Origin of the sequence: Streptomyces sp. NBC_00259 (genome assembly GCF_036181745.1) — a bacterium.
GTDB lineage: Bacteria > Actinomycetota > Actinomycetes > Streptomycetales > Streptomycetaceae > Streptomyces > Streptomyces pratisoli.
In genome coordinates, this window is sequence record NZ_CP108080.1 from 7392330 (window position 1) to 8164743 (window position 772414).

Genomic DNA, 772414 nt, shown 5'->3' on the forward strand with positions numbered 1-772414 from the left:
CCGGTCCCGCCGAGTGAGACGGTCACCATGTTGCGGAAGCGCACGTTCGGGTTGTTGGGTGCCTCGATGGCGTGCTCGGCCGCGACGCCCGGGTCGACGTTGAAGAAGCAGTAGCTGCCGAGCCCGTACGCCTGATGACTGCTGACGGAGTCGGCCACCTTGTAGGCGGTGTAGCCCTGCGTCGAACCATTCATCCAGGCAGCCTGGTCGGGCGGGTCGTAGGGCATCTCGTTCTGGTAGAAGTACGTGCGCCCGCCGTTGCCGTTCCAGATCGTCTGGTGCTTCTGGAAGTGCTCGACGAACAGCCCGTACATGGACACGTCGTCACCGTTGACGATCAGGCCGGTGTCGGCCGTGTTGGTGTTCCAGCCGATGCCGGAGCCGTGGTCGCCGCGCCAGATCCACATGTGGTCGCCGATGACATGGTCGCTGTTGACCACCAGGCTGGTGGTGGCCTTGCCGACGGCGGCTCCGCCCACCCGGAAGTACACGTCGTGCAGGGACGTCGGGTTGGCGGCATGCGAGGCGGAGGCTCCGGCCGGGCCGATCTCCATCAGGGTGCGGGAGTTGGTTGTGCCCGCGTCGAAGAGGACTCCGGCGATCTTCACCCCGTCGACGTCGGCGACCGTCATGGCCGTCACCCCGTTGTCCGGAACGAACGTGGCGAGACCCAGGCCCAGCACCACCGTGTCGGGCCGCGTCACCCGCAGCGTCTGGTCCAGATGGTAGACACCCGGTGTGACCAGCAGGTTCTTTCCCTCGGCGAGCGCGGCGTTGATCTGCGCCGCGGTGGCGCCCGCCTTGACCACGAAGAACCGGTCCATGCCGAGCGAGGTCCCCGCGCTGTTCCCGTTCGCCCATGTGGTGGCCGTCGAGTCGGTCCGCAGGGACGGCACGAAGACCCGGTAGGCGCCGGAGTCGTCGACGTACAGGAACGGCTTCTCACGGACCGTGGGCGTCCGGTCGACCGTCGTGTACGGCGGATTCGGGAAGGTGTTGCCCGGAACGCCCTGGCTGCCGACGAAGACCATGTTCCAGTTGGACCCCGTCCAGCTGCCGAGCTGTGAGTTGCGGGTCAGCCACTGCTGCTGGGTGCCGGACCGCACCTGCCCGTCGATCTTCGAGTCGGCCATGAAGCCGCCGCTCGACCAACCGCCGTCGCTCAGTTCGAGATTGCCGCGCACATGCATCCGCCGGTAGCCGGAGGCCTGCGACACCGCCCAGCGGTCCGTGCCGCCCGGGGGGTTGACCGACAGGTTCTCGGCTCCGCGCCAGAAGTTGTGCGTCGCGTTCTGCGGCGGGAACCAGTCGGCCTCGACATGGACCCCTCCGTTGATCGTCACCGAGTCCGGCGACTGGCCCAGGCCCAGGACCTGGGTGTAGAAGCCGACGTTGACGTCGTTGTTGTACGCACCGGGCTTGAACATCACCGCGTAGCGCTGCGAGCCGAACTGATTGGTCTCCTGCTGCTGGAAGATCGAGTTCAGCCGGCTCTGGATCGACGACGACGGCATCGAGGGGTCGAAGACCACCACATTGGGGCCGAGGTCCACATCGCCCGGCTGGGTGTTCACCGGCGTCACCTGGAACCGCTGGGCTGCGGTGCCGTTGCAGGTGTACTGGACCAACTGGACGCTGTCGGCCGTGGACGCGGACGGCACGTCGAGACACTTGCCGCTGTGCCGGTTGACGAAGCGGTACGCGCCGCCGCCCTCGTCCACGGGCTGCCACTGCTGGTTGTCGCCGCCGCCGTACGCCCACAGGTGGACGGCGGCGTTGTCGGCGGTGGACACGTCGCTGACGTCGATGACCTGGTCGGGGTTGTTGCGGTTGCCGATGCGGACATGACCGTCGGCGGTGGGGGTGAAGCTCCACTGCTGTGCCGTGGTGGTGTTGCAGGTGTACTGCTGCACCGCGGTGCCGTTGGCGGTCGCCGCCGCACGGGCGTCGACGCATTTGCCGCTGCCGGCGTTGACCACGGTGGTCCAGCCGGTGGGTGGTGCGGCTGCGGCCGACGGCGCCGCGGGTGCGGCGCCGGCGGGGGAGGGAGGCAGCACGACGAGGGCAGAGCACACGACGGCGGCCGAGGCGAGAGCCGCGGTCAGGGATCGTGTCGCACGGTGCGCGGACCGGGCTTGACGTCGTGGAACCGGATCGCGTCTGGAAGGGAGCACGGATACTCCTGTGGGGGGTTGAAGGGGGTGAGGGGCGTGCACGCGGGCGGGGAGGCGCCGACGAGGAGCCGGAGTCATCCGTTGTAGGACGCGAAGACCCGGGTGAACTCCCACGGCTGCTGCGGAACGCCCGAGCAGGTGTCGGCGCCGCCTCCGGTGCAGGGCCGGTCACGGTTGACGGACCAGAAGGTCAGCCGGGCCAGATGCCGCTGCTGGGCGTAGCCGAGGATGGTGCGGAAGTCGGCGGGGGTGATGGTCTCGCCGACGTCGGTGACGCCGTTCATCGAGGATATGCCCGTGTGCCGGTAGGCCTGGTCGTCGCTGTACCCGTAGGCGTTCTTGACCGCTGTCTTCAGGCCTTCGGCGGCGCGGACGGTGAGGGTGCCCATGTTCTGCCCGTTGCCGCCGAAGTTGAACGGCATGATCGTCCAGCTGTCGACGGACAGCCCGGAGGCGGCCGCCTTGCCGATGAGGCTGGTGTCGGGGCCGTTCTGGCCGGTGCCGAAGGTGATGTACACCTTGATCCCGGGGTTGTTCGCCTTGATGATCTTCAGCGCGTCGACCGTGCGCTGCTGGACGGCCGGGCTGTCGTAGGCCGCGGCCTCGATGTCGATGTCGATGGCCTTGAGTCCGTAGGCGTTGACGACCTTCTGGTAAGCGGTCGCCAGCTCGCCCGCGCTGGAGCAGCTGCTCTCCAGCTTGTTGCCGCTCCACCCGCCGAACGACGGAATCACGTCGCCGCCGGCAGCCCGCACGGAGTTGATCGTCTGCTGGTCGACGCCGCCGGTCAGGGGGCGGCCACCGTCCCATTGCGGGTTGCAGTAGCCGTTGCTGAGGACGAAGGCGAGGGTGAACCACTTCACCCCGGTCGCGCTCATGACCGTCGTCGGGTTCGGTGGGCTGCCCCAGCCGTTGTAGAGGTACGGCGCGACGGCCATGTTCCCGGGAGGTACCGGGTCCGTGCCTCCACCCGGCGCGCTCCACTTCTGGTTGGCGGCTCCGGTACAGGTCCAGATCTGGAGTCTGGTGCCATTGGCGGAGCTGTTGCCGGTGGCGTCCAGGCACTTGTCGGCCTGCGGGTTGACGATGTCGCGGGCCGCGGTCACCGTCCACTGCTGGGCTGCGGTGCCGTTGCAGTCCCAGAGCTGGACGACCGAGCCGTTCGTGGTTCCGCCCGAGGCGACGTCAAGGCACTTGCCGAGCGCCTTGACGGTGCCGTCGGCGGCGACGTCCCACGTCTGGGCCGTGGTCCCGTTGCAGTCGTAGAGCTGGACGGGTGTTCCGTTGGCGTTGTTGGCACCGGCGACGTCGACGCACTTGCCTCCGATCCCGGTGATGCGTCCGGTGGCCGCGGTGGCCGGGGATCCGGTGGCGACGGTCAGTCCGCTCGCTGCGACGGCGAGTGCCGCCGCGTACAGGGGCAGGCGCCGGTCGAGGGATATCTTCATGAGGGTGTGATCTCCCTTGCGTGGCTCGGTCAGCGGGGGTTGGCGGCGTGGGTGAGGGTCTCCCAGGCGACGAAGAGGTTGTTCGTGCCGGCCGGGCGGTTCCGCTCGGTGAGGGCCTGGGTGTTGGTCATCGCGATGCCCATCCGGCCGTTCAGCGCGTTGAAACCGACCTCGGTGACCGGTCCGAGGTGGTCGCGGAGGGTCCCGCCGCACAGCCAGCTCGGAGGCGTCTCGCCGAGCTCGTACTTGGCATGGAGACCCAGTGCGTGGCGCAGTCTCTCCGCGATCTCCGGGTAGAGGTCCTGGCCCTGGATACGGCTGGTCTCGGCGATGTGCGAGATGGCGGAGAGGCCGTAACCCGTGTGTGTGAGGTCGCGGCAGGTCTCCTGGGAGAGGCCGTTGACGAAGGTGGTCTGGCCCTGCCAGTACCGGACGATCTCGTCGCGGGTGTCGAGGCCGCTGCCGGGTGCCGTCCTCGGCAGGCTGCCGTCGCCGGTGAGGTAGAGGTAGGCCGGGACGCGACCGCGGAACTTGCCGACGGCGTTGTCGTAGGCGGCGCGGTCCTCCAGGAAGACCGCGATGCCGATCGCGGCCTCGGTCATGCTCAGTTCCCAGTTGCCGTTCGAGTGGGAGCCGCCCGCCACCTCGGGGAGGTAGACGGTGCGCAGCATGGTCCTGAAGCGGTCGATCCGGTCCTGCGGCCAGCCCGTGTAGGTGTAGCGGATGATCTCGGCGGCCCGTGGCCAGGAGGACCCGGCCCAGCCCGTCTGGAGGGGCGCGTTGGAGTTCGTGTGATCCCTGATCACGGCGGACCAGGCGTCCATGATCTCGATCGCCTTCTGGGCGTACCGGCTGTCACGTGTGACGTACCAGGCCAAGGACAGCGTGTACGCGGCGATGGCGTCCTCGCGTTCGTCCGTGCAGCCGTTGTTGGGGTTCGAGTACGACCCGCACTCCACGACCGCCCGTGGCTTGGGCACGCGGGACAGCGAGGCGTACTTGCTCGCCATCATCTGGTCGAAGGCGCCCTTCCAGGGCTGCGCCCCGGCGTTCACCTTCTCGCGGGTGAAGTCGAGCTGACCGCGGGAGACCAGGACACCGGGGTGGACGAACGTGGCGGGGGCCGCCTCGGCGCGTTCGTTCGTGGGGCCGGCGATCAGCGCGGCCAGGAGGGTGGAGACCAGCAGAGGTACGGCGACTAATGAACTCTTCCTGATGCGCACCGCACCAGGCCTGTTCCGCTTTCTGGGCATGAGATGGACCTTCGTTCAGGTAGATGAACAGAGGGCGAGTGTCGATCGGTGAAACTAAAGGTCTGGACCAGAGGCGTCAAGATGGTGCGCGGCTACCTTTTGAAGACCTGTGCCGAGCCGGCGCGACAGGCAGGGTGTTCATCGATGTGAACATCGGGGCATCCGGGTTCTCTTCACAACCTGAACGCTCCACCGGCCTCAGCCGGGCCTGCGGGAGCAGGCGAGGGAGTCGAGGGCCACGGAGTCGGCCATGGCCTGCATGCCCTTGTCGTTGGGGTGCAGATGGTCGCCGCCGTCGAAGGACGGGAGCATGCGCTCGGCGTCGTAGGGGCTGCGAAGGACGCGGTCGAAGTCGGTGACGGCGTCGAACGCCCCGCTGGTCCTGATGAATTCGTTGACCTGCCGGCGTACCTCCTCGGCCGCCGCGTCCCATTCGTACCAGCCCTTGAACGGGGCGATGGTCGCTCCGACGACGCACTTGCCGGCCGCGTGCGTGCGGTCGATGATCTCGCGGTAGCCGGCGATCATGTCCTGGGCCGTGACACCGGTGTGCGCCTTGATGTCGTTGACGCCCTCGAAGAGGAAGACGGTGCGGACCCCGGGATGGGACAGCACGTCGCGCTGGAGTCTGTTGAGGGCGCTCTGCCCGGCGCCGTCGGCCAGGACCTTGTTGCCGGAGATGCCCTCGTTCGCGACGCCCTTGACCGGAGTGCCGTCGCTCGCCCGAAGGCGCCGGGCGAGGTAGTCGGGCCAGCGGCGGTCGAGGTCGGTCGTGGACTGCCAGCCGTCGGTGATGGAGTCGCCGAGGGTGACGACGGCACCGGTCGCCGGCGCCGCGCGTACGGAGACGGCGTCGAGGTAGTACCAGGAGCCGGTCCGTTCGCTCCAGTTGTCGGCGCTCTCCTGCGCCGTGTGGTCGCCGGTGGCGGCGTACGACGTCTGCATCGCCATCCCGTGTCCGGTGGCGGGCCCGCCTGCGGCCGACACGTACAGGCTGATGACGAGGGCGGTCGCGGCCGGGAGCCGCCCGGGGAGCGGGTCGCTCAGGACGGTGTCCCCGGCGGCGACCGTGACCGACCGGTCGCCGCCGAAGGTCAACGGCCGGTTGCTTCCGGGCACCAGGGCGGCGCCCTCCTTCCGGACACCGGCGAAGACGCGGCCGAAGGTGACCGGGCGGTCCCCGAAGGCGTTCGAGAGACGGATACGCGCCCCGGTGCCGGCCGCGCTGGTGCGGACGACCAACCGGTAGCTGCGGTCGGGCACGGCCTCGCCCATGCGGTCGGCACTGGCGCCCCAGGTGACGACCTCCTGCATAGTGGCAGGGGCGGCGACGCCGGGGGCGCTGAACAGCCAGGCCGCGGCGACCACAAGGGCCGTCAGAGCGGATGCCATCCGGTGCACGCCGGTCACCGCCCCAGGTCGTGCAGCGTGATGGACCGTCCCGGTGCCAGAGTGACCTCCCGGGAGGAATCCCCGTACGAGACCGTGGTCGTACGGCCGCCGACACTGCGGACCGTGACCCTGGTCGGCCGGCCGTCCTGCCACCGGAGGTCCACGACGAAGCCGCCGCGTACGCCGACACCGGTGACCCGTCCGGATGCGGCCCAGGCGGCGGGCAGCGCGGGCAGCAGTTCGAGGTGGCCAGGACGGGAGTGCACCAGCATCTCGATCATCGCGGCCGGCGTGCCGAAGTTGGCGTCGATCTGGAAGATGCCGCGTCCACGCTCCACCTCGTAGATGTCGAAGAGGTTGGGAGCGGTGCCGTTGCTGCCGCCGGTGGAGGGGCGGAGATTGTTCACGACGAGCTGATAGGCCTTGTCGGCGTTCTTCAGACGGGCCCAGCACAGGCTGCGCCAGGCGTTGGCCCAGCCGAAGCTCTCCATGCCGCGGGCGGCCAGCAGGGCGGTGGCGCCCTCGACGAGCTCCTCGGGGGTGGAGCCGTCGGGGCGGATGCGGTCGCCGGGGAAGAGCTGGACGAGCGGGGAGAGGTGCCGGTGGGTGGTCTCGCCGAGGTTGTCCGGGGACATCCACTCCTCCAGCCAGCCGGTCTTCGGGCTGACCCGCGGCAGGTACAGCCGCTGCCGCAGGGACTCCACGGTCTGCGCGTACGCGCTGTCGCGGCCCAGCACGGAGCAGGCGGTGCGGTAGTTGTCGAACAGGGTCCAGACGAGTTCCTGGGCGTAGGTGATGCCCTTGGCGTCGAGCGGGCCGTGCTCGGGAGACCAGTCGCTGTCGGCGATGAGGACCTCTTTCGCGGCCCCTGTCTCCGGGTCCTCGACGGTGGTCGTCAGCAGCCGCGCCTCCCAGAACTCGCACGCGCCCCTGAGCATCGGATGGATACGGGCGAGGTGGGAGCGGCTCTGGGTGAACTCGTAGTGCTCGAACAGCGAGTTGCACAGCCACGCGTTGCCGGCGGGGTGCCACCACCAGCCCATGCCCCCGTGGATGTTGGTGGAGATCGCGACGGTCCAGCCCGCGATCCTGCCGGTCGAGTTGCGGTAGCGGTTGCGGGGGTCGTTGAAGTGCTCGCGGGTGAGCTCGGTCCAGGACGGCAGCTGGGCGAGGCAGTAGTCGGTCAGGGCGTCGAAGCAGTCGGACAGGGCGGCCCGGTCGGCCATCCAGTAGTTCATCTGGAGGTTGACGTCCGTGTGGTAGTCGCCCATCCAGTCGGGGTCGTTGCCGTCCAGCCACAGCCCCTGCAGGTTCAGAGGGAGGCTTCCGCGGGATCCGGCGATCATGAGATAGCGGCCGTACTGCAGGTAGGCGGCCTCGAGTTCGGGGTCGGGGTCGGTGTCCGTGGCGCGAGCCCGGACCCGCTCCCAGGTGTCCATGGCGCGCTGCTGGGCGGTCGAGGCACCGAGCGAGAGATCCATGCGCTCGAACAGCGCGCGGTGGTCGGCGACATGGGTGTGGAGCAGGGTGCTCGCCGGGTGCCCGGCGGCCCGGAGCACCTTGGTACGGGCCAGCTTCTGCGGGTCGAGCCCGGGATCGCGGTAGTTCCTTGCCGCGTCCGGGGCGTAGTTGGTGCCACCGCTGATCACGACGGTCAGGCTCGTGCAGTTCCTGAAGGTGATCCGCGGGCCGTTCACGGCGACGGTGCCGCCGCCGGCGTGGGCGGTGACCGCCGCCCCGTACCGCAGCCCGTTGGGGAAGGCGGCGCCGAAGGACGCGTACCGCCCGGCCGGTGAGCCCGTCGTGGTCTCGCCGTGGGTGCCGTCGAGGCTGATGGTGCCGGTGTAGCGACCGCCGCCGCTCTGGGTGAAGTGCACGACCAGGACGTCGTCGGGCAGGCTGGCGAAGATCTGACGCCGGTAGGTGACACCGGAACGGACGTACGAGGCGCTGACCAGGCCCTGACGGAGGTCGAGGGCACGACGGTAGTCGGAGACGGCCGAGATGTCGTGGTCGGGGATGTCGACGGTCAGCTTCGCCAGGAGCGTGAAGGAGCCGAAGTTCTCGCGGGCGTACGGGAACTGGCCGTCGTCGTCGAGGGCGTCGTTGAGGCCGCCGGTCCAGGTGGTGGCGTCGGTGATGAAGAGGCGCTCCCTGCCGGGGTCGTTGCCGACGAGCGCGCCGAGCCGGCCGTTGCCGATCGGCAGGCCCTGCTCGATCATCGACCCGTCGTCCGCGGGAGCCCGCCACCACAGTGCGGTGGTGTCGTCGTCCGCCGGCACGGCGGAGGCGGTGTGCCGCTGCGGTTCGGCGGAGGCGGTGAAGGCGGGCAGTCCGCCGAGGGCCGCGAGCGTGCCGGTCGCGGCGGCGAGGGAGAGCAGGCCACGACGGCTGGGGAGGTGTTCCGGCTGGTCGGTGCGCTGGGTGTCCACGGTGCACTCCGTTCCGGGGGTACGGGCCGTTCGAGGGGTACGGGCAGGCGGGGATCGCGTCCGGCGGGGCGCGCCGGGCGGTGAGGCCGGGGCAGGAGGCGCCGGTGGCCCGGTCCTGGGGACCGGGCCACCGGCAGGCGTTCAGGACGCGTCGGGTACGCGGATCCGGTCGATGTCCGGGGCGTAGCCGTCACCGCTGTCGAAGGTGATGGTGTTGGCACCGGCCTTGAGGGTGAGGGGGACGCTCACGGTCTCGACCGTTCCCCAGTCCCCGGTGGAGGGGAGCTTGTGGCTGGTGAATCCGCCGTCGCCCACGGAGATCCGTACGGTACGGGCGTCGCCGCTGACGTAGGCGATGTCGACCACGTACCGTCCTGCCTTGGCGGCGTGGACGCCGTTCATCGCGAGCTCGCCGCCGAGATAGAGGTTGCCGACCTTCTTCCCGCCGGAGCACGAACCGCAGTCGGCGACCGAGGCGTTGCCGCCGAGGGTGTTGCCCGCCGCCTCCGCCTCGTACGCGGTCTTGGGCTGGGCCGGGCCCTGCGGGGTGACGGTGAACAGCCGGGAGCCGTGGGCGGGCAGCGCCTGGGTGATCCTGTTGTGGTACGTGCCGAGGTTCTCGCGGTTCCACAGGTCGCGGACCTTCGCCTTGCCCGTGAATCCGAACGCGGGCCAGTCGGCGGTCACGGCGGCGGGAGCGTCACCCAGGTTGAACAGCGCCACGGTGTAGCTGCCGTCGGGGTTCCTCGCGCCCCACACCTGCTGGTCGCCGGCGGGCGTGACCGGCCGGGCCGGGGGCGTGCCGCCCTGGTTGAGCGCGATGACCTCCCGGTTGGTGAGCAGGGAGAGGCCGTACGCGTCGAGGCGGGTGAGGTCGTCGCCCGTGTAGAGCGGCGACTTGGAGATGGCCCACAGCGTCGCGTAACTCTGCCGCTCGGCCTTGGTGAGTCCGTCCATCTCGCCGTTGCCGACGTTGAGGGAGTCCAGGTCGTTCCAGCCGCCGGGGCCGGCGTGGCGGGTCCAGGCGGGGACGTCGTCGAAGCGGTCGTCGACCGAGTTCTCCCAGCTGACCAGGGTGTTGCAGTAGCACTCGACGTCGGTGTCGATGCGCCAGCCGTTGGAGTACTTCTTCCAGTCGGCGACATGACCGATGTCGAGTGACCAGGACAGTTCGAGATGGATGGGACGCCCGGTGGCGGCGATCGCCTTCTGCCAGGCGGCGACGTCGGCAACGTTGTCGTAGTTCTCGCCGGACTTGAAGGAGCCGGGTCCTACACCGTCGAGCTTGAGGAAGTCGTAGCCCCAGTCGGCGAACATCCGCGCCTGGGAGTCGATGTACTTCTGGGCGCAGGGACGCGAGAAGTCGATCTTGTAGGCGCTGTCCCACCCGTTGGTGGTGCGCAGATCGCCGTGGACGAGGTCGGCGGTCGTACAGCCCTCGGCGTTCCAGACCGGGACCTTGCCCTCGCCGTACGCCTCCTTCTCCAGGCCGACGGGGAGGTAGATGCCCGCCTTGAGGCCCTTGGCGTGGATGTGGTCGGCGACGGCCTTCATCCCGCGGGGGAAGCGGACGGGGTCCGCGGCCTGTCGCCCGTAGGCGTCGAAGCGGGGCTTCCAGGCCATGTCGCGCCACCAGCCGGCGTCGATGTTGACGTACTCGTAGCCGTAGGCCTTGAGCTTGGCGGCCATGGCGTCGGCCTGCTTGAGCACGTTCTTCTCGGTGAGATAGCTGTAGTCGCCGTCGGGGTTGAGCCCGGGGTACTTGGAGGACTGCATGCTCCAGCTCGTCCAGCCCATGTACGGCTTGGCCGCGACGTCGGTGCTCGTCGTCGTGGGGGAAGCGGGGGCGTTCGCTCCGGCGGGCGCGGGGGCGAGGCTGGTGAGGCCCGCGGCGAGGGCGAGCACGAGCAGTGCCCCCGTGGTGCGGCGGGCAGGGCGTACGGACACGGCGGAGCCGGGGGATGACCGCATGGGCCGGACCTCCTGGGTCGGGTGACGGGGGTGCGGGGCGGGTGAGCGGGCGGGGCGTACGACGGGATGTGAGCCGGGGACGGGAGCCGGGGTCGGGAGCCGGGGACGGGAGCCGGGGACGGCAGCCGGTGGTGCGAGCGGGGCTGTGAGGGGCGGGTCAGCCCTTGCCGGAGCCGATGGTCAGTCCGCTGATGAACTGGCGCTGCAGGGCGAAGTAGACGAGCAGGGTGGGGATCGCGGTCAGCAGCGCACCTGCGGCGATGAGATTGGGGTTGGTGAAGTACTGGCCCTGGAGGTTGGCCAGCGCGGACGTGATGGGCCGTTTGTCGCCGGACTCGATGAGCGCGAGCGGCCAGAAGAAGTCGTTGTAGATCCAGATCGACTCCAGGGTCGCCAGCGCGGCGAAGGCCGGCCGGCACAGCGGCAGGACGATCTGGAGGAACTGCCGCCATACGGGGGCCCCGTCCACCTGCGCCGCTTCGAGGATCTCCTTGGGGATGGTCTTCATGTAGTTGCTGAGCACGAAGGTGCAGAAGCCGCACTGGTAGGCGACGTGGATGGCGATGATGCCCCAGGCGGAGTTGTAGAGCAGCAGCGAGTCGCTCATCCACGCGGGCAGCGGCACCAGCAGGTACAGGCGGTACAGCGGGGTGATGAGGACCTGGGCCGGCAGCAGGTTCCCGGCGGTGAAGAGCATGAGCAGGGCCAGGTTCCAGCGGAAGTCGAAGCGTGACACGTGGAAGGCGACGGCCGCGGAGAACAGCAGGGTGCCCAGCACCGCGGGGACGGTGATGAGGACGGAGTTCCAGAAGAAGTGCGCCATCCCGGACTGGGCCCAGGCGTCGGTGTAGTTGTCCAGCGAGATCCCGCGGGGCCAGGAGAGGTAGCCGTTGCGGGTCGTGTCGGAGTAGGGCCGCAGCGAGGTGTAGACGGCCCACAGCAGCGGCACGAGCCACAGCAGGGCGATGCCGCCGAGCAGCAGATGGCGTCCGGTCTCCCGCCGGGGCGCCGCGGAGCCGCCCGGTGTGCGCGCAGCGCGCAGGGCGTCCTCGGTGCGGTGGCGGGGCGGGAGGGTCGTGGTCATCGGTCCTCCTTGCGGAAGTTCTGCACCAGGAAGGTCCCGATGGCGGCCAGGGAGACGGCGAGGAGGACGACGGCGAGGGCGGATCCGTACCCGATGTGGCTGGACTCGCCGACGATGTTGTCGGTGATGAGCAGCGACAGCAGTTCCATGCCGGGCTTGCTGCCGACGCCGCCGCCGAGGATGTAGACGACGTCGAAGGCCCGCAGCGACTCCATGGCGGTGACGACGACGATGATGACGTTGACCGGCCGCAGGGCGGGGAAGACCACACGGAGGAAGGTCTGCCGCTCGCCGGCGCCGTCGAGGGCCGCGGCCTCCTTCAGCGCCGGGTCGAAGCTCTTCAGCCCGGCCAGGTACAGGATCATGATGTAGCCGGTGTGCCGCCATCCCGAGGCGACGAGAACGGCCCACAGGTTCAGATCGGGATCCCCGAGCCAGTCGATGTGGTGGCCGGGGGCGGCCATCCCGATGATGCCGTTCAGCAGGCCGTTGTCCGGGTTGTAGATGATCTCCCAGATCAGTCCGACGACGGCCGGGGCGAGCACCATGGGCAGGAAGATCGCCGTCTGGTAGATCCTGGTGAAGCGCAACTGCCGGTCGAGCTGGTACGCGAGGAAGATGCCGAACGGCGTGGGCAGCAGGACGGAGAACAGCAGCCAGATCACGTTGTGCTGCACGGCGGGCCAGAACGGCGGGTAGTTCCCGAAGATCTCCCGGTAGTTGTCCAGGCCGGTCCAGCGGATGTCGGACAGGGCGATGCCGTCCCAGCTGGTGAACGACAGGCCGATGGAGGCCAGGGCGGGCAGCCAGACGAAGACCAGCAGGGCGATCGTCGGAATGCCGACGATCATCGCGAGGAACAGCCGGTCGCCCGCGCCGATCCTGCGGGGCCCGGGGCGGCGCCCGGCACCCGGTGAAGGCCGCGGTGCCGGCGGCCGCGTGGGGGAGTGGGACGGCACGGGGGGTGCGGAAGTCACGGTCGGTCCGGTCCCGGTCAGGCGGTGAAGAAGCGCGAGCGCTGGGACTCGATCTTCTTCAGCAGGGCGGAGCCGTCGTCGGGGTGGCCGAGCCACTCGGTCAGGCCGGGCAGGACGACGGTGGAGACGAAGCCGGGGTCGCTGTCGCGGTCGCCGAACTGGGTGATGTGCTTGGCGGAGGCGATGAGTTCGGCGGACTTCTTCTGCAGGTCGTTGTACGAGCCGGTGCCCGCGTTCCGGTGGACGGCGACGTTGCTGGGGTCGACGCCCATGTACTGGTTCTCCGCCTGCGCGCTGCCCAGGAACTCCAGGAAGCGCTTGGCGCCCTCCTCGTTCTTCGGCCGGCGGCTGAGCATGAAGCCGTCGGTGGGGGCCTCGACGGTGTCCTGGCCGTGGGCGGGGTCGATCTCGGGGAAGGGGAAGAAGTCGATGTCGGCGCGCAGCGTTTCGTCGGTGATCTGCTGGCCGAGGAAGAGCCCGATGACGGCCATGCCGGCCTTCTTGTCGAGCAGCGACTGGGCGGCGTCCTGCCAGGAGCGGCCGCCGCCGCCCTTCTGGTAGTACGGCGCGAGCTGTCGCCAGTGGTCGAGCGTGGCGGTGGCGCGCCGGTCGGTCCAGGAGACCTCGCCGCGCATCAGGGACATGTGGAACTCGTATCCGTTGGTGCGCAGGTTGAGGTAGTCGAAGGTGCCGAGGATGCTCCAGCTGTCGCCGCCGCCGTAGCCGGAGGCGATAGGCGAGAGGCCGTCCTTCTGCATCTGCCGGGCGAGGGCGGTGAACTCGCTCCATGTGCGGGGTATCGCGTAACCCCGCTCCTTGAACAGGCTCTTGCGGTAGAAGACGGCCCATGGGTAGTTGTAGAGCGGCACGAAGTAGTACGTGCCGTCCTCGCCGCGCGACAGCTGCTTGGTGGCCTCGCTGAAGCCGGAGCCGATCTTCTCCCACACGTCGTCGAGGGGGCTGCACAGCTTCTTCTTGGCGAAGTACTGCATGCGGTAGCCCGCGAACCAGGTGAACACGTCGTCCGGCGTGCCCTGGAGGTAGTTGGAGATGCTCTTCTGGAAGGTGTCGTGGTCGACGGTGTTCGTCTTCACCGTCAGACCGCTCTTCTCGCCGAACGCCTTCGTCACCGCGGCGTAGGCGGACTTCGGTGTGGCGTCCGCGCCGTTGGACCCGAAGGTCACGGTCTTCGGGTCGGCCGCCGCGCCCGATCCGCAGGCGGTCAGCAGGGGCGCGGCCAGGGCGCCGGCACCGACGCCCAACAGCCCGCCCACCACACCGCGGCGTCCGGGCCCGGCGGTGGCCGGCGCCGGTGAAGGATTGCGGCTCTGCAGCGTCATCGCTACTCCTTGTGCGTGTCTGATCTGATGAAGGACTGGATGGCGGTGGCCGCGGCCCCGCGCGCCCACTCCTCGAAGGGCAGCGGACGTGTCCTGACGTCGCATCGCCCGGCGGTGCCGAAGGCGGATGCGGCGAACGCGTCGCGGATCTGCTCGGCGAACAGGTCGTAGGCGGCGAGTCCCTCGCCGGAGATGATCACGCGCTCGGGTCCGAGGAGATTGACCACGGAACCGATCGCACGTCCGATGGCCTCGCCCGCCCGGGCGTACACCTCCCTGGCTCCGGGGTCGCCGCGGTGGGCGAGCTCCAGTGCCTCGGCCGCGTCCGCCACCGGTGTCCCGGTGGCGGTCCGTACGTCGCGGACGATCGCCGAGTCCGCGGCGATCGCCTCCACACAGCCGCGGTTGCCGCAGTGGCACTGCGGGCCCGCCGGGTCGAGGGACAGATGCCCGATCTCGCCGGCCACTCCGTGCGCACCGGAGACGACCCGCCCGCCCACGACGAGGCCGCAGCCGATGCCGGCACCGACGGTCACCAGGGCGAAGTCGGACAGACCCACTCCCGCGCCGAACCACTGCTCGGCCACGGTCAGCGCGCGTACGTCGTTGTCGACGGTGACCGGCAGTCCGGTGGTCATGGCGACCAGTTCGGCCAGCGGGATCTCCCGCCACTCCAGGAACGGCGAGTACCGCACCATCCCCGCGGCCCGGTCCACATCGCCCGACACCGCGACGCCCACCCCTCGCACCTGCACACCGAACCCCTCGGCCTCGGTGAGCAGTTCGTGTACGAGACCGGTCATCTCGGCCAGCACGGCCTTGGGCTCGCGGTCGCCGAGCGGTACGTGCCGGGCGACGCGGATCCGGCAGCACAGGTCGCTGAGGACGGCGATGATCTCGTCGCCGGTCACCTTGAGCCCGATGAACAGGGCCCGGCCCCCGTCCACCCGGAGCGGGTTCGCCGGCCGTCCCAGCGCGGTCCGTGACTCCTCGTCGACGTCCTCCACCAGGTATCCGGCCTCGATCAGCGGCCGGACCGCCTTGGTCACCGCCGCCGGTGACAGGCACGCCCGTCGTGCGATCTCCGCCCGGGTCAGCGGACCGTGGGACAGCACGATGGTGAAGATCTGAGGGGCCGCCGGCGTATGGGCCGGGAACAGCTCCGGGCGAGGGGTCGGGCGCATGGCCGGGAACCTACGGTCGATTCTTTTCTGCTGTCAATGAAAGAAGCAGGATTCATGGGAACTTCGAGTTCGCGGCGCTCCGCACCATCAAACGGCAGATGTGCATGGGGCATTGACAGGTGATCCAAGGAGGACTTGGGTGGCGTCTGCACGCGGTACCGCTCTCCCACGTGAGGATCCATGACGGTCGTCTCCCACGCCCCGGACACCGGGCTCTGGCTGCTGAACACCCCGCACACCTCGTACGCGCTGCGGATCGACGAGTCCGGGGCTCCCTGTCATGTGGCCTGGGGCCCGCGGCTGGATCCGGACCAGGCTGCGGAACTGGCCGCTCCGCCCCCGCCGCCGCACAGCAGCTTCGAAGGCCGGCCGGGGGTGGGCGAGGAACTGCCCGTCGACGGAGGCGCTCGCTTCGGCCCGCCGTCACTTCAGGTCCGCTTCGCCGACGGCACCCGCGGATTCGAATGGCAGCCGGAGGGCCATCGGCTCACCGAGCCGGCCCCCGGCGTGCACGAACTCGAACTGTCCTTCCGCGACCGGGTCCATCCGCTGCGGGTGGCGCTCCGCTACCGGGTCCACGAGGACAGCGACGTCATCGAGCGCCGACTGGTCCTGCGCAACGACGCGGACGCCGCGGTGGAGGTGCTGCGCGCCGATTCGGCGGCCTGGTCACTGCCACCGCTGCCGGGATACCGGCTCAGTCACGTCACCGGCCAGTGGTCGGCGGAGACCCAGCTGCGCCGGGAACCACTGCCGCACGGCGAGACCGTTCTGACCAGCCGACGGGGCATCACCAGTCATCACGCCAACCCGTGGGTGATGGTCGACGACGGTTCGGCCACCGAGACGCACGGGCGGGTGTGGAGCGCGGCACTGGCCTGGAGCGGCAGCTGGCGGATCACCGTGCAGCGCACGCCCGACGGCCGGGCCGGGTTCACCGGGGGAGCGGGCCACGACGGTGTCGCCCTGCCGCTGGGCCCCGGCGAGGAGTTCACCACGCCCGTCTTCGCGGGGCTGTACGCCGAGGGCGGCTTCGGCGAGGCCAGCCGCGCCTGGCACGCGTACACCCTGGCCCATGTGCTGCCGCACCCCGAAGAGCCGGCGCCGGTGCTCTACAACTCGTGGGAGGCCACCGGATTCGACGTCGACGAGGAGGGCCAGCTGGCGCTCGCCGCGCGGGCGGCCTCCCTCGGCGTCGAGCTGTACGTACTGGACGACGGCTGGTTCGGCGCGCGCCGCAGCGACCGGGCGGGCCTCGGCGACTGGACCGCGTCCGCCGACCGCTTCCCCCGGGGGCTCGGGCCGCTGGTCAAGGAGGTCCACCGGCTCGGCATGCGGTTCGGCCTGTGGGTGGAGCCGGAGATGGTCAACCCGGACAGCGACCTGTACCGCGAGCACCCGGACTGGGTCCTGCACACACCCGGTCGTGCCCGCACCGAACTGCGCAACCAGCTGGTGCTCAACCTCGCGCGCCCGGACGTCGCCGACTTCACCTACGACTGGCTGACCCGGCTGGTGGGCGACGAGGGCATCGACTTCCTGAAGTGGGACATGAACCGCGCCTTCAGCGAGGCCGGCTGGGCGGACCAGGAGAACGGCTCCGACCTGCTGTGGACGCGCTACGTGCACCAGCTCTACGGGATCATCGACCGGCTCCGCGCCGACCACCCCGGCCTGCGCGTCGAAGCGTGCAGCGGAGGCGGCGGCCGGGTCGATCTCGGCATCCTCTCGCGCACGGACCAGGCATGGGCGTCGGACAACACGGACGCGCTGGACAGGATCTCCATCCAGCACGGCTTCGGCCAGATCTACCCGGCCCGGACCATGGCGGCCTGGGTCACCGACGTACCGAACCAGCTGACGAGCCGCAGCGTCCCCCTGCGGTTCCGGTTCCATGTCGCGATGGCCGGGCTGCTGGCCATCGGCGGCGACCTGAACGCCTGGTCGCCGGACGACATGGCCGAGGCCGCCGGCCTGGTCGCCGAGTACAAGGCGGTACGGCACCTCGTGCAGCACGGCGCTCTCCACCGGATCGGCGAGCCCGGCAGCGAGGGGCCGACGGTGGTGCAGTACACCGCGCCGGACTCGAGCGAGACGCTGCTGCTGGCGTGGCGTGCCCATGAACGCCACGGCAGCCCTCGTGTCCCGGTCCGTCCGGGCGGACTGGACCCGGCCGCGCGCTACCGCGACACCCGCACCGGGGCGGTGCACCACGGGGCGGTTCTCGCGGGATACGGACTGATGCTGGAGCTGCCGGCGGGGGACTGGTCGAGCACCTCGGTCCATCTGGTGCGCGACCGGGCGTAGCGATCGCCTCGCGGCCGGGTGGACCCGGCACGGTGAGGCCGAGGGCACGCGGCCGAGTGCGGTTGCGCCCGGCCGGGGCGGTTGCGCCCGGAGCTCGCGACATGCATCACAATCGCCCGGCGCCGGGACGGTCGCGCAGGCCGTCGTTCTGCCTCGACAACAGTGGTTTCGCCACACAACGCCACCGACCGCTCGCGGTCCGTACGGCACGTGTTTGTGTCTATGGTCGATCTCCGGCCGTCCGATATTCCGATATCGGCGGCCTTTGTCCTTGCAGTCGACCGAGAGGCAGGCGAGCGGAACCTTGCCGAGTGCCACCTTCCACGCACCGATCCGGAACAAGGTCCCCCGGCAGAGCCGGGGCACCGCCACGACCGCCACCGTCACCGACCCCGCGCTCGTCAAGCGCGCGGTGAAGGCGGCCGCGCTCGGCAACGCGATGGAGTGGTTCGACTTCGGCGTCTACAGCTACCTCGCCGTGACGCTGGGCAAGGTCTTCTTCCCCTCCGGCAATCCCACCGCCCAGCTGCTGTCCACCTTCGGCGCCTTCGCCGCGGCCTTCCTCGTCCGCCCGCTCGGCGGCATGGTCTTCGGCCCGCTCGGCGACCGCATCGGCCGCCAGAAGGTGCTCGCCGTCACCATGATCATGATGGCCGCGGGCACCCTCGCCATCGGCCTGATCCCGTCGTACGCGGCGATCGGCGTGGGCGCGCCGATCCTGCTGCTCGCGGCCCGGCTGGTGCAGGGCTTCTCGACGGGCGGCGAGTACGCGGGCGCGACGACGTTCATCGCCGAGTACGCGCCCGACCGCAAGCGAGGCTTCCTCGGCAGCTGGCTGGAGTTCGGCACGCTCGCCGGCTACATCGCCGGTGCGGGTCTGGTCACCCTGATGACCGCTCTGCTGTCGTCCGAGGACCTGCTGTCCTGGGGCTGGCGCATCCCGTTCCTGATCGCGGGCCCGATGGGCGTCATCGGTCTCTACATGCGGACGAAGCTGGAGGAGACCCCGGCGTTCGCCGCCGAGCTGGAGAAGGCCGCGCGTGAGGAGCGCGAGCGGCCGAAGGTCCCGCTGCGGGACATGGTCACGGGGCAGTGGAAGAGCCTGCTGCTGTGCATGGGACTCGTCCTGATCTTCAACGTCACGGACTACATGCTGCTGTCCTACATGCCGAGCTATCTGACGAGCGAGCTGCACTACGACGAGACCCACGGCCTGCTGGTCGTGCTCGGTGTCATGGTGCTGATGATGATCGTTCAGCCGTTCGCGGGCGCGCTGTCGGACCGTGTCGGCCGTCGCCCGGTGATCGCCGCCGGCTGCGCGGGCTTCTTCTTCCTCTCCGTCCCCGCACTTCTGCTGATCCGCCAGGGCAGCCTCTTCGCCATCGCGCTCGGCATGGGCGCGCTGGGGCTGCTCCTGGTCTGCTTCACCGCGGCGATGCCCTCGGCCCTCCCGGCCCTCTTCCCCACCCGCGTCCGCTACGGCTCCCTGTCCATCGGCTTCAACGTCTCGGTCTCGCTCTTCGGCGGTACGACGCCGCTGGTGGTCACGGCCCTCATCGGCGCGACGGGCAACGTGATGATGCCTGCCTACTACATGATGGCCGCGGCGATCATCGGTGGTGTGGCGGTGTGGTTCATGGCGGAGTCCGCAGGTCGGCCGCTGCCCGGGTCCGCTCCCGCCGTGGAGACGCACGCGGAGGCGCGGGCCGTCCGGGCGGCGTAGCCGGGCCGGGCGCGTGGCGCCCGCGACCGCGATGTGATCGGCTCAGGAGTAGCAGGAGTAGCAGGAGCAGGGAGGGAGCAGAACCGGTTCCCGCGGTTCCTTGAGGCCGAGAAGGGCGCGGGGCGAAGGAGGACGCGATGTCGGAGCAGTCAAGAGGCGATGACGTATACCAACCGGAGCATTCCGATGTGAAGAACCCGCCGGTCGACGATCTCGACCTGGAGAACGTGCTCGACGAGCAGGACCTGGACGGCATTCTCGACGAGGGCTATTCGCCGCCGGAGCGACCGCTGGGCGTGGAGAGCTACGGCACCACGGGAGCGGAGCAGATGCGGGGCGCCTCCCTGGCGGACCGGCTGTCCCAGGAGACGCCGGAGGTGGAGCCGCCCGAAGGGGACGGTATCGGCGATCTGCCGGCCGACGGTGAACCCGTGGACGAACAGGCCGGGGATGCCCGCACCGGCAGGCTCCGCCCCGAGGTGGACGGCACGGGCGGGACCGTCGACATCCTCGCGCACGACGTCGGCATCGACGGCGGGGCGGCGTCCGCGGAGGAGGCGGCCATGCACACCATCGCGGACGAGGAGGAGGGCGAGGTGGAGGACCTCCAGTGACCGATCTCCGGTGAGCAGGGCCGTCGACCCCTGGTGAGCAGGGCCGTCGCCGCGATCGCCGCGTCACGCGCGGCGGCGCGATGCTCCCCGGGAGACCGTTTTTAAGTTAATTAGCAATTATTATTGACAGCGTTCGAGGGCGCGGCCACAGTTTCCGCCGTGGCGCCGCTGCCCCGGCGTGATCCCGGGTGGGGCTGCCACGTGGACCCCAACTTCTCGGGAGAATTCAGTGGCTTCGCATCGTGCAGGGATGGCGCGGGTGCGGCGTACCACGGTGGTGCTCGGCGCCGTGGTGCTGGTCGGGTCGGCAGTACCCGCGGCAGGCGCCGCGGACGACCAGGGCGCGCCGCAGTACTACGACAGCGGCCTCGCCCCCACGCCGTACATGGGATGGAACACCTACTACGGGCTCGGCGCCCCCACGGAGGACCAGGTCAGAAAGGTCGCCGACCACCTCGTCAGCAGCGGGCTGCGCGACAGCGGCTACAACATCGTCTGGCTGGACGGCGGTTGGCAGGCGGACGAGCCGCGCGACCCGGTGACGGGCCGGCTCGTGGCCCACCCCGCCCGCTTCCCCTCCGGGATCCCGGCGCTGGTGACGTACCTTCACCAGCGCGGTCTCAAGGCCGGTATCTACACCGACGCGGGCGAGTACGACGGCGGCAAGTGGTGCGGCCTCGGCAGCCGCGGCCACTACGACGAGGACGCCCGCCAGTTCGCCGGGTGGAAGGTCGACGCCATCAAGGTGGACTTCCTCTGCGGCATCGGGGCGGGGCTCGACCCGGGCCCCGCCTTCAAGGAGTTCGGCGACGCCGTCGCCAAGTCCGGCAGGAAGATGCTGCTCAACCTGTGCAACCCGCTCACCGACGACTGGGGCATGCCGCACACCCCCGAGCAGGACGCGCACAACGCCTTCGTCTACGGGCCCACCACCGCCGACTCCTGGCGCACGGGAACCGACATCGCCTGGGGAACCCCGACGGCGGGCGAGTGGCCCAACGTCCTGCGCAACATGGACGCCAATGCCTGGCACCCCGAGGCCCAGGGGCCGGGGCGCTACAACGACCCGGACTACCTCATCCCGATGCGGGGGCTCGCCGAGGGCGGCTACGAACTGACGGAGGAGGAGTCCACCACGCAGTTCGTGATGTGGGCCGAGATGGCCTCGCCACTGATCATCGGCAGTGACCCGCGCACCCTGCCGAAGTCGATGATCGACACCCTGCGCAACCCCGAGATCATCGCCGTGAACCAGGACCCGCTCGCCATCCAGGGCGTGCGCGTCGCGACCGACACCGCCGGCGACGTCTACAGCAAGGTGCTGAAGGGTGCCGGCAAGCGGGCCGTCGTCCTGCTCAACCGCTCCGACCAGGCACAGGAGCGCACCGTGCGGTTCTCCGACGCCGGGCTGACCGGCCCCGTCGCGGTCCGCGACCTGCGGGCCCGTGCGTCGCGCGGCACGCACACCGGCTCGTACACGGTGCGCGTCCCCGCGCACGGAACCGCCTTCCTCAAGCTGACGGGCACGGACGACGCCCCCGGTACACAGCTGCCCGGCCACGCCTCGGCGAGCCCCGCGCTGGTGCGCGACGGGGACACGCTGACGGTCTTCGCCCGGGGTACGGACGGGAGCCTGCGCGCGCAGAGCGCACGCGGCGGCGACTGGTCCAAGGCCAGGACCACCGAACTGGGCGGCCCGACACACGGCCGCATCCTCGGCCAGCCCGCCGCGTACGCCTCTGCGGGCGGCCGGATCGACGTCTTCGTCCGTGGCACCGACGACACCGCCTACCGGCGGGTCTACGCGGACGGGCGCTGGGGACGCTGGGAGAGCCTCGGGGGGACGCTGACGGACGCGCCGACCGCCGCCTTCGCCGGCCCCGACGCGTGGACGCTGTTCGCGCGCGGCGCGGACGGGCGCGTGTGGTCACGCGGCCCCGCCTCCGGCTGGACCTCCCTGGACGCTCCGCAGGACCGGCCCTTCTACGGACGCCCGTCGGGCGTGACCGACGACGCCGGACGGCTGCACCTGGCGGTGCGCACCGCCGACGACGCCGTGTGGTCGCGGACCCGCGACACCTCCGGCACCTGGTCCGACTGGACGGCGCTCGGCGGCACGACCAGCGGCAGCCCGACCCTGGTGGCCTCGGGCGGCACGGTGCGCCTGTACGCGCGGGCCGGTGACTACACGCTCTGGCAGCGCAGCTGGACCGCTGCGGACGGCTGGGCGGGCTGGACCAAGAACACCGCGTTCGTCAGCGGCGCCTTCGACGGCGCGCTCGGTGCCGTCGCCGGGCCGGACGGCGGCGTGCTCGCCGCCTTCCGCGGGGTGGACGGTCGCGTCCACCAGAGCGCGCTCTGAGCTGCGCCGGCGCTGCTCGAGCCACTCCGCTCCACCAGCTGCGATCGCTCCACCCCGGTGTGCTCCGGGCCTTGTCGGGCCCGGAGCACACCCTCCGAAAGATAAATTAGTAATTATTCTTGACGGCGCGTGGATCTCGGGACAGGCTGTGCCTGCCGCACCCAGAGCCGGGCCGTCAGGGGGCCTCAGCTCCGTTTCGTGGGCACTTAGGGAGTGCACAGATGACCGCCTTCAACGCCACCCGCCGCAGGTTCCTCGCAGGAGCAGGTGCAGTCGGCGCGGGCGCGCTGCTCAGCAGCTGCGTCACCCAGAGCCCGTCCGCCACCGGAGGAAAGTCCAGCGGCCCGGTGACCCTGCAGTCCAACCTCTCCTCCCCGCAGGCCAAGACCGCGATGCAGGCGGTCGTCGCCGCCTTCGACAAGCGCGGGGGCACCGGGGCACAGCTCAACACCGTCGCGGCGGAGACCTTCCGCACCCAGCTGCCGACCTACCTCACCTCGGCCAACCCGCCGGACGTCTACACCTGGTACCCCGGCTCCGTCGCCGAGTCGTACGCGAAGAAGGATCTGCTGCTCGGCCTCGACGACATCTGGGCCGGACCCGAGTTCTCCGGCTACTCCGACGCGCTGAAGAGGCTGTGCACCTCGGCCTCCAGCGGCACGAAGGTCTTCGTACCCACCACCTACTACTGGTGGGGGATGTTCTACCGGAAGTCCAACTTCGCCAAGTGGGGCGTCAAGGAGCCCAGGACCTGGGACGAGTTCCTCGACCTGTGCGACAAGCTCAAGAGCAAGGGCGTCGCGCCGATCGGCCTCGGCGCCGGCGGCGACACCCCGTGGGTCGCCTCCACCTGGTTCGACTACCTCAACATCCGCGTCAACGGCGCCACGTACCACCGCGAACTCCTCGCAGGAAAGCACCGCTTCGACGACCCCGAGGTCCGCAGGGTCTTCGACCGCTGGGACGAGGCACGCCCGTTCTTCGACCCGAACGGCACGGCGATCCCCTTCCAGGACGCCACCACCGCCCTCCTCCAGGGCCGCACGGGCATGATGCTGATCGGCACCTTCTTCGCCGACGCGGCACCCAAGGACGCTCTGGGCGACCTGGACTTCTTCCAGTTCCCGATCATCGACCCGAAGATCCCGGTCGCCGAGGAGGCGCCCGCCGACGGCTACTTCGCCAGCGCCCGCACCAGGCGCGCCGACGGCGTCAAGGAGCTGCTGCGCTACCTGGCCACCGCCGAGTCGCAGGAGCTCTACATCAAGAACTCCTCGGGCACCGTGCTGCCCACCCACCCCGACGCCAAGGACGCGGGAACCCCGCTGGTCCTCAAGGGCCGCAAGCTCATCGAGAGCGCCACCGACCTCACCCAGTTCTTCAACCGCGACTCCAGCGACGCCCTCCAGCCGACCGCCGACACGGCGCTGGTGCACTACCTGGCCAAGCCGAAGCAGATCGGCTCCATCCTCACCACCTGGCAGCGCGGCGCAGAGAAGATCTGGAGCCAGTGACCATGGCGCTGATCGGCTCCGCACGACGGTCCAGGGCCACCCGCGTGCCCCCGGTGGTCCTGGCCTTCGTGCTCGTCCCGCTGCTCGCCGAGGCGTTCTGGGTCTTCTGGCCGGCCCTGCAGGGCTTCTACCTGTCGCTGACCTCCTGGGACGGCCTGACGGCACCCGGGTTCGTCGGCCTCGGCAACTTCAGCGAGATGGCGCACGACCCCGTCTTCCGCACCGCCCTGGTCAACACCGTGCTGTGGCTGCTGCTCTTCGGCGGGCTCTCCGCCGCCCTCGGCCTCGGTGCCGCGCTGCTGCTCCAGCAGGAGCGGCGCGGCATCGGGTTCTACCGGGCGGCGCTCTTCCTGCCGGTGGTCTTCTCGCTGGTCGCCACCGCGCTGGTGTGGCAGGCGATGTACCAGCCGGACGGTCTGATCAACAACGTGCTGTCGGCCGTCGGTCTCGGCGGCTGGCGGCACGCCTGGCTCGCCGACCAGGACACCGCCTTCTACGCGGTGATCGTGCCCGCGCTGTGGCGACAGGTCGGCTACGTCATGGTGCTCTACCTCGCCGGCCTCAAGGGAATCGATCCCGTGCTGTACGAGGCGGCCAAGGTCGACGGCGCGGGCCGCCTGCAGCAGTTCCGCCACATCACCCTGCCGCAGCTGCGCAGCGTCAACGCGGTCGTCCTGTCGGTCATCGTCATCGACTCCCTGCGCTCGTTCGACGTCGTCTGGGCGCTCACCCGCGGCGGCCCGTACCACTCCTCCGAACTGCTGAGCACCTACATGTACTCCACCGCGTTCCAGTCCCTGCGCCTCGGATACGGCTCCGCGCTCGCCGTCGTCATCTTCGTGCTCGCCTTCGGCGTCATCGCCAGCTACCTCGTGCGCGCCTTCCGGGAGGCCGACCGATGACCGTCACCCACGCCTCCGCACCCGTCGGCAAGGACTCCGGTGGCGATTCCGGCACCGGCTCCGCCGCTCCGCGGCCGCACCCCCGCCGGCCTGCCCTCGGCAGCCGCGCCCTGCGCACCGCCGGCTTCCACCTCACGGCAGGCATGGTGTCCGCGCTGTGGCTGCTGCCGATCGCCCTCGTCCTGGTCACCAGCACCCGCACCTTCGACGACATCGCCGCCCACGGGGTCGGCAGCCTGCCGCACTCCTTCACCCTGGACGGCTTCCGCCAGGCATGGGTGGACGGCGGCCAGCAGCAGGCCCTCGTCAACAGCATGCTCGTCACCGTTCCCACCGTGCTGCTCTCGCTCGGCCTCGCCTCCATGGCGGCCTTCGCGCTCAGCCGCTACGACCTGCCCCTGCGGCGAGCCCTGCTGCTGCTCATGCTCGGCGGCAACCTGCTGCCCCCGCAGATCCTGCTGATCCCGGTCGCCAAGCTCAGCGAAGTGATGGGCATCCACGACCAGTTGTACGCCCTGATCGGGGTGCAGGTCGGCTTCGGCGTCGGCTTCTACGTCTTCGTCCTGCACGGCTTCATGCGGGCGATCCCCGACGAGATCCAGCAGGCCGCCGTCATCGACGGCGCGAGCCCCTGGCAGATCTACCGGCGGATCATCATGCCACTGGCCCGCCCGGCACTCGCCGCACTCAGCGCGCTGTCGTTCACCTGGATCTTCAACGACCTGCTGTGGGCCATCACGGTGCTCCGCACCGACACCCGGATGCCGATCACCGCGTCCCTCATCGGACTGCAGGGCCAGTACGTGTCCATGTGGAACGTGATCGCCGCAGGATCGGTGATCGCCGCCGCCCCCACCGTCGCCGTCTTCCTCCGCTTCCAGCGCCACTTCGTCGCCGGACTGAACCTCGGAGCCGTCAAGTGACCCCGCACGACCGGTGGCTGCTGCGCACCGACACCACCACCTACGCCGTCACCCTCGGCCCGGACGGCCGCTGGGCCGAGCTCGCCGCCTGGGGCCCGCACGGCGCCGAAGCCGGCCCTTCGCCGATGGACCGGTCGCGGCGCACCCACTTCCTCACCCCCGCCGACGCCGCCCCTGCCGAGTACATCCCGTACGGGCTGCGCCCCTTCACCGGCGCCGACCTGATCGCCCAGCACCCGGGCGGCGAACGCGGCAGCTGGTGGAGGTTCACCGGCGCCGCGCCGGACGGCGACCGCGCGCTGCGCCTGGACTTCACCGACGACGTCCTCGGCCTGCGGACGACCCTGTGCTACGAGACCGTTCCCGGCACCGACGTCGTCCTGCGCTGGACCGAGCTGACCTGCACCGGGGAGAGCGAACTGCGCCTGGAACGCTTCGACTCCGCCGCCGTCAACGTGCCCGTCCAGGCGGGCGCCCGGCTGACGTACCTGGCGGGACAGTGGTCGCAGGAGTTCCAGCTGCGGCACATGGAACTGGCGCGCGGACGCTTCGAGATGGAGAGCACCCAGGGCTCCGCCGGTCACGCGTACGCCCCATGGCTCGCGATCCAGGACTCCGCCGCCCCCACCGAAGGCGCCACCCCCACCTACGGCATCGCCCTGGAATGGTCCGGCAACTGGCGCATCACCGCCGACGCCGAGCCCGGCGGCTCCGTACGGATCCGCGCCGGGCGGGTGCCGCATGAGGGCGCCGTCCGCCTCGCCCCCGGCACCACCCTCACCACGCCTCGGCTGGCCTGCGCCTTCAGCCCCGACGGCCTCGACGGACTGGCCCGTGTGTGGCACCGCTACGAGCGCCGGCTCACCGGCGCGCGCATGGACCGGCCCCGCAAGGTCCTCTACAACTCCTGGGAGGCCACCGGCTTCGACGTCGACGCCGCCGGACAGCTGGAGCTGGCCAAGACGGCCGCGGAGCTGGGCGCCGAACTGTTCGTCGTCGACGACGGCTGGTTCACCGGACGCCACGACGACACGGGCGGCCTCGGCGACTGGGAGCCGGACCCCGCCGGCTTCCCCGGCGGACTCGACCACTTCATCGACCAGGTCAGGGCGCTCGGCATGGACTTCGGCCTGTGGGTCGAACCCGAAGCGGTCAGCCCCCGCTCGCGGCTCCACGCCGAACACCCCGAATGGGCCTACCGGATCGACGGCCGACCCGTCACGCTCGTGCGCAACCAGCTCCTCCTCGACCTCGGCCGCCCGGACGTCCAGGACTTCGTCATCGGCACCCTCGACCGGCTGCTTTCCTCCCACGCCATCAGCTACCTCAAGTGGGACATGAACCGGCCGCCCACCGAACGCGGCCGCCCCGGGCACCCGGCAGGCACCGACCCGGAACGCCAGGACCTCGACGCCGCCCACGTCGCCGGCTACCTGCGCGTCCTGGACCACCTGCGCAGCGCCCACCCCCACGTCACCGTCGAAGGCTGCGCCGGCGGCGGCGCACGCATCGAACACGCCACCCTCGCCCGTACCGACGTGGTGTGGCCCAGCGACAACACCGCACCCATGGACCGGCTGCGCATCCAGTACGGCTACCTCCACGCCCACGCCCCGCACACCATGAGCTCCTGGGTCACCGACGCCCCCGGCATCTTCGACCCGCGGCCCCGCTCCCTCGCCTTCCGCTTCGTCGGCTCCCTCGCCGGCGTGCTGGGAATCGGCGCCGACATCCGCGACTGGACGCCGGATCAGCGCGCCGAGGCCGCCGGATGGATCGCCCGCTACAAGGACGTCCGCGACGTCGTCCACCACGGCGAGGTCCATCTGCTCGGCAGCCCCGACGACCCGACCTGCGGCATCCAGTACGAGGAACCGGGCGGCCACCGGCTGGTGGTGACCGCCTGGAACACCGGACCGCTCGACGGCGCGCCGCTGGTTCCCGGCGCGGCCGCCCGGCTGCGGCTGCGCGGCCTCGACCCGGGCGCGGCGTACACCGACCAGGACTCCGGGACCCGCTACAGCGGCGCGTATCTGCTCCACTCGGGGCTGCCGTTCGCCTGGACCGCCGCACACGACGCGGAGTTGGTCGTCCTGGCCCGGGAGTGACGACAACGGAAGAATCCGAGCACCCACCACCTCCCGACAGGAGACGAACCACCCCATGAACCCAGCGGCCCGCTTCACCCACCGCGTCGCCGTCGTCACCGGCGCCGCATCCGGCATCGGTGCGGCCACCGCGGCACGCCTCGCCGCCGAGGGCGCGGCCGTCGTGCTCGCCGACATCGCCGTCGACCGCGGCGAGGAGACCGCCGCGCGGCTGCGCAAGGACGGCGCGCGCGCCCTCTTCGTCGCCGCCGACACCGCACGCGAGGACGACTGGCGGCGGGTGATGACCGCCGCCCACGCCTTCGGGCCCGTGGGCGTCCTGGTCAGCAACGCGTTCACGGTGGAGGTCGCGCCCGCCCACGACACGAGCCTCGCCTCCTGGGAACGGCAGCTGTCGGTCAACCTCACCGGCGCCTTCCTCGGCTTCAAGGCGGCACTGCCCGACCTGCGCGACAACCGGGGCGCCGTGGTGCTCGTCTCCTCCGTCCACGCCCACCGTGGCATCCCCGGGCACCCCGCGTACGCGGCGAGCAAGGGAGCCCTGCTGTCGCTGTGCGGTCAGCTCGCCGCCGAGTACGGACCGGACGTACGCGTCAACGCCGTGCTGCCCGGCCCGATCCTCACCGGCGCGTGGGACCGGGTGCCGCAGCACGACCGTGAACGGAGCATCGCCGAAACCGCGGCCCGCCGCTTCGGCACCCCCGAGGAGGCCGCCGCAGCCGTCGCCTTCCTCGCCGCCGACGAAGCCTCGTACATCACCGGATCGAGCCTGCTCGTGGACGGCGGCTGGAGCGTCGTCAAGGCTTCCGCCTGACGGACCGACAGCGCCGGCCCGCCGACCGACCAGCAAGAAAGGCAAACACATGACGCCATACGCGCGCCGCGGAGTGCACGGCCAGACCGTGGAGACCCTCGCCCGCCGGGTACTCAGCGGCGAGATCCCCGAGGGAGCGACGCTCGACATGGCAGCCCTGCAGAGCGAACTGGACGTCAGCCTGACGGCCCTGCGTGAATCGCTGAAGGTGCTCGCGGCCAAGGGCATGGTCGACGCCCGGCAGAAGCGCGGCACCTTCGTGCGGCCCCGGTCCGACTGGAACCTCCTCGACGCCGACGTCCTGCGCTGGCAGTTCTCCGAGAGCAGCGGCACCGGCGCCGACCCGGCACTGCTGCGCAACCTCGGCGAGGTCCGCGGCATCATCGAACCCGCCGCCGTGCGGCTGGCCGCGGCCCGCCGCACCGACGCCGACCTCGAGGCACTGGAGGCGGCACTGGCCGCCATGGGCCAGGAAGGCGGCGCGAGCCACGCCGTCGAGTCCGACCTCGCCTTCCACCGCGCACTACTCGCAGCCACCCACAACGAACTGCTGGAACGCATGGAGATGGTCATCGAGTCGGGCCTGGCCCAGCGCGACCGGCTCGTGCACAGCGCCCCGCACAGCGGGGACCCCGTACCCAGCCACCGGGCCGTCCTCGACGCCGTACGCGACCGGGATCCGGACGCCGCCGAGCAGGCCATGTGCGCCCTGCTCGACCAGGCGATGCGCGACCTCGACAAGGTCAGCGGCCCGCACGGGAGAGGGGCCGGGGACAACGGGAACGGGGCCGAGGCCGCCGACGGCACTGCCGGGGAGACGGGTGGCACCGCCGGAGCCGACGACGAGAAGGACGGCCGGGCAAAGTGAAGATCGAGCGCGTCGAGACCTTCCTCGTCCCGCCCCGCTGGCTGTTCTGCCGGATCGAGACCGACGACGGTGTCGTCGGCTGGGGCGAACCCGTGGTCGAGGGCCGGGCCGAAGTCGTACGGGCAGCCGTCGACGTCCTGTCGGAGTACCTGGTGGGCCAGGACCCGCTGCGCATCCAGGACCACTGGCAGGTGCTGACCAAGGGCGGCTTCTACCGTGGCGGGCCCGTGCTCTCCAGCGCCGTGGCAGGCATCGACCAGGCCCTGTGGGACATCGCGGGCCGCACCCTCGGCGTACCGGTGCACACCCTGCTCGGCGGGCCCGTCCGTGACACGGTCCGCGTGTACGCGTGGGTCGGCGGCGACGAACCCGCCCAGATCAAGGACGAGGTCACCGCCCAGGCCGAGGCGGGCTTCACCGCCGTCAAGATGAACGCCGCCGGGCGCACCGCACCACTCACCAGCCCCGCCGAGACCGCCGCGGTCGTCGAACGGGTCGCGGCGGCACGCGAGGCCCTCGGCCCGCACCGTGACGTCGCGATCGACTTCCACGGCCGGTTCAGCGCCGCCAACGCGCGCCGCGTGCTCCACGAGATCGCCCCGCTGCACCCGCTGTTCGTCGAGGAGCCCGTCCTGCCCGACCAGGCCCATCTGCTCCCGGGGCTGGTGTCCGCCTCGTCCGTCCCGCTCGCCACCGGTGAACGGCTCTACGGGCGCGCCGACTTCCTCCCGGCACTGACCGCGGGCATCGCCGTCGCCCAGCCGGACCTGTCGCACGCCGGCGGGATCTCGGAGGTCACCCGGATCGCCTCGCTCGCCGAGACCTTCGGGGCCCAGCTCGCGCCGCACTGCCCGCTCGGGCCGATCGCGCTGGCCGCGAGCCTCCAGGTCGCCTTCGCCACGCCCAACTTCCTGATCCAGGAGCAGAGCCGCGGCATCCACTACAACAAGGAGGCCGACCTGCTGTCCTACCTCGTCGACACCGAACCCTTCCGCTTCGTCGCCGGCCAGGCGCACCGCACCCCACTGCCCGGACTCGGCATCGCCGTCGACGAGGACGCGGTGCGCGCGGCCGACCGCTCCGGCCACGCCTGGCGCAACCCTGTCTGGCGGCACGCCGACGGCTCCTTCGCCGAATGGTGAGCCCCGCCGTGAACACCACGGCGAGCCCTGGGGAGCGCGGCATCCGGCTGCCGGTGTCCGTCGTCACCGACCCGCAACGCGGCGGCCGCTGGACCTCGCTGACCGCCGGCGGCCGCGAATGGCTCTGGCACCGCGACGAGCCGCGCCGCGCCCGCGTCAGGCCCGGCGACGCCTTCGCCGACGCCGGGGGACTGGAGGAGTGCGTACCCACGGTGCGCGGGCTCCCCGACCACGGGGACGCCTGGTCACGGCGGTGGCGTCGGGACGGGGACCTGGACGTCGTGGACTGTCCCGACTTCCGCCTGACCCGCCGTATCCGCGACGACGCCGGGGCGGCCGTCGCCGACTACACGCTCACCGCCGAGCCGGGTTACCGCTTCGTGTGGGCCGCCCACGCCCTGCTGGACCTGTCCCCGGCCGCCCGGATCGGCATCGAGGGCCCCGCCGTGACCCGGCTCCACCCGGACGAGGGCGCGCGGTGGGTCACCGGCGCCTGGCCCCGCGTCGACGGCATCGCGCTGGACCGGCTCGGCCCGGACGACGGGACCGCCGTGGGAGCCGTCGTCCTCACCCCGCGGGTCGCCGTGCACGACGGCTTCGACACCCTGCACATGTCCGTGGAGGCCGACGGCCCGCCGGTGTCCGTCGCCCTGTGGCGCAACCTCGGCGGCTTCCCGCAGGACGCGCCGTACCGCTCCGTCGGTGTCGAGCCGATGCTCGGCCGCGTCTTCGACCGCACGGCGGCCGACGACGGCGACACGGCCGTCGTACCCGCGTCCGGCGAAGCCGCCTGGCGGCTCACCGTCACCGTGACCCGTCGCCACTGACCACGCAACGCCGACCACCGCACCGCTGACCACCGATCACCGCTGACGAACGCGCCGCCGACCGCCGACCACCGCGCCGCTGACGACCGACCGCCGACCACCGCGCCGCTGACGACCGACCGCCGACCACCGATCACCGATCACCGCGCCGCCGATCACCGCGCCGCCGACCACCGCACCACCCGCTGAACACACCACCACCAGAAGGGATGTCGGATGGACCTGCTCGCCGCGCTGCGCGACCACCGGCTGCTCGCCATCGTCCGCGGCAGCGACCCGGACGCGGCGCTGAACACCGTCCTCACCCTCGCCGAGGAGGGCGTCGCCCTCATCGAGGTCTCCCTCACCGGACGCGACGCGCTCGACGTCATCGCCCGGGCCCGCGCCGCCCTCGGCCCGGACGCGCTCCTCGGCGCAGGCACCGTCCTGACCGCCGACGACGCACGGGAAGCCCACAAGGCCGGAGCCGCCTTCCTCGTCACCCCGGCGGTCAGCGACGGCATAGCCACCGGCCGGGAACTCGGACTCCCGGTGCTCGCGGGCGTGATGACCCCCACCGACATCCTTCAGGCACTCCGGCTCGGCGCCGACGCCCTCAAGCTCTTCCCGGCCGGCAGCGCCGGCGGCCCCGGGTACCTGCGCGACCTGCGAGGCCCCTTCCCCGACCTGCCCTTCGTGCCCGTCGGGGGAGTGGACGCCGGGGCGGCCGCGGAGTACCTGCGAGCCGGCGCCACGGCCGTCGGTGTCGGCTCCCCGCTGACCGGCGACGCCGCCTCGGGAGGCAGCCTCGCCGCCCTGCGCGCGCGGGCCCGTGAGTTCCTGGACGTCGTCCGTCCGGAGACCCGCCCGTGACCGCGCCCACGGTCCTCGCGACCGACCGCCTCGAACTCGGCGAGGGCATCCGCTGGACGGACGGCCGGGCCGTACTGACCGACATCCTCACCGGCCGGCTCCTGTCCGCCCCCGGCGACCCCGCCGCACCGCACGGGCTGATTACCCAACTGCCCTGCCCGCTGGGCGCGGTGGCCCCGGTCGAGGGCCGGCCCGGCCACTGGATCGCGGCGGCGGGCACCGGTGTCTGCCGCATCGACGACGCCGGGCGACCCGACTGGATCGCCCGCCCCGAGGACGGCGCCCCGGTGCCGATGCGGATGAACGACGGCGTCGCCGACCCGCACGGCCGGTTCTGGGCGGGCAGCATGGCGTACGAGGCGACCGAGGACGCGGGATCCCTCTACCGCGTCGACCGCGACGGCAGTGTCACCCGCGTGCTGCGGGACATCACGGTGCCCAACGGCCCGGCCTTCAGCCACGACGGCACGCTCATGTATCTCGCCGACAGCGCCCGGGGCATCGTCCGGCGCTACCCCGTCGACCCGGCCACCGGCGACCTGGGCGAGCCCGAACGCTTCGTCACCTTCGGTACGGGCAGCCCCGACGGCATGACGACCGACTCCGAGGGCGGCCTCTGGACCGCTGTCTGGGGCACCGGACAGGCTCACCGCTACCACCCCGAGGGCACTCTCGACCGAACCGTGGAGCTGCCCGCCGCGCAGCCCGCCGGGTTGTGCCTCGGCGGCCCCGACGGGCGCACCCTCCTCGTCACCAGCGCCCGCATCGGCCTGCCCCGGCCGCGCCCGCTGGACGGCGCCGTCTTCGCGTTCCGCGTGGACGTACCCGGAGCACCGGCCGCGCCGTACCGCCCGGCGGACGCCACGGACCCGGACCGCGCGGATTCCGCCGCCGCGGACTCTGTGGCCGCTGGGGGCTCCGCGGCCGGGGCCTGCGCGTCGACCGGGGACCTCCTGCCGTGACCGGGGACACCGGGGCCATCGGGCATGCCGCCGACACCGCGCGCTCGATCCACGCCGCCGACAGCGCGTACTCCATCCACACCGACGACAGCGCGCACTCAATCCACACCGTCGGCAGCGCCGACAGTGGCGACAGCGTTGAGGAACCCGCCATGAGCACCCTCTTGCCACTGCGCCCCGGCCCCGTGGTCTGCGTCGGCGAGACCATGGCCGCCCTCGCCCCCGAACCCCTCGGACCGCTGGAGGACGCCGACCTGCTCCGCGCGGACATCGCGGGCGCCGAGTCCAACGTCGCCCTCTACCTCGCCGACCACGGCATTCCCGCCCGATGGGTCTCCGCGGTCGGCGACGACCCCTTCGGCCGACGCGTCCGCGACCGGGTCGCCGCGGGCGGAGTCGATGTCAGCGGCGTCCGTACCGACCCGGAACGGCCCACCGGACTGCTTCTCAAGGACCCGGGCGAGCACGGCACCCGCGTCCACTACCACCGCCGCGGCTCCGCCGCCTCCGCCCTCACCCCCGACCTGCTCGACGACCCGGCGCTGGCGGGCGCCGCACTCCTCCACCTCAGCGGCATCACGCCGGCCCTGTCGCCCAGTTGCCACGCCCTCGTCGAGCGGGCGCTACGGCCCGACCGCCCCTGTCCCGTCAGCTTCGATGTCAACCACCGCCCCGGCCTGTGGACCGGTCGCTGCGCCGCCGACGTCCTGCGGTCGCTCGCCGACCGGGCCGACATCGTCCTCGTCGGCCTCGACGAGGCCCAGGCCCTGTGGGGAGAGGCGGTGACCGACGCCCTCACGGTCCGCGAACTCCTCCCCGGCCCCCGCATCCTCGTCGTCAAGGACGGCGCCAGGGAGGCCACTGCTTTCGTCGGCACGGACACCCACACCGTGCCCGCCCTCACCGCCCGCGTCGCCGAACCGGTCGGTGCCGGCGACGCCTTCGCCGCCGGCTTCCTCAGCGGCCTGCTGCGGGGCCTGTCTGCGGAGCAGGCCCTGCGTCTCGGTCATCTGACGGCCGCCTCCGCCCTCCGGGTCGCCGCGGACCACGGCCCCCTTCCGGCTCCCGCGGTGATCACGACGCTGCTCGCCGCCGACGACGAGACCTGGCGCGCCGCCAGGATCGACTGACCTCCCGGGCTGGCCGTACCCATGGGGCAGCACCCCGGCCCACGGGCAACTCCGGTCACCGCAGGGGCTGTTCCGCGGTGCGGATCCACGACATGACGCAGGCGCCAGGCGGCCCAGAACGAGCAGCTAGGACTGGAAGCCGTCGTCGGCGCGACGACGGCGGCTGGTCACCCTGACCGCTTACCCGGCGGGCGCGGAGGTGGCGCCGTGGGCCCGCCTCCGTGTGACCGGAGAAGGAACGCCCTCCGCCGCCTGCGTCGTGGCTCCTCCACCCGCCCGCGAGGAGATGCCGAGGCGATCACGACGACCGTCCCGACCAGCACCGCGGGAAGCACCGGCGCCCACAGCGGCGCGAACCGCAGCAGCAGGGCCCCGACCGTGGCTCCGACCAACAGGGCGCCCAAGCGCGCCGCGCCGTCGGCGGCTCCGGCGAGCCGGGGCGGCCGGCCCGTCGTCAGGCCGCGGACAACGGTGGTCAACGTACCGGTCAGGTACGTGGTCGACGCACCACGCACACCGGAGCCGATGGTGATCGCACTCTGCATCCCCATCGCCGCCGCGGCGGCGGCGAGAAGCAACGCGGCGGTGTACGGGCCCGGGTCGCCGCCGGTGGCCGGCCATCCGCCTGCCACGCAGGCCAGGAGCGCCAGTTCCGCCGCCACGAGCAGACTGGTGCGCCGATACCAGCCGGCGCTCCGCCGCGCCTGCCCGGCGCTGCCCGCCGCCACGCCCACGGCGTAGCCTCCGACCGCGACCGCCGCGCTCACCAGGAGCGGACCGTCGGGGGTCGCGATGCCTCGGCCCAACTGCACCAGGTTGCCCGTGACGACGCTGGCGAATGCGCCTCCGAGCCTGATGACGCACACCGCGTCGAGGCATCCGGCCGCTGCGGTCAACACCAGAAGGAGCCGTACGACGAGCCGCTGCGGCAGGCCCACGTCCGGCTGACCCGACCTCGCCCGGCCGCTCCACGGGTGCATCCGGCTCCTTGTCCCTTCACGCCGCCACCAGAGCACTGTAAGACCGTGGGGCGTTCCCATCGCCGAGGCGGGGATGCCTATCCTCGCCCGGTACGGCAAACGAAGGACAGGTGCACATGGCGGACGGCGGCAGGACCGGTTCGAGAGACGCGGACAGCACCTCGACAATCCGCTCCTCGCCCGCACCATGGAGCAGCTGAGCTGGCAGCTTCAGCTGCTGTTCGGTCTGCGGGAGGAGCCCGCGCAGATGCGGGCCCAGCACACGGAGATGTTCCGGCACATCGCGGCGGGCGATGGGGAGGCCGCGGCGGCGAGCACGCTGCTGCATGTGCGTGACAGCAGGTCGGTGGCTCTGCGTTCCCTCTTCGGGAACAAGGACTGAGCCTCTTTGTATACCAACTGGACGAGGGGTCTCCCCTCGGCGATCAACTGAGGGGAATCCGCGCAGTTCCTGCCGTCACATCCGCCACCCTCTTGCTCGCCGTCTGATGCTTGGTATTCAAAGTGGAGGGTCGTCGTCCCCCGGCCGCCAGGAGCCCCCATGTGCGTCGCAGCCACACCGCCGCCCTCCAACAAGCTCACCCGCCGCGGGATGCTCGCCGGTGCGGCCGCGCTCGCCGGCACGGCGGCGGCCGTCACCCCCGCGTCGGCGGACCCGCGAGGCGGGTCCGCAGGCGGCCGGGGGGAGGACTGCGCGCCGCGCGGCGGAAACCTGGTCGTCGAGGGCGGTACGGTCCTCGATCCCGCGACCGGCGAGGTCATCGAGGATGCCGTCGTAGTCATCAAGGACGGAGTGGTCGGCGCGGTGGGCGCGGTGGGCGCGCGCGGCAGCGTCGCCACGCCCCAGGGTGTGACGGTCCTCGACGCTCACGGCCGATGGCTGCTGCCCGGCCTCGTCGACGCCCACATCCACCTCAGCACCGCCGCCGAGGCCCGTGACGCGGTCCGCCAAGGCGCGACCAGCGCCCGCAGCGGGTCGACGAACTTGGCGGGTGGCGATGCTGCGCCACTGCTTCAAGCGGTTGATGCACCGCTGGACCGTGTGTGCCGTGAGCCGGGGACGCTTCGCTGTCTGATGCGAGCCGTCCTGGACCGCCGGTTCCGACCTCCCGGTTGATCCTCAGGATGCTGCCTCGCTGAACACCACGTGGGGCCGCGGGGTCAGGCGTATGGCGAGGGGCGCGTCTGCAGGCGCCAGATCACATCGATGCCCGACTCGCCCGGGGCTGTAGGCCCTTCCGGCACTCGCACGCGCTCGATCTCGAGGAAACCCAAGCGCCGGGCGACGGCTCCGCTCGCGTGGTTGGCCGCGTCGTGATGGATCTCGATGCGATCGATGCCGGGCATCCGGCGTCCCGCGTTCACCGCGGCAGCGACGGCCGTGGTGGCCAATCCCTTCCCCGTCCAGGCGTGGTGGAGCCAGTAGCCGATCTCCAGCCCGCCGGGACCGACCCGGCGCATCAGACTGCAGCTGCCGATCGCCACACCACCCGAGGTGATCGCGTAGTGGTACGCCTGCCCCGAGGCCCACTCCTCCTCGCTCCGGGTCAGAAACTCCTTGCCCTGCTGCCGGTCATGGGTGGCCGCGAAGGGCATCCAGGGGAGCAAGTGATCACGTGACTCGGTGATCAACCGATGCAGGATCTCGATATCTTGCACACGCCAACGGCGCAGCTCCACGTGGGCGGAGCGGAGTATCTCCCCGGGCTGTTCCATGACCAGGATCCTGACGGAGCCACGTCCGCCCGACAACGCAATTACCGGCGCTCAAGGCGCCACGCCTTCCCCCTCGGCCGCGGCGCGGCCTCCGACGCCGCCCCAGGCGGCACCTGTTGACCGACCCCGCGCTGGACTGCCGGCCGAACGCGAGGACGCTACACCTTCTCCTTGTACAGCTTGATCTCGGAGGGCAGGCGATCGAGCAGTGGCTGCAGATGGGCTCCCACCGTGTCGAACCACTGGTCGAGGCTTTCATCGGTGTCGTAGAAGAACCACGAATGGAAGCTTCCGAGATCGTCAGGAGCTGGATCGGATTCGTAGCGGAGCTCGCAGTGGACCTGAATGTAGTGGTCGTGCTCGCCGTGGTCATCGACGATGGTGAACTGCCGAGTGAGGTCCACGGTGAACATCGGTGGCCCGCCGAAAGAGTATGTGCCGTACTGGAAAAGCAGCCCGTCGGAGTCGGGTGTGGGTGCTGTGTCAAAACGTTCCTGCCCGAAACGGACGAAGGCCGGCCAGACGGCGCGAGCGGTCAGCTCAGTCGACGCCGGTCGTCCGATCGCCACCTCGGCACGCAGGAGATCGAGGGCTGCCTCCAGTCGGTGCCTGTCGTCGGGCATGCAGCACTCCTTGCTTCGTGAATCAGCAGCCTAACTACTCCTAGCGAAATGGCCGGGCGACGATCTCTCGGCACTTGCCGATGAGTGATCGTCAAGATCTGTGGATGACGTGGCGCGTGTTCAGCCCACGGGTTTTCGGGGCGTTCGAGGCGAGGCGCCGTGCGAATGAGCCCCGGCAGGTGGCGCCGGGGCTCACTCGGAGTGGTGTGTCAGCGGTCCATCAGTGCGAAAACGCCCCACCCGAGGTATTCGCGCTGATACCTGGCGTGCTGGACGGGTGCCGCAGTGAGTTCCGCACGCATCTCGTCGGCAAGCTCGTCGTCGGGGTTGGCATCCAGCCAGCGGCGGATGTTGAGCCACTGCGCCGCGACGTACCGGTCCCAGCTGTCCTGATCGGCAAGGACCATCTCGACGACATCACAGCCCAGGGCGCCGAACTGGTCGAGCAGTTCCGGCAGCGGGAGCAAATCGTCCTTGCGGGCCAAGTGGCAGCCCTCGACGGTGGCCTGGTCCTGAGGCTCGCGGCGCCAGTACGGTTCGCCGATCAGCATCATGCCGCCGGGAGCGAGACTGCGCCGCAGGAGTTCGACGGTGCCCGCCACGCCGGAGCCGATCCAGGTGGCGCCGATGCAGGCAGCGATTCCGACCGGATCGTCGGCGACGTGGCCCGACGCATCAGCGTGCACGAAGCCGACCCGGTCGGCTACGCCCAGCTCCACGGCTCGCGAGCGGGCGGCGTCGACGAACACGGTGCTGATGTCCACCCCGGTGCCGCTCACACCGTGGTCGCGGGCCCAGGTACACAGCATCTCACCCTTGCCGCAGGCGAGGTCGAGCACGCGGGTGCCCGGCGACGGGCTGATGGCCTGGCCCAGGATGGCCAGCTTCTCGCTGGTGAACGGGTTGCAGAGGCGATGGCTGCTCTCGCGGATGGTGAAGCTACGTGGCAGATCCACTATGGGGATTCCTTCGGTCCAGGGAGGTGAGAACGGCTGGGGAGGGCGGCCGACGGAAGTTGGCCGCGACTACCTGAACCGTCATCAAATGCACCTCCTCGGACGCGTGAAGGCTGGGACCGCTCGAAGGTACGGCCGCTGAGACCATCGTGTCCATCGCATTTCACGTCCTCCGAGAGGTGCGTCATGCGATGCGGGTCGTCGCCGGACGTTCGACGAGCTGACCTCGTTCGCAGCGGGCTCCGGCACATACGAGGGCGACAAGATGAGGCGCGTTCACGGCCCGCCAGCGGGCCTGGGCGGACTCGACGAGCTTTGAGCGCGTGATCACGGTCCTCGGCGTTGCAGATCTCCTGCAGAGCCTTCTTCGCGCCGGGCTGGGGGGACTTCGGCAGGGCGTTCGCGGGCCCACTGCTGGATGTGTCAGCCGGAGCAGCACTCCTCGGACTCACGCCGGCGTGATCCCGTGTCATGATCGCGCGAACGCAACACGCTCAGGTGCCCAGCCGATGGAAGGACGACAACATGGCGGCCGAGGCGGCTCCGGGCACGGCCGAGCCGGCCCGCGCCCGTATTCCCGACACCGTGGCCGGGGGAACGACCATCCTGCTCAACGGCACGTCCAGCTCCGGCAAGTCCAGCATCGCGCAGGCACTCCTCGGCCTTCTCGACGGCACGTGGTTCCACATGCCCGTGGACGCCTTTCACGCCATGCGCTGCAACCGCCCCATAGCCGACGAGGACCTCCAGGCCGAGATCGACCGCACATCCAAGGGCTTCCACCGCGCGGTCGCCGGGATGGCGGCGGGTGGCAACAACCTCATCGTGGACTACCCACTCAGCCGCCGCTGGCGGCTGCTGGACCTCCTCGATCTGCTCGTGCTCGAAGACACGGCCCTGATCGCGGTCCGCTGCCCACTGCCCGAGCTGGAGCGCCGTGAGCGCGAGCGTGGCGACCGACAGCTGGGACTCGCTGCCATGCAGTACGACGAGGTGCACTCCCACGCACTGCACGACTTCGATGTGGACACCAGCCTCCTCACCCCGGAGCAATGTGCCCTCCGCATCCGTGACTTCCTGTCGGACCGGCCGCGTCCCACCGCCTTCGAACGGCTTCGGCAGACACTGCGGTCCTCCGACTGATCTCTTCTCCGTCTGCTGATGTGCCTTGTACAGCGGGCTCGCCCCAGATCGAGGAGGCCCTGGCGCGGGCCAGGAGGCCGACGCCGCCCCCGTCCAGCGCCGCACGGACAGCGTCTCCGTGGCCGTCGGTATCCAGGGCGGCGTCCAGGGCGGCGACGAGCAAGTGCGCCGAGTTCGGATCACCCCGTAGTGGCCGCTGCAGGAAGATGGCGCCGCGTCTGCTTACATGACACCCTGACGACCGTGATCATCAGGGTGAGTGAGGCACGCATCCGTCCTGAACGTTTCGAGGCGTTCCGCGACATGATCGTCTCTGCGGTACGCGAGTTTCCCAGCCGTTACCCAGGGCTGGTGGACCACGAGGTACTGCTCGCGCCGCCTGATTCGCTGCTGTACGTCAGTCGTTGGCGCAGCGAACAGGATCTGGTCGGCTACGCCGGCGAGCACTGGCGTGACCAACCCGTGGTTCTGCCGGGCGAGGACGAGTACCTCGTCGCACCACTTCAGGTCCGGCACTTCACGCTTGCAGCGCTCAGCTAGCGAGTGATCCGCGTTCGGATCACGAGTTCGGCACTGAGACGCGGTCAGGCAGGTGTGGTCCAGCGCTGGTTCGTCCCGCCGTGGCAGTCCCAGACGATCAGCCTCGTACCGTCCGCGGTGCCGCCGTCCGCCGCGTCCAGGCACCGGCCCGTCTGCGGATTGACCAGCGCGCCACTGCTTCGCTGCCACTGCTGCGCGGCCGAGCCGTCGCAGCTCCTGAGCTGGACGTCGCTGCCGCTCACCGCCATGCACTTGAAGAGCGCACGCACCGTGCCGTCGCCCGCGAGCACCCAGTTCTGGTGGTTGACGTCGCCGCACGTCCACAGTTCCAGCGGGGTGCCGTCCGTGCTGCTGCCTCCGGTGATGTCGACGCACTTGCCACCGGTGCTGGTGATCGAGCCCGACGAGGAGTTGCCGATTCCGTCCTCCTGGACGCTGCCGCCCGAGACCTGGGTCACCTTCGCGTCCGAGCTGCAGGTGCTGCTCGTCGACGTCCCGCTGACGGCCGCCGTGACCGTGCCGCCGCCGGTGCTCGTGCCGGTGGGCAGGTCGTAGCGGGCCCTGGAGTACGGCTCGTCCCGGCAGGTCGCCGCGTCGTTGTTCCAGTCGAAGTACTCGACCCAGTCGACCATTCCACCGGCGTTGATCCGCGCGCCGGCGCCGACCTGGAGGCTCCCCAGGACGAAGGACGTGCCGGCCGTGGTGTCGGTGATGGTGGCCTGGTACCAGCCGTCCGGAGTGCCGGGGGAGACTCGGAAGGTGTAGCGGTGTCCCGCGGTGAACGCCTGGTTGTAGCGGCAGGTGTAGCCGGAGCCGGTCTCGTCGAACGTCTGGCAGTAGGTGCCGGTGGAGCCCGGCCTCGCCGCGGTCGCGTCCCACAGCGAGAACAGGAACATGCCGCTGCCGGTACGCCAGCGCTGCTGTCCGATGTATCCGCCCACTCCGCTGCTGAAGCCGAACTGGTGTGCCCAGAAGACGTTGCCGCGGCCGGGGTCGGCCTCGACCGTCGTGGCGAAGGTGACGTCGGTCAGGGTGCTGGTCCCTGCCGGGAAAGCGTAGTTGGTGTAGCTGCCGGGGGTCGCCCCGCTCGCCGAGGCGGGGGCGGCGAGTCCCAGGCAGGCGGCGACGGCGAGAACGGCGCTCACACAGAGCGTTCTGGCACGGAGCATGTGCGCTTCCTCCTTGATGGCAATGTGCATGACATGGCCTAAGCGGAAGCGTGGGGTCCTGCGGCACCGGTACGGGATGGACTTTCCATCCGGGCAGATGGATTCTTCGCCGTACCCGGCAGGCTGCCGTGGGCGAGGAGTAGCGGTCGGCGACGGATGCCTCGTCCTGAGTGATGCGCCGAGACCGTCGCCCCTCGCTGTCGCGGCAGCTGCCGGGCGGTGCGGGCAGGACGCCCCTGAAGTGCCGCATTGCCGTGACCACGGAGCCGTCGCGGCTCAGGTCCGGCGTTGGGTCACGCCGACAGTTCAGGGTCGGCGGACCGGTGGGACGCCGCCAAGATCGTGGGCTGGGTCACTACCGTGACGGACTCGGTGAGGAGCCGGTGCACAGGGCAGCGGCCGGCGGCCGCCAACAGCTTTTCTGTCTGCTCTTCTTCGAGGTCGCCGACCAGTCGGATGCTCCTGACGATCTGCTGTCGCGGACCGTTGGGAGGATCGACCCGCACATCCACGTCGACACTCTGCAGCTGGAACCCGTGCCGGTTCGCATACCCGCGGACCGCCGTGGAGGTGCATGACCCGAGCGCCGCCAGAACCAGCTCCGTGGGAGTGGGAGCCGCGTCCGTGCCGAAGGGCTCCGACGCGTCCGCAGTCAGCCGGTGGGGGCCCACCTCGATGGTGCGGACCAGGTGCTGACCTTCACGTACTGACACGGTGCGTGCGCTCATTGGCCGACCTCTCTCAAGCGGCCGCTCACGGCCGGCTGATCATCCTGTTACAGGTAAGACAGAGAGGGTCGCTTCTTTGTGACACCCACCTGGACACCCGCCTGGACACCCGCCCTGTTTCCCGGCGCTCCTGGCGGAACCGTGGATTCACATTCCGGGCAGGTGTCACAGCGTGTTGTGCCGCACGGTCTTGATGGCAAAAGCGCCCTGGCCTCGGCAGAAGGGATCAGTTGTTCAGGGACGCCATATAGTGGGAAAGCTTGGTCGGATTCAATACCCACATGAGCCGGTCGATACCCTTGTCCGACGTTTCGATGGACAACAGGGCCACGGGGTTCTCGCCATGCAGGACGAGGACAGCCGGCTGGCTGTTGGCCTCCACCCATCGAATGCTGGTATCGGGCCAGAAGCGCGGTGCGAAGGCGGCAAGGTACTTGGAAACATGGTCACGTCCGACGACCGGGATCTTCGATGCCCCGCGCACTCCTCCACCGTCGGCATAGCTGACGACATCGTTGGCGAGAAGCTCTTCCAGCTGTGACAGATTTCCCGTCTGCGCCGCCGAGACGAATGCCTCCATCAGCCGCCGGTGATCAGCTTGGCTGACGGGCTGCCTGTGCTCGTCGGCCAGGTGTTTCCGGGCCCGGCTCACCAGTTGGCGGCAGTTGGCCTCGCTCGTCTCCAGCATGGTCGCGACCTGCTTGTACGGGTAGTCGAACGCTTCCCTCAGGATGTACGCGGCTCTTTCCGTCGGGTTGAGTCTTTCGAGGAGAAAGAGCACCGCGAGCTCGAGTGCTTCCTTCTTCTCGGCGCCGACGTACGGATCCGTGCTCGTATCGATCGGTTCCGGGAGCCAGGGCCCGATGTACGCTTCTCGCCGCACCCTGGCCGACTGGGCGAAGTTGATCGCCAGACGTGTGGTGATCGTGGTCAGGAAGGCTGCCGGTTCACGAATGTCGGTGCGGTCGGCATTCTGCCATCGCAGCCAGGCTTCCTGGACGATGTCCTCGGCCTCCACCGCGCTACCGAGCATTCGGTAGGCGATGCCGAAAAGCTGTGGGCGCGCTGCGGTGAACTCCCTCGCGGCCTGGTCGAGCGAGGATGTGCCGTTCCCAGCGTGCATGGTTTCCCTTTCGGCCTCTGGGTTCATCATGCTACAAACCGGGAAACGGCACAGTTTCTACGATCACGGATTCCCCGACGCGGGTGATTGCCTTCGATTCCCAGGGGCAGGCGGACACACTGTTGTCGATTACGGAAGGCTTTGCCGGGTGGGCGATGGGGACTCGTCTGCGGGCGCGACCGTTGCGGAAGCCACCTACTCATGACTGACTCCCCGTACGGCCTGCAGCCGTAGGTTCGCTCTCGACGCAACTTACGTTCCATGATGGCTCGTTCAGGTTTGCCTGACCGTCAGTCCCTGAGTCCCTGAGTCCCTCAGTCCTGAGTCCGTCCGGCCTGTCCCTCTGTCCGTCTCCGCGCCGATGGTCGGGGGGCGCGGAGACGGACATCCCACCCCTCATGGGTGGGTATCTCTGGTTATCCGAACTGGCCGGGCTGGTAGTCACCGGCGGGCTGCTGGTTGATGACGTTGATGCGGTTGTAGGCGTTGATGACGGCGATGAGGGAGATCAGGGCGGCGAGCTGGTCCTCGTCGTAGTGCTTGGTGGCGTTCGCCCAAGCCTCGTCCGTGACGCCACCGGCCGCGTCCGCGATGCGGGTGCCCTGCTCCGCCAGCTCCAGCGCGGCACGCTCGGCGTCGGTGAAGACCTTGGCCTCACGCCAGGCCGCGACCAGGTTGAGGCGCAGCGCGGTCTCGCCGGCGGCGGCCGCGTCCTTGGTGTGCATGTCGGTGCAGAAGCCGCAGCCGTTGATCTGGCTGGCGCGGATCTTCACCAGCTCCTGCGTCGCAACGGGCAGCGTCGAGTCCGAGACCACTTTGCTCGCCGAGTTGATGTGCTTCAGGATCTTGCCTGCAACGGGGTTACCGAAGTAGTTGATACGGGCGTCCATGATGAACCTCCTAGGCCGTACTGCGGTTACGCACTATTGACGGGACAGCCCGGCAAGCTGTGACAGGAGGTAGATGTGACCTGGATCACATCTGCTGGTCCTGTCTTCTCGGAACGGTGCGGGCGGTGACCCCGTGACCCCGTGACCCCGGACCCCGTGACCCCGGACCACCGTCGGCCGTGATCGCACCGTCGCCGACCGATGTGATCCATCACCTGAGGCCACAGCCGCGTCCCGACGTCCTGGGAGCGCAACGGCAGGTGGCCTACGCGGAGACGGCGTAGTCTTTCCAGATATCCGGCCGTGCCGTCGACAGCCAGGGCGCGGACGACGATGACGGGTGCCTGATCCACGCGACGAGGCAGCTCCGGGCCACACAGGCTGATCCCGGTAGCTGTGGTGCGGCTGGCTGATCGGCTCTGCGTATCGGCGCCGAGACCGGAGGTGACGTGATGCCGAACAACGAACCGGCGGCAAACTCCCCGGGAGGACAGGGGCAGCGATCCGAGGCCTGGAAGACCGCGGTCACCGTCATTCAGGAGGCCAAGCCACCCTCCTTCCCGGAGGGAGCACATGCCATGACTCTCCTCGTCGAGTTTCCTCCCGGCGACGCTGGCACCCCTCCGCACCGCCACTTCGGGCCGGCCTTCGGCTACGTCCTGGAAGGCGAGATGCTGTTCGAGCTGGAGGGTGAACCCGAGCGCGTGATCCGCGCCGGGGAGGCGTTCTGGGAGCCCGGCGGCGACGTGATCCACTACCAGGACGGCAACAACCGTACGGACGTGCCCAGTCGGTTCATCGTCACGATGATGTGCGAGCCGGACAAACCCATGCTCGTCCTCGTCGACGAGGACGAGTTGGAGCAACGCAAGGACAGGCGGGCCCCACGCCCCTCCTGAACCGCAGGCACTGCCAACGCCGGCGCGCACGAGATCCCCCGTGCCGGGGTGGGGTGTTGCCAGGCCGTTCACGTACCGCGAGCGTCAGGACGAGCTAGGCACCGCGAGCGTCTGGACGGGCTGCGTACCGCGAGCGTCAGGACGAGCTGCGTACCGCGAGCTGGGTGGGAAGGGTGATGTGCTGTCGCGGTTCGCCGGGATGGGCGATCTCGTCGAGGAGCAGGCGGGCGATCGTGCCTCCGATCTCCTCGACCGGCTGGCGCACACTGGTCAGGGCGGGGTGCGCGTAGCGAGCGATGTAGGAGTCGTCGAATCCGACGACGGCCACGTCGTCGGGAATCCGCCGCCCCTGCCGACGCAGCTCCAGCATGGCACCGGCGGCCATGACGTCCGACGCGGCGAACACGGAGTCGAGGTTCGGATTACGTTCGAGAAGTGAACGCATGGCGAGCCTCCCGCCTTCCTCCGTGAAGTCGGCCGTGGCAACAAGACGCTCGTCGGCAGCCAGTCCTGCCTCGCCCCGAGCGTCCTTCCACCCCTGAAGCCGGCTGCGGCCGACATCCATGTCGAGGGGCCCCGTGATGGTGGCGGTCGTGGTTCGACCGCGGGAGACGAGGTGCCGGACGGCTTCCCTCGCGCCTCCCACGTTGTCGGCGCGCGCGTGGCTCAGGGACTCCTCGGGGCCGCGGCGCCCGGCCAGCACAGTGGGCAGGCCGAGGTTCTCCAGAATGCCGGGCAGTGGGTCGTGCTCGTGCACGGAGACCAGCAGCACACCGTCGACCCTGCGCTCCGCCACACTGTCCGTGAGCTGGTCACGCTCTTCCCTGTCACGGACGAGCACGAGCTGGAGCTGTGTCCTGGTGGTCGTCAGGACGGTGCTCACACCGCGGATGACGGCGGAGAAGTAGGGTTCCGAGCCCAGTCTGCTCTCGGACTCCGGGATCACCAGCGCTATCGAGTTGGTACGCCGTGTCACCAGGCCGCGGGCGACGGAGTTCGGTACGTAGTTGAGCTCGGCGATGGCCGCGAGGACCGCTTCCCTGGCCTCGTCGCTGACCAGCGTGGAGCCGTTGATGACCCGTGAAACCGTGGTACGGCCCACCCCGGCACGCGCGGCCACGGTTTTGATGGTCGGCCGATGCTGTGCCCCCATGCGCCTCTCCTCGTTCACCCCGGCCCTGCGAGCCGCTCGCCAGCGCATTGTGCCAGATGTCCACACGAACGGGACCGGCGCCGGCATGACTCCCACAACATCTGTTGGCAACAAAGTGGTTTCACGTTCTTGACACAAGGCTTGTTCAAGAGTCAATCTTCCATCGTCGGGTGGGAACGTTCCCACCGCGTTTGGGCACGTTCCCATTCTCTGCTTCGGGTCAACCGGCAGGACGGTTGACCCGTACTCCGGTGCGTCTGCGCCGCCTGGGAGGACACACACATGAAGAGCACCCGGAAGCTGTTGCGTACGAGAGGCACCGCCGTCATATCGGCAGTGGCAGCTCTTGGTCTTCTCTCCGCATGCGGCGGCGGTGACGCCGGTGGGACCGGTGGAGGCGTCAAGGACGGCAAGACCACCATCACCATGGGCCTGTTCGGCGTCATGGGGTTCAAGGAGACGGGGCTTCTTGATGAGTACATGAAGAAGAACCCGAACGTGCGGATCGAGGCCGACGTCGCGGGTGACGAGCAGACCTACTACACCGCTCTGCAGACGCACTTGGCTGCCGGCAGCGGCCTGAAGGACATCCAGGGCATCGAGATCGGACGCGCCAAGGAACTCGTCGACACCCAGGCCGACAAGTTCGTCGACCTGTCCGAGGTGCCGGGCACCGACCACTTCCTGCCGTGGAAGCTGAGCCAGGTCACGGGCAAGGACGGCAAGGTCATCGGGCTCGGCACGGACATCGGCCCCATGGCCGTCTGCTACCGCAAGGACCTCTTCGCGCAGGCGGGACTGCCGACCGACCGCGAGCAGGTCGCCAAGCTGTGGGACGGCGACTGGGCCAAGTACGTTGCGGCGGGCAAGCAGTTCAAGGCCGGCTTCAAGGGCGACAAGGTCGCCTTCACCGACAGCGCCAGCGGCCTGTTCAACGCGATGATCTACGGCAGCTCCCAGCAGTTCTACGACAAGGACGGGAAGCTGATCTACAAGGACAGCCCCGTCGTCACCGGTGCCTGGGACCTGGCCTCCGGGGCCGCGACCTCGGGCCTGACCGCGAAGCTGCGGCAGTTCCAGCCCGGCTGGGACCCCGGCCTCGCGAACGGCACGTTCGCCACCACCGTGTGCCCGGCGTGGATGCTCGGCCACATCAGCGAGAAGGCGGGCCCGCAGAACAAGGGCAAGTGGGACGTCGCCAAGGCACCGAAGGGCGCCAACTGGGGCGGTTCCTTCCTCGGCGTCATGGAGAAGAGCCCCGTCAAGGAAGAGGCGAAGAAGCTCGTCGCCTGGCTCACCGCTCCCGAGCAGCAGGCCCGCCTCTTCGAGAAGATCGGCAACTTCCCCTCCTCGCAGAAGGCGTTGGCCGCACCCGCGGTGGCGAACGCCGAGTCCGAGTACTTCAGCGGCGCTTCCATCGGCCAGATCTTCGGCGCCGCCGCGCAGGAGATCCCCGACGAGCAGGTGCTGGGCCGCAAGGACGGAACGATCAAGGACATCTTCTCCCAGGGCCTGAGCCTGATCGAGTCCCAGGGCCAGAGCCCCGACAAGGCCTGGAAGACCACCGACGAGCGCATCCAGAAGGCCGTCGGCTGACGTCCCCCGACGCCCCGGCGGCCAGATGCGCACGACCACGTGCGTGACGGTCGCCGGGGTGTGCCCAGCCCGCCCACGTTCCACGTAAGGACCCCTGGTGGCCACTCAGACCTCGACCGCGGCGGCCGGCGAACAGCCCACCGCAGAGCCCGCCGGCCCTGACCGACCCACCCACGGGGACCGGCAGAGACGACGGACCGGCCGACGGAGCACACTGCTCCACCGCCTGGACCTGAACGGTGCGCCCTACGCCTTCATCGTCCCGTTCTTCGTCATCTTCGCCGCCTTCAGCTTCTACCCGCTCCTCCATACGGCCTGGATCTCGCTCCACCGCGTCGAGCTCGCCTCCATGGACCTGATGGAATGGGTCGCGTTCGACAACTATGTCGGCCTGGTACAGGACGAGCGTTTCTGGAACGCCCTGTCCAACACCATCACCATCGGTGTGCTCTCCACCGTCCCGCAGCTGTTCATGGCGCTCGGGCTGGCTCACCTTCTGAACTACCGGCTGCGCGGATCGACGTTCTTCCGGGTGGCGGCCCTGACGCCGTACGCGACATCGGTGGGTGCCGCGGCGCTCGTCTTCACCATGCTCTTCGAGCGCGACTTCGGCATGATCAACTGGATTCTGAGCCTGGTGGGCGTCGACAACGTCGACTGGGAGGGCAACAAGTGGGCTGCGCAGATCGCGATCTCCACGATCGTCATCTGGCGCTGGACCGGCTACAACGCCCTGCTGTACCTCGCCGCCATGCAGGCGATCCCGCGCGACCGTTACGAGGCCGCGGCGATCGACGGAGCCTCGCGCTGGCAGCAGTTCCTGAAGGTCACCATTCCCGGTATCCGGCCCACCATCGTCTTCACGATCGTGCTGTCCACGATCGGCTCCACCCAGCTCTTCGGCGAACCCCTGATCTTCGGCCAGGGACCGAACGGCATCACTGGAGGAGCGGACAACCAGTACCAGACCCTCGGACTGCTGCTCTACGAGGAGGGCTGGAAGAACTACCAGATGGGCCGCGCGGCCACGGTGGCCTGGGCGATGTTCCTGCTGCTCATCCTCGTCTTCGCCCTCCAGCGCCTGCTCAAGCGGCGCTCTTCGCGCCCGTCCTGACCAGGAGATGCACACGATGACCACCGACACGCTCCCGGCCCGCAAGGACGCGCCGCGGACCTCGCCCGGCAGGCGCCGTGGCCTCCGACTGCCGAAAGGGCTCCGCGCCGGCCGGCAGCACCACGCGGGCCCCGCCACGTACGTCCTGCTCACCGTCGCGGCGGTGCTCTCGCTCTTCCCGCTCTACTGGACGATGGTGGCGGCGTCGACCGACAACACCCGTGTCACGCAGACACCGCCGCCCTTCCTGCCCGGTCCGCACCTGTGGGAGAACCTCGGAAAGGCCTGGCAGGACGCCGCACTGGGCAAGGCCATGCTGAACAGCCTGATCGTGGCGGGCACCATCGCCGTGTCCACCGTCCTGTTCGCCACCCTCGCCGGCTTCGCCTTCGCCAAGCTGCGCTTCAAGGGCCGCAACGTCCTGCTCATGCTGGTCATCGGGACGATGATGGTGCCGCCGCAACTCGCGGTCGTGCCCCTCTTCATGATGATGACCGACCTGGGCTGGGGCCAGAAGCTGCCCGCCGTCATCTTCCCCACCCTGGTCAGCGCGGTCGGCGTCTTCTTCATGCGCCAGTACCTGGCCGACGCGCTACCCGACGAACTCGTCGAAGCCGGCCGCGTGGACGGCGCGCATTCGCTCCGTATCTTCTGGAGCATCGTCCTGCCGGTCGCCAGGCCCGCGATGGCGGTCCTGTTCATGATCACGTTCGTCCACGCCTGGAACGACTTCTTCTGGCCGTTCATCGTGCTGGACATGACCAACCCGACGGTCCCCGTCGCCCTCACCCAACTCAGCGCAGGGTACGTCCGCGACCAGTCGCTGATCATGGCCGGTGCCCTGCTCGGCACCCTCCCCCTGCTCGCGATGTTCGTCGTCTTCGGACGCCAGATCGTCGGCGGCATCATGCAGGGAGCGGTCAAGGGCTAGGGGGTGTCCGACCAATCCCGCCTGGTGCGCGACGCCCCTCCAGCACCCCGTGCACCCGCTCCCCTCTCCGCGTCACCCATTGACTGACTGCACTTCCGGAAGGACCCTCGTGGATATCGCTGATGGGCACGTCGTGCCCCAGACCGAGGCCCCCGCGGGACTCACGTTCCCCTCGTCGTTCACCTGGGGCACCGCCACCGCCGCCTACCAGATCGAGGGCGCCGCCACCCTGGACGGGCGAACGCCCTCCATCTGGGACACCTACTCCCGCACTCCGGGCAAGGTGCGCAACGGCGACACCGGCGACATCGCCACCGACCACTACCACCGGTGGCGCGAGGACGTCGCCATCATGGCCGACCTCGGTGTGGGGGCCTACCGCTTCTCCCTCGGCTGGCCCCGCATCCAGCCGACCGGCCGCGGTCCCAGCGTGCAGAAGGGACTCGACTTCTACCGCAGGCTCGCGGACGAACTCCTGGAGAAGAACATCCAGCCCGTCGCGACCCTCTACCACTGGGACCTGCCGCAGGAGTTGGAGGACGCGGGCGGCTGGCCCGAGCGCGCCACCGCGGAGCGCTTCGCCGAGTACGCGGGCCTGGCGGCCGAAGCGCTGGGCGACCGGGTGCGGACCTGGATCACGCTGAACGAGCCCTGGTGCAGCGCCTTCCTCGGTTACGCCTCCGGGGTCCACGCGCCCGGACGCACCGACCCCGTGGCCGCGCTGCGTGCGGCACACCACCTCAACCTCGGCCATGGCAAGGCCGTCCAGGCTCTTCGCGCGAACCTTCCGGCCGACGCGCAGGTCTCCGTCACCCTCAACATCCACCATGTGAGGCCCCGTTCCGGCGACGAGCGGGACGTCGACGCCGCGCGCCGGATCGACGCCCTCGCCAATCGCGTCTTCACGGGCCCGATGCTCGACGGCGCGTACCCGGAGGACCTGCTGCGGGACACCGCGTCCCTCACGGACTGGTCCTTCGTCCAGGACGGTGACATCAAGGAGATCCGGCAGCCGCTCGACTTCCTGGGCGTCAACTACTACACACCGACCCTTGTTTCGGGCGGTGCACGCGAGTCCAGCCACGGGTCCGACGGCCACGGGAACAGCGCGCACAGCCCCTGGCCGGCAGCCGACGACGTGTCGTTCCACCTGCCTCCGGGCTCCACCACCGCGATGGGCTGGGCCGTCGACCCCACCGGTCTGTACGACCTGCTGCTGCGGCTCAAGGGCGACTTCCCGAAGCTGCCTCTCCTGATCACCGAGAACGGCGCCGCCTTCGACGACTACGTCAACCCGCAGGGCGAGGTGAACGACCCCGACCGGATCGCCTATCTGCAGGGCCACCTCGCGGCCGTGCACCGTGCGATCGAAGCAGGGGTCGACGTCCGCGGCTACTTCCTGTGGTCCCTGCTCGACAACTTCGAATGGGGCTACGGGTACAGCAAGCGCTTCGGTGCGGTCTACGTCGACTACCCGACCGGCAAGCGCACCCCCAAGGCCAGCGCCCGCTGGTACGCGGACGTCGCGCGCACGGGCGTGGTGACCGTTCCTGACGCGACTCCTGACGCGACGAAGGGCTGAGCGGGCTGAGCACGGTCCTCCGGGCCGGCGAGTGTGGTGTCATGCCGCTCGCCGGCCCACCGGCCGTTCCTCCGCACACGCACGCACACGCACGCATACGCACACGCACGCCCACGCCGCGGCCCACTGGCGGTGCTTCGGTGTGCTCACTCGCCGGGGTATCGGACTCCGACGAGCGCGCGGACCCGGTCGAGTGTGCTCATCACGGCCAGGCTGCCGCGCAGTGGAACGAGCGCGGACTCGGTCCGCTTCTCGCGCAGGCACCGCATGACTTCCAGGGCCTGGTGGCCGTAGCCGTTGCCCACTTGGGGCTCCGCCTCGACGACCCGCGGCTCATGCCCGTCGCGGTGAAGCACCAGCCTGCGCGGGTTGTAGAAGTCTGCCGGGAACTCGATCCGGCCCTCGGTGCCGTGCACCACGGCACCGGTGGCACTGCCGAACGCCAGGGAGCAGGAGAGAACGGCCACAGCCCCGCTGTCGTACCCCAGCACCATGGCCGTGCTCTCGTCCACGCCCTGGTCGTTCAGATGCGCCCAGGCCGAGATGTGGTCCGGAGGGCCCAGGAAGAGATGGGCGAACGCGACGGGATAGGTGCCGAGGTCCAGCAGCGCTCCGCCGCCGGCGGCCGGTTCGCGCAGTCTGCTTCCCGCGACGACCGGCACGCGCGCGGAGAAGTCGGCGTGCACGGAGGTGACGTGGCCGATCAGGCCGTCGCCGATCATCTCCTGGGCGCGGCGGACCAGCGGATTGACGAAGGTCCACATGCCCTCCATCAGGAAGAGCGAGCGTCGCTCCGCGGCGGCGATCATCGACGCGGTCTGGGACCGGTTGAGCGCGAAGGGCTTCTCGCACAGGACGGCCTTGCCGCCTTCGAGGCAGAGTGTGGTCGCGGCGAGATGGTGGGCGTGCGGCGTGGCGACGTAGACGACGTCGACGTCCGGATCGTCCGCGAGGTCCTGCCAGTTGCCGTACGCGCGGGGGATCGCGAACCGGTCGGCGAAGGCCTGCGCGGCCTGCTGCGAGCGGGAGCCGACGGCTACGACGTCCGCTCCGGGTACCGTGCGGAGATCCTCGGTGAAGGCTGTGGCCATCGGGCCCGTCGCGAGGATTCCCCATCTGATGGAGCGGTCGAGCACGTGCGGTCCTCCTGAGGCGACACCGTGGGAATGGGAACGTTCCCATCGTTGTGCAAGCAAGATTCACGCGCCGAGTCGTCCATGTCAAGGACACTGCCTGTCGTTCGGTGTGACTCCTTGTGATGCCACTCCCGAAGGAAGTCCTGCCGGTCGGCGGCGGATCCCACCCCGGCGTCTATTTCTCTCGCGAGCGAGATATGATGAATTTTGGTATTGATCCGGTGCTCTGCGACGATGAGCATCCCGGCGGGCCACCACGCATCCTTCGTGTGCGGGCGTCCCCGGGCCAAAGGTCACACCGTGTGTCCTGCCCGGGTTGCTTTCGTGCCCGTGTGGCCCCGTCCTCGCTGTCAATGCCGCGCACCCGTTGTGACGCGCCTTTGCCCATGCGGTGCACACAAACGATTCCCGCCCCGCCTGGAGGCCCCACGATGGACACTGCTGACGAGGCCGCACGCGGCCTGACCGACATCGAAGGATTCCTGTACTGGGAAGCCCACCGCCGTAGCGCCCACCACCGTGCGGCCGAGTTCGCCGCACGGGTGACCGGGCTGAGCGAGGGGCAGAAAGCCGAGATCGAGTGGTGGTACGTGGAGGAGCAGATCCGGGTTTCCCGGAGGATGTCGCAGCACATGGCCGCTCACTTCGCAGCGGTGGAGAAGTACCATGCCAAGCGCTATGCACAGCTGCGCCGGGGTGTGTACGGCGCGACGACGCTCATCGCCCTGGCGATGCTCAGCCTGTGCATCGCGGTGATCCTTGGCACCGCCGGCTGACTGGCCGGCCCAGGGCCTGGCAGACGGGGAAGACCGGCAGACCGGGAAGACCGGGGCCGGGCAGTACCCGTGGCGCGGAGGCGGTACGCCGCACCGCTTCACGGCGGTCAGCAGATGGCCGTGGAAGGCGAGCGCATGGCGGAATCGACTGCCGCGACCGCCCTGAGCCGGTTCACGGCGCCGATTCCAGGCTGAGGAGCAGCTTCCGCAGGGCGGCGGCAACGGCGGCCCGTTCCTCGGGCTCCAGCACGGACAGGAGTTCTCGCTCCAGGGCCAGTTGGGACTCGATGAGACCGTCGAAGTCCTTCCGTCCCTGCTCCGTCAGGCTGACCAGTGAACACCGCCGATCGTCCGGCGACGTCGTGCGGCTTATCCAGCCCGCACGTTCCAGCCGGTTGAGGCGCCCACTGAGTCCGGCGGAGGAGACGAGCAAGGACCGCCTCAGCTGTCCGGGCGTCAGCGCATAGGGAGGCTCTGCCCGGCGCAGTGTCTGCAGCACGTCGAAGTCCCCCACGTTGGCGACGGCCCTGCCATCCCTGCGTCGCAGCTGGTCCGCGAACCGCTCCTCGGTCAGGCGTGCCGCACGAAGCAGCCGCCCGATCACGGCACTCGACGAGACATCCAGTTCGGGCAGCCACCGACTCCATTGCGCCAGCATGGCGTCCACGCTGTCGCCGCTGCCGCTGCCGCTGCCGCTGCTGGGGTCTGGATCGGGATCGAAGTCTGTATGCATGCTGTGTTCAGTGTAAGGCGGGGCGCCGTCGAACAACCTGTTCTCCGCTGCGGGATCACCGGCCACGGGTTCGCGTCGCGCATCGTGCCTCCGGGCCGCATCGGCTCGTCACGCCACCCTCGCCCACCTGCCGTTTCCCCGTGACACCGCAGTCAGCGCAAAGATGTACCACTGTTTGACAACATGCTCGCCGGCGGCTGTGGTGACAGGCGATCGGGAGAAACATTGTGTTAGGCTTTCACAGCGTCTTGGACACCGTACGCACTGCCGTGAGGGGGTGTCCGAAGCGCGATGCACCTGCCCACCTAGAGCCGGGCAGGTGGAGTGTTCCGGGCGCCACAGGATCCCCCGCCGGTGGCGCCCGGAGCCAGGCCCGGCCCGTGCACGGTTGCCGGTGCCGGCCCGTCGGCTAGGAACGGCCGGCGCGATAGAGGCCCCGGCCGGTCCGGCGGATACGGGAAGCGCCGACCAGACGATCGAGCGTGCTCCGGACCGCGTTGATGCTCCCGCTGTCGGCGTCCCGGCCGAGGGCCGCGGCGACATCGCGGGCACGCACATCCGCGTCGCCGACCGTGGCGAAGTACTCCACGATCTGCTCGGTCAGCCGGCCGTACGTGCTGTGGCGCTCGGCGTCGACGGCTGCTGCTGCGGTGGCGGGCCCCGTTGCGCTCTTCCGGCTCTCGGACCGCTGAACCTGCGGTCCGGTCTTCGTCTGCGTTCCGGTCTTCGACGCGACCTTCGCGGACCCGGAGGAGGACATGTCGGTCTGCGGTACCACGCGCGCCGATGCCTGGCCCGGCCCGGCGGCCGTAGAACCCGCAGAGCCCGTGGAACCCGCAGAGTCCCCTGCGGCCGCGCCGGCTGTGTCGAGCGCCAGGGCCTTGAGGGCACCGAGGGCCCGCTGGAGGGAGTCGAGATGCGCAACGACTGCGGCCAGTTCCCTTTCCAGGGCCTGCTTCTGGACCTCGAGGCGGTTCAGGTCCGCCTGGAGACTTTCAGCGGTGATCTCGATGTTATGAGCCGCGCGGGTTACAGAGACCATGTGTTCCTCTCATCCTCAACGTTTCTTGTTGCATCCCTGCCGACTCACCTGCTGTGTTCCTCGGCCCGGGCGCCGGGATGGGTACCCCTGCCATCATATGCAGGAGCGCACCCCGAACTACAGATGACGTGGGCAGACCACACGTGTGCCGAAGAGCCCGGGTGCACCGAACAGTGGAGACGCGAGAGCGCGATGCCGGCGCCAGGTGTCACCGCGCGTTGGCGTCCGACTTCACACCGTTTACGCATCACTAACGCACCTTGGCGCGCCCGAGCTGTCACAGAACAGGGCTGGTCCCGGTCAAAGATCCGGACGCGTGTGGAGCAGCGGGCGATGGAGGCAACATCACGAAGCCGCATGATCGCGCCACTCGACGGCGCGAGGAATGGAGACAGCAGGATCATGCATCGTGAGACGCCTTGCGCTGAGGGTTCCCTGGACCGGGCCGTTTCTGTCTTCGTGGAGCTCCGTCCACGTCTCTTCGGTATCGCATACCGTGTGCTCGGAAGCGCGGTCGAGGCCGAGGACGTGGTTCAGGAAGTGTGGCTGCGGTGGCAGAGGACCGATCGTTCGGCAGTGCTGAGCCCTGTGGCGTTTCTTTCGAGAACCACCACTCGGCTGGCCATCAATGTGGCCCAGTCCGCCCGTGTGCGCCGTGAGACGTACATAGGCCCGTGGCTGCCCGAGCCCATCGACACGAGCAGCGACCCGGAAGTGGGCGCTCAGCGGGCGGAGGCTCTGGAGCTGGCCCTGCTCCTCGTGCTGGAGAGGCTGAATCCCAACGAGCGGGCCGCCTACGTCCTGCGAGAGGCCTTCGACTACGACTACGCCGAGATCGCCGACATCCTTCAACTCAGTCTGGTCAACGTGCGGAAGATCGTGAGTCGGGCCCGCAAGCATCTCACCACCGACCAGCGGGAGACCGTGGACACGGGGGAGCACCGACGGCTTCTCCAAGCCTTCCTCTCGGCGGCGCGAACGGGAGATGTCGCCTCGCTGGAGGCTCTCCTCGTGCCGGATGCCGTCAGTCTGTCCGACGGCAACGGCCATGTGGGCGCTGCTCGCGTCCAGGTTCTGGGCCGCGCACGGGTGGCGAACCTGGCGACCGCCAATCCGAGATTCTGGAGCGGGGCGGACATCCGGAGTGTGCAGGCCAATGGACGGTCCGCAGCGATGATCCACCGGGACGGTCGGCCCACGACCTTCGTGACGATAGCGGCCGCGAAGGACGGCATTCACACGCTGATGTGGGTGTTCAGTCCGAGCAAGATCGCCGCGTTCCTCGACTCACGCTCTCGTTCCACGTCGGCACTCCGCCTGGAGAGGAAGGCGGCGTAGCTTCGCCGTGGATGAGCGCCCTCGCGCGCTCGGCCCTGCGCGACGAGTCACTCGCGCAGGGCTATGGGCAGCGGGTACGAACCCTCCGCGGGATCGCGCCGCCCAGGACCGTGTCCGGGACGGATCAGGGGTACGTCCTCGGGCCGGCTTGGTTCCAGGAACGGAGCTTGTCCGGGTTGAGCACGGCCCACACCTGCACGACATGACGGCCGGCGATGTCGAGGCTGATGACCGCGGCCACCTGGTGGTTGTAGCGCACCACGAGACCGGTCAGCCCGTTGACCGACTGGGCGTGCAGTGTGGTGCGCGGTCGCCGTGCCAGCAGAGTCAGTAGGCTTCGCGCGACCCGCTTGCTGCCGTGCACCGGCTTCACCAGCGCCCGGATCTTGCCGCCGCCGTCGAAGAACGCCGTGGCATCGGGGGCCATCAAGGACGTGAGGAAGACCGCGTCCTCTCTCACGCACGCCTCCCTGACCGCATGAACCACCGCGTCATGCTGCTGCGATGTCGTCGGCCGCGTGCGTCCGGCCCGAAGACTGCTGAGCGCGCGGTCGGCCGGCTCGGTGTGCTCCGACACCGGCTGCCCCACCACGCGGGGGAGCACATCCGGCGTCACTCCGAAGACGTCATTGAGAACGAACGCCGCGCGCTCGGCAGGAGACAGGGAATCCACCGCATACAGCAGCACCTCACTGATCTCCTCCGCGAGCGTCTCGTCGGCTTCCCGGTCGCCTGCGGGGCCCTCCCCGCCGCCGGACAGGGCCAGCCGGGCCAGACAGATGCCGCCGGCGACGTTCGCGAGCCACGCACGTGGCGCCGTGATCTGCGCCCGCACCTGATCGGACAGCGCGTACCATCGCCGATAGGCCTCATCAGTGACGCTCTCGGCCTCACTGCTGCTGCCCAGCATCCAAGTGACGACATCCAGGAGATGCTGCCGCTCATCGAGGAGCTCCGCGATCGGTACTCCGTCATCGGGCTGGTCCATACGGCATTCTCCCTCTCGCACGGCACCACACAACGCAGCCACCGCTTCCATCGACCTCATCGCATTTCACGAAGGTTGAAGCTGGCCCGGCGCCCCGTCGGCAGGATGCTTCTTGCCACGTCTCCGTGCTGGAGAAGGCGGTGCAGCGGGCGACGATGCGGTCCTTGTGTACAACGACTCTCTTGTTCCGTGCGTTCGACAATTGAGACCGGACAGACGTGCAACTTGTGACATCGGCCGACCAAGGCGTACAGCAGCCACCCGAGCGAGCCACGGCCACGCCGGGCCAGAACCCTGTACCAGAACCGCTGCGTGGACATCGAGGCCTGTCGAAGCTCCACACGTGGGCCCCATGGGCACCGAACGGAGATCGGATGACACCCGACCCGACCTGACCTGACACGGCCACGTGTCACACGTACCTCGGCCACTCGGTCTCATATGTGAAAGATGTGTTTCGTGCGCCCCCAGGCCGCTGCGATCATATGCCCGTCTGGGGGCTGCCTTACGTTCGTTCGACGAGGGGCATTCCGTGGACTGGCGTGAAATGGCGACCTGCCGAGGTGCAGACCCAGAGCTGTTCTTCCCGATAGGCCATAGCAACAGCAGCGCGATCCTGATGCAGGTGGACGAGGCGAAAGCCGTGTGCCGTCGCTGCCCGGTCATGGAGCAGTGTCTGGACTGGGCCGTCAAGGCCGGTCCAGTGGAGGGAGTATGGGGCGGCACCACGGAGAAGGAACGCCGTGCCATCAGCCAAAGCCGGCTGCGCCAACTCCGGAGCAGGATGCGCACCGCGTCGTGACCTGACCTGAGGGGTATTCCGTTGTGGGGGCCATGAGCAGGGCCGTAGGGTTCCGGCATGTCCCTACGTATTCGTATGCGTCAAGCCCTCCCGGAAGCGATGCGCGCCCGCGACAAAGCCGCGGTGAGCGCGCTGCGCGCGACGCTCGCCGCACTGGACAACGCGGAGGCGGTACCCGTGGACGAAGCGGGGACGCGGGGCCTGGCCCTCGAACAGGCACCGATCGGTGCCGGTGCCACCGACGTGGCACGACGTGAGCTGAGCGAGTGCAGTGTGGCGGACATCGTGCGAGCCGAAGCGGCCGAACGGCTGCACGTCGCATCGGAGTTGACCGCACCGGCTCACGCTGACCGAGTCGCGCGGCTCCGCGCGGAGGCCTCTGTGCTGCTTCGCTTCCTCGACGGCAACGGCACCCCGTAGAACACGGCAGATCGGCCGGGCATTCGCCCATCACGCTCGCCCTGGCGTTCCTCACCCTCGGATGTGCCCTGAGCTGGAGGCGCCTTGCAGCGTCACGACCGCAGCCGGTCCCTGCGCCAGAATCTCCTTGAAGCACTGGAGCCGGTCAGTGCACGCGATCCCCGCATTCCGCCGGAAACAGCATGGCACCTGGCGGCAGTTCGCCGGGATGCCGGGCGATCACCCGCAGGCATGCTTCTGGAGAGCCTGCTGCCGTCGGCGACGACGCGGCCCACGGCGGGAGCGGATGGGCGGTATACCCCGGACGAGGGGTTCGATCCCCTGGCTGTCGTGGGTGTTGGCGGTGGAGACGCAGATGGAGAGGGGCAGACCGGTCCGCTCTGTAATCAAGTGGATCTTCGAGCCCTTCTTGCCGCGATCGACAGGATTCGGGCCTGTCAGCTCCCCCCCCATTGAGCCTCGCATGTTCACGGAGTCGATCGCACACCGCGACCAGTCCAGCTCTCCTCGGGCGCCGAGCTCGTCCAGCACCAGGCGGTGGAGCTTCGCCCACACCTGTGCAGCGGTCCACTCGGAGAACCGCCAATGGACGGTTTGCCACGACGCACCGAAGACCAGCGGCAACTCCCGCCAGGTGCACCCTGAAGTGGCGACAAAGATGATCGCGGCGAGCACCGCGCGATCATCAGCCCGCCGACGGCCAGCCTTGCGGCCTCGTAGGGATCGGCGGCCTCACGACCCGGAACAACACCCATAGGCCCTCCGGCACCAACTCCTCAACGAAAGCCGTCGAGTACAGCCCCCTCCGCCGGTGCCGGACTCAACGGTCTGTCATCGGACGTCCGGGTCGCCCCAAAACGCGCCAGGTAGTGCCACACTTTCTTGACCGCCTGGGGGTCATAGCGGTCGGCACGTGCAGCATCTCCGACGGTGCGGGGGTCGAGTACGCTGTCGACCGCGATCTGCATGCCCAAGTCGACGTATTCCTGGCCGCGGTAGCCGGGGTGACGGCGGAGTTCCTCGACGCTGAGACGGAACCCGGCATGCCACTCCACGGAGCAGCCAAGGCGCAGGGCCGCGGTCTCGACGGCGGTGCTTCGGTAGCAGGGGTCCAGGACCAGCGCCTCCACATGGCAGTCCGGCCGGACCGGCCCGTGCACCTGCGCCTCGATGTGGTCGTCGAGGTCGTCCTGGCGATCGGCGAGGGCCAGCTCGATGAGCCCCATGCGGGCCGCGACACCGAAGTCCGTAGGGTCAGCGGAGCTGTCCGGATAGCAGAATGTGGTGCGCGGCAGCGTGTCGGCCGTCAGCCGGAAGTGGGCGGAGCCGAACCGCGGTGCCCCGCCTGTCGGCTTCTGACGGTAGTTCAACGCTCCGTAGACGGGGCGCTCATGCGGAGGTGCTTCGTCGTACGCTCCGTTGAAGATCCGGCTCTCCCAGTGCCATCGGTCGCCGCCGGGATACGCGGTCAGTCCACCGTTGCTGGTCCCGGTGACGAACTGCGAGCGGTAGACGCCGTCAGCGGCCATTGCGTCCAGTATCGGCTTGCTGTGCAGCAGACGGTCCGGGTGGAAGTTGAGGGTCACCCGCAGTGATGGGTCCATCGGAAAGCCCGACGCCAGTTCCGCGACATGACCAAGGGCTCGGTCCTGCGATGTCTGCGAGGCTGCGGAGCTCATCCACACAGTGTTCCCCAGCCGATTAACCGGTGCACGCGGATTGTCCACCGCCGGCCGTCCAGGTCGCACCGAGCATGATCACCAATCAAGGCGATCTATCTCTCGATACTCGCCGAAGAAGGGGCAGCTATGGGCGACACCGCGCCGAGGGGGCACACCACGGTCCCCGAAGAAGACCTCCCAGCCGTTCTAGAGACCGCCTTCGGGCGGAATCCTGACGGCACCACCATGGACCACCCGCAAACGCCCCAGCCTGTAGACGGTCAAGGAGACACGCCCTAGTCACCTATGAACCACACGTAACTGCCTGGCGTCGACGCACATGCTTCAAGGAGCTCGGCAAGGTCCAGCAGAGCGGCCTTCTGCTGGTCGTCAGTACACCCTTGCGTCAGGGCGACGACTTCCTGGGAGGCGACTTGAGCTTCCTGTTCGTTGAACAGCGTGTCACCGTACGGATCCACCCAGCCGAGCTTGCCCGAGCCATGCCGGTCGAGGGTGCTCAGCACCCTCGCCAACGCTTCACCGTGCTCGTAAGAGCCCCGCAGCAAGGTGTCCCGGGACGATCCCTTCCGCGTTGGTCGCCCAGAGTGCAGTTCCAGCTCAATCCCCATGACCCCTCCTTCGGCCTCGGACACCGAAGCTTCGCAGAGATCATCTGTCAGACACGGCGGCCTAGGAGGCCGGGTTCCTTCGCGGTGCAATCGTGGCGTTGGGCAGTGTCGGTGCCGGGAGGGGATCTCCGTCGTATCCCTCGACCCGGCCGAAACGGTCGGATCCGTTCTGCCACTCGTCCCGCGCCTGAACGATGTCCTGGTGCGTGCGGCCGATGAAGTTCCACCACATGACGATCTCTTCCTGGAACGGCGGCCCACCCAGCAGTACCACCCGCGCCGGCTGCGGGGAGGCGTTGGTCAGGGAGAGCGTCCTGAGCCCCGATGCGACGTAGCCGAGTTCGGCCGCTGCAAGGGGTGTTCCGTTGATGCGCACGTCGCCGGTGTCCACGATGACACCGTGCTCGAACTCCTCGTCGACGGTGAGATGCACCGTGGTGTCCGGCTCGATCGAGAGTTCGGCGCCGAGCAGGGGAGTGAAGGTGGGAACGGGGGACGTGTCACCCGCGAGGGAGCCGAGGAACACTCGTGCTGTGCCACCGTCCAGGGGGACAACGCCGGGGACGTGGTGCTGGAAGTTCGAGGCCGCGTGGCGATGCGCCTCGGGGAGGGCGATCCACAGCTGCATGCCGTGCAACCGCGTGGTCCGTTGCGTCGACACCTCGGAGTGGCTGATGCCGAATCCGCCCGTCATGAGGTTCAGTTCACCGGGCCTGATGAGGGCATGGACGCCGAGGCTGTCGCGATGCTCGATCTCACCACTGAAGAGCCAGCTCACCGTCTGCAGTCCGATGTGCGGGTGGGGGGCCACCCGCATCCCTCCGGTCTGATCCACATCGTCCGGGCCGTAGTGATCGGCGAAGCACCAGGCGCCGATGAGCGTTCGTGCGCGCTGAGGCAATGTGCGTCGTACGGTCATCGCGCGAGGGCCGCCGAGTGGTACCTCGCGCGAGGTGAGGATCTCGACACCACGCTCAGAGAGGTGCGTACCTGCCTGCACAAGCTCGTCGGGGTGTGTCTCCATGTTGCTCAAAGGACGCGTACTCTTCTCGTGACGTTGTGGTGGGGAAGGATTGCTGACGGTAGGCGTTCGGCAGGGACGGAAGCGGCAGAGCGGTGCTCAGGATCCACGGCGCTGTGAACCCACCGCGGAGCCCGAGCTATTCCGTGCGCTGTCCGCATGCGCGTTCTTCACCGTGGATCCGGAGCAGCGCGCCGGACACGGCCCGTATCTGCTCGTCGAGTTCTGCGAGTGCCTGGCGAAGCTCGATGACTCGGGTCTCGAGCTCGTTGGCTTCGGCGGTCAGCGACACCACGGTGGTCGTGAAAGCGAGTCGGTTCTCAGAAGCTAGGGTCATCACGCGTCCTCCTTCGGCAGAAGCCGGAAGAAATCTGGCGGACATATCAGAGCCCATGGCGGTACGTCTGACATGGCCGCGGCCGTCCCATCGTCAGGCAGCGTCCGCACGGTCGAATTGGACTGCCGAAATGCCGAGGATCAGCTTCACCTTGTCGCTGATCAGGACACCCCCCGTTTCGAGCCCCGTGTTCCAGGAGAGGCCCCAGTCGGAACGCTGCAGGGTGGCCGTGCCCTCGAAGCCGACACGCTTCTTCCCGTAGGCGTCCCGGCCGGCGCCACCGAACTCGAGATCGATGACGATCGGCAGTTCGATGTCCTTGATCCTCAGGTCCCCGGACATGCGGAGCTGGTCGTCATCGGTGCGGACGATCCTGGTGGAGCGGAAGGTCATCAGCGGGAACAGACCGGCATCGAGAAAGTCGGGGCCGACGACATGCTCGTCCCGGGCGCGCACACCCGTGTCGAGACTGCCGGTCTGGACACTCACATACGCCTCGGACCGATCGGGCCGGGATCCGTCGAGCTTGAGGACCCCTTCGAAGTCGGTGAACGCTCCGCGCACATTCGTGATCATGGCGTGCCGGACGGAGAAGCCGATCGTGCTGTGGGCGGGATCGATGCTGTAGATCCCGGTCAGCGTCTCGTAGGGGTAGATGCTGGACAGAGTGGCTTCCCTGTGGTTCTTGAGCATGGCGAGCCGGTTCCTTCGTGCGGTGGATATGAGGTGGCCGGATGCCGGCACAGCTGTGGGGAACCAGAGTCGACCGCAGGGGTGCTGCTCGCTCTGAAGCCGTGCCCGCCACGGGCACCGAAGCCCCGGCGCAGGGGACTTGCCGTGCGCAAGGGGCAGCGTGAGCCATCGACCGAGGCGCGGTGGTGGCCCCTGCCGGTGGGCAGGGGGGTCACCACCGGGGGCTACTGCTGCCGTGCGAGCCAGTCGGTGAAGCGGGTATCGGCAAGGCGCGCGTCCGGGCCGGGAAGGAGACTGGTCTCCTCGAGCTTGGAACCGAAGTACAGGGCCTGCGGGTCCGCCACGACGGTACGAGGGTCGTCGTCGGCGGCGAGGCCGGTGCGGATGAATTCGTCGAACGGGAACTCATCGGGACCGGCAACCTCGACCACGCCGTTGGAGGGCGTGCCGACAGCCGCGCGGCCCACGGCCGCGGCCACGTCGTCGGAGAAGATGGGCTGGATCTTCGCGGTGGGGACCCGCACGGTGTCGCCTTCGGTCCCCGCGTCCGCGATGCCCTTCATGAACTCGAAGAACTGCGTGGCGTGGACGATGGAGTAGGGGATCCCCGATGCCTTGATGAGCTCCTCCTGCGCCAGCTTGGCGCGGAAGTAGCCGCTCTCCTGGAGCCGTTCGGTGCCGACGACGGAGAGCGCGACATGGTGGGTCACACCGGCGTCCACCTCCGCCTTGAGGAGGTTGGTGGTCGAGGTACGGAAGAACTCCATCACCGCATCGTCCGCGAACGAGGGGGAGTTCGACACGTCGACCACGACCGAGGCACCCTGCAGAACCTCCGCCAGGCCCTCACCCGTCAGTGTGTTGACGCCGGTGTTGGGTGAGGCAGGCACCGCCTCGTGACCGTGTTCTTCGAGCTTGCCGACCAGTTTCGAACCGATGAGGCCGGTTCCACCTATGACTACAACCTTCATGCTCGGGATCCTCTCGGGAGGTTCTCCATTGATGCAGCGGGCGCCATGGATGAGCTGCCCGTCCGCAATCGGTCAATGTTGTCTGCCATAGGTCTGACAGGACGGTCACCGCGTTTGTGACAGCGTGCCCGCCCGGATCCGGAGATTTCCTCGACGGGGCGGGCGAGCCCAGGACGGTGCCATCGTGGTGCACCGTGCATGTCCACGCGAGAGCACATGGATGTACGCCTGCAGGCGGCCACGGTGGCACACGCCTGCAGGCGCACGGTATGGGAAGGCGAGCCCGGCAGGCTACTCGACGAGCTTTCCTTCGGCCGAGACCTCTTCCATCAGCGAGGAGATCTCGTCCGGGACGGGGGCGATGCTTTCGCGGGTGATCCCCGTGCTCGGGGACCACACGAGGTTGACCTGGAGTTCGGGGTCCATGTCCGGGTAGTCGCTGCGGTTGTGGCAGCCGCGGGTCTCACGACGTTCGAGTGCCGCTTCGAGCGTGGCCCGGGCGGCCAGGGCGGCGGACTTGAGGTCGAAGGCGTGCGCGAGGTCCTGGTAGCCGGCGATGTCGGGATGGATGCCGACGTCCTTCATCCGCTCCTCGATCGCGGTGAGCTCCGTCAGCCCGGCGCGCAGCCCTTCCTCGTCGCGTACGACACCCGCGTGCTCGGTCATGGTGTTGCGGATGGCGCGCTGAAGCGCGCGGACGTTCTCCGGCCCGTCGGCCGCGAGCAGGTCGTCGACCTCCGCACGGGCCTCGGCGACCGCCGAGGCCGACCGCGGCTGCGCGGTCAGCGACTCCGAGTAGGCGGCGGCCGCCTGGCCGGTGATGCGGCCGTACACCAGCAGCTCGATGAGGCTGTTGCCGCCGAGCCGGTTGGCGCCGTGCAGCCCGCTCGACGCCTCGCCGATGGCGTAGAGGCCGCGTACGTCGGTGCTGTGGTCCTCGGGCCGGACCCAGACCCCGCCCATCGAGTAGTGCGCCGTGGGCGCGACCTCGATCGGCTCGCGGGTGATGTCCAGCATCTGCAGGTCCAGGAGCGTCTGATAGACCCGGGGGAGCCGGTTCATGATCGTCTGCCGGGGGAGGTGGGAGACGTCGAGCCACACCCCGCCCTTGGGGGTGCCGCGCCCTTCCTTGATCTCCGTGTAGGACGCGAGGGCGACGCGGTCGCGGGTGGAGAGTTCCATGCGCTCGGGGTCGTAGTTCGCCATGAAACGCTCGCCGAGCCCGTTGCGCAGGATGCCGCCCTCACCTCGTGCCGCCTCGCTGACGAGGGTGCCTGCCGCGTTCTCAGGCTCGATGATTCCCGACGGATGGAACTGGACCAGCTCCGGGTCGCGCAGCCGGGCCCCGGCCTCGACGGCCAGCCGGAACGAGTCACCGGTGTTCTCGTCGCGTCGCGAGGAGGTGCGCCGCCAGATGCGGGTGTGGCCGCCGGCCGCGAGGATGACGGCGTCGGCGTGGATGAGGTAGCGCTTCCCGTTCGTGAGGTCGAAGCCGTAGGCGCCGAACACGGCACCGTCGTGGACCAGGAGACGGGTGATGTAGACGCTGTCCAGCATGGGAATGTCGAGCTGGCTCGCGCGCCTGATGAGCGTGCGCTGGATCTCCAGGCCGGTGTAGTCGCCGGCGAAGGCGGTGCGCCGGAACTTGTGCGCGCCGAAGAACCGCTGCGAGATACGGCCGTCCTCCTCCCTGGCGAAGGCCATACCGAAGCGCTCCAGATCGTCGATGCCCCGGGCGGCGCCCTGGGTGACGATCTCGGCGGTGCGGGGATCGGAGAGCAGGTAGCTCTCCTTGAGGGTGTCCGCGGCGTGCTGCTGCCAGCTGTCCTCGGGGTCCATCGTGGCCAGGGCGGCGTTGATCCCCCCGGCGGCGAGGGCCGTGTGGGCGTCCTCCTTGGGGCGCTTGCCGACGGCGAGGACGTCGATCCCGGCCTCGGCCAGCTCGATCGCCGCCCGTAGGCCCGCTCCACCGGTTCCGATCACCAGCACCATGGTGGAGAGACGCTGTTCGGTGATAGCCACGATTACTCCCGATCGATCGACTTGGTCGTCAATGAGTACGACCGTGCGATCGAGCCGATTGTGACAGCGAGGTCACCGGCTTCCCGCCGCAGGACGGTCGTGACGAGGCAAGGGCGCGGTAGCGCGCTGCCGGGCGCCGCGGGTTCGCTTCGCCGGTGCTGCGAGGCGTTCTGCGCGGCGCCTGCTGCGTAGGGTGCGCCGATACGAGGGTGAGACGCCACGATGACCTGCGATGTCGTCGCCCCCCACCCTCGTGGGCGGGTTCTCAGGGGAGAAGGCTGTCCAGGGGGACATCGGGATCGGAGAGGCGGGCGTCGTCGAAGTCGGCGCCGGACAGGATCAAGGAACGGATCGTATCGATGACGTCCCACACGTTGACGCTCATCCCCGCAAGGATGCGGCTGCCCTTCATCCAGAACGCGATGAACTCCCGCGCCGCGACATTGCCGCGGAAGATCACACGGTCGTAGCCGCCCGGTTCGGTGTACCCCACGTACTCCATCCCGAGGTCGTACTGATCGGTGTAGAAGTACGGAAGCCTGTCGTAGGCGGCGTCCTCGTCGAGCATGCTCAGCGCGGCTGTCTTCGGCTGGTTCAAGGCGTTGGCCCAGTGCTCGACGCGGATGTGACGTTCGAGCAGTGGGTGGTAGGCGTTGGCGACGTCACCGGCGGCGTAGATGTCGGCCACAGAGGTCCGCAGGTGCTCGTCGGTGACGATGCCGTTCCGTACGTCCAGGCCCGCTTCCTCCGCGAGCCGCACGTTCGGTGTGATGCCGATACCCACGACCACGGCGTCCGCGGCGAGGTGGGTGCCGTCGGCGAGGGTCACACCGTCCACGCGGCCGTCTGTTCCGGTGATGCTCTCGACCTGCGTGTTGGGGCGCAGAACCACCCCGTGATCCTTGTGCAGGCCGGCGAACGGCTCCGCGGCCTCGCGCCCGAGCACCTTCAGCAGCGGCAGCTCCGAGTGCCCGAGCACCGTCACCTCCGCTCCGGCCGTCCGGGCCGCCGCGGCGGTCTCGAGGCCGATCCAGCCGTCGCCGATGACGACGATCTTCGCCCCCTTGGTGAAGACCTCCTTGAGCCGTTCGCTCTGTTCCACGCGCCGCAGATACAGAACGTTCTCGAGATCCGCTCCGGGAACGGACAGCGGGCGCGGAGACGAACCGGTCGCCAGGAGCAGCTTGGCGTACGGCACACGACGACCGTCGTCCAGCTCCACCTCCTTGGCCTGCGGATCGACAGCCTTCACGCTCGTGCCCAGGAGCAGATCCACCTCGTGCTCCGAGTACCAGTCCTCAGGGTGCACGAAGATCGAGTCGCGCTCCTCCTTGCCCAACAGGTAGCCCTTGGAGAGCGGCGGTCGGATGTACGGCCGCTCCTGCTCGTTGCCGATGATGAGGAGCGGGCCGCGGTGGCCGTGTTCGCGCAGTGCCTCCACCGCCTTGCCGGCGGCCAGACCGCCTCCGACGACCACGAAAGTGTGCACAGGGGACATGATGTTCCTCACCTCGGATGTCGCATTTTGCGCCATGTTATGAGTGTCACCACTCAGACCGAGGGCCTGCGCACCCTGTGACAACGTGCCGTTCAGCCATTGAGACGCTCGGGAACGCCCAGGGGCCTGTCCGGCGGATCTTGCCGGACAGGCCCCTGGTGCCGAGGAGAGCTCAGCGCTTGAGCGTGAAGGTGAAGTCGCCGGACAGCTTGCCGTTCAGCCGGACTGCCGAAACGAGATTCCCCTCCGTGATCAGTCTTTCGACCTCGGCCCGCGACAGACCGCACCCTTCAGCGATCAGTCGCACCGGCCGGACAGGGATCCGCGCCGCGAAGCGGACCGAGATGTCGATCACCTCGCGGTCCAGGTGATCCGATCCGCCGGTGTGGAGGCGCCAGGCGCCATCCCAGTCGAGGGCGATGCGATTGCGGCGCCGCACGACCGGATCCTGGAGCAGCTCAGCTGCCAGGCCAGGGTCGTTGGCATGCAGCCGGTCCAGCAGCTCGGGTCGTACGGAGCGCACGTTCATCCGCTCCAGGACCGTGAGCTTGGTGGTTTGCCCGCAAGCGGTGCAGAGCGCGAGGAGCCAGGCGTCGATGACCTTGTGGTTGGCGTTGACGCGAAACTTGCCGTTCGCCCGGAAGCGCTCGGACGCGCACGTGTGGCAACGGCGGAGGACGAGCGGCAGGCAGGTGGGTATGACCACCCAGTTTTCGAGCAGCACAGAAGTACACCGGTTTCAGTGAGAAGTCCGCAGCAAAAAGCAGCGCGGCGCACATGCGCGACGCGCGACGAATCAGCTCTCGGGAGGTCTCACACGGTGTACAACGGCACGTCCTTGCCTAGGCGAATCGGTTCGGCAGCACGGTAATGGGGCACCGTGGCGCCGCTCCACCGGTTTTCTGGCGCCTCACCGCCAGGGCGACTCGGGAGCCAACGTGATGGTTGTCGGCGTTCCCTGCACGGCCATCCTCGTGTAGGGGGACAGTGAGTCGGCCTTCTCCAGAAGGGGAGCGGCGATCTCCCGAGGGACGCCCGGCCACTTGACCACCAGGTCGACGTGCAGCGAGTAGCCGCCGTCTCCGGGGTCCCGCCCGAAGGCCACGGTTGCGTCTACGGAGATCGAGGTGGCATCGAGTGCCGCTTGTCGCGCCACGAGGCTCAGGGCTCCGTGGAAGCATGCGGCGAATCCGGCGGCGAACAACTGCTCGGGGTTGGTCCCCTCGCCGTCCCCGCCGAGTTCGGCGGGCATGCGCAGGTTGAGGTTCAGAGCCCCGTCTGCCGACTGGGCGATGCCGGAGGCGCGCCCGTGCCCGGCCGTGCCGCCGTTGACGGTCACCGTCGTCGTGTAGATGGGGGAGAAGGACGGCCCGTCGAAGTCCTTGTCGGTGGACAGGTCGGGCAACCGGATCGGCTCGTTCATAGCGCGACTCCGGCGTTCTCGCGGCCTGCTCGCGCTGCGATCTTCCCTCGCACCGCAAGGCGATTCACCTGGCCGCCGGCAGGGCTCACTGTGCCGCTCATGACGATCGTCACGTCATCTGTCCTTCAGGTCTTGGCGGATCTTGGGTCAGGGCAACCAGTTGACCGTCAACGCACCGTCCTTGTGACAGCCGGCCTCGAGCAGCAAGTGCTGTGACCCGTGGCGACGTGGAGCCGACCGGCCGGGTCATCGTTGCCTCGGATCTCGACAGCGACCCCGTCGCCATCGGTGAGTGTCTGTTCACCATCCGTTTCTCGCTGGGCAGCACAGGACCGGGACTTTCGGGCCGAAGATCGGGACCTTCGCCGGGCGGAACCGTCCGTCGGCCGCAGTGCCATGGAAAGGGGGCGAACGTACGGCGATCCGCCCGACGAACTGCCGAGGAACCTATGAGCAACAACTTCAGGAAGCCGCAGCGAGGCACCGATCCGCAGAAGCCGAGGCAGACGCCCAGGCAGAAGCCGCAGCAGAAGGCGGCTGCCTTTCGCGGGGCCCAGGCTGCGCGGGCCCGTCGGCGCCGGGTGCTGTTCGGGCTCGGCGCTGTCGCCGCCGCGATGGCGATCGGTGTCGGCGTGGGCACCCAGCTGACGGGGCGCACCGCAGAGGCCGACGAGACGCTGGCCTCGGGTTCGGAGCGGCCGCCGGCCGTTCCCGCCAACACCTCCGGCAAGGACGGTGTCGTGGTTCCCTACGGCGACAAGAACGCCAAAGGCACCCTGACCGTCTACGCGGACATGCGGTGTCCGTACTGCGCGGCTGTCGAGAAGCAGCTCGGCGCCGCCGTCGACGAGCTGGTGGCGGACGGCACGATCAAGGTCGAGTACAGGATGGCCGCCTTCCTGGACGGGGCGCTCGGCGGCAAGGGCTCGCACACCGCGCTGGCTGCTCTCGGCGCGGCGGCGAACGAGAGCCCGCGGAAGTTCTACGAGTATCAGCACGTCCTCTACGCGAACCAGCCTCCGGAGGACGAGGACTCCTTCGCCTCCACCGCCAAACTCGTCGATCCGGCCAAGAAGGTCCCGGGGCTGAACTCCGCGGCGTTCAACAAGGCGGTCAAGGAGAAGACCTATCTCCCCTGGGCGCAGAGGACCGGTGGCCGGTTCCACGAGTACGGCGTCAGCGGTACGCCGACCTTCGTGGTCGACGGCAAGCAGATGACCGTGCTGGACGACGAGGGGCGCCCGGTGAGTACCAAGGCCTTCGTCGAGGAGGTCAGGACCGCCATCAAGGGTTACCACCCGGCCCGCGATTGAGGTCGCGGTGGGATCGGGCAGTTCGGGTTGAGATGCCCATGTGCCTGTTCAGGGCAGGCGGACTGAGATACTCCGGCCATGGATGCTGGAGTGATGGAGAGCGGTGCGCGATCGGATATGGCAGTGGCTGCACGGATCACGCCGACGCACGCCGCGGGCTGGGTGCTGCGGTCTGCGGTGGCAGCGGACATCGAGATGATCGCGGAGTTGCGGGCCACGGTCATGCGTGCGGATTTGGAACGCCTTGGGCGCTACGACGAGCACCGGGTACGGCAGCGGCTGCGGGACTCCTTCTCCCCGCAGCACACGTCGATCATCATGTTCGACCGTGAACTCGCAGGATGCGTCACGGTCCGGCCCGCCGAAGGCAGGCAGTGGCTGGAGCACTTCTACCTTGCTCCGCATCGGCAGAGCCGAGGGCTCGGATCCGCTGTGTTGCGCACGGTGCTGGAGCGAACGGACGCGCAGGGCATGACCGTGGGCTTGAACGTCTTGCAGGGCAGTGCTGCCCGTCGACTCTACGAGCGCCACGGATTCGTCGTGGAAGCCCAGGACCCGATCGACATCTTCATGGTGCGCCCGCCGGGGGCGATGGCGAGCACTCCGGCAAAAGCCTGACCTGCGACGGCGCGACGGCCCCGACTCGGTCCGCGACGCCGTCTTCTGCGCCCGTGCGGCCTTGTCCCATCCTGCCTTCTGCGGCATCTCCCGTGCACATCTCGGCGAGTTGATCGAGGAATTGGCAGACCCGTGGCCGGCGCGGTGCGAGTCGGCACTGCGTGAGCGGCGAGGTGCTGCGCGGCGGCGGGCGGCCGGTGCCGGCCCGAAGCACGACCTGGTCTTCGCCGACCGGGTGCTGGCCACCCTGGTCCGTCTGCGCACCGGGCTCCCGCACGCCGCGCTCGCCGAGCTGTACGGCACGGCCCGCGCCACGGTCTCCCGCGCCATCGGCGAGATCCGCCCGCTGCTGGCGGCACGCGGCTTCGCCGTCCTCGATCGCCCCGGGGTGCGGCTGCGTACCCTGGCGGACGTGTTCGCCTACGCCGAGGCCGAAGGGATCCGGCTGCGGATCGACGGAGCCGAGATCCATCGCGCGATCGCTTCGCTGATCTCGGACCACTCCGCCCGTCGGCCAACTCGCGGCAAGCCGAGCACCGCGCTGGTTCTCGCCCGACCGACGGCCTACTGATCAACCACCAGCCGAACCGCCAGGCCAGTACGCCCCGACCTCAATCGCGGACCGGGTCGTGAGCAGGAATCCTGGCGAAGTGGTTAGACGAACGGCCCTGACCAGCACTCTCGCGAGTGGCGTGGAAGTCAGGGTCCCGGTCATCGGTGGCTCAGCACGTTGATCACCCGGCCGTTGGGGTCACGGACGAAGAACCGTCGTACCCCCCACTCCTCGTCCTGCAAGGGGTGCACGATCTCCGCGCCGCTCTCGCGCATCACCGCATAGGCCGCATCGACATCGTCCACCTCCACGCTCATGTCGGGCACGACCGTCGCGGACTTGTCCTCGCTCATGAAGGTGACCTGCGCCGTGGGATGGGAGGGAGAGGCGAGCGTCATGACCCAGCCGAGGTTCATGACCTCCTCGAACCCCAGGAGGCCGTAGAAGTCACGGCTCTCCTCCATGGCCTGCGATCGGATGTCGGGCATGACGCGGCGGATGGCCATGGGTGACTCCTCCTGACATGTGACAGCAGACGTGGTCCTGACTGTCCCCGGATTGTCCCCAGAGCTGCTGCGACGTGCCCGTCGCGACGCGTCTCGGCAGGCGCGGTCACCTCTTCCGATCGAGCGGTTGAGCCCTATGCCGGCTCGTGCAGCCGGTCGAGACGATCGCGGTGGGCCTCGGTCAGCTGCAGACGTTCCGCGGCGAGGTTCTCCTCCAGGTGGTCGATCCGGGCCGTTCCCGGGATCGGGAGGACGACCGGTGAACGGTCGAGGAGCCAGGCGAGCGCGACCTGCGTGGGAGTGGCGTCGAGTTCGGCCGCCACGGCGGCGACCTCGGCCATCGCCCCCGATTTCCCCCAGGCGACCGGGCGCCAGGGCAGGAACGCGACTCCTGCCGCTTCACAGGCCGCGAGCACCGGATCGTGCTCGCGGTCGAGCAGGTTGTAGCGGTTCTGGACGCTCGCGACGTCGACGATCTCCCGTGCCTGGTCGAGTTCGTCGACGGTGATCTCCGACAGTCCGATGAGGCCGATCCTGCCCTCGGCCCGCAGATCCCGGAGTGTGCCGATCTGGTCGGCGAGTGGCGTCTCGGGATCGATACGGTGCAGCTGAAGCAGCTCGATGCGTTCGACGCGCAGCCGGCGCAGTGCCTGCTCGACCTGATCGCGCAGAACGGCCGGCCGGCCGTCGGGCTTCCACTCTCCTGCGGGGCCTGATCGGGCCATTCCGACCTTGGTGGTGATGAGGACCCCGTCCGGGTACGGGTGCAGGGCCTCAGCCAGGAGTTCCTCGTTGGCGCCCCCGCCGTACAGATACGCGGTGTCGATCAGAGTGATGCCCAGCTCGACGGCCCGTCGGGCGACCGCGAGCGAGGTCTCGCGGGCCCGGTGCGGCTCCGTCGGAAGGTGCATGGCCCCGAACCCGAGTCTCCGTACGTACAGATGCCCGCCGATACGAAACCCGGTCGATGTCATGTGCCGTCTCCCCCCGGTCAAGAGGCCACACTAGCAGGGGAGTTGGAGGAGCAGCCCGGTCCCGGCAAGGGGCGGTCGCGTGCATCCCGGCGGGCCGGGTGCCAGACGGCGTCGAGACCCTCGGCCGCGAAGATTCGCTTGGCCTCGGCGACTTGGGCGGCCGTCGGGGCAGGGGTGTCGCGGAGGGTGAATTCCATGTTGAGGGCCTGCCACTTCGACCGGCCCAGCTCGAGCACGTCGCGACTGAGCACGTTGACGTTCATGTGGAAGCCGTCGACGGTCATGTAGCCGTCGAGGACGCCCGCCAGGTTGCCGATTCGTTCCTCGGGACTGCGGCCCAGACCGTCCGGAGTGACTGTGCTGGTCAGGGAGATACCGTCCTCCGCGCCCTCGTACGGGATCTTGCTGACCGACGGGGCCGAGGCGACGTAGCCGTGTCGGTCACGGCCGTTCATCGGGTTGGCGCCGGGCGAGAACGGAGCGCCGGCGCGGCGGCCGTCGGGCGTGTTCCCGGTCTTCTTGCCGTAGACCACGTTCGAGGTGATCGTCAGCACGGACTGGGTGTGCTCCGCGTCCCGATAGGTCGGCTGCTCCCGCAGCCTCTTCATGAACTCCTCGACCAGCCACACCGCGATCTCGTCGGCCCGGTCGTCGCAGTTGCCGTACGCCGGGAAGTCACCCTCGACGGTGTAGTCGGTGGCGAGGCCCGTGGCGTCACGGTGGACGGTGACCTTGGCGTACCTGATCGCGGACAGGGAGTCGGCGGCCACCGAGAGGCCTGCGATGCCACAGGCCATGGTGCGGCGCACGTCACGGTCGTGAAGAGCCATCTCGATGCGCTCGTAGGCGTACTTGTCGTGCATGTAGTGGATGACGTTCAGAGCGTGCACGTACACCTCCGCAAGCCAGCGCATCTGTGCGACGAGCTTCGGCAGCACCTCCTCGTAGTCGAGGACCTCGGAGGTGAGGGCGCCGGTGCTCGGGCCGACCTGGGCGCCGGACCTCTCGTCCCGGCCGCCGTTGATCGCGTAGAGGAGGGCCTTGGCGAGATTCACCCGGGCGCCGAAGAACTGCATCTGCTTGCCCACGGGCATGGCGGAGACGCAGCAGGCGATAGCGGTGTCGTCGCCGAACCGGGGACGCATGAGGTCGTCCGACTCGTACTGCACCGCCGACGTGTCGATGGAGACCCTGGCGCAGAACTCCTTGAAGTCCTGTGGCAGCCGCGGCGACCAGAAGACCGTCATGTTCGGCTCCGGGGCAGGGCCGAGGTTGTAGAGAGTCTGCAGGTAGCGAAAGGACGTCCTGGTGACGAGCGGACGGCCGTCGTCGCCCATTCCGGCGATCGACTCGGTGACCCAGGTCGGGTCTCCGGAGAACAGTGCGTCGTTCCCGTCGTCCGGCGGACTTCCGCCACAGGGCCGATGGGCCACCTGGTCCCTACCGACCGGGCAGGAGGTAGGCCCGGCGCTCAGAGCTTGACGAGGCCTTCGCAGAGGACGAGAACACCGATGGCGGCGATCACCACGGCCATCACACCGGCGGCCTGCTTCTCCAGCCACCCCCTGGCGCTGGTCAGTGGGGCGAGGACCCGCTCGCCCATCAGCGCCTGCAGCACCACCGGCAGGGCCACGGTGCTGGCGGCGCAGACGGTGAACACCACGAAGGGCACCACGGCGCTCGTGGTGGAGGACGCGGCCGATCCGATCGCGAGGCCGGCGGCCGCGGAGAGCAGAAGGATCTTCGGGTTTGCCACCGACAGCAGCACTCCGAGGCGGAACGCCTTGGACGGGCTCGCATCGGCGAGAAGGCGCATCCAGCCCGGCGCCGGCCTGCCGTGTCTGGTGAGCCATTGCCGGATCCCGAGGAGGATCAGGAACGTGCCCACCCCCACTCTCGCCCAGGCGACCCAGGTGTGTCCCTCCGAGGGGCGCTGGACGACGGAGGCCAGCGCGGCGCACGCGCCCGCGGGTACGACGATTCCGATCACCCAGCCGGCCAGGAAGGCACTGCTGGTCGCTCGTGGCCGGGGCGTGAACTGCATGAAGAGCGCGGGGATGAGGGTGAACGGCGACACGGCGATCACCAACGCGAAGAACACGACCTCACCGAATGCCACCGGCACCGCCTTCTGCCGCATTCGCCGAATGTGCGTGCACGAACAGTCGCCTTGTCTTGAGAAGGTCCGCCAGCGCCGTGATCGAGGGCTCCGGGTGGGGGCCCTGGCGATTCCCCGAGGATGCCACACGGCTCGGTGCATCCGGCGGCACCCGAGGAACAGGCCGTGTTGCTCACCGCCCGCTCCCACGGCCTCTGACGCGCCCGTTCCTCGTACATCGCTCATGAGTTTGACGCGGCGTCATACCGGCAGCTCGATCATCTGGGGGAAGGCGGAGCATGCACACCGGACCGACAGCGAACAGCCACGGCCGACTCGCCGCGGAGACGCTGCCCGCAGGGCTGACCCACGAGCCCAGCCGGGAGTTCCTGGTCGAGCGCGGGCTGCCGGGGACCGCCGCCGACCTCGACTTCACGGCCCTGCGCGGCGGCCGGCTGGAGCCGTTCACGTCCCGCGCCGGCCGGCCGATCGGCGACGGACGGCTGTGGGTCCTCGGTACGACCGACTACTGCGGCAGCCGGGTCGTGCTCGACGGCGTGACCGGCGCGGTGCTGCTGGCCGAGGCAGGCACGCACGGCCCGGCGGAGGCGGAACCGGTGCACGACCCTCTCGCCTCCTCGCTGCCCGCGCTGGCAGAGCTGATCGGTACCTGTGAGTGGGTGTCGGAGACCGCACGGCGCACCGACGCGTACGACGGACGCCGCGGCCCCGATGTGATGGCCGATGTGATCGAGGCCGCCGCGGTGCGGCTGCGCGGCGCCGATCCGGAGCTGTTCGGCGCCGAGGCCGCTCCCGCGCACTGGCGCACCTGTCCGCTGGTCCGGTCCCTGGCCTGGGGCGCCCGGCCCGGCGGACGCGCTGGCGTACACCTTCGGAGCGGACCTGGTCCGCGACCTCGCGCGGCTGGACGGCGACGGCAGGGTGCGCCACTACCGCCCGGAGGAGTTGCCGGAGCAGCTCACCCACGAGCCGACCCGGCGACTGCTCACCGAGGTCGGACTGCCCCTCGCCGGTGAGCTGTTCAGCGTCGGCGACGAGCCGCTGCGTACCATGGCCGAGGCACACCCCGACACCTTCGCGGACACGGACACGGACGCGGAGACAGGCACGGAGACGGGCACGGACACGGAGACGGGCCGGGGCCACCAGCGTGACTTCCTCGCCGTCGGCTGGTGGCCGCACGACCTCAGGGTCGCCCTCGACGGTGTCACCGGCCGCCTCGAGTTGCCGGAGTGGTACGGGGAGGGCGAGCCCGCGGCCTATCTGAACCGGGACCTGTCCGCGCTGCTGTACGCCTGGTGGATCTACGAGCGACTGCGCAGGGAGTGGTACCGCTGGGACAACGGTGCCGCCGCGGACACCTGGCGGGTGTTCGACCCGTTCGCGCTGCTGAGCAGCCGGGTCGACGCGATGGTGGAGGCGGTGGACCCGGAGGCGTTCCGGACCCCGGCCCACTCGTGGCGGATGCTCGCCGAGGATCCGTACACGGGCGGGCTCCTGTCCCACTGAACCGGCTGCGATCAGACCTGGAAGACAGAGCCGACGAACTCGGTCAGCAGTCGCTCCTTGAGCCGCCCGGGCAGGGCGTCGAGCAGCACCAGGACGGGCGCCATCCGACGCGGCAGGCCCCCGTCCCCCGTGAGGCCGGCGAAGGCCACTACGGCCTCCACCTCCTCCGGCCCCAGGGTGTCGGGGTCCAGTCCGGCCGCGAGGTGTGCGAGCCCCGGGTCGACGGCTACCGGCTCCAGCGCACGCGCCGCCTTCAGCGCGGCGGCCAGGTCGGCGAGGAGCGCGTCGACCCGGCCGTGGGTGGCGGGGGTCAGGGTGAGGTGGAGGTTCGGCGGAAGACCCTCGAAGGAGAGCTGCGGCTGGAGGTACCAGCCCCGCTCCCGCATCTCGTCGGCCAGGTGCAACAGCAGGCTCAGATCGGGTGCGCCGTCCGCGTCGAGGAGGGTGAACGAGACGAGACTCGCGCGCGGTTCACCCAGCACCCGTACGCCGTCGATGCCGCTCAGCCCCGCCAGCAGCCGGTCCGCCGCCTCCGCCACCGACCGGGCGAGCGCGGTGTAGCCGTCCTCGCCGATGCGCTGCTGCACCGCCCACGCCTGGGCCAGCAGCCCCGCCGGTTTCGTACCCTGCACCGTCGGGTTGACCACCGGATAGCCCGGCCAGCCCGCGTGGGCGAAGTACTGGTGGCGGCGCAGCCCGGCGTCCCGGTAGAGCACGACCGAGGCGCCCTTGTCGGCGTACCCGTACTTGTGCAGGTCCACCGAGAGCGAGGTCACCCCCGGCACCGACAGGTCGAAGGCGGGCACCTCGCGCCCCGCACGTCGCAGATACGGCAGGAACCAGCCGCCGATGCACGCGTCCACATGGCACAGCACTCCCCGCGAGGCGGCCGCGCCGGCGATCTCCGCCACCGGATCGACCACCCCGTGCGCGTACGACGGGGCGGACGCGACCACGAGAACCGTCCGCTCGGTGAGGGCCGCCGCCATCGCCGCCGCGTCGGCCCGGAACGTACCGGCGTCGACCGGGACCACCACCGTCTCCAGCCCCAGATACGCGGCCGCCTTGTGGAACGCGGCGTGTGCGGTCGACGGCAGGACGAGCTGGGGCGCCGTCACGCCGCGCACGGTGCGGGCGTGATCCCGTGCGGTCTTCACGGCCAGCAGGATCGACTCGGTCCCGCCGCTGGTGAACGTCCCCTGTGCACCGGGCGCCCCGAGCAGCGCCACCGCGGCGGCGACCAGGTCGTTCTCCAGGCGCGCGACACTGGGGAAGACGGTCATGTCCAGGCCGTTGACGGAGGCGTACTCGGTGTACGCGGCGGCGGCGAGCGCGTCGAGGCCGTCGAGGCCCGCGTCGTAGACGTAGGCGAAGGTGCGCCCGCCGCGAGTGGGCGCGTCCTGCGCGCGCAGGGTGCGCAGTTCGGCGAGGACGTCCTGGGCGGTTCGGCCCTGAGGGAGTGCGGGTTCGGTCGTCACGGTCCTTCTCGTCCTTGGCAGGGAATCACGTGGCAGTGACTCGACGGGGCAGGGGCGGGGGCGGGGGCGGGGGCGGGGGAGGCGTCAGTCCGTGGTGGCGGCTTCCGGGGGCTCCTCCCGGTAGCGGTGCAGCAGCCACAGGCTCGCCACGGCGAGCAGGGCGGGGAGCAGGCTCATACCGACCGTGATGCCGGCCAGCGCCGTGTCCGGCTGCCCGACGGGGCGCGAGGCGTCCGACGAGCGGAACCCGGTCGCGGCGAGCACCAGCGCGAACACCCCGGCGCCGAGCGCGAACGCGAGGGTCTCGGCCGCCGTCCACAGTCCCGTGAACGTCGCGGCCCGCCGGCGCCCGGTGCGTACGGCGTCGGCGGCGAGCGTGTCGGCGAGCATCGTCAGTGGCAGCAACTGGAGCCCGGCGTAGGCGATTCCGACGGCGGCGACCGCCCCGTAGCAGAGGGCCGGGCCGGTCCACGGGGTGAGGAACAACGCGGCCGCCCCGGCGGTGAAGAGCAACGAGGCGCACCACTGGGCGTATTTCGTGCCGCGCGCCCGGGCCAGCCGGTTCCACACCGGCATCACCAGCACCAGCGGGCCGATCATGCAGACGAAGAGCGCAGTGACCGCGGAGGCCGATCCGACGGTGTACGTCGCGAAGTACTGAACACCGGCCAGCATGACGCCGATCGCCAGGGCCTGGAGCGTCCACATGCCCACCAGGTACCGGAACGGCTCGTTGTCGCGGGCCGCCGCCAACTGCGCGCGCAGCGAAGGTTCGGCCTCGCTCCTCGCGACCTGTGGTGCCCGCCGGGTGAAGTGCCAGGCCCCGAGCATCCCGGCCGCGAGCAGCAGGGCCACGAGCACTCCCATCAGGCGGTAGCCCGCCGTGCCGCCGGCGTCCCTGCCTGCGTCGGCGTGCGCGATCGCCGGTGCGAGCGCACCGGAGAGCAGGATCGCCACCCCGAGGAACGCGACCCGCCAGCCCAGCACCCGGCCGCGCTCGGCCGCGTCCTCGGTCATCTCCGCGGGCATCGTCACGTACGGCACCTGGAAGACGGCATAGGCGGTGGCGGCCAGCAGGAACAGCACGCCCACGTACACGGCGGCGGCCGTGCCGCGCAGTGGTGGCGCGGCGAAGACCAGGGCGAAGAGCGGGGGCAGCGTGACGGCACCCGCCAGGAGGAACGGCCGCCGCGACCCTCCCTGCACCCGGCTGCGGTCGGCCGCCGCGCCGACCAGCGGATTGATCAGCACGTCCCAGGCCTTGGGCAGGAACACGGCCGCACCGGCCACGACCGCCGGAACGGCGAGCACGTTGGTCAGGTAGTAGAGCAGGATCAGCCCCGGCACCGTCCCGAACGTGCCGGTGCCCAACGACCCCAGCCCGTACCCGATCCGCACGGATCGCGGCAGCGGCGCGGCCGGGCCGCGGCGGCCGGACACGGCGGCGGGTTCGCCCGCGCCGCCGAGTGCCGCTGCGGAAGGGAGTGCGTCGGGAGCGTCGGACATGGATCCCCCACGGCAGGTATCAGGAAGGCGCGCGCTGACGGCCGTAGGAGATCACGAAGTCCCGCCGCTGCGACAGATGTGCGGCGAATACGGAGCGCTCACGCAAGAGGCGTGTGACCGGCCGGCACCGCCTCGTCGGGTGCGACCGCTTCGGGCGGCTTTCCGTCGCCGAACGGCCGTCCGCCCAGCGCCGCCCGGTCGTGCGGCGTCAGCCAGTTCGACAGGTCCGGTCCCACCGGCACGATCCCGGTCGGATTGATGTCGCGATGCACCATGTAGTAGTGCCGCTTGATGTGGTCGAAGTCGACCGTGTCACCGAACCCGGGCGTCTGGAACAGGTCCCGCGCGTACGCCCACAGCACCGGCATCTCGGACAGCTTCTGCCGGTTGCATTTGAAGTGGCCGTGGTAGACGGCGTCGAAGCGCACCAGCGTGGTGAACAGCCGCACGTCCGCCTCGGTGATCGTGTCGCCGACGAGGTAGCGGGATCCTTCGAGCCGCCGCGACAGCAGATCGAGCCGGTTGAACAGACGCTCGTACGCCGCGGCGTACGACTCCTGCGATCCGGAGAACCCGGCCCGGTACACGCCGTTGTTCACGTCCCCGTAGACCGTCTCGTTCACCGCGTCGATCTCCGGCCGCAGCGCGGGAGGGTAGAGCGCCGGCGCCCCTTCGCGGTGGTACGCCGTCCACTCCAGAGACATGTCGATGGTGATCTGCGCGTAGTCGTTGGTCACCACTTCGCCGGTCGGTACGTCGACGATCGCAGGCACCGTGATGCCGCGGTCGTAGCCGGGATCGCGGGCGAAGTACGCCTCCTGCAGCCGCTCGACGCCGAGCACCGGGTCGCGGCCGCCCGGGTCCAGGTCGAACGTCCAGCTGCGCTGGTCGTGCGTGGGCCCGGCGATGGCCATGGGCAGGGCCTGCTCCAGCCCGAGAAGCCGCCGTACGATCACCGCCCGGCTCGCCCACGGACAGGCGCGGCTGACCACCAGACGGTAGCGGCCGGGCTCCACGGGAAAGCCGTCGCGCCCGTCGGCAGTGATCCGGGTGGTGAGGTACCGGCTGTCCCTTGCGTACTCCCCGCCGCGTTTCACGTAGCTCACAGCATCGCCCTACCCAGGATCGATCGGCCTACCCGGGAACCACGGCAACGAACGCCGACAGCACGGCCGGGCCGCGGTGTCAGTCGGCGGCGGACCACACATCGATGCCGCCGCCGCGCCACTCCACGAAGGCCGGGTCGGCGAGATCGATCGTGTCGGGATCGAGCCCCGCCCGGCGCATGAACCCGACGATGTCTCGGGGGCTGTGCGCCTGGCCCATGACCAGGCCGTCGACGCGCACCCGCCGGGAGCCCTGGTCATCCGGTGGGTAGACGATCACGAGCCGAGGGTTCACGCTTCAAGCGTCCCTCCGGACCCTTTGTCACGCATCCGGATGACGACCGTGAGCAGCCGGGCGGCCGAGGCTGTGCCTCGGCATGTACAGCGCCGATCTCAGGGCTGCGGGGCCGGCTCCGCACTGATGCTGCTCCGGTCCTGCGCCCGCCGCACGGCGGGCGCAGGACCGGAGAGCGGATGCGGACGGCTCCTGGGGTGGGGGCCCTGCGGTGTCAGTCGTCCTTGCGGCCGACCAGGGTGGGCGGGATCGGCGCGGCGGCCCGGGCCGCGTCATGACGACCGGAGCCGGAGTGTGCGGCGCGGCCGGCGACGGTGAGCGTCAGGGTCTGCTCGGCGGCGGTCCTGCCGTCACCGACCGGGCCGCCGGTGGTGTCCGACCAGGCGCGGGTGGGCGTGGTCTCGGCGAGCCGGTCAGGGGACCCCGACATTCCGAGCACCAGCCCGCTGTAGCGGTTGACCAGGCGGAACGTTCCCGTGGACCGGCCGTCGGCGGTCGAGTTGGCGATGACGAACCACTGCTGGCCCACAGTGGGCCCGCCCGTGGGCGCCGCGGTCACCGTCGGCCTCGCGGCCCAGGCGCGGCCGGCGTTCTTGGTGGAGTCGACGCCGAGCAGCTCCCGGCTGTGGGCGTTGGCGATGCGGTACGAGCCGTCGCCGTTGGAGGTGAAGACCCAACGGCTGAGAGCGGAACCGTCGCCCGCGGGCCGAGAGGTGGTGGCTCGGCCGCTGCCGGTTTGCGCGAGGACGCGCCCGGTGCCGCTGCTGATGGTGTAGGCCGTTCCGGAGACGACGGGGGCGGCGGGGTGGCTGGTCCCGACGGCGGTGTTGTAGTACTCGCCGGACGTCTTGTCGGAGCACTCCCACGAGCAGTAGCTGCGGAAGCTCTTGCCGACGATGGTGGAGCCGGTCTTGTTCACCGAGTCGAGCATCCAGCGGTACCAGGACCCCGACCGGTAGTCACCGGAGTCGCCGATGAGCTTCCACTTCTGGGTGGCGAGGTTGTCGGTGGCGTAGAAACGCTGCGGTTGAGTGGCGTCCTGCACGATCGCCTCGGGCTGGCCTATGTACAGCCCGAGATGGGCGTTGTAGGCGATGTTCATGGTCAGCAGGTCGGACTTGGCGGGCAGTGTGCCCGCGGCCTGCTGCTCGGCGACGGTGCCGGGGTTGGACGGGTGGTAGTCGTTCGCGACAGGGGTGTAGCCGGTCTGGTTGTCGGCGTCGACCGGCTCCATGTTGCTCTCGAGACCGCCGACTCCGGGTTGGGACCAGGCGCCGTCGTACCACTTCTTCCAGGAGCCGGGAGCCATCTTGGCGGACATCGGGGCGCGGGCGACGTGACCGCGGCTGCCGTCCGTCCAGCCGCCCGGGACGCCGCCCTTCGGGATCGCCCGGGAGTTGTAGTAGACGTAGAAATAGCCGGAGGCGGTGTCCACGAACAGCCGCGCATCACCGTTGCCGTAGTAGTACAGATCGTGCGGGAACGCCGCGTTGTCGTCCCGCTTCGTGCTGTAGGGCGAGGTGAGGACGTGGTCCTTGATGTTCCAGGTCCTGCCCTGGTCCTTGGAGACGGCGTAGTCGATCGCGTCGTAGTGCAGGCCGTCCCCGAAGGGGTCCGGGGTGAACTCGTTGTGGATCAGCCCGTACCAGTCGCCGGAGTCCGGATCGACCCACACGCCCATCAGGTCGCAGTAGTTCTTCTGCGAGTGGTACGAGGTGTCCGGGGCGTACGTGGACTCGCGACCGGTGGGGCTGTTGTTGCATCGCCAGGTGGTGTCGTCGTTCCGGTCCTGGGGGTTGGCGGGGTTGACCGCCTCGCTGAGACGGGCGTCCCGGGTGGCGCTGTCGAAGTCCTTGCCGCGGTAGAACGTCCACTTGCGGGGGGCGTCCGGCTCGTAGAGGGCGTGGGCGGACTGGTAGTAGAACGTGCCGTTCTTGTCGATGTAGGTGGCGGCAGGGGTGTCGTCCGGATTGGTCCACGGGCCCTTGGCCCCGATGGTGACGCTGTACGTGGGGGAGTGCGGCGACGCGGATGCGGATGCGGATGCGGACGCGGGCCGGGACGCGGATGTGGACGTTGATGCGGACGCCGGTACCGCCGCCATGGTGCCGGCCAGCACTGCGGCCGTCGCGGCGAGCGCACCGGCGGTCCTCGTTCTGCGACGAACTGCCACGGAAACTCCTCTTGTGAGTGGGCCGCCCGATGAGCGGCCTGCGGATCGATGCCCTCGGTGGCACCGCCGGGGTCCGGGCGACCCCGGGTTGCCGGGCGGCCCTCCGTCACGAGAGCCGCCCGGGCGTTCGGCGGTGCTCGGACGTCCGGATGGCCACTCGCACCGGCTGCCCAAGTCGACCGCCACCGGCCTGCGTTCAGTGAGCGGTACGGCGTGTCCTTGCAGACGCCGTACTCGACAGCCCGGCAGGCCTGCGGTTCACCACTCGAAGACCGCCCAGCCCCGGTGCGGCAGGGACGTCTCCAGCTCCAGCAGGCCACCGGTGGCTTCGGTGGCGGCCCGAGCCGGCTCGGCCAGCGGGGCGAGCAGGGTGGCCCGCACGTCGTCGGGAGCCGTGGGCAGGTGGATGCGCGGGTGGGCCGCATCGGCGCTGCCGTTGACCACCGCGAGCCGGTGGGCGTCGCCGGATCGCGACGCGTGCGGGATCAGGTGGGGTGCGCCGCTCACCAGAGGCAGCCGGGGGTTCTCGCCCTCCAGGAAGCGGACCGCCGCGTGGACCAGCCGTCGGCCCTCGTCACTGCGGGCCAGTTCGGCGGGCGCCGTCGCGGCGAGTACCACCACACGTCCGCCGAGTGCGTTGACGAAGTGGCAGCGGCCGGCGCCCCAGGCGAGGCCGTCCGGCGTGTGGATTCCCGTGACGACGTGGGCGCCCGTCAGCGGTTCGAGCCGGGCGAGCGCCGGCTGGACATCGACGCTCAGGAGCGTGCCTTCGTCCGCCGACGTGTCCGCCGAGGTGTCCGCTGAGGCGTCCGCCGCCACCCGCTCGACGGCGTACGGTCCTGGCTCCACCCACTCGTCGCGGGAGACCAGTTGCCCGGCGCGCACGCCCAGCAGTTCGGCGAATCCGCGCTGGGTGAGGACGGTCGCGGCCACGCCGTCCAGCAACAGCCCGCCACGCAGCAGGTCACGGAGCTCGTCGTCGCTGAAGGTGTGGGCAAGCCGACCGAACAGGGCCTGGACCGGGGTGGGTTGGGCGGTGACCGGGACTCCGTAGCCGAGGAGGAAGTCCGCGGTCCGTCCGGGGTGGGCCGTCAGCTCCTCCAGTTCGCCCGTCACGGTCGGCAGCCGGGCGGCGGTGTCCTGCCGCCACGGCAGTCCGACGCCGAGGGGGACGGCGTGCTCCGGGCGGCGTTCGGCCAGCCAGTCGAGCGCCGGCCGGGCGCGGCGCAGCAACCGGTCGATGCGAGGGAAGTTCTCGGCTCGCTCGGCCTGGGTGGGATGCACGTTCAGGAGCAGTGCGTCGGCCCCCGACAGCTGGGCGGTGACCATCTCCGACCACGTCTGGGTGTCCGACTTCGACCATGAGGTGTGCGGCCAGTTCTCGATCTCGGGTTCGCAGGCCACGTGCCGCGGGCGCAGCGGGCGCTGCGCCTCCAGGGACCAGATCGCGGATGTCAGGCTGTGCGCCGGGGCGTCGGAGTAGGGCGCGAAGTGCGGCCGATGGGTCACGCGGGACCGCACCGAGAGTGCGGTGAACAGGGCGTCCCAGTCCCGTCCTTCCACGGAGTGCAGCGCAGGATGCGAGCTCATCAGCCCCAGCTGCGAGCTGCCGCCGGACCGCTCACGGACCACGTGCGCCAGGCCCTCGGCGACTTCGAGCTGAGCCGTGCGCCACACCTGCTGAAGCAGCGTCCGCCAGGGATGCGGCGGGCCGGGCGCGGTGACGGCCGCGACCACCTGGTCCCGGGTGACCGGCTCGCCCACGAGGTCGGCCAGACGCTCCAGCATCAGCGGCTCGAAGCCGCCGCCCCAGTCCAGTGGATCGTGGTTGTGGAAGCGGAAGTCGTCCTCCACCCACAGCACCCGGAAGCCCAGTCCGGCGAAGAGGCCGTAGTGCGCGTACAGCCAACTGCGCCACCGCGGGCAGGCGAAGGACGCCTGCGCGGCCGCGGACCTCCCGCTCGGCGAGACCATGGGTGTGAAGCCGAGCGCGCCGACCCGGCCCCGGTCGGCGTGCCCGACGGTGACCCAGGGATTGAGGCTGACCTCCAGGCCGGCGTCGGTCAGCACCCTGCGGGCCCGGGTCACCGCCGCGAGCCACAGGGCCTCTTCCTCGCCGGCGAGGTGACCGGTGTGCTCCTGCTCGGCCCCGAGCAGGAGCACGACTTCGTCGACCCCGTTCTCCCGGCACATCGTGGCCAGGGCGGTCGCCCGCTCGGCCACGTCGTCACCGGGGCGCAGCTGGAAACGCAGGTGATAGCGCGCGCGGCGGGCGTCCGGGCTCACTTGAGGCCTCCTGCGGCCGGTCCGGAGTGCCGGTCCCACAGCGGCACCGGCTTCACAGCTCTGGCGGCGAAGCTGTGCGCGCCGTCTCGGCCCGCCCTCGCGGGACACGGAGCGGCGTTCGGTCCTGCGGAGCCGGACCCGCCGTCGCCGCACGAGCACTCCGCCGCGGCCATGATCACAGGGGCGGGGGCAGGCGCCGTCACTCCCATCGGGGGCAACTTCACGGGCATCTCCTCAGCCGTCATTAGTTCGGCTAGAATCTAAACTTATTAGTGGCGCGTCAACAGGTGGGGAGCGAGTACTTCCGGAACCTGCCGAGGACCGGCCGGAGCACGGGCCGGAGCATCCGCCGAGTACCGGCCGAGCACCGGCCGAGTGCTCAGGGAGCCGGCGAGGTCCCCCCTCCCCGTGCAAGTAGCAACCGCGTAGCTTGAGGGGAACCGCGCCGACGGAACAGGAGCAGGCCTGGTGAAGGCAGATCTACGCGCAGCGGGCGTACGTGACTTGGGCAGACAGGGGCCGCCCCGCGCGAGTGACCGCGCCTCGCTGCGCCGGTCCAACCTCGGCCTGGTGCTTCGCCTGCTGCGCGATGCGGGGCCGCGGCCCCGCACCCAGATCGCGGACGAGACCGGCCTGCCCAAGGCCACCATCACCAACCTGGTCGCGGAGCTGGTGGAACACGGCCTGGTGCGCGAGGGAGAGGCCGAGCGTCACGGCTCCGTCGGCAGGCCGGGCCGTACCGTGGAGATCGACGGGCGCACGATCTGCGGCATCGGTGTGGAGATCAACGTCGACTACCTGAGCCTGATCGCCTTCGACCTGCGCAGCGACGTCATCGCCGAGCGGCACACCCCGCTCGACGCCCGCGGCAGCGAGCCCGACGCCGTGCTGGACCGCATGGCGGAGGCGATCGGCGAGACGTGCGACGCCCTGCGGGCGCGGGGGGTCCACCCCGTGGCGGTGACCATCGCGGCCCCCGGCGTGATCGGCATGGACACCGGTGTGGTCTCCTACGCGTCCAACATCGGCTGGCGGGACGTCGCCGTCGTCGATGGCCTGCGCACACGGCTCGGGCCCAAGGCGCCGCCGCTCCGGCTGGAGAACGACGCCAAGCTGGGCGCCATCGCCGAGTACCTGGTCGCCGCCACGTCCGACATCCACGACCTGATCTACGTGACCGGCGAGACGGGCGTCGGCGGCGGCATCATCTCCGACGGCCGACTGCTGCGCGGATCGGCCGGATTCGCCGGCGAGATCGGCCACATGCCCCTGGACCCGGGCGGGCAGCCGTGCGCCTGCGGCCGTCAGGGCTGCTGGGAGACCATGGTCGGCCTGGCGGCTCTGCTGCGGCTCGCCGCCGCGCCCGACGACCCGGTGCACGACACCACCGTCGACCTGGAACACCGGCTGGCCGAGCTGCGTCGTCGCGCCGACGCCGGCGACCCCGCCACCCGTGCGGCACTGGACCGGATCGCCGACGGCCTCGCGCTGGGGCTCGCGCTCCTGGCGGATGTCCTCAATCCCCGGGCCATTGTCCTCGGCGGCTACTTCGCCCACTTCGGTGACCACCTCGTCGACCGCGTGCGCGGCGAGTTGTCAGCCCGCGTCATGGCTCACGAGGCCGGCCGCTGCGAAGTCATGCTGTCCACCCTGGGGTTCAGCGCCGCGGCACGCGGGGGCGCCTACATGGCGCTCGACAGCGTCTACCAGGATCCGAGCGGAGTCTCCGCGGTCTCCGGGGTCTGAGCCCGAGGGGCGGGCGCCCGGTCGGATACTGCCCGGCCCGACGTCCCTTCCCGCCTTCCCGGATCGTGTCCGGCTCCACGGGGCCGCAGCGGGCCGCAGCGGGCGCAGCGTGCCGCGGCGGGCCGAGTGCGGTGGAGTACGTGGCGGTCGGCCCTGTGACACGAGGTCAAGGGGCCCGCGGCGGTGATACTCGATCAGGAACGCGGGAGAGACATGCCGGACCGGGCGCTCCCCATCAGCCGAAGGTGGTCGAGACGTGCGTGAACTGGCGATCATCGAGGCGCCGTCCGTGCTCGGGCTGCGGCCCTCCGGTGTCCAGGACCTTCCCGCGGCTCTGCTCGACGCGGGTCTCTCGGCTCACCCCGGTACCGTGCACGCCGGCCGGATCGAAGCGCCGGCGTACGACCCGAGGCGGGATGCGGACACCGGGGTCCTCAACCCCGGCGGCATCGCGCAGTACTCCGTCCGACTGGCCGACGCGGTCGGAGCCGTTCTCGACGCCGGCCGCTTTCCCGTGGTCCTCGGCGGTGACTGCAGCATCCTGCTCGGCAACCTCCTCGCCCTGCGCCGCCGCGGGCGCTACGGACTGCTCTTCCTCGACGGCCACACCGACTTCTACCAGCCGTCGGCAGAGCCGACCGGCGAGGCGGCGTCGATGGAACTCGCCCTGGCCACGGGGCGTGGCCCCCGGCTGCTCACCGACCTCGAAGGCCGTGGGCCCCTGCTACGGGACGAGGACGTCGTCGCCTTCGGATTCCGTGACTCCGCCGAGTCCTCGCGGGACGGGATGCAGCCACTGCCGCCACAGCTGCACGCGATCGACCTCGACGGCGTACGCGCAACCGGCGCCGCCACGGCAGCGCGCCGGGCGATCGACCGGCTCACCGCCGGCGAGAACGCCGGGTACTGGGTCCACCTCGACGTCGACATCCTCGACGACGCGATCATGCCCGCCGTCGACTACCGCCTCCCCGGCGGGCTGACCTGGCAGGAACTGGAGAGCGTGCTACTGACAGCACTGGGCGACGAACGAGCCGCCGGTCTCGACGTCACGATCTTCAACCCCCGTCTCGACCCCGACGGGAGCATCGCCGTACGCCTCACCGAGTGCCTGAACCGAGCGCTGTCGGCACGGACCTGACCCCGCCCCGGAGGCCGAGGCCGTAGGAAGGTGTGAGGATGGTGTCGGGTGGCACCCGTGGACCTCGGAGGTTCCATGACCAGGCAGAACGAGAGTCCCGACACGTCAGGTACACCGCGTGGGCCGGGTACGCCGGGCACGCGGTGTCTCGTGACGGGAGCGACGGGTTACATCGGTGGACGACTGGTGCCCGAGCTGCTGGACGCGGGGCACGAGGTGCGGTGCATGGCCCGGTCACCCGACCACCTTCGTGACCACCCCTGGGCAGGGCGCGTCGAGACCGTGCGCGGGGACGTCACCGATGCGGCTTCGGTCCGCGCCGCCCTGAGCGGCATCGACATCGCCTACTACCTCGTCCACGCGCTCGGCTCCGGAGGGGACTTCGAGGAGACGGACCGCGAGGCGGCCCGGGTCTTCGCCGAGGAGGCCGGCGCCGCCGGCGTGCGGCGCGTGGTCTACCTGGGCGGGCTGACCCCCGCCGGAGTGCCGAAGCGCGAACTCTCCCCCCACCTGCGCTCCCGCGCCGAGGTCGGCGAGATCTTCCTCCGTGCGGATGTGCCGGCGACGGTGCTGCGGGCCGCCGTGATCATCGGCTCCGGCTCCGCCTCCTTCGAGATGCTGCGGTACCTCACCGAGCGCCTGCCGGTCATGGTCACCCCGAGCTGGCTGAGCACCCGCATCCAGCCGATCGCCGTCCGGGACGTGCTGCGCTACCTGGTGGGCAGCGCCCGCATGCCCGACGACGTGAACCGTGCCTTCGACATCGGCGGTCCGGACGTCATGACCTACGAGCAGATGATGCACCGCTATGCGGCGGTGGCCGGCCTGCCGCGGCGCCTCATCCTGCGCGTACCGATGCTCACCCCACGCCTGTCGAGCCTCTGGATCGGTCTGGTCACACCCGTTCCCTCATCCCTCGCCCGGCCGCTGGCCGAGTCGTTGCGGCACGAGGTCGTCTGCAGCGAACACGACATCGCCGCGTACGTACCCGACCCGCCAGGTGCGCCGCTCGGCTTCGACCTGGCGCTCGACCTGGCCCTGCGGCGCATCCGCGACGCCCAGGTCACCACACGCTGGTCGTCCGCTTCGGTGCCGGGCGCTCCGAGCGACCCCCTCCCCACCGATCCCGCCTGGGCCGGCGGGAGCCTGTACACCGACCGGCGCGCGCTCTACGTGGCGGCGTCGCCGCAGGCGCTGTGGCGCGTCATCGAGGGGATCGGCGGCGACAACGGCTGGTACTCCTTTCCGCTGGCCTGGGCGGTGCGCGGCTGGCTGGACCGCCTGGTCGGGGGTGTCGGGCTGCGCCGCGGCCGCCGGGACACGGCACATCTGCGGGTGGGGGACTCGCTGGACTTCTGGCGGGTGGAGGCGATCGAGCCGGGACGGCTGCTGCGTCTGCGCGCCGAGATGCGCCTGCCCGGTCTCGCCTGGCTGGAGATGCGCGCCGACGTGGACGGGGAGAGCGAAGAAGACGGTGGTGGGAACGGGAACCCCGGGAACGGCAACGCGGACGGGGGCAGCCGGGCCCGCTATCGCCAGCGGGCGCTGTTCCACCCGCACGGTCTGCTCGGGCACCTCTACTGGTGGAGCGTGTCGCCGTTCCACGCCGTCGTGTTCGGCGGCATGGCCCGCAACATCGCCCGGGCTGCCGCGTCTCCGGCCCGAGCCGCGCGACGATAGCCGCACAGAACCACGCCGGCCTTGCGCATCCGGCTGAGCCGCGACTGCGGAAGCGCGGGTGCGGCAAGGCTCGTTCCCCGGGAGCCCCATGAGTACCGCGGTCGTCCTGTTCACCTCCGACCTGCGTCTGCACGACCATCCGCCGCTGCGTGCCGCACTCAAGGCGTGCGACCGGGTCGTGCCGCTGTTCGTACGGGACGACGGCATCAAGGCCGCGGGGGTCCGCTCGCCGAACCGGGACGCGTTCCTTGCCGACTGCCTGGCCGATCTCGACACCGGGCTGCGGGCTCGTGGCGGACGCCTCGTCATCCGATCCGGTGGCGTCGTCGACCAGGTGTGCGCGGTGGCGCGCGAGGCGGACGCCGACGAACTGCACATGGCCGCCGGGGTCACGGCCTACGCCCACGCCCGCGAGGCGAGGCTGCGTTCGGCCCTGGAGCGGGAGGGCCGCCGGGTGTACGTGCACGACGCCGTGATCACCGCGCTCGCGCCCGGGGCCGTCGTTCCCTCGGGCTCCGATCACTTCGCCGTCTTCACCCCGTACTTCCGGCGCTGGTCGCAGGAGGAGCTGCGCGGCACGCTCGCCGCACCGCGGGCCGTCCCGGTACCCGAGGACGTCCGCTCGGAGGCGGTGCCCTCGCGCAAGGACGTCAAAGGCGTCTCCGAGGGCCTCGCCGCCGGTGGCGAGCGCGAGGGACGCCGGCGACTGAGCGCGTGGCTGCGGCACGGCATCGTCCGGTACGACGAGACGCACGACGATCTGGCCGGTGACGCGACGTCAAGGCTCTCGCCGCATCTGCACTTCGGCACGGTCTCGGCGGCCGAAACCGTGCACGGTGCCCGCCGGGCGGGCGGCCCGGGGGCCGAGGCCTTCGTACGGCAGGTGTGCTGGCGCGACTTCCACCACCAGGTGCTCGCCGCCCGGCCGGCGGCCGCCACCGACGACTACCGTGACCGGCACGACCGCTGGCGCTCCGAGGACGAGGCCGGGGACGAGATCGAGGCATGGAAGGGCGGGCACACCGGCTATCCGGTGATCGACGCCGCCATGCGCCAGTTGCGCCACGAGGGCTGGATGCACAACCGGGGCAGATTGCTGACCGCGAGCTTCCTGACCAAGACGCTGTACGTCGACTGGCGTGTCGGGGCCGCGCACTTCCTGGAGTTCCTGGTCGACGGCGACGTCGCGAACAATCAGCTCAACTGGCAGTGGGTGGCCGGTACGGGCACCGACACCCGGCCCAACCGGGTGCTCAACCCCGTGCGCCAGGGCCGGCGCCACGACCCGGACGGCGCCTACGTCCGGCGCTGGGTGCCCGAACTCGCCGGGCTCGAAGGCGCGGCCGTGCACGAGCCCTGGAAGCTGCAGGACCGGGAGCGTGCGCGGTTCGACTACCCGGAGCCTCTCGTGGACCTCGCCCACGGACTGGCACGGTTCAAGGAAGCCCGCGGCGCCGGCTGAACGCCTCGCACGTCCTCCTCCCGGCCCGCGGCGCTCGGACGTTGCGCGCCCCGCCATGACTGCGGGACCGCCAGGCATCCCCGACCGCCATGACTGCCGGACTGCCGGACTGCCGGACCGCCGTACGCGCCGGACCCGCGGGTCAGGGCAGCGGCGGCAGATGGAGGCGGTACACGGCGAAGGCGCGGCCGATCACGGGCTGGGCCACGTTGCGTACGCGGACGCCGCCCGCCGTCATACCGTGCTCCACGCCCCGATGAGCGTGCCCGTGCACGGCGAGGTCCGCGCCCGACCCGTCGATCGCCTCGGCGAGCAGATAGCTGCCGAGGAAGGGATGGATCTCGGGTGGCTCCCCGGCGAGCGTGTCGGGCACGGGCGAGAAGTGAGTGAGTGCGATCCGCACCTGGCTGCCCTGCGCCGCGAGGTCGTCGAGCGCCCGGCCGAGGCCGGCCGCGCAGCGACGGGAGTAGCGGACGAACTCCTTCATCACCGGTTCACCGAACTCGCCCGCACTACGGCCGCTGTAGCCTCCGCCGAAGCCCTTGGTGCCGGCGATGCCGACGCTCGTGCCGCGCACGTCGAGCATGGTGCCGTCGCCCTCCAGGACGGCGACCCCGGCCGCGGCCAGGACGGACGTCACCTCGGTCTCCTGATCGCTGTGGTAGTCGTGGTTGCCGAGGACGCCGACGACCGGGACCGGCAGCCCCGTCAGTTCCCCGGCGACGACCTCGGCCTCCGCGATCGTGCCGTGACGGGTCAGATCTCCCGCGAGGAGCAGCATGTCGGCGCAGTCGCCGAGAGTGTCGAAGGCCGGTCGCAGCAGGCCCCGGCAGTCCTCGCCCAGATGGATGTCGCCGACAGCCGCAACGCGGATCATGGCAACTCCTCGCCGCTGTCCGGAGGTTCGGCGGAGACGATCACGAGGTCGGGGCGTACCGGGGTCTCACCGAGTTCCTCCGCGGCGATGCGCAGGATCTCGTCCCGGCGCACGGCCGTTGCGACCGTTCCCGACAGCAGGACCGCACCGCCTCGCTCCTCGACGCGTATGCCCAGCTCGGCGACGTCGTCCCCGGCGAGGCGCTCGCGCAGTCGCACGATGCGGTACTCGGTTCCTTCGGCCCCTGTGGTGTTCATGTCCCGCCTTTCTGCGGGTCGTACGGGTCGATGACGCCCAGCCGTTCCAGCAGGCACAGGAACGCCTCCGCGAACGGCTCGTCCCGGTGCTCGGCCCGCAACGTGCCCCAGTCGATGCGCTCGCGCAGCGTGCGGGCGATCGTCAGGACGGGGCCGAAGTCGCAGTGCTGCTCGGTCAGGGCGGCGAGCCGGCTGCTCAGCAGGTCGTACGGGGCCAGGACCGGCATCCGCACCGAGTCGACCGGGAGCACGGTCGCCCGCGCCAGCAGTTCGTCGGTCACCCGACGGTGCGACAGCTCGAAGATCAGGTCGATCTGCTCGCCGCCCGCACGAGCCTTGACCAGCCAGTCCTCCGGCGCGGCCACGATCTCGATGCCGCCGTCGCCCAGCGTTCCGACCACCTCGTCGACGTCCTCGCGCCTGATGCAGAAGTCCGTGTCGTGCTGCAGCACCGCCGGAACACCGTGCGCATGCGCAGCGACGCTGCCCGCGAGCGCGAAGGGGCAGCCCGCCTCCTTGAGCAGCGCCGCCACCTGTTTGGTGGTCTCCAGGATGGCCTGCGTATGGTCCTTGGGCAGGTCGTCCGTGGCGCCGTGCGCCTGACCATGGGTGGCACCGTGCGCGGCACTACCGCCGGCAGCACCCGCGAGATGCAGCCGTCCGGCCCCGTCGCGGGCCTCTGACGTATGAGCCATCACGATCACCCCACTCGATCGGCCCCGGAGGTCCGCCCGCCGCCGACGCGGATGCGGCTACCGGGCAGGAACTCCTGGACCTTCGCCTCAGCCCCTGACGGATCGCGGAGCCCCGGTCGCTGTCGCCCCGTGCCAGGGCGGCGGCGGTCGAGGCGAACTGGTCCCAGGTCGCGTGGGGCGGGCCTGGACGAACCGCGGGTTGTCGCCTGCGCGTCCCCAGGCTCGCGAAGCTTCTCGAGTGCGGTCGGAAACGTTCATGGGAACGGACTCCGTTTCGGTCACGTGCACGGTGCTTCCGCACGGGCACCGTGCACGGCGCCTACCCGTTCAGGGGCAGAACACCGCGATCCCGGGTACACGAGGAACATGAGTGGCAAAGCGTCCGCAGTGACCGATGAGCGGGGGCCTTCGCTGCCGCGGGCACGGGGAACCCTGTCGGAAGCTGTCATCGAGCGTCTCGCGGCGGGAGCGGCGCTTGTGCCGGACGGGACGGACGGAGCCGACCCCTACGGGGATGATCTGCAGCTCGCGCTTTACGTCTGCTACGAGCTGCACTACCGAGGGTTCGCCGGGGTCGACCCCGCCCTGGAGTGGGATCCGGACCTGCTCCGCCTGCGGCGGGCGCTGGAAGACGTCTTCCTCGCCGCGCTGCGCGAGCGGGCCGCCCGTCACACGACCGTGGACGAGGCGCTGGCCGGGCTCCTCGTGGAGCCGGTGCACGGCAGCGGCGTCTCGCACTTCCTGCGGGACGAGGGTGAGCCGTGGCAGCTGCGGGAGTACGCGGCACTGCGGTCGCTGTACCACCTCAAGGAGGCCGACCCGCACGCCTGGGTGCTGCCTCGGCTGTGGGGGAGAGCCAAGGCCGGGATGGCGGCCGTGGAGTTCGACGAGTACGGCGGGGGCCGGGCGGAGCGCATCCACGCACGCCTCTTCGCCGACCTGATGAGGGACCTGGGCCTGGACACGACGTACGGCCGCTATCTCGACGCGGCTCCGGCCCAGGTGCTGGCCACGGTGAACCTCATGTCGCTCTTCGGGCTGCACCGGGCCCTGCGCGGCTGCTTGGTCGGCCACTTCGCCACGGTCGAGATCACGTCCTCACCAGGGTCGGCGCGCCTTGCCGCCGCCATGCGGCGTCTGGGCGCCGGGCCCGCCGCGCAGCACTTCTACGACGAGCACGTCGAGGCGGACGCGGTCCACGAGCAGGTCGTGCGGCGTGAGGTCGTCGCGGGTCTGCTGGGGGAGGAGCCGTGGCTCGAGGCCGACGTCGCCCTCGGGGTCGACGCCACCGTCCATCTTGAGGACCGTCTCGCGAAGCACGTACTGGGCGCTTGGCGCGCCGGTCGTAGCGCGCTCAGGGACGGGCATCAGCCCGGACCGGGGGGACGCCGGACGGGAGCAAGGCGGTCAGGAGGAACTCGGACGGGAGGAAGAGAGAGCGGTGGTCATTCGTGATGAACGAACCTCGTGACGCGGCGTACGAACCTCGTCGCGAACCGTGTGCGTCCCGTGACGCCCCTCGCCGCATCAGGATGCGTACCGACGGGCCCCTGCTCGTCGAGGGCCCGGTCGAAATCGTGATGGAGGACGGCACGACCCTCACCTCGGACCGCTTCTGCGTCGCGCTGTGCACCTGTCGGCGGAGCAGGCGCTTCCCGTGGTGCGACACCAGCCACCGACGGCGCGCACGGGAGTGAGCGACGCCACCGGGCGCAGGTCGGCGGACGTGACAGGCCGAGACGCGGCAGGCCGGCAGATGTGGTGTGTAAGCCCGGCGGGGAGGGATTCCCTCCCGGTCACACGGCGAGAGGCGCCGTGTCCATGCCCGCCCGCGCGTGCATCCCTTCCAGGCACTCGCGGAGCGCGTCCTCGGCCGTGTGCCGAGGCTCCCAGTCCAGTGTGGCGCGCGCCCGCGAGCAGTCCATCAGGGGCAGCCGCAGCACGGCGTCGAGCAGGTCGGGAGAGGCGGGTGCCAGCCGCAGTCGCCAGGCGGCCGACAGCGCGACGCGCAGCGGTGGGAGCGGTGTCCTGAGCGGCCGGGCGTCCAGGAGGCGGGCGAGTGCGGCGGCGTCCAGCGGTGGGTCCGCGGCGAGGTTGAACGCGCCGTGGACCGGACGCATGACGGCCTCCACGTACGCGGCCGCGGCGTCATCGGTGTGCAGGGCCTGGAACCTCAGTCCGGGCAGGTCGGGAACGGCGGGTACGAGCGAGTGCCGCACCAGTTGCGGATGCAGCAAGGGACCCGCGAAGAGCCGCCGCTGCTGGGAGGCCGACTCGCGCTTGAACAGGAATCCCGGGCGCATCCGGACGACCCGGATGCCGGGATGGCTGAGTGCGAAGGCGTCCAGATACCGCTCCAGGTAGGCCTTCTCCCGGCAGTACGCCGCCCGGGGCCAGCCATGGGTCGGCCAGGACTCGTCGACCAAACGGTCCTTGGGGCCGGGGGAGTACGCGCCGACGGAGGAGGCGTGGACCACCACGGGCACTCCCGCCTCGGCGGCCGCCTCGAAGACCCGGATGCTGCCGAGCACGTTCGTGCGCCAGGTCGTCACCGGGTCATGGGTGGGCTGGAACCGCCAGGCCAGGTGAACGATCGCGTCCGCACCCCGGAAGTGGGGGACGAGCGCGGTTCCGCCGGGGGCGATGTCCGCGGCCACCCACGCGGTCCCTTCGGGCCGCCAGGCGGGGAGTCTGCGGGCCAGGCCGGTGACCGCCACCCCGTCCTTGCGCTCGGCGAAGGCACGCATCACGCTCGTTCCGACGTTGCCGGTCGCCCCCACCACGACCACCCTCGGTCCGCCGGCACCGTCTGTCGGGCTCCGCGTCATACCGTTCATTCCTCTTCTTCCTCGTACTCGTCCTCGTCTTCGTCCACGTCCCCGTCCTCGCCCTCGTAGGGCTCCTGCTCCTCGTCGTATTCGTCCTCCCCCTCTTCCTCGCCCTCTTCCTCCCCTTCTTCCTCGTCCGCTTCCTCTTCCTCCACGGCCTCTTCGTGGGTACGGACGACTTCTCCGTCGCGGATCTCGCCGCGCCATCCCTCGGGTTCCTCGTCGGCGAAGGTGACGTACCGCTGGAAGAGCTTGAAGTCGAGCCGCAGTCGCCGGCCTTGGGCGCGCCAGAGATTCCCCGTCTTCTCGAAGAAGCCCGACGGGTAGTACTCGACGACGAGGACGATGCGGGTGAGATCGGACGTCACCTCGTGGAAACTGACACAGCCCCGCGTGGTGCCCTTGGCTCCTTCGGAGGTCCACACGATGCGCTCGTCCGGCACCTGCTCCTGAACGGTGGCCTTCCAACTGCGCGACGAGGGACCGACCTTGGCCTTCCAGTCGCTGTGGACCTCGTCCTCCTTGGACACGCTGCGCACGCCCTTGGCGAAGTCGCTGAACGCCTCGTACTGCGTCCAGTGGTCGTACGCCGTGCGGACCGGGACGCCGACGTCCAGGACTTCCACCATGTTCATCGACTTGCCGCCGCCGGACTTGCCGGACTTGCCGCCACCCCCTCCGATCAAGTCCTTCGCCTTGCCCACCACGTTGTCCTTCATGCCTTTCAACTTGCCGCCGACAAGGGACTTCATGATCCCGCCCCCCGGGAGACCGGGAAGCGGGCTGCCGTTCTCGGCGGTGTCGAGCAGCTGGTCGGTGACGTCCGACAACTTGTCACCGGCCTTGTCCGCAAGGCTCTCGATCTGGGCACCGAGGTAGTCCATGAGCTCGTCGCGCAGCATGTCCATGCCTGAGCCGCCCCCGTCGCCCGAGGCGCGATCTGTCTTGGCCATGGCTCTACCTCCGCCGTCCGGCGGTCTTTCCGGCAGACGACTTCCGGGCGGTCGTCTTCTTCGCGGCCGTCTTGCGCGCCGTGGTCCTCTTCGCTGCGGCCTTCTTTGCCGGTGCCTTCTTGGCGGGCGCCTTCTTCGCCGTGGTCTTCTTCGCCGCCGTCTTCTTGGCAGGGGCCTTCTTCGCTGCCGCCTTCTTCGCCGTGGTCTTCCTGGCGGCGGTCCTCTCCGTCGCGGACTTCTTGGCGGGTGCGCGCCTTTCCGCAGCCTTCTTGGCGGGGGCCTTCTTCGCCGGTGCTTTCTTCGCTGCCGCCTTCTTCGCCGGTTCTCCTCGCGGCTTCTCGGCAGCCCTCTTCCGCGGAGCCGGCCTCCCGCCGCCTCTCGCCGCCCGGCGGCGCGGTGGAGGCTTCTCCTCCGGCTCTTCCTCTTCTTCTTCCTCTTCCTCCTCCTCAGGTTCCTCTTCTTCCTCTTCCTCGGGCTCCTCCTGCTCGTACTCCTCCTCGGGTTCCTCTTCTTCCTCCTCCTCGGGCTCCTCTTCTTCCTCCTCCTCGGGTTCCTCCTCGTACTCGTCCTCGTACTCGTCTTCCTCTTCCTCGCCCTTCTCCCCGAGACGCAGGGTGTGCTCATGCAGCGAGTCGGCCAGACCGGCCAGCCGGCGGTCCGCCGTGGCCGCGATGGCCTTGCGGCCCGCGTCGAGAAGTTCGCCACGTATCTGTTCGTTCAGATCGGCGAATTGCGGCACGTCCTTCAGGCGGCGCAGGCCTTCCGTTGCCAGCTGCTGCGGATCGAGTCCGAAGCGGCGCCCCGCGAGATACGTCGCCATGGCGAAGGCAAGACGCCCCCTCTTCGTGCGCCCGAGCACGTAACCACCCGCGACCGCGGCCGCGAGGGCGATCTTGGTCGTGTCATTCATGAACTGATCCCTTCGCAAAGGGCGTTGGGAATGAGGGACTCCGCGGCACAGGGAGAGTACCCAGGCGGATGACAGATATGTCCCTATATGATGAGATTGTATGTTCGTGCGTGGAATATGGCGCCCGCTCCGCACATCGGAGACGACCATGGCCCCTGCAGAACCCGCCCGACGGCGGCGCAAGAGCAAGGCCGCATCGGTCATGCGCTCCGCAGCGGAACAACTGGAGCAATTGCTCGGCCGGCCACCCGAGTCGGTCTCGGCCATCAAGCCGACCGAGGACGGATGGGAGGCCCATGTCGAGGTCCTGGAGCTGGAGAGGATTCCCGAGACGACGAGTGTGATGGGCAGCTACCGGGTGGTCCTGGACGAGGACGGCGACCTGGTGTCCTACGAGCGGATACGCAGATACACCCGAGGACAGATCGACCGCAGGGCCTGAGCAGGGCCGGGTCGATGAAGGGAGGCGCCATGACCGTGGTGCCGCAAGGCGGCGGAAGCGTTTCCAGGGCTGGTGGCGGCAGCAGCAGCCTCTACGACGTCCTGGAGCTCATCCTCGATCGCGGACTCGTCATCGACGTCTTCGTGCGGGTGTCGCTCGTCGGGATCGAGATCCTGAAGATCGACGCCCGGATCGTCGTGGCCAGCGTCGACACGTACCTGCGCTTCGCCGAGGCGTGCAACCGCCTGGACCTCGAGAGCGGCGGCAAGGCTCCTGCGAAGCTCACCGACATCGTGGGCGACAGCGTCGAGAGCGGAGCCCGCGGCAAGTCCAAAGGCGCGCTCACCGGAGCCGTGGAGGCCGTGACGGACTCGCTCAAGGGCGGTCAGCAGGACGATGACGCCGACGAGGAGCAGGAGGACGAGGAAGCGGAGGACGACGCTCGCGAGCCGCGCCGCCGGAAGGAGCGCGAGCCTGCGGAGCGGCGACGCCGCACGCCCACCCGGCGCACCCCACGCCGCGCGAAGGAACGCGAGGAGGAGTGACCATGGCCGTATACGTCTACTCCATCGCCGCCAAGGAGCATCCGCTCAGGGTCGACGAAGTCGCCGGGGTGGGGGATCCGCCCTCGAAGCTGCGCACCGTGACCGCGAGCTCACTCACGGCGGTGGTCAGTGACGCTCCCGACGACCTGCGACCCAAACGCCGCGATCTCACCGCGCACCAGGAGGTCCAGAACCGGCTCATGGCCGACGGCACGGTGCTGCCCCTGAGATTCGGGCTCACGGCCCCTGACGACGAAGCCGTCCGAAGCGCACTGGAAGAGCGGGCGGGGGAGTACGCGGACCGCCTCCGGGCGCTGGAGGACTGCGCCGAGTACCACCTCAAGGTCAAACAGGACGAGGAGTCGCTGCTCCGGCAGATACTGGAGGAGTCGAGCACGGCCCGTGAGCTCAACGACTCGATCCGCAACGGTTCGGCGGGCCCGGATGTGTCCGTGGCGCTCGGCGAGCTGGTGGCGGGCGAGGTGGAGGCGCGCCATGCGTCGCTGGCCGCCGGAGTCGTCGAGGCGCTGCGTCCGTTCGCCCGGGACCACGAGGTCTCCCGGCCGACCGGTGAGGACTTCCTCAGCGTCTCCTTCCTGGTGGCTCAGGACCACGACGAGGGCTTCCTCACCACCGAACTGAGTCTCGCCAACCAGATGGGGGAGGACTTCGAGTTCCGGCTCAACGGGCCGCTTCCCCCGTACAGCTTCGTCTGAGCTCCGGACCGAAGTCGCCCGGAGCGGAAGGTGATCCCATGGGTCTGTTCACAGAGATCGTGCTTCTGCCGCTGGCGCCGGTACGCGGTGTCGGCTGGGTGATGGAGCGTGTCCTGGAGGCTGCCGAGGACGAGTACTACGACCCCGTCCCCATCCAGCGTGAGCTCGCCGAACTCGAGGCACGGCTGCTGGCCGGCGAGATCGACGAGGAGACGTTCGACCGCAGGGAGGACGAACTGCTCGACAAGCTGGCGGAGATCAGGGAGTTCCGTGAGGAAGGCCGGGGCCGCTACCGTGACTGACCCGATCGCCAACAGGCTCGGCTCGTACCCCAGCAGGGCGGCGCCGCCGTACGGGCAGGGCTCCTCCGCCAACCTGGCCGACATCCTGGAACGGGTGCTGGACAAGGGCATCGTCATCGCCGGCGACATCCAGATCAATCTGCTCGACATCGAGCTGCTGACCATCAAACTCCGGTTGCTCGTCGCCTCCGTCGACAAGGCCAAGGAGATGGGCATCGACTGGTGGGAGCACGATCCCGCGCTGTCCTCGCGCAGCCGCGGAGAGAGCTCGCTCGCGGCGGAGAACCGGCGGCTACGGGCCGAGATCGACGCGCTGCGCCAGGGCGGGGAACTGCCCAGCGGCTCCCGGCGGCGTGGCACAGCCGCCGAGGACGAGGAAGCGCCGGGCGTCATACGAGGTGCACTCGCGGACGAGCCGGAGCCGGTGACGGAGGAGGAACCGAGGCCCGCCCGCCGTACGAGGAGGGCGCGCGATGACTGAGCGTGTCACGTACGTGTACGCCGTGGCCCGGGACACGGACGGACTGAGCGGCACCGTCGAGGGACTCACCGGCGTGGGCGGCGCTCCCGTACGTCTGCTGCCTCTCGGAGACGGCGGCGTGCTGGTGCTGGTGGTGAGCCCGGTGCCCGACGAGGACTTCCAGGAGGACGCACTCAAGCGGCATCTCGAAGACCTGAAATGGCTGGAGTCGGTCGCCCGCGCCCACCACGGGGTCGTCGAGGCACTGTCCGCCGACACCGCCGTCCTTCCTCTGCGCCTGGCGACGGTGTACCTCGACGACGAGCGGGCACACGGCGCACTCGCGGCCCAGGGCGACTTCTTCGAGGAACGGCTGGCGCACCTCGCCGCGCATGTGGAGTGGGGGGTCAAGATCTACGTGGAACCGTCGCCCCCGCCCGCGCCCGCGCCGGCGGAACCGGAGGCGGCCGAGGGGCTCAGCCCTGGACGCGCGTACCTGCGCACGCGCAGGGCACAGCGGACGGTTCGCGACACCGCCTACGAGGCTGCGCAGACCGCGGCCGACCGGGTCGAAGCGGCAGGGCGACGGTACGCCACCGACCGCGCCCGCCACCGGCCGCAGCAGGGCGAACTGGCCACCGGGCCGGGCGAGAACGTCGTCAACGACGCATATCTCGTGCCCCGCGAACACGCCGAGGAGTTCCGCGCCGACGCCGGTCGTGCTGCCGACGGTCTCGAAGGGGTGCGCGTCGAACTCACCGGTCCCTGGGCGCCGTACTCCTTCGCCACACCGCCCGAGGTCTCCGCCGGGCACGAGCGGGGCGCGGGCCCGTGACGGCGCAGGAGCCCGGCTGGCAGGGCCATGGCCCAGGGTTTCCCGGGGCCCCGGAGGTGCCGGTGCGGACGGGGGCGACGGCGACCACGGGGCCTGCTGATTCTGATCCACTGCCACAGCGGCAGGTGGCACTGATCGACCTGCTGGACAGGTTGCTCAGCGGCGGTGTCGTCCTGACCGGCGACGTGGTGCTCTCCATCGCCGACATCGATCTCGTGCGCGTCTCCCTGCGCGCCCTGATCGTGTCCGTCCGATCCGCGCAGGGAGACCACGACGACGACCGAGGCCACGATGGCCACTGAGAACGAGGACGGCAGGACCCGTCGCCTCGACGAGGTCGCGGAGGCCGCCGCCCGCGCCTTCCGGCTGCTGCCCGCAGCCCCCCAGGACCTGCCGGGGCCCGGCGGCCAGGGTGCGGCCCCCGCCCGCAGGATCAGCGCCGACCCCGACACCGTGGAGAGGGACCTGGTCAGGCTGGTGCTCACCCTGGTCGAGTTGCTGCGGCAACTGATGGAGCGGCAGGCGCTGCACCGCGTGGACCAGGGTGACCTCACGGAAGCGGAGGAGGAGCGGCTGGGGGCGACCCTGATGGTCCTGCACGACCGCATGGTCGGCCTGTGCGCCCAGTACGGGCTGACGATGGAGGACCTCAACCTCGACCTCGGCCCCTTGGGCACACTGCTTCCACCGGCCGACTGACCGGCGTGAGCCCGGCCGCCTCGGGCCGCCTCGGGCCGCCTCAGGCCCGGGCCCGGGCCCGGTGTCGGCTAGATCCGGCCCTCTCCGAGGACCGCCCCGGCCGCCGTGCGGTGCAGCGCTTCAACCGTCTCCATCTGGTCCTTCGCCCGGTCCGCGAGCTCCTGGAGCCGTGTGGTGTCGATCGGGCCCGGGACCGGAGCGGCGGCCATCAGCGCGGTCCAGAGCAGGTACTTGCCCTGGATGCCCATGCGCAGCGTCTCCAGCTCCACGATGGTGCTCAGCCCCGAGCGGCGCCGGACGCGGCCGTTGAGCTTCAGGCGGGCGATCTTCTCCGCGACCCAGCCGCCGCAAGCCTTGTACTGCTGCGGGGCGATCCCGAGAGACTCCATGAGGGCCAGGAGGCTGCGGCGGTCGTCTGCGATGTCCTCGGCCAGGCGCCGCAGCTCCGGGGCGCGGCCCGACGAGTCGTGTGCCCGTGCGATGCGCCGCGACAGCTCGGCCCCTGTGGTGGCGCCGGCCAGGTGGTCGTTGAGATAGATGCGAAGTGCCTTGTCGTGCACGGTGACCTCTCTGATTCAGCCGGAGGCCACGTCATCACGCCTCTGGACCGATGTGTTCCGGATTCCCTCCGCCATTCCTTCCGCCGCCGCGAACCGGCCTCACCTTCCCCGCGGCCCGTCCCTCGTTCGGACCCGGGAGTGGCGGTGCCGACGAGCGCCGCGCCCGGCGCCCGGATGCGGAGGTCCGTACCCAGCGGTGGTTCCAGTGGCCGACCCCCGTCCCCGCCCCGCGATCGATCTTCGCAACAAAGGGAAGGCGTCCAGGAGAGCCAAGGCGATCAGGTCCTTGGCGGCCATGACCCGAGGAGAACGACATGCCTGCCGGATCCAGTCCCAAGCGGGAACGCCAGTACGAGCACATCAAGGACAGCGCCCAGAAGCGCGGCGAGTCCGCCTCGCGCGCCAAGGAGATCGCCGCTCGCACGGTGAACAAGGAGCGGGCCCGCTCCGGCGAGTCCAGGACCGCGAGCAGGACCTCCACACAGGACCCCAAGTCGGCCTCCCAGCGAGGCGGCGAGCGCTCCCACAAGGGTGCGCAGGGGCCCACGAAGGACCAGCTCTACGAGGAGGCGAAGAAGAAGAACATCGAGGGGCGCTCCTCGATGAACAAGGACGAACTGCGCCGTGCCCTGGGCCGCTGAAGCCCGTCGCGAGGATCGGTCCTGCCGCGGGAACCTGTCACAGGTTTGCGGAACCTTTCGGGAGGTATGCGCATGAAGTAACGCAATCTTCTCCGATCGAGGAGCTGATCAGGGTGGCTGAGGGCAAGAAGATTCGTGGCAAGGCCCAGGAAGCGACGGGCAAGGCCAAGGAGAAGGTCGGGCGCGCGACGGGCAAGGACGACTTGCGCCTCAAAGGAGCCGGTGACCAGGCGGCCGGGAAGGCCAAGCAGGCTGCCGGAAAGGTCGAGGACGTCGTGAAGGGTACGGCGGAGGAGACCAAGGGAAAGATTCGTCGCCACAAGTGACGGCTCGTCATCGTGTGTAACGGAACACGGCCGGGGCGGGAGTCCCTCTCCCGCCCCGGCCGCTGCGCGTGCCCGTTGGACCACTGCGTGCCGGTCCTGTCCCGGACTCCTCCACTGCCGGCTCGCAGATGGCAGATGGCAGGCGGCAGGCGGCAGGTGTGGTGCACGGCTTGCGGGGCAGGCGGATGCCCGAAGGGCCGGGACGCTCACCCAGGCAAGGCCGGAAAGCCGGAACGGGACCTGCAGCGGCCTCGGTGGCCGAGCCTCGTGCCCGTGGCGGTCTCGGCACGCCCGCAGAGGAAGGCGGAGGACATGGACATACTCATCGCCGGCCACGCAACCCTCGTCACCGGAGCCGCGATCGCCGCGAGCAATCCGGTGCTCGGCGGGGTGGGACCGTTCATCGCGGGCCTTGTGATCGTGGCGGTACTCATCGGAGTCATCCCCTGGGCCGTACGCCGCCGCCGGTCGCAGCCGCGGCCGCCCCGGCCGGAGGAGCAGCCGACGGCGCCACCGCACCCCACGCACATCGAGCAACGGCGAGAGGTGGACGACGAGGCCTTTCCGGACGACGGTTCGCGGCTGACCCCGCACCAGTTGAAGCCCCACAGCACCCGTCCCGCGTCCGGTCGACAGCGTGCTCACGAAGACGAGGGCGGCGCCTCCGGGAGCGGTGGACCCCACGGATGAGCGGAGCCCGGCGTGCTGTGAACGCAGGCGCGCCGGGGGCAGGCGTGGGGGGCGAGGCGTACGGGCACGGGACGGGACGGCCTCAGTCGACGATCTGCCTGTGTGTCAGCTCTGGCAGTGCGGACACCAGACGGTACGGCGGCTGGAGAGACGGCGCGAGAGCAGTGGGCCGTGGCACCGCGGACATCGCGGTTCGTCGTCGTCCCTGCGGCCGGTGAGCCAGGTGCGCCGCGAGGGTACACACTCGGCCTCGACCGACGACTTCAGCACGCGGCGCATCGCGGCGTACACCTTGCCGGCCTCCGCCGTGCCGAGCGTCCGTGCCGGTCTGGTGGGGGCCGACCGCGCTCGCCAGAGGATCTCGTCGCAGAGCAGATTCCCGAGACCTGCCAGGGCGGACTGGTCCATCAGCACGCTTTTCACGCTGCCGCGACGGTTCGCGAGCACGTCCAGGAAGGTCTCCCGGTCGACGGTGAGGGCGTCCGGGCCGAGATGGCAAAGGATGTGTGCGACGGCATCGTCGCTGTCGGCGACGTGGACGCCCTGCAGCTTGCGCTGGTCGCGGTAGCGCAGCTCTCGTTCGTCGTCGAGGGTGAACACAAGACGGTCATGCGCGTGGACGGGCTCGTCCGCGGAGGCGCAGAGCAACGCGCCCGTCATCCCGAAGTGCCAGACCAGTGCCGGTCCTTCGTCGGTCGGCCCGATCAGCCACTTGCCATGGCGCCACGGCTCCCCGAAGCGCCGCCCCCGGACGTCCCTCCGCAGCCGTCGGGTCGTGACCCCGCGCAGCACCCCGGCGTCCCGCACGTCGATGTCCGTGACCCGCCGGCCGTGGGCGCAGCTGCTGAGGACCTTGCGGAAGCCTTCGACATCGGGCAGTTCAGGCATGCCGTCCTCCCTCGGCACCGTGGCGGTTTCCCGTCTGTGTCCACGCCAAACCGCCTGTCCACGCGAAACCGCTCGAGTTGCCTCTGGCCGCTCGGTTTGCGCCTTTCGATGTGCATTTGTACTCCTATGCAGTTTTTGCGTGATCTCCCGGGTCTCGGGTAGGTGCCGTGAGGCGGCCGGTGCAGGCAGCCAGCAGTGAGACCGGCCCACCCGGACGGATCCGGAGGAGCACATGAGCGGCGCCCCGACCACACACGACCCGTCGTGCCGGACTGTCGCCACTGCGCGAGCGCCGCACGGGAACGGTGTGTTCTCCCTGGCCGCGCTGGTGAGGCCATGGGGTGTCTATCGCCCACAGGGCGACTCCCAACTGTTGCGCGAGGCCCTCGAAAGGGCAGCCATGCCCGCGGGCGCCCGCGTTCTCGACGTGTGCACCGGCACGGGCCTGATCGCCGTGACCGCGGCGCGCCTCGGCGCCTCGGACGTATGGGCGGTGGACACCTCGCACCGCGCCGTGATCGCCGCCCGCTGCAACGCGTGGTTGCACCGGCTCCGCGTCCACGTCCTGCGCGGTGACTTCCGCGACCGTCCGGCGGGGCACCGCTTCGACATGGTCACTGCCAACCCTCCTTATGTGCCGTGCCCGGACGGCACTGCCCGGTCCCCCGGCCCCGAGCGCACCGTCGACGCGGGCCCTGACGGGCGGCTCTACCTCGACGACCTGTGCGCGGTGGCTCCCGAACTGCTGGCCGAGAACGGATCGTTGCTGGTGGTCCAGTCCGCACTGTCCCGGCCCGACCTCACCCTCCAGCAGCTGGGCCGGGCCGGCCTGAAGGTCTCGGTGGTCGCCCGGCGCACCCAGCCCTTCGGCCCCGTACTGAGCTCGCGTGCCCCATGGCTGGAGGAACGAGGGCTGATCGCTCCCGGCCAGCGCACGGAGGAACTGATCGTCGTCCGCGCCGACCGCGTACCGCGACCCTGGAGGTAGGTCCGGCGTCCGTCGAGAGCCGCGGCGGCGCATGGCGGGCGTGGGCGTGGCGGCGACTCGGGCGTGTGGCGTGGCCGGATCAGTCCGGTGCCGATGTGACGGCCCGATCGAGCACCGGAGGGTCGAGCGCCAGGACCCGCGTCACGGCCGATTCCAGCTCGTCGACTCTGTTGCGGCAGGCGCCGATCAGCGCATAGCGCCACACGGGGTCGTCGGCGGTCGCCTCCTCGTACAGCACGGCTCCTTCGGCGCGGCCCGCGTGCCAGGCCAGTCCTTCCGACCGCAGCAGCCGCGTCGCCTCGTCGAAGGTCCGGGTGGAGGCCGACCGCCCCGCCCCCAGCAGCCAGGTGCGGCCGCGGAGGCCTTCAGGGAGCAGGCGCCGCACCATGCTCCCCGGAGTGGTCGTGGCGGTCCTGCGGACGTTGCTCTCGGTGGCGTACAGCGTGCCGTCCGCCGCGACGACCGCGTCGATCGCGTACGACCCCGCATAGCCTCGTGCCCACAGGTACTTCCCGACGGCAGTGCCCCAGCGCTCAAGCTGCGCCACGCTCGCCTCCGCCACCCCGTGGAGGGGTGACAGATAGCCGGCGTAGGCGCCGTGGGACGTGCGCATCTCCCCGCTGAACACCACGCGCGGTCCCGTGGACGGGAGGGTCTCCATCTGAACGCTGACGGACCTGGCCACATCGAGCCACCGCTCCACCACCCACGTGCCGCCGGGGCCGTCTCCCGGGTGCGGCAGGGTGTCCCCGCGGACAAGGAACATCAGGCCCTGCCCCGCGGCGGAACGGTCGGGTTTGGCCACCACCCGCTCGTACCGGTCGAGCATCGAGTCCGCCGTGGGCCCGAGCACGCGGCCGTCACAGACGCGTCCCGGTGGCATCCGTATGCCCAGCTCTTCGGCGAGGGCGCGGAACCCGGTCTTCGTGTTGAGCCTGTACACCACCTCCAGCGCTTCCGCAGCCGCACCGGAGGGCCCGTACGGAGCGATCGGTACGCCGAGTTGCTCGGCCAGGCCGACCGTGGCGGTGTCCAGGGCAAGGGGCAGCAGCTGCACTCCCGGGCGCCGGGCGGCGAGTGCGCGGAGCAGCTCCGTCTGCCCGGCACGGCGTACCGCGTCGGCCATGGTGGCTCCGGGCACCGGGGGCACGGTGACCGCCGTGACGGAGTCGTACGGCATGCCCAGCGTGCCGCAGACGTAGCGAAGGAAGGCGTCGCTGAGCGGGGTGGGTGTCACCAGCACGTCGCCGGGACTCGTCAGCCAGATCTCGCGCGGAGCCTGCCGCGCCCATCGGACCAGTACCTCGTGGGCAGACAGGTCCACGGCGACATCGGAGAAGAAGTTCGCGTAGACGATCAGCGGTGTCGGGCGCCGTCCCACGCCGCATGCCTACCCGGACGACCGCGGACCGTATCCCTTCGTCGTTCATGGCTCCCCGCCCCTGGCCGGCCCGCCCGCAGCCGCGCGGCTCCGACGGGCGGTGCCCCGGGGGCCGCCCTCACCATGAAGACGTGGACCGTAGATCTCCGCGTCCGGTCGGTGCCTCGGGCGGGCGCCCGGGGCTGGACCCGGCCGAGCTGCTCGCGCGGCAGCTGCACGACGCGCTCGCGGCCGCAGGGCACACCGTCGCGGTCGCCGAGTCGCTGACCGCGGGCCGGCTCGGCGCGGTGCTGGCCGACGCGCCCGGCGCGTCACGAACGTTCCGCGGCGGTGTGATCGCCTATGCCACCGAGGTCAAGGCATCCGTGCTCGGTGTCGACCGAGGACTTCTCGCCGGCCGGGGCGCCGTGGACCGGGACGTGGCCAGGCAGATGGCCGAGGGGGTGCGCCGACTCATGGGCGCCACGTACGGGCTGGCCACGACCGGCGTGGCCGGCCCGGGTACGCAGGACGGCCGGGAGGTCGGCACCCTGTTCGTCGCCGTGTGCGGACCGCGCGGCACCGTCGTGGACGCGCCGCACACCGACGGCGACCACGACCCGGGCACCATCCACCGGACGGCGGTGACCGCGGCGCTGGAACTGCTCCGGGACCAGCTGCGACCACCGGATCGCGACGACTGACGGGACGCGACGACTGAGGGGCCGCCGACCCGGGTACGCGGCACCGGCGCACCGGCGCACCGGCGCACCGGCGCACCGGCGCACCGGCGCACCGGCGCACCGGCCGCCTCGCCCTTCGCCGGTAGCAGGGCCCCGGATCGATGCTCGCGGCGCCTGTACTCCGGCACTCCCTTTCCTGCTCGCCATCGCGGTCGCCCCCAGCGCCCTCGGGCGATCGGTCACGGCAGCGGAACCCCTGGGCACTGCGGCGACTGCCCGCCCGCGCCGACACCAAATCGGCGGCCCGGTCGCGGGTCCGGTTTGCGACGCCTCGGGGCAGGTGCACGGTGAGCAAGGACCGGGATCGGCGTCGCGCCCGAGGTTGTCCGCCACCGTGTCGGGTACGCGGTAGCCCTCTGCCGTGCGACGACGGCTCGGAGGAAGCGATGGGCGTACGCAGGCTCGTGGCCGCCGGCCCGTGTCCCGGCAGCTCACCGGCGACGACAGGCTGGGCAGAGGCGCCGCGGCCCGGTCACCGCGGACGGAGCGGCCGCGGCCGCGTACGCGGCGGCTGTTGTCCGGTCGGGCCTGGTCGCCGCCTCGCCGAGCGCACGTCACCGCGTCGACGCGAAAGGAGGCGTCGGGAGATGGTCACGCACACCACGTCCGTGAAGCGGTCCGGACAGGGATACGACGCCACTCCGTTTCTCCCGGGTAGGCGCGCCGGCCTGCCGGGGCTGCGCCGGGCGGCGGCGGGATGCCGGGGCTGCCCGCTGTACGAGGACGCGACACAGACCGTGTTCGGCGAGGGCGACACCTCCGCGCGCATCCTGCTGCTCGGCGAGCAGCCGGGCGACCAGGAGGACCGGCAGGGCAGGCCGTTCGTCGGCCCGGCGGGGAAGGTGCTGGAGCGGGCGCTGGCGGACGCGGGCATCCACCCGGACGGAACGTATGTCACCAACGCGGTCAAGCACTTCAAGTTCACCGTCCCCGAAGGGCGCAAGCGCCGCATCCACAAGTCGCCGAGTCTGCGGGAGATGACGGCGTGCCGGCCCTGGCTGGTGGCCGAGCTCCAACGCGTCCGCCCCGAGCTGGTCGTGGCCCTCGGTTCGACGGCCGGCAAGGCCCTGCTCGGGCCGTCGTTCCGGGTGACGGAACAACGCGGCGCCCTGCTGCCCTGGCCAGGACTCGACGACGGCGGAGGCGACGGCAGCGGTGGGGGCCGGGTGGACGACGGCGTCCGCGGCCTTGTCGCGACGATCCACCCCTCCGCCGTTCTGCGCGCCGACGACCGTGACGCGGCGTACAAGGGTTGGTCTCCGACCTGCGCGTCGCCGCCCATGCCCTCGACGACGGGGGCGGCGGTTCGTCGTCATGAGGTCCGGCATTCCTCGTACCCGGACAAGCCCCCGGAAGCCCGCGTCGCATGGTCAGCCGGACGCCTCTAAGCGGATAGCCAATCCGGATGTGTGTTACGGTCGCGCCAAGCGGATGAGCTATCCGAATGTGCGTACCGAGGGTGGATGAGCCATGAAGAAGACGGCTGTGGTCACGGCTGGAACGGCCGGCATCGGCCTGGAGACGGCACTCGGGCTGTCTGCCGCCGGGTTCTCGGTCACCGTGGTCGGACGCAATGCCGACCGGGGCGCCCGGGCGGTCGAGCGGATCAACGCGACGAGCCCCGCGCATCCTGCCCGCTTCCTCGCCGCGGATCTCGCCTCGCTCGACGAAGTGCGCGCGCTCGCCGACCGGATCGCCTCCGGCCACGCCGCGTCGGGCGACCCACTGACCGTGCTGGTCAACAACGTCGGGGCGATGTTCGCGGATCGACGGGACCTGGGCGGCGTCGAGGCGTCGTTCGTCGTCAACCACCTCTCGCCGTACCTGCTGACCGAACTGCTGCTGCCCACACTGACGGCAGGTGCACCCAGCAGGATCGTGAACGTGACCTCAGGTGCGGTCGGGGTCGCGAAGCGGGCGTTCGACGCCGTCGAGCCGTCCGGCGGCTACTACGGCTTCCACTGGTACGGCCGCGCCAAGCTCGCCAACCTCGCCTACACGATCGACCTGGCCGCACGGCTGGACGGCACGGGGGTATCGGTCTTCGCCGCCGACCCCGGAGGCGCCGCGACCGACATGACCAACGGCACCATGACCGACCCGAAGATCGTCTCGCCCGCCCTGCGGCTGATGTGGCCGCTGGTGCGCCGCAGGTTCGTACGCTCGACCTCCGGTCCGGCGTCCGTGGCGGCCAGGCCCTCGATCGTCGCCGCCACCGACGAGGCTCTTGCCGGGCGGACCGGCATCGTCATCGGCGCCCAGGCGCGTCCGGTGGCGCCGTTCCGCGGCGCGACCGACCCCCGCGTCGCCGAGGCCGTGCGCCGACTCAGCGAACGGCACGCGCCCCTCGCGGCCACCACCTGACCTGACCCGACGTGCGACGCGGCACGGGCGGCGGGGCCAAGCGGATGGACCATCCCATTAGCATGTCCGCATGACGACGACGCCACTGCGCAAGGACGCGGCCCGCAACTGGGACCGGATCGTCGCCGTCGCCCGCGCCCTGGTCGACGAGGGCACGCCGTTGCAGCTCAACGACGTCGCCCGCCGTGCCGGACTGGGCGTCGGCACCGTCTACCGGCACTTCTCCACGCCCGAGGCGCTGCTGGAGACCATCGCCACACCCTGCCTGGAAGCCCTGGCGGCCCACGGCGAGCAGGCGCTGGCCGACACCGACCCCTGGCGCGCGCTGGAGGGCTTTCTCACCCGCACCGTCGAAGCGCAGGTCACCGACGCCTCCCTGGCCCCGGTCACCGCCGCACCCGCGAATGCTCTGGCGCGCACCACGGAACTCAAGCGGTCGCTGTGGTCGGCCGGCACCACACTCCTCGACCGGGCCCGCGAGGCCGGGGCGGTCCGCCCCGACCTGGCTTCCGGCGACCTGGTCCCGCTCATGTGCGGCATCGCGTACGCCGTGGACGTCCATGGCGCCGCTCCCGACGCCCGGATCGACACCGCTCGTCGCTACCTGGCGACACTGCTCGGGGGCCTGCGCGCCACACCACCGGGCCCCACCGCGGATGGTGCGTGAGCGGCGCCCCAGGTCAGGGACGTCGGGCGCCGACCTCGTACTCCGTCTCCGCGGACGCCGATACGCAGGACCGTGCGTTCCCGCCCGCTGCCTGCGGGGACGGACGACCGGCCCTCGCGAGGCGTCAGGACCGCAGGAAGTCCGCCAGGCCTTGCAGGAGCCTGTCCACGTCCGCGGCGTCGTTGTACGGCGCGAGGCCGACGCGGAGGCCGCCGGTGTCGCCCAGGCCGAGCCGGCGGGAGGCTTCGAGGGCGTAGAAGGAGCCGGCGGGAGCGTGGACGCCGCGGGCCGCCAGGTAGCGGTAGGCGTCCGTCGTGTCGCGGTCCTCGAAGGTCAGGAGCGTGGTCGGGGTGCGGTCGGCGGCGCGTGAGTGCACGGTGATCCCCGCGAGTTCCGACAGACCCTTGCCGATCTGCGCCTTGAGCCCCTCCTCGTGGTCTTCGAGGGCGGCGAATCCGGCGGTCAGCCGCTCCCGGCGCGTCCCCGTCGCGTCGGCGTCGAGTCCGGCGAGGAAGTCGACCGCGGCGCGCGTGCCCGCCAGGAACTCGTAGGGCAGAGTGCCGAGTTCGAAGCGTTCCGGGACCGCGTCGCTCGACGGCAGCAGCTTGTCCGGGCGGAGGGTCTCCAGGAGCGCGGGCCGGGCGGCGAGGACGCCGTGGTGAGGGCCGAGGAACTTGTACGGGGAGCAGGTGTAGAAGTCCGCGCCGAGCTGTTCGACGTCGACCAGCGAGTGGGCGGTGCGGTGGACGCCGTCGACGTACAGCAGGGCCCCGGCCTCGTGGACGAGGCGGGAGATCTCGGCGATCGGGGGCCGGGTGCCGATCAGGTTCGAGGCCGCGGTGACGGCGACCAGCCGGGTCCGCTCCGAGAGCACGGCGCGGATGTCCTCGACGGTGATCTCGCCGGTCGACGGGTCGAAGTCGGCCCACCGGACGGTGGCTCCGACCTGCTCGGCGGCCTGGACCCAGGGGCGGATGTTGGAGTCGTGGTCGAGTCGCGTGACGACGACCTCGTCCCCCGACGACCAGGTCTTGGCGAGGGCGCGGGAGAAGTCGTAGGCGAGCTGCGTGGCGCTGCGACCGAAGACGATTCCGGCGGGCTCCGCGGCCAGCAGGTCCGCCATGGCCCGGCGGCACTCGGTGACGATGGCCGCCGCGTTGCGTTCCCCCGCGATCTCCTGGCCCCGGTTCGACAGGGGACTGGCGAGGGCATCGGCGATGGCCTGGATGACGGGCCGGGGAGTCTGCGTGCCTCCGGGCCCGTCGAAGTGGGCGATACCTGCGGCCAGGGCCGGGAACTGTGCACGGACGCCGATGACGTCGTAGCTCACGAGGTCCTCCTGTCGAGGGGGAGGCGGTGGTGTCTGCGGGGCGGATCGTTCGGTGGGGGCATGCTGCTCAGAGCATGTTGCTCGCGGCCGGGACGGGCAAGTGCGCTTCGTGAGTCCTCGCCGCCGGCAGGCGGAATCGAGCCCCGCGAAACCGCTCACGCACACGAGCGGACGTCCGCCCGACGCGCCCCACGAGCGACCTTCACCCCCGTTGCCGCCACCCACTCGGACATCGACGCCGTGCCGCACTTCTGGCGTGAATGTGAGCCGCGCACGGCGGCAGGAGCCGACGCGGGTCGTCAGCAGGGCCCGGGGGATTGGGAGGAGAGAGCCGGGCGAACAGGGCCGCCCCGGGGACGCCTCGCCCGGTGACCGCTGCCGGCCCCGGCATGGTGGAGCCCCGCCGCGACGGGGGAGCGCGGCGGGGCCTGAGGATCAGGTGCCCGGTGGAGGGCGGATCATGCGTCCCCGGTTCTCGGTCGCCGGTCAGCTCCCGGCCGACGCCTCCAGCACGAAGACGGGAATCACCCGGTCCGTCTTCTCCTGGTACTCGGCGTACGGCGGATACGCGGCGACCGCGCGCTCCCACCACTCGGCCTTCTCGTCCCCGGTGACCTCACGGGCCGTCATGTCCTGGCGCACGGGGCCGTCCTGGAGTTCCACGTGGGGGTCGGCCTTGATGTTGAAGTACCAGACCGGGTGGCTCGGGAGGCCGCCCTTCGAGGCCACTACCGCGTACCGTCCCTCGTGCTCCACACGCATCAGCGGGCTCTTGCGGATCTTGCCGCTCTTCGCGCCGCGCGTCGTGAGAACGATGACGGGCAGTCCCGTGTCCATGAGCGTCGTGCCCTTGGTGCCGCCCGAGCTCTCGTACAGCTCGACCTGTTCGCGCACCCACTGCTCCGGACTCGGCTCGTACTCGCCCTCAAGAGGCATCGCGTTCCATCCCATCGTCGGCTACGGATGATGCTGCGCAGTTCAGCACACGAACCGCGCGGATTCATCCTCACCACACCGCCGAGCACATGTCCTGCCCGGCCTCTGGAGGCAGTTGGTTCGGCGGACGGTCACCGGCTCTTGGGGTTCCCGGTCCAGCGCTGCCACCAGTGGCGGCGCCTCGGATGGACGGCGCGGCCCAGGCGCCTGCCGAGGACGAGATAACCGAGCAGCGCGCCGGTCACGTTCAGGATGACGTCGTCGATGTCGAAGGCCCGGCCGGTGACCAGGGATCCCTGTACGAGCTCGACCAGCGTCATCGTCACGCCCGTCACCACCAGCACGCGCAGGAACCCACGTGCTTGCGGGAGCAGGACCGGCAGCAGCACGCCGAAGGGGACGCCGAGCAGAACGTTGCCGCCGAGCTGCTTGACGGTGTCGCGGAACGCGGGCTGTGCCAGATAGTCACGGATGGACGCGCCCGGGCGGAGGTTGCTGTGCGTCAGTGGCTCGGAGGCCGCGGAGGGCTCCAGGGTCAGCCGGGCGAGCGCGACGCTGAAGACCGCCGTCGCCACGAACGCCAGAAGGACGGCCGCCGCCCGCAGGACAGGTGTCATGGGTGCCGCGGTGTTGTCGGATTCGTTCCGTGCCATCGGTGCCCCTAACCAAGCCGTCCGGTGTGCCCGACGGTTACCCGGTCCGCGGATGCGCATACCTGCGACCTCGTCGCCCGCGCGTCGCCGAGATCCGCGCCCGGCGCGCGCCTCTCATGGACCTCGGACCTCTGGACCTCGTTTCCGCGCCGGACGGCGACGGAGCGGCCGACAGCCGGCCGGATCCCACCGAACGTGCCTCACCGGTCACGCTGCGGCAGGGCTGATCGCAGCCGGGGAACGTGCGGCTGAAGCAGGTGGACGGCGATCCCGTCGTCGGCGGCATCACGCCGGGCGTGGCGGAACTCGTGACCGCCGGCGGGCGCCCCGGGATCGCGCGGCGTCAGCGCGGCGCGACCTCGCCCGCGAGGACCGTACGCATGACGCGCTCGACCGTCTCCTCGTTCTCACCGACCGGGGCCACGTAGTCGATGACGCCGCGCGCGGCACCCTCCCCGAGCGTGCGGGTGATCACCCACGCGGCGAGATACTGCGACGCCAGGCAGCCGCCCGCCGTAGCGATGTTCCCCTCGGTGTGGAAGGGCGCGTCCAGCACCCTGACATCGCACGCTTCGACGAACGGCCGGCTCGCCATGTCCGTGGAGACAGGCATGTCACCCAGCAACCCCAGCCGCGCGAGCACCAGCGCGCCCGAGCACTGCGAACCGATCAGCTGTCGCGAAGGGTCGAGCCGCACCCTGGAGATCAGTTGGTCGTCGGCGACCACCTCGCGGGTCTTCAGCCCGCTACCGATCAGCACGACGTCGGCCTCGGTCACGAACTCCATCGGGCGCTGTCCGTTCACCTCGACGCCGCTCCTGGACGTGACCACCGGCGTCGGCGTCGTGATGAACGCTTCCAGACCGTCCTTTCGGCATCGGTTGATCAGCCCGGAGGCGATGAAGCTGTCGAGCTCGTTGAACCCGTCAAAGGTGACCACTGCTACCTGCATCACAACTCCCCATGCGAAGGCGAACCACGAGTGAGTCAGTCTCCTGGCGGGCCAGGCTCAAGACCCGAGCCAATTGGCAGCCAGTGGCATGCCGGCCGCCGCTGATCCTGCCCACGGCCCGAGGGACGAGCGGACAGGGGAGTCCCGGCCGGCATGGCTGCTCGCCATGGGCCGTACCTGTGTGAGGACCGTCACGCGGTTCGCGTCGAACTTCGCTCCGTTTCCCGCGTCCTGCCGGTGTCCTTGACGCTTGCCGGACCAGGAGACCCCCATGACCATCTCTTCGACCGATCCTCTGACCCTCGGTGCGCACACCGTCGACATCGACGGAGTCGTGCAGCGCTATCACGTCCACGGCACGGGACCCGTGTGCGTCGCGCATTCCGGCGGACCGGGCATCTCCTGGGAGTACCTGCGCATGCCGGCGCTGGAGCGGCAGCTGACGGTCGTCTATCCGGAGCCGATCGGCACCGGCGCTTCCGGCCGCCTCGCCTCCCATCCCCACGGCTACACCAGGGCCCGCTACAGCCGGTTCCTCGGGGCGCTGGTCTGGCTTTGTTCACGAGTTTGGGCTCTGGGCCACTTTCTGTGGTTGCGTACGCAGGGTGACTGTTGATCTTCGTGTGATGCCGGTTGAGTTCGCCCGAAAATCGCCCGGCTGGAATGCGGTGTGGTCGACAGTCCTTCGCCGTGAACGAAGTGCTGCCGCAGCTGGATGAGCTGTTGTTTTCCTCAGTCGAAGGCGTGTCCGTGGAGTCGGTCGAGGTGACCGACACGGTCGTCCGGGTCGAGGCCCGGACGACCGCCGAGCGGGCCGCCTGCCCGGGGTGCGGATATTGGTCGGTTCGAATACACGGCTCCTACCTGCGGTTTCCTCGCGACCTGCCGACGGCGGGCAAGTTCGTCGTGGTGTCGTTACGGGTGCGGCGATTCGTCTGTGGGGAGGATTCCTGCCCGCGCAAGACCTTCGCCGAGCAAGTACCAGGGCTCACCCGCAGGTTCGGGCGAAGGACCGAGCGGCTGCGATCGGCGCTGGTGTCGGTCGGACTCGCGCTCGCAGGCCGAGCCGGCGCCCGAATGACGGACGCCTTCAAGGTCCCGGTCAGCAGGAACACCCTACTGAGGCTGATCGCCTCGCTTCCGGACCCCGTCGCTGCCGCACCCCGTGTGGTCGGCGTGGACGAATACGCGCAGCGCAAGGGCCGTATCTACGGAACTGTGCTCGTCGACGTCGAAACACGTCGTCCCATCGACCTCCTGCCTGACCGGGAGGCGGACACGCTCGCGGCCTGGCTCGCCGAGCGGCCCGGCATCGAGATCGTCTGCCGCGACCGAGCCCCCTTCTTCGCCGACGGTGCCACCCGCGGTGCCCCGCAGGCCATCCAGGTCGCCGATCGGTGGCATCTCTGGCACAACCTGGGTGAAGCCGCCGAGAAGTGCGTCTACCGGCACCGCGGCTGCTTACGTCCTGTTCCGGCTCCGGATGAACCGCAGGAGGAGGAGCCGGCCACGTTGTCGCCCTGGCCGACAGGGCACCGGTTCGCCGAACGCACCCGCGTAAAGCACGCCACCATCCACGCCCTCCTGGCGGCCGGGCACAGCAAGCGATCCGTCGCCCGGCAACTCGGCATGACCCTAAACACCATCCTGCGCTTCTCCCGCGCCACGACCCCGGAGGAGATGTTCACTGGCCAGTGGCAGAGCCGTGCGACCAAGCTCGACGCCTACAAGCCCTACCTCGATCAGCGCTGGCAGGAAGGCTGCACCAACGCCTGGAAACTGTGGGAGGAGATCAAGGAACAAGGCTATCCCCGCGGTTACGGCAGCGTCCGCGATTACGTCAGCAGAAGTCTTCGCGGCAAGCCCCAACCGGTCGGCCCCCGGCCGCCATCGGCTCGCGCCGTCACTCGCTGGATCCTCACCCACCCCGACGCCCTACCCGAAGGCGACCGGCTCCAGCTCAAAGCCGTCCTCACCAACTGCCCCGAACTGACAGCACTCGCCCAACACGTGTGCTCCTTCGGCCACATGCTCACCAACCTGCAGGGCGACCAGCTGCCGAAATGGATCGAAGCGGCCACCGCCACCACCGATCTGCCCAGCCTTCGTCACTTCGCCCAGCACCTCGAACGTGACCTCGACGCCGTCATCGCCGGCCTCTCACTCCCGTGGAACTCAGGCGTCGTCGAAGGCCATGTCAACCGGATCAAGATGCTCAAGCGCCAGATGTTCGGCCGCGCCGGATTCAGCCTCCTACGCAAGCGAGTCCTCCTCGCTCCGTGATCGCGTTGTCGGTGCTTGATGCGAGGATCCCGGCGAAACGACGAAAGGAAATCAGCATGGGCACCTGGGACACCGGCCCCTTCGACAACGACACAGCTGCAGATTTCGCCAACATGCTGGACGATGCCGAGCCGGAAAAGCGTGAGGCCTTGGTCCGAGGCGTCCTCATCCGCACCATCGACGCAACTGGCTTCCTCGCGGAAGCGGAAGAGGCGGTAGCTGCCGCCGCACTGATCGCAGCGCAATGCCCTGGAGGTGAACCTGTCGACACCCCCTATGGCCCTGAAACACCCATGCCCATGTTTGCCACTGACCTTCGGGCCCTCGCTGACGAAGCCCTCGCCCGCATCGCAAGCGACGAGGCTGGGCCAGCCTCAAACTGGGTTCACCCCGAGGAGTGGAAGCAATGGCGCACGATGCTCAACCGCCTGCGCGCAGTGCTTGACCCGGCGCCGCCTGCCATCGCTCTCTTCGATGTCGAGCCATAACGCAGCGTCACTCGTCACAAGAAGTGGACCAGAGCCCAAACTCGTGAACAACGCCACTGGTCGAACACCTCGGTGTCCCCGAGGTGCACCTTCTGGGGCATTCGCACGGCGGCTTCGTCGTGCAGTACCACGCCCTGCACCGCCCGGACCGTGTCGCCGGGGTGATCCTCTACGACAGCGCGCCCGTGACCGGTCCCGAGCACGCCGCCGAGGCCATGCGCATGGTGCAGTCGTTCGCCGCGCGGTATGCCGGCCACCCCGGACTCCCTGAAGTCCTGGCCGCCTTCCAGGCCATCCCCACCATCTCCGACGACGCACGGATGACGGCCGTCGCCCGAGGGCTGTTCCCGGCGTACTTCGCGGACTACTGGGGCCGGGAGGAGGAGTTCGCCGCCATGCGTGCCGCCGTGAGGGCCGCACACATCTCCGGGCTGGACGAGAACCTTGTCCCGCATGCCGTCGACGACCGTGCGGACCTCGACTCGGTCACCCTCCCGACCCTCGTCGTCGTCGGCCGCCACGACGTCGTCTGCGGGGTGCGCTGGGCCGAGGAACTGCACCGGCTGATCCCCGGATCGGAACTGCTGATCCTCGAGAAGAGCGGGCACTTCGGCCATATCGAGGAGCCGGACGCCTTCTCGCGGGCGGTGACGCGATTCGTGTCGTCCACGGCACGCGGCACGTCGTGATCGTCCGGCCGAGGCCGGGGCGCCTCCCCGTCCGTAGTGGTCATGTGGGTTTGCACGACGTCACTCGCGCCGTGCCACCAGACGGTACGCGTTGCACAGTCCGAGTCTTTGTGCGAAGGGAGCAATCATCCGGTCCGCGAGCGTCGCCAGCACCAGAGCCGGGACACCGGCCAGCAGGGCCGAGGTGCGCAGCGCACGGCGCGAGCGGCCCGGCCGGGCGGGCAGCCAGGGCAGATCGTCACGCGGAGCCGCCTCGTCGAGCGCCAGCCAGACCGCGGCCACCAGGTCCACCGGCTCGTGCGCCGAGCGGTGTTGCTCCGCCACGACCGTGAAGCCCAGCTCGGACAGGGCCCGACGGAGGTTCGCCACCGGCATGAGGTGGAGGTGCTGCGGCTGCAGCCACGGGAGCCACCAGCGCCCGAGCAGCCTCGCGTAGCGACTGTCCGGGTCCGGTACCTCCACCACCAGACGGCCGCCGGCGCGCAGCGCCGTGCGGGCCGCCTCCAGCTCGCGCAGCGGCTCGGTGCTGTGCTCCAGGTAGTGGAACATGCTCACGACGTCGTAACTCCCGGCGAACCCCGGTGCCAGTTCGGTGAAAGCGCCCCGGAGACCGCGTTCCACCCGCCCCTCCAGCTCGGCCAGTTCGGCGCCCGCGGAGCGGTCGAGACCGTCGAACACCACGTCCGGCAGGACCTCTCTCGCCACCTCACAGAAATGCCCGTGACCGGTGCCGACGTCGACCCACCGCTTGGCCTCGCCCAGATACGGCAGCACGGACTCCGCCCGGCGGCGGTAGGACTTCGTGCGCCCGCCGAACATCCCGTCGAGCTGCTGCTCGCCCAGGCCGTCGTAGAAGTCGCGGTAGTAGAAGTCCAGTCCCCGGGCGTTGAGACGGGGGTTCTGGAACAGATGCAGGCAGGCGTGGCACCGGTCGATCCGGAAGGCTCCTGGCTTGTGCTGGATCAGGTCGGGCAACCGCAGGTGGCCGCCGATCCGCGCCGAACCGCAGCACGGGCAGTCGTGCCGCATCGGTTCGAAGAACACCGAAGGGCCGTCGGCCAGTTCGGCCAGGTAGGCGGGGCGCAGCGCGGCCACGGCCTCGTGCCGTGGCCGGGACCGCGGGGAGTGCTCGGGGCCTGGATTCACCGCGTTCATACGTCGTTCTCCTCACGGGCCGGCGGTTCGGGGCGGTGCGCATGGGCGGCCTGACGCTCGGAACGGTCCACACGGGCCGGGCGTACGGACCGGTCAGCACGGGATACGGACCGGTCCGCACGGTCCGTACGGCTCACGCGGTCCGCTCGCTCCGCGCGGGCCAGCCGTTCGAGATGGTCCGCGGCGGCCGCGGCCCCGCCCGCCTCACGGAACACACCTCCGATGGCCCGGGCGGCGGCCCGGTGGTGCGGCGTGCACAGCACGGCGTCCACCGCCGCCCCGATCCGGGACGCGTCGGCCCGGCCGAATCGGATCCGGACTCCGGCGCCCGCCTCGGCGACCTGCGCCGCGATGACCGGTTGGTCGTCCCGGATCGGCGCGACGACCAGCGGAACACCGTGCCACAGCGCCTCGCACACCGTGTTGTGACCGGCGTGGCAGACGACCGCGTCCACCTGCTTCAGCAGCGCGAGCTGCGGTACTTCGGGCACCGCGAGCAGATCCTTGTCCACGTGGCCGGTGCCGCCGCGGATGTCGCCGCCGTCGCCCCCGTGGTTGCCGTCGCTCCGGTGGTCGCCGGTGCCGTCCGCGGCGAGCACACCCTCCGGGTCCACCACCACACCCTGCAACCGGTCCGCGCGTGCCCGCAGCGCCCGGGCGGACTCGGTGAGGAACCGCGCACCCGCATCCGTGTTGGCCGTGCCGAGCGTGACCAGGACGGTCGCCCGTCCCGGGTCCAGCCAGTCCCACGGGAAGCCCGCGGGCGAGGGGCGGTCGGACAGCGACGGGCCCACCCAGCGGATCCGGTCGCCGCCGCGGGCGGGCGTCCCGGCCAGCTCCTTCGTGGTGAAGGCGAGCACCAGATGCGGGGAGAACCGCGGATCGCAGGTGCTCACCGGATCGCCCACCCGCAGCCGCAGCTCGCGTACCAGGGCCTCGTTCCACGCCGCGACCTTCGGCATCGTGGCCAGTACGTCGGCGAACTCCGCCGACGTCGTCGCCGACGTCGCCCACCTCACCCCGTGCCGTTCCGCGACCAGCGCACCCGCCAGCGCCTGCTGGTCGGCGACGACGACATCCGGACGGAACGCGCCCACCGCGTCCCGAACACCCTCGGCCATCGCGTCGGCCAGCGGCACCAGGAACCGCTCCCACAGGAAGCGCAGCGCTTCCGGCCCCCGGATGTCCGGTGGCCGGGACGGCCAGTCCCCTTCGGACCAGGTCGCGGGGGAGGGGTGGACCCGCGCGCCCGGCCCGGCGAGACGGTGCACGATGCCGGGCACCCCTGCCCAGGCCACCTGGTGCCCCCGGGCGGTCAGGGCGGCGGCGACTCCCACGAGGGGATTGATGTGCCCGACGAGCGGCGGCACGACGAACAGGAAGCGACTCAAGGGACCTTCACCTCCACGGGGCGGCCGGCAGCGGGTCGTCGTGCGCTGCGGAGGCGCGGTTGATCCAGTCCAGTACGAGATCGCGTACCCGGCCCGGTGCCTGGACCAGTACCGAGTGCTCGTGCCCGGGCAGCAGCACCGTCCGGCACCGGGGGAGCCGGTCCCGCAACCACGGGGCCTGCTCGGCCAGGTCGGAGTCGCCCCCGTACACGGCGAGTACGGGGCAGTGCAGCGAACGGATCGCGTCCTCGGTGACCACGTCGCAGGCGGTGACCTCGCGGGCGATCGCGGTGTCCCGCACCAGCCGGCCCGCGGCCTTGGCGAGCCGGGCCGTGTGGCGGCCCCGGTGCGTGGCGATCCAGTCGAGCGCCTCCGTCTCGTTCGTGGTCATCTCCTGCCGGACCCGGCCCAGCAGTCCGGTGATCTTGCGCGCCCACGACGCCGTGGCCGGTTCGGACTCGACGACGGAGATGCTCGCCACCCTGCCGGGGCGGAGCATGGCGTAGCCGAACGAGACCGTGCCGCCGAAGGAGTTGCCGACCAGATGGACGGGGCCGGGGATCTCCAGCCGGTCCAGGAGGGCGCCGAGATCGTCCACGAACCTGTCGAGGCTGTATCCCGTCGCCGGCCGCTCGCTGCGGCCGTGGCCCCTCTGGTCGTACATCACGACGTCGAGACCGGCCGCGGCCAGGGCGGGGGCGATGGTGAAGTAGTAGCTGGCCAGACTGTCGGTGAGCAGACCGTGCAGCAGGACGACGGTGGCGGCGGCCGGGGGCGCGTCGTCCGTGGCCGGTTGCCCGCCGAGTCGATGCCGTGGCCCCGGCCGCCCGTCGCCGCCCTGCTGAGGGGTGTCGCGCGGTCCGAGGCGCTGGACGTGCAGCCGGATGTCGCCGACGTCGAGGATCGCCATCCGTCAGGCCGCTTCCGCGCTCTTCAGGCACTGTGCGACATGTTCGACGAGACGGCCGACGGTCAGTTCGATGACGTCGTCGAGTTCCATGGAGGCCATGAACTCGGCGAAGTTGACCGCGTGTCCGTAGCGGTCCTCCAGATGGCCGGCCAGGGTGACCAGGTCGATGCTCTCGAACTCCAGGTCCCTGGCGAACCGGGTCCGCATCCCGACCTCGGTGCCGTCGAGTCCGTCGTCCTCCAGCACCAGCCCGATCATGGCGGTGATGTCGGCGAGGATCTCGTCCCGCCCCGCCTCCGACGGACCCGCCGGCTGTGTCGTGGTCACTTCCCGTCCTCCTCCTCGTCGTTGTCCTGCCCCGGGCCCCCGGTCCATGCCACGACGTAGGAGCGCGCCGGCAGCCCCGGGGGAGTGGCCACCTGCTCGCAGCGGATCCGGTACGTGCGTGCCGACGGGCGGCCGGCGACGGTGGTGCGCGCCTCGACCGTCAGCCGGTCCCGCGCGGCCTCCACCACCGCGAAGTCCTTCGGACGGCCGCCGAACCCGGTCCCCTCGGCCTTGGCCGCCGCCTCCTTCGCCGCCCAGAAGCGCGTGAACCACACGGCGAGGGAGTCGCCGTCGGCGGCGCTGCAGGCGGTGAGCAACGCGCGCTCCTCGACGCCGAGGGCCGTGGTGACCGTGGCCTCGGCGGGCTCGGCGATCTCCTCGATGTCGATGCCCGGTCCGGCCTGCGGTCCGGCCGCACCCCCGTCCGTACCGCCGGCCGCCTCGCGGGGCCGGACGATCGCGACGGCCGACTCGGCCCGGTGGGCGATCGACACGGCCAGCGGCGGAAGGTCCAGACCGTGCAGTCCGGTCACCAGGGGACGGCCCAGTTCGTCGTTGTCCACCCTCAGCTCGGCCGGGAAGACGGGCCCCGCGCCCTGCCGCCACAGCCAGTGCCGCACCGCGTCCTTGGCGGCGATCCGGCCGAGCAGCCACTGCCGGCGGCCGCGCGGCGGATGGCGTTCGTAGGCGGTGCGCTCGTCGCCGCCCAGCATGTTGCGCATGACGAGTTCCCGTGACGCCAGATCCGGCCAGCGCTCGTGGAGCAGCGACCAGCCTCCCGTACGGGCGACGGACAGTGTGTTGCGCTCCGGGAACCGCTCGACCGGCCTCGTCTGCGGATCGTTGTCGAACCGCCGGTCCTGCCAGCCCGTCAACCGTGCCCACACGGTGCCCCCGCACGTCAGCAGCACATCGGCTTCGAGCAGCGCGCCGGTGAGCGACGTGACGCGGACCAGGCATTCCAGCCGGGTGCCGGGCCGGGGCGGCGGGCCGTAGAACCGCAGGTGCCGCATCCGGACGGGGAACACGACGGTCCGCTCGGTGGCGGTCGCCATGATCCAGTAGCCGAGCACCTGGCCCACGTTGTCCAGCAGGGCCCCGGGGGCGGACGGGGTGGTGAGGACGGCTCGTACGTGTCTCGCGCCGATGCCCGTCAGCGCGGTGACGCCCTGGTACGCGGGTCCGTGGAACATCCAGCGCTCGTCGTACAGCTGGGCGGCGGTGTGTGCGGGGACGTGCTCGTCGGGGAACGCCTCCGAGCCCAGGCCCGCCGGTGGTGAGGCGTGCCGTGCGGCGAGTTCGACCACCGCGCGGGCGTACGGGCCGAAGGACACGGAGACCCGGTCCGGTCCCGCGGGAGTGACGGCGACCGCGACGTCCACCGGCTCGGAGGCGGCCAGCCACCGGTCGAAACGGGCATCGTGCACGGCGACCGCGCACATGCCGGGGGCGCTGCGTTCGGCCGCCTCCATCAGGTGGTGGACGATCGTCGTGGCCGGGACGACGGGCCAGCGGTCCGCCACCGATGGCCAGCCCGGCCGCTGCCGGAAGAAGCAGTGGTCGAGCAGGTACGGCATGGTGTCGGTGGCGACGCGGAGCGAGCCGGCCGGTCGCCCGGCTGACGGCCTGACCGCCCGCCCGGGCGGCGCGTCCGGTGAAGCGCCGTTCCCCGGTGAAGTCCCGTTCGCCGGGGGTGGATTCCCGGTCGCCGGTGAAGTCCCGGGAACTGGTGGAGTCCCGGGAGCCGGTGCGGGAGCGGCTACCGGAGCGTCGGCGCCGGCAGCGGTGCCGGAGGAAACCGGGGCGGTGGCGGACGGCGGCAACGACGCGGGGCGGTCACGCTGCGGCGGAACCGTGCGGGTCGTTCCGGGGGCGCCACCGCCATGGGCTGTGCGTCCGGAGGCGCTGCCCGGCGTGCCCGTGAGGGCCGCCGCCGCGATGAGTTCGGCCGCGGTCGTCGCGGTCTCCTGCATCAGCGCGGTGAGTTCGGCCAGTACGGGGAAACGGTCCGCCCCGGGCGGAGCCGCAGGGGCCACTGCGGGCACGGGCGCCGAGGGACTGGTGACACCCGGGTGCAGTGAAGCCCGCAACCCGGCCAGTACGTCCGGGGCCAGAGAGATCAGCGCGCCGCTGAGGTCGAGTCGTACCGGCGGGCCCTTCGGCGAATCCCGCTCCTCACTCTTGCCCTGGTCACTCTGGTCCGGGCCGGCGGCGCGAGGCCGCAGTTCCGCCGGCGCGCCCGGCGCACCCGGTCGCGCCGCCCCGCCCGTCACACCGGGACGGTCGATCATGTCCGGCTCGACCGGTGCCCCTTCGGTCCACAGGGCCACCGCCACCCGGCGCAGCTGCGCCAGGCCGGATCGATGGGGTGAGTTGGCGGCGATCACCAGATGCTGCCGGCCGCTCAGGGTGTCGCCGATCAGGGACCCGAGCTGCCCCGTCCCGACCTGGACGAACGCCCGGAACCCGGCCTCGTACAGCGCCTCGGTCAACTGGCGGAAACGGACCGGTTCCAGCAGGTGCCGGACGAACAGCTCCCGGATCCCGGCCTCGTCGCGGGGGAACGGCGCCGCCGTCGTTCCCGACCACACCGGCACCGTCGGCCGGTGCAGCTCGAACCGCTCGGCCGCCGCCCGGAAGGGCCCCAGGCAGGGTGCCAGCATGGGGGTGTGGAAGCCGGAGCGGAACGGCAGCACACGGCAGAGCACTCCTCGTGCCCGTAAGGAGAGTGCGAAGGACTCGACCGCGTTCGGCGGCCCGCACACCATCGACTGCCCGGGCGCGTTGTCGTGCGACAGGGTCACCGGCAGACCGGCCTCGCGAAGCGCGGCACCCACCCGCTCCGCCGAAGCGCCGACGGCGGCGAAGGCGAGGTCCGGCACCGTCACCGCGTCCGGGTCCAGGGAGGCCATGAAGTCGTCGACGGCCTGCTCCGCGTACAGGCCGGCCGCCGCCATCGCCGTCCACTCCCCGATGCTGTGACCGGCCACCGCCTCCGGCACGACACCGAGACGGCGCAGCGCCGCGTCCAGCAGTCGGCCCACCGCGACGACACCGAGGCCGTGCCGGCCGATGTCACCGACCTCGGCTCCGATGTCACCGACGTCGGCTTCGGCGTGGCTGTCCTCGGCTCCGGCGCTGCCGCCCTCGGCTCTGCCGGCTCCGAGCGCCGAGCCCGGCGGGACCAGTCCGAAGTGCTCGGCGACATCGGCCACGCGTGGCTCGAAGTCGCTCTCCAGCCCGGGGAAGACGAAGGCGATCCGGCCGGGCCGCTCGCCGCCGAGCAGGGGCTCGGGGGCGAACCACACGTCGTTGCGCCCGTGCCAGGCGCGTCCTCTGGCGGCGATCCGGCGGGCGAGCCGGAGCCGGTCAGCAGTAGGGCCGACGATGCCGAGCCGGGTGCGTCCCGCGGTCCGCGCGGCGTCCGCGTCGAGCCCGGCGTCCAGCACGGCCGGATCGTCGGCTCCGAGCAGGGCGGCCATGTCCTGCGCGCTGTCGGTGGCGAGCAGCAGCACCCGCTCGCGTTCGGCCACCGACAGCACGGCGGTCCGGCGTGCCGGACCGTACGGCGGTGCCGGCGGCCCGGCCGTGAACGGCACGCCGTCCGGGGCCTGTTCGAGAACCACATGGGCGTTGATCCCGCCGAAGCCGAAGGCGTTCACCGCCGCGCGGCGCGGCGGTCCGCCGGCCACCGCCTCCCAGGTCTCCGTCTGCGCCACGGTGCGGAACCGGGTCTCGGCGAGAGCGGGATGCGGATCGTCGCAGTGCAGCGTCGGCAGCAGGGTCGCGTGATGCAGGGCGAGCGCGGCCTTCACCAGTCCCGCCACCCCCGCGGCCGGCATGGCGTGACCGATCATCGACTTCACCGAGCCGATCACCGCAGGCGCTCCGTCCCGGCCGTCGGGCGGCCCGAACACCTCGGCGAGGGTACGCAGTTCTGCGGCGTCCCCCGCGGGCGTCGCGGTGCCGTGCGCCTCCAGCAGGCCGACGGATCCCGGGGCGGCGGGATCCAGTCCGGCCGCCCGCCACGCCTGCCGTACGGCACGTATCTGGCCGCCGGGGTCGGGGCTGACCAGGCCGGCGGTGCGGCCGTCACTGCTCACCGCCGTCCCCCGGATCACCGCGTAGATCCGGTCGCCGTCCCGCTCGGCGTCGGCCAGTCGCTTCAGCACGACCACGCCGGTGCCCTCACCGATGAGGATGCCGTCGGCGCCGCGGTGGAACGGCCGGCTGCGCTGGCTCGGCGACAGGGCACGGAGCTGGGAGAAGACGCTCCACAGAGTGATGTCGTGGCAGTGGTGCACACCACCGGCGAGCATCAGGTCGCAGCGGCCCGACGCCAGCTCGCCCACCGCCTGGTCCACGGCGACGAGCGAGGAGGCGCAGGCGGCGTCCACGGTGTACGCGGGGCCGCGCAGATCGAGCCGGTTGGCCAGGCGGGAGGCGGCGAGGTTGGGGACGAGCCCGATCGCGTTCTCCGGCCGGTCGGGCCCGAGCCGTTCGGTGAACGCCCTGCGCACCCGGGCGAGTTGGCCGGCGTCCAGGCCCGGCAGAAGCTCCCCGAGCGTGCGGACGAGTTGGCTCGCGGTACGCACCCGCTGGTCCAGCCGGACCAGGCCGGGCGTCAGATATCCGCCCCGGCCCAGAACCACGCCGATGCGCTCCCGGTCCGGCAGACCGCCCTCGCCGCCGGCGTCGGCGATCGCGGACGCCGCCACCCGCAGGGCGATCAACTGGTCGGGCTCGGTTCCCTGCACGGAACTGGGCATGATGCCGAACCGCGTCACATCGACGTCCGTCAGCGTGTCGACGAAGCCGCCCCGGCGGCAGTACACGTGGTCCGCGGAGTGCGGGCCCGTCGCGGCACCCGGCCGGAAGAACTCCGCGTCCCAGCGGCCCTCCGGCACGTCCTCGATCGCGTCGACACCGGCTTCGAGATTGCGCCGGTACGCCGCCAGGTCCGGAGCGCCGGGCAGCAGCACCGCCATGCCGGTGATGGCGACCGGCACGGTCCGGTATCCGCCCTCCCGCGCACCGCTCACGCCGTGTGCCGCGCGGCCGCCCGTCCCGCCGAGGGCCATGTCACCACTCCGAGGCGGTGTGGACGACGGCACCGGCCGACTCCCCGCCCCACGCCAGTTCCTTCAGCAGCGCCGGCGGCCCCTCCTCCGGATCGATCAGGACGACGCCGCGCCGCGCGTACTCGCGGGCGAGTTCCGGACCGACCATCCCGGTGTGGACGGGGTCGGGCGCCCAGGGACCCCAGTGGACGGTCAGCGTCCGCCGCCCGGTGCGTGCCGCGAAGTGCTCGCCGAGGGTTTCCAACGCGTCGTTCGCCGCCGCGTAGTCCGCCTGGCCCCGGTTGCCGAACACCGCGGAGACACTGCCGAACAGCACGACGAACGAGGGCCCGTCGGGGAGTTCGTCGAGGGCGGATAGCAGCGACGCCGCGCCGTGGACCTTCGTGCCGTAGACCCGCTCGAACGATTCGGCGGACTTCTCCTCGATGAGGCGGTCCTCCACCACTCCGGCCGCGTGGATCACCCCGTCCAGGCGCCCGTGGTCGGCGTGGATCTCCTTCACCGCCTGGAGTACGGCCGCGCCGTCGCGGCAGTCGACGCTGCGGTAGCGGGCCCGGCTGCCGGCCGCCTCCAGGGCGGCGAGCGTGGCGGCGATCTCCCGCTGGGCGAGGATCACTTCGGCGGCCCGGTCGATCTCGGTGGGGGAGCCGTGTCCGCCGAGACCGCCGAGGACGCGGCGCAGGGCCGCACGGTCACGGGCCGACGCGGTCCGGGGATCCTCCGGCCCCGACGGGAGCGGAGTCCTCCCCAGCAGTTCGATCCTGCACCGGGAGGCCATGGCGAGGGCGATCGCGAACGTGGCCGTGATGCCACGGGCTCCGCCGGTCAGCAGGACCACCGATTCGGCGTCGAGTCCGAGGGCCGCCGCTTCGGCCGCCCCGTGACCGGCGGGCCCTGCCCCGGTGGTGGCCGCCAGTCCGAGGGGCACCTCGTCCGGCTCGAGAGCGGACCGGCCGGCGGCGCCGCGCAGGACGACCGGTGTGCCGCCCGGCGCGGCCAGTTCCTCCAGCAGTACGGCGGCGACACCGGCCCCCGTACGCAGCTCCGGTGCTCCGGCCGGGTCGATGTCGACCACGGACGCCGGCGTGTCCGGGTACTCGCGGGCGACGGTACGGAAGAGGCCGCGCAGTCCGGCGGTGCGCTCCACGGCCCGGCCGTTCTCGGCGCACCGTACGGCGATCAGCCTGCCGGGGCGGCACCGGAGCGCCGCGCGGACGGTGGGGAAGGCGGCGGGCAGCACCGGCGGGCCGGATGCCGACAGGGGGTCGAGGAGGAGGACGCCGTCCAGCGGTCCGTCCTCCGCCGCCATCTGGTGCCCGGGATCGAGGAGGACGGTGCCGGCACCGTGCCGCTCCAGGGTCTCCGCGAGAGCCGTGGCCACTCCCGTGTACGAACCGTCGCCGTCCCCGAGGATCGCGAACCGCCGCCCGGTGAGCGGGGATCCGGCAGGCTGGGGAGCCGGGGTGTCGGGCAGCGCCACGGGCCGCAGCACGAACCTCTTCGGCGCGGCGACGGCCGTGCCCGGCCCGGCGGTCCTGTTCGCTTCGTCCGGCTCGCCCGGAGCGTCGGCCGGTCGTCGGTCCACGCCGTTCTGAGCCCGGAGCTGCCCGGTGGCCTCCGCGTGATCCGGGCGATGGGCGGCCTCGGGAGGGAGGGCGGTGGTCACCGATGCGAGAGGCCCTGCGGCACGGGGACCTGCCACGTCCGCTGCCTCGGGCGCCGCCCCGCTCGCTGTGTCGTCCGCTGTGTCGGGCGCCGCGAGGGCGGCGAGCCGGGCGGCGAGCGCCTCGGCGGTTCTCGCCCTGACCAGTTCCTCCATCGTGGTGTCGTCCGGTGCGGCCGCACCGGACGACACCGCACCGGCTGCGACCAGGCGCCCCGCCAGCTCACCCACGATCTCGGTCCGTTTGATCGAGTCGATGCTCAGATCCGCTTCCAGATCGAGACCCGGCTCGACCATGTCCGCGGGATAGCCGGTGCGTTCGCTGACGAGCTCGACGACCATGCGCAGGATGTCCTGCTCGGAGAGCGCCGTGGTGGAGCCCCGGCCCGCCTCGCCGGCGTCCGGCGCCGCGCCGGAGACCGCGGCGGGAGCAGGCGCGGGTAAGGGCTGGGCCCAGGGCTGCTCGCCCGCGGGCACCTGAGCCGCGGTGCCGGTCCAGGAGCCCGTGCCGTCGGTCCAGGAGCCCGTGCCGTCGGTCCCGGGCGCTTCGGTGCCGTGACGCAGCCCGTTCGCCACCGGACCGGGCGCCCCGTGGGCGACGCGACCGTCGCCGCCCGGATGCCCCCCGAAGTAGGTCAGCAGCACATCGCGCTGCGCCGCCACCATCTCCCGGCTGGTCCGCAGGAATTCGGCGATCAGCTCGTCCTGGCGGGCCGCGGCCGCGCCTGCCGCGCCGTCGGGGTGGTTCGTCGTCACAGTCGTCTCCACGACACGTCGGGCCGGTGCCAGCGCACCGGGCAGCAGATCACCGGAAGCTGTGCGGACCAGATGCCCGTCGACCGTCCAGCCGGGCGGCCTGTCTGCGGCGGCGCCCTTCGGGACCACCGCGCCCGGTTCCCCGAACAGCCCGCCGGTGCGCACCGGCACGCCGGCCACCGCAAGGCGGGCGAGGGCGTCAAGCAGCCCGGACAGGCCCTGGCCCGGGCGGGGCTCGCAGGCGACGGTCCGATGCGGTCGGTCGCCGAGGATGTCCTTGACCAGCCCGGTCAGCACCCGTCCGGGCCCGGCCTCGACGAAGATCCTGGCCCCGGCCTCGTACATCGCCTCGATCTGCTCGGCGAATCGGACCGGAGCGCCGATCTGCGCGGCCAGTTCCGCGCGGATCGCGTCGGGAGCACCGTCGTACGGAAGCGCCGTCCGGTTCGACCACACCGGGAACTCCGGTGTCCTTACGGCGCGTTGAGCCAGCGCTTCGGCGAAGCGTTCGCCCGCGCCGGCGACCAGCGGGCTGTGGAAGGCGCACGCCACCGGGAGGCGTCTGGCGCCGAGTCCGGCGTCCCTCAGAAGTCCCACGGCCCGCTCGACGGCGGCCGTGCGCCCGGAGATCACCGTCTGCCGTGGCGTGTTGCGATTGGCCACGACCAGCCCGTCGCCGAGCCGCGCCGCTTCTGCCGCGTCGTCCACCGGGCCTGCCTGCAGAATCCTTTCGACGTCCGCGGCGGACGCCGACACCGCCGCCATGGCGCCGGGATCGTCACCGGTGGACGCGAGGATCGCGGAGGCACGCTCGGCACTCAGTTCCAGCAGGGCATCCGGTTCGACGGCGCCGGCGGCACACAGGGCGACCAGCTCTCCGTAGCTGTGTCCCGCCGCCATGTCCGGCACGACCCCGGCCCGGGTGAGCAGCGCGTGGGCCGCGAGACCGGTCATACCCAGGGCCGGCTGGGCCGCCCTGGTGTCGGTGAGGGCGGCCCGCAGCCGTTCACGCGTGCCGTCGGTGAAGGCGGCCGGCGGATGCAGCGCGGCGGCGGTGCCGCCTCCGAGCGCGAGGAGATGGTGCAGGTCGGGGAAGGCGGTGAAGACGTCCGCGAACATTCCCGGCCGCTGGCTCCCCTGCCCGGGGAAGAGGAAGGCCACCTTGCCCGGCGGTGCCTGGTCGGCCTGCGCGCCACCGGCCTGCGCGCCACCGGCTTCCGCGCCACCGGCTTCCTGGCCGTCGGGACCGCCGCCGGGATCGCCGTCGGGTTCGGCCAGGTGGATGCCGGCGGCGGGGTCGTGCTCACCGGCGAGGACCCGCCGCAGCTGGGCGCGGAGGCGGTCCGGTTCCGTGGAGACGACGGCCACCCGCACCGGTCCGCGACCGCTGTCGCAGAGCCGGGACGCGGCCGCCGCGAGCTCCCGCAGCCTGGACCGGCCCGGCCGGGCACGGGAACCGTCACCTTCCCTCCCCTCCTCCCCGTAGCCCTGGTGCTCGCCGTGCTTCCCGTGCTCCTTGTGCTTCTCGTCCGGGGCCAGGGCGAGCAGTTCCGCGACGGCGCGGTGCGCGGCCGCAACGTCCGCCCCGCGGAAGAGGAACAGCTCCGCCGGCCAGACATCACGGCCGCGCGGAGGCGGCATCGCGTCATCGTGGGCGCTCAGCACCACATGGAAGTTGGTGCCGCCGAAGCCGAACGCGCTCACGCCCGCGAGCCGTTCCTCGGGCCTGGCGGTCCACGGAAGGGCCTCACGGTGGAAGACGAACGGGCTACGGCCCTCCTGCCACGCGGTGCTCGGCTGCTCGAGGTGCAGCGTCGGCGGTCTGACCCCGGTGTGCAGGGCCATCACGGTCTTGATCAGACCGGCCAGTCCGGCGGCGCACTTGGTGTGCCCGATCTGCGACTTGACCGACCCCAGGACGCAGCCGCCAGGGCTCGCTCCCGCGGCCTCGAACACCTCGGTGAGGACGCTCAGTTCGGTCCGGTCGCCCACGACGGTGCCGGTCCCGTGCGCCTCGACCAGACCGACGTCCGCGGGCGACGTCCCCGCGTTGTGGTGCGCCCGCAGCAGTGCCCGGCGCTGCCCCTCCGGGCGGGGCGCCGTAAGCCCGAGCGAACGGCCGTCGCTGGAGCTGCCGATGCCCTTGATGACACCGTAGATCCGGTCACCGTCCCGCTCGGCGTCGGCCAGCCGCTTGAGCACCACACAGGCCACGCCCTCGCCGAGCGTGATGCCGTCGGCCGCGCTGTCGAACGCCCGGCAGCGGCCGGTGGGGGAGAGCGCGTGGACCGACGAGAACAGCAGGTAGTCGTTGATGCCGTTGTGCAGATCGGCGCCGCCGCACAACATCACGTCGCTGGTGCCCGCGGCCAGTTCCTTGCAGGCGACGTCCACGGCCGCGAGCGAGGAGGCACAGGCGGCGTCGACGGTGAAGTTGGGGCCGCCGAGGTCCAGGCGGTTCGCGATCCGCCCGGAGATCACATTGGCGAGCATGCCGGGGAACGAGTCCTCGGTCAGCGCCGGCAGCTGCTGTTCGAGACCCTCCGGCAGCGATCCGTAGTACGAGGGCAGGACCGCGCGCAAGGTGGTCGCGTTGGACAGGTCGCTGCCCGGCTCGGCACCGAACACCACGCCCGTGCGTGAGCGGTCGAAGTCCTGGCCGCCCTCGCCGAGTCCGGCGTCCTCCAGCGCCTTTCGGGCGGCGTCCAGGGCGAGCAGCTGCACCGGTTCGATGCTGCCGAGCGAAGCGGGGGGAATCCCGTAGCGCAGGGGGTCGAACGGGATTCGCGGCAGGAACCCGCCCCATCGGGAGACGACCCCGCCGCCCGACTCCACGCAGTGGACCTCCGGGTCCCAGCGGTCGCGCGGCACCTCACCGACCGAGTCGACCCCGTCGATGACGTTCCCCCAGAACGAGGCGAGGTCGGGTGCGCCCGGGAACATGCACGCCATCCCCACCACCGCCACGTCCAGCGGCAGGGGCGGCGCCGGCGCGGCCGTCGGCTTCCCCGGCTGCCCGTCGGCACCGGTGCGCGGACGCAGGGCGGCCGCCCGTGCACCGAGGAACCGTACGGCGCCCTCGCCCACCGCGGTGTGCAGCGCCGCGACGGTGGTGGTGGCCGAGCGCAGCACGGCGACCTCGCCGGCCATGAACATGCCTTCCGCCAGCTGGCGTTCCTCGTCCACGGCGGCCAGGGAACCGCTCCCGTCGCGTTCGACGCCCTTGGCGGCGATCCGCAGCCGGCCGACGTTGAGCCGTTCCAGCCGTTCCCAGATCTCCCGGTCGTCCAGGCCCTCGCCACGCAGCCCGGCCCCCAGAGCGCCGAAGGAGTCGCTGAAGGGACTCGGTACGCAGCGTGTGGCATGGCCCGGCGCCGTCTCCAGCAGAGTCGTACGCTCCGCGGCCAGCACCCGGCGCTGGAACAGCGGACGGACCGCGCCCTCGGCCACCGCCTCCCGGGTGAAGAGGTAGGCCGTTCCCATGAGTACGCCGACGGCGCAGCCGCGCGCGGTCAGCGGGGCGGCGAGCGTGGCGGCCATCGCCGCGGAGCGCTCGTCGTGGATCCCGCCCGCGAGGAACACCTCGATGCGTTCGGCGGTGGTGCGGGCCACGGCCTCGTCCGACGACGCGCGGACACCGTCGAGGAAGTCCTCCAGCACGGCGAGCTGGGCCTCCCACAGGGGAAAGCTGTTGCGGGGACCGACATGCCCGCCGCATTCGGCACCCTCGAACACGAACCGTCGTACGCCCGCGTCGAGGAACTGCCGCAGCAGTCCGGGCGAGGGCACATGCAGGAAGGCCCTGATCCCGGCCTCCTCCAGCGCCTGCGCCTGAGAGGGCCGGCCGCCGGCGACGACGGCGTGTGTGGGGCGGCATTCCAGCACGGCCTCCAGCTGCGCTGCGCGGGTCTCCTCCGGAGCGAAGCCGAGGATCCCGACCCCCCACGGTCTGCCGTCCAGTGCTCGCCGGGCCTCCCGCAGCATGGCCCGCGACTGCTCACCGCCTGCGAGCGCCAGGGCGACGAAGGGAAGGGCCCCGTCGTCGGCGACGCCGGCGGCGAACGCCGCGCGGTCGCTGACCCGGGTCATCGGTCCCTGGGCGACGGGCAGCCGGGTGCCGAGGGCCCGGCTCATCGGTGAGCCGGGCCCCAGCGCCCGTGCCGCGGTGTCCTCGTCCACCGCGGCACGAACGGCGTCCACGACGGCGTGGACGGCACGGCCGGTGTCACCCCACCGCTCGGCGAACCGGGCGGCGAGGAACCCGTCCTGGCCGACGGGAAGTCCCGCCTCGTGGAGACCTTCGCCCGCCGTTCCGTTCCGGCTTGCGGTCCCGTTCGGGCTTGCGGTCCCGTTCGGGCTTGCCGTCCCGTTCGGGCTTGGGGTCCCGTTCCGGCTTGACGTGGCGTTCGGGTTGGACGTGGCGTTCCGACGTGCCGTACCCGTCGGACCATTGGTGAGACCGCGCCGACGCAGGGTCCGGTTGCCGTCCGCCACGACGGTCTCGGAGCCGTCGAGGGTGCGCAGCAACGCCGCGACCGGCTCGGGCACCCGGGACTCGGCGAGCAGGGCGAGCTGGGTGTCCAGCACCACCCCGGCCGCGCCGCCGACCACGGCGGCGGCGGCCGTGCCGGGCGCGATGCCTCCGCAGGCCCAGACCGGTACGTCCGACAACTTCCCGTCGTCGAGCAGCTGTTGGAGGAGGACGAAGGTGCTCAGCTCGCCGACGGGTCCACCGCACTCGCTGCCGCGGGCGATCAGCCCGTCGGCCCCGGCGCCGACCGCCCTGCGGGCGGAGTCCCGTCCGGTGACCTCGACGAGGACGCGATGCCCGGGCGGGACGTCACCCGCCTCCCACGCCGAATCGGGGGCGAGCACCACGGTGTGCGGCCCGGCCGAGCCGCTGACGGGGGCGAGTTCCTCGGGACGTAATCGGCAGCGCGGCCCGATTCGTACGCCGTAGCGCCCGGGCGCCCAACGACCCAGTGCCGCGAGGGCTTCCCTCGCGCTCCGGTCACCGGCCCCCAGATCGAGCACGCCGAGCCCGCCGGCCCGGCAGACCGCGGCGGCGAGGCGTGCGTCCGGCTCACCGAAGGGGGTGGTTCCGATGACCAGGTCCACGATGTGCTCTGCCGACGTCATAATTCTCCGAATAAGCGTTGGCGTTGCCCGGAGGTTAAATTTCGGTCAATCAGAAGCGCAGGATGTGCGGCGTTCCGTAATGCGCGCAGGAGAATTTCGAGCCATGCTCGGAACGGCTCGAAGATAGCGTCAAGTTACTCAAGGGTCAACCATCGATCTGTGAACAATGGCCTAGTCGTGCCGGGCGGAGGCGACGGCAAAAGAATGCGGGTACGCCGAAATGGGGCGACGAGCAGCACGGCTCGCAACCCGTGGGCGCCACGGAAATTGCACAAGGAAAGAAGCAGGGAAGGCGTGGGGGAAGAGGTGGGGGATTCCGGCGACGCGGCCCGCCATCGTTGCCTGTGGGGCATGGGCTGTCAATATCGCCCACAAGATCATCTGATGGTTCATCAGTCAACTTTGCCCGGTTGCGGTCCAACGGTGCGCGGTGGTGATATACCGGTGCACGCGCTTTCTGCGTGTCCTGCCTTGTCGAATGCCGGAGATGGGGCTGCGGAGGAATTGAGTCCGCTTGTTGCCCGCCGCCCGGGGGCGGCACTCTCGTCGCGATGGGCGCGGCCCGGCCTCGGTGAATTCGGCCGACCGGAGTGGTGGCCGTGTACGGGAGTGGGGTCGTCGGCACTTCCGCAGAGAGCCGGTGCGCGTGGGCCGGGACCGGCGGTACTCAGGTCCTGGCCCACGCGCTCGGCGCGTCCGCGCTCATCCCTTGACGGCGCCGGCGGTGAGCCCCTGGACGATGTGCCTGCTGGCGATGGCGAAGAGCACCATGGTGGGCAGGATCGTCAGCACAGCCGCGGCGGACATCGAACCCCAGTCGATGTTGAAGCTGGAGATGAAGCCGTTCAGCGCCGTGGGGACGGTCTTGTTGGCGTCGCTGTTCATCAGCGTGACGGAGAGGAACAGCTCGTTCCAGCAGTTCACGAAGTTGAAGATGAAGGCGGCGATGATCCCCGGCTTCATCACCGGCAGCAGCACCCGGAACAGCGCACCGAACCGTGAACAGCCGTCGATCATGGCGGCCTCTTCGAGGGTGTCGGGGATGTTCTCGAAGAAGCCCCGGAGCATCACCGTGCAGAACGGGATGCAGACCGCGACGTAGACGAGGATCAGCCCGAAGCGGTTGTCGACCAGTTGGAGATCGGTCATCAGCAGGTACAGCGGTCCCAGCGCGATGAAGGCGGGGATCATCTGGGTGACCAGGGCCGCCATGAGCAGGGCGGTCTTGCTGCGGAACTCGAACCGGGCCAGCACATAGGCCGACAGCATCGAGATGACGGTGGCGACCGTGCCGGCGACCGTCGCCACGATCAGGCTGTTGGTGAGATAGAGCCCGAACTGGGACTTGTCGAACAGCCCGGCGTAGTTCTCCAGGGAGAAGTCCTTGGGCCAGTACGCGAGAGGGAAGGAGAAGATGGCGCCGGCGGGCTTGAACGAGGTGATGGCGATCCAGTACAGCGGGAAGACGGTGAAGATCAGCCAGAGCGTGAGGAAGCCGATCCTGACGGCCTTTCCGGCCGAGGACTCCTTGGTGTTCACGACTTCGCTCCCTTCTCGCGGGTGGCTGTCAGGTAGAAGACGGAGAACAGCAGGAGCCCGGCCACCACCAGCAGGCCGAGGGCCGACGCCTTTCCGTAGTCGCCCTGCTGGGTGATGTTGATCATCCAGGTCGTCACGATGTGCGTCTCGTTGTTCGGGCCGCCGCCCGTCGTCCCGAAGATGATGTCCGGGAAGTTGAAGATCCAGATGATGCGCAGCAGCACCGTCAGGGCCAGCGTGGCCCGGATGTACGGGATCGTGATCTGGAACAGTGTGCGCGCCTTGCCCGCGCCGTCCAGCGCCGCCGCCTCGTAGATCTCGTCGGGGATCGACTGCAGGGCGGCGAGGATCATGATGGCGAAGAAGGTCACTCCGTACCAGATGTTGGCGACGATGATGGCGACCATGGCCGTCTTCGGATCGGCCAGCCATGCCACCGGCTCGTCGATCAGACGCGCCTTCATCAGCAGGTCGTTGACGACTCCGAACTCGCTGTTGAACATCCAGCGGAACAGGATGCCGATCAGGAAGCCGGATATCGCCCACGGGAAGAAGATCAGCGCCTGGTAGAGCCCGCGGAAGCGGAAACGGCGCCGCAGCCACAGGGCCAGCGCGAACCCGATGACGAGCTGGGGCACGATCGAGGCGACCACCCACAGGGCGGTGTTGCCGAGCACGGTGCCCCAGAGCGGGTCGCCGAAGATCTCCCGGAAGTTGCCGAGCCCGACGAACGACTTGTCGGTGAGGTCCGTCAGGTTCCAGTGGCGGAACGCCATTTGGCTGCCCGCCACCACCGGGTAGTACGTGAACACGGCCACGAAGATCGCGGCCGGCGCCATGAAGGCCGCGATCAGCAGGCCCCGGCGGGTCGTGAACTCGCGCTTGCGCCGCCCGCCGCCTGCCGTCCCGACGGGACGGGCGCCCTCCTTGCGGGAGGGACGGCGCGTCCGTTCGTCTGCTGGGGAAGCCGTGCCCGCCCTCATGTCAGCTCTCGTTCTTCCACTTGGCGGTCCAGTACGCGTCCCAGTCGGTGAGCAACTGCTCCTGCGTCATCTTGCCGAGCAGCACCTTCTGGACGTCCGCGTCGGCCTTCTGCGTCCACTCGGTGAACCAGGGCACACCACGGGGCTGGGTGACGGTGAGATACGTGTCCGGGTTCTGGTTCATCGTCACGTAGCTGGCCCACGGCCCGGTCTTGTAGAAGCTGTCCTCGCCGGCCTGCTTCAGGATCGGGACGAGACTGTTCTTCTTGGCGAACGTGGTCGACGCCTCGCCCTCCGACAGGAACTCGACGAGCTTGACGGCCTGGGCCTTGTGCTTACTGCCCTTGGCCACGCCCCACCCGGCGGTCGCCAGCGGCTGGACGGCCTTTCCGCCCGGACCCGCCGGCAGAGGCGCGGTGGTCCACTGATCCTCCTTGATCGCCTTGGACTCCCGCACGGTCGCGATCACTTCCGGGTCCTGGAGCAGGAAGGCGGTGGAGCCGTTGGAGAACCCCTCGACCATCTCCGGGTAGCCCCAGGCGATGGAGGACGGCGGCGAGCCCTTCTTGAACAGGTCGAAGTACGTCTTCAGGGCTTCGCGTGCCTCGGGCGCGGAGAAGATCGTGCGGCCGTCGGACAGCTTGTAGCCGTTGGCCGGGTCGATCCTGTCGGCGACGTACGCCTCGATGACCGCGGTGACGTTGCTGTTGGCGTTGGGCCCGCCCCGGAAGGCGTATCCGTAGCGGCGCTTGCCCGTGTCCTGGATGGCACTCGCCTGCTCGAGCAGGTCCTCCCAGGTGCCCGGCGGCTTGTCGTACCCGGCCTGGCCGGTGAGGTCGGTCCGGTAGAACAGACTCAGCCCGTAGAAGCCGTAGGGCATGAAGTACGTCCGGCCCTCGGGGTCCTTCGCGGCCTTGGTGGCGTTGTCGGTCAGCCCCTGCCAGCCCTGCCAGCCCTTGAGGTCGGTGCTCATGTCGTGGAGCCAGCCGTTGTTGGACCAGGGGCCCACGGTGATGTCCCGGACCTCGAGCGTGTCGACACCGCTGCCGGACTGCAGCATCTGCTGGATCTTCTGGTCCGCCTGACCGGTCGGCGGCGAGACCAGGTTGACCTTGATCTTCGGGTTCTGCTTCTCGAAGTCCGCGATGAGCTGCTTCAGCACCTCCGTGCGGGCGGGGTTGGTCAGGCTCTCGACCATCTGCAGCGTGACGGTCCCGTCACTGGAGCCGCCCATGGCGGAGCAACCGGTCAGGGTCATGGTGAGGGCGAGGCCGAGCGCGGCGACTGCGTTCCTGCGTTTCATCGCTGTCCTCCGTGGGACTGGTTGCGGGACCATGCGCCGAGCACGGGGACGCAGCGCTCGGCGAAGTACTCGAAATCGGCTGCCGTGTTGTACACATGCGTCGACAGGCGCAGAAAGCCGACGCCGCCGAAGCTGGTGAACGCGGTCGCGACCCCCAGCTCCCGGGCCACCCGGTCACGCAGCGCGTCGGCCTGCGCATGGGTGGCGGCCAGCGGGCCGGGGACACGCACCAGCCGCAGGGCGTTGACCGGCATGCCCACGTCCACGCGGCAGTCCTCGCCGGTCAGTTCGGAGAAGGCCGTCGCGACGATCCGCTCCGCGTAGTCGGCCAGCTCGCGCATGTAGGTGCGGGCGGTCGTCCATCCCCAGGTGTCCTCGACGAAACCGAGGGCGGTGGGCGTGGCGAGATAGCTCGTGACGTCCACCGTCCCCTGGGTGTCGAAGCGGCCGGGGAAGGGCTCGGGAGCGCCCCACGAGTCGATCAGCGGGTAGAGGCTCTCACGCAGCTCCGTCCGCGCCACCAGCGCTGCCGTGCCCCGCGGGGCACAGCCGAACTTGTGGAGGTTGCCGACCCAGACGTCGCAGTCGACTCCGGAGACGGGGTCCTCGGTCAGTCCGGGCACATGCGCGCCGTCCACGAGGATCGGGATGCCGCGCCTGCGGGCCTCTGCGGAGATCCGCTCCACCGGCATCCACCGCGCGGTCGCCGAGGTGATGTGGTCGAGGACGATGAGGCCGGTCGCTCCGCTCAGCTCCGCCACCACGCACGCGTAGGCGGTGTCCGCGTCGGCGTCGAGGGGCACATGGACCGTGCGGACCGTGCCGCCCCAGCGGCGGGCCAGACGCTCGGCGCCCATGGTCACCGCGCCGTAACCGTGGTCGGTGACCAGGACCTCGCCGCCCGGCCGCGCCGGCACGTTCGCGTACGCCACGCTCGCGCCGGCGCTGGCGTTGGGGACGAGAGCGAGATCGTCGGCCGCGACCCGGAGGAAGCCGGCGATCGCGCCACGTGCGGCCGCGACCTTTCCCGGCAGCGCGGGGAACCACTCCACGGGTGAGGCGTCCATCTGCCGGCGCAGCCGGTTCTGCTCCTCCTGGGCCGACAGCGGGACCGCCCCGAACGACCCGTGGTTCAGGTGCTTGACCGCGGGATCGAGCGACCAGGCAGCGGCGGCGGGACGGCCGTCGGCGAGCACGAGGGGACGTGGGGCGGTGGTGAGGTCCGTCGTGCTCACGAGACTCCAAGCGGGGCTAGACATCAGACAGACACCGGAAGAGGTGTGATGACTGGGCGAGATACTGCACGCCACGGGCCATGGATGCAAGGGTTCAGGCCATAGTTATCTGATGACTCTGCTTCTCGTCGTGGTCGTGTATGACGACTGGCCTAGACTGCCCTTGCCCGGCGCTGCCGCTCGGGCCAACACGGGAGGAAGCGATGTCCGCAGTCGACAAGGCGTTCCACGGCTTGCGCCGCATGATCTCCAGCGGTCGGCTCGGTGCCGGTCAGCGGTTTCCGCCGGAGGGCGATCTGTGCGAGGAGCTCGGGGTCTCGCGGAGTTCGCTGCGTGAGGCGGTGCGCATGCTCGCCGCGCTGGGCGCGGTCGAGGCGCGGCACGGCTCCGGCACCTTCGTCTCACAGCTGAGGCCGGAGGATCTCCTCGGCAGGCTGTCCCTGACGGTCGAACTGCTGCCGCTCGACGGCCTGCTGGAGCTCTTCGAGATCCGGCGGGTCCTGGAGTCGCATGTGATGGCGCAGGCCGCCGCCCGGATCACGCCCCAGGAACTCAAGACCCTCCACGGCTTGCTCGACACGATCGAGGCCAGCGTGGACCCCGCGGAGTTCGCCGACTACGACCACCGCTTCCACGCGGAGATCGCCCGCATCGGCGGCAGTCCCTCCATGCAGGCGCTGCTGACGGTCTTCCGCTCGCGCTCCCGCCACTACCGCGTCTTCGCGCTGCCCGAGGGACCGGATTTCAAGCGGGCGGGCGACGAGGACCACCGGGCGATCATCACCGCCCTGGCGAACCGCGACCCGGCAGCGGCGGCGAGCGCGGCCGCCGCGCACATCGCCCGCAGCGAACGGTGGCTCAGCGCCACCCGCCCGCCCGTGACCGAGGACGCGGTGACCGAGGACGCCGTGACCGAGGACGCCGTGGACGAGCCGGCGAACGAGCTTGGCTGACGGCGGCCCGCCGTCGGCGGTCCGGCGGTGCGGTCAGGCGACCAGCGTGACGTCGTCGTCGTCCGAGTGCCCCACGGACGTGGTGGCGCCGGTCGAGGGCGGGGGCAACGGAGTCGCGGTTCCCGCGGACGGGAGGAGCGCGTCGGCCGCCTCGAGCGCGTCCTCGATGGTGGTCGTCGCTGTCATCACACACAAGGTGTAGGTCACGTCGTCGAGGGCGCGACGGCTCTTCTCGTTCTTGGGTGCGGCAATGCGCAGGTCCGCGTAACGCGCCAGGAGACTCCGCAGCGCCTTGGGGTCCGGCATCAACACAGCGTCCACTCCTTCTTCTGATGTGTTCACCATGTGCCCCGCATTCACCGAGCCATGCGGCATACATCAAATGCCCCTCAGGGGGTGGAGTGCGACTGCCGCGCCGGTGGCCGCCGCCCGCACTCGATCGGGGCCCACCGTCCCGCCGTACATCCGCGCGAACAACGACAACGCGTTTGACACGGAGTTAGAGTGCCGGAGCCTCCCCCCTTCATCCCCGACCGACGGCCCACAGGGAAACAGTGCGTTCCGTGAACTCCACCCAGTCCTCCGGTTCCGCAGGCGAACGCCGTCTGCAGCAGCTGCTCGGCACCACCGACCAGGCCGGCACCTTCTACGACCGCCAGGTGCAGCCCCGCCTCACCCCGCAGATGGCCGACTTCATCGGACGGCAGACGATGGCGTTCCTGTCCACGGCGGACGCCGCCGGAGCCTGCGACGTCACCTTCCGCGCCGGCCCCCCGGGCTTCGTCACCGTGCTGGACGACCGCACCCTCACCTACCCCGAGTACCGCGGCAACGGCGTGCTCGCCAGCGCCGGCAACATCACCGAGAATCCGCATATCGGCCTGCTCTTCGTCGACTTCACCCAGGACCACATCGGCCTGCACGTCAACGGCACGGCGCGGTTGCACCGGGACGAGGACCAGCGGCGTGTCCATCCCGACCTGCCCGTGGACACCGCTCCGGGGAGACGGCCCGAACTGTGGGTGCACATCACGGTGGAGGAGGCGTACGTCCACTGTTCCAAGCACATCCCGCACCTGGAGCCCGCGCCGCGTCCGCGCCCGCGGGCCGAACGCCCCAAGGACGCCGACTACTTCGCCCTCCGCTCCTCGCTCCTGCCCGCGCAGTGCGAGGGAGTGGGGACGTCGACGCCCACAGGACCGCTGCCGGGCCGGACCTGACCCGACCTCACGGCCGGGTCGCCGGGTATCGGTTCACCGGTCACGTCACCGATCACTGGTCACTGGTCACTGGTCACTGGTCACTGGTCACTGGTCACAGGTCGCCGGGGGCCCGCGTCCGGGCGAGCTCGGCGTTGAACTGCGCACCGGTGAGCAGCGCGAGGTTCGACACCCAGAGCCAGACCAGGAACACGATGAAGCCGGCGAGTGGTCCGTACAGCCGGTCGTAGGTGCCGACGTGCGCGGTGTACGCCGCGAAGGCGAAGGAGGCGGTGAGCCACAGAACCACGGCCAGGCCGCCTCCCAGCGCCCGCTGCCGGGCTCCTTGCCCCAGGGCCGGGCCGGAGCGGAACAGCACCAGCACCATCGTGGCCGCGAGGCAGAGCAGCAGCGGCCACTTCAGTACGTTCCAGGTCGCGGCCGCCACACCGTCGAGGCCCAGGGCCCCTCCGAGGGCGGCGGCGAACTCCCCGCTGAGCGTGAGCACCAGGGCGCTCAGGACCAGGGCGACCAGCAGCGCGCAGGCCGTGGCGACGACGCGGGGCATCGTCCGCCAGGCTGAGCGCCGGTCCTTCACCTCGTTCATCGCGTGCAGGGCACGGCGGAACACGGCCAGATAGCTGGATGCGGACCACAGCGAGCCCAGGGAGCCGATCACGGCGACCAGCCACGCCTCCGAGTGCCGCCCGGCCATTCCGCGCATCGCCCCTTCCAGCAGAGGGCGCGCCTGCGGTGGCAGGAGCGCGGCCGCTCGCTCGATCAGGGCGCCGGTCTGCGAGGCGTCGGCGATCCCGCTGAGGGACACGGTGACCAGCAGCATGGGGATGAGAGCGAGGACCGCGTAGTACGTCAGCGCCGCAGCCCAGTCCGTGACGTCCTCGTTCCAGACGGACACGGGCGTACGGCGCAGGGATATGAGCAGTTCGCGCCGCGAGGGCATCGCCCCGGGGAGGGTGCCGGCTCGCCGCGGCGGTCCGGTGCACGTGCGGTCACCTTGCATGTCGTCTCCTGAGAGGGTCGGGCACCTCCCGCTCGGCCCGACCGTACGAACGACCGGCCGGGCGCTTCGTCGTCCGGTGCGACGGACGCCGCGGGGCGCGCACCGCCGCATGCGGGTCCGACGTGGCCGTCGGGAGAGGGCCGGTGAAAAGATATGGTTGTTGTGGCGGAGAGGGCCTCTGCCACTGGACCTGCGGCGGTACGCCGACGCCGTGAGATGAGGGCGACCGATTCGGAGTAGCGGCAGGTATGGATGTGAACCACTCTCCTTCCCGGCGTCGACGGCATGAGACCTCTCCCGTGGGCCCGGAACTCGTCGAGCTCCTCGAGGTGCTGTGGGAGCGGGGCAGAGAGGTGTCCTACCCGCCCGTGTCGGCGTCACAGCTCCGGGTGCTCTACAGCCTCGACCGCGAGGAGGGCATCAACCTCCGGACGCTGGGCGAGCTGCTGGGCTCGGCGCCCCCGTCGGTGAGCCGACTCTGCGACCGGCTGGAGGCGCTCGGCTTCGTCCGCAGGCTCCCGAGCCAGGTCAGCAGACGTGAGCTGGAGTTGCATCTGACCGGTCACGGCAGGACCTATCTGCGGGAGCTGCGAGAGCGCCGGGACGCGTCCTTGCTGGAAGTGATCGCCGCGATGAAACCGTCGGCGCGATCCGCCCTGCTCGCCGGTCTGGCGGGCTTCAGGAACGCACTCGACGAGACGGGACACGCTCCGGGCGTGCGTCCCGCCGGCGACGCACGTACCGCCTGAGCCCGCGTGCCGCGGGGGAGCACCGCGGAAGCCGGGTCTTCACGGTACGAACACCGCACTGCCCCCCGACGGGCACACCGATCGGCGGTCCGGGCGGGTAGGCAAGGGAGAGTTATGGTTGCCATACAGTACGTGCCTCGAGCCCGCCCGGTGACGCCCGCCGACCGGCGTGACCCGGTGACGGCGTTCAGGGGGCAGGGGCGCGGCACCCGGTCCTCGGCATCGGCGAGTACGTCCGGCACCGGCGAGCACGTCTGATTTGGAGTGTCACGGCATGAGCGCGAGTCCGGCTCCACCTTCGCGGCGGTCCGCCGATGCGGCACGAGCGGCGTGCGATGTCATCGAGATGCTCGAGATCCTGTGGGAAAGGGGCCGGGACACCGCGTCCGCGGTGTCGGCCTCGCAACTGCGCGTGCTCTACAGCCTGGAACGCGCGGACGGCATCAACCTGCGCACCCTCGGCGACGTGCTGGGCTCCGCGCCCTCGTCGGCCAGCAGGCTGTGCGACCGGCTCGAAGCGCTGGGGTTCGTGGAGCGCACGCCCAGTCCCGTGAGCCGGCGGGAGCTGACGCTCCGCCTGACCGCCCATGGGAGGGCCTACCTCTCGGAGCTGCGCAGCCGGCGCGAGGAGATCCTTCTCGCCGCCATCGAAGCCATGGGTCCGGCGTCGCGCGCCGCTCTGCTGGAGGGCCTGAACGGTTTCCGGAACGCCGTCGCGGCCGAGGGCTCCACTCGGAGCCGGAGCGCGCAGGACGGTTCGGCCCGCCAGGCCTGAGCCGCGCCAGGCGACCGGGCGCGCTCCGGGCCCGGCGGCCCGACCGTCACCCGGTGGCCGCGTCACCGTCGACCCCGCCTCGCTCGTCGCGCCCGTACCAGTCGAGGCAGACCACCAGCGCGTCGTCGTCGAGCGGTGTGTCCCCGCGGTGGCCGGCGAGCTCGCGGAGCACCGCGCCCGGCACCTGGGTCGGCGGGAGCAGGCTCGTGGCGAGGAGGGTGCGGGCCAGCGTCCGGCTGCCGTACCGCTCGCCCGCGGGGGACGACGAGTCGTAGACGCCGTCGCTGCCGAAGAGCAGGCGGTCGCCCGGGCGGACGACGAAGCGCTCCGGTTCGTACACCGTGTCCTCGAACATGCCCAGGGGGAGCTGTGCCTCGAAGTCGATGGGCTCGACGACGCGGTCGCGCAGTCGCCACAGGCGGGGCGAACCGGCGTCCACGACCTCCACCTCGCCCGAGTCGAGGTCGAAGCGCAGCAGCAGCACGGACACGTACGCACGCCCCTGGTAGTGGGCGTACACGGCCTGGTCGGCCAGCGTGGCCTGGCCGGCGAGGTCGAGGCCGGCGCGGCGGGCGTTGCGCAGCGCGTTGACGGCGAGACTGGTCAGAAGCGCCGCCTCGATGCCGTTGCCCATGCCGTTGGTGACGGTCAGGGTGAGGTGGTCGGCCGAGACGGACCAGTCGTAGTTGTCGCCGAAGATGGCGTAGGCGGGCTCCAGATGGGCGCCGAGGGCGAACTCGCTGCGCGCGCAGGCCCGGCCGGGCAGCAGCAGCCACTGCATCTCGGCCGCCAGCGTCAGCCGTGCGGCGCGCCGGGCGAGCACGTACAGGTCGGTGTCGCGCTCCGCGACGAGGATCTCGTGGCCGAGTGCCTCGCACACGCGCTGGAGGTCCGGCAGCAGCGCCTCGGCGTCGATGTCCTCGCTCATGCGCACGGTGAGCACGCCCAGCCGGTCTCCGCGGACGGTGACGGGCAGGTGCACCTCCACGCGTGCGGGCCCTTTGGTCACATGCGGTTCCTGCGAGCCGAACGCACGCCCCTGGGCACTGCCGTCGATCGGGACGGGTTCCGTCGTGCCCGGCCCGGTCTCCACGGCCTGCAGGGAGCGCATTCCGTAGTCGGCCAGGCGGAGTTGCACGTCGTCCGCGCGGTACCACTCGGCGAGAGCGTCGGTCACCACGTCCACCAAGGTGTGCGGCGCGGCGCTGCGCAAGGCCTGCTCGAGGGCATCGAACTTGTCCACGTACATCCTGATTCTCTTCGCGCCGGGATCACGGCCCGGCGTGTCGTCGCTGTGCAGGCGCCCGCGGACACCGCCCCCGGGGAAGGCGCTGAGCACGACCATGTCATTCTACGAACCACGTGCAACATTTGTCACGCGGCAATGGTGTCCGCACGGCAACAACTCGGCCGTCGGACGTGTGCGGCCGTTCACCCGGGGCAGGCGTCGTCCGATCAGCGCAGGTGCGCGCGTCCTCGCCGCTCGTCGGCACCCGAGGGCGTGCACCGGGCCGAACGCCCCACCCGAAAGCGGAGGCTCATGTCCCTCATGGAAGAGAACCTGAACGTCGAGGTCGAGATCCACGACCCTGTCACAGCGGTCGTGACGATCGGCGGCGAACTGGACGCCGACACGGCGACCCTTCTTCATCACCACCTTGCGAACCAGTTCCTCCACGGGCGCAGGAATCTCGTACTGGACCTGTCCGCCCTGGAGTTCATGGACTCCTCCGGGCTGAACGTCCTGATCAAGGCCACCCGGGAGACCCGGTCGACCGGCGGCGACCTGCACCTCGCGGCGCCGACGCCTGCCGTCGCCAAGCTCTTCGACCTCACGGGGCTGAGCCTGACGACCTCCGTCCACCGCGATGTCGGCGCGGCGCTCGCCGCCGTCGAGCCGGCCGGCTGAGACGCGGCGCCGAAACCGCGCCGGGCACGCCCCCTCGGGGGCGTGCCCGGCGGACCCGGCGCGGGGGAGAGGGGTCAGTGACCGGAGCCGTAATAGCCGCCGAGCTGGTCCCGGTAGGCGGGATCACCGAGGTGCTTCTCCTTGTCGAATTCCGGAGCCGCCTTGATCTCGTCCTTCGTTCGGGAAACGAGAATTCGCTCTTCCTGGTGATCGACCATGGTGATGGTGCCGGCCGGCAGCATCACCTCCTTGCCGAAGATCCATACGCCGGTGTCGACGACGATGTACTGGGATCCGACTTCGTTCGAGTGCTTGTCCACCTTGCCGATGCGACCATCCGTCGCCTCGACGCTGTAGCCGGTGAGATCGTCGTCCCGGTTGTGGCCGCTGGTCGGTACGTAGGCCCACAGATGTTCGCTCACCACAGTCCTCCAGACGGTGAAATCCAATTGGTCCGGCGGAAGTTGGCCAATGGGGTCGATCCCGTTGACTCCGCCACGGTCCGCATGCCCGCGCCCTCCCGGCTCACACCCGACGAATTCCGGATTCCCCGTTCGGAGCAGCATTGCCGTCGGCAGCGCGACCGGTCCCGGAAAGTCGGGGGTTTGCATCCCCCGTCCGCGGTTATGCGCTACAACACGCCTGAAGGCACCGGAACTCGAGTCGCGGAAACGAATGTGCGGCATGGCGGACGCGTTCCGCCGCTGAGACTCCCCCCACGGGAAACAGGGCCCGGCACCCCGCTCATGGGGCGCCGGGCCCCCTGCGTGCCCGGCCGTTCCGGCCGACGTGTTCGCCGGCCGCGACGTCGTACGGCGTCGACGGCCGGGTCCCCGGCGCCCTCACCTTCCTCGTCATCGCCTCGGCCCCCGACTACGCCCTGCGGCCGACGGGTACGCCGGAGCCGACAGGCGCCGGCCACTCCGCCACCCCGGCGCAGGAGTCGTGCGGGGCCGAGGGGCGCGTCTGCAGCAGTGCGTCGGACAGGTCGAGCAGGGAGCGACCGTCACGCACCCCCACGACCTGGAGCCAGGACAAGGCCTCGGAGACGGCGCAGTCCTCGCGCGCCGCGACATAGCCGGCCGCCTGATGGATGCGATCCCAGCGCGCCGCCCGGGTGTCCGTCGTCCAGACCGGACACTCGCAGTCCTCGCAGGCGTGCACGGCCCGCCAGCGGAGCAGCGCGTCGAGGGCGAGATCGGCGGCGTGCTGCCCGTGGGCGATGTGGCGCTCCGTCACTTCGGTGCGCTCGGTGTAGTAGAGGCAGATGACGCCTACCGGTGTCCGCTGGACGCGCAGCGGAAGCGCCAGGACCTGACGCACGTCGGCGAGTCCCTCGTCGAGGCGTGAGCCCGAGCCGTGCGCCGAGTGGTGCAGGTCGGGTACGAAGACCGGGCGCATGCGCAGTGCGGCGCTGACCGACGGCCCGCCGGCCAGGGTGAACTGCGTGGCCTCACCCCGCAGTGCGGGCTCGTCCGTGGCGTGGAGCAGTCGCCAGTGCTCCATGCGGGGCAGGAACGAGAGAGCCGCCCGTTGCGCTCCGAGCGACCGGGTGAACGCGGCGCACAGCCGCTGGGGCAGAGCCCGACGTCCCACGGCCGCGGCGACCGACACGTCATGCATGACCGATGGTGATTCCTCCAGCATGTTCAGCTTCCCTTCCGCCGTGGCCACATGGGCGGCCTCACCCGGGCGGGTCCGGGACGGATGTACCGGGCACCCGGGAATGCAGATTCGTCTACCACCGACCGGCGAGCTCATGTACGCCCGCTTCACCCGGCACCCGCTCCGCACCCGCGCGGACCGGGGTCCGGACGGCCGCTGCCACCCGGCCCCGGACTCCGTCCGGCCGTTCGCCGTTGGGCCGTGCGGGTCATGTCCGTCCGGCGGGGGCGATTACCGCCCGGGGTTAGGGGTAGCCGCCTGGTCACGTTCAGTGGCTGGCCCGGACGGCGCAGGCCGACAGGACAGCCACGGCAAGGAGCGCCATGAACAGCCAACTGGAAACGTTGCTCGACTCGGTACGGGAACGGGGCCGCTACGCCCGGCGGCGGGAAGCCGCGGGGGCCGTGGACAGCGTCCTGGACGTCCTGGGAGCACACCTTGTGGGCGATGACCGCAGGGACCTCGCGCGTCTGCTGCCGCCTGAGTGCGGCCCTCTGCTCACCGTCGGCGAGCCGGCCAGCGAACCCCTGACGCCGCGTGGCTTCGTCGAAGCCGTCGCGGCCCGTGACCACGGCGACTTCGACGAGGCCCGGCGCGCCGTCACGGCCGTGCTCGGCATCGTGGCCGAGGTGGCCGACGACGCCCTGCTGCGCCGCATCCTCACCCAGCTGCCGCCGGGGCACGCGGGGCTGTTCGGCCGTACGGAGCCGGTATGACAGAGACGGTGGAGGCTGACGTGACCTCAGCTGGCAGGCGAAGAAGAGATTTCGAGGAGAAGCGCGCGGGGGAGCGAATGCGCCCCACGATCCGGGGTAGGCGGACCGCGCACGGGAATGGATCCGGACGACAGGGGTGGATGGCATGGCAGCCGTGACCGCAGTGACAACCGCGGCACAGGAAGCGACAACGGAAGCCGACGCGGTCGGGATCGCACCGATCGCGGATCCGTCGAAGGTATCCCCCCAGGACGCGCGCGAGCTCTCCCGTCAGTTCTTCGCCCGCCTGGCGGAGCTGGAGGAGGGCACGGACGAGTACCAGTACGTGCGCAACACCCTCATCGAGATGAACCTCTCGCTCGTCAAGTACGCGGCCGGCCGCTTCCGGAGCCGGGGCGCGGACGAGATGGAGGACATCGTCCAGGTCGGCACGATCGGGCTCATCAAGGCCATCGACCGCTTCGACTTGTGCCGCGAGGTGGAGTTCACCACCTTCGCCGTTCCCTGCATCGTCGGTGAGATCAAGCGCTTCTTCCGCGACACCAGCTGGGCCGTGCACGTCCCGCGCCGCCTCCAGGAGGCCCGCGTGGAGCTGGCCAGGGCGACGGACGAGCTGCGGAGCCGGCTCGGGCGCACCCCGACGGTGCGGGAACTGTCCGAGTTGATGTCGCTCTCCGAGGCTGACGTCATCGAGGCCCGCAAGGCATCCAACGCCTACAACTCCGCCTCGCTGGACGCCGCCCTCACCGGTGACAGCACCCAGGACGGCGAGGCGGCGCTCGCCGACTTCATCGGCGAGGAGGAACCGGCACTCGAACTCATCCAGGACTTCCACTCCCTCGCACCGCTGATCGGGGAGCTGGAGGACCGGGACCGCCAGATCCTGCATCTGCGGTTCGTGGAGGAACTGACGCAGGCGCAGATCGGTGAGCATCTGGGCATCTCGCAGATGCATGTCTCGCGGCTGCTGACCCGCATCATCGGCCGGCTGCGCGAAGGACTGCTCGACACCGGCACCGGCTGAACGGTCCGACGTACGCACCACAGTGGTCCCCCTGCCCTCGCGGGCGGGGGGACCACCGCTTTGTGTCGTGCTGTGCAGAGAGTCAAGCACACATACGGGAATCACCGCATCGCAGCGGTATCCGCTTTTCGCAGACGCGCGGAAGTAATGCCCAGTGGAATTGCCGAGCAACTCCGCGTATGGCGTGCATTCCCGGGTATGCGGATTCCGGGAGGATGATAGACATGGTTCCTTTGCTGCTCGTTCTGTTGCTCGCACTGCTTCTTTTCGGTGCGGGCTTCGCACTCAAGGCACTCTGGTGGATCGCGGTCATCGTACTGGTCGTATGGCTGCTCGGATTTGTGATCCGGCCGGCAGCGACCGGTGGCCGCCGTAGCCGCTGGTACCGCTGGTAAAGAAGTCGGCACGGGAAACACGAGAAAAGAGCCGACGCTCGTCCCGGCGAATGTGCCGGAGATTCCCGGGAAAAGGGTGGGGCCCCGACAATCCGTCGGGGCCCCACCCTTTCCGCTGCCCGCGGAGCGCCGGGGCGGGCTCCGGGACGTGGGGTCTCGGCCGGATCCCTTCGGGCAACGGGACGGTGACTACCGCAGACGTGTCCGGGCGGGCATACTCCCGGCCATGGACGCGCGCAGCGAAGACCAGTCCCCTCTCAACGGCGAAGGTCCGGTGGGCATCCAGTACGCGGCCGGGGACGCGTGGGTGATCACCGCACGGGGCGATCTGGACCTGAGCATCCTCCCGCCGCTGGCCGACGCGCTGACCGCGGCGTCGGCCAGCCACCCGACCGTGGTCCTGGACGTGTCAGGCGTCACCTTCGGGGACTCCGCGTTCCTCAATCTGCTGCTGCGGGTCCACCGGATCACCCAACTGCGCATCGCGATGCCGCAGCCGCAGCTGCGGCGGCTCTTCGAGATCACCGGCGCGGACCAGGTCCTCGACGTCCGGCTCAGCCTGGACATCGAGACCGGGTCCTGACAGGGAGCCGAACACGAACGGCCCCCTGCGCGGTGTCCGCGCAGGGGGCCGTTGCCGGCTGTCAGGCGCAGGAGACGCGTACGGTGATGCGCTTCCCGACCGGCTCCCGCTCGACCGCGAAGGCGTCGCACAGGGCCAGCACGATCTCCAGCCCGTGCTGGCCCACCCGGCCCGGGTCGGCGGCCCTGGCCACGGGCAGGGTCGTGCTGCTGTCCCAGACGGTGATCTCCACGCCGGAGGGGGTCCGTTCCAGATCCAGGGCGCACGGACCGTGGGCGTACTTGAAGGCGTTGGTCACCAGCTCCGAGACGATCAGCTGGACGGAACCCACCACCTGCGACGCGGGGTCGTAGTCGTTCTTCTCCACGAGGAAGTCCGTGGCGAAGCGACGGGCATCCCCGATGCCCTCCGGACCGCCGTCGTACACGGCGCCCGCCCACGCGGCTCCCGCTCGTAGCGTGCCCGCGCCCTGGTCGTTCTCGATCGTCTTCGACATCATCCGCTGGTCGTCCCGTTCAGCCCGCCGTCCTTCGGTTCGGCGCATCACCTACCCCGGATTCCGCCCGGTACTACATTCGGCCGCGCGGTGCCGTGCCCGGACGACGGCCTGCGGCTCGCTACGGCGTCCCGGCCGCCGCGTCACGCGCGGGGCAGGCGCACCACGGTGACGAAGAAGTCGTCGATCTTCCGGATCGCGGCGATGAACTGCTCCAGGTCCACCGGCTTGGTCACGTACGCGCTGGCGTGCAGCTGGTAACTGCGCAGGATGTCCTCCTCGGCGGCGGAGGTGGTGAGCACGACGACGGGGATGTGGGTGAGATCCGCGTCGGCCTTGATGCGCTCGAGGACCTGCCGTCCGTCGTACTTGGGCAGATTGAGGTCGAGGAGGATGAGATCCGGGCGGGGCGCACCCGTGTGTTCGCCCTGCCGGTAGAGGAAGTCGAGCGCCTCCTCCCCGTCGCGCACCACATGGAGGGTGTTGCCGATCTTGTTGTCCTCGAACGCCTCCCGGGTCATCAGCTCGTCGCCCGGATCGTCCTCGACGAGGAGGACCTCGATGGGCTTGGTGGCGGCGTTCATACGGGGTCTCCTGTGCTCGGACGCGCGTGGTCGGTCGTGTCCCGCCGGGGGCCGGGAACGGCCTCCGGCACGGGATCGGTCTCGGGCTCGTGCTCGGGGCCCGTCGGGGAGGCGGGCAGGACGAAGTGGATGCGGGTGCCGTCGGTGTGGGCGGTGTCGATCCAGATACGACCACCGTGATGTTCGACGATCTTCTTGCACAGCGCCAGGCCTATGCCCGTGCCGGAGTAGACGTCGCGCCCGTGCAGCCGCTGGAAGATGACGAAGACCTTCTCGGAGAACTCCTCCGGGATCCCGATGCCGTTGTCGGTGACGCAGTAGTGCCAGGCGGGCTCCTCGCCGCTCGTGTCCGGCTCGGCGGTGATCCGGACGACCGGCGGGCGGTCGGGGGCCCGGAACTTCACGGCGTTGCCGAGCAGGTTCTGCCACAGCATGGTCAGCAGCACGGCGTCGCCGGTGATCGTGTGCAGGCGTTCCGGGCGCTCGATCGTGGCGCCGGCGTCCTCGACCGCCTCGCCGAGGTTGTCCAGCGCCTCGTCCAGGGTGGCGCCGAAGTCCACCGGGTCCCTGTCGTCGTTGACGCGTCCCACACGGGAGTAGGTGAGCAGGTCGTTGATCAGGACCTGCATGCGCTTGGCGCCGTCGACGGCGAAGTCGATGTACTGCTTGGCCCGGTCGTCCAGCTGGTCGCCGTACCGCTTGTCGAGCAGCTGGCAGAAGGACGCGACCTTGCGCAGCGGTTCCTGCAGATCGTGCGAGGCGACGTAGGCGAACTGCTCCAGCTCGGCGTTGGAGCGGCGCAGTTCCACGGTCTGTTCGTCCAGATCGGCGGTGCGCTGCGCGAGCAGTTCCTCGCGCTGCCGCGAGGCCGTCAGCGCGTCCAGGACGCGCACCCGCATCGCCTCGACGGCTGTGGCGAGCTGCTGTGCCTCCGCCGGTCCCGCGGGCTCGATGCGATGGTCGAAGTCACCGTCCGCCACCCGCTGGGCGGCCCCGCGCAGGGCGTTCAGCGGGCGTCCGACGGCGGCGTGCAGCAGGAATCCCAGCGCCGCGGCGATCGCCACGAAGGCGGCCAGCATGCCGGTGAAGAGCCAGTTGTGGGCGGAGCGGGTGCGGTGCATCTCGCCCCTGGCCGCGGTGCGTTCCGCGAGCAGGTCCCGGTTCAGCTGTCCGAACTGTACGCGCAGTCGGTCGAAGGCGAGCTTGCTCTGCTGGAGTTCCGCGGCCACGGGCAGGGTGCCCTGCCGGGTCCGTTCCACGAGGGGTTCGGCGTGTGCCGTGCGCCAGGTCCCGGCCGTGTTCTCCACACGGGTGAGGTCGGACAGCAGTTGAGGATCGCCGGCCAGCGCCGGCCGCAGGGCCCGGGCCGCGGACGCGGCCTCCTTCTGACCCAGGGTGTAGGGCTCCAGCCAGCGCGGGTCCCGGCTGAGGGCGAAGCCCCGCACACCGGTCTCCTGGTCGAGGAGTGCCTTCTGCAGGCGGTACGCGTCCACCCGCGCCGGCTGGATCCGGTCGACGAGGTCGTTGGACTCGGCGGCCGTGCGTCCCAGCAACTGTGCTCCGACCACGGCGAAGCCGCCCACCACGAGCAGGATGGCGGCCAGCACGAGCCCGAACCAGGTGGGCACGGTCAGCCGGGCGCGAGGGCCCGGGCGGCGTCCGGTGTTCCGGCCCCTCGGGTCTTCCTGGCTGTTCACGTCTGTGTGTTCCATTCGAGGTGGAGGAGGGCGACGTCGTCGCTGTGGCCACCGTGCTCGGCGGACAGGGCACGCGTCTCGGCGATCAGGGCGGTGACGAACTCCTCGGCACGGTGTCCGGCGTGTCTGCCGGCGAGGGCGAGCAGGCCGTCCTCGCCCAGTCGCCGCCCGTCGGCGCTGATCCGCCCTTCGAAGAGCCCGTCGGTGAACAGGGCCAGCGCCCCGGCGGCCGGGAGGTCCAGATGGTCTTCGCGCCAGAGGCCCATCCCGTCCGGCAGGAGGCCGAGCGCCGGCCCGGCGGCCGTCTCCACGAGCCGTACACCGGCGGGCCCGCGCAGCAGCAGCGGGGGATGACCGGCGCGGACGACCTTGGCCTTCGTCAGGCCCGGGGGGAGTTCCACGGTCGTGACGGTGGCGAAGATCTCCGAGCCCGTGCGCTCGGCCACCAGGACCTTCTGCATGAGCTCGCACACGCCCGTGCCGCTCACCCCGGCCAGGGTGAAGGACCGCCAGGCCACGCGCAGGCAGACACCCAGCGCGGCTTCGTCGGGACCGTGCCCGGAGACGTCTCCGATGACGGCGTGGACGGTTCCGTCCGCGGTTTCCACGACGTCGTAGAAGTCGCCGCTGAGCAGTCCCAGGGATCTGCTCGGTTCATAGCGGGACACCACGTCCACCGCGTCGCCGTGCAGCAGGGGCGAGGGCAGCAGACCGCGCTCGAGCCGTGCGTTCTCCCGGGCGCGCATCCGGCTCGCTTCCAGGGCGACCGCGGCGTGCTCGATCTGGCGGCGCTGAACGGCGTATCTGATCGAGCGCTCCAGCACGGTCGGCTCGAAGACGCCCTTGATCAGATAGTCCTGGGCGCCGGCCGCGACGGCGGACAGACCGACGCCCTCCTCGGCGAGACCGGTCAGGACGACGACCGCGGCGCCGGGCGCGACGGCCAGTACCTGGCCGACGACATCCAGACCCTGGGCGTCCGGCAGATGGAGGTCGAGCAGGACGCACTGCGCGGGCGCGCCGTGGGCGCCGCTGAGCGCCACCCGGGCCTCGGCCATCGAGCGGGCGCGGGTCGGACGTGCGGTCAGGCCGCTGTCCCGCAGTGTCTCCTCCACCAGGAGGGCGTCGCCGTCGTCGTCCTCGACCAGCAGGATCGTCACATGGTCGGCATCGGTCCGGAGATCGGACGGCGACACCCGGGCCAGAAGCACGAGTGGATCGGACGTCCTCGGGCCCGGTACCTCCGGACCGTGCCCACCGACAGGGCTCCTCACAGCCGACCTCCCCTGCCCCCGGCCGTGCGCGTGCCACGGGCGCAAGCAGAATACTTGCCGCCCGCCAATAATTGCAGTCGCGCTGCTCCTGGCCGCGGGCACCCTCTCGATCAGGCCAAACAATGCGGGGATCAGGTCGGTTGGGCATACGGCGGGGGCGGTGGCCGTAACGGCCACCGCCCCTGTGCTCTCGTCGGGATGTGCCACGGTCTCGCCGGGTACGCGGCCGGGGCGGTCATCGCCGGAAGGCGTCCCGGATCTTGTGGACGGCTTCCCGCAGGTCGCCCCTCGCCCGCATGGAACGGCCGTCGGCCGTCATCCGCTCGTTGCCCACGAGCCGCCCGACGGCCTCCTTCACCGCGCCCTTCGCCTGCTCCGCGCGGGCTGACCTCTTCGCGTCGCTCACTGTGCCGGCCTCCTCGACCTCGTCGTACGAGCCGCTGGTGCGGAGACAACCGGGTACCCGGGACCACTGGGGGCAAACCGGCCGCGGGAACGGTGACGGGCCACGCGCCGCCCACCCGCCTTCCCACCCGCAGGGAGCTTCCCACCCGCCGGGCGATCCCCCGTTTACTCAGCGCACACGCGGTAACACGCCGTAACAGAAGTGATGCGAAGAGAGAACCGGCAAGGAGGAAGTCATGGCCCTCAGCGTGCTTGCCATCCTCGGGGTGGCCGCAGCCATGGTTCTTGCGCTCGTCCTGGCCCGCCCGGCGAGGCGCAGGAACACCGGCGGCATCCGGCGCCGCCTCGCCCGCCCGAGGCTGAAGCCCCTGAGCAACATCGAGCGGGAGCAGCTCATCTCCCAATGGACCGTGATCAAGGCCCAGTTCGTCGATGCTCCTGCCGTGGCGACGACCAGGGCGGACGAGCTGCTCGGCCGACTGGCCACCGCGCGAGGGCTCCCGTCCGCCTCGTACGAGCACCGGCTCCGCGCCCTGAGCGCGCTCTTTCCCGCCGAGGCGAGCGGAGCGCGGCGACTGCACGCGGCCTCCGAGCAGGCCGCGACGGGCGACGCGGACGTGGAAAGCATGCGGCGGGCGATGATCGTGGGCCGCAGGGCCTTCGAAGCGCTGGTCATGGCGGGGCCGCACAACCACGGCCCCGACGCCGCCACACACCGGACGATCGCCCTGGCCCGACGCGTTCCCCCGCAGCGTTCCGCGCCCCTCCTGCCCTGAACACACGGGGCCGACGGCGCGTACACACCTACGCCTGCACAGCGGTGACCCGGGCCGGGCATGCCCCGCCTCGAGGCGACGGCGTAAGACCCCGGGCAGGGCGCCCGCATCCCGGTCGCAGCGGACGACGGGTGAGGAGGGCGCGCTGCTGGGTAGTCGGAGTTCACGGAGAACGAGAAGGCGCGGGGGTGACCATGCTGTCAGGTGATGTGGCCGGGGAGCGGCACCCGCCTCAACGGCCGATATTGCCCTTGAGCGCGGCAGCCGCCCGCGACCATGTGAAACGGCTGCTGGAGGAGCACTTCCGGCGGGTCTTCCGGAGCTCTGCCCCGGGGTCGGCCCTGACCGACGCCCTGCTCGTCACCTCCGAGCTGGTGGCGAACGCGATCCGGCACGGAGGCGGCGTCCGCGGCTTCACCGCACTGGTGACGGACCGCGGACTGATCGTCGAGGTGAGGGACCGCAGCACCGACACCCCCACGGTGCGCCGGCGGTCCGGCACTCAGGTGTTCCCCGTCGGCGGTTACGGCTGGCCGCTCGTCCAGCGCCTCGCCACGGAGATCGACATCGCTCCGATGAGGGACGGGAAAAGTATCCGCGTCCTGCTCCCACTCGCCCCGTCCGGCGTTTCGTGAACACGGCGTGAGGAACACGCACGCCGGATCCGCCTCCTTCTCCTTCAAGGGAGCCGCACCGCCGCCGCGTTGAGACTGCCGCGGCCGAACTCGCCGAAGTATCCCGTGTGATGGATCCCGTTCACGGCTCGTAGGGGTCCTCGCGGGCCATCGCTCGACCATCGCCGGCCGGTGGGGGCGGACGAGTGGTGCGATCGGGTGACCTCCGGCTCGTCCCCGGCGCCGGTTCGCGGCCCGACGACACGGCCGTGGCCCGCCCAGGAACGGGCAGAGGGCACCAGCCCCCCACGAGGCAGGTGACCTGGTCCGCGGCCCTGCTCCACGGCATGAATCGCGGGGTGAGGGCTTTTGCGAGACCCTGGGACGCAGGAGCGCGCCCGGCAGCGGCGACGAGGGACGGGCCGCCGGAGGAGGGCGCCCGAAAGCCGCGACGCATGTCCGGCGTGACACCCGCGCAGCGAGGAAGGCGGGCTGTGATGAGCGACTCAGACACGGGCGCCGCCGGGAGCCCGGGCGAGACGGCCCAGCTCTCGGCGATCAGGTTGAGCGTCAACGATCAGGTGCGGCGGCTCGAGGTGGATCCACGGACCTCGTTGCTCGACGCGCTGCGCGAGCATCTGCGCCTGAGCGGGACCAAGAAGGGGTGCGACCACGGGCAGTGCGGCGCCTGCACGGTGCTGATCAACGGCCGGCGCGTCAACTCCTGCTTGACGCTCGCCGTCATGCACGAGGACGACGAGATCGTCACCATCGAAGGCCTGGGCGACCTCGACGACCTGCACCCCTTGCAACGCGCCTTCGTCGAGAACGACGGCTTCCAATGCGGCTACTGCACGCCCGGCCAGATCTGTTCCGCCGTCGGCATGCTCGCCGAGGTGGAGGCGGGCTGGCCCAGCCACGCCACCGCTGACGTGACCGCGCCGCAGATCGCGTTGACCGACGAGGAGATCCGCGAGCGGATGAGCGGCAACATCTGCCGGTGCGCCGCGTATCCGAACATCGTCGCGGCCATCCGCAGCACCGCGGAGGGAGACCCGGGATGAGGTCCTTCACGTACGAGCGCGCGACGGACGCGGAGGCAGCCGTCGCCGCCGTGTCCCGAACGGGCGCGAAGTTCATCAGCGGCGGCACCAATCTGCTCGACCTGATGAAGCTCGACATCGAGAAGCCCAGCCATCTGGTCGACATCAGCCGGCTTCCGCTGCGGGACATCGAGGAGCTCCCGGACGGCGGACTGCGCATCGGCGCCCAGGCGGCGAACTCCGACGTGGCCGCCGACGCGCGCGTGCGCACCCGCTACCCCGTGCTGTCGGAGGCCCTGGTGGCCGGCGCCTCGGGCCAGTTGCGCAACAAGGCTTCCACCGGTGGAAACCTGCTGCAGCGCACTCGCTGCCCCTACTTCTACGACACCGCGGCGGGCTGCAACAAACGGGATCCCGGATCCGGATGCTCGGCGATCGGCGGATTCAACCGGATGCACGCGATCCTCGGTGCCAGCGAGTCCTGCATCGCCACCCACCCCTCGGACATGGCCGTCGCGATGACCGCGCTGGCGGCGGAGATCGAGCTGCTCGACGCCGATCAGGCCGCACGCCGCGTCGCCATCACGGACTTCTACCGGCTGCCGGGCGACACACCGCACATCGAGACCGTGCTGCGGCCCGGCGAGATGATCACGGGCGTCGTCCTGCCCCCGCCCCCGCCGGGCCGGCAGAAGTACCGCAAGGTGCGCGACCGGGCGTCGTACGAGTTCGCGCTGGTCTCCGTGGCGGCCGTCGTCTCGGCCGACCAGGGAACGATCGGTGAGGCGCGGGTCGCGTTCGGCGGTGTCGCGCACAAGCCGTGGCGGTCCGTCGAGGCGGAGGCCGCGCTGACCGGCCGTCCGGCCACGATGGCGACCTATCGCGCCGCCGCCGAGGCGGCGATGAGCGACGCGGTCGGGCAGGGGCTCAACGACTTCAAGATCGAGCTGGCCAAGCGCACGCTGTGCCGCACGCTGGCGCAAGTGGCCCGGGCGAGCTGAGGAGGCGGCATGATCGGGCAGGCTCTGAACCGCGTCGACGGCCCGTCGAAGGTCGTCGGCCGGGCCACCTACGCCTACGAGCACTGGGAGGCCGGCCAACCGCTCTACGGGTTCATCGTGGGCGCGACGATCGGCAAGGGCAGCATCGCCCGGATCGACACCGAGAGCGCCGAACAGGCACCCGGCGTGCGCATGGTGATGACCCATCTCAACGCACCGGAGCAGGGCGCTCGCGACGAGTCGATTCCGTTCGAGTACTGGCGCGCCCAGCCGGAACTGACCGGCCCCGACATCGACCATTACGGCCAGCCGGTGGCACTCGTCGTCGCCGCGACCTTCGAGCAGGCCCGGGCGGCGGCCGGTCTCGTCGACGTCGAGTACACCGGCGGTCGGGGACGTTTCGACTTCGCCGAGCAGGAAGACGAGGTGTACATCCCGAAGGTGGTCAACGCCGGTCTCCCCACCGACACCGCGGTCGGCGATTTCGATGCCGGGTTCGACAGCGCGGAGGTCAGGGTCGACCAGTACTACACGACGCCGTACGAGTTCTCCCAGCCGATGGAACCGAACGCGTGTCTGGCGGAACCGCGTGACGAGGACCTGTTCGTCTACGTCAGCTGCCAGATCGTCAATGCGGCCCAGGCCTCGGTCGCCGCCACCCTGGGCATCGACCCGGAGCGGGTTCACATCGTCGCCCCCTTCGTCGGCGGGGGATTCGGCTCCAAGCTGGGCATCCATTCCGAGACGATCCTGGCGGCGCTCGCGGCCACCGTGCTGCGCCGGCCCGTCAAGGTCGCGATGACCCGGCAGCAGATCTTCCAGCTCGTCGGTATGCGTCCCACATCCAGCCAGCGGGTCCGGCTGGGCGCGGGTCAGGACGGACGGCTGGCGGCGATCGCCCACGACGTCACCATGCACACCAACCCCGACGTGGAGTACGCCGAGCAGACCGCCGCCACGACCCGCAGCCTCTACGCCGCGCCCCACCGGCTCACCAGCCACCGGCTGGCGCCGCTCGACCTGCCGCGAGGGACGGACGTCCGCGCACCGGGCGAGGCACCGGGCATGCTGGCGGTCGAGTCCGCGATGGACGAGCTGGCCCATGCGCTCGTCATGGACCCGGTCGAGCTGCGGATCCGCAACGAGCCCACCGTCGATCCCGAGCGTGCCGTTCCGTACAGCGACCGGCATCTGGTCGACTGCCTGCGCGAAGGCGCGCGCCGGTTCGGCTGGGAGAACCGCCCCGCCACCCCGGCGAGCGCCCGCGACGGGCGGTGGCTGGTCGGCTACGGCATGTCCGCCGCCATCCGCGGACACTTCCAGGGGCCGACCACGGCGCGGGTGCGCCTGGAGGCGGACGGCACCGCCGTCGTCCAGACGGACATGACCGACATCGGCACCGGTACGTACACCGTCCTGACCCAGGTCGCCGCCGACGGCCTCAGCCTCCCGCCCGAACGGGTGCGGATCGACCTCGGACGCTCCGACCTTCCCACCAGCTGGGGGTCCGGAGGCTCGTGGGGCGCCACCAACTCGTGCACCGCGACGCATCGGGCGTGCGCGGCCCTGCGCGCCAAGCTGCTGGACTCGGCCTGCGCCGACGCACGTTCCCCGCTGCACGGTCTTGACCCGGCGGACGCCGTGTTCTCCGACGGCGACGTCAGCATCGCAGGCGCGACCGAAGCGCTGAGCGAGATCGTCGCGCGCGGCCACCCGGAAGGCGTGGAGGCGGAGGGCCAGGTCCGCTACATGGGCGACGACCCGAACTACACCGACTACTCGATCAACACCTACGGGGCCCATTTCGCCGAGGTGGGGGTCGACGCGGACACCGCCGAAGTCCGTCTGAGGCGGATGCTCGGCGTGTTCTCGGTGGGCCGCGTGTTCAACTCGAAGACGACCCGCTCGCAGCTGATCGGCGGCATGATCTGGGGGGTCGGCGCGGCCCTCGAGGAAGAGGCGGTCGTCGACTCGCGATCCGGCGCCTTCGTCAACCGTGACTTCGCGGGCTATCTCGTGCCGGTGCACGCCGACATCCCCGACGTCGATGCCGTCGTCCTCGACAGCTACGACGACAAGGCCAACCCCCTGGGCGCGAAGGGCGTCGGTGAGCTGGGCATCTGCGGGTCCGGTGCGTCGGTCGCGAACGCGGTGTTCAACGCCACCGGCGTGCGCGTGCGCGACTTCCCCATCACCATCGAGAAGCTGCTGCCAGGACTGCCACCGATGGATGCCTGAGACCGGGACGTGCCTGGGGCCGGGGCGGTCGGCCCCGACACGTCAGGCGTGCGGTGCCTGCTCAGGCACCGGTGGGTTCGGGCGCGAGCGCGTCGAGCAGGGCGGCGCGATGCAGACCGGCTATCGGGCCGAGCAGATCCGGATGACGCAGCAGGGGCGCGGCGTCGTGATCACGCCGGCTGGGCACGGTCAGCCGCCGCGCGTCCCCCGCGGCCCCGGTGCCGTGCTCCGTCGCGGACAGGGCGGACGCGGCCCGGGCAGCCAGACGGGGGTCGGCGAGCAGGTTCGCGGCCCAGCTGACGACGGTTTCGTCCACCCAGGTGCGCCAGGAGCGGTCCGCCTCCTCCGCCCGGTGCTGGTCCGCTCCGGTGAGTGCGTCCAGCCGGTCCGAGCCTCCCGGGCCGAGCATGTTCAGCAGTTCGACGTCGAGCGTCGTGGGACAGCGCAGCACGGCGGCGACGGTGGCCGCCTGTCGTGCCTGGGCCTCGGCCAGGGCGTAGTTCATGGCGCCGGCTGCCGCCGGGAAGGCGGTCAGCAGCCAGCGCGTGGCGGCGGCTATGACGTGTGAGAGATCACTGGGCATGTGAACCGTCCTTCACGCGCGCCCGGTGACTGTCTGGGTGCGACGCGGCCGCGCTGTCGCGCATGGCTCGTCAGCGTAGGCCGCCGCCCCTGGTCCCTGACAAGGAGCTGTGTCACAGGGGCCGGGTCGGGAGCGGCCATGGCCGACCGGTGTCCGCGGGCCGAGGGGTCAGGACCCGCCGCGGCCGGTGACGAAGTCACGTACGCGGTCCACCAGCCCCGCTCCCGGTGCGAGCAGCTTGTTGGCGGGCGGCGTGTCGGGCGCGGAGGGATGCGGCCGGGTGGGGGCCATGGCCTTGGCCCGGCGGATCTTGTCGCCGAGATCCTCCAGCGCCTCGGCCGTGCACGCCTGGCGCAACAGTGGAAACAGCTGACCCTCTTCGTCGCGGATGTGGGCGTTCACGTGGTCCATCATCTGCTGAAGGGTGGGGTGGAACTCCGCGTCGTCCACCCGCATCTGCTCCAGGTGCTTCATCAGCTTCTCGGCCACGGCGTGTTCCGCGATCTCCTTGTCCGCGATCTCCGCGCCACCCTCCACATGCTCACGGACGGCCGGGTACAGGTACTGCTCCTCGGCCACCGAATGCCGCACGAGTTCGATCGTGACCTCGTCCACCAGCCCGCGCAGCTCGCTGCTCCCGGTGGTCAGCGCCTCGATCCGGGAGAACAGCTGCTCCACCTCACGGTGGTCCGCCATCAGCTCCTCGATCACATTCCCGCCGTGCCCCATGCCCTTGTCCTCCCACATCGCCCAGTAGCCGGAGGTGACCGGCGACGCCTCATGCGTTCCCCGTCGCCCACCTGCTGTCCGTGGCACACGGGGCAGGCCACCCAGCTGGCGGCAGCCGGGTCGTTCCTCGGCCGCGGCGATCAGGGCCGCTGTTCGCAGGTGAGGCTCACGCACTCGGTGACGACGTCCCGCAGGCTGCCGGTCCGTTCCAGGATCGCGCGCTGGACGGCCGCTCCGTTGCCGTCCCTCAGCAGGCGGGCCAGTGCTTCCTGGGCGGGTTTCGTGTCCCCGTGGTCGTCCAGGGCGTCGCGCACATGGTCGAACAGCGCGCGCACCACCGTCTCCGCGGGCGCGGGGCGCATCGTCAGAGGGTGGAGCAGCCTGCCTTCGAGGCCGTAGCGGGCTGCCTGCCAGGTGGCGAGTCTCAGCAGGGGCTGACCGGGCTCCGCCAAGGGCTCTCCCGCCTGCCATTGGCGGGCGGCCGTCTCGACCAGGCCGCGGACGAGGACGGCGAGGAGCACCGTCGATCCCGCGTCCAGGCACACGTCCGCGACTCTGACCTCGACCGTGGGGTACCGGTGGGAGAGCCGGGCATCGAAGTAGATCATCCCTTCGTCCCTGAGGACTCCGGTGCCGACCATGTCCCGGACCTGCCGGTGGTACCGGTCGGCCGATCCGAAGATCTCCGTGGGGCCGGCGGACGGCCATCGGCCCCAGACCTCACTGCGGTAACTGCTGTAGTCGCTGTCCCGGCCCTGCCAGAAGGGGGAGTTGGCGCTGAGGGCGATCAGGACGGACAGCCAGGAGCGGATCCGGTCCAGGACGGCGACGCCCTCTTCGTCCGAGTCCACGGAGACGTGAACATGGCATCCGCAGGTGAGCTGCTCCTGCAGCGCGAGCCCGAAGCGCTCGGCCATCCAGTGGTACCGCGCGCCCACGGCCACGGAAGCACTGACCGGGAGCGGGGACGTGGCGAGGGCCGCGACGGCCACCCCGATGTCCTTGGCATGGTGTGCCGCTTCGGCTCGGCACCGCCGGATCTCGGCCGCGAGTTCCTCCGTCCGGGTGCAGGGCCGGGTCGCGAACTCGAGCTGCTGGCGCTGCAGCTCCGACTCGAACACCTGCTCCTCGTCCGGCGCCTCCCTGGAGGCCACGGCCAGCACAGCCGCCGACACGGCCCGGGGCTCACCCGTTGCCGCGTCCACCAGGAGGAGCTCCTCCTCCACTCCCACGCTGCGCACGGCTCGCGCCCCCTTCGCCGGTGCGCCCGGTCAGGAGGCCCCGGAGCCGAGTGCGTCCAGGGCCTCTCCCAATGAGGCGACGGTACGGACCGAGGTGTGCGGACCGGCCGTTTCCAGCAGCTCCCGTACGGGCGGCGAGGGCGCGGCCACGTACAGCGGCGCTTCCTCCTGGAGCCTCATCAGGAGTCCGAGCATGGCCGGGTCGGCGGACGTCACCGATCTCGTGTCCATCACGATGGTCCGGCCGTCGTCGAGCACGTCGTCGAGTCGCCGCGAAACACCGGCCAGCGCCTCCGGCCCGAGGTCGCCGCCCAGTGCGACGACCCAGGTGCTGCCGCGCCGGCTACAGCTGAGAACGCCGAGTGGGGAGGGGGCCGGGGACGAGGGTCGGCCGTCACGTTCATGCATCCTCAACGTCTAGCAGGCTCATCGGTCCGCTTCCAGGGGACCTGGGCCCCGCGGTCCGTCCCGCGGTGTGGTGAGGGGTACGACGACCCGCGGAAACCCTGTCGGAGAAGCAGTTGCTCCGCCACGGGGCCGAATCAGCCGTTGGGGTCACCCCGGTGGGAATCCGTCGTCGATCGTCCGGTCGCACGGGCGTTGTCCTACCCCCGTGCGAGACTCGGAGAGTGATTATCGAACGTGTGTATGTTGCCTCGTCCGATGAAGGGGAATGGCCCTGGACCGTGCCCTGCGTGCGCGGGCTCGTGGCGGACGGCCTGCGTCTGAGCGAGCCGGTGACCTTTCTGGTGGGGGAGAACGGCTCGGGCAAGTCGACCCTGGTCGAGGCCCTCGCCGAAGGCTTCGGCCTGGACTCCTGGGGCGGCTCGCACGACTGGCGCTATGCCAGTCACCGCCCCAAATCGGTGCTCGGCGAGCGGATCCGCTTCGACGCGGCGCCGCGCGGGCGGCGCATGCTCGGCAACTGGTCCGCCCGCAAGGGCTTCTTCCTGCGCGCGGAGACGGCGCTGGACGCGCTGGACCGGGAGGGGTTCGCCCCGGATTCCGTCAGCCACGGCGAGGGCTTCCTCGCGGCGTTCCGGGGGAAGTTCCTCCAGCCCGGCCTGTATGTGATGGACGAGCCGGAAGCGGCGCTGTCGTTCGCGTCCTGTCTGGAACTGCTCGGCCATATCGACCAGTTGGTGAAGAGCGGTGGCCAGGTCATCTGCGCCACGCACTCTCCGCTGCTGACGGCGCTGCCCGGTGCGGACATCATCGAGGTCGGCGACCACGGTATGCGCAGGGTGGCCTGGGGCGAGCTCGCCCTGGTCGACCACTGGCGCCGCTACCTCGCCGAACCGCAGTCCTACCTGCGGCACGTCCTGGGGTGACAGCCGGCAGCTGTGGCCCGCCTGACCCGTCCTCACCTGCCTGCCCGGACAGACTCAGGTGTACGGAGCGCGAGGAAGGCCACGTCGTCGTCGTTGTCGTCCGGGCGGGCCTGCACCAGCAGGGAGTCGCTGAAGGAGTCCAGCGGACGACGGGCCAGGGAGGCGGCGTGCCTGCGGAGCTGGTCCATGCCCTCGTCGAGGGGGTGGCGACGTGATTCGACGAGACCGTCGGTGTACAGCACGAGGGTGGACCGGGGCGGCAGCGTGAGGACCGCGTCGGTACGGGGAGTCGTGCAGCCCGTGCCGAGCAGCAGTCCGTGCCCCTCCGTCAGGAAACGCGTCCGGCCGTCGTGGGTGACCAGCAGCGGCGGCGGGTGGCCCGCGTTGGTCCAGTGCAGCTTCCAGAGCCCGTCGTCGCACAGGGTGAGCCGGGCCAGGACCATCGTGGCCATGGGCACTTGGATGATGCGCATGACGGCCTGGTCGAGGAGCGTGACCGCGGCGCAGGGCGAGTCGGGCTGCGTCCAGGCGAAAGCACGCAGCATGTTGCGGATCTGAGCCATGCCGCCTGCGGCGTCGAGGTCATGACCGACAACGTCACCGATCGCCAGCGCGGTCGTCCCGTCGATCAGGGAGAAGGCGTCGTACCAGTCGCCACCCACCTGGGAGGCGTGCGGAGCGGGCACGTACCGAGCTGTCATCTCCAGCCCCGGCACGGTGGGCATCTGGGGCAGCAGGTGCCGTTGCATGGTCTCGGCGACCTTGCGCTGCCGCTGGTACAGGCGTGCGTTGTCCAACGCCAGGCCCGCGCGCCGGGTGAGGTCCTCCAGGAGCGGCAGATCAGCGGCGGTGAAGGGCTCGGGACGGTGCGAGCGCCCCAGCGTCAGTGCGCCGAGCACTTCCCGCAGGCCGCGGATCGGGGCGATGGCGGCCGAATGCATGCCGGTCTCCGTGAAGAGCCGCTGCTGCTCGACAGCGATGCCGGAATCCGGTGGCCCGTGATAGGTGGACGCGCTGGCAACGGTCGAGGCGGCGCCACGCAAGGCCCGTGACAAGGGCATCGGCGATTCCTGAGGCACCGGGGGCATGGGACCTTGCAGGTCCACGCGCTCGACGAGGACGCCGTCCTGCTGCTGAACGACGAGGGCGCGCCGTACCTCGTCGACCTCGGTGATCAGGTCGACGATCGCCCAGTCCGCGAGCCGGGGCACGGTCAGTGCGGCCAGGCGGAGGAGGGCCTCGTCCACGTCCAGGGTCGAGGTGAGCCGTGTGGTGGTCTCGGCGAGCAGGGCGAGACGGTCGAGTTCGGTCAGCCGGGTGGTCCCGGCCTCGTCCTCGCGGGATTCGGCCGACTTCTGCGGCTGGTAGAGCAGCACCAGGGCGCCCAGGGATCCGGTGCTGAGGCAGTAGGGCGTGATGAGCCAGGACAGGCCGAGCAACGTGCCGTCCGCGCGGGCGAACCAGTCCAGGTCACGGTGTCCCGTGCTGTACGTGAGGAGAGCCTCCCGCAGTCCGCAGCGGCTGCGGGGCAAGGGGTGCCCGTGACTGTCACGGTGCAGCAGATCATGGGCGTCCTGCCCCACGAGCTCTTCGGCGGACCATTGGAAGAGGCTCCGGGACCGCCCGTTGACCGCGACGATGACCCCCTCGTCGTCCACCACGAGGGCGGCCGCCATGACCGCCTCCAACTCCCCGCCCAGCAGTTCCCCCGGCGCGGTCCGGCTCACGCGCAGTGGGTCCGCTCCATGACCGGGTGCGGTGACGTCCATGTCCCTCCTCGTGATGATCCCGACCTGATGGCTGTACCCCAAGAACAACATGCGGGCACGAATCTGCCCTGTCTATGACCGGTACAGCGTCCCATCGGGATCCGGAGGGCCCGGCCCCGCGGGCGCCGCGATGCGCAGCGCGGCGCCCGATCGGGATCCGGAAGGACCGGCCCAGCGGGCGCCGGCGCCACGGCCGCCGGCGCCCGCGGGTCCGCTCCGCGCCTAGTGTGAACGCCTGCGGCGTATGACCATCAGCAGCGCGAGCGTGGCGGCGGCCGAGCCGGCGAGCAGCGGCAGTCGATTCCTTCGGGCAACTTCAGCCGCTTGCCGGGCCGAGGCCTGCACCGTCCCGGGCGTGGTGTCGCGGAGCTTCTCGCCCGCCGTCGCCGCGGTGGCGGCGATCTGCTCCCTGGCGACGCCCGCCTTTTCTCCGAGCTGGTCCTTCATTCCGGTCGCCGCCTGCATGGCGCGGGTCTTCACGTCCGTCTTCGTCATCAGAGCCTCCACGGTCCTTCCGAGTTCCTCGCGGGTGTGCCGGGCCTGTGCGCGCAGCTCTTCCGGGGTCGGCTTGTCCGGATCCGCGTCCGGCGTCCCCGGAACTGTCGCCGCGCGACGGCCCTTTGAGGGGGTGGTGCTCATCGGTGTGCCCTTTCCTCGATCTCGTGTCCATCCGTCCTGGCGCCGCGTACGGCTTGCCCGGAGAACGGGCGGTGCCGCCTCCCGGACGTTCTTCCTGCCCCTGTGTGCGGCACTCGCGGTCAGTCCCCGCGGGGCAGCAGGGGACCCAGCGGCCCGAGGTCGATGTTCAGGTCCTCGGGCCTGAGGCCGAACGTGTCCCGGAGCTGTCCCATCCGGTCTTCGAGCAGCATCAGCGTGATGCCGATGCGTTCCTCCTGCTCGGGGGTGAGCTCCCCGGTCTCCACCCGGCGCAGCGCCTGACGTTCCATGAGCTGCCGCAAGAGCTCGACGACGGTGAGCACCAACTGGGCGAGATCCCGCTCGACGGTGTCGGGGTCGAGGTCCATGCGTCGTGCGGTCACGTCGTCACCTGCCCCGACGCCGGGGACGGCTCGGCGCTGTCGGCGAAGCCGAAGCACTCCGAGGAGGACGCGGGGGACTCGGAGTACTCGGAGGCCCCGAAGGATGCGAACGGGGAGGCCACCGCCGGTCCCACCGAGCAGATCAGCGCGTTGAGGTCGACGCGTACGAGGTCGACGTCCGCGATACGCAGGGTCACATCCCCCTTGATCACCACACCACCGGCCAGCAGCCGGTCGAGGAGGTCCACCAGGGCGAGCCGGCGCTCCGCGAGAGCGGGGGAGAGCGGCTGCGTCCTCGGCTCCGGTCCTGTGCCGTGGCGCCTTGTCCCCGGCCTGTTTCCTGTCGGGGCCGTCATGGCGCCTCGCTCCGCCCGGCCGCCGGGGCAGCCGTCGTGACCGCGAAGGAGTACGGCGCCCATGGTCCGGTCAGCTCCACCCGCACCCCGGGACCGGGGGGCGTCAGCCGCTGCACGTCCGCGACGAACGCCTCGCAGTGCTCGCGCGGTACGAGATAGGCGGCGTTGAGCACGTTGCCGCGGGTCACGCCCGGGAGCCGCGGGTCCTGGGGCCGGTGCAGACAGTCGGCCTCCGCGCGCCGGCACAGCTCCGCGTGGATCCGGCGCGACACGGCGTCGGCCCGGGCGAAGGAGCTGTCCGCGGTGTCGCGCTGCCGCAGCCGCTGCCGGAGGTAGTCCCGCCCCGTCGTCGGCCGATCGCCGTGCGACGCCTTCGCGGGCGTGTCCGGCGTCTCGGCCGTGCCCTCGGCGTAGACCTTGACCCCCCACTCGACCCGCCCGTCGAGCCGCTCCAGGGCCCGGCCGAACTGCTCGCGGCCCGAGTCGAGGAGCCGCTTGACACCACTGTCGTCCTGGCACACGGTCACCAGGCGGAGCGGCAGCGGTGTGGTGAGCGTGGTGAGGGACCCGACCACGGCGTCGTGTCCGCGCGCGGTGGCGGCGAGCCAGTCGAGGTCCTCCAGGCGGTCGCGCAGCGGTGCCTCCGCGAAGTCCGCCGCGGGTACGTCGCTCACCACGGCGACCAGGCCGTCATGGGCGAGCAGCCGGGGAGGCGCACCGGCCACGCCCCGCACCGCTTCGGGCAGGACCCCGTCGAAAGGACGGGTCACGGCGTACACGTAGCGCAGTTCAGTCATGCGGAATCCGCCTCCAGGGCAGCGATGCGCTGCCGCAACCGCTCGTTCTCCTCGGCGAGTTCACGCCGGCGCGCTCCGGACGAGAGGGAGGGGTCGTCCTCCCACCAGTCGATGCCCATCTCCTTCGCGCGTTCGACGGAGGCAACGACGAGACGGAGCTTGATGGTGAGGAGTTCGATGTCGAGAAGATTGATCCGGATGTCCCCGGCGATGACGATGCCCTTGTCGAGGACGCGTTCCAGGATGTCGGCGAGGTTGGCTCCCGAGTCCGGGGGACCGTAGGGACCGGGGAGCCGGCTCGGCGTCGTCATCGACGGCTCCGGGCCCCGGCCGTGGCGGGGACGGGCTCTTCGTCGTCGTAGGCGCCCTCGTGCTCCGCCTCGTACGAGCCCTCGCCGTCGGCCTCGTCGAAGGCCTCGTCCTCCCGCTCCTCCTCCGGCTCGTCCTCGACGGCGCCGTCGTCCTCGGCGTACGCGCCTTCGGGCTCCCCGGACTCGTCCTCGTAGCCCTCCTCGGCCACCTCTTCGTCCTCGTAGTCGTCGTAGGCGTACGGCTCCTCGTCGCCGGTGTCCTCGATCTCGTCCGTTGCCGGCTCGTCCTCGGTGCCGCCGGTCTCGTCCGCCGGGTCGTCGTCGGCGAGACCCTCCTCGTGGGTGGTCACGACCTCGCCGTCGCGGATCTCGCCGCGCCAGCCGTCCTCGGCCTCACCGCGCATCGAGATGTGGCGCGCGAAGTTCTTCAGGTCGAGGCGGGCCCGCCGTCCCTGGGCACGCCAGATGTTGCCGGTCTTCTCGAACAGCCCCTTGGGGTAGTACTCGATGACGAGCAGCACGCGCGTGAGACTCTCGCCGAGCTCGTGGAAGGTGACGACGCCCTTGGTGGTGCCCTTGGCGCCCTCCGAGCTCCAGGCGATGCGCGTGTCGGGGATCTGTTCGGTGGTGTGCGCCTTCCAGCTGCGGCTGGACCAGAAGACCTTGAGGTTCCAGTCGGAGGTCGTGTCGTCCGCGGCTCCGGCGCTCCTGACGCCCTTGGCGAAGGTGGAGAAGTCCTGGTAGCGGGTCCACTGGTCGTATGCCTCGCGCACCGGCACACCGACGTCGACGGACTCCATGATGACGGTGGGCTTCCGCCCGCCTCCGCCCTTCTTGCCTCGCTTGCCGGAACCTGCGATGCCCTTCACGGCCTCCTTGACGTTGTCCTTGAGCCGCGAGGCGCCCATCTCCACCGCCGCACGCACGGGGCCCTTGCCCTCGGCGAGCTTGCGGCCGCCGTCGAGGGCCAGCCGGGCGAAACCAGGGCTGCGGCCCTCGGCGATGTCGGTGAGCTTGACGGTGCTCTCGCCGAGCTTGCGGCCGAGGCCGGCCAGGACGCGTTCGGTCTGCGCGAGTGCATAGCCCTGCAGTTCGGCCTTGAGCCGGTCGACCGCCTCCTGGTCGAGGGTGCCGAGCACGCCGTTCGCCTTCTTCGTGTCAGGCATCGGAGCGGCCTCCCCTCGTGCTGCTCGCGCGGGCTGTCGTCTTGCGTGCCGCCGTCTTGCGCGCCGCGGTCCTCTTCCCGTTGGCGCTGCTTCCCGAGGACGTACGCTGCGGCGCTGCCTTCTTCGCGGCGGCCCGTCCGGTGGACTTTCCGGGGGCCTTCTTCCCGGCGGAGCTCTTGGCCGCCGGCTTCTTCGAGTTCCGGTCCCCGGACGCCTGCTCCGGCACGGAGCTCCGTGTCTTCTCCTGCACGTCGTCGACCGCGCCGGTCACTCCCGCCACGCGGTCCTGGACGCCCAGGGTGCGTTCGTGCAGCCGGTCGGCCAGCCCGCCGATCTGCCGGTTGACGATGGCGCCGGTCGCGGCCTTGCCGACCCCGCGCAGGTCGTCGCGCAGCTGGTCGCCGATCTCCTTGAACTGCGGGTTGTTCTGCAGTTGCCGGGTGACCGAGTCGAGCAGGGCGCGGGGGTTCAGCTGCAGGCGTTTGCCCGCGACCATCGTGCCGACGGCGAAGGCCAGTTTCGCCTTCTTCGTCCGTCCCAGCAGATAGCCCGCTCCCACCGCGAGTCCGATGGTCAGCCTGTTGTTCATGGTGTCGGTGCACCTCTTTCAAGTCGGTCGAGGAGCTCGTCCTCGCGGCGGTCGAACTCCGCCTCGTCGATCTCGCCGGACTCCAGCCGCCGCTCCAGGAGGGCGAGTTCACGCGCGATGGTCGACGGGTCGTAGTACTGCCTCTCGGCCTCGGCGGCGACCTGCTGGAGCACCCAGAAGGTCCCGCGCACCGGAGCCGCCGGCAGCAGGAGCAGCTCACCCAGCAGACCCATGGGACGTCACTCCACGAAGCTGTAGGGGGGAAGGGGGCCGTTGATCTGCAACGACAGCTGCGGGTTGGCCTTGGCCAGCGCGTTCACGGACGCGATGAACGACTCCGCGTCCTCCTGTGACACCAGGCACGAGATGCTGGCGAGCCAGCCGCCGGACTCGGGTCCGACACTGACCGCCTCCGCGACCCGCACGAGTTCCTGGTGCAGCCGGTCGGCGTCGATCAGCTCCTGCTGCTGCACCACGGCCACGATGCGCTCGCCCAGTTGGAGCTTCTGCTCGTGCGTGCCGCCGCCTGCCGCCCGGTTGGCCTCGCTCATCGCGCGGAGCTCGGGCTGGTCGGAGAGGACGCGGTGGAGCAGGGCCTCCTCGTCATGGGTGGCCTTCACGTTGTACTCGACCTTCCCGCCGAGTGCCGCGAGGCGCTCCTGGAAGTGCTCCGCGCGTTCGGCGAGCACGGCCTTCACCGCGGCGTCGTCGGGCGAGATTCCCCCGAAGCGCATCGGCAGCACCGCACCCGTCGCGGACGCCTCCGAGAGCACACGCTGGTGGGCGAGGAGGTCGCGCCGCTTGGGCCGCAGGGCATCGGGTGCGTCGCTGACGATGGCGAGGAGTTCGCCTTCGGCCAACGTCCGTACAGGCAGCGGGGGTTCCCCCACGCCGACCAGTTCCGCCGTGGGCCCGGGGTGGGTGCGGTGGACGATGCCGTAGACGTAGGTGCTCATTCCTGCTCCTCCTTCCTGCGTGACGTGCTGGTGCGCCGCGTGCGGGGCTTGGGCTCCGACCTGCCCTCGTCACGGGCCTTCTCGAACGCGTCGGAGATGGTCTCGGCGGCGCCGGAGAGCGCGCCCTTGGACTTGCCGCGCGCGCCGGACTCGGTGATCTCCCCGACGATCTCGGGCAGTCCGGGGCTGGCGTTCGGGCCCGACTCCAGATCGAGCCGATTGCACGCCTCGGCGAACCGCAGATAGGTGTCGACGCTCGCGACGACGACCCGTATGTCGATCTTCAGGATCTCGATGCCGACGAGTGAGACGCGTACGAACGCGTCGATCACGAGTCCCCGGTCGAGAACGAGTTCAAGGACGTCGTACAGTCCGCTGGTGCCGCCGCCACTGCGGCTCTGTTGTGCCGGAACCACGGTCATGGTCCGGAACCTCCCACTTCTGTTGGTCACTTCTGGTCGTCATGGGTCGTTGCGGGACGTGCGGACGGCCACCCGGTTCCTCAGGAGGGATCCGCCCTTCCGCGCTCGTATCGCCTCACGCGGTGGTACGAGGCGAGTTCACCGTCGGTGGTGAGGGTGACCTCGTAGGTCGCGAGAAGGCTGGTGGTGTCGGGAATCCGGGCGAGTTCCACGGTCTCGACCTTCAATTCCCAGCCTTCGTCCGTCCGCGCGAACGACGAGACCGATTCCACGTGCATTCCCGTGAGTTCGGTGAGCTGGGACCTGGCCGCCCGCATCACTTCCGATGCGGTCGGCTCCCGGTCCGCCCCGGCCTCACCGTTGGTTCTGGATGAGTTCGTCATTGCCGCCTCGTCTTTCATCGGGTTACCGGGCTCGGCGGGAGAAAACCTGACCCCCCGTCAATGCGGTGGATCAGTGGCCGATATCCGGAGCGCGCGGGGGCAACGGAGGGGCCTCCGACGGAATGGCCGCTGTCGGCGAACTCTGCTTTCTGGCAGCCGACTTCAGCACATACGCCACACCGGCCAGCACAGCCCCCACGAGCAGCGCCGCGACCCACGCGGGCATCACCGCGTCGAGCAGCAACACCAGGCAGGCGGCCACCGCGGCACCCGCATAAAGGCCTGCGGCACCCGAGGCCGTGTAGAAAGCCGCCGTTCGCCGTTGTTTTCTCGTCTGCGCGCGCAGCTCGTCCGCAATCGCGTCCCGGACGACCTGAGCGACCTGGTCCGACAGGTTGGTGTCCATGGGCGCTCGCGTACCCCGGGTTCTCTCGGACACGCGTACGACACCGGAAGTGACGGCCGTCGGCCGATGTCACCACTCCGTGCCGGTGGGAAAGCGTGCCTGTTCAACGGACCTGTGACGGCCCGGAATACGAGAGGGAGAAGAATGCCGCCGTCGAGAAAGCGCGTCGCGTGATCGTCAGCCTTGGATTTCGGCCATCGCCGGGCGGCGGAAGTGATCGTCGACCGATGCGGCGATCGGCTTTGTGCGTGCCCCGGCAGCCGCCACCCGAGCAGAAGGGTGGCGGCTGCCGGCCAGGCGCCGCACGAAGCGCTCGTGCTCGGCGGCGGTCGCGGCTCCCGGTCGGCGCGGGATCCGCCACTGGTGCGCAGGCAAGGATCCCGCCGCCGGCCGCGTGCTCACCCGAATGCCCGGCTGAGGTCGCTGTGGCGCACAGCCGACCGGATCCTGGGGCCTATTCGACGAGGTCAGGTCCTCACGGCCGCCCCCGGAGATGCCACTCACCGTGCGGCGCCCGGAACACCGCGAAGCCCGGCTCGGTGCGTACGAACTCCACGCCCTTCGGCACCTCGGCGTCTCCGCGCGTGGCGGCGGGCACATGGATCTCCGCCGTCGAACCCACCGGCACCCGCACCGTGAGCCGCACGACCTCGTCGATGCGCGACCAGGACACCGCCGCCGGCCCGCGGACCGTGTGCAGCTCCGTGCGCGCCCAGTCGACGCCGACGCGGGCGTCGGGCCGCACGGTGAAGGTCCGGTAGCCCTCGTCGCCGGGTCGCAACCCCGCGACGTTCTCGTACAGCCACTGCACGATCGTGCCCATGAAGTAGTGGTCGCGGGAGCGCGAGTCGAGCTCCCACATCTCCCACATGGTGTCCCCGCCGTTGTCGAACCAGTAGCCCCAGCCCGGATACGTCCGCTGGGTGGCGACGGCGTGCGCGACGTCGGAGTGGCCGTTCGCGCTGAGGGCGCGCAGCAGGACGCTGGTGCCGAGGGCGCCGGTGTTGAGGTGGTTGCCGCGCTTCTCGATGTCGGCCAGGAGCGAGGCGGTGACGCTCGCCCGTGCACCGGCCGGCACCAGTCCGAAGGCCAGCGGGACGCAGTTGCTGCTCTGCCGGTATTCGGGGTCCTTGGCCGTGCGGTAGTGGCCCTCGGGGCCGAGGAACGCGGCGTTGAAGGCCTCCATCAGCCCCTCGGCGGCGGTCACGAAACGCTGGTGGACCTCGTCCTGGCCGACGAGCGCCGCCATCTCGGCGGTGTCGGTGAGCCCCCGGTGCAGGTAGGCGGTCGCGGTCAGCCGGGTGTCCTCAGGGGGGATGCCGCCGGGATGGCCGGGCGGCAGCCAGTCGCCGAGTGCCGTCACCGCGAGGCCGTCCTCGAGACGGGCGAGCTCCCAGTCCAGGTAGCGGACCACGGCGGGCAGATGCTCGTGGATGAGCCGCTCGTCGCCGTACACCCGGTACATCTCGCGCAGCACGAACGGATAGACCGTGGTCCACTCGGGCGCCGGCGCGAGCTCCCGGTAGCCCCAGCCGCCGCTCGGCACGATCACCGGCAGCCGGCCCTCCTCGTTCTGGCTGTCCCGCAGGTCGCCGAGCCACTTGGTGAAGAACCGCTGCATCCCGAGCGCGTACGTCATGACGGGCGCGCCCAGCTGGGCATCGCCGGTCCAGCCGTTCTTCTCGTACATCGGGGTGTCGGTGGGAATGCCGTGCAGATTGTTCTGGACCGTCCGCCGCATCGCGCGCTCGATCTGCTCGAAGAAGGGCTCGGAGCAGCGGAAGCCGCCCGTGTCGCGCACGGCCGAGTGCACCACCCTGCCGACCACCTCGTCCGGCTCGGGCTTCCGCGGCAGGCCGCTGATCTGGACGTATCTGAAGCCCTTGTACGAGAACGCCGGCTCCCAGACCTCCTCGGACCGGTCCCCGGCGCAGATGTATTCGTCGGTCTGGCAGCGGCCGGTCGCGTTGCCGTTCTCGGCCTGCACACTGCCGTCGGCCTTGAGCCGCTCGCCGTGCACGAGCCTGATGACGGTGCCCGCACCGGCCCCCACCTTCAGACGCGTCCAGCCGGCCAGTGTGCGCCCCATGTCGACGATCCAGTCGTCGCCGTGCGCCTTCACCGTGACCGGCCGTACGGTGTCGATGACCTCGATCGCTTCGTGCGCCTGTGCGCGCAGGGTGCCTTTCGGCGGGTCCTGCCGCGCGGGCCGCTGCCAGCCGCTGTCGTCGAAGCCGAGCTCGGTCCAGCCGACGGGGTTCTTGCGGGCGTCGTAGGTCTCGCCCGCGTAAAGGGAGTTGGAGAGGGCCGGGCCCTCGGTCATACGCCACGTGCCGTCGGTGGCGACGCTGGTGCGCGAGCCGTCCCGGTGGTCGATCTCGAGCTGGGCGAGGAGCCGGGGCTCGCCGTGCCACGGCGGCTTGTTCCAGTTCCAGGCGCTGGACGTCTTCATGCCGAAGAAGCCACGGCCCAGGGTGACGCCGATGGCGTTGGCGCCGCTGCTGATCAGGTCCGTCACATCGTGGACGGCATAGAGGACCGTCTCGTCGTAGTCGGTGAAGCCCGGATCGAGCACCTGCCTGCCGACCCGCCGGCCGTTGATCTCGGCCTCGTAGTAGGCAAGTCCACTGAGGTACAGACGGGCGCGGCGCACCGGCTTGCCGACGGTGAACCCGCGGCGCAGCAGCGGCGCCGGCAGCTCGGGCACCCGCACCGCGACGCCGCTGCCCCAAGCGCCCTCACCGTACGGCGCGAGCACCTCGGCCACCGCCCAGCCGCTGTCGTCGAAGTCGGGCCGTTGCCAGCCGGCCTGTTCCTCGTCGGCGCAGCGCCATCCCGGCCCGGTGATCAGTTCGCGCGTGTCGCCGCCGGTCTCCACCATGAGGCGTACGAGCAGGCCGCCGGGGTTCACCGCGCCGTCGCCGCGGTTGGTGGCGCGGGCGGCGATCACCACGCGGCCCCCGGCACCCCTGACCTGCTCGGTCACATCGGCCAGGTGGGCGGAGCGCCAGGCGTCGGTCTGCTCGGGCTGGTGCAGCACCTCCTTGCCGTCGAGGAAGAGCGTGAAGTCGTCGTCGGCGGTGGCCACCAGCCGGGCCGCCGTCACCTCGGCGCCGTGGGGCAGTTCGAGCGTGCCGCGCAACCACAGCGTGCCGGCCGGGGCGTCCTGCGGGGTGGATCCGGGCGACCAGATCCATGACGCACCGTCAAAGCCCGGCGGCGCGGGCGGGGCGACCGCGCCGATCCAGTACCCCTGCCAGTCGTCGTCCGCCAACGCGGTCTCCCACCAGCGGGAGGTGCTCCAGGCGGACGGCCGGCCCTCCGCGTCCCAGGCCCGCACCTGCCAGTGGTAGCGCGTACGGGGCCTGAGCGCGGGCCCGGCGTAGGGGATGCCGACGGTGCGCGCGGAGGTGACCTTGCCCGAGTCCCACACCGTACGAGAACCCGGCTCGCCCTCGTCGAGCGACACCCTGATCTGGTACGCGCTCTGCCGGGCGCCCTTGCCCGGAGCCGACAGCTCCCAGCTCAGCCTCGGCCTTTCGACGTCGGTGCCGAGCAGGGACTCCGCGTACTCGACAGTGGTGCGTTCGACGCGCAACAGGCCCTCTTCCCTGCTGCCTTCCTCGGGCGGGGCTCCGGTTCCGGCCGCGGCAACCGCGTCCTGGCTCAGGCCGATGACACCGGCTCCGGCGCCGGCCGCGGACGCTCTGAGAAAGTTCCGGCGGTTCCAGGCACGGCCTTGGGTTGTCTCACGCTCGTTGGTCATCGCTCGTCCCTCGCATGGTGAACGGTCGGCCCTGGCAGGCATGAAACGTTTCAATCCCGGTTTACATTGATACTAGAGTGGTTGAGGGGGACACCTCAAGAGGCGTGCATGTTGGACGAGTTGAAGATCCCGCGGGGCCCGGGAGCGAACGACGAATCCTCTCCGGCGACGTCCCCAGGCGCTGTGGACTGCCCGCGACGGCGTCGGCAGGATCCTCGCCTGCCGACAGACAGACACTCGGCGGCGAGGGACGCTTAGCCTTGTCGTTGGTGGGTGCATCTGCTTGACTCCGCCCGCTGAGGACCGATTCGCCGGGAGGACGCCATGGAGATCTCGCGCAGACGCCTGTTGTCCGCTCTGTCCGCGGCGGGTCTTCTGAGCGTGGTTCCCTCGCGGCCGGCGACGGCGGACGAGGTCGCCGCCGGCAGCGCACGGCTGCTGGCCAACACCGTGGCCGTCTTCGCCGGGACCGCCGGGACCAACGCCCGGCCCGAGACGGCGGCCAAGCTGGCGGCCGTCGTCAGAGCGGCGCGGACGAATCTGCAGTTGATGGACGCCGCGGGTGAGGACGAGCTGTTCGCGGGGCTGGTGCTCGGTACCAACGAGGCCAACCTCAACACCGCCTTCCGGCGCCTGTACGAGATCGCGCTGGCCACGCGCACGCCTGGTGGCGCGGCCCCGGACCTGTACGGGAACACCGCCGTGCAGCGCCGGGTGATCGACGGTCTCGTCCATCTGCACGAGCGCTACTACGGCGACCAGTCGAAGGGCTACTACGGCAACTGGTTCCACTGGGAGATCGGGATCTCCCAGCACGTCAGCAGGCTGCTCGCGCTCCTTGCCGACGAGGTGCAGGTCTACCGCCCGGACCTCGTGCGCACCTACGTCGCATCGATGGACGCCTATCTCCGCAACGGCATCGAGGGGGACGTGAACCTCGACTCCCGCTTCCACACGGGCGCCAACCTTGCCGACATCACCATCAACCGACTGCTGCAGGGCGCGCTCCTCGGCGACGACGCGCGCATCCGCAAGGCCCTCACCGATCAGCTGACGGTCTTCGCCACCGTCGACCCGTACCACCTCAACCATGGTGTCACCGACGGCTGTTACGCCGACGGCTCCTTCATCCAGCACGCCTCCGTCGCCTACACAGGGTCGTACGGAAAGGGCCTGCTCACCCGCGTCGTCCAGACCCTGAAGATCCTCGACGGCACCGGCTTCGCGCACGGCGAGGAACTGGTCCCCACCGTCCAGGGCTGGGTCAGGAACGGCTTCGCGCCGCTGATCTTCGAAGGCTGGATGATGGAGATCGTCAAGGGGAGAGCCGTGTCACGGACGGACAGCGGCTACACCGACGTCGCGGTGGTCGTCGAGGCCGTCGTCGACCTCTCCTCCCTCGCGAGCGGCGTCGATGCCGCCGCCCTGAAGAGCTACGTCAAACACATCCGGTCCACCTCGCACACCGCCCTCGACCCGGCCGGCTTCGTCTCCCCGGCCGCCATCGTGCGCTACGCGGACATCGTCGCCGACACCACCGTCGTGCCCGCGGACCTCAACACCCCGTCGCGCAGCGTGGCCTTCAACGCCATGGACAGGACCGTGCACCGCAGGCCGGGATTCGCCTTCGCCCTCGCGCGCAGTTCCGGCCGGATCAGCAAGTACGAGTACATGAACGGCGAGAACCTCATGCCGTGGTTCCAGGGCGACGGGGCGCACTACCTCTACCTCTCCGGCCAGGACCAGGCCCAGGCATACGGAGTCGACTACTTCACCACGGTTTCGCCCTACGGCCTGGCCGGCGTCACCGCGCCGGTGGAGCAACGGCGCACGATCCCCGAGCTGTACGGGAAGCCGTACTACGACAACCCCGGCCACCCGCTGAACTTCACCTCGTCGTCCGAATCGCAGAACACCTACGTCTACTTCCCGCGCGGCACCAACGGGCACTCCGGCGGCGCCGTCCTCGGGGCGTACGGCGCGGCCGCGATGGTGCAGTCCGACGACGTCGCCTTCCGTGACAAGGGCGCGGGTCTGCTCCCGGACGACTTCGCGGTCTACCGCAATGCGACGGCGACGAAGTCGTGGTTCCTCCTCGACGAGGAGATCGTGGTCCTCGTCGCCGGGGTCGGCGACCTTGACGGGCGGGCCGTGACCACCACGCTTGACGCCCGCATCGCCGCGCCCGGCGACCAGGTCCACGTCATCGGGACGGCTCGCGACGGCCGGCCCTGGACCGGCGCCGGCACCGGTGATCTGCAGTGGCTGCGCTACGCCAACGCGACCCGGGGGACGGCCGTCGGCTATGTCTTCCTCGACACCCCTCAGGTGAGGGTCGCCCTGGACACGGTCACCCGCAGCCGCCGCGTCGTCCGCACCTCGAACCCCGACACCGCCGTGACCCGCAGCGTCTTCCGCGTGACGGTCGATCAGCCGACCGGAGCCGAACCCCTCGGTCTCGCCTACGCGTTGGTGCCGAACGCGGGCGAGGCCCGGCTGCGCTCCTGTCCGTCGGGGCCCCTGAAGGTGCTGGCGAACACCCCGCACCTGCAAGCCGTCACCCACACCGGCCTCGCCCTGACGGCCGCCAACACCTTCACGCCCGGCCGCCACGAGGCCGGCGGGATGCGCATCGACGGTCCCGCCTCGGTGATCCTCCAACACCGGCGACGCGACCTGACCACCGTCGCCGTGTCCGACCCGACCATGGAACGGGACACCGTCACCGTCCTGCTCCGCGGTCGGCCCCTGCGGGAGTCGACGTCGGACGGCGGCGTTCGCGTCAGCCCCGTCCACGGCGGCACTCGCCTGGAGTTCAACACCCGGCACGTGTACGGCCGGAGCTTGACGGTCACCCTGCGCCCTTAGACCGGGCTTCATCAGACCGGGCTCCCTCAGACCGGGCGCAAGCGGTACCCGGACGGTGACGGCTCGGCGGTCGGGCTCAGGTTGGCTTGCGCCATACCGAGATGTGCTTCGCGGAGTCCTGGGTGAACGGTGCCCCGTCCCAGTCCGCGACGCGACGTTCCAGCTCGAGCCCGGCGATCCGCGCCATCAGGTCGAGCTCCGCCGGCCAGGCGTACCGATGCCGGGAGTGGTCACGGCGGTAGCGGCCGTCGTCGGCGTCGCGGGTGAAGTGGTGCGAGACGAGAATCTGCTCGACCAGGTCGAAGGTGTCGAAGCCGAGATGCTGCTCGGAGACGTCGAACGGCACCGCGACCTGGCCGGGCGGCAGGAAGCGCAGCGGCGGCACGCCCAGTTCGATGACGAATCGGCCGCCGGGTCGCAGATGACGTGCGGCGTTGCGGAAGCACTCGACCTGCTCGTCCTGCGTGAGCAGGTTCGTGATGGTGTTGTAGACGAGGTAGACCAGGGTGAACTCGCCGGGGACGACGGTGGTGGCCATGTCCCCGATGACGACCGGGAGCATGTCCTCGTCGATCTTGCGCCGCAGGACCGCTGCCATGTGCTCGGACAGTTCGATGCCCACTACTGGCACGCCGCTTTCCCTGAGCGGGACGCCCACCCGTCCGGTTCCGATGGCGAACTCCAGTGCCCGGCCGTCTCCGGCGAGCTCGGCCAGGAGGGCGAGAGTCGGTCCCAGAACGGCGGCCGAGGACATCTCGGTCTCTTCGGCGTCGTAGCGGTCGGCGGTCGCACGCGTCCACAACTCACTGCTCGTCACGGGCGGCCACTCTGCCGGGTGCCGAGGGCGCTGTCGACGCATTTATCCTCCACCGGCTCCGATCACAGGTTCGGGGGCGGGGCGGTACAGAGCTTCAGGGCGGGACTTCACCGAGCGGCCATCTTGATTCGCCTGCCCTCTGGGTGCGCGTCACCGCGAGCGGTTAACGTGCCCGACCGTCACCCGCCTCTCATCCGCCGTCAGGAGCCGTCATGCGCCCCGCCCCGCTCACCGTCGTCCTCGCGTTGGTGGCGTCGCTCACCGCGCCACTCACCGCCGCGCCGTCCGCCTCGGCCCAGAACCATGCCCACAAGTCGGTTGGCCTGCGCGTCGCCTCGTACAACATCCACTACGGCGCCGACAGCGACAACGTTTTCGACCCCGCGCGCACGGCAGACGCCATCCGGGCCATGGACGCCGACATCGTGGGCCTGCAGGAGGTCGATGTCCGCTGGAGCGCCCGCTCCGAGTTCCGCGACGTGGCAACGGAGCTGGCGGACAACCTGAACATGTACGTCTCCTTCGCTCCCATCTACACGACGGCCGAGGGCGGCGGGTTCGGCGTCGCGATCCTGTCCCGCTTTCCGGTGCGCAGCGCCGAGAACCACGACCTGACGCGGCTGTCCACGCAGGAGCCCAACCCCGTGCCGAAGCCGATGCCGGGCTTCCTCGAAGTGGTGGTCAAGGTGAAGGGAACGCCGGTGCACGTCTACACGACGCATCTCGACTACCGCAGTGACCCCTCGGTGCGTGTGGCGCAGGTACGCGAGACCGTGGACATCATGGCGGACGACTGCTCGCCGAAGGGCAAGTGCCCGGCCCAGATCCTGACGGGCGACTTCAACGCGGGCCCCGACGCCGAAGAGCTGTCGCCGCTGTGGTCGGGCCTCACGGACGCATGGACGTCGTCGAACTCCGGCTTCACATACCCGGCGGTGACACCCGAGAAGCGCATCGACTTCGTGACACTGTCCGACGCCTTCACCGTCCGCAACACCACCGTCCCGGACACCCTGGCCTCCGACCACCGCCCGGTACTGGCGGACGTGACGCTGCGCCGCCGCCACTAGATGATCTAGTCCGGCCCAACCTGCCAGGTCGGAGCGTTTGACGGTCTCGCGGGAGCGGTCGCATTCCACCGGGGTGGAGTGCACGACCCGTACGTCGTCGCTCCACACCGAGGTGGTGGTGGCCAGGATCCGGTTGACGCTTCGCATCAGACCGGCGGCCTTGCGCAGCCGCTTGTCGTAGCCGGGCTGCTGGGGCAGGTAGGGGAAGAGATGGCGCAGGTGGGCACGGGCATGGCGGAGCCATTCGGCCTCGGAGGTGTAGCCCGAGTATGGCCTGCATCGGGGCGAGGGTGACCAGTTCGGCATCGCTCAGGCGGGGCGTAATGCCGACCGGCGGGCGCCACGGCGCCAGGTCGGGATGCTCCTTCAGCATGTCGTCGGTCGCGCATAGAGTGCTGTCGCGAGGGTGTCCACGTCGTTCGTCACAAAACGGTCTTGGACACCCTCGTTCTCGTCTCCGCGGGCACCCCTTGAACCACACCACCAGGAGGAACCAGTGTCATACCCGCAACTGCTCACCCCCGAGGAGAAGCTCGCCGACGCGAAGAAGCTGTTGAGCCTCCCGCGTATCGTCGTGATCTGCGGCTCCACCCGCTTCATGACCGAGATGAACGAGGCCGATCTGCGGGAGACCAAAGCCGGAAAGATCGTCGTCAAACCGGGCTGTGACATGAAGTCGCCGCACGAACTCTGGTCCGATCCTGTCGAGGCCGAGGCGCTGAAGGTTCGACTCGACGATCTGCACCGGGCGAAGATCCGGCTCGCTGATGAGGTGCTCGTAGTCGGCGACTACATCGGAGACAGCACCCGAGCCGAGATCGCCTACGCCCGGTCGCTGGGCAAGCCCGTGCGGTTCACGCACCCCGAAGTCGACCCTGACGCCTGACCGCCCGCTGCCACCTCGACAACCAGGGCCGGCAGCCCGCCGCCTGACCGTCTCGCGGTGGCTTCGGCCGCCGCCCACCCCACACCCTCCGCAGGCATCCCTCGGAATTGATCATCCAGGCTGGGGGAAGCCAGACGGTGGAGCTTCACGGCTACTGGTACTCGTCGTCGGGGCAGTCGGTTCGCTCAAGGTGTCCCCTTGCTTCGTGACGCACCGTTCGTGGCAGGGTCACTTCCGTCCAGTCCCCGTCCAGGAGCATTGAAGGCCGGGGTCAGCGGGCGCGGTCCTGCACACACTGACCACACCGCCCACAATTCTGCGGCCTGGTGGACGGTCAATCCGGGACCGAGCAGTCCAGGATCCGTCCGTCCACCGTCCCCACGACCAGCCGCTGTTGATCCGCCCGGTACGCGGCGGACACCGGCGTGACCGGGTGGCCGTGCGCGCGCAGGGTGTGCCGGGCTCGCACCTCGCCCGTCGCCGTGACCAGGGTCTCCACCTCACCGGTGAGATACACGACGTACAGCCTCCGCTCGTCGCCGTCGAGATCGGCGAGCGGCTTGTCGGTGCCGTACACCCAGCGTGCCTCTCCGTCCGGCAGCCGGCGGCTCACGACATACGTGCCCTCGCGGGATTCCGCGTAGGTGGCGCCCCGTTCGTACGACCGGCCCGCGTGGACGAGGGTGTCCGTCAGCTCGACGGCGGGGCCGTACCAGGGCTGGAGTGCGGACGCCGGGTCCCAGCGCAAGGGGAAGAGGGCGCGCACAGTGGCGGGGCCGTGGGCGCCTGGAGGATCGATCGCGTGGATCCACGGCGCGTCGTCGTCCGGGCCGGGGCCGTCCACATACAGCAGCCGGGCGCTGTGTCTGACGCGCAGCGCCGGGGAGTTGGTGCGGCTGGGGCCGAGGGCGAGGCGTGCCGCCTCCTGGTGCGTGGGGGCGAGCAGCAGCGCGGCGTCTGCGTCGCGCCCTTGCGGGCGCAGGGCGAGCCAGCCTTCGTCCGCGGCGCACAGTGCGGGGACCGACGGCACGTCCACGGAGCCCATCGCACCGCCGTCCGCCGTCGATATCCGCCGAACAGTGGTCGCGCGGTCGACCAGGCGCCCCGTCACCTCGTCGCGCCGGTAGCCCCGGTACGTCACCCATGACGACTCGTCGTCAGGGGCCGCCTCGACCCGGACGCTTCCCTCCCCGTCCGCAGGAAGAGCCCACCTCAGCGCGCCCGACGGATCCCAGCATTCGAGGTCCGTGTGCCGGCCGGTGGCGAGCACTCGGCCGTCGGCCAGCACCGCCAGGTCCCGCACCTCCCCCCGCCGCCGCCACCGGCCCTCCGTCAGCCGCGCAAGGGTGTTCTCCACATGCGGGTCGTAAAGGAGCCCGCTCTCGACCATCGGATGGCGTGTGTCGTCGGGGTCGACCAGACCGGCCGGAGCAGACAGCCAGTCGTCCACCGCCACGGCCAGCTCGAAGCCCTTGCTGAAGCCGCCGTCCTTGTCCTCGGGCGAGAGCAGCATCGCGAGCCTGCCGTCCTCCAGCCAGCGCAGGTGGCGCACTTGGCGGCTCTTGCTCAGCAGGTTCGTCACGCGCCCGGTCTCCAGGTGCAGCAGGAGTAGCCGTCCCTGAAAGTCCCACGAGCCGTCGTAGCGGCCGGTGCCGACTGCGACGAGCGGCAGCTCGGGGTGAGGCTCGATGGCACATACGGAGTAGCGGGAGGCGACGACGTGGCGCGGACGGAGGGTGCCGGCCTCGTACACGCCGATCCGGTGGCCGAGCCAGTGGCCCGTACCGCGCCACATGACGTGCCCGAGGTCACCGGCCGCGATGACACAGCCGTGACGCTCGTCGGTCACCGCCCACTCGGGCCGGCCGATCTCGGCGAACGGCTGGTCCCCGAGTATCCGGCAGACGGTCAGCTCATCCGGCACGACAATCTCCCCCCAGGTGGCGCACAGTCTGCCAGGCCCGGCGCTTTCCTGCGGTCTTCCGAGGGAATCGGATCAGCGAGGTCCAGAACACGCCTCAGGCGTCCCGGTACTGATCCCGGACCTCGGGGAGTTGCTGGAAACCGGCTGACGTGTAGGTGGCGACGGCGCCGACATTGGAGCTCGGGGTGCAGACGAACGCGCACGAGGAGCCCAGCTGCTGGAGCGCGGCCGCCGCGGCGACGGTGATCGCGTTGCCGTAGCCGCGACGGCGATGTTCGCGGTGCACGCCCATCGGTTCGAGCAACCCGGGCCGGTCCGGCCCGGCCGACCACACCGTCACCGCCGCCACCGCGTTGCCCTGTTCGTCGTACGCGACCAGACACCGGGCGTCGGCGTACGGCAGCCCTGCCGCCATCGCGTGCCAGCCCTCGTCAGTGAACCTCGACCCGTCGAACGCCGCCCGATGTACGGCGACGAACACGCGCGCCTGCTCCGGCCCGACCACCTCGATCCGCACGCCGGGGTCCTCGACCGGCTCCGTGAGGTCGCGGCGCAACGGCGTCCACGGCTCGTCGGCGTTCCAGCCTGCCGCGGACAGCAGATCTTGGACCCATGCGCCCATCGGCGCTTCGACAGCCACCTTCCCCGCCGGCAGCACGCCGCGCCCCGGCTCGGTCACGTCCTCGACCAACTGCTCCGCCAGTTCCTCGTCCCGCTGAGCGTCCGGCGCGATCGTCAGCCGCAACAGCCCGGGACCGTCCAGCAGCCCGACGGCGAGAATCCGTCCGTCCCGGCTCCACGTCCTGACCGCCGCGGCCGTCGCTTCCGCACCTGATCGCCAGAACCAGCCCAGGTCCCCCGGATGCAGTTGCCTCGGCTCCCCGTCGTTCTGCCACTCCCGCAGCACGCTCACAGCCTCGCTCAGCCCGTCGACTCCCGGCTTCCCCAACGCGATCGCCATACCCCTGATCACACACCACCGCAGCGACAGTTAGCACCCGGATTCGGACCGGCCCGCCCGCGACGACGAGAATCCACCGCCGCCTCTCCGAAGCCTCTCCGAAGCCGCGATCGGCCGCGTACCCTCGGCTCCGTGCCCCGCCGTTCGAGGAAGCCCCGCCGACTGGTCGTGGACGGGCGTACGTACCTGTGGACGCTCCGCCACGACCACTGCGTACGGGAAAGCGGGTGGTCCGCGGACTGCCGCGAGACCCTCACGCTGTTCCCGCAGCCGTCCGGCGTCGGCGGCCCGCTGCGCATCGTCTTCGCCGAGGGCCCGGACCGGTACGTCCCGGGCGGGTTCCCCATGGGCTCCGGGGATGTGGGGTTCGTCCGGGGCGGCTCCCTGAACCTGCACGAACCGGGTGCCGTCCGGGCCTTGCTCGACGCGGCTTGCGCCCGTGGATGGCAGCCGGGGGAGCGGCGGGCGGTGGAGGTCGACGGCTGGACCCTGCTGGAGGCGGCGGCCACCGCACGAGCCGGGGACGCCAGGGACGCCGCGGACGCCGGGGACGCCGACCCCGCGGGCCGCGTGGGCCCGTAGGGGTGGCTTCAGCAGGTTGCGCTCAGTCCGTCGGTCGGGTCTTCAGCGCCCTCCGCGGTCGAGGGCGGCGACGTCGCGTACCGCCTCGGCGATGGCCGGGAAGTCCTTCTTGAGGATCGAGCCGTGGTTGCCGGCGACCTTCGCGCTGATCCGGATGTTCGGGTTGCGGGCGGTCACCGCATCGAGGCCGGCGCGTATCCGTTCCTGCTCGTCACCGCGGCTTCCGAAGGACGTCCCCGAAGCGACCACGTACCGCACCGGGACGGTGATGTTGTCCAGCACGGGGCCCAACTCGCGCTCGCGGGAGAGCCGGCCGAGCTCGATGTTGCTGTTCGCCTGCTGTTCGGCGGTCATCCGCGGAGCCAGGCCCGTCGGGCGCAGCAGCGGCAGGAACCAGCTCATGCGCCGGAAGAGTTTCCGGATCCGCTGTTCCATGGCCTCATCCAGCCAGTCGTACGGGAACGCGCCGTCGACCAGGACCGCGCCCAGCGCACGCTTTGGGTTCCGGTCGGCCCAGTGCGCCGCGACGACCGCCCCGTAGGACCAGCCCACCAGCAGCGCACGGTCCACACCCCTGGCCGCGAGGACGGCATCGACGTCCCGGACGGCTGCTTCGAAGGAATAGTCCGCCGAACGCTTCGATGCGCCGCGGGCCCGCTCGTCGTAGGTGATGTGCCGCCACCCGGTGCCCAGTTCGGCGACGACCCGCCGCCAGTACCCCTGAGTGGCGAACTGGCCGTTGAGGTAGACCACGGGGACACCGGGGCCGCCGGTGTCGGTGACGGCCAGGGCAGTGTCGTCGACCGGCACCATGCCGGTCCACGTCGAACTGGTCGAGGACGTGCTGTTGTTGGTCATGAGTTCCCCTTGGTCGCGGTGTCGTCGCGTTGTCGTCGTGTTGCCGTCTTGCCGTCGCGTTGGTCGGTTCTGTCGCTCAGAGGCTGCGGGCGGTGATGTCGCCGCGGGTGGTGGTGGCACGGATGTCGAGTTCGGTGGTGCCGTCGTTCTTGAGGGCGTTGCTGACGCGGCCGTAGTCGGTGCCGGCGTCCAGGGCGGCCGAGACGCCTGCTGCGGCGGCGACCGAGATGTCGCCGGACTGAGTACGGAGCACGACCGTGCCGCGCACGGCCTCGTTGATCCGGATGTCGCCCCGTGCGGTGCTGATCTCCGCGGGGCCGCCCAGTCGGCCGACCTCGACGTCGCCGTCGATCGCGGTGAGGCGGACGTCGGCGGCTTCGTCGATCTTGATCTGGCGGTACGCGCCGTCGAAGACGACGTTGCCGAGGCGTCCGACGCCACGGAGCTCGGCGCCGGCGGCCTTGGCCTCGATGTGGGAGCCGGCGGGCAGTTGGACGGTGACCGTGAGGGATCCGGAGGGGCCGAGGAGCTGGTTGCCGGGCGCCGGGGTCGTGATCCGCAGGACGCCGTCGGCGTAGGTGACGGTTGTCTGCTCCGCGGTCTTGGTGTCGCGGTTCTTGGAGGGGTCGGCGGGCAGGACCTCGACGGTGGTGTCGCCGCGGTCTGCGGCGATGAACTGGACTCGTCCGGCAGGGATGTTCAGGACGGCGGAGATCGGGGCGGTGGTGTCGAACTTCTGCATCGTGCTCTCCCGTGCTCGTTCGTTGTTTCTGACACCGGAAACGCTACGTTGCTTTCCAATGCCTGACAACGTATCTGTTGCATAGAATCGACAACTGTGCAGGTGGAATACGATGAATTGTTGCAACGAGCCTGTTGAGTAATGCAACGGCACTCTCTGGTCATTGCAATGGATGAGAAGTGAACGCTATGGTGGGGATCAAGAACCGCCACGAAGGATCACCAAGGAGATCGCGATGCCGGGAGGCAGGCTCACCCAGCAGGAACGCCAGCAGATCGCGCTGGGGCTGGCCGACAGCCTCCCCTACGCCGAGATCGCCCGACGCCTCGAGCGTCCGACCTCGACGATCACACGTGAGGTGATGCGCAACGGCGGCCCCACCGCCTACCGCGCCGACCTGGCCCACCGCGCCACCGAACGCCGCGCCCACCGGCGCAGGACCGCCTCCCCCCAAGGGCCGGAGTCGGTCCCCCAGCCGCACGGACGTGACGCCGAGGCCGTGGCCGAGTACGAGGAGACGTTCACCACCGTCCTCATGGCCTCGGGCCTGACCAAGATGGCGGCCCGGGTGCTGACCTGCCTGTTCACCACCGACGCGGGCAGCCTCACCGCGTCCGAGCTCGCCCGGCGACTGCAGGTCAGCCCGGCGTCCATCTCCAAAGCGATCGCCTTCCTGGAGGGCCAGAGCCTCGTCCGCCGAGAGCGCGACGAACGCCGTCGCGACCGCTACGTGGTCGACGACGAGCTCTTCTACCAGGCGACGATCGCCAGCGCCCGTGCCAACGACCAGCTCGTCGCCACCGCACGCCAGGGCGTCGCCGTCCTCGGCCCCCACACGCCCGCCGCCGCCCGCCTGGAGAACATCGCCCGCTTCCTCGACTTCATCAGCGAAAGCATCACCCGCGCCGCCGAACAGGCCCGCGAAGTCCTGCACACCAAACCCGGAACCACCTCGAACGACACCGCCCGACCGGGCCCGGACCACGGATAGGCGGACCAGGCCCACCGACCGCGAAGGTCACCATCTGCAGCGGGAGTTCAGATCTGGGCCCCGACGCCTGCGGGTCGACATCCTCAGCCCGACACCCGCGGGCCGGATCCCGCGCGCCCGGTCGACGGGTGCGCGGGATCCGGTGTGGTCACAGTCCGCCGAGTACCGCGAAAGGATCGGCCGCGCCGCCGTTGTCGACGGCGGCGATCCGGCGCCGGAGCGTGAAGGCCGCTCCCGGTTCCAGGGTCACCTTCCGCTGGCTCATCGCCCAGATCCCGCAGGCGTACGCGGTGAACTGCGCGTCCTCGTACAGGAGTCCGTACGTCTGGCCGTCCGAGCCCGTCATGCCGATCCACGGCGCGGCGGGCGCGAAGTCGGCGGGGGAGCCCGCGGTGATGGTGCCGTGTCCCGCGACACCGCTGCGCTGCCCCGCGCCGTCGTGGTCGAGGACGTCGCCGGTCCAGAAGGTGACCGCCGTGGCGGCGTTGTTGGTGAAGACGCTGTCGGCCCGCACCCACGGCTCGCCCTTGCGGATGCTGTACGTGGTGGTGACGGCCAGCTCCGGCAGCTCGGTGCTGCGGCCCACCGCGCGCACCGACGCCTCGGCGCCGGTGGAGGAGACCACCTCGACGCTGTCCGACTTCACCGTGCGCTGCTGCCAGGCGTTGGCGCCGCGGGGCTGTGCCACTGAGGCGTAGGGCAGGTTGATCCAGTCGATCTGGTCGAGCCGGCCGACGGCCGCCAGGTCGAGCGGCTTGCCCAGGGTCACGCCCGACAGCTGCGGGTCCTCGGAGCCGGCCGAAACGGCCAGCGCCACCAGGTCGTTGGAGAGCACCAGGTCCGAGGAACCGGCCTGGGACTGCGGCCCCGGCACCGTACGGCCCGTCCCGGCGCGGGCGCCGGAACGCGTCAGGCCCAGGTCGACCGTGAGCCCGGCACCTTCGCGCAGGGTGACCTCCCGTTCGGCCGGCTCGTAGCCGACGCCGTTGGCGGCCAGGGTGTACGTGCCGGGCGGCGCGAACGCCAGGAACTCACCGGCCGCGTCCGTGGTGCTCGCCCCGATCCGCCGCCCTTCCGTGTCCGTCACGGTGACTTGGACGTTGCCCAGCGGCGCGCCGGTCGCCCCGTCGGTGATCCGGCCGGTGAGGCCGTCGCCCGCGCCGACGCGGCGCGCGCCCGGACGGCCGTCGCGCACCTCGTAGGTGGCGAGGGTGAAGGCGGGCGAGGCGGCGTCACCGGTGCTCAGCACGATCCGCAGTTCGGTGCGCCAGCGCTCGGGCGTGATGTCGCACAGGGTGTAGCCGCGGTATGTGCCGTTGTAGAACTTCACATGCGGGTTGGCGGGCAGGCCCGTGCGCACGTCGGCGTCCCAGCCGCCCGCACCCGAGGAGACGGAGGTGCCGACGAACTCGGTGGCGACGGTCCGTGAACCCGGGTCGCCGAAGTCCTTCTTCAGGTCGTTGACCCACGCCGAGTGCCAGTCACCGCTGAGCACCACCGGGTTGGCGGGCCGCTTGCGCTCGAAGAAGTCCAGGATGCGGGTGCGGGCCGCCGGATAGCCGTCCCACTGGTCGAGGTTGACGATCCTGCCCGGCCCCAAGTCGTAGTCGAAGGCCGCCATGATGGTCTGCTGGGCTATGACGTTCCACCGGGCCCGGGAACGGTCGAGGCCGTCGAGCAGCCAGCGCTCCTGCTCGATCCCGGTCATGGTGCGCGCCGGATCGTACGCCTCGGTGCACGGCTCCTTGCGGCCGTCGCCGCACGGCTGGTCGCTGCGGTACTGACGGGTGTCCAGTACGGAGAACCCGGCCAGTCTGCCGAAGTCGAACCGGCGGTAGAGCAGGGCGTCCGGGCCGTCGGGGCGCTGCGCGGGCCGCAGCGGAAGGTGCTCGTAGTACGCCTGGTAGCCGTTGGCGCGCCGCTCCAGGAACGGGCGGCCGTCACCGGCGGCGCCCGCGATGTCCGCCGCGTAGTTGTTCTGCACCTCGTGGTCGTCCCAGGTGGTGAAGAACGGGAACCTGGCGTGCGCGGCGCGCAGGTCGGGCGAGGTCTTGTAGAGCTGGTGCAGGCGCCGGAACTCGGCGAGGCCGCCGCCCGCGGTCTCGTAGATGTAGTCGCCGAGGTGCAGGACGAAGTCGATGTCCTGCTCGGCCAGATCGCGGTAGGCGGGGTACGCGCCGCCGGCCCACGACTGGCAGGAGACGAACGCGAAGCGGAGCCGCTCGGGCCGGTCGCCGGGCGCGGGGAGCGTACGGGTACGGCCGGTGCGGCTGTGGACCGCACCGCCCTCGGCCGCCGTCGAGAAGCGGTACCAGTACCAGCGGTCGGGTGCCAGGTCCTCGGCGACGATGTGCACGCTGTGCGCCGACTCGGGTCGGGCGGTCACCGTACCGCGGCGGACGACGTGCCGGAAGCGCTCGTCGCGGGCCAGTTCCCAGCGGACCTCGACGGGTTCGGCCGGCATGCCGCCGGTCTCGCCGTTCAGCGGATCGGGCGCGAGCCGCGTCCACAGCACCACGCTGTGGTGGTCGGGGTCACCGGAGGCCACACCGAGGGTGAACGGCGCGGTGTCCAGGTCGAGCGCCTCGGCCGATTCGGGCCATGCGAATTGCCCCGCGGCCAGGGCACCGAGCGCGGTGCCGCCGACGGCGGTGAGGAAACGGCGTCGGCCGAGCCGGGGGACGCGGGGTTCGGGGAGTAGGTCAGTCACGCGGGGACTCTCGCGGCGACGACCGGCCTGGCGGCCACCGCCGGGTGAACTCCGCCTTTACGGCCGTCGACCGCTTGCCCGGCCGGCCGGACCCGCGCGGGCGCCGCCACCACGGTGCGCGAGCAGGCGGCGATCAGCTTCTCCGTTGGACTGCGCCGCAGGCCGAGTCCTATGGCGCCGACGCGAAGATGCGAGGCGGTGCGATCACCCGGTGTCAGTGCCAGCCGAAACGGCGGTCCACTACCGTCGCGAACTCCTCCAGGGTCAGTACCGCGTCCCCGTTCTGGTCGGCAGCGTCGAACAGCGCCGAAGAGGCATCGGCGTCCCCCACGCCCCAGAACGGCACATCCCCCGACGCCGCCAGCTGCGGGCCCTTCGTCCGCAGGGCAGTGATCACTTCCTCGCGGGTCAAGGTCCCGTTCTTGTCCAGATCGAGCGCCTCGAACAGCTTGCGGGCCTTGTCACTCGTCACGTCGTGCTCGTCCCTTTCACCCATGGGCGGGCCGGCCCACCCGCTCAGGGGATGAAACGCTCCCTTTCCCGTCCGAGTTCCCGGTGTGCTGCCGTGTCCGACTCCGGCTCCGAGCATGACCGGAGGGATGACCGGCCGGACAGGCCCTAGAGGAGGCTGAGTGCCTGCATGGCATCGCGTTCGATGCGCGACAGCTCGTGGAGGAGGGAGCCGGCCTGTATGAGGTGCTTCGCGTCGCCGGTTTCGCCTGCTGTCGCGACGAGTGCGGCCACCTGTGTCCAGAGGGTGGCGGCTTCGGCATACAGGGTGTGGCCGGTGCGCAGGTGGCTGCTGTCGATGAACTGGGCGCACTCGGCGAGGAAGTCCCGGTAGAGATTGCGGAACAGGGCGCCGCCGGTGCCGGCCCTCTCCATGAGGACGGCGGTCCGTGGCAGGTCCTCCCGCGGGTTGTCGCTGCGCTGCAGCCACTTCGGCACCTGCTTGGAGGCTTTCTCGATGCCCCGGTGGCCCAGGTTCGCGATGGGCGGGTTCAGGAAGGCGGCGGCGCAGGTCTTGATCGCGGGGATGATCCGGTCCTGCGGTGGCGTCGGGCTGCTGGGCGCCGTGATGGTGAAGGAGCGGTGCTTGGCGGTCATGGGGCCGCGCGCGGCCCTGGCTCTGGCCAGGCCGGCGAGGCCGGTGGAGACGGCTCCGCCCTGCGGGTCGGTGTCCACCAGGTAGGCGTCCTGTTCGTCGTAGCCGTACATGGCGACGACGTGCCCGCCGAAGTGCACCTTGGTGGTGAAGTAGTCCAGGTGGTAGCTGTCGAGTTGCAGGCCGACCGGCCGACCGGCGTCGATGGGTGCCGCGACGTTCTGCCATGCCTTGCGCGGGGAGGTGGTCTCCCCGATCAGCAGCTCGAGCCCGAGGGCGGCGGCCAGGTTCCTGGTGAGCTCGAACGGCTTGACCCGACCTCCCAGGAAGGGAAACCCCACGGCTTTGCTGTCCCAGTAGATGAAGGACAGCCCGGAGCCGAGCCCGAACAGCATGGGCTCGGACAAGTCGAGTCCCTCATGCCGCAGAAGCACACCGAGCGCCGTCGTCTCGCAGTGCTGCATACCGCGGACGTCGATGTCTTTCACCATGGTCATGCCGCTCATTCTCCTCCCTCACCTGACGACACCCCTGAGGATCCCGGATGGTGAGGCGGCCACGATTCAGCTTCGCCCAGGCGGGCAGGCAGGGCAGCCTTGTGGTTTCCTCGGCTCAGGGCGGCACGCCACACGCACACGTCTCTGGAGTCGTGCCACACGGCGAGGTGACCAGATCGGCTGCAGCGCCCCTGTTCAGATGCACCAGACCCCTGGAGCGAGCACTCCAGGGGTCTGGTCGCGTCCAACGCTGGGTCAGGCGGGGGTGATGTTCTCCGCCTGGGGGCCCTTCTGGCCCTGGGTGATGTCGAAGGTGACGGCCTGGCCTTCCTGGAGCTCACGGAAGCCGGACGAGTTGATGTTGGAGTAGTGGGCGAAGACGTCGGGGCCGCCGCCGTCCTGCGCGATGAAGCCGAAGCCCTTTTCCGAGTTGAACCACTTGACAGTTCCGCTGGCCATGCCAGTGCCTCTCAGTCGACAGCGGGTCCGCACCGCGCGGACCCGGAGGTGATCGCCCTGGTTCTCAGGCACTGCACAGCAAAACGCCCACGCCGGAGCGCGGGCAGGTACTGCGAACCACGACATCTGCCAGCGACGCTACACGGCGAGACGGGCTATCACCAGAGAGCAATCGATCCGGTTCTTCGCCACGTTCCCGGATGACGCTCGGGAACGGGCCAACCGCCTCGTCGAGCAGTCCATGGAGGAGTGGGATCGGGTGGGTCGGGGCTCCTGAGGCGGGCTGAGCCGCGGAATGGTCCCGCGACCGGTCCGGAGGAGCTGGTCAGAGGTCGGGTGGGAGTGGAGCCGGTACGCCGGGCTGCGGGGCGACACTCGGCAGACTGCGGAGGTGGCTTTCGTGGTGGTCAGGGCGGGGCTCGTGTAGCGTCTCCTCCAGCTGTCGTGGTTCCGAAGTTCCTTCCGCCCGTGAGCACATGCACGGGCGGTTTTGCTGTTCAGCGTCGCTGAGGACCCGGCGATCACCTCCGGTCCCCGCATGGTGCGGGGGCCGACCTTGAGTCCTTTGGAGGACGTGCATGGCCAGCGGAACCGTTAAGTGGTTCAACTCGGAGAAGGGCTTCGGCTTCATCGAGCAGGACGGTGGAGGCCCGGACGTCTTCGCCCACTACTCCAACATCGCCAGCTCGGGCTTCCGTGAGCTGCAGGAGGGCCAGAAGGTGACGTTCGACGTCACCCAGGGCCAGAAGGGCCCCCAGGCGGAGAACATCACCCCCGCCTGACCCAAGGGTCCCTGGTGCCCGCCCCCAGCTGTCTGATGGGGGCGGGCACAGTCCTCTCCGGGCACGAGGCGGACCTTGCCAGGCGGGATGTCGCGCTTCTCCAGAGGCACAGCCGCTGCGTCCGCGAGAACGGCAGCCCGCTGCCGGGAGCGCACCGTGTTCGAAAACCGGAATGCGTCGGCTCGTACGGTTCTGGGATCATGCACGGATGTCCCATCGTCTCGAACCCCTGGTCATCCGGCACACCCACCGTCTGCCCGCCCCTTCCGGACCGGCCGGGCAGGGCGGCGTCGCGGCGCGGCAGTTCGATGCCGCCCTGATGTCCGTGGGCTTCAAGCTTTCGGCGGATCTGCTGGAGGCCCTGTCGGGGCTGAGCGAGGAGACGGTCGTCGAGATCGCCGTGCGCACGCTGGGCACCGTCCGCGAGATGGTCGGCGACCATGTCCGGCACAACGTCTACTTCATCGACTTTCCGGCCAAGGTGCCGGACACGTTCGACTTCTGGATGCGGTGCATTGCCGAGGCCCTCGCCGACGACGCAACGTACGAGCGCACCCTCGCCCAGCTCGGCACCGGTGTCGTCGACCTGCTGACCCTGCCGTCGTACGGCAACTACCGGCACACGTACGCCGAGATGCTCGCTGCCCACGACGAACTGATCGCCGCTGCGGGCGACCGTATGACGGTCCTGCACCTGGGCGGCACCCCGGACGACGAGGTCACCGCCCTGTATCTGGCCCTGGCCCGCAGTACCACTCCGCTGGGCGAGGAGGGCCTGCGCGACCTCGGCTCACTCGCCGGGTCCTGCGCGGAGGGCCCCCAGCCCGAGGCGATCCCGGTCCGGGAGAACCGTGCCGTCGTCAACCTCGCCCGCATCGACGCCGGCGTGGACCTACTGCTGGACAGCGTCACCGATGTGCTCCGTCTCGCCTGCGCACTGTCGGACGGCGACGTGACCCTCGTGGAACCGACCCGGTTCCGGTCGCTGTCCCGACCGGTGCGCCGCGTCCTGCTCGCCGGCCTCGACTCGGTCGTCGCGGCAACCCCGGCGAAGCTCGCCGACGTGACCGCGCACCGTGAGGCGTTCAAGCGCCTCGGCGAGCGCCTCCACCCGCACGAATACCGAGCGCGCTGGCCGCACGCCGCCGACGTGTTCGCCGTCGCCCGGGGCGAGAAGGAGGCCCGGTCCTTCGGCAGCCGCGTCGAGGAACTCCTCGCCGCCGGCGACGTCACCGGGGCGGCGCGGCTGCTGGTGGCCGCGCCGGGCACACTGTTCCGCTCCCTGGACCGCCTGCTGCGCGCGTGTACCGTCCAGGACGAGCGCGACGCCGTCACGACCGCCGCCGAGCAGGTCGCCCCCCAGGTGTCCGCCCGGGTCCTCTTGTCCGTCCGCGAGCACCTCCACAACCGCACCGAGGACACCGGCGAGCGTCGCGTCTTCGTCAACCGCCTGGGCCGCGCCTGGGTTGCCGCCGACACCCGCCGACCGGTACCGGCGCCCGAGCGCACGCGCATGATCGCCACCCTGGACGCCGAGACGCGCAGCCGCCTCCCGGAGCCGGGGCATCTGCTCATCGACCCCGACATCCTCGATGTCGCGCTACCGCTCAGCGGCAGGGCGACGGCGGCCGGTCTCGGCGTGCTGCCCCGTGGCTCCCTCTCCCCGGTCGACGGCGAACTGCTGCGGTTCTTCGTCCACTGGAAGCAGACGAGCCGCAGCACCGACTACGACCTGTCGGCCTTGATGCTGGACGCCTCGTACACGACGGTCTCCTGGCTGTCGTACACCGCCCTCACCGAGGTCGGGGGCGAACACTCCGGCGACATCACCGACGCACCCGACGGCGCCTCGGAGTTCATCAACCTGCGCCTGGGTGCCGTGCGCGGCACCTACATCGTCCCGCAGGTCAACATCTACTCCGGGGAGGGATTCGAGGAGGTCGAGGAGTCGTTCTTCGGCTTCATGCTGCGCGACGTCGAGCAGCAGGGCCGCCCCTTCGAGCCGCGCACCGTGCGCATGAAGTCGGAGCTGCGCGGTCCGGGCAGGGTCGCACTGCCGGTGGCGTTCCTGCGCGGAAGCGACGGCCGCTGGCGCGCCAAGTGGCTGCACCTGTACCTCAAGGGCAACCCGAACTCCAACCAGGTGGAGGGAAACCGGGTGTCGGTCGCGACGCTGCTGCGCGGCATCGTCGAGCGCGACCATCTCGCCGTCCGCCACCTCATCGACCTGATGGCCGACCGCGCCACCGCCACCACGCTGTGGGACGGTACGACGATCCCGGACGGCCCCGTCACGTACATCGGCCTGGAACGTCCGGACGGACTCCACCCGCAGTCCAGGGTCTTCACCCCGGAAAACCTGCGCGACGTGATTCCCGGCTGACTGCTAGCGTTGGCCCCGGCGAGGCCATGAACGGACTTCCTTCTCATCCTTTCTGAAACTAGTGCGTTCGCTTTCCTCGCCTTCGACATCATGCCGGGGTGCCCAAGGGCACCCCGGCATCGTTGTGCCAGCGGGTGATGGGCCGGCTCGCTGCCCGGGCGCACGGAAACGGGCAAGCACGCACGCGGTCGTAGAGGAGGCGCGGTCGCTGCCGCGCAGGAGACGCGAGTGGGTGGGGCGGTCAGTGGGGCCGCGTCCCGTACTTGGTCCACTCTTCAGCGCATAGTCATCTCACCCCTCTTGGTATTCCGCCGAATTACCTGAAGGCTGTGGCGGACATGTCAACGGATCGTGTACCCCACACCACGGTTTCCAGGAGGACTTGGTGCAGCAGAGCTCCAGAATCCGCAGGGCTTCGCTCATCCTCGCCGGCGCGTTCGCGCTGGTGCTCGCCGTTCCGAACACCGCTCTCGCCGCGCCGTTGGCCGCCCTGCCGGCCAACGCGGACACGCTGGACCAGACGTTCCAGCCGGCCTACGACTACGACACCGACGGCTGTTACGCGACGCCGGCCATCGGTCCCGACGGCACCATCAACCCTGGCCTGAAGCCCACCGGAGCCCTCAACGGCAACTGCCGGGACGCGTCGGACCTGGTCAACACGAACGGGTACTCCCGCGCCAAGTGCAACAACGGCTGGTGCGCCGTCATCTACGGGCTCTACTTCGAGAAGGACCAGGCCATCCCCGGTATCAGTCTCGGCGGGCACCGCCACGACTGGGAGCACGTCGTGGTCTGGGTGCAGAACAACCAGGCGCAGTACGTCGCCACCTCTGCGCACGGAGATTTCAACATCTACCCGCGCGACCAGATCCGCTGGGACGGCACCCACCCGAAGGTCGTGTACCACAAGGACGGTGTGAGCACGCACTGCTTCCGCCCCGCCAACTCCAACGACGAACCGCCGGAGAACCACCAGCGCACCTGGCAGTTCCCCACGCTCGTCGGCTGGAACGGCTACCCGGCGGGCTTGCGCGACAAGCTCAGCCAAGCCGACTTCGGCAGTGCCCACTTCGGGCTCAAGGACGGCAGCTTCGAGGGCCACCTCGCCGAAGCCAAGCCGGCCGGCATCCCGTTCGACCCCTATGCGTGACGGGTAGCCCCCTCAGCCGTTCTCCGGCGCCCCGACGGTAGTGGTGCTCCGCGCCGTCGGGGACGCCGTGAACCGGCCGGGCGAAGCAACGGACGCAGCCTTCTGCGAACTTGTTCTCCTTGCTCTTGTCGGGGTGTTCAGGGACGTGAGGCGTCTCAGATTCGCCGGTGGATCAGACGGCAGCGTGGGCGAGGCGATCGCAGAGCTCGAATGATCTGCCGCTCGAGAAGCCAGGTGGCGGCGGCCGCCGCCCGAGCGGGGGCCGCCCAGGCCGAGACGGTCAGCTCGGCGACGACGAGCGCACTGTCGCTCATGGCCGTGGCCGTATCGGCCGCATCGTTGGGATTCCGGGGTCGGTCGTCCTGGGGGCCTGCGGCCGAAGGTTCATCCGGGCCGGGGCTCGCGGTGTCGCAAGGCTGTTCACGAGGCGTTGTGGACGATCTCCGCCAGTTCGTCGGCGGACTCGGGGGTCAGACGGTAGAACCCCTGGAGGCTGATCGAGCGTTCGAGGCGGCCGTCTTCCACGTACTTCAGCAGGCGGGTCTGGCCTCGGCGGTTGCGCCAAGTGAGCCGTGCCAGAAGGTCGCCGGGTATCGGTATGTCGAAGCGCACGGGTGTCGCGTCCACGTGCACTGCCGTGGCACCGCAGCCGTCGGCGCCGAGCATCGACCAGTCGGCGTGTCCGGGAAAGGCCGGATCCTGCCACGTGGCAGGGGCGGTGCCGCAGCAGCCTCGCCGTCCCAGGTCGATCACCCGCATCCGGCTCACCACGAACACGACGCGCTGGTTGACGTGGAGCGCGTACACGTCGTCACCTGCACGGGCGCCCGACCATGCGGGCAGCGAGGAGTGGACGCCGCTGAAGGCGACCGGTGGCCGCTCACCGGCGCGGCCCGTCCTGCGCAGCGCGCGGCAGGTGTCGTGGGTCCACAGAACGGTGAAGGCATCAGTCATGTCGTGATCCTAAGAACGAGGACTGACAACCGGCCGCGCACGCCTCTGCAGGCCCGAGGGCCTGCTGACCTCACGCGCTCATGCCAGACGAGCGGCGGGGGCCGGCCCTCCGCGGATGCCTCGGGTCGAGGTTGAGCATCGAGGTCGACCGGCGGTAGCCGTGCACCGTGAGGCCCAGGCACCGGACGACGCACCGACAGCGGCATCGTCCACACGCCTGAGGACCGCAGGAAAGGCGGTACCCGGCAACAGAGCCGGAGAATCGAGACATGGCAGGAAAGAAACCCGCACCGACAGACCTGGCCGGCATCCTGCAGCGTGCAGGCGACGTCGCCGGAACCGCGCTGGGATCCCTCCTCACCCGGTCCGCGCTCGGCTTCGCCATCTGGGACACCGACCTGCGCTGCATCTGGGTGAACGACGCGCTGGAGAAGTACGACGGAGTCCCCCGGGAGCAGCGGCTCGGCCGTCGGCCGGGCACGGCGCTGCCCGGCGACGCCGGAGTGCTGGAGTCCGCGATGCGGGAGGTGCTGGCGACCGGCATCTCGGACTTCGGCCGCGAGTACCGCGCCCCGATCATGGAACGGGCCGGAGGGAACCGTGCGTTCTCCGTCTGCGCCATCCGCCTGGACGACGCGGAAGGCCGGACGCTGGGGGTGTGTGCCAAGTGGTCCTTGAGGTCACCGGCAGACGGTGGGCCGAGGACCGCCTGGCCCTCGTCAGCGAGGCCGGCGCCCGCATCGGCACCACGCTCGACGTCATGCACACGGCGCAGGAACTGGCCGACTTCACCGTGCCGCTGCTCGCCGACTACGTGACCGTCGACCTGACCGAGGCCGTCCGACTCGGCGAGGAGCCCCTGGAGCGGCTGGGTCCGATGGGCGGACGCCTCCCGAAGTTCCGGCGCGCGGGCATGGCCTCGATCCACCCCGGCACCCCGGAGTCCCTGTGGCCGCGCGGCGAGGTGGTCTACGTTCCCCCTGCCTCGCCCTTCATCCGAGTGCTGTCCTCCGGGAAGTCCGTCCTGCAGCCGGTGCTGGAAACCGCCCCAGGCACATGGCTGGACGACGACCCGGCACGGGCCGCGAAGATCCGCGAGCTGGGCATGCATTCCTTGATGGTCGTTCCGGTCCACGCCCGCGGTGCCCTCCTGGGGGTGGCGGTGTTCGTACGGACGGACACCCCGGCACCGTTCGACGAGGCCGACCTGCTGTTCGCCGAGGAACTGGTGGCCAGGGCCGCGCTGAGCCTGGACAACGCCCGCCGGTACACGCGTGAGCGCGCAACCGCCCTGGCCCTCCAGCACAGCCTGCTCCCGCGCAGTGTGAGCGGCGGAGCCGCCGCGGACGTGGTGGCCCGTTATCTCCCCGCGGACGCCGAGGGCGGTGAGGGCGGCGTGGGCCGATACGTCCATGGACAGCCCTACCGATGACGTGGCTCAGGCGATCGCTGGTGAACTGCAGCTCATGGATCCGCATGTCCGCGCCTCGCGCGAACTGGCCGGACAGCTCCTCGACCCGCAGTTCGTGGAGGTCGGTGGGTCGGGGCGACGGTGGACGTACGAGACCATGCTCTCCGAACTACCCGACCATCCGGGGAGTTCACCGGATGGCCTCCGCTACGAGCCCTCAGAGATCTCGGGCGTGATCCTGGCCCCGGGACTGGTTCACCTCACCTTCGAGACCGTCCTCGGCGAGCGCAGGACCAGGCACAGTTCGATCTGGCGCAAGGGAGACGGAGCCGCGGGATGGCGGATGTACTACCACCAGGCGACACGCGTGCCTCCTGGCGTGGAGTAGGCCCCTTACAAGTGGGCCGGAGTCCGCGGTCAGTGACGCAGCTACTGACGCAGGCACTCAGTCGAGACAGAACTCGTTGCCCTCGATGTCCTGCATCACGATGCACGACTCATTGTCCTCATCGGCGGGCAGCAGTCGCACGCGTACCGCGCCGAGCGCGACCAGGCGCGTGCACTCGGCCTCCAGTGTGGCCAAGCGCTCTTCACCCACGAGCCCGGTGCCGACCCGTACGTCAAGATGAAGCCGATTCTTGGCGACCTTGCCCTCGGGAACCCGCTGAAAGAACAGTCGCGGGCCCACACCTGAGGGATCAGTGCACGCGAACCATGAACCCTGATCCTCAGGTGGCAGCGAGCGACCGTAAGCGTCCCAGGTGGCAAACCCCTGCGGTGGCGGCGGCACGACCGCGCGATCGACGGGCTGCGCGCCCTCGCGCTGCTCGCCGTGCCGACCGGGCACGAGCTACGCGCTCAGGTTCTGCGCAGTCGAAGGTGACTTGGAACTGCTTGATCGACGACATCGGCGCACCATAGCAGGGGGGCGACGGTCGGGGACGTGGGCGCCAGGTCGGCCGACAGGGCGATGCTCAGCAGCCCGACTGCGTGGATGAGTTGATGGCCTGTCACCCTCCGCGCCATCGGTTCGGGCCAAGATCGATGGCGCCGGGGGAGCATTTCCTGCGGGGAGCCCTCGTGGCCCGGCCGGTTCAATATGCTGGCGTTCAAGTCGTGGAGGGGGCCCGGTGGATCAGGACGAGCGCGACGTGCTCTCGATGGTGTGCGAGGAACTGCCCGCACTGCGGGCCGAGATCTCGGCGCACTCCGAGGAGAAGGGCCGGCTGCTGGCGCGTATCGAGTCGGAGGCCGCCGCACGGCGGCCGATCCTGCCGCTGCTCGCCGAGCTGTTGGGCACGACTCGTGACGAGACCCGACAGGCACTCGGCGCCGGGCTGCCGGGGGCCGGGGCAGGGCGTGCCGACGAGGAGTGGTTCGTCTGCCCTGATGGCGCCTGCGAGCGCGTCGCCACGACCGTGCCCGCCGGGCCCGTGCCGGTCTGCGCGGTGACCCGACGGACGATGAGGCGGCAGTAGCCCCATGGGCAAGTTCTTCGAGGAGCTCGCCAAGAAGCTCGCTGAGCGGTGGGTCGCCCTGCTCGTGCTGCCCGGTGCCCTCTTCGTGCTGCTCGCCGTGGTCGGCGTCCGGCTCGGGCATGCCGACCCGTTCGATGTCGGCGAGGTGGAACGGACGATCTCCGATGTCGCGGGCACCGGCTCCGGCCGGTTCGGGGCGCAGGTGCTGCTGCTTGTGGCCGTGCTGTTGGCCGCGACCGGCACCGGGCTCGCCGTGCAGGCTCTGGCCGGTGTGACCCGCCTCGTGTGGCTGGGCCGGTGGCCACGCCCGCTGTCACGGTGGGTGGTGCGCCGGCGCAGGGCGCGGTGGCACGCGCTCCTCGACCGCAGGCGTGCGCTGGTACGGGACCACCCGGCGGGTACGCGGACCGCCGAGCGCCAGGAGGAGATCGACGACATGGCGGCGCGGATGACCCGTATCGCGCCCGCGGAACCGGGTCGGCCGACCTGGATGGGCGACCGTATGTACGCCGTCGAGCAGGTGGCGCTGCACCGGAACGGGCTCGACCTCGCCTTCGGGTGGTCCCGGCTGTGGCTGGTGTTGCCGGAAACGGTGCGTGCGGAGGTCGTCGCCGCCGAAGCCGCGTTCGCCGGCGCGGTCGCGTCCGGCACATGGGCGTGGCCCTACCTCGTGCTCGGCCTGATGTGGTGGCCCGCCCTGCTGATCGGTGTCGGTATCGGTGTGGCGGGCTGGGCGCGCGCCCGCGCCGCGGTCGGGGACCTGGCCGCGTTGTCCGAGGCCGCGATCGACCTGCACGGCCGGACGCTGGCCGGCGCGCTCGGCGTCGGCAGTGACGCCGCCACCGGTCCTCTGACCCTCGCCGAGGGCCAGGACATCACCGCCATCGTCAGAAAAGGGCGTTGATGTCCTTCGAGTACTGGATCGACCGCGTCCGCCACGGCATCGACGCGGCCCAGGCACGTCCCGACATCCTCCTCGGGCCGACGCTCACCGAAGACGCGGCGAACCTCTGGCACGCCGCGCAACCGGCTGACCCGGACCACCCCGCACCGTGGGAGACACACCGACTCGCGACCGCGGCCTGGTGGCTGGGCCTGCTGCACAGCCTGCGTCACGCGGCGATGCCCGAGGAACCGGGCCGGGCCGAGCTGGCGAGAGCGATCCTCCTCGTCGCCCCGTGGGCCGGCAGGCAGGGGTTCGTGCCCGAACCGCTGCGCCACGTGCTCGGTCCGGCGGCGAGCCCTGAGCTACAGGCACAGCAGGCCGGACAGCTGCTCATGCAGGCGCTGCGGACGGGTGAGCGCGACGTGCTCGACGCCAGCATCGCCCTGCACGAGGCCGTCCTCGTCGCCGGGGCACCGATCGGCGGGACGACCGTCACCAACGCCGGAGCCGGATACTGGGCGCGATACGGGCAGACCGGGAACACCGCCGACCTGGACAGGGCGATCGACCTCGGGAACCGCGCGGCAGCATACTCCGACGATCCCAACTACCCGACGATCCTGTCCAACCTCGGCACCATCCACCTGGCGCGATACGAGCGGGCGGGTGACGCCGCCGATCTGGACCGGGCGATCGAGATCCTCTCGCGAGCGCGGTCCACCGTCTCGCCCACCGACCCGAACCGCTTGATGGCCCTGAGCAACCTCGCCGTCGCCCTTCACACGCGGCACGAACGGAGCGACAACCCCGACGACCTCGACCGGGCCATCGAGGTCGGGTACGTGCTTGCCGCGTCCGACCGGCCGCACCCGCAGTCCCTGGCCAACCTCGGCATGGCCCTGTCCGCCCGGTACGAACGCGCCGGGGCCCCAGCCGATCTGGACCGGGCGATCGAGATCGGCCATCAGGCATGGTCCGCCAGCCCGGACCCCGTGCACCTGCCCACGGTCCTGTCGAACCTCGGGACGTTCCACCACGTGCGGTTCGAGCGCGGAGGAGACGTCACCGACCTCGCTCGTGCCGTCGAGATCCACGAACTGGCGCTGGCCGCCACTCCGGACGACCATCCCGATCGCGGGGTCCGTCTCAACAACGCCGCCACCGTCTACCAGGAGCGGTTCAACCGCGCCGCGGACCCGGCGGACCTCGACCGTGCGATCAGCGCAGGGGAGGACGCGGTCGCGGCGACACCGGCCGATCACCCCAAGTCGAGCACCCTCCTCTCCAACGTGGGCTCGGCTCTCCACGGCCGTTTCCGACGTACGGGAAGCGTGCCCGACCTGTACCGCGCCATCGAGTACGGCGAACGAGCGGTGGCGCGCGCCCCGGAGGGCCGAAGCGAACGGGGCAGGCAGCTGTCGAACCTGGCACTGGCCTACCAGTCACGGTTCGAGCGCACCGGCGACCCGGCGGACCTGCACCGGGCGGTCGAGCGCGGCGAACAGGCGGTGGTGGCGATGCCCGACGACCACCCGGACCGTGCGCTGTACCTCGGCAACCTCGCAATGATGTACAGCGCTCGGTTCAAACACGCCGGGAGCGTCGACGACCTGGACCGTGCCATCGAGCACCGCGAAGCGGCGGTCGAGAAGACGCCTTCCGACCACCAGCTCCTGGCGGTACACCTGTCCAACCTGTCAGGCGACCACCACGCACGGTTTCGACGCACCGGCGACGTCGCGGACCTGGACCGTGCCATCGAGTCCGCAACCCGCGCGGTCTCCCGCACCCCGGCCGACCACCCCGATGTGGCGCGGCGGCTGAACAACGTCGGAACCGCTCTCGCCGCGCGGTACGCGCACGCCGGCGACACGGCCGACCTGAACCGGGCGATCGAGCAGAAGGAGCGGGCACTGGCCGCCACCCCTGTCGGCCACCCGGAACGACCCACGTTCGCGACCAATCTCGGTCCCACCTACCAAGCCCGGTTCGCGCGTACCGGGGACCTCGCGGACCTGGACCGCGCTGTCGAAGTCTGCGCGCTGTCGGTCTCCTCCACCCCCGAGGACCATGCCGAACTGGCCGCTCGTCTCGGCATGCTGGCGAGCGTCCATCTGACGCGACACCAGCACACCGGAAACACGGTGGATCTGGACCGGGCCATCGCGCACAACGAGCGCACCCTGTCCCTCGTTCCGGACGGCCACCCCGACCGCCCCCGCTTCCTGGCCAACCTCGGTGTCGCCCTCCAATCGCGGTTCAAGGCCGACGGTGACCCGGCGGACCTGGACCGTGCGGTCGACCTCAAGAGGGAGGCAGTGGCAGCCACGCCGTCCGACGATCCCGTCCACTCCCAGCGCCTGTACAACCTCGCCCTCAGCCTGGAGATGCAGGCCGGGGACGGCGCGGTCGATCCCGTCGACGTCGAGCAGCTGTCCGTGCTCGCGGCTGCGCCATGCCCGTCCCCGCCCGGCTATCAGGTGCGCGCCCGCTGGGTGACCGGCAGGATCGCGCACGCGGCGGGCCAGCACGAGACGGCGCGGCGCCTGCTGGACGCAGCGGTGGCCCTGCTGCCCTCGGTACCCGCCCGGGAGACGTCGTACGCGGACCAGGAGCACCGCCTCGACGGGTACCTCGGGCTCGTGGGCGAGGCGGTCGCCGTCCACTGCGCCCTCGACGACCCCGTCGGCGCGATTCAGGCGGGGGAGCAGGGGCGGGGCATCCTGCTGGCGTCGCAACTGGACGCGCGCACGGACCTGTCCGGCCTCCAGGGCGAACACCCGAAGCTCGCACGGCGCTTCCAGCAGGTCCGCGATGCTCTCGGCGCGCCCGGTGGCGGTCACCATACGCCCGATGGTGAGAGACTCGGCGCGCCCCACGGTGAGGAACGACGCCGCCCATGGCGCGAGTACGACGCGCTGCTCGCGGAGATTCGCCGGCTGCAGGGCTGGGAGCGGTTCCTGCTGCCACCGACGTGGGACGACCTGCGGGAAGCCACAGCGGGCGGAACCGTGGTGCTCGTCAACGCCGGCAGCCGGCGCAGCGACGCGATCATCGCCACCGCCGACGCGGCTCCGAAGCTGGTGCCACTGCCCGACCTGACTCTGTCCGCCGTCGACACGCGCACCACAGAACTCTCGCGGGCCATGACCGCCACCGGTTCGCTGGTCGGTGAACTACGGCGCCGGCGGAACCTGTCCGACCTGCTCGGCTGGCTCTGGGACACCACTGTGGGCCCCGTACTGGACGCCTTGGACGGGTTCCCGCCCCGCGAGGGCGCGTTGCCGAGGGTCTGGTGGATGCCGACCGGGTTGCTCGGTCTGCTCCCGCTGCACGCGGCGGGCAGGCCGGGCGAGCCCGGAGCCCTGGACCGCGTCGTCTCCTCGTACGCCCCGACCTTCCGTGCGCTGCTCCGGGCCCGGCGGCAGACCGCAGGGGCGCCCCGGCGCCAGCTCGCCGTCGCGCTCGAACGCACGCCCGGCCAGCCGGACCTGCCGGCGACCGCGGCCGAAGCGGCCGCTCTGCACGCGCACCTTCCCGATTCGATGCTCCTGACGAACGAGCAAGCCACGGTCGACCGCGTTCTCGGCGCGCTTCCCGGCGCCGGCTGGGCCCACTTCGCCTGCCACGCCGATACGGACCTCCACGCGCCGTCGCGGGGCGGTCTCCACCTCCACGACGGCCGCCTGCCGATCGCGGAGATCAGTCGCCTGCGCCTGCACAGCGCCGAGCTGGCCTACCTCTCGGCCTGTTCCACCGGGCACGTCGGCCGTCGCCACGCGAACGAGTCCACCCACCTCGCGTCGGCGTTCCAACTCGCCGGATTCCGGCATGTGATCGCGAGCCTGTGGCCGCTCAACGACGCCGTCGCCGCGACGGCCGCCGACCGCTTCTACCGCCTGCTGCCGATGGCGGAGAACGCCGACCAGGCCGCCGATGCCCTGCACCGGGTGACCCGCGAACTCCGCGCCGAGCACCCCGAACGCCCGCACCTGTGGGCGTCTCTGATCCACAGCGGTCCGTAGCCCCATGCGGATCCAGTAGCTGTTCGGCTCTTGCCTGCTTATAGTTCGGCCGCATGGCTGACGACTGCTTCGGGCATCCACGGCTCGCCGCGATCTATGACCCGCTCGACCCCGACCGCAGCGATCTCGACTCCTACCTCTTGATGGCGGAAGAGTTCGGGGCGCGCCGAGTGCTGGACATCGGCTGCGGCACAGGGGTGTTCGCGCTCCTCCTGGCTGATCGCGGGATCGAGGTCGTCGGCGTCGATCCCGCCCTGGCGTCCATCGATGTCGCCCGGGCCAAACCGGGCAGTGAGCGAGTGCGGTGGATCTGCGGTGACGCGACAGACCTTCCGCAGCTGCAGGTCGACCTGGCGACGATGACGGCGAACGTTGCCCAGGCCATTGCTGATCCACAGACGTGGCAGCAGACGCTGCGGGGAGCCTACGAAGCACTACGGCCTGGCGGGCATCTGGCGTTCGAGACCCGTGACCCGGCCAGACGCGCCTGGGAAGAGTGGACCCGCGAGAACTCCCATCGCGTGACGGAGATCCCCGGCGTCGGCTCCGTCGAGAGCTGGGTCCAGCTGATCGAGGTGACTCGGGCCCTGGTGACGTTCCGCTGGACCTATGTGTTCGCTGCGGACGGGCAGGTGCTGACCTCGGATTCGACGCTGCGCTTCCGAGAGCGGGATGAGATCGAGACGGACCTGGTCGCGCACGGATACGTGGTGGAAGACGTTCGTGATGCGCCCGACCGCCCAGGAAGAGAGTTCGTCTTCCTGGCACGACGTCCCTGATCCCCGGTGATGCCGCTTGCACCGGATAGGTGTCCCGGCCACGGCGTGGCCGGGAACTGAGCGAGCGGGCACCTGGCCGGCAGGACACCGACCGCCGCACCGCCGGCCCCCACGGAGGCGGCGGGCAGCGGCAGTTCGGGCGGCGTGCTGGTGAAGCCGAGCAGGTCGACGAAGAGGGTCAGGCAGACGGCGGCGTGGACGGAGCGGACAGGGCGCTGTCGTCCTCGGCGTCTTCGTCGTCGACCTCGGTACCCGCGCCGGCATCGATGCCGGCATCCGCGGACGAAGCGGCGGCGCCGCGGCCGTCGGCCATGAGACCGCCCGCGGCCCTCAGAGCACGGGCCAGCAGATGGGCGCGCCCGGCCACGATCGGCCCCAGCACGGCGAGGACGAGGACGTACCCGGCGATGAACGGCGCGAGACGGCCGTCGAGCCCCGCGCCGGCGGCCATGGCGGCCAGGATCAGCGCGAACTCCCCGCGCGCCAGCAGTGTCGTGGCGATGTCGGCGGCGGGCTCGATGCCGTACCGGTACAAGCGCGCGACCAGCAGTCCCGCGGCCACGTTCATCACGATGGTCAGAGCCGTCGCGGCGGCGACCGGTCCGGCGACGGACGCGATGTCGGCGGGGTCGATGGCGAGCCCGAACGCGAAGAAGAAGATCGCCCCGAAGGCGTCACGCAACGGATGGACCAGCCGGCGGATCCGCGGCCCCGAGGGGGTCCCGGCCAGGATCAGCCCGGCCATGAAGGCGCCGATGGCATCGGCTACCCCGAGGAGTTCGGAGACACCGGCGACGAGGACGGCGATGCCGAGGAAGCTGATGACGAGCAGTTCGTTGTCGCGGACCTTGATGAGGCGGCTGATCAGCCGGGTGCCGTAGCGCGCGGTGGAGGCCAGCACCAGCAGGAACCCGAATGCTTTCGCAGCCTGGAGAACGGTCTCCGTGACTCCTTCGGCGCCGCTGATGACGGGTTGGAGTCCGGCGAGGTAGAGCGCCAGGAAGATGTCCTCCACCACGATGACGCCGAGGATCAGACGCGTCTCCGGATGGGTGATGCGGCCGAGGTCGATCAGGATCTTGGTGACGATGGCGGAGGACGAGATGCCGAGGACTCCGGCCAGCACCAGCGCCTCCCGGGCACCCCAGCCCAGCGCGAAGCCGAAGCCCAGGCCCGCACCGACGTTCAGCACGAGATAGATGCCACCCGCGGTCAGCAGGCGTCTGCCGCCGCTTCTCAGATCGTCGAGGTGGAACTCCAGGCCCAGATAGAACAGCAGGAGCACGAGGCCGAGCGCGGACAGCATCTCGAAGTCATGGGCGTCGTCGACCAGTACCAGCCCTGGCGTGTGGGGGCCGAGCAGGATGCCGGCGAGCATGAACAGCGGGATCGTGGGCAACCCGATCCGGCTACCGATCCGGGCGAGGAAGGCGGCGGCCAGGAAGGCGCCGCCCATGGCGAGCAGGGTGTCGGCGTGTCCCACGGGTCACCGCCTTCGGCAGTGCGGAGAGGCGGACTGGTCGAGCTGTGCGGGGCGGATACGTTTCTCCCTCGGTGACGGGTGACGGGTGACGGGTGACGGGTGACGGGTGACGGGTGACGGGTGACGGGTGACGGTGACGGACAGCCGGCTGCCGCGCAGGGCGCCGGCCGATGTCATGGCCGGTACGGGCGGTGCCGGTACCGGTGCCGACTGCGTGGGTGCGCCCCACGCGGGCGCGGCGACGACCACAGGTGCGCCGCTGCACCCGCGAGGACCAGCCCCGCCGCGAGCAGGAGCCCCTGCGGCAGCGCCAGGCCGGCCACCAGCATCGCCAGCGCCACGGCAAGCAGCGCCCAGACGTACCTGCGCCGGTACTCCTTCGGACGGCACGGCCGCCCCGTACCCAGCCCGCGGGCGAAGCGCGGGTCGGTCCGCTCGGTCTGCTCCTGCAGAGCCTGAAGGCGTTCGTCTCGGGCCCGGGCCATGGCTCCTCCTCGCGTGGTCCGGGGTGGGGCGATGCGTCTACGGTCACATGCCGCGCAGGGGCTCCGTATCGGGGCCGGCACCCATTTCCGCGGGCGACGGCCCCACAGGCCCTCGCGCCCGATGGCCCGCGCTCACCCCTTGGACGGCGCAGGCGGTGAGCCCCTGACCGCTCCTGCGGGGTGACACCTCGAACTCCTGGGGTCCGCCGCCCTGGGCCGGCCGCCGACCCCTAGCGAGAGCCGGCAGGCCGGGACGGGAAGCCGTCGAGGTCGCCGTCCTCGGCGGCGACGGCGTGCCCGAGCAGGTGAAGCGGACCCGCTTCGATGCCGACCGCTTCCACGCCCCGCCAATGCGCCAGCGCTAGGCGGGCGTCCACCAGGCCCTGGACCAGGGGGAGTTCCGGGTGCGCAGCGTGGAGCAGGGACTCCAGTCGGCACGAGGCGATCGTGCCGGGAAGCCACGACCGCGCCGCGTACCCCGCCGCCGCGGCCGGCGGCAGCCCCGGAGCCGTACGGCGCTCCACGGACCCGACGGACAGCAGGCCGCCGCCGACGATCAGGACGTCGCGCCGCTCCCGCATCCTGGCCAGGGCCCTCGTGGTGTCGAAGCAGTGCGGGAACGAGTCGTCGACGACGATCGCACCGGAACGGAGTCTCGACACGTCGAGCACCGCGCCGTCCCCGCTCACGGCAGTGACCAGGAGGCCGGCCTCGTACACGGCGGCCGGCAGCGTCGGACCCGACTCGTGGACCTCCACGTTCCGCGCCAGACCGCGAGCGACCAGGTCCACCGCCAGGTTCCGCAGCCGTGGCGCGCTGCCCGCGACGTCGCACAGGAGCAGCCGGGCGGGCGGCTCGGACGCGAGCGCCAGGAGCAGTTCGAGGGACGAGCTGCCGATGGAGCCCAGGCCGGCCACGGCGACGACGAGGTCGCCGAGTTCACGGTCCGTCCGGGCGAGCGCGGCGTGGACGGTCTTGACCACGGACACCGCTGTCGCCGCGTGCCCGGTCGTCAGCGCCGTCGGGGTGTCGGTCTCGCGCAGGACCGCGAAGCCGTACGCGGTGAGGGACGGGATCATGCCCGCGAGCGAGACGCAGCGCGCACCCAGCGACGACGCGTACTCGACGGCTCGGGCCGTGCGGTCGGCGAGGTCGGACGTCGACGCGAGCTCGTCGGCGAACAGCGGAAGGCAGACGAATCCGGACCGGCCCAGAGGCGTGCCGATCTCCTCCACGAGTCGCGGGCGCCCGTCGGGGAAGAGCAGGTGGCGTAGCTGTTCACGCGACGCCGCCTCGGCCGCCGGTCCACCGGGCGAGCCGAGCGAGGCGAGCGCGGCGAGCTGACCGGGTGGAGGGAGGTAGCCGACGAGCGCCGAGTCCAGGACGCCGACGGCGGGTGACGGGTCATGCGTAACCGGCTCCGACTCCTGCCCGACCGTTGTGACGCGTGTGCGTGGTGCGGGGTTCGCGGCTTCCGCTCCGACTGCTCCGTCCCCGCCGCCCGCTCCGTCCGCGCCGTCGGCCATGGCGCTCCTCAAGGTGCCGGTGAACGAGGCGAAGGCCGACTCGTCGGGGAAGGCGGCGGCGGACGCGCGCAGCGTCACCCTCAGTTCTCCTTCGCCGACCGGCCGCACCGCCAGGAACGTGTCCGTGCCCACGGGAGGCGGCGCGAGGACGGCGTCGCCGTCGTCCCACCTCACGCTCAGCGTGTCGCCGTCCAGCGGACCGAGGGCCGAGAAGTCCAGGAACGTGAAGAAGAACTGGGCGGCCGGCGGCAGCCCGCCGTCCCTCGGGAGCGCGTGGACTCCTTGCGTACGGGCCGCCTCGACCTCGTCCACCACCGCACGCAGGTCCTCGGCGAACGTGCGCTCCGCCTTCCCCTCACCGGGCGGCGGGCCCGGCCGCACCGCTACGGCAGCGGCGTACGGGCCGAACACCAGGTGGGCGTCGGGCTGTGCGTCGTCGCGGCCGGAGACGGCGAGGCCGAGGATCAGATCCTCCTGCCCTGTCTCGGCGGCCAGCGTGCGGTAGTACGCGGTGAGGACCGGCGCGAAGAGCGTCGTACCCGCTGAGGCGGCGATCCGGCGCAGCGCCGCGACCCGGTCCGCGTCCAGGGTGAACCCGGTGGAGTGGTACGGATGTGCCGTACGGTCCGTGTCGGGCGTCGCGCTTCCGGCGTGACGCCCGAGGGCCGGGCGACGATAGGGCGCGCCGAGGCGGGCCCTGGCGGTGCTGCCGGACGCCATGCGTTCCTGAAGGGTCACGTGGTCCCGGAAGGTGCCGCGCAGCGGCGGGAGTTCGGCGGGCTCGCCCCGTACGACACGGTCGTAGACGGCGAGCAGCTCCCGACCGAGCAGCGCCACGCTGTAGCCGTCGCCGATCAGGTGGTGGGCGTGGACGACGAGCGCGTGCTCGTCGGGCCCGAGGGTGAGCAGCCGCAGACGCAGCAGTGGCCACGCCCAGGACTCGAAGCGGCGCGCCCGTTCCTCGGCGATCCGTGACGCGAGGAGGCCGGGCTCGGCGAGGGTCTCGAAGTCGACCGGGAGCCGCAGGGCGGGCGGAAGTTCCTGCTGGACCGGCGGGCGTGTGCCGGCGGGGAACACGGTCCGCAGCATCGGGTGGCGTACGACGCAGGCGTCGACGGCCCGCTGGAACGCCTCGGGTCGCAGGGGTCCGTCGACCCGCAGACAGGCGAGCCATGCCGTGGGGGAGCCGGGCGCCATGGCCTCGGCGAGGAGGAATCCGCGCTGGGAAGGGGCGAGGGGGAACGGCGAAGGGCTGTGCGTCTGCACGTCGTCCCGGGCAAGCCGGTCCTCGGTGCCGACCGATCCGTCGTCGAGTCGGTCGTCGAGTCCTTCGGCGGGTCGGTCGTCGAGTCCTTCGGCGGGTCGGTCGGCGGCGGCGCTGTCGATGGCGGCGGCGAGGGCGGCCAGTGTGCGGTGGTCGTACACGACCGTGGGCCGGGGCAGGACCTGGATCTCCTCCCGCAGCCGCGCGAACACCTGAAGGACGAGCAGCGAGTCGCCACCCAACGCGAAGAAGTCGTCCTCGCGCCGGATCTCCTCCCTGTCGAGGAGCTCGGACCAGACACGGGCCAGCAGGACTTCGGTCGGCGTCACCGGGAGCGTCCCCGGCGCCGTGGCGCCCGCGGGCCTCTCAGGGCCGGTGGCGGGCACTGACGCGGACGCGGACGCGGACGCGGGCAGGGACGCAGGCGCGGACGAGGGCAGGGACGCAGGCGCGGGCGCCGTGAGCCGGGCGCGGTCGATCTTCCCGGTCCCGGTCAGGGGGAGGTCGTCGACGAGGTGAATCCGGGCCGGAAGCATGTACTCCGGCAGCGTCCGCGCCAGATGGGCGCGCAGCGCCGTGGAATCCTGCGTCGCGACGCCCGGCCGGCACTGGACGAAGGCACTCAGCCGCTCGTCACGGTGCACCACGGCCGCACGGGCGACCGCCGGATGCGTCAGCAGTACCGACTCGATCTCGCCCGGTTCCACCCGGTGCCCGTGGACCTTCACCTGGTCGTCGAGCCGCCCGAGGAACTCCAGCACACCGTCCCCGTCGCGCCGGACCCGGTCGCCGCTGCGATACCAGCGGCGCCCTTCGCGCTCGGTGAACGCGGCGGACGTCAGCTCCGGTTCGTGCAGATAGCCGGGTGTGAGCCCCACGCCGGCGATGAGCAGCTCGCCGGGCTCACCCGGTGCGCAGCGCCGCCCGTCGGCCGCCACCACGTCGACCTCCGTGCCGGTGAGGGGCGTGCCGATGGGCAGCGTCCGTACGTCGTCGGCGGGGCGCCCGTCGATGATGTGGAACGTGGCGTTGATGGTGGCCTCGGTGGGCCCGTACAGATTGGCGATCCGGTGCCCGGGCCCGAACAGGTCGTACCAGCGGCGCACATGGGCGGGCGGGAGCGCCTCGCCGCCGACGTGGATCCAGCGCAGGGCCGACAGGTCAGGCGCCGGCCTGCCGTCCCGTACCCGGGTCTCGGCGGCCTCGAGAAGCCGGGACCACAGGCTCGGGACCGAACTCCACACCGATATCCGGGCCTGCTCGACCCGGTCGAGCAGTGCCTCGGGATCCCGGAGCAGCTGCCGGGGCAGGGTGACCACCGTGGCCCCGACCAGCAGAGGCGCGAGGAGCTGGCGTACCGACGCGTCGAAGCACGGCGATGCCGTCTGGGCGAGCCGGTCACCTTCGCCGTACTCGAACACGGCCAGCGCCCAGTCGAGGTAGTTGGTCATCGAACGACGGGTGATCGGTACCGCCTTGGGGCGCCCGGTGGAGCCGGAGGTGAAGATCACGTACGCGAGGGATTCGGGGCTGGAAGCCGCCGGAGGCTCCGCACTGTCGGACCATGCTGCGAAAGGTACGGACGGTGCGGACCGTGCGGACGGCGGGCGGTCGACCGGCTCGTCGACCGGGTCCTCGACCGGGACGAGCGTGATGCCCGTGGCCGCGGCGAGTTCCGTCGCCGCCGTGCCGGTGGCCGCATGACAGACGAGAGCGCGGGTACGGGACCGCTCCAGCTGGTCGGTCAGGCGCGCCGGGGGATGGGCCACGTCCAGCGGCACCCAGCCCGCACCGGCCCGCAGGATGCCGACCACACCCGCCACGGTGTCGCCGCCGGGTTCGGTCAGAAGCCCCACCAGGTCACCCGGGGTGACGCCGCGGGCGCGCAGCCGGGAGGCGAGCGCACCGGACGCCCGGTCCAGTTCGGCGTAGGTCAGGACGCCCCCGTCGCCCGTGTCGACGGCCACCGCGTCCGGCGTGGCCCGGAACTGCGCGCAGAGGCGGGCGACGATGTCCGGGCGGACGCCCGACGGCTCATCCGCGAGGGCGAGGGCGGGTGCGGGGGCGGCACTCGGGGAGGCCGGAACAGGTGGCGCGATCGCCTGCGCGACCTCGGTGAGTTCGGCGACGTGTTCGCGGGCCAGCCGCGCGATCGTGGTCCGGTCGAACAGCCGGGCCGGGAAGTTCCACGAGAAGGACAGCGCCCCGTCGGACTCCCAGCACAGCAGGCTGAGCCGGGTGGCGGCGGAGGCCGTTCCGGCTGAGGTCGGGCGGACCTCGACGGGGCAGTCGGGGTCGAGGGAGACCGGGAAGCGCGCGAAGCTGAACGACGCGGGTCCTGCCGTACGCGGTCCCGCCCCGTCCGCCGGCAGGAGCCGGGCGAGATCCAGACTGGTGAGCCGGCCGTGCCGCTCGGCCTCGGGCCACGCGTCGCGCAGCCGTACCGCGAGCGCGTGCACCGAGTCGTCCGCGCCGATGCGGACGGGGACCGGAAGGGTGTCGGCCAGCGGCCCGACGAGCCGGTCGATGCCGGGCAGCCTGGTCTCGCGGCGGGCCCGCGCGACGTTGACGGACATGTCCTCCCGGTCGCCGCCCCACCGGGACAGACAGCGCGCGTAGGCCGCGAGCAGCAGGTGGAACAGGGACACGTCGTGTGCGGCGGCCACCTCGCGCAGCGCGGCCGACAGGCCGGGGCCTGGGGCCACCTGGTGGGCGAGGAGTGGGGGTTCGGGGAGTCCGAGCGGATCGCCGTCGTACGGCAGCGCGAGCGGTTCGCCCCTGCGGGCGAGCACCTCACGCCAGTACGCCCGGTCCTCGGCGAGGGCGGCCTCCGACCGTTCCGTCTGTTCGTGCGCGGCGTAGGCGGCGAAGTGCGTGGTGAGCGGGGGGAGTTCCGGTGAGCGCCCCTGCGACAGGGCCGTGTAGAGCGCCCAGAGTTCCTCGCCGAGGACGTTCAGGCTGAAGCCGTCCGCGGCGGCGTGGTGCACCACGAGCACAAGTCGGGCCGAGCGGGCGGCCCGGGTGCGGGCGAGTACCGCGCGGATCGGAGCCTCGGCCGTGAGGTCGAACGGCCGGTTGCACAGGGCCTCTTCGAGCCGCGCCAGCTCCTCTTCGACAGGGTGGGAGCCGGGCAGGTCACGGACCTCGTACCAGTCGGGTGTTCGCCTGTCGTGGCCGGACGCCAGGATGGCCTGCGCGGGCGCCGCCTGCCCAGGGAGGATCCGGACGCGGAGCATCGGGTGACGGTCGGCGAGCAGGCCGAGCGCCACGCCGAGCAGATCGGGGTCGAGTGGGCCGCGGACGTCCTGGGTCACGTAGCCGTAGGCGGCGACATCGGGGTACAGCCCGCCCTGGGTGTGGAAGGCGAGCTGGACCGGCGTCAGGGAGAAGGGGACGCCGTCGTCGGCCGCTTCGCTCGCCGATGGCGCCACGGAATCCACGGAATCCTGGGCGGGGGAGGCGTCCTCGGAGTCGAGTTGGCGGGCGAGTTCGCCCAGGGTGCGGTGCTCGAAGAACAACGTGATGGGCAGGGAGCGGTCGAGCTCCTTCTCCAGCCGCTTGACGAGATCGACGGCCATGAGCGAGTCCAGTCCCAGGCCGAGGAGTGGTACGTCGTCACCGAGGTCGTCCGGGGACACGTGGAGTGCTTCGGACAACAGCTGTCGCAGGACGTCCGACAGGCCGGTCGCGTTCGCGGGGCGTACCCCGCCCGTCTCTTCGGTCCGCGCGCGCCGGGTGCCGTCCGCCCCGGCGGCCAAGGGCGGGCGGGGCGTCGTGGGCGCGGGCTGGGCGTTTCGGTACGGGGATACGACGGCGTCGGCAGGGGTGCGTTGCGGGCGGGTACCCGGGTGGCCCAGGTCGGCGACCATCAGCTGGGCACTGTCGGTGCCGCAGGCGGCGCGCAGGGCTTCCAGAGCCTCGCCGGTTGCCAGCGGCGCGGGCCCTCGTGCGGCACCGGCATCCAGGGCGGACGTGCCCGTCGCAAGGGGTCCCGTACCGGCGCGGAGTCCCGTACCGCCAATGAGTCCTGTATCAGCGCGGAGTCCCGTACCGGCAAGGAGCCCCGTACCGGCAAGGAGCCCCGTACCGGCAAGGAGCCCCGTACCGGCAAGGAGCCCCGTATCGGCGAACGCCGCGAAGTTGACCGCCTGCCACGGCCGGCCGACGCTGCGCTCGGCGGCGGCGAAGGAGTCGAGGTAGGCGTTGGCGGCGGCGTAGTCGCCGATCGCGCCCGCCAGGCCCGGCAGCACCGAGGCGACCGAGGAGAACGCCACGCACAGGGCGGGGCGCAGGTCGTGCTCGCGGAGTCCGCGCGCGAGCAGTGCCGTGCCGCGCGTCTTCGCGGCCAGGACCTCGGCCACCTCCTCGGGCGTCTTGGCCCGCAGCGTGCCGGGGCGGACCACCCCTGCCGCGTGGACCAGCACGTCGAGACGCGGCAGAGCGGCCAGCAGCGCCTCGACGTCGGCCTCGCGGGAGACATCGGCGGCGTGGTACTCCACGGTGGCGCCGAGCGCCCGGAGTTCGGCGAGCAGCCCGGCGGGCGGCACGCTCGAACGACCGGTCAGCACCAGGGTCGGCCGGCCCCGTCCCGCGAGATCACGGGCCAGCGCGCCACCGATCCCTCCGGCGCCCCCGGTGATCAGGTACACGCCGTCGGCCGGCAGTGCTGCCTGCCGTGACGCGGGTTCCGTGGTGACCGGCTCGGCGGTCCGGACAAGGCGTCGCCCGGCCCGCCAGGCGACGGCGGGCGAGGGCCGGCCCTCACCGCCGCCCGGTGGCGCCGGACGGGCGGCGAGTTCGAGGTCGAGTGCGTCCAGCCGCCCCTCGACCTGGTCCAGGGAGGACAGGTCGACGCTGTGGGCCGCGACACCGGGCAACTCCTCGGGCAGCGCCAGGGTCAGCCCGGTCAGGATCCCCTGCGCGGGGCGCGGGTGTTCCGGCCCGGCACCGGTGACATGGACGTCCTCGGTGACGACGAGCACGCGCGGGGTGTGGTGCGCGAGGTGCGGCAGCAGGTCCTGGAGTTCGGTCACCATGGCGCGGTGCGCCGCGTCGAGCGCGGTGGCGGAGTCCGGCTCCACGGCCGGACCTGCGAGGAGCACGGCTGCCGTAGGGGCGGGCGCACCGTCGGGCAGCGGGTCCCCGGCCCGGCGAACCGTGACACCCCGCCCCGTGAGCCGGTCCGCGAACGCGCGGGCGAGCGGCGAGTCCGGGCCGGCCAGGAGGACGGTGCGCGGCCCGGGGCCGACGGTCAGCGGGGCGTCGTCCCACACGAACCGGTGCAGCAGCGGCCGCGGCTCGGGAGCGGTGGCCGGCCAGTAGCGACGCCGCTGGAAGGGATACGTCGGTACGGAGATCCGGGCCCGGCCGGCGTCCATGGCCGTACGGTCCAGCGGCACGCCCCGCTGCCAGAGCCGGCCCACGCTCTCCAGCAGCCCCCGGGCACCGTCCCGGTTCCCGGCCGCGAGCACGAGCGCCCCGGCTCCGCGCGGGTGCGCCGCCGCGACGGCCTTCACGGGACCGCCCAGTGAGCCGGAGCCGAGCTCGACGAACGTGTCGTAGCCATCGCCGAGCAGTCGGTCCACGGCCGCGCCGAAGCGGACCGGCTGCCGGGCGTGGTTCCGCAGATACACCGGGTCCGGGACCGGTTGCCACGCGGCGGTGACCGTACTGATCAGCGGTGTCACCGACGGCCGGAGCGCGAGGGCTCCGGCGGCCTCGGCGAGCGGGCCGAGTGCCGGATCCATCAGGGGCGAGTGGAAGGCCCGCGACACCCGGAGCCGGCGTGCCGCGACGCCACGGGCGGACAGCTCGGCGATCGCGCGCTCGACAGCGGCCTCCGTGCCGGCCAGGACGACCTGGTCGGGACCGTTGACCGCGGCCACACTCAGCGCGCCCCGCGCGTCGGCCACCAGGGCGGTGGCCGTCTCCTCGTCGCAGCGCACTGCCGCCATGGCGCCGGGGGCGCACAACTGCGCCATCAGCCGCCCGCGTTCGGCGGCGAACCGTACGGCGTCGGCGAGCGAGAGCGTTCCGGCGACGCACGCGGCGGCGATCTCGCCGACGCTGTGCCCGGCGACCGCGTCCGGCGTGATCCCCCACGCCCGCACCTGGCGGGCGAGCGCGACCCCGTAGGCGACGAGGAGCGGCTGGGCGATGTCGGTTCCGTCGAGGGCGTCGGGTGCCACGTCGGGGTCGAGGCACCAGGCGGCGAGACTGCGACCGCCGATCGGACCGGCGTGGTCGGACGCCTCGTCGAGCGCTTCCCGGAAGGCGGGCGCGTCCGCGTACAGGGCGCGGGCCTGACCGTGAGGGCGTATGCCCTGCCCGGGAAGGAGGAGGACGAGACGCGCGCGGGAACGCACGGCGGCGCCGACCGGCATCTCCCCGTCGCGTACGGCGTCGAGGCGGGCTGCGAGATCGCCGTCGGCGACGACGGCGAGACGGTCGGGTCCCTCATCACGGGCCGAGGCGACCGCGGCGCAGACATCGCCCTCGGTGAGACCGGGGTGCTCACGCACGTGCTCCGCGAGACCGGCAGCGGCGGCGCGCAGTCCGTCCGCTCCGTGCGCCGACAGGGTGAGCAGCCGCGGACCACTGGACGGCACCTGGTCCTTCTCGGGCCGGGCGGGTGCCTCCTCCAGTACGGCATGGGCGTTGGTGCCGCCGAAGCCGAACGCGTTGACTCCCGCGATCAGCGGGCCGGGCGCCTCCCAGTCCCGTACCTCCTCCACGAGGGCGAACCCGGAACCGGCCAGGGCCGGCGCGGGCGAGGGCTCCGCCCGGAGCGGGGACGGCGCCAGGCGCCGATGGCCGAGTGCGAGGACCACCTTCACCAGGCTCGGCATACCGGCGGCGTTGAGCAGATGCCCGACGTTGGTCTTGACCGAGCCGAGCAGCCGGAGCCGCCCGTCGGCACGCGGCGGAAAGGCGTGCGCGAGCGAGCGCACCTCGACGGGGTCGCCGATCGGCGTCCCCGTGCCGTGCGCCTCCACGTACGACACGTTCTCGGGGTCGATGCCCGCGTCGCGGTACGCCTGCGTGATGACCTCACGCTGCGTCAGGGGATTGGGTGCCATCAGGCTCAGCGAGCGGCCGTCGTTGTTCACGGCGGTGCCGCGGAGGACCGCGAGGACCGGATCACCGGCCCGTTCCGCTTCGTCGAGACGGGTCAGGACGAGTGCCGCCCCGCCCTCCCCGGGGACGAAACCGTCGGCCGCCGCGCCGAACGCGTGACAGCGGCCGGTCGGGGACAGTGCCTGCGCCTTCTCGAGGAGCGCGTACCCGGTCGGCGTCAGATTGAGGTGTACGCCGCCGACGACCGCGACGTCGCACTCACCGGCCTGGAGGCTGCGGCGCGCCAGGTGCAGCGCGACCAGCGCCGAGGAGCACGCGGTGTCGACCGCGAGCGCGGGACCGGTCAGGTCCAGGCAGTGCGCGACGCGGGCGGCGAGCATGTTGGGGAGGTTCCCGGTCAGCGCGGCGGCAGGCAACTCCGCCTCGCCGTAGGCCTGTTCGAGCACCTTGCGGTAGCCGCTGTCACCGGCCGCGACGAACACACCCACCCGGCGCTCGCACCGACGGGGGCCCGCGTAACCGGCACGCTCCAGAGCCTCGTGCGCGAGCTCCAGGAGGATCCGCGCCTGGGGATCGGTCGACAGGGCCTCCTCCTCGCCGATGCCGAAGAACCCCGCGTCGAAACCGGCCGGCTCGTCGAGGAACGCGCCCCACCGGGCATTGCTGTCTGACGGGTCTGCCCACCGTCCGTCCGGTACGCCGGTGACGGCGTCGTAGCCTTCGACGAGCCTGTCCCAGAAAGCCTCCGGAGTGTCGGCACCGGGGAAGCGGCAGGCGAGGCCGGAGACGGCGATCACGGGCTCGGCGCCACGGACGGGTTCCGGCCGCGGAGCGCGGGAGCGGGCTTCGTCCCTCCGCGGGCCGTGCGACGGGGAGCCGTCCGCCCCTGGGCTGTGCGACGGCCGCCCGTCCGAACGCAGGCCGTCGGAGCCGCCGGAGCCGCCGGAGGTACCGGAGGTACCGGAGCTGTTGGAGTCGAGGATCAGCCCGGCGAGCGCAGAGACCGTGGCATGGTCGCGTATGTCGGACGGACGCAGCGGTGCGCCGAACTCGTCCTCCAGGGCGGCCAGTACCTCCATGGCCTTGACCGACGAGCCCCCGAGTGCGCGGAAGTCGTCGTTCAGCGCGATCTCCCGCACCGGCAGCCCGAGTGCCCGGGCCCAGACACGGAGCACGACCGCCTCGACGTCCCGTCGGGACCGGGGCGCGGGCGCCGGTGACGTGTCGTCCCGCCGCGCGTCGCTGTCGCCGACCGCACCGAGGGTCAGCGCCCTGCTGTCGCGGTCGAGGCCGGCGGCTTCCGCGCCGTCCGGGTCCTCTGCTGCCGGAGACCCGACCCGCTGTCCCGGCAGGGAGGCAGCCGGTGCCCCCGACAGGGATCCGCCCCCCGACACCCCCGCAGCCCCCCGCCCCGCGATCTCCGGAAACTCCCCGCCCTCGAAGCGCTCGCGCAGCACCCCGCGCCGGACCTTGCCGCTGGTCGTACGCGGGAACGCCCGTACGGGCATGGCCAACACCCGTACGTCGTCGTGGCCCAGAGCCTCGCGGACCCGCCCCCCGACCTCGCGCAGGAGCTCGGGGGGCACTGCGGCAAGGGGTGGTGCGGGCGCGAGGAAGACGACCACTCGCTCGCCGCCGCCCGCCGGATCGGTGGAGCCCACGACCGCGACCGGGCACCGGGCGAGACCCGGCGTGCCCGCGGCCACCTCTTCGAGATCCGCCGCGTGGAACGTACGCCCGTCGACGAAGACGACGTCCTTGGACCGACCGGTCACACAGAGCCGTCCCTCGCGCAGGAAGCCCACGTCGCCGGTGCGCAGCCATCCCTCGACGAACGCGCCCGCCGTCGCCTCCGGAGCACGGTGATAACCACGGGCCACCTGCGGACCCCGGACCTCGATGTGGCCGACCCGGCGGTCCTCGACCACCTCGCCCGCGTCGTCGGTGATCCGCACGGCGCACCCGGGCACGGGACTGCCCACGTCCATCAGCTCGACCGCGTCCGGGCCGGCGGCGGTGTCCACGGCCCGCCCGCGGCTGAGCGCGGCCCGGTCCAGGGCGAGCGGTCGGGCGACCTCGCCGGGCGGCGGGAAGGTCACGGCCAGCGTGGCCTCGGCGAGGCCGTACACGGGCTGCGGGGCGCTCGCCGCGAGCCCCGTGGGCCGCATCCGCCCGACGAAGGCCCGCCATACGGCCGGGGAGATCGGCTCCGCGCCGACCAGGATCATCCGTACACGCGTCAGGTCGAGACGGGCGAGCGTGTCGTGCGGTACGCGTCGTTCGACGAGGGCCAGGGCGAAGTTGGCGGCCGAGAGCAGGGTCGCCCGGTGGCGGGCCGCCGCCTCCAGCCACCGCGCGGGCCTCTTGGCGAACGTCAGGGGTTCGAGCCGGACTTGCTTGATCCGTGCCGACAGCGGGACGAGGTGGGTGCCGATCAGCCCCATGTCGTGGAAGTACGGCATCCAGGTGGCCACCACGTCCTCGGAGGTGATGCCGGCAGCGGCGCGGATCTGCGCCAGATTGGCCAGCACGGCCGCATGCGTCAGTTCGACCCCCTTGGGCGCCCCCGTACTGCCCGAGGAGAACTGGAGGAACGCCACGTCGTCGGGCGCCCGCTCCGGTAGCCGTCGTGGAGCGGGGTGTTCCCGCAGCCCGTCGAGTGTCAGGGAGCGTACGGGGTGGGGGAGGGCGTCGAGCAGCGGAGCGGTGGCCTCGCCGAAGGCCACCGGCGGTCGGCCGAGGAACTCCCATACGGGCAGCACCCGCCGTACGTCCGGGGCGAGCGGCACCGGGACGAGTCCGGCGGCGACGGCGCCCCAGAAAAGCGGCAGGAACTCCTCACTCCGGTCGGCCGGCAGCAGCACATGGCTCCCCGGCGCGAGACCCGCGGCGAGGAACCCTCCCGCGACGCACAGCGAATCGGAGAGCAGCGCGCGATGGGTGACGACCCGTTCGCCGCCGTCCCCGTGTACAAGGACGATCCCCTGTCCAGGCGCGGCCTCGGCCGCTCCGGACAGCACATCCAGCAACGCTGTTTCGCCGTTTCCCCGCATCGATGCCCCGTGGTCTGCCTGCGGCAGGCCCTCCCACAGTCCGCGAGAGCGACCGCCCGCGGTTCGGTCTGGTCTGCCGTAATGATGACTGATCTTCATTCCGCACCGCGGCGGGGGCGGCGGTCACGGCGAAACGCTTCGGCCGAGGGCGGCGAGTTCCGGCGCTGAGAGGTGTTCGATCCGGATGGCGAGGGCCCCGAGAACGTCGTTCTCGGGGCCGTGGACGGTGTGGGTGTCGGCGACCTGCCGGGCCGTGCCGGGCCATGCTTGTGCGGACCGTCACCCGGCGGATGCCATGGGTCACGCGCCTCTAGTCGGAGACCTCCACCTCGTAGAAGCAGAGGTGATCCTTGATCTGTGCGACAGCGTCCTTCGGCTCCGGGTACGCCCACACGAGGTCGGGGGCGTCCGGCAGTGACCAGTAGGACGCCGTCCCCTTGAAGGGGCAGTACGTATGGGTGTCCGAAGGGGCGAGGAGGTCCAGGCGCACGTCCTCGGGCGGGATGTAGTACCGCACCGGGGAACCGGTCTCGCGCAGCACCAGCGGGCGGTCCGTCTCGGCCAGCACCTGGTCCCCGTGCACCACGCGCACGCGCCGCTCGCCCTGTTCGATCGTGATCGTGTGTCCATCGGCCATACCCGGACAGCACTCGCCGGGCTCGTCTTGTTCCCGCTTTTCACGCGCGGGCGGACCGCATCCCCCGCGGCCGCGAATCCGGCGATCTGCGGGTGAGGGGCATGAGGAGGTCCTGGAGGCAGGTCAGGAAGCGGGCCTCGTGCTCGCGGAGATAGAAGTGGCCGCCGGGGAACATCCTGACGCTGAGAGGTTCCAGGGTGTGGTCCTGCCAGGCGGTCAGGGCCCGCGCCGTCAGGCGGTCCCCGGTGCCGGCGAGGACGGTGGTCGGGACCGGCAGGGGTGGGGCCGGGCGGTGGCGGTAGCCGGCCACCAGGCGGAGGTCGGTGCGCAGGGGGCGGGCCACCAGGGCGCGGAGCAGGCGGGAGTCGATGATCTCCGGGGGGATTCCGCCGTGGCGGTCGGCCACCGCGCGGAGGAGTTCGGTGTCGGAGAGCTGGTCGGGGTCCGTGGGGGTGTGCGGTAGGTGAGGCGCCGGGTAGGCGGACACGACGAGTTCGTCCGGGAGGCGGCGGCCGGTGTCGCGCAACGCCCGGGTCGTTTCGTAGGCGAGCAGCGCGCCGAAGCTGTGGCCGAAGAACGCGTAGGGGCGCTGCGGTTCGCCGAATGCGGTCTCGGCGAGCAAAGCGGCGACCAGGCTGTCGATGTCGTCGCCGTCCGGCTCGTGGTGGCGGGGGCCGCGGCCGGGCAGTTGGACCACGTGGAGCTCGACGGGCGGCAGCAGATCGGCCCAGCGCATGTACTCGACCGGGTTTCCGCCGGCGTGCGGGAAGCAGTACAGCTGCGGGGCGCCGGGGCGGGGCGGGCCGGAGAGCAGCCAGGCGCGGTGCCGGCTCGTCGTGGCCAAGGCGCTCAGCTCCTTCCGGGCGCGGCCAGGAAGCGCTGCGAGAGGTGGGTGAGAAGTTCTTCGGCGCGGTCCTGGAGGTAGAAGTGGCCGCCGGGGAGCGGAAGCAGCTCGGCGGTGCTCGACGAGTGGCGGGCCCATTCGTCGGCCGGGCCGGCGGCGTCCTCGTCGTCGGTGCCGTAGGCCACGATCAGCGGTATGTCGAGGGGTTCCGCGGGAGCCGGGCGGTAGGTCTCGATGAGGGTGTAGTCGGCGCGGAGGGCAGGCAGGACGAGCTGCCGCAGTTCCGGATCGGCGAGCACGGCGCTGTCGGCCGCGCCCATGTCCAGTACGTCGGCGATGATCGCGTCGTCGCCCCGGACGTGGATCGCGTCGCCCGCGAGGAGGCGGTGCGGGGGCGGGGAACCGCTCACGACGAGGCCGGCCGGCCGTACTCCATGGACGTCGGTCAGTAGGCGGACGGTCTCGTAGGCGATGGCAGCGCCCATGCTGTGGCCGAAGAGCCACAGAGGGCGGTCCGCGAGGGGCGCGAGAGCGGCGGCGACCTCCCGTGCCATGTCCGCCATGGTGGTGACGACGGGGTCGGCGAAGCGTTCGTGGCGGCCGGGGTAGCAGACGGCGAGGGCTTCGATGCGGGAGTCCAGGTGCCGATGCCAGTCACGGAAGGTGGACGGGGAGCCGCCGGCGTGGGGCAGGCACACCAGTCGGGCGAGCGGGTCGCGGCCGCGCGGTCCGGCGGCCGCGAGCGGGTGCAGCCAACGCTGGTCGGTCACTGAGGTGTTCCTCTCTCGGTGCTGCTGAAGGCGCAGGTCAGGGGTATCGGTGACGCGTGTCGCAGGCTCACCCAGCGGTAGTCGCCCCAGCGGCCGACCCGCCCGCCAAGAGGCACGTCGAGGCTGAACGCGGGGCCCGCCAGGCCGGTTCCGGCGGCTTTGCCGCACGCTTCCTTCACGGTCCACATCCAGGTGAACTCGCGCGCCCGGTCGGCCGGTGGCAGTGCGGCGAGCTGGTCCCGGCGGGCGGGCACGGACCAGGCGAGCACCTGGGCGGAGACGTCCTGCGGCGGAGTCTGGACGTCGACGCCGACGGCGCGGTCGAAGGCCACGCCGACGGCGCAGGCGTCGGCGACGTGGCTGACGCTGATGCACAGCCGTGGGTGGCCGAGGAGGACCGGCCGGCCGGAGGGCGTGTAGCCGATGTCGGCGCCGGCCGCGGCGGGGAAGCGGTCCCGGAGCAGGGCCCGCAGCAGTCCGCGGGTGCGCAGCCGGTCCGTCCGCCTCCGCGGGGGCAGTTGCCGGGCGGCGCCGCGGTCGGCGACGGTCGTCAACCCGGTGAGCGGGGTGTCCTCGAGGGGGTGGGCCAGGGTCACCCACACACCGGGTCCCACCTCCAGGCGAGGTGGGACCCCGGCGGGCGGCGGTGTCACCGGGTGATGCCTGCCTCGGCCAGCACCCTGGCCCGGTCGACCTTGCCGGTGACACCCAAGGGGAGGTCGGCGTGCAGGCGGATCTCGGACGGGACCATGTAGTCGGGCAGGGTCCGCAGGAGGGAGCCGCGCAGCGCGGAGCGGAAGACGACCGGGTCGTCGCGGTCGGCAGGGTCCAGCGGGACGACGTCCGCGACGAGCCGGTCGCCGCCGTCGGCACGCTGTTCGACACCGACGATGGCGTTGCGGACGCCTTCGACGGCCTGGAGGGCCGCCTCGACCTCCTCCAGTTCGATGCGGAATCCGCGGAGCTTGACCTGCCGGTCGGCGCGGCCGAGGAACACGAGCTCCGTGCCCTGAACGGTGACCAGGTCACCGGTGCGGTAGTAGGTGCCGTCCCGGCCGGGGAGGGAGACGAACCGCTCGCCGGTCAGGTCGGGCCGGCCGAGGTAGCCCTCGGCGACGCAGGGGCCGCCCAGGTAGAGCTCCCCCGATTCGCCATTGCCGGCTTCCTGGCCGGCGGCGTCCAGGACGACGGAGACGTGGCCGGGAAGGCAGTGCCCGATCGGGACCCGATCGCCCTGCCAGCCCTGGCCGATCCAGTAAAGGGTGGCGGTGACGACGGTCTCGGTGGGGCCGTACGTGTTGCAGACGGGGATCGACCCGAGGGGGCCGTTGGCCCAGTGGCGGACCACCGCGGGGTTGGCCGCCTCCCCGCCGAAGATGATCCCGCGCAGCGAACCGAGGCAGTCGATGTCGTCCTGCGACAGCTCCTCGCCGAAGAAGGCCTCGAAGTAGGCCGTGGTGCAGGAGATGTACGTGACCCGGTGGGCGCGGACGCGTTCGAAGAGCTGGCGGCCGGTCCACAGCGCCGCGCCGCGCAGGAGCACCGTCGAGCCGCCTGCCAGAGGAGCCCACATCTCCTCGACGGCCGCGTCGAAGCTGGGTGACGCGAAGGACAGCAGGATGTCCTCGGCGGTCATGCCGTAGCCCTCCAGGGCGCCGAGGAGGTGGACGGCGAGCCCGTGGTGGCCGACGGCGACGCCCTTGGGCCGGCCGGTGGAGCCGGAGGTGTAGATGACGTAGGCGCGGTCGTCGGCCGTGGCGCGGTGCGGGCGGATCCGCTCGACCCGGTCGTCGTCCGTGTCGGTGACGGCGGGAACCGTGACCCGTTCGGTGCGCAGACCGGTGGCGGTGGTGCCTTCCGCGGTGGCGAGGACGACGCGCGCGCCGGTGTCGTCGAGGACGTACCGCAGACGCTCCTCGGGCAGCCGCGGGTCGATCGGCACCCAGGAGGCACCGACGAGCCAGGCGCCCAGGGCGGCGGCCGTGAACGCGGGGTTGCCGGGTCCCACCAGGGCGACGGTGTCCCCGCGGGAGCAGCCGTGCGCCAGGAGCCGTTCGGCGACCTCGTGAGCCGTGTCCCACAACAGGCCGTAGGAGACCTGGTCCTGGCCGCAGAGTACGGCCGTCTTGTCGGGGTGGCGGTGGACGTGGGACTCGATCAGGTCGATGATCGTGCCGCCGGCGGGAGCCGTGGCGAGGGCCGTGGCGGCGGCCTCGGCTGTGGACGGGCGGGGGGCGGTCATGTCGTCGCTCCGCGGTCGTGGGTGAGGTGGGCGGCCAGGGCCCGGATGGTGGGGTTGCGGAAGAACTCGACCACCGGGACGCGCGTTCCGGTGCGCTCCGCGACGGTGTTCAGGAGGCGCAGGACGTCGAAGGAGTTGCCGCCGAGCAGGAAGAACGACTCGTCGGCACTCGTGGGCTCGTTGCCCAGCAGCTGGGTCCAGACGTCCCGGACCAGGGCCTGTGCCGGGTCCGGTGTCCAGCCCTCGGCCGGCTTCTTGACGGTGGCCTCGGCGAACTCGCCGAGGGCGAAGCGGTGCAGCAGCGTCTTGCGGTCGATCTTGCCGTTGTCGGTCAGCGGCATGACGTCCAGAGCCAGAATGTGCCGCGGGACCATGTACGGGGGCAGTGCGGCCCGGAGGGCGTCGCGCAGCGCCCGCGCGTCGACGTCGTCGCCGGGCCCCGGCAGGACGAACAGGCACAAGGCCGCCTGTTCACCGGTGCCGTGCACCGCGCCGGCGGCGGCCCGGACGGACGGCAGCTTCTCGGCAGCGACCTCCAGCTCGCCGAGTTCGATGCGGTGGCCGCGCAGTTTGACCTGGGAATCCCGGCGGCCGAGGAACACCAGGGCGCCGTCCTCCGCGAGGATGGCCAGGTCGCCGGTGCGGTAGACGCGGCCGGTGCCGTCCGGGGCGGGCAGGAAGGCCGCCGTGGTGCGCTCGGGGTCGTGCAGGTAGCCCTCTGCCGGGCAGACGCCGCCGAAGTACAGCTCGCCCACGGCCCCCGGAGGCACCGGACGGCCGTCCGGGTCGAGGAGGTGGGTGTCGACGCCGGGAAGGGTGTGCCCGATCGGCACATGGGAGGGCCGGTCGGGGTCGGGACCGCCGGTCAGCACGTGGGCGGTGACGGCGTGCGTCTCGGTGGGCCCGTAGAGGTTGACCAGGGTGAGGCGCTCGTGATGGTTGAGGAGCCGTTGGGAGCGGCTGTCCAGGTGGAGCTGCTCGCCGGAGACACAGATGTGCCGCACGCTCGCGAGCGAGTGCCCGCCGTCGTGGACGGCGTCGGCGAACGCGCCGAGGACGGCGACCGGCAGATAGACGTGGGTCAGCTGCTCCTGCTCGGTCAGCGCGGCGACCCGGGCGAGGTCGCGCCGGTCGACGGGGCCGAGCCCGTGGACCGTGCCGCCGGCCGCCAGGGTCGGGAAGATCTCCTGGTAGGAGACGTCGAACCCGAGCGGAGCGAACTGGAGGAAGCGGGTCAGGGGACCCATCTGCAGGGCGTCGATCTGCCAGTGCAGCAGATTGACCAGGGCCGGCTGGCCCATCAGCACGCCCTTGGGGCGGCCGGTGGAGCCGGAGGTGAACATGACGTAGACGGGGTCGGTCCCGTCCGCGGCCTCCGGTGCCTCGGCGCCGGCGCCCGTCGTCCGAAGCTCGGCGACGGTCGTCCGCTCCGGCCCGTCGGACACCACCTCCCGGGAGCCGATGACCAGCGAGCACCGCGAGTGGCTGATCATGTAGGCCAGCCGGTCCGCCGGCAGGGTGGTGTCGACGGGGAGGTACGCGGCTCCGCACCAGAGGACCGCCAGCATCGCCACGACGGTGTCCGCGAGGCTCTCGGGGACGACGGCGACGACGTCCCCGCGCCGCACCCCGCGCCGGTGCAGGCCGGCGGCCGCGCGTGCGGTGCGCTCCAGCAGCTGCGCGTACGTGAGGCCGCCGCCGTGCGGATCGGTGACCGCGAGCCGCTCGGGGTGCCGGTGGGCGGCCTCCCGGACCAGCCCGACCAGGCCGCCCGGGCCTTCGGTACGACCCTCGGCCGCACGGCGGAACCCGGGCACCGCGCGGGTGGCCAGGCCGGCGGTCAACCGCGGCAGCGGGGTGCGCGGGTCCGTGCCCGCCCGGAACAGCACCTGCCGGTACTCGGCGAGGAACCGCTCGGCGTAAGCGGCGGGGAAGACGTCCTTGTCGTACTCGACCTCGATCAGCAGGCCGTCCTCGACCGGGGTGGCGCCGAGCCAGAAGTCGAAGCGGGCGGCCTGCTGCGAGACGAACTGCACCGTGCCGTGCAGCCCGCCGGCGAACTCCCACCGGGTGCGGAGCTCGTCCTGCATGGCGAACATGCACTGGAACAGCGGGTTGCGGTTGGTGCTGCGCTCGGGCTCGGCCTGCGCCACCAGGGCGTCGAAGGGCACCGCCTGGAAGCGCTTCGCCTCACGCACCACCTTGGTGACGGCCGCCACGTGCTCGTCGAACGGCACGTCGCGGGCCGGCAGGACGAGCGGCAAGGTGTTCACGAAGTAGCCGGCGAGGTCGTGCGAGGCGATGGTGCGACGGGTGGAGAACGGGCTGCCGACGACGACCTGTTCCTGGCCGGCGTACTCGCCCAGCAGAGCCGCGTAGCAGGCGAGCAGCACGGCGAAGGGGGTGGTGGCCAGCTCGCGTGCGGTGCGCTCGACGAGCGCCCGCTCCTCGGCGCCGAGCAGCAGGTTCAGGTCCGCTCCGGCGAAGTCCGTGTTCAGCGGCCGGGTGGGCAGCGGGTAGAGGGTGGTCGGCGGTACGCGGTCCAGCCCGGCGGCGAGCCGCTTGGCCTCGCCGGCCTCGATGGCGGCGTCGGTCGCCCTCACCTGGGCGGCGAGTTCGGCGGCGAGCAGGCGTTCGCGCTCGACGGGGTCCGAGCCGGCCGCACCGGCCGCACCGGCCGCACCGGGCGCGTCGGTGGCGAGGCGGTAGCCCTCGGACAGTTCCTCGAGCAGGGCGGCCATGGAGACGCCGTCGCTGACGGAGTGGTGGACGTTGCACAGCAGGGCGCTGCGGCCCGGTGCGGTGAGCAGCTTGAAGCGGCACAGCGGTGCCGTCCGCAGGTCGACCGCGAGGCGGGCGAAGGCGGTGCTCTCCTCGTCCAGCAGGTATTGCCATGCGGCGCCGGTGGCCGCGCTGGTGCTCACCTCCAGCGGGACGGTACCGGTCTCGGTGATCCGGGCGCGGGCCTCGCCGCCGTCGAGGGCGAACTCGGTGCGCAGGGTCGGCTGGAGGTCCAGCAGCCGGCGCAGGGCGGCGCGCAGCGCATCCGCGTCCGCCTCGCCGTCGAACGTGATGCGGAAGCTGATGTTGTAGAGGTCCTTGCGCTCCATGGCCTCCTGGATGAACAGCAGGCCGCGTTGGGAGGCGGTGACGGGGATCTTGCTCATGTGCCGCTCCGTTCAGTTCCAGTCAGTTCCAGGACGCGACGAAGGCCACGAGGTCCGCGACCGTGACGACGTCGGCGAGCTGGTACGGGTCGATCTCCTGGGTGGGGTCGACGGCGAGGTCGCCGAGGATGCGGAGCAGCAGGAGGGAGTCGATGCCGAGCGCGGCGAGCTCGGTGTCGGGAGTCAGCGGCTGCTCGCCGAGGCGCCGGGTGATCGCGTCGTGCACTCGGTCGCCGGCGGCCGAGGGGACCGCGTGGCCGGCGGGGTGGAGGAGGTGCTGCGTCGTGGAGGAGCCGGTCATGGTCAAGGGCCTTCCTTGGTGCGGGTGATGGAGGGAGCGGTGGTGCGGCTCCCGGACGGCGGCGTGGGGACCGCCCTGGGCTGTCGGCCGGTCAGGACGGCCGGGTCGTCGGTCGGCAGGCAGGCGCGCAGGTCAGCTCGCGGTGAGCACGGGTTCGTCGTCGAGGTGCTCGGCGGCCACCTCCACGGCGGTGGCCACCAGAGCGTCCAGTGCGCTGTTGGGAGTCCTGGTCCGTCGTCGGACCACCTGGGTCCACGTCTCGAACGGCGGCGCCCAGTCGACGGCGGCCAGGGTCCCTTCGGCGAGCTCCCGTTTCACGGAGACGAGGGGGATGAACGCCATGCCGATGCCCAGGGCGACGCTGCGCTTGGCCGCGTCGATCGAGTCGAGGTCGAACACGCGGGGGCGGTCCGCGCCGTCGCGCAGCCCGAGGGTTTCCTCGAACTGGAGTTGGTAGCCGGCCCGGGTGTCGGCGCGGATGATCGGCGTGGCGCGCAGCACGTCCATGGTGACCGGGCCGCGTGCCGCGTGCCACCCCGGGCTGCTCACCAGCACCATGGGCTCGGGGCACAGGACCTGGGTCTCCAGTCCCTCGTGCTCCTCGGGGGAGCCGACGACGAAGGCGCAGTCCAGGCGGCCCTCTCGGACGGCCGCCACGGCGTCCGGGCCGGCGCCCGCGTGCAGGGCGACCTGGACGTCGGGGTAGCGGCGGTAGAGATACTCGACCATCGGCAGCAGCCGGTAGCTGGTCAGGCTCTCCACCGTGCCGACGTCGACCCGGCCGTGCGGCCGGCCGTCGGCGACGATGGCCTGCCGGGCCCGGCCGGTGAGCGAGATGATCTCGCGAGCGTAGGGGAGGAGCTGACTGCCGGCGGCGGTGGGTCTCACTCCGCTCGGCAGGCGCTCGAGGAGCGTGGTCCCGAGCCCCTGCTCCAGCGACTTGACACGGCTGGTGACCGTGGGCTGCGACAGGTTCAGCCGGGCGGCCGCTCTGGTGAAGCTTCCTATATCGACCACGGCCACGAAGGCGTGGAGTTGAGGAGTGTCCACAGTCCGAATCTCCTCTGCAGAACTGGACTGCTGTGCGGAGCTCCATGCTGTGGCGGTGGCCTATCGGTCCCCTACTGGTCCGGTATCGGCCGGGAGATCACCGGGAGGACCGCGGTGGTGCGGGATCGATAGCCGTTGAGTGGCGGAGGTCCATACCTTCCTGAACAGCCGGCAACCCGGCCCGTTCCGCATCACACACGGGGAGACTCACCATGCGTACCGCCCGCCTCACGACCCTCATCGCCCCTCTCCTGCTCACGGCCACGGCCGCGGTCGCCGCCGTGGAGGGATCCGTCGTCGGTGGTGCCGCCACCATCGGCACCGAGGTACGGGCGTCCGCGACCGACGACACCCCGTGGCCGCGCCTTTCCCTCCGCCCCGCCGCGGTGGCCTCGGACGGGGACACCCCGTGGCCGCGCCTCTCCTCCCGCGCCGTCGCGGTGGCCTCGGACGGAGACACGCCGTGGCCCGCCGGCGGGGGTCAGTGACGTAGCGGGGTCCGGCCCTGCGGCTCGAATCCGATGTCGGCCGACAGGCCCGAGTGGTCCGCCTCCAGCTGCGCCAGCTCGAGGCGGACCTCGGCCGCGCCCACCCGGTCCATCGTCCGTGCGCGGATCGCGACCACCTCGCGCAGCAGCCGCTGCGCTTCGGCGGAGCGCCCGAGCCGGGCGTTGACCGATCCCAGCCGGTGCAGGATCCGCGACTCGCCGGCGATGTCACCGCGTGAGCGCACCTGGTCGAGGACGCCGCGCAGCAACTGTTCGGCCTCCGGATAGCGTTCGCGGCGCTGCATGAGGTCGCTCATCACGAACCTCACCTGCCCCTCCATGCGCGTGTTGCGGGTGCGGCGGCAGATGTCCATCGCCTGGTCGAGCAGTTCCTCGGCGTCGTCGAGGCGGCCCTGGTCGAGGGCGAGCCGGGCCAGGTGGGCGAGGGTGTTGGTCTGTCCCACGTGGTCGCCGACCGCCTGGAAGTCCGCCACCGCCTGCCGGTGCAGCACAAGGGCGGACGGTTCGTCGCCCTGGCGCTGGGACAGCATGGCCAGGTTGCGGCGGACCAGCGCGAGGCCCAGGGTGTCGCCCAGTGCCTCGAACGCCTCCTGGGCCGGCTCCAGGGCGCCGCGCGCGGGGGTCAGCTGGGAACGGGTGAGGTACAGCGAGCTCATCGAGAGCATGACGGCCGCCCGGCCCCGGAGCAGCCCCGCCTCGGAGGCCGCCGCGAGGGCCCTTTCGTGTGTGCGCTGCCAGTCGTCGAAGTAGCAGCGGGACTCGAACATCGTCACCAGGGTGACGGCCAGGTCCCAGCACGCCTCCGCCCGTCCGGTCTCCGCCGCCAGGTCCACGACGTGGCAGAGGTTGGCCCGTTCGGTCTCCAGCCAGGCCAGCGGATCCCGCAGCAGCTGGTCCACCTGTGCCTCGGGCAGGTGCCAGCGTGGTGCGTCGCCGTGCAGGATGGTGAAGTCCCCTCCGTACAGTCGCCGGTGGGCTTCGTCCGCGAGGGCCAGCCAGCCGCCGACGAGCCGGGTCAGGGCGTCCTCGGCCCCGTCGTCGGCCGCGTGCCGCTCCCGTTCCTCGCGGGCGAAGAGGCGGACCAGGGAGTGCAGTCGGTAGTGAGGTTCGCTGGGGAGGGCGGTGCTGTCGACCTCCAGCATCTGCGCGTCCACCAGCGATTCCAGCAGGTCTCCTGCGTGAAACAGGTCCGTGTCCAGCAGCGCCGCCGCCACCCAGGTGGGGAGCGAGCCGCAGTCCTCGAGGCTGAGCAGCCGTAACAGCCGGCGGCCGGTGCCGGTCAGCCCGTCGTAGGTGAGGGCGATGCTGGAGCGGATGGCCAGCTCACCGTGGGACAGTTCGTCCAGCCGGTGTCTCTCGTCGGAGAGCCGGTCGCGCATCCACATCAGCGACCAGTTGGGGCGTGCGGCCAGCCGGGCGGCGACGATGCGCAGGGCCAGCGGAAGCCGCCCGACCATCCGGACCAGGTCCGCGGCCACCTCCGGCTCCGCGGCCACGCGGGCCGGGCCGATGACCGCGGCCAGCATGTCGATCGCCTCCTGCCGGCTGCACACGTCCACGTACAGGAACCGGGCACCGGGCAGTCCGGTGATCCCGGACTGCCCGGTGACGATGACGGAGGACGTGCCGTGGCCGGGCAGCAGGAGGCGGACCTGCTGCGTCGCGGAGGCGTTGTCGAGCACGATCAGCATGCGCTTTCCCGCGAGCAGGCTGCGGTACATCTCGGCCCGCTCGTCGATCGGTCCGGGTATCTGCGCGCCCGGGATGCCCAGGGCGCGCAGGAACCGGCCCAGCGCGTCGAGCGCGGTCGCCGACGAGGGCTCGGTGCCGGCCAGGTCGCAGTAGAGCTGCCCGTCGGGGAAGTCCCGGACCAGCCGGTGCCCCAGGTGAACGGCGATCGTGCTCTTGCCCACGCCGGAGGGCCCGGACAGCACCGCCACGGGCGTGGGCCGCCCGTCCCCGCCGGCCAGCAGCAGCTCCTGGGCCGCCTCGACGATCTGGGTACGGCCGGTGAAGTCCGCGTTGTCGAGAGGAAGTTGGAAGGGCGTGCCGCGACCGGGCCGGGTCGGCGGCAGGGCGGCCTCGGAGGCCGCGGCCGGGGCGCGGACGGGTGCCTCGGCCACGGAGGTGACGTCCTGCTCGGTGCCGGGCAGGCGCAGGTCCGGGTCGCCCGCCAGGATCGCCGACTCCAGCTCCCGCAGCTGGTCTCCCGGCTCGATGCCCAACTGCTCGACGAGGATCGTTCGCCCCTCCCGGAAGACCTCCAGGGCCTCGGCCTGCCGACCCGACCGGTACAGGGCCAGCATCAGTCGGCCGCGCAGCGTCTCCCGCAGCGGGTAGGCGGCCACCAGGGCCGAGAGTTCGGGGACGATCTGTACATGACGGCCGAGGCGCAGCTCCATGTCGGCGTACGTCTCCAGGTTGATCAGCCGGTACTCGTCGAGCTGGGCGGCCATGGACTGGAGCTTGTCGCTGCGGCTCCCGCTGAGCGCGGGGCCGCGCCACAGGTCGGCCGCGCGCCGGGTGAGCGCGGCCGCCTCCTGCAGGCGACCGGCCTGTGCGGCGTCGTGGGCCTCCTTCCGGTACCGGGAGAAGAGCGCCGCGTCGAGCCGGTCGCCCGAGACCTCCAGGACGTATCCGGGTTCCCTGGTGACCAGCCGCGCGCCTTCCCCGATCACGGCGAGACTGGTCCGCAGGGCGGATATGCAGGTCTGTACCTGCGTACGGGCGGTTACCGGGGGCTCTTCGCCCCAGATCGCGTCGATGAGACTTTCCGTACTGACCACCCGGTTGGCCTCGAGGAGAAGGGCTCCGAGCACCACTTGTTGCCGCCCGCGGGGAATGCGACACTCCTCGCCCGACGCTCCCGTTACCTCCAGCGGTCCGAGGACGCGGTAAATGGGTTTGTCGGCCGTCGTCGGCATATCGGTGTGGCTCCGTCTTCTCCCGAGCACCAGGACCAAACGCCAAATTAGCATGTGTGCACTGGTCAGTTGGGTGCCTGCGCCTCCACGGGTCAGGTCTCTTTCCTCGCACCTCCCCGGGCCTCCTCATCAGCGGATACCGGTGCGACGTACGTGCGGCAGGAGGAAATCAGGCCACATTTCGAAAGGTTGAAGATGGCCGCGAAATCCACCGCCGTACAGGGGTCTTCGGGACGCCGGCGAATGCCCGTAACCACCATCTTTTCAGCCGAACCCCAGAGGTCCTCGATCACATAGGTGAAGCGCCGGCACTCTTCCGCTGCCGTCACCGCCGCGCGTCCGAAAGCCGCCGTCCCGTCGGACTCTCGGAGGGTGACGTCCTCGTCGAGGAGCGAGGCGAACGCGTCGTAGTCGCGGGCGTTCAGATAGGCGTAGCTGAGGTACACGTGCTCGACGGACACCCTTTTCGGCCATGGCTCCGACGGGTTCATCCTGCCCCTCCCCGACGGCTCAGCGGGTCCCGGCGAGCTGCGCCGCCAGGACCCGGCGGTCCGCCTTGCCGTTCGGAGAGACCGGCATCGCGTCGAGGACATGGACCTCGTCGGGGACCATGTAGGGCTGGAGCGTCCGCGAGCAGAACGCGATCAGGCGGCCGTCGTCCGGCGAGTCGGCCCTGTCCTGCGCCACGACGCAGGCCGCGAGCCGGGGTTCGTCCGCCGCGCGCTCGACCAGGACCACCACGGCCTCGGCGACCTGGGGGTGCTCCCGGAGCCGTCGTTCGATCTCGCCGAGTTCGACGCGGTTGCCGCGGATCTGCACCTGGGAGTCCACGCGTCCGCAGAAGTACAGCTCGCCGTGCGGTCCCCGGTACGCCAAGTCGCCGGTACGCAGGACCAGTTGGCCCGAGCGAGGCTCGGCCGGGTCGGGCACCCGTGCGGCGGCCGACGCGGTGGGGTCGTCCCAGTAGGCGGTGAACAGGGCAGGGGTCCGCAGGTGGATCTCGCCCAGTGTGCCGGGCTCGTCGACCAGCCGGCCGGACTCGTCGACCAGCAGCATTTCGGCGCCCCGGTGGGCGTAGCCGATGGACAGCTTCTCCAGGTCCGCGGGCAGCGGCCGCGGCACGTCGGTGAAGGAGGCGGCCATCGACTCGGTCGCGCCGTAGCAGTTGATCAGCCGGGCCTGCGGCAGCAGCCTTTGGAGCTCGCGCAGTTCAGGCAGCGGGAAGTCCTCCCCGCAGAACAGCACGCCGCGGATCCCGGTGAGGCCGGCCAGCCGTTCGGGCAGGTGCCGCAGGGTCTGCCGCCAGATCGACGGCACGCCGTTGACCTGGGTGGCGCCGGTGTCGGCGAGGACCCGAAGGAAGCGGCTGGGCCAGCGCAGCAGGTTGCGCGGCACGGGTACCACGGCGGCGCCGCTGCCCAGGGCGAGGCCGATGTCGAGGAGCGAGAAGTCGAACTGGAGGGGCGAGGTGGTCGCGACCCGGTCCTGGGGGCCCACGATGCCCTGCGACAGCATGCCCCGGTAGAACGAGACGACCGCCCGGTGGCTCATCACCACGCCTTTGGGGCGTCCGGTGCTGCCGGAGGTGAAGATCATGTACGCGGTGTCGGTCGGGCAGAGTTCGGTCCGGCGGCGGGTCCGCGCCCGCGGCCGCCGCGCCACGCGCAGACGGCCGGAACCGAACCGGGCCGTCCCCGCCTGCTGCGGAAGGTGCTCCCGCGTTCCGTTCTCGGTCTGGAGGTGCAGGGCGGCCCCGGTGGCCTCCATGACGGTCTGCAGCCGCTCGTCGGGGGTCTCCGGGCTGACCGGTACGAACGGCAGGCCCGCCATCGAGCAGGCGAGGAACAGAGCGATGGCGTGGGCCGAGGTGTGGGATTCGAGGATGACGCGGTCCCCGATGTCGAGGCCGAGGGCGTCGAGGTCGGCGGCGTACGTCCGGGCGAGGTCGCGGAGTTCGCCGTACGTCGTGGTCCGCACGGTGTCATTGGCGACGAACTCGGTGACGGCCGGGCTGTCGGGGGCCGTGTCCGCCGCGGACAGCAGGAAGGAGTGCAGCAGTGCGGGTCGGCCGGCGAGGGGACCTGCGGCGGTCCGGGTGGACGGTGACATGGTCACGGGGTGGGTCTCCTGGGTCTGTGGTGGATGCTCCTATGGACGACAAGCCGCTGGAGCGAGGCCGGTTCCGGGTGAGGCGGCCGGCCGGCGTGCCGGTCGGCGCGCGGTGGATCCCGCGGCCGGCGAACCGGCTGAGGTGGGGCGGTCGGCGCGGCGCATGGTCGCTGTCACAGGGACGGGAACTCCGCGGGCGGGAGCCGGTGTGCCTGGCCGTCCAGCAGGACCATCGGCGTGTCCGGGGTGCAGTCGGCGTACTCGGCGGTTCCGATCAGCAGGGTGTGGTCGAACGCCTCGACGGTGTCGCGGAGCCGGCAGACGACGGTGGCCGCGCAGCCGTCGAGCACCGGGACGCCGTCCGACCAGGAGTGGGCGACCCCGTCGAAGCGCCGGGCCGGGTCGCCGGTGGCGAAGCGCTGGGCGAGGGCCCGCTGCTCCCAGGACAGGGTGTTGACCGCGAAGGCGCCGCGGTCGCGGATCTCGCGGAGCGTCCGGCTCGCGCTGCGCAGCGACACGAGGACGCTCGCCGGGGAGAGCGACAGCGACAGGACGGCGTTGGCCGTGCACCCGGCGGGCCCGGTGTCCGTGGCCGTGGTGATCACCGTCACGAAGGTCGGGAAGCGTCCCATGACGCGCCGGAAGGTTCCCTGGTCCAGCAGGGATGCGGTGGGAAGGGTGGTCTCGATGGTCATGGTGTGTGCCTCTCAGGCCGCTTCCGGTCGGGACAGGGAGGCGACCAGGGCGACCCGGTCGACCTTTCCGTTGGCGTTCAGCGGCAGCGCGGGGGTGAACTCCACGGTGGCCGGCACCATGTAGGCGGGCAGCTTCGCGCGCAGGGCGCCGAGCAGTGCGGCCGGGTCCGCCGGGCCGCCGGTGCACAGGGCGTGCAGCACCGGCTCGCCCTTGCGGCCGGGTACGGCCAGGACGACGGCGTCGGTGACGCCGGGCTGCCGCATCAACAGGTGCTCGATCTCGCCGAGTTCGACCCGGTAGCCGTGGATCTTCAGCTGGTGGTCGAGCCGGCCCAGGTGCACCAGCGTCCCGTCGACCTGCCTGACCCGGTCGCCGGTGCGGTACCAGTGGTCCGCGGTGACCGGCCCGCAGCCGTCGTACACGGTGGCCCGCCGACCGTCGAACGAGCAGAAGCGGCCGGTGTTGTCCTGCGGTGCGAGGTAGCCGGGGAACCGCTGGCTGCCGCGTGCACACAACTCGCCCTCGTCGGCCGGGTGTCCGTCCTCGTCGAGGACCAGATACTCCTGGCCGGGGTACGCGGTGCCGATCGGCACGGTGGCGTTGCCGGTGTCCGGCCAGTCGGCCGGGTCCGCCGGCAGCCGGTACTCGGTCCAGGTGACGGTCATCTCGGTGGGGCCGTAGATGTTCTCCAGCGTGCTGTTCGGGGCGGCGGCCGCCCAGGCCTCGGCGTGTGCCGTCTTGAGGGCTTCGCCGCAGAACAGGCTCCATCGGAGACCGGGCATGGCGCCGGGTTTCAGGGCACGCAGCCGCATCGCGATGGCCGCGACCGAGGGGACGGAGTTCCAGTGGGTGATCTGCCGCTCGTTGACGTAGCGCACCGGAGAGAGCACGTCGTTGCGGGTGGGCACGACGAGGGTGGCGCCCGAGCCCCAGGCGGCGAACATGTCGTACACCGACGGGTCGAAGGTGAGGTCGAAGGTCTGCGACACCCGGGCGCCGGGGCCGAGTCCGTAGCGGGGAATGACGTGGCTCAGGTAGGCGGCGACGTTGTCGTGGGTGACCGGGACGCCCTTGGGACGGCCGGTGGAGCCGGAGGTGAACAGGATGTACGCGAGGTCGCTGCCGGAGACGGCGCGCCCGGGCAGCTCCGGAGCGGTCGCGGCGGACCGGTCGAGAAGGTCCCGGTCGGTGAGCCGGATCACCGGGACGGGCAGCTCGTCCAGACCGGGCAGGCCGGCCTCGGCGACCACCAGATCGAGGCCGGCCTCCCGCGCCACGTCGCTGCTGCGGCCGATGGGGAAGGCCGGGTTGAGCGGCACCACCGTCGCGCCGAGCCGGCTGATCCCCAGATAGCCGGCGTATGCGAGGACGGAGCGCGAGGCGAGCAGTCCCACCCGGGCCGGCGGGCCGCCGTGCCCGGTGAGGACCGCCTCGGCGACGGATGCGGCAAGCGCGTCGAGGGCGGCGTAGGTGAGGTGGTGGCCGTCGACCTCCAGGGCGGTCACACCGTCCCCGTGGCGGTGCGCGGACCGCGCGAACCATTCGCCGAGCCGCGGTCGCGGCGCGTCGTCATGGGCGGACATCAGCGCTGTTCCTCCTTCTGTACGCGTGTCGTGGTCCGGATGAGGTCGTCGAAGGCCTTCGCGACGACTCCGGGGCGCGGGCGGCCCCGCTCGGCCGAGGTGACGGCGAAGCGGAGGGAGCGGGGAAGCTCCCCCCAGCTCGCCGCGGCGGCCTCCGCGGCCGCACGGGACACCGCGCCGGTGCGCGCCAGGAACTCCAGGCGGTGGCGCTGGTGCCGGGAGGCGGCCCACAGGTCGTCGGCGTGGGCTGCGAGCAGGGCCGGGTCCGCGCCGAGCCGCGCGGCGAGGAAGGCGAGCGACTCCGCCTGTGCGTGGAGCCACCGGCCCACCGGCGGGGCGGTGGGCGCCGAGGAGTGCCGTTCCAGCCAGCGGTACTGTTCCGGGCCGGGCAGTTCCACGGCGGTGCCGAGGGCGTGGACGTCCCGCAGCGTGTACTGCGGGGCGAGGGTGCCCAGCGGGGCGAGGAGCGCGCGCAGGGCGGTGTCGTCGACGACGCCGGTGTGCGGGCGCTGCTCGCCTTCGGGGAGGAGGGCCGCGAACCGGTCGGTGACCTGCCAGGCGTCGGCTTGACCGGGCGCGGGTTCCAGCAGGACCCAGTGCGCCGCGGTGGACACCTCGTACGCCGGGGACCAGGGCACGGTACGTGTATTGGCGACGGCGAGGACACGGCCGTTGCGGCGGGCCTCCGCGCGCAGGGCGGCCAGTGCCTCGGGCCAGTGGGCGGTGCCTCCGTAGGCAAGCAGGCCGGAGGCGTCCTCGCCGTCGATGCGGGAGTGGTGGGAGAACGCGAGGCGGCCGCTGGGGTGGTCGGTGCGGACCGAGAGCCGGATGGCCCGGGCGAGCCGGTCGCCCACGTCGGGGAGTTCAGGTTCCAGGTAGGCCACCAGAGCGGCGGTGTAGCAGCTCAGTTCCGGCGTCCGCGCCGGGTCGGCGGGCCCTGCGGCCGCGCCGCGGGCTTCGGGGACGGCGGCCGGGGCGGTGTCCGTGCGGTTCGTGCCGTCGCGCGCGGCGCCGTGTGTCACGTCGTTCATCAGGGCGTTCGTCATGCCGCCTCCCATGCGCAGCTCAGGGGTGTCTCGAAGGTGTCGCGCAGGCTGCGCCACATGAAGCCTTTCCAGGTGCCGGTGGTCTGGCCGGGGCCCACGTCGACGGTCCACGGGCCGCCGGCGAGGCCGCTTCCCTCGGCCTTCACACAGGCCTCCTGAGCGGTCCATATCCAGGCGAACTCCCGCGAACGCTCGCCAGGCGGAAGGGCGTTGACCGCCTCGTGCCCGGCGCGGACGCAGCGGCGGACGACGCCGGGGGCGAGGTGTTCGGTCGGCTGCTGCACGTCGATGCCGACGGCGCGGCCCACGCCGACGCAGGCGGCGAAGTGGCCCTCGTCGTGGGCGATGCTGATGGCGAGGTCGGGCCGGTCGGGCAGGGCGGGCTTACCGTTCGCTCCGGGGACGACCCGCAGGCTCTCGGCCCCGGGCGTGACCTCGGCCAGCAGCCGGCGCAGCAGGGCGCGACCGGCGAGGAACTCCTCGGCCCGCCAGGCGGCCATGCCGGCGGCGGCCGCGAGGTCGTGCGGGTGACCGCCCGGTGGTGCGGTGACGCGTCCCGACACCGCCCACACCTGAGGGACGATCTCGAAGACGTTCATGACGGCAGCTCCGCGAGGAGCGAGTCGGCGGAGCCGGCCACGGCGGTCAGGACGATCTCCGTGGTGCCGCCGCCGATGCCCCACAGCGCCGCCTGGGCCCGGGTCCACTGGGCGCCGCCGGCGGCGAAGCCTTCGGCGCCCTGGAGTTGGGCGCATTCGGCCAGGACGGAGGCGACCGTACGGGCCGCGCTCGCCTTGAGCAGGGCCGCCGCGGCGGTGTCGTGGCGGCCCGCGACGCGCTCGCCCAGGCGGTCCACGAGGGCGGCCAGCTCGTGGGTGCGGAGCAGGACGGCGGCGAACCGCTGCCGGATGCTCTCCAGTTGCCACAGCGTGCCGTCGCCGTACGCACGTCCCTGGAGATACTCCTTGGTCCGGCGCAGCGTGCGTGTGCACAGGGCCACACCCCACAGCGTGCCGGTGAGCCGTTCGACGGCGATGTGCGTCGCGAAGGACGTCATGCCTCGTCCGACCCGTCCGACGAGGTGCTCGCGGGGCAGGCGCACCTCGTCGAGGCGGATGTGTCCGGTGCCGGAGCCGTCGAACAGCGGGGTGTCGGCCGGTTCGACGGTCACGCCGGGTGCGCCGGCGGGCACCAGGACCCAGGTGAAGCTGGTGAAGTGGCGGCCGTCCCGGTGGCGGGCGAGGACGAGCAGGTGGTCGGCGTAGAGGGCGCCCGTGATCCAGCGTTTGGTGCCGGTCACGGTGACGCCGTCGTCGTCGACGGCCACCGTGGTGCCGAGGCCGGCGAGGTCCGCTCCGGATCCCTCGTCGGACGCGGCCAGGGCGACGACGGCGTGGCCGGCGAGGGCGTCCCGCAGGGCGCGACCGGCCGGATCGCCGCCGAGGGTGAGCAGCGGTAGTGCGGTGGATATCTGGACGCACACCGAGAGGGTGGCGCCGATGCCGAAGCGGGCGTCGACGTCGGTCATGAGCCGGCCGAGGGTGTCGGGGAGGACACCGGAGGCCGGGTCGCCGCCGCGGTAGACGGCGGCCAGCCGGCCGGCGTCGCCGAGGGCGGCCCAGATCCGGCGGCCGTCCGCCTCCGGTGGCAGCGCGTCGAGCCCGGTGGCGGTGGCGCCCGCGGCCTTGCCGGGCCCGGCCCCGGGCGGCGCCGATCCGGCCGCACCTGCCGGTGCGAGCCGGAGCACGGCCTGGTCAGACAAGACGCACCTCCGGGTCGAGCAGTGCGAGGCGGCCGTCGGCTTGGTGCAGACGGTCGTTGCTGTAGTTCAGGGGCGCCGAGCGCAGGTCGCGCAGCGCCGCTTCGAGTCCGGTGGCGGAGTCCTTGAGGTAGCCGTCGCGCAGCCCCACGGCGGCGACCAGGTCGTCGACCGCCGCGTGGCACTGCTCCGATGCGGTGATCTTCAGGGCGTTGAGCAGCAGCTGGATGCGGGGCTGGGACAGGTCCGCGGCGGCGCGCACCGCCTGCTCGGTGTGGCGGAGCAGGGCGTTGACGGTGTCGATCTTCTGGCGGGCCGCCGAGAGCCGGCCGAGCAGCAGTTCGGAGCCGAGGTCGAAGCGGCGCCGGCCGGCGGGGCTGCGCAGCATGCGGACGACTCGGGAGAGGGCGCCGGCGGCGGTGCCCAGCCAGGCGGCCGACCACGCGAGGTGGGCCAGGGGCCCGAACACCTCGCTCGCGATGACGGAGAACGAGCCGTGTTCGCCCACCACTTGGTGGGCGGGGACCGTTCCGCTCAGCCGGAGCGCGACACTGTGGCTGGCCCGCATGCCCATCGGGTTCCAGTCCCCGCTCGGTTCGACGGTCAGCTGACCGCGGTCGGCGTACACGAGGGAGACCTCGCTCGGCGAGGCCGCGCCGGGGGCTCGTACGGTGATCAGGAAGCCGTCGGCGTGGGCGCCGCCGGTGACGATCGGTGCGAACCGGTCGATGACCAGGCCGCGGTCGTCGCCGCGTGCCTCGGATTCGGCGGTCAGCAGGTGGCCGCCCTTGCCGGCCTCGGTGGTGACGGAGGCGAGATAGAGCTCGCCGGCGCCGATCCTGGACAGCAGGTCGTCGCGCAGCCGTGGTGCCGCGTGCCGGGTGACGGCGGCGACCTGCTGGCAGTGCATGCCGAGGATCATGGCCACGGACATGTCGGCGCGGCCGAGTTCGGTGCAGACGTCGAGCAGGTCGGTCAGGGTGCCGCCGAGTCCGCCGTGGTCGGCGGGGACGGTCAGGCCGAGCAGACCGGACTCGCGCAGCGCGGCGAGCGCCTCGACGGGGAAGTCGGCGTCGCGGTCGTGGCGGCGGGCGTGCTCGGCGGCTGTTCGTGCGACGTGGCGGGCGCGTTCCAGGGGAGTGCGTCGGGGGGCCGCGCCGCCGCCCGGGTCTTCGGGAGCGATGGCGGGTGCGGTGCTCATGCGGCGTCCACCAGACCCTGGTCGCCGCCGGCCGCCGCGATGGCTTTCCAGAGCGTGCCGGCGGTGGCGAAGGTGGCGTCGTTGAGGTCCTCGTCGGGCAGGGAGACGTCGAAGGTGTCCTCGATGGCGAAGAGCAGCTCGATGGACTGCATCGAGTCCAGGCCGAGCTTGCGCAGGTCGGAGGCTTCGGTGAGTTCCTGGTCGCCGAGGTACTTGAGGAACGGGGCGAGCAGGTCGGTGAAGCGTGCGTCCACGGTGCTACTCCTGTGGTGGGTCGGTGGTCTGACGTCGGCAAGGGGCGGATGCCAGAAGGGTCGGGGCGACGACGTCAGCGGGCCTGGGCGCTCTGCACGAGCCGGCACAGGTCGTCGATGCGGTGGAGGTTCTCCGGCAGGAGGTCCTCGGCGGCGAACTCGATGCCGAGCCGCTCCTCCAGGGCCTCGACGATCTCGACGACCTGGAAGGAGTTGAAGCCGGGGACGGCCGTAAGGGAGGGCGCGGCGAGGACCGCCGCGGTGTCGATGCCGAGGATGTCGGCAACGGTCTCGGTCACCGTCTCGCGCAGCGGGTTCCGCGGCGCGTCGAACAGGGCGCGGTCGGCATGCAGCGCGTCGGTGAGGTCGGCCGTCAGCCGGGCCGGCTCGGGGCGGCCCCGTTGCACCCGGCGCATGGCGAGGAACGCCTGCTCGGCGAGCCGGTCCAGCCGCTTCAGATGGTCGTCGGTGCCGGGGGCGGGGGTCCGGCCGGTGGCGGCCAGGAACTCGGCGTGCAGTCGCCGGGAGCGGGCCAGCAGCCAGGTCTCGGTGGTCAGTTGGTCGAGGGCGGCGAACCGGTCCGGGTGGTCCGCGTAGGCGGCGGCGTAGGCGTCGACGTCGCCGTACTCGCCGGCCGGGCCGACATCCGGTGCCCCGGCCGCGGCTCGTTCGAGAACCATCACCAGGGAGGACTGCGGCAGTTCGGCCCAGTCCAGGACCCACTCGCCCGGGGAGGCGAGGCCCCAGGGGGTGTGGCTGTGGTAGGCGTCGGAGACGAGGGCGCGGTCGCCCTCGGCCGCCACCAGGTAGCTGTGCTGCATGTGCCGCTGCCGGTGGTAGGGCAGCCACGGCATGTCGTAGGTGTCGGCCATGACGTACAGGGGGCCGTGCGCCGCGGCCAGTGCGGCCAGTTCCGTGGGCGGTACGTCGTGGCGGCGCAGCCGCTCGACCAGGCCGATGTCGGCGATGGCGGCCAGCTGGTGCTCGGCCTCCGGCTCGACGGTGGGCAGCTCGTGGGGTCCGGGCCGCGGCGCGAAGCGGACGGTGGCGCCGAGGGCCAGGTGGGTGTCCGGTCCGTGGAAGCGGTCGGCGAGCACGGCGAGGTTGGACTGGACGCAGTCGAGCAGCTCGGCGCGGACGGTCCCCGCCGTCGTGCCTCGCGATGGGGCCGTCTCGGCGGTCAGGGTCATCGCGGGCCTCCGAGCGGGCCGCCGGCGGACAACAGGCTGCCGCGGGGCGGAGAGGAGGCGTCCTGTCCGACGGGGGTGAGTCCGGAGACGGCGCTCATCAGGGCCTGCTCGCTGGGTGCCTCGTCGCCCAGTTCGTCGTTGAGCAGCTGCTCGTACGCGGCGAGGTCGAGGTAGCCGTGACCGCTGACGCAGACGAGGACGCCGTTCTGGGCGCGCATGCCGTCCGCGCCGGAGGTGGCGAGCTTGGCGGCCGCGGCGAGCGCGTGGCCCGACTCGGGGGCGGGCAGCACGCATTCGTTGCGGGTGAGCAGCCGGCCCGCGTCGAGGGCCTCCTGCTGGGTGACGGCGGTGGCGGCGATGTCGCCGGTGTGCCGCATCGCCGAGATGATCTTGGCGGCGCCGTGGAAGCGGAGGCCGGCCGAGTGGGCGTCCGGGATCGGGTAGTCGCTGCCGATGGTGTACATCGCCTCCAGGGGGCCGGTACCGGTGGCGTCCGTCTTGTCGTACGCGTACACGCCGCGGGTGAGTTTGGGCGCGGTGGCGGACTCGGCGGCGACCAGGGTGGGGCCCTGGGTGCCCGTGGCCCGGGCCCCGGCGTGGAAGGGCAGGGCGATGCCGCCGAAGTTGGAGCCGGCGCCGACCGCGCCGACGACCATGTCCACCGTCGCGTCCAGGTCGGCGAGCTGGTCCTGCGCCTCTATGCCGATGACCGACTGGTGCAGGATGCTGTAGGTCTCGCCGCTGCCGATGCAGAAGGCGACGCCGTCGTGGGTGGAGGCGTACTCGACGGCCTCGCCGATCGCCAGCGCGAGGCTGTTGCCGATGCCTTCGCCGCGCCGGTCGGCGACGCCGGTCAGCCCGCTGGGGCTCGAGTGGATCTCGGCGCCGAGCATGCGCATCAGCACCCCGCGGTACGGTTTGCGGCGCAGACTGGAATCGACCATGAAGACCCGGCAGCGCAGGCCGAACAGCGCGCAGGCGGCGGCCATCGCGGTGCCCCACTGACCTGCGCCGGTGCCGGTGACCAGTTCCTTCACGCCGGCCTGCTGGTAGTAGTAGGCCTGGGCGAGGGCGGTGTTCAGCTTGTGGCTGCCGGAGATGTTGCCGCCCTCGTACTTCATGTAGACGGGCACCCGGGAGCCGATGGCCCGCTCGAAGCCGGTCGCCCGCCACAGCGGGGTGGGCCGGAACTGGCGGTAGGCGGCGAGGATCTCCTTCGGGATGTCCCAGTACTCGCGTTCCAGGACGCTCTGCCGGACCAGCTCCATGGGCAGGTTGACACCGACTCCGGTGCCTGCTGCGGCCGTCGCGGGGGTCACGTCCGGGGGCATCGGGGTGGTGAGGTGGGGGAGGGCGCTGCGCCAGCGGGTGGGGAGTGCGATGGTCATCGGGCGTTCTCCGTGCCGGATATGACGACGTCGATGAGGTCGCCGACGGTCCGGAAGCTGCGGCCGACGAACAGGTCGTCGGGCAGGGTGGTGCCCAGCTCGTCCTCGATGCGGACCAGCATGCCGACGAAACCGAGCGAGTTGACGCGCAGCAGATCGCCGACGAGCGGCTCGCTGTCGGAGATGCTGCCGGGATCGATGGACAGCCTGGACTCGGCGATGACGACGCGCTTGACGATGTCGCCGACCGCGGTCCGGTCGATGTGCGGAACGGTGGTCATGGGTGCCTCTCGCTAGAACGTACGCATGGATGGACGGATGGATGGATGGCTGGAGGGAGGAGGACGGCCGCGGCCGGCGGCGCGGGAACCGGTGCGGGCCGGGCCGGCGCGGGCGGTGACGCGACGCGGGGGCGGTTGTCACACCGGGCGGGCTGTGGTCATGGCGCGTGGCGGCCGGACGCGCGGGGGGTCAGCCGCGCAGCTCGCCGTTGGCCTCGATCACCCAGGTGGTGGTCACCAGGGCGCCGAGGGTCACCGGGCCGCGGACGTGCAGGCGTCCCGTGGCGATGGAGATCTCCGAGCCGAGGCCGAGCTTGGGGCCGTCGTGCAGGCGCAGCGATCCGTTGACGACGATCATGGCGGCGTCCACCAGCCGGGCGAACTGCGCGGCCGTCGCGGGGTCCTGAGCGAGAACGCCTTCCGTGTGACGGGAGCCGTAGGCCCGGATGTGCTCCGCGGCGGCGGCCAGCCCCGGGATCGGCCGGAGACCGATCACCGGGTCGAGGAACTCCCGTCCCAGATCGTGCGGTTCGAGAGGTTCGGTGCGCCAGGGCATGCCGTCGCGGGCTGCAGGACCGGCGATGGAGGAGTCCAGGCGGATCGTCAGCGGGGCGTTCTGGCGCTCGCACTCGGCGAGCACGGCGGCCAGGTAGTCGGGCGCGATCTCCTGATCGACCAGGACCATCTCGACCGAGGTGCAGCCGGCCGGCTCGGGCACCTTGCTGTTCAGGGTGACGCGCGCGGCCAGCGCCAGGTCGGCCGACCTGTGCACGTACAGGTGGTTGACGCCGCCTCCGCTGGCGATGAGGGGGATGGAGCTCGCCGTACGGCAGTACTCGATCAGGGAGGGGCTGCCGCGCGGGATGAGGACGTCCACCTGGTCGGGGCGTGCCAGGACGGCCTTCATCAGCGACCGGTCGGGGTCTTCCAGGACGGTGACGAGGCCGGCCGGGAGGCCCGCGGAGGTCAGAGCCTCCTCCACCGCCGCGGCCAGGGCCGCGTCGGTCCTGGCGCTCTCCTTGCCGCCGCGCAGCAGTACCGCGTTGCCGACGGCGATCGGCAGCAGTGCGCCGTCCACGGTCACGGTGGGCCGTGCCTCGTAGATCATGAGGGCCACGCCGAGCGGCTTGGGGACGCTGCGCAGGACACCCCAGTCGCCGGCGGGGATGCCCGGGGCGTCGGCGAGGACCGTACCCAGTTCCCGCTCGACGGCACAGGTCAGTTCCACCATGCGCTCGAGATGCACGTCGGTGAGGCGGAGGCGGTCGACGAGCGTCGGGGGCAGGCCGCGCATCTCGGCGCGGGCGATGTCGGCCCGGTTGGCGTCCTGGATGTCGGGCCAGTGCTCCTTGAGCCGGGCGGCCAGTTCGCGGCAGTAGCGGGCGTAGGCGGCGTCGCCGAGCGGCGGGGCGGCGTCGAAGGCGGTGCGGGCCCGGCGCAGGACGGCGTCAGCGGTGTCCTGCGGGTTCACGGCTGCCGTCTGGGTTGCGGTCACCACATGAACTGCCCTCCGTCGATGATGACCTTCTGGCCGTTGAGGTAGGTGGCGGCGGGGCCGACCATGAACTCCAGGGCGTCGGCGATGTCCTCGGTGGTGCCGATGCGGCGGACGGGGATCTCGTCCAGGGTCTGCGCCATCCGCTCGGGGTCGTCGAGGCGCCAGCGGGTGCGCAGTTCCTCGGTGTCGATCATGCCGGGGATCAGGCAGTTGACCCGGATCGCGGGGGCCAGCTCCAGGGCGAGGCACTTGGTGAGCTGGAGCAGACCGGCCTTGCTGGCGCAGTAGTTGGCGCCGTCGACACGCGGCCGGATGCCGGTGGTCGCCCCGACGTTGACGACGGAGCCGCCGCCGGCGGCGATCATCGCGGGGGCGAGGGCTCGGATCAGCCAGAAGGGACCGGACAGGTTGGTGTCCAGGACCTTGCGCCAGTCCTCGTCGGTGAGTTCGAGGAACGGGCGGTCGCGGTTGAGACCTGCGTTGTTCACGAGGACCGCGGGGGCGCCGTACGTGCGCAGCACCGTGGCCGCGGCGTCGGCCACCTGCCGCGGGTCGGAGAGGTCGGCCTGGATCGCCGTCAGGGATCCGGCGTTGTCCCGCTCCGCCTTCTCGGCCGCCTCTCGGTCGGACCCGTGGAAGGCGACGACGTGATGTCCCATGCGGATCAGGCGGCGGCTCAGTGCCAGCCCTATTCCCCGGGTCCCACCGGTGACAACGGCAATTCTGTCCGTCATTACGGACTCCTCGTCATGGCGTGGGTTGGAATTCATTCGGGATGTCGAATGGAATGCCGCCATGCTAAGGATTGGCCGCCGGGCGGGGTCAAGAATTCACGGCGGGCGGCCCATAGAGATGTCGGATGAGGTTATCGCCAGACCCTCGTAAGGGAGGTGTCGACTGCGGGTATTCAGTTCACCCATGACCCCATGCGCAATTCCACGGCGACGCTTCTCCGCTGCCCGGGCACGGGGCGTAGAGTGCGCGCGCACCGCGCAGGGGCGCCTTCGGTGACAGCGTCCGTGCGCTCAGCCGGCCAGGTCGCGCCGCCGCGTCGCGTACCGCCGGGACTTGGTGCGGTTGCCGCATACGCGCATCGAGCACCAGCGGCGGCTGTGGTTCTTCGAGGAGTCCCAGAACACCCAGCCGCAGGTGTGCTCGGCGCACCGCTTGAGTCGGTGGACGTGGCCGGTCAGCACGACCTCGGCCCAGGCGACTGCGAGCCGGGCCAGCGCGGTCCGGGCGGGCGGACCGCCGGGGGCGGGCACCAGCGGCGCGCCCGGGGTGCCGAAGGTGACGAGGACCGGCACATCGGCGAGCACTGTGTCGGCGAGGGCGAGCCGCCGCGGCTCCACCGGGTCGTCGGTGTCGAGGGCCTCACGGATGCCGGCGCGCAGTGTGAGGAAGGCCTGGTGCTCCTCCTGCGTGAGCCCCAGTGAGGTGTGCGCCAGGTTCCTGTCCGTCAGCCAGGCCGCCAGCTCGGCGCGAGTGGCGACGTCGTCGTCGCCGCTCTCCAGGTCGACGGTGTTGGTGAAGGCCTCGATCAGTTCAGCGGCGGGGGACGGGTCGAGCATGGACGCGCCGCCTTTCCGATGGGAGTTCGTGATGAGGCCATCGAACGAGGTGATGGGCGATGGCCGGATTGGTACGGCACGCCCACCATACCGCTGCCATACTGACCATCAAAGGCTCTTAGGAGGTTAGCTATGGAGAGTTCGACGGACCAGCGGTCGCCGGCGACGAAGGCCCGGCCCCTGACCCGGACACCGCAGGAGGCACCACCGCGCGATGTCAGCAACCGCAACACCACGGTCCTGGTGACCTTCACGGCGATCACGAACCTGGCCGACGGTGTCACCAAGGTCGTGCTGCCGCTCATGGCCACGCAGCTCACCGACTCCCCGGCCCAGGTGGCCGGCGTGGGCCTCACCCTCACGCTGCCCTGGCTGCTCGTCGCCCTGCACGTGGGCGTGCTGGTGGACCGCTTCGACCGGCGTCTGCTGCTGTGGATCGCGGACATCGCCCGCATGCTCGTCGTCGCGGCCCTGCTGTTCCTCTCGCTGCAGGACGCCGTGACCATCCCCGCGCTGTACACGGGCGGCCTCGTGCTGGGCGTCGCCGAGGTGGTCGCGCTGACCTCCGCCGCCACTCTCGTCCCGTCCGCCGTGGCACCGGCCGGCCAGGAACGGGCGAACGCCTGGGTGGCCGGCGCCGAGACCGCCTGCAACGAGTTCTGCGGGCCGTTCGTCGGCGGACTCCTGGTGGCCGCCGGCGCGAGCGTGGCACTGGGCTGGACCGGAGCGGGCTACCTGATCGGCACCCTGATCCTGGTCCTGCTCGTGGGCCGGTTCAAGCCGAAGGCGGACGACACCCGCCCGGCCGGCACCGTCAACCAGCGCATCGGCGAGGGTGTCCGCTTCCTGTGGCAGCAGCGCCTGCTGCGGCTGATGGCCCTCGCCGTGACCGTGCTCTCCGCCTGCTGGGGCGCCTGGCTCGCGCTGATGCCGCTGGTCGCCACCTCGCTGATGGACCTCGACGCCCGCGAGTACGGCATGCTGCTGAGCGCCCTCGGCGCCGGTGGCCTCGTCGGCGCGCTCACCGTCACCACCGTCAACCGTGTACTGGGGCGCCGCTGGTCGATGTTCGCCGACCTCCTCGGCACCGCGGCCATGGTCGCCACCCCCGTCATCTCCACCAACCTCTGGGTCGTGGCCGCCGGTGCGTTCCTCGGCGGCATGGGCGGCATCCTGTGGACGGTCAACTCCCGCACCATCAGCCAGCGACTCGTCCCCGACGCCATGTTCGGCCGCTACAACGCCGCGGCGCGGCTCTTCAGTTGGGGTGCGATGCCGCTCGGCGCCGGCCTGGTCGGCGTCCTGGCGGAATGGTTCGGTATCCGCACCGCGTTCGCCGTGTTCACCGTCGCCACCCTCCTGATCATCGTCCCGTTCCTGCGGACCGTGACCCCGCAGGCGCTCGCGGAGGCCGACGCGGCGCCCGCACGCCGCTGAGCCCGCGCCACACCGCGCCCGCACGGCGGGATTTGTTTATCCAGGTATGCGAAAGACCTATCGGCCGGCCGTCGAACCACCTGGTTCCGGTCGGCCCGGTCGTCCTACGATCAAGAAAATTGCTCGGGTCAGCTTTGAACCGGAGGAACTCGCATGCCCTCACTTTCTCCCGCCGCTATGGAAACGGAAAGGTTCCGGGCCTACGGCGCCCGCCATGTGGACGAGCTGCGCGACAGGTTCGGAATACCGGACCACATCGCCCGGTCCATAAAATCGCTCGCCGCGGTACTCCCGTTCCGCGTGAACGAATACGTCCTCGCGAATCTCGTCGACTGGGACAACATCCCGGACGACCCGATCTTCCAGATGGTCTTCCCGCAGAGCGGGATGCTCCGTCAGGAGGACGAGCGTCGGCTCGCGGCCCTGGTGGACGATCCCGACGCCAAGAAGGAGCTCCGCCTCACCGTCCAGCAGATCCGGGGGAGCCTCAACCCTCACCCCTCCGGGCAGAAGCAGCTCAACGTTCCGACCGTGGACGGCAACGAGATGCCCGGCATCCAGCACAAGTACCGCGAGACCGTGCTGTACTTCCCGGGCCAGGGCCAGACCTGCCACTCGTACTGCACCTACTGCTTCCGCTGGGCCCAGTTCGTGGGAGACGCCGACCTGCGCTTCGCCGTGCCGGAGCCCAGCCGCCTGGTGGAGTACCTGAGCCACCATCCCGAGATCGACGACGTGCTCGTGACCGGCGGAGACCCGATGATCATGTCGACCGACCGGCTGCGCAGCCACCTCGAACCGATCCTGAACGTACCCACGGTCCGGACCATCCGCATCGGCACCAAGTCGGTCGCCTACTGGCCGCAGCGGTTCGTGACCGACAACGACGCCGACGACGTACTGCGCCTGTTCGAGGAGATCGTCGCCTCCGGCCGCAACCTCGCGGTGATGATGCACTTCACCCACCCGCGCGAGCTGGAATCCGACCTGGCTCGCCGGGCCATCGCCCGCATCCGCTCCACCGGCGCCCTCGCCTACTGCCAGGCCCCCTTGGTGGCCCGCGTCAACGACGACGCGGAGACCTGGAGTGCCCTGTGGCGCGCCGAACTCGCTGCCGGGGCCGTGCCGTACTACATGTTCGTCGAGCGGGACACCGGCCCGTACGAGTACTTCAAGGTGCCGCTCGCCCGCGCCCACGAGATCTTCCGGTCCGCCTACCTGACCCTGCCGGGCCTGGCCCGCACCGTCCGGGGGCCGGTCATGTCGGCCACCCCCGGCAAGGTGATCGTCGACGGCGTCACCGAGAGCGCGGAGGGACGCTTCTTCCAACTGCGCATGCTCCAGGCCCGCGACCCGCAGCTGGTCGGACGCCCGTTCCGGGCGCACTACTCGGAGACCGCCGCATGGCTGGACGAGCTCCGGCCGGCCGACGACGCGCCCGCCGACATCGCCGCCGCGATCCGCGGCCCGCTGCCGCAGGTCACCGACGACATCGACTCGTCCGCCTGGCTCCGTCAGGAGCTCGCCCATGCCTGAGGCCACGCTCTGGCGGACGTCCCCCAACCTCGCGCTGAACCAACTGGTCGCAGAGCGCCGCGCGGCCGGTGACGACGTGGTGCACCTGGCCTTCGGCGAGTCACGGCTCCCCGCCTTCGGGCCGCTGACCGAACGGCTGGCCCGCGGCGCCGACCGCAACGCCTACGGGCCGGTGGCCGGCGGCGAGCCGGTACGCCGGGCAGCGGCCGGATACTTCAGCCGCCGCAACATGCCCACCGGACCGGACCAGATCGTCGTCGGCCCGGGCAGCAAGCCCCTGCTGATGGCTCTTCAGCACGTGCTTCCCGGCGACGTCCTGATCCCACGGCCGGCCTGGAACTCCTATGTCCCGCAGGCGCGACTGGCCGGCAAGACGGCATTCGAGGTGCCCATCCCGTCCGAGTGCGGAGGCATCCCGGACCCGGCCGCCCTGCGCGACGTGGTACGGCAGGCGCGCGCCGCCGGCGGCGACCCGCGCATCGTCGTGCTGACCCTGCCGGACAACCCGACCGGCACGCTCGCGCCGCCCGCCCTGGTCCGCGAGATCTGTGCGGCTGCCGAGGAACTCGACCTCGTCATCATCTCCGACGAGATCTACCGCGACATCGTCCACGATCCGGCCACCCCGTTCCTCAGCCCCGCCGAGGTCGCGCCCGAGCGCACCATCGTCACCAACGGCCTGTCGAAGACGCTGGCGCTGGGCGGCTGGCGCATCGGAGTGTGCCGGTTCCCGGACAACGCCTGGGGCCTGTCGGTCCGTGACGGGGTGACCTCGGTGGCCAGCGAGGTCTGGTCCACCCTGGCGGGCCCCATGCAGGAGGTCGCGGCCTACGCCTTCGCCGAACCGGAGGAGATCCGGCAGCGGTTGTCGGCCAGCGCCCGACTGCACGGAGCAGTGGCCCGAGCGGTGTACGAGATCATGGTGGACGCCGGCGCCACCTGCCGTCCCCCCACCGGCGGCTTCTACGTGTACCCGGACTTCGAGCCGCTGCGCACGCACCTCGCCTGGCGCGGCGTCACCGACTCGGCCGGCCTGCAGCGCCACCTGCTCGACACCTACGGCGTCCTGGTGCTGGGCGGCCACCACCTCGGCGACGACGCGGGCGCGCTCCGCTTCAAGGCGGCGACCAGCATGCTCTACGGCGAGACCGCCGAGGAGCAGGAGCGGTCCCTGGCGGCGGCCGACCCGCTGGCCCTGCCCCACGTCGAGCGCGTGCTGTCCCGACTCAAGGAAACCTTCACCAAGCTGAGCCAGTAGGCCGCACCCCGGCCGGTTCCCTCACACCGGGCCCGCCGGGGACGGCCCAGGCCGACGAGGAAGCAGCGAGCACCAGGGATGCCAACGACCGCACAGACCCTGCGAACGGACACACTCCCCGCCCGGGGAGCCGGGGCCGGACTGGCCCTGCACCCCTTCCTGGGAATCCGCCGGACCCGGCACTCCTTCGCGCGCGACCGCACGCCCGCCTTCTACGTGCTGGAGCAGCGCCGCGGTGCGGAACTGCTCCAGCGGGGCGTGATCGGCGCACTCGACCTGGGCACGGCGGAGCGGGCCGTCCACCCGCACGAGCACGTACTCCCGCAAAAGGTGGCCGTTCAGCGAAGCATCCTCCGCGCGGTCGGCGGCAGCCCTGAGCCGGTGCTGCTCGCCTGCCGGGGCGCCACCGGCGTGGACTCGGTGCTCGACCCCGTCACGGCGGGCCCGCCGGACACGGAGCTGTCCCAGCCGGACGGCATCCGTCACCTCCTGTGGCGGTGCACCGACCCGGACCAGCAGGCGGTGGTGGCCGCCGGCCTCGCCGAGCAGCCCGCCCTGCTGGCCGACGGCCACCACCGCTTCGCGGCGGCGCTGGAACACCGCCGGACCTTCGGCGGCCGGCCCGGGCCCTGGGACCGGTTGCCGGCACTCGTCGTGGACACCGCGGGCCACCCGCTCGGCCTGCGGGCCATCCACCGCCACCTGCCAGGCCTCCCCGCCGAGGAGGCCGCGGCCCGCGCCTCCACCGTGGCCACCGTCGAAGAGGTCACCCGGCCCGGGCCGTCCCCCGTACCGCGCCCGGGAGAGTTCATCCTGACCGGTGTCGGCGTGCGCCACTGGTCGGTCCGCGACGTCTCCGCCGACCACGTACGGTCCGCACTTCGCGGCCGTCCCCCGTCCTGGGCCTCCCTGGACACGGCCGTACTGCACCACCTGTTCATCGACCGGGTATGGCGGGGCGCCCTGAGCAGCCCTCAGATCTCCTACCTCCACGGAACGCCTCGGGGACCGCAACCCGTTCCGGCCGGAGGCACCCTCGTCCTGCTCGCCCCACCGACGGAGGCGGACGTCCACGACCTGGCGGGCAACGGCATCCTGATGCCCCAGAAGTCGACGGCCTTCGGACCCAAACCCCTTCCCTGGCTGGTCACTTACCACCACACCCACCAGACCCGCACGCGCGCTGGAAGGCACTGAGCCACTCCACCGCCTGTTCAAGCACTCCACACGTGTGGCTCGGGGCGCGTTCGGGCCGGGGGATCGGCTCAGAGGGCCACTACGGTCGGTTCGGTCGCCTTGACGCTGGTCCACACCGGAGTGCCGTCGGCGAGGCCGAGTTCGGCGGCGGCCTGCGGGGTGATCTCGGCGACGAGGTCCGGTGCCTGCTCCGAGGCGATCAGGACGCGGAGCCGGCTTCCACTGGTGGTGATCTCCCGTACCGTGCCGGGCCATACGTTGCGGGGGCTGCCGGTGGGCTTGTCCCGGTGGACGGCGACCGCTTCCGGCGCGATGATCGCGAGCGCGTCCGTGCCCGTCGGGAGCTGGTCCGCCACGACGAGCGTGCCGCCGCCGGTGAGCCGGATGCCTTCCGCGGTGGCGGTGCCCGGCCAGGCGTTGCGGCCGAGCATGCGGGCCACCCAGGGGGAACGCGGGTGACGGGTGACCTCGGTGGGCGGGGCGTCCTGGAGGGCGCGTCCTTCGTCGAGGACGAGGACCCGGTCGGCGAGTGCGACGGCTTCGACGGGGTCGTGCGTGACGATCAGGCACACGCCGCCGAAGCCGTCGAGATGGCTGCGCAGGGTGTGCCGGACATGGGCGCGGGTGGTCTGGTCGAGGGCGGCGAGAGGCTCGTCGAGCAGGAGGAGCCTGGGGTGGGCGGCCAGCGCGCGGGCCAGCGCGATCCGCTGGGCCTGACCGCCGGAGACCTGCGCCGGTTTACGGTGGGCGAGATGGCCGACGCCGAGCCGGTCGAGCCACTCCTGGGCGCTGCGACGGGCCTCGGCGCGCGGGACGCCGTGGGCGCGCAGGCCGTAGGCCGTGTTGGCGAGGGCGCTCAGGTGGGGGAAGAGGGCGCCGTCCTGCGGGACCCAGGCAACACCTCTGCGGTGCGGGGGGAGTGCGGTGACGTCGGTGTCTCCGAGCCGGAGTTCGGCGTGGGCGCGCGGGGTGAGGCCGAGGAGGGCGCGCAGGAGCGTGGTCTTGCCGGCGCCGTTGGGGCCGACGACGGCGATCGTGGTGCCCGGTTCGGCGTCCAGCGTGAGTCGGTTGAAGCCGGTGATCTCGGCATGCAGGGACCAGAGTTCCCGGGGAGCCTCGCGCCGTTGGTCGACGGGCCGGGGAACGGAGGCCGGGGCCACACCCGGTTCGGCGTCGTCCACCGCGGGCACGGGTGCGGGCGTGCGGTCGGAGGGTGTGCCGGTCCAGCGGCCGCGCAGAGCGATGAGGACGAGCATGGCGATGGCGAGCAGCAGGAGGGAGACCGAGGTCGCCGCTTCGGGCGCGTCCTGGAGGAGCAGATAGACCTGCAGGGGCAAGGTCTGGGTGGTGCCGGGCAGGTTGCCGGCGAACGTGATGGTCGCGCCGAACTCGCCCAGCGCCCGCGCCCAGGTGAGCGCGGCGCCGGCGATGAGGCCGGGGGCGACCATGGGCATCGTGACGGTGAAGAACACCCGCACCGGCGAGGCACCGAGTGAGGCCGCGGTCTCCTCGTAGCGGGGCCGCAGCCCGCCCAGCGCCCCTTCGAGGCTGATGACGAGGAACGGCATGGCGACGAACGTCGCGGCGAAGACCGCCCCCGAGGTGTGGAAGGGCAGCGTGATGCCGAACGTGTTCTCCAGCCAGGGGCCGAGGAGCCCGCGCCGGCCGAAGGCGAGCAGCAGCGCGACACCGCCGACGGTCGGCGGCAGCACCATCGGCAGCAGGACCAGGGACCGTACGAACGCCTTGCCGGGGAACGGGACCCGGGCCAGCAGCCACGCCAGCGGTACGCCCAGGACCAGCGAGAGCCCGAGCGCCCAGAACGAGACGATCAGGGAGAGCCGCAGCGCCTCGGTGGTTCCGGGGCTCGTGAGATGGTCCCCGAGTTCACCCCACTGTGTCCGTGCGAGGATCCCGACCAGCGGCAGCAACAGGAACGCGACGGCCAGCAGCGCGGGGATCGCGAGAGTGACCGGGGTGCGGGGGCCCGGTGCGCGACTGCGGATGCGTTTCATCGGAGATCCCTGGGACTCGCGGTGACGGAGATGCGGGAAGGAGGGCTGCCCTTCCCCCGAACGGGCAGCCACTTCACGTCGGTCGCCGGGACTACGGCTGCTGGAAGCCCGCGTCCCGGAGGATCTTCTGTGCCTCGGGCGAGGACAGCCAGGCGACGAACGCGGCGGCCGCTTCCGCGTTCTTGGACTGCTTCAGCGCGGCGGCCGGGTATGCGGCTATGGCGTTCTGCGCGTCCGGGATGTCGACGGCGTCGACCTTGTCCGGGGCCGATGCGGCGTCGGTCTTGTAGACGAGCCCGGCGTCGGCCTCGCCGAGTTCGACCTTGCTCAGCACGGCCCGGACGTTCGGCTCCTGCGAGACCGGCTTCACCGTGATCTTCTGGGCGTCGAGGATCTTCTTGCTGTACTTGCCGGCCGGCACCTCGGGAGCGGCGAGGACGACCTTCAGCTTCGTGTCCGCGAGGTCCTTGAGATCGTCGACCTTGTGGGGGTTGCCCTCAGTGGTGGCGATGACGAGCCGGTTCCTGGCGATGATCGCCGGCGTGGCGGTGTCCGCCTTCACGCTGTCCATGCTCTTGGTGTCGGCGGTGACCAGCGCGTCGGCCGGGGCGCCCTGCTTGACCTGGGCGACCAGTTCCTGGGACCCGGCGAAGGAGAACCTGATCCTCGTGCCCGGGTTCTTCTTCTCGTACGCGGCGCCCGCGGACTTGAACACATCGGTCAGTGAAGCGGCTGCCAGCACCGTCAAGTTGGCCGAGGGGGAACCGCCGACGGACGCGGTGACCGTCGCGTCGCCACCGTCCTTCCTGGAGCCGCCGCAGGCGGCGAGGGGGACCAGGAGGGCCGCGGTCAGTACGGCAGCGGCGGCGCGGCGTCCGGTGAACGTGAGAGACATGAAGACGGGACTCCTTGGGAACACGGCCGGCCTGGTGCCGTCCGTTGCGGGTGGTGGTGAGCCGCGCCGGTGACGGGCGACGCCGCTTGGTCGTGCAAGGGGTCAGGTGCGGTCGATGTGCACGCTGGTCGACTTCACGCGGGCGGTGGCCTGCATGCCGACTTCGAGTCCCAGTTCCTCGACGGCCTCCCGGGTCAGCAGGGACACCAGCCGGTGCGGGCCCGCCTGGATCTCGACCTGGGCCGCGACGTCGCCGAGTTTGACGGCGGTGACGATGCCGGGGAAGGCGTTGCGGGCGGAGGTGTAGGAGACGTCGTCCTCTCCACCGCCGCTCTGGGCGACCTCGATGGAGAAGGCGGCCAGATCGCGGCCGTCGATGAGACGGCGACCATTGTCGTCGCGATGGGTCGCGACCCGGCCGGCATCCGCCCAGCGGCGCGCTGTATCGGGACTGACGCCCAGCAAACGTGCCGCCTGTCCGATGGTGTAGGACTGCATACGCCACACGCTAGAGCTATTGATCTGGCATCTGCAAGTGCTGATGCGATTATCCATGGCAGATGCAAGTCGAGTCAGAGGAAGGTCCCAGAAGCTGTGACCGGTCGCTCGCAGGCGTCGCCATGCGCGCCCGTGCAGGTGTCGGGCGGGCGGTAGAGGCACTTCCGGCCTGGATGGCGCGGCCCAGGTGGGGCCACGGCGTCGGGGCAGCACTGGCCCGGGGAGTGGCGGGGCGTCCGCCATGAGGAGGGCGGCCGGGGGAGCGCTGGGGGCCGTATCCGTGACGGCGCCTCTCAGGTGGCGAACGCGTCCACGCCGGTCAGTTCCGCGGACAGTGCCCACAGGCGGGCCGCCTGCTGCGGATCCGTGGCCCACTCCTTGACGCCGACCCGGGAGCCGTCCGCCGGGGCGGGCTCGGCGATGTCGCAGTCCTCCAGGTAGACGCCGCCCATGCCGTTCAGTTGAGGGGAGGTCGCAGCCCACACCTGCGTGGCCGCACCCTGCTGCGGTGTCTTGAACGCCTCCGGGTGGAGTGGGTTGCCGTCCTCGTCGATCCAGCCCCGCTCGACCATCTCCTGCTTCTGCAGATGCCGCTGAAGGGGAGTCAGGATGCCACCAGGGTGCACCGAGAAGGCCCGCACACCCCGCTCCCGGCCGAGACGGTCGAGTTGCACGGCGAACAGCGCGTTCGCCGTCTTGGCCTGTCCGTACGCCTCCCACTTGTCGTAGCCGTGGCGCCAGTGGACGTCGTCCCAGCGGACGGGGGAGGAGTGGTGGCCGGTGGAGGAGACCGAGACGACGCGGGCACCGCCCGGTTCGATCGCAGGCCACAGGCGGTTGACGAGGGCGAAGTGGCCGAGGTGGTTGGTGGCGAACTGGGCCTCCCAGCCCGGCCCGACCCGGGTCTCGGGGCAGGCCATGATCGCCGCGCTGTCGATGACGATGTCCAGGGTGCGGCCCGAGGCGAGGAACCGCTCGGCGAAGGCGCGCACGCTGTCCAGGTCGCCGAGGTCCAGTTCGTCCACCTCGACACCGTCGATCCCGGCCAGGTTCTCCTGTGCCGCGCCGACCCGGCGGGCCGGGATGACGACACGGGCGCCGGCCTTCGTCAGTGCGCGTGTGGTCTCGACGCCGATGCCCGAGTAGCCACCCGTCACCAGGGCGAGCCGACCGGTGAGGTCGATGCCCGCGAGGACATCGTCGGTGCTGCTCCGGGCGCCGAAGCCCGAACCGATCTTGCGCTGCGGCGTGGTGCTGTCGCTCATGACGGCACGCTACGAATTCGAGTGCCCTCGAAGTCAAGCGGGCCCGCGGCTGCGGTCCGAACAGGCCGCGAACGAGGAAGCGGCCGCGACCGGACGGGCGAATCGTGCCCCGACGCACGATGCCGCTGCACGAGTGCACGAGTCACCCCGAGTGCGCGCCACCTGCGCGGTCTCGGCCCACGCGTTCAGGCGAGGGCGGCGGCCAGCAGGGCGAACGCGGCGACGATGACGGCGACGCGGACGTAGTGGAAGCGGTCCCAGCGGTTCATCTGCTGCTTCCAGTCGGCCGGCAGGCCCTCGGCGGTCCACGTCTTGACCCGGTTGTTGATCGGGACGAGCAGCAGGATCGACATGACCACGCTGAGGGTCAGCAGCGCGGCGGCGGTGACGACGAGACCGGCGCCGTGGTGGTCCCATCCGGCGATGGCCCAGACTGCGGCGAGGACGAGCGAGCCGATGTACCAGAACGGCATCACGGCGCCGAGCAGCCGGGCCCCGTGGGTGCGGCCGCGCAGGCCGTTGTCGCCGGGGAGCCCGTCAAGGATCGGGTTGACGAAGAAGGCGACGGAGAACTCCACGCCCACCATCACGCCGACGACCACGGTGGTGAAGACCTCGAGTGCATTGAGCATGATGACCACTCCTCGGATCTAGCGTTGCTAGGTGATGAGGCAACGCTAGTGCTGCTGCCGCTCGATTGTCTAGCGGTGCTAGGATCGAATCATGTCGGTACAGGAACGCAAGGAGCGCGAACGGGCGGGACGCGAACGCCTCATCTTGGCGACGGCCCGCGAACTCGCCGAGCAGCAGGGCTGGGACGCGGTCACCACCCGCCGGCTCGCCGAGCGCATCGAGTACAGCCAGCCCGTCCTCTACAGCCACTTTCGCGGCAAGCGCGAGATCATCGGCGCCGTCGCCCTCGAGGGTGCCGCCGAGATGGCCGCGGCGCTGCGGGCCGCGGCCTCCGCCGCGGACGGCCCGCGCGCCCGGGTCACCACCGTCGCCCGCGCCTACCTCGACTTCGCCGAACGCAACCCGGCGGTCTACGACGCCATGTTCCAGCTCGACGGCGGCCTGGCGTTCGCGAAGGAGGACACCCCGGAGCCGCTGAAGGACGCCTTCGCCGCCCTGCTGGAGAGCCTCGGCGAGGTCGCCGGGGACGGCGTCCACCCGGCGCTGTTCACCGAGGTGTTCTGGGCGGCCCTGCACGGGCTGGCGACCCTGACCCGGGCGGGACGGCTGCCGCCGGGGGACGCCGGGCGAAGGGTGGAGCTGCTGGTGGACCGGCTCGTCATGATCTGACGCACCGTCCGGGGCGGGCGGTCACCCGGGGTCTTCCGGCCCGGCCGACCGGCTTCAGGGACCGCCCCCCCCCGGACGGTCCCTGAAGCCTGACCCACCGGACACCCCCTAGTCCGCGACGTGCACCGGGGCGCCGCCCACGTACGTCCGTACGTACCGGATGCCGTGCAGCTCCCCGGGTGCGACGGCGAACGGGTCCCGGTCCAGCACCGCCATGTCCGCGAGCCGCCCGGGGGCGAGGACGCCGGCCTCGTCCTGGTGGTTCACCCAGGCCGAACCCGCCGTGTACGCGGCGAGCGCGTCGGTGAGGGTGAGGCGCTGGTGCGGCAGGAACGGGGGACGTGGTTCGGGCTCGCCCAGTTCCTCCGGCCAGACCTGGCGGTTCACGGCGACGTGGATGCCGTGCATCGGGTCGGGACTGGAGACGAACCAGTCACTGCCGGCCGCGAGCGTCGCGCCCGCCGCGTGGAGTGCGCCGAACGGATACTGGAGGGCGCCGCGCTCCGCGCCCAGGAAGGGCAGCGTGAGGTCGTCCATGGCGGGTTCGTGGGCGGCCCACAGCGGCTGGATGTTGGCGGTGGCGCGCAGGGTGCGAAAGCGCGGGATGTCGTCGGGGTGGACGACCTGGAGGTGGGCCAGGTGATGCCGGTTGCCGGTGTGGCCGTTGGCCGCGACGGCGGCTTCCAGGGAGTCCAGGGCCTCGCGGACGGCGCGGTCGCCGAGGGCGTGGAAGTGGATCTGGAAGCCTTCGGCGTCCAGGCGGACCGCGGCCTCCCGGAGCAGCGCCGGATCGACCATGGACAGCCCGAGACTGTCGCCGGGGCAGCCGCAGGAGTCCAGGTAGGGCTCCAGCATGGCGGCGGAGAAGTTCTCCACCACGCCGTCCTGCATGATCTTCACGCTGCCCGCGGTGAACCGCCGCCCGCCCTGCGCGGCCGCCTTCGCCCGGCGCGCGAGCAGCGACTCGATCTGCTCCAGGCCGGCTTCGCGGTCCCACCAGAGGGCGCCGCGGACACGTGCGGTGAGCGAGCCGTCCGCGTCGGCGGCCAGATAGGTGTCGAGCGGATCGGAGTTGCCGCCGTACGCGCCGACCAGCGCGTCCTGCCAGCCGGTGATGCCGAGGGAGTGGAGGTGCGCCTGGGCGGCGAGGAGTCCGGCGCGGGCCCGTGCGGCGGAGACCGGCGGGGTACGGTCGCCGACCAGCCCCATGGCGCCCTCGTGCAGCACACCGGTCGGCTCGCCGTCCGGGCCGCGTTCGATACGGCCGTCCGCCGGGTCCGGGGTGTCGCGGTCGACGCCGGCCAGGGCGAGCGCTCGGGCGTTGGCCCAGGCGGAGTGCCCGTCCCGCACCGGGAAGTACGCGGGCCGGTCGGGCACCAGCGCGTCCAGCAGCCCACGGGGCGGCAGCCCGCCCGGGAACGCGTCGAACGACCAGCCGCTGCCGACGATCCACTCCTCCTCCGGATGCGCGGCCGCGTACGCCCGGATGATCCTGCGGTACGCGTCCACGTCCCGCGCACCGGACAGGTCGCAGCCGAGCATCCCGATGCCCGCGAACACGGGGTGCACATGCGCGTCGGTGAACCCGGGGAGTACGAACCGCCCGTCCAGATCGACGACTTCGGTACGGGGCCCGGCCAGCTCGCGGATCTCGCGGTCGCTGCCGACCGCGGTGATCCGGTCGCCGGCGACCGCGAGCGCCGAGGCGCGGGCGCGGACGGGTCCGGCGGTCCAGACGGTGCCGTTGAGGAGGACGAGATCGGGGGCGGTGCTCACGCGGAGACTCCAGTGGACGAGGAAGCGGACATGGGTGCGGCTGCGGATACGGATGCGGGTGCGGGGGCGAGCGGGGACGCGGGCTGGGTGAAGTAGGCGGCCTTGCGCCGGTAGCGGGTCCAGAAGGCGGCGGGGACGCCGAGGAGGACGGCGCCGAGCGGGAGGGCGGTGAGGAAGCGCCCGTTCTCCGGGTCGAAGGCCATGTGGTCGACGGAGGTCCACTGCAGGTAGGCGACCAGACCGCCGAGGAGGAGCAGCGCCGTTCCGCCGAGCGCGGGCAGGACGCCCACGGCGAGGATGTCGCGCAGGCGTCCGCCACGCAGCTCGTGCCGGAAGGTGATCACGCACGCCCAGCCTCCGATGCCGTACATCAACGACACCAGGATGCCGACCGAGTTGACGACCGCGAGCACGACCTCGGAGAGTTCGCCGACGGCGAGCCCGGCCACGGAGAGCGCGACCGCGAGCCCGGCGGTGCGCAGGGTGGAGGTGACCGGGGTCCGGCGGGACGGGTGCAGCCGGGCCCAGCTGGGACCGAGCACACCGTCGCGGCCCATCGCCAGGGTGAGCCGGGAACCGGCGATCACCGAGGACTGCATGCAGGCGACGGTGGCGGCGAGCATCGCGGCGATCGCGGCGATCGCGCCGCCGGTTCCGTAGAAGGTGCGGGAGAGTTCGGTGATCCCGGCGAGCGGGTCGGTGAGCTGCCCGGGCGTGAGCGCGTGCAGGAAGCCGGCCGCGCCGATCAGGAACAGCACCAGTGTGACCACGATCGCGATCAGCCCGGCCCGGCCCGAGGACCGCGCCTCGGCGTTCTCCTCGACCACGCTGAAGGCGCTCTCCCAGCCCCAGAACATGTACGCGGCGAGCACCGTGGCGCTGAGCAGGGTGAGCGTGTCGGGGAAGGCGAACGGCGAGAACCAGGACACCTGCACGGGAGCGGCGTCCCCGCGTACGAAGGCGGTCACGACGACCGTCAGGACGACCACCGCGGACAGGCCGAGCAGCACCGACTGCACGGCGGTCGCGTCCTTCACGCCGCGCACCGCGCCGATCACGATCAGGCCGGTCCACAGCAGACCGGTGAGCGTGACCGCGAGTGTCGACTGCGTGCTGAACAGCCCTGTCTCGTGGGCAAGTTGGAGGGTGAACTGACCGGTCAGCTGGCCCGCGTAGGAGAGGAACATGATGTTGGTGGCGACCGAGGTCCAGCCGGTGAGATAGCCGGCCCACGGACCGAGTGCGCGGCGGACCCAGACGTACGCGGTGCCGCAGTTGGGGTCGCGGGCGGCGAGGCGGGCGTAGCCGCCGGACACGGCGAGGATCGGGAGCGCCGCCAGCAGGAACGCGGCGGGGAGCGAGGTCCCGGCGACGGCGGCGAGGAAGCCGAGTCCGATGCCGATGGAGACGGTGGGGCTGATGTTGGCGAGCGCGATGATCACGCCGTGGCGGGTGCGGAGGGTCTTGCGGAACTCGTCGTGGCGGGGGTTCTGGCCGTCGTCCATGCGCGGTCCTCCTCGTTCCGGGGTGAGGGAAGGAAAGCGCCCGCCGACCGAATAAGTCAACAGTGTGGGAAAAATATTCTCCCGGGTGGGATCACGGGCTTGCCGGGAGGTGTCGTGGCCTGGTCTCATCGGGTGCATGGGATCGGAAGGCACGGTGGTACGGGGCAGGGGGCGGCCGCCCAAGGTGGTCCTGGACGCGCCGATCATCGTGGACGCGGCACTGGCGCTCTGCGACGAACACGGCGCGGAGGCGCTGACCGTGAGGAAGCTGGCGGCCCGGCTCGGCGTGGACCCGTCGGCGCTGTACCGGCATGTCGCGGACAAGGACGAGCTGCACCTCCTCCTCGCGGACCGGCTCTTCGAGGAGATCCTGGAAACCTTCGCGCCGGCACCCGGCGACTGGCGGACGACCCTGCGCGACCTGGCGGTCGCCTCTCGCGAGACCGCCCTGCGGCATCCGGCGGCCGCGGTCGTCGCCACGTACCGGACAACGCGGCGACCCGCGGAGATGCGGATCGTCGAGCACATCCTGACCGCCTTCGCCGAAGCGGGCTGCGACCCTGAGCAGTCCGCCCTCCTGCACCGCGTCTACGGAGACTTCACCCTCGCCTGGTCCGGCATGGACGCCGCCTTCGCCACCCTCGACCCGGCGGCACAGGCGGGTGACGAGGCGGCCTGGACCCGCGAGTACGTGGCAGTCGACCCGTCCCGCTACCCGTCGATCGCGCGCAGCTCGGCCCATATGGCGACGATGACGGGGGAGCGCGTCTTCCGGGCGGCGCTGGAGGTGCTGCTGGACGGGCTGGGGGTGCGGATCGGGCGCGGCGGGCCGGCTGGTTGACCAAGCCCCGGAGGGTGCGGGTGCGTCGATGAGGCCCGCGCTGTCGGTTCGAGACGGCCGCCCCCTGAGTGATGGTCATACTCGTACGACTTGATCGGCCTGGCTTCCTTCGCGCGGGGTACAAGGGTGCGACCGGCACGGTGGAGGAGGCGTCATGGACAGAGGCAGTGCATCCGGTGAGGCTGGTCGGAGCGACAGTCGGGAGGAGACGGAGGACGAGCGGGCGGACCGTCGCTGGCAAGAACTCGTGCAGGAGATACGGGTCACGCAGACCGGCGTGCAGATCCTGTTCGGCTTTCTGCTCACGGTCGTGTTCACGCCCGCCTTCCAGAAGCTGGGCCAAACCGACAAGACCATCTACATCGTGACGGTCGTCCTGGGCGCTCTGGCCACGGGAGCCCTCATCGGCCCGGTGGCGTTTCATCGCATCGTTTCAGGGCGGCGTATCAAGCCGCTGGTGGTCGCATGGGCGTCGCGACTCACGTTCCTGGGGTTGGTGCTGCTGCTCGCCACTCTGATCTCGGCGCTGTTCCTGATCCTGCGCACGGCAACGCACGACGGCTTCGTGCCCTACCTCGTTGCCGGGGTTTTCGCCTGGTACCTCGCCTGCTGGTTCGTCCTTCCCCTCTGGGCCCGCTTTCGCTACACCTCGGCTGACTCCTCGGACACCCCCTAGCGTGCGCGGGCGCCGGTGTGGGTGGTGAAGCGGTATTCGACGGTGAACGGGAGCTCGTCGAGGTCGAGTGCTCGTCGCAGCCGGGGCAGCCCGTGGGTGTTGAGGCGGTGGTTGATGGTGGTCAGATCACCGCCTTGTTCGGTGCTGATCACTATGGCAAGGGTGGGATTCCGGCTGGTTCCGGCGAGGGTGGCGCGGGCGTGGTGGACGCCCGGGTAGGTGGCGACGTCGCTGAGGAAGGGGGCGGTGGCAGTGTTGGCGGTCAGTTCGGTGTTGCCCTCTTCGGGGTTGTGCTCGAGATGCCATGTGCGGGTCTTGGGGCGGCGGGCAAGTTGTGCGGCGAGCCAGCGCAGGACGAGCAGTCCCAGAATGACGGCCGTGGCGGCGGTCACCCACAGCATCCAGGTGGGCGGGTCGGCGGTGGCGGGAATGAGTGGGGCGCCTGAATCGAGGAAGCCGAGTCGGCTGAAGTGAGCCGCCACGGCGAAGAAGCCCGAGCCGAGCAGAAGGAGGCCGAAGACGGCCAGCAGGGCGCGGTTGAGGCGGGCCGGGCGGTTGAGGCTGGTCATGGTGCGTTCCTGGTGGCATGGAGCTTGATCTTCGTTGCCGGACGGGTGAGTGGGGTGACCTCGTCGAGGCGCTGGTCGAGGGCGCCGCGGACAGCACGGGTGAGTCCCGCGGTGTTGGTCCGGTCCGTGCGAATACGGGCGGTGATCGTGCGGCGTCCCAGTTTCAGCTTTGCTCTGCTGACCCCGTCGACACTCGCGGCGGTGTTCTGCAGGGCGCGGCGCAGGCTTCGCCTGGTGACGCCGGCGTCCACGTCCCCGGTGAGCGGCAGGACGGTCGGTTTCCCCGGCAGGAATGCCGCAAGCAGCAGGACGAAACCGAGGAGGACAGCTGCGGCACCCGCGGCGAGGACGGCGGTGTCGTTCCAATGGAGGCCGTTCAGGGCGTCGGTGACCGAGCGGTAGCTGACGAGCGGGCGCCGACCGATGATCGACTGAATGGCCACGATGGCGGTCAGGACGCACGCGGCGAGCAGGACCAGCGCGGTGAGCGTGGCGGGAATGGTGCGGCGAGGTCGGCGTTTCACAGGACCCTCCTGGTGGAGGAGTCGGGGGGACGCAGCGCTGTGACGGTGATGTCCACGCGGGTCACGGTCAGACCGGTGAGGTCCGCAACCCGGCGCACCACGTGTGCGCGGGCGTCCTCGGTGGCGTGGGCGACGGATTCCGGATAGACGACGGACAGGCGAACGTCGAGCGCCACGTCCGAGTCGTCACTGACCTTCGCGGTGACCCGGGCAGGGTCTTCCGGGCGTTGCCCAGGGACCGATATGCCGAGCACCCGGCCGACGGTCCCGCCGATGTGCTCGACTTCGGTCAACACCCGGGCGGCGATGCGTTCGACAGTGCGGTCGGAGATGGTTGTGCGGCCGCGTTGCGCCGTGCCGGTCCCGGCCTCGACTGATGTGGCCGCGCGGGTCTCGGCCTCAACCGACGTGGTGGTCGCGGTGTCCATGGAAGTCGTCCCTGTCACGGCCGGTGAACTGGGCGAGGTCGAGTTTGCCGTCGAGGTAACGCCCCACCAGCAGCCCGACCGTTCCGAGAACGAGGACGATGAGGAAAGCGTCGAAACCACCGAACGCGGCGGCGAGGCCGAGTACGAGACCTGTCAGCAGCCCCATCTGAGTGGACGTCATGTCGGATTCTCCTTGGTGTGGGTCCGTGTCTGGCGGCTACTGCACGCGGTCTCCAGTCCCCTGGTCGTCGCCGTCACCGTCTTCACTGGGGATATGGACATCATTGACATTGATGTTGACCTCGACGACTTCCAGGCCGGTCATCTGCTCAACGGCGTCGATGACGTTGTTGCGGACGTCCTGGGCCAGATCGGGGATGGACACGCCGTACTCGACCAGCATCTGCAGGTCTACGGCCGCCTGCTTCTGACCGACCTCGACGGAGACACCCTGGCCGGCGCTGGCGGAGGCTCCGGGGATACGTCCCTTGACCGCACCGAACGCACGCGCCGCTCCGCCGCCCAGCTCGTACACGCCGGGTACCTCGCGGGCGGCGATCCCGGAGATCTTCTGGACGACGACGTCGGCGATGGCAGTGTTGCCCTGCCCGGATGCTTGTGCAGTGGAGGCCTCTGGTGCGCCGGCGGTGGTCTTGGCCGAGTCACCCGCGGCGAAAGTGGAGTGCTCGGCGCTGTTCGCGGTGGAGGGGTTCGTCATGGTGCTCTCCTCGGTTCCCTGGTCTGGACGAGGCAGCTCCGCGCTCGTCACACCTGAAGGACCCGTGCCGAGGGAGAACGTCATGGCCCTCTCAGGCAGCGGCGTCGCCGGCGTGATCGAGAGGAGTGAAGGCGGCGGCGTCGATGTCGGTGACGACCAGGCGCAGCCTGGCGTCCTTCCACCGGGTGTCCCTGACGGCCATGTGCACGGCGGCCTCGGCTTCGCGAAGGACCGGAGGCAGGGGGAGCGCCAGGGCGACGACTCGGATCTCGATGAACCCGTGGTTGATGCCCACGGCCAAGGAGTCGAGGTTCCACGGCACGCGCGAGCCGATGTGGGTGGTTGAGGGCGTTGCCGGGCGCAAGCCGGGGACCTTGCCCAGGGCGGCCAGGAGCGAGCGGGTCATCTCTGTTCGCGGTGTCACCACACACCGGTCCCGTCCATGCCGATGTCCATGTCCATCTCCATGTCCATGATCGACACCACGACGGCCTGTGGGGTGAGACCTGTGGCGTCGGCGACAGCACGCGTGACCTCGCGCTGGACGGCTTGTGCCACCGCCGCAGCCTGGTGCCCACCGGCGCTGACCAGGTCGACGGACACGCGCAGTATCGATGGCACGACCGAGCGGCGGTCGGCCGTGACTCTCACGCCCTCGGTCGAGGCCGGGGCAAGGCCTTTGATCTTCTGGCGTGTTGATCGGGCCACCTGGGAGGCGAGCCCGGTCAAGCCGGGTTCGAGGCGCACGACACCCGGGACGCCGACAGCGGCTCGAGCGGCGACGGCGGCGATCACGGGCTCGGCGATGACCCACTGGAAGCGGGGAACCCCTGCCTTGTCGTCCGGCACGGTCGTTGTCATGGCGAGCACCGTGTCCTTGTGCTGCGGTCTCTCTCAACGGTCTGCTGCCCGATCGCGGCGGTGTCATGCGTCGTAGACGTCCTCCACGGTCAGGTCCAGACGCGCCAGGGGCATCCCGACCCGCGCTGCGGCGGCTGCCCGTACCCGCTCGCGCACCTCGTCGACAGCGTTGACGGAGAACCTGCCGTAGGCCACCGCGAGGCTCATCGACACCTCCATCGCGCGGCCCGCCTCAATGACGGCGATCCGGCAGCGACGAGCGCGTACACCGTCGACGGAATCGGCGGCGCGCCGCAGCACCGCAGCGACCACTTGCTCGCTGATGCGCACGCCGCCCGGCTCCGTGCTGGGCAGCGGGAGCATGTGGTGACGGCGGACCTCTGCGCGTACCGCGGACATGATCCGGCCGGTCAGGCCCAGCGAAGGCCCGGTCTCCTGCGATGCCAGCTCGCCCGTCACCGCCCGAAGCGCCATCAGGCTCTCCCGAGTCGCAGTGCAGTACTCGCACGTGAGCTGATGCGCGTCAGCGACGTTGTCGTTGGTCGGATCGAGCCGTTCCCACACCGTCTCGACATCGCGGCCGCACGGCAGCACGTAGCTCCGGGCGTCGCTCATCTCCATGGGGACATCGCCTCCGCCAACTGCGCTCGAGCGCGCGCTATGCGTCCGCGCACTGCCGTCTGAGTCGTGCCCGTGGCCCTGGCGATGTCTTCGTAGGAGAGCCCGTGAACCTCCCGCAACAGCCAGCAGGCACGCTGTTCGGGCGTCAGCCGTGTGAGCGCCGCTGCGAGCGCGATCAACTGCTCACTGACCTGTGCCGCCCGCTCGGGCGACCCCGCTGCATCGATGGATTCGCGACGGTCCAGGTCGGCTTCCGTGACAGGTCTGCGTGCCCGGATGATGTTCAGACACCGATTGGTCGTCGTCCGGTAGAGCCAGCCCACGAAAGCTCTGCCGTCCCGCAACTGCCCGAGTCGTCGCCAGGCGGTCAGGAACACTTCCTGCACCACATCCTCGGCGTCGCCCCGGCTCGCGAGCATATGCAGTGCCAAGCGGTACATCGGACCCTGGTAGCGGCGCACCAGCACCTCGAAGGCCCGTATGTCGCCGTCGCGGGCACGGACCACCAAGGTGGCGTCGTCCAGTGCCACCTCCGGGGTGGGGGAGGCGGGATGTGAACCGACACCGGCAGGCGATGTCACCTGCACAACCTTCCTGCGCCAGGCATGCTCTCGGGCCCTTCTCCCGGACCTGCTGGAACACCGGTCTCCCGGACCTGCTGGAACGCCGGCCGAACCGCGCCGGGCAGTAGTAGGACACAACTGCCGCGTCATCGTCACGGCACACATCAAGTGTCTGCCGTCCACGGGTCTGGTGGAGCAGTTGGTCTGACGGCCGGCGACCGGCGACGACCCCGGACTGCCGCAGTTGCCCCGCGTCCCCAGCAGGACGCGCAACTTCTCAAGATGCGACCGCATGGATTCGGGCGAAACTGGTGAGTAGAGGACCGGCATTGAGCGATGGCTCTCGTGCCGAGGCGACCGACCCCGTCGTGGCCGCAATCACCGAGCCGTAGATGGCCGGCCCCGCCCGACGTGAGCAGGACCAGGTTCCTTTCGGTGCGCTCCAAGAATCGGCTGCTGTGGGCCGCCGTAGGGCAGAGACCACTGGTAGCAGCAGTTTGTGCGGCACGGGCGGGTCCCTGAGGGAACGATGAAGGTGACGTGCGCATGGACGATCAGACCAAGATGGCTCTCGCCGCGGCGATCGCCGGCGGTTACGTGCTGGGCCGTACGAAGAAGGGCAGGCTCGCCCTGAGCTTGGGGACGTATCTGGCGGGCAGACGGTTCGGGCTTGAGCCGCGCCAGCTCGCTGTCGAGGGAATGCGCAGGCTGGGGGAGATTCCCCAGGTCGCCGAACTGCAGGACCAGCTGAAGGGCGAGGTCCTCGAGGCCGGCCGCAAGGCAGTGACAGCTGCTGCCACGCGCAGCATGGGGACGCTTGCGGACACGCTGCGTGACCGCACGGCCAGCCTCGGGATGAAGGAAGAAGAGGAAGAGCCGGAGGAGGAGTACGAGGACGAGGAGGAACCGGAGGAGGAGTACGAGGAAGAGCCGGAAGAGGAGGAGGAAGAGGAGGAGGAAGAGGAGGAGGAACCAGAACGCGAGCGCCCGCAGCGCCGGAGAAGCTCCCGGAAGCCGACTCGGTCCGGCAGGGATACCGGGTCCAGGCGTGAGAGGCCACCCTCCGACCGGAGTTCTTCCAGGGCAGCGGCGAAGGAGCCGGCCCGGAGGAAGAAGACCTCCGCGTCGAAGCCGGCAGCGAAGAAGGCAGCCCCGGCAAAGAAGTCCGCCACCACGAAGCGGGCCCCCGCGAAGAAGGCGGCGGCTTCAGGGCGGGCGGCGAAGAAGACGTCCACGCGCGCCGATCGCCGGAGGTAGTCCGCCATGGCCGGGAAGCAGACGAAGCAGCCGGACGTGGAGGCGGGGTTGGGCGGACTGGGCGAAGCGTTGTCTGGTTTCGTCGGTTCACAGGTCGAACGGCTTGCGGAGAAGGCCGGCGACAAGCTCACGGATGTCACTGATCAGCTCACCGACGTCGCCGACAACGGCGGGTCGCTGCTCAAAGTCGGCTCGCGCATCCTTGGGGGCGAGTCCCCCGTGAAGGCGTTCTTGTCCGAGAAGGCCAAGGGCATCAAGGACAGCGTGGTGGACAAGGCCAAGGAAGCGTTCGGCGGCGGCAAGGGCAAGTCCGGTAGCAGCGGCAAGAGCATGAACATCATCGAGGTTCTCGACGTCGGCGTGCCCCTTCGCACGGCCTACGACTACTGGACGCAGTACGAGGAGTTCAGCAGCTTCACCAAGGGTGTTCACGGCGTCTCGAAGAGCGACGAGATGACCAGTGACTGGAAGGTCAAGGTCGGCCCCTCCTCCCGCAGCTTCAAAGCGACTGTCCAGGAACAGATCCCGGACGACCGGATCGTCTGGACCTCGGAAGGCGCCAAAGGGTCGACCAAAGGTGCGGTCAGTTTCCACGAACTCGCACCGACACTGACGCGCATCGTCCTGGTCGTGGAGTACTTTCCGTCCGGATTCTTCGAGAAGACCGGCAACCTGTGGCGGGCTCAGGGCCGCCGGATGCGGCTGGACTTCAAGCACTTCCAGCGGTACGTCACTCTCACCGAGGAAGAGCCGGAGGGCTGGCGCGGCGAGATCCGGGACGGCGAAGTCGTCATGTCACACGAAGAAGCCCTGGAAGAGGAGGAAGAGGAAGAGGCAGCCCAGGACGAGGACGCGGAGAACGACGACGAGTACGAAGCCGCGGACGACGAGGACGGCAACACCGAAGACGAAGAAGAGGACGTCGACGAAGACGAATGGGAGGACGAGGCCGATGAGGACCGGGAGGAGTGACCCCCGGTGCGCGACGCCCCTGCCATCGGGCAGGGCGTTGCTCGAGATGGTCTGTTTCAGGATGCCTCTTGATCGGCGGGTTTCTCGATCTCGGTGGTCACCCGTGCCCTTCGGAAGAGCACCGGGAGCCACAGGAGGCATGCCAGCAGAGGGACCGCGGCGTAGGTGGCCATGCCCGCACTGGAGCCCAGTCCGTCCATGAGCGCGCCGAGGGCGAGATAGCCGATGCCGATGAGCGCCGACTCCACGAATGCGATCATCGACAGCAGGCTCGCCCGGTGGCGTGACGGCACGGCCTCGTTGAACACGTTGTCCACGATCACGGCGGTGATCTCGGGAATTCCGACCAGGACCAGGAACGCGGCGATGGTGACCCAGACAAGGCCGAGGCCGCTCAGGCCGAGAGCCGCGGCGAGCGTCAGGAGAGACACCGGGACCATGACCCGATACCCGATGCGCCGGTCCGCGCGGTCCGACAACAGCGGAATGAGCCCGCCGGCGAAGAATCCCGCCGAAATGACCACGCTGACCCATGCGGTGCCCGCTCCCTGATCGGAGAGGGTCTTCTGCGCAAAGATGATGTACGGCGTCAATGTCGCATGCATCAATCCGGACACCACGACAAGCGTGACGAGAGCCGGCGTGGCCACCCGGAGCATCGCCCGCCATGCGGTGGCGTCGCCGCGCTCCCCGGCTCCGTCCTGCTCGTCCACCGCGTCCGCGCCGCGGATCTCCGGCACCCGTGACATCAGCACCACCACAGCGAGGGCGAGGCACGCCGCCGAACCGACGTAGACGACTCCCCAGGAGATCTGCTGCAGTTGGCCGCCGAGGACGATGGCGGCTCCCGAGGTGACCGTCCCGAGCATGGTGAACCGGGACTTGATCTTGACGTAGCCGGCCGTTGCACCACGACGCACGAGCAGGTCGTACAGCAGGGCGGTGTCCGAGCCGGACACACATGCCATGCCCACGCCCTGCCCGATGAACAGGGCCAGGAACACCCAGTAATGGGAGAACGTCCCCTGGCCGAGCAGACATCCAGCTATCAGCATCTGGCCGATCACGATGCTGGCACGCCTGCCGATTCGGTCGGCGATGACTCCCGTCGGCAACTCCGCAAGTCCGCTGACCAGGTAGAGCAGTGTCTGGAGTAGGGCCACTTGCGCGGCGGAGAAGCCTCGCTGCTGAAGGAAGAGGACGAATACGCCGCGCTGGAACAGCGTGTTGGCGAGCACGGCGTATACGTAGAACGGGCGCGTGACACTTCGTGCTTCATTGTCGACTACAGCCGCCCCGCCAAGGGCCTCCGTGGTGCCGGTCATGCTGCGGGCTCCCTGGTGACTCCGGTGATCATCAGTGTTGAGCCTCCGCCGCAGACCGGAACCTCCAGTCCATACTTTGCGCAGGATATGCTGCGCCTCATTCAGCCAGACAACGGTGCGCGGGCCGACCTTCTGGATGTCAGCCAGTGCGGACTCGGGCCGGGTGGGATCAAAGGGATGCCACAACCGCCAGCCCTCACGGAGCAGTTGAACTGCTTCCCAGCACGCTCGGGTTTCTCCGCACGACGAACTGCCCACCAGCATCGCCATCCCGCTGTGCCCAGTCTCGCCCCGAAGTACCAGCCCACGCAGATCCTCGTCGTGGGACCGCGGGATGGACGGAGTAAGGGCGGGCAGCGACGAGAGACCCTTCGACCTTGCGGCGCCCACAATCGGGTCGTCGTCGTAGTGCAGGGTGCGGCTGCCCTGGAACCACTGCCCCGGCGTCGCGTCAACGCTGTGGTGGACTTCCAGGTCGAATGGGTCCAACTGGTCGATGGCACGCCCCACGGCCGTGGCCATGTGGTGCTTGCCAAGTGCGGCTTCGGCCTGGGCCTGCTGCACGTCGGCCCGCACGGTATTGGCCCTGTGCCGCGCCGCCGCCGAGTGCTGATCACGCCACCACAGGGGGTCGAGCACATGCGCTTCGGATGCCGTCGGCTCAAAACCTTCGGCAGCAGCCGCAACACGCAACTGCTCCACCATCTTGACCAGAGCATCGACCTTCTAGGGGAAGCGGCTGCCATCCAGCCAAGCCCCGATCGTCGTCGCCACAGGCCTCCCAGCGCCCCGTGACAAGGCCCGCAGACTGACACGCCGCGCGAGGTGCTCGCCATGGATGGCTCCGAGCCGCTGCATAGCAGCGAAGAAGGCTTCCTCGCTCCCTGCGCTGTCCCACCCCCTGTCCTGCCCAGACCCTGAACCGCCCCGGTTCGAATGGAGACTCGATTCCATGTAAGGATCAGAGTCATGGCACGTCCCTCCTCCTATCCGCCTGAGCTGCGCAAGCGCGCGGTGCGCATGGTCGCCGAGGTCCGCGGTGACTACCCGACCGAGTCCGCCGCGATCAACGCGGTCATGGTGAAGCTGGGCATCGGCTCGCGCGAGACGCTGCGCAAGTGGGTCCGGCAGGACCAGATCGACTCCGGACAGCATCCGGGGACGACGACGGAGGAGTCCGAGCAGATCAATTCAGTACACCAGCCGGGCCTTCACCGACGCCTGCCGCCAGGCCGGCGTCCGCCAGTCCATGAGCGCGATCGGCAGCTCGGCGGACAACGCGCTCGCCGAGTCCTTCAACGCGACGTTCAAACGCGAGACGCTTCAGGGCCGCAAGACCTGGTCCAGTGAACGCGAGGCCCGCCTCGACGCGTTCGGCCGGCTCAACCGCTACAACACCCGACGCCGTCACTCCCGCCTCGGACAACGCAGCCCCATCGCCTACGAGACAGCACTCGACACAACATCAACTACCCTGGCCCAAGCCGCATAGCCCGTGCCCAAGATTCCGGGTCAAGGCCCGTGGTGGGCGGAACACGACGTGTACCAGCCGAAGTACGGCTCCAAGCGATACCACCACCCACTCGTCGGGGAGCTGACCCTCGGCTTCGAAGCCTTCACGCCCATGGGAGACCTCGACCAGACACTCGGCCTGTACACCGTCGAACCCGGATCACCGTCCGAGAACGCCCTGCGCCTGCTTGCCAGTTGGACCGCCGACAGCACGTACACCCAGCCCGGAGAAGGCTTGGGGGGTGCGCCCGGCCGCGGGGCGGCGGGGCGGGCCTGAGGGCGGTTGCAGTGGAGTACGCGGGCGCGGTCGTGCCACCGCACGCGGCGGCTCGCCTACGGCGCTGCGGGACGGGGCGGGTGCCACATGGCGTGTGGCACAACTGCACGTGTACGGGGTGCGATGGGGGGCACGCGCACACTCGTGCCCCGCCCGCGGGCGATGCGCGCCGCAGCGCCTCGCCCACGGGAACGACGGGGCGCGGACGCCACGGAATCGGTGAAGGAAACGGTGAAGGGGGACGCATGAGCACGATGAAGTTGAAGAGGCAGGGGAAGGTACCGCTCGTCTACAAGCCGGTCGGTTTCGCCCTGAGCTGGGGCGGCGGCGCGCTCGCCGGAATGGCGTTCCAGAAGGCGTGGAAGGTACTGCGGAACGAGGACAACGCGCCCGACGCGTTGGACCGTGACCGGGGTTGGGCCGAGATCCTGCTGGCGGCCGCCGCGCAGGGCGCCATATTCGCCGTCGTCCGCAGCGTGGTGGACCGCTCCGGGGCCGAGGTTGTGCACCGTGCGACGGGTGTGTGGCCCAGCGGCGAAAGGACCGGCAGGGACTGACCCAGGTCGGCCCGCACGACCCGTCGAGCCGTCCCCGGCCCGTACGACCCGCAGGACTCCTTCGCGTACTCCTCCGCAGGGGAGGACGGCTCAGGAGTGGGCGAGCGCCCAGTCAAGGGCGTAGTCGGCGATCTCCTGCCAGCCGTCTTGGACGGGCATCAGGTGGGAGCGGCCGGGAAACGCCTTGACCTCGGTGGTGGTGCCTTCCGCCTTGTAGCGCTTGGCGTTGGACTTCTGGACCTTGGGCGGCATGAGGTGGTCGTGCTCACCGGAGAGGAACAGCAACGGCGCCCGCTCGGCGTTGTGGAAGTCCACGTACGTGTCAGTGCGGCCGGGGCGGAAGTTGGCCTGAGCGCTGCCCCATACGATGCTGCCCGGTGCGGGGATGTGGTAGCGCTCATACGTGGTGCGGGCCTGGTCCTCGGGAAACGTGTTTGCGAAGGCGTAGCGCCATTGGCCGAAGTCCAGCCCGACGGCGCGGTGCCGGTTGGCCGGGTTCTTCAGGACGGGGTAGAGGGACCGGATCTGGGACAGCGGTACGGCCAGCACGCCCTCGGCGGGCGCGGAGTTGATCGCCACTCCGGCGGCGCCGAGGCCGCGGTCCAGGAGGATCTGGGTGAAGGCGCCGCCGGCAGAGTGTCCCATCACTATGGGCGGCCGGCTCAGTCCCGTGATCAGCTTCTCAAGGCTGGAGATGATCGCCGGAACGGTCACGGACTCGATCGGGGCCGGGTCGGCGTTGAGGGCCTCGACCTCCACCTCGAATCCAGGATACGACGGCGCGATGACGCGAAAGCCCCTGCTCTCGTAGTGGTCGATCCAGCCCTCCCAGGCGCGCGGCGTCACCCAGAAGCCGTGGACGAGGACGATGGTGTCGGGTTGCATCAGTGTGCTCCTTAGGAGGGGGCCGATGGCCGGTCATGGGTGTCGAAGGACGAGGCGAGGCAAGGCGCGACCTCATCGCCGGATGCGACGGGTGCGAGGGCGGGGATGACGTTGTCCGCGGCTGGGATGACCTATCTGGAGGCGGGTCTGCCTCGGCCATAGCCGACGCGAAAGGGGCCCAGCCTGATCTCCATGCCACGTTCGCCATGAGTCCCACCACCTCTCTGTCCCGGCGTTTCGATCTCCACTGTTAGACCGAGAGGATCGGAGATTGTGACACCGGGGCCCAAGAGATTGCCTCTGGGGCAAACTGGGCTGACCCCGGTCGGAGACCCCGCCCGTAGGCGGGGACCAGCTGTGGCACGTGGACGAGGCGGTCGGCTTGCGGCATGCGCGACCCGTCGGCACAGCTGGTGGAGAAGCAGCCGATGCATCTCCTGGCCCGGCACAGCAACGGGGCGGTGAACACGGAGACCAAGTAGTGGTACGCCAAAAGTCGGTGACATGGTCTTCTTCAACTCGGGCGGCAGAGGCGGATGGGACCACGCCGGTGTCGTCACCAAGATGGCCAACGGAAAGGCCGACGTGAGCGCACACAGCAACAACCGTCTGAACCAGCGCCTTGACGTCGACGTCAACAGCCAGAGAGGCACGTGGTCGCACATCGTCCAGTCAAGCGGGGGTGGTACTGATGCCCGGACTTCCGTACGTAGATGGGTCATGGCGGCGGTCCTGGCCCTGTGCATCGGAGCGGCCGGCGCCACCTGGTGGCTGGTCCGCGAGCCCGCCCCCTACGCGATACGCCCGCTTTGAACGTCACCGTCCGGCCCGTGGAGTCCCGTTACCCCGAGGCGGAGGAGGTCGCTCGTGAGGTCGAACTACTCGTCAAGGTGTACGTCCAGCGCCTTCAAGCCGGTGACGCCTCGGACCTCGCCCGTATCGGCGCTCCGTGGTACACCGACAAGGAGCGGGCGGCACAGCGCCTGATCGCCAGGTACGGCGTACACGCCGAAGAGCCGGTCGAAGCAGTCGTATCGGACCCCGTTGCACCGGGTCTGGCCACCGTCGAACTTCGCTTCGGCGACGGGCGGCGACAGGTGGTGGATCTCACCCAGTACGACGATGTGTGGTGGCTGGCACTGGGGAACGGTGATCCTGCAAAGCCGTAGGCACCTGCTTCCCACGTGAGCGCAACTGCTGCCCACAAGTGCTCTTGTGGGCAGCGGTTGCTGCATGCCCTCGATGCGCGGACTGAGCCGGCGTCACAGTTCCCGGCGCATGCAGGCCCGCGACCACCGGTCCAGGCCGTGTGCCGCTTCGCGCCGACGGATCTCCCGCAGACCAGGGGTGTGCTTGTTGTCGTCCAGGAGCCGGAAACCCAAGCGCGCGTAGTAGGGGGCGTTCCACGGGACCTCGGTGAACGTGGTGAGGGTCAGCGCGGGCGCTCTCTCGCTCCTGGCCTGGGCGGCCAGATGGTCCAGCAGCAACCGTCCGATGCCGCGGCGCGCGCTGTCCGGGTGCACCGAGACCTGCTCGACGTGGAGGTTGCCGTCGACGCGGTCGGCGATCAGGTAGGCGACCGGGGTGTCGGCGTCGTTGGCCGCGACCCATGCCAGCCCGGCGTGGTGGTAGCGGGCGAGCTCGCCGAGCGTGAGTGGCTCGTCGTCGGCAATCTCCGGCATGCCGATGTCTCGGAAGCACTGCCCGGCGGCCCTCTCGATGTCCTGGAGGGCGGGCAGTTCGTCTATGCGCACGGATCGGATATGCATGGATGCATTCTCCAAGGCTGGCCCGAAGTCGCCACCGAGTTAAGTGTCCCCTGACGGCGGTCCACTGACGTTGGCGTGCTCCACGCGGACCTGCATCGACGGGCCCAAGCGGTGCTCACGCCAGATGCCACGTACACCTCCTCCCTCTCACATCGCAGCAAGGCGAACGTTGCCTGATGCGGCATCAGGTGCCGGCGGCAGTTCGGGCTTGGATGCCGTCGCAGCCCGATCGACGACGGCTGGACGCCCGCCGGGGCGCGCCCGGCCGCCGCCGGGTCCGGTCAGCTCGTCACGGCCGCGTCCTCCTTGTCCCGGTCCTGGGTGATCGTCGCGATGCGCAGCGCTGCCACCAGGTCCCCGTGCGCGCCGCGCCGTCGTCGAGCCGTACCCCGACCGCGTCGGTATCCCGATCCACGAATGGGACATCGCTGACGTCGTGGCCGCCGCGCTCGTCGAGGACCGGCACGTCGGCACCGCCTACACCCTGTCCGGTCCGCAGGAGGTCACCCACCGCGAGCAGGTGGCCGCGATCGCCGAGGCCATCGGCGAAGAGGTCCGCATCGAGACGGCGACCGCGGCCGAGGCCCGTGCCTTCTACCACGAGCAGGGCGGCTGGGCCGCGGCGAACGCCGACTTCCTCTTCGGCTACGAGGACTACTCCGGCGTCGAATCGGTCCCCAGCGAGCCCGGCGACGCGGAGCAGGCGGAACCGGAGACGGCCCCGGGGACGCTCACCGCCGACGCGGTCACCGGCCGACCCGCGCGCTCGTACACCATATGGGCGCACGACCACGCCGACGACTTCCGCTGACCGCCGGCGCCTCCGACCTGCGCGGGGGCACCTCCAGCGCGATACGAGCCGGATCCACCGGCCCGCCCCTACGGTGACCTCCCCAACGGAAGCCACTGGCGGAGGAATTGGGGATGCGGGTCCTGTTCACGACGTCCGAGTGTGCACGCTGGCTGGATTACAGTTTCGGGGGCGACGCCGACGAGGAATCACAATGGAACCTTGCGCTTGAGGAGCTGGAACACGGAATGTGGTGAAAGCCGCCTTCCGGCCACGCATAACCAGCGGGTAATCAGGGGGGACGGTCCCCTCGGAGGTATCGGCAGGCTATGAACTTCGTCGTGTCCCCGGACGAGGTACGCACCGCGTTCGGGCTGACGCGTGTCGTCTGCTTTCCCCGCTACAGCAATCCGCACAACCGGATGAACGACCGCGCCGCACTCCTGCTGAGCAGCATCGGCCTCCCGGACACCGAATGGTTCAGTGAGCTTGTTCCGCTTTGACGGACACCATTGGTGTGGTGGTCAGGCTGCGAGTGCGGTCTCGTACTCGGCGGGGCTGAGGTAGCCGAGGCTGCTGTGCAGTCGGTGCAAGTTGTACCAGCCCTCGATGAAATCGAAGATCGCGGTGCGGGCGGCGGCCCGGCTGGGCCAGGTGGAAGTGCCGAGCACCCACTTCACCCGGCACAGGAAACAGCGGCCCTGGCACTCAGGACGGTGGTCCGGAGTCGGCGTGCGGGCAGAGGGGTGAATCGCCGTGCCTCGTCGGATGGACCTTCGTTGTCCGGATGACGCGTGCACACTCCGGCCCCACCGGAAGCGCGCCGAGGGCCCCTGCCGCGCCCGGTCAGGGGCCCCTCACTGCAAGAGAACACGAGTCGTCGGCCCGTCTGATGCGGACGGCTCAGCCACGACGATGGGTGCGCTGCCCTTGCAGCGTGGCTGCCCTGCGGGCGGCAGCCGAGCCACTGGCTGGTCTGGGCTATGCGGCGCCAGGCCCACGTGCCCGTCGTAGCTTGAGATGTGGGCTTGCCGGGCGAAGCGTGAGCTTTTCCGTTTGCCAACCAAACGCTTCGGGGACCGGGTTGGCTATGGGTGAATACAGCGACAGCATCACCGTGCACGTGCCGCCGGACCGGCTCTTTGCCTATCTGTCTGATGTGGAGCACCTGCCCTCCTACATGCCGCGACTGACTTCCGTGCACCCTCATGAAGGCGACCAGGTCACCGTCACCGCGCATATCGAACCCGCCGACGCCCCCGAGCAGGACGTGACCAGCGAGGCCTACCTGCATGTGGTCGAGGAGGGCAAGAGCCTGGAATGGGGCGCGCCCGGCCCGCACGACTACCGGGGTAGGTTGCACGTCGACGAAGGTGAAGACGCCGGCTCCTGCCGACTGACCGTGGAGTTGCACACCGGGCACACGCGCGAGCAGGTCGAGAACGGCCTCAAGGAGGCGCTGAGCGGTATCAAGCAGGCGGTGGAAAAAGCTGAACGGTGAACCAGGTACCAGCATGGAGGGTTTGGTCGACCCTGTGCGCGAGTGTCGGTTTGCGGCTGCGGCGCCGGGTGTGAGCGGGGCCGCGGGCATTTCACGCAGGCGGGCTCCCTCGGAAGCCGGCGGCCCGAGGACCTCCTGTACGAACCAGCGCGCGTGTTCGGAGCCAGCCGTGACGAGGGCCGCCAGGCGGATGCCCGGGTAATCGCAGAGCCAGGAGTCCGGACGTTGCAAGGCCAGCGGTCGGGCCCTGTGCGGGCGGGTCCACGGTGACGCCCAGCAGCCGGGCCGAAATGGCCGGCTTCTGCCACCCACACTGAGCCGTCAACCCGCGACCGAGGCACCGACTCTTGGTTCCGGAACACAGAACGTGCGCCTGTTCTGGGCTGCCGGCGCCCATGTGAACAGCGCCGATCCGCAACCTGCCGTTTTGACGTCGGAATCGTCGATGCACCCGCGCTGCGCACCGCGCATCGCAATAGGTGTTCGTGGGGCTCGCTGGAGGGTCCTGTGACGTCATCGATCGCGACTCGCAACACGTTGCCGCTTTGTCGGTGGATTCAAGGTCCAGGAACGGCAAGGTGCGTAACCGCCATGGAAGGTGTCGACGTCTCGCCGGTCCGGCCACGTGCTCTTCGTGTACCGACGCACCCGCCGCGTCGTCGACTGCCGGTCGACCCACCCGCAGCGATAAGGCCGGTCAGCGGGGACATTCGATGATCTGTTCGGACCAGATCGTCTTGCGGTTCTGGCTATGGCGGCAGCCCCATCGTCCGCCGAGTTGGGCGACAAGGAACAGGCCGCGCCCTCCCTCGTCGGTGGTGTGGGCGCGCCGCAGGCGGGGCTGGGTGCTGCTGGAGTCGGTGACCTCGCACGCCAGGACGTTGTGGCGAATCAGGCGGAGGTCCATCGGTGGACGACCGTAGCGGATGGCATTGGTGACCAGTTCGCTGACGATCAGTTCGGTGGTGAAGAGGAGGTCTTCCAGCCCCCACGCGGTGAGTTGGCGGGTTGTCCATTCTCGGGCTTTGGAGACGGCGGCAGGGTCGGCCGGGATTTCCCAGTGAGCGGTGTTCTCCGCCGGGACGGCGCGTGTGCGGGCCAGGAGCAGCGTCGCGTCGTCGCGCGGCGCTTGGTCTGTCAGGTCGGCGAGGAGTGCCCGGCCTGTGTCGTCCAGAGCGCGATCCGGACGGCAGGACGCGGCGAGGGCATCCGTCAGGCGCCGCAGGCCTCGGTCGATGTCGCGGTCGTGCTGGTCGACCAGGCCGTCGGTGTAGAAGGCGAGCACGCTGCCCGGCTCGAGGTCGATCATGGTGGTCTCGTACGGCATGCCGCAGAGGGCGAGTGGTGGCCCGGGGGAGATCCCGACGACTTCGGCGGTCCCGTCGGGCCGGACCAGGACGGGTGGCGGGTGTCCGGCACTGGCTATGGCGCATCGTTGGGCGACCGGGTCGTAGACCGCGTACAGGCATGTGGCGCCGACGCTGTCCTGGTCGCCGAGTGGTGCCTCGGCCGCGAGGCGCTGGACCAGGTCCGCGATCCGGGTGAGCAATTCGTCCGGTTCGAGTTCCAGGTCCGCGAGCGTCTGGATGGCGGCCCGCAGGCGGCCCACGGTGGTGCTTGCGGGCATACCGTGGCCGACGACGTCTCCGGCGACAAGAGCCAGCCGGAGAGAGGGCAGAGCAATGGCGTCGTACCAGTCGCCGCTGATCTCGGCTCCGCCGCCTGCGGGCAGGTAGGCGCTGGCGGTCTCGGCTGCCGGAGTGTCGGTCGTGGCCGGGGGAAGGAGGAGCTGCTGCAGCGCTACGGCCGCCCTGTGCTCGCGCGTGTAACGGCGGGCGTTGTCGATGGCGAGCGCACCCCGTGAGGCGATCTGCGTCATGAGATCGGCCTCGTCCTCGGTGAAGGGGTCGGACCGGCCACAGCGCCAGGCCGATATGGCGCCGAGCGTGAGCCCGCGGGCATGCAACGGTGCCACCATCACCGAATGGGCGCCCTTCGGGACGAGATACTCGACCACCCGCGGGTCGCCGACCATGGCGATGAAGTCGTCAAGGCCGAAGACGAGTGTCTCGCCGTGTCGGAAGCTGCGCAGGAGGGGGTGGTCGGGAAGGGGCGGGACGGGGTCGCCGCGCGTGATGCCGGCCGGCCACACCGCGGTGGCCGGCGCAAGGGCCGCGTTGCCCATGTCTCCACCGCTCAGCCGCTTCGAGGGTTCTTCCCCGTCGAAAACGGAGTGCGCAAGGTCGACTGCGGCGAGATCCCCGAACGCGGGTACGAGAACGTCCGCAAGGTCCTGCGCGGTGCGCACGACATCCAGGGATCCTCCGACCTGCTCGGCCACCTCGCGGGCGAGATCCAGATGACGGCGGGCACGATCGTCGGCGCTGTCGATGTACAGGGCTGCGACCCCCGTGGCGCGTCCTCGCATGTCCTCCAGACGAAAGGCGGACAGCGACAGCGTCTGTCGCCGCACCGGATCGTGCCGCCAGCTCACTTGCTGGTTTCTGCGGACCACCGGGACACCCGTCTCTAGCACCTGGCGCAGCACTGCCTCGAGGCTCTCGGCGTCCTCGGTGCACAGCACGTCGCACAGTTGAGTGCCGGGCTGTACCGGGCGGCCGTCGAGCGGGTCCGGCGTGGCGTTCGTCTGCACAGTGGTGAGATCCGTGTCGTGCAGAGCGATCGTGATCCGGTTCTGTGCGGACAGTGCCCGCAGGAGCGCTGCGCCCTGCTCGCGGTCGGCGACGTGGTGTGTAGGCGCTACCAGGACGAGGACCTCCGCCGAGCCCTCTACCCTCGTGGTTCGGAAGGTGACATCGATGGTGTCGCCGCACTGGTGCCGCAGCCGTACCTGGCCGGATTCCGGCATCTCTGTGGCGCCGCGCAGTTCGTCCGGGAGGTTGGCCACCAGTTCCTGCACGGGGCGGCCGCAGACTTCCTCGGCGCGGAACCCCGTCAGGTCCTCTGCCGTCCCGGTCCACCCCACTACCGTGCCCCGATCGTCGAGCACGGCGGCTGCCAGGCCGTCACAGGCGTATCGCCTGCCGTCGGGACCGGTACCGGGGCCGGTGTTTTCAGCATTGCCTGCATTCATGTCTCTGGCTTCCTTTACGAGAACCTGCGGCTACGAGAGATCGGCATCCTGCGGCGGCCGTCGGGCCGCCCGGCTCGGCAGCACGTCACGCGGCGCCGGCTGTGGGGGGCAGGTCTTGTTCGGCCCAGACGACCTTGCCGTCCGGCCCGCAGCGGGAGCCCCACCTGCGCGACAGCTGAGCGACGAGATGGAGGCCGCGGCCGTGCTCGTCGAGGGTGCGGAGATGGCGGCGGCGTGGCTGACTGACGTTGGTGTCGGAGACTTCACAGGTCAGAACCCGGTGCTGGATGAGCCGTAGGCGGATCGGGCCGTCGCAGTGGCGGATGGCATTGGTGACCAGTTCACTGACGATCAGCTCCACGGGCGTCACGAGCGACTCCAGCCCCCATTCGCCGAGCTGCCGGGCGGCCAGCTGCCGGGCGGTCGAGACGGTGGCGAGGTCATTCGGCAGGTCCCAGGAGGCGATCTGGGTGGGTTGGAGTGCGCGGGTCCGCGCAAGGAGCAAGGTGACGTCATCGGCCGGTGCCTGAGTCGGCAAGCTCTCCATCACGCGCGAACACAGGTCCTCCAGGGATGCACCCGGCTGTGCCAGGGTGGCGCCCAGGCGGTCCTGGCCGACGTCGATGTCCTCGTCGCGGGACTCGATCAGGCCGTCGGAGTAGAGCGCGAGCACACTTCCCTCGGGCAGTTCCAGCTCCACGGAATCGAAGGGAACCAGGCCGAGACCGAGGCCGAGTGGGGCTCCGGTGGGCAGGTCGAGGATGGTGACCTGGCCCTGCGCGTCGACGATCATGGGCGGCGGATGCCCGGCCCGCGCCATGGTGCACCGTCGGGTGACCGGGTCGTACACGGCGTACAGACAGGTGGCGCCCACCTCCGCGGGGACCTGGTCGGACATGTCGGCGTCTTGGTCGTTCAACCGCCGGACCGTGTCATCGAGCTGCGCCAGCAGTTCGTCGGGAGGCAGCTCGAGGTCCGCGAGCGTGCGCACGGCGGTGCGCAGCCTGCCCATGGTCGCCGCGGCGTTGATGCCGTGCCCGATCACATCGCCGACGACGAGGGCCACCCGGGCGCCGGACAGCTCGATCACGTCGAACCAGTCCCCCCCCACGCCGTGGTCCATGTCGGCCGGCACGTAGCGCGTGGCGACCTCGACGGCGGCACCGCCTTGCACACGGTGGGGGAGCAGGTTGCGTTGGAGCGTGAGGGCGGCGGCGCGTTCACGCGCGTACCGGAGCGCGTTGTCGAGGGAGAGCGCGGCCCGGGTGACGAGCCCCTCGGCGAGGAGCAGGTCGTCCTCCTGGAACGGCATCTGTCCCACGGAGCGGCCGAACACCGCCAGCCCCAGCACGCAGCGCCGCGCACGGATGGGTACGATCATCAAGGAGTGGATGCCGCTGTCCCGTACCTGCTGCGTCCGCTCCGGGTCGGAAGCGACCCAGGGGCCGGAATGGCTGTCCAGCACCGGTTCCAGGTAAGACGTGCCCGTGCGCAGCGCGGTGGCGAACAGCGAGGTCGGGAAGGGGCGGATCACCTCTTCGCGCGCCCACGGGAACTCCAGGAGACCCAGCTCGATGGAGGCCGCGCCGGCACGGCGCAGCAGCGGCGGGCGGCCAGTCGTCGTGTCGATCTGTGCCGAGGGCTCCACGCCGAACGGAACCGACTCCAACAGGTCGACGATGGCGTGGTCGGCCAGCAGAGGCACGGCGAGCTCGGCCAGTTCCTGCCCGGTCTGCATGAGGTCGAGGCTGCTGCCGATGCGCGTGCTGGCCTCGCTGAGTATGGCAAGGCGCTCGCGCGCCCGCCGGTTTCCGGTGACATCCACGGTCATGGAGCACACTCCGAGTGGCGTGCCGTCCGCGCCCTGGAGGCAGAAGAACGTGGCCGAGAACGCATGCTCACGGCGCCTGTCCGCCGGCGGCCACGCCCGGTACTCGTGCACCATGGTGGTGCCGCTCTTCAGTACCTGTCGCATCACCACCTCGAGCGCTTCGGCCTCGACGGCGGGCAGTGAGTCCTGCAGGCGGCGTCCGAACCGTCGGTCACGAGGAGTGCCGTCGTGACGCTCCATGGCGTCGTTCACCCATGTACAGCGCAGCTGCGAGTCATGAACGGCGATGCCGATGGGTGCGTGGGCAAGGAGCGACTCCCGCACCGGTCCGTCGGTCGCCCCCAAGGACGAGGAACCTATGTCGGTCACGGACACCAGCCACCGGGTGCCGGCGTCCTGGCCCCACAGCAACGAGACCCGGAGGGCCATGGTGAGTGTGTGGCCGTCGCGGTGGCGGACCGCCACGGTGCCGGACCATCCACCCTGGGCACGGAACTCCTCGGCGTACGCCGAAGCGCGCAGGGCGTCGTGGGAGGACGGCAGCATCTGTGTGACGGACCGGCCCACCATCTCCCGGGGCGAGTACCCGACGAGCTCCTGAGCGGCGTGCGTCCACCCGACCACCGTCCCCTCGGCATCGATCATCGCTATCGCCGCGTCGGGCATCTCCCGGAGGCTCACCGGCTCGGCGAGTCGCGTCTGGTCGGTGTTCGTCATCTGGATCATCCCATCGGGGTGCCGGGTGCCGAGAGCACCGGACCTGGCGCGGCAGGTGCCACTTCTTTCATTTCTGATGAAATCGTCAGATACGACAGCATAATCGTCAACCCCACCGAAGGGTGACGAAACCCTCAAGTGTGGCGAAATTGGACATGCGACTCCAGCGCTTGCGATCTCGCCTGCAGCAGACGCGCTTGGAGTCAGGTGGGTCCCTTCGGTGGGGCCGCGTGCCGACGGGTGGACGGACGAGGGTGGCGGTGTGATGATGGATTCATCAGAAGTGCTCGATGTGTTTGGGGTGCATGTCCATGCCGCCCATGGATGAAAGTCGATTCGAACGCCGTCGTTCAGAGACCCGGCAGGCACTCGTTCGCGCCGCGCGGCGCATTCTCGCCGAGTCCGGCGACACCAGCGTCAGCGTCCAGACCATCGCGCAGCTCGCGGACGTGGGCGCCGGCTCCTTCTACAACCACTTCACGTCCAAGCCGGACCTCTTCGCCGCGGCCCTGGCCGACGCGCTGGACGAGTACACCGAAGCCATCGACGAACGCCTGCGATTCCTCGACGATCCCGCCGAGCGCGTCGCCGCGGGCGTGCGGCTCAGCGCACGCGTCGCCGAGTCGAACCCGGAGATCATGCGGATCCTGTGCAACTGCGCGCTCGTGCGCATCTACGCCAGCCGCGGACGACTGGTTACAAGCGCGAGACGCGACGTGGAGCAGGGCATCGCCTCGGGCCGCTTCACCGTGGCCGACCCGGTCGTCGCCCTTTATGCACTGAACGGCAGCATGCTGGCGCTCCTGGAGCTGTCGTTCACCCAGCCCGGGCTCGATCGGAACAAGGCCGCGGGCAGCATGGCGGAGATGATCCTGCACATGCTCGGACTCTCCCGCGAAGAGGCCCGCCATACCGCCCGGCGGCCCCTTGGCGATGCGGCGTGAGGGGGCGCCGGGTCAGGGGGCGCGGTTGAGCCCGTACCGGGCGCCGAGAACGGCGACTGCCTTCTTGAGCTCCTCGCCGAGGTCGTCGAGACGGTCCGCTTCTGCGGGGTCGACGGCTGCGCTGATCGCCGCTATCTGGCTGGCGTCGGATGCCAGGGGGTGGCGACGGCGAAGGCGTCCGCGAACCCGGCTCCACGGTTGAAGGCCGGCCGGCGGGAGCGGATCTCGGGGAGTTCGACGAGGAACTGCCGGACCTCTCCGGCCTGCTCCGCACCGGCCAGCTTCAGGAGCCGGTGCATCTCCTCGTCGGGGACGCTGGCGAGCAGTGTCTTGCCGGCAGCGGTCGTGAAGAGGGAGCGACGGGCCTGGGTGCGGGCGACGAGCGTCAGGCCGGGTGACTCCTGATCGAGTGCCAGTGCCGCCAGCTTGTTCGCGTGCGGCGGGGATGAGCCACCCCGAGCTGGAACACCTCCGACGCGAGGAACACGCACTGCGCATAGCCATGGCAGCGCGTGAGATCCACAACGGTCTGCATCCCCAGCACTCTCTCCGTTGTGGCACCCCCTCGTTTCACCGTGGGGTCGGACCTGGGCGCCCGCACGCCACGGTTCCGGAGACGGAGATCCCGCGCAGCTCGTCCCCTTGGGGCGACGGCTCAGCCCAGGGCGTCGTCGAGTCCGAAGGCCGCGCTGACGAGGGAGGCGGGTGAACATTCCTGAATTGCTGCCCAGTTGCTGCGGTTGTGGTTGATCTCCTCCGTGTAGAGCCCGAAATGGTCTGCGCTGGTGGACATCTCCTCGACGGTCAGGCGAACTTCGCCAGCCGGTCGACGCGGTCCCGGTAAGGACGTCGGGCTGTTCGTGCCGCTGCGGGCTGTGCGAGCCATTCTTCGCCGCCTCGACAGTTCCATACATCGTATGGTAATCCTGAGAGGGTACTTCCGTACAACGTACGGAAAGGTTTGCTCGGGCCGCGCAGGCGCCGCACATCGCCTGCATGCCGATGGTGCAGGTCGCACCAATCAGGAAGGAAAGATCATGAAGAAGCTCACAAGGCGTGTTGCCATCACCGCCGCCTCCGTGGCGGTCGCGGGTGTTGCCGTTTTCGGTGCCGGGGGCACCGCTTCGGCGGCGACTTCTGCATCCGCGCACGTCGAGCGCCCGGTCGTCATCGCCGACGACTACCGCTGGGACCACGGTGTCGGCTACCTGCTCTTCGAGCTGGGCTACTCCTGGGACGAGATCCGTGGCTGGCACGACTACGGCTGGGATGAGATCAGCGGTCGCTGAACCGCGGCCCAGGCAGGAGCGAAAGTCGATGGAGTCTTTGAAGACCGTGATGCAGGCGGTGGCCGTGCGTGTGGTCATCTCGCGCGCCTACTCGCTGTCCATGTGCATGAGCCTGCGTTACGAACCCACTGATCCCTACGTCGTCCGTGCCGCCTTTTTCGCCGACGCTGACAAGCCGGTCGAATGGGTCCTGGGGCGTGATCTTCTGGCCGATGGCCTGAGGGGTTCCGCAGGCTGTGGCGACATCCGGATCTGGCCGGCCGTTGGCCGTGGTGACGAAGCGATGTACATCGTTCTCGGGTCTCCCGAGGGCACCGCCTTGGTCGAGGTTCCGGTGCAGGACGTCATGACCTTCTTGGAGAACACGGAGGCTCTGGTGCCTCGGGGTACCGAGTCCGGACGCATCGACTGGAATCTCGAAGTGGCGAACTTGTTCGCAAAAGGCTGAGAGAACTCCCAACTGGCGTGCGGAATGAATCCGTTGCGCACGCCCTGTTTGCTGTGGCCGGGCGAAGGATCCGGACACGGCGCCCTCACTGCGTCACGCCCGACCGCTGACAATCATGCTCAGAAGATAGGAACGATCGTTCATGTCCCAGTACCAGCTTCGTGTCTACACACTGCGCAGCTCTGAGGCGCTCGTCGCCTACGAGAGCATCTGGTCCAAGCACATTCCCGGTATGGCCAAGCACAGGATCACCACACACGGCGTCTGGACGGGGCCCGCAGCGCCCGGGAGTGAGGTCCCCCAGCTGTACGCTCTTGTTTCCTACCGGGACGCCGACGACGTTCAGGAGCGGCTGGATGCGTACCTGTCCAGCCCCGAATTCCGTGCGGACATGGAGGGCTTCGACATCGGTCAGATCGTCGACCTCACCGAGTCCGTGCTGGCGCCCACCGCCGACTCACCCTTGCGTTGACAGGTGCCGAGCCGCTCGAAGTCTGCGGCGACCTCTGGCGGCCGACACCCAGTGATACGGAGGCTCAGCCGGCCGGGGAGCGAACGCGTACCTGCGACGCCGTGCGCCAGGCTCGGCTGCTGCTTCGTCCGCGGCTCGGCCGGCCGATTCATGCGCAGGTTTGTCGTCCGGAGTGCGAGCGAGTCGCACAGCAGCCGCCAAGCCCTGGCCGCCGCCAGATGCCGCGGTTCCCGGGAGCGTCTGAGACCGGGGAGCGTGCACACCATCGAGGCGGGAGAACCCGCGGCAAGGGTGAGCGCGAGGTGGTACAGGCAGGCTGCCTGTAGAGCACCTATCCGGAGCCGCCGATCGCCATCGCGGATCGGTCGCCCGGCCGGCCGCAGCACACCGCGCATCTGCAGCGGCCGCACGGCGAGGGTCCTTCCGGTGGGATGGGTGCCTCCTCATGCGTGCAGCCTGCACCCGCCCGAACACGGGGCGACCACAGGCTGCAACGCTTCAGGACGGCACGTAATCAATGGTCGGCGCCTCGGCCGTCACCATTGGTGGCGAGCCGGCCCTCCAGACCCGTGATGATCGTGTCCAGCGTCAGGCGGAACATGCAGTTCTCATCATGGATCGGCCCGTCTTCGCCGACAGTGGGGGATGCGAGGCTCAGCCACCGGTGGAGCGCGCCGTTGAGTTCGGCGGTGAGGACACCGGTGATGACGGCGCCCACGAGAGCGGTGATCTGTGGGAGCTCGGACTGCGGCACCCCTGCGGCATCGAGGATCGCGGTGAGCGCAGCCCAGAACGGGTCTTCGGGCTGGATGAAGTCCGCCTGATGGCTGAACGAGTAAGCCATGAGCTTGGGGTGGCGGTGCGCCAGGGTCCGGAAATCCGTGGCGAGAAGGCGGATGCGCTCCTGCCACGGAGCGTCCTCCAGTGTCACGGTGCGGAACTGCGTGCCGACCATTCTCGCCACGCCTCGCAGTACGGCGTCCTTGTTCGGCACATGGTGGTACAGCGACATCGGGTTCGCGTCGAGAGCGGTTGCGAGTTTGCGCATGGTTAGTGCCTCGACCCCGTCCGCGTCGATGAGCCGCAGGGCGGCGACGTAGATCCCGGCCTCGGTCAGAGGTACGTCTCGCTTCCTGGTTCCCCGCGGGGGACGCTTCGCCTTTTCCATACCGCGTACGCTATCAGTTTCGTACAGTGTATGGAAATGACCTCGACCGCATGTCGGAGAGATGGTCGCCCGCATGGAGAGGGGTTGCAGTCGACTTTCCATACGCTGTATGGTACTACTTCCATACGGCGTATGTTTCTGTGGTGCACCGCGGCATCGATCGGCGCCCTTGCCCATCCCCTCCCTGCCTAAAGGAGCAAGCCATGACCACCCAGTCCAAGCACGACCTGCGACCCATCCGGTCTCCGCGCGGGGTCCCGTTCCTCGGCCACACGCCGCAGATCCCCAGCACCAACCCCGTGGAGTACTTCGGCGAGCTGTCCAAGCAGTTCCCCGAGGGGCTCTACGGCATGGAGATCGCCGGCATCGAGCAGGTCTTCGTCTGGGACCCGGACCTGGTGGCCGAGGTCTGCGACGAGACGCGGTTCTACAAGCAGATCGAGAAGACGCCGCTGACCCATGTCCGGGACTTCACGGGTGCGGGCCTGTTCACGGCCCACCAGCACGAGGAGGAATGGGGCACGGCGCACCGGATCCTCCTGCCGGCGTTCAGCCAGCGGGCCATGAAGGCCTACTACGGGCAGATGCTGGAGATCGCGCAGAACCTGGTGGGCAAGTGGGAGCGCAAGGAGGGGCAGCCGGTCAACATCACCGACGACTACACCCGGCTCACCCTGGACACCATCGCCCTGTCGGGGTTCGGCTACCGGTTCGACTCCTTCGCCAAGGAGGATCTGCACCCCTTCCTCAACGCGCTGCTGGAGGCGCTGGTGGAGTCACTGCGGCGCTCGCAGGAGCTGCCGATGATGACCAAGCTCCGCAAGGCCGACGACAAGAAGTACCGCGAGAACATCCAGCTGATGCGGAACCTGGTCGAGAGTGTGATCAAGGAGCGCCGCGAGGGGAAGGGCACGGGTGAGGACGAGGACCTGCTGGGTCTGATGCTGGAGGCCACCGACCCGGAGACCGGAAAGGGGCTGGACGACGACAACGTCCGTGACCAGGTGGTGACGTTCCTGATCGCCGGTCACGAGACCACCAGTGGTCTGCTGTCGTTCGCCACGTACTCGCTGATGCGCAACCCGCACATCCTGGCCCAGGCCTACGCCGAGGTGGACCGGCTGCTGCCGGGCGACACGGTCCCGGACTACGACACGATCATGCAGATGGACGTGATCCCGCGGATCCTGGAGGAGACCCTCCGCCTGTGGGCTCCCATCCCGATGATTGGCAAGTCCCCGCTGGAGGACACCGTCATCGGCGGCCGCTACGAGCTGAAAAGGGGAGCAAGGGTCAACATCCTCGAAGGTCCGCTGCACACCCACCCCAAGGCGTGGGACCGGCCGGAGGAGTTCGACATCAACCGGTGGCTGCCGGAGAACCGGGTCAACCACCACCCGCACGCCTACAAGCCGTTCGGCAACGGCGTTCGTGCCTGCATCGGTAGGCAGTTCGCGCTCACCGAGGCTCGCCTGGCCCTCGCGCTGGTGCTGCAGAAGTTCAAGTTCTCCGACACGACCGACTACAAGATGGACGTCAAAGAGGCGCTGACGCGCAAGCCCGGAGGCTTCGAACTGAACGTGCGGTCCCGCCAGGAGCACGAGCGCACCGTCTTCGGCGCCGCGGACCTGCAGACCAACGACACGCAGCAGCAGACCGCGGTCAGCGGTGTCGGGGTGAACCTGACCGTCGCCTACGGCTCCAGCCTGGGCAGCAGCGAGGACCTCGCGCGCACCATCGCCGACCGCGGTGAGCGCTCCGGGTTCGGCACCACCTTGGTCGGCCTGGACGAGCTGGGCGACAGCCTGCCCACCGAGGGCCTGCTCGTGGTCGTGGCCTCCAGCTACAACGGCAAGGCCCCTGACAACGCTCAGCGTTTCGACGACCTGCTCGCCGCCGGACTCCCGGAAGGTTCGCTGTCCAACGTGCGGTTCGCGCTGCTGGGCGCCGGCAACACCCAGTGGGTGGCCACCTACCAGGCCTTTCCCAAGCGGATCGAGGAAGGCCTGCTGGCCGCCGGCGCCACCCCCGTCATCGAGCGCGGCATCGCGGATGCCGCCGGTGACTTCGACGGCATGGCCACCCGCTGGATGGACACCCTGTGGACCACCCTGGCTGAGGAATACGCCGCCGACACCTCTGAGGCGAGCGGACCGCGCTTCGAGGTGCAGATGCTCACCGAGGCCGACGTGCGCCCGGCGATCGTCTCCGAGCAGGCCTACCCGCTGACCGTGATCGCCAACGAGGAACTCGTGGCCGACGCCACCGGCCTGTGGGACTTCAGCATTGAGCCGCCGCGCCCGGCCGCGAAGTCCATCACCATCGAGCTCCCCGAGGGTGTCACCTACGACACCGGCAACCACCTGGCCGTCTTCGCCAAGAACGAGCCGGCCCTGGTCGACCGTGCCCTGGCGGGGCTCGACGTGGAGCGGGACCAGGTGCTGCGGCTGGACCAGCCCGCCGGCGGCCGGACGCACCTGCCGGTGGGCACGCCCGTCACCGCAGGGCTGCTGTTCACCGAGTTCCTGGAGCTGCAGGACGTGGCCACCCGCTCCCAGATACAGACGCTGGCCGAGCACACCCAGTGCCCGTGGACCCGGCCGCAACTGCAGGCGTACACGGCCGACACCGAGGAGGCCGAGAAGCGCTACCAGGAAGAGATCCTGAACAAGCGTGTCTCGGTGCTGGGTCTGCTGGAGCGTTTCCCGGCGGTCGAGCTGCCGCTGGCGGTGTTCCTGGACATGATGGGCCCGATCCGTCCCCGCTTCTACTCCATCTCCTCAGCCCCGCTGGCCAACCCGCGCCACGTGCGCCTGACCGTGGGTCTACTGGAAGGCCCGGCTCTGTCCGGCGACGGACAGTACCGCGGCACCTGCTCGTCCTACATCGCAGGCCTGGAGCCGGGAGATGTCTTCTACGGCTACGTGCGCGTGCCCTCCCCGACCTTCGCGCCGCCGGCCGACCCCGCCACGCCGCTGATCCTCATCGGTCCGGGCACCGGCATCGCGCCGCTGCGCGGGTTCCTGGAGGAGCGGGCCTGGCAGCACGCGAACGGCACCGAGGTGGGCCTGTCCGAGGTCTTCGTCGGCTGCCGTCACCCGGAGCACGACTACTTCTACCGCCAGGAGATGCAGGACTGGGAGCAGGCCGGGATCGCCCAGGTGCACACCGCCTACTCCGCGGTGACCGGCCACCCGGCCCGGTTCGTCCAGGACGCCATTGCAGGCGCCGCCGACACCGTGTGGCAGGCCATCCAGGACGGCGCGTACATCTACGTCTGCGGTGACGGCCGCCGCATGGCACCCGCCGTGCGCGAGGCGCTCGCCGCCATCTACCGCAAGCACACCGACAGCGACGACGAGACCGCCCAGCAGTGGCTCGCCCAGCTCGAAGCGGACGAGCGCTACCAGCAGGACGTCTTCGCCTGACCCCCAGACGCCGGGAAGGTGCGGCGGTCCTGACACCCCGCACCCTCCCGGCCACCACTCACCCGCGAGGCACCACACGGCGCCCATCGGCGCGAACCGCCGGGAGTGCCGCTCAGAGAAAGCAGAGCTCCATGGACACCATGCTCGCCGGACGCTTCCACCTGGACAGCAAGAAGTTCGCCGTGGAGGAGGTCCCCGTCCCCGTGCCCGGCCCGGGCGAAGTCCTCATCGAGGTGAAGGCCGCAGGCGTCTGTCTCTCCGACGTCCATCTCATCGACGGCTCCCTCGTCCCGCTGTTCGCCACCTCCGACACGGTCACCGTCGGCCACGAGGTCTCCGGTGTGATTCACACCCTTGGCCCCGACCTCAAGCGCGGCCTGACCGTCGGTACCCGCGTCACCCTGGAGGCCGGCAAGACCTGCGGCCAGTGCGCCAACTGCGTGCGCCGCCGCCCCTGCACCCAGATGCTTACCGCAGGCATCGACTATGACGGCGGCTGGGCCCAGTACACCCTCGCCCGCGAGGACACACTCATCCCCATCCCCGACAACCTCCCCTTCGACCAGGCCGCGATCATCCCCGACGCGGTCTCCACCCCCTATGCCGCCGTCGTCGCCACCGCGGGGGTACGTCCCGCCCAGTCCGTCGGCATCTGGGGCGTGGGCGGAGTAGGCGCCCACAACGTACGCCTCGCCCGCCTGGTCGGCGCCGCGCCGATCATCGCCGTCGACCCGCTGCCCAGCGCCCGGGAGCGTGCCCTGGCCTTCGGCGCGGACTTCGCCCTGGACCCGGCCGCCGACGACTTCGCCGACCAGGTCCGTGCGGCCACCAGCGGACGGGGCCTGGACTTCGCCTTCGACTGCGCCGGCGTGCCGGCGGTCCGTGAGCAGGCTGCCGCCGTGCTCGGCCTGAACGGAGTCCTCATCCTGGTCGGCATCAGCCCCAGGCCGATCACCATCAGCGAGGGCCTGACCTTCAACTACCTGGGTAAGCAGGTGCGCGGCCACTACGGCGGCACCCCCGAGTCCGTCACCGAGTTGGTCCGGCTGGCCGAGGTCGGCCGTCTCGACCTGGCCCCCTCTATCACCGACCACATCCCGCTTGCCGAGGCCGCCGACGCAGTCAACCGGCTGGAGAACAAGATCGGCGACCCGATCCGCCTCATCCTCGTCCCCTGATTACTGAACAGAAAGTTCATCAAGACCACCTCGGGCAGGGGTGAGTGGGCGCCGGTGTTTGAGGGAGCACCGGCGCCCACGGTCTTGTGCGGACGGTCAGTTCACAAGCCGACAGGGGCTTTGGCCGCGCGGATGAGGGTGCGGCGGGCGGCCTACCCGAAGCGGTGGGCGGGCATGAAGGAGTGCCGCATGCGCAGGGCCTCCCTCTGGTGGCGGGTGACGAACGGGCGCAGCCGTTGCTCCCCCCCCACGCCGAGGGCGGCGGGCAGGGTGGTCGTGTTCGGCGAGCAGCCGGGCCAGCAGTTCGGCGCCCGCGATGCCCACGCCGGAACCCTGCCCGGAGGGCAGGGTCATGCACCAGGCGGAGTCGCCGAGCAGGACGACCCCGGCCCTGGCTCCAGCGGTTGATGTGGATCTGGCTGACCTGGTCGAAGAGGACGGATTCGCTGCGGTGCATCGCGTCCAGCAAGGCGGGTACGACACTGCCGCCGGGCCCTGCGAACGCCTGGCGCAGCGCCTCGGCGGGCCGCATGTGCGTCGGCGCCTTCGCCCGGGAGTTCTTCCTGCAGCACGTCCGGCGCCCCCTCGCCCTGGCAGTCCGCGCGAGCGACAGCGACGTCCTGGGCGCCCTGTCCCCCCGCCGGCGGGCTCGCTCGCCCAGGAGCTCGGCCTGTACACGTTGCTGGGCGGCCTGGTAGACACTTGCCATCGACGCCCTTGTTCTCAGGTCGCGTTCTGCGCGGGGGCAGGCGGTCAGCTCAAGCCGGTCGGCGAGCTTGCCGGTCGCCTTGCCGAAGCCCCTCGGTGTCCAGATAACCGGGGACCAGTCCTCACTGAGAAGTCGTCGGCAACTCTTTCGCTTCCTGTGGCCCACTGAGCAGTGCACCGTCGACTCGATCTTCCGAACTGACGGGCATGGAGACAGCGAGGCAGGCCGCGCGGCAGCGCAGGCGCTGACACGGGCTGATGTTCTTGGGCACCACGGCGGCGCTGGCCGCCGCGGGCGTTCTCGCCACCTGGCCATGGGGTTGCTCCCCGACCGCGAGGCCGGTGCGGGGCCGACCGCGGCCGCACCCGTCGCCAGCGCTCAAGTGAGAGCCACGGCCGCGACGAGCACTCCGGCCCCGACAGGCAGCCCGACCACGACAGGGAGCCCGCCCCCGACGGTTGGTGCGACGGCGGCGGCGCAGCCGTCGGCCACGCAGGCCCGGCGGACGACGTCCAACGCGGCTTCGTCGGCAGGGCGGATCTAGCCCAGCCGATCACCTGGAGCCTGCTGAGCCCCAGCACGTCCGACACGATCTCCATCCGGTACAAGACCGGGTCCAGCCCCTATTGGTGCGGCATCCAGGCGATCGGCCAGCGGAATCCCGTCGCGCGGCTGGAGGTCCGCACCACCAGCGGCTGGTGGCAGTTGCCCCGTACCGACTACAACTACTTCCTCTCCGCCGACGGCAGCGGGTGCGGCGGTGCGATCAGGATCACCGACATCTACGGAGAACGACTGACAGTCAACGGGATCGAACTGCGACCGGGCGTCGTGCAGCCGACCCGGGTCCAGTTCGCCCAGCACTGAACCCGCCATCTGCACGGACGGCAGGGGCAGCGCCCACGCACGCCCACCCGCCGTCAAGCAGCAAACCGGTCGGGCGTCGGCCTGGCGGCCGCACGCGCAGGCCTTCGCCCTGCTGGTCGCGGAGGCGGGCCGGGTGCGGGACGTCGGCCCACCACGGCTTCAGCAGCGCAGGTGATCAGGCGCGGTTGAGCCCGTATCGGGGGCCGAGAACGGCGACTGCCTTCCTGAGCTCCTCGCCGAGGTCGTCGAGACGATCCGCTTCTGCGGGGTCGACGGCTGCACTGATCGCCGCTATCGGACTGCCGTCGGATGCCAGCAGGGGCGTGGCCACGGCAAAGGCGTCCTTGAACGTGACTCCGCGGTTGAAGGCGAGTCGGCGGGAGCGGATCTCGGGGAGCTCGGCGAGGAACTGCCGGGCCTCTCCTGCCTGTTCCGCACCGGCCAGCTCCAGGAGCCGGTACATCTCCTCGTCGGGGACGCTGGCGAGCAGGGCCTTGCCGGCAGCGGTCGTGAAGAGGGGGCGACGGGCGTGGGTGCGCGCGACGAAAGTCAGGTTGGGCGACTCCTGACCGGCATGGTCGGCGTAGACGAGGGCGTCGCCGACGCGCACCCCGACGAGGACGGTGCAGCGGAGGACCTTGCTCAACTCGGCCAGGAACTGGTGATCGAGAGACAACGCGGCCAGCTTGTTCGCGCGAGCGGCGAGGATGAAGGGCCCTGGTCCGAGGTGGAACCGGCGGTCGTCCTCGATGAGGTAGCCGCGGGCGAGAAGTCCGTTGGTCAGCTCCTGAACGGAGCTCTTCGCCGCGTCCAGGGTGGCTGCCAGCTCAGCCAGCGTCAGTCCCCGCGGGCTCAGGGCCACGGCTTCGAGGATCCCGATCACTCGGTCGACCGTGCGATGCGGGCGGACGGGCATGCGGCTGATGCTAGCACCGCCCTGTCCGCCGAAAGTCCGTGCACGAGTCTTGTCAGGGAGGCGTGGGTCGCCGTAGCGTCCCAGTCATCCGGAAATCCGGCTCAGCATACGTAAATACGTACGCTCTCTCATGAACCCCTAGGCACTACCTCGCATGTCGCATGTCGCGGAAGGTCAGCACTCGCAACGAAAGGCCCGAAAACATGACCGCATCTGTCTCTCCCGGCGTGGCCACCACCCGCAGCGGCGCCCCGCTGCCGCTCGTCTCTCTGCCGCAGGGTGAGCTTCTGACCGTCAACATCGACCAGATCCCGCTGTTCAAGGATCTTGTCGCCCCCGGCATTCACATCCAGACGCTGCGCCTGGACCCCGAGCGCGGAGAGTGGGTTTTCCTGTCCACCTTGGCACCCGGTGTCGAGCTGCCGGTCCACTACCACACCGGTTCGGCTCAGGTGTGGACGATCCAGGGTCGCTGGCTGTACCACGAGTACCCCGACCAGCCGCAGACGGCGGGCTCCTACCTGTACGAGCCCGGCGGCTCGGTGCACACCTTCTACACCCCCGAGGACAACACCGAGGACACCGTTGCCCTGGCCTGGATCGAGGGTGCGCAGGTCAGCTTCAACGAGGACGGCACCTTCCACTCGGTCATGGACGCGGTGACCCTCCAGCACCTGACCGAGACCGCGGCGGCGGCGCAGGGCACCGGACCGGTCGGCTACATCCACGGCGGCGCCGCCGGCGTGATCAAGTCCTGATCGGCAGGGGAGCAGCCGTGCGACCGGCGTTCGACGGCACCCGGGTCCTCGGACTGAGCCAGATCTACAACGGCTCCTCCTGCGGGCTCCCGCTCGAGTGACCCAACCGTCCCGCCGGGACCGCCCCCGAGTTGGCCCATCCCGATAGGAGCCACCCATGGCGTCACTCGTGTTCACCGTCCTTCTGCCGCTCACTCTCGGGCTGGTGATGTTCGGCCTGGGGCTGACGTTGACCATCGCCGACTTCGCCCGGGTACTGAAGTACCCCAAGGCCGCGGCCGTGGCCTTGACGTGCCAGATCGTGCTGCTCCCCGCGGTCTGTTTCGGTCTGGTTCTCGCGTTTCAGCTGCAGGGCGCGCTGGCGGTGGGCGTGATGCTCCTGGTGGCCGCCCCGGGTGGCATCACCGCAAATCTGTTCAGCCATCTCGCCGGTGGCGATGTCGCGCTGAACATCACGCTGACCGCGATCAACTCCCTGCTGGCCGCGTTCACGCTGCCGGTCGTCGTCGCGCTGGCGACGTTCAGATTCCTGGGAGACGAGGCCTCGATCGGTCTGCAGTTCGGGAAGTTCGTCCAGGTGCTTGCCATCGTGCTGGTCCCGGTCGCCATCGGGGTCTGGACACGCCATCGGTTCAGCGCCTGGGCAGACCGGATGCGTCAACCCGTCAAGATCGCCTCGATGTCGGTGCTGGCGCTGGTGACCCTTGGCGCCCTCGCGCAATCCTTCGACGTCCTCACAGCGAACGTGGGCAGGCTCGGCGGAATCGCCCTGCTGCTCTGCACGCTGAGCTTGACGATCGGCTACGTCGTGGCCCGTCTCTTCCGGGTCAGCCGCCGCCAGTCGATCGCCTCGGCGATGGAGATCGGCCTCCACAACTCCACGCTGGCCATCATTGTCGGCGTCTCGGTGATCGGCGACGAAGTGATGGCCGTCCCCGCTGCTGTCTACGGAGTATTGATGTTCGTGCCGGCGGGCCTCGCCGCCTACCTGTTCTCCCGGCACGCCGATCCGCTCGATGCGCCGGCTCCGGTACAGGGGTAGTCCGGCTCTCGCCGAAACCTGACAGCGCTGTCCATGCCCGATGCCCTCACATCGACCCCATGCCCTCACATTGAAAGGACCGATCAAATGACCGCACCCGTCTCTCCCGGCGTGGCCACCACCCGCAGCGGCGCCCCGCTGCCGCTGGTCGCTCTGCCGCAGGGTGAGCTTCTGACCGTCAACATCGACCAGATTCCGCTGCTCAAGGACGCCATCGCCCCTGGCGTTCACATCCAGCCGCTGCGCCTGGACCCCGAGCGCGGCGAGTGGGTCGTCCTGGGCACCCTGGCGCCGGGTAGCGAGCTGCCCCTGCACTACCACACCGGCCCGGTTCAGGTGTGGACGATCCAGGGTCGCTGGACGTACCGCGAGTACCCCGACCAGGTGCAGACGGCGGGCTCCTACCTGTACGAGCCCGGCGGCTCGGTGCACACGTTCTACTGCCCGGAGGACAACACCGAGGACACCATCGCCCTGGCCTGGATCGAGGGCGCGGCAGTCAACTTCAACGAGGACGGCACCTTCCACTCGGCCCTGGACGCGGTTTCCGCTCAGTACCGGACCGAGACCGTGTCGGCGGCGCAGGGCACCGGACCGATCCCCTACATCCACGGCGGCGCCGCCGGCGTGATCAAGTCCTGATCGGCAGGGGAGCAGCCATGCGACCGGCGTTCGACGGCATCCGGGTCCTGGAACTGGGCCAGATCTACAACGGCCCCTATTGCGGGCTCCTGCTCGCACAACTGGGCGCCGACGTCATCAAGGTCGAGCCACCCGGCGGTGAGCCACTGCGCTTCCGCTCGCACGAGCCGATCGAGTCCCACGAGTTCGTGATGCTCAACTCCCACAAGCGGAGTGTGGTGCTCGACCTGAAGACCGACGCCGGTCGCCAGGCGCTGCTCGACCTGGTCGAGACCGCCGACGTGCTCATCGAGAACTACGCGCCGGGCACGATGGAGCGCCTCCGGCTCAGCCCGGCGCGGCTCCTCGAACACAACCCGCGTCTGGTCGTGGCCTCCGGCAAGGGCTACGGGTCCACGGGCCCGTACGCACACATGTCGGCCATGGACATCACCGTGCAGGCGATGTCCGGCAGCGCCGCGTCCACCGGGGAGCCCGACGGGCCGCCGACCAAGGCCGGCGCCGCGTTCGTGGACTTCTCGGGCGGCATCCACCTGTTCGGGGCGATCAGCGCGGCCCTGTTCCAGCGCGAGCGCACGGGACGGGGGCAGATCGTCGAGGTCTCGATGCACGACACCATCTACCCGATGCTGGCATCCAGCCTGGGCGGCCTGCACAACAACCCCGGCCGAGAACTCCCCGAGCGCACCGGGAACCGGCATTCGGGCATGGCGGTCGCGCCGTACAACATCTACGAGGCGAGCGACGGATGGCTGGCGATCATCTGCATCGCCGAGCGGCACTGGCGCGGCGTGGCAACCGCACTGGGCCGGCCCGAGCTGATCGACGACCCCAGGTTCCGCACGCAGAAGGACCGGGTCGCCCACATCGATGCGGTCGACGAGCAGGTCTCTTCCTGCACCAGGACCCGGACGCGTGCCGAGCTGGTGCGGGACCTGCAGGCCGCCGGTGTGCCCTGCGCGCCGGTCAAGTCGATCCGTGAGGTCGACTCCGACGAGCACCTGATCCAGCGCGGCATGATCCAGTACGTCGAGCACCCGGCCAGGGGCCGGGTGCCGGTTGCGGGATGCCCTCTGAGGCTCAGCGACTCGCCGGTGGGCCCGCTGCGGACCGCCCCGCCGCTGGGCCAGTCGACACGGGAGGTTCTCGCGGAGCTCGCCGGCCACGCGGATGCGGCCTGCGAAGCCGGCACCCAGATCAATGGTGAGGATCCCAAGCATGTTCACACCTGAACCCGGTACTCCGCTGGCGGAGTACTACGACCAGACCCAGTCGCGGACCGGAGCCGTCCTCTCGCGCCGGAGCCTGGGCACGCTGGACGCGGTGAGCATCGGCCGGTACGCACTGACCATCGGCGCCGCGGACCCGGTCCACTACGACGCCGCGGCCGCACGTTCGGCCGGGTACGCGGATGTCGTGGCGCCACCGAACATGCTCGCCGCGATCGTGGAGTGGGGCATCGGCACCCCCGAGGCCCAGCTCCAGCCCGACGGAACCCCCCTCAGCGGTGACACACCCCTCGGTGACGGCGACCTCGGGCTGCGCGTGATGGGGGCCGGCGAGGAGATGGAGCTGGTCAGTCCCGTGACCGCCGGCACGGAGGTCATGCTCGAAACCACCCTCGAGGCGGTCACTCCCAAGCAGACCCGCGTCGGCGACTGCGTGTTCGTCACCACCCTCCACACGTTCACGTCCGCCCAGGGTGCCGTCCTCAACCGCAACCGGCGCACCGTCGTGCTGCGCAACCCCTTGCAGGAGTCGTAGTGTCCATCAACTACCAGGTCGGGGACACACTCCCACGGCTCAAGCACACGGCCACGACCTTTCAGCTGTTCCGCTACAGCGCGGTCACCTGGAACCCCCACCGCATCCACTTCGACGAGCCCTACGCACGCGAGGAGGGCCACGGCGGTCTCGTGGTGCACTCCCACCTGCGAGCGGCGCTTGCCCTGCGCTGCGTCACCGAGGCTCTCGGCCCCAAGTGGCGCGTGACGAAGGTCGCCTACCGCCTGCGCAAGCCCGTCTGTGCGCCCGCCAACCTCGCCTACACCGCCCGGGTGACCCACATCGAGGGCGACAGCATGACCCTCGAACTGGCCGAAGAACACCCCTCCGGCGAGGTGGGGTTCGAAGGGACGGTACGGGTCAGCAGCGCCGAGGGAGAGAACAGCGGCGGTCTTCGCACCTCTACACCGGAAGAGTTGGCATGACGTCAGCATCAGAACGGGGCCGGCGCCCCCTCCGCGTCGGGAACTGCTCCGGCTTCTACGGCGACCGCGCCTCGGCCATGGCCGACATGGCCCGAGCGGGCGGCATCGACGTCCTCACCGGTGACTACCTCGCCGAGGTCACGATGCTGATCCTCGGGAAGGCGCGCGCCAAGGACAGCACGAAAGGCTTTGCGACCACCTTCCTGCAGCACCTCGACGCGGCGCTCGAGCACCTCGTCGCCAACCGGATCAGGCTCGTCGTCAACGCCGGAGGACTCAACCCCGCCGGGCTGGCCGCCGCGACGCGCGAACTGGTCACACGCCACGGTCACGACCTGCGGGTCTCCCACATCGAAGGCGACGATGTCTTCGGCAGCCTCGACGGTCTGCGGCAAGCGGGCCATTGCCTACCGCACCTGACGAGTGGTCAGCCGCTGTCGGACTGGCCGCACCAGCCGCTGACGGCCAACGCCTACCTGGGCGGCTTCGGCATCGCGCGCGCGCTCCACGAGGGCGCCGACATCGTCGTCACGGGCCGCGTCACCGACGCATCCCTGGTCGTCGGTCCCGCCGCCTGGTGGTGGGGTTGGACGCCTGACGACCACGACGCCCTTGCCGGCGCGGTCGCCGCCGGACACGTCATCGAGTGCGGGCCTCAGGCGACCGGCGGCAACTTCTCCGGGTTCCGTTCCGTCCCCGACCTCGTGGAGCCGGGGTTCCCGATCGCCGAGATCGCCGCCGACGGCTCCTCGGTGATCACCAAGAACCCGGGCACCGGCGGCGTGGTCACCCAGGACACGGTCACCGCCCAACTGCTCTACGAGATCGGTGAACCCGCGTATCTCAACCCCGACGTGACCGCCCACCTGGACACCGCGACGCTGACAGACCTCGGCGAGGACCGCGTCCGGATCAGCGGCGTGCGAGGTACGGCGCCGTCCAGGACGACCAAGGTCGCGATCACAGGGGTGGGAGGCTGGACGAACAGCGCGATCCTCGCGCTCACCGGCGCGGACCTCGACGCGAAGGCCGCCCTCGTAGAGCGATTCGTCCACCGCTACGCCGAGGCCGCCGACGGGCTCGACGCGGTCGCCGTCGAGCGCATCGGGCGGGCCCAGCCCGATCCCGACACCCAGAACGCGGGAACCGAGCTGCTCAGGATCACGGTGCAGGGGACGCAGCAGGCCGCCGGGCGCGCCTTCTCGTCGCGCGTGGTCGAGCTGGCCCTGGCCGGCTACCCCGGGCTGTACTCCCTCGGCCCTCCGCAACCGGGGTCCGCATTCGGTGTCTACTGGCCCGCACTGCTCGACCAGCGGATGCTCCAGCACACGGTCCACCACTACGACGGCACGACCGAGATCATCGCCCCCGGCAACCCGGACGGAGCCGGTGGCGAGGCAATGCCGCAGACCGAGCCGGCGCTCGCGCCATCGGTGCCTGCGCCGCGGGCAGACGAACTCGTCGTCGCCCCACTCGGTGAGATGGTGCACGCCCGCTCCGGCGACAAGGGCGGCGACGCGAATCTGGGCGTCTGGGTACGCGACCGTGCGGCATGGGACTGGCTCAGGTCCACCCTCACCGTCGACGAACTGCGACGCCTGCTTCCCGAAACACGCGCACTGGAGATCTCGCGCCACGAACTCCCCCACCTGGGCGCGGTCAACTTCCTCGTCCGAGGACTGCTCGGGACCGGAGCCACCTCGACACTGCGGCTGGACTCGCAGGCCAAAGCACTCGGCGAATGGCTGCGCTCCCGGAGCATCAAGGTGCCGCGATCTCTGGTGGGATCCTGACGACCCGCCATGACCCACGACGACGGCCTCACAGTTGGACGGGCACGGCACGCCTGGTCCTCGACCAGGCGTGCCCTGCCGACGCTTGCTCGGCCTCGGCGTGCGGGCACCCGCGCGGCGGGGTCTCGCCGCTGACCCGGTCGAGGGCGAAGACCGTCGCCTCCCCCTGGGAGAGTTCGAGTGGCGATCGGTGTGGGCTCGGCGTCCGGCGGCGGTGTGGACGTACTCGGCGAGCTTGAGCGCGCCGCGGATCAGGTCGCGAACGGCGGCGAGCACGGCGGGCGTATTGCGGGCCCTGCCCGCCCGTCAGCGCGTAACCCGTTGCAGAGTCAGCCGCCGACAGCCGGGTGATCCGTGTGCAGATGGTCGAGGATGGCGCTGGAGATCTCCGCGAGTTGGTCGATCTGCTCTGCTGTGAGACGGTCGATGACCAGGCGCCGCACCTCCTGGGCATGGCTGGGGGCTGCTTCTCCCAAGGCTGTGCGTCCTTCTGGCGTGAGCGCCGCATACATGGCGCGTGACGCGCCGCTCTGGCGCTCCACCAGGCCGCGCTTGCACATGCGGGTGAGCTGGTGGTGGAGGCGGCTCTTCTCCCAGCCCAGCTCATCGCTGAGCTCATAGGCACGCAAGCGCCCGCCCGGTGCTTCCGACAGGGCGACGAGTACCGAGTAATCAGCGTTCGACAGGCCGCTGCCCGCCTGGAGCTGCTGTTCGATACGTGACCGCAGAACCTCCTGCATCTGAACGAACGCCCGCCAGGCGCGCAGTTCGCGCTCGCTCAATCCCTGCCGCTCCATGGCCCCATCATACCTTTGAGTTGACATGTCTACTCGACCGAGTACTGTGAGGTGACACGTCAACTCGATGGTGTTTCTGAAGGGACGTAGGTCATGGAAGCCCTGCAAGGCGCAGCGGAGCGTAGCGTCGTCCGCGTCGAGAGAAAGATGCATTTCGGAGGGGACACGCAGGTCGACGACAGGAACGTGGTCATCACTCCCATGCGGCCGGAACTCACGGATCCGTTCCTGCTGCTGAGCGAGGACTGGTTCTCCTCACCGGGCTTCGAATGGCATTCCCACCGCGGTCTCGAGACGGTCACACTGGTCCTCGACGGCGTCCTGGAGCACGGTGACAACATCGGTCATGTTGGCGCGCTGACCACTGGAGACGTGCAGTGGATGACCGCAGGGCGCGGAATCATCCATCGCGAGCTCGCCTTCCGCAACGAACGGGCGCACATCCTGCAGCTGTGGGTGAACCTGCCGGGCGAGATGAAGATGGTCGACACCCGTTACCAGGACCTGCTGGCCGACCGTCGACCCGTCATCGAGACGGACGGCGCCCGCATCGACCTCATTTCGGGCGAGGCCGGCGGCGTCCGAGGCCCCGCACTGAACAACTGGCCCATCTCCGGAGCGGTGATCACCCTTGAGCCCGGCCGACGCCTGGATCATCTGCTGCCCGGCCGGGATCGTGCCTTCGTCTACGTCCTGTCTGGCAGGGTGACGGTCGCCGGGCGTCCCGTGCGCGCAGGGGAGATCGCCTGGTCCGACCCCCTTCCCCAGTCTTCGCTCTCGACCATCGCGCTTGAGACCACCGACGGCGACGAGCACAGCGTGGTCATGGTCTACAGCGGTGAGCCGATCGGTCAGCCGGTTACGATGGGGGGCCCGTTCGTCATGAACAGCGCGAGCGAAATCGAGCAGGCCTTCCGCGACTTCCACAGCGGCGGGTTCGGCGACATCCCGAACCAGGCCCGCCTGCAGTTCCGCTGACACCGGGGCACCCGGCACCCCCGTCTTCCCAGTCCGTGTGCCCGCAGGCCCGGCGCGGCACGCATACTCCGGAGCCTTCACCTCCGGCTCCAGCCCAGGAATGGAGAACCTCGGAACCCGCGCATCGCCGGCTCTGATGCACCTTGCCGTGGCCGCCGTGCTCATTCCGGGACTGGTCGGCACCCGTGTGAGCCGAAGCACGACAGCGGGCAGACGTGACCCGGCGGCGCCCTCCTGTTGAGGGCGATCCAGCAGGATCGGCGGCTCCGGCGTCAGCGGGCGGGTGCCGACACGGTGCGCTTTGGCCGAGCTCAGCACCATCCTCACGGCCTACAGGTCCGTATCGGCGTTGCCCTCGTCGTTCCAAGAGTCTCGCCGCTTGGTCTCGCTCTTGGCGGAAGCGCTCTTCTCCTGCCCCTCCAACAGCTCCAGGAGCGCAGCGTCTGCCTTTCTGCAGTCTTCCCTGGTCAGTTCGAGAGGGGCGTTGTTGCAGATGGTGTACCGGTCGGGATGAATGATGTTGGTGGTCCTCAACGTGAACGTCAGAAGCGAGCGCCACCCCTTGCGGTGGCCAACCCTCACTTGGATTCGGACCTTGTAGTCACGGGCCTCCGGAACCAACCCGGAAAACGGTGCCTCGAACTCGATGAAGAGTCGTTGCGCTTCTCTGCCGGCCACGATGAATCCGGCCGGCAACTCCGGTTCCTCGTCCGGCCCGGGTTGGAGACGGGATGGTGAAGACATCCACAGGAGTGGCAGATGAGAGGCGGGCTCATCAGGGAAGGTCAGCCTGAGATCCTGCACGACTATCGGCTTGGCACCGGTGTTGTGAAGGATGAGCGGAAGCCGCAGGCGAACCATGGAGCCGTGGACGATCGCCGCAAAGGAATGAGGCTCCCACGACTCCAGGCGCCCCTGTCTGGCGTTGAGCCACCAGAACGAGGCGATGGTGAAGAGCAATGCGCAGATCGACAGCAAGCCCGCACCCGAAATCGATGAGGACGCATTCTGATCAGCAACGGCCATCATGAAAAGCACAAATTCACCTCAGGGTGGGCACGCTATCAGGGGTCGGTGAGGCGAGGGCCTCGAGCGACCCGGCGTCTTGATGAGTGGCAGCTGGGCCGACTTCATCCTTCGGCGAGGAAGTGCGCCAGCGAAGCGTCGAAGTCGATGTGCCCGAGCTCGGCTCCCCGGGGCACCACGGCCTCCGTTCCCTCCAGGAACGTCTTGATTTCGTGCGTCCGGGCTTTGAGCAAGGCCGTACCAGCTGGCGGGTCGAGAAGGATGTACGAGTCGCAGCGGTCAGGCCCGTCGGCGGGCCATATGCGTATGTCCCCCTCGCCGGCGGGGCCTTCCAGCCCGTCGATCAGAAGATCTCGTCCAATGATCCATTCCACCGTCTCGTCGCTGTCGACAGCGGTGAATGCGGCACGGACGACATAGGGATCACTGGGCTCGTACCGCAGCCTCATGCTCACAGGCAAGGACAGCTCATGCGCAACGTCAAGTTGCACATGCAGCCCCTGAATCACGGTTCTCAACGACTTCATTGGTCTTTACTCCTGCTGCCTCGAGTCATACCGGGAGGGCCATCGGAAGGGTCTGTCAAGGAGGCCTGAACAGAGAAGTGGGTACTACGGGGACCGGTGTCGGACGGCAGGAGAACGCTCGCAGGACTACATCTCCTGCCGTCGCGAGGGTGCCCGGCCGTCAGCAGCAGGCGAAGCCACCACTGACGGCCGGGAGCATCACAGGGATGCAACCAACGTCGGTTGCCGGATCACGGCGACCTTCGTATCAGCGACCGGAGTTCTACCGGTCGTGGTGGCGGCTCACCTTGTCGCGGTCCCGGCGGTCGTCGTTGTGACCGTCCCGGCGGTCGTGGTCGCGGTCCCGGTCGTCGTCGTTGTGACCGTCCCGGCGGTCGTGGTCGCGGTCCCGGTCGTCGTCACAGTCCCAGCGGTCGTCGTCGCGACGGTCCCAGCGGTCGTCGTCACAGTCCCAGCGGTCGTCGTCGTAACGGACCCAACGGCCGTCGCCCCAACGGCCGTCGTCACGGCCCCAGCGGTCGTCGCCGCCCCAGCGGTGGTCGTTGGCCTCGACACCGGCGGCGGGGCGCTGGACGTGCGCTGACGTCGACGTCGCAGCCGACGCAGTACCCCCGGCACCAAGAACGGCTCCGCCGGCCACCGCCAGGGAGGCGATGGCGACAGACACGCGCTTCGCGAGGTAACTCACAAGTTTCTCCTTCGGTTCAAAGCCATCCGTCAGTGCGACGGACGCCGAGATCACTAGTGCAATTCACTGGGATTGTTCGATGCAGCGGCGCGGGTCGCTCTCCTTCGTGAGCGTCAGCCGGCTCTGCACAGCGCCACCGGGCGCGATAGAGGTTGCCGATGCGGCAACACCCTCAGTTTCCATACAATGTATGAAACCTCCCTTTCAGTCATACCATACGCCGTATGGAAAGTCGATGGCGGCGCCACCAGCAGCGGGAGAGGCTCACCTCTCGCTCGTGGTGGGCGGCGTCGCGGCGCAGGAACCCGGGCGTCGCACGGGAAGCCGGCACCCCGCGTGGCGAACTGGATCGCCGACTGGGACCTGCGCAGTGTCCGAGAACGGCCGTCACGGAACACCGAGGCACCACACGCAATCAACGAAGTCGAGATCTTCTTGATTGCGAACGTTGCTCGTGAGCAGTACAGGCTGCGGCCGCCATCCTCGAAGGCTGGTGCATGGCGCCCGGCATGAGGGGCAGGGGACGGCGACGTGCCCGGCACGTCAACGAGGCGCTCCCGCCCCGCCTGGCGTCAGGGGGCAGGAGAAGAAACTCCGGACATCGAGGAGTCAGTGGGGCAGTGGGACAGCCACCAGCTCCTCCTGGCCGTCCGTTTCACGCGGACCACGCCCGGCAGTGGATGTCCGAGTGTGGGGGCCTGGATACGGGTCGCTTCCAACGGCGACACGACAGGCCACCACTCCCACGGAATCACCGAGCCCATGCCCCATCGGAGAAAACGCGCTCATCACACCGGAAAGACAACAGCTCCTCAGGCATTCCAGTGCGCCTCAAGGGCTGCGGCGACCTCGGCCGGCTTCTGGATCAACGTCCAGTGGCTGCAGTCGAGTTTGACGACCCGGGACGCTCGCACAGCGTGGCCGAGTTCATCGGCGAACGCGATCGGACAGGCCGGGTCGAGCGTCCCCCAGAGGACCAGGGACGGCGCGGACACGTTCGCCAGTTCCGGTTCCCACTCCGCGCCCACCGTCACGGCGGAGCGGTACAGCTTGAGGATGCTGTCCCTCATCGACCCGTCCACGCGACGGACCATTTCCTCGGCCACGTCAGCCGGGACATCGAGTTTGCTCAGGTCCTCGGCGAAGGACGCTGGGTCAAGCTCGTTCATGAACCGGTCCCCCTCGACCGGGTCCTGCCAGATCTTGGCCAGCGGATGCCAGTCGTACTGAGCACTGACCGGAGCGCTGCTGCCGGCCCACGTACGAACCAGGTCCGGCCGTATCGAAGCGACGCGCGCGGTGAGAATGCAGCCCCAGTCATGGCCGACCAGGTCCACCGGCTCGCCGACTTGCTCCAGCCGATCGATGAGCCAATCGACGTACTCCTCTTTGGTGGAGCCGAAGCCATGCGGCCGCGTTGCGCCGAAGCCGGGCAGGTCCCAGGCCGCGACGTCACTTCGGCTCAGGTGCTGGCAGACGCCGTCCCACACACGGTGGGTGTCGGGGACGCCGTGGATCAGAACTGCAGGCATGGGACGAGCTCCTCCGTAGGACAAAAGCCTCATACATGAGATTTTTATCATTATTAGTCCATTTGGTCCAGAAGTGCGAATAGGGGTCCTGGAGCCGACATGTCCCGTCCCCATGCCGTGAACGCACGGCGAACGCATGGCCCAGGGGAGGGGCCACCGCTCCGGAGGCATCATCAGACCGCTGAACAAGGGACGACCACCGACAACCCGGCTGTCCGTCACAGCCTGCGGCCGGTGGCTGTGGTGGGGACGAGAAGGGCAGACGCACCCTTCGGTGGTGTGCCATGAATCGGTGGTGCCCGGCGAGCCCCCGTAGGGCCGCCTGTGCACCGAGATCACCAGCGACTGGGCACCTGCCGGCGGCGGCGCCGGCCCTTCCGCTGCCGGCCCGGTCACCGCCTGATCGTGGGAATGCGATGCCTGCCGGACGTGGCGGTGCGCGTCAGACTGAGCAACAGCCCCGCGACCACGTCGGGCGATCACTCGGCTGTCGTTGTACTCGCGAGTAGCGTGGGTTACGGACCAACCCACCGGGAAGGGGTGTGTGACCATGGTCGAGCACCGCACCGTCACGGTTGGAGGGCGTCGGCTGCACATCGCGGAGGAGTGAAGGACCCCTGGTTCTCCTGCTCCACGGCTTTCCCGAATGCTGGTACAACTGGCGCCACCAGTTCACGCCCCTGGCCGGGGCCGGATACCACGTCGTCGCCGTTGACCAGCGCGGTTACGCCCGCAGCGACCGGCCAGCCGCGGTTGAGGAATACACCATCCTGCACCTCGTCGGCGACGCCATCGGCCTGATCCGCGAACTGGGCGCAGAGCAGGCCGTGGTCATCGGCCACGACCTGGGCGGCATGGTCGCCTGGTCCACCGCGCTGATGCGGCCCGATGTCGTCCGGGGGGTCGTGGGCCTCAGCGTCCCGCCGCCGCAGCGCGGTCCGGTTCCTCCGCTGCAGGCGATGCGCGAGCTGTTCGGCGGCCAGTTCTACTGGAACTACTTCCAGTCCCCCGGCGTCGCGGACGCCGAGCTCGCGAAGGACCCGCACGCCACCTTCCGTCGCGTGATGTACGGCCTCTGCGGCGACAACCGCACAGCGACCCGCCGGTCGAGCCGCTCGTCCCACCGGGCAAGGGATTCCTGGACCTCTTCGAGGACCCCGAGGAACTACCCGCCTGGCTCACCGAGGCCGACATCGACACACTCGCGACGGAGTTCACCGAAGCCGGGTTCACCAGCGCACTCAACTGGTACCGCAACTTCGACCGCAATTGGCAGCTGACCGCCCCATGGGAGGGCGCACAGTACCGGATGCCCGGCCGCTACCTCACCGGCGATCGTGACCTGGTCTATGGGTTCCCGGGGATGGACCAACTGATTCCCGCCCTGCCCACGGTCCACCCGGCCGTCGGACCGGCGCACATCCTGCCCGGCTGCGGCCACTGGATCGCCGAGGAACGCCCCGGCGAGGTGAATGCGGCGCTCCTGGAATTCCTCAGCGCCCTGAACACCTGACGATCAGTCGGCTGCGGTCGAAGTCGGCACGTCTTTTGGTCGCTGTCCGCGGGAGCGGCGGGCGCCCACAGTGGTGCGGGCGCCGTCACAGTCTTGATCGCGGCCTGCGCTACAGCTGGCATCTCGACGACGTCACATGTTGCTCCTCGTCGCGTCGTCCGCGGATCGTCGAAGCCCTCATCGGCGCCCTGCGCCAGGCGACGGTCGAGAACCAACTCCTGCGCCAGCAGATGACAGAACGTACGGCCGTACTCCGCTCGCTGCCCAACAACATTGGCCCGGGACCATCAGTGGCACCCGACCGTGAGGTCCTTGAGGGTTGGTGACCGGGCGTGCAAGGCGTGATCAGCGGGCTCGGTCGGCCGGGCCTTATTGTCTCCACAGACGCTCCTGATCACGGTGGCCGCTTCCCTGCGGGCAGGCACTCCGGAAGCCCCCGGACCTGCACGAACCGGTCAGTGATCAAGAACGACAGCTGCCCTGAGAGATGTCTTCCGTAACAGCGGATTTGCGGTCGTCGGAAGACGGGGCGAGGATTTTTTTAGGAGCGGAACGGCCGAGGCGAACCTTGATGCCGACGCAATCGAATGTGTATGGCCTTCGGACTGACGCTCACCGGCAGTAAGCGTCACCGCGAAGGTGCCGCCGTGGCGAAGAAGATCGAACATACGGGTGCTCAGCCGATGGCGTCGGCGGGGGCGACGGGTGGGCTGTCCAGCTGGGCGGCAGATCGGAAGGAGTCTGCCCATGCGGATCGCCGTGGACCTGAATCGGTGCCAGGGATACGCACAATGTGTGTATTTGGCGCACGAGGTCTTCAGATTGACTGGTCAGGAGGCGCTCACCTACGAGCCGAACCCCGAGGACGAGAGGCGCCTGCAGGTTGAGCGAGCCGCTGCGGCGTGTCCGGTGCAGGCGATCGTGCTCGACCGCTTGGACGGCGCGGAGGGGAGCGCGACGTCATGACGGTGCCGGCAACGGTCGCAGAGCTGGTGCGCGAGTTCAGGGCCAACGGCCGGATCGTCATCGTCGGTGCGTCCCTGGCGGGACTGCGGGCCGCCGAAGCCCTGCGTGAAGAGGGCTTCACCGGGTCTTTGACCATCATCGGGGACGAGCCGTACGAGCCCTACGACCGTCCTCCGCTGTCCAAGCAGGTGCTCAAAGGCTGGGTGCCGGCCGACCACACCATGCTGCCCCGCCTGCGAGAAGTGAATGCGGAGTGGCGGCTCGGGGTGGCCGCCACCGGGTTGGACCGGGCCGCGAAGCAGGTCCGCCTGGCCGACGGCGAGCAGATCCCGTACGACCGGTTGCTGATCGCCACCGGCACCCGGGCGCGACAGTGGCCGAACCCGGACGAGGCCGCCCTGGACGGGGTCTACACACTGCGCTCGCGTGATGATGCCGCACGGCTGCAGAAGGCGCTGGCCGCGCCGCCGTCACGGGTCATGGTCATCGGGGCCGGGTTCATCGGCTCGGAAGTGGCCTCCGTCTGCCGGGAACTCGATCTCCCGGTGACCGTCGTCGAGCGGGGCTCGGCGCCGCTGGTCGGCGCGCTCGGCGGGGTGATCGGTGAGATCGCCGCGGAGATGCAGCGCGACCACGGCGTGGACCTGCGCTGCGGGCTGGGCGTGTCGTCACTGGAGGGCGACTCCGGCGGGCACGTGCGGCGTGCTCATCTTTCGGACGGAACCACCGTCGACGCCGACGTGGTGGTGGCCTCGCTGGGGTCGATCCGCAATGTGGAATGGCTGGAGGGCGCCGGGCTGGCGTCCGGTTTCTGGGGCGTCGGCTGCGACGCCGGCGGTCGCGCCTTCGACGTCAACGGCGTGATCACCGACAGCATCTACGTGGCAGGGGACGTGGCGCGCGCGCCCCACGTGCTGTACGAGTACCAGTTCCTCGCGATGGAGCACTGGGACAATGCCGTGCTCGGCGCCGAGGTCGCGGCCCACAACATGGTGAACCTCGAGCCCCACTATCGCCCGCATCTGTTGCTGCCCGGCTTCTGGTCCGGTCAGTTCGGCGTCAACATCAAGTCCGTCGGCGTGCCTCCTTTCGGTGACGAGATCGTCTTCACGCAGGGGTCCGTCAAGGAGCGCCACTTCGCCGCTGCCTACGGTCGCCGGGGCCGCATCGTCGCCGCCGTCACCTTCGATCACGGCAAGTGGCTGGAGTACTACGGGAAGCTGATCGAGCAATCGGGTCCGTTCCCGCCTCCGCCGCCGGGCTGGGACCAGCCCCCCGGCATGAAGCCGATCCCGGCCGAGTTCCCGCAACCCGGCGTCCCCACGGCGGTCCCCGACGTCGTCCTGACCGGCCACGACCCGAGCGAGCGGAGGGCCGAGTTCCGGTCTCGCCCCCGTTGACGCGCGCGCCGGGTCGGGCGTGCAAGCCGACAGCATCGACAGGAATGGAGGGGAGCCTCGTGGTCGAGGAAACCCCCTGGCAGCAGGCCCTCCGCTACGCCAACCGCGCCAATCCGTACCCGTTCTACGAGGAACTCCGCAGGACACCGGTGGCGCGGCAGCCGGACGGCACCTACGTCGTCAGTACCTACCAAGAGATCGTCGCGCTGCTGCACGACCCCCGGGTCAGTTCGGATCCCAGGAAGCTCCCTGTCCCGGTCGCGGCCCCCGCCGAGGGCTCGGCGGAGGCCGAGCCGATCACGGAGGCGGTCATCTCCTTGGAGCCGAACATCATCACCCAGGATCCACCCGAGCACGATCGAGATCGCCGGATGATGACGCCGCATTTCGTCGGCCCGCCCCATTCCCCTCACATGATCTCCGACCTGGAACCCGAGATCCGCCGCATCGTGGACGGCCTTCTGGACAACATGCAGGGCAAGACCCGGATCGATGCCGTCGACGAGTTCGCCTACCCCCTGCCGGTGAGCGTGATCTGCAAGGTCCTGGGCGTGCCGCTGGAAGACGAGTCACGCTTCCACGGCTGGATCGAGACGGCCCTGGACTCTTTGGATTTCGGCCCCGAGGCTGCCTCCGAGGAGATGCAGAGCCGACTGGCCGGGGGTCGCGAGGCCGTGGAGGAGTTCGGGCGGTTCGCAGCCGAGTTGCTCGACCGGTACGCCCAGCAGCCCGGCCCGGGCATGCTCTCGGCGATGGTGCACGAGGACGGCGCGGAGGGAGGGATGTCCAAGGGCGTGCTCGTGAGCAATGCCTTGCTCCTGATTTTCGCCGGGCATGAAACCACGGTCAATCTCATCGCCCACAGCGTGCTCACCCTGCTGCGGCACCCCGACGCGCTGGAGAAGCTGCGCCGCCGGCCCGAGCTGATCGTGCCCGGGGTCGAGGAGTTGCTGCGCTTCGAGTCGTCGGTCCAGTTCTGGCACACCCGCTCCGCCGTGGAAGACATCGATATCGCAGGCACCACCATCCCGAAGGGCGCGCCGATCTTCCTCGCATACGGCTCGGCGAACCGCGACCCGAAGCGGTTCGCCAACCCTGACGAGCTTGACCTCGAACGCCCCGACAACCAGCACCTCGGGTTCAGCCAGGGCATCCACTTCTGCTTCGGCGCTCCGCTCGCGCGGCTCGAGGTCCAGGTCGCCGTCGGCGAGTTCATCCGCCGGGTGGAAAACCCCCGGCTCGTGGAGGACCCACCGCCGTACCGCCACAACCAGATCTTCCGCGGCCCGCGCCACGTCCTGGTCGACATCGACGGGATCCGCGACTGAATCGGCGTGCGTAAAGGATCGCTATGCGGGCTTTTCAACTGGTCGGATGGCAGCAACCGCCCGAGCTGCGCGAGGTGCCGGTGCCCGAGCCCGGGCCGGGGCAGGTCCTGGTGAAGGTCGGGGGCGCCGGTGCGTGCCACTCAGATCTGCACATCATGGAGGCACCCGGACCACCACCAGGGTTCGCCACGGGACTGCCCTTCACGCTCGGCCATGAGAATGCGGGATGGGTGGAGAGGCTGGGATCGGGTGTCACCGGGTTCGCGCCCGGAGACCCTGTGATGGTCTACGGTCCCTGGGGCTGTGGGGTGTGCGCCAACTGCCGGGAGGGCCGGGAGAACTACTGCCAGAAGGGCAGTGGTCAGGGCGGGGGCCTGGGAGGTGGTCACGACGGCGGAATGGCTGAGTACCTGCTGGTCCCGGCGGCGCGATTCCTGATTCCGCTGGGCACCCTCGACCCCCGCCAGGCGGCCCCGCTCAGCGACGCGGGGCTGACCAGCTATCACGCCGTCAAGCGATCGCTGCACCTGCTGGGGCCGGGCTCGACCGCGGTGGTGATCGGAGTGGGCGGTCTGGGCCAGATGGCGATCCAGATGGTCCGCGCGCTCAGCGCGGCGACCACCGTCGTCGCCGTGGACACCGATGCCGGCAAGCTGGAAACCGCCAAGCGCATGGGCGCGGACGAGGTGCTGCTCTCGGGCGAGGAAGCGGTCACGCGCATCAAGGACATGACGGGGCAGCAGGGCGCTCAGCTCGTGCTGGACATGGTCGGCATCGACCCGACTCTGCGGATGGCTGCTCAGGTGGCCAGGGTGCTCGGCCACCTGACCATCGTCGGTCTCGGCGGCGGAGCCCTGCCAGTCAACTTCTCGAGCCCGCCGCACGAGTGCGCGGTCGCCTCGCCCTACTGGGGCTCCCTTCCCGAACTGATGGAAGTGATCACCCTCGCCCAGCAGCAAAAGATCAAGATGCTGGTTGAACGCTTCCCCTTGGAACGCGCCAACGAGGCATACCAGCTCCTGCACGACGGCAAGATCCAAGGACGCGCCGTCATCGCCCTCCGCCCGTGAGTACCGTCATTTCGACAACGGTCCGCATCTTCACCACTTCCTCCGTTGTCTCACCCCCTCTTCCCGCATAAGGGCGGAAGGGGACGCACGGCGACTGAGGGTGTGTCAAGTTAATGGCTGATCTTGGTTGTTGAGTTATCGCTGGTCGGTGGGGGTCAGGCGGCCGTCGAAGGCGATCTGGAAGGCGTTGAGCGGGGCCTTCCAGCGCATCGTCCAGCGGCGTCGGCCCTTGCCGGTCGGGTCCAGGCTCATCAGCGCCATGTAGACGCACTTCAACGCGGCGGCCTCCGACGGAAAGTGGCCGCGAGCCCGGACGGCCTTGCGGATGCGGGCGTTCACGCTCTCGATCGCGTTCGTGCTGCAGATGACCTTGCGGATCTCGACGTCGAAGGACAAGAAGGGCACCATCTCGGCCCAGGCGTCGGACCACAGCTTGATCACGGCCGGATACTTGGAGCCCCATTTCTCGGAGAACTCCAGGAACCGCTCGGTCGCGGCGGCCTCCCTCGGGGCGGTGTAGACGGGCTTCAGGTCCTTGGCGACCTTGTCCCAGTCCTGTCGGGCGCAGTAGCGGATGCTGTTGCGAATCAAGTGAACGATGCAGGTCTGCACGACCGTGCGGGGCCAGACGGACTCGACCGCGTCCGGCAGCCCCTTCAGTCCGTCGCAGACGAGCATCAGGACGTCCTCAACTCCGCGGTTCTTCAGCTCGGTGAAGACCTGGAGCCAGTGCTTGGCGCCCTCGCCGCCGTCGCCGGCCCAGATCCCGAGGATGTCGCGGGTGCCCTCGACGGTCACCGCCATCGCCACGTAGATGGGACGGCGACAGCCTCCCCTTCGACCAGGCCGCGATCATCCCCGACGCGGTCTCCACCCCCTACGCCGCCGTCGTCACCACCGCGGGCGTCCGCCCCGCCCAGTCCGTCGGCATCTGGGGCGTGGGCGGAGTCGGCGCCCACAACGTACGCCTCGCCCGCCTGGTCGGCGCCGCGCCGATCATCGCCATCGACCCACTGCCCAGCGCCCGCAACCGCGCCCTGGAATTCGGCGCGGACTTCGCCCTCGACCCGGCCGCCGACGACTTCGCCGACCAGGTCCGCGCGGCCACCGCCGGACGAGGCCTCGACTTCGCCTTCGACTGCGCCGGCGTGCCCGCCGTCCGCGAGCAGGCCGCCGCCGCACTCGGCCTGGGCGGCTCCCTCATCCTGGTCGGCATCACGCCCAAGCCCCTCACCATCACCGAGGGCCTGACCTTCAACTACATGATGAAGCAGGTCCGCGGCCACTACGGCGCCACCCCCGAGGGCGTCACCGAGCTGGTCCAGCTGGCCTCCAACGGGCGCCTCGACCTTGCCCCCTCCATCACCGACCACATCCCCCTCGCCGACGCCGCCGACGCGGTCAACCGGCTGGAGAACAAGATCGGCGACCCGATCCGCCTCATCCTCGTCCCCTGACAACTCTGCAGAAGGACGACCACAACCACCTCGGGCAGGGGTGAGTGGGCGCCGGTGCTTGAGGGAACACCGGCGCCCACGGCTTTTTGCTCAAGGCCCCCTGGACCACGGACTGCTTCGACTTCCAGCAGCTCTGCGCGGGACGGCACGCAGCCCGACCGACGTCCGGTGACACCACCAGGTCCGTGTGGTTCAAGGTGGGCGGCACACCTCCTGCCACCGGCGTCGCGGTGTCGGTCGCCGTCGTGCCGGATCACCGGCGGGGCGTGCGGGCCGGAGGTCAGATGTCCCACCAGTCGAAGGAATGGGTGGGCACGTGCCTGCCGCAGGCACGATCGAGGCGGACCAGTTGGCCGCGGTGGAAGATCAAGGGTTTGCGGGGGCCGCCGGCCGCGGCCAGACGCTGCACTCGGCCCACCACCGCTACGTGGTCGCCTGCGGGGAAACTGTCCTCCACGTCACACTCGATCCAGGCCGCCGCCCCGCCGAGGCGCGGAGCCGCCTGGTCCGTCAGTTCCCAGTCGCCGGTGGCGAACCGGTTGGCCGAGCGGCCTGCGAAGGCCGCGCACACCTGCTGCTGGTCTTCGGCCAGCACGTTCACGCAGAAGTGCCCTGAGCGGATGATCGCCTCTGCGCTGGCTGACTGCCGGCCGCAGTAGAAGACCACGAGAGGCGGGTCGAGGGAGACGGAGGTGAAGCTGCCTACCGTGACGCCCACCGGGCCCTGCGGCGTCGTGGCGGTCACCACGCACACCGAGGTCGGTACATGGCCGAGTACGCGGCGGAACACCGCGGGCTCGGCCGTGGTGGCGGTCGGGTCTGTTGCGGCAAGGGCGGTTGCGGACACAGCAATCTCCAGGGGAGCGGGAGCCGGACCATGCGCCGCCTGCCGTCGCTCGCGGCGTCGGCGGCGCGGGTTTCGCTCCAGTGAATCCACAGTTGCCTCCGCATGGCATTGGGCCGGGCGGCCAAGTCGGGCGCACGACTTAGGGCCACGGAATCAAGTTGTCGCCGAACTGGTCCGGCAGCCCAACCGGCAAGACGAACTCTGCGGTCCCGGACACACGACAGCGATGCGGACCGGGCGTGGAATGCCGGGAGCGGCACCTCGCCACGTGAGGTGCGCCAGATGAGCCGCGAAACTCCGGAGGACCCCATGACCACGACCACATCCGCCCCGCAGGTGACCGCCGCGTCCGCCGCGGCGCTGAAGGAGAGTGCGGCGGCACTGGTGCCCTTGCTGCGCGAGAACGCCGCCCGCACCGAAGCGGACCGCAAGGTGGCCGAGGAGAACATCGCGGCCCTGTCCGAGGCGGAGCTGTTCCGGTTGACCGTGCCGCGGCGCCTTGGCGGCCACGAGGCCGGCATCAGGACATTCCTGGAGATCACCTCCGAGCTCGCGCGCGGATGTGGTTCCACGGCCTGGGTGACAACGCTGATCAACGTCTGCAACTGGATGGTCGGTCTCTACCCCGAGCGGGCCCAGCAGGAGGTGTGGGGCGAGAACCCCGACGCGCGGGTGTGCGGAGTGCTCGCCCCCAGTGCCACCAGCCGGGCCGTCGAGGGCGGACTGGTCGTCACCGGACGCTGGGGCTTCGCCTCGGGCAGCCTGCACTCCCAGTGGGCGTGCCTCGGCATGCCCGTCGTGGACGCCTCCGGACAGCAGATCGACCAGGGCTCCGCTCTCATCCCGATGGAGGAGCTGACGATCGAGGACACCTGGTACGTGGCCGGCATGCGGGGCACGGGCAGCAACACCCTCGTCGCCGACGAGGTCTTCGTACCCGCGCACCGCATCCTGTCGGTGACCCAGGGCGTGCAGGGCACCTATGCGACCGAACGCAAGGACGAGGCGCTGTACCGCTCGGCGCTGGTTCCGGTGCTCGCGCTGGTGCTGGCGGGCCCGCAGGTGGGCCTGGCGCAGGCCGGCCTGGATGTGGTCACCGCCTCCCTCGCCAAGGGCAGGGGCATCTCCTACACCTTCTACGAGCGCGCCAGTGAGGCCCCGTCCACGCAGATCCAGCTGGCCGAGGCGGCCCAGCTGATCGACACCGCCCGCCTGCACCTGATGCGGGCCGCGGACGACATCGACAGCTGTGCTGCCCACGGCGAGTACATGCCTTTCGAGACTCGGGCCCGGGTGCGGATGGACACCGGCTACGTGGCCCGCCGCTCCCGTGAGGCCCTCGATCTGCTGCTGAGCATCCAGGGCGCCGGCAGCTTCGCCGAGGCCAATCCGCTGCAGCGGATCTGGCGGGACCAGGAGACGGGCAGCCGGCATGCGGTGATCAACCCGGCCATCGCCGGCGAGTTGTACGGGCGGGCGCTGCTGGGCATCGAGGAGCAGGTCACTCCCCTGATCTGAGCGAATCAGCCGTGATCGTCAGGAGCGTCGGGAAGCACCGTCATGCGAGCCGTCTTCCTCCGGTCGGAGCACGGCGGGGCCCAGCGTCTGCGCGGCCTCCAGGGCGGTCATCAGCTCGGGCAGTCGGTCCGTCAGGTCGTGCCCGAGCAGTTCCTGAGCACGCTTGACCCGGTAGGTGACGGTGTTGCGCGCCACGTGCAGCTGCGTCGCGGCGACCGTCAGGCTCCGCTCGTTGCGCAGGTACAGGCGCAGCGTCCGGCGCAATTGGCCCGCGTGCCGGCTGTCCGCCGCCAGCGCCCCCAGCTCGTCACTCACGAAGCGGCGCAGGGCGGGCAGGTCGGCCGAGACCAGGGCCGCCAGCTCGACATCCGGGTAGTCGACGACCGAGCCCGTGCTGCCGGGATTGAGCTGCATGACTCGGACCGTGTGCTGGGCGTCCTCATGCGACTGGCGGAACCCCGGCAGCCCGTGCCGTACCGAGCCGCAGGCGAAGCGGATGCCTTCCTGGTACGGCAACTCACCCGGCGTGCCGGTCGGGGGCGCGGCGTGCGGTTCTCCCCACGCCGACACAGTGGTCCGGCCGGTGGGGATGACCAGGGTCGACGTGCAGCCGCGCCGGTGCAACAGTTCGGCCGCCGCCCGCTGCAGATCGCCGGCGGCGTCCGCGGTCGGGCTGTCACACCAGGCGATGACGGCGAGATGGCGGCCCTCCAGCCGGTAAGCGAGGAGCTCACTCGCGGCTTCCTGCCGTACCGGTTGACCGCCGAGGATCAAGCGGACGGTCTCCTCGCGGGCTGCGGCGCCGCTGGTGAGCCAGCGGTCGTGCTCGGCCAGGTACTCGGCGGTCATCCGCGAGGAGAACTCGTCGACAAAGCCGAAGAGCAGCTCGGAGACGCGGCGGAACTGCTCCGCGCGTTCGGGCAGCGGAACGATTTCCTGGCACGCGGCCATCAGGGCGTTCGTCAGCGCAGCGTGGGCGACGCGGATGCCGCGCAGCACCTTGTCCAGGCCGAGGCGCCTGCGAGCGAACTCGCGGTCGCCCAGCAGGGATTCCTCCGGGACAACCCGGTCGGCCGCAGGGTCGGCCAGCAGGAGCAGCGCGTACAGCGTCGCGGCTTCGGTCCCCATCCGGAGCGTTTCGTAGGGCGCCGGTCCGCCTCCCAGTCCGGGAACCTCGTGGATGATGACACGGGCCAGCTCGTCACCGACAGCGATGGCCCAGGCCACGGGCTGGGGGCCGAGGCGGTCGGTCGCCTCGGTGATGCTCTGCGCCGAACTGGCGGGAGTACGCGGCGCGTCCCCACGGCCGGGAGCGAGCCGGTAGATCCAGTCGGCGGGACCGGATGTGTGGTGAGCCGTCATGACGCCGCCCTTGCCGTCGTGAGAGCAGCATGCGCTGCTGTGCCTTGCGGAGCTCCTGTGGTGAACGACTCGTCTTGGAGGACAAGCCGTTCTACCGGAGCTCCGCTTCCTGCGTCCGCCCAACCGCGAGATCCACAGCCGACCTTGCGATCAGGCACAACGCCGTAACTTCACGGCCTTGTCCCAAAGGCCGCTGCGGTGCCGAGTGCACAGCCGGCCCCGGCTGCGACACCGTCACCGGCCTCGACTCGCCCATCGCGGGCGTCGACGCGGCCCTGGCGGCCATGAAGTAGCCGCCCAGCGCAAACACGCGGCCCCCGGCATCCCTTCTGGACGCCGGGCCCCTGAGGTGTCAGTCGAGGCCGGGCAGGGTGCGCCGGGTGACCTCATGGGCGTCCTCCGGCGGGACGCCGAGCATGCGCAGGACCATCTCGGCCAGGTCCGAGGCGGCCTCGTCCCCGTCGAGGTCGGGGCGGGCCAGCCGCAGCGCCACGAGGGACATCAGGGTGCCGCCCAAGGCGGACAGGGCGGTGGTCGCGTTGCGGCAGGTGAAGCGGCCCGAGGCGATGCCGTTCTCCAGGTCGCGCAGGGCTCGATGGGCGAGGCCCCGGTCGGTGTGGATCTGGGCCAGACCGCGGTCACGCAGGATCCGCATGAGTTCAGGGTGGGAGTCGGCCATCCGGGCGGTGAGCCGGAAGCCCACGGCGACGAGCTCGGCCGGGTCGTCGATTCCTTGTACGCGCTCGTCGATGACCTGCCCGAACTCGTCCAAGGCGTCTGTCACCGCGGCGTCGAACAGCTCCGTCTTGGACTCGAAGTGGTTGTAGAAGGAGCCGAAACCGACGTCCGCGCGCTCGGCGATGGCCTGGATGCTGGCGCTGGTGTCCCCGGTCTCCGCGAGGATCTGCCGGGCCGCACGGACGAGCGCCTGACGGGTCTCGGCGCGGCGCCGCTCGAAGCGGTTCTTGGGCGGGGCTGACGTCGGCATACGGCGAGTGTAACAACCGTCGCGATCAGTCTGCCATTACTGATGAGATCATCAAATATTTGGGTCCACCCTATTGACGATGGGTAACGGCAAAGTTGATGATTTCCTCATTACAGCAGTGTTGCTTGGAGGACACCATGTCCCACACTCCCGTTAACAGGGCCGCTCCCCAGACGCCCCACCAAGACCTCCACAGTGAGCAGGGCGCCTCGCGCGGAGAGCACCCCGGACGGTCCCGGAATCCCGTGGTCAAGGTGGCCGACCTGGCCTGGCTGGAGTTCGAGAAGCCCGACCTGGACCGGGCCGAGGTCTTCGCCCGTGACTTCGGCTTCGCGATCGCCGCCCGCACCGAGCGCGAGCTGTGGCTGCGCGGCACGTTCGCCGGCTCGCCGTGCATGGTGATCCGCAAGGGGCGTACATCCCGCTTCATCGGCCCGGCGTTCCGCGCGGCCGAACGGGCCGACCTGGACCGGCTGGCCCGCGCCACCGGCAGTACCGTCGGGGACATCGGCGTACCGGGCGGTGGGCAGTCGGTCGCCCTGCTCGATCCCTCGGGCCTGCCGGTCCGGGTCGTGCACTGCGCCGAGCAGCTGCCCGCGCTGCCCGAGCAGGAGCCGCTGATCCTCAACTTCGGTACCGATCACCGTCGTACGAACGCCACCCAGCGTCCGCCCCGTGAGCCGTCCCGTATCCAGCGGCTGGGCCATGTGGTGCTGGAGACACGGGTGTTCGCCCGCACCCTGGACTGGTACCTGGACACCCTCGGGATGATCGTGTCCGACTTCCTGTTCCTGGACGGGCAGCGCGAGCGCGGGCCGACGATGGCGTTCATCCGGTGCGACCAGGGGAGCGTGGCCGTCGATCATCACACGCTGGCCCTGCACCTGGGGCCCGGTACCGGCTACGTCCACTCGGCCTATCAGGTCACCGACCTCGACGCGATCGGCGCCGGTGGGGAGTACCTGGCCGAGCGCGGCTACAAGCGCAGCTGGGGCATCGGCCGGCACATCCAGGGCAGCCAGCTGTTCGACTACTGGCGCGACCCCGACCACTTCATGCTGGAGCACTTCGCCGACGGCGACCTCTTCTCCTGCGACCTGGAGCCCGGCTGGGCACCGATGTCGGCGAGCGGCCTGTCCCAGTGGGGCCCGCCCGTCACCCGCGACTTCCTGGGCACCAGCCCGTCCCCCGCCAAGCTGCGCGAGGTCATGGCGGCCCTGCGCGGCGACAACGAACTCGACCCCGCACGCCTGCTGGGCCTGATGAAAGCGATGAGCTCATGAGCACCAACGTTCTGCGCACCTCCGACGGCTGGTGGGTCGTCCGCGACGAGCGCGCCGTCCGCGTCGAGACCAAGGCGGCCACCACCGCCGAGCTGCTCGCCGACCGGGACGCGGTCCGCGAGGCCGCTGCCTCCGCCGAGAGCGGCACGCCCGTCGACGACCTGGTGGCGCTGCCTCCGGTCACCACCCCGTGCCGGGTGGTCGCCCAGATGGTCAACTACCGTAGCCACGCCAAGGATTCGGGCTTCACCGGCGACATCCCGCCCACCTTCTTCCGCAAGGCGTCCGGCTCGGTCAGCGGCCCCCGTGACGCGATCATCCGCCCCGCGCACGTGAAGTTCCTCGACTACGAGGTGGAACTCGGCCTCGTCATGGGCGCGACCCTGCCCGTGGGCACCGTCGTCGAGGAGCAGGACCTGCCCCGTTACGTCGCCGGCCTTGTCCTGACCAACGACGTCAGCGCCCGCGACGTCCAGCTGACCAAGACCCAGTTCTACGAGAGCAAGTCCTATCCGACCTTCACGCCGACGGGGCCGTACCTGGCCCTGCTGGAGCCCGAGGACTTCGCCCTGCTGCTCAACCTGCGGCTGCGGCTGTCGGTCAACGGCGTGTCGCGCCAGGACCGCACGCTCGCCGACATGATCGTACGGCCCGCGCAGGCGCTCACCCTGCTCGCCCGCTTCCAGACCCTCGACCCGGGCGACCTGCTGCTGACCGGCACGCCCGGCGGCACGGCCCTGAAGGCCCCGCCCAAGCCGATCGCGAAGATCAGTGCGTTGCTGTCGCCCGCGGTGAGGTGGAAGGCGTTCTTCAAGAGCCAGGCCAAGAACCCCCTTTACCTGCGCGACGGTGACCTCATCACCGCCACGATCGCCAGTCCCGACGGGCAGATCGACCTCGGCGAGCAGCGGACCCCCGTTACGGACGCACCATGAAGGCCGTATCCCGGATACCGGTGGTGATCATCGGTGCCGGACCCGTCGGGGTCACGGCCGCCCTCCTGCTCGCCCGGCACGGAGTGCGCAGCGTCGTCCTGGAACGCCACCGGGACGTCTACCCCCAGCCGCGCGCCGTCGTCGTGGACGACGAGATCCGCCGGATCCTGCAGAGCGTCGGTGTCCACGAGGAGTTCGCCGCCCTCGCACGCCCGGCGCGCGGGCTACGGCTGCTCGATGCCAAGCGCCGCATGATCACCGAATTCCCGCGGTCCCTGCACGGGCACCACGGCTTCCCGCAGACCAGCATGTTCGACCAGCCCGAGCTGGAACGCCTGCTGCGCGACGCCCTGGCGCGCCGCCCCGAGTGCGAGCTGTGGGGCGGGGTGGAGGTCGTGTCCGTCACCCAGGACACCGACGGATCGAACGATCCCACGGGTCCGGTCCGGGTCACCTTCCGCCGCGACGGCAGCGACGAGGTGGAGCACGTGTGGGCCGATGCCGTCCTCGGCTGCGACGGTGCGGGCAGTCTCACCCGAGACGCCATCGGCGCCGTGTGGGAGGACCTGCACTTCGAGGAGAGCTGGCGGGTCATCGACGTGCGCACCAGCCGCCCGGTACGCACCTGGGAAGGCGCCGAGCAGATCTGCTGCGCCAACCGGCCGGGCACGTTCATGCGCGTCGGCGAGGACCGCTACCGCTGGGAGTTCCGGCTGGCCGAGGACGAGCACCTGGACGGCCCGGACGGGTGGGGGCGCCTGCGCGAGCTGGTCGCCCCCTGGGTGGACCTGCCGCCCGATGTCTCGGCGGCCGACGACTTCGAGGTGATCCGTCAGGCGCAGTACACCTTCCGGGCCCGTCTCGCCGACCGGTGGCGCCGGGGGCGTGTCTTCCTGCTGGGCGACGCCGCCCACCTCACCCCACCCTTCGTCGGGCAGGGTCTGTGCGCGGGCCTGCGCGATGCCTACAACCTCACCTGGAAGCTCGCCCGCGTGCTCCAACAGGGCGTACACGAGGGGCTGCTGGACACCTACGAACGCGAGCGCAAGCCGCACGCCCGCCATGTGATCCGCGTGGCGGTCGCCGTCGGCTGGGCCATGACCGGCGGGCAGGACCGAGGTGCGGCGTTCCGCCGGGCCGTGGTGGGCACGGTCTGTCGCATCCCTGGCGTGACCGCGGCGGTGAGCCGTGACCTCAGCCCCGCCCTGACCGCCGGTCCACTCGTACGGCGCCGCCCCAGGCTGACCGGCCGCGTGCTGGCCGGCACCTTCTGCCCGCAGCCCTGGGTACGGCACGACGGCAGGCGAGTGCGCCTCGATGACGTCCTCGGGGACTCCTTCGCCGTCCTGACCGCTGTGCCGCCCACGGCGCAGATGACGGCCGTGGCCACGGCACTGGGCGCCCCGACGATCCACGTCGACGACCTGGGCGACGACGACACCCTGGCCGGCTGGCTGGCACGCGGGCGGGCCGATGCCGTCCTGCTGCGCCCCGACCGGGTCGTGATGGACACCGTCCGGACCGGCACCGGCGACTTCACAGACACCGCCGCCTGGGCTCCCCTGCTGCACACGGTCCGCCATACCGCCGATGTCCGGCGCGTCTCCTGACGAGGAACACCACTCCATGACCAGCCCGCACCTCACGCCGTACCCGGAACCCTTCTTCACCCCCGACCCGAAGACGGCCGCCCGCAGCCGCATCGCGGACTTCGCCCGATGGGCGGCCCGGCACCAGGGCGCCGAAGGGATCCAGGACCCCACCGACTACCAAGCCCTGTACCGCTGGTCCGTCACCGACCTGGAAGGGTTCTGGGCCGCGGTGTGGGAGTACTTCGACATCGACGCGACGACCGAGTACGAGCGGGTGCTGGCCGAGGAGACCATGCCCGGCGCCCGCTGGTTCCCCGGCGCCACCCTCAACTACGCTCACCACGCGCTGCGCAACCTGCAGCCGGACGCTCCCGCCATCACCGCGCTGGACGAGACCGGAGCCGGCTACGAGATCACGGGCCGGGAACTGCGTGCCCGGGTCGCCTCCGTCGCAGCCACCCTGCGTGACCTGGGCGTCGGACAGGGCGACCGGGTGGTGGGCTATCTGCCCAACACCCCCCACGCCGTCATCGCCTTCCTCGCCACCGCCAGCCTGGGCGCGGTGTGGTCGGTGTGCGGCCAGGACTACGCACCCAAGGCCGCCGCCGACCGCTTCGCCCAGCTCGAACCCACGGTGCTGATCACCGCGGACGGCTACCTCTTCAACGGCACCACACACGACCGCCGGACCGCCTCGCTCGAACTGGCCGCCGCCCTGCCGACGCTGACGGCCACGGTGCTCGTGGAGCACGTGGGCCTTGCCTGGCCCGAGGGCGGGCACCCGGGGCTGACGGTTCCCTGGGAGGACGCCGTCACCCGCACCGAGTACCTCACCATCGTCCCGGTGCCGTTCGACCACCCTTTGTGGGTCGTCTTCTCCTCCGGCACCACCGGAGTGCCCAAGGGCATCGTCCACGGGCACGGCGGGATCCTGCTCGAACACCTCAAGATGCTCGGCCTGCAGACTGATCTGGGCACCGGGGACCGCCTGCTGTGGTACACCACCACCCACTGGATGATGTGGAACCTGGTCGTCTCCACCCTGCTGACCGGCGCGACCACCTGCACCTACGACGGCAGCCCGGCGCCGCTCGCGCGACCGGACATCCTGTGGGAGCTGGCGGCCCGCCACAAGGTCACCGTCTTCGGCACCAGCCCCCAGTACCTGCTGGCCATGAGCAAGCTGGGCATCGAACCCTCCGTGCACGACCTCTCGGCCGTCCGCGTCATCGGCTGCACCGGCTCCGCTCTGCCCGCCTCCGCCTACCCCTGGGTCCGTGACCATGTGGGCCCCGGTGTCCAGCTGGCCTCCACCAGCGGTGGCACGGACGTCGTCTCCGGCTTCGCCGGCAGTGCCGCCACGACCCCGGTCTGGGCGGGGGAGCTGTCCGCCCCCGGCCTGGGCGTGGCGCTGGCCGCCTACGACGACCAGGGAGCGCCGGTTCTCGATCAGGTCGGCGAACTGGTCGTCACCCGGCCCATGCCGTCCATGCCGCTGTACTTCTGGAACGACCCCGACGGCAGCCGCTACCGCGACGCCTACTTCGGCGCCTACCCCGGTATATGGCGGCATGGCGACTGGATCACGCTCACCTCGCACGGCTCGGTGATCGTCCACGGCCGCTCCGACGCCACCCTCAACCGCAACGGCGTGCGCCTGGGCAGTGCCGACATCCACGATGTCGTCGAGCGCCTCCCCGAGATCACCGAGGCCCTCGTCATCGGCGCGGAGGAACCCGGCGGCGGCTACTGGATGCCGCTGTTCGTGGTCCTCGCCGACGGGGTCGGCCTGGACGATTCCCTGCGCGACCGGATCCGCGACACGATCCGCGCCGGCGCCTCACCCCGCCACGTGCCCGACGAGATCCTCGCCGTACCGGCTCTCCCGCACACGAAGACCGGCAAGAAGCTCGAGGTTCCCGTCAAGCGCCTGCTCCAGGGTGCTCCCGCCGAGCAGGTCCTGAACCCTTCGGCGGTCGACAACCCCGACCTGATCGCCTTCTTCGCCCGCCTGGGCGCGGAGCGGAACAAGCGGTCAGCAGACCACACATGACGTCGGCGGGGCCACAAGCCCACGTGGCAGCACCGGGTCCTTGTGCCCCGCCCGGCTCCGCAAACCCGGTCCCCACCACGTGGTGCCGGGGCGGTCAACCCGCCCCGGCACCGCACCCCCGCACAACCGAAGTAAGAGAGAGAAACCATGAGCACGACCGACCGCGAACCGCAGGCCCTCGATGTCCTTGACGACGGAGGGCGAAAGGTGCTGTTCACCGAGGCCCGCACCGCGAACACCTTTGCCGCAAGGGCTGTTGCGGACGACGAACTCGCCATGATCTGGGAACTCGCCCGCTGGTCGCCGAGCGCCGCCAACGGTCAGCCTCTGCGTGTGCTCTTCGTGCGCACCCGCGAGGGCAAGGAGCGACTGGTCCGGCACCTCGACGAGGGCAACAGGGCCAAGACGCTCAGTGCACCGGCCGTGGCGATCCTGGCGTACGACGTCGACTTCCACGAGCAGATGCCGACCGTCTTCCCGGCCCGCGGCGAGATGCTGCGAGCGGCGTTCGCCGACCTGACGGAGAAGCGCGAGAGCCTCGCGGCCTACAACTCGGCATTGCAGACCGGGGTCTTCCTGCTCGCGGTGCGCGCAGCGGGGCTGGCGGCCGGCCCCATGGCGGGCTTCGACCGGGCCGGCGTGGACGAGGAGTTCTTCGCCGGTACCAGCTGGCGCTCGCATCTGGTGGTCAACATCGGCCACCCCGGTGCCGACCCGTGGTTCCCGCGGCTGCCCCGCGTGCCTGTCGAGGACGCCGTTGCCTGGGCCTGACGGCACCGCCGCCGCCTGGTTGCGTGGGATCGAGATCCGAAGTCCTAGTACCCGAGCGCGGTCGGCGTAGAGGTGAAAGTGCTATGCCGTGGGCGCCGGTGCTCTCCTGAGTACCGGCGCCCACTTCCCCTGTCGCCTACTGCGCGCCGGCGCGGGCGGCGTACGGCAGGAGTGCCATCTCGCGGGCGTTCTTGATCGCTGCGGCGATCTGCCGCTGCTGCTGGGCGGTGACGTGGGTGACGCGGCGGCTGCGGATCTTGCCGCGGTCGGAGATGAACTTCCGCAGCAGGTGGGTGTCCTTGTAGTCGATGTATGTGATCCCGGCCGCGTCCAGGGGGTTGGGGCGGGACGTGATCGGTTTGCGGGGGTCGTGGCGGCGGGCCATGGGTGCTCCTGTTTCGGTGCGGACTTCGGACGGGTGTCTGGTGCCGGGGGTTATGAGACGGGGGCGAGGAGGGTGTCGAACGCGGCCGGCAGGTGCTTCCACGCTTCGGGGCCGGCGGCGTACTCGTCGTCGGTGAGCAGGCAGGACTCGAGGAGCTGTGTCAGGCCGTCGCGGTCGAGGCCGGGGGAGGTGAAGACGAGGTGCTGGCAGCAGTCGCCGTGCTCGGGGTGCCAGTCCAGGGCGGCAGCGGCCCGGCGGATCGGGGGCACCATGTCCCATGCGGCGTCGGGCAGGGAGGCCAGCCACGGGCCGGCGTTCTCCACGCACAGCGCGCCGCCTGCGGCGTCCCAGGCGAGGAGTGTGTCGGGGCGGTCGGCGAGCCAGAACCGGCCGCGGCTGCGGGCGGCGCTGCAGCAGAGGTCTTCCAGTGCCTGGTAGAGGCGTTCGGGGTGGAAGGGGCGGCGTCGGTGCCAGACGAGGGTGGCGACTCCCGCTTCGTCCGCGTCCTGGGGCAGCAGGGCGCAGGCCGGGTGCTGGGCGGCGGCTGCCGCTTCCACGTCGAAGCCGGCGAAGGCCAGTTCGGCGAGTTCACCGGACCCGGCGGGCACCCGGCGGGCAGTGGGGTGGAGTTGGGCAAGGAGGGCGTGGTCCTCGTCGCCGGCGTCCTCGCTGTCGACGAGAACAAGCACGGGCGCGTACTCCAGCTGTCGGGCCCAGGTGTCGCCGACCGTGCGCTGGTCGGTGGCCGCGGCGGCGAGACCGGCTTCGGCCAGGTCGTCGCCGTTGGCGAGGTAGGGCAGGACGAGCGAGACGTCAACGGCGGTCATGACGTTGGTGAGTTCGAGGGCGTCGCCGCCGTGCGCGACGACGACCTCGGCCATCGCCTTGGGCTCGACGGAGTCCCACAGTTCGACGATCGCGAGTCGGGCCAGACCGTCGGCGGCCAGGCGCTCCAACTCGGGGACCAGGTCTTCGCGCAGCGCGCAGCAGGCGCAGTCGTTGACGAGCGGGGCATCGCCGTACGACAACTCGCCCGAGGAGTCGCGCACCAGGCGCCGCAGGGTGCCTTCGGCCGCCGTGGCCAGATCATGGTGAAGGGCGACGCTGCCGGGAACGGTGCGCAGGAGACGGTCGACTACTTCCTTGCGGGCATCGGAATGGAGCCCGCCGACGATCACGACGGGCAGTCGGGGCCTGTTCTGCATCAGTTCGCCCCGCCGCGGCCGTAACGGCGCTCGAATCGCTCGACGCGGCCGGCAGTGTCCAGGACGCGGGCGGTGCCGGTGTAGAAGGGGTGGCTCACGTTCGAGATCTCGACGTCGACCACGGGGTAGGTGTTGCCGTCCTCCCACTCGATGTTCTTGTCGCTGGTCATGGTGGAGCGGGTGAGGAAGGCGGAGCCGGCGGCCTTGTCGCGGAAGACGACAGGGCCGTACGGGGGGTGGATTCCGGGTTTCATGACGGTGTCCTTCTGGGCCGGGTCAGGGACAGGGTGGTGGGGTCAGCGTTCTTCGCGGAAGTCGACGTGCTTGCGTGCGATCGGGTCGAACTTGCGCAGGACCATGCGGTCGGGATCGTTTCGCCGGTTCTTGCGGGTGACGTAGGTGTAGCCGGTCCCCGCGGTGGAGCGGAGCTTGATGATCGGGCGTACTTCGTTGCGGGCCATGGGCGCTAGTATATGACAATGGTTTCCATTACCAAGAAGAAGCCGTCTGAAGAGAGGCAGGTAACACCTTGTCCGCCCACTGCCAACTGACCGGCGCCCAGCCGGGCTTCGGCAACAACATCTCCCATTCGCACCGGCGTACGTCCCGGCGCTTCGACCCCAACATCCAGCGCAGGCGGTACTGGCTGCCGAGCGAGGGCAGGCATGTACGCCTGACGCTCAGCGCCAAGGCGATCAAGACGATCGACAGCATCGGTATCGAGGCGGCCGTGGCCCGCATCCGCGCCCGGAGGGTGAAGGTCTGATGGCCAAGCAGAGCAAGATCGCGAAGAACGAGAAACGCAAGGCGATCGTCGAGCGGTACGCGGCCCGGCGGGCCGAACTGAAGGAGACCATCCGCCGCCCGGACACCCCGGAGGCGGAGCGGGCCGCTGCCCTGGCGGAGCTCCGGCGGCAGCCACGCGATGCCAGCGCGACCCGGGTACGCAACCGGGACAGTGTCGACGGCCGGCCCCGGGGGCACCTGCGGCGATTCGGGCTGTCCCGCGTCCGTATGCGCGAGCAGGCCCACGCCGGCTTCCTCCCCGGAGTCACCAAGTCCTCCTGGTGATCCTCGCAATCGATGCGCTGTCGGCCGTGACTCGGCGGAGTCACGGCCGGCAGCGTGCCGGAAACCGCCCTGTGGACGCCCCAATGCGGCCGTCACGCTGGGCTCTTCCGTGCGGCGTGCGTCAATGCACCCGACGGTCTTCCAGAGGAGCCGCCCTCAGCTCCTCTGTCGTGCGGGGCAGATGGTGGTTGACCAGTCGGGCCGAGTTCCGACGACCGCGATGCTGCTCGTGTTGTGGAGCAGGGCCGCGAGGACGGGATTCATGGATCCGCCCGCGCTGGCGAGCAGACCGGCGAGGTTGACGCCGATCGCCAGGCCGTAGTTTGCCGCACGACGCGCAGTGTGTGCCGGTTGAGTTCGAGGAAGGCGGCGACCTGGCGCAGGTCGTTGCCGGCGAGGCGAGGGCGAGGCCGAGGGCGGAGTCGGGGGCGAGGACGAGGGCGGGGGCGTCATAGGTGCCGTCGCCGACCATGGCGACGGTGTGCCCTTCGCCCTGCAGGTCGCGGATCAGTTGGAGTTGGGCGTGGACTTCCGTGATGCCGAGGGTGTCGGCGACTACCTGTGCGGCCTCGGGTGCGTCGCCGGTGAGCAGCACCAGGCGGGAGACGCCGAGATCTCACAGCTGCTGGATGACGGTCCCGGCCTCGGAGCGTACGGCGCGGAGACCCCGAGCAAGCCGATGAGGTCTTCGTCGTGGGCGAGACAGATGAAGGTCTCGCCGCCCCGTCGGAGCCGTTCGGTCCATCCCTGGGCCTCGTCGGTCAGAGCGACGCCTTTGTGGCCGAGCAGTGCGGGGTTGCCGACCAGTAGCCGGGTGCCGTCCAGTTCGGCGCGCATGCCCATGCCGAGGACGACCTCGCAGGCATGGTGGATCGGCACGGATCTTCAGCAACCCGTCGGGTTCGTTCACGTCGGCTCGCGGTTGTCTGGGAGAGGCGTCACGATAGCCGTGGGATCCGCTGCTCCCAGAGGTTGGTCGATCCCGCGATCGTCGGCACACGGTCGAACCGGCATGGCAGCCTCTACTACCCCCGTACCGGGTTGGGCAGTGCCGTGGCTGCGACCACTGCCCAACCCGGAGGCTTTACATCCGCGGTACGAGCTCGGCGTGCTCGTGGCCGCGACCGTGCCCGTACCCCTGCTCGGACACGTGCTCGTGCTCGCATGCGTCGTCGATGCCGTAGGTGTCCCACGCGGGAAACGGATCGACGGCCGGGAGGCTCTCGCTTTCCTCCATGAGGCAGTCGGTGAGGGCGGCCTGGAGTGCCTCGGTGCGCAGGCCGGTGCCGATGAAGACCAGTTCCTGGCTCTGGGCGTCGCTGTCCGCGTCCCGGATGCCCGAGGGTTCGAAACGGGCTACGGAGCCGGCCTGCGACCACAGTCCCGTCACGTGGGGACGGCTCGCCAGCCGGAAGAAGCCCTTGGAGCGCAGCATCTGTCCGAAGGTTCCGCTGTCGAGTTCCTCGGTGACGAACGTCCACAGGCGGCCCGGGTGGAACGGCACCTCGGAGCGGAAGACCATGCTGGAGATGCCGTACTCCTCGGTCTCCGGGACGTGGTCGCCGTTGAGTTCCATGACCCAGCCCGGGGCCTGCTGCGCACGCTCCAGATCGAAGAGGCCGGTGCCGAGCACATCGCCGAGGCCCACCCGCCCGCGGGTGGCAGCCACGATCCTGGCCGCCGGGTTGAGACGAGTGAGAGCCGCCCGGAGCCGGTCGGCGGCCTCCGCATCGACAAGGTCGAGCTTGTTGAGCACGATGACATCGGCGAACTCGATCTGGTCCATCAGCAGGTCGCTGACGGTGCGTTCGTCGTCCTCGTACTGCTCGAGTCCCCGCTCGACGAGCCCGTCCCCGCTTTCCAGTTCCGGCAGGAAGTTGGCGGCGTCGACGACCGTGACCATGGCGTCGAGGCGGGCCAGGTCGCCGAGGGTGGCACCGTCTTCGCGTGGGAAGGTGAAGGTCGCTGCGACGGGCATCGGTTCGGAGATGCCGCTGGACTCGATGAGGAGGTAGTCGAAGCGGTCCTCGCGGGCGAGGCGGTCGACCTCCTTGAGCAGGTCGTCGCGCAGGGTGCAGCAGATGCACCCGTTGGTCATCTCGACCAGGTGTTCCTCGGTCCGCGACAGGGCGGCCTCGCCGCCGCGCACCAGTGCGGCGTCGATGTTGATCTCGCTCATGTCATTGACGATGACCGCGACGCGCAGACCTTCGCGGTTGCTCAGAACGTGGTTGAGCAGAGTGGTCTTGCCCGCTCCGAGGAAGCCGGACAGGACGGTGACGGGCAGTCGTTCGGCCATGCCCGTCAGCCTTCAGGGCGCAGCAGACCGCGCTCGTACGCCTTGGCCAGTCGCTGCGGCACCAGATAGGCGACGCCGTCGACCGTGATCGGCACGAGCTGCGGCGTGATCGCCTTCCACTGAGCGCGGCGGTGACGGGTGTTGCTGCGGGACATCTTCCGCTTGGGTACAGCCATGGTTCGGGTCCTCTCTGGGCGGCGACGCAGACGCTACATGAAAATGGGTTCCATTTCCAATGAAGGCGTTGTGTCGCTGAGGCATCGGGACCTCGAAGTGCACCGTGCGGAAACCGGGACCGTGCTCACCGGTCGTCCGGGCATCGATGACCTCCTTGGCCATGGCTCCGCCAGAAAGCTTCGGCTCCCTCCGCATGGCATTGGTGTGCAGATAGAGGCTGTCGTAGCCCGGGGTGGTGGCGAAGTCGCATGCCCTGCGCACCAGGGCCCGAGCCAGACCGTGCCGCCGGTGCTCGCTTTGACGCAGATACGGACGATCTGCGCGGTCGAGCCCGGCGGGTAGCGCTGGGCGAGCCGGCGCGGGTGCAGTGGACGAGCGGACCGGCCGATCGCACGCCGGTCGTGGCCACCACCTCGCCGCCCTGCACGGCCACCAGCAGCAGATGCCGGGGGTTGTCCAGATCTGGCGTCGAACGGCACCGGCAAAATCGCGGAGGTTACGACGAAGGCAGGCAGGAGGGTGCCGTTGAGCCCCTCCTGCCTGCCGCCCCGGACACGGTCAGGAGTCGCTGATCCTTAAATCAGCTCGCCGCCTCCCTACCGCCAACGGGTATCACCGGCGACGTGCACGGTCTGAGGCCACCCGTGCCAACGGCGCCTGTCTCACCGGTTGTCGCGGCCCCGGTCGGACCGGTTCGAGTCGCGGTCGTTCCGCTCCCAGTCGCGGTCGGACCGGTTCGAGTCGCGGTCGTTCCGCTCCCAGTCGCGGTCGGACCGGTTCGAGTCGCGGTCGTTCCGCTCCCAGTCGCGGTCGGACCTGTCGTGCTTCCAGCCGCAGTCCTCGTCATCCCAGTAGTTGAAGTGACCGCGACGGTCGTACTGGTCCGAGTTCGCGTAACAGTCGCTGTGGTGTCGGGTGTTATACCCGTCCCAGCGGTAGTCCACCTCGGAGTCGTGCCGGTAGGCAACACGGTCCCCGCGGTGGTCGTCGGTCTTGACGCCGACGGTCGGGCGCTGCACGTGCGCAGACTCAGGAACCGCGGCCGAGGCGGTGCCCCCGGCGCCGAGTACGGCTCCACTCGCGACCGCGGCGGAGGCGGCAGCGAGAGAAATGCGCTTCGTGAGCTTCCTCATGGATATCTCCTTCGTGTTGGCGTTGTCCGCAAACCCAGCGATTGATCATGCAATTGGTGCGGTGCGCCATCTATGTCTAAGCCGTTATCGGCGAGGTTCACCCTTGTCAGGGCACAGCCGGCGGCCACCAGTCGAAACAGAGGCCGCCTTCTGGCGGCACTCCTTCTGCGTTCCATACGCTGTATGGAAGTACAGTGATATCAGAGTATGTCCGGAAATGTCCAACTCGGGGTTCGCGGAGTCGAGGTGCAGCTGGCTGAATCTGGTCGCGACCTGGGTGTGCGAGCCTGTCGAGTAGTCGAGGCGTGGTTTGCGGCGGACCGGCGGTCGTGCGGTGTCGGTCCGCCCTGCTGATGGCATCCCCGGTCGACGCGCCGATCTGGCTGGGGATGCCAGGGCTGCCTGCTTCTGTGACCGCATGCGACTGAAGGGGCCGGTGTGACGCAGGTCACTTTGAGACAAGTTGACTCATAGGCTCTCTGTGAGTCAATCTGTCTCACACAAGGGTTCGCGAAAGGCTAGATATCGCGACTATCCACAGATATCGCTAATGCCGTCGCATTCGCGCATGAGGTCTCTAATGGAGGAAACCATGACCGCTACGACCACGACGAAGGCGGGCAAGGGCAACACCGACGGAGTCGTCTCCGAGATGGCCACCTACTTCCACGTCAAGCCGGGGCACGAGCAGGAGGTGGCGGCGGCCTGCCAGCGGATGGTCGAAGCCCTGAAGCAGGCCCCCATGGCCGCCACCATCAAGACCGGTCTGCGGGACACCCGCCACGTGCTCTTCAACAACGGCACGGAACTGCTGTGGGCCACCACCTTCGAGACCGAGTGGGCCCCCTACATCGACGACGCGTTCCTGACCGTCGGCTTCGAGCACTTCGTGGACTGGATGCAGCACACCACCGAGTGGGAAACCAAGATCGCCCCGTGGATCGAGGAGTCCGGCGGCCTCGAGTCGCTCACGGGCGACAAGACGCGCGAGGGCTTCGAGGAGCACATCCTCGCCAACATGGCCGGCATGAGGCAGATCCTGCAGGACGGGCAGCAGAAGGCCGCCGCCTACTGGAACCCGGTCAGCTTCCTGACGATGTCGGAGATCACCAAGGCCGACCGGATCAACGCCGCCTTCCAGGAGGTCCTGGACGACCCCGCCGCCGAGGAGGCCCTCCAGCACCCGGCCCTCCAGCCGCTGCTCGCCCAGGCCGCCAGCTGACCCACCACACACCCCGGAGGGGGCACCATCCCGCCCCCTCCGGCCCCCACCCCCTCCACAACCCACGTGAGCACGTCGACACCCTGCCCACCCTCCAGGAGTGGGGCCTCGACCACGGGTGAGTCGCGGGCGACAACGCGCCCAGGTCCCGACCTGGCCGCCGGAGAGGGCGCGTAGTGCCAGCCCAACGAGCAGCGCGCCGTACGTCAGGCCTCGGTGCTCGCCGACAACGTGGTCGCGGCTCTGTGCGGCAGGCCGCTGAAGGAGTTGCGGCACAAGGACCTGGGCGCGGCAGCCGTCTGCCGACGCTGATCCGCGAGATGCCCGTGTTCGTGGGCTGGATCTGGCCTCCCTGCTGAATCGGGAAACCGCCGGCTTCATCGAACTGGACCAGCCGCGCGCCCCGTTCACCGAGGCGGCTACGCCGTCCCACAGTCGTACCTGATCTCTCCGCCCGTTCTTTCCTTTTCTCTTTCCGTCATACCCCCGTCCGCTGTCTGGAGGGCTGTCCCCATGTCCCAGAACGTCATCGCCGCCGCTCGCGGCGCTGAGACCGCACCTGAGAATTCGCCCGTCGAACCGTCACACCAGCGCCGCTGGTGGATCCTGGTGGTCATTTCCCTCGCCCAACTGATGGGCGTCCTCGACGGCACGATCGTGAACATCGCCCTGCCGTCCGCCCAGCGCGACCTGGGCTTCTCGGACGCCGACCGGCAGTGGGTGGTCACCGCCTACGCGCTGGCCTTCGGCAGCCTGTTGCTACTCGGCGGCCGGGTCGCAGACCTGGTCGGGCGGAAGGTGACCTTCCTGGTGGGTCTGACCGGGTTCGCGGCCGCTTCCATACTGGGAGGCGCGGCGAACGGATTTGGCATGCTCGTCACCGCGCGCGCGATCCAGGGCCTGTTCGCTGCCCTGCTGGCCCCGTCCGCGCTGTCGCTCCTGATGACCACCTTCACCGATCCTCGCGAGCGGGCGAAGGCTTTCACCGTCGCAGGCTCGGTCGCAGGCGCGGGTGGAGCCATCGGCCTGATCCTCGGCGGGGTGCTGACCCAGTACCTGGACTGGCGCTGGACCATGTACGTCAACGTGGCGTTCGCGGTGGTGGCATTCGTCGGTGGCGCAGCCCTGCTGCACCGCACCCCGCGGGACGCATCCTCGAAGCTCGACGTCCCCGGCACCATGTTGGTCTCCGCCGGCCTGTTCTGCCTGGTCTACGGTTTCTCGAACGCCGAGACGCAAGGCTGGGGTTCGGTGGCGACCTGGGGCATGCTGGCGGCCGGTGCCGTACTGGTGGCCCTCTTCGTCTGGCGGCAGAGCAGGGCGGCATATCCGCTGCTGCCCTTGCGGGTCCTGCTGGACCGTAACCGCGGCGCCTCCTTCGCCGCCCTCTTCGTCACTGGCGCGGGCATGTTCGGCGTGTTCCTGTTCCTGACCTACTACCTGCAGCAGGGCCTCGGTTACAGCGCCCTGAAGACCGGCTTCGCCTTCCTGCCCATGATCGTGGCATCGTCGTCTGCCTCCGCCGTGGCCAACAACGTCCTGGTGCCCCGCATAGGACCCAAGCCGGTGGTACCACTGGGCATGGCCATTGCGGCCGCCGGCCTGGTATGGATGACCACGCTGGACCTGAACAGCGGATACATGACGCAGGTACTGCCGCAGCTGGTGCTGGTCGGCGTAGGGCTGGGCACGGTCATCGCGCCCGCGATAAGCCTGGCCACCTCCGGCGTGGCCGCGGCCGACGCCGGATCCGCGTCCGCCGCCGTCAACACCGTCCAACAGGTCGGCGGATCCATCGGCGTCGCCCTGCTCAGCACGATGGCCTCCGAAGCAGTGACCGACTACCTCTCAGACCGCAACCCCAAGGACCCCGGCGTCCTGGCCCAGGCCGGCCTGGAGGGCTACTCCACCGCTTACTGGTGGTCGGCGGCCATCTTCGTCATCGGCCTGGGCGTGACCGCCCTGCTCTACCGCCGCGGTGTGCCCCAGCAGGACGAGAACGTTGCACCCGTCGTTCACATGTGACCGATGGCCGGGTCTGTCTGAAAGGGCGCGGGCCGTGTTGCAGTCACCTGCTGCGACCATCTGCCGTGCACGCGGAAGCAACGACGGAGGTGGCAGGGCGCCTTTGACGGGGCAGCCCCGGGAGAGTCGTGCAGATTCGCTGCGCCTTACCTCTCTTTCCCTATGAGACGTGATGTCTCATAGTAAACTGCAAGCCGTATCGTCTCACAGAAGGGAAACGGAGAGGTGGAAGACAGAACCGATCCGCGTCTGTTGCGCAGTCGTGAGGCCATGGTCTCGGCGGCCACCGCGTTGCTCACGGAAGGCGGGCTGGAGGCCGTGACGCATCAAGCGGTTGCCGCCCGGGCCGGCGTTGGCAGGGCCACCGTCTATCGGCACTGGCCCGGCCTTCTCGACCTGCGGCTGGCCGCGCTGGAAGCCGGCATGCCGCCTCTGCCTCCAATGCCTGAGGAGCTTCGGGTCGCTTCGGGCAACGATCCGCGAGCCGAGCTCGTTCACCGTCTGGGCGTGCTTGCCGAGCGATGGGACGACGAGCGAGCAGGCGCCGTCCTCGCTGCGGTCCTCGGCGGCTCACGGCATGACGAAGGCATGCGTCGCCTCCGCGATTCGCTGCTGAACCAGATCGCCGATGCCCTGCGTCCCGCTGTTGCCGAGGCCGTGAAGCGCGGCCAGCTCCGGCCCGACGTCACCCCCGAAACCTTTGCCATGGCCACCGCGGGGCCCCTGTTCTTCGAGCGCTTTCTCGCCGGGAACCGCCTGGGGCGTGACACCGTGGACGCCGTTGTGGATGCCGCCATGCGGGGCTGGTCCTAGCGTCGTTGAATCCCCGGCGTGGCTGAATGTCCGCCGTTCGGCCGGGGCTCATCGAGGTGGCAGTCCTTCGCATCCGTGCAGGGCTGCGAGGGTCCTGTCACCTCGGGTTCCCCCACGCTTCAGTAGCGGCCGGCCGGCCTGTCGGCACCAACCGATCGGCTCGCAGTCCGTCGCGGGCGGGTGTCACCGATCCGATCATGCGCACCTTCGAACTGAACCGGTGTGACGCAGGTCACTTTGAGACAAGTTGACTCATAGGCTCTCTGTGAGTCAATCTGTCTCACACAAGGGTTCGCGAATAGCTAGATATCGCGACTATCTACAGATATCGCTAATGCCGTCGCATTCGCGCATGAGGTCTCTAATGGAGGAAACCATGACCGCTACGACCACGACGAAGGCGGGCAAGGGCAACACCGACGGAGTCGTCTCCGAGATGGCCACCTACTTCCACGTCAAGCCGGGGCACGAGCAGGAGGTGGCGGCGGCCTGCCAGCGGATGGTCGAAGCCCTGAAGCAGGCCCCCATGGCCGCCACCATCAAGACCGGTCTGCGGGACACCCGCCACGTGCTCTTCAACAACGGCACGGAACTGCTGTGGGCCACCACCTTCGAGACCGAGTGGGCCCCCTACATCGACGACGCGTTCCTGACCGTCGGCTTCGAGCACTTCGTGGACTGGATGCAGCACACCACCGAGTGGGAAACCAAGATCGCCCCGTGGATCGAGGAGTCCGGCGGCCTCGAGTCGCTCACGGGCGACAAGACGCGCGAGGGCTTCGAGGAGCACATCCTCGCCAACATGGCCGGCATGAGGCAGATCCTGCAGGACGGGCAGCAGAAGGCCGCCGCCTACTGGAACCCGGTCAGCTTCCTGACGATGTCGGAGATCACCAAGGCCGACCGGATCAACGCCGCCTTCCAGGAGGTCCTGGACGACCCCGCCGCCGAGGAGGCCCTCCAGCACCCGGCCCTCCAGCCGCTGCTCGCCCAGGCCGCCAGCTGACCCACCACACACCCCGGAGGGGGCACCATCCCGCCCCCTCCGGCCCCCACCCCCTCCACAACCCACGTGACGACTCCGTCCACGCAAGACAGTTCTGGAAGGCATCATGAGCATCGATCAGGGCAGCGCCCTAGAGCTCGGCGACATCCAGGCCGCTGCTCTCCAGCCACGGCCGACGCCCTACGCGGGCTTCTACCTCGCCCTGCGCATCGACGACCGGCGGCAGGGGCGCGAGCTTCTGCGGCGGCTCACCCCTGTCCTCGACTCGGTGGCCTCGTTCGACCTCGAGCGTCAGGTCTCGCTCGCCGTGGCACTCAGCTTCCAGGGCCTGAAGGCCTTGGGGGTGCCCGAGGAGTCGCTGGCCACCTTCCCGGAGGAATTCCGGGAGGGCATGGCCGCGCGGGCGGAGTACATCGGGGACGTTGGAGAAAGCGCGCCGGAGAACTGGGAGGGCCCGCTCGGTTCAAACGACGTGCACCTCATCCTGGCCGGACTCGCCCCGGATGCAGCCCGCCTGGAGACGGTCCTCCTCCTGGCCCGCGACGCCCTGCGCGATCTGCCCGGCGTCGTTGCCATCTGGCAGCAGGAGGTGCACGTCGGACCGGACGAGAAGGAGCCGTTCGGTTTCCGGGACGGCATCGGTCAGCCGGCGATCGAGGGCACGGGGATCCCCGGCACCAATCCGTACGAAGAGCCTCTCAGGGCAGGCGAGTTCGTTCTCGGATACAAGGACGAGACCCACGGCATCGCACCCGTTCCGCAGCCCGCGGTGCTTGGGCGCAACGGAACGTACGTGGCCTTCCGCAAGCTGCACACGCGAGTCGCCGACTTCCGTCAGTATCTCCGCGACCGTGCCAAGGACCCCGCCGACGAGGAGCTGCTGGCGGCCAAGTTCGTCGGTCGCTGGCCCAGTGGTGCCCCGTTGACGCTGACGCCGGACAAGGACGACCCGGAACTCGGTGCCGATCCCGAGCGCAACAACGCGTTCATGTACGGCGACGACCCGGAGGGCCTCAAGTGCCCGGTGGGCGCACACGCCCGGCGGATGAACCCGCGGGACGCGGTCGTCACCGGTGAGGTGCGTCTGCACCGCATGATCCGGCGCGGTACGACCTATGGCCCGCCGCTGGCCAAGGGAGTGCTGGAGGACGACGGCACCGACCGCGGCATCATGTTCGCCTTTGTCGGAGCGCATCTGGACCGGCAGTTCGAGTTCGTCCAGCGGCAGTGGGTGAACGACGGCAAGTTCATCGGGGCACCCGCGGAGAAGGACCCGCTGATCGGCGTGAACGACGACGGCGGCTTCACGGTCCCGCGCCAGCCGATCCGCCGCCGCTTCAAGGGACTGCCGCCGTTCGTCGTCAACCGGGGTGGCGAGTACTGCTTCATGCCCGGACTGTCGGCGCTGCGCTGGATCGCCGACCTGGACACCTGACATCTCTCACGATCAACACGACAAGGAGCGTTTCTCATGGCTGACCACTTCTCCGGGCCGCGTGCCATCGCCGACCCTGCGTCCGACATCTGCGACGTGTACGCCTTCCCGAGTCCGGAGCGGCCGGGGAAGCTGGTGCTCGTCCTCAACGTGCTCCCGGCCTCGGCCCCCACGGCCCTGTTCTCCGACGCGATCACTCACCGTTTCCGCGTCCGGCCGATCACATCCGTGAGCGAGGGTGCCGCTGCGGCATTCAATGTCGGCGCGGACGAGTACGTCTTCGACTTCACCTTCGACGCCCCCCAGAAGGTCGACGGCACGGACACCCTCGTGCAGGTGGGCACGTGCCAGGCGCCCGACGGCCGGAAGGTCGCCTTCCAGGTCGGCAACGAGGTGCCCACCGAGGCCGAGGGACTGAAGATCTTCGCCGGATCGCGGCTCGACCCGTTCTTCATCGACTTCGTGGGCGTGATGGTCACCGAGGCGACGGGGAAGCTGGGCTTCAGGTCTGATGCCAGCAACGTTCTGGAGGGCCTGAACGTGCTGAGCATCGTGCTTGAAGTCGACGCCGCGGTGCTCGGTCCGGCCGCCGGCTCGCTGGTGGCGGTCGTCGGCGAAACGGTGACTTCCGGCGGGCGCCCGTACCGGCTGGAGCGCATGGGCCGGCCGGAGATCAAGAACGTCGTCATGTCGCCCAAGAAGTTCGACACCGTCAACAGCGATCTGGAGATCCGCGACCTCTTCAACGAGGAGGACGCCTTCAGCATGCGGCCGGACTATGCGGGCACCTACCGCGCACGGCTCAATGCCAACCTGGCCTTCTACGACGGCCTGGACGGCAAGACCGCTTGGCCGCTGGACGAGCAGGGTGCTCACCCGTTGACCGAGCTGCTGATGGCGGACTTCCTCGTCGTCGACCTGTCCAAGCCCTATTCCGAGGACGGCTGTTTCGAGATCGAGACGGCCCTGCTCGCTGGCCGCCCGCACACGACCTGCGGTGGCCGGTCGTTCAACGACGACATCGTGGACACCCTCTTCACGCTGCTGGTGGGCGGCATCGACGGCGAGCGCATCAGGGACGGCGTCGACCACCCGACGCAGCTGGCCACCCGCAGCTTCCCCTACCTGAACGCTCCCAACCCGACCCCGCCGGACCTGGGGGCCCGCCTGGCCGCGCTGGCCCCTCCCGGGGAGGCAGCGGCATGACCGGGGCGTCTCTCCAGGAGTGCGAGCCGGTGACGACGAGTGGCACCATCGCCGTAGCGAATCTGCACGGGCAGATCGACGGCCTGGCCGTACGGCTCAGCCGTGCGGGTACCGGGGAGAGGCCGGCGGCTCCATCGGCGGTGGCGCAAGGGGCGAGTCTGATCGACCTTCTCAACCTCCGAGGCCACATTCTGGGCCGCGTTGCCGACTACGAGCGGGCCGCGGAACTCGCTGAGCGGCTCGTGCACGTTGCACCCGAGGACGGCACGGCCCTGCTCGCCCGCGCCAGGACGCGGGCGACCCTGCACCGCTTCGCCGAGGCCGTTGCCGACCTCGGCGAAGCGGGCCGGAGCGGCGCCGACGAAGCCGCACTGGACGCCGAACGCGCCGTCGTCTTGCAGGCCCTCGGCTACTACGCGGATGCCATGGCCCTGATCCGCAAAGGCGCTGACCGGCAGAGCGACTTCACGACGCTCGGCGCGCTCGCCGTACTTCAGGCCGAGCGCGGGGAGGTCACCGAGGCAGAGGATCTGTTCGGCGACGCGAGGCGCCACTATCGGGGGACCTCGCCGTTCCCACTCGCCCAGCTGGACTTCCGACGCGGTGTGATGTGGCACCGCGAGGGCGACCTCGATGCGGCCCGCGCATGCTACGAGGCCGCCCGGCGCCGTGTGCCCGACTACGCGCCGGCACTGGGCCACCTTGCCGAGGTCGAGCTGCTGCGCGGAAGCCCTCCGGCCGCGGTCGCCCTCCTGCGTCCCCTCACCCGGACCAGCGACGACCCCGAGTACGCCAGTCACCTCGCGGCCGCGCTGCACGCAGGCGGCCGCGTCCACGAGGCGCAACAGTGGCGCGAGCGCGCTGTGACGGGTTACGACGATCTGGTGGTGCGCCACCCGGAGGCGTACGCCGACCACGCGGCCGAGTTCTGGCTCACCGTGGGGGCCGATGCCGACAGAGGGCTCGAGCTGGCTCTGCAGAACCTCACATTCCGTCAGACGGCCCGTGCACATGCTCTGTTCCAGCGAGCTGTCCTCGCGCAGAACTGGGTTGCAGAGGCTGCTCCATAGCCGCCGAACGGCGATGTCGGCGATAGGGGGCACCGACGGGGTCGGCCGGACGGACCGGCATGCCGTTCGGCCGACCCCGCACCAGCCGGCCGGGGGCGATCGTGGCCCGGCTTCTCACCGGCTGCGCCCTCGTCTCTCGACCCTTCGCAGCGTCCCTCACACCTCTGTGGTCCCACGGACTGCCACAGCCCTCCGAATCCGCAACCACCACTCGAGAAAGCGCACAACGATGGACACCATGCTGGCAGGACGCGTCCACCTGGACACGAAGAAGTTCGTCATGGAGGAGATTCCCGTACCCGTACCCGGACCGGGTGAAGTACTGATCGAGGTGAAGGCGGCGGGCGTGTGCCTCTCCGACCTCCACCTCATCGACGGAAGCATCTCTCCGCTGCACCTGAACTCCAATGTGCTCACCCTCGGGCACGAGATCTCCGGTGTCATCCATTCCCTGGGACCCGGCCTCAAGCGGGACCTGACCGTCGGCACACGCGTCGCCCTTCAGGCGGGGCAGCCCTGCCGCGAGTGTGCCACCTGCGTCAGGGGCGGCACGTGCACGTCGTTCCGCGGCCGAGGCGTCGACTACGACGGTGGCTGGTCCCAGTACACGATCGCCCGTGAGGACACCGTCGTCCCCATCCCCGACACACTTCCCTTCGACCAGGCGGCGATCATCCCGGACGCCGTCTCCACCTCGTACGCGGCCCTGGTCGAGACCGTGCAGGTGCGTTCCGCCCAGGCCGTGGGCATCTGGGGAGTCGGCGGGGTGGGCGCCCACGCTGTCCGGCTGGCCCGCATGATGGGTGCGACGCCGATCATCGCCGTCGACCCGCTGCCCAATGCGCGTGCGCGAGCCCTCGCGTTCGGCGCCGATATCGCGCTCGACCCGACCGATCCTGGTTTCGCCGAAGCCGTGCTGCGGGCCACCGACGGCCTGGGCCTGGACTACGCCTTCGACTTCGCGGGCGTTCCCCGGGTCCGGGAGCAGGCGTCGCCCCTCCTCGGTGACCACGGTTCGCTCGTCCTGGTGGGTATCACCATGGAGCCGCTGAAGATCTCGGAGAAGATGACCTTCAACCTGAAGAACAAGAAGGTGTACGGACACTACGGATCCTCGTTCGACCACGTCTACGAGCTGATCCGGCTGGCCGGCAGCGGCCGTCTCGACCTGGCCCCATCCATCACCGACCACATCTCCCTGCCTGACGCCCCCGAGGCGCTCCACCGCCTGGAGAACAAGATCGGCGATCCGATCCGCCTCATTCTCGTTCCCTGACGACTCGACCGAGCGCGTGGGCCGCCCCGGCAACGGCGTCGGCCCATCGCGCGACGAACACTCGCAACCGCCACCGCGGAGAAGCAGACCGACATGCCCGACTCACGCAACGCCACCGCACCCAGCGACAGCAGCCATCCGACCGGCTTGTCGGCAGCCGCGGTGCGCACCCGCGTGACGGTCCCGCTCCGCTTCGGCGATGGCTATGCGGTGACCGCCGACCTCGCCACCTTCCACCACCTCGCCGACGGCCAGGAACACGTGGCCGTCATTCTCGGCGAACCTCCCGCCGACCGGCCCCCGCTGGTGCGCCTGCACTCCGAGTGCCTGACCAGCGACGTCCTCGGCTCGGCCCGCTGCGACTGCGGTCCTCAGCTGCGCGAGGCGGTCGAGCGCATCGCCGCCCGCGGTGGCATTCTGCTCTACCTCCGCCAGGAGGGCCGCGGCATCGGCCTCTACAACAAGCTCGACGCCTACGCCCTCCAGGACCAGGGCCTCGACACGTACGAGGCCAACACGGCCCTCGGCCTCCCCGAGGACGCCCGCGACTAAACCGCCGCGGCGCAGATGCTCGCCGCTCTCGGCATCTCTGAGCTGGACCTGCTGTCCAACAACCCGGACAAGGCGGCCCAGCTGCGCACCCTGGGCCTTACCGTGACCCAGCACGTTCCCACGGGCGTCTTCACCACGGCCCACAACGTCCACTACCTCCGTACCAAGGTGGTCCGCACTCAGCACACACTGCCGCTGACGGAGCTGACGGCGGGCTGACGGCCGACTCCCATCACATCATGGCCCAGCCCTGTCGTCACCGCGATGCCACGTGTGACCAGGCAGCTGGGCCGCGTCGCCGAGCTGGTGGGGGCCGCGACGAGGCGAGCCACTGCAACCACGACCACCCAAGTTCATCGGGCGCCGGACCTGCCTCCGCGTGGAAGACCCTTCCGTACGCAGGGCAGCTCCAGCCACACCGATGGGCTTACCTGATGGGATTTGCAGATGCCCACTTATCGCATCAGAGCCGCGACCACAGACGACATCGACGGGGCTCGGGCCGTGATGCTCGACACCGTCTACCGGGACTTCGGTACCGGGTATGTGCCCCGCTGGCACGGCGACATCATCGATCCGGAGTGCTTCTACCTGGCCCCGCCCCGGCACACGCTGCTGGTGGCGATAGATGAGCGGGACGGGGCGGTGGCTGCAACGGCCGCGCTGGACGCGCGTGGTCCTGCCCATCCACCGAACCCCCGCTGGCTGGCGGAGCGTTACCCGTCGGGCGAGACCGCGCAGCTGCGGCGGGTGTACGTACGGACCGAGCACCGACGGCGCGGGCTGGCCCGGCGGCTGGTGGCCGAACTGCTGGAATTCGCGCAGGCCGACGGCGGCTACCGGTCGGTCTACCTGCACGCGTATCCGGACTCGCCCGGCGCGATGGACCTGTGGCGGTCGCTGGGGAAGGTGGTGTGCGACGAGCGTGACGGGGTGCTCGGCGGGGGTACCGGGATCGTCCACTTCGAGATCCCGACGGCTTGACTGCCAGCTAAATGGAAACGGTAATCACTTACTCTGGTAGATGATCCCTTGATCGACACACCCGAAAGACAAGAACGCGAACGAGAACTTCCTGTCGTCGGCTGGTGGCCGGCCTGCTGCTCACCCCGCTGCTCTCCGGCTGCTTCGCCTCCGGCGGCGCCTCGCTGTCCTCGGATTCGTCAGGCCCGGCCGAGGGCGGACGCCTGCGTGTGGCGCTGGCCTTCACGCCGACACAGAACTTCTCCCCGTACGGCGGCGACGCCCTCCACCTGTCCCGGCTGGGTGTTGCCGAGGGGCTGACCCAACTGGACGCCGACGGCACTGCGGTCCCCGCGCTCGCCGAGTCATGGAACAGCGAGAAGGACGGCAAGAGTTGGCTGTTCACGCTGCGGCGAGCCAAGTTCCAGGACGACACCGAGGTCACCGCGAAGGCCGTCGCCTCCGCTCTCACCCACGCCGCCGCGGCCGAGCCGGCGCCCGCCGCTCTGTCAGGCGTGAAGGTGACCGCCCAGGCGGTGGGCGAGGACCAGGTCCGGGTCGGCACCGGCGAGGCCGACCCGGTGCTGCCGCTGCGTCTGTCGAACCCGAGCCTGGCGGTGTTCTCCCCGAAGGCGTACGGGAAGAAGGGCGCCGTGAACCCAGTGGGCACCGCCACAGGCCCCTTCGAACTCACCAAGATCACCGGCGATACGGCAGCCACCCTGGACCGCTTCCACGACTACTGGGGCGGCCGCGCCCAAGCCTCCGGCGTCGACGCGAGGTTCATCGCTGACGGCACCGCTCGTGCCAATGCCCTGCGCACCGGCCAGACGGACATCGCCGAGGCGATCCCCGTCGCGCAAATCGCCTCCATGGACAAGGACACCGTCCACGAGACGAACACGCCCCGTAACGTCAGCCTGCACCTCAACACCAAGTCCGGCGTGTTCACCGACGGCGGCCTCCGGGCCGCCGCACACAAGGCGATCGACACGTCCGTCATCGCCAAGGACGTGTACGAGGGGTACGCCGAACCCGGCCAGGGCATCTACGGCCGCGCCCTGACCTGGGCGGCCGGCAAGCACGTCGAGGCGACCGGTCGGGCGACGGCCACCGATCCCGACGGCGAGAGCATCACCATCGCCACCTACAGCAGCCGTCCCGAGCTGGCCGAGGTGGCGCAGGTGCTGCAACAGCAGCTTCAGAAGGCCGGGTTCGGGGTGAAACTGGAGGTGCGCGACTACGCACGCCTGGAAGGCGACCTGCTGGCCGGGAAGTTCGACGCCGCCGTCGCAGCCCGCAACATGATGCTCGACACCGGCGATCCCGTCTCCATCCTTACCAGCGACTTCACCTGTGACGGCACGTACAACCTGTCGCTGCTGTGCGACAAGAACGTCGACAAGGCCGCCGCCGAGGCCCAGGCCCTCTCCGGCAGCGCCAAGCGGCAGGACGCCGCCATGAAGGCAGAGGCGGCGATCCTCCGTACCGACGCGGTGATCCCCCTCGCCCACCTGAAGGTCGTCACCGGCATAGGTACGTCGGTGAAGGGCGCGCTGCTCGACCCGTACGAGCGGAAGATCATCGGAACAGGAACCCGGCGCTGAGCCGCATGTCCGGCCGTCCCGGCGTCCGCTCCGCCCTGCTCGCTCTCGCGCGGGGCGGTGGCCTCACGATCTTGTGGCGAGCCGCGCTCACCGCCGCCCTGGTGTGCGGGATCGGCCTACTGCCATGGCTGTCGCGCACCGACCCCGCGCTGACCGTGCTCAAGGCACGGTCAGCGGAGCGCGATCCAACTCCTGGGGCACTGCGGGCCGTACGACGCGAACTCGGCCTGGAAGACGGTCCGCTGCGGCTGCTCGGTGGCTGGCTCGGCGGGCTTCTGCACGGGGATGCGGGCCGGTCCTGGGTCTCCGGCAGCGAGGTGCTGCCGTCCACCGCGCAGGCCCTCGGAGTCTCTCTGCTGCTGATGGCCGGGGCCCTCACCGTGGCGGTATGCACGGCCGTGGCCGTCTGCGCCCGCACTCTGTGGCTGGGCTCGCGGCGTCGGCTCGGCGGACAGGTGCCGGGCGGCGCGGCATCAGGGGTTCTGGCCGCGCTTCCCGAGTTCCTGGTCGCCTCCATGCTGGCCTCGGTCATCGGCGTACAACTGGGCTGGCTGCCCGCCCTCGGCTGGTACGGGCCGCAGTGGATGATCCTGCCTTCCCTCGCCCTTGGCCTGCCCTCCGGCGCGGTTCTTGGGCGAATGCTGGACGACCTCTTGCCTGCCGCGTTCGCCGAGCCGTGGGCGATGGCCGCCGCCGCCCGCGGCCTGCAGCCCAACTCCGTGGCCCGCAAGGTGCTGCGGGGCTGCGTGCCCGGGCTGCTGCCCAGCCTGGGCTTGTTCACGGTCGGCTTGACCGGCGGAGCCGTCGCTGTGGAGCAGATCTTCGACATCCCCGGCCTCGGCCGACTCATCCTGCGCGCCGCCCTCGCACAGGACCTGCCCGTGCTCCAAACCGGCACACTTGCCCTCGTCCTGCTCGCGGCAGCCGCGGGCGCCCTGGCGCGGGTCGCTGCCCACGTGCTGATCGGGCCGGCCCTGCGCGACGGCGCCCTGCACGCCCTGAAGCCGCCCGTCCCCCGCGCGCGCGGCATCCTGCCCTTGCTGTACGGGGCGCTGCTTCTGGCCGTCATCGGCTACGGCCTGCCACGCGACCCGCTCGCGCTGAACACCGGCGCCCGCCTCCAGGCCCCTTCCTGGTCGCACCCGTTCGGCACCGACGCCCTCGGCCGTGACCTCCTGGCCCGCGTCGCCCACGGCGCACTGAGCACCCTCGGCATTGCCCTCGCGGTGAGCGCCGCCGCCCTGGTCATGGGGGTGCTGTTGGGCCTGGTACCACGGTTCTCCGGCCCGGTGGTGGACACAGTCAACGCCGTACCGCCTGTCCTGGCGGGCCTCCTCGTCACCGGTGCCGCCGGCAGCGGACCGTGGACCCCTACGATCGCGGTGGCCGTCGTCGCCTGGTCCCCGTTGGCCACTCACACATCTGCCATCCTCCGGCAAGAACGCGCCACTACCCACCTGACCGCCACCCGCGCTCTGGGGGCCGGAGAGTGGTACCTGCTGACCCACGAACTGCTGCCGGCCGTCGTGTCACCGGTTGTCCGTCACGCCCTGGTCCGACTGCCCGGCAACGCCCTGTCCCTGGCCGCCCTCGGCTTCCTGGGCCTGGCTGCCCAGCCGCCCTCCCCCGAGTGGGGTCTGCTCCTCGCCGAGAACCAGCCGACCGCCGAGCGTGCCCCCTGGGCAGTCCTCGCCCCGGCCGCCGTCCTCGCCCTGCTCGGCGCGCTCGCCGTGACGGCGGGCGGCATGCGTCTGCCCCGGCTGCGGAAGCGGTCCGGGGCTCGCCCCGGTGCACCCGCCGAGCAAGTCCCGCCTACGCCGGAGTCGGCGGGCGCGGACACACGCCTGTACCCCGCCCCTGCCTCACCGATCTCCCGGGCAGAAACCCGATGACGGGCCTCCTTTCCCGTGTCCTGACCCGCCGACCCGTCGACACGACGAAATCGCGGACACCGAAGTCCCCACGCGAGCGGACCTGGAAGTACCTGTCACCGCTGCTGCGGCTGCTGATCCTGACGCAGCTCGCCTTCAACATCGGCTTCTACGCCGTCCTGCCGTTCCTCGCCGAGCACCTCGGCACCGCGATCGGTATGGCGGGCTGGCTGGTCGGGTTCGTCCTCGGCCTGCGCACCTTCAGCCAGCAGGGCCTCTTCGTCGTCGGCGGCTGGCTCGCGGACCGCTACGGGGTACGCCCGGTCGTCCTGGCCGGCTGCGCGCTGCGGATCGCCGGGTTCGCCTGGCTGGGATATGCGGAGCAGACGTGGGCGGTGATCGGCGCGGTGCTGGCCATCGGCTTCGCCGCAGCGCTGTTCTCCCCGGCGGTGGAGTCCGAAGTGGCCCGGCAAGCAGTGGTCTGGGAGCAAGAAGGCCACGGCGCCAGGACCCGCGTCCTGGCCCTGTTCTCCGCAGCGGGCCAGGCCGGCGCGTTCGTCGGCCCGCTGCTCGGCGGCCTGCTGCTCGCCGTGGACTTCCGCACCGCCTGCCTCGCCGGGGCAGCGGTCTTCGTCCTCGTGCTGGCCGGGCACGCGTGGCTGTTGCCGCAGCACATCCCCGGCCGGATCCGCACCAGGCAGCGGGGCGGGGTCCGCGGGCTGCTGCGCAACCGCCGCTGCCTCGCCCTGTGCTGCGCATACGGCAGCTACCTGCTCGCCTACAACCAGCTCTACCTGATCCTGCCGGACGAGGTGCAGCGCGCGGCGGGCTCCCAGGCGCCCCTGCCTTGGCTGTTCGCGCTGTCGTCCCTGCTGGTCGTCTTCGCCCAACTCCCGGTCACTCGCTGGGCGGGCGACCGGCTCGATCTTCGCCGTTCCATGGCTACGGGGCTGCTGCTCGTCGCGGCCGGTTCGGCGGTCGTCGCTGCCGCGCGCCCTGCCGACTGGACGGGCATCACCGGGCTCCTGCCCGCCGCCGGTTACGTCGTGCTGCTCACTCTGGGGCAGATGCTGGTCGTCCCGGCCGCCCGCGCCTGGGTGCCCGACCTCGCCGATGACGGCCGCATCGGCCTGTACACCGGCGCGCTGTCCTCGGTCTCCGGCCTGATCGTCCTCATCGGCAGCTCAGCCATCGGGTCGCTGCTCGACCTGGGCCTCCCGGCCGCCGTACCCTGGCTGGTCCTCGCCGCCGTACCCGCCCTGACGGTGGCCCTGCTGCCCCACCGCCCGGAAAGGGCCGAGCGGGCGGAAGAAGCGGACCCGGCATGATGACGGCGTCACGGTCGGTTACCTGCCGGCGGTGTCCCCGCCGCCTTAAGGACACTCAGGCGGCCCAGGGTGGCCCAGCTGCGACGCATCGAGAGGCTGGGTCACTCAAGGGTCCCTCGTCATCGAGTCCTATTAGCGTGCCCACCCTGAGGCTGGCACACTGAATTTGTGCTTCCGCTGATGGCCGCTGCTGATCAGAATGCGTTCTCATCGCTTTCTGCTGCCAGCGTTGTGTCGGTCAGCGCATTGGTCTTCACCGTTGCCTCATTCTGGTGGCTCAACGCCAGACAGGGGCGCCTGGAGACGTGGGAGCCTCATTCCTTTGCGGCGATTTGCCACGGATCCATGGTTCGCCTGCGGCTCCCGCTCGTCCTTCACAACACCGGTGCCAAGCCGATAGTTGTGCAGGATCTCATGCTGAGCTTCCCCGATGAGCCCGCCTCTCATCTGCCACTCCTGTGGACGTCTTCACCATCCCGTCTCCAGCCCGGGCCGGACGAGGAGCGGAAGCTGCCGGCCGGATTCGTTGTGGCTGGCAGAGAAGCGCAACAACGCTTCATCGAGTTCGAGGCGCCGTTTTCCGGGTTTGTTCCGGAGGCCCGTGACTACAAGGTTCAAATCCAAGTGAGGGTTGGCCACCGTAAGGGCTGGCGCTCGCTTCTGACGTTCACCTTGAGGACCACCAACATCATCTATCCGGACCGGTACACCGTCTACAACAACGCGCCTCTCGAACTGACGAAGGAAGACCAGAAGAAGGCAGACGCTGCGCTCCTGGAGCTCTTGGAGGGGCGGGAGAAGGGCCCTTCCGCCAAGGACGAGACCGAGGGGCGAGGCTCTTCGAACGACGAGGGCGACACCGGCACGAATCGCTAGAGCGGGAAGGCGGTCCCGGGCTTCGCCGTGGCGAATGTGTCAGCGCCCGCCCGCTGCGGTCGGAGCCGGTCAGGCTGCGGCCGGTGGGTAGACCGTGGCCCGGCGCCGGCTGCCTGCTGCCGACGACGTCACTCGACATCTATGAGACGACTTGACTCACAAAGTATCTCCGATACATACTGTCTCACAGGCGAGGCTCCCGCCGATTACAGGACCTATGAGCAGTTGAGGAGTGGCAATGGACAGGACCGAGAACATCGTCGTCTTCCGCTTCACCGAGCAGGCCTCCGCCTACCAGGCGCTCAGTGAGCTGCAGCGGCTTGGCAGCTCGACCGTGGAGGTCCGGGGCGCGATGCTCGTCGAGCGCCAGGAGGACGGGACGGTGCGGATTCCGGAGGGCGTGGACACCAGGGCGGGAGAGGGCACCCTGGTCGGCGGGCTGGTCGGTTCGGTGGTGGGCCTGCTGGGCGGACCGCTTGGCGTGGTGCTGGGCTGGGGCACCGGCGCCCTGGTGGGCGGCGGCGCCGACTGGCGGCGGGCGACGGAGAGTTCCGGCTTGGTGGCCCTGGTGGCCGACGAGGTCAGCGCTGGCAGCACGGTGCTGGTTGCCGAGGTCGCCGAGCGCGACACGGCAGCGATCGACGTGTTCGCCATGCGATTCGGTGCGGTGCTTGAGCGCAGGCCGGCGGAGCGGGTGCGAGCCGAGGTCAAAGCGGTCCGCGAGGCGGAGTCGGCGGCGGAACGCCATGCCGCCAAGGCACGCCGGGAGCAGAAGAAGGTCCAGTTGGAAGCGACGATGGAGGCGCGCGGGAAGGCGCTCAAGCAGCGGTTCCAACGCCCCGCCGCCTGACTCGCTCACACGTCATCACAGGCAGGGCCCAGGCCGCGGGCCCAGATCCTGTTGCTGTTCGGATGATTCCCGCCTTGCGACACCAGTCGGTGCCCGACCGGTGTCCCCGTACCGATGTGGCCCGGGTTGCCTCCCACGTCCAGGAGGCAGTGGGCCGGACCGTGGCGTATGCCGGCCCCAGGAACGCGAGGGCGATGGCCCTGCTCGGCACCTCGTCCAGGCCAGTCACTACGCACCGGGGGTGGGACGACCCTGGTGCGGCGATGTCCGGCTCAGTCCTGGAAGGCTGGAGCTGACAGCTTCCACGCCACATGAATCGCGGCCGCGACTGTCCTGGTGCCGGGCCGAGGCCTGACTTCGTGGGAACTCGGCCGACCACACGCCCCGCAACCCCGAGCAGCGCGAGAACGGCTGCCCGGCTGATCACCCTTTTCATCCTTTCTCATGGAGGTGTTGTGCCGTGCGCACAGCCAATTTCAACGGCCGTCTGGTGCTCGTCCTCGACAACGGTGTGGTGGACGTCGAGAAGGCCAGCGACGGGCTGTTCTCCTCGGACCCGCAAGCAGTCTTCGACCGCTGGGCCGAGTTCCGCCACTGGGCCCGGTCCGCGGCCGCGACCGGCCACCAGCGGACGCCTTTGGAGGAGCGGCAGTTGGGCGCGCCGGTTCCGCGTCCGCGGCAGGTCTTCGCCGTTGCCTTGAACTACGCCGACCACGTAACGGAGTCGGCGACCGCCGTACCGGAGCGTCCCGCTGTCTTCACCAAGTACCCCACGTCCCTGACCGGGCCCTACGACACGATCGCGCTGCCGAGTGCCCTGGTGGACTGGGAGGTCGAGCTTGTAGCGGTGATCGGTCGCGAGGCGTACCAGGTCGCCGTCCCGGACGCGTGGCATCACGTGGCCGGTCTCACGCTCGGCCAGGACCTCTCGGAGCGCGGCGTCCAGTTGCAGGGGCCGGCGCCCCAGTTCTCGCTGGGCAAGTCGTTCCCCGGCTTCAGCCCGACCGGGCCGGTGCTGGTCACCCCGGACGAGTTCGACGCCCCCGACGACCTCGCACTCGGCTGCTCGGTGGACGGCGAGACCATGCAGGACTCGCGCACCTCCCAGATGATTTTCTCGGTTTCCCAGCAGATCGCCTGGATCTCCGCGATCTGCCCGCTGCTGCCCGGCGACCTGGTCTTCACCGGCACACCGGCCGGCGTGGGCGGAGCCCGGAATCCGCGCCGCTTTCTCGCCCCTGGTGAGGAACTGCGCAGCTGGATCGAAGGCATCGGCGAACTGCGCAATCCGCTGATTGCCGGCCCCAGCTATCCCGAAGGCCCGCAGGCCGCCTGACGCGCGGCCCATCGACCTGCTGCGTACATCACCGCCCACTGAAGCTTTTCGAGGAGACTGCCATGGCCCTGCACCGCGTGGCACACATCACGATCGGCGTTCCCAATGTGGCCGCCACCTCCGCCTACTACGCCGATTTCGGGCTGACCGACCTCGGCGACGGCCGTTTTGCCACTGCTGACGGTGGCGAACAGCTCAAGATCATTCACGCGGCACGACGCCGCCTGGAGGAGCTCACCCTGAGCGCCGACGACCCCGACGACCTGAGTCGGATCGCCTCCGCACTGAACCGGCTGGAGAAGCCGTTCGTCCGGGACTCCCACCGCCTGCGCGCGGTCGACCCGGGCACCGAAGTGACGGTGACCGTGGAGGTGCAGCCGCGCATCGTGCAGTCCCCGGCCGCCCCGGTGCCCTACAACGGCCCCGGGCGGGTCGAGCGGGCAGGCATGCGTGCCCCCGGTGTACTGCGTGAGGGGCCGGTGCGCGTCCGTCGCCTGGGACACGTCGTCCTGGGCTCCACCGACCAGAAGGCTTCCCAGCGCTTCTTCACCGAAGGGCTCGGCTTCAAGGTCAGCGACCTGGTACCGGGCGCGGCGTTCCTGCGCTGCTCCACCGACCACCACAACGTCCTCGTCCAGAAGGCCCCCATCTCCTTCCTCCACCACACCTCCTGGCAGGTGGACGACGTGGATGAGGTCGGACGCGGCGCCACCCGGATGCTGGAAGGCCACCCCGAGCGCCATGTGTGGGGTCTGGGCCGTCATCACCTGGGGGCGAACTTCTTCTGGTACCTCAAGGATCCGGCCGGCAACTTCTCCGAGTACTACTCCGACATGGACTGCATCGTGGACGACCAGCTGTGGACCCCCGAGACATGGGAGGGTGCCAGCGCCCTGTACAGCTGGGGCCCGCCCGTGCCGCCGTCCTTCATCCGCCCCGACGACCTCGCCGCAATGATGACCGGCGCGCACGGCGGCAGCTGAATGAAAGGAACGGAACAGGTCATGCTCACCTGTGCCCAAGGTCGCGCCGCGGATGCATACGACGTGCCGTCGTCGGCGCCGGTCCGGTCGGGCGGACCACGGCCATCCAGCTGGCCACGCGAGGCCGGCGGGTCGACGACGCCGACCCACCGGCCGCTGCCCTCCCCGGTCGCGAACGTGCGCCGAGCGATGGCAGGCAGAGGTGTTGACCGCGCGAGGGAAGCTGCGCGAAGTGGTGTGGATCAATGTGACCGTGTCATCGGTGAACAGTTGATCGCTTCGGCCAGCCAGACCGAGGTGGTGCTTGATGTAGATCGAGGGCGGCCAGAACCGTGAGTTCCGTCGTACGGCGGAGGGCGGGCCGGCCCGACCAGGAGAGCGAATCCTGGTCCACCGACGGCGGCCAACTGACGAAGCCAGCGGATGGAGCACGAAACCGCACTGGGTTACTTGTTGCCGCCTATCTGCGCAACCTCTGATTCATGACACTCGCTCTCGTTCAGCTCGGCCCAGACCGTCTTGCCGTGGCGGGCGTGGCGCGTTCCCCAGTGCTCGGCGAGCTGGGCGACGAGGAGCAGGCCGCGCCCGCCCTCGTCGAAGACACGGGCACGGCGCATGTGCGGGGTGGTGCTGCTGCAAGGAGCAGATCGTCGTCGTAGAGGTCGGGGTTGCGGTCGCGAGAGAACTGCGCGACGCCCAGCGTGGTGCCACGGGCGCACAGGGGCGCGACCAGCGTCGAGTGGACCGGCTGGGCGTCGACAGCGCGGTTGAGTTCCGGGTTCACCGCCGAATGGTCGGGAGGCCCGCCGAGGTGGTGCCGTGAGGGTTGCCCGGTGGTCAGGGCGCGGTCCGGCGGCGATCCGCCAGGGTAGGTGTGAAGCTGCTGCGGCGCGATCGTCGATTCCGGGTAACCGTCGGTCACTGATCGCTGGGTGAGCCGGCGCAGCAGGAGCGGGTCCTCCGCCGTAGTGGTGTGTCCGTGGAGTGCGGACTCCAGCAGATCGACGGTGACGAGGTCGGCGAAGTGCTCGGTGGCGACGTCCGCCAACTCCTGAGTGGTGCGGGCGATGTCCAGCGTGGTGCCGATGCGCATTCCCGCCTCGTTCACCACCGTCAGCCGCCACCGCAGCCGACGGTCCCGCTCCTCCTGGAACGCCACGACGCCCTGCTCCGACGTGCGGTCCATGTACCCGGTCATTGTCGCGATCAGCTGGCGCGCCCCTGCGCTGATCAGCTCGGGATCGCTCGTCAGCCGGGGCAACTTTTCGAGCAATCTGTCGAGAGCGATGCCTTGTGCGAGCCTGTGAGCGCGCAGCACCGCGCTGACGGGTATCCCACGCCGGGCCAACCGCCGCGCCCGTTCCACGTCGGCGACGGGCGGATCGATCCGGCTCGGCTCGATTGCGTGCTCGAGGCCGGCCAATATGCCGACGATGTGCTCGGTGATGTTCTCCGATGTCATGCGGGCGATGTCCGAGGTTTCCCACAGTTCGGGGACTTCACGTCGCAGGCACTGTGCCACCTCTGCGCTCAGCCTGTCCGCGCTCGTGCTGAGCTCGTGCGCGGCACGGTACACAATGCTGTCCGCGGTAACGTCCACAAGGACGACGTTACGCCGTACAGGCGAGTGCGCATCGCCGGGAGGCGCCCTCTTCGAGATCCGTCAGCGTGCGCTCGCCAATGAGCGCAGCAATCGGACGGCCATGATCGACAACACTGTCGGCCTCGCAGAGAGCCTTCCCCTCCCGGCCCATCGCGCAGGCAGCCGAAGCGGCATGGACCCGCCCGGCTGCTGAGGGGACGTGCCGGTGCCCGCCCGACGCGAGGGACGCCAGCCCGTGGAGTGCCGGTCTTAAGGGTCTCGACTCGGTGGCGTTCTTGGAGTACCGCAGACTGTCCTAGCTGTACTGCCCAGGCAGTCGTGGAGCGTGCCTTGATGGTGCCCGCCGGGGCACGAGTCGAGGCGGGCTGTGGCTACAGGAAACGGCGGATGGGCTGGACGGCGACTTCCCGGGCCCGCTGCAGGACAGAGCGTCTCTTCCATCGGCCCTCCCGGATCAGTTCGCTGGCCGCCCTGTCCGTCTCGAAGTCCTCATCCAGTGTTGCGGTGAAATCCTGGTCCAGCACCGCGAGCATCACCTCCTCGTCATGGTCGAGGGAGCGGCGGTTGAAGTTGGTCGAGCCGATGAGAGCGGCGACGTGGTCGACCGTGATGACCTTGGTGTGCATCATCGTGGGCTGGTACTGGTAGATCTTCACTCCGCACGCGGTGAGCTTCTCGTAGTGGTGCTGGCCGGCCAGCAAGGAGACCCGCTTGTCGGTATGCGGCCCCGGTAGCAGGATCTCCACCTCGACGCCGCGCCGCACGGTGGCACACAGCAGCTCGACGAAGTACGTGTCCGGCGAGAAGTAGGCGGTGGTCAGCCGGAAGCGTTCCTCGGCGGATTCCAGCATCACGCGGATCAAGGTCTGCATGTCCTGCCAGCCGAAGCCGGCCGAGCCGCGGACCACCTGCACGACGACATCGCCCTGCGGGCGGTGCTCGATGAACCGGTCCCGCTCGTCGAAGAGTTCGTCGTGGCACTCGGCCCAGTTCTGCGCGAACGCGGCAGCGATCCCGTCCACCGCCGGCCCGCGGACCTCGACGTGCGTGTCGCGCCACTCGCTCTCGTCGCGCGCATCGCCGCACCACTCCTTGGCGATCCCCACCCCGCCGGTGAACGCGGTCTCCTCGTCGATGACCAGGACCTTGCGGTGGCACCGGTGGTTCTGTTTGAGGGGAGAGAGATACAGCGGCTTGCGGAACCACGCCACCTCGACCCCGGCACGCTCCATCGCATCCAGCTGCTCGGTCTCGATCAGCCGGCTGCCGAACCCGTCCAAGAGCAGCCGCACCCGCACACCGGCACGGGCTCGCTCCGCGAGTGTCTGGGCGAACTGGCGGGCTATGTCACCCTTCCAGTACACGAACGTCATCATGTCCACGGTGCACTCGGCGCGGCGGATCCCGGCCAGCATCGCGCCGAAGATCTCATCCCCGTTGCGCAAGGGAACGAGACTGTTGCCCTCCGTCGCCGCGATCCCTATCAGCCGCTCCAGACGCCGCCGTATCCGCACCACGCGGGCCTGCACGACGCGGGCCTCAAGGTACGACGCGTCCGGTGCTTCGGGGTCCTGCTGGGTCAGCTCGGAAGGTTCTTGCGTACCGGTCATCGCATCCCCCTGGCCGGAACACAACAGGAACCGTCGGACCGCGGCACCCGGTCCGGCACGGGCTGGAGCGGCGAGCAGACTGTACCTCCGACCCCCGGCAGACGGGGCCCAGGGAAGGCCACGGTGATGGTGGGCATGGTCGCCGTATGTCTCGTCCTGGCCAGCCCTGCCGCCTTCGGGCTCCTGGTCCAACACCCGCGATCGCAGACGGGGCTCGACGGAAGGTAGTTCTCCGCAGAGCCCCGATCTGTACATGGCGCGTCGCCGTGTGGTCACCGCTTCGTCTAGAAGTAGTGCTTGCGCCTACCGACGGTGCGTCCAGTCGCTCCGAGGATCCAAAGGATCGCGCCGACCAAGATGAGTACGCCGCCCACTGTCGTCAGCAGCGATATGCCCATCAGCATCCCTATGATGAGCAGAATCAGCCCAAGAACAATCATGACCACTCCGATTTGTCGAGTCACTTCGACGTGTGGACCTGCTTCTTGGCAGCCCACAGCGTCCCGTTTCCATCGGTTTCCTGATCCGGATCGGGTGCAGTTTCCGCCAACCACGCTCGGCGGCTGCCAGGCGGCCTGTGTCGTGCTCCCTCCGTGTGCCCCGCTCTCGACCGCTCATGCGCATCGGATCACCGCTTCCAGCCAGGTCGCCTCCCGCCAAGGCAGCTCGCCCGGGGCTGCGGTCGGGCTAGGGTCCCGACATGAGCACAGTGGACCCCCTCCTGAAGAGGCTGACCGACCGCGTGGAGCGAGAACAACTTGCTCTGCCGATCACCCTCGTCATCCACGGCACCACCATCACCGGAGAGGTGGTGCCACACGCCGTCTGGGCCAAGCACATCGCCGATCAGCTCTCCCGCTCGGAGAGCCGGGCGAGCATTTTCGCCACCGACTTCGTGTGGGAGCACGACCAGCCCGAGCGCGACGGCAACTACCTTCATCTGAGCGGCGGCAAGGTCGTCAGCGCCGGCACCGCGTACCCGGAACACGGTGGGCTGTTCCGTATTGGCATCGACGCGGTGAGCGGGTGGTTCCTGGGGGAGATTCAGGTACACCCGTAAGGTCGGCACGCGCTCCGGACCTGCGCGCAATCGGCTTCGGTGGCCCCGAGTCGCCGCGCCGCATGAACACGTGCCAAGGGCGGTACCTGCTCGTCCGGGCGGGGATCGGAGACATCCCCTTGGGGCCTGCACACGGCGAGGAAACGTCAGGCCGCGGTGCCCGGTCCGGCAACGGGCTGAGCGGCGCGGCGACCGTATCCCTGGGGCGGGCGGCACGAGCCAGGCGCATGGTCCTGGATCCGCAGGGCAAACGGAGGGGCACACCTCAACTCAGGGAGCCTTCATGATGGTTGTTGGGATCATTGCTGTCTGTATCGTCCTCGCCGTTCTCGCCTTCTTCGTACCTCGTCTGTCCCGGCACCCCGAACGTGGCACCCAGCGCACCCTGGGAGCCGGATCACGCGCTGGGGCCAAGGCCCCCGGCATCCTGGGACGGATCTTCAGCAAGCCCTTCCGCAGCAGCTCCAAGGCCGTGGGCCGTAGCGGTTCCGCGGGTCGTCGTGCCCGAGGTCGCATGCCGTTGTGAGATCAGGCTGCCGCCTCGTCTCATCTTCCTGCCGCAGGTCAGGCGTGCGCGCGCCGTCCCGGGGCAGGAGCGGTCCAGGAAGAGCGCACCACCAGGGGAGGGATGGGGACATGGCAGCGACGTCTGCGCCGATCACCGATACCGAGCGGGCCGATGCAGCAGAGCTGCGTACGCCGGGTGCATCGGCCGCAGCCACCGTCGGCCTGCCCTGGGTCGAGGACGCGGGCAAGATCGCGCCCAAGGATGCCCGGGCTCTGTCCAAGCTGTTCCTCGACGAGCTTCAGGTGCTGGAAGAGGGCACGCCCGAGTCCCAGTACGCCCGCAACACCCTCATCGAGATGAATCTCTCCCTGGTCCAGTTCGCGGCCCGTCGCTTCCGCAACCGCGGCAGCGGCGACATGGAGGACATCATCCAGGTCGGCACCATCGGCCTGATCAAGGCCATCGACCGCTTCGACCTCTCCCGCGAAGTGGAGTTCACGACCTTCGCCGTGCCGTACATCGTCGGTGAGATCAAACGCTTCTTCCGTGACGCCAGCTGGGCCGTCCACGTGCCCCGCCGCCTCCAGGAACTGCGTGTCGACCTGGCCCAGGCCAAGGAGCAGCTCGCCACTCGCCTGGACCGCGACCCGACCGTCAAGGAACTCGCCGATCACCTGCGGCTGAGCGAGGACGAGGTCATCGAAGGCATGGTCGCCGCCAACGGCTACACCGCCGGCTCGCTGGACATGCCCGGCGACAGCGACGACTCGTACAGCACCACTCGCTCCTACACCGACGTCATCGGAGAAGCAGACCCGGCCATCGAGCTGCTGGAAGACCTGCACACGCTGGCCCCGCTCATCGACCAGCTCGACGACCGGGACCGACGCATCATTGAAATGCGCTTCGGCCAGGAGATGACCCAGTCCCAGATCGGCGCCGAACTCGACATCTCCCAGATGCACGTCTCACGCCTGCTGTGCCGCGCGCTCACCCAGCTACGCACCGGCATGTCCGCCTGAGCCCCATACCGCCGCTCCTCGCGCGCACGCCGCGTCGAGGGGCCGGCGGCGAGAACGGCTGCCTCGCGGAGCACGACAAGCGTGCCGCTCCCTGCGACCTGAACCGACGAGGGCGCGGCAGGTTCACCCCGTTCGTACCCGTGGCACTGGGGCAAGGGGCGAGTGCTGATGCTCTTGGTGGCGGCGACGAAGCGCAGGACGACGTTGATCCTCTCGAGCCCCGCCCGGCCCGCCCACGTTCACGGCGAGCGCCTGCGCGATCAAGCCGAGTGGGAGGCGTGACGGCGTCTGACACCGCCGTCCCGATCCGCTACGGGGCCTGCAGGCGGGCGTCAACTTCTCCGCGGGAACGCCGGGTTTCCGGTGACGAGGCGAGCGTGGTCGGGTAGTCGGTCGTCGATGTCCTGCGCTGTCACGGGGCCCGACGAGCAGCGAGTGGCGGGACGTTGGCCCGGGAATGGTCCGGATCTTCGGGACCTCAAGGCTCAGCGGAGGTCGAAGCGTTCGAGGTCCATCACCTTGTTCCGCGCGACCACGAGGTCAAGGGCGAGATTCGAGCGCAGGCCGACCGGGATCACCGACGGTGACGGTGTGCCAGGTGCCGTCCGGCGGGATGTCGGCGCGCGCGGCGGCGTCGAGGCGATGGTCGAAGAAGCCCGCCGACTCGCGGGGCCGCACGGCGTGTCCGGGCAGCGGCAGCGCGGCCACCGCTTCGGCGCGGCGGCGCTGCTCGGTGGCCACCAGGTCGTCGGACTCCGCCCGGTTCCGGGAGGGCGTCCGGCTCCTGGATCCGAGTGAGGCGAACGGAAGACAGACGACGGGCAGAGCCCGTGCCAGGCCCGATGAGCGGATCGGGCGCAGGGTGAAGGGGAGTCGGACGGGGAGGTCTCCGTCTGCAGGCACGATGCCGCCCTCGGTCAGCAGGACCGTGCGTGACCGGCGAGGTGCTGATTGCCGCGGGCTGCGCTCAACGGAGCATCCCGCCGCCGACTCCGGCAGAGGCCTTGGGGATGGCCAGCTCGGCCCAGATCGTCTTCCCGGTGGAGGTGTACCGCGTGCCCCAGCGCTGGGACATCTGGGCGACGAGGAACAGGCCGCGGCCTCCCTCGTCGTCCCGGCGCGCTCGCCGCAGGTGTGGTGCGGTCTGCGCGCTGTCGGAGACCTCGCACAGCAGGCAGCGATCCCTGATCAGTCTCAGCACGACCGGTCCGGTGGCGTACCGGATGCCGTTGGTGACCAGTTCGCTCACCACGAGTGAGGCAGTGAACGACAGCTCGGACAGGCCCCAGGTCTCCAGTTGGCGCTCGGTGAGCATTCGCGCCTGAGCCACCATGGCCGGGTCGGACGGCAGCTCCAGGTCCTCCACATGGTCGGCGTCGAGCCGCCGGGTGCGGACGAGCAGCAGCGTGGCGTCGTCCACCTGTGGTCCGGGCGGCAGGGCCGACAGCGCTCGGTCGCACAGTTCCTCCAGCGGGCATCGCTGCCAGGTGAGCACCTCGGCCAGCCGGTCGATCCCGCTGTCGATGTCCTGGCCCCGATCCTCCACGACGCCGTCGGTGAAGAACGCCAGCACGCTGCCGTTGGAAAGGTCCAGATCAACGTCCTCGTACGGCAGGCCGCCCAGCCCCAGGGGCGGTCCCGGCGCCAGAGCGGACATGGCCACCGAGCCGCTCGCATCGGCCACTATCGGCGGGGGATGGCCTGCGCTGGCCCAGACGCACCGGCCGCTGACCGGGTCGTAGATTGCATACAGGCAGGTCACCACCATCGCCTCGCTGCCCAGCCCGTCCTCCGCGTCGGGCTCCGATTCCTGCGTCACCAGGTCGTCCAGCCGTGTGAGCAACTCGGCCGGGTCCAGGTCCAGCAGAGCAAGGGTCCGTACGGTGGAGCGCAGTCGGCCCATGGTCGCGGCGGCGTGCATACCGTGGCCCACCACGTCACCTACGGTCAGTCCCACTCTGGCCCCGGACAGCGGAATCACGTCGAACCAGTCGCCGCCCACGCCCACGCGGCTGTCGGCAGGCAGGTAGCGGTACGCAACGTCGACCGCGCTCTGCTGAGGCAGATGCCGCGGCAGCAGGCTTCGCTGCAGTACCAGGGCCGCCGCGTGCTGGCTGGTGTACCGGCGGGCATTGTCGATGCCGACGGCGGCCCGCTCGGCCAGCTCCACGGCGAGTGTCTGCTCCTCCGGCCCGAAGGCGTCGGGGTTGCTGTTGCGCCGGAAGGTGGCAAGGCCCAGGACGGCCTCGCGGGTCAGCAGCGGGACGAACAGGCAGGAGTGCGAGGCGGCCGACCCCGCCTCGCCCGGTGCCTCGCTCGGGCAGGCGTCGACGACGCAGCGGCCGGTGGCAAGGCTCAGAGCCTGCGGTGACGAGGGTGGGTAGGAGACGGGGCTGGTCCGGAACTCTTCCGGGGTCCGGCCGTGCATCCGCAGCAGACCGTGTCCCGGCGCCGAGCGCGTCGGCGGCTGCCGTCCCTCGATGACGGCCGGGGGCAGATCAACCTGCACCTCGTCGGCCAGCTGCGGTACCGCCACGTCGGCGAGTTCCGCCGCAGTGCGACGCACGTCCAGCGAGGCACCGACGCGCTTTCCCGCCCGCACCAGGAGCGACAGTCGTTCCTGGGCGCGGTAGCGGTCGGTGATGTCCAGGGACTCCTCGAACAGCCCCAGCGGTTCGCCTCGGGCGTCCAGCATCCGGTGGTAGGAGCAGGACCAGACGTGCTCGCGCACCGGGTCGGCGGGGGCGCGCCCGCGATAGTGCATACCGACGATCGGTTCCCCCGTCGTCAGCACGTGATCCATCACCTGGTCCTCGTCCGGGGGATGGTGGCGTGAGATGAACTCGCCTTCCGGAAAGAGGTCCGCGGCAGGCCGACCGGTGTACTGGGCGATCCCTCCGAGCTCCAGATCGGTGGAGACGTTCCCCCAGACGACGCGCCTGTCGGTGTTGAAGATCGTCAGGCCCACGTGAGACTCGGTCGCCAGGCCCTGCAGCATCGCCAGTTGCGCCTCCCAGCTGCGGAGCGCCTCCAGTTCGGCGGCAACCACGACGACCGCAGCGCCGCTTTGGTGCGACAGCGGGCTGAACGTCACTACCGCGCGCACTGTGTGTCCGTCCTGGTGGCAGAGGTCCAGGACGATGCTGCGGGTCCTGTGCGCCTTGCAGAGGGCAGACAGTCGCTGCTCAGAGGTCGTCGCCAGCAGCCGCTCGGCCGGCAGGCCGAGTACCTCCTCAGGAGAATGTCCGAGGAGGCGCTGGGCCGAGGAACCCCACCCGACAATGCGGCCTTTGTCGTCCAGCACCGCGGTGGCGGCTTTGTTGGGGTCCAAAGGACTGTGGAAATCGACGTTGGCCGCATTCGGAAAACGATCCATAACACCGCTTCCCTTCGTGCTCCCCCAGGATCCCGTGCCGCACGACGGAGGACAACCGCACGCGCGATCTCCCCCCTGTTCACATAGGGTGACCGTCGAACACGTCCCGGATCCGACGCACGCTGCGGCCGGGGAGCACGTCCCGCCGTGACCCGGACCGCCTGGCTCGGTGCCGTGCGGCGAGGTACGGTGCGCGGGCCAGGCGGAGGGCCGCGTACGACGTGGGGTGGTGCACGGTGACCGGACGTCACCCGGGGTGAGGAAATGTGGACCGGCCTGGTCGCCGAAAGGCCAGTGCACGCCGTCCTCCGCTGGCTGACCCCCGGCGTCACTCGGACCTCAGGCGGAGGCTGCCGACGGCTCGTTCGAGTTCGGCGACGCGGTCGGCGAGGGTGGGGGCCTCTGCGGCGTTGGTATCGCGGAGCAGGAGTTCGATCTGTGCCAACTGTCCGCCGATCTCCGCCAGCCGTTCCTCGGTCGGTGCAGTCGCGGTACGGGGTGAGGTCTCTGGCGGGCGCGGTCCTTTCCCGCGCGCTCCTTTCTCGCGGCGTTCGGCAGTGGCCTCGGCCTCGGCCGACGCGGCACGGCCCCTGGGGGCGGGGGCAGGGGCGGTCCTGGCCTCGGCGAAGAGACGCCGCAACTGCTCGGCCTGGGCGGCCAGTTGGCGGTTCTTTCGATGCAGGTCGAGAAAGATGCTGACTTTGGTACGGAGCAGCCACGGGTCGAATGGCTTCGTGAGGAAGTCCGCGGCGCCGATCGAATATCCGCGGTAGGCGTAGTCCGTCTCGACCTCGGCCCCGGTCAGGAGGATGATCGGCACGTCTTTGGTCTGGTCCAGACGCTTGATGTTCGCGGCGGTCTCGAAGCCGTCCATGCCGGGCATGAGGACATCGAGCAGTACGACGGCGAAGTCCTGCCGCAGCATGGCCTTCAGTGCTTCCTCTCCGGAATGGGCGCGCACCAACTCCTGGCCGAGCGGGCCGAGCAGGGCCTCGAGCGCGATCAGGTTCTCTTCGATGTCGTCGACGATCAGGATGCTGCATTTCTCGGTCGGGTATGTGGTCATGGTGTCCGCCTCGACGGGTCCTCAGCGTTCTCCTCGGCGACGTCCGGCGCCTGCTCGGGCCCCGGATCCGCGGAGCGGCCCCGCGGGTCGAGCAGATCGCAGGCCACGGACAGCAGGTGGTCCACATCCACGGGCTTCGGAACGTACTCGGAGGCGCCCGCTTCGAGCGCCTTCTCCCGGTCGCCCGGCATGGCCTTGGCGGTCAGGGCGATGATCGGCAGTTCGGCGAAGCGGGGGGAGTGCCGCACAGCGCCGATCGTCTCGTAGCCGTCCATCTCGGGCATCATGATGTCCATCAGAATCAGCGAGATGGAGGGATGGCGGTCCAGCATCTCGAGACCTTCGCGTCCGTTCTCGGCGTACTTGACGGTGATGCCCACGCGGCCGAGCACATGCATCAGCGCGAAGACGTTACGGATGTCGTCGTCGACGATGAGGATGGTGCGCCCGTCCAGCACCTTGCGCGGACGGCCGGTGATCCACTCCTTGAGCCGAGTTGTTTCCGCCCAGCTCGTCGTGTCCCGGCCGGTGGCCGCTGCCGCCATGCCGACGGGGGGCTCCGGGACGCTCGTCGGCCGTGGCGCCGGGGGAGCGTCGATCGGACCGGCCGGCAGCACGGGGACGGGCGGCGCCGTGGTCTCCGCTGCCGGGCCGTCGGGCATCGGCGGGGGTTCGGCCACCGGCGCAGTCGCCGCGGTGTGGCGCGCGGGCACGTACAGCGTGAACCGGGAGCCCACGCCGGGTTCGCTGTCGGCGACGATCCGGCCTCCCAGCATGCCGGCGATCTCCCTGCTGATGGAGAGCCCCAGCCCGGTGCCACCGTACTTGCGGCTCGTGGTGCCGTCGGTCTGCTGGAACGCTTCGAAGATGACGGTCAGTTTCTCCCGCGGGATGCCGATGCCGGTGTCCTTGACGCAGAACGCGAGGATCGGTTCGCTCGTCGGCAGTCCCTCCCGCTCGATCTCCTGGCCCGTTGCCCGCTCGACGCGCAGCTCCACACTGCCCGACGACGTGAACTTCACCGCGTTCGACAGAAGGTTCCGCAGAATCTGCTGGAGCCGCTGCTCGTCGGAGTACAACTCGCCCGGCACTCCGTCGCCGACCGTGACGTCGAAGGACAGTCCACGCTCGCTCGCGAGCGGCCGGAACATGGCATGCACGTAGTTCAGCAGCTTCGTCAGCGGCAGCTTCCTCGGATGGACGTCCATCCGGCCCGCCTCGATCTTCGACAGGTCCAGGATGTCGTTGATCAGCTGGAGCAGGTCCGATCCCGACCGGTGAATGGTGGCCGCGAAGTCCACCTCCTGTTCGGTGAGATGCCCGTCCGGGTTGTCGGCCAGCAGGCGGGCCAGGATCAGCAGCGAGTTCAGCGGGGTGCGCAGCTCGTGCGACATGTTGGCCAGGAACTCCGACTTGTACTGCGAGGAGGTGGCCAGCAGGGCGGCCTTGTCCTCCAGTTCCGCGTTGGAGCGTCTGAGTTCCGCGGTGAGCCGCTGGGACTCCGACAGCAGTGCTTCGGTGCGTGCGTTGGAGAGGATCGTGTTGATCGAGACGCCGATGGTGTTCACGAACTGGTCGATGAAGGCCAGGTGGACCTCGCTGAACTTGCTGAACGAGGCGAGTTCGATGACACCGAGCACTTCGTCCTCGAACAGGATCGGCAGGATGACGATGCTGGTCGGCGGTGCCGAGCCGAGCCCGGACTCGATGCTGATGTATCCCGGCGGGACGGCGTCGACGAGGATGCGCTTCTTCTCCAGGGCGGCCTGGGCGATCAGTCCCCGCACCGGCTTTCTGGTATCGGGGTGTGTGCTGTCGCCCGGGCCTTCGGCGCTGCCGTAACCGGCGATGAACTGCAGGCCCCGGCCGGGCTCGGCACCGGCCTCCGCCAGGAAGAAGGCCCCGAACTGCGCGTTGACCAGCGGGGTGAGCTCCCGCAGGATCAGGTCCGCGACCTCGACCAGGTCGCGGTGGCCCTGCATGAGACCGGCGATACGGGTGAGGTTCGACTCCAGCCAGTCCTTGGCCCGGGTGGTTTCGCGGAGGTTGGAGACCATGAGATTGACGTTGTTCTTCAGCTCGTTGACCTCGCCGCTGGCCTCGACCGCGATGGAGCCGGTGAGGTCGCCCTGGGCCACGGAGCTGGCCACCTCGGCGATCGCGCGTACCTGCGTGGTCAGGTTGAGGGCGAGTTCGTTGACGCTGGTCGTCAGCCGCTTCCAGGTGCCGTAGACACCCTCGACTCGCGCCTGGCCGCCCAGTTGGCCCTCGCTGCCGACCTCCCGGGCCACGCGCGTGACCTCGGCGGAGAACGAGGACAGCGTGTCGACCATGGTGTTGATGGTCGTCTTGAGTTCGAGGATCTCGCCACGCGCGTCGACGTCGATCTTCTTGGACAGGTCTCCCTGGGCGACGGCTGTGGCGACCTGGGCGATGTTGCGGACCTGGGAGGTGAGGTTGTCGGCCATGAAGTTGACGTTGTCGGTGAGGTCCTTCCAGACGCCGGAGACACCGCCGACCTGGGCGCGTCCGCCGAGTTGGCCCTCGGTGCCGACTTCGCGGGCCACCCGGGTCACCTCGTCGGCGAACGCCCGCAGCTGGTCGACCATCGTGTTGACCGTGTCCTTCAGCTCCAGGATCTCGCCGCGGGCGTCCACGGTGATCTTCTTCGAGAGGTCCCCGTCGGCGACGGCGGTGGTGACCTGGGCGATGTTGCGGACCTGGGAGGTGAGGTTGGACGCCATGAAGTTGACGTTGTCCGTGAGATCCTTCCAAAGGCCGGAGACGTCCCGGACGTGCGCCTGACCGCCGAGTTGGCCCTCGGTGCCGACTTCGCGGGCGACGCGGGTGACCTCGTCGGCGAACGCGGAGAGCTGGTCGACCATCGTGTTGATCGTCGACTTCAGTTCCAGGATCTCGCCCTTCGCCTCCACGGTGATCGTCTTGCCGAGATCTCCCTGGGCGACGGCTGTGGCGACCTGGGCGATGTTGCGGACCTGGGAGGTGAGGTTGTCGGCCATGAAGTTGACGTTGTCGGTGAGGTCCTTCCAGACGCCGGAGACGCCGCGGACCTGGGCGCGTCCGCCGAGTTGTCCTTCGGTGCCGACTTCGCGGGCGACGCGGGTGACCTCGTCGGCGAACGCGGAGAGCTGGTCGACCATCGTGTTGATCGTCGACTTCAGTTCCAGGATCTCGCCCTTCGCGTCCACGGTGATCTTCTGACTCAGGTCGCCGGTGGCGACGGCGGTGGTGACCTGAGCGATGTTGCGGACCTGGGAGGTGAGGTTGGACGCCATGAAGTTGACGTTGTCGGTGAGGTCTCGCCAGACTCCGGAGACGTCCCCCACGTGTGCCTGGCCGCCGAGTTGTCCTTCGGTGCCGACTTCGCGGGCCACCCGGGTCACCTCGTCGGCGAACGCGCGCAGCTGGTCGACCATCGTGTTGACCGTGAACTTCAGCTCCAGCACCTCACCGGTGGCGTCCACCGTCACGTGCTGGGTGAGGTCGCCCCGCGCCACCGCTGTCGTGACAACGGCGATGTCCCGGACCTGCGACGTCAGCCGGGACGCCATCGTGTTGACCGCCTCGATCACGAGGCGCCAGTCACCGGACAGTCCACGCACATGGGCGCGGCCGCCCAGCCGGCCTTCGGTGCCGACCTCGCGGGCCACCCGGGTGACCTCACCGGTGAACAGCGAGAGCTGGTCAACCGTGCGGTTCACGCAACGCGCCAGCCGCCGCAGATCGCCCCGGAGCTGGCGGCTGCCGTCGTGCATGTCGATGCGCTGCGTCAGCTCCCCGTCAGCCACCGCGTCCAGCACGCGCGTGGCGTTGGACACCGGAGCCACCAGGGCTTCGAGCAGTGTGTTGGCCGAGTCCACGCCCGTCACCCACGAGCCCTGCCCCGGGCTTGCCGAGAGCCGCTCGTCCAGCCGGCCGTACCGTACGACCTCGCGGCGGACCCGCTGCAGTTCGCTGACCAGATGATCGTTGCGCAAGGCGATCTGGTTGAGTATGTCGGCGATCTCCGTCAGCACAGTGTCTTCAGTGCTGTCGACGCGGACGGTGAAGTCACCGTCGCGCAGTGATCGCAGACCGTTGAGCAGGGGGCGCAAGTCGCTGCTGCGCACCCATGCGTCGCCGGGGGGCGCGGTGGACTGGGCGATTCCCGGGACCTCGGGTGGGCCCGCGAGATCCGCTGGCTCGGGCGGGTCCGCAGCCCTGGATCTGCGGTCGGCCGAAACCGGGTCGAGCGCCATGACAGTCCACCCCTATCCTCGACCTGGGTAGATACGTCACACTATAGGTGGTTGGCGAAGTGTCCGATCAAAGATCCTTTGGGGCATAAATGGCTACTATGCCTCCAAGGTCGGCTCATCCGTCCGGATCGGTTCTGATGTCGCGACCGGACAGGTGCGTGTCGCGTACAACGCTCCAGGCGAACCAGCGGGCCGCCTCAGAGGCGCGTGCTTTTGTCCGCGCAGCCCTCGCCGAGCAGGCCGCGGCGGTCGTCGACGCGCCCCAGGCGATCACCGAGGAGTTCGAAGAGGCCAGGGGGGACGCCGAACTGCTCGTCAGCGAACTGGCCACCAATGCCGTCATGCACGCCGGGACGGACATCGACGTCATCTGCTCGCTGGAACAGGGCCAAAGTCATGCGCGTCCGCAGGAGGAGCCCGGCCCCTCGGCACCAGCGGACGACGAGGACGTATCCGTCGCAGTGATCATCGAGGTGGCCGACCGCCACCCCACCCGGGCGCTGCGCCCCCACGAGGACCTGCCCGGCCGACGGGGCCTCGGCCTGCGGATCGTAGGCGCGCTGGCTTCGTCATGGGGGGTGACCTACGACCAGGACCAGAAGTCGGTGTGGTTCCGCTTGGAGATCGCGGGGCAGGCGCACCGCGCGGCTCCCGGGCCCCCGGCGTCGCCGCGGCGCGCCGTGCGGAACTTCGGGACAGACTCATCGGTACCGGCCGTCGGTGGTAGCGGGCTCATTGCCGAGTGGCCCCACCAGGCGGGTCCCACCTTCCTCGCCGAGGGCAGCGAGCTTCTCGCGGGCCAGCTCGACGAAGATCTCGTGGCCGCACTCGCAGGACAGCTACTGGTGCCCCGGCTGGCCGACTGGTGCGGCGTATGGCTGACCGTGGCATGCGGCCGCATGCGGCTGTCCCAGGTCTGGCACGCCGAAGAGTGGCGTATCGACGAGCTGCGCCACGAGCTGGCGAGAGAAATGCCGCCTGCCATCCTCAGTACGGCGAGCATCCCGTGGCCGTGGCCGGAGACTGCCGGGGACGCGGGGACGCGCGGCTCGGCACTGGCGTTCCCCCTGGTCTCCGCAGGCGCCTGCCAGGGGATGCTCCTCCTGGGCAGGACCGGGCAGCTCCGCATGACCGACAACCTGGCGAACGTGGTGCAGGACGTGGCGCGGCGGATCGCGCAGTCGTTGGTCACCGCCCGCCGGTACACCCGGCAGAAGTCGATCAGCCGGGCGCTTCAGCGCAATCAGCTGCCCGCGTTCCTGGCCAGCATTCCGGGCGTCGAGACGGCGATCGTCTACGAGCCGTACGGTGAGGGCCAGACGGTCGGCGGAGACTTCTACGATCTGTTCCCGATGGGGGAGCGCCGCTGGGGCTTTCTGCTCGGAGACGTGCAGGGCAAGGACCCGGAGGCGATGTCGGTCACCGGTCTGGCCCGGTACCTGGTGAGACTGCTGGCACGCGAAGGCCACGGCGTCGAGTCGGTGCTCCGGCGGCTGAACGCAGCCATGGCGGAGGAGAGCGCGGAAGCCGTCGTGAACGGGGGCGAACGGGCCCGCCCGCGGTTCTTGAGCATGCTGTACGGGGAACTGCAGCTCGGCCCGGGCACCGAGGGCCCCCACTGCACGATCGCAAGCGCCGGGCACCCGCTGCCCCTGCGCCTCCTGACCGACGGCTCGGTGGTGGCCGCGGCAGAACCCCAGATGCTGCTCGGCATCGACGACAGCGCGGTCTTCGAGGCCAGCTCCTTCAGCCTTGCTCCGGGTGAGACGCTGCTGTGTGTGACCGACGGTGTCACGGAGCGACGAAACGGTCACCGGCAGCTCGATGACGGCGACGGCCTGTCGGCGGTGCTCCGCGAATGCGCCGGGCTGGGCGCGAAAGCCGTGGCCGAGCGCATCCGCCGGACGGCGCACGACTTCGGTCCCGATCCGGTCGAGGACGACCTCTCGGTCCTGGTGCTGCAGGCGCTGCCCGTGACGGGCGCGAAAGCGGACACCGGGGAGCACCGACCTGGATAGAACACCGGAACCGCATCTCCCCGGCTACCTTCGCCGGCGGGAAGCCAAGGTCGCGGTTCCGGAACGGATCGACCAGTCCCGGCCTGGACGCATGGAGGATGAATGAGGTTCAGTGCTCGCAGAGGGAGAATTCTCGTTCGTAGAGCTGCTCGTTGTGTTCTGCGACGAAGAACTTGCGTTCCTGCATGAGTTGTTCGCGGTAGTTCTTCGCCTGTTCGAGCGTCATGGTCGAGGTGTCGGACCATGGTTGTTGCGGTGACACATCGGATGTCGAGACGATCTTTTCCGACGGGTCGACCAGGAAGAACGCGAGAATTTTGCGATACCCCGGGCGGGTGGTGTCCGTGAGGCGGAATGAGTCGACCCGGTGTTGCAGGATGTTCGGGAACGCCAGGCAGCGGCCCGCTGGGGTCGAGGCCGATCCCAGTATCTGGTTCAGTGCGTCTTCGTCCTTCAGTCCGTAGACCTCACGGAGACCGTTGTCGTCGTTCTGTTCGTAGTTCGGGTCATCGAGTGCCGCCCGGAAACTCAGCCGGCTCTCGGTGATGTTCTCACTGTCCCAGTAGTAGATGCCGGTCGAGACGATCCGCTCGTTCACCATCCCCTCGACGTGCCAGGAACCGCCGTGGTACTCGGGCTTGTCCGGGGTGAGATGGATGGTGGCGAGCTTGACGATGACCTGGAGACGGCGGCCGCGCAGGTCGACTCGGGCGGATGCATCGGGCAACTCGGGCGGGGTGAAGGCCGGGGCGTCCGGGATGACCGGGCGGCGGTTCTCCCACCAGTCGTCCTGGGCCTGTTCCCATGCACGAAGGGCTTCTGCGTAGGCCTCGTCATCACTGTAGGAGGATTTGATCGGATACTCCGGCTCCGAGTCGTACCACCCGAAGGGATCGGCCTCGATCCGCAGGGGCGGGGGGTGGCGCAGATCGGTGAGCACGTTCTCCAGTAGCGGGCGCAGGCATGCCAACAAGTCCGCGAGGACGGAGACAAGTTCGCGGTGAATTTCAGGGTGGACGTTGTTGATGTATGAACGGAAGGCGACATCGCCGTCGCCACTGACGTCGACGTCCGTGGGCAGCCATTGGAACTTCTCCGAGAACTCGTACCTGGAGTAGCGGTCCGTCGGGTTCTCCCAAGCCCGCTCGGGCGCGCCACTCACCTCTCTCACCAGGCAGAACAGTGAGGGATGAACCAGATCCAATACCTGGCCGTCGGATCCGGGATGCCAGTCCTGCTCTGCTTGGGGGACCTGCTCCAGAACCTGAACCGCCTCGCGCAGCCGGGATCGGAGCTTCTCGTCGACCAGTGTGTCCGACTGCCACACCCCGTCGACGGCGGACACCTCGATGCCGGATCGTTCGTCCCGCAGCGCGGCGTAATGCACGAGTTCGGCAAGCACATAACGAACCTGCGCTTCGGTGAGGCCTTGGGCGACCGCCTCTCGTGTCCACCTGGCCACGACGTCGGCATCGTTCATCTTGTTGAACCAGCCCGGCTTCGCCCGAATGTGTGAGCTGCACTGCATCATCTGAAGTTCCCGCAGCGTTCGGGGTGTCGCGAACGATATGGAACGGGAAGCATGAAAGGGCAGCGGGAATGCAGACAGGCCAGTCAATTCTCTTGGTCCTCCCAGTCGGTGTGTGGTGGCGGGAAGGATACTTCAGCGGACTGACACTGCAGCCGTGGTCCCGGTCGTCGATGGTCCGGGAGCGAGAGGCGCGGACGGCGGGTGCGACGTACGTGGTGCCGGTCGTGGCGGGCGGTGTCAGGGACCGCCCGCCACGACCGGGGAGAGTGAGCGGCTACACGTCGCCGCTGGTGGTGCCCATCTTCAGATCGTTGATCCAGTTGACCTGGTCGGTGCCGGCGACGTTCGAGTCGTACACGCCCCAGCGGGGCTTGTTGCCGAGGTCGTCCCAGGTGCGCACGTTCTTCGCGTCGACGATCAGGGTGCCGTCCAGGTACACCTGGAACGAACCGCTCGTCGAGGACTGCGCGTTGATGCCCAGCTTGATCTTGTGCCAGGCCCCCGGTGTCCAGGCGCCGCTGCCGACGCCGATCCACTGCTCACCGGGCGCCACGTACCAGACGCGCAGCTGGTTCTCCAGGACCATCATGATCACCGGGTAGTTCTGCTGGTGCTGCTCCCCGGTGCCGTTGGACTTCCACTGGAAGACGGTCGCGGTGTTCCCGGTGCTGGTCATCGACTCCCAGCCCCACCAGTAGGCCCGCCCGCCGGTGAAGGCGTACTCGGACCCGCCGACGCGGACGCTGTGCGCTTCGCAGCGCGTACCGCCCGCCTTGTTGACGAAGCCGAAGATGTCTCCGCGGCCGTCGCTCCAGTCAGTGGTGTAGACGTAGTTCGGGGAGTCGCACAGGACCCCGGCGAACACCCCGGTGCCGCCGGACGCGTCACCGTTCCAGATCAGCGAGGCGTGCGCGGGCGTGGCCACGACCAGGGTCATGGCCGCAGCCGCGGCAGCCGTGGGCAGCAGCCTCCTCAGGCGTTTCGGCGGCCGCTTCACAGGACGATCAGCGCCAGACGCGTGTCGCTGACACCGGTCTTCAGGTGGAGCAGCACCGTACTCGTGACCTGCGTCGCGGCGACGTCGAGATACAGCGTCGTCTGCGCCGTCGCCCCCGGCGCGAGGGAGGGGATGTTCCAGTACTGCCATCCGGTGCCGTACGTGCCGACTCCCGGCGCCTGTCCGCCGATGGACTGCATCTGGGTGGCAGGCGTCGTCGACGTGGAGGTGTTGGTGATGGTGACCGGGATCGCGACCTGGGAGCCGCGGGTGACGGTGCAGTTGCCGCTCGGCGGTGTGGCGCTCGCGCGCAGCGGCCCGCTGCTGCCGGTGCCGGTGACGACGCCCATCTCGTAGGAGTTCTGCGACACCCAGGCGCAGGCGTTGGCGTTCTTGGCACTGGTCTCCCAGAGCACGACGCCGTCCGCCTTGGCCTTCACGTTCTGGAACATGTGGGCCCAGGAGTTGCCGGGCTGGTAGGTCTCCGACGGGAACGAGACCGGGTTGACGTACGGGTAGATGGGGTGGCTCGGCGCCATGGCCCGGTCCCTGGCGACGGAGGCGTCGAACCTGCCGGTCCAGGCGGTCAGCGACTGCCCGTCATCGAAGTAGGCCCGCGGGGCGAAGCAGTTGAGCAGGTTGTCGTCGTGGAGCTGCTTGATGAGCTCCTGGTTGCGGGTCTGCCAGTCGTAGCCGTAGTGGCAGATCGGCGCCTGTGGGGCCGCGTTGCGGGTCCAGGTGAGCAGCTGGCGCCACAGGTTGTACGCGTTCGTCGCCGCCTGCCCGGTGGGCACCTGCGTGAGCTCGATGTCCTCGAAGTCGAGTACGACCGGGGCGGTCGCCGCGCCGCCGAACTGACCCGTGCCCATGTACTCCTTGACCTTGGCCTCGTATGTGGCCTGGGACGGCAGCGCGCCGCTGTTGGAGGTGCAGCCGGCCGCGTCGCACCGGTAGGCGAAGACGTCGTAGACGACGGTGGCCTTGGTCGCGCCGTACTGCGGCATGCCCGGCGGGTGGGCGCCGCGCTCATTGGTGAAGACGGTGAAGCCTGCTGCGGCGCTCGGTGCTTCCGGGCTCTGCGCTGCCGCGGGTGGGGCCGTGGTCGGCAGGGCGGCCAGGGCGAAAGCGGCCATCGTGGCCGCCAGGGACTTCGCGCTGCGCGCGCGAAGTGCGGTCAGGACCTTGCGACGGTGCAATGTGTCCTCCTGAGGGGGGAATGGACCGCACTGCCGCGGTCCGCGCTCACCGGCAGGGCCTCCCTGAGTCGGGAGGCGGGGAGCGCCCTGCCGGAGGCCCTTGGCTTGTTGAGCTTGGCGTTGCGGCACTTGGAGAGCAGGCTCCCGACAGGTCGGCGACACTGACCTTCAGGTCGTCGACACTGACCTTGACGATCTCGGCCTGGGAGGCGTGGCGCCGCTTGCGACGACACCGCCACCAGATACCTCGTACGCGGAAGCGGCCCGGGTGAGCCTCGACGCCCGCGGCGGCGGCCTCGTGCTACTGCCAGATGCGGATGTAGTCGACGTACATGTTGGAGCGCCAGTCCATGGGTGCGTTGGCGATCGCGCCGTCCACCCAGGCGCCTGCCTCGTGCGAGATGACGGGGAACTGGGGGACCTGGCTGATGAGGTTCGGGTCGGTGATGGTGCGGATCACGCCGCCGTCGTAGCGGTACTTGATGGAGGTGGGCGTCCATTCCATCGCGTAGGTGTGGTAACCGGTGTGCAGGTTCGGGGCGTTGATCGTGGCCGTGGGGACCTTGTGGTCGGCGCCGTATCCGTCGTAGTGGATCGTGTTCGCGTATCGGTCGCCTTGGTAGTAGCTCTCGACCACGTCGTACTCGCCGCCGTCGCGTGCGGTTCCGTCGACGGTGGAGATGCCGTTGGTCGGCTGGCGCCACAAGGCACCGAAGTGGTCCTCGGTCGGGGGCATCTGGGCCCGCCACTCGACCGTTCCGTAGGTGTGGTCGAACTTGCCGCGGCTCTCGATCTCCCCGGTGGCGTACTGGTCCGTGGCGAGCTGAGAGAGATTGATCCAGAGGTTGCCGCCGTTGATCTGCTGCGGGTTGGGGTTGACCCTGACGTTGGCGGGCTTCCACCAGTCGCGGAAGTACGAGCCGTCCGAGCGTTCCTCGTCCTTGGCCGTCCACTTGGACGTGTCGAGTGCGGCGCCGTAGAACTCGTCGCTGAAGACGAGTGTGGCGTGCGGGCTGCCGCCGACGGGCCGGACGCCGTTCGGGGTGTTGGGGTCGACCATGGCCGCAGCCTTCTGGGGCTCGGCATGGACGGGGCCGGATGCCAGTGCGGTCACGGTTGCGAGTACGACCGACGCGCACAGCAGGCGTGCGCGGCGTCTGCTCCCGGCGGCGGACTCGGCGGGGGCGAGACCGTGTTCGTGTGACGTGACCATGCTTCCGGCTCCTTCTACGGGGAGGGCAGTGGCCGTCCCTCGCAAGGCATGCCGCTCCTTGCGAGGGATGAGGGAAGTATTGGGCCGTCGCCTGGCGGGGAACAAGATGCGTGCCCAGATTCATCGGAGGAATCCAGACGGACAGGATCGCTTGACCTGTCAATATCGGGCATATGGCTGTGGTGCGTCAGAGATATCGGATGACTGGAGGGGGACGGGCTCGCACACAAACACAAGAGCGACTGCACTTTGTGCATGGACCTGACGAGATTCGTGCTGGAACTCTCCCCTCACCAAGAGGTATTGCTCAAGGTCACATGATCCGAGGAGAACGCTGGCGCATGCTGTTCCGTCACGCGGACGTTCCCGCGTTGCTCGCCCGCTCGGCCCGAAGTCGCCGACCTACGTCGTCCCCCGAGCCCTTGGCGTAGCCGTCCAGTCGATCCCAGGAGGCACCTCCTTGGCCAGTCCCATCAGCGTCCAGCTCTACACACTGCGCACCGAGATGGCCGAGCACCGTGAGGCGACTCTGACGCGGCTCGCACAGCTCGGCTACACCGCAGTGGAACCGTTCGACCCGCTCGACGACCCCGAAGGCTTCCGGCGTACTGCCGACAGGCTCGGCCGCACTGTCACCAGCAGCCATGCGTACGCCCTGCTCGACCCCGCGGTGGAACCGGCTGCCGTCTACGACGCCGTCGCCGCACTCGCCACCGACCTCGCGATCATCCCCGCAGGCTTCGAACACGCGGAGTTCACCCATCTCGACGGCCTGCGCCGCACGGCCGACCGCCTCAACTCCCTGGCCGTACAGGCCGCCCGACACGGCATACGCCTGGGCTACCACAACCACTGGTGGGAGGTCGACCCGCGCCTCGACGGACGGCATGCCCTCGAAGTCCTGGCCGAACTCCTGGACCCCGACGTCTTCCTGGAAGTCGACACATACTGGGCCGCCGTCGCCGGTGCCGATGTGCCGGCGCTGCTCCGCTCACTCGGCCGGCGCGTCCTCGCCCTGCACGTCAAGGACGGGCCCGGCGTCCACGGACAGGCCAACACCGCGGTCGGCCGAGGCGTCATGCCCGTCGCCGACATCCTCGCCGCCGCTTCCGACGCCTGGCGCATCGTCGAACTCGACTCCTGCGACGGCGACGTGTACGAGGCGCTCGCCCACAGCCACGCCTGCCTCACCGCCCTGGAGCACGCATGAGCAACCGCGGTCCCCTCAACATCGCACTGATAGGTGCCGGCAACATCAGCGGCCAGTACCTGGACACGCTCGGCACCTTTCCCGACGTACGCCTGACCGCGATCGGTGACCTGGACGTGTCGCGTGCCCGCACCGCGGCCCGCAAGTATCACGTCCCCGAGGCCGGCGACCCCGAATCCGTCCTCGCCCTGCCCGACGTCGAACTCGTCGTGAATCTGACCGTCCCGGCCGCCCACACGGAGGTGGCCCTGGCGTCGCTGCGCGCCGGCAAGCACGTCTACGGCGAGAAACCCCTCGCGCTCTCTCCCCGGGACGGCGCCCGCATCCTCGCCGAAGCCCGCGCACGCGGACTGCGCGTCGGCTGCGCACCCGACACGTTCCTCGGCGCCGGACTGCAGTCCGCCCAACGTGCCCTGTAGGCAGGCGCGATAGGCGAACCGGTCAGCGCGAGCGCTGTCCTCCAGGGCCCCGGCCCCGACGCCTGGCATCCCAGCCCGGCCTTCTTCTACGCACCGGGAGCAGGCCCGCTGTTCGACATGGGCCCCTACTACCTCACCGCGCTGGTCGCCCTCCTCGGCCCGGTCACCCGGGTGGCGGCCACCGCCCGCACAGCCCGTACCCGACGGGTCGCCGCGTCCGGGGCCACGTTCCCCGTCGAGGTACCGACCCACCTGCACACCCTGCTCGACTTCGCGAACGGCCCCAGCGCCACCGCCACCTTCAGCTTCGACTCGCCCGAGCCCCGCTCGCTCCTGGAAATCACCGGCAGCGAAGGCACCCTCTCCCTCCCCGACCCCAACACCTTCGCCGGCCCCCTGCGCATCCGGCGGTTCCAAGACGACGACTGGCGCCCCCTCCCGGTCCACGGCACCACCGCCGGACGCGGACTCGGAGTCCTCGACATGGCCCGCGCCCTGCGCACCGGCCAGGACCACCGTGCCTCGGGTGAACTGGCCCTGCACGTCCTCGAGACCATGACGATGATCACCGAAGCGGCAGAGATCCACGCGACCGCGCACGTCACGCCCTGGCACAGCACACTCCGAGAACCACATGGCTCCATCGGCGCCGTCGGTGATACCGACCGGGGCGCCGTCTGGTGTGGGTAGCGGGTGGATGGTGACGTGACCGTCGAGTCCGATGGTGCCGATCGCGTTGGCCTGGTTCATCGTGAACCACAGACGGCCGTCCGGGCCGTTGGCGATGGCTGAGGGGAAGGCTTCCGAGAGCGGGAGAGGGAACTCGGTGACGTCACCGTCGAGTGTGATGCGGCCGATGGGGCCGGCGCTTGCTTCCGTGAACCACAGTGCGCCGTCGGGGCCGGCGGTGATGCCGAACGGCCCGGCATCCGGCGTCGGCAGCGGGAACGAGGCGATGTTGCCGGTCGTGGTGATGCGACCGATCCGGTGGCTGCGGAATTCTGTGAACCACAGAGCGTCATCGGGCCCTGTTGTGATGGTCGACGGTCCGCTGGAAGCGGGTTCGAGCTGGTAGGAGGTGACGTCGCCGTCGGGGGTGATCCTGCCGATCCGTCCGTGGTGGACCATGGTGAACCACAGTGCGCTGTCGGGGCCGCAGGTGATCCCGTAGGGGCCGGCGTCCCTGTCGGAGACGGGGAATTCTGCGATCGGCGGGGTCGGACTGAGCGGCATAGGGCGGGATCCTCCATCGGTGGGTGGTGGAGTACAGCAACTGCGGACGCTATCCGGAGCGCTCTGTGGCCGCTTCTGGATAACGCTGTTGTGCGATGCAGTCTCGCCTCAGATGACGGGGCCTCGGTGTGTGCTTGGCCTGGGTGGCATCGGCGGGTAGCAGGCTGGTTCTTTCAGGATCGGTCAGTCTCTGTTCCGCCGGCCTTCGTCCTTCCACCTGATGGAAGGTCCATGATCGGCAACGAGATTGAGAGCCACCCATATCTGGTGACATCCGCGATGCCGGGATGAGGGTCGGAGTATCTGCGGAGGTGATTCCGGTGGGGGCCGATAGTTTGGCGGTGCCGGGTCCTGCCGGCCCGCGTCCCTGACGGGCGCGGTTCGGAAGGACCCGGGACCGTCATGCGATCAATGCCGGACTTGCGCGTCCGCCGCAAGGCTTGCGAGGAACTCGCTCACGGCGGTGGCGAAGCCGTCGGGATCGGTCTCGTGGACCGTGTGACCGGTGGGCAGGTGGACCAGGAGGGTGTGGGGGCGACGGTCCGTCATCACCGCCGCGTGATCGGCGGAGAGAGTGTCGCTGTGGATGCCGTGGACGAGTAGGGCGGGGCAGCTTGTTGCCAGCCAGTCGTCCCAGTGGTCGCCCTTGACCAGTTTGTGAGAAGCCATCATGTCCTCGGGGTGAAAGGCCAGACCCCAGCCATTGCTGTACTCACGGATCGCATCGCCAAGATAGCGGGCCGACTCACCCAGTTCCTCGATCAGGGCAGCTCGACTCGGTGCCCGGTCGGGCCAGGCGAGGCAGAACGACAGGTCGTCATCCACGATGGCGCCGACGTCCTCGATGACCAAGGCAAGAACGCGCTCCGGATGACGGGCGGCCAGCTGGTAGGCGTTGACGCCGCCCAACGAATGGCCGAGCACGACTGCTTCGCCGAGACCGAGATGATCAAGGACCGCGACAGCGTCCGCGATGTAGCCCTCCCGCGAGTAGTCCGCCGGGCGGTCCGACTCTCCGTGTCCACGTTGATCGGGGGCGATGACCCGCCAGTCGGGGGCCAGCTCGCGAGCGAGGCGGGCGAAGGTCTGCCCCTCGGAGAAGTGGCCGTGCAGGGCCAGCAGGGGCTGCCCGGGTCCGCCGAAGTCGAGGAAGGACAGACGGCGCCCATTGAGGTCCAGTTGGACGCGTGCTGATTCTGCGGAGGTGGAGGGGACAGAACGTCCGGTCGAGATCATGCCGGGACTCTAATGGCCGCATCTGACAAGGCCCGGGCTGCCAGTCATCGCGGTGTCTTGGCCTGGCGGTCGGCCTTGTACCCCCTTCCGCCTCCCCACACTCCACGCGCTCGCGTGCGAGCTCCTCACATCTGCCCGCTGACCTCCTGGCCGGCCTGTCGAAGCACAACGGACAGCGCGGCCGTGACGGAAGCCGAGCACATCACTGCGTCGACAGCGCGCGCGGCTTCCAGGACCGTCGCAAAGCGGGTGCCCTCCCGTAGCGGAAGGGCACCCACAAGGTCAGCGGTTTGGGGTCGAGGTCGTGGTGCTAGTGGCGACCGTGGTGCCGGTGGTCCCCGCGGTGGTGACCCCAGCGACCGTGGTGCCGGTGGTCGTCGCGGTGGTGACCCCAGCGACCGTGGTGCCGGTGGCTGTCGCGGTGATGGCCCCAGCGACCGTCGCCCCGGCGGTCGTCGCGGTCGCCGCGGTGATGGCCCCGACGGTCGTCACGGTCGCCCCGGCGGTCGTCACGGCCGTCGCGGTCGCGACCGTGGTCGCCACCACGGTCGTGACCACGGTCGTACGTGGCATGAGGTACCGCCGAAGGCGCGGTGGCTGCGCTGGCGCCTGTGGCGCCGCCCAGCAAGACGACGGCCGCGACGCCCAGTGCGGCGGCAAAGCGGGAAACCCGCATTCCATGCTCCTTTCACGGCAGGTGCCTGATGCGCCTGCCTGCGTTGGACGCGGTGATAATCCCATCCGAAATGCTCAAGTAAGTCCGAATCGCCAAGAAAGGCGCCTTATGTAAGGAAAAGCTCTGTGCTCGGGAACCGGTCCCCAGCGTGTCGGCGTCACGCGCGCACGCGTACGGGTGGGCTCCCCCCTTCCATCAGGGTGAACTTGCACCCCGCGGCCCACCGAGCTCGCCTTCCCCATCACGCACCGCCATGTGGCGTAGGGGAAGTGCTGCTCAAGGTGCCTCGTGCGGTGACAAGGCGGCGCCGCCGTCATCACTTGTGCCGCCACCCACGGGTCGGCGCCACTCGTCTCGGTCGCGGATGATCACGTGCCGTGAGGCGTGGAGATCTGACGAACGGCCAGTGGGCTGGGCTGGAGCCGTTGTTGCCGAATGGCATCAAGCTGGCAACTGGGCGTACGGCCCCTGGAGCCACTGGCTCCCGCCCCAGCCGCCACGGGCACGGCGAAGAGCCCCAGCAAGGCGCAGACCGGTCCGTCGACGCAGAGTCCGCGAACGGTTCACCACACGCCTGCCGGATACCGCAGTCGCCGACCACACCAGCCGCGTGGAACAGCGCGACACTCGTCGAGTGGGATGCCGTACGTTGACGTGGTGATTCCCAGTGACAAGCAGTGGCTGGTCGCCGATCGGTACCAGCTCACCAACCTGATAGGACGCGGCGGCATGGGTGCCGTCTGGCGCGCCACCGCTCACTGTTGCAGCGCACCGTCGCGGTAAAGGAGTTGCCCCTGGGGGGCGACGGAGACGGGTCCTGGCGGGCGCTGCGTGAAGCTCGTGCCATCGCCCGTGTTTCCCATCCCAGCGTGATCGACATCTACGATCTGGTCGAGTTCGAGGACCGGCTGTGGATCGTCATGGAACTCGTGGACGGCCCGTCGCTCTCCCATCACCTTGATTCGGTCGGGCCGTTGCCGCCGTCCAGGGTCGCCGAGATCGGTCTGCAGCTTCTCGACGCCCTCGAAGCGGTGCACGCAGTCGGCGCCCTGCACCGGGACGTCAAGCCGGCCAACGTGCTGTTGCGCGGCAACGGCAGCGTCGTCCTCACCGACTTCGGCATCGCGGCCCTGACCGACGGCGATTCGATGACCCACACCGGTGAGGTCATGGGCTCCCTCGACTTCATCGCCCCCGAACGGCTGCACGGAAAACCGGCGGGCCCGCCCAGCGACCTGTTCTCACTGGGAGTCACGCTGTGCGTGCTGGTCTCCGGCCGTTCCCCGTTCGCACAGCCGGCACCCGCCGCCGTACTGCACGCCGTCGCCTACGAGGAGCCCGATATCCCGGACTGGGCGGGCCCGCTGGGCACGCTCATCGAGGGGCTGCTCCACAATGACCCGGCCAGACGCCTCTCCGCGGCCGATACGGCGGATGCCCTGCGGTCGATGGGCACCCACGAGCCGGGAACCCTCAAGCACACGCTGCGGGCTCCCACGCTTCCCCCACCGCCCCGACGTAGGGGACTGCGCTGGGCGGCGATGTCGCTCGCCGCGCTGCTGGTCGCGGGCGGTGCCATCACGGCGTTCATGATGAGCCGTCCGCCGGTGCAGCACGCAGACGACGCAACCGCGACGCAATCGGCGCACCCGGCGCAGCCCGACGCGGTGCTGCAGGCGCCCCGTGACCGCAACCGGTACTGGGTCTTCTCAGGCAGTCGGTACGTGGTGATCGAAGTCGCGGACGACGGACGCACCGGCAAGCCGGTGGCCGATCCGCGTCCGTTGAGCAACTGGCCGAGCCTTGAAGGGTTCGCTCGGATCGACGCCGTTATGCAGGCACCTGACGACCCGAATCGCTACTGGGTCCTTTCCGGCAACCAGTACGTGAAGATAGAAATCACGGACGACACACACGCCGACAAGCGCATCCTCGGTCCCCGCCCTCTCGGTGACTGGAAAGATAGCTTCCCGCGAGCGTAGAAGCGACGCGATAGTCGCGGATCACGGTGAAAGCGGCAACGTGAAGGCCGGTGCCGGTAGGTGGCGGAGCCACGCCATGAGTTGACCGAACGCCACAGAAGCGGGGTGGACTTCCGGGACCGCACCCGCTCCCTCACGTCGGTGGTTGCGACCGGAGGCGGCCGGCAGCTGGTCAGCCTGTCAACCGGTGATTGATGTACGAGTTCGTGGGTGCCGCGCGACCATGCTGGTGCTCGCCGCATCCACGCTCGTCACCACCACCCAACAACTGCGAGCGCGCAAACGGCTGCTGTCGTACTCGCGACGAAGTAGCCCCCTCGAACCGAAGGGACGCCGGATCCCGAGGAAGTCCCGGTCGGCCGGCGATGAGCGGCCGACCGGGACATCAGGCTCAGCGCAGGTCGAACCGGTCGAGGTTCATCACCTTGTCCCACGCCGCCACGAAGTCACGCGCGAACTTCTCGCCCCCGTCCGCGGCCGCGTAGACCTCCGAGATGCCCCGGAGCTGGGAGTGCGAACCGAAGACGAGGTCGGCGGCGGTGGCGGTCCACTTGACGTCGCCCGTGGCACTGTCCCGACCCTCGAACACGTTCTCGTCCGAAGTCGACGCCTTCCATTCCGTGCCCATGTCGAGCAGGTTGACGAAGAAGTCGGTGGTCAGCTTTTCCGGCCGGTGAGTGAACACGCCGTGGGGGGAGTGTCCGAAGCCGGTGTTCAGGGCCCGCATGCCGCCGACAAGAGCCGTCATCTCGGGAGCGGTCAGGTTCAACATGTTGGCGCGGTCGAGGAGGAGGGTCTCCGGCGACAGCTTCTCTCCCGGCCGGACGTAGTTGCGGAACGCGTCCGCCTTGGGTTCGAGCAGTGCGAACGACTCGACGTCCGTCTCCTCCTGCGAGGCGTCGGTGCGCCCCGGTGCGAACGGGACGGTGATGTCGTGCCCGGCGTCCTTCGCGGCTCGCTCGACGGCCGCGCACCCGCCCAGAACGATCAGGTCGGCGAGGGAAACCTTCGTTCCGCCGGCCTGTGAGCGGTTGAAGTCCTGCTGGATCTGCTCGAGGGTCCGCAGCACCGCAGCCACCTCGGACGGCTCGTTGACCTCCCAGTCCCGCTGGGGCGCGAGCCGGATCCGTGCCCCGTTGGCCCCGCCGCGTTTGTCGGTGCCGCGGAAGCTCGCTGCCGACGCCCAAGCGGTCGTGACCAGCTGGGACACGGACAGTCCCGAGGCGATGATCATGTCCTTGAGAGCGGCGACGTCCTCGTCGGTGACGAGGTCGTGATCGACCTCGGGGACGGGGTCCTGCCACAGCTGCGGTTCGGGAACCCACGGGCCGAGGTAGCGCGAGAGCGGTCCCATGTCGCGGTGCAGCAGCTTGTACCACGCCTTGGCGAATGCCACCGCGAGCTTGTCCGGGTTCTCGTGGAAGCTCTTCGCGATCGGCGCGTAGATCGGGTCCACCTTCAGCGACAGGTCCGTCGTCAGCATCATGGGAGCGTGCGTCTTCGACGGATCGTGGGCGTCAGGCACACTGCCCTTGGCCGAGGGATCCGTGGGAGTCCACTGCTTCGCACCGGCGGGGCTCGTCGTCAGCTCCCAGTCGTACCTGAACAGATGGTCCAGGAATCCGTTGTCCCACGTCGTGGGCTTGGAGGTCCATGCGCCCTCGAGCCCACTGGTGAGCGCGTCCGCGCCCTTGCCGGTGCCGTAGGTGTTCCGCCAACCGATGCCCTGCTGCTCGATGGGGCTGGCCTCGGGTTCCGGGCCGATGTACTCGGGAGCGACCGCACCGTGACACTTGCCGAACGTGTGGCCGCCGACGATGAGCGCAACCGTCTCCTCGTCATTCATCGCCATACGCCCGAACGTCTCGCGAATGTCCCTGGCGGCAGCCACCGGATCCGGGTTGCCGTTGGGCCCCTCCGGATTGACGTAGATCAGTCCCATCTGCACGGCGCCGAAAGGACCGGTGAGTTCCCTGTCGCCGCTGTAGCGCTCATCTCCGAGCCATGTGTCCTCCGGGCCCCAGAAGATTTCCTCGGGTTCCCAGATGTCCTCCCGTCCGAAGCCGAAGCCGAACGTCTTGAACCCCATCGATTCCATGGCGCAGTTGCCGGCGAAGATGATGAGGTCGGCCCAGGAGATCTTACGGCCGTACTTCTGTTTGACCGGCCAGAGCAAACGGCGGGCCTTGTCGAGGCTCGCGTTGTCGGGCCAGCTGTTGAGGGGGGCGAGGCGCTGAGCGCCGGAGCCGCCACCGCCCCGGCCATCGGCGATCCGGTACGTCCCAGCGGCATGCCAGCTCATCCGGATGAAGAGCGGCCCGTAGTGGCCGTAGTCGGCGGGCCACCAGTCCTGCGACGTCGTCATCACATCGAAGACGTCCTGCTTGAGCGCGTCGAGGTCGAGGGTCGCGAACTCTTCTGCGTAGTCGAAATCCTCGTCCAGTGGATTGGCCCGAGGTGAGTGCTGGTGGAGCACCTGAAGATCCAGCTGGTTCGGCCACCAGTCCCGGTTCGTCCTGGGACGAGTGTCGGTGGGGGCCGGAGAGGGGATCGCTGGGTTCTCGCTTTCGCTGCCGGACACGTCCGTCCTTCCTCGTGTGTGACGCCGATGAATGTGCGGATTCGGCGTCCGTATGGTCGCGCACCGTGGAGCGCACGGCTACGAGAACACGCAGAGCGCCCCTGGCAACAAGAACTCGAAAGCCCGAATTCGTTCGAGGCCGGGCCCAGGCTCTACGGCGGTGGAATTCCCGGCCCTCGGCACATGTCAGAGGCGGAATTTCTTCTTATCATCCTGCTCGCTCCGACGGGCGAGACGACGGGAAGGAAAAGGTTGTAGGACGGCCTGGCGCCTGATGGAGCGGTGCCCTCGTGCCCTCGGGCAACGTGTGTGAAGCTGGCTCTGCCGGCACCACCGCCCTTATGGTCGGAGGCCATGTCCGGAAGGCCACCTCATCCGCTCTCCGACAGGAGCCGGGCATCGACCGGTGACCTTCCGTCGTCCCACCGAGCCTGAACAGGTGAACCGATATGAGTGACCTGCTGCAGCGACTGCGAGGACGTGGCTGGCGGATGACGTCCCAGCGGCGTGTCGTCGCGGAGGTCCTCGACGGCGACCACGTGCATCTCACGGCCGACGAGGTGCACGTCCGCGCGGCACAGCGGCTGCCGGAGATCTCCCGGGCGACCGTCTACAACACCCTGGGCGAACTGGTCTCCCTCGGTGAGGTCATGGAGGTCTCCACCGACGGCCGCGCCAAGCGCTACGACCCCAACGCCCACCGCCCGCACCAGCATTTGGTGTGCTCCGCCTGCGGCACCATCCGCGACGTCCACCCGACCGGCGACCCGCTGACCGGCCTGCCGGAGGAGGAGCGGTTCGGCTTCACGGTGTCCGAGGTCCAGGTCGTCTACCGCGGACTGTGCCCGGCCTGCGCCGCCGGTCTGCCGCAGGTGTGACCTCGCCCCGTGGGGCGTGGCCGGGCATCGACGCGACCCGGATGATGCCCGCGTGGTGAAGCGCGGCCGGTTCCGGGCCGCATGGCCGGCCAGAGCGGCGCTCCGGCCGTGTGGCGACGCGAAGCCGCGGCCGGTCCTGTGCAGCGCCCCCGTCCGGGCTCAGAGTCCGGCTACCTTCGCGCTCGCCGTCAGCTCGTAGACCAGGGTGACCGTGCGGTGGCCGCCGGGAGGGAGGGCGACGTCCCAGGCGGCGATGCCTTCGGCGTCGATCGCGTCGGGCGCTGGGGAGCAGGCTTCCTTGCGCAGGCGTACCTGCACCGCCGAGACCTCGGAGACCGGGATCCGCTCCCGAAGGACGACCACCCGTTCGCCGTGCTCCCCGGGAGCGGAGAACCGGGACAGGTGCAGCCGGACCGTCCGGGTGACCACGGTCCGCTGGGTGATTCCGGAACCGTCGCGGGTCTCCTCGGCCTCCCTGACCACCCGGTGGTCGTCCGCGCTACCGAACGCCAGCTCGGCGGGGGCGCCGGGTGCGGTGAAGTCCAGGGTCCCGCGGCCGGTGAAACCGCTGCCGCGGACCAGGTCCACGGGCCCGGCGAGCAGTGCGTGGCCGGACCTGTTGTCGAACCGCACCACCTGGGTGACCAAGGGGGACAGCTCGGGTGAGCAGGCGTATTCACTGCTCGCGGCCGTGGTGAAGGCGGACACGGGCACCCGGTGCGCGCGGCCGTCGCCGGCCACGGAGACCGGCGTCGGGGACTTCAGCACCCGCACCTCGCCGCCGTCGTCCACGCCGGGCAGGCCGAGCACCGGGGAGGGGCCGAGATCTCCGATGTCCTCCTCGCGCAGCTCGACGTCGACCGTGCGGCGCTCCGCAGCGGAGCGGTCCTTGAGCGTCAGCCGGTCCTCGCCCAACCGCGGGGGATCGGTGGCCAGTGCCGACCGTGCCGTCGACAGTGTCAGACGTACGTCCGACCAGTCCTCGCCGGTGCGCTGCCAGACCATCGCGTCCGTCTCCAGCGTCAGGGAGTCCCCGTCCCATACGGCCCGGTAGGCGGGCCGCCACAGTGCGCACGCGGTGAGGTGGCTCAGCCGCAGCCGGGCGGGCCCGGCCGCGGAGGCATCCACCGTCAGCTCGACGTGGCCGACCAGCTCGGCGGGCTCCTCCTCGGCAAGGGCCAGCGCCCGCTGGGTCTCCGCGAGCTCGCCCGCGACAGCGGCCAGCCGGGTGTCCACGGTGCGGAGTTCCTCGCCGTAGGTGTCACGCTCGGTGTCGACCCGGTCCAGTTCACGGGCCCAGCGCTCCGGCTCGGCCTCGCCGGACCCGGCGCCCTCACCGATCTCCCGCAGCAGATCGGCGGCGAGCCGGCCGAGCAGGTCGAGGCGGGCCCGGAGACGGTCGCGCCGCTGTCCGAGAGCAAGCCGCTCCTCTTCGAGGACATGCTCGCGATGGCGCAGCGCCGAGTCCTCCTCACCGGGCGGGAGCGGACCTCGCGGCGTCCAACTGCGGACGATCCGCATGTCCAGCACGGTCGCCGGACGACCGGACTGATCGGACTGATCGGCCGTCAGCTCGGCGTGCAGCGTGCGGTCGACGGCCAGTGCACTGACCGGACCGAGGCGCAGCCGCTGGACCCCGGCCTTCAGTTCGAGCACGGTGGCGCGCTCGACATGGGCCCGGTCCTCCAGGCAGGTGACGGCGGTGACGGGAAGGGGGATCGGCCCCGGGTCGGTGGACATGGCGTACGTCAGCTCCTCCGGTTGCCGCCGGTCAGGGCCTTGGCGGCCGGGATGCGGATCTCGTAGCCGCCGTCGAGCGCGGCGGTGGCGCCGACGGGCAGGTCCACCCGCCAGAGGCGGGTGCCCGGGGCGTGATGCTCGGGCCCTTCACCGTCCACGGGCGCCTTCCAGTCGGCCCGTTCCTCGATCCGGACGTCCGGTTCCGAGGTGACCGGGACACGCTCGCGGACCTCCACGACGACAGGCATTCCGAGCCGGTTCGCCAGCTCCACGTGGACGCGGTGGTCGAGCACGGTGGTCTGGTTGCGCAGCCCCGAGGCCGACTCGAGCAGCTCCGTACGGCGGGTGACGCGGATGGCCTCGGCCGGCCCGAGGCCCACCCGGCGGACCCCACCGGGGGCGAGGGTGGGCAGCGCGGCGGTCAGCACGAAGTCGTCGTCTACGGTGACCTCCACCGGGCCGGCCAGCAGAGCCCGGTCGGTGGAGTTGGAGAGCACCAGCGTCGCGTACACGGTCTCCTCCACCGACGGCACGCAGAGGTACTCGGTGCGCAAGCCGACCGGGATGTCGGCGACGGTGACGGTGTGCCAGGCGCCGTCCGACGGGATGTCGGCGCGCGCGGCCGCGTCGAAACGGTGGTCGAAGGAGCCCGCCGACTCGCGGGGCCGCACGGCGTGCCCGGGCAGCGGCAGTGCGGCCACCGCCTCTGCGCGGCGGCGGTACTCGGCGGCCACCAGGTCGTCGGTGGAGGCGGGGAACAGCCGGCCTCGACGACCGCGCTGCTCGTCCGGGCCGCTCAGGACGAGAGCGGCGTAGTCGAGTTCGGCGCCGCTCGGCCGCGGCGGACCGGTCGCCGGCTCCGGCGGCGGAGGCGGCGCGGGACTGCCGGGAGCGGCAGGTGCCATGGGGGCGGCGGCCGCGAAGGACGCACTGCGTGGACGCGCCCCGCCGCCCGGACGCGACCCGGCCGGCGGCGCGAGGCCGGGCACCCCGCCGCCGACGACCTCCCGGGTGGGGACGGCGGCCGCAGAGCCGGGGGCCGGGAGCCCCGGAGGCGGTGCGCCATAGCCCTGAGGAGCCGGAGGTGGTGGTGGCGGTGGTGGCGGTGGCGGTGGCGGGACGGCAACGGGTGCGGAGCCGATCCCGACAGCCACGGGCGCGGAGCCGGCACGCGCAGCGGCGGCAGGGCGCGGGCCCGCCACGTCGTACCCGGCGAACAGGTCGGTGAGCCCCGCCGGGGGTTCACGCCAGCCGGAAGGCGCCGCGGTGGGCTGACGGCGGCCGATCCGGATCGAGCGCAGCCTCGGCAGGTCGGTGCGGCGACGCAGGTCGGCGGTGGACAGGCCGATGCGTACGCCCGTCCAGTCCTCGCCGGTGCGCTGGGCGACGGAGGCACGTAGCACCAGACGGCCGCTGTCGTCGCCCTGACGGTGGGTGAGGCGGTAGGCAGGCACCCAGACGGCGCCCGGTACCCCGTACTCCAGCTCCACCTCCAGCTCCGCGTCTCCGTCTCCGACGCCGCTGAGGGTCAAGGCCGCGGAGAACGTCGTCGCCACGTGTGCTGACGGGGCGTCGGTGGAGGCACGGTCCAGCTTGTCCGCGGCGACCTCCAGCTCGTGCTCCACCCGGCGCAGCTCCTCCTCCAGCTCGACGAGCCGGGCATGAAGGGCCGTCAGCCGATCGTCGACGAAGTCGGCGAGCTTCAGCCACGCGTCGGTCGGGGTGCGGCGGTGCGGTTCCTCGCGCTTACGGGGCGGCGGGACCGGGCGCAGCGCCATGACCTCTTCGATCAGGCCCAGTTGCCGGTCCCGGCGCCCCTTCGCCGCCGTGTGGGCGTCGCGCAGCCGTTCGACCTCGCGCCGCAATCCGCCGGGGTCGCCGGGGATGTCGGAGGTGGCCGGCTCGGCCTCGACCTCCACCCGAGCTTCGACGACCCGTACACCGGAGGCGCCGAGGACGCGGGCCCGCAGAGAACCCGTATCGAGCGAGCGGGGCAGTCCCGTCACCCGCACCCGGCCGTCCGGCGGCACGCTTCCCCGGGCCAGCCGGCGGCAGAGAGCGCCCTGCGCGTACACCACCACCGAGTCGAGAGTCGACTCCCACCTCTGCGCTGTCTCAGCCGTCATCCGCCCGCCCCCGCCGCGTCCCATGCCGAGCGAAGCCTACGCGAGCGGTCCGCGCGTCCGCTGGGCAGTGACGGCGCCGAAAGCTGGGCGGGTGCCCGGAGGCTACGAAGACGGCCGCAAGGCGGTTGCCGGTGGGCGACGAGTGAGCGTGCCTGGCCAGGCGGTGAGGGCGGCAGGTTGGCGTCCAGGCCACGATGTCCGGTCGCCCCGCCTGCAATTGGCGAGGGGAAGAGCCTGTCCCACGAGGGTGTTGAGGCCCCCGGCGACCTGTCCAGGGTCGCCGGGGCCCGGAGGGAAGGGGGCCGCGTCAGTCGACGTCGGCGCGCGAGGTCCCCAGCTTGGGGTCGTCGACCCAGCTCTGCGAGCCGACGCCCGCGATGGTCGAGCCGTAGCTGCCCCAACGGGGCTTGTTGCCGGAGTCGTCCCAGGTGCGGATGCCCGAGCGGGAGGCGAACAGCGAGCCGTCAAGGTAGATCTCGACCGAGCCGCCGGTGGCCGAGTTGGTGGCGATCTTCATCTGGATGGAGTGCCAGGAGCCCACCGACCAGCTGCGGCTGCCGATCGCGTTCCACGTCTCGCCGGGCGAGACGTACCAGGCCTTCAGCTGGTCGTCCTCGACCTTCATGATCACCGGGTAGTTCTGCTGGTTCTGGTCGTTGGTGCCGTTGGACTTCCACTGGAAGACGGTCTGGGCGTTGCCCGTCTTCGTCGCGAGCGACCAGCCGAACCACAGGGTCTTGTTGTTCTGCAACTGTCCTTCGGCTCCGGCCAGGCTGTGGCCCTCGCAGCGGTCGATGCCCGCTACCTTGTTGAACTCGAAGAAGTTGCCATGGCTGTCGTTCCAGGTGTGCACGCGGGCGACGCCGCCGTCGCAGAGGACCGAGGCGAAGACACCGAGTCCCTTGTCCGCGTTGCCGTCCCACAGGACGGAGGCGCTCGCCGGGCTCGCCGTGACGAGGGTCATGGCGGCGGCGACAGCGGCCGGGGGGAGCAGAAGCCTGGATCGGAGATTGCGTCGTTGCATCGTCTTCTCCTTGTGGGGAGGGGGAAGGTGGGTTGGCCGGTCGGGCTGAACCCCGTGCCCAGGGTCAGGCCGCGTCACCGGGCAGTCAGGACCGCGAACTCCTGACTGTCGGACGCGATGCCGGCGGCGAAGGCGGGTGGCGGAAGCCGGCCGTGAGGCCGAGCGCGGTGGCGGTGCCACCGGGCGCGTGACGGACGCCACGGCGACGTCCAGCAACTCGGCCTGAGGCAGGAGCCATGGGGGGAGCCAACCTTTGCTGCGCACGGCGGGGTTGCCGACTCAGCGCAGCTTGGGTGCCCGAATTCCCGCCGTCAAGGCGTGACTTCGAAACGGTCAATTATCGGTCGATCGTTGGGCGTCAGGTCCCTGTCGGGGCGCCGCACGACTCCCGGACCACGAGCTCGGGGAGCCACTCGATGGTGGAGCGCTGCACCTCGGGGTCCTCCAGGCGGCGCAGCAGGAGTTTCACCGCTGTCTCGCCGACCGCGTGGTTCGCGGGGGAGACCGCGGTCAGGGGCGTGTCCGTCAGCCCGGCGAGCTCGTCGTTGTAGCAGACGAGCGCGAAGTCCTCGGGTACCCGTACCGCTTGGGCCAGCAGTCGCTGGAGCAGGTTGGTCGCGTCGATGTCGGTGTGCACGATCGCGGCCCGCACCTCCTCGGACCGGATGAGCTCCAGCAGGGAGTCGGCGCGGCGCTCGAATTCGTCGAAATGCCCGGGCCGGGCCGCGTCCGCCGGGGAGATGTCGTCGTCGGGGAGGCCGAGCGCGCCGAGCGCGGCGTGGTAGCCGCGGCGGATGTGGGGCCAGGTGTGCGTGTTCCGGGACAGCAGCGCGATGCGCCGGTGGCCGAGGCCGGCCAGGTGGTGCACCGCGAGTGCGGTGCCTCCGGCGTGGTCCGACGCCACCCGGTCGAGGTCCGCCCCCGGCAGACCCAGCGGTATCCGACGCTCCAGCAGGACGGTGGGGACCCTGACCTCCGCGATCCGTGCGGCGTCCCTCTCGCTGGGGCCCTCGATGCCCCAGCAGGGAGTCAGCAGCAGGCCGTCGGCACCGGCTCCGACCATGTTCGTGATCTGCGTCGCGTCCCGGTCCGATTGGTACTCGGTGATGCCGACCAGGAGACGTGCGCCCGCCGCGGTGGCGGCGTCCCGGGCGCCGCGGATGACCGACCGGTAGAAGTAGTTGGCCGTCGGCACCACCATGCCCAGCACCGGGCCGCCGCGGGGCGGGGTCGGCACCTGGCGGGCCAGGCGCGCGTCGCGTGCGTTGAGCGGGGCGGTCGGCCAGGTCACCGAGCCGTGAAGCCTGCGGACACGGCCCACTTCGGCGAGCGCTGTCACATCCCGGCGCGCGGTCTCCACCGAGATGCCGAGTGCGGAGGCGAGTTCGGTCACCCGCAGGCTCTCTCGCTCCCGCACCAGCCGCAGGATCCGCCTGTGCCGGTCCTCCACGCTCTCCCGCGTGTCCCGCCCCCTCCCTTGCGACCACGGCCGGATCCGGGTCGAAGGGAGCGTAGCCCGAGGCCGGGCCGTCCGATCGAATAATGACCGAATGCCCGAACGGCATTGATCGACGGCGAGATGCCGTGAGCAGGCGCGGGCAAGCGCACCAGCCTGGTCGCCGTGGCAGCCGGGCTCCTGACCGTCACGGGCCTCACCGCCCCGACCGCATGCCACGGGCCCCACACCGCTGGTGGCGACACTCGAGTCCGCGGACACGCTGCGAGCGCTCGAAGCGAGGCTGGGCGCCGACGACACGGCGGGCCTCTACCGCGACGCGGCGACGGACCGGATGGTCGTCACGGTCACCGATGAGGCCGCCGCCGAAACGGTACGGGAAACCGGAGCGGTGGCCAGGCTCGTTGAACGCAGCGGCGCCGAACTCACCGCGGCCAAGACCACTCTGGACAGGACCGTGCACATTGCGGGCACCACGTGGGGCATCGACCCGGTCGCCGACCAGGTCCTCATCACCGCCGACAGCACCGTCAAGGGTGCCAGGCTCGACGCGCTGAAGGTGGCCGCGGCCGAGCTCGGCGAAGCGGCGCGCATCGAGTACGAGACCGGCCGGCGCGGAGGACGCGCCGCGGCCCGGCGCTGCCCAGCCCAGCTGAAATGCGGTCCAGTTGCCGTGCGGTCCAGTGCCGCAGCCTTCGGGAACCCGCTGCGTACCCCTGCCCACCACTCTCAGTCCCCGCGCGGCACCCGGAAGTCCACCGAGGTGAGGAGGGCGTAGTCGAAGTGGTTCGGGTCTCCCTCCCCGTCCGTCGGGTAGTCGAGCCGCTCTCGTTCGACAGGATCACCTCGAGGTCGGGAAGGGTGTCCCCGCCGTCGTCGTTCTGCTCGACCGTGTGGCCCCGTTCCTCAAGACGCTCCAGCAGTGTCTCGCCGGGAGTCCGGAAGACGTCGAGCCGGTCGAGGACGACCGTTACATCCGCTCGGGGAGATCCAAGACCGGACGAGGCCCTGTCGACCGGGGCAGGTGGAGTTGTCCAGGGTGAGCGCAGCTCTCAGGGGGCGACGGGTAGTTGGCGCTTGTGGTCGGTGAGGCGGTAGCGGCTGGTGATCGTTCTGAAGACCTGCTCGTCCACCGGCTTGCCTTCCAGGAAGTCGTCGATGTCGTCGTAAGTGACACCGAGTGCGTCCTCGTCGGCCTTGCCCGGGTCGAGGGTCTCCAGGTCGGCCGTCGGGGTCTTCCACACCAGCTCGACGGGCGCGCCCAGCGTGTCCGCGACGGCGCGCACCCGGCGCTTGGTCAGGCCGGTCAGCGGGACCAGGTCGGCGGCGCCGTCGCCGAACTTGGTGAAGAAGCCAGAGACCGCCTCGGCGGCGTGGTCGGTGCCGACGACCAGGCCGTCATGCGCACCGGCCACCGCGTACTGGGCGATCATCCGCTGCCGGGCCTTGATGTTGCCGTGTACGAAGTCCTGGTGGTGGGCGTCGCGGAAGCTCACGCCGGCGGCCAGCGAGGCCTGGAGCGCGGCGTCGCTCGCGGGCTTGATGTCCACGGTCAGCACGTGGTCGGCCTGGATGAAGGAGAGCGCGAGCTGAGCGTCGTGCTCGTCGGCCTGGGTCCCGTAGGGCAGCCGCATCGCGTAGAACCGCGCCTCGTGCCCGGCGGCCCGGGTCCGCTCGACGGCGAGCTGGCACAGCCGGCCGGTGGTGGTGGAGTCGACGCCGCCACTGATGCCGAGGACAAGCGAGCGCAGACCGGTCGAGGTCAGCCGCTCGGCGAGGAAGGCGACCCGGCGTTCGATCTCCCGCTTGGCCTCGAAGGCCTCGGTGACCTGTAGTTCCTGGGCGATCTCCTGCTGCAGGGCGATGGACGCCGGCTCGCTCACGTCTGCTCCTTGTTCCAGTTCGCGATGTGCTGTCGCGGCACCCTAGCTTCAAACGCCGCCGCAGGCGCCTTTGGCCGGCTCTTCTCCCGCAGTCCAGCCCTTCGTCGACCGCCTGAGCGAGCTGGTCCAGGCGCAGGCCGACACCACCGGCTTCGTCGTCCTGCATCGCCATCGCCGGGCGGAGATTCTGGAGCGCCACTTCCTGCCGGGGCTCCCCGCCCCCCGGCCGCCGACGGGGCTACGGATCTCCGACCGAGCCCTGGCGGCTGTGCAAAGCCATGGCTGCCGGTGTTGGGGTCCTCGTGGTCTGTCCGACCTCCGAAGGCCACTCCCGCGGGCAAACCGCATGGACAGCTCGCCGCAAATCCCCGTAGGTTCCGCGAGCGTCCCCCGGCAGGGTGGATGTCGCAGACCTGTGGGGGTTGTCTTCCATGTCCACGTTTCCCGGGTTCACACCCAGACCCGAGTTCCGGGTGCCGGTGCCGACCGGGCTTGCCACGGCGACCTGTGTGCTGCTCGGCCTGGCCATGGTGGCCGACGTGTTCGCGATCGTCACGGGGGCGCAGTACTACAGCCTTTGGAGCCGCGTCGGCGAAGAGGGGCTCCATACGGTCGGCCTCGAAGAGGCGGAGGGAGCGCCTCTACAGCCTCGCGGGAGTGATCCAGACCGTCACTTTCCTGATGTGCGCGATCGTGTTCATCCTCTGGTTCCGGCAGATGCGGGAGAATGCCGAGCTCTTCGCGCCCGACGCTCACCGCAAGGCTCGGCACTGGGTGGTGTGGGGCTGGATCCTGCCGGTTGTCTCTCTGTGGTTCCCGCGCCGCATCGCCCTGGACATCGGGACGGCGAGCGAGTTGCTGCCCGGCCTGCCCGACGCGCCGCGCACGCCGGTCAACCTCGTCAATGCGTGGTGGACGGTGTGGATCTGCGACACCACGCTGAGCAATCTGGCCGCCCAGTTCGCCCGCCGTGTCGAAGAGGCAGGTCCGGTCAAGGCGGTCGTGGGACTGACGATGGCCGCCGACCTCCTCGACATCGCCGCCGGTGTGCTCGCCATCCTCGTCGTGCGCAGGCTCACCCGGATGCAACTGCGCAGGGCGACGTGGACCGGCCACGACAGCCCGGCCGAAGCTTCCGAACAGCACGTGTGACGTGCTCTCGTACTCGCCACCCAGCGATCCGGCCCGCCGTGCACCGCAGGCCGTGCGGTTCTTGTGGAGCACCGGGTGGTGCCGTGGCAAGGCGCTCCGTCTCTTGCCACGGCACCACTGGCGGGAACGTTCCGGTGCGTGCCCGTGCTGCGACCGCCGTCGCTCCCGGGCGGTGGCGCGGCCACAGCGGTCCGGCTTCGTCGACGGCGCGGGCGGCTCACGCGGCCCCGTACGGCTCCCGTGGGGAAGGCGCAGGTGGCGTCGTCCGGTTCGATCGGTGAGCGGTCAGCCCCAGACGCTGGTGTAGTTGTACTGACGGTCGTAGACGGGCGTCCACAGGCTCGGGTAGGGCTCGTTGATGTTCCCGCAGGCGCCCAACTGGATCGCGCTGCGACGGCCGGTGTCCATGAGGCACTTGCCGCTGGCGGCCTCGACGATCTCCCAGTGGTTGTTGCCGCGGTCGACCCAGCGGAAGTGCTGGCCCGGTCCCTGGCAGTGGCCGAGGACGATCGGGGTGCCGTCCGCGACCGCGGCGTTCTGGGCGCCGATGCAGTACCTCCCGTACACACCGATCATGAAGAGACCGGGCGTGCCGGAGGGCTGGAAGTAGAAGCGCTGGTGCAGCCGGCCCTTGCAGTCGAAGCGCTGGATCACCGCGCCCGGGTTCTGGGACTCGCCCCGCACGTCCATGCACTGCCATGAATACGAGGCGCGCATCTCGTATATGGCGGCGTTGTCGATCCACGCCGTGTAGCGGACCGGCGGGTCGGCCGCGGCGGCCGCCGTGGCCGACCCGGGGAGCAGCAGGACCAGCATCGATGCCAGAACCGCGATCATTCCCCCGCATCGCACTCTTCGAGCCATTTTGCCTCCTTCTTTGCCTGGTTTCCGAGCGGCGCCAGAACGCGACGCGATGATCTGATGGGTCGTCGTGTCCGGTGCCGGAACGCCTCGAAACCTACGGGCCCGGGCCTTTCGGCTGTACCGCCGTTTCAGGGGGGTTGCGTGGGCGGGGAAGAGGTGCCGTGAGCGGGGGGCCGGGGTTCCACCGGGCCAGGACGTTCATGGTTCTGGCGACGGGCCTGTACCGGGCCAGCCACCTGGTGGTCGGCGTGCTCGCGGTGGTGCAGCACCAGCGCGGCAGTGTCCTGTCCTGGGCGGGGCTCGCGGTCGCCCTGTCCGTGAGCCTGCTGGTCTTCGGGACCGCCCGGTCCCGGGGCTGGTTCGGTACCTGGCCGCCGCTGGTGGACGTCGTGCTCGTGGGGTGCCTGCTGCCGTTCGCGGTGTACGCGGGCGGTGCGAACCGGCCGGCGGACCTCGCGTGGGCGATGCTGCTCGGCGGGTCGGCGAGCGCGGTGGCGGCGGTCGCGTTCGTACGGCCGATTGCGGTGGCCGGCGCGGTTGCGGCGCTGGTGGCGACCCACACGGCCGGTTACTGGCCGACCGGTGCCGACGTCGCCGTGATCGCCGCGCACCTCAACGCGATCGTGTCGTCGGCCGTGCTTGCCCGCGTCTTCTGGTGGTACCTGCGACGGCAGGGCACGCTGCTCGACGCGGCCACCGAGCAGGCCCTCGCCGCCGAGGCCGGACGGGCGCGGTACGCGGAGCGGATCGCGCACCACCGGGCCCTGCACGACACCGTGCTGGCCACGCTGACCGCGATCGCGAGCGGGCGGGCCGACGCCGACGCGCTGCCGGTGCGGGAGCGCTGCGCCAGGGAGGCGGCGTATCTGCGGCGTCTCGTGCAGCAGCAGGCGGAGGAGGACTGCGACCCGGGGACGGCGGCGGCGATCGAGCGCGCGGTGAGGTCGGCGGAGAGCCTGGGGCTGCGGGTGAATGCCCAGTACCACGGCCCGGCGGACGTACCGGCCCATGCCGCGGACGCTCTCGGCCAGGCGGCGGCCGAGGCGCTGAACAACGTGCTGCGCCACGCGGGTACGGGCCGCGCTTGTGTGACGGTCACCGGCGACGGCCGCCGGGTCGTGGTCACCGTTGTCGACCGTGGCGTCGGCTTCGACCCACGCGTCGTCCCCGAGGGGCTCGGCCTGCGCTTCTCCATGGGGGCCCGGATGCGCGAGAGCGGAGGAGCGGCCGACGTGGACAGCGCGCCGGGCGAGGGCACCCGTGTGGAACTGCGGTGGCCGGCATGATCACCGTGGCCGTGGTGGACGACGACCGGATGCTGCTCGACGGACTGCGTCTCTGGCTGGACGGCGTGCCGGGCGTACACCTGGCCGCGACGGCGGGCACGGTGGACGGGCTCCTCACCGGAACGGCGGTCACGGTGGAAGCACACCTCACCGAAACGGCTGCTGCCCAAGGGGCGGGAGCCGTGCTGCCGTTCGACGTCGTCCTGCTGGACCTGGTGCTCGGTGACGGCTCACAGCCACCGGACAACATCCGGCGGCTGCGGGCGGCCGGCCCGCGGGTACTCGTCATCAGCACCGTGGTGGACCGGAGGCGGATCGTCGCCGCGATCGCGGCCGGCGCGGACGGCTATCTCACCAAGGACCATGATCTGCCGACGCTGGTCAGGGCAGTTGAGGAGGTGGCCGCGGGCGGTACGGCCCACTCGGCGGAGCTGGCCTTCGCCTGGGCGCACGACGACGGCCCTACGCGCCCGAGCCTGTCGCCGAAGGAGCGCCAGGTGCTGCTGGAGTACGCGTCCGGCCTCACCCTGAAGGCCACGGCGCGCCGTGTCGGCGTCAGTCCGCACACGGCCAAGTACTACCTGGACCGGGTGAAGGACAAGTACCAGCAGGCGGGCCGCCCGACCTACACCAAGACCGACCTGGCGGCACGGGTACGTGAGGACGGCTGGGCGGCGGACTGACCACGGGCGGTGCCCCCAGAACACCGCAGCGAAAGGGCCTCGTTGCCGCTCGGCCTCCACGGGGTGCACGTGACGGCGGACCGCCGGTGACCCGGCGACCGAACCTCGAGGGTGCGGTCGTTGCGCGATCGGCGATCGCTGCCTGCCGCACGGCGTTCGGGTTCGCGTTGAGGACGAGTACTGTCCTCGCCGCGTCGGCGGGGGACCGAAACGCAAAGCGTCGCGCGGCAGCCCCGGGAACACGCCCCGACCTCGGCTTGGGTAGGGCGCAAGCAAGGGACGTCGCGCGCTTCGCGAGGCCGACCGCCACTTGACTGGCGCGCCACCATTTGCGAGGCGGTCAGACGGGCCGAACGGTGAGTTCGAAGACGGCGGCCGGGCGGCCCACGCTGCGCAGCCTCAGCCGGTACACGGTCTCCGGTCGGTCGAAGTGGTCGGTGGTCTCGATCCGCTCGACATCGGGCTTCCAGGCCGTCTCGTCGTAGGCCAGGGTCGCGGCGGCGCGCGTACCCGACCAGGTGGCGGCGCCGTCGGCGAGCCGGGGTCGGAGCCGGCTGATGAAGATCTCCTCCACCTGTGTCGCGCCGTCGAACGTGTCATGGACGACCAACCGGGCGTCCGGATGCCAGGCGAAGGAGCGGACGACGGGCCGGCCCGCGTACGCCGCCGCCAGGTCCAGGCGCAGCACGGAGCCGCTCTCGTCGGCGCGCGCGGCCAGGACGACGGCCTCGGCGTGGCGGCCCGCCTCCTGCGCGACTCCGTCGACGACGGGGACGGAGTGGGCCCGGGCGGAGGGATGCAGGTGTGCGGTGTAGCGGTCGGGGCCGAAGTAGCCGTGGGAGTAGCTGCTGGCGCCGAGGTCGGCGAGCAGCTCCTCGCCGTCCGCGCTGAGCGTGAATTGGCCGAGGTCGTTGTGGTTGTGCGACTCGTCGTTGTGGCCGCCCTTGGCCGCGAAGGTGATTTGTATGTCTTCGACGGTGCGCCGGTCGACGAGCCAGGCCGCGTCCGGCAGCCAGGCCACGGCGTCGGTGGTGGGCGAGTCGAGTACGGCGGGGTCGGTCCAGGTCAGGGTGCGTGAGAGATGGGCCCAGCGGTGGCAGTGGTCGGCGTCGAACGAGGGGACGCACGCCGCTCCCGGCACGGGTGAGCCCAGCCGTTCGCGCAGCCGGGAGACGAGCCCGGCCGGCAGCGGCATGGAATCGACGGCGTCGGCGAACGTCACGAACCGCCCGCCGCCGGTCTCGACAGCGGCGGGAAACGCCGCCGCCGCGGTCGCCTGCGGAAGGTCGCGAAGCAGGTCCACGCCGGTCCGCTCACGGAGCGCTTCGGCGAAGTAGGTGAAGTAACCGAAGCCGTATACCCAGTAGTTGACCCCTTCGACACAGGAGCCGTCGGTGCCGAGTCCGCTCAGGTAGACGTCCATGACACGCAGGCAGCGCTCGATGGCGGCGTTGAGCTCGTCCGGGTCGTCGACGAGTGCGAGTGCGGCCATCCCGGCCGCTCCGGCGCAGACAGCCGACCAGTTGTTGGCGGTGGTCTCCCAGGACCACGGCTGATCGCTGCCGAAAAGCGGGGTCAGGACCCGCCGTCGCACTTCCGCGCGGGCCCGGTCCGTGACGGCGGAGGGCAGCCGGCCGCCGAGGAGTGTCACGATCTCTGCCACCGTGTGGGCTGTCTCGGCGGCGAACAGGTCGACACACTGCTCCATCGGCCGATCCGTCGACGTGACCAGATAGCTGTGCGCGGGCACCGCCCAGGTGTACTCCTCGCAGACCGACCAGACCATGTCGGCGAGGGCGGCGAGACCCGCCGGCTCGCCGTCGAGCCAGGCGCCCGCGGCCAGCGCGTTCAGCCTGCCCCGCCGGCCGAAGTACACGCGCTCGTACGGAACCCGGTCGCCGTCCGCCTCGAAGCTGTGGAACCGCGACCACGAGGGGGTGGCGGTGTCCGCGCCCCGACACGCCTCCGCCCGGATCTCGGCCCACAGCGCGTCGAGATGAGGGCCGGTGAGCGGCTTGGGGACGGCACGGTTCACGGGAGTGGCGAAGGCGGCACGCAGCGCGGAGCGCGAGTATCGGATCACGTCAGAACCTCTCGGGCGGGGTTGGGCGGGGTGGGCTACAGAGGTCGATCCGGTGCGCCCGGTGCTCCGGTCCGCGTACTCGCTCACCGTACTGTCGGGGACGATGTGGTCGAGGCCGACTGCGACGCCGTCCGTGAGAGAGGCGTCGCCGGTGAGGCGCCGGTATCGGGCGTGACGGGCCGGGGCGGGGGCGGACGGCATTCGCCCCGCCCCCCGCCCGTGGACGGCTGCCTCAGGCCGCCCGGGCGCTGGTCTGCGCCGATGCCGCCTGGATGGGCAGGGCACCATCCGCGAACGCGAGTTCCACCACGAGCAGCGCTCTCGGGCCCCAACCAGGAATCCACATAAGGCTGTTCTCCTGTGTCCGGAACAAAGCGGTCGATGGCAGGTGGCCGAACACTTCCACGCGACCTTTGGCCCGTCCATGGACTGAACGACGAGCGCTTGTGTTTCCGTCGCAAGTACGCAGGTCACAGATGCGCTCGTGAAGCGCGGGCCCGGAAACCGCCATCGCCCCGACGCGAAGCTCAGCGGCGTGTCACGAGGCATCCAGCCGGACGCTGGAGTCTCCTTCTCGGTCAGCGTGCCGAACCCGCTTGTGCCGAGCGAGTACTGGCGACGGCAGTCATGTAGTCGAGCGTGATGCTTTGCCAGGATGGTGGAAGGTCAGAAGCCGTTGCCATACCGATCGTGGAGTCTGTCGATCGAACGGGAGTCTCGATCGGGTGATCCCGGGCACTGCCCGGCATGAGAGCAGGGCCTGGCGGCATACGGGAAAATCCAGGGGAGCGGACGGCCGCGCGCTGCTACGGTCGGGCGCTATGAGCTGGCTCCCCGATGACTTCGTCCATCCCGTCCTGGTACCGCTGCCGGGCAGTGGTCATCACCTGCGGCCGATCCGGGAGGCGGACACCCCGCTCGACTATCCGGCTGTGATGGGTTCGCGCGAGCGGCTGTGGACCATCTTCGGCCCGGCCTGGGGCTGGCCCGCGGCCACCATGACCTACGAGGCCGACCAGGCCGACCTGTTGCGGCACGAGAAGGAGATCGCCGCACACCAGTCCTTCAACTACGCGCTGTTCGACGCGGCGGAGAAGTCTCTGCTCGGCTGCGTCTACATCGACCCACCGGAGAGGGCCGGCGCGGACGGCGAGATCTCCTGGTGGGTGGTGGACGAGCTGGTGGGCAGCACGGTCGAGCGGGCCCTCGACGAATTGGTGCCGCAGTGGATCGCCGCCGACTGGCCGTTCGAGCAGCCGCGCTTCCTCGGCCGCGAGATCTCCTGGTCGGACTGGCTCGCCCTGCCGGAGCACCCCGACGCGTAAGTAGCTTTTGTCGTAATGCTCTGGGGACTTGGTGCTCGAACGGCCGTCTCGATTGGGTGGTCGTCGGGTGCTCGGCGCATGCGAGGAGGGCCTCCTGAACAGCTCGCTGCTGTCGCATCACCGAGCATCAGGAGGCCCTCGTGTCGCAGTCTTGCGTGCCGATGCCCGTGCAGTCCACCGCGGGTACTCGGGAGTGCGACTGTCTGGCTCACCGGTTCGGAAACGCTGCCGACAATCGCCTGCGAGATCGTCGGTATCCGAGCGACATGACGGACGCGGAGTGGGTGGTGGTGCGGCCGCTGCTGCCGGTGCCAGGTTGGATGCAGGGCCAGGGCGGGCAGCCGGAAGCGTACCGCCACCGGGAGATGCCGGACGCGATCGGCCATCTCGTGGACAACGGCATCAAGTGGCGGGCGATGCCTGCCGACTTCCCGCCGTGGGACCGGGTCTATGCGTTCTTCCGCCGCTGGCGCGATCGCGGCCTGGTCGCCTCGGCGAGGTGCCGCCCCTCATCCAGGACGCCGACCCGCGCGCCCTGACCGCTGAGGCCGACGAGGCTGGCGTGGCCGGATGGCAGGCATGGGCCGAGCCCGCACTCGGGGCACCGTGCCTGTGGGCTTCCTTCGGCGCCAGCGTGCCCGACGACCCCGTCGCGTGCTTCGCCAGGGCACTCAGCTCCACTGCACCGGTCTCCCCGCAGCCCGTACGCGGCCTCCCGGCGACGGGATGTGTCGCGCCCTGGTCCTGTACGTGTTGACTGACGTTCCTCCCGCTGAAACGATGCAATCGATTACCCGCATCCTGTAGGTTCGGTCGGGGGAAAGCGGTGACAACGGGAGGATTCGGTGGCCACGGAGGCACGCAGAAGTCCGAAGCGGGCACGGCGGCAGGCCACGATGCAGGATGTCGCCGACAAGGCGGGCGTGTCGACGGCCACGGTGTCGCGCGTTCTGGCCGGCAAACGCATGGCGGAGTCAACCCGGGCCAAGGTGATGCTCGCGGCGAAGGAGCTCAACTACGTCATCAACGCCCACGCCCGGGCCCTGAAGGGCGGCCGGAGCAACACCGTCGGCATCGTCCTCGTCACGCTCAGCGCCGGGCCGTTCAACGAGATCGCCCGTGGCATCGAGCAGCAGACGGTGACCGAGGGCATGCGCTGCATGGTCGCCTCCAGCCAGGCGGACCAGGAGCGCGAGCTGTCACTCGCGGCGTCGATGGCCGAGCAGAACGCTGACATCGTCATCCTCATCGGGGGCGTCCAGGACACTCCGCGCTACCGGACCAGGGTGGCCGCGCTCGCCCGCGAGCTCGACGCGGCCGGATCCCGGCTGGTGCTGGTCGGCCGGCCGTCCCCCGGCGCCGACCTGCCGGTCACCGTCGTGGACTACGACAACGAGGGCGGAGCGTTCGCGGTCACCAGCCATCTGCTGTCGGCCGGCCATGAACGGATCCTCTTCCTCGGCGGCCCCGAGAACTCCACCACCGCCGCGCGTGTCGCCGGCTACCGCAGGGCGCTGGAGGCCTACGGCCGGAAGGCCGAGCCCGAGCTGGTCGTCAACCGCGGCAACCACAACGACATGGGCCCGGCCGGGATACGGGAGATCCTGCGGGCCATGCCCTCCGACGTCACGGCCGTGTTCGCGTGGGACGACGAGATCGCCGCATGCGCCATCTCGCAGCTGCGGGCGGACGGCGTCTCCGTACCGGAGCGGATCTCGGTGGTGGGCTTCAACAACGCGCTTCCCCACGCCGAGCACCTCTTCCCCGCGCTCACCACCGTGCAGGTCCCCTTCCTGCAGTTGGGCCGCACCGCGGTGAACCTGGCCCTGCAACGGGACGATCCCGACTTCCGCCACGCCCAGCAAGTGGTACTCGGCACCCATGTCGTGGTCCGCGACTCGGTGCAGCCACGGGTGCACCGCGCCTGACCGGCCCCACACGTGGAGGCGGGCCCGCCCTCGTGCAGAGGGCGGGCCCACTTCCGTGACCGCCGACGGTCAGCCGACGGCCGGCCGAAGGCCCCGCAGATCGTCGAGGTCGTACGTCGTGGTGCCGAGGGTGAGGGCGCTGCCCTCGACGGTCGCGGTGGGCGGGGCGCCCTTGCCGACCGCCAGAACGATCCGGAAGTCCGCCTCCGTGCCGGTCCGGGTGACCTTGAACGCCCCCTTGTCCACGGACAGCTCGGCGCCCTCGGGGGTCAGCACCCAACCCTTCAGCCAGCCGTCGCCCTTCCTGAACAGGAAGGTCCTCGCGCCCGACTCGGTCTCCCCGAAGGTGATCGTCGTTCCCGACTCGGGGGACAACTGCCAGTCGTAGCGGTGTGGGACGGAGTCGGCGTAGGCGTCGTGGACGGCAATGACGGAGTCGGCGCCGCCGACCGGGCGGAGGTCCACCGCGATGTCCCGCCGCGCCGTGTCCAGTCGGTAGTTGCCGGAGCCTTCCAGGGAGACGAAGCCGCCGCCCTGACCCGCGTACGCACGGGATTCCAGAGTCCTGCCCTTGCCGGCGATGCCCTCGGGGCCGCCGTCGACGAGCGGCTTCGAGAACAGCTCGCGCTTCGCGGTGTTCTTGGCCGGCTGCTGCGCCCACGTCACGTCCTGGCCGAGCAGCGAGAGGGCGAAGGTGTCGGAGCCGCCCCAGCCGATGTGGTGTTCGTTGCGGTTCTGGACACCGACCAGCACATCGTCCTTGTCCTGGTAGCGGTTGCGGAACAGGTACGAGCCGACATGGTCGTCGAGCAGTGCGCGGCGCACGGCGGCCGGTGCCTCGTCCGGGTCCTGCGAGGTCACCCCGTACGGGTACTCGAGCAGTCCGTAGGTGCCGCCCCCGCCGCCGACGGTCCTTTCGTACTGCCACAGCCAGGCCGCCCGCTGCTCGGCCGGCACCTGCGTGAAGACCAGGCCCGGGACGGGCACAGCGCCGGTCGCCGATCCGACGCCCCACTGCAGGCGCGCCTTGTCGGCCTGCGCCGAGAAGGCGTGCATGAGCAGATTGGCGAACTGCGGCCGCTCCCACCTCTTCTTCAGTGCCCCGATGCCCGCGTCGATCGAGCCGGTGATCCCGGGTGCTCCTACGCCGAGCCCGTAGCCGAAGTAGTCCATGCCCTCCTGGTCCCAGCCGGTGGTCGAGTACGCGGTGTCCAGGTGCCGGCCGACCTCGTCGACCAGGTGAGCGATTCGGCCCTCCTCGAGGTCGAACGGGCCGTCGCCGCGCACCGCGAGCCGCAGTGTCAGCTCGGCGCCGCGCACCACCGCCGTCCAGTTGCTCTGCTTGACCGGCAGGGCGAAGTTGGGGTGGTACGCGACCTCCAGGTAGGCGGCGACGCGCTGGAGGACCTTCTGCACCTCGGCGCGCTGCTCCTCGGTCCAGGCCGGGTACGCCCAGTCGTAGGCGGTGGCCAGGGGAGCGGCGGCGTTGGCGGTCTCCAGTGCGGCGGCCCCGGCGTACGCGGTGCCGTTGAGGAACGGCATCGTCCGGCCGGACTCGATGATCGCGTCGTAGGCCGTCCGGGCGTACGCGGGGTCCTGGGTGACCTGGTACAGCAGGGCCGCGTCATGGGCCCAGGACGCCTGTGCCTCACCCGGGCGGTAGTTGTAGGCGGGCAGACCGGCGGCGACCCGGTTCACGAGACCGTCGTACGTGGCCTTGGGGATGCCGGGCTGCTGGATCGCCGAGCGGATCGCGGTGAGCTTGCCGTCGGTCACGCCCATTCGCGGGTGCTCCAGGCCCGCCAGGGACGCGGTGGCGAGGACCTCACCACGCTGCCGGGTGACCGCGAAACCGGTCGCGCCCCTGAGGTCCTTCTCCCGCAGGGTGACGCCTCCGGTCAATTCGTGGGCGCCGGCGGTGGCGACCTTGCGGGCCTTGTGGAGCTTGCCCTCGGCGACCTCGCGGCCGCCCGCGTACACATGCACCGGGCCCTTGGTGCCGGCCTTCAGCCGCCACGCGAGCCGGGCGTCGTCACCGGTGCCGGTCGCCGTCAGCACGTCCGTGCGCTGCTCGTCCAGGAAGCGGGAGGGCATGGTGACGGGCTCGGCGTCGGTGGTCGCCAGTCTCGTGCCGTCGGCGGCGAGCGCGACGACCTTGTACGTGTAGCGCTTGCCGGGCCGTGCCGAGCCGTCCTCGGCGGTCCACGCGCCCGGGACCTTCCGGATCAGGGTCCTCCTGCTCGGCGTGAAGCCACGGTCGTCGGACCGGTGCACCTCGTACGCAGCCGGGGTCCCGGCGAGCGCGGCGAAGTGCCAGGTGAGCTGCACGGTGCCGGTGGGCTGGACGTTGGCGCCCACGGTGTTGCCCTCGACGCGCTCGACCCTGACGTTGTCGACGAGCAGCCGGCCGGTCGTGTACTCCAGGGCGAGGAGCAGATTGACGGCCGGAGCGCCGGGCCGCGCGAGCACGACCGCGCTCGCCTTGCGCCAGCCCGTGTCACCGGCGAGCCGGCCGATGACGGCGTCATGGCCGAAGTTGCGGGCCCATAGATCGCCGCCGTAGCCGTCGAGTCCGACGGCACGCTCGTCGAAGGTGATCCGGTACGCGCGGAACGTGCCGGTGTCGGGTACCGGGACGTCCTGCCCGATCGCGGCCTTGTCGTTCGGGTCGCCGAGGTCGAGGGCGAGGGCCCGGCTGCCGTCGGGGCCCGCGCCGTCGACGATCGTGGCACGGCCGGTGGCCCGGTTCTCGCTCTGGGGCCAGCCGGGGATCGAGCCGTCGGCCGCGGTCTGCTCGAAGTCGCCGTTGACGACCAGGTTCGCGGCGTCCTCGGCGTACGCGGGCGCGGGTACGGACACGGCGAGCGCGCCGGCGACGGCCGCGCCGACGACCGCGGCTCTGCTCAGGCGGGACGGTATGGGCTTGGACATGGTCTCTCCGTCTGGTCTGCGGTCTGCGGTCTGCGGTCTGCGGTTTGCGCTCAGCGGTCAGCGGTCAGCGGTTTGCGGTTTGCGCTCTGCGGTCAGCGGGCGGAGGGCCGGTGGCTCGCGAGGTCGTCGAGGTTGTATGTGGTGAGGCCGAGGGTGAGCATGGTGCCGTCGGCCACTGCCGCGGGCGGGGTGCCCCTGCCGGTGGCGAGGACGATGCGGAAGTCCGCGTCCGTGCCGGTGCGGGTGACCCGGAACGCGCCCTTGTCGACGGAGAGTTCCGCGCCGTCCGGGTCGAGGACCCAGCCCTTGAGGTAGGAGTCGCCCTTGCGGAAGAGGAAGGTCTTCGCGCCCGACTCGGTCTCACCGAAAGTGATCCCGACACCGGCCTCGGGCGAGAGCTGCCAGTCGTAGCGGTGCGGGACGGAGTCGGCGAAGGCGTCGTGGACGGCGATGACGGAGTCGGCCCCGCCGACCGGGCGCAGATCCACGGCGATGTCCCGCCGGGCCTTGGCCACCTCGTAGTTGAGGTGCCCGTCGAGGGAGACGAAGCCGCCGCCCTGGCCCTCGTACGCCCGGGACTGCAGGGTGCTGCCCTGACCGAGCGAGTCGTCGTTCGCGACGCTGCGCCGCTCGGGGCGGCCGTCGATGAGCGGCTTGGAGAGCAACTCCCGCTTGGTGAGATCCTTGGCGGTCGACCGGGCCCAGGTCGCGTCGTCGGCGATCAGGGTGAGGCCGAACGTCTCGTAGCCGTTCCAGCCGAGGTGCGTGTCGTTGCGGTTGGTGAGCCCGACGAGGACGTCGTCCTTGTCCTGGTAGCGGCTGCGGAACTGGTAGGCGCCACCGTGGTCGTCGAGGAACGCCCGGCGGACCGAGGCAGGACCGCGGTCGGGGTCGCGGGGGGTCACGCCGACCGGCCAGTACAGGACCGTGGCAAGCGCCTGTGAACTGGCGGTCATCGGGGTGGTGCCGCCCACGCCCATGGTGCGCTCGAAGTGCCAGAGCCAGTAGGGAAGCTGCTCCTTCGGCGTGCTCTCGAAGAACAGCGGGGAGACGGCGACGCCGCCCTGAGGATTACCGACGCCCCACTGTAGACGGTCGGTCTTCTCCCGCAGCGAGAGGCTGCGCATCAGCAGACCGGCGAACTGCGGCCGGTTCCACGACCGTTCCAGCGCGCCGATGCCGGCGTCGAGGGAGGACTTGATGCCCGGTGCGGCGATGGTGAGCCCGTAGCTGAGGTAGTCCAGGCCCTCCTGGTCCCAGCCGGTGTCGGCGTACGCCCCGTCCAGGTGGCGGCGCAGCTGGTCGGTCAGATCGGCGATCCGCCGCTCCTGCAGGTCGAACGGGCCGTCGCCGCGTATCGCGAGGCGCATGGCGAGCTCGGCGCCACGGATGACCGCGACCCAGTTGGACGCCTTGTCGTTCGCCCGGTCGATGTTGGGGTGGTGGCCCACCTCGAAGAACGCCTCCATGCGCTGGAACGCCTCGTGCGCCCGGGCGCGCTGCTCGTCCGTCCAGGCGTCGTACGACCAGTCGTAGATCTGGGCGAGCCGGACGATGCAGTTGGCCGACTCCAGCAGATTGGTCGTGGTGAGGTAGGGCAGGTCCTGCTCGGAGGCGACGAAGCCCTCGAACGCCCGCTGCGCGTACGACTCCTCACGGGTGAGCTGGTGCGCGAGGGCGGCTTCGCTGCCCCACACGCAGTTCTGCGAGTAGACGCTGCCGCCGTAGGCGGAGGGCCCGGCCTGGACGCGTTCGAGGAGCTGCTGCCACGCCTTCTGCGGCGTGCTCCCGGGCACGGCGACGGCCTTGCGGGCGTCGGCGAGCCGGTCCCGGGTCGCCTCGGCGCGCGGGTGCTGGAGGCTGCCGCGCGTGGCGGTCGCCGCGACCTTGCCGTCCCGGACGACGGTGAAGCCGTCCGCGCCCCTGCGCTGTCCGTTGGTGAGTGTGACGCCGCCGTCGGCGATGTCGTACGTACCGACCTTGTGCCTGCCCGCGTACACGCTCACCGGGCCGGTGGCGCCGGCCGTGAACCGCCAGGCGAGCCGGGTCTCCTTGCCGACGGCGGTGGCGGAGAGCACGTCCGTGCGCTGCTGGTCCTCGAAGACCGCGGCGCCGGTGGCGGTGGCCGGGGCGGTCGTGCCCAGCGGTGTGCCGTCGGCGGCCAGTGCGACGACCTTGTACGTGTATGCGCTGCCCGGCGCGGTCGTGGCGTCCTCGGCGGCGGTGAAGTTCTTCAACGTACGGATCCGGGTGTCCGCGGACGGTGTGAAGTCCGGGTCGGCGGAACGGTGGATCTCGTACGCCGCCGGGGCGGCGGCGAGGCCGGCGAAGTTCCAGGCCAGCTCGATCTCGCCGGTCGGCTGCGGGGACGCCGTGGTGACCCCGGCGGCGTCCACGGCCTCGACGGTGAGGTTGTCGATCAGATAGCGGCCGCTTGCGCTGTCGAGCATGGGCTCGACGGACAGCTCCGTGGTCCCGGCCGGGGCCGCGACGTACTCGGTCACACGCCGCCAGTCGTGGGTGCCGGAGGTACGGCCGACCAGGCTGAGCGGCACGCCCCCGCCCACGTACTGAACGCGCACGGCGGCGGCGTACCCGGCTACCTTCTCGGCCCTGACGTCGAGGGAGACCCGGAAGAACTGCACCTTGCCGGGGTTCGGGTTGGTGACGCGGCGGCCGACGGCGGTGCGGTCGTCGGCCGAGTCGCCCCTGAGTTCGAGGGCCCTGCTGCCGTCGGGTCCTGCTCCGTCGACGACGGCGATCGTGCCGTTGCCGGCGGGCTTCCAGGGCCCCCAGCCCTCGGGCAGACCGGCCGCCGTCACCTGCTCGAAGCCGCCGTTGGGCAGCAGTGATTCGGCGAAGGCGGGCGGGGTGAGGGTCGCCGCGAGTGTCGCCGCCACGGCCGTGGCGAGCACGGCGGAGCGGGGAAGGCGGCGGGACGTGGACGCGGCTCTGCTCACGTTGACTCCAGGTCGGTAACTGCGTCGGTACTTCCTGGTGGTGCCACTCGGGCGGAAAGGCGAAGGAGCGAGAAGCGGGGAGCGGGGTGCGGGGTGCGGGGTGCGATGAGAGGGGTGCGAGAGGGCCGGGGGCGAGGTCAGCCCGAGCCCTGGCCCCGGTAGAGGTCGAGTTCGCCGTCGAGTTCGAGGGCGAGGACGGTGGCGTACGGGTCGGTGGTGGCCGGGGCCTCCACGCGCACGACGCCGGGAACGTTGTGGCCGGCGAAGCCGCCGACCACGCGGTGGGCGAGCTCCTGGCCGGTGCCGAGCACCGATGCGCGGCGGACCTTGTTGTGGAGGCCGCGCAGTTCGACGAACTCGCGGGGAGTGTCGAAGCAGACCAGGAAGACGGTGCGGCGGTCCTTCGACAGGGTGGAGGGGCCGTAGTGGTGGCCGTACGGCAGCCCGGCGGTCGTCGGGTACACGGCGTCGGCGTGGCGGCGGATCCAGCGGCCCAGGCCCTCCAGACGCCGTACGTGCTCGGGCAGGATCGTGCCGTCCTGCCTCGGGCCGGTGTTCAGCAGCAGGTTGCCGCCGTGCCCGATGGTCTCGGCGAAGACCCGCACCAGTTCGCGCACCGACTTGTGGCGGGTGTCGTCGGGCTGGTGGCCCCAGGCGTCGCCGATCGTGTAGCACAGCTCCCACGGGCCCTCGGGCGGTGTGATCGGCACCCCGAGTTCGGGGGTCGCGTAGTCGCCGTGGCCCAGCATCCGGCCGTTGAGGACCGTGTCCGGGCCGAGCGCGAGGATCTCCTCGCGCAGCTCGCCCATGCGCCACTGCTGCTCGTCGCGCTCCCAGGCGCCGTCGAACCAGAGCAGATCGGGCCGGTAGTTCTCCACCAGTTCCCGGATCTGTCCGCGGTGGACGGTCTTCAGGAAGCGCTCCCACGCCTCGGGGTTCTCGTCGCCCTCCGCGGGCATGGCGTAGCGGTTGTCCACCCAGGGCCTGTGCAGCCGTGAGGGGCGCACGGTCGGATAGTCGGGGTGGTTCCAGTCGTTGTGCGAGAAGTACAGGCCCACGCGCAGGCCCTGCGTGCGCAGCGCCTCGGCGAACGGGCCGACGAGGTCGCGCGCGGCCGGGGTGGACTTCACCACCGACAGGTCCGTGGCCCGGGTGTCCCACAGTGCGACGCCGTCGTGGTGCTTCGTGGTCAGGACCGCGTACTTCGCTCCGGCCGCCGCGAACAGCCGGGCCCAGGCGTCCGGGTCGTACCGCTCCGCCGTGAACCCGCCCAGCTGGTCCATGTACGCGTCGCGGGAGATCTCGCCGCCGAAGAAGGACCAGGACTCGGCGACTCCCTTCACGGCGTAGATCCCCCAGTGGACGAAGATCCCGAGCTTGGCCTCGGGGAACCACGGCTGCATCGGCATGGTGATCGGTACTTTCCGGGTGCGGGTGCGGGTGCGGGTGCGGGTGCGGGTGCGGGTGCGGGTGCGGCGTGGGGCGTTGAGGGAGTGCCGGGCTCAGGCGATCCGGCTCAGGTCCTCGGCGCTCACCGCACCGAGCAGCGGACGGCCCTGGACGAACCGTTCGATCTCGTCCACGGCGAAGGCGCCGAGGCACTCCACCTCGGTGCCCATCGCCCCGGCCACATGCGGAGTGATGAGGACGTTGGGCAGCCCGATCAGCGGATGGCCGGCGGGCAGCGGCTCGGGCTCGGTGACGTCGAGCACGGCGTCGATCCGGCCCGAGACGCAGTGGGGCACCAGCGCGTCGGTGTCGACGAGCGCTCCCCGGGCGGTGTTGATCAGGATGGCCCCGTCGCGCAGCAGGCCCAGCCGGCGCTCGTCGAGCAGTCCCGTGGTCTCCGGCAGGAGCGGGGCATGCAGGGTCACGATGTCGCTCGCCCCCAACAGCTTGTCGAGGTCGCGGAGTTCGGCGCCGAGAGCCTGGGCCCCGGCCGGGTCGAGATAGGGGTCGGCGACGAGCACCCGTACCGGCTGCGCGCGGAGCCGTTCGAGGACCAGCCGCCCGATTCGTGAGGCGCCGACGACACCGACCGTGCGGCCGTGCAGGCCGAAGTCCGGGTTGAGGGCCTGCCAGAGGGTGCCCGGCTTGCCGTACGCACTGGCCTGGCGGAAGACGCGCTTGGCCGCGAGCTGAAGCATGCTCAGCGTGTAGTCGGCCACGGGAACGGCATTGGCGCCCGCCGCGGAGGAGACGGTGAGCCCGCGTTCCCACACCGCCGGGGTGAGATGGTGCTTCACCGACCCGGCGGCGTGGACGACGGCCCGCAACCGGGGCGCCGCGGACAGGACGTGTTCGTCGATGGCCGGGCAGCCCCAGCCCGACAGCAGGATCTCGGCCTCGGCGAGCAGCGGCCCGGTGTGCGGGGCGGTGAGTTCGTCCGCGTCGACCTTCATCACGTCGGCGAGGGTGCGCAGCCGTGCCATCACGTCGTCGGGCAGCGCCAACTGCCGTACGTCCGGGGCCATGGCGACCAGGACCCTGGGACGGGGTGACGCGTATGACGGCGGCGCGGAACGTGTGTCGGTCACTGGGGCAGCCCTTCTCCGGCAGGCGGGAGGCCGGTGGGGGACGGGGGCAGCTCCCCGGAACGGGGCTGCCGCAGGATGCGGAGTGCGGGGACGCGTAGCGTGCATGCATGCTGCAATCGTTTGCTTGCCTGGCGAGGCTAGGCGCGGGACTTCCGTCCGGTCAAGGTATCTGCGGCTCAGTCATCGGCTCACTTGGGCGAATGTGAGCCGCTGAACCAGGAGTTACGTGCATGTTTCTGGAGGTTTGCCAGTGGTGCTGACCCTCATGCGGTGAAATGGATCCAACCAATCTCTTGACCCGCCTGTGTAATCGATTTACTTTCCTTCCGCACCTGCTACTGGAAGGGGGCGGAGCCTTGGCTGTCACAGTCGACGAGCCACGGGCCGCTGACGAGTCGGCGGTCCCGATGCCACGGCAAGGGCCGACCGGGAAACGGTCCCGGCGCAAGGAGAAGCTCGGTGGGAGGATCCGCCGGGACCGCGCGCTGCTGCTGATGATGGCCCCGGGAGTGCTGTACTTCCTGGTCTTCCACTACGGCGCACTGTTCGGCAACGTCGTCGCGTTCAAGGAGTACGTGCCGTTCATCGGCGTCGTCGACAGCCCGTTCGTCGGCTTCGGCAACTTCACGGCGCTCTTCGCCGAGCCGGCCTTCTGGAGCGCGGCCTGGAACACGCTCTCGCTCTCGTTGGTCCAGATCGTGTTCTTCTTCCCCATGCCACTGGCGCTGGCCCTGCTCCTGCACAGCGTGAGCCAGGGGCGGGTGCGCAAGTTCGTGCAGAGCGTGGTCTATCTGCCGCACTTCATCTCATGGGTGATCGTCATCGCCCTGTTCCAGCAGATACTCGGCGGTGACGGCCTGCTCAACGGCCTCTGGGGCGGCGGCAGCGGCGACAACCTCGTCGACGTCTTCGGCAACCCGACCGCCTTCCAGCCTCTGATGGTCCTGGAACTGGTCTGGAAGGACTGCGGCTGGGGCACGATCATCTTCCTCGCCGCGCTGCACAACGTGGACGAAGGGCTGTACGAGGCGGCCGCGATCGACGGGGCCGGCCCCTGGCGCCGCTTCTGGCACGTGACGCTGCCGTCCATACGGCCGGTGATCATCCTGCTGCTGATCCTGCGTCTGGGCGAGATCCTCACCGTCGGCTTCGAGCAGATCCTGCTCCAGCGCGACTCCTTCGGACCCGCCACGGCCGAGGTGATCGACACCTTCGTCTACTACAACGCCGTCACCGACGGGCACTGGGGCATGTCGGCCGCGGCGGCGCTCTTCAAGGGCGTCATCGGGGCGTGCCTGGTCTTCGCCGCGAACAAGGTCGCCCACCGCCTGGGCGAGCAGGGGGTGTACCGCTGATGAGCCTCGCACTCGAGGAGCAGAAGCCCGCGGCCGAGAACCGGGGCGGACGACCGGCGTGGAAGGAGAAGCCGCACCCGCTCATGCAGGGGGCCAAGGCGGTCGCGCTCGCACTGACCGTCCTGATGGTGGCCGTGCCCTTCTGGGTCGTGATCGCCACCAGCTTCGCCCCCGGCGACCAGATCACGCAGAGTGGGGGCTGGGCGCTCTGGCCGGAGCGGTGGACGTTCGACTCCTACGACAAGGTCCTCTCCAACGAGGTCACCACCCACGCCCTGCTCGTCTCGATCGGCATCACCGTGGTGGGCACTCTCTTCAGCCTCGCCTGTACGGTCTTCCTCGCCTACGCCCTGGCCCGCCCAGGTGTCGTGGGGGGAAAGCCGATGATGCTGATCATCCTCTTCACGTTCCTCTTCCCGCCCGGCATCATCCCCAGTTACCTGGTCGTCTACAGCCTCGGACTCGTCGACACGTACTGGTCGCTCTTCCTGCCGGTGCTGGTCAACGTCTTCAACCTGGTCGTGGTCCGCGGCTTCTTCCAGGGCATCCCCGAGGAGCTGTACGAGGCGGCCCGCCTCGACGGGGCGGGAGAGGTGCGCACCCTCTTCACCATCGTGCTCCCGCTCTCCAAGGCGGTCATCGCCGTGGTCGGCCTGTTCTACGCGGTCGGCTACTGGAACGACTTCTTCCGCGGCCTGATGTACCTCAACGACACGTCGATGTACCCGCTGCAGACCGTGCTCCGCGGTTATGTCACCCAAGGTGACGGCCTCAACAGTGAGTTCTCCAGTGAAGGCGGCGTGGCCCAGGCCCCGCAGTCGATGAAGATGGCCCTCGTCCTCATCGCCACAGTGCCCATCCTGTGCGTCTACCCCTTCATCCAGCGCTACTTCACCAAGGGCGTGCTCACCGGCGCCATCAAGAGCTGATCACCAAGAGTGACCGGCGTCATCGCTCACGCCCCGTTGCAGGGGTCTTCACCAGAAGGAATCCGCTGACATGAGCTCTGGCCTCTCCCGTAGATCCGTCCTCCAGGCCGCCGGTATAGGCACCGCCCTCGCCGCCACCGGCTTCTCGCTGACTGCCTGCTCCTCCGGGAAGACCGGCGGCGATGTCGGCAGTGCGGGCAAGTCGCTGGCGCCGTTCCCGACGTACGTACCGTGGACGATGGGCCCCACCCCGGACCTGCCCGCCACCGACAAGGGTGTGCAGGCCGGCTACAAGAAGTACCCCGGCAACCTCGTCGAGGCCGTTCCGGAGAAGCCGGGCGACGGATCGAAGATCACCATCTGGTTCAGTTCCTGGAACACGACTCCGCTGCCGCGCGGCAAGAACCAGTTCCTCAAGGCCATCGAAGAAGCCCTGGGCGTCGAGCTCGACATCACCGTGATCCCGGCCATGGAGTACGACAAGAAGCTGACCAGCCTCATGGCCAGTGGTGAGATGCCGGACCTCCTGCAGATCGTCCCGGCGGCGAACGAGTCGCAGTTCGTGCTGGCCAGGTGCCAGGAACTGACCGACTTCATCTCGGGCGACAACATCAAGAAGTACCCGAACCTGGCCAACATCCCCACCTACGCCTGGACGACCGCCGGCCGCTTCGCCGGCAAGCTCTTCGGCGTCCCGATCGAGCGTCCGATCGTCGGCCACCAGCACATCGTCAACCAGGAGAAGTTCAAGGCGGCCGGTCTGCTGGTCCCCGAGGTCGGCGGGATCGGCGTCGACGAGTTCACCAAGGGCCTGCAGCAGCTCACCGGCAAGGGCAAGTTCGCCATCGGCGCCGAGACCGGCGGCGCGTTCGGCTTCAACGCGTGGATGCCTCACTTCGGCACGCCCAACCTGTGGTCGGTCAAGGACGGCGCGTTCGTCAACTACCTGGAGACCGACGAGTTCCAGGCAGGTCTGGAGCAGATGGTCAAGTGGCAGCAGGCGGGAATCTTCCGCTCCGACGCGCTGACCATCGACGGCCAGCAGGCCAAGACGGAGTTCCTGGGCCAGAAGGTGTACTCCCGGGTGAACAGCACCATCGACTACGTCAACGTGGCCAAGCAGCTCAAGGGCCAGTTCACGGTCGACATCGCCCTGCCCTTCAAGCCCTCGAACGGCGCGTCCCCCACGCACTGGCTCGGCGGCGGCACCTACGGCAACGGGTACACCGTGGTGAAGAAGGCCCCGAAGGCTCGCATCGAGCTGCTCCTGCGCGTGATGAACGCGCTCGCCGCCCCGTTCGGCAGCAAGGAGTGGGAGCTGTTCAACTACGGTGTGGAGAACGTCCACTTCAAGCGCAACGCCGGCGGCGACCCGGTACCGACCGAGCTCGCGCTCTCCGGCGGTGACGGGCCCGACAGCCTGCCGATCAAGTACATCGCCGCGGCGCCGGTGCCGCTCTACGTCGCCGGCCAGCCCGAGGCGGTCCAGCGCCAGTACGACTTCCAGCAGAAGGTCATCCCCATCGGCGTGCGCAGCGCCGAGCTGGGACTCCGCGCCAACGCCTGGACCGAGAGCGCGCGGGGCCTGGAGAAGCAGCGCGAGGACGCGATGAAGGACATCATCACCGGCCGCAAGAAGCTCTCCGACTGGCCCAAGGTCATCGAGGAGTTCAAGCGCAAGGGCGGCGCCAAGGCCGCCGAGGCGCTGGCGAAGGAGCACGAGGCCGCACAGAAGGCCTGACCTCCGCTCGTACCACCGGCAGGGCCCTCCGTTTCTCCCCGCTCGGGAGGCCCTGCCGGTCAGCCGACCTCATGCCTGTCATGTACCGAACAACTGGTGCGCGACATCACCGACCCGAATCTGATCAGCCAGGTGCCGATGTTCCCGGTGATCTCGAGCGAGGCCGCCGAGTGGGCCGTGGGCTCCATCTACGACGCCCCCTGGACCGCCGCTCCCACATGTACGTCGACTACGTCCGCGTCTGGCAGTAGTAGATCCCCTCAGCACCCCCCCACACGAGGAGGACACATGGCACGCCACACTCTCCGCCGGCGTCTGCTGGCACCGGCCGCCGTCGCGGCCGCGATGACGCTCGTCATGGCGACACCCGCGAACGCTGCGGTGGTCTGGAACGGCGACGCCGACAACGGGATGACCTTCCGCGAGTTCCTGTGCGACGAGGGCAACTACGTCTACACCCCGGACTGGGGTGACGGACGCGGCAAGCGCTGGGGTTTCGTCGGCAAGGCGGGCACGACGCGCTGCGAGTCGTACGGTGTCATGGTCGGCGGCTCCGAGTACAACTTCACCAGTGGGAAGGCGTACTGGTTCGGCTGGGAGCAGATGACCCTCACCGACGGGTGGGGAGTCTCCTTCCAGTGGAAGTCGAACGGCACCGGTGAGCAGCACGACCAGAACTACCCGGTGATCATGATGATCCTCGACGGTTACCTCCGCGTGTGGTACGTCTCACCGGGCGAGCAGTGGAATCAGGTGGGCGCCGTGCCGTGGACGGCGGAGACCTGGCACAAGATCGAGCTGGGCATCAACGCCCAGTCCAGCACTGCAGGGTCGTTCCAGGTGTACCTGGACGGCAACCTGTTCGTCGACGTCGCCAACGCACGCACCTGGGATCTCGTGGGCAACAAACCGCGATGGGGCGTGTACGACACCAACGTCCTGGAAACGGACGAGGTCAACTGGATCAACGACCTCAAGATGGGCACCACCAGGGCAGACGTCGACTAGCCCGTGTTCCGGGCTGTCGAGGACACCCCTCGGCGGGAGCCCGAACCCACCGGAAGCCCACCCCGTACGGCAAAGGACCGGCAGTCGATGACCGACACACAGCAATGGTGGCGCGGTGCCGCCATCTACCAGATCTACCCGCGCAGTTTCGCCGACGGCAACGGTGACGGTGTCGGCGACGTCGCGGGCATCCGCGCGCGGCTGGCGCACCTGCGGGACCTGGGCGTCGACGCCTTGTGGATCTCCCCGTGGTACGTCTCGCCGATGGCCGACGCAGGCTACGACGTCGCCGACTTCCGCGACATCGACCCGCTCTTCGGCACCCTCGCCGAGGCCGAGGCGCTGATCCGCGAAGCCCACGCGATGGATCTGCGCGTCATCGTCGACATGGTCCCCAACCACTGCTCCGACCAGCACTCCTGGTTCCGTGCGGCGCTGGCGGCGGGCCCCGGTTCGCCCGAGCGTGCGCGCTTCCACTTCCGGCCCGGCCGCGGTGAGAGCGGCGAACTGCCGCCGAACGACTGGCCGTCCCACTTCGGCGGCCCGGCCTGGTACCGCGTCATCGAGGCAGACGGTACGGCGGGGGAGTGGTACCTCCACCTGTTCGCGCCCGGGCAGCCCGACTTCAACTGGGACAACCCCGAGGTGCGGGAGGTGTTCGAGGACGTCCTGCGCTTCTGGCTCGATCGCGGCGTCGACGGCTTCCGCATCGACGTCGCCGACAACCTCGTCAAGGACCCCGCCCTGCCCGACCTGGTGTCCGTGCCCGAGAACGGACGGTCGCCGGTCCACGACCAGGACGGTGTGCACGACATCTACCGTTCCTGGCGGCGGATCGCCTCGAAGTCGAGCGCGACCGGCTCGGTCGCCCCGCCGCCGAACTGCAGGTGAGGGCGAAGGCGTCGTAGACGACCGTCGATCTGACCGCGCCGAACTGGTCGAGGCCGGGGCGGTTCGCTCCGCGCTCGTTCAGGTACATCGTGAAGCCGGCGGCCGCTTCCGCGGTGTCCTCCTGGGCCGCGGCAGGGGCGGAGAGCGCGGGGAACACGGTGAGCACGAGGGCCGCCGCGGCGGCGGCGATCGAGCGCAGGGTTCTGCCGTACGGGAAGCGCGTGGTCATGACAACTCCTCAGGTGTCGTGGGCACCATGCGTCGTCCACGGATGGGTGGGGGGGGAGGGGGGCCGAAGGCGGCGAACGGCTCCGGGCGAAGGGTGAACGCTCCCGTCACTCAAGGCCTCTGACATGGATTCATCGGAGGGGTTCGCCCGTAAGTGCCGCAGACTGAGAGGTGAAGGAAGTCGATTGAGTGACTGGTGGTGGATTGCTCGGAGGAATGACTGTCCGTCACTTGCGTCCGACGGCACGGGGCGGTGCGAAGAGGTGATGGGCCCGGTGCTCGCGGGCCGCGCCCGCCGAACCCGCGTACAGGTCCGAATCGGCCCACCGGGCCACAGTGCCCTGGTGCCCCACGCACCGCGCACAGGCCGGGTCGAATCCGGCAGGAGGTCCTGGTGGGCGTCAGCGAGATGGCGGGCGACCCGGATCTCGGAGCCGCACGGGATCGCCCTGGGCCCGGACGGGGCTCTGTGGACAGCCCTGGAGATCGGCGCACTCGCCCGTATCGGCGTCCGTGTCCGCACGCAACGAAGCACCGAACAACGAAGCACCGAACAACGAAGCAACGAAAAGGAACGCTCATGAAGTACGCACTCGTGATCTTCGAGACAGACGAGTCGCGCCACCGGATCCGGACCGACCGGGCCGCTCACCGAGCGGCGTACGAGACCTGGATCGGCAAGATCGCGGCGGCAGGCAAACTGATCAGTGGCGATGCCCTGGACACCGAGTCGGCCTCCGCGGCGACCGTGCGCAAGACCACCGAAGGAGCGCCCGCCACTGTGACCGACGGGCCCGCACACGCCGGCGAGGAGACCCTGGGCGGCTGGTTCGTCATCGACGTGGCCGACCGTGAGGAAGCCGTGGAACTCGCCAAGGGGCTTGGCACCTTGGAGACCATCGAGATCCGGCCGGTGCTCGAAGGCGCTTGAGGACGGCCCGTTGCGGCATCGCCCCTCCCCCCCGACGTAGAGTGTCGATCACGATGCTCGGTTGCTGGCGGGGCGGGGCGGGGCGGGGGAGCGGACGGTGCAGGGGCGCGCAGAGGAACGACGCCACGTTGAGCGGATGCTCGCCAACTCTCGGCGCGGAGCGAGCAGTTCACTGCTGCTGCACGGCGAGGCCGGCATCGGCAAGACCACTCTCCTCGAGCATGCGGCCGCCCACGCGGACGGCATGCGCGTGCTGCGGGTCGAGGGCATCGAGTCGGAGATGGAGCTCGCTTTCGGAGGGCTCCATCAGCTCCTCCTGCCGGTGCTCGATCTACTCGACCGGCTGCCGGGACCGCAGGCCGGGGTTCTGCGCGCCTCGCCTCATCCCAACGGGACCTGCGGCCGCAGCATCGCGAGCACCAGCACGGCGATCCGTCCTGGATGCAGCGCCGCCGCGGGAAGCGGATCGCTTCAAGCGCGTCCGCATCACGTCACAACTCCATGACCGCCGCAGGCCCAGCACCCCACGTGCCGCACCATGTTCCTACTCGTGTCATACCAGGGGGGAATCATGCGCATCCGCACTACCACCGTGCCCATCGTCGCCATACTCGCCGTCACCGTCGTCGGCTGCAGCAGCGACAAGGGCAGCGAGAGCAAGGCCGACACCATCAAGAGCACCGTAGCCCAGGCGTCGAGTGCCGTAGACGACAGCGGCGCCGCCAAGAACGCCGGCATACCGCCCGAGCCCACCGGCGCCGAGCGCGACGCCGTCCTCGCAGCCATCCACGACGTCAACGGCAACCTCACCCATGACGAAGAGAAGGCCATCAACGCGGCCCGCAACCAGTGCTCGTCCCTCGACGGCGGCGCGACGAACCCCGACCACAGTGCTGCGCAGCGGTTCTCCTACGACGGCGTCACACTGACCGATGACGACGGAAGTCACCTCAACATCGGGCTGCGCAAGACGCTCTGCCCCGAGTCCTGATCAGCCACCAACTCCGGCCCGGTCGCGCCCGCATGTGGCCGGGCGTCACTATGAGAGGGGGTGAGCGTGGCCACCGAGCACGGCTAACTCACCCGCTATGAGTACCGGCAGATGCGCGTCGGCATCCTCGCCGCATCCAACGTGCGCATCGTCTGAAGCCCATATCTGATGCTTCGGCACTTCGTTGTCTCTTGCAGGACTGCTCATCCGGCGCACACGAACTCCTAGTTCAGAGAAGTGGTAGGTGGTCGGCAGCCGTTCCATTCTTCTGGGCGCGCAGGCTCGTCGGCGGCTCCGGCAGCGGGGGCGCGTTCAACGGCCGTCCGACTACCGAGGCGCGCCCACGTCGAGACCACACTGACAAGCCCGCTCTCGAACCGGCCAGTGATGTGCGGTCAAGCGCACCCGCGAGAGGAGCGGCGACGCCTGCTACTCAAATGACGGCAGTCGCTATCCAAAAGCCACCTACGAGAACGGCAATGGCACCTGCGAAGCGGATGGAGTTGACCGTTGCCCTGCCGACGGGCATGAAGTCGGCGTAGAACGCGTACACCTTCGTCGCCGTACCCTTGGAGTCGGCAAGGAAGATAAGTCCTGTAGTTGCCACGACCGTACCGATCGTCATGGGAATCATGAATCATCCTCCTTGCGCTGCGCGTCAGGTCAGCGGGGCGATGAACCGTTCGATGACTTCTCGCGACAGTCAGACCTCGTCGGACGCGGAGAGGTCTTCATCATCACATAAGGGCACCAACTGGGCTAGTGAACCAAGAGGTCCACGCGCCTTCAGGGCGGTGAGAGTGTCGGTGAGCAGGAGCACGCGACGCACTTCATCGCCGATTCGGCTCCACCCGATTGGGGTGCCGGCCGGACGATACGAGTGAATGCGCCGACTCATCACGTGCCGTCACGACATCGCCCCAGCGCGCGGGGCCGAGCCGTTCTGGGTCAAGCCCACTCAAAGCCGATGATCCACATGTGAGTTGGCGTAGGTTTAGCCCTCGCCGTAGGGCTCTATCGGTCGAGGGTGGTGAAGGCCTCGTCGACGAGGTTCGGCAGATGGGCTTCGCCGTCGCCTTCCACCCAGATGGCAAGGGTGGCTGTGAGCGCTGCGAGGGCGGCGGCGGCAATCACCCGGAGGGGAAGGTCTGGTTCCTGTCCGGAGCGGGCTGCGAGCGCTTTGGTGAGCATCTGTTCTGTGGCGTGCTGGTTTTCCCAGAGCCTGGCACGAAGGGCCGGCGTTCTCAGGATGAGGCGCGTGCGGACGAGGAGTGCGTCCCGGTCGGTGGCGTAGACGGCGGCAAGTCCTTCGCCCAGGGCGTGGTGGAGCGCGGCGAGCGGTGTCTCCTCGGGCGGTCGCTGTTCGATGAGCGCGACGATCAAGGGGTCGTAGTCGTCGGATTCGACGACCGATTCCTTGGTGGGGAAGTGGCGGAAGAACGTCATGCTCGAGACACCGGCGGCACGGGCGATCTCGTCGACCGTGGTGTTGTCGTACCCCTGGCTCAGGAACAGCCGGAGTGCCTGTTCCTGAATGGTGCGGCGGGTCTGTGCCTTCTTGCGTTCGCGTAGGCCCGTTGGTGGGGTCGCCGGGCGGTTCATGTCTCGTCGCTCTCCGGGGTGTGATGCGTCGTGGTGCCGAGTTTGTGCCTGAGCCAGGTGTCGAGCGAGGTTGTCGAGCCGCCCTTCCAGGCCAGATGCCCGTCGGGCCTTACCAGCATGACGCAACGGCGCTTGGAGGCGGACGGCACCAGGGGAATGACGGCCATCGCCGGTCCGAGGTGTCGCTCGGCCACCGCGAGGTAGGCCTCCCCGTCGCCGGGTGCGGGGACCAGGAGCACCCAGCGGGCTCCGAGTTCCGCATGGAGCCGGGTGGAGGAGCGGTCGGTGCGCCTGCACGGCAGATCCGGCACCCGGTCACCGGCCCGCGGAGTGCCGAGCGGCCCCCGCCCGCCAAATCGGGCACCAAGGGGACCGGTGCGGTAGTGGATCTTCAGTTGCGACGACTGTTCCCAGATGAGCCTTTGCACCAGCGGCCGGTTCATCAGCGGTACGAAGACGTGGTCGCGCGCGACCCGGGCGAAGGCAGTGTCACCGACGACCATGCGGGTGAGGGAACTCGTGGATGCCAGCACCTCGCGGGCGATGGGCCTGCGCTCGGCCTCGTAGGTGTCCAGCAGCGCGTCGGACGCGGACCCGTGGGTGACCAGCGCCAGCTTCCACGCGAGGTTCTCCGCGTCTCCGAGCCCGGTGTTCATTCCCTGGCCGCCGAAGGGGCTGTGGATGTGTGCGGCGTCGCCGGCGAGAAGGATCCGGCCACGCCGGTACGTGGACGCCAGACGGCGGTGGATACGGAAGGTAGAGGTCCACAGCACCTTCGCCACGAGCGAGGGAGCGAGGCCGGCATGGTCCCGGAGCTGCCGGGTCAGCTCGTTGGCGATGCCGTCGGCTCCGGGGTCCAGGTCCTCCGCTCGCGCCGGGGCCATGAGACGCCAGACACGGTGACCGGGCAAAGGGAAGGCGCCGAGCATACTGTCCGCCCGGAGCCACACGGACACGGTGTCCGGCGGTAGGGGCAGATCGGCCTGCACGTCGGCCAGCAGGAAGTTCTCGATGACGGAAACGCCGGGAAAGTCGATGCCTGCCGCCTTGCGCACACGGCTGTGGGCGCCGTCGCACCCGATCAGCCACGTCGACCGGATCTGCTCCCCCGGGAACGACAGGGTCACACCGGACACGTCCTGTGCAACGGCGAGCAGTTCCTTTCCCCACTCGACCTCGACCCCCAGCTCACTCAGCCGCTGCCTCAAGGCTGCTTCCACGTCCACCTGGGACATCAGCAGACCGGGCCGCGTCACCAGTTTCATCGGCCGGCCGACCTGCAGGTCGGCCATGGGTTTGCCGTTGACGTGGGTGACCACCCGGGCGATGCCTACTGAGCGCTCGGGCAGGTCGGCCAGAGCGCCGAGCCGGTCGAGCACCTCTGCGCCGCGTGGCTGCAGCCCGAGCGCGCGTGAGGTGGTCGCGGGTTCCTGACGCTTCTCCACCACGCGGACCCGGACCCCGGCAGCGGCGAGCCCGCAAGCCAGGGCGAGCCCTGTCGGTCCCGCCCCGACAACCACCACAGAAGACATGCCGACCCCAAGCGTTAGCGACTAACTTTAGTTAGAGACTAACGCGAGTGACGTTGGCGTGGGACCCGCTGTGTCAGGATCCGTGTGTCAGGTCTCGGGTGGTCGGCGGTCCACGATGAACGCGACCAGAACTCCCGCGAGAACCGCCCACGCCAGCGCGCCGTATCCGGAGCTCTGCCAGCCGAGGAGACCGAGCACGGCTGCTGTCACCGCGCCTGCGGTCAACGCCCGGGTGTTGGAGAGAAAGGCCAACCGGACCCGAGCGCTTCCGGGCCTTCTCAGCTCGGCGACAGCGATCCTGATCACGAGTGCGGCGACCACGATGGCGACGGTCAGCAGTGAGGCCCGGCCGTTCACCATGGCTCCCGGAGAACTCGGCGCCGACGGCCGCGAGGCCTGGCCGACTTATCGCGAGCAGCCGGATCCCACGCCCGCATCCCCGTCTCCTTACCTTTCGGTCCGGGCACTGCCGGGTGCGGAACCGGCCCGCTGGTAGATGTCGGGGATCCCGTCGGCGTCGTCGTCGCGCGTCTCCTCCTCGTAGAGGCGGCGGTAGACCGCGTTGCGGCGTTTGATCAGCAGTGCGGCGAGGCCCGACGCCATCAGGGATCCGACGAGCACCGCGGCCTTGATGCGTTCGGCGTCGGCGGGGTCGGTGAACGCGAGTTCGCCGACGAGGAGGGCGACGGTGAAGCCGATACCGGCCAGGACGGCGAGGGAGAAGACGTCCGCCCATTCCAGGTCCGGGTTGAGACGGGCTCGCGTGAATCGTGCCGCGAGGTACGTGCCCGCGAAGATGCCGACCGTCTTGCCGACGACGAGGCCGAGGACGACGCCGAGCGGCTCCGGGCGGGTGAACACCTCGCCCAGGGCCGCCGCCGAGACGCTCACGCCGGCGGCGAACAGGGCGAACAGCGGCACAGCCACTCCCGCCGAGACGGGGTGCAGCAGATGCGAGGTCCGCTCGGCGGGTGTGGAGTCCTCGCCCTTGTCGCGGGTGGTACGCAGGATCAGGCCCATGGCCACGCCGGCGACGGTCGCGTGGACTCCGCCGTTGTACATCAGCGCCCAGATGGCGATGCCGAGCGGTACGTACCACCACCAGCCGCGCACACGGAACCGCTGGAGGGCGTAGAAGACGCCCAGTCCGGCGAAGGCGCCGCCCAGCGCCCAGAAGTTCAGGTCGCTGGTGAAGAAGATCGCGATGATCAGGATCGCGCCGAGGTCGTCGACGACGGCGAGGGTGAGGAGGAAGGCTCGCAGGGCGGCCGGGAGATGAGTGCTCAGGACGGCCAGGACCGCGAGTGCGAAGGCGATGTCGGTGGCCATCGGCACGGCCCAGCCCTGGGCGGTGCCACCGCCGGAGAACGTGGTGACGAGGTAGACGCCGGCGGGTACCACCATTCCGCAGATCGCGGCGATGACGGGCAGTGCGGCCGTGGCGGGCGTACGCAGTTCGCCGACGACCAGTTCTCGCTTGAGTTCGATTCCGGCGACCAGGAAGAAGACGGCGAGCAGCCCGTCAGCGGTCCAGTGTCCGACCGAGAGATCGAGGCCGAGTGCGGGAATCCCGAAGTGGAAGTCGCGTATCTGCTCGTAGACGTCGCTCCATGGGGTGTTCGCCCAGATGAGCGCCACGACGGCCGCGGCGAGCAGCACCAGACCGCCGATGGTCTCGGTGCGCAGTGCGTCGGCCACGGCGTTGCGCTCGGGCAGAGGCAGCAGACCGAGGAACGTGGTGCGCTGACGCGGGGCGTCTGACATGAGGAGGGGCCTCCGGGCCGTCGATGGAGCGGGCACACTGCGCCCTTGACGCCGACCAGACTTCCCGGCACACCCCGCGTCTCCTTGACGCGTTCTTAACACCCTATCCAGAACGAAGCGCGGTCACCAGACGGCGCTTGATCTGCGGGAATGTGGTGAGGGGGCCCGCATACGCAAGGCGCGGGCGTATGCGGGCCCCCTCGGGAGCCGGGCCGCGGGGGCGGTCAGACGGTGGTCTTCACCGGCTCCTGGTCCTCGTCGACGTCGTCCGTCTCGCCGGCCTTACGGGCGCGGACGAACTCCAGGAAGGAGTTCAGTTCGCGCTTGACGACCGGGGCGAGGAGGTAGAGGCCGATGATGTTGATGACGGCCAGCATGAAGAGAACGGCGTCGGCCATGTCGATCAGCGTCTGCAGCGTGAGCAGGGAGCCGGCGACGGCGAACAGCGTGTAGAGCACCTTGAAGGTGATCTCGCTGGCCTTGCTGCGGCCGAAGAGGTGCGTCCAGGCCTTGAGGCAGTAGTAGCCCCAGGTCAGCACCGTCGAGATGGCGAACAGCATCACCGCGAGGGTGAGGATGTACGGGAACCAGGGAAGCACCGTGCCGAAGGCGTCGGAGGTGATGGTGACGCCACCGATGGACTCACCCGCGCGCGCCTCGGCCCAGCTCGCCGGGTTGGCGATCACGATGGTCAGGGCCGTCATGGTGCAGATGACCACGGTGTCGATGAAGGGCTCCAGCAGGGCGACCAGGCCCTCGCTGGCGGGGTGCTTGGTCTTCACCGCGGAGTGGGCGATCGGGGCGGAGCCGAGGCCGGCCTCGTTGGAGAAGGCGGCACGCTTGAAGCCGATGATCAGTGCGCCGAGGACACCGCCGGCGACGCCCTCCGGGGCGAAAGCACCCTCGATGATCGAGGCGACGGCGTCGGGGACGGCGCTGACGTTCACCAGGATGACGACCAGGCAGGCGGCGATGTAGATGCCCGCCATGGCCGGGACCAGCTTGCTGGTGACGTTGGCGATGGAGCGGATTCCGCCGAGCAGCACGATGCCCACGATCGCGGCGATCAGGATGCCGAAGAACAGGGCGCCGGCGGAGGAGCCGAGAGCGCCGTTCTCGCCGCCGGCGACGGAGACGAGCTGCGCGTAGCTCTGGTTGACCTGGAAGAGGTTGCCGCCGAAGAGGCCGAAGAACAGGACCATGAAGGAGGCGAGGACCGCGAGGACCTTGCCGAGGGTCTTGCCGTTCTTGCCGAAGCGGTCGGCGAGGCCCTTGGGGAGGTAGTGCATGGGGCCGCCGGAGACGGTGCCGTCGGCGTGCACCTCGCGGTACTTCACACCGAGGGTGACCTCGACGAACTTGGTGGCCATACCCAGCAGGCCGCAGAGGATCATCCAGAAGGTCGCGCCGGGACCACCGATGGACACGGCGACAGCCACACCCGCGATGTTGCCGAGGCCGACCGTGCCGGAGACGGCGGCGGTCAGTGCCTGGAAGTGGTTGACCTCACCGGCCGACCCCTTCTCGTCGTACTTGCCGCGCACCACGTCGACCGCGAGGCGGAACTTGCGTATCTGTACCAGGCCGAACCAGCTGCTGAACACCAGGCCGGCGATCACGAGCCAGGCGACGATGAGGGGCAGGTCCGCTCCGCCAACGCGAACGGAGAAGAAGACGACCTCTCCGAGCCAGGTGGCGATGGGCTCGAAGAATCCGCTGACAGCCTTGTCGACGGAATTGGTGATGGAGTCGAGTGACACAGTGGCTACCTCGATGGCGCAGGAAACCGGCGCCTGGGAGGAGCGCCGGGTGATGTGCGGTCTTTGAGCGAACGCCGTTGTCCGATCGGCGACCCCGGGTGGCACCGTCCGCGGACTCGGACCGTGATCACCCTGGTCGTGCTGCCGGCGCGTGCCGGCACCTCCGCACCACGGCGACGGGTGGGGCCGGTTTGCGGAGTTGCGCAGTTTTAGCACGTCCTTTACGCACCCTTGGGTGACGCGAATCACATAACGATGAGTAACCGGGGAAACGGCCAGCGAGCGTGACTGGACCGTTATGCGGAGACGAACTCCTGTTTACCGAACGTCGCGAGTCGTTGGCGAAGCGTGCCCGAATGAAGGCCGTCTTTGCTCAGGGCGGGCACTCTGAGCTGCAGAAACTCCGGACCATGACCCTCGGGGGCGCCGCGACCACCGGCGATGCAGGTATGGCGCGCGTTCGATTCCGGTCTCCGGCAGAGTTTGCTGCGCCTAGATTGCCGTATCCGGGCAGTGACGATCGAGGGGTGCGCCTGTCACCCTTCCGCCTCCCATGCTTCATTAGCGGCTTCTGTCTAATTTCATCCGCTTGAGTCGCGAAAACTCCGCCAGGGTGTGGCCCGGCGAAGCGGCTGGGCACTGGCCGCCCCGGAGCCATGGAGGCGCCTTCTCCCTCAGAGGTCCTGGTTCGGCCAGTCGAGCAATCGGGCTCCGATGACCGCCGTCTGGAGGGTGTAGCGGTGGATGGGGTCACCCGGGTCGACCCCCGTGAGCTTGTGGATGCGGTCGAGCCGGTACGTCAGCGCACGCACGCTCAACGACAGTCGGCGTGCCGCCTCCGCCGCCACACAGCCCGTGTCGAAGTAGGCGATGAGGGTGTCGAGCAGCGGCCGGGCTCCACCGCGGGCGCCCTTGAGCGGGCCGAGGACGCTGCGCACGAGCTCGGCCATGGCCTGCCGGTCGCGGGTCAGTACCGGATAGACCAGAAGGTCCGAGGCATGCAGTACCGGGTCTTCCAGCCCCATGCGGTCTGCCAGGTCCAAGGCGTTCAGCGCCTCCTCGTAGGAGTGGACGACTCCGCCGGCGCCCGGGTGGGGACGGCCGACAGCGACCCGGCCACCGTCCGTCGCCGCGTACGCCTGCTTCGCGAAGAAGCCGAGTACGTCGGACTGGTCGCCCGGCGCGATGCAGATCAGCCGTCCGTCCTTCGTGGTGAGAAGGATGCGCCGGTCACCGAATCGGGCGACGAGCGCGGACTCGACCCGGCGGGTGAGCGGATGGCCGTCGTCATAGGGGGCGTTGCCCTGTGCCACGGCGACCGCGTGGGCGTGGGAGAGCAGGAGCCCGAAGCGTACGGCGCGCTCGGCGAGCCGGCCCAGGTCGCTGCGGCCATAGAGCAGGTCGTCGACGAACTCACGGCGGGCCGCCTCCTCCTGACGCACTGCGAGACGCTGTGCCCGCTCGTGGCCTTCGACGAAGGCGTCCACAGCCTGTTCGACGCAGGCGAGAAGGTGGTCGGCACCTGCGGGCGCCAGCCCTCGCCGTACCGTCTGGGCGGCGGCAAGGTGGGCTCGGACCAGGGCGCGCAGGCCGATGCCCGCCTCGGCGGCCCGCTCTCCCTGGATCCGGAGGGAGTCCAGTTCGTCACGGGTGAGCTTCCGCCCGGTGGCGCAGGCACTCGTGAGTGTCTCGGCATACCCCTTCAGATACTTCTCCGGCGTCTCCTGCTCTGCCATGACCTCTCCCGTTCCTTGTCGCGCCGACAGCGACTCTCTGGCGCGCGGAGATCAACGGGGCGTGCCCACCCAGCGTGCGCCGCACGGCATCAAGAGTACGTAAAGATTGCCGGAAGACGGCAATGCGAACGGACGAGCTGCGCTGTCAGGATCCGATCGGGAGCAGGGAGACCGGGCGAGAACGAATGGCCGGCTGCCGAAAGCAGGAAGGGATCTCTTTCGCTTCCTCGGTGTTGGCGAGTGACTGCCCGGTCCGTTCACGAGGGGGGATGACTGATGGCCGAGTTCCTGCGAGGCGCCGCCGGTTTCCCCACGGTGCTGTTCACCTCGGCACTTCTGGTCGTCATCGGCTTCTGGCTGCTGGTTCTGACCGGCGCGGCCGCCCCTGAAAGCTTCGACGCGGACGTCGACACCGACGCACTGAGCCTGGGCGGCGTGCCCGTCTCGGTGGCGGCCTCGCTCCTGATCGCCTTCGGCTGGTTCATCAGCCTCGCAGGCTCGGTTCTGCTCAACCGTGCGGAACTGCCCAGCGTTCCTCTGCATCTGTTGCGCGTTGGCGTGCTCGTCGCCTCGCCGGCTCTGTCGTGGTGGGTCACCCGAGCGCTCGTGCGGCCGCTGGCGAAGCTCTTCCCCGACGAACCCGGGCCGTCCCGGCAGGACTTCGTCGGCCTGACCTGCACCGTCCGCACGGGGCGGGTGGACACGGGCTTCGGCCAGGCGGAGGTCGTCGCGCGGGACGGCTCCACGGCACTCGTCCAGGTGCGTCAGACCGGCCATGACGTGCTGGGCCACGGCAGCACAGGCCTGCTGTACGCCTACGACGACGCCGGCGAGTTCTTCTGGGTCGCTCCGTACGACAAGGCGCTGGACCCTCGCGGCTGACGCCGCGCCTTGTTCCTCAGCACACGTCTCTCACCCGGGGGATTTCCCATGGATGCCATAACCGTGGGCATCGGCGTGCTCGTCGCCGTTGTCCTGCTCATCGCCATCGCCATGCTGTTCGTGATCAGCCGGCTCTTCCGGAAGGTGGAGCAGGGCAAGGCCCTGATCGTGTCCAAGATGCGGAAGGTCGACGTCACCTTCACCGGGCAGGTCGTCCTGCCCGTGCTCCACAAAGCCGAGGTCATGGACATCTCGGTGAAGACCATCGACATCACCCGGACCGGCTGTGACGGGCTGATCTGCAAGGACAACATTCGCGCCGACATCCGGATCTCGTTCTTCGTACGTGTCAACAAGACCGTCGAGGACGTCATCAAGGTCGCCCAGGCCATCGGCACCGCACGGGCCAGCGACAAGGAGACCCTGCAGGACCTGTTCAACGCCAAGTTCTCCGAGGCGCTCAAGACGGTCGGCAAGCAGCTCGACTTCACCGACCTCTACACCAAGCGCGACGAGTTCCGCGACCGCATCATCCAGGTCATCGGCACCGACCCGAACGGTTACAGCCTCGAGGACGCCGCGATCGACTACCTGGAGCAGACGCCGCTGGCGCAGCTGGACGCCTCCAACATCCTCGACGCCCAGGGCATTCGGAAGATCACCGAACTGACCGCTGTGGAGCACGTGCGCACCAACGAGTACCAGCGGCACGAGGAGAAGGAGATCACGCGGCAGAACGTCGATGCCCGGGAGGCCATCCTGGAACTCGAGCGCCGCCAGGCCGACGCCGAGATCAAGCAGAGGCGTGAGATCGAGACCGTACGGGCCCGTGAGGAGGCCGAGACCGCCCGGGTCGCGGAGGAGGAGCGACTGCGCGCGCAGAGCGCCTTCCTCAAGACCGAGGAACAGCTCGGCACCCAGCGTGAGAACCAGGCGCGCGAGGGCGCCGTCGCCCAGAAGAACCGCGAGCGCGTCATCGCCGTCGAGAACGAGCGCATCGAGAAGGACCGGCTGCTGGAAGTCATCGCCCGGGACCGGGAGACCGAACTGACGCGGATCTCGGCCGAGAAGGAGGTCGAGGCGGAACGCCGCGAGATCGCCGAGGTCGTCCGGGAGCGAGTCGCGGTGGACCGCACCGTCGCCGAGCAGGAGGAGTCCATCAAGCGGCTGCGCGCGGTCGAGGAGGCCGAGCGCAACCGGCAGGCCGTGGTCATCGCCGCCGAGGCCGAGGCACAGGAGAAGCTGGTCAAGGACATCATGGCGGCCGAGGCCTCCGAGCAGGCCGCGGTCCACCGTGCCGCGGAGGAGCTCACCCTCGCCGAGGCCCGCAACAAGACCGCCGACATGGACGCCCGCGCCAAGATCCGCCTTGCCGAGGGCGTCCAGGCGGAGTCCGCGGCCGAGGGCCTGGCCGCCGTCCAGGTACGGGAGAAGGAGGCCGACGCCATCGAGAAGGCCGGCCGGGCCGAGGCGGAGGCCACCATGGCCCGGCTCAGGGCGGAGGCCGCGGGCGCCCGGGAGAAGGCTCTCGCCGAGGCCACCGCCATCGGCGAGAAGCTCAAGGCGGAGGCCGCGGGACTGACCGAGAAGGCCGCCGCGATGGCGGCACTGGACGAGGCGTCCCGTACCCATGAGGAGTACCGGCTGCGCCTGGAGGCGGAGAAGGACATCCGCCTCGCCGGACTGGACGTACAGCGGCAGGTCGCCGAGGCCCAGGCCACCGTGCTCGCCACCGGCCTGGAGAACGCCGACATCAACATCGTCGGAGGCGAGTCCGTCTTCTTCGACCGGCTGGTGTCGTCGATCGCCCTCGGCAAGAGCGTGGACGGCTTCGTGCAGCACTCCGAGACCGCTCGGGCCCTGGCCGGCCCGTGGCTGGACGGCTCGGCGTCCTTCACCGACGACCTGACCACGGTGCTGGGCTCGGTCTCGACCGCGGACGTACAGAACCTCACCGTGTCCGCGCTGCTGATGAAGCTCATGAACACCGGGGGAGCACCCACCGCGCAGCTGAGTCTGAGGTTGAAACCCGGTGTCCACTCCCGGGGATCAACCTCAGGCGCTCGATTTCCCCGACGGTGAACACGGTCGCGGTCCAACGAGATCCATCCTTCAGAGTCACGAAGACATCGACGTTGCAGACCTCGTCCAAGTCCTCGCCGTCGCTGGGCAGGAACGACGCCTCGAAGCCCTCCATGCGGACCCGATACCAGGGCTTGTCCCGCCCTCACTCGATCGGTTCAGACGATGCGTTGTGACTCATCGCGCGAGTGTTTTGGTCGGGGCATCGATCTCAACCGAGATCCCCTGCCGTGCTGCCGCTGCCCGCAGTCAGAGCCGGGGACGTTCGTCCGTACGCAACTGGGGAGAAAAGTCCGTACGCCGACACGTGGCCGCCGAACTCAACGGACGCCCACGCAAAACGCTCAGCTGGGAAACCCCAGCCGAGCGTCTCGCTAAGCTCCTGGCCACAGCCAGTTGATCACATGTGTTGCAACGACCCCTGGAATTCGCCATCCCGGTGGGGCTTCTGCACGCGGGGCTACAGCTGCCTGCCATGTCCAGCGCGGGCACCGCTGTACTTGGAGTCTCCGCCACCAGCCGGATCGGGTCCGGTCGGATCTGCGGAGGAGGACTCGGCATCCGGACGCCTTCGCTCGTGGAGGCGGCAGCCCCGCCTCCCGGCGTTCGTAGGCGCGGTTACCAGGGAACGGGTCCGTCGGCTTCGAAGAAGCCTCCGGACGGGCCGTCGGAGCCCACGGTGGCCATGCGCACGATGATCTCGGCGCCTTCCTCCACCGTCTGTGTGCCCTGGTTGTCGTTGAGGCCGGTGGCCGTGAAGCCGGGGCAGACGGCGTTGAACTTGATGTCCGCGAACGCGTTGGCGTACTGGACGGTGATCATGTTCACGGCGCTCTTCGAGGAGGGATAGGCGAGGAGAGTGAACTGCGAGGCGAGATTGTCGGGGTCGCTGGTACGCGTGAGGGAACCACCGCTGCTGCTGACGTTCACCACTACCGGATGGCTGCTCGCGCGGAGCAGGGGCAGGAAGGCATGGGTGACGCGGACGAGGCCGAAGACATTGGTGGCGTAGACACGCTCCAGGTCGGCGGCGGTGACGTCACCGACGGTGGGCCAGTCGCCGGAGGATGTGCGTCCTTCGACGATGGCGGCGTTGTTGACCAGGACATCGAGCACGCCCGCCTCGTCGCGCACGTGTTGTGCGGCGGCCTGGACGGACTGGTCGCTGGTGACGTCGATCTCCACCGTGCGCGCGCCGATCCGCTCCGACGCTTCCCGTCCTCGCTGGGCATCGCGCGCTCCCAGGTAGACGGTGTGGCCGGCCTCGACGAGGCGGCGGGCGGTCTCGAAGCCCAGCCCTCGGTTGGCTCCGGTGATCAGTGTGATGGTCATGTGCATTCCTTGCGGTGGTGTCGGCGATGGTCGACCCGGTTCACTCTGGATCGAGATCCTCGGGTAGGTGTGGGTCCGCACCGCCCACGGGCGTGCCGTTCGCTGGTTCGGCCGCCTGGCTGGCCTGTCCGCCTGGCGGCGGAGGAGGGGCGGGGGGTGCAGCCTCCTGGTGCCCCACCATCGTTACTGCCGTCGCCGCGGTCCGGAAGAGACACCTTCTTCCTGGGAAAGTTATGACCACCCAGGTCACGGGCGTGGTCTGGCACAGTGGTCAGGTGAACAGCACGAGGAAGGACGCGCGCCAGGAACTCGCTTCCTTCCTCCGCGCCCGCCGGGGTGAGGTCTCACCGAGTCAGGTCGGCCTGCTCGTGGGAACCCGTAAGGTGCCAGGACTGCGCCGCGAGGAGGTCGCCCAGCGGGCTGGGATCAGCGTCGACTACTACACCCGCCTAGAGCAGGGTCGCCTGCCCGCCCCCTCCGGTGGTGTCCTGGACTCGCTGGCCAACGCCCTGCTGCTCGATCCCGACCAGCGCGACTACCTCCGACGGCTCGCCGACCGTGCTCCGGCCAGGCGGAGGCAGCCGCGCCGGCAGACCGTTCCGGAGACGGTCCAGGCCCTGCTGTCGGACCTGGAGAACACGCCCGCTTACGTCCTGGGGCGTTTCATGGACGTCCTGGCCTGGAACGACCTCGCGGTCGAGCTGTTCACCGACTTCGCCCAAGTGCCGGAGGTGCAGCGCAACTTCCTGCACCTGACCTTTCTCGACCCCGAGGCGCGCGAACGCCTCCCCGACTGGGACCAGTCGGCGGGGGAGTGCGTCGCCTACCTGCGGATGGATGCCGGACGCTACCCCAACGACCCTCGGCTGGCAGCCCTCGTCGCCGAACTCAGCGAAAGAAGCTCGGAGTTCCACCACTGGTGGACCACTCACCGCGTTGCGAGCGGCGCATTCGGAGTCAAACACGTCCGGCATCCCGATGTCGGTGACATCCGCCTGTCCTGGCAGCTCCTGACCATTGCCCAGGACCCCGAACAGTCCCTGGTCGTGCTCATCCCCGCAGATCAGGAAAGCAGGAGGCGCCTCGCTGCCCTCCGCGGAGCGGCGAGTGAACACACCACGTCCGACACCCCCTGAACCCTGCCATCGCCGCGAGAATACGAACCCGACGTCAGTCGTTCCGCTTCCAGGCGGTGAGCTGGAAGAGCCGGGCAGTGTGCATGTAAGGCGGGCGTGCGGTGACAGCGAGTTCGAGGCGTTCGAGGTCCGCGTAGAAGCTCGATCCGTGCTTGCGCGCGTCGTCGGTGATGTAGTCGCAGAAGCTGCGGATGCCGTAGTGGGCTATGTTCCGGGCAGGTTGACTCCTCCGCACCGGGACCGGGGATGTCGGGAGTCGATGTCACGGCCAACGGCGATCGCCTGCGAGTAGCACGGCGAGGGGGCGAGCGAGCGGGAGCCGGTGGGGGCGGGCCAGTGACGCGGCCCCGGTGGGACGCGATGGTCGCGAGTTAGGGATGGCGCCGGGTTCCTTGTCGATGTGGTCCACGTGCCGTGTCACGGGCCGGTGGTGCCAGGCGATTCCCTGCCCGCCCTGGGGCGCGTCATCCGTCGGCGGGGTCCTCGGCCTCCCAGCGCAGCAGGTCGCCCGGCTGGCACTCGAGCACCTCGCAGAGTGCAGCGAGCGTGGCGAAGCGTACCGCCTTGGCGCGGCCGTTCTTGAGTACCGCCAGGTTGGCGGGCGTGATCCCGACGCGGTCCGCGAGTTCGCCCACGGACATCTTGCGCCTGGCCAGCATCACGTCGATGTCGACGGTGATCGGCATCAGATCACCTCGTCCAACTCGGCCCGCATCTGCGCCGCTTCGACATCGCGCGCGACGGCCTGGGCAAGCAGCATCCGCAGCACGAGCACGATCAGCGCGACCCCCAGGATGGCCACGCCGACCCCGCCCATGATGACGGTGACGCCCGGGTCGTCACGCTGGCCCGGTGCATTGATGGCCGTGACCGTGAACCACAAGAGGGCAGCCGCCACGATCGCGCCGATCACGACATCCACGTACCGGAAGGCGGCATGGGAGAACACGGTGCCGTGTCGCACCATTGTCACCAACCGCCACACGCAGACCAGGGCGACCTGGGCCGACGCCATGCCGAGGACCACGATCACGCGCAGTCGGGTCAGTGGGAGCGACCCATCCTCCGGGTCACTCCCACTGACCAACGCCCACACCATCCCTGCCTGTACGAACACGGTGCCGGCCAGCACCACCGCGAGCACGGCGCGCAGCGCACCCACTGTCAGCTTTCCCATGACCCTTCCTTCCATCGAATTGCGATGGAAACCTATCGACTTTCGATAGATTGAGCAAGGGCTGGGACGGAGGGCGACCGGCGGTTTCGCACCGTGGCGGGACGTCGCGCCCCCTCGCATGGCATGGCGGTTGTGCGAACCTTCTTGATCTTGTCGAAGCCGGCCTCGCCGCTCTTCCGCCGCTACGTCAAGTTCCTCGACGGCCTGCGAGAGCAGGCGAACAGCCTCATCGAGCAGTCCATGAACGAGTGGCAGCGCGTCAGTCAAGGTGAAGCACTCGAGGGCTGAACCGGGGGGTGTGGTCCGTGGCTGGTCCGGAAGCGCTGGTCGGAAGGGGTGCAGCAGTAGGAGGAATTGGGAGTTGGCGCGCAAGCCGGACTCGGTCGAGAGCGGGCTGAGCGAAAGGCGCCTGACAGGTGAAAACCCACGTCAGGCGCCTTTCTTCGTGCGTCTAGAAGAAGCCCAGCTTCTGTGGCGCGTACGACACCAGCAGGTTCTTCGTCTGCTGGCGGGACAGGGATTGCATGGCTGTTGACCAGCGGACATAGCTGCCTTGACCCCTCAGGTCGGTGGGGTGGTCCGGATCTGGGCCGTGGAGGGGAGTGATTCGCACGGCGGCGCGGTGGGGCGTCGCCAGGCCTCAGGTAGCTTTCCCCCGTCTTGGTTCGGCGTGCCGAACCAAGACTCTCGGTATGGCTTTCCGCGGGGCTGCAACGAGGGGATTCTCGGTGAGTACAGAACCACGGGCGACCAGCTGGTCGCGGGCTGTTGCATGATGGCTCAACCTACACTTCACGACAGGAGGACTCCGGTTCGTCCGCAGGATTAGGCCTGCGATGTCGGTGGCGTCCGACAGGGCGTCCGCAACGCGGTGTTGATGTGCGGACGACCGCTCATCCGTGCCCCGAGTGGACCCGGTTGAGTGCAGGTCCCCGGTCCTTGACGCTTCCTCTCAGGGCGCTTTAGTGTCACTGCACCCAACATGCGGCCTCAGTGGCGTCCCTCCGATTCACATCATCGCGAGACGTGGCGGTTCACAGGCGGCGAGACCCGCTGCCTGTCGGGGATCCCATTGGGGGGCCCGCCACTTGTGAAGAGCATCAGCAGATGGTCGTCGGTCTCAAGCGCGGTCGTCGTCGGAGTCCTCACGGCCGCCGTCGTCGTGCCGACGTCCGCGGTCAGTCACGAGGACACACAGGGCGGCCGTAGTACGTCCGGGGCGGCCGACTCCGCCAACTCGTCGAAGATGAACGGACACTGGGTGGGCAGCTCTATGTAGATGCCGCAACTGACAGAGCCCCCAGAACATGCCGCCTGCGCCCTTCACCCAGGACCATCTGGTCCTGGCCGACAGCGGCTGTTGGCATCTTCCCAAGGAGGGACATGACCCGCACCGCGCGCTTCACCCTTGACCCCGCATTCACCGTCGGCGACGTCAGCCCCCGCCTCTTCGGCTCTTTCGTCGAACACCTCGGCCGCTGCGTCTACACCGGCATCTTCGAGCCGGGGCATCCGGCCGCGGACGAGTCCGGGCTGCGGACGGACGTCCTGGAGCTGATCCGCGAACTCGGCGTCACAGCCGTCCGCTATCCCGGCGGCAACTTCGTCTCCGGGTACAAGTGGGAGGACGGCGTCGGCCCGGCCGAGCAGCGACCGCGCCGACTCGATCTCGCCTGGCGCTCCACCGAGACGAATCGTTTCGGGCTCAGCGAGTACATCGGCTTCGTGAAGAAGATCGGCCCCCAGGCCGAGCCCATGTTGGCCGTCAACCTGGGCACACGCGGCGTCGCCGAGGCGCTGGAGCTCCAGGAGTACGCCAACCACCCGGCCGGTACCGAACTCGCCGACCGCCGCGTCGCCCATGGGGACAAGGATCCGTTCGGCATCCGGCTGTGGTGCCTGGGGAACGAGATGGACGGGCCGTGGCAGACCGGACACAAGACCGCCCACGAGTACGGACGGCTGGCCGCCGAGACCGCCCGTGCGATGCGGCAGATCGACCCGTCGGTCGAACTCGTCGCCTGTGGCAGCTCCAACCAGTCGATGCCCACCTTCGCCGCCTGGGAGGCGACGGTCCTTCAGGAGGCCTACGAAGCCGTCGACTACATCTCCCTGCATGCCTATTACGAGGAGACCGAAGGCGACCGTGACTCCTTCCTGGCCTCGGCCGTGGACATGGAGTCCTTCATCGAGAACGTCGTCGCCACCTGTGACCACGTGGGCGCGCGACTCAAGTCGCCGAAGAGGATCAACCTCTCCTTCGACGAGTGGAACGTCTGGTACATGAGCCGTTTCCAGGAGGAGTCAGAGGCAAACCCCCTGGAGTGGCCCGAGGCCCCGCGTCTGTTGGAGGACAACTACTCCGTCACCGATGCCGTCGTGTTCGGCTCGCTGCTCATCGCGCTGCTGCGGCACGCCGACCGGGTGACCGTCGCCTGCCTCGCCCAGCTGGTCAACGTCATCGCCCCGATCATGACCGAGCCGGGCGGCGCGGCCTGGCGGCAGACCACGTTCTTCCCGTTCGCACAGGCGTCCCGGTACGGTCGCGGCCAGGTCCTCGACGTACGTGTCGAATCGCCCACGTACGACACGGCGAAGTACGGCACGATCGCCCTGCTGCACGCCACGGCGGTCCGCGACCCGCAGTCGGGCGCGGTCACCGTCTTCGCCGTCAACCGCAGCCAGACAAAGGCCCTGCCGCTCGAAGTCTCCCTGCACGGCCTGGACGTGACGGAGCTCGTCGAACACAGCGCACTGTCCGATGCCGATCCGGAGGCTCGCAACACCCTGGACGAACCGGACCGCGTCACGCCGCACCCGGCCGAGGGAACCTCGCTGCGGGCCGGCGTCCTCGAAGCCGTCCTGGAGCCGATGTCCTGGAACGTGATCCGGCTGGCCTGAGCCGCCGACGCCGAGCGCCCTGCATCGACGGTGAGTGCTGGGACTGGCACGACGTACCGCTGCTCGGGCTGCTCGGCGACCGTATCCCGTACCCCCTCCATCTCGACAATCCGCTGCGTGCCTGCACGGTGGCGGAACTGTGGTTCGGCGCGGGACGAGGTCGTGGCGATGTCGTCGTCGTCAACCTCGGTACGGGAGTGGGCGCCGGACTCGCGTTGTACCGGGGTGTCACCGACAGGGCGGGCGAATGGGGCCACACCACGCTCGCTCTGGACGGGCGGCCGTGCCACTGCGGCAACCACGAACAAGGACAGCTGGGCGCCGGGGTGCGGGCGTTCGCGCTGCACGACGACCTGCGTTGGCCCGGAACGGCCGTCGCAGCGTGTCAGGACGCGCTACGACGACGAGCGGCGTGGCTGCGGTCGGCTTCCGACCTGCCACCCGCGGACGCGACCGTCTGGGACGTGGCCCCCACCGCCCTGGCGGACATCATGGGCGACAGGCTGCCGCTCCGCGTCGCCTGCGCCTACCGGAGGTTCCGGTACGGACCCGGAGCGTTCAAGGCCGACTTCGCGGTCGAAGGCGGAGTCCCCCGGACCGCCGAAGCAGCGCGGCGGGCCGGCACGGTGCACGTCGGCGGCACGTACGCCGAGATCGCCGCCACCGAGCGGGACATCCATGCCGGACTGATGCCGGCCCGGCCGTTCGTCCTGGTCGGCCAGCAGTATCTGGCCGATCCGCAGCGCTCGGTCGCAGACGTGCATCCGGTGTGGACCTACGCCCACGTACCGGCCGGCTACTCCGGTGACGCCACGGAGGCGATCACCGCCCAGATCGAGCGGTTCGCCCCGGGATTCCGGGACCGCATCGTCGGCACCGCCGTGCGCACCACACCCGGATTCGCCGCATACAACCCCAACTACGTCGGCGGCAACATCATGACCGGAGCCAAGGACATCCCCCAGTTGCTGTTCGGCCCCCGGCCCACCCTCCATCCGTACGACACCGGCCTGCCCGGCCACTACCTGTGCTCCGCGGCGACCCCGCCCGGTCCCGGCCCGCACGGAATGTGCGGCGCTCACGCCGCCGCACGAGCCCCGCGCCACCTGGGAGATCCCGCAGGGCGATGACGAGCCGCAGCGGGCTCTCCAGGGAAGGCCGGTCGTATCGGCCCGACGTGAGGTGCAGTGATCCACATGATCAGCAAGGGGCAAGCAGGTGGGCACCCGGCACCGACGCACCGCGAGTGCGTCCGGTGCCGGGCCCCTTCCGGAACCTCAGCCGGAGAAGCCGATGTGCGCGAGCCGCAAGGGGCCGCGCAGCCCGATCCGCAGGTCCCGCACGCCGGTGGCCGCGAACTCGGCGCGGACGGTGGTGTACTCGTACGGGCCGCCGGTCGCCTTGACGTCGAGCGAGGCGAGGACCGGTCCCCCGGGCAGGGAGAGCTCGACCGTGCCCGCGCCGGCCGCCTCGAGGGACACGCCCGTGACGCCGTCGCCGAAGTCGCAGCGGCGGAAGACCAGTTCGCCAGCCTCGCCGTCCGCCGGTGTCACCGCGTCGCCCGACGTCCTGCTGCGGTCGACGATGGTGGTGGTGAGGTGGTCGTCGTAGTCGGCGGCCTCCAGCCCGCGCTCGACGACGGGGCGCGGGCCCGCCGCGGGGCCGTCGATCCGGAGGGTCTCGCGCAGCCGGATGTCCGCGCTGGACGCCCCCGCCAGCAGTTCGTACGGGCCCGGCTCGACCCACCAGCGGCCGTGGGCGACATCCCAGAACCCGAGTCCCGCGACGGGGAGTTCGAAGCTCAGTTCCGCCGAGGCGCCGGGTGTCAGGTGGACGCGGCGGTACGCGGCCAGTTGGCGGCGCGGGCGGGGGATCGCGGGATCGACGGCCCGGGTGTAGAGCTGGGCGACCTCGTCGGCGGGGACGTCACCCGTGTTGGTGACGGTGAAGGAGATGCGGAGCAGTTCTCCGTCGCGCCGAACCGCAAGGTTCTCGTACGCGAAGGACGTATACGACAGGCCGTGGCCGAAGGGGAAGAGCGGGGTGCCCTCGAAGTACAGATACGTCTGGCGGCCGCCGATCACGTCGTAGTCCAGGAGGTCCGGCAGGTCGTCGTCCGAGGCGTACCAGGTCTGCGGCAGCCGACCGGCCGGGGAGACGTCGCCGGCCAGCACGCGGGCGAGTGCCGTGCCCGCCGCCTGGCCGCCGTGCGCGGTCCACAGCAGGGCCGGGAGGTCCTCGTGACCGACGGCGTACGGGTAGGCGGAGACGAGGGTGAGCGCTGTGCGCGGGTTCGCGGCGCGGGCGGCGCGCAGAAGGCGCTCCTGATGGGCGGGGAGGCGCAGGGTCGTGCGGTCCTCGGTCTCGCGGCCGTTGATGTGCGGGTCGTTGCCCGCGACCACGATCACCACGTCCGCCGCGCCCGCCGCGCGGCTCACCGCTTCCTCTCCGCGCTCGGTGACAATCACGTCGAAGACTTCCGCGTCCGCGGGGTCTTCCGCGGCGACCTTCACGCCGTCGGCGGCGACAGAGACGTACCGGCCCGTGCCGATGTGCTTGAGGAGGTGGCCCCTCTCGTGAGTGTCGTGCGATTCGAGGCGGAACGTCTCCTGGACGATCCAGCCGCCGGGCTGGTCGGCGGAGGCGCGCACGAAACCGTCCTCGGCGACCGAGAGATAGCCGCCGCCGGCGCGCAGCGTGAGCACGCCGTCGCCCCAGTCGATCAGCGCGAGTTCGCTCCCGGTGGCGTCGGCGGTCAGCGGCGGCAGGTCCGTGCGACCCGCGAGCAGCGCCGGGTCCAGGGAGCCCTCCGCACCGCGCACCTCGTCGGCCGTCCCTGCGGCCTCGGGGACCGCCAGGTACGTACCGGACGAGGTCCTCAGGCGTACGCGGTCCACGCCTTCCGCGAAGGTCACGCGGTCGGCACCGAACCGCTCGCACAGCCCCTGCAGAGGGGTCGAGCGGTGCAGCAGCGTGCCGCTGTACCAGTCGAGTTTGCACTCGTCGGCGAGCAGGCCGACCACGGCGACCCGGGTGCCGGTGGGCAGGGGCAGCAGGCCGTCGTTCTTGAGCAGGACGACTGCCTGCTCGGCGGCCTCCTGGGCGAGGGCGCGGTGGGCCGGGGTGTCGAAGTCCTTGGTGCCGGCGTACGGGTCGAGCCCCGGGTCGAACTCGCCGAGCGAGAAACGGACCGACAGCTGGCGGCGTACCGCCGTGTCGATGTCGGCCGCGGACAGCAGTCCGCGCTCCAGCGCGCCACGCACCCGCGCCACGATCGTCGAACTGTCCGTGCCGTGGTCGGTGAAGCTGTCCACTCCGGCCGCCAGCGCCGCCGCGGTCGCCTCTTCATGCGTGTCGAAGTAGTGCTCGGAGTCGACCAGGTTGGACGGCGCGCCCGCGTCCGAACAGACCAGCAGCTCGCGTTCCGTCCAGGCGCGCAGATGCTCACGCAGGTACGGCGATACGTGGTTGGGGCGGCCGTTGACCAGGTTGTACGCGGGCATCACCCCGGCGACCGCGCCTGCCTCGACCGTCTCGCGGAAGGCGCGCAGGTCGTACTCGTGCAGCACGCGCGGGCGGACCGAGGAGGACGAAGTGTCGCGGTCCGTCTCGTTGTTGTGGGCGAGCCAGTGCTTGAGGACGGGGGCGGTGCGCCAGTACGTGGGGTGATCGCCGCGCAGGCCGCGGGTGTAGGCGGTCGCGATGGCCGAAGTCAGCTTCGGGTCCTCGGAGTAGCCCTCCTCGCCCCGGCCCCACAGGGGATGGCGCAGCAGGTTCACCGTGGGGGACCAGACGTTGAGGCCGACCCGGTCATCACGGGCGCGCATGGCGCGCGCCTCGGTGGACACCGCCTCGCCGACCCTGCGTACGAGGTCGTCGTTCCAGGTCGCGCCCAACCCCACCGCCTGCGGGAACACGGTCGCCGGACCCATCCAGGCCACGCCGTGCAACGCCTCCTGCCCGGTGCGGAACGCGGCGACGTCCAGCCGCTCCACGGCGGGGGCGAACTGGTGCAGCATCGCGATCCGCTCGTCGAGTGTGAGCCGAGCCAGCAGATCGTCCACGCGCTCGTCGAACGGCAGATGCGGATCGCGGAAGGTCGGCGGAAGTGCGGTCACGTGGGAATCCCCTTGCGGTCGAGCGCGGTGAGCGGCGTTGACGGTGGTGGGGGAGCCGGCGGTCGGGCGGCCGGGCCAGGGCGGCTGTGTTGAAGCGCTTCGATGCTCTGGTCGTGGAGTGGTGAGTGTCAAGACATGCCACGGCAACAACTCGGCAGATAAAGGGACGTGTGGGCGACGGGCACGGATCCCCGGAGGGATGAGGAATATGGAAACCGACTCTTGTGTGCCTCCCTTGGTTCACTTAACCTCGCAGCAACATCGAAGCGCTTCGACTAAGGGACCTGCCGCCGGCAGCGCTGTTGTCCCGGCGCAGTCCCCCGAGGACCGAAGAACCGCTTCGGCTCAGCCAGTTCCACTCAAGACACCGCAGCCGACGGCCCCACCGCCGGGTGTTCTGGTGCGCCACGAAGGGTTGACGCAATGACGCCGAACGCCGCTTCCGCCTCCTCCGCCCCGAGCCGGAGAACCTTCCTCGCCTCCACGGCGGTCGCTGCGACGGCCGTGGCCGGCGGTATGCCGCTGCTGACCGCCTGCGTCGGTTCGGACAGCGGGTCGCGCGAGGGGACCACGTCGGGCAAGGCCGCGGACAAGCTGCTCCCGACGTACGTCGCCAGCACGGTCGCCAAGCCGGACCTTCCGTCGAAGAACGGTTCGGCGGCCGGATACACCGGCAAGGTCGACCTCTCGGCCCTCTCCACCTCGGTCCCGGACAAGCTCGGCACCGGCGCCGCCCTCAAGGTCATGTCCCCGTTCTGGGGTTCCCCGCCGAAGCCCGGATGCGCCTACTACACGGCACTCGACGCCGTGGCGGGCACCAAGATCACCTGGCAGAACCAGAACGGCAACACCTACGGCGAGAAGCTAGGCGCCGTCCTCGCCTCCAGCTCCATACCCGACATGGTGGTCGTGCCGAACTGGGAACTGGTCGGCAAGGTCTCGAACGCGGTCACCGCGAAGTTCATGGACCTCGGCCCCTACCTGGCCGGCGACAAGGTGAAGAAGTACCCGAACCTGGCCGCGATCCCCTCCGACGCCTGGCGCATGGGCATCTTCGGCGGCGCGCTGCGCGGCATACCGATGCCCTCCGCCACCGCGAACTTCATCGTGCCCTACTACCGCAAGGACATCTTCGACAAGAAAGGCTACTCCGTACCCAAGTCAGCGGACGAGTTCCTCAGCTGGGCCAAGGAGGCCACCAGCGCCAAGGCCAAGGTGTACGCCTGCGGCGACATGTCCTGGGTCTCCGCCAGCATCTTCGGCGTCCGCCCTTCCGGGACGCTCGGCTGGAACATCGGGGCCGACGGCAAGCTGACGTACCGCATCGAGCAGCCCGAGTACCTCGAGGCCCTGGAGTGGACCCGCAAGCTGTTCGACGCGGGCGTGGTCCATCCCGACGACAAGGCGCGCTCGGGCGACGCGGGCCAGCGGTTCACCGCCGGGCAAATCCTGGTCTTCAACAACGACATCTCCCACTGGTACGGCAAGACCGCCGAACAGGCCCAGTCCAACCCGGACTTCGAGATCGACGGTATGGACATCTTCGGCGCCGACGGCGGCGACCCGACCCCGTACGCCTCCCAGCCCGCCACCATCTGGTCGATGATCCGCAAGGGCGCCTCGAAGACGACCGTGGAGAACGCGCTGGCCGCCGCCAACTTCTCGGCCGCGCCCTACGGCACCAAGGAGCGGATGCTCGTCGACTACGGCGTCGAGGGCACCCACTACACGGTCAAGGACGGCGTCCCGGTCAAGACCGACCAGGGCAACATCGAGGTGATCAACGCCTGGGTGATGCTGGCCGCGCCGGCTGCCTACTACGCCCACCCCGACTTCCCCGACATCGCCCGCAAGCAGGTCGAGTGGCAGCAGCGGACGGGTGCTTTCATGAAGAAGACGTCGACGTACGGCATGAACATCGTCGAGCCGACTCGCTACGCCAACCTCTCCAGTCAGTTCGAGCAGCTGGAGATCGACTACGTGCGCGGCAACAAGAAGCTGTCCGACGTACAGGCGGCCATCTCCACCTGGAAGTCCTCCGGCGGCGACAAGTTGCGTGACTGGTACAAGCAGCTTCTCGACAAGAACGGCAGCGGCAACTGATGTCTCTCACGGCCGGGAGCAGGCCCGATGGGACTCGTTCCCCCGCGGCCGTCGAGGAACCGTTGGCCGCGGTCGCCACAGCCGCGGTGAAGGAGCGGGTGCCGCGCAGGGCGGGCAAGGCGGACAAGGCGGGCAAGGTTTCCTACCGGATCCGGCTGCGCCGCGACCGCACGCTCATCCTGATGACATTGCCCGTCCTCGTCCTGCTCCTGCTCTTCAACTACGTCCCGCTGCTCGGCAACGTCGTCGCCTTCCAGGACTACGACCCGTACGTCTCCAGCAACGGTGTCACGGCGATCTTCCACAGCCCCTGGGTCGGGGTGGAGCAGTTCTCGCGGATGGTCGACGACCCGCTGTTCTGGAGCGCGGCGAAGAACACCATCGTGCTGTTCCTGCTCCAACTGGTGCTGTTCTTCCCGATCCCCATCGCCCTCGCGCTGCTCATCAACAGCGTGATCCGGCCCCGGGTCCGGGCCGTGGCGCAGGCGATCATGTATCTGCCGCACTTCTTCTCGTGGGTCCTCGTGGTCACCGTGTTCCAGCAGGTCTTCGGCGGCGCGGGCATCATCGCGCAGACCCTCGAGGACCATGGGTGGAGCGGCTTCGACCTGATGACCGACGCGAGCCTCTTCAAGTACCTGGTCACCGCGCAGGCCGTATGGAAGGACGCCGGCTGGGGGATCATCGTCTTCCTCGCCGCGCTGGCCGCGGTGAGCACCGATCTGTACGAGGCCGCCGCCATGGACGGTGCGGGGCGCCGGCGGCGCATGTGGCACGTGACGCTGCCCGCGCTACGTCCGGTGATCGCGCTGCTGCTGGTCCTGCGGGTGGGCGACGCGCTGAGCGTCGGATTCGAGCAGTTCCTGCTCCAGCGGGACGCGGTCGGCGTGGGGGCCAGCGAGGTCCTCGACACGTACGTGTGGAACATGGGTATCCAGAACGGCGACTTCAGCTACGCGGCCGCGGTCGGCCTCGTCAAGGGAGTCATCGGAGTGTGCCTCGTCGTGGGCGCGAACAAGTTCGCGCACCTGCTCGGCGAGCAGGGGGTGTATCAGAAGTGAGCCTCAACACGCAGCTCATCCGCAGCCTCAAGGCTCCCGCCCGCCCCGTGTGGGAGGAGCAGCCCAGCAAGACCGGACTCACCGCGAAAGGCGGCCTCCTCGCGCTCTGCTGCCTGGGGGTGCTCGGTCCGCTGTGGATCGTGATCGTCACCAGCCTCTCTCCTAAACCCGTGATCGACCGGGTCGGCGGCCTCGTCGTGATCCCCCAGGGCATCACCTTCGTCAACTACACGGAGCTGCTCAGCGGCGGCCAGGTCAGCCGGGCGATCACGGTCTCGGTCGGCGTCACGCTCTTCGGCACACTGTTCTCGATGACGGTGTCGGTGCTCGCGGCCTACGGCCTGTCCCGGCCGGGCAGTATGGGCCACCGGTTCCTGCTGATGACCATGATGGCGACCATGTTCTTCGGGGCCGGCCTCATCCCGACGTACCTTCTGGTGCAGTCGCTGGGCCTCACCGACACCTATCTGTCCCTGATCCTGCCCAGCGCGGTCAGCGTCTTCAACATCCTCGTCCTGCGGGCCTTCTTCATGGGGATCTCCCCCGAACTCACCGAGTCCGCCCGCATCGACGGGGCCGGCGACCTGCGCATCCTGCTGACTATCATCATGCCGCTGTCGCGGGCGGTGCTGGCCGTCATCTCCCTGTTCTACGCGGTCGGGTACTGGAGCGCCTGGTTCAACGCCTCGATCTACCTCACCGACCAGCAGATGATGCCGCTGCAGAACGTGCTCATCCAACTGGTCCAGAAGAACACCGAGGCGCCGACCGGCCTCCAGCAGGCGGTCCGCACCGGTCAACTCTCCGCTCTGGGGCTGCAGATGGCTGTCGTGGTCCTTGCCCTGATCCCCGTCGCGTTCGCATCCCCCTTCGTCCAGCGGCACTTCAAGAAGGGCATGCTCACGGGGGCCGTCAAGGGCTGAAGCCCGTGGAGCCGCGGTCGGCTCCCGGCCGCGGGTTGTCCGTGGCCGGTCGCGCCCACGCGGCGGAGTCGCATATCGATACAGCCCCGTACCTCTGGTTTCCCACGTCCCCTCTCGCGCAAAGTCGAGGTAAGCCATGAGCACGTCCCGCCTGAGCAGACGAGCCGTCCTTGCCGGGACCGCCACCGCCGCGCTCGCTGCCGTCCCGTCCCTCCCGGGGCGCGCGGCAGCCGCGGAGCACACGGCCACGTCCGCGCCCGCCTACCGCTGGCGCAACGCCGTCATCGGCGGCACCGGATTCATCACCGGCGTCCTCTTCCACCCCTCCGTGCGCGGCCTCGCCTATGCGCGCACGGACATCGGGGGTGCCTACCGGTGGGACGACGGCGCAGCGCGCTGGACCCCGCTCACCGATCACCTCGGCTGGGACGACTGGAACCTCCTCGGGGCGGAGGCGATGGCCGTCGACCCCGCGTACCCCGACCGCCTCTACCTCGCCCTCGGCACCTACTCCCAGCCCTGGGCCGGCAACGGAGCCGTCCTCCGTTCCGAGGACCGCGGCGCCACCTGGACCCGCACCGACCTCACCGTGAAGCTCGGCGCCAACGAGGACGGCCGGGGGACCGGCGAGCGGCTGCTCGTCGATCCGCGGGACAGTGACACGCTGTGGCTCGGCACCCGGCACAACGGACTGCTCAAGTCCACCGACCGGGGCGCCTCCTGGGTGCCCGCCACCGGATTCCCCGCGAACCCCAGCCCCTCCGGACAGGGCGTCACCCTCCTCGTCGCCGCCGGGCGGGCCGTCTACGCCGGCTGGGGTGACGCCGACGGCACCACAGGCTCCGTCAACCTCTACCGCACCACCGACGGCAAGACCTGGCGCCCCGTCCCCGGTCAACCCACCGGCACCTCCGCCAAGGTCCCGATCCGCGCCGCCTACGACCGTGGCACCGGGGCGCTGTATGTGACGTACGCCAATGCACCCGGGCCCAACGGCCAGTCCGACGGCAGCGTGCACAAGTTGGCCACCAGCAACGGCAAGTGGACCGATGTCACGCCGGTGAAGCCGGGCGGGACCACTCCCGACGGCTCCACCGACAGCTTCGGCTACGGCGGCGTCGCCGTCGACGCCCGCTGCCCCGGCACCGTCGCCGTGTCCACGAACAACCGGTGGGCCGCCGTCGACACGCTCTACCGGTCCACAGACGGCGGGCGCACCTGGACCTCCCTCAAGGACTCCGCTGTCCTTGACGTGTCCGAGACTCCATTCCTCAAGTGGGGTGCGGACCAGCCCAAGTTCGGCTGGTGGATCCAGGCGCTCGCCGTAGACCCGTACGACTCGAAGCACATCGTCTACGGGACCGGCGCCACCCTCTACGGCACGCGGGACCTGAAGAACTGGGCCCCGCAGATCCGCGGCCTGGAGGAGGCGTCCGTGGTCCAGCTGGTCTCGCCCCCGGTCGGGGAGGCGCACCTGCTCAGCGGTTTGCGGGACATCGGCGTGATGTACCACGAGCGGCTCACGGCGTCTCCGTCGCGCGGGATGGCAGCGAACCCCGTGTTCGGGTCGGCGACGGGACTCGCGCAGGCCGCGGGTAGGCCGGCGTACGTCGTGCGCACCGGCTGGGGCGATCACGGCAACGGTGCCTACTCGAACGACGGCGGGCAGACCTGGGCGCCCTTCAAGGCCCAGCCCGACATCGCCAAGAGCGCACCGGGGCCGGTCGCCACCAACGCCGACGGCAGCGTGCTGCTGTGGTCCTTCGTGCACTGGGACGGCACGAAGTACGCCGCGCATCGCTCCGCCGACAACGGCGCGACCTGGTCCGAGGTCTCCTCCTTCCCGAAGGGCGCCACTCCGGTCGCCGACCCGGGCGACCCGGCGCTCTTCTACGCGTACGACTCCGACACGGGAACGCTGTACGCCAGCACTGACAGTGGCGTTTCCTTCACGGCCCGTACGACCGGTCTGCCCTCCGGCGACAGCCAGTTCAAGCTGGTCGCGACGCCGGGGCGGTCCGGCGACCTATGGCTGAGCACCAAGTGGAACGGGCTCCACCGGTCCACCGACGGCGGCACCACCTTCACCAAGGTCGACAGTTGCTGGGCCTCGTACACCCTCGGCTTCGGCAAGGCCGCGAACGGCGCCCACTACCCGGCGATCTACCAGGTCGGCGCCACCGAGAACATCACCGCCGTGTACCGCTCCGACGACGAGGCCAGGACCTGGGTGCGGATCAACGACGACGCCCACCAGTGGGGCTGGACCGGCGAGGTCATCATCGGCGACCCGCGCGTGTACGGGCGGGTGTACCTGGCCACCAACGGGCGCGGGATCCAGTACGGGGAGCTCATCTGATGGCCGCGACCGACACGCCCTCCCTCGCCGACGCCGCCCGCGGCCGTCTCCTCTTCGGCGGCGACTACAACCCCGAGCAGTGGCCCGAGGAGACCTGGCACGAGGACGTCCGCCTCATGAAGGACGCCGGCGTCAACTCCGTCACCCTCGGCGTGTTCGCCTGGGCGAAGCTCGAACCCCGCCCTGGGGCACGGGAATTCGGCTGGCTCGACCGGCTCATGGACCTGATGCACGCCCACGGCATCGGCGTCGTCCTCGCCACCCCCACCGCCTCGCCACCCCCGTGGATGGGCCGTCTCCACCCCGACACCCTCCCGCGGGACGAGGACGGCCGCACCGAGTGGTGGGGCTCCCGTCAGCACTTCTCGCACTCCAGCGCAACCTACCGGCGCTACGCCGCCGCCATCGCCGAGGACCTCGCCGCCCGCTACGCAGGCCACCCCGCCCTCACCATGTGGCACATCAACAACGAGTACTGCACCTACGACTGGGGCGACGAGTCCGCGGGCGCCTTCCGCCGCTGGCTCCAGGACAAGTACGGCGCGCTCGACGCCCTCAACGAGGCCTGGGGAACCGCCTTCTGGAGCCAGGGCTACGGCGACTGGCACGAAATCCTGCCGCCGCGCCGCGCGCACTACATGAAGAACCCCACTCAGGTCCTGGACTTCAAGCGGTTCACCTCCGACATGCTCCTGGAGTGCTACCTCGCCGAACGCGACATCGTCGCCCGGTACACCCCGCACATCCCGGTGACGACCAACTTCATGCCGTTCTGGCAGGGCCAGGACGCCTGGACCTGGGCCGAGCAGGAGGACGTGGTCTCGGTCGACAGCTACCCGGACCCGCACGACCCCTTCGGCGGTCAGTACGGGGCGCTGGTCCACGACATGACCCGCTCGCAAGCCCGCGGCGGCCCCTGGATGCTCATGGAGCAGGCGGCCGGGTCGGTCAACTGGCGCGGGGTCAACCGTCCCCGGCCCGCCGGCCTCAACCGGCTCTGGTCCCTGCAGGCAGTGGCGCGCGGCGCCGACGCCGTCTGCTACTTCCAGTGGCGGCAGTCCCGGCAGGGCTCGGAGAAGTTCCACTCCGGCATGGTCAGTCATGCGGGGGAGCACGGCCGTACCTTTCAGGAGGTCAAGCGGATCGGCGCCGAACTCGCCCTGTTGGGCGAGAAGGTGCCGGGCACGAAGGTGGACGCCCTCGAAGTCGCCGTACTCCTCGACTGGAACGCCTGGTGGGCGAGCCAGCAGGACGGGCGGCTGTCCTGCGAAGTCGACTACCCGCAGATCGTCCGCGCCTGGCACCGCGCCCTGTGGGAGGCGCACACCACCGCCGACTTCGCGCACCCCGAGCACGACCTGTCGGCGTACAAGATGGTCGTCGTGCCGCAGCTGTACGTGATGACGGACGCGGCGATCGACAACCTGACCTCCTACGTCGAGAACGGCGGAACCCTCGTCGCCGGCTTCCAGACCGGCATCGCCGACGAGGACGACCGCGTACGCCCCGGCGGCATGGACGCCCGGCTGCGTGAGCTGTTCGGGATCCGTGTCCTGCACGAGTGGTGGCCGCTGGACGCGGGCGAGACGGTCGACATCGAGGGCTTCCACGGCACCCTGTGGTCCGAGGAGATCGAGGCCGCGGACGGCATCACGGAGACGACCCCCTACAAGGGCGGTGAACTCGACGGTCTCCCCGCCGTCCTGCGCAACGGCCGCGCCTGGTACGTCTCCACCCTCCCCGAGCCGCACGCCCTGCGCACGCTGCTCGCCGGCATCGCTGCCGACGCGGGCGCAGGACCGACCCTCACCGGACTCCCGGCGCGCGTGGAGGCCGTACGCCGGGGAGGGCTGCTGTTCCTGCTCAACCATGGGCGCGACGCCGTCACCGTCCCGGTACCCGGCCGCCACCGCGACTTGCTGACGGGCGCGGACGTCACCGACGGCGTGCAGCTGGGCCGTTACGGAGTCGCCGTACTGGAGGCCGCACCATGACCGGGCCGGTCCACGGGACCTGGGAGCCCGCACCCGCCGCCCGCTGGGAGGACGCCTTCCTGACCGGCAACGGCCACCACGGCGCCCTTGTGTTCGGCGATCCGGACGACGACCGTGTCATCGTCACTCACCACAGCCTCGTCCGCCCCAACGGCACCGAACACGCCCGGCCACCGCAGCTCGCCGCAGAACTCCCCGCCCTCCAGGACCGCTTGCTCGGCGGCGACCCGACCGCCGCCGACGGCTTCACCGACGGCCGCCCGCTCCAGTGGGTGCAGCCGTTCCACCCCGCCTTCCAGGTGCGGCTGCGACGGCCGTCCGGCGACGGACACGGCTACCGGCGCGACGTCGACTTCGCCACCGGCGTCGTGCGGGCGGCCCGCGGCGAATTCAGCAGCCGCGTCTTCGTCTCCCGCGCCGACGACGTGATCGTGCAGCACGTCACCGCCCCGGCCCGCACCCTCGACGTCTCCCTGGACCACCGGCTCCCCGGCGCCCCCGCCGCGCTGGGCGTCGGCCATGGAACCGTCCTCGTGCCCGAGGGCGCACTGCTCAGCCTGCGCGCCCGCTACCCGGACAGCGACCGCGCCTACACCGGCCTCACCCTGGTCGCCGTCACGGGCGGCAGAACGACGCTCGAGCCCCCCGGCGTGCACATCGAGGGCGCCCAAGCCGTCCTGCTGCTGACCCGGGTGCTCCGGCACACCGGTGAGCTGGACGTCGTCACGGAGGGCCGCGCCCTGCGCGATCTGCTCGCCGGGTACGACGACCTCCTCGACCGCCACCTGTCCCTGCACCGCACCGCTTACCAGCGCGTCACCCTCGACCTCGCCGCCGACCGGGCCGATCGCGCCCTCCCCGGCTCCGAGCTGCTCCGACGCCCCCAGAGCCCGGCCCTCCTCGAACGCCTTTTCGCTGCCGGCCGCTACCACCTCCTGTCCGCCTCCGGTCTGCTCCCGCCCCGCCTGACCGGCCTGTGGACCGGCGACTGGAACACCGCGTGGTCCGGCGCGTTCACCACGAACGCCAACCTCAACCTCCAGACGGCGTCCGCCGCTGCCGCCGCGCTCCCCGAGGTCACCGAGGCCCACGCCGCCCTGATCCACCGGCAGCTTCCGCACTGGCGGGACAACGCCCGCGCGATCTTCGGGGCCCGCGGCGTTGTCGCGCCCACCCACACCGACGGCGAGTCCGGGTGCACGTACCACTTCTCCCGCGAATACCCCCTGCATCTGTGGACCGCCGGCGCCGACTGGCTGCTCAAACCCCTCGTCGACCACGACGAGACGCGCGGTGAGCGCGACCCGCGCACCGCCGCCGTGCTCGCCGAAGTCGCCCTGTTCTACGAGGACTTCCTCACCCGGAGCGACGCCGACGGCCACCTGGTCGTCGTCCCCTCCTACTCGCCGGAGAACCGGCCCGCGAACGCGAGCTGGGGCGCGATCAACTCGGCCATGGACCTCTCGGCGGCCCGGCACGCCCTGTGCACGGCCGCCGACCACCACCCGGAGCACGCCGACCGCTGGCGCGCCCTGGCCGACCGCCTCCCACCGCACCGCGTCAACGCCGACGGCGCCCTCGCCGAATGGGCCTGGCCGGGCCTGCAGGACAGCTATGACCACCGCCACCTCAGCCACCTCTACGGCGTCTGGCCGCTCGACGAGATCAACCCGTACGACACCCCCGACCTGGCCGAAGCGGCCCGCCGGGCCCTCGCGCTGCGCGGCGCCGAGAACGACTCCGCGCACGGCCACCTCCACCACGCCCTGATCGCGGCCCGGCTCCGGGACGGCGAGCGGGTGGCGTGGGCGCTCACGCATGTCCTGAACGGCGACTTCTTCCACGCCTCCTTGATGAGCGCGCACTACCCGAAGCGCGACGTCTACAACGCCGACGCCGCCCACGCTCTGCCGGCCGTACTGGTCGAGATGCTCGTCCAGTCGACGCCCGACCGCCTCGTCCTCCTCCCCGCGCTGTCGGCCGCCCTCCCCACAGGCGAACTCCGCGGGGTGCGCACCCGGTTCGGGGCCGAGCTCGACCTCAGCTGGACGCCCGACAGTGCCACCGCCGTGCTGAGACCGAGCCGCACCCTCCGCGTCGACCTCCGGACCTTCTCCGGCACCCGGCCGCTCGACCTCGTCGCCGGAGAAGACCGCGTCCTCCCTCTGGAGGCGCGGTAATCCGCGCAATTCCCCCCACTCATGGAAGGGACACCATGGCAATACGCACGCTCGGCAAGGTCACCAAGGCCCTGCTGGCCCCGGCCCTCGCGCTCGGCGCCACCATCGGCCTGGCCTCCGCACCCGCCCACGCCGCCGTCTGGTACTCCTCGGACCAGTGGGGCAACACCAACCTGGGCGGCTACACGCTCTACAACAACATCTGGGGCTCCGGCGCCGGCGCCCAGACCATCTGGGCCAACTCCGGTACCAACTGGGGCGTCTGGGCCAACCACCCCAACACCGGCGGCATCAAGTCCTACCCCAACTCCAAGAAGGTGATCAACAAGTCGATCACCTCGCTGCGCTCGCTCACCAGCAACTACAACGTCACCGTCCCGTGGTCCGGCGCGTACAACACGTCGTACGACATCTGGGACACCGACCACGACTACGAGATCATGCTCTGGGTGAACTACACCGGGGCGGTCGGCCCGCTCGGCACCTGGCAGGCCAACGTCACCCTCGGCGGCCACACCTGGAACGTCTACAAGGGCAACAACGGCGCCAACGAGGTCTTCTCGTTCCTGCGCACGTCCAACTCCAGCTCCGGCAGCGTCGACATCCTCCCCGTCCTGAGGTGGATCAAGGACACCAAGCACTGGATGGGCGACGAGACCATCGGTGACGTGCAGTTCGGCTACGAGATCACCTCCTCGTCCGGCGGTATGGACTTCCGCACCGACAACCTGACGGTCAGCAGCAGCTGACCGGCCGTCCGGGCCGGTTCCGCACCTCGGGGGCCGGCCCGGACCCGCAGAACCAACAGCAGCTCGCACCCCCTGGGCCGACGACGACCGCTGGCGCGACGAGGACCACCGCGACTACTGGAACCTACGAGAACACCGGATCAGCAGCCCGCGGGCGTGCGCGGCAATCCGGCACCCGCATCCCCAGCGCCACCCACTCGTCCATCCACCCCGGCAGGCGCCACCGCATCCCGCACGAGCCCGATCTGGTGCTCCGACCGGAATGGGCACCTCGGCGTTGCGCTGCACCAGGTCCAGGACGGTGCCCTTCTGGTCCAGCCGCCCGTGCTGGTGCTGGCCGAGGCCGTAGAGCTTCTCGCCCTCGTACGCACAGAAGCGCTGCTCCAGGCGGTGGTGGCCGTTGCCGGTCGGCGTGTACAGACACGGGCCCGGCCACCAGACGTGGGCCCGTTCCTCGGTGAGCAGTTCAGTGCCGTCGTCGGTGCGGACGAACCGGATCAGGCCCTCCGAACTGACCAGGACGGTGATCGCGCCTACGGTCAACTGCCCCTGGACTTCCTCGATCTTGACCGTCGAGGCGGGGGCGGTCTGCGGGTCGTCGAGGAGCGCGCCGGGCAGTCCCTAGAGGACCGGGCCGCCGAGCCGGGCCCGTACACGGACCGCGTCCGGGCCCCAGGGCTCGATGCGTACGATCTCCTGGCGGCCGGTCCACTCCAGCGCGCTGTCGCGTTCGTGGAATGTGCCAAGGGTGGGCGACGACTGGGCCAGGCTGGGGGACTCCTCTCCGGGCTGGTTCGCGCCCGACTGGTTCACGGCAGGCAGATTCACGCGGGTGCTCCTGAAGGAGTGGTGTATCGACTGGCGTGGTGACAGGTCCGGTCCGGCGGGAGCCGTGCCCGGGGAGGGACAAGGGCGCCCGGGTGCCCGGGGTGGGGCAGGGGGCGCCGGGCCGGCGTACGGCCCTGCGCAGGGCGGAGCACCGCGGCTCAGCTCTCGCCCGCCCGGGCCGGGCCGGAACTGGCCCGCACGGTCAGTTCCGGCGGGAGCAGCACAACCTCGTCCGTGCCACAGCCCTTGAGCTTGGCGACCAGGAGTTCCACGGCGCGCCGGCCCATCTCCTGGGCTGGGATGGCGACCGAGGTGAGGCGTAGCGAGGCCTGTGTGGCGAGCTCGTCCGGGCAGATCGCGACCACCGACACGTCCTCGGGGACCGCTCGGCCCTGCTGACGCAGCAGCGCGAGCAGCGGCTCGACCGCGGACTCGTTCTGCACGACGAACCCCGTGGTTACCGGGCGCTCGTCGAAGATCCGGGCCAGGGTCACGGACATCGCGTCGTAGCCGCCCTCGCAGGGCCGGTGCAGCACACGCACCCCGAGCTCGCGGGAGCGGGAGCGCACGCCGTCCAGGGTGCGCTCCGCGAAGCCCGTGTGCCGCTCGTACACCGCGGGGGCTTCGCCGACGACAGCGATGTCACGGTGGCCGAACGTGGCCAGGTGTTCGACGCACAGAGCACCGGTCGCGGTGAAGTCGAGGTCGACGCAGGTGAGACCGGACGTGTCGGCGGGCAGCCCGATGAGCACGGACGGCTGGTCGGTGCTGCGCAGCAACGGCAGCCGCTCGTCGTGGAGTTCGACGTCCATCATGATCATTGCCTCGGCGAGCCCGCTGCCGGTGACGCGTCGGACTGCCTCGGGTCCTTCCTCGCCGGTGAGCAGCAGCACGTCGTATCCGTGCGCGCGGGCCGTGGTCGCCACCGCGATGGCGATCTGCATCATCACGGGCATATACATGTCGGTGCGCAGCGGAATCATCAGTGCGATGATGTTCGACCGGCTGCTGGCCAGGGCCCGGGCCCCTGCGTTGGGATGGTAGCCGAGCTCCGCGATGCTCCGCTCGACGCGCTGTCGGGTGTCCGCGGAGATGGACCGCTTGCCGCTGAGGACATAGCTCACCGTGCTGGCCGAGACTCCGGCGTGCTGGGCAACCTCGGCGAGGGTGACCATCCAGCTCTCTCCAAGCGTGATGTGAAGCGCTTCGACTCTGCTTCGACGTGTGTTCTTCGAAGGGACTTCGCGAAGGCCCTGCTGCGGATAATAAGGGTTGAGGGTGATCCGACAGTAGCCTCACGGCGCGGGGGTGTCCATAGCTCGTTGAAGCGCTTCAACAAGAGTCGTCGACGGGGTAACACCAGGGCCTCGGGTCGCCGGTTCGCCGCAACGCGGGCACTGACAGGAGGGGGCCGGTGGGACACCGGGCGACACGCGCGTCAACCTTCCGGCGCGCGCGGCCCGGCTCGAAGCGGGCTGCAGGTGATCCGCCACGGACTGGCCGACCTGTCCCTGCGCCCGCCGGCCCGAGCGCTGGGCACCAGCGACCGCACGCGTCTGGTCGCGGAGGCCCTTGCCCTCGATAAGCGGCCGCCCGTCCGTGGGGCTCGAAACCTCATCGAAAGGGCCCGGCGGCCGCCCTGGCGTACGAGCCGCTGCGAACAGCGCGCGGCAGACTGATGTGCCGTACGTGATGGGCGCAGGCGCCATCAATGGTGAGCCGATTCTCCCTGGACTCTCCCCAGGCTCCGCCGGCAGCCCCAACGGCCGCTGCTCAGGAGCTCGTTGGGGTCAGAGCGAGGAGAACACCAGGATCTCTTCTCCCGAGGGATTCCCCAGAGATTCCCCAGGGATTCCCCAGAGCCCGTCACGGCTCTGATTTCGAAAGACGGGAGAGTGGACAGCGCAAGCCGCTTGAGTAGAGGGCGGCTGAAGCTAACTTGACTCTGTCGGGGATCTTGGAGCCGCCGAGGTCAGCTGCCCAGGGTTCGCCAGGACTTCGGCCGGGATATTTCGCGCTGGTCGAGGTAGTTCTGGAAGGCAGTCGGTCGGCGGGGCGTGGGGGCTTCCTCGGTTGGTGGCAGTCCGCTGAGGCGCTCGATGTTGACGGCGATGGCCGTCAGGACGTGCTGGATGTGGGCCTTTCCCTGTCCTCGGTAGCGGCAGCGTCGCCTGCCGTATCCGTGGGCGAACTCGTTAGTTAGCCAGACCGGCGATCGTGACGACCATTGAGGGTGTTCCCAGCGGCTGTGCTTGGCGGTGGAGCCGTTCGGACACTATGGCCCTTCATGTCGGCGCCCAGTAGCCCCGCAACTGACGGCGCGTCGCCATCAGCTGTGGCGGAGTGGGTGCAAGTCGCGCGCTGCCGCTTGGGCGGCTAACAAATCCGAAATGCCCGAGGAAACATCAATGGCTCGTCCACCTGCGCTCAAGCTCGCCGAGGTTCTAGCGGAAATCCGGATGAGCCCATCGGCCTTCTACCGCCTACGCGCTCGCGGTCAGGCACCCCGAATGATCAAGCTGCCCAATGGTGAATTGCGCTGTCGCCGCGCCGACCTGGATGCGTGGTGGGAGGCGTGTGAAAGGGATACGCCTGTATGGCGATGAGTTACAAGGTCCGGTTCTGGGAGATCCGCGAGCGGCCGGATCGGCGCAAGGGATTTGAGGTCCGTTGGACGGTTAGTGGACGTGAGAAGTCCGAGTCCTTTCTCACCAAAGGGCTCACGGAGAGTCGGCGCGCCAAGCTGATGACCGCTGCCCGTGACGGCGAACCTTTCGACACCCAGTCAGGTCTGCCGGCCTCCGAAATCCGGGCCTTGAAGCAGCGGACCACTTGGTACGTTCGGCCCGGGAGTACATCGAGCAACGGTGGGACCGAACCCCAGGAAATACGCGCCGCACCCTTGCAGACGCCTTGGCGACTATCACTCCGGCCTTCGTTGAGCCAGGGGCCGCGTACCGGGCGCCTCGCGTACTGAGACGCGCGCTGTACTCGTGGGCCTTCAACAAGAATGCCTGGAACGCGGATGCCCGGGAGGAGTGGCAGGCCGCATTGGACTGGCTGCAGCGCCACTCGCGCCTGAAGCGGCGAGCAGCCAAGGCGACGCGACCGGTTCCTATCCCACCAGTGCTCGTCCGCATGTTGCGCGAGCACATACGAACCTTTGGAGTGGCACCCGACGGACGTCTCTTCCGCAACGCAGCGGGGAACTACATCGATGCCTCGGCGTGCGGCATTACCTGAGGGCGAGCGCGTGAGGCCGCTCTCGCCCTCGACGAGCACGCCCTTGAGCTGGCGAAGCGCCCCTACGACCTGCGCCACGCCGGCATCTCGTTCTGGTTGGCCTCCGAAGTCGACCCCGCCGAGTGCGCGCGCCGAGCCGGACAAAGCATCCAGGTCCCCTTCCGCTACTACGCCAAGTTCCTGGCCGAAGCGCGGAATCATGCGAACCGGCTGATCGAGGAGTCCATGCAGCGTTGGGAGGCGCCGATGGGCGACACGGAGGGCGACTTAGCGGGACCTTGGCCCGGAAATGCCCCGGAACTGCTGGTCAGAGCTGGGATACCAGTGGGTGATATCGGGAGTAAGGGCGCATCTCGACTTACCGCTTAGCCGTGCGCTGCGAAGGGCGCCTGACGGGCATCTTGCCTGGTCAGGCGCCCTTCTTCTGCGCCTAGAAGAAGCCCAGCTTCTTCGGCGAGTACGACACCAGCAGATTCTTCGTCTGCTGGTAGTGGTCCAGCATCATCTTGTGCGTCTCACGGCCGATACCGGACTGCTTGTAGCCGCCGAAGGCGGCGTGCGCCGGGTAGGCGTGGTAGCAGTTCGTCCAGACCCGGCCCGCCTGGATCGCGCGGCCGGCGCGGTACGCCTGGTTGATGTCGCGGGTCCATACGCCGGCGCCGAGCCCGTAGAGGGTGTCGTTCGCCGTCTTGATGGCGTCGTCGAAGTCGGCGAAGGACGTGACCGCCACGACCGGGCCGAAGATCTCCTCCTGGAAGATGCGCATGCGGTTGTCGCCCTCGAAGATCGTGGGCTGGACGTAGTAGCCACCCGCCAGTTCGCCGTCGTACTCGATCCGCTGACCGCCCGTCAGGATCTTGGCGCCCTCCTGCTGGCCGATGTCCAGATACGAAAGGATCTTCTGGAGCTGGTCGTTGGAGGCCTGGGCGCCGATCATCGTGTCGGTGTCCAGCGGGTGGCCCGGCACGATGGCCTCGGTACGGGCGATGCCCGCGTCCAGGAACTCGCTGTAGTGGCCGCGCTGGATCAGGGCCCGCGACGGGCAGGTGCACACCTCGCCCTGGTTCAGGGCGAACATGGTGAAGCCCTCGAGCGCCTTGTCGCGCAGTTCGTCGTCGGCCGACCAGATGTCGTCGAAGAAGATGTTCGGCGACTTGCCGCCCAGCTCCAGTGTGACGGGCTTGATGTTCTCCGAGGCGTACTGCATGATCAGCCGCCCCGTCGTGGTCTCACCGGTGAACGCGACCTTGGCCACCCGGGGACTGGACGCGAGTGGCTTGCCCGCCTCCACGCCGAAGCCGTCGACGATGTTCACGACGCCCGGCGGCAGCAGATCGGCGACGAGGCTCATCCAGAAGTGGATGGACGCCGGCGTCTGTTCGGCGGGCTTCAGGACCACCGCGTTGCCTGCGGCCAGCGCCGGGGCGAGCTTCCAGACCGCCATCAGGATCGGGAAGTTCCACGGGATGATCTGCGCCACGACGCCGAGCGGCTCATGGAAGTGGTACGCGACCGTGTTGTCGTCGAGTTCGCTGAGCGAGCCCTCCTGGGCGCGCAGCACTCCCGCGAAGTAGCGGAAGTGGTCGATGGCCAGCGGGATGTCGGCAGCGAGTGTCTCCCGTACCGGCTTGCCGTTCTCCCAGCTCTCCGCGACCGCGAGTTCCTCCAGATGCGACTCCATCCGGTCGGCGATCCGCAGCAGGATGTTCGCGCGGGCGTCGGGAGCGGTACGGCCCCAGGCGGGCGCGGCCGCGTGCGCCGCGTCCAGGGCGCGTTCGACGTCCTCGGCGGTGCCGCGGGCGATGTCGGTGAACGGCTGCCCGTTGACCGGGCTCGGGTTCTCGAAGTACTGGCCGCGGGCCGGCGGGACGTACTCGCCGCCGATCCAGTGGTCGTAACGGGACGCGTACGTGACGAGTGCGCCCTCCGTGCCAGGCGCGGCGTAACGAGTCATCTCGGAGGCCTCCCGGAGTTGCCGCCGTCCGCCGTTGGACGGCGTTCCGGCGCCGAACCTAGGGAGTCGTACGTTGCAACCGCGTTGCGGCGCCCGGGAGGCCTACGCGAACGCCGGGGACTCCGGTCAGCTGCCCTCGGGGCCGTCGCCCGCCACGGGTACGGGTGGTGCCTTCGGCTTGTCCGCGGACGGTGCGGGGGATGCCGCTTCCTTCGGGGTGCACGTGACCTTGTCGCGCGGTGTGTAGTGGGTCTTGAAGTTCTCCCGGCCGACCTCTCGGCCGCCTTGGACGAAGATCCGGTCCACGGCGACGTCGAACCCTTCGAGCGGGGTCTGGACCTCGCACTCGGGGCCGGTGCCGGTGCGCGTGCCCGGCGCCTTGATGTGGGTCCGCGGCCCCTTCGTCGCGCGTATCTCGTCGTACTTCTTCGTACCGAGGAAGCTGATGGTCACCGAGGTGTCGGTGGACTCGGCGCGGACGTACAGCGCGTGGCCGGAGTCGTTCAGCCAGCGCAGATCGAGGGTGCCCCAGGCCACCGTGGCTTCGCGGCCCTCGGGATAGCGCTCGATGTAGAACGAGTGTGCGCCGTACTCCACCGGCTTGACGCCGGCGAAGAACAGGGCGTTGAACATGGTGGTGGCGACGGCGGAGACGCCCCCGCCGGGCGACTTCACATACTGACCGTCGTTGATCATGATGCCGTCGACGAAGCCGTTCTCCTTGGTGCGCTCACCGACGGTCCGGTTGAAGCTCCACTCATGGCCGGGGAGCACGACCGAGCCGTTGATGCGTTCGACGGCGCGGGAGATGTTGGTGATGCGGTAGGGGGCCGCCGGGAACTGGACGGTGAAGGAGGAGACCTTCTCCTTGATGCCGAGCTGCTGTACCGAGGCGCTCGAGAACTCGGGCTGGACGGCCTTGGCGGGAATCTCACCGGTACGGGCCGTGCCCGTGCGGGTCAGCAGGGGCAGCACCGCCTGGCCGAGCGCCTGCTCGGTCACCTCGTGGCCGACACGGCTGTCGCGGGTCACCACCACCCGGTCGCCGTCGAGCCCGAGCTCGGCGATCCGGGGTCCCTGCGCGGCCTGGCGCACCGGGCCCGAGACCTCGGGGTCGGCGAGCAGACTCTTGGAGTCGAGGGCCGGCGTGAGGCGGTTGTCGGCCCCCGGCTTCATGGTCAGATGCCGGCCCAGCGTGGACGGGTCGACGGTGATGGACTTCCCGGCGAGGGTGAGCGTGATAGGCCCGGACATCGCGGGCTGCGCGAACTCCGTCATGGCCCGCTCGGTCTCCCGGGGCCCTATCCGCGGCGGTGTCCGCTTCACGGGCATGACGATCGGCCGGGCGCTCGCCGCGCGCACATAACCGTCCCGGAGGGTGTCCAGGGCCCGGTCCGTGATCAGGGAGGTGCCGGTGACCGGGGCGACGGCCATCGCCCGGCCCTCCTCGAACGCTATCGCTCCGTCGCGGACGTCACGCTTCGCGGTCGTACGGATTCGGTCGATCGCGGCCCGGCTCTTGCGCTCGTCCACGCGTATCACCGGCTCGACGTCCTCGTGCTGCGAGGTGAAGAGCCTGCCGATCACCGTGCCGGGGTCGAGCGAGGTGCTCGCGGCACGCTCGGCGGTCGCGGCCGTGTCCAGGGACAGGCCGAGGGTGCCGGGAGCCGCCTTCTCGACCCGGTCGCCGATCTTCAACGTGAGCGGTGCCGCGAAGGACGGACCGAGCTGCAGGTCCAGGACCTGCTGGGCCTCCGACCTGCTCATCCCGCCGATGTCGACCCCCCGCACCTGCGTGCCCCCGGCGATGTCCCCCGTCGTCAGCCCGGCGGTGTAGAGACCGCCGAAGGCCAGGACGACCGCCCCGCCGGCGGCGGGCAGAACGTACCGCCGGTTGCGTGCTGCGCGGGATACGCGTGCCATGAGACTCCCTAGGCGTCGACAGGCCGCGACGACGCCCGCAGGGGCCGCCGGAGCAGCCCGGTGAACGTACTTCGCCCAACACAATCCACTAAATCGGGCGAAAAGTGACCCAAATGTGACTGTTTTCACGAAGGGGGAATCAGGTCGGCAGAGGGTGCTTTTGGGGTGAAGGGAGTCGCTCCGGGTGGTGCGGGTGGTGTGCATGGTGCGGGCGGGGCTGGGTGGTGCGGGCCGTGCGGGTGGCGGCCTCAGGCCACGGGCGCTGCCGGTCCGTCGAAGCGGGAGGCGTCGCCTCCCTGGACGGCGTCGAGGACACCGGCGCTCGCCTCGTGCGGCACGCCGAGCGCGACGGCGCTGACCCCCGAGAGGCGGTCGTACTGCTCGGCGGTGAGGTGGACGTCCAGGGCGCCGAGGTAGTCGTCGAGCTGGGCCGGGTTCCGGGGGCCGATGATCGGTACGAAGGACGTCGTCGCGCGCGCGGCTCGTTCGTTGATCCAGGCGACCGAGACCTGGGCGGGGGAGGCGCCGGTCTCCTCGGCGACGGCGAGGACGGTGTCGACGACCGCGGTCTTCTGCTCGCTGGACTCGGTGTGCACGAGCTTCTTCAGGTCGCTGAGCCGGCCCTCTGTGCCCCGGCGGTACTTGCCGGTCAGCAGCCCGCCGCCGAGCGGGGACCACAGGGCGGCCCCCAGCCCGAGACTCTCGGCCATGGGAAGCAGCTCGCGGTCGGGGGTCCGCTCGACCAGGCTGTACTCGATCTGGATGCCGGCGACGGGGGCCCAGTTCTTCAGGTCGGCGAGGGTCGCGGCGCGGGAGACGCGCCAGGCGGGGAAGTTGGACAGGGCCGCGTGCTGGATCTTGCCCTGGCTCACCAGGTCGTCGATGCCGCGCAGGATCTCCTCCATCGGCGTCAGGTCGTCGGGGAAGTGGACCCAGAGCAGGTCGATGTAGTCCGTGGCCAGGCGCTTCAGGCTCGCCTCCACCGAGAGCCGCATGGTCTTGCGGCTGTTCCCGGTCCTGGTGATGCCGGGATTCGCCGTGGCGCCGTTGGAGTACTTGGTCGCCAGCACGAAGGCGTCGCGATCGGCGGCGAGGAACTGCCCCAGCAGTTTCTCGGATTCGCCGAACTGGTAGTTGTCGGCGGTGTCGATGAAGTTCCCGCCGGCCTCGGCGAATCCGTCGAAGATCTTGCGGGCCTCGTCGGGTTCGGCCCCGGCGCCCCAGCCGGTGCCGAAGTTGCCGGTGCCGAGTGCGTACTGCGAGACGCGAAGTCCCGTGCGGCGTCCGAAGGTCGTATAGCGCATGAAGCTCTCCTGGGTCCTGGGTTCGTCCGAAGGTGGTGGGCGGCCGGGTGTGCCTCCGGGCGGCGGTCTGCCGCCGGGTCTTCCCGTGGTGCGGGGGAGCGGCGCAGGTCCCGGCCGGATGTGCTTCCTCGGCCGGGGTGCGGTCGTGCGTGCGGCGCGGCCGTGTCGCGAGAAGGGCGAAGGAAAACGATCGGTGTACTTATGTGTCCACGCTAGCACCGGCCCTGCGCTATGTAAAACGATCGGTATCCTTGAGGTATGAGCGAGCCTTCTCCCACCGGTCGGCGGCGCGGCAGAGGCGCCAGGGATCGGATCCTGGCGGCGGCGACCGAGCTGTTCACGGCCCAGGGCATCAACGCGACCGGCATGGAGCAGCTGACGTCCGTCGCCGGCGTGTCCAAGCGCACCCTGTACACGCACTTCGACGGCAAGGACGCACTCGTCCACGCCTATCTGCGGCAGCTGGAGGACGGGCTGCTGCCCGCCGCCGAAGCCGGGGACGACCCGCGCGCACAGCTCCTCGCCGTCTTCGACGGCGAGCCGCCGGTTTCCGACGGCCCGCTACGCGGCTGCCCCTTCCTCAACGCCGCCGTCGAGGTACCCGACCCCGAGCACCCCGTCCACCGGCTCGCGGCCGCCTACAAGACCGAATTCGCCCGCCGCCTCGCGGTGATCGCGCGCCGGGCCGGAGCCCGCGATCCCGAGACCCTCGGCGAGCAACTGGCCCTGCTCTACGACGGCGCCGTGGCCCGCGCCACCGCGCTCAACAGCCTCAGCCCCGGAGCGCCCGCGCGTGACGCGGCCGCGCTGCTGATCGACGCGGCCGTCGCCGCCCCGGTGCACGAGAAGCCATGCCGGCACGAGACATCGAACCAACACGAGACATTGCACCAAGTCGACACATCGCACCAACACGAGGCGCCGCACTGAACGGCGGCAGGCCGGAGGGCCCATCGGATCGCGGACCGGGGCGTGCTCCGGCCCGGACCCGGCGGGCGGGCCTGAGTACCGCGCCGTATGGCACTGTCGCCCGCCGCGAGGCGGGACCGTAGGCCGTCCCCCGGGCGCTCCGGCTACAGCGCCGTACGACGCCGGGGTGGCATCGCGGCCGCGTACTCCGCGTCCAGCGCCCGTGCCCGCGCTTCCGCCGCCGGTCGTCGGCCCTCAGGGAGTGCGGAGGCGAGGGCCTGCCACACCGGAAGGTCGTCCTCGCCCCACGGGCTGTACGCCCATTCCGCGAGCAGCCCCGGGTCCGCGCGGGAGATCAGTGCCGTACGCAGTTGGTCCGCCAGCCGCTCCCGCAGCCGCAGCACACCGGGTGCCTGGGACGCCGGCAGCAGTGGGCCCGCGTACCCGCCGAGCGCCGCCGCGACCGCGCCCGAGGCGACCCGGCGGGCCACCGCGTCGAAGTCGGCGTCGACCGGCACCGCCAGCCGGTACGGACGGGACCGCAGCAGCGCGGACCCCAACAGCCCCCGCAGCCGGGACAGTTCCGCCCGCAGCGTGACCGGGGTGATGTGCTCGTCCTCGTACAGCTCGAGCAACAGCTCTTCCCCGCTCAGCCCCTCCGGATGACGGGCCAGCACCACGACGATCTCGCTGTGCCGGCGGCTGAGGCGCACCGTGCGGCCCTCCGCCATCAGCAGCGCCTCGTCCCGGCCCAGCGCCGTCAACCGCACCGTGTCGCCCGGCGGCCGCGGCGCCAACAGCGCCAGCTGCGACTCGGCGGCCCGCGCCACCGCTCCCACGAACGCCAGACTGTGCGGATGGGCCAGCCGGTCACCACCAGTGATGTCCACCGCGCCCAGCAGCCGACCGCTGTGCGGATCGTGGACCGGAGCCGCCGCGCAGGTCCACTCCTGCACCGGCCGCCGGAAATGCTCGGCCGCGAACACCTGCACAGGCCGGTCCACGGCGATCGCCGTGCCCGGCGCGTTCGTTCCGGCCACCGACTCGGCCCAGCGCGCACCCTCCACGAAGTTCATCCGCCCCGCCCGCCGCCGCGTCTGCGGATGGCCCTCCACCCAGAGCAGCCGCGCCTGCGCGTCGCACACGGCGACGAGATGCTCGCCGTCCACGGCGTAGACACCCATGAGTTCACGGATCACCGGCATCACCCGCGACAACGGATGTCCGTCGCGGTAGACCGCGAGCTCGTCGTCACCGAGCTCCACACTCGCCCGGCCCTCGGGCGCGACACTGGCCCGTGCGCAGCGCCGCCAGGACTCGGCCACCACCGGCCGGACGGCCGACTCCACCCGGCCCGCCGTCGCGAACTGCTCGTACGCCCTGCGCAGCACACCACCGCGCCGCAGCGCGTCGCCCCCGGCTTCCAGCGCCACCCATGGGTCCGTCAACTCGGCCTCCCGGTCGCCGGTTTGCGTACGGGCCCATCGTCGTGCGGGCCGCGGTCCGCGACAAGGGTCACGCAACGACCACCGAACGTCACTTCCCGGCAGGGCGGACACCCGGGGCGTCGTCACGCCTCCGGCAGCAGGCCCGCCAGAGCCGAGGCCGGGTCCGGGGCGGGTGGGCCCGCGGGCGTCCAGGGGCCCCGCGAGGACCTGGTGAAGGGCCACCAGCGACCGTCCGCGCCGACGCGGAGCTGCGCCTGCGCGCCGGGCACCGTCCACCGCCCGGCCCCCGCGGCCCGCAGTCGCGGGCGTCCGCCCTCGTCACGGTCCTGCGCGAGCTGCGCCTCGGCCCGTGCGAGGACCTCGTCGGGGACGGGATCGTCCGCCAGGACGGCCAGGCCCGCGGCCCCGCCGAACCGCCAGGCACGCACCGCGAGTTCGAGGCCGGAGCGCTCCCGGCCCGAACCCGCCGCGAGCCGCGCCGCCACCTCCGCCGGAAGTGCGCTCCGGGCCGTCGCGGCCAGCCGTACCGTGTCCTGGCCCGCCGTCAGCACCGGGTCCCCGGGCAGTTCTCCGAGCGGCTGTCCGCCGACCGCGCCCAGCGCCTCCGCCAGCATCCGGTGCGCCCGCACCGCCGCGTCCGCGGCGAGGAACTCCAGGGCGTCGCCGTCGATCCCCTGCGGCGGCGCCGTCTCCGTGTCCAGCGACGGAGGCAGTCCGGGCTCCGCGGGCAGCCGCGGTACCGCCGGCAGCGGCGGCAGGATGCCCGCCGCGGCGAACGCCTCGTCCGCCCGAACTCCCTCGGGCACCCCCTTGGGCGCTGCCGCGGACGGCTCCGCCCGCGCCGCACTGCGCACCTGCAGGGCGTCGAGCAGCCGCCGCTCCCCGCGCCCCCGCAACAGCAGCAGCACGAACGGGTCCTGGTCCAGCAGCCGGGCGACCTGGTAGCAGAGGGCGGCCGTGTGGGGGCACAGATCCCAGGCCTCGCACGTGCACTCGGGCTCCAGATCGCCGATGCCCGGCAGCAGTTCGACCCCTGCGTCCGCCGCGTCCTCCACCAGATGCGGCGGCATCTCCCGGTCCAGGAGCGCCGCGATGTGCCCGGCCCGGTCCACCGCCATGTCCAGGAAACGGTGCCACTCGTCGCCGGTCAGCTCCTGCAGCAGCACGTCACTGCGGTACGCGGTGCCGTCCCGGTCCCTGACCACGGCCGTGATCCGCCCCGGCCGGACGGACACGGCACCCACCGCACCGTCCCGGGCCTGCCTGCGCCCCTTCTTCAGCTGCTCCGACTCCAGCGCCGTGTCCTCCAGCGCCTTGAGCCATGCCCGCCCCCACCACGTCTGCGCGAAGCCTCGCCCCCGCGCCGGAGGGAGCGCCGCGAACGTCCGCTCGTCCTCGTACCCGCCGTACCCGCCGCTCGATCCGTTGATCACTCCGTCGTTCGTCATCGCGCGCCCCCTCGCAGCTCCACCAGATCAGCGAGCTCGGCATCGGTCAGCTCGGTCAGCGCCGCCTCGCCGGAGCCGAGCACCGAGTCCGCGAGTTCCTGCTTGCGCTCCAGCATCGCCGCGACGCGGTCCTCGATCGTCCCCTCGGCGATGAGCCGGTGGACCTGGACCGGCTGCGTCTGGCCGATGCGGTACGCCCGGTCCGTGGCCTGCGCCTCGACGGCCGGGTTCCACCAGCGGTCGTAGTGCACGACGTGACCCGCCCGGGTGAGGTTGAGCCCGGTGCCCGCGGCCTTCAACGACAGGAGGAACACGGGCACGTCACCTTCCTGGAAGCGATGCACCATCGCCTCCCGCTCGGCCACCGGCGTGCCGCCGTGCAGGAACTGCGTCCGCACGCCACGCGCCGCGAGATGCCGCTCCAGCAGCCGCGCCATCTGTACGTACTGCGTGAAGACGAGGACGCTCGCGCCCTCCGCCAGGATCGTGTCGAGCAGCTCGTCGAGCAGCTCCAGCTTCCCGGACCGGTCCGCGATCCGGGGCCGCTCCTCCTTCAGGTACTGCGCCGGGTGGTTGCAGATCTGCTTCAGCGCGGTCAGCAGCTTCACCACCAGCCCGCGCCGCTCCATACCGCCGGACGCCGAGATCGCCGCGAGGGTCTCCCGGACGACCGCCTCGTACAGGCCCGCCTGCTCCGCGGTGAGCGACACGGCCCGGTCGGTCTCGGTCTTGGGCGGCAGTTCGGGCGCGATGCCCGGGTCGGACTTGCGGCGGCGCAGCAGGAAGGGCCGCACCAGCGAGGCCAGCCGCTCCGCGGCCGCCGTGTCGCCGCCCTCGACGGCCTGCGCGTGGCGTGTCCGGAAGGTCCCCAGGCGGCCGAGGAGCCCCGGCGTGGTCCAGTCGAGGATCGCCCACAACTCGGACAGGTTGTTCTCGACGGGCGTGCCGGTGAGAGCGACCCGCGCCTTCGCGCCGATGGTGCGCAGCTGCTTCGCCGTCGTCGCGTACGGGTTCTTGACGTGCTGTGCCTCGTCGGCGACGACCAGGCCCCAGTCGACCCCGGCGAGTTTCGCCGCGTCGAGCCGCATCGTTCCGTATGTCGTGAGGACGAACTCGCCGTCCGCGAGGGACTGAAGGCTCCGCGCCGTCCCGTGGAAGCGGCGCACCGGCGTGCCGGGGGCGAACTTCTCGATCTCCCGCTGCCAGTTGCCCATCAGGGAGGTCGGGCACACGACGAGGGTCGGTCCCGCGGCGGAGCTGTCGGTCTGCCGGTGCAGATGCAGGGCGATGAGCGTGATGGTCTTGCCCAGCCCCATGTCGTCGGCGAGGCAGCCGCCGAGGCCCAGGGACGTCATCCTGTGCAGCCAGTTGAGCCCGCGCAGCTGGTAGTCGCGCAGGGTCGCGGCGAGCGCGGTGGGCTGGGCGATCTCCTGCCGGCCTCCCTCGGGTTCGGACAACTGCTCGCGCAGCCGCTCCAGCCAGCCCGATGCCTGGACCTCGATGCGACGTCCGCCGACCTCGGTCGAGCCGGTGAGTACGGCGCCGAGCGCGTCGACGGGCGAGACCTTGTGGTCCTGGCGTTCCCGGGCCAGGCGAGCCTCGGCGGGGTCGATGAGCACCCACTGGTCGAGCAGCCGCACGAGGGGCCTGCCGGCTTCGGCCAGCCGGTCCAGGTCGGCGCGGGTCAGCCGCTGATCACCCAGCGCGAACGACCAGTTGAACGTGAGCAGTGCGTCGGCGGACAGGAACGACGGCATCCCGGAGCCCATCGGGTCCGTGCCGGAGCCTTCCGTCCTCTCCGGCGGTCCGATGTCCTCCGGGGGGCCGATCACCGCCCGGGCGGTGAGTGTGCGGGCCAGTTCCCTGGGCCAGTGGATGTGCACACCGGTCGCGGCGAGTGCCTGCGAGGCGTCGCCGAGCAGTTCGGTGACGTCCTCGTCGGCGAGTTCGATGGCGTCGGGCACGGCCGCGGACAGCAGCGGGGTGAGGGGCGCCCAGGCGCGTGCGGCCCGGCGCAGCGCGAGCAGCGCGTCCATCCGGGCGCGCGGCCCGAAGGCGGCGTCATGGCCGCCGGCCCACACGGCCGCGGCGTCGGCGACCAGAGCGGGATCGCTGACGCTGTGGAGCTGCAGCACGGCTCGGAAGGACGGACCTGCTGGACCCGCCGGTCCTTCGGGAGCCGCCGGGTCGGCGATGCCCGTGAGGCCGGTGAGGCCGGGCACCTCGACGCGCAACGACAGACGTACGCCGGCGTCATGGCCCGCCGCCACATCCTGCGCCCAGGCCCGCGCCTGGGGCAGCCGCCGGGGCTCGTCCGCCGCGAACGCGTCGGAGCCGGCCGCGAGCGGCGACGCGGGCGTCCGCGGCAGCCCGTCGGCGACCGCGTCGAGAAAGTCCCGCAGCAGCCGCTCGGGCTCGGGCAACAGCACCGGCGCGGCGCCCGCGTCCAGCGGCACGGCGTGCGCGGTCGGCGGCATGGAGGCGGCGAGGGTACGGACCAGATCCAGGTCCTCGGCGGTCAGCGGCCCGGCCCGCCAGGCGTCGTGGTCGCTCGCGGTGAGACCGGGCAGCAGCAGCCCGCGCGCGGCCAGTTGGAGGGCGAGCACGGTCGCGGCGCCCCAGAACGCGGCGGCGACGGAGGCCTCGGGCGACACCCGCGCGCGGATGAGGACCGGCAGCGCGTCCCGTACGGGCATCACCCGGGCCGGTACCGCGTACGTACGGCCGCCGGGGCCGGCCACGGTGAGTTCCGTGGGCGTGCCGGGACCCTCGAAGCGCTCGCCATCGGGGTGCCAGAAGGCGATTCTGCCCGCGCGGGGCGGGTCGGACGGCAGGAAGACGGCGGAGCAGTGGGTGAGTCGTGAGGTCTCGGAGAGCGTTGCCGCGGGAAGCCGGTGCACAGCGATGACGCATTCCTCAAATTTGACTACTGGAGGGCGGAGCGGCCGAGGATACCTCACTCGGACCCTCGGCACTGGTGCCGTGGGCCGAGGTGTCGTCAGCACCACCTCGCCGCCCCTGCAGTCCCCCCGCCGTTTCCGGGGGCTGGCGTCATGGTCGCGAAGGGCCGCGGATTCATACGTTTCTTCAGGTCAGAGCAGTGCAGCAGTCGAGCGCGCCGCCGGCGCGACGGCCAACAGACCGGAGACCGCCATGTCCCAGGCCACCGCCACCGCCTTTGCCGCCGATCCCGCCCCGCCGCCCTGCGGCGGCCGCGCAGCGGCACCCGGGGCATCCGCGGAACCCACCGGGGCCGTGGGAGCCGCCGGGGGTGCGGACTCAGCCGGATCCACCGGATCCACCGGATCCACCGGATCCACCGGGTCGGCATCGTCGGTCGGGTCCGCGGGCAGCGACTTCGCGCCACTCCTGCGGACCGTCAGGGAGCAGGGCCTGCTGGAACGCCGCACCGGCTGGTACGCGCGCGTCATCACGCTCAACCTGCTCGCACTCGCCGCCGTCCTCGCGGGCATCGTGCTCATCGGCCCGTCCTGGTGGGTGCTGCCGCTGGCCGCACCGCTCGCCGTGCTGTCCGCACGTACCGCCTTCGTCGCGCACGACGCGGGCCATGCACAGATCACGTCCGACCGGCGGATCAGCGGAATGCTGCAGCTCGTCCACGGGAACCTGCTGCTCGGGATGAGCCAGGACTGGTGGAACGACAAGCACAACCGACACCACGCCAACCCCAACCACGCCGAGAAGGATCCCGACGTCGCCCCCGACGTCCTGGTGTTCAGCAAGGACCACGCCGAGGGCCGCACCGGCCTCCGCGGCTGGATCACCCGCCATCAAGCGTGGCTCTTCTTCCCGCTGACCACGCTGGAGGCCATCGCCCTCAAGATCGCGGGCTTTCGGCACGTCTTCTCCGTGCAGACGGACGTACGGTCCGCGGGCAGGAGCCGACGGCCCGCCGGCCGGCGCGCCGTCGAGGGCGGACTGCTCATCGCCCATGCCGTCGGCTACCTCGCCCTGCTGCTGGCCGTTCTCACCCCGCTCCAGGCCCTCACCTTCGCGCTCCTCCACCAGATGCTGCTCGGCCTCCACCTAGGCATGGCCTTCGCGCCGAACCACAAAGGCATGGAGATGCCCGGCGAGGACAACAGTGAGCGCTGGGGTCATCTGCAGCGGCAGGTCCTGACCTCGCGGAACATCCGCGGCGGGCTGCTCACGGACTGGTTCCTCGGCGGTCTGAACTACCAGATCGAGCACCATCTCTTCCCGAGCATGCCCCGCCCGCATCTGCGACTGGCCCAGCCCATGGTGCGGGCCCACTGCGCTCGCCTCGGCATGCCCTACACGGAGACCGGGCTGGTCGAGTCCTACCGCCAGGCTCTCGGCCATATGCACGAGGTCGGCGGTGAGCTGCGTACGGGAGCCAGCGGGAGCTGAGGGGAACCGGCGGACGGGCGGGCGCGTTCACACAACAGGGAGTGGCGGCATGGTGCCGCGGAGGAGGGTTCGGATATGTCGACAGGTGCGAAGATCGCCATCGGGGGCGTGGCCGTGGGCCTGCTCCTGATCCCGCTGATCGGATTCTGGATGTCGCTGCTGGTGATCGTCGGAGTGCCCGCAGTGGCGTACTTCGCGCTCGATCCCTCACAGCGCCGCCGGCTCCGCCGGATCAACCGCAAGGAGATCGGTCGCTGAGCGGGAGTCTCCCTCGCCCCTGCCGGACGGGTCCGCCGGAGGTATCCTCCGAAACGATCACCGGCATGGGAGAGGGGAGCTCCGAAGAATGGGCACAGCAGGGCGGATCACCACCGTCAGCAGCAATGGCGAGTACACGTTCACGAAGCCGAACAGGGACAGCATCACGCTGCTCGCCGGGCTCGGAGTGGAGGGCGACATCCACTCCGGGGTAACCGTCAAGCACCGCTCCCGCATCGCGCAGGACCCCACGCAGCCCAACCTGCGTCAGGTCCACCTCATCCATGAAGAGCTCTTCGACGAGGTGCGGGACGCCGGCTTCGAGGTCCGCCCCGGCGACCTCGGGGAGAACATCACGACCAGCGGGATCGATCTGCTCGCCCTTCCCACCGGCACGGTGCTGCGTCTCGGGGACGAGGCGGTCGTCGAGGTCACCGGCCTGCGCAACCCCTGCCTCCAGATCGACAACTTCCAGCAGGGGCTGCTCAAGCAGGTCGTCGGCCGTGACGGCGACGGCAATGTCGTGCGCCGGGCCGGGATCATGTCCGTCGTCAGGACCGGTGGCGTGGTGCGGCCCGGCGACACGATCACGGTCGACCTGCCGGACGGTCCGCACCGTCCCCTCGAGAGGGTCTGACGTCGTCCGACCGACAGGGGCGACGACACCTGAGCAAGCGCCGAGCAGAGCGTCGGGCCCTCACCGCACGTCGGACACTCGGCTCACCGCACGTCGGACCCTCGACTCAGCGCGCAGGAGTTGACCACGTCACCGCCCGCGGGCCTCGGAACCGTCCGGTCCGCGGGCGGTGCCGTGCCGTCCTCCACCCAGTCGGTCAGCGCCGCGAACGCCGAGCGGTAGCAGGGCAGGATCGGCCGCAGCCGGTCCGGATACGTGTCGTACAGGCCGTCGGTGTGCGTGCCCGCCTCGATCGTGTAGTAGCGGTGCAGCGCCGAGCGGCCGCGGCCGTCGATCATCCGCGCGTACACATCCGAGTCCTGACGGATCGGCAGCAGAGTGTCCAGATCGCCGTGCAGCGTGATCAGCGGCTTGCCGATCCTGCCCGTGAGCGCCACCTTGGCCAGCGCCCGCCGCACCGTCGTGGGACGAGACGCGAGGTCGTACTCCGCGTCCGAAGGGCAGACCGCGAAGATCTGCTCCGGTGAGGATCCCGCCGAGGCCCCTGGGCAGTTCCGGTCGTACGCCGGATCGAACTCGGCCCGGAAGATCTTCTGGGTGAGGCCCCAGTAGGCCTTCTCGTGGTACGGCCACAGGAACTGCGAACCGGGCGCGAATCCGGCCGTCAGCAGATCGTCGTCATCGGCCCGGCCCAGTGTGCGGGCCACGGTCACCGGCAGGCTCGTCAGAGGGCTCGGTCCGCGCGCGGTCCACAGGACGCCTTCCCAGTCCACGCCGCCGTCGTACAGCTCCGGGTGGTTCTCCAGCTGCCAGCGGGTGAGATAGCCGCCGTTGGAGATGCCCGTCATGTACGTGCGGGCCGGTGCGTGTCCGTAGCGCTGCCCGGCCACGCGCTTCGCCGCCCGCGTCAGCTCGGTGACGCGCCGGTTCCACTCGGCGACGGCGTCACCGGGTCCGCGGCCGTCCGTGAAGAAGTCGGGCCCGGTATTGCCCTTGTCGGTGGCGGCGTACGCGTACCCCTGCGCCAGCACATGGTCGGAGATGAGCGCGTCGGTGGAGTACTGCCGCCGGGTGCCGGGGGCGCCCGTGACGACGAGTCCGCCGTTCCACCGGTCGGGGAGCCGGATGACGAACTGGGCGTCATGCCGCCAGTCGTGGGTGGCGTTGAGACGCGAGTCGTCGGGGAAGTAGCCGTCGATCTGGATGCCCGGCACCCCGGAGGGGTTCCGGGTGCCCGCAGCCGCCAGACCGGCCTGGTCCGCCGTGTCGGTGTACGAGGTCCCGGCAAGCGCCGCCGTGGTGAGATCTCCGAGACAGGCCGCCTGCTGACGCGCCGCACCGGGAACGTCGAGACGGTCCTGGCGGGCGCAGTGGGCGGTTGCCGCCTCCGCGTCCGCCGGGCGGGCGTCGGCGAGCGACGCCGTCGTGGACGTCGTGGCGAGCGCGAGGAGCAGCGCGGCGAGGGCCGGTGCTCTCCGGGTCGGGCGGAACAGACGCATGGCGGCGGCCTCCGAGTCAACGGCGAAGAGGTGGGTGCGCCGCCCCAGGGTGCTGTGGCCCCCTCCTTACGGCCATAGGGTCGGCCCACACCTAGCGATGGCCGCTCATGTGGGGGCTCATTCAGGGCCATCAGAAGCCGCCCAGGAACTACTCAGAACTGCTCAGGAACTACAGGAGCGGCTCAGCCGTGCTCGCCGACTCGGTGCCGCGCGCCGCGCTCGGCCGGTCGGTGTGACCAGGCCCGGGCAGGTCCTCAGGAAGGACGCACGGCCATCTTGTCCAGTGCCTCCAGCAGACCCGGCAGTTCGGGTCCGCGTCCCACCGGCAGCACCTCGCCGGGCTCCTCGTCCAGCAGCACGAACGCGATGTCGTCGGTCCTGGCCACCAGTGACCAGCCCGGCCCGTCCGCGCGCAGCATCCGGGCACCGTCCGGGGCGAAACTGGAGCGGACCCGTCCGAGCGGCGGGGCGTCGTCCACGTAGCTGTGGAGCTCCTTGAGTACCCGTCGCACCCCTTCGTGCGGTGTCGCGCGCTCCTCCTCCGGCGCGTCGGGCTGGACGAACGTCATCTGATCCGCCACCTGTTCGCGCCACACCGCCCATTGCAGCGCGACCTCGTCCGCACCCAGACGGCGCTGGGCGGGACCCCAGGCGTTCGTGTCGGGCGGGGTGAGCGGTGGTCCGCCCCCGTCCTCCTCGTCCGGGTCGTGGGGCGCGGGCACACCGGGCGCGACGGTCGCCACGGCCAGCGGCCAGCCGGGCAGACCTGCGACGACCGAGCGGTCGCTGGGCGACAGGTCGTACTCCATCCCGCAGTCCCACGACGCGATCGCGACGGCCACCAGGGACACGTCGTCGATCACGACCGTCCACCGGGCGCCGTCGCCGTCCTGGCCGAGGACCAGCCCGTACCCGTCGGCGTACGGCTCGAGCCCCAGCGACGCGCACGCCGCCGGGTAGTCGTCGCCGAGCACGCTGGGGAACTGCGAGGGTGTCAGCAGCAGCGCGGTCAGCACAAAGAGCTCGTCGTCGTCCGCCGCCTGGTCCGTCCCGGCCACGGCATCCTCCCCATGCGATCGTTCGTCGGCGCACCTTAACCAGTGGGTAACCCCGACGTCGAGAGTTCGCGGCAGGAATCCGGCGCGAGCTGATCCGCGACCGGCGGTAACCCGCCGGGTCGTGCCGTCAGGCGGCGGGCAGTCCGAGGAGACTGCGGGCCACGGACTGCGGGGACTCGTCCCGCTCGCGGGCGAGGGCGATGACCGCCCGGCAGGCCAGTTCGTTCACCCCGAAGGACAGCGCCTCGGGGGAGACCCAGCTCGAAGCCTCGTCGATGCCCCGCTGGTTGTCCTCCGCGCAGGCGGACACATAGGTCGCCGCGGCCTCGAAGAGGTTGTGCTGCCGCGGCCGCTCGGCCGCGGGCCGTGCCGCGCTCGTCGCCCCGCCCTCGTGGGGCGTGCGGACCTTGCGGAGTCTGCGCTTCACCCTGTCGAACACCCATGGCCCCTTCCCTCGTACACCGTCACTCTTCCGGTGTACCCCGCCGGGGTGGCAAGTCCTCCTGCAAACGGCTCCTGAGCCATGTCAGTTCTGCCTTGCTGGTGGCCCGGGCGATGGTGAGGATCCCCCGGCGGTACGGGTCGTCGAGCTCCTCGGCCCGCAGCGGCCTGTCGCCTTCGTAGAAGAAGCTGGCCGGCTGCTCGAGGAACTCCAGGCGCCGCCGGAGCACGGCAGCCCGCGCCGGTGCGTCCGGGAGGTGTCGGAGGAACGCCAGCACCGTGAACCAGCGATTCTCGTCGGTGATGTCCTGCTGTGCGGGTTCGGCCAGCCGCTGCAGCAGATCCTGGCGTCCCGCGTCGGTGAGGCTGAGGACATGACGGGGTGCGGCGGCCCGTCCCGGCTGGCTCTCGCGGACCAGCAGCCCGGCCTTCTCCAGGCGCTTGATGGCGGGGTACAGCGTGCTCTCGGCCACGGGGCGCACATGCCCGGTGAGCGCGGTGATGCGCTTGCGCAGCTCGTAGCCGTGCAGCGGGGCGTCGTACAGGAATCCGAGGATGGCGAGCTCCAGCATGCCCGCATTCTGCCGCATGTTCGGTCGGGGTACATCGTTGACGTAGTACTACGACACCGATGTATATTCGCTTCTCGTCCGGCGGGAGACGCCGGGCAGGACAGGGCGATCAGGGGAGCGGCAGACATGCGAGCAGCGGCGTTCGACGGGAAGGGAAGCCTCATCCGGTGGACGGAGTCGGCGGGGGAGGAGCCGGCCCGGGTGTACGTGCACGGTCTGGGCGCGGCCGCCACCGTCTACCACGCGCACATCGCCGGCCACCCTCTCCTGGCCGGCCGCCGGTCGCTCTTCGTCGATCTCCCGGGCCACGGCATCAGCGACCGGCCCGCGGACTTCGGCTACACGCTGGAGGACCACGCGGACGCACTGGCCGCCGCGCTCGACGAGGCCGGCGTCCGCGGCGCCGAGATCGTCGCGCACAGCATGGGCGGCGCGGTGGCCATCGTCCTCGCCCACCGACGGCCCGGACTCGTGTCCCGGCTCGTGCTCACGGAGGCCAACCTCGACCCGGGCCCGAGGCGGACCGCGGGCGGCAGCGGCATCGCCGCCTACTCCGAGGAGGAGTTCGTGCACGGCGGCGGATTCGCCCGCGTACTGGAGCGGGTGGGACCCGCCTGGGCCGCGACGATGAGGCTCGCCGATCCGACGGCGCTGTACCGGACCGCGGCCTGGCTCCTGCACGGCACGCGGCCGACCATGCGGCGGATGCTCCTGGACTGCGCCGTCCCGCGCGTCTATCTGCAGGGCGGTCTCAGCGGTGAACTGGCCGGCGAGAGCGAACTGGTTAACGCCGGGGTCCGGGTCGTCACCGTCCCCGGCGCGGGGCACAACGTCATGTTCGACGCGCCCGAGGCGTTCGTGCGCGCGGTCGCGGGGATCGACGACGACGCCCGGGAGCAGGAGGTCACCGAGGCGGCCGCCGCCCGATGACGCTCAGCCTTGACCGTTCTGACGCACCGCCACGGCCAGGAAGCGCGCCTCCTCGTCGGCGTACGAGACCAGTCTCCAGCCGGAACCACCCAGCAGCGGACGGAGGTTGGGCTCGGCACGCAGATCGTCCCCGGTGAGCTGCCGGCCCTGGCGAGCGGCCAGCGCGGCCCGCCCGACGGGGTGGAAGAGCGCGAGCTGTCCACCAGGGCGCACCACGCGCGCCAGCTCGCGCAGATTGTCGGCGGGCCGGGGCAGATGCGCGATGAGACCGGCGGCGAACACCGCGTCGAGCGACGCGGAACGCAGCGGCAGCCGCGCCACGTCGGTCAGCAGCAGCGCACCGATGCCGTCCCGCCCGGCGCGTACCGCCGCCTCCAGCATCGCCGGGGTCAGATCGGCCCCTATGACCGTGCCTTCCCTGCCCACCGCCTGCCGCAGAGCGGGCAGCGCGCGACCGGTCCCGCAGCCCGCGTCCAGGACCGCGTCGCCCGGCCGGAGGGCCAACGCCGCGACGCCGGAGGCATAGGCGGGACCGTCGCCGGAGAACCGCGCGTCCCAGCCGGCCGCCCGGGCGCCGAAGAACTCCTGGACATGTGTGTGGTCGAGGGTCATGGGCCCATGATTCCGCAGCGTCGGCCGTTTCCTCGACACCCCCTCAGAACAGACGTACGGCGCACTCGTTCGAGCCCGGCACGATCGTTCTGAAACATCGGCTGTCATATTCCATCAGGTTTCGAAATGCGCCCCAGTCATGCGCCCCCACCGGGACTACCGTCCCTGAGCCATGGGACACCTGGACCACGCCACCTTCGGCTGGCTGACCCCCGTGCTGTCGTACGCGATGGCCTGCATCGGCGCCGCCCTCGGGCTGCGCTGCACCGTGCGCGCGCTCGAATCGACGGGCCGTTCCCGCCGCAACTGGCTCATCACCGCGGCCTCCGCCATCGGTACCGGCATCTGGACGATGCACTTCGTCGCCATGCTCGGCTTCGGCGTCACCGGCACCGACATCCGCTACAACGTGCCGCTGACCATCCTCAGCCTGGTCGTCGCCATGGCCGTCGTCGGCGCCGGAGTCTTCGCCGTCGGCTACAGCCGGGACCGCGTCCGGGCCCTGCTGCTCGGCGGCCTCACCACCGGCCTCGGCGTCGCCAGCATGCACTACCTCGGCATGGCCGCCCTGCGGTTGCACGGCGAAGTGACCTACGACCCACTGCTCGTCGCACTCTCCGTGGCCATCGCCGTCGTCGCCGCCACCGCCGCCCTGTGGGCCGCCCTCAACATCAAGTCCGCCGTCGCCGTCGCCCTCGCCTCCCTCGTCATGGGCGCAGCGGTCAGCAGCATGCACTACACCGGCATGTTCGCCGTCCGGGTCAACGTCGAGCCGTCGGGCGGGTCACTGCCCGGAGCCACGGCGATGCAGTTCATCTTCCCCCTCGCCGTCGGCCTCGGCTCGTACCTCTTCCTCACCTCCGCATTCGTGGCCCTCACCCCGACGGCGCGCGAACGGGCCGACTACGCCTCCGCGGAGCGCATCACCGAACCGGCCACCGAACCGGCCACCGCACCATCGCCGACACCGACCACCCCGTAAGGCCGCCCCGTCGCGTCCACCGCCCCGCACCCGGAACGAGGAGGCCATGCGCACACCTCGCAGCACCCCCGGCGCCGAGTCGCCGCCAACGCACGCGCATCCGCCCGCCGCCTCCAAGGCGCCGGCGGTGCGCGGGCGCCGCGCCCACGCAGGACCGCCCGCGGAAGAACGGCCAGGACCCGGAACGGACCACGCCCCGGCCACGGCCCGCGTCCAGGAGGAGCCCGGCGAAGGGTGGCGACTGCGTCCCAGGACCGTACGCGCCAAGATCATCTCGCTCCTGATGGTGCCCGTCGTCTCCCTGCTCGCGCTGTGGGGCTTCGCCACCGTCACCACCGCACAGGACGTCGCCCGGCTGCGTCAGCTCCAGGACCTCGGGGAGCGCGTCGGCGACCCCGTCGCCGGAGCCGTCACCGCCCTGCAGGCCGAACGCCGCGCCGCACTGCGCCAGATCGCCGCCCCCGACGCCCAGCGTGCCGCCGAACTCGAACAGCAGGCCGAACTCACCGACGAAGCCCTCGCGCGACTGTCCCTCGGCACGTCCCACACCGTCGCCGACGCGGGCGACCTCCCCACCGGCGTCGCCGACCGCCTCGACCGGTTCCTCACCGATGCCGGCGGACTGCGCGCCCAGCGCACCGCCGTCCTGAACCGCAAGGCCGACTGGGACCGTACGTACGAGAAGTACACCGCCACCATCACCTCGGCCTTCGGCGTCAACGGCGCACTCACCGGAACCCAGGACTCCGGACCCGGCTCCGACGCCCGCGTCCTGCTCGAGTTCGGCCGTGCCGCCGAAATGCTCGCCCGCGAGGACGCACTGCTCACCACCGCCAGGACCGCCGGGACCTTCGGCGCCGAACGGCTGCGGCAGTTCACCGGCGCCGTCGAGACCCGCCGCGCCCTCACCGAATCCGCCGTCGCCGACCTGCGCCCGGCCGAGCGCGCCGGATGGCGCGAACTCACCGCACAGAGCGCCTACCAGGCCCTGCTGTCCGCCGAGGACAAGACCCTCGCCGCAGCGGCCGGCCGCCGGGCCGCCGAAGCCGTACCGGCCACCACCTGGGACACCGCCCACAGCACCGTCCGCACCGCGATGCGGGACATCGAGACGAACGCCCGGCGCGGCGCAGCGGACCGTGCCGACCCCTTCGGGCAGGGACTGTTCACCGCCGCCGGCGCCGCCGTGCTCCTCGGTCTCGCCGCCGTCGCCGCCTCCCTCGTCATCTCCGTACGCATCGGACGCGCCCTCGTCGTCGAACTCGTCAGCCTCCGCAACACCGCCCTGGAGATCGCCCGGCACAAACTGCCCCACGCCATGCGCCGGCTCCGCTCCGGAGAAGAGATCGACGTACAGGCCGAGGCCCCGCCCGGACCACCGCCACCGGACGAGATCGCCCAGGTCGGCGAGGCACTGTCCACCGTCCACCGCGCCGCGCTCAGTGCCGCCGTCGAACGCGCCGAACTCAGCCGCGGCATCTCCGGAGTCTTCGTCAATCTCGCCCGCCGCAGCCAGGTCCTCGTCCACCGCCAGCTCAACCTGCTCGACAGCATGGAACGCCGCGCCGAGGACCCCAACGAACTCGGCGACCTCTTCCGCCTCGACCATCTGACCACCCGGATGCGCCGCCACGCGGAGAGCCTGATCATCCTGTCCGGCGCCGCTCCCGGCCGCGCCTGGCGGATGCCCGTCCCGCTCACCAACGTCGTCCGCGCCGCCGTGTCCGAGGTCGAGGACTACGCGCGCGTCGAGGTACGACAGCTCCCCGAAACCTCCGTCGTCGGCGCCGCCGTGGCCGACCTCACCCATCTGCTCGCCGAACTCGTCGAGAACGCCGCCCAGTTCTCACCGCCCCACACCAAGGTCCGGGTCAGCGGCGAACCCGTCGGCAACGGCTACGCGCTGGAGATCGAGGACCGCGGCCTCGGCATGGGCAAGGAGGCCCTCGCCGACGCCAATCGCCGTATCGAACAGTCCGAGGCGCTCGACCTTTTCGACAGCGACCGGCTCGGGCTCTTCGTCGTCAGCCGGCTCTCCGCCCGCCACGCCATCAAGGTCCGGCTGCGGACCTCACCGTACGGAGGCACGACCGCGGTCGTACTGATCCCGACACCCCTGCTCCAGAGCGCCCTCCCGGCCGGGTCCGCACCGTCGGCCGCCGCGCGGTCCGCCGCCGACGCGATCCCGTCCCCGGCACACTTCACCCCGCACCTCGCCGCCGACGCCACCATCCGCTCCGCCGGGCACGGAGAGGAGTGCCTGCCGGGCCAGACGGGCCGGCATCTCGTCGAGGCCCAGCCCGACGGCGCCGCACCGCCTCCCGGCGTCATCGCCCTGCGCCTGCGCGATCGCCCGCAGTCCGCCCCGAGGGGCGAATCCCGCCGGTCCGAGCAGCCCTCCGTCCCCTCCCCACCTGCCCAGCCCTCCTCCCCGGGCGACGGAAACGGCCTTCCACGGCGTGTCCGGCAGGCCAACCTCGTCCCCCAACTGCGCGAAGCTCCCAAGCCCGAACCGGCGGCGGACCCGGCCGGACCCGCCGCGTACGACACACCGGAACGCACCCCGGAACAGGTCAGGGACCGGATGACCGCCTACCGCGCCGGCTGGACCCGCGGCGGCGGCGCCGCACCCGGCAGCCGAACCCACAGCGCCCACAGCAGTGAAGGAGACAACGCATGATCGACCACGAGAGGATCTCCTCGCACCACCGCTCCGGAGAACTCGACTGGCTGCTCGACGACCTGGTGCTACGGGTGGGCGAGGTCCGTCACGCGGTCGTGCTCTCCAACGACGGCCTGGCCGTCGGCGCCTCCGGCGGGCTCACCCGGGAGGACGCCGAGCACCTCGCCGCCGTCTCCTCCGGGTTCCACAGCCTCGCCAAGGGCGCGGGACGCCACTTCCGCACCGGCGGGGTGCGCCAGACGATGGTCGAGATGGACGAGGGATTCCTCTTCGTCGCCGCCGCCGGCGAAGGATCCTGCCTCGCCGTGCTCAGTGCCGCGAGCGCCGACGTGGGCCTCATCGCCTACGAGATGGCCCGCCTCGTCAAGCGCGTCGGCGAGCATCTCCACACCCCACCGCGGCTGTCCACCACCCCACCCGCCGCCGGCTGACCGGAGGAAGGTTCGAGCGACATGAAGGATGCCGGCGACGGCGGCCAGGAGTACGAGGACAGCCGTTGGTACGACGCAGAGGCGGGCCCTCTCGTCCGCCCGTACGCCATGACCGGAGGCCGTACGAAACCGGGGCCGAGCGACGTCCGCTTCGACCTCATCGCGCTCGTCGACGCCGCCGACGACGCGGTGGACCGGGCCGCGGAATCCCTCCTCGGCCCCGAGCACCGGGCACTGCTCGAACTCTGCCGCACCGAGACCCAGTCCGTCGCGGAGCTCGCCGCGGACGCCGATCTTCCCGTGGGCGTCGTCCGCGTCCTCCTCGGAGATCTCCTGGAGGCCGGCCATGTCACGGTCAGCCGGCCCGTGCCGCCCGCACAACTGCCGGACGAAAGGATTCTGCGGGAGGTGATCGACGGCCTCAGGGCACTGTGAACCCCGGGAACGGTGTCCGCCGGGGCCGAGCGGTGGCTGTGCGTGGCGCTCTTTCTCCTGCCCGCGCGCTCCCGTACCGTTGCCGCCTGCCCCGTACCGTCACCGGCGCCGAGGAGCACCGTGCCCGTCCCGATCATCCTCGACTGCGATCCCGGGCACGACGACGCGATCGCCATCCTGCTCGCGGCCGGTGATCCGGCGGTCGATCTGCTCGCGATCACCACGGTCGCCGGGAACCAGGTGGTCGAGAAGACCACCCTGAACGCCCGGCGGATCTGCACCGCCGCCGGGATCACCGATGTCCCCATCGCGGCGGGCTGCGCGCGGCCGCTCGTCCAGCCGTTGTACGTGGCGGACGACGTCCACGGCGAGTCGGGCATGGACGGGCCCAGCTTCGGCGAACCGACCGTTGACGCCGTGGCCGAGCACGCCGTGGACCTCATGTACCGGACCCTGACCGGACATCCGGAGCCGGTGACGCTCGTGCCGACCGCCCCGCTGACCAATGTCGCCCTGCTCCTCACCCGCCATCCCGACGCGGCGGCGCACATCCGCGAGATCGTGCTCATGGGTGGCTCGACGGAGCGCGGTAACCGCACACCGGCCGCCGAGTTCAACATGTTCGTCGATCCCGAGGCGGCCGACATCGTCTTCCGCAGCGGACTTCCCGTGACCATGTGCGGGCTCAACGTGTCCCACCAGGCGCTCGTCACACCCGAGGTCCTGGCCCGCCTCGACGGTCTCGGTACCGACCTCGCCCGGATCTGCGCCGAGTTGATGACCTTCTTCGCCGCCACCTACCGGCGACTGTGGGGTTTCGCGGCCCCGCCGCTGCACGACCCGGTCGCGGTGGCGCGCGTCATCGATCCGGAGATCGTCCGCTGCGTGGACGCGAGCGTCGCGGTCGAACTGCGCGGGGAGTACACGCGCGGGGCGACCGTCGTGGATCTGCACCAGTACCTGGACCGGCCCGTCAACGCGAAGGTGGCGGTCGGCCTCGACCAGGAGAGGTTCTGGGACCGGGTGATCGACGCCGTCGACAGGCTCGGAGTGAAGAGCTGAGGCCCGGCCGTCACGGCTTCGGCGCGCGGGGCCGAGACCCGGCCGTCACGGCTGCACGGAAGGGCGCGGGACACGCCGCCGTGACGGCCGGGCCGAGGGCCGCCGGGTTGGTGAGTACCCGTCACGGCGGCCCGGCTGCACGGCATCCCGCATGACCTCGTCCCTCAGCCGGCTGCAACAGCGGTTGATCAGCCGCGAGATGTGCATCTGCGAGACCCCGACCTCCTCGGCGATACCCCTCTGGGTCATGTCCCGGAAGAACCGCATGTAGAGAATCCTGCGTTCACGGTCCGGCAGTCGGCTCAGCCGCGGCCGGACCGCCTCACGGTCGATGACGACGTCGAGCGCCGGGTCGGGCCCGCCCAGCGCGTCGGCGAGTGAGTATCCGTCGTCGCCGCCCTGCACCTCGGCGTCGAGGGAGAGGGCGTGGTAGCTGTCGAGCGCCTCCAGGCCCGCCCGGGCCTCGTCCTCCGTGATGCCCGCGTGCCGGGCGACCTCGGCGGCGGTCGGCTCGCGGCCGCCGACGGTCTGGGTCAGCTCCTGACGGGCGGTACGCACACGGGCCCTGAGGTCCTGCACCCGGCGCGGCACATGCACGGTCCAGGTGTGGTCACGGAAGTGCCGCTTGATCTCACCGTTGATCGTCGGTACGGCGAAGGCCTCGAAGGCTCCGCCGCGGTCAGGGTCGTACCGTTCCACGGCCTTGACCAGGCCCAGCGCGGCGACCTGGCGCAGGTCCTCAAGCGCCTCGCCCCGGTTGCGGAACCGGCCCGCGAGCCGGTCCGCCATGGGCAGCCAGGCACGCACGAGTTCCTGTCGCAGCGCGGTCCGCTCGGGGCCCTCCTCCAGCCGGGCCAGCCGCAGAAAGTCCTCGGCCGTGTCCGGGGCATCGTCATGCGGATGCTTCCCGCGGTGATACGTTCGCATGCTCACTCTCAGCTCCCTGTGCGGTGCTGACGGTGGTCGAGGCCCCGGAGCCGAACGCCCCTGCTGCGGGTGTGCACGCCTACGCTCCGAAGCTCGTGGTGCGTCTGCCCGGCCCCTACCACGGCAAACGCCGCGGCCGGGGTGGTGGGTGCCACGGGAGTGGACGTCCGGGGTGGGGAACACTGGGTCGCGAGACGCGTCGTCACCGGGGAAGAGGATCCGTGAAGTGAGCGGCATACGCGACGAGGCAGCACCGGTGCAGGAGGGGGCGGCCCTGCGAGCCGACTGCGGCAGCTGTTTCGGACTGTGCTGCGTCGCGCTCCCCTTCTCCGCCTCGGCGGACTTCGCCGTCGGTAAGCCTGCCGAACAGCCCTGCGGGAATCTCCGTACCGACTTTCGCTGCGGCATACACGACCGGCTCGCGGAGCGCGGATTCGCCGGCTGCACCGTCTACGACTGCTTCGGCGCCGGCCAGAAGGTCTCCCAGGTCACCTTCGGCGGACGCAGTTGGCGGGAGGCGCCCGGCACCGCCCGGCAGATGTTCGACGTGTTCCCGGTGATGCGGCAACTGCACGAGCTGCTCCGGTATCTGACGGAGGCGCTGTCACTGTCCGCGGCCCGACCGTTGAACACCGAGCTGCGCAGGCTGCTCGACGAGACCGAGGCGCTGACGCGAGGGGACGCCGCCGCCCTGCTGGACGTCGACGTGCCCGCCCTCCGAGGCCGCACGGGCGAGCTGCTGGTCCGTACCAGCGAACTCGTACGTGCCGAGGCGAAGCCGGGCCGCAGGAAGAACCGCCGGGGGGCCGACCTCGCCGGCGCCCGACTCGGCGGCGCCGATCTGCGCGGTGCGGATCTGCGCGGCGCCTGCCTCATCGCCGCGGATCTCACCCGCGCCGACCTGCGTCTGGCGGACCTCCTCGGCGCGGACCTGAGGGACGCCGACCTCGGCGGGGCCGATCTCACCGGCGGCATATTCATCACACAGCCGCAGCTCCACCAGGCCAAGGGTGACGCGACGACCAGGCTGCCGCGCACGCTGGTGCGGCCGGCGCACTGGTCACGGGTATAGGCGCACTGGTCACGGGCATAAGGGCGCGGCACCCGGGTAGCCGCACTGTCGGTGAGGCCGTGCTCCGGCAGTGGCCGGGCCGGCGCCGCGAACCCGGTGAGAGGAGAGATGAGTCCTGTGAACATCGCCTTCCTCATGGCGCCCGAAGGCGTCGAACAGATCGAGCTGACCGAACCCTGGCAGGCCGTCGCCGATGCCGGTGACACTCCGCGTCTGGTGTCCACGAAGCCCGGCCGGATCCAGGCGTTCGACCATCTCGACAAGGCGGACACCTTCGCCGTCGACCAGGTCGTCTCCGACGCCTCCGCCGAGATCTACGGGGGCCTGGTGCTTCCCGGAGGCGTCGCCAATCCGGACGCGCTGCGCATGGACTCCGGGGCTGTCGCCTTCGTCCGGGAGTTCTTCGATGCGGGCAAGCCGGTGGCGGCCATCTGCCATGCCCCCTGGACACTCATCGAGGCCGACGTACTGCGCGGCAGGACGCTGACGTCTTGGCCCAGCGTGCGCACCGACATCCGCAATGCCGGCGGCACCTGGGTCGACGAGCAGGTGATGGTGTGCCACGACGGTCCGAACACGCTGATCACCAGCCGTAAGCCGGACGATCTCAAGGCATTCTGCGCGGCTTTCACGGCCGAATTCGCCAAGGCGTCGGCACGGGCGGCGGCCGGGACCTGAACGCCTTCCGGGCGGGAAGCACGCTCACCGTCCGGCGGCTTCGAGGAGGACCTGCGCCAGCCGGCGCGGCTGGGAGAACATCGGCCAGTGGCCGGTGTCCATCTCGACCAGCCGCCAGCGCTCGTCGCGCAGCAGCGCGACCACGTCCGGGCTCGGCTCGTCGCCGTCGAGCAGGCACTTGATGTACGTGGCCGGAAGCTCGCCGAGCGGCCGCGCCAGCACGGCAGGTTCCGTCAGCGTGGCGCCCGGATGCGGCGTCGAGCCGCCGACGATCCGCGCGATCTGCTCGTCGGTGAGGCCCTGGCCTTCGAACTCGGCAGCCGTCAAGGGCGCCCAGAAGCCGCCGTTCTTGTCGATCGACGCCTCCACCATGGCCCGGCCGTCCGGCCAGGCGGACACGAACGACTCACCGTCGGCCGGAACGATGGAGTCGACGAAGACCACCCGGGCCAGCCGCTCCCCGATCCGCTCCGCGGCCTGGCCGACGGGGATGCCCGCGTAACTGTGGCCCACGAGGACGACGTCACGCAGATCGCGACGTTCGACCTCCTCGACGATGTCCTGGACGTGGGTCTGCTGCCCGGCCGGCGCACCCTGCTTCTCCGCGAGGCCGGAAAGCGTCAGGGGATGGTCGGCGTGGCCGGCCGCACGCAGCTCCGGCACCACCTCGTCCCACGCCCATGATCCGAGCCACGTGCCTGCCACCAACACGAAATTCGCCATACCCGCAACGTAGCGAACGGGTCTGACAACCGGTCCGGGATCGCCACGGCATGCGTGCTCCTGCCACGCCGAGTCTCAGCGCCCAGGGTGCGGCGGCGCCTCCGTGATGTCGAGGAAGACCTGGTCGGCCTCGGGCCAGCGGTCCTCGACGGCCTGCTTGATGCGCTCCGAGACCAGTTCGATCTCCTCGCTGTCCAGCCCCGGCACGAGATCGATCCTGGCCGCGACGAGGGTGGAATCCATCCCCAGACGCATCGTCAGCAGCGACGCCACATTGTCGATCTCCGCCTGGTCGTCCAGCATCGCGCGGATGGCCCCGCGCACCTCGGGATCGACGGCGACACCGATGAGCAGATCGCGCGACTCGCGCCCCAGCCGGTAGGCGACGTACACGAGCAGCAGACCGATCGCCAGTGAGGCGGCGGCCTCCCAGACCGCCTTGCCGGTGACCAGGTGGAGCGCCATGCCCGCCATCGCCAGCAGCACCCCCACCACGGCCGTGCTGTCCTCCGCGATCACCGTACGATGCGCGGGATCGTGGGCCTTGCCGCCCTGCTTGCGGAACTGGTGCAAGGCCCGGATCAGTGACGTACCCTCGGCGAGCAGGGCGACCCCCAGGACGGCGAGCCCGGCCACGTAGTGTGACGTCGAGACCGGCCGATCGCCCTGGCTCATTGCCTCGAAGGCCTGGAAGAACGAGAAACAGCCGCCCATGACGAAGATGCCGACGGCGGCCAGCAGCGACCAGAACCAGCGCTCCTTGCCGTAGCCGAAGGGATGACGGCGGTCGGCGGGCCGGCGGCTGCGGCGCAGAGCGGCGAGCAGGAAGATCTCGTTGAGGCTGTCGGCGACGGAGTGGGCCGCCTCCGAGAGCAGTGCGGGGGACGACGCCACCAGACCGCCCACGGTCTTGGCGACGGCGATGACGAGATTCGCGCCGAGCGCGACAAGGACGGTCAGCCGCGTCCTCCGGTCGGACCGCGTCCGTTGCTTGCTGTGCTCACGGTTCACGACCACTCACCGTATGCGCTGGACGACGGCCACAGGCTCAAGGTCACGCCCGCTGCGCCGAAGGCACGGACGGTCACCGTCGAGGGCCGGGTGAGGCGATCGCACGGTAGTCGGCGACGAGATCGGCTTTGGTGAGACCTTCGGCGGGGAAGAGGACCTTCTCCGGCCGGTGGACGTCCACGGTGCGGCGGCCGGCCCGCACGGTTGTGGTGCTCATGGCTCGCGCGTACCCCTACCGGCGTCCAGTAGACGTGTCCCCTGTGGATACGGCCGCCTGCGTGGGGCGCTGCGGACGCACGCGCCGGATCCGTACGCCCAGGAGTACGTCAGGGTACGACGCGGACGTCACGGCACGACGGTCTGCTCCACGAGCAGTTTCACCGCCGCCGCGATCGACTCGGCGTCGATGCCGGAAGCGTGCAACTGCTCTTCCGGCGCCGCCGACGCGGGCATGTTGCGCACGGCCAGCCGGGCGAGCCTCGGTACCGGACGGCCGTCCGAGAACGCCTCCGCGACGGCGTCGCCGATCCCGCCCTCCGGATGGTGGTCCTCCACCGTGATCAGACATCCCGTCGCCCCGGCCGCCTCGTTGAGCGTGTCCACGTCCACCGGCTTGACCGAATACAGGTCCATGACCCGGACCGGGATTCCGTCCGAGGCGAGAACGTCCGCGGCGCGCAGCGCCTCATGGACCGTCGTGCCGGCCGCGACGATCGTGGCCCGGTCGTCGTCGCTGCGGAGCAGCACCTTGCTGCCGCCGACCGGGAAGTCCTCGTCGGGACCGTAGATGACGGGTGTTTCGGCGCGGGTCGTCCGTAGATAGCGCACGCCCTTCAGGTCCGCCATGGCCGACACCAGGCGTGCCGTCTGATTGGCGTCGCAGGGATAGAGGACCGTCGACCCGTGGACGGCGCGGAACATGGCCAGGTCCTCCAGACCCATCTGGGACGGGCCGTCCTCGCCGATCGCCACACCCGCGTGCGATCCCACGACATTGATCCCGGCCCGGCTCACCGACGCCATCCGGACGAAGTCATGAGCCCGGGTCAGGAACGCGGCGAAACTCGACGCAAAGGGCACCCAACCGCGGGCCTGCAGACCGACCGCCGCCGCGACCAGCTGCTGCTCGGCGATGTAGCACTCGAAGAACCGGTCCGGATGCTCCTTCTTGAAGTAGGCCGCCCGCGTCGAGTCGCTGACCTCACCGTCGAGTGCGACCACGTCGCCGCGTGCCGACCCCAGCGCCGCCAGGGCGCGTCCGTACGCCGTACGCGTGGCCTCCGCGGAGCCGGGTTCGAAGCGGGGAAGCTCGGCCCGGTCCTGGTCCCGGCCCGACGGGGCGCGGGCGGGCGGCGGAGCCTGGACGTCGACCTGTATGAAGCGAGGGCCGCCGAGTTCCTGGATGGCCGCCTCTGCGTCCGGCAGGGGCTTGCCGTGCTTGCCCTCCTGGTCCTCCACGGCGGCGACGCCGCGACCTTTGCGCGTGGCCGCGATGACGGCGGTCGGCCGCCCCTCGACCTGGACGGCCTCCGTGAAGGCCTTGTCGACGGCTTCGACGTCATGGCCGTCGACCTCGACCGTGTGCCAGCCGAACGCCCGCAGCCGGCGCGCGTACGCGTCTAGGTCGTGCTGGTGGCGGGTCGGTCCCCGCTGTCCGAGCCGGTTGACGTCGACGATCAGCGTCAGATTGCCCAACTTCTCGTACGAGGCGTGCTCGACGGCCTCCCAGACGGAGCCCTCCGCCATCTCACTGTCCCCGGACAGCACCCACACCCGGTACGGGACCTGGTCGAGGTACTTGCCGGCGAGGGCCATCCCGACGCCGACCGGCAGCCCCTGGCCCAGCGAACCGGTGGCGACGTCCACCCAGGGCAGCCGCGGTGTGGGATGCCCCTCGAGACGGCTGCCCAGCCTGCGGAACGTCAGCAACTCCTCGTCGTCGACCGCGCCCACCGCCTTGTAGAGGGCGTACAGCAGCGGCGACGCGTGCCCCTTGGAGAAGATGAGCCGGTCGTTCGCCGGGTTGTCCGGGTCCTGGAAGTCGTAGCGCAGATGCCGGGCGAGGAGTACGGCCGCCAGGTCGGCTGCCGACATCGACGAGGTCGGATGCCCCGAGCCCGCCGCATCGGCCACGCGTACCGAGTCCACCCTCAACTGCTGGCCCAGTTCGGCCAGTTCTTCGTCGCGCATGTCAATCCCTTCGCATGTGGCTGCGCTCGCGCTCGCCCTTCACCGCTCGTTCGGCGCGCCCGGGAACGTGGCGAGCTCGGGCGAGGCCGTGTCCAGCGGGACCGACCAGGAGCGGACGAGACCGAGCTGCACCGCCTGGCGCGGCAGCGCCGCGTCCAGCAGCCAGTCGGCCGCCACACGCACCCTGTTGCCCGGCATCGCGGCGAGGTGGTATCCGCGGGTCACCGCGCCCGCGAGCGGTCCGGAGAGCGGCACGCCCAGCGGGTTCGCCGCCGCCTGCACACCGCCCAGGTCCACGGCGAAACCCAGGTCGTGGTGCCGGTAGGGGTGAGCGGTGCCGTGCCCCAGGGACGCGGCCACGTTGCGGGCGGCGACTTCGCCCTGCCGGGTGGCGTGCTGTGCGGTCATGGGCGTCAGCTCGAAGCCGTCGCCGCCATGGCCGTCGTGGTGGCCGTCCGGGCGCGCGCCCTCGGCACTCGCGGACAGCGGCCGGGTCAGGTCGGGCACGGCGGCGGCGTCCCCGCAGGCGAACACCTCCGGGTGGCCCCGCACGTCGAGCCGTGTCGTGACACGGAGCCTGCCGTGTTCGACGGGCAGACCGACGCCGGCGACGAGCGGATCGGGCCGTACGCCGACGCACCAGACGAGTGTCCTGGTCGGGACGAACTCACCGTTGTTCAGCCATACCCCGTCCGGAGTGGCCTCCCTGACGGACGTACCGGTGTACACCTCCACCCCTCGGCCGCGCAGCACCCGGTCGGCGGTCTCGGACAGCCGCCGGTCCAGCTCGGGCAGCACCCTCGGCGCGATGTCGAGGAGCAGCCAGCGAGGACGCGTGTCGCGCATGCGCCAGCCGGAGCCGTTCCCCGGCCCGCTCCGGACCATCTGGGCGTGGAGCGCGTCCGTGAACAGCTTGCCCTGGGCGGCGATCTCCGTTCCCGTGTATCCCGCACCCACGACCACGAAGGTGCACCGGGCCGCGCATTCGCCGGCGTCGGCCGAGGCCGCCGCCAGCTCGGTCTGCCGGGTGAGGTGATCGCGCAGGTACAGCGCCTCGGGCAGTCCGCGGAAGCCGTGCGCGTACTCACTCACACCGGGCACGGGCAGCAGCTTGTTCACGCTGCCCACCGCGAGCACGAGGCGGTCGTACCGCAGCTCGCCGAGCCCGCCCTCCGGTCCCGTGTAGTGCACCCGGCGTTCCTCGAGATCGACCTGAGTGGCCTCACCGAGCACGAGCCGGACCCGGGGGAGCGTGTGCGCCAGTGACACGGTCACCCGGCGCGGCTCCAGGATTCCCGCAGCCACCTGGGGCAGCAGGGGCAGATACAGGAAGTAGTCCGTGGGATTGAGCAGAACGATCTCGACCCGTTCCCGCGCGAGAAGGCGGGAGAGGGTTCGGGCGGTCCGGTGGCCGGCGAATCCGGCTCCCACGATGACGATGCGGGGTATGTCCTCGGCCTGCACGACGTATCGCCTCCCATGGGACACATGCGGACGGGGGCACCTGGGGACAGGACCTCCCGGGTGCCCGGCCGACGTCGTCGTAAACGCCTCCGTGAACCCAGCGTCCCCCCGCCGAACAGTCGTGGCCACACGAAATGCGAATTCATCCGGACACCTTTTGGATCCCGAACAGTCACATCGCGCAAAAAGCGATCTCGCCCCCCGGTCCTCAGCGCCGATTGCCATACTGCTCACGCCACGCAGAACAGATGTACTGGTGCCGGCCCCGCGCTGGGCCGGCCGTCCCCGAGGCGGCTCCGACGGCTTCGACCCGGGGTTTCACCTGTCGGCGCTCACCCAATGAGAGAAGTGATCGATGGCCCCCGAGCTCTCTGGCGGCATCGGCGGAGACGCTGCCGCTCTCGCGCTGAAGATACTGGTGGCCGGCGGCTTCGGCGTCGGCAAGACGACCCTCGTCGGAGCGGTCAGCGAAATCCGGCCGCTGCGCACTGAGGAGCAGCTCAGCGAGGCCGGGCAGACCGTCGACGACACCGGAGGAGTCGACCAGAAGACCACCACCACCGTCGCCATGGACTTCGGCAGGATCACCATCCGCTCAGGGCTGTCCCTGTATCTCTTCGGCACGCCGGGACAGGACCGCTTCTGGTTCCTGTGGGACGAACTCTCCCAGGGAGCGCTCGGGGCGGTCGTCCTCGCGGACACCCGGCGCCTGGAGGACAGCTTCCCCGCCGTCGACTACTTCGAGCACCGCAGCATCCCCTTCGTCGTCGCCGTCAACTGCTTCCCCACCGCGCGCACGTACGGTGCGCACGAGGTCTCCCGCGCCCTGGACCTCGACCAGGGCACCCCGGTCGTACTGTGCGACGCGCGAGACCGCGACTCGGGCAAAGAGGTGCTGATCCGGCTCGTCGAGTACGCCGGGCGGATGCACACCGCCCGGCTGCTCAACTCGGTCGGGTGACGCGCCGGGTCTACAGGGGGTGCGCAGGAGGGTCGGACAACGGCTCGCGGACGGGCTCCCGTCCTGTTCCGTCACGGTCCCCTACCGCCCGCTCCTCCCGGCTCCCGGCCCCTGTCAGCCGGTCACGTCGGCCTCGGCCAGGACCTTGTCGATACGCACCCGCACCAGCAGCTCGCCCGGCACACCGTTGCGCTCACCGAACGCCTCCGCGCGCTCCTCACCCACGTACCGCGCGGCGATGAGGGTCGCCCAGCGGCGCAACTCCCCGGGATCCTCGCTGAGTTCCGCGCGCCCCTGGAGCACGACGAACGAGAACGGCGGCCGGTCGTCGTCCACGCACAGGGCCACGCGCCCGTCCCGCGCGAGGTTGCGCCCCTTCACGCCCTGCTTCGCGGTGTTGAAGACGACCTCGTCCCCGTCGAGCAGGAACCAGATGGGTGTGACGTGCGGACTTCCGCCCGCCCGTACCGTCGACAGTTTCCCGGTGCGAGTCCCCTCGGAGACGAACGCCCGCCATTCATCCTGAGACATGTGCTTTGCCATGTGCGCCATCCTTGGGTGTCACCCTGGCGCGGGGAAGTCAACTCTCCGCAGCAATGCGCCTCCAATGACTCCTTGCCCGGACGGGGACAGTGCGGAAGGCTTACCCGCAACACGGGGCAACGGGGAACATACGAACGGGGAGGAACGGACATGGCATCGGAAAAGGGGCTCGACTGGCTCCTGGACGACCTGACCAAGCGGGTCTCGTACATACGACACGCGCTCGTGCTGTCCAACGACGGCCTGGTCACCGGGGCGAGTACAGGCCTTGTACGGGAGGACGCGGAGCATCTCGCGGCCGTCTCCTCCGGACTGCACAGCCTCGCCAGGGGCTCGGGCCGTCACTTCCAGGCCGGCAAGGCCCGGCAGACGATGGTCGAATTCGACGACGCGATGCTCTTCGTGACCGCCGCCGGCGAAGGCAGCTGTCTGTGCGTACTCAGCGCGGCGGAAGCCGATGTCGGCCAGGTCGCCTACGAGATGACGCTGATGGTGAACCGTGTGGGCGAGCATCTCGCCGTTGCCGCGCGACAGCCGGGGCGCGTCACGGTCTCCGACTTCTGAGGGCCCGCTCCGAGTTATCCACAGGCCGGGCGGGATTCCTTCCGGAGGTCTACGGTCGTCACAGAGAGTGTTCGCCACATACGGGGGAGACCGACATGACGGACGATATGACCACCGGCGTGCCCGAAACCGGGAACGTGATCGAGGAGGCCACCGACACCGGGACGGCCTCGGGGGACGTGCCCGGGGCCGGCACGTGGGCTGGGATCGTGCCCGTGCCCGGGCTCGTGACCGGGCCCGGAGTCGGGGCTGGAGCCGGGGCCACTCTGCCCTTCGGGCGGGCAGCGGTGGCCCTGGAGCTCAAGCGGGGCGAGTTCGACCTCGCGGTGCAGCTCGGCCACATCCGGACGACGCAAGGGAAGAGCCCGGGGCGGCCCTGGGTGTCACAGCAGGAGATCGAGCGGCTGCGCGGAGCCGACGGGTTCCCGGACGCGCTTCGTGAGCGTGTCCGCACCGTAGGCACGGCCGAGGCCGCCCTGCTCATCGCCTCCACACCCGCCCGCTTCACGAGGCTGGCCCGTACGGGCCACCTCACACCCATCAGGTTCTATCTGAACCGCTACCGCGCTGTCGTGTGGCTCTATCTGGCCTCCGAGATCCAGGACTTCGCCACCAGGAACCCGGATCTGCTCGACGGGAGGCTTCCCGCAGGGCTGCGCGCCAGACTCGACGACGGCGAGGACTGGCGTGCGCGCAACTGGCGTGGCCGGCGCCTCGGCATCCTGCTCCGCCAGGCCGAGGGCCCCTGGGGGAGAACGGCGGCGATCGCGTCGCTCCTCGACCCGGTCCAGTTGGCGGAGGTCGTGGACGACCCGTACGAGCGGGCGCATCTGGAGCGGCTGCGTCCCGAACCGCCCCATGGGCGCACGGAGTCCCTGGCGGTCCGCGAGATCACGGACCGGCTCCTGCTGGCGGACGACCCGGACGAGATCCTGTGGCACCGGATGAGCCTTGCCCTCTCCCTGGACGAGGCCCGCGCTTCGGGCCAGGCTCCTCGCCCGGACGGCGACCGGGTACGGCTGCCGCGTCCTGGCTCACCGGGCGACGCACCAGCCGCCGGCGCCGGAGCCCGACCCGCCGGGTGGACCGAACCTCGGTCCCGCCCCAGCGGCGAGTGGAGTCTTCCCGCGCCACCTCGCAGGGACGGCGCGGCCCGGCACCGGGCACCGTCCGGGCAGGTGACGAGAGGACTGCTGGCGCGGTGGCGACTGCGCAGGGCCTCGCCGTCGCGCACCGGCTGACGCACCCTCACAGCTGCCACCCGCCCTGCCCTGAGCGAAGCGGAGAGGTTCCGTTCCGGGAAGTGCGGCTAACGGCCCGGCGCGTCAGCTGCGCCGGTGCCGGACGCCGAGGCCGCCGCAACGGGCCCAACCAGGGCAGTGCTCCGGCGAAGAAGAGGGCGGAGAGTGCCGCCAGCGTGATCGCGACGAGCAGCATGGGCCCGCTGACCGAGAGCAGTGCCTGCATGGTCCACCAGCGCCGGGCGCGCGGATCGACGCCGAAGCGGGGTGGTCGCAGAGACAGGGCAGTGGGCGCGGGTGTGGGCATGGGAGTCGGCGCGTGCATAGGCGTGGGCATAGGGGTCCCCGTATTCCAAGTCAACTGTATTGGATGGCGATGCGTTGCAACGGTACGAGTGACTTGCAATAGGGAGTGAGGGTGCCGTGCCCAAGAAGGTCGACCATGACGAGAGACGGCGTGAGATCTCCGAGGCGCTCTGGCGCATCGCGAGCACGCGTGGGCTCGACGGAGTCAGCCTGCGCGACGTGGCCGCCGAGGCCGACATCTCCCTCGGCCGGCTGCAGCACTACTTCCGCTCCAAGGACGAGATGCTCGTGTTCGCCCTCAGGCAGATCAACCAGCTCGCCGAGCGGCGCATCCGGGAGGGCGTCGAGAAGGCCGCGGCCGGTCTCGGCCAGGAGCCCCCGCCCCGCTTCGTGCTGCGTGCCTGCGTCGCCGGGATGCTGCCGCTGGACGAACACAGCCGCATCGGCCAGCTCGTCGCCGCCGCCTACTTCGCACGGGCCGTCCACGACGAACGGCTCCGGGCCGAGGCCCAGGAAGGCATCCCGGCGCTTCGTGTGTTCTTCGCCGGACTGCTGCGCAGGGCCGCCGAGCGCGGCGAGCTGCCCGCGGACCGGGACCCGGACGACGAGGCGATGATCCTCATCAGCCTCGTCGACGGACTGACGGCGTACACGCTGCTCCACGTCCACACTCCCGAGGAGGCCCTGCGCCTGCTCGACCGCCACCTGGACCGGCTGTTCGGCGCACCCGTCGGCCGATGAACCGCGCACTGCGGGCGGTCCCTGCGAAGACGGGAGAGGTCGTGCGCGAAGGCAGGACAAGACGTGCGCACGGGGACGGCGGCGGGCACCATGGCGGCATGCTGCTGGCCCGCCTGGCGGACGTGTCACGGCAGATCGCCGCCGAGCCGTCCCGTACCCGCAAGATCGCGGCCCTCGCGTCCCTCTTCGGGGACGCCCGGCCGCAGGAGGTCGCGCGCGTCATCTCCTATCTCGCCGGACGGCTGCCACAGGGACGCCTCGGCGTCGGCTGGAGCGTCCTCAAGGACCCGCCCCCGCCGGCCGGAGGGCCCGCCCTGACCGTGGACGATGCCGACGCGGCGTTCACGGCGCTCGCCCGGGTCGCCGGAGCGGGCGCCCAGGCCGAGCGCAGGCGCCTGGTCGTCGAGCTGATGGGCGCGGCGACCGCCTCCGAGCAGGAGTTCCTGTTCCGGCTGCTGACGGGTGAGGTCCGTCAGGGCGCCCTCGACGCCATCGCGCTGGAAGGCGTCGCCAAAGCGGCGGGCGCACCGGCAGGCGAGGTCAGACGGGCGGTGATGCTGGACGGTTCGCTGCCCAGGGTGGCCAAGGCGCTGCTCGCCGAGGGCCCGGCGGCGCTCGCCGCCTTCAGGCTGCGCGTGGGACGCCCGGTGCAGCCCATGCTGGCCCACACCGCGACATCGGTGGCGGACGCGGTCCAGGCGCTCGGCGCCTGCTGCGTGGAGGAGAAACTCGACGGCATCCGCATTCAGGTCCACCGCTCCGGCGACGACATCCGGATCCACACGCGCTCCCTCGACGACATCACGGGACGCCTGCCCGATGTCGTCGAATCCGTACGGGAGCTGCCGGGCGACGGATTCATCCTCGACGGTGAGGTGATCGCCCTCGACCCGGCGGGCAGACCGCTGCCCTTCCAGGACATCGCCTCCCGCGTCGGCTCCCGGACGGACGTGGCCGCGGCGACCGCCGCGGTGCCGCTCTCACCGGTCTTCTTCGACATCCTCGCCGCCGACGGCGGTGACGTCCTCGATCTGCCGGGCCGGGAGCGGCACGCGGCATTGGCCGCGCTGGTCCCCGAACCGATGCGGGTACGGGGGGTCGTCGTCGAGGACCCCGCATCCGCGCCGCAGCTCGCCGACGCCGAGGACTTCCTCGCCGCGACCCTGCACCGCGGACACGAAGGAGTCATGGTCAAGGCCCTGGACGCGCCCTACGTCGCGGGCCGTCGCGGCCGGTCCTGGCTCAAGGTCAAGCCCGTCCACACCCTCGACCTCGTCGTCCTGGCCGCCGAATGGGGGCACGGACGCCGCACCGGGCTGCTCTCCAACCTCCATCTGGGAGCACGCGCGGCGGACGGCACCTTCGTCATGCTCGGCAAGACGTTCAAGGGGCTCACGGACGTGATGCTGCGCTGGCAGACCGGCCGTCTGACGGAACTCGCGGTCGAGGACGACGGCTTCGTCGTACGGGTACGCCCGGAACTCGTCGTCGAGATCGCTTACGACGGACTCCAGCGCTCCACGCGCTACCCGGCGGGCGTCGCCCTGCGCTTCGCACGTGTCGTTCGTCACCGCTCCGACAAGAGCGCCTCGGAGGCGGACACGATCGAACATGTCCTGGCCTCATCGCGGGCCGCCGCGCCCCAGGAGGAGTGAGAAGGGGGCGAGGAGAAGGCCCCGGCCGGTCGGGGGAGGCCGGCCGGGGCCGCTCGGGGTGGGCGCACCGTCACGAACGGGTGAGGTGTCCGGCCCACGTCTAGATGAACGATAAACCATCTGGAACTGTTCCCCGAACGCGCCCCCTCGACCGGAGGGCTCCTGCCGTACGCGTGCCGCCAGGCACCCATACGGGCCGATCAGAAGTCCGCGCGCACCGTCTCGTCGATCCTGGCGACCGACTCCTGGCCGTACAGTCGGCGGTACGTGGCACGGATCTCCTCGACGCTCCGGTCGCGGCTGCCGCCCTGGGCGGCCGGGTACAGCAGGATCAGCTCGTACGACCGCTCGCGCTCGATCGTCCCCGTGCTGTCGCGCCACTGGCCCTGTCCGTCCTGGACGGTCAGTCCGTCGGGGAACGCGGGCGTCACGTACCGGTCGATGAACGCGGTGAACTGCCGCTCGGTGACCGCGGGGCCGCCGTCGGGCCGCGCGGTCCCGAAGAGCAGGCGTGTCTCCACGTACGCCCGTCCCGTCGCCCCCGTCGCCCCCGTCGCCCCCGTCGCTGTCGTCGCCGCGGGCGGCTGCCCGGCCAGCGCGGCGTATGCGACAGGCGCTCCGCCGGCGAGCACGGCGACGGTGGTGGCCGCGACGGCGAGACGGGTGCGCGAGAGCGTGATCGGCACGGAACGCTCCTTCTGGAGAGGGGACTTGTGTGATCACTCTGGCAAGGCGGGCCGCGGCCGGGTCCGTGCGCGGCCGGTCGGAGCGCCGAGTCCGTCGAACGGGTGGCGGGGCGTCGGACGCGCTCCGTCAGGCGCCCACGTCCGCCGACTCCAGGAGCAGCCGCGCCGCGTCACGGGCGTCGCTCGCGGGCTGCGACGAGCCGGTGACGGCGGCCGTCGTCACGGCGCCCTCGGCGAGCAGTGTCAGAGCCGCGGCGACCCGTCCCGGCGCTCCCGCATCGCTCACGAGCCCTGCGATGTACTGCTGGAACGCCTCCTTGTGGCGCCGCGCGGCCTCGGCCACCTCGGGAGCCGTCGCCCCCAGCTCCCCGAAGGAATTGATGAAGGCGCAGCCGCGGAAGTCCGGCGCCTCGAACCAGCGCCGCAGCCAGTCGAACACCATGAGGAGCCGTTCCCCCGGCGGTACGTCCGCGCCGTCGACGTACGAGGCGAGGCTGTGTCGCCACTGCTCGTCGCGCCGCACCAGATACGCCTCGACCAGCGCGCCCTTCGAAGGAAAGACCTGATACAGACGCCGCAGCGTGACCCCGGACGCGGAGCGCACGGCGTCCATGCCCACTGCCTGGATGCCCTGGCCGTAGAACAGCTCCTCGGCCGCGTCGAGGATCTGTGTCCGGGTCGCCTCGCTGTCCATGCTGTGATCACTCCGTTGTGTGAGAACCATCGTTCTCGTAGAGTACGCGACAGGGTGAGAACGAGCGTTCTCGCCGTGTCGAGGCAAGGAGACCGCACCGCCATGACCACTCCGCAGCGCCCGCCCCTGCCCCCGTTCACCGAGGAGTCCGCCCGGCAGAAGGTCCAGCTCGCCGAGGACGCCTGGAACACGCGCGATCCCGAGAAGGTCGCCCTCGGCTACACGGAGGACTCCGAGTGGCGCAACCGTGATGTGTTTCTCACCGGTCGGAAGGAGATCGTGGGCTTCCTCGCCGACAAGTGGCGCAAGGAACTCGGCTACCGCCTGCGAAAGGAGCTGTGGGCCTACCACGGCAACCGCATCGCGGTCCGCTTCGAGTACGAGTACCACGACGCCGGCGGTCAGTGGTTTCGCGCCTACGGCAACGAGAACTGGGAGTTCGACGAGAACGGCCTGATGCGCAAGCGCTACGCGAGCATCAACGACCTTGCCATCAGCGCCGGTGACCGCCGGATCGCCCGGGACTGACCGAGCCGGAGTGGCGGGCTCCACAGGGGCCGGACTTGCGTTCGAGGGTGGTGATCGTGATGGGATGAGGCGATGCGACCCCCCACACGCATCACCGCGCATCCCGGCAATCCGTACGAAGAACTCGCTCAACTGGCAGACCCTGAACCAGATTTCGGTGAACCGGAACTCGGCGACCCCGACTTCCGTGAACCCGGCTTCGGTGGCTCCTGCACCGGTGAACGTGGCGGACCTCCGGGCCTCGCTCTTCCCTCGGACGACGATCCGGAGGACTGGGCACCGCCCAATCACCGTGGCAGGAGCCGGTTCGCGGCCGTTCCCGTCGCGCTGAAACTGACCGTCGGCGCCATGGTGTGCGCCACACTCCTCACCGTCTGCGACCGCCTCGCCGTCAACTACGCGGAGGAGAAGGCCGAGGAGAAGATCCAGGACTCACTCGGCCTCGCCGCGCGTCCTGACGTCGACATCGCCGGCTTTCCCTTCCTCACCCAGGTACTCGACCACAGGATCGACCGGGCGGACATCACCCTCCCGGACGTGGCCGCCGACAAGGTGTCCCTGGCCGAAGTGCACGCCACCGCCGAGGACATCCGTATCGTCGGGGACCTGCCGACCGCGCTCCAGGGCGCCGTCGTCGACCGGATGGACGGCGACGTCCTGCTTTCGTTCGACGACCTCAACCGCGAACTGGGCGCCTCGCACGTCAAGTTCAGCAACGCGGGTCCCCGCGGCGTCCACATCGCCGGTTCGCTGCCGGTAGCCGGCAGAGGCATCGCCGTACGGGCGGAGGCGCGCATCGAACAGGACGGGCAGCGAGCCGTGTCGACCACGGTCGAGAACATGCGCCTCGACGTCCCCGGCCTGTTCACCTACCGGCCCGGCAAGGACCCCGCGCACTCGGGCCTGCGCCTGCACCGTGAAGCCGCCACCCGGATCAGCCGCGAGGCGGCCCGGGCCAAGGCGCTCCTCGACCTGCCGGCCGTGGTGAAGCGCCTCGGCATACCCCTGTCCCAGATCGACCGCGCGCTGCGCAGCGAGAAGGAACTCAACCGGCTCACCGGCACGCCGCGCTTCCTCCAGCAGCTGATGAAGGTCAATCTGCTGGACGTCGTCGTCGATCACCCCTGGCTGCTGGAGAAGGCGGGCATCGACCCGCGCCTGATCGGCGGCCTGCTCAAGCTTCGGCCTCCGCAGCTGTCCGACCGGCTGTCCCTCTCGTTCGAACTGCCGAAGACGCCGGCCGGGGACATACGCCTCAAGGGCATCGTCGTCGAACGCGAGGGCATCCGTGCCGATCTGACGGGGACGGGGCTGGCCTTCGGGAACGGCCACGGCGCCGACGGCCGGCGCGACGGCGGCTGACGGGAGCCGGGAGGTCGCCCGGGCCCCTTCGGCGGGCGGTGCGCCGGTGCGGCGGTGCGGCGGTGCGGCGTGGGCGGTCGGGGGAGCAACCCCGCACGCCGCACCGGGAGCCTCCTCTGACGTGTGTTCCGTGTGTGATCCAACGTGCGATGTGAGTACTGTGTGCGGCGGAGGTGTTCCCCGTGCCCAACGAGCAGGACAGGCTCTTCGCCGCGGTCGACGCGCTGTTGGAGGAGGCGGCGCAGGACGCGTTGCCCGACCCCTCGGAGCGTAAGAGACTGCGGGAAGCCGCGGGCCTGAGCCAGGACCAGGTCGCCCGGGCACTGTCGGTGCGCCGTGAGACCGTGACGGGCTGGGAGTCGGGACGGACCGAGCCGCGCGCGCCCAAGCGGGGCGCGTACAGCCGGCTCCTCGACGGGCTCGCCGCCCGTCATCCCGCACCCGACCCGGCACCGGAGCCCCCCGCGCACACCCCCACCCTCGCGCACTCGCCCGAGTTGGCCCCGGCCCGGACACCTGTGCCCGCCCCTGCCCCTGCCCCTGCCTCCGCGCCTGCTGCCTCGCCCTCTCCCGCTCCCGTCACAGCCCCCGCGCCGCGCCGCGCCCCCGCCCCCGCACCGGCTTCGCCCGCCATCGACCCGCGGTTCGCGAACGGCCCGCTCGCCGTCCTGGACGGCGATGGATCCGCGTACTGCGTGGGCGGTCTTGTGCTCGAATGCCCGGCCTCCGACATTCCCTCGCTGGTCGACTGGGCGCTGTCCGAGGCACAGCTCGGCGCCCCCCGGCTGCACCGCAACGGAAAGGACGCCGACCCGCTCGTCGTCCTCACCGCTTCCGCCGCGGAACGACTGGGCCTGCCCGCCGTACTGGAGGACCGGCGCGCTCTGCGACTGCCCGAGAACCACAAGGTCGTCAAGCACCTCGCCCGGACCCGGTGGCAGCTCACCAAGCGGGGGTTCGGCCCATGGGCGAGGATCTACCGCCCCGCACAGGCCGGACGACGCCAGTGCGTCCAACTGGCCGTCCTGCCCTGGGGCGCCCTCGACAGCCGGGCATGGGGCAGCGCCGATCGGTTCCCGCCCGCCGAGCTCGCCCGGGTCCTCACCGACTACGCGAACCGGGTCCTCACCCCGCGCGGCTCCACCGCCGTTTCGGGCCTGGAACTGATGACCGCCCTCAGGCCGCCGACCCGCGCCGTGAAGGACCACGCCACCGGAGCCTGGGTGTCCGGCCCGAACCCCGGATCGCTCACGGAAGCCGTCGACCCGGCCCCGCCGGAGGCGCCCGACGAACACCCCGTCGTCGCCGCGCTCCACCCGCGAGGCCACCACCGGGCACCCGACGAGGTCCTCGACGAGGAGGCCTACGACTGGATCCGCGACCCGGAACTGCTGACGGACGAGGAGTGCGCCAGGTCGTACGCCGTCGGCGTCGACGTCAACATGGCGTTCGCCGCCGCAGCGAACCGGCTGACCGTCGGCCTCGGGGCACCCGCCCACGTACGCAACCCGGCGTTCGACAAGGGGCTCCCCGGCTCCTGGCTGGTCGACCTGTCGCACATCCGCCACGACCCCCGGCTGCCCAGCCCGTTCACCCCGCACGGCGCCGCCCCCGAGGGCCCCGCGTGGTACGCGACCCCGACCGTCGCCTACGCCGTCGAACTCGGTTACGACGTGACCCCGGTCGAGGCGTACGTCCGTACCGACACCGGGCCCTATCTGGACGCCTGGTACACCCGTCTCCGCGACGCCTATGTGGCGACGATGGAGCGGCTCGGCGTCGTGCCCGGGATGCCGGAGCCGGAGTTCCTCGCCGCGATGGAGGCCCACAAGGAGACGGATCCCGCACAGGCCGCGGTTCTTTCGGCCGTGAAGGCCACCGTGAAGGGCGGCATCGGCAAGCTCCGTGAGCGCCCGCAGGGCGCCGGATACCGGCCGGGGGAGCGGTGGGCCGCCCTCGAACGGCCCACCTGGCGCCCCGACATCCGGGCCGCCGTCATCTCCGCAGCCCGCGTCAACATGCACCGCAAGATGCTCAAGCTCGCGGGCACGGGGCTGTTCCCCGTGGCGGTCCTGTCCGACTGCGCCGTGTACCTGTCCGACGGACCGAGCCCGCTCGACATCCTCCCGCGCACGCCCGAGGGCAAGCCCCTGCCCGGCGGCTTCCGCCTCGGCGTGTCACCGGGCATGGTCAAGCACGAAGGCACCCAGTCGCTGATGTGGGCGGTCCAGTTGCTCGACGCCGGACACAACCCCGCCCGGCACATCAAGGGCACCGACGCGTCCCACGACGGCGGAGAGTAGGAAAGCGCGATGGGCATCATCGGGGACAGCCTCGACAAGGCCGCGGCGAACACCCTCACCCGCCCGCTGCCGAAGTCCGCACAGGCGCAGATGCGCTTCCTGGTCAAGCAGGAGAAGGGCTCGACCAGGGCCGTGGCCGAGCGACTGGGCACCACCCAACGCACGGTGGAGCGCTATCTCAAGGGCCAGTTCAAACGCCCCCGGAAGGATCTCGCCGACCGTCTCGTCGCCGAAGTCCGCAAGGACTGGCAGCCCCGCGTGCGCGACCGCGCCAGGAAACAGGCCGCCACCGCGACCGGCATCGTCATCGAGACCCGGGCCAGGTTCGGCTTCACCGCCGCGCCAGGCACCACCGACGACGCCCGGATCAGGCTCGTCACCCAGCATCTCCCGCCGGACTACGCGGCCCGGCTGTTCGACGCCCAGGCCGCCGGCGCGACCGAACAGCAGCTGCGGGACATCGCCGCCGAGGGTCTCCAGGAGCAGTACTTCAAGGACCGAGGCCGACGCGCCCCGGGCCTCCAGGTCGAGTTCACGGACATCGACTACGTCGAGCTCGACTACTGAGGACGCCCTCCGGCCCGCGGCCTCCGTCGTCCTGTGTGAGCCGAGGCGCGATAGCTGACACAAAGGCACGCTTGTTGTCACCGAGACGGCTGCTTCGAGCGAGGCTTCGGCCGCCCCGCTCCGCATCGTCGGCGTGCGCTGCGGCGAGGCCCGGACCTGCGTAGCCAGTGACGTCGGATGAAGCGCGTGACGGTATGGCGCTGGGCGGGGTGGTGCGCATTGCCCAGCGGGTGCGAGGCCGACCGCGGAAGGGGTCGCCGGCCGAGCGGAACGCGAGCCGTACAGAGGAGCAGAGGACACCGACGAGTCTGTGGGCCCATGAGATCATCGTGTCCGCAGCCCTGGCGCTGTCGTCCTGCCGGCCAAGGGCTGAGCGGCTCGACCGGAGCACTGGCGACACCGAACTGCGGCACCTGGGGGAATGGGCATGGGGTACAGCGGGACAACGGAAGTGCGCCGGGAGCGTACGCGTGCCGAGCGGCTGACCGAAGGGCTGACCGTCGCCCTGGCATCGGTCCTCTCGTTCGGCCTGATGGCCGGCCCGGCAGTGGTCTGGGGCACGACCTCCTGGCACCTGGTCACCGACACCGGCAGCAGTGCGTTCAGCCGGCTCTCGGCGCCGGTGATCTTCCTCGCCCTCGTGGCGCTGCCGCTCGTCCTCGCCCGCGTGGTATTCCGCTTGGGCCGGCGCAAGGGCAGGGAGCGACTGACGGCGGCGGTCCCGGCGGTGCTGACGCTGCTCGGCGCGTCCGCCGTAACGTTCGCGGCTCTGTGCCTGATCTTCGTGTATGCGGACTGACCTCCGGGCCGACGGCTGTAATCCTCTGTACGCGCCTTGGTCTCAGGGGCGCTCGGAGGGGGAGCACTCATGCGATACAGACGTCGTAGTGCCTTTGCGGCGGCGGTACTACTGGTCACGGCCTTGACGGGCTGCTCGGGAAGCAGGAGCGCTGCGGCGCCGACCTCCTCGGACGTCGCCGCCTCCACGGCGTCGCCGTCTGCCTCGCCTCCGGACCTGACCGAAGTCGACAATCGGACCCGCGCCGCCCTCATGGAGTCGGTGGCCATGGAGGACGACGCCCCGGGCGCCCAGGGCCTGATGCTGGCCGAGGTCTGGCCGACCGGCGCGGCCTACGCCTGGGAGACCGACGACCGGCGCCTGTGCTGGGCCTCGCTCGCCGAATCGGGATCCTCCACGCGGGCCTGTGCTTCCGAGCCATTGACCCCTCCCGTCAAGAGCCCGAAAGGGGTAGTCCCCCTCGCAACCCTCTTCACCGACGGGTGGGTACGTCTCTTCGCTGCCGATCACCAAGAGGTGACCTCTGCGACCTGCGACGGCACGCCCCTGAAAGTCCGCCGGGTCGGCACCGTCGCGGGCGGGGCCCGGACGCTTTACGCCGTGAGGTTCACCGACTACACGACGGGCAACATCACGCTGCGGCTGAACTACAAGGGCACGACGTCCGAGGCCCCCTTCTCGCTCGGCGACATCGGCGACCGCACCTGCGCCGAGACCCTGTAGTGGCGCCTTAGTGTTGGTGGAGGGCTGGTTCGGCCGTGGGTGAACCTGGCTTCTGCCGCGGGAGGGTCGCCGGTACCGTCCCGGCATGGCTGATCACCGCTTGATCGACGTTGGAGGCGTCCGGCTGGCCTATGAGGTCTCGGGGCCGCCGGACGCCCCGCCGCTCGTCATGTTGCACGCGCTGGGCGAGGATGCCACGGACTGGGACACCGTGGCCCCTTCCTTCGCGCGCAGCCGGCGCGTCTATGCCCTCGATCTTCGCGGTCACGGCCGGAGCGATTGGCCAGGTGAGTACTCGCTGCAGCACATGCGCGACGACGTGCTCGGCTTTCTGGACGCACTGGCACTCGACCGCGTGGATCTGGTCGGGCACTCGATGGGAGGGATCGTTGCCTATCTGCTCGCCGAGGACCACCCGCAGCGTGTGGCCCGGCTCGTCCTGGAGGATGTCCCCGTCCCACGCCCTCGGGAACAGACCACTCCGACCAGGCCGGAAGGGAAGCTGACGTTCGACTGGGACATGGTGCCGGCCATCAGGCGGCAGATCGACACCCCGGATGCGGGATGGCTGGAGCGCCTCAGCAGGATCACCGCCAAGACCCTTGTCGTGGCCGGCGGGCCACGCAGCCACGTGTCCCAGGAGGGCATCGTCGAGTTGGCCCGTCGTGTTCCTCACGGGCGAGTCGTCACCATTCCGGCCGGGCACTTGATCCACAACGCTGAACCGACGCAGTTCACGAAGGCCGTTCAGACGTTCCTGAAGTCGGATGAACAGCCCTGCCCTGCATCGGAAGCATGAGAGCTCGGCAACTGCCGGCTCCGGACGGCGCGGAACTCACGACCGTTTCCCATGTGCGGTGGGCGGGGCGAGAACTCGAACTCGGCTTGATGGGCGTCCTGCTCGCGGGCGGTTTGCGGCGGCGCATAGGATCGTCGGCATGGCACTGCGACCTGCTCAGGTGAACATCAAGGCTCTTGATCACTCGGCGGTCGGCCGGTTCTGGGCGGAGGCGCTCGGCTGGAGTGTGTTCAGCGGGGCGTCCGGGGTGACCACCTACGTCGGACCCGCCGGCGACTTCGTCTGGCCGGACCCGGTCGCCGTCGGCATCGACGTCGTTGCCGTCCCGGAACCCAAGACAACGACGAAGAACCGGGTGCACCTCGATCTCGCCACCACGTCCGCGGCCCATCAGACGGAGTTGGTCGCGCGCCTCCAGGCTCTCGGCGCGACGCCCGCCGACGTGGGCCAGCGCGACGTCCCGTGGACGGTACTCACCGACCCGGAGGGCAATGAGTTCTGCGTGCTGGAGCCCCGGGAGGTCTACCGGGACACCGGGCCGATCGCCGCGGTGGTGGTCGACTGTGCGGATCCGCGGGCCATGGCCGGGTTCTGGGGTGAGGCGACGGATTGGACCCTGCATGAGGAGACCGACGATCATGCGACGCTGCGCTCCGCCAAGGGTGTCGGCCCGTATCTCGAGTTCCTCCGTGCACCCGGCGTGAAGACCGTGCCGGACCGCGTCCATCTTGACCTGCTGCCGTACCCCGATGACGACAAGGCAGCGGAGGTGGCCCGGCTGCGAACCCTCGGCGCCACCGACCTCGACATCGGCCAGGGCGACGTCCCGTGGACGTGCCTGGCCGACCCGGACGGCCACGAGTTCTGCGTCCTCGCCCCGTCCTGACGCGGAGCCTTGACGACACCCCGACACCCCGACACGTGAGCCGTGCGGTCCTCATGCGCATGAACTCGGGTGTGCTCCTCAGCTTTCGGCGCAGGCGTCGAGCCGGGTGTGTTCGATGCCTTCGTCCAGGAAGACGGTCAGGCGTTGGGCTTCGGCGTGGATCGATTCCTGCTCGGAGGTGGTGAGAGGGCGCAACGGGGAGATGTGGAGCCGCTGGTCGCGCACGCTCCAGGTGGCGGTGACACGTCCGTCGACGAGGACGGCGCGGTGGCCCGCGACGGAGAGGCCGAGGTGGGCGTCATCGACGATGCGGCTGCGGTCGTGGTAGCCGAGGAGCGCGTTGTCGAAGGCCGGCAGGAACCGGACGGGCGCGGGGGTATCGGGGTGCGGGCGCGGGGCGTCGGGCAGGTCGAGGAGTTCGCGGCCGCGTTCGTCGCGGAAGGTGACGAGCTCCTGGCGGACGGCCTTGATGGCGGCGGGAAGGCCGGCGAGACCGCACCAGGCGCGTAGGTCCGTGCTGGACGCGGGTCCATAAGCGGCGAGGTAGCGCCGGACCAGCTGCTGCCCGACCGGATCGCCGTCGTCGTCGGGCAGCGGATCGATGTCCCGCCCCAACCAGGTGGCCAGGGGCAGATTCTGCACGCCTGCCCGGGTGTGCCACAGGCCGCGGGGCGGGAGCTGAGCCATGGGGACAAGGGCCGCGACGAGAAGTTCGCCGAGCACGCGGCGCGGTGGGCCGGGCCAGCGGACTTCGAGCGACTGGACGAGCTCGGCCATGGTGCGGGGCTGGTGGTCGGCCATGACCGCTCGTCCCGCCTCGGCCACCTCGTCCAGGTCGATGCCGGCGAGTTCACGCCGATAGGTGCCCAGCACTCGCTGACGCAGCATGGCGTCGTGGCGGGCGCGCCAGGCCAACGCGTCGTCGGCGGTGACGAGGTGGACGGTGCGGCGCATCAGGTGCGTGCGCACCACCGTCCGGCCGGTCAGCGCGTCATCCAGTTCACCGGGCTTGAAATCGGCCAGCCGGGACCACAGGCCGATGAAAGGCTCCTGTGGTTCCTGTGCCTGCAGGCCGCACAGGTGCGCCACGGCGTCTCGCACCGGTGCGTCCGTGCGGTCCAGCAGGTGCTGGCGGGCGAGGGTCGCGCGGTTGAGAGCGCGTGTGTCAAGGACAGTCATGGGACTCTCGGAGTGTGGCCTGCTGCTGGGCGGGCGCCGGTGCAGGTCAGGGTGGGTGAGTGGAGGGTGTGCAGGAGACGCCGGCGTTCGGTGCATGCGCGCCGGACCGCCGCGTGACTCCCGAAGAGCCACCGTCCCAGGAGTAGAGGACAGGCTGTGTCCTCATGCGTCCGCGTGGCGCAGGGATTCGCAACCGCCGGTCATGGCAGCGTGAAGCACGTGCACATCGATCTGAGCGGCCGGACCGCGATCATCACAGGCTCCTCCCAGGGCATCGGACTCGCCATCGCCGTCGGACTCGCACAGGCCGGCGCCAGAACGGTCCTCACCGGCCGCGACGAGGAACGACTGGCGCAGGCACGGCAGCGGCTCGTGGACGAGGCGCCCGCGGCGGAAGCGATCGCCGTCCGCTGCGACCTCGGCACCGAGGAGGGTGCCGGAGAGCTGCGGACGGAGGTTCCCGAGGCGGACATCCTCGTCAACAACCTCGGCATCTTCGCCCCGGCGGACCCGCTGGAGATCACCGACGAGCAGTGGCGCGCGTACTTCGACACCAATGTGCTGACCGCCGTACGCCTCATCCGCGCCTATCTGCCCGGCATGCGGCAGCGTGGCTGGGGGCGCATCCAGAACATCGCCAGCGACTCGGCGCTCGTGATCCCCGCCGAGATGATCCACTACGGAATGTCGAAGACGGCCCTGCTGGCCGTCTCCCGCGGCTACGCCAAGGCAGCCGCGGGCACCGGCGTGACGGTGAACTCGGTGATCGCCGGCCCCACCCACACCCCGGGCGTCGAGGACTTCGTGTACGACCTCGTCGGGCGCGATCGCTCCTGGGACGAGGCCCAGCGCGAGTTCATGCGCCTGCACCGCCCCCAGTCCCTGCTGGGCCGGCTGATCGAACCGGCGGAGATCGCCCATCTGGTCGTCTACCTCAGCTCGGAGCAGGCGTCCGCCACGACCGGGGGAGCGGTCCGGGTCGACGGGGGATACGTCGACTCGATCGTTCCCTGACCTCCGCGCGACGCGTTCCGCCCGACGGCGGAGCGCCGGTGTCGCGCCGTGGTCACTTCGGCGCCGGGCGCGCCCGTACGTGCATCCGCTCGCCCTGCGCCCCGAACAGGGACAGGAACTCGACGGGGACTTTCCCCGCGTTGGCGAAGCCGTGCGGTGTGCGGGTGTCGAACTCCGCGGCCTCGCCCGCGCCGAGGACGAGGTCGTGTTCGCCGAGCGCCAGCCGCAGCCGGCCGGACAGGACGTACAGCCACTCGTAGCCCTCGTGCACCTTCTGCTCGGGCCGCCCGTCATCGCCGGCCTTCCGGGCGGGCATGATCAGCTTGTACGCGTGCAGGCCCCCGAGGTAGCGGGTCAACGGCACGAACGTCTGACCGTGCCGGGTGAAGGGGCGCGGGTTGATGCGCGCGTCGTCGCTGGTGGGCGCGCCGACCAGCTCGTCGAGCGGGACACCGTACGCCTTGGACAGCGGCAGCAGCAGTTCCAGGGTCGGCTTGCGCTGCCCGGACTCCAGACGCGACAGGGTGCTCAGCGAGATCCCGGTCGTCTCGCCGATCTGGGCCAGGGTGCTGCCGCGTGACTGCCGCAGGGCACGCAACCGCGGTCCCACAGCGGTCAGTACATCCGAGAGTTCGTCGTCAGGCATGCACCCATTGCCACTCCGGCAAACCCGTTTGTCAAGCCGGGCCCGACTCCGCCGGGCGCGGCCCCCGGTGGTGCTCCAGGCGCTTGGATGGTCTCCATGACCGATGCAGCCGAGCAGTTCGACCCCCGCGATCCCTCCGTACGGCAGATGATGCGGACCAACGAGGCCAACTGGGACGCACGGACACCCGTGCACCTCGCCAGCAGGTTCTACGGCGTGGACGGCGCGCGCGGGGACACCGACCCGGACCGCTGGTTCGCCGCCTTCGAATGGGACGACCTCGGTGATCTGACGCAGCGTGACGTGCTGCATCTGCAGTGCCATCTGGGCACGGAGACGCTCGCGTTCGCGCGTCGCGGAGCGCGCACCACCGGCCTCGACATCTCCGGAGCGTCCGTCACCGCGGCCCGGAACCTCGCGGCGGAGGCCGGCCTCGACGTCGACTACGTCCGGGCCAACGTCTACGACGCGGCGGAGGCGCTCGGCGAGGAACGGCGGTTCGACCTCATCTACACCGGCAAGGGCGCCCTGTGTTACCTGCCGGACCTGGACCGCTGGGCGGCCACCGTCGCCGGGCTGCTGCGGCCCGGCGGCCGGCTGTACCTCGTCGAGTTCCACCCGCTCCTCAACTCCCTCGGCCCCAAACCCGCTCCGGGCGAGGGCCCGGAACTCCTGCTGCGGCACGACTACCTCGGCGGCCGCGGCGCGGTCCGGCGCGACTCCACGTACACGTACACCGACGGCCCCGCCGTGCGGGGCGCGACCGAGAGCTTCGAATGGATGCACGGGCTCGACGAGGTGATCAACGCCCTGACCGGGGCCGGACTCGGCATCACCAGGCTGCGTGAGAGCGACGAACTGCCCTGGCCGCGCTGGCCGCACATGGTGCGCACCCCCGGTGGCTGGTGGCGGCTGCCCGACGGCGCTCCCCGGATCCCGCTGCTGTACGCGCTGCTCGCGCGGCTGTGAGCGCAGGCGAAGGGGTCAGTGCCGCCGCCGCAGGATCACCGCGACGAGAGCGGCCACGATCCCCGCCACCAGCGTGGCCGCCGCCAGGCGCTTGGCGACCGGAAGACCCGCGGTTCGTACGAGGTCGATCGGCTCGGCGGTCCCGGTGGCCCCGGCCGTTGCCTTCGCCGTCCCTCCGGCCGCCGCAGCGGCCGCGGGCTCTCCCGTGGCCGCCGGCTCTCCGGTGGCCGCCTCGTTCCCGGTGGTCTTCGCCACGGACGTCCCCGCGAGCTTGTCGGAGAGGCAGTCGGCGAAACGGCCGATGAGTTTGTCGCCCACCTCGGCCATCACCCCGCGGCCGAACTGGGCCGGCCGTCCCGTCACGGTCAGGTCGGTGAGCACCGACACGGCGGTGCCCTCCCCGGCGCCGGTGAGCGTGGCCGTGACGGTGGCGCGTGCCGTGCCCTGGCCGCGCACCTCCTTGCCGCCCGCGGTCAGCACCATCCGGCGCGCCGTCTCGTCCTTCTCGTCGAAGACCGCGGTGCCCCGGTACGTCAGCGTGATCGGGCCCACCTTGACCTTCACGGTGCCGATGATCGTCTCGCCGTCGTACTCCTCGACGGTCGCGCCGGGCATACAGGGCGCGACCCGTTCGATGTCGAGGAGTGCCCGCCAGGCCTCCTCGACCGGGACGGGGACGGTGAACTCGTGCCGCAGTTCCATGCTCCGCTCCTTCTCACGAGCCGAGGACCGGGCCGAAGACCGGACCGAAGTCCGAGGCGAGGTCCGAGCCGAAGTCCTGGCTGAACTCCGGACCGAAGTCCGGGCCCACGACGGTGCCCTGCCTCATATCGTCGCCGCCCCGGCGGGATGGATCGCCCCGGCCGTCGCCGTCAGCGGAGCGCCGCTCCCGCCCCAGCGCAGCGCGACGATCTCCGCCGCCACCGACACGGCGACCTCCTCCGGGGTACGGGCGCCGAGGTCCAGCCCGACGGGCGAGCGCAGCCGGGCCAGCCGCTGCTCGTCGAGCCCGGCCTCCCGCAGCCGCTTCACCCGGTCGTCGTGCGTGCGACGGCTGCCCATGGCGCCGATGTAGGCGGCCGGGCGGCGAAGCGCCAGTTCCAGCAGCGGCACATCGAACTTCGGATCGTGCGTCAGCACGCAGATCACCGTGCGCGCATCCGTCTCGGTCCGGTCCAGATACCGGTGCGGCCAGTCGACCACGACCTCCACGCCCCCCGGGAACCGCTTGGGCGTGGCGAAGACCGGACGGGCGTCGCACACCGTCACCCGGTAGCCGAGGAAGTCACCGATCCGGGCGACGGCGGCCGCGTAGTCGATGGCCCCGAAGACCAGCATCCTCGGCGGCGGGGCGAACGAGTGCAGGAAGACGGAGACCTCGTCCTCGCGGCGCTGCCCCTGCGGCCCGTAGTGCCGAAGCCCGGTCGCACCCTGCGCGAGGCCGCCGCGTGCGTCGGCGGTGACCGCCGCGTCCAGGCCCGGCGAGCCCAGCGAACCGGACACCCTGTCCGTCCATACGGCCAGCGCGGCACCGCGCGGCGCCGGGCCGTCGACCACGGTCGCCGCCGTCACCGGACGGTGCCCGGCCACCGAGTCGGCCACCGCGCCGAACACGGTGTCGGCGCTGGGCGACACCGGCCGCACCAGCAGGGTGATCTCCCCGCCGCAGGTCAGCCCGACGGCGAAGGCGTCCTCGTCGCTGTAGCCGAAGGTCTGCAACCGTGCCTCGCCGTCGGCGAGGACCTCTTTGGCCAGCTCGAAGACCGCGCCCTCCACACAGCCCCCGGAGACACTTCCCACGACCTCGTCGTCCGGGCCGACAGCCATCGCCGCGCCGGGGCCGCGCGGCGCGCTGCGGCTCACCGAGACGACCGTGGCCAGCCCGAACGGCTCCCCCTCCGCGTACCACCGGCCCAGCGCCGGCAGAATCTCACGCATCCTCCGCTCCTCTCACCACCGCGGCGAGGCGCTCCAGCGCCGCCAGACTGTGCCCCTCGACGAACGCGTCGACGCTCGGCAGGGCCGCCGCCATCCCGGCCGCGAGCGGCGCGTAACCCGGGCGCGCCTTGCGCGGGTTGGCCCACACCACCCGGTGCGCGAGCCGGTGCAGCCGGCGCATCTGGGCCGCCAGCAGCGCCGGATCGCCGCGTTCCCAGCCGTCGGACAGCACCACGACGACGGCGCCGCGGGCCATGCCCCGCTGTCCCCACCGGTCGAGGAAGGCGCGCAGCATCTCGCCGAGCCGTGTGCCGCCCCGCCAGTCCGGGACGGCGGCCGCGACGGCCGCCAGCGCAGCATCCGGATCCCGCCGGCCCAGCGCACCGGTCACCCGGGTCAGCCGGGTCCCGACCGTGAACACCTCCGTCGAGGCACGGGCACCCGGGGGACCCCGGTGTGCCGCGGCATGGGCGAAACGCAGCAGCGCGTCCGCGTACGGGGCCATCGAACCGCTCACATCCACCAGCAGCACCACCCGCCGGGGTTGTTCGGTGCGCGCCCGGCGCCGCAGCCTGGCCGGTTCGCCTCCCCGGCGCAGCCACTCCCGTACCGTCCGCCGGGGATCCACAGCGCCGCGCCGGGCAGGCCGAAGCCGGGCGGAACGCCGCGGCTCGCCGCGCAGCGCGAACGCGGCCAGCAGCCGTCGTACCTGTTCGCGTTCGGCGCCGGTCAGCTCGGCGACATCACGGTGGCGCAGCACCTCGGTGGAGCTGGCGAGCGCGGCCGCGGTTCCCTTGGGCCCCTCGTCCCGGCCGGGTCCGGCCCGAGCGCGGTCCGACTCCCGTACGACGAGCCGCGGCGCCGGGGGAGCGGGCACCGGACGCAGGCGCTGCCCGGGGCGCGCCGGGAGCCGCCGGTCGAAGTAGGCGGCGAACACCCGGTCGTAGACGTCGAGATCCTCCTGGCCGGCACACAGCGTGAGCCGCCCCGCCCAGTACACGTCCGCGCGCAGTCCCGGCCCGAGGACGTCGAGCGCCCGCAGGAACGTCTGCACCCGGTCGGGACCCGCGTCGAGCCCGGCCGCCCGCAGCGCACGCCCGAACCCCACCAGCACCGCGGGCCCGCCGGCGATCGTCGCCATCGCCCTCACACCCCCGTTCCCGCCGCACGTGTCGCGAGGACCGAGGACAGATCCAGTGCACGGGCCCGTTCCGCGTCCTCCCGGTACTTCAGCACCGACCCCAGCGTCGCCACGGCCAGCTCGGCGTCCACCTCCGTGGCCCCGAGCGCGTCGAGCGCCTCCGCCCAGTCGATCGTCTCCGCCACCCCGGGCGGCTTCATCAACTCCTCCGCCCGCAGGGCCTGTACGAGCGCGGTGACCTGCTCGGCGAGTCGCGCGGACACCCCCGGCAGCCGGCTGCGGACGATCGCCAGTTCCCGGGCGAACGACGGATGGTCGAACCAGTGGTAGAGACAGCGCCGTTTCAGCGCGTCGTGCACCTCACGGGTCCGGTTCGACGTCAGCACCACCACCGGCGGCGACTCGGCCCGCAGCGTGCCCAGCTCGGGCACGGTGACCGAGTAGTCCGACAACAGCTCCAGCAGAAACGCCTCGAACTCGTCGTCGGCGCGGTCCACCTCGTCGACCAGGAGCACCGACGGCCCTGGCCGCAGGGCCTGCAGCAGCGGCCGCTCGATCAGGAACCGCCGGTCGTACAACTCGGCCTCCAGCCGCTCCGCATCGGTGACCCCGGCGGCCTCCGCGGCCCGCAGATGCAGCAACTGGCGCGGAAAGTCCCAGTCGTACAGCGCCTGCGAGGCATCGATCCCCTCGTAGCACTGCAACCGGATCAGCGGCGCGCCCAGCAGCTGCGCCAGCGCCCCCGCGAGCGAGGTCTTCCCGACCCCCGCGTCCCCCTCGCAGAACACCGGCCGGTGCAGCGTCAACGCCAGGAAGCAGGCGATGGCCAGCCCTTCGTCGACGAGGTAGCCGACACCCTCCAACCCTCGCCGGACCTCCTCCGGGCTGCCCGGCGCACCACCGGCGGCTCCGTCCCACCGCGGCACGCCGCCCGAGGGCCGGCCAAGGGCTCGGCCCGGCCGCGCCCCGTCGTCGCCCGCTTCCCTCGCCGGCCCGGTGGTTCCGCTCATCGGCGCGGCACCCGTCACGTCGTCACGCCGATCCGGCGGCGGCCAGGACCGCTCGCCGGGTGAGCACCCGGGCGAGGTGCTCGCGGTACTCGGCCGAGGCCGACAGGTCCGACGTCGGACGGGTGCCCTCGGCCGCCGCCACCGCGGCCCGTGCCACCTCCTCGGGACCCTCGGCGCCCGCGAGGGCCGCCTCCGCCGCAGTGGCCCGCAGCGGCGTCGAGCCCATGTTCGTCAGGCCGATGCGTGCCTCGGAGATGCGGCTGCCGTCCGCACGGACGAGGACCGCGACACCCACCGCCGCCCAGCCCTGGGCGACCCGCTGGAACTTCTCGTAGTGGAAGCCCCAGTCGCCGGACTTCGGGATCCGCACCTCCACCACCAGTTCGTCCGGGCTCAGCGCGGTCTGCAGATAGTCGGTGAAGAACTCCCGCGCCGGGATCGTCCGCCGCCCTCTCGGGCCCGCGGCGACCAGTTCGCCGTCGAGCGCGAGGACGACCGCCGGCAGATCGGCGGCCGGGTCGGCGTGGGCGAGCGAGCCGCCCAGCGTTCCCCGGTGCCGCACGGCGGGATCGCCGACCGTCTCCGTCGCCCGCACGAGCAGCCCGGCGTGCCGGCGCACCAGCGGGTCGGCGATCACGTCGTGATGCGTGGTCATGGCGCCGATGACGAGGGTGTCCCCGTCCTCCCGGACGCCCCGCAGCTCCGCGATCCGCCCCAGGTCCACCAGCAGTTCGGGGAAGGCCAGCCGCAGCCGCAGCATCGTCAGCAGACTCTGGCCGCCGGCCAGCACCTTGGCGTCCTCGCCGGCTTCCGCCAGTGCTCGTACTGCCTCGTCGACCGACTCGGGCCGTGTGTAGTCGAAGGCCGCGGGGATCATGCCATCCCCTCCTCGCTCGGGGCGGGTGCCTGCCCGGTCGTGGGTACGTCGCCCTCCGGCCGCGCAAGGCCCGGGGCGGACCTTCCACCCGCCGCACGCGCCTGCCGGACGGCCCGCCAGACCCGCTCCGGAGTGCACGGCATGGGCACGTCGGTGACGCCCAGCGGCCGCAGGGCGTCGACGATCGCGTTCACCACGGCCGGCGTCGAGGCGATCGTCCCGGCCTCACCGACGCCTTTGACGCCGAGCGGATTGGTCGTGGCGGGCGTCTCGGTGCGCTCCGTGGTGAACTCGGGCAGGTCCATCGCCGACGGCACGAGGTAGTCCGCCATCGTCCCGGACACCAGATTGCCGTCGGCGTCGTACACGGCCTCCTCGTACAGTGCCTGCGCGATGCCCTGGGCCAGACCGCCGTGGACCTGTCCCTCGACGATCGTCGGGTTGATCACCCGCCCCACGTCGTCGACGCAGACGTAGGAGCGGATGCGTGTCTCCCCGGTCTCCGTGTCGATCTCGACGGCGCACAGATGGGTTCCGTGCGGGTACGAGAAGTTGTCCGGGTCGACGACGTGTTCGGCGTTGATCGTGGGCTCCATGCCGTCGGGCAGGTCGTGCGAGGAGAACGTCTCGAAGGCGATCTCCTGGATCGTGCGCCGCGCGTCCGGCGAGCCCTTCACGGAGAACACGCCGTCCGTGAACTCCAGATCGCTCTCGCTCGCCTCCAGCAGATGCGCGGCGACCCTTCTGGCCTTCTCGACCACCTTCTGGGCCGCCGTGTGCACCGCCACACCGCCGACGACCAGGGAACGCGACCCGTAGGTGTCCATCCCCTGCGGCGCCGTGCGCGTGTCGCCGTGCACCACCTCGACGTCCTCGAACGGCACACCGAGGACGTCCGCCGCGATCTGGCTCCAGCACGTCACATGGCCCTGCCCGTGCGGGCTGGTTCCGGTGACGACCTCGACCTTGCCGGTCGGCAGCATGCGGATGCTCGCGGTCTCCCAGCCGCCGGCCGCGTACCGCAGGTCCCTCAGCACCCGGCTCGGCGCGATGCCGCACATCTCCGTGTACGTCGACACGCCGATGCCGAGCCGTACCGGGTCGTCGCGGCGCAGTCGCTCCTGCTGCTCGGCCCGCATACCGTCGTAGCCGAAGAGCGAGAGCGCCTTGTCGGTCGCCGCCTCGTAGTTGCCGCTGTCGTAGGTGAGTCCGGCGATCGACGTGTACGGGAACTCGTCGTGGCCGATCCAGTTGCGGCGGCGCAGTTCCAGCGGGTCCATGCCCAGCTCCGCCGCGAGCTCGTCCATGATCCGCTCGATCGCGAACGTCGCCTCGGGCCGGCCGGCGCCGCGATAGGCGTCGGTGGGGGTGCGGGTGGTGAAGACGCCGGTGCAGGTGAACGCGTAGGCGTCCATCTTGTAGATCGCCGGGTACATGAACGCGCCGAGCAGCGGAGTCCCCGGCGTGATCAGCATCAGGTACGCGCCCATGTCCGCGAGGAGGTCGACCTTCAGGCCGAGGAGCTTGCCGTCCCGGGTCGCGGCGATCTCGACGTCCTGGATCTGGCCGCGGCCGTGATGGGTGGCCAGATAGCCCTCGGAGCGGGACTCGGTCCACTTCACCGGTCGTCCCAGCTTGCGGGCGACGGCCAGTGCCACGGCCTCCTCCGGGTACACCTGCAGCTTGGAGCCGAAGCCTCCGCCGACGTCCGGAGCGATCACCCGCAGCTTCTGCTCGGGGATGCCGGTGACCATCGACATGAGGATGCGGACGATGTGGGGGATCTGCGTCGCGGAATAGAGGGTGTACTCACCGGATGCGGCGATCGGCGTCACGACCACGGCGCGCGGCTCCATCGCGTTGGGGATCAGCCGCTGCTGGAGGAAGCGCCGGCGCACCACCACGTCGGCCCGCTCGCGCACGGAGTCGTAGTCCTCGCCGGTGCTCAGCGGCCAGACGTAGCACTTGTTGGTGCCCTTGTCCGCGTGGACCAGCGGGGCCCCTTCGGCAAGAGCGTCCTCCAGATCGAGGACCGGGTCCAGCGGGGTGTAGTCGACCTCCACCGCCTCCAGCGCGTCGGCCGCCGCGTACCGGTCGCGGGCGACCACCACGGCCACCGCGTCCCCGGCGTAGCGGACCTCGTCGACGGCGACCGGCGGATGATCCGGCATCACGATGTCCTCGGTCACCGGCCACACGCACGGCATGGACGCCAGGCCGTCCGCGAGGTCACGACCGCTGTAGGCGGCGACCACCCCGGGCCGCTGCCGTGCCGGTTCCACGTCCACCCGGTCGATGCGCGCGTGTGCCATGGGGCTGCGCAGCACGGCCATGTGCAGCATCCCGGGCACGCTGATGTTGTCGGTCCAGGTCGTCTGCCCGGTGACGAGGTGGGCGTCCTCCTTGCGCGCCCGGGCCCGGCCCACCTCCCGCTCGCGTGTACCGTCCGTCGGCTGCGCGGTCATGCCGTGGCCTCCTGTTGCGGCTGTTCCGCGCGGGCGGCTGCGAGCACGGCCTCGACGATGTTCTGGTAGCCCGTGCACCGGCAGAGATTGCCCTCCAGCGCGTGGCGCACCTCGTGGGGAGTGGGGTGCGGGTTCTCCTTGAGCAGATCCCTCGCGGCCATGATCATCCCCGGGGTGCAGTAGCCGCACTGGAGCGCGTGCTTCTCGTGGAAGGCCTTCTGGAGCGGATCGAGTTCCCCGTTGCCCGGGCCGAGCCCCTGGACGGTGGTCACCTCGCAGCCGTCGGCCTGGACGGCGAGCACCGAGCAGCTCTTCACGCTCTGCCCGTCGAGCTCGACGGTGCAGGCCCCGCAGTTGCTGGTGTCGCAGCCGATGGGGGTTCCGGTCAGGCCCAGGCGGTCCCGCAGGTAGTGGACCAGCAGCAGCCGCGGCTCCACGTCGTCTTCGTAGGCGACGCCGTCCACGGTCACCGAGATGCGGTTCATGAGCCCTCCCAGGTGCCCGTGCAGCGCCCGGGCAGGGGATACCGACCAGTTTTGTCTGATATGTCCAACTCTAGGTCTGGGCAACATGCCCCGCGACCCCGTCGCTTGCGGTCCCCGCCGCGTCCCGGCCCGGTTCGCGGCCTGAGCGCTCGGCCTCGGCGCTCGTCCTCAGCGCTCTTCCTCGGCCTCCGTCGTCGGCCAGGGCCTCAGCCCGCGGCCGCACGCACCCCCGTGAGCACGCCGACCCGGTCGATACGGTGCTCGGGATTGCTCCGGTCGTCGCGCCAGAAGTTGCCGGCCGCGTTGTCCTCCGGCGTGGCGCAGGTGGAGATCGTGATCATCGCCTGTGTCGGACGCTTCCCCGGGGAGCCGGGCACCGCCGCCCGCTGCTCGGTGAGGGACCGGGCGGAGCGGAAGGACGTCTTCCTGCTCTCGGTGATCCGGTACTCGTAGACCTTGCCGCCGTACGTCACCAGGACCGCATCGCCGACCCGGACGGACGGCAGCTCGCGCAGCGGTCCGCCGGCGGACAGGCGATGGCCGGTCACGAGGTAGTTCCCGATCTCCCCGGGGCCGACACCGCCCTGCTCGCCGTAGGGGCTGGCGGCCACGCCGCGGTTCTGGATCCGGGTACCGGGCCAGTCGTCGGTGGTTCCCTCGTACGGGACGACACGCAGGTCATCGACGCCGATCGACGGGATGTCGACGGAGGCGGGTCCCGTACGGCCGGCGGTCTCGCGGGGCGCCGGGCTCGGGGTGGTCTCGGTGAGCGCCGCGCCCGGGGTGGTCGCCACGGGTGCGGGCGCCGGCTCGACGGCCGCCGTCACCGCCGGTGCGGCGGCGGCCGGCGCCGCGGGCTTGTCGGAGGAGCCGGGCGCGGGGGAGCAGCCGGCCAGCAGGACGGCCAGGGCGACGGCCGGTGCTCCGGTGAGGACGGCGGGGAATGCGGGGAAGGCGGCGCGGGAACGGTGCATGGGCGCTCGGATCCGTAGCGGGGACGCATCGAGCCACGGCCCGCCGGGCCATGGCCATCTCCACGAAGGTAACCGATCGCGTGTTCCCATGCCGTCCGCCCGCAGCGGGTCATTCGACGGGCCAGGTGTGGGCGGGTGCGTTGAGGTGCATGAAGGCGATGTACTGCTGTGTCATCCGCCGCAGCGCCTCATGGTGCGTGACATGCGCGGTGCCGTCGATGTGATGGAACATCTCCGCCTGCCACACGGCGCCGTTACGGCCCGTGACACACCGCTGCTCGATGATCCCCAGCAGTGGCTCCCGCCACGCCGCGTCCATGCCGGACTGCTCCAGCCCTCGGTGGGCCAGCGGGAGCAGGCGGCGCAGTACGAGCTCGGCGACCGGCACCTCGCCCATGCCGGGCCAGTACAGCCGCGCGTCGATCCCGTGCCGCGCCGCGGTGTGCAGATTCTCCTCCGCGGCCGAGAACGACATCCGCGACCAGACCGGGCGCTCCTCCTCGACCAGGGCGCGGGTCAGCCCGTAGTAGAAGGCACCGTTCGCCAGGACGTCGGCGACCGTGGGGCCGGCGGGCAGTACCCGGTTCTCGACCCGCAGGTGCGGCTTGTCGTGGGCGACGGCGTACACGGGCCGGTTCCAGCGGTAGATCGTGCCGTTGTGCAGCGTGAGTTCGCCCAGCTGCGGTATGTCGCCGCCCTCCAGGGTCTCCATCGGGTCCTCCTCCTCGCACAGCGGCAGCAGCGCGGGGAAGTACCGCACGTTCTCCTCGAAGAGGTCGAAGACGCTGTTGATCCAGCGCTCGCCGAACCACACCCGCGGCCGCACCCCCTGCACCTTGATCTCCTGGGGGCGGGTGTCGGTGGCCTGCTCGAAGAGCGGGATGCGGGTCTCGCGCCACAGTTCCTTGCCGAACAGGAAGGGCGAGTTCGCGGCGAGGGCGACCTGTACGCCGGCGATGGCCTGTGCCGCGTTCCAGTAGCCCGCGAACTCCTCCGGCGAGACCTGCAGATGGAACTGGGTGCTGGTGCAGGCCGCCTCGGGGGTGATGGTGTCCGCGTAGGTCCGCAGCCGGTCCACACCGTCCACCGAGATCCGCAGATCCTCGCCCCGGGCGGCGAACACCTGCTCGTTCAGCAGCCGGTAGCGCGGATTCTCCGACAGCGCACTCTCGCCCACGTCCTTCTGCCGCAGCGTCGGCAGTATCCCGATCATCGCCAGATGCGCCCCCACCTCCGCGGCCCGGTCCTCGGCGTGGTTGAGCGCGTCCCGTATCTCCTGCTCCCAGTCGTCGGGCCCTCCGGCCGTCAGCCTCCGCGGCGGGATGTTGATCTCCAGATTGAACCGGCCCAGCTCGCTCGACCAGGCCGGATCCGCGATCGCCTCGAGCACGTCGCTGCTGCGCATCGCCGGCTCCCCCGTGCTGTCCACGAGGTTCAGCTCGATCTCCAGGCCGACTTGGGGCCGTTCCGACTCGAAGCGTGCCTCGCGCAGCATCAGCGCGAAGGTGTCGAGGCACTGCTGCATCTTGTTCCGGTACCGACGGCGGTCGTCACGGGTGAACACGAGCGCCGGGACGTCTCGTCCCATCGGCCCTCCTGGGGTTTCTCGGGCCCGCACCTCTACACAGGGTCCCACTCCGTGGCGTGACCGACCAGCGAGGTGCCGACGAGGGTGCCGCGCGGGCAGGTGTCGGCGTTGCTGTTACACGGCGTCGCAGCCGTTCGTGGTCTGCGGGTGGGGTGGCGTGGGGGGTGGCGTGGACGGCGGGCAACCGCTTGTTGTTGATGCTTGTACGGGTCGCTGTAGCGCGCAGGTGATTCGTCCCGGGGGTGCTCGCGCGGTCCGTGGTCCATGCAGCGGAGAGTTACGGAAATATCCGCATTTCGTAACACGGGGTGGTGTGTGCGCTTATGGGCGGATTCGCCAGGTCAAGGTGTGTGCCTCGGCACCGGCCGAGAGCATGTTCCGCTCGGCGGCCCGACGGAGGGCCGCCGAGCACCGAAGTGAGAGGGCATCTTCATGTCTGCTTCTCGTAACGCCCGTCGTCTCGTTGCGGCGATCCTGGCGTCCGGCGCGATGGTCGGCGCGATGGCTCTGCCTGCCTCCGCGGACAACGGGCACGACCGCCACGGCCGTGATGACCGCAACAGCCGTCAGCACGACGACCGCGACCGCCGCGACGGGCGCGGTGACCGCGACGGCCGTGGTGACCGCGACGGGCGCGGCGACCGTGGTGACCGCGACCGCCGGGACGGCCGCGACGGCCGCGACGGCCGTCACCACGACGACCTGCGTTCGTCCGTCGGCATCAGCCAGGTCCAGCACAACAGCCCCGGCCGGGACTTCCGCTCGAACCGCAGCCTGAACGCGGAGTGGGTCGAGGTGACGAACAACGGCCGCCGGGCGGTCAACCTGGACGGCTGGACCCTGACCGACCGCGACGGCAACCGGTACCGCTTCGACGATGTGCGGCTCGCCGGCCGCTCCAGCGTCCGGGTCCACACCGGCCAGGGCCGCGACACCCGCCGTGACGTCTACCAGGACCGCCGCCGCCAGATCTGGGACAGCCGCGACACGGCCACCCTGCGCGACGCCCGGGGCCGCGTCGTCGACACGGAGTCCTGGGGCCGCGGACGCCGCTAGTCCATGTCCGACAAAGGGACCCAGCGGTGACCGCGCCGGCGTGAGGGCGTGGTCACCGCCCTATTCCCTCCCGTACCCCGCTCGGTCCTTCCACCCGTCCGGTTCCCGACAGGTGGACGGACCGAGCGGCTTCTGCGTTCGTGGGCGCCAGGGCGCGGTACGGCTCGAAAGCGCCCTCTCCCGCCCCCTCGGTCAAGAGCTCCGGCCGAGGTCGGCGACGACCTCCCGGACGACGTACCGGGCGATGTCCGCCATCACCGGGTTCGATTCCCGGTAGTACCGGAGTTCCATCAGCGCGATCGACAGCGCCCAGCCGCGACCTCTCACCCAGGTCGCGTCATCGACGTCCAGGGCGGCGCGGAAGACGTCGCGCGCGCCTGCGGGCAGCACGTACCACGCCACGATCAGGTCGACGGCGGGCTCTCCCAGGCCCAGGCAGCCGAAGTCGATGACGGCGCCGAGCCGTCCGTGGACCAGCAGGAGATTCCCCGGCTGGAGGTCCGCGTGGACCCACACGCCAGGGCCTTCCCACGCGGGGGCCCGCAGTGCCGCCTCCCATGCGGCGCTCGCCGCGCCGGTGTCGACGATCCCGTCCAGATCCCCGATCGCGCGGCGGGTCGCGGCGTCGCGCTCGGCCAGGGGTTCACCGCGGTACGAGGCAGGCGCGTCCACGGGATCGATACGGTGCAGCGCGGCGACGAACTCCGCCAGATCACCGGCGAGCGCCCCGGGTTCGGCGAGCCGGCCGACCACCGGGTTGTCACCCTCCAGCCAGCGGTACACGGACCAGGGCCAGGGGTATCCCTCGGCGGGCACGCCCTTGCCCAGCGGTACGGGGACGGCCACCGGGAGCGGCGGGGCGAGCCGCGGCAGCCACCGGTGCTCCTTCTCCACGTCGCCGGCGGCTCCTTCGATGCGGGGGAGCCGTACGACCATGTCCTCGCCGAGCCGGAACATGGCGTTGGACGTGCCGGCGGAGTCGATCGCGGTGACGGGAAGATCCGCCCAGCGCGGAAACTGTGCGCCGAGGAGCCGTCGTACGAGGGACACCTCGATCCGTGCTTCGTCGGCGTGCATCGTCCGAGCGCCCATGGGGTCCTTCCGAACTGGGGTACGAGCCCTCGATGCAAGCCGCCACGGGCGCGGGCCGTCAACTCATTTCCCGCCGCGTGAGCCGGCGGCGCGTGCCTGCCCGGCCGTCCCGCCGCCGCCGCTGTCGATGCCGCCGTTCGGCCGGGGCTTGGCGAACGGCACCACGTCCTGTCGGCAGGTGGCGCCCACCGGAGGAAGGACGCCGTCGACGAAGTACCGGCTCTCGTACGCGTCGACGCAGAGGCTCGGGTTGACGAGCGACGAGTGTCCGTAGCCGTCGACCGTCAGCAGGCGGGCGTCGGAGAGGCGGCGGGTCATCGCGAGGGCCCCTCGGTAGGGCGTCGCCGGGTCGTACCGGGTGTTGACCACGAGAACAGGGTGGGCCGTCGGGCGGTTCCACGGTCCGGTGTAGGAGTCGGCGGCGGTCACCGGCCAGGTGGCGCACGGCTCACTCGCCCAGGCCACGGCACGTCCGAGGTCACCCGCCCGGGCACGGCTGAACTCCTCCAGGGCGGGGTAGCGCAGCGGGTCGCGCGGGTTGGGGCTCTCGGCGCATCGCACCGCCTCGATCTGTTCGTACCCGGGGTACGTCAGGGGGCCGTCAGGAGACGGCGATTCCTCCGGGGCCCGCCACTGCCACAGGTCCTGCAGCGTGGCGGCCATGGCGGACCACTGCGGATCGACGGCGTAGAGGTTGCTGAGCAGCGTGGTGATGGTCCTGGCGTACGTCCAGGTGCCCTGTGCACGCTGCTCGAGGCGCCGCATGAGCTGCTCGAACTTGGTGCGCGTCGCCTCCGGGCCGCCGGCGGAGAAGTCACAGCGGTCGGCCGTGGCGCGACCGCACAAGGTGAGGAACTGCTTCAGGGTCGCGGCCGAGCCCAGGTCGACCTCGTCGCGCAGGAACGTGGACAGGCGCGGCTCGCTCTTCGCGCCGGAGTTCACCCAGCCGACGGGGTCGATGTTGCCGTCCAGGACCATCGCGCGGACCTTGGCGGGAAAGAGGTTGGCGTACACGGCGCCCAGGAACGACCCGTAGGACACCCCGAGGTAGTTGAGCTGCGGGTCGCCCACCGCCTGGCGGAGCCGGTCCAGATCACGGGCCGTGTCGGTGGTCGAGACGTGCCGCAGCAGCTGCGGATCACGCTGTTCGCAGCGCCGGCCCAGGTCGGCGTACGCCGCGATCCAGGTCCGTTGTTCCTGCTCGCCCACGGGGAAACCGGAGGGTATGCGCTGCTGCCAGTCGACGGCATCCTCCGGAGTGCCGAAACAGCGGACGGCCGTGCTCGCGCCCACGCCGCGAGGGTCCCAGCTGACGACGTCGAAGCGCTGCCGAACCTGCTCGGGGAACAGGTCGTACCACACGGGCAGTGCCTCGGTGCCCGCTCCGCCGGGGCCGCCGGGGTTGAAGAAGACGGTGCCGATGCGCGTTCCGGGGCCGGTCGCCTTGCGCTTGACGACCGCCAGCTCGATCGTGCGCCCGGCGGGCTCGCGGTGGTCCAGCGGCACCTTCGCGGTCGCGCATTCGAAGCCGGCCGACTCCGGGCAAGGGCTCCACTCCAGCGGGGCGACGGGACCCGACGGGGCTGTCCCGTCCGCCGGTCCGGGGCGTGGAGCGGGCCCCGGACCGGTGAACACGGTCGTGAGGATCACGGCTGCCGCGGTGGCCGCGGCGTAGCGCCCGCGACCCGGTGTGGAACCAGGTATGTGCATGCTCGTCCTTTGCCGCCGCGACACCGGGCGTCGTCTGCCGTCAAGGGCGTCCGTCCCGATATCACTTCGGCTCGCACGGGCATGCAACCGGCCTGCCGCCGAATGGCCGTCACCCGTCAGGCACAGTGCGGCACCTGAGGCTCCGCCACGACGGCGCGGCTTCGGAGGGCGGGCTCCCCGTCAGCACCCCGCACGCCACACCCGTTCAGCCGCCGCGCTTACGGTTCCAGCCACCACGGGCTCGTGCAGGCCACGCCGAGGTCGTTGCAGGGGTGGCCCTCCGGTCCCGGCTGGCCGTTCGGCTGTGAGGGGTCGGAGACACGCAGCACGACCCACGCACCGTCCTCGACGTCGAGCGGGACGGTGAACGTGGCCGTCGCGCCGGACGTGGTCCCGATGACGTCGACCACTTCCGGCGCGTCGGTGCCGGGGTGCAGCACCTGGATGTCGAGCGGCTTGCCGGCCCAGTCGGCACCGCGGTCGAGGTCCACGGCGAAGCTCACGTCGCCGGAGGCCAGCGGCAGGACTCCGCCCATCTGCACCCCGTTCGCGGTGGCGTGGCGTCGAGACGCAGGCCCGATTGACATCCTCTCCCTCCTGAAGGGGGAGATTCCCGCCTACCGCGCCGCTGAAGGCTGCGGTGTCGAGTGGGTTCCTGCTTCGCCGCGCGGTGCCGGGACGAGTCCCGGTCTTATCAGCGCTCCACAGGCTGACACGGCCAGTCCGGCCGCCTTGGCTACGTTGACCGCCGCGTTGATGTCCCGGTCCAGAACCGCCCCGCATGCACCGCATGTCCAGACACGAACGTTAGGGCCTGTCCGGCGGATCTTGCCAGGCTCTCCCCGAGCAGAGCCGGTGCTGTGGAACTTGACGGTGCTTCCGATCAATTGGGTCGACACCCGTTCCGAGCTGCGGGAAACTCCTCGCGATGACTCAACGAACCGACACCCCTCCTACGTGGGACGAGCGTACGCAGCTGGTCACCTTCCTGGACTACGCCCGTGACACCGCGCGAGCCAAGTGTGCGGGCGTGTCCGCCGAAGACGCCCGCAAGGCCCCGCTCCCGAGTTCACCGCTGATGACGTTGTGCGGGCTGATCGGGCATCTGCGGTGGGTCGAGTACTACTGGTTCCAAGTGATGTTTCTGGGCGAGGAGCTCGCGGGGCCGCTCACCGAGGCGACCGAGGATGATCCCGACCCTGAGATGCGGACAGCAGTCGACATCCCGTTGCCCCAGCTTCTTGCCGAGTACGAGGAGCAGAGCGCCCGCTACCGTCGCCTGGTGTCCGACCACGACCTGAATTCAACGGCCAAGCGTCCCACCAGCGACGGCCGCCACGTCGACCTCCGGTGGGTGATCCTCCACCTCATTGAGGAGACGGCCCGCCACAACGGCCACCTCGATGTCGTGCGTGAGCTCGTCGACGGGCGGACCGGCGCCTAAGACCTGTCGTGCGGGTTGCGAGCGGAGCCACAGCCGGATCGCTGCCACGGTGACTGTGCCGTGGAAGACGTAGGCCCGCTTGTCGAACCGCGTGGCCACGGCACGGAAGTTCTTCAGCGCATTGATCGTCCGCTCGGCTTCGTTCCTCCGCTTGTAGATGGTCTTGTCGAAAACGGCAGGCCGTCCGCCCTCGCTGCCACGACGTTTCCGGTTGGCTCGCTGGTTCTTCGGCTCGGGGATGGTGTGCTTGATCTGGCGCCTGCGCAGGTAACGGCGGTTTCGCCGGGAGGAGTACGCCTTGTCACCGCCGAGATGCGCCGGCCGGGTGCGAGGGCGGCCTCCGCCAAGCCGGCCGACGCGGACGCGTTCCATAACGGGGATGAGCTGCGGGGCGTCGCCCCACTGGCCCGGAGTGATCAACAGGGACAGCGGGCGACGGCCGCCTTCACCAGCGAGATGGATCTTGCAGGTCAGTCCGCCCCGGGAGCGTCCGAGTCCCTCGTCGGGGCGGTGCTGCCGGGGCGTGCGTCCTTTCCCCGGCACCCGCGGGGGTCTTCTTCGCGCTCCGGCAGCGTGCTGGTGGGCCCGGCAAGTAGTGGAGTCCACGCTCACCATGGACCAGTCGATGCGGCCTTCCGCGTCGGCGTCGGCCAGGACGGACGCGAAGAGCTTGTCCCATGTGCCGTCCGCCGACCAGCGTCTGTGCCGCTCGTACACGGTCTTCCACTTCCCGAAGCGCACAGGCAGATCCCGCCACGGCACCCCGGTGCGATTCCGGTACAAGATCCCGTTGATGACCATACGGTGGCCAGCCCAACGGCCGCCGCGCTGCTCGGACTTCGGCAAATGCGGCTTCAGCCGGGCCCACTCCTCGTTCGTGAGATCTCCCCGCTGCATGAACACGCCAACGAACGGATCTCCCGGAAGTCACATGATCCGCCGGACAGGCCCTAAGGGGCTTGGGGCCATCCTTGACGCCGCACTGCGAGCACACCTGAGACGTGGGCTCGAAGCGGCCGATCCGTACGAAGATGCGCCCGTACCGAGCAGCCTTGTACTCCAGCATGTGCACGAACGCGGACCATCCGGCGTCGTGGACCGACTTGGCCAGGCGCGTGCGGGCGAGTCCCTTCACCGCCAGGTCCTCCACGGCGACCGCTTGGTTCTCGCGGATCAGCTGGGTGGAGAGCTGGTGGTGGAACTCGCGGCGCGCGTCGGCCACCCGCGCATGCGCGCGGGCGACCTTCAGCCGGGCCTTGTCCCGGTTGCGGGAGCCCTTCACCTTGTGGGAGAGGGCGCGCTGCGCCTTTTCCAGACGCTTCTCGGCCCGGCGCAGGAAGCGCGGGCTGTCGACCTTCGTGCCGTCGGAGTGGACCGCGAAGTGGCCGAGGCCCAGGTCGATGCCCAGCTCGGGCGTCGTCTCCGGCATCACCTCGGACGGGCCGGTCTCGACGACGAAGGAGGCGAAGTACCGGCCCGCGCTGTCCTTGACGACCGTCACCGTGGACGGCGTCGAGGGCAGCGTGCGGGACCACTTCACCTTGAGGTCGCCGATCTTCGGCAGGCGCAGCTTCTGCCCCAAAGTGATGGACCAGTGGGCGTTCGCGGTGAACCGGACGGCCTGCCGAGTGTCCTTGCGGGACTTGTACCGGGGTGCCCCCATCCTCGGGCGCTTGCCCTTAAGCCCGTCGAAGAAGTTCTTGTACGCCGTGTCCAGGTCGCGGAGGGACTGCTGGAGGACGACGGCCGACACCTCGCCGAGCCATGCTCGCTCGGGTGTCTGCTTGGCCTCGGTGATCAACGTCTTCGACAGGTGTCCGGTCTTCGGGAACGGCATGCTTCACTGCGGGCGGTCTCCCGAGCGCGAAGCGCGTCGTTGTAGACCACTCGCGCACACCCGAACGCCCTCGCCAGCGCTGACCGCTGACCGGCACTCGGGTACAGGCGGAAGCTGTACCGAAGCTGCACGCCGATCATGATACGCAGTTGGTCTATGGGTATCGATGAGAACGTTTGCACCGGGTCTTCGCTGTACCTTCCGCATGCACGTCCACTTGGTTTTCGTGACGAAGTACCGGCACTCCGTCTTCTCCGGACAGCACGTGACGCGGTGCGAGGAGATCATGCGGGCCGTGTGCGAGGACTTCGAGGCCGAGCTGGTGGAGTTCAACGGCGAGGCCAACCACGTCCACCTGCTCGTGAACTTCCCGCCGAAGGTCGCCGTGTCCAGGCTGGTCAACTCCCTCAAGGGCGTGCCTCGCGCAGACTCCGCCAGGAGTTCCCCGACCTCGTCCGCCACTACTGGCGGGCATAGCGCTTGTGGTCCGGCTCATACTTCGCCGGGTCCGTCGGCGGCGCGCCGCTAAGCATCGTGAAGGAGTACATCGAGCAGCAGAACCAGCCGCTCTGACCGGGGCTCAGGGCAACAGCGCGGATCCGTACAGGCAGCTGAGGTCAGAGCGGGCCAAAGATTCGCTTCACCACCGGGCTGAAGCCCGGTGCACCGCGAACAGACCCAGTAGCGGGTCGCGAAGAAGCGGCGGGGCCGCAGGGCTTCGAGGACACCGGCCCGGGTGTTCTCGGTGACCCACAGCCCGGCCCGGTCCACCCCTTCCGGGTGGCCCCACTCCGTGCCGTGGTGGTCGCTCACACCGGTGATGCCGGTCCGCCGGCCGGCGTTGAGGCAGGCGTTGAGGGGGGACGACCGCCGGTCCGCCCAGCCGTCGAACAGATAGTCGTCACCGCGGTTGAACATCTCGACGCTGACCATCTTCTCGCGTGCCGCGAGGACGTGCGCGAAGTTGTCGAAGCGCCCCGCCTCGCGGCACGGGTGGTTGAAGCCGGCGACGCCGTTGCGGCTGCCGAGTCACGAGTACAGCGAGCCCAATCGATCCGGGTGGGACCGCTCGACCGCGTATCGCGGTGTACGCGCCGGGGTCGTCCGCCGCGTCCGCGAGCTGGCGGGTGCGGTCCCATTCGCTCTGGGTCAGCCCGTTGATCGCGAAGAGGGTGGTGTGGTCGGTGAGCGCCGCCACGTCGAGTCCGGCTTCGCGCATGGAGGCGAACGCCAGCGCGGGATCGCCGTCGCAGTCCGGCATCAGCGTGTGGTTGTGCAGATCGGCATGGACCAGTTGGGTACCCGGGCTCCTCCGGTCTCGTCCTGCTCCCGTATCTGGAGGGCGAGCGCACCCCGCAGCTGCCGCACACCGCCGGCACCCTGACCGGGCTGCGGCGCGAGTCGATGAAGCCGAGCATGTGGAGCGGGCGGCGACGGCCGCCGACGTGCCCTCGCCCGAGGCCCCGGTCGTCCGGGCGGGGTCGCCGCGGGCGGGCGCCGGCCGGGCCCCGCGGGCTCCGGCCGGCGCGCACCTGGAGGTGCTCAGTCGTCGTCCGCCGTCGCCGACTCGGCTTCGGCGGCGGCCGATTCCGCGGCGTCCACGAGCTTCTGCATCTCGCCGATCTCCGACGGGCCGGTGGTCACCGGCGCCTCGGCCGCGCCGCCGTCCGTTCCGTCGCCGCCCGGACCGCAGCCCGTCAGGCCCGCGAAGCAGACGGCGGCAACGGCGATGCCGACGGCGGTGCGGCGGGCGGCCGTCACTTCCCGGCCCCGTCCTTGTTCGCCTTGCACCAGGCCTTCACCGGGGCCAGGTCCTTCTGGCGCTTCTCCAGCGTCGGAACGAGCGAACGCCGGAAGGTGAGCTTGTCGTTGAGGTAGGTCTCTATCTCGCTGTGACCGGCCTTCCGGGCGTTCTGGACGCGCTTCTCCAGCCGGCTGATGGAGCCGCGCTGCGCCGCGTCGCCCTGGAGGCGGTCCAGGGCACGCTCCAGCCGCTTCTCGATCTTCGGCACCCGCTTGCACAGGGCCTTCGCGCCGTCACCCGTCGGCGTGCTGCCCGGCGACGGTGTCCCGCTGTCGGCCGAGGCCGCTCCCACCGTGGCGAGCAGCGTCGCGACAGTGGTGAGAGCCAGGGCAGTGGTCGTGGCGGTCCTCATGTCGGTGTACCTCCTGGAGCACCGCGCGGGGCCGTGCGCCCGCGCCTGGCCCGGACGTTAGGCACCGTCCTTGTGGAAACCTTGTGGGCGCCGGGCCGTTCCGATCAGCCAGTCACGCTGGGCCGGGAGCGCGGGCACGGTCTCCCCCCGCACCGGGAGGCGGACCTCGAGCCGGGTGCCGCCGCCCGACGGCCCGTCCTGGACCCGCACCCGCCCCCGGTGCAGGGCCGCCTGCTGTGCGACGAGGGTCAGGCCGAGCCCCGAGCCGGGGCTGTCCGGTCCGCGCCGGAAGCGATCGAACACCGCCTCGCGCCGCGACGGCGGCACGCCGGGCCCCTGGTCGTCCACCGTCAGCACCGCGACCGGCTCCGCGCCGGTGCCGCCCGTGCGCAGACCCACCTCGATACGGGCCACGCCGTCACCGCTGCGCCCGTGGACCAGGGCGTTGGCGAGGAGGTTGTCGACGATCGTGCGCAGCCCGGGCTCCCATCCGTACACGCCGGTGCGCGGCAGCACCGGTACACGGATCTCCGCCGAGGGGTGCCTGCGCCGGGCATCGGCGACCGAGGCGTCGATCACGTCCGCGAGGTCCACGGGGCCGAAGGCGTCGGCCTCCACCAGGTCGCCGCGGCCGAGTTCCCGCAGCATCACCAGCAGCCCCAGCATCCGTGAGTGCTCGGTGTGCAGATCGCCGAGCACCTCCGTCCGCTCGGCCGGGCCGAGCCCCGGATGCTCGGTGAGGACGTCCAGGTTCGTCTGCATGCTCATCAGCGGCGTGCGCAGTTCATGGGCGGCGGCGGCCGCGAAGGACCGCGCGGTGTCCAGAGCTCCGGCGGTCCTGGCGGCCTGTTCGTCGTAGCGCGCGAGCACGGTGTGCAGGGTCCGGGCGAGGTCGTCGACCTCGGTGACGCCGGTCGGGGTGTGCTCCAGCCGGGCCGCGTCGGCCCTCGGGTCCAGCCCGCTGGTGCGCCGCTGCAGGCGCCGCAGCGGGCGCGCGGCCCGGGAGGCGACCGCCAGGCCCAGCAGACCTGCCACCGGAGCGGCCAGGAGGGCCACGGTCACCACACGTCTGCGGACGAGCACCAGTTGGCCCCGGCTCGCCGTGTCGGGCGAGAAGAGCCACAGCGTGCCGTCGACACCGGCTCGCGCACCCCGTACGCGTACCGACAGCACGCGCCAGCTGTCGCCCCCGCCCTCGACGGTCACCGGCCGTGGCGCGCTGCGGGGGAGCGCGACGGCCGCGCCTGGCTGAGGACCGCCCGAGACGGTTCCCCCGGGTCCGGCCAGCCGGATGCCGACATCCAGCGCCGAGGCGTACAACTGCCGCTCACGCGCCTGCTCCACGGCGGCCGGCCGGTCGGCCGCCGTGACCCGCAGCAGCCGGCGGGCATCTCCCGTGACCTGTGCCGCCCGCTCCCGCAGATGGGCGTCCTGTTGCGCGTGCAGATCACGCGCGACCAGGTGGAGCAGCAGCCAGCCGGCCGCCAGGACCAGCACCGGCACCGTGATGCCGACGGCGAGTGCGATACGGGTGGAGAGTTTCATCCGCTCTGCCCCCAGTCTTCCCAGCGCAGGACGAAGCCGACTCCCCGCACCGTGTGGACGCACCGGGCGCGGCCGCCGTTCTCCAGCTTGCGCCGCAGATAGCTGACGAAGGTGTCGACGGCGTCCGTGCGCACCTCGAAGTCGTACCCCCAGACCCGGTCGAGCAGTTGGTCCCTCGTGAGCACGATCCCCGTGTTGCGGGCGAGGACCTCCAGGAGCTCGAACTCCCGCCGGGTCAGCGACAGCGGCTCGCCTGAGATCCGCGCCTCGCGGGCCGCCGGATCCAGCACCAGCGGGCCGGTACGCACGACGTCCGTCTCCCTGGGCGGTCGCCTGCGCAGCAGCGCGTCCAGGCGCAGCACCAGCTCCTGCAAGGCGAACGGCTTGACCAGGTAGTCGTCCCCGCCCGCCTGCAGGCCGGCTATCCGGTCGGCCGTCTCGTCGAGCGCGGAGAGCATCAGTACGGGCACGTCGTCGCCGTCCTCGCGCAGGGTCCGGCACACCTCGATGCCGTCGATGTCCGGCATCGAGATGTCCAGCACGACGACATCGGCAGGCTGCTCCCGTACCCGGTCCAGGGCGGGCCGCCCTCCGTCGGCCAGGGACACGGAGAAGCCCGCCAGCCGCAGCCCCCGTTCCAGCGCCCGCCGGATCGCCGGATCGTCGTCCACGACCAGCACCCTGCCCTTGCCGGCTCCCGCGTCCATCCGCCCGCTCCCGTCCTCGGTTCCAGCCGCCCGAGTGTAGGCAGGCCGTGGAAGAGCGCCGCCCCAGCCTGGATGATCGAACGATCAGTTTGGTTTTCTTTCTTGAGCGATTGAGTGATTGCGTGCTAGAAACCGCTTGCTCCTTCTGGTGACCCGCTGTCCTCCGCCTCCTCCTCCCCGGAGCTCCCATGACGTCTGTCTGGTCCCGTCGCGGTTTCCTCGCCACCACCGGCGGTTCAGCCCTCACGCTCGGCCTGGCCGGCCCGGCGGCAGCAGAGCACGGGGCCGAGCCCTCGCTCCCTCACAGCGCACCGGAGGCGGCCGCGGCCGCGGACGACGCCTTCGCGGCGCTGCGCACCAAGTGGCGCGCACTGATACTCGGGGAGAGCTTCAGCCCCACCGCCGAGCCGTTCAGAACCAAACTCGCCACCCTCGGCACACAGGCCGCCTCCTTCCGGAGCGCCATGGCACCGGCGAGCGGGTCGCTCTGGCCCGACCTCGACTACCGCGACCCGGCCCCGGACACCGACCAGGAGTCGTACGGCTATTCGCAGCGGATGAACGACAGCTTCAACCGGCTGAGCACCATGGCGCAGGCCTACTGCCAGCCGGGCACGGGACTGACCGGGGACGCCGCCCTCAAGGACGCCGTCATCGCCGGACTGGACCACCTCTGTACCGACGTCTACAGCGCCTCCAAGCCGCGCTTCGGCAACTGGTGGAACTTCCAGATCGGCTCACCGCAGACGCTGATGGACATCGCCGTACTGCTCCATGAGCACCTGTCACCGCAGCAGATCGCCACCTACTGCGCCGCCGTGGACGCGTACGTGCCCGACTCGGCCGTGTCGAATTACACCGGCACCAGCACCGGCGCCAACCGGGTCGACCTGTGCCGGGTGCTCGTCCTGCGCGGCGTCGTCGGCGACAGCGCCGCGAAGATCGTCGTCGGCCGGGACGCGCTGTCACCCGTCTTCCCGTACGTCACCACAGGGGACGGCTTCTACGCCGACGGCTCGTTCATCCAGCACACGAACATCCCGTACATCGGGGGCTACGGCGCCGTCCTCAACGACGGTCTGGGCCGGCTGCTCGCGCTACTGCGCGGCTCCGCATGGCAGGTCGACGACCCGGCGAGCCGGCTCTTCCTCGACACCATCGAGAAGGCGATCGCCCCGTTCATCTACAACGGGCTGATGATGGACAACGTCTCCAGCCGCGGCATCAGCCGCGGTCTGACGGTGTCCGACACCTTCCAGCTCGCCCAGGACGACCACACCCGCGCCCATGGCGTGATGGCCTCCATCGTCCTCCTCGGCCAGGGCGCCGGCCCGGCGGAGGAAGCCCGCTGGAGGGCCATGGTCAAGGGCTGGCTCCAGCGCGACCACTACGGCCCCGCCCTGAAGAACCCCAAACTCAGCCTCGTCAACACCGCCCGGCTGCAGGCCCTGTTCGACGACGACACCGTCAAGGCGTCTCCCGAGCCGAGCGTGCACCGGGTCTTCCACAACATGGACCGCGCCACCCACCGCAGACGCGACTGGGCCGCGTCGCTCAGCATGGCCTCCCGGCGCATCGCCCACTACGAGTTCGGCAACGGCGAGCACGCCCGCGGCTACCACACAGGGTCCGGCTGGCTCTCCTGGTGGGGCGACGACCACGGACTCGAGCAGTACTCGGACGCCTACTGGCCGACCGTCGACCCGTACCGGCTGCCCGGCATCACCGTCTCCAGGAAGCCGCTGCCCGACGGCGTCGGCGGCAACTGGGGCAACCCGAAGCCCGCCACCGGCTGGGTGGGCGGAACCACCGACGGCGAGTACGGGACCGCGGGCCAGCATCTGCAGGGCGTCACCAGCACCATGGAGGCCAAGAAGTCGTGGTTCTTCCTCGACGACTGCGTGGTCTGCCTGGGCGCCGGGATCACCTCGGCCGACGGCGCAGGCGTCGAGACGACCGTGGACAACCGCAATCTGGGTGCCGCCGGGACCGCGGCCCTGAGCATCAACGGCATCCGTCAGCCCGCCACCCAGGGCTGGACGGCCACCCGCAAGCACACGTCCTGGGCGCACATCGACGGCCACGCCGGCTATGTCTTCCCCGGCGGCACCGCACTCACCGCCCTGCGCGAGGAGCGCACCGGCGCCTGGAAGGACATCAACACCGGAAGCTCTCCCCAGCCCTTCACTCGCCGCTATCTGACGCTCTGGCAGGACCACGGCACCGACCCCCAGGACGCCTCGTACGCGTACATCCTGATGCCCGGTGCCGGCCAGTTGCGCACCGCGGCACGGGCCCTGGACCACGACTGGCTGCAGATCCTCGCCAACGACGCCGGCCACCAAGGCGTCCGGGTCCCCTCGCGCGGCTTCACGGGCATCAACTTCTGGAGTCCCGGCACGGTCGGCACCGTCACGGTGAGCGCACCCGTGAGCGTCCAGATCCGCGAACGCCGCGACGGCACGGCGACCATCGCGGTCGCCGACCCCTCCCGCACCGTCCAGAGCCTCACCCTCACCTGGAAGCGCAGGGTCGCATCCGTGCTCTCCACCGCGCCCTCGGTCACCGCGACCGGGACGGGCTCCGCGCTCACCCTGACCTTCGGCGACCTCAGCGGCAGTTACGGCGCCACCCAGAAGGTCACCGTCAAGCTCGGCTGACCGGAAGGGACGATCGCATGACCCGCATCACCCGTATGACCCGTACGACTCGCACGGCGCACACGCCACACGCAGATGAACGCAGGCGTCCGGGTACGAACCGGCGCACCGGCCTGCGGCGGCGCCTCGGCGCCGGCGCAGGTGTGTTCGCCGGAGCACTCGCCTGCCTCCTCTACTCGACGGGACCCGCGGCCGCGGCCGTCACCCCAGGAGGTATGGTCTCCAACTCGTACTCCATCACCGGCGCGCCCGCCGAGGGCCTGGAGAAGCTCGCCTTCCCGCTCAAGGTCATCAGCCAGCCCGACGCGTCCGGCTACTACTGGGCGCAGCAGTACTACTTCAAGTCCGGCCAGGTCGGCTACGTCGGCCTCCAGCCGCGCCCGGGCAACAGCGGTCTGGCCGTCTTCAGCGTCTTCGGCTCCGGCACCTCCACCAGCCACCCCAACTGCCGCACGGGCGCCGACGGCGGCTCCGGCACCAGCTGCAGCGTCACCTACCCGTACGTCGAGGGCCGCTGGTACCAGCTGGAGATCATCAGGACCGGCACCAACAACTGGACCGGTTACGTCGTCGACACCGCCACCGGCGTGTGGACCACGATCGGCAGCTGGAACGTGGCCGCCTCGGCCGGCTATCTCAAGCCCACCGGCGTCGGCTTCGTCGAGTACTACAAGTCCCTGGCCGACTGCGCGTCCATCCCCTACGCCCAGGCGGTCTGGGGCAAGCCCTTCGTCGATCCGGAGCCCGGTACGGGCACCAACACCAGCGCGTACACCTACGGCCCGTGCAAGGCGAACGCGAGCTACACGATCTCCGGTGGGCAGGTGACGATGACGACGGGCGGCTGACATCCGCGGCGGTGGACGACGGGACGCCGGCACCCGGCCCGGGCTATCGGGCCGTGCCGGCGTTCCACCGCTGGTCGGAGTCGCCGTCGGCCGGGTCGAAACCGAGGGAGCTCCCCTGCGAACTCCCCAGCGGCTCCAGGGCGAAGTCAGGGGCGATCCGTGGACGGACGGCTCCCGAAGCGTCGACGGTGAAGAGCAGGTTGAGGCCGTTCTTGCCGTCCACGGAGGCGCACGACCAGATCCCCGCGCCACGGTCGGTGTCGCCGCGCGAGTCGAGGCAGTAGTCGGGATCCGCGCCGCTGCGCAGGAGGCCGCCGGGCTCCAGGCTCCACTGCTGGGTGCGGGCGCCGTTGCAGCGTGTGGTGATGACGTCGGTCCGATTGGCCATGATGCCGTCCTCGATGTCGAGGCACAGTCCCGTGTCGGCGTTGACGACGGGGTGGTGGCCGGCGCCGGGGACGATCGGCACGGGACGCGGCGGGACGCTCTTCGACGGCGTGGGCGCCGGACGTTCGGGCGACGGGGCCGACGTGGTCGGACCCGGGGAGCGGGTGGGCCGCTGCGACGGCTGCCGGGTGGGGGCGGCCGACGGGGCCGCGGACGGGGATGCGATGGGCGGGACCACGGCGGCCGTGGGCAGCGCCACCGCGGCACCGGACGGTTCGGCGTCGCCCGAGGCGGCCACGAGCACCGTGCCGGTGACGACGGTGACCGCCGCCGCCACGGCGGCGACGAGGACGGCGGACCGGGACGGGCGGCGCGCGCCGCCCGCCGTCGTCGCGTCGCCCTGCCACGTCCCGGACCCGCCGAGGAACCCGGCCACGCCCGCTCCGAGCCGGTTCCTCGGCCCTGGCCCGGTCCCGGAGGTCGTGGCGGGGCCGGGGATCCCGGCCCCTGCCGTCCCGACCGGGCCGGGCACGGGAAGCCGCGTGGTGTACTCCGCCCCGCCCCACCCGACCAGATGCTCGGCGAAGACCGGCCGGGGGTCGTCCACCATCCTGGTCAGCTCGGCGACCAGCCGGGTGCAGCGGGGGCACTCCGCGAGATGCAGCGTCAGGTCCCCGCTGTGCCTGCGGTCGCCCGGGCGTGCCGCCGCCTCGATGATGCGGCGGTAGCCGAGGCACCTTCGGTCCCCGCGCTCCAGGTACGCCTGGAGAAAGGCCCGCCGCAGCGACTCCGGCGCCTTCGCGCGCAGATCGGCCACGAGATCCGGCCGGACGCCGACACAGGTGGCCACCGTGGCGTCCGGCTCCTGGTCCACCACCGCGTACCAGACGACGCCTCGGGTCAGCGCCGGCAACCGGTAGAAACCGGCGAGCATGGCGGACGACGTGTCGGACGACGCCTCGGACGGACGGCGGCGGGGCGCGGCCGACCCGGGACCCGGCTCCCCGGCCGTGGCCGTGGCCGTCCCGGTCGCGGCGCCGGTCGCCGTGGTGGTGCTCTGTGCCGTAGTGGTGGTCTGTGCGGTAGCGGTGGACTGTGCGGTCTCGTCGATCCACGAGGCGAAGTCGGATGCGAGCCGGTCCCGACGGCTGCTCACGGCCCAGGCGGCACCCACGCGCTGAACGAGCATCAGCAGATGGTGCCGCCACTGCCCACGGGGTTCGATGCCCCGGCAGGCTTCCTCGGAGGCGAGGCGGAGGGCCTGGAGAGCCAGCTGGGTCCCGGCGGTCTGGTTGCGGCCGCACAGCCGTGCGTAGGCCAGAACCGCGGGCAGATGGCGGCGTTTGAGCTCCTGCACGGCCGGATGGGCCTGCGGGGCACCGGAACGGATGCGTTCGGTGAGCTCGGCGTCGGACAGACCGCTGTAGTCCGGCTGCCCGTCCGCATGCGCCGGACCGGCCCGGTGGTGGAGCTCTGGCACCCTTGCGTCTCCTCGTCCACTACGGTACGACCGGCCCGCCCGCCCCCGGGCGCGCCGCGCTCCGCGGGGTTACCTGCCGGAAACAAGAGCCCATGGTGGAGCAGCCGGCCGCGCGGGGAAAGGTGTTTCCGCGGGTAAGTCGTCATGAGAAGTCGCGTGACGACCGTGCCCGGCTCACGCGACCCGGCGGATCCGTGCCAGGACGAGCACCGTGTCGTCGTCCGGAGGGTCGGGCAGCAGACGGGCGAGGATGCGGTCCGCCTCCTCCTCCAGCGGGCCCGACGCACGGCTCAGTTCGGCGCGGAGCCGGTCGGCCCCCTCGTCGATGTCCCGGCCGCGGGCCTCGATGAGGCCGTCGGTGTACAGGGCGAGGGTGGCGCCTTCGGGGAGTTCGATCTCGGTCGTACCGAAGGGATGACCGCCGACCCCCAGCGGTACGCCGAGGCACCCGCCGATCGTCTCGACCGTTCCGTCGGAGTGGAGCACGAACGGCGGGGGATGGCCGGCGTTGGCGATACGGGCGCGCCCGGTCCTCGCGTCGTAGACGATGTAGACGCAGGTCGCCAGCTCGATGCCCGCCTCCTGCGCGCACACGTCGAGTTCGGTGAGCAGGGCGTCCGGCTCCTCGTTGTGCCTGGCGAGTGTCTCGGTGGTGATACGCAGCCGGCCCATGTCCGCGGCGGCCCGAACACCGTGTCCCATGACGTCGCCGACGATGAGCGCGACGCGGTCGTCGGACAGGTCGATCACGTCGTACCAGTCGCCGCCCACCTCGGTGACACGGCTGCCGGGCACATAGCGGTGGGCGACCTGTACGTACGGAGAGGCGTCCAGGGACGTGGGAAGCAGCGCACGCTGGAGCGTGAGCGCGATGTCCTGGACCCGGCTGTACAGGCGTGCGTTGTCGAGGCAGAGGGCCGCACGGGAGGACAGTTCACCGGCCAGGCTCAGATCCTGCTCGGTGAACGCCGGGCGGGCCGCGGAACGCCCGAACATGGTGAGCCCCTGGACCGTGCCCCGGGCGATGAGCGGGGCGATGAGGATGCAGGTCAGGCCGCTGTCGAGAAGGAGCCGTGCGCGGGCCTGGTGCAGGGCCGTCGACGTCGCGAAGTCCTCGTTGACGGGGAAGGAGATCGGGCGGCCCGTCTCCACCACGCGGTGGATCCTGGACCCGGGTGGATAGGTCACGGTCTCCAGACCGCTCACCAGCTCGGGGGCGGGAGGAGGCAGCTCGGTGCCGGAGGCGATCCGGTGCGTGATCAGCGGCAGTTGCGGATCGTACGGCAGTGATTCGTCCATCCAGTCGACGAGTTCCACGACGGAGGCGTCGCAGAAATCCGGAACTACCGCCTCCACCAGCTCCTGCGCGGTGACGTTCACATCCAGGGACGTGCCGATCCGGGCCGTGGCCCGGTCGAGCAGATCCAGTCGCTGACGGGCGGCCGTCGCCTCCAGAATGGCCTGCTCCCGCTCGGTCACGTCGACCATGAGCCCGCCCAGTCCGGGCCGGCTGCCGACCGCCTGGCTCAGTGGGAACATGCTCACCGACCGCACCTGGTCACGGTCGGGGCGCCCCGGTGTGCGCAGGCCCACGAGGGTGCCGATGACGGGCCCGCCCTCCCCGGCCACCGAGCGCATCAGGCGCAGGAACTCCCCGCCGTCGGACGTCACCATGACCTCTTCCACGGAGCGCCCGAGGTGGTCCTCGACGGGCAGACCGTCCATCTCGGCGAGCGCCTGATTGAGGTGGACGTACCGAAGGTTCTCGTCGAGCATCACCAGGCCGATGGGGCATGTCTCGAAGAGCGCGTCGAGGAAGGCCAGATTGGTCTTCACCCGGTCGAGCTCGTCGCTCCGGCTCGCCAGCCCCATCACGAACGAGCGTCCCATGGAGCCGGTCATGGGGAAGACGCGGAACCCGCACCTGAAGACCGTGCCGTCACGTTGCACCGCCGGGAACCGGCCGCGCCAGTACCCGAGGGTCCGGGCACGCTCGGCGAGCAGCACGGACGGCCGAGGGCCGTCCTGGGGCGTGTCCGGGAAGAGGACCGAGGCGGGTCCGGCCAGGACGGCCGCCGAGTCGTGTCCGAAGAGGTCCTGTGCGCCGGGTCCCCAGTAACAGATCCGGTCGTCCTCGTCGATGCCGAAGACCGCCACGGAGACATGTTCCAGCAGGGATCCGGGCTCCGACCGGAGCACGCCGGGGCCCGTCGCGTCCCCCGGCCGGTCATCTGGCACCGGACGATCCTTTCCACCGGAGGCACACCAGAGGCGCGCCTTCTGGCGTGCCTGAGGCACGCCGGCGGCTCGGCCGCGGTGACCCGTGAGGCGATGGGCAAGGCCAAGCCTTCTCGCCACCCATTGTGCGGATGTAGCGCCGCGACTGCCCACGTCAGGCGTTCCCGGGACGCCGGCGTGGCCACCGCGCCCCGGCGACGGGCGTCCGCCGGCTCCTCGGCGTCATGATCCCTTCACCCGGAGTGACCGTCCGGGTGCAGTTCCGCGAGTTCGGCGGCACGGCGCAGCACGTCGACGAGCATGGCGGAGGTGAGCCGCCCGGTGTACGTGTTGTGCCGGCTCGGGTGGTAGCTGCCGAGGAGATGCAGCGGGTGCGGATGCCTGCCCTCGGCCGGCAGGACGACGTGCGCGCCGTGTCCGAAGGCGGGCCGCGGCCGTGGCGTCCGCCTCCCCGTGTCGCGCAGTGCCGGCAGCAGGGCCTGCCAGCCGAAGCCGCCGAGCGCGACGACGGCGCGCAGCCGGGGGCCGAGAAGGTCCAGCTCGGCAGACAGCCAGGGCCGGCAGCGGTCCCTCTCCCCGGGAGTGGGCCTGTTGTCCGGCGGGGCACAGTGCACGGGTGCGGTGAGCCGTACGCCGTGCAGGACGAGTCCGTCCCCGGCGTGCCGGGACGTCGGCTGCGAGGCGAGGCCGACCTCGTGCAGTGCGGCGAAGAGGAAGTCACCGGTCGCGTCCCCCGTGAACATCCGCCCCGTCCTGTTGGCCCCGTGCGCGGCCGGTGCGAGCCCGACCACGGCGAGGGCCGCGTCCGCGGGCCCGAATCCGGCGACCGGTCGTCCCCAGTACTTCCAGTCCTGGTAGGCGGCGCGTTTGACCCGGGCGACCTCCTCGCGCCACGCCACCAGCCGGGGGCAGGCGCGGCACCGCGTCACGAGCCCGTCCAGCTCGTCCAGCGTGGTGCAGCCGGGTGCGTGCCGGGCCGCGAACGTCGCCTCGTCGGCGGTCGGGGCAGCGTCGCCCTGCTCTCCCGCTCGCTCCATGCCTTTCACGCTACCCAGGGGCCCGTACGAGGCCCCGCACGGTGCCGTCCACCCGGCGGACGAGGCTCCCCGGCGGCCCCCGTACCAGGCCCCCGTACCAGGCCTGCGTACCCGGCCCCCGGCGACGGGAAAATGCCGTGCCCCGGCCGAGCCCGGCTCTCTACACTCGGCTCACGCGCAGCCAGGACATCCCGGCGCGCGCTTTCGACACGTTCGACCGACGAACGATGAGGGGAGCCCGACCATGCGTCACCGCACCGCTGCCGTCGCTCCCCGGTCACGGTACGACGTGATCCTGGTGTCCTCGTCCGTCCAGTGACGGCTGCGCGGCCGCCACTGGGATCCGTGACGAACACCTGACCCCCTCTCCGCCCGGTGAGCCGTCTCGCCGGGACCCCGCCGGGACCATCCCGTCGCGTTCACGCCGTATCCCGGCGATGACGACGGATCAGGGGGACCCCTCCGGCCTGAACCCAGGCCGCTTCGTCCGGGAATCGCGCTGCCCTTTTCTCGATCACCGCCGATCACCCGAAAGGCAACGGGCCGTGCGCACCAACCTGCAACGCCATGCCACCAGTCCACTGACCGACGTCCGGAACCTGGGCATCCTCGCCCACGTCGACGCCGGCAAGACCACGGTCACCGAACGGATCCTGTATCTCACCGGTGCCACCCACAAGCGGGGCGAGGTCCATGAGGGGACGACCGTCACCGACTTCGACCCGCAGGAGCGCGATCGTGGGATCACCATCTTCGCCGCCGCGGTGAGCTGCGACTGGGACGGGCACCGGATCAACCTCATCGACACGCCGGGACACGTCGACTTCGCCGACGAGGTGGAGCGCTCCCTGCGCGTGCTCGACGGCGCCGTCGCCGTGTTCGACGCCGTCGCGGGAGTCGAACCGCAGAGCGAGTCGGTGTGGCGGCAGGCCGACCGGCACGGCGTCCCGCGGATCGCCTTCGTCAACAAGATGGACCGCGCGGGCGCCGACCTCGACACGGCCGTCGCGTCGATCCGGGATCGGCTGGGCACGGTGCCGCTGGTCGTCCAGCTGCCGATCGGACGCGAGGACGGATTCACCGGCGTCGTGGATCTGCTCCGGATGCGCTCCCTGGTCTGGAGCCCCGGCCGTGACACGTTCGAGGAAGGCCCGGTGCCCGACGCCCTTCAGGAGGAGGCACACCGGCGCCGCCGGCTGCTCGAGGAGGCGGTGGCGGAACTGCACCCGGTCGCGCTGGAGGAGTTCTGCGCCCGCTCCGCGGTCTCCACCCCCACGCTGGCCGCCGCGCTGCGCGAGGTCACCAACAGCGGTGAGGGCGTGGTGGTGTTGTGCGGGTCGGCCTACCGCAACCGCGGCATCGAACCGCTGCTGCAGGCCGTCGTGGCCTACCTTCCCTCGCCGCTGGACGTACCGCCGGTACGAGGCAGTCTGGACGGCGTGGAGCAGGAGCGTGCCGCCGACCCGGCGGCGCCGCTCGCGGCCCTGGTCTTCAAGGTGAACGCGACGGCCACGGGACGGATGACCTACCTGCGTGTGTACGCAGGAACGATACGGAAGGGGGACACCGTGCTGGACGTGGGCGCCCGTCGCACCGAGCGGATCGGGCGGATCGTGAGGGTCCAGGCCGACCGGCACGCGGAGGTGGGGCGGGCGGTCGCCGGGGACATCGTCGCGGTGATCGGTCCGAAGGGTGCCCGTGCCGGGGCCACCCTGTGCGCGCCCACGGCGCCGCTGGTCCTGGAACCGCCCACCGTGGCCGACCCGGTGGTCTCCGTGGCGGTCGAGGCCCGCACGGGCCTCGACGCCGACCGGCTGGCGCCGGCGCTGGCACGGCTGGCCGAGGAGGATCCCTCGCTGGTGGTCAGGACCGATCCCGAGACCGGCCAGACGGTCCTGTCGGGCATGGGTGAGCTGCATCTGGAGGTCGCGGTGGAGAAGATCCGGCGCGCCCACGGGATGGACGTCGGCGTCGGCCCGCCGCGGGTGACCTATCGCGAGACGGTCGTCCGCGGCGTGTCCGGGCTGCTGTACCGGCACGTCAAACAGGACGGAGGCGCCGGCCAGTTCGCCCACGTCGTCCTGGACGTCGAGCCGCTGGAAACGACCGCCGACGGCGGCGGCGCGTCCGGCTTCGCGTTCCGGTCGGCCGTCGTCGGGGGACGAGTGCCGCAGGAGTACGTCCGCGCGGTGGAGGCCGGATGCCGGGACGCCCTGAGCGAGGGTCCCCTCGGCGGCCATCCGGTGACCGGGCTGCGGGTCACGCTCGCCGACGGAGCCACCCATCCCAAGGACTCCTCGGAGATGGCGTTCCGTACGGCGGGCAGGTTCGCCCTGCGGGAGGCGCTGCGCGCCGCCGTGATGGCGCTCCTCGAACCGGTGGTCGAGGTCACGGTCACCGTGCCCGACGACGCGGTGGGCGGGGTGCTCGGCGACCTCGCGGCGCGGCGCGGCAGGATCTCCGGCTCGACCGCGCGGGCCGGCACCGCGGTGATCACCGCGACCGTGCCGCTGGCCGAGCTGTTCGGGTACGCGTCCCGGCTGCGCAGCCGTACCCAGGGCCGGGGAACCTTCACCACCCGCGCCACGGGCTACGCCGCCGTTCCGGCGTCGGTGTCCGAGCAGATCCTGGCGCGGTAGTCCCCGGCGCCGCTCCCGGCGGCCCCGTCCGTACGCGGGCGGGGCCGTCCCGGGAAGGCCCCCGATCGGCCGAGTGGTCGCCGCTCGCGCTGCGACCACGCACGCTCCACCGCAACCTGGAGCAAGGACGACGAGCCAGGACGACCAGAGCCGCTGAGCTTCAGGGAGCACGCATGGGGAACGGTGCCGTGAATCCGGACGGGCCGGTGCTGGCCGGTGTCGACAAAGGCGACGGCCAGGAGTACGTGGTGCGCTGCGCGGCCGGGCAGGCCGCCCTGCACGGCCTGCCCCTGCACCTGCTGTACGTCTCCGAGCACCCGGACCGGGACGCGCCGGGCACGGACGTGGTGGAGCCCCTGGAGAGGCTGGTCCGGACCGAGTTCCCCGGGGTCACGGTGACGGCGGAAGCGGTCGCCGGCCGGCCCGCGGCCGTGCTCGTGGAGCGGTCCGCGCAGGCCTTCTGGACGGTCGTCGGCCACCGTGGCAGCGGCGGATTCCCGCGCCTGCCGCTCGGCTCGGTCAGCTGGCAGGTGGCCACACATGCCGCCTGCCCCGTCATCGTCGTACGACCCGGTGACGCTCCCGCGGCCCCGGAGAAACGCGTCGTGGCAGGAGTGGACGTCACCGACGCCTCCGGTGTCTCGGCGCGCGCCCTGGACGTCGCCTTCGCCGAGGCCCAGCTGCGCGGCGCGCGCCTCGAACTCGTCCACGGAAGCTTCCACCTGGGCGAGACGCCCACCGGCCCCGGCATGGCCGCGCCCGACTTCGAGATCCTCGACGACGCGGTCCACGCCGCGCTGAAGGAGGAGGCGGACAAACGCCGCGACCGCTTCCCGGACGTGACGGTCGAACTCCACGCCGAACGGCTGCGGGCGGCGACCCTCCTGGCGGAGTCGTCGAAGGGCGCGGTCCTCCTGGTCGTCGGTTCCCACGGCCGCTCCGGTCTGCGCAGACTGCTCCTCGGGTCCGTGAGTTCGGAGCTGCTCCACACCGCCGCCTGCCCCGTCGCGATCGTCCACGCCCCGCACCCGGACTGAGCGCCGGGGAGAGCCCCGGGTTCGTCAGGCGAGAAGGTCGACTCCCGCCCGGAACACGCGCGGCAGCCGGGACGCGAGCGGAACGATGCGCGCGGCGAGGTAGGGATTCTCCCGGGCCCGCAGCAGCGAACCCGTGAGCAGCCGGTAGCTGCGGGAGAGCCGCCGCCACGCATGCTCGTACGCCTCGGGCCGGCCCGCGCGTACGCAGCGGACCAGCTCGCCGGCGGCGGTCAGGGCGAGCGTGAGGCCCTCGCCGGTCAGCGCGTCGACGTAACCCGCCGCGTCACCGACGAGGAGCACCCGGCCGGCGACGCGTGAGCGTACGCCCTGACGCAGCGGTCCGGCACCGCGCACCGCACTCGCGGCCCCGGCCGTCAGCCGTGCCCTCAGGGCCGGGAAACAGTCCAGCTGGGCGTCGAACGGAGCCCGCTGCGCGGTCAGTACGGCGACTCCGACGAGCCCGGGTGCGAGAGGGGTGACGTACGCCTCGGAGCGCGCCGACCAGTGCACCTCGACCAGATCGCTCCACGGGGCGACGGCGTAGTGACGGCGCAGACCGTAGCGTGCCGCCCGGCGCGGACCCGGCGGCGCGCACAGCCCGAGCGCGCGCCGGATGGGGGAGTGCAGTCCGTCGGCGGCCACCAGGTAGCGCGCCGTCAGACCGCCGGCCGTCACCTGCCGCTCGTCCTGAAGCACCCGGTCGAGGCGCTGAGGAACGATCCGCACGCCCAGCTCCGCCGCGCGCGCGGCCAGCGCCGGCTGCAGCACCGTGCGGCGTACGCCGATGCCGTGCCCTGAGCGGAAGCGCGCCTCGGCGGTGTCCCCCGTGACCCCGTCCACGTAGCGGATGCCGTGGAACGGTCCGCCGGTGACCCGGACGCCGAGGGTCCCGAGCGCCCGTACGGCCCCCGGCATCAGACCTTCACCGCAGGCCTTGTCGATCGGTGTCGGGCGCGGCTCGGCCACGACGACGTCCAGTCCGGCCAGCGCGCCGTGGATGGCCGTGGCCAGACCGGCCGGGCCGCCGCCGGCGACCAGCAGATCGATCATCGGACGGCGTCCGCCGGCTGTGCGGCGTGCCGTGTCACATCGGCCAGGGCCGCCTCCTCGCAGCGGATGCGTACGGTCAGCAACGCCAGGTTCAGCGCGGTGAACCCGAGCGCGGTGACCCACGCCGTGTGCACCAGGGGCAGCGCGAACCCCTCCAGCACGACCGCCAGATAGTTGGGGTGCCGGAGCCACCGGTAGGGGCCGGACGTGACCAGCGAGAGCTCCGGGACCACCACGACCCGGGTGTTCCAGCGCGGGCCCAGGGTGCCGATGCACCACCAGCGCAGCGCCTGCGCGAGGACGGTCACGGCGAGCATGGTCCAGCCGAGCACGGGAACGAAGGGGCGGCCCGCGGCCCAGGGCTCGACGACGCAGCCGGCCAGGAGGGCGGTGTGCAGCGCCACCATGGCCGGATAGTGGCCGCGTCCGTACTCCGTGCCGCCGCGCGCCCTGCTCCATGCGGTGTTGCGGGCGGCGACGAGGAGTTCGGCGAGCCGTTCCAGGACGACCAGGAGCACGAGCAGCAGGAACGCGGTGCAGACGTGTGTGTTCATCATCAGCGGGCTCACCAGCGCAGTAGGACGAGTTCGGAGGAGAATCCGGGGCCGAAGGCGAGCATCAGCCCCGGGGAGCCGGGCTCCGGCGGCCCGGCGTCGAGGGTGTCCCGCAGTACGTGCAGCACGGACGCCGACGACAGGTTCCCCACGCGGGCCAGCGAACGCCGGCTCAGCGCGAAGGCGTCGTCGGGCAGTTCGAGGACGTCACCGAGGACGTCGAGGACCTTGGGTCCGCCCGGATGGCAGACCCAGGCCGCCACGTCGGGTGGCTTGAGGTCGTGCGCGGCGAGGAACGAGGCGATCTCCTCACCAACATGGAGTCTGATCACGTCGGGCAGGTCACTGCCGAGCACCAGGCGGAAGCCCCACTCGCCGATGTCCCATCCCAGCAGGCGCTCCGTGCCCGGATACAGACGGCTGCGGCCTGCGACGACGATGGGGCCGGAACCCGCACGCCGGTCCTCACGATGAAGCGGGTGTTCGCGGCCTGCCGCCAGCAGCGCTCCGGCGCCGTCGCCGAAGAGCGCCCCGGCGACGAGGTTCGCCATCGACGTGTCCGAAGGCTGCAGCGTGAGCGAGCACAGCTCGGTGGACAGCAGCAGCGCCACGTCCCGCGGCCGGCCGACGAGATAGTCGTGGACGCGGGCCACGCCCGCGGCGCCCCCGGCGCAGCCGAGACCGAAGAGCGGCAGGCGCTTGACGTCGGGGCGCAGACCGACCGCGGCGGCCACTCGGGCGTCCAGCGACGGCGTGGCCAGACCCGTCACGGACGTCGAGAGCACCAGATCGACCTCTTCGGGTGGCAGCCCGGCCTCGGCCAGGGCGAGTTCGACGGCGCGCACTCCGAGCTCGGACGCCACCTCCAGATAGGCGTCGTTGGCCCGTCCGAAGCCGCCCAGCCGGCCGTAGTGGTCCAGCGGCAGCGCGAGATGCCGTGCGTCGACCTTGGCGGAGGAGTGGACGCGCCGCAGCAGACCCGGATCGGTCCCAGGAGGCAGCCAACGAGCCAGCTCGTCCGTGATCTCGGCCTGTGAATAGCGATGAGGCGGAAGCACGGTACTCACGGCCAGAACACGAGTCATTGCCTCAAAATAGAAGCAATCTGACACAACGTATCGAAACGACTCCATCGGGCGCGTCGTGACCTAGCGTGGTGACGTGAAGCTCCCCACCACCACCATCGGCGACGACGCCGCCCCGCTCCTGCCGCCGGTCTCCTCGTACGCGACGGTCACCGGCCTGCTGAAAGCGTGTCATCCGCTGCCCGCCGCGGCCGTCAGCGTCCTCATGGCCGCAATGGTCACGGCCGTCGGCGGACGCGGTCTCATGGCCGGTGCCGCGGTGGTGGGCGCGGTCGCCACCGGACAGCTGTCGGTCGGCTGGTGCAACGACAGGGCCGACATGCGACGGGACAGCGCGGCCGGCCGCAGGGACAAACCCCTGGTGACCGGGGAGACGGGGCCCACCGCGGTCTCCGTCGCCGCGATCGTGGCCCTGGTCCTCTGCGTCACGCTGTCGATGGCCTGCGGCCTGCTCGCCGGCAGCGTCCATCTCGCGGGCGTGGCGGCGGCCTGGTGGTACAACCTCCGCCTCAAGCGCACGGTCGTCTCCTGGCTGCCGTACGCACTGGCCTTCGGTCTGCTCCCCGCGTTCGTCACCCTCGCCCTGCCCGGCCGTCCCTGGCCGCCGCTCTGGCTGATGGCCGCCGCCGCCCTGCTCGGCACCGGCGCGCATTTCGTCAACGTACTGCCGGACATCGACCAGGATCTCGCGGCGGGGGTGAACGGCCTGCCCCAGCGGCTCGGCCGGCGGCGATCGGTGTGCGTCGCGGCCGTCCTCGTTCTGGCCTCGTCCCTGGTCCTGCTCGTCGCGCCCGACGGACCGGTGACCCGGCCCGGCTGGGCCGTGCTGTCCATGACCGTGCTGCTCTGCGTCCTGGCTCTCGCGCGCCCCGTCCGCGACGCCGACGCGCGGCTGCCGTTCCTGGCCGTCATCGGCATCGCCGCTGCCGATGTCGTCCATCTGCTGATGCTCAGTACCACCATCGCCTGACGGCCCGGCCTGTGAGGGGCGATGGAAACCGGACACCGGTGGGGCTCGGGCGAACAGGAGTGATTGACGCATAAGGGGGTGGCTCGAGGGGCGTTCGGGTGCGCGCGGCAGGTCCGTTCCACCGGACCGTCACCGTCTACTTCGCGCCATGATCGACACTGCGCGGGTGACGGGCCGGCCGGGCCGGGGCCGTCCAGATTGCGGAAGCCACTGCAACCGGTCGGGTCCCGAGGGGCGATGGGGGAGGATCGCAAGGTTTCAGCCGTGTTGCGCAGGCATCGGTGCACGGGCGGCCGGTTGAACCCTGAACTGCCTCAACGGCAAGCGCTCTCCCTCCTATTCCCGCGCATCGCTTCCCCGTGGAGGCGCCACGGCCCGGCACCGAGGGCCGCCCGATTCCCGGATAGCAAATGAATCGTTGATTCCGCTCGTCGGCGGGTGACGTGACGGAACCGGCCGAAGCGTTGAGCGGAAGCTCGTCAACGCCTGGCCCCGCAAGGATCCTTCTCCGCGATCTTCCCGATGGACGCGCGTAGAGCGGCCGAAAGGCGATCTTGTCGAGTTCTCAACCGGAAGCCAGGATCTGTAGCCAAGGCATTGTCAGGGGCATGGCGGAGGGTGTTCGTCCTCCGTCGCCGCCTCCGGGCCGATGCCGGGACCCGTCCACCCAACGGGTCCTCAGAAACCCCCACTGGAGGATGTAGTGAACATCAAGCGCTTCACCCCCCACGCCCGCGTCGCAAGAGGCGCACGGCTGACCGCCGTTGCCTCCGCCTTCCTTGCGGCAGTCGCGCTTGCCGCCCCCAGCGCGGCAGCCGACGCCACCCCTGCGCCGGCCACCGCCGCCCAGCTCGCCGAGGTGAGCGGCGCGGTGCTGGACGCCGATGTGCCCGGCACCGCCTGGTACACCGACGCGAAGTCCGGCAAGCTCGTCGTCACCGCGGACTCCACCGTCTCGGCCGCCGAACTGGCCGAGCTCAAGGAGGCCGCGGGCAGCCGCGCCGCCGCTCTCGAGATCAAGCGCACCCCGGGCGCCTTCAACAAGCTCATCGCGGGCGGCGAGGCCATCTACACCGGCGGTGGCCGCTGCTCGCTCGGCTTCAACGTCCGCAGCGGCAGCACCTACTACGCCCTGACGGCCGGTCACTGCACCAACATCGGCAGCACCTGGTACACCAACTCCTCCAGCACCACCCTGCTCGGCACCCGCACCGGGACGAGTTTCCCCGGCAACGACTACGGCATCATCCGGCACGCCAACGCCTCGGCCGCGGACGGCCGCGTCTACCTCTACAACGGGACGTACCGGGACATCACCTCCGCCGGCAACGCCTCCGTCGGCCAGTCCGTCCAGCGCAGCGGAAGCACCACCGGCCTGCACGGCGGAAGCGTCACCGGCCTCAACGCCACCGTCAACTACGGCGGCGGTGACATCGTCTCCGGCCTGATCCAGACCAACGTCTGCGCCGAACCGGGCGACAGCGGCGGCCCCCTGTTCTCCGGGTCGACCGCGCTCGGCCTGACCTCCGGTGGCAGCGGCAACTGCTCCAGTGGCGGCACCACCTTCTTCCAGCCCGTCACCGAGGCGCTCAGCGCCTACGGAGTGAGCGTCTTCTAGACCCGGCAGACCCGGCAGACCCTGCAGCTCCGCCGGATCCAGGAGCTCCGGCACTCACGCACCACCGGCCGGCGGTCCGCCTCGCGCGGACCGCCGGCTCCCTCACACCCCCGGCCCGAACGGCCCGGGGCTCTCCGTCCTCACCGCAGGGACCTCAGCGCACCGTGAACGCGGGCGACGTCCCCGTGAACGGCGTGATCTTTCCGAAGAGGTTCTTGGCGTCCCCGAAGTGCACCACCCGGTACGTTCCCGGCGCGGTGCCCGCGTCGATGGACCACGTGATGGTGGCCTTCGACGTGCCCGTGAGGCCGTTGACCCGCGTCCAGCGGTAGGTGGTCTGCCAGTCGCCGTCGTCGAGCACACGGACCCAGCGGCCGTCGACAAGGCGCTGGACCTCCAGGAACGTCCCGCCGCGGCGCAGGTTGTTCTTCGGGTGTCCCGTGACGAACTCCACCGTGGCCGTCCCGCCCCGCTCGTACGACGCCGCCGGCCCTGTCAGGACGTCACCGAAGGACCTGGCCATCGGGGGATTGTCGTACACGACGCCCGTCTGCAGGGTGAACTGACGCCCCGACTCGTCCGGGGGAGCGATCCCGCGCCCGATCGCGGTGCCGGCCCGCAGCGACGCCGCCACCTTCGCGAACTCCTGCTGGTAGGCGGGCAACGTGTAGCGGCCGTAGAGGGTGGAGCCGCCCTCGTACTGCTGGGCGTCGTACTCCTCCGGCGTCGTCACGTACTGGCTGTAGGCGTTCGCGTACCCCTGGAGCAGGACGTCGCCGACCGGCACGCCGAGCTGCTCGGCCACCGTGCGCCGGACGCGCAGACCGGCGGTGATCGTGAACTCGCCCGGCCCCGCGACGAGATGGAGCCGGCCGATCTTGACGATCTGCAGCGGCAGAATCCTGGGAGTGACCGGATACAGATTGCTCAGGAGCCCGGTCGGGACCAGGCTCGCCTTGGGGTACTGACAACTCGCCAGCCACGACGGCGTGTCGACCCGAAGGGCGTCGATGATGTGCGAGACCGGATTGCGCATGCCCTCCGTGAACCCGGGGATCGCCGGTCCGTCCTCCACACTGCCGGCGAGCGTGGACGCCCCCACCACGGCCGGACAGGTCCGGTGCTCCTTGCCGTCGGGGGTGAACGCTCCCCCCACGGTCACGTTCTCCATGTCGACGTAGACCAGGCGGGAGTCGACGCTGCCGGTCAGCGGCGTCGTGGCGCTCCGGTAGATCTCACGGGCCTTCGTGGATTGGCGCTCCCCGATGATGCGGGCGTTGTCGAACTCGTTCTCGGTCGGACCGGACCCCGGCTTCAGATTGAGGTTCGGGGACATGTCGCCCGCGTTCGTGTTCGGGAACGCGGCCACGAACCCGGGCGTGTTGTCGAGATACCGCACGTCCTCGTGGTCGTGCTCCCAGGAGTAGGCGGCGTAGCCCTTGTTGTCGGGGCTGATCAGCGTGTTCTTGTTGGTGATCGACGTGTTGTGGGTCGCGAACCAGCTGATCGCGCCGACGTCCTGGCCGCCCTGCCGGAAACGCAGGACGGTCATGGCGGGGTCGATCCCGTCCGGGAAGGCGGCCCGGTCAGCGGCCGGATTGCGGTCGAAGGAGGTACGGGACCGGTTCACGCTCGCGTTGGTGAGCGTCCCCGCGCCGAGGCTGATGGTGCCGGGCTTCAGGTCCTCGTGCGCCTCGACGACGGACTCGACGATGCCGTCGACGATCGCACGGTACGTCGCGTCCTGGAAGCCGAGAACGGAGAGGTTGTAGGCCAGATGATGCGAGTAGCCGCCGGGCCCGGAGTGGGTGTGCGTGGCGGACAGCAGCACGTTCCCTTCGTCGTACAGCTGCCCGTACCGCGCCTTGAGGCGTGCCACGACACCCTGCTGCACGGACTGGAAGATCATCGCCAGATCGGCGTTGACGTACACTACGCGCCTGCCGCTCGACCGGTCGACGACGACGAAGGCGCGTGACCTCTGACGCTGATGGATCCCGGACGTCTTCTGGTCGAAGCTGGAGTAGCCCATCATGCCGGTCTCGGCGGCCTCACCCGTGACATCGGATATGCCGCGCCCGACAAGGTAGTTGTCCGCGCCTGCGTCGGCCGAACCCGTGCCCGTGCCCGCACCTGGGGCCGAGGCGGAGGCCGGGACGCCGGCGGACGTCAGACCCAGTACGGCGGCGAGGGTGACGACGAGAAGTGTGCGGTGGGAGCCGTTGCGGGTGGAGCGCATGGAACCTCCTGGATGTGGGGGGTGGTCCATGAACGCCCGGAACCGGCCGGCGGCTCACCGACCGTTGCTGTGGTACACCGGGCGCGCAGTGCCCCGAAACTAGGGCTGCGATCACCAGGCCGCAAGAGGTGTCTACCCACGAGTAGTTCACGGGTTCCGCCCGCCGGTCCCAGGCGCAGCGTGCGTTCCTCAGCCCTCCCTGAGGAACGCGAGCAGCGCCCCCAGCAACAGGGCGGGCGCGTCCAGCGGAACGAGGTGACCGGCGCCCGGGATCGACCGAAGCTGAGCCCCGGGAATCAACGAGGCGAGTTCCACCCCCTTCACGGGCGGGATCCAGGTGTCCTCGGCACCCCAGCACACGGTCACCGGCAGCCGCAGCGTGGGATACAACGGCTGGATGTCATCGGTGTACCGCTGATCCGCCTGCGCGATCTGCCGGTAGAAAGCCGTTTGCCCGGTCTCGTCCGTCCACGGCGCGACCAGCGCGTCCAGCGTCCCCGGCCGCAGCCCCTGATGGCTCGCGGAACCCACGTACTCCCGCACGAGTGCTCCGTGCAGCGCGCCAGGAAGCTGCTCGAAGACCTGCGCGTTCTCCCGGACCAGCCGGAAGAACGGCGACCCCCACGGCGCGAGCGCCACGGGATCGACGAGCGCGAGCCGCCGGTAGCTCGCCTTGTGCAGCAGGTGCGCCCGCAAGGACACACACCCTCCGAAGTCGTGCGCGACCACGGACGGTTCTGCCTGCCCCCAATGCGCCAGCAGTTCCGCGAACACCTCGCCCTGAGTGGCGAGCGAGACGTCCTGCCCGGCGTACTTCGCGGAGGCCCCGTAGCCCGGCATGTCCCACACGAAGACCTGGAACCCCTCGGCTGCCAGTGCCGGGGCGATCTCGTGCCATACGTACGAGGAGAACGGCGTCCCGTGCAACAGCACGACCGCCTCCCCGTCCGGGTCACCGAACCGGTCCCAGCGCACGTCCCCCGACGCCGTCCGCAGACTCTCCCGCAGCCGCCAGGCTTCCAAGGCCGCCGTCCCTTCCACCAGTTCGGTCCGCCCTCCGGACCCGCTTGGTCGCCGGTCCGCTCCGTTCCCGCCGCCGACGTCAGGCGAGGCGCAACGTGATCCAGGGGATGGTGTCCCCGGGCAGCAGATAGCGCTCGGTCTCCACGAAACCGTGCTGCTGCGCGAACCGCACACCGTCCTCGTTGGACGAGAGGATGACGGTTTCGATCGCCTCGGCGCCGAGCTCCCGTGCACGGTCGAGTCCGCGTGCGTAGAGCTTCTCACCGAACCCCTGCCGACGGTGCGCGGCGAGGACACGGGCGATCACCGTGGCGGTCGTCGTGTCGTCCTCGGGCGGGCGCACCGTGCTGCAGCCCACCAGCACGTCTCCGAGATATGCGACCTCGAGGTGATTGCGCCCTGCCCGCTCGCGGACGTCGTCCAGGGACAGGACATGGGTCGGGATGATCACGTTGTGGACGTGCTGCCAGTCTTTGAGCGTGGCGTCGTCGACCGGCTGCTCGAAGCGAAGATCGGACATCGCAGCAGACAACCGGAGCCTGGGACGCGTCGTCAACTCGGTTTGCCGCGCCCCCGCACCGTCGGTCACGTTCCGTGCCCGAGCACACATAGGGGCCACTCGATAGAATTCGGACATGGGAGAGCGGCCCGTGCACGGACGGCCGTCCGGTGGTGGACTCTGATGGCACCGGCGTCGGACGACATGAGCCTGTACTCGGGCAGGCCCTCCGGCCTGATCGGGGCGCAGATCGCGGGCTACCGGGTGGAGCGCGAGATCGGCCGCGGCGGTATGGCCGTCGTCTACTGCGCGAAGGACCTGCGCCTGGACCGCACCGTCGCGCTCAAGCTGCTCGCTCCCGAGCTCGCCCGAAACGACACCTTCCGTCGCCGGTTCACTCATGAGTCACGGGTGGCGGCGGCCATCGACCATCCGCACATCGTGCCGATCTTCGAGGCCGGTGAGACCGACGGCGTTCTCTACATCGCCATGCGTTTCGTCGCCGGTCTCGACCTGCGGGCCCTGCTGGACCGGGACGGCCCGCTGCCCGTCGCGACCGCCGTCCGTATCGCCGCCCAGGTGGCCTCCGCGCTGGACGCGGCGCACGAGCACGATCTGGTGCACCGGGACGTCAAGCCCGGCAACATCCTGGTCGCCAAGGGCACCGACATCGACCACCCCGAGCACGTCTATCTCACGGACTTCGGACTGACGAAGAAGTCGCTGTCGCTCACCGGCTTCACCACCGTGGGCGAGTTCGTCGGCACGCTCGACTATGTGGCACCGGAGCAGATCTCCGGCCGCCCGACGGACGGCAGGTGCGATCTCTACAGCCTCGCCTGCGTCGTCTACGAGTCCCTCTCCGGAGGGCCGCCCTTCCAGCGCGACGAGGACGTGGCGCTGCTGTGGGCGCACCAGTACGACCAGCCGCCGCCGCTGACCGAGCACCGGCCGGAGATCCCCCCGGCTGCCGACGAGGTCCTGGCGAAGGCGCTGGCGAAGGTCCCCGACGACCGCTACGACTCCTGTCTGGAGTTCGTCGCGGCGCTGCGCGAGGCCGCCACCGCGGTGCCCGCGGCCGTCGTGGCCAGGGGCGGCCATGCGCCGACACAGGTGGTGACGGGACTCGTCGAGGTCCCGGAGGACACCGGGCCGCCGCCGGACCCGCCCGCCTGGGCCCGGCCGGTCTTCCTTCGCCCGTCCGACCGGTGAACGGCGCGACCTTGTCCCTGGGCGCTCCTGCGCTCTGCCGGGCGGAGCATGCACGGGCGGCATCCGGCGGCGGCCGCCGCGCGAGGCCGGCGGACCGCGGCCGTCAGCGACGCCGTCCCGTTCGCGTCCCTCGTTACTCGAACCTCGCGGTGTCGCCGGCCCCTCGTCGGACGATCTCGGCCTCGCCGCCGGAGAAGTCGATGACCGTGGTCGGCTCGGTGCCGCAGTCGCCCGAGTCGACCACGACGTCCACCACATGGTCGAGACGGTCCTTGATCTCCCAGCCCTGTGTCATCGGCTCGTCCTCGTCCGGCAGGAGGAGGGTGCTGGACAGCAGCGGCTCACCGAGCTCGGCGAGCAGTGCCTGCGCGACCGTGTGGTCGGGAATCCGGACGCCGACCGTCTTCTTCTTCGGGTGCAGCAGCTGCCGCGGCACCTCCTTCGTCGCCGGCAGGATGAAGGTGTAACTGCCGGGCGTGGCCGCCTTGATCGCGCGGAAGACGTCGTTGTCGATGTGCACGAACTGACCCAGCTGCGAGAAGTTCTGGCACACCAGGGTGAAGTGGTGGCGGTCGTCGAGGTTTCTGATCGACCGGATCCGGTTGAGGCCCTCACGACTGCCCAGCTGGCAGCCCAGTGCGTAACAGGAGTCCGTCGGATACGCGACGAGCGCGCCGGAGCGGATGCTGTCAGCCACGCCGTTGATGATGCGCGGCTGGGGGTTCTCGGGGTGCACGTCGACATACTTGGCCATCCGCCGAGTCTAGACGGCCGCGTCAGTACCAGATCGCGATCGGCCGCCCCCGCTCGTCACGCTGGGGCGGGTCCGGCAGGCACCCGGCGCGCCCCTGGGCGATCCGGTGCGCGCTCCACGCGGCCGCCGCCGCGTCCAGTACATCGTCCGGCTGGGCGCGTCCCGCATCGCCGAGGTCGTCGGGAAGGACGATTCCGGCGGCGGCGAGGAGCGAGCGGCGGGTCGTCTGCCCCGACCAGCTCTTCTTGCGGTGCGGGAGCGGTGTCCGGCCGTTCAGCGCCCAGAACGACACCTCCGGATGCACTTCGAAGAGGCGGTCCCCTCCGGTATCGGCGAGGCAGGCGTTCGCCTCGCGGAGTTTGGCGGCGAGACCCCAGCTCTGGCGGCTCAGCCCGGCTCCGGTGAGCTCACGACAGCGGCGGTTCGCGGCCTCGTACTGCTCCTCCTGCCAGACCGCGCGCGGCGGCACCCGGAAGACACTGCCCCTCATCCGGCCGAGCACGGCGGCCGCATCCGCGTCCGGCCCGTCGCCACCCGGTGTCGAGAAGCCCCAGCGGCATGTCCACGGCGACGACACCGCCCGGGTCGGCGCCGGGTCGCTGCAGCAGGGAGCGCAGGCCGGTGGCGATGCTCGCGCCGGCGAAGAGTCCGTCACGGAGTTCGACCGCCACCCAGCCGCCCGGACATGCGTCGATGCCGAGGACCACCTCGCATTCACCCATGCCGGTCAGTCTCCTCGAACACGACGGTTGACGGTGCGGAACTCCTCGCCGCCCGCGTTCCGGTACGACGACGCGCGACGAATCGCAACAGACGAGGGCCGCGCGTGCGAGCGATGAGGGCCACACGAGTGCACCTCGTACGCCGTCCTGCGGAGCCCTGTGGTGTGGCTGTTTGGACACAGCGCTCCACGTCTATGGATGCCGATGCTTGGACGGCAGACGCAATTGTGTGCCTTCGAATGCGAACGCAGACCGGGTCGGTGTGCGGAAACACACGACCACGGCGCGAAACGGACACGGCGGACCAGCCGGTCCTGCAACGCGGTTCGACCTCATATCGACAACAGAACGCTCATCTCTGATCAAGCGTCTTCCGAAGGAGCCCGAAACCATGCCCAGACGCTCCGGATGGCGAGTCGCCCTGGCCGCCTCCACCGTTAGCCTCCTCGTCGCAGCTCCCCTCATCGCCGCCGAGCCGGCGTTCGCGCAGTACCCGCCGGCCCCGACCCTCGAGGTCGACGACATCACCCTGGCCCCCGGTGATCAGGTCGACTTCATCGCTACCGGGCACGGGGAAACCGAGCAGACCCACGCACGCCTCTTCCCCGTGGACGGAGCGGGCGCCGGCGGAGCGGCGAACACGGCCGCACAGCGAGGAGCGGCCGCGTTCCCCGGGGCCCTCCCGGGAGCCCTCCCGGCGGACCGTCCCACGTCCAAGCCGAAGCCCTCGCCCTCGATCACGACCACGACCTCCCCCTCACCCACGACCACCGCCACCACCGCGCCTCCCAACGGGGATGACGGCCGGCCGGTCGTGGAACTCGGCCTCTTCCCCTCGGACGAGACCGGCCGCGTGGAGGGAACGGTCACCATCCCCGAGGGCACCCGGTCCGGCGACTACGACTTCCACCTCGAAGGCCTGGAATCCGGCCTCGTGCAGACCGTACGGGTGAACATCTCCAGGGACGGCGACGACGACCACGGCGGCGACGGCGACCATGGTGACGACGGCGACCATGGTGACGGCGACCACGGGCGTCCCGGCAACGAGCACGGTGACCACGGCTGGTCCGGTCACGGTGACGACGACCACGGCGACGACCACGGTGACGACAACGGCGACGATGACGACGACCACGGTGACGACAACGGAGACGACGACGACTCCGACGACAACGGCAAGTCGTCCGACGACAACGGCAAGTCGTCCGACGACGACGGCTCGTCGCTCGCCGCGACCGGTTCGTCGGACGGAACGGTGGCCATGCTCACCGCGGCGGGCGGTCTCGTACTGCTCGGCGGGGGATCGCTGGTCCTCGTGAAGCGGCGGCGTACGGCCGCTCAGAAGAGCAACTGACGCCTGGTTGCACCGAGCAGTACCGGCAGTCTCCCGAACAGCAGCGCGCTGTCCGGGAGACTGCCTGCTTGTTGGTGCGACGGCCCGTTCGTTCCCTGGCCCGACTCACATGAGGAGCACCCGGTGAGGACACGTCCCACGAGCCCCGTGGCCGCGTGGAAGAGATGGTGGCACTCGGCGACGTCCGCGTGGGGCCGCCTGGATCCGTCCTCACGGCGCAGGGCCGTGCACGTTCTGTCGGGCGTCGCCGTGCTGTGCCTGGTCGGGGCCGGCTGGATCGCGGTCACCGCCGTGCTGGCGCGCACCGAACTCGTCGCCGCCCAGCGGTCACTGGACACACTGCGGCTGTCGGTCGCCGGGGCCGCGGGGCAGCCCGGTCCGGCGGCGGACCGGCACAAGGACGACCGGAAGGCGGCCTTGGACTCCGCGGCCCTGCACGCGGACCGGGCGCACAGCCTCACCAGCGGCCCCGCCTGGTATCTCGCCGCGCACGTCCCCTTCTTCGGCCGGCCACTCGACACGGTGCGCGGTCTGGCGGACGTCGCCGACCGGCTGACGCACGACGTACTTCCCCCGGTGATGCGCATGGCTCCGGGACACGGAGCGAACGCCGGCCACCAGAGCGTTCCCGAGGTCCTGTCCGCGCTGGGTGACACGGCTCCGGATCTCGAACGGGCGGCGGAGGCGGCCGCCGACATGCGTGCCGAGACCCATGAACTGCCGCGCAGTTCCTGGCTGCCCGCCGCGGACCGGGCGCGGAGGCAGGTGGCCGGGCAGCTCGACCGGATCGCGCCGGCCATGTCCGACGCCGCCGTGGCGGCCAAGGTGCTTCCGCCCATGCTGGGTGCGCAGGAGCCGAGACGCTATCTCGTGGTGTTCCAGAACACCGCAGAAGCCCGTGGCACGGGCGGCCTGCCCGGCGCGTTCGCCGCCCTCACCGTCCACAAGGGACAACTCGCCTTCGAGTCCTTCGGAACCGACACGATGCTGGCGGAGGTCGAGCCCTCGCTCGATCTCGGAGCCGAGTACACCAAGCAGTACGGTCACATGGACCCCGTCGACACCTGGGCCAACTCGAACGTCAGCCCCCACTTCCCCAACGCGGCCCGGATCTGGGCGTCGACCTGGCGTGAGTACAGCGGACAGAAGGTGGACGGCGCCGTCGCCCTCGACCCCAGCGCGCTGGCCCGGCTGCTGCGGGCGACAGGGCCGGGCCAGATGCCCGACGGCACCGAACTCACCGCCGACAACGCCCTGGACCTCGCCGAGCGCACCGGTTACGCGCGCTACCCCGACAGCGCGCAGCGCAAGGCATTCCTCCTGGACGTCGCCCGCACCGCCGCGGACCGACTCGTGACCGCGCTCGACGACCCGGGCACCCTGCCCGGGCTGATCATGGCCGGCTACGACATCGTCAAGGAGGAACGCCTGAAGGCGTGGAGCGCCCGAGGGGAGGAACAAACGCTCCTGGCGGAACACCCGTTGAGCGGCACGCTGTCGGCGACAACCGGCCCGTTCGCCGGCGTGGTGGTCAACAACGCCGCCGGGGGAAAGCTCGACTACTACCTGCAACGGGAACTGCGCTGGATCCCGGGCAGGTGCACATCGGACGGCCGTTCGGTCACCGCACGGGTCACGCTCACCAACAACGCCCCGGCGTCAGGACTTCCGGAGTACGTCACACAACGCGGCGACAAGCCCCGCTACCCCACACGACCGGGAGACAACCGGCTGCTCGTCTCGTACTACGCGAGCCAGGACGCCCTGCTCGACAGCGTGACCGTCGACGGCCGTCCCACCATGGTGAACGGCGGTTACGAACGCGGCCACCCGGTCTACACCGTGGACCTGGAACTGCCCGCGCAGAGCAGCCGTACCCTCACCTTCCGGCTGCGGGAACCGGCCGCCGACCGGCCTCCGGTGCTGTTGAGCCAGTCGCTGGTCACCCCGCTTCGGGCCCGTGTCGAGCCCTACCCGGCGTGCGACTCCTGAGGGAGTCCCACCTGCTCAGCCTGCCCGCACGGCGGCGAGGATCCGCGCGACCGACTCCTCGATCCGCGCCACGCACGTGTGCACCTCCGCCGCACTCGCGCCCAGCGGATCGGCCACGTCGTCGTCGCCGTGCGCCCCGGCCGTGCCGCGCCGGGCCGCCGCACCCTTGACCAGGGCGGTGAACCGCGCGGCCGGATCCACGAGGCCCGCTCCGTCCTCCGCGCTGACCAGCCGGGCGAACTCCCGCAGGCTGAAGGCGCGCGTCAGTGCCCGTACGGGGGAGAGCCGTACCGCGGCCTCGCGATGTTCCGTCGATGCTCCGAGCACCAGATCCGACGCGTCGATCAGCCCGGCGGTCAGCCGCCGGGGGATCGTCGCGGAGACGTCCGTCACCCATCCGTCGACGGAGTACGCCGCGTCCGACACCGGCGCATCGGGGACCGCCGCCGTACCGGCGCTGCTCACGTGAATCGTCTCCCGCTCCGAGGCGAGCCCGGCCCGCAGCAGCTGTTCCACGAACGGCGACCTGTAGATGTTGCCGGTACACACCGTGAGCACCCGGAACCGGGGCGGGCGCGGAGCGCCGGTATGACTGTCGGAATCAGACATGGTGTCAGTATGCCCAGTACGTCCCGATTTCATCGGTGTCCGGCTTCGTGATCCTGCAGTCGGGGACGTCATGACGTCATGACCTGCGGGTCGCCTGATATGTGATCAATATGCCGTTATGGTGCCGTTGGTTCACTCAACGTGTCGTGAAACGCAGGAGGGCAGATGTGCGGCGTAGCCGGTATCGCGACGACCGAAACTCCCGATCCGGCGATCGTCCAGGAGATGTGCGGAATCCTCTCCCACCGTGGACCGGACGGAGACGGGTTCTACACCGGTGAGAACGTCGCCCTCGGCATGCGGCGGCTCGCGATCATCGATGTGGCCGGAGGAAACCAGCCCGTCTTCAACGAGGACCGCAGTGTGGTCGCGGTGTTCAACGGCGAGATCTACAACTTCGCGGACCTGCGCGGCGAGCTGATCAGCCGTGGACACAGGTTCCGCAGCAACAGCGACAGCGAATGCATCGTGCATCTCTATGAAGAGCACGGCGAGGACCTCGTCCACCATCTGCGCGGCATGTTCGCCTTCGCCCTGTGGGACGTGAAGCGACGCCGGCTGCTGCTCGCCCGCGATCGTGTCGGCAAGAAGCCGCTGTACTACCGGGACACCGGCGAATCCCTCCAGTTCGCCTCCGAGCTCAAGGCGTTGACCGTGGTGGACCAGGACCGCCGGGAGGTGGATCTGGTCGCACTCCACCACTACCTGACCTACCAGTACGTCCCCGCGCCGTGGTCGATCTTCCGCGGGATCCGGAAACTGCCGCCCGGGCATCTGCTCACCTGGCAGAGCGGCCGCGTGCACGTACGGCGCTACTGGCAACTGGACTTCACACCCGCCGGGGCCATCAGCGAACCGGAGGCCGCCGAACGCACCCGCGAACTCCTGCTCGAAGCCACCCGGATCCGTATGGTGGCCGAGCGGCCATTGGGCGCGTTCCTGTCCGGGGGCGTCGACTCCTCCGCCGTCGTCGCCGCCATGGCGCGGACCGCCGAGGGGCCGGTGAAGACCTTCGCCGTCGGTTTCGACGACGCCCGCTTCGACGAACGGGCGCATGCCCGGGTCGTGGCGCGTCAGTACGGGACCGACCACCACGAGTTCGTCGTGAACGCGTCCGCGCTGGACATCCTCCCCACACTGGCCTGGTACTTCGACGAGCCGTTCGCCGACTCGTCGGCCATCCCCTCGTTCTACGTGGCCAAGCTGAGCCGCGCGCACGTCACCGTCGCCCTCAACGGCGACGGCGGTGACGAGTCCTTCGGTGGCTACACCCGCTACGCGCTCATGGCCCGCACCGCGCGGTACCGCGCCCCACGATCCGTTCATCCCTCCCTCGGACGCCTGGGCCGACTGCTCCTGGAGAACGGATCGACCCGCACACCCCTGCGGAAGGCGGGAATCGCCCTCACCATGCTGGGCGACACCCTGCCGGGCCGCTACGCCCGGATGATGTCCTACTTCACCCCCGAGCAGAAACACGACCTCTACACCGAATCGATGCGCCGGGAGCTGTCGGGCACCGACAGCTACGACCTGATGGCCCGGGCATTCGGTGCCTCGCGTGCGGACAGCCTGGTGAACCAGCTGATGGATGTCGACGTGAACACCTATCTGCCCGGCGATCTCCTGGTGAAGGTGGACATCACCACCATGGCGAACTCGCTGGAGGCGCGTTCCCCCTTCCTCGACCACCGACTGATGGAATGGGCGGCACGGCTGCCCGCGACCCTGAAGGTACGGGGATCGACGACCAAGTACCTCCTCAAGAAGGCGTTGGAGGACTGGCTTCCTCCCGAGGTGCTGTACCGCCCGAAGCAGGGCTTCGGAGTTCCGCTCGGTCACTGGCTCCGTACCGAGCTGAAGGATCTGGCATGGGACGTCCTGACGGACGGGACGGCGAGGTCGCGGGGGTTCTTCCGCCCGGAATCCGTGCGGACCCTCCTCGAGGAACACGAGGCCGGCGCGAACCACACGAGACGTCTGTGGGCGCTGATGCAGTTCGAACTCTGGCACCGCAGATTCGTCGACCAGCCCCTGCCCGACGCTCCGTCGACCGCCGGGGAAACCCTGCGGCACATCGGCTGATCACGGATACGAGGAGTCCGGCATGTCGTCGGCACCGCGAAGGAAGTGAGTGATGGTCAATCCGGTGGGCAGCGCATGAGGTCGCCTGCTGCCGTCGTCCTCGGCTGGCTGTGCCTGGTGGCCGCAGTGCCGGCCGTCGTGTACCTGGTGCTGTTCCACGGTGCGGCGACCGCCGCCGCGACCGTGGTGACCTGCTTCGCCCTGCTCGTGTGGCCGCGCCCGGACCTGGCCCTCGTGATGCTCCTGGGGCTCGTCCCGGTGGCCGCCGTCGCCGAGCCCAGCGGCACGGCGGCGGTGGTGCTGGTCACCGGTGCCGTCGCCGTCCTCCTGTTCCGGGTCGTGCTGAGGGGCCTTCAGCCGCGCGTCGATCTGGCCGTGCTCCTGCTCCTCACTTTCGCGGTCACGGTGAGCTATCTGCTGCCGCAGATCACGGTGACGACGGAGCGGCCCTGGAAGGGCTACGTGGTGCTGCTCGTGGGGCTCGGCCTCCTCGCGGTGTCCGCCGCGGCGCCCGCGGACCCCCGACGCATCGCGCAGGTCGTCGCGGTCTCGGGAGCGGCGGTCGCCGGATACCTTCTGCTCCAGGAGGAGTACGCCGCCGGCCGCCTGACCGGGCTCGCCCTCAACCCCAACTACATCGGTGCCCTGCTGGCGCTCCCGCTCGTCGCCGCCGTCGGCCTGGCACGACTCAATCGCTCCTGGCTGTGGCTCCTGCCCGCACTGCCCTGTGCCACCGCGATCCTCGAGACACGATCGCGGGGCGCCTTCCTGATGGTCGCGGCAGGCGTGGCGTGCGTCGTGCTCGCCGGCCGACCGCTGCGCCACAAGGTCCTCATCGCGCTGTCGATCTTCGGCGTCGCCATGGTCCTGCCGGGCAGTCTGGACGAGGTGGGGAACAGTCTGACAGGTGACCGGTCGACGGTCGAACTCACGGCGAACACCGACGTGCGCAAGCGGGCCGCCTGGGTGGCCGCACGCGTCGCCTTCGACCATCCGTTCCGTGGCATCGGGTACGGCATGTTCCCCGAGTACGCCCGGACCTCGTCCGACCTGGGCATCTACATCAACACCCACAACGAGTACCTGAGGCTGGCGGCCGAGGCCGGAATCGGGGCGCTCGTCCTGTTCGTGGCTCTGCTCTGGCTCGGCCTCGCCCGCCGACGCACCCCGGACCTGGCGATTCTTCAAGCGCTGGGAGTGGCCACCGCGGTGGGCCTGCTCTTCGCCAACACCCTGACGAATCTCGTCGTGTCCGCCCCGTTCTGGGTCTCCCTGGGCTGTCTGCTCGCTCGATCGGCGCGCAGTAGTCGGCCGGACCCTGCGCCAACCCCCCTCCTCAGCGTAAGGAAGACCTGAATGATCGACTGCGAGACCGAGATCAGCCAAGGACGGCGTTTCGCCTTCGGCCAGAACTGGCATCAGTTCGGGCAGCTGGTCGACGAAGAGCGCATCACCTCCGCCAGAAGATCGCTCGAACTGGCGCTGGGCACCACCGATCTCACCGGGCGGACCTTCCTCGACATCGGCTGCGGGAGCGGACTCTTCTCCCTCGCGGCCGTGCGCATGGGCGCTCGGGTCCGGTCGTTCGACTACGACCCCGACTCGGTCAGAACGACCCAGAAGCTGCGTGAGGAGTTCGCGCCGGACACGGACTGGAGCGTGTGCTGCGCCTCCATCCTGGACCCTGACTTCGTGAAGCGGCAGGGGAAGGCCGACATCGTCTACTCATGGGGGGTGCTGCACCACACGGGCTCCCTCTGGAAGGCGATGGACGCCGCGTGCGGACTGGTCGCCCCCGGGGGAACGCTGTTCGTGTCGATCTACAACGACCAAGGGCTGGAGAGCCGGGTCTGGACGGAGGTGAAGCGGCGCTACAACCAGTCCGGGCCCCTCGCGCGGCGCCTCCTGCTGTCCGGCAGCGTGCTCTACCTGAGCAGGAACTATCCGGCCCGCGCCCTGCTGAACGTGGCTCGTGGACGCGGCCCGGCGAGCGGGGCCGTCCCCCGTGCCCGGGGCATGTCGCGCAAGCACGACCTCGTCGACTGGGTGGGAGGCTACCCGTTCGAGGTCGCGACGCCCGAGGAGGTGTTCTCGTTCTGCCGGGAGCGCGCCTTCGAGCTGCGTCATCTGAAGACCTGCAGGGGAGGGCTCGGCTGCAACGAGTTCGTCTTCACCCTGGGCGCGCGCGCCGACGGGTGAGCGAACCCGGGCCCGCGGTTCGTGCAGCGGGATCCCGTGTCATCGAGACCGGCCGACATCCAGGTCGCCGCGCCCACGCCGCAGCGAGCTCGTGATGCGAGAGGTGTCGGCGCTCGTCGGCAACAGCCGCCGCCACGGGGTCCCGCTGATCCGCGCGAAGTGCGCCACCTGCAGGACGACCAGAGTCGCGTAGGCCGCTGTCGAGGCGATCGCGCAGCCGGCGGCACCCCACAGGGGGATCAGCATCGTGTTGAGTCCGATGTTCACCCCCAGGGCGAGCAGCGACGGCAGGACGACGAAGCGCGCCGACCGGAACCGCAGCAGGAACGTGGCGACGGGACGGCCCGCCGACAGCAGCAGAATTCCGGGAACCAGCCAGGCGACGAGAGCGGCGGCCTCCGCGTAGGCGTGACCGTACACGGGAGTGATCAGGGCGGACACCGCGATCACCGTCGTGACGACGGACACGGCACCCAGAATCACCATGAGCCGCACCATCCTGGCCGCGACGGCCGCCGAGCCCTCCATGTCGTGATCGAACTGCCGGGGCAGAGTGACCTGTGCGAAGGCGTCGACGCCGATGCGGCTCAGCTCCGCGAGGGTGACGGCGAGCGTGTAGATGCCGACATCGCGAGGGCCCGCCAGCGCGTTCAGCAGGAACACGTCGGACCTGAGCAGCAGATAGGACGCGGCCGAACCGGCGTGCAGCCGCAGGCCTTTGGCGCAGGTCGTCTTGGCGAGCCCCAGGCGCGGCCGGCTGACGGTGACTCCGCCCCTCCCGACCAGCACCACCAGGGAGACCCCGAACGACACGGACCAGACGACGACGACCGTGTACACGGTGAGGTGTCCGGTGAGACCGAGTGCGACCAGGCACGTGCACTGGACGACCGCGCCCGCCAGCGGGGCCAGTCCCGCCACATGGGGGCGGTCGCGCAGTACGGCGATGTTGCTCGAGTACAGCACGCCGACGCCCAGCGGCACGCCCACACAGGCCGTGGCCAGCAGCCACAGATCAGGCATGTTGCCGTGCCCCTGGAACACGACTGCCGCCGCCATCGCCGCGAGGGCGGCCCCGGCGCCGATCATCAGCCCCAGCGGAACGCTGTTGCCCTCCAGGGAGGCGCGTCTGCCCTTGTCCGACCACAGGGCCGTCTGCGCCTGCTCGATGGACAGATGCCCGAGGGCCATGGCGGCGGTGCCGACCGTGACCGCCATGTAGTACGTACCGCGCGCTTCGGGCGGCAGGGCCCTGGCGATGATGACACTGGCGACGACACCCATGACGAGGGCGCCCGCGCGAGCCGCGACCATCCGGACGAACTGCAGTCTGCTGTCGGCCATGCCGCCGGATCTCCTCAACTGACCGTTCGCCGCCGGGACGCCCCTGCCACTACGCCGTGAATCGGCGCTCCAGCAACTGGTGATAGAGCGCTACGTACCGGTCCACCATCACGTCGGCGGTGAGGTTGGCCAGGGCCCATTCACGTGCCCGCCGTCCCAGGACGGCAGCGGCTTCCCGGTCGCCGAGCACCGACTGGAGGCCGTCGGCCAGGGCGTCCGCGTCGGCGGGGGCGACGAGCACGCCCCGTCCGTCCTCGAGGAGTTCCGGCGTGCCGCCCACCGCGGTGGCGACCACGGGCCGCCCCGCCGCCATGGCCTCCATCACGGCATTGCTGGACCCTTCGTACAGGGACGGAAGGACGACCACGTCCGCCCGGGCCAGGAACCCGGCGACATCGGTGCGGAAGCCGAAGAAACGTACGTCGATCCTCAGGCAGGCGGCCAGCTCCTCCAGCGCGTGGCGCTCGGCACCGTCTCCGATCAGGACAAGGGTGCACGGCCTTCCTCTGCGCCGTAGCTCCGTGCACGCCTCCAGGAGGTGCCGGTGCCCCTTGTGGGACGCGAGATTGGCGACGCACAGCACCACGGGCAGCGAAGTGACCACCTCGGCGGGCCGGGCGATCTCGAACTCCTTCCGGGTCATCCCGTTGGGAATCACCGTGAGCTTGGCGTCGGGGACGCCCTCGTCCCGCCGGACGTCATCGGCGACCGCCTGCGCGTTGGCGACCAGTAGATCCGTCCACCGTGTGGCGATCCGCTCCAGAGCCAACGCCACACGGTGTCCGCGCTTGAAGAAGCCAAGACTCCGCCGGCCCGCCACCAGCACGGGTACGCGCGCCAACCGTGCGGCGGGGGCGGCCAGCACGTAGGAGTGCAGGAGGAAGGCCTGCAGAACCTGCGGCTTCTCCCTCCTCAGAAAGGCCAACAGGTTGACGAAGGCCCGGACGTTGCCGGTCAGCGACTTCCAGTGCAACGTCACGCGCTGGAATCCCAGATTCACCAGGATCACTCCGGAGTCCCGCAGCTCAGCCTCCCGCGGGCCCTTGTGGAACAGGACCAGCAGATGGGTGCGGACACCACGCTGGCTCAGTCCGCGGGCGAGCAGGACGAGCTGCTTCTCCGCGCCCCCGAGACCGAGCTGTCCGATCAACAGGCAGACCCGGGAGAGGGATTGGCGCGAGGGTGCGGCCTCGGCGAAAGAGACGAGTGGTGCTTGTGTGTGATCCATCATGTGCATATAGGGCACGACTCGCTATTCGGCGTTAATCGGGTATGTCGTGGTTTAGTGTAGGCCTGTGTTGATCACGGCCGCAGCTTTGACGGCCGCCGCATCCGCGTGTCAGGCCTGAGGTGAGTCGATCACGCCACCATGTCGCCGCCCCGGACCCCGACGCACTCCGGCTCCACGGCGCGATGGCCGCCGACACACCCGCGAGTGTTGACGGAAGGAACGCCGAGATGAAGAACAGGCTCATGGTCTGGGGTGTGCGTTGCTTCTACAAGCTGATCGGCCAGCGGCTGCACTGGCGCACCCCCGGCGCCCGACGGCTGCGTGGCTGGTGTGCCCACAAGATCTGCGCAGACGTGCAACTGCCGGTCACCATCAACGCCGGAGTGGGGCTCCCTCCCACCCTGACGATGGGGCCGTACGCCGGAATCGGGCAGGGCGCGATGTTCCTCGGCCTGGGCAACGTGTCCCTGGGCGCGCACCTGACGATGGGTCCGGAGTGCCTGTTCATCACGGGAGACCATCCCGTGCCCAAAGCAGGGGGAAACTTCCGCGACCACACCCCGGTGCACGCCGACATCGTCGTGGAGGAGGACGTCTTTCTCGGCGCCCGGGTGACGATTCTGCCCGGCGTGACCATCGGCCGTGGTGCCGCCGTTGGTGCGGGCAGCGTGGTGACGAAGGACGTACCCCCTGAAGTGGTCGTCGCCGGAAATCCGGCCAGAATCGTCCGTGCCCGTGAGCAGGTATGAAAGCCGAGTGTTGACGGAAGGAACGCCGAGATGAAGAACAGGCTCATGGTCTGGGGTGTGCGTTGCTTCTACAAGCTGATCGGCCAGCGGCTGCACTGGCGCATCCCCGGTTCCCTTCGCCTTCGTGCCTGGTGCGCCCACAAGATCTGCGCGGATGTGGAATTGCCGGTCATCATCCTTGCGGGCGTATGCCTGCCACCATCCTTGAGGATGGGGCAGCACGCGGGAATCGGGGAGGGCGCCAGGTTCCTCGGCCCGGGCGCCGTGTCCCTGGGCGCGCATCTGTCGATGGGTCCGGAGTGCCTGTTCATCACGGGAGACCATCCCGTGCCCAAAGCAGGGGGTAAGTTCCGCGACCACACCCCGGTGCACGCCGACATCGTCGTGGAGGAGGACGTCTTTCTCGGCGCCCGGGTGACGATTCTGCCCGGCGTGACCATCGGCCGTGGTGCCGCCGTTGGCGCGGGCAGCGTGGTGACGAAGGACGTACCCGCCGAAGTGGTCGTCGCCGGAAATCCAGCCAGGATGATCCGGGCCCGTGAGCGGGCGTGAAGAACTCGGGCGAATCCCAGGCCGACTTCTGCGCTACTTCTCGAGAACCAGGGTGATGGACGAGACATGGCGCAGCGCGCAGAAAGCCAACCAGTCGATCACGGCACGCCTGGAACGGCGGTAGCCGGCCAGGCCGCCGTGACCGAGCATCGCCGAGATCTTCTGCTGGTAGAGCTCTTGTGTGTACCGGTACGAAAGCTTCAGGCCCGCACGCTTCGACTCCTGCGAGAATTCCTCGAAGTAGCGGTAGGTCGTCCCCAGGTGTAGATAGGTCGAGATGCGCTCGGCCGTTTCCCTGATGTCCCCGGACCTGTTGTTCCCCACCCTCATCTGTCGCCACATGCGTGCCATTGCTGCACGCTGCTCATGACCGCGAACGCGGTGAATCAGCGGCATGAGGACGTGACCGTCGCACAGCGCGTTCCGCAACGGGAACACATGCATCGAGCATCCGCCCGGCCCGAGTACGCGGCTGAGCTGAGCCAGGAACGAAGGGAGGCTGACAACGTGCTCCAGTACCTGGTTCGACACCACGATGTCGAACGCTCCGTCAGGGTATGGCCAAGCCTCGTGCTGGGAAACGGACGTGATGCGCTCGGCCCACGGGACACCCGGCATCAAACCCTCCAGTCGATCCACCGTCGATCCGGGGAACTCTGGGTACTCTGCCAAAGTGTCGGTGACGTCGAATCCGTGGACCTCGATATCGGCTCCGGGGTTCAGGTCGGTCAACCCGGCCTGGAGAAACGCGATGAGGTCTCCTTTGCCGCAACCCACGTCAAGAACTCGAAAAGTTTCACGCCCTGCTCGGCTGGACAACTCCGTGTTCGCCGCCGCCAAAAGGTGCTGATGTGTGAGACTTTTCGGTGCCAGAGAGATGGTCATGCTGCCGTACTGTACATGCGCTATAGCGCGAAGCGGACGTGAAACGCCCCAGGTCTGCACTGCTTGGGTGTTCCTTCCGATCCGGGTTAATGGCGCCGCTACCGATTGAAGCCTGTCGTACCTCGTGCCCTTGACGAATACTTCGGTGCGCGCCGCCTAGTATCTGTCCCATGTCGACCGCTACGTACCGAGCCGCAGGTTCGGAATTCCGTCGCCTTCGTGTGCTGAGGGTGATCACGCGAATGAACATCGGCGGACCGGCTGTTCAGGTGTCGGCGCTTCTTCGGGGGCTGGATTCCGAGCGATTCGAGCATCGTCTCATCGCCGGATTCGTGGCACCGGACGAGGCGGACCATCTGGAGCAGCGGGCACCCGACCTCCCGGTTCAGCGGATCAACGGACTGGGACGCGCCGTGCGGCCCACGGACGACGCCCGCTGCCTCGTCGAACTCGTCGCCGCCATGCGGCGGTTCCGGCCCCACATCGTCCATACGCACACCGCGAAAGCCGGTGCTCTGGGCCGGACCGCCGCGGTACTGGCCCGAGTGCCGTCAAGGGTGCACACCTTTCACGGCCATCTCCTGCACGGCTACTTCTCCCCGGCGAAAACCAGAGTCGTGGTGGGCGCCGAACGCGGGCTCGCCGCGCTCACGGACCGGCTCGTCGCCGTCGGCGGACGGGTACGCGACGACCTCGTCGCCGCGGGAATCGGCAGGGCCGGCCAGTACTCGGTGGTCCCGCCCGGCACCAGTCTCGCCCCGGCACCCGACCCCGCGAAGGCCAGGAGCCTCCTGGGACTGCCACAGAACTGCCCCGTGGTGGCGTACGTCGGCCGCATCACCGCGATCAAGCGCCCCGACCGGCTCCTGGCCGTGGCCCGGGAGGTACACCGGGTCGTACCCGAAGCGCACTTCGTGGTGTGCGGCGCGGGCGACCTGCGGCCGGACCCGGAAGCCGTCGCCGAACTCGGCGACCATCTCCATCTGCTGGGCTGGCGCGCGGACGTGGAGACCGTCTACGCCGCCGCCGACATGGTCCTGCTGACGTCGGACAACGAGGGCATGCCGGTCAGTCTGATCGAAGCAGGCCTCGCCGGGCTGCCTGCTGTCGCCACCGACGTCGGGAGCGTCGCGGAGGTGGTGCAGGACGGTATGACCGGATTTCTGGCCGGACCACGGACCACGGAGATCGCCGGCCACACGGTGACCCTTCTGCGCGATGCGAAACTGCGCCAGGAGATGGGCGCACGGGCGCGCACGTTCACCGGGCGGCGCTTCGGCGAGGAGCGCCTGGTGGCCGACACACAGGCCCTCTACACCTCCATCGCCGTCGCCCGCGGCTGGTGGACCGCACCCCGTCCGAAAGGTGAGCACAGTTGAACGTCCTCGTTACCGGAGGCGCCGGGTTCATCGGCGCCAACCTGTGCCAGGAGCTCGCATCACGTCCGAACGTGGGCAGGGTCATCGCCCTGGACGACCTGAGCACGGGCTCCGCGGCCAACCTCGCGGGAACAGACACCGAACTGGTCGAGGGAAGCATCCTCGATCCCACGCTCGTCGACAGCGTCGTACCCCGAGTGGACGCCGTCGTCCATCTGGCGGCCCGTCCGTCCGTACCGCGCTCCCTTGCCGACCCGGTCGCCAGCCACCACGTCAACGCCACCGGCACGGTCAACGTCCTCGAGGCATGCCGACGCGCGGGCGTCCCCGTCGTCGCCGCCTCCTCGTCCTCGGTCTACGGAGCCACCGCGGTCCTGCCGAAGCACGAGAACCTGGCGACCCGGCCACTGAGCCCCTACGCCGCGAGCAAGCTCGCGACCGAGGCGTACGTCCTCGCCTATGGCGCCTCGTTCGGCCTGCCCACCCTGGCGTTCCGGTTCTTCAACGTCTACGGGCCCCTGCAGCCGGCCGGACACGCCTACGCCGCCGTGGTCCCGGCCTTCATCGACGCCATGCTGCGCGGCACCCCCGTACGGATCTTCGGCGACGGACTGCAGACCCGTGACTTCACCTACGTGGGCACCGTCGTCCGGGTGCTGGCCGACGCGGTGCTGCGCCAGGTGTCCTACGCCGGGCCGGTGAACCTCGCCTTCGGGACCCGGGTGACCCTGCTCGACCTCGCCCGGGAACTCTCCGACATCACCGGACTACCGGCCGGCATCCGGCACGAGGCGCCGAGGGCGGGTGACGTCCGCGACTCCCAGGCGGCCGACGGGCTGGTTCGCGAGCTGTTCCCCGACATCGTCCAAGTGCCCCTGGAGCAGGGGTTGGAAAGGACGGTGAACTGGTTCCGCACGCTGCCCGACTACGCGGAGCGGCCGGCAGCCGCCGCAGCGGTGCCGGCCGACGTGGGCTGACAGTGATCTGACGCGGTACCGAGGGCGGTCACCCCCGACGGGCGGTGACCGCCCTCAGTGCTGTTCGTCGGCGACCGCGGCGTAGACGGGGACTCTCAGGAGCCGCAGCCAGACGACGGCGGTCACCGCGACCACGGCGATCAGCACGGCGCTCTGCGGGACGATCTTGAACAGGACCAGGACGGCCGTGAGACTCGTCAGCGCGGCGAAGCCCCCGATGGCGACGGTCACCTGGCGGACCGTAAGGCCGAGGCGCCGCAGCCGGTGGGCGACGTGGTCCTTGCCGCCCTGCATGACGGGCCGGCCCTCTCGGCGCCTCGCCACCATCACCAGGCCGGTGTCCGCGGTGACCACCAGGGTGATGAGCAGCAGACTGCCGTACCCGGACAGGGCGGTGCTGTCCCGGTGCAGGGTCATGCTCGCGGACGACACGAGGAAGCCGACGAACAGCGCGCCCGCGTCACCGAGAAAGATGCGCGCCGGGTGCCAGTTGTGGAACAGGAACCCGGCACAGGCACCGGCGAGGGCGGCGGCGACCGACGCGGTGCCGACCAGACCGGCGGAGAGCGCGGCGCAGCACAGGAATGCCGCGATGACCGCGGTCACCGTGGACACCACCCCGTCCATGTTGTCCAGCAGATTGAACGCGTTGGTGGTGAAGAGGATCCACATCACCGCGAGTACCGCGTCGACCCATGTGCCGAAGAGCACGGGGTGGCCGCACCAGGCGACGACCACGAGCGCTGCCGCCGCCTCGACGGAGAGCCGGATCCGGATGCTGAGCGGACGCAGGTCGTCCACGAGGCCGAGCACGGCGATGACCGCGGCACATCCGAGCACCACACCGAGGGTGGAGTCGGTCGCGCCCGCGCCGAACACGACCACACTCGCCGATCCCACGGTCGCCAGGGCGACGGCCATGCCGCCGAGGTAGGGAGTGGGGGAGACGTGCACCTTACGGATGCCTGGCTGGTCCGTGTACCCGCGCCGTACGGCGAGGAGACGCAGGGGCTCGGTCAGCAGCGCGGCGACGGCCAGGGCCACCAGCCCGGCGAGGGCCGTCACCATCCACGGGCTCAGACCGGACATGGACCCGCCGCCACCGCCCGGCCGTCGGCGCCGCCGGCATGCCCTTCGTCCGGGCGCCCGGGAACGGCGACGGGCGCCTGCTGAGGGGCTTCGCCGCGGGCGTCCGCCACGGCGTCGACGAGGATGTCGCCGAGGTCGCGCCGCGGCTGCCAGCCGGTGAGGGCCCGCAGTTTCGTGGTGTCCGGGACCCGGCGTTCCATGTCCTCGAACCCGGGTCCGTACGCATCGGTGTACGAGACACGGTGCACGGTCGACGTGCTGTTCGCACAGGCGATGATGCGTTCCGCGAGATCGAGGATGCTGATCTCCTCGTCGCTTCCGATGTTGAAGGTCTCTCCCTCGGCCTCGGGACGGTCGAGCAGCGACACGAGCGCCGCGACCACGTCGGTGACGTGGAGGAAACAGCGGCTCTGCCGGCCTGTTCCGTAGACCGTGAGCGGTTCTCCCAGAACCGCCTGCCTGGCGAATCGCGGAATCACCATGCCGTACGCCGGGCTCTGCCGAGGGCCCACGGTGTTGAAGAAGCGCACGACGGTGGCACGAAGCCCGTACTCGCGGCGGTACAGCTCGGCGAGGATCTCGTCGACGGCTTTCGCCGTGCTGTACGACCATCGCGGCACCGACGGACTTCCCAGAACGCGGTCGGACATCTCGGTCAACGGTCCGGAGGAGTTCTTGCCGTAGATTTCCGACGTACTGGCGAGGGTGACGTGCCGGCCATGGCGGTACGCCGCCTCGATGACCGTTTCCGTTCCCTTGGTGTTGATCGTGAACGACCTCAGCGGCTGCTCGACGATGAGCTTCACCCCAACGGCCGCCGCCAGGTGCACGACGCGATCGCATTCGCCCACCAGTTTGTCGACCAGCGGTTCATCCAGCACCGAGCCGTGCACGAATTGGAGATTTCCCCGCTCGCGTGCGCCGGCGAGGTTCTGCAGGCGTCCGGTGCTGAGATCGTCGAGTACGACGACCGGCCCGCCACGCGCCAGCAGCGCATCGACGAGATGGGAACCGATGAAACCGGCTCCTCCGGTAACCAGGTACTTCGGATGGTCCGTCACGCCGTCACTCCGTGTCTGTGGGTGGGGCATTGCCGGGGTCATGTGCACCGGCGACGCACGGCAACGATATCCGGGAACAACATAAATAGAGTGAATTGATAGATCAGTTAGTCCACTTGCCTCGCCGCTCGAAGGACGGGATGACTCTGTTTGCCTGAAGAGCCGTCACTCAGCAGGAGCACCGGGCGCGAACCCTGGCATACATCACGCATATTCCACCGAAACATTCGGCTGGGCAGGCGAGAGGAGAGTGGGACCGTGTCGGTGTCAGCGCAGAAGGTGGTCGTCGTCGGCCAGGGGTACGTGGGGCTCCCACTCGCCGTTCGGGTGGTCGAGGCGGGGCACAGCGTCGTGGGTCTCGACGTGGACGAGATGCGGGTCAAGCGGCTGGCGGCCGGTGAGTCGTTCGCCGAGGACGTCTCGTCCCCCCGCCTCATGGCAGCCCTCAATTCGGGCCGTTACCTCCTCAGCACGGACTACGCGGATGCCGCCGGCTTCGACGTCTGCGTCATCACGGTGCCCACGCCTTTGAAGGACGGCGCGCCCGACCTGAGTTTCGTGGAGAGCGCCGCGCAGTCGGTGGCCCCGCATCTGAAGGCGAACGCCACGGTGATCCTCGAGTCCACCACGTACCCGTGCACGACCGAGCACGTCGTGTGCCCGATCCTGGAGGCTCACAGCGGACTGCGCGCCGGCAAGGACTTCTTCCTGGGCTACAGCCCGGAACGGATCGACCCGGGAAACCCGACGTGGCAGCTGGAGAACACCCCCAAGGTGGTCTCCGGAATCGACGACCTCTCCCTGCAGCACGTCGAGAAGTTCTACAGCGACGTCGTGGAACGGACCGTGCCGGTGAGTTCACCGCGCACGGCGGAGCTGACCAAGCTCCTCGAGAACACCTTCCGCCATGTGAACATCGCGCTGGTCAACGAGCTCGCGATGTTCTGCAGGCCGCTGGGTATCGACATCTGGGAAGTGATCGACGCGGCGTCGACCAAGCCCTTCGGATACATGCGCTTCCTGCCCGGTCCCGGCGTGGGTGGTCACTGCCTGCCCATCGATCCGTCGTATCTCTCCTGGCAGGTCAAGCAGGCACTGCAGCACGACTTCCGCTTCGTGGCACTGGCCAACGACATCAACAGCCACATGCCCGACCATGTGGTTCTGCGCGTCGCCAGAGGACTCAACACGCGCCGCAAGCCGGTCAACGGAAGCCGGATCATGGTCCTCGGTCTCGCCTACAAAAGGAACACCGGCGACATCCGGGAATCGCCTTCCGTGGCCGTCGCCCAGGGGCTGCAGAAACTCGGCGCGCACGTCGTCGCGGTGGAACCGTATGTCGACGCCTCACACCTGCCGCAGGACATTCTGTGCGTCCAGCTCACCGAGGAACAGGTCGCCGCGGCCGACGCGGTGGTCGTCGCCACCGATCACGACATCTTCGACTACGCGATGGTGGAGCGGGTCGCCGACTACGTATTCGACGCCTGCAACCGCTGCCGTTCGGAAGTGGCCGAACGTCTCTGAGGCGGCGCACTCGCACTCCGCTGAGGGTACCGAATGGTCGAACCCGCATGCCGTGTGCCCGAGATTCCCACTGCGAACCCTACGGTGAATGTCCATTTACCGCTCCGATCGGGGAAGACCTTGGATTTGCGCGAATACCTACGAGTCCTTTCCCGCCGATGGCGCGTCATCGCCCTGGTGACCTTGTTGGGGACGGGGGCCGGTGTCCTCGCCACCACCCTCGCCACACCCGAGTACCGGGCGACGACCACACTCTTCGCCTCCCTCCAGGGCGGCGACGACACGTCCCAGCTCAACCAGGGGAACTCGTTCACCCAGGCACGAGTTCAGTCCTACGCCGACATCGTGTCGAGCCCAGAGGTGACCACACCGGTCGTCAAATCCCTCAAGCTGGGCATGACCCCGGCCGAACTGGCCTCCCGGGTGTCGGCGGAGGCGCCGCTCAACACGGTGTTGGTCCGGCTGACCGTCACCGACACCCGCGCGGCGCGGGCCGCCAAGGTCAGCAACGCCCTCGCGGACCGCTTCGCGCAGGTGATCAGGGAGCTGGAGAGCCCTGACGGGGACACGGACGAGTCTCCGGTCCGGCTCACCGTCATCCAGCCCGCGGCCGTGCCGGTCGCCCCCTCGTCACCGAACCCCACCCTCAACGTCGCACTCGGCCTGGCCGTGGGCCTGGTCCTCGGACTGGGGCTGGGCGTCGCGCTGGAGACGGTGGACACATCGATGCGGGACTCCAAGGCCCTGTCCGAATGCCTGGCGGCCGCTTCCGGGCCGCCGGTGCTGTCGAGCATCGTGCACGACCCGCGCGCCTCCCGGCGCCCGGTCTCCCTGCGCGACGACACGTACAGCACGCGTGCGGAGGGCTTCCGGAAGTTGCGGGTCAATCTCCAGTTCGCCGAGATGGGCAAACGGCCGAAGGTCATCGCGGTCACGAGCCCGCTGCCGCGTGAGGGCAAGAGCAGCGTCTCGGTCAATCTGGCCGCCACGCTGGCCGAGGAAGGGGCCAAGGTATGCCTGATCGACTGTGACCTGCGCCGTCCGTCCGTCGCCTCGGCTCTCGGACTGGTCAGGGACGCCGGGCTGACCACGGCGCTGGTGGGCAAGGCCGGGGTGCGTGACGTCCTGCAGTCGGCAGGGTCGTTCTCCGTGCTCACCAGCGGGATGATTCCTCCCAATCCGACGCAGATCCTTGGAAGCAGCCAGTTCGGGGCCGTGCTGCAGGACCTCGCGGAGGAGTTCGACCATGTGGTCGTGGACACCGCTCCGGTCCTTCCGTTCGCCGACACCCCGGCGATGGCGCACGCCGTCGACGGCTATCTGCTCGTCGCACGTGCCGGACGGACCAGCAGGAGCCAGATCCTCGACGCCCTGCGCATCCTCGACCGCGTCAACGTACCTGTGCTGGGAGCCGTTCTGAACGGCGCTCCCGCACGAGGTGACGGAGAGGCACACGGCTACGCGTACCGGTACCACCCGAAGCCGGACATGGCGGACCGGCTCACGGCGCTCGTGCCCACGCGTCTGGCAGCGGTGGTTCCCCGCCGAGGATCCTCCGCCAACGGACGCACGGCGCCGGTGCCGGTCAAGACGCGGCCGTAGCACCGAAGGCCGCCGTCGCCGGCGGTGCGGACTGCTTCCCTCGGTCCGGCCGCGCCCCCTGTGAGGGGCGCGGCCGGACCTTTCCGTTTCCGACGGAGCCGGCCGCTCGGGCCAGGACGCCCGGACGGGCGACCACCGGCGAGCCGTGCCGTCGTACGGGCCCGGTACGGCCGGGCCTCTGTGCCAGGGTGGCGCCATGCGGCTTGCGTTCGTGATCCCTGTGGCGGCCGTCGTCCTGGTCGGAGGGATGCTGGTCCCGTCGTGCGATGCGGGCGGCGGATCCACCGACCACGGGCAGGGCGTGCCCGGGCAGGCGGCGGAGCAGGTCGAGCAGTTGAGGGTGGACGTCATCGAGACCCTGCCCCACGACCCGTCGGCGTTCACCCAGGGCCTGGAGATGGCGGGCGGCATGCTCTACGAGAGCACGGGCGTGTCCGGCCGCTCGACGATCCGGGCGGGGACACCCGGGGCCTCGCCGGTGCTTCGCGCGGAGCTTCCCGCGCCGCTGTTCGGCGAGGGAATCACCGTCGTGGGGCCGACTCTGTGGCAGCTCACCTGGCAGAACGGTGTCGCCATCGAGCGTGACGCCGAAACACTGGCCGAACTGCGCCGCGTCCCCTACCGCGAGGAAGGCTGGGGCGTGTGTCACCAGCGGCGCCGCGGCCGCCTGGTGACGACCGACGGCACCTCCCGGCTCGTCTTCCGGGATCCCCGGACTCTCGAGAAGACGGGGGAGACCGCCGTCACCGTCCGCGGACAGCGCGTGGGGCGGCTCAACGAACTCGAATGCGTCGACGACGTCGTCTACGCCAACGTCTGGCCCACCGACCGGATCGTACGCATCGACGCCGACTCCGGTGAGGTGACCGGGGACATCACCGTCCCGGCCCTGCTCACCGCGACCGAGAGACGGCGCGCGGACGTCCTCAACGGCATCGCGGCGATCCCGGGAACGGATCAGTTCCTGCTGACGGGCAAGTGGTGGCCCAAGATGTTCCGGGTGGCTTTCGTGCCCCGCTAGGCCTCTGAGAGTTCCCGTTCGAAGGAAGTGCCGACACGTACTCGGCAGCAGTCCTCGCGGTCGACGGACGGGCTCTGACGGTGGGGCAGGTTTCGCCTCCGCTGTGCCGTTCCCACTCCATAGCGGCCGGAATGAGCGGTTCAGGTCCATGGTGATCAGGAGTGACTGTTTTCGGTCAGGATTTGACCCGTGACGCTGTGTAGGCGATCGGCCGGATGTCTCGCCCGGTCGTCGCCACGCGGCCGCGTCCTGTGCGGCCCCGCTGTGGCGGCATTCATCCGGGCGTACCCCTCGTACGGCGAAAGTTTTCCTGGGGAGGCGGCGAAGTGGCGCAGGAATCGTCCGAAAGTGTGTGCGGCGCTTTGACTGCTGATCGGCGGTTCAGTGACTGTCGTTCACATGTCCGTCACATTCCGGGACGCCCCCGGCGGCCCGCTGCGCACGCGTGACTTCCGGATGCTGCTCGCAGGAGCTGCCGCCGGACAACTCGGCGCCCACGTCACGCTGGTGGCCCTGCCCCTCGTGGCCGTCCTCGTACTCGACGCGTCCGCCTTCCAGGTCGGACTGCTGACGGCCGCGGAGACCGCCGCCTTCCTCCTCATCGGGCTGCCCGCCGGGGCACTGACCGACCGGATGCGCAAGCGCCCCCTGATGATCGGGGCCGACGTCGTGCGCGCGGCGGTCATGGCGAGCATCCCCGTCGCCGCGCTCGCCGGCGTCCTGACCATGGCTCAGCTCTACGCCGTGGCACTGATCAGCGGTGTGGCGACCGTGTTCTTCGACGTGGCCCACCAGAGCTACCTGCCGCAGATCCTGCCCCGGGAACAGCTCGTCGCCGGGAACGGTGCGCTGGAGACGGTCCGTTCCACCGCGCAGGTGACCGGCCCCGGGATCGGCGGTGGGCTCGTCCAACTGGCCGGAGCGCACCTCGCCGTCATCGCCGACGCCATCGGCTACGCCCTGTCCGCGCTCTTCATCCTCGGCATCGAGCGACCCGAGGAACGCCCCGCGCCCTCCAACAGCGGTTCCCTGCGCAAGGACATCGCCGAGGGCGTCCGGTTCGTCATCGGCCACCCGCTGCTCCGCGTCATCGCGCTCACGACCGGCCTCGCCAATCTCTGCACGGCCGTCCTCATGGCCACCCAGACGGTCCACCTCGTGCGCGTCGTCGGGCTGCAGCCGGGCGGGCTCGGACTCGTCCTGTCCGCATCGGCCGTCGGCGGGCTCCTCGGCGCGCTCTGCGCCGGGCGGCTCGCCGCACGGGTCGGGCAGGCGCGGCTCATCTGGCTGTCGGCCCTGGCGACCGGTCCGTTCGCCGTGCTGTGGCCCCTCGCCGGCCATGGCGTGGGCGGCGCGGTCCTCTTCGCCGCCGGATCCGGTGCCGTCTCCTTCGGCGCCGTCGTCTACAACGTCGCCCAGGTCAGCTTCCGCCAGGCGCTGTGCCCGCCCCGTCTGCTCGGCCGGATGAACGCCACCCTGCGCTTCCTCATGTGGGGCACCCTGCCGCTCGGCGCACTCCTCGGCGGCGCCCTCGCCGAATCGTTCGGCCCTCGCACGGCACTGGCCTGGTGCGCCGCGGGATTCCTCGCCGTACCGCTGCCGCTGCTGCTGTCCCCGCTGCGCCGGATGCGTGACCTGCCGGTGCCCGAACACCCTCAGGAGGAATCGGCGCAGGGAGCCGGCGACGAGCCCGTGCCGTCGGCGTCGGCGAGCTGAACCGGCCCTGCCACAGGCCCTGTTCGCGCCCCCCGCGCGCGCATGACCGCCCGCCCGACACCTTTTCCCGACTCCCGCCCGGCCCATCACCGAGAGGAACACGTGCTCAGCATCACGAGCCAGTACCTGGCCCGCTACCGGCAGCTCACCGCCGGCGAGCGGACCCACGCCCTGCTGCCCGTCACCGGAGCACAGCGACGCTTCGTGCTGGTGCGTTCCCTCGACCCGTCAGGACGCCCCGACGTGGTGCCGATGTTCTTCGCCTTCCCGCACGGCACGGTCGACGCCGAACGCCTCGGGGCAGCAGCCCGCCGGCTCGCCGCACGGCACCCGGCCCTGCGCTCCCGGCCGGCGGTGCTGCGCGGAACACCCGTGCTGTGCGTCGACGGCCCGGACGTACCCGTGACGTCGCTCGACCTCGCGCCGGGCGAGAACGCCGACGACGCGCTGCGCCGCGCCCTGGACGCGTGGGACCCGCACGGCTCGCCGCTACGGATCTTCCTCGTACGCGAGGTACGGGACGGACGCGACGCCGCGCACACCGCTGAGGAAGTGCTCGCGATCGTCCTGGACCACGCGGCGTGTGACGGTCAATCACTTGCGCGCATCGTCGAGGATCTCGGTGCCGCCTACGCCGCGGGCACCACCGCGGAGCCGCCCTCGCCCGCGGAGACGGAGGCCGAACTCGCCGCGTACACGGAAGCCGTCCTCCTGCAGCTCGCCGCCGAGGAACGGGCGGACTCGCCCGCCGCGGCGGTCTACTGGGCCGACCGGCTCCGCGCCGTACGGGAACGGGCCCCGCAGCCGAGGCCGGGACGCGTCCCCGACGGATCACTCCCGAGCGGCTCGGCCGACGTCAGGCTGCCCGCCCACGACCACTCGGTGCCCTTCCCCGCGTTGCTCGACGCCTGCCGCTCCGCCGCACGTGCCCTCTACGGGCCCGGGAACGTCGTACCGATCGGATACCCCTGGGGCGGCCGCCCTCAGGGCGCCGCACCGGTCGTCGGCTGCTTCCTCAACACGGTCGTCTTCCCGGCCGCAACCGGCCACGGGCCCGACCCGGAGGTGACGGCAGACGCCTGGTGGGACGACCTGGACCGGGCCGACATGCCCTTCGACGCGGTCGTGAGCGCCGCCCGGTCCGCCGGCTCGGGCTGGACCGGTCGCCTCGACGGACTGCTGACCGTCGACGACGCCCGCCGGCGCCCACCCCTGCGGCTGGCCGGTGTCGAGGGCCGGGAGATCCACATCGGCGGAAGGCCGGTACGCGGACCGTTCGCCGTGTCCGTCACACAAGGCGCCGAACTCCATCTGCGCATGGTGTGGGACCGCGCGGTCCTCGACGACGGCACGGCGGAGCAGGCGTTCGCCGACCTCACCCGTGCGCTGCGGACACCGGAGCCCACCGTGCCCTGACGCCGGCCGGCCGCACCCCCGCCCGACCTGCGCCGGCCGGCCCCGCACCCGCCGGCCCCGTACCCGCCCGGCCCGGCCTGCACACCTCCGTCCGGCCTGAACGGGCAGGCCCCGACCCGCCGGGGAGCCCCCGGCGAACCGACCCACCACTCCGTACCCGAGCGGCGCCGCGCGACCCGCGGACCGCCCGAACCACCGAGCCCGGACACGACCGTGACCGACTCCGAGAACCCGACCCGACGACCTCAGGGATCGCCCATGCTTCCGCTTTCCTCCTCGCAGGAGATCGTCTGGCTGCACGAACAGGTGCAACCGGGCAGCCGCGCCTACAACTTCACCGCCGCACTCGACCTGTGGGGCACGCTCGACACCGAGGCCCTGCGCCACGGACTCACCGCCACCCTGGAGCGCCACCCCGGTCTGCGGCTCGAACTCGTCGCCGCCGAAGGCGCGATGCCGGGACAGCGGGTCGCGCCCGCATGCGCGCCACGGCTGCGTACGGTCGACCTCAGCGGGGGAGAGGACCCCGAAGCCGCCTTCCGGGACCTGCTGCGCGCCGAAGCGGAGACACCGCTCGACACCTTCGAGGCACCACTGCTGCGCTGGACGCTCGTCCGCCTCGCGGAACGCCACCACCGGCTGATCCACGTCGAGCACCACCTCATCCACGACGGCCACTCCTTCGCGATCCTCCTCGACGACGTCTTCGGCGTCTACCGCGGCCACGTCCTCGGCGACCCCGTCACGCTCCCGACGCCCTCCTCGTACGCCGACCACGTCCGCACCCGGGCGGCGGCGGCCTTCGCACCGGAGAGCCTGGACTTCTGGCGGACCGAGCTGCGCGACCAGCCGCACGACATGCCGCTGCCCGGACTGGCCCGCCCCGGCGCCCGGCGCAGGCACCACGGAGGACAGCTGCGCCAGTCGGTCGGCGCGGACCTCGCCGAGCGGCTGCGCGAGCACGCCCGCACGCGCGGCCTCACCCCGTTCGCCACGCTCCTCGGCCTCTTCGCCGAGCTGCTCCGACGGCACAGCGGACGCTCGCGGATGGTCGTGGGAACGGCCGTCGGCAACCGGCCGCGCGGGTTCGAGGACGCCGTCGGCATGTTCGTCAACACCATCCCGCTGCCGCTGAGCCTGGACCCCGCCGCGCCGGCCGAGGACACCATGGACGAGGTGACCGACACCCTCATCCGCGCCCTGCCGCACCAGGACGTACCGGTCCAGGAGCTGACCCGCGCACTCGGCATGCACACCTCGGGTGCCGACAACCCGCTGTTCTCCGTCATGTTCAGCGCCCACGACGCCCAGCTGCCCGAGATCGACGTCCCCGGCCTGGAGATCACCCTCTTCGAGGGCTTCAACACCGGCACCACCCGCTTCGACCTCGACGTGGTGCTGCTGCCGGACGACCGGCGCGGCGTCACACCCCGCCATGGCGCCGCCGGCATGACACTCGTCTGGGACTACGACGCCGACCTCTTCGACGAGGAGGTGACGCGACTCCTCGCCACCCGATTCCTCGACCTGCTGCGGTCCTATCTCGAAGCGCCCGGCACGGCACTGGCCGACCTGGCGCCCACCCCGCCGCTGCCCGCGGCCGAGCCCGGGCCCGCCGGCCCGCAGTCGGCGCAGAACCGGGACCCGCTGGACCCGGCCGCGGCCCACGACCCGTCGCTGCCCGCCCTGCTCTCCGGCGCCCGGCGCGTCACCTACGGCGAACTCGACGCCCGCGTGGGCTCGCTCGCCCAGCGGCTGCGTACCGCGGGGGTGACGGCCGGACAGCCCGTCGCCGTCGTGCTGCCCCGTGGAGCCGACTCGGTCGTCGCCCTGCTGGCCTGCCTGCGCACGGGCGCGGTCTACTGTCCCCTCTCACCCTCCGACCCGCCGGCCCGGCTTGCGCTGCTGCTGAAGCGGCTGGCCCCGGCGCTGGTGCTCACCGACGGCAGCGGCGCCACCACCGTCCCGGACGGGCTGCCCGCCGCGACCGTCGACGCGCCGGTGCTGCCCCGCGCACGCGAGGCCGCCGTCCTGCCGGGCACCACGTACGTCATCCACACCTCCGGCTCCACCGGCGTCCCCAAGCCCGTCGCCGTCGGCCGTGCGGCCCTGGAACACCATCTGACCGCGACCGCCGACCGGTTCGGGCTCGCCACCGGAGACCGGGTGCTGATGTTCGCCCAGCCCTCGTTCGACGTGGCGCTGGAGGAGGTGCTGCCGACGCTGTACGCCGGGGCCTGTCTCGTGGTCCCCGAGCACGAGGTGCCCACCGGCGCCGAACTGACCGCGCAGCTCTCCGCCGCCCGCGTCACCGTCGCCAACGTGCCCACCAGCTACTTCCTCGCCACCCGCGAGGACATGCGGCCCGCGCTGCGCGACGGCGGCTGGGCGCCCCGGCTGCTCGTGCTCGGCGGTGAACGCCTCCCGGCCGACGTCCTGCGGGACTTCCTCGCCGACACCGGCGCCACCGTGCTCAACGTGTACGGCGTCACCGAGGCGGCCATCAGCTCCACCGTCCACGAGATCTCCCGCGACGCGCTCGCCGACGACGCCGAGGTCCCGCTGGGGACCGAACTGCCCGGCGAACGCATCCACGTCCTGGACGCCCACCACCGTCCGCTGCCGCCCGGCGCGGTCGGTGAACTGGCCGTCGCCGGACCCGGACTGGCCGAGGGCTACGCGGGCAACCCGGAGGCCACCGCCGCCCGCTTCGTGCACGTGAAGGCGCTCGACGGGGAGCGTGTCTACCTCACCGGCGACCTCGGCTACCGCGGACTCGACGGGCTTCTGTACTTCCTGGGCCGCAAGGACAACCAGGTCAAGCTCCGCGGCCACCGCATCGAGCTGGAAGAGATCGAAGCCGCGGCCTCCGCCGCACTCGGCGGCCGCTCCTGCGCCGTCGTACTGGACCGCGAGAGTCCGGGCGGGCCACGGCTCGTCGGATTCCTGGAAGGCGCCGGTGACAGCGGGACGTTCGACGAGAAGGCCCTGCACGCCGAGCTGAGCCGCCGGCTGCCCGGCCCCCTCGTCCCCGCCCGCTGGGCCGCGCTCGAGACCATGCCGACCCTCGCCGGAGGCAAGCCCGACCGTGTGGCACTCGCGCGCCGGGCGGTCGCGCTGCAACCCGCGGCAGCGGCCCCGTCCACAGCCGCCGTCGACGCCGCCACCTCCGCCGATGCCGCCACCTCCGTCGGCGCGACGACGGCGCCACGTGCGGACGACCCGATGACCGCGCTGCTCACCGAGGGCTGGCGCGAGGTCCTGGGGCACAGCCGCTTCGACGAGGACTCCCACTTCTTCCGCAGCGGAGGCCACTCCCTGCTCGCCGCGCAGCTCGCGGCGTGGCTGGAGCCCCGGCTCGGGCAACGTCCGCCGCTCAGGCTGCTGTTCCGCCACCCGGTACTCGCCGACCAGGCCGGTGCACTCGCGGCCACCGACACCACCTCCAGGGATTCGTGATGACCCAGCCCCTGACCGTCTCCGATGCCGTCGTCGCCCCTGAGGCGTCCATCGCCCACGGCCCCGCCGCCACCCCGACAGCGGTGCTCGCCCGCTTCGAGGAATGGGTGGTGCGCACCCCGCAGGCCCCCGCCGTGATCGAGGGCGACCACACCTGGACGTACGAGGACCTCGACACCGCCGCCGCCGATGCCGCCGACGCCCTGCGGGACCGCGTCCGGCCCGGGGACCTGGTCGGCGTCTGCCTCGACCGCTCCGCCGCCCTCGTGGTGACCGCTGTCGCCCTCGCCCGGATCGGCGCCGTCTACCTGCCGCTCGGGCCCCGCCCCGGAGAGCGCCGGACCGACGCCGTCACCGAGGACCTCGACGTCGTCTGCCTCATCGGTGATCCGGCGGTCCTGCCGGCCCGGCACAGGGCAGCGGAACGCATACCCCTGTCCCTGCCCGGCGACGGCGTCAACGCCCCGGGCACCGTGGTGGCCGCCTTCGCCGCCACCGGCCCTGCGGCCCCCGGCCCGGGTGCCCGGCGGCGCGCGCCCGAGGACGCCTTCTACGCCGTTCTCACCTCCGGCTCCACGGGCCGCCCCAAGGCCGTCGCCGTCGCCGAAGCCTCGCTGTCGGTCCTCCTCGACTGGTATCGCGCCGAGACCGGACTCGCACCCGGCGACCGCCAGTCCCTGTTGATCGGCGTCGCGTTCGACCCGCACCTGCTGGAGCTGTGGGCAGGACTCACCTCCGGTGCCGCCCTCGTCCCCGCCCCCGACGACGTGCGCTGGGATGCCACCGTCCTCACCGACTGGTGGCGCGACGCCGGTGTCACCGTGTCCGTCGCGGCCACCCCGATGATCGAGCCCGTGCTGGACCGGCCCTGGCCCCAGAACCTGCCGCTGCGTCATCTCGTCGTCGGCGGCGACCGTATGCGCCGACGGCCCGGCAACGACGTCACGGCGACCGTCCACAACGCCTACGGCCCCGCGGAAGCCACCGTCGTGACCACGACGTACGCCATGCGAGGCGTGGACGTACGAGGGGACGCACGGGGAGACGTACGACGAGGGGATGCCCGAGGAGACGTACAAGCGGCCCCGCAGGCGGGTGCGCAGACGCCACCGCCCATCGGCCTGCCGGTCCCCGGCGCCACCGTCGTCGTCACCGGCGCCGACGGCCGGCCCGTCCCCCGAGGGGAGGAAGGCGAACTCCGCGTCGGCGGTCACTGCCTGGCACTCGGCTACCTCGACCCCGAGCTCACCGCACACCGCTTCACCGCCCCGCCGGAGGATCTCCGCCTGCCCGGCGTCGGCCGCCTCTACCGCACCGGCGACCGGGTGCGGATGAACACCGAAGGACACCTGGAGTTCCTCGGCCGTCTCGACGACCAGGTCAAGATCAGCGGCGTGCGCATCGAACCGGCTGAGGTGGAAGCCGCGTTCGAACACGACCCCGTGGTACGCAGTGCCGTCGTCACCGCGCTCCGCGACGACGACGGCCGCGCCCGTCTCGTCGCGCACATCCGGCTCACCGCGGGCACCGCGGCGAAGACCGGGGACCTGCTGGCGGCGGTCCGCGCCTGGCTGCCCGAGCAGGCCGTGCCCGCGGCGGTACGCGTCGTCGACGGCTACCCGCTCGACGCCAACGGCAAGGTCGACCGGGCCGCGCTGGCGGACCAGGCGACGGCCGGCCCTGAGATGCCCGAGGCGGCCGAGGCCACGCCCGGCGACGCCACGCCCACCGAACTGCTCGTTCTCACCGCCGTACGCGACCTCCTCGGCCGGCCCACGACCGCACTCACCGACAACTTCACCGACGCCGGAGGCACGTCCGTCGTCGCCGCCCGGCTGCTGGTGGCCATCGAGCGCGAGAGCGGCGTACGACTGCGCGCCCCCGAACTGCTGCGCGCCCCCGATCTGCGGGCCCTGGCCGCCCTCGTCGAGCAGCGCCGGACCCCGCGACCGGCAGGAGCCTGACATGTCACCCAGCACCCCGATCATCTCCGACACCAGGAAGGACGACGGCCCCGTGCCTCCCCTCAGCGACCCGACCACCACCGTGGACCGCCAGACGGCCCGCCGGGCCGGGCTGCCCGACCTCGTCGCCCGGCACGCCGAACGGACCCCGAACGCCCTGGCCGTGACCGACGGCGACCACACCCTCACCTACTCCCAGCTCGTCACGGCCGCCCGCGGTCTCGCCGCGTACCTGCGCGCGCACGGAGTCGGCCGCGGCGACCGGGTGGCGCTGCTGACGACCCGTTCGGCCGGCACGGTGACCGCACAGCTCGCGCTGTGGTGGGCCGGAGCCGTGTGCGTACCGATCGACCCGGCCCAACCGCTGCCCCGCACCGAGGCGATGACCGCCGACGCGGGCGTGACGCTGACCGTCGGTGAGGCCAAACTGCTCGAATCGGCGCGGCTCACCGGCCCCACCCTGGCCCTGCCCGAGTCCTCGGCGGTCAGCGGCGTGCTGTCGGCTACGGAAGCCGTCGTCGGCGCCGGTGATGCCTTCGACGGCCCGGACGGTCCGGCGTTCATCATGTTCACCTCCGGCTCCACGGGCCGCCCCAAGGGCGTCGCCGTCCCGCACGGAGCGATCGCCGAACTGGTCACCGATCCGCACTACGTCACGCTCGGCGCACGCGACCGTGTGCTGTTCCACTCGCCGATGACGTTCGACGCCTCGACGTTCGAGGTGTGGGGCGCCCTCGCCAACGGCGCAGCCGTCGTCGTGTGCACCGTGGACCGCCCCTCCTTCGAGGACCTGGCCCGCCACGTGGAACGCCACGGGGTGACCGTCGCCTTCTTCACCACCGCCCTCTTCCACCAACTGGCCGCCCGCCGCTCCCGCGTGTTCTCGCAGCTGCGTACCGTCGTCGTCGGCGGCGAGGCGCTCGCCGCCACCCACGCACGCGAGGTGCTGCGCGCCTTCCCGTGGCTGGAACTCGTCAACGGCTACGGCCCGACCGAGACGACCACGTTCGCCACCGCCCACCGTGTCACCGCGGCCGACTGCGACGGACAGATACCGATCGGCCGGCCCATCGCCGGAGCCACCGTCCACGTCTTGGACCCCGACCGGCGCCCCGTCACCGGCTCCGCCCGCGGCGAACTGTGGGTCGGCGGCAGCAGACTGGCCCACGGATACACGGGACAACCCGCGCTCACCGCCGAACGCTTCATCGAGCACCCCGCACTCGGGCGGCTCTACCGCACGGGCGACGTCGTCTCCCGGCGGCCCGACGGAGTCCTCGACTTCCACGGCCGCACCGACGACCAGATCAAGGTGCGTGGCTTCCGCATCGAGCCCGGCGAGATCGAGCACGCCCTGCGTGAGCAGGCCGACGTGGACGACGCGGCCGTCACCGTCCACCGCTCCGGCGCGGACGACGCGCGCCTGGTCGCCTACGTCGTGGCCACCCCGGGACCCGTGCCCCGGCCCGACGCGGTGCGCCTGCGGCTCGCCGACGTACTGCCCGCCCATCTCGTCCCGGACGCGGTGACCGTCGTCGACCGGCTGCCCCTCACCCCGTCCGGCAAGGTCGACCGCCGTGCGCTCGCGGGACTCGCCGACACGGCCGTGCCCGGCGGTTCCGGCACACCGACGGCAGTGGCACCGTCGGCGGCCCTGACTCCGCTGGAACAGGCCGTCGCCAATGTGTGGAGCCGGGCCCTGGGCAGCGAGGTCATGCGGTCCGACGCCGACTTCCTCGCCCTCGGCGGACATTCGCTGCTCGCCCTCGTCGTCACCGACGACCTCCGAGAAGAACTGGGCGTCGAGCTCACCCTCGCCGACTTCTTCGCCGCCCCGACGGTGGCCGGCCAGGCACACCTGGTCGAACGCGCACTGCTGGCCGCACACAGCGATCTGCGCCCCGAGGCCCCGGAGAACACCGCGGCCCTCGACAACACCGCGGCCCCTGACAACACCGAATCCGTGCAGAGCGCCGAATCCCTGGAGTGCACCGATGTCCACTGACGCCGGCGCCACGTCGATCGCACGACAGCAGGAGTTGCTGCGCCGGGCCCGAGCCGGATCCACCCGGCGCACCCCGGCCGCCTCGGGCGGCTCCGCCGCACCCCCGGCGCCTGCCGACAGCGGGCCCGTCCCGCTCTCGCACGCCCAGCGCCGCATGTGGCTGATGGACCGGCTCGGCAGCACAGGCGCCTCGTACCACGTACCGTTCGCCACCCGGATTCGCGGCCCGCTCGACCTGACCGCGCTCGGCACCGCGCTCACCTCGCTCGTACACCGCCACGAGATCCTGCGCACCCGCTACGTCCAGCGGGACGGCGAGCCGTACCAGGAGGTGCTCCCGGCACCGGCCACGATGCCCGTGCCGGTCCTGGACGCCGACGAGACAGCCGCCCGTGACCTGCTGGAGAAGGAAGCCGCCCGTCCGTTCGACCTGTCGGCCGGAGCGGTCGTACGCGCCCTGGCCGTACGACACGGCCGGCAGGACCACACCGTCCTGCTGACCTTCCACCACATCGCCGTGGACGGGGGCTCGCTGGAGACCGTCGCGGCCGAACTCGCGGAGCTCTACGCTGCTGCCATGGGCGAAACCGGCCGGCCGCCGCTGACGGCGGCGCCCCAGTACGCCGACTACGCACGACGGGAACACGCCGAGGCCGGGCACCTCGACGGGGAACTGCGCCACTGGAGCGGCCTGCTCGCCGACGCCACGCCGCCCCGGCTCCCTCGCCGGACCGCACCCCTTCCGGACGGGGACTCCCGGCCGGCCGCCGTCCACACCGTCCCTCTCGCCCCGGACCTTCCCGGCGCGCTCCGCGCCCTCGGCGCGGAGCGGGGCGCCACCCTCTTCGCGGTGTCGCTGGCCGCGGCCTTCGCCGCCCTGCGCGGCGTCACCGGCGAGGACGACCTCGTCATCGGCATCGCCGGCACCCACCGGCGCGGAACCGCCATGCGCGGGCTCGTCGGACTGTGTGTCAACACCCTGCCCATACGCGTCGACACCTCGGGCGACCCGTCGTTCGCGGAGCTGCTGGACCGGGTCCGGGAGTCGCTCCTGGCGGCACAGGAACACCGGCACATACCCTTCGACCTCGTCCTCGAACGGCTCGGCACGGGCGCCCGCGGCGCCGACGGCACCGCACTCGTGCGCGTGACGGCCGACGTCCTCGGCGAGCCGACGGTGCTGCGCCTCGCGGGTACGTCGTCGGAGTACGTCGACGTGGACACCGCCGGTGCCAAGTTCGCCCTGTCCTACGCACTGGGCGACACACAGAACCCGGTGGCTCTCGTCCAGTACGACAGGAACGCGCTGGACGACACCACCGCGTCCGCCGCCGCGGCCCACTACGCCGCACTCCTCGAAGCCGCGGCCACGGATCCGGCCATCCGGCTGAGCCGTATGCCGCAGCCGGATCCCGGCCCCGACGGCCAGGACACAGCGGCCGTCCGCGACGGAGAGCATCCGGCGGGACCGGTGTTGCGCTCCCACCCGCAGGTCGCCGACGCCTTCGTGCTCCGTCCCGCCGCGGGCCGGCCGGCCCTGGCCTATGCCGTCCTGCGCGACAGCGTCGGTCCGACGCCTCACGACCTGCTCGTCCATCTGCGGACCACGCTCGCCCCCGAGGCCGTACCCGGCGCCGTCACCCTGCTCGACGCCCTTCCGCGTACGGCCGACAGCGCGGTCGACCCGACCCGTCTGCCCGGACTGCCCGCCTCCAGCACGCCCATGGGTCCCCGCGCTAGTGCCGTCACCGAGGGCTTCACCGCGTTGCTCGGCCTCGTCCCCGAGCCGGGCGACGACTTCTTCGCCCTCGGTGGGCACTCCCTGGTCGCCGTACAGCTCGCCGAGCGGCTGCGCAGCGCGCTCAAACTGCCGCTGACCGGACTCGACGTCCTCCAGGCGCGCACACCGCGGGCGCTCACCGCCCTGCTCGACACAAGGGCAGGGGAACAGGCGGCTGCCAAGGCCGCGACCGCTGCCGTACGACCTCGCCGCACCCGCCCGGGGACCGTCCTGGTCACCGGTGCCACCGGTGGCGTCGGCGCGTTCGTCCTGCGTGAACTGGCCGCCCGGGGAAGGCCCGTGCTGGCGCTGGCCCGGCCGGAATCCGCGCATCTGATCGCCGCCGAGGGGGTGGACGTCGTCGAGGGCGACCTCACCGACCTCGACGGACTGCGGGAGGCCGTCGCGAGCGCGGACGCGATCGTCCACGCGGCCTGCACGTTCACCCGTCCCGAGGTGGACGTGGCCGCCATGGAGGCCATGACCGGCGCCTGGCGACGCGGGCCGTTCGTCTTCGTCAGCAGCGTCGACGCCTACGGTCACCCGGCCGGGGACCGGGTCGCCGAGGAGTCCGCGTCGAGTGACCCGCTCAGCCCCTACGGGAAGGCCAAACTCGACTGCGAGGCACTGCTGCTGCGCGCGGCGGGAACCGACGGCCGCGGCGGAGCCAGCGCCGTGCGCTCCCCGATCGTCTGGGGCCCGCACGACCGACTGCGCGACCAGCTCCGGTGGGGCGCCACGGGAAGGCTCTACCAGGCCGCCCGCCGGGGCGGCCCGATCGAGCTGCCCCGGCCGGACACCGCCGGACACCCCTGGTACGGGGCGGCCTGGGTGCACGCGGCCGCTCTCGCCCGAGCGGTCACGGCCTGTCTCGACCTGCCCGTGCACGGCGTGGCGAACGCCTGCAGCGGCCATGTGTCCTGGCGGGAACTCGCCCACGACCTGACCCAACTGCTCGGCAGCGACAGCGAGATCCACGAGACGGACGAGGCGCACCGCGACCTCGACCACCACTGGCACTACGACAGCAGCCGTCTCGCCGCCCCACTGCGCGCCCTGCCGGGCGAGGAACGCCGCACGGTCCTGGCCGCCATGATCGACGGCATGTCCGGCGCCACGGACGACGGCGTGTCCGCCGGTGTGTCCGACGGCAACGGCTGACGTCCCGATGGGGGCGCCCGGCGGTCACCACGACCGCCGGGCGCCCCCACCCGGTGCGGCCCGCAGGGGCGTTCTCACCGGCCTGGCGAACGACCTCGTGAAAGCCGCCGAGGACCGTCTCACCCGTCGTACGGAGTGCCCGACGTCCCGGTGGGGGAGTGCGCGGGAACGGCGCACGGCATGATCGGGCGGACCGGGTAGTGTCGGCGGCTGCGTCGATGTGGCCGGTCGCGGCTGCCGTCGGAAGGAACTGGCCTGAACACCGGGCTTGCTGAGACCTTGTCGGTGGCCCTGCTGGTACTGGTGCTGGCCGGTGCGGTCGTACGCCCCTTCGGCTGGCCGGAGGCGGTGGTGGCAGTCCCCGCCGCCGTGGTGATCGGCACCGGAGCGATCTCGCTGGAGCACGCCCAGGCCGAGGCCGAGCGGCTGGGGCCGGTGATCGGGTTCCTGGCGGCGGTGTTGGTGCTGGCCCAGCTCTGCGACGACGAGGGCCTGTTCCAGGCATGCGGAGCCTGGATGGCGCGCAGCGCGAAGGGCCAACCGCGCCGGCTGCTGGTGCAGGTGTTCGCGGGTGCCTCGGCGATCACGGCGGTACTGAGCCTGGATGCCACGGTGGTGCTGCTGACCCCGGTGGTGTTCGCCACCGCCGCGCGGCTGGGCGCGCGGCCCAAGCCGCACGTGTACGCCTGTACCCATCTGTCGAACACGGCCTCGCTGTTGCTGCCGGTGTCCAACCTGACGAACCTGCTGGCCTTCGCGGCAAGCGGGCTGAGCTTCACCCGGTTCGCCGGGCTCATGGCGCTGCCGTGGCTGGCCGCGATCGCCGCCGAGTACGGGGTGTTCCGGTACTTCTTCGCCACCGACCTCGACACCGGGACACAGGCCCCGGTCGCCGCCGAGCCGCTCAAGGTACCGGTGTTCGCGCTCGTCACGGTGGCCTGCACGCTGGCCGGGTTCGTGCTCACCTCCGCCGTCGGGATCAACCCGGCGTGGGCGGCGTTCGCGGGCGCACTCGTCCTCGCCGTCCGGGCCCTGACCCGGCGCCGCACCAGTGCGGCCGCGCTGGTGCGTTCTGCTTCCCTGCCGTTCCTCGCGTTCGTCCTCGCGCTGGGCATCGTGGTGCGCGCGGTGGTCGACAACGGTCTCGACACGGCCCTGAGCGGGCTGATCCCGGACGGCACCGGGCTGGCCGCACTGCTCGGCATCGCGGCCCTCGCCGCCGTGCTGGCCAACGTCATCAACAACCTGCCGGCCGTCCTGGTCCTGCTGCCGCTGACCGCACCGTCCGGTCCCGGCGCCGTCCTCGCCGTGCTGCTCGGGGTGAACATCGGCCCCAACCTCACCTACGCCGGCTCGCTGGCCACCCTGCTGTGGCGGCGTATCGTGCAGGCCCACGACACTGAGGTGGACCTGCGGGAGTTCACCCGGCTCGGACTGCTCGCCGTACCCGCGAGCCTGCTGCTCGCCGTGCCGGCCCTGTGGGCCTCACTGGCCGTGATCGGAGGAGGCTGACGCGATGGCCGTCGTCGTCTGGATCGTCGAAGGCACCTGGTCCACCTGCGTGGACGCCGCCCGCGCCCACGCCCCCGAGGGCACCGAGATCGTCCTGCTCCACGTCAGCCCGCCGGACGTCCCCGGCGCCGCACACGGCGCGTTCGCGGGGCTGCTCGGCCGCGGCCACCCCGAGCGCGATCCCGGCACGGCGCTGGAACACCTGGCCGCCGCCTCCGCCGAGGAACTCCTCACCCACGCGGCCGAACGGCTGGGACGCCCATGTACCCCCGTGGAGCGCACGGGCCGCGTCGAACGGGAAGTGGTGGCCGTCGCGGAGGGCGCCGACCTTCTCATCCTCGCCCGCGACGGCGACCGCACCCACCTCGGACCGCGCAGCCTCGGCCCCGCCAGCCGCTTCATCGTCGACCACGCCCCCTGTCCCGTCCTGCTCGTGTGGCCCGAGACCGCCCCCGATGTCGCCTCCATCCCGCCCCCGCCGCCTCACCCGCCGCACCATCCATAGGTCCCGAACGCCGCACGGCACCAATCCGTCGACGTGTCCTGAGCGCCTCGCGGGCGGCCCGCCACGTGCCCAGTGGCTCCCGGTAGCTGGAGCGGGCTACTCCAGCACGTCGATCCTGCCTGCTTGCGAGTGAACGGCAGAGCTTGGTGCTCGCGCCGGACCCCAGCGGATGATCCGGCCCGCTAGGTTGCTCGCGTGCCGCTGAGCTGTGCATTTGTGAACCTCAAGCCCGGAGTCGGCAAGACGACCAGTGCCGTGTGGCTGGCTCACGCCCTCCATGAGTCGGGCTGCTCGCCGCTCTTCGTCGACGGCGATCCAGCCTCCTCCGCGCTGCGCTGGAGCGAGCTTGCGGACGGCTTTCCGTTCCCTGTCGTCGCCTTGCCCGTGGGAGACGTGCACCGCCGTGTGAACGACTTCCTGGGCAGCAGACAGGCCGTGGTGCTCGACGCGCCGCAGTTGGAGGACCATCCGCGCATCACCCGCAGCATCATGAAGTACGCGGGCGAGTGGATCATCCCCGTGACCCCCGCGCCCATCGAACTGGACCGGATGGCACCCATCCGGTCCGAGATGGACGAGGTGCAGTCCCTGCGCGCCGAGCCGGCCCGGGCCGTGGTCCTGCTGAACCGCACCAACCGTCCCGACGCCACGCGTACCGGCCCCGATGCCGACGCTCGTGAGGCACTCACCGAGTGGGGCTTCACGGTGCTCGCCACCCAGATCGCGCGGCTCGACCTGTATGCCCAGTCGTTCGGAAGTCCGGTCCGGGCAAAAGGCACGGCGTTCATGGACCTCGCCGAGGAACTCATCAAGCGTCAGGAAGCGGAATGACGGAGCGCAAGGACCGATACCGCGCGGCACTGGAGCGCGGAGGGGACAGCGCTGCCCGGCCCTCCGCCGCCCGGCCTGCAAGGGTCACCACGCTGCAGAGCAGGTACGTCAGCGTGACCATCGAAGTGGACCCGGATCTGGAGAAGTCCGTGACGCGATGGGTGGGGCCGCCACTCTCCGCGCTGGTACTCGCCGGCACAAACGTCCTGCGGGTCGTCGTCGACACCGCCGCCAGAATGCCCCTTCTCGGGGGCCGTGCCCGTTCCTGACGACCGCGCCCGTTCCTGACGACCGCCCCCGTTCCTGACGACCGCCCCGTTCGGGGCCGAGGCCGCATGCTCACGGTCTCAGTCCCGCTGGTACGCGGCGAGGAGGAAGAGCCAGATCTCGCTTCCCGTCGGGAAGCAGGCGACCGCGTGCCTCAGACGCTTTTCCTACGAAGAGCGGCGATGGCGCATTCGTTCACGGACATGCTCGTCGCCGGTGGTCCGGCCCGGCCGGTCTCGTTCGAGGTCCGGCCGCGCTCTTGCTCTACAATTGCAAGCAACCTGCGATTGGGGGCAGCGATGAAGCGCCGAGACCTGGGCACGTCACCCTGTCCCATCGATCGATCGCTCTCCGAGGTCGGCGACACCTGGACGCTTCAGATCCTCCGTGACGCCATGCACGGCGTCACGCGGTTCACGGACTTCAACAAGCGCATCGGCCTCGCTTCCAACATCCTCTCCGCACGACTGCAGAAACTCGTGGCGGTCGGGATCTTCGAGATCCAGGATTCGGCACTCGGCAACTCCCACGAGTACGTCCTCACCGAGAAGGGGCGGGATTTCCACGCCGTGCTCTCGGCACTGCGCCAGTGGGGCCAGAGGCACCTGTTCGAGGACGACGAGCAGATGACCCGGGCCATCGACGCCCGCACCGGGCAGCCGCCCCGGCACATCTCGCTCATCGCCGAGGACGGCAGGGAACTGACGCCCGAGGACATGCTCCTCGTCCGGTCGCGCGCCGCGGACCCCATCGAGGCTGCCGTCCCGGTCGACACGCCTCGTCGCCACAAGGCCTGACCCCGCGGCCCGTGTCGACACCTGGTACGGAGGGAGCCCGGTTGGGCATGTGACCGTGGTGCCGGGGTGAGGCCTTCACCGAAGTCACGCAATGGGAGGGTGTGTTGAGGTGCTCACGCTGACGGAGGTCGCCGATGATCCATTGCTCCTGACATGCCGCCTGGTACTGAGTGACGGTTCGGAGGTGGTGTTCCGCCCTCTCACGACCGCCGACGCGCGGCGTCTGGCAGGCTTCTTCGTGGGCTTGTCACCCGAGTCGAGGCGGCTGAGCACGTTCGACGGATACGACCTGGCGACCGCGCAGGACCTGTGTGACGCGATCGCGCGCTACGACAAGCTCAGGCTGGTGCTCGAGGAAGTGCCGTCGGGCAGGATCGTCGGTCTCCTTGAATTCAGTTTCGATCTCCACCCTGGCGACATCGCGCGCTACGGTGCTGCCGGCATCCGCCTCACCGCGACCGATTGCCGCTTCGGCCCCACCCTGGCCGACGACTACCAGGGACAAGGCGTGGGAACACAGCTCTTCCCGCTCATCACCGACGTCGCACGGCGTTTCGGCAGGAAGCGGATCATCCTGTGGGGCGGCGTTCTCGCCGACAACCCACGCGCCCTTCGCTACTACCAGAAGAACGGCTTCCGGTCGGTGGGCTCCTTCACCGGGGCAGACGGTGCGCGGTCGCTCGACATGATCCTGGATCTCGGTCCGCTGCCAGGACACTGACGGCTTTCGCCGGCGACTTCGGTGACACACGCTCAGCCTTCGTCGTCCCAGGACGAGCGGGTCTGAGGCGGGCGTCACCGGCGCTGCCACGAGACGGGCAGAGGCGATCGAGCAAGCCGAGCGCCTGTTCGTGAAGTGGCTGATTCAGAGCAGGTGCTGGAGTGGGCCCTCTAGGGTGCGTGGCCGTGACAGTCTCCTCAGGTGGTTCGCCGCTGTGGCGTAGATCAGCAGTTCGTCCTGCTCATCTCCGCACGGGTCATCTCCGTGTTGGGCAACGGCTTCGCGCGGGTGGCGCTGGCGTTCGCGGTGCTCGCGCTTCCGGGAGCCGGCCCGGGTCGGTTGTCGCTGGTGCTGGCCTGTCAGGCGGTGCCGCAACTGGTGTTCATCCTGGCTGGTGGGGTGATCGCGGACCGGATGTCGCGGTCGAAGCTGATGGTTGTGGCGGATGTGCTGGGCGCCGGGGCGTATGCGGGGCTGGCCGCGATGGTACTGACGGCACATGCGCCGCTGACGGCGATGTGCCTGCTGGCGGTGGTGGCCGGAACGGCGACAGCCGTGTTCGCTCCCGCGATGGACGGCTTGGTGCCGCTGGTCGTGCCCGTCGAACGGTTGCAGCAGGCCAACGGGCTGCTGCGGGTGGGCATCAACAGCTCCATGCTGTTCGGGCTGGCCCTGTCCGGAGTGACGGTGGCGCTGGTCGGTGCCGGTTGGGCGCTCGCGCTCAACGCCGCGTCCTTCGTGGTGAGTGCGGCGGTGACGGCCCGGCTGCGCGTGAGCGCCCGGCCGCGCAGGAAGACGTCGGGCTGGGTCGATCTGCGGGAGGGGTGGCGGGAGTTCGCCTCGCGGCAACGGCTGTGGGTGGTGGTGGCGCAGTACGCGATCGTGATCGCCGCGCTCAACGCCAACGTCGGGGTCCTCGGCCCCCTGACGGCCGAGGAACACCTCGGCGGCGCACGGGCCTGGTCGGTCATCGTGGCCGCGCAGGCCGTGGGCACCATCGCGGGCGCGGGGCTCGCCGCCCGCGTGCGAGTGAAGCGTCCCGTACTGGTCGCCGTCCTGTGTACGTTTCCTGCCGCCGTACCGATCGCTCTGCTCAGCGCCCAAGCCCCGGTATGGCTGATCGCCGTGGCCATGTTCTGCGCCGGGATCGCGGGGGACGTGTTCGGCGTGTTGTGGGCCACCACCATTCAGAGGGAGATTCCGGAGGAAGCTCTTTCCCGCGTCAGCTCCTACGACTGGTTCGGGTCCCTGGCCCTCGCTCCACTCGGACTGCTCGTCGCCGGGCCCATCGCCGACAGCGTGGGCACCAGCACCGCCCTCGCCGGCTGTGCGGCCCTGGTCGTCCTGGCCAGCACGGTGGCGTTGCTCGCACCACAGGTACGCAACCTGCGGGCCGCCGGCGAGTCGGTCTCCGGGGGCGAGGCACCTTCGACGAGGGCCTCGAAAGCCCCGGAGCATGTGGTCGGCGAGGAAGCCACCGGCTGACGCAGATCTCGGCGGGCCTCAGATGCCGGAGCCGGAGCTGGCCCCGGAGCTGGTCCCGGAGCCGGTTGCGGGCAGCTGGGCCGCCATCGCCTCCTGACCCTGCGCGAGCCGGGGCGCCTGCGGGCGGGTGGGCATGGCGGCGACCCGGTCCTCGGAGGAGGCGATCACCGTCGACGCCGTGACCGTGGGCATACGGACGGTGGCTGCGGAGACGGTGGCCAGCAGTGCGAGGACGATCACGACGGCGCCGTAGATCGTCGTCGTCGCGTACAGGCCGAGAGACGGTACGGCGAGTCCGGCGAGCACGGCGGGAACGCTGAAGGCCAGGTAACTGACGATGTAGACGGTGGCGAACAGCTTGGCCCTTTCCGTGGGGCCGGCCAGTGCCGCGAGCGAGCCGAAAGCACTCAGGAAGGAGCTGCCGAAGCCGGCGCCGGCGAGGGCGGTCGCGACGAAGAACAGCGGCGTCGACGGGCCTGCCAGGGCGAGGAGGGTGAGACCGGTCCCGACGGCGAGAGCCAGGGTCCCGAAGGCCGTCACCCGCCGCGGCGCCCGGTTGCGCACCAGCAGCGATGCGACGGCTCCCGCGCCGAAGAGGGTGGTGACCACCAGGCCGCCGACCAGGTGGTTGTCGATGCGCAGGATCTCTGTGGTCAGGGAGGGGCCCAGCGCGAGGTGGAGACCGCCCAGCGCCCAGGTGGCGACGAAGCTGGGTACGGCCGTCAGGAAGGTCCTGCGGGCCTGGGGCGGCACGGCGACCCGCGGACGCAGTGAGGCCCAGGCGCCCGGCCTGGGCGTGACCGGCTCCGGAAGGAAGAACACCGCGGCGGCCAGCAGCACGAAGACCGCGGTGAACAGGGCGAAGACCAGCGCGGTGGGGGCCGGGGCGTACTGCACCAGCAGTCCGGTGCCCAGGGCCCCGGCGGCGAGGCCGACGGCCGGTGTCACGGTGTTCAGGAGGGGCCCCAGGGGCGAGGTGGGCGAGGGTTGCAGATCCAGCAGCCCGGCGCTGATGGCGCCGACCGCGGCGCCGGTCGCCAGGCCCTGCAGGACGCGTGCCAGCAGCAGCGGCCCGACGCCGTCGGCGGTGAGGAAGACGACCATGGACGCGGCCTCCACGATCAGCGCGGCGGCGAGGACGGGCCGCCTGCCGATGTGGTCGGACAGTCCTCCGACGATCAGCAGCGCGATCAGCAGGGCCAGGACGTAGACCGCGAAGATCGTGGTGAGCACGGTCGCCGAGAAGCCCCAGCGCTGCTGGTAGACCACGTAGAGCGGCGACGGGGCGGCGGACGCGGCCAGGATCGCGAGCAGTGTGACGGCCAGTAGCCAGAAGCCGACCGGGCGCGGTATTCGCCTCACCGGGTGCCTGACGTGCATAGCGGTTACCCCTTCAACCCATCACGCTTGCAATTTGCAAGTAGCATTCACCAGCTTGCCCGCTTAGCTTGCGAAATGCAAGTGAGGTGGAAAGGTGCAGGCCACAGGCACCGATGGCGGCTATCGGCCGGGTTCCGGCGGTGCCATCGCTCAGGCCGGTAAGCGATGGCAGCCTCGTGCGGGTGTCGACTCGTCGGGGCGGCATGCGACGATCGCGGCGTGGAGATCCCCGGTCCTTCGTTCCGCCGGCGTCTGCTGATCGAGTCGTTGATCGTGTTGGCGGCTGATTCCGGACCCCAGGTGTCCTGGCTGGTCAGGAATGGCGTGATGCCGGATGAGATCGCCCTGGACTTCGATCACGCCTTCCGCATGGCCGAGGCCTTGGTTGCCGACGGGCAGCTCACCCGCGGTGCCTTGCCCGATCTGCGGGAGATCGATGTGATCCTCGGCTCGATGAGCCGTGCAGAGCACGCTGATCGATGGACGACTGGCGCTTTGGACACCGACGAAGGATGGGCCCTGGCCCGGGGGTTGGCCCGCCGTGTCCTGGATGCGGAGCTGGGGGAGTGGCAGCAGCCCCTTCCGGAGATCACTGTCATCCGGTGACGGGCCGCGGAGTTCGCGCTCGTGAGACGACCTGACTGTTCACGGAATGGGCACCGCAGTGTCCAGGCGGCTGAGGAGAAGAGTCGTCAAGTGACCGGCCGCGCTTGGCCTGGTCGGCGTGCGGTCAGGGCAGGGTGAGGGACTGTTCGGTCCAGATGGTCTTGCCCGTGGCGGTGTGGCGGGTGCCCCAGTGCTGGGTGAGTTGGTGGATGAGGTAGAGACCGCGGCCGTTCTCGTCGTTGGGATGGGCGTGTTGGAGGTGGGGGGTGGTGTGGCTGGTGTCGTGGAGTTCGGTGATGAGGGTGCCGGTGTTGTGAATGAGGCGGAGCTGGATGGGGGGCTTGCCGTAGCGGATGGCGTTGGTGACGAGTTCGCTGACGATGAGTTCGGTGGTGGACGCGTGCTGGCTGAGGTTCCAGGTGGTGAGTTGCGTGGTGGCGTGGTGGCGGGCGCGGGCGACGGTGGCGGGGTGGAAGGGGAGGTCGAAGGTGGCGATGTGATGGGTGGGGAGGGTCTTGGTACGGGCGACGAGAAGGGCGATGTCGTCGGTGGGAGGGTGGGTGAGAAGGGTGGTGAGGATGCGGTCACAGGTGGTGTTGAGGGTGGGACTGGGCTGGGCGAGGGTGGCGAGGAGGGAGCTGAGGGTTTCATCGGGATCGGTGTGCTGGGGGTTGAGCAGGCCATTGGTGTAGAAGGCGAGGAGAGTGCCTTCGGGGAGTTGGGTGGTGGCGCTTTCGAAGGGCGGTGTGCCGAGGCCGAGGGGTGGGCCGGCGGGGAGGTCGAGGAAGTAGGCCTGGCCGTCGGGGGTGACGGCGGCAGGTGGGGGGTGACCGGCGCGGGCGAGAGTGCAGATGCGGGAGATGGGGTCGTAGATGGCATAGAGGCAGGTGGTGCCGGTGCCGCTGGTGGTGTCGGTTTCCTCGGTGGTGAGGTGGGTGACGAGGTCGTCGAGGCGGGTGAGGAGTTCGTCGGGCTGGAGGTCGACGTCGGCGAGGGTACGGACGGCGGTGCGGAGGCGGCCCATGGTGGCGGAGGCGCGGATGCCGTGGCCCGGGACATCGCCGACGACGAGAGCGACGCGTGTACCGGAGAGGGGGATGACGTCGAACCAGTCGCCGCCGACGCCGGCTTCGGTGTGGGCGGGGAGGTAGCGGGAGGCGATGTCGAGGGCGTTCTGGTCGGGGAGGGTGAGGGGGAGGAGGCTGCGTTGCAGGGTCATGGTGGTGGTGCGCTGGCGGGGGTGGCGCGCGAGGTCAGGCTCGGCGGTGTGCGTGCCGCTGTCGTTCATGACGTGCATCTGCTGGTGGGGTGAGGGATGTTCGTCGCTCGGATGGTGGGTGGCCAGGCACAGAGCGCGGGTATGGCCGCGGGGGTCCTTGAGGGGCGTGAGGGTGGCGGGCGGGCAGGGATCGGTGCCGTCCGCTGCGGGGAGGGGGGCGTGGGCCTGCTGAGGGTGGCCGGTTCGAAGGGCCAGACGCATGGTGTGTTCGGCTTCCTCGGCGGCCGGGCCGGGGGCGATGTCGGTCAGGCGGAGTCCGCGTATCTGGTCCTGGGTGCGGGACAGCGCGTCCTGCATGCCGGTGTTGGCGCGGATCAGACGCAGGTCGGTGTCGAAGATGGCCTGGAGGCACGGTGACTGCGTGAACGCCCACTCCCCGAGCACTTCCTCCCCGAGAGCCCCTTCCCCGGGCATCTGCTCCGCGACTGCCTCTCGCGGGTTGCCCTGAGGACCCTGGGTGCCGGGGGCCGTGCTGCTGGGCGGCTCGGTCACGGGTACCGGACGGTCGGGTGCCGGCTCGGTGGAGCCTGCGGGGGTGGCGGTCACGAGCCATTCGGTGATGCCACCGGTGGTGGTACGGCGGTGTGCGTGCACGGGAAACGGGAGGGCACGGCCGTCGTGGTGCCGCAGGGTGAGTGTGCCCGAGAAGTCGTCCTGTCCCGGCACGGGTGGAGCCGTGGGGGTGGAGGTGTCGACGAGGAGCTGGGTGGCGGGCCGGCCCATGATGTGTGCGGGGGTGTAGCCCAGGAGGTGCCGCGCTTCTTGGCTCCAGCCGGTGATGATGCCTTGCTCGCTGATGGTGGCCGTGGCTGTGGGCGGAGGCTCGGTCTTGGCGCCGTCGCCGATGGGCTGGTCCAGTGGGTCACCGAGGGCTGGGGTGGCGGGCGGTTCCGGCGTGTCGGGCCGTTCGCCGGGAGTGGGGGGTAGCTCCATGGCCGGTCATCTCACCCTCGCGTGTTCCGTGGCTCCCGCTGTATGTAGGGGATGCGCAGGGTCGGGGTTCTTGTCACAAGCATGATCCTGCGGCGCGTGGAGTACCAACGCGGCGGTGGACCGGGCGTCGCCGGTCGCCCACTGGACGGCTCGACGGCTCGACAGCGTTCGGGGTCTCATCGCCCTGCGGTGCTGCTCGCGGTCGCGCGGGGTGAGGGGGCCGGGGCGGTGCGGGCGGCCGGAGTGGTGGGTTGCTGGTGGGGGAGGACGTCGTCCCCGTAGAGGTCCTGGACCCAGTTGGTCTGGTAGATGGTTTCGAGGTAGCGCTCGCCGAGGTCGGGGGCGATGGCGACGGCGGTGGGGCTGTCGCCGGGGTGGCGGGCGAGCCAGTTCATGGCGCCGCTGACGACGGTGCCGGTGGAGCCGCCGAAGAGGAATCCGCGTCTGGCCAGGTGGTGGCACGTCCGGATGGTGTCGGCTTCCTCGACGCGGATCACTTCGTCCACGTAGGAGGTGTCGAGCAGCGGGGGACGAACGCTGGTGCCCAGGCCGGGGATCATGCGCCGTCCGGTGGGGCCGCCGAAGGTGACCGAGCCGGCGCTGTCGACGGCCACGATGTGTACGGGGCGGTGCCACTCGCGGAAGTAGCGGGCGCAGCCCATCAGGGTTCCGGTGGTGCCGGCGCCGACGAACAGGACGTCGAGGTCGGGGAACTGCCGGGCGATCGCGGGGGCGGTGCGGCGGTAGTGGGCGAGGTGGTTGTGGGGGTTGGCGTACTGGTTGAGCCATACGTAGCGCTCGTCGGAGGCGACCCGGGCGCGGACGTGGTCGATGCGGGCGCCGAGGAAACCGCTCTCGCCGGGTTCGGTGATGACGTGGACCTGGCTGCCGAGGGCCTCCATGAGGAGCCGGGTGGACAGGTTGCAGCGTGAGTCGGTCACGCACAGGAAGCGGTAGCCCTTGCTGGCCGCGATCATGCTCAGGGCCACGCCCAGGTTGCCGGAGGAGGACTCGATGAGGATCGAGTCCTTAGTCAGCAGGCCGTCCCGTTCGGCGGCCTCGATCATTTCGCCCGCGGCTTTGAGTTTGATGGAGCCGGCGAAGTTGAATCCTTCGCATTTGAGGAACAGCGAGTGTCCGAACATCGCCTCGAGGTCGACGTAGAGGTCGTCTTCGTTGAAGGCCTGGGGGGTGGATATGACGGGCACGGTGGTCTCCTCGTTCTTGTCGGGTGCGTTGTGCGTTCTCTTCTGCGCTGTTCCGGGCCGGTCCCGCTCGGCTGAATGACGTGATGACGCGGGTCCCGGAGTCCGGATCCGTCTGGCCGGCGCTTCTCTTTCAGTACGCCCGGTCCGGGCGGCACTGTCATGCCACCGGAATTCGGGACTTGACACCCGCCGCCATTACGGTTACGGAAATGCCGCTGGCCTGTTCCTTTGCCTGTGCAGGAGCAGGCGGCGGTCGCCCAGGGACGGGGCCGTGCACGCTCCCGCGGCGGCTGTCGGGGGCTTCAGTGAGCCGTGGCGGCGAGGCGCCGAGCGTTGTGGGTGCTACGCCACTCGGAAATCCAGAGTCCGGAATCCAAATGCCGAGAATCCGACAATCCGAGAATCGAAAACCTTCTGGGCCGGACAGCGGCGGGTTCTTACCGGGGCTTGTCCGCGGGGTCAAGTTCCGAATTTCAGGGGCAGGACAGGGGCTTTCCCGTCGGGCCTACTGGAGGTGCGTTCGGTACCGGAGAGCCGTGGCGGTTTCGAGAGTGACGGCTGCTCACGCCCCGCGCGGGGTGTGAGCGGGTCCGGACGATGTAAAGGCAAACCGACAGCGGACCGCACAGACTGCAGGTGGAAGACCCATGTTCTCGTTGCTTCATAGAAAGGCAAGGGCCTATGGCCTTGGTGTTTCCGGGTGGCATGTTCCGGCTGGTTCCCTCCGGCGCCTCCGGATGCGGGCTGCACGGGCTGCACGGGCCGTATCCGCCTGGCGCATCTTCGGAGGGCTGCCGTGCTGAGCGACACCGCCGGGATTACCGCCGCGCCTGGGGCCACAGCAGTCGGCAGGCCGCCGGGTGCGGCGGGTGTCGGGGACGGTGCGGGCGCCGGCGTCGAGGCGCTGATGGCCGAGGTGCTGGCCGGAGTGCTCGGGGTCGAGGAGGTGCCGGTCGAGGGTGATTTCTTCACCGAGCTGGGCGCTGATTCCTTGGTGATGGCCCGGTTCTGCGCGCGGATCAGGAAGCGCGACGATCTACCGACGGTGTCGATGACGGATGTCTACCGGCATCCCATGATCCGGAGCCTGGCGGCCGCGTTCACGGACGCCACCCCCACCCCCGGCCCCACCCCGACTCCGGCCCCGGCATCGGTTCCTGCCTCGCCGGCGGTCCCGGCGCAGGCTGAGGCACCGTCCGGAGCGGTGTCAGGCGCACCCTCCGGGTCGCCCGAGCCGTCGCCGGAGCCGCCGTCGGGGTTACCGGACGAGCCGGGGCCGGCGTCCCGGTCGCGGTCCGGGTCCCGTGTGCCGGATGGCGCGCGGGCGGTGGTGCCCGACACATGGCAGTACGTCTGGTGCGGGGCGTCGCAGCTGTTGCTGTTCCTACTCTTCTCAAGCCTGGGAGCGCTGGCCGGGTCCCATGGCTGTCAGTGGGCCGCGGCGGGTTCCGGAGCGGCCGGCTTCTATCTGCGGGCCGTGGTCTTCGGCGGAGCCGTGTTCCTCGGCCTGTGTGCGCTCCCGGTCGTGGCGAAGTGGCTGCTGATCGGCCGCTTCACCGCGCGCCGGATCCCGGTGTGGAGTGCGGGCTATCTGCGGTTCTGGTGCGTGAAGACGCTGATCCGTACCAGCCCGGTGCGTCTGTTGACCGGCTCGCCGCTGTACGTGCTGTACCTGCGGGCGCTGGGCGCGAAGGTCGGCCGTGGCGCTGTGGTCTTCTCCAAGCACATTCCCGTGTGCACCGACCTGCTCACGATCGGCGAGGGCACGGTGGTCCGCAAGGACGTGCACTTCTCCTGTTACCGGGCGCATGCCGGTGCGATCGAGACCGGCCCTGTCACTCTCGGGCGCCAGGTGACCGTCAGCGAGCAGACGGTCCTGGACGTCGGGACGTCGATGGGCGACGGGGCCCAGCTGGGCCATGCCTCCGCTCTGCACACGGGGCAGTCCGTACCCGCCGGCCAGGCGTGGCATGGATCTCCCGCGCAGCCGGCCGGGGGGACGGACTTCCGGGCCGTCGTCCCCGCTCGCTGCGGGAGCCTGCGCCGGGCCCTCTACGGCCTGTGGCAGCTGTCCGGCATGGTGCTGGTGTACCTGCCTCTGACGATGGCGGGTGTGGGCGTCCTGCTCACTGCGCTGCCGCAGTCCGGCCGGCTGCTCACCTCCGGACCGCCGCCCGTCACCAGTGCCGCCTTCTACGGTGAGACGCTGGCCGTGTCGTTCGTGGTCTTCTTCGGCGCCCTGCTCGCCCGTCTCCTCCTCGCGGGTACCGTGCCGCGCCTGCTGAGCCGGCTGTTCCTCACCCCAGGCAGGGTCTATCCGCTGTACGGGTTCCACCACGGCATTCAGCGGGCGGTCACCCGGATGACCAACGTCAAGTTCCTCACCCTGCTGTTCGGTGACAGCTCCGCGATCGTGCACTACCTGCGCCACCTCGGCTACGACCTGCGCCGTATCGAGCAGACCGGGTCGAACTTCGGCTCGCTGGTCAAGCACGACAGCCCCTACCTGAGCGACGTCGGCAGCGGCACGGTCGTCGCCGACGGACTGTCGATCGTCAACGCCGACTTCTCCAGCACGTCCTTCCGTCTGTCCCGGGCCTCGATCGGGGCGCACAACTTCCTCGGCAACAACATCGCGTACCCCTCCCGCGGCCGAACGGGCGACAACTGCCTGCTCGCGACCAAGGTGATGGTTCCCATCGACGGACCGGTCCGCGAGGGAGTGGGCCTGCTGGGATCGCCGGCCTTCGAGATCCCCCGCACGGTGCTGCGCGACACCCGGCTCGACCACATCTCCGGCGCTGATCTGCGCGGCCGCCTGGCCGCCAAGAACCGGCACAACGCCGTCACCGCCGTGCTGCACCTGCTGGTGCGGTGGGTCCACTTCTTCGGAGTCACGCTCATCGCCCTGGCCGCTGCCCGCCTCCACCACAGCCTCGGCGCGGCGGTGTTCGCACCGGCCGCCCTGTGCACCCTGGTCTTCACCGTCGTCTACTTCGTCCTGGCCGAACGTGCCGTCACGGCACGGCGGCCCATGAAGCCGCTCGCCTGCTCGATCTACGAACCCTCCTTCTGGCAGCACGAACGCTTCTGGAAACTCGCCACCCACACCTACATGCAGGCCTTCAACGGCACACCCTTCAAGCCCCTCGTATGGCGGATGCTGGGCGTCCGGATCGGCCGCAGGGTCTTCGACGACGGCGCTTCGATCACCGAGCGGACGCTCACCACCATCGGGGACGACTGCACGCTGAACGCGGCAAGCAAGATCCAGTGCCACTCGCAGGAGGACGGCGCCTTCAAGCGGGACGACGCCACGATCGGCGCCGGCGTGACGCTCGGGGTCGGCGCGTTCGTCCATTACGGCGTGACGGTCGGCGACCACGCGCAGCTCGCGGCCGACTCGTTCCTGATGAAGGGCGAGGAAGTTCCCCCTAACGCTCGGTGGGGCGGAAACCCGGCCCGGGAAGTACGGGACAACAGGGCCTGCAACGGCCACGACGCCGCCGTCCCGGCACGCGTCACCTGAAACCACGGCAGCACGGCGCACGACACGCGAAGGGAACGACACGTTGGAACTGGATAGGGACATGGACGTGCGGGTGGATGTGGGTCGGGAGTTCTGGCGTGGGGTGGTGGGTGGGGGTGGGTTTGCTTCGGTTCCGCGGTGGGTGTCGGCGCCGGCTGTGGTGGCGGGTGTGGGTGAGTGTGAGGTGCGGGTTCCGGGTGGGGTGGTGTCGGGGTTGAGGGGTGTGGCGGGGGAGCTGGGGGTGGGGGTGGGTTCGTTGGTGCTGGCTGTGCATGGGCGGGTGCTGGGGGTGTTGTCGGGTGAGGACGAGGTGGTGACGGGTTACGTGTCGGCGCGGGGTGGGGTGGTGCCGTGCCGGTTGTCGGGGCGGGCGGGTTCGTGGCGTGAGCTGGTGGGTGGGGCGGTGCGGGTGGAGTCGGGGTTGTGGGCGCATCGGGATGTTCCGGTGGGTGTGGTGGTTCAGGAGTTGGGGTTGTCGGGGCCGTTGTTCGAGGTGGAGTTCGATCCGGCCGGGACGGCTGCCACGACGACGGTCACTCCTGGCATCACCGGTGGTGCCGGTGGTTCGGGTGGGGTGGGTGGGTTGGTGGAGGGGTCGGTGTTGCGGGTGGGGGTGGTGGAGGACGGGCGGGGTCTGGTGGTGCGGTTGTGGTTCAGGACGGTGGTGATGGATGCGGAGGCCGCGGAGCGGGTTGCGGGCTATTACGTGGCGGGGTTGGGGCAGTTGGCGGCGGGTGTGGATTCGGTGCCGGGGTCGTTGGTGTCGGGTGGGGAGCTGGCGTTTCAGGTGCAGGGGCTGGCGGGGCGGCGGCGTGAGGTGCCGGGGGTGCGGGTGCATGAGTTGTTCGAGGGGTGGGTGCGCCAGCGTCCGGGTGCGGTGGCCGCGGTCTGCGGTGGGCGGCGGGTGTCGTACGGGGAGTTGAATGCGCGGGCGAATCGGCTGGCGCGGGCGCTGGTGGCGCGGGGGGTGGGCCGTGAGGGTGTGGTCGCGGTGGTGATGGAGCGGAATCTGGACTGGCTGGCGGCGGTGCTGGCGGTGTTCAAGGCGGGTGGGGTGTATCTGCCGGTGGAGCCACATTTCCCGGCGGGGCGGATCGCGGCGACGCTGGGGCGGGCGGGGTGTGGGGTGGTGCTGAGCGAGGCGGGCAGCACCGGCTCGTTGGATGAGGCGCTGGGGTCGCTGGGGGGTGTGGAGCGGCTGCTGGTGGACGATGCCTGGGCGGAGGAGCATGCCGGGCACGATCTGGACCTGCCCGTGGACGCGGATCAGTTGGCGTACATCTACTTCACGTCCGGGTCGACGGGTGAGCCGAAGGGGGCGATGTGTGAGCACGCGGGGCTGGTGAATCACCTGTTCGCGAAGATCGACGATCTCGGTATCGGTGAGGACAGTGTGGTGGCGCAGGTGGCGCCGCAGTGCTTCGACATCTCGTTGTGGCAGCTGGTGTCCGCGCTCATGGTGGGCGGGCGGACGCTGCTGGTGGAGCAGGACGCGGTGCTGGATGTGGGCCGGTTCCTGGACACGGTGTCCGCCGGTGGGGTGACGGTGCTGCAGGTGGTGCCCTCGTATCTGGAGGCGCTGCTGGCGGGACTGGAGCAGCAGCCGCAGGCACTGGAACGGCTGCGGTGTGTGTCGGTGACGGGTGAGGCGTTGAAGCGGGAGCTGGCCGAGCGCTGGTTCACGGCCCGTCCGGGGGTGGCTCTGGTGAACGCCTACGGGCTGACGGAGACCTGTGACGACACCAATCACGAGGTGATGCACACGGTCCCGGAGCGGGTCCTGCTGGGCCGGCCGGTGAGCAACGTGCACGTGTACGTCGTGGATGACGATCTGATGCCGGTGCCGTTGGGCGCGCCGGGCGAGATCGTGTTCTCCGGGGTGTGTGTGGGGCGGGGTTATGTGAATGATCCCGAGCGCACCGCGCGGGCGTTCGTGCCCGATCCGCATCGTGCGGGTGAGCGGTTGTATCGCAGTGGGGACCGGGGCCGCTGGCATCCTTCGGGGAAGCTGGAGTTCCTGGGCCGCCGGGACACGCAGGTGAAGATCCGCGGGTTCCGGATCGAGATCGGCGAGATCGAGAACACGCTGCTGCGGGTGCCCGGAGTACGCGACGGCGCGGTCGTGGTCACCGACACCGGTGCCGGACAGCAACTGGCCGCCTTCTACACCGCCCCCACCCCACTCGACAGCCGGATCCTGCAGGAACACCTGGCGGCCACCCTGCCCGCCTACATGGTGCCCCCGGTCTTCCACTGGCAGCAGGCCCTGCCCCTGACCCCGAACGGCAAGACCGACAAGAAGACCCTCACCCACCTCGCCACCGACCTCGCCACCCACACCCCCACCGATAGCGGCGCAGCGGAGCGCGAGGCGCCGGCCACCGCGACCGAACAGCGCCTGGCCGCCGCCTGGGCGAACGTCCTCGGCATCGAACAGGACCAGATCGGCCGGCAAGACCACTTCTTCGACCGCGGCGGCACCTCCCTGTCCGCGGTGAAACTCGCCATCGCCCTCGACCGCCAGATCACCCTCAAAGACGTCACCCGCCATCCCGTCCTCGCCGACCTCGCCACCCAACTCGACAGCGCAGCGCCGCTTCCCGCGGCCGACTCTCCGGCTGGTTCGGCGACCGGCTCGGCGACCGAACTGACTCCCGCTCCCTGACAGCACTGCACCGTCCATCAGAGACACCACACCACGAAAGGGATCGTCAATCATGTCGTCGTCCCCGAATCCCGCGGCCCTCCCCGGCGTCACGTCGCGGCCCGGCGCCGTTGCGCTTCTTGACACCGAACCCCCCGCCGACGTGGCGCGTTGGGCGGCGGAGCAGCGTGAGGCGCTGCGTGCTGTCGTCGCCGAGCGTGGTGCGGTGCTGGTCCGCGGCCTGAACCTGAGTGATGCCGATCAGGTGGGCGGTGTCTTCCGCCGGCTGGCCGGCGGCGAGCTGATGAGTGAACGCGAGGCCTTCGCCGCCCGGCAGAGCTACCCCGGCGGTGTGTACTCCTCCACCACCTGGCCCGCCAACCAGCCCATGTGCATGCACCACGAACTCAGCTACACCCTCGAGTTCCCCGGCCTGATGATGTTCGCCTGCCTCAGCGCCCCCACCCAGCAGGGCGCCACCGCGGTCGCCGACGCACCCACCGTGCTCCAGGCCCTGCCCCCCGAACTGGTCAAACGGTTCGAGCAGGAAGGCTGGCTCCTCACCCGCAGCTACAACGACGAGATCGGCGCCTCCTTCGCCGAAGCCTTCGGCACCGACGACAAAGCCATCATCGAGAACTACTGCCGGATCAACGCCATCGACTTCGCCTGGCAGAGCGACGGCACCCTGCACACCCGCCAGCGCCGCAGCGCCATCGTCCGCCACCCCGTCACCGGCGAACGCTGCTGGTTCAACCAGATCGCCTTCCTCAACCAGTGGACCCTCGCCGAAGAGGTCCGCGAATACCTCGTCGACGTCTACGGCGAGGACGGCCTGCCCTTCAACACCCGCTACGGCGACGGCGACCCCATCGGCGAGGACGTCGTCCAGATCCTCAACGAGACCTACGAGGCCCACACCGCCCGCGAACCCTGGCAGGCCGGCGACCTCCTGCTCGTCGACAACATCCGCACCGCCCACAGCCGAGAGCCCTACGAAGGCACACGCGAAGTCCTCGTCGGCCTCGCCGGACCCGTACGACTCACCGACTGCTCACCCACCATCGAGGTGAGCGACCAATGACCCCCATCCGGCGACCACCATCCGCCGTCCGCTGACCGCTGGCCCCCGTCCGATGACCGCCATCCGTTCCACGATTACCACCAGCCGCTCCACTCCACCACGGGAGTTGTCCATGTCGCAGCCGTCCGCCGTGCCGCCGTTCGCGGTGATCCCCGGTGCCCAGGTCCAGCATGCCCTCAAGGGCCGTGAGAAGCAGATCGTCGAACTCGTCGAGTCCACCTACCGGTTGCATGCGGCAGGTGATTCGGTGAACCCGCCGTCGTACTTTCTGCGCTTCCCCGACCGCCCGACCGCCCGCATCATCGCGCTTCCGGCCTCGATCGGCGGTCAGGTCCGCGTGGACGGCCTGAAGTGGATCTCCAGCTTCCCGACGAACGTCGCGGCGGGCATTCCGCGCGCCTCGGCCGTGCTGATCCTCAACGACCACGACACCGGCTATCCGTTCGCCTGCCTGGAGAGCTCCATCATCAGCGCCACCAGGACCGCGGCGATGGCGGCCCTGGCCGCGGACCGGCTCAGCCGCGGACGGCAGCGCCCGGCGCGGATCGGGTTCATCGGTACGGGCCTGATCGCCCGCTACATCCACACCTTCCTGGCGGGCACCGGCTGGTCGTTCGACGAGATCGGCGTCCATGACGTGTCCGCAGACAGCGCGGCCGGCTTCAGCGGCTATCTGCAGCAGACGCCCGTCACCGGCCGCGTCACCGTCCACGAAGACCCGCAGGACCTGATCCGCTCCAGCGACATGGTGGTCTTCGCCACCATCGCCGCCGAACCCCACGTCAGCGACCCGGCCTGGTTCGACCACCATCCGCTGGTGCTGCACGTCTCCCTGCGCGACCTCGCACCCGAGATCATTCTCGCGTCCGCGAACGTCGTGGACGACGTCGAACACTGCCTCAAGGCCGACACCTCACCCCATCTGGCCGAACAGCTCACCGGCGGCCGCGACTTCCTCACCGGCACCCTCGACGACGTGATGTCCGGCAAGGTGGAACTGCCCACCGATCGGCCGGTGGTGTTCTCACCCTTCGGCCTCGGCGTCCTCGACCTCGCGGTGGGCAAGTACGTGTACGACCAGATGGACAGCTCCGGCGAACTGCATGTCATCGACGACTTCTTCCACGAACTGCGCCGCTACGGCTGAGCGGCCGCCCCTCGCCGATCCGCCCCACTGCCCACTCATCCGGCCGGGCCAGGCCCGGCCGGATACCGGACGGACCGCGGGTACGTACGGACGTCCCGGGGGTAGCCGCTCAGGAGCGCTCAGACACGGCAGGGGCGAGCGGTCACAGGCAGGGCGAGGTCGGCTGGGGCGCGATGATGGCCGCTGTGCGGGAGTTCATCGCCGCGGCGTGGCGCAGTGGAGGTGGTCTGCGGTGACGGGTGCGCCTTCGGCGGTGTTGCGGTCGTACGTGACGGTCCTGACCGTGACGGGCCCGGAGCCGACGGCGACGTCGAAGGCGGAGTCCCGGGCGCCTGCCCGCAGACGTGATCCGGGCAGGGCGGCGGCCAGTGTGGAGGCATCCGCTTCGCGCCCCGCGGGATAGGTGATGACGGGCGGTCCGGCAGGCCGTACCGACGGCGCTGATGCCGAGGTGTCGGTCACGGCGAACCGGCTGCGCCGCAGGGCCTTGGCGACGGTGGTGTCGTCGACGCGCACCGAGATGGTGGCGGGGTCGGTCTCGGCGCGGGTGTCGGGCACGGGCGTGACGCGGGTGTCACCGGTGATCGGGCGGTCGGCACGCAGGGCGTTCCAAAGGGCCCGGGACCGGGCCGGATGCCACAGGAGGGTGGATCCCACGCCGGGCACGCGATGGTCGAAGTTGGCGATCGGGACGGTGGTGAACTCCATCCGGGCGGCCGGAAGCCGGCCCAGTGTCCGGCCGATGCGGACGAGGTCGTCCAGGCCTGTCCGTTCGTCTGTGCGGACGGACTTGAGCAGTTGGCCGGCCGTGTACGCCGCGCTGACGGGGTCGGCCAGGGCGCCCTGGCCGGTCAGCCGATCCAGCATGCCGGCGAGCAGGCGCTGCTGGCGGCGGACCCGGCCGAGGTCTCCCGGGCGGTTGATGTGCCGGGCCCGGGCGTAGCGCAGGGCTCCGTTGCCATCGAGAAGGTGGGTTCCCGCGGGGATGTCGAGGCCAGAGCTGTCGTCCTTGAGCGCCTTGTCCGTGCAGACGGTCGCGCCGCCCAGATTGTTGACGGCCTGTTCGAAGCCGGAGAAGTCGGTCTCCAGGTAGTGGTCGACATGAAGGCCCGTGACCTTCTCGACAGTGCGCACGGTCAGCGGCCCGCGGCCGGTCTTGAACGCGCCGTTGATCTTGCCTCGGCGGGGTGGCGTCGTGCTGCCGTCGGGCTTGGCGTACTCGACGTAACTGTCGCGGGGGAGAGAGACGATGCTGGCGCGCCGCTGGTCCTTTGACAGGTGTACGAGCATCATCACGTCGGTGCAGTCGCATCCCTCGCCGCCCACATGAAGGCGCCGCTTCTCGGCGGCTGACAGCCCGGTGCGGCTGTCGATGCCGACGATGAGGATGTTCGTGCCGTGGCTGCTGTCCTGGCCTGCTGCTCCCTTGAGGGCGGGAACGGCCTGGGGGCCGCCCGCCCAGGGCCAGGACACCAGTCCGGCGAGCAGGGCCAGGCCGATCGTAAGACGACGCATCACAAACCCCACATAAGCCCGCTCAACGGATAGAGAGGTGAGGCTATCGATCGTGGAGGGGCGGGAGCTGTCCCACGCGCCGTGGAGGCGGCATCCCGCTGCCATGGTCACCCGCCTTGTCCAGCGGGCGTCCCGCACCCCGCTGGTGGTGGCGAAGGCGTACCGGGCGCCGGCTGTGGCGGTGCGCGCCGGAGGAGTGCGTCAGCGGAAGCCGTCCGGGTTCGCGGCGCTTCCGCCTCCGCCAGCCTCCTCGTTGAACCGCCAGATGTCGGGTCGGGAGCCGTCGAGATCGGTGAACCCGTACACCCGGGCGAGGTGGCCGGAGCTGACGGAGGCGCCGTTCCACCGAGCCCGGTCCGTATCGGAGGCCAGCGCGGCGACGGCCCGTCCGACATAGCGAGGGGACTCGGACAGGGCGAAGTCCGGTGGCGCGGTGGGGCGGCCCCCGGCGCGGTCGGGGGCGAGGGCGTCGCGCCAGTTCTCCTCGGACACGCCGTAGTTGTCGAGCATCATCTCCGAGCGGAGCCAGCCCGGTGTGAGGGCGACGGCGGAGGCTGCGTGTGGACTCAGTTCGTGGCCCTGGGAGAAGGCGAGCCGGTTCACGGCGGTCTTGGCGAGGTCGTAGAAGACCGAGATCCGGTACCGCGACGCGTTGTGGTCTGCGGTGCCGTCCGTCACCTCCACAAGCAGCCGCCCGGCTTCTCGATGAGCAGAGGGGGAGCAGATGATGCGAGGTGATGAGATGGCTGTCGATGGCGAGCCGGAGCATCCGGAGCCCGTCGTCGAGGTCGAGCTCCCACAGGGGGGTGTTCCATTGCGGCGGGCCGCCTTTGAGCAGTTCGCCGCCCCAGAGGTCGTTCACGAGTACGTCGATATGGCCATGGTCGCGGCGGACCCGTTCGGCCAGTGCCCGGACCTGAGCGGGGTCGAGATGGTCGACGGGGACAGCGATGCCCGTGCCGCCCAGTCGTGTGACGAGGTCGGCGGACTCCTCGATCGTCTCGGCCCGCTGGTAGTCGGACGGGATCCTCTTGGTGCTGCTGGTGCGCCCCGTGCAGGTGACGGTCGCGCCGGCTTCACCCAGGGCGGCGGCGATTCCGCGTCCGGCTCCTCGGGTGGCTCCCGCGACGACGGCCACGCGGCCGCGCAGCGCCTCTCGGTCCGGTGACCAGTCCATGGACCCAAGTCTGCCGTGCGGTGTGTTCGGAGAGCCTACGGCGGGTTCGTCCGGACGAGTGAGTGACTGGCCAGGAACGAGGGGACGTTGTCAGAGATCTGGCCCCACCCACCGCGTCACCGTCGGCCTGCTCCTGAACTGCCTGGCGCGTCGGTCACCGCGGGTGCTTGGCCGACAGTCCGTCGCGGATGGTGCGTGCCTGACGGGCGAGGGCGAGCAGTCGGCCGTCGCCGGACCAGATGGTGCTGTCGTCGACGCCCCAGCCGCCGCCGGCGTGTTCGGTACGGATCCGGACCAGGGCCCAGCTGTCCGCCGGGCGCGCGTCCAGGGCGTCGGTGAAGTGCACGGTCAGCTCGGCCGTCGGCACCGGGCGCGCCTCGGTCCACAGGGCGAACAGCGCGGGCGGCAGGGCGTCGGCGAGGACGACCGTCGTCTCGGCGTCCAGCGGCCGGTGGTCGGCGAAGCGCATCCACGCCAGGAGTTCCGCCTGCTGTCCACCGCCGAGCGGCCGGGCACCGGTGGCGGGGCGGATCTCCAGGCGCGCGGCGAAGGCTGCCAGGGAACTCGGGAGGGCGAGCACAGGGCACGCCTCGGGGCGCGGTACGTCGGGTGCGGGGATCCCGTCGTACACAGGGCCGTGTCCGGTCCGTCCGAACACGGCCGAGCCGGTCAGCGCAGGGACACCGCCCTGGACGGCGGTGACCGAGGACATGGATGTGCGGCGGCCCTCTCGCAGGGCGAAGGCCGAGAAATGCAGCGGACGTTCGTCCACGGGGGCCAGGAAGTGCGCACTGAGCGCACGCACAGGGAGCTCCCCCTGCCCGCGTGCGGCACGCTCGTCGCGCATGGCGGTGAGGGCGAGAGCGGCGACGTATCCGCCCTGGGCCCCGTTCCACGACCACCAGGACCGGTCGACGTGGACGGTGGTGCCGTCCGCCGCTCCTGCGGGAGGGGGGCTGACGGTGTCTGCGGCTGAATTGGGCATTCCGTCCCTCTCGGGGAGGTGGGTTCGTATTCCCAACCCACCTTAACCAGCAAGGTTGGGAAATCCAACCGACTGCTGGATGTTCACGAACGGCGGCGCGTGCGGTACGGGCGGTCTGTGCGTCAGGGGGAGTCGGCTCAAGGCGTCAGCAGTGCCTGGCGGGCGGCGGTGAGGAGCCACTCCTCGGCCTGGGCGTGGGACCAGTCGTTGTCGTCGACGAGGGTGAAGAAGCCCTGGTATCCGAAGTAGAACCACAGGATGTCCAGGGCCCGCTCGACGTCGATGCCGCTCTGCAGGGCGCCCAGTTCCGCAAGGCGCCGGGCAGCCACCCTGGTGCCGTCGCGATAGCGCCCGGTGGCCAGGGCGAGACCCTCCGCGGCCGCCGCGTCGTGGGGGGCCGTGGCCAGCACGACCCGCATGATGTCCCCGTAGTCCTCGCGCATCCGCCGTGTCAGGGCCGCGACGATGCGCAGGATCTCCGCCGGGTCGCCGGCCTCCTCCAGCTGCTGCCGGGCCGTCTCGACCTCGGGAGCCGCGGACCATCGGTCGACCAGGATCCGCAGCAGGCCCTGCTTGCCACCGATGACGTACACGGTCGCCGGCGAGACCCGGGCGGCGGCGGCGATGTCGTCGACCTTCGTGGCGAAGTAGCCGCGCTCGCTGAACAGTCGGCGTGCCTCGTCGATGACGGCGCGGCGGGTCGCTTCCGCGTACTCCGCCCGCCGGCTGGGCCGCTCACCGTTCCGCCCCTCACCGGCCCCGCCGGCCCCACCGGTCGTGCTGCGGGTGCCGGGGGTGGATGTGCGCTCACTTCGAGGACTCATGCTCCGAGTGTACCTATCTCTACTGAGAGCAGTTTGCCTCTGAGGACACACGAAGTACTCTCGTCACTAGAGCCACTCTCTGACGAAGAGGGGTTCTTCTCCGAGGGGCCGCATCATGACCGCAGAAGCCACGACCAACAGCAGGGCCCACAGCACGACCACGACCATGACCGCCGCGCGTGAGCTGGCCGCCGAGATCGGGCCGGGCACGGTCGCGACGTCCGGTCCGCCTACGAGGCCACACGCCGTATCTGGAACGGCGCCGTGCACACCCGGCCCGCCCTCGTCGTCCACGCACGCACCCGAGTCGACGTTCAGGCCGCGGTGCGCGCGGCCCGCCGGCACGGCCTGCCGCTGTCGGTACGCGCCGGCGGCCACGACATCCCCGGACGCAGCCTGCGCCAGCACGCGCTGGTGATCGACTTGACCCGTATGGGGCAGGTCACCGTCGACCCGGTCACGCGTGTGGCCACCGTCGGCGGGGGCACCACGGCCGCCGGCCTCGTCGCCGCGCTGGTCCCGCACGGGCTGAATGCCGTCACCGGCACGGTCGGCGGCGTCGGCATGGCGGGCCTGACCCTCGCGGGCGGGTACGGCCCGCTCAACGGCCGGTACGGTCTAGTGCTGGACAACCTGCTCGGTGCCGACGTCGTCCTGGCCGACGGCCGGACGGTGCGGGTGGACGCGGAGCGCGAACCCGAACTCTTCTGGGCCCTTCGCGGCGGTGGCGGCAACTTCGGCGTCGTGACATCCATGCGCCTGCGCCTGCACCCCCACGACGGTCTGCTCGCCGGCCTGATCGGCTATCCCTGGGCACAGGCCGGGAAGGTGCTGGAACGGCTCGGCCAGGTCCTGGCCGAAGCGCCCGACGCACTCACCGTGCAGACCGCCTTCCTCACCGGCCCCGACGGAGCACCGACGCTGTTCCTGATGCCGACATGGAACGCCGCGACAAGCACGGGTGAGCCGCACCTGGGCGCACTGCAGCGACTCGGAGCCCCGGCCTTTGCACAGGTCGGCCCGACCTCCCAGGAAGAACTGCTGCACCGCAACGACGCTCAGGGCGAGTTCACCGGACGGCACTTGACCGCGCGCACGCGGTCGGTCGCCGCCCTCACGCCAGGGGTCGTCGAGGCCTTCATCGCGGCGGGGGATTCGGTCGCCAGTACGGCATCGGGCGTGCTGCTGCATCACTTCCACGGCGCCGCGGCCCGGGTGGCTCCCGAGAGCACCGCGTTCGGCATCCGGCAGGACCACTTCATGGTCGAGATCGTCGCGGCGTGGGAACCGGCAGACGCCGGGCCGCATCATGCGTGGGCGGACTCGGTCGTCGGCTCTCTGGCGCCCCACGCGCTGCCGGGCGGCTACCCCAACATGCTCGGCTCCGGTCAGGACGCCGAGATCGCCCGCGCCTACGGCCCGAACACGGCACGACTCCTGGCCGCCAAGGCCCGGTTCGACCCCGACGGCACCTTCACGGCCACACCCCTGCCGCCCGCCGCACGGGCCTGATCCGGGACGGACCACGGCCGACAGACCACGGCGAGCCTCACTCCGCCCAGCACGCCCACCGCGCCCTTGGCCACGCGGCTCCCCGGTCCTCCGCTCCTTCGCCGGAACGCTCAGAAGCCGAACGTGGCGTTGCTGAAGGCGATGTAGAACGCGGCGATGCCGAGGATCCACAGGGCGAACGCGCCCAGCATGGCGCCGGTGGCCGTGGCGACACCCGTGCGGCGCCCCAGTACCGTCGCGCCGGTCCAGCCGCACGCGGCACCGGCCAACGGCACGCCGACGAGCAGCATGGCTGCGTGCTCAAGTGACTTCCTGGTCTGGTGGTTGGCGCGCCAGTCGGTGGTGCTCTTGTGCTGGAGCGCGTCGTCGGCGGCGTACCACAACCCGGCCAGCAGGGGCAGCAGGAGTACGGCCGTCAGGACGAGGAAGGTGATGACCGTACGTCGCGTCCGTCGAGCCGTCTCCGCAGCGGAATCCGTCATGTGGGCATCCTGCTCGGGTGTCACGGCGCGCACCATCCGTACGCGTACTCAGTCGGTGCGCCGGATGTCGGCAGGGACCGGAGTGCCTGCCCGGTGCGGACCCAAATTGCCCAGGACCTCGTCGAGTTGGGACGGGGCGAGCGAGGCACCGGGCAGCACCTCCGCGGGCGCGGTCCTCGGCTCCCGGCTCGCCTCCGGCATCAGCGCGACCGAGCTGTACGAGGGCCACCTTCCGGAGCGGACGCGATCGACATCACGGTCACCGCGGGGCAGACGGCCCGTTTCCTGTGGCCGGCACTCGGCTCCCGTAACCCGCAGCGCTCTATCGCGCGCCTCGGAAGCGCGCCGCAGGAGGCCCACGCCCTGGCGGCACACGGTGTCCGCGTCGCCGTCGTGGTCCCGGACCGCACCGCCCGCCGCGCGATGGGCCGCAACATGGTGGACGACTCGCGCCGCCCGGACGCCGCTCGTGCCGGCCACGCCCAGGCCGCCGTCGTCGCAGGGGCCGTCGCCGAGGTGTGGAACGGCTGACCGGTCGCGGAGCTTCTCTGCCGCGCTTGCCCTCCCCGGGCCGCCCCTCCAAGCCGCCGGATCGACCAGGGCCCTGCCGGCTGTCGGCTGCCGCGCCGCGCTGCCGCGTTCCCGTGCGGATACGGTCAACGTCACGGCGGCCCGTTCCTTCGCGACGTTCAGTGCTGTCGACAGCCAGCGACCGTCCACGTCGCGCGTCAACGTCGCGCGTCGCGGACGGAGCCGAAGCAGTTGCCTGCGTGCGTTATGCCCCGCCGGGCGCTGCGGCCAGGGGAGATTCACGACCAGGCAGTCGACAGCGCGGACGATTTGGCGGCATGGCCCCTGTGACGCGAGCCGGACGGGTGGCACCATAGCCGGACAGACCGTCACAGTGGTCGCTCACCATGGTCGCTTCGACTCCTACCGGGGGACACCCATTGAACATCCGGCTCCCACTCCGGCCCTTCGCCGCAGCGGCCGCGGCGGTCATGGTGCTCACCGCCTGCGGCACTTCCGGTGGCTCCTCGAGCGCATCGGGAACACCGGCCACCGCGCCGGGGACGCCCACAACGCCCCCATCCACGGAACCGTCCGCGGCCACACCCGCAACGCCCGCCACACCGGCCACCCCCGCCACGCCCGCTACACCGGCCACGCCCGCCCCTGACGGCACGCCACCGCTCGGCTCCTGGAGCCTCAAGCCGCTGTGGCCGTTCACCACACCCGCCCAGGCCGAGGCATGGGAGCGTGCCTACCGCTCCAGCGGCCACCAGCCCTGGCATCTCGACCCCGGCCAGACCGCACTGTCCTTCACCCGTAACTACCTGGGCTTCAAGGAGATCGACCGCGTCTCCTCGCGCACGGTCAGCGGCAGGCACGCCCGCATCGGCGTCGCACCGACCGGATCCGAAGGCGGCACCGCAGCGGTGATCCACCTCGTGCGGTACGGCACGGGCCCGGACGCCCCGTGGGAGGTCGTAGGCACCGACGACACCACGTTCTCCCTGACCACACCCGCGTACGGGGCACTCGTGCGCTCCCCGATGGTCACCGGCGGCCGGATCACCGGAGTGGACGAGAGCATCCGCGTGCAGGTGTTCCAGCCGTCGTCCGACAAGCCGCTGGGAACCTCGCCATGCTGTACCTCGGCGGGCGGCGACAAACAGCCCTGGAAGGTGACGGTGCCCTTCTCCGGCGCCCGCGACGCCGTGCTCACGGTGGTCGCATCCACCGGCGGGCACGTCGCCGAGGTCGAACGCTTCACCGTCACGGCCGTACGCGTCAACTGACCCGTACGGCCGACGCATCACGTCCACCCGACGAGCCCGACGCGGGTCTCGCGCTCGCCCCGACCGATCACCCACCACCCGGACCCCGGCACTCACCAGGGACCCGAAGTCGGCCCACAGGCAGTGCAACACGGCCTCTGCGCCGCAGCGCGGAGGCTGCGGATACCCGGCCCGCAACGGGCCCTGGACCGCGCGTGGCACCACCACGCCGCACCTCCCGGCGCTGTCCGCGCCGCCACTGTCGGCGGTCGCCGGTAGCCTCGCCCGGATGATGGTGGGCACCGAAAGAACCCGGCTCGTGATCCTGCGCGGGAACAGCGCCTCGGGCAAGTCGTCCGTCGCGGCCGGCATCCGCGACCGCTTCGGCCGCGGCTTGGCCCTGGTGGGCCAGGACAACCTCCGCAGAGTCGTCCTGCGCGAACGCGACCGGCCGGGGGCGGCGAACATCGGCCTGATCGACACCGTCGCCCGCTACTCCCTGGACGCCGGCTACCACGTCGTCCTCGAAGGCATCCTCTACGCCGACCACTACGGCACCATGCTCACCCGCCTGCGCGCCGACCACCGCGGCTCGACCCACGGGTACTACCTCCATGTGCCGTTCGAGGAGACACTCGCCCGCCATGCCACCAAGCCGATCGCGGACAAGGTCGGCGAGCGGGAGCTGCGCGAGTGGTACCGCGAACTCGACCTGCTCCCCGGCGTCACCGAGACGGTCATCGACGCCGGCAGCGCCCTCACCCGGACGATCGACCGCATCATGCTCGACACCGGCCTGGCCGCCCTTCCTTCACTGGAGGACTGACAGCGCGAGCACCCCGGGATCCGCTGTGCACTCCCGGGGCCCACGGCCAGTGCCGTGCTTGGTGCGTCCGCCCGCCTCACCTGCCGGCCGACGAGGGCGTCTACGGGAGCACGTCCCTGGCCACGGAGTCCTGCCGTGCCTGGATCCTGGCCCAGTCTCTGGCCAGCGAGGGATCCTTGTCGAGCAGGCGCTGCTGGATGCGGGCGAGTCGGTCGTAGGCGGTGGTGAGGTAGCCCGTACTGCGTTTGCACCGCACGTCGGCCTGCGCGGCCGCCGGGTCCGGCTGGGCGGAACTCTTCCGCAAGAGGTCGCGCGGATCGCGGACGGGAAAGCCCGCCCGTTGGACGCATCGTCGCCACTGCTCGGTGGCACCGCGGAACGCGGCGTCTGCGTCGAGGAGTTGCAACGCGGTCGTCTCCGCTTCGTACAGCAGTATGGACAGCTGCATGCTGCGGATCCGCATCTCGCCCTGGAGTCGTCCGTCGGCCTCGGCCAGGCAGCCGGTCGCGGGCCGGTTCACCGTCAGCTTCGCTCCGCGTGCGGTGACACGGTGGTCCGGGTCGCCGAACAACGCCCTCTCGAAGGCCTCTCCACGCGGTGTCTCCGCGGGCGCGGGCTGCGCCGGGCGCGGCTGGAGCTGGTCCGTCGTTTCGAAACCGAACGGGAAGGGCCAGGGATCCTCGCTGCGGGACGTGCTGGGTGGTGGGGTCGGCGGATAGGCGAAGCCGAGGCGGCTCATGCAAGCGCCGACGACTTGGTGATGTGCGCGCTGGATGCGCTCCGCGGCGGCGGACCAGCGGTGGGTCATGCCGTAGATCGGCGGCAGCCGGTGCAGGTCGGTCGGTGACGCCTGGGTTCGCGGCACCGGCGCCTGGGTTCGCGCCGCCGACATCTCGGTTCGCCCCGGTGTCCCTGGCGGCCCGTCGGAGGCCGCCAGGGCACCCAGCGCGGTCACGAGCAGCAGGTACGCCACCATGACGTTACGGCGGGCATGGCCCGGCCGAAGGAGGCGTGGTGCCCCGCCGCGCCGGCTCCCGTGCATCAGAAGCATCCGCCGGGGATCCATCCGCTGTCCCGCAGCTCCAGCGAACTGGCCTCGTCCCGCTGCCCGATGCCGTCACCGGCGACGTTGTTCGTGGAGAGCTGCTCGCGGCCGACCTGGCTGCCCGGCCTGACGCAGAAGACCAGGGGTCCGGTGCGGCCGGTGTTGTAGTAGTAGAGGCTGTAGTACCCACCGGTGCTGGAGTTGCTGGCGGCCCAGGCGTTGTTGTTGACGCCGGTGCCCCGGCCCGACGAGCCGCCCTGGTTGAACGTGTCGTTGGAGAAGTCCGGGTCACCGGTGAAGTAGCCGTGCTTGGCACTGCTGAAGTCGAAGTAGAACACGCAGTGGTAGCCGCCTTCGCAGTTGGTGCCGGCCGAGGCCGGCGCGGCGGCGAGACCGGCGACCGTGGTGAGGGCGGCGGCGAGCCCGAGAGTAACGGCGGCTCTGCCCCGGATCGGGACGCGCTTGCGTGGGTCCATGGTTCTCCCTTCGGCGCCCGTGGCGTACGGGCGTAGCGGGTGGAGCACGTGGGACTGCCTCGCCAGGGCGTGAGGAACGGACATACGGCCGGGCTGGTCACGGCATGCCGACGAGCAGGGATGCCTTCCCTAGATCACACAGGCCGCGCATCTGTTCGGCGGATATGGCAGGGCCGTGGCGCTGTGCCAGGGCCACGGCGAGTGTAGGACCCGCTCCGCACGGGGCACCAGGTCTAGGCCAAGTCCGAACTGCCCTCGACGTACCCCGGGGGAACCAGGCCTTGGTGAGAGAGTGCGCGGTGGTGCCAGGGCAACGTAGTGGGGTGAGTGAGACACCATGACCGGGGGGTCGACCTCGGGACTCCACGCCTGTTCCTGCGACGCCGGCGCGGCGAGGACGTGCGCCTTCGGCCGCCGCCCATGCCGTCTCGAAGACCGTACGGTGGACCGGCGACGACAGCCCGGAACGAACTGCGCACCCAGGGCTGGTACTTGCGTCCATCGGTGACAGACGAGTCCGTCGAGGCCGTCTCACTCTCAACGCGGTGACACCAGGAAGGCGAACGGCCGTCGGGCATGGCCGGGCAAGTCAGCCGCGCAGTGCGGCCGGCAGGGCGGGGCAGCCCCGCGTTCACGCGGGGGAAGAGCCCCATCCTCTGGCAGACGCCCCCTCCGGACTCCTGCTGCCCCGAGGTGCGGTGCCAGCACGTCATCCGGCGCCTGCGCACAGGAGGAAGCTTGTGCGCAGGTCACACCTCGGTCCTCTGCGGGCCAGGCCCGGCCCGTGCGAGGGGACCTACGATGACGACGGCATCCCGGGCAGGTCGGGCACGTCCGTCAGGGGACGTGCCCCCATGACCGTTCCCCATGCGAAAGGCTCACACCGTCACGGGACCCGTCGGCGGCTGCGAGGTTCAGGCGGCGGGCGCCTGGTAGAGGCCACGTCCGGCACGGTGGGCGCGGGAAGTAGCGACGAGGCGGTCGAGGGTGCTGCGGACGGCGTTGATGCTGCCGGTGCTCTCGTCACGGCCGAGGGCCTCGGCCACGTCCCTGGCACGCAGCGGAACATCGGCATTGCGGCCCAGGATCGCGATCACCTGTTCGGTGAGACCACCGGTGTCCTGAGCTGTGTCGGAGGCCGTGGTGCTGGGTGACTGCTTGGTCTTCTTCGCTGCCTTGACAGGGGTGGGCTTCGCGGCCGGGCGGCGCTTGGCCGGCTTGTCCGCCGACTTGGCCGCGTTCTTCTTCGCGGTGCTGGCGCTGGCCTTGCGGGCCTTGCGCACGGGTGCCGTCTCCTGCGGTGCCGGCGCAGGCTCGTCGGTCGCGGCGACCTCGCCCGTGGCCGGTTCGGGTGCCGGGCTCTTCTCGACGGCGGCAGGCTCGTTCGGGGCTGCGGCCTCCTCGGTGTCGGCGCCGGCATCGGGCTCAGCGACACGGGGGTGCGGGATTGCGCTGGCTGACAGGGCGCTCAGCGCCGTCAACGCCCCGCGGACCGATTCCAGACGTACCGACACGGCTGCAAGCTCCTCCTGGAGCGCCTGCTGGTGCTTCTCGAGCTGCGGAAGCTCCGCCTGGAGCATGGCAGTTGTCGTTTCAACACTGTTCACTGCGGTGGCTGCCGTTGTCATGATGTGCTCCTGAGACGTGAGGGTGAGCATCTGGGACATGCCCGCTGTTGTGACTGCAGCGTACGGCTGTTGTACAGCAAATGGCACATCGACTCGTCCGCCAGTGGGGAGCTGAGACGCCTGCGGCCCGGCGGCATGAGGTGTTTTCCTTTGCGCATGTGGGTCGTTGGGGCTCCTTGACACACCGGGTACCGAAAAACAAATCCCCAACGCCCAACATGCCTACGACCAGCAAGACGCCGACGTCACCGCGCTCACGGACACGTATCAGTGCGGCGTGACGAAACGCTCCGCATCACCGTGCGCGGCGGGCAGCATGGTAGGCACGAGCGAGCACGCGAAGGGAGGCCGCGATCGGCTTGCTCGGGGACTTGCGAAGGAGCGACACTCCCGTCTCCTCGACTTTCTGGAGCCGTATCTGCTGCAGGGACACGAGCGCGGTCATGAACTGCCTGCTGCGAGGGTCGACAAGGTCGGCAAGGCTCTGGGAGGCGACGAGCCCTGGCCGGATCAGCTCCACCTGATGACAAGTCAGCTTCTCGAGTCCCTCTGAGCTCTCCCCCCGCTCCAGTTGAGCACGCGTGATGCCGAAGGCCGCGAGGCTCTCCTGTGAAAGGCCAAGGCGTCCGGTCCCGAGGTCGTCAGCGAGGTCCTCCAGAAAGTCGAGCCGCTGACTCGACTCGATGAACGTTCGGCATCCCGTGCGATAGGCATCAGCCTGTGCCGGGGGCTCGAGCAGACAGGCGATAAGCATGAAAGCCGGGTGCGAGTAGGCGTCGACGTACCTTCGGAAGTCGTCGTCCGTGTCGAAGCCTTCCCAGTGCACTTCTGCAGGAGCTCCGGTGAGGAAAGCCTGGACGTGCCCCTCCAACTGTGCGTGTCGGCCGGCGGTGTGGACCAGCGCGCGCAGCACTGATTGGTCTGTCGAGCCGCTGTCGAAGGCGTCCTTCACTTGAATCTCCCAGGACTCGAGTGCCTTCAGCCGCTCGTCGAGGGGTCCTTGATCGATGAGGTTGTCGCTGTGGTGCATGAATGCGGTGGCGGCAATGACGTCCGGGACGACAGCGGCGGGCAACAGCAACCGGACCGCCATGTACTCGGCGCGGGCGAAGCGGGCGACCAGGCGCCGCTGCTCGGTGTAATCCCTCCGCAGGAGCGGATCGGAGACGCCGGCTTCGTCGAGTGTGCGAGACCAGGTGGGCATGGTGGCTCTGTTCCTTCGGTCGGACGACGGCAGTTGACTGGGGACTCAGCGGCGGAGCGTTGCGCACGCCGCCACGACAACCTCGTTCAGCATGTCCGCTCGGGACGCGCGCGGCGAGCGGGTCGGCGAAGCTCCTGCCCAGGACGACCGCCCGACGCACAGGCCCGCCAACTCGTGTCCCTGACTTGGCGTTGCGCCGTGCCGGACTGAAGACTCCCAGGTCATCGTAGCCGCGCGGCCATCGGTCGTGACGGGCGTCCAGCGGGTCAGGACACCTCGCCGTTGGGCAGTGGCTTCCCCCTGCCCAGGGCGCGTTGGAGTGGGAACGACGACCACGCGGTCGGAAGGCGCCGGCTGGGTGATGGCAGGGGGCCGGGGACCCGGGGGCCGTCGGGTGAGGTCTTCTGTCAGCTGAAGTGGACGTTGCTGAGGTCGATCGAGACCATGATCTTGTCCGCGATCGGGTGACCCTCGGGGTCGCGGAGGTGAGCGCGGCGTTTGGTGGGCAGCAGGATGCCGTCGGCTTCCACGTAGTCGTGGACGTACTGCGCGGCGGCGAATCCGCCGGCGATGTCGACGTGGTAGTCGTGACGGCGCAGGAGCCGATCGGGGCCGAAGTAGAAGTCCTGGTGGGTTGAGTGGCTGGCGATCCGGGGTGGGAAGGTCGCGCGCAGGCCCCGCCAGGCTTCGTCGCCTTCCTGCCAGGGTTCGATCTCGGTGACGGTGAAGCCGGGCATGGCGAGCAGGAAGGGGGTGGTGAGGTAGGTCCACAACGCGTAGCCGTTGAAGTAGGCGCGGTCCAGCGGGTCCCAGGGGCTCTCCAGGACGTGGCCGGCGAATGAGGCTCGCGGATCGTCGCGTTCGGCCACCACGTGCCCGTCGAGCTTCTCGATGCTCACTCGTCGGGCCGTGAAGTCGGTCTTCTGGTCGGGGGCGCCGAAGGGCTTCACCGATGCGTGTTCCTCGTGCAGCCGTACGGTCATCTCACGCGGTGCGGGATCCTGCGGCAGGCCCTTGATGGCGAACAGGTTGCCCCCGCTGACGATGGTGGCCCGCACCTCGGTCAGTTCGTTCCAGCGCGTGATTCCGCCGTGGGCTTCGATGGCTTGGGCGAGCAGCTCGTTCATGTGTATCTCTTCCGTGCATCCTGTGGGTGGGGCTTGCCGGTCGGTCCCGCCGGTCGGCCCGATTTCCGTTCTCCGTCGGTCGGTCCATTTCCGTGTGACGGTCCGGTTCCGTTCAGCGCGGCGGTGTTCGGGGCGGGTGCTTCAGCGTCGAGCCACGCCCTCGAGCCGGCTGAAAGTCCGGGCGGCCTGCGGTGCCTACGAGTACGGCCCGGGCGCTGCTGCGGCCGACCATCTCGAAGGCCTGGACGAGTTCGGGGCCGTCTGTGCGTCGATGCGGTTCTGCGGCGGGTTGCTCAGGACCAGCATGGCGATGCCGTCGTCGATGGAGCAGGTCAGGTGGGGCATGGTCGTTCCTATCAGACTTTGTGTCACAAACTTCGCGTTTCAGTACTCGGTTTCGGGCGAGGTGCCGACGGAACCAGTCGAGGGCGGCAGTGCAGGCCGGGTCGAACACGCCGTCCGGCGCATGCGGCGCAGCTCTTGCTCGTGGTACTCCAGCCGTAGATCCTTATGTGCCTTGCTTGGGGCTGTCTGCCGCTGGAGGAAACCAGGTGGCCTCGGCGCACCATCTGGGTAGAGTCGGGCAATGCCCGAGTTGCAGCGGCTGCATGCCGGCCATGCCCCGGAGGTCCTGGCCTTCGAGTTGGCGAACCGCGCCTACTTCGCTGCCTCGGTCCCCGACCGCGGCGACGACTTCTTCGACCAGTTCACCGACCGGTACAACGCTTTGTTGGCTGAGCAGGAGGCCGGCATCTGCGCCTTCCACGTGCTCGTCGCTGAGGACGGCTCGGTACTCGGTAGGTTCAACCTGGTCGACATCGAAGACCACACTGCGGAACTCGGCTACCGGGTCGCGCAGCACGTCGCCGGCCGAGGCGTGGCGACGACAACCGTCCGGGAGCTGTGCCAACTGGCCGCGGCCCAGTACGGGTTGCGTACACTGCGAGCGGCCACCGTCCGCCGGAATGCCGCGTCCCAGAAGGTGCTGACCAAATCCGGGTTCGTCCCCGTCGGCCCCGCCGACCCGGCCCACCTCGGCGGTAAGCCAGGCACCTGGTATCAGCGCGACCTGGTGCATGCGATCTTGCCGGGGGACCGGCTGCGGGAAGGCCGCGGTCACCACTGCCCATCGGCAGAATGAGCGGAAGCGCACGTCGGTCTCCCCGATGCGTTCCGTTCTCATCGTGCGGCTTATGTTCCGGAGGCGGACGCCGCACCCGAGGGGGACCGGTCCTTGCCGTCGAGCGGGCACCAGCCGGCTGACTGTGCGCCCTGTGCGTCCAGGCTCCGCATCCGGTGACCGTGCCGGGCCTTGAGCACCTCGTCCAGTGGCGTGGTGAAGACGTTGTCGACCACGGTGTACTCGCCCGCGAGCCGCGCGACGGCAGGTAGCGCGGCAGTGTCGATCCGCCCTCGCTCCAGATAGAGGTCGTCCCTGATGTGGAACCGCACCACCCTGCCCCACACCACATGATCGACACCGTCGTCCCCGACCGGAATGATGCGGTCGACGACGCATTCGAACGCGATCGGCGCGTCTTTGACCCGGGGCGGGCGCACCACCTCGGACGGTTCCTTCTCCAGTCCCAGCGCCTCGAACTCGTCCACGCCCGGGTCGAACTCGAACGCCGATGCGTGCATCGCGTCCGCCTGCGGCAGCGTCGCCAGGTTGGTGACGAACTCGCCCGTGTCGCGGACGTTGACGAAGGTGTCCTTCATCGTGACTCCGTCCGACCGCGGCTGCAGGGTGATGGAGACCATGGGCGGTTTCCGCCCGACGGGGGTGAAGAAGGAGATGGGCGCGAGGTTTGCGACGCCCTCGGGGGAGACCGTGCTGACCCAGGCGACGGCACGTGGAATGACACTGCCGATCAGCAGTTTGTACGCGGAGGCGGCGTCCAGCTCCGCGGCATCGATGATCATCGGGACCCTCCTGGCTCGGGACGCGGCACAGGGACGGCGCTGCGCGTCGTACGGTCTTCCGCCGCTGGAGCGGCTCGTGCGGTGATGCCACGCCGCCGGAGCGGTCGAGGCGTATCAACGAGCCTCGCAACGACGTAACCGTAAGCTCTTTGCCTATGTCTAACAAGTGGGTCGCTCGAAAGATGCCCGCCTGGCCGGGGCGAGAGGGAAATGCAACTTTCGGTGACCGCGGGATCGCAGGAAGTGTCCACGAGGTGCCGCGGCTGGGTCGCTGTCGCCGCACCTCCGGGCATCGCCCCGGCGTCACAGGGCGGGGCGTACGGCGAGGCCGGCGCTGTCCGCGGCGCGCCCCGCTTTCTCGGAGGGTTGAGGAGCCGTACGCGGCTACACAGCAGGGCTGTCCAACTCGGGTCGGGTGGGCAGCCCCGCCTACCGGTGACCGGCCGGCCGGTGTGAAGCCCTACGAATCGGCCTTGGCCCGCTGCCTCGCCCGGTAGGCCCGCAGATTCGCCGCGTTACCGCACACCTTGACGTCGTGCCAGACTCCGCTGTTGTTGCGCGACCGGTCGAAGAACATCGTCCGGCAGTGGTCGTTACGGCACCGCTTCAGCCGCTGCCACGTGCCTGCCTGCTGGGCCTGGAAGATCTCGATCAGGGTCAGGGACGCCACCCGACGCCAGCCGGTGCCGCGCGGCTCCACGTGAACCTGCCCGTCCGCGCCGAGCTGCAGGGCGACAGCCGCAGTGTGTACCGGGGGAAGGATGGCGTCGCCGTCCTGTCCGGCAGCCCGGCGCAGATCGTCGCGGAAACTGCGGAGCTCCTCCAGGGTGTGCAGGTCGAGTTCGACACTGCCCAGGGGGGTGTCCGTGATCCGACCCCATTCCGCCAGTGCCTGATCGAGCCAATCCTGGGCGTCGGTGAGGTCTTGGAGGAGATCCTTCGTGCGCGGCTTGCCGGCGGCGATGGTGTTCATGAGGTCCTGGGCGAAGGCAAGCCCTCCCGGGGCCGGGTCCTTGTCGTAGCGGGCCGTGGCCGGCCAACTCATTCCGATCACTCCTCGTAGTCATGTCTCCCGCCTGGGAACATAAGTGTACGACTTTTGATTCTTATGGGTATGGTGGTCGACCGTCGCGACCACTCCGGTCTGCTTTCGCCACCGGATCGCCCGGTGTCGACGACGCAACCTCCCCCAGCCAGCCGTATCGCGCCCCGCTGGGCAAGAGCTCCGGAAAGGGCAGAAAAGGTCTTCATGCAACCGCTCGGCACACACCAGGAAACGGTGCACGGGTCCGCCGCACCACAGCGGATCGCGCACGCCCCGATGCGAGACCCCGCGGGAAGCGGCCCCACCGACCACGGGAGAGGATCCTCCGACTTCCGCGCGGAGAGGATCGGCCTGCTGTCGATCTCCCTCGGAACCGCCGGACTCGGCGGTGCATGGCAGTCCGCAACGGCTGGCCTCGGCGCACCTCTTTGGGTGAGCGATGCGCTGTTCGCCGTGAGCGGCCTCGTGTGGGCGGTCCTGCTGGTGCAGTACATACGCCACGGTGGCTGGCGATGGCGCAATGTCCTCGATGACCTGCACCACCCCGGTCAGGGATTCACCCTCGCTTACATCCCCATCGTCGGAATGCTCGCGGCGGGGCACCTCTCCCGGTTCGGACTGGACGCCGCCCGATGGGGCTATGCCGCGTTCGCCGCGGCGGCCGCGATCATCGCCGCACGTCTCCTCGCGCACTGGGTCACGGGCGGCCTCGCCGCGGCTCCTTTGCACCCCGGATATCTGCTGCCGGTGGTGTCCGCCCCGTTCATCTCCAGTGCCACCGCCTCCACACTCCGGCTCCCCGAGGTCGCCGCGGCGACCTTCGCCGTCGGAGTCCTGTACTGGCTTGCCTTCGGCACCGTCATCCTCGGCGGCCTGGTCGCCAACGGCGGCGGCATGCCCCGCCCCGCCCGCCCCACCCTCACGGTGCTGGTCATCCCACCGGCCACCGGCGGCCTGGCCTGGACAGCAGCCCACCAGGGCACGTTCGACGTCGTGGGCCAAGGCTTCGCCGGGCTGCTGCTCTTCACACTCCTGGTTGTCGCGTTCCTGCTTCCGGATCTGCGTCAGCAGTCGTTCCACTACGGGTACTGGGTGTTCTCGTTCCCGGTCGCGGCCGGCGCCAACTTCCTGATCCGCTGGCTCCACGGGACCGACGTGGCCGGCTGGAGGGCGCTGTCATGGATTCTCCTGACCGCAGTGAGCATGGCGTTCACCGTTCTGTACGGAGCCACGCTCTGGCACGCGCGACGCCGCCGCATCATCGCGTCCGCATAGCCACCGACGAGGCGCAGCCGCCCCCGCTCGCGCACGGCCTACGGATCCGGCGGGGGCGCCTGCCGCTCCAGCGCGCAGGACACGGCCTGCGAGCAGCGGCCGAGGCTGGGGAACGGTGCTCTGCGCGGATCGTATGGCCAACACCACTGATGTGAAGCGCCGTCAAAACTCGGGCTCGGCACGACTGTGCGGTGGTGCATGGTGAGCTTGTTCCGCTTTGACGGGCACCATTGGTGTGGTGGTCAGGCTGCGAGTGCGGTCTCGTACTCGGCGGGGCTGAGGTAGCCGAGGCTGCTGTGCAGTCGGTGCAAGTTGTACCAGCCCTCGATGAAATCGAAGATCGCGGTGCGGGCGGCGGCCCGGCTGGGCCAGGTGGAAGTGCCGAGCAGTTCGCGTTTGATGGTCGAGAAGAACGACTCGGCGAGCGCGTTGTCCCAGCACTGACCGGTGCGGCCGACCGAAAGCCGGACCCCGAACTCGGCTGCCAGGGAAGCGAATTGAATCCGGATCTGCGAACGCCAGGGCGTCCCCGTCCTCGCCGACCGCGCCTACACCGGTGCCGGTCCCCACGTCACCACCGGCCTCAGACGTCCGCCCGGCGGGGAACTTCACCGCCACCCAGCGCACCGTCAACCGGGCCCTCGCCCAGGCCCGAGCTCCCGTCGAACGCGGCATGGCCCGGCTGAAGTCCTGGCAGATCTTCCGCAGATCCCGCATCAGCCCCAACCGCATGACCGTCATCGCGAAAGCGGTCCTCACCCTGGAGAGGCAACGCTGAAAACGCTCACTGTTCCCCAGACGCTTAGACGTCGTTTCAGATGGTGAGGTAGGGCGTCCGTCGGCGTCTAAGCGTTGGTCCACCCGGCTGCGTTGGAGTATGACTCGTAGCTGTACCGAGTGCTGCGGTTCCATTCCTCGCCGGTGAGGTGCTTGTACGCGTTGTCGGGTACATAGATCAGCGCCTCGGCCCACACGAGATCGTTGACGAACGGTGCGAAACGCTCTGCGTCTCGAAGTACGTTCTCGTATTCCTCACGCCCTGCCGCAACGACGGCCGCCCGGGTGTACAAGAACGCATCGCCCGACAGTCCGTCGCCGTACTCCTGGCGGTCCAACCTGTACAGAGCCCAGGAGAGCTGCTCGGCGAAGCCGACCACGTCAGCGACAGGGCCTTTCTCCAGGCGGGCTGTCAGGGCAGCGGCGAGCTGATCACCCTCGGGGTCCGGGGTTGAGGGGCTGCACTCTTCGATGAGCTGCCAGAAGACGTCTTCGTTCATGCCAAAGAGCATGGCGGAAGGGTGTGACAAGTCGGACGTCAGGGGTTCTCCCTGGTCAACCGGCGGTAGCCGATGAGGGCTGCGGCTATGCCGACGAAGGCAAGGAAGTGTTCGTCCTTGCGTTCGTAGCGGCGGTGCAGCCTTCGGCAGCCGGCCAACCAGGACACGGTTCGCTCAACAACCCAGCGATGGCGACCCAGCCGTTGCGAGGACTCGACGCCCTTGCGTGCGATGCGATGGCGGATTCCCCGCTCGCGGAGCCATCGACGCAGGTGGTCGTAGTCGTAGCCCTTGTCGGCGTGCAGCTTCGCCGGCCTTCGTCGCCGTGGGCCGCGGCTGGACCGGATGGGTGGGATGCCGCGCACGAGTGGCTCCAGGCCCTGGCTGTCGTGCATGTTCGCGCCGGAGATGCCCAGGGAGAGAGGCAGTCCGTTCCTGTCAGTGATCAGGTGGATCTTCGAACCCAACTTGCCTCGGTCGGTCGGATTCGGTCCCGTCAGTGGCCCCCCTTTGCAGCCCGCAGGCTGACGGAGTCGATCGCGCACCGCGACCAGTCCAGCTCGCCTCGCGCTCCGAGTTCGTCGAGGATGACGCGGTGGAGCCTGGCCCAGACCCGGGCTCGGCTCCACTGGGCGAACCTTCGGTAGACCGTCTGCCAGCTCGGTCCGAAGACCGGTGGCAACTGGCGCCATGTGCAGCCTGAGGTAGCCACAAAGACGATCGCAGCCAGGGCCTCGCGGTCACCTGCCCGACGCCGGCCCCCGCCCTGCGGGCGCACTACCTCCGTCGGCGGCACCACCCGCCGAAACAGGACCCACAACTCGTCCGACACCAGCCGCTCGATCAGATTCGTCATGAACGGTTCAACGAACAATCACGCCATAAGAAACGACGTCTAAGAGGTATGACCCGGACGGCGCCTACGTCCGCCGCTGGGTCCCCGAACTCGGCGGTCTGGCAGCCCCGTTGATCCACGAGCCGTGGAAGCTCACCGGCCTGGATAGAGCTTCCTACGACTACCCCGAACCGATCGTGGCGCTTGCCGACGGCCTGGCGCGCTTCCGGCGGGCCCGCGGCCAGGACTGAGCCCCTGCGGGACCCGGAACTACCGCGCTCCGATCCACCCCCGGTTGCGGTTGCACAAGGCGATGCACAAACGATGCGTCTTGAATCGCTGCTTCCGTTCGCCGGATTCTGAGGGGGCTGGAGTATCAGGCCCCGGCGGCGGCCCGGTCCGGCAGGAGCGGACGCCCGACCCGTCTGCCCGGCCCGCACGCCGGGCCGGAGGAGGAGTCGTCATGACCGCAGCGCTCACGGTGCGCCGCCTGCGCCCTCTCCCTGTTTACGGAGGTCCTCACCCGCTCCACGGCGGCCTCCCCCCGTGCGGCGACCGCCCTGCCGCACGGCCCAAGCGTCCCGCCCCGGACGGCCGGTCCGCGCCGCACCCCGACCGCCCTGCACCTGTGTCCACGGCTGCCGACGAGCCGACGGACGAGGAGATCGGCGCCGGACTCGTCCGCGACGACGAGCGCTGCCTGGCCCTTGCCTACCGGCGCTGGGGCGGCCTCGTGTACACCCTCGCCAGTCGTACGATCGGAGACTCCATTGAGGCCGAAGACGTCACCCAGCAGGTCTTCCTCGCCGCCTGGCGCGGCCGCCACAGGTACTGCCCCGACCGGGGAGCGGTCCCGGCCTGGCTGGTCGGCATCACGCGCCGCAAGATCGCCGACACGCTCTCCGCCCGCACCCGCAGGGCCGAACTCGTCGCCGCCGCGGGAACCGCGCTGCCCTCGCTCGCCCCGGCCGCCGACGGATCCGACCACCTGCTCGACCACATCGTGGTCACCGGCGAACTCGCCCGGCTTCCGCGCGTCCAGCGGGACGTCCTGACCCTCGCGTTCTTCGGAGACCTGACGCAGGTGCAGATCGCGCGGCGGACCGGCATGCCGCTGGGCACCGTCAAGAGCCACGCGCGGCGAGGGCTGCAGCGGCTGCGCGGCCGCCTCGCCGTGGACTCCGCGGCCGTCATGACGAAGGAGAAGCCCGACTCCGCCCGGCCACCTGCTCCGGACGACCCGGGGGCCGTGCCTGCGTCCGAGGGACGTGCACCCATCCAAAAGGCCGATCGTGCCGAAACACCCGTGGGGACGTTCTGCACAACAGGTGCGCGGGAGGCCCGGAACACGAGGGGGAGCGTATGAACCGGCGAACTGTCGCGGTCGTCGGGGCGGGAGTTGCCGGCCTGACGGCCGCTCACGTGCTGTCGCGGGCGTACGACGTGGTGCTGTACGAGGCCGACGCCCGGCTCGGCGGCCACGCGCACACACACGAGTTGCCGATCGGGGAGGGCGGTACCGTGCGCGTGGACAGCGGCTTCATTGTCCACAACGAGCGTACCTACCCGAATCTGCTGCGGCTCTTCCGCGAGCTCGGTGTCGCCACCCAGGACGCCGAGATGAGCATGTCCGTCCGGTGCGACGGCTGCGGCCTCGCGTACGCGGGTGCCCGAGGTGCGCGCGGTCTGCTCGGCGGCGGCAACCTGTGGCGCGGACGCCATCTGCGGATGCTCGCCGACATCCCGCGCTTCCACCGCGCTGCCCGACGCCTGCTCGCCTCCGGCGACTCCACCGCGACCCTCGGAGATTTCCTGAAGCACGGCGGCTTCTCGCCGTACTTCGTCGGCCACTTCGCCATCCCGCTCGTCTCCGCGGTCTGGTCCTGTGCGCCGGACACCACCCTGCTCTACCCGGCCTCGTACCTGTTCCGATTCCTGGACCACCACGGGCTGCTCTCCGCCACCGGCTCCCCGCGGTGGAAGACGGTCACCGGCGGATCGGCCGCCTACGTGGAGCAGCTGGCCAAGCACCTCGCCTCCATCCGCACGGCCACGCCCGTCCGCGCGATCGAACGCGGAGCCGACCACGCCCGCGTGACCACCCAGGACGGGGACACCGACGTCCACGCGGCCGTCGTCGTGGCCGTCCACCCCGATCAGGCCCTGCGGATCCTCGCCGACGCCACCCTCGACGAACACCGGGTCCTCGGAGCGTTCAGCTACTCCCGCAACCCCACCGTGCTACACCGGGACACCACACTGCTGCCCCGCGCGGCGCACGCCCGCGCCTCCTGGAACTACTGGCTCCCGTCCTGCGCGGCGAGCCCCGGGTCCGTCCAGGTCAGCTACGACATGAACCGGCTCCAGCGCCTGCCCGTGGACGAGCCGCACATCGTCACCCTCAACGCCGACGGCCGTGTCGACGAGAGCACAGTGCTTGCCCGCATGGTGTACGAGCACCCCCTCTACACGCCCCGCTCCGTCGCGGCCCAGCGCGAACTCCCCGGCCTCGCCACGTCCGTCACCGCCTTCGCCGGCGCCTACCACGGCTGGGGCTTCCACGAGGACGGCTGCCGCTCCGGAGTCGAAGCGGCCCGAGCGCTCGGGGTCGACTGGTGACCGCGCCACCCAGGGCCCCCGCGGTTCCGGCGCTCTACACCTGCGAGGTCGCCCACACCCGAACTCACCCCGTGCGCTACGGCCTGCGTCAGCGTACGTACCTGTGGCTCGTCGACATCGACGACCTGCCGCGGCTGCCCCGCCTCCTGCGCTCCCTCGCCCGCTTCGACCCCCGCGACCACTTCGGCGGCCGGGCACCCACGCTGCGCGCCGGCCTCGACGCCTGCCTTGCCTCCCACGGCATCGGGGACGCCGACGGCCGCGTGCTGATGCTCACTCATGCGCGCGTGTTCGGGCACGTGTTCAACCCGCTGACGCTGTACTGGTGCCACGACCGGGCCGGGCGCCCCGTCTGCGTGGTGGCCGAGGTGCACAACACCTACGGCGGCAGGCACTGCTATCTCCTGCGGCCCGACACCCACGGACGTGCCGACGTCGCCAAGGAGTTCTACGTCTCTCCGTTCTTCGGCGTCGAAGGCTCCTACCGGATGCGACTGCCGCTGCCCGGTGAGCGCCTCGACCTCACCGTGCAGCTGCGACACGACGACGGCAGCCGGCCCCTCACGGCCACCGTCCGGGGAAGTCACCGCCCTGCCGAAGTGCGAAGCCTGCTCTCGGCCGCGCTGCGCCACCCCTGGTCCACGGCCGCCGTCAGCGCAGGTATCCGCAGGCACGGGATCCGTCTCTACCTCAAGGGACTTCCCGTTCGTCCCCGACCGGTTCCACCCACCCAGGAAGGCATGCTGTGACTGTCTCCCTCCCGTCTGCCGCACCTGTCGCCGCGGGCTCCGGCCGTTCGTCCGTCGACGCGGAGCGCTGGCCCGATGTCGCGCGTCTCCCGCGCGCCCGCACGCTGCGCACGGCCATCGCGCGCCGCGTCGTCGAACATGCCCTGGCCCGCCTGCCGTTGCGGATACGGCACAGCGGCGCGTACGGCGCCGTTCCCGTGCCCCGGTCGGCTGCGGGCGAGGACAGGTCGCCCACCCTGACCCAGCACGACCCGGCCGCGTTCCACCGGCGCGTCGGCGCGGACGGCCTCATCGGCTTCGGCGAGTCGTACATGGCCGGGGAATGGGACAGCGACGACCTCGTCGGCGTCCTCACCGCCCTCGCCGCCCACGTGGACGACCTCGTACCCGCCCCGCTGCGCCGGCTGCGTGGCGCCTGGGTGCGCCGCCGCCCCGCACAGGACCGCAACACCCTCGACGGCGCCCGCGACAACATCCAGCGCCACTACGACCTCTCGAACGACCTGTTCGCCCTCTTCCTCGACCCGAGCCTGAGCTACTCATCGGCGGTGTTCGACACCCTGCCCGCCACGCCTCGGGACTTCACCGCCGCCCAGCACCGCAAGATCGACCGCCTGCTCGACCTCGCCGGCGTCGGCCCCAGGACCCGCCTCTTGGAGATCGGCACCGGCTGGGGAGAACTCGCCATCCGTGCCGCGTCCCGAGGCGCCGACGTCCTGAGCATCACGCTTTCCGAGGAGCAGCGCGCACTCGCACGTCACCGGATCGCCGACGTGGGACTCACCCGGCAGGCGACCGTCGAACTGTGCGACTACCGGCAGATCGAGGGCCGCTTCGACGCGGTCGTCAGCGTCGAAATGATCGAGGCGGTCGGCGCCGAGTACTGGCCCGCCTACTTCACCGCCCTGCGCCGCCTGCTCGCGCCCGGCGGCAGCGTGGCCCTGCAAGCCATCACCATGCCGCACGAGCGGATGCTCGACACCGCCCGGACGCACACCTGGATCAGCAAGTACATCTTCCCCGGCGGCCTCATCCCCTCGCCGGACGCCCTCGCCCAGGAGAGCGCCGCCGCCGGTCTGCGCATCACCCACGACACCGGCTACGGCGCCCACTACGCCGAGACGCTGCGGCTGTGGCGCAAGAGGTTCCTCCAACAGTCCGAGGCGGTCGCCGCACTCGGCTTCGACCACGTCTTTTGCCGCATGTGGGAGCTGTACCTGGCCTACTCCGAAGCGGGATTCCGCGCGCACTACCTCGACGTGCGCCAGCTCCGGCTGGTCGCCGCCGACCCGGCCACGGAGGACTCCCGATGACGACAACGGCGTTCGCGGTCAACCTGGTCGCCTCGGCGGGTGCCGCCCTCGCGGTCATGCTCGTGACCTTCGCCGTCGCCATGCTGAAGGGTGTCCACCGGATCGTCGACATCGCCTGGGGAATCGCATTCACCGCCGTCGCCATCGTCACCTGGGTGCTCTCCGCCGGGTACGGGGACGACGACCGACGGCTCGCCGTCACCCTGGCGACCTGCGTTTGGGGGCTGCGACTCGCGGTCCACATCGCGCGCAGAGGACGCGGCCACGGCGAGGATCCCCGCTATGCGAGGATGCTCGCCCGCGCCCCCGGTAACCCGGCCCTCTACGCGCTGCGCACCGTCTACCTCCTCCAGGGCGCCCTCGTCTGGCTCGTCTCACTGCCCGTCCAGACGGCGGCGTACCTGCCCGAGGGCGTGGACGCTCTGCTGGTCCTCGGCCTCGCCCTGTGGGCGGCGGGACTGGCTTTCGAGGCCGTGGGCGACCACCAGCTCGCCCGCTTCAAGTCCGACCCCGCGAACCGGGGACGGATCATGGACCAGGGGCTCTGGAGCTGGACCCGACACCCCAACTACTTCGGCGACTTCCTGGTCTGGTGGGGGCTGTATCTGAGCGCGTGCGGGAGCTGGCAGACTGCTGCACTCACCTTCGTGTCGCCTCTGGTGATGAGCGGACTGCTCATCTGGGGAAGCGGTAAACGACTGCTGGAGGCCCATATGGCGCAGCGACCCGGTTACGCGGCCTACGCCGCCCGTACGAGCGGCTTCCTGCCTCGCCCTCCACGGCGTGTGCCCCGGACCGACGCCCGATGACGGCCGGTGTCAACTGCGGGGTCCGCCGCGGCGAAGCGGGTTCCCTCGTCGTGAGGAGCGCGCCCGCCGTTCCCGCCGCGGCCGTGCTCCTGTTGCACGGCGGGCGCTCCGAGGGCCTGGAACCGCCGCCCCTGGTCAATCTTCCCGCCCTGCGCATGCGCCCGTTCGCGACCGCCGTCGCCCGCGCTCTTACCCGCCGGGACGTGCTCGTCGCGGAGGTCCGCTACCGGCACCGGGGCTGGAACGGTGCGCGCAGTGACGCCGCCCGGGACGCGGAGGCCGCTCTCGAGCGTCTGTGGGAGAGGACTGGAAAGATCCCCGTCGTTCTCATCGGCCACTCGATGGGCGGCCGCGCCGCGCTGCGCGCCGCCCGCGACCCGATGGTCCGAGGTGTGGTGGCCCTGGCTCCCTGGTGCCCGTCGGGGGAGCCCGTCGAGCATCTCGCGGGGCGTAGGATCTATCTGCTGCACGACGAGGCCGACCGGACCACCTTTGCCCGGGAGTCCTGGGAGTTCGTGCGCATGGCCAGGACCGCCGGTGCCGAGGCGGTCGGGATTCCGATGCCCACCGGAGGACACGCGATGCTCCGCGGCGCCTCCCGCTGGCACCGCCGTGCCGCCGAACTCACCGCCGCCTTGCTGCCACGCGGCTGAGCCCGCGTCAGATGGAACCCAGTCCGTCCGGCGCCGCCGCGCCGGCCGGGCGTCCCAGCCTCAGCCGGCGGGTGCGCAGCGGCGAGTGAGGATGTCGAGTGCTTCACGCAGGCCACCGGGCCGTAGCATCCCCGGTGCGGCTGCTCGGCCGGCCCAGCCGGGACCGGCGAGCAGCACCAGCGGGTGGGTCCGGGCGCCCTTGATGCCGAACGCGGTCTCCGCCACGTGCCGGGCCAGGGCGTGACTTGCGGTGGAGCGGGACTGCGACCAGAGGACGACGGCCGAGGGGCCCAGGCGGCGTACCGCCGCGTCGAGCGCCTCGGCCGGTACAGCCGCTCCGAACATACGGGTCGGCAGCCCTCGTTCGGCGAGGCCGGCGGCCAGGGCCTCGAGCGAGAGGGTGTGCTGCTCGGAGGGGACGCAGGCCAGCAGGACCGGGGCCGCGTCCGCCACGCGCGGACGGGCGGAGCTGACCAACTGCCGCAGGGCCGTGGAGATGTGCCAGGACAACAGGTGCTCGACCTCGACGTAGCGGTCGTCCGAGGACTCCCACTTACGGCCGACGGCGTGGAGCGTAGGCGCCATCACCTCTTCCCAGGAGACGACGAGCCCGCGCTCGGCCACCAGATCACGCAGCAACGTGTCCATGGTGGGGCTGTCGAGTCGCACCGCCGCCCGGGCCAGTCCCCGGAACTCCTTGTGGACGACGCCGAGCGGCAGCCCGTTGCCCGAACCCGGAGCGTGCGTGGGCCCGGCGGCGTCGGGAACCGGGGGCGCGGGCTGCTGCCCAGCCCGGATTCGGGCCACGCGGGCGGCCTCGGCCGGTGGCACGCCGGACGTGGTGAGCCGACACATCTCCTCCAGCATGGCGACGTCAGCCGGTGACCAGCGTCGGTGTCGTCCGTCCTCGCGCGACGCCGGACCGATGCCGTACCGCCGGTCCCATGACCGCAGCGTGGTGGGGGAGACGCCCAGGCGCCGGGCCACGGCCCCCGTCGTGATGCCGTGCGTCGTCTCGGACATACCGCCCAGGATACGACGCACAAACAATGCGAAGGCGAAAAGTCGCGCTCACCCACATCCGGAACCCGGGTGCACGCCGAAGCTCTGTGAGAGAACGCTCAAGCCACAGCCGCGGCGCATGGCGCCCGGCTCCGTAGGAGGAGTAGGTCATGAACACCTCGCTCACCCGCCGCCGTGTTGTCGCCGCCTTCGCCGTCGTGGCCCTCCCACTCTCACTCGGTGTGATGGCCCCGCAGGCATCGGCCACGGACAGGGACGGGCCGTTCGGACCCGGCTGCGCCTCGGTGCCCAAGAACGGCGCCGGTAGTCTCGACGACATGGCCGACGACCCGGTCGCGACCGCCGCATCGAACAACCCGGCCCTGTCCACCCTCGCGTCGACCGTCAAGCAGGCCGGGCTGGTGGACACGCTCAACAGCGCCGAGAACATCACCGTCTTCGCACCGACCAACGACGCCTTCGCGAAGATCCCCAAGGCCGACCTGGACAAGCTCCCGGCCGACAGGGCCATGCTCACCAAGATCCTGACCTACCACGTGGCGGGCCAGGCGATCGACAAAGCCGACCTGGCCGACGGGTCGTTCAAGACCCTCGAGGGCGGCACACTCACCACCAGCGGATCCGGCGACGCCTACAAGATCAACGGCACAGCCTCGATCGTCTGCGGTGACGTGCCCACATCCAACGCGACCGTCCACATCATCGACACCGTACTGATGCCGAAGTAGACCACCCCGACGGACACCCCGACCCGCCCCTGTCCTCAGCGATCCAGAGAACCGCGCACCAGGCCGCCCACACGTTGACGTGCTGCTTCCAACAGCTCCGCCCCGGCCCAGCGCGGGGCCCGAACCCACGACCGTGCGTCCGGCGAAGCGTGGCGAACCAAGCCCACCTGGTACCAGGTGTCGGCAAACGACCGCATGATCAACCCCGACAATGAGCGGCGCATGGCCGAGAGAATGAGTCCGCGCAATACCGTCGAACTCGATGCCAGCCAGGCCTCACTGGCCTCCCAGCCCTGACCGGTGGCCGATCTCATTGACACCGCGGTGAGCGACATCGCCCGTTCGTAGCGCGTTCATGGCGACCGACGACGCTCCGCCAAGCACACCCAGGGCAGCGTCTGCGGCTGCTCGGTGCTCTGTTGGCCATAGTCGCAAGCCGGCTGGGTGACGCACAGATCGAGGACGTCGCCGAAGCGGTGCTCGCGTGGACGAGTGGGGTGCGCCACGGTGAGGTTCCAGTTGTGCACCGACCGCCCTCCTCCGACTGGGCGGGTCGCGCAGCACTGCGCGTACCACGCCCAGGACGGGGCCCGGCGACTGCGTCGAACACGGTGGAGAACGCGTCCTGGTCCCCGCGCGACCCGGCCCATGAGCTCCGCAGCTCAGGATGTGGGGCCGGGGCCCGGCACCGGCCACTCGTCCGTTCTCCCTCGACCGTCGGCCCTCCCACGCTCAGTCACGTACGCGAACCATTCGGAGCGGGGCGCCGGCGGATTGGTCCCCGTCGGCGCCCCCGCCCTCAGACGCGGGACGGGGCCGTGATGGCCGCCTCTTCCCGTACGGACAGACGGCTCAGCCGCCCCGGCCACCAGGCGATGGGGCCCAGGTCCCGGACGAGTGCGGGCACCAAGAGCGAGCGCACGACCAGGGTGTCGAGGAGAACACCGAAGGCGACGATGAACGCGATCTGGGCAAGGTACGCCAGAGGAATCACCCCGAGGGCGGCGAAGGTCGCGGCCAGCACCACTCCGGCCGAGGTGATGACGCCGCCCGTGGCGGTGAGTCCGATCAGAACCCCCTCGCGCACACCGTGCCGCAGCGACTCCTCCCTGACCCGTGACATCAGGAAGATGTTGTAGTCGACGCCGAGCGCGACGAGGAAGACGAATCCGTAGAGGGGTACGGACGCGTCCGTACCGGTGAAGCCGAAGAGGTGCTCGAACACGACCGAGGCGATGCCGAGGGTGGCAGCGAAGTTGAGTGCCACCGTGGCGACCAGCAGCAGCGGAAGTACCAGGGAGCGCAGTAGGGCCACGAGGATGAGCAGGATGAGCGCGAGGACCACCGGCACGATGAGCGTGCGGTCCCGCTCGGCGGTGCGCTGGGTGTCGTACTGCTGTGCCGTGTAGCCGCCGACCAGCGCGTTCGCATCCGGTATGGCGTGCACGGCGGTACGGATCCGGGCGATGGCTTCCTTGGCGGCATCGCTGTCGGCGGCGGCGCTCAGCGTGGCGTCGATCCGCACCCGGCCGTCGACGACGAGGGGCGAACCCGGCGCGGGCCGGCCCGCGGCGTCGACAGGCAAGGCGGAGTCGACCCTTTCGACCCGCGCGGCGGCCTCGGCTACTCCGGCGGCCGTCCGCGCATCGGCGATGATCACGGCGGGGTTGCCGGAGCCGCCGGGGAAGTGGCGTCCGAGAGTCTCCTGAGCGGCGACCGACGGCGTGTCGTTGACGAAGATCTCACCCAGCGGTACACCCCGGGAGTTCAGATGGGGAGCGAACGCGGCGCAGGCCAGCAGACCTGCCAGCGTGGTCGCCCACACCCCGCGCGGTGCCCGGTCCACCAGCGCGGCGATCCGGCGCCAGATGCCCTGGCCGCCGCCTTCCGAGCCATCGGCCTTTGGGCGGTCGGGCCAGTACGCGGCGCGGCCTGTCAGCACCAGCGCGGCCGGCAGGAAGGTCAGCGTGCTGAGCACGGCGCAGACGATGCCGATGGCTCCGACGGGGCCGAGCGCCCGGTTGTTCGCCAGATCACTCACGAGCAGGGCAATCAGGCCGAGCGCCACGGTAGCCGCGCTCGCGACGATCGGGCCGAGGGAGCGGCGCAACGCCGCCCGCATCGCGGTGTAGCGCTCGGCGCCGGGCGCTACACCGCTCCTCGCGGTAGCGGGCGGCCAGCAGCAGCGCGTAGTCGGTGGCGGCACCGATCACCAGGATGGAGAGGATGCCCTGCACCTGGCCGTCCACCCGTACGACGCCGGCGTCCGCGAGAACGTATACGACGGCGCAAGCCAGACCCAGGGCGAAGACGGCTCGCTTCACCCGCACCTTCTCCGGCATCCTGTGGGAGCGGCCGGACCGTAGAAAGCGCTGGGCACTGCGCCACCGAACTGAGACAGCCGTCCGTGAGGTCGCCGACGAACTCGCCTTCAGCGTCGCGGCCGGCATCGACGAAACCATCGTCCCCTATGACCTGGCCGCCACCATCCGGCACGCCATCCTCGACGAGTTCACCACCGGCCAGAAACTCGACCGCGACCTCGCAATCGGCGACCCCATGCCGTTCTACGGCATCACCATCGCCGTCGCCCGGATGCTGGACTGGCTCATCCGCCATCACCCCGAAGCCGCCCAGCACGCCATCGTGGAGACCATCGGCGACGGTGAACGACGCCTCGGCATTCCCCGCGACGTCAGTGCCCAATCCCTGCGCACCGCCCTGGCACTGGACGGAAAGCTCGAACGCGAGCAGCTTCACGCCTGCCTCGACCGCGTACTTCCTCCAGCCAAAAGTGGCTGATCGAGACTGCCGCTCGTTTGTCCGGCAGGGCGAGGTCGCCGCCGGGTGTGCTCATCTCGTGGCTTCCGGCGGGCTGGGATATCGCGCGCGACGCGTGTCCGGGCGGGGGCCCGGCCCGTTGCTGTTGCTGCCGCTACGCAGTTCCGCTGCTGTCCGGTCGCCTGCCCAGTGGCCTGTGCGCCGCTACCAGTCCCGGACGGTGGCGTGCATTTCCCATAGGAGGATTTCCGCGCCTGGGGGCTGTTCGGCGGTGATGCGCTGGCCGCCGGTCGCGGTGAGGCGCACTGCGTCGCCCTCCTGGAGTTCTCCTGTGCCCTCCAGGACGACGTTGCCTCTTGGCACGTACAGATGGAGGAAGGGAGCCTCGGGCAGCGTGAGCGAGCCGCCAGCCGGAAGCCGGGCCGCATGCAGCGCGGCGTACTTGTTCCGGATGCGGATGGCGGCGGTGTCGGAGTGCATGTCCATGCCGGAGGCGACGGTGGTCAGGCCACCGCGCAGGAGTTCGTCGTCGATCTCCAGTTGCTCGTATCCCGGGGGGATCCCGGCCTCGTCCGGTACGACCCACATCTGCACGAAGCGCACCGGGTCGGTATGCGTGCTCCCGCCCTCCAGGCGCCAGGAGTCGTTCTTCTCCGAGTGGAGAATTCCTGTCCCCGCACTCATCCTCTGAGCCAGGCCGGGGTAGATCAATCCGGAATGTCCGGTGGAGTCCTGGTGTACCAAAGACCCCTGCAGCACCCATGTGACGATTTCCATGTCCTGATGGGGATGGGTCTCGAAACCGGTCCCTGCTGTGACGATGTCGTCGTTGCTGACCAGGAGAAGACCGTGATGGGTATTTTGCGGGTCGTAGTGACGGGAAAAGGAGAAGGAATGTTTGGAATCGAGCCAGGACAGGTTGGTTTTGAATCGTTCCCGGCTGCGCCGCACATCGACGGTAGGCTGCACGGCTGAAGTCAACGCTGGCCTCCGTCAGCAGGAATGTGAGTGGTCACAGCTTGGCCCTCGAAAGGCTCGGAACGGGGATCTCAGGAACCTGGTCGGCGGAGGAGCGGACATGGAGCTGAGTGCAGTGCTGGTCGGCAACCTCGGTGCAGATCCCGGCCACTTGCTCGCAGAGAGGCTTCCCGAGGTCCGCCGCGGCCAAGGCCATGATCATCTTGTACTTGAGATCCTCCACTTTTCCTCCCATGCTGCTGGCTCATCAGAACGCTAAGTGAGCCCTCTGCGCTTCGCCAGCCGGACCATGGCCGGCATGCGGACGCGTCGGCCGGAAGGGTGCCTGGGGCGAAACGAGGGCGCCTGGGGCGTCAGGCACCCGGGCGCGACCGGAATCTGGCAGGGGTATCAGCGGCTGCCGTGGACGCCAGGGGGCATGCCGAGGGTGGCCAGGGTTCCTGAACACTGAGCCCTTTCCAACCTGATGCGCGAGCTCGGCAGTTGGGCTGACAACGTGGTGAAGCCCCTGGTAGATGGTCACTCCAACAGCTCACTCGCAGCGCCTGGTGCACGCGTGGCGGCAACGATGTTCTCGGGGGACCCATCCGAGAGTGAGAGGGCTCATGACATCACAGCGCCCGGCTCGAATACGCCACAAGCGCCTCCACGCCTCCGTCGCCCTGCTGGCTGCCGTCACCGTGGTCTCTGCATGCGGAGCCCCGACGGCTCGGCAGTCCACCACGGCCGGTGGTGCCGCTCCTGTTGCCGCACCGTACGTGCCTTGCGGGAACCCGTCGGTCAAGCTGGAGAAGATCAACCAGGACTTCCTGAACGAACTGGCCGCTGCCGGCGGGCCGCCGCTGTACAAGCTGTCCTACGAGGGGGCCCGCAAGGTACTGGACGACCTGCAGTCCAAGCCCGTGAACAAGCTTCCGGCCGACATCACCGAGCGCAATCTTCCCGTGGGCCCCGGCGGCTCGGTCTCCATCCGCATCGTCCGGCCCTCCGGGGTCAAGGGATCGCTGCCGGGCATCATCTACACCCATGGCGGAGGCTGGGTCCTGGGCAACGCGCACACCCACGACCGCCTGGTACGTGAGCTCGCCAACGGAGCGCGTGCCGCTGTCGTCTTCGTCAACTACACGCCGTCGCCCGAGGCCCGCTATCCCGTGGCCATCGAGCAGGCCCATGCCGCCGCAAAGTGGGTCGCCGAACACGGCAACGAGATCAATATTGACGGCTCCCGGCTGGCCATCGCGGGGGACTCGGCCGGCGGCGGCATGGCTGCCGCGGTGACTCTGCTGGCGAAGGAGCGCGGTGGACCGAAATTCGCCCACCAGGCTCTCTTCTACCCAGTGACCGACGCTGACTTCGACACCGGCTCGTACAAGCGATTCGCCGAGAACTGCTTCCTCACGCGTCCGGGGATGCAGTGGTTCTGGGATGCCTATACCCCCAATGCCGCGGACCGCAAGAAGTCCACCGCTGCTCCTCTGCGCGCGAGCGTCGAGGAACTGCGTGGCCTTCCGCCGGCGTTGGTGATCACGGACTCGGATGTCCTGCTGGACGAGGGCACGGCCTACGCCGAGAAGCTGCGTGCGGCGGGCGTCCCGGTGACCGCCACCCACTACGGAGAGGTCACCCACGACTTCATGATGCTCAACGCCCTGGCGAACACCAAGTCGGCCCGTGATGCTTTCGCACTGACGAACAGCACGCTGCGCGAAGCGCTCTACCCGGGGGACCAGAGCGCCGGCAAGTGACCCTCTGTGGCACCGCAGGGCCTGGTTGCGGCGGATTTCATCCGCCGCAACCAGGCCCTGCCCCGTGATGCTACGGCCGAGCTTCGCGATAACGGCTTCCGCCCCGGCAGCAGACTGGTACGTGGGTGTGCCGCCTCGCTGCTGTTCCCGCCCCGGTATCGCGTGCGTCCGCATACACTTACGGGCCGTCCCCGTTCACGGGAACAGCAAGGGCCACGGTGCCCCGCATGTCGAGCCAGACCGCGTCTCTGCCGCGGACCATGCGCAGCACCACGTGATCACATCCCTGGCAGCGTGCCACCAGGCCGGGAGGCGGGATTACGTCAGGCCCCTGGGGACCCGACCGATCTCTTACGCGGCAGATGTTTCCACGCGAGAAGTTCAGGCTTCAAACAACCGGGTCGTGGTGACGCTCACACCTGTCAGTGGTAGGTCATGGACATGACGCTCGCAGTCCTTAGGGTCAGGTGGACCGGGGACGGCCGCGAACGGGCCTCGGCCGTCAGCTACGACGAGGCCAGCGCGCAGCACCGCAAGAAGCTGCTCGAGGCAGAAGGTGGGAGCGACGTGAGAGTCATCCCCGTGAAGCCGGGCGAATAGACCCTGCTGGCAGCAGCCTTCCGGAGCGGCCTGGCGAAGTGCGCCAGGCCGCTTCTGCATGCCCGTTGGATCGAAACGAACCCCTAACCAGCGCAGCATTCCGCGCTGTCATCAGCGACAGACCGGTCAGAAAGCGAGCGCAAGGCTCGTGCGGACGGGGATCCCGGCTCCGCCGTCTGCAGGATGAGGGTCTGATCTGGGTCGCCGGGAACGGGGAGGGCCTCGAAGTCCAGCGTGATCTCGCCGACGCGGGGGTGGCGGTAGTTCTTGGTGCCATAGGCGTGCTCAACCACTTCGTGGTCACCCCACCAGCGGCGGAAGTTGTCGTCCTGGTCCGACAGCTCAGCAATCAGTTCGGTCAGCAGGGCGTCTTGTGGGTGGCGGCCTGCGTAGAGGTGGAGGGATGCCACGGCGTCGCGTCCGGCCGCCGCCCAGTCGGTGAAGAGTTCGCGGGCAGCTGGGTCGAGGAAGACGTAGCGCGCCACATTGCGCTCGCGACGTGGCATGGCATCAAAGTCTGTGTAGAGGGCGCGAGTCAGGGGATTGGCGGCCAAGACGTCCATGCGACAGCCGATGATCATTGCGGGGGTGTCGCGCAGGCTGTCCACCAGCCTGTGCAGTCCGGGTCGGACGCGCTGCGGAGGTGCGGGGCTGTCGGAGGTCCGGGCGGTAGGTCGCCTAGCGAGATCAAAGAGATGGGTGCGTTCGGCATCGTCCAGTCGCAGGGCCCGGGCCACGGCGTCCAGCACAGTGTCGGAAGCGTTGATGGGGCGGCCTCGCTCCAGGCGGGTGTAGTAGTCCGCACTCAGCCCGGCGAGCAGGGCAACCTCCTCGCGGCGCAGCCCCGGTACGCGACGGCCGGCTCCAGCTGTCAGACCCACCTGCTGCGGGGTCACTCGGGCCCGGCGGGAGCGCAGGAAACCGCTCAGCTCCGCCTTGTCGCCCGCCCCAGAAGACGCGCTGGCCATGACATCCAGCATAGGCGGGCCAGTACGACTCGTCGGCGCGAAAGGGGGTCTCGCAGGCCCTGGATCGACGGGTCCCGGTTCAAGGGGGTCACCTTGGGAGGGCCACGGGCGTCGGGGAGCCGGTTAGCTGGACGCACCGGCCAAAACGGACGTCGCAAGACCGTGCGGCGCCCGGGAGCGTTTCCCTCTGGCCGGACATGACAATCCATGGCAAGGAACCAGCGATGTCCACATCCCAGCCCGTCACTCCGCCGGTCGCCAGCACCGTCACCATCGGTTCCGACCTGGTTGTGAACCGGATCGGCTACGGCGCGATGCGCCTGACCGGAGACCATCAGTGGGGCGAGATCCCCGACCGTGCGGCCGGTATTGCGCTGCTCAGGCGCGCCGTCGAAACAGGTGTGACCTACATCGACACCGCCGACGCCTACGGCCCGCACACCAACGAGACCCTTATCCACGACGCCCTGCACTCCTACCCCGACAACCTCGTCATTGCGACCAAGGGCGGCTTCATCCGGGGCGGACCCGACTACGCGGATTTCGGGGCTGTCGGCAACCGGGAGTACCTGCGCCAGTCGGCCTACCTCAGCGCCCGGCGTCTTGGGGTCGAGCAGATCGGCCTGTACTACCTGCACAGCCCCCACGCGACCGACGTCCCCTTCGCCGACCAGGTCGCGACTCTCGCCGAACTGCGCGAGCAGGGGCTGATCCGGCACATCGGCCTGTCCAACGTCAGCCCGGAGCAATTCCGTGAGGCCACCAAGATCGTAGACATCGCCGCCGTCACCGCCCTCTACAACCTCGGCGACCGTACCGGGGCCGCTCTGCTCGCGGCCGCCGAGGAGACCGGCACGGTCTTCTCTCCCTGGTTTCCCACCAGCTTGCCGAAGTTCTCCACTGATGGGTCGGACAAGGCCACTGACGAGTCGCACTTCGGTGCCATCCTCGACCCCATACGTGACAAGCACGACGCCACGGTGCCCCAGATCGCACTCGCCTGGCTGCTGCACCGATCGCCGCTTATCCTCCCCATCCCTGGCACGACATCGCCGGCCCACTTGGACGAGAACCTCGCCGCCGCCGCGATCCGCCTCACGGACGAGGAAGTGAACGCTATTACCGGCCTCATTCCGGAAGGGCCGACCCGAACCGCGTAGTCGATGTGCACGGGGTAGGAAGCCTGCTGGCCGATCCCGCTACCTCGCCACTTCCGCCAACTGCCGCATCCCCTCACCCGAGGGTCACCGCATCGGGGTCCCTGGCCCCGATGCGGTCCAGCGAGCCACCCCTGCCAGCACACGATGCCAATCAGCGCTGGAGCCATACATGTTCCGCAGTTTGTGGTCAGGCACACACCGCCTGCCGCACGACACCACCGCACCCGCGACGGCCCGACGCATCACCCACACCCTCCTCGCTCGGTGGGGCTGGGAACCCGACAGCATCGACTCCGCCGTGCTGGTCGTCTCCGAACTCATCACCAACGCGGTTGAACACGCCAACCCGCCCCTGTCTTTGGACCTGCAACCTCATTCACCCACGATCGGCTCCCCGGACCTGCGTATCCAGGTCACCGACGGCGGCCCCGCCAGTGCACCCGGCCCATGGACCAGGAGCTGTGCCGCCGACGAACACGGCCGCGGAAAACTCCTCATCGCCCACCTCGCCACTCCCACAGAAGCGAGCAACTCCGTTCACAGCCAGGAGGTCACCATTCCCTCCAAGCAGGGGTGAATAGCGGAAGGCACGAGGCCCGTCTCAGTTTCCGTCTCCTTGCGAGGAGCGCACCGGCACCTGACGGTCCCGCGCGGCCACAAGTCCGGGGATCTGCGTCTGGACGCCTGGCTCGGCCGACAACGCGCAGCCCACCGCGAACATCGCTTCTCCGACGAGCCGACGGCCTCTGATCACTTCATGGCGTCGCCTGCTGGAAGCCGCGCGTGCCAAGGCCGGCAGCACGGCGATGGACATCCCGGATGCCTCGTCGCTTCACCAGCGATGAGCAGTCAGCCAAGGCGCTTGACCGGCGTTGATGTCAAGGGCTGCGTGCCTGGGCATCGTGACCGACGCCGTGCACCATGCCGTGGACCTCGCCCGCGCCCCAGTCCTCGCCATGCTCGAGGACCGGGCCGGGCCGTTCGCGGACGCCGGCCCGTGGGCGGCCTGGCGTTGGACCCAGTCTGGCCGCCGCCGCGCCTGTATCGGCGGACTGCGGCGCCGTTGGGCTGAAGCAGCCGCCCTCCCGGCTGTTCGAGCAGGTCAGGCAGGTGAGGGGCCGGGTGCGGGAACCTGCGTCCAAGGTGTTGCTGGCGCCGGGGTGTTCGCGGTCCGGCCGGAGTGAGACCGTGAGGCGCATGCTTCCGACATATTCCCGGCACGCCTCTATCGGACTGAATGGACGAGGCGCATTCTGGACCCACCCCGTCCGAGGTCGCTGCGGCTCCTGGGCGTGGGACACGCCGTCCCTCCCGGCCCTCCCCACGGGAGGGCCGACGCTTGCCCACCACCATCCGGAGTCGTTACCGCGGCGAGACTTCCACGCATACCTTCCCCAAGTGACCGCGGGGGGTGTGCGTGTCCGGCTCAGTCGTGATCGAGGTGTGGGCAGGTGGGGATCGCGAATTCTCCGTCTTCTGGACGTCCGTTGATGTTCGCGTGAATCGTGACGCTGAAGCCCTCGCCGGGTACAGGGCGAGGGGTTGAGGCACTGGAGAGCCAGAGACCGCAGATCCCGTCGGCGGCTCGCTCCGCTGCTGCCTGAGTGTCCGCCGTGATCTCGATCCTGATCAGGTCCTGTGACTCACCATTGCTCACGGTCTCCCAACGCCGCGGACTGCTTCGAGGTATCGCAACGTCCGGCGTCGCTGATCCCTGCCTGATGGACGGTATGCATTCGCCGCCCTATCACTGTGGGCCGACAAGGCCGGGGGAGTAGCCGGAACGGCGGTGCCTGGTCTCGCGGCACAGCATGAAACTGGGCGCTGTGTGGCTGGCTGGCGGCCTGCTCACGTTGTTCCGGGAGGCCGTCATCGGCGGCGACCGCCTGACGCGGGAGCTGTTGGCAGATTCGTACGCCATCTACGTCGTCCATCGCCCGCTCGTGGTGACCCTGCAGTACGAGCTGGCGGAGCGCGGCCTGTCCGCGGCCGCCGCATGGAGCATCGTCTCCGGCACCGCCGTATCGATGGCCTTGCTGCTTGCCGCGGGGCTGCGCAGGATGCCGGGGTGCTGGCGGGTGCTGTGATGCTTCCGCTGCCGGTCGCTCAGTCGTCTTCGTCCTCCTTGTGCTTCCCTTGCTTGTTCCCCCTCTGCTCCCGCTCGGTTTCCTGCTCCGGACGGTCTGCGGTGCTGGTCGGCAGCGATACGGTGGATGAAGGGTCGGGTGTGTCGGACGGGGAGTCGGTCGGCTCCTGAGTCGTCGTGGGGCTCGTGGTGCCGGGCGTGTCGGTTTTCGGGGCCTCTGCCGAACTGCGGCCCGGCGAGAACCACAGCATCCCGGCGAGCATCGCGGCCAGGAAGGTCACCGCCCCGGCGGCCACGCCTGCGACCTTCGGCCGGTGCGCCACGAGTCCGCGGATCCCTGGCCCGACCCGGCGCCGAGGCGCACGTGACCGACGCGTGTGCCCGGCGGAGGAGGGCAAGGCGTAGGTGGTCGCGGGGCCGGACTCAGTAGCGTGCGGCAGCCGTCCGGAGTGGGCGCCGTGGCCTGGTGATGGCGCGGATGCGGTCCCCGTCGCAGGGGCAGGGGCAGGGGCAGGTAGCGGCTCGGGTCGGCCCTGCCAGGCGCCGGTGGCGAACCAGTCAGCGACCTGCTGCGCGGTGGGCCGGCCCTCGGGCTGCTTGGCGAGGAGAGCCAGGAGGTAGTTCTCGAAGGCGGCCGGGATGTCCGCGCCCAGCTGCCGGGGCGGCACGGGGGAGGCGTCCAGGTGCTGGTGGAGGATCGCGACAGCGGTGTCGGCCTGGAACGGCGGGCGGCCGGTGAGGAGCTGGTAGAGCACACAGCCCAGGGCGTACACGTCGCAGGCCGGACCGGCGGGCCGGCCGAGGGCACGCTCGGGGGCGAGGTAGAGGCTCGTGCCGACGATCTGTCCCGTCCTGGTGAGGGCGGCGGCTGGATCGTCGACGAAACGGGCGATGCCGAAATCACCGATCTTGAGCGTGCCGTCGGCGTCCAGAAGGAGGTTGGCGGGCTTGATGTCGCGGTGCACGACGCCTTGCTGGTGGGCGGCGGCGAGCCCGGCGGCGGCCTGCGCGGCGATCCGCGCCACCTGCTCGGCGGGCAACGGGCCGGCGGTGGTGAGGTGGCGGGCGAGGCTGTCGCCCTCGACCAGCTCCATCACCAGGAAGAGACGGTCCTCGTGCTCGCCGAAGTCGAAGACGCCCACCACATGAGGGTGGCTGAGTCTCCCCGCGGTTTGTGCCTCCAGGCGGAAACGTGAGGCGGCCGTCGGGTCCGTGTCCTGGGGGAGCAGGAGTTTGACGGCCACCGGTCTGCCGAGGGTCTCGTCGAAGGCTCGCCAGACCTCTCCCATCGCGCCGCGTCCGATCGGATCGTGCAGCCGGTACCGGCCCGCTATCAGCACCTGTGTTTCATCCTCATGCCGTGAGACGTCTCGACCGCCGCAGGCTGTCACTCACCACGTGGGCTCGGGTGACGGTGGGGGACCGCAGCCGCCCCAGCCTACCGGGCCGTGGCAGGAGGGACCTGGCGAGCCGCCGAGGGCGAACACAGGCCGGTGAGGTTGCGGTGGGGCGGAAGCTGAGGGTGGGCTCTCGGAGCCGGGCCTTGATGGAGGCGGGCTCTTGTCGAGTGGGTGGGCCGGGCACACCCAGGACGAGAATGCGGCGTCGACGCCTATGGATGGAGGCCGCGGTGGCCAAGGGCCGTTCCTCCAGATCGCTTCGGTGTTCTTCCTGTCTGCGCTTCGGACGTCGGCCCTGCGCTTCGTGGCAAGGGCAAACCAGCTGGTGGGGGAAGGGCGCGGGGCAGCTCGCTGTCTACCCGAGGCGGAACGTGCCAAGGTGGGTGTGCGCCGATGCCACCGCGTCACTCCAACGACTGCCACGTCGCTGAACCGGCGGCCGTGGCTCGCGAGTCGGATCGGACGCTGCCTAGGGCTGGCTGGAGCGCCGCTTCGATGACTTGGGTTTGGCGCTCGGCATGCCGTGGCCTTTCCCGGTCTTGTTCGCCTTCGTCGGCGACGAGGTGGCCGTGTCTGCTGAGCCCGTCAACTGGGCGCAGTAGGCCCCCACGTGCTGTTCGCCGCCCGCAGCCTGGACGAGACGCTGCCATGCCGTTGCGTCCAGGGCGTGGCCACGGTTCTTGGCCCTCTCGTAGGCGCGGCAGTGCGCCTCGACGTCCTTTGCCGTTCCGGGGTGTGGGGAGGGGGTGGTGGGTGCCGTGCTGGGCCCGGCGGAAGGCGAGCTCTGTTCGCGGGGCGTGTGTGCCAGCGGAGTGCTGTGGCTGGTGCCGGGATCGGGAATGTCGTGCTGCTGCGTGTCCACCATGCCGATGGAGGCGAAGGCGATGCCGCCCAGCAGGGCGCTCGTCACGAGGGCGACCGTTCCGCCGCGCGCCCAGCGGTGCTTCTGAGGCGTCGGGCGCCAGTCGTCGCGGCGCCGGGTTCTCAGGGTCCGATCGCGCGCCTTGCGCGCGCTTCGGAATGCGGCGATGGCGGACTGGGGGGTGGGGTGGCGTCGCGCCGGCGGGCCTCGCCGCTCAACCGCTCATCTCCGTTTCGCTCGGTGCTCATCTCGGTTCCCCCAGCGTCCGCGCGACACCATGTGTCACATCGTCAGGGCCGAGCAGACGGGCCAGACTCCTCAACCCGCGGCGGGTCAGAAGCCGTACGACCGGGCGGGGCCTGCCCATCACCCGGGCGGCTGCGTGTTCGTCCAGGCGTACGACGTGGCGGAGGAGGCCGCCTCGGCCTGGGCGCGGGTCAGCCGGGCGACCAGGGCCCGGGCCGTCTCGGCGGACAGCGTTGCTCGGGCAGGGTGTGGGCGATGTGGTCCACGGTCGGCGGCGTCCAGGGGCTTCCCGGAGAGCCGGGCGCTGCCCCGTGAAGCCGGAAGCGGCCCAGCGCGTGCTGCCGGGCAATACTCGCCGTCCAACCGCGGAATCCGTGCCCGTCGCCGCGAAACCGTGGTAGCACGCATGCGATCTCCCGCCAGGCAGCGGCGGCGATGTCCTCGGCGTCCTCACCCGCGATCCCGCGCAGGTAGCCGAGCAGACCCGGTTGGACCAGCCGGTACAGCACGACGAAGGCGGCCTCGTCACCGTCCTGGGCCCGAACGACCGCCGTGCTCAGCGCGGGATTGTCGGCCGACACGCGCTGAGCGTGCCCTCCTCGTCCCACGATCCGTCCCCCCACTGGCCAAACCAACGCCCCCGGAGCTTACGACAGGTCGCATCCGCGTCCCATCATGCGAGTGGGATGTTGTCCTTCGCCCCGCCCTGCTGCCAGTGACGCGTGCAGGGACAGACCCGTCACGGGGGGAAACGAGCCTGTCCCTGCGCGCCGGAGCCCGCGTACCTCCCCCTAGAGGGCGGGCCCTGTGACCCTCATTGCGGGTCACTTACTCCAGCGCGTTGTGCACTTGGAGTGTCACGGGCGTCGGCTGATGGTTGCGAGATCAACACTCTTGTGAAGAGGAGTACTTGTTGTCATCACGCGTCGGCCACGAACGATATGGCTGTCCAGCGAGAGAAACGCCGGGAGCACGCCGGCGCGCCGCAGGACACGCCCGCTGTGTCACCTGGGGCGGAAGCCCGGTCAGCCTCGACCTTCGGCGCCATCATCCGGGATCGCCCAGGAGGGGCGGGCGGGGGAGATCGCCCGGCGCGGCCGCTGGGCGGGGCCGGGGCGTGGGCGAGGAGCAGGGGCGGCGCCCGGTCGCGGCGGGCTCGGTGCGGGCACAGGGGTGAGATGCCCTGTGCCGGCGGTTGCCGAGCCGCGCGGTGGCGCGAAGTGGGCCACCTCGCGCGGGGACATGCCGAGCAGACGGCCGGCGTCGCCCTGGCTCAGGCACAGGGTGCCCACGAGCTCGTGGACGGCGGCGGCGATCGCCTGCTCTTCGGCGGCGACCGCGGCCGCCCGGCGGCGCCGCGCTTCCGACACCGAGCCGAGCACGGGCGCGAGTTCGGGCACCACCATGTCCAGGACGATAGCGTCCGGATGGGCCCCGACGGCTTCGGCGACGAGACCGCGCGCCAGGTCCTCCGCTTCCTCGAGGGTGCGGCATTGGGTGTGCAGGGCGAGGCGGGGGACGTCGACGGCCCACCACCGACCGATTCGGCGCAGCAGGACTTCATAGCGGGACCTCACGGGCTGCGCTCCTCTCCCTTCCACCGGCTAGGTCTTTTGCTCACGGGCTGAAGCACGCCTCGCGCGCTCTGTTCCCCTCCCGCGCACACGCCTTACGACGGCGGGAGCCGGGCGTCAGGGCGGCCGGCGTCGGTGAGGAGCCGGGATACCACCGTCGGCGCGAATCCTGCGTTCCCCGGCCGTACGACGTCGATGCCTGGCGCGATCCGCTCCCGGCGGCCACTCGTCACCTGAGCCGCACGTCCTGCTTGCCGAGCCGGGCACGGCCGGGTCCCGGCACGGTCAGCCGAGGCACACCGCGAGCAGGCAGACCTCGGTCGGCGACGTGGATGCCGGTGCGTGGCTCGCCTGGGACGAGCCCGAGTCCGTGCCACCGCTGGCTGCGGGCGCCGACGACTGCTGCTTCGCCGTACCGGTGCGGTCGGGGGCCGTAGCACCGGAGGACAGCGCGGTGCTCTGCGGCTGCGGGGCCGATGTCGCAGCCGGACGGGGAGGCACGGTGGCGTCCGGCCGGCCGATCTGCGGCGTCCTGCGGGGCGGGGCCGCAAGGGGCTGCTGTCGCGGGGCGCTGGTGGCCGGCGACTGCGCTTCGGGAGTGGTGTCCGACGACCGGTGAGTGGTGAGCGGTGTCGACGCCGGACGGGTGTGCTCAGGCACCTGCTCTTCCGCGACGGGCTGCCCGCGCGGCCCGCGATCGTGCCGGCCTCGTCACGCAGGGGGTCGTCGTGCCACCTGTCGCAGGCCGCGGACTCTCCGGCATACGTTGCACCAGGTCCGTCGCCGGTCATCGCCGAGGCGGCGCCCCCGGCCGGGCCGTCGCGGCCGTCGGCGGAAGGAGGAGCGATGTCCCGGGCGTAGGCGCCGCACCCGGGACACACCAGGGCGCCGTTGAGGTGCCGACGACACGAGGAGCAGTAGTCCATCTGCGGTCTTCCTGGGTTGACTGCGCCGTCGGCCCGCCTGGGCCACGGCCTGATCACGTTCGCCCGCGGGATCGAACGGCCAGCCACGCTAACCAGGCTTTCGAAAGGCTGTGTGCAGCCTGTGTGATGCTCCTGCACGGATTCTCCGGGCCTCGCGTATGTCGGGCGTAGCTGCACTTCCTCCGGCCCTCCCTCGCCCAGCCCGGGTGAAACCCTCGGATCGATCTGGACCGGTGCGCCGAGCACCGGTCCATGAGGTCGGCATAGTGGTGGGGGTCTCCGTACCGGCTTCGCTGGAGGAAACGCATGCTCGGCACCGACTTCAGCACCGGGTCACCCATCTGGATCGACCTCGGTAGCCCGGACAGGGACGCGGCCGCCGCCCTCTACGGCGCCGTCTTCGGGTGGCAGTACGTGTCCGCCGGGCCCGACGCGGGCGGGTAGGGGTTCCTCAAGAAGGACGGGAAGACCGTCGCCGCCCACGGACCGCTGACGCAGGGCGGGGCCACGTCGGCTTGGACGACGTACTTCCGCAGCGGCGACATCCAGGCCGCCCCCGTGGCGTGGCCGTCGGCGGAGGCACACTGCGCGTCGAACCCATGAACATGGGCGAGAGCGATGGCTCAGTTCGCCGTACTGCGGTCCAACAAGGGGTTGGAGAAGGCCTCCCGAGGTCAACACGGTGGTGGGGGTGGAGCTGCACGTCGGCGAGCCGGAGGCGGCGATCCGCTTCTGCGACGGGCTGTTCGGCTGGCGCTTCGAAGCGATGCCGCGCCCGGCATGACGTACCGGGTCCTCAGCATCAAGGAGGGCGACCAGCAGGAGGGGTCCTTCGGCGGCGTAGCCCCGCTTCAGGGTGGGCAGGAGATGGCGCGTTGGGTGCCCTACTTCGCGGTGGCCGATGCGGATGCTGTCGTCGCGGCGGTGCAGGGGAATGAGGGGTCGGTGCTCATGCCGGCCGCGGACGTGCCGGATGTCGGGCGCATCGCCTGGCTGGAAGACCCAAGCCATGCGGTCTTCGCCGTGCTTAAGCCGAACCGGCGTCAGGGCTGACGGACGCCCTGATCCCTCAGTGCCCTCCGCGTTCTCCTTTCCCCCTTCTTCTCCCACTCACCGTGCCCCTTCCTCTCGTCTTCGTCGTCGTGGTCCTCCGGCGGTTGGGACGACAAGGCGGGCGACGGCGTCGCCAACGGCACGCCGTAGACGGGTGCCGTACTGGTGGGCGCGGAGCCAGCGTGCGCGGTGCTTCCCGCTACGGGAGAGGATGGAGCGTCATTACAGCGGCCGTCGCCCGTGCTGAGTGTTGTTCGGTACAGCCGGCGACGGCCGACTATCCGTCAGCGAGCGCAGTGGCATCATCGGTTGCACCGCCCGCCGCCGGGTCGGCGCGAGGCCGCGCCCTACACTCCCTCCCGCGCTGGCGGCAACGCCGCTCGTGGCCCGGACCCTGAGGCATTCGGCGCTGTCCTCATGGCTCTGCTCCGGGGCGGACGCCGCCGAGGTCGCTCAGTGCCTGGCCTCAGAGTCGAGGTACTCCAGACCTGCTACCCCAAGTGTCATGACGACCGGCAGCCCCTCTACATCCAGCGAGTCGAATGCCTGTTGCGTTGGTGTGAACAGGCGTCCGAACCGGATCAGTAGCGTCCGGGCGGAAACGGTGACGACCCGCAACACCCCACCCCTACATCGGGAATGCTCTGATCACGTCTGTCACGCGCTTCACATAGCGCGGAGTCCGCTGAGGACGCATTCGAGCAGAGTGATGTCGGGCTCGCCGTCGCCGGATTGTGCACCGTGGGGCTGGTGGACGGCCACGAGTCCGGCCTCGGCCAGGTCCGCGACGAGAACCCGGGCGACACCAAGCGGAACCGGCAGCAGAGCGGAGATCTCCGCGACTGACTTGGCCTCCCGGCACAGCTGGCAGATCCGCCGATGCTCGGGCAACTGGCCGCTCAGCCGCCCGGGTTCCGTCGTAGTGTGTACCAACGCCTCGATAGCCAAGTCATACCGTGCCCGGTCCGGCCGCGGGTCATGGCATAGGGGCGCACCAACGGGCTGTGGCCACCGCCCGCCCGTATCCCGTGGCCAGGCTGCCCCTGTTCCCCGGAACGTTTACGCCGCCCGTCCCTGGAGGTCCGGGTTTCGGTGGGACTCCTGGTCACCGGCCCAGTCGTCGTGGCGCCGCGGCGGCATCAACGCGGCCCGACCGAGGTCTTGGACAAGGAGGACGCGGAGTGGACCGGCGTCCACGGCGCAGTCCCCGGCCGGCCGCGGGCAGCGCCAAGCCGAGTCGGCAGAGGCCGTCCGTGCCCGCTGTGGTTGCCGCAACGTCTTGTCATCGCATGCGGGGTTGTGCGGCGGATGAGGCTCACTGGAGGTCACTTTCTGTTTCTGATCTGGAGGTAGGGCCCTCCGGAGGGGCCCGCTCGGTGAACCGGGCACGGATCAGGCGGTGAAGTCCTGCTGCTGGCTCGGTGGCTCAGACTGGACTGCTTCCGGCCCGATCAGTGCTGCCACCTGGTGTAGCGCCTGCAGGGACGCGCGGTGGGCTTCTGCCAGAACGTCCCCGCATTCGCGTACCAGGCCGTCATCAATGGGCAGGTGATCGTCTTGGTCTGGGTTTCGTGTCACGGTGCCGGTCCTTTGCGCTGTGGCTGGGCCACCTGACACAGCCCTGGGGCGGTGTTGCTGCGCGGATCCCGAAGGGAGTCCCCGTGTTTGGCGCGCTGCTGCCGGCACGAGGGCTCAAGGGCGCTGCGACAGCGCCGAGTCAGTGCTCCGCTGCCCGCGTACGACGGTGCGGGCTGCTGTCTGTACCCGGACGGATAAGAAGTTGCGAAGGGACAGCGAAGCCGCTGGTCCCCCGACCCGGATGAGAGCCGAACTGGTTCATGGCCGGTTCAGCCGCGCAGCGATTCCGTGACCGATCAGCAAATACACCACGGCCGGCAGACCGTAATTGAGGATAATTCGCAGACCTTCTGTGTCCATCGTGAAAATGTCCTGTGACCACCAGGCCAGCCAGTCGGCCGTTCCGTGCACAAAAGCGACGAAGGTATTGGCTTGGTTGGCGTCCAGCAGATACAGCAGGACCCACAGGCCAAGGAAGCCGGCGGCGATGTCGGCGATCGTACAGACAGTCAGAGCTACCCGCCGTGCGGCGCCTTGGCTGTGGACGGGGCGGGGTGAGCCGCCTTCGTGCTGGTCATAGGTCTGGTATCCGGGCACCGGGTCATGACTGCTCACAAGAAATCCAATCTGACGCATTGCGTTCGGCAGGGAAAGCGCCCTCTCGGAGAAACGCGGGCCTTCTCGGGCGCACGGGCCGTTTGCCCGCTCCCTATATGTCTGCGCAACACCAGGGCCGCTGCGTTACACGTGCGTTACGATATCCTAATTATAAGTACCAAGTCCGGCACTTGCCCTGATGTTGTGCGCGTGCTCACTTCTGCGGATGGTCAAGAATCCTCCCGAACGTCACCCTCACCTGGCGAATGCCGATATCGACAAGCACCTCACCCACAGGCGGAGCGGGCAGCTTCCTCCTGCGGGGGCCCTTTTTCGGCTCCCTCATCGACCAGAGTGAAGATGCTGTCCCCGCGCTGCCGCCCGGACCAGCGCAGCTTGTGCCCCTCCGGCACGTGCCCGTGGTGCAGTGCGTCGTAGTAGCCCGCCCGCCACGGCCCCGTGTCCGCGGGCCCGGGTCGGGGACAGTGCGCTTGCCGGAAGCATTCCTCGATCGCCCATCGCGACCCGGCGATCCGCACCAGCTCCCGGGCGGTGGTCTCCAAAGGGGCGTAGGCGAAGTAGTAGGCGATCTCGTCGGGCTTGCGGATGCTGCGACGGGCCAGCGCCCACCGCATCCGGTGCGGGGCCTCGCCCTGGTAGTCGAACTCGGCAACGGCCGGCAGTCGCACCGCCGCCCAGTGGTAGACACGCGGTCCCTTCGCTCCGTCGCCGCACGAGATCTTCTGTCGAGGTACAACCTCACGTGGCCAGCCGCGTACAAGCTCATGTGTCCACCCCCCTGGTGGGCGGGCCGGGGCCGCCCGACTGCAGATGGTGCGGGTCGGCGACCGCCGTCAAGAGCGCCCTGCGGGCAGCACCATGCGCCGGGCCAGTTCGCCCTCGGTGGCGAACTGCCGCTCGTCCGGGATCTTCGCCGCGTGGCTGCGTTCGCGGCCCTCGGCCCAGGTCTTGGGCAGGTAGAGCTCGCGGTCGACCAGGGCCCGACCGCGGGTGGTGGCGTAGGCGGCAAAGACGCCGATCTGGCTGTTCTCGACGTGTGCGGCCGACATCTGCTTCGTGAGCCCGGCGCCGCACTGGTTCGCGTCGAGTTCGTGACGATACGGAGAGCATTCCGGAACCGAGGCCGGACATGCGCACGGGCCCCGGGACTGGGATATTCCGGGGCCCTGTCTCACCCCCGCCGCATGCGCAGGCGCGGGCGGGGCAAGCAATGCTCGTAACCGAGAATACCTTTAGGGGGCGTTCTCAATTGCCGGTGGCTTCAGATGCCGGTGGTCTGCACCGAGACGAGACCCGTGGCCGCGGAGACGGGCACGACGGACGCGATGGACTGGGCAGCCCCGACGACGTCACCGACGTTCACGGCAGCGCCGTAGCCGTTGACACCTGCGTGGGCGCTGGCGATACCGCCGGAAATGCCGTCCAGCTCGCTGTCGGAAATCTCGACGGTCTCAACAGAGGTGAAGCCGTTTCGCACTTTCTCTCCCTTTCCATGCTGGGGGATTCCTGAACTGACGCCGACCGAAGGCGCGTCAACGAGAAACAGGTCGGCACAACGGCCGCCTGACGCCCGGAGCGGGTATCCGCAATCACGACTCCCGCACCCCAGGATGAGATCACGCCAACAGGTCAACCGGCAACTCGCATTCCGGTTTTGAGGGTGAATACTTCTTCACGACAGCGCCAACTGGCGTGCACTTTTCCGCGCCCACAGGGGGGCGAATTATGTCACCTGGCATCCGAGGTGGGATGTCGCCACATGTCTGCTTCCTGGACGTATCCGGGTGCAGATGAACTGAGCCCGGATCCACCGGCTGATTTCGGGGCGGGCGTTTCGGGGTTGTGTGGGCCGTGTCGGGGTTGAGTCGCGGATTCGGGTGTGGGGTGGCCGCTGGTCTGCCCAGCTCTTCCACTCTTCCGCAGGTGTCGGGCCCTTTCGGGCAGGTCGGTCGGGGAGCGTCAGGAGCCTGGTAGCGCATGTGCGATGCTGAAGAGCTGGGTGAAGTCCGTGCGCCAGGGCGAGCGTTCGGGTAGGTGCAGGGTGAGGCGGCGGGCCGAGCAGGCCGGCCGGGCGGGCCGTCGGTGATCACGCTCGGTATCGTGCAAGGAGAGCGGGGAGTCGGTGAACGCGGCGTGGTAGCACCAGGTGTCGAACAGCGTGCCCTGTCCGGAGGGACGGTGCCAGTGCCCAGGCGGATGTCCACGTAGGCGACCTGGTCCGCGCCGGGCAGCAGCGGGGTATGACGGGCCAGTGCGGGCAGGAACCGGCGGCCCACGGCATGCAGTTGCTTCACATGCCCATGCGTGAAGGAACGCAGAAACGACCGCAGCGTGGACGGGGCCCGCACACCGGCAATCAGGACGGCCCATCGCGCCGTGCCGCAGGCGGTCCACGTCATCGATGCTGTCGGCGCCCACGACCATGCCACCCACCAGCGACATCACTTTCGCCGCGGGGAAGGCACCGGTGCCGTCCTTCGACGCGGGCAGCTTGATGAGCTCGTCGGCCAGAGCTGGCAGACCGCACCGCTCGGCCAACCGCACCACCGGCTCCAGGCCGCCGTACGCGATCAGGTTCGGGTCGTCGAACGCGGACGAGACCGCCGCTGCGGCATGGGAAGATTGCATCTCGGAAGTGCCTTGCCGATCGTGCCTGATGTGGTCCTCGCCTAGTACTCCAGCCGTAGGTCGTGATCTTGTTGGTGGGGGTCGGCTTGATTGGTCAGCCTGTCAGGTACGGTGCAAGCCATGGACGGCCGCGTGTACGTGCCCTGGTTCTCGGTCGGAGAGACCGATGAGGACGCGTTCGAGACGCTGGAAGGTGCAAGGCGCACGTTCGTGTCTGTACTGCGCGAGCGGGCTGTCACCTGGCCCTGCGAACCCGACGACACCCTCATCCTCCGCCCTGAGGAGACCGGATTCGCGCATCTGCTGGCCCTGCTCTACGCGGTGACGCCTGGAACCCATGACGTCTCCCATGTGTTCGGTGCGTTCTTCGACGGGCAGGGTGTGCTCGGTACCGAACTGCACGATCAGATGTACATTCCCCTCCAGGGGTCTGTGGTGGGAGTACACCGCGTCGCCGGTTCACCCGCCCGCTGCGCGGAACTGACTGCGGACTGGTTTGAGCGCATCCTGCGGGGCCAGGCTGGCAACTGGCCGCCCCGGGGTCGTGATCTTCACGTCTGATTCGCGGATCGTCTGCGGTAATGGCCAGCCTGGGCTCGGGCCTGGTGGCGGCGTCGCCAGGCGGACCGGCGGAGCCGGTGGGCTGCATCGCACATGGGCCGGACGACGAGCGTCGTGAACAGTCGCTGGATCTCGTTGCAGGTGAGCGGAATCAGCCCGTCCGGGGCGGGATGGCGGGCGTGTTCGTCGGCAGGGACGACGGCGAGGAAGGCGTGGGCGAGCATGGACAGAGTGACCCGGCGAGACCACGAGGGGAAGCGGCGGACCTGGTGTTCGTCCAGTCCGGCCAGGCCCTTTCCGGCCTGGAAGTCTCCTCCACCCGCCATCTTGAACCGGCGACGCGCACCAGCGTGGCCAGGGGTACCGGGGCGGGCGAGAAGCAGCGGTAGTAGGCGAGTTCTCCGGTGGTGCGGTTGCGGCGGATCAGCAGTCGGTGACTGCCGGGCCGGGGGTCGGCCAGGTCGATGACGGCCCAGTCGTAGAAGCGGTGCCCCTTGGCTCCCGCGCCTGCCGACAGCTTCTGCCAGGCACGCTTTGGCGCCTTCTGCGGCGAGCGTGTCGGCACGGAACTTGCCCGCCCTGGTGGTGACTTCGGCCGAGCAGGCCACCGCGAGGACGTAGCCCAGGCCGCGTTCATCCTGGCCGGCCGCTACTTCGAGGCACGCTCCAAGCGCAAGGCCGGCGCCGCACTGAGGGCGCTGATGGAGCTCGGCGCCAAGGAGGTCACCGTCCTGCGCGCCGGCCGTGAGGAGCACATCCCGACGAGCGCCCTGCAGGTGGGTCGACCGGTTCGTGGTGCGCCCGGGCGAGAAGATCGCCACCGACGGCACCGTCGTCGAGGGCGCGTCCGCCGTGGACGCCTCGATGCTGACCGGCGAGTCGGTGCCCGTCGAGGTCGTCGTCGGCGACGCCGTCACCGGCGCGACCCTCAACGTCGGCGGCCGCCTGGTCGTCGAGGCCACCCGGATCGGCGCAGATACGCAGCTGGCCCGGATGGCGAAGCTGGTCGAGGACGCGCAGAACGGCAAGGCCGCCGCCCAGCGCCTGGCCGACAAGATCTCCGCCGTGTTTGTACCCGTCGTCATCGCCCTGGCGCTCGGTACCCTCGGGTTCTGGCTCGGCAACGGCGCGGGGCTCACCGCTGCGTTCACCGCGGCCGTCGCCGTCTGTAAAGGATCACCTTCAGCGGTCGGCGGCGACGAGGACAACGAGCGCGGTAAGGAGGCCGCGAGAGTCATCGCCGTAGTGGCCGGCATTCCGAGGAATCTCCGCTCCTGAGGACGGTGCTGATGGGCGAGCCTGAGGGCCACCCACCCGCCTTGCGCGAGCACACCGGCGACGAATGCCAGCAGCAGTGGCATGAGGACGTTCGGGATGGGCAGCCAACTCGTCACGAAGGCGCCTGCGACCGGGCTCAGGCAGGCAAGCGCGATCCACGGGGCCACCCGCCGGCGCGGTTGCGTCCCCAGCAGGGCGGCCAGCGCCAGGCTCTCGCTCGCGGCGTGCACCAGCAGCGCCGCCACCACAGTCAACGATGCGGTCAGCGCCACAGTCGCTCCTCCCAGGAACCGGTGCAGGCGAGCCCGGATGCCGCGCCGATGCCACCGGCGCGGCCCGGATCGCACGGGCAGCCGATGCGAACCACGGCGCCCATGACCGCGTACGAGGCGAGCGCGGTGACCGGCACCACCCACCACGGCACACCAGCCTCGTGCGCCTCGTCCCACGCGTCGGGCAGCAGATGGAGAACGGCGATGATCAGCAGAATCGCGGAAGCTGCGGCGAACAGCTTGGCCGAACGACCGAATCCGCGCCGCGCCAGCCAGGCGCCCACCACCGTGGCGACAGCGACCAGAAACACGGCGACCAGCGTTTCGGTCGTGGGCAGCTCCCACCCGCCCCCGTCTCGGTGCGCGCGCGTGCTGTGTACAGCACGGAGAGCATGTCCCTCTCTGCATCGGATTGCCGCGCATGTGTGCGCGGTGCGGGCGAACCGGCTCCGTAATTCACTATTCCACTCCGCCACCGGTGCGTGATTCGGCCTGCGGCCCGCACAACGTTCTGCAGTGGGGTGGTGGACGGGGATGGACCTTCATCAGCACCGCTCGGCGTTGCGGGTCCGGTCGACAAGGAGCCACCATGGTCTGAGTGCTATCTCTGCAGGGGCAGAAGTCGCGCGGCGTGAGGATGCAGGCTGGCTGTCTTCTGTCTCCGTTGCAAAGCAACTTGTGTGAGCCCGCAACTGACGAGCACGGTCACCACCGAGCGAGCCGTCGGTACGCCGGTCCAGGAATTGGTGGCGGACGCAAGTCGGTCCATTCCAGGCAGGCTTTACGGAGGTGTCTCCATGTCAGAGCAGAACCCAGTGCACGCGTCCCCTGCCGAGGGGCACGAGGTCTCGTTGCCGCCCGAAGTCAAGTTGCTGCAGGAGGTCACTCCGCCGTTCTTTCCCGAAGGTGGTTCGGGGATGACCATCCTTGTCGATTGGCCTCCCGGTCACCCCGGGCTCCCTCCGCACCGCCACTCGGGCCCGTCGTTCGGCTACGTGATGGAGGGCGCGCTCCGGTTCGAACTCGAGGGTGAGCCGGAGCGTGTGGTCGAGGCCGGTGGGACGTTCTGGGAGCCGGGCGGTGACGTGATCCACTACCAGGACGGGAATGCCCTGTCGGACGCACCGACCAAGTTCCTGGTGACCATGGTGTGCGCGCCGGGTCAGCCGATGCTCACGTTGGTCGAAGAGGAGGAGCTGAAGGAGCGGGCGCACCTGCGCGCCCCGCGTCCCTCCCCAGCCTGACCCGCGAATCCGATACGGCGGAGCCCGAGCCCGCATCCGAGGGCCCGGGCTGTGGTGGCGTTGATCTAGTCGGTCCGGGTTGTCCTTGGTCTGCACCGTGGGCACCGCCCCAGATCCGGCACGAGCGTGGGCCGGCGAGCGGAGCGCCGGCCCTCCCGGCGCGGGCGGTGAAGACAGCAGGCCCAGAGGCGAGCCGGTTCGTAGGGAGGGGGTCGCGAGACCGCCGCGGCCTACCGTTAGGCTCGCGGCATGGTCACGGCCTGGTCCTCATGCAACAAGCCCCGGGCCCGCTTGTCGGCGGGGGCTTGGCGCATGCTGTGGATGGCTGCCCTGCTGTTCGGTTTCCTGTACACGCATGGCGCGAGCGCCGAGACAGCTGCAAGTCACCTGACCGCCGTTGCCGTCGCGCCCGCAGCGCATTCCGTGCCTGGCCACGCGGCCGATGAGCCCGACCGGCACACACCGCCCGGCCATCACGACGAGGAACACGATTCCCACCCGGCCGGCGAGTGCGTGTCCGGGCAGCCCCAGCAGGGCCCCGGCTCGTCGGCACCGTCCCTGACGCCTCTCGAGGGCACGTCGAGCTGTCGGCTGTTCGTGGAAGGGAAGTCCGGGGCGATCCTGAGCGAGTCCGCCCTTCCCCCGCCTCGCAGCTCAGCGGGTTCAGTCATCCAGCGGATCTAGAGCCACTGGCCTCGTCCGCTGCCGGGGTGCGCCGCTTCGGCCATCCCTGGCGTCGGACGTTTCGTGCGCCGCGCTGCACTGCTGCAGCCGGACCCGTGCACATCAGCGTGCTTCGCAGCCTTCGTCATGCCATGGCACGGCCATGCCGCCCACCGCCAAGGAGCCATGTCCTTGTCCTCGCACCAGCTCATCGACAGGCCGGTCCCCGCGCCGCCGTCCGCAGCCCCCGAGGGCGGGCGGGCGGCGCTGCGCAAAGCCCGGGCCCGCCGTGCCCGGCAGACGTCCCTGCCGGCCCGCTACCTGGGGTACGTCGGCTACTTCGTCGGCGCCGGTCTGATCAGCGGGGCGGTCGTGCGCCACCCGCTCGATCCTGCCCGCTACACCCGGATCGCCCTCTACGGAACCCTGGTCTTCCTGGCCGCCACGGTCCTCAACGAGCTCGTCCTCACCCGCGACCGGCCAGGTCTGGCGCGCGTGCTTGTCGTGATCGGCGCTTCGCTTGCGCTCTCGTTCGGCATCGGCATGCTCAGCGGCGGTCTGCAGCACTCGCCGACTTCCCGGCCCGCGCAGCCGTGCTGGTCCCCCTGGGGCTGGTCGTGTCGTTCATGGCTTACAGCATCAAGGATCCCGACACCCCATGGAGGCGCCTGTTCAGCCTGGTCGGGCTGACGGTGCTCCTCACCGCGGTCGTCGCCTTCTTCGGCCTGCGGCAGGTTGCGGCCTCCATGGGCGAGCCCGCCGAGGGTGGGGGACACAGCCATGGCAGTGCGGAGCCGGAGCAGCACAAACCGGAGCCGCCAGACCACGCCCGCCGCGACACGTGCCCCGGTGCCGGATGGCTCACCGGAGGGCGGCGGTGGAACCGAAGAGACATCCGGCCACGGCGATGGCCACAGCCACTGACGGATCCCGCTCATCCGCGCTGCATGCACTCCGCGCCCCGCGCTTTTCCAGGCCTTCCACGCCAGGGCCCGGAACGGCAATCTGTACCCCCCTCGACAGGACAAGGAAACAATGAACAAGACATGCACATCCCTTATCGGAGCCGCCGCAGTGATCACGCTGGCGCTGGCCGGCTGCTCCACAGACTCCGACACGGGCACCCACACCGACGCCCCGGGGACGTCCCACGACGCCCAGGAAGGCTCGCACACTCCGATCCGGCATGTGCACGGCCTCGGCATCGACCCGGCCGACGAGCAGCTGTACGTCGCCACCCACGACGGGATCTTCACCCCGGGCAAGGACGGCACCGCCGTGCGGGTCGGCACCAGCAAGGACGACTTCATGGGCTTCACCGTCGCCAAGACCAAGACGCTCCTGGCCAGCGGCCACCCCGCCCCCAGCGCCGGTGGCCCTGCCAACCGCGGGCTGATCGAGAGCACCGACGGCGGCAAGACCTGGAAGACCCGCTCGCTCGGCGGCGAGGTCGACTTCCACGCCCTCGACTACGCCCACAGCACCATGTACGGCTACGACAGCACCAACGCCCTGCTGCGCGTCAGCAAGGACGGAGCCGCCTGGGACGACCGAGCCCAACTCCAGGCGCTGGACATCGCCGTCAGCCCCGAGGACGCGGACACCGTACTGGCCACCACCGCCGACGGGATCGCGAAGAGCACCGACGGCGGCAGAACCTTCGCCACAGGCAAGCAGCCGGTGATGGCCTTCCTGTCGTGGGCCACACCCGATGCCCTCTATGGAATCGACGACGCAGGCCGCCTCAGCCGGAGCACCGACGGCGGCGCCACCTGGCAGAACACGGGAACGGCGCCGGGCGGACAGGTCCAGGCGCTCACAGCGGTCGACGCTCAGCACGTACTGGCCGCCACCCAGAACGGCGTCTACGAGTCCCGGGACGGAGGCAAGAGTTTCACCAAGCGGCTCGACGTCGCCGCCGGAGACGGCCACTGATCCACGCTGCTGGCCGAGGTCGGCGAACTGCGGCGCGATGTCCCACCCGCCGAACTCGCACCCGACGTCCGAAGCCGGAGTGGAAGCCGAAGCCGCGCTGCCCGAAAGGCGCGCAGACGAAGGGCGGCCACGGCAAGGCATCGACGCTTGGGTGTCGCGGCGGCATGCCTGGGCGACGACTTGTCGTCCGCCGTCGGTCATGCGGTTGGGCGGGTCGGCAGGGTGATGGCATGCAGGAGGGATTCCAGCGGCCCACGACGGAAGACCCGGCGCCAGGCCAAGGCCAGCAGCATGGCGGCTGCGATGAAGCCGAGCAGGGTCGGCAGCAGGGCCGAGTCCGGCAGGTCGCCGACGTTCAGCACCTTGACGGCGACGATGTGGCCGACGTACGCGGTCAAGGACATCGAGCCGACGGCGACGACGGGCGCGACAAGCCCTCGCAGGGGCGCCGACCGGTCCATCGCAAAGAGGCAGACGGCCACGACCACGAGGGCAACGCCGGTGTTGCCCAGGATCGACCACGTCGTCTGGCTGTGCGGCGCAGCCACCAGCAGCCAGGCAGAAACGCCTGGGGCGGGCTCTTCCCCCACAGCGTCGGACCACCAGGCCGATGCTGCAGACGTGGTGTCCGTGGCCGCGTTCACGGCGGCCTGCGCACCGGGAACCAGATGCAGGGCCAGCCATGAGCCTCCGTAGCCGATCACGACCAGCGCGCCGCCGAACAAGGCGAGCTTGGCGGGGACGCCAGATCGCTTGAGGTCGAGCTTGGCCACCGCCATGCCGGCGAGTATGAAGGGCAGCCAGGTCAGCACCGGGTAGGCGCCGGTGATGAACAGCTCGAGGAGTCCGTCCGAGGCGGTGACCTCGGCCAGCGGATCCCAGGCGATCACGGCATCGGCCCAGCTTCCCGCCTCCACCGCAGCCCGAAGCAGATACACGACCGCCGGCATGACGAGCGAGGCCGCCGCGGCGACGAGGGCCAGCGTGGCGGCCCTCAGCCGGTACAGCGGAAGCGCGAGGAAGAAGAGCAGCCCGTAACAGGCCAGGATGACGTCGACGTCGGTGCCCAAAGAGGTCAGTGCGTACCCCACGACGACCAGGACGGCGGAGCGGATCAGCACCCTGATAACTGCCTGCCACCCCGCCCGCCCGGTCCGCGGATGTGGCCGGCCGGTGAGAATGATCAGCGAGAACCCGGCGAGGACGGCGAACAAGGCAGCGGGTCGGCCACGCGCCACCTCCATGACCCAGCCCAGCGGGCCGCCCTCCGACGGTTCGGGTCCGACGTGGGCCGCGAACATACCGAAGATGGCCAGGCCGCGGGCCAGGTCGAGACCGATCAGCCGGCCTGTTGACGGCGTCTGTGACTGTGGGCGGTCCCCACCGGCCTCGGGTCCCGCTGCGGACGGTGAAGCCGAGCAGATGTCGCGCGTCATATGCCAAGACTTGGGGACGACGCCGCGTTCAACCACCCGGCAGGTGTCCGAACCGAGCCCCGCCGAATGACTGGCGCCGTCCTCGCCGCCCGATGTGATCAGGTGCCGGGCACGGCTCAGCCCAACGCTTGGAGCAATTCGTTGCAAGCCTGTTCGCAGGAGCGGCATGCCTCGGCGCACAGGCGGCAGTGCTCGTGCATGTCCGCGTGCGAGGAGCATTCGTCGCCGCGGGCTTTGCAAGCGGTCGCGCACGCCTGGAGGATCGCGCGGGTGATGTTGGCGTCGTAGCGGGTGTGGCGGGACAGGACGGCCGCGGTAGCGGTGCAGATGTCGGCGCAGTCCATGTCGGTGCGGATGCACTTGGTCAGATCGCCCACCATGCCTTCGGACAGGCAGGCGTCCGCACAGGCGGTACACGTCTGGGCGCAGGCGAGGCATTCCTTGATGCAGCGGGTGAGCTTGTCGCGGTCGACGTCGCCGAGGTCTGCCTGGTAGGTGGCGAGCATGTCCTTGACGGTGGTCACCACAACTGCCTCCCTTCATCGCCGGAGCCGGCGCGCCGGGGTGGCCGCACCTCTTCGACCCCCGGCACTGGGCCCATAGCCACCGTGGGGTGACGCAAACGCGCCCGGGCCTCTGTGTTCTCAGAGACGCCCGGGCGCGCGCCGAGTGCAGCAGTGTCAGTGGTAGGCGTGGACGACGGCGTGGCCCTTGCCGCGGCCGATCATCCACTTGTTCACGGGCGTGGTGATCAGGAAGGCGACCGCGAACCCACCCAGCAGGGCCGACCAGAACAGCCCGTCCGACAAGTGGGCGTCCATCGCGCCGGGGGTGAGGGCGATGATGACGTTGTCGACGAGCTCCATCACGGCGATGGAGACGGTGTCGGCGGCGAGTGCGACCTTGATCGCGGACTTGAGGTCCAGGCCCGCCCGAACGACTGCGAACAGGGTGAACGAGTACCCGAAGAGGAACGCGAGCCCGATCGCCAGGACCATGGTCGGCACGTTGCCCCACAGCAGGGCAGTACCGATGACCATGCCCAGGATCTCGCCGATCGCGCACCCGGTCAGGCAGTGCAGCGTCGCTTTCGCCGCCGTACCCCAGGAAGCTCCGCCGCGCGTCGCAACGTCGGCAGGACCATGCTGGCCTTCATCCATGCCCTGGTCGTGTGTGGTTCCGGTGTGGCGAGTGCTGTGATCCATGGCTCTTTATCCCCAATCCCATCCAGTGTGGTCCGCCCCGAACCTCACTCCCTCAACGGCATACCCCCTAGGGGTATTTCTCAGGGGAGTTTCCGACTTTGCGAACGGCCGGTGAGGACGGCACCAGGCGCGGCCGACGCCGGTGTTGGCGGCCAGCAGCCGCTGCGTGGTCGCGGCGGGGAGGATGGTGGGATCACTGCCTTCGGGCCGGTGGCCCTGTACGGTCCAGGTTCGACGGCCCCCGGCTACTGCGGACGCGACGGCCGCCGAGAGGTCTTCGCGTCATCGACGGCGACCGCGCTTCGCGGGCTGCAGGTCGCAGCAGAAGGCAGGGGCCAGGCCAAGGGGGGGTGGGCGCCAGCGGCGCCCGCCCCTGTTGGGTGTGTCCGGTCAGTTCGCGCCGAGCAGCTTGTTCATCTGCGTGATCTCGGCGGTCTGAGAGGCGATGATCTCTCCGGCCATCTTCTTGGCCGGCTCGTAGGCACCCTCGGCCTGCTCGGTCTTGGCCATGGCCACGGCACCTTCGTGATGCTTGATCATCAGCTTCATGAAGGCGGTGTCGAACGCCTTGCCCGAGGAGTTCTTGAGCTGGTCCATTTCCTCGGCCGTCATCATCCCGCCCGTGCCGTGCATGGAGTGGTCCATGGCGCCCTCGGCGGGAACCTCCTCGCCCCAGGAGGTCAGCCAGCCGGACATCGTCTGGATCTCCGGGTCCTGAGCGGCCTTGATGGCCGCGGTCAGCTTCTTCACCTCCGCGGACTCGACCCGGCTGGGCGCGAGGTCTGCCATCTCCACGGCCTGGCGGTGGTGCGGAATCATCCCCTTGGCGAAGGCGACGTCGGCAGCGTTGTTCTGCCCCTGGGCAGCCGGCGCCGAGGCGGACGGGGACTTCGTGGTGTGGCCGTCGTGCCCGGCCGAGCTGTCGCCGCTCCCGCCGCAGGCGGCCAGGACGAGTGCCGCGACACCTGCGGCAGCCACGGCGGCGGTACGGCGGACGAGGACACGCTTGCTGTTCATAGGTGCAACTCCTTCACGCGCGCAGATCAGAGCGCGTGGGTTCAACGGAAATGAGGACGTGCGAAAGCGCGGCACCGGAGCTTCAGGACAAGCAGGTGCCGTACGGGCCGCTCTAGATCCGCAGAAGTTGCAGCTCAGAAAGGTCAGGCGGCGCCCGGCCGCTCTCGGCCGACGCCGGAGCCCATGCCGCCACAGCAGCACCGGAGGCTGCGTCTGGCACGGCGCTGGTCAGCGCCGGCGGCGCGTACGCAGAGCCGGTCCCGGCTGCCGCGCACATCCCATCCGCATGATCGAGATGATCCGAGCCGCCATCGGTATGCGAACATCCCGCGCTAACCTGCGGGACATCAGCGGTTTGGTGGGCCATCACCATGTCGTGACCGGCGTCGAGTCGCGCTGACTGCACACCGCCGGGACCCAAGGCGTGCATGCCCAGCACGCCAGCCAGCACCGCCATCACCAGCAGCACAAACAACCGCCCGGCAGGGCGGCTGCTCGATTTGGTGCTGCTTGTCATGAGGCCCATCGTACGGGCTCCCGCACAAGGGGCCGGTTCGCCAACCGGGGCAGCCTCGCCGTGCGCTCCAGGTGAGCCGCGGCAATGAAGCACATGGCCGCGCCGTCGCTGAGACCGAACAGCCGCATCAGGTGAACGGAGCCGGCCCGCTGCCGTCATCGCCCTCGTTTCATTGACTCCGGCGCTCCCGGCCTCTGGGACGAAGCCCAGGAGCGTCAATTCGACGCCCGGTGCTGCCGCATCTGGACGAGCGGCAGCGCCGTCTGTATCTGGCGTCAGAGGCCGAGGCGCTGGGCCATGGAGGGATCACGGCCGTGGCCCGGGTGGCGGAGGTCTCGGAGTCGACCGTCGCGCGAGGGTGTGAGGAACTCACGAGCGGAGCGGAGACGCTGGGGCGGGTGCGCAGGCCCGGCGGCGGGCGCAAGTCTGCCGCCGAGCGTGACCCCGGTCTGGTGGCGGCTCTCGAGTTGTTGATCGAGCCGCGCGAGGTGGGTGATCCGGTGTCCCCGTTGCGCTGGACCACCGCCTCGCTGCGGGATTTGTCACGGGAGTTGACCGATGCGGGTCATCCGGTCAGCGCCCCGGTGGTCGGCGGTCTGCTGCGTGCGATGGGCTTCAGCCTGCAGGGCATGGCCAAGACTCGGGCCGGCAGCCAGGTGCCTGACCGAGACGCCCAGTTCCGTCACATCAACACCGCTGCCGAACGCTTCCTGGCGGAGGGGCTGCCGGTGGTGAGCGTGGACGCGAAGCAGAAGGAGCCGATCGGCGACTTCGCCCGGCCCGGCCGCACCTACCGTCCCAAAGGCGAGCCGATCATCGCCCCGGATCACGACTTCATCGGCCCCGACACCCCGGTCGCCATTCCGTATGGCATCTACGACCTGGGGCGCGACAGCGGCTGGGTGAACCTGGGCACCGACCGAAACACCGCCGCGTTCGCGGTGGAGTCCCTGCGCCGCTGGTGGAAGGGCCAGGGGTGCCTCGACTATCCCGGCGTGGACCGCTTGCTGGTCACCGCCGATTCCGGAGGGGCCAACTCGGCCGACTCCCGTCTGTTCAAGATGGGCCTGGCCGACGTCGCCGACGAGTGCGGCCTGAGCATCACCGTCATGCACTTCCCACCGGGTACTTCAAAATGGAACAAAGTGGAAGTGCGCCACGAGGCGCCACTGTTACCGGGCAGGGGTGAAAGACCCCTGTCGCCGGGCTGTCGCAGCAGTCCGGTGAAGCTGAGGGCAGCCGATCCGTGGAGACGCACGGGGAGGTAGGAGCAGCCCTGACAACGACGGAGCGCGTCGGTACTTCCAGACGGCGCGTGTCCGGCAAGCAAGACGAGACGCCGTACGAGAGGAACCAGTGCCTGACGTCCCGTAAGTGTTCCACCGGCTCCAATCTGGAGGATGTGGGCCGGGTGCAGCGCACGCCGCCTTCTCGGGCGGCGACTTCGGAGCCGGTCTTTCGATGCTGGTGAGGAGGCCACGCTGAATGCCTGCGGCGTAGGCGTGGCGATGCTGTCGGGGTAGAGCTGGGCGGCTCGCTCGTCGACCGGAGAGTGGTGAACGTGGGAAGCGTGCTGGAACCGCCCTTCCCGGCTGGCATCCAGTCAGTCGGTGGGCAGGCCCGTCGTCGGCTGACGGCTCCAGTACGTGGCGGAGGCCCCGTAGTAGTCCGAGCGCACGAGAGGTGCGTACATGGCGAAGGGGGCCAGCAAGTCAGTGGCCGAAGTACTGGAAGACCAGGAGGTTTTCGCCGGTGAACACCGACGAACTTGAGGCCGTCACATACGTGGCGGAGCGACGGGTACTGGAGATCCAGACCAAGCTGCACCGTTGGGCCCGTGATGATCCTCATCGCAGGTTCGATGACCTGTTCAACCTTGTCGCCGATCCCGCGTTCCTGCTGGTCGCATGGGATCGGGTGCGGGGTAACAAGGGTGCCAAGACTGCCGGGGTGGACGGCCGCACTGCGGCGTCCATCGTGGCGCGGACGGGCGTCGAGGAGTTCCTCGGCGGGCTGCGGGACAGCATCAAGGACCGTAGTTTCCGTCCGCTGCCGGTGCGGGAGCGGATGATCCCCAAGTCGGGCGGTAAGTTACGTCGGCTGGGGATCGCCACGATCACGGACCGGGTGGTGCAGGCATCCTTGAAGCTGGTGCTGGAGCCGATCTTCGAGACGGATTTCCTCCCGTGTTCCTACGGGTTCCGTCCGAACCGCCGGGCCCACGACGCGGTGGCCGAGGTGCGCTTCTTCACGTCCAAGTCGTATGAGTGGATCGTGGAGGGCGACATCAAAGCCTGCTTCGACGAGATTTCACATTCCGCTCTGATGGACCGGATGCGAAAGCGCGTCGGAGACAAACGCGTCCTGGCCCTGGTGAAGGCGTTCTTGAAGTCGGGCATCCTCGGCGAGGATCGTCTGCTTCGAGAGACCACCGCCGGCACCCCTCAGGGTTCGATTCTCTCGCCGTTGATGAGCAACGTGGCTCTGTCGGTCTTGGACGAGTACATCGCCCAGGCGCCGGGAGGCCCAGGGTCCATGCCCTGGGCTCGGGCCAAGCGACGTCGTCAAGGTCTCCCCAACTACCGGCTTTCCAGGTACGCGGACGACTGGTGTCTGATGGTCTCCGGCACCAAGGACGACGCCGAGGCTCTACGCGAAGAGATCGCAGAGGTGTTGTCCACGGTGGGCTTGCGCCTGTCCGTGGAGAAGACCCTGGTCACCCATATCGACGAGGGGCTGGACTTCCTCGGGTGGCACATCCAGCGTCACCGCAAGCGAGGTTCCAGCCGCTGCTACGTCTACACCTACCCTTCGCGCAAGGCCCTCAAGGCCGCGATGGGCAAGGTCAAGGCGATCCGCCGCGGAACGGCCACCGGCCTGCCACTGGACGAACTGCTCATCCAGATCAACAAGATGCTGTTCGGCTGGTGCATGTACTTCCGTCCCGGGGTGTCCAGCGCGACGTTCCAGTACCTGAGCTCGTACACGTGGGGCCAGGTCATGAAGTGGCTGCGTCGCAAGCACCACCGGATCAATAGGAAGGACCTTCGCCGCCGCTACTGCGGTGGGGGTTGGTGGCCATCAGGAGAGGAACGGACACTGTTCGACCCCGGCAAGGTACGCACCACGCGCTACCGATACCGAGGGACAGTCATTCCTTCTCCCTGGCCATCCGCCGGATGAGGACAACTATCTGCAGTTGGACGGGACTTGTGGAGCGCCCGGTGCCGTGAGAGTGGCACGCCGGGTGCGGGAAGCGGTCCAGAGAAACGGCTCGATCGAAAGACGAGACCGCGCTCTGGGCCGACTTCACCACCGGCTGTTCTCCCGGATCACCCACAGCCTGCGCGGACAGCCTCTGACCAGCTACGAAGTGCTGCTGGAGACCATCTCAGCCACCCGCACCAGCACCGGACTGACCGTTCACGCAGTACTGGACGAGAATGCGTACCCCACCGGCCGCGTGCTCACCCGAGCCGAACGCAAGAGCGCCGACCGGCGGGTCGAACGAGACGAGTTCCACGGCGAGTGGAACTACACCATCGCCCCGCAGGACCCCGGCCAGCAGCTCCCGGAAGCTCCACACGACGAGTCCGGACCTCCGGTCCCCGCCGCGGCCACCTTCCTCCTCACCCACCCCGCACTCACCGGCATGCCCCGCGAACAGTTCGAACAGCTCGTGCTCCACCTCGAACCGTGCCAGCAGGTCCTGACCGAAGCCGAACGCCAGGGCGCCGGCAGGGACAACCGCGGCCGCAACCCCGGCTTCGGCACCCTCGACCACCGCCACCGCGTCCTGACCGCCGTGCTCCGCAGCCGCAACACCGTCACCTTGACCCTCGCGGCCGAACTGATGGGCCGCACGCGCAACGTGCTGAGTTACCACGCCGGGAGGTCCAAACCGATGCTGGCCTTCGCCGGGCCCGAACTCGCCAGAGTCCTCGTCTTCCGCCGGACCCACCCTCCCCGCACTCTCGAAGCCTTGAAGCGCGTGATCGAGAACCACGACAACGAGATCAACTCCGGCAATAGTTAAATTACGGCTCCTAATCCGCGTGCGGACCGGCCAGACCAGCCAGCTCGTTCGGCGAGCGCACCAAGGCGATGCCATCCAGTTCAGGCTCGCGGCCCTGGACGCGCTCGGCAGCCCCAGCAGCGGCGAAGCCAGCGCGCAGCGCTGCCTCGGGAAGAGCCGGGGCCAGGTAGGTCAGGCCGACACTGCCGTTCTCACCGCGGGTAACGACCCACAACTTCAAGTCCTCGGCGGCTGCGCAGATCCCCAACTCCTCGGTGAGCTCCCGCGCCGCCTGACCGGCCAGTGCCAACTCGCCCAACGTCGCCCCATCCTGGGGAGGCTCCACAGACCCCCCTGGCAGCTGCCAACGCCCCGGGGCAGCCGTAGAAGGCGACATCCTCGCTGCCAGCACACGGGCGTCATCTGTCGGCTGGACGACGTTCACGAACAACGAGGGCAGTGCGGTGGCGCCGGGAACGCGACGCAAGGCGTAGTGCCGGTAGGTCACACGCACCCAGGACAGACGCAGGACGCGCGAGCCCTTCCGCTCCAGCCCCCCACACGCCACCACGGGCCCGTCGAAGAGGGCGGGGTTTGCCCGAACAGCCATGCCCCACACCCGGTCTCGGGCCTCAGCGTCCTGGGACGGCAGCGGCGGCTCCGCAGCTTCGGCCAGCAGGAGCCGCTCAACGTCGAAGAGGTCAACGCCCACGGGAGGCAGTGTCTCGGTCACCGGCCCATCGTAGAACCCACTTCGGGCTTGACCTCGTCTTCGCATCGACGGCCGTGAGCGAGTTCGTGGACGCCGGCTGGCCGCCACCCCGACCTGACCCCGGCTCCCCGGACCTGCAGCCGGACATCGACGCCATCAGCCAACTCCACGCACCGCCCACCCCCTGCCCGTTCACCGATTTCCCGGACATCTCCACCAATCCGCTCCTGCACACGACAGCCGCCTCGACGAACAGTTCACCGGCGACACGCTGCTTCACTGAGACCTGCGCGCGGACAGTCTCCTGATCGCCATGGACGACCAGATCCGGGTCATCGACTGGGCATGGCCCCACCGGGGCCCGGCCTGGATCGACACCGCCTTTCTCGTTCCCCATCTCATCCTCGCCGGACACACCGCCCACGACGCTGAGATGTGGGCTGGCCAGATCCCGGCCTACCAGCAGGCCGACGATGCTGCCGTCACGGCGTTCGTGACTCGCCCTGACCACCTGCTGGGCCAGCCGGGCCGGACGAGGCTCGGAAGAACTGCAGGCCTACCGCGCCCGAGCCGTCGAGGCCGGCCGCGCCTGGCTCAACCAGCGCTCGGCAACCTGACACATAAGTGGCCGCCAGGCGCGGCGGCGGAGATACCTGAGCCGCTACGCTCCCGGTTCGGCGGAGCCGGTGCGTCGCTCGTGCGGCAGGACTGCGCGGCTTCGGGTGGCCCCGCTGTCCGCTGCGCAGCCGCGCGGGCCCCGCCCCTCCATTGGCCCCCACTTGCGGGGCACGAGCGGAGACGCGTGGCACACCGGCTAGGAGCGGCGGCGAGTCTGCGGGCGAACTTGAGACTGGGTAGCTCGCCCTGACGACTGAGGAGTTCCGCGTGGCCGCTGCCCAGGCCGACACCCGACGACACTCAGCCTGACCACGACGCAGAGCGCAGGGAGTTCGCTACAGCCGTCAGGGAATTCCTCGGCTCGCTGTGAGCCCGCCCAACCCGGGCGATGATGCGGGTCGTATCGACGCCCGCCGGCCCGAGGACCCTGCGCACCACGGTACCGGAGCCGTTGAGCAGTTTGTTGATGAGCTGCTCGGTCTCCCTCGCCGCCGCGCCAGTGAAGAGCGCAACCCCTTCTGCGGTGGGGTGCGGCGTACGCTCGCTCAGCTGGGTGCCGGACCGCACATCCCCCGATGTGGTCCGGCACCCAGCTTCGATGCGTCAGGCCCCGCCGACGCGGGCGGTGGCGGGCCGGCCGGACAGCATCAGGTCGATGGTCTGCTCGGTGAGCGGCTCCATCGAGTCGCCGTTCTCAGCGTGCTCCTCGCCCTTGTGACGCTGGCCGCGGGTGCACCCAAGACGGTGCTCAAGGGCGATGTCTCGGCCGCTCTGCAGTCGCACATGGGGCTGAGTGCGAGGTTTGTCCGCCTCATCGGACTGGCCGAGGTCTCCGCAACGGCGGGCCTGGTCGTGGGGCTCTTCTGGCAGCCCCTGGGCATCGCGGCGGCCATCGGCTTCGCCCTCACCATGATCGGCGCCGTGGGCTACCACGTCCAGGTCGGCGACTACGCCAACCCCGAGACCCGGCAGAACGCCATGGCCGCGGTCATTCTCATCCCAGTCTCGGTGGCCGCCGCCGCGATGCTCGCTCTGGCCATGTGACCCGCGTCGGACCGCCCATGCGACACAGCTCGCCCCGACCCGTCCCGTCAGGACGCGTCCTCGTCCAGCTTCTCCACCACGCGCTCAGAGATCTGAGCCAGCGCCCGCAGCTCCGCCGGCGTGACATGGTCGAGGAACAGAGCGCGCACCGCCTCCACGTGATGCGGGGCAGCGGCCTCGATCATCGTGCGCCCCGCGTCCGTGATCACCACGAAGGCGCCGCGCCCGTCCTCGGGACACTCTTCCCGCACCACCAGCCCACGCTTGACCATGCGGGAGATGTGGTGGGAGATCCGACTCTTCTCCCATTCCAACGCATGGGCAAGATCCAGAATCCGCTGCCGCCCATCCGGTGCGTCCGTCAGCTCGACCAGCACTGCGTAGTCCGCGGGCGAGACATTGGACTCCGTCTGCAACAAGCGTGACAACCGGCTCTGGAGCCTCTCCTGAAGGCGGACGAAGCTGCGCCACGCGTGCTGCTCCTCCGGCGTCAACCACCGCACCGTTTCTTCCATGGAGAAAGTGTAGACTAGTTGACGCTTCACCAAAATGCTGGGTCTTCGGCGACGCGATCGCCCTTGCCTCGCCCGGCCCCACCTGAGGGTCGCCCCGACTCCGGAGGTGCGGCACGGCCCTGTCCTGCCCTGACTGCCTCGGGCCGCACCTCCGGGCCCACCTGCCGCCGGGACGCCCCTCAGGCCGCATGTCACGGCACTAGGTCACTGCATTATTTGTTTTTCGCCGAATGTTCCCGACTTGTCACCATAGGTCGATATGTGACAGGCCGTCGAGTGGCCCGGCGGCCCCCTGACCGGCGGGCCAACCGTCGGGTTCAGGGAACGTACGCGGTCCCGCGTACCCCTCCTCAACCAGGAGTGGCCACCCTCAACTGATGAAGACTTAAGGGGTCCATCACATGGCAGCCGAGATCGTCAATCCCCATAGCGGGAGCGGCACGGAGACGGAGAGCATCGCCGGGGAGCCAGGCGAACCCTTCGATCCGGCCTTCGCGCTTCACCGCGGCGGGAAGATGGCCGTGCAGGCCACCGTCCCCATCCGGGACAAGCACGACCTGTCCCTCGCGTACACGCCCGGCGTCGCCAAGGTGTGCAGCGCCATCGCCGAGAACCCCGAGCTGGTCCACGACTACACCTGGAAGTCGCAGGTCGTCGCCGTCGTGACGGACGGCACCGCGGTGCTCGGACTGGGCGACATCGGCCCCGAGGCGTCCCTCCCGGTGATGGAGGGCAAGGCGATCCTCTTCAAGCAGTTCGGCGGCGTCGACGCGGTGCCGATCGCGCTCGCGACCACGGACGCGGACGAGATCGTCGAGACGGTCGTCCGCCTCGCGCCGTCCTTCGGAGGGGTGAACCTGGAGGACATTTCGGCGCCCCGCTGCTTCGAGATCGAGCGCAAGCTGAAGGAGCGGCTCGACATCCCGGTCTTCCATGACGACCAGCACGGCACCGCCGTCGTGACGCTGGCGGCCCTGCGGAACGCCGCGAGGCTGTCCGGGCGGACCCTCGGCGATCTGCGCGGTGTCATCTCCGGCGCCGGTGCGGCCGGGGTGGCCATCGCGAAGTTCCTGCTGGAGGCGGGGCTCGGGGACGTCGCCGTGGCCGACCGCAAGGGTGTCGTCAGCCGGGACCGTGAGGACCTGACGGACGTCAAGCGCGAACTCGTGGAGCTCACCAACAGGGCCGGCATCTCCGGCTCGCTGGAGACTGCCCTGGTCGGCGCGGACGTCTTCATCGGTGTGTCCGGCGGTACGGTGCCGGAGTCGGCGGTCGCGTCGATGGCGCCCGGTGCGTTCGTCTTCGCCATGGCCAATCCGGACCCTGAGGTCCACCCCGACATCGCGCACAAGTACGCGGCCGTGGTGGCGACGGGGCGCTCCGACTACCCGAACCAGATCAACAACGTGCTGGCGTTCCCGGGCATTTTCGCGGGGGCGCTGCAGGTGCGGGCGTCCCGGATCACGGAGGGCATGAAGATTGCCGCCGCGAACGCGCTGGCGGATGTCGTGGGTGACGAGCTGGCCGCGGACTGCGTGATTCCATCGCCGTTCGACGAGCGGGTCGCTCCGGCCGTGACAGCGGCGGTTGCCGCGGCGGCGCGGGCGGAGGGCGTGGCGCGACGCTGACGTTTGTCCGGGGGCTGCCACCTCCGGACCCCCGCAACTGCCCCGGTACGGATACCCGTGCCGGGCAGTTGCGCGGTGGGCCGAGGTTGCCCGGTGCCGGGTTGATTGTCGCCGGGGTCCGCCCGGGGCTCGTGTCCTGGATTGCCGGCCACCACGCTCCGGGCGAGCTGCGGGTGCCTTTGCGTTCAGAACACGCCCCTGCGCGTCCCCCTCGGGCAAGCTCCCGATGATCCTCGGTTGTGACGCCGCCGGCGTCGACGCGGACGGCAACGAGGTGGTGCTCCACTTGGTCATCGGCCCGACCGGTCACGGCGTCGGCCCGGGGGAGCCCTGCTCCATCCTCACCGAGCATTACCAGGTCACCTTCGCCGAGCAGGTCGCCGTCCCGGCGTGGAATGTCCTCCCGAAGCCGAAGGAACTCTCCTTGGAGGAGGCCGCCTGCGTCTTCGCGTCCCACAAAGCCGGATCGGTCTGCCCGGTGAGGGACTGCTCCGCCAGATGGTCTTGCCCGTCTACCCGTAACGGCAGCCCCAGTGGGTGGTGAGTTGGGCCGCGAGGAAGAGCCCCCCTCGTCCGTCGTTCAAGCCCGCCGCAGCCTCGGTTGGATGTTGCTCGGGGCCGGTGACCTCGCAGACCAGCACGTCCTCCCGGATCAGGCGCAGTTCGAAGCGAGGTCGTCGAGTCCCCACGCGGACAGTTGGCGGGTGACCTTCTACCCCTCAGCTGTTGCGCGATGCCCTCAAGCGGTCGCGTAGCGCCGCCGCGATCCGCCCGGCTGCCGCGAGCTCGTCCGGCGTGAGCGGATGGACGAACAGTTCACGGACGGCACGCAGATGCGGTACCGAAGCGTTGCGGAAAGCTTCCGCACCTTCGGCCGTGAGCACCACCTCGGCGCCCCGGCCGTCGGTGACGCATTCCTCGCGCCGAATCAGCCCTCGTCGCTCCATGCGCTTGATCTGGTGCGAGAGCCGGCTGCGCTGCCAGCCGATGCGGGCCGCCAGTTCGGAGGGGCGCAGCCGCCCTTCCGCTTCTCGCAGCGCGAGGAGCGCGGCGTAGTCCCCCGGTGACAAGGAGGACTCGCTGTGCAGGCGTGACGAGAGTTCGGAGCGGAGCGCTTCCGTCGTCTCGATGAAGTCCTGCTAAATCCGCAGTTCCTCGGCGCCGGGGAACACTCTGCGTCGCTCTCCCACTGTCCCCACCTCTTTAGTTGACACGTCAATTATCTTTGATAAAGATTGACGCGTCAACCAGTCGTCTGCCGCAGGAACCGGATGTCCCGGGTGCCAGTAGGAGGAGTCCATGACGGCCACAGCGTTCGAATTGGGGCTGAACTCGTTCGGGGAGGTCGCCACTGACGGCGGCCGGCCGCTGAGCGATGCCGAGACCGTTCGCCTGTTGATCGAGGAGGCCCGGCTCGCCGAGGCGGTGGGGATCGACGCGTTCAGCGTCGGGGAGCACTACCGCGCAGGTCACAACGACAGCGCCACCCCAGTCCTGCTCGCCGCGATCGCCACCGCGACGGAACGCATCCGGCTCGGCACTTCGGTGACCGTGCTCAGCACCAACGACCCCGTGCGGCTCTACCACGAGTTCTCCACGCTGGACGCCGCCTCGAACGGCCGCGCCCAGCTCGTACTGGGGCGGGCCTCGGCCACGGAGTCGTTCCCGCTGTTCGGCTACGACCTCGCCGACTACGAGGAGCTGTTCGAGGAGAAGCTCGACCTGTTCATGCGCCTCCAGCGCGAGGAGACGGTGACCTGGTCGGGCCGGTTCCGGCCGCCGCTCGTCGAGCAGCGACTGCGTCCCCGGATGCCGCCCGGTGGCATCCCCACCTGGATCGGCGTGGGCGGCAGCCCGAACTCCGTGGTCCGCGCGGCCCGCTACGGCCTGCCACTCATGCTGGCCGTCATCGGTGGACGCCCCCAGCGCTTCGCCGGCCACGTCGAGCTCTACCACCGGACGCTCGAACAGTTCGGGCATGCCATGCAACCCGTCGCCCAGCATTCGCTGGGGCTCATCGCCGAGAGCGACGAGGAGGCGATCGAGACCTGGTGGCGGTACTGGCAGCCGGTCGTCACCGCCCTCGCGGAGGAGCGCGGGTTCTACAAGCCGACCCGCGAGCGCTACCTGGCGGAAGTCGGCAAGGGCGCGCTTTTCGTCGGCTCTCCCGAGACGGTCGCGCGCAAGATCGCCACGATGGCCCGCGATCTGCACCTCAGCCGCTTCGACCTCAAGTACGACGTCATGAACCTTCCCCGCGAAGCCCGGGCCCGCACGATCGAGCTGCTGGGCCGTGAAGTCGCCCCGCGGGTGAGGCAGCTGCTCACGAAGGAGCCCAGCCATGTCTGATCTCGTCTTCGGTCTGGACACGTTCGGCGATGTGCCGACGGACGACTCGGGCCACCCGGTGTCCGATGCGCGGGCCATCCGGCTGGTCCTCGACGAGGCCGTTCTCGCGGAGGAGACCGGCGTCGACGTCCTCGCACTCGGCGAACACCACCGCCCGGAGTTCGCGATCTCCTCACCGGAGACCGTGCTCGCCGGCATCGCCACACGCACCAGCCGTACCCGTGCCATCAAGACGCTCGGCGTCGGCCGTTTCGACCTCATCTACACCACGGGGGCACAGCCGATCAGCGCCCGCCTGCGCACGGTCGAGCTGTACGGCACCAAGGTGCTTCCGATGGTCCGCGACATCCTCGCGGGCTGACGCCATGAATGGAGCACGCATGAACACGACCACCACCACCGCTGCGGTGCGCACGGTCGGCATCCTGGGTGCGGGGAAGGTCGGTACCGTGCTGGCACGCCTGGCCCTGGCAGCCGGCTATCGCGTACTCGTCGCCGGATCGGGCGACCCGGCCAAGATCGCACTCACCGTCGAAGTGCTCACGCCCGGCGCCGTCCCGGTCACCGCGGCAAGGGCCGCGGCGGAGGCGGATGTCGTCATCCTGGCGCTGCCGCTCGGCAAGTACCGCACCGTGCCGGCGGAGGCGCTGCGGGGCAGGCTCGTCATCGACGCCATGAACTACTGGTGGGAGGTCGACGGCATCCGCGAGGACCTCACCGACCCGCTCACCTCCTCGAGCGAGATCGTGCAGGCGTATCTGCCCGGAGCCCGGGTGGTCAAAGCGTTCAACCACATGGGCTACCACGATCTCGAGGATGGCGCCCAGCCCGTGGGGGCGCTGGGACGCAAGGCGATCGCGATCGCCGGTGACGACCCGGACGACCTGGCCACCGTCGCGGACCTCGTCACCGCTTTCGGCTTCGACCCCGTCATGGCAGGTCCCCTCGCCGACGGAGTACGGCTCGAACCGGGCACCGAGCCTTTCGGCGCGAACGTCGATGCCGGGGAGCTGCGTGCGATGCTCGTCCGCTTCACGGAATCGGAGCGCGGACGGGCCGTGACCAGCGCGAGGGCGGCCGCCTCGGCGTCGAGCGGCCGGGCAGCCTGACCGCCAACCCTGTGCTCGGCGTCCCGCCGCGCCGGCGTCGGCAATGCCACCCTCTACCGGAACTTCGCGGACCGGGCCGCCCTCGTCCACGAGGTCGTTCTCTCCGTCCTGAGCCGCATGACGGACCGGGCGGAGGAGGCGGCCGCCGAGGAGGCGGACCCGTTCGCCGCGCTGAGCCGGTTTGCCCACGCGGCCGCCGATGAGCGGATCGGCTCGCTGTGCCCGATCTTCTCGGCGGCTTCGACAAGGACCATCCCGAACTGCACGCCGAGCGCGACCGGCTCGAAGAGGCCGTCCAGGGCCTTGTCGACCGTGCGCAGGCGGCGGGGCGGCTCCGCTCCGACGTCGCCGTCGGAGACCTGATGGTCGCGTTGTCCCAGCTCACCCGGCCGCTGCCGGGCATCGGATGCCCGGGCATCGACCGGTACACCCATCGCCATCTGCAGCTGCTGCTGGACGGACTCGAGGCGCCCGCGCGCTCCGAACTGCCTGGTACGGCCGCGACCTTGGAGGACCTGCGGCGCCACCCGTGACCAGCAACACGCCGTCATCCGCATCCCCGACCCGTCATCCACAGTCCGTGATCCGAAATCCGTAGTACGGAAGCACTTATGCCCGGCGCCCCGGGGCCGACTCGTCCGCACGCGCCGGTACGACCGTTTCTCACGCTTACGCAACCCCTAGGTGGCTACCTCCATGTCAAAAACAGCCAAGTCTCAGCTCCGGGACTCCGCCCGCCCGGACCCGAGCCGCTGGAAAGCCCTGGTCTTCATAGCCCTGGCCCAGCTGATGGTTGTGCTCGACGCGACGATCGTGAACATCGCCCTGCCGTCCGCCCAGCAGGACCTGGGGATTTCGGACGGCAACCGGCAGTGGGTCATCACGGCCTACGCCCTCGCCTTCGGCGGACTGCTCCTCTTCGGCGGGCGCATCGCCGACCTGTGGGGCCGTAAGCGCACCTTCGTGGTCGGTCTGCTCGGCTTCGCCGCCGCGTCCGCGCTCGGCGGAGCCGCGAACGGCGAGGCCATGCTGCTCGGTTCGCGCGCGCTCCAGGGTGCCTTCGGCGCGCTGCTCGCGCCGGCCGCGCTCTCGCTGCTCGCGGTGATGTTCACCGACGCCAAGGAGCGGGCCAAGGCGTTCGGGATCTACGGCGCGATCGCCGGTGGCGGTGGCGCGGTCGGTCTGATCCTCGGCGGGTTCCTCACCGAGTACCTGGACTGGCGCTGGACCTTCTACGTCAACATCCCCTTCGCGGTGATCGCCGCCGCGGGCGCGTACTTCGTCATCCGTGAGCCGGCCGGCGGCCGCAACCGCTCGCCGCTCGACATCCCCGGCGTCATCCTCTCCACCCTCGGTCTGGTGACGCTGGTGTACGGCTTCACGCGCGCCGAGGCCAACGGCTGGTCGGACTCCACGACCATCGGTCTCTTCGTCGCCTCGGCGGTCCTGCTCGCGGCCTTCGTGTTCACCGAGTCCAAGGTCCGCTCGCCGCTGCTGCCGCTGCGCGTCCTGACCGAGCGCAACCGCGGCGGTGTCTACCTCTCGCTGGGTCTCGCCATCATCGCGATGTTCGGCCTCTTCCTCTTCCTCACGTACTACCTGCAGGTCGTGAAGGGGTACTCGCCAGTCAAGACGGGCTTCGCCTTCCTCCCGATGATTGCGGGCATGATCACGGGCTCCACGCAGATCGGTGCCCGGCTGATGACCCGCGTCGCGCCTCGGCGGCTCATGGGGCCCGGCTTCCTGGTCGCCGCCACGGGCATGCTGCTGCTGACCCAGCTCGAGATCGACTCCTCGTACGCCGGACTGATCCTGCCGGCGCAGCTGCTGCTCGGCCTCGGCATGGGTATGGCCTTCATGCCGGCCATGTCCCTGTCCACGCACGGCGTCGAGGCGCGGGACGCGGGCGTCGCCTCCGCGATGGTGAACACCTCGCAGCAGGTCGGCGGCGCCATCGGCACGGCCCTGCTGAACACGATCGCCGCCTCCGCGACCACGTCGTACATCGCCGCGCACGCGGCGGGCGCGACCGGTCCCCAGGCACAGCAGACGCTGCAGATGCAGGGCCTGGTGCACGGCTACTCCAGCGCCATCTGGTGGGCCGTCGGCATCCTGGTGGCGGCCGCGGCCATCGCGTTCACCTTCATCAACAGTGGGCGGCCGGGGACCGGCGCGGCCGCGTCGTCCGCAGACGGCACCGGTGAGGGCGCCGAGGACGGGGTGAGGATCCCGGTCGTCGCGCACTGACCTCGCGAGACTCGGGCCGACGTCCAGTCCGATGTCCAGTCCGATGTTAAGAACTCTTGTGCCTGATGACCTGTGGGAACGCATAGCCCCGCTGCTCCCGGCCCGGCCGCCGCGGCGCCACCGGTATCCCGGCCGCCGATGCCGGCGGATGACCGCGCGGCCCTGCGGGGCATCGTTTATGTGCCGTGCAAGAGCGTGAGTTGGAGAGACGTCCCCGCGGAGCGGATCGGCTGCAGCGGCGTGACGTGCCTGGCGCCGCCTACGGGACTGGACTGACGCCGGGGTTTGGCCCCGCCTGCACGAGGTCCTCCCGGCCGAGCTGAGGACAGCCGGCCTGCTGGACATGGACGACAACGCGATCGATGCCTCGCACGTCAGGGCCCTCGAAGGGGGGCTCACACCGCACCTTCGCCGGTCGACCGGGCCCGGCCCGGCAGCAAGCACCATGTGATCACCGACCGGCACGGAACCCCGCTCGCCGTCTCCCTGACCAGCGGAAACCGGCACGACATCACCCAACTCCTACCGCTGCTGGACGCGATACCTCACACCCGCGGACTACGCGGCCGACCCCGGAGCCGGCCCAGACGACTGTTCGCCGACCGCGGCTACGACTTCGACAAGTACCGCCGCATCCTCCGCGCCCGCGGCATCACCCCGAAGATCGCCCGCCGCGGCGCCCCGCACGGCTCAGGACTGGGCAAGACCCGCTGGGTTGTCCAGCGGACCTTCGCCTGGCTCCACCAGTTCAAACGCCTACGGATCCGATACGAGATACGCGCCGACCTCCACGTTGCACCCCTCCAACTCGCCTGCAGCATCATCTGCTTGAGACGACTCCGCACCTCATTCTGAAACGATCAGCAAGTTGCACCGCCGCATCCGTGAGCCGTTTTCAACCTGGCGGAATCACAGGTGAGTTGGCGTGAGGGGTGGGTGCGGGAAGAGGTGAAGCTCCTGGTAGAGGGGTTGCCGACCAAGATCAACCTGTCCGCCCGGAGCTTCGTGTGCTTGTCCACCCATCGGGACTCGATCAGTTCAGCCCTGCAGTTCCTGGCCGGGAAGCTCACTGCCCTGCGCCGTGAACGCGGAACCGGTGGAGCCGGCTCGCAACGGACCGGCAGGCCCTGCTGGTCCTGGCCCATCTGCGGTGCGGGCACACCTACGCCCAGCTCGCCACCGGGTTCGGCATCAGCGTCAGTACCGTCTACCGGTACGTGACCGAGGCCGCCGAGCTACTGGCCGCCCTGGCTCCCGACCTCGCCGAAGCAGTACGAGCCGCCTCCCGCAAAGCCTTCGTGATCCTGGACGGAACCCTCCTATCGATCGACCGCACCGCCACCGACCAGCCCTTCTATTCCGGCAACACAAGAAACACGGCATGAACGTGCAAGTCCTGGCTGCCCCGGCAGGCAGACTGCTGTGGGCCTCGCCCGCGCTGCCCGGGGCCGTTCACGACATCCGCGCGGCCCGCGAACACGGCATTCCCGACTCCCTGACCGAGGCCGGGTTGCGTCCAGGGAAGTGGTGTACGGCTTTGGCCTGATCCGGGGGTTTGCTCCGGCATCGGGATGAGGCCCGCATAGACGAACGGCCACCGGCTGATCTTCGAAGTGTCGAAGCCTCGAAGGAGATCAGCACGATGACCGCACCCGACAGTCTGCCCCTGCACGCCCTCGCCGAGAACAACCTTGCCGCGGCGAGTCCCGATCTGCTGCGCGCGATGGTCAAGACGTTCGCCGACGCGCTCATGTCCGCGGAGGCCGACGCCCTCTGCAATGCCGAATACGGGCAGGTCAGCGACGAACGCGTCAACCACCGCAACGGCTACCGCCCACGCGAGTGGGATACCAGGGCCGGCACCGTCGAACTCGCCGTCCCCAAACTCAGGTCCGGCAGCTACTTCCCGCACTGGCTCCTCGAACGCCGCCGCCGGGCCGAGCAGGCCCTCATCTCGGTGGTCGCCACCGCCTACCTCCTCGGCGTCTCCACCCGCCGGGTCGAGAAACTCGCCGAGTCCCTCGGCGTCACCCAGCTCTCGAAGTCCCAGGTCAGCGCGATGGCCAAGCATCTCGACGAACACGTCGCCGCCTTCCGCAACCGGCCGCTCGACGCCGGCCCTTACACCTTCGTCTGGGTCGACGCCCTGACCCAGAAGGTCCGGGAAGGCGGCCGCATCATCAACGTCCATACCCCGGTCGCGGTGGGCGTCAACGCCGACGGGCACCGGGAGATCCTGGGCCTGGACGTCACGACCGCCGAGGACGGCGCGGGCTGGCTCGCCTTCCTGCGCTCGCTCGTCGCCCGTGGCCTGTCCGGCGTCCAGCTCGTCGTCTCCGATGCCCACGCCGGTCTCGTCGACGCGATCGGCGCCACGCTGCCCGGCGCGTCCTGGCAGCGCTGCCGCACCCACTACGCGAGGAATCTCCTGAGCCAGGTCCCGAAGTCGGCCCAGCCCTGGGTGGCCACACTGCTGCGGACCGTGTTCGAACAACCCGACACCGACGCGGTGACCGCCCAGATGGCTCACGTACTGGACGCTCTGGAAGCCAAGTTCCCCAAAGCGGCAACCCACTTGGACGCCGCCCAGCACGACCTGCTGGCATTCACCGGCTTCCCTCGTGAGCTCTGGCGGCAGATCTGGTCGAACAACCCGCAGGAACGGCTGAACAAGGAGATCCGCCGCCGCACCGACGTGGTCGGCGTCTTCCCCGACCGCACCGCCGTCGTCCGCCTGGTCGGCGCGGTCCTGGCCGAGCAGAACGACGAGTGGACCGAGGCCCGCCGTTACATGGGCCTCGACCTGCTCGCCAAGGCCCGACTCCACCCGATCGAGTCAGAAACCGACGAGACCGCACTGCCCACCGAACTCACCGCATAGCCTCAAACAAGAGATCACCGAGTGGCCGTCGATACACCACTCCAGCGGACGTGACCCGAGGCCGGCATCCGCTGTTGGGCCGACAAGGGGTACCAAGGAGCCGGCGGAACCATCAGCGTGGCCTACGGCGGCCGCTGGGACAAACTCTCCACAGGCCACAAGCAGTCAACCGCGCCCATGCCAAAATCCGTGCGCTGGGTGAGCAGGCTATGGCCACGCTCAAGACCTGGCGACTGCTGCGCAAGCTACGGTGCAGCACCACCCGCATCACCAGCCTTGTCCAAGCCGTCCTCACCCCCCACCTGACCTGCTCAAACCAAGGTTGAAAAAGCCTCAGTGCGTATGGCGTCCACGGAACCCGGAGGAGGAAATGCACTCTGCCGCAGACCCGCGAGCTCAGGATCGGGGCGGGCGAGGCTCTATTCGGGCTGTGCCCGCCATGGCAAGCGGCGTAGTTCCTCAGCAAGGGCCCGGACTGCGGACTCTCCGTAGCGTCGCGCCCACAAGTTGAGCAACTCCTCGTTGTCCAAAAAGAACTTCCAGTCGCTGATCACCCCCTGCCTCACGAACAGAAACGGCACGGGCGATTGGAATGGCCGGAAGTTCGGGTTGTAAATCGCAGTCCCCTCGTTGCCTTCGTAGAACGGCCCGAACAAGATCCCATCGTCCGCATACGACGGAACTGCAAGATGCTGTAGGACGTCGTCAAAGACGCCCTGGGCACGATCAGGCGGCAAGTCGGTGAAGACGACGACGATTACTTTGTAGTCGGCATCGTCACCGCCAGTGGGTTGAGTCTCCAGGAACAGTCTCTTGTAACCGTTCATGAGCTCGACAACGTCTGCCTCGCCCCGGTCGGCGATCTGCTCCGGAGCGAGCCAGAGGACCTTGCGTTCCAATGACCCAGGCACGAAGGGACAGACGGCCCCAGCGCGGCCGAGATCCTTGTGAGGCTTGACCACGAAGGTCTTGATCCAGTCGGTGACGGCTTGAAGCGCTTCTAGATCGCTGTCCGCGAGCTCTGCCGTCCTGCTGTCCTCCTCGAGATCCTCGAGGAGGAAGAGATTGGTGTTCGGCTGTTTGCGCGTGACGGACATCTGCGCCTCCTTCGGCGACGCCCTCAGTATGACCAACTCCTCCGCCATTCGCACCCGTGACGTCCCCTGGTCTACACCCTGGTGGAGCAAGCCGGAGAATAGCGGCGGTCAAGGCGCGTCGTGCTCGTTGGACAAGGCGACCGAGGCGAGAGCGTCTCGCGATCAGCTAAATCTATGTCGCAGCGCACTGCCGAGGTGGGCTTTACTAGATCGAGGAGCGGCGCTACTCAGGTTGAGCTCCGTATTGATGAGCAGTGGCTGCGCATGGTGAGATCGATGGGCCGCTGCCCGCCTAAGGGGCCTGGCGGGGGACTACGGGGAGAGTGATCGAGCTGGGAAGCAGGCGACCCGTGAAAACGCGGTTGACGGCCTCATGGTGATAGGAATCGTCGTAGTCACGCTCCCAGCCCGGGGTGGCCCCGCGGCCCTCAGCGGGTGAAATCTCAACGCGCAGGTGATGTCCTGCCGCGATGCGTCCGGTGGCCGCCATCATTTCCACCTCCACCTTGACGACTTCGTCGGGCAGTAGAGGCAGGGCGTCTTCGCGTCGGTGCGTGTGCCAAGGGCGCTCGGCGGTGGAACGTTCGGGATCAAGAACCCGATGCGAGGCCTTGAGACATCCCCAGGTGAGCGGGGCAACCGATTCAGGGTCGCGCGTCTGGTAGGTGACTTCTCGCTGACCGTCCATGACGCGTAGCGCGACGAAGAAGTCGGCGTCGGCCGACGTGGACGCGACCCACAAGACGGCCCGGAAATGACCCGCCAACTCGAGGTCCTCGTCGAAGGGGGTTGATTCGAACACCGCCATCGGCAGCCCGGGGGCCGCAGCCCGCACATCGGCGGAATACTCAGCAGTTCCCATGTGCTCGGGCAGCTGCGGAGTGATGGTTCTGTGCCCGTGCCCGTGCCCGTTGCCGGTGTCGAGGTAGAGTTTGCGGTATTCGGTGCCGGGGACCGGCCAGGTGGCTGCGTCACGCCATTCGAAGCCTCCGTCGCCGGTCCGCATGATCATGCGGACCGGCGACGGCTCCCGGACCGGCTCCTCTCCCTTGAGGAACCGGTCGAAGAACGCTTCCAGTTCGGGCCGACAGTCCTCATACATGTATGAGCTGTAAGCGGCGTCCAGGACCAGCAGTTGTTTGAAAGGGGACGACAGCTGTGAGAACGCTTCGAAACCGGCGCGCGAGTGAATCATCAAGGTCTGGCTCACCGCCGTGAGGACGGGGATGTCGATGCCGGCGAAATCAGCCGACAGGAGCCCCTCTCCCGCGTAGTAACCGTCGTCCCACGGGTGGCTGGCCAACTCATCAATAAAGTCTACGGCGTCAGCATTCCGGCCTCTTGCCTTGCCCACCATCCCCTCCCACCACCAACGGCGGTAGTTCTTGAGGAGGATGCCTCCCGGATACGCCAGGTCGCGATAGGCGTCCGAGTCCGATGAAAGGGGAGCAATCGCTTTGAGAGCGGGCGGCTGCAGAGCAGCGACGTTCCACTGGATGGTTGCGTTGTACGAGCCGCCGTAGAGTCCGACGTTGCCGTTGCTCCAGGACTGTTCGGCAGTCCATTGGATGGCGTCGTAGTAGTCGAGTGCTTCCTGCTTCGAGAACGGATTCAGCGTTCCCGGCGTGTTGCCCACTCCGCGGCCGTCCACTCGGATGACGACATACCCACGCGGTACCCATGTGCTGGCGTTTGCGCTGACCGCGTTTTCCGAGTACCGGAAATACGAGGGGATGCCGTCGGTACTCTTCTCGAACCAGGCGGCTTCCTTCTCCTCACTCGCAGCGTGGTCTGCCTCACTGAAGACCGAGCCCGTCTCGAACGCTCTACCGTAAACCCCCAGCCGCATGAGGACCGGGTAGGAACCGGCCTCCAGGGGGCGGAAGACGTCTGCCAGGAGATAGCTCCCGTCGCGAGTGGGGATCTTGACGTCCCGGAAGAGCTTGATGCCTGCAAGAGCACGCCGCAGGTGGTTGCGTGCCTCAGCAGATCCTCGGAAACGGAGCCCGAGCTCGCCGAATACCGCGCGGACGGCGTCCGACGTCGCGAAGGACTCCGCGTCGCGCTCGAACGAAATGTCTTCGGCATGGACGCTGACCACGTCGCGGACGGTCTTGTCGATCGTCACGCCGCTGCGTAGGTCTGCCTCCCGCCCCAGGCTCTGCACGAAGCGCGCACGATTGACTGTTCCCGGGAGCGTGGGATCTGGATCCCCCGTCGCGGCGCTGTCATGCAGACTCGCCAGCGTCAGATGCGCAGCTGCAGCCGCGGTGCCGATGACCAGGTTGTCGATGAAGAAGGTCACCGTCTCGCCGGCCTGATAGAAGAACCTCCCCGTCTCGTCGGTCACGCCCTCATGGGTAGACGTCCGATAGCCCAGGCCCACGAAGGGCCCGTCACGGAAGTCACCGGTCAGCGGCCCCTCAGAAGGTGTTGGCTGCGATGCACTCATTATTTCTCTCCGCGTATTACTTGGCTGATCGGGTGGGACGGCGGATGTTCAGAGACCATCGATCACGGTGATCGCGTGGAATGGGGTGGGCGGTGCGGTGAAGAAGGGCGCCACCGCGGTGGAGAACGTGGTGAACCCCTCGGTCTTCACGAACACATCGGTGTGGTGCTCCATCGACTGCCACAGGGCGGCGAGCAGGAGGACGCCTTCCCGGTCAACGGCGCGGAGCAGTTGCAGGTCCAAACAACCGTCGGCCTCTTCAAGGGTCGGCACCTGCGATCGGACGACGGACTCGAACTCGTCTTCTCTGCCCTGCGCGACCGCAAGCTGGACAACTTCCCAGACAGCCATGCTTCTCCGCCCTGTGTTCAGTCTTCTTCGCGGGCGGCAGGCGGCCCGTGAAAGCTATTCGCCTTGTCATGCTATGGAGTTGACAGATTCTGCTGTGCTCCGCCCGCGAGAACTACTTCTTCGGCGGCAGCGCCATCGGGAGATTGTGCTTCACCTGATGGAGCGTGAACACCCAGCCGTCCTCGGTCCTGAGCAGGCGGGAGTCATAGCGGCCGATCATGGTGAGTGCCAGCGCCCCTTGCACCATGTTGAATCCGAAGGGCCAGCCGTTGTCGGGTTCGGGCCGAGCGTCGGCGTTGGACTCGACTACCACAAACTGGGCGCGCATTCGCGCCGTGTCGCCGGTGATTTCCACGATGTGGTCGGTGGTCAGGTAATGCATGCCGCGCCCGGCAGGCAGGGAGCTGTTCTGCATCATGGCGCGGATACTGGCGTGGCCGATCACGTCCGCGCCGTGTGCGATGTACTCATCTCGGCCGTACCGGCTGAATATCTGGAATTCCCCATCCGGGGCGAACAGTTCCGCGAGGGCTTCTCCGTCACGTTCTTCGAGTGCCTGCCCATACCGTGCAAGAAGTTCGGTGATTTCATGCCTGTCACTCATGGAGAGATCCTTCTGTGGTCGAGCTCGGTGGGTGTTTCTGTCGTCTGAAAGGAGAGGGGATCGCCGTGTTGTCCGACCGGCGCCGGATGGAATCCCGGACGTGTCACTCAAGGACGCGGACCGGCGTGCCGGCGGCAAACGCTGCGATGTCCTCGACGGCGTCTTTGTAGAAGGTCTCGTAGTTGCCTTCTGTCACGTAGCCGATGTGCGGGGTGACGACGGCGTTGTCCAGGCTTCGCAGTACGTGGTGTGCCGGCAGGGGCTCGATGTCGAACACGTCGAGTGCTGCACCGCCGATCCGTCGCGCCTGCAAGGCGCCGACCAGTGCGTCTTCGTCCACGATGGGGCCTCGCGAGGTGTTGACCAGTAGAGCCGTCGGCTTCATGGAGGAAATTTCGGTCGCTCCGACGAGGCCGCGGGTGCGGTCGCTGAGAAGCAGGTGGATCGACAGCACATCGGAGCTGGTGAACAGCTCCTGCTTGGACACGGCGGTCACACCGTGTTCCGCGGCTTTCTCGGCTGTGAGGTTCTGGCTCCAGGCGATGGTCTTCATGCCGAACGCCCGGCCCACCCGGGCCACCCTGGATCCGATCCTGCCGAGTCCCAGCAAACCGAGCGTCTTGCCCTCCAGGTCGGAGCCGACGCTCAGCTGCCACCCGCCTTCGCGTACCAGCCGCGTCTCGCCGGGAATGTTCTTTGCCGCAGCGAGGATCAGAGCCCAGGTGAGCTCCGGCGCGGCCGAGAAGCGGGAGTAGTCCGTACCGCACACCACGATGCCCTGTGCGTTGGCGGCTGGGATGTCGATGGCGGCGTTGCCCATCCCGGTGGTGACGAGCAGCTTCAGCTGACTGAGTCGACGCAGTACATCGGACGGGAACGGCGTGCGCTCCCGCATCGCCACCACCACATCGAAATCGGCTAGCTGCGCTACGACTTTGTCCGCGTCAGGAAGAGGCCCGTGGAATACCTCCACGTGGGCTTTCAGGGAATCCCAGTCGGCAAACTTCCTTGCCACGTTCTGGTAATCGTCAAGCACTGCGATGCGCATGTTATCCATTCCGTCCAACGCCTCCGTCGAATGCGAGGATCCTGAAGCAGTCAGTGGGAGAAAACCTTTCCCCTGCCAGCCTGTCGCCTCGTGCGTGCGATTAATTCAGGGCAATTCCATGCCCGAGGGGTGGAGAGCCACTCGAGGCGGCGCATGGCCAGTCGGATGCCCGCCCCGTGTGTCGATCTAGCAAAGCGGGGTCGGCGTCGACTTCCCATGGCAGTCTCCTTTTTCGGACGGCCAAGCGATCTCCTCCGATGACCAGGCGAAGCCCGGACCCGCACTGCTGATAGAGGTCTATCACTTGCGCCTCGATTGGGGCAAGTGATAGACCGGTATCAGTTAGCTGCCCGGCCACCCAACGGGGCGGCGAGACGGCAACGTTGATCTACGACTGCGCGTGCCACGAACATCACAGCGCCTGAGCGGCGGGACGTATCGGGCAAAGTTCAACGCGGAAGGATCTGGAAATGACGATGACCCCTGAGGGGATCAAGGCAGAGGCTCAGGTGCGGGTACGGGCCCGCAAGAGGGCAGCATCGCTGAGCTACTCCACTGGTTTCGGCAACGAGCACAGCAGTGAGGCCCTGGCGGGGACGCTGCCGGAGGGACGCAACAACCCTCAGCGCCCTGCACACGGCCTGTACACGGAGCTGCTGTCCGGCACGGCGTTCACCGAACTCCGGCCGATCACTCGCCGGACCTGGCTCTACCGCATCCGTCCATCGATCGTGCACCCGCCTTTCAAGCGCATCGATCACCCGAGCCTGCTCACGCCGCCGTTCACGGAGGTTCCCATAGAGCCGAGGCTGCTGTTCTGGGCGCCGAGGCCGGCGCCTGCGGCAGGAACCGATTTCGTCTCCGGCCTGTGGACCCTGGGCGGCAACGGTGATCCCGCCCTGCGTAGCGGCATGGCGATCCACCTCTACACGGCCGACACGTCCATGACCGATCGCGTGTTCAGCAATGCTGACGGCGAATTGCTGATCATGCCCGAGCTGGGCGGTTTGCTCATCCACACCGAACTCGGTCTGCTGAGCGTGCAGCCCGGCTCGGTCGCCCTGATACCCCGTGGCATCAAGTTCCGCGTCGAGATCCTGGGCGCCGCCGGCCAGGAAGACGCCCCGGCGTTCGTCCGCGGGTACGTGTGCGAGAACTTCGGCACGCCGTTCGCCCTCCCGGAACTCGGCCTCATCGGCGCCACGGGACTGGCGAACGCCCGCGATTTCCGCGCCCCCGTTGCCGCCTATGACGATGAAGAGCGGCCGTTCGAGGTGATCCACAAGGTCGCCGGAAATCTCTGGAGCGCCACCTACGACCACTCTCCGCTGGACGTCGTGGCGTGGCACGGGAACAGCGTCCCCTACGTATACAAGCTCCATGACTTCCAGGCCCTGGGCACGGTCAGCTTCGATCACCCGGATCCTTCGATGCTGACGGCGCTCACTTCGGTGACCAGCACACCGGGCCTGCCCAACATCGACTTCCTCATCGTGCCTTCCGTATGGTCGGTTGCAGAGAACACCTTCCGGCCCCCGTGGTACCACCGCAACGTGAGCACCGAGTGGGTCGGTGTGATCGAGGAGGCGCCGAATCCGGGCGGCTACCTGCAGGGCATAAGCACTCTGACCAACATGATGACCTCGCACGGGATGGGAGAACCCGTCTGGGAGGCTGCCACTCAGGCCGACCTCGTGCCGGAGAAGTCCGAGGGGATGATGGTCATGCTGGAGACGCAGTGGCCGATTGTGGTCACGGCGCAGGCGGCTCAGGCGGTCGGCTCCCCCGACGGTGAGGTGCTGCGCAGCGAGGCAAGCCTCCCGAGAAATTTCCGTTACTGACACCCTGAGCCAGCACGGTGCCTCAAGCGGCGGCCCGGCGCACAGTTCATCCCTGCCCCATTCCCGGACAGGGGAACGGCGGCGTCGAGGCCGCGGCTTCGGTGTGGCACTCTGCTAATCTGTCAGTCATGTCTGGGCCAGGTGATTCGTCAAATATCTCTGCGGTAAAGCAGCCGACGCTGCGCCGTGACGCATCCCGGAACGCTCGGCGCATTCTTGATGCCGGTCGCGCGGTACTCAGGGAGAACCCGCAGGCTTCCGCAGACGATATCGCCAGAGCAGCAGGTCTCGGAATCGCCACTCTTTATCGCCGATTCCCGACTCGGGACGACCTGGTGCGAGGCGTTATCTGGGATATTTTCGCGACGGATATCGCTCCGGCTCTGACGAAGGCAGAGGGCGAAGCAGACCCGCGCACAGGGCTGCGCATTGCTTTTGAGGCGGCTATGAGGACGGCAGCTGAGGAGCGGATTGCTTATCCAGTAGGGATGACACTGGAAATGGCACAGTCGTTTCTCGGCCCGGCAAGCCGATTGATCCGTCGCGGCCAGGAGCAGGGTTTCCTGCGGCCCGACCTTGACCCAGAGAACGATACGTTGCGGCTCCTTCTGATGCTCCTGAGCGTACTGCCCACGTTCAGCCGGCACAGCGAAGGATGGAACCGCTACCTAGAACTCGTGATGGAGGCGCTGACCCTCACCCCCACGGAGCCGCTTCCACCGGCTGAAGCCATTGTCGATCGATTTCAGCGTGCATGAGAAGGTGCGTCATTGAGCGGGGGCTCGCGCGACAGCCGTCCGGGTTCCTGCTTGCCCGGCCCGGCCGATAATGAACCACCATCGAGCCCAGAGACGTCGTGCACGGGCGCCCGCCGGCTTCGGCCCTGGGGGTGTTCGCAGTGTCAGGCGCAATGCTGCTTTGCCTCAGGCGCTGTCGTCACCTGACGGCGGTCATGGCAAGTTCCCCCAGGGTCGGGTTGTCGCCCCACTGACGGCCTCGGGATTCCCCATGTGCGGACAGACATCTCCCCGCTCGCTTTGGACGCAACCCGCTCGGCGAGGCCCGGGCAGGTGAAGAACAGCAGGCCCGCGCCGGCCTCGGCGCCCGCTGGATTTGCGTCCTCTGGCGCCTGCTGGCAGGACCACACCCTCCATGACCCCGCATTCCACCTCAGCAACCGCTCGGAGGCCGACCTGACGGCCTGAACACCACTCGCCGCGTCGGCGGCGACCACGAGGTGATCGAAACGTCACCCCGCGGCTCTTCGGCATGCCCTCAATCAGCTTCCAGCCGATCATGTCAACACGGCACAGACCCACGGAGGTTGACAGGGCGAGTCTGCGTGGTCCACCTCCTGCGGAACTCCTTCCGCTATGTCGCCCGCCAGGACGCGGCCGTCAACGGCCTGATTCAGTCGAGCCTTTTCACCACGGCTTCGAACTGCCTGACCAGAGCGGGCAGGGACCGTCCGTCGAGCTGGTCGACGACCCGCTTGCGGGCACTCGCCAGATGAACGGGGTAAGCAGCCCGGAGACGTTTCAGCCCGTCCGGGGTGAGCGAGGCCACATGGCCCCGGCCGTCGCCTTCATGGCGCCGCTTGACCACCTGTCCCCGAGCTTGAAGCGTCTCCACGATCCGGGTGATCCGACTCGCCGACAGGGCGCAGGCCGCGGCGAGTTCCGTCATCCGCAGCTCCTGGTTCTCAGCCTCGGAGAGGTTCACGAGGACGATGTAATCGGTGAGCGACAGGCCCGTGGACCGCAGCAGGTCTGCGTCCAGCGAGCGCGGGAGCGCGATCATGACACGCATCAGGGCGCGCCAGAAACGTTCTTCGTCGACGTTCAGCGAATCAGCATCACTCACGCCTGTAATTTACTTGCGCAGTCAAGCGAGTTCAAGAGTGATCAGATGTAAGGTTGGGGCTTCCCTCAGAGGGCGTTTAATCTAGGTGGATTGCCCTTTATCTCCTAGTAGTACTTCGTTAGGTTGATTTGGTGGTGTGGTGTTGGTTCGGGCATGGTGGTGCGGTGGACTTGGGGGAAGTTGAGGAACTGCGGGGCGAGTTGGCTGCGTTCGTGGCTGAGGTGTTCGCTTCGGTGTCGCGCCGGGATCAGCGGGCGAAGGGTGACTGCTATCTGCGTGGGTTGATGCTGGACGGTCGGAGGAAGTCGATCCAGCCGATGGCTGAACGGCTGCCGGATGGTGACATGCAGGCGTTGCAGCAGTTCGTGAACCAGTCGCCGTGGGACCACGCGGCGGTGCTGCGGGCGGTTGCCGTCAAGACGGTGCCGGTCGTTGATCCCGTGGTGTGGGTGATCGATGACGTGTCGTTCCCGAAGGACGGGAAGATGTCGGTGGCGGTGGCCCGGCAGTGGTGCGGAGCCCTGGGCAAGCAGTCGAACTGTCAGGTCGCGGTCAGCTTGCATGCCGCGTCGGACACTGCCTCCGTGCCGATCTCGTGGCGGCTGTTCGTGCCGGCCGAGTGGGACCAGGACGCCGAGCGCCGGGCCAAGGCGGGGGTGCCCGAGGAGGTGGGGCACCGGGAGAAGTGGCGCCTGGCTCTGGATCTGATCGACGAGGCGATCGCCTGGGGCCTGACACCCAGGGTGATCGTCGCGGATGCCGGATACGGCCAGAACACCGCCTTCCGGCAGGCGCTGGTCGAGCGGGGCCTGGACTTCGTCGTCGCCGTGCGGGCGGATGAATCCGCCCACCCCCATCACGCGGTCCCCACCGTGCCCGACTGGAACGGAAGGGGACGCAAGCCTGCTGCCCGCTACCGCACCCCGGCGCTGCCGCTGAAGGCCCTGGCCCCTGCAGAGGGACGCAAGAGCTACCGGCAGGCGACCTGGCGCAAGGGCTCCAAAGGCCCGATGCGCTCGAGGTTCAAGGTCCACACGGTGCGTCCGGCCGGAGTCGCGACCCGCAGACACGCCATCGCCCAGGCCGGCGGCTCCACCGCCTGGGACGGCGTTCTGCCCACGGCCACCCTGCTCAGCGAGTGGCCCACCGCAGAGAAGGCGCCGACCGAGTACTGGCTGACCAGCCTGCCCGCCGACACCCCGTTGCGGCACCTGGCCCGTCTGGCGAAGATGCGCTGGCGCATCGAGCACGACTACCGCGAGATGAAACACGGCCTCGGCCTGGACCACTTCGAGGGCCGCACCTGGCGCGGCTGGCACCACCACGCCACCCTCGTCACCGCCGCCCACGCCTTCCTCACCCTCCGCCGCCTGGACCCAAAAGCAACAGCGCCGGCCTGACCTTCTACCAAGTCCTCCACACCCTGCAGGACCTGCTGCTGTGCTGGACCGGCGCATGCCCCACCTGCCACCGCCAATTACCAACACCAACGAGGAAACAACACCCTCCACCCAACTCAACCTAACGAAGTACTACTAGTACGTTCCTCGCCAGGTGGGTGTAGTCTCGTCCGTTATGCGCTTGGTGAGATTGTTGATCGAGGCGACGTGGATCATGGCTTCGGAGCTGGCGGGCAGCGTCTCGTAGTCGCGGGCGAGACGCCGGTGCATCATGATCCATCCAATACTTCGCTCGACAACCCAGCGCCTTTTGACAACGTGGAAGCCACGAACTCCCGGAGTTCTATTGACGACTTCGACGTCGATTCCGAGCTTGGCTCCGTGTTCGATGACGGCGTTTTTGAAGCCGGTGTCGACCCAGCTCTTGGAGATGGTCGGGTAGGTCTTCTTGGCCTGGTCGAGGAGCTGGATTCCCACGGCGTTCTCGGACAGGCTCGCGGCGGTGACGGTCACGGCGAGGAGCAGGCCGAGTGTGTCGGTGAGGATGCCCCGCTTGCGGCCAACGATTTTCTTGGCGGCGTCGGTTCCCTGGCTGGTCAGGGGCACGTTGGTGGAGGTCTTCACGCTCTGGGTGTCGATCACGGACGCGGTGGGTTCGGGCTTGCGTCCTTCCTTCACGCGGGCCAGGCCGGTGAGGTCGTGGTTGAGCTGGGTGAGGATTCCCTCGTCGCGCCAGGCGGCGTAGACGGTGGCATGGTCGGGAAGTCGTGCGGGAGGTATTTCCAGGGGATTCCGGTGCGGTTGACGTAGAGGAGTGCGTTGAAGATGTCGCGCAGGTCGACCTTGGCCGGCTGCCCGGTGGGCCTGCGGTCGAGCCGGGCCTTTCTCCAGGCCGTCAATGTCGGTTCGAGTAAGGCCCATCGGGCGTCGGACAGGTCGCTGGGGTACGGCTTCCGCTGGCTCACGCCGTAGCGTGATCATGGATTGCGGTGGTCGGCGCTATTCCGCTACTGCTGGGCGTTTCTGCCTGATCTTCAAACCAGACGGACTTCATGCTCGAGAACCGGAGCAAACGGGCGGGCAAGTCTGCCGCTCGATGGACGCGAGGGTGCGCGTATAGGATAAACACCCCAAGCGTGACGGCCGCGAAAGTTACTTACCGACACAGGTCATCTCTAAATGCCCACATCAGAGGTCCTAACGGAAGCCGATTTCGGTGTGACTGTCGGCTTGGATGCTCGTTGGTCCGGTGGTGGGGAAGAGGGAGTCTCGTCCGTGGATCGTGTCGGATGAACTGTGGGCACTGATCGAGCCGTTGCTGCCGGAGCTGGGGCCGAAGCTGGTCGCGGGGCGGCCGCGGGTGCCTGACCGGCAAGCGCTTTGCGGGATCTTGTTCGTTCTGCACACCGGGATCCAGTGGGAGTACCTGCCGCAGGAGCTTGGTTTCGGATCTGGCATGACCTGCTGGCGGCGTCTGGCCGCGTGGAACGAGGCCGGCGTATGGGACCGGCTGCACGCTGTCCTTCTGACGAAGCTGCGGGCGGCGAGGCAGCTGGACTGGTCCCGGGCGGTGATCGACTCCAGTCACGTGAGGGCCGCTCGGCGGGGCCCAAAAGCGGGCCGAGCCCGGTCGACCGCGCTCGGCCGGGCAGCAAGCACCACGTCATCGTCGACGGGCAGGGTGTCCCGCTCGCGGTGTCGCTGACCGGCGGGAACCGCAACGACGTCACTCAGCTGATACCCCTACTCGAGAAGGTGCCGTCGGTCCCCGGTCTGGTCGGACGACCACGCAAGCGGCCCGAGAAACTGCTTGGGGACCGCGGCTACGACCACGACAGGTACCGACGACTGGTCCGGGCGCAGGGCATCAAACCGGTGATCGCCCGCCGCGGTATCTCGCACGGATCCGGCCTCGGCATCCATCGATGGGTCGTCGAGCGCACCATCGCCTGGCTCCACGGTTTCCGCCGCCTCCGCATCCGGTGGGAGCGACGCGACGACATCCATGAAGCCTTCCTCGGCCTCGCCACCTGCCTCATCACCCACCGACACGTCCAACGCCTTTGTTAGGACCTCTCAAGGCCGGGTAGTTAACGTTTCCGCAGGTCACGCAAGACAGTTGAGGGTGTGCCCGGCGTAGAGCACGGAGCTCGTTGGTACAGGCAGTCGACCAAGACAGCTTGTTCCCAAGGAGCTCCTTGCCGTCTCATCATGTCCTGTCCGTCCCGGTGACGGCCATCATGGAGAGCTGAAGTACCGGTGGCGGGCCGTCGACCAGGACGGCAACGTGCTCGACATCCTGGTGCAGAGCCGCTGGGACAAGGCCGCGGCCAGGCGTTTCTTCCGCCGCCTGATGAAGAAGACCCGTACGATGGCCCCGGTTGGTCATCACGGACAAGCTCCGCTCCTACGGCGCCGCCCACCGCGAGGTCATGCCCTCCGTCGAGCACCGCTCCCACAAGGGCCTGAACAACCGGGCCGAGAACAGCCACCAGCCCGCCAGACAGCGTGAACGCGCGATGAAGGGCTTCCGCCACGTCGGCGCGGCCCAGCGGTTCCTGTCCGCGTTCAGCGGCATCTCGCCCACTTCCGCCCCCGCCGCCACCTGATGACCGCCACCCAACACCGCGCCGAAGTGGCCATCCGCTTCGCCATCTGGGACGAGATCACCGGCGCTGCTGGCCGGCCCACCACGGCCTGGACCACAGGCCCGGAAACCCGGCACCACCGTCAGCGGAGCGGCGATCTCGTTGTCGGTGTCATCGGCGGTAGGGATGCGTCGATTCTGATGCAGCAAGATTTCTCGTTGGGATGCGACGGCTGCTCACACCGCGCTTCTCTCCCACATGCGGTTCCGGGGAGGGGCGCCGGGCCGGGGCGGCACTCGGTTCACTTCTGCTTTTCTGGGCCATCAACTGCAGGGCGGCGATGCCGCCCTTGTCCGGGAAGCCAGAGATCCGGCAGACGTTCACCCCCTACTCGCCCACGGTGCCGGCCGTTGGAGTGAAACACGCGGTGCTCGTTGGGGGCGATCGCGTAGGCCAGCATGGCGGGGGAGTAGACCTGGCTGAGTCGAAACTCTCCGTCGTAGCCGTCGTCGTTCCGGTCGAAGTCGGGGCGGCCGGTTTCTGCAGGCGCGGCCTGGACGGCTTGTTCGATCCGGGACTCGTCGGTGACGTTGGCGACTAGCTGGTGGGCGGAGCCGCCGGCGGCTTCGATCGGTCGGACGGTTCCCTCCAGGGTCTCGGCTGTGCGGTTGCCGACAGCCACCAGCAGGCCCTCAGCGGCCAGGGCGAGGGTGGACGCCCGCCCGATGCTGCTGCCGCCTCCGGTGACGAGGGCTGTCTTGTCTGCGATTTGCTGGGCCATTTCCTTGTGCCTTCTTTCAGTCTTTGGCGTGCAGGGGTGGTGGGTCGGGGCGGTGCGGCCCGGGCTGATCTCCTAGAAGGCGTGAGCGCCGAAGCGGCCCCAGGCGACGAACGGTGACGTTCATCAGGGACCCCGCTAAAGGAGTTGAACCTTCAAGTGGAAGCTACGGCTTGTCGCTTGAATCGTCAAGTCCCTCAACTTGAAGCTTCAAGTCGAAGTAGCGCCTCTTTGACTTGACGCTTCAAGCTATGGTGGTAGGCATGGACACAAACGAGCCCCACTGGTTGACCGATGAGGAGCGGCAGTCCTGGTTGGCGCTGTTCATCACGCTGCTCCGGCTGCCAGCGGCACTGGACGCCCAGCTTCAGCGGGACGCGGACATCAGCCACTTCGAGTACCAAGTGCTGGCTGGGCTGTCCGAGGGTCCCGAACGCACCCTGCGGATGAGTACGCTCGCCGTGCTCGCCGCAGGCTCGCTGTCGCGGCTGTCACACGTGGTCACGCGACTGGAGAAGCAGGGCTGGGTGCGCCGCACGCCCGATCCGACGGACGGCCGCTACACCCTCGCGATCCTCACGGACGCCGGCCTCGAGAAGGTCGTGGCCACAGCTCCCAGGCATGTCGAGGAGGTCAGGCGCCTGGTGTTCGACCCGCTCACCAAGGCCCAGGTCAAGCAGCTGCGCGAGATCGGCGGCCGTATCAACCGCGCGATCGGCCCTGAAGGCCTGTACCCCGGTCAACTGCCAAACTGACGCCACACCCCCTGTACTGCCGACACCGCCCTTCCGGACGGCGACCCTACTCACCGGCGTCGGCGACTGGGGCCGCGACTCCGCCCGGTCCTGCTTCTACGTATTGGGTCCATCCAGTCTGTCGAGAACGAGGCCGGTCCCGGCGAGGAATCCGCTGAGGATGCGGTGCCTTTACTGCAGCGCCTTGAGTCGCCTGCGCAGCACCAGGGGGTGCGCCAGACGGCGCTTTGCACGCCGTGCTGCTGCACGTCGGCGAGGGTGATGACGCTCTTTGAAAGCGGCTCTGACCGCGCTCGGGTGCACTGTTGATCTTGCCGGTGTGGATCTGCTCCCGGAACTCCTTCGTGGTGGACGTGAGCGCGCCGGTGAGGATCACGCCGGGGGCCAAGACATCGGTGCGGACACCGGGCTTGCCGTCGATGTGGCCCGGCGCCTGCGACGACGGCGAACCTGTCCTTGAGTCGCTTCTGTCCATGTGTTCCGCAGCTCTCGGCGCTCGGCTGCGGCGGAGATCCAGAAGTGAGTTGCTGCGCAAAGCAAGTGTCTTCATATGGTTCTCCAGGCAAGTAAATGGAAACCGGGTCGTGTGTCGCAGCGACGGATCAGTCCAGGACGACCGCGCTCGTGCGGTGTGTGTTCGCGTCCTCGATGCAGCCACGCAGACGCATCACGTCGTGCGGAGGCAGGGCGGGGCTGACGACGCCGGCGAAGAGGCGGTCGCCCATCCGCTGGAGGCCGGCCTTGTCGTTCCGGGCGGCTGTGGAGCGGCGGCAGGTCTCCCAGAGGTCACTGGCAGCGAGTTGGACGACTTCGGAGTCCTGCTCCCCGTGGGTCGCGACTTCGAAGACCAGGGTCGTATTCGACGCGGCGGGCGTGCGCTCGGGGCGGGTCTGGGTCGCGTCCGCGAGTGCGGACCACAGGACCAGGGTGAGGGGCAGACTCGCTGCGGCCACCGTCACGGTGAGTGCTCTGCGTCCCGGGCGGGCGGGGGCCACGGCCGGGCGCTCCTCCAACGAGACCGTTTCGTGGACCGGTGGTGCCGTCAGGGCCGTCAGGCGTGCGGCGAGGCGGCGCTCCGCGCCCGGCCCGGCGCTCGCGCCGGCGATCTTCTGGATGACCATCGCGATTGCGGAGAGGACCGCGCCCGCGACCATCAGTACGGGCACGAACACGAAGGTGCGCTGCGTGCCGTTCAGCGCATCCGGATCGGTGGAGGCGAGCCAGGCGAAGCGGTGTCGGGTGGGCGTCCTGGTCTGCTCCAGTCGGCTGCGCACATCCTCCGCGCGGGCCTCGGACTCCTCCAGCCGGTTCTCCAGCCGGGCGAAACGGGTGAGCAGCAGGACGGTGGCGAGGAAGACCTCGACGATGACGAGCAGGACCGCGGAGATCAGGGCCCGCTGCCATTCCCATCTGGTCAGGTAGAGCACCGTGTAGTAGCCGGCGTAGGCGGCGGACAGTGCGCCGACGGTGTAGCCGGCGAGCCGGATGGTCGTCACGCTGCCGACTCCTGTCGTGCCTGAACCGGGAGGGAGGCGGCCCGGGGGAGGTCGCACACGGTCACCGCGCCCGTCGCGCCGTCGACGGCCAGCGGCGTGCCGGTGGGGAAGCGCTCGGTTGCTCCCGGTACGCCGACCGCGGTGGGAATGCGGTATTCGCGAGCGAGGAGAGCCAGGTGGGACAGGGGGCTGCCGGTCTCCGCCACGAGCCCGGCCAGGTCCGGGAGCAGGGGAGCCAGTGCGGGATCCAGGAAGCGGACCACCAGCACCGGGTGGTCGGGGCGCTCACCCTGGCCGTCCCAGGCCGTGCCGGTGCCGAAGCCGCCGCCCGACCCCTGCCCCGGCGTACGGGGACCGGACTTGGGCTCGGCCACGGGAACGCCGGCCGCCAGACGGAACTCGTCCGGCAGCACACCGGCGTCCGTACGCGGCATCCGTTCGGCGAAGTCGGCCGGAAGCCCTTCGCCCCGTGCCACCCGCACGAGTTCCTCCCACCGCAGCAACACCAGGCGGGACAGGCCGAGTTCGCAGGCACCCACACCGAGCCGGCGCGCCAGTTCCCTCACCATCTGGGCCTGCATCTCCTGCACCCAGCGGACGCGCAGTCGCAGCCCCTCACGCACCGGCAGCGCTCCCACACCCCGCGGCAACGCGGTGCGCCCGAATCTCTCAGGCAGAGGTGCGCGGTCGGCCAGCGTGGGCGGCAGCAGAGCGAGCAGAACGGGGTGGCGTTCCACCAGTTCCTCATCCTGCAGTCCCCGGGCGCGGCCCTCGGCCAGCTCCGCAAGCGCCTCTCCCGCGGCCGTGGCGCCATGTCCCCCGTCGAGCAGCGCACCGGCGAGCGACTCCTGGGCGTGCAGGGCCGACAGCACCTTGCGGCCCCAGCCGACCGCGTCCAGCAACTGCCCGCCGAGCATCTCCCGAGGCGGCGGGAAGTCGGCCAGCGCGCGATCCACATCCGCCATTAGGTCGACCGCCAGCAGCGGCAGAGCGGTGCGCAGCCTGCCCACTCGCCATGCCGCCGCGGCACGGCGTGCCCCCGGCGCGGGATTGAGGCGCTCGAGGAACGGATGGCGGGAGGGCGCCGCACCCAACAGCCGCAGATCGGCCACGGCACGACCCTGCACGGTGGTCACCACCGGCACCTTGCGCAGCCGGCGCCGGGATGCCGCTCCGGCGACGTCAAGGGCCACGGTCAGGCCGTGGGACATCGGCGTCATCCACAGGTCCTCCTCCAGCGGCTGGAGAACGGAAGGGAGGGTTTCGGCGACCGGGCCGGGGCCCAGCAACCGTGCGCCGCGCGGCGGGCGCGTGGCCATGGCCGTGATGGGCCGAGCCTGGAAAAGCCACAGGCGTTCCTCGGCGTCGAAGCCGAACTCCATGTCCTGCGGGCTGCCGAAGACCTGTTCGGTCTTCTTGGCCAGCGCCACCAGAGGTGCGGTTCGCCGGTGCGGGAGCAGCCGGTCGTCGCGGGCTTCGGCCGGTTCGGCCCGCACGAGCCGGCCACGCCTGGTCAGCTGGTAGCGCACTCCTTGAGTGCTGCCGTCGACCAGTTGGTCCGGGCCGCCGCGTACCGCGCTGACCAGGATGCGGTCGGTACGCCCCTCAACCGGGTCGGCGCCGAACATCACGCCTCCCACGGCCGACGTGAGCAGGGGCTGGACCAGCACGGCCATCCCGTCGCCCGGCAGGGCATCCGGGGACTGCCGCAGGGGCCGCACCTGCCGGGCGGAATCCAGCACGGTGCGCACCGCCGCGGTGAACTCCTCCCAGCCCCGCACGTCCAGCACCGACTCGAAGCGCCCCGCCATCGACGAGTACTCGGTGTCCTCGTACACGGAGGAGGAGCGCACGACGACCGCACGCGCGGAACCGTGTGCACCGGCCAGCGCCTGCCAGGCGCCGCGCACCGCTTTCTGTCCGGTGGGGGCCTCGGGCGCCCGCTTGGCGGGCACCAGTACGAAGCCGGGCAGCACGGGCAGCCCTGCCACTGCGGCGCGGGCCAGGTGCGCGGCCTTGGCGCCGGTGAGGTTCGGGTCCTTGGCCTCAGGGGCGTCCAGCGGTACGACCGCCAGTTCGAGATCGTCGATTGACATGGGTCACTACTCCTGTGAATGCGTGAAAGCGTGTGCCGGCCCTTGATCGGAGGCCCGCTTGGCCTCGCCGTAGGCCACGACCCTGGACGGGGTCGGTGCGACGCGGCGGCGTCTGCGGAGTCTTGCGACGCCGTAGGCCACCACGGTCACGGTGGCGAGCACGGCGATGCCGATCGGACCGACGGAGTGCAGGAACTCGACGGCGGCAGCCCCGGCGAAGTAGCCGAGCAGCACATTGCCGATGCCCCAGACCAGCGACGCGGCGGTGCTGTAGACGAAGAAGCGGCGGTACGGCATGCCCGACGCGCCGGCGGCGTAGGGAAGGAAGGTCCGCACGAAACCGATGAACCGGCCGGTGAACACCGCCGCGCCACCGTGACGCCCCAGGAAGGCCTGGGCCCGTCCGTGCCGGTGATGGCGGCCGGCCCTGCGTGAGCGCCGTCTGCCGGGATGACGCGCGCACCGACGGCCCAGCGCATAGCCGAGGTTGTCGCCGGTGATTCCTCCGGTCACGACTGCGGCGGCCAGGACCAGGACGTTGAGGTCGCCTCGGCCCGCGATGGCGGACGCGAGGAGAATGACGGTCTCCCCGGGGACCAGCAGCCCGATGAAGGCGCTGGTCTCACTGGCTGTCGCGGCAAACACGACAGCGTAGGACCACCATCCGGCCGCCTCGATGAAACCATCGATGTCCAAGGTCCTCAGCCCGCCTTCCGCAGCGGTACGGAGACGGTGGCCGGCCGTTGCCGTGTCGCCCCGTCACGAGGCCGGAACGGCACGACGAGGCCTTCGGGGTCCCAGGCGTCCGCGGTCCCGCGACCGCGTGTCCGGGGCCGCTGGATACGTCCTGCGACGTACCACGCCACAAGAGGCACACCCGCGGCCCACGCCGCGCCGTGCATCTGGTGGTCGGCGCTCAGCACGGACGTCGCCACCGCGGACAGAGCCACCACCATCACGGCGATGCGCGCCCGCACGGCCGGCAGGCCGGCGGCCCATGCCAGTCCCATCAGCAGGTACCAACCCGCGAGGGCTCCGGGCAAAGCCACGTAGTCACGGACGACAGACCCCTCGGGCGTCGGCAGCCCGCGCACGGACACGGTTTCGGCGACGACGAGGCCGGCCGTGATGCACAGCAGCAACGCGATGGCCGCGCGGGCGTAGACCGCGGGATGCCGGTGGGCCAGCCAGAGCAGGGTCAGTGCCATCAGGGCCAAGGGGGCGATGTCGTGGATCTGGGAGAAGGCGCGCGCCGACTCCGGCAGGCCGAGGTGGTTTCGGTCGCCGGGGAAGAGCGCGATGAGGGCCGCGTAAAGGAGGGCGAGCGCCGCCGCTCCCGTGCCTGCGTGACGCAACGTCCGCTTCACGGCGACCGACCGCGTGTGTGGGGCACGCATCGCGGACTTCAACGGTTCCGCCTCCGCTCAACAACGGTGCGGTAGATGCCGGTTCGGATACGAGCGGCGCATCGGGTGAGACGCTGCGGCACCAGGAGTCGCCCGATGCCCGTGACCGCCGATGCGCCGCTGAGGGGCTGCATGGGTGTACCTGTGCGGCGGGAAAGCGGCCCGATTCCTCGTGAGCGATGTGTCTGGCCGGTCGAGTGGCGCGATGCGAACGCGGCGTCCGTCGCGGTCGCGATGTCAGTTCCCATGGTGAACACCTCAGTCGATGGGGGTAGTTGACGGATCAACCATATGGTTAAAAAAATTGCTACGCCAAGCAAGGATCTGAGTGTGATCGTCTTCGCGTAGTTGGTCCGGCCAGCGGTGACGGCGCCGCTGCCTGGTCGTGGGCGCACTGGCACCGTGTTCTTCGGGGAGGGGCGGTGCCGAAGCCTGCTGTGACCGGCTACCGGAGTAGCGGGTCTGCCCGCCCTGGGCCGGGGCGACTCGCCATGCTCGGCGAGGGCGAATGCGCAGAGTGTGCGCAGCGCTCAGGTCGCAACGTTCCGCAGGGCGGCGGCGAGTTTCTAGAGATCCAGTCCGGACAGATGGTCGAGGAAGTGGCGGCGCATGGCAGCCGGATCCGGGCGAGGCCTGCCTCGGTGAGGACGGCGTACCAGCTACGGCCATCCTGGGCGCACCGCACCCGAGTTGATGAACCCCTGGTTCGCCGGCCACTGCACGATACGAGTCATGCCGCTGAGCGACATCTCGCAGGCGAACGGCGAGATCGCCCATACGCAGCTGACGGGCCGGTGCCTCGGACAGGTACATCAAGACCAGGTACTCCATTGCGAACAGCCTCAGCACAAGACCTTCGCGCGGGCTTCCGGCCCTGCGCCGGCCCCCGTCCCGGCCCGCGGCGACCTGCCCGCCCGCATCCGGCGACGAAGTCCCAGCCCGCCGCCGGGCGGGCCCGAGCGGTGTGCCCGGCGACGGTCGTCGCATCAGGTCACGGGGTGTCGGTGCCACTCTTGTCGGCCTGGTCGAAGAACTTCATGGCCATGAAGCCGTGTGCGTAGCCGCCGCCCGCGCGCAGCGCGGCGGCGATCATGACGGTCTCCGCCAGTTCCTGCTGGGTCGCGCCTGCGGAGTGTGCGGCCTTGGTGTGAGCCTCGATGCAGTACGCGCACTGGGTGGTCAGTGCCACGGCCACGGCCATGAGTTCGGTGTACTTGGGCGGGATGGCGTTGTCCCGGCCGCGCAGGACCTGGTTGTCGAAGGCCATGAACGCCTTGAAGGCCTCGGGGGCGCCGGCGCGGATGTGCTTGGCGTACTGGTGGTCGGTGTGCTCGTGGTAGGACACGGTGCGCTCCTGTGCTGTCGGCCGGGGTGGGGCGGGACGCAGTGGCGTCCCGCGGGCCGGCTGGGTGTCTGAGGAAGAGGGGGTGGCGGCCGGTCAGTACTGGTTGCGCCCGGCCCTGACGCCGCCGTCGACGTCCCAGGTGGCGCCGGTGACCCAGTCGGTCTGGTCGGACAGGAGGAAGGCGACGGTGGGAGCGACGTCGTCGGGGGTTCCGATGCGGCCGAGGGGGTGGAAGGTGTTGAACGCGTCGAGGGCGGAGTCGATCTCGCCCTTGGGGATGAACGCCTCGTAGATGGGGGTCCGCACCACGGCGGGGGCCACGGTGTTGACCCGGATGCCGTAGGGGGCGAGTTCCATGGCCAGGTGCTGGGTGAGGGAGTGCAGGCCGGCCTTGGCCACGGAGTAGGCCGACGAGGGGGTGGCGGCCATGGCCTGGTGAGCCAGCATGCCGCCGATGTTGACGATGGCGCCCTTGTTGCCGCGGGCGATGATGTTGCCGGCGACGGTCTGGGTGACGAAGTAGAAGGCCCGGGTGATGGCCTGGTAGCGGTCGTAGTCCTCCTGGGTGTGCTCCAGGAAGGACTTCGGCTCGAAGATGCCGGCGGCGTTGACGAGCAGGGTGGCGTCGGCGTGCTGCTCGGTCAGAATGTCGCGCAGGCGGTCCACGGCAGCATGGTCGAAGAGGTCGGCGGCCAGACCGACGGCGTGTCCGGATCCGGTCAGGTCGGCCACCGCTTGGGAAGCGCTGGTCTCGGACCGGCCGGTGACGACGGCGCTGCCGCCACCGTCGAGGACACGGCGAGCGACGGCCAGCCCCATACCGCTGGTACCGCCGATCACGACGACCTTCTGCCCGGTGAAATCGAGGGTGTTGCTGAGCACAGTGCTCTCCTGAGTTGGGTTCTTCACGAGTTGGCGGGCGGGCACGGGACGCTGCCCGGCGCGATGACGCACGTGGGCGGGAAGCCGTGGCGTTGCGTCACACCTCTCACGGTGCGGCGCATGGAAGGCCCAGTTAGTTGTTATGTGTCTATCGCAAGGAATGACTGATTTATTTCGACCTGGAACGATGCGGCCGGGATCCGGGAACGCCCTAGACCGTAGATCAGTCCGCGTAGCTCCGGTAGGGGATCACGAGTAATGCGGGTATAACGGGTGGCTATAGCTCGGGAGGAGAGAGTCGTGAACATTGAGGCGTTGCGCTATGCCCAGGCCGTCTCCCGGACGAAGCGACACGCCCCTCGGAGCCGACCTGGAGCAATTCGTCACCGCGCTCACGGGGGCTGGGGAGGTCCCCCGGCCGCGCCCGGCGCGGCGCCGAGCGGCGAGCGATGAGCAGAGGTAATGGCTGCACGGATCTGCTGCCGTGCCGCGGCACCCGGCGGACACGGCGTGGCGGTGGCCGGCGTCGTGACCGGCGGTCGGGCGGGGCCAGCGGGCATCGGCACGGGCCTGGGCGGCAAAGGGACGGTGCCCAGCGGGAGGAGCCTTACGGGGCGCGGCCGTTGCGCCACCGCTTCCCCGTCCGGGTGTTGATCCCGACGATCCGGCACGCCTCCGCGTTGCTCATGCCCAGCTGCATGAGCTGAAGGTAGACGCGGCGTTCTTCGGTCCAGGAACGGCGTCCCCGGTTGACCGAACGGTCCCGGATCTCGAAGTCCCTCGCACTCCTCGAACTGGGGTGGCGCGACGACTGCTAGAACTCAAGTTAGCTGGTCAGGGGTCCGTTCACGTGCGGTGGGTAATCGTCAGTCGGTTGCGCAGCCCGCGTTGCGGACGGTGAGTGACCCGGGCGGAGTACCGCTCAGGCAAGACCGGCGGCCGCACGCTCCGCTGCGTAGCAGACGTCGCACGTCAGTCGTCTGGCTTCGGGCGCCGGGGCGGAGGAGCCGGGCGCGCCGGGAGGGGGATCGCTGGTGACATGCAGATGCGTGCGGCACATCCCGGCCCCGCACCGGGCGCAAGCGGCTACAGCGACAGCCTGTACCGGTCGAAGCGCGTTAGTAGCGCAGTCAAAGCAGTTCATGGCGACCGGCCTTTCTTAAAGCCTTGCCATACTGACGGGACTTGCTGTGATTACCCCACCCCTACAGTTGAACATGCGAGCGAATGACTTGCGTGGTGGAGGGCCCCCAACGAAGCTGAGGAAGAGCCCTCCACTGCACCGGCCGACCGCTGGATCGTCGAAACATACTCCTTGAGTGCCTGGCGTAGTGTCACCGGCCAGGCTGGCGTTCCGTGATCTCCTGAAGTACCCAGCCGTTGCCGTCCGGGTCGCTGAAGGTGGCGTAGGAGGCATAAGAGGTGCGGTCGGGGTGTGGGCCGGGAATCCGCTCCTGGCCTGCGTCGCGGTGGACGGCGTCTCCGGCCTCGTGGCCGTGGTGGAGAAGCCCTCCGGCGTCGTGGAACACCTCGCTCACCTTGATGCCGCGGCCGACGAGCTCCGCGCGGGCCTGCTCGACGTCCGAGACGATGAGGTACAGGCCCTGGGTCGTGCCGGGGTCGGCGGAGATCATTCCCTTGCCGAAGATGATCGAGCACCCGGAGCCGGGCGGCGTGAAGTGCACCAACCGGTAGTCGTCACTGAACGTGTTGTCGACGTCCAGGCGGAATCCCACCGCCTCGTAGAAACTCTTGGCCCGATCGACGTCGGAGACGGGCAGCACGATGACTTCGAGCTTGAGATCCATCTCTTCACTCACCTTCATGGATTCGGGCTCCGCGTGCGTTATCAGCTGAGCAGGTGGAGGGGGCACTCGATTCGTCACCTGTCAAAGAGATGGCGATGGCGTCCCCCGTCGACGCGCCACAGATCAGGCATCCCCACTGGTGAGGAGGCTTCAGAAGGCGCCCTGAACGCGCCCTTCCAGCGTGCCTCCAGCGTGGCTGGTGCGCATTCTGAAGGAACGGCCCCGTTCTTCCGTTCTCGCCGGGCATTGCTCGGGCTGCTATACCGAGGCGGGTTGCGTCCTGAGGCGTGGTGTAGCGGGTAACGCCCCGTGGTCACTGTCAACTTGGTTGATGAGCCGAGTACCTGGGACGATCCTCAGGTCTTCTGCGAGGTCGAGGAGCTGATGCTCGCCCGCGGGTGATCGTCTCGTACGAGACGATCCGGCAGTGGTGCGCGAAGTTCGGCCCGGCCTGGGCCCGCGAGCTGCGGCGGCGCCGACCCGAGGCCGGCGACACGTGGCACTTGGACGAGGTCAGCCCAGCTCGGCCACCTGAAGCGAAACGGGGAGGTCAGTGGCGGTAATACCTTCGCCACCTTCGGCTCTCTTTGGGCGTGGCAAATCGGCGCAGACATCACCGTCGCCTATTTGACGGGTGGCGAATCAAGTGCCATGCCGGCACTTGCTCAACTGGGACAGATCGGGTTGCGGAGCCCGAATCTATGGAGGTGAATGGTCTCCGACATCGAAACCACCCGCGCGGAGTTCGCCATGCGGTCACCTTCAGCGACCGGACGGCAACGGCTGGGCGTCTCAGGCCATCTGCCCGATCGAACTGCAGTTATCCGGTGAAGCCGCAGCTCCCGGCGGGGCTGACAGCCTTCGTCACCCAGGCCGGCCGGAACGGCCGAGCACCGCGGGTCGCGGGGAGGTGGGCCTGGACAACCGCGCGCACCCTCCCCTGAGAATCCAAGCCCGCGAAACCCGAGAAGGACACAGGAAACAGCTGTGAATGACACCCACCGCACCTACGACGTCGTCGTCATCGGCGCGGGCCCCGTGGGCGAGAACGTGGCCGACCGGACCCGTGCCGCGGGACTCAGTACGGTCATCGTGGAGAGCGAGCTGCTCGGCGGCGAGTGTTCGTACTGGGCGTGCGAGCCCAGCAAGGCGCTGCTGCGGCCGGTGCTGTCACGCGCCGACGCTCTCCGCGTGCCGGGACTGAGGCGGGCGGTGGACAGACCCCTGGACGTGGAGGCCGTCCTCGCGCACCGCGACGACATCGTCCAGCACTGGCAGGACGACGATCAGGTCGAGTGGCTGGAGTCGGTCTCCGTCGATCTCGTACGCGGCCACGGCCGCCTCGACGGTCCCCGCCAGGTCGTGGTGAGCACTCCCGACGGCGAGACCGTGCGGCTCAGTGCCCGGCACGCGGTCGCTGTCTGCACCGGCACCGGCCCGGCGATGCCGGACCTCCCCGGTCTGGACGACGTGCGTCCCTGGACCAACCGTGAGGTGACCAGCGCCGACCGGGTGCCCGGTCGTCTCGCCGTGGTCGGCGGCGGAGTGGTGGCCGTCGAAATGGCCACCGCCTGGCGTGCGCTCGGCGCCCAGGTGACCATGCTGGTCCGAGGCAGCGGGCTGATTCCCCGCATGGAACCGTTCGCCGGGGAGATGGTCGCCGACGCCTTGCGCGAGGCAGGCGTCGACCTGCGCTTCGGAGCTTCCGTCACGTCCGTGACACGAGAGGGAGGAGCCGACGGAGAGGTACGCGTCACCCTGGCGGACGGCGGGCAACTGACCGCCGACGAGATTCTGTTCGCGACCGGCAGGGCCCCGCGCACCGTCGGCATCGGCCTGGAGACCATCGGTCTCGCTCCCGGCGACTGGCTGACCGTCGACGACACCTGCCGGGTCAGCGCGGTCACGGACGGATGGCTCTACGCCGTCGGTGATGTCAACCACCGCGCCCTGCTGACGCACCAGGGCAAGTATCAGGCTCGGATCGCGGGCGCCGCGATCGGAGCCCGCGCTCACGGTGAACCGGTGGACGACAGCAAGTGGGGCGCACACGTGGCGACCGCCGACAACGAAGCGGTACCGCAAGTGATCTTCACCGACCCCGAGGTCGCCGCCGTCGGCCTGACCACGCGGGAAGCGGAGCGCACCGGGCGCCGGGTCAAGGTGGTGGACTACGACATCGGCGGCGTCGCCGGCGCGTTCCAGTACGCGAAGGGGTACCGCGGCAAGGCTCGCATGCTGGTGGACCTGGACCGCGGCACCGTGGCCGGGGTCACCTTCGTCGGCCCCGGCGTCGCAGAACTGCTGCACTCGGCAACCATCGCGGTCACCACCGAGGCGCCGGTCGAACGACTCTGGCACGCCGTCCCCGCCTTCCCCACGATCAGCGAAGTCTGGCTACGGCTGATGGAAACCTATCGCGGGTAGGCAAGCGGTTCGCAGCACGGCCAGATCGTTTCCTTCTGTCGTCCATCCCGTATGCACGCGAGTCCGGCGGCCGGACCTGGCTAATCTCCCGCCCCTCGGGATGCCGTGTCGCTCCCGACCGGTGGGGCCTCTTCGGTCACGGTGAGTGCCGTGACCATTTCCTCCAGGTCGGCTCCGAGGGGTGTGTCGCAGTCCCAGACGGCCTCGTAGGCGATCTCGACGGGTGTGCCCGCCTGGAGGAGGGGGCGGCAGCTCGTGTGCTCGTGTGTGATCTTGGAGCGAGGCAGGAGTGCTGCGCCCAGGCCCATCGCTGCCCATTCGTCCACTGCCCGGAAGCTGGCGGCTTCGCCAGGGTAGGTACGCAGCGCCAGGTCGTGGCCGTGGAAGAGTTGGGTGGTGTAGGTGGTCAGTCCGCAGGTGGGGGGCCCGAGGATGTAGGCGGCGTCCGCTACGGCCTTGAGTTCGACCGGGCTGTCGTCCCCGGAGGCGTCGGGGTCGATCACGACCACCGGTTCACGGGCGATGACGCGGTGCCGCAGGGTAGGCATGCCGGGCACGGCGGGGACGAGCACGATGTCCAGCCGGCCCGCCTCCAGGTCGGCGCGCAGGGGGTCGAGGTCCGCCTCCCGCAGGACAAGGTCGCGTGGACGCTTCAGGGTGCGGGCGGCCCGGAACGCCCGGGCGACGAGGTCTGCCCCGATCAGGGGTGACACACCCATGCGGATCGTTTCGGTGACCGGACTGGCCAGCCGCTGGGCCTCGGCGGCAAGCGTGTCGAGGGAATTGAGGACGTGGTCGATCAGGGGCAGGATCCGTGCGCCGTGCTCGGTGGGCCTCACCCCGCGCGGTGAGCGGTCGAAGAGCTTCACGCCGAGCTCCTCCTCCAGCCGCGCGACGCCGCTCGACAGGGCCGGTTGCGTCACCCCGTAAGCCCGTGCGGCGGCACTGAAAGACTTCGTCCGGGAGACTGTCTGGGCGTATCGCAGCGCCTCGATGTTCACGACTCTCTCCTCCTCGCCATAGCCACCCGTTATGTCTATATTCGCCCCGATCCTCTACCGGAGCGGTATGGAGCGCCCTACAGTCTGAGGCGTTCCCCGGACATTCGGGAACCGGTCGGACGCAAGGCCCCGGGCCGTCGCCCCGAGCCAGCCCCCTGAGGTTCATGAGGCACTCAGCCCGACCTGGCAATGTCCGGTATATGGAGTTCCACGCATCCCTATAACCGCGCGCAGAACGCGCATCAAGGAGCACACGTCATGCCCAGTAACACCCTCGATTTCACCGGGCGGAAGGTCGTCGTGATCGGCGGTACCAGCGGTATGGGGCTGGCCGTCGCTCGCCGTGTCCTCGACGGTGGCGGCAGCGCCGTCGTCACCGGCCGGTCCGAGACCAGCGCTTCCCAGGCGGTGGCCGCCCTGGCCGGGTCCGGGAACGCTGTCGGTCTGGCCGCCGACCTGTTCGACCATGCTGCCGTGGACGGTCTGCGCGCCACCCTGACCGAGGAGCACGCCGACGCCACCCTGCTCGTCAACGCCGCCGGCATCTTCGAGCCGAAGTCCTTCCTGGAGCACACCCAGGAGGACTACGACCGCTACCAGGCCATCACCCGGGCCTTCTACTTCGTCACCCAGACCGTCGCCGGCAACATCATCGCCCGCGGCAACAAGGGCGCCATCGTCAACATCGGCGGCATGCTGGCTCACCAGGCCATGGCCGCCACCCCGTCCTCGGCGTACTCCGTGGCCAAGGCCGGCCTGCACTCCCTCACCCAGCACCTGGCCATGGAACTCGCCCCCTACGGCATCCGGGTCAACACCGTGGCCCCCGCCGTGGTGCGGACCCCCATCTACGAGGCGTTCATCCCCAAGGGCGAGATCGACTCCGCCCTCGACGCGTTCAACACCTTCCACCCCCTCGGCCGCATCGGAACCCCCGACGACGTCGCTCCCACCGTCGCCTTCCTCCTGTCCGACCAGACCGACTGGGTCACCGGCGCCACCTGGGACATCGACGGCGGCGTCAGGGCCGGACGCAACACATACTGACCACCCCCCACCCCCCGCCCCCAAGTCCACAGCACAGGAGCGCATCGTGGCCTACCACGAGCACACCGACCACCAGTACGCCGGAACGCGCTTGGCGCCGAAGATCAGGATGGCAACGACGAGGATGAGCAGGATCTCAGGTGCTCCGAGGTTGCCGAAGAGGCAGGTTGCCTTTCGCATCAGGAGCAACGATCGCTCCGTCGTCGCGTGGTGCGGGAAGGGGGAGGGGGCGGCGCCGTACGGCAGAGTCGCTGTCGCACGAAGGCACGGACCGCTGTTCTCCTGCCTGAACGAGAAGTAGTCCGCGAAGACGCAGTGGCCGTGATCGGGGCGGCCGAGTGCAGCCCGACTGGTTCCAGTCCTTCGGGATCGTCACCCGCACCTGTCAGTGCGACTGGGAGAACAGCGCGTCGGCCTGCTCCTTCTCGCTCATCGCGGCGAACGCGGCCGCACTCACCCGCCGCGGCACGCCGACACCGGAGGACCAGGTGTGCTTGGCGTAGGCGAAGGTCCGGTCAACCTCGTACCAGCCGGGCACCCGCGGCGGGGTGATCAGCTCGGTGCGGCCCTGCCCGGCGGTGGCGTGCAGCATGCCGCGGATCTCCTGGCTCACCACCGGGAATCCGTCGGCCCACTTCGCGCCGGCCTTGGCGGGGATGGTCCGCGACCACAGGTCCCGCCCGGTCTGCGACGGCGAGCCAATCAGCACCACGTCGTCCCAGTGTCGGCGCAGCGCCTTCCATAGTTCGACGAAGGCGGCGCGGACGGTGGCCGGGTCTGCGCCGGCCGGGTCGAACCACTCACCCACGGACCGGATCTCGGTGTGATGGTCCCGCCCGCGCTGCCAGCGGCCCACCGGGTTACGTGGGTGGACCGGGTGACCGGCCTGGCGGTCCTTGCCACGCGAGGACTCCACCTGCCAACCCTCCAGCGGACCGTTCAGCCACTCAGCGACCGCATCCTTCAGCCACTGGTGGTGTGCCGCGTTCCGGTGCCACGGGTCGCCGGCCGTGATGTAGATCCGCTCCACATCCGCCGGGACCGTCGCGCACGGCGTTCAGGATCTCCGCGACACTCGCGCGCCCCAGGTCCACGGTGACCGTGTCGCCCTGCCACACCAGCACGCCGGTCGCGGTGTCCAGGAACGCCATCTGCCGCGCGGCCTGCTTGAAGTTGGGCCGCTCCGAGGTCAGGTTCGGCTCGGCGTAGATCCAGCGGTCGCCGTCGGCACCGTCGGGGATCGACGGCAGCTCCCGCTCCCCCGATGATCGGCAGTTTTAGACCGACACCAGCCACCTCCTCAACAACCTGACAACGCCGGCCATCCCTCTCTCCGCTCAGCACAAGCCGAGGTGGTCCGGCCTTTCATGGCCGGCCCGGATTCCCGCGATGTGGCCTTCGCTCGTCACCGCCGTCGAATGACTGTGCCGAACTCGTGTGTCGAACGACAGTCGCGCGACGGATATGGCACACACGTCGCCGCAGCGAGACTCGTTGTCGAGAGCTGGCCATGTGAAAGGGAAAGAGATGGCTGAGAAGAACACGCCCATATGGGACGCGTCGGAGTGCGCGCTGGTGCTCATCGACTATCAGGACGGTGTGCTCGATCTGATCTTCGAGCAGGACCGAAGGGTCATCGAGCTCAACACCCGCTACCTGGCAAAGTTCGCAAAGGCCATCGGTATCCCGGTGGTACTCAGCACGGTCGGCGTCGAGATGGGCGTCAACACGCCCACCATCTCGACGCTCCGGGCGGAGCTGGCGGATGTCGAGGAGATCGACCGATCCCAGATGAATGCCTGGGAGGATGCCGGCTTCGTGGACGCGGTCAAGGCGACCGGCCGCAAGAAGCTGGTGATGGGGGGCCTCGTCACGTCGGTGTGTCTGGCCTACCCGGCGGTCGACGCGATGGCCGATGGCTACGAGGTCGCGATCGTCGCTGACGCGGTGGGTGACGCGACCAAGGAGATTCACGACACCGCGATGCTCAGGCTCGTCCAGGCGGGCGCTGTGCCGATGACGACGACCGCCATGATGGCCGAGTTTTTCCGGGACTGGAAGTCGCCCCTTTCCGACGTCGCCCGCGAACTGTGGGTGCCCTACAAGGAGGAGTGGGCGGCACTCAAGCGGCACCCGAAGTTCGTGGAGTTCAAGGGGCTGGTGTGACGGCAGGGCGGTCACCCGCCCTGCTGGCCGCTCGGCGTTGATGCCGTGACGGCGGACTCGACGCCCTGTTGACGCCGTGGGGACGGATGTCAGGACCGGGACCCTCCGGACCCGTACCGTCCCCGCGGCGCGCGGCGAGGCACCCGGACACCGTGGTGCACGTCCCCGGCATCGAGCACCGGGCCGATGCCGGCCTCGCGGCCTTCCCGCAGAAGCCGACCGCACGCCGGCACGCGGTCGTCCAGCGACTCGAACACCCCGCGGGAGCTGGGTCGGCCCAGTTCGTTCCTGCACGCGTGCCGCCCTGGCACGGGTGACCTGTCCCGCGCTCCTCAGGAGGGGGCAGCCCGCGCGTCAGCGATGCCGTCTCCCACACAGGCCGGATCGCCGTGCTCCTTGCCCCGGAACCGGGCCCGGACAAGGGACTTCGGCGACGTCGGTGAGCCCGGCAGGACCTGAGGCACACAGACCGGACGTACCCAACGTGCCGGCTCAGGCCCCGCCGTCCAGCGCGGTCAGCGCGTCGCGCAGCGCCGCCCGCGTGGTGATCCCGAGTTTCGGATACATCTTGTACAGGTGAGCGCCGACGGTCCGGTGCGAGAGGTGGAGCCGCTCCCCGATCTGCTTGTTGCTCAGGCCGGACGCCGCCAGGTGCGCGATCTCCAGCTCCTGCGGCGTCAGCAGGGACGGTGTGGTCTGGGGCCGGGTCGCCTGACCGGCCGCGCGCAGCTCCTTGCGGGCCCGCTCCGCCCACGGTGCGGCCCCCAGCCGGGAGAAGGCGTCCAAGGCAGCCATCAGCGGCTCGCGGGCCGGACCCTTGGCGCCGGTACGCCGCAGCCGCTCACCGAGGGCCAGACGGATCCGCGCCGACTCGAAGACCCAGCGGTCCGCGCCCGGCACCGACAGCGCGTGCTCGAAGTGCGCGACCGCCTCCTCGTCCGGAGCGCACAGGCCGGCTGCGCCCGAGACGAGCATCGCGTACCGGTCGGACAGCCGGGTGATCCCCAGCTCGCGCAGGGCCCGGACGTGCGCGGCGGCCTTTGTGTCGCGGCCGGTGCGCACGGCCGCCTCGACCAGGTCGTAGGCGCCCCACAGCGCATGCGCCACGTACGGGGCCACACTCCCGGCCGGGGTGAGCGCGGTCGCGTGGCGGTAGGCGGCCTCGTAGTCGCCGCCGCCGAGGCAGACCAGGGTCCGTGCCTGGTGGGCGAAGGCCGCGGCAGTGCCGACGCCGCGGCGCGTCCCCCAGCGCACCATCCGTTCGGCCAGGGCGTCCCCCGCTTCCGTTTCCCCTCGTGCCCCGTGCAGCAGCACCTGGTTGTACTGGAAATACCAGGCGAAGAAGGGATAGCCGGCGTCGCACAACGCCGCTCCCTCGTCGGCCAGTTCCTGTGCCTCCTCCCATTCGCCGGTCAGGAAGTCCTCCATGCACAGGTGCGTCAGAGCCCCGAGATGCCGGCGGACCTGTCCGCTGCCGTCACGGCCCAGACGGACCAACTCCCAGAGCCGGTCGCGCAGTTCGCCGACCCGGTCGAGATAGGCCGTCGCGATCGCGCCGCGGACCAGCACCGCCGGATCAGGTGTTCGACGCAGCACCTCACGGACCTCGTCGAGGCGGGGCAGGGCCGCGACGCCAGTGCGCGCCGGGTCGGGGAACGTCCGTGCGGCCAGTGCCAGCACCGGCGGCGGGGCCGGTTTCAGCCGGCCCACCGTCTCGACGAACGGCGCCCACAGCTCCTCGCGACCGCTCCACCAACAGAGCAACTGCAAGGTGTGCAGTGCTTCGACAAGAGCCCGGTCACCGACGTCGTAAACCGGTCCGGCCGCTTCGATCGCGCCGACCAGCAGCTGGTGCGCGGTGCCGAGGTCGGCTTCGGTGTTGACGAGGACGTACACCGCGGCGGCTGCCGCGTACAGGGCGGCGCCTCCGACGGGATCGGCGTGCTGCGCCCGCCGCAGCAGTTCCGACGCGCCCGCGATGTCGCCGGTCGCCTCCGCGCTGAGGTAGGCCGCCTCGGCCAGCCGCCGGCTGCGGTCGCCGCCCGAAGGACTCAGATCGGCGGCCCGGGTCAGCGCGGTGACCGCGCCGGCTGCGTCACCGCGCCGCAGCGCCGAGTGCCCGGCGTCCTGGAGTAGCTGGGCCACCTGTTCGTCCGGCTTGATCGCCGCCTCGGCCAGGTGCCAGGCCTGGCGCTCCGGCCGGTCGGCGAGTGCCTCGGCCAGCGCCAGGTGCGCGGCACGGCGCTCGGCCAGGGTGGAGGCCGCCACGACCGCCGAGCGGATCAGCGGGTGACGGAACGTCAGGCGCCGGGCGGCGGTGTCCATCCGGACCAGGCGCTCACGCTCGGCGGTGGCGAGGTCCGTCAGGATGGCGGTGTCCTGCCCGGCGGCGTGGTGCAGGACTCCGAGATCGCCGGTGCTGTCCAGCGCGGCCAGCAACAGCAGCCGGCGTGCGGCCTCGGTGAGGACGGTGACGCGTGTGACGAACAGGGCACGCAGGCGTTCGCTCAGCGGCAGCACCGCCGGCAGTTCTTCCTGCGCGGTCTGCTGTGGTCCGGTGAGTTCTTCCGGCAGTTCCATCAGGGCCAGCGGATTGCCGCGAGCCTCGGCGACCACCCGTGCCCGGACCCGGGCGGCCAGCCCCGGGTGGCGGGCCGCGAGCAGCAGGTGCGCCGAGTCGTCGTCGAGCGGCGCCAGGTCGATCTCGTACAGGCCGCTGCGGTCGAACATGTTCTCCCCGCCGGTCCGGGAGGCTGCCAGGAAGCCGATCTGGCTGTCGGACAGACGGCGGGCGACGAGTTTGAGGACCACGGCGCTGGCCCGGTCCAGCCACGGCAGGTCGTCGACGATCAGGAGGAGCGGAGCCTCGGCCGCTGTCTGCCGCAGCAGGGCCAGGGTGGCATTGACCAGGAGGAGCTGGTCCGGAGCAGGACCGGTGCCGAAGCCGAGTGCGACCAGGAGCGCTTGGCGGTACTCGGGCGGTAGGTGCTCGACGTCGTCCAGCACCGGCATCAGGATCTGATGCAGCCCGGCGAACGAGATGTCCGCCTCGAACTCGACGCCGTCAGCACGCAGTACCCGAGTGCCGGACGCCCTCACCACCTCGGTGACCGCGTCGAGCAGTGTGGTCTTGCCGACGCCGGCCTCGCCGACCACGTGCAAGCCGCGGCCCCGGCTGGACTCGTCCTCGAAGAACTCGCACACCCACTGCACGTCCTGGATGCGGCCGACGATCTGCGACCGTCGGCTCCACGGTTCGCTCCCACTCATCGCTCTCGCCTCGCTTCCGTTGTTCGGCCCAGGGTGGGTTCTTCGCTGCTCATGAAGTGGAGGTCGGACGGTCGTGGACGAGCACGGCCATTCCGTCGCCCGGCAGGGCATTCGGGGACTGCCGCAGAGGCAATCAAGATGCTTGCTCCGGCAAGCAAATACCCAGGTGTGATCGCCTTCGTGTAGGCGGTCCGGCCGGCGGTGACGGCGTTGCTGCCTGGTCGTGGGTGCACTGACGGGCGGCGCAACTGCACTGATGCAGCTTTGACGAGGCCGCACTGGCACCGCGTTCTTCGGAAAAGGGGCGGCGCCAGTGCGTGCTGCGACGGAACGCCCAGCGTCCGACCGGCCACCGGAGCAGCGGGTCTGCCACCCCTGGGCCGGGGCTGGTCGCACTGCACCCGATTGATGAACCCCTGGCTCGCCGGCCGGTGCACGATACGGGTCATGCCGCTGAGCGACATCTCGCAGGCGAACGGCGAGATCGCCCATGCACAGCTGACGGGCCGGTGCCTCGGACAGGTACATCAGACCAGGTACCGCATTGCGGACAGCCGCATCTCTTTGCACAAGACCTTCGCGCGGGCTTCCGACCCTTCGCCAGCCCCCGACCCGGCACCACGGCGACCTGCCCGCCCGCATCCGGCGACGAAGTCCCAGCCGGCCTCCAGACGCGCTCACGAACCTCGCTCCAGGGAGACCGAAGCGCGGTCAGGTGGCCTGGTCGAAGAACTTCACGGCTGGTGGTCGGTGTGCTCGTGGTAGGACACGGTGCGCTCCTGTGCTGTCGGCCGTGGTGGGGCGGGACGCAGTGGCGTCCCGCGGGTCGGCTGGGTGTCTGAGGAAGAGGGGGTGGCGGCCGGTCAGTACTGGTTGCGTCCGGCCCTGACGCCGCCGTCGACGTCCCAGGTGGCGCCGGTGACCCAGTCGGTCTGGTCGGACAGGAGGAAGGCGACGGTGGGAGCGACGTCGTCGGGGGTTCCGATGCGGCCGAGGGGGTGGAAGGTGTTGAACGCGTCGAGGGCGGAGTCGATCTCGCCCTTGGGGATGAACGCCTCGTAGATGGGGGTCCGCACCACGGCGGGGGCCACGGTGTTGACCCGGATGCCGTAGGGGGCGAGTTCCATGGCCAGGTGCTGGGTGAGGGAGTGCAGGCCGGCCTTGGCCACGGAGTAGGCCGACGAGGGGGTGGCGGCCATGGCCTGGTGAGCCAGCATGCCGCCGATGTTGACGATGGCGCCCTTGTTGCCGCGGGCGATGATGTTGCCGGCGACGGTCTGGGTGACGAAGTAGAAGGCCCGGGTGATGGCCTGGTAGCGGTCGTAGTCCTCCTGGGTGTGCTCCAGGAAGGACTTCGGCTCGAAGATGCCGGCGGCGTTGACGAGCAGGGTGGCGTCGGCGTGCTGCTCGGTCAGAATGTCGCGCAGGCGGTCCACGGCAGCATGGTCGAACAGGTCGGCGGCCAGACCGACAGCGTTCCCGGACCCGGCCAGGGCGGCCACCGCCTGGGAAGCGCTGGTCTCGGACCGGCCGGTGACGACGGCGCTGCCGCCACCGTCGAGGACACGGCGAGCGACGGCCAGCCCCATACCGCTGGTACCGCCGATCACGACGACCTTCTGCCCGGTGAAGTCGGGGGTGCTGTTGGGCATGACGTGTGCTCCTTGATGCGCGTTCAGTACTTGTGAATCGCAAGTAGTGCCGGAAGGCACCGTAGACGGCTCCGCACGGCTCCGGTAGGGGATCACGAGTAATGCGGATATAACGGGTATTTATGGCCCGCCGCTCGACGCCGTGCCCGGGGCGCGGCCGGGGGGCCTCCCCGGCCCCCGTGAGCGCCGTGACACGTCGCCGCCGTCCTGGCGCACCGCGACAGACTTTCCGGGAACTGGCACGACGAGGACCAGGTCGAGTGGCTGAAGCAGGTCGGCGTCGACCTGATACGCGGTCACGGACGCCTCGACGGACCCAAACAGGTTGCCGTGCAGACCCCCGACGGCGAGACGATCCGACTGTCCGCCCGGCACGCCGTCGCCATGTGCACCGGCACCAGCGCCGTACTACCGGACCTGCCAGGACTGGACGGGGTGCATCCCTGGACCAGCCGGGAGGCGACCAGCGCCTACGAGGGGCCCGGCCGGCTGGCCATCGTCGGCGGGGGTGTGGTGGCCGTCGAAATGGCCACCGCCTGGCAGGCCCTCGGCTCCCAGGTGACCCTGCTGGTCCGCGAGGACGGGCTGCTGCAGCGGATGGAACCCTTCGCGGGGGAGATGGTCGCGCAGAGCCTGCGCGAGGCGGGCGTTGACGTGCGGTTCGAGACGAAGGTGACGTCGGTGGCGCGAGCGGGCGGCGAGGTGCGTATCGAGCTTGCGAACGGTGGGGAAGTGACGTGTGACGAGATCCTGTTCGCCATCGGGCGGGCTCCGCGCACGGCGGACGTCGGTCTGGAGACGGTCGGCGTCACCCCGGGTGACTGGCTGACGGTGGACGACACCTTCCAGGTGACCGGCGTCGACGGCGGCTAGCTCTACGCGGTCGGCGACGTCAACCATCGTGCCCTCCTCACCCACCAGGGCAAGTACCAGGCCCGGATCGCCGGCGCCGCCATCGGGGCCCGCGCCAAGGGCGAGCCGGTCGACGACGCCCGGTGGGGCGCGCACGCCGCGACTGCCGACAGCGCCGCGGTCCCTCAGGTCGTCTTCACCGACCCAGAAGTCGCCTCCGTCGGTCTGACGACCCGCGAGGCACAGCGGACCGGGCGCCGGGTAGAAGTGGTGGACTACGACATCGGACGGGTGGCGGGTGCGGCCCAGTACGCCGAGGGCTACCGCGGCAAGGCCCGTATGCTCATCGAGACCGACCGCGGCACCGTGGCCGGGGTCACCTTCGTCGGCCCCGCGTGGGAGAACTGCTGCACTCGGCCACCATCGCGGTCGTCGGCGAGGTGCCGATCGACAGGCTCTGGCACGCCGTGCCCGCCTTCCCGACGGTCAGCGAGGTCTGGCTGCGGCTGCTGGCGACCTATCGCACATAGTGGGTCAGGGACTGGCGCGGTGGCTGGTGCTCCCACGACCGCAGACTGAGCGTCGGCGCCCGCGCCGCCGTATTCCTCATTTCTCGGGGACGTGGATGGCGTGCAGGTCGTAGGCGACCAGCGCGTCGTGCGCCTCCCTCGGGAAGCGGGCCTTCTCGTCGACCGCCGCGGCGTGCGGTGCGATCTTGGCGTCGGCGAGTGCGGACCGTCTCGCGGAGCATGTCGTGCTCCTTGGGGGTGGTGTGCGGCGCTGCCGTTACGGGGGAGCGGAGCGCCGCACACCGGCCGGGCCCGTGCGGGGCGGCAGTATGGGCGAGCGGGTCGGGCACACCCTCGAGTGCTCGACCGGCAGAATGTGCGGTTCTGCTTGGCTCGCGTACCTGCCGCACCGTGGGCCCGGCGGTCAGGGGGAGCGGCGCGTCGTGGCGCCGGGTGCCGGGTGCCGGGTGCCGACGGGCCGGTACCGACGGAGCGGCGGGCGAACCGGGTGAAGTACTCCAGCGCTGCGCAGGCGGACCGAAGCCCTCCGGCTGCCGGCCCCGGGTCAGGGGGTGATCATCGGGGTGCGCAGGGTGCCGATGCTTTCGATCCAGGTGACCAGCACGTCTCCCGGAGCCAGGAACTTCTGCGGGGTGCGGGCACCGCCGACACCGGCCGGGGTGCCGGTGAAGATCAGGTCGCCCGGCAGCAGGGGGCATACGGCCGACAGGCGGGTGATGAGCTCCGGGACGTCGAAGACCATCTCGGAGGTGCGGCTCTTCTGCAGGACCTCGCCGCCTTCGAGCCGGCAGCCCAGCTCCAGGTCGTCGGGGTCGGCGAACTCATCGGTGCTGACCAGTTCCGGGCCAAGCGGTGCGAAGCCCGGGTAGGACTTGCCGAGGGAGAACTGCGGGGCAGGACCGGTCAATTGCAGCCGCCGTTCGGACAAGTCCTGCCCCACGGTCAGCCCGGCCACATACGACCAGGCGGTCTCACGGGTCGCGCGGTGGCAGTGGCGGCCGATGACGGCGACGAGCTCGGCCTCCCAGTCGACCAGCCCGTCGGGGAGGGTGACGGCCGTGTCATGGCCGGTCAGGGACGTAACGAACTTGGTGAAGACAGCCGGTTCCGACGGCACGTCCAGCTTCGACTCCGCGATGTGGTCCCGGTAGTTCAGACCGACCGCGAAGATCTGAGAGGGCCGGGGAACGGGCGGCCCCCACACCGCGCCGGCGTCCGTGCCGACCCGCGGGGCCCTCGCCGCGTCCGATGACGCCAAGAACGTGCGCGCCCAGGAGGAGAACGCCTCCCAGTCGGCCAGCGCGCTCTGCGCAGCGGGACCGAAACGTCCCCCACTCGCCTCCGTGGCGTCGAAGTAGCCCTGCGGGCCCTTGATGACCAGTCGTCCGTCGATGTTTGCCAGGCGCATGAGGTCCTCCATGCCGTGCGGTGTCCTGCGGCCGCAAGTCTTCACCCAGGATTTCGCTAAAGCAATAGATTAACGATAATTATTAGTATTGTCGTTTCGCTGCTACGGTGTTCGGTCATGGCTGGTGAGAAGGCAACGAGAGGCGGCGTCGTCTACGCGCTGATCCGCGAGGACATCTTTCAAGGGGTGCTCAGGCCCGGGCAGCGGCTGCGTCTGGTGGAGCTGGCCCAGCGCTTTTCGGTCAGCCAGTCGGTTGTGCGTGAAGCCCTTACCCGCCTGTCGGAGCAGGGCCTCGTCCACGCCGCCCCCCAGCAGGGATTCCGTGTGGTCACGGTGTCCCTGGAGGACCTGAACGAACTCACCGAAGCCCGGGTGGAGATCGAGACCCTGGTGCTGCGCCGGGCGATAGAACGGGGCAGCCTCAGGTGGGAGGCGGACGTGGTCGCGGCCCACCATCACCTGGCCGGTGTCACCGCAGTGCGGCCGGACGGCACCCTGAACAGCGAGTGGTTCACGATCCATGAGCGTTTCCACCAGAGGCTGCTCGATGCGTGCGGCAATGCCCGGCTGCTGGCCGCCGCCCTCAGCTTGAGGGATGCGGCCACGCTGTACCGGCGCTGGTCGCGGCCCGTGGGCCATGACACCCAGCGCGATGTGGCGGCCGAGCACCAAGAGCTCGTCGACTCGGTGCTGCGCAGAGACGCCGACGGGGCGGCCGAGCTGCTCGCCCGGCACATCGACCGCACCTCCCAGGCTCTGCGTGCGGTGATCGAGAAGGACCCCGCCACGGTGGAGTAGCCGGGCAGGGCGACGATGTTGCGGACACCGGCCGGCCTGCTCGTGCTCGCCCTGACCGAGAGCCGGCCGGGACGCGCAGTGCCGCTGTCGCCGGCGTCGTGCACGGGGTGGTCCGGCGGCGACCAGCAAGGCACAGCAGCGCATGCTGCTCTCACGACGGCAAGGACGGCGTCATGACGGCTCACCACACATCCGGTCCCGCCGACTGGATCTACCGGCTCGATCCGAAGCCCGAAGTGGCCGCCATTGCCGGCCACTACTGCTTCTACGACACGGAGCTGGTGAAGTAAGGGAGGGCTCACGGCCTTGGGATGCGTCCGCTGCAGAGATCTTCGACGCGGTGGGCGCGGTCGAGGGGCTCAGCGCTGCTCAGAGCACCTGGAGAATTCGAGCACAAGCATGGTTCCGGTCGTGGCCGAGTACGACTTCCCGCAGGATCTTCTCGACGCGCAGGCGCGCCTCCAGTAGGCACGAGCGACTGGGAGGCGCTGTGCCGAACGCTGCCCTGGTCGGTCGAGCCCACGTCTGGCTGGCCGGGGGAGGAGCATCCGCACACCGGGATCGTGACCGGCGGCTGGGAGGACAGCCCCGGCTACACCGACGAGCAGAAGGCGGAGGACACGCGGCTGCGCGCGCTGGTGCGGGACCTGTCGATCACGGTGTCCACACACCCGTACTGGGCGACTCTCCAGGGCGGGGACGTCGTGGCAGCCCGGATGGCGCTGAAGCACCACCCCGATGTCCTGCCAAGCCCCGCCGGGGCATAACTGATGGATGCGTGAACCGTGATGGATCACCTGACTGAGAGACGTGGCAGGTCCTCACCTTTACCGACCACATCGAAGGTGACCGGGTCACCCGTTGGAGCGGCGTGTAGCCCCCTCGCGTTCTGCTTTACCGTGCGTGGAAAGCCTCTTCGTCACGTGGCGTTGAGGGGGGGCGGATGCGGCGATCTGTTTGCCGGCTTCTTCTTCAAGTCGGTCCACGACAGCGGTTGCTCACGGGTGGTTTGGGAGGCACCCCGAATCTCGGAGGGGCGCTGTTCGCGAGTTTTGACGGCACTGTGGTGCTTGCCAGGACAGCATGGGGATGCTCCTCGCTACAGGGGCTGGTCACGCGTCCCGTCGAGCGCAGGTTCTAATTAATACTGATCCAGGCGGTGTGCGTACGGGGTCGGCAGAGACTGCGTGCCGCCTCCGGGGAACCAAGCCGTACAAAGATCCCGGTACCGTTCGGGGATCGACATGCCGTGTACGTATGCGTCATCGGTCGACCAGTAGCCAAGAAGCAGCCGGATGAGCGCCCTGTCATCGGGGAGCAGGTCGCCGCGTCGCAGCGCGTCGAACGCCTTGTCGTAGACCCTGTCCGGCTGCTGCACGGCAGCCCGGCGCCGCAGCTCGGGCTCGAGCTTCCGCACCAGGGACGACCGGTTCAGAACGGCGGCCATCATCCCGCCGCTCGGCGGAAATCTCTGCTGGTAGGTGCAGCCCATATGGCGAGCCACTTGGCCGGTGAGGCTGTCGGCCGGCTCCCGCACTGTGAATCCGCTCAGACGCCGTTGCCAGCAGAGTCGGGCGGTGGCCATGAGCAGCAGGTGTGCCGCGGTGGCATTCTCGGCCACCAGTTCGTCCACGGTCAGCGAATCCAGGGGGGTCACCGAAGGCTCGGCCCTCCAGCACGGCATAGCCGACGGCAGCACCATCGGTCTGCAGGACCAGGGTCTGCGATCCAGGCTTCCACGTGGCCTGGGGGATGAGTCGGTTCCAGCCTGCGTGCCGTGCGTGGGTCCAGGGCCGCTGAGCGTGCGCGGTGTTGTACAGACGGATCATCGCCGGAAGATCGGCCGGAGAGCCGCTGTGGATGCCCGGGACGGCCGTACCCAGATCGTCTCCCACCGCCTGTTCGACGTTGCGCACGGGGATGACCAGGTGCCCTTCGGCGACGGCTCCGACGAAGCCGAACTGCTCGTACACCCCCTCGATACCGTTGGATACGAAGGCGATGCCCACCCTCTGTGCCATGCCGGCCAACGCCTGGCGGAGGAGTCGACTCATGTGCCCTGACGTCGGAACTCGGGCTGGGTCTCCACGCCACCGATGCCTTCCGCGGCAACGGCCACCGCGCCGAATCGCAGTTGGAAGGAGAGCGCCTCCAACTCGGCGACCGGATCGCCTCCAGCGGTCCGCAGCCGGCAGTAACGCACTTGCAGACTGCGCACTTCCTGATCCGGAACTTCGGTGTAGCCGGCCCTTGGCTCATGATCCGACACGGAAGGTCCTCAGCTTCTTGATCGCACGGCGGTGCCGTCATTTCCCGTGAACATCAGCGATGTCCTTTACCGGCCCACTGCTGCTGAGACCCGTAACGCTGTCACCGAAAGTGAATGAAGTCAGATGTTCCCGTGACTCACCGACAAAGCCACCGAGCGCTGTGACGACAGCGTCGATGTACGGGCGGTGCGGCGGTGTCTGGTCGCTCATGTCCTGGACAACGAGCAGTCCAGCGCTGCGGCACGTGCATGACGTCTCGCTCGGGCTGCGCCGTCCGATGGGACACCACCGCATCCGGCTGACTCATCGTCTGGAATCCCGCACCACACGGCTCCCAATACGCGCTGTCCAGGCGCCCGGGGGGTAGCACATAGTGGACCGGACACTTCACCGATCACGAACGGACGGCCTGTGACGACTGCGTACAGCGAATCCTCCACCGAGCGCATCCCGGGACGGTCCTGGACCATCCGCCTGACGGGACACAGCGACCGCACCGCCACCGTCACCTGCAGCACCGCCGCGTGCCGCATGCCGGCCCGCTCCAAGAACCTCGCCGCGATGCGCACCTTCGCCGCCCAGCACGCCGCCGCCCACGCCAAGGTGGCCACGATCCGGCCCAACGCCTCCTGCCATTGCCGCGCCCAGCAGTGCGCCGCCCACCCGGACATGACGGTGCACTGCGCCGGCGCCGTGGTGATGATCCTGCGCCATGACCCGACGGTGGGCCGAGTGTGGAGCGTGGAGGAAGTCTGCGCGGCCTGCGCTCCCCTGATCACCCACGCTACGGTCATCGCCCGTGCCGCCCGGCCCCAACCTGCCGCACCCGAGAAGGATCCCGCGCAGGTCCCGGCCCCGCGCTCGGCCGTACCGGGTGGGTTCTCCTCGCCGGGCGCCCCGACGACTGGTGATGCCCAGCGCCGCCGGCCCCGGCCCACGGCCCGGCGACCGCGCCGCCCGGGCAACGGGCAGGGACGCTGACCGCACAGCGGCGCGAGAGTGCCACGTCGAGATGGGCGAAGGGGCTGGGGTAGGAGCGCGGGGCGACGTAGCCGATGGGGTGGCGGGGAATGCCCCACTCGTCGAGGAGCTGTGTGATGCTGCCCCCGTGGCGGTCCGCCGGCGTCGACACCCTCCACGGCCTGTCCCGCATCCTGCCGTTCCTGGACCCTGTATCCGCCGACGAAGCGGCTCGCCTGTTGCGAGGATGACCTCGCAAGACCTGCCCAGCGAGCGCCACGAGCACCTGATGGCGATGCGCGGCGCGGAGGTACATCGACGATTCGGACGTCAAAGCGCAGGTTGCGGATCGGCGCTGGTCACATGGGCGCTGTCAGCCCAAAGTAAGCGGACTTTTGTGTTCCGGGGACCAAGAGTCGGTGCCGCGGTCGCGGGTTGACTGCTCTGTGTGGGTGGCAGGAGCCGGCCACTCGGCCCGGCCGCTGGGGCGTCACCGTGGTGCTGTGACGGTGCCTGCGCGGTCGGGCCGACGGTACTGGAGCACGGTGCGAGGCAGCCATGGACAGTTTGGTCGGAGCTTGGGCCCTTGAGGACTTCTCGGAAACATGTCAGGGGACGGTCATCCGTCCGCTCGGGGAGCGTCCCAGCGGGGTGCTGCTCTACGCCGCCGACGGGTGGATGAGCGCACTGCTGACAGCCGATCCCGATGTGGCCCCGGTCGCATCCCACGTCCAGGAGACAGTGGGCCGGACCGTGGCGTATGCCGGCCGCTGGGAGCGCGAGGCGGACGGGCCGGTCATGCACCTTATTCAGGCCAGTCACTACGCACCGTGGGTGGGGACGACCTTGGTGCGCGATGTCCGGTTCAGTCCGGGACGGCTGGAGCTGACAGCTGCCGGGGCCGATGAGTCCCTGTTGCGCCTGCGCTGGCGACGGGCCGACGCCTGACGGCGTGGGACCGGGCCGGCCGCCCGCCTCACAGCCGGAGCAGCGACAACGACCGCCTGGCTGATCACCCTCTCATCCCCTCTTCCCCTTTATTCTCATGGAGGTGTTGTGCCATGCGCACAGCCAATCTGAACGGCCGGCTGGTGCTCGTCCTCGACGACGGTGCCGTGGACGTGGAGAAAGCCAGTGACGGGCTGTTCTCCTCGGACCCGCAGGCAGTCTTCGACCGCTGGGCCGAGTTCCGCGACTGGGCCCGGTCCGCGGCCGCGACCGGCCACGAGCGGACGCCTTTGGAGGAGCGGCAGTTGGGCGCGCCGGTTCCGCGTCCGCGGCAGGTCTTCGCCGTTGCCTTGAACTACGCCGACCACGTGGCGGAGTCGGGGGTCGCCGTACCGGAGCGTCCCGCTGTCTTCACCAAGTACCCCACGTCCCTGACCGGGCCGTACGACACGGTCTCGCTGCCGAGTGCCTTGGTCGACTGGGAGGTCGAGCTGGTAGCGGTGATCGGTCGTGAGGCGTCCCAGGTCGCCGTCTCGGACGCGTGGCAGTACGTGGCCGGCCTCACGCTCGGCCAGGACCTGTCCGAGCGCGGCATCCAGTTGTCGGGACCGGCGCCCCAGTTCTCGCTGGGCAAGTCGTTCCCCGGCTTCAGCCCGACCGGGCCGGTGCTGGTCACCCCGGACGAGTTCGACAACCCCGACGACCTCGCGCTCGGCTGCGCGATCGACGGCGAGACCATGCAGGACTCGCGCACCTCCCAGCTGATCTTCTCGGTGTCCCAGCAGATCGCCTGGATGTCGTCGATCTGCCCGCTGCTGCCCGGCGACCTGATCTTCACCGGCACACCGGCAGGCGTGGGCGGTACCCGGGACCCGCGCCGCTTCCTGGCCCCCGGCGAGGAACTGCGCAGCTGGATCGACGGCATCGGTGAGCTGCGCAATCCGCTGGTCGCCGGCCCCAGCTACCCCGAAGGCCCGCAGGCCGTCTGACGCGCGGCTTCCGCACCTTCCTGCGTACACCACCCGCACACTGAAGCTCTTGGAGGAGACTGCCATGGCCCTGCACCGCGTGGCGCACATCACGATCGGGGTGCCCAATGTGGCCGACACCTCGGCCTACTACGCCGATTTCGGGCTGACGGACCTCGGCGACGGCCGTTTCGCCACTGCCGACGGCGGTGAACAGCTCAAGATCGTTCACGCGGCGCGGCGCCGCCTGGAAGAGCTCACCCTGAGCGCCGACGACCCCGACGACCTGAGTCGGATCGGCTCGGCCCTCGACCGGCTCGAGGTGCCGTTCGTCCGGGACTCCCACCGCCTGCGCGCGGTCGACCCGGGCACCGAGGTGACGGTGACCGTCGAGGTGCAGCCGCGCATCGTGCAGTCCGCGGCCGCGCGGATGCCGTACAACGCTCCCGGGCGGATCGAGCGGACCGGGGAGCGTGCCCCCGGCGTACTTCGTGAGGGGCCGGTGCGCGTCCGCCGCCTGGGACACGTCGTCCTGGGCTCCACCGACCAGGAGGCTTCCCAGCGCTTCTTCACCGAAGGGCTCGGCTTCAAGGTCAGCGACCAGGCACCGGGCGCGGCGTTCCTGCGCTGCTCCACCGACCACCACAACGTCCTCGTCCAGCAGGCCCCCATCTCCTTCCTCCACCACACCTCCTGGCAGGTGGACGACGTGGACGAGGTCGGACGCGGCGCCACACGGATGCTGGAAGGCCACCCCGAGCGCCATGTGTGGGGTCTGGGCCGCCACCAGCTGGGGTCGAACTTCTTCTGGTATCTCAAGGATCCGGCCGGCAACTTCTCCGAGTACTACTCCGACATGGACTGCATCGTCGACGACCAGCTGTGGACCCCCGGGGTGTGGGAGGACGCCCGCGTCGCCCTGTACAACTGGGGCCCGCCGGTACCGCCGTCCTTCCTGCGCCCCGAGGACCTCGCCGCGCTGATGACCGGCGCGCACGACGCCAGCTGATCGAACGAAAGAAGGAAGCGGAAGCACGTATGAGCACCTCTACCAAGGGCCTTGCCGCGGAGGCCTACGACGTGCTGGTGGTCGGCGCCGGTCCGGTCGGGCTGACCACGGCCATCCAACTGGCCACCCGAGGCCGCCGGGTCGGCATCGTCGAACGCTGGCCGCAGCAGTACCCGCTGCCGCGCGCCGTCGTCTTCGACCACGAGGCCGGCCGCATCCTGGCGTCGCTTGGGGTGGACATGGCCGCTGTCAGTGAACCCGCTGTGGACTACGAGTGGCGCAACGGAGAGGGTCAGCAACTCCTCCATTACGACTTCTCGGACGGCAGCCACTCCGGCTGGCCCAACCTGAGCGCGTTCAACCAGCCCACCTTGGAAGCGGCCTTGAACGAGCGCGTCCAGTCGCTGCCGGGGATCGACATCCTGCGCGGCTGGGAAGCCGTGGGCGTCCAGGCGGGCCCCACGGCGGTGGACGTCACGGTGGCGGAGAGCTCGGGAGACGAGCCCCTGCTCCGTGACGGGGTGCGCGCGCAGCGTACTCTCCGGGCCGCGTACGTCGTCGGCTGCGACGGTGCCAACAGCTTCATCCGCTCGTGCATGCGCACCTCGGTCACCGACCTCGGCTTCAAGTTCGACTGGCTGGTCCTCGACGTCATACCCCATGACCGGGACCGCGAGTGGACGCCACGGAACCTGCAGCTCTGCGATCCGGCCCGGCCGACCACGGCGGTGGTCGGCGGCCCGGGCCGCCGTCGCTGGGAGTTCATGCGCCTGCCCGGCGAGTCCATCGCCGAGCTCAACCAGGCCAAGACCGCCTGGAAGCTGCTCGAGCCGTGGGACCTGCACCCGGACAACGCCACCCTGGAGCGGCAAACCGTCTACACCTTCCAGGCGCGCTGGGCGGACTCCTGGCGCGAGGGCCGACTGCTGCTGGCCGGGGACGCGGCCCACCAGATGCCGCCGTTCGCCGGGCAGGGCCTGTGCTCGGGCCTGCGTGACGCCATCAACCTGAGCTGGAAGCTCGACCTGGTGCTGTCCGGGAAAGCCGAGGACAGTCTGCTGGACACCTACACCACCGAGCGATGCCAGCATCTGCAGCATGCGATCGAGAAGTCTGTGGGCCTGGGGAGGGTCATCTGCGAGCCGGACCCGGCCGCGGCCGCCGAGCGCGACGCCCGCATGATCGCCGACCAGCAGGCAGGCCGCGTACCACAAGGAGATCAGTTCCTGGTGACCTTCACCGGCGGACTGCTGGACCGCGACTGCACCGGCGCCACGGCGGAGCCGACCGGGCAGCTCAGCCGGCAGGGACGGGTGCGGTTCGGGGACCGTACCGGCATGTTCGACGAAACCGTCGGCATCGGGCTCACCCTGCTCACCACCGGTGATCCGCGTGACGGGCTCGACGAGGACACCCTGGCCTGGTGTGAAGAGGTCGGGCTCCGCCTGCTGAGGATCACCGACGACCCGGCGGCGAACGGCCCCGACGTCGTCGTCGATCTCGACCGCACCTACCTGGCCGACCTGGCCCGTACCGGCCTTGAGGCCATGCTGGTGCGCCCCGACTTCTACATCTTCGGCGGCGCCAAGAGTACGGCCCACATCCCGCGTCTGGTGGGTGAGCTGCGCGGCCGGCTCACGGCGGTCCCCGCCCCGCAGCCGACCGCCTGAGCCGCCGGCGCCATGTCGCCGTCCTCGGGGAGTGCCGGCCACGGCCGGCGCTCCCCGAGCCGCCCGCGTGCCGCCGCGCGGAGTGCACAACCCCTGCCGGTGAACGGTGCGACCGTCCCGGCCGGGCAGCACGCCTCCCGCTGTCGGCCGCACGGTGCCCCCGTCAGCGGCGTGCTCACTCTTCGGAGATATCCTCTGACCGGGGCGGCAGCGGCGAGCGGCCCGCTTGTCGGCTTCCCCGGCGACGGAGGGACGAGAAGCGTGACGGGTGAGTGGCTCCAGTGGTTGCGGCCGGATCCCGGCCGCCCCACCGAGTCAGTCGTGTCGCCGGCCGAGCTGGCCGCGGCACGCACAGAACTCGGCGCGGCCGCGGTCCAGTGGGCGCTCCAGAGCTCCGAGACCATCGCGGAGGAGGTCCTCAGCAAGGTGCCTGAGCACGGCGGCGGTCCCGATGCCGCGACCACCCTGCGACGTGTGATCCAGTCCACGGTGCTCACGGGCTTGCGTCTGATGCTGTCCGACTTCAGCGGGCCCCTCCCCACCCTCGCCGAGGAAGCGCTGGAAGGATGCCGGGAGTTCGCGCGCCGCGGAATCCCGCTGGAGCTCGTCCTGCGCGGAGTGCGGCTCGGACACGCGCAGCTGGCGGACGGCCTGGCAGCAGGAGTCGAGAAGCACGTCCAGGCCGACCAGCGCCTGGCCGAGCTGCGCCGGCTCGAGGACATGATGTTCACCTACGTCGACGCACACTCGAGCGTGATGGCCGAGGAGTACATCGCCGAACGGGACCGCTGGCGCGGCAGTGACGAAGCCGCCCGCCGCGCCGTCATCGACGAACTGCTGGCCGGCCGCCCGGTCGACCAGGAAGCCGCCGCCCGGCGTCTGCGATACGACCTGTCCGGCACGCACGTGGCCGCGGTGCTGTGGTGCGACGACACCGTCACCTCCGCGCCCGCCGCGGAACGGCTGCACCACGACGGCATCCACCATGGCCTGCTCCCTGGAAGCGGCCAGGACGCTCATCATCCCGGCCCACGACAACAGTGTGTGGGTATGGTTCGCCGTCAGCGGCGAGACCGCCGAAGACCACATCCGACACCTGCGCAGCTCCCTGCCCGAGCCGGCAGGGGTGCGTGCGGCTCTCGGCCCGCCCGCACCAGGGCCCCACGGCATGCGCCGCAGCCATCTGGGGGCGTTGCAGGCACAACGGATGGCCTTGCACGCTTCGGGCTCCTGGCTCTGCGACTACCAGGACATCCGCCTGGCGGCCCTCGTCACGGCTGACTCCGAACACGCACGCTGGTTCGTACAGGAGGTCCTCGGGCCGCTGGCCTCCGAGGGAGCCCGCCTGCGTGAGCTGCGCGAAACCCTGCGCGTCTACCTCGCCGAGGAACGCAGCACCCGCACCGCGGCCGAACGCCTGCACATTGCCCGCAACACCGTCACTTACCGCGTCAAACGCGCGGAGGAACTGCTGCCCGTAACCACCACAGCAGTCAGCTCATTGGAAGTGCGCGTAGCGCTCGAAATCGCGGCTGCCTCGCCAACCGGCACGTCGGCCATCGAATAGCTAGCGAGGGGACCACCGGCTTTAGCCGGTTGGGGAATCGCTTCTCTGGGCTGCTCTGGCCTCAACTCGGCCTATGGATCTGCGCTGTTGACCTCAGCTAGATGTGCGGCGCGCGTATAGTGATCACGTGACTGTGACGCGGAAGGTTCGCCGGTACTCCTGGCGGCGTGTATGACTTGGGGCTGCACGTGGTGTGGTGCCCGAAGTACCGCCGCCGGGTGCTTGGTGGCCGTGTGAGCTGATCGAGCAGAAGGCCGCCGAGAAAGGCTGGGAGATCATCGCCCTTGAGGTGATGCCCGATCACGTTCACCTGTTCGTCAAGCACGATCCGAAAGCCTCCGCGTCGTACGTGGCGCACCAGTTCAAGGGCTTCACCTCCCGCGTACTGCGCGAGGAGTTCCCGCATCTGAAGTCGCGGATACCCACGCTGTGGTCGTCCTCGTTCTTCGTCGCCTCGGTCGGCGCGGTCAGCGCCGACACGATCGAGAAGTACATCAACACGCAGTGGGAACGGCCCTCGACGAAGCAGGAGAAGGAGCAGGAGGAGGAGGCCGAGCGTGCACCGCGCATATAAGTTCCTCCTCCGCCCCACCATCCGCCAGGCCGCCGCGCTGGGCGAGATGCTGCGGGATCACTGCTCCCTCTACAACGGTGCATTGCAGGAGCGTCGCGACGCCTACCAGCACGTCTCCAAGGTCACTGTCCGGTACGGGCAGCAGTCCGCGCAGCTCAAGACCATTCGGGCGTTCGATGCGGAGCGACAAGGCCGCTGGTCGTTCTCGTCGCAGCAGGCGACGCTTCGACGTCTCGACAAGGCGTTCACGGCGTTCTTCCGCCGGGTAAAGGCCGGGGAGAAGCCGGGCTATCCCCGCTTCCGTGGCGTGAACTGGTTCGACACGGTGGACTTCCCGAAGGACGGCGACGGCTGCCGGTGGGACTCCACCCCGCACGATCCGGTGATCCGCGTCCGGCTGCAAGGTGTCGGGCACATTCGTGTGCACCAGCACCGGCCCGTGAAAGGCCGGGTCAAGACCATCAGCGTCAAGCGCGAGGGCAAGCAGTCTATGTGATCCTCGCCTGTGACGAGGTTCCCGCCGAACCGATCCCCGCCACAGGCATGGTCACCGGCATCGACATGGGCATAGCCCACTTCCTCACCACCTCAGAGGGTGAGCACCAGCCGAACCCGAGGCACGGCAAGCGCAACGCCGACGCTCTCGCCAAGGCTCAGCGGGCGCTCAAGGCGTTCCCGCGCCGGAGGCGGGAAAACCCGCACAGTCAAGCACCGCCGGGCGGTGGAGAAGGTCGCCAAGCTGCACCGCAAGGCGACGCCAGCGGACTGACCACGCGCATAAGACCGCGCTCGCGCTCGTCCGCACCTACGACGTGATCGCGCACGAGCGGCTGAGCATCGCGAACATGGTCCGCACCCCCAAGCCCAAGCCCGATCCCGAGGCGCCCGGCAGCTTCCTGCCGAACGGTGCAGCGGCCAAGGCCGGGCTGAACAAAAGCATCCACGATGCGGGTTGGGGGGTGTTCCTGGGCATCCCGCATAAGGCTGAGAGCGCCAATCGCAAGCTGATCCCGGTGAACCCCCGTAACACCTCCCGCACCTGCCCCGCCTGCGGGCACGTGCCCGGCGAGAACCGCACCACCCAAGAGAAGTTCGAGTGCACCCGGTGTCGTCACACCGCCCATGCCGATCAGGTGGGCGCACTCAACGTCGCTATCAGGGCCGGGCTGGTCCTTCCCGACGTGGCCTGAGCCACCGACAGGAGAAGCCCCCCGGATTTATCCGGAGGGAGGAGTCACTGGCTGAAGGCTGTCCTTCGTACGCTTGCGGGTCCGCTGCATCAAGCGGCCCGGGCGACCTGGCGCCGTCGGTCTTCCTCCACCTGCCGCTCGAGCTGCTGGATGGTGCTCTCGGTCTGCTGCAGCTGAAAGCGGAGCCAGTCGCGCAGGGCCTTGTGTTTCTGGAGCCGCTGCTCCGGGGCGAGGCCGGGCATGGCGTGCCGCCTTCGCTATGCGGCCGCGGCGTCCGCCGGCACGGCATTGTGAACGCCGGGGTGGCGTGCTCAGGCGTGACGGGCCACTGCGTCGTACGCGGCGACGATCAGCAGGGTGCACAGATCCACGATCTCCTCGACGCTGCCCGTCTGGCGGCCGAGCGTCCAGTCGACCAGGAGTTCGTTGACGCCGCCGACGAGTGCGATCGCCATCATGGGCAGTTTCGGCGTCGTCCGTGTCCCCATGTGCCGGAGCGCGACCGCGGCGATGAAGTCGGCGAACTCGTGCATGACCGCGTGGCGGCGCTGTTCGAGGCGGGGGCCGACCCCGACCACCTCGATCAGCACGATGCGGGCCTTGCGCGGGTCGTCGGTCAGCGTGCGGACGAATACGTCCAGGCCGGCGCGGACCTGCGCTTCGAGCTCCGGACCGGCCTGGTCGGCTGCGGCGAAGGTCGCCACCTGGACCTCGCGGATCAGCTCGTCGTAGACCGTGGCGAGCAGATCCTCCCGGTCGCGCAGCGATTCGTAGAAGTACCGCTCGGTGAGCCCGGCCTCCCGGCAGATGTTCTTCACCGACGTGGCCGCGTAGCCGGTGGTGCCGAACAGCTCCAGCCCGGCGGCGATCAGCCGTGCTCGCCGCTCCTCGCGTCGCTGTGCCGCGTCACGGCCCCCGTACCGGCGTCCCCCGCCCCGTGCCGTCACGCCCACCTCACTGCTTTCCTGTCGGACTCCTTGACAGCATGCCCGACCAATCTGACACTGCTCCGTGTCAGATTGGGGCTTGGCAGGCGGCCCGCACGAGGCGTGCAAGGACGGAGAGTCATGACAGAGGAGTCGGTACGCCGTGCGACGGGAAGACCGCTGCCCCGCTCGGCCCGATCGCCGCTCGAGGGCCGGGTGGTCGCGGTCACCGGCGCGGGCCGCGGCATCGGCCGGGCCGTCGCGGACACCCTGGCGGGGGCCGGCGCCCTGGTCGCGCTCGGAGACCTGGACGAGGCGGCGGCCCGAACCGCGGCGGAGGAGATCTGCCGCACCGCGGACGGCCACGCGGCGGGCTTCGCCCTGGACGTCACGGACACCGCGTCGTTCGCGGCCTTCCTGGACCGGGCGGAAGAGCGGTTCGGGCCCGTGGACGTACTGGTCAACAACGCCGGGATCATGTGGGTCGGGCCGTTCGCGGACGAGGCCGAGCAGACCGCGGTCCGCCAGTTCGACGTGAACGTGCACGGGGTGCTGCGCGGGATGAAGCTCGCGGCGCCCCGGATGCGCGCCCGCGGCACCGGACACATCGTCAACATTGCGTCCGCGGCCAGCAAAGTGACCCCCATGGGCGAGGCCACCTACGCCGCCACCAAGCACGCCGTCCACGGCTACAGCTCCGCGGTGCGGGCCGAACTGCGCGGCAGCGGTGTCCAGGTCTCCCTTGTCATGCCCGGTGTCGTGGACACCGAGCTGGCGGTCGGCACCAGCGCCGGCCCCACCCGCCGTCTGACCCCGCAGGACGTCGCCCGAACGGTCCTGAGCGTGGTCCTGCGCCCCCGGCCCGAGGTGTTCGTACCGCGGCACATCGGTCTGGTCCCGTGGGTCTCCGCGCTGCTGCCGGCCAAGGCCCGGGCGGGGTGGCTGCGGTTGGTCGTGCCCGACCAGCTGGCCGCGCTCACGGACCCGTCGGTACGCGCCGCCTACGAGCGCGACAGCGGCGCCGCCGCGACACAAACCGGCGGCGCCGCCCCACAAACCAAGGGGAGGACCCAACGATGAGCGCGCCCAGAACCGAGCAGCCACCGCCCGGTGACACCCTCGGCGCCGGCATGCGCACGATCCCGGAATTCGAGGGCGTGCACAAGGTGTGGCCACGGGGCGACCGGCTCCAGGCCGTGCGCGAGGCCGCCCTCGCCTATCGCGAGCGCTTCCGCGGCCAGGGCCGGATCCACGCGGTGCGCAGCTTCGACATCGCGGCCGCGCCGTACCCTACCCGGTACGCCTTCCACGGCGCCGCGATCGGCCCGAACCCGTTCGTCAACATCGTCAACCGGGTACTGGTCGTGCACTTCGACGGCTTCGACAAAGTGCCCAGGACCTTGGTCTGGGAGCCCACCGTCGCCGCCGGGTCGAGCACCGCCCCCTTCTACGCCCAACTCAAGCGCCTGGCGGGCGACTTCCTCAGCGACCGGGTGTTCACCCGCTACTACCACGAGCCCGAGGAGGTGCTGCCCCTGTGCGGTCTGCGTCCGCAGGACGTCGACTACGTCAGCTTCGACCACCTGCACGTCCAGGACGTCCGGCTGATCATGGGCAGCTCCAAGCCCCTCCCCGGACAGCCGACCCCGCCCGAGCCGCTGTTCCCCCGCGCATCCCTGCTGGTGCACCGCAAGGAGCTGGGCACCTTCGCCTCGCCGCACCCGATGCAGTGGGCCTGGTACGTCGACGGCGGCATGGATGGTGTGCCCGAGGACCGCGTCGCCGCCTTCGACGAAGACGTGGAACTCGGCGTCGGCGTGAGCCTGCTGTGGACGCCCGGCCACACCGACGGCAACCACTCGCTCGTGCTCAACACCCCCGACGGCATCTGGGTCTCCTCGGAGAACGGGGTGGCGGCCGACAACTGGCAGCCCGAGCTCTCCCGGATCCCCGGGGTCAGGCGGCACGCGCGGTTCTTCGGCCACGAGATCGTGCCCAACGCCAACACTCTCGAGGACTCCCTCGATCAGTACGACTCCATGGTCAAGGAGAAGACGCTCGCCGACCGCAGCGCCCGGGACCCGCGCTGGCTGCAGATCCTGCCGTCCTCGGAAATCGCCCGCTGGAAGCGGCAGTGGCCGGTCTGGCCCACGTACTCGCACGGCGGACTGCGCTACGGCAGCTTCCCGGGCGAGGCCGCGGACGGCCGAGGAGAGACCCGGTGACGATCGCCCCACCCTCCGCACGATCGCCGCCGAGGGCGTCGAACCGGGTTCGTCGAGAACGCCGACCACGGGGGCGCCTTGAACGTTTTGCACAGGCCGGGCTGGTCCTCTGCGCGGAGGTTTTGGTCCCACCGAGAGGTCTCCCGAGTGACGCTCCTCAAGAATCCTCAGGGGATCGCCCGCCGATACCCCCGGATGTTTGCGCACTGGCGCCAGGCACCGTGGCGATGCGGGGTCTGATGAGCAGAACGACGAGAGCCGTGTAACGGGCGAACTGTTACGCACGGTTCTGTGAGGGCCAAGAAGGTGACTGCTGCTTCCTCTTCGCGCGAAAGGCCTCAGTGTGCCTCATCGCCGTGAGACTCGGGCATGGCACGAGAGCGCACTCAGGAGTGCATGAGGTTCAGCGGCAGATGGCGCCGTAGGCGGGGGATCCGACGAGTTTGGCGTATTTGCCAAGGACGCCGGTGGTGTAGCGCGGGGTGTGGGGTTTCCAGTGGGCGCGGCGCCGGGCCAGTTCTTCGTCGTCGACGAGGAGGTCGAGGCGGCGGGAGGGCATGTCGAGGCGGATCCGGTCGCCGTCGGCGACCAGGGCGATGGGGCCTGCGGTGGCTGCTTCGGGGGCGATGTGGCCGACACACAAACCGGTGCTGCCGCCGGAGAAGCGCCCGTCGGTGAGCAGGAGCAGGTCTTTGCCCAGACCGGCGCCTTTGATGGCACCAGTGACGGCGAGCATCTCCCGCATTCCGGGGCCCCCTTTGGGGCCTTCGTAGCGGATGACGGCGACGTCGCCGGGGTGCAAGGTGCCTGCGGTGAGGGCGTCCATGGCCTCTTGCTCGCCGTCGAAGACACGAGCGGTGCCTTCGAAGACCTGGGAGTCGAAGCCGGCGCTCTTGACGACCGCGCCCTCGGGGGCGAGGGAGCCATGGAGGATCGTCAGCCCGCCGGTCGGGTGTAGCGGACTGCTCAGCGGGTGGATGACCTTCCCGTCTGGTTCCGGTGGAGCAACAGCCGTCAGGTTGTCCGCGACCGTCCTGCCGGTAACGGTCAGGCAGTCCCCATGCAGCAGACCGGCGTCGAGCAGGGTCTTCATCACCACGGGCACGCCGCCGATGCGGTCCAGGTCGGTCATCACGTACCGACCGAAGGGCTTCACGTCGGCCAGGTGCGGGGTGCGGTCGGCGATCCTGTTGAAGTCGTCGAGGACCAGGTCGACTCCGGCCTCGTGGGCGATCGCGAGCAGGTGCAGGACGGCGTTGGTCGAGCCGCCCAGCGCCATGACCACGGCGATCGCATTCTCGAACGCCTCGCGGGTCATGATCTGCCGCGTGGTGACTCCAGTGTCGACCAGCTTCACGACGGCCTGTCCGGAGCGGCGCGCCAGCTCATCGCGGCGCGGGTCAGGGGCAGGCGGGGAGGCGCTTGCGGGCAGCGACATACCCAGAGCCTCGGCGGCGCTGGCCATGGTGTTGGCGGTGTACATCCCTCCGCAGGCGCCCTCGCCCGGGCAGGCGTGCCGCTCGATCGCGTCGAGTTCCTCTCGGCTGATCCGGCCCAGAGCGCACGCCCCGACCCCTTCGAAGGCGTCGATGATGGTCAGGTCCCGTCCATGCAGGCGGCCGGGCAGGGTCGAGCCCGCGTAGACAAAGACGGCTGCCACATCCAGGCGGGCGGCGGCCATGAGCATCCCCGGCAGCGACTTGTCACATCCCGCCAGCAGCACCACGCCGTCCAGCCGCTCGGCGAACATCACCGTCTCCACCGAGTCCGCGATGACCTCCCGGCTGACCAGCGAGGCACGCATCCCCTCGTGCCCCATCGAGATGGCGTCGGAGACCGAGATCGTGCCGAACTCCAGCGGGAAGCCGTCTGCCTCGCGCACGCCGTCCTTGCCGGCCTGGGCCAGGCGATCCAGCGACAGATTGCACGGCGTGATCTCGTTCCAGGATGAGGCGATCCCGATCTGTGGCTTGTCAAAGTCCGCATCGGTCATCCCCACGGCACGTAGCATCGCTCGCGCACCCGCACGCTCATAGCCGTCAGTGACATCCCTGCTCCGCGGCTTACGGTCAGTCGCTCTCTCAGACACGACAGCCACCCTGTTCTTGAGGCGTCGGCTTATGGCGTCCACCAGCCTGCCGCAGGCAGGCCAGCACCGCATCACAGCGCCGCAGCAAGCCAGCCGATGGCAGCGAATGTGGCATCCTTCCGGCGGATTGGTCGTTTCACTGCCCATGACGTGCACTTACGCTTGGCTTGCGCGCATCGGCTGGGGAACGGGTACCGCTCCGGCCGCAGTGTCCGGCGACTGGCCTGCGGCCAGTTCCTGCAAGAGCCGCACGACTACAGACCGCCATCATTGCGTCAGCAACGCCGCCTCAGCGGCAGGGCCGCGCACCGCAGCCACCTTCTCGACGATGTCCTCTACGACCCCAGCCGGTCTTCAAGCCCGAGGTGATCGAGATGCCGGCTCCCCGTAGCAGTGCGTACACACCCGAGCTCGTGTGCACGTCCAGCGTCAGCGCCATCCTTGATCTTGCGTGGGTATCCCCGGCTTCAGCCGGGGAGGGGAACGCATCCTTGGTGCGGAGGCGCGAAGCGCCGGAGTTCTCTTCGTTGTCAGTGGCCTCCGCTAGGTTGATCACACATTGGCCGAAGGGGGTGGGTCGGGTGATCCGTGCGTACAAGTTCCTCATGCGGCCCACCGTTGGCCAGATGGTCGCGCTCGGCGAGATGCTGCGGGATCACTGCTCCCGGTCGCCACGCTCGTCGAGCGAACCAGCCGCTACACCGCCATTGGGCGGGGACGGCTGTCTCCCTCATCGGCCTGCCCGTTGAGGCTGGGGGATTGTGTGATCTCGCGCAGGTCAGCCTCGTCCTCGGCTCTGGAGAGTGCTTGTTGGGCCAGTGCTCGCGGGTGGAAGTCGCCGGGTTGGAGATCGGAGAATTCCGGGCCGAGTTCTTGGCGGATCTCGTTCTGGGCGCTGTCGGAGAAGGAGCGGACCTTGCGCAGGAGAGCGGATGTCTCGGAGATCGCCTTGGGGAGTTTGTCCGGGCCGAGGACGACGATGGCGATCACGAAGATGGTGAGGATCTCGAGTGGGCCTATGTCGAAGAACATGTGTGGCCTCCTGGGCGGTGCGGTTCACGAGCGGGTGTCGGCTGGGTGGCTGTGGTCCGGCTCGTGGGGGGTGGGGAGCGGCGAGGGCTCGTCGGGGCTGAGGCCGGCCGCGTTCTTGCGGGCGCGGCGGCGGTCGTTGGCCCAGGAGAGGGCGCAGGCGGCCAGATACAGGGCGGTGATGGGTCCGGCGAGTGCGAGCATGCTGAGCGGGTCGCTGCTGGGTGTGGCGATGGCGGCGAACACCGTGATGCCGATGAGCATGTGCCGCCACCAGCCGGTCATGCGGGCGGCGCTGAGGATGCCGGCGAGGTTGAGCATGATGAGGAGCAGGGGGAGTTCGAAGGAGAGTCCGAAGACGACGACCATGCGGGTGGCGAGGTCGAGGAAGTCGTCGATGGGCAGGATGTTGGTGGCCTGGTCGGGGGCGAAGGAGATCAGTACCCGTGCTGTGGTGGGCAGGACGGCGTAGGCGAATGCGGCCCCGGTCAGGAAGAGGGGGATGCCGGTGGCGAGGAAGGCGAGGGTGTACTTCTTCTCACCGCGGTGCAGCCCCGGGGCGAGAAAGGCCCACAGCTGGTAGAGCCAGACGGGGCTCGCGCCGATGAGACCGGCGGTCAGCGACACCTTCAGGGCGAGGGTGACGGGCGAGAGCAGGCCGTTGGTGGCGATGACACCGCATCGCCCCGAGGCCGTCGTGCCCTCCTCCACGGTGGTGCAGCCCGGTAGGGGTGCGATGACGAGGTCGATCAGCTGCTTGTAGAACAGCCCCGCGACGACGGTCGTCACGATGACTGCGCCGATCGCCTTCACCAGGCGGCTGCGCAGTTCGCGGAGGTGGCCCGCCAGGGGCATGTGCCCCTGGGGAGCCTGGCGTGCGGTCTCGGGGGCTTGGGATATGGCGGTGAGCACGAGCAGACCTCGGTTCCTTCCTCAGGCGCCGTTGGGCGTCAGCGCGGGGCGAAGGCGTCCTGGGAATGGGCCGTGGCGGTGGTCTCCTGCGGCCCGCGCGCCGGAGCGATCTGGCCGGCGGAGTCGGCCTGCGTGGGGGAGGGGCCTTGGGCGGTGGCCTCGTCCTCGCGGTCGCGCATGGCCTTGGTCTCGCTCTTGAGGATGCGCATGGACTGCCCGAGCGAGCGCGCCATGCCGGGCAGGCGCTTGGCGCCGAAGAGCAGGACCAGAACGACGAGGATGAGCAGGACCTCGGGTGCTCCGAGTTTGCCGAACATGCTGTATGCCTTTCGTCTCCGGAGCGGTGAATCACTCCGTCGTGGGGTGGGGTATACGGGAAGGGGCAGGGGAGCGCTGTTGCGCGGCAAAGTCGCTGTCACGCGAAAGGCTTTGTCGGCGTCCAGACGTCCGTGAGGACGAGGTGGCCGCGAGCTCGAGGCGACCGAGCGGCCCGGCTTGGAGGTGAGCCACTGGGCCGCCCCACCGAGCGCGGGCATGTGCCGTCGGGCGGACACGGTCGTCTAGCGGAGCGACCGGAAGCCCGCGCGAAGCTCTTCTGTAAAGAGTTTCGGCTGTTCCCAGGCCGCGAAGTGCCCGCCCTTGTCGGGCTTGTTGTAGTGGATGAGGTGGGGATATGCCTGCTCGGCCCAGCTCTTGGGGGCCTGGTAGATCTCGTCGGGGAAGACGCTCACGGCGACCGGGATGGAGACGCCCTTGGCGGCGACGATGGGGAACTTGTTCTCCCAGTAGAGACGGGACGCAGAAATCGCCGTGTTCGTCAGCCAGTAGAGCGTGATGTTGTCGAGGACATCATCCCTCGTAAGGCCTCCGGGGTGTCCGGCGAAGGCCCGGGAGATCAGTTCCAGACTGCGCCCATCGTGGTCGAGCATGAAGGCCGCCAAGCCGACGGGTGAATCTGTCAGCCCGGTCAGCGTCTGCGGGCGCGTCCCCATGATGCGGGCGTATCCGATGTGCTTGTACAAGAAGTCCAGCTGCTCGCAGGCGCGCTTCTCCTCGTCGGAGAGACCGGCGGGCAGCGGGTTGCCGGACCGGATCGCCTTGTCGATGTCGGGCGGAACCGCACCGGGCAGGCTGGAGTGAATGCCGAGCAGCCCCGCAGGCGCCTGCACAGCCATGAGATCCGTGATGAGCGCACCCCAGTCGCCGCCCTGGGCCACAAACTTTGTGTATCCCAGGCGCTTCATCAGCACTGCCCAGGCGCGCGCGATGCGGTCGGGGCCCCAGCCGGTCGTGGTCGGCTTGCCCGAGAACCCGTAGCCGGGCATCGACGGAATCACCACATGGAAGGCGTCGGAGGCGTCTCCGCCGTGTGCTGTGGGGTTGGTGAGCGGTTCGATGATCTTCAGTTGCTCGATGACCGAGCCGGGCCAGCCGTGCGTGACGATGAGCGGCAGAGCGTTCTCGTGCTTCGAGCGGACGTGGATGAAGTGGATGTCCAGCCCGTCGATCTCGGTGATGAACTGCGGCAGGGCGTTCAGCTTTGCCTCGACCTTGCGCCAGTCGTACTCCGACGCCCAGTAGCGCGCGAGCTCCTGCATCGTCTCGAGCGGCACGCCCTGCGAGTGGTCCGCGACGGTCTCGTGCTCGGGCCAGCGTGTGGACACGATGCGCCGGCGGAGGTCGACCAGGTCCCGCTCCGGGACGCGGATGCGGAATTTGCGGATGCTCCCGTCCGCTGCCGGATGGAGGCCGGCTCCCCTGTCGGCTGCTGCGGCCAACTGGGCGGGGAACAGGCCGAAGGAACCCGCGACCGCGACGGCCGTCGCAGCGGCCGAGGTGGAAAGAAATGTCCGTCGGGAGTGCGGCGGGAACATTTCGGACATGGTGAACCTCCTGGGGGATACGACTTCGCCGTGCAAGGGGTGGGGCGAGCGGGCTTTCGGACGACAGCTGATCCGTCGTGTCGGTAGGCCCTGTGAACGGGCGCGGATGCACGGCTGCCGGTGCAGCCGATGCACGTCAGCGTCCGCAGGTCCGCGAGGGGTGAGGCTGCGGGAGCCGATGTGCGCCGTCACCTCTCTTACGGTGCGCGAAATGAGACAAAAGGTCCATTTAGTTATTCTTGGCAGATTGAGAAGAATGTCTGAACCGTGGGCCTGGAGGGCGGGCTGCCCGCAGCGTGGGGCCGCGGCCCCTCGCCCGATAGAAGGCTATGCTTGATTATTCAGGGGCGATGCATAAGGAAATCTTCATGCTAGATGTGAGACGACTCCGGATCCTGCACTACCTGTCCACCTACGGCACGGTCGCGGCCGCGGCGCAGGCGCTGCATCTGACCGCTCCGGCCATTTCCCAGCAACTCGCGGCGCTGGAACGGGAAGTGGGGCTGCCTGTCGTGGAGAAGCAGGGGCGTACCCTGCGCCTGACCCATGTCGGTGAGCTGCTGGTGTCCCACGCCGACATCGTGCTGAGTGATCTGGCGGCCGCCGAGTCCGATCTGGAGGCCATCCGGGGTGGCGGTCACGGCATCGTCCGCGTCGCCGCCTTCGCCTCCGCGGCCCGCACGTTGATCGCTCCGCTCTGGAAGCGCATCCTCGGTACGGGGGAAGAGGCCGACGTCTCGCTGATGCTGGAGCTCGTCGAGCAGGAGCCCGACGCGGCCCTGGAGGCGTTGCGCCGCCGGGACGTCGATCTGGCCGTCGTCCACGGCTACACGGTTCTGCCGCGGGACTTCCCCACCGGGTGCGAGCAGGCCAAGCTCCTTGAGGAACCTGTCCTGCTCGCGCTCCACCCCGATCACGCCGCCCGCATGGGAATCGGGCCGGGTGAGCCCGTGGATCTGGCGCGCCTTTCCGACAGCTCCTGGCTCACGCCGGGCCCGGAGACGTCCTGTTACGAGATGATCCAGCGGGCCTGCGGTGCGGCCGGATTCGTTCCGGCCATCCGGTCCCGCAGCAGCGACTTCTCCGTGCTGGCGGCGTTGGTTGCCGCTGGGGCGGGAGCGGCCCTGCTGCCCCGCATGACTCTCCCGGACGCGACGCCGGGGCCGATCAGTCTGCATCCCCTCCTGCACCCCGTGACCCGCACGGTGTACACCGTCAGCCGCAGCGGCACGTCCCGGCGCCCCGACATCCGCCACCTCGGGGAGCTCCTGCAGCAGGCAGCAGCCGAAACCACGGCGACCCTGCAGGAGGACCACGGCTGACGGCGCCGTCGCGCTTGCGCGGCGAGGCGTCCGGCGCACCCACTGAACAGCACATAGATGGGTGCTCCCGGTCGCGGCTTTCCTCTTTTGCCGGGTACTTGTCCTGGTGGCTGCGTTGTTCCGGGTTCATGGCGCGGGTGCTGGGGGATGGTGTTGCGGGCAAGTCCTGCCGCGGTGATGACGTTTTTACGGTGGTGAGACCGGCTGGGTGCGGGCGCGGTAGGTGCCGCGGGATGTGGTGATTGCGGGCCCCCTGAAGCGGCGGACTCTGCTCCGGGGCGGTCTAGCTTGTGTCTTTCAACCGCTGGCGCTACTGGCCGCTGTCTCGGGACCCGCCGTCCGCAGCCCAGCCGTCGTGCCCCCCGGGGGACACCGGACGTCGCCCCGGTCGGCAGGCCATGGCGGCCGAAGTGCCCGGATCAGGTTCCGGGCCAGGCTCCGGCGCCTGATCCGCCGCCAGTCATCCAGATTGACTCGCCCCCATCCCGATCCAAGGAGAAGCCATGACCGAGACCTACGACCCCCGCCGCACCGCGGTCCTGCTGGTCGACCGTTCACTGAGTTTCAACGAATGTCAGTGATTCGCCCATTACTGGGCGAAGGTCCCCGTCTCGCTTGATCCCGGGAGGATCGCTGCGGGGTAGACGCTTCACTGCCACCTGCCCCGCGAGGCGGGGTCTTACGGTCGGCTCCGCGTCCGTTTGCCGTCTCCGGGCCACTCCCGGCGACGTGCCGCTTCACCAGAGCGGCGAGGTTGAGTGCTGCGTTTTCGACGCTCGGTGAGGCTGTCGCACAGCTGCTTGCCTCCAGTCGTCAGGGGCTGGTCTGGGCCTTCAGGCGGAAGATCTTGTTTATGTTGTGCACGGTGCCGACAAGTTTGATCTCGGTGTCGACCGCGTCGTTTCCGGGCGGTGGAGCTGACGTCCGAATCGTTGGAAGAGCTGGGCGAATCCGGGCTTCACCCTCGACTCGGGTCAGGTGTCGCTCTCCCGGGCGGGGGCGCCGCCGGTGGCGAGTCTCATAAGCGGTGTGTCGAAGTCGACGGCGGCGATGGTGTGTTCGGCACGGGTTGCGTTTCCGCCGAAGGTGTGCCGATAGCCGGACCAGGCGCGGTCGGCGATGGTGTGGCCGACCCCGCTGGCCATCAGAGCCGTGAGTTCGGTTGTCGCGCGGTCGATGCGCTGTCCGAGCGTTGGCGCGCTCCAGTCCTCGGGTGCGGCGAAGACCGATGTCGGGACGGTGAGTGCGCGCAGGTAGGCGAACAGGGGGCGGAGCTGGTCTTCGACGACCAGTGCGTGACGGCTACTGCCGGCCGTCGCGGACAGCAGGGCTGGTTTCGCGACGATGAGGTCGGTGTCGAGAATGTCGAAGAACGACTTGAACAGGCCGCTCACACCGGCGGTGTAGACCGGGGTGGCGGCGATCAGGCCGTCCGCGGCAGCGAGGTCCCGGATCGCCGGCTGGAGGCGCTCGCCGGGGTGCCCGGAGACGATTGCCTGCGCGATGTCGACGGCGAGCGGGCCGAGTTCGATGACGTGGGTTGCTGCGGCGTGTCCTTGTTCGCGAAGCGAGGTGACGGTCTTGTGCGCGATGCGGTCGGCGAGCAGCCGGGACGAGGAGGGGTCGCTGGTTCCCCCGCTGACGACCACGAGGGTGAGGGGGCTGTCCGATGGGCGTGTGGTGTCGGCCATGGGTCAGCCGACCTGCGGGTAGCGGGCCGCGAAGGCGGGGTCGCTGTCCTGGTAGGGCGAGGCGCCGGTGACGTTGTCGCCGCGGTTGGGGTTCGGGCGGGGCCGGCGGGGCTGCGCGTCGCCGTACTTCGCCTTGACCAGGCTCGCGTGGGTGGGGGCCTCGGGGACGCCGGGCGCGCGGAGTGCGGCCATCTCCTTGCGGAGCACGGGGACGACCTCGGTGCCGAGGAGCTCGATCTGCTCGAGAGCGGCTTCGACGGGAAGGCCCATACCGTCGACGTTCCACAGCTGGCGCTGGTAGTCGCCGAAGCGCTCTCGGAAGGTCATGGTCTTGTCGATGACTTCCTGCGGGCTGCCGACGGAGAGCGGTGTGAGCTTCATGTACTCCTCGAGCGAGTTGCCGCTGAACATGGGAAAGCCGTTGAAGTAGGGGCGGAACGCCTTGACCGCGTCCTGTGACTTCTTGGCGATGTAGACGTGGCCGCCGAGTCCGACGATCGCCTGTTCCGGGGTTCCGTGCCCGTGGTGGGCGTAGCGCTGCCGGTAGAAGGCGACGAGTCGTTCGAAGTGCCCGTGGGGGGCGAGGATGTTGTTGGCGAAGAAGCCGTTGCCGTAGTAGGCGGCCTGCTCGGCGATCTCGGGTGTGCGGATGGAGCCGTGCCAGACGAACGGCGGGACGTCGTCGAGCGGGCGCGGGGTCGAGGTGAACCCCTGCAGTGCGGAACGGAAGTTCCCCTCCCAGTCGACCACGTCCTCGCGCCAGAGCCGGTGCAGCAGGTTGTAGTTCTCCAGTGCGAGCTGCACACCCTTGCGGATGTCCTGGCCGAACCACGGGTAGACCGGGACGGTGTTGCCGCGGCCGAGCATCAGGTCGACCCGGCCCTTGGCGAGGTGCTGGAGCATCGCGTACTCCTCGGCGATGCGCACCGGGTCGTTGGTCGTGATGAGGGTGACCGAGGTGCTGAGCGTGATCCGCTCGGTGATCGCCGCGATGTGCCCGAGGAGGGTGGTCGGCGAGGAGGGGACGAACGGCGGGTTGTGGTGCTCGCCGATGGCGAAGACGTCCAGACCCACCTCCTCCGCGCGTTTGGCCGTGCGCACGATTGTGTCGATGCGCTCCGCCTCGGTGGGGGTGCGGCCGGTGACCGGGTCGCGGGTGACGTCGCCGGCTCCGAAGATGCCGAATTCCATGGTGATTCGTCTTTCTCGACGGTGGGATCGGTGGTTCAGGAGTCCAAGCCCAACGGGCCCAGGAGGGGGAGCGGAGGACCTGGCGCTCGTCGAGTCCGGCCGGCCCCTTCCCGGTCTGGAAGGTGTCCTTCACGCGCCATCTGGATCCGGCGACCCTCTCCAGCGTGGCCGGGGGCACGGGTTCGGGTGACCAGCAGCGGTAATAGGCGGGTTCGCTGGTGGCGCGGTTGCGGAGGATCAGCAGCTGGCGGCTGCTGGGGCCGGGTCGGCAAGGCTGACCACAGCCCAGTCGTACCAGCGCTGTCCTTTGGCCCCGGGCCCGGCCGACAGCCTCTGCCAGGCCCGCTTGGGGATCTTCCGCCAGGGTGTCGGCCCGGACCTTCCCGGCACTGGTGATGACCTCCGTCGAACAGGACACGGCGAGGACGTAGCCCACTTCGCGAGCTTCCAGGACGGCACGCAGGTGCGGGTGACACCGTAGACCTCGCGCCCGCCGCCCATCCGGCCCTGTCCGACATCCGGATCATCCGGGCCGCGAGTTCCGGTTTGGCTGCCAAGGAGGTGTCCTCATCCAGCCCCGCCCGCCGGCAGCTGTCCGGGTCCTCAGCTCAGGAGCGGGGGATGTGCAGCTCACGGCCCACCGCGGCGTGCCCGACTCCTGCGCGGCGTAGACGAGGTGGGCCGCGACCTGGGCGTTCAGCGACCGTGCAGGCGCCCTTCGTCAGGTCCCGGTCTCGCCGACCATCGGAATGGCCTGGTCGTTGCGAAGGTGTTCGACGACGTAGTCGCGGACGTCGTCCGCGTCCCAGGTCGCCCGGCTGAACAGGCGCTGCATGCCGTGCGGCGTGGCCTCCGCAGCCCACTCCGCAATCGTTCGGCAGTTCTCAGGCGGCGCGGCGATGCATGTAGGCGAGAACTAGCGCGTGCCCGCGGCCAGCCGCGCCGCGATCGTCGCCAGGCGCTCGCCCTGGTAGCGCGCGGCCTCGAGGGTCTCGTTGCCGGGGGCGCCGGCGCCGCCGGCGTGCGAGGTGCCGTAGGGGTTGCCGCCCGCGCCGTACACCACCGGGTTGGTGAAGCCCGGTGAGACGATGATCGAGCCCCAGTGGTGGAGCGTGTTGTAGAGGGCGAGCAGCGTGGACTCGTTGCCGCCGTGCGCGTTGTGGGCGCTGGTGAAGCCGGTGGCCGGCTTGTCGGCCATGACGCCCTGCTGCCACAGCCCGCCCGTGGTGTCGAGGTACTGCTTCAGCTGCGCCGCGATGTTGCCGAAGCGCGTGGGCGAGCCCAGCGCGTACGCGTCCGCCCACGTCAGGTCGTCGAGCGTGGCGACCTCGACGTCCTTCGTGGCCTCGACGTGCTCACGCCACGCCGGATTGGCGTCGATGGCCGCGTCCGGGGCCAGCTCCGGCACGCGGCGCAGCCGCACCTCGGCGCCGGTCTTCTCCGCGCCTTCGGCGACGGCCTTGGCGAGGTGGTGCACGTTTCCGGTCGAGGAGTAGTAGATGACAGCGACCTTGGCGTTCATGATGAGGCCCCTTCCCAGGGAGAGATAAGCGGATACCAATCCGGTTGTTCCGGTGCGACCGAGTAAACCGGATAGCTATCCGCTTGGCAAGTGGGTTCGGTAACCTCACGGGATGGCTGACAAGCGCGGCCCAGGTCGCATCGAACTGGCGGCCCCCCGGACGAGCGCGCCGACGCCGCGCGCAACGACGATGCCGAACAGCCGTGCTCCACGGCGAGGCCATCGGCGATTTGCCTTCACGGCTGTTGACCCAGGAGCTGATCGAGGCCTGCCTTGATTTGCTCTGGGGTCGCTCCCTTCTCGGCCGTGAGATGGCGGAACAGGCTGGGTGCGAACGGTGCGAGCAGTAGATGGGCGAGGACGGCCGCGTTCGCATCGGGCCGCACCTGGCGCAAGAGCATCGACACATGCGTGTGCATGGCCAGGTATGGACCGCTGGTGAAGCGCGCGGACGGTGAGGCGGCCTCCACGGCGGACATCAGAGTCTGCTGGTCGGCGATGTAGTCGACGAAGGCGTGGAGGAAGGCGCGCAGCCGGTCGGCGGGCGGTGCGCCCGGCCCGAGCGGGGCGGGGCCGCTGAGGAACCGCGCCTGGAACTGCCGTTCGCGGTCGTCGAGCAGCGCCATCAGCAGTTGTGCGACATCGCCGAAGCGGCGGTAGACCGTGCCCACGCCGATGCCGGCGGCCTGGGCCACGGCGTTCATGGTGATGGCGTCGGGCCCATGCTCGGCCAGGAGCCGCGCGGCCGCATCGAGGATCTTCTCCCGGTTGCGCGCGGCGTCCGCGCGCTCGGCCGGGGGCTGCCCGGTGACTGCCAGTTCGATGCGGCCTGGGCCGCGCTTGTCTCCCATCCCATGAGGTTACCGAACCCACTTGCTAAACGGATAGTCATCCGCTTTACTCGGGTCTCAAGCGGATAGATATCCGCTTACCTCTCCCTGGGAAGGGGCCTCGTCATGAGCGCCAAGGTCGCGAGCGTCTGGCGACGATCGCGGCGCGGCTGGCCGCGGGCGTGCGCTAGTACGGCCGCGCTCGCTGTCGCGGCATCCGAGGGCTCTTGCGGCGCTGGAGGGAGGGGCGTGAACCGTCTGGTCGCTTCGTCGGCGAAGTGGGTTTGATGGTCCGCCATGTAAGTGGTGGGCGGTGACGTCGAAGCGGGAATGCGCAGGCTGTCAACGCTTCGCGTGCGCGAGCGACGCCGCAGCGCACAGGTGCGGAGTTGGAGATTGTTGAGTCTCTCTGCGCCGCGCAGCCTCGAGTGCGGAAATGCAATCCCGCAGGCATTTTTGTCCAACCTGACGCCCGTCCGATCCGATCGGCCGACGCAAACATACCCCGTCGCTTCGCTGAGCGGCGGTGAATCACTTTAGGAGTGAACGATGACATTTCAGGTACTGGCCGACAAGGTGGCCCTCGTGACGGGCGCGGCCGGCGGCATGGGGGAGGAAACCGCGAGGCTCTTCGCTGAAGCCGGCGCGCGGGTCGTCATTGCTGATTTCAATGAGGAGCAGGGCCGCTCGGTGGCCGACGCGATCCAGCAGTCGGGGGGAGAGGCCTTCTTCGTCAAGGTCGACATCTCGGACTCGCAGCAGGTGCAGGCAATGATCGACCAAGCAGTTCAGCGTTTTGGGCGCTTGGACGTGGCGGTCAACAACGCCGCGATCGCTCCGGACAAGCTGCCGGTTGCAGACTTCGACGAGGGCTACTGGGATCGGCTCATGGCGATTGACCTGAAGGGCACGGCACTCACCCTGAAGTACGAACTGCGACAGATGATCAAGCAGGGTGGGCGCGGATCAATCATCAACATCGCGTCGACCAGCGCCTTCCGACCGCAGGGTGGCGACGTTGCCTACGCGGCGGCCAAGGCCGCCGTCGTCGGCATGACAAAGGTGGCGGCGATCGAGAACGGGCAGCACGGCATCCGGGTCAACGCCGTTGCGCCGGGCGCCATCGACACCCCGATGCTCCGTGCTTCACTCGACGCGAAGGGCATGACCATGGAGGAATTGACTCCCAAGATGAGTCTTCTCAACCGCTTGGGGCAGGGCCGGGAAATCGCACAGGCGAGTCTGTGGCTCGCGTCCGACCTGTCCTCTTACGTCACCGGTGTGACCCTCCCCGTGGATGCTGGCTACACCAACCGCTGATTCGCCCGCGTGAGCGCCGCGCACCCTTGCGGCGCCTGCCCACCGTCGCAGGGCCTGTGCCCTGACGGGTCGCGACGCCGATGGTCAAACCGTCGCAGCAGACGCGGGAAGGTTCGCTGATTGCCCTCGGCCCAATCGGCAATCACCTCCGCCATGTAGGCCCGGTCCCGGGCCTACATGGCGAGCGATCAGCACTTGCCGTGACGCTTGACCGGAAGCAACCACGTCAGGTTACCTAGTAAGAACGACATCTCCCCTTCGGAAACTAGGTCATGCAGCAGATTACCGAAGCGGGAGTCCGTACCCATCATGAGATGGCGCCGGAACATAGGAACAGGCCATCACTTCGCCGTCGCCTCACCGCCCGGTGACGCAAATTCCCCCAGTCCTCCTTCCGCTGCGCCGGAAGATCCATTTCAGTTCTGGAAAACGCCATGCCCTCATCGATACCTCAGCCCATCGACTTCCCGTGCCGGCCGGTAATCGCCAACTACGCGAATGCCCGGCACCGTGGAGGAGCAGCGTCCGAACGCCTGCGGGACCTGTAACTTCCCGGACAAGGGCGGCATCGCCGCCCCGCAGTGCGCACTTTCTCGAGGCAGCAGACGTGAGCCGAGCCCTCTCCGGTAGTGGCCGTCCCGACCGGGAACGGCATACGGGCGTGGGAAACGGCGAGAGTGGCCGCCGAAGCCCACCGACAACCTTCATCACCGAGCTCGTACGGTTCGAGCACGAGACCATGCCGTTCCTCGACCGGTTGTACGTAGCCGCGACGCAGATGACATGTGACCGCGCCGACACAGACAACCTGGTTCAGCAGACGTATCTTCGGCCTTCGACGCGTTCGGATCGTTCGCCGAGAGGACCAGCCTCAAGGTTTGGCTGCTTCGGATCCTGGCCGACACCGCGCTCGGCGCCTGTGGCGAGCGGCAGTGCCCGCCGAGCTCTGACTTTTCGACAGGACGAGCCAGCTGCCGATTGCGGGGAGAACAACACCCGAGGTTCCCTGTTCCCCAGACGCTTAGAGCGCAGGCCCTGGACCGGCTACCCGACCGTGATGTGAGGGCCACGCTTCGGCAACTCCCGCGAGAGTTGGCAATGGTTGTGTACCTGGCTGACGTCGAAGACTTCTCTCCCGCGGAGATAGCCGATGTCCTGGGCATCTCCCCAAGCACCGCGGCATCCCGGTTGCACCACGGACGACAACGTTTGCTCCGGCTGCTCACCGACGCCGCACGCCGACGCGGCTTGCTCGACTGACGACCGCCCCGGGGCTCGCTGCCAGCAGTTGTTGCCGAGAGTGCTTGGCACGCCTCGATAAGCCCCTGCCAGAGCGGGGCCGCCGATCCCGGCACGTTTCGCGAGTTGATCTCCGTGTCGAGTTGTGGATTGGTCGAGGGCCGATGCTGGCGGGGCCGATGGTCGACTACGGCTGCTTCTTGGTGAACTGACCGGTGGCTTCGTTCACGTTCAGCGACAGCGTTGTCGGCGAGTTTCAACAGCGGTTGGTGATCAGCGGGCCCGCGGATGTTCACGCGGAATGACGTCACCGGGCCGAGCGTTGCTCGTCGCTCCAGTTCCAGCTGGGAAGGAGTGCGAGCGTGGAGCGTGCTCGAGTATTTGAGTGCGGCCGGTCTCGGGCCTCGGCACGATGGGCAGATGGAGCAACCGCTTGACGTGCCTGAACTTGCTGCTGGTGGTGGGCTCACGCTTCGCCCGTGGCGCATGTCGGACCTTCAGCTTGTCCGTGAGGCGTCGGAGGATGATTACATCCCGTTGATCACGACGGTGCCCTCGCTCTATTCCGAGTCGGCAGGTGTCGCGTTCGTCGAGCGGCAGTGGGGCCGGGCGACCATGAGGGCTGGGTACCCGTTCGTCATCGTGAGCTCTGACGGTCGGCCGGTCGGGAACGTGGGGCTTTGGCTCCATGACCTGGGGCAGGGCCGTGCTTCGCTCGGCTACTGGGTCGTCAAGTCGGCGCGTGGTCGGGTGCCGCCGCGGCCGCGGTCGGTGCAGTGGCAGGCTGGGCCTTGCGTGATCTGCGGATTCCCCGTCTTGAGCCGTATGTGCAGCCGTGGAACACGGCTTCCGTGCGCACTGCCGAGCGAGTGGGGTTCCAACGTGAAGGGCTGCTGCGGGGGTGGCAGCAGGTCGGGCGCGAGCGCCGTGACATGTTCATATTCGCTGCTGAACGGAGCTGTGATGCTGCTGGTCCTGCCGGCCGTCAGGTCGGCAGGACCAGCGTGGTCAGCCGATCCGAAGTTCGTCGTCCTGCGCGCGGTGAAACAGCGCTGATCCGCGGACGAGTTCCAGCCGGGAGCCGGTGAAGGAGGCCCGCAGCCGCCGGTCGTGCGTGACGACGACCAGCGCGCCCGTGTATCCGGCCAGTGCCGCCTCCATGAATGAACGTGAGTCTCCAGCAGATCTGAACCGTTCCGGGTTCGGCATCGAGCCGCGCACGTTGGCAAAGAACACACTGTCGCACTGCGCCGTGTCCATTATCTAGACGTTGTGTGGGTGGCAGGGATGTTTGTTGTGGGGGTGACCTGCTGTTAAGTCATGCTTTTGACACCTGCGGTCTGGCGCGTGCGGGTGTCTGTCGGCGGCGATAACGTCGCGGGTTGCTGGGGTTTGCTGGCGATGAGAAGCCTGCTGTCGTGTCCTGGGGAAGTGATGTTGGATGGGGCTGTCGGGTGGGGCTGCGGATAAGGCGGGAAACCGGTACGAGGACTGGTGGACCGCGCTGCGGGTGGCAGATCTCCTGCGGGGGCGGGCGTCGAGGATCCGTCTGGAGCCTCCGGGCCGGACGGGCGCCGGGATTGAGTTCCTGATCGAGGAGACCGACGGCACCTGGTGCGAGCAGGTGAAGGACGTCCCGTCCAAGGGGCCGTGGAGCCTAGTAGTGCTTCGTTAGGTTGTGGGCTGTCTGTGGCTGCTCCGGGGGCGGGGCAGGGGGCGTCCGCAGGTGGTGCAGGTACCGGTCCAGCACCTCAGCAGGTCCTGGAGAACGTCGAGGACCTGGTAGAGGGTCAGGCCGGTGTGCGGACTTTTGGGTCGAGCCGCCTGAGGGTGAGGAATGCCTGAACGGCGGTGACGAGGGTGACGTGGTGGTGCCAGCCGCGCCAGGTGCGGCCTTCGGCCGGCGAGACCCACGTGCTGTTCTTCACCGAGACCGAAGCCCGCGAGTGGGCCACCAGCGGCAAGAAGGCCGCCGACGGCCCGAACCCCGCAGCCCTTCCCGCGCAGGCCAGCCCGGTGCGGATGCAGAAGCCGCCCACGTCCGACACTCAGCCCGCTGCCGTGCCCGCGGACTCGCTTGCCGACGCCTGGAGCACCACGCCGACCACGGCGGCGCCCGACCCGGCCCCGGCTCCGGCCGCCGACCCAGCGGCGACGTCGCCGGCGGCCCCGGTCGACGACGACCAGGCGGTGGGGCTACGCGACGCCGCCGAACACCACCTGCCTTACACCCTCGCCGCGCTGCGCTACGCCCGCGTGTGCCAGGGAGCGGGGGCCGCCGGTGAGAGTGCGGTCGCAGCTTCGACAACGCCCCGCCCTCAGATCCAGGGTCCGGTAGGCCGGTTGTCCTGATCCGCCCCCGAGTCAGCTTGGCCCTGGGATGATCAGGCCGTTACTGGACAGCAGCGAAAGGTGAGGGGGAGCGCGGTGTGGGACTACTCGGAACTCAGCGCGGAGGCACGCAAGCTAGGAGGCCCTGATGCCCTACGGGCGGCCTACGTCCAGCTCGGGCGGCGGCTAGGCCAGCGGCGAGCCTTCATTCTCGGTGCCCTTGCCGTCGGCGTGCCGGTGGCTGGGTGGAAGGTCTTGAAGGACTACCGCGACCGCCGCGCCGTCGCCGCTTCCCAGGCCACGGTCGTGACCTCCGAGGCCGCGCCCGCGACGGAGGAGGCCGTAGTCGCCGAGGCGGAGGCTGTACTCACGGCCGTCGACGTCGCGCCGGTGGTCGATGAGCCGGAGCCGGAGCCCGCCGCCGAGTCCTCACCCTCGGCCACCGCAGCCCAGTCCACCCCAGCGGCCGGCGGACACTTCAGCGCGTAGGGGCGCGAACGCCCCAGCGCTGACTGCCGGGAAGGGCCACGCTAGGACTCCTCGGTCCTCCCTCGCGCAGTGCACCGGCCACCCGACCGGGGCCTCCCGGTACGGGCGCAGCTTCGGCAGCAGCTCGGTGAGCGGGGGAGGACGCTAGTAGCCTCGCCTACTCCTCTTCGCCGCCCCCCTTTCTCAAGTTGTGGAAGGGGTCCGGAACGCCAGGGCGTTCGCTCCGACCACGGGATCGTCGGCACTGGCGGCTGCCCGCTGCGCGGTGGCGTAGTGGCGTTCGGCGGCGGCTGACGGTCACGTCTGGTTGGGCCGTGGACGGGGGAAGAGCGTGAATCGTTCCGGAGCGAACCCCTCCAGACCGGTGAGCGAGATGCGATCGGCGTTGTAGAGGCGGATCTCCACGTTCATAAGGGACTGGAGAAGGGCTAGATCGTAGGCAACGTCTGCGAGAGCGTTGATCCTTAGCTGCTCAAGATTCGGAAACCGGTCCGGGATCAGGTCGAGGGGGATGTCGGACCGAGACACAGAGAGCCCGAGACGATTGACGGTGGCCATGAGGGGGGCGTTTGCGAAGTCGGCGTCGGTGACCTGAAGGCTGGTCAGCTGAGGCAGCTCCGCGAGCTCGGCCCATTCCACTGCGTCCATGACATGGTTGACGACAACGTCTTCGAGCATGGCCCACTGGGTGATGCCGGTGATGGAGGCCTCTATCTGGCCGCCGAGCCAAAGCCTTGTGAGAGTTGGCGAGGCGGGCAGGGTATGCAGCGTTCTCCACGGCAGGACGGTATAGAGCAGCAGTTCACGCAGCTGTGGGAGATTGTTGAGCGCCTGGAAGGAGAAACTCTCAGGCAGGTCCAGCAGGTTCAGCTCCTGCAGGGGCAGTCCGGCGAGATGGTGTAGGCCGTCGACGGGTGTTGAGGGGCCAAGAGCCAACGAGCGCAGCGCGGCCAGAGACCGAACGAACGACAGACTGTGCAGCGAGGGCTCCTCCATGCGCCGGAGGGATAGGGATGTGGTGTGTTCCGGGGAAAGATGCTCGAGGATCTCTGACGGGGTGAGTGCCAGCTCGAACGAGATGAGTTCGATCGGTGTCAGCAGCGGGAGAGCGTCAAACTGCGCACGAGTCCCGACGGTGAGATGCAGGCGATCCCGGACAAGGCGGAGGATGTCGCGGGCGTAATCGGCTGCCTCAAAGTTGGTCCAGCCCAGCATCAGTTCGTGGCGCGGCACCGAGGGGGCGACAGTCGGGACGAAATGTTGCAGGTACGCATAAGCTTGGTCGCCGCCCATGGCTGCGGCAGTGCGGAACACGGCAATGATCTCGTCTTCGGGCAGTCCGTCGGCGGTGGGTGGCAGTAGGTCCAGAATGCCGGGACCCAGCGCGGACAGGGTGTTTGCTTCCTGGATAGTGCGGGGCGGCATCAGGGCTGCGGCGCGCGCCGTGACCTTATGGCGCGTGTCAGGGGCGACTTCGGTGGCGTAGTGCATGCTGGCGGCCGCCAGGAGGTGCAGCCTGGGCCGGTGCTCGTTCTCAGCATCACCGCGTTCAATGAGGCGGCGTAGCAGATCTGCGCTTTCAACAGGCCTGGCGTGGGCGACGGCCATGCGTATGACGTCCTCCCACTGGTCGTCATGGGCATTGTTGACCAGCAGCGGAAAGTCGTGGGCCTCGATGGCGGCTTTTGCCCCGAGATAGTCCTGGAAGGTGCGGTGGACGAAGTCGATGGTGTCCATGGTGGGCTTGCGCAGCAGCCCGCTGCGGCCGACCAGATGCGTCAGGACCTGGTCGGCTGTGCCCTGCTCGGCCACAGTCGGCATAGCTGGCAGAGCGTCGTCGACCAGGGCTGTCGCGGTAGTCCGTTCCATCTCGGTCTGGCGGTTGCGGATTAGCCAGTAGGCCAGGCGCTGCAGCAACTGGACGCTCTGGTGTTCGGTGAGCTGAATGCCTTCCGGGACATCGATACTGCGTTCAAGGTCACGGCGCACTAGAAGCATCGACAGTGCTGCCTCATACAACTCCATGCGGCTGTGGGGCAGGTGACCGCGGCGGTCCCGGTGCAGCGCGCAGATCAACGCGCACATCAGGGGTGTGCTGGACAACTGCGCCAGGTCACGCTGAGCACGCACTGTCACCTGGAGCGCTGCTTCGAGATCATGCAGCTGTGACCGTTCGGCGTCGATTGCTGCACTGTGCCGGGCGGCGGTATGCCACCGGCCGACGAAGAGTCCAATGTCAGCGGCACTCATAGGTTGTACTGACAGTTCGGTGAAGCGCGACGAAGCCAGCCAGCCTTCGGGTACAGCGGACGGACGCGTGGTGACCACGAAGCGTGCGTCCCCGTAGGCCGCCAAGAGCCGCTCGAGCCAGTCCCGGGTGGCGCCTCGGTGCTCTTGAGGAACCTCGTCGATTCCGTCGACCAGGACGAGTGCTTCCCCCCTGGCGAGTACGGCATCGGCCCAGCCTTCAGGTTGTGAGGCGGCCAGGGGGGTGCCGACCGCAGAGAGGAAATCCTGCGGCTCTGGAAGGGGCCCACGCCTCACCAGCGTCCGCAGCGGCAGGGTGAACGGAATCTGCCCCCTCCAGTCCGCCAGTTCTGCCGGCAGCTCATCGCGCGCCGTAGCGACAGCCAGCCACTGCAGCAGCGTTGTCTTTCCGCTGCCGGCGAGCCCTCGCAGAAGCACGCGTCGGCAGTCGGCCAACGCGTGTTCGGCACGCTTCACCACGACGGATGGCCGGTTCGATTCCTCACTGCCTGCAGGCCAATCTTCCGCCCGCTCCGCCAGTTCCAAGCTCAAGTACGCCGCGTCCAGCGGCCAGCGCGCACGTTCCGGCCGGCTCAGGTCCAGCCCTACGACGGTCAGCTGGGAATGCCGTTCCGTCACGTAGCTGAGGTACCGCTCCTCGAACGAGGGCTGCACTTTGGGCCCCACCGGCCTGCGGGTGACTCTCCTTGGAGAGCCCTGGTACACCTGCGGTACTCGGGCAGCGGCTTCGCGAAGGGCCAGCAATGGCTCCACACCCGTGCCCATCGCCTTCGCCAGGGCCATCAGCGTGGCCTCGGAGGGCACCACTTGGCCGTTCAGCGCCTGGCTAATCGTTGTCCGCCCTAGCCCGGTCCGCTGCTGCAGCCCACCCATCTGCAGACCCCGCTGCGCCCTGAGGGTGCGTAGCCGTAGCGCGAGTTCCGCCAGCGGATCCTCGTACACGTCCCCCATGTCCTGCTTCTCCGTCTCCCAGGCGACCGTCTTCGTTCATCTTTGTTCGCCCTGAACCCCGGTGAACACCAGAACCGCGAAATTCGCCGATGTCCCCGTCGTCGTTTGTCCTGGGAAGAAGGCATGAACACCTCATCCATTCACCTGATCCTGCTGGCCCTGCTTCTGGCCGTCGTCGGTCTCTTCTGCACGCTCGTAGGAGCAGCGGCCGGTCTGCTCGCTCGCATCGACGGAGCCACCTATGCCACCGCTCTGCTGCGCGGTGCCGTGGCCTTTGCGGGCAGTGCCACCCTGTCCCTGGCGCTGCTGACCTTCGTCCTCGCGGTGCTGTGAACCAAGGATGCTTTGTCCTACTACCTGCAGGCGAGAGCACGGCGCCCGCCCGTGGCGGGCGCTGTTACTGCTCGGCGCTGGGGCCCGGCCAGTGTCAGGGCGTCGACTACAGGACAGGGATTATCCATAGGTGCGCGGGCCTGTGGGGTGTGTTCGGTGTGGTTGCCACCTGGTCGTGTGGCAGCTGTCTGGAACGGACACCGCCCCTCGGTGGGGTCTGGTCTGTTTGGTGGGTGGAGCAGACCTATGCAGCTGAGCGTTCGATGTCTCCGTCGTCTGGTGTGGAGCGGTGGGTGGTGGCCGATACACGGACCTATGACCTGCATGCCGAGGCGTGTGCGTTTTTGGCGGGGTTGCGTAGTAAGGGCCGCTCGCCGAACACGGAACGGGTCTATGCGGGCCGTCTCGCTCTCTATCTGAACTACTGCACCCAGCGCCGTATCGAGTGGTCGCGTCCGAGTTTCATGGCGCTGTCCGGGCTGCAGCAGTGGCTGGTCACCACGCCGCTGCCGGCCCGCAGCCGCCGCTGTCCGACCACGGCTGCGCCCCGCTACCGTTCGCAGGGTACGGCGAACGCGGTGATGACGGCGGTCACGGACTTCCTGCGCTTCGGCGCTCTCCACGGCTGGGTTCCCGCGCAGACGGCCGGCTTGCTGTCGGAGCCGAAGTTCCTGCGGTTCTTGCCGGCCGGTTACGACGCTGGCGAGCGCGGCCAGTGGCGCCAGGTCCAGGTGTCGGCTTTTCGTTTCCAGGTCAGCGAGCCCGGCTACGAGGACCTCTCCCCGCAGCAGATCCGCCGCATGATCGCGGATACGCCCCGGGCACGGGACCGTTTCCTCATCGCGCTGCTCGCCGCGACCGGCCTGCGGATCGGAGAGGCCCTGGGCCTGCGCCAGGAGGATCTGCACTTCCTGGCCTCGTCACGCTCCCTGGGATGCCCCGTGGAAGGTCCGCACCTTCATGTGCGGCGCCGCACCGACAACCCGAACCGGGCCCTGGCCAAGTCCAGACACTCCCGCTGCCTCCCCGTCACCCCTGACATCGTCGCCTTCTACACCGACTACCAGCATGAACGGAATCCGGTGGCCGAGGCGGCCGAGACAGGCATGGTGTTCGTGAACCTCTTCCGGCCCCCGCTGGGGCGGGCCATGACCTACCCGAACGCCAAGAACGTCTTCGACCGTCTGGCCCGCCGCGCCGGGCACCCGGCTCGCCCGCACATGCTGCGCCACTCCGCGGCCACCCACTGGCTACGTGAGGGAGTAGACCGGGACGTGGTGCAAAAGCTGCTGGGTCACGCCTCGCCGCTGTCCATGGACCGCTACCGCCACGTCGATGAGTCCGAAACCCGGGCGGCTGTCGACCGGGCCCAGGCATGGAGGGAGGACCAGTGAGCACGGCTGGTGCGCCTGCCGTCGCACGTTCCGCACCGACGAAGGCCACGAAGTCGTGGGAGACGTGGCTGCGTGCCCACATCGATCCCGCGTGGCGGCCGGGGGAGTGGGACAGCGCCAGATGGCTGTTCACCGGAGACCTCGACAATCCGCGCACCTCGTCCTCCCGGTGCCGCACCCGCCGCTGCGACGTGATCGTGCGCGCTCAGGAGACGTTCTGTACCTACTGCTCGGACCAGCGCAGAAAGAGCGGTCTGCCGCGGGAAGAGTTCGCCGCCACTTTCATCCCTGCTCGTTCCAGATCCCTGCCGTTGACAGTCGTCGGGCCGTGCACGCTCACCCGGGACGGCGTACGGTGCGTACGCCCTCAGGTATCGGGAGGCCTGTGCGCCGCCCACCACGGATCATGGAAGTACCACACGTCCAGAGGCACGCTCGAGCGGTGGCTTCGCAGCAGGGCCACACCGTTCACCGAAAACCCGGACTGCATGGTGACCCACTGCTCCGGCTGGGCGATGAACTCCAGTGGGCTGTGCAACTACCACTGGCGCGCCTGGAGAGCGGAATGCCGCTCCAGCACCACCCCCATGCCTGCCGCCCAATGGGCACCGCACCAGCCCCTGTATCTGCTGGCGCACCAGTTCCACCTCGCCCCATTGCCCCAGCTGCTGCGCTGGGAAGCGCTCTACGCCGTGCAGCAGATGGACCAGTGGGTACGTGCCCTGGAACCTCACTGGATCCGCGGCGTGATCAGCCACCTCACCACGGCCGACACCCTGCTGGACGCCACCAACACGGCCCGGCTCACCAAGCCGCACCAGGCTGCCGTCCGTACACTGGAGAACCTGCAGTCCGCCGCCCGCGCCGGATACAGCGAGTTCTCCGGGATCACCCTCATCGACCAGGACATCATCGATCTGCGCGTCCTCGGGCTGCGCCACAGCGCCTCCGGCAAGCGCCGACAGCTTCCCGGCCGCGTCGATCTCCGCACAGTCCGCCAGCCCTGGCTGCGCCAGGCGCTGCGTCATTGGGTGACCACCGCCCGACCCACCACGGAAGACTTCAAGCGCACGTTCCACGCGACGACCATCGCCTCTACGGCTCTCGCCCAGCGCGCCGACGCCGGCGATGTGCCTGCCGCCCTGACGTTCGCCGATGCCACCTTGGTCGTCGACGCTTTCCGAGCCGCACGCAAACAAGACGGCACCTCCTACTCCTCCTCCTTCCGACGCAGCCTGCTGGGAATGTTCTTCCAGCTCATCGCATACGGACGCCGCTGCGGCACCCTCGACGACCTGGCCGGCACCTTCACCCGCGTGCCCGTCGAGCACGTCATCTCCGTGGAGGAGCCCAATGAGGACTTCATCGGCAAGGCCATCCCCGAATCCGTCATCCGGCAACTGGACGCCCACCTCGACACCCTGGGCACCGGAAACACCTACGGCTGCCGCGACATCGCCCCAGACGCCCGGCAGCTGCTGTACCGCACGATGTACATCGTCCTGCGCGACACCGGGCGCCGCCCCCTCGAGATCGTCTCCCTGACCCGTGACTGCCTGGAAACCCACAACGGCCAGCCCACCCTGATCTGGGACAACCACAAGAGAAAACGCCACCGCCGACGTCTGCCGATCACAACCTCCACCGCCGACGCCATCCGAACCTGGCAAGCCTGCCGCGACCAGCTGCACCTCCCCGCCAAGGGAGACCGATACCTCTTTCCCTCCCTCACCCCCCTGAGCGACGCCCCCCACATCTCCAGCACCTACCTCAGCGACGCCCTCAGGCTCTGGGCAGACGCCCTGCCCCAGCTCCACGCCGAAGGCACCGACTCCAAAGGACAACGCCTGCTCTTCGACCGGTCCCTGGTCTACCCCTACGCCTTCCGCCACTCCTACGCCCAGCGCCACGCAGACGCCGGCACCCCCGTCGACGTGCTACGCGAGCTGATGGACCACAAATCCATCGCCATGACCCAGCGCTACTACACCGTCTCCCTCAAACGGAAGAGCGAAGCCGTAGCCAAACTCAGCACACACGTCCTCGACCAGCACGGCCACCCCAGCCCCAGCTCGAGCACCGCCTACGAGATGCGCACCGTCGCCGTCCCCTACGGCGGCTGCACCGAGCCGTCAAACGTCAAAGCCGGCGGCCAGGCCTGCCTCATCCGCTTCCAATGCGCCGGCTGCGGCTTCTACCGCCCCGACCCCTCCTACCTGCCAGCCATCGAGCACCACATCAACGAACTGCGAGCAGACCGCGAAACCGCACTCGCCATGGGCGCAGCCGAGTTCGTCACCACCGCCCTCACGGCACAAATCACCGCCTACCAGCGCGTCATCGGCCGCATGAACACACACCTGGCGTCCCTCCCCGCCTCCGAACGCGCCCAGATCGAAGAAGCCAGCACCGTGCTGCGCAAAGCACGAGCAGGCCACAACCACACCCTCCTGCCCCTCACTCCTGCCCGACCGAAAGACCCGCGATGAATCCCCGCGGCAACCCCGCCCCCCTCGCCGAAGCCAGACGCCGTCACAGCCTCGACAAACGAGCCCGTGTCCTCACCGTTCTTGCCACACTCGAGAAACAGGGAAAGCCGCTCACCTTCGCCGCAGTCGCCCGCGCCGCCCGCGTCTCCACCTGGCTCACCTATGCCCCCGGCGTACGCGAGCACATCGAAGCGGCCCAACTACGCCAAGCCCACAGCACCCCACCATCTGCCACGGGAAGCCCGCCCTCCCCGCTTAGCCTGCGCACCGAACTCGAAATCGCCCGGCAAGAAATCAAAGACCTCCGCGACGAACGTGACCGGCTCCAGGCAGCCCTGCGCCACCAACTCGGTCAGCAGCTCGATGTCATCCACGCCTCCGACGCAGCGACCAGAGCGGACGAACTGACCGCTCTGAATCAGGACCTCACTCGCCAGCTACAGGAGGCTTCCTCAGAGAACGCCGCGTCCCGCGCACGCATCACCGCCCTCGAAGAAGACCTGATTGCTGCCCGGACCAGCCTGCGCCGGATGATCCGCACCGAGAACACGGCTCGCTGAACGGCATCCACGGCGGTTATGCCCACTCCATGCCGAGCTCCCGGAGGGCATTGAGCTGTTCCTGGGCGAGTTTGTCGCGGCGGGTTTTCGTGTTGGAGACCCATACGCCGAGCTTGACGACCACTGGCTCAGTCTCGCCGTCGATTGAGATCTCCTCGGCGTGCCCCCTCGGCACAGGCCGTTGGCCTTCCCGTTCGACCCACTGTGCGAGGGCCGCGAGGCCGCGTTGGAATGCCTGCTGTGCCTTGCCCTGGCCCTTCGTCGACCGCGCAGCCGCCGGGGCGGGAGAGGGTGCTTCAGCGGGCTGTACGCCCAGTTTGGTCAGTCGCTCCTGCTGTCCGCCGGAGAGCTGCGCCCAGGCACTCGCCTCTCTTTGCCGCGTGATCCATCGTCCGATGTCGTCGCCGTCGAACGTGACGCCGGGTGCGATGTGGGGCAGGCGGCCGTGGGGTTCGTCGGCGGCGAGGTCGGTGAGTACGCGGTGGTGGCGTTGCCAGTCGAGGGGCCAGGGGCAGTTCCAGTCGGGGTCGATCGCGGCCAGTTGCTGCGCGCGCTGTTCCGCTCGCTCGGGGTCTTTGCCGAGGCCGTCTTTGCGGCGGAGGTTAGCGAGGAGTTGTCCGATGGCCAGCTGTTCGCTGTCGCCTTCGCCCCAGGTGGCGTCTTGGCGGGGTGCGAGGTGTCCGGTGGTCCGGTGGTAGGCGCGGAGTGCGGCGAGTTTGGTTTCCCAGGCTTCGTCGCCGGGTTCCCAGACCATCCCGGCCTCGTCGAGGAGGTCTTTGCGGTGGGGGTCGAGTTCACCGGCCCGTAGTGATTTCCGCTGCTGATGCACCCATCGGCCAAGCGGAAACGCCTTCGTCGTCCCGACCTCGGTCTCGACGTCATAGGGAACGGCGTACAAGCCCGTGATCTCGTTCTCGGCTCGCCAGCGGAGCAGGGCCTGATATCCCTCCAGCCAGATGAGGGATTGGGGGCGGATGACGCGGCAGCGGGTGAGGGCGGCGATGTCGGCGGCGTCGCGGGGGGAGGCGAAGTTGACCACGATCGAGGTGACCCGGTCGACCTCCTGCTGCGCCTCGCTGGTCTCCTCGGGCATGTCCTCGTTCTCCGGGCCGGCCGCAGGGGCGGGTCGGACGTGGGTGCGGCGGCGTTCGGCGCCGCGGGTGAGGGCGCGGGAGGCGAGCTGGTCGACCATGCGTTCCGAGTGGGAGCGTAGGGCTTGGAGGATGTCGACGAGGGGCTGGTAGCTGGCCGAGGCGACCATGTCCTTCGGGTCTTCCCCGGGCTGGAGGAAGACGGGGATGATGATCCGGGCGGTTTTGGTTGTGCCGTCGGGGTTGGGTCGCAGGGCGCGTCCGATGTTCTGGACGACGTCGACCTGGGAGCTGCGCGAGCCGACGATGCACACGGCCTCGACTCCGCGTAGTCCGGTGATGTCGACCCCGACCCCGAGGGCGCGTACGGAGGAGAGGAACGCCCGGTGTACGCGCCGGTTCTGGGCGTTGATGCCGTTGGCGAACCGGTGGATCACCTTCCGCCGGTGCGCGATGGGATGGTCGCCGCACAGCCAGTCCGCCCATACCCGGTCCGGAGGCATGTGACGGCTCTCCTCCAGCTCGTACAGCTCTGCGTCGATCGATGACGCGGGCAGTTCCTCGGCACCGGCCAGGGCCGCCGCGGAGGCTTCGGCGGTGTACAGCTCGGCGGCGGTGCGCGGTATCTGTTCGGCGAACGCTGCGGCTTCTTCGACCCGCTGGTGGAACACCATGGTGGTGTGCAGGTTCTGCTGCGCCGCGTGCTCCAGCAGCGCGGCCTGGAGCAGGGCCATGCGCCGGCCACGCAGGGCGTCCTCGGACAGGCCCAAGATCGGGTCAGGGTCGCGGATCTCCAGCACGTCGATCTCGAACCCCGCGAGGATTGAGCGTTCCACAGCCTCCGCCAGACCGAGATCGAAAATCCGGGTGCCGTAGGTGCTGGAGTCGTCCTCCATGGAAGCGATCACCACCTCCCGCCCGTCCCGGCCCCGCTGCGGCTTAGGCGCGGCCAGGATCCGCGGGGTCGCGGTCAGGTAGAGCCGGAAGTCGACAGGGATCCGGCTGTTGTCGTGGATCGCCGCCCACGGCCGGCCCATGTCCCCCGCGGTCATGTGCCCCTCGTCCAGAATGGCCAGGTCAAACGGAGCCATCCGCTGCCCGTACAGCCGCTCCCCGCCCGCCAGAGCCGATTCCAACGGCCCAGGGACAGTCCGGCGACCAGTGACGTCGGCGGGGTCCTCGCGGTCCACGAGGGAGGCGTACGTGGCGAACACGACCACCGGACCGGTCCCGGCCCACAGGGCGAGCTGGATCGGGTTGGTGGTGGTGCGCACTCCGAGCTGCTCCAGGACCTCGTCCTTGTCCACCGAGCAGACCGCGACCATCGGCGCCCGGTGCCCGACCCGCCGCCAGGACTGGGCACTCTGCACGATCAGGTCAAGCGTGGGCACCATGACGAGGATCCGCCCCTGCGGGAAGTACTCCAGAGCGCACGCAGCGGTGGTGATCGTCTTACCGGACCCGGTCGCGGACACCCCCATGGCACGAGCCCCCTCCGGAGGCACAAAGGATCTTGCAGGAAATCCGACCCAGTTACGAAAAGCCGCCTTTTGGTCAGCCTGGTGTTCTCGGAGCTGAATCACACCGATTTCCTTTTCCTCTTCCCGCCCCGCACCAGCAGGCTTCGCCATCGGCCCGTTCTTGCATGCGGCAGGCTCCCCGAGGGGGACGGCAGGGGGTAGCGATCCCTGCCCCCGTGGGCCGGCAGTTCGTCCTCGAAGTCACACGCCGCTACAGCCTTCCACCCTCCACGCCACAGCGTCTCGAGCACGTCCGTGACCGCGGCCACCACCGCACCGGACTCCACTCCCGCGGGCGCTTCGCATTCCAGCACGGTCGACCACTCGAGGAACTCGGAAGGATGCGCCTTCCTGCCCGTGGAGTAGTCATTGCAGACGCCGCTCACCCGCAGCGCCCCCACCATCAGGCCGCGGCCCTCCTCTTCGGGGCCGAGACGCTCCTTCAGCCAGGCGATGACCGTCGAGCTGTCCGTGACATCCACATAGATCGAGCAGTCCTCGTACGAGACCCCGGCGTTCTCCGTCACCGACACCCACCCCTCTCCAGCCCGCCCTCAGCACACTGCGGACGGGCCGCCCTACCGCTCAGACCTAGTTCCTTGATTCAGTCGCTCTTCACCAGCCGTGCTCCCCAGGCCCTATGACGTCGTGTCCGATCTGACGGGCGAGGTGCTGCGCCCGTTCGTCCTCCCCGGGCCGGACGTGGACGTACATGGTGTGGCTCGGGGTCGGCTCGTGGTTGGCGTCGGTCCCGAAGCACGCTTGTACTCCGGTCCGCGCATGCTCCGGACCGAGGCCGAGTTCGGGCACAGCCGGCCAACTGAGTGCCATCCACGCGATCTGTCCCCACCCTGCCTGACGCAGCACCTCCGGCGCTCTGTCCAGCAGATCACCCTCCACCGGCTCCTCGACCGAGAGCATCATCGGCAGCAGATGAGCCAGCACCGCGGCGTCATCCGGAAGGTCGACCCCACGGAAGTGCTCGCCGCCTCCCGAGAACCAGCCCTGCGGGAACACCTCGCGGGCCCTCACGACGTCCTCGACCCGAAGCAACTCGGCATCCAGGTCGACACTCGCCCCCTCCCACAGCTCCCCACACCCGACCAGAGACACGGCCACGGTGATTACCGCCGCCACATCCCCGTCCTCGCTCCGGTAGACCGGATATGCCCTCGCATTACCCACAGGGATCCCCTGCCTTCCACACAGGGCACCCAAAGGGGTATCCCTATCTTCTGCAAACTGTACATGCTGCATCACTTCGAAACAGCTCCCGCAAACCCAGACCGGCACCACCCTCCAGTCAGCCAGGCCCGCGACAGCGGGCCCAGGCGGTCCTGGAGGCGCAGCCGGAAGGACCGTTGAGGCGGGGGAGCGCAGCGGACCCGCCGGCTTGGGCCAGAGCGAAGCGAAGACCCAAGCGTAGAACGAAGTCCTATCGCTTCGGAAGCGCAGCGGACGAAGCGTCACTTCCCCTGCGAAGCAGGGGAAGTGAGCGGGCCGCGCAGCGGCCCGCCAGCGCTCCCGCGGGCGGAGCGCAACA

Annotated in this window: 652 protein-coding genes and 57 pseudogenes (1 of these 709 running past the window's edge); 339 read left to right on the forward strand and 370 right to left on the reverse strand. The window is 70.0% G+C overall.

The features are described from left to right. From OG766_RS33090 to OG766_RS33135, 10 genes are all read right to left on the reverse strand, one after another. On the reverse strand, positions 1-2057 hold the 5' portion of the coding sequence (locus OG766_RS33090) for an RICIN domain-containing protein (RefSeq protein ID WP_328727021.1). The gene continues 82 nt to the left of window position 1, outside the view; only the first 2057 of its 2139 coding nucleotides appear in the window; it begins with the start codon at positions 2055-2057; the stop codon falls past the left edge of the window. Positions 2058-2248: 191 nt separating this feature from the next. Next, positions 2249-3622 carry a ricin-type beta-trefoil lectin domain protein gene (locus OG766_RS33095; protein ID WP_266385141.1) on the reverse strand — a complete coding sequence of 458 codons (1374 nt, stop codon included), beginning with the start codon at positions 3620-3622 and terminating at the stop codon, positions 2249-2251. A gap of 29 nt (positions 3623-3651) precedes the next feature. Then, complete coding sequence (locus tag OG766_RS33100; RefSeq protein ID WP_266385140.1) at positions 3652-4875, reverse strand: alginate lyase family protein; 1224 nt, start codon at positions 4873-4875, stop codon at positions 3652-3654. A gap of 198 nt (positions 4876-5073) precedes the next feature. After that, positions 5074-6267: an SGNH/GDSL hydrolase family protein gene (locus tag OG766_RS33105; protein WP_328727022.1), complete on the reverse strand. Its 1194-nt coding sequence runs from the start codon at positions 6265-6267 to the stop codon at positions 5074-5076. Positions 6268-6281: 14 nt separating this feature from the next. Continuing rightward, complete coding sequence (locus OG766_RS33110; protein WP_328727023.1) at positions 6282-8699, reverse strand: glycoside hydrolase family 95 protein; 2418 nt, start codon at positions 8697-8699, stop codon at positions 6282-6284. A gap of 141 nt (positions 8700-8840) precedes the next feature. Further along, positions 8841-10670 (reverse strand): alpha-galactosidase D, encoded by a 1830-nt coding sequence (locus OG766_RS33115; RefSeq protein WP_328727024.1) that lies wholly within the window; start codon positions 10668-10670, stop codon positions 8841-8843. A 157-nt stretch (positions 10671-10827) separates the two neighbouring features. After that, positions 10828-11754 (reverse strand): carbohydrate ABC transporter permease, encoded by a 927-nt coding sequence (locus tag OG766_RS33120; protein WP_266385134.1) that lies wholly within the window; start codon positions 11752-11754, stop codon positions 10828-10830. Then, positions 11751-12731, reverse strand: coding sequence for a carbohydrate ABC transporter permease (locus tag OG766_RS33125; RefSeq protein ID WP_266385132.1), 981 nt, complete (start codon positions 12729-12731; stop codon positions 11751-11753). Before OG766_RS33125 ends, OG766_RS33120 begins: the two co-directional genes overlap by 4 nt. Positions 12732-12748: 17 nt before the next feature. Further along, positions 12749-14071, reverse strand: a complete 1323-nt coding sequence (locus tag OG766_RS33130) for an ABC transporter substrate-binding protein (protein ID WP_328727025.1) — start codon at positions 14069-14071, stop codon at positions 12749-12751. 2 nt (positions 14072-14073) lie between these two features. After that, positions 14074-15255: an ROK family transcriptional regulator gene (locus OG766_RS33135; RefSeq protein ID WP_266385127.1), complete on the reverse strand. Its 1182-nt coding sequence runs from the start codon at positions 15253-15255 to the stop codon at positions 14074-14076. 180 nt (positions 15256-15435) lie between these two features. On the opposite strand from OG766_RS33135, the gene OG766_RS33140 reads away from it, so the two are divergent. From OG766_RS33140 to OG766_RS33210, 15 genes are all read left to right on the forward strand, one after another. After that, positions 15436-17562, forward strand: a complete 2127-nt coding sequence (locus OG766_RS33140) for an alpha-galactosidase (RefSeq protein ID WP_328727026.1) — start codon at positions 15436-15438, stop codon at positions 17560-17562. A gap of 331 nt (positions 17563-17893) precedes the next feature. Beyond that, complete coding sequence (gene proP, locus OG766_RS33145; protein ID WP_266388630.1) at positions 17894-19285, forward strand: glycine betaine/L-proline transporter ProP; 1392 nt, start codon at positions 17894-17896, stop codon at positions 19283-19285. Positions 19286-19422: 137 nt separating this feature from the next. Continuing rightward, positions 19423-19899 (forward strand): DUF5709 domain-containing protein, encoded by a 477-nt coding sequence (locus OG766_RS33150; protein ID WP_328727027.1) that lies wholly within the window; start codon positions 19423-19425, stop codon positions 19897-19899. Between the two features lie 250 nt (positions 19900-20149). Further along, the gene (locus tag OG766_RS33155; RefSeq protein WP_328727028.1) at positions 20150-22261 is read left to right on the forward strand and encodes a glycoside hydrolase family 27 protein; all 2112 of its coding nucleotides are present in this window, start codon (positions 20150-20152) and stop codon (positions 22259-22261) included. A 221-nt stretch (positions 22262-22482) separates the two neighbouring features. Beyond that, entirely contained in the window at positions 22483-23775 is a 1293-nt protein-coding gene (locus OG766_RS33160; protein WP_328727029.1) for an ABC transporter substrate-binding protein, read from the forward strand. Positions 23776-23777: 2 nt separating this feature from the next. Continuing rightward, positions 23778-24677, forward strand: coding sequence for a carbohydrate ABC transporter permease (locus tag OG766_RS33165; protein ID WP_328727030.1), 900 nt, complete (start codon positions 23778-23780; stop codon positions 24675-24677). Continuing rightward, a complete protein-coding gene (locus OG766_RS33170; protein ID WP_266385114.1) occupies positions 24674-25600 on the forward strand; it encodes a carbohydrate ABC transporter permease in 927 nt (308 codons plus the stop codon). The genes OG766_RS33165 and OG766_RS33170 overlap by 4 nt, the downstream gene beginning before the upstream one ends. Further along, complete coding sequence (locus tag OG766_RS33175; RefSeq protein ID WP_328727031.1) at positions 25597-27708, forward strand: alpha-galactosidase; 2112 nt, start codon at positions 25597-25599, stop codon at positions 27706-27708. Before OG766_RS33170 ends, OG766_RS33175 begins: the two co-directional genes overlap by 4 nt. Positions 27709-27763: 55 nt before the next feature. After that, complete coding sequence (locus OG766_RS33180) at positions 27764-28522, forward strand: SDR family NAD(P)-dependent oxidoreductase (protein ID WP_266385110.1); 759 nt, start codon at positions 27764-27766, stop codon at positions 28520-28522. Between the two features lie 49 nt (positions 28523-28571). Continuing rightward, positions 28572-29390, forward strand: a complete 819-nt coding sequence (locus OG766_RS33185) for a FadR/GntR family transcriptional regulator (protein ID WP_328727032.1) — start codon at positions 28572-28574, stop codon at positions 29388-29390. Further along, positions 29387-30532, forward strand: coding sequence for a galactonate dehydratase (gene dgoD, locus OG766_RS33190; RefSeq protein WP_266385106.1), 1146 nt, complete (start codon positions 29387-29389; stop codon positions 30530-30532). Before OG766_RS33185 ends, dgoD begins: the two co-directional genes overlap by 4 nt. 8 nt (positions 30533-30540) lie before the next feature. Continuing rightward, a complete protein-coding gene (locus tag OG766_RS33195; protein WP_328727033.1) occupies positions 30541-31359 on the forward strand; it encodes a hypothetical protein in 819 nt (272 codons plus the stop codon). A 216-nt stretch (positions 31360-31575) separates the two neighbouring features. Further along, positions 31576-32211, forward strand: coding sequence for a bifunctional 4-hydroxy-2-oxoglutarate aldolase/2-dehydro-3-deoxy-phosphogluconate aldolase (locus tag OG766_RS33200; RefSeq protein ID WP_266385101.1), 636 nt, complete (start codon positions 31576-31578; stop codon positions 32209-32211). Continuing rightward, positions 32208-33173, forward strand: a complete 966-nt coding sequence (locus OG766_RS33205; protein ID WP_328727034.1) for an SMP-30/gluconolactonase/LRE family protein — start codon at positions 32208-32210, stop codon at positions 33171-33173. Before OG766_RS33200 ends, OG766_RS33205 begins: the two co-directional genes overlap by 4 nt. A 152-nt stretch (positions 33174-33325) precedes the next feature. Further along, positions 33326-34303 carry a sugar kinase gene (locus OG766_RS33210; RefSeq protein WP_266388624.1) on the forward strand — a complete coding sequence of 326 codons (978 nt, stop codon included), beginning with the start codon at positions 33326-33328 and terminating at the stop codon, positions 34301-34303. 167 nt (positions 34304-34470) lie between these two features. Here OG766_RS33210 and OG766_RS33215 read toward each other — a convergent pair whose 3' ends face one another. Beyond that, positions 34471-35283, reverse strand: a complete 813-nt coding sequence (locus tag OG766_RS33215) for a YoaK family protein (protein ID WP_328727035.1) — start codon at positions 35281-35283, stop codon at positions 34471-34473. Positions 35284-35449: 166 nt separating this feature from the next. Here OG766_RS33215 and OG766_RS33220 point away from each other — a divergent pair. Together OG766_RS33220 and OG766_RS33225 are read left to right on the forward strand one after the other, a co-directional pair. Next, positions 35450-35665, forward strand: a pseudogene (locus tag OG766_RS33220) (FCD domain-containing protein); the annotation flags it as partial. Between the two features lie 159 nt (positions 35666-35824). After that, positions 35825-36268: pseudogene (locus tag OG766_RS33225) on the forward strand (amidohydrolase family protein); the annotation flags it as partial. Positions 36269-36444: 176 nt separating this feature from the next. Here OG766_RS33225 and OG766_RS33230 read toward each other — a convergent pair. The 3 genes from OG766_RS33230 to OG766_RS33240 all read right to left on the reverse strand — a co-directional run bounded on the left by OG766_RS33230 (position 36445) and on the right by OG766_RS33240 (position 38578). Next, entirely contained in the window at positions 36445-36999 is a 555-nt protein-coding gene (locus tag OG766_RS33230; protein WP_328727036.1) for a GNAT family N-acetyltransferase, read from the reverse strand. 158 nt (positions 37000-37157) lie between these two features. Continuing rightward, on the reverse strand, positions 37158-37622 hold the full coding sequence (locus tag OG766_RS33235) for a hypothetical protein (RefSeq protein WP_328727037.1): 465 nt from the start codon (positions 37620-37622) through the stop codon (positions 37158-37160). A 209-nt stretch (positions 37623-37831) separates the two neighbouring features. After that, the gene (locus tag OG766_RS33240; protein WP_266385088.1) at positions 37832-38578 is read right to left on the reverse strand and encodes an SAM-dependent methyltransferase; all 747 of its coding nucleotides are present in this window, start codon (positions 38576-38578) and stop codon (positions 37832-37834) included. Between the two features lie 525 nt (positions 38579-39103). Here OG766_RS33240 and OG766_RS33245 point away from each other — a divergent pair. Both OG766_RS33245 and OG766_RS33250 read left to right on the forward strand, forming a co-directional pair. Next, positions 39104-39721: a phosphotransferase-like protein gene (locus OG766_RS33245; protein WP_266388621.1), complete on the forward strand. Its 618-nt coding sequence runs from the start codon at positions 39104-39106 to the stop codon at positions 39719-39721. A 243-nt stretch (positions 39722-39964) separates the two neighbouring features. Further along, positions 39965-40261, forward strand: coding sequence for an antibiotic biosynthesis monooxygenase family protein (locus OG766_RS33250; RefSeq protein WP_266385085.1), 297 nt, complete (start codon positions 39965-39967; stop codon positions 40259-40261). 44 nt (positions 40262-40305) lie between these two features. Here the strand turns inward: OG766_RS33250 and OG766_RS33255 are convergent, their stop codons facing one another. The 4 genes from OG766_RS33255 to OG766_RS33270 all read right to left on the reverse strand — a co-directional run bounded on the left by OG766_RS33255 (position 40306) and on the right by OG766_RS33270 (position 44171). Continuing rightward, positions 40306-41430, reverse strand: a complete 1125-nt coding sequence (locus OG766_RS33255) for a ricin-type beta-trefoil lectin domain protein (protein WP_328727038.1) — start codon at positions 41428-41430, stop codon at positions 40306-40308. A 293-nt stretch (positions 41431-41723) separates the two neighbouring features. Next, a complete protein-coding gene (locus tag OG766_RS33260) occupies positions 41724-42143 on the reverse strand; it encodes an OsmC family protein (protein WP_328727039.1) in 420 nt (139 codons plus the stop codon). Positions 42144-42384: 241 nt separating this feature from the next. Beyond that, positions 42385-43281, reverse strand: a complete 897-nt coding sequence (locus OG766_RS33265; protein WP_266388618.1) for an RNA polymerase sigma-70 factor — start codon at positions 43279-43281, stop codon at positions 42385-42387. Positions 43282-43697: 416 nt separating this feature from the next. Beyond that, a complete protein-coding gene (locus OG766_RS33270) occupies positions 43698-44171 on the reverse strand; it encodes a carboxymuconolactone decarboxylase family protein (protein WP_266385076.1) in 474 nt (157 codons plus the stop codon). Between the two features lie 452 nt (positions 44172-44623). Here OG766_RS33270 and OG766_RS33275 point away from each other — a divergent pair, with 452 nt between their 5' ends. Next, entirely contained in the window at positions 44624-45070 is a 447-nt protein-coding gene (locus OG766_RS33275) for a cupin domain-containing protein (RefSeq protein ID WP_328727040.1), read from the forward strand. 136 nt (positions 45071-45206) lie between these two features. On the opposite strand, the gene OG766_RS33280 is transcribed toward OG766_RS33275, so the two are convergent. Beyond that, complete coding sequence (locus OG766_RS33280) at positions 45207-46223, reverse strand: LacI family DNA-binding transcriptional regulator (protein WP_328727041.1); 1017 nt, start codon at positions 46221-46223, stop codon at positions 45207-45209. 282 nt (positions 46224-46505) lie between these two features. On the opposite strand from OG766_RS33280, the gene OG766_RS33285 reads away from it, so the two are divergent. From OG766_RS33285 to OG766_RS33300, 4 genes are all read left to right on the forward strand, one after another. Next, the gene (locus tag OG766_RS33285; protein WP_328727042.1) at positions 46506-47819 is read left to right on the forward strand and encodes an ABC transporter substrate-binding protein; all 1314 of its coding nucleotides are present in this window, start codon (positions 46506-46508) and stop codon (positions 47817-47819) included. 97 nt (positions 47820-47916) lie between these two features. After that, the gene (locus OG766_RS33290) at positions 47917-48933 is read left to right on the forward strand and encodes a carbohydrate ABC transporter permease (RefSeq protein ID WP_266385066.1); all 1017 of its coding nucleotides are present in this window, start codon (positions 47917-47919) and stop codon (positions 48931-48933) included. 16 nt (positions 48934-48949) lie between these two features. Next, on the forward strand, positions 48950-49864 hold the full coding sequence (locus OG766_RS33295) for a carbohydrate ABC transporter permease (RefSeq protein ID WP_266385063.1): 915 nt from the start codon (positions 48950-48952) through the stop codon (positions 49862-49864). Positions 49865-49979: 115 nt separating this feature from the next. Continuing rightward, the gene (locus tag OG766_RS33300; RefSeq protein ID WP_423247215.1) at positions 49980-51446 is read left to right on the forward strand and encodes a GH1 family beta-glucosidase; all 1467 of its coding nucleotides are present in this window, start codon (positions 49980-49982) and stop codon (positions 51444-51446) included. Positions 51447-51592: 146 nt separating this feature from the next. Here OG766_RS33300 and OG766_RS33305 read toward each other — a convergent pair whose 3' ends face one another. After that, positions 51593-52582 (reverse strand): Gfo/Idh/MocA family protein, encoded by a 990-nt coding sequence (locus tag OG766_RS33305; protein ID WP_328727043.1) that lies wholly within the window; start codon positions 52580-52582, stop codon positions 51593-51595. Between the two features lie 431 nt (positions 52583-53013). Between OG766_RS33305 and OG766_RS33310 the strand changes: the two genes are divergently transcribed. Beyond that, entirely contained in the window at positions 53014-53358 is a 345-nt protein-coding gene (locus OG766_RS33310; protein WP_266385058.1) for a hypothetical protein, read from the forward strand. Between the two features lie 172 nt (positions 53359-53530). On the opposite strand, the gene OG766_RS33315 is transcribed toward OG766_RS33310, so the two are convergent. Together OG766_RS33315 and OG766_RS33320 are read right to left on the reverse strand one after the other, a co-directional pair. Beyond that, on the reverse strand, positions 53531-54091 hold the full coding sequence (locus OG766_RS33315) for a MarR family winged helix-turn-helix transcriptional regulator (RefSeq protein WP_328727044.1): 561 nt from the start codon (positions 54089-54091) through the stop codon (positions 53531-53533). Between the two features lie 409 nt (positions 54092-54500). Then, positions 54501-55133: a hypothetical protein gene (locus OG766_RS33320; protein ID WP_266385053.1), complete on the reverse strand. Its 633-nt coding sequence runs from the start codon at positions 55131-55133 to the stop codon at positions 54501-54503. A gap of 402 nt (positions 55134-55535) precedes the next feature. Here OG766_RS33320 and OG766_RS33325 point away from each other — a divergent pair, with 402 nt between their 5' ends. Then, complete coding sequence (locus tag OG766_RS33325; RefSeq protein WP_266388613.1) at positions 55536-56471, forward strand: sigma-70 family RNA polymerase sigma factor; 936 nt, start codon at positions 55536-55538, stop codon at positions 56469-56471. A 124-nt stretch (positions 56472-56595) separates the two neighbouring features. Here OG766_RS33325 and OG766_RS33330 read toward each other — a convergent pair whose 3' ends face one another. Beyond that, positions 56596-57459, reverse strand: a complete 864-nt coding sequence (locus OG766_RS33330) for an RNA polymerase subunit sigma (RefSeq protein ID WP_266388611.1) — start codon at positions 57457-57459, stop codon at positions 56596-56598. Between the two features lie 532 nt (positions 57460-57991). Here OG766_RS33330 and OG766_RS33335 point away from each other — a divergent pair. Together OG766_RS33335 and OG766_RS33340 are read left to right on the forward strand one after the other, a co-directional pair. Then, positions 57992-58261, forward strand: a complete 270-nt coding sequence (locus OG766_RS33335) for a WhiB family transcriptional regulator (RefSeq protein ID WP_266385050.1) — start codon at positions 57992-57994, stop codon at positions 58259-58261. Positions 58262-58360: 99 nt separating this feature from the next. Continuing rightward, positions 58361-58681, forward strand: coding sequence for a hypothetical protein (locus OG766_RS33340; protein WP_266388609.1), 321 nt, complete (start codon positions 58361-58363; stop codon positions 58679-58681). A gap of 255 nt (positions 58682-58936) precedes the next feature. Here the strand turns inward: OG766_RS33340 and OG766_RS33345 are convergent. The 11 genes and pseudogenes from OG766_RS33345 to OG766_RS33395 all read right to left on the reverse strand — a co-directional run. Further along, positions 58937-59480: pseudogene (locus tag OG766_RS33345) on the reverse strand (IS5 family transposase); the annotation flags it as partial. After that, on the reverse strand, positions 59458-60360 hold the full coding sequence (locus tag OG766_RS33350) for a DUF3626 domain-containing protein (RefSeq protein WP_328727045.1): 903 nt from the start codon (positions 60358-60360) through the stop codon (positions 59458-59460). The pseudogene OG766_RS33345 and the gene OG766_RS33350, both read right to left, overlap by 23 nt. A 278-nt stretch (positions 60361-60638) precedes the next feature. Next, the gene (locus OG766_RS33355; protein WP_328727046.1) at positions 60639-60971 is read right to left on the reverse strand and encodes a hypothetical protein; all 333 of its coding nucleotides are present in this window, start codon (positions 60969-60971) and stop codon (positions 60639-60641) included. A 61-nt stretch (positions 60972-61032) separates the two neighbouring features. After that, positions 61033-62004 carry a pirin family protein gene (locus tag OG766_RS33360; protein ID WP_328727047.1) on the reverse strand — a complete coding sequence of 324 codons (972 nt, stop codon included), beginning with the start codon at positions 62002-62004 and terminating at the stop codon, positions 61033-61035. 127 nt (positions 62005-62131) lie between these two features. Beyond that, positions 62132-62329 carry a hypothetical protein gene (locus tag OG766_RS33365; protein ID WP_328727048.1) on the reverse strand — a complete coding sequence of 66 codons (198 nt, stop codon included), beginning with the start codon at positions 62327-62329 and terminating at the stop codon, positions 62132-62134. Between the two features lie 93 nt (positions 62330-62422). Further along, positions 62423-63022 carry a YceI family protein gene (locus OG766_RS33370; protein ID WP_328727049.1) on the reverse strand — a complete coding sequence of 200 codons (600 nt, stop codon included), beginning with the start codon at positions 63020-63022 and terminating at the stop codon, positions 62423-62425. Positions 63023-63246: 224 nt separating this feature from the next. Beyond that, a complete protein-coding gene (locus OG766_RS33375; protein WP_328727050.1) occupies positions 63247-63993 on the reverse strand; it encodes an SDR family oxidoreductase in 747 nt (248 codons plus the stop codon). A 291-nt stretch (positions 63994-64284) separates the two neighbouring features. Continuing rightward, entirely contained in the window at positions 64285-65985 is a 1701-nt protein-coding gene (locus OG766_RS33380; RefSeq protein WP_266388607.1) for an L-aspartate oxidase, read from the reverse strand. A gap of 295 nt (positions 65986-66280) precedes the next feature. Further along, the gene (locus OG766_RS33385) at positions 66281-67513 is read right to left on the reverse strand and encodes an NAD(P)/FAD-dependent oxidoreductase (RefSeq protein WP_266385031.1); all 1233 of its coding nucleotides are present in this window, start codon (positions 67511-67513) and stop codon (positions 66281-66283) included. 172 nt (positions 67514-67685) lie between these two features. Beyond that, on the reverse strand, positions 67686-68234 hold the full coding sequence (locus OG766_RS33390; RefSeq protein WP_266388604.1) for a DUF1062 domain-containing protein: 549 nt from the start codon (positions 68232-68234) through the stop codon (positions 67686-67688). A 189-nt stretch (positions 68235-68423) separates the two neighbouring features. Further along, positions 68424-68936, reverse strand: coding sequence for an Ohr family peroxiredoxin (locus tag OG766_RS33395; protein WP_266385029.1), 513 nt, complete (start codon positions 68934-68936; stop codon positions 68424-68426). Between the two features lie 449 nt (positions 68937-69385). On the opposite strand from OG766_RS33395, the gene OG766_RS33400 reads away from it, so the two are divergent. The 3 genes from OG766_RS33400 (at position 69386) to OG766_RS33410 (ending at position 71438) form a co-directional block, all read left to right on the forward strand. Continuing rightward, a complete protein-coding gene (locus OG766_RS33400; protein ID WP_328727051.1) occupies positions 69386-70249 on the forward strand; it encodes a DsbA family protein in 864 nt (287 codons plus the stop codon). 117 nt (positions 70250-70366) lie between these two features. Then, positions 70367-70867 (forward strand): GNAT family N-acetyltransferase, encoded by a 501-nt coding sequence (locus OG766_RS33405; protein ID WP_328727566.1) that lies wholly within the window; start codon positions 70367-70369, stop codon positions 70865-70867. Positions 70868-70928: 61 nt separating this feature from the next. Continuing rightward, the gene (locus OG766_RS33410; RefSeq protein WP_443045577.1) at positions 70929-71438 is read left to right on the forward strand and encodes a helix-turn-helix domain-containing protein; all 510 of its coding nucleotides are present in this window, start codon (positions 70929-70931) and stop codon (positions 71436-71438) included. A gap of 140 nt (positions 71439-71578) precedes the next feature. Here the strand turns inward: OG766_RS33410 and OG766_RS33415 are convergent, their stop codons facing one another. From OG766_RS33415 to OG766_RS33430, 4 genes and pseudogenes are all read right to left on the reverse strand, one after another. Continuing rightward, positions 71579-71926, reverse strand: a complete 348-nt coding sequence (locus OG766_RS33415) for a VOC family protein (protein WP_266385023.1) — start codon at positions 71924-71926, stop codon at positions 71579-71581. A 134-nt stretch (positions 71927-72060) separates the two neighbouring features. After that, positions 72061-72900, reverse strand: coding sequence for an aldo/keto reductase (locus OG766_RS33420; protein ID WP_266385020.1), 840 nt, complete (start codon positions 72898-72900; stop codon positions 72061-72063). Positions 72901-73127: 227 nt separating this feature from the next. Continuing rightward, positions 73128-74288 (reverse strand): annotated as a pseudogene (locus tag OG766_RS33425) (pyruvate formate lyase family protein); the annotation flags it as partial. An 83-nt stretch (positions 74289-74371) separates the two neighbouring features. Continuing rightward, a complete protein-coding gene (locus OG766_RS33430) occupies positions 74372-75040 on the reverse strand; it encodes a GAP family protein (RefSeq protein WP_328727052.1) in 669 nt (222 codons plus the stop codon). A gap of 257 nt (positions 75041-75297) precedes the next feature. Here OG766_RS33430 and OG766_RS33435 point away from each other — a divergent pair, with 257 nt between their 5' ends. Both OG766_RS33435 and OG766_RS33440 read left to right on the forward strand, forming a co-directional pair. Beyond that, positions 75298-76035: an SUKH-4 family immunity protein gene (locus tag OG766_RS33435; protein WP_328727053.1), complete on the forward strand. Its 738-nt coding sequence runs from the start codon at positions 75298-75300 to the stop codon at positions 76033-76035. Then, positions 75965-76528 carry an SUKH-4 family immunity protein gene (locus OG766_RS33440; protein WP_328727054.1) on the forward strand — a complete coding sequence of 188 codons (564 nt, stop codon included), beginning with the start codon at positions 75965-75967 and terminating at the stop codon, positions 76526-76528. The genes OG766_RS33435 and OG766_RS33440 overlap by 71 nt, the downstream gene beginning before the upstream one ends. An 11-nt stretch (positions 76529-76539) precedes the next feature. On the opposite strand, the gene OG766_RS33445 is transcribed toward OG766_RS33440, so the two are convergent. The 6 genes from OG766_RS33445 to OG766_RS33470 all read right to left on the reverse strand — a co-directional run bounded on the left by OG766_RS33445 (position 76540) and on the right by OG766_RS33470 (position 85372). After that, positions 76540-78006 carry a pyridoxal phosphate-dependent decarboxylase family protein gene (locus tag OG766_RS33445; protein WP_328727055.1) on the reverse strand — a complete coding sequence of 489 codons (1467 nt, stop codon included), beginning with the start codon at positions 78004-78006 and terminating at the stop codon, positions 76540-76542. Between the two features lie 84 nt (positions 78007-78090). After that, a complete protein-coding gene (locus tag OG766_RS33450) occupies positions 78091-79512 on the reverse strand; it encodes an MFS transporter (RefSeq protein ID WP_328727056.1) in 1422 nt (473 codons plus the stop codon). Positions 79513-79610: 98 nt separating this feature from the next. Further along, positions 79611-80609, reverse strand: coding sequence for a glutathione S-transferase family protein (locus OG766_RS33455; RefSeq protein ID WP_266388598.1), 999 nt, complete (start codon positions 80607-80609; stop codon positions 79611-79613). Positions 80610-80697: 88 nt separating this feature from the next. Continuing rightward, complete coding sequence (locus tag OG766_RS33460; RefSeq protein ID WP_266385007.1) at positions 80698-80913, reverse strand: hypothetical protein; 216 nt, start codon at positions 80911-80913, stop codon at positions 80698-80700. A 214-nt stretch (positions 80914-81127) separates the two neighbouring features. Next, a complete protein-coding gene (locus OG766_RS33465; protein ID WP_328727057.1) occupies positions 81128-83086 on the reverse strand; it encodes an RICIN domain-containing protein in 1959 nt (652 codons plus the stop codon). A 258-nt stretch (positions 83087-83344) separates the two neighbouring features. Continuing rightward, on the reverse strand, positions 83345-85372 hold the full coding sequence (locus OG766_RS33470; RefSeq protein WP_328727058.1) for a hypothetical protein: 2028 nt from the start codon (positions 85370-85372) through the stop codon (positions 83345-83347). A 468-nt stretch (positions 85373-85840) separates the two neighbouring features. Between OG766_RS33470 and OG766_RS33475 the strand changes: the two genes are divergently transcribed. The 4 genes from OG766_RS33475 (at position 85841) to OG766_RS33490 (ending at position 91401) form a co-directional block, all read left to right on the forward strand. Then, entirely contained in the window at positions 85841-87118 is a 1278-nt protein-coding gene (locus OG766_RS33475; RefSeq protein ID WP_328727059.1) for an ROK family transcriptional regulator, read from the forward strand. A gap of 256 nt (positions 87119-87374) precedes the next feature. Continuing rightward, positions 87375-88259 (forward strand): arginase family protein, encoded by an 885-nt coding sequence (locus OG766_RS33480; protein WP_328727060.1) that lies wholly within the window; start codon positions 87375-87377, stop codon positions 88257-88259. A 75-nt stretch (positions 88260-88334) separates the two neighbouring features. Then, positions 88335-89939 (forward strand): SDR family oxidoreductase, encoded by a 1605-nt coding sequence (locus tag OG766_RS33485; protein ID WP_328727061.1) that lies wholly within the window; start codon positions 88335-88337, stop codon positions 89937-89939. Positions 89940-90027: 88 nt separating this feature from the next. After that, complete coding sequence (locus tag OG766_RS33490) at positions 90028-91401, forward strand: cryptochrome/photolyase family protein (protein ID WP_266384993.1); 1374 nt, start codon at positions 90028-90030, stop codon at positions 91399-91401. A 142-nt stretch (positions 91402-91543) separates the two neighbouring features. Here the strand turns inward: OG766_RS33490 and OG766_RS33495 are convergent, their stop codons facing one another. The 4 genes and pseudogenes from OG766_RS33495 to OG766_RS33510 form a co-directional block, all read right to left on the reverse strand. Further along, positions 91544-92278: a metallophosphoesterase family protein gene (locus tag OG766_RS33495; protein WP_328727062.1), complete on the reverse strand. Its 735-nt coding sequence runs from the start codon at positions 92276-92278 to the stop codon at positions 91544-91546. Further along, positions 92275-92535, reverse strand: coding sequence for a BON domain-containing protein (locus OG766_RS33500; protein ID WP_328727063.1), 261 nt, complete (start codon positions 92533-92535; stop codon positions 92275-92277). The genes OG766_RS33495 and OG766_RS33500 overlap by 4 nt, the downstream gene beginning before the upstream one ends. Continuing rightward, positions 92532-93230, reverse strand: a complete 699-nt coding sequence (locus OG766_RS33505; RefSeq protein WP_266384984.1) for a nucleotidyltransferase family protein — start codon at positions 93228-93230, stop codon at positions 92532-92534. Before OG766_RS33505 ends, OG766_RS33500 begins: the two co-directional genes overlap by 4 nt. A 5-nt stretch (positions 93231-93235) precedes the next feature. Continuing rightward, a pseudogene (locus tag OG766_RS33510) lies at positions 93236-93429 on the reverse strand (thiamine pyrophosphate-requiring protein); the annotation flags it as partial. A 167-nt stretch (positions 93430-93596) separates the two neighbouring features. On the opposite strand from OG766_RS33510, the gene OG766_RS33515 reads away from it, so the two are divergent. After that, entirely contained in the window at positions 93597-94685 is a 1089-nt protein-coding gene (locus OG766_RS33515) for an iron-containing redox enzyme family protein (protein WP_328727064.1), read from the forward strand. After that, positions 94685-94927 carry a CDGSH iron-sulfur domain-containing protein gene (locus tag OG766_RS33520; RefSeq protein ID WP_266384979.1) on the forward strand — a complete coding sequence of 81 codons (243 nt, stop codon included), beginning with the start codon at positions 94685-94687 and terminating at the stop codon, positions 94925-94927. Before OG766_RS33515 ends, OG766_RS33520 begins: the two co-directional genes overlap by 1 nt. A gap of 99 nt (positions 94928-95026) precedes the next feature. On the opposite strand, the gene OG766_RS33525 is transcribed toward OG766_RS33520, so the two are convergent. Genes OG766_RS33525 through OG766_RS33535 form a run of 3 tightly spaced genes read right to left on the reverse strand, consistent with a single transcriptional unit; the run spans position 95027 to position 97921 of the window. After that, positions 95027-96058, reverse strand: a complete 1032-nt coding sequence (locus tag OG766_RS33525; protein WP_266384976.1) for an NAD-dependent epimerase/dehydratase family protein — start codon at positions 96056-96058, stop codon at positions 95027-95029. A gap of 5 nt (positions 96059-96063) precedes the next feature. Then, the gene (locus tag OG766_RS33530; RefSeq protein WP_266384973.1) at positions 96064-97011 is read right to left on the reverse strand and encodes an SRPBCC family protein; all 948 of its coding nucleotides are present in this window, start codon (positions 97009-97011) and stop codon (positions 96064-96066) included. A 4-nt stretch (positions 97012-97015) separates the two neighbouring features. Continuing rightward, positions 97016-97921, reverse strand: a complete 906-nt coding sequence (locus OG766_RS33535; RefSeq protein WP_266384971.1) for a histone H1-like repetitive region-containing protein — start codon at positions 97919-97921, stop codon at positions 97016-97018. Between the two features lie 148 nt (positions 97922-98069). Between OG766_RS33535 and OG766_RS33540 the strand changes: the two genes are divergently transcribed. The 8 genes from OG766_RS33540 (at position 98070) to OG766_RS33575 (ending at position 101920) form a co-directional block, all read left to right on the forward strand. Further along, positions 98070-98363, forward strand: coding sequence for a gas vesicle protein GvpO (locus OG766_RS33540; protein WP_266384968.1), 294 nt, complete (start codon positions 98070-98072; stop codon positions 98361-98363). A gap of 29 nt (positions 98364-98392) precedes the next feature. Beyond that, positions 98393-98908, forward strand: coding sequence for a gas vesicle structural protein GvpA (locus OG766_RS33545; protein ID WP_266384965.1), 516 nt, complete (start codon positions 98393-98395; stop codon positions 98906-98908). A gap of 2 nt (positions 98909-98910) precedes the next feature. Next, on the forward strand, positions 98911-99624 hold the full coding sequence (locus tag OG766_RS33550) for a GvpL/GvpF family gas vesicle protein (RefSeq protein WP_266384962.1): 714 nt from the start codon (positions 98911-98913) through the stop codon (positions 99622-99624). A 38-nt stretch (positions 99625-99662) separates the two neighbouring features. Continuing rightward, positions 99663-99926, forward strand: coding sequence for a gas vesicle protein GvpG (locus OG766_RS33555; RefSeq protein ID WP_266384959.1), 264 nt, complete (start codon positions 99663-99665; stop codon positions 99924-99926). After that, positions 99919-100407: a gas vesicle protein gene (locus OG766_RS33560; protein WP_266384958.1), complete on the forward strand. Its 489-nt coding sequence runs from the start codon at positions 99919-99921 to the stop codon at positions 100405-100407. Before OG766_RS33555 ends, OG766_RS33560 begins: the two co-directional genes overlap by 8 nt. After that, positions 100400-101221: a GvpL/GvpF family gas vesicle protein gene (locus tag OG766_RS33565; RefSeq protein ID WP_328727065.1), complete on the forward strand. Its 822-nt coding sequence runs from the start codon at positions 100400-100402 to the stop codon at positions 101219-101221. The genes OG766_RS33560 and OG766_RS33565 overlap by 8 nt, the downstream gene beginning before the upstream one ends. A 62-nt stretch (positions 101222-101283) precedes the next feature. Continuing rightward, on the forward strand, positions 101284-101523 hold the full coding sequence (locus OG766_RS33570) for a gas vesicle protein (RefSeq protein ID WP_266388594.1): 240 nt from the start codon (positions 101284-101286) through the stop codon (positions 101521-101523). Beyond that, positions 101513-101920, forward strand: a complete 408-nt coding sequence (locus OG766_RS33575) for a gas vesicle protein K (protein ID WP_266384952.1) — start codon at positions 101513-101515, stop codon at positions 101918-101920. The genes OG766_RS33570 and OG766_RS33575 overlap by 11 nt, the downstream gene beginning before the upstream one ends. A gap of 68 nt (positions 101921-101988) precedes the next feature. Here the strand turns inward: OG766_RS33575 and OG766_RS33580 are convergent, their stop codons facing one another. After that, positions 101989-102480 carry a hypothetical protein gene (locus OG766_RS33580; protein WP_266384950.1) on the reverse strand — a complete coding sequence of 164 codons (492 nt, stop codon included), beginning with the start codon at positions 102478-102480 and terminating at the stop codon, positions 101989-101991. A 314-nt stretch (positions 102481-102794) separates the two neighbouring features. Here OG766_RS33580 and OG766_RS33585 point away from each other — a divergent pair, with 314 nt between their 5' ends. From OG766_RS33585 to OG766_RS33595, 3 genes are all read left to right on the forward strand, one after another. Then, complete coding sequence (locus OG766_RS33585; protein WP_266384948.1) at positions 102795-103121, forward strand: plasmid stabilization protein; 327 nt, start codon at positions 102795-102797, stop codon at positions 103119-103121. Between the two features lie 113 nt (positions 103122-103234). Beyond that, positions 103235-103447 carry a CsbD family protein gene (locus tag OG766_RS33590; protein WP_266384946.1) on the forward strand — a complete coding sequence of 71 codons (213 nt, stop codon included), beginning with the start codon at positions 103235-103237 and terminating at the stop codon, positions 103445-103447. 312 nt (positions 103448-103759) lie between these two features. After that, positions 103760-104137, forward strand: coding sequence for a DUF6479 family protein (locus OG766_RS33595; protein ID WP_266384943.1), 378 nt, complete (start codon positions 103760-103762; stop codon positions 104135-104137). A 105-nt stretch (positions 104138-104242) separates the two neighbouring features. Here OG766_RS33595 and OG766_RS33600 read toward each other — a convergent pair whose 3' ends face one another. Continuing rightward, on the reverse strand, positions 104243-105025 hold the full coding sequence (locus OG766_RS33600) for an Fpg/Nei family DNA glycosylase (RefSeq protein ID WP_328727066.1): 783 nt from the start codon (positions 105023-105025) through the stop codon (positions 104243-104245). Positions 105026-105257: 232 nt separating this feature from the next. Here OG766_RS33600 and OG766_RS33605 point away from each other — a divergent pair, with 232 nt between their 5' ends. Then, the gene (locus OG766_RS33605; protein ID WP_266384937.1) at positions 105258-106013 is read left to right on the forward strand and encodes a HemK2/MTQ2 family protein methyltransferase; all 756 of its coding nucleotides are present in this window, start codon (positions 105258-105260) and stop codon (positions 106011-106013) included. 79 nt (positions 106014-106092) lie between these two features. On the opposite strand, the gene OG766_RS33610 is transcribed toward OG766_RS33605, so the two are convergent. Further along, positions 106093-107394 (reverse strand): peptide ligase PGM1-related protein, encoded by a 1302-nt coding sequence (locus tag OG766_RS33610; RefSeq protein WP_328727067.1) that lies wholly within the window; start codon positions 107392-107394, stop codon positions 106093-106095. A 197-nt stretch (positions 107395-107591) separates the two neighbouring features. Between OG766_RS33610 and OG766_RS33615 the strand changes: the two genes are divergently transcribed. The 4 genes and pseudogenes from OG766_RS33615 (at position 107592) to OG766_RS33630 (ending at position 111147) form a co-directional block, all read left to right on the forward strand. Then, a complete protein-coding gene (locus tag OG766_RS33615; protein WP_328727567.1) occupies positions 107592-108077 on the forward strand; it encodes a CinA family protein in 486 nt (161 codons plus the stop codon). Between the two features lie 626 nt (positions 108078-108703). After that, positions 108704-109434, forward strand: a pseudogene (locus OG766_RS33620) (UdgX family uracil-DNA binding protein). Between the two features lie 152 nt (positions 109435-109586). Beyond that, on the forward strand, positions 109587-110480 hold the full coding sequence (locus OG766_RS33625; RefSeq protein WP_328727068.1) for an SDR family NAD(P)-dependent oxidoreductase: 894 nt from the start codon (positions 109587-109589) through the stop codon (positions 110478-110480). Positions 110481-110550: 70 nt separating this feature from the next. Next, entirely contained in the window at positions 110551-111147 is a 597-nt protein-coding gene (locus OG766_RS33630; protein WP_266384927.1) for a TetR/AcrR family transcriptional regulator, read from the forward strand. Between the two features lie 124 nt (positions 111148-111271). Here the strand turns inward: OG766_RS33630 and OG766_RS33635 are convergent, their stop codons facing one another. The 4 genes from OG766_RS33635 to OG766_RS33650 form a co-directional block, all read right to left on the reverse strand. Next, positions 111272-112477 (reverse strand): cysteine desulfurase-like protein, encoded by a 1206-nt coding sequence (locus OG766_RS33635; RefSeq protein ID WP_266384925.1) that lies wholly within the window; start codon positions 112475-112477, stop codon positions 111272-111274. 486 nt (positions 112478-112963) lie between these two features. Next, entirely contained in the window at positions 112964-113413 is a 450-nt protein-coding gene (locus OG766_RS33640; protein WP_266384923.1) for a nitroreductase family deazaflavin-dependent oxidoreductase, read from the reverse strand. Between the two features lie 131 nt (positions 113414-113544). Beyond that, the gene (locus OG766_RS33645; protein ID WP_328727069.1) at positions 113545-114066 is read right to left on the reverse strand and encodes a VanZ family protein; all 522 of its coding nucleotides are present in this window, start codon (positions 114064-114066) and stop codon (positions 113545-113547) included. A gap of 343 nt (positions 114067-114409) precedes the next feature. Then, on the reverse strand, positions 114410-115018 hold the full coding sequence (locus OG766_RS33650) for an AraC family transcriptional regulator (protein WP_328727070.1): 609 nt from the start codon (positions 115016-115018) through the stop codon (positions 114410-114412). A gap of 271 nt (positions 115019-115289) precedes the next feature. On the opposite strand from OG766_RS33650, the pseudogene OG766_RS33655 reads away from it, so the two are divergent. From OG766_RS33655 to OG766_RS33670, 4 genes and pseudogenes are all read left to right on the forward strand, one after another. Beyond that, positions 115290-115568 (forward strand): annotated as a pseudogene (locus OG766_RS33655) (alpha/beta fold hydrolase); the annotation flags it as partial. 140 nt (positions 115569-115708) lie between these two features. Continuing rightward, positions 115709-117301, forward strand: a complete 1593-nt coding sequence (locus tag OG766_RS33660) for an ISL3 family transposase (protein ID WP_328724194.1) — start codon at positions 115709-115711, stop codon at positions 117299-117301. Positions 117302-117357: 56 nt separating this feature from the next. After that, positions 117358-117789 (forward strand): DUF4259 domain-containing protein, encoded by a 432-nt coding sequence (locus OG766_RS33665; protein WP_328724195.1) that lies wholly within the window; start codon positions 117358-117360, stop codon positions 117787-117789. A gap of 56 nt (positions 117790-117845) precedes the next feature. Next, positions 117846-118478 carry an alpha/beta fold hydrolase gene (locus OG766_RS33670; protein ID WP_328727568.1) on the forward strand — a complete coding sequence of 211 codons (633 nt, stop codon included), beginning with the start codon at positions 117846-117848 and terminating at the stop codon, positions 118476-118478. Between the two features lie 60 nt (positions 118479-118538). On the opposite strand, the gene OG766_RS33675 is transcribed toward OG766_RS33670, so the two are convergent. The 10 genes from OG766_RS33675 to OG766_RS33720 form a co-directional block, all read right to left on the reverse strand. After that, positions 118539-119633: a class I SAM-dependent methyltransferase gene (locus OG766_RS33675; RefSeq protein WP_328727071.1), complete on the reverse strand. Its 1095-nt coding sequence runs from the start codon at positions 119631-119633 to the stop codon at positions 118539-118541. Continuing rightward, positions 119630-121024: a glycosyltransferase gene (locus tag OG766_RS33680; RefSeq protein ID WP_328727072.1), complete on the reverse strand. Its 1395-nt coding sequence runs from the start codon at positions 121022-121024 to the stop codon at positions 119630-119632. The genes OG766_RS33675 and OG766_RS33680 overlap by 4 nt, the downstream gene beginning before the upstream one ends. A gap of 7 nt (positions 121025-121031) precedes the next feature. Further along, the gene (locus OG766_RS33685; protein ID WP_328727073.1) at positions 121032-121934 is read right to left on the reverse strand and encodes an alpha/beta fold hydrolase; all 903 of its coding nucleotides are present in this window, start codon (positions 121932-121934) and stop codon (positions 121032-121034) included. Between the two features lie 3 nt (positions 121935-121937). Next, positions 121938-122261 carry an acyl carrier protein gene (locus OG766_RS33690; protein ID WP_328727074.1) on the reverse strand — a complete coding sequence of 108 codons (324 nt, stop codon included), beginning with the start codon at positions 122259-122261 and terminating at the stop codon, positions 121938-121940. Further along, entirely contained in the window at positions 122258-127342 is a 5085-nt protein-coding gene (locus tag OG766_RS33695) for a polyketide synthase (protein WP_328727075.1), read from the reverse strand. The genes OG766_RS33690 and OG766_RS33695 overlap by 4 nt, the downstream gene beginning before the upstream one ends. Position 127343: 1 nt before the next feature. Then, positions 127344-134900, reverse strand: a complete 7557-nt coding sequence (locus OG766_RS33700) for an SDR family oxidoreductase (RefSeq protein ID WP_328727076.1) — start codon at positions 134898-134900, stop codon at positions 127344-127346. A 702-nt stretch (positions 134901-135602) separates the two neighbouring features. Further along, positions 135603-136439, reverse strand: coding sequence for a carbohydrate ABC transporter permease (locus OG766_RS33705; protein WP_266384895.1), 837 nt, complete (start codon positions 136437-136439; stop codon positions 135603-135605). Next, the gene (locus tag OG766_RS33710) at positions 136436-137422 is read right to left on the reverse strand and encodes a carbohydrate ABC transporter permease (RefSeq protein ID WP_266384890.1); all 987 of its coding nucleotides are present in this window, start codon (positions 137420-137422) and stop codon (positions 136436-136438) included. Before OG766_RS33710 ends, OG766_RS33705 begins: the two co-directional genes overlap by 4 nt. A 1-nt stretch (position 137423) precedes the next feature. Next, positions 137424-138725 (reverse strand): ABC transporter substrate-binding protein, encoded by a 1302-nt coding sequence (locus OG766_RS33715; protein WP_328727077.1) that lies wholly within the window; start codon positions 138723-138725, stop codon positions 137424-137426. After that, positions 138722-139960, reverse strand: coding sequence for an aminotransferase class V-fold PLP-dependent enzyme (locus OG766_RS33720; protein ID WP_266384885.1), 1239 nt, complete (start codon positions 139958-139960; stop codon positions 138722-138724). The genes OG766_RS33715 and OG766_RS33720 overlap by 4 nt, the downstream gene beginning before the upstream one ends. A 203-nt stretch (positions 139961-140163) precedes the next feature. Between OG766_RS33720 and OG766_RS33725 the strand changes: the two genes are divergently transcribed. Then, complete coding sequence (locus OG766_RS33725; protein WP_266384882.1) at positions 140164-140913, forward strand: FadR/GntR family transcriptional regulator; 750 nt, start codon at positions 140164-140166, stop codon at positions 140911-140913. Between the two features lie 33 nt (positions 140914-140946). Here OG766_RS33725 and OG766_RS33730 read toward each other — a convergent pair whose 3' ends face one another. Beyond that, the gene (locus OG766_RS33730; RefSeq protein WP_266384879.1) at positions 140947-141219 is read right to left on the reverse strand and encodes a DUF5133 domain-containing protein; all 273 of its coding nucleotides are present in this window, start codon (positions 141217-141219) and stop codon (positions 140947-140949) included. 257 nt (positions 141220-141476) lie between these two features. Here OG766_RS33730 and OG766_RS33735 point away from each other — a divergent pair, with 257 nt between their 5' ends. Further along, positions 141477-142133 (forward strand): pyridoxamine 5'-phosphate oxidase family protein, encoded by a 657-nt coding sequence (locus OG766_RS33735; protein ID WP_266384876.1) that lies wholly within the window; start codon positions 141477-141479, stop codon positions 142131-142133. Positions 142134-142227: 94 nt separating this feature from the next. On the opposite strand, the gene OG766_RS33740 is transcribed toward OG766_RS33735, so the two are convergent. Beyond that, positions 142228-143133: a YihY/virulence factor BrkB family protein gene (locus OG766_RS33740; protein WP_266384873.1), complete on the reverse strand. Its 906-nt coding sequence runs from the start codon at positions 143131-143133 to the stop codon at positions 142228-142230. Positions 143134-143381: 248 nt separating this feature from the next. Here OG766_RS33740 and OG766_RS33745 point away from each other — a divergent pair, with 248 nt between their 5' ends. Both OG766_RS33745 and OG766_RS33750 read left to right on the forward strand, forming a co-directional pair. After that, positions 143382-143882 carry a MarR family transcriptional regulator gene (locus tag OG766_RS33745; protein WP_328727078.1) on the forward strand — a complete coding sequence of 167 codons (501 nt, stop codon included), beginning with the start codon at positions 143382-143384 and terminating at the stop codon, positions 143880-143882. 274 nt (positions 143883-144156) lie between these two features. Further along, complete coding sequence (locus OG766_RS33750; RefSeq protein ID WP_266384868.1) at positions 144157-144657, forward strand: MarR family winged helix-turn-helix transcriptional regulator; 501 nt, start codon at positions 144157-144159, stop codon at positions 144655-144657. 46 nt (positions 144658-144703) lie between these two features. On the opposite strand, the gene OG766_RS33755 is transcribed toward OG766_RS33750, so the two are convergent. Next, positions 144704-145906: a PP2C family protein-serine/threonine phosphatase gene (locus OG766_RS33755; RefSeq protein WP_443045629.1), complete on the reverse strand. Its 1203-nt coding sequence runs from the start codon at positions 145904-145906 to the stop codon at positions 144704-144706. A 291-nt stretch (positions 145907-146197) separates the two neighbouring features. On the opposite strand from OG766_RS33755, the gene OG766_RS33760 reads away from it, so the two are divergent. Continuing rightward, complete coding sequence (locus OG766_RS33760) at positions 146198-146566, forward strand: STAS domain-containing protein (protein ID WP_266384866.1); 369 nt, start codon at positions 146198-146200, stop codon at positions 146564-146566. 74 nt (positions 146567-146640) lie between these two features. Here the strand turns inward: OG766_RS33760 and OG766_RS33765 are convergent, their stop codons facing one another. Together OG766_RS33765 and OG766_RS33770 are read right to left on the reverse strand one after the other, a co-directional pair. Then, entirely contained in the window at positions 146641-146988 is a 348-nt protein-coding gene (locus tag OG766_RS33765) for a PRC-barrel domain containing protein (protein ID WP_266388582.1), read from the reverse strand. 451 nt (positions 146989-147439) lie between these two features. Beyond that, positions 147440-148189 carry a GAF domain-containing protein gene (locus OG766_RS33770; RefSeq protein WP_328727079.1) on the reverse strand — a complete coding sequence of 250 codons (750 nt, stop codon included), beginning with the start codon at positions 148187-148189 and terminating at the stop codon, positions 147440-147442. A gap of 365 nt (positions 148190-148554) precedes the next feature. On the opposite strand from OG766_RS33770, the gene OG766_RS33775 reads away from it, so the two are divergent. From OG766_RS33775 to OG766_RS33790, 4 genes are all read left to right on the forward strand, one after another. After that, a complete protein-coding gene (locus tag OG766_RS33775; protein ID WP_266384860.1) occupies positions 148555-148947 on the forward strand; it encodes a DUF2267 domain-containing protein in 393 nt (130 codons plus the stop codon). Between the two features lie 145 nt (positions 148948-149092). Beyond that, a complete protein-coding gene (locus tag OG766_RS33780; protein ID WP_423247143.1) occupies positions 149093-149971 on the forward strand; it encodes an RNA polymerase sigma factor SigF in 879 nt (292 codons plus the stop codon). A gap of 224 nt (positions 149972-150195) precedes the next feature. Further along, positions 150196-150366, forward strand: a complete 171-nt coding sequence (locus tag OG766_RS33785) for a hydrophobic protein (RefSeq protein ID WP_266384859.1) — start codon at positions 150196-150198, stop codon at positions 150364-150366. Positions 150367-150592: 226 nt separating this feature from the next. After that, a complete protein-coding gene (locus OG766_RS33790) occupies positions 150593-150949 on the forward strand; it encodes an STAS domain-containing protein (RefSeq protein WP_266384856.1) in 357 nt (118 codons plus the stop codon). A 61-nt stretch (positions 150950-151010) separates the two neighbouring features. On the opposite strand, the gene OG766_RS33795 is transcribed toward OG766_RS33790, so the two are convergent. From OG766_RS33795 to OG766_RS33815, 5 genes are all read right to left on the reverse strand, one after another. Further along, positions 151011-151445: an ATP-binding protein gene (locus tag OG766_RS33795; RefSeq protein WP_328727571.1), complete on the reverse strand. Its 435-nt coding sequence runs from the start codon at positions 151443-151445 to the stop codon at positions 151011-151013. Between the two features lie 143 nt (positions 151446-151588). Beyond that, a complete protein-coding gene (locus tag OG766_RS33800; RefSeq protein WP_328727080.1) occupies positions 151589-152029 on the reverse strand; it encodes a response regulator in 441 nt (146 codons plus the stop codon). After that, the gene (locus OG766_RS33805) at positions 152026-153726 is read right to left on the reverse strand and encodes a sensor histidine kinase (protein ID WP_266384850.1); all 1701 of its coding nucleotides are present in this window, start codon (positions 153724-153726) and stop codon (positions 152026-152028) included. Before OG766_RS33805 ends, OG766_RS33800 begins: the two co-directional genes overlap by 4 nt. Then, the gene (locus OG766_RS33810) at positions 153723-154937 is read right to left on the reverse strand and encodes a PP2C family protein-serine/threonine phosphatase (protein ID WP_328727081.1); all 1215 of its coding nucleotides are present in this window, start codon (positions 154935-154937) and stop codon (positions 153723-153725) included. Before OG766_RS33810 ends, OG766_RS33805 begins: the two co-directional genes overlap by 4 nt. A 298-nt stretch (positions 154938-155235) precedes the next feature. Further along, the gene (locus tag OG766_RS33815) at positions 155236-155406 is read right to left on the reverse strand and encodes a CsbD family protein (RefSeq protein ID WP_266384844.1); all 171 of its coding nucleotides are present in this window, start codon (positions 155404-155406) and stop codon (positions 155236-155238) included. A gap of 235 nt (positions 155407-155641) precedes the next feature. Here OG766_RS33815 and OG766_RS33820 point away from each other — a divergent pair, with 235 nt between their 5' ends. The 5 genes from OG766_RS33820 (at position 155642) to OG766_RS33840 (ending at position 161077) form a co-directional block, all read left to right on the forward strand. Then, positions 155642-156181 carry a hypothetical protein gene (locus OG766_RS33820; protein ID WP_328727082.1) on the forward strand — a complete coding sequence of 180 codons (540 nt, stop codon included), beginning with the start codon at positions 155642-155644 and terminating at the stop codon, positions 156179-156181. A gap of 251 nt (positions 156182-156432) precedes the next feature. Beyond that, the gene (locus tag OG766_RS33825; protein WP_328727083.1) at positions 156433-156816 is read left to right on the forward strand and encodes an ATP-binding protein; all 384 of its coding nucleotides are present in this window, start codon (positions 156433-156435) and stop codon (positions 156814-156816) included. Between the two features lie 476 nt (positions 156817-157292). After that, complete coding sequence (locus OG766_RS33830) at positions 157293-157859, forward strand: 2Fe-2S iron-sulfur cluster-binding protein (protein WP_266384838.1); 567 nt, start codon at positions 157293-157295, stop codon at positions 157857-157859. After that, entirely contained in the window at positions 157856-158839 is a 984-nt protein-coding gene (locus tag OG766_RS33835) for an FAD binding domain-containing protein (RefSeq protein ID WP_266384835.1), read from the forward strand. Before OG766_RS33830 ends, OG766_RS33835 begins: the two co-directional genes overlap by 4 nt. 9 nt (positions 158840-158848) lie before the next feature. Next, positions 158849-161077, forward strand: a complete 2229-nt coding sequence (locus tag OG766_RS33840) for a xanthine dehydrogenase family protein molybdopterin-binding subunit (RefSeq protein WP_328727084.1) — start codon at positions 158849-158851, stop codon at positions 161075-161077. A 61-nt stretch (positions 161078-161138) separates the two neighbouring features. Here OG766_RS33840 and OG766_RS33845 read toward each other — a convergent pair whose 3' ends face one another. The 4 genes from OG766_RS33845 to OG766_RS33860 form a co-directional block, all read right to left on the reverse strand. Further along, positions 161139-161660, reverse strand: a complete 522-nt coding sequence (locus tag OG766_RS33845) for a hypothetical protein (RefSeq protein ID WP_328727085.1) — start codon at positions 161658-161660, stop codon at positions 161139-161141. A gap of 168 nt (positions 161661-161828) precedes the next feature. Next, complete coding sequence (locus tag OG766_RS33850) at positions 161829-162389, reverse strand: hemerythrin domain-containing protein (RefSeq protein ID WP_266388571.1); 561 nt, start codon at positions 162387-162389, stop codon at positions 161829-161831. A gap of 140 nt (positions 162390-162529) precedes the next feature. Then, a complete protein-coding gene (locus tag OG766_RS33855) occupies positions 162530-163630 on the reverse strand; it encodes a glutamate--cysteine ligase 2 (protein WP_328727086.1) in 1101 nt (366 codons plus the stop codon). A gap of 30 nt (positions 163631-163660) precedes the next feature. Further along, entirely contained in the window at positions 163661-164038 is a 378-nt protein-coding gene (locus OG766_RS33860) for an STAS domain-containing protein (protein ID WP_266384826.1), read from the reverse strand. A 221-nt stretch (positions 164039-164259) separates the two neighbouring features. Here OG766_RS33860 and OG766_RS33865 point away from each other — a divergent pair, with 221 nt between their 5' ends. Next, complete coding sequence (locus OG766_RS33865; RefSeq protein WP_266384824.1) at positions 164260-164961, forward strand: AAA family ATPase; 702 nt, start codon at positions 164260-164262, stop codon at positions 164959-164961. 32 nt (positions 164962-164993) lie between these two features. On the opposite strand, the gene OG766_RS33870 is transcribed toward OG766_RS33865, so the two are convergent. From OG766_RS33870 to OG766_RS33935, 14 genes are all read right to left on the reverse strand, one after another. Beyond that, complete coding sequence (locus OG766_RS33870) at positions 164994-166730, reverse strand: SpoIIE family protein phosphatase (protein ID WP_266384821.1); 1737 nt, start codon at positions 166728-166730, stop codon at positions 164994-164996. Positions 166731-166952: 222 nt separating this feature from the next. Further along, positions 166953-167369, reverse strand: a complete 417-nt coding sequence (locus OG766_RS33875; RefSeq protein ID WP_328727087.1) for a DUF3618 domain-containing protein — start codon at positions 167367-167369, stop codon at positions 166953-166955. A 119-nt stretch (positions 167370-167488) separates the two neighbouring features. Beyond that, the gene (locus OG766_RS33880; protein ID WP_266388568.1) at positions 167489-167755 is read right to left on the reverse strand and encodes a gas vesicle protein K; all 267 of its coding nucleotides are present in this window, start codon (positions 167753-167755) and stop codon (positions 167489-167491) included. An 11-nt stretch (positions 167756-167766) separates the two neighbouring features. Next, positions 167767-168126 (reverse strand): gas vesicle protein, encoded by a 360-nt coding sequence (locus OG766_RS33885; RefSeq protein WP_328727088.1) that lies wholly within the window; start codon positions 168124-168126, stop codon positions 167767-167769. Further along, complete coding sequence (locus OG766_RS33890) at positions 168123-168923, reverse strand: GvpL/GvpF family gas vesicle protein (RefSeq protein ID WP_328727089.1); 801 nt, start codon at positions 168921-168923, stop codon at positions 168123-168125. Before OG766_RS33890 ends, OG766_RS33885 begins: the two co-directional genes overlap by 4 nt. Next, positions 168920-169234 carry a gas vesicle protein gene (locus tag OG766_RS33895; RefSeq protein ID WP_266384811.1) on the reverse strand — a complete coding sequence of 105 codons (315 nt, stop codon included), beginning with the start codon at positions 169232-169234 and terminating at the stop codon, positions 168920-168922. Before OG766_RS33895 ends, OG766_RS33890 begins: the two co-directional genes overlap by 4 nt. Then, on the reverse strand, positions 169231-170400 hold the full coding sequence (locus OG766_RS33900) for an SRPBCC family protein (protein ID WP_328727090.1): 1170 nt from the start codon (positions 170398-170400) through the stop codon (positions 169231-169233). The genes OG766_RS33895 and OG766_RS33900 overlap by 4 nt, the downstream gene beginning before the upstream one ends. Further along, positions 170393-170989: a DNA primase gene (locus OG766_RS33905; protein ID WP_328727091.1), complete on the reverse strand. Its 597-nt coding sequence runs from the start codon at positions 170987-170989 to the stop codon at positions 170393-170395. The genes OG766_RS33900 and OG766_RS33905 overlap by 8 nt, the downstream gene beginning before the upstream one ends. Further along, entirely contained in the window at positions 170986-171222 is a 237-nt protein-coding gene (locus tag OG766_RS33910; RefSeq protein ID WP_328727092.1) for a gas vesicle protein GvpG, read from the reverse strand. Before OG766_RS33910 ends, OG766_RS33905 begins: the two co-directional genes overlap by 4 nt. A 6-nt stretch (positions 171223-171228) precedes the next feature. Further along, entirely contained in the window at positions 171229-171945 is a 717-nt protein-coding gene (locus tag OG766_RS33915) for a GvpL/GvpF family gas vesicle protein (protein ID WP_328727093.1), read from the reverse strand. Continuing rightward, positions 171942-172367, reverse strand: coding sequence for a gas vesicle structural protein GvpA (locus OG766_RS33920; RefSeq protein ID WP_328727094.1), 426 nt, complete (start codon positions 172365-172367; stop codon positions 171942-171944). The genes OG766_RS33915 and OG766_RS33920 overlap by 4 nt, the downstream gene beginning before the upstream one ends. Before the next feature lie 80 nt (positions 172368-172447). After that, positions 172448-172750 (reverse strand): gas vesicle protein GvpO, encoded by a 303-nt coding sequence (locus OG766_RS33925; RefSeq protein WP_266384796.1) that lies wholly within the window; start codon positions 172748-172750, stop codon positions 172448-172450. A 70-nt stretch (positions 172751-172820) separates the two neighbouring features. Further along, positions 172821-173156, reverse strand: a complete 336-nt coding sequence (locus tag OG766_RS33930; RefSeq protein ID WP_266384794.1) for a phage holin family protein — start codon at positions 173154-173156, stop codon at positions 172821-172823. A 475-nt stretch (positions 173157-173631) separates the two neighbouring features. Then, positions 173632-176922: a family 78 glycoside hydrolase catalytic domain gene (locus OG766_RS33935; RefSeq protein WP_328727096.1), complete on the reverse strand. Its 3291-nt coding sequence runs from the start codon at positions 176920-176922 to the stop codon at positions 173632-173634. Positions 176923-177246: 324 nt separating this feature from the next. Here OG766_RS33935 and OG766_RS33940 point away from each other — a divergent pair, with 324 nt between their 5' ends. Next, positions 177247-179790: a polysaccharide lyase family 8 super-sandwich domain-containing protein gene (locus tag OG766_RS33940; protein ID WP_328727097.1), complete on the forward strand. Its 2544-nt coding sequence runs from the start codon at positions 177247-177249 to the stop codon at positions 179788-179790. A gap of 76 nt (positions 179791-179866) precedes the next feature. On the opposite strand, the gene OG766_RS33945 is transcribed toward OG766_RS33940, so the two are convergent. Further along, positions 179867-180607, reverse strand: a complete 741-nt coding sequence (locus OG766_RS33945) for a class I SAM-dependent DNA methyltransferase (protein WP_266384786.1) — start codon at positions 180605-180607, stop codon at positions 179867-179869. A 212-nt stretch (positions 180608-180819) separates the two neighbouring features. Between OG766_RS33945 and OG766_RS33950 the strand changes: the two genes are divergently transcribed. Next, the gene (locus OG766_RS33950; RefSeq protein ID WP_328727098.1) at positions 180820-181677 is read left to right on the forward strand and encodes an endonuclease/exonuclease/phosphatase family protein; all 858 of its coding nucleotides are present in this window, start codon (positions 180820-180822) and stop codon (positions 181675-181677) included. A gap of 12 nt (positions 181678-181689) precedes the next feature. Here OG766_RS33950 and OG766_RS33955 read toward each other — a convergent pair. Further along, positions 181690-182103: pseudogene (locus tag OG766_RS33955) on the reverse strand (IS982 family transposase); the annotation flags it as partial. A gap of 70 nt (positions 182104-182173) precedes the next feature. On the opposite strand from OG766_RS33955, the gene OG766_RS33960 reads away from it, so the two are divergent. Next, a complete protein-coding gene (locus tag OG766_RS33960; protein WP_037743720.1) occupies positions 182174-182563 on the forward strand; it encodes a hypothetical protein in 390 nt (129 codons plus the stop codon). 334 nt (positions 182564-182897) lie between these two features. Here the strand turns inward: OG766_RS33960 and OG766_RS33965 are convergent, their stop codons facing one another. Together OG766_RS33965 and OG766_RS33970 are read right to left on the reverse strand one after the other, a co-directional pair. Then, positions 182898-184487: a hypothetical protein gene (locus tag OG766_RS33965; protein WP_328727099.1), complete on the reverse strand. Its 1590-nt coding sequence runs from the start codon at positions 184485-184487 to the stop codon at positions 182898-182900. Between the two features lie 94 nt (positions 184488-184581). Continuing rightward, positions 184582-185448 carry a GNAT family N-acetyltransferase gene (locus tag OG766_RS33970; RefSeq protein WP_328727100.1) on the reverse strand — a complete coding sequence of 289 codons (867 nt, stop codon included), beginning with the start codon at positions 185446-185448 and terminating at the stop codon, positions 184582-184584. Between the two features lie 132 nt (positions 185449-185580). On the opposite strand from OG766_RS33970, the gene OG766_RS33975 reads away from it, so the two are divergent. Then, complete coding sequence (locus OG766_RS33975; protein WP_328727101.1) at positions 185581-186030, forward strand: hypothetical protein; 450 nt, start codon at positions 185581-185583, stop codon at positions 186028-186030. A gap of 42 nt (positions 186031-186072) precedes the next feature. Here the strand turns inward: OG766_RS33975 and OG766_RS33980 are convergent, their stop codons facing one another. Then, positions 186073-186888, reverse strand: coding sequence for an alpha/beta fold hydrolase (locus OG766_RS33980; RefSeq protein WP_266384775.1), 816 nt, complete (start codon positions 186886-186888; stop codon positions 186073-186075). A 76-nt stretch (positions 186889-186964) separates the two neighbouring features. Then, positions 186965-187630 carry a DUF4097 family beta strand repeat-containing protein gene (locus OG766_RS33985; protein WP_328727102.1) on the reverse strand — a complete coding sequence of 222 codons (666 nt, stop codon included), beginning with the start codon at positions 187628-187630 and terminating at the stop codon, positions 186965-186967. Positions 187631-187865: 235 nt separating this feature from the next. Between OG766_RS33985 and OG766_RS36795 the strand changes: the two genes are divergently transcribed. Beyond that, on the forward strand, positions 187866-188621 hold the full coding sequence (locus tag OG766_RS36795) for a helix-turn-helix domain-containing protein (protein WP_443045578.1): 756 nt from the start codon (positions 187866-187868) through the stop codon (positions 188619-188621). A 148-nt stretch (positions 188622-188769) separates the two neighbouring features. On the opposite strand, the gene OG766_RS34000 is transcribed toward OG766_RS36795, so the two are convergent. The 4 genes from OG766_RS34000 to OG766_RS34015 form a co-directional block, all read right to left on the reverse strand. Next, positions 188770-191331 (reverse strand): alkaline phosphatase D family protein, encoded by a 2562-nt coding sequence (locus tag OG766_RS34000; RefSeq protein WP_328727103.1) that lies wholly within the window; start codon positions 191329-191331, stop codon positions 188770-188772. A 214-nt stretch (positions 191332-191545) separates the two neighbouring features. Further along, positions 191546-191803 (reverse strand): EF-hand domain-containing protein, encoded by a 258-nt coding sequence (locus OG766_RS34005; RefSeq protein WP_423247145.1) that lies wholly within the window; start codon positions 191801-191803, stop codon positions 191546-191548. A 146-nt stretch (positions 191804-191949) separates the two neighbouring features. Next, the gene (locus tag OG766_RS34010; RefSeq protein WP_328727104.1) at positions 191950-192933 is read right to left on the reverse strand and encodes a BtrH N-terminal domain-containing protein; all 984 of its coding nucleotides are present in this window, start codon (positions 192931-192933) and stop codon (positions 191950-191952) included. Positions 192934-193188: 255 nt separating this feature from the next. Next, a complete protein-coding gene (locus OG766_RS34015) occupies positions 193189-193392 on the reverse strand; it encodes a cold-shock protein (RefSeq protein WP_266384762.1) in 204 nt (67 codons plus the stop codon). Positions 193393-193970: 578 nt separating this feature from the next. Here OG766_RS34015 and OG766_RS34020 point away from each other — a divergent pair. The 3 genes from OG766_RS34020 to OG766_RS34030 all read left to right on the forward strand — a co-directional run bounded on the left by OG766_RS34020 (position 193971) and on the right by OG766_RS34030 (position 197710). Further along, the gene (locus OG766_RS34020) at positions 193971-194174 is read left to right on the forward strand and encodes a cold-shock protein (protein ID WP_242331983.1); all 204 of its coding nucleotides are present in this window, start codon (positions 193971-193973) and stop codon (positions 194172-194174) included. Between the two features lie 208 nt (positions 194175-194382). Further along, positions 194383-196557, forward strand: a complete 2175-nt coding sequence (locus OG766_RS34025) for a TerD family protein (RefSeq protein WP_328727105.1) — start codon at positions 194383-194385, stop codon at positions 196555-196557. Between the two features lie 385 nt (positions 196558-196942). After that, positions 196943-197710 carry an NPP1 family protein gene (locus OG766_RS34030; RefSeq protein ID WP_266384755.1) on the forward strand — a complete coding sequence of 256 codons (768 nt, stop codon included), beginning with the start codon at positions 196943-196945 and terminating at the stop codon, positions 197708-197710. Between the two features lie 420 nt (positions 197711-198130). Here the strand turns inward: OG766_RS34030 and OG766_RS34035 are convergent, their stop codons facing one another. Then, entirely contained in the window at positions 198131-198664 is a 534-nt protein-coding gene (locus OG766_RS34035; protein ID WP_266384753.1) for a hypothetical protein, read from the reverse strand. 269 nt (positions 198665-198933) lie between these two features. Between OG766_RS34035 and OG766_RS34040 the strand changes: the two genes are divergently transcribed. Genes OG766_RS34040 through OG766_RS34050 form a run of 3 tightly spaced genes read left to right on the forward strand, consistent with a single transcriptional unit; the run spans position 198934 to position 200463 of the window. Then, the gene (locus OG766_RS34040; protein WP_328727106.1) at positions 198934-199482 is read left to right on the forward strand and encodes a PAS domain-containing protein; all 549 of its coding nucleotides are present in this window, start codon (positions 198934-198936) and stop codon (positions 199480-199482) included. Next, complete coding sequence (locus OG766_RS34045; protein ID WP_328727107.1) at positions 199425-200096, forward strand: GAF domain-containing protein; 672 nt, start codon at positions 199425-199427, stop codon at positions 200094-200096. The genes OG766_RS34040 and OG766_RS34045 overlap by 58 nt, the downstream gene beginning before the upstream one ends. After that, on the forward strand, positions 200077-200463 hold the full coding sequence (locus OG766_RS34050; RefSeq protein ID WP_266384750.1) for a nuclear transport factor 2 family protein: 387 nt from the start codon (positions 200077-200079) through the stop codon (positions 200461-200463). Before OG766_RS34045 ends, OG766_RS34050 begins: the two co-directional genes overlap by 20 nt. A gap of 57 nt (positions 200464-200520) precedes the next feature. Here OG766_RS34050 and OG766_RS34055 read toward each other — a convergent pair. Next, positions 200521-200983 (reverse strand): annotated as a pseudogene (locus OG766_RS34055) (VOC family protein). Positions 200984-201205: 222 nt separating this feature from the next. Here OG766_RS34055 and OG766_RS34060 point away from each other — a divergent pair. The 4 genes from OG766_RS34060 to OG766_RS34075 are packed head-to-tail and all read left to right on the forward strand — an operon-like array spanning position 201206 to position 207243. Continuing rightward, positions 201206-201553: a hypothetical protein gene (locus tag OG766_RS34060; RefSeq protein ID WP_266384745.1), complete on the forward strand. Its 348-nt coding sequence runs from the start codon at positions 201206-201208 to the stop codon at positions 201551-201553. Positions 201554-201557: 4 nt separating this feature from the next. After that, entirely contained in the window at positions 201558-202457 is a 900-nt protein-coding gene (locus OG766_RS34065; RefSeq protein WP_266384743.1) for a hypothetical protein, read from the forward strand. Then, a complete protein-coding gene (locus OG766_RS34070) occupies positions 202457-206464 on the forward strand; it encodes a CHAT domain-containing protein (RefSeq protein ID WP_328727108.1) in 4008 nt (1335 codons plus the stop codon). The genes OG766_RS34065 and OG766_RS34070 overlap by 1 nt, the downstream gene beginning before the upstream one ends. Positions 206465-206517: 53 nt before the next feature. Beyond that, positions 206518-207243 carry a class I SAM-dependent methyltransferase gene (locus tag OG766_RS34075; RefSeq protein ID WP_328727109.1) on the forward strand — a complete coding sequence of 242 codons (726 nt, stop codon included), beginning with the start codon at positions 206518-206520 and terminating at the stop codon, positions 207241-207243. Between the two features lie 178 nt (positions 207244-207421). Here OG766_RS34075 and OG766_RS34080 read toward each other — a convergent pair whose 3' ends face one another. The 11 genes from OG766_RS34080 to OG766_RS34130 all read right to left on the reverse strand — a co-directional run bounded on the left by OG766_RS34080 (position 207422) and on the right by OG766_RS34130 (position 231142). Continuing rightward, positions 207422-208726 carry a cation:proton antiporter gene (locus OG766_RS34080; RefSeq protein ID WP_328727110.1) on the reverse strand — a complete coding sequence of 435 codons (1305 nt, stop codon included), beginning with the start codon at positions 208724-208726 and terminating at the stop codon, positions 207422-207424. A 173-nt stretch (positions 208727-208899) separates the two neighbouring features. Further along, complete coding sequence (locus OG766_RS34085) at positions 208900-209211, reverse strand: DUF3040 domain-containing protein (protein ID WP_266384733.1); 312 nt, start codon at positions 209209-209211, stop codon at positions 208900-208902. Positions 209212-209441: 230 nt separating this feature from the next. Beyond that, positions 209442-222131 carry a non-ribosomal peptide synthetase/type I polyketide synthase gene (locus OG766_RS34090; protein WP_328727111.1) on the reverse strand — a complete coding sequence of 4230 codons (12690 nt, stop codon included), beginning with the start codon at positions 222129-222131 and terminating at the stop codon, positions 209442-209444. A 310-nt stretch (positions 222132-222441) separates the two neighbouring features. Continuing rightward, positions 222442-222768 carry a DUF427 domain-containing protein gene (locus OG766_RS34095; RefSeq protein ID WP_266384727.1) on the reverse strand — a complete coding sequence of 109 codons (327 nt, stop codon included), beginning with the start codon at positions 222766-222768 and terminating at the stop codon, positions 222442-222444. A gap of 40 nt (positions 222769-222808) precedes the next feature. Then, positions 222809-223612 carry a thioesterase II family protein gene (locus tag OG766_RS34100; protein ID WP_328727112.1) on the reverse strand — a complete coding sequence of 268 codons (804 nt, stop codon included), beginning with the start codon at positions 223610-223612 and terminating at the stop codon, positions 222809-222811. Between the two features lie 5 nt (positions 223613-223617). Continuing rightward, positions 223618-224382, reverse strand: a complete 765-nt coding sequence (locus OG766_RS34105) for a thioesterase II family protein (RefSeq protein ID WP_328727113.1) — start codon at positions 224380-224382, stop codon at positions 223618-223620. Further along, positions 224379-224984, reverse strand: a complete 606-nt coding sequence (locus tag OG766_RS34110) for a 4'-phosphopantetheinyl transferase family protein (RefSeq protein WP_266384720.1) — start codon at positions 224982-224984, stop codon at positions 224379-224381. Before OG766_RS34110 ends, OG766_RS34105 begins: the two co-directional genes overlap by 4 nt. A gap of 47 nt (positions 224985-225031) precedes the next feature. Next, positions 225032-226624, reverse strand: a complete 1593-nt coding sequence (locus OG766_RS34115) for an amino acid adenylation domain-containing protein (protein ID WP_266384717.1) — start codon at positions 226622-226624, stop codon at positions 225032-225034. After that, positions 226621-229791 carry a non-ribosomal peptide synthetase gene (locus tag OG766_RS34120; RefSeq protein ID WP_328727114.1) on the reverse strand — a complete coding sequence of 1057 codons (3171 nt, stop codon included), beginning with the start codon at positions 229789-229791 and terminating at the stop codon, positions 226621-226623. Before OG766_RS34120 ends, OG766_RS34115 begins: the two co-directional genes overlap by 4 nt. A 22-nt stretch (positions 229792-229813) precedes the next feature. Beyond that, positions 229814-230092, reverse strand: coding sequence for a phosphopantetheine-binding protein (locus tag OG766_RS34125; RefSeq protein ID WP_328727115.1), 279 nt, complete (start codon positions 230090-230092; stop codon positions 229814-229816). Positions 230093-230224: 132 nt separating this feature from the next. Then, the gene (locus OG766_RS34130; protein WP_328727116.1) at positions 230225-231142 is read right to left on the reverse strand and encodes a LysR family transcriptional regulator; all 918 of its coding nucleotides are present in this window, start codon (positions 231140-231142) and stop codon (positions 230225-230227) included. 212 nt (positions 231143-231354) lie between these two features. Here OG766_RS34130 and OG766_RS34135 point away from each other — a divergent pair, with 212 nt between their 5' ends. Then, entirely contained in the window at positions 231355-231630 is a 276-nt protein-coding gene (locus OG766_RS34135) for a hypothetical protein (RefSeq protein WP_328727117.1), read from the forward strand. Here OG766_RS34135 and OG766_RS34140 read toward each other — a convergent pair. The 16 genes from OG766_RS34140 to OG766_RS34215 all read right to left on the reverse strand — a co-directional run bounded on the left by OG766_RS34140 (position 231624) and on the right by OG766_RS34215 (position 249151). Continuing rightward, positions 231624-234629: an AfsR/SARP family transcriptional regulator gene (locus tag OG766_RS34140; RefSeq protein WP_328727118.1), complete on the reverse strand. Its 3006-nt coding sequence runs from the start codon at positions 234627-234629 to the stop codon at positions 231624-231626. The genes OG766_RS34135 and OG766_RS34140 overlap by 7 nt on opposite strands. A gap of 38 nt (positions 234630-234667) precedes the next feature. Beyond that, on the reverse strand, positions 234668-235066 hold the full coding sequence (locus OG766_RS34145) for a nuclear transport factor 2 family protein (protein WP_328727119.1): 399 nt from the start codon (positions 235064-235066) through the stop codon (positions 234668-234670). Between the two features lie 19 nt (positions 235067-235085). Continuing rightward, positions 235086-236684 carry an AMP-binding protein gene (locus OG766_RS34150; protein WP_328727572.1) on the reverse strand — a complete coding sequence of 533 codons (1599 nt, stop codon included), beginning with the start codon at positions 236682-236684 and terminating at the stop codon, positions 235086-235088. 173 nt (positions 236685-236857) lie between these two features. Next, positions 236858-237379: a flavin reductase family protein gene (locus OG766_RS34155; RefSeq protein WP_266384697.1), complete on the reverse strand. Its 522-nt coding sequence runs from the start codon at positions 237377-237379 to the stop codon at positions 236858-236860. Positions 237380-237391: 12 nt separating this feature from the next. After that, entirely contained in the window at positions 237392-238963 is a 1572-nt protein-coding gene (locus OG766_RS34160; protein ID WP_266384694.1) for an amino acid adenylation domain-containing protein, read from the reverse strand. Next, complete coding sequence (locus tag OG766_RS34165) at positions 238963-240009, reverse strand: hypothetical protein (RefSeq protein WP_266384692.1); 1047 nt, start codon at positions 240007-240009, stop codon at positions 238963-238965. The genes OG766_RS34160 and OG766_RS34165 overlap by 1 nt, the downstream gene beginning before the upstream one ends. Further along, positions 240006-240608, reverse strand: a complete 603-nt coding sequence (locus OG766_RS34170) for a 4'-phosphopantetheinyl transferase family protein (RefSeq protein WP_266384689.1) — start codon at positions 240606-240608, stop codon at positions 240006-240008. The genes OG766_RS34165 and OG766_RS34170 overlap by 4 nt, the downstream gene beginning before the upstream one ends. Then, positions 240605-241771 (reverse strand): acyl-CoA dehydrogenase family protein, encoded by a 1167-nt coding sequence (locus tag OG766_RS34175; RefSeq protein WP_266384686.1) that lies wholly within the window; start codon positions 241769-241771, stop codon positions 240605-240607. The genes OG766_RS34170 and OG766_RS34175 overlap by 4 nt, the downstream gene beginning before the upstream one ends. Next, the gene (locus tag OG766_RS34180) at positions 241764-242969 is read right to left on the reverse strand and encodes an acyl-CoA dehydrogenase family protein (RefSeq protein WP_266384684.1); all 1206 of its coding nucleotides are present in this window, start codon (positions 242967-242969) and stop codon (positions 241764-241766) included. Before OG766_RS34180 ends, OG766_RS34175 begins: the two co-directional genes overlap by 8 nt. Then, complete coding sequence (locus OG766_RS34185) at positions 242966-243223, reverse strand: phosphopantetheine-binding protein (protein WP_266384682.1); 258 nt, start codon at positions 243221-243223, stop codon at positions 242966-242968. Before OG766_RS34185 ends, OG766_RS34180 begins: the two co-directional genes overlap by 4 nt. 74 nt (positions 243224-243297) lie before the next feature. Further along, positions 243298-244413, reverse strand: a complete 1116-nt coding sequence (locus OG766_RS34190) for an acyl carrier protein (protein WP_266384679.1) — start codon at positions 244411-244413, stop codon at positions 243298-243300. Further along, positions 244410-245801 (reverse strand): TrpB-like pyridoxal phosphate-dependent enzyme, encoded by a 1392-nt coding sequence (locus OG766_RS34195; protein ID WP_328727120.1) that lies wholly within the window; start codon positions 245799-245801, stop codon positions 244410-244412. The genes OG766_RS34190 and OG766_RS34195 overlap by 4 nt, the downstream gene beginning before the upstream one ends. Then, a complete protein-coding gene (locus tag OG766_RS34200; protein ID WP_266384673.1) occupies positions 245798-246082 on the reverse strand; it encodes an acyl carrier protein in 285 nt (94 codons plus the stop codon). Before OG766_RS34200 ends, OG766_RS34195 begins: the two co-directional genes overlap by 4 nt. Positions 246083-246272: 190 nt before the next feature. Continuing rightward, positions 246273-247580 carry a glutamate-5-semialdehyde dehydrogenase gene (locus OG766_RS34205; protein WP_328727121.1) on the reverse strand — a complete coding sequence of 436 codons (1308 nt, stop codon included), beginning with the start codon at positions 247578-247580 and terminating at the stop codon, positions 246273-246275. Continuing rightward, on the reverse strand, positions 247574-248314 hold the full coding sequence (locus tag OG766_RS34210; RefSeq protein WP_266384667.1) for an SDR family NAD(P)-dependent oxidoreductase: 741 nt from the start codon (positions 248312-248314) through the stop codon (positions 247574-247576). Before OG766_RS34210 ends, OG766_RS34205 begins: the two co-directional genes overlap by 7 nt. 291 nt (positions 248315-248605) lie before the next feature. Next, the gene (locus OG766_RS34215; RefSeq protein ID WP_266384664.1) at positions 248606-249151 is read right to left on the reverse strand and encodes a CGNR zinc finger domain-containing protein; all 546 of its coding nucleotides are present in this window, start codon (positions 249149-249151) and stop codon (positions 248606-248608) included. 132 nt (positions 249152-249283) lie between these two features. Between OG766_RS34215 and OG766_RS34220 the strand changes: the two genes are divergently transcribed. From OG766_RS34220 to OG766_RS34235, 4 genes are all read left to right on the forward strand, one after another. Next, complete coding sequence (locus OG766_RS34220; RefSeq protein ID WP_266384661.1) at positions 249284-250588, forward strand: MFS transporter; 1305 nt, start codon at positions 249284-249286, stop codon at positions 250586-250588. A gap of 153 nt (positions 250589-250741) precedes the next feature. Next, on the forward strand, positions 250742-252124 hold the full coding sequence (locus tag OG766_RS34225; RefSeq protein ID WP_266384659.1) for a KamA family radical SAM protein: 1383 nt from the start codon (positions 250742-250744) through the stop codon (positions 252122-252124). Then, entirely contained in the window at positions 252117-253382 is a 1266-nt protein-coding gene (locus tag OG766_RS34230; RefSeq protein WP_328727122.1) for a pyridoxal phosphate-dependent aminotransferase, read from the forward strand. The genes OG766_RS34225 and OG766_RS34230 overlap by 8 nt, the downstream gene beginning before the upstream one ends. Positions 253383-253460: 78 nt before the next feature. Next, positions 253461-254579 (forward strand): DUF1015 family protein, encoded by a 1119-nt coding sequence (locus OG766_RS34235; RefSeq protein ID WP_328727123.1) that lies wholly within the window; start codon positions 253461-253463, stop codon positions 254577-254579. 68 nt (positions 254580-254647) lie between these two features. Here OG766_RS34235 and OG766_RS34240 read toward each other — a convergent pair whose 3' ends face one another. The 5 genes from OG766_RS34240 to OG766_RS34260 form a co-directional block, all read right to left on the reverse strand. Beyond that, on the reverse strand, positions 254648-256594 hold the full coding sequence (locus OG766_RS34240) for an ABC transporter permease (RefSeq protein ID WP_266384652.1): 1947 nt from the start codon (positions 256592-256594) through the stop codon (positions 254648-254650). A 91-nt stretch (positions 256595-256685) separates the two neighbouring features. Beyond that, positions 256686-257489 (reverse strand): molybdate ABC transporter substrate-binding protein, encoded by an 804-nt coding sequence (modA, locus tag OG766_RS34245; RefSeq protein WP_328727124.1) that lies wholly within the window; start codon positions 257487-257489, stop codon positions 256686-256688. 102 nt (positions 257490-257591) lie between these two features. Beyond that, entirely contained in the window at positions 257592-257987 is a 396-nt protein-coding gene (locus OG766_RS34250; protein WP_266384646.1) for a TOBE domain-containing protein, read from the reverse strand. 293 nt (positions 257988-258280) lie between these two features. Next, positions 258281-259252 carry an SDR family NAD(P)-dependent oxidoreductase gene (locus tag OG766_RS34255; protein WP_266384643.1) on the reverse strand — a complete coding sequence of 324 codons (972 nt, stop codon included), beginning with the start codon at positions 259250-259252 and terminating at the stop codon, positions 258281-258283. A gap of 185 nt (positions 259253-259437) precedes the next feature. Beyond that, complete coding sequence (locus OG766_RS34260; protein WP_328727125.1) at positions 259438-259884, reverse strand: DUF1772 domain-containing protein; 447 nt, start codon at positions 259882-259884, stop codon at positions 259438-259440. A 91-nt stretch (positions 259885-259975) separates the two neighbouring features. On the opposite strand from OG766_RS34260, the gene OG766_RS34265 reads away from it, so the two are divergent. Then, positions 259976-260554, forward strand: a complete 579-nt coding sequence (locus OG766_RS34265) for a TetR/AcrR family transcriptional regulator (protein ID WP_328727126.1) — start codon at positions 259976-259978, stop codon at positions 260552-260554. Positions 260555-260662: 108 nt separating this feature from the next. On the opposite strand, the gene OG766_RS34270 is transcribed toward OG766_RS34265, so the two are convergent. Together OG766_RS34270 and OG766_RS34275 are read right to left on the reverse strand one after the other, a co-directional pair. Next, positions 260663-262330, reverse strand: coding sequence for an amidohydrolase (locus tag OG766_RS34270; RefSeq protein WP_328727127.1), 1668 nt, complete (start codon positions 262328-262330; stop codon positions 260663-260665). Then, entirely contained in the window at positions 262327-263835 is a 1509-nt protein-coding gene (locus OG766_RS34275; protein ID WP_328727128.1) for an APC family permease, read from the reverse strand. The genes OG766_RS34270 and OG766_RS34275 overlap by 4 nt, the downstream gene beginning before the upstream one ends. 136 nt (positions 263836-263971) lie before the next feature. On the opposite strand from OG766_RS34275, the gene OG766_RS34280 reads away from it, so the two are divergent. Next, positions 263972-264676, forward strand: a complete 705-nt coding sequence (locus OG766_RS34280) for a TetR/AcrR family transcriptional regulator C-terminal domain-containing protein (protein ID WP_328727129.1) — start codon at positions 263972-263974, stop codon at positions 264674-264676. 154 nt (positions 264677-264830) lie between these two features. Continuing rightward, positions 264831-265352, forward strand: coding sequence for a DUF6328 family protein (locus tag OG766_RS34285; protein WP_266384626.1), 522 nt, complete (start codon positions 264831-264833; stop codon positions 265350-265352). Here the strand turns inward: OG766_RS34285 and OG766_RS34290 are convergent. The 9 genes from OG766_RS34290 to OG766_RS34330 all read right to left on the reverse strand — a co-directional run bounded on the left by OG766_RS34290 (position 265349) and on the right by OG766_RS34330 (position 269654). Next, complete coding sequence (locus OG766_RS34290; protein ID WP_266384620.1) at positions 265349-265921, reverse strand: hypothetical protein; 573 nt, start codon at positions 265919-265921, stop codon at positions 265349-265351. The two genes, OG766_RS34285 and OG766_RS34290, sit on opposite strands and share 4 nt — an antisense overlap. Continuing rightward, positions 265918-266445 (reverse strand): DUF6286 domain-containing protein, encoded by a 528-nt coding sequence (locus OG766_RS34295; RefSeq protein WP_266384617.1) that lies wholly within the window; start codon positions 266443-266445, stop codon positions 265918-265920. Before OG766_RS34295 ends, OG766_RS34290 begins: the two co-directional genes overlap by 4 nt. Then, positions 266442-266873: an Asp23/Gls24 family envelope stress response protein gene (locus OG766_RS34300; protein ID WP_266384614.1), complete on the reverse strand. Its 432-nt coding sequence runs from the start codon at positions 266871-266873 to the stop codon at positions 266442-266444. Before OG766_RS34300 ends, OG766_RS34295 begins: the two co-directional genes overlap by 4 nt. Then, entirely contained in the window at positions 266845-267054 is a 210-nt protein-coding gene (locus tag OG766_RS34305; RefSeq protein WP_266384612.1) for a hypothetical protein, read from the reverse strand. The genes OG766_RS34300 and OG766_RS34305 overlap by 29 nt, the downstream gene beginning before the upstream one ends. A 36-nt stretch (positions 267055-267090) precedes the next feature. Beyond that, on the reverse strand, positions 267091-267591 hold the full coding sequence (locus tag OG766_RS34310) for an Asp23/Gls24 family envelope stress response protein (protein ID WP_266384609.1): 501 nt from the start codon (positions 267589-267591) through the stop codon (positions 267091-267093). A 91-nt stretch (positions 267592-267682) separates the two neighbouring features. Then, complete coding sequence (locus OG766_RS34315; protein WP_266384606.1) at positions 267683-267997, reverse strand: hypothetical protein; 315 nt, start codon at positions 267995-267997, stop codon at positions 267683-267685. A 14-nt stretch (positions 267998-268011) separates the two neighbouring features. After that, positions 268012-268452 carry an Asp23/Gls24 family envelope stress response protein gene (locus OG766_RS34320; RefSeq protein ID WP_266384604.1) on the reverse strand — a complete coding sequence of 147 codons (441 nt, stop codon included), beginning with the start codon at positions 268450-268452 and terminating at the stop codon, positions 268012-268014. Between the two features lie 63 nt (positions 268453-268515). Further along, on the reverse strand, positions 268516-269073 hold the full coding sequence (locus tag OG766_RS34325) for a hypothetical protein (protein WP_266384601.1): 558 nt from the start codon (positions 269071-269073) through the stop codon (positions 268516-268518). Beyond that, positions 269064-269654, reverse strand: a complete 591-nt coding sequence (locus OG766_RS34330; RefSeq protein ID WP_266384599.1) for an RNA polymerase sigma factor — start codon at positions 269652-269654, stop codon at positions 269064-269066. The genes OG766_RS34325 and OG766_RS34330 overlap by 10 nt, the downstream gene beginning before the upstream one ends. 528 nt (positions 269655-270182) lie before the next feature. Here OG766_RS34330 and OG766_RS34335 point away from each other — a divergent pair. Together OG766_RS34335 and OG766_RS34340 are read left to right on the forward strand one after the other, a co-directional pair. Beyond that, a complete protein-coding gene (locus OG766_RS34335; RefSeq protein ID WP_266384596.1) occupies positions 270183-270893 on the forward strand; it encodes a histone protein in 711 nt (236 codons plus the stop codon). Between the two features lie 6 nt (positions 270894-270899). Further along, entirely contained in the window at positions 270900-271865 is a 966-nt protein-coding gene (locus OG766_RS34340) for an SRPBCC family protein (protein WP_266384593.1), read from the forward strand. A gap of 56 nt (positions 271866-271921) precedes the next feature. Here the strand turns inward: OG766_RS34340 and OG766_RS34345 are convergent, their stop codons facing one another. Continuing rightward, positions 271922-273190, reverse strand: coding sequence for an MFS transporter (locus OG766_RS34345; RefSeq protein ID WP_323137364.1), 1269 nt, complete (start codon positions 273188-273190; stop codon positions 271922-271924). 1192 nt (positions 273191-274382) lie between these two features. On the opposite strand from OG766_RS34345, the pseudogene OG766_RS34355 reads away from it, so the two are divergent. From OG766_RS34355 to OG766_RS34365, 3 genes and pseudogenes are all read left to right on the forward strand, one after another. Continuing rightward, positions 274383-274682 (forward strand): annotated as a pseudogene (locus tag OG766_RS34355) (integrase core domain-containing protein); the annotation flags it as partial. A gap of 3 nt (positions 274683-274685) precedes the next feature. Next, positions 274686-274979 (forward strand): MmyB family transcriptional regulator, encoded by a 294-nt coding sequence (locus OG766_RS34360; protein WP_443045580.1) that lies wholly within the window; start codon positions 274686-274688, stop codon positions 274977-274979. Between the two features lie 245 nt (positions 274980-275224). Then, a complete protein-coding gene (locus OG766_RS34365; RefSeq protein ID WP_266384584.1) occupies positions 275225-275536 on the forward strand; it encodes a DUF4235 domain-containing protein in 312 nt (103 codons plus the stop codon). A gap of 90 nt (positions 275537-275626) precedes the next feature. On the opposite strand, the gene OG766_RS34370 is transcribed toward OG766_RS34365, so the two are convergent. Next, on the reverse strand, positions 275627-276421 hold the full coding sequence (locus tag OG766_RS34370; protein ID WP_328727130.1) for an alpha/beta hydrolase: 795 nt from the start codon (positions 276419-276421) through the stop codon (positions 275627-275629). Between the two features lie 504 nt (positions 276422-276925). On the opposite strand from OG766_RS34370, the gene OG766_RS34375 reads away from it, so the two are divergent. Together OG766_RS34375 and OG766_RS34380 are read left to right on the forward strand one after the other, a co-directional pair. Continuing rightward, positions 276926-277234: a hypothetical protein gene (locus OG766_RS34375; RefSeq protein ID WP_328727131.1), complete on the forward strand. Its 309-nt coding sequence runs from the start codon at positions 276926-276928 to the stop codon at positions 277232-277234. A gap of 17 nt (positions 277235-277251) precedes the next feature. Beyond that, positions 277252-277590, forward strand: coding sequence for a hypothetical protein (locus OG766_RS34380; protein WP_328727132.1), 339 nt, complete (start codon positions 277252-277254; stop codon positions 277588-277590). A 93-nt stretch (positions 277591-277683) separates the two neighbouring features. Here the strand turns inward: OG766_RS34380 and OG766_RS34385 are convergent, their stop codons facing one another. Next, complete coding sequence (locus tag OG766_RS34385) at positions 277684-278190, reverse strand: GNAT family N-acetyltransferase (protein ID WP_266384575.1); 507 nt, start codon at positions 278188-278190, stop codon at positions 277684-277686. A 436-nt stretch (positions 278191-278626) separates the two neighbouring features. Here OG766_RS34385 and OG766_RS34390 point away from each other — a divergent pair, with 436 nt between their 5' ends. Together OG766_RS34390 and OG766_RS34395 are read left to right on the forward strand one after the other, a co-directional pair. Then, the gene (locus OG766_RS34390) at positions 278627-279001 is read left to right on the forward strand and encodes a hypothetical protein (RefSeq protein ID WP_266384572.1); all 375 of its coding nucleotides are present in this window, start codon (positions 278627-278629) and stop codon (positions 278999-279001) included. A gap of 308 nt (positions 279002-279309) precedes the next feature. Continuing rightward, positions 279310-279483 (forward strand): SUKH-4 family immunity protein, encoded by a 174-nt coding sequence (locus OG766_RS34395; RefSeq protein ID WP_266384569.1) that lies wholly within the window; start codon positions 279310-279312, stop codon positions 279481-279483. Positions 279484-279504: 21 nt separating this feature from the next. Here the strand turns inward: OG766_RS34395 and OG766_RS34400 are convergent. Further along, positions 279505-279633, reverse strand: a pseudogene (locus tag OG766_RS34400) (IS3 family transposase); the annotation flags it as partial. Between the two features lie 437 nt (positions 279634-280070). On the opposite strand from OG766_RS34400, the gene OG766_RS34405 reads away from it, so the two are divergent. Then, complete coding sequence (locus OG766_RS34405) at positions 280071-280481, forward strand: SRPBCC family protein (RefSeq protein WP_266388917.1); 411 nt, start codon at positions 280071-280073, stop codon at positions 280479-280481. A 697-nt stretch (positions 280482-281178) separates the two neighbouring features. Here OG766_RS34405 and OG766_RS34410 read toward each other — a convergent pair. Together OG766_RS34410 and OG766_RS34415 are read right to left on the reverse strand one after the other, a co-directional pair. Then, on the reverse strand, positions 281179-283575 hold the full coding sequence (locus OG766_RS34410) for an ATP-binding SpoIIE family protein phosphatase (protein WP_266388920.1): 2397 nt from the start codon (positions 283573-283575) through the stop codon (positions 281179-281181). 85 nt (positions 283576-283660) lie between these two features. Next, the gene (locus tag OG766_RS34415; protein WP_266388922.1) at positions 283661-286123 is read right to left on the reverse strand and encodes a SpoIIE family protein phosphatase; all 2463 of its coding nucleotides are present in this window, start codon (positions 286121-286123) and stop codon (positions 283661-283663) included. A 311-nt stretch (positions 286124-286434) separates the two neighbouring features. Between OG766_RS34415 and OG766_RS34420 the strand changes: the two genes are divergently transcribed. Then, positions 286435-287067 (forward strand): TetR/AcrR family transcriptional regulator, encoded by a 633-nt coding sequence (locus OG766_RS34420; protein ID WP_266388925.1) that lies wholly within the window; start codon positions 286435-286437, stop codon positions 287065-287067. 131 nt (positions 287068-287198) lie between these two features. Here OG766_RS34420 and OG766_RS34425 read toward each other — a convergent pair whose 3' ends face one another. After that, on the reverse strand, positions 287199-287558 hold the full coding sequence (locus OG766_RS34425) for an IclR family transcriptional regulator domain-containing protein (protein ID WP_266388928.1): 360 nt from the start codon (positions 287556-287558) through the stop codon (positions 287199-287201). Positions 287559-287722: 164 nt separating this feature from the next. Further along, entirely contained in the window at positions 287723-287860 is a 138-nt protein-coding gene (locus tag OG766_RS34430) for a hypothetical protein (RefSeq protein WP_328727133.1), read from the reverse strand. A 244-nt stretch (positions 287861-288104) separates the two neighbouring features. On the opposite strand from OG766_RS34430, the gene OG766_RS34435 reads away from it, so the two are divergent. The 3 genes from OG766_RS34435 to OG766_RS34445 all read left to right on the forward strand — a co-directional run bounded on the left by OG766_RS34435 (position 288105) and on the right by OG766_RS34445 (position 289276). Then, the gene (locus tag OG766_RS34435) at positions 288105-288356 is read left to right on the forward strand and encodes a hypothetical protein (RefSeq protein ID WP_266388932.1); all 252 of its coding nucleotides are present in this window, start codon (positions 288105-288107) and stop codon (positions 288354-288356) included. 28 nt (positions 288357-288384) lie between these two features. Continuing rightward, entirely contained in the window at positions 288385-288804 is a 420-nt protein-coding gene (locus tag OG766_RS34440) for an SsgA family sporulation/cell division regulator (protein WP_328727134.1), read from the forward strand. 142 nt (positions 288805-288946) lie between these two features. Then, entirely contained in the window at positions 288947-289276 is a 330-nt protein-coding gene (locus tag OG766_RS34445; RefSeq protein ID WP_328727135.1) for an NIPSNAP family protein, read from the forward strand. Between the two features lie 514 nt (positions 289277-289790). Here OG766_RS34445 and OG766_RS34450 read toward each other — a convergent pair. Then, a complete protein-coding gene (locus OG766_RS34450; RefSeq protein WP_328727136.1) occupies positions 289791-290444 on the reverse strand; it encodes a TetR/AcrR family transcriptional regulator in 654 nt (217 codons plus the stop codon). A gap of 203 nt (positions 290445-290647) precedes the next feature. Between OG766_RS34450 and OG766_RS34455 the strand changes: the two genes are divergently transcribed. The 4 genes and pseudogenes from OG766_RS34455 to OG766_RS34470 all read left to right on the forward strand — a co-directional run. Next, complete coding sequence (locus OG766_RS34455) at positions 290648-293872, forward strand: bifunctional cytochrome P450/NADPH--P450 reductase (protein WP_328727137.1); 3225 nt, start codon at positions 290648-290650, stop codon at positions 293870-293872. Positions 293873-294003: 131 nt separating this feature from the next. Continuing rightward, positions 294004-295050, forward strand: coding sequence for a zinc-binding dehydrogenase (locus OG766_RS34460; protein WP_266388946.1), 1047 nt, complete (start codon positions 294004-294006; stop codon positions 295048-295050). Between the two features lie 189 nt (positions 295051-295239). Continuing rightward, on the forward strand, positions 295240-295458 hold the full coding sequence (locus OG766_RS34465; protein WP_328727138.1) for a hypothetical protein: 219 nt from the start codon (positions 295240-295242) through the stop codon (positions 295456-295458). 850 nt (positions 295459-296308) lie between these two features. Next, a pseudogene (locus OG766_RS34470) lies at positions 296309-296626 on the forward strand (expansin EXLX1 family cellulose-binding protein); the annotation flags it as partial. Positions 296627-296801: 175 nt separating this feature from the next. Here OG766_RS34470 and OG766_RS34475 read toward each other — a convergent pair. Beyond that, complete coding sequence (locus OG766_RS34475; RefSeq protein WP_266388952.1) at positions 296802-297542, reverse strand: IclR family transcriptional regulator; 741 nt, start codon at positions 297540-297542, stop codon at positions 296802-296804. 203 nt (positions 297543-297745) lie between these two features. On the opposite strand from OG766_RS34475, the gene OG766_RS34480 reads away from it, so the two are divergent. The 7 genes from OG766_RS34480 (at position 297746) to OG766_RS34510 (ending at position 303987) form a co-directional block, all read left to right on the forward strand. Beyond that, positions 297746-298300 (forward strand): 2,4'-dihydroxyacetophenone dioxygenase family protein, encoded by a 555-nt coding sequence (locus OG766_RS34480; RefSeq protein ID WP_266388955.1) that lies wholly within the window; start codon positions 297746-297748, stop codon positions 298298-298300. A gap of 157 nt (positions 298301-298457) precedes the next feature. After that, a complete protein-coding gene (locus OG766_RS34485; RefSeq protein WP_328727139.1) occupies positions 298458-299342 on the forward strand; it encodes a bile acid:sodium symporter family protein in 885 nt (294 codons plus the stop codon). A gap of 87 nt (positions 299343-299429) precedes the next feature. Continuing rightward, complete coding sequence (locus OG766_RS34490; protein ID WP_266388961.1) at positions 299430-299984, forward strand: 2,4'-dihydroxyacetophenone dioxygenase family protein; 555 nt, start codon at positions 299430-299432, stop codon at positions 299982-299984. Between the two features lie 17 nt (positions 299985-300001). Then, positions 300002-301216, forward strand: a complete 1215-nt coding sequence (locus OG766_RS34495) for a CaiB/BaiF CoA transferase family protein (RefSeq protein ID WP_328727140.1) — start codon at positions 300002-300004, stop codon at positions 301214-301216. Continuing rightward, entirely contained in the window at positions 301203-301748 is a 546-nt protein-coding gene (locus tag OG766_RS34500; protein WP_266388966.1) for an FAS1-like dehydratase domain-containing protein, read from the forward strand. The genes OG766_RS34495 and OG766_RS34500 overlap by 14 nt, the downstream gene beginning before the upstream one ends. Continuing rightward, complete coding sequence (locus tag OG766_RS34505; protein WP_328727141.1) at positions 301748-302194, forward strand: MaoC/PaaZ C-terminal domain-containing protein; 447 nt, start codon at positions 301748-301750, stop codon at positions 302192-302194. The genes OG766_RS34500 and OG766_RS34505 overlap by 1 nt, the downstream gene beginning before the upstream one ends. Beyond that, on the forward strand, positions 302191-303987 hold the full coding sequence (locus tag OG766_RS34510; protein WP_328727142.1) for an acyclic terpene utilization AtuA family protein: 1797 nt from the start codon (positions 302191-302193) through the stop codon (positions 303985-303987). Before OG766_RS34505 ends, OG766_RS34510 begins: the two co-directional genes overlap by 4 nt. Positions 303988-304316: 329 nt before the next feature. Here the strand turns inward: OG766_RS34510 and OG766_RS34515 are convergent, their stop codons facing one another. Then, positions 304317-304784, reverse strand: a complete 468-nt coding sequence (locus OG766_RS34515) for a MarR family winged helix-turn-helix transcriptional regulator (protein ID WP_266388975.1) — start codon at positions 304782-304784, stop codon at positions 304317-304319. Positions 304785-304877: 93 nt separating this feature from the next. On the opposite strand from OG766_RS34515, the gene OG766_RS34520 reads away from it, so the two are divergent. Beyond that, positions 304878-305762 (forward strand): pirin family protein, encoded by an 885-nt coding sequence (locus OG766_RS34520; protein WP_328727143.1) that lies wholly within the window; start codon positions 304878-304880, stop codon positions 305760-305762. Between the two features lie 330 nt (positions 305763-306092). Here the strand turns inward: OG766_RS34520 and OG766_RS34525 are convergent, their stop codons facing one another. From OG766_RS34525 to OG766_RS34540, 4 genes are all read right to left on the reverse strand, one after another. Next, on the reverse strand, positions 306093-306800 hold the full coding sequence (locus OG766_RS34525) for a hypothetical protein (protein ID WP_266388981.1): 708 nt from the start codon (positions 306798-306800) through the stop codon (positions 306093-306095). Positions 306801-306892: 92 nt separating this feature from the next. Then, entirely contained in the window at positions 306893-307315 is a 423-nt protein-coding gene (locus OG766_RS34530; protein WP_266388984.1) for an SsgA family sporulation/cell division regulator, read from the reverse strand. 262 nt (positions 307316-307577) lie between these two features. Continuing rightward, positions 307578-308003 carry a hypothetical protein gene (locus tag OG766_RS34535; RefSeq protein WP_328727144.1) on the reverse strand — a complete coding sequence of 142 codons (426 nt, stop codon included), beginning with the start codon at positions 308001-308003 and terminating at the stop codon, positions 307578-307580. Positions 308004-308815: 812 nt separating this feature from the next. Continuing rightward, positions 308816-309535: an alpha/beta fold hydrolase gene (locus OG766_RS34540; protein WP_328727145.1), complete on the reverse strand. Its 720-nt coding sequence runs from the start codon at positions 309533-309535 to the stop codon at positions 308816-308818. Positions 309536-310110: 575 nt separating this feature from the next. Between OG766_RS34540 and OG766_RS34545 the strand changes: the two genes are divergently transcribed. The 6 genes from OG766_RS34545 to OG766_RS34570 all read left to right on the forward strand — a co-directional run bounded on the left by OG766_RS34545 (position 310111) and on the right by OG766_RS34570 (position 315812). Continuing rightward, positions 310111-310815 (forward strand): alpha/beta fold hydrolase, encoded by a 705-nt coding sequence (locus OG766_RS34545; RefSeq protein WP_328727146.1) that lies wholly within the window; start codon positions 310111-310113, stop codon positions 310813-310815. A 29-nt stretch (positions 310816-310844) separates the two neighbouring features. Beyond that, positions 310845-311048 carry an alpha/beta fold hydrolase gene (locus tag OG766_RS34550; RefSeq protein WP_266388995.1) on the forward strand — a complete coding sequence of 68 codons (204 nt, stop codon included), beginning with the start codon at positions 310845-310847 and terminating at the stop codon, positions 311046-311048. A 747-nt stretch (positions 311049-311795) separates the two neighbouring features. Then, positions 311796-312014 (forward strand): ferredoxin, encoded by a 219-nt coding sequence (locus tag OG766_RS34555; RefSeq protein ID WP_266388997.1) that lies wholly within the window; start codon positions 311796-311798, stop codon positions 312012-312014. After that, the gene (locus OG766_RS34560) at positions 312011-313414 is read left to right on the forward strand and encodes an NAD(P)/FAD-dependent oxidoreductase (protein WP_328727147.1); all 1404 of its coding nucleotides are present in this window, start codon (positions 312011-312013) and stop codon (positions 313412-313414) included. Before OG766_RS34555 ends, OG766_RS34560 begins: the two co-directional genes overlap by 4 nt. Positions 313415-313563: 149 nt before the next feature. Beyond that, on the forward strand, positions 313564-314742 hold the full coding sequence (locus OG766_RS34565) for a cytochrome P450 (protein ID WP_328727148.1): 1179 nt from the start codon (positions 313564-313566) through the stop codon (positions 314740-314742). A gap of 23 nt (positions 314743-314765) precedes the next feature. Beyond that, complete coding sequence (locus OG766_RS34570; RefSeq protein WP_328727149.1) at positions 314766-315812, forward strand: NAD(P)-dependent alcohol dehydrogenase; 1047 nt, start codon at positions 314766-314768, stop codon at positions 315810-315812. A 135-nt stretch (positions 315813-315947) separates the two neighbouring features. On the opposite strand, the pseudogene OG766_RS34575 reads toward OG766_RS34570, so the two are convergent. Further along, a pseudogene (locus OG766_RS34575) lies at positions 315948-316634 on the reverse strand (IS256 family transposase); the annotation flags it as partial. Positions 316635-316636: 2 nt separating this feature from the next. Between OG766_RS34575 and OG766_RS34580 the strand changes: the two are divergent. Continuing rightward, positions 316637-317269, forward strand: a pseudogene (locus OG766_RS34580) (zinc-binding dehydrogenase); the annotation flags it as partial. A gap of 280 nt (positions 317270-317549) precedes the next feature. Here OG766_RS34580 and OG766_RS34585 read toward each other — a convergent pair. Continuing rightward, positions 317550-318116, reverse strand: a complete 567-nt coding sequence (locus OG766_RS34585; protein ID WP_328727150.1) for a flavin reductase family protein — start codon at positions 318114-318116, stop codon at positions 317550-317552. A 309-nt stretch (positions 318117-318425) separates the two neighbouring features. Here OG766_RS34585 and OG766_RS34590 point away from each other — a divergent pair, with 309 nt between their 5' ends. Next, positions 318426-319634, forward strand: a complete 1209-nt coding sequence (locus OG766_RS34590; RefSeq protein WP_266389018.1) for an acyl-CoA dehydrogenase family protein — start codon at positions 318426-318428, stop codon at positions 319632-319634. Between the two features lie 18 nt (positions 319635-319652). Here OG766_RS34590 and OG766_RS34595 read toward each other — a convergent pair whose 3' ends face one another. Together OG766_RS34595 and OG766_RS34600 are read right to left on the reverse strand one after the other, a co-directional pair. Then, a complete protein-coding gene (locus OG766_RS34595) occupies positions 319653-320996 on the reverse strand; it encodes a PucR family transcriptional regulator (RefSeq protein ID WP_328727151.1) in 1344 nt (447 codons plus the stop codon). A 352-nt stretch (positions 320997-321348) separates the two neighbouring features. Further along, positions 321349-321984, reverse strand: a complete 636-nt coding sequence (locus tag OG766_RS34600) for a TetR/AcrR family transcriptional regulator (RefSeq protein ID WP_266389024.1) — start codon at positions 321982-321984, stop codon at positions 321349-321351. Between the two features lie 137 nt (positions 321985-322121). Between OG766_RS34600 and OG766_RS34605 the strand changes: the two genes are divergently transcribed. From OG766_RS34605 to OG766_RS34625, 5 genes are all read left to right on the forward strand, one after another. Next, positions 322122-323267 carry a VOC family protein gene (locus OG766_RS34605; RefSeq protein ID WP_328727152.1) on the forward strand — a complete coding sequence of 382 codons (1146 nt, stop codon included), beginning with the start codon at positions 322122-322124 and terminating at the stop codon, positions 323265-323267. Then, complete coding sequence (locus OG766_RS34610; protein ID WP_328727153.1) at positions 323264-324202, forward strand: fumarylacetoacetate hydrolase family protein; 939 nt, start codon at positions 323264-323266, stop codon at positions 324200-324202. Before OG766_RS34605 ends, OG766_RS34610 begins: the two co-directional genes overlap by 4 nt. Beyond that, on the forward strand, positions 324199-325812 hold the full coding sequence (gene mhpA / locus OG766_RS34615; protein WP_328727154.1) for a bifunctional 3-(3-hydroxy-phenyl)propionate/3-hydroxycinnamic acid hydroxylase MhpA: 1614 nt from the start codon (positions 324199-324201) through the stop codon (positions 325810-325812). The genes OG766_RS34610 and mhpA (OG766_RS34615) overlap by 4 nt, the downstream gene beginning before the upstream one ends. Positions 325813-325828: 16 nt before the next feature. Then, on the forward strand, positions 325829-327847 hold the full coding sequence (locus OG766_RS34620) for an acetoacetate--CoA ligase (RefSeq protein ID WP_328727155.1): 2019 nt from the start codon (positions 325829-325831) through the stop codon (positions 327845-327847). Positions 327848-327994: 147 nt separating this feature from the next. After that, positions 327995-328618, forward strand: coding sequence for a malonic semialdehyde reductase (locus OG766_RS34625; RefSeq protein ID WP_266389039.1), 624 nt, complete (start codon positions 327995-327997; stop codon positions 328616-328618). Between the two features lie 136 nt (positions 328619-328754). On the opposite strand, the gene rpsR is transcribed toward OG766_RS34625, so the two are convergent. Genes rpsR through rpmG form a run of 4 tightly spaced genes read right to left on the reverse strand, consistent with a single transcriptional unit; the run spans position 328755 to position 330669 of the window. Next, the gene (rpsR, locus tag OG766_RS34630; RefSeq protein ID WP_328727156.1) at positions 328755-329003 is read right to left on the reverse strand and encodes a 30S ribosomal protein S18; all 249 of its coding nucleotides are present in this window, start codon (positions 329001-329003) and stop codon (positions 328755-328757) included. 50 nt (positions 329004-329053) lie between these two features. Then, the gene (locus OG766_RS34635) at positions 329054-330208 is read right to left on the reverse strand and encodes a CobW family GTP-binding protein (protein WP_328727157.1); all 1155 of its coding nucleotides are present in this window, start codon (positions 330206-330208) and stop codon (positions 329054-329056) included. Then, positions 330208-330462 carry a type B 50S ribosomal protein L31 gene (locus OG766_RS34640; protein WP_266389047.1) on the reverse strand — a complete coding sequence of 85 codons (255 nt, stop codon included), beginning with the start codon at positions 330460-330462 and terminating at the stop codon, positions 330208-330210. The genes OG766_RS34635 and OG766_RS34640 overlap by 1 nt, the downstream gene beginning before the upstream one ends. Positions 330463-330504: 42 nt before the next feature. Then, positions 330505-330669, reverse strand: coding sequence for a 50S ribosomal protein L33 (rpmG, locus tag OG766_RS34645; protein ID WP_134028780.1), 165 nt, complete (start codon positions 330667-330669; stop codon positions 330505-330507). Between the two features lie 68 nt (positions 330670-330737). On the opposite strand from rpmG, the gene rpmB reads away from it, so the two are divergent. Continuing rightward, complete coding sequence (gene rpmB, locus OG766_RS34650) at positions 330738-330974, forward strand: 50S ribosomal protein L28 (RefSeq protein WP_266389050.1); 237 nt, start codon at positions 330738-330740, stop codon at positions 330972-330974. Beyond that, on the forward strand, positions 330974-331279 hold the full coding sequence (gene rpsN, locus OG766_RS34655) for a 30S ribosomal protein S14 (RefSeq protein ID WP_266389053.1): 306 nt from the start codon (positions 330974-330976) through the stop codon (positions 331277-331279). Before rpmB ends, rpsN begins: the two co-directional genes overlap by 1 nt. A 121-nt stretch (positions 331280-331400) precedes the next feature. Here rpsN and OG766_RS34660 read toward each other — a convergent pair whose 3' ends face one another. From OG766_RS34660 to OG766_RS34680, 5 genes are all read right to left on the reverse strand, one after another. After that, positions 331401-331874, reverse strand: a complete 474-nt coding sequence (locus OG766_RS34660; protein WP_328727158.1) for a hypothetical protein — start codon at positions 331872-331874, stop codon at positions 331401-331403. After that, on the reverse strand, positions 331835-332158 hold the full coding sequence (locus tag OG766_RS34665; protein ID WP_266389059.1) for a hypothetical protein: 324 nt from the start codon (positions 332156-332158) through the stop codon (positions 331835-331837). The genes OG766_RS34660 and OG766_RS34665 overlap by 40 nt, the downstream gene beginning before the upstream one ends. 205 nt (positions 332159-332363) lie before the next feature. Continuing rightward, positions 332364-333578 (reverse strand): GTP-binding protein, encoded by a 1215-nt coding sequence (locus OG766_RS34670; protein ID WP_266389062.1) that lies wholly within the window; start codon positions 333576-333578, stop codon positions 332364-332366. Positions 333579-333583: 5 nt separating this feature from the next. After that, entirely contained in the window at positions 333584-333754 is a 171-nt protein-coding gene (rpmF, locus tag OG766_RS34675; RefSeq protein ID WP_266389065.1) for a 50S ribosomal protein L32, read from the reverse strand. A 663-nt stretch (positions 333755-334417) separates the two neighbouring features. Further along, positions 334418-334888, reverse strand: a complete 471-nt coding sequence (locus OG766_RS34680; RefSeq protein ID WP_328727159.1) for a hypothetical protein — start codon at positions 334886-334888, stop codon at positions 334418-334420. Positions 334889-335480: 592 nt separating this feature from the next. Here OG766_RS34680 and OG766_RS34685 point away from each other — a divergent pair. From OG766_RS34685 to OG766_RS34765, 17 genes and pseudogenes are all read left to right on the forward strand, one after another. Continuing rightward, positions 335481-336110, forward strand: a complete 630-nt coding sequence (locus OG766_RS34685; RefSeq protein WP_266389071.1) for a hypothetical protein — start codon at positions 335481-335483, stop codon at positions 336108-336110. Positions 336111-336623: 513 nt separating this feature from the next. Further along, positions 336624-338135: an MFS transporter gene (locus tag OG766_RS34690; RefSeq protein WP_266389073.1), complete on the forward strand. Its 1512-nt coding sequence runs from the start codon at positions 336624-336626 to the stop codon at positions 338133-338135. 225 nt (positions 338136-338360) lie between these two features. Continuing rightward, positions 338361-338948, forward strand: a complete 588-nt coding sequence (locus OG766_RS34695) for a TetR/AcrR family transcriptional regulator (RefSeq protein WP_328727160.1) — start codon at positions 338361-338363, stop codon at positions 338946-338948. Between the two features lie 376 nt (positions 338949-339324). After that, positions 339325-339954 carry a hypothetical protein gene (locus tag OG766_RS34700; RefSeq protein WP_266389071.1) on the forward strand — a complete coding sequence of 210 codons (630 nt, stop codon included), beginning with the start codon at positions 339325-339327 and terminating at the stop codon, positions 339952-339954. A gap of 106 nt (positions 339955-340060) precedes the next feature. Then, on the forward strand, positions 340061-341389 hold the full coding sequence (locus tag OG766_RS34705; RefSeq protein WP_328727161.1) for a Dyp-type peroxidase: 1329 nt from the start codon (positions 340061-340063) through the stop codon (positions 341387-341389). 36 nt (positions 341390-341425) lie between these two features. Continuing rightward, positions 341426-342595 (forward strand): DUF4331 family protein, encoded by a 1170-nt coding sequence (locus OG766_RS34710; protein WP_328727162.1) that lies wholly within the window; start codon positions 341426-341428, stop codon positions 342593-342595. Next, a complete protein-coding gene (locus OG766_RS34715) occupies positions 342592-343665 on the forward strand; it encodes a tetratricopeptide repeat protein (protein WP_328727163.1) in 1074 nt (357 codons plus the stop codon). Before OG766_RS34710 ends, OG766_RS34715 begins: the two co-directional genes overlap by 4 nt. Positions 343666-343894: 229 nt before the next feature. Continuing rightward, positions 343895-344941: a zinc-binding dehydrogenase gene (locus tag OG766_RS34720; protein WP_328727164.1), complete on the forward strand. Its 1047-nt coding sequence runs from the start codon at positions 343895-343897 to the stop codon at positions 344939-344941. Between the two features lie 93 nt (positions 344942-345034). Beyond that, positions 345035-345712: pseudogene (locus tag OG766_RS34725) on the forward strand (GTP cyclohydrolase II). A 228-nt stretch (positions 345713-345940) separates the two neighbouring features. Next, entirely contained in the window at positions 345941-346477 is a 537-nt protein-coding gene (locus OG766_RS34730; RefSeq protein WP_328727165.1) for a GNAT family N-acetyltransferase, read from the forward strand. Positions 346478-346581: 104 nt separating this feature from the next. Then, positions 346582-348063 (forward strand): ABC transporter substrate-binding protein, encoded by a 1482-nt coding sequence (locus OG766_RS34735; protein ID WP_328727166.1) that lies wholly within the window; start codon positions 346582-346584, stop codon positions 348061-348063. Between the two features lie 5 nt (positions 348064-348068). After that, entirely contained in the window at positions 348069-349955 is a 1887-nt protein-coding gene (locus OG766_RS34740; RefSeq protein ID WP_328727167.1) for an ABC transporter permease subunit, read from the forward strand. After that, positions 349952-351262 (forward strand): MDR family MFS transporter, encoded by a 1311-nt coding sequence (locus OG766_RS34745; protein ID WP_266389097.1) that lies wholly within the window; start codon positions 349952-349954, stop codon positions 351260-351262. Before OG766_RS34740 ends, OG766_RS34745 begins: the two co-directional genes overlap by 4 nt. A 168-nt stretch (positions 351263-351430) precedes the next feature. Then, positions 351431-352138, forward strand: coding sequence for a hypothetical protein (locus OG766_RS34750; RefSeq protein ID WP_266389100.1), 708 nt, complete (start codon positions 351431-351433; stop codon positions 352136-352138). A gap of 238 nt (positions 352139-352376) precedes the next feature. Next, positions 352377-352988, forward strand: coding sequence for a histidine kinase (locus tag OG766_RS34755; protein ID WP_266389102.1), 612 nt, complete (start codon positions 352377-352379; stop codon positions 352986-352988). A 460-nt stretch (positions 352989-353448) separates the two neighbouring features. After that, on the forward strand, positions 353449-354324 hold the full coding sequence (locus tag OG766_RS34760; protein WP_266389105.1) for a fumarylacetoacetate hydrolase family protein: 876 nt from the start codon (positions 353449-353451) through the stop codon (positions 354322-354324). Positions 354325-354386: 62 nt separating this feature from the next. Next, positions 354387-355307 carry a VOC family protein gene (locus OG766_RS34765; RefSeq protein WP_266389108.1) on the forward strand — a complete coding sequence of 307 codons (921 nt, stop codon included), beginning with the start codon at positions 354387-354389 and terminating at the stop codon, positions 355305-355307. Positions 355308-355753: 446 nt separating this feature from the next. On the opposite strand, the pseudogene OG766_RS36800 reads toward OG766_RS34765, so the two are convergent. After that, a pseudogene (locus tag OG766_RS36800) lies at positions 355754-355942 on the reverse strand (ATP-binding protein); the annotation flags it as partial. Between the two features lie 432 nt (positions 355943-356374). Here OG766_RS36800 and OG766_RS36805 point away from each other — a divergent pair. Beyond that, complete coding sequence (locus OG766_RS36805; protein ID WP_443045582.1) at positions 356375-356614, forward strand: hypothetical protein; 240 nt, start codon at positions 356375-356377, stop codon at positions 356612-356614. A gap of 667 nt (positions 356615-357281) precedes the next feature. Here the strand turns inward: OG766_RS36805 and OG766_RS34775 are convergent. Next, positions 357282-358520 (reverse strand): phospholipase D-like domain-containing protein, encoded by a 1239-nt coding sequence (locus tag OG766_RS34775; RefSeq protein WP_328727169.1) that lies wholly within the window; start codon positions 358518-358520, stop codon positions 357282-357284. Between the two features lie 700 nt (positions 358521-359220). Here OG766_RS34775 and OG766_RS34780 point away from each other — a divergent pair. The 3 genes from OG766_RS34780 (at position 359221) to OG766_RS34790 (ending at position 361110) form a co-directional block, all read left to right on the forward strand. Further along, entirely contained in the window at positions 359221-359580 is a 360-nt protein-coding gene (locus OG766_RS34780) for a hypothetical protein (RefSeq protein WP_266389115.1), read from the forward strand. Positions 359581-359863: 283 nt separating this feature from the next. Further along, positions 359864-360106 carry a DUF6411 family protein gene (locus OG766_RS34785; RefSeq protein WP_266389118.1) on the forward strand — a complete coding sequence of 81 codons (243 nt, stop codon included), beginning with the start codon at positions 359864-359866 and terminating at the stop codon, positions 360104-360106. A gap of 110 nt (positions 360107-360216) precedes the next feature. Continuing rightward, positions 360217-361110, forward strand: coding sequence for an RNA polymerase sigma factor SigF (locus OG766_RS34790; protein ID WP_328727170.1), 894 nt, complete (start codon positions 360217-360219; stop codon positions 361108-361110). A 540-nt stretch (positions 361111-361650) separates the two neighbouring features. Here the strand turns inward: OG766_RS34790 and OG766_RS34795 are convergent. The 4 genes from OG766_RS34795 to OG766_RS34810 form a co-directional block, all read right to left on the reverse strand. Then, a complete protein-coding gene (locus OG766_RS34795; RefSeq protein WP_266389123.1) occupies positions 361651-362013 on the reverse strand; it encodes a hypothetical protein in 363 nt (120 codons plus the stop codon). Positions 362014-362077: 64 nt separating this feature from the next. Further along, the gene (locus OG766_RS34800) at positions 362078-364486 is read right to left on the reverse strand and encodes a SpoIIE family protein phosphatase (protein WP_266389126.1); all 2409 of its coding nucleotides are present in this window, start codon (positions 364484-364486) and stop codon (positions 362078-362080) included. 328 nt (positions 364487-364814) lie between these two features. Then, complete coding sequence (locus OG766_RS34805) at positions 364815-365552, reverse strand: response regulator (RefSeq protein ID WP_328727171.1); 738 nt, start codon at positions 365550-365552, stop codon at positions 364815-364817. Then, positions 365549-369811 (reverse strand): HAMP domain-containing protein, encoded by a 4263-nt coding sequence (locus tag OG766_RS34810; protein WP_328727172.1) that lies wholly within the window; start codon positions 369809-369811, stop codon positions 365549-365551. Before OG766_RS34810 ends, OG766_RS34805 begins: the two co-directional genes overlap by 4 nt. A 137-nt stretch (positions 369812-369948) precedes the next feature. On the opposite strand from OG766_RS34810, the gene OG766_RS34815 reads away from it, so the two are divergent. Beyond that, positions 369949-371829 (forward strand): SpoIIE family protein phosphatase, encoded by a 1881-nt coding sequence (locus OG766_RS34815; RefSeq protein ID WP_266389135.1) that lies wholly within the window; start codon positions 369949-369951, stop codon positions 371827-371829. 109 nt (positions 371830-371938) lie between these two features. Here the strand turns inward: OG766_RS34815 and OG766_RS34820 are convergent, their stop codons facing one another. The 4 genes from OG766_RS34820 to OG766_RS34835 form a co-directional block, all read right to left on the reverse strand. Further along, a complete protein-coding gene (locus OG766_RS34820) occupies positions 371939-373447 on the reverse strand; it encodes a DUF4246 domain-containing protein (RefSeq protein WP_266389138.1) in 1509 nt (502 codons plus the stop codon). Between the two features lie 187 nt (positions 373448-373634). After that, positions 373635-374297: a heparin lyase I family protein gene (locus tag OG766_RS34825; protein ID WP_266389140.1), complete on the reverse strand. Its 663-nt coding sequence runs from the start codon at positions 374295-374297 to the stop codon at positions 373635-373637. A 56-nt stretch (positions 374298-374353) separates the two neighbouring features. Then, positions 374354-375553 carry a hypothetical protein gene (locus OG766_RS34830; protein WP_266389143.1) on the reverse strand — a complete coding sequence of 400 codons (1200 nt, stop codon included), beginning with the start codon at positions 375551-375553 and terminating at the stop codon, positions 374354-374356. A gap of 301 nt (positions 375554-375854) precedes the next feature. Next, positions 375855-376766, reverse strand: coding sequence for a glycoside hydrolase family 16 protein (locus OG766_RS34835; protein ID WP_328727173.1), 912 nt, complete (start codon positions 376764-376766; stop codon positions 375855-375857). 460 nt (positions 376767-377226) lie between these two features. Here OG766_RS34835 and OG766_RS34840 point away from each other — a divergent pair, with 460 nt between their 5' ends. The 3 genes from OG766_RS34840 to OG766_RS34850 are packed head-to-tail and all read left to right on the forward strand — an operon-like array spanning position 377227 to position 379085. Then, positions 377227-377976, forward strand: a complete 750-nt coding sequence (locus tag OG766_RS34840; RefSeq protein WP_328727174.1) for a sugar phosphate isomerase/epimerase family protein — start codon at positions 377227-377229, stop codon at positions 377974-377976. After that, on the forward strand, positions 377973-378395 hold the full coding sequence (locus OG766_RS34845; protein ID WP_328727175.1) for a Gfo/Idh/MocA family protein: 423 nt from the start codon (positions 377973-377975) through the stop codon (positions 378393-378395). Before OG766_RS34840 ends, OG766_RS34845 begins: the two co-directional genes overlap by 4 nt. A gap of 9 nt (positions 378396-378404) precedes the next feature. Continuing rightward, positions 378405-379085, forward strand: a complete 681-nt coding sequence (locus OG766_RS34850) for a Gfo/Idh/MocA family protein (RefSeq protein WP_443045632.1) — start codon at positions 378405-378407, stop codon at positions 379083-379085. Here the strand turns inward: OG766_RS34850 and OG766_RS34855 are convergent. The 3 genes and pseudogenes from OG766_RS34855 to OG766_RS34865 all read right to left on the reverse strand — a co-directional run. Then, positions 379011-379628 (reverse strand): annotated as a pseudogene (locus OG766_RS34855) (Vgb family protein); the annotation flags it as partial. The gene OG766_RS34850 and the pseudogene OG766_RS34855 sit on opposite strands and share 75 nt — an antisense overlap. A 408-nt stretch (positions 379629-380036) precedes the next feature. Beyond that, the gene (locus OG766_RS34860) at positions 380037-380864 is read right to left on the reverse strand and encodes an alpha/beta fold hydrolase (protein ID WP_266389154.1); all 828 of its coding nucleotides are present in this window, start codon (positions 380862-380864) and stop codon (positions 380037-380039) included. 282 nt (positions 380865-381146) lie between these two features. Further along, positions 381147-381437, reverse strand: a complete 291-nt coding sequence (locus tag OG766_RS34865; RefSeq protein ID WP_328727177.1) for a hypothetical protein — start codon at positions 381435-381437, stop codon at positions 381147-381149. Between the two features lie 780 nt (positions 381438-382217). On the opposite strand from OG766_RS34865, the gene OG766_RS34870 reads away from it, so the two are divergent. After that, the gene (locus OG766_RS34870; protein ID WP_328727178.1) at positions 382218-383522 is read left to right on the forward strand and encodes a serine/threonine-protein kinase; all 1305 of its coding nucleotides are present in this window, start codon (positions 382218-382220) and stop codon (positions 383520-383522) included. Between the two features lie 391 nt (positions 383523-383913). Here the strand turns inward: OG766_RS34870 and katG are convergent, their stop codons facing one another. Continuing rightward, complete coding sequence (katG, locus tag OG766_RS34875; protein WP_266389166.1) at positions 383914-386103, reverse strand: catalase/peroxidase HPI; 2190 nt, start codon at positions 386101-386103, stop codon at positions 383914-383916. A gap of 449 nt (positions 386104-386552) precedes the next feature. Between katG and OG766_RS34880 the strand changes: the two genes are divergently transcribed. Then, on the forward strand, positions 386553-386981 hold the full coding sequence (locus OG766_RS34880; protein WP_266389168.1) for a Fur family transcriptional regulator: 429 nt from the start codon (positions 386553-386555) through the stop codon (positions 386979-386981). A gap of 159 nt (positions 386982-387140) precedes the next feature. On the opposite strand, the gene OG766_RS34885 is transcribed toward OG766_RS34880, so the two are convergent. The 4 genes from OG766_RS34885 to OG766_RS34900 form a co-directional block, all read right to left on the reverse strand. Next, on the reverse strand, positions 387141-388721 hold the full coding sequence (locus OG766_RS34885) for a DUF4139 domain-containing protein (protein WP_328727179.1): 1581 nt from the start codon (positions 388719-388721) through the stop codon (positions 387141-387143). Positions 388722-388729: 8 nt separating this feature from the next. Next, positions 388730-390847, reverse strand: coding sequence for a DUF4139 domain-containing protein (locus tag OG766_RS34890; protein WP_328727180.1), 2118 nt, complete (start codon positions 390845-390847; stop codon positions 388730-388732). Between the two features lie 307 nt (positions 390848-391154). Then, on the reverse strand, positions 391155-391871 hold the full coding sequence (locus OG766_RS34895; RefSeq protein ID WP_266389177.1) for a heparin lyase I family protein: 717 nt from the start codon (positions 391869-391871) through the stop codon (positions 391155-391157). Positions 391872-392229: 358 nt separating this feature from the next. Beyond that, positions 392230-393321 carry a substrate-binding domain-containing protein gene (locus OG766_RS34900; protein ID WP_328727181.1) on the reverse strand — a complete coding sequence of 364 codons (1092 nt, stop codon included), beginning with the start codon at positions 393319-393321 and terminating at the stop codon, positions 392230-392232. A gap of 241 nt (positions 393322-393562) precedes the next feature. On the opposite strand from OG766_RS34900, the gene OG766_RS34905 reads away from it, so the two are divergent. Further along, positions 393563-394105, forward strand: a complete 543-nt coding sequence (locus tag OG766_RS34905) for a S1 family peptidase (protein WP_328727182.1) — start codon at positions 393563-393565, stop codon at positions 394103-394105. Between the two features lie 274 nt (positions 394106-394379). Here the strand turns inward: OG766_RS34905 and nadE are convergent, their stop codons facing one another. After that, positions 394380-395210 carry an ammonia-dependent NAD(+) synthetase gene (gene nadE / locus OG766_RS34910; protein ID WP_328727183.1) on the reverse strand — a complete coding sequence of 277 codons (831 nt, stop codon included), beginning with the start codon at positions 395208-395210 and terminating at the stop codon, positions 394380-394382. Between the two features lie 402 nt (positions 395211-395612). Here nadE and OG766_RS34915 point away from each other — a divergent pair, with 402 nt between their 5' ends. Next, complete coding sequence (locus OG766_RS34915; RefSeq protein ID WP_328727184.1) at positions 395613-396362, forward strand: DUF4328 domain-containing protein; 750 nt, start codon at positions 395613-395615, stop codon at positions 396360-396362. 285 nt (positions 396363-396647) lie between these two features. On the opposite strand, the gene OG766_RS34920 is transcribed toward OG766_RS34915, so the two are convergent. Further along, the gene (locus OG766_RS34920; RefSeq protein WP_328727185.1) at positions 396648-397226 is read right to left on the reverse strand and encodes an RICIN domain-containing protein; all 579 of its coding nucleotides are present in this window, start codon (positions 397224-397226) and stop codon (positions 396648-396650) included. A 200-nt stretch (positions 397227-397426) separates the two neighbouring features. Here OG766_RS34920 and OG766_RS34925 point away from each other — a divergent pair, with 200 nt between their 5' ends. Continuing rightward, complete coding sequence (locus OG766_RS34925) at positions 397427-398512, forward strand: sensor histidine kinase (RefSeq protein ID WP_328727186.1); 1086 nt, start codon at positions 397427-397429, stop codon at positions 398510-398512. After that, positions 398509-399195 carry a response regulator transcription factor gene (locus tag OG766_RS34930; protein WP_328727187.1) on the forward strand — a complete coding sequence of 229 codons (687 nt, stop codon included), beginning with the start codon at positions 398509-398511 and terminating at the stop codon, positions 399193-399195. Before OG766_RS34925 ends, OG766_RS34930 begins: the two co-directional genes overlap by 4 nt. A gap of 340 nt (positions 399196-399535) precedes the next feature. Here OG766_RS34930 and OG766_RS34935 read toward each other — a convergent pair whose 3' ends face one another. After that, complete coding sequence (locus OG766_RS34935; protein WP_328727188.1) at positions 399536-401278, reverse strand: heparinase II/III domain-containing protein; 1743 nt, start codon at positions 401276-401278, stop codon at positions 399536-399538. An 821-nt stretch (positions 401279-402099) separates the two neighbouring features. Here OG766_RS34935 and OG766_RS34940 point away from each other — a divergent pair. The 4 genes and pseudogenes from OG766_RS34940 (at position 402100) to OG766_RS34955 (ending at position 404531) form a co-directional block, all read left to right on the forward strand. After that, on the forward strand, positions 402100-402603 hold the full coding sequence (locus tag OG766_RS34940; protein ID WP_328727189.1) for a GNAT family N-acetyltransferase: 504 nt from the start codon (positions 402100-402102) through the stop codon (positions 402601-402603). 320 nt (positions 402604-402923) lie between these two features. After that, a complete protein-coding gene (locus OG766_RS34945; RefSeq protein ID WP_328727574.1) occupies positions 402924-403142 on the forward strand; it encodes a transposase in 219 nt (72 codons plus the stop codon). Next, a pseudogene (locus OG766_RS34950) lies at positions 403094-403360 on the forward strand (hypothetical protein); the annotation flags it as partial. The gene OG766_RS34945 and the pseudogene OG766_RS34950, both read left to right, overlap by 49 nt. An 88-nt stretch (positions 403361-403448) precedes the next feature. After that, the gene (locus tag OG766_RS34955) at positions 403449-404531 is read left to right on the forward strand and encodes a LacI family DNA-binding transcriptional regulator (protein ID WP_266389218.1); all 1083 of its coding nucleotides are present in this window, start codon (positions 403449-403451) and stop codon (positions 404529-404531) included. A gap of 69 nt (positions 404532-404600) precedes the next feature. On the opposite strand, the gene OG766_RS34960 is transcribed toward OG766_RS34955, so the two are convergent. The 4 genes from OG766_RS34960 to OG766_RS34975 all read right to left on the reverse strand — a co-directional run bounded on the left by OG766_RS34960 (position 404601) and on the right by OG766_RS34975 (position 412896). Further along, positions 404601-407462 carry a hypothetical protein gene (locus OG766_RS34960; RefSeq protein WP_328727190.1) on the reverse strand — a complete coding sequence of 954 codons (2862 nt, stop codon included), beginning with the start codon at positions 407460-407462 and terminating at the stop codon, positions 404601-404603. Positions 407463-407554: 92 nt separating this feature from the next. Continuing rightward, entirely contained in the window at positions 407555-410422 is a 2868-nt protein-coding gene (locus OG766_RS34965) for a hypothetical protein (protein WP_266389223.1), read from the reverse strand. Between the two features lie 137 nt (positions 410423-410559). Next, positions 410560-411831, reverse strand: coding sequence for an alpha-L-fucosidase (locus OG766_RS34970; protein ID WP_328727191.1), 1272 nt, complete (start codon positions 411829-411831; stop codon positions 410560-410562). 93 nt (positions 411832-411924) lie between these two features. Continuing rightward, complete coding sequence (locus OG766_RS34975; protein WP_443045633.1) at positions 411925-412896, reverse strand: hydroxyacid dehydrogenase; 972 nt, start codon at positions 412894-412896, stop codon at positions 411925-411927. A gap of 470 nt (positions 412897-413366) precedes the next feature. Here OG766_RS34975 and OG766_RS34980 point away from each other — a divergent pair, with 470 nt between their 5' ends. The 8 genes and pseudogenes from OG766_RS34980 (at position 413367) to OG766_RS35015 (ending at position 421033) form a co-directional block, all read left to right on the forward strand. After that, positions 413367-414314: an ABC transporter permease gene (locus OG766_RS34980; protein WP_423247220.1), complete on the forward strand. Its 948-nt coding sequence runs from the start codon at positions 413367-413369 to the stop codon at positions 414312-414314. After that, complete coding sequence (locus OG766_RS34985; RefSeq protein ID WP_266389231.1) at positions 414314-415243, forward strand: carbohydrate ABC transporter permease; 930 nt, start codon at positions 414314-414316, stop codon at positions 415241-415243. Before OG766_RS34980 ends, OG766_RS34985 begins: the two co-directional genes overlap by 1 nt. A 70-nt stretch (positions 415244-415313) precedes the next feature. Next, positions 415314-416984, forward strand: coding sequence for an extracellular solute-binding protein (locus OG766_RS34990; protein WP_328727192.1), 1671 nt, complete (start codon positions 415314-415316; stop codon positions 416982-416984). Positions 416985-417272: 288 nt separating this feature from the next. Beyond that, positions 417273-417992, forward strand: coding sequence for a heparin lyase I family protein (locus tag OG766_RS34995; RefSeq protein ID WP_328727193.1), 720 nt, complete (start codon positions 417273-417275; stop codon positions 417990-417992). Positions 417993-418079: 87 nt separating this feature from the next. Continuing rightward, positions 418080-418844, forward strand: a pseudogene (locus tag OG766_RS35000) (alpha-amylase family glycosyl hydrolase); the annotation flags it as partial. 847 nt (positions 418845-419691) lie between these two features. After that, positions 419692-420042: a YciI family protein gene (locus OG766_RS35005; RefSeq protein ID WP_328727194.1), complete on the forward strand. Its 351-nt coding sequence runs from the start codon at positions 419692-419694 to the stop codon at positions 420040-420042. Between the two features lie 97 nt (positions 420043-420139). Then, entirely contained in the window at positions 420140-420547 is a 408-nt protein-coding gene (locus tag OG766_RS35010; RefSeq protein ID WP_328727195.1) for an ATP-binding protein, read from the forward strand. Positions 420548-420613: 66 nt separating this feature from the next. Next, positions 420614-421033 carry a hypothetical protein gene (locus OG766_RS35015; protein ID WP_266389239.1) on the forward strand — a complete coding sequence of 140 codons (420 nt, stop codon included), beginning with the start codon at positions 420614-420616 and terminating at the stop codon, positions 421031-421033. 433 nt (positions 421034-421466) lie between these two features. Here OG766_RS35015 and OG766_RS35020 read toward each other — a convergent pair whose 3' ends face one another. The 7 genes from OG766_RS35020 to OG766_RS35050 form a co-directional block, all read right to left on the reverse strand. Next, a complete protein-coding gene (locus tag OG766_RS35020; RefSeq protein ID WP_266389241.1) occupies positions 421467-421667 on the reverse strand; it encodes a hypothetical protein in 201 nt (66 codons plus the stop codon). A gap of 380 nt (positions 421668-422047) precedes the next feature. Further along, positions 422048-422635: a TetR/AcrR family transcriptional regulator gene (locus OG766_RS35025; protein ID WP_328727196.1), complete on the reverse strand. Its 588-nt coding sequence runs from the start codon at positions 422633-422635 to the stop codon at positions 422048-422050. Further along, positions 422632-424167, reverse strand: a complete 1536-nt coding sequence (locus OG766_RS35030) for an FAD-dependent oxidoreductase (RefSeq protein WP_328727197.1) — start codon at positions 424165-424167, stop codon at positions 422632-422634. Before OG766_RS35030 ends, OG766_RS35025 begins: the two co-directional genes overlap by 4 nt. A gap of 87 nt (positions 424168-424254) precedes the next feature. Next, on the reverse strand, positions 424255-424527 hold the full coding sequence (locus OG766_RS35035) for a hypothetical protein (protein ID WP_328727198.1): 273 nt from the start codon (positions 424525-424527) through the stop codon (positions 424255-424257). Positions 424528-424614: 87 nt separating this feature from the next. After that, entirely contained in the window at positions 424615-425931 is a 1317-nt protein-coding gene (gene nhaA / locus OG766_RS35040; protein ID WP_328727199.1) for a Na+/H+ antiporter NhaA, read from the reverse strand. A 224-nt stretch (positions 425932-426155) separates the two neighbouring features. Then, positions 426156-427691: an alanine/glycine:cation symporter family protein gene (locus OG766_RS35045; protein ID WP_328727200.1), complete on the reverse strand. Its 1536-nt coding sequence runs from the start codon at positions 427689-427691 to the stop codon at positions 426156-426158. A 674-nt stretch (positions 427692-428365) separates the two neighbouring features. After that, positions 428366-429427 carry a PucR family transcriptional regulator gene (locus tag OG766_RS35050; RefSeq protein WP_266389256.1) on the reverse strand — a complete coding sequence of 354 codons (1062 nt, stop codon included), beginning with the start codon at positions 429425-429427 and terminating at the stop codon, positions 428366-428368. A 276-nt stretch (positions 429428-429703) separates the two neighbouring features. On the opposite strand from OG766_RS35050, the gene OG766_RS35055 reads away from it, so the two are divergent. Both OG766_RS35055 and OG766_RS35060 read left to right on the forward strand, forming a co-directional pair. Continuing rightward, the gene (locus tag OG766_RS35055; protein ID WP_266389259.1) at positions 429704-430309 is read left to right on the forward strand and encodes a hypothetical protein; all 606 of its coding nucleotides are present in this window, start codon (positions 429704-429706) and stop codon (positions 430307-430309) included. 48 nt (positions 430310-430357) lie between these two features. Beyond that, positions 430358-432391 (forward strand): flotillin family protein, encoded by a 2034-nt coding sequence (locus OG766_RS35060; protein ID WP_266389262.1) that lies wholly within the window; start codon positions 430358-430360, stop codon positions 432389-432391. On the opposite strand, the pseudogene OG766_RS36810 reads toward OG766_RS35060, so the two are convergent. Beyond that, positions 432366-432572 (reverse strand): annotated as a pseudogene (locus tag OG766_RS36810) (hypothetical protein); the annotation flags it as partial. The gene OG766_RS35060 and the pseudogene OG766_RS36810 sit on opposite strands and share 26 nt — an antisense overlap. Before the next feature lie 437 nt (positions 432573-433009). Beyond that, positions 433010-433723, reverse strand: a complete 714-nt coding sequence (locus OG766_RS35065; RefSeq protein ID WP_266389265.1) for an SDR family NAD(P)-dependent oxidoreductase — start codon at positions 433721-433723, stop codon at positions 433010-433012. 275 nt (positions 433724-433998) lie between these two features. On the opposite strand from OG766_RS35065, the gene OG766_RS35070 reads away from it, so the two are divergent. Next, the gene (locus tag OG766_RS35070; RefSeq protein ID WP_266389268.1) at positions 433999-434859 is read left to right on the forward strand and encodes a helix-turn-helix transcriptional regulator; all 861 of its coding nucleotides are present in this window, start codon (positions 433999-434001) and stop codon (positions 434857-434859) included. Between the two features lie 34 nt (positions 434860-434893). Here OG766_RS35070 and OG766_RS35075 read toward each other — a convergent pair whose 3' ends face one another. The 3 genes from OG766_RS35075 to OG766_RS35085 form a co-directional block, all read right to left on the reverse strand. Then, the gene (locus tag OG766_RS35075) at positions 434894-435094 is read right to left on the reverse strand and encodes a hypothetical protein (RefSeq protein WP_266389271.1); all 201 of its coding nucleotides are present in this window, start codon (positions 435092-435094) and stop codon (positions 434894-434896) included. A gap of 229 nt (positions 435095-435323) precedes the next feature. Then, the gene (locus OG766_RS35080; protein ID WP_266389274.1) at positions 435324-435545 is read right to left on the reverse strand and encodes a helix-turn-helix domain-containing protein; all 222 of its coding nucleotides are present in this window, start codon (positions 435543-435545) and stop codon (positions 435324-435326) included. Next, positions 435545-436036 (reverse strand): DUF2975 domain-containing protein, encoded by a 492-nt coding sequence (locus tag OG766_RS35085; RefSeq protein WP_266389277.1) that lies wholly within the window; start codon positions 436034-436036, stop codon positions 435545-435547. Before OG766_RS35085 ends, OG766_RS35080 begins: the two co-directional genes overlap by 1 nt. A gap of 150 nt (positions 436037-436186) precedes the next feature. Here OG766_RS35085 and OG766_RS35090 point away from each other — a divergent pair, with 150 nt between their 5' ends. The 4 genes and pseudogenes from OG766_RS35090 to OG766_RS35105 form a co-directional block, all read left to right on the forward strand. Then, complete coding sequence (locus OG766_RS35090; protein ID WP_266389280.1) at positions 436187-436324, forward strand: hypothetical protein; 138 nt, start codon at positions 436187-436189, stop codon at positions 436322-436324. A 1095-nt stretch (positions 436325-437419) separates the two neighbouring features. Next, positions 437420-438937 (forward strand): arabinosylfuranosidase ArfA, encoded by a 1518-nt coding sequence (arfA, locus tag OG766_RS35095; protein WP_266389285.1) that lies wholly within the window; start codon positions 437420-437422, stop codon positions 438935-438937. An 83-nt stretch (positions 438938-439020) separates the two neighbouring features. Continuing rightward, positions 439021-439179, forward strand: a pseudogene (locus OG766_RS36815) (ROK family protein); the annotation flags it as partial. A gap of 174 nt (positions 439180-439353) precedes the next feature. After that, positions 439354-440067 (forward strand): annotated as a pseudogene (locus OG766_RS35105) (phytoene desaturase family protein); the annotation flags it as partial. Between the two features lie 147 nt (positions 440068-440214). Here the strand turns inward: OG766_RS35105 and OG766_RS35110 are convergent. Further along, a complete protein-coding gene (locus OG766_RS35110) occupies positions 440215-443055 on the reverse strand; it encodes a glycoside hydrolase family 3 protein (RefSeq protein ID WP_266389287.1) in 2841 nt (946 codons plus the stop codon). Positions 443056-443478: 423 nt separating this feature from the next. On the opposite strand from OG766_RS35110, the gene OG766_RS35115 reads away from it, so the two are divergent. The 7 genes from OG766_RS35115 (at position 443479) to OG766_RS35145 (ending at position 454424) form a co-directional block, all read left to right on the forward strand. Then, entirely contained in the window at positions 443479-445158 is a 1680-nt protein-coding gene (locus OG766_RS35115; RefSeq protein ID WP_328727201.1) for an extracellular solute-binding protein, read from the forward strand. Continuing rightward, entirely contained in the window at positions 445158-446219 is a 1062-nt protein-coding gene (locus OG766_RS35120) for an ABC transporter permease (protein WP_266389292.1), read from the forward strand. The genes OG766_RS35115 and OG766_RS35120 overlap by 1 nt, the downstream gene beginning before the upstream one ends. Next, complete coding sequence (locus OG766_RS35125; RefSeq protein ID WP_266389295.1) at positions 446216-447142, forward strand: carbohydrate ABC transporter permease; 927 nt, start codon at positions 446216-446218, stop codon at positions 447140-447142. Before OG766_RS35120 ends, OG766_RS35125 begins: the two co-directional genes overlap by 4 nt. Positions 447143-447278: 136 nt before the next feature. Beyond that, positions 447279-449501, forward strand: coding sequence for a 1,4-beta-glucanase (locus OG766_RS35130; RefSeq protein WP_328727202.1), 2223 nt, complete (start codon positions 447279-447281; stop codon positions 449499-449501). After that, positions 449501-451495 carry a beta-galactosidase gene (locus tag OG766_RS35135; protein WP_328727203.1) on the forward strand — a complete coding sequence of 665 codons (1995 nt, stop codon included), beginning with the start codon at positions 449501-449503 and terminating at the stop codon, positions 451493-451495. Before OG766_RS35130 ends, OG766_RS35135 begins: the two co-directional genes overlap by 1 nt. Then, positions 451492-453675: a glycosyl hydrolase family 95 catalytic domain-containing protein gene (locus OG766_RS35140; RefSeq protein ID WP_328727204.1), complete on the forward strand. Its 2184-nt coding sequence runs from the start codon at positions 451492-451494 to the stop codon at positions 453673-453675. The genes OG766_RS35135 and OG766_RS35140 overlap by 4 nt, the downstream gene beginning before the upstream one ends. Positions 453676-453710: 35 nt before the next feature. Beyond that, positions 453711-454424, forward strand: a complete 714-nt coding sequence (locus tag OG766_RS35145; RefSeq protein WP_266389307.1) for a glycoside hydrolase family 12 protein — start codon at positions 453711-453713, stop codon at positions 454422-454424. Between the two features lie 255 nt (positions 454425-454679). Here the strand turns inward: OG766_RS35145 and OG766_RS35150 are convergent. From OG766_RS35150 to OG766_RS36820, 3 genes and pseudogenes are all read right to left on the reverse strand, one after another. After that, a pseudogene (locus tag OG766_RS35150) lies at positions 454680-455237 on the reverse strand (TIM-barrel domain-containing protein); the annotation flags it as partial. A 173-nt stretch (positions 455238-455410) separates the two neighbouring features. Beyond that, on the reverse strand, positions 455411-456427 hold the full coding sequence (locus OG766_RS35155) for a LacI family DNA-binding transcriptional regulator (protein WP_266389310.1): 1017 nt from the start codon (positions 456425-456427) through the stop codon (positions 455411-455413). Between the two features lie 797 nt (positions 456428-457224). Further along, positions 457225-457395: pseudogene (locus OG766_RS36820) on the reverse strand (hypothetical protein); the annotation flags it as partial. 265 nt (positions 457396-457660) lie between these two features. On the opposite strand from OG766_RS36820, the gene OG766_RS35160 reads away from it, so the two are divergent. Next, positions 457661-457858: a helix-turn-helix transcriptional regulator gene (locus tag OG766_RS35160; RefSeq protein WP_266389904.1), complete on the forward strand. Its 198-nt coding sequence runs from the start codon at positions 457661-457663 to the stop codon at positions 457856-457858. 1067 nt (positions 457859-458925) lie between these two features. Here the strand turns inward: OG766_RS35160 and exaC are convergent. The 3 genes from exaC to OG766_RS35175 all read right to left on the reverse strand — a co-directional run bounded on the left by exaC (position 458926) and on the right by OG766_RS35175 (position 463676). Next, the gene (gene exaC / locus OG766_RS35165) at positions 458926-460449 is read right to left on the reverse strand and encodes an acetaldehyde dehydrogenase ExaC (RefSeq protein ID WP_328727205.1); all 1524 of its coding nucleotides are present in this window, start codon (positions 460447-460449) and stop codon (positions 458926-458928) included. Positions 460450-460575: 126 nt separating this feature from the next. Further along, positions 460576-462372: a VanW family protein gene (locus tag OG766_RS35170; RefSeq protein ID WP_328727206.1), complete on the reverse strand. Its 1797-nt coding sequence runs from the start codon at positions 462370-462372 to the stop codon at positions 460576-460578. A gap of 248 nt (positions 462373-462620) precedes the next feature. Continuing rightward, entirely contained in the window at positions 462621-463676 is a 1056-nt protein-coding gene (locus OG766_RS35175) for an aldo/keto reductase (RefSeq protein ID WP_266389316.1), read from the reverse strand. Between the two features lie 258 nt (positions 463677-463934). Here OG766_RS35175 and OG766_RS35180 point away from each other — a divergent pair, with 258 nt between their 5' ends. Beyond that, a complete protein-coding gene (locus OG766_RS35180) occupies positions 463935-464606 on the forward strand; it encodes a TetR/AcrR family transcriptional regulator (RefSeq protein ID WP_266389318.1) in 672 nt (223 codons plus the stop codon). Between the two features lie 143 nt (positions 464607-464749). Here the strand turns inward: OG766_RS35180 and OG766_RS35185 are convergent, their stop codons facing one another. The 3 genes from OG766_RS35185 to OG766_RS35195 form a co-directional block, all read right to left on the reverse strand. After that, positions 464750-466033, reverse strand: a complete 1284-nt coding sequence (locus OG766_RS35185; protein ID WP_328727207.1) for a GAF domain-containing protein — start codon at positions 466031-466033, stop codon at positions 464750-464752. A gap of 122 nt (positions 466034-466155) precedes the next feature. Then, positions 466156-467481 carry an SWF or SNF family helicase gene (locus OG766_RS35190; protein ID WP_328727208.1) on the reverse strand — a complete coding sequence of 442 codons (1326 nt, stop codon included), beginning with the start codon at positions 467479-467481 and terminating at the stop codon, positions 466156-466158. Next, a complete protein-coding gene (locus tag OG766_RS35195) occupies positions 467478-470381 on the reverse strand; it encodes a DEAD/DEAH box helicase (protein WP_328727209.1) in 2904 nt (967 codons plus the stop codon). The genes OG766_RS35190 and OG766_RS35195 overlap by 4 nt, the downstream gene beginning before the upstream one ends. A gap of 253 nt (positions 470382-470634) precedes the next feature. Here OG766_RS35195 and OG766_RS35200 point away from each other — a divergent pair, with 253 nt between their 5' ends. The 3 genes from OG766_RS35200 (at position 470635) to OG766_RS35210 (ending at position 472768) form a co-directional block, all read left to right on the forward strand. Next, positions 470635-471873, forward strand: coding sequence for a fatty acid desaturase family protein (locus OG766_RS35200; protein ID WP_328727210.1), 1239 nt, complete (start codon positions 470635-470637; stop codon positions 471871-471873). A gap of 75 nt (positions 471874-471948) precedes the next feature. Next, positions 471949-472131, forward strand: a complete 183-nt coding sequence (locus OG766_RS35205) for a hypothetical protein (RefSeq protein ID WP_266389331.1) — start codon at positions 471949-471951, stop codon at positions 472129-472131. An 88-nt stretch (positions 472132-472219) separates the two neighbouring features. Continuing rightward, complete coding sequence (locus tag OG766_RS35210) at positions 472220-472768, forward strand: MOSC domain-containing protein (protein WP_266389334.1); 549 nt, start codon at positions 472220-472222, stop codon at positions 472766-472768. An 83-nt stretch (positions 472769-472851) separates the two neighbouring features. On the opposite strand, the gene OG766_RS35215 is transcribed toward OG766_RS35210, so the two are convergent. From OG766_RS35215 to OG766_RS35230, 4 genes are all read right to left on the reverse strand, one after another. After that, complete coding sequence (locus OG766_RS35215; protein ID WP_266389337.1) at positions 472852-474267, reverse strand: tannase/feruloyl esterase family alpha/beta hydrolase; 1416 nt, start codon at positions 474265-474267, stop codon at positions 472852-472854. 254 nt (positions 474268-474521) lie between these two features. After that, positions 474522-475325 carry a hypothetical protein gene (locus tag OG766_RS35220; RefSeq protein ID WP_266389341.1) on the reverse strand — a complete coding sequence of 268 codons (804 nt, stop codon included), beginning with the start codon at positions 475323-475325 and terminating at the stop codon, positions 474522-474524. Between the two features lie 127 nt (positions 475326-475452). Beyond that, complete coding sequence (locus OG766_RS35225; protein WP_328727211.1) at positions 475453-475764, reverse strand: hypothetical protein; 312 nt, start codon at positions 475762-475764, stop codon at positions 475453-475455. A gap of 25 nt (positions 475765-475789) precedes the next feature. Continuing rightward, positions 475790-476338: a PadR family transcriptional regulator gene (locus OG766_RS35230; protein WP_266389347.1), complete on the reverse strand. Its 549-nt coding sequence runs from the start codon at positions 476336-476338 to the stop codon at positions 475790-475792. Between the two features lie 126 nt (positions 476339-476464). Between OG766_RS35230 and OG766_RS35235 the strand changes: the two genes are divergently transcribed. Continuing rightward, the gene (locus tag OG766_RS35235) at positions 476465-477268 is read left to right on the forward strand and encodes an alpha/beta fold hydrolase (RefSeq protein ID WP_328727212.1); all 804 of its coding nucleotides are present in this window, start codon (positions 476465-476467) and stop codon (positions 477266-477268) included. A gap of 3 nt (positions 477269-477271) precedes the next feature. Here OG766_RS35235 and OG766_RS35240 read toward each other — a convergent pair whose 3' ends face one another. After that, positions 477272-477880 (reverse strand): class I SAM-dependent methyltransferase, encoded by a 609-nt coding sequence (locus tag OG766_RS35240; protein WP_266389353.1) that lies wholly within the window; start codon positions 477878-477880, stop codon positions 477272-477274. A gap of 172 nt (positions 477881-478052) precedes the next feature. Here OG766_RS35240 and OG766_RS35245 point away from each other — a divergent pair, with 172 nt between their 5' ends. From OG766_RS35245 to OG766_RS35265, 5 genes are all read left to right on the forward strand, one after another. Then, the gene (locus tag OG766_RS35245; protein ID WP_328727213.1) at positions 478053-478862 is read left to right on the forward strand and encodes an MHYT domain-containing protein; all 810 of its coding nucleotides are present in this window, start codon (positions 478053-478055) and stop codon (positions 478860-478862) included. A gap of 46 nt (positions 478863-478908) precedes the next feature. Further along, positions 478909-481542: a sensor histidine kinase gene (locus tag OG766_RS35250; protein WP_328727214.1), complete on the forward strand. Its 2634-nt coding sequence runs from the start codon at positions 478909-478911 to the stop codon at positions 481540-481542. Further along, positions 481539-481976: a roadblock/LC7 domain-containing protein gene (locus tag OG766_RS35255; RefSeq protein ID WP_266389360.1), complete on the forward strand. Its 438-nt coding sequence runs from the start codon at positions 481539-481541 to the stop codon at positions 481974-481976. Before OG766_RS35250 ends, OG766_RS35255 begins: the two co-directional genes overlap by 4 nt. Positions 481977-481997: 21 nt before the next feature. Then, on the forward strand, positions 481998-482411 hold the full coding sequence (locus tag OG766_RS35260) for a DUF742 domain-containing protein (RefSeq protein ID WP_266389362.1): 414 nt from the start codon (positions 481998-482000) through the stop codon (positions 482409-482411). Positions 482412-482531: 120 nt separating this feature from the next. Continuing rightward, a complete protein-coding gene (locus OG766_RS35265) occupies positions 482532-483473 on the forward strand; it encodes a nucleoside hydrolase (protein ID WP_266389364.1) in 942 nt (313 codons plus the stop codon). 45 nt (positions 483474-483518) lie between these two features. Here the strand turns inward: OG766_RS35265 and OG766_RS35270 are convergent, their stop codons facing one another. Then, the gene (locus OG766_RS35270) at positions 483519-484400 is read right to left on the reverse strand and encodes an RNA polymerase sigma factor SigF (protein ID WP_328727215.1); all 882 of its coding nucleotides are present in this window, start codon (positions 484398-484400) and stop codon (positions 483519-483521) included. 226 nt (positions 484401-484626) lie between these two features. Between OG766_RS35270 and OG766_RS35275 the strand changes: the two genes are divergently transcribed. Both OG766_RS35275 and OG766_RS35280 read left to right on the forward strand, forming a co-directional pair. Next, positions 484627-485472 carry a pentapeptide repeat-containing protein gene (locus OG766_RS35275; protein WP_328727216.1) on the forward strand — a complete coding sequence of 282 codons (846 nt, stop codon included), beginning with the start codon at positions 484627-484629 and terminating at the stop codon, positions 485470-485472. Between the two features lie 117 nt (positions 485473-485589). After that, complete coding sequence (locus OG766_RS35280; protein WP_328727576.1) at positions 485590-486150, forward strand: type 1 glutamine amidotransferase domain-containing protein; 561 nt, start codon at positions 485590-485592, stop codon at positions 486148-486150. 24 nt (positions 486151-486174) lie between these two features. Here OG766_RS35280 and OG766_RS35285 read toward each other — a convergent pair whose 3' ends face one another. The 5 genes from OG766_RS35285 to OG766_RS35305 all read right to left on the reverse strand — a co-directional run bounded on the left by OG766_RS35285 (position 486175) and on the right by OG766_RS35305 (position 491538). Further along, a complete protein-coding gene (locus OG766_RS35285) occupies positions 486175-486873 on the reverse strand; it encodes an alpha/beta fold hydrolase (protein ID WP_328727217.1) in 699 nt (232 codons plus the stop codon). A gap of 75 nt (positions 486874-486948) precedes the next feature. After that, complete coding sequence (locus OG766_RS35290) at positions 486949-487890, reverse strand: cation diffusion facilitator family transporter (RefSeq protein ID WP_328727218.1); 942 nt, start codon at positions 487888-487890, stop codon at positions 486949-486951. Between the two features lie 67 nt (positions 487891-487957). After that, positions 487958-488101: a hypothetical protein gene (locus OG766_RS35295; protein ID WP_443045586.1), complete on the reverse strand. Its 144-nt coding sequence runs from the start codon at positions 488099-488101 to the stop codon at positions 487958-487960. Positions 488102-488229: 128 nt separating this feature from the next. Further along, a complete protein-coding gene (locus OG766_RS35300; RefSeq protein WP_266389382.1) occupies positions 488230-490074 on the reverse strand; it encodes a transketolase in 1845 nt (614 codons plus the stop codon). Between the two features lie 39 nt (positions 490075-490113). Further along, entirely contained in the window at positions 490114-491538 is a 1425-nt protein-coding gene (locus tag OG766_RS35305) for an NAD(P)/FAD-dependent oxidoreductase (protein ID WP_328727219.1), read from the reverse strand. A gap of 355 nt (positions 491539-491893) precedes the next feature. Between OG766_RS35305 and OG766_RS35310 the strand changes: the two genes are divergently transcribed. Next, a complete protein-coding gene (locus OG766_RS35310; RefSeq protein WP_266389386.1) occupies positions 491894-492499 on the forward strand; it encodes a GTP-binding protein in 606 nt (201 codons plus the stop codon). A 114-nt stretch (positions 492500-492613) separates the two neighbouring features. Here the strand turns inward: OG766_RS35310 and OG766_RS35315 are convergent, their stop codons facing one another. Beyond that, the gene (locus OG766_RS35315) at positions 492614-493042 is read right to left on the reverse strand and encodes a PPOX class F420-dependent oxidoreductase (protein WP_328727220.1); all 429 of its coding nucleotides are present in this window, start codon (positions 493040-493042) and stop codon (positions 492614-492616) included. A gap of 150 nt (positions 493043-493192) precedes the next feature. Between OG766_RS35315 and OG766_RS35320 the strand changes: the two genes are divergently transcribed. From OG766_RS35320 to OG766_RS35335, 4 genes are all read left to right on the forward strand, one after another. Further along, a complete protein-coding gene (locus tag OG766_RS35320; protein WP_266389392.1) occupies positions 493193-493606 on the forward strand; it encodes a roadblock/LC7 domain-containing protein in 414 nt (137 codons plus the stop codon). Between the two features lie 95 nt (positions 493607-493701). Next, positions 493702-494847 (forward strand): DUF6397 family protein, encoded by a 1146-nt coding sequence (locus tag OG766_RS35325; RefSeq protein ID WP_328727221.1) that lies wholly within the window; start codon positions 493702-493704, stop codon positions 494845-494847. A 423-nt stretch (positions 494848-495270) separates the two neighbouring features. Further along, positions 495271-495894, forward strand: a complete 624-nt coding sequence (locus OG766_RS35330; protein ID WP_328727222.1) for a TetR/AcrR family transcriptional regulator — start codon at positions 495271-495273, stop codon at positions 495892-495894. A gap of 98 nt (positions 495895-495992) precedes the next feature. Then, complete coding sequence (locus tag OG766_RS35335; protein WP_328727223.1) at positions 495993-497549, forward strand: ATP-dependent DNA ligase; 1557 nt, start codon at positions 495993-495995, stop codon at positions 497547-497549. Between the two features lie 200 nt (positions 497550-497749). Here the strand turns inward: OG766_RS35335 and OG766_RS35340 are convergent, their stop codons facing one another. Together OG766_RS35340 and OG766_RS35345 are read right to left on the reverse strand one after the other, a co-directional pair. Beyond that, complete coding sequence (locus tag OG766_RS35340) at positions 497750-498235, reverse strand: DUF3574 domain-containing protein (protein WP_328727224.1); 486 nt, start codon at positions 498233-498235, stop codon at positions 497750-497752. A gap of 127 nt (positions 498236-498362) precedes the next feature. Beyond that, the gene (locus tag OG766_RS35345) at positions 498363-498929 is read right to left on the reverse strand and encodes a TetR/AcrR family transcriptional regulator (protein ID WP_266389408.1); all 567 of its coding nucleotides are present in this window, start codon (positions 498927-498929) and stop codon (positions 498363-498365) included. A gap of 102 nt (positions 498930-499031) precedes the next feature. Here OG766_RS35345 and OG766_RS35350 point away from each other — a divergent pair, with 102 nt between their 5' ends. From OG766_RS35350 to OG766_RS35385, 8 genes are all read left to right on the forward strand, one after another. Further along, positions 499032-499457, forward strand: a complete 426-nt coding sequence (locus OG766_RS35350) for a nuclear transport factor 2 family protein (protein ID WP_266389411.1) — start codon at positions 499032-499034, stop codon at positions 499455-499457. Between the two features lie 72 nt (positions 499458-499529). Beyond that, the gene (locus tag OG766_RS35355; protein ID WP_328727225.1) at positions 499530-500819 is read left to right on the forward strand and encodes an LmeA family phospholipid-binding protein; all 1290 of its coding nucleotides are present in this window, start codon (positions 499530-499532) and stop codon (positions 500817-500819) included. A gap of 182 nt (positions 500820-501001) precedes the next feature. Further along, positions 501002-503122, forward strand: a complete 2121-nt coding sequence (gene tap, locus OG766_RS35360) for a telomere-associated protein Tap (RefSeq protein WP_266389417.1) — start codon at positions 501002-501004, stop codon at positions 503120-503122. A 9-nt stretch (positions 503123-503131) separates the two neighbouring features. After that, positions 503132-503689 (forward strand): telomere-protecting terminal protein Tpg, encoded by a 558-nt coding sequence (gene tpg, locus OG766_RS35365; protein ID WP_266389420.1) that lies wholly within the window; start codon positions 503132-503134, stop codon positions 503687-503689. Positions 503690-504116: 427 nt separating this feature from the next. Continuing rightward, positions 504117-504488, forward strand: coding sequence for a hypothetical protein (locus OG766_RS35370; protein ID WP_266389423.1), 372 nt, complete (start codon positions 504117-504119; stop codon positions 504486-504488). A 267-nt stretch (positions 504489-504755) separates the two neighbouring features. Beyond that, positions 504756-505211, forward strand: coding sequence for a hypothetical protein (locus OG766_RS35375; protein ID WP_266389426.1), 456 nt, complete (start codon positions 504756-504758; stop codon positions 505209-505211). 85 nt (positions 505212-505296) lie between these two features. Next, positions 505297-506010, forward strand: a complete 714-nt coding sequence (locus tag OG766_RS35380) for an alpha/beta fold hydrolase (RefSeq protein ID WP_328727226.1) — start codon at positions 505297-505299, stop codon at positions 506008-506010. Positions 506011-506149: 139 nt separating this feature from the next. Then, a complete protein-coding gene (locus OG766_RS35385) occupies positions 506150-506896 on the forward strand; it encodes a VOC family protein (protein WP_328727227.1) in 747 nt (248 codons plus the stop codon). A gap of 78 nt (positions 506897-506974) precedes the next feature. On the opposite strand, the gene OG766_RS35390 is transcribed toward OG766_RS35385, so the two are convergent. Continuing rightward, the gene (locus tag OG766_RS35390) at positions 506975-508075 is read right to left on the reverse strand and encodes a winged helix DNA-binding domain-containing protein (protein WP_266389434.1); all 1101 of its coding nucleotides are present in this window, start codon (positions 508073-508075) and stop codon (positions 506975-506977) included. Positions 508076-508294: 219 nt separating this feature from the next. Here OG766_RS35390 and OG766_RS35395 point away from each other — a divergent pair, with 219 nt between their 5' ends. Beyond that, positions 508295-509089, forward strand: coding sequence for an SDR family NAD(P)-dependent oxidoreductase (locus OG766_RS35395; protein WP_266389437.1), 795 nt, complete (start codon positions 508295-508297; stop codon positions 509087-509089). A gap of 52 nt (positions 509090-509141) precedes the next feature. Here OG766_RS35395 and OG766_RS35400 read toward each other — a convergent pair whose 3' ends face one another. After that, positions 509142-509735 carry a helix-turn-helix domain-containing protein gene (locus tag OG766_RS35400; protein WP_266389439.1) on the reverse strand — a complete coding sequence of 198 codons (594 nt, stop codon included), beginning with the start codon at positions 509733-509735 and terminating at the stop codon, positions 509142-509144. A gap of 96 nt (positions 509736-509831) precedes the next feature. Between OG766_RS35400 and OG766_RS35405 the strand changes: the two genes are divergently transcribed. After that, positions 509832-510704 (forward strand): class I SAM-dependent methyltransferase, encoded by an 873-nt coding sequence (locus OG766_RS35405; RefSeq protein WP_328727228.1) that lies wholly within the window; start codon positions 509832-509834, stop codon positions 510702-510704. A 15-nt stretch (positions 510705-510719) separates the two neighbouring features. Here OG766_RS35405 and OG766_RS35410 read toward each other — a convergent pair whose 3' ends face one another. From OG766_RS35410 to OG766_RS35450, 9 genes are all read right to left on the reverse strand, one after another. Further along, positions 510720-511406, reverse strand: a complete 687-nt coding sequence (locus OG766_RS35410; RefSeq protein WP_328727229.1) for an SRPBCC family protein — start codon at positions 511404-511406, stop codon at positions 510720-510722. Positions 511407-511529: 123 nt separating this feature from the next. Then, on the reverse strand, positions 511530-512642 hold the full coding sequence (locus tag OG766_RS35415) for an XdhC/CoxI family protein (RefSeq protein WP_328727230.1): 1113 nt from the start codon (positions 512640-512642) through the stop codon (positions 511530-511532). Further along, positions 512635-513783 (reverse strand): vWA domain-containing protein, encoded by a 1149-nt coding sequence (locus tag OG766_RS35420; protein WP_328727231.1) that lies wholly within the window; start codon positions 513781-513783, stop codon positions 512635-512637. Before OG766_RS35420 ends, OG766_RS35415 begins: the two co-directional genes overlap by 8 nt. A 5-nt stretch (positions 513784-513788) precedes the next feature. Further along, entirely contained in the window at positions 513789-514793 is a 1005-nt protein-coding gene (locus OG766_RS35425) for an AAA family ATPase (RefSeq protein ID WP_266389452.1), read from the reverse strand. A gap of 22 nt (positions 514794-514815) precedes the next feature. Further along, a complete protein-coding gene (locus tag OG766_RS35430) occupies positions 514816-515670 on the reverse strand; it encodes an FAD binding domain-containing protein (protein WP_328727232.1) in 855 nt (284 codons plus the stop codon). Next, a complete protein-coding gene (locus tag OG766_RS35435; protein ID WP_266389456.1) occupies positions 515667-518135 on the reverse strand; it encodes a xanthine dehydrogenase family protein molybdopterin-binding subunit in 2469 nt (822 codons plus the stop codon). Before OG766_RS35435 ends, OG766_RS35430 begins: the two co-directional genes overlap by 4 nt. Further along, positions 518132-518620, reverse strand: coding sequence for a (2Fe-2S)-binding protein (locus tag OG766_RS35440; RefSeq protein ID WP_266389459.1), 489 nt, complete (start codon positions 518618-518620; stop codon positions 518132-518134). Before OG766_RS35440 ends, OG766_RS35435 begins: the two co-directional genes overlap by 4 nt. Before the next feature lie 206 nt (positions 518621-518826). Continuing rightward, the gene (locus OG766_RS35445) at positions 518827-519594 is read right to left on the reverse strand and encodes a class E sortase (RefSeq protein ID WP_328727233.1); all 768 of its coding nucleotides are present in this window, start codon (positions 519592-519594) and stop codon (positions 518827-518829) included. A gap of 109 nt (positions 519595-519703) precedes the next feature. Beyond that, positions 519704-521182 (reverse strand): glutamate-cysteine ligase family protein, encoded by a 1479-nt coding sequence (locus tag OG766_RS35450; RefSeq protein ID WP_266389464.1) that lies wholly within the window; start codon positions 521180-521182, stop codon positions 519704-519706. Positions 521183-521614: 432 nt separating this feature from the next. Between OG766_RS35450 and OG766_RS36825 the strand changes: the two genes are divergently transcribed. Next, complete coding sequence (locus OG766_RS36825) at positions 521615-522238, forward strand: lamin tail domain-containing protein (protein ID WP_443045587.1); 624 nt, start codon at positions 521615-521617, stop codon at positions 522236-522238. Positions 522239-522430: 192 nt separating this feature from the next. Here the strand turns inward: OG766_RS36825 and OG766_RS35460 are convergent, their stop codons facing one another. From OG766_RS35460 to OG766_RS35475, 4 genes are all read right to left on the reverse strand, one after another. After that, entirely contained in the window at positions 522431-523330 is a 900-nt protein-coding gene (locus tag OG766_RS35460; RefSeq protein ID WP_328727234.1) for an aminoglycoside phosphotransferase family protein, read from the reverse strand. Between the two features lie 63 nt (positions 523331-523393). Further along, complete coding sequence (locus tag OG766_RS35465; RefSeq protein WP_328727235.1) at positions 523394-525040, reverse strand: alpha/beta hydrolase; 1647 nt, start codon at positions 525038-525040, stop codon at positions 523394-523396. Between the two features lie 218 nt (positions 525041-525258). Next, positions 525259-525627, reverse strand: a complete 369-nt coding sequence (locus OG766_RS35470; RefSeq protein WP_328727236.1) for a hypothetical protein — start codon at positions 525625-525627, stop codon at positions 525259-525261. Positions 525628-525657: 30 nt separating this feature from the next. Beyond that, the gene (locus OG766_RS35475; RefSeq protein ID WP_423247149.1) at positions 525658-525939 is read right to left on the reverse strand and encodes a zinc ribbon domain-containing protein; all 282 of its coding nucleotides are present in this window, start codon (positions 525937-525939) and stop codon (positions 525658-525660) included. Between the two features lie 29 nt (positions 525940-525968). On the opposite strand from OG766_RS35475, the gene OG766_RS35480 reads away from it, so the two are divergent. Beyond that, positions 525969-526484 carry a DinB family protein gene (locus OG766_RS35480; RefSeq protein ID WP_328727237.1) on the forward strand — a complete coding sequence of 172 codons (516 nt, stop codon included), beginning with the start codon at positions 525969-525971 and terminating at the stop codon, positions 526482-526484. A 21-nt stretch (positions 526485-526505) separates the two neighbouring features. Here OG766_RS35480 and OG766_RS35485 read toward each other — a convergent pair. Then, positions 526506-527381, reverse strand: a pseudogene (locus OG766_RS35485) (IS5 family transposase); the annotation flags it as partial. Between the two features lie 55 nt (positions 527382-527436). After that, positions 527437-528452 (reverse strand): annotated as a pseudogene (locus OG766_RS35490) (RNA-guided endonuclease InsQ/TnpB family protein); the annotation flags it as partial. Between the two features lie 35 nt (positions 528453-528487). Between OG766_RS35490 and tnpA (OG766_RS35495) the strand changes: the two are divergent. After that, positions 528488-528894 (forward strand): annotated as a pseudogene (gene tnpA, locus OG766_RS35495) (IS200/IS605 family transposase). On the opposite strand, the gene OG766_RS35500 reads toward tnpA (OG766_RS35495), so the two are convergent. The 5 genes from OG766_RS35500 to OG766_RS35520 all read right to left on the reverse strand — a co-directional run bounded on the left by OG766_RS35500 (position 528847) and on the right by OG766_RS35520 (position 532729). Continuing rightward, positions 528847-529254 (reverse strand): hypothetical protein, encoded by a 408-nt coding sequence (locus OG766_RS35500; RefSeq protein WP_328727592.1) that lies wholly within the window; start codon positions 529252-529254, stop codon positions 528847-528849. The pseudogene tnpA (OG766_RS35495) and the gene OG766_RS35500 sit on opposite strands and share 48 nt — an antisense overlap. A gap of 609 nt (positions 529255-529863) precedes the next feature. Next, complete coding sequence (locus tag OG766_RS35505; protein ID WP_328727238.1) at positions 529864-530082, reverse strand: hypothetical protein; 219 nt, start codon at positions 530080-530082, stop codon at positions 529864-529866. Next, positions 530079-530477 carry a hypothetical protein gene (locus tag OG766_RS35510; protein ID WP_328727239.1) on the reverse strand — a complete coding sequence of 133 codons (399 nt, stop codon included), beginning with the start codon at positions 530475-530477 and terminating at the stop codon, positions 530079-530081. The genes OG766_RS35505 and OG766_RS35510 overlap by 4 nt, the downstream gene beginning before the upstream one ends. 57 nt (positions 530478-530534) lie before the next feature. Further along, on the reverse strand, positions 530535-532022 hold the full coding sequence (locus OG766_RS35515; RefSeq protein ID WP_266389477.1) for a sensor histidine kinase: 1488 nt from the start codon (positions 532020-532022) through the stop codon (positions 530535-530537). After that, complete coding sequence (locus tag OG766_RS35520) at positions 532019-532729, reverse strand: response regulator transcription factor (protein WP_328727240.1); 711 nt, start codon at positions 532727-532729, stop codon at positions 532019-532021. Before OG766_RS35520 ends, OG766_RS35515 begins: the two co-directional genes overlap by 4 nt. A gap of 188 nt (positions 532730-532917) precedes the next feature. Between OG766_RS35520 and OG766_RS35525 the strand changes: the two genes are divergently transcribed. Beyond that, positions 532918-535389, forward strand: coding sequence for a polysaccharide lyase 8 family protein (locus tag OG766_RS35525; protein WP_328727241.1), 2472 nt, complete (start codon positions 532918-532920; stop codon positions 535387-535389). Between the two features lie 17 nt (positions 535390-535406). After that, positions 535407-536237: a DUF3472 domain-containing protein gene (locus tag OG766_RS35530; protein ID WP_328727242.1), complete on the forward strand. Its 831-nt coding sequence runs from the start codon at positions 535407-535409 to the stop codon at positions 536235-536237. A gap of 43 nt (positions 536238-536280) precedes the next feature. On the opposite strand, the gene OG766_RS35535 is transcribed toward OG766_RS35530, so the two are convergent. The 3 genes from OG766_RS35535 to OG766_RS35545 form a co-directional block, all read right to left on the reverse strand. Beyond that, positions 536281-538104 carry an RICIN domain-containing protein gene (locus tag OG766_RS35535; protein WP_328727243.1) on the reverse strand — a complete coding sequence of 608 codons (1824 nt, stop codon included), beginning with the start codon at positions 538102-538104 and terminating at the stop codon, positions 536281-536283. A 174-nt stretch (positions 538105-538278) separates the two neighbouring features. Next, positions 538279-540342 (reverse strand): SpoIIE family protein phosphatase, encoded by a 2064-nt coding sequence (locus OG766_RS35540; RefSeq protein ID WP_328727244.1) that lies wholly within the window; start codon positions 540340-540342, stop codon positions 538279-538281. A 233-nt stretch (positions 540343-540575) separates the two neighbouring features. Then, a complete protein-coding gene (locus OG766_RS35545; RefSeq protein WP_266389493.1) occupies positions 540576-541379 on the reverse strand; it encodes a uracil-DNA glycosylase in 804 nt (267 codons plus the stop codon). 545 nt (positions 541380-541924) lie between these two features. On the opposite strand from OG766_RS35545, the gene fusA reads away from it, so the two are divergent. After that, positions 541925-544018, forward strand: a complete 2094-nt coding sequence (gene fusA / locus OG766_RS35550; RefSeq protein ID WP_328727245.1) for an elongation factor G — start codon at positions 541925-541927, stop codon at positions 544016-544018. Positions 544019-544191: 173 nt separating this feature from the next. Then, entirely contained in the window at positions 544192-545055 is an 864-nt protein-coding gene (locus OG766_RS35555; RefSeq protein ID WP_266389499.1) for a universal stress protein, read from the forward strand. Positions 545056-545079: 24 nt separating this feature from the next. Here OG766_RS35555 and OG766_RS35560 read toward each other — a convergent pair whose 3' ends face one another. Genes OG766_RS35560 through OG766_RS35570 form a run of 3 tightly spaced genes read right to left on the reverse strand, consistent with a single transcriptional unit; the run spans position 545080 to position 547744 of the window. Continuing rightward, positions 545080-546105 carry an NAD(P)/FAD-dependent oxidoreductase gene (locus tag OG766_RS35560; protein ID WP_328727246.1) on the reverse strand — a complete coding sequence of 342 codons (1026 nt, stop codon included), beginning with the start codon at positions 546103-546105 and terminating at the stop codon, positions 545080-545082. Next, a complete protein-coding gene (locus OG766_RS35565) occupies positions 546102-546662 on the reverse strand; it encodes an isoprenylcysteine carboxyl methyltransferase family protein (protein ID WP_328727247.1) in 561 nt (186 codons plus the stop codon). Before OG766_RS35565 ends, OG766_RS35560 begins: the two co-directional genes overlap by 4 nt. Positions 546663-546670: 8 nt before the next feature. After that, on the reverse strand, positions 546671-547744 hold the full coding sequence (locus OG766_RS35570) for a type III polyketide synthase (protein WP_328727248.1): 1074 nt from the start codon (positions 547742-547744) through the stop codon (positions 546671-546673). 76 nt (positions 547745-547820) lie between these two features. Here OG766_RS35570 and OG766_RS35575 point away from each other — a divergent pair, with 76 nt between their 5' ends. Further along, the gene (locus OG766_RS35575; RefSeq protein WP_328727250.1) at positions 547821-548714 is read left to right on the forward strand and encodes a UbiA family prenyltransferase; all 894 of its coding nucleotides are present in this window, start codon (positions 547821-547823) and stop codon (positions 548712-548714) included. A gap of 703 nt (positions 548715-549417) precedes the next feature. Next, positions 549418-550332: a S1 family peptidase gene (locus OG766_RS35580; RefSeq protein ID WP_266389510.1), complete on the forward strand. Its 915-nt coding sequence runs from the start codon at positions 549418-549420 to the stop codon at positions 550330-550332. A 154-nt stretch (positions 550333-550486) separates the two neighbouring features. On the opposite strand, the gene OG766_RS35585 is transcribed toward OG766_RS35580, so the two are convergent. The 3 genes from OG766_RS35585 to OG766_RS35595 all read right to left on the reverse strand — a co-directional run bounded on the left by OG766_RS35585 (position 550487) and on the right by OG766_RS35595 (position 554114). Continuing rightward, positions 550487-552571, reverse strand: coding sequence for a neutral/alkaline ceramidase (locus tag OG766_RS35585; RefSeq protein WP_328727253.1), 2085 nt, complete (start codon positions 552569-552571; stop codon positions 550487-550489). A gap of 189 nt (positions 552572-552760) precedes the next feature. Continuing rightward, a complete protein-coding gene (locus OG766_RS35590; RefSeq protein ID WP_328727255.1) occupies positions 552761-553594 on the reverse strand; it encodes an alpha/beta fold hydrolase in 834 nt (277 codons plus the stop codon). A 79-nt stretch (positions 553595-553673) separates the two neighbouring features. Next, entirely contained in the window at positions 553674-554114 is a 441-nt protein-coding gene (locus tag OG766_RS35595; RefSeq protein WP_266389519.1) for a GNAT family N-acetyltransferase, read from the reverse strand. A gap of 162 nt (positions 554115-554276) precedes the next feature. On the opposite strand from OG766_RS35595, the gene OG766_RS35600 reads away from it, so the two are divergent. Beyond that, the gene (locus OG766_RS35600) at positions 554277-555305 is read left to right on the forward strand and encodes a serine/threonine-protein kinase (protein ID WP_328727257.1); all 1029 of its coding nucleotides are present in this window, start codon (positions 554277-554279) and stop codon (positions 555303-555305) included. 133 nt (positions 555306-555438) lie between these two features. Here OG766_RS35600 and OG766_RS35605 read toward each other — a convergent pair whose 3' ends face one another. The 3 genes from OG766_RS35605 to OG766_RS35615 are packed head-to-tail and all read right to left on the reverse strand — an operon-like array spanning position 555439 to position 556781. Beyond that, positions 555439-556059 carry an L-threonylcarbamoyladenylate synthase gene (locus tag OG766_RS35605; RefSeq protein WP_266389524.1) on the reverse strand — a complete coding sequence of 207 codons (621 nt, stop codon included), beginning with the start codon at positions 556057-556059 and terminating at the stop codon, positions 555439-555441. 22 nt (positions 556060-556081) lie between these two features. Next, a complete protein-coding gene (locus tag OG766_RS35610) occupies positions 556082-556549 on the reverse strand; it encodes a DUF429 domain-containing protein (protein WP_328727259.1) in 468 nt (155 codons plus the stop codon). After that, positions 556467-556781 (reverse strand): DUF429 domain-containing protein, encoded by a 315-nt coding sequence (locus tag OG766_RS35615; RefSeq protein ID WP_328727261.1) that lies wholly within the window; start codon positions 556779-556781, stop codon positions 556467-556469. The genes OG766_RS35610 and OG766_RS35615 overlap by 83 nt, the downstream gene beginning before the upstream one ends. A 391-nt stretch (positions 556782-557172) precedes the next feature. Between OG766_RS35615 and OG766_RS35620 the strand changes: the two genes are divergently transcribed. Beyond that, the gene (locus OG766_RS35620; RefSeq protein ID WP_328727263.1) at positions 557173-558138 is read left to right on the forward strand and encodes an LPXTG cell wall anchor domain-containing protein; all 966 of its coding nucleotides are present in this window, start codon (positions 557173-557175) and stop codon (positions 558136-558138) included. 123 nt (positions 558139-558261) lie between these two features. Continuing rightward, positions 558262-560130: a DUF4012 domain-containing protein gene (locus OG766_RS35625; RefSeq protein WP_328727265.1), complete on the forward strand. Its 1869-nt coding sequence runs from the start codon at positions 558262-558264 to the stop codon at positions 560128-560130. 15 nt (positions 560131-560145) lie between these two features. On the opposite strand, the gene OG766_RS35630 is transcribed toward OG766_RS35625, so the two are convergent. Further along, positions 560146-560739 carry an arsenate reductase/protein-tyrosine-phosphatase family protein gene (locus OG766_RS35630; RefSeq protein ID WP_328727267.1) on the reverse strand — a complete coding sequence of 198 codons (594 nt, stop codon included), beginning with the start codon at positions 560737-560739 and terminating at the stop codon, positions 560146-560148. A gap of 165 nt (positions 560740-560904) precedes the next feature. Here OG766_RS35630 and asnB point away from each other — a divergent pair, with 165 nt between their 5' ends. The 3 genes from asnB to OG766_RS35645 all read left to right on the forward strand — a co-directional run bounded on the left by asnB (position 560905) and on the right by OG766_RS35645 (position 565023). Then, complete coding sequence (gene asnB, locus OG766_RS35635; protein ID WP_328727269.1) at positions 560905-562824, forward strand: asparagine synthase (glutamine-hydrolyzing); 1920 nt, start codon at positions 560905-560907, stop codon at positions 562822-562824. Positions 562825-562899: 75 nt separating this feature from the next. Then, positions 562900-564180, forward strand: coding sequence for an O-antigen ligase family protein (locus OG766_RS35640; RefSeq protein ID WP_328727271.1), 1281 nt, complete (start codon positions 562900-562902; stop codon positions 564178-564180). Then, positions 564181-565023 carry a class I SAM-dependent methyltransferase gene (locus OG766_RS35645; RefSeq protein ID WP_328727273.1) on the forward strand — a complete coding sequence of 281 codons (843 nt, stop codon included), beginning with the start codon at positions 564181-564183 and terminating at the stop codon, positions 565021-565023. A gap of 39 nt (positions 565024-565062) precedes the next feature. Here OG766_RS35645 and OG766_RS35650 read toward each other — a convergent pair whose 3' ends face one another. Both OG766_RS35650 and OG766_RS35655 read right to left on the reverse strand, forming a co-directional pair. Beyond that, complete coding sequence (locus OG766_RS35650; protein ID WP_328727275.1) at positions 565063-566367, reverse strand: lipopolysaccharide biosynthesis protein; 1305 nt, start codon at positions 566365-566367, stop codon at positions 565063-565065. Positions 566368-566416: 49 nt separating this feature from the next. Beyond that, positions 566417-567598, reverse strand: a complete 1182-nt coding sequence (locus tag OG766_RS35655; protein ID WP_328727278.1) for a glycosyltransferase — start codon at positions 567596-567598, stop codon at positions 566417-566419. 227 nt (positions 567599-567825) lie between these two features. Between OG766_RS35655 and OG766_RS35660 the strand changes: the two genes are divergently transcribed. Together OG766_RS35660 and OG766_RS35665 are read left to right on the forward strand one after the other, a co-directional pair. After that, entirely contained in the window at positions 567826-568347 is a 522-nt protein-coding gene (locus OG766_RS35660; protein WP_323137377.1) for an acyltransferase, read from the forward strand. 30 nt (positions 568348-568377) lie between these two features. Further along, entirely contained in the window at positions 568378-568899 is a 522-nt protein-coding gene (locus OG766_RS35665) for an acyltransferase (protein WP_328727281.1), read from the forward strand. A 33-nt stretch (positions 568900-568932) separates the two neighbouring features. On the opposite strand, the gene OG766_RS35670 is transcribed toward OG766_RS35665, so the two are convergent. After that, a complete protein-coding gene (locus OG766_RS35670; RefSeq protein ID WP_266389552.1) occupies positions 568933-569784 on the reverse strand; it encodes a class I SAM-dependent methyltransferase in 852 nt (283 codons plus the stop codon). Between the two features lie 242 nt (positions 569785-570026). Here OG766_RS35670 and OG766_RS35675 point away from each other — a divergent pair, with 242 nt between their 5' ends. Together OG766_RS35675 and OG766_RS35680 are read left to right on the forward strand one after the other, a co-directional pair. Continuing rightward, a complete protein-coding gene (locus tag OG766_RS35675; protein WP_328727283.1) occupies positions 570027-571163 on the forward strand; it encodes a glycosyltransferase in 1137 nt (378 codons plus the stop codon). Then, a complete protein-coding gene (locus OG766_RS35680; RefSeq protein WP_266389556.1) occupies positions 571160-572140 on the forward strand; it encodes an NAD-dependent epimerase/dehydratase family protein in 981 nt (326 codons plus the stop codon). Before OG766_RS35675 ends, OG766_RS35680 begins: the two co-directional genes overlap by 4 nt. 54 nt (positions 572141-572194) lie before the next feature. Here OG766_RS35680 and OG766_RS35685 read toward each other — a convergent pair whose 3' ends face one another. After that, positions 572195-573229 (reverse strand): MraY family glycosyltransferase, encoded by a 1035-nt coding sequence (locus tag OG766_RS35685; RefSeq protein ID WP_266389559.1) that lies wholly within the window; start codon positions 573227-573229, stop codon positions 572195-572197. After that, positions 573217-574290 (reverse strand): NAD-dependent epimerase/dehydratase family protein, encoded by a 1074-nt coding sequence (locus OG766_RS35690; protein WP_328727286.1) that lies wholly within the window; start codon positions 574288-574290, stop codon positions 573217-573219. The genes OG766_RS35685 and OG766_RS35690 overlap by 13 nt, the downstream gene beginning before the upstream one ends. Before the next feature lie 258 nt (positions 574291-574548). Here OG766_RS35690 and OG766_RS35695 point away from each other — a divergent pair, with 258 nt between their 5' ends. The 16 genes from OG766_RS35695 (at position 574549) to OG766_RS35770 (ending at position 598059) form a co-directional block, all read left to right on the forward strand. Beyond that, the gene (locus tag OG766_RS35695; RefSeq protein ID WP_266389565.1) at positions 574549-575817 is read left to right on the forward strand and encodes a nucleotide sugar dehydrogenase; all 1269 of its coding nucleotides are present in this window, start codon (positions 574549-574551) and stop codon (positions 575815-575817) included. A gap of 33 nt (positions 575818-575850) precedes the next feature. Further along, a complete protein-coding gene (locus tag OG766_RS35700) occupies positions 575851-577419 on the forward strand; it encodes a polysaccharide biosynthesis tyrosine autokinase (protein ID WP_328727289.1) in 1569 nt (522 codons plus the stop codon). Positions 577420-577615: 196 nt separating this feature from the next. Then, positions 577616-578440: a glutaminyl-peptide cyclotransferase gene (locus OG766_RS35705; protein ID WP_266389569.1), complete on the forward strand. Its 825-nt coding sequence runs from the start codon at positions 577616-577618 to the stop codon at positions 578438-578440. A 399-nt stretch (positions 578441-578839) separates the two neighbouring features. Next, the gene (locus OG766_RS35710; protein WP_328727292.1) at positions 578840-580156 is read left to right on the forward strand and encodes an MFS transporter; all 1317 of its coding nucleotides are present in this window, start codon (positions 578840-578842) and stop codon (positions 580154-580156) included. A gap of 102 nt (positions 580157-580258) precedes the next feature. Continuing rightward, entirely contained in the window at positions 580259-581572 is a 1314-nt protein-coding gene (locus OG766_RS35715; RefSeq protein WP_328727294.1) for a condensation domain-containing protein, read from the forward strand. 258 nt (positions 581573-581830) lie between these two features. Then, on the forward strand, positions 581831-585031 hold the full coding sequence (locus OG766_RS35720; RefSeq protein ID WP_328727296.1) for a non-ribosomal peptide synthetase: 3201 nt from the start codon (positions 581831-581833) through the stop codon (positions 585029-585031). Then, positions 585031-586995 (forward strand): non-ribosomal peptide synthetase, encoded by a 1965-nt coding sequence (locus OG766_RS35725; protein WP_328727298.1) that lies wholly within the window; start codon positions 585031-585033, stop codon positions 586993-586995. The genes OG766_RS35720 and OG766_RS35725 overlap by 1 nt, the downstream gene beginning before the upstream one ends. Before the next feature lies 1 nt (position 586996). Beyond that, entirely contained in the window at positions 586997-589000 is a 2004-nt protein-coding gene (locus OG766_RS35730) for a non-ribosomal peptide synthetase (protein WP_328727300.1), read from the forward strand. Then, a complete protein-coding gene (locus OG766_RS35735) occupies positions 588990-591941 on the forward strand; it encodes a condensation domain-containing protein (RefSeq protein ID WP_328727301.1) in 2952 nt (983 codons plus the stop codon). The genes OG766_RS35730 and OG766_RS35735 overlap by 11 nt, the downstream gene beginning before the upstream one ends. Positions 591942-592196: 255 nt before the next feature. Continuing rightward, entirely contained in the window at positions 592197-593453 is a 1257-nt protein-coding gene (locus OG766_RS35740; RefSeq protein WP_328727578.1) for an SLC13 family permease, read from the forward strand. Positions 593454-593457: 4 nt separating this feature from the next. After that, entirely contained in the window at positions 593458-593958 is a 501-nt protein-coding gene (locus OG766_RS35745; RefSeq protein WP_266389587.1) for a universal stress protein, read from the forward strand. A gap of 195 nt (positions 593959-594153) precedes the next feature. Then, positions 594154-594789: a ParA family protein gene (locus OG766_RS35750; protein ID WP_328727303.1), complete on the forward strand. Its 636-nt coding sequence runs from the start codon at positions 594154-594156 to the stop codon at positions 594787-594789. Next, complete coding sequence (locus OG766_RS35755; protein ID WP_328727305.1) at positions 594786-595058, forward strand: hypothetical protein; 273 nt, start codon at positions 594786-594788, stop codon at positions 595056-595058. Before OG766_RS35750 ends, OG766_RS35755 begins: the two co-directional genes overlap by 4 nt. Before the next feature lie 297 nt (positions 595059-595355). Continuing rightward, entirely contained in the window at positions 595356-595853 is a 498-nt protein-coding gene (locus tag OG766_RS35760; protein ID WP_266389594.1) for a winged helix-turn-helix transcriptional regulator, read from the forward strand. A 109-nt stretch (positions 595854-595962) separates the two neighbouring features. Then, entirely contained in the window at positions 595963-596574 is a 612-nt protein-coding gene (locus OG766_RS35765) for a GNAT family N-acetyltransferase (protein ID WP_328727307.1), read from the forward strand. Between the two features lie 201 nt (positions 596575-596775). Then, on the forward strand, positions 596776-598059 hold the full coding sequence (locus OG766_RS35770; protein ID WP_328727309.1) for an MFS transporter: 1284 nt from the start codon (positions 596776-596778) through the stop codon (positions 598057-598059). An 18-nt stretch (positions 598060-598077) separates the two neighbouring features. Here OG766_RS35770 and OG766_RS35775 read toward each other — a convergent pair whose 3' ends face one another. Beyond that, positions 598078-599439 (reverse strand): MFS transporter, encoded by a 1362-nt coding sequence (locus tag OG766_RS35775; RefSeq protein ID WP_266389606.1) that lies wholly within the window; start codon positions 599437-599439, stop codon positions 598078-598080. Positions 599440-599658: 219 nt separating this feature from the next. Between OG766_RS35775 and OG766_RS35780 the strand changes: the two genes are divergently transcribed. Then, positions 599659-600045 (forward strand): hypothetical protein, encoded by a 387-nt coding sequence (locus tag OG766_RS35780; RefSeq protein WP_328727312.1) that lies wholly within the window; start codon positions 599659-599661, stop codon positions 600043-600045. 124 nt (positions 600046-600169) lie between these two features. Here OG766_RS35780 and OG766_RS35785 read toward each other — a convergent pair whose 3' ends face one another. Both OG766_RS35785 and sbnA read right to left on the reverse strand, forming a co-directional pair. Then, a complete protein-coding gene (locus tag OG766_RS35785) occupies positions 600170-602257 on the reverse strand; it encodes a SpoIIE family protein phosphatase (protein ID WP_328727313.1) in 2088 nt (695 codons plus the stop codon). 176 nt (positions 602258-602433) lie between these two features. Then, a complete protein-coding gene (sbnA, locus tag OG766_RS35790) occupies positions 602434-603465 on the reverse strand; it encodes a 2,3-diaminopropionate biosynthesis protein SbnA (RefSeq protein ID WP_266389615.1) in 1032 nt (343 codons plus the stop codon). Positions 603466-604372: 907 nt separating this feature from the next. Between sbnA and OG766_RS35795 the strand changes: the two genes are divergently transcribed. The 4 genes and pseudogenes from OG766_RS35795 (at position 604373) to sbnB (ending at position 611869) form a co-directional block, all read left to right on the forward strand. After that, complete coding sequence (locus OG766_RS35795; protein ID WP_328727579.1) at positions 604373-606994, forward strand: Pls/PosA family non-ribosomal peptide synthetase; 2622 nt, start codon at positions 604373-604375, stop codon at positions 606992-606994. 61 nt (positions 606995-607055) lie between these two features. Next, positions 607056-609587, forward strand: a pseudogene (locus OG766_RS35800) (non-ribosomal peptide synthetase); the annotation flags it as partial. A 124-nt stretch (positions 609588-609711) separates the two neighbouring features. Further along, positions 609712-610722, forward strand: a complete 1011-nt coding sequence (locus tag OG766_RS35805) for a TauD/TfdA family dioxygenase (protein ID WP_328727315.1) — start codon at positions 609712-609714, stop codon at positions 610720-610722. Between the two features lie 112 nt (positions 610723-610834). Beyond that, complete coding sequence (gene sbnB / locus OG766_RS35810; RefSeq protein ID WP_266389618.1) at positions 610835-611869, forward strand: 2,3-diaminopropionate biosynthesis protein SbnB; 1035 nt, start codon at positions 610835-610837, stop codon at positions 611867-611869. Positions 611870-612064: 195 nt separating this feature from the next. Here the strand turns inward: sbnB and OG766_RS35815 are convergent, their stop codons facing one another. The 4 genes and pseudogenes from OG766_RS35815 to OG766_RS35830 form a co-directional block, all read right to left on the reverse strand. Beyond that, positions 612065-613384 carry an LCP family protein gene (locus tag OG766_RS35815; RefSeq protein WP_266389621.1) on the reverse strand — a complete coding sequence of 440 codons (1320 nt, stop codon included), beginning with the start codon at positions 613382-613384 and terminating at the stop codon, positions 612065-612067. Between the two features lie 201 nt (positions 613385-613585). After that, positions 613586-614561 (reverse strand): annotated as a pseudogene (locus tag OG766_RS35820) (SDR family oxidoreductase). Positions 614562-614715: 154 nt separating this feature from the next. Continuing rightward, entirely contained in the window at positions 614716-615546 is an 831-nt protein-coding gene (locus tag OG766_RS35825) for an acyl-CoA thioesterase (RefSeq protein WP_266389625.1), read from the reverse strand. 137 nt (positions 615547-615683) lie between these two features. Then, a complete protein-coding gene (locus tag OG766_RS35830; RefSeq protein WP_266389627.1) occupies positions 615684-616370 on the reverse strand; it encodes a TetR/AcrR family transcriptional regulator in 687 nt (228 codons plus the stop codon). 264 nt (positions 616371-616634) lie between these two features. On the opposite strand from OG766_RS35830, the gene OG766_RS35835 reads away from it, so the two are divergent. Further along, the gene (locus OG766_RS35835) at positions 616635-617882 is read left to right on the forward strand and encodes an FAD-binding oxidoreductase (protein WP_328727316.1); all 1248 of its coding nucleotides are present in this window, start codon (positions 616635-616637) and stop codon (positions 617880-617882) included. 110 nt (positions 617883-617992) lie between these two features. On the opposite strand, the gene OG766_RS35840 is transcribed toward OG766_RS35835, so the two are convergent. Together OG766_RS35840 and OG766_RS35845 are read right to left on the reverse strand one after the other, a co-directional pair. Further along, on the reverse strand, positions 617993-618364 hold the full coding sequence (locus OG766_RS35840; protein ID WP_328727317.1) for a hypothetical protein: 372 nt from the start codon (positions 618362-618364) through the stop codon (positions 617993-617995). A 48-nt stretch (positions 618365-618412) separates the two neighbouring features. Then, positions 618413-618565 carry a hypothetical protein gene (locus OG766_RS35845; RefSeq protein WP_328727318.1) on the reverse strand — a complete coding sequence of 51 codons (153 nt, stop codon included), beginning with the start codon at positions 618563-618565 and terminating at the stop codon, positions 618413-618415. A 192-nt stretch (positions 618566-618757) separates the two neighbouring features. Between OG766_RS35845 and OG766_RS35850 the strand changes: the two genes are divergently transcribed. The 3 genes from OG766_RS35850 (at position 618758) to OG766_RS35860 (ending at position 620971) form a co-directional block, all read left to right on the forward strand. Further along, positions 618758-618895 carry a hypothetical protein gene (locus OG766_RS35850; RefSeq protein WP_328727319.1) on the forward strand — a complete coding sequence of 46 codons (138 nt, stop codon included), beginning with the start codon at positions 618758-618760 and terminating at the stop codon, positions 618893-618895. Positions 618896-619314: 419 nt separating this feature from the next. Continuing rightward, positions 619315-620166 carry a hypothetical protein gene (locus tag OG766_RS35855; RefSeq protein WP_266389636.1) on the forward strand — a complete coding sequence of 284 codons (852 nt, stop codon included), beginning with the start codon at positions 619315-619317 and terminating at the stop codon, positions 620164-620166. A 271-nt stretch (positions 620167-620437) separates the two neighbouring features. Further along, positions 620438-620971, forward strand: coding sequence for a kinase (locus OG766_RS35860; protein WP_328727580.1), 534 nt, complete (start codon positions 620438-620440; stop codon positions 620969-620971). A 100-nt stretch (positions 620972-621071) separates the two neighbouring features. On the opposite strand, the gene OG766_RS35865 is transcribed toward OG766_RS35860, so the two are convergent. From OG766_RS35865 to OG766_RS35890, 6 genes are all read right to left on the reverse strand, one after another. Next, on the reverse strand, positions 621072-621947 hold the full coding sequence (locus OG766_RS35865) for a hypothetical protein (RefSeq protein WP_328727320.1): 876 nt from the start codon (positions 621945-621947) through the stop codon (positions 621072-621074). 65 nt (positions 621948-622012) lie between these two features. Then, positions 622013-622492, reverse strand: a complete 480-nt coding sequence (locus tag OG766_RS35870) for a hypothetical protein (protein ID WP_266389641.1) — start codon at positions 622490-622492, stop codon at positions 622013-622015. Between the two features lie 914 nt (positions 622493-623406). Then, a complete protein-coding gene (locus tag OG766_RS35875; protein WP_266389643.1) occupies positions 623407-624120 on the reverse strand; it encodes a hypothetical protein in 714 nt (237 codons plus the stop codon). Positions 624121-624415: 295 nt separating this feature from the next. Next, the gene (locus tag OG766_RS35880) at positions 624416-625324 is read right to left on the reverse strand and encodes a phytoene/squalene synthase family protein (RefSeq protein WP_328727321.1); all 909 of its coding nucleotides are present in this window, start codon (positions 625322-625324) and stop codon (positions 624416-624418) included. A gap of 407 nt (positions 625325-625731) precedes the next feature. Then, a complete protein-coding gene (locus OG766_RS35885; protein WP_266389659.1) occupies positions 625732-626451 on the reverse strand; it encodes a hypothetical protein in 720 nt (239 codons plus the stop codon). A gap of 195 nt (positions 626452-626646) precedes the next feature. Then, positions 626647-626796 (reverse strand): hypothetical protein, encoded by a 150-nt coding sequence (locus OG766_RS35890; protein ID WP_266389662.1) that lies wholly within the window; start codon positions 626794-626796, stop codon positions 626647-626649. A 241-nt stretch (positions 626797-627037) separates the two neighbouring features. Between OG766_RS35890 and OG766_RS35895 the strand changes: the two genes are divergently transcribed. Continuing rightward, a complete protein-coding gene (locus OG766_RS35895; RefSeq protein ID WP_328727322.1) occupies positions 627038-627592 on the forward strand; it encodes a GNAT family N-acetyltransferase in 555 nt (184 codons plus the stop codon). Between the two features lie 50 nt (positions 627593-627642). Here OG766_RS35895 and OG766_RS35900 read toward each other — a convergent pair whose 3' ends face one another. Both OG766_RS35900 and OG766_RS35905 read right to left on the reverse strand, forming a co-directional pair. Beyond that, complete coding sequence (locus OG766_RS35900) at positions 627643-628374, reverse strand: flavin reductase family protein (RefSeq protein ID WP_328727323.1); 732 nt, start codon at positions 628372-628374, stop codon at positions 627643-627645. A gap of 460 nt (positions 628375-628834) precedes the next feature. Next, entirely contained in the window at positions 628835-629419 is a 585-nt protein-coding gene (locus tag OG766_RS35905; protein WP_328727324.1) for a CGNR zinc finger domain-containing protein, read from the reverse strand. Positions 629420-629695: 276 nt separating this feature from the next. Between OG766_RS35905 and OG766_RS35910 the strand changes: the two genes are divergently transcribed. Then, the gene (locus OG766_RS35910) at positions 629696-630694 is read left to right on the forward strand and encodes a hypothetical protein (RefSeq protein ID WP_328727325.1); all 999 of its coding nucleotides are present in this window, start codon (positions 629696-629698) and stop codon (positions 630692-630694) included. Positions 630695-630936: 242 nt separating this feature from the next. Here OG766_RS35910 and OG766_RS35915 read toward each other — a convergent pair. After that, positions 630937-631140, reverse strand: a pseudogene (locus OG766_RS35915) (integrase core domain-containing protein); the annotation flags it as partial. A 55-nt stretch (positions 631141-631195) separates the two neighbouring features. On the opposite strand from OG766_RS35915, the pseudogene OG766_RS35920 reads away from it, so the two are divergent. Next, positions 631196-631472, forward strand: a pseudogene (locus OG766_RS35920) (transposase family protein); the annotation flags it as partial. Between the two features lie 67 nt (positions 631473-631539). Here the strand turns inward: OG766_RS35920 and OG766_RS35925 are convergent. Beyond that, positions 631540-631971, reverse strand: coding sequence for a DUF4240 domain-containing protein (locus OG766_RS35925; RefSeq protein WP_328727326.1), 432 nt, complete (start codon positions 631969-631971; stop codon positions 631540-631542). A gap of 38 nt (positions 631972-632009) precedes the next feature. Continuing rightward, positions 632010-632827 (reverse strand): IS5 family transposase gene (locus OG766_RS35930; protein ID WP_443045589.1). Its coding sequence is split into 2 segments (ribosomal slippage): positions 632010-632477 and positions 632480-632827, totalling 816 coding nucleotides; the frame shifts between segments, so codons are not numbered across the junction. 32 nt (positions 632828-632859) lie between these two features. Between OG766_RS35930 and OG766_RS35935 the strand changes: the two are divergent. The 7 genes and pseudogenes from OG766_RS35935 to OG766_RS35965 all read left to right on the forward strand — a co-directional run. Further along, positions 632860-633057 (forward strand): annotated as a pseudogene (locus tag OG766_RS35935) (FAD-binding domain-containing protein); the annotation flags it as partial. A 377-nt stretch (positions 633058-633434) separates the two neighbouring features. Beyond that, positions 633435-634172, forward strand: a complete 738-nt coding sequence (locus tag OG766_RS35940; protein ID WP_423247151.1) for a sigma-70 family RNA polymerase sigma factor — start codon at positions 633435-633437, stop codon at positions 634170-634172. After that, positions 634169-635425 (forward strand): NAD(P)/FAD-dependent oxidoreductase, encoded by a 1257-nt coding sequence (locus tag OG766_RS35945; RefSeq protein ID WP_266389679.1) that lies wholly within the window; start codon positions 634169-634171, stop codon positions 635423-635425. The genes OG766_RS35940 and OG766_RS35945 overlap by 4 nt, the downstream gene beginning before the upstream one ends. After that, a complete protein-coding gene (locus OG766_RS35950) occupies positions 635422-636174 on the forward strand; it encodes a DUF1365 domain-containing protein (protein WP_266389682.1) in 753 nt (250 codons plus the stop codon). The genes OG766_RS35945 and OG766_RS35950 overlap by 4 nt, the downstream gene beginning before the upstream one ends. Further along, the gene (locus OG766_RS35955; RefSeq protein ID WP_266389685.1) at positions 636171-637487 is read left to right on the forward strand and encodes a class I SAM-dependent methyltransferase; all 1317 of its coding nucleotides are present in this window, start codon (positions 636171-636173) and stop codon (positions 637485-637487) included. The genes OG766_RS35950 and OG766_RS35955 overlap by 4 nt, the downstream gene beginning before the upstream one ends. Continuing rightward, positions 637484-638296 (forward strand): DUF1295 domain-containing protein, encoded by an 813-nt coding sequence (locus OG766_RS35960; RefSeq protein WP_328727328.1) that lies wholly within the window; start codon positions 637484-637486, stop codon positions 638294-638296. Before OG766_RS35955 ends, OG766_RS35960 begins: the two co-directional genes overlap by 4 nt. After that, positions 638293-638949 (forward strand): alpha/beta hydrolase, encoded by a 657-nt coding sequence (locus OG766_RS35965; RefSeq protein ID WP_266389689.1) that lies wholly within the window; start codon positions 638293-638295, stop codon positions 638947-638949. The genes OG766_RS35960 and OG766_RS35965 overlap by 4 nt, the downstream gene beginning before the upstream one ends. A gap of 60 nt (positions 638950-639009) precedes the next feature. On the opposite strand, the gene OG766_RS35970 is transcribed toward OG766_RS35965, so the two are convergent. Further along, positions 639010-639972, reverse strand: coding sequence for a MerR family transcriptional regulator (locus tag OG766_RS35970; RefSeq protein ID WP_266389691.1), 963 nt, complete (start codon positions 639970-639972; stop codon positions 639010-639012). A 149-nt stretch (positions 639973-640121) separates the two neighbouring features. Here OG766_RS35970 and OG766_RS35975 point away from each other — a divergent pair, with 149 nt between their 5' ends. After that, complete coding sequence (locus OG766_RS35975) at positions 640122-640700, forward strand: fasciclin domain-containing protein (RefSeq protein ID WP_328727329.1); 579 nt, start codon at positions 640122-640124, stop codon at positions 640698-640700. Between the two features lie 799 nt (positions 640701-641499). Here OG766_RS35975 and OG766_RS35980 read toward each other — a convergent pair. Beyond that, positions 641500-643015: pseudogene (locus OG766_RS35980) on the reverse strand (MMPL family transporter); the annotation flags it as partial. On the opposite strand from OG766_RS35980, the gene OG766_RS35985 reads away from it, so the two are divergent. Beyond that, on the forward strand, positions 642927-643502 hold the full coding sequence (locus tag OG766_RS35985; RefSeq protein WP_266389697.1) for a hypothetical protein: 576 nt from the start codon (positions 642927-642929) through the stop codon (positions 643500-643502). The pseudogene OG766_RS35980 and the gene OG766_RS35985 overlap by 89 nt on opposite strands. A 183-nt stretch (positions 643503-643685) precedes the next feature. On the opposite strand, the gene OG766_RS35990 is transcribed toward OG766_RS35985, so the two are convergent. Both OG766_RS35990 and OG766_RS35995 read right to left on the reverse strand, forming a co-directional pair. Continuing rightward, positions 643686-644462, reverse strand: a complete 777-nt coding sequence (locus OG766_RS35990; RefSeq protein ID WP_266389699.1) for a pirin family protein — start codon at positions 644460-644462, stop codon at positions 643686-643688. Positions 644463-644493: 31 nt separating this feature from the next. Beyond that, positions 644494-644682 carry a hypothetical protein gene (locus tag OG766_RS35995; protein WP_266389701.1) on the reverse strand — a complete coding sequence of 63 codons (189 nt, stop codon included), beginning with the start codon at positions 644680-644682 and terminating at the stop codon, positions 644494-644496. Between the two features lie 382 nt (positions 644683-645064). Between OG766_RS35995 and OG766_RS36000 the strand changes: the two genes are divergently transcribed. Beyond that, on the forward strand, positions 645065-646204 hold the full coding sequence (locus tag OG766_RS36000; RefSeq protein ID WP_266389703.1) for an alpha/beta hydrolase: 1140 nt from the start codon (positions 645065-645067) through the stop codon (positions 646202-646204). 178 nt (positions 646205-646382) lie between these two features. Here OG766_RS36000 and OG766_RS36005 read toward each other — a convergent pair whose 3' ends face one another. Both OG766_RS36005 and OG766_RS36010 read right to left on the reverse strand, forming a co-directional pair. Continuing rightward, complete coding sequence (locus tag OG766_RS36005; RefSeq protein WP_328727330.1) at positions 646383-646505, reverse strand: DUF6510 family protein; 123 nt, start codon at positions 646503-646505, stop codon at positions 646383-646385. 382 nt (positions 646506-646887) lie between these two features. Continuing rightward, entirely contained in the window at positions 646888-647772 is an 885-nt protein-coding gene (locus OG766_RS36010; RefSeq protein WP_266389705.1) for a helix-turn-helix transcriptional regulator, read from the reverse strand. Between the two features lie 224 nt (positions 647773-647996). Here OG766_RS36010 and OG766_RS36015 point away from each other — a divergent pair, with 224 nt between their 5' ends. The 3 genes from OG766_RS36015 to OG766_RS36025 all read left to right on the forward strand — a co-directional run bounded on the left by OG766_RS36015 (position 647997) and on the right by OG766_RS36025 (position 651019). Further along, positions 647997-648932 carry an aldo/keto reductase gene (locus OG766_RS36015; RefSeq protein WP_328727331.1) on the forward strand — a complete coding sequence of 312 codons (936 nt, stop codon included), beginning with the start codon at positions 647997-647999 and terminating at the stop codon, positions 648930-648932. A 169-nt stretch (positions 648933-649101) separates the two neighbouring features. Next, positions 649102-649509: an ATP-binding protein gene (locus tag OG766_RS36020; protein WP_266389711.1), complete on the forward strand. Its 408-nt coding sequence runs from the start codon at positions 649102-649104 to the stop codon at positions 649507-649509. A 1249-nt stretch (positions 649510-650758) separates the two neighbouring features. Further along, positions 650759-651019: an acyltransferase gene (locus OG766_RS36025; RefSeq protein ID WP_266389713.1), complete on the forward strand. Its 261-nt coding sequence runs from the start codon at positions 650759-650761 to the stop codon at positions 651017-651019. 19 nt (positions 651020-651038) lie between these two features. Here OG766_RS36025 and OG766_RS36030 read toward each other — a convergent pair whose 3' ends face one another. The 6 genes and pseudogenes from OG766_RS36030 to OG766_RS36835 form a co-directional block, all read right to left on the reverse strand. After that, a complete protein-coding gene (locus OG766_RS36030; RefSeq protein ID WP_328727332.1) occupies positions 651039-652358 on the reverse strand; it encodes a serine/threonine-protein kinase in 1320 nt (439 codons plus the stop codon). Between the two features lie 529 nt (positions 652359-652887). Then, positions 652888-653328: a hypothetical protein gene (locus OG766_RS36035; RefSeq protein WP_328727333.1), complete on the reverse strand. Its 441-nt coding sequence runs from the start codon at positions 653326-653328 to the stop codon at positions 652888-652890. Positions 653329-653717: 389 nt separating this feature from the next. Next, complete coding sequence (locus tag OG766_RS36830; protein WP_423247152.1) at positions 653718-654107, reverse strand: RNA polymerase sigma factor; 390 nt, start codon at positions 654105-654107, stop codon at positions 653718-653720. Between the two features lie 444 nt (positions 654108-654551). Next, a complete protein-coding gene (locus OG766_RS36045) occupies positions 654552-655103 on the reverse strand; it encodes a hypothetical protein (RefSeq protein ID WP_266389719.1) in 552 nt (183 codons plus the stop codon). Positions 655104-655385: 282 nt separating this feature from the next. Beyond that, positions 655386-655760, reverse strand: a complete 375-nt coding sequence (locus tag OG766_RS36050; RefSeq protein WP_328727334.1) for a hypothetical protein — start codon at positions 655758-655760, stop codon at positions 655386-655388. 26 nt (positions 655761-655786) lie between these two features. Continuing rightward, positions 655787-656026 (reverse strand): annotated as a pseudogene (locus tag OG766_RS36835) (SCO2400 family protein); the annotation flags it as partial. 306 nt (positions 656027-656332) lie between these two features. Here OG766_RS36835 and OG766_RS36055 point away from each other — a divergent pair. Further along, positions 656333-656470, forward strand: coding sequence for a hypothetical protein (locus tag OG766_RS36055; RefSeq protein ID WP_266389725.1), 138 nt, complete (start codon positions 656333-656335; stop codon positions 656468-656470). A gap of 336 nt (positions 656471-656806) precedes the next feature. Continuing rightward, on the forward strand, positions 656807-657079 hold the full coding sequence (locus OG766_RS36060; RefSeq protein WP_266389727.1) for a hypothetical protein: 273 nt from the start codon (positions 656807-656809) through the stop codon (positions 657077-657079). Positions 657080-657745: 666 nt separating this feature from the next. Here the strand turns inward: OG766_RS36060 and OG766_RS36065 are convergent. The 5 genes and pseudogenes from OG766_RS36065 to OG766_RS36085 all read right to left on the reverse strand — a co-directional run. Then, positions 657746-658098 (reverse strand): annotated as a pseudogene (locus OG766_RS36065) (DUF742 domain-containing protein); the annotation flags it as partial. Between the two features lie 817 nt (positions 658099-658915). Next, complete coding sequence (locus OG766_RS36070) at positions 658916-659272, reverse strand: hypothetical protein (protein ID WP_266389729.1); 357 nt, start codon at positions 659270-659272, stop codon at positions 658916-658918. A gap of 476 nt (positions 659273-659748) precedes the next feature. Further along, positions 659749-659976 (reverse strand): annotated as a pseudogene (locus OG766_RS36075) (IS701 family transposase); the annotation flags it as partial. A 144-nt stretch (positions 659977-660120) separates the two neighbouring features. Next, positions 660121-660312: pseudogene (locus tag OG766_RS36080) on the reverse strand (transposase); the annotation flags it as partial. Between the two features lie 224 nt (positions 660313-660536). Continuing rightward, positions 660537-660752: a hypothetical protein gene (locus OG766_RS36085; RefSeq protein WP_328727335.1), complete on the reverse strand. Its 216-nt coding sequence runs from the start codon at positions 660750-660752 to the stop codon at positions 660537-660539. Positions 660753-661579: 827 nt separating this feature from the next. On the opposite strand from OG766_RS36085, the gene OG766_RS36090 reads away from it, so the two are divergent. Further along, the gene (locus OG766_RS36090) at positions 661580-661948 is read left to right on the forward strand and encodes a hypothetical protein (protein WP_266389736.1); all 369 of its coding nucleotides are present in this window, start codon (positions 661580-661582) and stop codon (positions 661946-661948) included. A gap of 75 nt (positions 661949-662023) precedes the next feature. Beyond that, positions 662024-662464: a hypothetical protein gene (locus OG766_RS36095; RefSeq protein WP_328727336.1), complete on the forward strand. Its 441-nt coding sequence runs from the start codon at positions 662024-662026 to the stop codon at positions 662462-662464. On the opposite strand, the pseudogene OG766_RS36100 reads toward OG766_RS36095, so the two are convergent. Continuing rightward, positions 662455-663102, reverse strand: a pseudogene (locus tag OG766_RS36100) (IS701 family transposase); the annotation flags it as partial. The gene OG766_RS36095 and the pseudogene OG766_RS36100 sit on opposite strands and share 10 nt — an antisense overlap. Between OG766_RS36100 and OG766_RS36105 the strand changes: the two are divergent. Beyond that, positions 663094-663631: pseudogene (locus tag OG766_RS36105) on the forward strand (HAD-IC family P-type ATPase); the annotation flags it as partial. The pseudogenes OG766_RS36100 and OG766_RS36105 sit on opposite strands and share 9 nt — an antisense overlap. 373 nt (positions 663632-664004) lie before the next feature. Here OG766_RS36105 and OG766_RS36110 read toward each other — a convergent pair. Beyond that, positions 664005-664325, reverse strand: a complete 321-nt coding sequence (locus OG766_RS36110) for a hypothetical protein (RefSeq protein ID WP_266389738.1) — start codon at positions 664323-664325, stop codon at positions 664005-664007. A 486-nt stretch (positions 664326-664811) separates the two neighbouring features. Here OG766_RS36110 and OG766_RS36115 point away from each other — a divergent pair, with 486 nt between their 5' ends. The 3 genes from OG766_RS36115 to OG766_RS36125 all read left to right on the forward strand — a co-directional run bounded on the left by OG766_RS36115 (position 664812) and on the right by OG766_RS36125 (position 667856). Continuing rightward, a complete protein-coding gene (locus tag OG766_RS36115) occupies positions 664812-665258 on the forward strand; it encodes a cupin domain-containing protein (RefSeq protein WP_328727581.1) in 447 nt (148 codons plus the stop codon). Positions 665259-666107: 849 nt separating this feature from the next. Continuing rightward, complete coding sequence (locus tag OG766_RS36120; protein WP_266389742.1) at positions 666108-666611, forward strand: hypothetical protein; 504 nt, start codon at positions 666108-666110, stop codon at positions 666609-666611. Between the two features lie 384 nt (positions 666612-666995). Continuing rightward, positions 666996-667856 carry a F510_1955 family glycosylhydrolase gene (locus OG766_RS36125; protein ID WP_328727337.1) on the forward strand — a complete coding sequence of 287 codons (861 nt, stop codon included), beginning with the start codon at positions 666996-666998 and terminating at the stop codon, positions 667854-667856. A 197-nt stretch (positions 667857-668053) separates the two neighbouring features. Here OG766_RS36125 and OG766_RS36130 read toward each other — a convergent pair whose 3' ends face one another. From OG766_RS36130 to OG766_RS36150, 5 genes are all read right to left on the reverse strand, one after another. Next, on the reverse strand, positions 668054-669292 hold the full coding sequence (locus tag OG766_RS36130; protein ID WP_266389748.1) for a DUF418 domain-containing protein: 1239 nt from the start codon (positions 669290-669292) through the stop codon (positions 668054-668056). 116 nt (positions 669293-669408) lie between these two features. After that, complete coding sequence (locus OG766_RS36135) at positions 669409-669819, reverse strand: four-helix bundle copper-binding protein (protein WP_266389751.1); 411 nt, start codon at positions 669817-669819, stop codon at positions 669409-669411. Between the two features lie 153 nt (positions 669820-669972). Further along, positions 669973-670497, reverse strand: coding sequence for a DUF4396 domain-containing protein (locus OG766_RS36140; protein ID WP_266389754.1), 525 nt, complete (start codon positions 670495-670497; stop codon positions 669973-669975). Positions 670498-670887: 390 nt separating this feature from the next. Further along, complete coding sequence (locus tag OG766_RS36145; RefSeq protein ID WP_266389756.1) at positions 670888-671514, reverse strand: DUF305 domain-containing protein; 627 nt, start codon at positions 671512-671514, stop codon at positions 670888-670890. A 112-nt stretch (positions 671515-671626) separates the two neighbouring features. Beyond that, complete coding sequence (locus tag OG766_RS36150; RefSeq protein WP_328727338.1) at positions 671627-672031, reverse strand: DUF6153 family protein; 405 nt, start codon at positions 672029-672031, stop codon at positions 671627-671629. Positions 672032-672225: 194 nt separating this feature from the next. Between OG766_RS36150 and OG766_RS36155 the strand changes: the two are divergent. The 3 genes and pseudogenes from OG766_RS36155 to OG766_RS36165 form a co-directional block, all read left to right on the forward strand. Next, positions 672226-673188 (forward strand): annotated as a pseudogene (locus OG766_RS36155) (ISAzo13 family transposase); the annotation flags it as partial. 595 nt (positions 673189-673783) lie between these two features. Beyond that, positions 673784-675214, forward strand: coding sequence for a group II intron reverse transcriptase/maturase (gene ltrA, locus OG766_RS36160; protein WP_328727339.1), 1431 nt, complete (start codon positions 673784-673786; stop codon positions 675212-675214). 121 nt (positions 675215-675335) lie between these two features. Further along, positions 675336-676067, forward strand: a pseudogene (locus OG766_RS36165) (ISAzo13-like element transposase-related protein); the annotation flags it as partial. Between the two features lie 10 nt (positions 676068-676077). Here OG766_RS36165 and OG766_RS36170 read toward each other — a convergent pair. Continuing rightward, a complete protein-coding gene (locus tag OG766_RS36170) occupies positions 676078-676779 on the reverse strand; it encodes an NUDIX domain-containing protein (RefSeq protein WP_328727341.1) in 702 nt (233 codons plus the stop codon). 1296 nt (positions 676780-678075) lie between these two features. Here OG766_RS36170 and OG766_RS36175 point away from each other — a divergent pair. Beyond that, a complete protein-coding gene (locus OG766_RS36175; RefSeq protein WP_328727342.1) occupies positions 678076-678420 on the forward strand; it encodes a DoxX family protein in 345 nt (114 codons plus the stop codon). Positions 678421-678467: 47 nt separating this feature from the next. Here OG766_RS36175 and OG766_RS36180 read toward each other — a convergent pair whose 3' ends face one another. After that, on the reverse strand, positions 678468-678935 hold the full coding sequence (locus OG766_RS36180) for a MarR family winged helix-turn-helix transcriptional regulator (RefSeq protein WP_328727343.1): 468 nt from the start codon (positions 678933-678935) through the stop codon (positions 678468-678470). A gap of 401 nt (positions 678936-679336) precedes the next feature. Here OG766_RS36180 and OG766_RS36185 point away from each other — a divergent pair, with 401 nt between their 5' ends. Together OG766_RS36185 and OG766_RS36190 are read left to right on the forward strand one after the other, a co-directional pair. Then, positions 679337-680563 (forward strand): NAD(P)-dependent malic enzyme, encoded by a 1227-nt coding sequence (locus OG766_RS36185; RefSeq protein WP_328727344.1) that lies wholly within the window; start codon positions 679337-679339, stop codon positions 680561-680563. Between the two features lie 217 nt (positions 680564-680780). Then, positions 680781-681008 (forward strand): annotated as a pseudogene (locus tag OG766_RS36190) (Zn-dependent oxidoreductase); the annotation flags it as partial. A 274-nt stretch (positions 681009-681282) separates the two neighbouring features. On the opposite strand, the gene OG766_RS36195 reads toward OG766_RS36190, so the two are convergent. Next, entirely contained in the window at positions 681283-681633 is a 351-nt protein-coding gene (locus OG766_RS36195; RefSeq protein ID WP_328727345.1) for a MarR family winged helix-turn-helix transcriptional regulator, read from the reverse strand. A 229-nt stretch (positions 681634-681862) separates the two neighbouring features. Here OG766_RS36195 and OG766_RS36200 point away from each other — a divergent pair, with 229 nt between their 5' ends. From OG766_RS36200 to OG766_RS36240, 9 genes and pseudogenes are all read left to right on the forward strand, one after another. After that, positions 681863-682912: an LLM class flavin-dependent oxidoreductase gene (locus OG766_RS36200; RefSeq protein ID WP_328727346.1), complete on the forward strand. Its 1050-nt coding sequence runs from the start codon at positions 681863-681865 to the stop codon at positions 682910-682912. Further along, positions 682905-683273: an LLM class flavin-dependent oxidoreductase gene (locus OG766_RS36205; protein WP_328727347.1), complete on the forward strand. Its 369-nt coding sequence runs from the start codon at positions 682905-682907 to the stop codon at positions 683271-683273. Before OG766_RS36200 ends, OG766_RS36205 begins: the two co-directional genes overlap by 8 nt. A gap of 4 nt (positions 683274-683277) precedes the next feature. Further along, on the forward strand, positions 683278-684021 hold the full coding sequence (locus tag OG766_RS36210; RefSeq protein WP_328727348.1) for an NADPH-dependent F420 reductase: 744 nt from the start codon (positions 683278-683280) through the stop codon (positions 684019-684021). Positions 684022-684030: 9 nt separating this feature from the next. Continuing rightward, positions 684031-684554 (forward strand): annotated as a pseudogene (locus tag OG766_RS36215) (TetR/AcrR family transcriptional regulator); the annotation flags it as partial. 163 nt (positions 684555-684717) lie between these two features. Then, positions 684718-686268, forward strand: a complete 1551-nt coding sequence (locus OG766_RS36220) for an MFS transporter (RefSeq protein WP_328727349.1) — start codon at positions 684718-684720, stop codon at positions 686266-686268. A gap of 43 nt (positions 686269-686311) precedes the next feature. Then, positions 686312-687123: pseudogene (locus OG766_RS36225) on the forward strand (IS5 family transposase). Between the two features lie 152 nt (positions 687124-687275). After that, positions 687276-687781, forward strand: a pseudogene (locus OG766_RS36230) (transposase family protein); the annotation flags it as partial. Between the two features lie 129 nt (positions 687782-687910). Then, entirely contained in the window at positions 687911-689149 is a 1239-nt protein-coding gene (locus OG766_RS36235) for an IS256 family transposase (protein WP_328727350.1), read from the forward strand. 57 nt (positions 689150-689206) lie between these two features. Next, positions 689207-689475: pseudogene (locus OG766_RS36240) on the forward strand (transposase family protein); the annotation flags it as partial. 93 nt (positions 689476-689568) lie between these two features. On the opposite strand, the gene OG766_RS36245 reads toward OG766_RS36240, so the two are convergent. The 5 genes from OG766_RS36245 to OG766_RS36265 all read right to left on the reverse strand — a co-directional run bounded on the left by OG766_RS36245 (position 689569) and on the right by OG766_RS36265 (position 694701). Then, positions 689569-690246, reverse strand: coding sequence for a DUF6875 domain-containing protein (locus OG766_RS36245; protein WP_328727351.1), 678 nt, complete (start codon positions 690244-690246; stop codon positions 689569-689571). A gap of 292 nt (positions 690247-690538) precedes the next feature. Further along, positions 690539-692596 carry a CocE/NonD family hydrolase gene (locus OG766_RS36250; protein ID WP_328727352.1) on the reverse strand — a complete coding sequence of 686 codons (2058 nt, stop codon included), beginning with the start codon at positions 692594-692596 and terminating at the stop codon, positions 690539-690541. A 150-nt stretch (positions 692597-692746) separates the two neighbouring features. Beyond that, on the reverse strand, positions 692747-693049 hold the full coding sequence (locus tag OG766_RS36255) for a putative quinol monooxygenase (protein WP_328727353.1): 303 nt from the start codon (positions 693047-693049) through the stop codon (positions 692747-692749). A 112-nt stretch (positions 693050-693161) separates the two neighbouring features. Next, positions 693162-693653 (reverse strand): nuclear transport factor 2 family protein, encoded by a 492-nt coding sequence (locus OG766_RS36260; protein ID WP_328727354.1) that lies wholly within the window; start codon positions 693651-693653, stop codon positions 693162-693164. A 103-nt stretch (positions 693654-693756) separates the two neighbouring features. Then, on the reverse strand, positions 693757-694701 hold the full coding sequence (locus OG766_RS36265; protein WP_328727355.1) for a D-2-hydroxyacid dehydrogenase family protein: 945 nt from the start codon (positions 694699-694701) through the stop codon (positions 693757-693759). A 470-nt stretch (positions 694702-695171) separates the two neighbouring features. Here OG766_RS36265 and OG766_RS36270 point away from each other — a divergent pair, with 470 nt between their 5' ends. Both OG766_RS36270 and OG766_RS36275 read left to right on the forward strand, forming a co-directional pair. Beyond that, positions 695172-696542, forward strand: coding sequence for a homogentisate 1,2-dioxygenase (locus OG766_RS36270; protein WP_328727356.1), 1371 nt, complete (start codon positions 695172-695174; stop codon positions 696540-696542). Positions 696543-696670: 128 nt separating this feature from the next. Next, positions 696671-697300 (forward strand): TetR/AcrR family transcriptional regulator, encoded by a 630-nt coding sequence (locus OG766_RS36275; RefSeq protein WP_328727357.1) that lies wholly within the window; start codon positions 696671-696673, stop codon positions 697298-697300. Positions 697301-697952: 652 nt separating this feature from the next. On the opposite strand, the gene OG766_RS36280 is transcribed toward OG766_RS36275, so the two are convergent. After that, a complete protein-coding gene (locus OG766_RS36280; RefSeq protein WP_328727358.1) occupies positions 697953-698405 on the reverse strand; it encodes a MarR family winged helix-turn-helix transcriptional regulator in 453 nt (150 codons plus the stop codon). Positions 698406-698569: 164 nt separating this feature from the next. Here OG766_RS36280 and OG766_RS36285 point away from each other — a divergent pair, with 164 nt between their 5' ends. Further along, positions 698570-699805, forward strand: coding sequence for an IS701 family transposase (locus tag OG766_RS36285; RefSeq protein WP_328727359.1), 1236 nt, complete (start codon positions 698570-698572; stop codon positions 699803-699805). 135 nt (positions 699806-699940) lie between these two features. Here OG766_RS36285 and OG766_RS36290 read toward each other — a convergent pair. After that, positions 699941-700770: pseudogene (locus OG766_RS36290) on the reverse strand (IS5 family transposase). 269 nt (positions 700771-701039) lie between these two features. Here OG766_RS36290 and OG766_RS36295 point away from each other — a divergent pair. Further along, a protein-coding gene (locus tag OG766_RS36295) for an IS5 family transposase (RefSeq protein ID WP_328727360.1) occupies positions 701040-701875 on the forward strand; the annotation gives its coding sequence in 2 pieces (ribosomal slippage) (positions 701040-701409 and positions 701409-701875; 837 coding nt in all). Positions 701876-702047: 172 nt separating this feature from the next. After that, positions 702048-702402: pseudogene (locus tag OG766_RS36300) on the forward strand (IS6 family transposase); the annotation flags it as partial. A 292-nt stretch (positions 702403-702694) separates the two neighbouring features. Here OG766_RS36300 and OG766_RS36305 read toward each other — a convergent pair. Beyond that, the gene (locus tag OG766_RS36305) at positions 702695-703174 is read right to left on the reverse strand and encodes an SDR family NAD(P)-dependent oxidoreductase (RefSeq protein WP_328727361.1); all 480 of its coding nucleotides are present in this window, start codon (positions 703172-703174) and stop codon (positions 702695-702697) included. Between the two features lie 260 nt (positions 703175-703434). On the opposite strand from OG766_RS36305, the gene OG766_RS36310 reads away from it, so the two are divergent. Continuing rightward, positions 703435-703926 (forward strand): MarR family winged helix-turn-helix transcriptional regulator, encoded by a 492-nt coding sequence (locus tag OG766_RS36310; protein ID WP_328727362.1) that lies wholly within the window; start codon positions 703435-703437, stop codon positions 703924-703926. Between the two features lie 602 nt (positions 703927-704528). Here OG766_RS36310 and OG766_RS36315 read toward each other — a convergent pair. From OG766_RS36315 to OG766_RS36350, 8 genes and pseudogenes are all read right to left on the reverse strand, one after another. Further along, entirely contained in the window at positions 704529-705422 is an 894-nt protein-coding gene (locus tag OG766_RS36315) for a hypothetical protein (RefSeq protein WP_328727363.1), read from the reverse strand. Beyond that, positions 705419-707518: a PEP/pyruvate-binding domain-containing protein gene (locus tag OG766_RS36320; protein WP_328727364.1), complete on the reverse strand. Its 2100-nt coding sequence runs from the start codon at positions 707516-707518 to the stop codon at positions 705419-705421. Before OG766_RS36320 ends, OG766_RS36315 begins: the two co-directional genes overlap by 4 nt. A 6-nt stretch (positions 707519-707524) precedes the next feature. After that, entirely contained in the window at positions 707525-708214 is a 690-nt protein-coding gene (locus tag OG766_RS36325) for a DedA family protein (RefSeq protein ID WP_328727365.1), read from the reverse strand. A 5-nt stretch (positions 708215-708219) separates the two neighbouring features. Continuing rightward, a complete protein-coding gene (locus OG766_RS36330) occupies positions 708220-708915 on the reverse strand; it encodes a hypothetical protein (protein WP_328727366.1) in 696 nt (231 codons plus the stop codon). Positions 708916-709915: 1000 nt separating this feature from the next. Continuing rightward, a complete protein-coding gene (locus OG766_RS36335) occupies positions 709916-710269 on the reverse strand; it encodes a carboxymuconolactone decarboxylase family protein (protein WP_328727367.1) in 354 nt (117 codons plus the stop codon). Between the two features lie 93 nt (positions 710270-710362). Further along, positions 710363-711151: an SDR family NAD(P)-dependent oxidoreductase gene (locus tag OG766_RS36340; protein ID WP_328727368.1), complete on the reverse strand. Its 789-nt coding sequence runs from the start codon at positions 711149-711151 to the stop codon at positions 710363-710365. A gap of 616 nt (positions 711152-711767) precedes the next feature. Continuing rightward, positions 711768-711920: pseudogene (locus tag OG766_RS36840) on the reverse strand (IS30 family transposase); the annotation flags it as partial. A gap of 565 nt (positions 711921-712485) precedes the next feature. Beyond that, entirely contained in the window at positions 712486-712959 is a 474-nt protein-coding gene (locus tag OG766_RS36350; RefSeq protein WP_328727582.1) for a VOC family protein, read from the reverse strand. 354 nt (positions 712960-713313) lie between these two features. Here OG766_RS36350 and OG766_RS36355 point away from each other — a divergent pair. Both OG766_RS36355 and OG766_RS36360 read left to right on the forward strand, forming a co-directional pair. Further along, positions 713314-713474: pseudogene (locus OG766_RS36355) on the forward strand (IS6 family transposase); the annotation flags it as partial. A gap of 472 nt (positions 713475-713946) precedes the next feature. Continuing rightward, the gene (locus tag OG766_RS36360; protein ID WP_328727370.1) at positions 713947-715386 is read left to right on the forward strand and encodes a dihydrolipoyl dehydrogenase family protein; all 1440 of its coding nucleotides are present in this window, start codon (positions 713947-713949) and stop codon (positions 715384-715386) included. Positions 715387-715466: 80 nt separating this feature from the next. Here the strand turns inward: OG766_RS36360 and OG766_RS36365 are convergent, their stop codons facing one another. Continuing rightward, the gene (locus OG766_RS36365) at positions 715467-716387 is read right to left on the reverse strand and encodes a LysR family transcriptional regulator (protein WP_328727371.1); all 921 of its coding nucleotides are present in this window, start codon (positions 716385-716387) and stop codon (positions 715467-715469) included. Between the two features lie 258 nt (positions 716388-716645). Here OG766_RS36365 and OG766_RS36370 point away from each other — a divergent pair, with 258 nt between their 5' ends. Further along, positions 716646-717434, forward strand: a complete 789-nt coding sequence (locus OG766_RS36370) for an SDR family NAD(P)-dependent oxidoreductase (RefSeq protein WP_328727372.1) — start codon at positions 716646-716648, stop codon at positions 717432-717434. 81 nt (positions 717435-717515) lie between these two features. Here OG766_RS36370 and OG766_RS36375 read toward each other — a convergent pair. After that, positions 717516-717614, reverse strand: a pseudogene (locus OG766_RS36375) (twin-arginine translocase TatA/TatE family subunit); the annotation flags it as partial. Between the two features lie 205 nt (positions 717615-717819). Next, positions 717820-718464 carry a hypothetical protein gene (locus OG766_RS36380; protein WP_328727373.1) on the reverse strand — a complete coding sequence of 215 codons (645 nt, stop codon included), beginning with the start codon at positions 718462-718464 and terminating at the stop codon, positions 717820-717822. A gap of 497 nt (positions 718465-718961) precedes the next feature. On the opposite strand from OG766_RS36380, the gene OG766_RS36385 reads away from it, so the two are divergent. Beyond that, a complete protein-coding gene (locus OG766_RS36385) occupies positions 718962-719600 on the forward strand; it encodes an isochorismatase family protein (RefSeq protein ID WP_328727374.1) in 639 nt (212 codons plus the stop codon). 492 nt (positions 719601-720092) lie between these two features. On the opposite strand, the gene OG766_RS36390 is transcribed toward OG766_RS36385, so the two are convergent. Beyond that, positions 720093-722870 (reverse strand): AAA family ATPase, encoded by a 2778-nt coding sequence (locus OG766_RS36390; protein WP_328727375.1) that lies wholly within the window; start codon positions 722868-722870, stop codon positions 720093-720095. An 863-nt stretch (positions 722871-723733) separates the two neighbouring features. Further along, positions 723734-724522, reverse strand: a complete 789-nt coding sequence (locus OG766_RS36395) for an SDR family NAD(P)-dependent oxidoreductase (RefSeq protein ID WP_328727376.1) — start codon at positions 724520-724522, stop codon at positions 723734-723736. Between the two features lie 195 nt (positions 724523-724717). Here OG766_RS36395 and OG766_RS36400 point away from each other — a divergent pair. After that, positions 724718-725904 (forward strand): annotated as a pseudogene (locus tag OG766_RS36400) (dihydrolipoyl dehydrogenase family protein); the annotation flags it as partial. 33 nt (positions 725905-725937) lie between these two features. On the opposite strand, the pseudogene OG766_RS36405 reads toward OG766_RS36400, so the two are convergent. Continuing rightward, a pseudogene (locus OG766_RS36405) lies at positions 725938-726125 on the reverse strand (acyl-CoA dehydrogenase family protein); the annotation flags it as partial. 323 nt (positions 726126-726448) lie between these two features. After that, entirely contained in the window at positions 726449-727312 is an 864-nt protein-coding gene (locus OG766_RS36410; RefSeq protein WP_328727377.1) for a fumarylacetoacetate hydrolase family protein, read from the reverse strand. A 117-nt stretch (positions 727313-727429) separates the two neighbouring features. Between OG766_RS36410 and OG766_RS36415 the strand changes: the two genes are divergently transcribed. Next, positions 727430-728110, forward strand: a complete 681-nt coding sequence (locus tag OG766_RS36415) for a GntR family transcriptional regulator (RefSeq protein ID WP_328727378.1) — start codon at positions 727430-727432, stop codon at positions 728108-728110. 563 nt (positions 728111-728673) lie between these two features. Further along, positions 728674-728877: a hypothetical protein gene (locus tag OG766_RS36420; protein WP_328727379.1), complete on the forward strand. Its 204-nt coding sequence runs from the start codon at positions 728674-728676 to the stop codon at positions 728875-728877. Positions 728878-729251: 374 nt separating this feature from the next. Here the strand turns inward: OG766_RS36420 and OG766_RS36425 are convergent, their stop codons facing one another. Next, complete coding sequence (locus tag OG766_RS36425) at positions 729252-729743, reverse strand: hypothetical protein (RefSeq protein ID WP_328727380.1); 492 nt, start codon at positions 729741-729743, stop codon at positions 729252-729254. A gap of 417 nt (positions 729744-730160) precedes the next feature. Next, positions 730161-730328, reverse strand: coding sequence for a hypothetical protein (locus OG766_RS36430; RefSeq protein ID WP_328727381.1), 168 nt, complete (start codon positions 730326-730328; stop codon positions 730161-730163). 463 nt (positions 730329-730791) lie between these two features. On the opposite strand from OG766_RS36430, the gene OG766_RS36435 reads away from it, so the two are divergent. The 5 genes from OG766_RS36435 to mhpA (OG766_RS36455) all read left to right on the forward strand — a co-directional run bounded on the left by OG766_RS36435 (position 730792) and on the right by mhpA (OG766_RS36455) (position 735935). Next, positions 730792-731361 carry a hypothetical protein gene (locus tag OG766_RS36435; protein WP_328727382.1) on the forward strand — a complete coding sequence of 190 codons (570 nt, stop codon included), beginning with the start codon at positions 730792-730794 and terminating at the stop codon, positions 731359-731361. A 537-nt stretch (positions 731362-731898) separates the two neighbouring features. Continuing rightward, the gene (locus OG766_RS36440) at positions 731899-732288 is read left to right on the forward strand and encodes a lipocalin-like domain-containing protein (RefSeq protein ID WP_328727383.1); all 390 of its coding nucleotides are present in this window, start codon (positions 731899-731901) and stop codon (positions 732286-732288) included. Between the two features lie 113 nt (positions 732289-732401). Next, the gene (locus OG766_RS36445) at positions 732402-733277 is read left to right on the forward strand and encodes a fumarylacetoacetate hydrolase family protein (RefSeq protein WP_328727384.1); all 876 of its coding nucleotides are present in this window, start codon (positions 732402-732404) and stop codon (positions 733275-733277) included. A gap of 64 nt (positions 733278-733341) precedes the next feature. Further along, positions 733342-734265: a VOC family protein gene (locus OG766_RS36450; RefSeq protein ID WP_328727385.1), complete on the forward strand. Its 924-nt coding sequence runs from the start codon at positions 733342-733344 to the stop codon at positions 734263-734265. 29 nt (positions 734266-734294) lie between these two features. Then, positions 734295-735935: a bifunctional 3-(3-hydroxy-phenyl)propionate/3-hydroxycinnamic acid hydroxylase MhpA gene (gene mhpA / locus OG766_RS36455; RefSeq protein WP_328727386.1), complete on the forward strand. Its 1641-nt coding sequence runs from the start codon at positions 734295-734297 to the stop codon at positions 735933-735935. Between the two features lie 315 nt (positions 735936-736250). Here mhpA (OG766_RS36455) and OG766_RS36460 read toward each other — a convergent pair whose 3' ends face one another. Then, positions 736251-736922 carry a hypothetical protein gene (locus tag OG766_RS36460; protein WP_328727387.1) on the reverse strand — a complete coding sequence of 224 codons (672 nt, stop codon included), beginning with the start codon at positions 736920-736922 and terminating at the stop codon, positions 736251-736253. Between OG766_RS36460 and OG766_RS36465 the strand changes: the two genes are divergently transcribed. The 3 genes and pseudogenes from OG766_RS36465 (at position 736921) to OG766_RS36475 (ending at position 739266) form a co-directional block, all read left to right on the forward strand. Continuing rightward, positions 736921-737502 carry a PucR family transcriptional regulator gene (locus tag OG766_RS36465; RefSeq protein WP_328727388.1) on the forward strand — a complete coding sequence of 194 codons (582 nt, stop codon included), beginning with the start codon at positions 736921-736923 and terminating at the stop codon, positions 737500-737502. The genes OG766_RS36460 and OG766_RS36465 overlap by 2 nt on opposite strands. A 167-nt stretch (positions 737503-737669) precedes the next feature. Beyond that, a pseudogene (gene tnpA / locus OG766_RS36470) lies at positions 737670-738076 on the forward strand (IS200/IS605 family transposase). Beyond that, positions 738060-739266 (forward strand): annotated as a pseudogene (locus tag OG766_RS36475) (RNA-guided endonuclease InsQ/TnpB family protein). Before tnpA (OG766_RS36470) ends, OG766_RS36475 begins: the two co-directional pseudogenes overlap by 17 nt. Before the next feature lie 89 nt (positions 739267-739355). Here the strand turns inward: OG766_RS36475 and OG766_RS36480 are convergent. Together OG766_RS36480 and OG766_RS36485 are read right to left on the reverse strand one after the other, a co-directional pair. Beyond that, on the reverse strand, positions 739356-739508 hold the full coding sequence (locus OG766_RS36480) for a hypothetical protein (protein ID WP_328727389.1): 153 nt from the start codon (positions 739506-739508) through the stop codon (positions 739356-739358). A gap of 69 nt (positions 739509-739577) precedes the next feature. Further along, positions 739578-740213: a TetR/AcrR family transcriptional regulator gene (locus OG766_RS36485; RefSeq protein ID WP_328727390.1), complete on the reverse strand. Its 636-nt coding sequence runs from the start codon at positions 740211-740213 to the stop codon at positions 739578-739580. Between the two features lie 120 nt (positions 740214-740333). On the opposite strand from OG766_RS36485, the gene OG766_RS36490 reads away from it, so the two are divergent. Both OG766_RS36490 and OG766_RS36495 read left to right on the forward strand, forming a co-directional pair. Continuing rightward, the gene (locus OG766_RS36490) at positions 740334-741272 is read left to right on the forward strand and encodes an SDR family oxidoreductase (protein WP_328727391.1); all 939 of its coding nucleotides are present in this window, start codon (positions 740334-740336) and stop codon (positions 741270-741272) included. Further along, positions 741269-742417, forward strand: a complete 1149-nt coding sequence (locus OG766_RS36495) for a hypothetical protein (protein ID WP_328727392.1) — start codon at positions 741269-741271, stop codon at positions 742415-742417. The genes OG766_RS36490 and OG766_RS36495 overlap by 4 nt, the downstream gene beginning before the upstream one ends. Before the next feature lie 403 nt (positions 742418-742820). On the opposite strand, the gene ilvD is transcribed toward OG766_RS36495, so the two are convergent. The 5 genes from ilvD to OG766_RS36520 form a co-directional block, all read right to left on the reverse strand. Then, positions 742821-744548, reverse strand: coding sequence for a dihydroxy-acid dehydratase (ilvD, locus tag OG766_RS36500; RefSeq protein WP_328727393.1), 1728 nt, complete (start codon positions 744546-744548; stop codon positions 742821-742823). A 654-nt stretch (positions 744549-745202) separates the two neighbouring features. Continuing rightward, positions 745203-745538 (reverse strand): Sec-independent protein translocase protein TatB, encoded by a 336-nt coding sequence (gene tatB / locus OG766_RS36505; RefSeq protein WP_328727394.1) that lies wholly within the window; start codon positions 745536-745538, stop codon positions 745203-745205. A gap of 24 nt (positions 745539-745562) precedes the next feature. Further along, a complete protein-coding gene (gene tatC, locus OG766_RS36510; RefSeq protein ID WP_328727583.1) occupies positions 745563-746390 on the reverse strand; it encodes a twin-arginine translocase subunit TatC in 828 nt (275 codons plus the stop codon). Positions 746391-746485: 95 nt separating this feature from the next. Then, complete coding sequence (tatA, locus tag OG766_RS36515; RefSeq protein WP_328727395.1) at positions 746486-746764, reverse strand: Sec-independent protein translocase subunit TatA; 279 nt, start codon at positions 746762-746764, stop codon at positions 746486-746488. Positions 746765-747007: 243 nt separating this feature from the next. Continuing rightward, positions 747008-748330, reverse strand: coding sequence for an epoxide hydrolase family protein (locus tag OG766_RS36520; protein WP_328727396.1), 1323 nt, complete (start codon positions 748328-748330; stop codon positions 747008-747010). A 368-nt stretch (positions 748331-748698) separates the two neighbouring features. Between OG766_RS36520 and OG766_RS36525 the strand changes: the two genes are divergently transcribed. Further along, positions 748699-749652, forward strand: coding sequence for a LysR family transcriptional regulator (locus OG766_RS36525; protein WP_328727397.1), 954 nt, complete (start codon positions 748699-748701; stop codon positions 749650-749652). A 974-nt stretch (positions 749653-750626) separates the two neighbouring features. Here OG766_RS36525 and OG766_RS36530 read toward each other — a convergent pair. The 5 genes and pseudogenes from OG766_RS36530 to OG766_RS36550 form a co-directional block, all read right to left on the reverse strand. Beyond that, entirely contained in the window at positions 750627-751343 is a 717-nt protein-coding gene (locus OG766_RS36530) for a CE1759 family FMN reductase (RefSeq protein WP_328727398.1), read from the reverse strand. A gap of 3 nt (positions 751344-751346) precedes the next feature. Then, complete coding sequence (locus OG766_RS36535) at positions 751347-752534, reverse strand: LLM class flavin-dependent oxidoreductase (RefSeq protein ID WP_328727399.1); 1188 nt, start codon at positions 752532-752534, stop codon at positions 751347-751349. A gap of 49 nt (positions 752535-752583) precedes the next feature. Continuing rightward, a pseudogene (locus tag OG766_RS36540) lies at positions 752584-753426 on the reverse strand (IS701 family transposase); the annotation flags it as partial. Between the two features lie 24 nt (positions 753427-753450). Further along, positions 753451-754056, reverse strand: a complete 606-nt coding sequence (gene wrbA / locus OG766_RS36545; RefSeq protein ID WP_328727400.1) for an NAD(P)H:quinone oxidoreductase — start codon at positions 754054-754056, stop codon at positions 753451-753453. Between the two features lie 236 nt (positions 754057-754292). Next, entirely contained in the window at positions 754293-754907 is a 615-nt protein-coding gene (locus OG766_RS36550; RefSeq protein ID WP_328727401.1) for a TetR/AcrR family transcriptional regulator, read from the reverse strand. Positions 754908-755435: 528 nt separating this feature from the next. Between OG766_RS36550 and OG766_RS36555 the strand changes: the two genes are divergently transcribed. The 3 genes and pseudogenes from OG766_RS36555 to OG766_RS36560 all read left to right on the forward strand — a co-directional run bounded on the left by OG766_RS36555 (position 755436) and on the right by OG766_RS36560 (position 758533). Continuing rightward, positions 755436-756206, forward strand: a complete 771-nt coding sequence (locus OG766_RS36555) for an SDR family NAD(P)-dependent oxidoreductase (RefSeq protein ID WP_328727402.1) — start codon at positions 755436-755438, stop codon at positions 756204-756206. Positions 756207-757265: 1059 nt separating this feature from the next. Then, complete coding sequence (locus OG766_RS36845; RefSeq protein ID WP_423247153.1) at positions 757266-757466, forward strand: sigma factor-like helix-turn-helix DNA-binding protein; 201 nt, start codon at positions 757266-757268, stop codon at positions 757464-757466. Between the two features lie 399 nt (positions 757467-757865). Continuing rightward, positions 757866-758533 (forward strand): annotated as a pseudogene (locus OG766_RS36560) (GNAT family N-acetyltransferase). Here the strand turns inward: OG766_RS36560 and OG766_RS36565 are convergent. Further along, on the reverse strand, positions 758454-758705 hold the full coding sequence (locus OG766_RS36565) for a hypothetical protein (protein ID WP_328727593.1): 252 nt from the start codon (positions 758703-758705) through the stop codon (positions 758454-758456). The pseudogene OG766_RS36560 and the gene OG766_RS36565 sit on opposite strands and share 80 nt — an antisense overlap. Before the next feature lie 591 nt (positions 758706-759296). Here OG766_RS36565 and OG766_RS36570 point away from each other — a divergent pair. Continuing rightward, positions 759297-759797 (forward strand): hypothetical protein, encoded by a 501-nt coding sequence (locus tag OG766_RS36570; protein WP_328727584.1) that lies wholly within the window; start codon positions 759297-759299, stop codon positions 759795-759797. Between the two features lie 234 nt (positions 759798-760031). Further along, positions 760032-760265, forward strand: coding sequence for a hypothetical protein (locus tag OG766_RS36575; RefSeq protein WP_328724181.1), 234 nt, complete (start codon positions 760032-760034; stop codon positions 760263-760265). Positions 760266-760562: 297 nt separating this feature from the next. On the opposite strand, the gene OG766_RS36580 is transcribed toward OG766_RS36575, so the two are convergent. Continuing rightward, positions 760563-763484, reverse strand: coding sequence for an NACHT domain-containing protein (locus OG766_RS36580; protein ID WP_328724180.1), 2922 nt, complete (start codon positions 763482-763484; stop codon positions 760563-760565). Between the two features lie 123 nt (positions 763485-763607). On the opposite strand from OG766_RS36580, the gene OG766_RS36585 reads away from it, so the two are divergent. The 4 genes from OG766_RS36585 (at position 763608) to OG766_RS36600 (ending at position 768260) form a co-directional block, all read left to right on the forward strand. Further along, the gene (locus OG766_RS36585; protein WP_164494633.1) at positions 763608-763817 is read left to right on the forward strand and encodes a hypothetical protein; all 210 of its coding nucleotides are present in this window, start codon (positions 763608-763610) and stop codon (positions 763815-763817) included. Between the two features lie 233 nt (positions 763818-764050). Then, positions 764051-765211: a tyrosine-type recombinase/integrase gene (locus OG766_RS36590; protein ID WP_328724179.1), complete on the forward strand. Its 1161-nt coding sequence runs from the start codon at positions 764051-764053 to the stop codon at positions 765209-765211. Between the two features lie 488 nt (positions 765212-765699). Further along, complete coding sequence (locus OG766_RS36595; protein WP_328724178.1) at positions 765700-767700, forward strand: tyrosine-type recombinase/integrase; 2001 nt, start codon at positions 765700-765702, stop codon at positions 767698-767700. Beyond that, the gene (locus OG766_RS36600) at positions 767697-768260 is read left to right on the forward strand and encodes a hypothetical protein (RefSeq protein ID WP_328724177.1); all 564 of its coding nucleotides are present in this window, start codon (positions 767697-767699) and stop codon (positions 768258-768260) included. Before OG766_RS36595 ends, OG766_RS36600 begins: the two co-directional genes overlap by 4 nt. A gap of 16 nt (positions 768261-768276) precedes the next feature. Here the strand turns inward: OG766_RS36600 and OG766_RS36605 are convergent, their stop codons facing one another. The 3 genes from OG766_RS36605 to OG766_RS36615 form a co-directional block, all read right to left on the reverse strand. After that, positions 768277-770982 carry a DEAD/DEAH box helicase gene (locus tag OG766_RS36605; protein ID WP_328724176.1) on the reverse strand — a complete coding sequence of 902 codons (2706 nt, stop codon included), beginning with the start codon at positions 770980-770982 and terminating at the stop codon, positions 768277-768279. Then, a complete protein-coding gene (locus OG766_RS36610) occupies positions 770931-771398 on the reverse strand; it encodes a hypothetical protein (protein ID WP_328724175.1) in 468 nt (155 codons plus the stop codon). Before OG766_RS36610 ends, OG766_RS36605 begins: the two co-directional genes overlap by 52 nt. An 88-nt stretch (positions 771399-771486) precedes the next feature. Next, positions 771487-772008, reverse strand: a complete 522-nt coding sequence (locus OG766_RS36615) for a hypothetical protein (protein ID WP_328724174.1) — start codon at positions 772006-772008, stop codon at positions 771487-771489. Positions 772009-772414 lie beyond the last annotated feature (406 nt).

Bases quoted from the DNA above. Each gene is read 5' to 3' on its own strand.
- OG766_RS33095 (WP_266385141.1), bottom strand. From the start codon at position 3,622: ATGAAGATATCCCTCGACCGGCGCCTGCCCCTGTACGCGGCGGCACTC.
- OG766_RS33100 (WP_266385140.1), bottom strand. From the start codon at position 4,875: ATGCCCAGAAAGCGGAACAGGCCTGGTGCGGTGCGCATCAGGAAGAGT.
- OG766_RS33105 (WP_328727022.1), bottom strand. From the start codon at position 6,267: ATGGCATCCGCTCTGACGGCCCTTGTGGTCGCCGCGGCCTGGCTGTTC.
- OG766_RS33115 (WP_328727024.1), bottom strand. From the start codon at position 10,670: ATGCGGTCATCCCCCGGCTCCGCCGTGTCCGTACGCCCTGCCCGCCGC.
- OG766_RS33120 (WP_266385134.1), bottom strand. From the start codon at position 11,754: ATGACCACGACCCTCCCGCCCCGCCACCGCACCGAGGACGCCCTGCGC.
- OG766_RS33130 (WP_328727025.1), bottom strand. From the start codon at position 14,071: ATGACGCTGCAGAGCCGCAATCCTTCACCGGCGCCGGCCACCGCCGGG.
- OG766_RS33135 (WP_266385127.1), bottom strand. From the start codon at position 15,255: ATGCGCCCGACCCCTCGCCCGGAGCTGTTCCCGGCCCATACGCCGGCG.
- OG766_RS33140 (WP_328727026.1), top strand. From the start codon at position 15,436: ATGACGGTCGTCTCCCACGCCCCGGACACCGGGCTCTGGCTGCTGAAC.
- OG766_RS33150 (WP_328727027.1), top strand. From the start codon at position 19,423: ATGTCGGAGCAGTCAAGAGGCGATGACGTATACCAACCGGAGCATTCC.
- OG766_RS33155 (WP_328727028.1), top strand. From the start codon at position 20,150: ATGGCGCGGGTGCGGCGTACCACGGTGGTGCTCGGCGCCGTGGTGCTG.
- OG766_RS33160 (WP_328727029.1), top strand. From the start codon at position 22,483: ATGACCGCCTTCAACGCCACCCGCCGCAGGTTCCTCGCAGGAGCAGGT.
- OG766_RS33165 (WP_328727030.1), top strand. From the start codon at position 23,778: ATGGCGCTGATCGGCTCCGCACGACGGTCCAGGGCCACCCGCGTGCCC.
- OG766_RS33170 (WP_266385114.1), top strand. From the start codon at position 24,674: ATGACCGTCACCCACGCCTCCGCACCCGTCGGCAAGGACTCCGGTGGC.
- OG766_RS33180 (WP_266385110.1), top strand. From the start codon at position 27,764: ATGAACCCAGCGGCCCGCTTCACCCACCGCGTCGCCGTCGTCACCGGC.
- OG766_RS33185 (WP_328727032.1), top strand. From the start codon at position 28,572: ATGACGCCATACGCGCGCCGCGGAGTGCACGGCCAGACCGTGGAGACC.
- OG766_RS33200 (WP_266385101.1), top strand. From the start codon at position 31,576: ATGGACCTGCTCGCCGCGCTGCGCGACCACCGGCTGCTCGCCATCGTC.
- OG766_RS33210 (WP_266388624.1), top strand. From the start codon at position 33,326: ATGAGCACCCTCTTGCCACTGCGCCCCGGCCCCGTGGTCTGCGTCGGC.
- OG766_RS33215 (WP_328727035.1), bottom strand. From the start codon at position 35,283: ATGCACCCGTGGAGCGGCCGGGCGAGGTCGGGTCAGCCGGACGTGGGC.
- OG766_RS33230 (WP_328727036.1), bottom strand. From the start codon at position 36,999: ATGGAACAGCCCGGGGAGATACTCCGCTCCGCCCACGTGGAGCTGCGC.
- OG766_RS33235 (WP_328727037.1), bottom strand. From the start codon at position 37,622: ATGCCCGACGACAGGCACCGACTGGAGGCAGCCCTCGATCTCCTGCGT.
- OG766_RS33245 (WP_266388621.1), top strand. From the start codon at position 39,104: ATGGCGGCCGAGGCGGCTCCGGGCACGGCCGAGCCGGCCCGCGCCCGT.
- OG766_RS33255 (WP_328727038.1), bottom strand. From the start codon at position 41,430: ATGCTCCGTGCCAGAACGCTCTGTGTGAGCGCCGTTCTCGCCGTCGCC.
- OG766_RS33265 (WP_266388618.1), bottom strand. From the start codon at position 43,281: ATGCACGCTGGGAACGGCACATCCTCGCTCGACCAGGCCGCGAGGGAG.
- OG766_RS33270 (WP_266385076.1), bottom strand. From the start codon at position 44,171: ATGGACGCCCGTATCAACTACTTCGGTAACCCCGTTGCAGGCAAGATC.
- OG766_RS33275 (WP_328727040.1), top strand. From the start codon at position 44,624: ATGCCGAACAACGAACCGGCGGCAAACTCCCCGGGAGGACAGGGGCAG.
- OG766_RS33280 (WP_328727041.1), bottom strand. From the start codon at position 46,223: ATGGGGGCACAGCATCGGCCGACCATCAAAACCGTGGCCGCGCGTGCC.
- OG766_RS33285 (WP_328727042.1), top strand. From the start codon at position 46,506: ATGAAGAGCACCCGGAAGCTGTTGCGTACGAGAGGCACCGCCGTCATA.
- OG766_RS33295 (WP_266385063.1), top strand. From the start codon at position 48,950: ATGACCACCGACACGCTCCCGGCCCGCAAGGACGCGCCGCGGACCTCG.
- OG766_RS33310 (WP_266385058.1), top strand. From the start codon at position 53,014: ATGGACACTGCTGACGAGGCCGCACGCGGCCTGACCGACATCGAAGGA.
- OG766_RS33315 (WP_328727044.1), bottom strand. From the start codon at position 54,091: ATGCATACAGACTTCGATCCCGATCCAGACCCCAGCAGCGGCAGCGGC.
- OG766_RS33320 (WP_266385053.1), bottom strand. From the start codon at position 55,133: ATGGTCTCTGTAACCCGCGCGGCTCATAACATCGAGATCACCGCTGAA.
- OG766_RS33325 (WP_266388613.1), top strand. From the start codon at position 55,536: ATGCATCGTGAGACGCCTTGCGCTGAGGGTTCCCTGGACCGGGCCGTT.
- OG766_RS33330 (WP_266388611.1), bottom strand. From the start codon at position 57,459: ATGGACCAGCCCGATGACGGAGTACCGATCGCGGAGCTCCTCGATGAG.
- OG766_RS33340 (WP_266388609.1), top strand. From the start codon at position 58,361: ATGCGCGCCCGCGACAAAGCCGCGGTGAGCGCGCTGCGCGCGACGCTC.
- OG766_RS33350 (WP_328727045.1), bottom strand. From the start codon at position 60,360: ATGAGCTCCGCAGCCTCGCAGACATCGCAGGACCGAGCCCTTGGTCAT.
- OG766_RS33355 (WP_328727046.1), bottom strand. From the start codon at position 60,971: ATGGGGATTGAGCTGGAACTGCACTCTGGGCGACCAACGCGGAAGGGA.
- OG766_RS33365 (WP_328727048.1), bottom strand. From the start codon at position 62,329: ATGACCCTAGCTTCTGAGAACCGACTCGCTTTCACGACCACCGTGGTG.
- OG766_RS33370 (WP_328727049.1), bottom strand. From the start codon at position 63,022: ATGCTCAAGAACCACAGGGAAGCCACTCTGTCCAGCATCTACCCCTAC.
- OG766_RS33375 (WP_328727050.1), bottom strand. From the start codon at position 63,993: ATGAAGGTTGTAGTCATAGGTGGAACCGGCCTCATCGGTTCGAAACTG.
- OG766_RS33380 (WP_266388607.1), bottom strand. From the start codon at position 65,985: ATGGTGCTGGTGATCGGAACCGGTGGAGCGGGCCTACGGGCGGCGATC.
- OG766_RS33385 (WP_266385031.1), bottom strand. From the start codon at position 67,513: ATGTCCCCTGTGCACACTTTCGTGGTCGTCGGAGGCGGTCTGGCCGCC.
- OG766_RS33395 (WP_266385029.1), bottom strand. From the start codon at position 68,936: ATGAACGAGCCGATCCGGTTGCCCGACCTGTCCACCGACAAGGACTTC.
- OG766_RS33400 (WP_328727051.1), top strand. From the start codon at position 69,386: ATGAGCAACAACTTCAGGAAGCCGCAGCGAGGCACCGATCCGCAGAAG.
- OG766_RS33405 (WP_328727566.1), top strand. From the start codon at position 70,367: ATGGCAGTGGCTGCACGGATCACGCCGACGCACGCCGCGGGCTGGGTG.
- OG766_RS33415 (WP_266385023.1), bottom strand. From the start codon at position 71,926: ATGGCCATCCGCCGCGTCATGCCCGACATCCGATCGCAGGCCATGGAG.
- OG766_RS33420 (WP_266385020.1), bottom strand. From the start codon at position 72,900: ATGACATCGACCGGGTTTCGTATCGGCGGGCATCTGTACGTACGGAGA.
- OG766_RS33430 (WP_328727052.1), bottom strand. From the start codon at position 75,040: ATGCGGCAGAAGGCGGTGCCGGTGGCATTCGGTGAGGTCGTGTTCTTC.
- OG766_RS33435 (WP_328727053.1), top strand. From the start codon at position 75,298: ATGCACACCGGACCGACAGCGAACAGCCACGGCCGACTCGCCGCGGAG.
- OG766_RS33450 (WP_328727056.1), bottom strand. From the start codon at position 79,512: ATGTCCGACGCTCCCGACGCACTCCCTTCCGCAGCGGCACTCGGCGGC.
- OG766_RS33485 (WP_328727061.1), top strand. From the start codon at position 88,335: ATGACCAGGCAGAACGAGAGTCCCGACACGTCAGGTACACCGCGTGGG.
- OG766_RS33490 (WP_266384993.1), top strand. From the start codon at position 90,028: ATGAGTACCGCGGTCGTCCTGTTCACCTCCGACCTGCGTCTGCACGAC.
- OG766_RS33495 (WP_328727062.1), bottom strand. From the start codon at position 92,278: ATGATCCGCGTTGCGGCTGTCGGCGACATCCATCTGGGCGAGGACTGC.
- OG766_RS33500 (WP_328727063.1), bottom strand. From the start codon at position 92,535: ATGAACACCACAGGGGCCGAAGGAACCGAGTACCGCATCGTGCGACTG.
- OG766_RS33505 (WP_266384984.1), bottom strand. From the start codon at position 93,230: ATGGCTCATACGTCAGAGGCCCGCGACGGGGCCGGACGGCTGCATCTC.
- OG766_RS33515 (WP_328727064.1), top strand. From the start codon at position 93,597: ATGAGTGGCAAAGCGTCCGCAGTGACCGATGAGCGGGGGCCTTCGCTG.
- OG766_RS33520 (WP_266384979.1), top strand. From the start codon at position 94,685: ATGAACGAACCTCGTGACGCGGCGTACGAACCTCGTCGCGAACCGTGT.
- OG766_RS33525 (WP_266384976.1), bottom strand. From the start codon at position 96,058: ATGACGCGGAGCCCGACAGACGGTGCCGGCGGACCGAGGGTGGTCGTG.
- OG766_RS33530 (WP_266384973.1), bottom strand. From the start codon at position 97,011: ATGGCCAAGACAGATCGCGCCTCGGGCGACGGGGGCGGCTCAGGCATG.
- OG766_RS33535 (WP_266384971.1), bottom strand. From the start codon at position 97,921: ATGAATGACACGACCAAGATCGCCCTCGCGGCCGCGGTCGCGGGTGGT.
- OG766_RS33540 (WP_266384968.1), top strand. From the start codon at position 98,070: ATGGCCCCTGCAGAACCCGCCCGACGGCGGCGCAAGAGCAAGGCCGCA.
- OG766_RS33545 (WP_266384965.1), top strand. From the start codon at position 98,393: ATGACCGTGGTGCCGCAAGGCGGCGGAAGCGTTTCCAGGGCTGGTGGC.
- OG766_RS33550 (WP_266384962.1), top strand. From the start codon at position 98,911: ATGGCCGTATACGTCTACTCCATCGCCGCCAAGGAGCATCCGCTCAGG.
- OG766_RS33555 (WP_266384959.1), top strand. From the start codon at position 99,663: ATGGGTCTGTTCACAGAGATCGTGCTTCTGCCGCTGGCGCCGGTACGC.
- OG766_RS33565 (WP_328727065.1), top strand. From the start codon at position 100,400: ATGACTGAGCGTGTCACGTACGTGTACGCCGTGGCCCGGGACACGGAC.
- OG766_RS33575 (WP_266384952.1), top strand. From the start codon at position 101,513: ATGGCCACTGAGAACGAGGACGGCAGGACCCGTCGCCTCGACGAGGTC.
- OG766_RS33585 (WP_266384948.1), top strand. From the start codon at position 102,795: ATGCCTGCCGGATCCAGTCCCAAGCGGGAACGCCAGTACGAGCACATC.
- OG766_RS33595 (WP_266384943.1), top strand. From the start codon at position 103,760: ATGGACATACTCATCGCCGGCCACGCAACCCTCGTCACCGGAGCCGCG.
- OG766_RS33600 (WP_328727066.1), bottom strand. From the start codon at position 105,025: ATGCCTGAACTGCCCGATGTCGAAGGCTTCCGCAAGGTCCTCAGCAGC.
- OG766_RS33605 (WP_266384937.1), top strand. From the start codon at position 105,258: ATGAGCGGCGCCCCGACCACACACGACCCGTCGTGCCGGACTGTCGCC.
- OG766_RS33625 (WP_328727068.1), top strand. From the start codon at position 109,587: ATGAAGAAGACGGCTGTGGTCACGGCTGGAACGGCCGGCATCGGCCTG.
- OG766_RS33630 (WP_266384927.1), top strand. From the start codon at position 110,551: ATGACGACGACGCCACTGCGCAAGGACGCGGCCCGCAACTGGGACCGG.
- OG766_RS33640 (WP_266384923.1), bottom strand. From the start codon at position 113,413: ATGCCTCTTGAGGGCGAGTACGAGCCGAGTCCGGAGCAGTGGGTGCGC.
- OG766_RS33645 (WP_328727069.1), bottom strand. From the start codon at position 114,066: ATGGCACGGAACGAATCCGACAACACCGCGGCACCCATGACACCTGTC.
- OG766_RS33650 (WP_328727070.1), bottom strand. From the start codon at position 115,018: ATGCAGGTAGCAGTGGTCACCTTTGACGGGTTCAACGAGCTCGACAGC.
- OG766_RS33665 (WP_328724195.1), top strand. From the start codon at position 117,358: ATGGGCACCTGGGACACCGGCCCCTTCGACAACGACACAGCTGCAGAT.
- OG766_RS33675 (WP_328727071.1), bottom strand. From the start codon at position 119,633: ATGAACGCGGTGAATCCAGGCCCCGAGCACTCCCCGCGGTCCCGGCCA.
- OG766_RS33685 (WP_328727073.1), bottom strand. From the start codon at position 121,934: ATGGCGATCCTCGACGTCGGCGACATCCGGCTGCACGTCCAGCGCCTC.
- OG766_RS33695 (WP_328727075.1), bottom strand. From the start codon at position 127,342: ATGGCCCTCGGCGGGACGGGCGGCCGCGCGGCACACGGCGTGAGCGGT.
- OG766_RS33700 (WP_328727076.1), bottom strand. From the start codon at position 134,900: ATGACGTCGGCAGAGCACATCGTGGACCTGGTCATCGGAACCACCCCC.
- OG766_RS33710 (WP_266384890.1), bottom strand. From the start codon at position 137,422: ATGAGGGCGGGCACGGCTTCCCCAGCAGACGAACGGACGCGCCGTCCC.
- OG766_RS33715 (WP_328727077.1), bottom strand. From the start codon at position 138,725: ATGAAACGCAGGAACGCAGTCGCCGCGCTCGGCCTCGCCCTCACCATG.
- OG766_RS33725 (WP_266384882.1), top strand. From the start codon at position 140,164: ATGTCCGCAGTCGACAAGGCGTTCCACGGCTTGCGCCGCATGATCTCC.
- OG766_RS33730 (WP_266384879.1), bottom strand. From the start codon at position 141,219: ATGCCGGACCCCAAGGCGCTGCGGAGTCTCCTGGCGCGTTACGCGGAC.
- OG766_RS33740 (WP_266384873.1), bottom strand. From the start codon at position 143,133: ATGCAAGGTGACCGCACGTGCACCGGACCGCCGCGGCGAGCCGGCACC.
- OG766_RS33745 (WP_328727078.1), top strand. From the start codon at position 143,382: ATGGATGTGAACCACTCTCCTTCCCGGCGTCGACGGCATGAGACCTCT.
- OG766_RS33750 (WP_266384868.1), top strand. From the start codon at position 144,157: ATGAGCGCGAGTCCGGCTCCACCTTCGCGGCGGTCCGCCGATGCGGCA.
- OG766_RS33755 (WP_443045629.1), bottom strand. From the start codon at position 145,906: ATGTACGTGGACAAGTTCGATGCCCTCGAGCAGGCCTTGCGCAGCGCC.
- OG766_RS33760 (WP_266384866.1), top strand. From the start codon at position 146,198: ATGTCCCTCATGGAAGAGAACCTGAACGTCGAGGTCGAGATCCACGAC.
- OG766_RS33770 (WP_328727079.1), bottom strand. From the start codon at position 148,189: ATGCATGACGTGTCGGTCGCCGCGGCCGTGGGACGTCGGGCTCTGCCC.
- OG766_RS33775 (WP_266384860.1), top strand. From the start codon at position 148,555: ATGAACAGCCAACTGGAAACGTTGCTCGACTCGGTACGGGAACGGGGC.
- OG766_RS33780 (WP_423247143.1), top strand. From the start codon at position 149,093: ATGGCAGCCGTGACCGCAGTGACAACCGCGGCACAGGAAGCGACAACG.
- OG766_RS33785 (WP_266384859.1), top strand. From the start codon at position 150,196: ATGGTTCCTTTGCTGCTCGTTCTGTTGCTCGCACTGCTTCTTTTCGGT.
- OG766_RS33790 (WP_266384856.1), top strand. From the start codon at position 150,593: ATGGACGCGCGCAGCGAAGACCAGTCCCCTCTCAACGGCGAAGGTCCG.
- OG766_RS33795 (WP_328727571.1), bottom strand. From the start codon at position 151,445: ATGTCGAAGACGATCGAGAACGACCAGGGCGCGGGCACGCTACGAGCG.
- OG766_RS33800 (WP_328727080.1), bottom strand. From the start codon at position 152,029: ATGAACGCCGCCACCAAGCCCATCGAGGTCCTCCTCGTCGAGGACGAT.
- OG766_RS33820 (WP_328727082.1), top strand. From the start codon at position 155,642: ATGGCCCTCAGCGTGCTTGCCATCCTCGGGGTGGCCGCAGCCATGGTT.
- OG766_RS33830 (WP_266384838.1), top strand. From the start codon at position 157,293: ATGAGCGACTCAGACACGGGCGCCGCCGGGAGCCCGGGCGAGACGGCC.
- OG766_RS33835 (WP_266384835.1), top strand. From the start codon at position 157,856: ATGAGGTCCTTCACGTACGAGCGCGCGACGGACGCGGAGGCAGCCGTC.
- OG766_RS33840 (WP_328727084.1), top strand. From the start codon at position 158,849: ATGATCGGGCAGGCTCTGAACCGCGTCGACGGCCCGTCGAAGGTCGTC.
- OG766_RS33845 (WP_328727085.1), bottom strand. From the start codon at position 161,660: ATGCCCAGTGATCTCTCACACGTCATAGCCGCCGCCACGCGCTGGCTG.
- OG766_RS33850 (WP_266388571.1), bottom strand. From the start codon at position 162,389: ATGGGGCACGGCGGGAATGTGATCGAGGAGCTGATGGCGGACCACCGT.
- OG766_RS33860 (WP_266384826.1), bottom strand. From the start codon at position 164,038: ATGCATGAACGTGACGGCCGACCCTCGTCCCCGGCCCCCTCCCCACTC.
- OG766_RS33870 (WP_266384821.1), bottom strand. From the start codon at position 166,730: ATGGACGTCACCGCACCCGGTCATGGAGCGGACCCACTGCGCGTGAGC.
- OG766_RS33875 (WP_328727087.1), bottom strand. From the start codon at position 167,369: ATGAGCACCACCCCCTCAAAGGGCCGTCGCGCGGCGACAGTTCCGGGG.
- OG766_RS33880 (WP_266388568.1), bottom strand. From the start codon at position 167,755: ATGGACCTCGACCCCGACACCGTCGAGCGGGATCTCGCCCAGTTGGTG.
- OG766_RS33885 (WP_328727088.1), bottom strand. From the start codon at position 168,126: ATGACGGCCCCGACAGGAAACAGGCCGGGGACAAGGCGCCACGGCACA.
- OG766_RS33890 (WP_328727089.1), bottom strand. From the start codon at position 168,923: ATGACTGAACTGCGCTACGTGTACGCCGTGACCCGTCCTTTCGACGGG.
- OG766_RS33895 (WP_266384811.1), bottom strand. From the start codon at position 169,234: ATGACGACGCCGAGCCGGCTCCCCGGTCCCTACGGTCCCCCGGACTCG.
- OG766_RS33900 (WP_328727090.1), bottom strand. From the start codon at position 170,400: ATGCCTGACACGAAGAAGGCGAACGGCGTGCTCGGCACCCTCGACCAG.
- OG766_RS33905 (WP_328727091.1), bottom strand. From the start codon at position 170,989: ATGAACAACAGGCTGACCATCGGACTCGCGGTGGGAGCGGGCTATCTG.
- OG766_RS33910 (WP_328727092.1), bottom strand. From the start codon at position 171,222: ATGGGTCTGCTGGGTGAGCTGCTCCTGCTGCCGGCGGCTCCGGTGCGC.
- OG766_RS33915 (WP_328727093.1), bottom strand. From the start codon at position 171,945: ATGAGCACCTACGTCTACGGCATCGTCCACCGCACCCACCCCGGGCCC.
- OG766_RS33920 (WP_328727094.1), bottom strand. From the start codon at position 172,367: ATGACCGTGGTTCCGGCACAACAGAGCCGCAGTGGCGGCGGCACCAGC.
- OG766_RS33925 (WP_266384796.1), bottom strand. From the start codon at position 172,750: ATGACGAACTCATCCAGAACCAACGGTGAGGCCGGGGCGGACCGGGAG.
- OG766_RS33930 (WP_266384794.1), bottom strand. From the start codon at position 173,156: ATGGACACCAACCTGTCGGACCAGGTCGCTCAGGTCGTCCGGGACGCG.
- OG766_RS33935 (WP_328727096.1), bottom strand. From the start codon at position 176,922: ATGACCAACGAGCGTGAGACAACCCAAGGCCGTGCCTGGAACCGCCGG.
- OG766_RS33940 (WP_328727097.1), top strand. From the start codon at position 177,247: ATGGAGATCTCGCGCAGACGCCTGTTGTCCGCTCTGTCCGCGGCGGGT.
- OG766_RS33950 (WP_328727098.1), top strand. From the start codon at position 180,820: ATGCGCCCCGCCCCGCTCACCGTCGTCCTCGCGTTGGTGGCGTCGCTC.
- OG766_RS33970 (WP_328727100.1), bottom strand. From the start codon at position 185,448: ATGGCGATCGCGTTGGGGAAGCCGGGAGTCGACGGGCTGAGCGAGGCT.
- OG766_RS33980 (WP_266384775.1), bottom strand. From the start codon at position 186,888: ATGACCAACAACAGCACGTCCTCGACCAGTTCGACGTGGACCGGCATG.
- OG766_RS33985 (WP_328727102.1), bottom strand. From the start codon at position 187,630: ATGCAGAAGTTCGACACCACCGCCCCGATCTCCGCCGTCCTGAACATC.
- OG766_RS36795 (WP_443045578.1), top strand. From the start codon at position 187,866: ATGCCGGGAGGCAGGCTCACCCAGCAGGAACGCCAGCAGATCGCGCTG.
- OG766_RS34010 (WP_328727104.1), bottom strand. From the start codon at position 192,933: ATGACCATGGTGAAAGACATCGACGTCCGCGGTATGCAGCACTGCGAG.
- OG766_RS34015 (WP_266384762.1), bottom strand. From the start codon at position 193,392: ATGGCCAGCGGAACTGTCAAGTGGTTCAACTCGGAAAAGGGCTTCGGC.
- OG766_RS34020 (WP_242331983.1), top strand. From the start codon at position 193,971: ATGGCCAGCGGAACCGTTAAGTGGTTCAACTCGGAGAAGGGCTTCGGC.
- OG766_RS34025 (WP_328727105.1), top strand. From the start codon at position 194,383: ATGTCCCATCGTCTCGAACCCCTGGTCATCCGGCACACCCACCGTCTG.
- OG766_RS34035 (WP_266384753.1), bottom strand. From the start codon at position 198,664: ATGACTGATGCCTTCACCGTTCTGTGGACCCACGACACCTGCCGCGCG.
- OG766_RS34040 (WP_328727106.1), top strand. From the start codon at position 198,934: ATGGCAGGAAAGAAACCCGCACCGACAGACCTGGCCGGCATCCTGCAG.
- OG766_RS34045 (WP_328727107.1), top strand. From the start codon at position 199,425: ATGCACACGGCGCAGGAACTGGCCGACTTCACCGTGCCGCTGCTCGCC.
- OG766_RS34050 (WP_266384750.1), top strand. From the start codon at position 200,077: ATGGACAGCCCTACCGATGACGTGGCTCAGGCGATCGCTGGTGAACTG.
- OG766_RS34065 (WP_266384743.1), top strand. From the start codon at position 201,558: ATGGGCAAGTTCTTCGAGGAGCTCGCCAAGAAGCTCGCTGAGCGGTGG.
- OG766_RS34070 (WP_328727108.1), top strand. From the start codon at position 202,457: ATGTCCTTCGAGTACTGGATCGACCGCGTCCGCCACGGCATCGACGCG.
- OG766_RS34075 (WP_328727109.1), top strand. From the start codon at position 206,518: ATGGCTGACGACTGCTTCGGGCATCCACGGCTCGCCGCGATCTATGAC.
- OG766_RS34085 (WP_266384733.1), bottom strand. From the start codon at position 209,211: ATGGCCCGGGCCCGAGACGAACGCCTTCAGGCTCTGCAGGAGCAGACC.
- OG766_RS34090 (WP_328727111.1), bottom strand. From the start codon at position 222,131: ATGCGGGGAAACGGCGAAACAGCGTTGCTGGATGTGCTGTCCGGAGCG.
- OG766_RS34095 (WP_266384727.1), bottom strand. From the start codon at position 222,768: ATGGCCGATGGACACACGATCACGATCGAACAGGGCGAGCGGCGCGTG.
- OG766_RS34115 (WP_266384717.1), bottom strand. From the start codon at position 226,624: ATGACCGCCCCCCGCCCGTCCACAGCCGAGGCCGCCGCCACGGCCCTC.
- OG766_RS34120 (WP_328727114.1), bottom strand. From the start codon at position 229,791: ATGAGCAAGATCCCCGTCACCGCCTCCCAACGCGGCCTGCTGTTCATC.
- OG766_RS34125 (WP_328727115.1), bottom strand. From the start codon at position 230,092: ATGACCGGCTCCTCCACGACGCAGCACCTCCTCCACCCCGCCGGCCAC.
- OG766_RS34135 (WP_328727117.1), top strand. From the start codon at position 231,355: ATGCGTACCGCCCGCCTCACGACCCTCATCGCCCCTCTCCTGCTCACG.
- OG766_RS34140 (WP_328727118.1), bottom strand. From the start codon at position 234,629: ATGCTAATTTGGCGTTTGGTCCTGGTGCTCGGGAGAAGACGGAGCCAC.
- OG766_RS34145 (WP_328727119.1), bottom strand. From the start codon at position 235,066: ATGAACCCGTCGGAGCCATGGCCGAAAAGGGTGTCCGTCGAGCACGTG.
- OG766_RS34150 (WP_328727572.1), bottom strand. From the start codon at position 236,684: ATGTCACCGTCCACCCGGACCGCCGCAGGTCCCCTCGCCGGCCGACCC.
- OG766_RS34155 (WP_266384697.1), bottom strand. From the start codon at position 237,379: ATGACCATCGAGACCACCCTTCCCACCGCATCCCTGCTGGACCAGGGA.
- OG766_RS34160 (WP_266384694.1), bottom strand. From the start codon at position 238,963: ATGTCCGCCCATGACGACGCGCCGCGACCGCGGCTCGGCGAATGGTTC.
- OG766_RS34165 (WP_266384692.1), bottom strand. From the start codon at position 240,009: ATGACGAACGCCCTGATGAACGACGTGACACACGGCGCCGCGCGCGAC.
- OG766_RS34170 (WP_266384689.1), bottom strand. From the start codon at position 240,608: ATGAACGTCTTCGAGATCGTCCCTCAGGTGTGGGCGGTGTCGGGACGC.
- OG766_RS34180 (WP_266384684.1), bottom strand. From the start codon at position 242,969: ATGAGCACCGCACCCGCCATCGCTCCCGAAGACCCGGGCGGCGGCGCG.
- OG766_RS34190 (WP_266384679.1), bottom strand. From the start codon at position 244,413: ATGACCCTGACCGCCGAGACGGCCCCATCGCGAGGCACGACGGCGGGG.
- OG766_RS34195 (WP_328727120.1), bottom strand. From the start codon at position 245,801: ATGACCATCGCACTCCCCACCCGCTGGCGCAGCGCCCTCCCCCACCTC.
- OG766_RS34200 (WP_266384673.1), bottom strand. From the start codon at position 246,082: ATGACCACCGTTCCGCACATCGACCGGACCGCGGTCGGCGACATCGTC.
- OG766_RS34210 (WP_266384667.1), bottom strand. From the start codon at position 248,314: ATGACGGACAGAATTGCCGTTGTCACCGGTGGGACCCGGGGAATAGGG.
- OG766_RS34215 (WP_266384664.1), bottom strand. From the start codon at position 249,151: ATGCTCGACCCGTCCCCCGCCGCTGAACTGATCGAGGCCTTCACCAAC.
- OG766_RS34220 (WP_266384661.1), top strand. From the start codon at position 249,284: ATGGAGAGTTCGACGGACCAGCGGTCGCCGGCGACGAAGGCCCGGCCC.
- OG766_RS34225 (WP_266384659.1), top strand. From the start codon at position 250,742: ATGCCCTCACTTTCTCCCGCCGCTATGGAAACGGAAAGGTTCCGGGCC.
- OG766_RS34230 (WP_328727122.1), top strand. From the start codon at position 252,117: ATGCCTGAGGCCACGCTCTGGCGGACGTCCCCCAACCTCGCGCTGAAC.
- OG766_RS34235 (WP_328727123.1), top strand. From the start codon at position 253,461: ATGCCAACGACCGCACAGACCCTGCGAACGGACACACTCCCCGCCCGG.
- OG766_RS34240 (WP_266384652.1), bottom strand. From the start codon at position 256,594: ATGAAACGCATCCGCAGTCGCGCACCGGGCCCCCGCACCCCGGTCACT.
- modA (WP_328727124.1), bottom strand. From the start codon at position 257,489: ATGTCTCTCACGTTCACCGGACGCCGCGCCGCCGCTGCCGTACTGACC.
- OG766_RS34250 (WP_266384646.1), bottom strand. From the start codon at position 257,987: ATGCAGTCCTACACCATCGGACAGGCGGCACGTTTGCTGGGCGTCAGT.
- OG766_RS34255 (WP_266384643.1), bottom strand. From the start codon at position 259,252: ATGAGCGACAGCACCACGCCGCAGCGCAAGATCGGTTCGGGCTTCGGC.
- OG766_RS34260 (WP_328727125.1), bottom strand. From the start codon at position 259,884: ATGCTCAATGCACTCGAGGTCTTCACCACCGTGGTCGTCGGCGTGATG.
- OG766_RS34265 (WP_328727126.1), top strand. From the start codon at position 259,976: ATGTCGGTACAGGAACGCAAGGAGCGCGAACGGGCGGGACGCGAACGC.
- OG766_RS34275 (WP_328727128.1), bottom strand. From the start codon at position 263,835: ATGGACGACGGCCAGAACCCCCGCCACGACGAGTTCCGCAAGACCCTC.
- OG766_RS34280 (WP_328727129.1), top strand. From the start codon at position 263,972: ATGGGATCGGAAGGCACGGTGGTACGGGGCAGGGGGCGGCCGCCCAAG.
- OG766_RS34285 (WP_266384626.1), top strand. From the start codon at position 264,831: ATGGACAGAGGCAGTGCATCCGGTGAGGCTGGTCGGAGCGACAGTCGG.
- OG766_RS34290 (WP_266384620.1), bottom strand. From the start codon at position 265,921: ATGACCAGCCTCAACCGCCCGGCCCGCCTCAACCGCGCCCTGCTGGCC.
- OG766_RS34300 (WP_266384614.1), bottom strand. From the start codon at position 266,873: ATGGACACCGCGACCACCACGTCGGTTGAGGCCGAGACCCGCGCGGCC.
- OG766_RS34305 (WP_266384612.1), bottom strand. From the start codon at position 267,054: ATGACGTCCACTCAGATGGGGCTGCTGACAGGTCTCGTACTCGGCCTC.
- OG766_RS34310 (WP_266384609.1), bottom strand. From the start codon at position 267,591: ATGACGAACCCCTCCACCGCGAACAGCGCCGAGCACTCCACTTTCGCC.
- OG766_RS34315 (WP_266384606.1), bottom strand. From the start codon at position 267,997: ATGACCCGCTCGCTCCTGGCCGCCCTGGGCAAGGTCCCCGGCTTGCGC.
- OG766_RS34320 (WP_266384604.1), bottom strand. From the start codon at position 268,452: ATGACAACGACCGTGCCGGACGACAAGGCAGGGGTTCCCCGCTTCCAG.
- OG766_RS34325 (WP_266384601.1), bottom strand. From the start codon at position 269,073: ATGGAGATGAGCGACGCCCGGAGCTACGTGCTGCCGTGCGGCCGCGAT.
- OG766_RS34335 (WP_266384596.1), top strand. From the start codon at position 270,183: ATGGACGATCAGACCAAGATGGCTCTCGCCGCGGCGATCGCCGGCGGT.
- OG766_RS34340 (WP_266384593.1), top strand. From the start codon at position 270,900: ATGGCCGGGAAGCAGACGAAGCAGCCGGACGTGGAGGCGGGGTTGGGC.
- OG766_RS34345 (WP_323137364.1), bottom strand. From the start codon at position 273,190: ATGACCGGCACCACGGAGGCCCTTGGCGGGGCGGCTGTAGTCGACAAT.
- OG766_RS34365 (WP_266384584.1), top strand. From the start codon at position 275,225: ATGAGCACGATGAAGTTGAAGAGGCAGGGGAAGGTACCGCTCGTCTAC.
- OG766_RS34370 (WP_328727130.1), bottom strand. From the start codon at position 276,421: ATGCAACCCGACACCATCGTCCTCGTCCACGGCTTCTGGGTGACGCCG.
- OG766_RS34375 (WP_328727131.1), top strand. From the start codon at position 276,926: ATGGTCTTCTTCAACTCGGGCGGCAGAGGCGGATGGGACCACGCCGGT.
- OG766_RS34385 (WP_266384575.1), bottom strand. From the start codon at position 278,190: ATGCATATCCGATCCGTGCGCATAGACGAACTGCCCGCCCTCCAGGAC.
- OG766_RS34395 (WP_266384569.1), top strand. From the start codon at position 279,310: ATGAACTTCGTCGTGTCCCCGGACGAGGTACGCACCGCGTTCGGGCTG.
- OG766_RS34405 (WP_266388917.1), top strand. From the start codon at position 280,071: ATGGGTGAATACAGCGACAGCATCACCGTGCACGTGCCGCCGGACCGG.
- OG766_RS34410 (WP_266388920.1), bottom strand. From the start codon at position 283,575: ATGAATGCAGGCAATGCTGAAAACACCGGCCCCGGTACCGGTCCCGAC.
- OG766_RS34415 (WP_266388922.1), bottom strand. From the start codon at position 286,123: ATGACGAACACCGACCAGACGCGACTCGCCGAGCCGGTGAGCCTCCGG.
- OG766_RS34420 (WP_266388925.1), top strand. From the start codon at position 286,435: ATGCCGCCCATGGATGAAAGTCGATTCGAACGCCGTCGTTCAGAGACC.
- OG766_RS34430 (WP_328727133.1), bottom strand. From the start codon at position 287,860: ATGTCCACCAGCGCAGACCATTTCGGGCTCTACACGGAGGAGATCAAC.
- OG766_RS34435 (WP_266388932.1), top strand. From the start codon at position 288,105: ATGAAGAAGCTCACAAGGCGTGTTGCCATCACCGCCGCCTCCGTGGCG.
- OG766_RS34440 (WP_328727134.1), top strand. From the start codon at position 288,385: ATGGAGTCTTTGAAGACCGTGATGCAGGCGGTGGCCGTGCGTGTGGTC.
- OG766_RS34445 (WP_328727135.1), top strand. From the start codon at position 288,947: ATGTCCCAGTACCAGCTTCGTGTCTACACACTGCGCAGCTCTGAGGCG.
- OG766_RS34450 (WP_328727136.1), bottom strand. From the start codon at position 290,444: ATGGAAAAGGCGAAGCGTCCCCCGCGGGGAACCAGGAAGCGAGACGTA.
- OG766_RS34455 (WP_328727137.1), top strand. From the start codon at position 290,648: ATGACCACCCAGTCCAAGCACGACCTGCGACCCATCCGGTCTCCGCGC.
- OG766_RS34460 (WP_266388946.1), top strand. From the start codon at position 294,004: ATGGACACCATGCTCGCCGGACGCTTCCACCTGGACAGCAAGAAGTTC.
- OG766_RS34465 (WP_328727138.1), top strand. From the start codon at position 295,240: ATGCGCAGGGCCTCCCTCTGGTGGCGGGTGACGAACGGGCGCAGCCGT.
- OG766_RS34475 (WP_266388952.1), bottom strand. From the start codon at position 297,542: ATGCCCGTCCGCCCGCATCGCACGGTCGACCGAGTGATCGGGATCCTC.
- OG766_RS34480 (WP_266388955.1), top strand. From the start codon at position 297,746: ATGACCGCATCTGTCTCTCCCGGCGTGGCCACCACCCGCAGCGGCGCC.
- OG766_RS34485 (WP_328727139.1), top strand. From the start codon at position 298,458: ATGGCGTCACTCGTGTTCACCGTCCTTCTGCCGCTCACTCTCGGGCTG.
- OG766_RS34490 (WP_266388961.1), top strand. From the start codon at position 299,430: ATGACCGCACCCGTCTCTCCCGGCGTGGCCACCACCCGCAGCGGCGCC.
- OG766_RS34495 (WP_328727140.1), top strand. From the start codon at position 300,002: ATGCGACCGGCGTTCGACGGCATCCGGGTCCTGGAACTGGGCCAGATC.
- OG766_RS34500 (WP_266388966.1), top strand. From the start codon at position 301,203: ATGTTCACACCTGAACCCGGTACTCCGCTGGCGGAGTACTACGACCAG.
- OG766_RS34510 (WP_328727142.1), top strand. From the start codon at position 302,191: ATGACGTCAGCATCAGAACGGGGCCGGCGCCCCCTCCGCGTCGGGAAC.
- OG766_RS34515 (WP_266388975.1), bottom strand. From the start codon at position 304,784: ATGGAGCGGCAGGGATTGAGCGAGCGCGAACTGCGCGCCTGGCGGGCG.
- OG766_RS34520 (WP_328727143.1), top strand. From the start codon at position 304,878: ATGGAAGCCCTGCAAGGCGCAGCGGAGCGTAGCGTCGTCCGCGTCGAG.
- OG766_RS34530 (WP_266388984.1), bottom strand. From the start codon at position 307,315: ATGAAGTCGTTGAGAACCGTGATTCAGGGGCTGCATGTGCAACTTGAC.
- OG766_RS34540 (WP_328727145.1), bottom strand. From the start codon at position 309,535: ATGCCTGCAGTTCTGATCCACGGCGTCCCCGACACCCACCGTGTGTGG.
- OG766_RS34550 (WP_266388995.1), top strand. From the start codon at position 310,845: ATGCCCGGCCGCTACCTCACCGGCGATCGTGACCTGGTCTATGGGTTC.
- OG766_RS34555 (WP_266388997.1), top strand. From the start codon at position 311,796: ATGCGGATCGCCGTGGACCTGAATCGGTGCCAGGGATACGCACAATGT.
- OG766_RS34560 (WP_328727147.1), top strand. From the start codon at position 312,011: ATGACGGTGCCGGCAACGGTCGCAGAGCTGGTGCGCGAGTTCAGGGCC.
- OG766_RS34570 (WP_328727149.1), top strand. From the start codon at position 314,766: ATGCGGGCTTTTCAACTGGTCGGATGGCAGCAACCGCCCGAGCTGCGC.
- OG766_RS34590 (WP_266389018.1), top strand. From the start codon at position 318,426: ATGACCACGACCACATCCGCCCCGCAGGTGACCGCCGCGTCCGCCGCG.
- OG766_RS34595 (WP_328727151.1), bottom strand. From the start codon at position 320,996: ATGACGGCTCACCACACATCCGGTCCCGCCGACTGGATCTACCGGCTC.
- OG766_RS34600 (WP_266389024.1), bottom strand. From the start codon at position 321,984: ATGCCGACGTCAGCCCCGCCCAAGAACCGCTTCGAGCGGCGCCGCGCC.
- OG766_RS34605 (WP_328727152.1), top strand. From the start codon at position 322,122: ATGTCCCACACTCCCGTTAACAGGGCCGCTCCCCAGACGCCCCACCAA.
- OG766_RS34610 (WP_328727153.1), top strand. From the start codon at position 323,264: ATGAGCACCAACGTTCTGCGCACCTCCGACGGCTGGTGGGTCGTCCGC.
- mhpA (WP_328727154.1), top strand. From the start codon at position 324,199: ATGAAGGCCGTATCCCGGATACCGGTGGTGATCATCGGTGCCGGACCC.
- OG766_RS34620 (WP_328727155.1), top strand. From the start codon at position 325,829: ATGACCAGCCCGCACCTCACGCCGTACCCGGAACCCTTCTTCACCCCC.
- OG766_RS34625 (WP_266389039.1), top strand. From the start codon at position 327,995: ATGAGCACGACCGACCGCGAACCGCAGGCCCTCGATGTCCTTGACGAC.
- rpsR (WP_328727156.1), bottom strand. From the start codon at position 329,003: ATGGCCCGCCGCCACGACCCCCGCAAACCGATCACGTCCCGCCCCAAC.
- OG766_RS34635 (WP_328727157.1), bottom strand. From the start codon at position 330,208: ATGCAGAACAGGCCCCGACTGCCCGTCGTGATCGTCGGCGGGCTCCAT.
- OG766_RS34640 (WP_266389047.1), bottom strand. From the start codon at position 330,462: ATGAAACCCGGAATCCACCCCCCGTACGGCCCTGTCGTCTTCCGCGAC.
- rpmG (WP_134028780.1), bottom strand. From the start codon at position 330,669: ATGGCCCGCAACGAAGTACGCCCGATCATCAAGCTCCGCTCCACCGCG.
- rpsN (WP_266389053.1), top strand. From the start codon at position 330,974: ATGGCCAAGCAGAGCAAGATCGCGAAGAACGAGAAACGCAAGGCGATC.
- OG766_RS34670 (WP_266389062.1), bottom strand. From the start codon at position 333,578: ATGGCCGAACGACTGCCCGTCACCGTCCTGTCCGGCTTCCTCGGAGCG.
- rpmF (WP_266389065.1), bottom strand. From the start codon at position 333,754: ATGGCTGTACCCAAGCGGAAGATGTCCCGCAGCAACACCCGTCACCGC.
- OG766_RS34680 (WP_328727159.1), bottom strand. From the start codon at position 334,888: ATGAGGAAGCTCACGAAGCGCATTTCTCTCGCTGCCGCCTCCGCCGCG.
- OG766_RS34685 (WP_266389071.1), top strand. From the start codon at position 335,481: ATGACCGCTACGACCACGACGAAGGCGGGCAAGGGCAACACCGACGGA.
- OG766_RS34690 (WP_266389073.1), top strand. From the start codon at position 336,624: ATGTCCCAGAACGTCATCGCCGCCGCTCGCGGCGCTGAGACCGCACCT.
- OG766_RS34700 (WP_266389071.1), top strand. From the start codon at position 339,325: ATGACCGCTACGACCACGACGAAGGCGGGCAAGGGCAACACCGACGGA.
- OG766_RS34705 (WP_328727161.1), top strand. From the start codon at position 340,061: ATGAGCATCGATCAGGGCAGCGCCCTAGAGCTCGGCGACATCCAGGCC.
- OG766_RS34710 (WP_328727162.1), top strand. From the start codon at position 341,426: ATGGCTGACCACTTCTCCGGGCCGCGTGCCATCGCCGACCCTGCGTCC.
- OG766_RS34715 (WP_328727163.1), top strand. From the start codon at position 342,592: ATGACCGGGGCGTCTCTCCAGGAGTGCGAGCCGGTGACGACGAGTGGC.
- OG766_RS34720 (WP_328727164.1), top strand. From the start codon at position 343,895: ATGGACACCATGCTGGCAGGACGCGTCCACCTGGACACGAAGAAGTTC.
- OG766_RS34730 (WP_328727165.1), top strand. From the start codon at position 345,941: ATGCCCACTTATCGCATCAGAGCCGCGACCACAGACGACATCGACGGG.
- OG766_RS34740 (WP_328727167.1), top strand. From the start codon at position 348,069: ATGTCCGGCCGTCCCGGCGTCCGCTCCGCCCTGCTCGCTCTCGCGCGG.
- OG766_RS34745 (WP_266389097.1), top strand. From the start codon at position 349,952: ATGACGGGCCTCCTTTCCCGTGTCCTGACCCGCCGACCCGTCGACACG.
- OG766_RS34755 (WP_266389102.1), top strand. From the start codon at position 352,377: ATGGACAGGACCGAGAACATCGTCGTCTTCCGCTTCACCGAGCAGGCC.
- OG766_RS34765 (WP_266389108.1), top strand. From the start codon at position 354,387: ATGGCCCTGCACCGCGTGGCACACATCACGATCGGCGTTCCCAATGTG.
- OG766_RS36805 (WP_443045582.1), top strand. From the start codon at position 356,375: ATGTCCAGCGTGGTGCCGATGCGCATTCCCGCCTCGTTCACCACCGTC.
- OG766_RS34775 (WP_328727169.1), bottom strand. From the start codon at position 358,520: ATGACCGGTACGCAAGAACCTTCCGAGCTGACCCAGCAGGACCCCGAA.
- OG766_RS34780 (WP_266389115.1), top strand. From the start codon at position 359,221: ATGAGCACAGTGGACCCCCTCCTGAAGAGGCTGACCGACCGCGTGGAG.
- OG766_RS34785 (WP_266389118.1), top strand. From the start codon at position 359,864: ATGATGGTTGTTGGGATCATTGCTGTCTGTATCGTCCTCGCCGTTCTC.
- OG766_RS34790 (WP_328727170.1), top strand. From the start codon at position 360,217: ATGGCAGCGACGTCTGCGCCGATCACCGATACCGAGCGGGCCGATGCA.
- OG766_RS34800 (WP_266389126.1), bottom strand. From the start codon at position 364,486: ATGGATCGTTTTCCGAATGCGGCCAACGTCGATTTCCACAGTCCTTTG.
- OG766_RS34805 (WP_328727171.1), bottom strand. From the start codon at position 365,552: ATGACCACATACCCGACCGAGAAATGCAGCATCCTGATCGTCGACGAC.
- OG766_RS34810 (WP_328727172.1), bottom strand. From the start codon at position 369,811: ATGGCGCTCGACCCGGTTTCGGCCGACCGCAGATCCAGGGCTGCGGAC.
- OG766_RS34815 (WP_266389135.1), top strand. From the start codon at position 369,949: ATGTCGCGACCGGACAGGTGCGTGTCGCGTACAACGCTCCAGGCGAAC.
- OG766_RS34825 (WP_266389140.1), bottom strand. From the start codon at position 374,297: ATGACCCTGGTCGTGGCCACGCCCGCGCACGCCTCGCTGATCTGGAAC.
- OG766_RS34835 (WP_328727173.1), bottom strand. From the start codon at position 376,766: ATGGTCACGTCACACGAACACGGTCTCGCCCCCGCCGAGTCCGCCGCC.
- OG766_RS34845 (WP_328727175.1), top strand. From the start codon at position 377,973: ATGAGCAACCGCGGTCCCCTCAACATCGCACTGATAGGTGCCGGCAAC.
- OG766_RS34860 (WP_266389154.1), bottom strand. From the start codon at position 380,864: ATGATCTCGACCGGACGTTCTGTCCCCTCCACCTCCGCAGAATCAGCA.
- OG766_RS34865 (WP_328727177.1), bottom strand. From the start codon at position 381,437: ATGCCACGTACGACCGTGGTCACGACCGTGGTGGCGACCACGGTCGCG.
- OG766_RS34880 (WP_266389168.1), top strand. From the start codon at position 386,553: ATGAGTGACCTGCTGCAGCGACTGCGAGGACGTGGCTGGCGGATGACG.
- OG766_RS34885 (WP_328727179.1), bottom strand. From the start codon at position 388,721: ATGTCCACCGACCCGGGGCCGATCCCCCTTCCCGTCACCGCCGTCACC.
- OG766_RS34890 (WP_328727180.1), bottom strand. From the start codon at position 390,847: ATGACGGCTGAGACAGCGCAGAGGTGGGAGTCGACTCTCGACTCGGTG.
- OG766_RS34895 (WP_266389177.1), bottom strand. From the start codon at position 391,871: ATGCAACGACGCAATCTCCGATCCAGGCTTCTGCTCCCCCCGGCCGCT.
- OG766_RS34915 (WP_328727184.1), top strand. From the start codon at position 395,613: ATGTCGCAGACCTGTGGGGGTTGTCTTCCATGTCCACGTTTCCCGGGT.
- OG766_RS34920 (WP_328727185.1), bottom strand. From the start codon at position 397,226: ATGGCTCGAAGAGTGCGATGCGGGGGAATGATCGCGGTTCTGGCATCG.
- OG766_RS34925 (WP_328727186.1), top strand. From the start codon at position 397,427: ATGGTTCTGGCGACGGGCCTGTACCGGGCCAGCCACCTGGTGGTCGGC.
- OG766_RS34930 (WP_328727187.1), top strand. From the start codon at position 398,509: ATGATCACCGTGGCCGTGGTGGACGACGACCGGATGCTGCTCGACGGA.
- OG766_RS34940 (WP_328727189.1), top strand. From the start codon at position 402,100: ATGAGCTGGCTCCCCGATGACTTCGTCCATCCCGTCCTGGTACCGCTG.
- OG766_RS34945 (WP_328727574.1), top strand. From the start codon at position 402,924: ATGCAGGGCCAGGGCGGGCAGCCGGAAGCGTACCGCCACCGGGAGATG.
- OG766_RS34960 (WP_328727190.1), bottom strand. From the start codon at position 407,462: ATGTCCAAGCCCATACCGTCCCGCCTGAGCAGAGCCGCGGTCGTCGGC.
- OG766_RS34970 (WP_328727191.1), bottom strand. From the start codon at position 411,831: ATGCCGATGCAGCCGTGGTTCCCCGAGGCCAAGCTCGGGATCTTCGTC.
- OG766_RS34975 (WP_443045633.1), bottom strand. From the start codon at position 412,896: ATGGCCCCGGACGTACGGCAGTTGGCGCTGCCCGACGACGTGATGGCA.
- OG766_RS34980 (WP_423247220.1), top strand. From the start codon at position 413,367: ATGCCACGGCAAGGGCCGACCGGGAAACGGTCCCGGCGCAAGGAGAAG.
- OG766_RS34985 (WP_266389231.1), top strand. From the start codon at position 414,314: ATGAGCCTCGCACTCGAGGAGCAGAAGCCCGCGGCCGAGAACCGGGGC.
- OG766_RS34990 (WP_328727192.1), top strand. From the start codon at position 415,314: ATGAGCTCTGGCCTCTCCCGTAGATCCGTCCTCCAGGCCGCCGGTATA.
- OG766_RS34995 (WP_328727193.1), top strand. From the start codon at position 417,273: ATGGCACGCCACACTCTCCGCCGGCGTCTGCTGGCACCGGCCGCCGTC.
- OG766_RS35005 (WP_328727194.1), top strand. From the start codon at position 419,692: ATGAAGTACGCACTCGTGATCTTCGAGACAGACGAGTCGCGCCACCGG.
- OG766_RS35015 (WP_266389239.1), top strand. From the start codon at position 420,614: ATGCGCATCCGCACTACCACCGTGCCCATCGTCGCCATACTCGCCGTC.
- OG766_RS35020 (WP_266389241.1), bottom strand. From the start codon at position 421,667: ATGATTCCCATGACGATCGGTACGGTCGTGGCAACTACAGGACTTATC.
- OG766_RS35025 (WP_328727196.1), bottom strand. From the start codon at position 422,635: ATGAACCGCCCGGCGACCCCACCAACGGGCCTACGCGAACGCAAGAAG.
- OG766_RS35030 (WP_328727197.1), bottom strand. From the start codon at position 424,167: ATGTCTTCTGTGGTGGTTGTCGGGGCGGGACCGACAGGGCTCGCCCTG.
- OG766_RS35035 (WP_328727198.1), bottom strand. From the start codon at position 424,527: ATGGTGAACGGCCGGGCCTCACTGCTGACCGTCGCCATCGTGGTCGCC.
- nhaA (WP_328727199.1), bottom strand. From the start codon at position 425,931: ATGTCAGACGCCCCGCGTCAGCGCACCACGTTCCTCGGTCTGCTGCCT.
- OG766_RS35050 (WP_266389256.1), bottom strand. From the start codon at position 429,427: ATGGCAGAGCAGGAGACGCCGGAGAAGTATCTGAAGGGGTATGCCGAG.
- OG766_RS35055 (WP_266389259.1), top strand. From the start codon at position 429,704: ATGGCCGAGTTCCTGCGAGGCGCCGCCGGTTTCCCCACGGTGCTGTTC.
- OG766_RS35060 (WP_266389262.1), top strand. From the start codon at position 430,358: ATGGATGCCATAACCGTGGGCATCGGCGTGCTCGTCGCCGTTGTCCTG.
- OG766_RS35065 (WP_266389265.1), bottom strand. From the start codon at position 433,723: ATGACCATCACACTGATCACCGGAGCCAACCGAGGGCTGGGCTTCGAG.
- OG766_RS35080 (WP_266389274.1), bottom strand. From the start codon at position 435,545: ATGCCGATCACCGTCGACATCGACGTGATGCTGGCCAGGCGCAAGATG.
- OG766_RS35085 (WP_266389277.1), bottom strand. From the start codon at position 436,036: ATGGGAAAGCTGACAGTGGGTGCGCTGCGCGCCGTGCTCGCGGTGGTG.
- arfA (WP_266389285.1), top strand. From the start codon at position 437,420: ATGACCCGCACCGCGCGCTTCACCCTTGACCCCGCATTCACCGTCGGC.
- OG766_RS35115 (WP_328727201.1), top strand. From the start codon at position 443,479: ATGACGCCGAACGCCGCTTCCGCCTCCTCCGCCCCGAGCCGGAGAACC.
- OG766_RS35120 (WP_266389292.1), top strand. From the start codon at position 445,158: ATGTCTCTCACGGCCGGGAGCAGGCCCGATGGGACTCGTTCCCCCGCG.
- OG766_RS35130 (WP_328727202.1), top strand. From the start codon at position 447,279: ATGAGCACGTCCCGCCTGAGCAGACGAGCCGTCCTTGCCGGGACCGCC.
- OG766_RS35135 (WP_328727203.1), top strand. From the start codon at position 449,501: ATGGCCGCGACCGACACGCCCTCCCTCGCCGACGCCGCCCGCGGCCGT.
- OG766_RS35140 (WP_328727204.1), top strand. From the start codon at position 451,492: ATGACCGGGCCGGTCCACGGGACCTGGGAGCCCGCACCCGCCGCCCGC.
- OG766_RS35145 (WP_266389307.1), top strand. From the start codon at position 453,711: ATGGCAATACGCACGCTCGGCAAGGTCACCAAGGCCCTGCTGGCCCCG.
- OG766_RS35155 (WP_266389310.1), bottom strand. From the start codon at position 456,427: ATGGTCACCCTCGCCGAGGTTGCCCAGCACGCCGGAGTCTCGGCCAGC.
- OG766_RS35160 (WP_266389904.1), top strand. From the start codon at position 457,661: ATGGCTCGTCCACCTGCGCTCAAGCTCGCCGAGGTTCTAGCGGAAATC.
- exaC (WP_328727205.1), bottom strand. From the start codon at position 460,449: ATGACTCGTTACGCCGCGCCTGGCACGGAGGGCGCACTCGTCACGTAC.
- OG766_RS35170 (WP_328727206.1), bottom strand. From the start codon at position 462,372: ATGGCACGCGTATCCCGCGCAGCACGCAACCGGCGGTACGTTCTGCCC.
- OG766_RS35175 (WP_266389316.1), bottom strand. From the start codon at position 463,676: ATGCGCTATACGACCTTCGGACGCCGCACGGGACTTCGCGTCTCGCAG.
- OG766_RS35180 (WP_266389318.1), top strand. From the start codon at position 463,935: ATGAGCGAGCCTTCTCCCACCGGTCGGCGGCGCGGCAGAGGCGCCAGG.
- OG766_RS35190 (WP_328727208.1), bottom strand. From the start codon at position 467,481: ATGACGAACGACGGAGTGATCAACGGATCGAGCGGCGGGTACGGCGGG.
- OG766_RS35200 (WP_328727210.1), top strand. From the start codon at position 470,635: ATGTCCCAGGCCACCGCCACCGCCTTTGCCGCCGATCCCGCCCCGCCG.
- OG766_RS35205 (WP_266389331.1), top strand. From the start codon at position 471,949: ATGTCGACAGGTGCGAAGATCGCCATCGGGGGCGTGGCCGTGGGCCTG.
- OG766_RS35210 (WP_266389334.1), top strand. From the start codon at position 472,220: ATGGGCACAGCAGGGCGGATCACCACCGTCAGCAGCAATGGCGAGTAC.
- OG766_RS35215 (WP_266389337.1), bottom strand. From the start codon at position 474,267: ATGCGTCTGTTCCGCCCGACCCGGAGAGCACCGGCCCTCGCCGCGCTG.
- OG766_RS35230 (WP_266389347.1), bottom strand. From the start codon at position 476,338: ATGCTGGAGCTCGCCATCCTCGGATTCCTGTACGACGCCCCGCTGCAC.
- OG766_RS35235 (WP_328727212.1), top strand. From the start codon at position 476,465: ATGCGAGCAGCGGCGTTCGACGGGAAGGGAAGCCTCATCCGGTGGACG.
- OG766_RS35240 (WP_266389353.1), bottom strand. From the start codon at position 477,880: ATGACCCTCGACCACACACATGTCCAGGAGTTCTTCGGCGCCCGGGCG.
- OG766_RS35245 (WP_328727213.1), top strand. From the start codon at position 478,053: ATGGGACACCTGGACCACGCCACCTTCGGCTGGCTGACCCCCGTGCTG.
- OG766_RS35250 (WP_328727214.1), top strand. From the start codon at position 478,909: ATGCGCACACCTCGCAGCACCCCCGGCGCCGAGTCGCCGCCAACGCAC.
- OG766_RS35255 (WP_266389360.1), top strand. From the start codon at position 481,539: ATGATCGACCACGAGAGGATCTCCTCGCACCACCGCTCCGGAGAACTC.
- OG766_RS35260 (WP_266389362.1), top strand. From the start codon at position 481,998: ATGAAGGATGCCGGCGACGGCGGCCAGGAGTACGAGGACAGCCGTTGG.
- OG766_RS35270 (WP_328727215.1), bottom strand. From the start codon at position 484,400: ATGCGAACGTATCACCGCGGGAAGCATCCGCATGACGATGCCCCGGAC.
- OG766_RS35285 (WP_328727217.1), bottom strand. From the start codon at position 486,873: ATGGCGAATTTCGTGTTGGTGGCAGGCACGTGGCTCGGATCATGGGCG.
- OG766_RS35295 (WP_443045586.1), bottom strand. From the start codon at position 488,101: ATGAGCACCACAACCGTGCGGGCCGGCCGCCGCACCGTGGACGTCCAC.
- OG766_RS35300 (WP_266389382.1), bottom strand. From the start codon at position 490,074: ATGCGCGACGAAGAACTGGCCGAACTGGGCCAGCAGTTGAGGGTGGAC.
- OG766_RS35310 (WP_266389386.1), top strand. From the start codon at position 491,894: ATGGCCCCCGAGCTCTCTGGCGGCATCGGCGGAGACGCTGCCGCTCTC.
- OG766_RS35315 (WP_328727220.1), bottom strand. From the start codon at position 493,042: ATGGCAAAGCACATGTCTCAGGATGAATGGCGGGCGTTCGTCTCCGAG.
- OG766_RS35320 (WP_266389392.1), top strand. From the start codon at position 493,193: ATGGCATCGGAAAAGGGGCTCGACTGGCTCCTGGACGACCTGACCAAG.
- OG766_RS35325 (WP_328727221.1), top strand. From the start codon at position 493,702: ATGACGGACGATATGACCACCGGCGTGCCCGAAACCGGGAACGTGATC.
- OG766_RS35335 (WP_328727223.1), top strand. From the start codon at position 495,993: ATGCTGCTGGCCCGCCTGGCGGACGTGTCACGGCAGATCGCCGCCGAG.
- OG766_RS35345 (WP_266389408.1), bottom strand. From the start codon at position 498,929: ATGGACAGCGAGGCGACCCGGACACAGATCCTCGACGCGGCCGAGGAG.
- OG766_RS35350 (WP_266389411.1), top strand. From the start codon at position 499,032: ATGACCACTCCGCAGCGCCCGCCCCTGCCCCCGTTCACCGAGGAGTCC.
- OG766_RS35355 (WP_328727225.1), top strand. From the start codon at position 499,530: ATGCGACCCCCCACACGCATCACCGCGCATCCCGGCAATCCGTACGAA.
- tpg (WP_266389420.1), top strand. From the start codon at position 503,132: ATGGGCATCATCGGGGACAGCCTCGACAAGGCCGCGGCGAACACCCTC.
- OG766_RS35370 (WP_266389423.1), top strand. From the start codon at position 504,117: ATGGGGTACAGCGGGACAACGGAAGTGCGCCGGGAGCGTACGCGTGCC.
- OG766_RS35375 (WP_266389426.1), top strand. From the start codon at position 504,756: ATGGAGGACGACGCCCCGGGCGCCCAGGGCCTGATGCTGGCCGAGGTC.
- OG766_RS35380 (WP_328727226.1), top strand. From the start codon at position 505,297: ATGGCTGATCACCGCTTGATCGACGTTGGAGGCGTCCGGCTGGCCTAT.
- OG766_RS35385 (WP_328727227.1), top strand. From the start codon at position 506,150: ATGGCACTGCGACCTGCTCAGGTGAACATCAAGGCTCTTGATCACTCG.
- OG766_RS35390 (WP_266389434.1), bottom strand. From the start codon at position 508,075: ATGACTGTCCTTGACACACGCGCTCTCAACCGCGCGACCCTCGCCCGC.
- OG766_RS35400 (WP_266389439.1), bottom strand. From the start codon at position 509,735: ATGCCTGACGACGAACTCTCGGATGTACTGACCGCTGTGGGACCGCGG.
- OG766_RS35405 (WP_328727228.1), top strand. From the start codon at position 509,832: ATGACCGATGCAGCCGAGCAGTTCGACCCCCGCGATCCCTCCGTACGG.
- OG766_RS35410 (WP_328727229.1), bottom strand. From the start codon at position 511,406: ATGGAACTGCGGCACGAGTTCACCGTCCCCGTCCCGGTCGAGGAGGCC.
- OG766_RS35415 (WP_328727230.1), bottom strand. From the start codon at position 512,642: ATGCGTGAGATTCTGCCGGCGCTGGGCCGGTGGTACGCGGAGGGGGAG.
- OG766_RS35420 (WP_328727231.1), bottom strand. From the start codon at position 513,783: ATGGCGACGATCGCCGGCGGGCCCGCGGTGCTGGTGGGGTTCGGGCGT.
- OG766_RS35425 (WP_266389452.1), bottom strand. From the start codon at position 514,793: ATGAGCGGAACCACCGGGCCGGCGAGGGAAGCGGGCGACGACGGGGCG.
- OG766_RS35430 (WP_328727232.1), bottom strand. From the start codon at position 515,670: ATGATCCCCGCGGCCTTCGACTACACACGGCCCGAGTCGGTCGACGAG.
- OG766_RS35435 (WP_266389456.1), bottom strand. From the start codon at position 518,135: ATGACCGCGCAGCCGACGGACGGTACACGCGAGCGGGAGGTGGGCCGG.
- OG766_RS35440 (WP_266389459.1), bottom strand. From the start codon at position 518,620: ATGAACCGCATCTCGGTGACCGTGGACGGCGTCGCCTACGAAGACGAC.
- OG766_RS35445 (WP_328727233.1), bottom strand. From the start codon at position 519,594: ATGCACCGTTCCCGCGCCGCCTTCCCCGCATTCCCCGCCGTCCTCACC.
- OG766_RS35450 (WP_266389464.1), bottom strand. From the start codon at position 521,182: ATGGGACGAGACGTCCCGGCGCTCGTGTTCACCCGTGACGACCGCCGT.
- OG766_RS36825 (WP_443045587.1), top strand. From the start codon at position 521,615: ATGTCTGCTTCTCGTAACGCCCGTCGTCTCGTTGCGGCGATCCTGGCG.
- OG766_RS35460 (WP_328727234.1), bottom strand. From the start codon at position 523,330: ATGGGCGCTCGGACGATGCACGCCGACGAAGCACGGATCGAGGTGTCC.
- OG766_RS35465 (WP_328727235.1), bottom strand. From the start codon at position 525,040: ATGCACATACCTGGTTCCACACCGGGTCGCGGGCGCTACGCCGCGGCC.
- OG766_RS35470 (WP_328727236.1), bottom strand. From the start codon at position 525,627: ATGTCAATCGGGCCTGCGTCTCGACGCCACGCCACCGCGAACGGGGTG.
- OG766_RS35480 (WP_328727237.1), top strand. From the start codon at position 525,969: ATGACTCAACGAACCGACACCCCTCCTACGTGGGACGAGCGTACGCAG.
- OG766_RS35500 (WP_328727592.1), bottom strand. From the start codon at position 529,254: ATGGTCAGCGTCGAGATGTTCAACCGCGGTGACGACTATCTGTTCGAC.
- OG766_RS35510 (WP_328727239.1), bottom strand. From the start codon at position 530,477: ATGAGGACCGCCACGACCACTGCCCTGGCTCTCACCACTGTCGCGACG.
- OG766_RS35515 (WP_266389477.1), bottom strand. From the start codon at position 532,022: ATGAAACTCTCCACCCGTATCGCACTCGCCGTCGGCATCACGGTGCCG.
- OG766_RS35520 (WP_328727240.1), bottom strand. From the start codon at position 532,729: ATGGACGCGGGAGCCGGCAAGGGCAGGGTGCTGGTCGTGGACGACGAT.
- OG766_RS35525 (WP_328727241.1), top strand. From the start codon at position 532,918: ATGACGTCTGTCTGGTCCCGTCGCGGTTTCCTCGCCACCACCGGCGGT.
- OG766_RS35530 (WP_328727242.1), top strand. From the start codon at position 535,407: ATGACCCGCATCACCCGTATGACCCGTACGACTCGCACGGCGCACACG.
- OG766_RS35545 (WP_266389493.1), bottom strand. From the start codon at position 541,379: ATGGAGCGAGCGGGAGAGCAGGGCGACGCTGCCCCGACCGCCGACGAG.
- OG766_RS35555 (WP_266389499.1), top strand. From the start codon at position 544,192: ATGGGGAACGGTGCCGTGAATCCGGACGGGCCGGTGCTGGCCGGTGTC.
- OG766_RS35560 (WP_328727246.1), bottom strand. From the start codon at position 546,105: ATGATCGATCTGCTGGTCGCCGGCGGCGGCCCGGCCGGTCTGGCCACG.
- OG766_RS35565 (WP_328727247.1), bottom strand. From the start codon at position 546,662: ATGATGAACACACACGTCTGCACCGCGTTCCTGCTGCTCGTGCTCCTG.
- OG766_RS35570 (WP_328727248.1), bottom strand. From the start codon at position 547,744: ATGACTCGTGTTCTGGCCGTGAGTACCGTGCTTCCGCCTCATCGCTAT.
- OG766_RS35585 (WP_328727253.1), bottom strand. From the start codon at position 552,571: ATGCGCTCCACCCGCAACGGCTCCCACCGCACACTTCTCGTCGTCACC.
- OG766_RS35595 (WP_266389519.1), bottom strand. From the start codon at position 554,114: ATGTCCGATCTTCGCTTCGAGCAGCCGGTCGACGACGCCACGCTCAAA.
- OG766_RS35600 (WP_328727257.1), top strand. From the start codon at position 554,277: ATGGCACCGGCGTCGGACGACATGAGCCTGTACTCGGGCAGGCCCTCC.
- OG766_RS35605 (WP_266389524.1), bottom strand. From the start codon at position 556,059: ATGGCCAAGTATGTCGACGTGCACCCCGAGAACCCCCAGCCGCGCATC.
- OG766_RS35610 (WP_328727259.1), bottom strand. From the start codon at position 556,549: ATGAGGGGCAGTGTCTTCCGGGTGCCGCCGCGCGCGGTCTGGCAGGAG.
- OG766_RS35615 (WP_328727261.1), bottom strand. From the start codon at position 556,781: ATGGGTGAATGCGAGGTGGTCCTCGGCATCGACGCATGTCCGGGCGGC.
- OG766_RS35620 (WP_328727263.1), top strand. From the start codon at position 557,173: ATGCCCAGACGCTCCGGATGGCGAGTCGCCCTGGCCGCCTCCACCGTT.
- OG766_RS35630 (WP_328727267.1), bottom strand. From the start codon at position 560,739: ATGTCTGATTCCGACAGTCATACCGGCGCTCCGCGCCCGCCCCGGTTC.
- asnB (WP_328727269.1), top strand. From the start codon at position 560,905: ATGTGCGGCGTAGCCGGTATCGCGACGACCGAAACTCCCGATCCGGCG.
- OG766_RS35640 (WP_328727271.1), top strand. From the start codon at position 562,900: ATGAGGTCGCCTGCTGCCGTCGTCCTCGGCTGGCTGTGCCTGGTGGCC.
- OG766_RS35645 (WP_328727273.1), top strand. From the start codon at position 564,181: ATGATCGACTGCGAGACCGAGATCAGCCAAGGACGGCGTTTCGCCTTC.
- OG766_RS35650 (WP_328727275.1), bottom strand. From the start codon at position 566,367: ATGGCCGACAGCAGACTGCAGTTCGTCCGGATGGTCGCGGCTCGCGCG.
- OG766_RS35655 (WP_328727278.1), bottom strand. From the start codon at position 567,598: ATGATGGATCACACACAAGCACCACTCGTCTCTTTCGCCGAGGCCGCA.
- OG766_RS35660 (WP_323137377.1), top strand. From the start codon at position 567,826: ATGAAGAACAGGCTCATGGTCTGGGGTGTGCGTTGCTTCTACAAGCTG.
- OG766_RS35665 (WP_328727281.1), top strand. From the start codon at position 568,378: ATGAAGAACAGGCTCATGGTCTGGGGTGTGCGTTGCTTCTACAAGCTG.
- OG766_RS35670 (WP_266389552.1), bottom strand. From the start codon at position 569,784: ATGACCATCTCTCTGGCACCGAAAAGTCTCACACATCAGCACCTTTTG.
- OG766_RS35675 (WP_328727283.1), top strand. From the start codon at position 570,027: ATGAACATCGGCGGACCGGCTGTTCAGGTGTCGGCGCTTCTTCGGGGG.
- OG766_RS35685 (WP_266389559.1), bottom strand. From the start codon at position 573,229: ATGTCCGGTCTGAGCCCGTGGATGGTGACGGCCCTCGCCGGGCTGGTG.
- OG766_RS35700 (WP_328727289.1), top strand. From the start codon at position 575,851: ATGGTCGAACCCGCATGCCGTGTGCCCGAGATTCCCACTGCGAACCCT.
- OG766_RS35705 (WP_266389569.1), top strand. From the start codon at position 577,616: ATGCGGCTTGCGTTCGTGATCCCTGTGGCGGCCGTCGTCCTGGTCGGA.
- OG766_RS35710 (WP_328727292.1), top strand. From the start codon at position 578,840: ATGTCCGTCACATTCCGGGACGCCCCCGGCGGCCCGCTGCGCACGCGT.
- OG766_RS35720 (WP_328727296.1), top strand. From the start codon at position 581,831: ATGCTTCCGCTTTCCTCCTCGCAGGAGATCGTCTGGCTGCACGAACAG.
- OG766_RS35725 (WP_328727298.1), top strand. From the start codon at position 585,031: ATGACCCAGCCCCTGACCGTCTCCGATGCCGTCGTCGCCCCTGAGGCG.
- OG766_RS35730 (WP_328727300.1), top strand. From the start codon at position 586,997: ATGTCACCCAGCACCCCGATCATCTCCGACACCAGGAAGGACGACGGC.
- OG766_RS35735 (WP_328727301.1), top strand. From the start codon at position 588,990: ATGTCCACTGACGCCGGCGCCACGTCGATCGCACGACAGCAGGAGTTG.
- OG766_RS35745 (WP_266389587.1), top strand. From the start codon at position 593,458: ATGGCCGTCGTCGTCTGGATCGTCGAAGGCACCTGGTCCACCTGCGTG.
- OG766_RS35755 (WP_328727305.1), top strand. From the start codon at position 594,786: ATGACGGAGCGCAAGGACCGATACCGCGCGGCACTGGAGCGCGGAGGG.
- OG766_RS35760 (WP_266389594.1), top strand. From the start codon at position 595,356: ATGAAGCGCCGAGACCTGGGCACGTCACCCTGTCCCATCGATCGATCG.
- OG766_RS35775 (WP_266389606.1), bottom strand. From the start codon at position 599,439: ATGCACGTCAGGCACCCGGTGAGGCGAATACCGCGCCCGGTCGGCTTC.
- OG766_RS35785 (WP_328727313.1), bottom strand. From the start codon at position 602,257: ATGGAGCTACCCCCCACTCCCGGCGAACGGCCCGACACGCCGGAACCG.
- OG766_RS35795 (WP_328727579.1), top strand. From the start codon at position 604,373: ATGGCCGAGGTGCTGGCCGGAGTGCTCGGGGTCGAGGAGGTGCCGGTC.
- OG766_RS35805 (WP_328727315.1), top strand. From the start codon at position 609,712: ATGTCGTCGTCCCCGAATCCCGCGGCCCTCCCCGGCGTCACGTCGCGG.
- sbnB (WP_266389618.1), top strand. From the start codon at position 610,835: ATGTCGCAGCCGTCCGCCGTGCCGCCGTTCGCGGTGATCCCCGGTGCC.
- OG766_RS35815 (WP_266389621.1), bottom strand. From the start codon at position 613,384: ATGCGTCGTCTTACGATCGGCCTGGCCCTGCTCGCCGGACTGGTGTCC.
- OG766_RS35825 (WP_266389625.1), bottom strand. From the start codon at position 615,546: ATGCCCAATTCAGCCGCAGACACCGTCAGCCCCCCTCCCGCAGGAGCG.
- OG766_RS35830 (WP_266389627.1), bottom strand. From the start codon at position 616,370: ATGAGTCCTCGAAGTGAGCGCACATCCACCCCCGGCACCCGCAGCACG.
- OG766_RS35840 (WP_328727317.1), bottom strand. From the start codon at position 618,364: ATGACGGATTCCGCTGCGGAGACGGCTCGACGGACGCGACGTACGGTC.
- OG766_RS35845 (WP_328727318.1), bottom strand. From the start codon at position 618,565: ATGCCGGAGGCGAGCCGGGAGCCGAGGACCGCGCCCGCGGAGGTGCTG.
- OG766_RS35860 (WP_328727580.1), top strand. From the start codon at position 620,438: ATGGTGGGCACCGAAAGAACCCGGCTCGTGATCCTGCGCGGGAACAGC.
- OG766_RS35865 (WP_328727320.1), bottom strand. From the start codon at position 621,947: ATGGTGGCGTACCTGCTGCTCGTGACCGCGCTGGGTGCCCTGGCGGCC.
- OG766_RS35870 (WP_266389641.1), bottom strand. From the start codon at position 622,492: ATGGACCCACGCAAGCGCGTCCCGATCCGGGGCAGAGCCGCCGTTACT.
- OG766_RS35875 (WP_266389643.1), bottom strand. From the start codon at position 624,120: ATGACAACGGCAGCCACCGCAGTGAACAGTGTTGAAACGACAACTGCC.
- OG766_RS35880 (WP_328727321.1), bottom strand. From the start codon at position 625,324: ATGCCCACCTGGTCTCGCACACTCGACGAAGCCGGCGTCTCCGATCCG.
- OG766_RS35885 (WP_266389659.1), bottom strand. From the start codon at position 626,451: ATGAACGAGCTGCTCGCCCAAGCCATCGAAGCCCACGGCGGAATCACG.
- OG766_RS35890 (WP_266389662.1), bottom strand. From the start codon at position 626,796: ATGCCCCACCTGACCTGCTCCATCGACGACGGCATCGCCATGCTGGTC.
- OG766_RS35895 (WP_328727322.1), top strand. From the start codon at position 627,038: ATGCCCGAGTTGCAGCGGCTGCATGCCGGCCATGCCCCGGAGGTCCTG.
- OG766_RS35900 (WP_328727323.1), bottom strand. From the start codon at position 628,374: ATGATCATCGATGCCGCGGAGCTGGACGCCGCCTCCGCGTACAAACTG.
- OG766_RS35905 (WP_328727324.1), bottom strand. From the start codon at position 629,419: ATGAGTTGGCCGGCCACGGCCCGCTACGACAAGGACCCGGCCCCGGGA.
- OG766_RS35910 (WP_328727325.1), top strand. From the start codon at position 629,696: ATGCGAGACCCCGCGGGAAGCGGCCCCACCGACCACGGGAGAGGATCC.
- OG766_RS35925 (WP_328727326.1), bottom strand. From the start codon at position 631,971: ATGAACGAAGACGTCTTCTGGCAGCTCATCGAAGAGTGCAGCCCCTCA.
- OG766_RS35945 (WP_266389679.1), top strand. From the start codon at position 634,169: ATGAACCGGCGAACTGTCGCGGTCGTCGGGGCGGGAGTTGCCGGCCTG.
- OG766_RS35960 (WP_328727328.1), top strand. From the start codon at position 637,484: ATGACGACAACGGCGTTCGCGGTCAACCTGGTCGCCTCGGCGGGTGCC.
- OG766_RS35965 (WP_266389689.1), top strand. From the start codon at position 638,293: ATGACGGCCGGTGTCAACTGCGGGGTCCGCCGCGGCGAAGCGGGTTCC.
- OG766_RS35970 (WP_266389691.1), bottom strand. From the start codon at position 639,972: ATGTCCGAGACGACGCACGGCATCACGACGGGGGCCGTGGCCCGGCGC.
- OG766_RS35975 (WP_328727329.1), top strand. From the start codon at position 640,122: ATGAACACCTCGCTCACCCGCCGCCGTGTTGTCGCCGCCTTCGCCGTC.
- OG766_RS35985 (WP_266389697.1), top strand. From the start codon at position 642,927: ATGCCCTGCACCTGGCCGTCCACCCGTACGACGCCGGCGTCCGCGAGA.
- OG766_RS36000 (WP_266389703.1), top strand. From the start codon at position 645,065: ATGACATCACAGCGCCCGGCTCGAATACGCCACAAGCGCCTCCACGCC.
- OG766_RS36010 (WP_266389705.1), bottom strand. From the start codon at position 647,772: ATGGCCAGCGCGTCTTCTGGGGCGGGCGACAAGGCGGAGCTGAGCGGT.
- OG766_RS36015 (WP_328727331.1), top strand. From the start codon at position 647,997: ATGTCCACATCCCAGCCCGTCACTCCGCCGGTCGCCAGCACCGTCACC.
- OG766_RS36020 (WP_266389711.1), top strand. From the start codon at position 649,102: ATGTTCCGCAGTTTGTGGTCAGGCACACACCGCCTGCCGCACGACACC.
- OG766_RS36055 (WP_266389725.1), top strand. From the start codon at position 656,333: ATGCTCGGCACCGACTTCAGCACCGGGTCACCCATCTGGATCGACCTC.
- OG766_RS36060 (WP_266389727.1), top strand. From the start codon at position 656,807: ATGACGTACCGGGTCCTCAGCATCAAGGAGGGCGACCAGCAGGAGGGG.
- OG766_RS36095 (WP_328727336.1), top strand. From the start codon at position 662,024: ATGGACGGCCGCGTGTACGTGCCCTGGTTCTCGGTCGGAGAGACCGAT.
- OG766_RS36115 (WP_328727581.1), top strand. From the start codon at position 664,812: ATGTCAGAGCAGAACCCAGTGCACGCGTCCCCTGCCGAGGGGCACGAG.
- OG766_RS36120 (WP_266389742.1), top strand. From the start codon at position 666,108: ATGTCCTTGTCCTCGCACCAGCTCATCGACAGGCCGGTCCCCGCGCCG.
- OG766_RS36130 (WP_266389748.1), bottom strand. From the start codon at position 669,292: ATGACGCGCGACATCTGCTCGGCTTCACCGTCCGCAGCGGGACCCGAG.
- OG766_RS36140 (WP_266389754.1), bottom strand. From the start codon at position 670,497: ATGGATCACAGCACTCGCCACACCGGAACCACACACGACCAGGGCATG.
- OG766_RS36145 (WP_266389756.1), bottom strand. From the start codon at position 671,514: ATGAACAGCAAGCGTGTCCTCGTCCGCCGTACCGCCGCCGTGGCTGCC.
- OG766_RS36150 (WP_328727338.1), bottom strand. From the start codon at position 672,031: ATGACAAGCAGCACCAAATCGAGCAGCCGCCCTGCCGGGCGGTTGTTT.
- OG766_RS36180 (WP_328727343.1), bottom strand. From the start codon at position 678,935: ATGGAAGAAACGGTGCGGTGGTTGACGCCGGAGGAGCAGCACGCGTGG.
- OG766_RS36185 (WP_328727344.1), top strand. From the start codon at position 679,337: ATGGCAGCCGAGATCGTCAATCCCCATAGCGGGAGCGGCACGGAGACG.
- OG766_RS36200 (WP_328727346.1), top strand. From the start codon at position 681,863: ATGACGGCCACAGCGTTCGAATTGGGGCTGAACTCGTTCGGGGAGGTC.
- OG766_RS36205 (WP_328727347.1), top strand. From the start codon at position 682,905: ATGTCTGATCTCGTCTTCGGTCTGGACACGTTCGGCGATGTGCCGACG.
- OG766_RS36210 (WP_328727348.1), top strand. From the start codon at position 683,278: ATGAATGGAGCACGCATGAACACGACCACCACCACCGCTGCGGTGCGC.
- OG766_RS36220 (WP_328727349.1), top strand. From the start codon at position 684,718: ATGTCAAAAACAGCCAAGTCTCAGCTCCGGGACTCCGCCCGCCCGGAC.
- OG766_RS36235 (WP_328727350.1), top strand. From the start codon at position 687,911: ATGACCGCACCCGACAGTCTGCCCCTGCACGCCCTCGCCGAGAACAAC.
- OG766_RS36245 (WP_328727351.1), bottom strand. From the start codon at position 690,246: ATGTCCGTCACGCGCAAACAGCCGAACACCAATCTCTTCCTCCTCGAG.
- OG766_RS36255 (WP_328727353.1), bottom strand. From the start codon at position 693,049: ATGGCTGTCTGGGAAGTTGTCCAGCTTGCGGTCGCGCAGGGCAGAGAA.
- OG766_RS36260 (WP_328727354.1), bottom strand. From the start codon at position 693,653: ATGAGTGACAGGCATGAAATCACCGAACTTCTTGCACGGTATGGGCAG.
- OG766_RS36265 (WP_328727355.1), bottom strand. From the start codon at position 694,701: ATGCGCATCGCAGTGCTTGACGATTACCAGAACGTGGCAAGGAAGTTT.
- OG766_RS36270 (WP_328727356.1), top strand. From the start codon at position 695,172: ATGACGATGACCCCTGAGGGGATCAAGGCAGAGGCTCAGGTGCGGGTA.
- OG766_RS36275 (WP_328727357.1), top strand. From the start codon at position 696,671: ATGTCTGGGCCAGGTGATTCGTCAAATATCTCTGCGGTAAAGCAGCCG.
- OG766_RS36305 (WP_328727361.1), bottom strand. From the start codon at position 703,174: ATGGCCCAGCAAATCGCAGACAAGACAGCCCTCGTCACCGGAGGCGGC.
- OG766_RS36310 (WP_328727362.1), top strand. From the start codon at position 703,435: ATGGACACAAACGAGCCCCACTGGTTGACCGATGAGGAGCGGCAGTCC.
- OG766_RS36320 (WP_328727364.1), bottom strand. From the start codon at position 707,518: ATGTCAATCGACGATCTCGAACTGGCGGTCGTACCGCTGGACGCCCCT.
- OG766_RS36330 (WP_328727366.1), bottom strand. From the start codon at position 708,915: ATGCGTGCCCCACACACGCGGTCGGTCGCCGTGAAGCGGACGTTGCGT.
- OG766_RS36350 (WP_328727582.1), bottom strand. From the start codon at position 712,959: ATGGATCTCAAGCTCGAAGTCATCGTGCTGCCCGTCTCCGACGTCGAT.
- OG766_RS36370 (WP_328727372.1), top strand. From the start codon at position 716,646: ATGCCCAGTAACACCCTCGATTTCACCGGGCGGAAGGTCGTCGTGATC.
- OG766_RS36385 (WP_328727374.1), top strand. From the start codon at position 718,962: ATGGCTGAGAAGAACACGCCCATATGGGACGCGTCGGAGTGCGCGCTG.
- OG766_RS36390 (WP_328727375.1), bottom strand. From the start codon at position 722,870: ATGAGTGGGAGCGAACCGTGGAGCCGACGGTCGCAGATCGTCGGCCGC.
- OG766_RS36395 (WP_328727376.1), bottom strand. From the start codon at position 724,522: ATGCCCAACAGCACCCCCGACTTCACCGGGCAGAAGGTCGTCGTGATC.
- OG766_RS36410 (WP_328727377.1), bottom strand. From the start codon at position 727,312: ATGCGCCTGGCAAACATCGACGGACGACTGGTCATCAAGGGCCCGCAG.
- OG766_RS36415 (WP_328727378.1), top strand. From the start codon at position 727,430: ATGGCTGGTGAGAAGGCAACGAGAGGCGGCGTCGTCTACGCGCTGATC.
- OG766_RS36440 (WP_328727383.1), top strand. From the start codon at position 731,899: ATGGACAGTTTGGTCGGAGCTTGGGCCCTTGAGGACTTCTCGGAAACA.
- OG766_RS36445 (WP_328727384.1), top strand. From the start codon at position 732,402: ATGCGCACAGCCAATCTGAACGGCCGGCTGGTGCTCGTCCTCGACGAC.
- OG766_RS36450 (WP_328727385.1), top strand. From the start codon at position 733,342: ATGGCCCTGCACCGCGTGGCGCACATCACGATCGGGGTGCCCAATGTG.
- mhpA (WP_328727386.1), top strand. From the start codon at position 734,295: ATGAGCACCTCTACCAAGGGCCTTGCCGCGGAGGCCTACGACGTGCTG.
- OG766_RS36465 (WP_328727388.1), top strand. From the start codon at position 736,921: ATGGCCTGCTCCCTGGAAGCGGCCAGGACGCTCATCATCCCGGCCCAC.
- OG766_RS36460 (WP_328727387.1), bottom strand. From the start codon at position 736,922: ATGGTGGATGCCGTCGTGGTGCAGCCGTTCCGCGGCGGGCGCGGAGGT.
- OG766_RS36480 (WP_328727389.1), bottom strand. From the start codon at position 739,508: ATGCCCGGCCTCGCCCCGGAGCAGCGGCTCCAGAAACACAAGGCCCTG.
- OG766_RS36490 (WP_328727391.1), top strand. From the start codon at position 740,334: ATGACAGAGGAGTCGGTACGCCGTGCGACGGGAAGACCGCTGCCCCGC.
- OG766_RS36495 (WP_328727392.1), top strand. From the start codon at position 741,269: ATGAGCGCGCCCAGAACCGAGCAGCCACCGCCCGGTGACACCCTCGGC.
- tatB (WP_328727394.1), bottom strand. From the start codon at position 745,538: ATGTTCTTCGACATAGGCCCACTCGAGATCCTCACCATCTTCGTGATC.
- tatC (WP_328727583.1), bottom strand. From the start codon at position 746,390: ATGCCCCTGGCGGGCCACCTCCGCGAACTGCGCAGCCGCCTGGTGAAG.
- tatA (WP_328727395.1), bottom strand. From the start codon at position 746,764: ATGTTCGGCAAACTCGGAGCACCCGAGGTCCTGCTCATCCTCGTCGTT.
- OG766_RS36520 (WP_328727396.1), bottom strand. From the start codon at position 748,330: ATGTCCGAAATGTTCCCGCCGCACTCCCGACGGACATTTCTTTCCACC.
- OG766_RS36525 (WP_328727397.1), top strand. From the start codon at position 748,699: ATGCTAGATGTGAGACGACTCCGGATCCTGCACTACCTGTCCACCTAC.
- OG766_RS36530 (WP_328727398.1), bottom strand. From the start codon at position 751,343: ATGGCCGACACCACACGCCCATCGGACAGCCCCCTCACCCTCGTGGTC.
- OG766_RS36535 (WP_328727399.1), bottom strand. From the start codon at position 752,534: ATGGAATTCGGCATCTTCGGAGCCGGCGACGTCACCCGCGACCCGGTC.
- wrbA (WP_328727400.1), bottom strand. From the start codon at position 754,056: ATGAACGCCAAGGTCGCTGTCATCTACTACTCCTCGACCGGAAACGTG.
- OG766_RS36550 (WP_328727401.1), bottom strand. From the start codon at position 754,907: ATGGGAGACAAGCGCGGCCCAGGCCGCATCGAACTGGCAGTCACCGGG.
- OG766_RS36555 (WP_328727402.1), top strand. From the start codon at position 755,436: ATGACATTTCAGGTACTGGCCGACAAGGTGGCCCTCGTGACGGGCGCG.
- OG766_RS36565 (WP_328727593.1), bottom strand. From the start codon at position 758,705: ATGGACACGGCGCAGTGCGACAGTGTGTTCTTTGCCAACGTGCGCGGC.
- OG766_RS36580 (WP_328724180.1), bottom strand. From the start codon at position 763,484: ATGGGGGACGTGTACGAGGATCCGCTGGCGGAACTCGCGCTACGGCTA.
- OG766_RS36585 (WP_164494633.1), top strand. From the start codon at position 763,608: ATGAACACCTCATCCATTCACCTGATCCTGCTGGCCCTGCTTCTGGCC.
- OG766_RS36595 (WP_328724178.1), top strand. From the start codon at position 765,700: ATGGTGACCCACTGCTCCGGCTGGGCGATGAACTCCAGTGGGCTGTGC.
- OG766_RS36600 (WP_328724177.1), top strand. From the start codon at position 767,697: ATGAATCCCCGCGGCAACCCCGCCCCCCTCGCCGAAGCCAGACGCCGT.
- OG766_RS36605 (WP_328724176.1), bottom strand. From the start codon at position 770,982: ATGGCGAAGCCTGCTGGTGCGGGGCGGGAAGAGGAAAAGGAAATCGGT.